Annotated in this window: 614 protein-coding genes, 10 tRNA genes, 1 other RNA gene, 6 pseudogenes and 1 riboswitch (1 of these 632 cut by a window edge); of the genes and pseudogenes, 256 read left to right on the top strand and 375 right to left on the bottom strand. The window is 50.6% G+C overall.

Translation table 11 applies throughout. The features are described 5' to 3' along the window. Together CLR69_RS23095 and CLR69_RS04235 are read left to right on the top strand one after the other, a co-directional pair. Window positions 1-128 (top strand): annotated as a pseudogene (locus tag CLR69_RS23095) (pectate lyase); the annotation flags it as partial. Between the two features lies 1 nt (window position 129). Beyond that, window positions 130-453 (top strand): DNA-binding protein, encoded by a 324-nt coding sequence (locus CLR69_RS04235; protein WP_129711152.1) that lies wholly within the window; start codon window positions 130-132, stop codon window positions 451-453. Window positions 454-543: 90 nt separating this feature from the next. Here the strand turns inward: CLR69_RS04235 and CLR69_RS04230 are convergent, their stop codons facing one another. The 17 genes from CLR69_RS04230 to CLR69_RS04150 form a co-directional block, all read right to left on the bottom strand. Then, a complete protein-coding gene (locus CLR69_RS04230; protein WP_129711151.1) occupies window positions 544-810 on the bottom strand; it encodes a type VI secretion system PAAR protein in 267 nt (88 codons plus the stop codon). A gap of 48 nt (window positions 811-858) precedes the next feature. Beyond that, window positions 859-1569: a DUF2931 family protein gene (locus CLR69_RS04225; protein WP_242451539.1), complete on the bottom strand. Its 711-nt coding sequence runs from the start codon at window positions 1567-1569 to the stop codon at window positions 859-861. Window positions 1570-1624: 55 nt separating this feature from the next. Next, a complete protein-coding gene (locus CLR69_RS04220) occupies window positions 1625-2329 on the bottom strand; it encodes a DUF2931 family protein (protein ID WP_242451537.1) in 705 nt (234 codons plus the stop codon). After that, complete coding sequence (locus CLR69_RS04215; RefSeq protein ID WP_129711149.1) at window positions 2326-4320, bottom strand: T6SS phospholipase effector Tle1-like catalytic domain-containing protein; 1995 nt, start codon at window positions 4318-4320, stop codon at window positions 2326-2328. The genes CLR69_RS04220 and CLR69_RS04215 overlap by 4 nt, the downstream gene beginning before the upstream one ends. Continuing rightward, entirely contained in the window at window positions 4320-5117 is a 798-nt protein-coding gene (locus CLR69_RS04210) for a DUF4123 domain-containing protein (RefSeq protein WP_129709537.1), read from the bottom strand. Before CLR69_RS04210 ends, CLR69_RS04215 begins: the two co-directional genes overlap by 1 nt. After that, on the bottom strand, window positions 5114-7141 hold the full coding sequence (locus CLR69_RS04205) for a type VI secretion system Vgr family protein (RefSeq protein WP_129711148.1): 2028 nt from the start codon (window positions 7139-7141) through the stop codon (window positions 5114-5116). The genes CLR69_RS04210 and CLR69_RS04205 overlap by 4 nt, the downstream gene beginning before the upstream one ends. 450 nt (window positions 7142-7591) lie before the next feature. Continuing rightward, on the bottom strand, window positions 7592-8662 hold the full coding sequence (locus CLR69_RS04200) for a type III secretion protein HrpN (protein ID WP_129709541.1): 1071 nt from the start codon (window positions 8660-8662) through the stop codon (window positions 7592-7594). A 145-nt stretch (window positions 8663-8807) separates the two neighbouring features. Then, window positions 8808-9155 (bottom strand): type III secretion protein, encoded by a 348-nt coding sequence (locus CLR69_RS04195; protein WP_129711545.1) that lies wholly within the window; start codon window positions 9153-9155, stop codon window positions 8808-8810. Then, window positions 9148-9339, bottom strand: a complete 192-nt coding sequence (hrpT, locus tag CLR69_RS04190) for an HrpT family type III secretion system protein (RefSeq protein WP_129709545.1) — start codon at window positions 9337-9339, stop codon at window positions 9148-9150. Before hrpT ends, CLR69_RS04195 begins: the two co-directional genes overlap by 8 nt. Window positions 9340-9502: 163 nt before the next feature. Further along, window positions 9503-11572 carry a type III secretion system outer membrane ring subunit SctC gene (gene sctC, locus CLR69_RS04185; protein WP_129711546.1) on the bottom strand — a complete coding sequence of 690 codons (2070 nt, stop codon included), beginning with the start codon at window positions 11570-11572 and terminating at the stop codon, window positions 9503-9505. Then, window positions 11565-11999: a type III secretion system chaperone gene (locus tag CLR69_RS04180; protein ID WP_129711547.1), complete on the bottom strand. Its 435-nt coding sequence runs from the start codon at window positions 11997-11999 to the stop codon at window positions 11565-11567. Before CLR69_RS04180 ends, sctC begins: the two co-directional genes overlap by 8 nt. Continuing rightward, on the bottom strand, window positions 11986-12210 hold the full coding sequence (locus tag CLR69_RS04175; RefSeq protein ID WP_009112566.1) for a type III secretion protein HrpF: 225 nt from the start codon (window positions 12208-12210) through the stop codon (window positions 11986-11988). Before CLR69_RS04175 ends, CLR69_RS04180 begins: the two co-directional genes overlap by 14 nt. 106 nt (window positions 12211-12316) lie before the next feature. Continuing rightward, window positions 12317-12916 carry a type III secretion system stator protein SctL gene (gene sctL, locus CLR69_RS04170; protein WP_129711548.1) on the bottom strand — a complete coding sequence of 200 codons (600 nt, stop codon included), beginning with the start codon at window positions 12914-12916 and terminating at the stop codon, window positions 12317-12319. A 37-nt stretch (window positions 12917-12953) separates the two neighbouring features. After that, entirely contained in the window at window positions 12954-13586 is a 633-nt protein-coding gene (locus tag CLR69_RS04165; RefSeq protein ID WP_129711549.1) for a type III secretion protein, read from the bottom strand. Continuing rightward, window positions 13583-14350 (bottom strand): type III secretion system inner membrane ring lipoprotein SctJ, encoded by a 768-nt coding sequence (sctJ, locus tag CLR69_RS04160; protein ID WP_129711550.1) that lies wholly within the window; start codon window positions 14348-14350, stop codon window positions 13583-13585. The genes CLR69_RS04165 and sctJ overlap by 4 nt, the downstream gene beginning before the upstream one ends. A gap of 6 nt (window positions 14351-14356) precedes the next feature. Beyond that, entirely contained in the window at window positions 14357-14728 is a 372-nt protein-coding gene (locus tag CLR69_RS04155) for an EscI/YscI/HrpB family type III secretion system inner rod protein (RefSeq protein ID WP_129709557.1), read from the bottom strand. A gap of 67 nt (window positions 14729-14795) precedes the next feature. Beyond that, on the bottom strand, window positions 14796-15002 hold the full coding sequence (locus CLR69_RS04150) for a type III secretion system major pilin HrpA (protein ID WP_129709559.1): 207 nt from the start codon (window positions 15000-15002) through the stop codon (window positions 14796-14798). 378 nt (window positions 15003-15380) lie between these two features. Here CLR69_RS04150 and CLR69_RS04145 point away from each other — a divergent pair, with 378 nt between their 5' ends. Continuing rightward, window positions 15381-16961 (top strand): EAL domain-containing protein, encoded by a 1581-nt coding sequence (locus tag CLR69_RS04145; RefSeq protein WP_129711551.1) that lies wholly within the window; start codon window positions 15381-15383, stop codon window positions 16959-16961. Window positions 16962-17044: 83 nt separating this feature from the next. Here CLR69_RS04145 and CLR69_RS04140 read toward each other — a convergent pair whose 3' ends face one another. The 4 genes from CLR69_RS04140 to CLR69_RS04125 all read right to left on the bottom strand — a co-directional run bounded on the left by CLR69_RS04140 (window position 17045) and on the right by CLR69_RS04125 (window position 21378). Next, window positions 17045-18079 carry a sigma 54-interacting transcriptional regulator gene (locus CLR69_RS04140; protein WP_129711552.1) on the bottom strand — a complete coding sequence of 345 codons (1035 nt, stop codon included), beginning with the start codon at window positions 18077-18079 and terminating at the stop codon, window positions 17045-17047. A 365-nt stretch (window positions 18080-18444) separates the two neighbouring features. Then, window positions 18445-19086 carry a response regulator transcription factor gene (locus CLR69_RS04135; RefSeq protein WP_129709565.1) on the bottom strand — a complete coding sequence of 214 codons (642 nt, stop codon included), beginning with the start codon at window positions 19084-19086 and terminating at the stop codon, window positions 18445-18447. 36 nt (window positions 19087-19122) lie between these two features. Continuing rightward, window positions 19123-20592, bottom strand: coding sequence for a PAS domain-containing sensor histidine kinase (locus CLR69_RS04130; protein WP_129709567.1), 1470 nt, complete (start codon window positions 20590-20592; stop codon window positions 19123-19125). Window positions 20593-20832: 240 nt separating this feature from the next. After that, window positions 20833-21378, bottom strand: a complete 546-nt coding sequence (locus CLR69_RS04125; RefSeq protein ID WP_129709569.1) for an RNA polymerase sigma factor — start codon at window positions 21376-21378, stop codon at window positions 20833-20835. A gap of 326 nt (window positions 21379-21704) precedes the next feature. Here CLR69_RS04125 and sctW point away from each other — a divergent pair, with 326 nt between their 5' ends. From sctW to sctU, 11 genes are read left to right on the top strand one after another with little or no spacing between them, the layout of a single operon-like run. Further along, complete coding sequence (gene sctW / locus CLR69_RS04120) at window positions 21705-22913, top strand: type III secretion system gatekeeper subunit SctW (protein ID WP_129711553.1); 1209 nt, start codon at window positions 21705-21707, stop codon at window positions 22911-22913. After that, window positions 22910-25012, top strand: coding sequence for a type III secretion system export apparatus subunit SctV (gene sctV, locus CLR69_RS04115; protein ID WP_129709573.1), 2103 nt, complete (start codon window positions 22910-22912; stop codon window positions 25010-25012). The genes sctW and sctV overlap by 4 nt, the downstream gene beginning before the upstream one ends. Window positions 25013-25021: 9 nt before the next feature. Further along, window positions 25022-25951, top strand: a complete 930-nt coding sequence (locus tag CLR69_RS04110; RefSeq protein ID WP_129711554.1) for an FHA domain-containing protein — start codon at window positions 25022-25024, stop codon at window positions 25949-25951. Then, window positions 25951-27318 carry a type III secretion system ATPase SctN gene (sctN, locus tag CLR69_RS04105; protein ID WP_129711555.1) on the top strand — a complete coding sequence of 456 codons (1368 nt, stop codon included), beginning with the start codon at window positions 25951-25953 and terminating at the stop codon, window positions 27316-27318. The genes CLR69_RS04110 and sctN overlap by 1 nt, the downstream gene beginning before the upstream one ends. Next, on the top strand, window positions 27308-27745 hold the full coding sequence (locus CLR69_RS04100; RefSeq protein ID WP_129711556.1) for a type III secretion protein: 438 nt from the start codon (window positions 27308-27310) through the stop codon (window positions 27743-27745). Before sctN ends, CLR69_RS04100 begins: the two co-directional genes overlap by 11 nt. Continuing rightward, the gene (locus tag CLR69_RS04095; protein ID WP_129711557.1) at window positions 27742-28263 is read left to right on the top strand and encodes a type III secretion system HrpP C-terminal domain-containing protein; all 522 of its coding nucleotides are present in this window, start codon (window positions 27742-27744) and stop codon (window positions 28261-28263) included. The genes CLR69_RS04100 and CLR69_RS04095 overlap by 4 nt, the downstream gene beginning before the upstream one ends. Continuing rightward, window positions 28260-29462 carry a type III secretion system cytoplasmic ring protein SctQ gene (gene sctQ / locus CLR69_RS04090; RefSeq protein ID WP_129711558.1) on the top strand — a complete coding sequence of 401 codons (1203 nt, stop codon included), beginning with the start codon at window positions 28260-28262 and terminating at the stop codon, window positions 29460-29462. Before CLR69_RS04095 ends, sctQ begins: the two co-directional genes overlap by 4 nt. Next, entirely contained in the window at window positions 29459-30112 is a 654-nt protein-coding gene (gene sctR / locus CLR69_RS04085; RefSeq protein WP_129709585.1) for a type III secretion system export apparatus subunit SctR, read from the top strand. Before sctQ ends, sctR begins: the two co-directional genes overlap by 4 nt. Window positions 30113-30119: 7 nt before the next feature. Continuing rightward, window positions 30120-30380, top strand: a complete 261-nt coding sequence (sctS, locus tag CLR69_RS04080) for a type III secretion system export apparatus subunit SctS (protein WP_009112548.1) — start codon at window positions 30120-30122, stop codon at window positions 30378-30380. 6 nt (window positions 30381-30386) lie between these two features. After that, window positions 30387-31187, top strand: coding sequence for a type III secretion system export apparatus subunit SctT (gene sctT / locus CLR69_RS04075; RefSeq protein WP_129711559.1), 801 nt, complete (start codon window positions 30387-30389; stop codon window positions 31185-31187). 13 nt (window positions 31188-31200) lie between these two features. Next, window positions 31201-32280, top strand: coding sequence for a type III secretion system export apparatus subunit SctU (gene sctU, locus CLR69_RS04070; protein WP_129711560.1), 1080 nt, complete (start codon window positions 31201-31203; stop codon window positions 32278-32280). A gap of 18 nt (window positions 32281-32298) precedes the next feature. Here sctU and CLR69_RS04065 read toward each other — a convergent pair whose 3' ends face one another. Beyond that, window positions 32299-33225 carry a LysR family transcriptional regulator gene (locus CLR69_RS04065; protein WP_129711561.1) on the bottom strand — a complete coding sequence of 309 codons (927 nt, stop codon included), beginning with the start codon at window positions 33223-33225 and terminating at the stop codon, window positions 32299-32301. A gap of 143 nt (window positions 33226-33368) precedes the next feature. Here CLR69_RS04065 and CLR69_RS04060 point away from each other — a divergent pair, with 143 nt between their 5' ends. Beyond that, entirely contained in the window at window positions 33369-34775 is a 1407-nt protein-coding gene (locus CLR69_RS04060) for a M20 family metallopeptidase (protein ID WP_129711562.1), read from the top strand. A 285-nt stretch (window positions 34776-35060) separates the two neighbouring features. Here CLR69_RS04060 and CLR69_RS04055 read toward each other — a convergent pair whose 3' ends face one another. The 5 genes from CLR69_RS04055 to CLR69_RS04035 form a co-directional block, all read right to left on the bottom strand. After that, the gene (locus tag CLR69_RS04055; RefSeq protein ID WP_129709595.1) at window positions 35061-35351 is read right to left on the bottom strand and encodes a Bor family protein; all 291 of its coding nucleotides are present in this window, start codon (window positions 35349-35351) and stop codon (window positions 35061-35063) included. A gap of 202 nt (window positions 35352-35553) precedes the next feature. Further along, window positions 35554-36363: a MetQ/NlpA family ABC transporter substrate-binding protein gene (locus tag CLR69_RS04050; RefSeq protein WP_129709597.1), complete on the bottom strand. Its 810-nt coding sequence runs from the start codon at window positions 36361-36363 to the stop codon at window positions 35554-35556. A gap of 291 nt (window positions 36364-36654) precedes the next feature. Further along, window positions 36655-37767: an o-succinylbenzoate synthase gene (gene menC, locus CLR69_RS04045; RefSeq protein ID WP_129711563.1), complete on the bottom strand. Its 1113-nt coding sequence runs from the start codon at window positions 37765-37767 to the stop codon at window positions 36655-36657. Between the two features lie 41 nt (window positions 37768-37808). After that, window positions 37809-38468: a methionine ABC transporter permease gene (locus CLR69_RS04040; protein ID WP_129709601.1), complete on the bottom strand. Its 660-nt coding sequence runs from the start codon at window positions 38466-38468 to the stop codon at window positions 37809-37811. Further along, window positions 38461-39483, bottom strand: coding sequence for a methionine ABC transporter ATP-binding protein (locus CLR69_RS04035; RefSeq protein WP_129709603.1), 1023 nt, complete (start codon window positions 39481-39483; stop codon window positions 38461-38463). The genes CLR69_RS04040 and CLR69_RS04035 overlap by 8 nt, the downstream gene beginning before the upstream one ends. 540 nt (window positions 39484-40023) lie before the next feature. On the opposite strand from CLR69_RS04035, the gene CLR69_RS04030 reads away from it, so the two are divergent. From CLR69_RS04030 to CLR69_RS23275, 3 genes are all read left to right on the top strand, one after another. Beyond that, the gene (locus tag CLR69_RS04030; protein WP_129711564.1) at window positions 40024-41331 is read left to right on the top strand and encodes an acid phosphatase; all 1308 of its coding nucleotides are present in this window, start codon (window positions 40024-40026) and stop codon (window positions 41329-41331) included. A 439-nt stretch (window positions 41332-41770) separates the two neighbouring features. After that, window positions 41771-43084 (top strand): methyl-accepting chemotaxis protein, encoded by a 1314-nt coding sequence (locus CLR69_RS23280; RefSeq protein ID WP_277950123.1) that lies wholly within the window; start codon window positions 41771-41773, stop codon window positions 43082-43084. Between the two features lie 24 nt (window positions 43085-43108). Then, window positions 43109-43297: a hypothetical protein gene (locus CLR69_RS23275; RefSeq protein ID WP_234910593.1), complete on the top strand. Its 189-nt coding sequence runs from the start codon at window positions 43109-43111 to the stop codon at window positions 43295-43297. Between the two features lie 34 nt (window positions 43298-43331). Here the strand turns inward: CLR69_RS23275 and CLR69_RS04020 are convergent, their stop codons facing one another. The 8 genes from CLR69_RS04020 to CLR69_RS03985 all read right to left on the bottom strand — a co-directional run bounded on the left by CLR69_RS04020 (window position 43332) and on the right by CLR69_RS03985 (window position 53413). After that, a complete protein-coding gene (locus CLR69_RS04020) occupies window positions 43332-44633 on the bottom strand; it encodes an aspartate aminotransferase family protein (RefSeq protein WP_129711565.1) in 1302 nt (433 codons plus the stop codon). Beyond that, window positions 44630-45754: a phosphotransferase gene (locus CLR69_RS04015; protein ID WP_129711566.1), complete on the bottom strand. Its 1125-nt coding sequence runs from the start codon at window positions 45752-45754 to the stop codon at window positions 44630-44632. The genes CLR69_RS04020 and CLR69_RS04015 overlap by 4 nt, the downstream gene beginning before the upstream one ends. Continuing rightward, window positions 45747-46481, bottom strand: coding sequence for an SDR family NAD(P)-dependent oxidoreductase (locus tag CLR69_RS04010; RefSeq protein ID WP_129711567.1), 735 nt, complete (start codon window positions 46479-46481; stop codon window positions 45747-45749). Before CLR69_RS04010 ends, CLR69_RS04015 begins: the two co-directional genes overlap by 8 nt. A 559-nt stretch (window positions 46482-47040) precedes the next feature. Next, window positions 47041-47859: an ABC transporter permease gene (locus tag CLR69_RS04005; protein WP_129709615.1), complete on the bottom strand. Its 819-nt coding sequence runs from the start codon at window positions 47857-47859 to the stop codon at window positions 47041-47043. A gap of 48 nt (window positions 47860-47907) precedes the next feature. Then, window positions 47908-49176 (bottom strand): ABC transporter permease, encoded by a 1269-nt coding sequence (locus CLR69_RS04000; RefSeq protein WP_129709617.1) that lies wholly within the window; start codon window positions 49174-49176, stop codon window positions 47908-47910. Between the two features lie 42 nt (window positions 49177-49218). After that, window positions 49219-50298 (bottom strand): ABC transporter substrate-binding protein, encoded by a 1080-nt coding sequence (locus tag CLR69_RS03995; RefSeq protein WP_129711568.1) that lies wholly within the window; start codon window positions 50296-50298, stop codon window positions 49219-49221. 366 nt (window positions 50299-50664) lie between these two features. Next, window positions 50665-52137: an NAD-dependent succinate-semialdehyde dehydrogenase gene (locus tag CLR69_RS03990; protein ID WP_129711569.1), complete on the bottom strand. Its 1473-nt coding sequence runs from the start codon at window positions 52135-52137 to the stop codon at window positions 50665-50667. A 10-nt stretch (window positions 52138-52147) separates the two neighbouring features. Beyond that, a complete protein-coding gene (locus CLR69_RS03985; RefSeq protein WP_039322969.1) occupies window positions 52148-53413 on the bottom strand; it encodes a 4-aminobutyrate--2-oxoglutarate transaminase in 1266 nt (421 codons plus the stop codon). Window positions 53414-53560: 147 nt separating this feature from the next. Here CLR69_RS03985 and pdxR point away from each other — a divergent pair, with 147 nt between their 5' ends. From pdxR to CLR69_RS03925, 12 genes are all read left to right on the top strand, one after another. Further along, window positions 53561-55054, top strand: coding sequence for a MocR-like pyridoxine biosynthesis transcription factor PdxR (gene pdxR / locus CLR69_RS03980; protein WP_129711570.1), 1494 nt, complete (start codon window positions 53561-53563; stop codon window positions 55052-55054). Window positions 55055-55247: 193 nt separating this feature from the next. After that, window positions 55248-56342 (top strand): ABC transporter ATP-binding protein, encoded by a 1095-nt coding sequence (locus CLR69_RS03975; protein WP_129709627.1) that lies wholly within the window; start codon window positions 55248-55250, stop codon window positions 56340-56342. Window positions 56343-56714: 372 nt separating this feature from the next. After that, complete coding sequence (locus CLR69_RS03970) at window positions 56715-57467, top strand: hypothetical protein (RefSeq protein ID WP_129711571.1); 753 nt, start codon at window positions 56715-56717, stop codon at window positions 57465-57467. Window positions 57468-57579: 112 nt separating this feature from the next. Beyond that, window positions 57580-59541, top strand: a complete 1962-nt coding sequence (locus tag CLR69_RS03965) for a DUF1800 domain-containing protein (protein ID WP_129711572.1) — start codon at window positions 57580-57582, stop codon at window positions 59539-59541. Window positions 59542-59557: 16 nt separating this feature from the next. Further along, window positions 59558-60757, top strand: a complete 1200-nt coding sequence (locus tag CLR69_RS03960) for a DUF1501 domain-containing protein (protein ID WP_129711573.1) — start codon at window positions 59558-59560, stop codon at window positions 60755-60757. Window positions 60758-60790: 33 nt separating this feature from the next. Beyond that, entirely contained in the window at window positions 60791-62758 is a 1968-nt protein-coding gene (locus CLR69_RS03955) for a glycosyltransferase family 2 protein (RefSeq protein WP_242451534.1), read from the top strand. 407 nt (window positions 62759-63165) lie between these two features. Next, window positions 63166-63945, top strand: coding sequence for an SDR family oxidoreductase (locus CLR69_RS03950; RefSeq protein ID WP_129711574.1), 780 nt, complete (start codon window positions 63166-63168; stop codon window positions 63943-63945). Window positions 63946-64106: 161 nt separating this feature from the next. Next, on the top strand, window positions 64107-64922 hold the full coding sequence (locus CLR69_RS03945; protein ID WP_129711575.1) for a TauD/TfdA family dioxygenase: 816 nt from the start codon (window positions 64107-64109) through the stop codon (window positions 64920-64922). 13 nt (window positions 64923-64935) lie between these two features. Beyond that, window positions 64936-65985, top strand: a complete 1050-nt coding sequence (locus CLR69_RS03940) for a sulfotransferase family protein (RefSeq protein WP_129711576.1) — start codon at window positions 64936-64938, stop codon at window positions 65983-65985. Continuing rightward, window positions 65969-67213 (top strand): aminotransferase family protein, encoded by a 1245-nt coding sequence (locus tag CLR69_RS03935; protein ID WP_129711577.1) that lies wholly within the window; start codon window positions 65969-65971, stop codon window positions 67211-67213. The genes CLR69_RS03940 and CLR69_RS03935 overlap by 17 nt, the downstream gene beginning before the upstream one ends. 74 nt (window positions 67214-67287) lie before the next feature. Continuing rightward, window positions 67288-67941 carry a 2OG-Fe(II) oxygenase gene (locus tag CLR69_RS03930; protein ID WP_129711578.1) on the top strand — a complete coding sequence of 218 codons (654 nt, stop codon included), beginning with the start codon at window positions 67288-67290 and terminating at the stop codon, window positions 67939-67941. Then, window positions 67938-68483 carry a DEAD/DEAH box helicase family protein gene (locus CLR69_RS03925; protein WP_129711579.1) on the top strand — a complete coding sequence of 182 codons (546 nt, stop codon included), beginning with the start codon at window positions 67938-67940 and terminating at the stop codon, window positions 68481-68483. Before CLR69_RS03930 ends, CLR69_RS03925 begins: the two co-directional genes overlap by 4 nt. Before the next feature lie 45 nt (window positions 68484-68528). Here the strand turns inward: CLR69_RS03925 and CLR69_RS03920 are convergent, their stop codons facing one another. Next, window positions 68529-68777 (bottom strand): GlsB/YeaQ/YmgE family stress response membrane protein, encoded by a 249-nt coding sequence (locus CLR69_RS03920; protein WP_005972245.1) that lies wholly within the window; start codon window positions 68775-68777, stop codon window positions 68529-68531. Window positions 68778-69054: 277 nt separating this feature from the next. On the opposite strand from CLR69_RS03920, the gene CLR69_RS03915 reads away from it, so the two are divergent. After that, entirely contained in the window at window positions 69055-69852 is a 798-nt protein-coding gene (locus CLR69_RS03915) for a hypothetical protein (protein WP_129711580.1), read from the top strand. Between the two features lie 109 nt (window positions 69853-69961). On the opposite strand, the gene CLR69_RS03910 is transcribed toward CLR69_RS03915, so the two are convergent. Further along, a complete protein-coding gene (locus CLR69_RS03910) occupies window positions 69962-70582 on the bottom strand; it encodes a helix-turn-helix transcriptional regulator (protein ID WP_129709647.1) in 621 nt (206 codons plus the stop codon). Window positions 70583-70870: 288 nt separating this feature from the next. Here CLR69_RS03910 and CLR69_RS03905 point away from each other — a divergent pair, with 288 nt between their 5' ends. Genes CLR69_RS03905 through CLR69_RS03895 form a run of 3 tightly spaced genes read left to right on the top strand, consistent with a single transcriptional unit; the run spans window position 70871 to window position 73936 of the window. After that, a complete protein-coding gene (locus tag CLR69_RS03905; RefSeq protein ID WP_129709649.1) occupies window positions 70871-71845 on the top strand; it encodes a threo-3-hydroxy-L-aspartate ammonia-lyase in 975 nt (324 codons plus the stop codon). A 10-nt stretch (window positions 71846-71855) separates the two neighbouring features. Then, window positions 71856-72797 (top strand): ornithine cyclodeaminase family protein, encoded by a 942-nt coding sequence (locus CLR69_RS03900; protein ID WP_129711581.1) that lies wholly within the window; start codon window positions 71856-71858, stop codon window positions 72795-72797. Beyond that, complete coding sequence (locus CLR69_RS03895) at window positions 72794-73936, top strand: DSD1 family PLP-dependent enzyme (protein ID WP_129711582.1); 1143 nt, start codon at window positions 72794-72796, stop codon at window positions 73934-73936. The genes CLR69_RS03900 and CLR69_RS03895 overlap by 4 nt, the downstream gene beginning before the upstream one ends. Before the next feature lie 92 nt (window positions 73937-74028). On the opposite strand, the gene CLR69_RS03890 is transcribed toward CLR69_RS03895, so the two are convergent. Beyond that, a complete protein-coding gene (locus CLR69_RS03890; RefSeq protein WP_129711583.1) occupies window positions 74029-74505 on the bottom strand; it encodes an OsmC family protein in 477 nt (158 codons plus the stop codon). A gap of 3 nt (window positions 74506-74508) precedes the next feature. Next, entirely contained in the window at window positions 74509-75036 is a 528-nt protein-coding gene (locus CLR69_RS03885) for a MarR family winged helix-turn-helix transcriptional regulator (protein ID WP_129711584.1), read from the bottom strand. A gap of 62 nt (window positions 75037-75098) precedes the next feature. Between CLR69_RS03885 and CLR69_RS03880 the strand changes: the two genes are divergently transcribed. After that, complete coding sequence (locus CLR69_RS03880; RefSeq protein WP_129711585.1) at window positions 75099-75971, top strand: EamA family transporter; 873 nt, start codon at window positions 75099-75101, stop codon at window positions 75969-75971. Between the two features lie 99 nt (window positions 75972-76070). On the opposite strand, the gene narI is transcribed toward CLR69_RS03880, so the two are convergent. From narI to CLR69_RS03855, 5 genes are all read right to left on the bottom strand, one after another. Beyond that, a complete protein-coding gene (narI, locus tag CLR69_RS03875) occupies window positions 76071-76748 on the bottom strand; it encodes a respiratory nitrate reductase subunit gamma (RefSeq protein WP_165345970.1) in 678 nt (225 codons plus the stop codon). Window positions 76749-76774: 26 nt separating this feature from the next. Beyond that, window positions 76775-77494, bottom strand: coding sequence for a nitrate reductase molybdenum cofactor assembly chaperone (gene narJ, locus CLR69_RS03870; RefSeq protein ID WP_129711587.1), 720 nt, complete (start codon window positions 77492-77494; stop codon window positions 76775-76777). Further along, window positions 77487-79052 carry a nitrate reductase subunit beta gene (gene narH, locus CLR69_RS03865; RefSeq protein WP_129711588.1) on the bottom strand — a complete coding sequence of 522 codons (1566 nt, stop codon included), beginning with the start codon at window positions 79050-79052 and terminating at the stop codon, window positions 77487-77489. The genes narJ and narH overlap by 8 nt, the downstream gene beginning before the upstream one ends. Next, window positions 79052-82828 (bottom strand): nitrate reductase subunit alpha, encoded by a 3777-nt coding sequence (locus tag CLR69_RS03860; RefSeq protein WP_129711589.1) that lies wholly within the window; start codon window positions 82826-82828, stop codon window positions 79052-79054. Before CLR69_RS03860 ends, narH begins: the two co-directional genes overlap by 1 nt. A 678-nt stretch (window positions 82829-83506) precedes the next feature. Next, window positions 83507-84895, bottom strand: coding sequence for a NarK family nitrate/nitrite MFS transporter (locus tag CLR69_RS03855; RefSeq protein ID WP_129709670.1), 1389 nt, complete (start codon window positions 84893-84895; stop codon window positions 83507-83509). A gap of 336 nt (window positions 84896-85231) precedes the next feature. Here CLR69_RS03855 and narX point away from each other — a divergent pair, with 336 nt between their 5' ends. From narX to CLR69_RS03835, 4 genes are all read left to right on the top strand, one after another. Next, window positions 85232-87040 carry a nitrate/nitrite two-component system sensor histidine kinase NarX gene (narX, locus tag CLR69_RS03850; RefSeq protein ID WP_197730563.1) on the top strand — a complete coding sequence of 603 codons (1809 nt, stop codon included), beginning with the start codon at window positions 85232-85234 and terminating at the stop codon, window positions 87038-87040. Next, the gene (narL, locus tag CLR69_RS03845) at window positions 87033-87683 is read left to right on the top strand and encodes a two-component system response regulator NarL (protein WP_010276892.1); all 651 of its coding nucleotides are present in this window, start codon (window positions 87033-87035) and stop codon (window positions 87681-87683) included. The genes narX and narL overlap by 8 nt, the downstream gene beginning before the upstream one ends. 261 nt (window positions 87684-87944) lie before the next feature. Continuing rightward, the gene (locus CLR69_RS03840) at window positions 87945-89219 is read left to right on the top strand and encodes an acyltransferase family protein (protein WP_129709674.1); all 1275 of its coding nucleotides are present in this window, start codon (window positions 87945-87947) and stop codon (window positions 89217-89219) included. 291 nt (window positions 89220-89510) lie between these two features. After that, window positions 89511-90551, top strand: coding sequence for a DUF481 domain-containing protein (locus CLR69_RS03835; RefSeq protein ID WP_129709676.1), 1041 nt, complete (start codon window positions 89511-89513; stop codon window positions 90549-90551). 74 nt (window positions 90552-90625) lie between these two features. Here CLR69_RS03835 and CLR69_RS03830 read toward each other — a convergent pair whose 3' ends face one another. After that, a complete protein-coding gene (locus CLR69_RS03830; protein WP_129711590.1) occupies window positions 90626-91312 on the bottom strand; it encodes a gamma-glutamylcyclotransferase in 687 nt (228 codons plus the stop codon). A 487-nt stretch (window positions 91313-91799) separates the two neighbouring features. Between CLR69_RS03830 and CLR69_RS03825 the strand changes: the two genes are divergently transcribed. The 3 genes from CLR69_RS03825 to dauA all read left to right on the top strand — a co-directional run bounded on the left by CLR69_RS03825 (window position 91800) and on the right by dauA (window position 95899). Next, window positions 91800-92603, top strand: a complete 804-nt coding sequence (locus CLR69_RS03825; protein ID WP_129711591.1) for a siderophore-interacting protein — start codon at window positions 91800-91802, stop codon at window positions 92601-92603. 328 nt (window positions 92604-92931) lie between these two features. Then, entirely contained in the window at window positions 92932-94032 is a 1101-nt protein-coding gene (gene chaA / locus CLR69_RS03820; protein ID WP_129711592.1) for a sodium-potassium/proton antiporter ChaA, read from the top strand. A gap of 163 nt (window positions 94033-94195) precedes the next feature. Beyond that, entirely contained in the window at window positions 94196-95899 is a 1704-nt protein-coding gene (gene dauA, locus CLR69_RS03815) for a C4-dicarboxylic acid transporter DauA (RefSeq protein WP_129709684.1), read from the top strand. Window positions 95900-95937: 38 nt separating this feature from the next. Here the strand turns inward: dauA and CLR69_RS03810 are convergent, their stop codons facing one another. Beyond that, on the bottom strand, window positions 95938-96354 hold the full coding sequence (locus CLR69_RS03810; protein WP_129709686.1) for a hypothetical protein: 417 nt from the start codon (window positions 96352-96354) through the stop codon (window positions 95938-95940). Window positions 96355-96492: 138 nt separating this feature from the next. Between CLR69_RS03810 and folM the strand changes: the two genes are divergently transcribed. The 3 genes from folM to CLR69_RS03795 are packed head-to-tail and all read left to right on the top strand — an operon-like array spanning window position 96493 to window position 98561. Beyond that, window positions 96493-97215 (top strand): dihydromonapterin reductase, encoded by a 723-nt coding sequence (gene folM / locus CLR69_RS03805; protein WP_129711593.1) that lies wholly within the window; start codon window positions 96493-96495, stop codon window positions 97213-97215. A gap of 30 nt (window positions 97216-97245) precedes the next feature. Beyond that, window positions 97246-97761, top strand: coding sequence for a sigma-70 family RNA polymerase sigma factor (locus CLR69_RS03800; protein WP_129711594.1), 516 nt, complete (start codon window positions 97246-97248; stop codon window positions 97759-97761). Further along, a complete protein-coding gene (locus CLR69_RS03795) occupies window positions 97758-98561 on the top strand; it encodes an anti-sigma factor (RefSeq protein ID WP_129711595.1) in 804 nt (267 codons plus the stop codon). The genes CLR69_RS03800 and CLR69_RS03795 overlap by 4 nt, the downstream gene beginning before the upstream one ends. A 52-nt stretch (window positions 98562-98613) precedes the next feature. Here CLR69_RS03795 and CLR69_RS03790 read toward each other — a convergent pair whose 3' ends face one another. Both CLR69_RS03790 and CLR69_RS03785 read right to left on the bottom strand, forming a co-directional pair. Continuing rightward, entirely contained in the window at window positions 98614-99189 is a 576-nt protein-coding gene (locus tag CLR69_RS03790) for a YceI family protein (protein WP_129709694.1), read from the bottom strand. Between the two features lie 159 nt (window positions 99190-99348). Next, the gene (locus CLR69_RS03785; protein WP_129711596.1) at window positions 99349-100545 is read right to left on the bottom strand and encodes an immunity 26/phosphotriesterase HocA family protein; all 1197 of its coding nucleotides are present in this window, start codon (window positions 100543-100545) and stop codon (window positions 99349-99351) included. Between the two features lie 221 nt (window positions 100546-100766). On the opposite strand from CLR69_RS03785, the gene rstA reads away from it, so the two are divergent. The 4 genes from rstA (at window position 100767) to CLR69_RS03765 (ending at window position 104909) form a co-directional block, all read left to right on the top strand. Next, window positions 100767-101504: a two-component system response regulator RstA gene (gene rstA / locus CLR69_RS03780; RefSeq protein ID WP_129709698.1), complete on the top strand. Its 738-nt coding sequence runs from the start codon at window positions 100767-100769 to the stop codon at window positions 101502-101504. After that, window positions 101501-102814 carry a two-component system sensor histidine kinase RstB gene (gene rstB / locus CLR69_RS03775; protein ID WP_129709700.1) on the top strand — a complete coding sequence of 438 codons (1314 nt, stop codon included), beginning with the start codon at window positions 101501-101503 and terminating at the stop codon, window positions 102812-102814. The genes rstA and rstB overlap by 4 nt, the downstream gene beginning before the upstream one ends. Before the next feature lie 178 nt (window positions 102815-102992). Beyond that, window positions 102993-103463, top strand: a complete 471-nt coding sequence (gene asr / locus CLR69_RS03770) for an acid resistance repetitive basic protein Asr (protein ID WP_129709702.1) — start codon at window positions 102993-102995, stop codon at window positions 103461-103463. Window positions 103464-104297: 834 nt separating this feature from the next. Next, on the top strand, window positions 104298-104909 hold the full coding sequence (locus CLR69_RS03765) for a helix-turn-helix domain-containing protein (RefSeq protein ID WP_129709704.1): 612 nt from the start codon (window positions 104298-104300) through the stop codon (window positions 104907-104909). Between the two features lie 67 nt (window positions 104910-104976). Here the strand turns inward: CLR69_RS03765 and CLR69_RS03760 are convergent, their stop codons facing one another. The 5 genes from CLR69_RS03760 to fimA form a co-directional block, all read right to left on the bottom strand. After that, window positions 104977-105555: a fimbrial protein gene (locus tag CLR69_RS03760; RefSeq protein WP_129709705.1), complete on the bottom strand. Its 579-nt coding sequence runs from the start codon at window positions 105553-105555 to the stop codon at window positions 104977-104979. A 14-nt stretch (window positions 105556-105569) separates the two neighbouring features. Beyond that, on the bottom strand, window positions 105570-106607 hold the full coding sequence (locus CLR69_RS03755; RefSeq protein ID WP_242451533.1) for a fimbrial protein: 1038 nt from the start codon (window positions 106605-106607) through the stop codon (window positions 105570-105572). An 8-nt stretch (window positions 106608-106615) separates the two neighbouring features. Then, entirely contained in the window at window positions 106616-109246 is a 2631-nt protein-coding gene (locus CLR69_RS03750) for a fimbrial biogenesis usher protein (RefSeq protein WP_129711599.1), read from the bottom strand. An 84-nt stretch (window positions 109247-109330) separates the two neighbouring features. After that, entirely contained in the window at window positions 109331-110035 is a 705-nt protein-coding gene (locus CLR69_RS03745; protein ID WP_129711600.1) for a fimbria/pilus periplasmic chaperone, read from the bottom strand. An 88-nt stretch (window positions 110036-110123) separates the two neighbouring features. Then, complete coding sequence (gene fimA / locus CLR69_RS03740) at window positions 110124-110675, bottom strand: type 1 fimbrial major subunit FimA (protein ID WP_129709713.1); 552 nt, start codon at window positions 110673-110675, stop codon at window positions 110124-110126. A 751-nt stretch (window positions 110676-111426) separates the two neighbouring features. On the opposite strand from fimA, the gene CLR69_RS03735 reads away from it, so the two are divergent. From CLR69_RS03735 to CLR69_RS03720, 4 genes are all read left to right on the top strand, one after another. Beyond that, window positions 111427-111729, top strand: a complete 303-nt coding sequence (locus CLR69_RS03735; protein WP_129709715.1) for a type 1 fimbrial protein — start codon at window positions 111427-111429, stop codon at window positions 111727-111729. 229 nt (window positions 111730-111958) lie between these two features. Then, window positions 111959-112804 carry a trypsin-like serine peptidase gene (locus tag CLR69_RS03730; protein WP_129711601.1) on the top strand — a complete coding sequence of 282 codons (846 nt, stop codon included), beginning with the start codon at window positions 111959-111961 and terminating at the stop codon, window positions 112802-112804. A 468-nt stretch (window positions 112805-113272) separates the two neighbouring features. Continuing rightward, complete coding sequence (locus CLR69_RS03725; RefSeq protein WP_129711602.1) at window positions 113273-115051, top strand: sensor domain-containing phosphodiesterase; 1779 nt, start codon at window positions 113273-113275, stop codon at window positions 115049-115051. A gap of 46 nt (window positions 115052-115097) precedes the next feature. Continuing rightward, window positions 115098-115937, top strand: a complete 840-nt coding sequence (locus CLR69_RS03720; RefSeq protein ID WP_129711603.1) for an EcsC family protein — start codon at window positions 115098-115100, stop codon at window positions 115935-115937. Between the two features lie 13 nt (window positions 115938-115950). Here the strand turns inward: CLR69_RS03720 and hrpA are convergent, their stop codons facing one another. After that, window positions 115951-119838, bottom strand: coding sequence for an ATP-dependent RNA helicase HrpA (gene hrpA, locus CLR69_RS03715; RefSeq protein ID WP_129711604.1), 3888 nt, complete (start codon window positions 119836-119838; stop codon window positions 115951-115953). Window positions 119839-120154: 316 nt separating this feature from the next. Between hrpA and CLR69_RS03710 the strand changes: the two genes are divergently transcribed. Continuing rightward, a complete protein-coding gene (locus CLR69_RS03710; protein ID WP_005972365.1) occupies window positions 120155-120760 on the top strand; it encodes an FMN-dependent NADH-azoreductase in 606 nt (201 codons plus the stop codon). 65 nt (window positions 120761-120825) lie between these two features. Here the strand turns inward: CLR69_RS03710 and CLR69_RS03705 are convergent, their stop codons facing one another. Together CLR69_RS03705 and CLR69_RS03700 are read right to left on the bottom strand one after the other, a co-directional pair. Beyond that, window positions 120826-121056, bottom strand: coding sequence for a YnbE family lipoprotein (locus CLR69_RS03705; RefSeq protein ID WP_129709725.1), 231 nt, complete (start codon window positions 121054-121056; stop codon window positions 120826-120828). Window positions 121057-121071: 15 nt separating this feature from the next. Then, window positions 121072-123663, bottom strand: coding sequence for a YdbH family protein (locus CLR69_RS03700; protein WP_129711605.1), 2592 nt, complete (start codon window positions 123661-123663; stop codon window positions 121072-121074). Window positions 123664-124036: 373 nt separating this feature from the next. Between CLR69_RS03700 and CLR69_RS03695 the strand changes: the two genes are divergently transcribed. From CLR69_RS03695 to CLR69_RS03685, 3 genes are all read left to right on the top strand, one after another. Next, window positions 124037-125590, top strand: coding sequence for a methyl-accepting chemotaxis protein (locus tag CLR69_RS03695; RefSeq protein WP_129711606.1), 1554 nt, complete (start codon window positions 124037-124039; stop codon window positions 125588-125590). Window positions 125591-126062: 472 nt separating this feature from the next. Continuing rightward, window positions 126063-127616: a methyl-accepting chemotaxis protein gene (locus CLR69_RS03690; protein WP_129711607.1), complete on the top strand. Its 1554-nt coding sequence runs from the start codon at window positions 126063-126065 to the stop codon at window positions 127614-127616. Between the two features lie 118 nt (window positions 127617-127734). Then, window positions 127735-128727, top strand: coding sequence for a 2-hydroxyacid dehydrogenase (locus CLR69_RS03685; RefSeq protein WP_129711608.1), 993 nt, complete (start codon window positions 127735-127737; stop codon window positions 128725-128727). A gap of 33 nt (window positions 128728-128760) precedes the next feature. On the opposite strand, the gene CLR69_RS03680 is transcribed toward CLR69_RS03685, so the two are convergent. The 3 genes from CLR69_RS03680 to CLR69_RS22830 all read right to left on the bottom strand — a co-directional run bounded on the left by CLR69_RS03680 (window position 128761) and on the right by CLR69_RS22830 (window position 129926). Then, window positions 128761-129051 (bottom strand): putative hemolysin, encoded by a 291-nt coding sequence (locus CLR69_RS03680; protein ID WP_129711609.1) that lies wholly within the window; start codon window positions 129049-129051, stop codon window positions 128761-128763. 354 nt (window positions 129052-129405) lie between these two features. Beyond that, on the bottom strand, window positions 129406-129741 hold the full coding sequence (locus CLR69_RS03675; protein WP_129709737.1) for a 2Fe-2S iron-sulfur cluster-binding protein: 336 nt from the start codon (window positions 129739-129741) through the stop codon (window positions 129406-129408). Between the two features lie 32 nt (window positions 129742-129773). Next, window positions 129774-129926 (bottom strand): hypothetical protein, encoded by a 153-nt coding sequence (locus tag CLR69_RS22830; RefSeq protein WP_165325102.1) that lies wholly within the window; start codon window positions 129924-129926, stop codon window positions 129774-129776. Between the two features lie 554 nt (window positions 129927-130480). On the opposite strand from CLR69_RS22830, the gene CLR69_RS03670 reads away from it, so the two are divergent. Both CLR69_RS03670 and ttcA read left to right on the top strand, forming a co-directional pair. Further along, complete coding sequence (locus tag CLR69_RS03670) at window positions 130481-130753, top strand: hypothetical protein (RefSeq protein WP_014915626.1); 273 nt, start codon at window positions 130481-130483, stop codon at window positions 130751-130753. 489 nt (window positions 130754-131242) lie between these two features. Beyond that, window positions 131243-132178 (top strand): tRNA 2-thiocytidine(32) synthetase TtcA, encoded by a 936-nt coding sequence (ttcA, locus tag CLR69_RS03665; protein ID WP_129711610.1) that lies wholly within the window; start codon window positions 131243-131245, stop codon window positions 132176-132178. Window positions 132179-132299: 121 nt separating this feature from the next. On the opposite strand, the gene CLR69_RS22825 is transcribed toward ttcA, so the two are convergent. The 3 genes from CLR69_RS22825 to CLR69_RS03655 all read right to left on the bottom strand — a co-directional run bounded on the left by CLR69_RS22825 (window position 132300) and on the right by CLR69_RS03655 (window position 135734). Beyond that, a complete protein-coding gene (locus CLR69_RS22825; protein ID WP_165345959.1) occupies window positions 132300-132476 on the bottom strand; it encodes a hypothetical protein in 177 nt (58 codons plus the stop codon). A 541-nt stretch (window positions 132477-133017) separates the two neighbouring features. Beyond that, window positions 133018-134001, bottom strand: coding sequence for a zinc transporter ZntB (zntB, locus tag CLR69_RS03660; protein WP_129709741.1), 984 nt, complete (start codon window positions 133999-134001; stop codon window positions 133018-133020). A gap of 116 nt (window positions 134002-134117) precedes the next feature. Then, window positions 134118-135734 carry a peptide ABC transporter substrate-binding protein gene (locus tag CLR69_RS03655; RefSeq protein ID WP_129711611.1) on the bottom strand — a complete coding sequence of 539 codons (1617 nt, stop codon included), beginning with the start codon at window positions 135732-135734 and terminating at the stop codon, window positions 134118-134120. A 166-nt stretch (window positions 135735-135900) separates the two neighbouring features. On the opposite strand from CLR69_RS03655, the gene mpaA reads away from it, so the two are divergent. The 3 genes from mpaA (at window position 135901) to CLR69_RS03640 (ending at window position 138354) form a co-directional block, all read left to right on the top strand. After that, complete coding sequence (mpaA, locus tag CLR69_RS03650) at window positions 135901-136620, top strand: murein tripeptide amidase MpaA (protein ID WP_129712043.1); 720 nt, start codon at window positions 135901-135903, stop codon at window positions 136618-136620. Window positions 136621-136699: 79 nt separating this feature from the next. Then, window positions 136700-137203: a thiol peroxidase gene (gene tpx / locus CLR69_RS03645; protein WP_005972398.1), complete on the top strand. Its 504-nt coding sequence runs from the start codon at window positions 136700-136702 to the stop codon at window positions 137201-137203. A 371-nt stretch (window positions 137204-137574) separates the two neighbouring features. Next, a complete protein-coding gene (locus tag CLR69_RS03640; RefSeq protein ID WP_129711612.1) occupies window positions 137575-138354 on the top strand; it encodes a hypothetical protein in 780 nt (259 codons plus the stop codon). 311 nt (window positions 138355-138665) lie between these two features. Here the strand turns inward: CLR69_RS03640 and tyrR are convergent, their stop codons facing one another. The 4 genes from tyrR to CLR69_RS03620 all read right to left on the bottom strand — a co-directional run bounded on the left by tyrR (window position 138666) and on the right by CLR69_RS03620 (window position 144509). Continuing rightward, window positions 138666-140234, bottom strand: a complete 1569-nt coding sequence (gene tyrR, locus CLR69_RS03635; RefSeq protein ID WP_129711613.1) for a transcriptional regulator TyrR — start codon at window positions 140232-140234, stop codon at window positions 138666-138668. Window positions 140235-140370: 136 nt separating this feature from the next. Next, the gene (locus CLR69_RS03630) at window positions 140371-141915 is read right to left on the bottom strand and encodes a M20/M25/M40 family metallo-hydrolase (protein WP_129711614.1); all 1545 of its coding nucleotides are present in this window, start codon (window positions 141913-141915) and stop codon (window positions 140371-140373) included. Between the two features lie 156 nt (window positions 141916-142071). Next, window positions 142072-143115: a YcjF family protein gene (locus tag CLR69_RS03625; protein ID WP_129711615.1), complete on the bottom strand. Its 1044-nt coding sequence runs from the start codon at window positions 143113-143115 to the stop codon at window positions 142072-142074. Then, a complete protein-coding gene (locus CLR69_RS03620) occupies window positions 143112-144509 on the bottom strand; it encodes a YcjX family GTP-binding protein (RefSeq protein ID WP_129711616.1) in 1398 nt (465 codons plus the stop codon). Before CLR69_RS03620 ends, CLR69_RS03625 begins: the two co-directional genes overlap by 4 nt. A gap of 322 nt (window positions 144510-144831) precedes the next feature. Here CLR69_RS03620 and CLR69_RS03615 point away from each other — a divergent pair, with 322 nt between their 5' ends. From CLR69_RS03615 to CLR69_RS03595, 5 genes are all read left to right on the top strand, one after another. Beyond that, entirely contained in the window at window positions 144832-146574 is a 1743-nt protein-coding gene (locus CLR69_RS03615) for a ShlB/FhaC/HecB family hemolysin secretion/activation protein (RefSeq protein ID WP_129711617.1), read from the top strand. 11 nt (window positions 146575-146585) lie between these two features. Beyond that, window positions 146586-147101 (top strand): toxin-activating lysine-acyltransferase, encoded by a 516-nt coding sequence (locus tag CLR69_RS03610; protein WP_129711618.1) that lies wholly within the window; start codon window positions 146586-146588, stop codon window positions 147099-147101. Window positions 147102-147128: 27 nt separating this feature from the next. Next, window positions 147129-154922, top strand: a complete 7794-nt coding sequence (locus CLR69_RS03605) for a hemagglutinin repeat-containing protein (RefSeq protein WP_129711619.1) — start codon at window positions 147129-147131, stop codon at window positions 154920-154922. Window positions 154923-154934: 12 nt separating this feature from the next. After that, entirely contained in the window at window positions 154935-155417 is a 483-nt protein-coding gene (locus CLR69_RS03600) for a hypothetical protein (protein WP_129709761.1), read from the top strand. Window positions 155418-155561: 144 nt separating this feature from the next. Next, entirely contained in the window at window positions 155562-156116 is a 555-nt protein-coding gene (locus CLR69_RS03595; RefSeq protein WP_242451531.1) for a hypothetical protein, read from the top strand. Window positions 156117-156379: 263 nt separating this feature from the next. Here the strand turns inward: CLR69_RS03595 and pspC are convergent, their stop codons facing one another. From pspC to pspA, 3 genes are all read right to left on the bottom strand, one after another. Next, a complete protein-coding gene (gene pspC, locus CLR69_RS03590; protein WP_129711620.1) occupies window positions 156380-156745 on the bottom strand; it encodes an envelope stress response membrane protein PspC in 366 nt (121 codons plus the stop codon). Next, window positions 156745-156969, bottom strand: coding sequence for an envelope stress response membrane protein PspB (pspB, locus tag CLR69_RS03585; RefSeq protein ID WP_011093546.1), 225 nt, complete (start codon window positions 156967-156969; stop codon window positions 156745-156747). The genes pspC and pspB overlap by 1 nt, the downstream gene beginning before the upstream one ends. A 101-nt stretch (window positions 156970-157070) precedes the next feature. After that, window positions 157071-157736 (bottom strand): phage shock protein PspA, encoded by a 666-nt coding sequence (pspA, locus tag CLR69_RS03580; RefSeq protein WP_010276756.1) that lies wholly within the window; start codon window positions 157734-157736, stop codon window positions 157071-157073. Window positions 157737-157961: 225 nt separating this feature from the next. Between pspA and pspF the strand changes: the two genes are divergently transcribed. Further along, on the top strand, window positions 157962-158951 hold the full coding sequence (pspF, locus tag CLR69_RS03575) for a phage shock protein operon transcriptional activator (protein WP_129711621.1): 990 nt from the start codon (window positions 157962-157964) through the stop codon (window positions 158949-158951). Between the two features lie 72 nt (window positions 158952-159023). On the opposite strand, the gene CLR69_RS03570 is transcribed toward pspF, so the two are convergent. The 3 genes from CLR69_RS03570 to CLR69_RS03555 form a co-directional block, all read right to left on the bottom strand. After that, window positions 159024-160541, bottom strand: coding sequence for a cellulase family glycosylhydrolase (locus CLR69_RS03570; RefSeq protein WP_129711622.1), 1518 nt, complete (start codon window positions 160539-160541; stop codon window positions 159024-159026). A gap of 383 nt (window positions 160542-160924) precedes the next feature. After that, window positions 160925-161413 (bottom strand): RES family NAD+ phosphorylase, encoded by a 489-nt coding sequence (locus tag CLR69_RS03560; protein ID WP_129711623.1) that lies wholly within the window; start codon window positions 161411-161413, stop codon window positions 160925-160927. After that, window positions 161410-161850, bottom strand: a complete 441-nt coding sequence (locus CLR69_RS03555; RefSeq protein WP_129711624.1) for an antitoxin Xre/MbcA/ParS toxin-binding domain-containing protein — start codon at window positions 161848-161850, stop codon at window positions 161410-161412. Before CLR69_RS03555 ends, CLR69_RS03560 begins: the two co-directional genes overlap by 4 nt. Before the next feature lie 171 nt (window positions 161851-162021). Here CLR69_RS03555 and sapA point away from each other — a divergent pair, with 171 nt between their 5' ends. The 6 genes from sapA (at window position 162022) to fabI (ending at window position 168356) form a co-directional block, all read left to right on the top strand. Further along, a complete protein-coding gene (gene sapA, locus CLR69_RS03550) occupies window positions 162022-163713 on the top strand; it encodes an ABC transporter substrate-binding protein SapA (protein WP_129712044.1) in 1692 nt (563 codons plus the stop codon). Then, window positions 163710-164675: a putrescine export ABC transporter permease SapB gene (gene sapB / locus CLR69_RS03545; RefSeq protein WP_129711625.1), complete on the top strand. Its 966-nt coding sequence runs from the start codon at window positions 163710-163712 to the stop codon at window positions 164673-164675. Before sapA ends, sapB begins: the two co-directional genes overlap by 4 nt. Next, on the top strand, window positions 164662-165552 hold the full coding sequence (gene sapC, locus CLR69_RS03540) for a putrescine export ABC transporter permease SapC (RefSeq protein ID WP_040043321.1): 891 nt from the start codon (window positions 164662-164664) through the stop codon (window positions 165550-165552). The genes sapB and sapC overlap by 14 nt, the downstream gene beginning before the upstream one ends. A gap of 16 nt (window positions 165553-165568) precedes the next feature. Continuing rightward, the gene (gene sapD, locus CLR69_RS03535; RefSeq protein WP_129709775.1) at window positions 165569-166561 is read left to right on the top strand and encodes a putrescine export ABC transporter ATP-binding protein SapD; all 993 of its coding nucleotides are present in this window, start codon (window positions 165569-165571) and stop codon (window positions 166559-166561) included. Then, a complete protein-coding gene (gene sapF / locus CLR69_RS03530; protein WP_005972439.1) occupies window positions 166561-167376 on the top strand; it encodes a putrescine export ABC transporter ATP-binding protein SapF in 816 nt (271 codons plus the stop codon). Before sapD ends, sapF begins: the two co-directional genes overlap by 1 nt. Window positions 167377-167567: 191 nt before the next feature. Continuing rightward, window positions 167568-168356, top strand: a complete 789-nt coding sequence (gene fabI / locus CLR69_RS03525; protein ID WP_010276729.1) for an enoyl-ACP reductase FabI — start codon at window positions 167568-167570, stop codon at window positions 168354-168356. A gap of 29 nt (window positions 168357-168385) precedes the next feature. On the opposite strand, the gene CLR69_RS03520 is transcribed toward fabI, so the two are convergent. From CLR69_RS03520 to CLR69_RS03495, 6 genes are all read right to left on the bottom strand, one after another. Then, window positions 168386-168745, bottom strand: a complete 360-nt coding sequence (locus tag CLR69_RS03520) for a hypothetical protein (protein WP_129711626.1) — start codon at window positions 168743-168745, stop codon at window positions 168386-168388. 4 nt (window positions 168746-168749) lie between these two features. Next, window positions 168750-169136 (bottom strand): DUF6331 family protein, encoded by a 387-nt coding sequence (locus CLR69_RS03515; RefSeq protein WP_129711627.1) that lies wholly within the window; start codon window positions 169134-169136, stop codon window positions 168750-168752. Window positions 169137-169166: 30 nt separating this feature from the next. Next, window positions 169167-170138 (bottom strand): FAD:protein FMN transferase, encoded by a 972-nt coding sequence (locus CLR69_RS03510; protein WP_129711628.1) that lies wholly within the window; start codon window positions 170136-170138, stop codon window positions 169167-169169. 96 nt (window positions 170139-170234) lie between these two features. Next, the gene (locus tag CLR69_RS03505; RefSeq protein WP_129711629.1) at window positions 170235-173105 is read right to left on the bottom strand and encodes a flavocytochrome c; all 2871 of its coding nucleotides are present in this window, start codon (window positions 173103-173105) and stop codon (window positions 170235-170237) included. 541 nt (window positions 173106-173646) lie between these two features. Then, a complete protein-coding gene (locus tag CLR69_RS03500; protein WP_129711630.1) occupies window positions 173647-176013 on the bottom strand; it encodes a glycoside hydrolase family 31 protein in 2367 nt (788 codons plus the stop codon). 149 nt (window positions 176014-176162) lie between these two features. After that, entirely contained in the window at window positions 176163-177473 is a 1311-nt protein-coding gene (locus CLR69_RS03495) for an MFS transporter (RefSeq protein ID WP_129711631.1), read from the bottom strand. A 320-nt stretch (window positions 177474-177793) separates the two neighbouring features. On the opposite strand from CLR69_RS03495, the gene CLR69_RS03490 reads away from it, so the two are divergent. After that, window positions 177794-178864, top strand: a complete 1071-nt coding sequence (locus tag CLR69_RS03490) for a LacI family DNA-binding transcriptional regulator (RefSeq protein ID WP_129711632.1) — start codon at window positions 177794-177796, stop codon at window positions 178862-178864. Here the strand turns inward: CLR69_RS03490 and CLR69_RS03485 are convergent. After that, on the bottom strand, window positions 178855-179757 hold the full coding sequence (locus tag CLR69_RS03485; RefSeq protein WP_129711633.1) for a LysR family transcriptional regulator: 903 nt from the start codon (window positions 179755-179757) through the stop codon (window positions 178855-178857). The genes CLR69_RS03490 and CLR69_RS03485 overlap by 10 nt on opposite strands. Before the next feature lie 365 nt (window positions 179758-180122). Here CLR69_RS03485 and CLR69_RS03480 point away from each other — a divergent pair, with 365 nt between their 5' ends. The 4 genes from CLR69_RS03480 to CLR69_RS03465 all read left to right on the top strand — a co-directional run bounded on the left by CLR69_RS03480 (window position 180123) and on the right by CLR69_RS03465 (window position 188271). After that, window positions 180123-182435, top strand: coding sequence for an FdhF/YdeP family oxidoreductase (locus CLR69_RS03480; protein WP_129711634.1), 2313 nt, complete (start codon window positions 180123-180125; stop codon window positions 182433-182435). A gap of 233 nt (window positions 182436-182668) precedes the next feature. Then, window positions 182669-184603, top strand: coding sequence for an exoribonuclease II (locus tag CLR69_RS03475; protein ID WP_129711635.1), 1935 nt, complete (start codon window positions 182669-182671; stop codon window positions 184601-184603). A gap of 188 nt (window positions 184604-184791) precedes the next feature. Beyond that, window positions 184792-185709 carry an aldo/keto reductase gene (locus CLR69_RS03470; protein WP_129711636.1) on the top strand — a complete coding sequence of 306 codons (918 nt, stop codon included), beginning with the start codon at window positions 184792-184794 and terminating at the stop codon, window positions 185707-185709. 498 nt (window positions 185710-186207) lie between these two features. Beyond that, complete coding sequence (locus tag CLR69_RS03465; RefSeq protein ID WP_129709802.1) at window positions 186208-188271, top strand: carbon starvation CstA family protein; 2064 nt, start codon at window positions 186208-186210, stop codon at window positions 188269-188271. A gap of 175 nt (window positions 188272-188446) precedes the next feature. Here CLR69_RS03465 and araD read toward each other — a convergent pair whose 3' ends face one another. Next, a complete protein-coding gene (araD, locus tag CLR69_RS03460) occupies window positions 188447-189142 on the bottom strand; it encodes an L-ribulose-5-phosphate 4-epimerase (RefSeq protein ID WP_129709804.1) in 696 nt (231 codons plus the stop codon). A 336-nt stretch (window positions 189143-189478) separates the two neighbouring features. Here araD and osmB point away from each other — a divergent pair, with 336 nt between their 5' ends. Next, window positions 189479-189694, top strand: a complete 216-nt coding sequence (gene osmB / locus CLR69_RS03455) for an osmotically-inducible lipoprotein OsmB (protein ID WP_129711637.1) — start codon at window positions 189479-189481, stop codon at window positions 189692-189694. Window positions 189695-189860: 166 nt separating this feature from the next. Here osmB and yciH read toward each other — a convergent pair whose 3' ends face one another. The 5 genes from yciH to pgpB all read right to left on the bottom strand — a co-directional run bounded on the left by yciH (window position 189861) and on the right by pgpB (window position 193787). Next, the gene (gene yciH / locus CLR69_RS03450; protein ID WP_129711638.1) at window positions 189861-190190 is read right to left on the bottom strand and encodes a stress response translation initiation inhibitor YciH; all 330 of its coding nucleotides are present in this window, start codon (window positions 190188-190190) and stop codon (window positions 189861-189863) included. Continuing rightward, on the bottom strand, window positions 190187-190930 hold the full coding sequence (pyrF, locus tag CLR69_RS03445) for an orotidine-5'-phosphate decarboxylase (protein WP_129711639.1): 744 nt from the start codon (window positions 190928-190930) through the stop codon (window positions 190187-190189). The genes yciH and pyrF overlap by 4 nt, the downstream gene beginning before the upstream one ends. 182 nt (window positions 190931-191112) lie before the next feature. Further along, on the bottom strand, window positions 191113-192282 hold the full coding sequence (lapB, locus tag CLR69_RS03440) for a lipopolysaccharide assembly protein LapB (protein WP_129711640.1): 1170 nt from the start codon (window positions 192280-192282) through the stop codon (window positions 191113-191115). Between the two features lie 12 nt (window positions 192283-192294). After that, window positions 192295-192600: a LapA family protein gene (locus CLR69_RS03435; protein WP_015840581.1), complete on the bottom strand. Its 306-nt coding sequence runs from the start codon at window positions 192598-192600 to the stop codon at window positions 192295-192297. Between the two features lie 410 nt (window positions 192601-193010). Then, on the bottom strand, window positions 193011-193787 hold the full coding sequence (pgpB, locus tag CLR69_RS03430) for a phosphatidylglycerophosphatase B (protein ID WP_129709814.1): 777 nt from the start codon (window positions 193785-193787) through the stop codon (window positions 193011-193013). A gap of 259 nt (window positions 193788-194046) precedes the next feature. Here pgpB and ribA point away from each other — a divergent pair, with 259 nt between their 5' ends. After that, entirely contained in the window at window positions 194047-194640 is a 594-nt protein-coding gene (gene ribA / locus CLR69_RS03425) for a GTP cyclohydrolase II (protein ID WP_107167579.1), read from the top strand. A gap of 72 nt (window positions 194641-194712) precedes the next feature. On the opposite strand, the gene CLR69_RS03420 is transcribed toward ribA, so the two are convergent. The 3 genes from CLR69_RS03420 to CLR69_RS03410 all read right to left on the bottom strand — a co-directional run bounded on the left by CLR69_RS03420 (window position 194713) and on the right by CLR69_RS03410 (window position 200869). After that, a complete protein-coding gene (locus CLR69_RS03420) occupies window positions 194713-196347 on the bottom strand; it encodes an ABC transporter substrate-binding protein (RefSeq protein WP_129709816.1) in 1635 nt (544 codons plus the stop codon). Between the two features lie 205 nt (window positions 196348-196552). Next, entirely contained in the window at window positions 196553-199225 is a 2673-nt protein-coding gene (gene acnA / locus CLR69_RS03415; RefSeq protein ID WP_129711641.1) for an aconitate hydratase AcnA, read from the bottom strand. Window positions 199226-199522: 297 nt separating this feature from the next. Next, entirely contained in the window at window positions 199523-200869 is a 1347-nt protein-coding gene (locus CLR69_RS03410) for a dicarboxylate/amino acid:cation symporter (protein WP_242451529.1), read from the bottom strand. An 841-nt stretch (window positions 200870-201710) separates the two neighbouring features. Here CLR69_RS03410 and gstA point away from each other — a divergent pair. Next, window positions 201711-202319: a glutathione transferase GstA gene (gstA, locus tag CLR69_RS03405; RefSeq protein WP_129709823.1), complete on the top strand. Its 609-nt coding sequence runs from the start codon at window positions 201711-201713 to the stop codon at window positions 202317-202319. 38 nt (window positions 202320-202357) lie between these two features. On the opposite strand, the gene pdxY is transcribed toward gstA, so the two are convergent. The 5 genes from pdxY to anmK all read right to left on the bottom strand — a co-directional run bounded on the left by pdxY (window position 202358) and on the right by anmK (window position 207132). Next, on the bottom strand, window positions 202358-203218 hold the full coding sequence (gene pdxY, locus CLR69_RS03400) for a pyridoxal kinase PdxY (protein ID WP_129711643.1): 861 nt from the start codon (window positions 203216-203218) through the stop codon (window positions 202358-202360). An 84-nt stretch (window positions 203219-203302) separates the two neighbouring features. After that, a complete protein-coding gene (tyrS, locus tag CLR69_RS03395) occupies window positions 203303-204580 on the bottom strand; it encodes a tyrosine--tRNA ligase (RefSeq protein ID WP_129711644.1) in 1278 nt (425 codons plus the stop codon). 236 nt (window positions 204581-204816) lie between these two features. Further along, window positions 204817-205500 carry a pyridoxamine 5'-phosphate oxidase gene (gene pdxH / locus CLR69_RS03390; protein WP_129711645.1) on the bottom strand — a complete coding sequence of 228 codons (684 nt, stop codon included), beginning with the start codon at window positions 205498-205500 and terminating at the stop codon, window positions 204817-204819. Window positions 205501-205605: 105 nt separating this feature from the next. Beyond that, entirely contained in the window at window positions 205606-205923 is a 318-nt protein-coding gene (locus CLR69_RS03385) for an MliC family protein (RefSeq protein ID WP_129709830.1), read from the bottom strand. A gap of 96 nt (window positions 205924-206019) precedes the next feature. Beyond that, the gene (anmK, locus tag CLR69_RS03380; RefSeq protein ID WP_129711646.1) at window positions 206020-207132 is read right to left on the bottom strand and encodes an anhydro-N-acetylmuramic acid kinase; all 1113 of its coding nucleotides are present in this window, start codon (window positions 207130-207132) and stop codon (window positions 206020-206022) included. A gap of 349 nt (window positions 207133-207481) precedes the next feature. Here anmK and CLR69_RS03375 point away from each other — a divergent pair, with 349 nt between their 5' ends. Continuing rightward, window positions 207482-207949 (top strand): outer membrane lipoprotein, encoded by a 468-nt coding sequence (locus CLR69_RS03375; protein ID WP_005972534.1) that lies wholly within the window; start codon window positions 207482-207484, stop codon window positions 207947-207949. A gap of 131 nt (window positions 207950-208080) precedes the next feature. Here CLR69_RS03375 and slyA read toward each other — a convergent pair whose 3' ends face one another. Both slyA and CLR69_RS03365 read right to left on the bottom strand, forming a co-directional pair. Further along, window positions 208081-208518: a transcriptional regulator SlyA gene (gene slyA / locus CLR69_RS03370; protein ID WP_039299223.1), complete on the bottom strand. Its 438-nt coding sequence runs from the start codon at window positions 208516-208518 to the stop codon at window positions 208081-208083. A gap of 230 nt (window positions 208519-208748) precedes the next feature. After that, on the bottom strand, window positions 208749-208988 hold the full coding sequence (locus CLR69_RS03365; protein WP_129711647.1) for a DUF1289 domain-containing protein: 240 nt from the start codon (window positions 208986-208988) through the stop codon (window positions 208749-208751). Window positions 208989-209276: 288 nt separating this feature from the next. On the opposite strand from CLR69_RS03365, the gene gloA reads away from it, so the two are divergent. Together gloA and rnt are read left to right on the top strand one after the other, a co-directional pair. Beyond that, window positions 209277-209684 (top strand): lactoylglutathione lyase, encoded by a 408-nt coding sequence (gene gloA, locus CLR69_RS03360; RefSeq protein WP_129709836.1) that lies wholly within the window; start codon window positions 209277-209279, stop codon window positions 209682-209684. Window positions 209685-209831: 147 nt separating this feature from the next. Next, the gene (gene rnt, locus CLR69_RS03355) at window positions 209832-210503 is read left to right on the top strand and encodes a ribonuclease T (RefSeq protein WP_129709838.1); all 672 of its coding nucleotides are present in this window, start codon (window positions 209832-209834) and stop codon (window positions 210501-210503) included. A 110-nt stretch (window positions 210504-210613) separates the two neighbouring features. On the opposite strand, the gene CLR69_RS03350 is transcribed toward rnt, so the two are convergent. After that, complete coding sequence (locus tag CLR69_RS03350) at window positions 210614-210964, bottom strand: Grx4 family monothiol glutaredoxin (protein ID WP_005972539.1); 351 nt, start codon at window positions 210962-210964, stop codon at window positions 210614-210616. A 341-nt stretch (window positions 210965-211305) separates the two neighbouring features. Between CLR69_RS03350 and CLR69_RS03345 the strand changes: the two genes are divergently transcribed. Then, window positions 211306-212160 (top strand): C40 family peptidase, encoded by an 855-nt coding sequence (locus CLR69_RS03345; RefSeq protein WP_129711648.1) that lies wholly within the window; start codon window positions 211306-211308, stop codon window positions 212158-212160. 227 nt (window positions 212161-212387) lie between these two features. Here the strand turns inward: CLR69_RS03345 and cydH are convergent, their stop codons facing one another. Then, window positions 212388-212477, bottom strand: a complete 90-nt coding sequence (cydH, locus tag CLR69_RS03340; protein WP_129706256.1) for a cytochrome bd-I oxidase subunit CydH — start codon at window positions 212475-212477, stop codon at window positions 212388-212390. Window positions 212478-212868: 391 nt separating this feature from the next. Between cydH and purR the strand changes: the two genes are divergently transcribed. Together purR and cfa are read left to right on the top strand one after the other, a co-directional pair. Further along, window positions 212869-213894 carry an HTH-type transcriptional repressor PurR gene (purR, locus tag CLR69_RS03335; RefSeq protein ID WP_129706254.1) on the top strand — a complete coding sequence of 342 codons (1026 nt, stop codon included), beginning with the start codon at window positions 212869-212871 and terminating at the stop codon, window positions 213892-213894. Between the two features lie 337 nt (window positions 213895-214231). Next, the gene (gene cfa / locus CLR69_RS03330) at window positions 214232-215383 is read left to right on the top strand and encodes a cyclopropane fatty acyl phospholipid synthase (protein ID WP_129711649.1); all 1152 of its coding nucleotides are present in this window, start codon (window positions 214232-214234) and stop codon (window positions 215381-215383) included. A gap of 68 nt (window positions 215384-215451) precedes the next feature. On the opposite strand, the gene CLR69_RS03325 is transcribed toward cfa, so the two are convergent. Continuing rightward, window positions 215452-216087, bottom strand: coding sequence for a riboflavin synthase subunit alpha (locus CLR69_RS03325; RefSeq protein ID WP_129706252.1), 636 nt, complete (start codon window positions 216085-216087; stop codon window positions 215452-215454). Between the two features lie 248 nt (window positions 216088-216335). Between CLR69_RS03325 and CLR69_RS03320 the strand changes: the two genes are divergently transcribed. From CLR69_RS03320 to CLR69_RS03295, 6 genes are all read left to right on the top strand, one after another. Then, complete coding sequence (locus CLR69_RS03320; RefSeq protein ID WP_129706250.1) at window positions 216336-217709, top strand: MATE family efflux transporter; 1374 nt, start codon at window positions 216336-216338, stop codon at window positions 217707-217709. A 262-nt stretch (window positions 217710-217971) separates the two neighbouring features. Then, window positions 217972-218048 (top strand) — tRNA-Val (locus CLR69_RS03315). Window positions 218049-218349: 301 nt separating this feature from the next. Continuing rightward, complete coding sequence (locus CLR69_RS03310; protein ID WP_129706248.1) at window positions 218350-219903, top strand: L-lactate permease; 1554 nt, start codon at window positions 218350-218352, stop codon at window positions 219901-219903. A 45-nt stretch (window positions 219904-219948) separates the two neighbouring features. Next, window positions 219949-220668 carry a (Fe-S)-binding protein gene (locus CLR69_RS03305; protein WP_129706246.1) on the top strand — a complete coding sequence of 240 codons (720 nt, stop codon included), beginning with the start codon at window positions 219949-219951 and terminating at the stop codon, window positions 220666-220668. A 9-nt stretch (window positions 220669-220677) separates the two neighbouring features. Continuing rightward, entirely contained in the window at window positions 220678-222099 is a 1422-nt protein-coding gene (locus tag CLR69_RS03300) for a LutB/LldF family L-lactate oxidation iron-sulfur protein (protein ID WP_129711650.1), read from the top strand. Then, complete coding sequence (locus CLR69_RS03295; RefSeq protein ID WP_129711651.1) at window positions 222099-222794, top strand: LutC/YkgG family protein; 696 nt, start codon at window positions 222099-222101, stop codon at window positions 222792-222794. The genes CLR69_RS03300 and CLR69_RS03295 overlap by 1 nt, the downstream gene beginning before the upstream one ends. A 53-nt stretch (window positions 222795-222847) precedes the next feature. Here CLR69_RS03295 and uca read toward each other — a convergent pair whose 3' ends face one another. The 7 genes from uca to CLR69_RS03260 form a co-directional block, all read right to left on the bottom strand. After that, the gene (uca, locus tag CLR69_RS03290; RefSeq protein ID WP_129711652.1) at window positions 222848-226450 is read right to left on the bottom strand and encodes an urea carboxylase; all 3603 of its coding nucleotides are present in this window, start codon (window positions 226448-226450) and stop codon (window positions 222848-222850) included. Between the two features lie 242 nt (window positions 226451-226692). Continuing rightward, the gene (locus tag CLR69_RS03285; RefSeq protein ID WP_129711653.1) at window positions 226693-227328 is read right to left on the bottom strand and encodes an urea amidolyase associated protein UAAP2; all 636 of its coding nucleotides are present in this window, start codon (window positions 227326-227328) and stop codon (window positions 226693-226695) included. A gap of 11 nt (window positions 227329-227339) precedes the next feature. Continuing rightward, window positions 227340-228086 (bottom strand): urea amidolyase associated protein UAAP1, encoded by a 747-nt coding sequence (locus tag CLR69_RS03280; protein WP_129706235.1) that lies wholly within the window; start codon window positions 228084-228086, stop codon window positions 227340-227342. Between the two features lie 13 nt (window positions 228087-228099). Then, entirely contained in the window at window positions 228100-228891 is a 792-nt protein-coding gene (locus CLR69_RS03275; protein WP_129711654.1) for an ABC transporter ATP-binding protein, read from the bottom strand. Continuing rightward, entirely contained in the window at window positions 228888-229703 is an 816-nt protein-coding gene (locus tag CLR69_RS03270) for an ABC transporter permease (RefSeq protein WP_129711655.1), read from the bottom strand. The genes CLR69_RS03275 and CLR69_RS03270 overlap by 4 nt, the downstream gene beginning before the upstream one ends. A gap of 23 nt (window positions 229704-229726) precedes the next feature. Then, the gene (locus tag CLR69_RS03265) at window positions 229727-230785 is read right to left on the bottom strand and encodes a putative urea ABC transporter substrate-binding protein (protein WP_129711656.1); all 1059 of its coding nucleotides are present in this window, start codon (window positions 230783-230785) and stop codon (window positions 229727-229729) included. Between the two features lie 59 nt (window positions 230786-230844). Continuing rightward, window positions 230845-230946, bottom strand: a riboswitch (guanidine-I (ykkC/yxkD leader). Between the two features lie 179 nt (window positions 230947-231125). Next, window positions 231126-231539 carry a MarR family winged helix-turn-helix transcriptional regulator gene (locus tag CLR69_RS03260; protein ID WP_129711657.1) on the bottom strand — a complete coding sequence of 138 codons (414 nt, stop codon included), beginning with the start codon at window positions 231537-231539 and terminating at the stop codon, window positions 231126-231128. An 80-nt stretch (window positions 231540-231619) separates the two neighbouring features. Between CLR69_RS03260 and CLR69_RS03255 the strand changes: the two genes are divergently transcribed. Beyond that, window positions 231620-231883, top strand: a complete 264-nt coding sequence (locus CLR69_RS03255; RefSeq protein WP_129711658.1) for a DUF3861 domain-containing protein — start codon at window positions 231620-231622, stop codon at window positions 231881-231883. Window positions 231884-231970: 87 nt separating this feature from the next. Here CLR69_RS03255 and katG read toward each other — a convergent pair whose 3' ends face one another. Together katG and CLR69_RS03245 are read right to left on the bottom strand one after the other, a co-directional pair. Further along, on the bottom strand, window positions 231971-234145 hold the full coding sequence (gene katG / locus CLR69_RS03250) for a catalase/peroxidase HPI (protein ID WP_129711659.1): 2175 nt from the start codon (window positions 234143-234145) through the stop codon (window positions 231971-231973). 311 nt (window positions 234146-234456) lie between these two features. Then, the gene (locus tag CLR69_RS03245; RefSeq protein WP_129711660.1) at window positions 234457-235587 is read right to left on the bottom strand and encodes a metallophosphoesterase; all 1131 of its coding nucleotides are present in this window, start codon (window positions 235585-235587) and stop codon (window positions 234457-234459) included. 261 nt (window positions 235588-235848) lie between these two features. Between CLR69_RS03245 and CLR69_RS03240 the strand changes: the two genes are divergently transcribed. Beyond that, a complete protein-coding gene (locus CLR69_RS03240) occupies window positions 235849-236622 on the top strand; it encodes a DeoR/GlpR family DNA-binding transcription regulator (RefSeq protein ID WP_129706219.1) in 774 nt (257 codons plus the stop codon). A gap of 33 nt (window positions 236623-236655) precedes the next feature. Here the strand turns inward: CLR69_RS03240 and CLR69_RS03235 are convergent, their stop codons facing one another. Continuing rightward, window positions 236656-237447 carry an HAD-IIB family hydrolase gene (locus CLR69_RS03235; RefSeq protein WP_129711661.1) on the bottom strand — a complete coding sequence of 264 codons (792 nt, stop codon included), beginning with the start codon at window positions 237445-237447 and terminating at the stop codon, window positions 236656-236658. A gap of 591 nt (window positions 237448-238038) precedes the next feature. On the opposite strand from CLR69_RS03235, the gene CLR69_RS03230 reads away from it, so the two are divergent. The 3 genes from CLR69_RS03230 to CLR69_RS03220 all read left to right on the top strand — a co-directional run bounded on the left by CLR69_RS03230 (window position 238039) and on the right by CLR69_RS03220 (window position 241083). Then, entirely contained in the window at window positions 238039-239334 is a 1296-nt protein-coding gene (locus CLR69_RS03230) for a cation:dicarboxylate symporter family transporter (protein WP_129711662.1), read from the top strand. 242 nt (window positions 239335-239576) lie between these two features. Further along, window positions 239577-239653, top strand: a tRNA-Val gene (locus tag CLR69_RS03225). A gap of 318 nt (window positions 239654-239971) precedes the next feature. Continuing rightward, window positions 239972-241083 (top strand): IS3 family transposase gene (locus CLR69_RS03220; protein WP_129711663.1). Its coding sequence is split into 2 segments (ribosomal slippage): window positions 239972-240233 and window positions 240233-241083, totalling 1113 coding nucleotides; the frame shifts between segments, so codons are not numbered across the junction. A 33-nt stretch (window positions 241084-241116) separates the two neighbouring features. On the opposite strand, the gene CLR69_RS03215 is transcribed toward CLR69_RS03220, so the two are convergent. From CLR69_RS03215 to CLR69_RS03205, 3 genes are read right to left on the bottom strand one after another with little or no spacing between them, the layout of a single operon-like run. Next, the gene (locus tag CLR69_RS03215) at window positions 241117-241761 is read right to left on the bottom strand and encodes an HAD family hydrolase (RefSeq protein ID WP_197730533.1); all 645 of its coding nucleotides are present in this window, start codon (window positions 241759-241761) and stop codon (window positions 241117-241119) included. Between the two features lie 20 nt (window positions 241762-241781). Continuing rightward, a complete protein-coding gene (locus CLR69_RS03210) occupies window positions 241782-242243 on the bottom strand; it encodes a nucleotide triphosphate diphosphatase NUDT15 (RefSeq protein WP_129706142.1) in 462 nt (153 codons plus the stop codon). Window position 242244: 1 nt separating this feature from the next. Beyond that, window positions 242245-243513, bottom strand: a complete 1269-nt coding sequence (locus CLR69_RS03205) for an FAD-dependent oxidoreductase (RefSeq protein WP_129711665.1) — start codon at window positions 243511-243513, stop codon at window positions 242245-242247. A gap of 331 nt (window positions 243514-243844) precedes the next feature. On the opposite strand from CLR69_RS03205, the gene CLR69_RS03200 reads away from it, so the two are divergent. Then, complete coding sequence (locus CLR69_RS03200; RefSeq protein ID WP_129706138.1) at window positions 243845-244453, top strand: TetR/AcrR family transcriptional regulator; 609 nt, start codon at window positions 243845-243847, stop codon at window positions 244451-244453. 305 nt (window positions 244454-244758) lie between these two features. Here the strand turns inward: CLR69_RS03200 and narP are convergent, their stop codons facing one another. Together narP and narQ are read right to left on the bottom strand one after the other, a co-directional pair. Continuing rightward, window positions 244759-245391, bottom strand: a complete 633-nt coding sequence (gene narP, locus CLR69_RS03195) for a nitrate/nitrite response regulator protein NarP (RefSeq protein ID WP_129706136.1) — start codon at window positions 245389-245391, stop codon at window positions 244759-244761. Between the two features lie 80 nt (window positions 245392-245471). Then, a complete protein-coding gene (narQ, locus tag CLR69_RS03190) occupies window positions 245472-247190 on the bottom strand; it encodes a nitrate/nitrite two-component system sensor histidine kinase NarQ (RefSeq protein ID WP_129712045.1) in 1719 nt (572 codons plus the stop codon). A 493-nt stretch (window positions 247191-247683) separates the two neighbouring features. Here narQ and napF point away from each other — a divergent pair, with 493 nt between their 5' ends. The 7 genes from napF to napC are packed head-to-tail and all read left to right on the top strand — an operon-like array spanning window position 247684 to window position 253613. After that, window positions 247684-248220 carry a ferredoxin-type protein NapF gene (napF, locus tag CLR69_RS03185; protein WP_129711666.1) on the top strand — a complete coding sequence of 179 codons (537 nt, stop codon included), beginning with the start codon at window positions 247684-247686 and terminating at the stop codon, window positions 248218-248220. After that, the gene (gene napD / locus CLR69_RS03180; RefSeq protein ID WP_129711667.1) at window positions 248217-248537 is read left to right on the top strand and encodes a chaperone NapD; all 321 of its coding nucleotides are present in this window, start codon (window positions 248217-248219) and stop codon (window positions 248535-248537) included. The genes napF and napD overlap by 4 nt, the downstream gene beginning before the upstream one ends. Next, on the top strand, window positions 248534-251020 hold the full coding sequence (gene napA, locus CLR69_RS03175; RefSeq protein WP_129711668.1) for a nitrate reductase catalytic subunit NapA: 2487 nt from the start codon (window positions 248534-248536) through the stop codon (window positions 251018-251020). The genes napD and napA overlap by 4 nt, the downstream gene beginning before the upstream one ends. 5 nt (window positions 251021-251025) lie before the next feature. Next, on the top strand, window positions 251026-251718 hold the full coding sequence (gene napG, locus CLR69_RS03170; RefSeq protein ID WP_129711669.1) for a ferredoxin-type protein NapG: 693 nt from the start codon (window positions 251026-251028) through the stop codon (window positions 251716-251718). Further along, complete coding sequence (gene napH / locus CLR69_RS03165) at window positions 251705-252568, top strand: quinol dehydrogenase ferredoxin subunit NapH (RefSeq protein WP_129711670.1); 864 nt, start codon at window positions 251705-251707, stop codon at window positions 252566-252568. The genes napG and napH overlap by 14 nt, the downstream gene beginning before the upstream one ends. Beyond that, window positions 252565-253002 carry a nitrate reductase cytochrome c-type subunit gene (gene napB / locus CLR69_RS03160; RefSeq protein ID WP_129706124.1) on the top strand — a complete coding sequence of 146 codons (438 nt, stop codon included), beginning with the start codon at window positions 252565-252567 and terminating at the stop codon, window positions 253000-253002. The genes napH and napB overlap by 4 nt, the downstream gene beginning before the upstream one ends. Before the next feature lie 8 nt (window positions 253003-253010). Further along, window positions 253011-253613 carry a cytochrome c-type protein NapC gene (gene napC, locus CLR69_RS03155; RefSeq protein WP_129711671.1) on the top strand — a complete coding sequence of 201 codons (603 nt, stop codon included), beginning with the start codon at window positions 253011-253013 and terminating at the stop codon, window positions 253611-253613. A 633-nt stretch (window positions 253614-254246) separates the two neighbouring features. Here napC and ccmI read toward each other — a convergent pair. The 22 genes from ccmI to licT form a co-directional block, all read right to left on the bottom strand. Beyond that, complete coding sequence (gene ccmI / locus CLR69_RS03145; RefSeq protein WP_129711672.1) at window positions 254247-255116, bottom strand: c-type cytochrome biogenesis protein CcmI; 870 nt, start codon at window positions 255114-255116, stop codon at window positions 254247-254249. Then, window positions 255113-255571 carry a cytochrome c-type biogenesis protein gene (locus CLR69_RS03140; RefSeq protein WP_129711673.1) on the bottom strand — a complete coding sequence of 153 codons (459 nt, stop codon included), beginning with the start codon at window positions 255569-255571 and terminating at the stop codon, window positions 255113-255115. Before CLR69_RS03140 ends, ccmI begins: the two co-directional genes overlap by 4 nt. Continuing rightward, the gene (locus CLR69_RS03135) at window positions 255568-256125 is read right to left on the bottom strand and encodes a DsbE family thiol:disulfide interchange protein (protein ID WP_129711674.1); all 558 of its coding nucleotides are present in this window, start codon (window positions 256123-256125) and stop codon (window positions 255568-255570) included. Before CLR69_RS03135 ends, CLR69_RS03140 begins: the two co-directional genes overlap by 4 nt. Continuing rightward, window positions 256122-258077, bottom strand: coding sequence for a heme lyase CcmF/NrfE family subunit (locus tag CLR69_RS03130; protein WP_129711675.1), 1956 nt, complete (start codon window positions 258075-258077; stop codon window positions 256122-256124). Before CLR69_RS03130 ends, CLR69_RS03135 begins: the two co-directional genes overlap by 4 nt. Beyond that, window positions 258074-258556, bottom strand: a complete 483-nt coding sequence (gene ccmE / locus CLR69_RS03125; RefSeq protein WP_129711676.1) for a cytochrome c maturation protein CcmE — start codon at window positions 258554-258556, stop codon at window positions 258074-258076. Before ccmE ends, CLR69_RS03130 begins: the two co-directional genes overlap by 4 nt. Then, window positions 258553-258771, bottom strand: coding sequence for a heme exporter protein CcmD (ccmD, locus tag CLR69_RS03120; RefSeq protein ID WP_129711677.1), 219 nt, complete (start codon window positions 258769-258771; stop codon window positions 258553-258555). Before ccmD ends, ccmE begins: the two co-directional genes overlap by 4 nt. Then, window positions 258768-259508 carry a heme ABC transporter permease gene (locus tag CLR69_RS03115; RefSeq protein WP_129711678.1) on the bottom strand — a complete coding sequence of 247 codons (741 nt, stop codon included), beginning with the start codon at window positions 259506-259508 and terminating at the stop codon, window positions 258768-258770. Before CLR69_RS03115 ends, ccmD begins: the two co-directional genes overlap by 4 nt. 68 nt (window positions 259509-259576) lie before the next feature. Further along, window positions 259577-260233: a heme exporter protein CcmB gene (gene ccmB / locus CLR69_RS03110; RefSeq protein WP_129711679.1), complete on the bottom strand. Its 657-nt coding sequence runs from the start codon at window positions 260231-260233 to the stop codon at window positions 259577-259579. Beyond that, complete coding sequence (gene ccmA, locus CLR69_RS03105) at window positions 260233-260853, bottom strand: cytochrome c biogenesis heme-transporting ATPase CcmA (protein ID WP_129711680.1); 621 nt, start codon at window positions 260851-260853, stop codon at window positions 260233-260235. Before ccmA ends, ccmB begins: the two co-directional genes overlap by 1 nt. 574 nt (window positions 260854-261427) lie before the next feature. After that, window positions 261428-262258 carry a heme lyase NrfEFG subunit NrfG gene (gene nrfG / locus CLR69_RS03100; RefSeq protein ID WP_129711681.1) on the bottom strand — a complete coding sequence of 277 codons (831 nt, stop codon included), beginning with the start codon at window positions 262256-262258 and terminating at the stop codon, window positions 261428-261430. Beyond that, window positions 262255-262656, bottom strand: a complete 402-nt coding sequence (gene nrfF, locus CLR69_RS03095) for a heme lyase NrfEFG subunit NrfF (RefSeq protein ID WP_129711682.1) — start codon at window positions 262654-262656, stop codon at window positions 262255-262257. Before nrfF ends, nrfG begins: the two co-directional genes overlap by 4 nt. Next, on the bottom strand, window positions 262649-264523 hold the full coding sequence (locus tag CLR69_RS03090) for a heme lyase CcmF/NrfE family subunit (protein ID WP_129711683.1): 1875 nt from the start codon (window positions 264521-264523) through the stop codon (window positions 262649-262651). The genes nrfF and CLR69_RS03090 overlap by 8 nt, the downstream gene beginning before the upstream one ends. Before the next feature lie 21 nt (window positions 264524-264544). Beyond that, window positions 264545-265507, bottom strand: coding sequence for a cytochrome c nitrite reductase subunit NrfD (gene nrfD / locus CLR69_RS03085; protein WP_129711684.1), 963 nt, complete (start codon window positions 265505-265507; stop codon window positions 264545-264547). Next, window positions 265504-266175 carry a cytochrome c nitrite reductase Fe-S protein gene (nrfC, locus tag CLR69_RS03080; RefSeq protein ID WP_129711685.1) on the bottom strand — a complete coding sequence of 224 codons (672 nt, stop codon included), beginning with the start codon at window positions 266173-266175 and terminating at the stop codon, window positions 265504-265506. Before nrfC ends, nrfD begins: the two co-directional genes overlap by 4 nt. Then, entirely contained in the window at window positions 266172-266741 is a 570-nt protein-coding gene (nrfB, locus tag CLR69_RS03075) for a cytochrome c nitrite reductase pentaheme subunit (protein WP_129711686.1), read from the bottom strand. Before nrfB ends, nrfC begins: the two co-directional genes overlap by 4 nt. A 48-nt stretch (window positions 266742-266789) precedes the next feature. Continuing rightward, window positions 266790-268208, bottom strand: a complete 1419-nt coding sequence (gene nrfA, locus CLR69_RS03070; RefSeq protein ID WP_277950122.1) for an ammonia-forming nitrite reductase cytochrome c552 subunit — start codon at window positions 268206-268208, stop codon at window positions 266790-266792. 444 nt (window positions 268209-268652) lie between these two features. After that, window positions 268653-269666: a nucleoside hydrolase gene (locus tag CLR69_RS03065; RefSeq protein ID WP_129711688.1), complete on the bottom strand. Its 1014-nt coding sequence runs from the start codon at window positions 269664-269666 to the stop codon at window positions 268653-268655. Between the two features lie 106 nt (window positions 269667-269772). Continuing rightward, a complete protein-coding gene (locus tag CLR69_RS03060) occupies window positions 269773-270960 on the bottom strand; it encodes an esterase (protein ID WP_129711689.1) in 1188 nt (395 codons plus the stop codon). A gap of 92 nt (window positions 270961-271052) precedes the next feature. Beyond that, window positions 271053-272711, bottom strand: coding sequence for a carbohydrate porin (locus CLR69_RS03055; protein ID WP_129711690.1), 1659 nt, complete (start codon window positions 272709-272711; stop codon window positions 271053-271055). Window positions 272712-272968: 257 nt separating this feature from the next. After that, window positions 272969-274363 carry a glycoside hydrolase family 1 protein gene (locus CLR69_RS03050; RefSeq protein ID WP_129706080.1) on the bottom strand — a complete coding sequence of 465 codons (1395 nt, stop codon included), beginning with the start codon at window positions 274361-274363 and terminating at the stop codon, window positions 272969-272971. Window positions 274364-274398: 35 nt separating this feature from the next. Beyond that, window positions 274399-276300 carry a PTS beta-glucoside transporter subunit IIABC gene (bglF, locus tag CLR69_RS03045; protein ID WP_129711691.1) on the bottom strand — a complete coding sequence of 634 codons (1902 nt, stop codon included), beginning with the start codon at window positions 276298-276300 and terminating at the stop codon, window positions 274399-274401. Window positions 276301-276613: 313 nt separating this feature from the next. Further along, complete coding sequence (gene licT / locus CLR69_RS03040; RefSeq protein ID WP_129711692.1) at window positions 276614-277477, bottom strand: BglG family transcription antiterminator LicT; 864 nt, start codon at window positions 277475-277477, stop codon at window positions 276614-276616. 645 nt (window positions 277478-278122) lie between these two features. On the opposite strand from licT, the gene pykF reads away from it, so the two are divergent. Both pykF and CLR69_RS03025 read left to right on the top strand, forming a co-directional pair. Then, window positions 278123-279535 (top strand): pyruvate kinase PykF, encoded by a 1413-nt coding sequence (pykF, locus tag CLR69_RS03030; RefSeq protein WP_129711693.1) that lies wholly within the window; start codon window positions 278123-278125, stop codon window positions 279533-279535. 313 nt (window positions 279536-279848) lie between these two features. Then, window positions 279849-280085, top strand: a complete 237-nt coding sequence (locus CLR69_RS03025) for a major outer membrane lipoprotein (RefSeq protein ID WP_005970385.1) — start codon at window positions 279849-279851, stop codon at window positions 280083-280085. 233 nt (window positions 280086-280318) lie between these two features. Here CLR69_RS03025 and CLR69_RS03020 read toward each other — a convergent pair whose 3' ends face one another. The 7 genes from CLR69_RS03020 to sufA all read right to left on the bottom strand — a co-directional run bounded on the left by CLR69_RS03020 (window position 280319) and on the right by sufA (window position 287422). Next, window positions 280319-281341, bottom strand: a complete 1023-nt coding sequence (locus CLR69_RS03020) for a L,D-transpeptidase family protein (protein WP_129711694.1) — start codon at window positions 281339-281341, stop codon at window positions 280319-280321. Window positions 281342-281714: 373 nt separating this feature from the next. Further along, a complete protein-coding gene (gene sufE, locus CLR69_RS03015) occupies window positions 281715-282131 on the bottom strand; it encodes a cysteine desulfuration protein SufE (protein ID WP_103860441.1) in 417 nt (138 codons plus the stop codon). A 33-nt stretch (window positions 282132-282164) separates the two neighbouring features. After that, complete coding sequence (gene sufS / locus CLR69_RS03010; protein ID WP_129711695.1) at window positions 282165-283388, bottom strand: cysteine desulfurase SufS; 1224 nt, start codon at window positions 283386-283388, stop codon at window positions 282165-282167. Next, window positions 283388-284719, bottom strand: coding sequence for a Fe-S cluster assembly protein SufD (gene sufD / locus CLR69_RS03005; protein ID WP_129711696.1), 1332 nt, complete (start codon window positions 284717-284719; stop codon window positions 283388-283390). The genes sufS and sufD overlap by 1 nt, the downstream gene beginning before the upstream one ends. Further along, a complete protein-coding gene (gene sufC, locus CLR69_RS03000) occupies window positions 284694-285440 on the bottom strand; it encodes a Fe-S cluster assembly ATPase SufC (RefSeq protein ID WP_014700368.1) in 747 nt (248 codons plus the stop codon). The genes sufD and sufC overlap by 26 nt, the downstream gene beginning before the upstream one ends. Before the next feature lie 97 nt (window positions 285441-285537). Beyond that, on the bottom strand, window positions 285538-287037 hold the full coding sequence (sufB, locus tag CLR69_RS02995; RefSeq protein WP_129706066.1) for a Fe-S cluster assembly protein SufB: 1500 nt from the start codon (window positions 287035-287037) through the stop codon (window positions 285538-285540). A 13-nt stretch (window positions 287038-287050) separates the two neighbouring features. Next, window positions 287051-287422: a Fe-S cluster assembly scaffold SufA gene (gene sufA, locus CLR69_RS02990; protein ID WP_129706064.1), complete on the bottom strand. Its 372-nt coding sequence runs from the start codon at window positions 287420-287422 to the stop codon at window positions 287051-287053. A gap of 425 nt (window positions 287423-287847) precedes the next feature. On the opposite strand from sufA, the gene CLR69_RS02985 reads away from it, so the two are divergent. Continuing rightward, complete coding sequence (locus CLR69_RS02985; protein WP_129706062.1) at window positions 287848-288249, top strand: hypothetical protein; 402 nt, start codon at window positions 287848-287850, stop codon at window positions 288247-288249. Between the two features lie 87 nt (window positions 288250-288336). Here the strand turns inward: CLR69_RS02985 and CLR69_RS02980 are convergent, their stop codons facing one another. Together CLR69_RS02980 and ydiJ are read right to left on the bottom strand one after the other, a co-directional pair. Further along, window positions 288337-288753 (bottom strand): hotdog fold thioesterase, encoded by a 417-nt coding sequence (locus CLR69_RS02980; protein ID WP_129711697.1) that lies wholly within the window; start codon window positions 288751-288753, stop codon window positions 288337-288339. Further along, window positions 288753-291806 (bottom strand): D-2-hydroxyglutarate dehydrogenase YdiJ, encoded by a 3054-nt coding sequence (gene ydiJ / locus CLR69_RS02975; protein WP_129711698.1) that lies wholly within the window; start codon window positions 291804-291806, stop codon window positions 288753-288755. Before ydiJ ends, CLR69_RS02980 begins: the two co-directional genes overlap by 1 nt. Window positions 291807-292224: 418 nt before the next feature. On the opposite strand from ydiJ, the gene ydiK reads away from it, so the two are divergent. The 3 genes from ydiK (at window position 292225) to apbE (ending at window position 294873) form a co-directional block, all read left to right on the top strand. Continuing rightward, window positions 292225-293337, top strand: coding sequence for an AI-2E family transporter YdiK (gene ydiK / locus CLR69_RS02970; RefSeq protein WP_129711699.1), 1113 nt, complete (start codon window positions 292225-292227; stop codon window positions 293335-293337). A gap of 286 nt (window positions 293338-293623) precedes the next feature. Next, window positions 293624-293735: antisense sRNA RprA (rprA, locus tag CLR69_RS02965), an RNA gene on the top strand. Window positions 293736-293826: 91 nt separating this feature from the next. Beyond that, complete coding sequence (gene apbE / locus CLR69_RS02960) at window positions 293827-294873, top strand: FAD:protein FMN transferase ApbE (protein ID WP_129711700.1); 1047 nt, start codon at window positions 293827-293829, stop codon at window positions 294871-294873. Between the two features lie 427 nt (window positions 294874-295300). Here the strand turns inward: apbE and ppsA are convergent, their stop codons facing one another. Next, complete coding sequence (gene ppsA / locus CLR69_RS02950) at window positions 295301-297679, bottom strand: phosphoenolpyruvate synthase (protein WP_129711702.1); 2379 nt, start codon at window positions 297677-297679, stop codon at window positions 295301-295303. 300 nt (window positions 297680-297979) lie between these two features. Here ppsA and ppsR point away from each other — a divergent pair, with 300 nt between their 5' ends. From ppsR to CLR69_RS02920, 6 genes are all read left to right on the top strand, one after another. Beyond that, a complete protein-coding gene (ppsR, locus tag CLR69_RS02945) occupies window positions 297980-298801 on the top strand; it encodes a posphoenolpyruvate synthetase regulatory kinase/phosphorylase PpsR (RefSeq protein WP_039299007.1) in 822 nt (273 codons plus the stop codon). A 200-nt stretch (window positions 298802-299001) separates the two neighbouring features. Then, entirely contained in the window at window positions 299002-300048 is a 1047-nt protein-coding gene (locus CLR69_RS02940) for a 3-deoxy-7-phosphoheptulonate synthase (protein WP_129706050.1), read from the top strand. Window positions 300049-300265: 217 nt separating this feature from the next. Continuing rightward, window positions 300266-301318, top strand: coding sequence for a hemin-degrading factor (locus CLR69_RS02935; protein WP_129706048.1), 1053 nt, complete (start codon window positions 300266-300268; stop codon window positions 301316-301318). Then, window positions 301315-302133 (top strand): heme/hemin ABC transporter substrate-binding protein, encoded by an 819-nt coding sequence (locus CLR69_RS02930; protein WP_129706047.1) that lies wholly within the window; start codon window positions 301315-301317, stop codon window positions 302131-302133. The genes CLR69_RS02935 and CLR69_RS02930 overlap by 4 nt, the downstream gene beginning before the upstream one ends. After that, window positions 302130-303134: a FecCD family ABC transporter permease gene (locus tag CLR69_RS02925; RefSeq protein WP_129711703.1), complete on the top strand. Its 1005-nt coding sequence runs from the start codon at window positions 302130-302132 to the stop codon at window positions 303132-303134. Before CLR69_RS02930 ends, CLR69_RS02925 begins: the two co-directional genes overlap by 4 nt. Beyond that, complete coding sequence (locus CLR69_RS02920) at window positions 303127-303924, top strand: heme ABC transporter ATP-binding protein (protein WP_129706043.1); 798 nt, start codon at window positions 303127-303129, stop codon at window positions 303922-303924. The genes CLR69_RS02925 and CLR69_RS02920 overlap by 8 nt, the downstream gene beginning before the upstream one ends. Window positions 303925-303943: 19 nt before the next feature. On the opposite strand, the gene CLR69_RS02915 is transcribed toward CLR69_RS02920, so the two are convergent. From CLR69_RS02915 to CLR69_RS02875, 9 genes are all read right to left on the bottom strand, one after another. Beyond that, on the bottom strand, window positions 303944-305395 hold the full coding sequence (locus CLR69_RS02915) for a protein adenylyltransferase SelO (RefSeq protein ID WP_129711704.1): 1452 nt from the start codon (window positions 305393-305395) through the stop codon (window positions 303944-303946). A 185-nt stretch (window positions 305396-305580) separates the two neighbouring features. Next, window positions 305581-306306 carry an EAL domain-containing protein gene (locus CLR69_RS02910; protein WP_129711705.1) on the bottom strand — a complete coding sequence of 242 codons (726 nt, stop codon included), beginning with the start codon at window positions 306304-306306 and terminating at the stop codon, window positions 305581-305583. A 135-nt stretch (window positions 306307-306441) separates the two neighbouring features. Further along, entirely contained in the window at window positions 306442-307464 is a 1023-nt protein-coding gene (locus CLR69_RS02905) for a lipoate--protein ligase (RefSeq protein WP_129711706.1), read from the bottom strand. A 36-nt stretch (window positions 307465-307500) separates the two neighbouring features. Beyond that, window positions 307501-308013 carry an NlpC/P60 family protein gene (locus CLR69_RS02900; RefSeq protein WP_129711707.1) on the bottom strand — a complete coding sequence of 171 codons (513 nt, stop codon included), beginning with the start codon at window positions 308011-308013 and terminating at the stop codon, window positions 307501-307503. Window positions 308014-308161: 148 nt separating this feature from the next. After that, window positions 308162-308935, bottom strand: a complete 774-nt coding sequence (gene btuD / locus CLR69_RS02895) for a vitamin B12 ABC transporter ATP-binding protein BtuD (protein ID WP_197730532.1) — start codon at window positions 308933-308935, stop codon at window positions 308162-308164. 3 nt (window positions 308936-308938) lie between these two features. Then, the gene (locus tag CLR69_RS02890) at window positions 308939-309490 is read right to left on the bottom strand and encodes a glutathione peroxidase (RefSeq protein WP_129711709.1); all 552 of its coding nucleotides are present in this window, start codon (window positions 309488-309490) and stop codon (window positions 308939-308941) included. A gap of 66 nt (window positions 309491-309556) precedes the next feature. Continuing rightward, complete coding sequence (gene btuC, locus CLR69_RS02885; protein ID WP_129711710.1) at window positions 309557-310594, bottom strand: vitamin B12 ABC transporter permease BtuC; 1038 nt, start codon at window positions 310592-310594, stop codon at window positions 309557-309559. A gap of 172 nt (window positions 310595-310766) precedes the next feature. Then, complete coding sequence (locus CLR69_RS02880; protein WP_129706025.1) at window positions 310767-311531, bottom strand: class I SAM-dependent methyltransferase; 765 nt, start codon at window positions 311529-311531, stop codon at window positions 310767-310769. A 38-nt stretch (window positions 311532-311569) separates the two neighbouring features. Further along, on the bottom strand, window positions 311570-311911 hold the full coding sequence (locus CLR69_RS02875) for a cupin domain-containing protein (RefSeq protein WP_129706023.1): 342 nt from the start codon (window positions 311909-311911) through the stop codon (window positions 311570-311572). Window positions 311912-312027: 116 nt separating this feature from the next. Here CLR69_RS02875 and CLR69_RS02870 point away from each other — a divergent pair, with 116 nt between their 5' ends. Continuing rightward, window positions 312028-312744 carry a Crp/Fnr family transcriptional regulator gene (locus CLR69_RS02870; protein ID WP_129711711.1) on the top strand — a complete coding sequence of 239 codons (717 nt, stop codon included), beginning with the start codon at window positions 312028-312030 and terminating at the stop codon, window positions 312742-312744. A gap of 243 nt (window positions 312745-312987) precedes the next feature. Here CLR69_RS02870 and CLR69_RS22820 read toward each other — a convergent pair whose 3' ends face one another. The 6 genes from CLR69_RS22820 to lolC all read right to left on the bottom strand — a co-directional run bounded on the left by CLR69_RS22820 (window position 312988) and on the right by lolC (window position 318186). After that, a complete protein-coding gene (locus CLR69_RS22820; RefSeq protein WP_165345960.1) occupies window positions 312988-313149 on the bottom strand; it encodes a hypothetical protein in 162 nt (53 codons plus the stop codon). Between the two features lie 52 nt (window positions 313150-313201). Then, the gene (cobB, locus tag CLR69_RS02860; protein WP_129706017.1) at window positions 313202-314032 is read right to left on the bottom strand and encodes a Sir2 family NAD+-dependent deacetylase; all 831 of its coding nucleotides are present in this window, start codon (window positions 314030-314032) and stop codon (window positions 313202-313204) included. Window positions 314033-314043: 11 nt separating this feature from the next. Then, complete coding sequence (nagK, locus tag CLR69_RS02855) at window positions 314044-314955, bottom strand: N-acetylglucosamine kinase (RefSeq protein WP_129711713.1); 912 nt, start codon at window positions 314953-314955, stop codon at window positions 314044-314046. A gap of 84 nt (window positions 314956-315039) precedes the next feature. Next, entirely contained in the window at window positions 315040-316287 is a 1248-nt protein-coding gene (lolE, locus tag CLR69_RS02850) for a lipoprotein-releasing ABC transporter permease subunit LolE (protein WP_129711714.1), read from the bottom strand. Then, window positions 316284-316991 carry a lipoprotein-releasing ABC transporter ATP-binding protein LolD gene (lolD, locus tag CLR69_RS02845; RefSeq protein WP_129706011.1) on the bottom strand — a complete coding sequence of 236 codons (708 nt, stop codon included), beginning with the start codon at window positions 316989-316991 and terminating at the stop codon, window positions 316284-316286. The genes lolE and lolD overlap by 4 nt, the downstream gene beginning before the upstream one ends. After that, entirely contained in the window at window positions 316984-318186 is a 1203-nt protein-coding gene (gene lolC / locus CLR69_RS02840; protein WP_129711715.1) for a lipoprotein-releasing ABC transporter permease subunit LolC, read from the bottom strand. The genes lolD and lolC overlap by 8 nt, the downstream gene beginning before the upstream one ends. A 142-nt stretch (window positions 318187-318328) precedes the next feature. Here lolC and mfd point away from each other — a divergent pair, with 142 nt between their 5' ends. Further along, the gene (mfd, locus tag CLR69_RS02835) at window positions 318329-321781 is read left to right on the top strand and encodes a transcription-repair coupling factor (RefSeq protein ID WP_197730531.1); all 3453 of its coding nucleotides are present in this window, start codon (window positions 318329-318331) and stop codon (window positions 321779-321781) included. A 221-nt stretch (window positions 321782-322002) separates the two neighbouring features. Then, entirely contained in the window at window positions 322003-323355 is a 1353-nt protein-coding gene (yegD, locus tag CLR69_RS02830; RefSeq protein ID WP_129711716.1) for a molecular chaperone, read from the top strand. Here yegD and CLR69_RS02825 read toward each other — a convergent pair. After that, on the bottom strand, window positions 323352-323957 hold the full coding sequence (locus tag CLR69_RS02825) for a TetR/AcrR family transcriptional regulator (RefSeq protein ID WP_129711717.1): 606 nt from the start codon (window positions 323955-323957) through the stop codon (window positions 323352-323354). The genes yegD and CLR69_RS02825 overlap by 4 nt on opposite strands. A gap of 135 nt (window positions 323958-324092) precedes the next feature. On the opposite strand from CLR69_RS02825, the gene CLR69_RS02820 reads away from it, so the two are divergent. Both CLR69_RS02820 and CLR69_RS02815 read left to right on the top strand, forming a co-directional pair. After that, window positions 324093-325301, top strand: coding sequence for an MFS transporter (locus tag CLR69_RS02820; RefSeq protein WP_129711718.1), 1209 nt, complete (start codon window positions 324093-324095; stop codon window positions 325299-325301). A 36-nt stretch (window positions 325302-325337) separates the two neighbouring features. Beyond that, window positions 325338-326534 (top strand): MFS transporter, encoded by a 1197-nt coding sequence (locus CLR69_RS02815; protein WP_129711719.1) that lies wholly within the window; start codon window positions 325338-325340, stop codon window positions 326532-326534. Window positions 326535-326615: 81 nt separating this feature from the next. On the opposite strand, the gene CLR69_RS02810 is transcribed toward CLR69_RS02815, so the two are convergent. From CLR69_RS02810 to yceD, 22 genes are all read right to left on the bottom strand, one after another. Beyond that, on the bottom strand, window positions 326616-327155 hold the full coding sequence (locus CLR69_RS02810; protein ID WP_005970476.1) for a glycine zipper 2TM domain-containing protein: 540 nt from the start codon (window positions 327153-327155) through the stop codon (window positions 326616-326618). A 467-nt stretch (window positions 327156-327622) separates the two neighbouring features. Next, the gene (locus CLR69_RS02805) at window positions 327623-328927 is read right to left on the bottom strand and encodes an NAD(P)/FAD-dependent oxidoreductase (protein ID WP_129711720.1); all 1305 of its coding nucleotides are present in this window, start codon (window positions 328925-328927) and stop codon (window positions 327623-327625) included. 354 nt (window positions 328928-329281) lie between these two features. Continuing rightward, window positions 329282-329824, bottom strand: coding sequence for an alpha/beta hydrolase YcfP (gene ycfP, locus CLR69_RS02800; RefSeq protein WP_129705997.1), 543 nt, complete (start codon window positions 329822-329824; stop codon window positions 329282-329284). 162 nt (window positions 329825-329986) lie between these two features. Then, on the bottom strand, window positions 329987-331006 hold the full coding sequence (nagZ, locus tag CLR69_RS02795) for a beta-N-acetylhexosaminidase (RefSeq protein WP_197730530.1): 1020 nt from the start codon (window positions 331004-331006) through the stop codon (window positions 329987-329989). 63 nt (window positions 331007-331069) lie between these two features. Next, window positions 331070-331963, bottom strand: a complete 894-nt coding sequence (thiK, locus tag CLR69_RS02790; protein WP_129711722.1) for a thiamine kinase — start codon at window positions 331961-331963, stop codon at window positions 331070-331072. Beyond that, the gene (gene lpoB, locus CLR69_RS02785) at window positions 331944-332525 is read right to left on the bottom strand and encodes a penicillin-binding protein activator LpoB (RefSeq protein ID WP_129705991.1); all 582 of its coding nucleotides are present in this window, start codon (window positions 332523-332525) and stop codon (window positions 331944-331946) included. The genes thiK and lpoB overlap by 20 nt, the downstream gene beginning before the upstream one ends. A 21-nt stretch (window positions 332526-332546) precedes the next feature. Further along, a complete protein-coding gene (locus CLR69_RS02780; protein ID WP_129705989.1) occupies window positions 332547-332927 on the bottom strand; it encodes a YcfL family putative periplasmic lipoprotein in 381 nt (126 codons plus the stop codon). Window positions 332928-332967: 40 nt separating this feature from the next. Then, window positions 332968-333318, bottom strand: coding sequence for a purine nucleoside phosphoramidase (gene hinT, locus CLR69_RS02775; protein ID WP_039323234.1), 351 nt, complete (start codon window positions 333316-333318; stop codon window positions 332968-332970). A gap of 396 nt (window positions 333319-333714) precedes the next feature. Continuing rightward, entirely contained in the window at window positions 333715-335148 is a 1434-nt protein-coding gene (ptsG, locus tag CLR69_RS02770) for a PTS glucose transporter subunit IIBC (protein WP_129711723.1), read from the bottom strand. 313 nt (window positions 335149-335461) lie between these two features. Then, on the bottom strand, window positions 335462-336259 hold the full coding sequence (locus CLR69_RS02765; RefSeq protein ID WP_129705985.1) for a metal-dependent hydrolase: 798 nt from the start codon (window positions 336257-336259) through the stop codon (window positions 335462-335464). A 19-nt stretch (window positions 336260-336278) separates the two neighbouring features. Continuing rightward, on the bottom strand, window positions 336279-337289 hold the full coding sequence (holB, locus tag CLR69_RS02760; RefSeq protein ID WP_129711724.1) for a DNA polymerase III subunit delta': 1011 nt from the start codon (window positions 337287-337289) through the stop codon (window positions 336279-336281). After that, complete coding sequence (gene tmk, locus CLR69_RS02755; protein WP_129705981.1) at window positions 337289-337948, bottom strand: dTMP kinase; 660 nt, start codon at window positions 337946-337948, stop codon at window positions 337289-337291. Before tmk ends, holB begins: the two co-directional genes overlap by 1 nt. Continuing rightward, window positions 337938-338957 carry an endolytic transglycosylase MltG gene (gene mltG, locus CLR69_RS02750; RefSeq protein ID WP_129711725.1) on the bottom strand — a complete coding sequence of 340 codons (1020 nt, stop codon included), beginning with the start codon at window positions 338955-338957 and terminating at the stop codon, window positions 337938-337940. Before mltG ends, tmk begins: the two co-directional genes overlap by 11 nt. A 14-nt stretch (window positions 338958-338971) precedes the next feature. Further along, window positions 338972-339769 (bottom strand): aminodeoxychorismate lyase, encoded by a 798-nt coding sequence (gene pabC, locus CLR69_RS02745; RefSeq protein ID WP_129711726.1) that lies wholly within the window; start codon window positions 339767-339769, stop codon window positions 338972-338974. Window positions 339770-339896: 127 nt separating this feature from the next. Then, entirely contained in the window at window positions 339897-341138 is a 1242-nt protein-coding gene (gene fabF / locus CLR69_RS02740) for a beta-ketoacyl-ACP synthase II (RefSeq protein WP_129705974.1), read from the bottom strand. Between the two features lie 81 nt (window positions 341139-341219). Beyond that, window positions 341220-341456 (bottom strand): acyl carrier protein, encoded by a 237-nt coding sequence (acpP, locus tag CLR69_RS02735; protein WP_005970506.1) that lies wholly within the window; start codon window positions 341454-341456, stop codon window positions 341220-341222. Between the two features lie 154 nt (window positions 341457-341610). Next, complete coding sequence (fabG, locus tag CLR69_RS02730; RefSeq protein ID WP_129705972.1) at window positions 341611-342345, bottom strand: 3-oxoacyl-ACP reductase FabG; 735 nt, start codon at window positions 342343-342345, stop codon at window positions 341611-341613. A gap of 14 nt (window positions 342346-342359) precedes the next feature. After that, complete coding sequence (gene fabD / locus CLR69_RS02725) at window positions 342360-343289, bottom strand: ACP S-malonyltransferase (protein ID WP_129705970.1); 930 nt, start codon at window positions 343287-343289, stop codon at window positions 342360-342362. Between the two features lie 17 nt (window positions 343290-343306). Next, window positions 343307-344260 carry a beta-ketoacyl-ACP synthase III gene (locus tag CLR69_RS02720; protein WP_129711727.1) on the bottom strand — a complete coding sequence of 318 codons (954 nt, stop codon included), beginning with the start codon at window positions 344258-344260 and terminating at the stop codon, window positions 343307-343309. 6 nt (window positions 344261-344266) lie between these two features. Further along, entirely contained in the window at window positions 344267-345313 is a 1047-nt protein-coding gene (gene plsX, locus CLR69_RS02715; protein ID WP_129711728.1) for a phosphate acyltransferase PlsX, read from the bottom strand. Between the two features lie 29 nt (window positions 345314-345342). After that, window positions 345343-345513, bottom strand: a complete 171-nt coding sequence (rpmF, locus tag CLR69_RS02710) for a 50S ribosomal protein L32 (RefSeq protein ID WP_011093369.1) — start codon at window positions 345511-345513, stop codon at window positions 345343-345345. Between the two features lie 16 nt (window positions 345514-345529). Further along, a complete protein-coding gene (gene yceD, locus CLR69_RS02705) occupies window positions 345530-346051 on the bottom strand; it encodes a 23S rRNA accumulation protein YceD (protein ID WP_039359651.1) in 522 nt (173 codons plus the stop codon). Window positions 346052-346191: 140 nt separating this feature from the next. Here yceD and CLR69_RS02700 point away from each other — a divergent pair, with 140 nt between their 5' ends. Next, the gene (locus CLR69_RS02700; RefSeq protein ID WP_129711729.1) at window positions 346192-346776 is read left to right on the top strand and encodes a Maf family protein; all 585 of its coding nucleotides are present in this window, start codon (window positions 346192-346194) and stop codon (window positions 346774-346776) included. A 63-nt stretch (window positions 346777-346839) separates the two neighbouring features. Here CLR69_RS02700 and rluC read toward each other — a convergent pair whose 3' ends face one another. Further along, window positions 346840-347796 (bottom strand): 23S rRNA pseudouridine(955/2504/2580) synthase RluC, encoded by a 957-nt coding sequence (rluC, locus tag CLR69_RS02695; RefSeq protein WP_129705962.1) that lies wholly within the window; start codon window positions 347794-347796, stop codon window positions 346840-346842. Window positions 347797-348389: 593 nt separating this feature from the next. Here rluC and rne point away from each other — a divergent pair. Beyond that, on the top strand, window positions 348390-351737 hold the full coding sequence (gene rne, locus CLR69_RS02685; RefSeq protein ID WP_129711730.1) for a ribonuclease E: 3348 nt from the start codon (window positions 348390-348392) through the stop codon (window positions 351735-351737). A gap of 62 nt (window positions 351738-351799) precedes the next feature. On the opposite strand, the gene CLR69_RS02680 is transcribed toward rne, so the two are convergent. Further along, window positions 351800-352087, bottom strand: coding sequence for a putative quinol monooxygenase (locus CLR69_RS02680; RefSeq protein ID WP_129711731.1), 288 nt, complete (start codon window positions 352085-352087; stop codon window positions 351800-351802). 184 nt (window positions 352088-352271) lie between these two features. On the opposite strand from CLR69_RS02680, the gene pyrC reads away from it, so the two are divergent. The 6 genes from pyrC to CLR69_RS02650 all read left to right on the top strand — a co-directional run bounded on the left by pyrC (window position 352272) and on the right by CLR69_RS02650 (window position 356130). After that, the gene (pyrC, locus tag CLR69_RS02675) at window positions 352272-353315 is read left to right on the top strand and encodes a dihydroorotase (RefSeq protein WP_129711732.1); all 1044 of its coding nucleotides are present in this window, start codon (window positions 352272-352274) and stop codon (window positions 353313-353315) included. 106 nt (window positions 353316-353421) lie between these two features. Continuing rightward, window positions 353422-353661, top strand: coding sequence for a DNA damage-inducible protein I (dinI, locus tag CLR69_RS02670; RefSeq protein ID WP_039351839.1), 240 nt, complete (start codon window positions 353422-353424; stop codon window positions 353659-353661). Between the two features lie 88 nt (window positions 353662-353749). Next, window positions 353750-354007 (top strand): hypothetical protein, encoded by a 258-nt coding sequence (locus tag CLR69_RS02665; RefSeq protein WP_129711733.1) that lies wholly within the window; start codon window positions 353750-353752, stop codon window positions 354005-354007. A 240-nt stretch (window positions 354008-354247) separates the two neighbouring features. Continuing rightward, on the top strand, window positions 354248-354502 hold the full coding sequence (gene bssS / locus CLR69_RS02660; RefSeq protein ID WP_005970542.1) for a biofilm formation regulator BssS: 255 nt from the start codon (window positions 354248-354250) through the stop codon (window positions 354500-354502). Between the two features lie 468 nt (window positions 354503-354970). Next, entirely contained in the window at window positions 354971-355525 is a 555-nt protein-coding gene (locus CLR69_RS02655; protein WP_039323274.1) for a cytochrome b, read from the top strand. Window positions 355526-355554: 29 nt separating this feature from the next. Continuing rightward, a complete protein-coding gene (locus tag CLR69_RS02650) occupies window positions 355555-356130 on the top strand; it encodes a YceI family protein (RefSeq protein WP_197730562.1) in 576 nt (191 codons plus the stop codon). A gap of 74 nt (window positions 356131-356204) precedes the next feature. On the opposite strand, the gene trhO is transcribed toward CLR69_RS02650, so the two are convergent. Continuing rightward, window positions 356205-357272 carry an oxygen-dependent tRNA uridine(34) hydroxylase TrhO gene (gene trhO, locus CLR69_RS02645; protein WP_129711734.1) on the bottom strand — a complete coding sequence of 356 codons (1068 nt, stop codon included), beginning with the start codon at window positions 357270-357272 and terminating at the stop codon, window positions 356205-356207. A 216-nt stretch (window positions 357273-357488) separates the two neighbouring features. Between trhO and CLR69_RS02640 the strand changes: the two genes are divergently transcribed. Both CLR69_RS02640 and CLR69_RS02635 read left to right on the top strand, forming a co-directional pair. Further along, on the top strand, window positions 357489-358583 hold the full coding sequence (locus CLR69_RS02640) for an NADH:flavin oxidoreductase/NADH oxidase (protein ID WP_129711735.1): 1095 nt from the start codon (window positions 357489-357491) through the stop codon (window positions 358581-358583). A 252-nt stretch (window positions 358584-358835) separates the two neighbouring features. Further along, window positions 358836-359756, top strand: a complete 921-nt coding sequence (locus CLR69_RS02635) for a Kdo(2)-lipid IV(A) acyltransferase (protein WP_129711736.1) — start codon at window positions 358836-358838, stop codon at window positions 359754-359756. A gap of 121 nt (window positions 359757-359877) precedes the next feature. Here the strand turns inward: CLR69_RS02635 and mdoH are convergent, their stop codons facing one another. Next, window positions 359878-362427 carry a glucans biosynthesis glucosyltransferase MdoH gene (gene mdoH, locus CLR69_RS02630; RefSeq protein WP_129705943.1) on the bottom strand — a complete coding sequence of 850 codons (2550 nt, stop codon included), beginning with the start codon at window positions 362425-362427 and terminating at the stop codon, window positions 359878-359880. Beyond that, complete coding sequence (locus CLR69_RS02625) at window positions 362420-363922, bottom strand: glucan biosynthesis protein G (RefSeq protein WP_129706306.1); 1503 nt, start codon at window positions 363920-363922, stop codon at window positions 362420-362422. Before CLR69_RS02625 ends, mdoH begins: the two co-directional genes overlap by 8 nt. Before the next feature lie 443 nt (window positions 363923-364365). On the opposite strand from CLR69_RS02625, the gene CLR69_RS02620 reads away from it, so the two are divergent. Together CLR69_RS02620 and CLR69_RS02615 are read left to right on the top strand one after the other, a co-directional pair. Further along, entirely contained in the window at window positions 364366-364863 is a 498-nt protein-coding gene (locus CLR69_RS02620; protein ID WP_129711737.1) for a DUF2946 domain-containing protein, read from the top strand. Between the two features lie 101 nt (window positions 364864-364964). Further along, window positions 364965-366476, top strand: coding sequence for a PepSY-associated TM helix domain-containing protein (locus tag CLR69_RS02615; RefSeq protein ID WP_129711738.1), 1512 nt, complete (start codon window positions 364965-364967; stop codon window positions 366474-366476). A gap of 386 nt (window positions 366477-366862) precedes the next feature. Here the strand turns inward: CLR69_RS02615 and CLR69_RS02610 are convergent, their stop codons facing one another. Then, complete coding sequence (locus CLR69_RS02610) at window positions 366863-367981, bottom strand: NAD(P)/FAD-dependent oxidoreductase (protein WP_129711739.1); 1119 nt, start codon at window positions 367979-367981, stop codon at window positions 366863-366865. A gap of 134 nt (window positions 367982-368115) precedes the next feature. Continuing rightward, a complete protein-coding gene (locus CLR69_RS02605) occupies window positions 368116-368730 on the bottom strand; it encodes an FMN-dependent NADH-azoreductase (protein WP_129711740.1) in 615 nt (204 codons plus the stop codon). Between the two features lie 142 nt (window positions 368731-368872). On the opposite strand from CLR69_RS02605, the gene CLR69_RS02600 reads away from it, so the two are divergent. After that, window positions 368873-369775 (top strand): LysR family transcriptional regulator, encoded by a 903-nt coding sequence (locus CLR69_RS02600; RefSeq protein ID WP_129711741.1) that lies wholly within the window; start codon window positions 368873-368875, stop codon window positions 369773-369775. A gap of 205 nt (window positions 369776-369980) precedes the next feature. On the opposite strand, the gene CLR69_RS02595 is transcribed toward CLR69_RS02600, so the two are convergent. From CLR69_RS02595 to CLR69_RS02585, 3 genes are all read right to left on the bottom strand, one after another. Further along, window positions 369981-371648, bottom strand: a complete 1668-nt coding sequence (locus tag CLR69_RS02595; protein WP_129705931.1) for a methyl-accepting chemotaxis protein — start codon at window positions 371646-371648, stop codon at window positions 369981-369983. Between the two features lie 963 nt (window positions 371649-372611). After that, complete coding sequence (locus tag CLR69_RS02590) at window positions 372612-372893, bottom strand: hypothetical protein (protein WP_129705929.1); 282 nt, start codon at window positions 372891-372893, stop codon at window positions 372612-372614. Window positions 372894-373051: 158 nt separating this feature from the next. Beyond that, complete coding sequence (locus tag CLR69_RS02585; RefSeq protein WP_129705927.1) at window positions 373052-373351, bottom strand: hypothetical protein; 300 nt, start codon at window positions 373349-373351, stop codon at window positions 373052-373054. Between the two features lie 155 nt (window positions 373352-373506). Between CLR69_RS02585 and CLR69_RS02580 the strand changes: the two genes are divergently transcribed. Both CLR69_RS02580 and CLR69_RS02575 read left to right on the top strand, forming a co-directional pair. Next, window positions 373507-373692, top strand: coding sequence for a GhoT/OrtT family toxin (locus CLR69_RS02580; RefSeq protein WP_129705925.1), 186 nt, complete (start codon window positions 373507-373509; stop codon window positions 373690-373692). An 83-nt stretch (window positions 373693-373775) separates the two neighbouring features. After that, entirely contained in the window at window positions 373776-374282 is a 507-nt protein-coding gene (locus tag CLR69_RS02575) for a 2-thiouracil desulfurase family protein (protein ID WP_129705923.1), read from the top strand. Between the two features lie 53 nt (window positions 374283-374335). Here the strand turns inward: CLR69_RS02575 and CLR69_RS02570 are convergent, their stop codons facing one another. The 4 genes from CLR69_RS02570 to CLR69_RS02555 all read right to left on the bottom strand — a co-directional run bounded on the left by CLR69_RS02570 (window position 374336) and on the right by CLR69_RS02555 (window position 376412). Beyond that, window positions 374336-374764, bottom strand: coding sequence for a universal stress protein (locus CLR69_RS02570; RefSeq protein ID WP_129705921.1), 429 nt, complete (start codon window positions 374762-374764; stop codon window positions 374336-374338). 163 nt (window positions 374765-374927) lie between these two features. Then, the gene (locus CLR69_RS02565) at window positions 374928-375383 is read right to left on the bottom strand and encodes a GNAT family N-acetyltransferase (protein WP_129711742.1); all 456 of its coding nucleotides are present in this window, start codon (window positions 375381-375383) and stop codon (window positions 374928-374930) included. A 4-nt stretch (window positions 375384-375387) separates the two neighbouring features. After that, entirely contained in the window at window positions 375388-375912 is a 525-nt protein-coding gene (locus tag CLR69_RS02560) for an isochorismatase family protein (protein ID WP_129711743.1), read from the bottom strand. Between the two features lie 77 nt (window positions 375913-375989). Beyond that, window positions 375990-376412, bottom strand: coding sequence for an NUDIX hydrolase (locus CLR69_RS02555; RefSeq protein WP_129711744.1), 423 nt, complete (start codon window positions 376410-376412; stop codon window positions 375990-375992). A gap of 486 nt (window positions 376413-376898) precedes the next feature. Between CLR69_RS02555 and CLR69_RS02550 the strand changes: the two genes are divergently transcribed. Then, window positions 376899-377153, top strand: a complete 255-nt coding sequence (locus CLR69_RS02550) for a biofilm/acid-resistance regulator YmgB/AriR (RefSeq protein ID WP_129706304.1) — start codon at window positions 376899-376901, stop codon at window positions 377151-377153. A 376-nt stretch (window positions 377154-377529) separates the two neighbouring features. Here the strand turns inward: CLR69_RS02550 and CLR69_RS02545 are convergent. Beyond that, window positions 377530-377617, bottom strand: a tRNA-Ser gene (locus CLR69_RS02545). Between the two features lie 288 nt (window positions 377618-377905). Between CLR69_RS02545 and yccA the strand changes: the two genes are divergently transcribed. Both yccA and tusE read left to right on the top strand, forming a co-directional pair. Then, entirely contained in the window at window positions 377906-378565 is a 660-nt protein-coding gene (yccA, locus tag CLR69_RS02540) for an FtsH protease modulator YccA (RefSeq protein ID WP_129705913.1), read from the top strand. Window positions 378566-378676: 111 nt separating this feature from the next. Continuing rightward, the gene (gene tusE, locus CLR69_RS02535; protein ID WP_129705911.1) at window positions 378677-379006 is read left to right on the top strand and encodes a sulfurtransferase TusE; all 330 of its coding nucleotides are present in this window, start codon (window positions 378677-378679) and stop codon (window positions 379004-379006) included. A 10-nt stretch (window positions 379007-379016) separates the two neighbouring features. Here tusE and yccX read toward each other — a convergent pair whose 3' ends face one another. After that, window positions 379017-379295, bottom strand: a complete 279-nt coding sequence (yccX, locus tag CLR69_RS02530) for an acylphosphatase (protein ID WP_129711745.1) — start codon at window positions 379293-379295, stop codon at window positions 379017-379019. Window positions 379296-379526: 231 nt separating this feature from the next. On the opposite strand from yccX, the gene hspQ reads away from it, so the two are divergent. Continuing rightward, entirely contained in the window at window positions 379527-379835 is a 309-nt protein-coding gene (hspQ, locus tag CLR69_RS02525; protein WP_048259641.1) for a heat shock protein HspQ, read from the top strand. Window positions 379836-379913: 78 nt separating this feature from the next. Here the strand turns inward: hspQ and CLR69_RS02520 are convergent, their stop codons facing one another. Continuing rightward, the gene (locus CLR69_RS02520; protein WP_129711746.1) at window positions 379914-380327 is read right to left on the bottom strand and encodes a CoA-binding protein; all 414 of its coding nucleotides are present in this window, start codon (window positions 380325-380327) and stop codon (window positions 379914-379916) included. Window positions 380328-380522: 195 nt separating this feature from the next. Between CLR69_RS02520 and CLR69_RS02515 the strand changes: the two genes are divergently transcribed. Together CLR69_RS02515 and CLR69_RS02510 are read left to right on the top strand one after the other, a co-directional pair. Further along, window positions 380523-381047: a DUF2057 family protein gene (locus CLR69_RS02515; RefSeq protein WP_129705905.1), complete on the top strand. Its 525-nt coding sequence runs from the start codon at window positions 380523-380525 to the stop codon at window positions 381045-381047. Between the two features lie 137 nt (window positions 381048-381184). Continuing rightward, window positions 381185-381643, top strand: a complete 459-nt coding sequence (locus tag CLR69_RS02510; protein WP_129705903.1) for a methylglyoxal synthase — start codon at window positions 381185-381187, stop codon at window positions 381641-381643. A gap of 121 nt (window positions 381644-381764) precedes the next feature. Here the strand turns inward: CLR69_RS02510 and helD are convergent, their stop codons facing one another. Further along, on the bottom strand, window positions 381765-383822 hold the full coding sequence (helD, locus tag CLR69_RS02505; protein ID WP_129711747.1) for a DNA helicase IV: 2058 nt from the start codon (window positions 383820-383822) through the stop codon (window positions 381765-381767). 184 nt (window positions 383823-384006) lie between these two features. On the opposite strand from helD, the gene CLR69_RS02500 reads away from it, so the two are divergent. After that, on the top strand, window positions 384007-384453 hold the full coding sequence (locus tag CLR69_RS02500; RefSeq protein ID WP_129705899.1) for a YccF domain-containing protein: 447 nt from the start codon (window positions 384007-384009) through the stop codon (window positions 384451-384453). A gap of 20 nt (window positions 384454-384473) precedes the next feature. Further along, a complete protein-coding gene (gene yccS, locus CLR69_RS02495; protein ID WP_129711748.1) occupies window positions 384474-386609 on the top strand; it encodes a YccS family putative transporter in 2136 nt (711 codons plus the stop codon). 16 nt (window positions 386610-386625) lie between these two features. On the opposite strand, the gene CLR69_RS02490 is transcribed toward yccS, so the two are convergent. Continuing rightward, window positions 386626-387246 carry a TfoX/Sxy family DNA transformation protein gene (locus CLR69_RS02490; protein ID WP_129705896.1) on the bottom strand — a complete coding sequence of 207 codons (621 nt, stop codon included), beginning with the start codon at window positions 387244-387246 and terminating at the stop codon, window positions 386626-386628. A gap of 223 nt (window positions 387247-387469) precedes the next feature. Here CLR69_RS02490 and sulA point away from each other — a divergent pair, with 223 nt between their 5' ends. Both sulA and ompA read left to right on the top strand, forming a co-directional pair. Continuing rightward, a complete protein-coding gene (gene sulA, locus CLR69_RS02485; protein WP_129705894.1) occupies window positions 387470-387988 on the top strand; it encodes an SOS-induced cell division inhibitor SulA in 519 nt (172 codons plus the stop codon). A 362-nt stretch (window positions 387989-388350) separates the two neighbouring features. Further along, window positions 388351-389451 carry a porin OmpA gene (ompA, locus tag CLR69_RS02480; protein WP_129711749.1) on the top strand — a complete coding sequence of 367 codons (1101 nt, stop codon included), beginning with the start codon at window positions 388351-388353 and terminating at the stop codon, window positions 389449-389451. Window positions 389452-389528: 77 nt separating this feature from the next. Here ompA and matP read toward each other — a convergent pair whose 3' ends face one another. After that, entirely contained in the window at window positions 389529-389987 is a 459-nt protein-coding gene (matP, locus tag CLR69_RS02475) for a macrodomain Ter protein MatP (RefSeq protein WP_129711750.1), read from the bottom strand. A gap of 177 nt (window positions 389988-390164) precedes the next feature. On the opposite strand from matP, the gene CLR69_RS02470 reads away from it, so the two are divergent. Both CLR69_RS02470 and fabA read left to right on the top strand, forming a co-directional pair. Next, window positions 390165-391934 (top strand): AAA family ATPase, encoded by a 1770-nt coding sequence (locus tag CLR69_RS02470; RefSeq protein WP_129711751.1) that lies wholly within the window; start codon window positions 390165-390167, stop codon window positions 391932-391934. 91 nt (window positions 391935-392025) lie between these two features. Continuing rightward, window positions 392026-392544, top strand: a complete 519-nt coding sequence (fabA, locus tag CLR69_RS02465; RefSeq protein ID WP_005970620.1) for a bifunctional 3-hydroxydecanoyl-ACP dehydratase/trans-2-decenoyl-ACP isomerase — start codon at window positions 392026-392028, stop codon at window positions 392542-392544. A gap of 94 nt (window positions 392545-392638) precedes the next feature. Here the strand turns inward: fabA and CLR69_RS02460 are convergent, their stop codons facing one another. The 4 genes from CLR69_RS02460 to betI form a co-directional block, all read right to left on the bottom strand. Further along, window positions 392639-393292, bottom strand: coding sequence for a tellurite resistance TerB family protein (locus tag CLR69_RS02460; RefSeq protein ID WP_129711752.1), 654 nt, complete (start codon window positions 393290-393292; stop codon window positions 392639-392641). A gap of 146 nt (window positions 393293-393438) precedes the next feature. After that, on the bottom strand, window positions 393439-395118 hold the full coding sequence (gene betA / locus CLR69_RS02455; protein WP_129711753.1) for a choline dehydrogenase: 1680 nt from the start codon (window positions 395116-395118) through the stop codon (window positions 393439-393441). 19 nt (window positions 395119-395137) lie between these two features. Beyond that, window positions 395138-396610 carry a betaine-aldehyde dehydrogenase gene (betB, locus tag CLR69_RS02450; protein ID WP_129711754.1) on the bottom strand — a complete coding sequence of 491 codons (1473 nt, stop codon included), beginning with the start codon at window positions 396608-396610 and terminating at the stop codon, window positions 395138-395140. A gap of 68 nt (window positions 396611-396678) precedes the next feature. Further along, window positions 396679-397284, bottom strand: coding sequence for a transcriptional regulator BetI (gene betI / locus CLR69_RS02445; protein ID WP_129711755.1), 606 nt, complete (start codon window positions 397282-397284; stop codon window positions 396679-396681). A 356-nt stretch (window positions 397285-397640) separates the two neighbouring features. Between betI and CLR69_RS02440 the strand changes: the two genes are divergently transcribed. The 3 genes from CLR69_RS02440 (at window position 397641) to CLR69_RS02430 (ending at window position 400836) form a co-directional block, all read left to right on the top strand. Then, window positions 397641-399674, top strand: a complete 2034-nt coding sequence (locus CLR69_RS02440) for a choline transporter (RefSeq protein ID WP_129711756.1) — start codon at window positions 397641-397643, stop codon at window positions 399672-399674. A 216-nt stretch (window positions 399675-399890) separates the two neighbouring features. Further along, window positions 399891-400529, top strand: coding sequence for an RpiB/LacA/LacB family sugar-phosphate isomerase (locus CLR69_RS02435; protein ID WP_039359779.1), 639 nt, complete (start codon window positions 399891-399893; stop codon window positions 400527-400529). Window positions 400530-400746: 217 nt separating this feature from the next. Next, window positions 400747-400836, top strand: a tRNA-Ser gene (locus tag CLR69_RS02430). 88 nt (window positions 400837-400924) lie between these two features. On the opposite strand, the gene phoH is transcribed toward CLR69_RS02430, so the two are convergent. From phoH to CLR69_RS02415, 3 genes are all read right to left on the bottom strand, one after another. Further along, window positions 400925-401713, bottom strand: a complete 789-nt coding sequence (gene phoH / locus CLR69_RS02425) for a phosphate starvation-inducible protein PhoH (RefSeq protein ID WP_005970633.1) — start codon at window positions 401711-401713, stop codon at window positions 400925-400927. Between the two features lie 531 nt (window positions 401714-402244). After that, a complete protein-coding gene (fliZ, locus tag CLR69_RS02420) occupies window positions 402245-402760 on the bottom strand; it encodes a flagella biosynthesis regulatory protein FliZ (protein ID WP_129711757.1) in 516 nt (171 codons plus the stop codon). A gap of 202 nt (window positions 402761-402962) precedes the next feature. Then, a complete protein-coding gene (locus tag CLR69_RS02415) occupies window positions 402963-403685 on the bottom strand; it encodes an RNA polymerase sigma factor FliA (protein WP_039485657.1) in 723 nt (240 codons plus the stop codon). Window positions 403686-404506: 821 nt separating this feature from the next. On the opposite strand from CLR69_RS02415, the gene CLR69_RS02410 reads away from it, so the two are divergent. Continuing rightward, on the top strand, window positions 404507-405550 hold the full coding sequence (locus tag CLR69_RS02410) for a glycosyltransferase family 2 protein (RefSeq protein ID WP_242451524.1): 1044 nt from the start codon (window positions 404507-404509) through the stop codon (window positions 405548-405550). Between the two features lie 69 nt (window positions 405551-405619). Here the strand turns inward: CLR69_RS02410 and CLR69_RS02405 are convergent, their stop codons facing one another. The 8 genes from CLR69_RS02405 to CLR69_RS02370 form a co-directional block, all read right to left on the bottom strand. After that, on the bottom strand, window positions 405620-406462 hold the full coding sequence (locus CLR69_RS02405) for a WcbI family polysaccharide biosynthesis putative acetyltransferase (RefSeq protein ID WP_165345962.1): 843 nt from the start codon (window positions 406460-406462) through the stop codon (window positions 405620-405622). A gap of 171 nt (window positions 406463-406633) precedes the next feature. Then, window positions 406634-407230, bottom strand: a complete 597-nt coding sequence (locus CLR69_RS02400; RefSeq protein ID WP_129705870.1) for an acyltransferase — start codon at window positions 407228-407230, stop codon at window positions 406634-406636. A 115-nt stretch (window positions 407231-407345) separates the two neighbouring features. Continuing rightward, window positions 407346-408467: a DegT/DnrJ/EryC1/StrS family aminotransferase gene (locus tag CLR69_RS02395; RefSeq protein WP_129705868.1), complete on the bottom strand. Its 1122-nt coding sequence runs from the start codon at window positions 408465-408467 to the stop codon at window positions 407346-407348. Between the two features lie 22 nt (window positions 408468-408489). Next, a complete protein-coding gene (locus tag CLR69_RS02390; protein ID WP_129711759.1) occupies window positions 408490-411993 on the bottom strand; it encodes a glycosyltransferase in 3504 nt (1167 codons plus the stop codon). Between the two features lie 144 nt (window positions 411994-412137). After that, window positions 412138-415821: a glycosyltransferase gene (locus tag CLR69_RS02385; protein ID WP_129711760.1), complete on the bottom strand. Its 3684-nt coding sequence runs from the start codon at window positions 415819-415821 to the stop codon at window positions 412138-412140. Window positions 415822-416226: 405 nt separating this feature from the next. After that, window positions 416227-417105: a flagellin N-terminal helical domain-containing protein gene (locus CLR69_RS02380; protein WP_075278212.1), complete on the bottom strand. Its 879-nt coding sequence runs from the start codon at window positions 417103-417105 to the stop codon at window positions 416227-416229. Between the two features lie 198 nt (window positions 417106-417303). Beyond that, entirely contained in the window at window positions 417304-418191 is an 888-nt protein-coding gene (locus tag CLR69_RS02375) for a flagellin N-terminal helical domain-containing protein (protein WP_129705862.1), read from the bottom strand. Window positions 418192-418390: 199 nt separating this feature from the next. Continuing rightward, complete coding sequence (locus CLR69_RS02370; RefSeq protein ID WP_129705860.1) at window positions 418391-419266, bottom strand: flagellin N-terminal helical domain-containing protein; 876 nt, start codon at window positions 419264-419266, stop codon at window positions 418391-418393. Window positions 419267-419592: 326 nt separating this feature from the next. On the opposite strand from CLR69_RS02370, the gene fliD reads away from it, so the two are divergent. From fliD to fliT, 3 genes are read left to right on the top strand one after another with little or no spacing between them, the layout of a single operon-like run. Beyond that, window positions 419593-420981 (top strand): flagellar filament capping protein FliD, encoded by a 1389-nt coding sequence (gene fliD / locus CLR69_RS02365; protein ID WP_129705859.1) that lies wholly within the window; start codon window positions 419593-419595, stop codon window positions 420979-420981. 30 nt (window positions 420982-421011) lie between these two features. Next, window positions 421012-421422, top strand: a complete 411-nt coding sequence (gene fliS / locus CLR69_RS02360) for a flagellar export chaperone FliS (protein WP_129705857.1) — start codon at window positions 421012-421014, stop codon at window positions 421420-421422. Beyond that, window positions 421422-421802 carry a flagella biosynthesis regulatory protein FliT gene (gene fliT / locus CLR69_RS02355; RefSeq protein ID WP_129711761.1) on the top strand — a complete coding sequence of 127 codons (381 nt, stop codon included), beginning with the start codon at window positions 421422-421424 and terminating at the stop codon, window positions 421800-421802. Before fliS ends, fliT begins: the two co-directional genes overlap by 1 nt. A 224-nt stretch (window positions 421803-422026) precedes the next feature. Here fliT and fliE read toward each other — a convergent pair whose 3' ends face one another. Further along, window positions 422027-422341 (bottom strand): flagellar hook-basal body complex protein FliE, encoded by a 315-nt coding sequence (gene fliE, locus CLR69_RS02350; RefSeq protein ID WP_129705853.1) that lies wholly within the window; start codon window positions 422339-422341, stop codon window positions 422027-422029. Between the two features lie 260 nt (window positions 422342-422601). Between fliE and fliF the strand changes: the two genes are divergently transcribed. From fliF to fliR, 13 genes are all read left to right on the top strand, one after another. Then, window positions 422602-424335 (top strand): flagellar basal-body MS-ring/collar protein FliF, encoded by a 1734-nt coding sequence (gene fliF, locus CLR69_RS02345; RefSeq protein ID WP_129705851.1) that lies wholly within the window; start codon window positions 422602-422604, stop codon window positions 424333-424335. Further along, a complete protein-coding gene (fliG, locus tag CLR69_RS02340; protein WP_129705849.1) occupies window positions 424332-425324 on the top strand; it encodes a flagellar motor switch protein FliG in 993 nt (330 codons plus the stop codon). The genes fliF and fliG overlap by 4 nt, the downstream gene beginning before the upstream one ends. Continuing rightward, a complete protein-coding gene (gene fliH / locus CLR69_RS02335) occupies window positions 425317-426039 on the top strand; it encodes a flagellar assembly protein FliH (protein WP_129711762.1) in 723 nt (240 codons plus the stop codon). The genes fliG and fliH overlap by 8 nt, the downstream gene beginning before the upstream one ends. Continuing rightward, complete coding sequence (gene fliI, locus CLR69_RS02330) at window positions 426039-427409, top strand: flagellar protein export ATPase FliI (RefSeq protein WP_129706302.1); 1371 nt, start codon at window positions 426039-426041, stop codon at window positions 427407-427409. Before fliH ends, fliI begins: the two co-directional genes overlap by 1 nt. 8 nt (window positions 427410-427417) lie before the next feature. Beyond that, a complete protein-coding gene (gene fliJ / locus CLR69_RS02325; protein ID WP_129705845.1) occupies window positions 427418-427864 on the top strand; it encodes a flagellar export protein FliJ in 447 nt (148 codons plus the stop codon). After that, a complete protein-coding gene (locus CLR69_RS02320) occupies window positions 427861-429159 on the top strand; it encodes a flagellar hook-length control protein FliK (RefSeq protein ID WP_129705843.1) in 1299 nt (432 codons plus the stop codon). The genes fliJ and CLR69_RS02320 overlap by 4 nt, the downstream gene beginning before the upstream one ends. A 155-nt stretch (window positions 429160-429314) precedes the next feature. Beyond that, window positions 429315-429794: a flagellar basal body-associated protein FliL gene (gene fliL / locus CLR69_RS02315; RefSeq protein ID WP_129705841.1), complete on the top strand. Its 480-nt coding sequence runs from the start codon at window positions 429315-429317 to the stop codon at window positions 429792-429794. A 5-nt stretch (window positions 429795-429799) separates the two neighbouring features. Next, window positions 429800-430813: a flagellar motor switch protein FliM gene (gene fliM / locus CLR69_RS02310; protein WP_129705839.1), complete on the top strand. Its 1014-nt coding sequence runs from the start codon at window positions 429800-429802 to the stop codon at window positions 430811-430813. Further along, a complete protein-coding gene (gene fliN / locus CLR69_RS02305) occupies window positions 430806-431219 on the top strand; it encodes a flagellar motor switch protein FliN (RefSeq protein WP_010279616.1) in 414 nt (137 codons plus the stop codon). Before fliM ends, fliN begins: the two co-directional genes overlap by 8 nt. Then, entirely contained in the window at window positions 431219-431641 is a 423-nt protein-coding gene (fliO, locus tag CLR69_RS02300; RefSeq protein ID WP_129705837.1) for a flagellar biosynthetic protein FliO, read from the top strand. Before fliN ends, fliO begins: the two co-directional genes overlap by 1 nt. A 77-nt stretch (window positions 431642-431718) precedes the next feature. After that, complete coding sequence (gene fliP / locus CLR69_RS02295; RefSeq protein WP_197730561.1) at window positions 431719-432414, top strand: flagellar type III secretion system pore protein FliP; 696 nt, start codon at window positions 431719-431721, stop codon at window positions 432412-432414. 20 nt (window positions 432415-432434) lie between these two features. Beyond that, complete coding sequence (fliQ, locus tag CLR69_RS02290; protein WP_011093293.1) at window positions 432435-432704, top strand: flagellar biosynthesis protein FliQ; 270 nt, start codon at window positions 432435-432437, stop codon at window positions 432702-432704. A 2-nt stretch (window positions 432705-432706) separates the two neighbouring features. Continuing rightward, window positions 432707-433492 carry a flagellar biosynthetic protein FliR gene (fliR, locus tag CLR69_RS02285; RefSeq protein ID WP_129705833.1) on the top strand — a complete coding sequence of 262 codons (786 nt, stop codon included), beginning with the start codon at window positions 432707-432709 and terminating at the stop codon, window positions 433490-433492. A gap of 120 nt (window positions 433493-433612) precedes the next feature. Here fliR and CLR69_RS02280 read toward each other — a convergent pair whose 3' ends face one another. The 14 genes from CLR69_RS02280 to flgB form a co-directional block, all read right to left on the bottom strand. Continuing rightward, complete coding sequence (locus CLR69_RS02280; protein ID WP_129705831.1) at window positions 433613-433858, bottom strand: DUF2543 family protein; 246 nt, start codon at window positions 433856-433858, stop codon at window positions 433613-433615. Between the two features lie 302 nt (window positions 433859-434160). Further along, entirely contained in the window at window positions 434161-434643 is a 483-nt protein-coding gene (locus CLR69_RS02275) for a cold-shock protein (RefSeq protein ID WP_129711763.1), read from the bottom strand. A 304-nt stretch (window positions 434644-434947) separates the two neighbouring features. Continuing rightward, window positions 434948-435487 carry a DUF2058 domain-containing protein gene (locus CLR69_RS02270; protein WP_129711764.1) on the bottom strand — a complete coding sequence of 180 codons (540 nt, stop codon included), beginning with the start codon at window positions 435485-435487 and terminating at the stop codon, window positions 434948-434950. A gap of 296 nt (window positions 435488-435783) precedes the next feature. Beyond that, on the bottom strand, window positions 435784-436737 hold the full coding sequence (gene flgL / locus CLR69_RS02265; RefSeq protein WP_129711765.1) for a flagellar hook-associated protein FlgL: 954 nt from the start codon (window positions 436735-436737) through the stop codon (window positions 435784-435786). A gap of 32 nt (window positions 436738-436769) precedes the next feature. Then, window positions 436770-438476, bottom strand: a complete 1707-nt coding sequence (flgK, locus tag CLR69_RS02260) for a flagellar hook-associated protein FlgK (RefSeq protein WP_129711766.1) — start codon at window positions 438474-438476, stop codon at window positions 436770-436772. A gap of 126 nt (window positions 438477-438602) precedes the next feature. Next, window positions 438603-439565, bottom strand: coding sequence for a flagellar assembly peptidoglycan hydrolase FlgJ (flgJ, locus tag CLR69_RS02255; RefSeq protein ID WP_129711767.1), 963 nt, complete (start codon window positions 439563-439565; stop codon window positions 438603-438605). Continuing rightward, window positions 439565-440674 carry a flagellar basal body P-ring protein FlgI gene (locus CLR69_RS02250; protein WP_129705819.1) on the bottom strand — a complete coding sequence of 370 codons (1110 nt, stop codon included), beginning with the start codon at window positions 440672-440674 and terminating at the stop codon, window positions 439565-439567. Before CLR69_RS02250 ends, flgJ begins: the two co-directional genes overlap by 1 nt. Window positions 440675-440690: 16 nt before the next feature. Continuing rightward, window positions 440691-441404: a flagellar basal body L-ring protein FlgH gene (locus tag CLR69_RS02245; protein ID WP_129706300.1), complete on the bottom strand. Its 714-nt coding sequence runs from the start codon at window positions 441402-441404 to the stop codon at window positions 440691-440693. Window positions 441405-441585: 181 nt separating this feature from the next. After that, entirely contained in the window at window positions 441586-442368 is a 783-nt protein-coding gene (flgG, locus tag CLR69_RS02240; protein ID WP_010301659.1) for a flagellar basal-body rod protein FlgG, read from the bottom strand. A gap of 27 nt (window positions 442369-442395) precedes the next feature. Further along, window positions 442396-443151, bottom strand: a complete 756-nt coding sequence (locus tag CLR69_RS02235) for a flagellar basal body rod protein FlgF (protein ID WP_129705817.1) — start codon at window positions 443149-443151, stop codon at window positions 442396-442398. A 21-nt stretch (window positions 443152-443172) separates the two neighbouring features. Beyond that, the gene (flgE, locus tag CLR69_RS02230) at window positions 443173-444390 is read right to left on the bottom strand and encodes a flagellar hook protein FlgE (protein WP_129705815.1); all 1218 of its coding nucleotides are present in this window, start codon (window positions 444388-444390) and stop codon (window positions 443173-443175) included. 75 nt (window positions 444391-444465) lie between these two features. Then, the gene (gene flgD, locus CLR69_RS02225) at window positions 444466-445140 is read right to left on the bottom strand and encodes a flagellar hook assembly protein FlgD (protein WP_129705813.1); all 675 of its coding nucleotides are present in this window, start codon (window positions 445138-445140) and stop codon (window positions 444466-444468) included. Window positions 445141-445155: 15 nt separating this feature from the next. Then, window positions 445156-445560: a flagellar basal body rod protein FlgC gene (flgC, locus tag CLR69_RS02220; protein ID WP_015840801.1), complete on the bottom strand. Its 405-nt coding sequence runs from the start codon at window positions 445558-445560 to the stop codon at window positions 445156-445158. 28 nt (window positions 445561-445588) lie between these two features. Further along, complete coding sequence (gene flgB, locus CLR69_RS02215; RefSeq protein WP_015840802.1) at window positions 445589-446005, bottom strand: flagellar basal body rod protein FlgB; 417 nt, start codon at window positions 446003-446005, stop codon at window positions 445589-445591. A 164-nt stretch (window positions 446006-446169) separates the two neighbouring features. On the opposite strand from flgB, the gene flgA reads away from it, so the two are divergent. The 3 genes from flgA to CLR69_RS02200 all read left to right on the top strand — a co-directional run bounded on the left by flgA (window position 446170) and on the right by CLR69_RS02200 (window position 447718). Beyond that, on the top strand, window positions 446170-446838 hold the full coding sequence (gene flgA, locus CLR69_RS02210; protein WP_129711768.1) for a flagellar basal body P-ring formation chaperone FlgA: 669 nt from the start codon (window positions 446170-446172) through the stop codon (window positions 446836-446838). A 140-nt stretch (window positions 446839-446978) separates the two neighbouring features. After that, window positions 446979-447275, top strand: coding sequence for a flagellar biosynthesis anti-sigma factor FlgM (gene flgM / locus CLR69_RS02205; protein WP_129705809.1), 297 nt, complete (start codon window positions 446979-446981; stop codon window positions 447273-447275). Between the two features lie 5 nt (window positions 447276-447280). Further along, window positions 447281-447718, top strand: coding sequence for a flagella synthesis protein FlgN (locus CLR69_RS02200; RefSeq protein WP_129705807.1), 438 nt, complete (start codon window positions 447281-447283; stop codon window positions 447716-447718). 69 nt (window positions 447719-447787) lie between these two features. Here CLR69_RS02200 and CLR69_RS02195 read toward each other — a convergent pair whose 3' ends face one another. The 15 genes from CLR69_RS02195 to CLR69_RS02125 form a co-directional block, all read right to left on the bottom strand. Further along, complete coding sequence (locus CLR69_RS02195) at window positions 447788-448207, bottom strand: flagellar protein FlhE (protein WP_129705805.1); 420 nt, start codon at window positions 448205-448207, stop codon at window positions 447788-447790. Beyond that, window positions 448204-450288 carry a flagellar biosynthesis protein FlhA gene (gene flhA, locus CLR69_RS02190; RefSeq protein ID WP_129705803.1) on the bottom strand — a complete coding sequence of 695 codons (2085 nt, stop codon included), beginning with the start codon at window positions 450286-450288 and terminating at the stop codon, window positions 448204-448206. The genes CLR69_RS02195 and flhA overlap by 4 nt, the downstream gene beginning before the upstream one ends. Beyond that, window positions 450281-451432 carry a flagellar biosynthesis protein FlhB gene (flhB, locus tag CLR69_RS02185; RefSeq protein ID WP_129705801.1) on the bottom strand — a complete coding sequence of 384 codons (1152 nt, stop codon included), beginning with the start codon at window positions 451430-451432 and terminating at the stop codon, window positions 450281-450283. Before flhB ends, flhA begins: the two co-directional genes overlap by 8 nt. 244 nt (window positions 451433-451676) lie before the next feature. Further along, window positions 451677-452321 carry a protein phosphatase CheZ gene (gene cheZ, locus CLR69_RS02180; RefSeq protein ID WP_129705799.1) on the bottom strand — a complete coding sequence of 215 codons (645 nt, stop codon included), beginning with the start codon at window positions 452319-452321 and terminating at the stop codon, window positions 451677-451679. A gap of 9 nt (window positions 452322-452330) precedes the next feature. After that, window positions 452331-452720, bottom strand: a complete 390-nt coding sequence (gene cheY, locus CLR69_RS02175) for a chemotaxis response regulator CheY (RefSeq protein WP_039485752.1) — start codon at window positions 452718-452720, stop codon at window positions 452331-452333. Window positions 452721-452759: 39 nt separating this feature from the next. Further along, window positions 452760-453812, bottom strand: a complete 1053-nt coding sequence (locus CLR69_RS02170) for a protein-glutamate methylesterase/protein-glutamine glutaminase (protein ID WP_129705797.1) — start codon at window positions 453810-453812, stop codon at window positions 452760-452762. Beyond that, window positions 453812-454684 (bottom strand): protein-glutamate O-methyltransferase CheR, encoded by an 873-nt coding sequence (gene cheR, locus CLR69_RS02165; RefSeq protein ID WP_014915918.1) that lies wholly within the window; start codon window positions 454682-454684, stop codon window positions 453812-453814. Before cheR ends, CLR69_RS02170 begins: the two co-directional genes overlap by 1 nt. A gap of 534 nt (window positions 454685-455218) precedes the next feature. Next, window positions 455219-456904: a methyl-accepting chemotaxis protein gene (locus tag CLR69_RS02160; RefSeq protein ID WP_129705795.1), complete on the bottom strand. Its 1686-nt coding sequence runs from the start codon at window positions 456902-456904 to the stop codon at window positions 455219-455221. A gap of 135 nt (window positions 456905-457039) precedes the next feature. Beyond that, entirely contained in the window at window positions 457040-457537 is a 498-nt protein-coding gene (gene cheW / locus CLR69_RS02155; RefSeq protein ID WP_039298652.1) for a chemotaxis protein CheW, read from the bottom strand. A gap of 31 nt (window positions 457538-457568) precedes the next feature. After that, window positions 457569-459566: a chemotaxis protein CheA gene (gene cheA, locus CLR69_RS02150; RefSeq protein ID WP_197730528.1), complete on the bottom strand. Its 1998-nt coding sequence runs from the start codon at window positions 459564-459566 to the stop codon at window positions 457569-457571. A gap of 39 nt (window positions 459567-459605) precedes the next feature. Next, complete coding sequence (gene motB / locus CLR69_RS02145) at window positions 459606-460661, bottom strand: flagellar motor protein MotB (RefSeq protein WP_129705793.1); 1056 nt, start codon at window positions 460659-460661, stop codon at window positions 459606-459608. Then, window positions 460658-461545 carry a flagellar motor stator protein MotA gene (motA, locus tag CLR69_RS02140; protein WP_129705791.1) on the bottom strand — a complete coding sequence of 296 codons (888 nt, stop codon included), beginning with the start codon at window positions 461543-461545 and terminating at the stop codon, window positions 460658-460660. Before motA ends, motB begins: the two co-directional genes overlap by 4 nt. Before the next feature lie 135 nt (window positions 461546-461680). Continuing rightward, window positions 461681-462259 carry a flagellar transcriptional regulator FlhC gene (gene flhC / locus CLR69_RS02135; protein WP_005970730.1) on the bottom strand — a complete coding sequence of 193 codons (579 nt, stop codon included), beginning with the start codon at window positions 462257-462259 and terminating at the stop codon, window positions 461681-461683. Between the two features lie 3 nt (window positions 462260-462262). Beyond that, window positions 462263-462613, bottom strand: coding sequence for a flagellar transcriptional regulator FlhD (gene flhD, locus CLR69_RS02130; protein WP_010279486.1), 351 nt, complete (start codon window positions 462611-462613; stop codon window positions 462263-462265). An 824-nt stretch (window positions 462614-463437) separates the two neighbouring features. Further along, entirely contained in the window at window positions 463438-464406 is a 969-nt protein-coding gene (locus CLR69_RS02125) for a DMT family transporter (protein ID WP_197730527.1), read from the bottom strand. 280 nt (window positions 464407-464686) lie between these two features. On the opposite strand from CLR69_RS02125, the gene CLR69_RS02120 reads away from it, so the two are divergent. Then, window positions 464687-466408 (top strand): methyl-accepting chemotaxis protein, encoded by a 1722-nt coding sequence (locus CLR69_RS02120; RefSeq protein ID WP_129705787.1) that lies wholly within the window; start codon window positions 464687-464689, stop codon window positions 466406-466408. A gap of 68 nt (window positions 466409-466476) precedes the next feature. Here the strand turns inward: CLR69_RS02120 and dsrB are convergent, their stop codons facing one another. Next, entirely contained in the window at window positions 466477-466680 is a 204-nt protein-coding gene (dsrB, locus tag CLR69_RS02115) for a protein DsrB (protein WP_129705785.1), read from the bottom strand. A 210-nt stretch (window positions 466681-466890) separates the two neighbouring features. Here dsrB and CLR69_RS02110 point away from each other — a divergent pair, with 210 nt between their 5' ends. Both CLR69_RS02110 and CLR69_RS02105 read left to right on the top strand, forming a co-directional pair. Further along, the gene (locus tag CLR69_RS02110; protein WP_129711770.1) at window positions 466891-468303 is read left to right on the top strand and encodes a diguanylate cyclase; all 1413 of its coding nucleotides are present in this window, start codon (window positions 466891-466893) and stop codon (window positions 468301-468303) included. Window positions 468304-468579: 276 nt separating this feature from the next. Then, the gene (locus CLR69_RS02105) at window positions 468580-468798 is read left to right on the top strand and encodes a KTSC domain-containing protein (protein ID WP_129711771.1); all 219 of its coding nucleotides are present in this window, start codon (window positions 468580-468582) and stop codon (window positions 468796-468798) included. Window positions 468799-469112: 314 nt separating this feature from the next. Here CLR69_RS02105 and CLR69_RS23385 read toward each other — a convergent pair. The 9 genes and pseudogenes from CLR69_RS23385 to uvrY all read right to left on the bottom strand — a co-directional run. Further along, window positions 469113-469259 (bottom strand): annotated as a pseudogene (locus CLR69_RS23385) (integrase core domain-containing protein); the annotation flags it as partial. 589 nt (window positions 469260-469848) lie between these two features. Further along, window positions 469849-470247 carry an Insecticidal toxin complex protein tccz gene (locus CLR69_RS02085; protein WP_129711773.1) on the bottom strand — a complete coding sequence of 133 codons (399 nt, stop codon included), beginning with the start codon at window positions 470245-470247 and terminating at the stop codon, window positions 469849-469851. Window positions 470248-470276: 29 nt separating this feature from the next. Continuing rightward, a pseudogene (locus CLR69_RS02080) lies at window positions 470277-470534 on the bottom strand (DNA cytosine methyltransferase); the annotation flags it as partial. 336 nt (window positions 470535-470870) lie between these two features. Continuing rightward, window positions 470871-470957: transfer RNA gene (locus tag CLR69_RS02070), tRNA-Leu, on the bottom strand. A gap of 8 nt (window positions 470958-470965) precedes the next feature. Then, window positions 470966-471039 (bottom strand) — tRNA-Cys (locus CLR69_RS02065). A gap of 51 nt (window positions 471040-471090) precedes the next feature. After that, window positions 471091-471166: transfer RNA gene (locus CLR69_RS02060), tRNA-Gly, on the bottom strand. A 139-nt stretch (window positions 471167-471305) separates the two neighbouring features. Then, window positions 471306-471854 (bottom strand): CDP-diacylglycerol--glycerol-3-phosphate 3-phosphatidyltransferase, encoded by a 549-nt coding sequence (gene pgsA / locus CLR69_RS02055; RefSeq protein WP_010279374.1) that lies wholly within the window; start codon window positions 471852-471854, stop codon window positions 471306-471308. A 58-nt stretch (window positions 471855-471912) separates the two neighbouring features. Beyond that, entirely contained in the window at window positions 471913-473745 is a 1833-nt protein-coding gene (uvrC, locus tag CLR69_RS02050; protein ID WP_129711774.1) for an excinuclease ABC subunit UvrC, read from the bottom strand. Then, window positions 473738-474394, bottom strand: coding sequence for a UvrY/SirA/GacA family response regulator transcription factor (gene uvrY, locus CLR69_RS02045; RefSeq protein WP_010279369.1), 657 nt, complete (start codon window positions 474392-474394; stop codon window positions 473738-473740). Before uvrY ends, uvrC begins: the two co-directional genes overlap by 8 nt. A 643-nt stretch (window positions 474395-475037) precedes the next feature. Between uvrY and CLR69_RS02040 the strand changes: the two genes are divergently transcribed. Further along, on the top strand, window positions 475038-475262 hold the full coding sequence (locus CLR69_RS02040) for a DUF2594 family protein (protein ID WP_129705747.1): 225 nt from the start codon (window positions 475038-475040) through the stop codon (window positions 475260-475262). A 93-nt stretch (window positions 475263-475355) separates the two neighbouring features. On the opposite strand, the gene CLR69_RS02035 is transcribed toward CLR69_RS02040, so the two are convergent. Together CLR69_RS02035 and CLR69_RS02030 are read right to left on the bottom strand one after the other, a co-directional pair. Beyond that, a complete protein-coding gene (locus tag CLR69_RS02035) occupies window positions 475356-475643 on the bottom strand; it encodes a hypothetical protein (RefSeq protein WP_129705745.1) in 288 nt (95 codons plus the stop codon). Window positions 475644-476090: 447 nt separating this feature from the next. After that, window positions 476091-476166 (bottom strand) — tRNA-Lys (locus CLR69_RS02030). Window positions 476167-476503: 337 nt separating this feature from the next. Here CLR69_RS02030 and cycA point away from each other — a divergent pair. Further along, window positions 476504-477916, top strand: a complete 1413-nt coding sequence (gene cycA, locus CLR69_RS02025) for a D-serine/D-alanine/glycine transporter (protein WP_129711775.1) — start codon at window positions 476504-476506, stop codon at window positions 477914-477916. A gap of 169 nt (window positions 477917-478085) precedes the next feature. Here the strand turns inward: cycA and iraP are convergent, their stop codons facing one another. Beyond that, window positions 478086-478352, bottom strand: a complete 267-nt coding sequence (gene iraP, locus CLR69_RS02020) for an anti-adapter protein IraP (RefSeq protein ID WP_129705741.1) — start codon at window positions 478350-478352, stop codon at window positions 478086-478088. Between the two features lie 384 nt (window positions 478353-478736). Next, window positions 478737-479006, bottom strand: a pseudogene (locus CLR69_RS02015) (LysR family transcriptional regulator); the annotation flags it as partial. A gap of 379 nt (window positions 479007-479385) precedes the next feature. Here CLR69_RS02015 and CLR69_RS02010 point away from each other — a divergent pair. Continuing rightward, window positions 479386-479461, top strand: a tRNA-Asn gene (locus tag CLR69_RS02010). 174 nt (window positions 479462-479635) lie between these two features. Next, window positions 479636-479839, top strand: a pseudogene (locus tag CLR69_RS23075) (Arm DNA-binding domain-containing protein); the annotation flags it as partial. A gap of 181 nt (window positions 479840-480020) precedes the next feature. On the opposite strand, the gene CLR69_RS02000 reads toward CLR69_RS23075, so the two are convergent. Further along, the gene (locus CLR69_RS02000; RefSeq protein WP_129711776.1) at window positions 480021-480980 is read right to left on the bottom strand and encodes a quinone oxidoreductase family protein; all 960 of its coding nucleotides are present in this window, start codon (window positions 480978-480980) and stop codon (window positions 480021-480023) included. A gap of 149 nt (window positions 480981-481129) precedes the next feature. Continuing rightward, window positions 481130-481519 carry a RidA family protein gene (locus CLR69_RS01995; protein ID WP_129705662.1) on the bottom strand — a complete coding sequence of 130 codons (390 nt, stop codon included), beginning with the start codon at window positions 481517-481519 and terminating at the stop codon, window positions 481130-481132. Between the two features lie 141 nt (window positions 481520-481660). Here CLR69_RS01995 and CLR69_RS01990 point away from each other — a divergent pair, with 141 nt between their 5' ends. From CLR69_RS01990 to CLR69_RS01965, 6 genes and pseudogenes are all read left to right on the top strand, one after another. Then, window positions 481661-482581, top strand: a complete 921-nt coding sequence (locus tag CLR69_RS01990) for a LysR family transcriptional regulator (RefSeq protein WP_129711777.1) — start codon at window positions 481661-481663, stop codon at window positions 482579-482581. Between the two features lie 86 nt (window positions 482582-482667). After that, a pseudogene (locus CLR69_RS23070) lies at window positions 482668-482883 on the top strand (Arm DNA-binding domain-containing protein); the annotation flags it as partial. A 154-nt stretch (window positions 482884-483037) separates the two neighbouring features. Continuing rightward, the gene (locus CLR69_RS01980; RefSeq protein WP_129711778.1) at window positions 483038-484210 is read left to right on the top strand and encodes a CocE/NonD family hydrolase; all 1173 of its coding nucleotides are present in this window, start codon (window positions 483038-483040) and stop codon (window positions 484208-484210) included. A 331-nt stretch (window positions 484211-484541) separates the two neighbouring features. After that, window positions 484542-486041 (top strand): SulP family inorganic anion transporter, encoded by a 1500-nt coding sequence (locus CLR69_RS01975; RefSeq protein WP_129711779.1) that lies wholly within the window; start codon window positions 484542-484544, stop codon window positions 486039-486041. 174 nt (window positions 486042-486215) lie between these two features. After that, window positions 486216-486950, top strand: a complete 735-nt coding sequence (locus tag CLR69_RS01970) for an alpha/beta hydrolase (RefSeq protein WP_129705656.1) — start codon at window positions 486216-486218, stop codon at window positions 486948-486950. Window positions 486951-486991: 41 nt separating this feature from the next. Then, window positions 486992-488173: a mandelate racemase/muconate lactonizing enzyme family protein gene (locus CLR69_RS01965; protein WP_129705654.1), complete on the top strand. Its 1182-nt coding sequence runs from the start codon at window positions 486992-486994 to the stop codon at window positions 488171-488173. 63 nt (window positions 488174-488236) lie between these two features. On the opposite strand, the gene CLR69_RS01960 is transcribed toward CLR69_RS01965, so the two are convergent. Genes CLR69_RS01960 through CLR69_RS01950 form a run of 3 tightly spaced genes read right to left on the bottom strand, consistent with a single transcriptional unit; the run spans window position 488237 to window position 493244 of the window. Further along, window positions 488237-491320 carry an efflux RND transporter permease subunit gene (locus CLR69_RS01960; RefSeq protein WP_129711780.1) on the bottom strand — a complete coding sequence of 1028 codons (3084 nt, stop codon included), beginning with the start codon at window positions 491318-491320 and terminating at the stop codon, window positions 488237-488239. Continuing rightward, window positions 491320-492402, bottom strand: a complete 1083-nt coding sequence (locus CLR69_RS01955; protein ID WP_129705650.1) for an efflux RND transporter periplasmic adaptor subunit — start codon at window positions 492400-492402, stop codon at window positions 491320-491322. The genes CLR69_RS01960 and CLR69_RS01955 overlap by 1 nt, the downstream gene beginning before the upstream one ends. Before the next feature lie 26 nt (window positions 492403-492428). Then, entirely contained in the window at window positions 492429-493244 is an 816-nt protein-coding gene (locus CLR69_RS01950; RefSeq protein WP_129705648.1) for a MipA/OmpV family protein, read from the bottom strand. 155 nt (window positions 493245-493399) lie between these two features. On the opposite strand from CLR69_RS01950, the gene CLR69_RS01945 reads away from it, so the two are divergent. The 3 genes from CLR69_RS01945 (at window position 493400) to CLR69_RS01935 (ending at window position 496460) form a co-directional block, all read left to right on the top strand. Further along, window positions 493400-494089 carry a response regulator gene (locus CLR69_RS01945; RefSeq protein WP_039292677.1) on the top strand — a complete coding sequence of 230 codons (690 nt, stop codon included), beginning with the start codon at window positions 493400-493402 and terminating at the stop codon, window positions 494087-494089. A 5-nt stretch (window positions 494090-494094) separates the two neighbouring features. Further along, on the top strand, window positions 494095-495309 hold the full coding sequence (locus CLR69_RS01940) for a sensor histidine kinase (protein ID WP_129711781.1): 1215 nt from the start codon (window positions 494095-494097) through the stop codon (window positions 495307-495309). Window positions 495310-495626: 317 nt separating this feature from the next. Then, window positions 495627-496460: a transporter substrate-binding domain-containing protein gene (locus CLR69_RS01935; protein ID WP_039298539.1), complete on the top strand. Its 834-nt coding sequence runs from the start codon at window positions 495627-495629 to the stop codon at window positions 496458-496460. A gap of 35 nt (window positions 496461-496495) precedes the next feature. On the opposite strand, the gene CLR69_RS01930 is transcribed toward CLR69_RS01935, so the two are convergent. Beyond that, on the bottom strand, window positions 496496-497905 hold the full coding sequence (locus CLR69_RS01930; protein WP_129712049.1) for an MmgE/PrpD family protein: 1410 nt from the start codon (window positions 497903-497905) through the stop codon (window positions 496496-496498). Between the two features lie 151 nt (window positions 497906-498056). Here CLR69_RS01930 and CLR69_RS01925 point away from each other — a divergent pair, with 151 nt between their 5' ends. From CLR69_RS01925 to CLR69_RS01900, 6 genes are all read left to right on the top strand, one after another. Continuing rightward, the gene (locus CLR69_RS01925; RefSeq protein WP_129711782.1) at window positions 498057-498734 is read left to right on the top strand and encodes an amino acid ABC transporter permease; all 678 of its coding nucleotides are present in this window, start codon (window positions 498057-498059) and stop codon (window positions 498732-498734) included. A gap of 8 nt (window positions 498735-498742) precedes the next feature. After that, the gene (locus CLR69_RS01920) at window positions 498743-499408 is read left to right on the top strand and encodes an amino acid ABC transporter permease (protein ID WP_129711783.1); all 666 of its coding nucleotides are present in this window, start codon (window positions 498743-498745) and stop codon (window positions 499406-499408) included. Between the two features lie 23 nt (window positions 499409-499431). After that, complete coding sequence (locus CLR69_RS01915) at window positions 499432-500226, top strand: amino acid ABC transporter ATP-binding protein (RefSeq protein ID WP_129705640.1); 795 nt, start codon at window positions 499432-499434, stop codon at window positions 500224-500226. Window positions 500227-500254: 28 nt separating this feature from the next. Continuing rightward, on the top strand, window positions 500255-501172 hold the full coding sequence (locus CLR69_RS01910) for an aminotransferase class IV (protein ID WP_129711784.1): 918 nt from the start codon (window positions 500255-500257) through the stop codon (window positions 501170-501172). 244 nt (window positions 501173-501416) lie between these two features. Next, window positions 501417-502784 (top strand): pyridoxal-phosphate dependent enzyme, encoded by a 1368-nt coding sequence (locus CLR69_RS01905; protein ID WP_129711785.1) that lies wholly within the window; start codon window positions 501417-501419, stop codon window positions 502782-502784. 43 nt (window positions 502785-502827) lie between these two features. Then, entirely contained in the window at window positions 502828-503985 is a 1158-nt protein-coding gene (locus CLR69_RS01900; RefSeq protein ID WP_129711786.1) for a trans-sulfuration enzyme family protein, read from the top strand. A 357-nt stretch (window positions 503986-504342) separates the two neighbouring features. Here the strand turns inward: CLR69_RS01900 and CLR69_RS01895 are convergent, their stop codons facing one another. Continuing rightward, window positions 504343-505431 (bottom strand): NADH:flavin oxidoreductase/NADH oxidase, encoded by a 1089-nt coding sequence (locus tag CLR69_RS01895; RefSeq protein WP_129711787.1) that lies wholly within the window; start codon window positions 505429-505431, stop codon window positions 504343-504345. An 87-nt stretch (window positions 505432-505518) separates the two neighbouring features. On the opposite strand from CLR69_RS01895, the gene CLR69_RS01890 reads away from it, so the two are divergent. From CLR69_RS01890 to CLR69_RS01880, 3 genes are all read left to right on the top strand, one after another. Further along, window positions 505519-505824 carry an ArsR/SmtB family transcription factor gene (locus tag CLR69_RS01890; RefSeq protein WP_165345963.1) on the top strand — a complete coding sequence of 102 codons (306 nt, stop codon included), beginning with the start codon at window positions 505519-505521 and terminating at the stop codon, window positions 505822-505824. 172 nt (window positions 505825-505996) lie between these two features. Continuing rightward, entirely contained in the window at window positions 505997-507544 is a 1548-nt protein-coding gene (locus tag CLR69_RS01885) for an FGGY-family carbohydrate kinase (protein ID WP_129711789.1), read from the top strand. Continuing rightward, window positions 507541-508569: a 2-hydroxyacid dehydrogenase gene (locus CLR69_RS01880; protein WP_129711790.1), complete on the top strand. Its 1029-nt coding sequence runs from the start codon at window positions 507541-507543 to the stop codon at window positions 508567-508569. The genes CLR69_RS01885 and CLR69_RS01880 overlap by 4 nt, the downstream gene beginning before the upstream one ends. A 123-nt stretch (window positions 508570-508692) precedes the next feature. Here CLR69_RS01880 and CLR69_RS01875 read toward each other — a convergent pair whose 3' ends face one another. From CLR69_RS01875 to CLR69_RS01855, 5 genes are read right to left on the bottom strand one after another with little or no spacing between them, the layout of a single operon-like run. After that, a complete protein-coding gene (locus tag CLR69_RS01875; protein WP_129711791.1) occupies window positions 508693-509649 on the bottom strand; it encodes a carbohydrate kinase family protein in 957 nt (318 codons plus the stop codon). A gap of 39 nt (window positions 509650-509688) precedes the next feature. Further along, on the bottom strand, window positions 509689-510687 hold the full coding sequence (locus CLR69_RS01870; RefSeq protein ID WP_129711792.1) for an ABC transporter permease: 999 nt from the start codon (window positions 510685-510687) through the stop codon (window positions 509689-509691). Beyond that, a complete protein-coding gene (locus tag CLR69_RS01865; protein ID WP_129711793.1) occupies window positions 510684-511676 on the bottom strand; it encodes an ABC transporter permease in 993 nt (330 codons plus the stop codon). Before CLR69_RS01865 ends, CLR69_RS01870 begins: the two co-directional genes overlap by 4 nt. After that, on the bottom strand, window positions 511673-513220 hold the full coding sequence (locus CLR69_RS01860) for a sugar ABC transporter ATP-binding protein (RefSeq protein ID WP_129711794.1): 1548 nt from the start codon (window positions 513218-513220) through the stop codon (window positions 511673-511675). The genes CLR69_RS01865 and CLR69_RS01860 overlap by 4 nt, the downstream gene beginning before the upstream one ends. A 4-nt stretch (window positions 513221-513224) precedes the next feature. Then, entirely contained in the window at window positions 513225-514208 is a 984-nt protein-coding gene (locus CLR69_RS01855) for a sugar ABC transporter substrate-binding protein (protein ID WP_129711795.1), read from the bottom strand. A gap of 236 nt (window positions 514209-514444) precedes the next feature. Between CLR69_RS01855 and CLR69_RS01850 the strand changes: the two genes are divergently transcribed. Then, window positions 514445-514966: a 1,2-dihydroxy-3-keto-5-methylthiopentene dioxygenase gene (locus tag CLR69_RS01850; protein WP_129711796.1), complete on the top strand. Its 522-nt coding sequence runs from the start codon at window positions 514445-514447 to the stop codon at window positions 514964-514966. A gap of 84 nt (window positions 514967-515050) precedes the next feature. Then, on the top strand, window positions 515051-515515 hold the full coding sequence (locus tag CLR69_RS01845) for a YehS family protein (protein WP_129705625.1): 465 nt from the start codon (window positions 515051-515053) through the stop codon (window positions 515513-515515). 125 nt (window positions 515516-515640) lie between these two features. On the opposite strand, the gene CLR69_RS22815 is transcribed toward CLR69_RS01845, so the two are convergent. The 8 genes from CLR69_RS22815 to CLR69_RS01805 all read right to left on the bottom strand — a co-directional run bounded on the left by CLR69_RS22815 (window position 515641) and on the right by CLR69_RS01805 (window position 528552). After that, window positions 515641-515787, bottom strand: a complete 147-nt coding sequence (locus CLR69_RS22815) for a hypothetical protein (RefSeq protein ID WP_165324993.1) — start codon at window positions 515785-515787, stop codon at window positions 515641-515643. 50 nt (window positions 515788-515837) lie between these two features. Then, on the bottom strand, window positions 515838-516671 hold the full coding sequence (gene cobA, locus CLR69_RS01840; protein WP_129711797.1) for a uroporphyrinogen-III C-methyltransferase: 834 nt from the start codon (window positions 516669-516671) through the stop codon (window positions 515838-515840). 25 nt (window positions 516672-516696) lie between these two features. Then, window positions 516697-519396, bottom strand: a complete 2700-nt coding sequence (locus CLR69_RS01835; RefSeq protein WP_129711798.1) for a nitrate reductase — start codon at window positions 519394-519396, stop codon at window positions 516697-516699. Beyond that, window positions 519393-523580: a nitrite reductase large subunit NirB gene (nirB, locus tag CLR69_RS01830; RefSeq protein WP_129712050.1), complete on the bottom strand. Its 4188-nt coding sequence runs from the start codon at window positions 523578-523580 to the stop codon at window positions 519393-519395. The genes CLR69_RS01835 and nirB overlap by 4 nt, the downstream gene beginning before the upstream one ends. A 19-nt stretch (window positions 523581-523599) precedes the next feature. Continuing rightward, entirely contained in the window at window positions 523600-524394 is a 795-nt protein-coding gene (locus CLR69_RS01825; protein ID WP_129711799.1) for an ABC transporter ATP-binding protein, read from the bottom strand. A 10-nt stretch (window positions 524395-524404) separates the two neighbouring features. Further along, complete coding sequence (ntrB, locus tag CLR69_RS01820) at window positions 524405-525319, bottom strand: nitrate ABC transporter permease (protein WP_129712051.1); 915 nt, start codon at window positions 525317-525319, stop codon at window positions 524405-524407. Window positions 525320-525331: 12 nt separating this feature from the next. Beyond that, window positions 525332-526591 (bottom strand): CmpA/NrtA family ABC transporter substrate-binding protein, encoded by a 1260-nt coding sequence (locus CLR69_RS01815; protein WP_129711800.1) that lies wholly within the window; start codon window positions 526589-526591, stop codon window positions 525332-525334. A gap of 671 nt (window positions 526592-527262) precedes the next feature. Further along, entirely contained in the window at window positions 527263-528552 is a 1290-nt protein-coding gene (locus CLR69_RS01805; RefSeq protein WP_129711802.1) for a nitrate regulatory protein, read from the bottom strand. 301 nt (window positions 528553-528853) lie between these two features. On the opposite strand from CLR69_RS01805, the gene CLR69_RS01800 reads away from it, so the two are divergent. The 7 genes from CLR69_RS01800 (at window position 528854) to CLR69_RS01770 (ending at window position 535356) form a co-directional block, all read left to right on the top strand. Further along, window positions 528854-530512, top strand: a complete 1659-nt coding sequence (locus tag CLR69_RS01800) for a phage tail protein (protein ID WP_129711803.1) — start codon at window positions 528854-528856, stop codon at window positions 530510-530512. Continuing rightward, window positions 530512-531129 carry a tail fiber assembly protein gene (locus tag CLR69_RS01795; RefSeq protein ID WP_129711804.1) on the top strand — a complete coding sequence of 206 codons (618 nt, stop codon included), beginning with the start codon at window positions 530512-530514 and terminating at the stop codon, window positions 531127-531129. The genes CLR69_RS01800 and CLR69_RS01795 overlap by 1 nt, the downstream gene beginning before the upstream one ends. 536 nt (window positions 531130-531665) lie before the next feature. After that, window positions 531666-533243, top strand: a complete 1578-nt coding sequence (gene cydA / locus CLR69_RS01790) for a cytochrome ubiquinol oxidase subunit I (RefSeq protein ID WP_129711805.1) — start codon at window positions 531666-531668, stop codon at window positions 533241-533243. Between the two features lie 14 nt (window positions 533244-533257). Then, entirely contained in the window at window positions 533258-534397 is a 1140-nt protein-coding gene (gene cydB / locus CLR69_RS01785) for a cytochrome d ubiquinol oxidase subunit II (RefSeq protein ID WP_129705608.1), read from the top strand. Window positions 534398-534416: 19 nt separating this feature from the next. Further along, window positions 534417-534518 (top strand): cytochrome bd-I oxidase subunit CydX, encoded by a 102-nt coding sequence (cydX, locus tag CLR69_RS01780; RefSeq protein ID WP_014699180.1) that lies wholly within the window; start codon window positions 534417-534419, stop codon window positions 534516-534518. Window positions 534519-534660: 142 nt separating this feature from the next. Continuing rightward, window positions 534661-535026 (top strand): YidH family protein, encoded by a 366-nt coding sequence (locus CLR69_RS01775; RefSeq protein ID WP_129711806.1) that lies wholly within the window; start codon window positions 534661-534663, stop codon window positions 535024-535026. A 3-nt stretch (window positions 535027-535029) separates the two neighbouring features. Then, window positions 535030-535356, top strand: a complete 327-nt coding sequence (locus tag CLR69_RS01770; protein WP_129705604.1) for a DUF202 domain-containing protein — start codon at window positions 535030-535032, stop codon at window positions 535354-535356. 53 nt (window positions 535357-535409) lie between these two features. Here CLR69_RS01770 and fdhE read toward each other — a convergent pair whose 3' ends face one another. The 8 genes from fdhE to hutW all read right to left on the bottom strand — a co-directional run bounded on the left by fdhE (window position 535410) and on the right by hutW (window position 545136). Next, window positions 535410-536339, bottom strand: a complete 930-nt coding sequence (gene fdhE, locus CLR69_RS01765) for a formate dehydrogenase accessory protein FdhE (protein ID WP_129711807.1) — start codon at window positions 536337-536339, stop codon at window positions 535410-535412. 216 nt (window positions 536340-536555) lie between these two features. Further along, on the bottom strand, window positions 536556-537995 hold the full coding sequence (locus CLR69_RS01760; protein WP_129711808.1) for an aminotransferase-like domain-containing protein: 1440 nt from the start codon (window positions 537993-537995) through the stop codon (window positions 536556-536558). A 108-nt stretch (window positions 537996-538103) separates the two neighbouring features. After that, window positions 538104-538826, bottom strand: a complete 723-nt coding sequence (locus tag CLR69_RS01755) for a glutamine amidotransferase (RefSeq protein ID WP_129711809.1) — start codon at window positions 538824-538826, stop codon at window positions 538104-538106. Window positions 538827-539053: 227 nt separating this feature from the next. Continuing rightward, window positions 539054-541483 (bottom strand): membrane-bound PQQ-dependent dehydrogenase, glucose/quinate/shikimate family, encoded by a 2430-nt coding sequence (locus CLR69_RS01750; protein ID WP_129711810.1) that lies wholly within the window; start codon window positions 541481-541483, stop codon window positions 539054-539056. Window positions 541484-542043: 560 nt separating this feature from the next. Further along, on the bottom strand, window positions 542044-542520 hold the full coding sequence (locus CLR69_RS01745; RefSeq protein ID WP_242451521.1) for a YlaC family protein: 477 nt from the start codon (window positions 542518-542520) through the stop codon (window positions 542044-542046). Between the two features lie 161 nt (window positions 542521-542681). Further along, the gene (locus CLR69_RS01740; RefSeq protein ID WP_129711811.1) at window positions 542682-543311 is read right to left on the bottom strand and encodes an NAD(P)H-binding protein; all 630 of its coding nucleotides are present in this window, start codon (window positions 543309-543311) and stop codon (window positions 542682-542684) included. Then, window positions 543308-543808 (bottom strand): heme utilization cystosolic carrier protein HutX, encoded by a 501-nt coding sequence (gene hutX, locus CLR69_RS01735; protein WP_129711812.1) that lies wholly within the window; start codon window positions 543806-543808, stop codon window positions 543308-543310. The genes CLR69_RS01740 and hutX overlap by 4 nt, the downstream gene beginning before the upstream one ends. Window positions 543809-543822: 14 nt before the next feature. Further along, complete coding sequence (gene hutW / locus CLR69_RS01730) at window positions 543823-545136, bottom strand: heme anaerobic degradation radical SAM methyltransferase ChuW/HutW (protein WP_129711813.1); 1314 nt, start codon at window positions 545134-545136, stop codon at window positions 543823-543825. 408 nt (window positions 545137-545544) lie between these two features. On the opposite strand from hutW, the gene CLR69_RS01725 reads away from it, so the two are divergent. Both CLR69_RS01725 and CLR69_RS01720 read left to right on the top strand, forming a co-directional pair. Continuing rightward, a complete protein-coding gene (locus CLR69_RS01725; RefSeq protein WP_129711814.1) occupies window positions 545545-547743 on the top strand; it encodes a TonB-dependent receptor plug domain-containing protein in 2199 nt (732 codons plus the stop codon). An 11-nt stretch (window positions 547744-547754) separates the two neighbouring features. Further along, window positions 547755-548579 carry a heme/hemin ABC transporter substrate-binding protein gene (locus CLR69_RS01720; RefSeq protein WP_129711815.1) on the top strand — a complete coding sequence of 275 codons (825 nt, stop codon included), beginning with the start codon at window positions 547755-547757 and terminating at the stop codon, window positions 548577-548579. Window positions 548580-548631: 52 nt separating this feature from the next. On the opposite strand, the gene CLR69_RS01715 is transcribed toward CLR69_RS01720, so the two are convergent. Continuing rightward, a complete protein-coding gene (locus CLR69_RS01715) occupies window positions 548632-550224 on the bottom strand; it encodes an ABC-F family ATPase (RefSeq protein ID WP_129705583.1) in 1593 nt (530 codons plus the stop codon). 117 nt (window positions 550225-550341) lie between these two features. Between CLR69_RS01715 and CLR69_RS01710 the strand changes: the two genes are divergently transcribed. The 4 genes from CLR69_RS01710 (at window position 550342) to treC (ending at window position 555558) form a co-directional block, all read left to right on the top strand. Further along, window positions 550342-551238 carry a PhzF family phenazine biosynthesis protein gene (locus CLR69_RS01710; protein WP_129711816.1) on the top strand — a complete coding sequence of 299 codons (897 nt, stop codon included), beginning with the start codon at window positions 550342-550344 and terminating at the stop codon, window positions 551236-551238. Between the two features lie 12 nt (window positions 551239-551250). Continuing rightward, window positions 551251-551808 carry a GNAT family N-acetyltransferase gene (locus CLR69_RS01705; protein ID WP_129711817.1) on the top strand — a complete coding sequence of 186 codons (558 nt, stop codon included), beginning with the start codon at window positions 551251-551253 and terminating at the stop codon, window positions 551806-551808. Between the two features lie 574 nt (window positions 551809-552382). After that, on the top strand, window positions 552383-553801 hold the full coding sequence (treB, locus tag CLR69_RS01700) for a PTS trehalose transporter subunit IIBC (protein ID WP_129711818.1): 1419 nt from the start codon (window positions 552383-552385) through the stop codon (window positions 553799-553801). Between the two features lie 65 nt (window positions 553802-553866). Further along, window positions 553867-555558, top strand: a complete 1692-nt coding sequence (treC, locus tag CLR69_RS01695) for an alpha,alpha-phosphotrehalase (protein WP_129711819.1) — start codon at window positions 553867-553869, stop codon at window positions 555556-555558. A gap of 170 nt (window positions 555559-555728) precedes the next feature. Here treC and elaB read toward each other — a convergent pair whose 3' ends face one another. The 15 genes from elaB to lrhA form a co-directional block, all read right to left on the bottom strand. Further along, entirely contained in the window at window positions 555729-556040 is a 312-nt protein-coding gene (gene elaB, locus CLR69_RS01690) for a stress response protein ElaB (RefSeq protein ID WP_129711820.1), read from the bottom strand. Window positions 556041-556229: 189 nt separating this feature from the next. Continuing rightward, window positions 556230-557687, bottom strand: coding sequence for an NADH-quinone oxidoreductase subunit NuoN (gene nuoN, locus CLR69_RS01685; protein ID WP_129711821.1), 1458 nt, complete (start codon window positions 557685-557687; stop codon window positions 556230-556232). A gap of 6 nt (window positions 557688-557693) precedes the next feature. Next, window positions 557694-559229 (bottom strand): NADH-quinone oxidoreductase subunit M, encoded by a 1536-nt coding sequence (nuoM, locus tag CLR69_RS01680; protein ID WP_129705563.1) that lies wholly within the window; start codon window positions 559227-559229, stop codon window positions 557694-557696. 100 nt (window positions 559230-559329) lie between these two features. Further along, window positions 559330-561177: an NADH-quinone oxidoreductase subunit L gene (gene nuoL, locus CLR69_RS01675; RefSeq protein WP_129705561.1), complete on the bottom strand. Its 1848-nt coding sequence runs from the start codon at window positions 561175-561177 to the stop codon at window positions 559330-559332. Then, window positions 561174-561476 carry an NADH-quinone oxidoreductase subunit NuoK gene (gene nuoK / locus CLR69_RS01670; protein ID WP_005969835.1) on the bottom strand — a complete coding sequence of 101 codons (303 nt, stop codon included), beginning with the start codon at window positions 561474-561476 and terminating at the stop codon, window positions 561174-561176. The genes nuoL and nuoK overlap by 4 nt, the downstream gene beginning before the upstream one ends. Further along, entirely contained in the window at window positions 561473-562033 is a 561-nt protein-coding gene (nuoJ, locus tag CLR69_RS01665; RefSeq protein ID WP_010278881.1) for an NADH-quinone oxidoreductase subunit J, read from the bottom strand. The genes nuoK and nuoJ overlap by 4 nt, the downstream gene beginning before the upstream one ends. Window positions 562034-562042: 9 nt before the next feature. Continuing rightward, a complete protein-coding gene (gene nuoI / locus CLR69_RS01660; RefSeq protein ID WP_010278884.1) occupies window positions 562043-562585 on the bottom strand; it encodes an NADH-quinone oxidoreductase subunit NuoI in 543 nt (180 codons plus the stop codon). A 17-nt stretch (window positions 562586-562602) separates the two neighbouring features. Further along, window positions 562603-563577 carry an NADH-quinone oxidoreductase subunit NuoH gene (gene nuoH / locus CLR69_RS01655; RefSeq protein ID WP_048259481.1) on the bottom strand — a complete coding sequence of 325 codons (975 nt, stop codon included), beginning with the start codon at window positions 563575-563577 and terminating at the stop codon, window positions 562603-562605. Beyond that, window positions 563574-566300 (bottom strand): NADH-quinone oxidoreductase subunit NuoG, encoded by a 2727-nt coding sequence (gene nuoG / locus CLR69_RS01650; RefSeq protein ID WP_129711822.1) that lies wholly within the window; start codon window positions 566298-566300, stop codon window positions 563574-563576. Before nuoG ends, nuoH begins: the two co-directional genes overlap by 4 nt. Window positions 566301-566487: 187 nt before the next feature. Continuing rightward, a complete protein-coding gene (gene nuoF, locus CLR69_RS01645) occupies window positions 566488-567837 on the bottom strand; it encodes an NADH-quinone oxidoreductase subunit NuoF (protein ID WP_039298412.1) in 1350 nt (449 codons plus the stop codon). Further along, entirely contained in the window at window positions 567834-568379 is a 546-nt protein-coding gene (gene nuoE / locus CLR69_RS01640) for an NADH-quinone oxidoreductase subunit NuoE (protein WP_129705557.1), read from the bottom strand. The genes nuoF and nuoE overlap by 4 nt, the downstream gene beginning before the upstream one ends. Before the next feature lie 2 nt (window positions 568380-568381). After that, window positions 568382-570181 (bottom strand): NADH-quinone oxidoreductase subunit C/D, encoded by a 1800-nt coding sequence (nuoC, locus tag CLR69_RS01635; protein ID WP_129711823.1) that lies wholly within the window; start codon window positions 570179-570181, stop codon window positions 568382-568384. A 98-nt stretch (window positions 570182-570279) separates the two neighbouring features. Then, window positions 570280-570954 (bottom strand): NuoB/complex I 20 kDa subunit family protein, encoded by a 675-nt coding sequence (locus CLR69_RS01630; protein ID WP_005969846.1) that lies wholly within the window; start codon window positions 570952-570954, stop codon window positions 570280-570282. 17 nt (window positions 570955-570971) lie between these two features. Continuing rightward, window positions 570972-571412 carry an NADH-quinone oxidoreductase subunit A gene (locus CLR69_RS01625; protein WP_129705553.1) on the bottom strand — a complete coding sequence of 147 codons (441 nt, stop codon included), beginning with the start codon at window positions 571410-571412 and terminating at the stop codon, window positions 570972-570974. 679 nt (window positions 571413-572091) lie between these two features. Beyond that, window positions 572092-573042 carry a transcriptional regulator LrhA gene (gene lrhA, locus CLR69_RS01620; RefSeq protein WP_129711824.1) on the bottom strand — a complete coding sequence of 317 codons (951 nt, stop codon included), beginning with the start codon at window positions 573040-573042 and terminating at the stop codon, window positions 572092-572094. A gap of 502 nt (window positions 573043-573544) precedes the next feature. Here lrhA and CLR69_RS01615 point away from each other — a divergent pair. Continuing rightward, complete coding sequence (locus CLR69_RS01615) at window positions 573545-574759, top strand: pyridoxal phosphate-dependent aminotransferase (protein WP_129711825.1); 1215 nt, start codon at window positions 573545-573547, stop codon at window positions 574757-574759. Window positions 574760-574901: 142 nt separating this feature from the next. Continuing rightward, the gene (gene yfbR / locus CLR69_RS01610; RefSeq protein WP_129705546.1) at window positions 574902-575501 is read left to right on the top strand and encodes a 5'-deoxynucleotidase; all 600 of its coding nucleotides are present in this window, start codon (window positions 574902-574904) and stop codon (window positions 575499-575501) included. A 46-nt stretch (window positions 575502-575547) separates the two neighbouring features. Here the strand turns inward: yfbR and CLR69_RS01605 are convergent, their stop codons facing one another. The 4 genes from CLR69_RS01605 to yfbV form a co-directional block, all read right to left on the bottom strand. After that, window positions 575548-577380 (bottom strand): SLC13 family permease, encoded by a 1833-nt coding sequence (locus CLR69_RS01605; protein ID WP_129711826.1) that lies wholly within the window; start codon window positions 577378-577380, stop codon window positions 575548-575550. Between the two features lie 201 nt (window positions 577381-577581). Next, a complete protein-coding gene (locus CLR69_RS01600) occupies window positions 577582-578238 on the bottom strand; it encodes a sugar phosphatase (protein ID WP_129711827.1) in 657 nt (218 codons plus the stop codon). A 21-nt stretch (window positions 578239-578259) separates the two neighbouring features. Continuing rightward, window positions 578260-578754 (bottom strand): YfbU family protein, encoded by a 495-nt coding sequence (locus tag CLR69_RS01595; protein ID WP_129705539.1) that lies wholly within the window; start codon window positions 578752-578754, stop codon window positions 578260-578262. Window positions 578755-578919: 165 nt separating this feature from the next. Further along, window positions 578920-579375: a terminus macrodomain insulation protein YfbV gene (yfbV, locus tag CLR69_RS01590; protein WP_129705537.1), complete on the bottom strand. Its 456-nt coding sequence runs from the start codon at window positions 579373-579375 to the stop codon at window positions 578920-578922. 429 nt (window positions 579376-579804) lie between these two features. Between yfbV and ackA the strand changes: the two genes are divergently transcribed. From ackA to CLR69_RS01575, 3 genes are all read left to right on the top strand, one after another. Next, window positions 579805-581007: an acetate kinase gene (ackA, locus tag CLR69_RS01585; protein ID WP_129705535.1), complete on the top strand. Its 1203-nt coding sequence runs from the start codon at window positions 579805-579807 to the stop codon at window positions 581005-581007. Window positions 581008-581086: 79 nt separating this feature from the next. Next, the gene (gene pta / locus CLR69_RS01580) at window positions 581087-583225 is read left to right on the top strand and encodes a phosphate acetyltransferase (protein ID WP_129705533.1); all 2139 of its coding nucleotides are present in this window, start codon (window positions 581087-581089) and stop codon (window positions 583223-583225) included. Window positions 583226-583617: 392 nt separating this feature from the next. Continuing rightward, window positions 583618-584478, top strand: a complete 861-nt coding sequence (locus tag CLR69_RS01575; protein WP_129712052.1) for a DUF817 domain-containing protein — start codon at window positions 583618-583620, stop codon at window positions 584476-584478. An 81-nt stretch (window positions 584479-584559) separates the two neighbouring features. On the opposite strand, the gene yfcD is transcribed toward CLR69_RS01575, so the two are convergent. Both yfcD and yfcE read right to left on the bottom strand, forming a co-directional pair. Continuing rightward, window positions 584560-585210 (bottom strand): NUDIX hydrolase YfcD, encoded by a 651-nt coding sequence (yfcD, locus tag CLR69_RS01570; protein ID WP_129711828.1) that lies wholly within the window; start codon window positions 585208-585210, stop codon window positions 584560-584562. 124 nt (window positions 585211-585334) lie between these two features. Then, on the bottom strand, window positions 585335-585886 hold the full coding sequence (gene yfcE, locus CLR69_RS01565) for a phosphodiesterase (RefSeq protein WP_129711829.1): 552 nt from the start codon (window positions 585884-585886) through the stop codon (window positions 585335-585337). Window positions 585887-586140: 254 nt separating this feature from the next. Between yfcE and yfcG the strand changes: the two genes are divergently transcribed. From yfcG to CLR69_RS01550, 3 genes are all read left to right on the top strand, one after another. After that, complete coding sequence (gene yfcG, locus CLR69_RS01560) at window positions 586141-586767, top strand: GSH-dependent disulfide bond oxidoreductase (RefSeq protein ID WP_129705525.1); 627 nt, start codon at window positions 586141-586143, stop codon at window positions 586765-586767. A gap of 157 nt (window positions 586768-586924) precedes the next feature. After that, window positions 586925-587296: a dihydroneopterin triphosphate 2'-epimerase gene (folX, locus tag CLR69_RS01555; protein WP_129705523.1), complete on the top strand. Its 372-nt coding sequence runs from the start codon at window positions 586925-586927 to the stop codon at window positions 587294-587296. A gap of 17 nt (window positions 587297-587313) precedes the next feature. Beyond that, complete coding sequence (locus tag CLR69_RS01550; protein WP_129711830.1) at window positions 587314-588219, top strand: TIGR01777 family oxidoreductase; 906 nt, start codon at window positions 587314-587316, stop codon at window positions 588217-588219. Window positions 588220-588472: 253 nt separating this feature from the next. On the opposite strand, the gene hisP is transcribed toward CLR69_RS01550, so the two are convergent. The 14 genes from hisP to pdxB form a co-directional block, all read right to left on the bottom strand. Further along, the gene (gene hisP, locus CLR69_RS01545; protein WP_129705519.1) at window positions 588473-589246 is read right to left on the bottom strand and encodes a histidine ABC transporter ATP-binding protein HisP; all 774 of its coding nucleotides are present in this window, start codon (window positions 589244-589246) and stop codon (window positions 588473-588475) included. A 15-nt stretch (window positions 589247-589261) separates the two neighbouring features. Beyond that, a complete protein-coding gene (locus CLR69_RS01540) occupies window positions 589262-589978 on the bottom strand; it encodes an ABC transporter permease (protein ID WP_129705517.1) in 717 nt (238 codons plus the stop codon). Continuing rightward, entirely contained in the window at window positions 589971-590660 is a 690-nt protein-coding gene (gene hisQ / locus CLR69_RS01535; RefSeq protein WP_129711831.1) for a histidine ABC transporter permease HisQ, read from the bottom strand. The genes CLR69_RS01540 and hisQ overlap by 8 nt, the downstream gene beginning before the upstream one ends. 138 nt (window positions 590661-590798) lie before the next feature. After that, window positions 590799-591578, bottom strand: a complete 780-nt coding sequence (locus CLR69_RS01530; protein WP_129705513.1) for a lysine/arginine/ornithine ABC transporter substrate-binding protein — start codon at window positions 591576-591578, stop codon at window positions 590799-590801. A gap of 535 nt (window positions 591579-592113) precedes the next feature. Next, window positions 592114-592686 (bottom strand): UbiX family flavin prenyltransferase, encoded by a 573-nt coding sequence (locus CLR69_RS01525; RefSeq protein WP_129705511.1) that lies wholly within the window; start codon window positions 592684-592686, stop codon window positions 592114-592116. Window positions 592687-592907: 221 nt separating this feature from the next. Beyond that, window positions 592908-594425, bottom strand: coding sequence for an amidophosphoribosyltransferase (gene purF / locus CLR69_RS01520; protein ID WP_129705508.1), 1518 nt, complete (start codon window positions 594423-594425; stop codon window positions 592908-592910). Between the two features lie 21 nt (window positions 594426-594446). Beyond that, complete coding sequence (gene cvpA, locus CLR69_RS01515; RefSeq protein WP_010298532.1) at window positions 594447-594947, bottom strand: colicin V production protein; 501 nt, start codon at window positions 594945-594947, stop codon at window positions 594447-594449. Between the two features lie 314 nt (window positions 594948-595261). Then, window positions 595262-596014, bottom strand: a complete 753-nt coding sequence (dedD, locus tag CLR69_RS01510) for a cell division protein DedD (RefSeq protein WP_129711832.1) — start codon at window positions 596012-596014, stop codon at window positions 595262-595264. Beyond that, on the bottom strand, window positions 596004-597272 hold the full coding sequence (gene folC, locus CLR69_RS01505; RefSeq protein ID WP_129711833.1) for a bifunctional tetrahydrofolate synthase/dihydrofolate synthase: 1269 nt from the start codon (window positions 597270-597272) through the stop codon (window positions 596004-596006). The genes dedD and folC overlap by 11 nt, the downstream gene beginning before the upstream one ends. A gap of 105 nt (window positions 597273-597377) precedes the next feature. Next, window positions 597378-598295 carry an acetyl-CoA carboxylase, carboxyltransferase subunit beta gene (gene accD / locus CLR69_RS01500; protein ID WP_129705501.1) on the bottom strand — a complete coding sequence of 306 codons (918 nt, stop codon included), beginning with the start codon at window positions 598293-598295 and terminating at the stop codon, window positions 597378-597380. Between the two features lie 224 nt (window positions 598296-598519). Continuing rightward, window positions 598520-599182 carry a DedA family protein gene (locus CLR69_RS01490; RefSeq protein WP_039297044.1) on the bottom strand — a complete coding sequence of 221 codons (663 nt, stop codon included), beginning with the start codon at window positions 599180-599182 and terminating at the stop codon, window positions 598520-598522. Window positions 599183-599375: 193 nt separating this feature from the next. After that, window positions 599376-600227, bottom strand: coding sequence for a tRNA pseudouridine(38-40) synthase TruA (gene truA, locus CLR69_RS01485; protein WP_129711834.1), 852 nt, complete (start codon window positions 600225-600227; stop codon window positions 599376-599378). Beyond that, a complete protein-coding gene (locus CLR69_RS01480; RefSeq protein ID WP_129711835.1) occupies window positions 600227-601237 on the bottom strand; it encodes an aspartate-semialdehyde dehydrogenase in 1011 nt (336 codons plus the stop codon). The genes truA and CLR69_RS01480 overlap by 1 nt, the downstream gene beginning before the upstream one ends. A gap of 114 nt (window positions 601238-601351) precedes the next feature. Then, window positions 601352-602488: a 4-phosphoerythronate dehydrogenase PdxB gene (gene pdxB, locus CLR69_RS01475; RefSeq protein WP_129711836.1), complete on the bottom strand. Its 1137-nt coding sequence runs from the start codon at window positions 602486-602488 to the stop codon at window positions 601352-601354. 320 nt (window positions 602489-602808) lie between these two features. Between pdxB and CLR69_RS01470 the strand changes: the two genes are divergently transcribed. Both CLR69_RS01470 and flk read left to right on the top strand, forming a co-directional pair. Next, entirely contained in the window at window positions 602809-603687 is an 879-nt protein-coding gene (locus CLR69_RS01470) for a DMT family transporter (protein ID WP_129705491.1), read from the top strand. 93 nt (window positions 603688-603780) lie between these two features. Continuing rightward, a complete protein-coding gene (gene flk / locus CLR69_RS01465; protein WP_129705489.1) occupies window positions 603781-605034 on the top strand; it encodes a flagella biosynthesis regulator Flk in 1254 nt (417 codons plus the stop codon). A gap of 111 nt (window positions 605035-605145) precedes the next feature. On the opposite strand, the gene fabB is transcribed toward flk, so the two are convergent. Continuing rightward, on the bottom strand, window positions 605146-606363 hold the full coding sequence (gene fabB, locus CLR69_RS01460) for a beta-ketoacyl-ACP synthase I (RefSeq protein WP_129705487.1): 1218 nt from the start codon (window positions 606361-606363) through the stop codon (window positions 605146-605148). 172 nt (window positions 606364-606535) lie between these two features. Between fabB and mnmC the strand changes: the two genes are divergently transcribed. Continuing rightward, the gene (gene mnmC, locus CLR69_RS01455; protein WP_129711837.1) at window positions 606536-608563 is read left to right on the top strand and encodes a bifunctional tRNA (5-methylaminomethyl-2-thiouridine)(34)-methyltransferase MnmC2/FAD-dependent 5-carboxymethylaminomethyl-2-thiouridine(34) oxidoreductase MnmC1; all 2028 of its coding nucleotides are present in this window, start codon (window positions 606536-606538) and stop codon (window positions 608561-608563) included. A gap of 68 nt (window positions 608564-608631) precedes the next feature. Here the strand turns inward: mnmC and CLR69_RS01450 are convergent, their stop codons facing one another. The 6 genes from CLR69_RS01450 to prmB form a co-directional block, all read right to left on the bottom strand. Beyond that, window positions 608632-608916: a YfcL family protein gene (locus tag CLR69_RS01450; RefSeq protein WP_129711838.1), complete on the bottom strand. Its 285-nt coding sequence runs from the start codon at window positions 608914-608916 to the stop codon at window positions 608632-608634. A gap of 33 nt (window positions 608917-608949) precedes the next feature. Continuing rightward, window positions 608950-609495, bottom strand: coding sequence for an elongation factor P hydroxylase (locus tag CLR69_RS01445; RefSeq protein WP_129706282.1), 546 nt, complete (start codon window positions 609493-609495; stop codon window positions 608950-608952). A gap of 28 nt (window positions 609496-609523) precedes the next feature. Continuing rightward, window positions 609524-610324, bottom strand: coding sequence for a sulfite exporter TauE/SafE family protein (locus tag CLR69_RS01440; protein ID WP_129711839.1), 801 nt, complete (start codon window positions 610322-610324; stop codon window positions 609524-609526). Between the two features lie 9 nt (window positions 610325-610333). Next, on the bottom strand, window positions 610334-611179 hold the full coding sequence (gene mepA / locus CLR69_RS01435) for a penicillin-insensitive murein endopeptidase (RefSeq protein WP_129705481.1): 846 nt from the start codon (window positions 611177-611179) through the stop codon (window positions 610334-610336). 6 nt (window positions 611180-611185) lie between these two features. Then, window positions 611186-612271, bottom strand: a complete 1086-nt coding sequence (aroC, locus tag CLR69_RS01430; protein ID WP_129711840.1) for a chorismate synthase — start codon at window positions 612269-612271, stop codon at window positions 611186-611188. An 87-nt stretch (window positions 612272-612358) separates the two neighbouring features. Continuing rightward, complete coding sequence (prmB, locus tag CLR69_RS01425; RefSeq protein ID WP_129711841.1) at window positions 612359-613291, bottom strand: 50S ribosomal protein L3 N(5)-glutamine methyltransferase; 933 nt, start codon at window positions 613289-613291, stop codon at window positions 612359-612361. A gap of 171 nt (window positions 613292-613462) precedes the next feature. Here prmB and smrB point away from each other — a divergent pair, with 171 nt between their 5' ends. Then, complete coding sequence (smrB, locus tag CLR69_RS01420) at window positions 613463-614005, top strand: endonuclease SmrB (protein ID WP_129705475.1); 543 nt, start codon at window positions 613463-613465, stop codon at window positions 614003-614005. A gap of 84 nt (window positions 614006-614089) precedes the next feature. Here the strand turns inward: smrB and sixA are convergent, their stop codons facing one another. After that, entirely contained in the window at window positions 614090-614572 is a 483-nt protein-coding gene (gene sixA / locus CLR69_RS01415; RefSeq protein ID WP_129705474.1) for a phosphohistidine phosphatase SixA, read from the bottom strand. Window positions 614573-615513: 941 nt separating this feature from the next. On the opposite strand from sixA, the gene CLR69_RS01410 reads away from it, so the two are divergent. The 5 genes from CLR69_RS01410 (at window position 615514) to CLR69_RS01390 (ending at window position 620992) form a co-directional block, all read left to right on the top strand. Then, window positions 615514-616062: a Csu type fimbrial protein gene (locus CLR69_RS01410; protein ID WP_129705472.1), complete on the top strand. Its 549-nt coding sequence runs from the start codon at window positions 615514-615516 to the stop codon at window positions 616060-616062. Window positions 616063-616233: 171 nt separating this feature from the next. Then, window positions 616234-616770, top strand: coding sequence for a Csu type fimbrial protein (locus tag CLR69_RS01405; RefSeq protein WP_129711842.1), 537 nt, complete (start codon window positions 616234-616236; stop codon window positions 616768-616770). A gap of 35 nt (window positions 616771-616805) precedes the next feature. Beyond that, the gene (locus CLR69_RS01400; protein ID WP_129711843.1) at window positions 616806-617579 is read left to right on the top strand and encodes a fimbrial biogenesis chaperone; all 774 of its coding nucleotides are present in this window, start codon (window positions 616806-616808) and stop codon (window positions 617577-617579) included. A gap of 58 nt (window positions 617580-617637) precedes the next feature. Continuing rightward, entirely contained in the window at window positions 617638-619992 is a 2355-nt protein-coding gene (locus CLR69_RS01395; protein WP_129711844.1) for a fimbria/pilus outer membrane usher protein, read from the top strand. A gap of 4 nt (window positions 619993-619996) precedes the next feature. Then, window positions 619997-620992: a Csu type fimbrial protein gene (locus CLR69_RS01390; protein WP_129711845.1), complete on the top strand. Its 996-nt coding sequence runs from the start codon at window positions 619997-619999 to the stop codon at window positions 620990-620992. Here the strand turns inward: CLR69_RS01390 and fadJ are convergent. The 7 genes from fadJ to CLR69_RS01355 all read right to left on the bottom strand — a co-directional run bounded on the left by fadJ (window position 620985) and on the right by CLR69_RS01355 (window position 629085). Further along, complete coding sequence (fadJ, locus tag CLR69_RS01385) at window positions 620985-623177, bottom strand: fatty acid oxidation complex subunit alpha FadJ (protein ID WP_129711846.1); 2193 nt, start codon at window positions 623175-623177, stop codon at window positions 620985-620987. The genes CLR69_RS01390 and fadJ overlap by 8 nt on opposite strands. Beyond that, window positions 623174-624487 carry an acetyl-CoA C-acyltransferase FadI gene (gene fadI, locus CLR69_RS01380; protein ID WP_129711847.1) on the bottom strand — a complete coding sequence of 438 codons (1314 nt, stop codon included), beginning with the start codon at window positions 624485-624487 and terminating at the stop codon, window positions 623174-623176. The genes fadJ and fadI overlap by 4 nt, the downstream gene beginning before the upstream one ends. Window positions 624488-624677: 190 nt before the next feature. Further along, entirely contained in the window at window positions 624678-625877 is a 1200-nt protein-coding gene (locus CLR69_RS01375; protein ID WP_129711848.1) for a M20 family metallopeptidase, read from the bottom strand. A 54-nt stretch (window positions 625878-625931) separates the two neighbouring features. Beyond that, window positions 625932-626786, bottom strand: a complete 855-nt coding sequence (locus tag CLR69_RS01370; RefSeq protein WP_129711849.1) for a MetQ/NlpA family ABC transporter substrate-binding protein — start codon at window positions 626784-626786, stop codon at window positions 625932-625934. Window positions 626787-626853: 67 nt separating this feature from the next. Beyond that, window positions 626854-627516 (bottom strand): methionine ABC transporter permease, encoded by a 663-nt coding sequence (locus CLR69_RS01365; protein ID WP_129705454.1) that lies wholly within the window; start codon window positions 627514-627516, stop codon window positions 626854-626856. Continuing rightward, window positions 627506-628531 carry a methionine ABC transporter ATP-binding protein gene (locus tag CLR69_RS01360; protein ID WP_129705452.1) on the bottom strand — a complete coding sequence of 342 codons (1026 nt, stop codon included), beginning with the start codon at window positions 628529-628531 and terminating at the stop codon, window positions 627506-627508. The genes CLR69_RS01365 and CLR69_RS01360 overlap by 11 nt, the downstream gene beginning before the upstream one ends. Window positions 628532-628788: 257 nt before the next feature. After that, window positions 628789-629085: a YfcZ/YiiS family protein gene (locus CLR69_RS01355; RefSeq protein WP_129705450.1), complete on the bottom strand. Its 297-nt coding sequence runs from the start codon at window positions 629083-629085 to the stop codon at window positions 628789-628791. Between the two features lie 381 nt (window positions 629086-629466). Between CLR69_RS01355 and fadL the strand changes: the two genes are divergently transcribed. Continuing rightward, complete coding sequence (fadL, locus tag CLR69_RS01350; protein ID WP_129711850.1) at window positions 629467-630735, top strand: long-chain fatty acid transporter FadL; 1269 nt, start codon at window positions 629467-629469, stop codon at window positions 630733-630735. Window positions 630736-630905: 170 nt separating this feature from the next. Here the strand turns inward: fadL and CLR69_RS01345 are convergent, their stop codons facing one another. The 3 genes from CLR69_RS01345 to mlaA form a co-directional block, all read right to left on the bottom strand. Continuing rightward, the gene (locus CLR69_RS01345) at window positions 630906-632816 is read right to left on the bottom strand and encodes a PI-PLC domain-containing protein (protein ID WP_129711851.1); all 1911 of its coding nucleotides are present in this window, start codon (window positions 632814-632816) and stop codon (window positions 630906-630908) included. Between the two features lie 290 nt (window positions 632817-633106). Next, window positions 633107-634690, bottom strand: coding sequence for a malate dehydrogenase (quinone) (gene mqo / locus CLR69_RS01340; RefSeq protein WP_129711852.1), 1584 nt, complete (start codon window positions 634688-634690; stop codon window positions 633107-633109). A gap of 362 nt (window positions 634691-635052) precedes the next feature. Beyond that, window positions 635053-635814 carry a phospholipid-binding lipoprotein MlaA gene (mlaA, locus tag CLR69_RS01335; protein ID WP_129705442.1) on the bottom strand — a complete coding sequence of 254 codons (762 nt, stop codon included), beginning with the start codon at window positions 635812-635814 and terminating at the stop codon, window positions 635053-635055. Window positions 635815-636347: 533 nt separating this feature from the next. Between mlaA and CLR69_RS01330 the strand changes: the two genes are divergently transcribed. From CLR69_RS01330 to CLR69_RS01300, 7 genes are all read left to right on the top strand, one after another. Continuing rightward, window positions 636348-637286: a formate/nitrite transporter family protein gene (locus tag CLR69_RS01330; RefSeq protein WP_129711853.1), complete on the top strand. Its 939-nt coding sequence runs from the start codon at window positions 636348-636350 to the stop codon at window positions 637284-637286. Window positions 637287-637362: 76 nt separating this feature from the next. Continuing rightward, window positions 637363-637437, top strand: a tRNA-Arg gene (locus CLR69_RS01325). Between the two features lie 164 nt (window positions 637438-637601). Further along, complete coding sequence (locus tag CLR69_RS01320) at window positions 637602-638816, top strand: tyrosine-type recombinase/integrase (protein WP_129711854.1); 1215 nt, start codon at window positions 637602-637604, stop codon at window positions 638814-638816. 147 nt (window positions 638817-638963) lie between these two features. Then, window positions 638964-639914 carry a hypothetical protein gene (locus tag CLR69_RS01315; protein ID WP_129711855.1) on the top strand — a complete coding sequence of 317 codons (951 nt, stop codon included), beginning with the start codon at window positions 638964-638966 and terminating at the stop codon, window positions 639912-639914. Between the two features lie 146 nt (window positions 639915-640060). After that, window positions 640061-640261, top strand: a complete 201-nt coding sequence (locus CLR69_RS01310) for a helix-turn-helix transcriptional regulator (RefSeq protein ID WP_129711856.1) — start codon at window positions 640061-640063, stop codon at window positions 640259-640261. Continuing rightward, complete coding sequence (locus CLR69_RS01305) at window positions 640209-640598, top strand: hypothetical protein (RefSeq protein ID WP_165345958.1); 390 nt, start codon at window positions 640209-640211, stop codon at window positions 640596-640598. The genes CLR69_RS01310 and CLR69_RS01305 overlap by 53 nt, the downstream gene beginning before the upstream one ends. A 26-nt stretch (window positions 640599-640624) precedes the next feature. Further along, window positions 640625-641527, top strand: coding sequence for an ORF6N domain-containing protein (locus CLR69_RS01300; protein WP_129711858.1), 903 nt, complete (start codon window positions 640625-640627; stop codon window positions 641525-641527). Window positions 641528-641623: 96 nt separating this feature from the next. Here CLR69_RS01300 and CLR69_RS22810 read toward each other — a convergent pair whose 3' ends face one another. Then, on the bottom strand, window positions 641624-641797 hold the full coding sequence (locus tag CLR69_RS22810; protein WP_165345964.1) for a YlcI/YnfO family protein: 174 nt from the start codon (window positions 641795-641797) through the stop codon (window positions 641624-641626). Window positions 641798-641990: 193 nt separating this feature from the next. Here CLR69_RS22810 and CLR69_RS01295 point away from each other — a divergent pair, with 193 nt between their 5' ends. The 4 genes from CLR69_RS01295 (at window position 641991) to CLR69_RS23270 (ending at window position 646443) form a co-directional block, all read left to right on the top strand. Beyond that, on the top strand, window positions 641991-642260 hold the full coding sequence (locus CLR69_RS01295; protein WP_129711859.1) for a hypothetical protein: 270 nt from the start codon (window positions 641991-641993) through the stop codon (window positions 642258-642260). Window positions 642261-642271: 11 nt separating this feature from the next. Further along, window positions 642272-642619, top strand: coding sequence for a hypothetical protein (locus CLR69_RS01290; RefSeq protein ID WP_129712053.1), 348 nt, complete (start codon window positions 642272-642274; stop codon window positions 642617-642619). After that, on the top strand, window positions 642612-645365 hold the full coding sequence (locus CLR69_RS01285; protein ID WP_129711860.1) for a TOPRIM and DUF927 domain-containing protein: 2754 nt from the start codon (window positions 642612-642614) through the stop codon (window positions 645363-645365). Before CLR69_RS01290 ends, CLR69_RS01285 begins: the two co-directional genes overlap by 8 nt. Before the next feature lie 940 nt (window positions 645366-646305). Continuing rightward, window positions 646306-646443, top strand: a complete 138-nt coding sequence (locus CLR69_RS23270) for a DUF2280 domain-containing protein (RefSeq protein WP_129712054.1) — start codon at window positions 646306-646308, stop codon at window positions 646441-646443. A 354-nt stretch (window positions 646444-646797) separates the two neighbouring features. Here the strand turns inward: CLR69_RS23270 and CLR69_RS01275 are convergent, their stop codons facing one another. The 7 genes from CLR69_RS01275 to CLR69_RS01245 all read right to left on the bottom strand — a co-directional run bounded on the left by CLR69_RS01275 (window position 646798) and on the right by CLR69_RS01245 (window position 651673). Beyond that, the gene (locus tag CLR69_RS01275; protein ID WP_086872873.1) at window positions 646798-647448 is read right to left on the bottom strand and encodes an HhH-GDP family DNA glycosylase; all 651 of its coding nucleotides are present in this window, start codon (window positions 647446-647448) and stop codon (window positions 646798-646800) included. Further along, window positions 647445-648068 (bottom strand): 7-cyano-7-deazaguanine synthase, encoded by a 624-nt coding sequence (locus tag CLR69_RS01270; RefSeq protein ID WP_242451517.1) that lies wholly within the window; start codon window positions 648066-648068, stop codon window positions 647445-647447. The genes CLR69_RS01275 and CLR69_RS01270 overlap by 4 nt, the downstream gene beginning before the upstream one ends. Further along, on the bottom strand, window positions 648065-649393 hold the full coding sequence (locus tag CLR69_RS01265; protein WP_129711861.1) for a nucleoside 2-deoxyribosyltransferase: 1329 nt from the start codon (window positions 649391-649393) through the stop codon (window positions 648065-648067). Before CLR69_RS01265 ends, CLR69_RS01270 begins: the two co-directional genes overlap by 4 nt. A gap of 2 nt (window positions 649394-649395) precedes the next feature. After that, the gene (locus tag CLR69_RS01260; RefSeq protein ID WP_197730526.1) at window positions 649396-649782 is read right to left on the bottom strand and encodes a hypothetical protein; all 387 of its coding nucleotides are present in this window, start codon (window positions 649780-649782) and stop codon (window positions 649396-649398) included. Between the two features lie 18 nt (window positions 649783-649800). Further along, entirely contained in the window at window positions 649801-650217 is a 417-nt protein-coding gene (locus CLR69_RS01255; RefSeq protein ID WP_129711862.1) for a KilA-N domain-containing protein, read from the bottom strand. A 264-nt stretch (window positions 650218-650481) separates the two neighbouring features. Further along, window positions 650482-651060: a hypothetical protein gene (locus CLR69_RS01250; protein ID WP_129711863.1), complete on the bottom strand. Its 579-nt coding sequence runs from the start codon at window positions 651058-651060 to the stop codon at window positions 650482-650484. A gap of 232 nt (window positions 651061-651292) precedes the next feature. Continuing rightward, complete coding sequence (locus tag CLR69_RS01245) at window positions 651293-651673, bottom strand: single-stranded DNA-binding protein (protein WP_129711864.1); 381 nt, start codon at window positions 651671-651673, stop codon at window positions 651293-651295. A gap of 157 nt (window positions 651674-651830) precedes the next feature. On the opposite strand from CLR69_RS01245, the gene CLR69_RS01240 reads away from it, so the two are divergent. The 5 genes from CLR69_RS01240 (at window position 651831) to CLR69_RS01220 (ending at window position 660495) form a co-directional block, all read left to right on the top strand. Continuing rightward, window positions 651831-652010, top strand: a complete 180-nt coding sequence (locus CLR69_RS01240) for a hypothetical protein (protein WP_129711865.1) — start codon at window positions 651831-651833, stop codon at window positions 652008-652010. Window positions 652011-652026: 16 nt separating this feature from the next. Next, window positions 652027-654561 carry a hypothetical protein gene (locus CLR69_RS01235; RefSeq protein ID WP_129711866.1) on the top strand — a complete coding sequence of 845 codons (2535 nt, stop codon included), beginning with the start codon at window positions 652027-652029 and terminating at the stop codon, window positions 654559-654561. Continuing rightward, on the top strand, window positions 654561-657059 hold the full coding sequence (locus tag CLR69_RS01230) for a hypothetical protein (RefSeq protein ID WP_129711867.1): 2499 nt from the start codon (window positions 654561-654563) through the stop codon (window positions 657057-657059). Before CLR69_RS01235 ends, CLR69_RS01230 begins: the two co-directional genes overlap by 1 nt. Further along, window positions 657059-659830: a hypothetical protein gene (locus tag CLR69_RS01225; protein ID WP_129711868.1), complete on the top strand. Its 2772-nt coding sequence runs from the start codon at window positions 657059-657061 to the stop codon at window positions 659828-659830. Before CLR69_RS01230 ends, CLR69_RS01225 begins: the two co-directional genes overlap by 1 nt. A 419-nt stretch (window positions 659831-660249) precedes the next feature. After that, a complete protein-coding gene (locus CLR69_RS01220) occupies window positions 660250-660495 on the top strand; it encodes a helix-turn-helix transcriptional regulator (RefSeq protein WP_129711869.1) in 246 nt (81 codons plus the stop codon). 310 nt (window positions 660496-660805) lie between these two features. Here CLR69_RS01220 and CLR69_RS01210 read toward each other — a convergent pair whose 3' ends face one another. Continuing rightward, the gene (locus tag CLR69_RS01210) at window positions 660806-661066 is read right to left on the bottom strand and encodes a helix-turn-helix transcriptional regulator (protein ID WP_129711870.1); all 261 of its coding nucleotides are present in this window, start codon (window positions 661064-661066) and stop codon (window positions 660806-660808) included. A 1225-nt stretch (window positions 661067-662291) separates the two neighbouring features. On the opposite strand from CLR69_RS01210, the gene CLR69_RS01200 reads away from it, so the two are divergent. The 4 genes from CLR69_RS01200 to CLR69_RS01185 all read left to right on the top strand — a co-directional run bounded on the left by CLR69_RS01200 (window position 662292) and on the right by CLR69_RS01185 (window position 665076). After that, a complete protein-coding gene (locus CLR69_RS01200) occupies window positions 662292-662744 on the top strand; it encodes a GNAT family N-acetyltransferase (protein WP_129711872.1) in 453 nt (150 codons plus the stop codon). Between the two features lie 106 nt (window positions 662745-662850). Continuing rightward, a complete protein-coding gene (locus tag CLR69_RS01195) occupies window positions 662851-663477 on the top strand; it encodes a hypothetical protein (protein WP_129711873.1) in 627 nt (208 codons plus the stop codon). 22 nt (window positions 663478-663499) lie between these two features. Continuing rightward, window positions 663500-664297 (top strand): lysozyme inhibitor LprI family protein, encoded by a 798-nt coding sequence (locus tag CLR69_RS01190; RefSeq protein ID WP_129711874.1) that lies wholly within the window; start codon window positions 663500-663502, stop codon window positions 664295-664297. Then, window positions 664294-665076 carry a hypothetical protein gene (locus CLR69_RS01185; protein WP_129711875.1) on the top strand — a complete coding sequence of 261 codons (783 nt, stop codon included), beginning with the start codon at window positions 664294-664296 and terminating at the stop codon, window positions 665074-665076. Before CLR69_RS01190 ends, CLR69_RS01185 begins: the two co-directional genes overlap by 4 nt. Window positions 665077-665201: 125 nt before the next feature. On the opposite strand, the gene CLR69_RS01180 is transcribed toward CLR69_RS01185, so the two are convergent. Further along, window positions 665202-665699 (bottom strand): Lrp/AsnC family transcriptional regulator, encoded by a 498-nt coding sequence (locus CLR69_RS01180; protein ID WP_129711876.1) that lies wholly within the window; start codon window positions 665697-665699, stop codon window positions 665202-665204. 90 nt (window positions 665700-665789) lie between these two features. On the opposite strand from CLR69_RS01180, the gene CLR69_RS01175 reads away from it, so the two are divergent. After that, a complete protein-coding gene (locus CLR69_RS01175) occupies window positions 665790-666986 on the top strand; it encodes an MFS transporter (protein WP_129711877.1) in 1197 nt (398 codons plus the stop codon). A gap of 108 nt (window positions 666987-667094) precedes the next feature. Here the strand turns inward: CLR69_RS01175 and CLR69_RS01170 are convergent, their stop codons facing one another. The 3 genes from CLR69_RS01170 to CLR69_RS01160 form a co-directional block, all read right to left on the bottom strand. Continuing rightward, the gene (locus tag CLR69_RS01170; RefSeq protein WP_129711878.1) at window positions 667095-667886 is read right to left on the bottom strand and encodes an NPP1 family protein; all 792 of its coding nucleotides are present in this window, start codon (window positions 667884-667886) and stop codon (window positions 667095-667097) included. A gap of 220 nt (window positions 667887-668106) precedes the next feature. Then, window positions 668107-668868 (bottom strand): hypothetical protein, encoded by a 762-nt coding sequence (locus CLR69_RS01165; protein ID WP_129711879.1) that lies wholly within the window; start codon window positions 668866-668868, stop codon window positions 668107-668109. Between the two features lie 129 nt (window positions 668869-668997). Beyond that, a complete protein-coding gene (locus CLR69_RS01160; protein WP_129711880.1) occupies window positions 668998-669264 on the bottom strand; it encodes a hypothetical protein in 267 nt (88 codons plus the stop codon). Between the two features lie 524 nt (window positions 669265-669788). Here CLR69_RS01160 and CLR69_RS01155 point away from each other — a divergent pair. Further along, window positions 669789-670328, top strand: coding sequence for a hypothetical protein (locus tag CLR69_RS01155; RefSeq protein ID WP_129711881.1), 540 nt, complete (start codon window positions 669789-669791; stop codon window positions 670326-670328). Window positions 670329-670432: 104 nt separating this feature from the next. Here the strand turns inward: CLR69_RS01155 and CLR69_RS01150 are convergent, their stop codons facing one another. The 6 genes from CLR69_RS01150 to CLR69_RS01125 form a co-directional block, all read right to left on the bottom strand. Further along, the gene (locus CLR69_RS01150) at window positions 670433-671005 is read right to left on the bottom strand and encodes an alpha/beta hydrolase (protein WP_129711882.1); all 573 of its coding nucleotides are present in this window, start codon (window positions 671003-671005) and stop codon (window positions 670433-670435) included. A 69-nt stretch (window positions 671006-671074) separates the two neighbouring features. Then, entirely contained in the window at window positions 671075-672457 is a 1383-nt protein-coding gene (gene dbpA, locus CLR69_RS01145) for an ATP-dependent RNA helicase DbpA (RefSeq protein ID WP_129711883.1), read from the bottom strand. Window positions 672458-672577: 120 nt separating this feature from the next. Further along, the gene (locus tag CLR69_RS01140; RefSeq protein ID WP_129711884.1) at window positions 672578-673312 is read right to left on the bottom strand and encodes a molybdate ABC transporter substrate-binding protein; all 735 of its coding nucleotides are present in this window, start codon (window positions 673310-673312) and stop codon (window positions 672578-672580) included. Next, complete coding sequence (locus tag CLR69_RS01135; RefSeq protein WP_129711885.1) at window positions 673309-674079, bottom strand: ABC transporter ATP-binding protein; 771 nt, start codon at window positions 674077-674079, stop codon at window positions 673309-673311. Before CLR69_RS01135 ends, CLR69_RS01140 begins: the two co-directional genes overlap by 4 nt. Window position 674080: 1 nt before the next feature. Then, complete coding sequence (locus tag CLR69_RS01130; RefSeq protein ID WP_129711886.1) at window positions 674081-675100, bottom strand: FecCD family ABC transporter permease; 1020 nt, start codon at window positions 675098-675100, stop codon at window positions 674081-674083. Next, the gene (locus CLR69_RS01125) at window positions 675097-676161 is read right to left on the bottom strand and encodes an ABC transporter substrate-binding protein (RefSeq protein ID WP_129711887.1); all 1065 of its coding nucleotides are present in this window, start codon (window positions 676159-676161) and stop codon (window positions 675097-675099) included. Before CLR69_RS01125 ends, CLR69_RS01130 begins: the two co-directional genes overlap by 4 nt. A 348-nt stretch (window positions 676162-676509) precedes the next feature. On the opposite strand from CLR69_RS01125, the gene CLR69_RS01120 reads away from it, so the two are divergent. Continuing rightward, window positions 676510-677535 carry an LLM class flavin-dependent oxidoreductase gene (locus CLR69_RS01120; RefSeq protein WP_129711888.1) on the top strand — a complete coding sequence of 342 codons (1026 nt, stop codon included), beginning with the start codon at window positions 676510-676512 and terminating at the stop codon, window positions 677533-677535. A gap of 389 nt (window positions 677536-677924) precedes the next feature. After that, window positions 677925-677999, top strand: a complete 75-nt coding sequence (ypdK, locus tag CLR69_RS01115) for a membrane protein YpdK (protein WP_099606229.1) — start codon at window positions 677925-677927, stop codon at window positions 677997-677999. Window positions 678000-678143: 144 nt separating this feature from the next. On the opposite strand, the gene CLR69_RS01110 is transcribed toward ypdK, so the two are convergent. The 12 genes from CLR69_RS01110 to gspD all read right to left on the bottom strand — a co-directional run. Next, a complete protein-coding gene (locus CLR69_RS01110) occupies window positions 678144-678992 on the bottom strand; it encodes a prepilin peptidase (protein WP_129705402.1) in 849 nt (282 codons plus the stop codon). 123 nt (window positions 678993-679115) lie between these two features. After that, window positions 679116-679862, bottom strand: a complete 747-nt coding sequence (locus CLR69_RS01105; protein WP_129711889.1) for a type II secretion system protein N — start codon at window positions 679860-679862, stop codon at window positions 679116-679118. Continuing rightward, window positions 679852-680346, bottom strand: a complete 495-nt coding sequence (gspM, locus tag CLR69_RS01100) for a type II secretion system protein GspM (RefSeq protein WP_129705398.1) — start codon at window positions 680344-680346, stop codon at window positions 679852-679854. Before gspM ends, CLR69_RS01105 begins: the two co-directional genes overlap by 11 nt. Continuing rightward, the gene (gene gspL, locus CLR69_RS01095) at window positions 680346-681614 is read right to left on the bottom strand and encodes a type II secretion system protein GspL (protein WP_129711890.1); all 1269 of its coding nucleotides are present in this window, start codon (window positions 681612-681614) and stop codon (window positions 680346-680348) included. The genes gspM and gspL overlap by 1 nt, the downstream gene beginning before the upstream one ends. After that, window positions 681611-682597 (bottom strand): type II secretion system minor pseudopilin GspK, encoded by a 987-nt coding sequence (gene gspK, locus CLR69_RS01090; RefSeq protein ID WP_129711891.1) that lies wholly within the window; start codon window positions 682595-682597, stop codon window positions 681611-681613. The genes gspL and gspK overlap by 4 nt, the downstream gene beginning before the upstream one ends. Next, window positions 682594-683223, bottom strand: a complete 630-nt coding sequence (gene gspJ / locus CLR69_RS01085) for a type II secretion system minor pseudopilin GspJ (RefSeq protein ID WP_129705392.1) — start codon at window positions 683221-683223, stop codon at window positions 682594-682596. The genes gspK and gspJ overlap by 4 nt, the downstream gene beginning before the upstream one ends. Continuing rightward, window positions 683223-683588, bottom strand: a complete 366-nt coding sequence (gene gspI, locus CLR69_RS01080; protein ID WP_129711892.1) for a type II secretion system minor pseudopilin GspI — start codon at window positions 683586-683588, stop codon at window positions 683223-683225. The genes gspJ and gspI overlap by 1 nt, the downstream gene beginning before the upstream one ends. Continuing rightward, the gene (gene gspH / locus CLR69_RS01075) at window positions 683585-684151 is read right to left on the bottom strand and encodes a type II secretion system minor pseudopilin GspH (RefSeq protein WP_129705388.1); all 567 of its coding nucleotides are present in this window, start codon (window positions 684149-684151) and stop codon (window positions 683585-683587) included. The genes gspI and gspH overlap by 4 nt, the downstream gene beginning before the upstream one ends. Window positions 684152-684211: 60 nt before the next feature. Then, window positions 684212-684652 (bottom strand): type II secretion system major pseudopilin GspG, encoded by a 441-nt coding sequence (gene gspG / locus CLR69_RS01070; RefSeq protein ID WP_039298236.1) that lies wholly within the window; start codon window positions 684650-684652, stop codon window positions 684212-684214. A gap of 66 nt (window positions 684653-684718) precedes the next feature. Then, window positions 684719-685945, bottom strand: coding sequence for a type II secretion system inner membrane protein GspF (gene gspF, locus CLR69_RS01065; RefSeq protein ID WP_129705386.1), 1227 nt, complete (start codon window positions 685943-685945; stop codon window positions 684719-684721). Window position 685946: 1 nt separating this feature from the next. After that, entirely contained in the window at window positions 685947-687443 is a 1497-nt protein-coding gene (gspE, locus tag CLR69_RS01060) for a type II secretion system ATPase GspE (RefSeq protein ID WP_129711893.1), read from the bottom strand. After that, window positions 687440-688503: the 3' portion of a type II secretion system secretin GspD gene (gene gspD / locus CLR69_RS01055; protein WP_165345973.1), read on the bottom strand. Its footprint extends 889 nt past the window's final position; 1064 of the gene's 1953 nt are visible here — the last part of the coding sequence; the start codon falls outside the window, past its right edge; it ends in the stop codon at window positions 687440-687442. Before gspD ends, gspE begins: the two co-directional genes overlap by 4 nt.

Here is a 688503-nt window from a genome sequence, read left to right as displayed (position 1 = left end):
AAAACGGCAAGTTCTCGTTCGTGAAGAGCGACAGTGAAGGGTTGAACGTCAAAGGCAACAATATCAACCTGACGAACGTCAATAATCACTACAAAGTGCCAGACTCCGCCAACTTACAGGTGAATTAAGATGCCAAACACGACGACATCCCCCGCACCGACACGCTGGGCAGACCTTGCCAGACAAGGCGGGTACATCACACCTGCTCAGCGTGAATCATTTACCCTGGCTATTCATCTGGTGAGAACACAGTTGAACACGGTACTTAACCAGTCGGGATCGCTACGACAAGGTGAGTTCGAGTTCGATAGCTTTGTGGATTCGCTTGAGCAAGATTTCCTGCATCAGGCCGATATCCATACGGGAAATGGACTACATAGCGACGTGGCGCAGACCTCATTCTGGGTCGCCCGCCTGATCGCCGATCGCTGTATTGCGGTGCGTCAAATGTAAAACTTGCGCCACACAGGGAAAAAGCCAGCCGGGAAACCTGCGCTGGCTTTATTATATTTGCGTCGACAGATATCAGGCATAAGTAAACCCTCACCCAATGCTTACCGTTCCCCCGCCAATCACCACGCCGCCACAGCTAACCGGATCCCCCGTGCGAGCAGCAGGCTTTCCATCAATGAGCACGCTGGATGAACCACCGCTGATACTCCGGTCATGGCCGTGAGGAACCAGAGGATCGCCCTGCCGAGCCAACGGCATACCATCAACCGTAACCGTTGATGAGCCCGCCGAGACGGGCGTCGGCGGATGGTTACCGTGCCCCGTATCGCTATCGCCTAATTTAACTGCGTTACCCATATTTAGTCCTTTATTAGTCCGTTTATTAACACACCGAGATAAGTCAGTTTATTTAATCGGCTGCTGGTCCGTTTTAGGTTGGTTGGCGCGGTAGGCATCCATGATAGGTGCCCAGTCCATTCCCAATGGGATCGGATGTTGCTTAAACAGTTCTCCGTATTCTTTGTCAAAATCTTGGATCGTTACGGTGTATTGGCTTACGCCGATTGGGAATTTTTTATCATACCAATTGTCCGTCACCTCCTCGGCAATGCCACGGGCAAGTAATAAATCTGGGCTAACGCCAAGTAAATCCCCCAGCAATAGCACTTCATAATAACCGCCAGGTGCTAAACCAAAATAGAGCCAGTTACGTTGGTCAATACGTCCTTCAATCTGATAGCGCTGCTGCATTTGCTGGGCTAAATCTGCCGGTAAATTGACCTTGATGCGATACCGCTTGCGATCGTAGAAGGACACCATCTCTATCAATGCTCTATCAGGGATGGGAACACCCTCGGTAGGTAACCCGCCGCCTCCAGCCCAGTAATATTTTCTATCAATGATATCTTTGTACGGTGCGCCTGCATTACATCCACCACCGGGATAGCTGAATACAATTTTCCCGTTATGATAAAAAGTGGCTTTCGTCGTACAAAAACTGTCAATATTGCTGCCCGTGCCATAACTCCAGCTCACCGGAGTTTTTAAGTTCGGACTTGAGCAGGCGATCAGCGAGATGCTGAGACCCACGACCATAATAAAATACCTGAACATCATGCCTCCTCGTTCCTATTATGTGCCGCCGTTCCTTGCTCAACTCACAGAGACACAATTACTTCACAGGCTGCTGGTCCGTTTTAGTCTGTCTGGCTCGGTAGGCATCCATGATAGGTGCCCAGTCCATTCCCAATGAGATCGGATGCTGCTTAAACAGTGCACCGTACTTTTTGTCGAAATCGTCAATGCCATATTGTTCAGCCACAGAGACTTTTTTATCATACCAGTCATCTGTTACCTCTTCGGCAATGCCACGGGCAAGCAACAGATCTGGGCTGACGCCAAGTCCCTTCCCCATCAAAACCACTTCATAGTAGCCGCCAGGTGCCAAGCCAAAATACAAACGGTTGCGGCGATCGTAGCGTCCCTGAATTTGATAAACCGCTCTCATTTTCTGTTCTAAATCCGCCGGTAAACCAACCTTGATCCGGTAACGCTTGCGATCGTAGAGGGAAACCATCTCTATCAAAGCCCTATCAGGGACAGGAACACCATCGGTAGGTAACCCTCCTCCCCCAGCCCAGTAATAACGTCGGCCTGTGATTCTGTCACTCAGCAGTCCGCCCGCACCGCCACCCGCTTCACGGTCGGCGTAAATGAGTTTTCCATCACGGTAAAACTCTGTTCGCGTATTGTTAGTGATATCAATATTACTACCCGTACCATATCTCCATGAAAAAGCTGAGATCGTTGGTGCCGTCGCACAAGCCGCCAATGAAACGCAAAGCCCCAGCAACACAATAAATGGTTTAAACATCATGCTTCCTCATTCCCTATTATGTGCCGCCGCTCTTTACTCACGGTAGTTTCCAATTTGCTGGTATTGGCCGGACTGGCAATACCCTGGTTGCTGGCACTACGATGAACATAATCGCGGCGCAGTGACTGGTAAACCTCCGCAGAGAGTTGCTGACTCAGATTTTTCACAACACCCTGTTCAGTGGCCGCTAATGCCCAGGTCTCACCCAATTTAACCAGATTGACCGCTGGCACTTTGGTTGAAAGAGGTTCAAGTTGAAGCTGTTTATCTTTTGAACGCCACGCCTTAAACGGCACTCCGGCGGCTCGCCCTGCTTCCACCATCATGTGTAGCGGAATGCGCGAATACTCCCCCTCTACCACGCGGCTCATCACCACCTCCACATACACGGCCTTTTTCGTCCACATATCATCTTTGCCACGCCGTCGGATAAACGAATAAGGAATCAAACTGATCGCCCCTACAGGAGGAATCGCGGCACGCAGCAAATGCGGGTGAAGACGTTCAACCCAGCCTAAAGCAATCTTCTCCTCGGCATAGGCGCGGGCCTGACGATAGGCCTGGCTTCCATCATCCGGCGTAGAAGTCGCTTCTTCACTCATAAAACGCTCCAGTTCAAGGCACTCGGTCAGCGCCGGATCGCTGTTCGGATTAGGCAGACTCCAGCGGCTGTAATAGCCACCGCCAAGATCCGAATGCGCACCCGGCAGTGCCAGCTCGGTGAAGTGTGGCGGAATGCTAGTGCCTATCGCCGTAGGCGTGACGCGCGTTAAGGGGAAGTGTTTCCGCACCTCATCCAGCGCCGTCAAATGCACCAGTCGCTCGACGCTATCCGCATGTAAACGGATGTTCAAACTCGGGTGGAAGGATGAGGCGACCGTATCAAAAATCCCGACAAACGTGATCCGGACATCCTCCCGATTGGCCCAGTCAAACCCAGCCTTAAGACGGATTGTAGGTGTTTTAGCCACCGCCTGTACCAGCGGATGATCGGCTTTTTGGTCGATGACATTGACAAAATGGCGTGCCGCCGCCGCTCCACGGCTGAAGCCAAACACATCGAATACAATACGGTGAATGCAATCGATATTAGGTAATACATTCTTCAAGTCATCACCAATCGCTTGTACGATCGATTGTTCACAGGCAAAGTTAACTTTGCCAACGATAGAGGTATTTTCACCGCCAAAATCCAGATCTAGCCCTTTTGTCAGCATATTGTCCGATCGGTATTCTAGGCCATCTTTCCCGGCGACGGGATCGCGCGTACCAATGCCGCTGATATAGCTATGGGCGACCAACGGGCCAGCAGTCAGATCGTATTGGTTAAATAGTTTCCCCACATTAGTAATATCGTTAGCCGCACTATCACTCACGGGAAGCCGCCCCATCTGGCAGCCGCGCAGCTCTTTCTCCCGCTGCGCCGGATCGGAGCAGGTTTCAGCCAGCCATTGCTCCACTTTTTTAAGACCAGACTCGGCATTATACGTGTTATTCCCCGTACCATCGAAGAACACACCGATGCGCAGCACATTGATCTGATAACCTTTTACTTCGATAACGTAAGAATGCTTGGTAAAGAAACGGACTCTACCCACTTTCCCTTCCTGATGCGCCTCTGGCAAGGGGTGCTCAGGTGCGGTCAAGCACAGGTCACCAGTGGTCGCCTTGATATGTTCACGTGGCGTTTCATCATACCCAGTTTTCTCTGCCACATAGGCAGGGACGGCGCTTTGCCCGTCCTTCAACACTTCACGCGACTGTGCTGCTTTGAGCCAGGGCAGCGTCTCTAGTTTGACGGCTATCGGGCCTACGGCAAAACCACGTACGACTACAGGTCCTTCTTTGAGGGTGACCGTTTCGGATTTGCCGGTATCGTCGGTCAGTGTCGCTTTCAGCCCCTTGAACGAACGATTGTGTTCATCACGAATCTCTATCTCTATCCAGGTATCGTAACGTTCGCAGGGAATACAGTGGGGATCTGCTGCCATTAGTTAACTCCTATCAACGCATGATGCTGCACCATCCAGTGGTTGACCTGCGCGAATTCAGCTTCAGTCAGCATCAGCGGCGCGCGAATAATCTCCAAAGGAAGCCCGACCTGCAAGGTCAAAGATCCAGCGACCACACCATCGAGCACATCGTCCTGAAGCCTCTCCGCATTGGCTTGCCTGAGAACGGACAAAATAGTCCCTGCCGGATCGGGATGGCGTTCCATCATGCTCGTCATGGCCTGCCACAGACGCCGACGAAGAATATAGGCGTGACGCTTTTCGTCATACAACGCTGCCAGATGATGTGAGCGGATGTGAAACCAGGGGCTTTTTAACGGGGGATGGTATGGAATATCAGGATTACGCATAAACTCATTTTCATTGATCCAGATCCCATTGCAGGGGCCAAGCACGGCATCCCGCTCTTCTGGGCTCATGGCGCAGAACATCGGCAGAAAGATACGTGGTTCAGAGAAACGAAACCAGACAGCCTCTCCTTCACGGATAGCCAATATCAGGCTTTGCCAATGGTGGCGAACGACGTCAAGAGACTGTTCACTGACCAGATAGAAGCCACTCAGTGCCGGAGAATCGGCCACGAATGCAGGTGAAGGCGTAGACAGCAGCCAGGGGCCAAGTGCAGCTTGTTCGCCAAACTCAGTGCCCGCAAAGAGGGGGAAAGCTTCACCTTGGCTAAGTGCATAGAAACGGGCTACTGCCGAGCGATCTACCGCGCCGTCAACAATAGCAAAGAGGGTGCCGCTATGCTGGGCTTGCCACGTATTCAGACTCATGCTTTGCCTCCCTTAGCAAGAGGGCAAGGTTTGACAAGCGGTGACATCGATTCCATGCTTTTATGAATGGCAGGGGCAGGCAATGTCGCGGGTGGAGCAGGAGGGACGGCAACGCCACCCGGCAGAATGGGACTCTGTCCTGCCCAGCCAGAACCGCTACCAGCACTGCCTCCAGAATTAATCTTGATAGCTGGGCCCACCACGCTAACGCCGCTGGGATCGATCTTGACGAAGCTTCCTCCGACTTTCAGCGTCAGCTCCGCCCCCGCGTCAATAACCAGCTTAGCCCCCGCTTTCACATGCACTTCCTGGCCCACCTCGACCAGCAAGGCCTGCCCCAGTTTCTGGTGCATTGAGGCATCGACGCTCAGGGAGTAATCTCCTTTAACATGGTCACGTTTCTCGCTCTCGACCGTCAGGTGATCGTTGGCTTTAATGCGAGTGACACGGTCATTATCAATATCCGTCTGTGCATCATGTTTGATATGCCAGACAACATCGTTCTCAATCAACGCGTTGAGATCTTTCTGACCGTGAATATAAATCTCTTCCTGTCCTGCCTGATCTTCAAAGCGCAGCTCGTTGAATCCTTCGCCCTGATGGGTTTCTGTACGCAGCACGGTGCGCGTCTTGTGCGCAGGCAGGTCGTAAGGAGGACGGTTGGTCGCATGGAACGTCCGCCCGGTGACAATCGGCTGATCCGGATCGCCTTCGAGGAAGCTGACGATCACTTCATGACCGATGCGCGGGATGGCTATCATGCCGTACTGACCGCCCGCCCATCCCTGACTGACTCGCACCCAGCAGGAGCTCTGGTCGTTGCTCGCGCCATAGCGATCCCACGGGAATTGCAGTTTTACCCGACCGTACTGATCGCAGTAAATCTCTTCTCCCGCCGGGCCGACGACGGTGACGATTTGCGGGCCATCGACCATCGGTTTGTACGGCATCGCGGCGCGCCACGTCGTCGTCCCTTTCACCACCGCAAAGCTGTTGCTCATGGTCGTCGGTTCGCCGCCGCTTTCCTCTTCCAGAGCCTGCGGCTGCTGCCCGACGTGCGTCACGCTCACCGTCTGCCATACCGCGTTCAGCGTTGCATTCGGGTGCTCCGTCAGGGTGAAGGTGTTGCCCGGCATCAGCCCCGCGCAGTTCGATTCGCCTTCGCTCGTTACTGCCCCTGACCGCAGTGCATCCAGACGATAGCCGCTGAACGCCTTGCCGCTCGGGTCTTGCTTATAACGCCCCGGATAGTCGTAATGCTGATAGCTTTCGCGCTGGTGCTCCAGCTCGGTGCTCATCTTCTTGTGCGACAGCCCATAAGCCGGTGTCTTGAAGCTGTAGTCCTTCAGCTCCACTTCCGCCGTGCTCACCCGCTCTGCGTAGTGGAAGCGTCGCACGTACTCACCTTCACTCAGCCCCTGCGTCGCCAGGTTGAAGAACAGCTCAGGGCCTTTGGTCAGTGCCCCCGCATCATCAGCAAACACTAACCGATGCTTGCCTTCCTCGAACTCGTGGAAGAAATACATCCCCTCTTCGGCAGCCAGACGGGTGATAAACGCCAAATCACTTTCCCGGTACTGTACGCAGTATTCCCGCACCGCGTGCTCGTTACGCAGTGCAAACGCGTAGTCGGTAATGCCCGCCTCTTCCAGCAGTGCGCCGATAATCGCGTCCGGTTTCTGCGCCTGAAAGAGTCGGGCGTTGGTACGCAGCCCCAGCCGCCACAGAGCAGGCCGGACTTCCGCCTGATAGCGCGTGCGCCGGAATCCGGTGTCACCCTGCGTGAATCCACTGATAATCCCGCTGACCCGACGCTTCAGTTCACCTTCATACCAAATCAGCAGCTCACACGGCTGGTCCAGCACGGCACCAAAATCGATATCCGGCAACGCACTCGCCAGACTCAGTGACAGGCTGAAGGGCCGATTCAGCCCCTCATCCAGCCTGAAATCCACCACCGCAAAGGTGCTTGCCGCCAATGCACCGACCTTTACGGTGAACTGTAATCCTGTACTGTTTGCCACCTGTCCTCTCCTTCTTCCTTCGCCGTAGACATGGCTACCGCATGCCCCGGAGCGGCATATCGCTATCCTGATTAAAATGAAAACCTGCGTTGTGGTCTGAGTCCGCTCACACCACAATTCAGGTTGATAAAAACATCACACGGGAAACACGGTTTCAGAGAAAAACGCAGAAAATCAGGAGCAGCAGAGATTTGGCGTGTTTACGCCATCGGAAACAAAAAGGACACGAGGTTGAGGCGGAGTGAAGAATAATGAAAACGTTCCATGTGACATCTTTGATACTATTCCTTTTAAGAAAATACGTGTAAAGGATAACAAGATGCTCACCGCGCTGATGGCACAAGGAAAGGACAAAAGCTGAGTAAACTAATTGATTTGAATTGAAATAGTTTCATTGAAACTAATAACAAGAAAGCAGAGCTTTCGCTCTGCTCCCGGTAAAATTTCGCTTTAGCTCGCGAGCTTTTGCAGCCCCATATTGACAATACGGTCACCGATCATCGCCGCATCAATGCCCAGAGACGAGCCGCCGTTGCCGCGAGCATTCAGATTGGTATTGCCAGTATCACCCGCTACCGCGCTCTTGATCATGCCGACAGCCTTCATGAATTTATCCATGCTGCCCTTGGTCATGCCATCGTCATCCGGCTTGCTCAGCGCCTTGGCCCAGGATTTGTCATCCTGCTTCGCCGTCTGCCAGTTATCTTTCTGGTATTCCGGCTTGCCGAAGACTTCAGGGTATTGATCCATAAACTGGCCAATTTCTTTCGCCATCGCCCGATCTTCTTTATCCACGAAGTAACGAGTCGGGCTGTCATTGTGCGTGCTGATGTTGTTTAGCTCCTGCAAACCCGCTTTTTGCCCCACACTCATCCCCAACGTACCACCCAGTTGGTTGAACGCGCCTGCGCCACTCAAGCCTTGCAGACCGTTATTACCCAGTTGCAGCGGTGACTGCTGTCCTTGCGCCTGACTCAGGCCGTTGCCCAAAATTGCGGACAACGCATCGTTAACGCCCTGGGTATACGCCGAAATTTCTGGTGATGTAGGCTGTTTATTGCCAAACAAACCGCCTTGTTGCTGCGACATACCGCCACCCAGCAAATCCTCCAGTGCGCTAAACAGCAGGCTACCCATCATTGCTGATGGATTCATGGCATTCATGCCCGCCCCCAGCGCCCCACCCAGACCACCGCCGAGCGCGCTACCCAGTCCGCTGCCAAGGCTACTACCGAGACCACCACCCAAGCCACCGCCCAACAAACCACCACCTAATCCCCCCAGGCTGCTACCCAAACCACCAAGGCCGCCGCCCAGACCGCCACCCATCATGCTACCCATGAACATCATGGTCGTCATAATATCGGACAGCTGTTCTGCAATATTGCTACGCTGACCACCCAATCCCGACTGCGAGGGCGATCCGCCATTTTGTGAAGACTGAGATTGAAATAAACCGCCGTTACCACCCGCTTTGATCGTGATTTGCAAAGAAGTACCGCCACCAAGAGAATTAAGCATAATGTTTCCTCAATGAATAAATGGGTTATGAAAGCGCCAATAGATGTGCGGTCAGCCCGCGTAATTGTGACACTCCCCCATTAAGTGATTTTCTGGCCTGTACGGTTCCCGTTGCTTGCACGAAAACACATGACTTTTTCATGATTCAGCGCGGCGGCAGATCGGCTAAACGCCACAGTTCGTCGATCGCCGTAACCGCGTCGGTCAATGTAGATAACGAGCGGCGTAACCGCAGATTTTGCTGTTCATCCAGGCTCAGGCTACATACAGACAATGCATCGGCATCCAGAAAACGGCGTTGTAAAATTTGCCGCAGCATACCGGGATAATGTCGGGCGGGAGCGAGCGTTAAGATGAGTGCAGCCTGCCGTACCGACAGTGCCGTAAACCACAGAGTGACGCCCGGTTGTACTGGCCAACAGGCCATTGGCGTGGTTTCCAGCGCCGAGAGAAAGTCACGCTGATTGTCGAATACTTCCGTTGGTTCACTCATCCACGCTGACCCTGCTGTAATCCGCGGGTCCGCTGCGCAAGTCAGGCTGCCACCAGATGATGAGCTGTCGCGTTTCCGGCTGCGGGCGGCAGGTAACAGAGGCACAGTTGGCGACCTGCCGCGGGGCATTGCAGGCACTCAACAGGAGTGTTATCAGCGCCACTGACAGTGCTTTATAGTTCATATGGATGTCCTGTTGTTGTTGATCATGCTGTTGAAGCAGTCATGAGAATAAGTGGGGTGATGAACCGGCTTACGCAGTCTCATATCCCACCCTCTCCCCCCTTTCCAGCAAGAGGATGGGAGGGGCATTAACATTTCCAGACTTGTCATCAGACAGATAAACGTTACTGAGATATCAGCACGTTGCGTCGAGTTGGTTGAGGCGTTAACGCGGGCTGCAAAGCCAGAAACACCTCGCTGGACTCCCCAGGGGCCAGCGTTGTTTTCGGCCACACGGCCACCGCCAACGTGCGGCTACTGGCGCAGGCGGCCTCATCAAAACGCTGAGGCTGTGTTCCACCGTTACGCACTACGCCTACGCTCAGCCGCACCTGGCCGTTGCCGTACCACTGATAGCGCGAACTGTCATAGACTAGGCCCGACTGTGAGCGACAAACTTCTCCCAATCGCGCACCTTTGCCGTCTGCCTGAAACCCGGCAGGCAGTTGGCGACTGGCGAGATCGCGAAACGCACCTTCAATCAGGCTATAGAGATCCGTTTTACCGTTACGCTGCGCCACGCGATTCATGGCACCGTTCAACTGCTGGCGATTTACGGAGGAAACATAGCGCGTAGGATCGGTTTGATCGCCGACAAGGTGGGGCGTAAGAATAAAAAGGCGCTCGCGGCGGGAGACTTCATGACGTGTCGAGGTAAACAGTTTTCCCAGCAGTGGGATATCTCCAAGGATCGGAATGCGGCGATCGCGGTCACCGCTCTCCTCGACGTGAAAACCGCCCAACACCAGCGCACGATTCTCGCCAATCAGCGCCTGCGTGCTGACAGTGCCGCGCTTCACGCCAGAAGCTTCCCCCTCGCGCCCGGTCTCGACCTGACCGTCTTCGATATCGATAACCAGTTGAATGCTGCGCTGTGCTCCTTCACCAATCACTCGCGGCGTCACTTGCAGGCTGGTGCCAGCCGTTACCGGTTGAATGTCCGCAACACGCTCGCCCGTCGCCGTGATGAATGCTGTCCGACTGAAATCGACAATGGCGGGTTGATTCTCCAACGTCAGCACGGAAGGATTGGCGACGATGGAAGCGGTCCCTTCCCCTTCCAGCGCCTGAATATCAGCGAAGAAGCGTTTGAAATCGCTGACAAACAGCGTGCTACGCCCCATCATCATGGTGCTGCCCGCGCTCACGTTGCCGAGTTGCGCCTGCCAGTTCGCCTCCAGCCGCGACAGCGCGGTACGATCCACATCCAGAATAATGGCATCAATGTTGACCAGGTTTTGCGGTACATCGATATGCTCGACGAGTTGTTGATACTCCGCCCGGCGTTTTTCATCATCCCGGATCAACAGCGCATTATTGCGTACATCTGCGGAAATCTTGCCGCTTAGCGTCGCACGGCCTGAGACCTCACCGCTGCGCTCTGGGCTGTTGCGGGTTGCCAGCCGGGTCATCAGCGAACGTGTACTGTCCCGCATGGCTTCCATCCCGGTATCTGGCTGCACCGGCATTGGGCCGGATGCGCCCGCCGGTGCAGCACGCTGACCATCCATCAGCTCATTGAGAATGGTCGCGACGCCGGGAATCGTGACTTTTTGATCGCGATATTGCAGCGTGCGGTCAGATACGGAGGCATAGCGCAGCGGGAAAATCATCACCTTACGCCGTTCGTCCTGTTTTTCCCGCTGCTGACTGAAATTACGGATCAGATCGATATACGCCTGCGGCCCGGTAACCAGCACCACGCCCTCTTCAGGTAATTCCCCCCAGCCGAAACGCGAGTCAAGCAGCCCGATACCGCTGAGTGCCTGTTTGATATCGGGTGCCGCGTCCTGCGAGATCTCCAGACGCACCGACGCCTGTTCATCCTGCGGGCTGACATACAGTGCATTGTTATACACAAACCACTGGAAGCGATGCTCCAACGCCAGCCTATCGAGAAACAGCGCGGGGTTATCCGCCCGAATTTTCGCTGTAACCTCATTGTCCGTAATATTGCCCAACACCAAATCCACGCCGTGACTGTTAGCAAAATCCGTTAAAATTGCCGACAGCGGCGTCTGCTCGGCAGAATAGGCATACGCCCCCTTATTCCAGTCAGTGGGCGTGGCCGCGTGCGCCAGCGAAATCATCCCGTTCACAGGGATAATGCCCATCAGCACGACCGCCCAGCAAAACCAGCGATAGATCACCAGCAAAACGCTATACGATCCATTACGCATCAATCCCTTACGCATGTCGTTCTCCTTGCAAAAAAGCCAGCGTGTTTAGATTAAGTGGAGCGGAAACGGGCACTTTTGCGCGCGGCATGAGCAAACTCAGCCAGACGTCCCGTTGATTAAGTAAGGTTTCCAGATTGCGGCACAGCTGCATAACGTCATCGGCATCGGGCCGCATCCATAACCAGAACTGTTCATCCTGCGGCGAGAGCGAAAGTGCGGCGGTATCTTCCTGAAATTGCGTGTGGGCGGCGTCGGCCAACTGTAATGCTCGAACCAACATCCGCTCATCCGGCAACGCGTGCAGCGGAATGGCCGCGCTGCACGCCACGCCCGACGCCTGTCGCACCATCGTCACCGCGCCGCCGTCAATCTCCAGCTTCAGCATCGGCGCTCCGCCGTTTAGCCAGTGCTCCAGCATTGTGACCAACTCAGTTGAAGTCATTAATGATGGCCTTTGCCAAGCCATGTTTAACGCTCAGCAGTTGTCCGACAGCCCAACTGGCATTGGAATAATCCATACTGGCTTCAAAAAAGGCGTAACTATCCGCCTGACTGGCACCACCTTCGGCAACATTCAGCGCAATATCATCCAGTTGTTGCTGCGAATCGACCAGGTGCGCGTCAAGGCGGCGCTGAATTGGGTTAAGGGACATAGCACGTTCTCCTCTAAGGTATGTTTCTCACAAAACAGGTTTCGGTCGCTGACCTGATAATGAGTGGTTAACCCCGGCGTGCAGTTCCCATCGGCAAACGATGATTTCACATAGCGGTAAAGTGATCGGGAGGAATGAGCTGCTGTGTCGCCTGCCGCCAGTTCAGCGACATCACGCCATGCGCCGTGATCAGCTTCATGGCATCGTTATCCAGTGCCTCATCGCTGGCGAGACGCCACGCCAAATGCGGATGCGCGTCCAGCCATGCTTGCACATCGGCAAGCTGGGCTGGATGGCAGTACAGCGTTCCCCGGCTCTCCCCCTGCTGTTGCTTCAGCAACTGCCGCAGTAAGGCGTGATGACGTGACGGCGCAGGCGTTTTATCGAGCAAATGCGCCAGTGCATCGCGCAGCAACTGCCCGGCTTGCGTAATCATGGTCTGCTCAAGCTGTATCCGATCTTGCCGAATCCCCTGCAATAGCGCGTTTGCCTGCTGCCAAAACTCTGCTTCTGCGTTCTCTACCGCCCGCTCACAGAGCGTTCGGGCACGTTCGTGTGCCTGCGCCACTATCGTATCCGCCTGTACCGAAGCCTCTTCCCACAGTGTCCGACTACGGCGATGCGCTGCAACCCGTTCTGCCGGAATAATCACTGCTTCATCCCGACTTGCACCGGGTAATGTCACAAACGTCTTTGTCGTCAGCATGCTTAGTCCTTAGCAAAATGAATAAAAATGAGGAAGGTTATGCGGAGGTTGATGCCTTCCAGATGAGGGCGTCGCACAGCGCATTGAGTCTGGCAGTGGGCAATGACACCGTAGGGATATGACAATGTGTTCCCCAGTCACGGGGCCAATCACGTGGAAAGAGCAGCCGCAGACGCGGCCAGCACGCTTCGCCATAGCGAATGCGCAGCAGCGTCAATGCATTCTGATAGCAAGATACGGAGGGCGCCAATGGCGATTGAGCAGAAAACGCAACCGGTGTCGGTAGCCACAAACCTGGACGCAACGCCTTTGCCAGTCGTTCACACCAAATGGCCTCTGCGTCAGCATGATTCGGTTCCCGTAGGGGCTGGCACACCCGCGCCATCAGGCGCAATACCGTTTCCCGCTGCACCGTATCCAGCCTCCCCATTTGCATCAGCGAGGCATGCGGATTCGGCGGCAGCACCAGCGGCAGAGAAAAATAGTGATTAAGCTGCACGGCGTTCACATACAGCCAGTCACGACGCTGTGGTGAATCTGGCAACATCATGTCCCCAGTCCACCAACTGGGATCGGCTTGTAATAGGCAGTCCGTTACCCACCAGGTCAGCCACGCAAGTGGTGTGATGCCATCCGATTCGCGCCCTCGGGTTTGATCTTGTGTTGTCATTGTGACGACGATGCCCTCGCTTTTTTCTGCTGCCATTGTCGCAGGTAAGGCGCGCCAATGCGCCAGCCTAATAGCCCAGCCAGCATTAGGCCAAATAGCCCAGTGATCCACTGCCAACGACGCATCTCATCCGGCGTCAGCGTGAACGGCCCCAGCGTAACAATAGGGATCGTGTCCTGATACGGCTCTGCCGGAACAAAAACAATCGCGAGCTCTTTATCGTCCTTACCAGACAGACCAGGAATACTGCTGGCCACCATCCGACGAATACGCGGCTCCATCCCATCCGGTTCCAATTCAGCACGATATTTAATAAACACCGCCGCTGAAGCGGGCTGAACTGGCTCGCCCGGCGCGATACGTTCGGGCAATACCACATGCACCCGCGCAACCAGCACGCCATCGATCTGTGCCAGCGTCGCTTCAACTTCCTGCGACAAGGCATAGATATAGCGGGCGCGTTCTTCCAACGGCGTCGAGATCACACCGCTTTTCTGAAAGACTTCCCCCAGATTGGTGCGCGACTGCTTCGGTAAACCTGCCGCATTAAGAATATTGACGGCACGCTCCATGTTTTTTGCATCGATCACCAACGTTACGCCGGTTTTGTCCACCCGTTTCTCCGCACCGATCTGGTAGCGGCCAAGCATTGAAATCGCCTCGTTAGCATCGTTCTCCGACAGCCCGCGATTCAACTCAATCGGCTCGCCGCAGCCAGCCAATAACCCGATCAGCAGAAGGAATACTCGCTTATCGATTTTCATAGGCAGCTACTGTAAGTTGGTGAGTTTTTCCAGACTTTGCACACTTTTCGCCACCAGTTTGGCGCTAAGCAGACTTTCCAGATAGAACGACGACAGCGTCCGAGTCGCATCCAGCACATCCTTGGGGTTATTGGAGCGCATAGACTGGCTAATGTCGCGTTCGGCAGATTTGAAGACGCCGTTCAGTCCCTGAGATTTTTCCGCCAGTGCGCCCAGCCACTGGCTGTTACCGCGTTCTGCCGTCATCGGTGCCGACGACAGCGCTGCGCTAAACCAGGAGACATCCTGATCGTTGGCGGAAAAGGAAAAAGACGTACCATTGTCCGCCAGCGGAGCATCTCCCGGCTGAGCTAGCGTAGTAGCGTGGTTGATTTTCATGATGTGGATTCCATCGCGGACGGGATAAAATAAAGCCGGAGCATAGCTCCGGCTCGTTGACTCACAATTAGAACTGGATGGCTTTCGCCGCTTTCTGCCCGGAGTTCAGTGATTTGGATGCAGAATCCATCTGACCATCCAGAATCGAGTTTTCCGTATCCAGCGCAATTTTCTGTGCCTGAGCGCCTGCTGCACGAGTCAGAGAACCCGCCATCGCGCTATCCAGAGTCTGAGAAGCCGCCTGAGATGCAACCTGAGAAAGTCCTAAAGCCATGATATATCTCCAAATATGATGAATGTTTATGGTAGTGAACTGTCATGCTGTACATACAGTCATCTTGTTCATTCATTAAGTAGATATTGGGCTGGGGGAGTTCCCACAGAGAGGAAATTCTTTCAGGAAAAAGTATTCGAGGGGAAGAACTAGCCTGTTTTTATCAATCTTTCCTGCCGTTAGCTAGAGATCATTTTCCTTTAAAATAGCAAAGACACGGATTGCGTCTGCCTAAAAGCAACTCGTGTTTTTTGATTTGTAGGATCGTTTACGCCATTCTTTTCCTCAACAATGGCTGATAAGCACTGTACCGTTGGCAAGGATGCGATATCTGAATCTATGCCGCTCTTATTTCCGCCATACTGCCGGATGATCGCTATGCTCGCCTTAACGACTAATACTGGATTGTGGTTCAGACTGGTTTTAATTTCGCTTGGTAGCGCACTGCTGGCTCTGTTACTTGGGCAAGCCATTGTCGCCAGGCTGGAGCAGACACAACTACTGCACTACAGTCAGGAGGTGCTCAATCAGGGAACCGCTGTCGCGAATGAAGGCCGGGACACCATCAACCGCGTGCTGACGCTCAATAACCCCCCTTGTTCCAGTGCCGATCTAAAAGAATTACGTCTGCTCTCCTTTTACTCCGTTTATCTCCGCGACATCGGGCGTATCAAGAACAACTATCTCATCTGTTCCGCAGGCTGGGGCATCCTCAATCCACCCATTTATCTGCTGCCGCCTAACCTGACGACCCCCGATGGTGTGCAACTGTGGACCGCAATGAAGGATGTCGTTGATCCGCGTATTACCGCGGATATGGCAAGCCTCAACGGAGTGGTCACCATCACCGCCGCTGCTGCATTTCGCCGTTTCATTCAGCCACCGACCGAGCACAGCGCGATGTTGCTCACGCGTAATCTGGATCATGTTTATCAAACATTTGGCGACATCGACTTGCCTGCGTACAGGCAGACGCCGCAACAGAATAACGCGTGGCTGACCATGGGAAAACGCCAGACGTTTTTCTGTGCGCCTAACCGGGATATCTGCGTACTGGCGCAGTTGAACTCCTCGGGTATCCTGTATCGTCCGTGGTATATCATCGCCGCCCTGTTTTTTGTCGGGGCGCTCATCGGTGCCAGTTTTACCCTGTCCTATCAGCTCTACTACGATCGGCACCATGCTTTACCATCACAGCTAAAACGCGCGATCAAACACCAACGATTTCAGGTACATTATCAACCGTTGATCAGCCTGCCACAGCGCGCCATTATTGGCGTAGAGGCATTGGCTCGTTGGAAAAATGAACGCGGCGACAACGTGTCGCCGGAGTATTTCATCAATATTGCGGAGAAAATGGGCTATTTAGCGGAGCTGACTCGGATTATTACGCGTCAGGCGCTGTACGATATGCAGCCTTATCTCACACGTGAAACGCCATTTATTCTCAGCATTAATCTGTCCGTATCCGACATTGTTTCGCCTGACTACCACCACTTTCTACAGCAGATGAGTGACGATCTAGGGATAGACAGATCGCGTATTATGTTAGAACTCACCGAACGGTCGAGTACATCGCATCAGACGCTGGCCAACGGTCTTGAGGCATTGCGACATTCGGGATATAAAGTCGCGCTTGATGATTTCGGTACGGGCTATTCCAACCTTGATTATCTGAGCCACTTACCGTTCGATATGATCAAGATCGACAAAGTTTTCGTCGGCGCCATCGGTACGGACTCGGTAAATGCCGCGATGGCAGACCTGCTATTCACCCTGGTCAAAAAACTGGACGTCCCTGTGATCATCGAAGGAGTAGAAACACGCGAGCAGGCCGCCTACATCCTGCAACAGTGCCCTTCGGCGATAATACAAGGATGGTATTTCGGTAAAGCGGTAGCATTGTGCGATCTACCAGATATCCGTCACTATCCGTGTCCACCGATAGAAACGGCGTAACCTGATAGTAGGTCTACCGTTAAAAGTAGACCTCTCCCTATCGGCTACCGTATCCCAGCAGATAAACCCTCGACATTCATCCATCATGCCTGACAGGCTTCCCGGCCCCCGGCGCACATTTCTCGCACCGTCACGTTCAGCACTTTCAGGCGGTGATAGAGTGTTCGTTTGGGGATCCCCAACTCCACGATCACATCGTCAATACAGTGGTCGTGGCGACGCAGCGCATCCTGAATCAGAAATTTTTCAATCCGCTTTAAGCGGTCTTTGAGTTGCAAAGGGCGCGGGTGCAACAGCGGCTGAATTTCAGCCAAAGGAGACAGTCCCATTGCCCAACGATCCGCCGCCGCTTTCAGTTCGCGGATATTGCCCGGCCAGCTGTGGGTCAGCAACTGCTCATAAATTTCCGCCGTCATCGGTGGTTGCGTCATTTTCAGACGTACCGCCGCTTCCTGACTAAAACGCTGAAACAGTGGCAGAATGAGATCGCTGCGAGAACGTAGGGTCGGTAGCTGAATTTTTACCGTATCCAGACGGAAATAAAGATCGCGACGAAACAACCCCTTCTCTACCAGTTGCAGCAGCGGCGTTTGCGTAGCCACAATCACGCGCATGTCCACGGGCGTAAACTGGGTACTCCCCAGCCGCTTAACCCCCCGGCTTTCCAACACGCGTAGCATCTTGGCTTGCAGCGTCATAGGCATGCTGTCGATCTCATCCAGAAACAGAATGCCCTTGTCCGCACTTTCCAAATAACCGGCGCGAGAGCGGTTAGCACCGGTATACGCTCCAGATACCACACCAAACAGCTCGCTTTCAGCCAGATTTTCCGGCACAGCGGCACAGTTCACCGCTACTAAAGGGCCGCTGCATTGCGAAAGTCGATGGATCCGGTTTGCCAGCGTGTCTTTCCCTGTGCCCGTTTCACCTTCAAGAACAATGTCGACATTGAGGGGAGCAATAACATTGATGATTGGCGACAACGATGAGTGAATATCCTCAGCTGTATGCGTCGAATAGCCCGACGGTGGCGAGGAATAGTCTACGGATGGGTTTTCGAATGAGGAATCCTCTAATGATGAATAGTGCTGTCTGTCCTGACGGTAATGATTATTCATTAACTACTCCTGGAGCCCAAGCGGGCTAACTCACTGCTTTCCATAACGTGGGGCGTTACCACTTTACGCCCACGGCGTTTCTCCTCGTAGCACACACCGATTCATCACCGGTGGAACAATGACAAGCATTACCGCCATTGAATGATGAAACCATCAGGCATCGCTGAACATCCGGTAGGAATTCCAGAGGCGTTTGTAGGGAAAAGCCTACAAAAAAACGGCCAAAATAAGTAAAAACAACCCGTTATGCTTTCAGATAATTCGCAGGAAAACGAAAAGATATTGTCAGGATATCGTTAAGCGCAGTGAAAGGGATTCACGACTGTTGAATCCCTTTTATCTGCTATTGCTTCGGGTTCCCACTGCTAGGGAATAAGCTTCTTGCTAAAGACATATTTCACGATCTCCACATTGGTACTGAACTGCATTTTTTCCATCAGGCGCGCTTTGTGAGTGCTGACCGTTTTGTTGCTGATGGCCAGTTCATTGGCGATGGCGTTAATCCCCATCCCCTGCGCAAACATAATCATGATTTGGTGCTCTCTGGCCGTCAGGACATCGTGCTCTGCTCGTCCCCCCTCCGTGTAATTGGAGAACACCAGCTGCTCGGCAATGGTGTGATCGATATAGCGAGCCCCCTGCGCTACACGTCGGATCGCCGCCAGCAGCGCCTCGGGGTCTTTATCTTTGGTGATGTAGCCTCTGGCACCACTTTTCAGCGCATGCTGTGCAATCTGCGCCTCGCTGTACATGCTAAGCACCAGAATCGGCAGACGCGGATATTGCGCCACCACGCGAGAAATCAGCGCTTCACCGCTGATACCGGGCATCGACATATCCAGCAACAGCAAATCGGGCGCCACGCTGCGCAACTGTGCGAGCACCTGTGCGCCATTTCCTGCTTCGGCAACGACGCTCAGCGAGTCATCCAACGCGAAGATCTGCTTGAGCCCTTCGCGCATGATGACGTGATCGTCCGCGATCATGAGACGTATTTGTTTGCCCATCGCTCATTTCTTCCTTTTGTTATTCTTGTCCCGTGATTAACGGATATAGCCATTTTTAGGAAACGTTAACTGCACCTGCGTGCCTTTTCCGGGGGCGCTTTCAATAATGACTTCGCCTCCCAGCATCCGCCCTCGCTCTTTCATGCTCATGAGTCCAAAGGCATTCTTATTCTTTGCATGGGAATCAAATCCTTTTCCGTTATCCTTGATACACAGCACGATGCAGTCCTGCTGGTTTTCCAACGTAATGAACACCTGTGTAGCGGCCGCGTAACGTGCCACGTTGGTCAACGACTCTTGAGCAACGCGAAAGGCTGCCGTGGTGCTTTCGTCATTAAGCGCCAATGTTTCCCCCGGCGTTCGCAACAGGCAGGTGGCGCTGTAGTGACGGTTAAATTCGTCGCATAGCCATTCCAGCGCAGGCGTGAGTCCCATGTTTAATACATTCGGCCTGAGTCGGGTCGATACGTTACGCACAACCTGAATCGTTTGGTCAGCCAGCTGCATCAACTTTTGCAAATGTGCCTGCATCTCTGGATTTTCCTTGGCAAAACACATCCTCATCAGCGACAGACTCATGCGGATCGTGGTCAGGTGTTGCCCAAGCTCGTCGTGAATTTCCTGTGCGATATGCTTACGTTCTTCCTCGCGTGAGATCTCACGCTGGCGTGCCAGCAAGCGCAGTTGCATATGTGAATCGGCCAGCTTCTTCTCCGCATAGCGAATAGCGGTAATGTCCCGCCCCACGGTCAGAATGGAAACCAGCGCACCACGCTGATCGAACTCCGGCACGCAGCGAATATGGTGAATATCTTGATGACGCTGCTCGCCTTTCCCTCGCTCTTCCATCACCTCACCTTCCGCACTACTGCGGGTATCGACAACTTGCTGCACCAACTGTTCCATGCGGATCGCACATCCCGCTCCCGGCATCAATTCCGTAATCATTCGACCCCGAAGTTGCTCTACGGTAAATTCCAAATGTTTCAAACTGGCGGGGTTGGCATACAGGCAATTCAGGCTGGGATCGAAGCGAATAATCAAATCCGGTGAATTTTCTACCAGCGCGCGGAATTCTTGATCCCGTGCGTATGCCAACTGTTCTATATGTTTACGTTCCCTGATATCTCTGACTACACACATGCTGTAGCTACATCCTTTATGTTGGAAATGCGTTAAATTGACCTCAACCGGAATGGTCATGCCGTAGCGAGTGAGGTGCCTGGTTTCAAAGGTGGTCCCAATGCCAGATTCATACTCCTGAAGCCAGTCGGGCGATCGATGCTCGGCAGCCCAGCATGGGTCGATATCGGCAACGCTCAGATGCATGAATTCCGTGATGCTGTAGCCCAACGTCTGACTGGCAGCCTCATTGACATAACAAAAACGCTGATCTGCATTGACGATGTAAATCGCGTCTTTGATACGACCAAACGCAAAATCCACCAGTTCCAGTTCAGGGGCCTTGGTTTGTTCATCGGAACGAAAAGGTTGGGTAAACATCATTGTCATCTCCTTATTTGAATTAAGACATTTGTGCAGCCACCCGCCGTGCAGGTAGCGCAATACGGCGTCTCAACATTCCAGAAGATGGACAGGAAACCCTGCAACGGCTAAACGCGACCTGATATCACGGCGTGCGACCTACGTCCTGAGCGGTAACCACCCTATTGAAGCAGGCGGTCACCACATCAAGCAGAGAAAAATGGTGGGTACAGGCACGTCCTTTCGTCCCGTTGGATAGCGTCAGGATTCCACAGCCTGACGGATTACACTTCGGGCACGAGACAGCCGTGACCGCACCGTACCGATGGGGATCCCCAACTGCAACGCGAGATCCTGATAGCTGGCATCGGTATCCAGCAATTGCATTAGCATCTGACGGGTATCCTCAGGAAGTGAGACGATGGCATCCATCGCGCGTTTCAGCGCTCGCTGGCTTTCGGTAATAGCACCGGGGTCGAGTTCTATCGCGATATGTTCCAGCATCTCATCGCCCATTTCCTGAGCGCGCTGTCGTGCCTGCTTGAAATAGTTGCGCACCAGGTTGAGAGCGATGCCGAACACCCACGTCTCCGGCCGCGATGCCCCAGCGAATTTATCCTGATGTTTGAGCACTTCCAGGTAGGTCATTTGCTGTAAATCCTCAACGTCATCATGGTTGCTGACGCGCTTGCGGATAAAGTTATGCAATTTCTTTCCGTGTTGACGAAACACCTGTTCCCAATCGACAGCTAGCGCCGGGTAAAGCGAAGGGGTCTGTTCGATGTGTTTCAGGGTAGACATTTCCATTTGCTGACTCTCCGTTGTTGTGCCCTATTGGCAAAAACGGAAGAGCAAGCCTTGTGCCAGCCCAGAATTATTTTTATCACACTGATTTATAATCAGTTATTTTTCACCCTACCTGTTATCGTGCCATTTTTTGCCAACGTCCACAGCACGAAATTGCAAGTTATTGCAATAAGTAAAACGGCATTTCATCCAATCCGCCATCAAATTCAGCCTGCTCCGATGACTTCACGCTGGGAACCCATCCTTTTCTGCATCCACACAGCAATACATTCACATCACTGCACGTTCACACCACGACACGTAGCCGATTCATTCAGGATGACATCATGATCAAAATACCGACGGTACTTCCCACTAGCAGCGCCCTGCCGCGCCCTGTCGTCGTGGATGACGATCCCGTGCCACAGACTGCGGTACAGCAGACAAGTTCGCTACACGCTTCGCCCGGTTCTCCACTTTCTACCTCAATGGAGGAAGTAGCGATGGCGTTTGGCGAACAGGCGGAACGTAGGAGCAAATCGCTGAATCGGCGTCAAATAGCCCAGCAGCCGGAGGCCCGCACGACGGCCAACGTCGAGCGGATCGAGAAACTAACGGAACTGTTCAGGATGTTGGAAAATCCGTCACAGAGTACCCTCGATCAGCAACTGAGCCGCATGCGCGATCTGTTGGCCCGACAAGGTTCGCCGTCTCTTGAAGCGGTGTTGGAAGCCGCAGGCAACGATCCGGCCCGTGGGGATATTTTGCTGCGCCACATCCAGCAGCAATCAGCGCAACAGCCAGAGTTGGCAGCAGCGGCAGAAAATGCACTACAGCAGCTACATCATGAGAAAGGGCCAGAAGTCCGGGCGGGTCTGAATACGGCAACGGCCATTGCGCTATTTAGCACGCAGCCGGAACAAAAACAGGCGATGCGCGATCTGTACTACCAGAAAATCGTGCATCAGCAGTCGGCAAGCGCATTACTGGATTCCCTGCTGGAACGCTTTGACGCCGCAACATTTTCCATTGGGCTACGGACCTTACAGCGAGCACTGACGGCAGATATTGCCTCTCTGACACCGTCAATATCAAAAACCGTTCTCAGCAAAATGCTGAGCAACCTCAACGACTCCCGTCACCTGAGTCACACGTTGTCATCCAGCCAAACGCTGCTCACTCGACTAGCGAACAAAGTGCCCGCATTTACGCTGGGTGCAGTGGAATTAACTCGCCGCCTAATTGGCCTGAGTGCCAACGGCGCCTACGCTCGCGATCTGCATAACCTTGGTCGGGAAGTTGCCGGTACGCAGGTGCGGCATCAGGCCATGTTTTTTAGTGCTCTGCTGCCGCTTGTCAGCGACCTACCGCATCCTCTGTGGCGAGACAGCAAAAACCGGCAAACGGCACTCCAACTGATACGCGGCATGATTGGTGATATCGCCCAGTACGAAAAACAGCAGGCCAAAAGTACTCAGCATGATGAGTTAGCGCAGCGTGACGCCTCATCACAGCAAAAACAACCCCCGCACACGCCGGATAAGGGGCAGCCATGAATCTGCTGATTATCTGGCTAAATCGCATTGCGCTAAGCGCGATGCAGCGTTCGGAGGTCGTTGGCGCGGTAATCGTCATGTCTATCGTTTTCATGATGATTATCCCGCTACCCACCGGGCTCATCGACGTGCTCATCGCGCTTAACATCTGCGCCTCCTCCCTGCTGATCGTGCTGGCGATGTACCTACCTAAACCGCTGGCTTTCTCAACGTTTCCGGCGGTGCTACTGCTGACCACCATGTTCCGGCTGGCGATCTCCATTTCCACCACGCGACAAATCCTGCTCCAGCAGGATGGCGGTCATATCGTTGAAGCCTTCGGTAACTACGTGGTGGGCGGGAATCTGGCAGTGGGGCTGGTTATTTTCCTGATTCTGACGGTGGTGAACTTTTTGGTGATCACCAAAGGCTCCGAGCGCGTGGCAGAGGTGGCGGCACGTTTCACGCTCGATGCGATGCCCGGTAAACAGATGTCCATCGACAGCGACCTGCGTGCGGGGCTGATCGAAGCCCATCAGGCGCGGCAGCGGCGGGAGAATCTGGCGAAAGAAAGTCAGCTGTTCGGGGCAATGGACGGCGCAATGAAGTTCGTCAAAGGCGATGCGATTGCGTCGCTGGTTATCGTGTTCATCAACATGATTGGTGGCTTCGCCATTGGCGTGTTGCAACACAACATGGCTGCATCCGATGCCATGCACGTCTACTCGGTATTGACCATCGGCGACGGGCTGATCGCCCAGATCCCAGCATTGCTGATTTCACTGACCGCAGGAATGATCATTACCCGCGTCTCGGCCGACGGGCAAAAAGTGGATGCCAATATTGGTCGGGAAATCGCGGAGCAGCTCACCAGCCAGCCCAAAGCGTGGATCATCTCCTCCATTGGCATGTTTGGCTTTGCGCTGCTGCCGGGGATGCCAACATTGGTGTTTGTCGCTATCAGCCTGGCGTCACTCGGCAGCGGTCTATTCCAACTCTGGCGCATCAAACAACAGGGCCAGTTGGATGCCAGCCAGTCGGAGGCGGACAACATGCCTGCCGAACAGAACGGCTATCAGGATCTGCGGCGTTTCAACCCGACACGAGCCTATTTGCTGCTGTTTCATCCGGTCTGGCAAGGGCAACCGACGACAACGGCGCTAGTGCAGAATATCCGCCGTCTGCGTAATCGGCTGGTCTACCGTTTTGGCTTTACGCTGCCGTCCTTTGATATCGAATTCAGCGACCGACTGGCAGAGGATGAATTCCAGTTTTGCGTCTATGAGATTCCCTACGTAAAAGCCACGTTTGTTACCGATCAGTTGGCAGTTGCGAACAGTGCCATCGAACAGGCTGACGTGACGATCGCCACGCCGGGCCACACGCTACGGGATGAAAGCCAGTGGCTATGGCTGCCGCTGTCGCATGTCGCCCAGCAGCCGGACGATGTGCCGCGCTGGACCGCAGATGAGCTGATTCTGGCACGTATGGAGCAAGCCATTCACCGCACGGGTTCACAGTTTATCGGCTTGCAGGAAACCAAATCCATTCTGGCCTGGCTGGAGAGTGAGCAACCGGAATTGGCGCAGGAACTACAGCGCATCATGCCACTCTCACGTTTTGCCAGCGTGCTGCAACGGCTGGCCTCCGAACGTGTACCGCTACGGTCAGTGCGCCCTATCGCCGAAGCACTGATTGAAGTCGGCCAGCACGAACGGGACACGCTGGCCCTGACCGACTACGTGCGCCTGGCGCTCAAATCACAAATCTGCCACCAGTACAGCGATGAAAATAGCCTCGCCGTCTGGCTGCTGACGCCAGAAAGTGAAGAGCTGCTGCGTGATGCACTGCGCCAGACGCAGAACGAAACTTTTTTCGCCCTGACGCAGGACTACGCCTCAACGCTGCTCAGTCAGCTTCGGCAAGCATTTCCGCCGTTCTCACCGCATAACAGTCTGGTGCTGGTAGCACAGGATTTACGCAGTCCGCTGCGCACGCTGGTACAGGACGAATTTCACCACGTCCCTGTACTGTCCTTCACCGAACTGGAATCCACCCTATCGATCAACGTCATTGGACGCCTTGATCTTTACGACTCCCCTGACCCCTTTAGCGCATAGGAAGACACCATGTTTGAATTACGCGTGCTGACTGGTTTACATCGCGGTGCGGCGCTGCCGCTCTGCGGAAACGCCTGGCGTATCGGTGCGGCCGATGATGCCGATCTCGTACTCTACGATCCCGGTATTGCGCCTTACCACAGCCAACTGGAGAAATCCGCTGACGGCTGGGCGCTCAGCGCACAGGATGGCACCTTGTGCAATGCGGAAGGCCATTCCGTCGAACACATCGACGCGCTACCGCCCGGAACCCCCTTTGCACTGGGGCAAATTTGGCTCTGCATCGTGGCCGCCGATACCCCTTGGCCTGATGACGAAGAAATCCCCTCCACTGCGGAAGAGGATCTTCCCCCTGCGGATATCCCCACCGACGAACCACGGGTTAATACCACTACGTCAACGCCTGTACCCACACCTCGCCTGCCGTTGTGGGCAAAAGCCAGCTACCTGCTACTTGGCGCGTTGTTGCTGGTGATGGTAGGCAGTTGGCAGCTACAGGAGAGTGTTGCGATGCCTGCAACCCCGCCGCCGCAGGATACCCGCAAACCGCTCAGCACCCTGCCACAGTTAGAAAGCACGCTGCGGATTATGTTGCAGGAACGGGAACTGAGCGCGGCCGTAAAAGTAGCGGCGTATCAGGATCGCCTCACGCTCACCGGGCAATTAACGCCAGACGATCAAAAAAAGCTGGAACGGATGCTCGCCCAACTCCACCAACGTTATAGAACCGCGCTATCAGTTGATAACCGGACACAGCTGAAAACGGAGCAACTGCCGTTTCAGATTGTTCAGGTGACCAGCGGGTCACGCGCCAATGTCGTCACAGCAGACGGCCAGCGCTTTTTCATCGGCGATGAGATCGACAACCTGCGTCTGGTGAAAATTGATGAGCACCAGATTGAATTCAGCGGCAGACAACAGATAACGGTGAATTGGTGATGCAGACACAAACTTCTTCTTTTCCGCTGCTTGAGCAGTGGGTCGCCCGGCAGCGTCAGCATCTGGCGGACTATGCCCCTGTGGAGAAAAAAGGCCGCGTTATGGCCGTCAGCGGTATTTTGCTGGAGTGCAGCCTGCCACAGGCACGTATTGGCGATTTGTGCTGGGTGGCACGCCAAGATGACAGCCAGATGATGGCCGAAGTGGTGGGATTTAGCCCGGACAATACCTTTCTCTCCGCGCTCGGGGCGCTGGACGGTATCGCACAAGGCGCGACTGTGACCCCGCTGTATCAGCCGCATCGCATTCAAGTGTCGGAACGCTTACTGGGCAGCGTACTGGACGGATTTGGTCGGGCATTGGAAGACGGCGGCGAGAGCGCCTTTGTCGAACCGGGTCATGCAACGGGCCACACGCAGTTGGTGCTAGGCGACGCTCCACCGCCGACGTCACGTCCGCGCATCAGCCAGCCGCTTCCCACCGGATTACGCGCCGTCGATGGCCTGCTGACGATCGGCCAGGGTCAGCGCGTCGGTATTTTCGCTGGTGCAGGCTGCGGTAAAACCACGCTGCTGGCTGAACTGGCACGTAATACGCCGTGCGATGCCATCGTTTTCGGGCTGATTGGCGAGCGTGGGCGCGAGCTACGCGAATTTCTCGACCACGAACTGGACGACGAACTGCGTAGCCGCACGGTGCTGGTGTGCTCTACCTCCGACCGCAGCAGCATGGAGCGCGCCCGCGCAGCTTTCACCGCCACCGCCATCGCTGAGGCTTACCGCGCCGAAGGCCGTCAGGTATTGCTGATTATTGACTCCCTGACGCGTTTCGCCCGCGCCCAGCGTGAAATCGGTCTGGCACTTGGGGAACCGCAGGGACGAGGCGGCTTACCACCGTCTGTCTATACGCTGCTGCCGCGTCTGGTCGAACGCGCAGGACAAACGGAGGACGGTGCCATCACCGCGCTCTATTCCGTTCTGATCGAACAGGACTCCATGAACGATCCAGTCGCCGACGAAGTCCGTTCGTTGATCGACGGGCACATCGTGCTCGCCCGACGTCTGGCAGAACAGGGACATTACCCAGCAATCGATATCCTCGCCAGCCTGAGTCGCACCATGAGTAACGTTGTGGATACCGACCACACGCGCCATGCGGGCGGCGTAAGGAGGCTGATGGCGGCTTACAAGCAGGTTGAGATGCTAATCCGCCTCGGAGAATACCAACCGGGCCATGACGAGCTAACCGACTCGGCAGTCAACGCCCATTCAGAGATCGCGCAGTTTCTGCGCCAGTCGATGCGAGAACCAATGCCTTATGGCGTGATTCAACAACAGCTCGCCGGAGTCAGCCGCTATGCCCCATAACACCGAGCGCGATGCAGAGTTACAGAGCGTGTTGAACCTGCTGATGCCGATACGCCGCCAGCGCTTAAGCCGCAGCGAGCGCCAGCAGCGGCAGGAAGAGCAGCAACTTATCAGGATTGCGGAACAGCAACGCCATCACCAACAGCAGGTCGAGGCGCTGCGACAGGCTAGCCACACGCAGCGTGACGAGTTTGTCCGAGAAACTCGGGGACAACGCCAAACGCTGGAACACCTGAAAAAGCACCTTGCAGCCGAGCAGCGTTTACTCAGCGAGATAGCGGCAGAAACCCAGCAGGTTCAGGCCACACAGCAGCAGCACGACAACCAGCGGCGTCAGGTTGATGACGCCCGAAACACGACCCGCCAATGCCAAAAGGCGGTGGAGAAACTGGAGTATCTGCTTACGTTACCTCAGGAGCACGTATGAATAACCGACAGATTGCGTCATCCGAATCCAAGGCAACACAGAACGCGCAGGCTACGCTGCACGGCAAATCCTCACGCTCAGACGATCCACAACATATGGATTTCTGGGAGGCATTCACGTTTTCAGACGGTTTTGAAGACGAACTCTATCAGGAAGCGCCTATCGTTTTACCATCGGGCAACCCCATCAACGTGCCGCTGTCCCTGCATAGCGACATACCAGACGCCCCACAAAACGTGACACCGTCACAGTGGCAACCACTGCAATGCGAACTGATTGAGGCAATGGACAACATTTGCGCTCCACCGTTTGCCTTCAGCCTGCAACTGCCACAATTGGGCGACATCGATGCCCGTTTAGCCAATCTGGTGCCACGCGGCTGGGACATTTCACTGCGCTTTAGCCGGGAGAGCTACCACCAGTTAAAAGATCGGCGTGAAGCCTGTCGTCGCTCACTCGCCACCGCGCTGGATTGCCCGATTAACCTGCGTTTTGATGCCAGAGAGTATGAGCGATGAACCTGAATTCACCCGACTTCAATTCACTGCACGTCAGACCGCTAGCGCTACCGACCATGCGTACACAGCACGCCCGCATCAGATCGACGCTAGCCGCAGGGCTATCGCTGCCTTTTGTCCGCAATGGGCTTGCTGGTCGCCTGCACCTTCAACTGGCGCATGAACGTGAGCTGATAGAAGAAATGCCGGCCGCACAGCCAAGCGGCTGGCGTAGTGATATCGGTAATTTTTCGCTAACCGATCCCTTTCCTGTGCTCAGCCTGCTGTCCGACTGCCCGCTGCTGCCCCTTACCGAAGACGACGAGGCAGCGAAGCAGTGGTATTGGACGCTCTACAACCAATCGCTGAACCCCGTGCTGCGGTCGCTCGTGGGAGAAATTTATCCAACGGCAGCAACACAGGAAGAACATGATTCAGTACAACAGCACGGCACCCGACAACACAGCCTCCAACAATGCAGCAATGCTGCCGCACTCTGCGCCTGGCTCAGCGTGAACTGGAACGGGATGGTCGTGCGCAGCCGGATGCAGGCCATAGATGCTGTCTGGCTAATGCTGTTTTCCCGCGTTGACTGGCAGCACCAGCCCCGTGTGCTACCCGCAGAAATGGCTATCGCTATCCCACTCACGCTGGCTGATGTCGTGCTGCCGTTTACCGCGCTACAACAGATCCAGACCGGCGACATTGTTTTGCCTAACCGCCCATGGTTTACGCCGTCCGGCGAGGGAATGCTGTCATCCAGCACGCTGCGCCTGAGCGGCACGCTGCAACTCGCAGAACACGCGCCCTACACCTTTACCGTTACCGACATGGAGACTGTCTCGATGCCCTCGACTGCGACTAACACGATGCTAACCAATACTCAATCCGATACCTCGACGCTTGAATTTACACCATCGAGTGACAACGTCACTGAAAATTTACCACCGCTGCCGATCACCTTACACATTCGCTGCGGTAGCCTGACGATGACGCTGACAGAATTGCAACACCTTGCCAGCGGTAGCGTGCTGACGCTGCGGGATGTGGTGCCGGGGCACGCCTGGCTGTATCACGGGGATATCGCACTGGCAAGCGGCGATCTGGTCGATGTGGAGGGCCGATTGGGGCTACAGATTACCCAGCGCTTTTCCGCGCCAACGCATAAGCAGCCAATGCAGGATAAAGAAAACATCGCCGCAGAGGAGCTGGCACCATGACGTCCGGCGCATTCGATCCGTTGATGTTTGCGCTCTTTCTGGGCGCACTCTCTCTGATTCCACTGATGATGATTGTCTGCACCTGCTTTCTGAAGATTGCGATTGTGCTGCTGATTACCCGCAACGCCATCGGGGTGCAACAGGTGCCGCCCAATATGGCGCTATACGGCATCGCGCTCGCGGCGACGATGTTTGTCATGGCTCCGGTATTTCAGGACATCACCACGCGCGTGCAGGAAAAGCCGCTGGATATGACCGATATCACTTCGCTTCAGGCCAGCGTGACTTACGGGCTGGAGCCACTGCAAACTTTTATGTCACGCAACGTTGACCCGGATATTCTCACCCATCTGCATGAGAACAGCCTGCAAATGTGGCCTGCCTCGCTATCCGAGAAGGTGAATACGCAAAACCTGCTGCTGGTGATTCCAGCTTTCGTGCTGTCAGAGCTACAGGCTGGATTCAAAATCGGCTTCTTGATCTATATCCCATTTATCGTCATCGACCTCATCGTCTCCAACGTGCTGTTGGCGCTGGGGATGCAGATGGTCGCACCAATGACGCTCTCGCTGCCGTTAAAGCTGCTGCTGTTCGTGCTGGTCAACGGCTGGACGCGGCTGCTGGACGGCCTGTTCTACAGCTATCTGTGAGGCCGAGATGGAAATAATCACGCTTTTCCGTCAGGCCATGGTGATGGTTGTCCTGCTCTCGGCGCCGCCGCTGCTGGTTGCGGTGATCGTCGGTGTACTGATTTCTCTGCTACAGGCGGTGATGCAATTGCAGGACCAGACACTGCCCTTTGCCGTCAAACTGATCTCTGTCGGGCTAACGCTCGCGCTCTGCGGGCGCTGGATTGGCGTAGAGCTGATGCAGTTAGCCATTACCGCGTTCAACATGATTGCGCAGACTGGGGTATAAATCCGCATGATCGCCACCATTCAGCACGTTTACGATTTTATCATCGCCATTACGCTCGGCATCGCCCGGCTGTATCCCTGCTTTATTCTGGTGCCGGTTTTTTCACTCAACGTGTTGAAAGGCATGATGCGCAACGCCGTGGTGATTTCCCTAACGCTGCTGCCTGCCCCCATCGTACAGCAACAACTCGTGTTGACGCCGCTCTCCTGGCCGATGCTTCCTGCACTGTTGTTCAAAGAACTCATGGTGGGGTTGCTGATAGCACTCATTCTGGCGATGCCGTTCTGGCTGTTTGAATCTGTCGGGGCGCTGTTCGATAACCAGCGCGGCGCCTTGATGGGCGGTCAGCTCAACCCTGCGCTCGGTTCAGATGCCACGCCACTCGGCCATTTATTGAAACAGACCCTGATTCTGCTGCTGATTATCGGTATCGGTTTAAAGGGGCTGACGCAGCTGATTTGGGACAGCTACCAGATCTGGCCGGTGCTGTCCTGGCTGCCAGCACCGAGCGAGAAAGGGTTTGAGGTATATCTTAACCTGCTGGCAGACACCTTTACTCATCTGGTGGTATACGCAGGGCCGCTGGTGGCACTCCTGCTGCTGCTAGAGTTCAGTATTGCGTTACTCAGCCTGTATAGCCCACAGCTTCAAGTGTTCGTCCTGTCGATTCCGGCCAAGTGTCTGGTTGGGATGGCGTTTTTCATCATTTATCTGCCGGTGCTGCAATATTTAGGCGACGACAAACTTCAGGGATTGCCGGACCTTAAGCATCTGCTCCCGCTGCTTTTTACCGTATCAAACAGCTAACAAGGCGGAACCGATGAGTGAGAAAACAGAAAAACCCACAGAAAAAAAGCTGGAGGACGCACGTCGCAAAGGCGAAGTCGGGCAAAGTCAGGATGTACCCAAGCTATTGATCTGCGTCGGTCTGCTGGAATGTGTACTGGCGCTGGCGGACAATACAATGGGGAAACTGCAAACGCTGGTGCAACTGCCGCTACAACGACTGGATGCGCCGTTTGCGCAGGTGGCGAAAGAAGTGTTTCATGATGCCGCTGTGCTGGCGGGCACGCTCTGCCTGCTAGCCGCGGCAATTGCCGTGCTGTTGCGAATCGCGGGCGGCTGGCTCCAGTATGGCCCACTGTTTGCGCCCGAAGCATTGAAACTCGACCTCAATCGGCTGAACCCGATCAACCAGTTCAAGCAGATGTTTTCAATGCGCAAGCTGGTGGAAATGTTGACCAATATTCTGAAGGCGGTGGTGATCGGTACCGTCTTTTATAAAGTGGTCGTGCCGGAGTTGGAAGCGCTGGTTGAATTAGCCTATGGCGATCTGCACGGCTTCTGGCAAGGGGTTAAAGCCCTGCTGACGCGTATTGCCCGAACCACGCTAACGGCGCTGCTGGTGCTGTCCGCCATGGATTTCGGCCTGCAAAAATATTTCTTTCTCAAGCAACAGCGCATGAGCCATGAGGATTTACGCAACGAGCATAAAGATTCCGAAGGCGATCCGCATATGAAAGGACACCGCAAATCGCTGGCGCATGAACTGGCGAACGAACCCGCTGCGCCGCGTCCCAAAGCGAAAGTGGAAGATGCCGATATGCTGCTGGTCAACCCGACGCATTATGCGGTGGGGCTCTACTACCGCCCCGGAAAAACCCCGCTGCCGCGCATCTTGTTTAAAGGCGAAAATGAAACAGCAAGAGAGCTTATCGCACAGGCGAAAAAAGCGGATATCCCCGTGATTCGCTTTATCTGGCTGACCCGAACGCTGTATCGCACCACGCCGGAAGGTCATTATATTCCACGCGAGACACTTCAGGCGGTGGCGCAAGTGTATCGCGTCTTGCGCCAGCTCGAAGACGAGCAAAAACGCGAGATTATTGAGATGGAGTGAAAGCGCCTCACAGGATAGTTAGGATTCGGCAATCTGACTCAGATAATACGCTTCTCCCTGACGCAGTTCCGCCATCATGAAATCAAGAAAAGCCTGCTGCTGCGGTGCATGCGCTTTACCAGCCAGCGTTTGGATCTGGAGCGAACGCTGATCGAGCTGCTTAATATTCAGCGGCTTCAGGCGCATCGGCTCCTGTAAGCACTTATACATCACGGAGTAGAAGCTACAGGCGGTGATCGCCCCCGGCGTGCTCATCGCATAATAATAGAGCGTGGTGAAGTTGTTGCAGCACAGCGTCGGCTCCAGAAAGGTGCCATTCATCCGGCATGAGAGGTCAAACAGTTGGCGTAGCGTAGTAGAAGATTCCGGCAGTGCCAGCGGGAAAGGATGTAGATCGGCCAGTTGAATAGACTGCTGCGCCAGCGGGTGAGCGTCAGACATCAGCAACATCAGCGGAGCAGGCACCGCCAGTTCCACATTCACGCCCTGCTCCGGTGCCAGCGCAAACTGGAGCGCAATATCCACTTCACCGTTACGGATCATCTGGGACACCTGCATCGCCGAGTCCACCTTCAGCGCAAACGTGGTATCCATGTCATGTTGGCGAAAACGCGCAAACAAGGTCGGCAGCAGATCAAACGCCATTCCCTCTGTGCAACCAATCCGCAACAGCGCCCGTCGGCTGGCCTTCAGCCCTTGAATCTCCGCCACCGCGGCATCCATATCCATCATGCTCTTACGCACATGGTTTTCCAGAATGCGTCCGGCATCATTTAATACCATTCCGCGTGCATGGCGCTCGAACAGCGGCACGCCAATGCGTTCTTCCAGCCGCTGAATCTGGCGACTAATCGCAGAAACGGCAACAAACAGGTGCTGGCTGGCGGCGCTGAGCGAACCGGTGGTGGCAACCACCAAAAAATAACGAATCTCGGTGCTGTGCATAGCGGCGTTCCTTTCAGACAGAACGGGGGAATTCGGAGGTTTATATTAAAAGCAAAGCTTAATTGCAATTTTTATTATTGTTGCAACGCTCGTTTTTTCTTTAAATATCGGTAACTTCGGCACATTATCCAGCAAGGAAAGGCATGACCAGCGCAGACCTTATTCGTATCGCCTGTGAACGTTTCGATCGCGGAGAGTTTAAACATACGCTGGCACGGCGTATTGCCCATGCGAGCGAGAGCCAGAAAGCGAACAGCCAGCCCGCGCTGAACCGCTATCTGACTGACGAGATCCAGCCCGCTTTGCTGGCGATGGGGTTCAGCGTAAAACTGATCGCCTCGCCGGATAAACGTCATCCCCCTTTCCTACTGGCCGAACGCATTGAAGATCCCAGCCTGCCAACGGTGCTGTCTTACGGCCACGGCGACGTGGTTTTCGGTGATGAAGAAAACTGGCGCGATGGGCTCACCCCCTGGGAATTGGTGGAAGAAGGCGACCACTGGTACGGACGCGGCAGCGCCGATAACAAAGGCCAGCACAGCATCAATCTAATGGCACTGGAGCAGGTGTTTCAGGCTCGCGGACAGCGTTTGGGCTTCAACTGCAAACTGCTGTTCGAAATGGGTGAAGAAATTGGCTCACCGGGGCTTGCCGACCTATGTCAACAACACAAACAAGAACTGGCTGCCGATATTTTTATCGCTTCTGATGGGCCGCGCCTTAATGCAGAGCGCCCGACGCTGTTCCTCGGTTCTCGCGGCTGCGCCAACTTCCGTTTACACATCAAGGCTCGCGAGCAGGCATACCATTCTGGCAACTGGGGTGGATTGCTGAGCAACCCTGGTACCCAGTTAGCGAACGCCGTGGCCAGCCTGGTGGATGGACAAGGACGAATGAAAATCGATGCCCTACTGCCACCGCCGCTGACACCAGCACTGCGGGAAATTCTCAGCACGATCGACCCCGCAGGCAGCGAGGGTGATCCAGCGATTGATGAAAACTGGGGTGCAGAGGGACTCACGCCTGCCGAGCGGTTATTTGGCTGGAACACGCTGGAAGTCCTGTCATTCATTACCGGTAACCCAAACAAACCGGTGAATGCGATCCCCGCTGACGCGACTGCCATTTGCCAACTGCGCTTCGTGGTCGGCACCGACTGGAAAAATCTGGCACAACATGTGCGTCAACACCTCGACCAGCACGGTTTTGATCAGGTAGACGTTGAGATGCTTAACACGTCTCCGGCGACACGGTTTAACCCCGAAGATCCGCTGGTAAACTGGACGCTGGCACTGATGCAGCACATCAGCGGTAAGCAACCCGCGCTGTTACCGAATCTGGGTGGATCGCTGCCTAATGACGTTTTCGCCGACATCCTCGGCCTGCCGACGTTGTGGATCCCCCACTCTTACCCCGCGTGCGGCCAGCACGCCGCCAACGAGCACATGCTGAAATCCGTCGCCCGTGAAGGATTAGCGATCATGACCGGCCTGTTCTGGGAACTGGGGGAGCAAGGAAGTCACCTGCTGGCGCAGCACAGGCAAAAATAGCGTGTCTATCATGCCAAAACGCCATAGCGGTGTGACATTGCCGGACAAGCTAAACCCTGACTACACAAGAAGCCGTGAGTTCCAGACTGCAAACGGGCAAAGAAAAAAATAAAGCCATCTCGAGAGGAGATGGCTTTATCGTAAGACAGACTTATACCCGTCATACTCCAAGTTGCATGTGCGTTGGCTGGTCAAATTCGTTCCCGACGAATTTGTCCTTCCCTTGCCGCCTGCCTGAAACTCGAATTATTTAGGGTATAAATGCTATTAAAAGTCGTCTTTAGTTTAGATTGAGCAATAAACGCGGGCTTCTCTCGGAGTATAAATCCCGAACGTTACCAATCCCAGTAAACCGTTAACAAAGGTTAACTGTGTTTCAGTGCGAGCAACTTTATCAGCACCGCCACATACCGCCGCAGCATCAATGGTTTTCTTCTGGCCAATCCCAGAAACGAAGAAGTGATGTGTTGTCACCTGTTTAGGTGTAGCAACAGCGTCATTCTTTACTGTAAACGTTTGTTGGGCACATCCTGTCAGCGCCAGCGCTAATACGGCAGCAGAAAGTATTTTTTTCATTAAACCCTCGTCGTGTTGTATTGATAATTCTTACGAAGAATGACATTTATACAAAAAATTACAATACTTAATACATTTTTATCTTTACGCTAACAAGGTATGTTGCCTGGGAGGGAATTTGCACGTTGATGAATTGATACACGTCTCTGTGGAGAAGCCAGTGACCTACGAGCAATAGGTCACTGGCAGCTTGAAAGATAAATTACTTCTTCATCCACTCAGGTTTCTGGAAGGCGTGGAACATCGAGTTTTTATCTTCAAAGAATGCGGCGAATTCTGGGGATTGAACCGCAGCTTTCAGATCCTGAGCAAACGGTTTGTCGGCATCTTCCGCACGCACGACAATCATGTTTTTCAAATCTTCCGGCAGCACATCTAACTGAATCGCGTCAGACAGGTTCAAACCCGCAGCCATCGCAAAGTTAGCATTAATCAATGAACCGGTTACGCCGCCCAATGCGCGCGGTAACTGCGCTGCTTCCAACGGTTTAAAGACCAGCCCTTTCGGGTTTTCCGTGATATCACGCAGCGACGCTTTGGTCGGCGTAATGTCTGGATTGATCTTGATCAGGCCGTATTTTTGCAGAAAATCCAGCGAACGTGCCAGGTTGGATGGATCGTTTGGCAACGTCACAATATCACCCGCTTTCAGCTCATTCAGCGAACGTACTTTGTTAGAGTAAAATCCCATGCTGGCGGTCGGCACGGTGATCACTTCCGTCAGTTTCAGCCCTTTATCCGCGCTGAAGCGGTCGAGATAGCGGCGGTTTTGGAACAGGTTGGCGTCAATACTGTTATTTGACAGCGCCAGGTTCGGCTGAATGTAGTCGCTGAATTCGCGCACTTTCACGTCATAGCCTTTTTTCACCATCTCCGGTTTGATCGCTTTCGTGACCATATCGCCATACGGCCCCGGCGAGACGCCGATGGTGATTTCTTTGCCTGAATCTGCTGCATAAGCCTGAGAGATGCCCAACGCCAGCATGAGTGGAATAAGTTTTTTCAATCGCATCGTCGCGTTCCTGTCTGTCCGATTTAGTCAGTGTTCGCCGTTTTGCTAACGGCATTCTCGTTGTTGTTATATAGAGCGCCAGCACAGGGCTAAGATCGAGATACCGAGAACGACCACGGTGTGGGGTATCCCTGCGGGAACCTCATCACCGTGTTTCTCCCTAAATCCACACTCTTATGCCCTGCGTGGCATCGCTCATTATTTTTTCTATTTTTATAACGTTATTCCCTGGTGTTGGATGACGTTTTACTGCTCACACTTCTTACTAAAAAAGGTTTACTCAATAATTAATTAAAACAAAAAGGTTTCCTGTCCGTAGCAATATTTGTCATACAGTTCAGGGTTGATATCGAAACTGATTCCCGGTTTATTTGGCACCGCAACACAGCTGTCCTTGTCTAATTCGACAAACGGCAGCATGAAGTCTTCATGCCAGTAGCGGGAAGACGGTGGAATATCGTGCGCGTAGATAAAGTTCGGCAGCGTTGATACCGCAATGTTGTGCGCTTTACCAACCGCCGTATCCAGCATACCGCCGCACCACACCGGAATATTGTGCGCCTGACAGTAATCATGAATTAGCTTGGTTTCGGTAATGCCACCGACACGAGCAACTTTAATATTGATAATCTTGGCGCTACCAAGCTCTATTGCTTTACGGGCGTCTTCTACCGAGGCAATACTTTCATCCAGACAGATCGGCGTATTCACCGCCGCCTGAAGTTTGCGGTGGTCGATAATATCGTCGTGCGCCAGCGGCTGTTCAATCATCAACAGATTGAATTTATCGATGCGCTTAAAGAAATCGATATCGTCCAACGTATAGGCGGAATTGGCATCCACCATCAGCGTAATATCACCAAACTCCTGACGCAGCGCTGCAATATAGTCGTAGTCTTTTCCCGGCTTGATTTTTATTTTGATGCGCTTGTAGCCTTCCTTCAGGAAATTATCGACCACGTGAACTAATTTATCGGGCGTTTCCTGAATACCAATACTGACACCCGCTTCGACTTTATCTCGGACTCCGCCCAGTAATTGATGCAGCGGTACACCGTTTATTTTCGCGTACGCATCCCAGATACCGCCTTCGATTGCCGCTTTAGCGCAGTTATTACGCTTTACCGGAGCGAAAATATCGCGAACCTGAGAAGGATGCGCAATATCCCCAGCCTGTTTAACCATCGGGATCAGGAAGTCACGCATAATATGCCAGGCAGTGACGTTGGTTTCTTCGTTATAAAATGGCAGGGAAATGGCGGAACAATCGCCGTAACCAATCTGCCCGCCAGCGTGAACTTCGGCAATGGAGAAATGTTTCTCCGTCTGCGTCGCAAAGCTGGTGGTAAATGGCGTTTTCAGCGCCATTTTCATTTTTCGTAATACAATTTTGTCTATTTTCATGACATCTCTCTGCTGTCCTGAATAACGTATTCTGTCGCGGTTTAACGGCGTTCGCGCTTATTCGCCCGTCGCGAGAGCATATCGCCCAGCGTTTGCACAACCTGCACTAATACCACCAGCGCAATCACCGTCACGACCATGACTTCGGTTTCATAACGATAATAACCGAAGCGGATCGCCAGATCGCCGACACCGCCGCCGCCAACAATCCCGGCCATCGCCGAGTAACCAATCAGGCTGACCAGCGTGATCGTCAGGCCGCGTAATAAACCAGCCAGAGCTTCTGGCAACAGCACGGTAGCAATGATTCGCGTCGGGCTGGCGCCAAAGGCCTCAGCCGCCTCCACAATACCCGGGTCGACTTCACGCAGTGCGGAATCCACCAGTCGGGCATAAAACGCAATCGCTGCTACAGACATCGGCACTGCGGCTGCAACGGGCCCTATCGTGTTCCCCAACAGCAATTGTGTTAATGGCAACAATAGCACCAGCAGGATCACAAAAGGGATCGAGCGGATAATATTTACCAGAATGGTTGATACCAGATAGATAAAACGGTTCTGCCAGAATAAATGACGATCGGTCACATAAATCGCGATACCTAGCGGCAGGCCGAATACCACAGCACAAAGCGTTGAAATACACACCATCGTGAAGGTTTCACCGAAGGCGAAGATTAATTCACCCATTAACTCAGTCATTGATAACCTCCACCCCAAAGGTATTCTGTCGAATATAAGCAATAGCCGCAGCGAGATTATCCGCCGCCGGATCGTCACGGTATGAAATCTGGGCGATAATATGCCCCAATGCGCGATCGTTGATGTATTCAATATTGCCGTGCAGGATATTCACCGATACCTGAAACTGCTGCGCAACGTCAGATAATATCGGTTGTTCTACCGAATCATCGGCAAAGAGTATTTTCAGCAGGACACCTTTATTATTCTGCTTAAAACGCTCAGGTAATTCGACCGGCGTGGTATGGCTAACCAATTGTTTGGTATAAGCATGTTGAGGCGTAGAGAAGATCGTAAAGACCTCGCCTTCTTCCACAATATTTCCACCCGTCATCACCGCCATGCGCTGACAAATACTTTTAATTACGCTCATTTCGTGAGAAATCAGCACAATCGTGATACCTAACCGAACATTAATACTTTTCAATAACGCCAGAATAGACGCCGATGTCTCCAGATCCAGTGCCGAAGTGGGTTCATCGCACAACAGCACTTCGGGATGGTTGGCAATGGCGCGAGCAATGCCAACACGCTGTTTTTGCCCACCACTCAACTGCGCCGGATATGATGTCCCTTTATCCTGTAACCCGACCAGCGTCAGAATTTCCGGCACGCGTGAGGCAATCTCTTCTTTGCTCTTCCCCGCAGCACGCAGGCTGAACGCCACGTTGTCATACACATTGCGGGTATGCATTAGATTAAAATGCTGGAAGATCATCCCGATACGCTGACGATGCTGGCGTAGTTCACGGCCAGAAGCATCGCTGATCAGCGTATCACCAAGAAACACGCGCCCTTCGGTTGGGCGCTGCAATAAATTGATCGTCCGCAGCAGCGTACTTTTCCCCGCGCCGCTGGTGCCGACAATCCCAAAAACTTCACCCTGTTGAATGGTCAGGTTGACGTTGTTTACCGCCCTGGACTGTGCTTCTTTACCAGCGGGAAAATCAACGCTCACGTTTTCTAACCGAATCATTACCTGACTCACTCCTGCTATTGCTGACTATTTTATTGGCATACGCGAAGGAACGCCTGTTTGATGTAGGGAAACCGTAAATTCATTTCGCATTAGCGTGCGTTAATGTCTATCCCACGGAACGGTTTCACTTGTTATTTTGAACAGAGGTAGGCGCTTCATCGCCTTTTCGCATTGAGGAATAACCGGGCTATTTATAGCTGCCATTTTCGTTATAATTAAACAAATTCTTTATAAATCAATAAAATATTGAAAAATATTCGTCTGTTTAAGTTAGAGAGAAATGAGCTTTGCGTCAATGATAAAAAAAGCAAATCACCCTTCTGTTTTTTAGAAACTCCTTTATGCTTTTTCCTTCTATATATATGCAATTGTTGTTTCCTTTTACCGCATAAAAGTTTACGACATCACTAAACATAACAAATCATGATAATTCGTTGATAAGTATCTCAAAATATATCCTGAAACATTACCATCACAATCAGCGCCTAGCCTGATCTCGCACCGACAAGCGTTTGTCTTCCCAATAAGGATGCCACCATGCGTTACCGCACGACGATGTTTGCGACGATCAGAATGTTACCCGTTGCCAGTTTTTTTCTTCTACCGCTCTCTGGGATTGCTGCCCCATCCCAGCCACACAGCGCAGCTATCAGCACTATTGTAGATTCGACCACGCAGGCAAGCAGCCGCCCTCACGTTATTGAACTGGAGCAGACCATTCAGGCCGCGCTACGCAAGGCGATCCAAGGTGATGCGCCACAACTCACCCGAGCACAGTTAGAGCAGGCACAAGAAACGCCACAAATGGCAGATATTAATTGGTTGAAAGCCAGTGGTTATGATTTTGCAGTCAAAGCCAACCAACAGGCAGGCATTGCGCTGCTGGAATCCTTCTCACACCTTTCTACTGATGTGTTACAGCAAAACACGGCTATCGTGACGCGCATTAATCGTGAAGCCACCACAGGGCAGCGCGAGCAGGCGTTAGTCGATGCTGAGGGCCAGGGGTATCTCTACTATTTGGCTGATGCACTGGGCCCACGGCTGGGCAAGGTGTTTATCACCGCCTATAACCACGGTGAAATACGTAAGGCTGCCGTGTTACTCAAGCTATCCGCCGTCAGCACGTCTGCCGCCAAACAGCATTTTAACTATCCTCGCCCCTTCCTACAGCCTAACAACACGATTCATCTGGTGCCGGATACCGCCGTAATTGGTGATAACAAGCCGTATACCGCTACCGGTGGCGCGTTTCCGAGCGGCCATACCAACACAGGCTATACCGATGCTCTGCTGTTAGCGGAAATGATCCCTGAACGCTTTGTTCCACTGATCGATCGCGGCGCACGCTATGGCTATTCACGCGTCGTGCTGGGCGTCCATTATCCATTGGACGTGATAGGTTCACGGATGATTGCCGAGCGCAACGTGGCACACTACCTCAACGATCCGAAGTATCGTCAGCTATTTGAACAGGCCAAAGCTGAATTGCGCAGCGCGTTAGAAAAAGCCTGTGGCACCACGTTAAGCGCCTGCGCCAAGAATGCGCCGCAGGATGATCCTTACGCAGCACCGGAAATGAAAACCTTTTATCACTACACTATGACCTACGGCCTGCCTGCTCAGCCAGGCGCAGCGTCTACAGTTAGCGTTCCCGAAGGTGCAGAGGTGCTACTTGATACCGTGCTACCTCAGCTCTCTGCCACCCAACGCAGAAATCTGATGGTGAAAACTGCTCTGGCCGATGGCTACCCGCTCTCCGGCGCACCGGGTGATAACGGTGCACAGAATTTCTGGCAGCGCCTCAATCTCCATGAGGCCGTACAGCAGGCTCAACATCCTTGATCCTCTCTCCTCTTCCTCCGCGTTTTCTCACGCAGAGGAAGAGGGACTATTAGGGTAGAAAAATTAGTAACAGATGTTTGTTATCCTCGCCATTCTCTTAATCCCCGGTATCGTTTTATTTTCCTTAAAAAAACCATTCCGTTTTTTAAATGGCTGTTCTGGCGACAAAATGAAGTCACAATACCGATTTCATGGATTTACCTTGATGATTATTTCTCTCACTTAGCTGTAACGGTAGCTTTCCGGCCAGGATAATATTTTAATTATTATTTATCACTCAGCATAGAATATCGAATGATTTGTAAAGCAACGTAAACAAATGCTATTACAAGTCCCCGAATGCCACTTTTAAATTTTAGTTTACCTCAGTATAAATATTCTCTTATTTACGTCGATATAAGAATACCGCTCCTTATATTGGAGTAATTTAGAGGTACTTATGAGCATTAAATTTAAATTAATTTCGGTTATGTTGTTAATGGCATTATTGCTTTCGGTTGTCTCTCTTACTGGCTTGTTTGGTATGAATAATACCAACCAGTCGATGAAAACGCTGTATCAGGATCGGCTAATCGCATTAGGCTATCTGGATAATATAACCAGACAGGTGAATAGCGTGATGTTTGAAATCGCAAGCGTTGACCTCTCACAACCAAACAATGTCAAGACAGGGCTGGCACACATCGCGGAAGCGCAAAAAATTTATGATACCCAATGGGATTTATATAGTAAGACATATTTAACCGGTGACGAAAAAATACTAGAAGAACAGTTTGCCGAGTTATACAAAAAGTATAACGATAAAGTCATTACCCCCGCCATTAATGCCATACAGAAAAATGATAAAGATGCATTAGAAAACATTATCAATCAAACATTAAAAAGCGAATATGCCCCCCTGCAAAAAATTGCCGATAGTCTGATTAAATTACAATCTGATGTTGGCCAGGACCTTTATTCCGAATCACAAAGCAGTTTTAATAACCTATTATTTTCCGTAGTGATTATCCTTCTGGTAGGGATAGTTATCGTTGCCTTATCCGGCTGGCGATTGATTATGTCGATTGCCGTACCGATAAAAAATGCCGTAGATTTAGCAAGAAAAGTAGCAAGCGGCGATCTGACACATCGTATCGCCATTACCTCGCGCGATGAAATGGGTCAATTGCAAACCGCATTGCGGGAAATGGTGTTGAATCTGACGGATATCGTAGAGCGAGTACACAATAACGCCGATATTATTGCGACGGCATCCAGCCAGATTAGCAGCGGCAATATCGACCTTTCCTCCAGAACCGAGCAGCAGGCCAGTTCACTGGAAGAGACGGCCGCGTCAATGGAGCAAATGACATCCTCCGTCAAACAGAATGCCACCCATGCCACCCACGCCAGTCAGTTGGCAACAACCGCCTCACAGCGCGCTGTCGATGGGGGCAAGATGATGGGCGATGTGACATCAGCGATGCAGCAGATGGTGTCATCCGCAGAGAAAATCACCAACATTATCAGCGTAATAGACGGCATCGCTTTCCAAACCAACATTCTAGCACTGAACGCCGCCGTGGAAGCTGCTCGGGCAGGAGAACAAGGTCGAGGATTTGCCGTCGTCGCGGGCGAAGTCCGCACCCTGGCGCAACGTAGTGCAAACGCGGCCAAAGAGATTAAAAACCTGATCGGGACATCTGTCGAACAGGCAAACCTCGGCCATACTGTCGTCATTGAAGCTGGCAGCACGATTCAAAGCGTGGTGTAGGACATAAAACGAGTCGCGTCGCTCGTGACCGAAATTTCCACCGCCAGCAATGAGCAAAGTCTGGGTATCGGGCAGATTAATACCGCGATCTCACAGATGGAAACCGTGACGCAGCAAAACGCCGCGCTGGTTAACGAAGCCGCCGCTGCCGCGGGTTCATTATCCGAGCGTGCAGGTGAACTCAGCCATGCCGTGGCAGCGTTTCGTATCTAACGTTCTGTTCTTTTCATAACATCCGTGTAGTCGATTATCTCTGCGCTCGGGTGCCGATTAGCGCTAAAACGTCACTCAACGTAGTTAAGAACACATCGGCGTGTTCTTCCAGAAACACCAGCGGCGGACGAATCTTCAGTATGTTCGCCGCTGGCCCCGTCGCGCTGATTAGCACACCACGTTGACGCATTGCATTTACCACCTGCAACGCGGATTCACTTGCCGGTGATTTACTTTCGCGATCGCTAACCAACTCCACGCCGATAAATAGGCCATAAGCTCTAATATCACCCATCAACGGGAAATTCTGCGCCAGCTGCTGCAAACCTTGCCGCAGATAATCACCCACACGCTGAGCATTCTGCTGCAACTGTTCTTCCCGAATCACCCGCAGCACCGCGTGCGCCGCCTGGCAGGAAACCGGATTACCGCCAAAAGTATTGAAATAACGCACATCTCGCCCGAATGCGTCAAACAGCGCTGAACGCCCAACCAATCCGGCGATGGGGTGCCCATTACCCATCGGTTTCCCCAGACTCACCAAGTCTGGGACGACGCCGTGGCGCGCGAAACCCCACAGTGATTCCCCGGTGCGTCCAAATCCCGGTTGGACCTCATCCGCAATAAACAGCCCCCCCGCCTGACGAATCAACGCCGCCGCCTGCGCCATTTCGCCTTCCGGCGCACAGAACACGCCATCGCTGGAAAAAATCGTATCTACCAACAGCGCGGCAGGACGAATGCCTTCCTGCTGCATCTGCGCCAACGCTTCACGAATGCTGGTAAGAAATGCGCCGGGCTGACGGTAAGTGTCTGGTGCGTCGATCAGCTTCACATGACTACCGCGCGCCACACCATCCCCCAGCGACGGCGACAGCTCAGCCAACGCGCTAGTCACACCATGGTAAGCCCAGCGCGTCACCAATCCCCCCGTCCCGCCCGTGGCATGTCGAGCGATACGCAATGCCAGATCGTTAGCCTCACTGCCGGTACAAGTCAGCATCACATTGTTCAATTCAGGGGGAAATTCGCTCAGCAGATCTTCCGCAAAATCGACAATCGCATGGTGCAGATAACGCGTGTGGGTATTGAGCTGCGCGCTCTGTCTCGCCATCGCGTCAACCACTGCGGGGTGGCAATGCCCAACCGAAGCCACATTATTGTAAACATCCAGATAGCGTTTCCCCTGATGATCAAACAGCCACACGCCCTCGCCGCGTGCGACATGCAACGGTTCTTCATAAAACAGACGGTAGCCGCTACCCAGTACCCGCTGGCGGCGTGCCAGCAATGCTTCTGTTGCTGTCATTTCAGACACCATTCCACTCTGATTCATCGTACGTTCTCCGGGCAAACCTGCTGTAGACGAGCTACAAACTGCGCATGGGAATAGGTCGCAATGCGCTGTAAACTGCGCCAACTGCGCGGCACGTTGCGTAGCAAATACTCCCGATTGTCGGGGTAGCAAGATGCACGCCATTGCGCAATGGTTAGCGTCAGCGCCATGCGTGTTGCTATCAGATCGGGCAGCAGTGCGATCTCCTCCAGCGCTAACGGAACGCGTTGGTGATAGGCCGCAACAAACGGCACAACATGCTCCAACAAATCCGTCCCATCGCCGATCTGATATGCCAGTGCCGTCGCAACTTCGCAGATTAATGGGGCAAATACGGCATCGCCAAAATCGATAATGCCGGTAACCCGCAGCGGCGCTGAACTATCCACCAGCACGTTATGCGGGTTTAGATCGTTATGAATGACCTGACGGCGTAACGTCGTCAACAGAGGTGCGACATCGCTCTCATAACGGTCAAAAATACGCTGAAGATGCTGATACTGCTGCGGTTCAGAAACGAAATCGAGGTAAGGACGCACCTGCTCCGCCCGGCTGATATCCCATAGCAGTGAACGGCTTGCCGCCGGATGCGTAAAGCCGTGAAGCGCGCGATCCAACTGCGCCAGCGTGCTTCCCAGCTGTGGCATCAGCGCCGTTGACGGTGAAACCAGATGCTGCGGTATTCCTGCCAGATAGCTCACCAGCCGCACACGCAGTAGCACGCCATCGATCTCAACGCTTGTTTCCGGCTGACCCGCTTTTGTTAGTCGGATACGCGGTACGGGCAGTTCAGGTGCCTGACGGGCAAGATGCAGCAGCAGAGAGGTTTGGAAATCGCTGACGTCGACAGATTCTGCCACGTTGATGACTTTCAACATGTAGCGTTCTTCTGGTGTAACCGTCAGACAGAAATTCATATCGCGCTCGCCTTGAAGCAGCGACATCTGCCCGAACAAGCCATATTCTTGCTGCGCAATCGCCAGCGCCTGCTGGCAAGAAACCTGCGGTACGGCCTGCGTCATTAATTCGTCGTCGTACGATGAAGCCTCGGCAAATACGGGCTGATTGGACGCCGTGTGTGGGAATGTCGGAAAAAGTGCGGTGAGTCGTCCGTCAGACATGCTGCCCTCCGTTAACGTGAATTTCCGCGCCGTTGACATAAGAGGCACCGGACGTGCAGAGAAAATAGATCAGGCTGGCCACTTCTTCGGGCTTACCTAAGCGCTGCATTGGCACCTGCCGCTCAATGATGTCATCCGTACCGGGTGACAGAATCGAGGTTTCAATTTCTCCCGGCGCAATGGCATTCACACGAACGCCGTGCGGACCAAAATCAAACGCCATTTCTCGCGTCAGCGCAGACAGCGCCGCTTTTGAGGTGGCGTAGGCCACTCCTGCAAAGGGATGAACGCGCGAACCTGCAATTGAAGTCACATTGATGACGCAGCCCTGTGAAGCCTTGAGTTCATCGAACAGGCCGTTTGCCAGCAGCGCGCAGGAGAATAGATTCACGTTGAAGACGCGCAGCCAGGTCGCATAGTCCGTGTCACGGACACCCAGACGTTTCCCGCCTTCTCCCTTTGGCGAAATTCCTGCGTTATCGACCAGCGCATCCAGCCTCCCACCCAACTTTTCCTTAATCAGCGGCAGCGTCTGTTGCAGGCTATCGATATCTTCCAAATCGAGATGAATATGATTGAGCAGCTTTTCTGCCCACGGGCACTCTTCCGCCCAGTTCTGACGCGATGCGGTAAAAATCCGCCACCCTGCTGCATGGAAATGCTTAACGGTGGCATGCCCGATTCCCCGACTGGCACCGGTCAGCAATAACGTTTTTTGCGCTGTCATACCGAACCTCCTGAGTCATTTTGTACAATAGTCTTTTTTGCACAGTAACCTTTTTACACAACACACATCAAAATGGTGTTTGATGCATCATAAATTGGGTTTTAAAAAAAGCTGAAAAAAATTTTCAGCAAAAAAACCGATTTTTCCCCTTTCACCACTATATGTACACGAGTGTGGTGGTTTCGTGCGCAACAGCACTGTCATTTCATGCTACCTCGTAGCACGCGCCCGACACAGGGCGGCTCAATCGCCGTCGCCCTGCGAACCCTGGCTTCCGGCTAAATTATGCCGCTGCGCGGTGCCCTCGTCGGTATCAGGCTTAACGGATCGCTTGCGACACGCTCCAGGCGTGGCGCAAGCTTTCGCCGCGTCCATGCGGCTCATCCTAAGCCCGCTATCTCCTCAGCATAATTTCTTACGCCGGATAGCAACTACCCTCACTTGCGCATTATGTTAATGGCGATAAGAAACGGTATGCAAATATCAACGCGCACGAAACAAACCACCAACACTAAACAAGAATTACGAGGCACACTATCGGGTGGTGTGGTTAACCACCTTAACTCCCACTCCGTAACCGCTCCGAGCGGCGGCGTAAAATTTCCATCACGATCAGTAGCACGAGCGCCGCACCGACCATCATCGTTGCAGCGGCAGCTATCGTCGGATCAAGGTTTTCACGGATGCCAGCAAACATCTGTAGCGGCAGCGTGCGCTGGCGCGGGCTGGCAAGAAACAGCGTGACAATGACTTCATCAAACGACGTCGCAAAGGCAAATAGCGCACCGGAAAATACCCCCGGTGCAATCAGCGGAAACGTCACCTTGCGGAAAGCCAACAGCGGCGAAGCACCCAAACTGGCGGCGGCGCGCGTCAGGTTGTGATCGTAGTTCTTCAGTACCGCCGTGACCGTAATCACGACGAACGGCACGCCCAGCATCGCATGCGCCAACACCAGCCCCAGATAGCTGTTCAGCAGCGACAGTTTGGCGAAGAAGAAAAACATCCCTACCGCGACAATCACCACCGGCGCAATCATCGGCGAAATCAGTACCGCCATCACCAGCGACTTACCGCGAAACTCACCGCGCACCAGCCCGACTGACGCTAACACACCGAGCAGCGTTGCCAGCAGTGTTGCCAGCGGCGCAATCAGCAGGCTGTTACCCAGCGCACCTAACCACTCGCTGGAGTTAAAAAACTCGCGATACCAGCGCAGGGAAAATCCCGTCAGCGGATAGCTCAGAAACGACCCTGCATTAAATGAAAGCGGAACAATCACCAGTACAGGGACGATCAAAAACAACAGCATCGCCGCACCGTAGAAATTAAAGAACGAGTTCCACAGGCGGATAACCACTTCACCCTGCTGTCTCATTTGTTATCTCCCCGTAATAAGTTTACAGATCATATTGTTGTGATTCGCTTAATGCGATGCAGCTTCCGCATTGGTGCGCGTCACGCGGATGTACACCACGTACAGTAGCGTCACGATAATCAACAGTTGCGTACCCAGCGCGGCCGCCATTCCCCAGTTCATAGTGGTATTGGTGAAGAACGCGACAAAATAGCTCAGCATCTGGTCGCTTGGCCCCCCCAACAACGCAGGCGTAATGTAGTAGCCAATCGCCATCATGAAGACCAGCAACGCGCCCGCCGTCACACCCGCGTAAGTTTGCGGCACGTAAACCCGCCAAAATGCGATAAACGGATGCGCACCCAGCGAGATCGCCGCTCGCACATAATTTGGGGAAATACCTTTCATCACCGCGTACAGTGGCAGAATGAAAAACGGCAGCAGGATGTGAGTCATCGAGATATAAACACCGATGCGGTTGAATACCAGCACCAGCGGTTCGTCGATAATGCCAATATTAATCAGCGAACGGTTGATCAGTCCGCCGGATTGCAACAGCACAATCCAGCTCGCCGTCCGCACAATTAGCGATGTCCAGAACGGCAGCAAAACCAGAATGAGCAATAGGTTAGCGCGGTTAGACGGCTGTTTTGCCAGCCAGTACGCCAGCGGATAGCCCAGCCCCACACACAGTAGCGTCACGACGCCTGCCATCAGCAGCGTGCGCAGCAGCACATCCACATAGAGCGCCTGATCGGCAGGTTGCGAAACAATTTTCTGGGTAGTGGCATCGACTTTATGGTCAAACACCGCCAGCAGGTAATAGCTAGTGAAAGGCCGCGCGGCGCGATCGAACGTTTGCCATGTCGCCAGTTCCCCCCACATCGGCTGTTCACGTATCAGTTGATCACGTACATCGCTGCTGCCCTCCGCAGGCAGTTTGCGTAATGTACGGGTAATCAGCGTGCGATATTCCGAACCTTCATACCCTAATCGTTTGGTGATCGTGCTTAATTTCCCGCTGCTGCGTGCATCGCGCAGATCGCCGACCAGTGCCCGAAAAACAGCCTCATCCGGCACACCGTTACCCGACCAGAGCCGCATAGCGGCAATGGTCTGTGGCATATTGTCACGCAATTCTGGATTGGAGACGCTTTTCCCCAAAATCGAGGTGATCGGGAAGAGAAAACTCACCACGATAAACAGAAACAGCGGTGCAATCAGCAGCAGAGAGCGTTTCTTATAGGCTTTCTGCGCGATCCACAGTTGCTGTTTCAAGGTTGAATTTTCCTCGTTTCCGCCAGTCGGTGCAGCGGCGACGATATCACTCTGGGACATAGGCTCTTTCTCCATCATCACGTACGGTAAATCACTGCAGCCTTATTGGGCAGCCCAGGCGTTGAAGCGTTGTTCCAGCTCTTCACCGTGATCGATCCAAAACTCAGTGTCTACCTGCAAGGCCTGTGCCAGATTATCTGGAGCCGTTGGCAGATTGGCGGCAACAGCCGGAGCCAGCAGGCTGGTCGTCTTGACGTGTGTCGGGCCATAAGGAATGTTCTCAGCGAACACTTTCTGATTTTCCGGCTGGTTGGCAAACGCAATAAATTGCTCCGCCAGAGCCTTATGCTTGGAGCCTTTAACGATCGCCCAGCTATCCAGATCGTAAATGCTGTCGGCCCAGACAATCTTGAAGTCATGCCCTTCTTTCTGCGCCGCTGAGACGCGACCGTTATAGGCAGACGTCATCACTACGTCACCGGACACTAGCCATTGCAGCGGTTGCGCACCGGATTCCCACCACTGGATATTTGATTTGATCTGATTCAGTTTCTTAAAGGCACGCTCGACACCCTCTGGCGTCGCCAGCACCGTGTAGAGATCTTCACGCTTCACGCCATCGGCCAGCAGCGCGATTTCCAGCGTAAATTTGGCGCTTTTACGCAGCGCGCGCTTGCCGGGATAGTCTTTTACATTCCAGAAATCAGCCCAGCTTTTCGGTGCCTGTTTGAGCTTCTGCGCGTTATAGGTGAGTACCGTTGACCACAGGAAGATCCCCGCGCCACACTCCGTGACAGCACCTTTGACAAACTGGGATTGATCGCCCAATTTTGACCAGTCCAGCGGCTCGAAAAGCCCTTCGCTACAGCCGCGCACCAGTTCAGGACCTTCGACTTCCACGACATCCCAACCCACCTGTCCGGTTTCTACCATCGCCCGGATACGTGCCATTTCACCGTTATATTCGCCAGCTTCTACCGTGCCTTTGCCGGCAGCAGCGAACGGTTTATAAAATGCCTTATCCTGTGCATCTTTATTCAAACCGCCAAATGAGATCACCGTGACAGATTCTGCCTGCGCCTGACAGGCCATCGTCACCAGAAAAGCCGTCGCCGCTATTTTCTTCAGCGCATGACGCTTGAACAGTCCTGTTGCTTTGGAGGAAGTATTGAGTTTGGACATTGCTTTGCTCCTGGAGTGGTAGTCAACGTAAAGGTCAAATGCGTATCACAATTTTGCACACGCTATTTTGTGCATTACACTATTGATGCATCATGTATCAAAATAATCATGCAAAAAAATATGAGCATAAATTGTGCCAATTCAAAAATTTTATTGATGTTTTACTACTGCGGCGGCGGGAACAGCGATGAGAAACATCAGGGTGACGTGGCGCTGCCTTATGCCTGACGGTACTTCGCCATTTTTGCCATGTTGTGGTGCAAGCTGATATTGCCCTGCACCACCCAGACGCATTGCGCGCCCATCGCACGGGTGCCGACCTTGTCTGTCGACACGCGCTTCTCACCAACTATTAGGGTGAAAACCTTATCGGGAAAGATCGACGCAAAGGTATTTCATTTCCAGATAGTCTTCGATACCGAAACGTGAGCCTTCACGGCCCAGTCCCGACTGTTTCACCCCACCAAACGGCGCGACTTCATTCGAGATGAGTCCGGTATTGATACCCACCATGCCGTAATCCAGCGCTTCCGGCACCGTCCATTGTCGTACAGCATCACGCGTGTAGACATAAGCGGCCAGACCGAATTCGGTATCGTTCGCCATCGCAATCACCTCGGCTTCATCGCTGAAGCGGAACAGCGGTGCGACTGGCCCGAATGTCTCTTCCCGCGCAAAACGCATCTCGCGGGTCACGTCGCCGACAATTGTTGGCGTGAAGAACGTGCCGCCCCGTTCGTGGCGTTTACCGCCCAGCAATAATGTTGCTCCGTGCGATAACGCATCGGCAATATGCTGCTCAACTTTGCTGATCGCATCGTTATCAATCAGCGGCCCCTGCGTGACACCCGGCTGTGTGCCGTCGCCCACGTTTAACTTACGCACTTCCTCGATCAGCCGTTCTACCAGTGTCGGGTAAATCCCATTCTGCACATAGATTCGGTTAGCACAGACGCAGGTCTGTCCGCTGTTACGGAACTTTGAGGCCAAAATGCCTTTCACCGCCTGATCCACATCGGCATCGTCAAACACGATAAACGGCGCGTTACCCCCCAGCTCCAGCGACAGTTTTTTCACCGTTGGTGCACTCTGTGCCATCAGGATGCGACCTACTTCCGTAGAACCCGTGAAACTCAACTTGCGCACCACAGGGCTATCGCACAACACTTTACCGACAGACTGTGCATCGCCGACGATCACCTGCAACACACCGCGCGGAATACCCGCCTGCTGCGCCAATTCCGCCAGCGCCAGCGCGGTAAACGGCGTCTGCTCGGCAGGTTTAACAATCATCGTACAGCCCGCCGCCAACGCAGGCCCGACCTTACGGGTGATCATCGCTGCCGGGAAATTCCACGGCGTAATCGCTGCGCACACGCCGATGGGCTGCTTAATCACCATCAGGCGCTGCTGTCCCTGCGGCGATTGCAGTACGCTGCCTTCAATACGTTTAGCTTCTTCCGCAAACCACTCGATAAAGCTGGTGGCATAGGCAATTTCACCCCGCGCTTCTGCCAGCGGTTTTCCCTGTTCCGCCGTCAGCAAGATGGCTAAATCATCCTGATTGTCCATAATCAGGCGCGCCCACGTCTGCAATAGCGCGGCACGTTCTTTTCCCGTCTTCTTACGCCATTCAACCAACGCCTGTTCTGCGGCGGCAATCGCCTGCTCAGTTTGTGACACCGTAACTAGCGGCACCGTACCCAGCACCTCGCCCGTCGCCGGGTTGGTAACGTTCAGGCGTTCACCGTTTTGGCTATCCTGCCACTCGCCGTCAATCAGGCAATGTTGACGAAATAGCGCGTGTTGTTTCAGTGAAATAGACTGTTTCAGTTGCATAGCTTCTCTTCTATCGTGTTAATACGCGCGTCAGGATGTTCATCGCCTTGCTGAACTGCTCATCAGGAACCGTCAGCGGATACAGGAAACGAATCACGTTGCCATGCACACCGCAGGTCAGCAGCAGCAAGCCCGCCTCTAACGCACTTTTCTGAAATTGACGGGTAATCTCTGCAGAGGGCTTACCCGTGTTTGGATCGTTAAATTCAGCCGCGACCATCGACCCTTGTGCACGAATCGCCACCAGTGCCGGACACTGCGCTTTCACTTTTTCCAGCGTTTCGACCAGTGCAGCACCCAGGCGCTGCGCCCGTTGGCACAATTTTTCTTCTTCAATCACATCCAATACCGCCAGCGCCGAAGCGACCGACAGAGGGTTACCCGCATAGGTACCGCCCAACCCGCCCGGTGATGGCGCATCCATCACCTCAGCGCGGCCGACCACACCAGAGATCGGGAAACCACCGCCCAGGCTTTTCGCCATGGTGATCAGATCCGCTTTCTCCGCATAATACTCCATCGCAAACAACTTGCCGGTACGAGCAAAGCCGGTCTGCACTTCATCGGCAATCAACAGGATGCCATGCTCATCGCACAGCTTACGCAGCCCACTGATAAAGGCAGGTGGCGCGACATGAAAACCGCCTTCGCCCTGTACTGGCTCAAGAATAATCGCGGCAACCTGATCGGCGGCGATGTCGGTATGCATCAGACGTTCGACGCTTTCTAGTGCCTGTTCAACGGTAATACCGCTCTTTTCATTCGGATAAAGTGCGTGAAAAATGGAACCTGGGAACGGGCCGAACCCGGTAGAGTATGGTGCCACTTTGCCCGTCAGCGTCATGGTCAGCAGCGTGCGCCCGTGAAACGCGGCGTTGAAAGCGATCACGCCAGGACGCTTGGTGTAAGCGCGGGCGATTTTCACCGCGTTTTCCACTGCTTCTGCCCCAGTGGTAAAGAACGTGGTTTTTGCCGCGCCTTGAATCGGTGCCAATGCATTAATACGTTCGGCTAACGTGACATAGCTGCCGTAAGGCACAATCTGGTAGGCCGTATGGGTAAAGCGATCCAACTGTTCGCGCACCGCAGCGACAATTTTCGGGTGACGATGACCGGTATTCAGCACCGCAATCCCCGCAGCGAAATCGATAAACTCGCGTCCTTCAACATCCCACAGAGTGCTGTTTTCGGCACGCTCAGCATAAAAGTCACACATGACACCCACACCACGCGGTGTGGCGGCCAGACGGCGTTGATTCAGTTCGCTATTCTTCATTGTCTGCTCCGATATCCCAAATACATCTGTTATTAGTTGAAGATGGTGAGTTGAACGATGACAGGTCGTTGCAAGATGATGATGTCATTTAGACGTTAGATGGTTCTATAATCCAGTGCCAGTTTTGAATATTTGAAGGATCCACTTTTGCGCTCACTCCTGACCGACCTATTGCTTCAGCGTTTAGCCAACCAACAAGATGGCGCGCTGAACAAGCGTTTGTACGACAGTATCCGGCTCGCGATTCTTGATGGGGCGATTGCCGCAGGCGTGCGTTTGCCATCATCACGCGATCTGGCGCAACAGCTCGCGCTGTCACGTAATACCGTGCTAACGGCTTACGAACAGCTACTGGCTGAAGGCTATATCGAGGCGCGCAAAGGAAGTGGAACCTTCGTCACGGAACAACTGCCCGATGGCAACATGCAGCCAGTGGATAGCGACAATTCAGGGGAAATGCGGGAGCCTAAACATGAGCTCTCGCGTCGCGGCATGCATCTGCTCGGTTATGCCGGTGCTTCCGTTCGCCAATGGGGGGCATTTATGCCCGGCATCCCTGATATTGCTAGCTTTCCTCATGATTTATGGCGGCGTATTCAGACGCGCCTGACGCGACGCGTTCGTCCTGAACAACTTTCTTACTCGCCGATTGGCGGCTGTCCCGAACTCCAGTTGGCGCTGGTGGACTACCTGCGCGTCGCTCGTTCCGTGGAGTGTACGCCGGAGCAAATTCTCATTACCGAAGGCACCCATCAGGCGATGGATCTGCTCGCCAAAATGCTGTGCAATCCTGGTGATTTGGCATGGATTGAAGATCCCTGCTATTGGGGGATTCGCAATGTTCTGACGATTAACGGCCTGCGCATTGCTCCTGTCGATGTGGATGAACAAGGACTGGTACCGCCGGATACTCTCCCGTCCGACGCCGCCCCGCGTCTAATTTGTGTGACACCGTCACATCAATATCCTCTGGGTGCCGTGATGAGTCTGGCACGTCGTCAACGGCTGCTAGCACTGGCACAGGAGCACGGCAGTTGGGTGGTGGAAGATGATTATGATAGCGAGTTTCGCTTTTCTGGCAGCCCAATCCCCGCGCTACAAGGGCTACAGACACAATCGCCCGTAATCTACATCGGTACATTCAGCAAAACGCTCTACCCCGGCCTACGCGTCAGTTACATGGTGCTACCGCCGCTACTGGCGCAGTCGTTGAAGACCGCGCATTCCGAGCTTTATCGCGGTGGACACTGGCTAACGCAGGCAACACTCGCGCAGTTTATCCGCGAAGGCCACTATGCTGCGCATATCCGCCGCATGCGTTTGCTGTATGCCAAACGCCGTGCGTTCTTGACGTCGCTGATCGAACAGTATCTGGGGGCGGATTACGTCGGAGATAACAGTAATGCTGGATTACATATGCTGCTCAGCCTCCCGCCACACGTTGATGATGTCGTGCTGAGCGCCGCGATCCTGCGCCGCGGTGTGATGGTCAAACCGCTTTCCAGCTACTACCTGCAACCGACGCAGCAGCGCGGTTTATTACTGGGCTACGCCAGCGTCGAAGAACCTCAAATGGAGCAGGCTTTCGCTGTGATTGTGGCGTGTATTCAGGCGCTGAATACGCATGATTTGAACGCCTGATGGTGTGTATTTTCATACCAACCCATTCGCACCATTAGAGTGCCACTCACTCGCAGCACGCCCTATTACAGAGCACTCACACTGGCACACGACGGCATTTTTGCCTGTCGCAGTCTAGTAACTCTCCACTTTTTCGTATCCGGCATGGTTTATGCATTCTTATGAATAACAGTGACTGCCGGAGAGTGAAAAAATGAGAAATTATGTCAGCTTCAGGAACGTTCAGAAGACCTATGACGGTGACCGCCTGATCGTCAAAAACCTGAATCTGGATATCCGTGAAGGTGAATTTCTGACCCTGCTTGGGCCTTCCGGCTCGGGAAAAACCACCAGTTTGATGATGCTCGCCGGGTTTGAAACCCCAACGCAGGGGGAAATCCTGTTGCGCGATGCACCGTTGCATCATCTCCCGCCGCACCAGCGTGACATCGGCATGGTATTTCAGAACTATGCCTTGTTCCCACACATGACCGTGGCGGAAAACCTGGCATTTCCGCTGTCCATCCGCCGCCTGAACCGTGCCGATATCAAAGAGAAAGTCGATCGGGTGCTGGACCGCGTGAAGCTCACCAGCCTGGCCGATCGCTACCCCGCACAGATGTCCGGTGGCCAACAGCAGCGTGTAGCGCTGGCCCGTGCGCTGGTCTTCGAGCCGAAACTGGTATTGATGGATGAACCACTGGGCGCGCTGGATAAGCAACTACGCGAGCATATGCAACTGGAAATTAAAGAGCTGCATCAGTCGCTGGAATTAACCGTGGTGTACGTCACCCATGACCAGAGCGAAGCGATGACAATGTCCAACCGCGTTGCCGTGTTTAACGACGGCGTGATTCAGCAGATGGACAGCCCCAGCGATATCTACGAAAAGCCGGAGAACGCGTTTGTGGCGCAGTTTATCGGCGAAAACAATACGCTGCTCGCCACGCGCGCCGAGGCTGAAGGCGCATTTTATCGGGCAACGCTGGACGATGGCACGTCGCTGCGTGCACTAAAAGTTCGTCCCAGCTCGCCGGGCCGAAAAATCACACTCTGTATTCGCCCGGAACGCATTCACGTCAATGCGGCTCATATTGACGACACGATGCAGCATGTCAAAGCCCGCATACAGCAGTTCATCTACCTGGGCGATCACGTCAGGATGATGACGGAAGTGGCAGGCCAGCCACAGTTTATGGTGAAACTCCCTGCCAGCGAGATTCAGCCACACTGGAAAGCAGGCACCGAGATCAACCTGTCATGGCAACCGGAGCACCTGCGTGCGCTGGATAGCATAGTGACGCATTAACTGACAAAAACACGGATGTGCATCGCACGCAGTGCGCAAAAATGGGCGCACTGCTTTTTACCTCACCCTGTCACTCTTGCTCTCTGACCATCAGTATTAACCATAATCACCTTCCCCACGTCCCTTCACATGCAGTTTGAAGAATGACCGATATACTCTGAGGTTATTTTAACTCGATAATACATCTACCAAAAAAGCATTTTGTGGATAAAAAATTTAGCATATTCGTCATAATATTTTCGGCGATAATGAATATTATTAAATAGACAGGAGGGAAAACCCGTTAAAGAATAATTTAACAATCACAATAGAAAGCTCGACAAAACCATAGGAAATATAATCAGAAGTAAAATGATAAAAGGATTTTTCATTATGCTTTCAGAATATCATGCTCCCCCCATTATAAAAACATTCTACCGCCCCATAGAGGTTGCTATTCGTTGGAGTTATTTAATGTCATCAGAGTCTGAAATACTTGATAGATTCGATGAAAACCCGCTAATGTTCTTACATTATTCTGCTCAAATATGGCCAAAACTGTCATTAAACCACGAAAGAGTGATTGATGGGCTCATCAATGGGGAACTTCGGCATAGCAAACGCGGAGTGACCAGTTCAACCCCCATAGACTTAAGCGATCCCGACTTATCCATTCGTCATATCGATCTAAAAAACTGGATGATGTCATATTATCCAAACGAGAAACCCGATTTTTTATTCTCTCCAGAGGAACAATTTTCCGCTATAACAATAAATATGAATTCGGTGCATATACTTTTAGCCGAATTAGAGGTGATGCGAATAAAGAACAACCACCTTGAAACCCAGCATAATAATATACAAAACGATTACCTTTCACTAAAAGCTATTTGCGCATCAGCGATGCTGAATTCAACGCAACCTGCACTGGGAGAACGGAGCGAAAGTACATATCTGACAGTTATTGGGGCGTTAATTAGCCTCTATAATCAACATTCACCTTCAGGCCAGGCATATACGCTGTTTACCTCTCAGGATGCGGTGATTTCTGCCTTAATTGCTCACTATGGCGATAAAAGGGGCATTTCCAAAAGCACGCTTGAAAACAAGTTCGCTCAGGCAAAACGTCTACTCAATAACTCATAGTTTTTACCCTTACCAGGGTCTACATCACCCCAGCTAAGGTGAAAGCCACATACTCTTTTTACATAGTAGATATCCACATCATTCTATTACGTCTGAGGGATAATCTACTATCATGCATAAACAAGCTCGTTTTGCATTAGCGTATCTTACGCCATTTCGTACCCAGCAGATCGCGTCGCCCCTTAGAAAACCACGACCATCCTCTTTTGCAAGTAGTCTGTGCAACGTTCTCATTCTGCTGTGGACTCTCACATTCTGTACATCAGGAATCGCCTTAACAATTGCAGAAACACGTCATCTAGTCGACCGCACTGGATTTGGCACAACCCCACAGGATATTGAACGTTTCAAAGAGATGACGCGGGAACAAGCCGTGGATTATCTGCTAAGCACACTCGATGCGCCTTTTTACACCCTTCCACCGGCTTTCGTACAGAAACCTTATCCAGATTACTGGCAGAAAGGCTGGCGAGAGCAAAATATGATTTTTTTCCGTATCAACGAAATTAACCAGCTACAGGCGTGGTGGGTACAGGAAATGATTCTGACACCCACTCCATTTGCCGATCGCCTCACGCTGTTCTGGCACAACCATTTCGTTTCCCGGTTTGACAATACCCTAATCACCGCCCCTTTTTTCGATCAACTCACGCTATTTCGTCAGATGGGTAGCCAGAGCTTTCGCCTTCTGATACGAAAAATACTGCAAGACCCCATGATGCTCAGCGGATTGGATAACACCGCTAATACACGCCAGAATCCTAATGAAAATCTTGCAAGAGAATTGATGGAGCTCTTTACCCTGGGAGAGGGTAACTACAGTGAAAATGACGTCAAACAAGTTGCCCGAATTCTGGCCGGGCATGGAGTAAACGCCATGCAGCAATGGCGTTATCAATTTGACGCCAATGCTGCAGTATCTGGCGAAAAAACGCTGCTAGGCAAGAGGATTCAAGGAACACCCGATGAAGAACTCGATCAGCTTGTTGATATTTTATTGTCGCAACCCCAAACGGCAACGCGTTTAGCGGGAAAGTTCTACCGCGCCTTTATTTCGCTAGAGGATGACCCTGAAACGGTATCCGCATTAGCACAAATTCTACGCAACAATGACTATGCGATGAAACCGTTCATACGTGAATTGTTGCTCAGTCCCGTTTTTTGGCACGAGCGTAATCGTGGAGCATTGGTCAAATCCCCGCTGGATCTTATCGTCGGTTTTTCTCGCACGCTGTCGCTGGTGTTGCCCGATCAACACATCCTACTGGATTATCTTCAGACTCTGGGACAGAGCCCATTTATGGCTCCCTCAGTGGCGGGATGGGAAGAGGGAATGGTATGGCTTGATGGGAAGACACTGGTCGATCGTACCAGAGTGTTAGCCCGACTGTGGTCTGCTGTGGAAAATCCGCCGTCTGACAACGATGGGCTAACCGTGCGTTTTTCATCCGAAAGCCGTGGACTACCTGCGCGCTTTATCGTTACCGCCAATGGGCAAAAGCTTGCCAGAATTACGGCAAAGATCGGGGCAGATACCCGGCAGGAACAAGCTTCCAACGAGCCGGGAAATCTGAAACCAATGTGGGAAACCGTCACCATTCCCTTTCCCAGCGGTTCCGCAACCTTGGAAAATGTCACCATTACAATGGATGCAGATGAACCCGACACCCATTTATTTATCAATTGGATTTCCTTCAATGGCTATCGTTTTTCTCCCCATCAAGCCAGTTGGCTCATACCGAAAGGTTCTCCCTGCCTTGCAGACTCACCGTTAGGATCTTTTTACTGCAACCTGAGTTTATCTTTTGACCTTACCACACCGATCGGGAGCGAAGAGGCCAGTCTGATAGATCGGAACACCCCACTCAACGCCAATATCGAATACGGTACAGGTCGCCTAAAGCCGCAATTTAGTCAACCGGGGAGCATGCTACCCACTAACGTCACGCCTTATGCGCGCATATCTGCTCATTCACTACTGGCTATCTCGCCTTTTAGACAACCCGTCAATTGGGATAACAGTGCCGTGACCTTAAAGGCACTGACACTTGACCCTGCATTTAATCTGAAATAAATAAGGATATCTGCTTATGTCAGCACCGTTTATACCGTCACGGCGTTTACTTCTCGGTGGGCTTGCCGCAGGGATATTGACAACCATGCTTCCCCTGCGCGGGTTCGCCAAGAGCACCATCCCTACAAATAAGAATTTGATCGTCATTGAATTATTTGGGGGAAATGATGCGTTAAACACGTTGGTTCCCTATCGGGATCCGCTCTATCGACATTATCGCCCCATGCTAGCGTTAAAAGCGCACGAATATGCGCCCTTAAACGACGACTTAGCCTTTAACATCGCCTGGAAAAAACTCGCTCATGTATTTCAAAAGGGGGAATTAGCGGTAATACAAGACGTTGGCTATCCGTCTCCCAACCTGTCTCATTTCAGTTCCGCCGCAATATGGGCCAATGGTGCTGATACCCCGACGCTGAAGTCAGGATGGGCTGGCCGCGTTCTGAGCACCTCTCCACGTGGGGAACGGTATCATGATACTGATGGCATTATTCTCTCTGGCGATCAATCTTTACTTATCCATCCGGCGATCCAGGCGCTGGCACTTCAGGATAGTCGCGCCCTACTTAGCGCCGATTTCACCCAGGCCTTCGCCCAAACGAATGATAGAAACACACCCGCAGCACAGCACATCCTTCGGTTAATGGAGAGCACCAGCACGATAAGTCGACGAATTCAAAATAAGCTGCGCAATCAGAACCCTTTCACTCGTCGATTTACCCACGACGGCTACATTGAACCGCAAAATGCTCAAGCGGCAACGATACTCTGGCTTATAGAGAATAATGTCCGTTCACCGTTGTACAAAATCAGTTTGTCTGGCTTCGATCTGCATAGCCATTTGCGCGGTGAACATGAACGCCAACTCAGCAAAGTAGAAACGTTAATGCTGGGGCTACGGCAAGGTCTCATCGATATTGGTGCCTGGCAGGACAGCCTGATTATGGTGCACTCGGAATTCGGTCGTCGACCAAAAGAAAATGCATCGGGCGGAACCGATCACGGCACCTGCGGGCCAATGCTGTTATTGGGTGGTCAAGTCGAGGGCGGTATCTGGGGAGCCCGCAGCCCACTCGATAAGTTAGATAGCGATGGCAACCCTTATTTCTCGACTGATTTCCGCTCGATATACGCCGCCGTCGCCGAACGCTTTTGGAAACTTCCAGCGACTCAGGCTGGGGGAACACCGCTCTCTCCTCTAAATATTCGTCTTTAACCGACTGCCTTATTTCTACGGGACACCCTTTGTATGAAAAAAACCATGGCACTGAACCATCCAACTACGATCGCCGATAGCGATAACTGGCAAATGCTGGCAAAAATCCGGCAATCCTGTCGTGATAATATCCATATAAGCGGAGACATCCCCGCCGGACAAGCCGATATTCTCGTGTGCCTCACGCTGTATAACGAACCGGCTCCCATGCTTGCCGATACGCTGGCAGGGCTGGTTCGTAATCAGCAAGAGTTAACCACAACGTTTACCAATCGTCCGCCCAACATCATCATTTGCATCCTACTTGATGGCACCGACAGCGCTCCCCCATCAACCGTCTCGCTTTTAGCATCGCTGGGATTGCTGCCAATGCAAACGCCCAAACCGGACAACCAAAGCAATTCATTGACGCTTCAGGTCAGCGAACCGTCTGCATCTCATATTTTGCGCTGCTGCGATCAATCAGGCATCACTGAAAGCACGGAGCAGAACATGACGCTACTTCTTGCCAACAAGCGCCATAATGCAGGAAAGCTGGATAGCCACGCCTGGTTTTTTTGGGGCGTTGGGAGTGTTGTTAAGGCTGAATTTGCCATGCAGATCGATGCGGGTTCGGTGACAGAATCAGCATGTTTGATACAGCTACTACAACACATGTGGCGAGATCCTTATTGTGGGGCAGTCACAACGCGCGTGATGCTCCCTATCCCCACAAATGCAAATCTGGCGCAGAATTGGCAATACGCCGATTTTATCTGGGAAAAAGTCAGTGATTGGGCTATCGGCAATGCTCTGCATTATCTGGAAGTCGTTCCCGGGCAATGCAGTATGATTCGATGGAGCCAGTTTTGTGAAAACCACGGACATCCGCACGCGCCGTCCGAGGCCTACCTACGTGGGCTAATTCCCCAGGGTTTACTGGAACGTAATCTGTTTCTAGCGGAAGATCGAGTTATGGGATTTGAACTAGCCACACACCATAAAGGAAGTGGGCTGCACTATGAGCAAGGTGCCATCGTACGTTCGGACCCAGCCCCTACCTTCATAGAACTTCTGCGCCAACGACGACGCTGGGTAAACAGTACCCTTGCCGCTCGCTTACACTCGTTGTCTCGATTGCCCGAGGTGATAACACAGCCCTCTCTTTCGCCAATGCGGCGCTGTAGTATTACGCTTTATTTACTTTGGGGAATGTTGCAGTTTATTTCTCAATTTATGATGCCATCATTTAGCGCCATTTTGCTCGCGGCAAGTGTACACGCGTTTGTCAGCCGTATATTGCCAGACGCCAATCCGTCGCTTAACACCACCGCAGCCATAGGTGCAGCACTGCTTTTTCTTGTCATCTGGATCGGAGCCCTCTTGATGAGCCGTAGTGCCAAGTTGAATAACGAGGCTGGCACGCGCTCCCACATCGCTGCGATGTCACTACTCGGGGGATTACTGGGGTGTGCGTTCGTCTTGGTACTGCTTGAGGTATCCATACTGAACGCGAGTCTCATGGGCGTGGCACTCTCACTGCTTTGCCTTGCAATTGGCCTGCATTCATGGCGTTATCTGCGACAGTTTCTACGCTGGATGCCCCTTTACCTCATTCTATTACCGATTTTCAGCCTCTATCTGACAACCTACTCCATCGCCAACATTAATGACGTCAGTTGGGGAACCAAAGGCTTGACCACTCATCAGGCTGGGGATAATAAACAAAACTCGTGGGCGGCCACACGCGACAAGCTGCTATTTATCTGGGGTGCTGGTTCACTGACCTTCGTACTGCTGTTCTTGCTGGCACTCCCTAACACGCAATGGATGTTCATTATCCAATGTGCTGCCATGTTTTTCTGTGCGCGTATAATACTGTCATCCGTCGCCAGTATCGGTGCCAGTATCACCAGACGATTGCGCATGCCGCGTAAACTCGCTCCCGCGCCGTTTGTCGATCGCGTTGAGGTTTATACCGATAACATTGATGGGGTACGGGATTGTAAAACTACCCCGTAGCTCAGTCACAAAAATACTGAGGTAATAATTAAAACGCAGAAAATAATTAGCGTTATGCTGAATGAATTTTATTTAGGTAATTAATGGGCGATTAATCACAACTCAAAAATATCTTATTTATTAACGACAGAATATAGCTGGCGTTTTTTATTGATATCTATTTAAACTCAATGTTGTTGTTAGTGACACCCTTCATATTTCGAATCGCACCTACGTTATTAAATAATAACGCTTTGTTCTGCAACTCGAATTACTTAGGGAGCATTCTAATGGATACATACTCTCAATAATTCAGGTTTCAGGCAGACGGCAAGAGAAGAACAAATTCGTTCCCGACGAATTTTTCCAGCCAACGCACATGAAACATGAAACATGACGAGTATAGTTCTCAATATAAGGGAATCGGTATGGACACACCGCACTTCTTTGCCCTGTCTGGGAAAACCGCGCTAATCACCGGAGGATCTCGTGGATTGGGGCTACAAATTGCTGAAGCGCTCGGCACTCAAGGTGCTCATATTATCCTTTCAGCGCGCCACGTAGATGAGTTGCAAACCGCGCAGTCGCACCTCACTTCATTGGGTATTCGTGCCGAATGGATTGTCGCCGACAATACGCAAGATCGCGATATTGAGCGCCTCGCAGAAGAAGCCATCGCTAAAACAGGACAGATAGATATTCTCGTCAATAATGCTGGTATCGCGCTCGGTGCACCGGCAGAAGACCATGCCATTGCGGACTGGGATCGCGTCATGGATCTGAATATTCGCAGTCTGTTTCTATTAACGCAGAAAATCGGCAAAAGCAGCATGATCCCCCGCCGCTATGGGAAAATTATTAACGTGGCGTCGCTAGCCGGTTTACAAGGCAACCTACCGGGCTGGCTGGAAGGCATCGCTTACAGCACCAGCAAAGGTGCGGTGATAAACTTTACCAGGGCATTGGCAGGTGAATGGGGCGAATTTAATATCACCGTCAACGCACTCGCCCCCGGTTTTTTCCCTTCCACCATGACGCAGAACCTGTTGAATCGGGTTGGTGTCGACGCGCTGGCTCAAAAATCCCCACTGCGGCGTATTGGGGATGATCAAGACTTAAAAGGTGCAGCAATTCTATTTGCCTCAGAAGCCAGTAAATATATTACCGGTCAAATACTTTCTATTGATGGCGGCATGAGCGCCATATAAATCGCCGCCATATTATTTATTAGCTATCAATAACCATTCCAACCCAACGAGGCTCATGGAGGAAGCGCGTAATACTACCAATAGACATGCAATGTGAAGTATGACGGATATAAATTTATGCACGGTATTTTTCTGTTGAGCTAATTACAGGAGTAATGGCGATGAAAAGTTGCTTTGATGGATGGTCACCACACGTTATTGATAGTGAAGATAAGGCGGCCGTGATTGCGCATATCGAAAAATATCGGTTTGCCATTGTTTCGGGTGAATGGAAATACGATGATTCCGACTTCAAAAAAATGTCAGCGCTTTATTCGCTGGGGGATATTTACCAATCAGCCTTTAATCGTCAAGAACATAAAGAAGGCGTATCCACATCAGGGGTAAATCAGATTGGTGGGCTCTCACACGGCTCTCATATGGTTTTCAATAGTACCTCACATCTTTCTCTGCATACTGATGGTTCTTATATCCCAATCGGGAGCATAAAAACGTCGATTCTTCTTTGTAAACACCATGCGAATCAGGGGGGCGGAACCGTCCTGTTCGATAGCGTTTCTGCTTTTCAGCAGCTTCAGGCTGAACATCCTGATTTAGCGAATATTCTGCTCGAAGAACAGATTTTCAGACGCCGTTCAACGGGGACGCAGTCTGGAAAACAGTACGCCCATATCGGCCCGGTTTTTCGACCCGATCGGGATGGTGGATTTATTGGCGGGTTTACACTGGATGTAACCGCCGACTGGGACTATTCACGCAGTATCAATCCACGCGTTATTGAGGCCGTCGAATATCTATCGCAATTGGCCGCTGAAGGTAGCCGCTATCACCTGACATTCCCTCTTTATCGCGGGCAGGCCTTGATCATGCGTAACGATAAAATCTCTCATGGGCGCCATGCCTATACGGACGATCCGGCCCATCCGCGAACCCTGCTGCGAGGCATGTTCACCAGCGCGCCAACCCTGAACGCATAATCAAGGAGAGATCATGAACGACCGTTCAACCACGGAATCTGCGTTAGCGGCACGTTGGGATGGCTGGCTGACATGCCCGCCTGAGCACCTTCAAGTCCAGATGAAAAATGATTTAACAGAGACACCGATAAGCGAGAAAACGCGAGCAGCAATGCTGGCATTCGTTCATGAATACCGGCTCAGCGGCGTGAACTGGAGCGCTCAGGGCATACGCGGAGACGAAGTTCAGGAACAGCTAAAGGATCTTCAAGACAACGCACCGTCCTACTTTGCGTTATTTTGCGAAAAAATCGCCCTTGCGGAAAAATATAAATGGGTCGGCGGCAGCGTGGATGCAGACATTCTGGCAGCACAAACCCGCTATCAGAAATTTGCCATCGTATCTACGCCCAGGGCGGGAACTCACCTGCTCCGCACGCTGTTAGGCTCCCATCCCAATATTGAAATGCACGGCGAAGCGTTCAACCGGTTTGGCCAACATTTGTTGCCCTATTCCGTTAAAGACACCGCTATCGAAACGATCCTGCATCGACACCTGTTCAAACCCTATTTTGAATACGTCGAGGCGGTTGGTTTCGTGCTGTTTCGGGATCTTGATACTACCTGGGGTGATGCGCCGATTTGGCCTGCCTTGCAGGCGATCCCCGACCTGAAGCTGATCCTACTGGAAAGAAGAAGCCGTCTACAGCAATTCGTGTCGTTGAAGAAAAGCCTGCGCGACCGTATCTGGTACGTCGGTCAAAATGATAGCCGCCCGATTTCTAAAGAAAAAATGGCGGTTTCCACCGATGAATTAACAGCATTCATCGACAGTAACCTGGAAAATCAGGCCGCGTTTTATCAAGCTTTTCAGCACCATGACATCCTCACTCTTGATTACGAAGCGGTCATGGCCGCACCGGATATCGTTGCCGGTACGGTGCTGTCCTTCCTTGGCATTTCCGATTCCAGACTCTGCGCTGGCACAGGGAAAAAAGAGACCCGAACGATTGATTCGATCGTCAGTAACGTTGACGAAATCAGAACCACACTGACAGGGACACAATATGAAGCCTACCTCTAGCCCATACTGGCCGCCTTACACGGCGCTTGCTGAAAAAGACGAGCGGCCGATTATTCACCGTGGCGAAGGGGTTTATCTCTATGATGAACACGGCCAGCGTTATTTTGATGGGATGTCCGGCTGTTATAACCACTGTTTAGGACACTCTCACCCTGAATTTATTGCCGCCCTGCAACAGCAACTATCCACACTAATTCATGCCTGCAATATCTATTCAAATACCCAACTCCCCGGCGAACTGGCCGAGAAACTTGCCGCGAAGCTCATCGGCACGGGTCTGAGCAAGGCGTTCATCGTTGGAAGTGGCAGCGAAGGTGTCGAAAGCGCACTAAAAATGGCCTGGCAATATCAGGTCAACCATTCCCGTCCGGCACGAACGCGAATTGTCGCGATTGACGGCGCGTATCACGGCTGTACGCTCGGTGCGATGATGGCAACAAGACGCCCGTTTATCAACGATGGCATTCTACCGTCTCTGCTCGCCAGCAATACCATAACGATGCCACCACCTGAACAGCTCAGCGACATCAGCGCCTGGGAAAGCCTGCTGGAAGAACAGGAATCGACCATCGCCGCCGTCATTATCGAACCGATTATGGCGATGGAAGGCACCCGACTGTTGCCTGAAGGTTTCCTGCAACAGCTCTCACTGTTGACAAAAAAATACGATATTCCACTGATCTGTGACGAGGTTTATTGCGGCGTTGGTCGCGCGGGAACGTTCTGTGAATCCGTCTCACAGGGCGCACAGCCTGACATTGTGATTTTCAGTAAGTGTCTGGGCGGTGGCGTTCCCATCACCGCCGTGCTTGCCACAGAAGCCATTACCGACAGCTTCAAAGGACAAATGCCGCCGTTTTTCCGCCACGGTCATACGCAATCCGGCAACCTTCTAGGCTGCCGCGCAGCGCTATTTGTCATGGATTATCTGGATACGCATCACCTCTACGATGAGGTCACGGCAAAAGGAAGGACAATTCTGCAACTCGCCAAACAGCATCTTCCTCAAACCGAGGGGCTGATCAGCCTGCAAGGCAAAGGGCTGATGCTATCCATGACGTTTGCCTCTCTCGAACAAAGTGGTCGTGCGCAGGCCGCGATACGCCAGCATGGCATCATCGTAGGTGCAGCAGGCCCGTATTTAAAACTGGCACCGGCCTTCACGATTTCAGACCAAGAAATCGAGGAGCTGATTCAACGCATGACCACCGCGCTGGGAAGCCTCTGATGGGCGTTAGCCGCCACTATCCGTCAGGTGTAATTAACACCCATCAGATATAATTAACAACAGGGAGTGAAAAGATGTCCAACTATTTTGATCTTGAACGCATCATCCACGGTAATCGACATGAAACCCCGTTCCAGTGGGGTGAATTAACGCAGATATGGCGTAACAGCACCGTCGCTTCAATACTTGCTAACGAGTTCCCGACCGACGGGTTTAACTATCGTGAACGTAATGGCGGCTATTTTTATCGCCGTACCCTTATTCCTTTGGCATCCGGCAAGGTGAGCGATACCACTACGCTCTCCGATGCCTGGCAGGGAATGTGCGACGAGTTAGTCTCTGACGATTTTACTGCTGCCCTGTCCGCCTTCTGCGGTGAAGACCTTTCAGAATTAAAAATGGAAGCGGTAGCCTTTCGCGGCGGACGAGACACGCACTACCTCCCCCATGTCGATGCATCCCTGAAACGCGGATTCCGCCTGATTATCTATTTCAACGCCGAATGGGAAGAAAGCTGGGGCGGTGCCTTTCAGATTCTCAACCCAGAAAACCATGCCGATGTCTGCCATTCCGTCCTCCCAATGATGGGCAACGCCAGCGTCATCATCCGCAACGGGTTTTATGAAACCTGGCATTCGGTCGTGCCGCTAACCGGCGTTTCCGTCAAGACACGTAATGCGCTGAATATCACCTATTACGAACCCGGCACGACGAGCACGGCGCAGTGAAGAAGCTTATTTTTCTCTACGGGCCGCCTGCGGTGGGGAAGCTAACAATCAGTCGCCTGCTGACGGAGAAAATGGGAGCGACGTTATTTCATAATCATCTGACGTATGATTTAGCGATGGCGGTGCTCCCGCCTGATAGTGCCTATAGCACAATCAGGCGCTTCGCCTGTCAGCTAAGGCTCTATGCTATCGAGCTGCTCTTTGCAGAGGATCGGCGCGACCTGATCACAACCTTCTGCTATGAGGGAGGTAAAGACGATTGGTACATTGAGGCGATAAATACACTGTGCGCAGAACATGGCGTTACGCCATTTTTCGTTCAACTCTGTAGCGACCACGCTCATCTCTTAAAGCGGGTGGAAAATGCCGATCGACGTTTGTTCGGTAAAGTGAATACGCAGGATAAACTCAAAGAAATTCTAAGGAATCATGATTATGCCGATACGATCAATGCGGCACTGCATCGTTCGCTGCACACCTCTTTGCTGACACCTGATGAAGTTGCTGAGCAGCTACTCGACTGGTTTTCTTCACAATATTAACAACAGGAAGCGCGTTGCCCCTGAACAGGGGCAACAGATATAGCGCTAGTCTCGAATCTTGCGGTACACCCACAGCACGACAATCGCGCCGACAATCGCCACCACAAAACTGCCGAAGTTAAAGCCATCGACACGACCGAACCCAAAGAACACGCTGATGTAGCCGCCCACAACCGCACCAACAATCCCGAGCAGCACCGTCAGGATAAAACCGCCGCCGTCTTTACCGGGCATAATCCATTTAGCCAAAATCCCCGCAATCAAGCCAAAAATAATCCAAGACAGAATACCCATACCTACTCCTCGTGTTTTCATTTCACCACACCCAACGTTGCCACTCGTTGGCAAGTCGGACAGTTAAGCAAGTATAGGTGAGGATTGAGGAAATGGTGGGTGGAAAAAAAATAAGGCAGGTAGCCAACTCACAACATAACGTAAAATATAAACCCAACAGATTCCTCATATCATTGTTCCTTTTAGTTTCTTTCGGATGTATTATATTAGAAAACATTATTAAGTTAATTTAATTAACTGACATTCTTTATTAAAATTAAGACCATTGAGATAAAAAATGAAAGAAAATGAGTTACAGACCGCAATTATGTCATCCTTACAAGACTATTGTTCTAGAAATGAAATTAATTATCAACACATGTCTTTTTATAATAACCAGCAAGGTGATACATTAAATAAAGTATGTGCTGATTTCGTATTCACGCTAAGCTGTTGCCACTTTTACATGGCTGAGGTTAAGGTTCTTGATAGCAGTGGAGAATTGAACTCTTGGGATGATGAACAATTCATTGCCAATTGCTATTTCGAAAAATATGGTTTCCCTATCAACTATTTTTATAACGAAGCTAGCGTTTCATATTTCTCTCGACCTCAACCCAAGAATTATGGTGAGTTAGTAATGGAAGAAATAAAGATGAGCAAGCCAAGCTTATTAAAAAGCAAGCGACCATTAGTTAGCGATCATATGTATATAAAAAATCTATTTAATACACATGGTGCAACAGGTGAAAGAAATATTGGAGGAATACTCACAGCATTAGGTGAAAATTATCTTAAAACAAATGGAATGATTGCTATAGCTTATGGAGATAACGGTATGCTTTATGCTGACATACTCACCCCTGAAATAGCGATGGCTATATCAGAGACATTAAGGAAGTATGCTAAAAATAAAAATATAACAAACAATCTTAAAGTAATTATCAATGAATATTTTTCTGGCGGGAATGATCTCATACAGGCAATGAATGATCCCCAGAGGAAATTCCCAATTAATTTTCCACCTAAGAACAGAAAAGACAATAACAAAAAGCATCACGGTAGAGGTTCTCGTGGTCCGAAAATAAGTTTCTAGAAATCAATAAAAATCTCACGACATTATCTATTAACACAGTGTATCTAACACATTTTCGCTCCGAAAGGAGCGTTCTAGCACGTTAACTCCAGCACCAACTGACCTTTCCCTACTTCGCATACAAATAAACCGAGGCCCGCGATACGCCCAAATACTGTGCGATGGTTTCCATGGATTTTTTAACTTCCAGCAGGCCGCTGTCTTTCAGTTCCTGAAGCAGGAGTTTTCTGTCCTGCGCTTTTAGCGCCCGTGGCGTGGTGGCAAGCCGCGCAGCAAAAAGATCGATGTGTTGTCTGATCGCCGCCGCCCCGTTTGGCTCTAAATGCTCGGTTACAGAGTCCGAAGCAAGCTGGGTGAACTGCGCCAGCGCATTTTGCATGCCTCGGAACAGCGTCATATCGACGTTCAGGCACAGCGCGGCAACGTAGTCTCCTTCCGCATTTTTGATGCCGACCGACGTGCTTTTTACCGGACGCCCGTCAGCAAACTGGTTGGCGTAGTTCGCCAAAATGTTAGGAAATTCCGGTGAGGCAATTCGGGCAAGCCCCAGCTCTGTCGCAGGAGCACCCACTTCCCTACCAGAGAGATTATTGTGAATGGAAAGTATCGCGTGTTCCGGGTTCTTCAGATCGTGCACAACCACTTCACAGAATGGCGCAAACGTCTCACTCAGCCCTTTCGCAATGGCATCTAACTGCGTCAGCAGCAGACCTTCTCCAGATGCAGACATATAACTCTCCAATACCAATACTGGCGCAACCGCGTTTTTTTCTGGCGCTGAGTGTACTGTAAGTACATCTGCTTTAGTACCACACGCGATTTCTTCATTATTCTTGTCCTGTGCAGGCGTTTCGCCCTTTCCCCGCAACACACGACTCGTCTCTCGTAAGTTGAGAATCTAAAGATAAATCACATTAGACAATTTATCTAATTTTATATATTTTGTTTATCAAGCATTCAACAGCATCGGGGCCAACGGCCTCGGTATTCATAATCACTATTAGTAGGTGATCCAGACATGAGCGACTTACGCCTCCCAACCTTCGACGATGTGGTAGCCGCAGCGAAACGCATTGATGGCTATGCTAATAAAACGCCAGTGATGACATCACGCACGGTCAATAACGATTTCGGTGCTGAGGTTTTTTTTAAGTGTGAAAACTTTCAGCGCATGGGTGCATTCAAATTTCGCGGTGCCATGAACGCGCTGTTGCAGTTCTCAGAGGAGCAGAAAGCCGCAGGCGTCGTTACTTTTTCCTCCGGTAACCATGCACAGGCCATTGCCCTTTCCGCCAAATTACTCGGCATTCCGGCAACGATTGTTATGCCACACGATGCACCGGCGGCAAAGGTCGCAGCAACACGCGGCTATGGCGGAAACGTTGTGGAATACAACAGATATACCGAAGATCGTGAGCAGATCGGCAGAGATCTGGCCGAAAAACATGGCCTGACACTCATTCCCCCTTACGATCACCCGCACGTTATTGCTGGACAAGGCACGGCCGTGAAAGAGCTACTGGAGGAAACCGGTGAGTTGGATGCTCTGTTCGTCTGTCTGGGCGGTGGTGGATTGCTGGCAGGTTCCGCACTCTCCGCCCGCCAACTGTCTCCACACTGTAAAATTTATGGCGTCGAACCTCTTGCGGGCAACGATGGGCAGCAATCTTTCCGCAGCGGCGCTATTGTGCATATCGATACGCCCAACACTATCGCCGATGGCGCACAAACCCAACATCTGGGCAACTACACCTTCCCTCTGATTCACCAGAACGTCGATGATATTCTGACCGTAACGGATGATGACCTGATTGATGCCATGCGGTTTTACGCCGAGCGTATGAAGATCGTCGTTGAGCCAACAGGGTGCCTCAGTTTTGCAGCAGCGCGTAATCTCAGGGAATCACTACACGGCAAACGCATCGGTATCATTATCAGTGGCGGGAATGTCGATATCAGCCGCTACGGCGCATTTCTGACCGGTAGTGCTTGAGGAAAAAAACATGATCTTTATTTCTGAAACGGAATCGGCGGCACTCATCAGTCATGAGCTGGCTTATGATGCCGTTCGCGAAGCCCTGCTTGCAGCCAGCGAACCGAAAGCGCGCAGTTTTCCTGTGGTACACGGACAAGGCTCCGATCCGGGCAATACATTCAGCATCAAAGCCTCTGCAACTGGTGAGCTTGCAGGGCTAAAAGTCGGTTCATTCTGGCCGGGAAACCCCGCTAACGGCTTGCCCCGCCATAATTCCCTTATTCTGCTGTTCGATCAGCAAATCGGGAAAATGGCAGCGGCTATTGAGGCCGGAAAGGTGAATGCTTTTCGTACTGCCGCCGCCGATGCCGTCGCCGCCGATTTGCTAGCCAGACCCGATGCCTCGGTTCTGGCGGTGTTTGGAACCGGTCATCAGGCCCGTTACGAGTGCGCCGCGCTGGCTAGAATACGGCCCATACGTACGGTGCTGATTGTCGGGCGCGATAGCGAAAAATCCACAGAGATGGCGCAAGAATTCCAGGCTGCCGGGCTGGATGCACAAATCAGCGATGCCGAAAGCGCCTGTCGTGCAGCAGATATCATCGTTACCGCAACACCATCTCGTAAGCCGCTGTTTAACGCCGAATGGGTCAAGGCAGGAACGCACATTGTCAGCATGGGATCAGATGCCGCTGGCAAGCAGGAGTTGCCGCCAGAACTGTTTGCCGCTGGTCGCTTGTTTTGCGATCTGCCCTCTCAGTCAAGAACCATCGGTGAGTTCCAACACGCGCCTGCTCATGTGGCACTGACCGCTATCGGCGACGTCATTAGCGAGAACGCAGCAGGACGTAACACGCGGGATGACATCACCATTTTTGACAGTTCTGGTTTATCCATTCAGGACTTATATATCGGCCAACGCATTCTTGCGGCCTGGCAGACAGAGAAACAAAATGGAGGCATACAATGAGTAACGCCGAGTGGCTTAACGCGCTGGAAACCCCCTTTTTACTGATTGATGAGTTTCGCTTTCAACGCAATATCGATAGGCTTTATCAGCGTACGAAAAATCTAGGCAGCCAGGTTCGACCGCACCTTAAAACGCTACGTTCGATCGAGGCTGGTCGCTATTTGCTCAAAGATTCCGACTCCCCAGCAACGGTGTCGACCCTGGCAGAAGCGGAAGCCTTTGCCGCCGCAGGTTATACCAATCTGCTCTACGCCGTGGGAATCGCCCCGCACAAGCTGCCGCGCATCGCCAACTTAATCCGTAACGGCGTGAATGTTCATATATTGCTGGATAGCGCAGAGCAGGCACAGGCGGTAAGCACTTATGCCCGAGCCAATAGCGTGACGTTTTCAGTTTTTATTGAGATCGACTGCGACGGGCATCGCGGCGGTATTCCGCCGAAAAGCGATGCACTGCTTGAGCTAGCAAAGCTGGTCGACGGCAATGGCGCGGTGCTCACTGGCCTGCTGACTCATGCGGGGGAATCGTACGCCTGCCGCACAGACGAGGCGATCAGGGCAGCCGCGCGTGCAGAATGTGAAGCCATCAACACCGCCGGACAGCGTGTACGGGCGCTGGGCATTGCTTGTCCCGTGCTCAGCGTCGGTGCCACGCCGACAGCGCACTTTGCCGACGATCTCACTGGCGTGACCGAAGTCAGGGCGGGCGTGTTCACCACGTTCGATCTGGTGATGAAAAATGTCGGGGTATGTTCGCTGGATGATATCGCTCTGTCGGTCGTCAGCACCGTCATTGGTCACAACCGCGAGAAAGGCTGGGTGTTTATCGACGCCGGCTGGATGGCGCTCTCCCGCGATCGCGGTACAGCCTCTCAGGTAAAAGATTACGGCTACGGACTAGTTTGCGACCTGTATGGCAGCCCATACCACGACCTCTGCGTAGCCATAACCAATCAGGAACACGGCATTATCACGCTACCTGTCGACAGTGGACTTTCGGTCGATCATTTCCCCGTCGGCACGCGGTTGCGGATATTGCCAAACCACGCCTGTGCGACCGCTGCGATGCATCAACACTATCAGGTGCTGAAATCGCACAAGCATGAGCAGGAAACCTGGCAGCGCATTACCGGATGGTGATGACCCGCTACATGCAATCGATCATCCTGCCCGATCTGAACGTATCGGGCGATGATTTTCGCTTATGTCTTAGCGTCACTGCCCTGTTCAGCTCAACGATTCGTCCCTAACGTCGGTTCACAATTCACCGGGAAATTCACCGAATGGGCAATGTAACAGGCATCATGCGCTAGTTCATGCAACTGGGCATATTGCTCAACGGTAGGCTGCTTTTCGCCGCTGAATGTCACCTGCGGACGCAGCGTGACGTCTAGCATTGCCGTTTTCCCTGCCGCATTCACGCCCATCGTTCCCACTGCATGATCCTGATACTCATCCACGCAGAAACGTTTTTTGGCCGCAATGGAAAGAAACCACAGCATATGGCAACTGGACAGCGAGGCCACCAGCGCCTCTTCAGGATCGACCGCATCCTCCAGTGAAAAAGGCAACGGGACGACATGCGGTGACGACGAGGCACGCAGCGTAATACCGCCATCAAACTGCCATTGATGCAGTCGGCTGTAGCGGTTATCAATAAAATCTTGCCCATCGCGCTGCCAGCAGATTAAAGCACGGTATTCAGACATGGTTCAGTTCCCTTTGTTATGACTTTCTAACCCGCGCAATAACATTGCGAGATTAGCATCAAGCGCAGCCAGCACATCGGCAGGTAGTACCGAGAGCACCTGTCTCTCATTCTCAATGTGTGCCTCGACGGCACGGTTAATCAGTTCAAGTCCTGTGCTGGTGAGCTGCACAAGCGTACTGCGCGCATCCTGTTCGTTCTGCACACGTTCAATAAATCCTCGGGTTTCAAGACGCTTGAGTCGGTGAGTCATGGTTCCCGACGTCACCATCAACGTGGAGAAAAGTTCCGTCGGGCTAAGACAATGCGGTGCCCCCGCACGCCGCAGCGTCGCCAACATATCAAACTCCCAACTGCTCAGGTCGAATCTGGAAAAACAGGATTCCAGACGCTGATCCATGAGCACCGCACAGCGTCTGAGGCGTCCAATCGGTCCCATGGGGCTGGCATCCAGGTCGGGACGTTCGCGCCGCCACTGTTCAAGGATGGCATCTACCGCATCGTATTTGCGCTCGCTGGTTTGATTTTTCATTTATCTTGACTTCAAGGTAATTAATCAACACTATCATAGTATCTTGAATTGAAGGTAAAGTCATGAATACTCCATCCTCACCACACTATTGGCGTGACGTCATACTCACTGCGCTGGCCCCCGCGATTTGGGGATCTACCTACATCGTGACATCAGAACTTCTGCCACCGGACCGCCCTTTCACGGCCGCGCTGATACGTGTGTTACCTGCGGGTCTACTGCTACTTTTATTTACCCGCCGCTTTCCTGCCCGACGAGACTGGGGGCGAGTGTTCATACTCAGCGCTCTGAATATCGGTGTTTTTCAGGCGTTACTGTTCGTCGCGGCTTACCGTTTACCCGGTGGATTAGCGGCAGTACTTGGCGCAATCCAGCCTCTACTGGTGATGGTACTGGTCTGGGCCGTGGATCATCGTGCTCCCAGACTGGCTACGCTGTGGTCGGCAGTGATAGGTGTGATTGGCATGGCCGTTTTACTCCTGTCACCACAGACAACATTCGAACCCGTAGGGATCGCCGCCGCGCTGCTGGGTGCGGTGTGTATGGCGACGGGCGTCTGGTTAACGCGTCGCTGGCAACTTGATTTACCCGTGCAGCCGCTTACTGGCTGGCAACTCTTTATCGGTGGATTGATGCTTGCGCCCGTTGCGTGGCTGGCCGATGCGCCGCTGCCCGCGTTAACCCTGTCGCAATATGCCGCCTACGCCTACCTCTGTCTTGCGGGTGCCGTGCTCGCTTATGGACTCTGGTTTCGCGGCGTATCCCGTCTTCCGACGGTTGCCGTGGCATCACTGGGATTACTCAGTCCGCTGACTGCCGTGGTGCTGGGTTGGGTTCTGCTTTCGCAATCGATGACTGGTACGGCGTTTCTGGGGTTGGCGATCGTGCTAGCCAGCGTCTTCGCCGTGCAATGGACGACAGCGCGAAGCAAGTAATCAACTGAACTGCGATGGTGAGTGCTGTTGGCAGAGAAAGACGAAAAGGAAGGGATTAAAACGGCGGTGTCATCATAACACCGCCGTTTTCTATCATACTCAGCGACGGTTACGCACTAATTGGTAGCGACGCGTCAGGTACTCGACCGGCGCGCTCCAGATGTGAACCAGACGGCAGAACGGGAATAGGACGAACAGCGTTAGCCCCAGCACGATGTGCAGCTTGAAGATCAGCGCGACACCCACCAGATGCGCAGATGCACCGCCCTGGAAGTACGCCACGCTCTGTGCCCAACCGACCAACTTCAGCATTTCACTGCCGTCCATATGCTGTGCAGAGAACGGTATAGTCAGCACACCTAAACCGGCCTGAATTACCAACAATGACAGAATGAGAATATCACCGACGCTGGAAGTCGCACGAATACGCGGGTTGGTCAGACGGCGCTTTAACAACAGCACACCACCGACAAACGTCAGTAGACCTGCCGCACCGCCGCCAAACATCGCCATTTTCTGTTTTACATCCATAGGCAGGAAGGCCTCGTACATCCAGTGCGGCGTCAGCATCCCGAGGAAGTGCCCGGCAAATACGCCCAGAATCCCCAGATGGAACAGGTTAGACGCCAGACGCATCCCTTTCTTATCCAGCATTTGGCTCGAACCTGCGCGCCAGCTGTATTGGCCATAGTCATAACGCAGCCAACTGCCGATCAGGAAAATAGCCATCGCCATATAAGGATAGATGTCAAAAAAGAACACATTGCTGAAGTTGATAAAAGAAGAGTTCGTGAAAGCACTCATTAACGTTGCCCCCCCGCCGATGTAGCGTCAAGATTCAGATATTGCGGCACCACCGCGCCAGCGAAGCGGCGTTGGTGTTGCGTTTGTTGGGCCGATGCGCAGCCTTCTTCGCCGAGGAACTTAACCTGTTCCTCTTCCCACACGGCATCCAGCGCCTGCGGCGTGTCGTCGCGCGCTTCGTCAGCTACCTTGTGTGTGACATCGTCACTTTTCAGGTCGCTGCCAGACAGCGCCAACAGCAGATCGAACAGCGCGGCATAGCTGCTGTCACGCTGCTGCAAACGCGCGCCAATCAACGCCAGAATCGGCGCAATGTCGAGTAAACCCGCGCGACTCTGTGCGGGTTCCAGACGAGAAAGGTACTCAAGATACAGCGGCAGGTAATCCGGCAGTTCACGGCAATCCAGTGCCAGACCGGCATCCTGATATTGCTGCATCAGATCGACCATCGCCTGACCACGGTCACGAGACTCACCGTGAACGTGCTCAAACAGCAGCAGCGACGTCGCCCGACCGCGATCAAACAGGCCGCTGTACTCCGCCTGTTTGTCCAACAGATCCTGCGCGCACAGCGTGTTGATGAACTGCATCAGTTGATGACTTTCACGCAGCGGTAAGGCATCAGCCTGCTCTACCGCTTCGATCAACTCAGCCCGGTTTTCCCATAACTCGCTATCGGGATAGTCCAGCAGGCGAGCAATAATCCGCAGGCTAATCATGGTTAGTCTCCTGCATGATTTTGCTGTTCATATCGCGCGTTTTGCTGCTGACATCGATAGCATCAATACGCTTGCTGTTGAACAGGTTGAATTTGGTGTCGCTGCCGTGGCAACCATCGCCAAAGCTGAAACCACAACCTTTGCTTTCCGGGAAGGCTTCACGTGCCAGTTCACGGTGGCTCGATGGGATCACAAAACGATCTTCGTAGTTAGCAATCGCCAGATAGCGATACATTTCCTGCGCCTGTGCTTCTGTCAGCCCAACCTGCTCCAGCGCACTGGTATCGATCTTGCCTTCTACGCTTTCCGCACGTTTATAGTGGCGCATCGCCAGCATACGTTTCAGTGCCAGTAAGACAGGTTCGGTATCCCCTGCGGTCAGCAGGTTCGCCAGGTACTGCACCGGAATACGCAGACTTTCTACATCCGGCAGTACGCCGGTGTGCGCCAGTTGCCCCGCATCCGCGGCAGACTGAATCGGTGACAACGGCGGGACATACCACACCATCGGCAACGTGCGATATTCTGGATGCAGCGGCAGCGCCAGCTTCCAGTCCATCGCCATTTTGTAAACCGGTGACTTCTGCGCCGCGTCAATCACACTGTTTGGAATGCCGTCTTTCAGTGCTTGCTCAATGACTTTCGGGTCGTGCGGGTCGAGGAACACATCTAGTTGGCTCTGGTATAGATCTTTCTCATTTTCCACAGAAGCTGCCTGTTCGATGCGATCGGCATCATAGAGCAGCACGCCCAGATAGCGGATACGTCCGACGCAGGTTTCCGAACAGAGCGTCGGTTGGCCGCTTTCGATACGCGGGTAGCAGAAAATACATTTTTCTGATTTTCCGCTCTTCCAGTTGAAGTAGATTTTCTTGTACGGGCAACCGGTCAAACACATCCGCCAGCCGCGGCACTTGTCCTGATCGATCAGGACGATACCGTCTTCACCACGCTTATAGATCGCGCCGCTCGGACAGGTCGCCACACACGCCGGGTTCAGGCAGTGTTCGCACAGGCGCGGCAAATACATCATGAACGTGTTTTCGAACTGGCCGTACATCTCTTTCTGCATATGCTCAAAGTTTTTATCTTTGGCGCGTACGCTAAATTCCCCACCCAGATCGTCTTCCCAGTTCGGGCCGGTTTCGATTTTTTTCATCCGCTGACCGGTAATCAGCGAGCGTGGACGAGCGACAGGCTGGTGTTTACCTTCCGGCGCTTTACGCAGATTCTGATAGTCGTAGTCGAACGGCTCATAATAGTCGTCGATTTCCGGGACATCAGGGTTAGCGAAGATTTTAGACAACACGCTGATACGGTTACCCATGCGCGGTTCAAGCTTGCCGCTGATCTTACGGATCCAACCGCCCTTCCACTTTTCCTGATCTTCCCAGGCATGGGGATAGCCCACGCCCGGTTTGGTTTCGACGTTATTGAACCAGGCGTATTCCATCCCTTCACGGCTAGTCCAGACGTTTTTACAGCTAACGGAGCAGGTGTGACAGCCGATGCATTTGTCCAGATTCAGCACCATGCCCACTTGTGAACGAATTTTCATCAGGCTTTCTCCCGCTGTACCGCTTTCTGAACTGTTTGTTGCTGAACATAGTCCTGGCCTTCATCATCCAACCAGTCGATGCGTTTCATTTTACGAACCACGACGAACTCATCACGGTTTGACCCGACGGTACCGTAGTAGTTAAAGCCATAAGCCAGTTGGGCATAGCCGCCGATCATATGGGTCGGTTTCGGAGTAATACGGGTCACCGAGTTGTGAATACCGCCGCGCTGCTGGGTAATTTCCGATCCCGGCAGGTTAATGATGCGTTCCTGCGCGTGGTACATCATGGTCATTCCCGCTGGCACACGCTGGCTGACTACCGCACGCGCCGTCAGCGCACCGTTGGCGTTGAACGCTTCTATCCAATCGTTATCCGCAATACCCAAGTCGCTGGCATCCTCTTCGCTCAGCCAGATAATCGGGCCACCGCGACCCAGCGTCAGCATCAACAGGTTGTCGCTGTACGTGGAGTGAATGCCCCATTTCTGGTGCGGTGTCAGGAAGTTCAACGCTTTTTCCGGGTTGCCGTTGGGTTTCTGATTCATTACGGGTGCCGCAGCTCGGGTATCGACCGGCGGACGGTACACCAGCAGACTTTCACCGAAAGCACGCATCCACTCATGGTCTTGATACAGCTGCTGGCGGCCGGACAGCGTACGCCACGGAATCAGCTCATGAACGTTGGTATAACAGGCGTTATAGGAAACGTGCTCGTCTTCCAGACCAGACCAGGTCGGGCTGGAGATAATTTTGCGCGGCTGCGCCTGAATATCGCGGAAGCGGATTTTCTCGTCTTCTTTATTCAGTGCCAGATGCGCGTGGTCACGACCCGTGAATTTGCTCAGCGCTTCCCACGCTTTTACTGCCACCTGACCATTGGTTTCAGGAGCAAGGGACAGAATGACTTCTGCCGCATCGATCGCCGTTTCAATCTTCGGACGACCTGCCGCCGCACCTTCAGTTTTGGTGTAGTTCAGCTTTTTCAGGAAATCGACTTCGGTCTGCGTGTTCCAACCGATGCCTTTACCACCGTTACCCAGTTTGTCCAGCAACGGGCCCAGCGAGGTGAAACGTTCGTACAGGTTCGGGTAATCGCGTTCTACCATCATCAGGTGCGGTGCGGTTTTGCCCGGAATCAGGTCGCATTCGCCCTTTTTCCAGTCATCCACGCCGAACGGCTGCGCCATTTCTGCCGGAGAGTCATGTTGAATCGGCAAAGTGACCAGATCGGTTTCCTGACCAAGGTGCCCCTGACACACGCGGGAGAAGGTTCTCGCAATGCCTTTGTAGATTTCCCAATCGCTTTTGGAATCCCATGCAGGATCGACGGCCGCAGACAGCGGGTGAATAAACGGATGCATATCCGAGGTATTCATGTCGTCTTTTTCGTACCAGGTTGCCGTTGGCAGAACAATGTCGGAGTACAGGCAGGTGCTGGACATACGGAAATCGAGCGTTACCACCAGATCCAACTTACCTTCAACGCCTTGATCGCGCCATTCCACTTCTTCTGGCTTCACACTGCCCGCTGTGCCCAGATCTTGCCCTTGAATACCGTGCTCCGTACCCAGCAGATACTTCAGCATGTATTCGTGGCCTTTACCGGAAGAGCCAAGCAGGTTAGAACGCCAAATAAACAGGTTGCGCGGGTAGTTTTGCGGGCTATCCGGCTGTTCAGCGGCAAATCTGATCTCGCCAGACTTCAGTGCAGCAACGGTATAGTCCTGCGGCGTCACACCAGCAGCACGTGCTTTTTCTGCGATATCCAGCGGGTTAACGTTCAGTTGCGGTGCTGATGGCAACCAGCCCATACGTTCAGCGCGCACGTTGAAGTCAATCATGCTGCCGCTAAAGCGGGATTTGTCCGCCAGCGGTGACAGCAGTTCCTGCGGCGCGACGGTCTCATAACGCCACTGACTGGAATGGTTATAGAAGAATGACGTACTGTTCATGTGACGAGGCGGACGCTGCCAGTCCAGGCCAAACGCCAGCGGCGTCCAACCCGTTTGCGGACGCAGTTTTTCTTGTCCGACGTAGTGCGCCCAACCGCCACCGCTCTGGCCGACACAACCGCAGAAAATCAGCATGTTGATAATGCCGCGGTAGTTCATGTCCATGTGGTACCAGTGGTTGATTCCCGCGCCGACGATGATCATGGAACGACCGTGCGTTTTATCGGCGTTATCCGCGAACTCACGCGCGATACGAATGATGTTCTGACGAGAAACCCCAGTAATCTTCTCGGCCCAGGCGGGGCTGTACGCTTTTACGTCGTCATAATCATGTGCGCAGTTGTCGTCACCCAGACCGCGATCCAAACCGTAGTTCGCCATCGTCAGGTCATAAACACAGGCAACCAGCGCCTCGCTGCCGTCAGCCAGCGTCAAACGCTTAACCGGCAGTTTGTGCAGCAGAATTTCTTGTAGCTCGACGTTGTTGAAATGTTCGCTGACCGCACCGCCAAAATACGGGAAGCCGACATCAACCACATCGTCGTGCGACCCCAGCAAGCTCAAGCGTAGCTTCACTTCCTCGCCACTGACGCCGTCGCGCTGCTCAAGGTTCCATTTACCCTGATCGCCCCAGCGATAGCCGATCGACCCTTGTGGTGCAGTCAGGTTGCCGCTTTCATCGTCAATCGCGATGGTTTTCCACTGTGGGTTGTTGTCATGACCGAGGTTGTCAACCAGATCGGAGGCACGCAGCATACGACCCGCGGCGTAGTAACCGTCTTCACGTGGTTCCAGCAGCACCAGCATCGGTAAATCCGTGTATTGACGCACGTACTCGCTGAAATACTGGCTCGGTTTGTCGAGGTGGAACTCTTTCAGAATAACGTGGCCCATTGCCAGCGCCATCGCGCTGTCGGTGCCTTGTTTCGGATTCAACCACTGATCGCACAACTTGGCGATTTCAGCGTAGTCCGGCGTGACAGCAACGGTTTTGGTGCCTTTGTAGCGCACTTCGGTAAAGAAGTGGGCATCCGGCGTACGGGTCTGCGGAACGTTAGAGCCCCAGGCAATGATGTAAGAGGAGTTGTACCAATCAGCAGATTCCGGTACGTCAGTCTGCTCACCCCAGGTCATCGGTGAAGCGGGTGGTAAGTCGCAGTACCAGTCGTAAAAGCTCAGGCACACACCGCCGAGCAGAGAAAGGTAACGCGCACCCGCCGCGTAGGACACCATCGACATAGCAGGGATCGGCGAGAAACCGATAATGCGGTCTGGACCATAGGTTTTGGCAGTATAAACGTTAGAAGCCGCAATCAGTTCATTCACTTCGTTCCAGTCAGAACGAACGAAACCACCACGGCCGCGAATTTGTTTGTAGTATTTGGTTTTTTCGGAGTCGTTGACGATGGATGCCCAGGCATCAACCGGATCGCTGTATGTCAGCTTCGCTTCACGCCACAGTTTCATCAGGCGTTTACGCATCATCGGGTATTTCAGACGGTTGGCGCTGTAAAGATACCAAGAGTAGCTGGCACCGCGCGGGCAGCCGCGAGGTTCATGATTAGGCAGGTCTGGGCGGGTACGCGGATAGTCAGTCTGCTGTGTTTCCCACGTCACCAGACCGTTTTTCACATAGATCTTCCAACTGCATGAACCCGTGCAGTTTACTCCGTGGGTAGAACGTACAATTTTGTCATGCTGCCAGCGACTGCGATAGCCGTCTTCCCAGTCACGATTGGTGTTGAGGGTCTGCCCGTGACCGTCAGAAAACGGTTCGGCCAGTTGTTTGAAGTAACGTAACCGGTCAAGGAATTTGCTCATCCGGACTCTCCTGCTGCGAAGCCTGCTGGCCCCTGTCGTTATGAAATGCTCGTAGCAGACATCTGTTTTTGCTGACGACACATCGCTCAAATTGGCGCTAGGGTATCCAGCAACCGCACCGCCAAACTTGATAACGATCAAGAGTGTCCCCCGGTAAAAAACGGAGTACATCAGCAACTACCACTAAAGAACTATCACGAAAAAATAAATTAACCTGTTGATTTTAAATGATAAAAATAAAACCATTGGTTTTGTGTTTATACTGAATTCATACACACGACTATTTAGAGGTAGTAGTCAGGAAGCGACGAAAAATCGTGCGAACAAGAGAGATTACCTATTAGTTCTCTGCCCTTATTTTTCTGGCGTAAAAAATTATGCTGAGGAGAGAGCGGACTTAGGATGAGCCGCAGGGATGCGGCGAAAGCTTGCGCCACGTAGGGAACGTGTCGCAAGCGATCCGCAAAGTCCGATACCGACGAAGGCACCGCGTCAGCGGCAGAATTTCCGCCGAAAGCCAGAGGTCAAGGAGCACGGCAATTGAGTGCTCCTTGTCGGGCGCACGCTACGGAGTAGCATGAAAATGACAGTGTTAATCGCGCACGAAACCGCCTCTTAGTCGGCATAAAAATGTGACCAAGAGGCAGTTGGGAGGAATGAAGCAAATCAACTCAACGCTTAGCGTTGCTTTCTGGCATAGAACAGCCACGTCACCAGTACACACACCACGTAGCACACCACAAACACTTTCATGGCACCGGTGGGTGAACCGGTCAACTCCAGCGACATGCCAAAGGCCTGGGGAATGAAGAATCCGCCGATCGCACCAATGGCCGAAATAAAGCCCAGCGCCGCTGCGGTATCCGTGGCTGCTGCACGCTGCGCGTCAGCATCGCTCCCGCCTTGCGATTTAACGCGGTCTCCCGTTAATTTACGGAAAATTACTGCGATCATCTGAAAGGTTGACCCACTCCCCAAACCAGCCGTCAGGAACAGCATCATGAAGATGCCAAAGAACATGCCGAATGAGCCCGCAGAATTCGCACTCGGCAGAGACAGAAATAACAACACGGAGAAAATTGCCATCAGGATAAAGTTAATCAGCGTAACTTTCACTCCGCCAAAACGATCGGACAACATCCCCCCAACCGGACGCGCCAACGCCCCCAGCAGCGGCCCGAAAAAGGCGTAGTACAGAATCACAATGTCTGGAAACTGCGTTCTGGACAGCATGCCGAAGCCTGCTGAAAAACCGATAAATGAGCCAAAGGTGGACAGATACAAGAAGCTGAGTACCCACAGGTGCATTTGCTTCAACACAGGCAACTGCTTACGTATGGACGCATTGGCCGTTGAAAGATCGTTCATGCCAAACCAGGCAGCGGTTGCGGCAATAACCAAAAACGGCACCCACATCCACGCGGCATGATGCAACCAAATCTGGTGGCCATCAGGTTGCACAACACCATTGCCGGAGAACCCCAGAATCGGCAGAAAAATCACCACTGGCACCAGCAACTGCATCACGCTCACACCGAGGTTACCCAATCCACCGTTAATGCCTAACGCACTGCCCTGACGTGATTTGGGGAAGAAGAAACTGATGTTAGCCATGCTGGACGCGAAGTTAGCACCGGCAAAACCACACAGCAGAGAGATGGTGACGAAAATGCTGTAAGGCGTTTGCGGATTCTGTACGACAAACCCAAGCCAAATACACGGGATAACCAGAATAATGGTGCTTAACGTCGTCCAACGGCGACCGCCAACCATCGGGATAACAAAGGAGTAAGGCACGCGTAACAACGCACCGGAAACGGAAGGCAACGCAGTAAGCAAAAATAGCTGGTCTGTGGTAAAACGAAATCCGACTTTGTTTAGGTTAACGGCTACGGTGCTGAAAATCATCCAGACACAAAACGACAACAGCAGGCACGGTACAGATATCCAAAGATTACGCTGTGCTATCCGTTGTCCGCCAGATTGCCAGAATTTTGTGTCTTCAGGATTCCATTCCCTTATCAGCGTGCTTTGCGATATTTTTTCGGGTGATGAAGGCTGCGTCATAAAAACCTCAATAAATAAAAACGCGGTAGAATTAAGGCGCAACATTAGGGATTACACCGCAGGTAAAGTTGATGCAAATCAACACGCTGTCAGGTAAAAAAATCGAGTAAAAACAATCACACTCCTTAATGAGTAATTAAAATAGAAAAATAAGCAACGATAATTCAAGCTGTTATATCTCTATTTTTCCTTACTGTCATACCCCCTTCCAAGGCATGGATATTCGGTGGTACTCACTAGTGGGTATAGGGTTATCACGTAGGATCGGGAAAAATGCCAAAAGGGTTATCCTTCTCGGTACTGGTTTTCTACTCCTCCAGCAGAGGTCGCTTTATTATGTTTAAACGTTTCCTGCTGCCGCTGTCGCTCGTCAATCAGGTTGCACTATTGATGTTGCTACTCGGTTTGCTGGGTATTGCAGGCATGTCGATTTCCAGTTGGATGTCTCAAAGCATTCAAGGGAACGCGCACGCCATTAATAAAGCGGGCTCACTGCGTATGCAAAGCTACCGTCTGCTATCGATGGTACCGCTCTCTGCTGAGAACGAAATTTACCTGCAAGAGCTGGAAGAAGACGAAATCAGCAGTGACTTACAGCAGGCAGTACGCCGGGAAGGACTCAGTGAGCAATTCACTGCGCTGCGCGTTTTCTGGCTGGAGAGTCTGCAACCACATCTACGGCAGGCAACGCATTCTGCCGATGCCTCGGCGGATGTTGCTCGCTTCGTAAAACAGCTGGACGATCTGGTTTCCGCCATCGATCATAAAACCGAACAGCGGCTGATGATGGTCACGCTGGTGCAACGTATTTTCATCGGCATCATGTTTATCCTGCTGGCGACGACCTTTTTTTATCTGCGTCGACGCCTGCTGACGCCATGGCGGCATCTGGTTTCGATGGCGCAGGCGATCGGGCAAGGTGATTTCACCCAGCGGGTCGCCATCAATGGTCATGATGAAATGAGCACGCTGGGACAGGTGTTGAACAGCATGTCGGACGAACTTTCCGCCATGTACCACAGTCTGGAACAGCGAGTTGCCGAGAAAACGGCCGATCTGCAACAGAAAAACGATCTGCTCTCTTTCCTTTATCGCGCCAGCCGACGACTGCATACTGGCGCGCCGCTGTGCAGCCGACTGATGCCAATTCTGAACGAACTGCCGTCGTTGACACCGCTTCGCAATATTCAACTGCGGCTGTATGAAGATAACAATCAGGAACAGTTTCACCAATTTAGCGATTTCAACCCGTTGCAGCCCGATCATTGCCCAGATACCAGTTGTCAGAGCTGCGGTATGCAGGCAAAACGGGAAGAACTGCCGGGTGAGCCTCACTACTGGGATCTGCACGACAAACATGGGCAATATGGCGTTGTGTTAGCCACCCTGCCGGGCAATACCTCACTGAGCCGCGATCAGAATCAGTTACTGAATACATTATTGGAACAGTTGACCAGCACGCTGGCGTTGGAGCGTCAATCCAACCATCAACAGCAATTGATGCTCATGGAAGAACGCGCGACGATAGCCCGCGAGCTACACGATTCTATCGCGCAGTCACTCTCCTGCCTGAAAATTCAAGTGAGCTGCCTGCAAATGCAGGGCGGCGATTTACCTCCCGCCTCTCAACAACTATTGACGGAAATGCGGGAAGAGTTGAACACCGCCTATCGCCAGTTGCGTGAACTGCTGACGACCTTCCGGCTGAAGCTTTCGGAATCCGGCTTACTTGCCGCGCTGCGGGCATCGGTCGATGAGTTCGGCAAGCGGTTGGGGTATCCCATCGAACTGCATTACCGTTTGCCACCGCAGTCGGTATCCGCGCATCAAGGCATTCACGTTCTGCAAATTGTGCGTGAAGCGCTGAGCAATATTTATAAACACGCGCAGGCCACACAGGTCGATATCACGCTGCAATTGCGTCAGGGTTACATCGAACTCAGCGTGGCCGATAACGGCATCGGTATTCCTGATGATGCCAGCCGCGCTAACCACTATGGACTGATTATCATGCGCGACCGTGCACGGGGTTTGCACGGCGAATGCATTGTTCGACGCCGGCCGTCGGGAGGCACTGAAGTGAATGTCAGCTTCCTCTCCGAATATCGTCACCGGCTGCCATTAACAGGAGAAACTCATGATTAACGAAGATGCCGCCACCCTACTGCTGATTGACGACCATCCCATGTTGCGCAATGGCGTTAAACAACTCATCAGTATGGATCCAGAATTGCAGGTGGCAGGTGAAGCTAGCCACGGCGAACAGGGTGTCGAGCTAGCGGAACAGTTGGACCCAGATTTAATTCTGCTCGATTTGAACATGCCCGGAATGAATGGACTGGAAACATTGAACCGCCTGCGGGAAAAATCACTGTCTGGCCGGATTGTTGTCTTTAGCGTATCCAACCATGAAGACGATGTGGTCAATGCATTAAAAAATGGTGCCGATGGCTACTTACTGAAAGATATGGAGCCGGAAGATTTACTGGCTGCGCTGCATCAGGCAGCATCAGGGAAAATGGTGTTGAGCGAAACGCTGACGCCGATTCTGGCCGCCAGCCTGCGCGAAAGCCGTCACAGCAGCGACCGAGATATTCAGCAACTCACACCACGCGAACGCGATATTCTGAAATTGTTGGCTCAGGGACTCTCCAATAAAGTGATTGCCCGTAAGCTCACCATTACGGAAAGTACCGTCAAGGTACACGTCAAACACCTGTTGAAGAAAATGAAGCTAAAATCACGGGTTGAAGCCGCCGTCTGGGTATTGCAAGAAAAAGTCATTTAATCAAACCGTAACAACAAGCAGTTATGAGCAGCGGTAAGGATAAGGCGCTCAGGCGCCCCTCCCATCGAGATTATCCTCGCGAGAGCGAGGATGCAGCAGAAGTTGGTGAAAATGCCACCATTGCCCCGCAAAATTAAACGGTGACTAAACGACGCCGGCATTTATAGCCATTATCCTAATTAATGTGACGTTGCTCTCGTCTAAACTAGTTCGTAATCGCATTTTTAAGCTTTTACACTGAGTTTAACGTTGAGGAACAACATGAAGAAGGTCAGTAAAGAGCGATTTATCGGCCTGGAGTGGTTACGATTTTTGCTCGGCTGCTATGTGATGATTTATCACACGGTGCACATTTATCCCCAGCGAGAGCGCATTCCTTTTTTGAGCGAACTCACCAGTATGGGATTCTTCGCGACCAGCACATTCTTTGTCCTGTCTGGCTTTTTACTCGCGCATGTCTACATTAAAGACGGACGTCTACGTGAGCCTGTTCGCCAGTTCTGGGCCAAACGCTTCTTTAATCTTTACCCTATCCACATCATTGCCCTACTGTCTTCTATTGCCGTTGTCACGCTGATGCAATGGCTGGCCGTGCCACCTGAAGGACAAGTCGCTAGCGCGCGCTTCGTCATTTATGACACGAATGACCCCGCAGCCGATCCTGAAACACTGCGCCATTACATGACGAATGCACAGTTGGCGTTCAACGGGTTATTGCAGGTACTGATGTTGCAGGCATGGAATCCTTACTTCCTGACCTTCAATGCCCCGTTGTGGTCACTTTCTACGCTGTTCTTTTTCTATCTGGCGTTTCCACTGTTAGCCCCGCGTCTGTTGAACAGCCGCCATCCGTGGCTGTGGATGGGGATCATTTGCCTGCTGTATCTGCTACCGCCGATTTGGGTGATCTGGCAGCAGCAGTACGGCATGCCGTACACAGGGCTATTGCAACGTGGACCGATCTTCCGTTTGCCGGAATTTCTGGCCGGGATTTTAGGCTATGCACTGTTCCGTCATTATCGCCAGAAAGATCGCTCACCGTTGAGCAAGGGCCAGCGTTACGGTGTCGCCCTCTTCATCGGTATAAACTTCCTCATCGCTACCTGGCTATTCACGAAAGGTGACGCCTATTGGTATTTCCTGTTGCACAACGGTTTGCTGCTGCCAGCTCAGGTCGGTTTGGTTTGTCTCAGTGCGCTTGCGCGTGAGCCTAGTAGCGAATGGCTGCGGCATTGGTCACCGCGGCTGGGTGCTGCCTCGCTCTCCATCTTTGCGCTACATGTTCCGCTCTTCAATCTGTTCCGCACCTTGGAACAGCTAGTACGCGGTAACCCAATGGCCTGCTTCAGCGACTGGGATCAATGCATTGCCGCTGCGGGTCAGGTACAGCTATCCATGACGGGCTATATTATTTTCCTGCTCAGCACCGTGACGCTATGTGTTCTCTTCCAGGAACGGATCGTATTCCGCGTAAGGACATTCCTGACCTCACGTTTTCTTCGCAGCAATACACCCCGCACGCAGCGCACCGCGTAGCATTATCGATCGCGCATACATCTCTGGCCTGAAACAAGTTGGCCAGAGATGCCCTCTTACATCGACGCTCCCTTCTACCGCTAAAAACGTGACAGACATCGCGTTATAGCGGTTAATCATCAATAGCACCTTTTATAACTATATACATTCTAATCAATTATCGTTTTCGGGTAGAGCATCACTCAGATTCCTGTTAATGTTTGCCGTTCCGGGCTAAACCGGTTCGTTTTTATCGGCTGTACGTCTTTGACGGACATCTCACTACATGTCACCACGGTTTATTTGGCAATAATGACACTATCCAAACACGCAATCTCTTCCCTCAGCCTGGTTATCGCCCTCTCCGCTGGCATTACGCAAAGCCGCGCTGACACCATTTGGCTGAACAACGGCGACAAAGTCACAGGGAAAATCACGCTGCTTGACGGCGGTAAACTCTTTATCAACACCGACTATGCAGGCTCCATCTCTGTAGCCTGGGATAAGGTTAAAACCTTTGAAAGCGATCATGGTCTGGTGATTCAAGGGGAACGCTACGCAAAAGGCGTCCTGTATCCGACGATCAAAGCGGGCGAAAACCGCGCTATCGTCGCAACCCCGTCACTGGCTAACGAAGCAGCAGGCCCGCAAACATTACCGCTTTCCGAAATCACCTCTATTGTGGCGCAGAAGCCGCTGGTGACTGATTTCGCCTGGAAAGGCAATATTGATGCTGGCATGTCGCACAAGAAAAGTTCGACCGAAACCGATAACTACGACGTGACGCTGAACACCAAAGCGCGTCACGATACGTGGCGACACAACCTTGATGCCAGCTACCATTTGGCAAAAGAGGATAAAGTCGAGAGCACCAAGAATGCGGCTGGCGAATATGCATTGGATAAATTCGTGGATGAAAACTGGTTCTGGCAGGGCCGTTATCAGTACAAACGCGACTGGATCGAAAGCATTAAAATCAACCGCTCTTTCGGTCTCGGTCCCGGTTATCAGTTCTGGGATAACGATTTAGGCGCGTTCTCACTGACATCACTGGTCAACTCCCAAACGTTCGTGTACCGCGATCAGGGTGATGATGATTTCTACTCAGGTGCGATAAAGTGGGCATATAACCGCTATATGTTCAGCAAATCGGTTGAAGCCTTCACCAACGGTGAATTGGGGCGTTCCTTTGATGGTACTGCGCCAATCTATCTGAAAGCGGATGCAGGTTTGCGCTTCAAGTTGACCGACTGGTCTTCAATGACAATGAAAGTGTCACGTACCCGTATCGAAAGTAATCAGGGGAATGTTGACGACACGCTATACACCATGGGTGTTGGCGTCGGCTGGTAATTCAGTCGTTTCACATAGTCTCAAGGTGAACGGCGATACCGTCGTTCACCTCAAATTTCACGCCCACCTCGTCGTTATTGTCCGCTCCCCGTGGACGAAGCACACGACTGCTGTAAGGTACGCACTCGCTGGGCTAATTCGCTCACGCTATCATCTTCCGTTCCGTGATTTTTCAGCTCTTGCTCCAGCGCAAACAGATATTGCGCATTGGTGCCGAGGGGACCGCTCGCTCGGGCAATCAGCGGTGCAACGCTCTGAATACAGATATCATTTTCGTTCAGTGGATGTTCCGGTTCGGAAACAAACACCAGCGCCGTCAGCGGTGTGCCGTTCTTGCGATGCAGTTCGCACCAGAGCGGGCGATAGCAGCCCGTTAGCATTTCGCGCTTCCACAGCAGTTCTAAATCTTCACGCAGTGAGGTTTCCGGCAGGCGAAAAGCCACACCCGTCGTTTGCCCGCCGGGTTGCAGCGCCAGCATCCGCCCCGGCTGTGTTATTGTGCCGCGGCCAATAGTGAGGCGCAGACAAAAGGCTCGCTGCCACCCCTCCAGCGTTGCCAGACAGGTTTCTTCGGCGTCAAAAACCGGGTTCCACATAAGTGAACCGTAACCAAATACCCAGACAGGACAGCTATTGGGTCGGAGCGCAAGCGTCTTATCCAGAGAATCAGCCCGCTGTTGCGGCGTGAGCAGTAAGGTTTCTTCAATACACCCAAAAGACGTTCTACAATCTGCTTTCTGCAAAAAATCGCGTGTTAACACTACTTACCACCCCCAGCCCTACTCTTTTTCTGCTCGTCAGATCGGCTCTCGCCCTGCGTTTAAAAACCTAACTGCTTCATCTGCTTAATTTTACAACACCATAGAACTTGAGGTTATTCATTTATGGCTTTGCGATCAAGTTTGATACTGGTCACAAAACCTGAAAAAGTTAGTGATAATGTTTCATTCGCTCACGATGCCGCGTTAATACCCTAAATAATTCGAGTTTGAGGACAACGCACATGCAACTTGAAGTATGAGGGGTTTATCACTTAATCGGCAACGCATCGCCAGACTTGACGTATTCCTGATACAAACCTCATTTTTGTGACATCAGGAGCCTGCCGCAAGCCGTTCGTTTAATGTGAAAGCGCTAGCCGCGTATTTATTTCGATAAAAATAACAACGAAGACACGAAATGATAATAGTTATCATCCCATGTTACTATCATTCCTACACTGGAATTGACTATCCACGGAGACACTGAATGGCAACGCCGCGTCAGCCTGTTTTAGTTCAGGTTAAACAGATCCACGATCTTTCCCCTCATTTACGCTGCATTACTTTTCATCATGACGCGTTGCGTGATTATCCAGCCGAGCGATATGGCGCGCATATCAAACTCTTTTTGCCTCAGACTGGGCAACAAAAACCGGTTCTACCTACCATTGGTGAGCGCGGTCCGATCTGGCCAGAAGGCGAAGCCCGCCCTATTGTTCGCACCTATAGCGTTCGCGCATTGCGCCCTGAGGATGCTGAGCTGGATATGGTGTTCGCGCTACATGAACACGCAGGGCCTGCGGTCAACTTTGCCCGTCAAGCCAAGCCCGGTGACTGGGTCGGTATTTCGCAGCCTGGTGGCCCACTCCCAATGCTGCCTCTAGCAGCCGCTTATTATCTGGCAGCAGATCCGTCATCGCTTCCTGCACTGATGGCACTGTTGGAGAATTTGCCTGATGACGCCCAGGGGCATGCAGTGATTCGTGTCGATAGCGAAGCAGATAAACTCGCTATTGCTAAACCCTCACAGCTTCATCTGCATTGGATCATCGGCGGAACAGAGGTTACCGATGCGCTGTTGCACCATTTTCAGGCACTTCCGGCGGCTGATAATGCGTTTTACTGGTTAGCGGGTGAGGATCGTATTGTGGTTCAACTTCGTCGCCACGTACGTCGCGAGCGCGGGTGTGAGCGAAATCAGATATACGCCGTGCCTTATTGGCGAGAAGGGTTAAATGAAGAGGATTATCATCACAAACGCCACGATATCATGGACAATCCTGACGAATAACCACAAAAAAAACATTTAATATTATTATGATAGGGAGAAGATATGAAGATTCTCCCTTTTCACTTTAATTTTAATTTAAAACGTAAAAATCCGTAAAACTTCCCACACAAATACGACAACCTGTTATCATATTGTTCGTTTTATTACGTTATAACTACTTTTTAGTAACCTTTTGCGGTTTATTATTGTGTTACAGCCATGAATAAATGGTTTATACCCTAAATAAATTGCTTTATGCCCTAAGTAACTCGAGCAATCAGTCCGCTGGCTTGAAGTATGAGGGGGATATTTTGCCGTATCATTCCTCTGGATAAGGAGAACTCCCGCAATGAAGTCTCATGCTGAGGTGGTCAAAACTCGCCATCATGAATACTCACTCATTTTTCCTGTTATTGCGCTGGCCGTGCTCTACATGTGGAGCAGTTCACAAGATTTTGTCGCCATTCTCGGTATCAACGCCCTCGCGCTAGCCGGGATACTTTTCAGCGCGTTTAGCGTAGTACGTCACGCTGACGTCCTTGCACATCGCTTAGGTGAACCCTATGGTTCACTCATCCTCAGCCTGTCTGTCGTCATTCTCGAAGTCAGCCTGATTTCAGCGCTGATGGCCACCGGTGACGCTGGCCCGGATCTGATGCGCGACACGCTCTATTCTATTATCGTCATTGTCACTGGCGGCCTGGTGGGTTTCGCCCTCTTGCTCGGTGGCCGCAAATTCGCCACGCAATATGTCAACCTCAGTGGTATCAAACAGTATCTGATGGCGATCTTCCCATTGGCCGTGATTGTGCTGGTTTTCCCCAGCGCCTTGCCCGATGGTAATTTCAGCGTAACGCAGTCTCTGATTGTTGCTGCGATTTCTGCGGCAATGTACGGCGTTTTCTTGTTGATTCAAACGCGTACGCACCAAAGTCTGTTTGTGTATGAACATGAAGATGAAGGTGACGGCGACGATCCACATCATGGCAAACCGTCCGCACACAGTTCCCTGTGGCACACCGGCTGGCTTCTGGTTCATCTGATTGCCGTTATTGCGGTAACCAAGATGAACTCCATGCCGCTGGAAACGCTGCTGACCGAAATGAACGCACCGACACAGTTTACGGGCTTCCTGGTCGCGCTATTAATCCTCTCTCCTGAAGGGTTGGGGGCAATCCGCGCCGTCCTGAAAAATCAGGTACAGCGTGCGATGAATCTATTTTTCGGCTCCGTACTCGCGACAATTTCCCTGACGGTTCCTACCGTCACGATCATCGCCATGATAACTGGCCGTACGCTGAACTTCGGTTTGGATATGCCACATATCGTCGTGATGCTATCCGTATTGGTACTGTGTCACATTACATTCTCGACAGGTAGAACCAACGTGTTGAGCGGCAGCGCACACCTGGCGCTCTTTGCCGCCTATTTGATCACCATCACGCTGTAACCCCTCTGCCGACGCGGTTTTCGCCGCGTCGGCTTCGCCAAATCTCACTTCTCTTGATGTATATCTGGATCTTCTGAGCGCGTCCGGCGTATCGTAAGGCTGTCGTCGACGGACCGGCAGGCCCGCCATGTTGATTTACCTTCTTACTTTGGTTTCTGCTTAGATGAAAACGCACGGAATTAACGGTGTCAGGCCGTTCAGCGCGCTGATTGACGCGTGCTGGCGCGAGAAATATACGCTACAACGTTTTACCCACGACATTATCGCTGGTGTTACTGTCGGCATCATCGCCATACCGCTGGCGATGGCCCTGGCAATTGCCAGCGGCGTTCCTCCGCAGTATGGGTTGTATACCTCGGCCATTGCCGGGATCGTTATCGCCATCAGCGGCGGTTCACGCTACAGCGTGTCAGGCCCGACAGCCGCTTTCGTCGTTATTTTGTATCCAGTGTCGCAACAGTTCGGATTATCCGGCCTGCTGGTCGCCACCTTGCTTTCCGGTGTATTTCTACTGCTGATGGGGCTCTGCCGCTTCGGCCGTTTAATTGAATATATTCCACTTTCCGTAACGTTGGGATTTACCTCAGGGATCGCCATTACTATCGGTACCATGCAAATCAAAGATTTCTTCGGTTTGCAGATGGCAGTCGTGCCCGAGCATTACGTCGAGAAAGTGGCGGCGTTGGCACAGGCGCTACCTACCCTGCATCTTGCTGATACGTTGATCGGCGCAACAACGCTGCTGGTTTTGATCGTCTGGCCCAAACTCGGTATCCGTCTACCCGGCCATTTGCCCGCACTGCTGGCAGGCGTCGCGGTGATGGGGATTATGTCGCTGCTGGGTGAAAATGTGGCGACAATCGGTTCCCGTTTCAGCTATATGCTGGCCGATGGTTCGCAAGGGCAAGGGATTCCGCCTATCCTGCCACAGCTTATTTTACCGTGGGATATCCCGTCGCCAGATGGGAAAACGATGACGCTGGATTGGCAAAGCATTTCCGCTCTGCTGCCTGCGGCATTCTCGATGGCGATGCTGGGTGCGATTGAGTCGCTGCTGTGTGCCGTTGTGCTGGATGGGATGACGGGCAAAAAACACAACTCCAACGCAGAACTAATGGGACAAGGTTTCGGTAACATCATTGCGCCCTTCTTTGGCGGTATTACCGCGACAGCCGCCATTGCCCGTTCCGCCGCCAACGTCCGCGCGGGAGCCAATTCACCGATTTCCGCAGTGATTCATGCGCTACTGGTGTTGTTGGCGCTATTGATTCTTGCTCCGTGGCTGTCTTATCTGCCGCTGGCAGCGATGGCATCCCTGCTACTGATTGTCGCCTGGAACATGAGTGAAGCGCACAAGGTGGTGGATTTACTACGCCACGGGCCGAAAGACGACATTATCGTCATGCTACTCTGTATGTCGTTAACCGTGCTGTTCGATATGGTAATCGCAATTACCGTTGGTATCGTGTTGGCGTCGTTGCTCTTCATGCGACGTATTGCGCAAATGACACGCCTGAGCGAATTGCCGGACACTAAAATACCGGATCATCTGGTGCTACGTGTTAACGGCCCGCTGTTTTTTGCGGCGGCAGAACGCATCTTCAACGACCTGACTGTGCGCAGCGAAGGCTACCAAAATATCATTTTGCAGTGGGATGCCGTGCCGGTGCTGGATGCGGGCGGACTCAATGCATTCCTGCGCTTTAGCGAAACGTTGCCTGAAGGCAAGCAGCTCATCATCACTGACATCCCCTTCCAGCCGTTAAAAACGCTGGCGCGGGCGAAGGTTCACCCGATTGAAGGACGCCTCAGCTTCTACGGTTCATTAGCACAGGCGATTGAAGCGACAACGGTACGTTCAGCGTAACAGAACCATAGTAGAAATATTGTGCAGGCCACGCCGTGCTAATGTTGCACGGCTGGCATTTTAAACCGGACGGACAAACGTTCATCCCGCAGCGTTAAATCCAGCGCCGTGTCACATTCGCCGATAATGGCGCTCAGTTGTTCGTTCGTCAGCGCATAAGGCAGTTGGATATCAAACGCGTTCAAGCCTTGCTGACGTGCCAGCGTAATCAGCCTGATGATATTGGTTTCATCACTCACCTGCGTAGAGAGCACCTGTAATGCCAGAGCCTTCAGACGCTCTTTCGGCGCACTCTGCCGAGCGGATGCCATCTTGGTCACCATGCCAAAAATCGGCATCACGCCGTACATCGCATCCACGAAACGCCAACGTTTGTTGCACAATGCCGCCAAATAATCCGTGTAGTCCAGACAGAGTGGCTCACTGGAACTGGTAAACTCAGGGGATTTGTCCATATTCCCTTTTCTCCTCTTCGCCAGTGGTTTGTTGCGTACTACCCTGACGGGTATAAAACCATAACCTGTATACTGGTTAATTCAGGTATATTGTCACGGTTCGCCCCTTTTTGACTAGCGTGTTGAGGAGACCTAATTGTGACAACTTTTTCTTCTGCTCCCGTGTTGATTACCGGCGGCGCACGGCGTATTGGACTGGCACTGGCGCGTTCGTTCCTCGCGCAGTCGACTCCGGTTATACTCAGCTATCGCACGCCTTATCCCGAATTGGACGCGCTAGAGCAAGACGGCGCCACTTGTCTATCCGCCGATTTTTCCACCACGGAAAACATCTACGCGTTTGCTGAGAAAATCCAATCGCTCACACCGCACCTACGTGCCATTATTCATAATGCCAGCCGCTGGGAGCCAGAAAGCCCCTCCACGCCACCGGAACAGACGCTGGCCGATATGCTGCAAATTCATGTCTATACGCCCTATTTGCTCAACCAACTGCTGGAATCCTGTCTGCGTGGGCAAGGTATTGCTGGCGCGGATATTATTCATCTGACGGATTACGTGGTTGAAAAAGGCAGCGAGAAACACATCGCCTATGCCGCTAGCAAAGCAGCACTGGATAACATGACGCGCTCGTTTGCCCGCAAGCTGGCGCCGGAAGTGAAGGTCAACGCCATTGCTCCCGGTTTAATCCTGTTTAAGGAACAGGATGACGAAGCATATCGTCAACAGGCGTTGGAAAAATCATTGATGAAAATCGCACCCGGCGAAGAGGAGATTGTCCAACTGGTGGACTATCTGCTTAACAGCCGCTATGTCACAGGGAAAACGCTGGGCGTGGATGGTGGGCGAGCCTTGCGCTAGCGCCTTGAGTAGCAACGTGAGGATAAGAAAATCACTACCAGTGAAGTTCGCCAGCAGCTTACTGCACACCTAACACGCCTGTGGCGTTATGGGCTAGTTCTGTCGCGCAGCCATGAAGTTGCCGAGGAGTTAGTCCAGTCCACCTGCGTTCGTGCGCTTGAAAAGAGTACACAATTTACTCCAGGTACCCGAATCGACAGATGGCTGTTCTCCATTCTCCACTCAATATGGATTTCCGAACTGCGCGCCCGCCGCGTACGTCAGGGGCAAGGATTTATCGAAAGCAAGGAATTACTGGCCCCGGATACCCATGAGCGGGACAACGATCGTCTGCATTACCAGAAAATAATGCAGCGCGTCAGCGCGCTTCCAGAAGCACAGCGCAATACCGTATTTTTAGTTTATGTCGAAGGGTTTACCTATCAGGAGGCGGCAGACACGCTATCGGTACCGATCGGCACCATTATGAGCCGACTGGCCGCCGCGCGGGGGACGCTGGCTAGATCAGTTGATACCCCACCGTCGACAAAGGAGAAACTGTCTTGAAATCCATGCGTTTTACTCCCCCTTACAGTGACGAAGCCATTGTTGCCTGGCTGGATGGCGAGATGAATGAGGCCGATGCGCAAAGATTCAAGACATTGCTTGAGGGAGACGAACGGCTTTCCGAGCGCACCGCCGAGCTGATGAAAAGCCAGTTTGATTTTGAAGAAGCCTTCGCCCCATTACTCGACAAAGCGCCTGAGGCGAAGATGCAAACCAGACTTGAGGCATTAGTGACGACAGTGCCAACATCCAGCCCCTCCTCATCTCACGCGGGAGTCAGCCGCCGCTCGCTAATTGCCGCGTCACTCAGTTTTCTGGTCATGGGTTCTGGACTGGGCTACTTCGCACGTTTTTCCCAGTCCGCTTTCAGCGACAGCGAAAAAATTCGCGATCTTGAAGCCCAGTATATGTCACTGTACAGCGCTAAAACCCTACTCGATGCGGACAGCTCCGCACAGACCTTGCAGAGTGGGCTGTCTCGAACTGCTCAGGACATTGGACTACCTCTCAATGAACAACAGCTGATGCTTCACGACGCAGAGTTGAAAATGGTACGTCTGCTGAGTTACGACAATACCTCGATTGCACAGATTACCTGGATGCATGCCAAATATGGACCGATGGCCTTGTGTATTTCCCCCGATCATCAAGCCACTGCCACTGCGCTTAAAAATGAGCAACGCCATGATATGCAGGTTGTCTGGTGGCGCGATCGCGGCTATCAGTTCGTATTAATTGGCCGTAGCCCTGCTACGCCGCTGACAGAAAGCGCACTCAAGCTACAAGCATCGCTGGCATAAACAGAGATCTGCCCTCCACGCACGGACGACTACGCCAGTGGAGGGCACATATTTATACGGTGTGTCGGGCTTTCGCCCGGATTTCAATATTAATCGCTACACGATCGTCCACCACGCCAGTAAATCGGTCCATGTTAAAAGACGAGCGTGAAATCGCGGTAGTGGCATGAAGAGACAGCGAGCCGTCATGCGATGAGGTTCCGCCCTGTTCTTCAAGCGTGGCTTCCAGAATGACCGGACGTTGGACGTTTTTTACCGACAGTGAACCAAAAACCCTAAAGTGACCTTGCCCCAGCGCCACCACCCTGCTACTGGTGAAAGTAATATCGGGATAGTGCTCAGCATCAAAAAACAGGCTGCTTTTTAACTGGTAGGTCAACAGACTGTTGGAAGCCTGTAGCGTCGTGATGGGAATTTTCACATCAATACGGTCATTCATTTCCTTTTCAGCATCCAGTGTGATATTGCCTGTCACGCCGTCGAGAGAGGCTTGTGACGGGTGACCAAATGCTTGCCATGAAAGCGCAATGACGGTGTTATCAGTAGCAACAGTGTAGTTGAGCGGCATAGCATGCAACAGTGGGCTGATAAGCAGCCCGATGGTCAATACAGGAACGATGCGCGTCATAGCAGGACTCTCCTCAGAATAAACAACGTGTAAACGCTCAGGAGGAGGAATTTATTCGGTCAATCGTTATTATTTTTCTCGACGCGGAGAAAACACGGAGAATTCATGGTGGACGGGTTTTGCGTTAACGCCCCGTCCAATAAGCTCTCTGGCGCTATTTCATGCTTTTTTCTTCGCACGGCCCTTGCGCTGGTAGGCTTTATGCTCGGCGACATATGTCAGGTAGGCCGCACGCGTCATCCCCCCAGAATGTTGGGCAAACGCATCGTAGGTGGTATCGGGCAGCAAACCAAATTCAGCCAGGACCTGTTCCCATGCTTCACGGTGCTCTGGATTGAGTAGCGTTTTATCGTAGTCAGGAAAACCCCTATCGGCAAAGGATTCGGCTGACATGCTGCTATAAGCGCCATTGTTCATATAACTGCGTCCGGCTCTGAAAACCGTATCCTGGCTGGCTTTATTGATCGAACAAGGCCCCCACGACAGGCGATAGTCGCTTTTCTGTGCGCTGATACTGGATCCATAGCCCACCGGGAACAGGATGTCGTCTTCCGCCAATGTCTTCGATCCCACATATTCGTAGTTGCCACGCAGAAAGGCGTCATCCATAACGATCCAGCATTTTTCAGACAAGGGCGACGCCACAATCTCCGACAAGGTGAGATTACGCACGGTGGTGCGAAAAAGGTAAGGCCGAACAAACAGCGGCATCGTCATCACATCGTTCCAGATGCTGTGTTCAGCAAACAGCGCGTCCTTTTGCATCTGACGCAGGTTACCAATAACCAGAACATAGCCATCGGTATGTAAGTCTATTTCAACCCGAAAAATATCGCCCGGAATGGTTTTATGTTGCTGATTTTTCATATGCGTCAACCGTTCCAGCTTATGCGCGTAATCAGCGGGCAAGCGCTCGCGATAAGATTGCAGCCAGTCGACAATTTCTTCTTTGCTGACCAAATGCCGATATTCCGGCAACGGTAGTCGAATAGAGTTTCGGTAATTGCTGGCGTTGATGTAACCGTAATTTCCCGAGTTCAGCGATCTGACGCCCGCAGAGAACACAACGCCATCGGCCTTCACACTGGAAACGCTGGTGTAATTCAGCTTTTTTTCTTTACCTCGTGCAGTTCTCGGCAGAATAACCTCACGCCCACGCGTTTGAATAATGACATCTTCCTCCTGATAATTTAGCGAGGTAGCGGTAATGCGCTTGCGGATCGTGTCGCAATCAAAGCAGATAAAATAGCCGTCACGAACGGTTAAAATATCCCATTCGGCCGATAATGGTTCCAACCCAAAATAAGGGCGTAAAGCTTCCTGCATCCAGCTGTTTATCTGGTCAATCGGTTTCATCTTCAGCGCGGTTTCCTGTGGAATAATCGGTAATTGTGGCGTGGCCGTTCTCGGTAAATGATGAGAAGTCAGGTGCAATATTGCCTAAAAAAACACGCACCGCAGCTTATCTAATTTGGATAGGTAAACAAATAGTTAATACCCATTTACGCTTCATATCTCGTTTATGACCTATCATCAAGCTATGCTATGCGTAGTGAGATGGAGATGACGTAGAGACCATGCATAAGATTGTTTTCATAGAAGATGATACCGAAGTTGGAAAATTGATCGCTGCCTACCTCGGCAAGCATGACATTGATGTTCAGGTCGAAGCACGAGGCGATCAGGCATTAGCCTTTATTGAACAGCAGCAGCCTGACCTTGTGCTGCTGGATATTATGTTGCCCGGCAAAGACGGGATGACCATATGCCGGGAGTTGCGGCCACAGTACAGTGGCCCGATTGTGCTGCTGACATCGTTGGACAGCGACATGAATCATATTCTGGCGCTGGAAATGGGTGCAGATGATTACATTCTGAAAACCACGCCACCCGCCGTATTACTCGCCCGCCTGCGCCTGCATTTGCGGCAATACGCCGCTACACCACAAACGGTGGTAGAAAATACAGCGCCCGCCGCGTTGCAGGTGCATAAATCACTGCACTTTGGCCTGCTCTGCATCGACCCGGTCAATCGGGAAGTAACATTAGGGCAAGAGCATATCGTGTTATCGACCGCGGATTTCGATCTCCTCTGGCAGTTGGCGACCCATGCCGGTCACATCATGGATCGGGATGCGCTGCTGAAAAATCTGCGCGGCGTGACCTACGACGGCATGGATCGCAGCATTGACGTCGCCATTTCCCGCCTGCGCAAAAAACTGTACGACAACCCGTTAGAGCCGTTCCGTATCAAAACGGTACGCAACAAAGGTTATCTGTTTGCCCCCAACACCTGGGAGAGCGTTACGCTATGAGAAAGCTGTTCATCCAGTTTTTTCTATTGCTGTTCGCCTGTTTTGTCGTCATGACGCTACTGGTCGGGCTGGTTTATAAGGTGACGGCTGAACGCGCCGGGCGTCAGTCCATGGATGACCTGATGAAAAGCTCGCTGTATCTCATCCGTAATGAGCTGCGCGCTATTCCACCTCGCGAATGGCATAAAACCATTAGCCAGCTTGACCTAAACCTATCGTTCAAATTGCATATCGAGCCGGTAAGTAAATACGCGTTGAGTCCCAAGAATCGGCAACGTCTGAACCAAGGGGAGATTGTCGCGCTGGATGATGAATACACGTTTATCCAACGCATCCCCCGCAGCCATTATGTTCTCGCCGTAGGCCCTATTCCTTATCTGTTCTTCCTGCACGAAATGCGGCTGCTGGATTTACTGTTAGTGATGCTCATCGGGCTGTCACTGGCGTTGCCGGTTTTCCTATGGATGCGACCACATTGGCAGGCCATGCTCAAGTTGGAGAACGCCGCACAGCGTTTAGGGGATGGTCATCTGGAAGAACGTATTCACTTTGATAGCACCTCAAGCCTATTTCGGCTCGGCATCGCCTTCAACCGGATGGCAGATAACCTAAACCAGCTCATCAACAGTAAAAAGCAGTTAATTGACAATATTGCGCACGAACTACGTACGCCATTGGTCAGACTGCGCTATCGGCTGGCGATGAGTGACAATCTGACAGAAGACGAACAGCAGGCGTTAAATCGGGATATTGGTCAACTTGAAGCGCTGATTGATGAGCTACTGACCTATGCCAGACTCGATCGTCCACAGGTGACGCTGCATCTTGCCAATATTGATATTCCTTCATGGCTACAGGCAAAAGTAGACGATTTTAGGCTGATCCACCCTGACAAACACATTTCGCTGGACATGCCTCATTCGGCACAGATTGGTGCGCTCGATTTGCGTCTGATGGAGCGGGTCTTGAATAACCTGATCGGCAATGGATTGCGCTTCTGCCATAGCCGATTGCATATTAGCCTGACGTCCGACACCGAGCATATCGCCTGTCTGCAAGTCGAAGATGACGGCCCCGGCATTGCGCCCGAAAGCCGGGAAAGCGTTTTTGAACCGTTTATCCGTCTGGAGGCAGGTATTGAGAACAGCAGCGGCGGATGTGGGTTGGGGCTGGCGATTGTTCATGCCATCGCACGGGCTTACGAGGGCAGTATTACTGTGGATGAAAGTCCGCTCGGCGGTGCTCGCTTCCGCTTCTGCTGGCCGATAAAAACCGCTACAACGCAGGCAGCAATCGCCATTCAGCACTAGTTCGCAGACAGCGGTAACCCCGCTGTCTTTCAATGTATTTATCGCCCTTCCAGACTTGTACATTAGGTTACATGCCGAAACCAATCACTCACTGAAGCCGCCCTCGGTTTCTCCTATTCTCTCTTCAACGGCCCGCGTGAGGGTCACGAAACGTGAATGAGATAACGAGGAAATGATGATGAATAAAGTATTAGTTATGATCGCAGGTGCGGCACTGGGTCTGTCCTCTGTAGCGTTTGCCGCGGATACCGTAACCAGCGCACCTGTTCAGCCTTCTGCAACGACAACCACGTCTGCTCCGGCTAAAGCTGTTCACCATAAAAAGCAGGTGAAGAAAGCTAAACCAGCCGCTGAACAGAAGGCGCAAGCTGCCAAGAAACACGTGAAGAAAGCCAAACCAGCCCCTGCACAGAAAGCGCAGGCTGCCAAGAAACACGTGAAAAAAGCTAAACCAGCTCCTGCACAGAAAGCGCAAGCTGCTAAGAAACACGTGAAGAAAGCTAAACCAGCTCCTGCACAGAAAGCGCAAGCTGCTAAGAAACACGTGAAGAAAGCTAAACCAGCTCCTGCACAGAAAGCGCAGGCTGCCAAGAAACACGTGAAGAAAGCTAAAACTGCAAAACCTGCTGAGACAACACCAGCGGCGTAATCGGTAAGCATCCTCTCCTTCCCCCATCGGGAAGGAGTTACTTCCGGTTAGCCCAAGTTTAAAGCACGTAACGAAGGGCTTATCGTAGTAGAGCAACCATCAAACACCCGGTTTACCGGGTGTTTATTTCATAGGGGGACGGGATAATGATGCGGCGCTACTCATTTGAAATTATGTTATCTCTGGTTCTGCTCTGTGGAGTTATCACCCTGAGTTTTTTTCTCTAATAAACAGCATTTCTCTATCATCCAATTCCCCCCGCATTCCCACTATTATTAAACGCTGAAATCCGCCCGCATAAAAACCCACCACATAATTGATAACAAGTCTCATTAACAGTATTATTTCTTCGAATAAATTAATCTCTCCGCCCCTCATTTGACAGGTCAAACCAGATGAGACTACCATCTAAAATATTTAATATCAATGCGTTACGGAAACATTTTTTAGCCACAATGACAAATAAACCAATAACAATTGAATTATCTAAATATTAAACTACAATTTCGAAATCAATAATAATTCACTTGGTTCTCAACTTACATTTATTATTAAAAATAAAGCACACTAAGTACAAGGTTTAATTGCCTAAGACTTCATCATGTCAAAAAACACCGCGCTGCGGTATTTTCTATCATTTCATTATCACGATGAAGTGTTAACCACATCATTATGTAAAACAAGGAGGAATCTATTGATAAAAAGACAGTGATATATTTAGTCGAATAAGGATTGACTTTCAAAACTATAAAATTAATTACATATCTTTAAGGAATTTAGATTCATCACAAGACGAAATGGACGCGTTATAACTCCATCACGTACAGGCTTTCAATGAAAGAATTAAATACATCTATTTTTCGCATCACAAAAATACTTTCACCACACAGCAATATCGCATCACCAACTAAAGTCATTAAAGGGAAACGGCTTTATTTCTTTTATCCATCAGGAGAACAAGTTATTTATTTTCTGGATGAAGGAACATTCTTAATGAAACAGTCAATAGACGATAAAGTTATTTCCGTTATATTATCACCTGCTATTATTGGCTGGTCTATGGTTACACTGGATGGCGGTGAGCTTTATCTGGAAAGGGTCGATTATGGGAAAATCCGCAGTATTCCTTTCAACACCGCGATGCGCATCATTACGGCTTATGAACGTTTCGATGATGTCTTAACGATTGTTAATACCGGCTTTCATGCACTGATCGACCACTGTATTGGGAATCATGGTGACTCACTTTCCATCGTGCATAAAATGCTACGTTCGCTGAATCAGCTTCCCCCCGATGTCAAACTCCGCTTTTCTGCTCTGTCCTATATTTCTCAACGGACATCACTATCAAAAAGCACGATAAAACGGGGGCTGAAACAACTGCAACAACAAGGTTTACTCACGTTGGAACGCGGTAAATTACGCCACCTCACTGAATGTAATTAAATAATCACTTATTTATTACGACGGGTCACCTGACCCGTCACATCTCTTCAATACCGTCTTCCAACGTTTATTGATAGGTTAGGGTAAATGTTGCATCCGCATTTGCAGAACCAACCGTGACTGGCGTACCAATCGCAACATACTGCCCGTAAAACACCAGCGGTACGCGCGCAGCGTTTGCCGACAGCGTATAAACGGGTGTCGGTTGACCAAGCGCCAAACGGCGGCGTTCACTATCCAGTATCGCCACGGCAACATTGGTCGCACTACTACTGGCGTTAAGCGCGAGCAGCGTGCTATCCCCCGCTGGCGCGCTGCCATAAAACGTTACCTCGACGCCAGATGCCGCGACGCCGCAGTTCTCCAGCACAATCTCGAAACGCGTAGGATTAGGGCTTTGCGATCCTACCGCAAACTGCTTACTTGGCCAGGTACCGAGATCAACCGTTTGCTCCTGCGTCCCTGTGCTGACGCTACAGCTGTTCGCCAACAACGTCGCGCTAAGCCGCATATTGGTCAGCCCGAGATCGGCGCGAACGGGCTGCACAGCACACGTCATAAAGAGCAGAGAAACCCAACTGAAACGCATAGCCCATGTCACTCGCGTACACCCTGCACGAGCCATCACACCCTGAGATCTGTTCATCGATTTCCCCCTTTTTAGTAAAAATCGACGCGCAGATAGGCGTTTGCTGTCGCGACGCCTTCCTGAGGCTTGGTCCCCGTCACGCTAACCGGATACGCGGTGATTGCCACATTAGCACTTGCCGTTTCATCCAGCGTAAAAGGAATCACGCTCGCAATATCGTTGGGCGTCAATGGATTATTTCCACTGTCTGTGACAATAAAACCGACATCAGGATTGTCAGAAACCACCATATTGCCAGACAACTTATCAGCCTGAAGACGCATCGACATACTCGCCTGCGCATCGATACCGTTGCAGGCGATACCAATCGTCCGCGTCACTGGTGAAATCCCCTCCGGTTTTTCACCCGCCGTTTTAAACAGCCCTGATGAAATCCCGCCAAAATCAATGCTGATGATCTGACCTGCATTCAAAACGCAACTTTGAGGAACCGTGACCGAACCGCTCATATAGCCAACCACCAGTGGCGACCCCACACTTTGCCCACTACCTCCCTGATTGCCATAGAGGTAAAAAATGGGGGTCATCGGGATATTGGAAACCCCGACAAACTTGCGTTTGATGCGGAAATTTACCTGAACCCTGCTGCCCGTTGTCGCATTCCCACCGCACAGTCCCGCACAGTTGTTGTCGACATCGGTAAACGGCACATTATGAAACGTGCCCCCCGAGGTGCGGTTATAAACAAAAATACGCGATGCCACCTGGAGATAATCATTGCCGGTAATATCAAACCAGTTCACACCGCTTTCCGTTGACGCCAAAACCAATGATGGACCGGACTGGGCGGAATAGTAGACCGTATCCCGGTTATTACATGGACCACTTATCGCGTAGGAACCGGCATCGGTTTTTTCATTCCATCCTGTAACATACCCGACATTGTTCTGACTGGAAGCTAGCGCGTAAGTGTAGTCGTACGTTAAAGGCGAACCGCTTGCGGTCGTACATTGTATCGCACTGGCCTGGCTGGCAATCCCCAACAAACCCGCCACGCTAACGCCGCGCCACCACATCGCGCTTCGCGTTGCGCCACTGTTCTTTTTCATAAGTAATTTCATTGACATACCGCCTTCGTGTAGGATACCGGTTGGTTTTCACTGCCGTCTGGAAGAGCGTAACGAAGCGTGCATTGCTGCTGTGAACCACTTCCCCATGCAACCTTCAGCTCGCCTTCAGGGGTTAGCCCTGACAGAAAGACCTGCCCATCATCACCAACAATACCGGTGCTATCGCTGTCTACGCGGGAGACAAGCGCGCCAAAAGGAACCGGCCGGCCATTACGCTGCTGTAGCGAAATCAGCGCACGTCCACCTTGATAAGCCGTAAAGCTGGCACGAACCATCGCCCCTCGCGTCGGTACAAGGTTGGCTACCGTATTGTTGACCTCAGTGTTTTGATTTAACGAGTTGACGTCGAGGGCGATGCGGTTATTGCGATAAACACTGGCATAAGGAATGACGGCATAGCCACGCCAGTCAGTCTGGATACCGGTGGTATTCTCCACTCTGACGCGGCTGGTACCGGGAACCTTAATCAATACGTTGGTATCGCCCAGCGGCTGACTAAACGTGACCCCATCGGCATGCGCCACCACACCGCCGCTCACCCCATAGTTAAGCTGACGGGTGTTGCGCGTATAGTTGTAGTTGGCGTTGCTGTTGCCATAGGTGCCTTGGTAGCCAAGCCCCGCGTTCCCACTATTCCCAATGCCGCGATTACCATACCCTTGGGAGACGTTGTAGTTGAGATTGCCATCCGGCAGCATCGTGCCACTGACCCCCACTTGCTGTAACGTGCGTCCCTGATTGTCCGACGTCATGTTGTAGGAGGCGTAAGCCGTATTCTGTGAACGCCGCAGATTAATCCCTTCACGATGTCCACTGAGCCATTGACCCAGCGGAACAGAGAGGTTAAAAGCAAACAGCTGGTTCCGTTCTTCCAGCCCTTGGTTTTTGTTATAGCTGTAACTCAGGTTATAACTCACACCGCGGTACACATTGCTGTAGCCGACTTGCAACAGATCGTTCGTACCATCGGTATGCCAATAGTCCTGCCGACTTCCCGTCAAAAATAACGACCCCATCCCCTTTCCTAACTGCTGGGTGATATTCATCTGCATCCTGCTTTTCTTTGCGTTATTCAGGTTGTAGTAGTCACGTAACACAGGTTGAACATCGGTAAAATCGACCGTATAACCACTCATGTTTTTATAGCTGGCTTCATCCAGCGTAAAAAAACCTTTGGTTGAATAGCGATAACCCAGGATCTGAAAATTCGTCCCCAGATCATTCAGCGATTTGGCATACAGGAAACGCAGTGACTGCCCTTTGTGATCGCTACCATCCGACAACGTGCTATATGCCTGCGTGAGGTCGGCTGAAAATGCGCCCCAGTCGCCGAGGTTCTTCCCCGAACCTAACGTCAGTGCCTGATAGTCTTCGGCCAGTTGTGTGCCGCCATACAGCGTCACCCCAGCCGAACGCCCCCAAATCAGCGTGCCCTGACCAAATAAGGGCTGATCCTGTTGCGAATTATTGCTACGGTATTTACCGACCATCGCTGAATATTTCATCCGGTTCTCACGCTGGAGCAGCGGCACGGCGGAATACGGCACGACAAAGCTGTTCGTCGAGTTATCGCTCTCAGTAATGGTTACCTGTAAATCGCCGCTGGATGATGTTGGATAAAGGTCGGTAATTTCGAACGCACCGGGCGCAACATAAGCCTGATAAATCACATAGCTATTCTGTCGGATGGTGACGCGGGCGTTGCTTTTGGCAATCCCACGGATCGTTGGTGCAAATCCTCTCAGGCTGTCCGGCAGCATTGCGTCATCGGAGGCAAGCTGTACACCACGAAATCCCAGACTATCGAAAACCTCACCTACCGTATTACTGTCACCGATTGTTAATTCGCTGCGCCAGGGAATGATGGCACGTTGCAAATAGGTGCTAACGTGCTGAAACTCGTTATAGCGCTGGTTTGCATAGCGGGAATAACGCCAGGTGGAGTAATCGCGCAATCGCCAGCCGTTCCAGTTCACACCGCTATCAAGATTGAGGAAATAGCTGTCACTGCGTGCATCACCGTGCGTATTACTGCCCGTGAACTGGTAATTAAATAACGCGGAGGTGATGCCCTCATCCCACTCCTCTGGCGAAATGTATCCCCGTCCGGCACTCTTTAGCGCGATTTGTGGCAAACTGATGTTCAATCTCTGGAGTTCAAAGTCAAAGCGCACGCTGGCATCGGGAATCGCCTGAGGCACGTTGATGCACGCGGAAGCAGGTTCATCACGTAAAGAAGAAAACGATTGCAGATTGACATTAAGTTGTTCCAGCAGCGCTATCGTCAGGCAAGGTTCAAGACCCGTATCGTCACTGGGCGGTTTATCGGATGGCGTGCGTAGTTGAAACGCTATATCACGAGAAACCACATAGTCTGCATTGACATAAATCTCCACCCGATAGACACCCGGCGGTTGCCCTTCACCTTTATCAAAGCGAGAGAGATCGGCAATCGCTGAAGGATCGTCCGATAAAAATGTCGGATTAAAGAAAGTCTCAGCATCACCCGCGAGTGGGAATGCCATGTACAGCATCACGGCCGGGTACCAGCGCAGGCATGGACGGACTGCGCGATAAGGGGCGGCGGAACGCTGCTGTTTCGTCGGTTCTGAACGCATACAAAAGTTCCTCATCTATGATGATGATGAAAAGCGCAGGCAATCACTGCAATGCTGCTTGACGCCGGCCTGTACCTCACCGTTTCATAGCCCTTTACCTGTGACGCGCGGCGTCATGGCTCCGTAATCGTTAATGGTCTGGAAGCTCACTGCACCTGATGCTCGCTCAGACAGCGTCAGTGATGTCGAACCTTTTGGCGGCACCATCGTGTTGGGAAGTTTCTGGCTACCAGACTGGAGGTTGACCAGCGTAATAAAATAGGGAGAGGGGTTAGTGATCGTGAGCGCCGAGCCTGACTGCTGGAAGCGTAGCGTCGCGGGTGCGCTATCGGCCCCCGAGGGAAGATTAGCGGGTCTAACAAAAAGTTTAATGCGAGATAACACCGCCAATTGCAGCGCGTTCTTATCCTCCAGCGATCGTTTCTCAACCGCCGGAATCGCTTTTACATTGACCCAATAAACGGATTCGCGATCGGTAGGCAAAGGTGTACCGACATACATCAGTCGCAATGTGTTCTCACCTTTGGGTTTCACCACAAAAAGCGGAGGGGTCGCCAGAAAATCTTTGGTTTTATTCCCGTCTTTATCTTCTACCCAGGATTGAATCAAAAAGCGGTTATTTTCATCACTGTTAATAATCGAAAGTGAAGCCTGATTGGCCTCTGCGGAGTAGATCACCCGCGTAGCGCCCAGCGCAATCCCCCCCGCCTGTACCTGATGAACAGTCAATAAAGCAAAAAGCACCAGACCGAAGGTGAAAGATTGAAATAAGAGAGATGAGTTCTGCACACGCAACCTCACGATAAAGTGTTGTTGAATTGGATCTAAAGACACGGCGAAAGCCAGTCCCTGGCTTTATTTCCTCCCTAAGGCATCTTTATTGATAATCGATGGTGAACGTGGCATCGGCATCTGCCGCGCCTGGCGTCGCTGTCGCCTGCGTCGCTTTATAGCGTGCATTAAACGCCAATACGTTGCTGCCATCGTTCAGTGTTTGCGGTGCAGAATAAACGGCGCCATTTGGCGTCAGAACCGCACCAGTACGATCGGAGATTTCAATACCCACTCCGCCTGCTGCACCGGACGCCCCACCACCGATGTTGCTGACGGCCAAAACGGTGTTGTCATTTGAATCAGCTGTACCAGTAAAGGCAACAGCTGCCGTAGTAGAAACGGTGGAATCACAGTCTTCGAGGTTGATGGTGAACGGCACTTTGCCAGAGTAGGTTCCCACTCCCGTAAAACGAGCAGTACGGTATTGGCCCAGATTCACAATCTGGTCGGCCGTATTGGTACTGACCGCACAAGCAGCGTTAACGATCTCACCTTTAAAATGAACCGTTCCACCTGCAACGGTGGCCGCAAAAACGGTCACGCTGGATGACAATAATGAGGCGCCAATCAAGGTATTGAGTAGAGATTTATGCATAACTTATATTTCCTGATAACAGATAAAAGTTAACGATCGCATTAAAAAAACAATCGTGGCTCTGTCGCTAAAGCGACATCTCGATCTTTTTCCTCAGTGCATCACTCAGGGTTTCTTCTGACGTCTTTAGACGCAGAAAAATGTCAGGACAAGATGGCCTGCACACGTTCCGTCGCGATGCGTTAATAAATATTTTTCATGATCGTTAATTTGTAAAAGTTGATTGCAGTTTGATAAAAAAAGCAAAAAACCAGTATTAAAAACCAATGAAATAAAAAATATCGGAATTTAAAGTCACAAAACAAAACCAATCAGGGATATAAGTTTTATTTTTTATTTAGCCGTAACACCTCGCATAAAAAACACGAACGCATAAAGTGAGCCAAATGAGCCCATATGTTTATTTTTCGTGATGTTTCATGGTTAATTTCACAACGTAAAGCAGAGCACTGCGATAAAAACGCGAATGCGTCATCGAAAGATAGGAAATAAAAAAGCGGATCCACACAGGAGAAAGAAAAAACGATGGTATTGAGGGTAAGTAGCTAATGGAGAAACGAGAGACATTGCGATGAAATACCCAATCAAGCAGGGCAAAAGCGCTCAACCTTCGAGTGATGTAATTAACTGATTTAAAAAATGATTATTCACACTGAATGAACATCACTCAACAAAGGTTTAGGTGCAATAAAGTTTTATCATTTGATGCCGTTTATACCATTACACACCAGGCAATACCGAGACAATCATAATGAAAAAAATCCTGCAAAAATCAGCCATTTTGTTCTGCATTATGGCCGTGACACCGTATACCTTCGCCTCATCCCCTTCGTCGACAGGCGTCATTCGCTTTTCAGGCGCCATCGTGGAGCCCGTTTGCGATGTGACGACACAGTCGAGCAATGTGACCGTGAGTTGCGAACGGCAAGGAAAAGTACAAGCGATACAAATGAAAAACAGCTCACAGTACGCTGCTTTACCACAAGGCATCGGTTCCGTGAGTTCAAAAACGTTAAGTTCAGATGCACGTATCGTGATCGTCAGCTACGAATAAGGCTAACGACGCTGAGCCGTATGTTAAGGTGAAAACGCTACGCCACTTTAAGATGGTGACGTAGCATTCAGCGCGTAGGGATGAGTCATCATAATGAAACAGCGCCACGCCTTTTACACTCAATAACATTTTAATTTTCAGTCCCTCACCAACAAATACATCTATAATTAATTCAACACGCTATATTTAGCGCCTCAAGATGACTTTTATCATAAGGTTTACCTACTGCATGCGCATATCAGCCTGGTTGTTATGTTCATTATCCTTTATCGCCCTGCCAAGTTGGGCTGAATCCTCAGCAACAGAAACCGCCGCACAGAAGCAGCAACAAATTTTATTTTTCAACCACGACGATCGGGATATCGTTCCTGACACGGCTGTCTGGCCGTGGCAGGCGATTGGGCAATTGGAAACCGCCAGCGGCAACCTCTGCACTGCGACGCTTATCTCCCCTCATCTGGCACTGACAGCCGGGCATTGCGTGGTCACGCCACCAAAGGGTGGGATGGATAAGCCCGTCGCACTGCGCTTTCTGGCGACAGAAAATGGCTGGCGTTATGAAACGACGGAAATTGAAGCACTGGCGAATAAATCGCTCGCCAAAAAATTGAAAGCCGACGGCGAGGGTTGGATCGTTCCTCCTTCAGCTGCACCGCTGGATTACGCCCTGATCCGGCTGAAACAAACACCGCCAGGCATTCGCCCACTCCCGCTCTGGCAAGGCAGCCGTCAAGAATTAATGCAGGCCCTGAAGGACAATGGTCAGCGCGTCACACAGGCGGGTTATCCAGAGGATCATCAGGAGACGCTTTATCGCCATCAGAATTGCTTGATCACTGGCTGGGTTCAGCCAGCCGTAATGGCACACCAGTGTGACACGCTACCTGGCGATAGCGGCTCTCCGCTGATGCTGAATTCAGCATCAGGCTGGGTGCTCATGGGCATTCAAAGCTCCGCCCCCGATGCAAGTGAACGCGATCGGGCTGATAACCGTGCTGTCTCCGTTACCGCCATTCGTCAGCAGTTAGAAACGTTGGCAAAACTAAGTTCACCAAAACCAAGTTCACCAAAATAACGCTAACGTCCCCTACCGAAGCCCCAGCGCCAGGTGGAAACCGTTATTCAGGTCCGCCTGGCGACAGCCATTTCCCACCGATTTGATAGTATAAAAAAATATCTGTTCTATTCTTATCAGAGATATAGGTTAATCATGCATATTGTCACTCTGGCAACGATGCGACAATTATCAGGATGTTATTTTTATCTTATGAAAGAGGCTTTCTATAATTAGATATCCATTTATTTGCAGAGCATTCCTCCAGAAAAATCGACCGTGCCAGCTCGCAAAACATGGAAAAATATCATAAATTTATACAGAACGCTGAAAACTGAAAACATGGTTTAAGATAAAAACGACGGAACTTTAGCGGAAAGATTAAAGTGGTATAATAAGTTACCTCAATTTTTGACCTCTATGTTATTGTGTCGCCGTTAAATTAAATTGATGTTGTCGCGATTATTATTGCGAAAAGGAAGAGTCTACATGTTAAAACATTTGAGCCATGACGAAACAAAACGCATGCAGACTCTCGATGAATTACAGAAAACCGATATATCTCAAGACGATACTCTTCATAAACTCACGAGAATGGCTTGCCAGCTACTGGGAACTCCGACGGCGCTCGTGACGCTAACTGGTTCCAAGTCTCTGCATGTTAAAGCGAAAACCCATTTTCCTCTTGATGACATGGATAAAATCGGTTCCTTCGACCATTTTACCGTCCAAACGAGTCTCCCCTTCGTCTGCCACGATGCCGCTCAGGATGAGCGCTTTAAAAACAGCCCTTATGTAGCCAGTGAACCTTTTATCCGTTTCTATGCTGGCGTACCTCTTAAAACCAAAGAGGGCTATTGCATCGGCACGTTCAGCGTCATCGATTACGTTCCACGTACCTTTAGTAAGGTCCAGTTGCGACTACTGCATGACTTAGCGACGATTGCGATGGTGCTAATGGAATACCGCAACGCGATTGGGTTGATTGATGCTGTGACGCTGTTGCCCAACCGCCAGCGTCTGATTGACGATATCAGCCACATTACCGATATTCACGAGCCCTACCTGCTTATTCTGATTGATACCATCGACATTTCTTATGCCTATGAAATGGGATGCGCACTGGGTATGCCGACCGTAGAAGGTCTGTTGAAAGATATCGGGGTCTTTTTACGTCTTAGCTTAAACTCATCAGATAACCTTTATTCTGCCGCTGTCGGCCGTTTCGCTCTACTGGTGAAGGCGGACAGGAAAGAACAGGTTCTGGCAGAGCTCGACGCTTGTGCTGAGCGGATTCATGAAAGTATCGCCAGCCATATTCCGCTCAAGTTAGAATTTTTCGTTGGCTACACCGAATTTCAGATTCCGGCCAAAGATCCGCAGCACATTTTGCGTGAATCGATGAGTGCACTGCGTACCGCCATCACCAGGAATATTCGTCAATTCGCTTACAACAATGAGGCCGATAAGGCGCAGCAAATCGCCTTTACTTTGCTCAACGAATTGGCCGATGTACTGCAGAACAATAAACCGGGTCTCTATTTAGTCTATCAGCCCAAATTAAGCATCAAAACCAACACCGTCATTGGTGCTGAAGCGCTGATTCGCTGGCGTCATCCCGAATTGGGCGAGATTTATCCTGACCAGTTTATTCCGCTAGCGGAAGGCACAACGCTGATGCGTCCATTAACTGACTGGGTAACACGGGAAGCGGCATGCCAGGTGAAACAATGGCGTCAGGAGGGGTTGACCTTCCCGGTGTCGATTAACGTTTCTGCCCGAAATTTTTCCGAAAATGATTTTATCCCGCGCCTCATCACCATTCTAGAGACCCACGGCCTTACCCCTAAGGACATTGACATCGAGTGTGTCGAGACGCAGAAAATTATCGAGAGCAGCGAAACACTCGCCACCATCCAAACACTGCAACAGCTCGGATTTACTATCGCTCTTGATGATTTCGGCACGGGGTATAGCAACTTAAGCTATCTGCGCAACATCCCCTCTACGGTGATAAAGCTGGATAAATCGCTGATTAAAGATATAAAAACTGACCACAAAAGCCGCGTCATCGTTCAATCTATTATCAGCATGCTGCACAAACTGAATTACATTGTGCTGGCGGAAGGCGTGGAAAATAAGGAAACGCTCGAACATCTTGCTCATTTTGGATGTGATGAAGTACAGGGCTACTATTTTTCCCGACCTATTCCACCCGACGCATTTTCCGCCTGGTTAACGGCACGCTCGTCACAAACGTCTGCATAACAGTCCCGCCAAACGGGCCATTCAACAAACGGTATGGAGAACGCACATGACTCTTCTTACTTCAGAGGATGAGCTCGCCATCAGAAATGCCATAGCTCTGCTGGAATCCCCTTCCTTTGCGATACAGGCGGCGAATCAGGTTGGAAAACCGATTGAATGGAGCCTGTCGAAATTACCGTCCATGGTGAGAAACAAAATACAGGATGTCGTTCACGCTGCGCTCTACAAAGCAGTAGATGCCGCACTCTATACGCTGGACGATGCCCCTGCACGCGTAGCATCACCAAAAACACATAAGCTAGCGGTCGCCGCGTCCGGTGCAGTCAGCGGTTTCTTTGGCGCCGCCGGTCTGCTGGTTGAACTGCCTATCAGCACCACGATCATGATGCGCTCCGTCGCTGATATTGCCCGCAGCGAAGGTTTCTCCCTCGCTGATTTATCCGTCAAAGCCGCCTGTGTGGAAGTTTTCGCGCTCGGCGGTACGCAAGAAAGCGATGATGCTGCCGATTCGGCCTATTACACGTCACGCGCCGTTCTGGCGGATATCACCAAGCATGCCAGCCGCGAATTAATCGGCATTGCTAGCAAAAAAAGCGCAGGGAAAGCATCTGCAAGAATGAGCACCTCACAGGCAGGAAAAACGCTGGCAAAACTGATTGATGCGGTCGCCACCAGACTAGGTGTAACCATGACGGAAAAAGTGGCCGCACAAATTGTCCCGGTGATCGGTGCCGCTAGCGGCGCAGCCATTAATACGCTTTTTATTCACCACTACCAAAATATGGCGAAAGGTCATTTCATCATAAAACGTCTGGAGCAGCAGTATGGTGAAGAGGCGATCAGGTCGGCTTATCTTGAGCTAAAAAAGCCATCATCGCCGACCTGATGTGATAGAAAGATTATCCTTCAACCTGCTCCATCGCCTGTAATACCCGCTTATCCGAAATTGGGAATGGCGTCCCCAACTGCTGGGCAAAGTAACTGACGCGCAGTTCCTCAAGCATCCAGCGCACCGCCTTCACGTCGTCATCGTCACGTCGCTCCGCAGGCAGTTTATTCCACCACTGCTGCCACGCTTGTTGAACCTGCTCCACTTTCAGCATCTGCGCCCGGTCACGGTGCACATCCTGCGCCAGCTTCTCCAGACGTCGCTCTATGGCGTGTAGATAGCGCAGCACGTCCGGCAGGCGCTGCCAACCATTTTCGGTCACAAAACCGCGGAACACCAGGCCGTTCATCTGGCTCTTGATATCACTCAATGCCAGCGCCATCGCCATATCTACACGCCCTTTCAGGCGTTTGTTTATGGTGAAAACGGCCGTCAGGATTTGCTCAACCTGTTTAGCGATATCGACCACCGTATCATTCAGCTCCGCACGCACTTTTTCATGTAGCTGCTGGAAGGCATCTTCCTGCCAGACTGGGCCACCGGATGACTCAATCAGTTTGTCCACCGCACAGGCGATGCAGTCATCGATGAGATCCAACACTTTGCCATACGGGTTAAAATAGAGGCCAAGTTTCGCCTTGTTCGGTAGTTTTTCATGCAGGTATTTGATGGGTGAAGGAATATTCAATAACAACAAACGACGCAGCCCTTGCCGCATCACCTGCTGCTGCTGGTGTGGCGTATCAAACAGGCGAATCGCCACGCTGTCCTTCTCATCCACCAACGCCGGATAGGCTTTGACAGAATAGCCACCACGCTTCTGCTCATAACAATCCGGCAGCGAACCGAAACTCCAGACGTGCAGACCACGCTGCTCTAGCCCATCATCCGCGACGGATGACAGCGTCTGCTGCACTTTATCTTTGAGTTGATCTTTCAGCGCATTCAGGTCCTTGCCTTCCCGCTGCGTTCGATTCTTCTCATCAATGACGCGGAATGTAATTTTTAGATGATCGGGCACCTGATCCCACTGCCACGCTTCACGTGGCACCGTGACGCCCGTCATCAGCCGCAGCTCACGCTCCAGCGCATCTAGTAACCCTTTATCCAATGGAGTCGTTCGCGCCAGAAACGCCTCAGCATAGTTCGGCGCTGGGACAAAGTTACGGCGTAACGGCTTAGGCAACGATTTAATCAGTGCGATCGTCAGTTCACGACGCACGCCGGGAATCTGCCACTCGAAGCCCTCTTCACGCACCTGGTTGAGGATAGGCAACGGAATATGTACCGTCACGCCATCCGCATCCGCGCCCGGTTCAAACTGATACGACAGACGTAATTTCAGACTGCCCTGATGCCAGAAGTTCGGATAGTCCAGCGCACTCACTTTCTCCGCGCCGTCTTTAATCAACATGCTCTTTTCAAAATTCAGCAGGTCGGCGTTGTCCCGGCTGGCTGTTTTCCACCATTTATCAAAGTGACGCGACGACACAACATCATGCGGCAAACGCTGATCGTAGAAAGCAAACAGCGTTTCGTCGTCCACCATAATGTCGCGACGGCGCGATTTATGCTCTAAATCTTCTACCTCTGCCAGCAGCTTGAGGTTAGCGCGGAAAAAGGCGTGATGCGTTTGCCAATCGCCTTCCACCAGCGCGTGGCGAATGAACATTTCACGCGCCAGCGTCGGATCGATTTGGCTATAGTTCACTTTGCGCGCCGCGACAATCGGCAGCCCGAAAAGCGTCACCTTCTCCTGCGCCATCACCGTGCCCTGCGCCTTCTCCCAGTGAGGATCGCTATAGCTCCGTTTAATCAGGTGCTGAGCCAGTGGTTCGATCCACTCAGGTTCAATACGCGCGGCAATGCGCCCCCACAGGCGACTGGTTTCCACCAATTCGGCCACCATCGTCCATTTGGGCGGTTTTTTGAATAACCCGGAGCCAGGGAAAATAGCGAATCGGGCGTTACGCGCACCGCTGAATTCTTGTTTCTCAATATCTTTCTGCCCGATATGCGACAACAAGCCAGTGAGCAGCGAGCAGTGAATACTCAGATAATCAGCCGGTTCGCTGTTGACCGGCAGTCCCAATTCTTTCACCACCTGACGCAACTGCGTGTAGATATCCTGCCATTCACGAACGCGCAGATAGTTAAGGAAGTCGGTACGACACTGACGGCGGAACTGGCTAGAAGACAGCGCCTTCTGCTGCTCACGTAAATAGTCCCACAAATTGACGAAAGCCAGAAAATCAGAGTCTTTATCGGCAAAGCGGCGGTGTTTTTCATCCGATGCCTGCTTCTTATCCATCGGCCTTTCGCGTGGATCCTGAATCGACAGCGCGGCAGTGATCACCATCACTTCACGCACACAGCCGGTTTTACGCGCTTCCAGCACCATTCGCGCCAGACGTGGATCGATCGGCAATTGCGCCAACTGCTGCCCTTGCGGCGTCAGATGGTAATGCCCGTTTTCTGCAAGATGAATTGCACCCAATTCCTCCAGCAATCGCACGCCGTCCTGTATGTTGCGCTTATCCGGCGCTTCAACAAACGGGAACGCAGCGATATCACCGAGCCCCAGCGACGTCATTTGCAGAATGACAGAAGCCAGATTGGTGCGAAGAATTTCAGGATCGGTAAATTCGGGCCGCGACAGGAAATCCTGCTCGGAATAGAGACGGATACACACCCCGGCAGCAACACGACCACAGCGCCCTTTACGCTGATTCGCCGACGCCTGCGAGACAGGTTCAATCGGCAGTCGCTGCACTTTGGTGCGGAAACTATAGCGACTGATACGCGCAGTGCCCGGATCGATCACATAGCGAATCCCCGGCACGGTGAGTGAGGTTTCCGCCACGTTGGTCGCCAGCACGATGCGACGCCCATGATGTGACTGAAAGACGCGGTTTTGTTCCTGATTCGACAACCGTGCATACAGTGGGAGAATCTCGGTATGCGGCAAGTCCAGACGAGTCAGCGCCTCTGCCGTATCGCGAATCTCACGCTCTCCGCTCATGAAGACCAGAATGTCACCCGGCCCTTCGCGCGTCAGCTCATCGACGGCATCAAAAATCGCCTGTAGCTGATCGCGCTCGCTATCATCAGCGTCTTCCACCACGGGACGATAACGCACATCCACCGGATAGGTTCGGCCAGACACTTCAATAATCGGCGCATTATTAAAATGGCGGGAGAAGCGCTGTGGATCGATGGTGGCTGACGTAATAATCACTTTTAAATCGGGACGCTTTGGCAACAGCTGTCGCAAATAGCCCATAATGAAATCGATATTCAGGCTGCGTTCGTGCGCTTCATCGATAATCAGCGTGTCGTACTGCATCAGCAGGCGATCCTGCTGAATTTCCGCCAGCAAAATACCGTCGGTCATCAACTTGACCAGCGTATTGTCACCGACCTGATCGTTAAAGCGGACCTTATATCCGACGCTGCCACCCAGCGGCGTTTCCAGCTCTGCGGCAATACGATCGGCAACCGTTCTTGCAGCCAGACGGCGCGGCTGCGTGTGACCAATCAAGCCGTGCACACCGCGCCCAAGCTCGAGACAGATTTTCGGCAACTGCGTGGTCTTGCCCGACCCTGTCTCGCCTGCGACGATAATCACCTGATGGGTACGCAGCGCCTCCAGTATTTCGTCTTTTTTCTGGCTAACGGGAAGCTGTTCAGGATAGTGAATCGCAGGACAGTTTGCCCGCCGGTTCTCGACTTTCTGGCGTGCGTCGGCGATTTCCCCCTCAATTTCCTGAGCGATGGCGGCCTGAGCCTGCGGGCTGCTGACCTTCGCTGCGCCCTGCAAACGGCGGCGCAAACGTTGCCGATCGCGAAGCATTAGCTCACTTAACTGCGTAGATAATGCACTGAGAGGTGATTTCACGTTGCTCTTCCTTAATCGTTTTCTAATTCTTTTCTCTGTCGGGGCATGAACGCCACCGAATCTGGCTCGTTTGAGCCTAACCTGATTTTAAGACACTGAATTTTTAAGCCGTGGATAGTAGCACATTGTCATTAACGGCTCTAATAGGCCTACCAGGTCTTATGTAAGAACGGTCTCACTCAAAACTGTCTTATTCAAGAAAATCGAATAAAGACCTCGAATATTTGCACTTTTCACTTTCCAAAGCACCGCATAAGATGTGACGCATCAAAGGGCGTTATGTTGTCGCCCACTTCAATCACTAAAGGAATTGGCAATGAGCAAAGTATTGGTTCTGAAATCAAGCATTCTGGCAGGTTATTCTCAGTCAAACCAACTGGCCGACCACTTCACTACCCAGTGGCAGTCCGCACATCCAGACGATAGCATCACCGTACGCGACCTGGCCGCTCAACCGATTCCGGTTCTTGATGGTGAATTAGTCGGCGCACTGCGTCCTTCCGATGCCACTCTGACCCCACGTCAGCAGGAAGCCCTGAAACTGTCCGACGACTTAATCGCTGAATTGCAGGCACATGACGTGATCGTGATCGCTGCGCCAATGTATAACTTCAACATTCCTACCCAGTTGAAGAACTACTTCGACCTGGTGGCACGTGCGGGTGTCACGTTCCGTTATACCGAGCAAGGCCCTGAAGGTCTGGTGAAAGGCAAACGCGCTATCGTATTAACCAGCCGTGGTGGCATCCATAAAGGTACACCAACCGATCTGCTGGAACCGTACCTGCGTGTATTCCTGGGCTTCCTTGGTCTGACTGACCTTGAGTTCGTGTTCGCTGAAGGCTATGGCTACGGCCCGGATGTGGCACAGAAAGCGACCGAAGACGCGAAAACACAGCTGTCTCAACTGGTCACCGCATAACGAACCATTACTCATTGCGAACAAGTGTTACCGACCTTGCCATTACATTGATTTAATTGGCTTAATTATTGCGCGCCTTCCGGCGCGCTTTTCTTTATCTCGTCACCTGCCGCATTGTCAGATCTTTCCAGCAACTGCGTCGCGTCTTTATCCGCTTTGATGTGAATCTCATGCTCGATCTTCACATTCATATTGATGGTGATCGGCTCTTTGGGCGCGGCAACCTCAATGCGCGGCACACATCCCGTCAGGAAAGCCACCGTGCAACACACCAGCACTGTCTCACTTTTGTTCATGGTTCTGCCTTGAGTTTATTCATTCGCCTGCTGTTCCAGCGTATCCCGCAAGTTATCGCCAAAGCGCAAACTGCGCCATAGCTGGAAAATATTCTCCTGATGACGATAGTTAAGAATAACCTGCCGATTCGCACTGAGCTGCGGGTTTTTCCCCTGCACCCGTGACGTTAATGTCAGTTCTCCCTGATTATTCAGGTCAAGCGTGGCATATGAACGTCCAATCTCCAGATAGCGCAACCAACCAATCGCCGCACCACCCGCCAGATTTTTACTCGCTAACTCATCGGCGAGTTGGTTATCCAGTCGCAGAGTCAGGAAACCATCGTTGGTAATTCGTCCGCCTGCAATTAGCGTGGTCGGATGATTAAAATTCAGCGGAAGTGTGCCACTCACGCGTCCAGACAGCGCAAACTGCTTTTGCTTTAACACAGTGGTCAGTTCACTGAGATCAACACTCTTAACGGTGAACAGTGCTGGTTGCCGCTGCGGCCAGCGCAACGTGGACAGGCCGATATGCCCATTCAATACATCCATGTCAGCCTGAGACATCACCAGCGGTTGTCTCTCACTGTACGGATAGAAACCCTGTAGATCGACGCGGATATTGCTCATCCTAAACAGGTTATCCAGCACGTCAATTCGCAGCGTGACGGGTTGCTTAACGCCCAATTGCCAGCGTTGATCTTTCAGCCGGTAAGGCAGAACAAAATTTACCCCGCTGACCTCACCATCCTGTAGCCACAGCCCACCATTTTTCACCACCCAATGCCCGCCAGCGCTAAATCCTTCTTTACGTGCAGCGGAAAATGCCGCCTGTGCGTAAAACTGTCCGGCGCGGATATTCATTTTTAACAGCGGAGAAAGTAGAGGCTGAAACACCTTAAGCGGTTGTGTTGGCCACCATGCACCACCGCGCAGTCGCTCACCATCCCAGCGGCCGCGTAGTCTGACTGGCCCGATATCTTCAGCCTGTAGTTGCCCTTGTAGCTGGAAATCATTTGGGTTGTGCCCCTGCATTTCCAGCGTTAACAATGATGGCGGCAGGTAGCCACCGTTGCTGAAATTCACCCGCTCAGAGACCAGTTGCAATGCACCTTGAAAATGTTCGCCTGAACGGGCGCGCTGCCAGCGGATCGGTTCAGTAATCGTCAGGCGTGGCTGGTGTACCGTCACAATGCCATAACCCAGTTGATCCAGCCCACTCGACAGTTGGCTCACTTCAATCAGAGTATCCTGCCAACGACCTCGCCCAGCGACGTCCCACTGTCCTTTCAGCGGCGGCAGGCGACCACTGCCCCAATAGCGCCATTGCCATTCCCCTTGGTCCGGCCAGAAATCCTGCGCTTGACCGTCAAGGTGCAGGTTAAAGCGTCCCCAGTATTCTTCCCGTGCCTTTACAATCGCCTGTAATCGCCCATTCACGCCCGTCGCACTGACTCTGACACCAGCCAGCGGCCAACGCGCTTCTTCAAGATAAATCTGCGGGGCGGGCGTTCCCCAGGCGCGTAGCAGCGATCCTGGTAAAAGAGAGAGCTCGGGATTAAGAATGGAACCTTGCAAAACGCCTGGCAATGTCGCCGTCAGGGAGAGCGCCGGTAAGTTAGCCTGTCCGGTAAGCTGAAAACGCAATTCACTGTTGAGCAGGCCGACATTGCCCGGCCCCAACACCAACACGGCGTTAGCCTTGCCGTTATGCCCTTGCGTCAGCATATTTAAACGCGCATTAATTGTGGTGGCATCCAGCCCTTGTCGCCAGTGCTGTAACGTGATGGCCACTTGCCCGGAGAGTGGCTGATCCGCATAAGGCCAGCGCCAGACACCGTTAGTAACCTGAATAATGTCATCCGTCAGTTGCCATGGTAGCGATATCAGCGGCGTCTCATCATTCGCCGCATTCAGCACCAGTTCACCTTGCTGATTATGCCAATCCAGCAGGAGCGAAAGCGGATCTGGCGTCTGCCCTGAATCCAATTTTCCTGTGAGACGTCCCTGCACCGGTGCGATATTCAGCGTATCGGCCAACACCATCTCACCACTGACTTGCAAACGCACGAATCCTGCTGGCGTGGCGAGCATGCTTTCGTGCAGAGTCAGACGAGTGTCATTGAGTTCGGCCTTAAACGCCAACTGATCGCCCTGATAGTCGAGCGTTTGTCGCTGTTTGCCATCACTACTGAAGCGTACCTGCCCAGCATAATCCTGCCAGGGTTGTAGCGTAAATGTCTTTATCTGAATATCGGCGGCAGGCAGTCTCCGCTGCCACTGCGACAACTGCGCAGCGGGTTCAGTGCTGCTACCTGCTGGCACATGTTGCAAGCAGTCGCTGTTTAACGTCACGGTATCAATATCAGCATGCCATCGCCAGCTATACCAACGGAGCGTCATATTCCGTACGTCAAATAGCGTGCACTCCCCAGCCGTAATACGGAACCCTGCGTTATATAGCCCACCATTCTGCCAGCCGGGTGCCCCATTCACGGTCAAGGACAGGCCCGTCGGTAACCAAATCTCAGCAAGGCGCGGCAACCACTGTGGCAGTGTCCGCCAAGAAAGAAACAGCAAGGCTGCGGATAGAAAAGCGATTGGAAGTGCCTGTTTTTTAATCATTAGCGAATATTAAGCATCTCGTTCAATGTTCGTAAAAATCTGTCCTGAATTTACCTGTTGATTATTCATTCACGAATAGCTCTTTTTGTTAACAAACAATCCTATTCAACTCACATTTACCACTATTGAGCGTACAGGCTCATTACCCTTTCGTGGTAAAATGTTTAATTGAGGTTATATTTTGTAATGAATCGCGTTATCTCATCATGAACAAAGCGTTTCCGGGCGGATATCAGGATTATCTCCTTCTGTCCGAATCGCCTTAAAAAAAGCAATGAGCAACCTGAACCATTACCGCTATCCGCTGCTTCATTTTCGTGGGTATGCCTCATGTTAAATCAGTAATCGGACACAGCATATCAAGGACTGCTTTATGCGTAATAACACCCCTGTCACCGACCATCAACTCTCTCTTTCTGAAAAAACCAGACTCATGTCGGTCACCACACCAGAAAGTCACATTACCTACGCAAACAAAGACTTTATTGATGTCAGCGGTTACACCACGGATGAGCTAATGGGGCAGCCCCATAATCTTATCCGACACCCGGATATGCCACCAGCCGCCTTCGCGGATATGTGGAAAACGCTGCGCGCAGGTAATATCTGGACGGGAATTGTAAAAAATCGGTGCAAAAATGGCGATCATTACTGGGTAAAATCCAGCACCACACCATTGAGAAAAGGCGGCGACATTACTGGTTATATGTCTGTGCGAACTGCCGCGTCGCCCGATGAAATTCGTCAGGCCGAGGCGATCTACGCCAATGCAAACGAGGGTAAGCTAAAATACCGCACGTTCCATCACGGTCTGCTTATTTATACCGGGCCATTACGTATCCTGAGTCTTTTTAAAACTATGCCGCTACGCTGGCGTATCCGCAGCTATTTTCTGCTCTTTAGCTTGATTCCATTAATTGCCGCCTATTCAATGCTAGCAGGAACGGCATTAGCCTCGGTACTCTTTCCGCTGCTCATTGCCTGCTGTTTTATCAGTGGAGAACTTCTGGTACACCATGTCGCCCGCCCTATCGAGCAAATCCTGGCTCAGGCTATGCATTCCGCTGCCGGACAGGCAGACAATCTGACGCAGCTTAATCGCGTGGATGAGATCGGCATGTTAATGCGTGCGGTAAATCAGTCCGGTATGAATTTCCGTACCTTTGTAGACGATGTAAACTCCAACCTGAGCGAGCTGAAAAACGCCTGCAATGAAATCGCACAAGGCAACCATACGCTGGCACAATGCTGCGAGGAGACGGAAGAAAGCCTGCAACAAACAGCGGCGTCCGTGGAACAACTTACTGCAACAATAAAAAGCAATGCGGAAGCCTCACTTCAAGCCTCACTATATACGCAGGATGTGAATCAGGCGGTAAACTCTGGCGAACAGGCCGTCAGCCAGGTCTCCGATACGATGGAGACGATCACCCGTTCCAGCGAGCGCATTACGGATATCGTCAGCGTGATGGATAATCTCGCGTTCCAGACCAACATTCTGGCCGTGAATGCCGCCGTCGAAGCCGCCCATGCCGGAGAACAGGGCAAGAGTTTTGCAGTAGTTGCCAGTGAAGTTCGTTCATTGGCGCAGCGTAGCGCCTCCTCTTCCAGCGATATTTCCACCATTATCGATGAAACCTTGAATAGTATTCGTACCGGCGAACAGCAGGTCTCGCACACGCACAAATCCATGAGCAATATTCTGCTTCAGGTTCAACACGTCACCAATTTGATGAATGAGATCAGCCTCGCAACACAGGAACAATCTTTAGGGCTGGATCAAATTAATGAAGCAGTAAATCGCATTGATGAGCTCACGCATCAGAATACCGCACTGGCCAGCCAGTCACATTCGGCCACCGATCACCTGCAACAGCAGATATCGAGCATGGTACAGGCTGCCTCAGTCTTCAGCCTTTCCCGATAATCTCATCTTTACGGGCGCTCACATCAGGGCGCTCGTCTCCTCATTTTTCGCCATCCTTCAACATGTGTTGCCCACAGTGCAAATTCGCAAAGGCATAATATACTTAGCAAATGAATACTTTTTGATCATCAGCATATGCGTTTACAGCGAGTCAGGTCGGACAACTGCTTTCCGAAAGAAAAAATAACGGAAGGAACTAATGAGAATATATAAATCCCTGAGCTAATTATTTCTCAGATATTGCCGTTAATTAAATAGCGTTAATCGCTTTTCAGTTAGCTAATGGATTTAAAAATATCACGTTTATACCCTGAATCATTCGAGTGCGAGACAAACGTTATCGTTTTGAGCAATGCAACGTGTTGTCCCCTTAGGCTAAGACCCAGAACGAGCGAAGTCCTTAAGGGAGTCAATGCACAGTTAACTTGGAGAATGACGGGTTTATGCTTGCTTATACTAAAAGGATCAATAAATGCGTAAGAATTTTCCTGTCAGCGATATTCAGTATTTATTAGATGAAAAAGCCAAGCTAATGTCGGTTACCACAACCGATAGTCATATCACTTATGCGAATGATGATTTCATTGATGCCAGTGGTTACGACTTTGAGGAAATCCTCCATCAGCCTCACAATATCGTACGCCATCCAGACATGCCCCCACAGGCGTTTGCCGACATGTGGGCAACGCTGAAGGCAGGGAAAATTTGGACAGCAGTCGTCAAGAACCGCCGCAAGAGTGGTGATTACTATTGGGTGAAGGCCAGCACCACGCCTCTGATGAAAGAAGGGAAAATAACAGGATATATGTCGGTGCGAACGCGCGTTTCTCAGGAAGAAATTCGGCAAGCTGAAGCGCTTTATCATCAAATGAATGAGAATAAATTAAAAAACCGCCGACTATATCAAGGGTTGCTGATTTATAAAGGGCCGCTTAAGCTCCTTAGCTTATTTAACGTCATTCCCGTGCGTTGGCGGATAAGAAGCTATGTTTTCTTTTTCATGCTATTTACGCACCTTTTCTTACTGGCCACCCTTCCCCTCACCACACCGCTATTCGTTTTTGTTTTAGTGCTACTTGGTGGTGCGATAATAACCAGCGAATTATTAGTTCAACATCTGGCAAAACCACTGGAAAAAATTCTACACCAAGCCATTAACTCTGCCTCTGGGCAGGCGGATAACTCGTTTCAACTTAATCGAGTAGATGAGGTTGGTATGTTATTGCGCGCCGTCAATCAATCCGGCATGAATTTCCGCACGTTTGTCGATGATGTCAACGGTAAACTGGCCGAGCTACGCCACGCCTGCGGCGAGATTGCTTCTGGGAATTATACGCTCAGCCAGCGCTGTGAAGATACTGCACAAAGTTTGCAATCAACTGCATCATCAATGGAAGAGCTGACGGCGACGATTCAAAGCAACGCATCGGCTTCACAGTTGGCCACTCGCTGTGCGAACGATGCCAATCAGGCCGTCGATGCCGGTGAGAAAGCGGTCAGTCAGGTAACGGACACGATGGCGACCATGACCCGTTCCAGCAAAGAGATCACCGACATTATCAGCGTGCTGGATAATCTGGCGTTCCAGACCAATATTTTGGCGCTCAACGCCGCGGTAGAAGCCGCCCATGCTGGAGAACAGGGCAAGAGCTTTGCAGTGGTTGCGGGGGAAGTTCGTATTCTGGCACAGCGTAGTGCCGCCGCCGCAAAAGACATCGCGGAGATTATCGATACCACGATTGCGAATATTCACACCAGCGATAAATTGGTCAGCCACACTAGCCAGTCGATGAATAACATCTTGATGCAGGTGCAGCAGGTTACGCAACTGGTGCATCAAATCAGCCTGGCTACACAAGAACAATCGCAAGGACTGGGGCAGATTAACTCAGCGGTGAACAACATTGATGAATTGACTCGCCAGAACACTATCTTGGCAACACATTCCAGCGCTGCCATTAACAGTCTGGAACAGCAGATTTCCACAATGTCTGAAGCCGTATCCGTCTTCAGCATTCCTCGCTAACCCCGTACCTATACGACCACGACTTCTTATTTCAAACCGTTACTGTCAGTCAGGTAACGGTTTGTCACCGCCCGATTTTCTGATAGCTTAATCTGAGGATTTTTCGGAGAAACTATCAATGAAACTGGCAATTTACAGCACTAAGCAGTATGACCGTAAATATCTGGAACAGGTCAACCAGCAGTTTGGCTATGAACTAGAGTTTTTTGATTTCATGCTGACATCACGCACCGCAAAAACCGCGGCGGGCTGTCAGGCCGTTTGCATCTTCGTGAACGATGATGGCGGTCGCGACGTGTTGACCGAACTGGCAGAACTGGGTATTAAAACACTGGCACTACGCTGTGCAGGTTTTAATAATGTCGATTTGGAAGCCGCCAAGGAGTTGGGTATCAGCGTCGTACGCGTTCCCGCGTATTCGCCTGAGGCCGTCGCTGAGCACGCAGTCGGCCTGATGCTGACGCTTAACCGCCGCATTCACCGCGCCTATCAACGAACCCGCGACGCGAATTTCTCTCTGGAGGGGCTGATTGGGTTCAATATGCACAATCGGACGGCGGGCATTATCGGTACCGGTAAAATCGGCGTAGCCACCATGCGCATCCTGAAAGGCTTTGGCATGCGCCTGCTGGCCTTCGATCCCTATCCGAACCCACAGGCCTTGGAATTAGGAGCTGAGTATGTCGATCTCAAAACACTGTACGCCAACGCAGACGTCATTTCCCTACACTGTCCACTGACGCCAGAGAATCATCACCTGCTGAATCAGGCGGCCTTTGCACACATGAAAAATGGCGTCATGATCGTCAATACCAGCCGTGGCGGACTGATCGATTCGCAGGCCGCTATTGATGCACTGAAGCAACAGAAAATTGGCGCGCTGGGTATGGACGTTTATGAAAACGAGCGCGATCTCTTCTTCGCCGATAAATCTAACGATGTGATCCAGGACGATATTTTCCGCCGTCTATCCGCGTGCCATAACGTACTGTTTACCGGACATCAGGCATTCCTGACTGAAGAAGCACTGATCAGCATTTCCCAAACCACGCTACAGAATCTGAAAGACATCAGCCAGAATGCGCCCTGCGCAAATTTGGTTACGCCTTAAAGTTTTCTGCGGCAGTGCAGACTGCCGCAACACTCACCCCGCAGGACAGCTTCCATTCATCAGCGATTGTTCGCTACAGCGCTTACCATTCGCTAACTGACAGGCTCCCACACTCGCGCCATCAAGCTGTCTGGCGATCGCCATCGTCCCGCCAATCAGCATACAGTTAACGTCAACCGGAGAACTACTTTTCAGCAGCACGACGGCGTTCTTATCATCATTTTGCATAGCGTCTTGTTGGGCAGCCGTAGCGTTTTCACTATGATTACTGCATCCCGCCAGCAGAAGCGCAGCAGCAGTGCATAGCCATGGCAACAATTTCATGTTTTAGCCTCGGATCGGGTGAATAATTTTTCAGACAAAGACTATATCTATCATACCTCGCTCCGACAACACAGGGCTCAATGCAGATAAGCGGGAAAAGATCAAGAAAATGGGGGTTATATGGAAAGTGGTGGGCGATTATAAAGCAATACTTACAGCAAGTATTAGAGAGAACTGTTATGGTCTTCCCCAAATGGTGGACACCTGTTTTTGGCGCAGCTTTATAGTCATGTCGGTATGCGCACGTTTTACAGCATACCATGCTGGCGAACACCAAATGTTTTGATAATGCTCCCTTCTTTATGAAGGGAACATATTTTTCCATTTAAAAAATACAAACTTAAAAAGCCGAAATCAGTTCCACCGCTGCCAGTCTTCAAAGAAGACTTTGTGCGCTTTTTCTTCATCCTCCAAAAGCTCTTCTACTCCTGTTCGAATAATACAATCACTTTGAGGATATGCTGAACAGGTTAATATAAATCTAATTTTCTGATCATCATTTAAAAATGTACCATCTGATTGATCAACAAAACCGACAATCAGTAGCGCAGCACATGAAGAGCATGCTCCAGCACGACATGAATAAGGTGAATCAACACCGGCTTCTTCAAATGCATCTAAAATACACACGTCATCAGGAACTTGAATTACAGCCCCCGTAGTTAAATCTCTAACGTTATAAACCGCCATTTCTGCATCCTTTTTTAACAGTTAAATTTATTTCATCGCGCACAGAAACACTTCGCGCGATTACACCCAGGCCGTCTTTTATTTGAGTCATCGGCGCGATTCTCTTTATCAACGGCCTCATCTTTTTTATTAACGTCTTCTGACGCATGTTCATTTTTCAATCGTTCACTTTTTTCTTTTTCCATTTATCCCTCTTTATTAAATTTATTCGTGAGCATGGTGGGAATTTCCGCTCAGCCGATGACAGCCGTCATAGCGCGAGAGATATATTACGTTGAATGCCTATATTCTTATTTTAAAATACTTTACTACTCTGATAGTTGTTGATCAGCATCGAGCAAGGCTATGTTTACAGTACTGAATGAGTGGATGGCTGAAGAAAAATACAACGACATTCAATGAAAATATCGTGAGGGGATTAAGGCAATCAACGCTCATGATGCAATGTGGTTCACCGAACGCTATTGCATAAGATTCTTGGGATTAAGATAAATTAATATTGTTTTAAATGAAATTATTTCCACCAAATCTAATTTCCTCTTAAAAAATCACCATTAAAATTCATATAGAGTTTCTTATTTTTATTTTTCGATATGCTTTAATCTTATTCATATAAAGGGAATGGCGTACTTTCTTGCCAAATAAAATAAAGCGACCTATTCTCATTTCACTGCCCTATGAAATTTTAATAGAGCATCACAGCGATTATGTTATCAAGCAAATTAAATGAGGTGAAATAATGTCAGATCAACTTTCTGGTGGATGGACTGCTTTCCGTGATTTGAATGATGCTGATAAATCACTTTTTAAATCTACCGTACATTTGCTGGGTGTGGCTTACACACCGTTATTTGTTGCAACACAGGTTGTATCCGGTACGAATTACTCCTTCCTGACGAAAGGCACGGTAACGACCCCAGAAGCCCCGCTAAAAATTGTGAAAATTCATATTTATAAGCCGCTGAGTGGCGATGCACACATTACTAAAATTGAAGAAGTCTTACCGCAATAAATAATTCATAGAATACATGACACTACGGCTAGGTTATTTATCTCACTAGCCGTAGTGTTGTTTTATATCTTCTACTTCCCTGCTTTGCCAGAACCGCCTCCTGACTTGCCTGAATTTCCACCTGAAGATGAAGGCGCATTACCTCTATTGCCACCCGATGGATTTCCGGTGGTGCTAGGCCAGTTACCGCCTTGTTGAGGGTTGCTTGACGATGTTCCTCTTGATGTGTTGTTACTCACGACATATTCCTCTTTTTGGTTGAACACTCATCTTTTAGGATAGTCATAAGCGATATCTTTGCCAAAAAGGGCTGTATTTCACTACTGGCAAAACAAAAGAGACGCTCTCTTTTCCTGTTACCACTGTAAAACAGTCTGGCATTCGCCGCCGTAATCCGTACCATACACGCCATGATCATGCAGACCATGTTGGCGTCTGCGCTGAACCGTTTTCCATCCGCAACGCCTTTTGCAACGAGCACAGATAAAAATGTCAGAAAATCAACAAATTAACCAGAAAGAACAATACAACCTCAACAAATTGCAAAAGCGCCTGCGCCGTAACGTCGGCGAAGCTATCGCTGATTTCAATATGATTGAAGAAGGCGACCGCATTATGGTCTGCCTGTCCGGCGGAAAAGATAGCTTCACGATGCTGGAAATTCTGCGCAATCTGCAACAAAGTGCGCCAATTAACTTTTCTCTGGTCGCAGTGAATCTGGATCAGAAGCAGCCGGGGTTCCCGGAACATGTTCTGCCGCAATACCTTGATAATATCGGCGTGGAATACAAGATCGTCGAAGAAAATACCTATGGGATTGTGAAAGAGAAAATCCCGGAAGGAAAAACCACCTGCTCGCTGTGTTCACGGCTGCGCCGCGGGATTTTATACCGTACTGCGACGGAACTCGGCGCAACAAAAATCGCCCTTGGTCACCACCGCGACGATATTCTGCAAACGCTATTCCTGAATATGTTCTACGGTGGAAAATTGAAAGGTATGCCACCGAAGTTGATGAGCGATGACGGTAAACATATCGTCATCCGTCCTCTTGCCTACTGCCGTGAAAAAGATATCGAACGCTTTGCTGAAGCCCGTCAATATCCAATTATTCCGTGTAACCTGTGTGGTTCGCAGCCAAATCTGCAACGTCAGGTGATTAAAGATATGCTGCGCGACTGGGATAAACGCTATCCTGGCCGTATTGAGACTATGTTCAGCGCTATGCAGAACGTTGTTCCTTCTCATCTCGCCGATCATGCGCTGTTTGATTTCAAAAGCATTCGTCACGGTAGTGAGGTGGTGGATGGCGGCGATCTGGCTTTCGACCGCGAAGAACTGCCGTTACAACCTGCTGGCTGGCAGCCTGAAGACGATGACGAGACACCGCCAATTACCCGCCTTGACGTGCTGGAAATAAAATAAGCGCCACATTCTCGTGAGGGAATAGCATTACCGTTGAGAATATGGACACGGTGGCTAGAAGCAGCAGTTGCTGTTTCACCACCGTGTTTTTTATTTCTGTTTTCCACCGAGTATCGTATCGCTATCTATCTTGCGGTGGTTCAGTGACAGGTTCGTGTTCTGGCCCTGTTGGAGGTGGGTCAGGAGTGGGGGGTTTATCGGGAAGCGGATAAGGTGACGGGTCGTTCGGCACAATAGGAATCGGTTCAACCGGAACCGTGTCGGCCTGTAGATAATCCGTCGCGCCTTGAGTGAGCATATTTTCCTCCTCGGTGTTGGATAATGTTAAGGCAAATCCAGCTACTGAAGCAGTACAGACATGCGTTACGGCTGGCCAAGCAGCACCAGCACTTCTCTTTAAGCGTAGTAAGCTAATGAATAAAATGCCAAAGGCATTTTATAACGTCGCTTGCGACGGCCCGAAGGGTGTGGTGCGTTAGCCCACTATAATAAAATGCCAAAGGCATTTTACAACGTCGCTTGCGACGGCCCGAAGGGTGTGGCGCGTTAGCCCACTATAATAAAATGCCAGGGGTGGACAGGAAGGAGCAGGATCGAGGGACAAAAAAAAGCCGACAAAACTGTCGGCATGGTGTGAATCAATTGTGCTATGCAGTAATTCAAAAAAGGAAGTAAGACAATATGGAGCGCAACGCCCATCGCTTGACGTTGCATTCACCTGCGAGAATGATAGTGCCGCACAACAAGGTAAAAAATGTTGATATTGCTCAATTTACGCGTGGTTTTTTAGCCATTCGTGACAGTTTGTGATTATCTGCTCACCCACTCACCGCGAGTCTCTATAGCCATTTACTGCGCTTTAACCACCATGCAACGCCGCCAACCAATATCACCAACATCAGGCAGAAAGTGAAAAAACCAAACGGCGCATCGCCGCCGGGGATTCCCCCCAAATTGACGCCAAATAAACCGGTTAAGAACGTCGTCGGCAAAAAAACCATCGCCAAAAGCGACATCGTATAAGTACGACGGTTCATCGCTTCGGTCATCAAGGCGGTAATTTCATCCGAGAGCACGGTGGTACGAGCAATACTGGCATCCAAATCCTCCAGCCCGCGACCTAATCGATCGGCAATCTCCTGCATTCTGCGTCGGTCATCATCTTGCATCCAGGGCAGCTTCTCGCCGGAAATACGCGAAAAGACATCGCGCTGTGGCGTCATGTAGCGGCGTAACACGATAAGCTGTTTGCGAATCAGCGCCAGCTCGCCGCGCGGCGGAATCTTTTGTTCCAGCAAATCGTCTTCCAGATCGATAATTTTCTCATGCAAATCATCAATAAACTCGCTGGTATGATCGGTCAATGCTTCAGCAATGGAAACAAGCCAGTTTCCGCTATCCGTTGGGCCATTGCCTTCCTTCAGGTCGGTAAGAATCTCGTCGATGGCCAGAATCTTACGGCGTCGGGTAGAGATAATCAGCTTGTCAGTAATGAATACCCGAACGGCCACCAACTGGTCTGGCCGCGCATTGGCGTTCAGGTTAATGCTGCGCAGCGTGATCAGCGTGCCCTCACCCAAACGTGTCACTCTGGGGCGAGCACTTTCCCCCGCCAACGCATTGCGTACGCTATCTGGTACCACTGTCGTTTTATTCAGCCAGCGGGCGCTGGCGGGCAGAGTAGAATCCAGATGCAGCCAGCAGGGTTTCTCGCTGTTAACCACGTCCTGCTCGCCAATCGGGGTAATGCCGCCCTTTCCGTCCAACTGATACGCATGAACCGCACCGCTGTGTTGCAACTCTTTTCCTGCAAAGGATTCCACGTCTTGCCTCCAACGGTTTTTGCTATCAGTTCTTTACTATCAACTCTTTTACTACTCGTTCTGCGTTCCACCCGCCGGAAGGCCATCATGACCGCTCCGGCTTATTCATACGGTACTTAATGCTTTTCGATGTAGAGCATGTGGCTGTACGCTACATCTTCGGGGTTAGTAATCGGATACCCTTTCACCCACGGCTTGATCAAGCGTCCGTTAGTATATTGATAGATCGGCGCAATCGGCGCTTCATCCATCAATATCTGCTCTGCCCGATTGTAGTCTGCATTCAGCGCTTGCGGGTTAGTCTGGTTACCGGCTTCATCCAGCACACGATCGTAATTCGCACTTTTAAAGCGTGCGATATTCCCGCTGTGGTGTGATGTCATCAGAGAAAGGAATGTCGAGGGTTCGTTATAGTCTCCGACCCAGGACGCCCGCACGACGTCAAAATTACCGCTATTGCGACTGTCGATGTAAGTTTGCCACTCTTGATTGGATAAGCGTACATCGACCCCCAGCGTTTTCTTCCACATAGAAGCCACGGCAATCGCGATTTTCTGGTGGCTTTCCGAGGTGTTGTACAACAGCGAGAGTTTCAACGGGTTATTTGGACCATAACCTGCGGCCGCCATCAGCGCTTTGGCCTGCGCATCCAGCTCATCCTGAGAATATTGCTGCAACAGGCTTTCCGTTGGTTTGAAGCCTGCGGTGACATCCGGCGTGAAGTGCCAGGCCGGTTTTTCTCCCGTGCCGAGTACTTTTTCGGCAATCACTTTACGGTCGATGGCGTAAGACAGGGCTTTTCGTACCCGAACATCATTGGTCGGCGCACGTTGCGTGTTAAACGCGTAGTAATAGGTGCCAAGCTGATCCGGCGTATAAACCTGACCGGGTAAATCTTTCAGTAGCTTCTGGTATAAATTTTTAGGAAATGACTCGGTGATATCAATATCCCCAGACAGATAGCGTTTTGTCGCGTTCGATTCCTGATTGATCGGAACAAAAGTCACTTTCGTTAGACGCGTATTGGCGTTATCCCAATAATATTGATTCTGCGTGAGCACCAGCTTCTCATTAACGACGCGATGATCCAGCTTAAACGCACCATTTCCGACCAGATTTCCCGGTTTCGTCCAGTCGTTCCCGAATTTTTCTACCGTAGCCTGATGGACTGGAAACAGGCTGAAATTCGCTGTCAGGCTAACAAAATAAGGTACAGGCTTGCTGAGTTGGACTTTCAGCGTGTGATCATTAACGGCCGTCACGCCAAGCTGATCGGCGGGCATTTTTCCTGCGAGAATCGGTTCAGCATTCTGAATCCCAGCGAGTCGGGCAAACCAGGCGAATGACGAACTGTTTTCAGGCGTGACCAAGCGACGCCAGCTGTAGACAAAATCGTTTGCCGTAACGGGTTCACCGTTAGACCAGCGGGCATTATCACGCAGCGTAAAGATAAACGTACGGTTATCGCTCGTCTGCCAACGCAACGCTACGCCAGGGACGATATTCCCCTTGGCATCCTGATTGACCAGCCCTTCAAACAGATCGCGCGCGACCTGAGCTTCCATCAGTCCCACCGCTTTTATCGGGTCAAGGGAAGCCGGTTCATCTTTAATATGGCGGACGATTTCCTGTTTCTCAGCCAGAAGCGTTCCCGCCGGAACCTGCGCCGCGACGGCATTACCCGCCATGGCCGCCATCAACGCGGCATAAAATGCAGAATATCCATAGTGCATGATGAGTTGACCTGAAAGCGTAATGAAATGATTGAAGAATATAATAGTCAGAAATCATCGCTATCATCCAGCGATACCCCCGCAATTTGTCAATCCGTATCACCGTTTGCGTCTCTGAAGCGATTTTTTTATGATGAAACACATAGGTCAACCACAGGGCGATATCATGGGAAATACGATCATTCCTCTTCAGGCGCGTCAAAAACGAGGTAATTTGCCGTCGCTGGGAGAACCTTATGGAAAATCGCTGTTGGGTGCACCGCTACTCTATTTTCCAGCCGAATTAGCGTCCTTAGAGAGCGGGCTGATTATTGCCGGGACACACGGAGATGAAACCGCCGCGGTTGTGGCGCTTTCCTGTGCACTGCGCACCCTCTTTTCAGGACAGCGCCGCCATCACGTTATTCTTGCGGTAAATCCAGATGGCTGTCAGTTAGGCCTGCGTGCCAACGCAAACGGTGTCGATCTCAACCGCAATTTTCCAGCCAGTAACTGGCAGGCGGGGAATACGATATATCGCTGGAATAGCGCGGCAGATGAACGTGATGTCGAGCTATCCACCGGTGAAACCGCAGGCTCAGAACCAGAAACGAAAGCCCTTTGTACGCTGATTGAGAAACTTAATCCTCACTGGGTTGTCTCTTTTCATGAGCCACTCGCCTGTATTGAAGATCCACACAGGTCCGAACTGGGCAGATGGTTAGCGCAACAGTGCGAGCTGCCGTTGGTATCCAGTATCGGTTACGACACACCTGGCTCTTTCGGAAGCTGGTGTGCCGATCGTTCGCTCCATTGTATTACCGCTGAGCTTCCGCCAATCTCGGCAGATGCCGCCAGCGAATGCTACCTGAACGCGATGGTCACGCTGCTAAGCCAGCAATTTTAATCGTAATTTTTATACCAATGTTGCTAATGTTGCCCTAAACTGAGCAGCGTGTTAATCACCTGTAATTAAGGACGCAAACATGTCACAGAACGTACATTTTCAAGGCAATCCTGTGCCAGTAGCAGGGTCATTCCCTGCCAAAGGAAGCAAAGCCCCGGCATTTACCCTGGTGGCTAAAGATTTATCAGATGCTTCACTCAGCAACTATGCTGGCAAGCGCAAAATCCTGAACATTTTCCCAAGCATCGATACCGGTGTTTGCGCCGCGTCCGTGCGTAAATTTAACCAGTTGGGTTCTGAACTGGATAACACCGTTGTTCTGTGTATCTCTTCCGATCTGCCGTTCGCACAGTCTCGTTTTTGCGGTGCGGAAGGTCTGAACAACGTCGTTGTTCTGTCTACCCTACGCGGCGGTGAGTTTAAAGAAAGTTATGGCGTCGCTATTGCCGATGGTGCGCTGAAAGGCCTGACCGCTCGTGCTGTCGTGGTGCTGGATGAAAACGACAACGTGTTACATAGTGAACTGGTAAACGAAATCACCACTGAACCAGACTATGACGCCGCACTGGCTGTCCTGAAATAAGTCACACTATCAGTTATTCGTACTGATAATCGTGAAGAAACGGCTGCGCAAGCAGCCGTTTTGTTATCTTAATATCTATTGATTTCCCATACATATAATTGGGTTATTCTGTTAATCACCTTGTATCTATTTGAACATGAATTTTTATTAATGATTTATTTCATTACGCTTATGATATGAATATAACGATTTTTTGATAATACCTCTACCTTATATAGACTTTCTCGCCAAGTTTTGGCGTTTTCACCACGGCAAATACGATGCCAATAATAACCACCATTCCCGTATGGAATAATGGATATGGAAAATAGAAGGTAATTGCACTATGGCTAACCCTGATATGTTAGTGCTATTCACAGGAGTGATGGCTGTTGAGAATATTATTACTTCCCCTTCAAATAGCGGCTTTATTTTCAGGCCTCACTTTTAGCCAAAGCAGTGAAGCTGCATTCACGTTTGATCCACTGAAATGCCACGCCCCTGATCCAGAAGGCAAAGCCTATGTTGCCTTGCGGGATACGGTATTCCACATCTCTATCGATCAACTCAGCATCCTGCACGACCCTGTTTTACGCGATGGCGAAACCCTCCCACTCCCGCCCGATCCTACCGAGCCTCCCGGATGTAAAGGTAATCCGCTCAGTCAGCAAAGTTTATTGTTCAGCCGAAATTTCAACGGAAAGCTGGGAGACCGTCCTGACTGGCCCAAAGCCTGGCCGTTACGGAAATTTCAGCTATTCAGCTCGACGCCGGATCATTGGGGACTCCATCTAGACGAGCGCCATGACAAGATGTGTGAAAATCGCTTAAAACAGACAGATCTGGTTCCCAACATGACGGCCTGTTTATTTGAGAAGAACCTTGCACGCCCAGACCGATATGACGTGAAGGAGGCAGGAAGCTGGCTGATTGATCCTGAGGTATATTCCGCCCCTTTTAATCAGAGACTCGCTATTTTTTGTATTTTTGCCATTTCTGGAGGAACCGACTGCGAAGCCGGTTATAAAATTTTCCCGACGGTGAACCTTCGCTATGAATTTAAACCCAAGGAATTTCCGCTGACTGAGGTTATTGATTTTGATAAACACTTGAGAACGGAATTAGAACAGGCCGTGGTTAAAGACTATCCCTGGAAGAAGAGCTCTCCCTAATTTAACCTTATATATGGAGATAGATATATGGCGATTAATATATGGAAATCACATCGCAGAAGCTATCATTGAAAACTATAATGCTGGCGATCTTGGATTAAAATTCAAATCTCTTGTTGTTCCTAACTATTCCAATGCCGCTGCTTCACATGCCAGTAATATGGATCAGCTCGTTGACCAATACGTTCAATTACACTCAGAAATGATTACAGACCGCTTCACGCTCCCTACATCTTCTGATTTGTGGTACGCCTGAATCGACTATCTTTCTTCTCATACTAAAACGGCTGCGCAAGCAGCCGTTTTGTTATTCACTCTTCGTCATCCCCAGCCGCTTTACGCTGGCTGAGTCCATATTCCCGCAGTTTGTTGGCTATCGCCGTATGCGACACCCCTAACCGCTTCGCCAGTTTACGGGTGCTAGGATAGGATTGATAAAGACGGGTCAGTACGGAGCGTTCGAAACGCTTGTTGATGTCATCCAGCGAACCATCGAGCAAGGTTTCATCTTGTGGCGCATCAATCGAAAACGCAGGGAGATCGATGTCCTGCATATGCAGCTCGTTGCCTTCCAACTGCGTTAGCGCTCGGTAAATGGTGTTTCTCAACTGCCGAACGTTACCCGGCCAGCCGTACTGCGGCAGGAAATGTTCTACATCTGGCGCTAGTTTAGGCCGTGAAATCCCCTGTTCATCGGCAAAACGCGCCACAAAGAGCTCGACCAGCGGCATAATGTCCGCCGGACGCTCACGTAGCGGCGGTAACATTAACGTGAGTACATTGAGGCGATAATAAAGATCCTCACGGAACTCCCCGCGTTGCACCAGTTCCAGTAGGTTTTTCTTTGTCGCACAAATCACCCGCACGTCCACATGGACTTCATGATCTTCGCCCACGCGACGGAATGTCCCGTCATTCAGAAAACGCAGCAGTTTCGTTTGCATCTGTGCCGACATTTCACCAACTTCATCCAGCAGAACCGAGCCGCCGTTAGCCTGTTCGAAGAACCCTTTCTTGCCTTCCTGCGCATTGAGATACGCACCGGGAGCATGACCGAACAGTTCGCTTTCCATTACGTCATCGGGCAATGCTGCACAGTTCAGCGCCAGGAAAGGGTTCTTTCCACGCGGCCCACGCAAATGGCACGCTCGCGCCAGCATATCTTTTCCCGTCCCCGTATCACCCACGATCAACAGCGGCGCGTCCAGCATCGCTAACTTGCGTGCCTGTTCAACCACTTGACGCATTTTCGGGCTAACAGCAACAATGTGATCGAATTCATTTTCATCGTTCACAGCGAGATTCTGTAACTGTCGACCCATGCGAGCAGCCGATTTCAGCATCACCAATGCGCCTGTCGTCGCCACGTTACCGGCATCATCTTCCAGACGAACCGGCGTCATTTCCAGCAAGAAATCTTGACCACGAATCACCACGCGCTCTGCGACGACGGTACTGTTATTCTCCAGCCAGTTGGCGAAATTGAAACCGGGGATCATCGTGGCAATCGTCAATTCGCTGATGGTTTCTGGCGATTGTTCAAACAACGCTAGTGCGGCTGGGTTAAACAACTCAGGTTTCCCTTTCATATCCAGCGAAAACACCGGCTCAGGCATAGATTCCAGCAGCGCATTCAACGCTCGATGTTCACGTTCAGATGGCATAAACGCCACGGTGCGTACATCGCTTACGCTTTCAATACGGCGAATTTCCGTCATTAAAGGGCGAAAATCATCAAAATCGAGGGTGGCAAAATTGAGGTAAATACGGCCAATAGACGCAATTTCGATGCCGCGTAAATCAATATTGCGTGACGCAAGCAGATCTAACAGTTCACGGACCATACCAATGCGGTCTTCACAAATCACTTCCAGATGCATCAACGGCTACCTTCTTCAAGAGACACGACATGGCTATTGCTACTGATAATACCCTTTCGTTTGCACCGGATGAAGTAAGGTGGCAGCAAAAGTTGACACATCTGTACGTTTTTTCCACTCCGACAACGAAACGGGGTTAAGACAGCGGCGTGGTTGCCATCGCCACAATGGTCCGAATACCTTCCAGATAGTTACCGAGACGTAAGTTCTCATCAAAACTATGCTGATTATTATCGGCATTAACCAGAGGCACGATCACGTAAGGTACTTTCAACACGCTGACCGCACCGCTCATCGGTAACGTACCACCCATCATACGGTTCTTCTCCGGTTCTATACCGCGCGGTGCCGTTGTGGTGGCAACCGCCCAGTGCCCCAACGGAGAATCAATCTCAGTTCTGGCTGCATAGGCGCTGCTCGGATAGGCCGTCAGGTGAAGTGAAATCAGATGGGGATACTGCTCGCGTTCAGCCTGTGTAGGTGATTCGCCTGCAATAATATGAAAACCTTTGCTGGCAATGTACTGGCGTAAAAGCGCGTACATATCATCCGGCGGCGTTTCTGGCACAGTACGGATATTCACGCTGGCAGTCGCGGTTGATGGAATGGCATTAGCCGCTTTTTTCCCCGTTTCACCGGCTTTAATGCCGAGAATATCCAGCGAAGGATATTGCACCGCCTCTGCCGCATTGCCTGCAACCTTATCCAACTGCGCGACGCCAAAGCGTTTTTCCAGCGAGCCAGCAGGCGGTGCCGTCTCGGCTACCTGTTTTTTATCGCTATCGCTGAGCGTAACACGATCATAATAACCGGGGATCGTGACCTTACCGTCCGCATCTTTCATACTAGCCAACAGCATAGCCAAATTCTGCACCGGATTTGGAATGACATTGCCATAGCCGCCGCTGTGCGCCGCCGCATTAGCACCGAAAACTGTCATATCGATCTGGATTGAACCACGGTTGCCGAAGTTGATGCCAGGGCGATTGCTGGATGGCATCGCTCCATCATAAATCACCATGCCATCGCTTTTCAGCAGCGTCAGATGGTCGGCCATCACCGTCGTCAGGCCGGGTGAGCCCTTTTCCTCTTCGGAGTCCAGCAGCACTTTGATGTTGACGGCGGGTTCAACGCCTTTATCTTTCATCGCATCCATAGCGGCGAGAAACATCGCAATCGGCCCTTTATCATCGGCCGATGCCCGAGCAAAAATGCGCCATTCTGGGTTGATATCCCCTTTCAGAAGACGCGACTCAGGTAACGTCTGCCATTTACCATCGGCATCTTTTTCTTTTAGTACAGGCTGCCACGGCGGCGTTTGCCACTCGGCCGGGTTCACGGGCTGTCCGTCAAAATGCATGTAGAACAAAACGGTTTTACGATCGGACTTTGGTGTACCAAACTCAGCATAAACCAGCGGTTTATCACCATTCGTCAACGTTTGTGTGGTAAAGCCGCGCTTCTGAAACGCCTTTTCCAGCCAGTCAGCATTACGTTGGATATCCGCAGGCACGGCGGCATCATTTTGCAGCGTCAGTAATTCGAGATATTCAGGGAAACTATTTTGCGCGTAACGTTCAGCATCGGCAGGTGCTAGCACCAGTTGTGCGCTGGCAGGCAAACAGAGAATGGCTACCGATAGCGACAGCGCCGCTACCGTCAATTTTTTACCGAGAATCATAAAAACGTCCTGTTATACAGAAATGAGAAGTATTTATCCTACACACGATTCTGTAACAACGGTACTACCTGCCATACCGAGACGCTTTTGTCTTACATTCCCCAGTTGAACAATGACAAATGACGATGGCGCATGCCGGACACCATCGTCTTCCCCCTAACGTCCTTTTTGCAGTGTTTCTTTTACCTGACCAATCAGTTCACGGCGGAAATCACCGAGACGGGGCTTGTCATCCAGCCACGGTAGCGGGCGACATAACTCCATCGCTTTGATGCCCAGACGCGCGGTCAGCAAACCAGCACCAATGCCCTGCGCAGCGCGGGTCGAGAGTCGCGCAGCAAGATCTTGCGACATCCAGTCCATGCCAATTTCCCGCACCAGCTCCGATGCACCGGCAAACGCAATATTAATCAACACCAGACGGAACAGACGAATACGACTGAAATAGCCGAGTTCGATGCCATACACCGCGGCAATGCGATTAATCAGTCGCAGGTTACGCCAGGCAATAAATGTCATATCCACCAGCGCTAGCGGGCTGACGGCGATCATTAAGGTAGACTCCGCCGCAGAACGACTAATTTCACGCCGTGCCTGCGTGTCCAGTACGGGCTGAACCAAACGCGCATACAGTTCCAGAACTTCGCGATCGTTGTGCGTTTCGTGGAGTGAAGCCTGCCAGCGCTGTATCGCAGGATGACCGCTATCCAACCCTGCCTGCCGCGCTAGTTTTTCACAGAATTCACGCCCGCGTTCCACACCATGGCTGTGCAGTAGATCGCGCGCCACATCACGCTCTTCAGCGCGTTCTCGCAGACGATAGAGCCGTCGCCACTCGACGGCCAGCGAACCAACACCCGCCGCCACAATCAGGCTCCCCGCGGTGATACCGCCCAGCGCGATCCAATCCTGTTGCACCCAGGCGTTATGCAGTGACTGCACGCCCTGCGCTAACGCGCTGACGCCAAACAATGTGATGCCCGCCATCACCATACGCCGCCACAGGCTGCGTTTAGGACGTAGCGCCGCACTGATAGCCTCTTCCGCCGCGCCTTCTTCCGGCACTTCTTCTTCACGGCTGATAGGGGAAAACGGCGTGCCGCTCTGCTCGTCAAATGCTAACCCGGCACGCAGTTGCGGCAGCGGCTCTTGCGGTGAAGCATCATCGAACGTAACGCGGGGTTTCAGTGGTTCGTTCATCGCAATTTATCCTTTAACAAAAAGTCCATGACCGTATCCAGCCGGATATGCGGTAACGGCGTGTCCACCGTCATTTCTCGCGGGCGGAACTGATCGAAATGGAAGCCCTGCGTTTGCCAGAATGCCGCGCCCGGCAAGCGTGCTGGCACTTCACCGGGGTAAACCGTCAGCGGCTGACCATCACTGAGTCGGTGCCCTTTCAGCGCCGGAATTTTCTGGCCCTGATGATCGACCACCCCGCTCTGCGTTGACTGGATCGACGCAATGCCTTCACAGCGCATATCGATGCCTTCAAACGCCGCATTTTGCCAGGCCTCTTGCACCAGTTGTTGAAGCAAAGACACCAGATTAGCGTGCTGATCGGCGGTAATGTGATCGGCTTTACTTGCAGCAAACATCAGCTTGTCGATACAGGGAGAGAACAAGCGCCGGAACAGCGTGCGCTTACCATAGTGAAAACTTTGCATCAGTTGGGTCAGCGCCAGCCGCATATCATTAAACGCATGAATGCCGCTATTGAGTGGTTGCAGGCAGTCGACCAGAACAATCTGTCGGTCAAAGCGCACGAAGTGATCCTTATAAAATCCTTTGACGACCGACTGACAGTAGTAGTCAAAGCGCCTGCGCAGCATACCGATGTTGGTTTTCTCATCCGCCTGCGCCAGCTTGGCTTCACCGATATTATCCACCTGCGGCCAGGGGAAAAATTGCAGCACCGGTGCCCCCGCCAGATCGCCCGGCAGCACAAACCGACCCGGTTGAATAAAGTGCAACCCTTCTTGCTTGCAGCGGTGCAGATAATCGGTGTAGGCCTGCGCAACCTCAGCTAACTGATTTTCATCCGCCGGAGCCAGCGGATCGATTTTCTCACACAGTGCCAGCCAGGGCTTTGCCCATTCAATTCGCCCTCCTTGCAGCAAGCCGCTCATTTGCTGCGACCAGCTCAAATAGGTTTGCTCCAGCAGCGGCAGATCCAGTAACCATTCGCCGGGGTAATCGACAATTTCGAGATAGAGCGTCGAGGTATCTTTAAAATGGCGCAGCAGCGAATCCTTGGAGCGATAGCGTAGCGCCAGACGGATCTCACTCACGCCGCGCGTTGGCGTCGGCCAATCTGGCGGTGAACCATACAGCGCTGCCATGCCTTCATCATAGGCAAAGCGTGGCACGCCCAGATCGCGCTGTGGCACACGCTTCACACCGAGCAAACGCTCTTCTCGCACGGGGGAAAACATCGGCAGATGTGCACCGCTGTGGGTGTTCAATAATTGATTGACGAATGCAGTGATAAACGCGGTCTTGCCACTGCGGCTCAACCCGGTGACGGCAATCCTTAGATGGCGATCCACGCCGCGGTTGACCAGCGAGTTAATTTCGTTCTGTAGTCGACTCATTGAATGAACCATCACGCCTGTAGTTGAGAAATAGATAGACAGTTGAGAAATATACTGTTGAGAACTATATACCGTTGAGAAATATATCGTATCAATATAATAAAATCAGACAAACGCCTCACGCCGACATAAGTTCAACCACGATCACCTATCTCATACCGTATTTTTACCGCCAAAATGTAAAGAAACGATAATTTTAAGACAACTCTTAGTAAGCAATAAGACAACTCTTAGCAAACAAATTGTTAACATATATAACCTGAAATTGTTCCAAGTAACAAAAATTGTCCCAATAACAATCAATAATTCAGGTTAATTAATTATGCTACGGAATGCGTCACTCACTGACGGGTATCAACCTGCGCGTCTCAGCCAGCTTGCGTTATTTATTTTATTGACCACCTCAGCAAGCAGCTGGGCGGCAGATAATAATATGGCGCCTCTTGCTGCACCGGGTCGTGTGGATGAACAACTGAATATCAACCAGCAGGATCGCCAGCGTGCGATGCAGCAACAATTAGCGCCGCAAACGCCTGATGTGCGTTTACAGCCGCCTTCCTCATTCTTTACTAAGTTGCAATTTCCACAGGAGCAACAGTGCTTTACGCTGTATCACATCATACTGACCGGCAAAGAAGATTTCCCCTCCTGGCTGCGTATCCCGCTGCAACAGCTAGCCGATCAGGGTAAAGGTCAGTGCCTGGGCGCTCAGGGTGTCAACCTGCTGATGAGCGCACTGCAAAACCGTCTGATCGACCATGGCTACGTCACCGCACGCGTAATGGCACCGCCGCAAAACCTGAAAACCGGCACCCTGCATATCACCCTGATTCCGGGCAAAACGCGCCAGATCAAACTGACTAAAGAGAGCGATCGCTACGTGAGCCTCTGGAGCGCCCTGCCTGCGCGTGAAGGCGAACTGCTGGATTTGCGTGATATTGAGCAGGGACTGGAAAACCTGCAACGCGTGCCCACCGTACAGGCAGAGATGGCGATTGTTCCGGGCGAACAGCCCGGCGAAAGCGACATTGACGTCACCTGGAAACAGGAAAAAATGTGGCGTCTCGGCGCGACGCTCGATGACTCTGGCACCGAAACCACCGGTCGTTATCAGGGCGGCCTGACGCTGTATATCGATAATCCCTTCGCACTCAGCGACCTGTTCTACATTTCCGGCAACCATGACCTTGAATCCGGCAGCGAAAAAGGCAGCAAGAACTACATGTTGCACTATTCCGTACCGTTCGGTTACTGGATGGCGGGCGTCACCGCCAGCGGCTACGACTACAACCAGAATGTGGCGGGCGCGTATGAAGACTATAACTACAGCGGCAACAGCAAAAACCTTAATTTCCAGCTGAGCCGTGTGCTGTACCGCAGCGGCAGTCAGAAAACCTCAATGAGCTATGAAATTCTGACGCGCGAATCGCAGAACTTCGTCAACGATACCGAAGTGGATGTGCAGCGGCGTAAAACCAGCGCCTGGCGTCTGGGTCTGCAACATCGCCACTATTTCGGCGACACCACCCTTGATGCCGCAGTGAGCTACCAGCGCGGCACCCGCTGGTTCGGCGCTATTCCGGCGCAGGAAGAGTATTTCGATGAAGGCACCGCGCTGGCGAAAATTTTCCAGCTGAATGCACAACTCGATATGCCGTTTACGCTGGGCAATCAGAACTTCCGCTACAACGTGCAGTATCTACGCCAGATCAGCCATACCAAACTGACGCCACAGGATCAGCTGTCGATTGGTAACCGCTGGACCGTGCGCGGCTTTGATGGTGAACGCACCCTGACGGCCGACCACGGCTGGTTCGTGCGCAACGATCTGGCCTGGCGCACCCCGCTACCTAACCAGGAGCTGTATCTCGGCGCTGACTACGGCGAAGTAAACGGCACGCGTGATTACCTCGCAGGAAAACATCTGGCGGGCGGCGTGCTTGGTCTGCGCGGTAACGCCTTTAACACCGGCTACGACCTGTTTGTCGGTGTGCCGTTCTCCAAACCGGAAGGTTTCCACACCAGCCCGGTCACCCTCGGTTTCAACCTCAGTTGGCAGTACTAAGGAGGCGCGTGATGAAGATTCCTGTTAATGGCTATCAGTTAACCGCCCCGCTGCTAGGCGGTCAGTTCAGCGAAGCGGAAGCGCTTGGCGCGGCTATCTGGCTGTGGATGCATTCGGAACAGCACCGCGATATTCCGCTCAGTGTGCTGCCGACGCTGCTGCTGCCCGCCATCAAACATCAGCAGTTTGTTATTGCCAGCCGCGATGACAAGCCCATGTTTTTTCTCAGTTGGGCGTGGATGGACGAAGAAGCGGAACAGCGCTACCTCACCGGCCCCGGCATCCTGGTGCAGCCGCAGGACTGGACCAGCGGCAACCGCCTGTGGTTCCGCGACTGGGTCGCGCCATTCGGCGATCAGCAGGTATTTCGTCGTATCGTCGGCGGCACGCTGTTTCCCCACTTATGTGGCCGTGCGCTGTACCACAAAGGGGCGGAACGCGGACAACGGGTACTGCAGTTCCGTGGCGATGACGTCACCCAGCAACAATTCAGACTCTGGCAGCAGAACACGCCGCTGATTGCTTAACATCACTTTTAGCAGGGATAACTTTTCGTGAATAAGAACCTCTATCGCATCATTTTCAACAAAGCTCGCGGCCTGTTAATGGTGGTGTCAGAAATCAACCACGGCCAGGGTAAAAGCGGCGCAAACGGCGTCGGCCATACGCTGAGCCAGCTGATTGGCCGCATGAAGCCCACCGCCTTCCTGACCATGGCCGCACTCGGCCTGATCACGCTCGCGCCACAGGCGCTGGCGGCCGGAATTGTCGCCGACAAGAGCGCCCCGGGCGGCCAGCAGCCGAATGTGATGCAGAGCGCCAACGGCACGCCGCAGGTTAATATCCAGACGCCGAGCGCCGGTGGCGTTTCGCATAACAAATACACCCAGTTTGACGTCGATAACAAAGGCGCGATTCTTAATAACTCACACAAACAGGTACAAACCCAGCAGGGTGGCTGGGTGGCGGGTAACCCATGGCTGGCGAAAGGCGAAGCCAAAATTATTCTTAACGAGGTCAACTCGCGTGACCCGAGCAAGCTGAACGGCTATGTCGAAGTGGCAGGCCGTAAGGCGCAGGTGGTCATCGCCAACCCAGCGGGCATCAGTTGCGACGGCTGTGGCTTTATTAACGCCAACCGCGCCACTCTGACCACCGGTACGCCGCAGATGACCAACGGTGAACTGCGCGGTTACCGCGTGGGCAAGGGTGAAATCGTGGTGGAAGGCGCTGGCATGGACAGCAGCCGTCAGGATTACACCGACCTGATTGCCCGCACCGTGAAGGTCAATGCTGGTATCTGGGCGAAAGATGTGGCCGTCACCACCGGTAAAAACGAGGTGGCCGCCGATAACAGCACGGCCACAGCCAGCGGCGCGACGGACAGCAGTGACGTCAAGCCGACGCTGGCGATTGACGTCGCCCAGTTGGGCGGCATGTATGCCGGTAAAATCCGCCTAGTAGCGACCGAGCAAGGGGTCGGCGTCAGCAACAAAGGGACGCTTGGCAGTCAGGCGGGTGACATCACCATTAACGCCAATGGCGATATCGTCAACAGCGGTACGGTCAATGCCGGTCAGGATCTGCTGCTGGGCGGTAAAAAAGTTAACAACAGCGGCACCCTGTTTGCCCAGCGCGATCAGAGTACTACCGCCAGCGACGAGGTGACGAATACCGGCCTCATCGCCGCCAAAGGCAACACCCGTGTGCGCGGCACCAGCATCCGCAACAGCAAAGGCGCGGCCATTGCCGCCGGGATGAAAACCGATGGCACCCTGGCCGACAGCGGCAATCTGACACTCGCCAGCAACGGTAAACTGACCAGCCAGGGTCAGGCGCTGGCCGGTGGCGATCTGAACGCCAGCGCCAGCCAGATCGATCTCAGCGGCAGCGATACCGCCGCGCATCACGTCACTCTGACCAGCAGTAGCGATATCATCACCGACGACGCGCAGATGCTGGCGAGCGGCGATTTGAAACTCTCCTCCACCGGTAAACTCAGCAACGATCGCGGCGTGATTAACGCCAATACGCTGCAGGTCAGCACGCCGGTTATCAGTAACCGCGGTGGCCAGTTACTACAGAGCGGCGACAACGATCTGCAACTCAGCATTAACAGCATTGATAACCAGAATGGCCGCATCGCCGCCAATGCCAAAAAATTCAGCGTACAGGGCACCAGCCTGAATAACCAAGGTGGCACCATTATGGCGGCCGGTTCCGGCTCGCTGGATGTTGCCGCCAGCAGTGAACTGAATAACCAGAACGGTACACTGGCCGCCGCCAGCGATCTGGCGATCGCCACTCCGGTGCTGAATAACAATCAGGGACAGATCTCCGCCAATAAGCAGTTGACGCTCGATCAGCAAAACAGCAGCGCCCTCGCCCGCGTCGCAGCCACCAGCAGCGATCTGCGTATCAGCAATGAAGGTGGCCGTCTGGTGGCGGGTCAGCAGTTGACCTTCCGCGGTCGCGAGATTAATGGCAGCGGTGAAATTCTGTCGCTTGGCGATATGGATCTCAGCTTCGCCGACGGCTTCAGCAATACCGGCAAAACGCTGGCGAACGGCGATCTGACCCTGAATGTCAACAACAGACTGATCAACACGGCGCTGCTTGGCGCCGGTGGTAAGCTGAATGTGCAGGCCGGCAACATCGACAACCAGGCCACTGGCGAACTGAGTTCCCAGCAAACCACGCTGAACGCCAGCGATACGCTGAGCAACCGCGGCCTGATCGACGGCGTGCTGACCCGAATCAACGCTAGCACCGTCAACAATATCGGCACCGGCCGTATTTATGGCGACGGTCTGGCGATCGGTGCGGCGACGCTGAATAACCTGGCGGAAAATAACAGCAGCGCCACCATCGCGGCGCGTCAGCGTCTGGATCTGGGCATCGGTACGCTGAATAACCGCGACCACTCCCTGATCTACAGCGATAGTGATATGGCCATCGGCGGCGCGCTGGATGCGGACGCGCTGGCGACCGGCAAGGCAGGCGAAATTAACAACCACAGTTCGACTATCGAATCTGTGGGCAATATGGCACTGAGCTTCACCGCGTTGAACAATATCAATGACAACTTCGTCACCCGTATGGTGCAGTTGTCCCAGCAGCAGAAAGAGGAGTACATGGTGGTGAGCCTGAATAATGGCGTCCACTACAGCCCTGACGACTACAACATCAGCTTCTACAAAGATGAAGTGCGCCATATCTGTATCGCAGGCGTGGTGTGTGGTCGCGACCATTACTACCAGTACAGCTATACCAAGACCATCAGCGAAGAGCAGATCACCCAGAGCGACCCGGCGAAAATTATCGCGGGCGGTCAGATTTCACTCTCCGGCGATAAGCTGCTGAACGACAAGAGCCAGATTGTTGCCGGTGGCACCCTGCTGACGGCAGTGAAGGAACTGGTGAATGCCGAAGTCACTGGCCAGAAGCTGACGGAAAAAGTCGGTCAGGTCATCGAATGGGATCGTATCCATAAAAAAGGCAAAGACAGCCAGAAAGCACGCGCTTCGGCATATACGCCACCAACGGAAATTCAGTCCATCAGCCTCAGCCCGAGCGTAATGAAGGAGAATACTCAGGCAACCAGCAGCGCACCATCGCTGGCTGAGTATGCCGCGCAGCGCGTGGAAGTGGCCGGACAGAACACCGATGTCATTCGTTCGATGACACCGGATGCTTCCCTGCCAACCGGTAGTCTGTTCACCACCCTGCCGGATGCCACCAGCAGCTATCTGATCGAAACCGATCCGCGCTTCACCAATCAGAAAACCTGGCTGAGCTCCGACTATATGCTGAGCCAGTTGCAGACCGACCCATCGATCACGCAAAAACGCCTCGGCGATGGTTTCTATGAGCAACGTCTGGTGCGCGAGCAGATCGTTGAGCTGGTCGGCCAGCGCTATCTCGCCGACTACACCAGCGATGAAGAGCAGTATAAGGGCCTGATGGAATCGGGCGTCAGCTTCGCGAAGAAATTCAACCTGGTGCCGGGCGTGGCGCTCACCGCCGAACAGATGAAACAGATCACCCAGGATATGGTGTGGCTGGTGGCGCAGGATGTGAAGATGCCGGATGGCACCACCCAGAACGTGCTGGTACCGCAGGTGTATGCACAGGTGCAGCAAGGCGATATGGACGGTAGCGGTGCATTGCTGGCCGGTAAGAACGTCAGCATTGGCGTCAGCGGCGGCATGCTGAACAGCGGACGTATCAGCGCCACACAGTTGGTCAGCGTTTCCGGCGACGATATCATTAACGTCGGCGGCATTATTGCTGGTAAATCCGTGTCGCTGCAGGCGACCAACGATATCACTGACACCGGCGGTACGGTGCGAGCCACCGATACCCTGCTGGCGCAAGCCGGACGTGATATCACCGTTGTCAGCGAGACTAACCACGCGGAAAGTCAGAACGGCAGTAACCGCTTTAGCCGCGACAATATCGACCGAGTGGCAGGCATGTATGTGCAGGGTGACGATGGCAAACTGCTGCTGCAGGCAGGCCGTGATGTCAATCTTCAGGCCGCGCAGGTGGTCAGCTCCGGTGAAAACAGTCAGACGCAGATCGCTGCTAGCCGCGATATCAATATGACCACCGTCACCACCGGCAGCAGCGACAAAGTGGTGTGGGATAAAGATAACCACGTCACACAGACGCTGACCCAGGTACAGGGCAGTGAAGTCACCAGTGACGGCAATATCTCGCTGAATGCCGGCAATAATATTAACGCCCAAGCAGCGAAACTGAATGCCGATCGGCAGCTTGCGCTGACCGCCACCAATGATATCAACCTCGGCAGCGCCAGCAGCCAGGAATATCTGGATATGAATTCGAAGGTGAAAGGCTCCGGCTTCCTGTCGAAACGTACCACCACCACCCGTGCCGGTTACGATACCACGCTGGCAAACGGCAGCAGTCTGGGCGGGGAGAATATCTCCGTCACTGCGGGTAACAACCTGAATATCACCGGCAGCGATGTGGCGGCGGATCGGGATCTGGCGCTGCGTGCCGGTAATGACCTCAATGTCACGGCGGCGGAAGAGAGCCGCGACAGCTGGTCGATGAAGAAAACCACCAAGTCGGGCCTGATGAGTAGCGGCGGCATTGGCTTCTTTGTTGGTTCGATTAAGGAGAGTTCAACCTCCGATACTGCGGCGCTGACCCACAACAACAGCATGCTGGGCAGCGTCGATGGCGATACCAGTCTGGTGGCGGGCAATAATATTGCCGTGCAGGGCTCTGATGTGATCGCCGGTAACGACATCAATATGGTGGCGAACAATATCACCATTGATGCTGCGAATAACCAGAGCACCACCGACACCACTTACGAGCGTAAACAGACGGGTCTGACGCTGGCGCTGTCCGGCGCTATCGGCAGCGCGATTAATACCGCTTACACCAGCGCAAAAGCCGCAGATGAGCAACAAGATAGTCGTATGGCGTCACTGCAAAAGCTGAAAACCGGTCTGGCGGGCATACAGGCAGCCCAGGCCGCGGTGCTGGCTTCGCAGAATACCGCGGATCAGAATGCCATTGGCGTCAGCCTGTCGCTGAGCACCTCGAAGTCGAAGAGCGAGAGCCACAGCGAAGCGGTTAACGCTTCCGGCAGTACCGTGCAGGCGGGCAACAATATCAACCTGGTGGCGACTGGTTCAGAGAATGGCGCCGATGGCGATCTAACCATCGGCGGCAGCCAGTTGAAAGCAGGCAACGATGTGCTGCTGTCGGCGAACCGCGATATCAACCTGCTGTCGGCGCAGAATACCCAACTGCAGACCGGTAAAAACAGCAGCAGCGGCGGTGGCGTGGGCGTCAGCATCGGCGCTGGTCAGGGCGGCGCGGGGATCAGCGTATTTGCTAACGCCAGTAAAGGTTCCGGTAACGAAAATGGCGATGGCCTGACGCATACCGAAACCACCGTCGACGCCGGTAATAAGCTGACAGTTAACAGCGGGCGTGACACTACCCTGCGTGGCGCACAGCTGAGCGCCGACAAGGTGGTGGCGAATGTCGGCCGTGACCTGACGCTGCAGAGTGAGCAGGACGTCAATAACTACGACTCGAAGCAGAAGAACAGTTCAGCGGGTGCCAGCTTTACCTTTGGCAGCATGACTGGCAGCGTCAGCGCCAGCGTGGCAAAAGATAAGATCCACAGCACCTATAACAGTGTGCAGGAGCAGACCGGTATCTTCGCCGGTGACGGCGGATTCGATATCACCGTCGGCAACCACACGCAACTGGATGGCGCAGTGATTGGCAGCACCGCCAGCGAAGATAAAAACCGCCTCAGCACTGGTACGCTGGGCTTCAGCAATATCGACAACAGTGCCGAGTTTGATGTGTCGCACAGCAGCGTCGGTATCAGCACTGGTGGGCTGGGCGCACAGGACCTGCTGAAAAATGCCGTACAGAATCTGGCGGCCAATGGTCTGGGAGCGGATGGCAGCGATGGGAATGCTTCCGGTACGACTTATGCCGCCGTTTCGCCGGGATCGCTGATTATCCGTGACCAGGCGAACCAGCAGCAGGATGTCAGCGAACTGAGCCGCGATGTTGAGCATGCGAATCAAAGCATCAGCCCAATCTTTGATAAGGCAAAGGAACAGCAGCGTCTGAGCCAGTTGCGGTTGATTGGCGACGTTGTTAATCAGGGCGTGGATATCACCCTGAGCCAGGGCCAGATTATGGCGAATAACGCAGGAATTAAAGCGGCTGGTGAGTGGGATGAGACCAAGGAGACACGTCAGGAATACTGGGCCCGTGTACAAAATACCGCCGCGTATAAGGACATCAACGATCAATATAAAGCGGGTGGCGAGCTGAATAAAGGTATTCGTGCCGCCGCAGCAGCCATCACTGCGCTGGCAGGTGGTGATCCACTGAAAGCGCTGGCTCAGGGCGCCGCGCCTTATCTGTCGAGCACGGTGCGCGATTTAACCCTGCAAAATAGTGACAATCCAACCGCCGGGCAGATCGCGGCAAATGCCATTGGTCACGCCATCGTTGGCGGCGTGGTGGCCGAACTTTCTGGTTCAAACGCCACTGCGGGTGCAGTCGGTGCGGCGGGAGGTGAACTGGCGGCACGCGCTATCGTCGACTATCTCTATCCAAACAGAACGGTTGAGTCACTTACTGATGATGAACGGGCGAAAGTCAGTAATCTGGCATCTCTGGCAGCAACCATGGCGGCAGGTCTGGCGAGCGATTCTTCTGCAGGCGCGGTAGCAGGACATGATGCAGGTAAAAATGCAGTTGATTATAACCTGCTGTCCAATAAGTACGGCGTTGAGAAACTGAGTAAAGAAGGCCGCGCGCTGTATGAAAAACTAAAAGCCGCTGGTATCGGTGGTATGGATGAACTACAGGAACGCTTTACTGCCTGTGGCTCTAATGGTAAATGCCAGACCGATATCCGCAATGAGTACCGTAAATTGGAAAAAGAAGCGGGCGAAAAGCTGGTCGCGATGTATAAATCTGGGGCAATAACGGCTGATGAGTTCGGCTATCTCGTAACAGATTATGCCAGAACGATGATGTATGGTGCGCGACAGGGCCAGCTAGATTCTGATTACTCTGGATTCATCGGTGACATCTATACGCAGACAGGCATTGACTGGACTCCAATGGGCGTCGCTGGCAATCCGTATGTCGCCGCCATTAAGGGCAGTGAACAACTTGCCGAATGGAAAGCACAGGGACTGAGCGATGAGAAAATCCGTGAGCTGGCACTGAAAAACGATATCATTACCTCAGCGATGACGCCTATTGATGTCAATGGGATCCTCAGCTTATACGATAATGGTGCATCGGCGCAGGAAGTTGTAAAATTTGCTGCGGGTATGGCGTTCAACAAAGTCGTACAAAAAACACAGTCAGGCGGTAAGGGTACATCGGGTACCATTGGTACTCCTGCGACGACAGCTAAAAATCCGCTAAGTCCCGTTCAGCAACGTGATGTTCATGGCAATGAAATTGTTTATCGGACGATGTCACCTGAGCAATTCAGGCAGTTTGAAAGAACAGGGGTGATGCCAGCGACCACTGAAACATCAGTTTCTCCAGTGCTATCATACTCTTCTAAGTACGATGGTATAACCGTGAAAATCACTGTTAAATCAGGCACTTTCTCCGAATTGGAAAAAATTGGTATTGCCGCAAACAGTGCCGCAGCTAAAGAATTGCCCAACATGTCCACCCAAACGGGTAAATGGATGGAAACAAATACTCGCTTCAAGGTTGAAGGAGGACAGATGACGACACAACTTGGACAAGGCAAAGGAATGGAGATTTTTAATAAAAACATCGTCCATTTTGAACAGGTTAAATAACAGGAAAGCATTATGCTGTTAAATCTTGAAAACTCGAAACACCCTATGAAAATTGTCTATCTTCTTTCAGAAGAACTCAGAGGGGACCCTGAGCAAGTGGCTTTAACACAGGCTCTGACTCTCGATCCATCAAGACCAGCCATGGGCCTGAAGGGAGCCAATGGTCTTTTTGGCTCATCCGAGTGGTGGAATAGCATTGAACAGGGAAAAATGCGTTTGCTGCACAGATCTGGCACGATCACAAGAACCTATGTGGCAGGACAAGATCCATCTCCGGTAGATAACTGTTTCAGTTTGCTGATGGATGATGGTTCTGTCATTGAAGAAAGCATTTATCACCATATCGATGATGAAGATAAGAAGCTGTTCCGCCCGGGAGCCAGGGTGGATATCGTTTATGCACTTGATGAACTTAAGAGAACATCAGCCAATGGCGATAAATGCTATTCTGATATAGTGCTGGAAATAGCGGTTTCTTTACAACCAATTAAATGATAACGGAATACGCTAATTAAAATTATGACTCCTTTATAATATTGCACTCCCCACCTTTGGTGGGGAGCTGTTAGTCTTAAAAAACTGAGAGCAGCGTTACTGTAGAATACCAATTACTTTTCAAACCCATTAGGAATGAAACAAGTGAAAAAGTTACTGCGAAATAATCTGGCAATGATAACACTCCTCTCTTCAGGCTGTTCTATTATGCCAAACAACTCTTTTTTCATTCCGCCCAATGAAAGCAATAATTCTCCGTGGGTACGTATTGTAGATAATACCGAACAGACAAGTATCTACCAGACGTTAAACGGCAAACGCACTGGCGGTCTTATTCGTTCCAGTGAATGGGTTTTACAAAACACCCAGGATCGCGGAATGCCAAAAATATCTGGAGAAAAATACGATATCGACTACTACGAAACACCATTAGTTCCAGGGGTTGAAACAGCGATTATCAACGTTTATGTTGAAAGTAAATACTCATGCCTTATTACCACTCGCTTTGTTCCCGAAAAAGGCAAAAAATATCAGTTCCAGTTGGAAGCCGATACCTTACATTACCAGTGCCGTGTGCAGGCCAGCGAGATGGTGAAAGACAGCCATGGTCAGTGGAAACTTGTCCCTCTACAGAATGTTAGCTACAGCGCGAAAGAAGGAAATGGCTGGCATCCGATGCACAGTGGGATAGGATCATAGAGATTGCCACTGTGATCTGCGGTAGGAAGAATAGGATAACTTATCGCCCGTTATCCCTCCCCCTACTCCCGCTACCGTTATGAGCGTCGTTGCATTGATTAACTGAATTCGCGAAAAACATGTCGTTTAAAAAGCGTATCGTTGCAAAAAGCGCATTCAGGCTACCGCATTGATTGCGGAGAAAAAAGCAGCGCGACATTATCCACTCTCGACGCGAGTCGTACGGTGGATAACGTCAGCGAAAGAGCATAACCGATGACAAATTACAGGTGGCGAAAGCGATTCTGAACGCCAAATGTATCCGAGGTGACATAGCGCTCCATGTTACGCAGACGCTGTTCGCTGGCCTGCAATGTCGCATCAGCCTCATTCAGCAGTTGGATAGGTGTCTGAGCCGCATTTTCATTCTCAAATCCCATTCCCGCCGGAGCCGGATCGAGCATAAAGGTCAGAATGATGTAAGCGACAATCGTGAAAAAGAACAGGCCGAAAAACATCGACAGCACCACGATTACCCGCAGGAGTTTCACCGGCACGTCAAAATAACGCGCTAAACCAGCACAAACCCCTTTCAGCATGCCTTCTTCCGGTATGCGATATAACGTTTTACCTGACCATGTATTTTTCATTACGATTTTCTCCAGTCCGGGTGTTCTGCATCCAGAATGTCTTCCAGCGCCCTGATACGCTCACGCATACGGCTGGACTCTTCCGTTAAGCGCGTCAGACGCTGCATATCGTTTTGTCCCAGTTGAGCACTGTTTTTACGCTGACTGTAATGTAGCCAAAGCCATATCGGTGCCACAAACAACATGAAAATGGTCAGCGGAATGGCAAGAAACAACGCACTCATTGTATCTCCTTAGTATTATTCACACGCCTCAAACAGCGCGAGGGCTAAGCGTTGGCTGCCATTTTGCAACGACAGCCCGCCCAATAGCGTTTACGCTTTAATTATTCTGCTGGCTTAACTTTAGCTTTAAGTGCCGCCAACTGCGCGCTGATTTCATCGTCCGCTTTCAGCTCGGCAAACTGCTGGTCCAGCGACTTTTGTTTTCCCAGCCCGTGGCTTTCCGCTTCCGCTTCCATCGTGTCGATACGGCGTTCAAACTGATCGAAACGCGCCATCGCTTCATCCAGCTTGCCGCTATCCAACTGACGGCGTACATCACGCGAAGAGGCCGCAGCCTGATGGCGTAAGGTCAGCGCCTGCTGGCGGGCACGGGTTTCACTCAATTTGTTTTCCAACTCACCGATTTCACGCTTCATGCGCTCCAGCGTTTCATCCACGCTTTCGGCTTCATGCTGCAACACGGCGATCAGGTCGGTCAGTTTCTGCTTTTCAATCAGCGCTGCACGGGCTAAATCGTCTTTATCTTTACGTAGCGCCAGCTCTGCTTTTTCCTGCCACTGATCTTGCTGGCCATGGGCTTGCTCAATACGGCGGGCAATCTGTTTCTTTTCTGCCAGCGCCCGCGCCGAGGTTGAACGCACTTCAACCAGCGTATCTTCCATTTCCTGAATCATCAGCCGCACCAATTTCTGCGGATCTTCAGCTTTATCCAGCAATGAATTGATATTGGCGTTCACGATGTCGGCAAAACGAGAAAAAATACCCATAATTACATCCTCTTCATGATTTACAGCGTCTGATTACGCCTGATTTATCATCGTGACCAGCCGAGCCAGTCGCGATCTCGTTCTAGATATATCAATAAGCATGCCAATTTTTAATTTTATTTAACTAATTGAAAATAAAAGAATAGATAATTTTGACTATTTTCTCCTTTTCGTTAAATTAGTCAAATACACTAACAGTTAGTAAAAATAACACGGTAAAACATCATGCTTCAGGAAAAAGAGAACCTGCTGGGCGAAGCCAACAGCTTTTTAGAGGTACTGGAACAGGTGTCGCAGCTGGCACAGCTGAATAAGCCAGTGTTAGTGATCGGCGAGCGCGGTACGGGTAAGGAGTTGATTGCCAGCCGCCTGCATTACCTTTCCCCACGCTGGCAAGGGCCGTTCGTTTCCCTTAACTGTGCGGCGCTCAACGAGAATCTACTCGACTCCGAGCTATTTGGTCATGAAGCCGGTGCCTTTACCGGCGCGCAGAAGCGCCACCTCGGACGCTTCGAGCGAGCCGACGGCGGCACGCTGTTTTTGGATGAACTGGCCACCGCGCCAATGCTGGTGCAGGAAAAATTACTGCGGGTGATCGAATACGGGATGCTGGAGCGTGTCGGCGGCAGAGATCAGCTCCAGGTTGACGTGCGTCTGGTGTGTGCGACCAATGACGACCTGCCTGCGCTGGCAGCCAGTGGAAAATTCCGCGCGGACCTGCTCGATCGGCTGGCCTTTGACGTTGTACAGCTTCCTCCGCTACGTGAACGCCAGCAGGACATCATGCTGCTGGCTGAACACTTTGCCATTCAAATGTGCCGAGAGTTGCATCTGCCGCTGTTTCCCGGTTTTACGCCAGCCGCACGCGAAACGCTGCTGAATTACGACTGGCCAGGCAATATTCGTGAACTGAAAAATGTCGTTGAACGCTCGGTGTATCGTCACGGCGACAGCGAACAGCCTCTCGATGCCATCATTCTTAATCCCTTCAGCCGGTCTACTACCGTTCAGGAAAAACCGCAGCATGCGGCAACCAGCCAGCCGAATTTACCGTTGGATATGAAGCCGTGGCTGCTGGAACAAGAGAAAAGTTTGATCGAACGGGCGTTAACTCAAGCAAAGTTTAATCAACGCAAAGCGGCTGAACTGCTGGGGCTAACCTATCACCAACTGCGTGGGCTATTGAAAAAACACGATATCGCGGTGAATGAGTGAAATATCTGGAAAGAAAATGCGGGCGCATTCGCGCCCGCAGTGTCAGTCGGTTAATGGGTTAATAGCACCATATTACGGCTCAGTACCCCATACCAACGTACCTTTATCGTGTACGGTGATCTTATCCCAGTTTGTGTAGCTCGTGACGTTAGCGCCGTATGAATAGTCGTTCGTTTCATTCACGTTGCTCCAGTCACCAGCATGGATACGCACCTGCACTTCCCCCGTCTCTGCACCCGGCTGGAGGGAACCAGCCCCGCTGCTGAAGGTCACAAGAACATAGCGATTGGCTTTATCGGTGCTGGCGGCTGGCGTCCCTGTGCTGGTCACAATGTTGTTAGGGCCGATATTCGCCCAGTCAACAAAGAGGTTCGCACCCGGTTTACCATCATCATTGAAGTAGTAACGTACTTGCAGATCGCTGAGTTTGATCGGCGTACTTCCGGTATTTTTGATGTTAAAGGCCATACGAATCGCATCATCGGAAGGGTTGTTATCCACATTACGATATTGCAGCACGACATCGCCCGTTGTTCCGCTACCGGGATTGGTCGGTTCCGTCGGCGTAGTCGGCGTTTCGCCACCGCTCAGACCTGCACCCGCACGAATCTGCTCTCTGACAAATTTGCCTGACGTTGACAGATTCTGCTCCGTCCAACCGCCTGTTTTGCTCGCTCCCGGAGCCAGCGCCGCAGACGCCTCTGATTTATCGTTAAGCGACCAGTTCACCCAGCTTACGCCACGGTTATTCAGGAAATCGATCCAGGTCTGTGATTCCGGCAGGAACGGCCCACCATTGCCGGATGCATCGCTTGTCCCCCACTCGCTAACGAAAATCGCAGCGCCACGACTTTGTGCATAATCAATGCGATCGCGCAGGAACTGCCCGTGCGTGCCAGCATAGAAATGCAGCGCGTACATCGTATTAGGATCTGGTAACTGATTGTCCGCCGCGTCATGGATATCCTGACTCCAGGTACCGGTGCCGACGATAATAAGGTTATCGGGATCTTTACTACGAATGGTGTCTGTCACTTCCAGCGCATAAGGGCGGATCTGCCCATTCCATGTCACGCCGCCGTTTGGCTCATTGGCAATTTCATAAATTACGTTTGGCGAGTTGCCATACAGACCCGCCATTTCGGCAAAGAAGGTTTTTGCCTGTGCTTTATAAATATTAGGATCGTTATCCGACAAGATATGCCAGTCGATGATGATATAGACACCAAGGCTCTGCGCCGCCGCAACAGCCTCTTTTACCTTATTGGCGAGAGAAGGATTAGAAATATAGCCATCAGCCGCCGTATACATGGCGACGCGGAATACATTGATACCCCAGTCGTCACGCAGCCATTTCATCGAATCCTTGTTGACATAGTCACCAAACCACTGCAACCCGTGCGAACTGATCCCTCTCAGTTGCACCCTTTTTCCCTGTTCGTCCACCAGTCGCCCATTTTCGATGGACAGTTGACCGTGTGTTTCTACCGGCGTGGCGGATAATGCGGAGAAGCTAAGCGACATGCCCAGCACCGTTGTTACTACACCTAACGTCAATTTCCTGACGATTTGATTCCTTCTGATCCACATATTCCTTATCTCCATTGTGAACACCCATAATCTTGGGTATAGGCATAATAAGGGAGATTTCCACTCTCGCAAATAATTTAGGAAATATCCCAACCACATTGATTTTATTAATTATTTACAAAGAAATAGAAAGCAAGGTAAGCATCTGGCGACGCGATATAGCGGACAAAAAAAAAGCCAGCACATAGGCTGGCTAAAATAATACTGGAAGCAATGTGAGCAATGTCGTGCTCTCCTTCAGTGCCTGCGAGGAGCCACTGCTGAAGTGCGAGAATGATGATAATAGTTATCAGTATCATCTGTAAAGCACTTTGTTGAGAATTTTTCTCATTTCCATACTGACTATAGGGTTCCTGCCAGCCTTATCGCCGCCGATAGCAGACTTAATGCCCTGTGGGGTTAAACAGCCTATGGCTGTAAAAATCCGGGATCGCCTCAATAAGGCGCAGCTGACTTAACGCAGGATGTAGCGGATTAATCAGTGCATTACGCATACTGCCAAACGGCTTAACCGTGCTGGTCGGCACCCAAATCACCAGCGACGCCCCCGCATTCAGGCAACGCGACCCCAGCGCCTGTACGTCCGGCATGAACGGATAACGGTGCCAGTCTTCAGGCAGCATTTCTAGCGTAATGGATTCTTGCGGAACATCGTCCGGCAGTTCATACACACCCAAGCGGTAGCTGGCGGGCAGCAACTGCGGCGAAGGTAAATAGTTGCCCATTTCCAACATTGCGACGGCGGGCGTTTCACTAAAATACAGCACTGGCGTGTTGGGCTGATTGAAACGCGCGCCGTGCAGGAAACTGACGCCCGTCTGCCCTGAAAACGATTCTAGCCAGGCCACTTTGCTGATGCGGTAGAGCCTCATATAAATTCGCCGTATTCAATACGGCTTAGCGCGTTATCAACCAGTTGACGCCCTTTGTGCGTATCCAGCATTTCCGCTGGCGTTTTTCCGCCAAAGGCTGGAACACCACTCTCCATCCACAACAGTGCCTTCGCTTCATCTTCAAACGTCGTCATCGCCTTTAACCACAGGCGGAACGTCTCCAGTGCAGCCTCCCCCTGCTCCAGCGTTAAATGCTTACGGCGGAACAAACGAGAGATATTAGACGGATCGACAGACAGCGCCGAGCCAATCAACTTACGACTTAGCCCACTGGCATCCGCACCGCGTTTCAGCATCGCGCCGGAAATCCCGCCGCGCACCACATTAACGAACATCAACGGGTCATGAAAAACGCCGTCAGGCAGTTCGGCTTCACGCGCGAAATTTTCAACTTTAAGACTGATTTCTGCATTCATGACTCTCTCCTCGTCAATATGACTTAACTATAGCACTCATGATGACGTTTTCAATCGTTCACCAAATGGTTCAAACGGTTGGAAAGTCGCCAGACGCACACAACAAGAGTGGGGAGGATGCCAAGAGTGCGATACACTCTCTCTATAACCGTATTGACTGAAAAATCCCGTATGTTCGGAAAAACCTGTTTCGCACTGGCATTCACCTGGCTGGCTTTACCTGCACTGGCCGCACCACAGTCCGTGCTAACGCCACCACCTGCTCCGCTGGAAAATATTCACCAGAGCGGCTTTGTCTATTGCGTCAATGATGTCCTGAACACGTTTAACCCGCAGATGGCACGCAGCGGCGTCACGATTGATACGCTGGCGGCGCAGCTTTACGATCGCCTGCTGGACGTCGATCCTTATACCTATCGCCTGATGCCGGAACTGGCCCAGCGCTGGGAAGTGTTAGATAACGGTTCGACATACCGTTTTTACCTGCGCCACGATGTGCCGTTTCAAAGTACAGCATGGTTCAGCCCCACGCGAAACATGAATGCCGACGACGTCATATTCAGCTTCCAGCGCATGCTGGATAAAAAGCACCCGTATCATGACGTCAACGGCGGTGAATATCCCTATTTCGACAGCCTGCAATTTGCCGATTCAGTGCAAAGCATTCGCAAACTGGGCGAGTACAGCGTTGAAATACGCCTAAATAGCCCAGATGCGTCGTTTCTGTGGCATCTGGCGACCCATTACGCTCCAATTCTGTCCGCTGAATATGCACAGCGATTAGCGAAAGAAGATAAGAAAGAACAGTTGGATCGCGAACCGGTCGGCACCGGGCCTTATATGCTCAATGAATACCGCAACGGGCAATATATCCGGCTAACGCGCAATGCCGATTATTGGCGCGGTTTGCCGCGTATGCCGCAGGTTGTTATCGATCTCGGTTCCGGCGGTACGGGCCGTTTATCCAAGCTGTTGACGGGCGAATGTGATGTTCTTGCCTATCCGGCAGCCAGCCAATTAACCATCCTGCGTAACGACCCGCGTCTGCGTCTATCGCTACGTCCCGGCATGAATGTCGCCTACCTGGCCTTCAACGTGCGGAAATCGCCGTTGGATGACCGCCGCGTGCGGGAAGCTATCGCGCTGGCGATTAATAATGACAGGCTGATGCAGTCGATCTATTACGGTACGGCAGAAACCGCTGCCTCTATTCTGCCCCGAGCCTCGTGGGCGTATGACAATGAATCACAGGTAACGGAATACAACCCGCAAAAAGCGCGACAAATTTTACAGGAACTGGGGCTAACGAATCTGAATCTGCGCCTATGGGTGCCCAGCGCCTCGCAATCCTATAATCCCAGTCCGTTAAAAACGGCAGAGCTGATACAGGCCGATCTGGCGCAAATTGGCGTCACTGTGACCATTGTTCCGGTGGAAGGCCGTTTTCAGGAAGCGCGGCTGATGGAGCTTAGCCACGATTTGACGCTAGCAGGCTGGGCAACCGACAGTAACGACCCTGACAGTTTTTTTCGACCGTTGTTAAGTTGCGCAGCTATCCGTTCCCAGAGCAACTATGCGCACTGGTGCGACCCTACTTTTGATGAAGTGCTGCAAAATGCACTCTCGTCACAGCAACTCTCTAAGCGGATTGACTATTATCAGCAGGCACAACGCATTCTGGCAGAACAATTACCCGTTCTACCGCTGGCGTCGTCATTGCGGCTGCTCGCCTACCGCTATGATATGAAAGGACTGGTCTTGAGCCCGTTCGGCAATGCGTCGTTCGCGGGCGTATTCCGCGAGGATCAACAGACGCAGCAGAAACCCTCTGCACCAGAAACCGTGGAGGAAGCACAGCCGTGATTATTTTTACCCTGCGACGTCTGGTGTTACTGATCGTGACATTGTCACTATTGACGCTGGTTGGCTTCAGCCTCAGTTACTATACGCCCAACGCTCCACTCAATGGCGCAGCACTGTTTGATGCCTATCACTTCTACCTCACCAGCCTGCTTCAAGGGGATTTCGGTCGCTCCAGCATTAACGGGCAGGCCATCAGCGAAGTGCTGAAAGAGGTTTTCCCCGCCACGATCGAGCTTTGTCTGCTGGCGTTTGCGCTTTCGCTGCTGGTCGGTATTCCGCTGGGGATTACCGCTGGCGTGATGCAGAATCGCGGTGCGGACATCGTGATCAGCACGCTGGCGCTCATCGGCTTTTCCCTGCCAGTGTTCTGGCTGGCGCTGCTGTTAACGCTATTCTTCTCGCTGCATCTCGGCTGGCTACCGGTTTCAGGCCGCTTCGACCTGCTCTATCAGGTGAAAACCGTGACCGGTTTTGCGCTGATTGACGCCTGGCTGTCCGATTCTCCACATCGCGGAGAAATGATCGTCAGCGCCATCCGTCACCTGATTCTGCCGATTACCGTGCTGGCCGTCGGGCCAACCACCGAAGTAATCCGCCTGATGCGCGTCAGCACCACGGAAATTATCAGCAAAAACTACATCAAAGCGGCAGCAACCCGCGGGCTATCACGCTTTACGATCATTCGTCGCCACCTGATTCACAATGCGCTGCCACCGATTATTCCCAAGCTAGGATTACAATTTTCCACGATGCTGACGCTGACGATGATTACCGAAGTCGTCTTTAACTGGCCCGGTTTGGGGCGCTGGCTGGTGAACGCGATTCGCCAGCAGGATTTCGCCGCGATTTCTGCGGGCGTAATGGTCGTTGGCGCAATGGTCATCACGGTCAACATCCTGTCTGATATTTGGGGCGCGATGGCAAATCCGTTGAAACATAAGGAATGGTATGCCCTACGATAACGTCTATAGCGAAAAGCGGCTGCCCAGCCGACTAGGCGACACCTGGCGCGCATTCCATCAGGATATGCTGGCGATGATCGGGCTGTACGGTTTTCTGATCCTGATCGGCCTGTGTCTGTTCGGCAAATTTCTTGCGCCTTATGAAGTTGACCAGCAATTTTTAGGCTATCAACTGCTTCCCCCTTCCTGGTCGCACTACGGTGAAGTGTCGTTCTTTCTCGGCACCGACGATTTAGGACGCGATCAGCTAAGTCGCCTGTTGAGCGGTGCGGCGCCAACCGTCGGCGCGTCGCTCATCGTCACCTACGCGGCGGCACTGTGCGGCATCGTGCTCGGCGTCTTTGCTGGCGTCACGCGCGGGCTACGCTCTGCAATGCTCAATCATATTCTGGATACACTGTTATCGATCCCGTCGCTGTTGCTGGCAATTGTGGTCATTGCCTTTATCGGCCCCAAGCTCGAACACGCGATGCTTGCCGTCTGGCTGGCGCTGTTACCGCGCATGGTGCGTACCATCTACAACGCGGTGCACGATGAAATGGATAAAGAATACGTGATCGCCGCCCGCCTTGACGGTGCCTCTACGTTTTACCTTGTCTGGTACGTCGTGTTACCGAACATTGCCGCACTGCTGGTTTCAGAATTTACCCGCGCGCTGTCCATCGCCATTTTAGATATCGCCGCGTTGGGCTTTCTCGATTTGGGCGCACAGTTGCCCACCACCGAATGGGGTGCGCTACTCGGCAACTCGCTGGAGCTGGTTTATGCCGCGCCGTGGACCGTGATGCTGCCAGGTGCGGCTATCGCGCTGAGCGTGTTAATCGTCAATCTGCTGGGCGACGGCATCCGCCGCGCGCTCGTCGCGGAAACGGAATAAGAGGCGACGACTCCCTATGCCATTACTTGATATCCGTAACCTGACGATTGAATTTCTGACCGCCGATGGCGCCGTAAAGGCCGTCGACCGCGTCAGCATGACGCTGAGCGAAGGGGAAATTCGCGGACTGGTGGGCGAATCTGGCTCCGGCAAAAGCCTGATCGCCAAAGCCATCTGCGGGATCACCAAAGAGAACTGGCGTGTCACCGCCGACCGCTTCCGCTTCGATGATATCGACCTACTGCAACTGTCGTCGCGTGAACGGCGTAAACTGGTCGGCCATAACGTCTCCATGATTTTTCAGGAGCCGCAATCCTGTCTCGATCCGTCCGAGAGCATTGGTCGGCAGTTGGTGCAGGCGATTCCTGGCTGGACGTATAAAGGCCGCTGGTGGCAGCGATTCAACTGGCGCAAGCGCCGTGCTATCGAGCTACTGCACCGCGTCGGGATTAAAGATCACAAAGACATTATGGGCAGCTATCCCTATGAACTGAGCGATGGCGAGTGTCAGAAAGTAATGATTGCGATTGCACTGGCGAACCAGCCGCGCCTGTTGATTGCCGATGAGCCGACCAATGCGATGGAATCCACCACGCAGGCGCAGATTTTCCGCCTGCTATCACGTCTGAACCAAAACAATAACACGACGATTCTTCTCATTAGCCATGACCTGCAAACCATGAGCAAATGGGCGGATCGGATCAACGTGCTCTATTGCGGACAAACCGTGGAGAGCGCCACCAGTGAAGATTTGATCACTGCGCCACATCATCCTTATACGCAGGCACTGATCCGTGCGATGCCCGATTTCGGCCGCTCCCTGCCGCACAAAAGTCGATTAAACACCCTGAACGGCGCAATTCCATCACTGGAACACCTGCCGATTGGCTGTCGACTTGGCCCGCGCTGCCCTTATTCACAAAAACAGTGTATGCAAACGCCGCCACTGCTCTCGATTAAGAACCACTTATATGCCTGCCACTTTCCGCTCAACATGGAGGAACCGTGATGGTTGAGATGCTGCTTGAAGCCCGCAACCTGACCAAGACGTTCCGTTACCGGACCGGGCTGTTCCGTCGTCAGCATGTTGAAGCGGTGAAATCCGTCAGCTTTACGCTACGTGAACGCCAGACACTCGCCATCATCGGCGAGAACGGTTCGGGGAAATCGACGCTGGCGAAAATGCTGTCAGGCATGATCGCCCCAACGTCCGGTGAGCTGGTTATCGACGATCATCCGCTGCATTACGGCGATTATGGCTACCGCAGTCAGCGCATCCGTATGATCTTTCAGGATGCGAGCAATGCACTCAATCCGCGTCAGCGTATCGGGCAACTATTGGATGTTCCGCTGCGGCTGAATACCGATCTCAGCGCCGAAGCGCGCGAAAGAGCAATTAATCAGGCGCTACAGCAGGTTGGGTTACGGCCCGATCACGCTTATTACTATCCGCATGCGCTCGCGCCGGGGCAAAAACAGCGCGTCGGTCTGGCGCGTGCGCTCATTCTGCAACCGAAAGTGATTGTGGCCGATGAGGCGCTGGCTTCGCTGGATATGTCTATGCGATCACAGATTATCAATCTGATGCTGGAGTTACAGGAAAAGCACGGTATCTCTTATATTTACGTGACGCAGCATCTGGGCATGATGAAGCACATCAGCGACCAGATTCTGGTGATGCAGGCAGGTGAAGTGGTCGAACGCGGCAGTACCGCCGATGTGTTGTCCGCCCCGTTGCATGACCTGACGAAACGTTTGATTGCCAGCCACTTTGGCGAAGCGCTCAGCGCCGATGCCTGGCGACGAGACGGTGCACAACGTTAATCTTCGCGCACAACGACGGTCCCCTCTGCGGTCACTGGACTGTGGAAAAAGGGGGATACTGCTCGGAGTACCCCTACCGTCCCCAACATGGTAGAATTGCGCGGTTTATTCATCTCGGTCGTCACTTGCCGCGTAGGTTTACAGGCACAAGAGTGGCGATCGCAGCAACAATGATCACAAGGATTACTGCTATGGGTTTTCTTACCGGTAAGCGCATTCTGGTAACAGGCGTTGCCAGCAACCGTTCTATTGCCTACGGTATTGCACAAGCAATGCAACGTGAAGGTGCCGAACTGGCATTCACGTATCAGAACGATAAATTGAAAGCACGCGTTGAAGGCTTTGCCAGCGAGCTGGGTTCCAGCATCGTTCTGCCGTGTGATGTCGCTGAAGATGCGAGCATCGAAGCACTGTTTACCGAACTGGCTAACGTATGGCCGAACTTTGATGGCTTCGTGCATTCTATTGCTTACGCACCGGGCGACCAACTGGACGGCGACTACGTTGATGCCGTTACCCGTGAAGGTTTCAGCATTTCTCACGACATCAGCTCTTACAGCTTCGTCGCGATGGCGAAAGCCTGCCGTAAGATGCTGAACCCTAACTCTGCACTGGTTACCCTGTCCTATCTGGGTGCTGAGCGCGCCATCCCTAACTACAACGTGATGGGTCTGGCGAAAGCCTCTCTGGAAGCGAACGTACGTTATATGGCGAACGCCATGGGTGCTCAGGGCGTGCGCGTCAACGCTATCTCTGCGGGCCCAATTCGTACACTGGCTGCATCCGGCATCAAAGACTTCAAGAAAATGCTGTCTCATTGCGAAGCCGTTACGCCAATCCGCCGTGTCGTTACCATTGAAGACGTGGGCAACTCTGCTGCGTTCCTGTGTTCCGATCTGGCTGCCGGTATCTCCGGTGAAGTCCTGCACGTTGACGGCGGCTTCAGCATCGCTGCAATGAACGAGCTGGAACTGAAATAAGTCATCAAAAGTAGCCTGTCCCTGATGGGCTACTTTCCTCCCTTTCTCAGCAGCGCCACATCTATAAGATAACGCAGCATATTCTGGTCATAATCCAGATCGGTACTCGTGTATTGTGCCGGGTCTCTATTAACCCATGAGTCCGTGACCCGAACGCCGGCGGGTGAACCATCCAGTTTCAGCGCATAGATAAAAAAGCCAGTCCAACTCCGATGAAAACGGAGCCAACCGTCCTCAAAATAGATAAACCATTTATCTTCCATTTGCTTTGGAATGATGCCCTGCTTCATTTTTTCAGCTTCCTCATCCGTAAACAGCGCCTGAAAATTAAGCGGCGCAGTTTGCTGCGGTGCGGGAGCGTGTTTCCAGCTTTGTGCCTGAGCGTACATAAATTTAGTCGTTTCCTTGCGGTAAACTGGTACGAATGTGCTGCAACAGGGTAATAAAGGCCTGTTTATCTGCCAGATTATTCAGATAACTGCTGGATATCACCGTGGTATCCAGCAAGGTTATTTGCTCAATGGCACAGTGTAGTGTGTGGCCAAGTTCTGGAGCGTCCAGCTTGCGAGCTGCGGCATAAAGTGTATCAGCAGAGAAATCAAAAGCATCAAAGCCACAGCAGGCTGCCACGCACTCGGTTTCAATAATCTGCCATAAAGGTAACAAGCCTTCGAGCAAGTCATCGACATTAACAGCCAAATGATGCCGCCCGGTTAAATCGGGTAAGACAATCCGCTCGTTATCCCCTATCGGGATAAAATCTTCCTTAATAAACGCCATGTTATTCACCTTTCAGCTCAGTTCCAACCTTCACCGTATAGTCAGCGAATACTCCTTATCCAGCAATTCAAACCTATAGTGCCGCTGAGAAGAAAAGATAATCTCTTTATTCTTCGTCACAAAGATCGCTTCGATATCAGGTTGGTTTTGTAGAAAGTGAATACCTGCACTAACACCCATGCCATAAAGCAACGTGGTGTAGATATCACCATCGAGGGAATCGTTCGAAATAACCGTCACGCTGTGCAACTCATTATCTAGCGGATAACCTGTTCGAGGATCGAGAATATGGTGATAGATACGATCGTCTACGGTAAAAAAACGTTCATAAACGCCGGATGTCACCACGGATTTATTCTTCACCTTAATCACGCCGAGCAGGCTATCGCGGTCCGCAAAAGGTTTCTGCAACCCGACACTCCATAGCCCCTGCTCATCCGCCAACGCGCTGCCGATAGCCAGCACGTTACCGCCCAGATTGATCAATGTATCCTGAATAGCGTGTTGACGCAGGACGTCCCTGACGATATCGGCAATATAGCCTTTCGCAATGGCCCCCAGATCGATCTCCATTCCTGCATTTTCTAACAATACGGCGCAGTCTTGCTCTCTGAGGATAATGCGCTCAGGTTGCGTTACTGCCAGTGCCTGATGTATCAATTCTCCATCTGGCACTGTGCAGCCGCTAAAACCGATTTTCCATAGTTTGACGACAGGGCCGATTGCCACGTTAAAGCCGCTGTTTTCAATCAGACTCACGGCTTTGGCACGTTTAATCAGTTCAAAAACAACCGGACTGACTGAAACATACTCTTTTCCCGCCGCGTGGTTGATGCTCATCACTTCAGACTGTGCCCGATTAACGGTGAGCACGTCTTCAAGCTGCTTGATACGCAGGAAAACCTGCCGGACCGCAGCTTCATCATGGACGAACAGTTTAAGCAGAATAGGGCTGCCCATCAGATGAACAGAATAGACGTAAGCATTATCGACAGAGGGCATAAAGGCGTTTCCATGAACGGATTTCGGCGCAGAGAGGAAATGGTTAAAACCTCGCGAGCGTCCTTTCAGACGCTCGCCATTAGCGCTATTTTTCTATCACTGACTCGCCATCATAACAGACTGTTTTTCAGCCGTGTTTTTCACAAACTTGGCTTTACGCGCCTTCGTTGGGAAAACACCTGAATGACGTGGTGACTTAGCATAGGCCGCGGCCTGAACCCCCGCCTGAATGCCGAAGATAATGATATCCGCCACGGCGTTGCCGCCAATCCGGTTAGCTCCGTGAATCCCCCCCACCACTTCCCCTGCCGCATAAGCGCCAGAGATCGTCTCTTTGTGGCGGTTCAACACTTCCGCTTTCGCGTTAATCGTCACGCCGCCCATTGTATGATGCACGCCAGGAGCGACTTTAATAGCGTAGTAAGGTGCCTGATTCAACGGGTCGCGCATGCCTGTTGAACGACCAAAGTCTTCATCGCGTTTATCAGCAATAAAGGTGTTGTAACGATCGAGTGTGGCTTGCAACGCAGTCTGCGGCATGTCGAGTTTTTCAGCCAGTTCAGCCACGCTACTGGCGCTGACGGTCAGCCCTTGGGCAACATACTCTTCAACTGCCCGGTTGCGATTTCTTACCTGTTCATCGAACAGAATATACGCGTATTCTTCCGGCAAATTGACGATGGCTGACGAGACATTATCGCGTGTTTCCATCTCGTTGAAGAAGCGTTCCCCGCGCTGCGACACAAGAATAGCGCCACCGCCGCGAATAGATTCGGAGATCAGGTAAGAGGTCGTCTGTTCGACCGTTGGGTGAGTTTGAATTTCCCCCATGTCCACCGTATCCGCGCCAATCTGCTCCAACAAACGAATCCCACCGCCCGTTGCGCCTTTGTGATTGGTCGTGACAAAACCTTTCAGGTCTGGACGGTATGACTCCACCATCGCCTGATTCGCACTGAAGCCGCCCGTGGCAACAATCACCGCTTTTGTCGTAATCAGGCTTTCTTCCTGCTCATCATTAACCACTTTGACGGCGGTCACTTTGCCCTTCTCCTGGACAATTTCCGTCACCGACGTTTCCAGCAGTACTTCAATATTGTATTTATTGAGATTTTTAATCAACCCGCTGACCAGATATCCCCCCACCGCTGCGCCGTTGGCAGGCCGATGCGTTCTGTCCACGCTCATGCCACCCGTCGTGGTGATATCGCTCAGCTCAATATCGTGCTGTGCCAGCCAGTTAATTGCATCGGACGCGTGATCGACAAAATATTGAACCAGTGTAGGATTGTTCTTCTGTTTTCCGCTTTTCAGCGTTTCGTTATAGAACAGCGCGTGGCTATCTTCGATGCCTTTATTTTGCTGGAAGACGGTTCCCGCCGCATTCATACCGGCAGAGGCTTTGATGGTGTTTCCGCCGATAACGGGCATTTTTTCAATGACGATAACGCGAGCACCCTCTTCGCTGGCTTGAATCGCCGCCGCCAGCCCCGCGCCGCCGCTGCCAATGACCACGACATCCGCTTCACGACGCGCATTCGGATTACCGCCAGCAGCAACAATGGCGTCTTTGCTCGATTTCACCATCGCCTTGGTGACAGCTTTTTTGATCGCTTCACTCTGCGCCGTTGCACCCGTTACCGCGTCAACGTGTGGGCTATTGGTATCCAGAATGCGTTCGCGGATAATTTCAAAACTGATTTTCAATGAATCATCAATATCACTATTATCCAGTGCAATATCGGCGACCCGATTCTGCTCAAAATGGACAGTAATAAGCAATTCTCCACACTCGTCCTGAACGTTTTCCTGATAAACCCCAGATTTAAATTTTTTGCTGGTTAAATTCACGTCCCGGATCATGGCTTCGACTAATGAAAAACGCCACAGCGGTTCGGGAATCATTAATGCTTCACGTTTATCGCTGGCAATATAAAGATCGAGTTTTTTCTGTTCGGCAATGCAATCAGTCCAATCGGGATAGGCAATACAGGCTCTACCGACGGCAATCAGGTCGTAACCATTTTCTAACGCCGCGTCAGCGTCTGCCTGATTAACGATATCCCCTACGCCAATAACCGGAATAGCCGCTAATGTAGCAGAACGTCGAGCGACATATTTTTTAATCAGTGGCGTCGGATCGTTTGTCTCGATAATGGATGAACGTAGGATATTCCCCATAGAGAAGTGGACATAATCCAGCCCACGCGCCGCCAGTTTTTCCAGCAGATAGAGCGAATCATCAAAATGAATACCCGGCTCTTCGATCTCTTCTGGTGAGAAGCGATAGCCAATGATAAATGACGGATCGGCGTATTTACCGGCGACCTCATGGGTGATATCTAAAACGGCCAGCGGAAATGCAGCGCGTTTATCACGGCTGCCGCCCCATTTATCTGCACGCTGATTAGAGTGGGGAGAATAAAATTGTTGAATCAGGTAGGTATTCGCACCGTGAATTTCCACCCCATCGAAACCCGCCTGAATGGCACGATGGACAGCATCGCCAAATTTGCCGATCATGGCTTCGACTTCATCGCCCGATAGTGCTACCGGGACAATGGCACCGGCACGCGGTGCGGCAATAGCGCTAGGAGCAACTGGCGTCGCACCACCGATAAAACGCGGCTCGACCATACGGCCGCCATGATAAATTTGCAGGATCGCCGTCGAGCCTTTTTCTTTAATTGCGGTCGCAATTTTAGCCAGCCCGGCAATTTTGTCATCATTGTCGATCCCTATCGCACCAGGAAATGCCAATCCTTTGTCATCAATAAAACAGCACTCCACAATTACGGTACCGATGCTGCCAGCTCTGGCCTGATAATATTCCACCAGCTCTTTGGTTACACTCCCATCGTAAAACCCACTACAGGTGGTCATGGGGGCCATCAGTACCCGGTTTTTCAGCGTAGCGCCGTTGGGTAGTGTAAAAGCGGCAAATAGATCATGGTGATTATTCTTCATTGCGAATACTCCACTTAAAATAAAAACTCTGTTCGCAAATGAATCAGAAGCTGCCGTGTTTGTTTTTATTAATTCTTTTGGCTGATAATTTGCGAACTTATTACTTACCAAGTATCTATTTTTTTAACTGTTATAAAATGTTTTTTTACTATTTAAACTATTTTGTAGTTCTGCGGTTATTATGGGTATTCGTACAACTCTTTTTTATATTTAATATATTGTTCACTTCATTAACATCTCCTTATCCTTAAAATAACCAATCGGATATTATTCCTATTCTACATAACAAAAAAAACGCCCCGGTAAACAAATAAGACCGGGGCGCAATATACGCGTCATACTTCAAGCCGCAGGTGCGTTGGCTGCATTCGCTCACCCGAATCACTTACCTGAGTAAGCTCATCGGGATGAAATGAGAGATATCCTGTCTCTCACCGTAGGCCAGCCGTTGGCTGGTCAAATTCGTTCCCGACGAATTTGTCCCTCTTTTGGCCACCTTCCTGCAACTCGAATTATTTAGCGTATAGAACAATTGAGGTGACTATTGGTGTTGATAGATATCCGTACGAACGCCGTTGATGTACAGCTGGCGCTGCTCACCCGTGGGCAAGCGCAGTGTCGCGTGCTGCCAGGCAGGCTGATACCGTCCTTCCGATGTGAACATCACGTCAATCCGCTGGCTATCCGTACGGATTTCCCAGCGTAACCACAGCGCGTTCCCTTCACGCCATTGCCACGTTTCCCCGTCATCTTCAAACAACTGCCCGCTATCCGTGCCACCCGCGACTGGCGGAAAGAGCAGGAATTCCCGCTGCTGATCTTCATATTGGCTGACATACGCCGTTCGCCCCGACAGCGGGATCATCGCTCCCGCTCTGACCATCAGCGGCAGGCGCTCAAGCGGCGCATCCAGCACAATCGTTTGTCCGCCGCTAAACCATTGGCCGGAATGAAAATCGTACCAACCAGACGTATTCACAGGCAGATATACCGTCCGCTGGCGCTGCTCTGGCTCCACCACACTGGCAACCAGAATGTCTCGCCCCAGCATGAAATCGTCAGTTTCCTCCAACGTCGTGCGATCCTGTTCGTGATCGAGGAACGTTGGCCGCAGCATCGGTTCATCATCCGCACTGGCCTGCCAGAGCAATGTGTAAAAATACGGCAGCAGGCGATAGCGGAATTCAATAGCGCTGCGTATTGCAGCCGTTACTGAAGGGTACATCCACGGTTCGTTCACCGTATGATCGTCATTCCACGAATGAATGGTAAAACGCGGATGCATCACGCCATTTTGTACCCAGCGCACGAAAAGCTCGGCGTCCGGCTTGTCTCCAGAAAACCCCCCAACATCATGCCCAACATTAAACAGACCGGACAGGCTCATCCCGATGCCCATCCGGGTGTTATAGCGTAGCGTCTGCCAATTGGTTCGGTTATCGCCGCTCCAGGTCTGCACGTAGCGCTGCATTCCCGCACAGCCGGAACGAGAGATCAGGTAAGGGCGCAGCGTCGGGGCAAAGCGCTGCTGTGCCTCTAACGAGGCGCGCATCATTAACAGCGGCATCAGCGGACGAATATGTTTGATCGCCATCGGTTGGCCAAACCCGTGACAGCGGGCTTCGCCATCCCAGACTTCATACTCGTTATTGTCATTCCACGTCGAGTCGATACCTTTCTCCAGCAATTGCCGGGTGACATTCTCCTGCCACCACGCCACCGTTGCCGGATTGGTGAAATCAAGATGGGAGCCTTCGTCATCCCAAAAGCTGGAACGCTCTGGCCTATCCGATTCGGAATCGCGGATAAAGAGCCCCTGCGCTGATACCTCGTCATATTTCGGGTGATCTTGCAGTAAACAGGGTTTGATATTGGCTGCCAGTTTGAGGCCCGCATCGTGGAACGCCTGCGACATCACCTCGGGCTGAGGGACTTTGTCGTGGTTCCAGTTAAACACATAGCGCTTATTGTTAATCGACGTGTAGCCCGACGAGAGTTGAAACGAATCACACGGAATATGGTGCTCACGGCACAACGCAATAAATTTCATCAACTGCTGCTGCGCATCGGGTGCATCGGTGTAATGCATGGTAGATCCGCTGTAGCCCAAACTCCATTTTGGCCCAAAGAGCGTTTTCCCCGTCAGCCGCACGAAGGCTTTCGTCACATCCAGCACGCGTGGCCCGATAAACAGGTAATAATCGAGATCGCCCGCCTCCGCCTGATAGCGTCGATACGCCAGATGATAGTTGTCGATTTCATTACCGAGATCGAGCCAGGTCGTGGTCAGGTTATCGTAGAACAGTCCAAAGCTGACATCATCACGTCGGGTGATGGTGAAAGGAACATGCTTGTACAGCGGATCGGTGCTCGCCGCGTTGTAGCCCATAGCATCCAGATTACGGAACTCAAATCGGCGTCCAGTACGTTCGAGATCGCCCGCTTTTTCACCCAGACCATAATAGCGCTCCGTCGGGAAACGGCGCTGATAGTGCGCAACGCCCTCGCCGTGTGGATTCAGCAGATAAGCGCTGGTAGGTCGGTCGGCGGCAAACGGCAACCATTCGCCCTGCTCATTACGATATTCCCACGCCAGCCACAGCGGCTGGTGAATCGTAATGCGCATCCACGCGGTGCTGATACGCAGACCGTCGTCCACTTGTTCCAGCGAAAATCCCGGCAGGCTGAAACCTTCGCTACTTTCACGGTTGCGTCCCTCCCAGGGAACATCCTGCTGCGGCGCAATGCTCCAGGTGCGGTTTAGATTCAGCTCACCATTCTGTTTAATTAGCACGCGGGCCAGCATAGGCTCAAGCACGTACAGGCAAAAAACATGCCTGTCGTCCACCAGCAGCTCAACATGATCGGTGCTCTGATGACGAAACACCCAATTTTTCAACGTTTTCATACAGCGTCCTTTTCAGGAAAAAATAAACCAGCCGTTACGCTTAATGCAGGTCACTTAAGCCCATTTTTAGGAAAAACACGGGGATAGGTTTCCCTCCGTTTCCGCGGTCGCCCCGTGTCTCTCGCTTCTTAAACGGTCGACATAAGCCGTTATGCCTGTGAACGCGTTTTCCCTCGGCGTTCAGCAATAAACGCGATCAGGAAGACAGCACCAATCAGATCGAAGAAACCCATTGCGACAAACAGCGGGTTAAAGCCGATCTTGTCGGCGGTGACGCCAATCAGCAGCGAGAACAGAAAACTGGCAATCCACGCAAACGAACCCCTCATCCCGTTCACGGTTGCCATTTGCCCTTTATCGAACGATTCCACGACCAGCGCGCTCAACATGCAGGAAATCACCTGATGGCCAAATCCACCGATGGAAATCAGCAGAATTGCCACCCATGGATCTTTACTGATGGCGACCAGTGCCAGCGACAGCATAAGAAACGCGCCCGTTACCGAGCTGGCCACAATCGAGTTGACGCGTGAACAGCCGAACCAGCGGACGTATAGCCGAGTGAGGTAGCCGCTAGCGATGCTGCCCAGATCGGCGGCAAGAAACGGTAGCCACGCGAACATTGCGATCTGTTTCAGGTCCATATCGCGTTCATTCGCCAGATAGAGCGGCACCCAAAAGCTGAGCACGGCCCACGCGGGTTCAGCCATAAAGGCTGGAATCGCGATACCGTAAAAGCGTTTGTTTTTTGAGACGGTTTTCAACGCGGTGAAGAAAGGCAGTTTGACAGGGGGAGCTTCATTATCCTGACGGATGAAATCCAGCTCCTCGCGGCTTAAATTGGGGTGATCTTCAGGGTTATGGTAGAACAGCCACCACAACACCACCCACAGCAGCGCCAGCGCACCGGTGAACATAAACGCGCCCTGCCAACCCAGATAGGCATGTGCGACGACGATAATCGGCGGTGCCAGCATCGCTCCGATAGAGAAACCAACACCAGCCCAGCCTGCCGCAATCGGTCGCTCTTTCTTAGGGAACCATTCGCCCAACGTTTTAGCATTCGCCGGTGTCGCCGCAGCTTCGGATGCCCCCATGAAGAAGCGTAGAATCGCAAGGTGCAGCCAGCTTCCGGCACCCGCGTGAAGGATGCACATCAATGCCCAGATCGTGGCACAAATCATAAAGCCCATTTTCAGACCAATGACATCGATCAACCAACCGCAAATCGGCTGAAAAATGGTGTACGCCAGTTGGAATGCCCCCACAATCCAGGAATATTGCTCGGTGGTGATACCCATACTGCTTTTCAGCTCTGGCGCCAGAATACCGAGCGAATTACGCGTGATGTAATTAACAGTAACGCCGAGCAGAAACAGGCTCAGCACCCACCAACGAAGATTTCTGAATGTGCGTTTACCTTTGGTAGCGATGGCGGACGGATTGATGTCGAGACTCATGGTGACTCCTATACAGAAAAGTAGGGTTACATTGGTCTGATATCTCGGCGGCATTTTTGTATTTATAGCCTACCCAACACTCAAACCGTTTTTATGCCATTGTATTTATTAATTTAAATCCATTTTTATTACCGCTAACTGCTGGAATTGGTTTACCAAATCGAGAGTAGAACAATTGAAAATCGTGAAACACTCACTTTTTTGAAAACATTTTCATGCTATGGTCAAAATGCAGGCATAAATCCCTCTATATCGACTGAAAACAGGCAACAGATAGCAATGAAAACTTTGTCATTTTCGAAGGTGAACGGGATCACAAAATGAAAGGAAACCTGAAAATACGTGAAATCGCGCAGCGGACAGGTTACTCGATCAGTACGGTCTCGCGCGTGCTGTCTGGTCAGTCCAATACCAGCGAGCGTGCTAAAGCGGACATTCTCAACTGTGCCAGACAGTGCGGGGTTCTGACCGATCTTGCTAACGGCCGCCTGCTCTTGAATGGGCTGACCATCTTCGCCCCACCGCGTGCATTTGATATTCGGTCAGACATTTTCTATCACAAAGTGGTACAGAGCATTATTGATGCCCTGAAGCCGCATGATGTGCGAGTGCGATACTGCGGACTGGAAGAAAATGACAGCGACGTGGCGCTATTTTTAGACAAAATTCGCGATCCGGCCACGGAAGCCGCGCTGCTCATCGGCATTGACGATCCGTATATTCATGCGCTGGCGGCGGACAGCGGTAAGCCCTGCATATTGATTAACTGCATCGACCGCAAGATGCGGTTACCGGGTGTCGCCCCCGCGCATCGGCTCATTGGTGAGTTCTCCGCCCACTACCTCTTTGAACAGGGGCACCATACCGTGTTGACGCTGTTATGCCTGCGTCGCTACACGATGGAGCTACGCCTGGACGGTATCCGGGATGCCTATCAGCACCACAACCTTCCTTTCTCCAACGAGGAACATTTGCTGGCGTTAGATAATTTCAGTACGGCGGATGCAGAACACGTGATGGCCGACTTTTTAGCCCGCTGCCCACAGAATAAATGGCCCACGGCTATTCTGGCAGGCGGAGACTTTATCGCGGTTGGGGCGGTGAATGCACTAAACAAGGCGGGATTACGCGTGCCGCAGGACATCTCGGTGATGAGCATGGATGGATTTAATTTATCGGCCATTCACGACGTGCCGCTAACGTCGGTACATGTGCCGCGTGAGGCGCTGGGCGAAGAAGCCATCAGGCTGCTGCAATATCGTCTGATTCGCCCCGACGCCCCCGTTGGCAACCTGTTGCTAAATGGTACGCTGGTGATTCGTCAGTCCGTCAGACGGCTTCGTGCCAGTAAATCGGTTGCCCCGGTACAGGACAAAAGTCTCTATGACTGAGCCTGCAACCACTGCTGTGCGACGTCAAAAAAATTCTGTGCAAGCGCCGTCGCTCTGCCTGCCTGCGCGATGACAACGGCTGGCTGGCGGCGCATCGGGGGAAATTGCAGCGGACGCAGCGTTAATGCGGGGGTCATCTCTGGAATCAGGCTGCCGTGGGGCACAATCCCACAGCCAAGCCCAACGTAGACGCTTTGGAGCAATTGCAGAATGGAGGCACTTTCCACCTTTACCCACGGCGAAACGCCCATTTCACGAAAATAGCTATCCAGATAGCGACGAAAATAGCGGCTGGCTTCCGCCAGACAGAGTGGCACGTCAGAAAGCGCATCGAGTGTCAGCGGCGCATCCCCCACTAACTGTGGGAAATGGTGCGGATGGAACAACAGGTCAACGCCCTGCTCCATCAGCGGTGACGCCTGAAAGTGCAGTTCTTGCAGCGTCGAAAATTCGAAAAAGCCGATACCGACATCCACTGAATGGGCCGTCAGCGCTTCCAACAGTTGATCCGCACTGAACAGCGAGATCTGAAAATCCAGCTGTGGGTATTCCTCATTCACCGCAGCCAACAGGCTCGACAGCGCGATGCTGCTTTGCGGCACCGCACCGATGCGCAATACCCCGCTCACGCCGCGCTTCAGCGAGGCGACTTCCAGCTTCAGCCCCTGATAAACCGAAACGATCTCCCGCGCCCAGGCCAGCACGCGCTCGCCTTCGGCCGTAAAGCCTTCAAAATTGTTACCCCGGTTGATTAACGCTAGATCCAGTTCTTTTTCCAGATTTTTCAACCGCATGGAGAGCGTTGGCTGACTGACAAAACTGGCTTCCGCTGCCCGGCCAAAATGGCGTTCCTTCTCCAAATTGCATAGGTATTGCAGCTGTTTAATATCCATCGTCAGACTCTGTAGTGGGTAAGCGACAAGTATACTCTGATAAATAGCCTCTATCCCACCATAGCCGCATTTGATTAGACGCGATCGCCAACGGCACCTAAACTTCAAACCAAGAGCAAACATTTAAAGTTTTGTTCACATAAAAAAAACAAAACCCTAAATAATTCGAGTTTCAGGACAAAACGTTAACGTTTTGAACAACGCGAAGCGTTAGCCCTTTAGGGCGATGCTCAGGGATGAGCATCGTAACGCGGCAACGCAGCGAGTCCCCAAGAGCTTACATAAGTAAGTGACTGGGGTGAGTAAGGCGGCCAACACACCTGCAACTTGAAGAATGACGGGTTTATTCACCTGCGGAACATGCTATGAAATTCAAATCATCCATCAAGCCATACCGCAATGCGGCTGGCGGCTGGGGCTCATTGGAAGCCACCACGCGTTTTGTCCTCGACAGCAAACAAGCGCTGAAAAATATCCGAAACTTGTTGCGGGTCAATAAATCGAAAGGGTTTGACTGCCCCGGCTGTGCCTGGGGTGATGACAACAGTAGCACGTTCAGCTTTTGTGAAAACGGCGCGAAAGCGGTAAGTTGGGAAGCGACGCGCAAAGCCGTCGATCTGGATTTCTTTGCCGCCCATAGCGTCACGACGCTACGCCAGCAAAGCGACTATTTCCTTGAGTATCAAGGACGCTTAACCCACCCGATGCGCTATGACCGCGCCAGCGATCGCTATGTCCCCATCGATTGGGACGCCGCTTTTGCGCTGATCGCTCACCACATCAGTAACACGGCACACCCTAATCAGGTGGAACTTTATACTTCCGGTCGAGCCAGTAACGAAGCCTCTTATCTGTATCAGCTTTTTGGCCGCATGCTAGGCACTAACAATTTCCCTGACTGCTCGAATATGTGTCATGAAGCCAGCGGAATTGGCCTGAAACAGAGTATCGGTGTCGGAAAAGGCACTATCCGATTGGATGATTTCGAACACGCTGACGCGATTTTCGTCTTCGGCCAGAACCCTGGCACCAACCACCCACGCATGCTGCACAGCCTGCGCCACGCTGCCGATCGCGGTGCCCACATCGTCTCCTTCAATACGCTCCGTGAGCGCGGTCTGGAACGTTTTGCCAATCCGCAGAATCCGCTGGAATTGCTCACGCCGCTGTCCGGCACCATTAGCGAAACCTACCTGCAACCCAATCTGGGCGGTGATATGGCCGCCGTACGCGGCATGGTAAAAGCGCTGCTGGAAACGCATCGTCAGCGTCTGTCTGACGGAGAGTCCGGGTTATTCGATCAGGATTTTCTGTCCACACATACCCAACAGGTAGACGAGTATCTGGCGGCAGTCGATGCGACAAGCTGGCAGAAGATCGAACAGCAGTCCGGCCTAAGCGAAGCACAGTTACGCTACGTAGCCGCGATTTATCAGCAGTCACCGCGAGTGATCTGTACCTGGGCGATGGGCATTACCCAGCACAAGCATTCCGTCGCCACCGTGCGGGAAATCGTGAACCTGCAACTGCTGTTTGGGCAGTTGGGGAAACCGGGTGCGGGGCTGTGCCCAGTACGCGGTCATAGTAATGTACAAGGCAACCGTACCATGGGGATCGATGAGAAGCCGACAGCCGCGTTTCTCGATCGTCTGGCTGCGCATTATGACTTCACGCCACCTTACGCCGCAGGCCACAACACGGTAGAAGCGCTGGAAGCCATGCTGCGCGATGAGATTAAGGTGTTAATCGCGCTGGGTGGTAACCTTGCCGCCGCCGCACCGGATTCGGCACGCACTGAAGAAGCGCTGAGCCGTTGCGATCTAACCGTACACATCAGCACCAAGCTCAACCGCAGTCATCTGGTTACCGGCAAGGTTGATGCGCTCATTCTGCCAACGCTAGGCCGCACCGATCTCGATATGCAGGCCAGTGGCCCACAGTTTATTACCGTCGAGGATTCCTTCAGCATGGTGCACGCGTCGCAAGGTGTTGGACAGCCGCTTTCGCCGTTGCAACGCTCGGAGACGGCGATTGTTTGCGGTATTGCCAATGCAGTTCTCGGTCATGAAAAACTCGACTGGCTGGCGCTGGCAGACGATTATTCCCGCATCCGCGATCATATCGCCGCCACCATTCCCGGCTTTACGGATTTCAACGCCAACTGCGATCTGCCGGGCGGATTTTATCTCGGTAATGCCGCCGCTGAACTCCGTTTTAATACCCTAAACGGGAAAGCCCAATTCGGCCATACCGCGCTGCCCGAGACGCTGTTCCCACAGCTACAAGGCGACGATGTACCTTTTACGCTGCAAACGCTGCGCTCACACGATCAGTACAACACCACGATTTACGGCCTGGATGACCGCTATCGCGGCGTTTATGGTCAACGGGAAGTGCTATTCATGCACCCGGATGACATCCGCGCGTTAGAGCTGGAAGATGGCGATCTGGTCGATATCGAGACGCTGTGGAATGATGGCATTACCCGCATCGTCAACGGTTTCAAGCTGGTGAGTTACAATATTCCACGCGGTAATCTGGCGGCGTATTACCCGGAAACCAACCCGCTGGTGCCGCTGTCCAGCTTTGGTGATGAAACGCATACGCCGACCTCTAAGTCGGTACCCGTTAGCGTTCGCCGCAGTACTCAAGCGGAACCTCTACTGCGTATCGCCTGAGAACCGCTCCATTAGATTCGACATCATTACGTAGACCACCAGCCGTGTCGCCAAACCAATGGCATGCGGCAGGTGGACATCTTCAAATCACTCCTGACTTTTCTCGGATTTATTCGCGTTTCGGCAGCTGGAATACGCCCACACCATCCCCGATTATTCTTGCCGCCAGCACCCGATTCGAGTAAAACTGTGAACCGCTAATTGAACCATTCACAATCGTATTTCTGGACGCTATGTTTCAAGATAATCCGCTGCTTGCACAGCTAAAACAGCAACTTCACTCTCAGACACCGCGTGTTGAAGGTGTCGTCAAAGGCACTGATAAAGGATTTGGCTTTCTTGAAGCTGACGGACAAAAAAGCTATTTCATTCCCCCTCCGCACATGAAAAAAGTGATGCACGGTGACCGAATTACCGCCACCCTGCATACGGAAAAAGATCGGGAAATTGTCGAGCCAGAAACGCTGATTGAGCCTTTCCTGAACCGATTTGTTGGGCGCATCCATAAAAAAGACGATCGCTTGTCAATTACGCCTGACCACCCGTTGCTGAAAGACGCGATTCCCTGCCGCGCCGCGCGTGATGTCACGCACGATTTTCAGGAAGGCGATTGGGCAGTAGCTGAAATGCGCCGCCACCCGTTGAAAGGCGACCGTGGATTTCATGCTGAGCTGACGCAGTACATCACCACGGGCGATGACCCGCTGGTGCCGTGGTGGGTGACGTTGTCACGCCACAATCTGGAACGTTCGGCCCCAGAAATCGAAGCGACTGAGCGTAATGACGGCGAACTCGTCCGTGAAGATCTGACGGCGCTAAACTTTGTCACCATCGACAGCGCCAGCACCGAAGATATGGATGATGCGCTGTATGTGCAGGACAACGCTGATGGCTCACTGCAATTAACTATCGCTATCGCCGATCCAACCGCGTATGTGGATACAGGCAGCGAGCTGGACAACATTGCCCGCCAGCGCGCCTTCACTAACTATCTGCCCGGATTCAACATCCCGATGCTTCCGCGTTCGCTGTCGGATGATATCTGTTCCCTACGCCCAAACGAGCGTCGCCCTGTCCTTGCCTGTCGTGTGACGATTGCCGCCGACGGTGCGCTGGGTGACGATATCCACTTCTTTGCCGCCTCGATCGAATCCAAAGCCAAATTAGCGTATGACAACGTCTCTGACTGGTTGGAGAATCAAGGTGAATGGCAGCCGCAGAACGAGGCGATTGCCGAACAAATCCGTTTGCTGCACCGCCTCTGTCTGGCACGCAGCGAATGGCGCACCACACATGCACTGGTGTTTAAAGATCGCCCAGATTATCGCTTCCTGCTGGGTGAAAAAGGCGACGTGTTGGATATCGTGGTCGAACACCGCCGTATCGCCAACCGTATCGTTGAAGAATCCATGATTGCAGCCAACGTCTGTGCAGCCATTGTGTTGCGCGATAAGCTGGGGTTCGGCATCTATAATGTGCATAACGGCTTCGATCCCGCATCGATTGAACAAGCGGTCGCCGTACTGGACACGCATGGCGTTCAAGCCGATGCTCAGGCGCTGTTGACGCTCGATGGCTTCTGTACGCTGCGCCGCGAGTTGGATGCCCAGCCGACGCAGTTCCTGGATAGCCGTATTCGTCGTTTCCAGTCTTTCGCGGAAGTCAGTACTACGCCAGGGCCGCACTTTGGTCTGGGGCTGGAAGCCTATGCCACCTGGACATCCCCGATCCGTAAATACGGCGATATGGTGAACCACCGTTTGTTGAAAGCGGTTATTACCGGACAGGCCGCGGAAAAACCGCAGGATGACGTCACAGTACAACTGGCAGAACGCCGTCGCCTTAACCGTATGGCCGAGCGTGATGTCGGCGACTGGCTGTATGCCCGCTATCTCAAGGATAAAGCGGGTACAGATATTCGTTTCAACGCCGAAATCATTGACGTTACACGCGGTGGTCTGCGCGTTCGCCTGCTGGATAACGGCGCAGTGGCGTTTATCCCATCCTCATTTATCCACGCCGTGCGTGATGAGCTAGTGTGTAGCCAGGAAATGGGTACACTTACGGTGAAAGGTGAAGTGGTTTATCGTCAGGGAGATACGTTAGAGGTCATCATCTCTGAAGTTCGTCTGGAAACCCGCAGCATCGTGGCAAAACCCGCCGCATAGCATACATAATAGTCACGCCGCCGATTAATCCTGGCGAACAGCATCTCCGCGCGGGCGTTCATAGTGAACTGACCCGCGCGTCATCATCGTTTATTCCGCTACATGATTTATCAACAATAACGCGCGCCTAATCTGCTTTGAGAGCAGTCAACAGCAGATGTGCAACCCGACTAACAGGAGTGTTCCCGATGAAAAAAATCACAATCGGCACATCCGCGATACAGGCTTCCAACATTGCGTTGGGCTGTATGCGGATGGCGAAAAAAAGCACAAATGAAGCTGCTGACATCCTTAATGCATCCGTTGAGGCTGGCATCAATTTCTTCGATCATGCTGATATTTATGGCTCAGGTTTGTCAGAAGAGATTTTTGCCGCAGGTTTACAGAAGACGTCCATCCGCCGGGAATCGCTTTTTCTGCAATCCAAATGCGGTATCCGTAAGGGCTTTTTTGATTTCTCTAAAGCGCACATCATCGCGTCCGTTGAAGGCAGCCTGCAACGTTTAAAAACGGACTATCTTGATACACTCCTGCTGCACCGCCCGGACACGTTATTTGAACCTGACGAAGTCGCTGCAGCATTTGATGAACTGGAAAACAGCGGGAAAGTTCGCCACTTCGGCGTCAGCAATCAGAACCCGTTGCAGATTGAACTGCTGAAAACATCCGTACGCCAGCCTCTTATCGCCAACCAGTTACAGTTCAGCATTATGCATACAGGCATGATTGATGCTGGCTTTAACGTGAACATGACAAATCCGGCATCGGTGAACCACGACGGCGCGATTCTGGAATACAGCCGTCTGAATACGATGACGATTCAAGCCTGGTCACCTTTCCAATACGGTTTTTTTGACGGCGTTTTTCTCGATAATGAGAAATTCCCCAAGCTAAACGCGACGATTGATCACATCGCCGAGCATCATAACGTCACCAACACGGCAATCGCCACCGCGTGGATTCTGCGTCACCCTGCTGCCATGCAGGTGGTTATCGGCACCATGAGCCCGGAACGTATCCGTGATATCGCCGCGGCGTCTACGCTGACGCTCAGCCGCGAAGAATGGTACGAGATTTACCGCGCTGCCGGAAACGTCCTGCCTTAAGCACATTGGCCTTGCCTTCCGCTGAATTCCCCCGGCAGGGCCTCTTATTTTTATTACCCTTATTTATCGAACCAGCACGTTAGCCATTGTTTCCACTTTAAGTTTCTTTACAGAAATTCACGTTCGCTCACATTTTCTCATCCATTCGCTTCTCTTCGTCAATAAACCCACTATTGTTAAATTGCGTTAACACCTGCGCCATATACCCCAAATAATTCGAGTTGCTGGACAAAACGTTGACGTTTTGAACAATGCAAAGCATTGGCCCGCAAGGGCGAGACTCATTTATGGGTCTCGTAACGCGGCAAACGCAGGACAAATTCGTCGAGAACGAATTTGACCAGCCAACGGCGGGCCTCCGGTGAGAGACAGGATGTCTCTCATTTCATCCTCAGGAGCTTACACAAGTAAGTGACAGAGGTGAGTAAGAGAAGCCAACGAACATGCAGCTTGAAGTATTGCGGTATACCCTTTCTGGATAACGAAGGAGCCGTTGTTATGAGTAACATAAAAAGCATTGTGATCTGGCTGCTAGTCGGCCTGGCGGGCGCCTTTTCATTCGCCACGCTGGCACTAAGCCGCGGTGAGCACGTCAATGCCGTGTGGTTGGTTATCGCGGCAGTATCGTGTTACAGCATCGCCTATCGGTTTTACAGCCTGTTTATCGCCAAAAAAGTGTTTGAGCTCGACGATCGCCGACTGACACCGGCGGAGCGTCATAACGACGGTCTGGATTACGTTCCCACCAATAAATGGGTGCTGTTCGGCCACCACTTCGCCGCCATCGCCGGAGCGGGTCCGCTGGTTGGACCTATCCTCGCCGCACAGATGGGGTTCCTCCCAGGTACGATCTGGATTCTGGTCGGTGTGATGCTGGCTGGTGCCGTGCAGGATTTCCTGGTGCTATTTATCTCCACCCGTCGTGACGGTCGTTCACTGGGTGAAATGGCGAAACAGGAACTGGGCACGTTCGCGGGTATTATCACCATGCTTGGCGCACTTGGCGTCATGATCATTATTCTTTCGGCGCTGGCACTGGTTGTGGTTAAAGCGCTGGCGGAAAGTCCGTGGGGGTTGTTCACGATTGCCGCCACCATCCCCATTGCGCTCTTCATGGGCGTTTATATGCGCTTTTTACGTCCGGGTAAAATTGCTGAAGTGTCCATCATTGGCTTTGTGCTAATGATGTTGGCTATTGTCTACGGCGGCAACATCGCCGCACATCCCTACTGGGGTCCGTTTTTCACGCTGAAAGGTACGTCGCTTACCTGGGTACTGGTCATCTACGGCTTCGTGGCGTCAGTCCTGCCCGTTTGGCTGCTACTTGCACCGCGAGACTATCTCTCTACGTTCCTGAAAATCGGGGTCATTATCGGGCTGGCCTTTGGTATCGTGTTCGCGATGCCGGAAATGAAAATGCCCGCTGTTTCTCGTTTTATTGACGGCAGCGGCCCCGTCTTCTCCGGTTCGCTGTTCCCCTTCCTGTTTATTACCATCGCCTGCGGCGCGATTTCCGGCTTCCACGCCCTCGTATCCAGCGGTACCACACCGAAGCTGGTTGAACGCGAGAGCCATATCCGCTTCATCGGCTATGGTGCAATGCTGATGGAATCCTTCGTGGCTATCATGGCGCTCATTTGTGCGTCGGTCATTGAGCCGGGTATCTACTTCGCCATGAACTCACCCGCTGCACTGATCGGCACCACGGTTGAGAGTGCCTCGTTGGCCATTAATAGCTGGGGATTTGTGATTACCCCACAGGAATTGAGCGCTATTGCCAACGACGTCGGCGAAGCCTCTATTCTTTCCCGCGCGGGTGGTGCGCCAACCTTCGCAGTGGGCATGGCCTATATCATCACGGAAATCTTTAACAGCCGGGCGATGATGGCATTCTGGTATCACTTCGCGATCCTGTTTGAAGCGCTGTTCATTCTGACCGCCGTTGACGCCGGGACACGCGCCTGTCGCTTCATGGTGCAGGATTTGGTCGGTATTGCGATTCCGAAATTAGCCAACAGCCATTCCTGGATGGGAAATCTGGCCGGTACGACCGTTGCCGTAGCTGGCTGGGGATTTTTCGTGTATCAGGGCGTGATCGACCCGCTGGGCGGTATCAACACGCTATGGCCGCTGTTCGGTATCGGTAACCAGATGCTGGCCTCGATGGCATTAATTCTCGGTACCGTCGTGCTGTTTAAGATGAAGAAACAGCGCTATGCGTGGGTGACGATTGTACCAACTGTCTGGCTGTTTATTACGTCAATGACGGCGGGTTGGCAAAAAATCTTCCATGAAAAACCGAGTATCGGTTTTCTGGCTCAGGCAAAACGCTTCGCGACGGGTATTGAACAGAACACGCTAATCGCACCGGCTAAATCGATTAAAGACATGGAAACCATCGTCTTCAGTAACCAGATCAATGCCGCACTGTGCGGATTCTTCATGCTGGTGGCGGTGACAATGCTGGTTTCCGCGTTCTTCGTCATTCGTCGTGCGCTGAACAGCAATGTTCCAACGGCCAAAGAGACCCCAATGGTCCTACGGGACGGCACTCAACTTTAAACGACATCGGTACATATTCTTCCATCCCTCCCGCGTGGAGGGATTTTTTTAATTAAAGATAACGTTTTTAGGGGATGAAGACTGAACCCGCGTAGTTCAGGAGCGACAGCATATGGATCAAGCGACGCAACGGCGTTGCGTCGTTAATGTAGCGCGAAGGGAAAACTACTGTGGTTTACTGCCCGTAATACGCATTCTTACCGTGTTTGCGCAAATAGTGTTTATCCAACAGCGTTTGCTGCATCTCACCCAACTGAGGCGTTAACTGCCGAGAGAAAATCCCCATGTAGGCAAGTTCTTCCAGAACAACGGCATTGTGCACTGCGTTATTTGCATCTTTTCCCCACGCAAAGGGGCCATGCGAATTAACCAATACGGCAGGGACATCTACCGGAGAAATTCCGCGCTGGCGGAACGTTTCGACGATCACCGTTCCCGTATCCCACTCATAGCGGCCATTGATTTCCTCATCCGTCATCAGGCGAGTACAGGGAATGGGGCCATAAAAGTAATCCGCGTGTGTCGTTCCCCAAGCGGGGATATCTTTACCAGCCTGCGCCCAGATCGTTGCATGACGGGAATGGGTATGCACAATACCGCCGATATCAGCAAATTCCAGATACAATACCCGGTGAGTATCGGTATCTGACGACGGCTTCTTCGTCCCCTCCACGACTTTTCCGCTTTCTAACTCAACGACAACCATATCCTCCAGCGTCATGGACGAATACTCCACGCCGGAAGGTTTGATCACCATCAGACCGCGTTGTCGATCTACTGCACTGACATTTCCCCAGGTAAACGTCACCAGATTGTGCTGCGGCAAGGCCAGATTGGCGTCCAAGACCTGTTTTTTCAGCGTTTCTAACATAATCAGCCTCCCATCGGCGCGATAACACCATTCTCGCGGCCTGGTGAGCTCGTCGCTATGGGCTAAATAGCTAAAGACCTAGCGGTGTTCTGCTGTAGGAAAAAGAAAGAGACACACCACAGAATTGTGCAAAAAACAGCCAAATTTATCAATTATTGCTATCGTTAAGGTAACGTAGGGGAATTAAGAGTTTTTACCTGTTGCAGTTTTTCCCGAGGATTATACTTGTCATCACGCGGTAAAGGGCTCGGTTTCTTTATTTAATACCGTATAAAGCACTTTGTTCGATATTTTCCTCACAAGAAACGTGAGACCAAAAGCAGAAAGGGGAAGAAAATGAAATTAAACAAACGCGTTGCAGCGGCCGCTCTGGCAATAACGCTTGCTGTTACGCTTGCTGGCTGTTCAAACATGTCAAAACGTGACCGCAATACTGCCATTGGCGCCGGTGCGGGGGCGGTAGGTGGAGCTATCTTAACGGATGGCGGAACATTAGGCACACTCGGCGGTGCCGCTATCGGCGGGCTGATTGGCCGTCAGGTCGATAAATAACAAATTTATAGCAGCAGGTTAACGGGAGTAAGCCTGCTGCTTTTATACTTGTCAGACTTCAAACTGCATGTACGTTAGCAACGTTACTCGACACACTCACGAGAGCCTTGCCCCGTTAGGGCTGCTGCGAGCAGCGTTTGAACGATTTAGCGTATCGCTATCATGCTTAGCCGCCAGCCAGCTTAACCTTCATTCCTTTTGCTTCCAGAAGTTGTTTTAGCAGGTCGCGTTTGTCTCCCTGGATTTCAATCACGCCGTCTTTCACCGATCCGCCGCAGCCGCACTTTTTCTTCAATTCAGCAGCCAGCTTATCCAACGCGACATCGTCAAGATCGAGACCGCTAATCAGACATACGCCCTTCCCTTTGCGTCCGCTTGTCTGGCGCTGGATGCGCACGATGCCATCACCTTTCGGACGAATGACCTTTTCTTCTTCCGGCGTAATGCGCCCGGTTTCTGTAGAGTAAACCAGTTGGCTGTTCTTATCATGATTCATGATGCTGGGCCATTTAACAGTGAAGCGCGAATATCACGCAGCGTCTGAGCCGGATCAGACGATTGGGTGATCGGACGTCCAATTACCATGTAATCCACTCCCGCCTGCTGTGCCTGAATCGGCGTCATGATGCGGCGCTGATCGCCAACATCACTGCCTGCGGGGCGAATTCCCGGTGTGACCAGCTTAAATGCCTGACCGCATACCTGCTTCAACCGCTGCGCTTCATGTGCGGAACACACTACGCCATCCAACCCGCTGTTATGCGTTAGCACAGCCAATCTTTCCGCCTGTTCTGCCGGACTAACGGTAATGCCAAGACCGCGTAGATCTTCTTCGTCCATGCTGGTTAACACGGTCACGGCAATCAGCAGCGGTGCATCTTTACCAAACGGCACCAGCGCTTCTTTCGCCGCTGCCATCATGCGAGAACCGCCACTGGCGTGGACATTCACCATCCACACGCCAAGGTCGGCAGCTGCCGCCACGGCATGCGCAACGGTGTTTGGGATATCGTGGAATTTCAGATCGAGAAACACATCAAAACCGCGCTGTTGTAACGTCTGCACGAACTGTGGACCAAACAAGGTAAACATCTCTTTGCCTACCTTCAAATGGCAATCCTGCGGATCGATACGGTCAACAAACGACAACGCCGCATCCTGACTGGCGTAGTCCAACGCGACAACAATCGGGGATGATACCGTTTGATTTTTTTGCTGTAGATTCTCGTTTTTCATTCGTCACCCAGTTTATTGCGAAGCCAAAATTCCCGCCGCATTCTACATCCCTCGCCCCAGAAATCCCAGCCACCTGAAGAGCAATGCGGTTAAAGAAGCTTACTGAAACGGAAAAGATGCACAGCCCTTTAGTATGTTGTAACTAAAATACAGTAAAGAATAACCACGCGATATTGCGAAAGCTATTGCCCGTCTAATCCACGGATCGGCTTCACGCTGGCCCAGGTACGGCAGGAAGGACATTGCCAATAAAGTGATTGCGAAGTGAAGCCACATTTGCGGCAACTGTAGCGGGGTTTGGTGCGAATCTGTTCGCCCACCATATCGCGCAACCCTTGAAGATTTTCTTTTGTTCGTCCGTCTTCCGCTTCATGCAGGTGAAAATCCATCAGGCGATGGAACACGCGCATTGTCGGGTGACGTTGAAGCTGACGGTTAATATAAGCCTGTGCAACCTCTGCACCCTCTTCTCTTTCGAGGATGTCGGCCAGCATCAATTCCGCCGTCGCACCGGTATTTTCTTCTACGCAGCGTTTGAGAAAATTCGCCCAATCCAAGGGCTTATCTAAATGCTGATAGCACTCCTGGAGCATGGGCAGCGTTTCACTGACCAGTTCTTTATCCTGATCGAGAACCTGTCGCAGCGCCTCCACGGCACGTGAATAATCCTGCTGCGCCATGTAGATGCGCCCCATCATGATAGACGCGCGTGCGCACTGATTATCCGCTGCCGCGCCTTTCTTCAGGAGCGTTAATGCTTTATCCAGATCGTCACTGCCCATCGCCAGCAGCGCTAATTCGCAATAAAAATGGGCGATATCCACGCGGAGCTGATCTTTTCCCATCTTGACCAGCTTTTCTGCGACATCAATTGCCGCTGGCCAGTCACTGGTCGCCTGATAAATCTGCAAGAGCTGCTGCAAGGCGCTGCGTCGGAAATCTTCTTCATCCACCAACTGGTTGAAACTTTCTTCGGCGCGGTCATACAACCCCGCAGCCATGTAGTCACGACCCAGCTGTTGCACCGCAAGCAGACGTTGTTCGAAGGTTAACGATGCGCTTTCGGTTAGCGCCTGATGGATGCGAATTGCCCGGTCAACTTCGCCACGCGAGCGAAACAGGTTACCGAGCGTAAGGTGGGCTTCAAAGGTGTTGCTGTCATCCTTGAGCATGTCGAGGAACAGCTCCACCGCCTTATCTTGCTGGTTAGACAACAGGAAGTTCACCCCGGTGACATACTCACGGGACAAGCGGTTGGATTCCTGCTCTTTGTCCTGCTGCGCACTTCTGCGACCCATGTACCAGCCGTACGCGGCGGCCACGGGCAGCAACAGAAACAGCAGTTCTAACATAGAGAGAATTCCTTAGTGGGTGACCGTCTGCACTGGCGCCACATTCTCCTCGGTGGAGGTAGAAAGCTGTTGTTCCAGACGCTTGATTTTACGTTGTGCACGGCCAAGCGCAATGCGCTGACGCAGATAAAACAGACCACAGATAACCCAGCCGAGGACAAAACCCAAGGCAAACAGCGTGGCGAGCAGAGTGGAAATACGATAATCCCCCTGTGCCAGCAAGTAGTTAAATGTCACAACTTGATCGTTGTGCGCACCCAGTGTGACAGAAATGATGAATATCGCCAGCACGAGTAAAAAAATCAGCAAATATTTCACATTGTCCTTCCTGTGATATCCATTAACCGGATGAATTATGCCAAATTTTGGCGACAAACCCCATTAAATTACCATGTCCAGCGCAGGCAGGGAAATCCAGAACCACACTCCACTGCCGTCTACGCCTGTTATTTATTCTATGCTGAATAAAAAAGAAGGTGTGGTCAAAATCAGCGTAATTCAACCCCCCGAAGGTGTGACGACAGACACGAGATGTTTTATCCTTACTCCGTGCCTGACTAGCCGTGCTACACCGACCAATATTGTTCATATTTCGCGCGGTTAGATAGGAACTGTGGGAAAAGACAAGAACGAGGCGAGCTCAGTAAGATAAAAAAACGGATGACTCTCGCCATCCGCAAAAACTCAATCAACAAAAGCACTACTGGAGATAACTCACGATAAAAACGCTACGAGGATCTATTCTCGGCGGCATCCTCTTCCGCTTGTTCTTTAATCTCTTCATGCTGGAGCGATAACGGGCCGCACCAGCGTTGTGCCAGCCAACTGGCGACAACGACCAGCAGCCAACTAATTAACGTCGCCACTACCAGATCCTGTGGCCAATGCATGCCGAGCACCAGACGGCTGCCCATGACACCGTTGGCCCAGAGCATCAGGATCACCACCGTTTTATAATGCCGACGTGCCCACAGTAGACCAACACCAAGCAGCGCCCAGGTTGCGGCAAACATCGTGTGCCCTGAAGGAAAAGCGAATCCAGTTTCAAATTGCCAGTGGTTACGTAGCCACTGTGGAATCTGCGTTTGATCCTGCAATTGTGTTTTCACCAGTTCCGAACGCGCTGTGCGCGGCAGCGAGTAGAAATAGCTATCGTCCACCTGATGATTTTTCTCCAGCCAGACGACATAGGGGCGTGATTCCTGTACCCACTCTTTAATCGCTGATTTGATGCCCTGCCCAATCAGCACCGTAATCGCCATAATGACCAACAGACCGAGCGCTGGCTTCAGGCGAAAACGCAGACACCAGAGAAACCAGATACTTAACACAATGCTGGTCAGGATGCCCCATGGCGACGTCACCGTCTCGGTGATCCAAAAGAGTACGCGCAACCAGAGTCCGTCATACTCCGGTAGCCACTGCCAGCCGCTCATCCAGATAATCATTGGCATAATCAGTAATAACGCAGCACCAATGGTTGTTCGTTTGGCAATTTCGTACATAGTTTCTTCCCATAATTCAGCATGATGCTTTGCAACAAAACTTTCACAATTCTATCAGAAAATCCGACATGAACTGTCAGTATGGCGTAAAATAGCGCTCAGTTCTGTCAACGAATCTGAAACCACATCGCGGTCAGGTCACGTTGTAATTCAATTTTTGTGACGTTCTTAGACAGGCTTTTTTGCTGGTCAAGCGCGATAGGTCGCAGTAGGATTCGCCTCAGCACTTTTTTTGGACACAGCTTTTTTGGAGAAAAGTATGCAGCTAAAACGGGTGGCGGAAGCCAAGTTACCCACTCCGTGGGGCGATTTTCTAATGGTGGGTTTTGAAGAGATCGCCACAGGTCACGATCACCTTGCTCTGGTCTATGGTGATATTTCCGGTTCAGTTCCCGTACTTGCCCGTGTGCATTCCGAGTGCCTGACAGGGGATGCCCTGTTTAGTCTGCGCTGTGACTGTGGTTTCCAGCTTGAGGCCGCATTGGGCCACATCGCCGAAGAAGGTCGTGGCGTGCTGCTATACCATCGTCAGGAAGGCCGTAATATCGGGCTGCTCAATAAAATCCGCGCCTATGCGTTGCAGGATCTGGGGGCCGATACGGTGGAAGCGAATCATCAGCTTGGGTTCGCCGCCGATGAGCGCGATTTCACGCTGTGCGCTGACATGTTCAAGTTGCTAGGTGTCGATGAAGTTCGCCTACTGACCAATAATCCGCAGAAAGTGAAAATACTCAACGAAGCAGGCATCAATATCGTCGAACGTGTGCCATTAATCGTCGGGCGTAACCCAAAGAATGAGAACTATCTGGCAACCAAAGCCGCCAAAATGGGGCACATGCTGGACATGAAATAACGCGCCCATTGTTCTGGGCACGTTTCCTTCAATGCCTACAGCCGGTTTTTCACCGGCTGTTTTCTTTTTAGACTAGTGTTTGAGGATGTACATATCTTGTGTGTAATAATCGCCGCGAACATTGGGCGAAAAACCACCGATATACGTCTTAACCATCTGCGGCTGAACATAGTAGTAGATGGGCAATAATGGAATATTGTTATCTAAAATATCCGAAGCCTGTTGATAAATAGCCTCTTTCTCTTGCTTATCCTTGACCGTCAGCGCCTTTTTCAGCAACGCATCATACTGTGCATTACTGAATTTACCGTTGTTGTTACTGTCATTGGTTTCCAACGTATTCAGGAACGTACTGGCTTCGTTGTAATCCCCTGTCCAAGATTGTCTGACCACTTCAAAATTCCCCGTACGTACGGTATCCAGCATGGTTTTCCATTCCTGGTTTTGCAGCGTCACTTCTGAACCAAGATTTTTCTTCCACATTGAACTCGCGGCGATCGCCACACGTAAATGTGATTCAGAGGTGTTGTAAAGCAGGTTGAATTTCAGCGGATGTTCTTTATCAAATCCGGCCTCTTTCAACAGTTTTTTCGCTTCATCATTGCGCTGTTGCTGTGTCCAGCTTGCCCATTCAGGATCCTTACGTTGGAAACCCCCGATATTTTTAGGAATCAAACTGTAAGCAGGCGTCTGTCCCATCCCCAACACATTATTTGCGATGATATCTTTATCTAAGCTGAGGTCCAGCGCGCGACGAACACGAGGATCGTCAAAAGGGGCCTTTTTCGTATTGAAGCGATAAAAGTAGGTACCGATCTGCGGTGCCACCTTCACTTCCTGCGGGTATTCTTTTTTCAGTGATGCAAACTGAACCGGTGATAAAAGCCCCGTAATATCAATTTCACCCGATTTATAACGATTTAATTCCGCGGCCTGTGAGCTGATCGGCAGATACGTAACTTTGTTAATCACAGTATGCGCATCATCCCAATACTGGCTATTGCGCTTGCCAACAATGCGTTCGTTAACCACCCATTCGCTCAGCGTATAAGGGCCGCTGCTGACGAAATTCCCAACCTGCGTCCAATTTTCTGGGTGCTTTTCAATGACGGCTTTCGGCAATGGCACCAGAACATGATAAGCCGACATTTCCAGGAAATAGGAAAGTGGGTGTTCCAGCGTAACTTCAACCGTATGGCTATCCAGCGCCTTTATACCCAGCGTATCGGGCGCCTTTTTGCCCGCCATAATATCCGCCGCATTCTTCACGTACATACTGGCGACGTAGCTGCCGTAAGGCGATAATGTTTTAGGATCGCCAAGACGTCTCCAACTGTAAACCACATCATCCGCAGTAATCGGTGAACCATCGGACCATTTAGCATCAGGTCGCAGGTGGAATGTCCACACCGTGTTGTCTTTATTATCCCAGCGTTCGGCCAGCCGCGGCTGGATAATGCCATCATCCCCCACGCGCACCAGATTATCGAAGAAGTCATTAATAATATGGCCTTCTACATCGCTTTCTACCTTATGCGGATCCAACGATGCAGGCTCTGAACCATTGCCTCGCACCAACTCTTGTTTCTCCGCCAGTGCCGTGCCAGCAGGAACCTGTGCCGCAAAAACCGATGTCATCGCTCCCGTCGCACATAGCGTAAGAAGTAGTAGTGAGTGTTTAAAACGTTTTTTGATTACATCATTCATATAACCTCCTGTTATAGCCCCGTCATTCTTCAAACGGTGTTGTTGTCAGGGCATGACTCGGCAATAATTTTTACTTATTACCCATGTAGTTAGCGTCAATACAACATAACCACAATTTGCCGGAGGATACGAGAGTTTCATGTGGGAAAAAGTGCGCTGGTGCAACGGCAAAGTGCACCAGCGTGGGGGGCAAGCGAAGATTACGTTACAACATATTGCGGATAACGTAATGCAAGATACCGTCGTTCTGGTAATAGGTCAGTTCATTACGGGTGTCGATGCGGCAACGGGTGGCGATCGTTTGCGTATCACCACCAGCATCCGTGATGGTTACCTCAACCGTAGCACCCGGTGTCAGTTGATTTAGTCCCGTAATCGAAATCTGCTCATCACCGGCTAATTGCAGCGTTTTACGCGTCACACCTTCGGGAAATTCCAGCGGCAGAATCCCCATTCCAATCAGGTTAGAGCGGTGGATACGCTCGAACGATTCTGCGATCACTACGCGAACGCCCAGCAAGCGCGGGCCTTTTGCAGCCCAGTCGCGGCTAGAACCTGAACCGTATTCTTTACCGGCAAACAGCGCCAGTGGGACACCCTCCTCCTTGTAGCGCATTGCCGCATCATAGATCGTCATCTCATTCTGCGACGGAATGTGCCGGGTATAGCCGCCCTCTTTACCTGCCACCATTTCGTTACGGATACGGATGTTGGCAAACGTTCCGCGCATCATCACTTCGTGGTTACCGCGCCGTGAACCATAAGAGTTGAACTCCGTGGTTTCAACGCCGCGTTCCAGTAAATATTTTCCTGCCGGGCTATCACGCTTGATGTTGCCTGCCGGTGAGATATGGTCGGTTGTGACCGAATCACCCAACATCGCCAGAATGCGCGCCTTGTGGATATCTTTGACCGGTTCCGGCTCTTTCCCCATATCCAGAAAGAAAGGCGTCTGTCGGATATAAGTCGACTCTTCCGGCCACTGATAGGTAGGGTTGTCGTCGACCTCAATATCTTGCCACTCCTGCGTGCCTTCAAACACCGCAGCATATTGCTTGTGGAACATGCCAGCGCTGACATTCAATACCGCATCCGCCACCGCTTTCGTCGAAGGCCAGATGTCCTTCAGATAGACCGCTTTTCCGTCACGATCTTCACCCAGCGGTTCCTGCGTCAGATCGACGTTCATATTCCCCGCCAGCGCATACGCAACCACCAGCGGTGGTGATGCCAGCCAGTTCGTTTTCACCAGTGGATGGATGCGACCTTCAAAGTTACGGTTACCTGACAGCACCGCGCCGACCGTCAAATCACCTTCTTTTATCGCGGCTTCAATCGCCTCCGGCAGCGGGCCTGAGTTACCGATACAGGTGGTACAGCCGTAACCCACCAGGTTGAACCCCAACGTGTCGAGATACGGCGTTAATCCCGCTTTAGCATAGTAATCCGTGACAACACGTGAGCCCGGTGCCAACGAGGTTTTGACCCACGGCTTGGTTTTCAAACCACGTTCTACGGCATTTTTTGCCAGTAATCCGGCAGTCATCAGTACGCTAGGGTTAGAGGTATTCGTACAAGAGGTGATCGCCGCGATCACGACCGCCCCCTGATGCAAGCGGTGCGTCTCGCCTTCCAACGTGAACGATTCATAGTCAGAGCGGTTCTTCACCGAGCTAACATCCAATTCTCGACTGGCTTTAAAAGCTTCCGGCACACCGGCTAAAGGCACGCGATCCTGCGGACGCTTCGGCCCTGCCAGACTGGTTTCCACCGTTGCCAAATCCAGCGCGAGCTGGCTAGTGAATATCGGTTCATCGCCGGTATTACGCCACAATCCCTGCTGCTTGCTATAGGCTTCCACCAGTGCAATCTGTTCTTCCGCGCGGTTGGTCAACCGCATGTAATCCAGCGTGATGTGATCGATAGGAAAGAAGCCGCAGGTTGCACCATATTCCGGTGCCATGTTGGCGATGGTCGCGCGATCTGCCAGCGGCAACGAATCCAGACCATCACCGTAAAATTCCACAAACTTGCCGACCACGCCGTGTTTACGCAGCATCTGCGTTACCGTCAATACCAGATCGGTTGCAGTGATCCCTTCTCGCATTTTACCGCTTAACTTTACCCCCACCACATCGGGGATCAGCATTGAAACAGGTTGCCCCAACATCGCAGCTTCTGCTTCTATTCCACCAACGCCCCAGCCGAGCACGCCCAAACCGTTAATCATGGTGGTATGCGAATCGGTTCCTACCAGCGTATCGGGGTAGGCAAACTGTTTGTCGCCCTGCTTTTCGTACCAAATAGCCTTAGCCAGATACTCCAGATTCACCTGATGACAGATCCCGGTTCCCGGCGGCACAACGCTGAAGTGACTAAAAGCATTTTGCCCCCAGCGCAAAAACTCATAACGTTCACGGTTACGCGCCATTTCCAACTGCGTGTTATCCGCTAGCGCCTGACGATCGCCGAAGTGATCGACCGTAACCGAGTGGTCAATAACCAGATCGACCGGCGACAGCGGGTTAACCTTATTAACATCGCCGCCCAGTCGTTTCACTGCGGCACGCATCGCAGCCAAATCAACCACCGCTGGCACACCAGTGAAGTCTTGCATCAGAACGCGTGCTGGACGGTAGGCAATTTCCCGATCGGCGTGACCGGTTTTCAACCAGTCCACCACTGCCTGAAGATCGTCCTGCTCTACCGTGTCCCCATCCTGATGACGCAATAAATTTTCCAGCAATACCTTGAGTGACTTCGGTAATTTGTCGATATTGCCAAGCGTTTTCGCCGCCTTCGGCAGGCTGTAGTAATGATAAATCTGTTGTCGTACCGTCAGTGTGTCCAGACAAGTGTCGCGAAGGTGTGATGACATGCTTCCTCCCAAATTAACTTGCTATTCGTTATTCTGCTGCAGGCGCCCGAGGAATAACCAGCCTGAGCTTGCGGTCTTATTTAAAGATAACACAAACAAAAAATAACGTTTTTGCAACAATGCCATATGAACGCAGTGATAGCCGTCAGCTATTGAAAAGAGCTAAGTCGGAGTAAACACGAAGGGGGAGAAAAACAACCACGTCAGCGTGCAGAGGACACAGAAGACAATAGGGAGACAACAATCGAGAAAACGGCCCGAAGGCCGCCAGTCTTAGCGTATTAACCTACCGCTAATTTAGACAGTCCCGGTTGCTATCACAGGGACGTCTTTGTCAGGACGAGCATGGCCTCTTTCTTCCTGATCATAGCCTTGGTCTTCATGATCATAGCTTTGGTCTTCATGATCATAGTTTCGCTCCAGTTTGGCAACAACCGCAGTCGCCATACCGTTACCAATCACATTGGTCGCCGTGCGCCCCATATCCAGAAACTGATCGATACCAATAATCAGTAAAATGCCCGCTTCGGGTAAGCTGAACATCGGTAACGTGGCAGCTACCACCACCACCGCAGCACGTGCTACCCCCGCCATCCCCTTGCTGGTGATCATCAACGTCAGCAAGATCAGAGTCTGTTGCGTCAAACTTAGGTGGATATTGTAAGCCTGCGCGATAAACAGAATGGCAAACGCCTGATAGATCATGGAACCAACGAGATTAAAGGAATACCCCAACGGGAGTACGAAGCTGGTGATTTTTTTGGGAACACCGAATTCGCTCAGTGCCTCCATTGTTTTCGGGTAGGCAGCCTCGCTACTTGCGGTAGCGAACGCCAGCATACTAGGTTCACGTAGCAGTTTGAGCAGTCCCCAGGTTGCTTTCTTACCAAGGAACAATGCACCCGCACCAAACATCAGCCCCCATAACAGCACCAATCCAAGGTAGAACTCGCCAATGACTTTGCCAAAATCGAGAAGCAACCCAAGACCTTCGGTCGTAATAGAAGAAGCTAATGAGGAAAATACCGCCAAAGGCGCTAATCGCATGACATAATCCGTCACCCGAAACATCACTTTCGCCAGTTCCTCTATCATCGATTCCATCGTGACGGCATGTTTATTTTGGCCTTTCACAAAAGCCAGAGCGGAACCGAAAAACATGGAGAATACCAAAATCTGCAATATTTCATTATTCGCCATCGCTTCAACGATGCTGCGCGGAAATATATGAGCAATGAAGCTTTTCAGTGTGAATCCGCCGGTACTCACCCCGGTATCTACCTGAATTGGCGTACTTGGGACGGCAAGGTTCATTCCAACGCCTGGCTCGAAGATATTTGCTAACAGCATGCCAATAAAAAGGGAAACGATAGAAGAACAAATAAACCACACCATGGCTTTTAGCCCTATTCGGCCAACGGAGGAAGAGTTCCCCATGCTGGCAAGGCCAGAGACCAATGTTGCGAATACCAATGGCGCGATGATCATTTTTATCAGACGAAGAAAAACATCGGTCACTAAATTAAAGTAGGACACCACCTCTTTTGCTTCTTTCTCTGTCAATAGAGAATGACAAAGTCCGCCGACAATAATCCCGAGAATAATAGCCAAGGCTATAAAAAATAATAACCTGTTCTTTTTCATAGTAACCTCATGGTAATGAATAGATTCAGACAATACGCATTGTTAGTCGCGTGAGTCGCCTGACTCACCATCGTAAGCACTTACGACTTATACTATTGCCATCGTATTGTCTGTGTCTTGATGTGGTAATAATAATTACTCGGGAATATTATTTATTTATCTAACATGGATAAACAATCTCACGACGAAAATCACTCAATGTAACTACCCCTATTTTGTTACATAAAAAATAAAGGGGTAATTTAATCCACATGTCAGTGAAACCGTTTCCCTTCATCCCCCTTCCTACTCTCATTTTTAAGTATCCATTAAACACTAACCTTGGGGAAATAAACTAAATGGACAACATCATGAAAAACACGAAATGTGTCACTAATGAAATTTTTCTTATCAAGAAATTTAGCAATAATTAATTAACATCTATAAATCACACATCGAAAAACATCTCTGAAACAGCTGATTTAGCAGATTGATCTCAAAAATCGACAATACCATTTTATTTAGCGCTTTCCCCCTGTCCTCTCTCACCTATACGCCAGTCCTGACGTCTTCTGAACAAACAGTCCGTAACATCAACGCTCCACTACGGTTTGAACCTGGAGATGTCACGCACTACAGCGTTTTAGTTGTGGCCTCCGCTGGCCTCCCTCGGTAACGCATCAAAATTTGACTTTGTTCCGTCAAAACCGCCCAAATTTCATACATCAGTCATACATAAGGAGTATTTTGCAAGAGGCCTCACACTCTCTCATTACGTTTTGTTGTAAAAAAACGACATGTCGTTATTCAACACTCATCAGCGTATGTGTTGATGGAAAAATAATAATAGAAAGGGGTTTTCATGAAACTGTTTTACAAAGCTGAAAGCAGTTCACTTTTTACACACATCGTTTTGCTCGAATCCAAATTGGAGTTCAAGCTGGAGAAGGTCAATCTGCGCACGAAAAAGACGGAACGTGGCACCGACTATACCTTCATCAACCCGAAGGGGATGGTGCCAGCGTTAGAGCTGGATGATGGTTCTATCCTGACGGAAGGCGTCGCTATCGCCGAATACATCGCCGATCTGGTTCCGCACTGCAACCTTATTGCTCCCACCGGAAGTATGGCGCGCTACCACACGATTGAATGGCTGAACTACATTTCTGCTGAACTGCACAAAACGTTTACGCCGATCTTCCGCCCCGGCACACCGGAAACGTATAAAGATCTGTTAGTTGAATATTTACAGGTCAAATTCCGCTATATCAATCTGGTGTTGAGTGAACAGAACTATCTGGTCGCGAACCGTTTCAGTATCGCCGATGCATATCTGTTTACCGTGATGCGCTGGGCACAGTCGTTAAAACTAGATATGTTCCGCTACCCTGCACTGGCGGCTTATCTCGACCATATTGCCGAGCGCCCTTCTGTCGCTACTGCGCTTAAGGTTGAAAGGTTGAAAGGTTAGCATGCAGTAACGCCCCGAATTTCGGGGCGTTACTCGTTTCACGACAGGCGAACAGCCTGGAAATGATGGCGTGGATTGGCAATGCCATCCTGAGCGGCAACCAGTTGCAGCTCATACTCGTTCATCTCTTTCGTCACCAGCATGACTTCATACACGGCAGCCGTTGTGTGTTCTAGTGCTTTATCCAGCGCCACGCCTTTCAGCAAGTTCACCAGCAGCAACCCACTGGTCAAATCGCCCACGCCTACAGGCTGGCGTTCAAACTCCACTAGCGGGCGGCTGATGTGCCAGGCGTCCGTCGGCGTGACCAGCAGCATTTCGAAGCTGTCTTCGCGGCTTGCTGCCCGGCTAAGATGCTTCACCAGAACGATTTTTGGCCCTTTTTCACACAGCGCACGTGCGGTTTCCACGGCTTCCGCCACGTTATGCACTGTACAGCCACCGAGCAACTCCAACTCAGGCAGATTCGGCGCGATAATATCGGCCGCAGACAGAGACTGCTGGCAGTGAAAATCAGACACGCCGGGTGCAACGATACAGCCTTTCTCCGGCGTGCCCATTACAGGATCGCAGAAGTACAGCGCATCAGGATTCGCGGCTTTTACCTGCCGAACAATACCCAGAATATGTTCCCCTTGCTCAGCAGAGCCGATATAACCACTCAGCACCGCATTACAGGTCTTCAGCTTGTCGATGTTCGCAATTCCCTGCACCACCTCAGTTAAGTGGCTGGCGGGCATCACACACCCCGCCCAGTGACCGTATTGGGTATGGTTAGAGAATTGCACCGTATTCAGCGGCCAAACGTTTGCGCCCATCCGACGCATCGGAAACTCTGCCGCACTGTTACCGGCATGACCAAAAACGACATGTGACTGGATGGAAAGTATATTTTTCATTAGATATGACTCAAATCCTTGCCAGCGCCTGTGCGCCTCAACTTACAAGAAGAAAGGGAGCTGACGCTCCCTTATCGGTAATGCTTATGCTTTCCAGCAGATCAGGCAGTAGTGTTTTTTACCGCGACGCAACAAGGTGTAGCGATCAAACAGACGGTCAGACGCGCTGAAGGTGTATTCAGGATTGGCCTGCTTTTCGCCGTTAATCGTTACCGCATTCGAGGAGATCATCGTACGGGCTTGGCCGCGTGACGGCACCAGTTCAGCGCTGACCAGCGCCTGTTGCAAATCAGCACTGTTTTCCAGTTCGATGATCGGCATACCATCCTGCGCCAGCTGGGCAAAGTCGTCCTGCGTCATATCCTGCAACGCACCAGAGAACAGGCTTTGTGTAATACGACGAGCGGCTTCCAGACCCGATTCACCATGAACCATACGGGTGACTTCCTCCGCCAGCACGTATTGAGCGCGCGGCGCTTTTCCGCTGTTCTTGTCTTCTTCTTCCAGCGCATCGATGTCTTCGAGGCTCATGAACGTGAAGAACTTCAGGAATCGGTATACATCGGCATCCGCCGTGTTAATCCAGAACTGGTAGAATTTGTAAGGGCTAGTCTTGCTGGCATCCAGCCAAATTGCGCCACCTTCGGTTTTACCGAATTTCGTGCCATCAGATTTGGTGATCAGCGGAACAGTCAGACCGTAAACCTGCTTCTGGTTCATACGGCGTGTCAAATCGATACCAGACGTAATGTTGCCCCACTGGTCAGAGCCACCAATTTGCAATTCGACGTCATGCTGCTTGTTCAACGAGGCAAAGTCGTATCCCTGCAACAGGTTGTAAGAAAACTCGGTGAACGAAATGCCAACATCATCACGATTTAAACGCTGTTTGACAGCTTCTTTGTTAATCATCTGATTAACGGAGAAATGTTTGCCGATATCGCGCAGGAAATCCAATACGTTCATACCGCCAAACCAATCGTAATTATTGGCGGCGATCGCGCTGTTTTTACCGCAGTCAAAATCCAGGAAGGGAGAAACCTGACGACGGATTTTCTCTACCCATTCCCCCACGGTATCAGCCGTATTCAGTTTACGCTCTGTCGCTTTAAAACTTGGATCACCGATCAACCCCGTGGCACCACCTACAAGTGCCACCGGTTTGTGACCAGCCAGTTGGAAGCGTTTCAGGCAGAGCAGCGGCACCAGATGCCCCAAATGCAAGCTGTCAGCGGTGGGATCGAAACCGCAATACAGTGCAATTGGCCCTTGCGCCAGCCGCTCTGCTAACGCTTCCTCATCCGTCACCTGGGCAATCAAGCCCCGCTCTTGCAATTGTTTAATCAGGTTACTACTCGCCATCGATAACTCCATTTTTATAAAAAACAGGCTGTTACGTCCCTTTTTGGGGTTACGCACAACGCCGTGAGAAATGCGCAGCATACCTGCCTGCTGTCGCATGATGATTTCGCTGCCGCATTACCTTACGCAGCAGGCTATGAACGGCATATCGCCGCGCAATACCCAGTCAACGCGGAACTTCATAGGATAAAGTGCTGATGATAGGAGCGCCAGCGTTTAACACGGATATTTCGCGATTAAGGCGCTAAACGATCGATCTGCCAGCCCTCTTCCTGCCGCTGGTAAAAAAATCGGTCGTGCAGGCGGTGTTCACCGCCCTGCCAAAATTCGACAGAATCAATCACCACGCGAAAGCCCCCCCAGAAGCTCGGCAGAGGGACCTCGCCGCTTTGGAATTTTTGCTTCAATTCCAAAAATTTGCTTTCCAGTACGCCACGTGCGGAAATCCGGCTGGACTGCTTTGATACCCATGCGCCAATTTGGCTATCTTTCGGACGACTGTGGAAATATTTCAGCACTTCAAGCGTCGGTAGCTTCTCTACGCGCCCCAATACCATCACCTGCCGTTCCAGTATATGCCACGGGAACAGCAGACTGATACGTGGATTGTTTTCCAGATGATGAGCTTTACGGCTGCCCAGATTGGTATAAAACACCATGCCTTTCTCATCATAGTGTTTCAGCAGAACGATACGCTGATAAGGCTGCCCGCGTTCATCGACGGTCGCAACAGACATCGCTGTAGGGTCGGCCAGCTTCGCCTCACAGGCCTGTTTCAGCCAGCGTTCGAACAAGTCCAACGGATTAGCGGGAAGATCGCCACGGCGGAGCCCGCCACGCGTATATTCACGGCGGATGTCAGCGATATCGGCTGGTTGAATAAGAGGAGTACCGTCAGAGGGGGAGCGTTCCTGTGTCATAATATCCTGCTGTCGCAATGTCGGGCCAGAAGCGGGGAAAATCCCATTCTGCTCCCGTACCCGAAAAATCGCAATCAGCAGTAACGCCACAATCGTGCGGGTCAGTTACCTCGGTGCCAGCACACAATCATCTACGATAACCCGTTCACCACGCTGGATAAATGCACGGTCGCCTTTGCTCCAGAATGTGTAGGTATCATTGCTGTATCTGACGCCAGAAGCAGACACCACCTGAGGCAGACTGAGACGTTCACCGTCCAGCAGGAAACTCACCTGAGAAGGCGTTTCACCACCCTGCTGTAACGTAACGGTTAGCGGCATTGTGCCACATTGATAGTGCAATGTTTCTACCGTCTGTTTATGACCAAAATAGCTGCATCCGCTCAGCAGAATCAGCGCTATCCCTGTCAGCAATCGTTTCATTTTTTCTCCTGTCATTCTTGTCAATGGCGGCAACTGACGCTGCCGCTCATTCAAGTTTAACAAGAGGATAACCATGAACCTCTCGGCAAAATCTGATTAATCCACGTTAACCGGATAAATCGCACCTAACACTGTTTCCTGACTCGCGCCTGTGACAGACGGCAGATTACCCGGCAATCCCGACAGCGTGCGTGACGCCAGCCAGGCGAATGCCAATGCTTCCATGTCATCACCGCTTACACCGCATTCATCCGTTGTGCTGACTTCAATACCTGGCAGCAGAGCAGACAGGCGCGTCATGATGAGTGGGTTGCGCGCACCACCACCACAAACTAATAAGCGTTCACACCCACCGACCAACAGCACCTGCTCGGCGATGCTCATCGCCGTCAATTCACCCAGTGTCGCCTGAACGTCCTGCGGCGTAATGGGAGGCAAGCCAGCCAGCATTTTCTCCAGCCACCCCATATTGAAATACTCGCGTCCTGTGCTTTTCGGTGCCCGTAATGCAAAATAAGGATCGCTTAACATGCGGCGTAATAGTAGTGGATTCACCTGTCCGCTCATCGCCCATACAGCGTCTTTATCATATGGCTGCGCACAGTGCCGCCAGATCCAGGCATCCAGCAACATATTCCCCGGCCCGGTGTCGTAACCGCGTACGGGCGCACCAGGCACCAGCAGCGATAGATTGGCGATGCCCCCAATGTTGAGCACAATACGACGCTCAACAGGGTGCAGTAACAACGCGTGGTGGAAGGATGGCACCAGCGGAGCACCTTGCCCGCCATAAGCCAAATCGCGGCGTCGAAAATCCCCGACTGTTGTGATACCCGTCAAGGCAGCAACGCGGTTATTATCGCCTATCTGCATCGTACAAGGCGCATCGCCCGTGGGTTCATGCCAGACCGTCTGTCCGTGGCAACCAATTGCCGTAATATCCTGCGCACCCAGTTCTGTCTCTTCAAGCAACGTCAGCACGGCTTCTGCAAACAAGATGCCCAGACGCGTATCCAACTGCCCTAGCGCAGACAGTGTCACTGCCTGTCCCTGGCACATCCCCAGGATGGCCATTTTGATATCCTGCGGTATCGGATGACAGTAGCTGGCCTGCTGGGCCACTGTATGTTCGTCAATTGCAGCTAGCACGACATCCACACCATCAAGACTGGTGCCGGACATCACGCCAATATATCTGCCTGATCTCATTATATAGCCTTTGCCTCTATGGGATAAAAAGAGAACATTGATAACAACCGTTAAGTCGAGAATAAAAGTAGCACGTTAACACGCTGAATTATTAAATTTTTTGTGTTTTTGCCACACGGGTTAGGTTTTAACCAAAAGTGGCTTTTTGATAATATTTGCTACAAAAAAAGCCCTTTCTCGTGATATTTACTTCTCTGTTTATACGTAATTTAAGCGCACTATTATATTCTGAAAAAAAGAGTAAAAAGAGTGGCATGCTACACTGAGCCAGACCATAATTTATTGGTATAACACTGCGTCGGCCGAGGCTGAGCCAGCCCGACATATTCGCTATTAAGGAGTTTTTATTATGATGAAGCGTTTACTTGTGGTTACCCTTGCCGGTATCACGCTGGCTGGTTGTGCTAATACCAGTACGCTTTCAGGTGATGTGTACAGCGCATCCGAAGCTAAACAAGTACAGACCGTTACCTACGGCACCATCGTTTCTATGCGTCCGGTTCAGATTCAGGCGGGAGAAGATTCTAACGTTATCGGTGCTCTCGGCGGCGCTGTACTGGGTGGATTCTTGGGCAACACTATCGGCGGTGGTTCTGGTCGTAGTCTGGCGACAGCGGCTGGCGCGGTAGCCGGTGGTGTAGCGGGTCAAAGCGCAACAGGTGCACTGAACCGCACACAGGGCGTAGAACTGGAAATTCGTCGTGATGACGGTAGTACCATTATGGTAGTACAGAAACAAGGCGATACGAAATTCAGCGCGGGCCAACGCGTAGCCATGGCGAGCAACGGCCGCAGCATCACCGTTTCTCCACGCTAATGTTGTGTGACGATCGCCGCTATCTGCGGCGATCGTCACAACGAATAATCAACTCCCGGAATAAATAACCAATAACAGGTATCAGTAATCTTACCGGGATTTAATTCTCCCTCTGCGTAACCCAAATTTAGCTACGCTTGATTCTCATGTAATGCCAATATATTTTTCTCAAGACGCGCAACCAGCAACGCTAATTCATCAACCTGCTCCGGCGTAATACCAAATAATACTTCACTACGTGTATGACTAATTACACCATTGACTGCCTGTATTATCGGCTCTGCTGATTCAGTCAGCATAATACGTTTTGCCCGACGATCGTGCGCACAGACGTGGCGAGTGATTAACCCTTTTTCCTCAAGCTGATCCAGAGTTCGGACTAATGAAGGTTGCTCAATACCTATTGCTTTGGCTAGTTGAATCTGCGACTGGCCAGGGGGTAAATGGTATATGTTATGCAGCGTGACCCAATGCGTTTGAGTCAGCTCAAGTGGTTTTAATCGATGATCGACCAGTGCACGCCACACGCGCACCAGACGGGCTAAATCAGATCCTAATGGCAATTCCATCACCTCTCCTTATTGTTAGCACGCTAAGTTATATCCCTGGATTGCAATCAACTCTGATTTATAAGAATAGAAAACGATTTTATTATCGTAAAAAATAGAACCCTAACAGAAGTGGATTCTATCAAATAAAAGTCTTTTAAAAATGATCTTAGGCTTATTTTATTCAATCGAACGCTCCTGCGTTGCTTAAACAAAATTTCACGTAAATAGATCATCTAAGACAAGATGACTTAAAACAACGATGGCTGACGGGACTCTGCTGGCGTATCGGTTTTCTCTGAACGCTGTGAGCGTTTCATTCTCTGCCGACACAAACGCAGCACATCCTGTTTCTGCGCATCACTCATTTGGCCCCAACTAAAGCGCTCATTACGACTGCGAAAGCAACCGCGACAATATCCGCCTCCATCCGTCTGACAAATACCACGACATGGGTTAGGGACAGCAAAGAGTTCAAGTTGCTCTGGCACAACACCTCCTGCGACAACTCTATTTATTGAAGCCCTGTTCTTTACCGCTGGCAAGCACAAACGGACAGTCACAATGAAAATAATTAGATAACCATTGTAATAGCTGACGATTTTTTTACACGCAGGGCGTCCTAAAATTGATCCAGCGCGCTATTTATCCCTCCTGATAGTACGTTTTAACACAAACCTCACCGCAGTGTCGCATTTTTAGCATCATCGTAACGGCTTGGACTCAGCAGAGCCACAACGCTATACTTCCCTTTTGTTGCAATTTTTAACGAGGACACTATGCGTTTACTTCATACCATGCTGCGTGTTGGCGATTTACAACGTTCTATTGATTTCTATACCCAGATTCTGGGAATGCGTGTATTACGCACCAGCGAGAATACCGAATACAAATACACGCTGGCCTTTGTCGGTTATACCGAAGAGAGCGAGGGTGCGGTTATCGAGCTGACCTACAACTGGGGCGTCGATAGCTATGAGCTGGGCAACGCCTATGGTCATATTGCATTGGGCGTTGACGATGTTGCCGCAACCTGTGAGCGAATCCGTAAGGCAGGTGGCAATGTGACGCGTGAAGCTGGCCCGGTAAAAGGCGGTACGACCGTGATCGCATTCATCGAAGATCCCGATGGCTATAAAATAGAATTGATCGAAAACGCCCACGCCGGTAAGGGCATCGGCCACTAATACCCCGCGCAATACAGGTGTCACATCGGCACCTGCTTTCTTCCCTTCCTCTGCCACCCCCTCTGTTTGAAAGACAACGGGCATGCTGCATCTCCAGTCAAAGTTTGCAATAATGCGCGCTGCGTTTTGCTAACGATTAAGAGACAAATGGCTGATAAAAGTGATCTGAACGCCCTGAGCGGCCGTTTTCGTGGGTTTTACCCGGTAGTGATTGATGTTGAAACCGCCGGATTTAATGCGAAAACCGATGCCTTGCTGGAAGTCGCGGCGGTAACATTAAAAATGGATCAAGACGGTTGGTTGCAGCCAGATGAAACGCTACATTTTCATATTGAGCCATTCGAAGGCGCGATTCTGGAACCGGCCGCACTGGCATTTAACGGCATTGACCCCACCAACCCGCTACGCGGTGCGGTGAGCGAATACGATGCACTACATGAAATTTTCAAAGTCGTGCGGAAAGGGATCAAAGATCAGGGCTGTAACCGTGCGATTATCGTGGCGCATAATGCCACGTTTGACCACAGCTTTATGGCAGCAGCAGCGGAGCGTTGTAGCCTGAAGCGTAATCCGTTCCACCCTTTCGCTACCTTCGATACCGCAGCGCTCAGCGGGCTGGTTTTAGGCCAAACTGTGCTTGCTAAAGCCTGTATTACCGCGGGTATTACGTTTGACTCCAGCCAGGCGCACTCCGCGCTGTATGACACGAATCAGACCGCATTATTATTCTGTGAGTTGGTTAACCGCTGGAAACGTCTGGGCGGATGGCCGCTTGCGTTGGAAGAAAGTTCGCTGGAAGACGTGTCAGCCGAAGACTAAGACGACGAAAAGATCGAGATCAAAAAACGGGTGCCGATAGGCACCCGCTGAAAAGATTCACGCTCGCAGCATAACAACATTTAGCATCGTCATTATGCTTGATAAGAGTATTACTCTTGATCAGCCTGCTGCGCTTTGTATTTGTCTGCCGTTTCTTTGATCAGCTGTTGCAGTTCACCGCGCTGAAACATTTCAACCACGATATCACAGCCGCCAACCAGTTCACCGTCAACCCACAGCTGTGGGAATGTCGGCCAATTCGCGTATTTTGGCAGCTCAGCACGAATATCTGGGTTCTGTAAAATATCTACATACGCAAAGCGTTCGCCACATGAAGACAATGCCTGAACGGTCTGAGCGGAAAAACCGCAGCTTGGCAATTTCGGGGAGCCTTTCATGTACAGCAGAATCGGGTTTTCAGCAATTTGGCGCTGAATTTTTTCAATTGTCGGTGTCGTCATCTTCTTGCTTCCTTAAATCTATAGGATGGCTAACGTCCAAAACGCTAGCCATGAGCCGCCGTCAGAGGTATTACGACAGCGACATTGACTCAGTGATATTGTACCGATGCCACTAGCTACAAAAAAACGCCATTTTTTGTAGGGTTATTTTCTCTTGTCGTTTTACGTCGTTGATGAAATCAACGCCAGAAAATGCTGATAAATCAATCGAAAAAATAACTATTAACGTTTTTTCACTATTCTGTATGAATAAAGCGACCGTGCCCACTTTTTTATGACACCGTTTTCAGGAATACTGTGCGGATTGAGCGAGTTAAGGATTATGTTCGGTCACTTTTATTATGCGCTTATTTATTACTCTTTTTATATTATTTTTCAGTAATCTATCCCTGAACGTGGTTCAGGCTGCGCCGCATACCCCGCATTCGGCGCCGAAGAAAAACGCCGTTGAAGAAACGAATAAGAAAAGCCGTCAAACAAAAGCGAACGCTAAATCACCCACTCCGATCAAAAGCAAAAAGCCAGAACCTACCGTCGTCAGCAATAAAACCAAACCCCGCAGTAGCGCTAACAAGCTGACAGAAAAAAAACTGTCACGGACGCAAAGCAGTACGCCCGCACTAGTAAAGAAAAACCTTAAAAAACTGAAACCTGAAGACGAGAAGCAGACAACGGCACAGGCCAGAGTCAAGACAGGGCTGAAGAAGACCGCCCTCAAAGGGAAAGTGGATAAAAGTCCTTCCCTCACAGAAAAAGGAATGGCGCTGAGCGCGGCGCATAAGAAACGCTATCAGCATGCCAAAACAACAGCCATGAATAAGCTGATGAGCCAAATAGGTAAACCTTACCACTGGGGTGGCTCATCTCCTTTTACCGGATTCGACTGTAGCGGGCTGGTTTATTACGCCTATAAAGACGTCGTTAAGATCCAAATCCCACGCACCGCGAACGAAATGTATCACCTGCGTGATGCCGCACCGATTAAAAAGAGCGAGCTGGAAAGTGGTGATCTTGTCTTCTTCCGCATCAATAATCGTGGTGCAGCCGATCACGTTGGCGTTTATCTGGGAGAGGGGAAATTTATCCAGTCACCGCGTACGGGTTCAGATATTCGTATCAGCAAGCTGAGTGAGGATTATTGGCAGGAGCATTACGTTGGCGCGCGTCGCGTGGTAACACCGCAGACGATTCGTTAAGCAGATGATACCTGTTAGACCCTAAATAATTCGAGCTTCAGGACAACCGTTAACGTTCGAACAACGCAAAGCGTTGGCCCCCCAGGGCGATGACCACAATCGCCGAGTATTTAAGTGCAGCCAACGCACATGCGGCTTGAGGTATGACGGGTATAAAAGCGATTCAGACACGTTTTATGCACCACAAACGTGTCTGAATGTCTAACCAGCACAGAAACGCCGATCGGTTAGTTCAGCACCGCAATAAAGCTAAACGTGATGATCACAGCCAACGAGCCAACCGTTGTCAGCAAAGACATCTTCAGATCTGTATCCATAAACCACTCCTTATTAGCGAACAAGTTTCATCTGAAACTTTATCTGAAAAAAAGACACCACCATTTGCAACAGAACCCAACAAGGCAGTTAAGACTACAAACAATAGGGTTATTACGATTCTTTCATAATTCTAGCGAAAAATCTCGGACGAATGCATCACTAATAGTATAAATTAGCCCTTTCACTTTCATGATAAATCGGACACAATCCGCTGTTTATGAAAGCGCTGCGTATCAGTCGAAAAACGTCAACCCAGACCCCTTCGGTATAACATTCGGCATTCTCCTTCTGAAATCCTGTTTTTTAGCTTAGAAGAAGAACTTTAAACGTAGGCAAACGATTAACAATATACTTACGTCTGTAACAGGTAAGTTCAGGAGTCATTTTTAGATGGCAACGATTAAAGATGTGGCAAAACGTGCTGGCGTTTCCACCACAACCGTATCGCACGTGATCAATAAAACACGTTTCGTCGCCGAAGAGACCAAGGCAGCTGTCAGGGCCGCAATCAAAGAATTGCACTATTCGCCCAGCGCCGTCGCCCGCAGCCTCAAAGTTAATCACACTAAATCTATTGGCTTGCTGGCCACATCCAGCGAAGCGCCCTACTTCGCCGAGATCATTGAAGCGGTCGAAAACAGCTGTTATGCCAAAGGTTACACGCTGGTGCTGTGTAATTCTCATAACGACATTGGCAAACAGCGCGCCTATCTTTCCATGTTGGCGCAAAAACGCGTCGACGGCCTGTTGGTAATGTGTGCTGAATATCCGCCAGAGCTATTAGCGATGCTGGAAGATTATCGCAGTATTCCGATGGTCGTGATGGACTGGGGACAGATGCACAGCGATTTTACCGACACGATTATCGATAACGCCTTTGAAGGCGGCTATATGGCAGGTCGCTACCTGATTGAACGTGGTCATCGGGATATCGGCGCTATCCCCGGCATTCAAGAACGCAACACCGGCAGCGGACGCTACCTCGGCTTTTTAAAAGCGTTGAAGGAAGCCGATATCACCGTGCGCGACGAATGGGTTGTTCAGGGTGATTTCGAACCCGAATCCGGCTATAAAGCCATGCATCAGATTCTGGCGCAGAAACAGCGACCCACGGCCGTATTCTGTGGTGGCGATATCATGGCGATGGGTGCCATCTGTGCGGCAGATGAACTGGGTTTGCGCGTGCCACAGGATATTTCGGTGATCGGTTATGACAACGTGCGCCACGCGCGCTTCTTTACACCAGCACTGACCACTATCCATCAACCAAAAGAGCGCCTGGGTCAATCCGCGTTTGCTATGCTGCTGGATCGTATAACCAGTAAGCGAGAAGATGCGCACGTCATTGAAGTACACCCGACGCTGATTGAACGTCGCTCAGTTGCCGATGGCCCATTCCGCGACTATCGCCGCTAACGGCAGCAATACCGTCCAGACGATTTTTCTATTCCTGTCCGCTTTCCCTCTCTGCTTCAGCCCATTTTCTTGTATGCTGGCTGAAGCAGTTATAAATCTACTATCGCGTTTCATTTCCTCTGGTGGCAGCCGATATGTCGGCTGTGATAAGTGCTGTCCAGGTGTTTTACGATACTTTCACCCCTAAATATTCGAGTTGCGTGACAAAACGCTAGCGTTTTGAACAACGCCAAAGCGTTGCCCCTTCAGGGCGAGGCTCAGAGATGAGCCGAGTATTGCCAACACGTATGCAGCTTGAAGTATGACGGGGATACTCGTGAAAAGTTAAGGAGACATGATGGGTTCACCTTATACAGAAGAATGGGATAATGACACCGCGCCGTGGTTCCGCATAATGCAGGACATGTTGGCCACTGCGGATATCATCATCAACGGTACCCGCCCTTTTGACATCCGCGTGATTAATCCCGGCATTTTTAAACGTGTCTTGCGAGAAGGTTCGTTGGGATTAGGTGAAAGCTATATGGATGGGTGGTGGGAGTGTGAGCGGCTGGATATGTTTTTCCATCGTGTCCTGCGCGCAGGGCTAGGGAAAACCTTGCCTCACCGCCTGCACTATGCCATGCGAGTCGCCCTCTCTCGCGTCACGAATTTACAATCCCGTCGGCGCGCTCAAGTGGTCGGTGAAGTGCACTACGATCTGGGGAACGACCTCTTTACCCTCATGCTGGATCCTTACATGCAATACTCCTGCGCCTACTGGAAACAGGCACAAACGCTGGAACAGGCGCAGGAAGATAAACTCACCATGATTTGTGAAAAACTCCAGCTAAAATCTGGCATGACGCTGCTGGATATCGGCTGCGGATGGGGCGGGCTTGCTGAGTTCGCGGCGCGGCGCTATGGTGTTTCCGTTTACGGCATCACCATTTCCAGAGAGCAGCAGGCGCTGGCGCAACAGCGCTGTCAGGATCTGGACGTCATCGTTGCGTTACAAGACTACCGCGATCTGAACCAGCAATTCGATCGGATTGTTTCTGTTGGCATGTTTGAACACGTCGGCCCGCGTAACTATGGCACTTACTTTCGCATGGCAAAGCGTAATCTTAAACCTAATGGGCTGTTTCTGCTGCATACCATAGGGGCCAATAAGACCAACCCGCACCTTGACCCCTGGATGAATAAATACATTTTCCCCAACGCCTGTATTCCCTCTATACAACATATTGCGCAGGCGAGTGAGCCTTACATGGTGATGGAGGACTGGCACAACTTCGGTGCCGATTACGATCGCACATTAATGGCATGGCAAGCCCGTTTTCAGCAATGTTGGCCCCAACTTGCCACACGCTACACTGAACGTTTTCGTCGGATGTTCAGCTATTATTTGAACGCTTGTGCAGGGGAATTCAGAGCAAGAGAACTTCAGCTCTGGCAGATCGTATTCAGTATCAATGGAATAGATGGTGGATTACGCATTTCGCGCTGAGATAAAAGAGAGAAGAGAAAACCGGATGATGATGTTCATCCGGTTTACAAAAATAGGCAATGCCGGAATTACGCTTCGTTAACGGGGTCGTTCGCCTGCTTGCTGGCTAACACGCGTTCTACAGTATCGACCACGGCCTGCGTTTGAGGGTCGATTTCGATATTGATGCGATTCCCCAGTCTCTTCTGACCCAGCGTTGTGCGGTTCAGCGTTTCTGGAATTAAATGCACGCAAAAACGCCCGCGAGCCACTTCTCCCACCGTCAGACTGATGCCATCAATCCCGACAAAACCTTTATGCAACACGTATTTCATCAGCGCTTCATCTGCCAGACGGAACCAAATCTGGTGATTATTTTCTGAAACCTGAATCTTGACGACTTCCGCCGTACACATGATGTGGCCCGACATGACATGTCCACCGATCTCATCGCCAAATTTCGCAGCGCGTTCAATATTCACAACGTCGCCTTCATGAATATCGCCCAGATTCGTTAGCCGCAGCGTTTCTTTGATGAGATCAAAACTGACGCGATCGCCATCAATAGCCGTTACCGTCAGACAGCAGCCGTTGTGCGCCACTGATGCACCGAGCGCAAGTCCTGGCAGCAGGTCGGTAGGGAGTTGAATAACGTGCGTGCGAAAGTTGGATTTTTCTTCAATCGACACCACCGGTGCGGTGCCCTGAACAATACCGGTAAACATGCGGTTTGCCTCTTAAAAACAAAGAAATGACTGTATGCAGTGTGCCCGATATTCAGCGGAAAACCAAACCGGAATACCACACGTTAAACGCTATCGAAACCGCAGCATAACAAAAAGAATATATTCTCTTTCATGCTGGTTTACTTTTATTAAGTCGTTACAATAACGCTCTCATTTTATTCTTGACGTTTTTCATATCCAGATTATTCATCGTGCTAGCCAAATTAAGTCATTCAAGGAAGGTATCCGTGCAACAGTATCTGACAGAAGCGCGTAAATTATCGGCGCTTGCTGTTCCTGTCATTATTGCGCAAGTGTCCCAAACATCGATGGGTGTGGTTGACACCATCATGGCCGGTGCTTATAGCGCCACCGATATGGCTGCCGTCGCGGTGGGAACCTCTATCTGGCTACCCGCTATTCTTTTTGGCCACGGCCTGCTGTTGGCATTAACCCCCGTTGTCGCACAGCTCAACGGTTCCGGCCGACGCGACCGCATCTCTCATCAGGTGAGACAGTCTTTCCTTCTGGCTGCCATCATTTCTGTGCTAACGATGCTGGTGCTGTATCAGGGGGAATACGCCATTAATCTGATGAGCGAAGATTCACCTGAACTGGCGGCAAAAGCCATCGGCTATCTGCATGCGTTGCTGTGGGGCGTTCCCGGCTATCTGTTCTATCAGGTATTGCGTTGCCAATGTGAAGGGCTATCCAAAACCTATCCCGGCATGATGATTGGGTTCATCGGGCTATTAATCAACATCCCGATTAACTACATCTTTATCCACGGTAAATTCGGCATGCCGGAACTGGGCGGAGTCGGCTGCGGCGTGGCTACCGCATCGGTTTACTGGATCATGATGCTGTTGATGATGCTCTATACCCGACGAGCTTCCTGGCTACGTGATATCCGCCTTCATCGCCCCGCATTCCGCCCGGATGTTGCCGTGCTGAAACGTTTGTTTGGCCTCGGTCTACCGATTGCGCTGGCACTGCTTTTTGAAGTTACGCTGTTTGCCGTGGTGGCGCTGTTGGTGTTGCCGCTGGGCGTCGTCGATGTGGCTGGTCACCAAATTGCCCTGAATTTCAGTTCGCTGATGTTCGTTCTTCCACTTTCGGTTGGCGTCGCTACGACCATTCGCGTCGGCCACCGCTTAGGGGAAGGTTCAGTTGAAAACGCGCGTATTGCCGCACACACGGGCATCATGGCTGGTGTCGCGTTAGCCAGCTGTACGGCAATTTTTACCACGCTGCTGCGTGAGCCTATCGCTCTGCTCTACAATCAGGATCCGCTGGTTGTAGCGATGGCTTCTCAGCTCATGCTGTTAGCTGCCGTTTATCAAATCTCCGATGCCGTTCAGGCGATCGGCAGTGGCGTACTACGTGGCTATAAAGACACTCGCTCAATTTTCTATATTACGTTTACTGCGTATTGGGTTTTGGGGTTACCGAGCGGCTATTTGCTGGCTTTGACAGACGTCATCGTGCCGCGCATGGGCCCTGCGGGTTTCTGGTGTGGTTTCATCATTGGCCTGACAGCGGCGGCAGTCATGATGGTGACGCGGATTCGTTTTCTTCAGCGTCAGCCTGCTGCACAGATTTTAGCGCGCGCGGCTCGCTAGATAACGTTTCACCCTGTCTTCTACCCTAAATAATTCAAGTTGCGTGACAAAACGCGAGGCCCACGACGGGCCGAGTATTTAAGGGCAGCCAACGCACAAGCCGCTTGAAGAATGACGGGTATCGTCGAAAAAAACGGCGGAATGGATACAAGCACAGCAATCACGCTGGCAAGAGCACAAAATTGCACTTTTCCTCTTGCCAGTTTTCACCTTGCTCGCTACTATTCGCCTCGCTGTCAGACAGGCAGCTCGGTATCTAAATGCGTTCATAGCTCAGTTGGTTAGAGCACCACCTTGACATGGTGGGGGTCGTTGGTTCGAGTCCAATTGAACGCACCATTCCCTGTTTTTTTCTTCTTCAATTCCTTCTAAATTTCCGTTCGTCTTCCATCGTTTTATGGAATAAACGTCGCTGTTTTCAATCGGTCACTGCTTCATATGACCGCCAATAGCACTGGCTATTAAGTAACTAAAATAACCATTAAGTAACTAATTTCACAATAATTGTGCACATCTTTGTTCCATCTGACCCGATTCAGTTAAAATTATTTAATAACCACTCATTATATAAGTGTATATAGCACCACGTTGGTATTCCTTGTTTTTTTACTTCTTAAAATCAGGATGTCAGGACACCGCTATGCACGATTATTTATATTTTTTGCTGGGCAGCTTCCCACTGTTGGTCATGATTGTTCTTATTCTCAAAATAAAAACGCCTATCCACCACGCAGTTCTGATTACGCTGACGCTAACCGTCACGATTGCCGCTCTATTCTGGCACACACCACTGAAAACGCTGGGATTAGCGGCAAGCTATGGCGCCCTGAAAGGGCTATGGCCAATTATTATCGTTATCTTGGGTGCTATATACAGTTATAACCTGATGCAAAAAACACGCAGCATGGATGTGCTACGGGATGTACTTGCCAGTATCAGCGATGATAAACGTATTCAGGTATTGCTGATTTCGTGGTGTTTTGGTGGTTTTCTCGAAGCGGCAGCCGGTTATGGCACTGCTGTTGCGATCCCCATCGGCATCCTTATCGCACTCGGTTTCAACCCGATGAAAGCGGCGATTGCATCACTGGTCGCCAATACCGTTCCTACCGCCTTTGGTGCCGTCGGCATTCCGGTTTCTATTTTAGCGGAACAGGTTCACCTTCCGGTGACCACATTAAGCGCTACGGTTGTGCTGCAACTGGCGTTATTCAACATTCTCCTGCCCTTTGTCATCATCGCGATCATTGGCGGCGGTATCAAAGCCATTCGCGGCGTGTTCGCTATTACGCTGGTGTGCGGCGTAACCACGCTGGTACCGCAGTATATTGTGGCCGTCCATCTCGGTGCCGAATTGCCCGCCTTCGCAGGCAGTTTAGTCAGCCTGATTGCTGTCACGTTAATGGCAAAATGCCGTAAGAAAGAAACCGAAGCCACCTACCTTATCGACAGCGCTCAGCGCGCTTCCCTATCAGGTTATTCCTCCAGTCAACTACTGCGAGCCTGCGCGATTTATATTCTGATTTTTACCTTTATTCTGCTTTGTTCTCCGTTATTCCCTACCATCAAAGGCACCGTCTCTCAGGTGGCTTCCGTCATCCCCTTCCACCTAACGGATACACAGGTGTTGAAGTTGAAGATCGACTGGATTGCCACTCCCGGCGTCCTAATTATCATCGCCAGCCTGTTGGGCGGTTTTATACAGGGCGCGAATCTGGGAACCATGCTCAGTGTATTCGTCAGTACAGTAAAACAGCTCAGAAATTCTATTATCGCGATTACCGCCATCGTCGCCATGGCGACAGTGATGGACGTCAGCGGACTGATCGCCACACTGGCACAAACGATGGTCGACGTGACCGGAGGGGGGTATCTGTTTATTGCTCCCGTGATTGGGGCGTTAGGCACTTTCGTCACTGGCAGCGATACCAATTCCAACGTGCTGTTTGGCAAGTTACAAACCATGGCCGCGGAAAAACTGCATGTCGACCCCGTCTGGCTGGCGGCGGCGAATACCGCAGGTGCCACTGGTGGCAAGATGATATCGCCACAAAGTATCGCGATTGCGGTGTCAGCAACACGCATGGAGGGGCAAGGCAGCGCGATTATGTCCGGTACGCTGAAGTATTGCGGCGTCTACATCATCATTCTTGGGCTCAAGGTCGGCCTGGTTTACTACCTGTTTATGGCCTGATGTAACAATAAAAAATCCATCTACATTGAGTAATGGGAGTCTGTCGTGAATGTTAATTTTTTTGTTACCTGTATTGGTGACGCACTTAAATCCCGTATGGCGCGTGATTCCGTACTGCTATTGGAGCAGTTGGGTTGCAGCGTGCACTTTCCCGAAAAACAGTCGTGCTGTGGGCAACCCGCCATTAACGGCGGTTATATCAATAGCGCTATTCCCGGTATGAAAAGCGTGATTGCTGCGCTGGAAGACAATGACGATCCGATCATTTCTCCCGCCGGTTCATGTATGAACGCCATCCGTCACTATCCCGAATATCTGGCCGATGAACCCGAATGGGTGTTGCGTGCCGAACGTGTTGCAGAACGCATGAAAGATCTGACTTCCTTCATCGTCAATACGCTCGGCGTAACGGATGTCGGCGCCCGTCTGTCAGGGACAGCGGTTTATCATCCTTCCTGTAGCCTGTTTCGCAAACTGGGTGTTCGAGAGGAGCCCGTCACGCTGCTCAACCACGTTCAGGATTTACACTTGCTGCCGTTTAAGGCAGAAGAAACCTGTTGCGGCTTCGGCGGCACGTTTTCAGTGAAGATGGCAGAGATTTCCGGCGAAATGGTCAAAGAGAAAGTCAGCCATATGATGGATGCCAAACCCGACTATCTGATTGGCGCGGATGTCAGTTGCCTGCTCAATATCGGTGGCCGAATGCAGCGAGAGGGCCATCCCGTCAAGGTGATGCACATCGCCGAAGTTCTGATGAGTCGCTAAGGAGAGGATATGAGTCTGAAAACCAGCGATGTAAAATTCAAGGATCGTATTCAAACCCAGATTCACGATCCCATCATGCGTAAGGCGGTTGCCAATGCGCAGGAACGTATCGGCGCAAACCGTCAAAAAATGGTCGACGAGCTAGGCCATTGGGAAGCGTGGCGCGATCACGCCGCTCAGATTCGCGAACATGTACTTAACAATCTTGATGCTTACCTTTATCAGCTATCAGAAAAAGTGACGTCCAACGGCGGACAGGTCTATTTCGCCAAAACCAAGGAGGATGCCACCCGCTATATCCTTCAGGTTGCTCAGGCTAACCATGCCAAAAAAGTCGTCAAAGCGAAATCGATGGTCACAGAAGAAATCGGCATGAATCACGTCTTGCAGCAGGCGGGGATTGAGGTTATCGAAACCGATTTGGGCGAATATATTTTACAGTTGGATCAAGACCCGCCTTCACATGTCGTGGTTCCCGCTATCCACAAAGATCGCTACCAGATCCGCAAAGTACTGCACGAAAAACTGGGCTATGACGGACCAGAAACGCCGGAAGCCATGACGCTGTTCATTCGTCAGAAGATACGTGAAGATTTTCTCAGTGCGGAAGTCGGCGTCACCGGCTGTAACTTCGCCGTAGCGGAAACCGGCTCGGTCTGTCTCGTCACCAACGAAGGCAATGCGCGGATGTGTACCACGTTGCCAAAAACGCATATTGCGGTGATGGGCATGGAGCGGATTGCGCCGACCTTTGAGGAAGTGGACGTCTTGATCACCATGCTGGCGCGTAGCGCGGTCGGCGCACGTCTGACGGGTTACAACACTTGGCTGACGGGGCCACGAGAAGCAGGACACGTTGATGGGCCGCAGGAATTTCATCTGGTGATCGTCGATAACGGTCGCTCACAGATTCTCGGCTCTGCCTTCCGCGATATTCTGCGCTGTATCCGCTGTGGTGCCTGCATCAACACCTGTCCAGCCTATCGTCACATTGGTGGGCACGGTTACGGCTCCATTTATCCTGGTCCGATCGGTGCCGTCATTTCCCCCCTGCTGGGCGGCTATCAGGATTTCAAAGAACTGCCCTATGCCTGCTCACTCTGCACTGCCTGCGATACCGTGTGTCCAGTCCGCATTCCTTTATCGTCGCTGATTCTTAAACACCGGCGCGTCATGGCGGAAAAAGGAATAACACCGACAGCCGAACAACGTGTGACGAAACTCTTCAGCTACGTCAACAGTCACCCGATGCTATGGAAGGTCGGAATGATTGCCGGAGCCCATGCTGCGGGCTGGTTTATTAAAAAGGGTAAAACGCCCATTGAGATCGGTGCCATTGGCGAATGGACGGAAGCGCGCGACCTGCCGGATGCAGATGGCGAAAGCTTCCGCAGTTGGTTTAAGAAACATCAGGCGAGAGGAAAAAAATAATGGAAAATCGAGATACCTTTCTGGCCGAGATTGCCCGTCAGTTCGGACGTGAGGTACGCCACGTTCCCGCACCGTTGCCGAGGCCAGCCAGTCATCATGCCCGAACTCGATTAACCGATCTGACCGTACAACAGCGTTGTGATGCGTTTATCGATGTCGCAACTAACGTCATGCTGGCACACTGCGAAATCGTCAGCGAAACCGACGCGGCGCAGGCTGCGCAACGCTTATGCGATAAATACGGACATGCGCCAATCATCATCAGCGACGATCGGCGCTTAGAGGCGTTAGGGATTACCGCGTGCCTGCAGCGTGAATGCCAGGCCACCGTATGGGATCCGCGCGTGGGGGAAGAAAACTTACGGCTGGCGGAGCAAGCCAAAGTCGGCGTAGTCTACGCGGAATATGGGCTAACCGAATCAGGTGGCGTGGTGCTCTTTTCCGCACCAGAACGAGGACGCGCCGTCAGCCTGCTGCCGGAGTCTTCTCTCTTTGTACTACGCAAAAGCACATTGTTACCTCGTATCGCTCAGTTGGCACAGCACCTACATCACATGGCACAACAAGGCGAGCGTATGCCATCGTGCATTAATATTATTGGCGGCCCAAGCTCCACCGCTGATATTGAGTTGATCAAAGTGGTCGGCGTTCACGGGCCCATTAATGCCGCCTATCTGATCGTTGAAGACTGTTAAGTTATTGGCCAGGCGGCATCGTTTCTGCCGCCTGCCAGGATACCGAACGGAACTTATCCCTGAGGCTCGATCACCACCACGCACTGCCCTGCACGAACGGACGCCCCAGGCTGGCAGCGAATCTCTCGAATCCTGCCGCGCTGCGGCGAGACAATCGGGATCTCCATTTTCATGGATTCGAGGATCATCAGCGTTTCTCCTTCAGCCACCGTCTTACCAACCTCCGTCGCCACCTGCCAGAGGTTGCCGGAAATCGGGCTTTCCACGCCCACCAGCCCCGGAGGGATCGGCATGTCGCTCGTTTCCTCAATCACAACGTCCATGCTATCCGTTACCGATTGACCAGCAATGCGCCAGCGTTCACGTTCCGCCTCAAATGCGGCCCGCTGACGCACGCGGAATGTCTCGATATCTTCCGCTTCCCGTGACAGGAAATCCTGATAGGCGTTTAACGCCAATTCGCTTTGTTCGATGCGCAGCGGATAACGCCCCAGCGGGAAATCTCGTCGGATGGATAACAATTCATCCGCCGACACCGGATAGAAACGAATTTGGTCAAAGAAACGTAATAGCCACGGTCTACCATCAAAGGCGTCAACACCACGATAGCGATCCCACATTTGCAATGTGCGTCCGACAAACTGGTAACCGCCCGGCCCTTCCATGCCGTAAACGCACAGGTAAGCGCCACCAATCCCCACCGAGTTTTCTGCGGTCCAAGTGCGCGCCGGGTTATATTTGGTGGTAACTAAACGATGGCGCGGATCCAAGGGTGTCGCAACGGGCGCGCCAAGGTAAACGTCGCCCAACCCCATGACCAGATAACTGGCTTCAAAAACCGTTCGATAAACCTCATCGATATTATCCAGTTCGTTAATACGGCGGATAAACTCAAGATTGCTCGGGCACCAGGGTGCATCGCTGCGTACTGTAGTCATGTACTTCTGAATCGCCAGTTGGCAGGCAGGATCGTCCCAGGACAGCGGCAGATAAACCACCCGCGATGGCACGGTTAGCTTTTGCTGGGCGCAAACGGCCAACCATAGCGAAGAAAGCACCTCCAGCAGATGCGACAGTACCAATGTTTCAGGCCGATAGTGCACCTGCAACGAACGAATGCCCGGCGTGATATCAATAATGCCATCCAGTACCTGTTGTTCCAGTGCCAGCATCAGCGCGTGAACGCGAAAGCGCAGCGCCACGTCCAGCTCCGCGGCCCCCACTTCCAGCAGCAGATGCGTATCGCCGGACAACCGGGCAACCAGCCGCTTATCCGCGTCACCGATATCCAGCACCACCGGAGAAATGAGCGCGGCAGGTGACCAGTCGATGTTGATCGGCGTAAGCTGTTCTACCTCAGCATAACGTGCCAATGCCAGTGAACGCGCTGTAGCGAGATCGACGGGAATAAAGCGCACGCGATCGCCGGCATTAAGCTGCCCCAGCGCCCACAGATCGGCTTCGATCACCGTCACCGGACAAACGAAGCCGCCCAGACTCGGGCCATCCGGCCCCAGAATAACTGGCATATCGCCAGTGAAATCCACTGCACCAATAGCATACGGGTTATCGTGAATATTCGACGGGTGCAGTCCTGCTTCTCCGCCGCTGTCGCGAACCCATTCCGGTTTCGGCCCAATCAGGCGCACGCCCGTACGGCTGGAGTTAAAATGCACTTCCCATTCGGTGGTAAGAAACGTGTTCATATAGGCAGGCGTAAAATAGTCTGGTGCAGCATGCGGGCCGTAGATCACACGCAGTTCACGCACTGCGGACAACGTGGTGCGTAACGCATCCGGTAGGCTGTCACCAACGCGTCTGTCTTCCAGTGCAGCAAGGTGCAATACGTCACCCGCTCGCAGCGCACGCCCGGCGTGACCACCAAACTGTCCCAGCGTGAACGTGCTTTTACTGCCAAGGTAATCTGGCACTTCAATGCCACCACGCAGGCAGAGATAGCTGCGCACACCCAGTTCTTGCATTGCCCCTAAACGCAACGTGGCACCGGCCGGTATCACAAATACGCGATCCATCGGCACAGGTTCGCCGTCCAGCTCAATAGCAATAGCCGCACCGGTGACCGCCGCTACCGCATCCGTGTTAAAACGTAATGTTGGCCCGTTCATCGTGACTTCCAGCGCAGCCGTTCCCGCCGGATTTCCCACTAATCGATTCCCTAAACGCAGCGCACGATCGTCCATTGGCCCCGACGGTGGCACGCCAACCGACCAGTATCCGAGACGTCCGGGATAATCCTGTACGGTGGTTTGTGTACCCGCACTCACCACTTCGCAGGTTGTTGCCTGATAAACCAGCGCATCCAGACAGCGCGTCCACGGCTGGCCGCTGGCAAACGGTTCTGCCGCCAGAATCTGACGCAGATAGTCACGGTTGTGCTCAACGCCGTAGAGCCGTGTCTCTGCCAGCGCGCGATCCAATCCGACCATCGCCTGCTCGCGGGTTGGCGCACAGGCGATGATCTTAGCCAGCATCGGGTCAAAAAATGGGGGGATGTCGCACCCTGCCGTCACCCAGGTATCGATGCGCAGGCGGTGTCCTTCTGACGCGGGGAATTCGACTTCCGTCAATAATCCCGGTGATGGCTGGAACTGTTTACCCGGATCTTCGGCGTACAAACGCGCCTGAATCGCATGTCCCTGAGGATTCAGTCTGGTAGCCAATTCACGCAGCGGCGGCAGATCCCCTGCGGCCAGTTCAATCATCCAACGCACCAGATCCACACCCCAGACCTGTTCCGTTACGCCGTGCTCGACCTGTAGGCGCGTATTGACTTCAAGAAAATAAAAACGGTCGGTCGCGCTGTCATAAATGAACTCCACCGTCCCTGCGCTGCGGTAATTCACCGCCTGTGCCAGGATGATTGCCGCAGAACACAGCGCATCGGCAACGCCGTCCGGTAAATTAGGTGCGGGCGTTTCTTCAATCACTTTCTGGTTACGGCGCTGCACCGAACAGTCCCGAACTCCCAGGGCCAATACCTCGCCCTGACCATCACCAAAAATCTGTACCTCCAGATGACGAGCGCGTTCGATATATTTTTCGATGAAAACGCCCGCATCGCTGAAATTGTTCTGCCCCAGCCGTTTGACCGTTTCAAATGCTTCGGACAGTTCCGTGGCGCTATAGCAGACGCGCATCCCAATCCCGCCCCCACCAGCCGTGCTTTTGAGCATGACCGGGTAGCCAATCTCTTCCGCCGCACACAGCGCGTCATCAATATTTGCCAGCAGTTCGGTGCCTTCCAGCAGCGGAACGTGGTATTTTTTCGCCAGCGCTCGCGCGGTATGTTTTAAGCCGAATACACGCAGTTGCTGCGGCGTCGGCCCAACAAAGGCAATCTTTGCCGCTTCACAGGCTTCGGCAAACGCCGCATTCTCAGACAAAAAGCCATACCCTGGATGAATGGCCTGTGCACCGCTGCGCTGAGCCGCAGATAAGATTTTCGCGACATCCAGATAGGTATGCGCCGCCGCGCCCTCCCCCAGACTAATCGCTTCATCGGCATCCTGAATATGCAGGCTACTGATATCGGCATCAGAATAGACCGCGACGCCACGGACCTTCATCTCACGCAGCGAACGCAGAATACGGCACGCAATCGCACCACGGTTGGCAATCAGAAGTGTATCGAACATACGCTAGACTCATGCAAGGGCAGGTCGTCCCGCCAAAATGCGATCCGCATGATGGTCGTCCATCGCGGTAACGGTCAAAGAATGTAGAGGCGTGCTACCACACCGGAATCATCAAGTTTTGTCAGACTGAGAACGGCTCGTCGACGGCAGAAAATACCGGTTCGCCCTCGCTTCCAACGCACTCAGCAGCCACATTTTTACACGCAGCCATCGCGTGTGTTTTTCACTGCGTCGATTCGGCGTCAGTTCCATACCAACACCTCCGCAGGCGTCGGGTTCCAGCCGTTACACGGGTTGTTAAGCTGTGGACAGTTGGAAATCAGCACGACGACGTCGGTTTCGGCGCGTAGCTCCACGTATTTTCCCGGCGCAGAAATGCCATCCTCGAAGGTCAGCCCGCCTTCCGCCGTGACTGGCACATTCATAAAGAAGTTGATATTCGCGCCAATATCTTGCTTGTTCAGGCGACCATCGTGCAGGCAGGCACAGAGAAAGTTGTCGCGGCAGCTGTGCATATAGCGTCGGTCGAGCGCATAACGTACAGTGTTACTCTCTTGCGCACAGGCTCCGCCCAACGTGTCATGTCGACCGCAGGTATCGGCGACGATCGTCAGCAGCGGATTGCCAAGGTTGGAATACAGCACGCTACCGGTCGTCAGGTAGACATTATTCTGACGTCGCAGCGTACGCTGCGGATCGTAGCGTTCACGCGGATCATCAACGCGATAGAACAGCGTATCTACGGCCTGATTACCTTCCAAATCCAGCAGCCGCAGTGTTTGCCCTTGTTTTACTTCGAATAGATAGGGTTCTCCGGCTGGGATGACATAGCGGAAGACCGCATCCTCGGCCACTTTATTGCTGGCAATTAACGTCATGTCTGGCCTCCTTACAGGTAACCGCGTTCGGTATTGTGAAACGCGCGTGCATTTTCCTCACGGAACTCACGGCAATATTTGGCGACATCTTCGCCCTCTCCTCGGCTCCAGGTGAGTGCAATCGGGCGCGGCGCATACGTCGGGTTGGGATCCATCGGGTGTTGCAAGGCGGTCAGCACCACCAGCGTGTCCATCGGTGCATACAGTTCAATGTAATCCCCCGCCTGAGAATGATTGGCATGAAAGTGAAATTGCCCCTGTGTATCCACGGTGACTTTGCTGAACAAGTTGATCGTCATCAGCAGATCTCGCAGGTTGAGATTCCATTTCCCCATTTCGACCAGCAGGTTATCCATACCGTTACGGAAAAAGCCGTTACGCAATTCCTGATAGCGCCCTTGCCCATATTTCTCATGCACCTCCTGCGCATTGAGTACACCGCCAACGCTGTCGTGCCAGCCGCAGGTGTCGGTAATAATCGCCGCCAGCACCCGTCCCATATCAGAATAAAGGCAGTGCCCAACCGTTAATTTGGCGGTGTGTTGCCCTTTCAGGGTATCCGGCAGGTTTAGACGCTCGCTGGTCTGGTGCGCGTTAAATAGCAACAGGCCAACATTGCCGCCACCTTCCACATCGGTTATCCGCAGAATCTGTCCGCGCTTGAGAATGAAGGAGGTATGGCCTCCACCCGGCACCGTTTCTTCATCAAACGTTGACCGGCCTGTCGATGTATTTTTCGATGTCTGTATCTCAGTCATCACAAAAAGCTCCTTAAACGGGGGATGTCACCGCACTGACAACAGGAGACAGCGGCGTAAGTGCGCGCTGGCGCGTGGCAAGACGCTCCTGATTCAGCGGGATGTCATAAGTAATACGTGCGCCATAGGCTTCCGGCGCATGGGGATCGACGCGCACTTTGTCGAACACCAGCAAACGCGTACCAAGGTGGAACCCTTCCGGCAAATCGTGGGTAACCATAAAGACCGTTAAGCGGGTTTCCCGCCACAGCTCCAGCAACAGGGTGTGCATATCGCCGCGAATACCGGGGTCCAGTGCCCCAAAGGGTTCATCAAGCAACAGGATGCGCGGCTGGACAATAAACGCCTGAGCAATCGCGAGCCGCTGCTGCATCCCGCCGGAAAGCTGATTCGGATATTTGTTCATGGTATGTCCAAGTCCGACGCGTTCCAGCATGCGAGTTGCTCTATCACGCATCTCCTGCTTGCGCCGCCCAAACAGCCTGCCGAACCAAGGGGATCGCGGTATTTCCAACCCAATCACCACGTTTTCCAGCACGGTTAAATGTGGGAAAACCGAATAGCGCTGAAACACCACGCCACGGCTGGCATCCGGCTCGGCGGGCAGCACTTTCCCTTCAAGCCGGACTTCACCACGGCTGGGCGTTTCCTGCCCCAACAGCAGACGCAGAAAGGTGGATTTACCGCAGCCGGATGCCCCGACCATCGTGCAGAATTCCCCTTCCGCGATGTTTAGGTTCAGCCGTTCCAGTACAACGTGGTCGCCGTATTCTTGCCAGATGTTATCGATCTCGATAAAACTCATGCTTTGCTTTCCTCTGACCACGGGAACCAACGGCGATGCAGCCAACGCAGTGCCATATCCATTAGCCATGCCAGCAGCGTGATCCACACGACGTAAGGCAGAATCACGTCCATCGCCAGATAACGGCGAACCAGAAAGATGCGGTAGCCCAGCCCTGCCGTTGCCGAAATTGCTTCGGCAGAAATCAGGAATAGCCACGCCGCACCCAGTAGCAGCCGCAGGGAAATCAGCAGTCGCGACAGCAGCTGCGGCAGGATGACGCGTAACACCACAATCCAGCTGTTCGCCCCCAACGTTTGTGCTTTGATTAGCATTTCCTGCGGGATATTACGGGCGCGCTGTTCGAGATCGCGCGCCAGCATCGGGGTGACGCCAATGACAATCAGCATCACTTTCGAAAGTTCATCCAATCCGAAGACGATGAAAAGGATGGGTAAAATCGCCAGCGGAGGGATCATCGACAGCACCGTCATCAACGGCGAGAGCGATGCACGGAACAGCGGAAAAGCCCCTGCAGCAATCCCAAACAGCAGACTCAACAGGCTGGCGATCCCCAAACCCAGCGCGAGACGTACCAGACTAGCCTGTGTATCCAGCCAGAACAGGTAGTCGCCGCTACGTTTGTCTTCGGTAAATGCCATGCGCTGGATCGCCTCGGTCATTTGCCCAAGACTCGGCAGCAGTTTGTCATTGGGATTGGCTTCCAGCCGCAGCGCTGACCCCACGAGGTACAGCACCAGCAGCACGGTAAACGGCAGCAGGACAAGCAGTAGCCGTCCACCTCGGCTGGGGGAGCGATTGATCAAGCGCACGATAGTCTCTCCAGTTTGCGAGGTCAGAGTTTGTTCTCTGCGGCCAGACGCACGAAGGTGTCGTCAAAGCGCAGTTTCACATTCGCGCTGTCACCTTGCGTGACCTGACCAGGGAACGTCATGCCGATAAAATCAGCACTCTGTGCGCCAGTGCCGAGCAACCCTTTATCAAAGGAGAAATCCGCAACGCGTTTCATGGTGTTAGGGAGATCCGCGCTGGTCAGAAACGCCAGATTGTCCTGCGCGGAATAAAACAGATGGGTGGTTTTTAGCTGTGCCTGATAGCCGGCTAAATCGGTACCGGAGGCGGCCGCCATCGATTCCAACGCCGGTTTGTCGCCCGTCTTCATCAGCGCCATCATTTCAAACCAGGCACCCGCTAGCGCTTTCCCCAGCGCCGGGTTCTCTTGCAGTGTCTGCGTGTTCACAACCATCATGTCGATCAGCTCGCCGGGGATCTGACCAGACTGAAAGACTTCCGTGGTATCCGGCTGGCTTTTAATTGCAGAAAGCTGCGGATTCCAGGCGACGGCCGCCTGTACGCTGCGGGTGGCGAAAGCGGCAACAATATCGGCATCCGACGTGTTGACGACGGTGACATCACGCTCCCGCAATCCGGCAGTTTCCAGACCGCGCACCAGCAGGTAATGGGAAACAGAGAGTTCAGGCAGGTTGACCTTCATTCCGCGCAGGTCGCTCAGCGTTTTCCCTTTGCCTTTGAGTACGATCCCGTCATTGCCCGCAGAGAAACTGCCAAGCAGCAGCGCCGTGGTATCCACACCGCCCGCGGCCGGAATAGTCAGCGCATCCATATTGGTCATCGTGCAGCCGTCAAACTGTCCGGCGGTGTACTGATTGATCGACTCGACGTAGTCGTTAAGCTGGGTGACCTTAATCTTGATACCGTACTTGTCGGCCCATTTATCGATAATGCCCTGCGTGCCGATGAAACCCCACGGCATCCATCCAGCATAGATAGTCCAGCACACGTTGAATTGCGTTTTAGGCGCAGCCTGTGAAGGGAAGCTCAGCAGCGCTGAGAGACTGAGGACGCAAACGCCCAGTAAACGAGATAGGTTCATGCCAGACCTCCGGTTGAGTAGGAAAAAAGCGGGAACAGCGCGACACCATAGGTGTTGCTGTCTCCCGGGCTTTTGTCCCGCCGTGTAACCTCAACTGGAGGTCGCCAGCTCTCGGACCAGACATCCATATTGCATGGATCGGAACCCTAGCCAGCTATTCAGGTTGTTCAGCGCCCTGTGTGGTGCTGTCCCAAATAAATAGTAGCATAATGTGTGCCAACACAGAGGATGCCCGCTACAGCTGGCGCTTGTGCAGAGAAGAACACCGCTCTCGCGTCATCGCGGTGCAGCAGCACGATGAATGCGCCTCACGGCAGTGCAGAGATCTTCATGCCTGAATCTAGTGTTTAGAATCGTTCGCCGCTATTTTTTCCAGCAGCGCACTAAACATGGCTTGTTCGTCCGAGGACAGTGCCTGAAGCATCTGTGCCTCTATCTGCTTTTCCTGATGCAGAAAAATCTGCGTAAATGCTGCACCCTTATCGGACAAACTGAGCCACACACTGCGCCCATCATCCGGGTTATCTATTTTGCGGACATAATCACGCTTGACCAGCTCTGCCACCATGCGGGTGATTTGCGCCTTATCCCGCCCGACAGTTTTCGCCAGCGACTGAGGCGTAATCCGCCCTTCCATCGCGATGATCTTACATAGCCGGATATGTACCACATCCAGACTAATATCATGCGCTTTCATCTGTTCCTGCATCTGTGCCTTATAGCGTTCTAATAAGGCAAAAAGGGCTTTCATCATTTTTATTGACTCAATCAACCAATAACTACATAGTTGATTTTATCAACTATCTATCACAAGTTCAATTTACCGAGGCCGCAATGGGAAACGTCTATCAGATTACGGTGGAAGAAAAAGACGAGCAGCAACGCACACTGTCGTTTGAATTCTCGCTTCACGATGACCTGTTCAAGCTACTGGAAAAAGTCGATGGCAAGATGGACATGACGCCGGAACAAACTCAGGCTTTTATGGTGGGGTTAAAGTTGTTTGGCGAGGTGATGATGCAGCAAAGAAAGCATCCGCTGTTTAAGGCGTTTTCCGTCCCGTTCAGGGAATTCATGCTGAACCTGAAGAAACCGTGATCGGCACAGACACACCGAAAATACTATCACAGTAGAAAATGATTCTCCCTACGCGGCACAAGCGCCCACGCAGGGAGTGGTTACGTCTTACTCTGCCAGATCGAAGCGATCCGCATTCATCACTTTCACCCAGGCAGCAACAAAGTCATTCACAAATTTCTCTTTGCTGTCGTCCTGTGCGTAAACCTCAGCGTAGGCACGCAAAATAGAGTTGGAACCAAAGACCAGATCCAGACGTGTCGCCGTCCATTTGACTTCACCCGTTTTACGATCGCGGATTTCATACAGGTCTTTGCGGTAGGGCTTCCACGTGTATTTCATGTCGGTTAGGTTGACGAAGAAATCATTCGTCAGTGCCCCTTCACGATCGGTGAATACGCCGTGCTTCGTACCGCCGTAGTTGGTTCCCAGCACACGCAGGCCGCCCACCAGCACGGTCATTTCTTTCGCAGTCAGCCCCATCAGTTGGGTGCGATCGAGCATGAGCTCCTCTACGCTAACGGCATAATCTTTCTTCAGCCAGTTACGGTAGCCATCATGAATCGGTTCGAGGACATCAAAAGACTCCACATCGGTCAGAGCATCGGTGGTGTCGCCACGTCCCGGCGCAAAGGGCACGATCACATGTACACCCGCCGCTTTTGCCGCTTTCTCAATCCCCACATTGCCTGCCAGAACAATGGTATCAGCCACGCTAGCCCCCGTTGCGGCCGCAATATTTTCCAAAACAACGAGCACGCGTGCCAGACGCGCAGGCTCATTCCCTACCCAGTCTTTCTGCGGAGCGAGACGAATACGAGCACCGTTGGCACCGCCGCGCATATCAGAGCCACGGAACGTACGGGCACTATCCCAGGCGGTTGCCACCAGTTCGCTAATGGAAAGGCTACTCTCGGCAATGCGTGCTTTGACAAGTGCAACATCATAGTCGGTACGACCCGCTGGAACCGGATCCTGCCACAGTAAATCTTCCTGCGGCACATCCGGGCCGACGTAGCGCGCTTTCGGCCCCATATCGCGGTGCGTCAGTTTGAACCATGCGCGGGCAAACACTTCAGAGAAGTAAGCCTGATCCTGATAGAAGCGCTCGGAAATCTTGCGATATTCTGGGTCAACTTTCAGCGCCATATCGGCATCGGTCATCATCGGGTTGTAGCGGATAGACGGGTCTTCAACATCAACCGGTTTATCTTCTTCTTTAATACTGACAGGTTCCCACTGTGATGCACCCGCTGGACTCTTTCTCAATTCCCACTCGTGGTTCAACAGCATGTGGAAGAAGCCGTTGTCCCATTGCGTAGGATGCGTGGTCCAGGCACCTTCCAGCCCGCTGGTGACGGTATAGCGACCTTTGCCCGATCCCGTCGGGTTATGCCAGCCGAGACCTTGCTCTTCAACATCCGCACTTTCTGGTGCCGCCCCCAGCAGGCTAGCATCACCGTTGCCGTGGGTTTTACCTACCGTGTGTCCGCCCGCCGTCAGAGCGACGGTTTCTTCATCATTCATCGCCATACGAGAGAACGTAACGCGCATATCCTGTGCCGTACGCAGCGGATCGGGATTGCCATCGACGCCTTCCGGGTTAACGTAAATCAGCCCCATTTGTACGGCAGCTAGCGGATTCTCCAGCGAGGTACGATCGTCGCTGCCATAGCGTTCCGTACTTTTTGCCAGCCACTCTTTTTCCGCTCCCCAGTAGGTGTCTTTTTCCGGTTGCCAGATATCTTCACGACCAAAGGCAAAACCGAAAGTTTTCAGCCCCATGGATTCATAAGCGATATTGCCCGCCAGAATAATCAGGTCTGCCCAACTGAGCTTATTGCCGTATTTTCTTTTGATCGGCCACAGTAAACGGCGCGCTTTATCGAGGCTGACGTTATCCGGCCAGGAGTTAAGAGGTGCAAAACGTTGGTTACCAGTTCCGCCGCCGCCACGACCGTCGGTTGTGCGGTAGGATCCTGCCGAGTGCCAGGCCATACGAATCATCAGGCCGCCGTAGTGACCCCAGTCCGCTGGCCACCACTCCTGGCTGTCGGTCATCAGTGCATGCAGGTCTTTTTTGAGGGCATCGACATCGAGGATTTTGAGGGCTTCACGGTAGCTGAAATCGCTGCCTAATGGGTTGGTCTTGGTGTCGTGCTGATGAAGAATGTCGAGATTGAGGGCATTTGGCCACCAGTCAGTGTTTGATGAGCCAGTAGAAGTGTTTCCGCCGTGCATAACCGGACACTTGCCGGCTGGTTTCGTTTTATTCTCGTCCATCATTATCTCCCAGTATGTTGCATTGCCTTAATCGCTACGCAAGAAGGTGGGTCGTTCTCCGATAGCCTTGTCATGTGACGACGGAGCCTTCACCTATTCCCTCTTCTTGATGCAAGACAGTGCCAGAGTCTCCCTATAATTTATAATTGTATATGCTAACTTCTGCGATAGCTTAACCTGATGAAAAGTGGCTCAATCGCACATTTTTCCTATCTGCATCAATAATCTCGCGATAGAACCGCTTGTTATAATGAGCCTGCTTGTGATCGCGGCCTCTTTCAGGAAGCCGCTGATTCGGCTACCGCAAAAAACTACAGCGCAGGCGAGCGGAGTATGAACTGGGTAATTTCAGCGCGTTTCCCTAATCGGACCGGAAAACCGTTCCACAAGCCTGCACCATTACTGACGTATAAATGCATGCCATCAACGTCATAGCTGCCGGAGACATAGCCTTCATTCGCTAGCTGTGTTACCCAATGCATGCCCAATATCTGACCACCGTGCGTATGACCGGAGAGCTGTAGATCGACTCCAGCGTGCGCATTCTCTTTCGCCCCCGTGGGTCGATGGCTCAGCAGAACAACGGCGCTCTCCGGTGATATTCCCTCAAGCGCGGCACGCGTATCCGGCAGCAGCTGTTGAAAATCCGCAGCGGTGCGATCGGTGATGCCCGCCAGCACAAACGCCGCATTATCACGGCTAATCGCCACATGTTCATTGAGCAACATGCGTAAACCCAGCGCATTCAACCGCTGCACCCATTGCGTATATTCCACGTAATATTCATGGTTGCCCACGATGGCAAACACGCCGTGCGGGGCAGTCAGGCTACGCAACGGCTCCATATCATCATGACGGGCGCTAACGGTGCCATCGGCCAGATCGCCCGTAATTACCGTCAGATCGGGCTTAAGCGCGTTGGTTTTCGCCACCACGGCTTCCATCCAAGCGCGCTGCAACAAACGGCTAGCATGTAAATCAGTTAGCTGTACCAGTCGGAAACCATCCAGTGCAGGCGGCAGCTGTTTCAATTCGACTTCTACCGTACGGACGTCAGGAACACGTACGGCTTCCCACACGCCAATAGCCGCCAATCCCATCGCCGCAGCAGCAATTCCGCAACGCAGCGCCATATTGTTCAGCAGAATATTTCCGGCTGACCGGGATAAAAGACGCCCCACTATGCCTAGAAGATCGATGGTCAACAGCAGGAATGCAGATATCAACAGCGCACCGAAAGCCCATCCCAGCAGCATCAGGACGAATGCAGGCACTTCAGGCGACGCCATCGTGCCAAAAAAAGTACGCGTAATCAGATGATGCTGAGAAACCAGCAGCAACAACACCGCCAGCATGCGTTTTACAGGCATACCGACACGTAAGCGCCAAATCAGACGCCAGATAACATAGAGGGCGATGAGCCCAGTAATGACATGAAACACGGATGTTTTTCCCTCTTATCGATGCGCCGATGTGGTAACGCTGGCGTTATATCCCACTGCACGTTTTATAGTGATCGCAATATATTGTGTCAAACCGTTTACAGCGGGGTTCACATATTGGGGATCAGCGCAGCAGAGATGTTGTGTTGCCAGAGGGGGCGGATTAACATGACGCGATTCCATGCTGTAAATATCACTGACCAGAGTGAAGCCTGCTAGCTGGCTACAGCTGTGTATGATTTTGATTAACCAAGGACATTTATGTTCGATTACACCGACTTTCCCGAGCAACGCCAATCCAAAATCAGGCAGATCCTCAGTGAGGAAGGCAAAGTCGTCTGCACGCAGCTCTCACGTGAATTGAACGTCTCCGAGCACACTATACGGCGCGACCTGAAGGAACTGGCGCAATCTGGTGCCTGTAAGCGCGTTTACGGTGGAGCGGTCAGCCTACCGCCAGAGGCCATCGATTTTGCCAGCCGGGAAACTATCGACACAGCCCAGAAAGATCGCATCGCCCAGGCCATTATCCCGCTAATAAAACCCAACGGTTGCGTCTTCTTTGATACTGGTACCACCAATTTAGCGGTGGCGAAGCAGATCCCGCCGGGGCTGAAATTTACCGCCGTGTGTAATTCGCCGATTATTGCGGCAGAGCTGATGCGGCATCAGGATGTAGAAGTGGTTTTTCTTGGCGGAAGGATTCAGAAAGAAATCGGCGCCGCAATTGGCATCGATACGCTCAGACAGCTAGAGAAGATGTATTTCGATCAATGTCTGCTGGGAGGCTGCGCCTTTGATGCGAATGAAGGTTTGACCGTTTTTGAATATGACGATGCAGAATTCAAAAAGTGTCTGGTCACCCGCAGCAGCGACGTGATCGTGGCCCTCACCGCGAATAAGATCTCCGCTCTGGCGCGCTATCGCGTCGCTGAATGTGATGAGATCGCCACGCTGGTGACCGACGACGAAATATCCCCTGCCAGCCAAAGCGTACTGAGCGAAAAAAATCTGGATGTGATTATCGCCCGATAATATTTGCGGTAGCCTAACTGGCTACTAACGCAATCACGATAGCAGCAGCTTTATCGTTTTTAGTACACCATCGTCATCATTGCTGCGGGCAATAAAATTCGCCGCAGCTTTAGTTTCTTCAAACGCATTACGCATCGCAAAGCTGTAAGCTGCACGGCTCATCAGTTCAATATCATTATAACCATCGCCGAACACCATCGTTTCATCAGGCGTAACCGCTAATATGTTCTGAAGGATCTCTACGGTGTGCCCTTTGTGTACGCCAACATTGGCAATGTCGATCCAGGCAGCTTCGGAAACCACGATATAGACATGGTCGTGAAACGCCTCGAGATACTTCGCCGTCTCGTGACAGTGTCCCGCAGGGTCATAAACCGTGATTTTCACAAAGTCATCGGTAACGGTAGCAAAGCTGGGTATCAACGTCACGTTGGCGTACGATTGCTTGACCTTTTCCAGTAACGCTGGACTGATTGTCTCCTTTACCATCGCCCCATTTGGCGTACAACCGATGATCACATGCTGGTTGTCTACGCTTTCCAGCACACCAATCAGACTCAACGCAAGACGGTTTTTGATGAGCGATTGGTAAATATAATCGCCCTGATGTTTGATGCGCGTCGCGCTGTCTCCCAGAATCCAGATGTCTTTCGCCTCATCGCCAAAAAGCGCTTCTACCCGTTCGCACTGCTTGCCGGTACAGGCTGCAAACTGTACGCCCTTCTCTTTCATTAACGCATAAACCTCTGAAAAAAAAGCGCTGTTGTAATCGCCATCGCTGTGAAGAAACGTGCCGTCCAGATCGGTAATTACCAACTTGATCATTCCACTCTCCTTTCAGATTGTACATGCACAGACAGCCGTATATCAGGCTGGGCATAGCCCGCTGAGCAAGGAAAAATATCGCTTTTGTGCGGTGAATTAGATGACTGACGTGATGATTAAATGCCAATGCTCGATTTAGCTTAATCATGTATCAATCAAGCATCATGGAGCAATAACAATACAATAAAAATCACTTATCGCGAAGTTATTCATAAAACCCATTGCCACAACGCAATAAAAATCAGAATCAATCAATAATGAGCATCAAGGAGTAATAAAAAGTAGCAGTAGAGTTGGTATGCGGTTGGCAACACTTAAATATCCAACCGAGATCATGTTATTCACATTTCATTAAACCCCACCGTTGACAACGTCACTGCAACGCCACATTAATATGTACGGACAGGTTAAAATGTCCGTACATATTAAAATATAACATTAGCTATAAAACATGATTCCTGATGCAGGTTGTATCGCTAAAAATCAAAAAAATCCTGTTAGTTCATGTCATTAGAGGCATTCACTACATGATGGCGAGTTTTGCGGGTTCAGCCGTTATCCGTACTGTTTCACCTACAAGAGATAAACACTATGTCGACAAAAACACCGGTCTGGAAAGGTCTGACATTTCAGGTTCTGGCGGCGATGGCACTGGGTATCGCCCTCGGTTTTGCCGCACCGGAATTGGCAGCAAAGTTTAAAATACTCGGTGACATCTTTCTGAAGCTCATCAAGACCGCCGTCGCGCCACTCATTTTTTTCACGGTAGTGCATGGCATCGCCTCCGCAGGGGATATCAAGAAAGTGGGCAAAATCGGCGTGCGAGCGCTGATCTATTTTGAACTGGTTTCTACATTTGCCCTCGCTCTCGGCCTCGGCTGGGCAAATCTTATTAATATCGGATCAGGTATTCATGCTGGGAGTATCAGCCAGACGGCTAGCGCTGCCGTTGACTCTGCGATAGCGAAAGGCCACATGCCGACCACCACGATGGATTTTATCTACGGTATTTTCCCTGATAACTTTATCGGTGCCTTCGCTGGCGGACAGCTCTTACAAGTACTGGTGGTTTCACTGATTTTTGGGTTCGCATTACTCGCACTCCCCCATGAAAAACGCAGCGTGATTGAAAATGGCATGAACCGCATTTCAGAATGCTTCTTCGAGTTCATTAATTTAATCATGAAATTAGCCCCGATTGGTGCCTTCGGCTCCGTAGCTTATGCGATGGGAAGTAACGGCAGCAGCGTGCTGCTATCTCTGCTGAATCTGGTATTAATGTTTTATGCCGCCGTCGCCTTTTTCATCATTGTTATCCTGGGCGCTATCTGCCGATTTGCCGGGTTTAGCCTGACTCGCTTTCTTAAATACATCCGCGATGAGATCGTCATCGTGCTGGGTACGGCCTCGTCCGAAAGTGCCTTACCTCGACTGTTACAGAAACTGGAACGTTTTGGTTGTTCACGCCAAAGCGTGGGGCTGATTCTCCCAACCGGCTACGCATTTAATCTCGACGGAACCAGCATTTACATGTCGATGTGTACGCTGTTTATCGCCAATGCCTATGGCGTCGACCTGAGCTGGCAACAACAGATGGGTATCCTGCTCATCATGCTGGTGACATCAAAAGGCGCCGCAGCCGTCTCTGGTGGCAGCTTCGTGGTATTCGCGGCAACGGTGGCGACAGTAGGTAACCTGCCGATAGAAGGATTGGCGTTAATTTTCGGTGTCTATCGCTTTATGTCTATGGCGATCGCGTTGTGCAACACCATCGGAAACAGCGTGGCCACTATCGTCGTCGCAAAATGGTGCGGGGAATATTCACCTCAGCCGGACAACGCACCGGACAGCTCGATCCTCACTCAGGAAAGCCGCCCTGCCAACTAATCGTCAGCCAAGAGCAGAAAAAGAGGGTTACAGACATCAGCCATGGCGTTCAAGTAGCGTCCTGGCTGAATAATGTCGCTTCAGCGCACGAATACGGCTAAACATTCGGCACTTGAAAGAAGATGATAAACAAAGCGCTTGCCACCGACGTCAGAGCCGTCCATAATAGCGCTCATTCCAAACGCTGGAATGAAGAAAAGCATTCTAATCAAAACGTTACTGATTAAGATGTTATCTCCTGTACGACCGTAGCTCAGTTGGTTAGAGCACCACCTTGACATGGTGGGGGTCGGTGGTTCGAGTCCACTCGGTCGTACCAATTCATGTTCTATAAATATTATCCTGCGCCCGTAGGTTAATGAATATGAATTGAAATTTCCCTTACTCGTCTCTTGTTAATTTCGTAAAAATCCATCGACATTCCTGCTTATTTTTTGCTTTTGTTTTAATGATTCAGGCCGCTACAGCTAATGGATACTGCTGAAAATCAGTTCTTCTATAACAGCCTGAAAATGCCGTCGCCGAGGGAATACAGAAGTAAACTCTTAGCAATGAATTTGTAAGTATCCCTGCAAAACGGACCATTCACTTTTAGAGATCTTCCGACATACTGACTATGTCCTTTGAGGAGATCACCATGCGCAAAGCCCGATTCACCGAACACCAGATCATTGCCGTTCTGAAGTCCGTCGAAGCCGGACGTACCGTCAAAGATGTCTGTCGCGAAGCGGGAATATCCGAAGCCTCATACTACAACTGGAAAGCGAAGTTTGGTGGGATGGAAGCCTCTGATATCAAAAAGATGAAAGACCTAGAGGACGAAAATCGCCGCCTGAAGCAGATGTTTGCCGACCTGAGTCTGGAATGCCGGGCGCTGAAAGACGTCATCGAAAAAAAGCTTTAAAACCAGCGATAAAACGTGAGCTCGTCAGCTATCTGACCGCGCAGTTTACGATGAGCATACGCCAGGCATGCAGGACGTTATCGCTGAGCAGGACGGTTTTTCGCTATCAACCGGACACGCGACGTGATGAATCGGTGATCCAGGCTTTGATTGAACTGGCTGAACGCTATCCCCGCTACGGCTTTAAGAAGCTTTTTCAGGTGCTTCGCAGGCAGGGGCATGTCTGGAATCACAAGCGGGTACACCGGATTTACCGCCTGTTGAAACTGAATTTTCGGCGTAAGGGTAAACAACGTCTGCCGGTGCGAAATCCGGCTCCGCTGGCCACGCCGGAAGCACTCAACCAGAGCTGGTCGATTGATTTTATGCACGATGCACTGACATGTGGGCGACGTTTTCGGACTTTCAACGTCGTGGATGATTTTAACCGCGAGGCTCTGGCGATAGAAATTGACCTGAATATCCCGGCTCAGCGGGTCGTTCGGGTACTGGACAGGATAGTAGCAAACCGTGGATATCCGCTGAAAATGCGGATGGATAACGGGCCAGAACTGATATCACTGGCTCTGGCACAATGGGCTGAAGACCACGGTGTGACGCTGGAATTTATCAAGCCAGGTAAGCCAACGCAGAACGCCTTTATTGAACGGTTTAACCGGACGTACCGGACAGAAATCCTGGATTTTTACCTGTTCAGAACGTTGAACGAAGCACGGGAAATCACGGAACGCTGGGTGACGGAATACAACAGCGAGCGGCCTCATGAATCCCTGAATAACCTGACGCCGGAAGAATATCGGCTGATGGCCGAGAAACCGGAAATCTCAAAAAGTGTGTGGAACTAAAACAGGTATGCTTACAAATTGACCGTGTCCGTTTTAGCTGGGGCAACTCCGGTTGGATAACAAATGATGAGCAAAATATTTTCGGGCAAGCAAATAGGCTTCCCACATATTTTCGCCTTCATAGTTTACGCGTGCCCATGGAACAATATGTTGATCACCATTTACTGACACTGTGTTTTTCAGTGCATGAAAAAGCGGTATATCCGATGCAGAATCACCATACGCTATACATTGATCACGGTTAAAGCCATGGTGAGATAATTCATCGTCTGTAATAGAAACCTTATCTTCCGGGCACAGAATATAGTCAGGATTCAATGCTTCATTGAAGGGTAATTGAGGAAATTTCGACGCTTTAACAATGTCAACGCCCATAGATAATAGGTGATTGGCAAAAAAGTCGGGAGACATCGTAATAACCAATGATTTCTCTCCCCTACTACGTATATCCCTTAATACCTTCCTCACATTATTTATCCAGGGAGCAGAGTGAGCCGCTTTAGAAACAGAGTCTGGCGTCAATTCATTCCATAAATAAAAAATCTGCATTGCGAATTGTTGAGTGTTAATAATACCTCTTGAGAAATCATGTTCAAGGTTTTGTAACTCTTTCACACAGCCAAGAACTTTGGCTATCTCCATACTGGCAGTGGTACCCCGTAGAAGGGTACCATCCATATCAAACACATGAAGCAGACTCAAAATTTACGCTCTTCTAATGGTGCAATTTTATATGCTTGCCATTTAGATGATAATTCGGTGTTATTACAGCATGCAAGAACAGCCGCGCTGGCTGGAAATAACGGTTCTGGGAGTGCCTCTGGATGAAACCATTTCCAACATGTAAAAATATGCGGCTCCAGCACTTCTGGAGTAGCACCCATTTCAGGGAGAGCAAGAACAACCGCGCCCGTTATTGACGTTACCGACGCATCTAATTGTTGATTAATTGCAATAACAAATGCACCCGTGAACCCACTCAAGCCTGCTTCCTCTGCAACTTCACGTATAGCGGCATCCTCGAATGATTCACCTGCTTCAACATGACCACCCGGTAAACACCATGAGGGAGACTCCCCCAACTTGTCTCTATATCCAAGTAGTACCATGCCATCTGGCCGAACAACAACAGCCCCTACACCCACAATAGCCCGATTCATCTCACGCACGTCCTTTACTAACTAACTCATTGATAACTGAATCCGCAGCATAGTGCCCACTAATAAAGGCTGCGACTATTCCCCGAAACAGACCACATGCATCACCAGCAACCCATGCTGGAATATCAGGCATACGTAGATTGCCATCCACACAAGGATACCATCCCACGCCCTCAAGAGTCGGCCCAATCAACCGTGTCTGAGAATGATCAATCGAGGGAAATTTTCCTATAAGCTTTTGGACACCCAGTAACATAATTTCCCGCAATTTCTTTCCATATACCTTATCCAGGGCGTCGATAGCATCAGTGTTTCCCTGCAACGCATCCTGAAGCGATACTCGGAAGTAGGAATGTTTGTCTCGCATTGCGACAATAACTGATTCAATAGCATTGATAGCAAGTTTTTCATCAAGAATGCGGGTATTAAATCCAACGTTAGATTTCCCCGAAGCGGGTCCATCTGAGTGCCCAGACACCGTCCATAATTGCTGAGTTTCAGTAAATACGGTTTCTCCATTCCTGCAGGCACAGAATGTACGCCATTCTACATTACCATCTTCCGATTGCAGCTTTAGCTTAGGATCGAGTTGAGTCATCCCATTAAAAAATGATCTCTCATGCGGTTGCTCAATTCTGAATCCTACTTCCAGCCGTTGGAACGACCGGGGAACATCCAGAGCCTTCCATAAAGGGCCAAAGCGCCCACTGGCTATTATTAGCCGTTTAGCTTTGACGGTATAACGCTCATTACTGGCCCCCTCTAAGATCAATTCAAATCGGTCATCATCTTTATTATATAAATATGAATGGACTTGAGTCTCCGTAGCAATATCAGCAGAAAGGTGACTGACCAACTGTCCAATTAATTCAATACGAGCTTGCAATGACAAGTAATCTGACGGATAGGCCTTCAGCACCCATTCCCCAGCGCCAACAGCATAATCTTCTGGGTTAGATGGATAAGGAGGTGTGTCTAATCCATATGATTTCAGTAGATTGCATGTCCAGTCATATGCAGCACGTAAATCTTTGCTACGGGGTAAGTTCCAAAGGTTGCTTGCTGAAGGGAAAAATGAAAATTTCCCATCAGAATAAAGCCCTGCCCCGCCATGCCCTTGGGTTAGTTCAGACTCAAGATCCTTATCACGTTCAAAAATTGAACGTCCCTGATCGATCAGTAATACACTGCATTCAAATTTATCTAAATTCTGAACTGCAGCCAAACCTGCAGGACCGGCTCCTATAACAGCAACATCATACTCAGACATAGAAATAACCCCCTTTCATCATATTATTTGTATCCAAGTCTCCAGAACACTCTGCGGCTGAAGACATTTTCAATCGGCAAGATTGAAATTCGAAACGAATCGTATCGTATCTAAATATGGACATTCAAAATGATAAGTTCCTCACAGAGACGACGAGTTCTAAGTAGGGAATCGGACTGCTTTTATCTTAAATATTAAGAAATAAATGTTGAATATTGAGAAAAAAATACGACTCAAATCGTATTTAAATTGATGGATGCTTGATCCCAAAAAAATATTTGTCAATTATGGACAACTATTTTCATTTATATTCATCTGAGGAAGGTATAACTTGTCGCTCTCCACTCGTTCAGGACGTCCCCGAAGTAATCAGGTAACCACTACGGTACTGAAAGCTGCACTGAATCTTGCTAAAACAGGCGGGATTTCCTATGCGACGATTGAAAGAATATCCCAATGCACAGGGGTAGCAAAATCAACTATTTACCGACGTTGGCCAAACGCATCTGCCATTGTAATGGATGCATTTTTACAGGATATTGGACCACTTATCCTCTACGAAAAATATTCATCCATCACTGATACAGTACGCACGACACTTTATTCATTAGTGGATGCGTTAACCGGTGAGCGAGGAGAATTATTACGACATCTGCTTGGTCTGGCTCAATTTGAGACTGAGCTCCAGGAAGCATTTCTCCAACGCTGGATAATGCCTCGACGCCAACTTGGACTCCGTGCATTAAAACAAGCGATTGAGTCTAAAGACCTGTCCCCAAAAACAGATCCTGAGTTAATACTTGATATGCTTTATGGTGCGATTTATTACCGATTGGTCGTTTCCTTTGAGCAACCTGATACACAGTTTATGGATAATTTGGTTGATAGGGTATTCCATGGCTTACTGTGTAACAATGAGTCCCCAGCCGTGGAAAAATGATTATATATCATTAATTTATATAGAATTTAGACCTGCGAAGGTTTTCTTGCATGCAGCCAATCGTAAAGGCGCTTACTATTTGGAGATTAAAAGTGTACTCCCTACCCATTCATCACATCAAGAAACATGACAAGGGGTGAGTTTCCTAAAAATGTCAAAAAATAGAGACTTTGCAAGTAGAAATTTTCTGGAGCTCATTCAAAAACGAGATCAGAAAAATAGAGAATCCACACCCTAATCATAAAATGAAATAACAACAGCTCAAAACCAAGGTATCACTTCATCGTTCAGACAACATCGCAGCCTTACTGGCCGCGAGTTTCCAGATACAGTACTGTGGCAGCGACGCGGGAGCGTACGTTGAGTTTGCGCAACATGTTGCGAATATGCACTTTCACCGTCTCTTCTGAGATATACAGCACCGCGGCGATTTGCTTGTTGGATAGCCCTGAAGCCACTTCCTGAAGCACATCCAGCTCGCGCTCCGTCAATACGGTAAAAGGCGACGGCGTCTCTTTTATGGCGATGCGATGGCGCAAGACATCACGAACCTGTTCACTGAATGCATCGCAGCTGCGAATGGAATCCAATAAGTGTTCTGGGGCGCTGTCTTTCAGCAGATAGCCATCGGCACCCGCGTCCATCAGCGCATAAATATCGCTGGGCGCATCCGAAACCGTCAGGACAATTACGCGAGCGCAGATCCCATCACGTCGAAGCGCGTGCAGCGTATCCAGCCCGCTCAATCCTTTCATGTTGAGATCGAGCAAAATAATATCGGGAGAATCCCGATTCGCGAGGCTTAATGCCTCCATGCCATTGCTCGCTTCCCCAATCACGTCAAAGTTGGCATCGGTTGCCAGTAACTGACGGATTCCCCGGCGCATAAGCGGATGATCGTCGACGATCAGCACGCGATAAGATGATTTTTCTGACATGCCCAGCCCCAATGTAATATGGATCTTATTATTTTTTATTTATCCCTGTCATCTTCCAGGCGACATGTATGTCGCTCGAATTATTCAGGGTAGAGATTGTTTGTGTTGTCACGTTCACGCGCTGTCGTCGGCGTCGAAAAACAGACGCTAACCTGCGTCCCTCCTTCAGGATGGAGACCAATAGATAGCCGTCCTCCTAACCGTTCGGCGCGCTCCTGCATAATATTTAAACCATAGTGTCCTGCAGGTTCCTCTTGATTGACAATCCCGCAGCCGTCATCACGAATGTCAACACAATGGCTGCCGTCGGGTTGCGTATGGCAGTTGACGGTAATCGTCGTTGCCTGCGCGTGTTTAATGGCATTCAGCACCGCTTCGCGAATGATTTGCAGCAGATGAACCTGCTGTGATGCATCCAGCGCCTGCGTAGGAATACGGCAATTGATATCAATCGTCGCCGGAGTCTGCACCCTTAGCGGTTCAATCATTTCCTGCATTGCCGCAGGCAAATCGGCCTGTTGCAGCGTCAGCCGGAACGTTCCCAACAATTCCCGCAGTTGGCGGTACGCATCGCTTAACGCCTGTTCAAAATCGGTGATGATCTGACGGGCCTGCGTATTTTCTTCCGCTACTGCGCGCTTTAACAACGTCATCTGGATATTCAGATAAGAAAGCACCTGAGCCAGTGAGTCATGCAGTTCACGCGCAATGGTGGCTCGTTCTTCCATCAGCAGCAGCTGCTGGTAGTGCTTCTGCGCCTGATTAAAATAGAGGCCGCGCCCCAGCATAGCAGCGACGCTTTCCATCAACTGCCCCGACGGCTGCTGCGTTGACGCCTGCCACCGCAGTTGTCCAAATTCGACCTCTTGCAAACGGATGGGCAGCGCCTGCCACGCAGTTTGCTCGTCCGGCTGGCCTTCACATAACAGCCAGTTTTCCCCTACCCGCATTTCCAGACAGACGACCGTTTCATAGCGATGAACAATTTGCAGAATCTGTTGAAAACAATGCCTGTCGATCGTGCTGACATTCATCGCCTGAGAACAGTTGTACAACACCTTCAGCATACGGTTCACTTCCTGCAAACGCAGCGTTTTCTGCCGTACCTTATCTTCCAGAGAGCGATAGAGCTTTTGCAATTCGTCCGTCATGCTGCTGAACGTTTGCGCCAGTAATCCCAATTCATTAGGCAGATTGACATCCAGCCGCGAATGGGTAAAACGCCCCTTCTCAATCGACGCACAGGCCGCCATCAGCTTATTCAACGGCACAACAACCTGACGCCGAATGCGGCGCAACGTGAAGAAGATCAGTATATAGATAGTGATCGAACCAATTATTGATGTCACAACCACTATCATCATCTTGCGCTCGGAATAATGCTGCAACGCCAACACAAAGAGATCGATCTGCGTGACATAGCGAACAATATTGTCCTGATACCACACCCGATCCCCCGCGCTCAGGCGCTCATCCATCGTTTTCCAGCTCTGCAACAGTGCGGCATAACGGTCGCGTACATCGCGCGGTACATACCAGCGATCCAGCAGGTGAAAAACCGGGGAGTCCAGTGTTTGCGCATAGAGGTGTCGATGCGATTCCAACGCTGCGCGGTCGCCCTGTAGGTCATATCCCATGCGATAGCTTTGCATACGCATGGATCCCGCAACGTTGATCGCTTCTGCATCGCGCAAACCACTGGCTAACGTCAGCAACGCAATGCCCGTCGTTAAAAATGAGAGCAACGCGATATAAAAAAATGCGCGAGCCAGACTGGTAGAAACAGGACGTTTGACCATCACAACAAGCAATCCTCTTTAGCAATACAAACTCGATACCCTAAATAATTCGAATTGCAGGACAAAACGTTAACGTTTTGAACAACGCGAAGCGTTAGCCCTTTAGGGCGATGCTCAGCTATGAGCATCGTAACGCGGCAAGAGAAAGAATCCCGATGAGCTTACTCAGGTAAGTGATTCGGGTGACAAATCTGTCGGGAGCAGATTTGAACGCTGCTTGCAGCGGCCCTTCAGGGCGAGGCCCACGACGGGCCGAGTATTTGAACGCAGCCAACGCACATGCAGCTTGAAGTATGACGGGTATCCACTATCACGATCCCCACTCGCTCAGGCAAGCCGATAAGGCACGAATCCTACATAAGCTTGATCCGGCACCCCCATTTACCTCTAAAGGGTGATTATCGCATACAGCCTAGGGAGCATAGTGTAACCCCTATAAAAACAACGTGTTTTTTATTGGATATTTTACCGAGTGCCAGAGCGACAAACTGCCATGACTAACCTCTCCCGACGTTCCTTACTGACCGGTGGCCTACAGCGGGCAGACAACGCACTGCGTCCGCCATGGAGTGGTGCAGAAAGCCATTTTCTGAGTCAGTGTTCGCGTTGTAACGCCTGCGTTGAAGCCTGCGGAACGGAGATCATCCAGCGCGGTTCAGGGGGCTTTCCCACCATCGATTTTCAACACGGCGAATGCACGTTCTGCTACGACTGTGCTCGCGCGTGTCCACAAGCGCTGTTCGCGGAAAGCCATACCACGCCGTGGGAATGCCACCTGACGATTCAGGATACCTGTTTATCGCTGCATCAGGTGGAATGCCGCAGCTGTCAGGATGCCTGTGAAACAGGAGCGATACGGTTTCGTCCTGCCCTCGGGCGCGTTGCTGCACCGTCGATCGAGGATGATGCCTGTACCACCTGTGGCGCATGTATCTCAGGGTGCCCCGTCGGTGCCATGTCGATGAAAAAAATCACCGCGGGATATCACACCGCGCCAGCGCGTTTCACAACGCAACAGGAAAACCGATGAACACAGTCTGGCATGTTTGCAGTGTCGTGGTTCACGTCAATACGGAACGTATGGCCGCAGTAAGCGACGCATTGGAAAAATTACCCAATGTCGACGTTGCCGCCAGCGATAGCGATACCGGAAAAATGGTCGTGGTGCTGGAGTCAGATTCAGAAGACGCGCTGTTAAAACACATAGCGTCAATACGCGAACTTACAGGCGTACTGGCGGTTTCGCTGGTTTATCACCAGCTTGATGAACAGTCTTTTGATGAACAATCTTTTGCTTTCGATGAACAACCTCTTGATCAACAAGCTCAGGGTGAGGAAATACCATGAAACTCAGTCGACGACACTTTATGAAGGCGAACGCTGTCGCAGCGGCCGCTGCGGTCGCAGGCATCACCATTCCTATCGCGGTCCGCGCCGCGACCGAGCAATCGGACGCTATCCACTGGGATAAAGCCCCCTGCCGTTTCTGTGGCGTAGGGTGCGGTGTGCTAGTAGGGACACAAAACGGGCGTATTGTCGCCAGTCAGGGCGATCCCGAAGCGCCAGTTAACCGCGGACTAAACTGCATCAAAGGCTATTTCCTGCCAAAAATCATGTACGGGCAGGATCGCCTGACCCAGCCCTTGCTGCGTATGCGTGATGGTAAATTCGATAAAGAAGGCGAATTTACCCCGATCTCCTGGGACAAAGCTTTTGACATCATGGCGGAAAAATTCAAAACCGCACTGAAGGAGAAAGGTCCGAACGCGATAGGGATGTTTGGCTCCGGGCAATCAACAATTTGGGAAGGCTATGCCGCCGCCAAACTGTTCAAAGCCGGTTTTCGTTCCAACAATATTGACCCTAACGCGCGCCACTGTATGGCATCGGCGGTGGTGGGCTTTATGCGTACCTTCGGTATGGATGAACCGATGGGCTGCTACGATGATATTGAGCAGACCGATGCATTTGTGCTGTGGGGCTCCAACATGGCGGAGATGCACCCGATTCTCTGGTCACGCATCACCGACCGTCGCCTGTCGAACAGCAACGTCACGGTCGCTGTGCTATCTACCTATCAACACCGCAGTTTTGAGCTCGCCGATAACGGTATGGTGTTTACGCCGCAAACCGATCTGGCCATTCTCAACTATATCGCCAACTACATTATCCAAAATAACGCGGTGAACGAAGCCTTCTTTACCCGCCACGTCAACCTGCGTAGAGGCGTGACCGATATCGGCTACGGACTGCGTCCGACGCACCCACTGGAGAAAGCGGCGAAGAACCCCGGCTCCGATGCATCCGAACCGATGAGTTTTGAAGAATACAAAACTTTTGTCGCCGACTACACGCTGGAAAAAACGGTCGCCATCAGCGGCGTCCCCGCCGACCAGTTGGAAGCGCTGGCAAAACTCTACGCCGATCCGAAAAAGAAAGTGATCTCCTACTGGACGATGGGCTTTAACCAGCACACGCGCGGCGTCTGGGCGAACAATCTGGTTTATAACATCCACCTGCTGACCGGTAAGATCTCTCAGCCGGGCTGCGGGCCGTTCTCACTAACCGGTCAACCTTCTGCCTGCGGCACCGCGCGTGAAGTCGGTACCTTTGCCCATCGCCTGCCAGCAGACATGGTGGTGACCAACGAGAAACACCGCGCGATTGCGGAAAAACTGTGGCAATTACCGACAGGCACGATCCCTGAGAAAATTGGTCTGCACGCCGTCGCACAAGATCGGGCGTTGAAAGACGGCACGCTGAATGCCTATTGGGTGATGTGTAACAACAATATGCAGGCTGGCCCTAACATTAATCAGGAGCGTATGCCGGGCTGGCGCGATCCGCGTAACTTCATCGTGGTTTCCGACCCTTACCCGACCGTCAGCGCGCTGGCCGCCGACCTGATTTTGCCTACCGCGATGTGGGTGGAAAAAGAAGGAGCCTACGGTAATGCCGAGCGCCGGACGCAGTTCTGGCGTCAGCAGGTGAAAGCGCCGGGCGAATCAAAATCGGATCTGTGGCAGGTCGTGAGCTTTGCCAAACGTTTCGCCGTGGAAGACGTGTGGCCGGAAGAGCTTCTGGCGCAGAAACCTGCCTACCGTGGCAAGACGCTCTACGACGTACTGTTTGCTAACGATATCACCACACGCTTCCCACTTAGCGAGTTGGCGGAAAATCAGTTGAACGATGAATCTCGCGAATTCGGTTTTTACTTGCAGAAAGGTCTGTTTGAAGAATACGCCGCGTTTGGCCGTGGGCACGGTCACGATTTAGCGCCGTTCGATGCTTATCACAAGGCTCGCGGGTTACGCTGGCCGGTGGTTGACGGTAAGGAAACGCAGTGGCGCTACAGCGAAGGGCACGATCCTTACGTCAAAGCAGGAGAGGCCTACCGTTTTTACGGTAAACCGGATGGCAAGGCGGTGATTTTCGCGCTGCCATACGAACCTGCCGCCGAAGCACCGGACAACGAGTACGACCTCTGGCTCTCTACTGGCCGCGTACTGGAACACTGGCACACGGGTAGCATGACGCGTCGCGTGCCAGAGCTGCATCGCGCCTTCCCCGAAGCCGTGCTGTTTATTCATCCGCAGGATGCCAAAGCGCGCGATCTTCGTCGCGGTGAAAAAGTACGTATCATTTCGCGCCGTGGCGAAGTCGTCTCCATTGTAGAGACACGCGGCCGTAATAAACCGCCGCGCGGGCTGGTGTATATGCCATTTTTCGACGCCGCACAAATGACCAACGTCCTGACGCTGGATGCAACCGATCCGCTGTCGAAAGAAACGGACTTTAAAAAATGTGCCGTCAAACTGGCTAAGGTGTAACGAATATGGCACGCCCGGAGAATTCCTCCCCCGCTCGCCGCCGCTTTCTGCGTGATGCCGTTCGTGCCGTTGCGGGTTTATCCGCAGCGGTGACGATACTCGGCATTCAGCAGCGGCGCGCGCAGGCTGATGGACTCCGGCTGCGGCCGCCGGGTGCGCTGCCTGAAGCGGCGTTTTCCGGTGCCTGCATCCGCTGCGGCCAATGTGTTCAGGTCTGTCCTTACGATACGCTGAAGCTGGCGACGCTGGTATCCGGCCCCGCAGCCGGTAGCCCTTACTTTATCGCACGCGATATCCCGTGTGAGATGTGTGAGGACATTCCCTGCATCGTCGCCTGCCCCAGCGGTGCCTTACAGCCGCTGAATGCTATCGATGATGCGCGCATGGGATTAGCTGTGTTGTTAGATCAGGAGAACTGCCTGAACTATCAAGGGCTACGCTGCGACGTGTGCTATCGCGTCTGTCCCCTCATCGATAGCGCCATCACGCTGGAGCCGGAGCGCAATGCCCGAACCGGAAAACACGCTCGTTTTCTTCCTACGGTGCATAGCGATGTCTGTACCGGCTGTGGCAAATGTGAAAAAGCCTGCGTGCTGGAGCAGCCAGCGATAAAGGTCTTGCCGCGCGCGCTAGCAAAAGGCGAACTCGGACACCACTACCGTTTTAGTTGGCTGGAGGCACGCGATGGCAAATCGTAAGCAAGACGCCGGACGAGAAGCTCAAGCGAAGAAAGGCTGGTGGCGCAGTCACCGCTGGCTGGTCCTCCGCCGCCTGACTCAATCTTTGGTGCTGCTCATGTTCCTCAGCGGCCCGCTGTTAGGGTTTTGGATCTTGCGCGGGAACTACAGCGCCAGCCAGTTGCTCGACGTGGTGCCACTTAGCGATCCACTGATGGTGCTGCAAAGTCTGGCTAGCGGTCATCTACCCGCCGCGCTCGCACTGGTCGGGGCGCTGATTATTACGCTGAGCTACTCGTTGGCAGGTAAGCGCCTGTTCTGTAGCTGGGTCTGCCCTGTGAATCCGCTCACCGATTTAGCGGCCTGGCTACGTCGTCGTTTCGGTATCACCGCTTCAGCGACGATCCCCCGCAATCTGCGCTATCTGCTGCTGATGCTTATTCTGGCAGGAAGTGCGCTAACGGGTGGACTAGTGTGGGAGTGGGTCAACCCTGTCTCTCTGACGGGGCGCGGACTAATTTTCGGGTTTGGCACGGGTATCTGGTTGCTGTTGGCGCTGTTTCTGTTTGATTTATTGGTCGTGGAACATGGCTGGTGCGGGCACCTTTGCCCGACGGGTGCGCTGTATAGTGCGCTTGGCGCTAAAGGCGCACTGGTTGTGGATGCCGCCGAGCGTGAACGCTGTACGCGCTGTATGGACTGTTTTCATGTTTGTCCTGAGCCGCAGGTGTTGCGCGCCCCCTTGCTCGATAAACACAGTCCGGTACAGGTGACTGACCGAGACTGCATAACATGCGGACGCTGTATTGATGTCTGCGCTGAAGACGTTTTTAAAATAACCCTTAGATGGAAATCGGGAGCAAAGTCATGAAGAGCCTGAGAATGGGATGGTTTCGCTGGATCACCGCCCTGGCAATAATGAGCAGTGCAATAGCGACTGCACAGGTCGATTTAAGCCAATCGCCGGAAGTCGCGGCGACACAGCCGGGAAACAGTCGGATGCCGAAGCAGCAGGAGCGTATGGCGCTCAACTATGTCAACCAACCGCCGATGATTCCGCATAGCGTGGATGGCTATCAGGTCACCCCAACCTTTAACCGCTGTTTACAGTGTCACGGCGTGGAAAACTATCGTTCCACCAGCGCTCCCCGCGTCAGCCCGACCCATTTTGTCGACAGAGACGGCAAAGTACTGAGTAATGTGGCACCTGCACGCCATTTCTGCCTGCAATGCCACGTGCCGCAGGCGGATAGCTCGCCGATTACCGGCAATACGTTTACTCCTTCTAAAGGCTTTGGACAGTGAGGTTTGCTATGAAACAACCAGGAAAAGTAGGACGGTTGTTGCGCCAGCTGTGGCAATGGTGGCGTCGCCCAAGTCGGCTGGCGCTGGGAACATTGCTGATTATCGGTTTCGCGGGCGGTATTTTCTTTCTGGCAACATCTCAGAAAGGCATGGAAATGAGCAACAGCGAAGCGTTCTGCATCAGCTGTCATGAGATGCGTAATACCGTTTATCAGGAATATATGGAAACCGCGCACTACAGCAACCGCAGCGGCGTGCGCGCCACCTGCCCGGATTGCCATGTTCCGCATGAATTTGTACCGAAAATGGTACGTAAGATTCAGGCCAGCAAAGAGCTGTACGGCAAAATAATGGGTACCATTGATACACCACAAAAATTCGAAGCACACCGGCTGACGATGGCGCAGAACGAATGGCGGCGCATGAAAAACAACAATTCTCAGGAATGCCGCAACTGCCACAACATTGACTACATGGACTTCTCAGGGCAAAAAACGGTCGCGGCGGAAAAACACAGCGAAGCGATAAAACTCGGTCAAACCTGTATCGACTGCCATAAAGGCATCGCCCACAAACTACCGGACATGCACGGCGTCAAAAGCGGGTTATAACCCCCTTCGTAACACTCGGGACGGCGTATGCCGTCCTCAGCACAAACGGAAGTATCCGCCCTTTCTAAACCTGATTGTTATGAGTACAGTGAGAGTTTCGTGCGCAGCAAGCCACGTAAATTTCTGCAACTCATCCGACACGGGCTAAAGCAGCCCTCAATACAGGCGGAAGCATCTCCCAAATGACAATCTATTAAATTCAGCCTTTGCTTTTATGGAGGTTAGTTCGCGTAAAAAATCGCGCTGAGGTGAGCGTAGACGCCGGATGAGCGGCATGGACGCCGCGAAAGCCTGCGCCGCGTAAGACAAAAACGTCAGAGACGTTTTTAAACAGCACTTGTGCTGGCCCGAAGGGCGAGTCCCATTTATGGGGCGAGTAATCGCGTCGCAGGTGGTCCGAACAGCGGATACGAACGCCGAAGACATCGCGAAGCGGCGCGATTTCCCGCAAAAAGCCAGGGGTCACGGGGCGACGGCGATGAGCCGCCCCGTGTCGGGCGCGTGCGACGCGAGTTGCAGAAATTCACGCGGCGTGTAGCGCACGAAACCTTCACCGCAACAACAGAAACAACAGAAACAGCAAAAGGACGATATCTCGCCCTTCTGCTATTGATGATGAAGACAAAAGAATTCTTACTTACCAGTAACCGCCTGAACCGACAATGACGCTTTCGCCTGTCCGACACTGCGCTCGATGACTGCTCGGCGTGTGTCGTTTTGCGGGAGCAGCGTCAGCATCGTTTGCCAGGCGTCAATCGCGTCCTGATAGCGCTGGGCTTCATAGGCATTGAAAGCCAGCAGGCTGAGCACGCGCACATTGGTCGAGCCGGAATTCATCAGTTCACTCAGCATGTCTCCACCACGCTGGCTATCACGCGGATCGGTGGAGTGCGACAGCAGGTCGGCATAGTCCAGCGCCAGATCCGTATTTTTCGGATCGAGTTGGAACGCCTTGGCAAACGCCTGCACGGACATGTCATAGTTATTCAACAAGCCCGCAATGCGCCCCAGCATCCACCAGTCTTGTGGATTGTCTGGCTGCGCCTCCAGTTGGCTTCGCAGCCCCAAACCAAGACGCGCCACCTCTTCGATGGTCAGTGGTTCTGCATCAGCATCCAGCGCTCGTTTCATCAGATCTGGCGTTAATGCCACCACCTGCTGCCACTCCTGTACTCGGTTAATCGCGGAAGTCTGCCAAAACACGCCGAGGCTGACGATGACCAGCAACAGCACACCGGGCAGCAAAACCCAATGGCTCAGCGGGCGCTGTTGTACCGTTGTACCATCAGGAATATCTTGCAATAGCGTATGCTGAAGTTCCTCAACCAGTTGGGCACGATCCTGCTCATTAGCAACATCCGCAGTAAGCTCACGCAGACGATCGTGATACAGCGCCCGATTAATCGCATCACGATCGTATTCCCTCCGTGACGACCACGGCGCAAGCAGCAACGCTGACAGCGCAATCAGCGATAAAACGATGATGGTTGTCAGTAACATCATTCCGATTTCCCCTCACGTCCTAACAACGTCTGCAAACGCTTTTTATCCTGTTCGCTCATCGGTTCTTTGGCACTTCTGATACGGCGAGAGCGTCGAATAATCATTCCTGCCCCCCCAGCTAAAAACAGCCCAGGCAGTAACCATAGCAATATCGTGAAAGGCGTGATCGGTGGTTCATACGTCACAAAATAGCCGTAACGATCCACCATGTAATCGACAACCTGTTCTTTCGTTTGCCCCTGCTGCATTAGTTCATACACTTTCTGCCGCATATCTGAAGCAATCATCGAATTGGAATCAGCAATGCTGTTGTTCTGGCATTTCGGGCAGCGCAGTTGCATGGTCAACTCACGGAACTGTTGCTCCTGCATGTCGTTGTCAAAACGCAATACCTCGGAGGATGCCAGCACGCTGAACGACAGCAGCAGTGCAGCAAGGAAGCTAAGCATTCTCATGCGCCACCTTCCTTGCTGTATTTTTCCCACAACGGTTGCAGCGTTTCTCGCCATACCTGCATGTTAAGATCGCCCGCATGGCGATAGCGAATGATGCCTTGTCCGTCGATCAGGAAGGTTTCCGGTGCGCCGTACACCCCCAGATCCAGCCCCAGCATGCCGTCCCCATCAAACAAGCTCATCGCATAGGGGTTGCCTAGCGTCCTCAGCCATTCAACCGCTTTGGGGCGTTCATCTTTATAATTCATGCCCACGACGCGAATTCCCTGTGCTGCCAGCGTGTTGAGAAACTGGTGTTCCGCGCGGCACGTTGGGCACCAGGTCGCCCAGACATTCAACAATAGCGGTTTGCCATCACTCAACTCAGATTGGCTGTACTCCTTTCCCGGCTGATCCAGCGATTCAAGACGAAACGCTGGGATTGATTTACCAATCAGGGCAGACTCCAGCCGCATGGGATCGTCGCCGTCGCTGTTGCGCACCAACTGCCACAGCAAGGCAATGGCTAGCAGTAAAAACAGGGCGAGCGGGATTAACAAAATTTTACGACTCATGATGATGCCTCCCTGACAGCACGACGCAGGCGATAGCGAGGGTCAAACATGCACAGGATGCCACCTAATGCCATCAGTCCCCCGCCGTACCAAATCCAGCGGACAAAGGGTTTGTAATACAGTCGTACTGCCCAGCTACCGTCATCCAACTCTTCGCCCAGCGCCGCATAGAGATCGCGCGTCACACCCGCATCAATCGCCGCTTCCGTCATGATCGCGCCGCTGGTGTTGTAGAAGCGTTTTTCCGCCGTCAGGATCGCCTCTGGCTTGCCGTTGCGCGTGACCTCGATCGTTCCTTTACCGCTGTGCCAGTTCGGCCCCACCACATCCTGCACACCTTGAAATGTAAAACGGTAGTCGTGGATCTGAATGCTGTCGCCTGCCCGCATCCGCACATCGCGCTCGACGCTATAATTCTGGCTGAAGGCGATGCCTACCACCGTCACCGCCAGCCCAATATGGCCGCACACCATGCCCCACTGGCTCAGTGAGAGTGTGGTCAAACCACGCAGCAAACCATAACGCCGAGTAGAGCTGGTATGCAGTTCGTACACCGTTAAGAAGAATACCCACAGCGCCATCGACAAACCGACCACCGTCATGGCAACAAGGGAATCCTGTAACAACCACGGAAGCAGCAGCGACAGTGTCGCCGTCACGGCCAGTGCAACCAGCAACAGCTTACGCAGCTTTTGCGGTTCATCGCGTCGCCAGCGAACTAGCGGCCCCACACCCAACAGCAGAGCAAAAGGTGCCATTAATAGGGTAAACATGGTGTTAAAGAATGGTGCGCCAATCGAGATGCTGCCTAACCCCAGTTGCTTATGCACCAACGGCAGCAGTGTTCCCAGCAGCACCACCAGCGTTGCCGCCATCAGGATCAGGTTATTGCCGAGCAGAAACGTCTCGCGCGACCAGAGCGAGTTCGTGACTCGCGCCCGAACCCGGTTGCCTTTGATGGCGAACAGTAGCAACGAACCGCCGATAACAATGACCAGAAACGCGAGGATAAACATGCCCCGCGCCGGATCGGAGGCAAATGCATGCACCGACACCAGTACGCCGGAGCGCACCAGAAACGTCCCCAGCAGGCAGAGAGAGAACGCGCCGATAGCCAGCAACACCGTCCAGGCTTTAAAGCTGCCGCGTTTTTCCGTGACCGACAGCGAATGCAGCAGTGCCGTGCCCACCAACCAGGGCATCAATGAGGCATTTTCCACCGGATCCCAGAACCACCAACCGCCCCAGCCTAACTCGTAATACGCCCAGCCAGAACCGAGCACGATACCTAACGTCAGGAACGACCAGGCCGCCTGCGTCCACGGTCGGGACCAGCGAGCCCACGCGCTGTCCAGTCGCTCCGCCAACAACGAGGCGACCGCAAACGCAAACGCCACGGAAAACCCGACATAGCCCATGTAAAGCAGCGGAGGGTGGAAGATTAACCCGACATCCTGCAACAGCGGATTGAGATCACGCCCGTCAATCGGATAGTCTGGCAGCGTGCGCGTAAAGGGGTTCGACGTCAGAATAATGAACAGTAAAAAGCCGACGTTAATCATCCCCATGACGGCTAACACGCGGGCGACCGCATCGAGCGACATCCCTCGGCTGAATACCGCCACAGCAAAAGTCCAACCGCTCATCAGCAGAACCCAGAGCAGCAGCGATCCTTCATGCGCCCCCCATGCTGCTGCAACGCGATACCACACTGGCAGCGCACGGTTCGAGTTGTTGGCTACATAGAGAACGGTGAAATCATTGATCACCAACGCATGTACCAACACGAGGAAGGAGGCCAAAATGCATGCAAATAGCGCCCACGCAAGAGGACGTGCCAGCGCCATTAGGCGTTTATCCTGACGCGACGCCCCCCACAGCGGATACACGCTGAGCAATAGCGCGACGCCCAGCGCCAGACAGAGCAGATAATTGCCCACTTCAGGCATCATAACGGTTTACCCTCTGTGCCAGCCGCGGGGGCATGGCCGTGTTGCCCTTCCATTGCCGCTTTGATTTCCGGTGGCGTGTAGTTTTCATCATGGCGGGCAAGCACTTCTTTCGCCGCAATATGATCGTCGGTATCCAGAATGCCCTGCGCCACAACGCCTTGTCCTTCGCGAAACAAATCCGGCAGCATCCCGTTGTAAGTCACGTCTACTGAACCCTGCGCGTCATAAACGGTGAAACGCACTTCCAGACTTTGGCTGTCACGGCGTACGCTGCCCGGCATCACCATACCGCCGACGCGCAAGCGCTGCCCGATGGCCGGTTTTTCCTGCGTTTCATTTTTGCCGTAAAGAATTTCGCTGGGCGTATAAAAGAGATCGATATTTGAACTCAGCGCATAGAGCGTCAGCGCTATTGTCAGCACACCGCCGCAGACGACGGCCAGAATGGCATAGAGGCGGGTTTTACGCAGAGCACTCATTGCACGACCTCCATCGCTGACTGACGCGCCGTGCTCTTACGTTGCTCGCGCGCCTGCTGGCGGCGAATATCCCGCAACAGAGCACGACGACCCAAGAGGGTATGCCCGATCAATGCACTCAGCGGTAGCAGCGTTAACACCACGGCCAGCCACACGTAAAAGGCATAGCCGCCCATCGCAAAGAAATCTTGCCAACTCGTGAAGGCGATGTTCATCGTGCTACTCCTCCTTTATTAACCAGCGCAGCAACCCACGGTGCGCGGCGCTGCTGTACCAGTATCAAATTACGCAACCGCATGAGTGACAACGTCACGAATAGACTCATAAAACCGAGCATCATGATTCGCAGCGGAAGGCGCATGGTGGGATCGATGGTTTTCTGCATTTTTGTCGATCCTTGATGCAGGGTGTTCCACCACTCGACCGAGAAATGGATGATGGGTAAATTCACCACGCCAACCAGCACCAAAATCGCCGCCGCACGCCCGGCAAGGCGGCGATCGTCAAATGCGTTGTAGAGCGCGATGATACCGACGTACAGAAATAGCAGGACGAGTTCCGATGTCAGGCGTGCATCCCAGACCCACCAGGTCCCCCACATCGGTTTGCCCCAGGTGGAACCCGTAGTCAGCGCAATGAAGGTAAAGACTGCCCCGACCGGCGCCATCGCCGCCACGGCAAGCTCCGCCGTTTTTGATTGCCGAATGAGTCCGATAAGCGCAAACATCGCCATCACGGCATAGACACCCATCGACCACACGGCGGCGGGTACGTGCAGATACATGATGCGATACCCTTGCCCTTGTTGAGAATCCACAGGCGCAAACCCGAACCCTAACAGGCAACCGACGATCAGCAACGCTACGCTGATCGCTGCCACCCAAGGGATAAGCCTGCCGCAAAGGCCATAAAGGCGATCCGGCTGCGTAAGCTGATAGTTTTTTTTCAACATAATCGTGTGCTCACTTTGCGTAAAACGCATCCCAACGGGACGACGAATGCGATCCTGAGATCGGAAAATTATTGTATGCTCACCCGCAACGCCGCTGCCGTGGCAAACGGGCTTAGGGTCGCGCTACCTGCCAAAAAAGCACCTAGGATCGCCAGATAACCGCCCACTGGCAGTTGCATCATTGCGGCCTCTATCGCCGCCGTGGCAAAAATCAACAGCGGTATGGTCAGTGGCAATACCAACAGGCTTAACAACACGCCGCTGCGGCGCAGCCCGACCGTTAATCCCGCGCCAATAGCACCGAGAAAACTCAGCGTCGGCGTGCAGAGCAACAGCGTTAACGCCATCACCCACCAGCCATGGCTGTCCAGTCCAAACAGAAGCGCCGCCAGCGGCGAAAGCAGTAACAGCGGCAGCCCACTCACCATCCAGTGCACCACCACTTTCGCCATTACTACCAACGGTAACGGCAACGGCAGCAGCGTCAGCTGTTCCAGCGAACCGTCCTGATAGTCATCACGGAAAAGGCGATCCATCGCCAGCAGAGACGCGAGCAGTGCCGCGACCCACACCACGCCCGGTGCCACGCGTATCAATAGCTGCGGTTCTGGCCCAATGGCCAGTGGGAATAAGATGATGACGATGAGGAAAAACCACAGCGGGTTGAGGATTTCGGCGTTATTACGTAACGCGACGCGCAGTTCTCGAGCAATCAGTCGCCGCATTATGGAGCGCCTTCACTCGGCGTGAGCTGAATACAGCGAATGCCCTGAGCAAACGGACGCAGCGGCTGATGGGTCGTTAAAATAATGATGCCGCCGTGCGCAATATGGTATTCCATACGCTGTGTCAGCATTTCGACGCCCGCTACGTCAAGCGCGGTAAGCGGTTCATCCAAAATCCACAGCGGCACGTCGGTAAGCCACAAACGTGCCAGTGCGACGCGACGCTGTTGCCCCGCCGACAGACGCGCCACAGGCACGTCTTCATATCCTGCCAACCCGACGGCGGCGAGTGCCTGCCAATGTGCATCTTGATGCTGTTGCGGATAGAAAAAGCGCAGGTTTTCTTCACCGGTCAGGACGCTCTTGATACCCGGCTGATGGCCTAACCACAGAAGCTGCTGATTAAAATGCTCGCGCATGCGGTTGATTCGTCGTCCCTGCCAGCAGACTTCCCCCGATTCGGGCGTCGCCAGACCACTTAAGATGCGCAGCAGCGATGTTTTCCCCACCCCATTGGCACCAGCGATTTGCACCATTTCCCCTGGGCTAGCCGTAAACGACAGCGCGCTGAACAGCACATGCTCATCGCGTATGCAAACCACATCGCGCGCTTCTAACATCGGGGTGTACTCCTACTTTCTTAGTGGCTATAGAATAACATGACGCCTTTACTCCCCCTCTCAGGGGGCGTAACCATAAAGAGTTAATCTTTTTTATTGAGATCAATAAAGTCGGTGATTCCGGTTATCCCTATCATCGAGCCGTATCGAAAACCACGCCGACACACTTAAACCAGAAATCTATTGAGCATATTTTTATACAGCCACCGAGACCGTTTCGTGCGCTACAAGACCGCCATTTTATGCTACCGTTCAGCACGCGCCCGACGCAGGGTGGCTCAATCGCCGTCGCCCTGCGAACCCTGGCTTCCGGCTAAATTATGCCGCTGCGCGGTGCCTTCGTCGGTATCTGGCTTTACGGACCGTTTGCGACACGGTTACTCGCCCATAAATGGGGCTCGCCCTGCGGGCCAGCACACGTGCTGTTCAAAAACGTCTCTGACGTTTTGTCCGGCGTGACGCAAGCTTTCGCCGCGTCCTGCGGCCCATCCTAAGCCAACTACCTCCTCAGCATAATTTCTCACACCGGACAACAAGCTCTCCCCAAAGGCACTAAAGCGAAACGTATCGCCTGTTACTTCTGGCTGTTTTTCAGCAGCGTTGCTGTGTTGATCGCCTCTATCAATTGAGCGCGGTTAACCCGGGGGCTGTACGTATCCAACAGGCGCTGCCAGATCGTAATCGCACGCGCATAGTCCGCTTTCAGGAACGCATCAGACGCCAGTAGCATCAGTGCCGTAATTTCGTTGGCATCCAGCGCCAGCGCTTTATCGACCATCTCCTGCATGGGAGGCGTGACGACCTGACCAGACTGGTAATACAGCACCGTCGCCAGCGCCGAATACAGTTCCGCACTGTCACTTTTCAGCGCAATCGCCTGACGATAAGCGCGCAGCGCATTCTCATACGCGTTCCGGTAAAGATAATATTCACCCATCTCAGCCCAGAGGACGCTATCACCCGGCGTTTTACGAATCTTGTCCTGCAAGGTAGCAAGCTGTTTTTCCTGCTGTTGCCCATCGCTAAAATCGCGTAGCGGATCGGCAAGCCGCTGGCGCTCCATCTGAACGAGCGCGCCGCGCTGGCTAAATATGTAGAACGTTGCACTACTCAATAGGATAACGATGACCACAGCCACAACGGCAATAGCCGGCATCGGACGCCGCGCAGAAGAAGAGGATGACGTTAACGGCAGGTCGTGAGCGAGTTCGCGCCCTAGCATCCTGGCCTCATGCTCGGACAGATGCTTCCCTGCCTGTTCACACTGAAAATGCCAGATGCGCTCCGCTAGACGCGGTAGCGTGCCATCTTCTTCCCGTTCGCGCGGAGGCAATAGTGGCCACAGCAGTCCAACAGCCAGAGCAAGAACAGCAACAGCGACGATCAACACGTTTAGCAGACTCATAAGCGCGCCCCTCGGTTCTGTCTCCGTATCACTCGCCACGCAATCACCGCTATCGCTAACAGCAAGAGCAATGGCGTTAGCCAAAGAATGCCAGTTTGCATTTTCATCGGGGGGTTGTACTGAACAAAATCGCCATAGCGCTGGTTCATAAACGCCATAATTTCTGACTTGTCTTTGCCCTGCTCCACCATGGAAAAAACCTCATGGCGCATGCTGACCGCCACGGGCGAATTCGACTCCAGCAGGCTCTGATTCTGACACTGCGGGCAGCGTAATTCCCCAGCAATCGCCATAGCGTCCTGACGCTGTGCCTGACTGGAAAACACCCAGGTATCAACCACCTGTGCCGGCAAAGAAAAAGCTAACAGCAGGAGAAGAAGCGCAAAGAGTTTAGTCATAGACTCTTCTCCCTCGGAGCCACCCCAGCAGTGCGCCCGCGACCATTAACATGCCGCCGCCCCACACCCAGCGAACGCCGGTTTGCACATAGAAACGCATCGCATAGCGATTTTCGCCGGTTTTCTCACCCATCACGGCATACCATTCTCTAATTGGCCCCCAGGCAATACCCGGTTCAATCATCTGCTGTTTGCGTGCGTTGTAATAACGGCGTTCCGGTATGACGCGGGCAATCGGCGAATCGCCATGATAAATAGCAATCACCGCCTGCTCTGCGGTGTAATTCTGCTTCGCCACTAAATCCAGCTGTAAAAAACGAAAATGATAGTCACCCAGCGTGACTTGTTCTCCCTGCCCCACATTGGCGCTGATTTCCTGCTTGCTCCCCGCAGAGAATGCAATCCCCAAGGCAAACAGCGCAACGCCCGTATGTGCTAACAGCGCAGGAAGCTGCTGGCGTAGCGCCGACAGCGGCTGTAGCCACTGCGCCGCCATCACCCAGCCGATCAGACCGGATGCCAACGCCACACCATATCCATACGGCCATAAGATCAGAGCAATGACGACACCGACTGCCAGCGTCACGCCTAAGCGCTGGGCAGACCACCGTGCACTGCGCTTCCAGTAGCCTCCCGCCGCAACGCCAATGAGCAGCAGCATCAAACCACCGAAGGGCAAGAGTACGCGGTTGAAATAAGGAGCACCTACCGAGATTTTTCCCCAGCCCACCAGCCCGTAAATCATCGGATAAAGCGTACCGAGCAACACCACCAGCGCGACGGCACTAAATAACAACAGCACCAGCAGTAGTGCTATCTCTCTTGACCAGCCGGAGAAGCGGGCAGCGGAGCAGACAAGCTGAGCGCGCCAGCCGTAAACCGCCAGCGCCGCCATACTTAAACAGGCAAACAGGATAAATAACGGCACCGAGCGGTCATGTTCGAGGGCGAAAGCGTGAACCGAAACCAGTATCCCAGAGCGCACGATCAGCGTGCCCAGCAGGCATAAAATGAATGTCAACAGCGCCAATATCAGCGACCAATGGCGGAAGATGCCGCGCATCCGAGTGACTGACAAACTGTGGAGCAATGCGCTGGCCGTTAACCACGGGAGCAATGAGGCATTTTCTACCGGGTCCCAGAACCACCATCCTCCCCAGCCCAGCTCGTTATAGGCCCACCACGATCCCAGGACGATGCCCAGCGTTAACAGGCTCCAGGCGGGCAGCGTCCAGCGCCAGCAAATCCAGGCGGCTGGCGCAGTAAACTCGCCGTGAATGAGTGCGGCTAATACCAGTGCTGCACTCACGGTTAACCCGCCATAGCCTAGATAGAGCAACGGCGGATGGAGAATGAGGCCAATGTGTTGCAACATAGGATTGAGATCCCTCCCCGCCACCGCAGGCGGGAAGAGACGCACAAAAGGATCGGAAAAAAAGATGATAAATACCAGTAGCGCGGCCGTAACCACCGCGAGCATCGCCAGCGTTAGCGGGAACAGATCGCTCGTCGCCTTGCGATAGCGGCAGGCGAACGCGGCGCTCCAGCCGGATAAACACAGCAGCCACAGCAGCAACGAACCTTCATGCCCGCCCCAGACCGCCGCAATTTTTAGCCCCAGCGGTAAATCACGGTGGCTATGCTGAGCGACGTAATTGACGGAAAAATCATCCTGCACCACGCTCAGCGTCAGCGCGACAAATGCGAACAACACAAGGCCAAACAGCACCAGCGTCCAGCACTGCGCCAGTCGGTAAGTACCCGACCAGCGCAGGATGTAACCTGAAAATGTCAGCAACGCCGTGGCCACACCGACGCAAACTGCCAGCAACAGCGCCACATACCCAAACTCTGGCAAGAACAACATCAACACGCCTCTTGCTGGGAACTAGACAACGGTTAACTGCCCCGCATAGAGAATAAAGAAGCGCAGCAGCAAGACCCCCACCAAACTCATGCCGCAGACTGCCAGCACGCCATAAGGTGAATGCTGACGGCTAGCCCACGACTTGAGCAGTAAGGGAATAACTAATCCAATTCCTACCACGCCCAGCCAAAACCACACCGCCCAGAATCCACCGGCCAGCGCGGCCACCAGCGCTCGCTGCTTCCCATCATCCCCTAGAGCAAGGCCAATAAAGAACGCAAACAGTAAGAAGATCTCTAACCATACGACTGGTGTTTCTATACGGTGTACAAAGTGCGCCTCTTCGTTATGCGGATTGCGACGATAGCGACAGGTCATGGCGATCAACGCCACTGCCGCACCGGAGGACACCCCAGAAAACAGGAATAACGCGGGGAGAATTGGGTTATTTAGTAGCGGATAGGTTTTCAGCGCGGAGAGTAAAAATCCGGTGTAAGCCCCTAACATCACCGCCAGCAGCAGCATCACGATATCCAGCGATTTCTGTATCGGTGCCAGCCAGCCGAGTACCTTGGGGAAGATTGTCAGTTTCGGTAGCCAGCGCTGTTGCAGCACGATAGCCTGCTCGCTAAAAATATTGACCAACCAGACCACCAGCGCCGCCATGTAAACCTGAAACAACATCACCCCAACGGACATCACAGAGGTAAAGCTGTAATGGAACATGAGCTTCCAGAATGTCCAGGGGCGCGTGAGGTGGAAAACCAGAATCAACAATCCGAAAATGATGGTGCACGGTGCGAGAATAAGCGTGGTGCGCATTAGCGTACTGTCTGCGGTGGCCTGTTCGGGATGGTAGCGCCGCAGTAAGGCCGACAGCGTCACCAGCCCCGCAGAAATCCCCACCAGGAACAGATAAATCGCAATCGGCCAGTCCCAGACTAACGAATCAAAATGGAATGCGCTTGAAGACACAGGCGTCATTGATGAACCTCCCCGTATTTAAACGATACGCGATAGACCTTAGGACGGGTGCCGAGCGCGATTTTGTAGCGATAGGTCGGCTGTTGACGAAGCAGGCGAGCAATCTCGCTGTCAGGATCGTCAAGGTTACCGAACGTCAGCGCATTCGTCGGACAAGACAATACACAGGCAGGCAGTTTTCCGGCTTTCAGGTTGGTCTTGCGGCAGAAATCGCACTTATCCGCCGTTTTCGTCTGCGGATGAATAAAACGCACCTGATAAGGGCAGGCAGCAATACAGTATTGGCACCCGACGCACAGATCGGGATTCACATCCACAATGCCGCTTGCCGCATCGCGGAACGAAGCTCCGGTTGGGCACACGTCAACGCAGGGGGCACGATCGCAGTGCTGACAGGAGTGACGGAAAAAGCGATATTTCACGTCAGGGAAGGTCCCTATCGGTTCGCTGCGAATGATCGTCAGACGCGATACACCTTCCGGCACCTGATTGACCTCACGGCAGGCATCCATGCACGCCGTACAGCCGATGCAGAGCGATTCATCATGGATCATGCCGTAGCGCACGCCGTTGATATTCAGCGTCTGTGCGACAACCTGCCCCGTCGTGCTGGTGATGGCAATCAGCCCGCCCATACGGGCAAGAAATTGACGACGAGAGCAACTCATGGCTGCCTCTTATTACCCAGATGCACTGAGGCTGGGTTAAAATCAGGGTTATTGCGCTGATCGCTATGGCAATCCACACACAGTTTGATGCGGCTCTTGTCGTTCAGCGTCTGCATAGTATCCTGCGTGGGGTGCAGCTGATGGCAGCTAGCACACGCCACTTTCGTCACATGCACATCGTGTGGCCAGAACGCTTTCTGCAACTGCTCCGGCGCATGGCATGACATACAGACGCTGTTCTGCTCTTCCACCTTATACATTGGGAAGTTAAAGCGCATAACATCTTTAACACCTTCGCGGTGCAGCAACGACGGCTTGCCATGACAGTTAGTGCAGGTCACCTGCTGTTGATTATGCGGGTTGACAGCGGAGGTATGTTTGCCCTGCATGCCATCCTCTTCCGGTTTATGACACTGTAGACAAGCCTCATCGGGATTGCGCTGTGGCATTACCGTCCACCGCTCTCCTTTTTCCGCCTGAGGTGCGGGCTGCGTCAGCCCTGGCAAGGCCCAAAGCATGCCTGATACCAGCACCCCGGCAGTCAATAACGAACGTAATACGCTCATATCCACTCCACTTGATGATCGCCCGCGTCCACGGGCGATGAGGGGTTATTAGTTCAGTCGTCCAGCTTTACGCGCTTGCTCATCCCACTGCGGCACTACCATATTCAGGAAATCCTGTTTCTCGGCGTTGATTTGCTGCATGTTGAGCCCAATCGCCTGTTGCGCTTTCTCTTTTGTCGAAATATCCGGCAGCTTGACTTCCTTTGTCACCCCTTTCTGCGCCAATAGGCGCACCAGTTTGGTTCTCGCCTCAGCAGATTTACTCAGCGAGGTGCCGAGCATCCGTAGGCCTTCATCCGGCGCATGCATATGAATGCCATGAGACGCCACCGCCAGATCCCAGCGCCACTGGGCATGGCGGATATCCATCAAAATCGGCTGCATTTCTGCTTCAGTTGCACCCGCATCCCAGGCCGCTTTAGCTTCAAAATGCGCATGAACCAGTTGCTCTTCTGCTTTCAGTTTTAATTCACGAATCGCCGTTTTGCGTTCAGCGACAACCGCCTGCATTGCAGCTTTATCCTGCGTATGGCAATTGGTACAGGTTTCGCCGTAATTATCGAAGGGGTTACCTATCTTGTGATCGGTGTACAACTTGCCGTCTGTGTTTTTCACTTTCGGCATATGGCAGTCGATACAGGTCACGTTGTTTTTACCGTGAATACCAACACTCCAGGTTTCATACTCTGGATGTTGGGCTTTCAGCATCGGTGCGCGGGATAAGGTATTGGTCCAGTCGGAGAAGGAAATGGCGTCGTAGTATTTCTCCATGTCTTCGACTTTCGTGCCGTTATCCCATGGGAATTTCACCGCTTTGTCTTTGCCGGAAAAATAATACTCAACGTGGCATTGTCCACAGACCATGGACTGCTGCCCGAACCGACTGGCGTTCTCAAACGGTTTGCCAATCGCCTCCATTGCGCGTTCCGCGTAAGGACGTGACAGCGTCAGCGCTGGCTTCCCCTGAGCAAAATCTGGTGACGCGGTATCATGGCAGTCTGCACAGCCGAGATCGTTAGTAATCTCCGGCCCGCCTCGCGCCCACTTACCTTTGAAGTAGCCCTCCTCGCCTTCTTGTTGGATCAATCGGGCGACATCCGGGCTTTTACAACTCCAGCACGCCATTGGCAAAGGGCCATCTTCTGCCGTCTTCGGTGCACCGGTGCGTAGCGTTTCACGCACGTCCGTTATTGCATAAGCGTGGCCGCGCGGCTTGTTATAGTCTCTGGAAAAGGGATAACCCGCCCAAAGAATCACCATGTAGGGATCTTCAGCCAGCGCATCGTAGCGCTCCGACTGTTCGCTAGTCGCTTTCCATGAGTTGAACTGATCGGGGTGTTGATTGATGAATACCGAATTTCTTGCCTCTATCGGGGCGGGAGAAGGAGACGCCGGAACATCCGCCGAATAGGCTGGCATCATGAGAAAGAGACTGGCTACCATGCCCCACAGATAGGAGATTGACATGCTTATCCTGACCATGCGTTTTTGTCCACATTAAGCCGCCTGCTGGCGGTCATTTTAGTTATCCATTTGACAGAAACCACAACAACTGTCGTGACATTGCTCGCCCTATGAATAGCAAAAAGATGCATTTAAAATATTGTTTTTGATCAAAGGTAAAGAAAAGTAATGAATCGTATCGAAAGTTATATGAGGCTTGTCTCAGTCACAGAGGAGGGAATCGTTCGCAAAAAACCAGATCCCTAAAAACGAGGATATGAGGCGTCAGTATTTAGACATTGTGTACTTAAAAATCAAAGGGTACGGAGCGAATACTGAGATGACATGCCCATGTAGAGCATTCATCCCAGTGTGCTTTCTGCTAAGGCGCAATATTTGACGATCCGGTAGGGCAAATCCAGAAACGCAGCAGTAAGCTAAGTAGCAAACCTTACTGCATCCGCGTTTTTACTTTCCCTGACCATAAGCTAACGCCAGCTTGGCGTAAAAATCTTCCAGCGTGAAACGGGCATCAACGGCGTTATACACCCGAATCTGGCGCGTATTTTCCTGAGATGCATAAGTCAGATCGTCGTTTAACCGTGGCGCGTTGACCAGCGTGTAGTGATATTCGTGGTCATCCAGCAACAGAGAAACCGAGGGGTTGTCACCCAATACCCAGACTTCGCTTTTCGGCCAGGGAACATCTTTGATAGTTTCGGAAATCGCACGATTAAACTCGATCAGCTGTTGCCATAGATACTCCCCAACTTTCCCTTGCGGCTTAACGCGCACCGCAAGTTCAGACAGTGAGACGCGCACGGACATATAGACATTGTGCGGAACCTGCCATAACGGTACCTGAGATTTGAATACGTGGTTCGCCGCAACCGGATCGTTGAACATATTGTATTCCCAGCCGCCTTTCGGATAAGGCATGCCGCCAATCCACACTACCGTCATCTTGCTGGCGATTTTCGGTTCAGCCTGGAGCGCTGCGGCAATATCCGTAATCGGCCCCATGACTAATACAAATAGCGGATGCGGATCGTCTTTTAAGGCCTCCTTGATCAGCATCTGCGCCCCTTCACTCAGTACAGGCGCGCCTCCGTCGGTTTTCAACGCCTGCGTCGCACCGCGATAAACGGGAATGTCCGTCTTTTCCATCACATTCATCAGACGCTGGAGCTCATGATAGCTTTCCATCATGCTGTTTTCGCCATCACGTTTCATCAACGGTGCGGTACGAGAGTAGTGAGCGGCAATCAGCCCTTTCACCTGCATTGTTGGCGTTAGTACCGCATGGGCAACGGCAAAATCATCATCAGCCTCATTTTTAGCGTCGGCACTGATAATGACGCGGATCTGTTTATGAGCGGCTACATCAAAAGGTGAGGATTGAGCCTGAGCGGTGAATGCGCTGAGGAAAGGCAATGCCACGATCAACATGGCAAACCGGGAAAAATATCTGTAGATAAACATGATTATCCTTAACTGTGCTTAGCAGTCATTGATATGGCAGCCCGGTGATTCAAGCTGCCACCCGAGAAAGCAGACATGCGAATATTCAGCCCGCAGCACGAAGACGTTATTTAAAAAGCTTCTGCACAAATTCGCTGTAGGCGGGTCGCCAGACATCCATCTCATGGCCGAGGTTAGGATAGTGGGTATAGTCAAACCGGATATTTTTCTGCTCTAACACCCTTTTCAAACCCGCAATATCCTTACCGGTAATGTTATCGGTTTCGCCAATCACCACCGTGAAGTTCTTCAGTTGCTGATTAATCTGCTCAGGTCGCTCAAGCTGTGCGGCAACGGCCATATTTGGCACCGTTTCGGTGGTAACGCCGCTGAATGTTGCCAGCCAGCCAAAATGATCCAAATGGCTCATGCCAGATACCAACGCCTGATAACCGCCCTGAGACAACCCGGCCAGCGCCCTGCCGTTCGCATCCTGACGGACGTGAAAGCGTTTGCCGATCTCAGGAATAATGTCGTGAATAAGTTCCCTGTCCGCAGCTAGCGCATTGCGCGGATAGAACTCCTTTCGCCGCTCCTGCGGTGGATACTCTTCCGGGATAATGCCCGGAACGTCTGTTTCCGTATCAGGGATGACGACTAGCATTGGCTCAATTTTTTTCTCTGCCAGCAGATTATCCATCATCTGCGGTATCCGCCCCTGCACCACGGCAGACGCGCCGGTGTCGCCAAAGCCATGATAAAAATAGAGCACGGGTAACGGTTTTGACGATTCGCTATAGCCCGGTGGTGTCCAAACATACACCTGACGCTCTGATTTCAATTCTTTGGAGTGATAGGTTAACGCTCTCAGTTCACCATGCGGTACCTGACGTACATCCAGAATGCTCCCCGGCACCAGAATCAGGCTGGTATTCACCTGCCGCTGCGGCTTGGTAAACGCGGTGCCTGTATCAATGGTGCGAAAACCATCCACGCTGAAGAAATATTCATACAGATTCGGTGCCAGTATTGGCGTTTTATACGACCACACGCCTGATTCATCTTTCGTCATCGCATGAGACACGATGCTATCGGGCGTTGAACCAGTAAAAACACTGACCTGTTTCGCCGTGGGCGCAAACAGCCGGAAAGTGATACTGCTATCTGCGTTAACGGCCGTGACATACTGACTTACAGGAACGATTGCCGAAGGCATAACAGGAAAATCGGTAGGTAGTGCAGCAGACGCATTGATAGAAACGCCAGACAGCACGCCCAGAGCTAATAATGATAAAGATATTTTATTCATGTTCATTCACGTAATCCCATCCCGACTATCACGTAATCGAGTCTGTTTTTGCTAAATGTGACGGCACCACTGTCGCGGTGCCGACGTGATGAAAGGTATTACCACCAGACTTCTGCCTGAACACCCAAGGAGAATTGATCGCTCTTACTGTCGTTAAATGTGGCCTGACTGATGTCGTTATCTTCGATTTTCAGGTAAGTACCATAAAAACGAATTTCTGGTCGTGACGTCAGCATGCTGGTATTCACTTTGATAGCGTGATACAGCGTGGTTTTATAACCAGATTCATGGTAATTCACGCTATTCGTTTTATTGGTTTGGTTAAAGTACGCCAATTCCACACCCGTCTGATTGAATTTATCCCAAATATAGGCAGGACGAAGCACAGCACGGATGCTATCAAAGTCAGTATTTGCCCCCGTGTCATAACTATAGATATCGTTCCCTTTTGAATAAACTAATGCATTAGCCATGATAATATCATCACGCAAATACATTTCTCCCTGCGAGATCACACGGAATGCATTTCCTGAGTGATTACCGTAGTAATCACCATTGCGGCTATACGTTGGGTTAGCATCGGATATATTAGCAAAACCGCTGGCGATAGCATTGCTAGCCCCCTGCAAGGTAAACTCATTAAACCCGCCGTTATATAATCCCTGACGTAAAATTACACCAGCAGTCCAGGCATCCTTCAACTTATAAGATAAACCATCGCTTTCGTCATTTTTCTGTATATTGTCTTTATTGGCCTGCGCATATTTACCAATCAGAGACAGCGTTGCATTGTCCCATAGCGGAATACCCTTATAGCGGATATCAACGGCGTTGGTATTGACCTGGTGTTTATCCTGAGGTGAACTGCTATTGCGTGGATTATATAGCGCATGCCGCGCGTTAACGTCTTCACGATTCAAAGAGAGATCAAGCTGCCCCACGCCCAACTGCCAATTTTCGATACCTACACCACCTGCTGCTTCTGAACGGTGGCTTTTCCAGTCCAGCATCTGAATTTCATAAACCGGCAACGTATTTTTACCGACCCAAAAATCAGCGTCTGGCGCAAACGGTAAAAACCCTTTCGTTGTGACGTACATTTGAGAGAATTGCAGTTTATTTTCGTTAGTGGCATCTTCACCAAACCAGGCACTGTTGTACTGCATACCCACATTGCCATCCAATTGGACTACGGCATCAACGCGTTTATTACCTTCTTCAAATACTTTTTGATTTAAGGAAAGATCGAACCAGCCGCTGTGCTCATTACCAAAACGACCCAGCGAACCGATCGCATAAGATTTTGGTGAACCATGATCGGCAGTTGCCCATCCAGAACGGAAATAGCCAGTGTAGCTAAAGCCAAGATCATTTTTGACGTATTTGCTAATTTCAGCGAGCGTCAGTGGTTTTGGCTGCGTATTTGCTGTAGCGGCAACATCAACCGTGTTTGTCGCAGGCTGAGCAACTGGGGCAACGACAGCATAGCTCGCCTGAGAACTGTCAACTGATGTAACAGCAAGTGTTTTCTCTTTCGTTGTTGAATTTGCGGCTACGCGTGTTTTATTTTCAGCAATCGTCTTATATTCCCGCAGTTCCTTTTTCGTTGACTGCAATTCGGCTTTATTTGCCGCCAGTTCTTTCTCCAATAATTCCAGTCTTTCTTCTACGGTCAATTTTGCGGCCATAGCACCATTAGACAAAAACACTGACGACATCAGTAATACCATCATCTTTACAGGGAATTTTTTACGCATGATTATTATCCGAGTAGGGTACATTATTAAATTTAAAACGAAGCCATTCCGACGCCAGCCGATGGTTCGTCTATTTATAAAAAGCTTTTTGTAAAACCCAAATGATCGTTTATATAATTTAATGGCTAGCCCACTTCCTCCTTTTTCATTTTATTCTCCTGCCATCTTTCCCATGGGTAGTAAAAAAATAGAGTTCGCATTCATTCCAGGAATTTTCTCTGAGAATGAATGCGTAAATGACGTCTCGATACGCTGATTTATTTCAACGCTTCACCATTAGAGGAAATAACCTCTTTATACCAATAGAAACTTTTCTTGCGCCGACGCTCTAACGTGCCGTTGCCTTCATCATCGCGATCGACATAAATAAAGCCGTAGCGTTTCGACATTTCAGCCTTTGACGCGCTGACCAGATCGATAGGCCCCCAACAGGTGTAACCCATAACCTCAACGCCATCTTCTAGCGCTTCGCCGACTTGATACAGGTGATCGTTCAGGTATTTGATACGATAGTCATCGTTAATGCTGCCATCGCTCTCAAGTTTATCTTTAGCACCCAAACCGTTTTCCACAATAAACAGCGGTTTTTGGTAACGGTCATACAGATAGTTCAGCAAATAACGCAACCCTTCTGGGTCGATCTGCCAACCCCATTCGGAGCTTTCCAGATGCGGGTTCGGCACCATATTTAAAATATTACCGCGAGCTTTCAGATTCACTTCTTCGTCGGTGGTCACACAACCCGTCATGTAATAGCTGAAAGAGATAAAGTCGATGGTTTCCTTCAGCGACTGACGATCGTCTTCGGTTACGGACAGCGTAATACCGTGCTGTGCGAAGAAACGCTTCATGTACGCCGGATAATATCCTCTGGTTTGCACATCACCGAAGAACAACCAGTCGCGGTTCTGCTGCATCGTTTCCATGACATCCGCAGGCTTGCAGGTTAATGGATAGAACATGGAACCCAACATCATATTGCCGATTTTGGCATCAGGGATGATGTCATGACACGCCTTCACCGCTTTAGCACTCGCAACGAGCTGGTGATGAATCGCCTGATAAATATCCTGCTTACTACTCTCGGTAGGTAAACCAATTCCGGTAAATGGGGCATGTAATGCGCAGTTAATTTCATTGAACGTCAGCCAGTATTTCACTTTGTCTTTATAGCGCTGGAATACCGTGCGAGCGTAGCGCTCAAAGAACGTAATCGTTTCACGACTTCCCCAGCCGCCGTAATTTTTCACCAGACCGTACGGCATTTCATAGTGGGACAGCGTCACAAGCGGTTGAATGCCATACTTTGCCATTTCATCAAACAGGCGATCGTAAAATGCCAACCCCGCCTCATTTGGCTGGGTTTCATCGCCCTGCGGGAAAATACGCGTCCAGGCAATAGAAGTTCTCAGGCATTTGAAGCCCATTTCAGCAAAGAGCGCGATATCTTCAGGGTAGCGATGATAAAAATCGATCGCGGTATCTTTCGTTCCGCTGTCGCCCGGCGTACGCATGACGATTTCGCCGAAAATACCCTGTGGCTGTAAATCGGACGTTGATAGCCCCTTGCCATCCGTTAAATACGCGCCTTCAACCTGATTGGCTGCGATCGCGCCTCCCCACAAGAATTCTTTCGGAAACTGATGGCTCATCTTCTCTCCTCCCAATTGGGTCGTAAATGTGAATGTCAGCGGATTAACGTCAACAATGCGCCCTGTTCCTGCACGGTGTTTCCGGCTGTAGGCAGAACATCAACGTAATTTTCGCTATTCGTGATAATGACGGGCGTTGTCGTGTCATAACCGGCTTTTTCGATCGCCTGATAGTCAAACTCCACCAGAAGATCGCCCTGTTTCACGACATCGCCAGTCTTAATGTGTGCGGTAAAATACTGACCATCCAATTTCACCGTATCGATGCCGACGTGGATGAGCACCTCCGCTCCCTCTTCTGATTCGAGGCCAATGGCATGATGGGTCTTAAACAACGAAGCAACCGTCCCATTCACCGGTGAAACAACGCGCCCAGCCAACGGTTTAATCGCAATACCTTTCCCCATTAATCCGCTGGCGAACGTTTCATCACCAACTTGCTCAAGATTCAGAACCGTTCCCTCAATCGGGCTGGCTATCGCTTGTTTACGCGTTGTATCGTTTTGGTTCTGTGTCGCTTGTGGTGCAGACGCGGGAGCGCTCACTGCTGCCGTATTTTCTTGCGGAGGAATCCCAAAGGCCCAGGTAGCAACCGCCGCGAAGGTAAAGGCGATTGCCGTGCCAATAATGGCGGCCCAGACCGTATTATCGACACCTGTCGGTGGGATAACCTGCGTAAAGGTGAAAATGCTCGGGAAGCCGAAGGAATAAATAGTGGTATGGAAATATCCCAGAATTGCGGCCCCCATTGCGCCACCGACACAGCCGAATATGAAAGGACGCTTCAGCGGTAACGTAACGCCATATACCGCAGGTTCGGTAATACCAAAGATTGCAGCCGAGAAAGCAGAACCGGAAATACCTTTTAACTTCATATCACGGGTACGTAGTAACACACCCAATACCGCACCGGCTTGCCCTAAGACGGCCGGAACCAGAAGAGGCATCATAGTGTCATGCCCCAACACGCTGAGATTGTTGATCATCAGTGGTGTTAAGCCCCAGTGCAGGCCAAAAATAACGAACACCTGCCACAGCGCCCCCATCAACGCCCCTGCAATCATGGAGTTCAGCCCATAAATCAGTTGATAACCACTGGCCAGCATATGCCCAAGCCAGGTTGCAGCAGGGCCAATCAGCAGGAACGTAACGGGAACAGTGATACAAAGGCACAGCAGTGGCGTGAAGAAATTGCGGATATTAATATGCAAAATGGCATTTAGCGGCCTTTCCAGACGTGAAGCCAGCCAGGCCGAGAAAATAATCGGTATAACCGAAGAGGCATAATTAATGAAGGTAATCGGAATGCCGAGGAAATAAAGCTGTTGATAACCGGCATTCTGCATCGCACCAAATTCAGCAATCATTGATGGGTGTACCAGCGTAGCGCCAATCACCATGGTAACAAATGGATTGCCGCCAAATTTTTTCCCAGCGGTATAACCTAAAACAATCGGGAAGAAAAAGAATAGTGCGTCGCTCGCAGCAAATAGAACTTTATACGTTCCACTGGTCTCGACCATCCAACCACAAACCAGGCTGAGCGCCAGAAAACCTTTTAAAATACCGGATGCTGCCATCACGCCAATTAATGGCGTAAAAATGCCAGAAATAATATCAATGAAGCGAGAGAAAATATTTCCTTTTTTCTCATCATCTTCCCCATGATTTGCGGAATCATTTTGATCGGTCAATCCAGAAACATTCAGTAAGCTGCGATACACATCACTAACATGATTGCCTACGACGACCTGAAATTGTCCGCCACTTTCAACCACCATGATCACGCCTGAATTATTTTTCAGCGCAGCTGCATCCGCCTTTTTGTTGTCTTTTAGTTTAAAACGCAGCCTGGTTGCACAGTGTATCACGCTAATGATGTTGCCACGTCCGCCGACACCATCGAGTATCTCACTTGCTAATGCTTTGTATTCCATCGTCTATCCTTAAATACTTAACAGACATATATATCAATATGTTATGTTTGCCAGCTCTGTTTGAGACAAAAAAAAACCTAAATCGTTTTTCCCAATAAGCATTGAGAAAACGATTTAGGTTTTGCCTGTCTGCTGAGACTAGCCCGACAGTAACAATCCTGTTTATATGCCAGCACAACTCATGTGCCGACAATAAAAAACCACTTCATCTGATAATTTACTTTCCACATACTCTATTCTTTCACTTTCACCGTAAGCAAGATATTTATCTTGCCACACTGCTATTTTGTGACGAAAAGCAAATTAGCAGAAATTATTCCCCATCACCTGATTCTATTTTATCCAGGCCTTCCGTTCTCACGCGTTCAATGTGAATCGTTAAGAACATCAACTCTTCTTTCGTTAATGTGTAATGGTACTTTTGAATAATATGCGCCTGTATTTTTTCCGCACAGCGATAAGATAGTTGATATCTTTCCTTTACTACATCATGCAGTGACTCATCATCACTAAATACGGTGCTTTTTCCTATTAACCGTTGTGCAAAAAACTTCAAATGCGTAACAAATCGATGATAGCTTAACGCTTGCTCGTTATAATCCAGATTCAGCTGATATTTTACAATATTCAGTATTTCCTGCATGATTTTGGTTATTTGCAATACTTCCGGCATTTCGCTGTCAAGCTGCGCATTAACCAAATGCAGAGCAATAAACCCGGCCTCATCTTCCGGTAACCGCACGGTTAGACGCTGTTCAATAATATCCAGCGCTTCCAGACCAACGGCAAATTCCTTCGGGTACAGGCGTTTTATTTCCCATAACAGCACGTTGCGGATATCCACGCCTTGCTTGTGGCGCTCTATCGCAAAGTGGCAGTGATCCGTTAAAGAGATATAGACGCTATTTTGCAGTTTCCCGGGCAAACGAGCTTTTGCCAGTAGAATGATCTTGTCTGCTGTTGTAATGACATCCATCGGAATTTCTGACAGCAGCTCCTGTAAGCGCGATGTCAGTTCTCCAGATTTCATTACAAACACCCGTTCAATCAGCGTTTCGTCCAGCAGATCGCCAGAGTGCTTTTTGAAGCCCAGCCCGCGTCCCATCACAACCGACTCATTATTGTTTTCGTCGATTACGGTGACGACATTATTGTTGAGTATTTTGGCAATCTTCATTTTTCAAACCCTGGAAACAAAAAAACCAGACACCCGTAACAAGAACGAGCATCTGGTTTTGCCTGCTTACGCAGTAACAATCCGCAATGGCTGGTAAACTACCATCTGCATTGATCTTCTCAAGGAGCATGACACAAAAACGTGATACGGATCGACAGAAAAGCATGTCGCTTACACATGTTTTCTTCATTTATTGTCGGCGGTTACAATAATCAACAACTTGCCATCACACGCAGCAATACCATATTTATACGGAGGGTTTTCTAGGCAGTTGCGCAACAAAGTTAGGTAAAAACCCCAAATCGCTCAGTTTTTTGCGTAAACGCGACAAAATATTCAACTTCATACCTTTTGCCACCTTGTTTCTCTTCGCTTAATAACTATAATACGGAACGTCGTTTCAATTGAATGGTTTCAGCTAAACAACGTGCCACTATCAATAATATTATTATCAACGGCATCGCCAACGCGAACCTCCGCTAATCTCATGCGGCGAGCGGTTGCGCACTTCATTACCCATTCGCTACGACCATCTATACTTACCTCTTTTACGCTGTTTCCTCACATATTCTTTCCAGCGGCTTGTCCCACATCGCCACTGGTTCACTCGTTTTTTTATCCATCACAACTTGTAGAAACTATCGTATGAAAAAGACAAAAATTGTTTGTACCATCGGGCCGAAAACAGAGTCAGAAGAAATGCTTGGCAACCTGCTGTCTGCTGGCATGAATGTTATGCGCCTGAACTTCTCTCACGGGGATTACGCAGAACATGGTCAACGCATCAAGAACCTGCGTGCCGTCATGGAAAAAACGGGCCAGCAAGCGGCTATTCTGCTTGACACCAAAGGCCCAGAAATCCGCACCATGAAGCTGGAAAACGGCGCTGACGTAACGCTGACTGCAGGTCAAACGTTCACGTTCACCACCGATCAGAGCATCGTGGGTAACAAAGATCGCGTCGCAGTCACTTACGCAGGGTTCACCGAAGACCTCAGCGTGGGTAACACCGTGCTGGTTGATGACGGTTTGATCGGTATGCAGGTTACCGCGATCAACGGTAACGACGTTGTTTGTAAAGTGTTGAACAATGGCGATCTGGGTGAGAATAAAGGCGTTAACCTGCCAGGCGTTTCCATCCAACTGCCTGCTCTGGCTGAAAAAGACAAACGCGACCTGGTTTTCGGTTGCGAACAAGGCGTCGATTTCGTTGCAGCATCCTTCATTCGTAAACGTTCCGATGTTGAAGAAATTCGCGCTCACCTGAAAGCACACGGTGGCGAGCACATTCAGATCATTTCCAAAATCGAAAACCAGGAAGGTCTGAACAATTTCGACGAAATTCTGGAAGCGTCCGACGGTATCATGGTTGCTCGTGGCGACCTGGGCGTTGAGATCCCAGTTGAAGAAGTGATCTTCGCACAGAAAATGATGATCGAAAAATGTAACCTGGCACGCAAAGTGGTTATCACCGCGACGCAAATGCTGGATTCCATGATCAAGAACCCACGCCCTACCCGCGCCGAAGCGGGTGACGTAGCTAACGCCATCATCGACGGTACCGATGCTGTTATGCTGTCTGGCGAAAGTGCGAAAGGTAAATATCCGCTGGAATCCGTTACCATTATGGCGACGATCTGTCAGCGCACCGATTCCGTGATGAAAAGCCGTCTGGATACCATCAAGACGCCAGGAATACTGCGTATCACTGAAGCCGTCTGCCGTGGTGCGGTAGAAACCGCAGAAAAACTGGATGCACCGCTGATTGTCGTTGCAACCAGCGGCGGCAAGTCAGCTAAATCTATCCGTAAATACTTCCCGAATGCCCGCATTCTGGCGCTGACGACGAACGACGTCACCGCACGTCAGCTTCTGCTGAGCAAAGGCATTGATACGCAGCTGGTGAAAGAGATCGCCTCTACCGATGATTTCTACCGCATTGGTAAAGAAGCGGCGCTGAAGACCGGTCATGCGCAAGCAGGTGATGTTGTGGTGATGGTATCTGGTGCTCTGGTTTCCAGCGGCACAACCAATACCGCTTCCGTACACCGCCTCTGATCCTAAGTTCAGATCGGTAAAAAGCGCCTTAATGGCGCTTTTTTTATATTCTGAAACGACTTTCTACAGCGCGATAACCTAATTAATGCGTTTACTTAACACGCCATTTTAATAGCCTAAAACCTCAGAGTTATCCGATAAAAATAGCGCTGTTTTCCTTACTTTTTTAATGATTATGTAAAACTCGCTGTTTCTTTGAGCGAACGATCAAAATTAAGCATGTTCTCATCAAAAATTTATTCTCATTAGAAAAAAGTTTGTGTAATACTTGTAACGCTACATGGAGATTAACTCAATCTAGAGGGTATTAATAATGAATCGTACTAAACTGGTACTGGGCGCGGTAATCCTGGGTTCTACTCTGCTTGCTGGTTGTTCAAGCAATGCTAAAATTGATCAGCTGTCTTCTGACGTTCAGACTCTGAACGCTAAAGTTGACCAACTGAGCAACGACGTGAACGCAATCCGCTCTGACGTACAAGCTGCTAAAGATGACGCAGCTCGTGCTAACCAGCGTCTGGACAACCAAGTTCGTACTTACAAAAAGTAATCGAACTGGTTAAGTAGTGAAAATGGCGCACAGTGTGCGCCATTTTTTTTGCTTTTTTATCAATAACTCGTTGTATCAACCGTGTTATCACTCGTCTTGTTCTATCAGCAGTTCTGCTCCATCGACCTTCGCTTTCATCCCTTTGCTACGTTGTCTGCTGTCACTATCCTTCCACTCGATCGCTGAACCAGCACAGATGCGCCTAAGACGCACCTGGCCAGATTATTTCATGATTAACGCGAGGTAGTGTTGATAGCACTAATTGGCGCAGCCTGATGAGGCTCAGGCGCTTCTGGAGAGGACTCAACGGGTGGTTGGTAGGTATTGATGTCCTGTCCTACGCTAACCACAATTGGCATACCGGAACGGCGCACAATCGCAGCAGCAACGGCTTTACTGTCCGTCTCCGCGTCCTTAACAAATTTCTGCGTCTTCGCCGTCAACGGAATCGTCATGGTCTGCGGGTCATCCTTATCGGTCTTCGACAAAGGCTGATGCACCTCAACGTAGCGCTTACCGTCCGGTTCAACGGAGGTTTTAATCGCATCATTAAGAATCTGCACTCGCGTACCTACTGGCACAGTGTCGAACAGCGCCTTGATGTCATCCGGGCGCAGACGGATACAGCCGGAGCTCACACGCATGCCGATGCCGAAGTCCGCGTTTGTACCATGCAGCAGATAAACGCCGCCATGTGCTGACAGGCGCAATGCATGTAATCCCATCGGGTTATCCGGGCCAGCCGGAACGACAGCAGGGAGCTTAATGCCCTGCTCTTCGAGATAATGCTTACGGATGTTCGCAGTTGGCGTCCAGGTTGGATTCTCACGCTTCTCGCTCACACTGGTCGTCATGAGTGGCGTGTTGCGCCCCAGTTGACCAATGCCAATCGGATAAACGATGACGGTATTTTTCCCTTTCGGGTAGTAGTAGAGACGTAATTCCGCCAGATTGACCACAATCCCTTCACGCGGGGTATCCGGCAGCAGCATTTGTGTCGGGATCGTGAGAGTAGAACCCGGTGTCGGCAGGTAAGGATCTGCACCAGGGTTTGCTTCCAACATGCCCAGTAAACCAATCTTGAAATCCGCCGCAATAGCTTCCAGTGGACGACCGTCATTGGGGACCGTATAAGCGATGTTCTCACCGATAAGTCGGCTATTTGGTGGCGGTAGCGGGTATTCCGTCGCTCTGGCGGCGGTGCTGGCCAGATATGTCGCGAAGGCCATACCAAGTAAAGTTAACGCGCGTTTCATATTAGATTCCCTACAATCAATAACATCTGGTTGTGTGCCCAGAATGCAGTATCCGGCTATACCTCTTGATCTGGTGTCAGTGCGGCAGTTGCTGCGCCTCTCCACCGAACGTGGGTATATATTAGCATTGTTGTAACAAAAGAATATTTTATTTAAAAATCAAAGCATTGATATTCAATTCTTTACAAAGCACTGTCAGGATAAAATTTAACGGGAAATAAATATACGGGACGAATTCTGAAATATCAGCGAGTTAATACATGAACCGAAAAACAATAACGTATCGCTGCTAAAAATCAGTAAATTAAAAAAAGCGCTGGACGTTTTCCGTCACAGCGCTTTTTTATTTACTCAATAAAAGCAGGGAAGAAAATTAAAGCAGTGCAGCGGCATGCGCGCGAATGGCACGCAGCATCGCCTCAAGCCCCTGAGAGCGGGATGGCGTTAAGTGTTGATTCAACGCCAGCGATTCAAAGAACGGCCGTACATCCAGCTCAACAATCTCCTGCGCTGTCAGCCCCTGATACAGGCTGAAAACTACCGCGATCAGGCCTTTCACAATGGCAGCATCACTGTCACCATGCAGAGTAATAATGCCCTGCTCGTCAGGCTGTGTCACAATCCATACCTGACTCTGGCACCCCGAAATCAGGTTATCGGGATTACGCCACTCATCGGGCAGTGGGTCAAGACGCTCCCCTAACTCGATGACATACAGATATTTTTCTTCCCAGTCATTACAGCGCGCAAAATTGCGCGCCAGTTTCTGCGGTTCTGGCAGACTTGCCATGGTTTCCTCCCCGAACAGGCTCGCGCGCGGCGCTTAACTGCCCAGCAATCGATGGATACGTTGCAATCCGGCAACCAGCCGGTCAATTTCTTCGCGCGTAGTATAAACGGCCAACGAGGCGCGGCACATACTGGGAACACCATAGTGTTCCATTAGTGGCATCGCGCAATGGTGGCCGGTGCGAATCGCAATTCCGTACCGATCGAGGAAACTTCCAACATCATAGGCATGGTGCTGCCCAAGGTTAAACGCAATGACGCCGTGACGCTCAGCAGGACCGTACAAGGTCAGATCGGGCACCTGCGTTAGCGCTTCCAGCGCGTAGTGCATTAGTGAAGATTCATAGCGCTGAATCTCTTCACGCCCCAGAGCCGTCACATAATCTAGAGCAGCGCCTAAACCCATGATACCGCCAGTGTTAGGCGATCCTGCTTCAAAGCGCCACGGTGAATCGGCATAGGTCGTACCTGTACGCAGGCTAACCTGACGAATCATTGCCCCCCCGCCTTCCCACGGTGGCATAGCCTGAAGCAGGTCACGTTTGCCGTATAGCACACCAATGCCTGAAGGGCCGTAGATCTTATGTCCTGAAAAGACAAAGAAATCGCAATCCAGATCCTGCACGTCGACAGGCTGATGCATAATCGACTGCGCCCCATCGACTAATACGACCGCACCAGCGGCTTTTGCCTGCGCAATCATCGCTTTCACCGGGTTCAGCGTACCCAGCACGTTAGATATCTGCGTCACCGCCAGCAAACGCGTGCGCTCATCCAACAGAGCAGGAAGCTGCGCCACATCCAGCGAACCATCTTCAGCCAGCGGCAACACGCGGACTTCAACGCCACGCGCTTCCGCCAGCATCTGCCAGGGAACAATATTCGCGTGGTGCTCCATCTCGGTAATGATCAGGTTATCGCCCGGCTGGATGAAGGTGCGGCCATAGCTGTTAGCCACCAGATTGATGGCCTCCGTCGTACCGCGTACAAAGACGATCTCTTCCACTGAGGCAGCATTGATAAAGGATGCCACCTGCTCGCGCACGGCTTCCATCGCGCTGGTCGCCTGCGCGCTCAGCGTATGAATGCCGCGATGCACAGCAGCGTATTCATGGCGATAGAATTCGGCTTCACGCTCAATAACCGATTGTGGCTTTTGCGCACTCGCAGCGCTATCAAGATAGGCTAACGGCTGGCCGTTAACCTCGTTTGCCAGCACTGGGAAATCGGCACGAACCCGCTCAATAGGATAACTCATCATACCGCCTTGCCGGCATTCGCCAGCGCGTTTGGTAAACGCTGCGCGATACGTTCCAGAACCACATCTCGCAGAGACTCGTTTTCAATTGCTTCAGTGACTTCCGCCGCGAAAGCGAATATGATCATCTGTTGCGCATCCTGCTGTGTAATACCGCGGGAACGCAGATAGAACAGCTGTTCTTCGTCCATACGGCCGATAGTGGCACCGTGGCTGCATTTCACGTCATCCGCATAGATTTCCAACTGCGGCTTGGTGTCTACCTCAGCCAGTCGGCCCAGCAGCAGGTTGTTGTTGGTCATCTGTCCATCAGTTTTCAGCGCATGCGGCGCAACCTTGATCATGCCGTTAAACACCGCACGGGCGCGATCGTTGACGATGACTTTATGCAGCTGACGGCTTTCGCCGTAGCCCTGATTGTGTTCCAGATACGTTCGCGTATCACACACTTCGCTGCCAACAGGCAGAATCAGGCTGTTCATGGACAGATTCGTCCCTTCACCGTTTAACTGGGCACTGGTGTGGTGACGCGTCAGCCCTGCTCCCAGCAGGAAGCTGTGGCTACGAACCCGAGCATCACGAGCCAGAACCAGATCGTTGTGCGCGAAGTGGTAGCTCGCCGCCGCTTCAAACGCCAGCTTATAGTGGCTAACCTGACTATTTTCCGCCGCATTCACCGTCAGGCGTGCGCCGGTAAAGTGAGCATGCTCGTCCAGACTGATGTAGTGCTCGATAATCTCTGCACTCGCGCCACGCTCAACGTTCAGATGATGACGATGGTGAACCGTGTTCAACGCCGCAGCTTGGCTGCTGCTGACGTGTAACAGGTAAAGCGGTTTTTCCGCTTGCTGCCCCGCAGACAGACGAATCAACGTACTCGAACTAGCCAGACTTTCGGTCAGATGCAGGAACACTTCGGACTGGATCGCCGCAGGCAGCACGCCATGCGCACGCGACACCTGTACGTCAACCTGATACGGTCCCCAGGCACTGTCGCTGAGTTCAGCATTGAATACGCCATCCACAAATACCAGACGCCAGCTATCTACCGCCAGTGCCAATGCGTCTACCGTAGCACGATCGATAGACGGTGCCTGAGGTGCGACAAATTCGTTGCTCAGCAAGCCATCCAGCGGCGTGTATTTCCAGTGCTCATGCTTACGGTGCGGTAAGCCAAGACGCACCACATCCTGCCAATGTTGGTTTGCATCTTCAGAACGACGCGACGCATCGCGTTCAAACAGGCCATGCCATTGTTGCAGCGCCTGTTCTTGTTTCTGTGCGATACCGGTTTTAGTCGTCACATTATTGTCCGTCGGTAAGCCAGCCATAGCCTTGCTCCTCCAACTGTTTCACCAGCGAGAAATCACCGGATTTCACAATGCGCCCTTGATACAGAACGTGTACGTGATCCGGTTTGATGTAATCGAGAATACGCTGGTAGTGCGTGACAATGATGAACGAGCGTTTGCCGTCGCGTAGAGAGTTAACGCCGTTAGAAACGATTTTCAGTGCGTCAATATCCAACCCAGAGTCAGTCTCATCCAAAATGCACAGATCCGGTTCCAGCGCCGCCATTTGCAGAATATCGTTACGCTTTTTCTCACCGCCGGAGAAACCTACGTTGACCGAGCGAGTCAACAAGTCTTCTGGCATATTCAGCAGTTTAATCTTTTCTTCGATAAAGTCGGCGAAGTCAAAGCGATCCAGCGGTTCCTGCTCGCGGTATTTACGCACCGCGTTAACGGAGGTTTGCAGGAAGAACTGGTTGCTCACGCCCGGGATCTCGACCGGATACTGAAACGCCATAAAGACGCCTTCACCCGCCCGATCTTCTGGGGACAGTTCTAACAAATCCTTCCCTTTGAAGCTCACCGAACCGTCGGTCACTTCATATTCTTCACGTCCAGCCAGCGTCGCGGAGAGCGTACTTTTTCCTGAGCCATTCGGGCCCATAATCGCGTGAACTTCACCTGGCTTAATGGTGAGATTAAGCCCTTTGATGATCTCTTTGCCTTCTACGCTGACTTTTAAATTTTCGATGCTTAACATGCTTATTCCTTCCAACGCTCAATGTAGTGAGCGCTTAATGAATTCCGGGACCGATGATTCTCATTATTCGTCAGTGAAAATCCCGGTAACCGCCGAATTAACCCACGCTGTGTTCCAGGCTAATCGCCAGTAACTTTTGTGCTTCTACCGCGAATTCCAGCGGCAATTCAGAGAAGACATCCTTACAGAATCCGTTCACAATCATCGAGATAGCGTCATCTTCGCTGATACCGCGTTGCAGACAGTAGAACAGTTGGTCTTCACCAATTTTCGAGGTCGTTGCTTCATGCTCCAACTGCGCAGTATTGTTGCGCACTTCCACGTATGGGAAAGTGTGCGCACCGCACTCGCTGCCGATCAGCATGGAATCACACTGGGTGAAGTTACGAGCGTTGGCCGCGCTTGGCATGATCTTCACCAGACCGCGATAGGTGTTCTCGCTGCGCCCGGCAGAAATCCCTTTAGAGATGATGGTCGAACGGGTGTTTTTACCGATGTGAATCATCTTGGTGCCGGTATCTGCCTGCTGACGACCGTTGGTCAAGGCAACAGAGAAGAATTCACCCACGGAATAGTCACCGCGCAGAATGACGCTCGGGTATTTCCAGGTGATCGCCGAACCGGTTTCTGACTGCGTCCATGACATTTTCGAATGCTCACCCGCACACAGCGCGCGCTTGGTCACGAAGTTCAGAATTCCGCCTTCGGCGTCATCTTTACCGGAGAACCAGTTCTGCACCGTAGAGTATTTCACTTCGGCATTCTTGTTGATGATGACTTCCACCACCGCGGCGTGCAGCTGATAGGTGTCACGAACAGGAGCAGAACAGCCCTCGATATAGCTGACGTAGCTGTCGTCATCAGCGATCAGAATCGTACGCTCGAACTGACCGGTTTTTGCCGCATTGATACGGAAATACGTCGACAGTTCCATCGGGCAGCGCACGCCTTTCGGGATATAAACAAACGTGCCGTCAGACGCGACTGCTGAGTTCAGCGCCGCAAAGAAGTTGTCATTCGCCGGTACAACGGTGCCGAGATACTGACGCACCAAGTCGGGGTGTTCCTGAATCGCTTCGCTGAATGAACAGAAGATAATGCCTTTTTCAGCCAGCTCATGCCGATACGTGGTCGCAACGGATACCGAGTCGAAAATAGCATCGACCGCGACTTTCTGACCTTCACGAACGGGAACGCCCAATTGATTAAAAGCATTCTCCACTTCGCTGGTCAGGTAATTATTCACGTCAGTAATCCCGGATTGCTGCTTGGCGCCGGGCTCAGAGCCACAGCTGTCGTCGCAGTTACCGCAGGAAGGCGCGGAATAATAGCTATAGTCCTGATAGTCGAGTTTCTCGTAATGGGCTTTCAGCCAATGCGGTTCTTCCATCTCCAGCCACGCTTTATAGGCGTTCAGACGGAATTCCAGCATCCACTCAGGTTCATTACGCTTCGCCGAGATCGCGCGTACGACGTCTTCATTGATGCCGTGCGCCAGTTCATCGGTTTCCAACTGCGTGAAGAAACCTTCTTTATAGCGTCCATCACCCATCCAGATCTGGACATCATCAGGTACATCTACCGTGCTACGTGCCATAATTTTTCATCACTTAAATGCCAAAGCTTTCGCCACATCCACAAGCATGCTGCGCTCTGGGATTATTAAACTTGAATATCTGATTCAGCCCTTCACGGACGAAATCAAGTTCTGTGCCGTCAATGAAAGGCATCGCTTTCAGTGGGACATACAGTTTTGCGCCATCACGTTCGAATATCAGATCGTCGGTTTCAAATTCCTGCACCAGATCCAGCACATAGCCAAACCCGGCACAGCCTGATTGTTTAACGCCAAGCCGCAGTCCTTGCACGGCTTCATCCTGCTTCATCAGATTCTTAATCTGCTTCACGGCGCTATCGGTCAGCGTCAGTCCTTGCCAGACATTTTCATCCAGTGAAAATGTCCCTACATTTTCCGCTTGCATATGGAATACCTCATTACGTGTGGTACCAGTTTTAGGCTGGTTTCCCCTAATGTTAGTGATTATGAAACTAGCTTCAACCTCTTGTTTCGCAGGGCTATTCGTAACATTTGGTTTTTTAGCGAGCTAATAGCCTCATTTTACACGTCTTGAACACGCCAAACAACGCGGTAAGATTTCAATTAAGAGATTGATAATAAAGAAATTACCTTTACCACCATGCCACTTACAGTCAAATAAAAAATATCATCTCGTTATCATTATTATAACATTTATCGGTGATACCTATTTATAAAACAGGGAAGGTATATGAAGATTTATGTGATTTCCGATCGTACTTTTGACGTTAAAGCACGTTTTGCCCATTGATCGTGGCCTTTTTTATCAATATGATAATGATTATCATTTAATATTCAGGATCGATAACCATGCTTTCCGTGAATGCCTGGCTGCACCACCAGATTGACGAATATAAATTTCAGATTCGCGATGCCACTGTTGATTTCTATATGGCGGAAGCCCGCCTGAACCGTCCGGGAAGCAATATTGATCATTTACGTCGCTTCCATAACGCCTGTATGGACATGGTTGAACTCTGTCTGAAAAATGGCGACGACGACAGTTATCTGCACGCACTGGTCAAATTACACAATCGGTTGATTAAAGAAATCAATAATGAAGGGCGTTGCCACCTCTTTCGAGTGCAAAGCTACTACTTTGCCCGTAACACGCTGAAGTCGATTTGCCATCAGTTAAGCATGCAAGGCTCATGGGATAAAGCGACCGCCTTTCAGACGGACTTCGTTAAGCGCGTGCCTTTCCTCCCCTGAAGAACTATCGATTTATCCTAAAGAACGATCGATTTCTAAAGAATAACCGAACCAGACCCGCCAGCAGTCTGGTTCAGTGCTTTATGTTTACGGCGTAAGCACCGATGTCGTCAGACGAGAAATGCAGCACAGACGATTCTGATTATCAAAAATCTCAATCTGCCACACCTGGCTACTGCGACCAACGTGAAGCGCACGGCATACTCCCCGCACTTCACCCTCACGCACGGCGCGCAGGTGATTGGCATTGATCTCCAGTCCTACCACCTGCTGCTCGCCTTCAGAACACAGATAGCCCGCGACGGAACCCAGCGATTCAGCCAGCACGACGGAAGCGCCGCCGTGCAGTAAACCAAACGGCTGGCGCGTGCGTGAATCGACTGGCATCACCGCTTCCAGAGAATCCTCCGTAAGGCCGGTATAACGAATCCCTATATGACCAACCATACATGCCTGGCTCTGTTGATTAAGCTGCTCAAGCGTAATCTGTCGTTTCCATAGCATCAGAGAATCTCCAGTAGGGCCTGTAGCGGATGGCGTAATGCACGGCCTTCCATGCGTTTTACCTGGCTACGGCACGAATAACCTGTGGTCAGGCAGCGTTTCTGCGGTAATTTCTGCAACACCTGCTGCCAGGATAGCGCATAGATTCCCTGCGAGTTGGCGAGATTTTTGGTTTCATGCCCGTAGGTTCCCGCCATGCCGCAACACCCGACGCTAATATTCTCCAGTTTAGCGCCAAAGCGCGCGAAGATATCGGCCCACTGTTTAGTACTGATCGGTAGCGCAGTCGTTTCGGTACAGTGGCCGAGCAGATACCAGGACTCGCCGATAGCAGGTTGAGGCGCACTGTCTGCCAATGCCGTCACCAGCCATTCATGCACCAGTTGCACCTGGAAATCACCACGTTTCTCACCCAGAATTTCTCGGTATTCATCGCGATAGCACAGCACCAGAGCCGGATCGACACCGACCATCGGCATCCCCAATTTGGCAACGCGATTCAGGAAATCTGCCGTCTTCGACGCCGTTTTGGCAAAACGTTGCAAGAAACCTTTAATGTGCTGCGCCTTTCCGTTCGGGGAGAACGGCAATAGCACCGGTTTCAGCTTCAATTTTTCGATCAGGTGAACGAAATCCGCCACTACCTGCGCATCGTAATAGCTGGTAAACGGATCCTGCACGATGAGTACGTACTGCTGACGCGCGTGTTCCGACAGTGCTTCCAATTGTTCGAGCGTGGTGTTGACTCCGCTATGCCCGGCAAACTGCTGACGCAGCGACGGCGATGACAGCAAAGGCAAATCAACCATACCTATCTGGCTGCGGCTCAGGTTATTCAGCAACGGCATTTTCAGGAAGAAGTTAAACGTCTTCGGGCTGCGAGCCATCAGCGGCGCATAGCTTTCGACCCCTGCCACCAGATAGTCACGAACCGGTCGCAGGTAGCGCGTGTGATAAAGCTGTAGGAAGCGAGAACGGAAACCGGGCACATCTATCTTGATCGGGCACTGTGTTGAACAAGCTTTACACGCCAGACAACCTGACATCGCCTCTTTGACTTCATGCGAGAAATCGTAATCGCCTTGCTTCGCCTGCCAGCTATTCCGCGTTTTTTGGATAAAGGCGCGCAGGCTCAACTTCTGCTGCGGTAAGGCATTTTCCAATGCCACTGGATCAACGCCCTGTTCCGCCAGCAGGCGCAACCATTCACGCACCAGCGTCGCACGACCTTTCGGAGAATGAATCCGGTTTCCACTGATTTTCATCGACGGACACATTGGGCTGCGCGCATCAAAGTTGAAGCACAACCCGTTGCCGTTACATTCCATCGCGCCACGGAACGCGGTGCGTACCGTCAGCGGGATTGTACGGTCGAACGTGCCACGCTTGACCGCATCGACTTTCATCATCGGTGCATCGACATCCAGCGGTGCACAAATCTTCCCGGGATTTAGCCGGTTATCAGGATCAAACGCCGCCTTGATGCGGCGCAGTTCGGCATACAGTTCCGGCCCAAAGAATTCAGGGCTGTATTCGGCGCGGAAGCCTTTACCGTGTTCACCCCAAAGTAGACCGCCATATTTGGCCGTCAGCGCGACAATCTGGTCGGAAAGCTGTTTCATCAGCATTTCCTGTTGTGGATCGCACATGTCCAGCGCAGGACGAACGTGCAGTACTCCAGCATCCACATGGCCGAACATGCCATACGTCAGATTGTGGCTGTCCAACAACGCACGAAACTCTTCGATATAATCGGCGAGATGCTGGGGTGGCACACAGGTATCTTCCGCAAACGGGATAGGTTTGGCCTGCCCTTTACTATTGCCCAGTAGCCCGACGGCTTTTTTGCGCATGGCGTAAATACGTTCGATTCCGGCAAGGTCGTTACAGGTTTGATAGCCAATCACCCCACCTTCGCCAGTAGCCAGCAGCGTGTCCAGCCTCTGACATAGCGACTCAACCTGCCCGTTGATGAGTGCTTCATCATCACCGGCGAATTCAACAATATTCAGACCAAGCATTTCCTGATTTGGCACATCGGTAATCAGTTCACTGACGGAATGCCAAACAATATCTTCACGGGCAAGATTGAGGACTTTGGAATCCACGGTTTCGACAGATAACGCCTTTGCTTCCACCATGAACGGCGCATTGCGCAATGCGGAATTGAAGGAGTCGTACTTGATGTTCACCAGACGACGGCTCTTCGGCAACGGCGTGATATCGAGCTTCGCTTCGGTGATAAAAGCCAGCGTACCTTCAGCCCCGGTCAAAATGCGCGTCAGGTCAAAGGTGCGGAGATCGTCGCTGAACACATGGCGCAGGTCATAACCGGTCAAAAAGCGGTTCAGCTTAGGGAACTTGTCGATAATCAACGCGCGCTGTTCGCGGCAGCGGTGCAGCACCGTGTGGTAAATGCGGCCAACAGGAGAATCTTCTTCTGCTAACTGCTCCGCCAACTCTACTGGCATCGCTTGCGTATCCAGCATTTCACCGCCCAGCAGCACCGCACGTAGCCCCAGCACATGGTCTGAGGTTTTACCATACACCAGCGAACCCTGCCCTGATGCATCGGTATTGATCATGCCGCCTAGCGTCGCCCGGTTACTGGTCGACAGTTCAGGCGCGAAGAAATAACCATAGGGCTTAAGATACTGGTTGAGCTGATCTTTAATGACGCCAGCTTCGACGCGCACCCAACCCTGTTCAGGATTGATCTCCAAAATGCGGTTCATATAACGCGACATATCGACCACGATGCCGCGATTCAGCGCCTGCCCGTTCGTTCCGGTTCCGCCACCGCGTGGAGTAAAGGTCAGCCCTGAAAAACGAGCGTCACCCGCCAACCGCGACAGGATCGCCACATCAGCGGTGGAACGAGGGAAGACCACCGCATCCGGCAAAAGTTGATAGATACTGTTATCCGTCGCCATCGTCAGACGATCGGCATAATTGGTCGCCGTATCGCCCGTAAATCCGTTTTTCTTTAATGCTTCCAGAAAATTAAGCACCGGCTGAACCAGCCCGGGAGATTGCGTGATCTGTGGGATCATTATTTTTTGACCCTGTCCGTACATGATGTGTTTGCCAATATGTCGTGATATGCCTGTGAGGCGTGTTATATAGCCTAATATCGATCGCTTAAGGATCGAGATACCGGGGCTACCACGGTGTGAGGCATCCCTACGGGAACCTCATCACCGTGTTTCCCCTAAAACCACACTTAAGTGACGAGCATTTGTATATAGCCGCCCTTTCATCGGGGACATCACGTTTTATCACATTTCGCAATCGTGTGCGCTCCCAGAACGGCAAAAACATACAGCGTGTTGGCTAACCACGGTTTCACCAACAAAATGTTCAACAGGCTGTCAAAACACCCGGAAATATCTCATGATGACGGGTAATGAGATCACTTCACCCAAACTGCCTCACCTTCAGCCTTTTCTTTTGCTATTGAGGAACGATTCGTTGAGCAAATATTCTCAACCACCACGATTTGACCTGGCCAGAATCCTGTTCAGTCTGGTGTTTATTACCATCATGATTATTGCCTGTTTTTGGGTAGTACAGCCTTTTATTCTGGGATTCGCCTGGGCATGTATGGTGGTCATTGCCACCTGGCCAATGCTGATTAAACTTCAAGCGCTATTGTGGGGACGACGTTCTCTGGCTGTGCTCGTCATGACGTTTCTGCTCATCCTGCTATTTATTGTGCCGATTGGCATTCTCGTCAGTAGCGTGGTCGATAACAGCTCGGCGCTAATGAGCTGGGGAGCCAGACAGGAAAACTTTTCGCCGCCGACGCTGGAGTGGCTGGCGTCAATTCCCCTGGTCGGGGATAAATTATTCAACAGTTGGCAGGCGCTATTGCAAAGCGGAGGCAGCGGCCTGTTCGCCAAGGTGCAGCCCTATTTTGGTAAAACGGCGACCTGGCTGGTGGCACAGGCAGCACATGTCGGGCGCTTTCTGATGCACTGTTCGCTGATGCTGATCTTCAGTGCTCTGCTGTATTACAAAGGTGAAGCCGTTGCAAAAGCAGTGCGACATTTCGCTATCAGACTTGGACAAGAGCGCGGCGATGCCGCCGTGATTCTGGCCGCACAGTCAATTCGTGCCGTCGCGCTGGGCGTGGTGGTAACAGCCATCGTGCAGTCGGTGTTAGGCGGAATCGGCCTTGGGCTGTCTGGGATTCCTTACACCACACTATTAACTGTTCTGATGTTTCTGTGTTGTCTGGCGCAGCTGGGGCCACTTCTGGTACTTATTCCTGCCATTATCTGGCTGTATTGGACGGGCGATAGCACCTGGGGCACCATCCTGCTGGTCTGGAGTTGCGTCGTTGGAACGATTGATAACGTGATTCGCCCGGTATTAATCAGAATGGGGGCCGATCTTCCTATGCTGCTGATTCTTTCCGGCGTGATTGGCGGGTTGTTGGCATTTGGCATGATTGGTCTATTTATTGGCCCAGTCGTCCTCGCCGTTTCCTATCGTCTGCTGTTTGCCTGGATGCGTGAGATCCCCGAACCACAAAGCATCCTCTCCGTGAATACGACCAAGACACCAAATAAAGATTCATAGCGGTAAGCCCCCTCTTTTCCTTCCGTGGGCGGTGCGCCGCCCACGTATTTCCCTCTTTCAGCATCGTCTCTCAGTGACCATTTCTTTCGCCTTGTCTCAATACGTAAAAATAGCTAATGATTATCCGTCTATTCTTAGGGAATAGTCCTAAATTTTTTGGTATCATTTCTCTAACGCATCAATATTATTGACAATACAAAAACTCTGACAGGCCAACCCTTAAAAGATAATTAACTATTAGGATGATTCTTAATGACTGGATAGGGCATAATCCATAGGATAAATACCGGAGCTAGTATTAACCTACTGTTTGTCAATGAGGTTTCCTCCTCGTCAGAGTTAGTAACGAATTGCTGTGTGTAGTCTTTGCCCATCCCCTGAGATGGGCCTTTTTTTTCCTTTCATTGCTCTTCCATTCAATTACGCCTCATGCCTTTTTTGCTACTCTCCTGTTTGCCTACTCTTAGCCCAGTTTTTTCAGGAGTTTTCATGACGTCTCTCACCGCGAAGAGAGTACTACTCTGTGGCTTATTCAGCCTTCTGACAGCCTGTGATAATCCGACGCCTACAGCACAGCGCCCTTTGTTGACCATTGAAGGCAAAACAATGGGGACGTTTTACAGCGTAAAAATTAGCGGTGACGTCACCGAAGATAAAATACAGTTGCAGCGGGAAATTGATGCCCTGTTGGAGCAGGCCAATAACGACATTTCCACCTACCGTGACGATTCAGTGCTATCTCGTTTCAATCAGTACCGGGGAACAGAGCCACAGCCTATCAGCAATGGCATGGCAGATATTATTCTGGCGGCACTACGTATCGGTAAAGCTACCCACGGCGCGATGGACATCACCGTCGGCCCGTTGGTTAATCTCTGGGGATTCGGCCCGCAGAAGCAGCCGACACGTATTCCAAGCCAACAGCAGATCGATTTAGCACGGCAAAATGTCGGACTACGCCACCTGAAATTGATCGGTGACGAAAAAGGAGAGTGGATTCAGAAAGATCTCCCTGATTTGTACGTCGATCTCTCCACGCTGGGCGAAGGCTACGGTGCAGACGTTCTCGCACAGTTGATGACACGTAAAGGGATCACCAATTATCTGGTTTCCGTCGGCGGTGCCATTTCCAGCCGTGGCGTGAATGCAGAAGGAACACCGTGGCGCGTGGCGATTCAAAAACCAACCGATCGGGAAAACGCGGCGCAGGCGGCGGTGAATTTGCAGGGTTACGCGATTAGCACTTCAGGCAGTTACCGAAATTATTTTGAGGAAAACAACAAACGCTATTCTCATGTTATCGATCCTGAGACAGGCAGGCCGATTACCCATCAGTTAGTTTCTGCCACCGTAATTGCGCCTACTGCGCTGGAAGCGGATGGCTGGGATACCGGTCTAATGGTGTTGGGAACGGAGAAAGCGTTGAAGCTGGCGGAACAGCAAGGGCTAGCGGTTTATCTGATTACCAAAACGGATAAGGGTTTTAGCGCGGTAATGACGCCACAATTTAAGTCATTCCTGATTGCAGCACCGTAAACGCCAGGACTAATGACAACACCATCGCGACAAGAGCGAGATACACGAGGCGACCACGAAGTGAGGCATCCCTGCAAATTGAGGGTTCCCCACACAAATCCGGGAAGTAAATTTCTGTAACCACAGTGAAAATTTCGTGCGCACTAACTTCAGTCAATTTTTTCAACTGTCGCAGCACGCGCCCGACATGGGGCGGTTCAATCGCCACCGCCCCATGACCCCAGGCTTTTCGCGAAATCGTGTCGCTACGCGATACCTTCGGCGTTAGTGACCGCAACTCGGGCCGCCATTGACGCGCTCCCTGCGCGGCACTGGCTTTCGTAGCGTCCTTGCCGCTCACCCGGCAGTCACTCCCACCTCAGCACGATTATTACGCGACTAAAAACTTTAAAAACAATACATTGATATCTAAAAATTCATCGCAGAACTAGTTGTGCTCAGCGAGATTCAGCCAGGTTTGCACGACGGTGTCTGGGTTGAGTGACAGGCTATCAATGCCCTGTTCCATCAGCCAGATCGCGAAATCTTCATGGTCTGATGGGCCCTGACCGCAGATTCCGACATATTTACCCTGTTTCTTCGCCGCCTTAATCGCCATCGACAGCAGCGCTTTTACCGCATCGTTACGTTCGTCAAACAGTGCCGATACCACGCCGGAGTCGCGATCCAGACCCAGCGCCAGCTGCGTCATGTCGTTTGAACCGATGGAGAAGCCATCAAAGTGTTGCAGGAATTCATCGGCCAATAGCGCGTTGGACGGAATCTCGCACATCATGATGATTTTCAGGCCGTCTTCGCCACGGCGCAGTCCCTGATTCGCCAGCTCAGCAATAACCGCTTCCGCTTGCGCCACGGTACGAACAAACGGGATCATGATTTCTACGTTCTTCAGACCCATCACGTTGCGCACACGTTTAACCGCTTCACATTCCAGCGCGAAACAGGCTTTGAAGTCCGGTGATACGTAACGACCCGCACCGCGGAAACCCAGCATCGGGTTTTCTTCTTCTGGCTCATAGCGCTCGCCACCGACCAGATTGGCGTACTCGTTCGATTTAAAATCGGACAGACGAACAATGACGCGCTTCGGTGAAAATGCCGCTGCCAGCGTCGCAATCCCTTCCGTCAGACGACCTACGTAGAATTCCACCGGATCGTCATAACCCTGCATCAGTGTTTTAATTTCGCGTTGCAATTCTGGTGCTTGCTGGTCGAATTCCAACAATGCACGTGGGTGCACGCCAATCATGCGGTTGATGATGAATTCCAGACGCGCCAGACCGACGCCATCATTTGGAAGGCAGGCAAAATCAAACGCGCGATCGGGGTTACCGACGTTCATCATGATTTTCAGTGGCAGTGCAGGCATTTCATCAATCTGTGAGCTCTTCACAGAGAAATCCAGCAGATCCTGATACACATAGCCAGTGTCGCCTTCCGCACAGGAAACGGTCACTTTCTGCCCTTTGCGCAAACGCTCGGTCGCATCACCGCAACCCACAACGGCCGGGATACCCAGCTCACGTGCGATAATCGCCGCGTGGCAGGTACGTCCGCCGCGGTTGGTAACAATCGCAGCGGCTTTCTTCATGATCGGTTCCCAGTCAGGGTCCGTCATGTCGGTCACCAACACATCACCTGCGTTGATCAGATGCATCTCGCTGATGTCCTGAATCACTTTCACTTCGCCCGCCCCAATGCGGTGTCCGATTGCACGGCCTTCCACCAGCACCGTACCACTTGCCGGTAGGTGGTAACGCTCCATAACCTGTCCGTTAGAACGTACGGTTTCCGGGCGCGCCTGAACGATATAGAGTTTGCCGGTATGACCATCTTTCGCCCATTCGATGTCCATCGGACGACCGTAGTGTTTTTCAATCAGCAGAGCCTGACGCGCCAGCGCCTGCACTTCCTCATCCGTCAGGCTGAAACGCGTTGTTTGTTCTGCCGGTACATCTTCAATCCGCACCTGCTTGCCGTGTTCCTGACTCGCGGCATACACCATACGGATTTTTTTCGATCCCATGTTACGACGTACAATTGCAGGCTTGTTGTTCTGCAAAGTCGGCTTGTGAACATAGAACTCATCAGGGTTCACTGCCCCTTGCACCACCATTTCGCCCAAACCGTAAGCCGAAGTAATGAACACCACCTGATCAAAGCCGGATTCGGTATCAATGGTAAACATCACACCCGCGGAAGCCAGATCGGAGCGCACCATACGTTGCACACCCGCCGACAGCGCCACGCCACGGTGGTCATAGCCCTGATGCACGCGATAGGAAATAGCGCGATCGTTAAACAGTGATGCAAATACGTGCTTCACCGCTACCATTACCGCGTCAATGCCCTGCACATTCAGGAAGGTTTCCTGTTGGCCAGCAAAAGATGCATCTGGCATATCTTCCGCAGTGGCGGAAGAACGCACAGCAAATGAGGCCTCTTTTTCGCCATCGGCCAGTTGCTGATAGGCATCGTTGATTGCTTGCTCCAGCTCTGGCTGGAACGGCGTATCAATAATCCACTGACGAATCTGCGCACCAGCGCTGGCCAACTGACTCAGATCGTCAATATCGGTGCGATCAAGCAGCTCATAAATGCGCTGGTTAATCCCACTTTGATTAAGAAAATCATTAAATGCCTGCGCCGTTGTCGCAAAACCGTTGGGAACGGCTACGCCCAAATCTGAAAGGTTGGTGATCATTTCACCCAGAGAGGCATTTTTGCCTCCCACCCTTTCAACGTCGTGCATACCGAGTTGGTTATACCAAAGGACATTACGCAAATCAGGGCCGTTATTGGACATCGAAAATAATCCTTTCTGCATACAATTAGGGTATGAAAGAGTTCGGTTGAGAATCGTCTCAACGCAATTAGGTTAGCATAGCGTTTTGATGAACATGGATAGGTGAATCGATCAACCTATGAAAAAAAACTGATTTCACAGCGAATGATTGCTTAACTCGGTAAAAATACAATACCGTAGAAGATTAGCATTCTTTATCATGAAGATAATGAAATGGCGTTTTAATAAAAGTATTCTTTAAACGCAATTTTTGACGAGGTTAACGTGTTGGAGCTATCGGAAATATCACAAGGGGGCTATGTGGAAAGAAGCGTGTTTTATGTCTCGGACGGTACGGCCATTACAGCAGAGGTATTGGGCCATGCGGTGCTGTCTCAATTCCCCGTGAACACGGTTAGCTATACCTTACCTTTCGTTGAAAGTGAAGTCCGCGCTAAAGCGGTGTGTGAGCAAATCAATACGCTATATCAGCAAACCGGTGTGCGTCCGCTGGTGTTTTACTCCATTGTCACGCCGACCGTTCGTAATATTATTACCAGCAGTGAAGGATTTTGCCAGGATATCGTACAGGCGTTGGTCGCCCCCTTGCAGGAAGAATTGAACACACCGCCGACACCGATTGCTAACCGCACTCACGGTTTGACGGCTAATAACCTGAGCAAATACGACGCCCGCATCGCCGCGATTGATTACACGTTGGCACACGATGACGGCATTTCGCTACGCAATCTCGATCAGGCTCAAGTCATTCTGCTGGGTGTGTCGCGCTGCGGTAAAACACCGACCAGCCTGTATCTGGCAATGCAGTTTGGTATTCGTGCTGCCAACTACCCTTTCATTGCCGATGATATGGACAACCTACGCCTGCCCGATGCGCTGAAACCCTTCCAACATAAGCTATTCGGACTCACCATTGATGCCGAACGACTAGCGGCAATTCGTGAAGAGCGTCGGGGGAATAGTCGCTATGCCTCCCTTCGCCAGTGCCGTATGGAACTCAGCGAGGTTGAAGCGCTATTTCGCAAACATCAGATTAAATATCTCAATACGACCAATTATTCTGTTGAGGAAATCTCCGCAAAAATCATCGACATTCTCGGCATGAGCCGAAGAATGTACTAGTACATGATAGATTATTTGTCCTGATGCGGTTGTAATGTGTGTCATTTCGTTTATTGTGTGCACCATCACTTCCCGGCATTTCGCCGCTGCGAAGCAACCTTTTAGTTGAAAACGTTGTCCGAAAACATTGTCTGACACACTCCGTGTCCACGTTTTTAGTGACAACAGGTTTTCGGCTTGACCGAATTCAGAGACAAAACATGCTACAAACAGATGAACTGCGGAGCGCGCGCATCGAGAGTCTGGTCACACCCCAAACGCTACTTGCCAGACTCCCGATTACCCCTGACGTTGCCGAAAATGTCACCTCATCACGCAAGAAAATTGAAGCGATTCTCACTGGCCACGATCCCCGTTTACTCGTCGTAATTGGCCCCTGTTCGATCCATGACACCGACAGCGCCTTGGACTATGCACGTCGTCTGGCTGCGCTACGCACGCAGTATCAGGACAGACTGGAAATTGTCATGCGCACCTATTTTGAAAAACCGCGCACGGTGGTCGGCTGGAAGGGACTGATTTCCGATCCCGCACTCAATGGTTCGTTCCAGGTGAACGAAGGGCTGGAAATCGCCCGCCGCCTACTGTTGAACGTCAACCAGCTTGGATTACCGACTGCAACGGAATTCCTTGATATGGTCACTGGCCAATATATCGCTGACCTGATTAGCTGGGGCGCGATTGGCGCGAGAACCACCGAAAGCCAAATCCACCGCGAAATGGCGTCTGCGCTATCCTGCCCTGTCGGTTTTAAAAACGGGACGGATGGCAATACGCGTATCGCCGTCGATGCGATCCGTGCCGCACGCGCTCAACACATGTTTCTCTCGCCGGACAAACAAGGTTTCATGTCGGTTTACAAAACGCAGGGTAATCCGTTTGGCCACATTATTATGCGCGGCGGGAAGAAGCCGAACTACCACGCGGAAGATATTGCCGCCGCCTGTGCTCATCTCAGCGAGTTTTCTCTGCCCGAGCATCTGGTGGTCGATTTTAGTCATGCCAACTGTCAAAAACAGCATCGCCGTCAGCTTGATGTTGCCGATGACATTTGCCAGCAAATTCGTGCTGGCTCACGCGCCATCGCGGGCATCATGGCAGAAAGTTTCTTAATCGAAGGGAGTCAGCCTGCAATCAACCCTCTGGCGTTGACGTATGGGCAATCCATTACCGATCCTTGTCTGAGCTGGCAGGATACCGAAACGCTACTGGCGCGTCTGTCAGACGCCGTCGACAGCCGTTTTTAATCCGCTACGCACTGGCACACTTCCCTTCCCTGGAATTGTGCCAGCCATTTTCCTTCGTTCCTGCCACCTTTCTCGTTATCTCGCAGCACATAAATGCTTCTCTCTCTTTCTCTTATTCCACTTATTAAGAAAATTTCACTTGAGGTTGCGTTTTTGTTACATGAAAATGATTCTCATTCATTGCTATAATCTCTACAACAACGATTAAGGGAACGAGATGCAGACGTCCATTTACCAACAATACCTCCAGGCTAAAGTTGAACATCCGCGTAAATACGCACGCGATCTGGCTGCACTACTCAACATTAGCGAAGCAGAGCTAACTCATGCTCGCGTTGGACACGATGCGCAACGCCTACAAGGTGACGCCAAAGTTTGGTTAAGTGCGCTGGAGCAGGTTGGTAATACCAAGTCGATCACTCGCAACGAGTATGCCGTGCATGAACATACCGGTTACTACCAAAACCAGACGCTTGATGGACATGCCGGTCTTATCCTTAACCCGCGCGAATTGGATCTGCGTTTGTTCCTTTCTCAATGGGCATCCGCCTTTGCGCTGCGTGAAAACACCGCACGCGGTGAGCGTCAGAGTATTCAGTTCTTCGATCATCAGGGCGATGCCATTCTGAAGGTCTACACGACCGACACCACGGACATGGACGCCTGGCAGCTATTCGTTGAGAAATTTACCAGTAACGAAAATCCAGCGTTGGTATTTCGTCCAGCAGGTAACACCACAGCTGCTGAGCAGGCTGTTGCCCACAATCCTCAGTTTGAAGCAGACTGGCGTGCGATGACGGATGTACATGATTTCTTCATTCTGCTTAGACGCTATAACCTAACGCGTCAGCAGGCATTTAACTCTGTGGCTGACGATTTGGCCTACCGTGTAGAAAACGATGCGCTGTCACAAATCCTATTTGCCGCGCGTGAAGATCAGAACGAGATCATGGTGTTCGTCGGTAACCGTGGCTGTGTGCAAATCTTCACCGGTACGCTTGAGCGTGTAGAGCGCATGGAGCAACACGCAGAATGGATTAATATCTTTAATAAAGATTTCACGCTGCACCTGATTGAAGGCGCGATTGCTGAAAGTTGGATCACGCGTAAACCAACGGCCGACGGCATCGTGACCAGCCTCGAACTGTATGCCGCAGACGGCTCTCAAATTGCACAGCTCTTCGGGCAACGTACCGAAGGGACGCCGGAACAACAACAGTGGCGCGACCAAATCGACGCCCTGAAACCGCGTAAGGATCTTGCCGCATGAAAAACTGGCTATTCCCCCTGTTATTAACACTCCCGCTGGGAGTGTCTGCTGCTGAACGTGTCGTTTCTATCGGCGGCGACGTCACGGAAATTATCTACGCACTAGGTGCAGAGAAAAATTTGGTTGCACGCGACAGCACCAGTCTGCACCCGGAAGCGGTGAAGAAATTGCCTGATGTCGGCTACATGCGCCACCTCAATACCGAAGGTATTCTGGCAATGAAACCTTCGCTGGTTGTTGCCAGCGATCTGTCTCAGCCATCGCTCACCCTTCAACAGGTCGCAGACAGCGGTACCAAAGTGGTTCATGTGACTGCCGAGCCGTCTCTGGATGCCGTGCCGAAGAAAATCAGTGCTATCGCTCAGACGCTAGGAAAAGAGGCTGAAGGTAAAAAACTGACGGAAGCCTATCAGCAGAAATTAGCGGCAGTAAAAACGTCACCATTGCCCGTTAACGTGCTTTTCATTCTCAGCCACGGCGGCATGACCGCGCTGGCAGCGGGTAAAAATACCCCGCCAGACACCATCATCCGCGGTGCAGGTTTGAAAAATGCCATGCAAAATGTTGAGCGCTACCAGCCGTTGTCGCAGGAAGGCGTGATTGCCAGTGCACCCGATCTGATTCTGATTTCCAGTCAGGGGCTGAAAACGCTGGGCGGCGACGCACAGGTCTGGAAATTACCGGGTCTGGAACTGACGCCAGCGGGTAAGAACAAGCGTCTGTTAGTGGTCGATGATATGGCGATGCTCGGCTTTACGCTCGAAACCCCAGCGCTGATGGCAACGCTGCGTCAGACAGCCGAAGCGATAAAATGACATCACGGTTTCACCCGCGCTCTTGGTTGATCGCACTGCTGTTACTGATGGTGGCACTGATGGTCGGTGCCGCCAATATGGGCGCACTGAGCCTATCGCTAAAGATGCTCTGGCAGACGCCGTTTGACGATCCAATCTGGCATATTTGGCTGAATATCCGCGTTCCCCGCGTGCTGCTGGCGATACTCGTCGGCGGTGCGTTGTCCTGTTCAGGCGCGATTATGCAAGGGCTATTTCGTAATCCGCTCGCTGACCCAGGCCTGCTGGGTATCAGCAGCGGTGCCGCCCTTTGCGTAGCGCTGACTATCGTGTTGCCTCTCGGTCTGCCTCCTCTGTTAGCGCTTTATGGTCCGATGTTCGCCGCCTTTGCGGGTAGTCTGGCGATTACGGCCATCATCTTTATACTCAGCCGTTCCGAACAGGGTGGATTAACACGGCTGCTGCTAGCAGGCATTGCGCTCAATGCGCTGTGTCTTGCCCTCATCGGCGTCTTAACCTACATCAGCACCGATCAACAACTGCGCCAGTTCTCACTGTGGGGTATGGGGAGTCTCGGACAGGCACAGTGGCCAATGCTGCTCGTCGCCAGTACGCTCGTCATTCCCGCGATGATCGCCACCTTATATTACGCACGCCGTTTGAACATATTGCAATTAGGGGATGAAGAAGCGCACTACCTTGGCGTTAACGTGAAGCGTACCAAGTACACGCTACTGTTGCTGAGTTCGCTGCTGGTTGGCGTGGCGGTGGCAGTCAGCGGCGTGATCGGGTTTATCGGGCTCATCATCCCACACCTGATGCGCATGCATCTGGGTGCCGATCACCGCTGGCTCCTTCCCGGCTCTATCCTCGGCGGTGCCTGCCTGTTGTTGTTTGCCGATACGCTGGCACGCACGTTACTTTCTCCGGCAGAAATGCCTGTTGGCCTGTTGAGCAGCCTGATTGGCGGCCCCTATTTCTTATGGCTGATCGTTCAGCATAAAGGACGCGGCAATGACTGACTCAGCGCTTGACCGGACATTAGTCGCCCACAATCTGCGCTTTCAGACCAACGGCCGCTATCTGACCGATGATGTTTCTCTAGAGCTGAATTGTGGGGAAATCGTAGCAATTATTGGTCCTAACGGCGCGGGGAAATCGACCCTGCTCCGTTTACTGACAGGCTATTTGACGCCAGATGAAGGTGAGTGCCTGTTAGCCGGGCAACCCTTTTCTCACTGGCAACCCGGTGCACTGGCGAAAACACGTGCAGTGATGCGTCAGTATAGCGGTATGGCGTTTGCGTTTAGCGTGCGGGATGTCGTCGCGATGGGTCGTTCTCCCCATGGGCGCTACCCGAAAAATGATGACGTGGTTCAACAGGTCATGGCGCAAACGGGCTGTCTGGAACTGGCAACACGCGACTATCGTCATCTTTCCGGCGGAGAGCAACAGCGCGTACAACTGGCTCGTGTGCTGGCGCAACTGTGGCATCCAGAACCGACGCCGGGCTGGTTATTTCTCGATGAACCCACCTCGGCGCTGGATCTGTACCATCAGCAGCACCTTTTGCGACTGCTCAAGCAGCTCACGCGTGAACAGCCGTTATCCGTGTGCTGTGTCCTGCACGATCTGAATCTGGCGGCGCTGTATGCTGACCGAATTCTACTGCTGCACGAAGGCAAACTGGTCGCACAGGGCTCACCTGAGCACGTTCTACAGGCAGAGACGTTAGCCCACTGGTATCGCGCCGATCTTAGCGTGGGTTCGCATCCTGACTACGCCATCCCACAGGTTTACCTGCGCCAATAATCTGTCCCCCTGCTCCGGCTTAGCTGGAGCAGGATATCTCCAGATGCTTACCCCATTCTGGCGGTAACGCCGCCAAATCATTGCTTTCCGGCTGTTCGTCAAATGGCTGACACAGCACCTGATGCAGACGTGCCAGCACGCTGATGTCATCATGTTCAGCCCGCTCAATCGCCATTTGCGCCAGATAATTACGCAGAATATATTTCGGGTTCGTCGCATTCATCAGCCGACGACGCTCCTCATCGCCCTGACCTTCCTGCATCAGCCTTTGGCGATAAATGGCAAACCAGCTATCAAACGCCGTCCTGTCGATGAACTCGTCACGGAGCGGTGAGGAGGATGCCTGTTTCTCGCTGTCTGCCAGCAATCGGAACGTACGGGTGTAATCGCTGCCTTCCTGCTGCATCAGGCGCAACAGCCCAACCAGCACATCATTATCTTCAGAACTCGCGGTAAACAACCCCAGCTTGGCGCGCATCAGCGTGCCATAGTGTTGCATCAGCGCCGGTTCATAGCGAGCAAGCGCGCGCTCCAGCGTGTCAGTATCCATCAGCCCCGACAGCGCCTGTGCCAGGCGATGCAAGTTCCACAACCCTACGGCAGGCTGATTATCAAACGCATAGCGACCGCGATGGTCAGAGTGATTGCAAATGAAGTCCGGCTGATAAGCATCTAGAAAACCATAAGGACCGTAGTCGATGGTCAGCCCCAGAATCGACATGTTGTCCGTGTTCATTACACCGTGTGAGAACCCAACCGCCTGCCAATGAGTAATCAGCCGTGCGGTACGCTCAACCACATCGCCAAACCACAGCTCATAGCGACGCTCGTCGTTTTCCCACTCAGGCCAATGACGAGCAATCACATACTCAGCCAACTGCCGCACCTTCTCCGGCTCACGACGATAATAGAAGTGTTCAAAATGACCGAATCGCACATGGCTCTCCGCCACGCGCAGCAGCATGGCGCCCTTTTCTTCCTGCTCACGCTGCACTGGATGTTCGCTGGTGGCAATCGTCAATGCCCGTGTCGTGGGAATCCCCAGATGGTGCATCGCTTCCGAGGCGAGAAATTCGCGTATCGCCGAACGCAGCACGGCACGACCATCACCCATACGCGAATACGGTGTTAACCCCGCCCCTTTCAGGTGCCAGTCCATGCTGCGGCCATCCGCCAGCTGTTGTTCCCCCAGCAAGATGCCGCGCCCATCGCCCAGTTGACCAGCCCACATGCCAAACTGATGGCCGCTATAAACCTGCGCCAGCGGCTCCATTCCCGGCAGCAAACGCGCACCGCTCCAGACGTCATCCTGTTCTGGCGTAAACCAGTCGGGAGACAAGCCAAGCTCTGCGGCCAATCCTTCACTGTGATAAAGCAGGCGAGCGCCATGCAACGGCGTCGGCTGTAGCGCGGTATAAAATCCCGGCAGTTGATGAAAGTAGTGATTTTTGAATAACGGTGTTTGCTGCATCCTGTCTCCCTAGTACCACCCTGTTCAGGTGAAGAGAGCCATACGCTCACCACACAACGACTAACGGGTATGTCGAAAGTGTAGAGGGATGGCGATGAAATTAACACGGAGGAAACACAGGGGTATTATTTTCACCGCTTATATTCAGGAGGAACTATCGCCCCGAACACGCTGAATATATTGAATTAGCCGATAAGCGCCGTACGCTGCTCAAGTCGCTCGAAATGCACAGCGGGCCACATCTGCCCTTGAACGGCATCAATGTTCAACTGTTTCATTTTATTCAGGATCGCCAAAGTATCGATCTCCTTGGCAACGATGCTAATACCTGAATAACTGTTTTTAATTGTCCGTAATAACGGTTCCATCATCAACGTATTGGTCGGGCGCGATAAAAGCTGCCCGATAAACTGACGATCCAGCTTCACGCCACGCACTAACCCATCGTGCAAAGGTTTAAGCGTGCTCCTTCCAGAACCAAAATTATCTAACCATAAAGGAACGGATTGACTCAGATTGAGCAGCGCTGCGTTTTCTTTTCCCTCCGATAGCTGCGGGAAAAACTCATTAATCTCTAACAAAACAAAATCGAGGTGCTTGATTTCGCCACGCAGTACGTCGGATTTAATTAAAATCTCTGTTATCTGACGTCCTACTTTTAGCACCAGTTGAATGTGGTTATCGATAAACCATGCGGATTTTTCTTTGATAAAAAGAAGCTGTTCATGAATAAAATCATGTTGTTGTCGTGGGCTTAACTGCATGAGAAGAATATCGGCAGGCATACTCAACTTGCCCGCAAGGCCGTTAAAATGGCTTATCATCTCAACAGCCAATAGCGTTCCATCCAACCTAAATATCGGCCAAAAAACATAATCACTGGTGTAATCAACAGCAAGATGGATGCGCATGACTCTGTACTACACAGAATAAATAATAATCACATTACGTTATTATTATAGGCAAATCCACAGCGCTTGCTCGCATAACGCACGAAAAGCGCTTTTCTGTCATGCAGCCAGTTTATTCAGAGTCCGACACACGATCTAGCGTAGGCTTTGCGCCAGCCAGTCCGCTAGCTCCTGCAATTCGTTTTGCTGTTCGGGAAAGGTGGTAATCAGTTTCTGACACACGGCCGCCAAGGCTTCCGGGCGATATGCCGTTCCCTGTAATACAGACGCCAGTGCTTCTAATGGCGTCGGATTCAGGCTATCGGTATAAATCTGCGCCCGAACAATCACGCCGCGCTCCACATCGAAATGTAATTCAACACCACCCCAGGTAAATCGGTTATCCAGTAAATGCGAGAAATCCGGTGCCTGACCGAAATTCCATTCCCAACTGCTTTGACGTGCAAACTGTTCGCTGAACCCTGGTAAATCGGGGTAAGCAGAAGGCGAAATGATTTCCGGTTCGCACTGTTCGCCAAAATAATCAAAGAAGGATTGCGTCACGGCCTGACAGATCACCTGATGATCGACAGAAGGCAGTAATTCCACCAGATTGGCAACACGAGAACGTACAGACGTAATCCCTTTCGCCTGTAGCTTTTTGAGGTCTGGATTTAGGTAATCAGCTAAACGATTGAGATCTGCGTTCAGCAGCAATGTGCCGTGATGGAAACCGCGATCTTTAGTTTCTCGATACGCAGAGCCAGACACCTTGCGTACGCCGTCAGCGGTTTCCACCACCAGATCGTTACGCCCAGATGCACTGGCCTTTAACCCCAGTGAACTGAGTGCATCCAGAACAATCTGCGTTGAGACGCTTTTATCGTATTCTGGTTTTCCGGCCATAAAGGTAAAACAGGTATTGCCGAGATCGTGAAAGACCGCCCCGCCGCCGCTGCTGCGGCGTGCCAGCTTGATACCATCCTCTTCCATCCGCCGCGTATTGCACTCTTTCCACGGGTTCTGGGCGCGGCCAATGACGACAGTTTCTGCATTCCGCCACAAAAACAGCACCCGTTGTGTGGTGGGCATCTGGCGAAAAATGCACTCCTCCACGGCCAGATTAAACCAGGGATCGTAAGAGTCAGAAATAAGTAAACGCAGAGAGGACGAAGACATGAGCAACTCCATGCTGTAAACAAAATAAGGAAGGAATTAGATGCGGCGGGCCTGCCAGTAAGCCCGTTTCCAATATACGTTATCCAACGACGAGCGGATGACGCCCTGACTGGTGGAAGCGTGAATAAACTGGTCGTCTTTATCATAAATACCAACGTGCAGCCCACTACTGCCGCTGCCCGTTTTGAAAAAGACCAGATCACCCGGTAACAGATTATCGCGGTCAATGCGTTGACCCAATTCGGTTTGCTCTTCCGTAGTGCGTGGCAGTTGCATACCAAACTTATCGCGGAACGTCAGGTAGACGAAACCGGAGCAATCGACGCCGTTACGATCCAAGCCACCATAGCGATAAGGCGTTCTGTACCATTGCCCCAGTTGATCGTTTAGCTGCACCATCACCATGATCGAATCGCTCAGACGCGCATTCGGCGGCGGGTTATTATGCCGACTACTGCTACAGCCGACCAAAATCAGGCTGGCGAGGAGCAAACTGTATCGTAAGATCAAACTCGGTCGTAGAGTCAAACCAGGCCGTAAACGTATCATGCGCGATTACCATAAAAATCGCCGAGGCCATGAACCTCTAGCGTTCGAAAATGCTAGGTATTGGATTAATTTAGCGTTTAATTAGTGTGACTGGCAAGTAAAGGCGATTTTTCCTATTTTATGACGACGCCGATTCTCTCTATAACGGTTAGGCGCTGCGAGTCATGATCCAGTTTCGGCCATCAACCACGTGCCGTTGAAACGCAACACCGAACACAGGAGACAACACCTCCGGCAGCATGACATCCGCCGTATCCCCCTGTGCCACCAGAACGCCCGCCGACAGCAGCCACACGCGATCCGCATGATGGGCGCTGTGGTTAAGATCGTGAGCGCAAACCACGATGGCAATGCCTAAACGACAGAGTTCGCCCAGTAGTGAATCCAATGCCACTTGCTGAGCCACATCCAGGCTGGTGGTGGGTTCGTCCAGCAGCAGCAGTCGCGCATGCGGGTTGATCGTCGGCCAAATCTGTAACAACGCCGCCACCAGCCGAACGCGCTGCCACTCGCCGCCCGATAGCTGCGTGAGCGGACGCGCCAACTTATCGGTTAACATCAGACGTTCCGCCAGAAAATGCACCACCTGTTCAACCGCGAACTCCTGAGCCAGCGGTGGTTGATGCAGTTGCCAATACTGAAATACTGGCATCAGCGCCAGCGGTGGTTGCTGCTGTGCCAGATAGGCGCGTTGAACGGCTAAATCCGCTGCCGTATACTGCGACAGCGCCGTGCCGGCCAGATAGACCTCGCCGTCACCTGCCAGCAGCCCAGCCGCTCTTGCCAGCAAGGTGCTCTTTCCTGCGCCATTCGGACCGATAATATGCAGCAGTTCACCGCGATGAAATTCCGCTGTTGTTGGCGATAAACGCGGCAAGACGCTGGCCTGCCGCAGTTGCAATACCGGGGAAGTCTGCGGCATCAATTATTTTGCCAACGCCTCTTCTATCGCTTTCACGATGGTGTCATGGTCAGGCGACATATCCGGTGCAAAGCGCTCAATCACTCGCCCTTCGCGATTCACCAGAAACTTCTCGAAGTTCCACAGGATATCTTCTGGATTCTTAGGCTTACGGCCTTTATTGACCAAGCGAGCAAAAAAATCACTCTTCCAGGTGCCGTTAGCCTCAGGTTGCTGACGAATCAAAAATTGGTACAGCGGATGACGATTCTCGCCGTTCACTTCAATCTTGCTGAACATAGGGAACTGAACGCCAAACGTCCCACGGCAGAATTCCTGAATCTCTGCTTCCGAACCTGGTTCTTGCCCCGCAAATTCATTTGATGGGAACCCCAGTACGACCAAGCCTTTGTCCCGATAGGTTTCGTAGAGTTTTTCCAACGCGTCGTATTGTTTAGTCAGGCCGCATTGAGAGGCGACATTGACGACTAAAGCAACCTGCCCTTTAAACGCGTCGAACGTTGTCGCTTTCCCGTCGATGGTGGTCAGCGGAATAGCATAAATTTCAGTGCTCATCATTTTGCTCCCTTCAGTGATAAAACAGCGTTGATCAAACAAGAGTGGGTAAAACAAGACATATCGCTACAGTCGGTTACGTAATAACAACCAGATAAACCATGGCGATCCCAGCGTAGCGGTAACCACGCCTATCGGCAACTCGGCTGAACTCAACGCAATGCGCGCAACGGTATCCGCCAGCAGAAGAACACCACCACCGGCGAATGCACATCCGATCAATAAATAACGCTGATCGGTCAGCCCACACAGTCGCAACATGTGCGGAATCACCAATCCAATAAACGCAATGATACCGGCTAGTGCCACACTCAGCCCAACCTGGATGCCCATAACCAACACGAAAACCGTACGCCAGCGATAAACTGGGACACCCAACTGACGCGCCTGAATCTCGCCCAGCATCAACCGGTTCAGCATCGCACCCTGACGGCTCAGCCACAAGAGCAGTGGCAATAGCGTCAGCATCAACCAGCCGTGTCGCCAATCAATACCACTGAAACCGCCCATCATCCAGTACATCAATTGGCGTAAATCGAGGCTGGTACTGAAATACACGGCCCAGGTCATTATCGCGCTACAGATAATCCCGAGCGCAATGCCGATGAGTAACAAACGGGTATTGGAAATATGACGACGGGCAAAATGAAGCAACAGAAAGGTAATCAACAGCGCACCAGCAACGGCACTCAGGCTTAACACCCAGACAGGTAAGAGTCCCTGCCCCAGCAGCACCGTCAGCACTAAGGCTACGCCTGCGCCGTTTGCGACGCCCAACAACCCTGGTTCAGCTAACGGATTATCAAAGACAGCCTGCATAACCGTGCCCGACATGGCAAGACTGGCACCTACCAACATCACAGCTAGCGTTCTGGGTAAACGCAACTGCCAGACAAAGAGTTGTTGAGCGTCACCCAGCCAGGCTGTCGGCCAAATCCAGCGTTCTCCTGCACACAGACTGACGACCAGCGTAAGCACAAGAAACGCAAATAGCAGTGCGAGACTACGACGATCGCGTCTGCACTGCTGTTGTTTTAGCTGGCTGTAATGGGGCAACTGTATCGCGTGTTTCCGCGTGATATCACCCGGCGGTAATGGCTGCATGTTCACCGTAACAAGGAGTCCAGCGCAATAAAAAGAGCGCAATGAGAGCATGTACCGTAACAGCGGCAACCGCACGGTACATATCTAAACGTTGTCACGTATGTTAAACGATTTCGCCTGCCTTACACGCTTTTTCCTTGCTACCGCGGCGCATTCAAAATGAATACGGCCATTACTTGGTGCTGCACACCGCGATATAGTTAAGCTGATTTCGATTACGGCGGAAGGTATGAAACATGTTGAAGAACATGCTGCGATTTTCTTTTTTCAGCGCATTTTTTACGATACGCGCCGCACCGGCCACACCTTCATCATAAATCAGCCCTTGTGGCGTTAGCAGCGTCATCGCGCCGTTATCATAGCTGACCTTGCTAAAACCACATTCTTGAAACAGCGTAACCCAACGTTCACGCAGCATCGGCTGGGCGTGTACGTTGATCGCTTTATGCATCTGTTCCACCGCCTGCAAGGCTCCGGTGTCCTTCTCGGAAAGCAGCATGATATCGTGGGTAATCAGACGGCCACCTGGCTTCAGCACGCGATAATACTCAGCAATAATACGGCTCTTGGCCTTGTCGGCATACATCGTCAGCATGGCTTCATTAATCACCACGTCAAAGTGATTATCGGGAAACGGCAGTTCCAGCGCATTCGCCTGCATAATCGTGACCTGCGAAGCCAGACCGTTCGCTGTGACATTTTCCTGCGCCTTCTCTAGCGCCGCTTTGTCCATATCCGCGCCGATGACCTGACAGCCAAAACGACGTGCGATTTCCATTGCCGTGGTACCCATATTGCAGGCAACTTCCAGCACCACGCTGTCCGGCCGGAATCCCGCTTGGCTCAGCAACCACTCCGTTGCTTTTCTGCCGCCGGGGCGCAGACGTTTTTTCCCCAATCGGGCTAGAAATTTATGCCCTGCTTCATGATCGCTCATACTGTCACTCCTTAATTCTGTGTTATCGCCGTAGTCGTTTACTGAGTTTTCAGCGTCTTCAACATGGTCAGCAACATACGTGACGACTGCTGCGCATCAACGGCATGAGGAATATTGGCGGGCATACGCACCAGCGTGCCGGGCTGTGCGACGACAGGCTCACCACCGATCGTCAGCAATAACTCACCTTCAAGTACCATCACCAGTGCATCATAGGGCGCACTGTGTTCACTCAATCCCTGCCCTTGATCGAAGGCAAACAGCGTAACATTACCGCCGTCGGTACGAGCCAACACGCGGCTGGCAATACCCTGTTCGGTTGGGGTAATCAATTCATGGAGAACCAGCGCTTGTGCCGCTGGAAGGGTATTGTCTTTCATAGAAACGCTCCGCTATTTTCGATTCAGCGCGCGGTGATTTTGCTTGCTGAATCCATGCAAGTGATTATTATTTTCATTTACTGGCTTGATGGTAATACCCGCCTCTGGGAGGGCAAATGACATTTGTCAAAAAGGCACTATCGCCCGATGAATACGGCGAAGTACTGTTTCAGCATGACTGGATGCGCGGCGAACCCAGCGACGTGGTGTGTGAGCTATTAGCCAAAAGCGAGCGCCTGTTTTTCCGGCAGGATGACGTCCTGTTTCGCGAAGGCGACAAAATGCAGCACTGTTTGCTGGTTGAAACGGGGAAATTACAGGCTTTTCGCCATACCTATGGTGGAGACGAGAAGATTTTCGGTCAATTTGAACACGGAGAGTTTGTCGCCATCGCCGCCGTATTCATGGATCACGGCCGTTTCCCGATGAATATCCGTGCGCTGAGCGATGGCCACACGCTGATGATCCCCCGGCAGGATATTCACCAGTTTTGTTTACAGCGCCCGGAACTGGCGCTGCGTTTGCTCAACTATCTGGGCAAAAAACTCTACTCGACGATCAACCAAATCGATTGGCTGACCTCCAGTTCCGCGCCACAGCGCCTGGCTGATTACCTGCTGCGTCAGCATCACATTCAGCAAACTCAGCACCTGACATTGCCTGTGAGCCGTGGCCAACTCGCCACATCATTGGGGATGCGCGGTGAAACATTGAGTCGATTGATGTCAGACTGGAAGCGGCAAGGCCACATTACCTATCGGGGCCATCAGGTGGAATTGTGCGATTTGAATTATCTGCAAGCGTTGGCTGCCGAGGCTAGACGAACATTCTGACGGGGATAACGGAGGTGCTAAGGCTTTGTAAGATGAAGCATAGCGGTGCTATAGAACAATTTTGGATATACATTTTGACAATTGTCATTCCCCCATCGTCGGATTATCGACTACGCTTAGTTTACATTGATGAGAATAGCTCTCATTAACATGGTAATGAGATACCGTGAGGGTAACGCTATGCTGGGCTTTTTCCGACGAACCTTATCTTTTCATGGAGCACGGTTATTTCATGGAACATTGTCACACCATGACAACCGACAGCCGCCGCATCCGCAGGCAGCCTCGCCGACAGACACCGCTGCTCATGCGCGCTGTAGCGAGAGTGAATACTGTTTCTTTAACCACGCCGCCATGTTGCCCTTCGATCAGCTTGACGAATGTTGCTACGGCAACGATAGACAAGAGAAAACGCCATCCTCACGCGATTCATGACGTTTTTACTTTTTGTGGGCGCTTAAAATTTGATGCTTGTGCCGCGCGTCAGCCAGGCACCGACAAACTCGGGCACGACGATGCTCGCGGGGCCGTAAATTTTTTCATCAAACTGGCTTTCTACCTGACTGGGCTCCAGATTAAGCTCAAGCGTATAAGCACCGTGCGAGTGAGCCTCATGGACAAAACCAGCCGCAGGATAGACATGTCCCGATGTGCCAATCGCAATAAAATAATCCGCCTGCGACAGCGCATGGTAAATCTTGTCCATATACAGAGGCATTTCACCAAACCACACAACATGCGGGCGTAAAGGCGCAGGAAATTGACAACAGTGGCAGCGTTCGCCGACGGCGAGATCGTCCGTCCACTCAAAAATCTGTCCACTTTGACTACAGCGTATTTTCAGTAGCTCACCGTGCATATGAATCACGCGCTGGCTCCCGGCACGCTCATGCAGGTTATCGATGTTCTGTGTGATCAGTTGGAAATTGTCTCCCAGCATCGCTTCCAGATTCGCCAACGCCAGATGCGCGGCATTGGGCACGATTTCCGGCTGCTGTAGCTGACGACGGCGGGCGTTATAAAATTCCTGCACCAATTCAGGATTACGTTGAAAGCCTTCAGGCGTCGCGACATCTTCAACGCGGTGTTCTTCCCACAGGCCATCGGCCGCACGAAAGGTACGAATGCCCGACTCAGCCGAAATACCTGCGCCGGTCAGTACCACAACGCGCGGCTTTTTCACTTCGCTTGCTGCCAGATAATCACGATGGAAAATACGCGCACGAAGACGCTGTTGCCGCATACGCTTTCCCTTATGAAAACGCCCTAATCGTTGACGCGTATACATACTTTCTCCAACTAGTTATCCATTAAGTGTAGCAACGCCGCGCCACGGACACCGCCCGCATCGCCATAACGCGCTTTCTCTATGCGTGGCAGTTTCGCAATAGACAAAAGTCGCGATGGAAGACGCGTTGGCAAAATTTGATAGATTTCGTCAAAATTCGACAGGCCGCCGCCCAATACCAGCAAATGCGGATCGAACAGGGTCAGCAGATTGCCCAGGCAGGCTGCCAGCAAATCCATAAAACGATCGACAAACTCTCGCGCTTTTTCTTCTCCGCCACGATAGTGCCGGATGATGGTTACGGCAGGCAGAGCTTCGCCATACAGATGCGCGTATAACCATTCAAAACCACGGCCGGAAATATAATTCTCGATACAACCTAATTGCCCACAGCCGCACTTCACGCGGGGAATATCCACGCCGATGATGTCCAACGCGTCGGACGGCAGGCGAAGATGACCGAATTCACCTGCGATGCCGTTGCGCCCGTCCAGCGGGCGTCCGTTAATCACCAGCCCCCCCCCTAACCCCGTGCCCAAAATCAACCCTAGCACGACAGGGTAGGAGCGAAATTCTGCATCCCAGGCTTCAGACAGCACGAAGCAGTTGGCATCGTTGTTGATGCGAATATCTCGCTGCAAGCGCTGTGACAAATCCGTACGCAACGGTTTTCCCATCGTCGCAGGCAGGTTGGCAGTGAATAACGCGCCGCTTTCATTCTGGATGCCTGGCACGCCAATACCCACGTTTCCCTTAACGCCAACCTGTGCGTCGGCTTCATGCACCAGACCCACCAGCGTCGTGAGCAGGTCATCATAATTATTGCGTGGGGTCGGCACCCGCTTTTGCCACACCTTGTTCAACTCTGCATCGAACACGCCCAGCTCAATTTTTGTGCCGCCCATGTCAAAACCGTAGTACATGACTGCTCCTTAGGGTGTGTTCGCTTTCCCACACGATAGGGAATATCCCCGTCATCTCTCAAGCCGCATGTGCATTGGTTTAGCTTACTGTCCGCTCAACACACGGGCAGGGTCAATCCGGCTGGCGCGTCGCGCCGGATACCAGCTGGCAATCAAACTCAGTACCAGCGACGTTCCTAATACGATAAAGACATCCATCAGATGCAATTCAGATGGCAGGAAATCGATAAAATAGATATCACCGGACAGCAGCTTATGGCCGATGAGTGCTTCAATACCGCGGATAATCGGCGTCAGTTGCAAGGTTGCGATCACGCCGACCACTGCCCCGATCACACTGCCCAACAGCCCAGCCAATAGTCCGTACCAAATAAAGATAGCCCGTATCAGCCCATCTGACGCACCCAGGGTACGCAGAACTGCGATATCGCTGCTTTTATCTTTCACCGCCATCACCAGCGTTGAAACAATATTAAAACAGGCCACGCCGATCACCAGGATCATCGCCAGATACATGATGGTTCTCACCATCTGAATATCTCGATACATATAACCATAGGTGCCAATCCAGCTGCGAATATGGACATAGAGATTCGAGGCTTTGCCTGCATCGCGCACCAGTTTATTGGCAGAGAACACGTCGTTGGCCTTGATGGCGATCCCCGTTACGCTCTGCCCCATGTCCAGATACTGCTGGGCGTCCGCAAGCGGAATCAGCGCTAAGCCGTGATCGAGCTGGCCACTCAGTTGTAAAATCCCGCTGACATGGAGCCGGATGCGTTTAGGCTGCATCAGCTTCATTTCCGGGTCGCTGTTCGGGATCATCACCGTGACCCAATCCCCTTCAGCAACATTCAGCGTTTTTGCCACGCCCTGACCGATAATGACCTGCTGCTCACCTGGGCGAAACCGCTGCCAGGCATCATTGAGAACATACTTCGGCAACGCACTGAGATGTGTTTCCTGCTGGGGATCGACGCCTTTTACCTGAATGGCCTGAAGTTTAGCGCCGTTCTCTAGCAGACCGGTGAAATTAATATAAGGCGCGGCCGCAGCGACGCCGGGCACCTGCTCAATGGTTGTCAGGATGTCCTGCCAACCATCAAAAGGCTGATTAACTGGCTCGATCTCGCCATGTGGCACCACCGCAAGAATGCGATTATTCAGTTCACGCTCAAACCCATTCATCGCACTCAGGCCGAGAATCAACACCGCCACACCGAGGGCAATACCCAGCGTTGAAATGACTGAAATCAGCGAAACCATGCCGCCACGCCGACGGCCACGGCTAAATCGCAGGCCAATCTGCAACGAGAGCGGAGGAAAGGTCATTGCCGCGCTCCCATCAGGGTCAATTCCTGTTGCAATTGACCGTCGCGCATTTCCAATTGGCGATTCAGCCGACTCGCCAATTGCAGGTCATGCGTCACCACCAGAAAAGCCGTACCCTGCCGGACATTCAGTTCTCCCAGCAGTTCAAAGATAGTATCAGCCGTACGCTGATCGAGGTTACCGGTCGGTTCATCCGCCAGCACCAGCGATGGACTGTTAACCAGCGCCCTGGCAATAGCAACACGCTGCCGCTCACCGCCGGACAGCTCCGACGAACGGTGATGGCTACGCGCCTCCAGCCCGACAGCCGCCAGCATTTCGCGTGCTTTATCCTGCGCCTGTGAAGTAGGTACTTTGCCAATCAGTAACGGCATGGCTACATTTTCCAGCGCGGTGAAATCTGGCAGCAGGTGGTGAAATTGATAAATAAAACCCAGTTCACGATTGCGCAGATCGGCTTTTGCCGCCGCCGAAAGTGTACTCAACGGTTGGCCTTTGAAGATAACCTCACCTGCCGTTGGTGTATCTAATCCGCCCAGCATATGCAGCAGTGTACTTTTGCCAGAACCAGAACTCCCGACTATCGCCATCATCTCACCGCAGCTCATCTCAAAAGAGACATCGCGCAGCACGTCGGTAGACAGTTTGCCGTCCTGATAACGCTTGGACAGGTTAGTACACTGCAATAATGATAAATCACTCATAACGTAAAGCCTCAGCGGGTTGAACGGTGGCAGCACGCCATGATGGGTAAAGTGTCGATAAGAGGGCGATTACCATCGCAGAAATGGCTATCGTCACCACCTGCATAGGATCAATATCCACTGGCAACGCGGCACCATCCAGTAATACGCCCAGCATTGGCATCAGCGTATTCAGTTGGCTGGCCAGTAGCGTTCCCAGTACGGCTCCTACCAGCGCACCAATAATGCCAGCGCTCCCCCCCTGAACCATGAATACCGCCATCACCTGACGTTGAGTCAGCCCCTGCGTTTGCAGAATGGCGACTTCTCCCTGTTTTTCCATCACCAGTAAACCTAGCGAAGTAATAATATTGAAAGCGGCCACGGCCACGATCAGACTGAGTAACAGCCCCATCATGTTTTTCTCCATGCGCACGGCCTGAAACAGCTCACCTTTACGCTCGCGCCAATCTTTCCAGACTGTGCCTTCCGGCAGCATTTGCGTACTCAGCGTATCGACTGACAGCGGCTTTTCCAGCCACAAACGCCAACCGGTAATCTGGTTCGCCGGATAGCGCATCAGTCGTGAAGCATCCTGTTGGTTCACCAATAGTTGGTAGCTATCCACCTCGCTGTTGGCGGCAAACGTTCCGGCAACGGTGAAAATACGCTGGCTGGGAATACGCCCCATCGGCGTCAGCTGGCTAGCGCTCGTCACCATCATGCGCACCTGATCGCCGGTCTTCACACCCAGTTGCTCGGCCAGTTTCTCACCCAAAATAGCTTGATACTGACCGGATTGAAGCTGCTGCTGTTTGACGTTGACCAGATAGCGCGACAGCGGTTCCTTCTCATCAGGGTCAATTCCTAACATCACGCCAACGGCGACGCTACGGGCGCTTTGCAGCACCACATCGCCCGTCGTCAGCGGCGCAACACGCGTCACGCCGTCCAGAGCGTCTAAGGAGGAGGCAGGAATCAACGCCGGGTCCAGCGATCCTTGTGGCGTAGAGATCACCGCCTGTGGCATCACGCCCAGAATATTGCCTTCCAGCTCACGCTCGAAGCCATTCATAACAGAAAGCACGGTGACCAGCGCCATCACGCCCAGCGTGATACCAATGGCGGATAACCAAGAGACAAACCGGCCGAAGCGGTCTGATGCACGCCCACGCATGTAACGCAGGCCAATAAATAAAGCGACAGGTTGATACATGAAATCCGTCTGGATAAGGTTGCCAAAGCAAAGTGATCAAGGATAATAAAGGGTAGTACTGCTTTATGGAACCCTAACACCCTCACTCTACGGCTTTTTCTTATTCTTGGCCGGATGCAGGGAGGCGAGACCAGATAATCAGATGATGCCTGAAAATTACCGTTATTCGCTGCCGCCTAAAGCGGGTGAGCAGCGCCTGCTGGGCCAGTTAACCGGTGCTGCCTGCGCCGTTGAATGTGCAGAAATCATTGAACGCCACACCGGGTTGGTGGTGCTTATCGCACCTGATATGCAAAATGCCCTGCGATTGCGTGACGAAATTCAGCAATTTACCAACCATCACGTCACCACCCTGCCTGACTGGGAAACACTGCCCTACGATAGTTTCTCTCCGCATCAGGAAATTATTTCAACTCGCCTTTCCACACTCTATCAATTACCCAACATGACGCGCGGCGTCCTGATTCTGCCAGTCAATACGCTGATGCAACGCGTTTGCCCGCACAGTTTCCTGCACGGCCATGCGCTAGTGTTGAAAAAAGGGCAACGCCTCTCGCGCGATAAGCTACGTTCACAGTTGGAACAGGCGGGTTATCGCAGCGTCGATCAAGTGATGGAGCACGGCGAGTATGCGACGCGCGGCGCGTTGCTGGATCTGTTCCCGATGGGGAGCGAAGAGCCCTACCGTATCGATTTCTTTGACGATGAAATCGACAGCCTGCGTCTGTTCGATGTGGATACACAGCGAACGCTGAATGAAGTGCCGCATATCAATCTGCTGCCCGCACATGAATTCCCTACCGACAAAACGGCAATCGAACTTTTCCGTAGCCAGTGGCGCGAACAGTTCGAGGTACGGCGCGATGCTGAGCACATTTATCAGCAGGTCAGCAAGGGCGTCTGGCCCGCCGGGATTGAATACTGGCAGCCGTTATTCTTCAGTGAACCGCTGCCGTCGCTGTTCAGCTACTTCCCGACCAACACGCTGATCGTCAACACGGGCAATATTGAACAGAGCGCCGAGCGCTTCTGGCAGGATATTCAACAGCGTTTTGAAAGCCGCCGTGTCGATCCCATGCGCCCCCTTTTACCATCGGATTCACTTTGGCTGCGTGTAGATAGTCTGTTCTCGGAACTAAAAGCATGGCCGCGTGTACAGTTAAGAACGGATACATTGCCGGAAAAAGCCGCCAACGTGAATCTGGCCTATCTGCCGCTGCCGGATCTGGCGGTTCAACACCAGCAGAAATCCCCGCTGGATGCGCTACGCCGTTTTATCGAGCAGTTCGACGGCCAGATCGTTTTCTCTGTTGAGAGTGAAGGTCGGCGCGAAACGCTTCAAGAGCTGCTATCGCGCATCAAGCTGAACCCTAAACTCATCAGCACACTAGAGCAGATACAGGAGCGTGGCACGTATCTGATCATTGGTGCCAGCGAACACGGTTTTATCGACACGCTACGCCAGCGCGCCTTAATCTGCGAAAGCGATCTACTGGGTGAACGCGTCAGCCGCCGACGCCAGGATAAGCGCCGCACGATTAATACCGATACGCTGATCCGCAACCTGGCGGAACTGCGACCGGGGCAGCCCGTCGTCCATCTCGAACACGGCGTTGGTCGGTATGTCGGTCTGACCACTCTGGAAGCGGGTGGCATTAAGGCCGAATACCTGATTTTGACCTATGCAGGCGAAGACAAGCTGTACGTTCCGGTTTCTTCACTGCATTTGATCAGCCGCTACGCTGGGGGTGCCGATGAGAATGCGCCGCTGCATAAACTGGGTGGCGACGCATGGTCACGCGCGCGGCAAAAAGCGGCGGAAAGAGTACGTGATGTCGCCGCCGAACTGCTGGATATTTATGCTCAGCGCGCAGCAAAGAGCGGCTTTGCCTTTAAACATGACAAAACGCAGTACCAGCTTTTCTGCGAAAGTTTCCCTTTTGAAACCACCCCCGATCAGGCACAAGCCATCAATGCGGTACTGAGCGACATGTGCCAGCCGCTGGCGATGGATCGTCTGGTGTGTGGTGATGTCGGCTTTGGTAAAACCGAAGTAGCGATGCGTGCCGCATTTTTGGCGGTTGAAAACCATAAGCAAGTGGCTGTTCTGGTGCCGACGACGTTATTGGCACAGCAGCATTTTGACAACTTCCGCGATCGCTTTGCCAACTGGCCAGTGAAGATTGAGATGATCTCCCGCTTCCGCAGTGCGCGTGAGCAAACACAGGTGCTGGAAGAAACGCAGGAAGGCAAAGTCGATATTCTGATTGGCACCCATAAACTGTTGCAGAGCGACGTGCGCTGGCGCGATTTAGGGCTGCTAATTGTCGATGAAGAACACCGCTTCGGCGTCCGTCACAAAGAGCGTATCAAAGCAATGCGAGCAGATGTCGATATCCTGACGCTAACTGCGACACCAATTCCACGAACGCTCAATATGGCAATGAGTGGGATGCGCGATCTGTCGATCATCGCCACCCCCCCAGCCCGTCGTTTAGCAGTGAAAACGTTCGTGCGCGAGTATGACAATCTGGTGGTACGTGAAGCCATCCTGCGTGAAACCCTGCGCGGTGGACAGGTGTACTACCTGTATAACGACGTCGAAAATATCGAGAAAGCCACTCAACGGTTGGCGGAGCTGGTGCCAGAAGCGCGGATCGCTATCGGTCACGGCCAAATGCGCGAGCGCGAACTGGAACGGGTGATGAACGACTTCCATCACCAGCGTTTTAACGTGCTGGTGTGTACCACTATCATCGAAACCGGGATCGATATACCAAGCGCCAACACCATCATCATTGAGCGTGCCGATCACTTCGGTCTGGCGCAATTGCACCAGTTGCGTGGTCGCGTAGGGCGTTCCCACCATCAGGCTTATGCCTACCTGCTGACGCCAAATCCCAAAGCGATGAGCACCGACGCGCAGAAACGTTTGGAAGCTATAGCGTCATTGGAAGACCTCGGCGCAGGCTTTGCGCTGGCAACGCACGATCTGGAAATTCGCGGCGCAGGCGAACTGCTCGGAGACGATCAGAGCGGACAGATGACCAGCGTCGGCTTCTCGCTGTATATGGAACTGCTGGAAAGCGCCGTAGATGCTTTAAAAGCGGGTCGGGAACCGTCGCTGGAGGATTTGATCAATAGCCAGACCGATGTCGAGCTCCGGTTACCCGCACTGCTGCCCGACGATTTCATCCCCGACGTCAATACGCGCCTGTCATTATACAAACGTATTGCCAGTGCGAAAACGACCGCCGAACTGGATGAGCTGAAGGTCGAACTGATCGATCGCTTTGGTCTGTTACCGGATGCAAGCCGTTACCTGTTGCAGATAGCCTCTCTGCGACAGCAGGCGCAAGCGCTGGGTATTCGCCGTATTGAAGGGAACGAAAAAGGGGGATTCATTGAATTCAGCGAGCAAAATCGTGTTGATCCGTCCCATCTTATCGGCCTGTTGCAGCGCGATCCGGGCACGTACCGTCTTGATGGCCCAACCCGTCTAAAATTCACGAAAGATTTGAGTGACCGCCCACGGCGCATTGAGTTTATCGGTTCACTGCTGGAGAACATGGCGCAGCATACGCTGGCGGCGTAACTCATTTTCACCATAAACACGGGAACCTTCGGGTTCCCGTCCCCCCATTCATTAGCAAACGTTCCTCTTCTGTTGCATCTGCCTTTACAACCACTGCCGTAACGCAGTAAAGTCGCCAACCTTTTTATGGCACGCCACCCTTGGCGGCCATCCTTCTGGGCCGTCGCTGGTGCGACGTTAAAAATTCCTCCCGGAAATTTTTCATAGCATGGGGCCTTACTATGTTTATCGGTTTTGACTACGGTACCGCCAACTGCTCCGTAGCAGTGATGGATGCAGGTACACCACGGCTCCTGTCGCTGGAAAATGGCTCGCCTTATCTTTCTTCCCTGCTGTGCGCGCCCGTGCGTGAAGCGGTTAGCGAGTGGTTATGGCGGCATCATCAGGTCAATGCCGAGGGAGAGAACGCACTGCTGCTTCAGCGAGCCATCAGCTACAACCGCGAAGAAGATATTCGCGTGCAGCCCGATAGTGTGAAATTCGGGCGTGATGCATTACGCCATTATATGGATGACCCAGAAGAGACATGGTTCGTTAAATCGCCGAAATCCTTCCTCGGTGCCGTTGGGCTGAAAGCACAGCAGATTGCGCTGTTTGAGGATCTGGTCTGCTCCATGATGCTGCATATCCGCACGCAGGCAGAAAGCCAGCTTGACCAGCCTATTCGTCAGGCCGTCATCGGTCGCCCGATTAACTTTCAGAGTATCGGTGGTGAAGAAGCTAACCAACAGGCGCAAGGAATTTTAGATCGTGCCGCACACCGTGCTGGGTTTGAAGACGTCGTCTTTCAGTTTGAACCCGTCGCCGCAGGGCTGGATTTCGAGTCTACGCTGACGAAAGAAACGCGCGTGCTGGTCGTGGATATCGGCGGCGGAACCACCGACTGCTCGATGCTATTGATGGGGCCGGAGTGGCATAAGCAGCACGAACGTGCGCAAAGTCTGTTAGGCCATAGCGGCTGTCGCGTTGGCGGTAACGATTTGGACATCATGCTCGCGTTCAAACAACTAATGCCGCTGCTTGGCATGAATAGCGAGTCGGAAAAAGGCATCGCCTTGCCGCTCATGACCTGGTGGAATGCGGTCGCGATTAACGATATTCCGGCACAAAAAGAGTTCCATAGCACCGCCAGCCGCGCGTTAATCAATGAAATGATTCGCGATGCACGCCAGCCCGAATTGGTGAAAAGATTGCTGACCGTTTGGCAACAGCGCCTGAGCTACCGTCTGATCCAACTGGCGGAAGAGAGCAAAATCGCACTTTCCAACCAATCGGAAACGGTGGCCGATTTACACTTTATTGAATCAGGTCTGGCAACGTGCATTCATGCTGATGAACTTAACGCCGCGATTGATAATCCGCTCACGCGCATTCAGCAGCAGGTAACGCTGGCGTTAGAAACCAGCCAGACCCGGCCAGAAGTGATCTACCTGACTGGCGGCAGCGCAAAATCCCCCCTGCTGCGTCAGGCGATTCAACAGTTGCTGCCTAATATTCCTATCGCCAGCGGCAACGATTTTGGCTCCGTTACCGCCGGGCTAGCACGCTGGGCTGAAATAATCTTTCGCCGTTAAGTCAAATGCGGCACGCAAGGCTTGACCAACAACCCACGTAGCAGCAATTCCAGCGCGGCAACGCCTTGTGCCAGCCGCGCATTACCATCCTCTCCCTCCGCGATCCAAAACGCCGCTTCGGCCAGACTGCCGTAGATCAACGAGGCCAGTGCCTGCGGATCGGCTTCAGCGACTACGCCTTGGCGTATGAGGTTATCGATCAGCCGCTGCATCGACTCAACACAGTGCCGCTGTGAGTCCGGCGATGCGCCACCCAGTGCAGCACGCGCATCACGCAACACGATGCGCTGAATCTCCGGCTCCAACGCCATTTCCAGATAGGCTCGGCAGCGACGTCGGAAACCTTCCCAGGCATCCTCAGCGGTATCGGAGATAGCTTGCAGCCGCTCATCCATTTCGGCATCAATCTGTTCCACCACCGCCGCCAACAACCCTTTCTTGTCACCAAAATGATGATAAAGCGCCCCACGGGTCAGGCTCGCTTGCGCGGTGAGATCGTCCATTGAGGTATCGGCATAGCCGCGTTCGCTAAAGACCTTACGAGCGGTCGCCAGCAGTGTAGCGCGTGTTTCTTCCATTTCAGCACGGGTACGACGAACCATCGATACATCCTTACATACACATCGTATGATTATTTACATTCGCTTCGTATGATTATATGCTTTTATTCATACGCCATGTATGTATTGTCGCTGTGCCGCGAGGTAGTGGCAAGTGGATTCACTTTGGAGAACAAGATGATCAATCCTTATCGAGAACTTTTCGCCGCCCCCGGCACCAGAGGCTTTGCTCTGGCTGGCCTGTTGGCACGGATTCCGCTGCCCATGACGGGCATCGGCATTATCACCCTGTTGTCACAACTGCGCGACAGCTATGCGCTGGCCGGCGCAGTCTCTGCCACATTTGTACTGACCTACGCACTGCTGTCACCCCAAATCTCTCGTCTGGTGGATCGACATGGACAAGGTCGCGTACTGCCACTGGCAACGATAATCAGCGCGATTGGCATGCTGCTTCTACTCGCCAGTTCACGGTGGCAAGCGCCTGACTGGACCTTATTCATCGGCGCATTACTGACCGGTTTCATGCCCAGCATGTCAGCAATGGTGAGAGCACGCTGGACGGCCATCTATCGCGGGCAACCTCGCTTGCAAACCGCTTACTCGCTAGAGACAGTACTCGATGAGGTCACCTTCATCGTCGGGCCTCCGCTGGCTGTCGGGTTGTCCGTCGCCGTATTTCCACAGGCTGGCCCGCTGGCAGCAGCACTCTTGCTGGTTATCGGCGTGTTTGCGCTGGTGACACAACGCGGCACCGAGCCACCTGTAGAAGCACTGAGTACCAGCACCGATCGTTCCGATTCAGTGTTCAAGCAGGCCAACATACGCCTGCTGACGCTGTTAATGGTCGCAATGGGCATCATCGTGGGCACCGTAGATATCGTCAGCGTGGCTTTCGCCGAGCAGCGTGACCAACCGGCAGCAGCCAGCCTGATCTTGTCAGCTTATGCGGTCGGTTCCTGCCTGGCCGGACTGCTGTTCGGTGCTCTCAAGCCAGGAACTGCACTGCATCGCCTGCTATTACTCGGCAGTTTGGCAACGGCAGCAACCACGCTGCCTCTGCTTCTGGTTGATAGTATTCCCGCATTGGCCACAGCCGTACTGATCGCGGGACTGTTCTTCGCTCCCACGATGATTGTGGCGATGTCGCTAGTCGAACGTCTGGTACCTGAACAGCGCTTGACCGAAGGCATGACCTGGTTACTGGCGGGTCTAAATATCGGCGTGGCGCTGGGCGCAGCAGTATCGGGTCACATCGTAGATGACGGTGGCGCGCGTGCTGGGTTCATCATTGCATTATGCGCTGGCGCTGTGGTGGTGCTGGTCGCGCTCTGGGGATATCTGCGCTTGCGAGTACAGGCATCTTCCCTTTCTAAGGCCGTTTGACTCTCATAGCCTGTTTCGCGTGTTAAGGACTAAACCATGAATACCTCTTCATCTACCCTCACTGGGGCAACGGCACAGCATTCCTGGCTGGCCGTCGTCTCCATAAGCCTTGCAACCTTTTCTGTTGTCACAACGGAAATGCTTCCGGTCGGCCTGCTGACTCCGATTGCCGACACGCTACATAGCTCTACCGGAACCGCTGGCCTGATGATTTCACTCCCTGCTCTGCTAGCGGCATTATTTGCCCCGATAGTGGTGATCGCGTCCGGTGGCATGGATAGACGCAAGATTTTATGCGGTCTGCTGGCATTGCTGTCTACCACTAACATCGCCTCGGCACTGGCACCAAACATAGGATGGATGCTGGCAGCGCGTGTCCTTGTCGGCTTCTGTATGGGCGGTATCTGGGCGATTGCAGGCGGTCTGGCTGCACGACTCGTTCGCGAGTCATCCATCGGTCTGGCAACATCGATTATCTTTGGCGGCGTCGCAGCGGCGTCTGTATTAGGTGTACCGCTAGGTGCCCTGATCGGCGACGTCGCCGGATGGCGTTGGGCCTTTGGCTGCATGGCGTTACTTAGCGGACTGGTGCTGATGCTCCACCTCGCGGTTATTCCTGCACTGCCTGTTACCCATTCTGTTGCCGTACGCCAATTCGGTGAGCAACTGAGCAACCGTAAGTTGCAAGTCGGACTGATTCTGACGCTATTACTGGTTACCGGACATTTCATGGCCTTTACCTTTGTGCGTCCGCTATTGCTATCCGTGTCAGGATTCGATACGCAGTGGGTTAGCGCATTACTGTTCGCCTATGGCATGACCGGCATCGTTGGCAATTTTCTCGCTGGTATTATCGCGGCGCAGCGTACGGTATTAACCTTGATGGCGATTGCTCTAGGGCTCTTGTTAACCTTGATACTGTTCCTCACTATCGGAGGCTCACCTGTCGGCGGTGGTGTGGCGCTAGTGACCTGGGGGCTGGCCTACGGTGGTGTATCCGTTGCTTTGATGACGTGGATGATGAAGGCCGCACCGCGGGCGGTGGAGATTGCTTCAGCACTGTATGTTGGCGTTTTCAATCTTAGTATCGCGCTTGGGTCATGGCTAGGCGGCCAGATAGTGGATAACTCAGGCCTGATCGCGACGCTTTGGCTGGCGGTTGGATTCGCCTCAGTCGCCTTACTGTTATCCCTGAGCATCTGGTTGACTGAACGGCGGAAGATCGTCGAATGAAAAAAACCGCGAGCACCTTCTTCAGGTGTCTCGCGGCTTTTAGTGATGGTGTCAGCGCAAAAACATAGACGTTGAGGTAAATCAGCTCTGTTGATTCAGTACTAACTGACCGTTTCTGTCCACTGGAATTTGTGTGCCTGGATCGCGATCCATACGGATTTTACCCTGCTGGTCGCCGATTTTATAGGTGACATCATAACCAAGAACTTTTTGTGATTTGTCGTACACCGTCTGACAACGCTGCTGCTGTGTCGTGTACGTATCATTTTCCTGCATGCCGCTTTGTACACGGTTACCCGCGTAGCCACCCGCCAGAGCCCCCGCTACCGTCGCGACATCTTTACCACGTCCGCCACCGAACTGATGCCCCAGAACGCCACCCGCTACGGCACCCAGTACCGATCCGGCAATCTGGTTTTCATCCTGTACCGGACGACGGTGAGTCACGTTTACGTTGCGGCACTCTTGACGAGGCGTTTTGACCGTTTCTTTAATAGGTGTTGCCGTTAGCACCTGTGCATACTGAGGTTTTGAGGAAAAGACGTCCATACTCGCCACCGCCGCCACACCCAATGCCGCAGCCACACCAATACCTACACCCGCTAACATTGATTTGTTCACAGGATACCTCCCGAATCTATTCTCACGCATTCCCCACCTGCAATCCTGCCGTAAATCTTGTCTTACGCCAGCTCGCGTTTAACGCGATGAATCCGATGGTTCCTTCTGAATAACAACATCCAGAATTTTCGGCGTGCGTGCTACGCCATCTGTAAACAGTGGAAAGTCTGCACAATGTTTCACACTCTCGCAATAAGACTAACTCACCAAAAGTGTCAGATTCGTAACATAAAAGCGTCATTTGGGAATTATCTTAACTGGAATTGCTAATAGGACGATATTTTATACTGTTATTTCAGTGTGCTCAGTGACATGGCGAAAAGGGCCAACTTAGAGGACGAAGTGTTGTGAATGCGTTGATGGGAAAGCACGTCTTTTCTGGACAACCAAAACAGACTAGAGATAAAAAGAATACGGGCGCGAAATCGCGTCCACACCCGTATCAGAAGGATGTCAATCGTTGCGGATTAATGCAGTTTGAGGCGCGGGCGAATCACCCGGTTGATGCCACCGACCAGCATCATCAGGCCCGTTTTAACATAACCGTGCAGTGCAACCTGGTGCATGCGATAGAGGGAGATGTAAACGAAACGAGCAATCCGCCCTTCGACCATCACAGAACCCCGCATCAGGTTCCCCATCAGGCTACCAACCGTACTGAATTTAGACAGCGAGACCAGCGAGCCGTGATCTTTGTAGACGTAAGATTTCAACGCCTGCCCGTTCAACAACGCAATGATGTTGCTGTGACAGCGTGATGCCATCTGGTGAGCGGCCTGCGCGCGCGGTGGCACGAAACCGCCGCCTTCCTGTGGGCAGGATGCACAGTCGCCGATGGCGAAAATGTTAGGATCGCGTGTCGTCTGCAACGTGGGTTCAACGACAAGCTGATTGATCCGGTTCGTTTCCAGACCCGCAATGTCTTTCATTGCATCCGGTGCTTTGATTCCTGCCGCCCAAACCATCAGGTCAGCTTCGATAAATTCACCGTCTTTCGTATTCAAGCCGCCGCTTTCCGCACTGGTTACCATGGTTTTGGTCAGCACGCGGACGCCAATATTATTCAGCTCCTGGTGTGCTGCTGCTGAAATACGCGGTGGCAGCGCTGGCAAAATACGTTCGCCCGCTTCCACCAGCGTCACATTCAGCGTTTGATTATCCAGCCCGTCAAAACCATAGCTGTGCAGTTGTTTCACCGCGTTATGCAATTCCGCAGACAGTTCGACGCCAGTCGCTCCACCGCCCACAATCGCAATATTTACGCGATCTTTTTCGTCCTGGTTTGCTGTGAATTTCAGGAACAAATTCAGCATTTCATTATGGAAGCGACGAGCTTGTTTTGGGTTATCCAGGAAAATGCAGTGATCTTTCACACCTGGTGTGCCAAAGTCATTTGAGGCACTGCCTAATGCCACCACCAGAATGTCATACGAGATGCGGCGCGCCGCAACCAGTACGTCACCTTGCTCATCACAGACTTCAGCCAGTTGAATCTGCTGCTGTTCACGGTCGATATCCGTCAGCATGCCCAGTTGAAACTGGAAATGGTGATTGCGAGCGTGCGCCAGATAGCTCAACGCATCCATATCATCGTCCAGCGAGCCGGTCGCCACTTCATGCAGCAACGGTTTCCACAGGTGGCTATGGTTACGATCCACCAGCGTAATGTCCGCTTTTTTCTTGCGTCCTAACTTGTGGCCCAAGCTCGTTGCGAGTTCAAGTCCGCCAGCTCCCCCGCCGACAATAACAATTTTTTTGGTTGGTGATGTCAAAATGACCCCCTAAAATGTGAACCAATCGTTAATAAAGAGTAAAAAATAATATCCTTATATAACATAGGGTTCGCGTAAGTTAAGCCTGATATCTGCTGCAAGAATAGCACGCTAGGTTATTTGGTCATACCAAAATTGATATATATCAATTTATTTTGCGGCGCGATTTTTTACCGAGAAAATTCCATCTTTATTTCAGTGAATTAGCGGAAGTCTGCGTGAAGAGAAAATGCTGAATCGAGCACAGATATGCGTCTGTACGAACTAAGAAAAGTAAATAAATCGCGTCATTCCTCCTGACATCCCTTCAAACAGGGATATCAGAAAGAACGCCAGAACCATTAACGCCGCATGCTAACCGAGCGTTTTGAAGGCTTTTATGCGCTGTAAATGGGGGGAGATACTTTTGAATTTATGCGTCTGGATATCGTCCCAAACAATCTCATAATATTCTCCCAGCGCTTGCGCACTGCGCTGGCTGTCGAGCATCTCATCCTGACGGGAAAGCATTACCATGCAACGATCGCGGTTCTTTTCACGAAAATTTGCGACACACTTCGTGGCGATATCCAGATACTCTTCTGGCCGATCGATTTTCCCGCTCATGTTTTCCTGCGGAAAAAGGTTAGGATTGACGATGACTTGTCGTATATCACACAGAAAACCAACCCGTTCTGCCCAGAAACCGCCCAGACCCACACCACAAATCAGCGGACGATCGTCATCAGAATGCTGAATCATCTTATCCACCTGCTTTAGCAGATGTTGCATATCATGACGCGGATGCAGCGTGCTGTAGCTAATCAGCCGTACATCTTCATCGATAAACTGGAGCTGTAAGACTTTTTCATGGTTACCGGGGCTGGTCGAGTCAAAACCGTGTAAATAGATAATCATCTTTTATCCTCACCACTGACTAGGTTGCCTATTTCTCACCATTTTTATATCCGTCATACTTCAAGCTGCTTGTGCGTTGGCTTCCCTTACTCACCCCAGTCACTTACCTAAGTAAGCTCCAGGGGATTCGCGCAGTTGCCGCCTTCACGCAACTCGAATTATTTAGGATATATACGCCTGCCAGCGCTCACTGAGTGCGGTGAGCGCCTGATTTGCTAGCTTCCAGCGCGACGAATCCAGCAGTTCCCGACGAGAAAACGAACCCTGATGATATAGGCGCGTCAGTTGCTCCGCTTTGACCGGGGACAGGTTATCCAGCACGCTGACGGCACCTTTCCGGTGGTTGCAAACCAGAATCATGTCGCATCCTGCCTGCAAGGCTGCCTGCGCCCTCTCAGGATAACTGCCCATCACGGCTGCACCTTCCATCGACAAATCGTCGGAGAAAATGATGCCATCAAAACCCAGTTCTTCACGCAGTACCGTTTTAAGCCAGTAAGGAGAACCGCTAGCAGGACGCGGATCGGCTTCGGTGTAAATCACATGGGCAGGCATGATCGCATCCAACTGCTGGCGCTGGATCAGTGCTTTAAAAATCGACATATCGTGTGTGCGAATCTCTGCAAGCGGACGCGAGTCGCGTGGCGTTTCTTTATGTGAATCAGCACTGACCGCACCGTGGCCGGGGAAGTGCTTACCCGTGACCTTCATGCCTGCACTGTGCATACCGCGAATAAAGCTCTGCGCTACAGCCAATGCCGTCTCTGGCTGTTCGTGAAACGAACGCTCACCAATCGCCGCACTCTGATGACCGATATCCAGCACGGGTGCAAAGCTAATGTCGATATCCATCGCAATCATTTCTGCCGCCATAAGCCAGCCGCCCTCTTCCGCCAACCGTTGGGCTTCTGACAGACTATTTAATGCAGCGAACGCCTGCGCGGCAGGCAAACGGGTAAACCCGTCACGGAAACGCTGAACGCGCCCACCTTCCTGATCCACAGAAACCACGAGACGTTCGCGCGACGCCGCGCGGATTTGGCGCACTAATTCACGTAGCTGCGCCGCATCATGAAAATTACGAGTGAACAGAATAACGCCGCCAACCAGCGGGTGTTGTAGCACTTCACGATCTTCTGCATCCAGCTCGTAGCTGGCGACATCTAACATTACCGGACCCACAAAAACCTCATTCTTTAAATAATACAGCTGAGTAAAATAACCACGACAACCAAAACCACACCGTCAGCCTGACTGTAGCCTATGGCCCAGTTGTAGCCGATGATAGAGTGCAGGAATTTCCGCTAAAAATTCGGGGTTCTTCGTTTGCTGCCAGCGTATTTCAAACCACATCAATACCAGATAATCGACCCAGGGGAACCACTGCATCATCTGTTGCTGAAGACGGCTCACGGAAAACCCTCGCCGATGTCGCTGGTAACTCTGTAGGAAAGACGTTTGCGCCATACTGCCCATCTGACTAGCTCGAACAATGAACGCCAGCTCAAAGGCGATATCGCCATCTGATGCATATTCCCAGTCAATCAGCATTGTTCCTTGCTGCGTAATCAGTAGGTTCTCAGCATGCACATCCAGATGGAGAGGAGCTAGCGCCAAAGGCGTGGGTAACGCAGCACGTTGAAAATGGTGGTGGGCGCGCAACAACGCTGGCGAACGACGGTGCGGATCCATCAATTGCCAGTGTTGAGCAAATAGCGTTTTAAGATCGAGAGGATAGCCGCTACGCGGCCGACGATGGAGCTGAGACAATACGCTCGCCACTTCGCCATTAGCCAGCATCATCAGGAACTCATCTGAAGTAGCGATGCGCCCCGGCACCCACTCAACAATGAGCCAGCCATCACGCCATAGCCGTGGCCGTGGTGCGAGCCCTATCGCTGACATCTGCCTCAGCAGAGCGCACTCTCGCTGGCGATCGACACCCATCTTTCGCTCGGTTGGCGATTGGCGACGCGCCAGCCACTCGATGCCCGGCCCACGAATACGCCAGCTTTTACTACTTAGCCCACCAACCAGCTCAAAGCAAATATCCGCCATTTCCACGGCTGGGAAATGTTTCTGGATCGTCGCAGTCAGCTGTTGCTGGATGCCTGCCAGTTTAATGCTGAACGGCGCCATTGCCTGACCAAACAATTTCGCCGGTCTGCACCAGCATCAATTGCATGTCGATTTGCGGTGATTTCACATCACCACTGACGTCGCTGTACAGCACATACTGTGCGCTGACATAACGAGCCAGACCTATCGCTTTGCTGCGCGATCCTAAGCTGTCATCAACCGACAGACCCAACGTTTGTTTCGCAGCAGCCAGTTGCTCGCGTGGCACCAGCGTAAAAGCTTTGCCGGAGGATAAGGCGCTGTACAATGCGCTTGTCGCTTTCGCTATTGGCAGTGAGCCATTGGTGTTATTTTTCACGCTATCCACCAACAGTATGCTGCCCGGCGTAACGCCATCGGCTTTCAGCATCTGAGCCACCAGCGGATTAATGCTGGCTTCCCAGTTCAATGTCTGTATTTTAGGCGGTTGCGGTACAGATTCACCCGGCGGCAACGTTGGCGTAGTTGGCACTTGAGGCTCAACCGGTTCAATAGTCGCAGGCGGTTCAGTAGGTTCCGGTGGACGGCTGGGGCACCCTGTCAGTACCAATGCCGCCAGTATCACCCCTAGATACTTTTTCATATTTTCTCTCTCAACACACCATTACAAAAATAGATGAAGACGAACCTGTCGCGCATTAGGACTGCTACGCGTTGAAAAAACAGTCATTTCCGTCTGTGGCGGGATTTCAATGGACTGCACCTCCTCGAAAGGCAGCACGTCCAGCCCGTTTTCATCATACCAATAGAAACGGTAATGCACGGTCACCGCGTGTGAGGCATCGTTGCTAACAACGGAAGAAGCCCGCAGCCTGCCATTTTCTGAATCCAGCGACGGATTCCCTGCCGTAATGCCAGCCGACAACACGGGAGCATCCAATACCAACGTTTGTCGCTCATTGATGGTCAGCACCTTTGGCGCACTACAGCCAGCCAGCAACCCCACCATCAGACACGCAGACAGAAAAAGCATCGGGTTACGCATGGTTTACTCGCATGATGGTTTTCTCACCTGATTGTCTCACTTAATCCGCCAGCAGAGGCCCTAACGCACGACCGCCAACCAAATGCATGTGGATGTGATAAACCTCCTGCCCACCGTGTCGGTTGCAGTTAATAATCAGACGATAACCGTCTTCTGCAATCCCTTCCTGTTGCGCAATTTTACCCGCAACCGTCACCATACGTCCCAACGCTGCTTCATGCTCTGGCGCCGTGTCGTTAACCGTTGGAATTAATACATTCGGGATAATCAGAATATGTGTTGGCGTACGGGGTGCGATATCACGAAAAGCGGTGACCAGTTCATCCTGATACACGATATCGGCAGGAATTTCCCGGCGGATGATTTTACTAAAAATGGTTTCTTCAGCCATGATTGATTTCCTTGTTAAAGCTGGCGTTGAACGACGTCATGTAGGCAGTATGAGTGACATATTCCATTTCTTTCAACCTTCTTCGTCTATTTCTGGTGTAGGTGGTCAAAATACGACACACAGAAAAAATCTGTCTCATCCCGAAACAATCACCCTAGCGCTGCTGCGGCAAGGGTTTGACGCCGCTTAATGAATTTCCACCACGCCCCTTCCTTTGTTAGTTAGACGACTGCGACGCCCTCACCAACATCAGCAACAGGGCGCAGGCCAGCAACGCAGGTTTGAGCCTCATCGTTCAGCGCAAGTTTTATTGAAAGCGGCTCAATCCTGACCATAAAAAATGCTGACCATAAAAAAAGGGGCTTTCGCCCCTTTTTGTCACTCCCCAACAATCCATCAGTGGTTGCGGATGTAGTCGTCCATATCAGTTTTCAGGTTATCGGATTTCGTACCGAAAATTGCCTGAACACCTGAGCCTGCCACAACCACACCTGCCGCACCCAGTTTTTTCAGGCCAGCCTGATCAACTTTAGCCACATCGCCTACGCTAACGCGCAGACGGGTGATGCATGCATCCAGGTTAGTGATGTTTTCTTTACCACCAAACGCGCTAACCAGCGCAGCAGCCATTTCGGTGCTGTCCTGAGACGTTTGCTCAGATGAGCTATCCTCACGGCCTGGCGTTTTCAGGTTCAGTTTGGCAATCAGAACACGGAAGATGGTGTAGTAAATCAGCGCATAGCACAGACCTACAATCGGGAACAGCCATAGGTTGCTACCGTTGCCGCTCAGTACCACGAAGTCGATCAGACCGTGAGAGAAGCTTGTACCATCACGCATACCCAACAGGATACAAATTGGGAATGCCAGACCTGCCAGAATCGCATGGATCACGTACAGGATCGGCGCAACAAACATGAATGAGAACTCAATTGGCTCAGTGATACCCGTCAGGAACGAGGTCAGCGCCGCAGAGATCATGATACCGCCCACTTTCGCGCGGTTTTCTGGTTTAGCAGAGTGCCAAATAGCAATAGCGGCTGCTGGCAGACCATACATTTTAAACAGGAAGCCGCCAGACAATTTACCCGCAGTCGGGTCACCCGCGATGTAGCGTGGGATATCGCCGTGGAAAACCTGGCCCGCAGCATTGGTGAATTCACCAACTTGCATTTGGAAAGGTACGTTCCAGATATGGTGCAGGCCAAACGGCACCAGAGAACGTTCAACGACACCGTAGATACCGAATGCCAACATCGGGTTCTCATTCGCAGCCCAATGTGAAAACGTTTGGATAGCGCTACCGACCGGAGGCCAGATGAAAGACAGCACCGCACCAGTAACGATCGCAGTCAGGCCGGAAATAATCGGTACAAAACGTTTACCGGCAAAGAAGCCCAGATACTCAGGCAGTTGAATGCGGTAGAAGCGATTAAACATATACGCGGCAATCGCACCGGCAATGATCCCGCCTAGAACACCGGTATCCGCCAGGTGCTTCGCAGTAATCTCGGCAGCCGGTAGATTAAGAACCAGCGGTGCAATCGCAGCCATGGTTTTCACCATGATGCCATAAGCTACCACCGCCGCCAGTGCGGAAACACCGTCGTTATTAGTGAAGCCCAAGGCAACACCAATAGCAAAAATCAGCGGCATGTTGGCAAACACCGAATCACCGGCCTGTGCCATGACGCTGGAGACAATTGCAGGCAACCAGCTAAAATTGGCCGAACCGACACCCAGCAGAATACCTGCGATAGGGAGTACGGATACGGGCAGCATTAGCGACTTACCTACTTTTTGCAGGTTTGCGAATGCATTCTTGAACATAATTGAGTGTGCTCCTGAGTAATAGTGCTTTTACTTCTGATACTTCATATAAGCAAAGACGGGGAGGATGGCCTTTGCGAGTTGGGGTGTCTTAGCCCCCTTTAATTTTTACGCAGAGTAAAATAAATAGCGTTCACAATGTTTGATTGCTATCACGTTTCCACAAGCCAACAGGCTGAGAACGAACAGTTATTGCACTTTATTGTGATATATCGCTTAAAAACACGTCCCCCTGAAGAGGAAAAACCTAATCAAGGGGATTATGGAGCGCTATTAATTACACGGATAAAAAAAACTCGGCTATTCTCAGCCACTATTGCGCTGCGGTCAACCGAGCCAGATCGATATGAAACAGGCGGGAAAAGTTTTCTGTCGTGGCAGTAGCGAGGGTTTCCAGTGATGTGCCTTTCACTACGGCAAGATATTCCGCTACATCACGCACATACGCAGGCTGGTTTTCCTGGCCTCGGAATGGAACTGGCGCTAACCAGGGGGAATCTGTCTCAATCAGCATCCGATCCAACGGCACGTAACGCGCGACGTCGCGCAATTCTTCTGCATTACGGAATGTCACGATCCCAGAAAATGAGATATAAAACCCCATATCCAGCAAAGCTTTTGCCGTGATCAAATCTTCCGTAAAACAGTGCAGAACACCGCTACATTTCTCTGCGTGTTCGTCACGCAAAATCGCCAGCGTATCTTCACGAGCAGCGCGCGTATGCACGATGACTGGCTTGTTCAGATCATTACCAATACGAATATGTTCGCAAAATGACGCCTGTTGCTGAGCTTTTGTCTCCTGCTGATAGAAATAGTCAAGCCCTGTTTCTCCCATCGCCACTACACGGCTAGCGCTGGCTAACTCACGCAGTTCAGCATAATCATAAGGGGCTTCCTGATTCAGCGGATGAACGCCGCAAGAAAATGCCACGTTATCGCGTTCGCCGATTAACTCCACCATGGCGCGATAGCCGGGCAGCGTTGTCGCCACCGCAAGAAGGAAACCGACATCGCGATGTTTCGCTTTCTCCAGCACGTCGGAGACATCTTTATGCAATGACTGATAATCCAGACCGTCAAGATGACAGTGGGAATCCACTAACAACATGATATTTACTCGATATTAATTAAATAGAAAAAGGATGGTTATCGCGCTTAACCGACGAAGCAAGCGTGCGTTCGCCATCAAGTAAACGTTCCGTCAGCAGTAACTCACGGTTAACCCCCGTGACGGTCAACAATTTTTGTCGACAACCCAGCCACTGTTGCAGTTCATACTGCAAATGCGCAGACGGTTCGCGTGCCAGACGCTCAACCAGTTCAATCTGATCTTGATTCACCAAATGCTCACTTGCTCCCTGCTGCCATTTCATGGCATCCAAGAGTAGCGCGGCCAGCCAGTGAATACGTGCATCTGCATCGTCATGATTCAGTTGAGGTATCAGCGAAAGCAGATCTCGTGAAGTCAGTGCCGCAGAAAATGCCTGACACAGTCCGCTACGCTGCTTCCAGCGTTCTGGCTGCAATAACACTTCGGCAGCTAGCGGCGCGCCCGATTGCAATCTCAATGCCGTACGTAATGCTTTACTATCATGACGATGACGCGCATTCAGCCAGAGCACGCTCTGCGTCTCACTCGGAACATCCAGATAGTGATACAGGCAACGACTGCGTAAGGTTGCTAATAACCGAGCTGGCTCACGGCAGCCAAATAAAAAGAAGGTATTCTGTGGCGGTTCTTCCAACGTTTTCAGCAGTGCGTTCGCTGCGGCTTCTGTCAGTTGCTCAGCGGAAGCTAGCCAAATCACTTTTGCTCCGCCTTGTCGGGAGTGTTGATATACCTTCTCCACGACGTCACGCACCGGATCGACGCCCAGACTATGCTTGCCTTTCTCCGGGCTCAGCACATGCCAGTCTGGATGCGTTCCCGCGGTCATTAAGTTACAAGAGTGGCACTGGCCGCAGCTTTTCATTCCATCAGGTCGCTGGCAGATAAGCCAACGGCTCAGCGCATAAATAAGCGATTCATCGCCCATGCCCGGCAATGCATGCAGCAACACCGCATGATGACCTCTGCCCGCCTGATATTGACCGACAAGCTGCCGGTAAGATGCATTTAGCCACGGATACCAATCCATCAGCACAGCCCCGGCGAGACAGACTGCAATCCTTGTTGCTGCAACCACTGCTGTAACGCCGCCTGAATATCCGCACTGACGGCATCAATAGATTGTGAGGCATCGATCGTCAGGATGCTGTCATCCTCCGCCGCCAGTTCCTGATAGCGAGAGCGGGTACGATCAAAGAAAGCCAGCGACTCCTGCTCGATTCTATCCAGTTCGCCGCGTTGACGCGCACGCTGCAAACCGATGGCTGGCGGTAAATCAAGATAGAGCGTCAGGTCGGGACGAAAATCGCCCAACACGGTATCGCGCAGTGAGCGTAGCAGTTGCTGATCGATCCCACGCCCCCCACCTTGATAAGCCTGTGAAGAGAGATCGTGACGATCGCCGATAACCCATTTCCCATCTGCCAGCGCAGGTTTGATGACATTATCGACCAGTTGCACTCTGGCCGCGTAGAGCATCAAAACTTCCGCTTTGTCAGTGACCTTCTCATCGGCCATACCTTGCTTGATAAGTTCACGTAGTTTCTCCGCCAGCGGCGTACCACCGGGCTCTCGCGTGAACACAACGTCTTTCACACCATGTGACTGTAGCGTTTCCACGACGATATTGCGCGCAGTGGTCTTTCCTGCCCCTTCCAATCCTTCAATAACGATAAATTTACTGTTCATCCCGTTCCTTTAACGCTGAGCGGTATACCTGTACAGCACGGTTATGGTCTGCAAGGTTAGTGGTAAAACTGTGTCCGCCTTTTCCATCCGCCACAAAATACAGATACGACGTTTTGGCTGGATGCGCTGCCGCATCCAATGACGCTTTCCCCGGCATCGCGATCGGCGTCGGCGGCAAGCCGGAGATAATATAAGTATTGTAAGGCGTCGGCGTATCTAATGCTTTACGCGTTATCACGCCTTTATAGTCATCTCCCATGCCATAAATCACCGTGGGATCCGTTTGCAATCGCATACCAAGCCGTAAACGGTTGATAAAAACAGAAGCGACCTGCGTACGTTCTTCATTGATCGCCGTTTCTTTTTCAATGATTGACGCCATCGTCAGCAACTCGTCTGGTGTCTTGTACGGCAAGCCTTCTTCACGCCCTTTCCATACATCATCTACCGCTTTTTTCATGCGCTGATGCGCACGCTGTAGCAAAGCGCTATCGCTCGTGCCAGCGGTGTATGAATACGTGTCAGGATAAAACCAGCCTTCCGGGTTTGTCTGATCTTTGATTTCCAACTGGGTAGCGATGTCTTGCTCGGTTTTATCGGTCAGAGCATGCTTGATATAAGGTGCCTGCTGCAAAGCGGCGAGCCAATCTTTAAGACGTGAACCTTCGACGAAGCGAATAGTAAACTGAGCCTCTTTTCCGCTGGACAGTAAGGCCAACATTTCACGAACGCTCATTCCCGCGCTAAAGCGGTACGTACCCGCTTTAAATTTTGCCAATTCAGGCTCAATGCGCAACAGCCACGGGAAAAATGCACCATCGGTGATAATTTTCTGATCGAGAAGCAGCGTTTCCAGCCCTTCCCTTCCCGTACCGGCCGGAAGCGTGAAAATAGTTTCTTTTTCGATAGCTAATGGAGAACCAGCAAAACGCTGCATTTTCTGCCACGCGACCAGCAACATCAGGACAACAGCAGCGATAATCAGCAAACCAATTTTCTTTTTCTTCATAAATCAACCATCTACTAGCAATTAGAACTCAGGAATTGATAAAGCTCTCGGGAGTGGTAACGCCAGACATGAGCCTGATTCACGGGGATTATCGGCATTAATGCGTTACAAATCAGTACCTCATCCGCATCGGCCAGTGTAGTCACCGGCTCACTGACGATCTGTAGCTCGAAGTCAGAATCTGCCAGCAAGGCAATAATATGCTGTCGAGCCACGCCATCCACACCTGACTGGGATAAATCCGGCGTATAAACCCTATACCCTTTACGCCAGAATAAATTAGCGGCACAGCATTCCACTAGCACACCGGAGGTGTCAAGCACGAGGGTCTCATTGGCCGAGGTCTGATCAAGATGAGCACGAATCAACACTTGTTCGAGTCGATTCAAATGTTTTATTCCCGCCAACAGCGGGTTTTTAGCTAACGCTACAGGGCTCAAATTCAGGCTAATACCGTGCTCACGCCAGTCGGCATAATGTGTGGGATAGTCTGCCTGCATCACTATTCGGGTTGGCTGCGCACACCCTTGCAAGCTATAACCACGCCCACCAACACCGCGCGTGAGCGTCACTTTCACTACACCGTTCGATCGCCTCTGGGCTGCCTGTTTCATTTCAGCGGTCAGGATTTCCCAGTCAAGCGTCGGAAATAATAAGCGCGTAGCAGCCTGTTGCAGACGCGCAATATGTCGATCGAGCCAAACAATCTGGCCATTGCATACTCTGGCTGTCGTAAAACAACCGTCACCATATTGTGTTCCCCGATCGAACGCCGAAAGCTGTTCCTGCAACTGACCATTAATCCACAGCATAATAAGCTCCGTGTCATTCATCGTCGTCAGCTTGCCAGTAAAGCTGCATCGCACACAAGCAGGTGTGTCTGATTTTATTCAGACAAAAAAAAACCCGGAAACCGGGTTTTTTAATACGCCATTACAATCACACTTTACGGAAGATCAGAGAACCGTTGGTTCCACCGAAACCGAAAGAGTTGCAGAGCACGTATTCCAGGTTGCTGACCTGACGAGCCTCATGCGGCACGAAATCCAGATCGCAGCCTTCATCTGGATTGTCCAGGTTGAGCGTTGGCGGAACAGACTGATCGCGCAGAGCAAGAATACTGAAGATGGACTCAACAGCGCCTGCCGCACCAAGCAAGTGACCCGTCATGGATTTCGTCGAACTAACCAGCACACGGCTGGCGTCTGCACCAAATACGGATTTCACTGCCTGTGTTTCAGCCTTATCACCCGCAGGCGTAGAGGTGCCATGCGCGTTGATATAACCGATCTGACTCGTTGACACACCAGCATCACGCAACGCATTTTCCATCGCCAGCGCAGCACCCGAACCGTTCTCTGGCGGAGACGTCATATGATACGCATCGCTGCTCATGCCAAATCCAACAATTTCTGCATAGATTTTCGCACCGCGCTTTTTCGCGTGTTCATACTCTTCCAGCACCATGAGACCAGCACCGTCGCCTAGCACAAAGCCATCACGATCTTTATCCCACGGACGACTTGCCGCCTGAGGATCGTCGTTGCGTGTAGACAGCGCACGAGCGGCACCAAATCCACCAACACCTAATGGCGTACTGGCTTTTTCTGCACCACCGGCCAACATCACATCCGCATCGTTGTAGGCAATGATACGTGCTGCCTGACCAATATTGTGCACGCCAGACGTACAGGCTGTAGCAATAGAGATGCTCGGGCCACGCAGTCCGTACATGATGGTAAGATGCCCAGCAACCATATTGACGATGGTTGACGGTACGAAGAACGGACTGATTTTACGCGGGCCACCGTTCACCAGCGCAGTATGGTTCTCTTCAATAAGACCCAGACCACCGATGCCGGAACCAATCGCCGCACCGATACGCGGTGCGTTCTCTTCCGTTACTTCCAAACCGGAATCCTGCATGGCCTGAACGCCAGCAGCAACACCGTATTGAATAAAGGCATCCATTTTGCGAGCTTCTTTACGCGAAATGAATTCCTCAGAATTAAAATTCTTTACTAAGCCAGCAAAACGCGTTGCGTAGGCACTAGTATCGAAATGGTCGATCAGGCTGATACCACTCTGACCGGCAAGAAGAGCACTCCAGGTAGACTCAACTGTATTGCCGACAGGAGATAACATGCCCAGTCCGGTCACAACTACTCGACGCTTAGACACGCTTATCCTCCAGGGAGGGAAAAAAAGACACTGCGGGACAAAAAAACTTAGGCGGTCGAATGACCGCCTAGATATGTTCGCTTACTGCTGGTTAGCCTGAATGAAATCAATGGCTGCCTGAACAGTCGTGATTTTTTCAGCTTCTTCGTCTGGAATCTCAGTATCAAATTCTTCTTCCAGAGCCATTACCAGCTCAACAGTGTCAAGAGAATCAGCGCCGAGGTCATCAACGAAAGAAGCATTGTTTACGACTTCTTCCTGCTTAACACCAAGCTGTTCAACGATGATTTTCTTAACGCGTTCTTCGATAGTGCTCATACTCTTAAATTTCCTATCAAAACTCGCTTTCGCGATGGTTTTCGTAGTGTATAAAATGTTTGAAAAGATGCAACAAAATCTCGGCTGGTCGAACCACGATTTTGTGCTATTTTGCGGTTATCACCGCAAATAATGCAAATAGTTTTCGAGCTTTTTAGATCATATACATGCCGCCGTTGACATGCAATGTTTCGCCAGTAATGTAAGCAGCTTCATCAGAGGCTAAAAATACAACAGCACTGGCGATTTCTTTAGCATCACCGAGTCGGTTAGCTGGAACCGACGTCAAAATGCCTGCTCGCTGTTCTTCTGTCAATGCCTGAGTCATATCTGTTTCGATAAAACCAGGTGCGACCACGTTGACCGTAATACCACGAGAAGCCACTTCACGCGCGAGGGATTTGCTGAACCCAATCAGACCCGCCTTCGCTGCAGCGTAGTTAGCTTGTCCTGCATTGCCCATCGTTCCCACAACAGAACCGATGGTAATGATACGGCCAAAACGTTTCTTCATCATGGCACGCATAACTGCTTTAGACATACGGAATACCGAAGTCAAATTGGTATCCAGAATATCGTGCCATTCATCATCTTTCATACGCATCAGCAAGTTATCGCGGGTGATACCAGCGTTATTGATAAGAATATCAACTTCCCCGAATTCCGCGCGAATTTCTGCTAACACGCTTTCTACTGATGCTGCATCGGCAACATTCAGCATGTAACCTTTACCGTTTTCACCCAGCCAGCTGCTAATAGCTTCAGCACCCTTTTCGCTGGTTGCAGTACCAATGACTTTTGCCCCGCGGGCAACCAACGTCTCGGCGATGGCACGCCCTATACCACGGCTTGCACCGGTAACCAGTGCAATTTTCCCCTCAAAACTCATTGTCTTCTCCGTTCTTATTTCTCAATCGCCGCTGATAGAGAAGCAGGATCGTTCACCGCAGCTGCTGTCAGGGTATCGACGATTCGTTTGGTTAAGCCAGTCAATACTTTACCCGGCCCGACTTCTAATAGTGACTCAACGCCCTGAGAGGCGATGAATTCAACACAGTCAGTCCAGCGCACTGGGCAATGAAGTTGGCGTACCAATGCATCGCGAATAGCTTCTGGCGTGGTTTCGATGCTTGCATCTACATTGTTTACCACAGGGATAACTGGGGAATTAAATGTCACGGACTCCAACGCCACAGCAAGTTTCTTCGCGGCAGGCTCCATCAACGCACAGTGCGACGGAACGCTGACAGGCAACGGCAACGCGCGCTTCGCGCCCGCCGCTTTACATGCAGCACCCGCACGTTCAACAGCGTCTTTATTACCTGCGATCACCACCTGACCGGGTGAATTAAAGTTTACCGGCGACACCACCTGCCCCTGCGCAGACTCTTCACACGCTTTGGCAATGGCATCGTTATCAAGGCCGATAATGGCATACATCGCACCTGTGCCTTCTGGCACGGCTTCCTGCATCAGTTTGCCGCGCAATTCAACCAGACGAACAGCCTGTTGGAAATCCAGAACACCAGCGCAAACCAGTGCAGAATACTCACCGAGGCTATGGCCAGACATCAGTGCAGGTGTTTTCCCCCCCTGCTGCTGCCAGGCTCGCCAGATAGCAACAGAAGCGGTCAGTAATGCAGGTTGCGTCTGCCAGGTTTTATTTAACTCTTCAGCAGGACCTTGCTGGGTAAGCTGCCACAAGTCATAACCTAACGCTTCAGAAGCCTGAGCAAACGTTTCGGTAACGATCGGGTATTCAGCCGCAAGTTCAGCCAACATCCCTACCGTCTGCGATCCCTGACCGGGAAATACCATTGCAAATTGCGTCATATCACAATCCTGTTTAATTAAAAACGAACTAGCGCGGAACCCCAGGTAAAACCACCGCCGAAAGCTTCAAGCAGTACCAGTTGTCCTGGCTTAATTCGCCCATCACGCACCGCTTCATCAAGCGCTGAAGGTACGGAAGCCGCAGAAGTATTGCCATGACGATCCAGTGTCACAACTACCTTGTCCATCCCCATGCCCAGCTTTTTCGCCGTAGCGCTGATGATTCGAAGGTTAGCCTGATGAGGCACCAGCCAGTCTAATTCACTTTTGTCTAGTTGAGCCGCTTGCAGCGTTTCTTCAACAATATGTGCCAATTCAGTCACTGCCACTTTAAAGACTTCATTACCCGCCATCGTCAGGTAAGCAGGCGTATCCTTGTGGTTACGATCCTGATGCGGCAGCGCCAACAACTCGCCATAGCGGCCATCGGCATGCAGATGGGTGGAAAGAATGCCCGGTTGCTCTGATGTTGTTAACAGCACGGCACCCGCGCCATCACCAAACAGAATCAGCGTACCGCGATCCTCAGGATCCAATGTCCGGGACAACGTATCGGAACCGATCACCAATGCGTATTTCACCGCACCACTTTTAACGTATTGATCGGCAACGCTCAGCGCATAGGTAAAACCAGCACACGCAGCAGCCAGATCAAAAGCAATCGTATCTTTGATCCCTAATAACTGCTGAACCTGACAGGCTGAGCTAGGGAAAGCATGGCTTGACGATGTTGTAGCAACAATCAGAAGGCCGACCTCAGAAGGATCAACATTCGCCATTTCCAGCGCTTTTTGCGCGGCACGGTATCCCATGGTCGCAACGTTTTCATCCGGCGCTGCAATACGGCGCTCACGGATTCCAGTACGTGTGACGATCCATTCGTCCGTCGTTTCCACCATCTTTTCTAAATCAGCGTTTGTCCTGATTTCTTCAGGCAGGTAGCTGCCCGTTCCGATTATTTTTGTATACATGTACGCTTAGTCACTCTTGGGTAATACCGCTTCTAGACGAGCGGCAATCCGCTCGGGAAGCTGCCGCCGTACCGTCTGCATTGCCTGTTCAATAGCAACCGCAAACGCTCTCTGGTTTGCTGCGCCATGGCTTTTGATTACAGTTCCCCGCAATCCTAGCAGGCATGCGCCATTATATTGATCGGGATTCAAATGACCGAAACGCTTTGATAAGCGTTTTTGTAACAAACGCCCCAGCCATTTCAACCACCAAGACCGCTTTTGTTTTTGCTCAGAGCCTGAGGATGGAGACTTCAGCAGTGACAAGAACATCCTTACCACGCCCTCCACCGTTTTCAGTGTGACATTACCCACAAAGCCGTCACAGACCATCACATCCGTTTTTCCTGTCAGCAGATCGTTGCCTTCCAGATAACCGATATAATTTATTGATGGTGCCTCTTTTAGCTGTGCCGCTGCTTCACGGATAGTGCTCAGCCCTTTGCTTTCTTCTTCACCGATATTCAATAACGCGACCCGAGGGTTAGCCAATTCCAGCACTTCTTCTGCCATCACTGAACCCATCACGGCAAACTGGACCAGCATCGTGCTGTCACAGTCAACATTCGCTCCCAGATCCAACACGACAGTTTTTCCGTGTTGCTGATGAGGTAATACGGATACCAACGCTGGTCTCTCAATACCTTCCAGTGGCTTAATCAGGAGCTTAGCCAGCCCCATGAGCGCCCCCGTGTTGCCCGCGCTCACGCAGGCCTGTGCTCTACCGTCTTTAATCAACTCAAGCGCGATGCGCATTGAGGTACCACGGCTCGCACGAATAGCCTGCGACGGCCTCGCATCACTAGCAATAACCGACTCCGCCGGAACAACTTCTAAGCGAGAGAGTAAATCAGAATCGACTTTGGCAAGTAATGGAGTAATCGCAGCAGGATCGCCGACTAATAACAAATTGAGAGCTGGATTAGAAGCCAGTGCCTGCAATGCAGCAGGCACTGTTACGCAGGGACCAAAATCCCCGCCCATCGCATCTAACGCCAGAGTTAGGCGTGTCAAGGTATTGCCTTGCAAATAATTCGCAAGAATTACTTAGCAATAACCTTGCGACCGCGGTAGTAACCATCCGCAGTGATGTGGTGACGCAGGTGAGTTTCGCCAGAAACTTTATCTACGGATACAGAAGAGGTAGTCAGCGCATCGTGTGAACGACGCATACCACGTTTGGAACGGCTAGGTTTGTTTTGTTGTACGGCCATGGACCTTACTCCTTAATTACTTACGCTTTAAACTGGCTAATACGGCAAACGGATTTGGTTTTTCCGCCTCTGCAGGCAGTTGACCAAAAACCATGTCCGCTTCGGACACTTCACAGTGTTCAGAATCATGCACCGGGGCGATAGGCAACATCAGAATAATTTCATCTTCAATCATTGCCAGCAGATCGACTTCGCCAAACTCATCAACGCCGATCGGTTCATACGCTTCCGGTAACGCTTCGGCCTGCTCATCATTGACGACCGGGCTGAAACAGAATGTCGCATGGACTTGATGTTCAAACGGCTTTCCGCAACGCTGACACATCAGTGTGACCGTAACGTCAGCGTTACCGTCAATCACAGCCAGACGCTGATTATCAATATTGAAAGATAAAGAGGCCTGAACATCACTATCCACACTCACCACTGACTCGGCAACACGCTCTACTTGTTCAGCTGAATAGACACCAACGTAATCTAAACGCTTCTGAGCAGTGCGGACCGCATCAAGGGTTAAGGGTAATTTTACCTTTTGCATAGGGCGCGCATATTAACGTCGTAACGACATAGAGTCAAAGAAAAAGGCAGTGATACACCACCTTTCACCAATATTCGCTTCCAGAGCGGCGCACAGTTTAAAATGCCTTTCATCATTACGCTACGGTTTATCAAAAAATTATGCAGCAGATCATTCTTGCCTCAACATCACCTTACCGCCGGGCATTATTGGAAAAGCTGGCGATACCTTTTGTCTGCGCGTCGCCAGACATCGATGAAACCCCTCGCGGTGGCGAAAACGCCATTGATCTTGTGATCCGTCTTGCTGAAAGCAAAGCACGAGCGCTTGCCACGCACTACCCCAATCACCTGATTATAGGTTCCGATCAAGTCTGCGTACTGAGGGACACCATTACGGGAAAACCGCACAATAAGATTAACGCAACAAAGCAGCTACAGCAGGCTAGTGGAAAATGTGTGTCCTTCTTTACTGGTTTAGCACTCTTCAATAGCGCAACCCAATCTATACAGAGCATCGCAGAACCTTTTGATGTGTATTTTCGTACACTGACAGAAGCGGAAATTGACGGTTATCTGGAGAAAGAACAGCCGTGGAACTGCGCGGGGAGCTTTAAAAGTGAAGGATTGGGCATTACCCTTTTTGAACGATTATCTGGGCGAGATCCTAATACGCTGATTGGATTGCCGCTAATCGCGCTGACGCAAATGCTGCAAAAAGAAGGCGTGAATCCACTGACAGCGTGAAATAAATCGGGATAGCTCAATGAACCGCTATCCCGACAGATAAAACATGTAAGGTATGGGTAGTTAGATTTTTGTCTTGCGCAACACCTGCAAACAGCGGCGTAATCCGTTATCCAATGGTGCTTCGACTCTCAGCGTCTCACCGGTGTTCGGGTGTTCAAAACGCAGCGCCTGCGCATGCAGGAAAAGGCGTTTTAAACCCGTCTCCGCCAGTTGCTGATCGAATTCACGATCGCCGTAACGGTCATCAAACGCTATCGGATGCCCGGCATACTGCGCGTGTACACGAATTTGATGCGTACGACCAGTAACAGGACTTGCCCTCACCAGGGTTGCGTGCTCAAAACGTTCTTCTATTTTAAAACGTGTTTCTGACGGTTTACCTTCACTGTTTACCCGTACTATGCGTTCACCGCTTTGCAGGATATTTTTCAACAGTGGTGCTTGAACAACCTTGCAGTGAGATTGCCACTGGCCGCGGACCAGTGCCAGATAATCTTTTTGCATGCCTTTCAGCCGCAGTTGCTCATGCAGAGAGCGTAAGGCCGAACGCTTTTTGGCTACCAACAAAACACCTGAAGTATCGCGATCGAGGCGGTGCACCAGCTCTAGAAAACGCGCTTCCGGGCGTAAAGCACGCAGCCCTTCAATCACGCCGAAACTCAGACCACTGCCACCATGCACCGCAGTACCTGAAGGCTTATTCAGCACCAACAGGTAGTCGTCTTCATAAATAATGCACTCGGCCAATGCCGCCACTTTGCCAAGACTGGCAGAAACAGGGGTTTCATCACGTTCTGCCTGTCGAACCGGCGGAATACGGATGATATCACCGTCGAGCAATTTATACTCAGGCTTGACCCGTTTCTTATTTACCCTCACCTCACCTTTTCGCAAGATACGGTAAACCATGCTTTTAGGCACACCCTTTAAATGGGTATGCAAAAAATTATCGACGCGCTGCCCCGCTTCATCTGCGGAGATCGTCACAAATTGTACTGAAGGATTATCTGTTTTCATGATGCGCGATTCTAAATAGAGCAACCCGATAGCGCCACTTCTTTTTCTGTGCTTAACTGTGTGTCTGACTTATGAAGATATTGTTGCACTATCGGATGAGTAACGGGTGAATTGCGCTCTAGCATCAAACCCTGTCCATTTTGGTGATAACAACAGAACTATCTTTATACAGACAGGCAAAGTCACCTTGCTATAACGGTATCAGCAGTGGAATAATGCTTTTGCGTTTCCCACGCGGATTTCCGATAAAACAAGGGGAAATTGCGAAATTATTAAATTTGCCTGATGACGCACACACGCAGCAATGGCGTAAGACGTAATGCGAAATCAAGCAGTTAGCGGGCTGCGGATTGCAGCTTGGCCGGCAAATGGAATCAGATCTGGCGACATTATTCAGAAGCTGTTCCCTCAGTAAATGCGCTGTTTTCCATCAGGAAACACAGGCTACCGAAACATGCGTCTCTATGCAGGCGACAACCGGGAGGTTGACGTCCCTGCGATAAGCCACGAGGCCATCGGTTCACTCCGGTCATGCGGTTCTTTTGTCCGCAGCTCTATCAATAATGCAAGTAAAAATAACGAGTAAGTTGAAGATGAAAAGAATGTTAATTAACGCAACTCAGCAGGAAGAGTTGCGTGTTGCCTTGGTTGATGGTCAACGGCTGTATGATTTGGATATCGAAAGTCCAGGTCATGAGCAGAAGAAAGCAAATATCTACAAAGGTAAAATCACTCGTATCGAACCCAGCCTTGAAGCCGCTTTCGTTGATTACGGCGCTGAAAGACATGGTTTCCTGCCTCTTAAAGAAATCGCCCGCGAATACTTCCCCAGCAACTATGCTTCCCATGGTCGTCCTAACATCAAAGACGTGTTACGTGAAGGTCAGGAAGTCATTGTTCAGGTAGATAAAGAAGAGCGTGGCAACAAAGGCGCAGCGCTGACCACATTTATCAGCCTGGCTGGTAGCTATCTGGTCTTAATGCCAAATAACCCTCGCGCAGGTGGTATTTCACGCCGGATCGAAGGTGACGACCGTACTGAGCTCAAAGAAGCTCTGGGGTCATTGCAACTGCCTGATGGCATGGGGCTCATTGTTCGTACTGCTGGTGTGGGTAAATCCGCTGAAGCACTGCAATGGGATCTGGCTTTCCGTCTGAAACACTGGGACGCGATCAAAAAAGCCGCAGAAGGCCGCCAAGCACCGTTCCTGATTCATCAGGAAAGTAATGTGATCGTCCGTGCCTTCCGTGATTATCTGCGCCCGGACATTGGCGAAATCCTGATCGATAATCCGAAAATTCTCGATCTGGCGAAAGAACACATTTCTGCGCTGGGTCGCCCGGACTTCAGTAGCAAAATCAAGTTGTACAGTGGTGAGATCCCGCTTTTCAGTCACTATCAGATCGAATCACAAATCGAGTCGGCTTTCCAGCGTGAAGTCCGTCTGCCATCCGGTGGCTCTATCGTTATCGATACAACCGAAGCGTTAACCGCGATCGATATTAACTCCGCGCGAGCAACACGTGGTGGTGACATTGAAGAAACCGCGTTTAATACCAACCTTGAAGCCGCAGACGAAATTGCCCGCCAGTTACGCCTGCGTGACCTCGGTGGTCTGATCGTTATCGATTTCATCGACATGACACCTGTTCGTCACCAGCGTGAAGTTGAAAACCGCTTGCGTGATTCCGTTCGTCAGGATCGTGCGCGTATTCAGATCGGTAGAATTTCCCGCTTCGGCCTGCTGGAAATGTCGCGTCAGCGTCTGAGTCCTTCACTGGGTGAATCCAGCCATCACGTCTGCCCACGCTGTAGCGGCACAGGCACGATTCGTGACAATGAATCACTCTCACTGTCTATTCTTCGCCTGATTGAAGAAGAAGCACTGAAAGAGAACACCAAAGAAGTTCACGCCATTGTTCCAGTCCAGATCGCCTCTTATCTGCTGAATGAGAAGCGTGATGCCGTTAATGCCATAGAGAAACGTCAGGGCGGCGTGCGCGCTATTATCGTGCCACACGACGGCATGCAGACACCGCACTACTCTGTTGTTCGTGTCCGTAAAGGCGAAGAGAAGCCGACACTCAGCTATCTGCTGCCTCAACGTTTAGAAACGGAAACGCAGCAACTGCAAGATGAGCAAACGATCGAACGTAAACAGCCTGAGCAGCCTGCTTTAGCGACGTTCAGCATGGCTGAAATGCCAGCAGAAACTACACCATCCGCTGCCAAAGCGGCTCCTGCTGTAGCGAAAATCGCAGAGGAAACTCAACCGGGTCTTGTTAGCCGTTTCTTTAGTGCTTTAAAAGGCATTTTTGCTTCCGAGCCAGCCGCAAAAGCTGCGGATAGCGTTGACGAGAAAAAAGCAGAAGAAGAGAAAGCCAACGAAGGTCAGCGTTCTGACCGCCGGAATTCACGCCGTCAGGGGAATAATCGCCGCGATCGAGGCTCTCGTGACAATCGTGACAATCGTGACAATCGTGACAATCGTGACAATCGTGAACAGCGTGATGATCAGCGCCGTAATAAGCGACAAAACGACGAAGCGGTTGCAGACAGCCGGATTGCAGAAAATGTGGAGAAAGCTGGTTCGGAAGAACAGCCACGCCGTGAACCACGTGCTGAACGTCAGCGCCGTCGTCAGGACGAACGTCGTCAGCCTGCTGCTGAGGCCAAAACGCAGCCAGCAGTCGATGATTCGGATGACAATGCAGCCGAGCAGGATAAACCTACCCAGGTGATGCAGCGCCGACAACGCCGCCAGTTGTCGCAGAAAGTACGCGTCCAGTCTGAAACTCAGCAGGATACCCTTTCTGATAACACGGCACTGACTGCTGAAACGCCTGAACTGGTTCAATCTTACGTTAAGCCAAACGACGTTACGGTAGACAATAACGAGAGTGATAACGAGCAAAACGATGCAAATCGTGCGAATGGCGAAAATGGCGGTATGCCGCGTCGTTCACGCCGTTCTCCTCGCCATCTGCGCGTCAGCGGCCAACGTCGTCGTCGTTATCGTGATGAGCGTTATCCGTCCCAGTCACCGATGCAGTTAGAATTTGCCGCCGCATCACCGGAAATGGCATCAGGAAAAGTATGGGTTAGCTACCCTGTAGCACAGCCACAACAAGCTGAAAATCAACAGTTGGAAGAAAATGTAACAGCTATCGACACACCGCTGTTGCCAGCCATTGTCGAAGCTACCGTGACTGCACAAACCGATACAGCTGAATCCAACGTGATTGAAAACGTTGCGATTACTGAAACCGTCGTTCAGGAAGAGACGGTTGTAACCGCAACAGCACAATCTGCGGATGTCATTCAGGATAGCAACGTAGCGGATGTCGAAGTGAGTGCTGCCGACGAAGACACTGTCGTTGAGCCAATCACCGAGAACACCGCTATCGATGATGCCATCGCTTCGGTTGCCGTGAGCGCGGTTGAAGAAGCCAAAGCCGTTGAAGCTGATGATACGGTTGCGACACAGGTAATCGAAGACGCACAGACCGTTGAAACTGTCGTTGCTGAAGAAAAGCAGGCAGATAACATCGCTGATGCGACTGAGACAGCTAATGTGGCAGAGCCGATTTCTACTCCGGCGACTCCAGCAGTACAGGAAGTCAGCCAGCCACAAAGCGTTCAGGATGAGCAGGTAGCCGCTACCAGTGCACAACCTGATGTAGAAGAACCTGTATCGGTCGTAACAAAATCAGCGGCTGTTGTTGAACATGGCGGTGTCGTTGAACAACCCCGCTATAAACTCCATGCAACAGCGCCAATGACTAAAGCTCCGGCTCCTGCATACAACGCCGAACCCACTCGACACAGTGATTGGGTACGTCCAGCCTATCCGTTCTCAGGAAAAGGCTCCGCAGGCGGTCATGCTGCAGTGAATCAATCCACTGCGCCAGCAACCAAGCCTACGCCAGTCAACGAGTAATTCTGACCTTTATAGACAAACACCCGCCAATTGGCGGGTGTTTTTTTATTCAGAAACGCTGATTAGCCTAAAACATTCAATAGCTTGATATCTACACTCTCTGTTTTGCCATCCAGTTCAGCCAACAGGCTTTTAAAATGTGAGCTCTGCTCATGTGATGCCAGAGCTTCACGATCCTTCCAGCGTTCGAAGAACACAAACGAGCCAGGTTTATCCACAACGTCATGCAGATCATACTGCACATTACCTGCTTCCTGTCGACTGGGTGATACCACTCGTTTTAGCGTTGCGGTAACATCGGCAATAAACTCAGCCTTTGCCTGAATAGTGGCAACAATACGAATTTCCATATACATCCCTTATTTATCAATGAAAAGATAATGCTATCAAATGCCAATCTGCGCTTAATTTCAAGCATTCATCAACAAACGGATGCATTCGAATGGCTTTACGCTTATCCTTATCCCCCGCCGTATCAGTCCCAAAACCAACCGAAAGACGATGTTTTTCTACTGACCGCCGGAGCGCAATTCCATGACCGCACAGCCCACTATTCTTAAAATCCGTCGCCCTGACGATTGGCACATTCACCTGCGTGACGATCGGATGCTGGAAACCGTCCTCCCCTATACCAGCCGTTTCTTCGGCCGTGCGATTGTCATGCCTAACCTGACGCCGCCGATTACTAGTGTAGCCAGCGCGATCGCGTATCGTCAGCGTATTTTAGCCGCGGTCCCGCAAGGCGATGACTTTCATCCACTGATGACGTGCTATCTGACCGATGCGTTAGATGCCAATGAAATCGTAAGTGGTTTTGAGCAAGGCGTCTTTACCGCAGCCAAACTCTATCCAGCCAATGCCACAACGAACTCCAGCCATGGGGTAACTAGCGTCGCCAATATCTCCGGCATTCTGGAGAAAATGCAAAAAATTGGTATGCCGTTACTCATTCACGGTGAAGTCACCGATCCCGCTATTGATATTTTCGATCGAGAAGCTCGCTTCATCGAAACCATTCTGGAGCCGTTGCGTCAAGACTTCCCTGAACTGAAGGTCGTCCTCGAACACATTACGACGAAAGAAGCGGCGCAATATGTTGTTGCAGGTAATGATTATCTTGCTGCAACCATTACACCTCAGCACTTGATGTTCAACCGCAATCATATGCTGGTCGGCGGTGTTCGCCCTCACCTGTATTGTCTGCCGATCTTAAAACGCAACACGCATCAGCAGGCGTTGCGTGAAGCCGTCGCCAGCGGCTGTGACCGACTTTTCCTCGGTACGGACTCAGCTCCTCATGCCAAGCATAGAAAAGAGTCCAACTGCGGCTGTGCGGGTGTCTTCAATGCTCAGGCAGCATTAAGTACCTACGCCACCGTTTTTGAAGAAATGAACGCACTTGATAAACTCGAAGCATTCTGTTCCCTGAACGGCCCTCGGTTTTATGGTCTGCCGGTGAACGACAGTTGGATTGAACTGCATCGTGAAGCCGTCATGTTCCCAGAAGAAATCTCTCTCGACGATGAGTCGCTCATCCCCTTCCTGGCCGGGCAAAGCCTGAACTGGTCAGTTCGCTAAACAACCAGCCCATCCGCATTATGCTGGTGGGCTAAATTTTACTGTGTGTCTTGTTCTCCACTTGCAATAACTGTATAAATAAACAGTTTAAAATTTGGAGGTCAGTATGCGCGTAGAAATCACTCTTGCAAAGACAACGCCTTTACCTGCCGGTGCCATTGAAGCGCTCAGGCATGAGCTGGAAAAGCGTATTCACAAAATTTACCCTGATACCCCCATTCAGGTTCGTTATGCAGCCGCAAATAACCTTACAGTGATGGGAGCAGGTAAAGATGACAAAGATCGTATCTCTGAAATTTTGCAGGAAACATGGGAAAGTGCCGATGACTGGTTTACTGCAGAGTAATCTAAAGCTTGAAAGATAACGAAGATATAGGCTGTAATGGCAGTTTAAAGCGGCATTTCGCCATGTGCTATGACCGAGGATATCTGTGATGACGGTAGAAAAACCAGAAGAGGCAATGACATTCGGGGAACTGCTGGAGCTGATTGGCGAGCAACAACGCAAGATCGATGCTCTGGAACTTGCCTTTTCGTCCCTGGCATTCTGCCTTGATGAAAAAGCAAACAAGCTGATGATTCACAATTTAACATTAGAATCTCAAAATGAAAATCGGGATCCAGCGATGAAGAAATACCTTGCCCGTATTGCTGCCGCATTGGAGAAAAATTCAGGACCTGCTGTGGAATAATGTTCTATTGTCCCAGTAGCAACATCTTCGGGATGAAAACCTATTCGTCCCGATATTTTATCTGACACATCCTTTATCCCTTCACCATCCCTGCCGATGTAATGTTTTTTACGAAAAATTGAAAATATTTCCCATAAATTAAATAAGCCACAGTATACTGATAATGCTCGTTTAAAAATGATGAGCCACCTGAAGCCTCGTTAGTCACTCATGTTAGTAACTAGTCAATAAGGGGTATTTATGGATAGAAAAAATGAAGTTATTCAGACACATCCTCTTGTAGGTTGGGACATCAGCACCGTTGACAGTTATGACGCCATGATGATCCGATTACACTACTTATCCACCTCGGATCAAGCACCAGATGAAGCACATGTAGACCGTACGCTTTGGCTAACGACAGATGTCGCACGGCAGCTGATACACATACTCGAAGCTGGTATTGCGAAAATCGAATCAACAGACTGTGACGTCAGTGATTATCGAAAACATTAGTAATTGATAACGTTATTAATATTATATTCAATACCCATTAATTTTTTTCAATAACATCGGCTTTAATGACACATACGTTCATAACAACACCGCTTTATTAGCGGTGTTGTTACTTTAGGCCTATTCTCATTTATTTTTATACCCGCCAATTAATTAAGTCGTTTTCAACAACCTTTAACCAATAATCACCCACTACATAATTATTCAACTAACAGAACGTTTTCTGTCCATTTAATTTATTTTGCTATCGTCTTTATTCACTTCTCACCTTAAAACAGGTATCAGAAATATTTATTCCATTAAAGAAATCCTATAACCAAATTGAATAAATTATGAACTTAAATTCAAAAAAACTGCTCATGTTTATGATAATGTTACAATTTGAAAGTTTATATTGATTTTATGTTTCTTCCTGTTAAATTTTTTTTCGGATTGACCACGTTATCGATTTGATAAGGAACTATCACTATGCTTTGGCGTAATACTTCTTCCCGTTATGGCCATATCAGCATTCTTTTGCATTGGATTGCAGCGTTGACCGTTTATGGCATGTTCGCTTTAGGACTCTGGATGGTCACATTAGGGTACTACAATATCTGGTATCACCGTGCCCCAGAGATCCACAAAGCCATCGGAGTGCTGCTCTTTGCCATCATTATTTTTCGTGTGGTGTGGCGCTTTATTTCCCCTCCACCGCCTCCGTTAAAAAGCTACTCTACATTGACTCGCGTCAGCGCGACGCTGGCGCATATCGCGCTTTATGTCATCCTTTTCGCCATTCTCATTAGTGGATATCTAATTTCAACTGCAGAAGGGCATGCAATCTCAGTTTTTGGCTGGTTTTCTATTCCGGCCATTGTCAGCGGCTTGACGGATCAGGCCGATATAGCAGGCGACGTGCATCTTTATCTTGCATGGGCGGTGGTTGCCTTATCAGCACTGCACGGTTTAGCCGCATTAAAACACCACTTTATCGATGGTGATAACACGTTGAAACGGATGTTGGGTCGCAACGTTCCTTAACTTTCTGGATTTATGGAGAAATACCAATGCTGAAGAAAACACTACTGAGCCTGACCGCAGTATCTATGCTTGCCTCTGCCGGTTCTGCACTGGCGGCAGAGTACAAGTTCGATAAAGAAGGCCAGCACGCGTTTATTGAATTCCGCATTAAACACCTCGGTTATAGCTGGCTTTATGGCAGCTTCAACGACTTCGACGGTGCTTTTACGTTTGATGAGAAAAATCCAGCAGCGGATAAAGTGAATGTCACTATCAACACGAACAGCGTTGACACTAACCACGCTGAACGTGACAAACACCTGCGCAGCGCAGAATTCTTAAACGTTTCCAAGCATCCACAGGCAACGTTTACCTCAACGGAAGTGAAAAAATCCGGAGAGGATTACGATATTACCGGTAATCTGACCTTAAATGGTGTGACTAAACCTGTTAAGTTGGATGCCAAACTCATCGGTCAGGGGGATGACCCGTGGGGTAACTATCGCGCAGGATTTCAGGCCGAAGGTACTATCAAGCTGAAAGACTTCAACATTACGACCGATTTAGGTCCCGCTTCACAGGATGTAGAACTGATTATTGCCGTTGAAGGCGTTCGTCAGAAATAAGGCATCGCCACGTGGCTAATAACAAAAAGCCCTTTCCAAAGGAAAGGGCTTTTTATATTGGTGAACGCAGTTAGCTATTCAGCTTTATCTTTCGCTACAGGCGCCGGGATATGCAACGTCGAATGCAATAATCCTTTGGATTTATTGAAAATCTTCATTCCATTTTCACGCCCACTACGTATTGCTCTTTGTTCTTCTAACGGCAATTTCATTTCATCCTGACACTGCGTGCTACAGCAACCTTCGTATTTTTCGGCACAGCTCGGACACTGGATAAATAGAAGGTGGCACCCTTCATTACGACAATTAGTGTGGCTATCACACGAAGCGCCGCACTGATGGCAGTGTGCGATAACGTCGTCAGAAATACGTTCGCCCATACGTTCATCAAACACGAAATTCTTTCCGATAAACTTCAGCGGTAGTCCCTGCGCTTTAGCCTGGCGTGTATATTCAATAATACCGCCTTCTACGTGATACACATTCTTAAAACCATGGTGCAGCATGTAAGCGCTGGCCTTCTCGCAGCGAATGCCACCGGTGCAATACATCACAATGTTTTTATCACGCACATCATCAAGCATATCCACTGCCATCGGTAGCTGCTCACGAAAAGTATCAGACGGCACTTCCAGCGCATTCTCGAAATGTCCGACTTCATATTCGTAGTGGTTGCGCATATCGACGAATACGGTATCAGGATCGTCGGCCATCTCATTAACCTGTTCAGCCTTCAGATATTGCCCAACATTCGCGGGATTAAACGTGGGGTCATCGATGCCATCGGCGACAATCCGTTCACGTACTTTCATACGCAAAACCCAAAACGACTTTCCGTCATCTTCCAGAGCGATATTTAAGCGAATCTGATCGAGTGCCGGGTGCGCCTTGAACAAGGCGGTTTTAAAGGCATCGAACTGATTATTGGGTACGCTGATTTGGGCATTAATCCCTTCAGTTGCAATATAAATACGTCCGAAGACCTTATATTGCTCAAGCTGAATATACAGGCGATCGCGAAATGCTTTTGGATCGTCAATCGTAAAATATTTATAGAAGGAAACTGTGGTACGCGGCTCGGTTTCCGCAAGCATACGTGCCTTCAGTTCCTCATTGGAAACCCGGTTATGTAACACTGGCATGGTGTACGTTCCTGTCTTCATTGAGGTTAGCGTGTGACGTTCATTGCAGGGCTATAGCCTGACACATTGAATCGCCCGGCATCATACCTGATAGCGCCGAAACTGTCAGGGCATGAAATGGCTAGCGAAACGATAAAGAGTGCTCTACCGTAAACAGATGGCCTCTGGGATTCACTTTTGCTTTCACGAAGTATCATCATCGAAGGATCTGTCATTATGAGTCAGCTTTTCTCCCCCGTTTCTCTTGGTAAACTCGAACTGCCTAACCGAATTATCATTGCACCAATGTGCCAATATTCGGCTGAAGACGGCAAGGCGACAGCCTGGCATACCATGCATTTAGGTAACCTGTCGCATTCTGGCGCTGGGTTACTCATTATCGAGGCTACGGCAGTCTCACCAGAAGGCAGAATTTCCCCGCACGATCTTGGACTATGGGATGATACAACCGAACAAGCCCTTGCCAACGTGATTCAGTCGGTCAAAACCTATTCTTCCATACCTCTTGGTATACAACTGGGACACGCAGGTCGCAAAGCATCAACGGGTGTTCCGTGGAGTGGACGAGCCTTTCTGCGCCCGGAACAGGGTGGTTGGCAGACTATCGCGCCATCGACTGTTCCTTATAACACTGGCGATGCAGCACCTCTGGCAATGTCAGAGCAGCAAATACGTACGCTAATTGATTCATTCGTCGACTCAGCTAAACGAGCGGACCGTCTGGGCTTTGACCTGATAGAAATTCATGCTGCTCACGGATACTTACTGCACCAGTTCCTTTCACCGCTGACAAATCACCGCACGGATAGCTACGGCGGATCGCTTCAAAATCGGATGCGTCTGGTTATTGAAATTTACCGCGCGATACGTGAAGTTTTCCCTACGCATAAAGCCGTCGGCGTGCGCATTTCTGCAACAGATGGTGTCAAGGAAGGTTGGAATCTGGAACAGTCCGTACAACTCAGTCAAGCTCTGCACGAATTAGGTTGCGATTTCATTCACGTTTCCAGCGGCGGACTATCACCGTTACAGCAGATTCATCCTGCGCCTAATTATCAAGTGCCCTATGCTCAGCGAATTAAGCAAGAGGTCGGTATTACGACCATCGCCGTGGGGTTGATAACCGAGCCAGAACAGGCGGAAGCGATTGTTGCTACTGGTGAGGCTGATGCGATCGGGCTGGCTCGCGCCATACTTTTTGACCCACGCTGGCCATGGCATGCCGCCGCTCGACTGGGTGCACAGGTATCTGCCCCCCCACAATACTGGCGTAGCGAGCCACGTTATGCCAAAGGCATTTTCAAGCAATAGCGATAGCCAGGCGGTCCTATCCGGGCCGCCTCTTATCCCATGCCACTACGTAGTATGCCACCAAAGGTCAAAACTCATTCTCTGGGGATGATACGATTAATAGCTTTTTTTGTATAAAAATCAGTCAATAAGATGGCAATAATTTGTTTTATTGGCAAAGCACCGCAATAATCTATCTAGAAGTTAACCATTAACTCGATTCTTTTTAACGATTCGCGTGCTGACCAGCACCAAAATATTGATACTGAGGCCATGACACAAATCCCTTCTTTTAATCGTTCATTGCTACATCCGCGCTACTGGCTCACCTGGTTGGGCATCGGCATCCTTTACCTTATCGTTTTGCTGCCCTATTCCGTTCTTTATCGTATCGGTACTGCACTCGGCTATCTGGCTATGCGCCTGCTGCCAAAACGCGTCAAGATCGCCGCCCGCAACCTTGAGCTGTGTTTCCCTGACATGCCGCTGGCCGAGCGCAATATGCTACTCAGGAAAAATTTCGAATCGGTCGGAATGGGTGTAGTTGAAACGGGTATGGCCTGGTTTTGGCCGAATTGGCGTCTCGAACGCTGGTTTAAGGTAACAGGTCTTGAACACATACACCCAGAGAATGAACGAGAGCAAGGAGTATTACTTATCGGGCTGCATTTTTTAACGTTGGAGCTCGGTGCACGAGTTTTTGGTATGCACAACCCGGGGATTGGTGTGTATCGTCCGAATGATAACAAGCTAATTGATTGGTTACAGACATGGGGCAGACTGCGTTCCAACAAATCCATGCTGGACCGGAAAGATCTTAAAGGCATGATACGCGCGCTCAAACAGGGTGACATCATCTGGTATGCGCCGGATCATGATTATGGCCCGCGCAGCAGCGTATTCGCTCCTCTGTTTGCCGTAGACACCGCGGCGACAACTCGCGGGAGTTATATGCTGATAAAAACGGCGCGCCCGGCAATCATCCCGTTTGTGCCCCGCCGGCTTCCCGAAGGAAAAGGTTACGAGTTGCTGATTCAGCCTGCTGAACAGGGAGCACCTGTAGACAATGAAACGGTGACCGCAGCCTGGATGAACAAAGTGGTTGAAAAGAATATTCTGCTCGCACCGGATCAATACATGTGGCTTCATCGCCGTTTCAAAACCCGTCCCGAAGGCGAACCATCACTTTATTAACTCACACGTTTCGTGTTGTTTATTTCAGGAATAAACCGAGCCTTGTGACAAGCTAAAAAAAAGCAACGGCCACGGCCGTTGCTTTATCTTTCACGCTACCAATCTTTCACACTACAATCTGCTAGTTTTTGATATGAGGTGCAGGAAGTTTCTGATAAGACTCGACCCACGCCGCATATGCTTCAGGCTTTTGCCACACATGGTAGTGCAAGCGCGAGATCGTAACGGGATCGCTAAGCAGTGCCAGACGCTGATTATTGCTCACCTCTTCCGGCTTACGATTCAAAGCATCACGCACATTCTGCTCACGCACATCTTCAATAGCTCGACTGAAACGATGACGCGCTGTCGCCATCGCGCTGGCAAGAGCATTAACGGACGGATCAAAGACAGCCTGCATAAACCCGTTATCAAGCCTACGCTGGTGGTTCAATCGGCAATATTCATCCGTAGCGACCAGTTCACGCGGTGGATTGAACTCTTCCGGTATCATCAGCAGTTTCGCGCGCTTACAACCCAGACCCAATGCTGCACGACTGGAATAAACTGACACAAACGGAGACAAAATCAGAGAGAAGACAATCGGCGACAACCACCACAAGAAGCGCAGATCTAACCACGCCATGCCAATCGCCCAAACCAGACCCAGAATCAACTGGGAGCCGTGGCGCACAAATGCCTCACTCCACGGCGTCGCATCATCGTCACGCTGTGGAGAGTTCCACTGCACTGACCAACCGAGGAATGCGCTGACAACAAACACCGTGTGGAACAACATACGAACTGGAGCCAGCAGAACCGAGAACAGCATTTCCAGCAACAGGGAAAGGAATACCCGGAAAACGCCGCCATACTCTTTTGCACCTTTTGCCCACACCAGAATCACGCTCAATAGTTTTGGCAAGAACAGCAGAACTAATGTCGTCGAGAAGAGTGCGATAGCCAGTTCAGGCCGCCACTGTGGCCAGACCGGGAATAGCTGTCGAGGCTGCAAGAAATACTGGGGTTCCATCAGCGTATGTACAACCTGCAACGCGGTAGAGAGCACCAAAAACATAAACCACAGTGGTGCAGACAGGTAAGACATTACGCCAGTAAGGAAAACGGCACGGTGAACCGGATGCATACCTTTAACCAGGAATAACCGGAAATTCATCAGGTTACCATGACACCAGCGGCGGTCGCGTTTCAGTTCATCCAGCAGGTTAGGCGGTAGCTCTTCATAACTTCCAGGGAGATCATAGGCGATCCAAACCCCCCATCCTGCACGGCGCATCAGCGCTGCTTCAACGAAGTCGTGAGAAAGAATCGCACCAGCGAACGAACCTTCACCTGGCAGCGGTGCCAGAGCACAGTGTTCAATGAACGGTTTAACGCGGATAATCGCGTTATGTCCCCAGTAATGTGACTCACCCAGTTGCCAAAAATGCAGGCCAGCAGTAAACAGCGGGCCATATACACGTGTTGCAAACTGCTGGCAACGTGCATACAGGGTATCCATGCCGGAGGCTTTCGGTGAGGACTGGATGATACCGGCATTTGGATTCGCTTCCATCAGTCTGACCAAAGACGTCAGACATTCGCCACTCATCACACTATCGGCATCCAGAATCACCATATAGCTATACTGGTTACCCCAGCGGCGACAGAAATCATCGATATTACCGCTCTTACGCTTGACGCGGCGGCGGCGGCGGCGATAGAAAATACGCCCTGCTCCACCAACATCACGGCACAGTTCCATCCAGGCTTTTTGCTCTGCCACACAGATGTCAGGATCGTTACTGTCGCTCAGGACGTAAATATCAAAATGCTCAAGATTGCCGGTCGCTTCAACCGATTCATACGTCGCCCGTAATCCCGCAAATACACGTTCTACGTCTTCGTTACAAATCGGCATGATTAACGCGGTTCGATGCTCAGGATTCAGGGCCTCGTTTCCTACCGTAGTGGAAGAGATACTGTATTTATCTCGACCAATAAGCAGTTGCAAGAACCCCATCAGCGCGGTCCAGAACCCGGCTGATACCCAACAGAACAACACCGCAAACAAAACGAGGATGCCGCTTTGCAGCACATAAGGCAGCAACTGCATCAGCGAGCGCGTCCAAGGCTGACCCGCCATTTCAAACGGATCGATCAACGCCCATCCCTGATAAGGCAGGATGGTTTTCATATACCAGGTTGCGATAGCGGTCTGGAACAGCGTCAACGCCAGCAGAATATAGCGACGGATTGTTCCCACCAAACGCCAGCGGTTTTCGGAGATTTTCTCTTCGGGGCTGTAATGAGGGCGAGGCGGTACAGTACGCCCCAGCAAACTTTCCCACCAGCGAACCAATGGATTCGTCCGCCAAACGTCAGGAAACATAGAAGCGCGAGTAATGACGGGCATCGCTTTTAATGCCGTCCGCCCTTCTCTGTCTGTGCCGAGTTGCTTACCGTCATCCAGGCCATCATCCCAGGCCATTTCAAGACGAGCCTGCACAGAATGCAGTGCAACATCGTCTTCAGCCTGAACATTAACCTGATGACCTTCCGACAATGCTTGATGCAAAACGGCCTGATCGTTCCAGGCCGCTTGCGGTAATTTTTCGCGAAGAACCTCTGCCTGCTCAGCAGGCAGAGGTAATTTCTCAATATAATCGAGAGAAGAAGTTGACTTATTCATTAGCAGGTAGCTGATTGCTCCAGGTTTCAGTCAATGTCGTCTCGCCATTAACCAACGCAGCTCTCATTTCAGTCGGCTGTTTCGCATCTTTCACACGCACACGCAGTGTCAGACGCCAACCATGAGTTACTGGGTTATAGCGAACATTATTTTCTACAATCTCGCCGTTATCGCCAATGCTGACCTGAGAGGCTACCGGAGCGTTCTCATCCAGCTCTTTTAAATTCGGTCCAATAAAGTCCACAATATAAGCGATTGTGCCGTCAGGCTGGCGAATCAGGTTAGATTGTTTAACATCACCGGCAGAACGACGAGTCTGTTGGACATAAGCGATATTCGGGGAATGCAGTTGATCTTCATCGCGCGTAAAGTGCAGGCGATACTTAATATCCAGTGGCTTGCCCGTTTCTGGCAACACATCAGGTGTCCAGAAAGCAACGATGTTGTCGTTGGTTTCATCTGCGGTAGGAATTTCAACCAGCTCAACCTTACCTTTACCCCACTCGCCTTTTGGCTCAACCCAGCCGCTTGGACGCAGATCGTAACGGTCGTCAAGATCTTCATAGGCAGTAAAATCACGTCCACGTTGTAGCAGACCAAATCCTTTCGGATTTTCTACTGCATAGGTGCTCACAGACAGGTGCTTCGGATTATTCAGCGGACGCCAAATCCATTCACCATTACCGGCATGAATTGACAAGCCGTTAGAGTCGTTCAGCGCCGGACGATAATTCAGCGTTGGAGACGGCTGGTTCGGACCGAACAGATACATACTGGTCAGCGGAGCAATGCCCAGTTTGCCCACTTTATCACGCAGGAAGACTTTAGCCTGAACGTCGACTACGCTGTCACGCCCCGGATAAACGGTAAAGCGGTAAGCCCCTGCGGCACGCGGAGAATCCAACAGCGCATAAATAACCAAATGTTTATCATTTGGTTTTGGACGTTCAATCCAAAATTCACGGAAACGAGGGAATTCTTCACCGGAAGGTAATGCAGTATCGATAGCCAGACCACGGGCGGACAAGCCATAAATTTGGCCTTTTCCTACCACACGGAAGTAACTAGCACCCAGCATGCTGACAATTTCGTCGTTCTTATCGGCTTTATTGATCGGATAGAGAACTTTAAAACCGGCAAAGCCGAGATTTTTAACGGCTTCAGCATCGTGGTTGACGGAACCAAAATCAAAATACTCAGGAGAGTATTTAATCTCATCAACCGTTGTCGCGGTGACTTCATTAATTTTCACCGGGGTATCGAAATACATCCCCTGATGATAAAACTGGAGTTTGAATGGCGTCTGTACATTATTCCAGTATGACTTATCGTTATTGAAACGAATTTGCTGATAGTCGGCAAATTTCATATCACGAAATTGCGCAGGAAGATTACTTTTCGGCGCTTCAAAACCCTTTTGTGCCAGCTTTTCAGCCTGCTGAGCCACATCATCAATAGAGAATGCCCAAGCAGGCACTGCGCTTACAGACAGCATAATGGCGGCGGACAGCCAGCGAAGGCTAGCAACCCGCTGTTTAAACCCAAATTTATTATCCAGCACAGCTCCCCCTGTTGGTGTGCTTCAATCAACTAAAATCCATATTAATGGATAAGTTAGCTTTCCTACAACTTGATAAAGATATTGTTCATCATAATAGGTCAGCGTTTAAACAACGAGAACGCCAAAGCATGATAAACCGGGTTGTAAAAATGGAAAACAACCACGGACTATAGCGAATATCGACCTCTGCGGGCGTAGGATTATTCCGTTTGCGCCCACACCGCTTCCTATTGCTCCACCGATAAAAAATCTGACGAATCGTGGCATTAGTTCACATACCGCTTGAAATATGGCGGGTATAAACATTTGTGTAACAATGCAGGGGCAAGTAAAGTACACTTCCCGACGCAACCCGGTATTATTGAAGTAAGACTGCTATGCTTTTGTCCGCATTACGACGGCGAAGTTTCCCAGCCTGGGTCGGCATCTTCGCTATTTTGACCATCTTCATTGCCCCAGTGATTTCACAAACGCTGGTGCTGCACAAGCATGGGCTTTATGACGATGGTACAGCCACAAACAGTGTAGCCACCACACATAGTACTACTAGTAGCACTACTGCGCATGGTACGACTGCGCCCGCCAGCCACAGCGTCACTATAGCTAAACCACACCATAATTCTACCGCTCATGCGATGCCCGAGCATCACGTGACGCAATTACACCATTCGCCCTCATCGCCGTCCATGATGATGGATCATGCTGCATGTGGCTACTGTGTACTTTTTTCGTATACGCCAGCGTTGTTCGCAACTGGCTCCCCTACCCCCATACTGACGTCATCGTTATCTGAGGCGTTGGTTATTCATTTTGTTTCTCGTATTGTCTTGCCTGAACGTTATGCCTCTCCAGTAGTACGCGCCCCGCCTTTCTGAATTATGCAGCATCATGCCAACAGGCATTTATAACGCATCGCGCTATCTCCTTTTGGGTATGGCGTTCGATCATTTTTTGCTAAATGATTTCAGAGGGTTTTATGTCACACCCTAATCAGGCATCGGCCTCCGGCGCGCGCCACACTAGAGAAACCACATGCGATAAACGCGCAATCGATAAGGTATCGCCACGTGCCGCTATCGTTGCTCTGTTCATCCGGCTTCATTTCTACATCGGTATTTTTGTCGGTCCTTTTATTTTCGTCGCTGCTCTGACAGGCACGCTGTACGTCCTGACACCGCAGATTGAAAATCACCTATATTCGCACCAACTTTTCACAGAAAGCCAAGGCACGCCGCATTCACTGGCCGAACAAATTCGAGCTGCTCAGGCCGGGCTCGTTCACCATCAGGATGCAAAACTGCTTGCGATACGCCCTGCGTCCACTGCCGGAGAAACCACTCGCGTCATGTTTGCCTTGCCGGAGTTAGGACCATCAGAAAGCCGTGCCGTTTTCATCGATCCCGTTTCGCTGGAAAATCGCGGCAGTGAAATCGTTTACGGCACCAGCGGCATCCTGCCATTTCGTACTTGGCTTGATTACCTGCACCGCGGACTGCTGTTAGGCGATGTCGGGCGTAATTACAGCGAGCTGGCAGCGTCCTGGCTGTGGGTCGCAGCACTGGGCGGCGCTGTCATCTGGTGGTCAACCCGGCATATGTCGTCAGCAGCCAAGCGACGGAAATTGAAAAATAGCCAGACGACGGCAGCAAAAACACAGCGTCTGCGACACTGGCACACCACGATGGGACTCAGCCTTATACTTGGTTTGCTCTTCTTCTCTGCGACAGGATTAACCTGGTCGCAGTGGGCAGGAAGCAACATATCTGTCGCACGCACCGCACTAGGGTGGCAAACTCCATCGGTGAAAACGCAATTGCCTACACCGATGTCTAACCACGACATGATGCACGGCCATGATATGGCGATGACCATGGATGAACATGCGGAACACCATGCGCCAATGCCAATAGAGGATGTCGAAACCTATTCGCCAACGTTATTTGATGAGATGCTGACTGCCGCACGTCATGCAGGAATCGACGCTAATAAAATCGAAATTCGTCCTGCAACCAAGCCACACCGCGCCTGGACCGTCAGTGAGATCGATCGTTCCTGGCCAACGCAGGTTGATGCAGTGTCGGTTAATCCAGATACGTTGGAAATTGTGGATAAAACCGATTTCAACACTTTCCCACTCGCCGCCAAACTCACACGCTGGGGGGTGGATGCGCATATGGGTGTGTTATTCGGTTTGCCAAATCAATTGATTCTCGCGGCATTTGGCCTTGGGCTGTGTACGATGATCGTGTGGGGCTATCGGATGTGGTGGATACGTCGTCCCAAATCACGTCATGATGTGAATCCGGTCAATACGCTGACAGCGGCATTGCTGCTGGTTCCGGTCTTTCAACGGGTGCTTATTGTACTCATTACGTTATTGCTGGCAGTGAGTTTGCCCGTAATGGGGATCAGTCTGCTCATTTTCCTGCTGATTGACGTTGTTCGGTGGTATATGAGCCATCCAAAGCAGGCTACCGTCAAAAGCTGATGTCTTTACGGTAATCCTCGTTCAATCGACAATAAAAAATTGGCGGCGTCGAGTCATTTATGAAAATGGCTCGATGGCTGGCAGTCTATATAAGGTAAGGATTTAGCTCTACTTCAGACGGCTTTGCAAGACTGCGACCTGATGAGCAAGGAGTCATATAAGAATATGGAGAGAGAAAGTCGGATCGCATTTGTTCGTGCTGGATTGCCGAGAATCGCCGGGCTGGGCGTTCGAGGCTGATTACCAGCGGAAATGCGCCTCATCAGCTTGGCTTAAGCGGTACCGCAAATAGCGTGCACGTGCCAGGTGAACAGATTGAGGCGGTACCAACCCAGCTTGATCGGCGCAGCCATTGCCAGGGGCTTGACTACGCCATGTCGGAGTGACTACTGAAGTCCAACTGCTTTCCTCGACATCCCCACCAGTAGATCGTGTGACTTGATCTTGCGTGCCAAGAACGAGGCGCGGAATTGCCCGAAGGGTAAAGAGGTCAGGCCATCAGTGCGCCCTAGAGAAACGATCATCAGTTTTCCGATACCTCTGCCGGGCAAGGCTGGCTTGTAAGCTTTCAGCTTTGTCTGCGAAGGAGTCTGAGCCGCGATAAGATGTTTCAAGTTTCCTACGACCGACTTGACATGAAGCCCGGCAACGATCGCTAACCTGTTCTCTGGAAGATTGGTCACATCCCCAACGGCGAAAATCGTCGAATGACCGACCACGCGCAGATATGGATCAACCCTAACCAAGCCATTAGGCTGAACCACGTCAGGCCAAGAGTTGGCAACGAAGGTTGTCGCAGGGCGAGTACCGGCGGCCCAGATCACCACGTCGGCCTGCAACACTCGTCCAGAGCTAGTCACCACGCGGCCATCCTCAGGTTGTGCGCTAATCGACGGGCTTGTCACGGTCTCACCAGGTACCAGCGTGACCCCCTTGCTGCCAAGATATTTCTCCGCCCAGTCTGCGAACTTGTTAGGGGCTCTTGCTAGCACTCGATCCTCGCCGTGGACAAGTGTGACTTCCACATGTGGAAGCAATTCGCGCAGCTCAGCAGCCGTCTCGACACCGACCGGGCCAGCACCAACAATCACGACCGAACGTGCCGTGCGAAGCCTCGCATTCATTGCTTTCAACTCCGCTGCGCGCTCTGCCTCGGTGGATACCTGAGCCTTGATAATTGGGTCGAGCGAAACGGAACCTGACGCAATTACTGCGTAGTCGAAGGCGACCTCTTTTTCAAGATCGTCGGACAACTTCACTTTGGCGTGGCTATCCGTCAGAGCAGTGACTCGACCCTGAATATACTCGGAATGGTTTAGAAAGCTTGTATAAGGAATTCTAGCGGCTAACGCATCCGATTCCACCAGCAAACGCGGGACCGCCATGGGGATTTCCCAATAGGTCTTAGGGTCCACCAGCGTGACCTTGGCGACATCGCGCAGTTGGTAGGCAATCTGGTGTCCGGCTGCACCGCCACCAATCACGAGAATCAATTTTTTAGGCATGTTTTTCTTTCCTTTAAGAACCTGAGCGTGACCATCAACGTCAACTCCGCTGAACCGACACGAACGAAAGACTTGGTGTGCCCCAGACCAGCAGCATCGTCAGCCATGGCCGTGGGCACGGGCAGCAGTAGTGGTTAGGCTGAAATCGCGGCGATAGTGCTCTTAGCCTGAGCGATGGCCGCCCCTTTGGCATCATCACCAAGAGCGAGACCTTCAGCACGAACAACGGTCACATCAGTCAGACCGATAAAGTGGAGCGCCGCTATCAACAGACTTTCCTGGTGATCGAGGCCAGCTAGTGGGTTTGCGCCCGTATAGATGCCACCTCGGGTCGAAGCAATAAACACCTTTTTGCCCTTGGGAAGCAGCCCCTCGGGACCGTAATCGGTGTAACGAAAAGTACGGCCCGCAACGAGTACTCGGTCCAGCCATCCCTTGAGCTGGCTGGGAATCGAGAAGTTGTACATGGGTGAACCAATGACGATGATATTGGCGGCGAGCAGTTCGTCGATGTAGCCACTGCCCTGCGCGATGTCTTGGCCGAGTTCTGGAGAGGGCTGCGCTGCGCCCTGGAAGACGGCGAGATGGCTGGGGCTGAGATGCAGCAAGGCATCCTCCACGAGGTCGCGGCGGAGGACCGTCGCACTAGGATGGAGTGTCAGTTGTTTATCGACGATTTCCGCCGTGAGGCTTCGACTGACGGAATAGTCACCAAGGATGCTGGAATCGATGTGCAGAATGGTTGTCATGATATTTCTCCAGTGAGATATGGCATTACCGAGCATAGGCAGTTCGGGCACTGACATAATTCCATGCTGCGAAACATCTGAATAGACGCTATATTCCTATACATACCATCTGAAATTCAGATGCTTTGTATATGGAGGCTCTATGCTGGAAGGCGTGTCACTTGACCAACTCAGAACGTTCGTGGCTGCAGTCGATGAAGGTAGCTTCTCAGCGGCCGGTCGTCGTCTGGGCCGAGCGCAATCAGCCATCAGCGAGCTAGTTCGCGGTCTGGAGGAACAGCTAGGTGTACCGTTGTTCGATCGCACTGGCCGCTATCCACGGTTGACTGCCGCAGGCACGGCCCTGCTTGAGAATGCGCGGGAGATCTTGGCAGGCGTTAATTTGATGAAGTCGCGTGCCAAGGGTATGGCTGCAGGACTGGAACCAGAGTTGTCGGTGGTAGTGGATGTCTTCTTCCCCATCGAAGCGCTTGCAGCCATAGCCTGGGAATTTCGCGAGCAGTTCCCGGCAGTTCCCTTGCGCGTATACGTGGAAGCGTTGGGAGCAACCTTCAAGCCAGTGCTTGATCGGCAGGCCAGCGTAGGCATCGTCGGTTTTGTGCCATTAACGCCGCCCGGCATCGTAACTGAGCCCCTGGTAAACATAGCCTTCGCCATGGTAGCCGCCGCCGATCACCCCCTATCCGCCCATCAGGGTGTTATTTCTCACGGCGAACTAGCCAAGCACGTCCAATTGGTGCTTACAGACCGATCTGACCTGTCGAAAGGTCGTGATTTCGGCGTGTTTTCCCCCAATACCTGGAAGCTCGCCGATCTATTCGCCAAGCGCGCATTTCTACTCAATGGACTGGGCTGGGGAGGTATGCCGCTGCACGCGGTCCAGGCGGATCTGGATAGCGGGAAACTGGTGCGACTTCGCATTGAGGAAGAGCCTGCTAGCGGAGTCAGTATGTTGATGTCTGCTGTCTATAGAGTTGACGCACCACCTGGCCCAGCAGGGCGTTGGCTCATCGAACGAATCATGGCCTGCTCCAAGCATCATTAGTAGGCTTTCGAACTTACTTATCAATCTGCGCTCGACGACATGGGGCCATCAACAAACGCGCCCCATCACGATTCCGATGGCTTGGGGCCAAATTCATCAAACCACGTCCAGCGAAACTCGGTGCTGGAGTCAGCGTGAAATAAAAAAACCGCCATTGTGCAACACAATAGCGGTCAATCAGCAATACACAATTAGCGACAAGGGATTAGAACGTAGTCCAGTCTGCTAATTCGCCTTTAGCAGACGTTTTTTCTGCACGGCTATTTTTAGGTGCAGCCAGCGCAGGGGTTTCCACTTTTCTATTTTTTAAGGCGGCACTTTTATAAGATGAGCCAAGGTTGAATACGCTAACCGTCCGCGCAAGACTATCTGCTTGATCCTGCAAAGAGAGAGCAGCCGCAGCGGATTCTTCAACTAGCGCGGCGTTTTGCTGAGTTGTGGTATCGATCTGTCCAACAGCCAGGTTAATCTGGTTGATTCCATCACTTTGCTCACGGCTAGCCTGTGCAATTTCGCTGATGATTCCCGTTACACCCTGCACGTTTGTCACCAGAGAATTCATCGTGACGCCAGTTTCTTCGACCAAACCCATACCGTCCTGTACTTTCTTGAACGAGTCATCGATCAGTTCTTTAATTTCTTTTGCCGCCGTAGCGCTTCGCTGGGCCAGCGCTCGGACCTCACTGGCGACAACAGCAAACCCTCTACCCTGTTCACCAGCACGTGCCGCCTCAACGGCCGCATTCAGCGCCAGTATATTGGTTTGGAAAGCAATCCCATCAATCACGCCGATAATTTCCGCCATACGCTGTGACGAATCGCGGATGCCGCGCATTTCCTGCGTTACCGTTTCCATCATCGCGCCGCTTTTCTTCACCGTTTCAGAAGCGCTGGCAGCAAGGTCTGTCGCCTGGGTCGTATTATCCGCAGTATTTCTTATCGTCGAGGTCAACTGTTCCATTGATGACGCCGTTTCTTCCAGCGAGCTTGCCTGCTCTTCCGTTCTGGCGGATAAATCCTGATTCCCCGCGGCAATTTGCGAAGCCGCACTGGAGATCGTTTCTGCACCGTCACGCACCTGGCTGACAATCTGTCTCAGGCTACCGTTCATATTATTCAAGGCGGATAGCAACTGGCCCGTCTCATCTTTGCGATCGGTATAAATTTCAGAAGTCAGATCGCCTTTCGCGACATTTTCGGCAACCCCAAGAGCTTCTTTTAGCGGTTGGGTTACGCTGCGGGTAATCAATGATGCAATAATCAACCCAGCCAGCGCACTGATTAAAATGATCGTGGCAAGCACCATCAGCGCATTTTTATAGCTGTCGCTCACTTCTTGCGCTGAGGATGACATTTTATCATCCTGTATATTGATGAATTCGTTGACTTTGCTAGTATATTTCGCCTGAGTAACACGCGTTACATTGAAGTACTCTTCAGCAGCGGCATCGGTATTCCCAGCCGAGATCAGTGAAGAGAGCTTATTCGCTGACCCAAGGAAATCGCGTCGGATGTCACCGATATCACGTAGTACAGCAACAGACTTATCATCATTTACGGATTTGTTTAAATATTCCATAAGTTCAGATATTTTTCCTGAACGCTCTTTGTTTAGCGCCAACTGTTTATTGATTTCACTTTCTGATTTGAGTAATAGCAGCAGTTGCTGATTATTGAGGTAACCATTCAACTCATCAATGAGCTTATTACTTTTGACGGTTAGTGGATAATTTTGCGAAACAATATCATCCATTTTTTCGTGAAAATCACTGAGTTTTGAAATTGCAACACTGCCAATGATCAAAAGCATTAATACCAGAAAAGAAAACCCTGCCCCTAATCGATATCCTATACGCCAGTTGGATAAACCCATTAACATCTCCTTAATTAATTTTCTCTATCTGTATAAAATATATAATTAAAAAATTAATATTTATTCAATAAATACAGATAGCTCCAATAATTTTTTCATAACAAAAAGTACACATCTCAGGACAGATCATTTATATGCCCTGGTGAGAAACATAAACAATATGTAGGTAGACATGCTCGGCAAACCACATCCATCGTGGCGCAGTCGAATTGGTCTAACCAGATACAGCGTGCGATACCAGACTTCTGCACATACTGGCAGTAGAAAAAACGTCATCCTTTACCCCTCATCTTTCACCGCACTTTACCGTACCATGGCCTGACTGTTTACATTCCCATGTCCCATAAAATCTAGGAGAATTACCGTCACTAAAATTATGGTTTAATAGCAGCGGTAAGGAACGAATACAAATCAGAACAAATTTTCCTTACGCCGAAGGCGGTATCGGCCTTTTGTAGATAAACTTTATATTTTCTAACTTATGACTCCAATATCTATTTAATCGATCATTTTATCACAATCTATCTATTTACAAGGTATGCATTTTTTAGAGAAATAAATATTGTATTTAGAATATAACAATGAAGTAAAAAATAAATAATAACAATTTGTTATACATTTAAATAAACATGATCTGAATTTATGTGATAGCACATATGCGGAATAGAGATATGTATGGGATTAAACAAATAGTGTCGAGGCGTTCGTTCCAGTGATTTGAACTTACTATATCCGGTATACTGCAAGTTGCATGTACATTGTCTACGGTACTCGGCGCACTTGAGGGTCAATGCCTTGCGTTGTTCAAAACGCTAACGTTTTGTCCTGAAACTCGAATTATTGAGGATATATACAAACATGGAGAAAAAACTCACCCAGCCACCTTTTCATCAAGATGGCTGGGTAATTTAATTTTGTTATCTATTCTTTGAAACAATCAGAGATCAGAAACACATTCCAACATTACTTTTTCTTGGACGTGGTTTTGGATTTACCTTTCAGTAATTCCCGGAGTTTCTTGAGTTCTTTCTGCGTCAACGGAGCCTCTGTACCGACTTCTTCTGTACCCTGACTATCCACCGATTCAGGAGACAACTCAGAGGATTGGTGACTTTCATCAAAACTTCTCAGCAACCGTGCGCTAACTTCTGCACTGAGGGACACTTCATTTTCCAGAGCAGCGGCTTTGATTTTTTCTTTCAGCTCTGAGGAAATTTTCAGGGACAGGCTAGATATCTCACTCATTTTATTACCTTTCTCATGGGGTAAAATAGTAAGCTATGACAGCTAGCCTACAATGTCCATACTGAAATAAAAATTTAATATTTCTGTCACAAAAATAGTTTAATTAATTTATTAGCAAAGAGACTATTATTCCGCTATTTTTATTTCCTGACCAAATGTCATCTATTTCCATTTTTCATTCTCCAGTCAGCAATCATTTTTCTGGTTACATCGTCTTTGTAACAAATTGGCGAATAGCCTCCAACCCGACTCCATGCGCTACGTTTACCGCACTGGCTACCATTACGTGCTGAATTATAAGGACAAGGGCAATTGCCGGAATAAGATGAAATTGATTCCTGAATAATCTTTTCTTTGATCTGCTCATCAGAAATCCGAGAATTTTTCGCCATACTAGGTGTAGAAAAAGAAAGCAGAGCCATGGCACACGCCATAGCAACAGCCAGCGTTGTTTTCATACCGAAAGTCTCATTTTAACCAGAGGATAATAACTGTAGTACAAAATGCGCGCGGTAGAACGATGCATCACGCCTACCCATTATGGGTTAAAAAATTGATCATAAAATATTAACAACATAAAATGCAGGCGCTTCGAGGATAAAAGGAAACAAACGTGCCACATCACTCCCTCTGGGAACTCATTAAACTTACCTACACGATCGGTTTTTTCGTTTCCCTGATCGTTACTTTCTTGTTAAGTAAAGACAAATCTCTGTTCATTCGATTCTTTGCTTCGTTAATGGTAGGTCTAACCTGGCCATTAAGCTTCCCTGTTGTCCTGCTGTTCTCCATCTTTTGAAACGGCGCTTCTCTTCCAGACAACATGCTTTATGATTCAATGTCGCAACACCTATGCTCGCCTTTTAGAGGGAATGCCCCACCATGAGTAACATTCTAATCAGCGCCTGTCTGGCTGGCTTCCCTGTTCGTTATAATGGCACTGAAAAAAAATCTGTCGGCGACTATCTTGACCAATGGCGACAACAGGCACGACTGATTACATTTTGCCCGGAATTGGCGGCGGGTTTCCCAACCCCCAGACCTTCAGCAGAGATTATTCCGGCCTCCGCAGGCAATTCGGTTATCCAGGCTGGGGCCAAAGTTATTGAAGCAACCGGAGGTGATGTGACCGAGCGCTATATTCTCGGTGCCTGGCTAACGCTGCAAATGGCACAGCAGCATAACTGCCGCTTCGCCCTTCTTACAGACGGGAGCCCATCCTGTGGCAGCAACCTCATATACAGCGGGCGATTTGATGGTTCACAAACGACAGGTAATGGCGTTACCGCAGAGTTGCTGCGTCACCACGGTATCGAGGTATTTTCCGATCGCGAGATCGAGTCGTTGATCGAACGTGTTGAATATTACGATCGCCATGCTAACGCATAGCGTTGCTGCTGCCCGTCACCAACTCTCAACGCAACAGCAGCGTTATGTAAAAACTAACGGACAACGAGTACTGACATCTTCGCATGACGAACGATCGCAGCAGCATTTGATCCCAGCAGATAGGTTTTCACATCTGGTCGGCGTGAACCGATTATGATCAAATCTGCATTAATTTCCTCTGCCAGCGATAACACTTCGTCTCTCGCCGATCCGAAGCTCACACTGTATGACAAACGCGATGCGGGAAGATCAATCGTTTTCATCAGTGATTTCAGCTTGTCATTCGCTTTCACCACCGCTTCATTTTCAAACTCTTTTATGCCAAATGAATAAGCAGATAAAAATGCCGACGCATCCGGGAGGGAATGAAAGAGGTGTATTGCGGCACCCGACATTTTAGCCAACCTGACTGCATGCATCAGCGCGTGTGCGGTGAGTTCATCTTCTTCTATATCGACTGGCACCAAGATGCTCGTGTACATAATCACCTCCCCCTACGTGGATAACTGATTACCTGTCAGTATGTAAGAAGCGTAGTCTGCTCATCAGCAGCAGAATATGATCCCGTTCACTTTTACGCATGTTGCCCGCAATTTTTAACCAGATAGACGCATCACGTGCGCCGTTAACATCCCCCATTTACGTTTAAAGCGCTCGGGTATAAATGCGTGATGATTCACCCCAAGGGTGATAGCCCATTCCAGTAAAGTGAAACCCATAGCGTTCATAAAAATCGATCAGTTCAGTGCATAAATGCAGCTTAGAAAAACCAGCCCGGTGGGTTTGCTGAACAACATGTTCGATCAACTGCCCTGCATAACCCTTACCGCGATGACGCTCTTCAACATAAAGCGCACACAGCCACGGATAAAGATCCATACGGCTGATAAAATCATTGGTAATTAACCCCGCACCACCAATGATATGTCCCTCTTTTTCCATCAAATACCAATCAGGTAATGGATTGTCGGCATCAATGCAGTGGCTGATACAATCTTCATAAAGCATCAGCGTTTCATCTGACGCCCAATGGCGTTGGAAATAATGGATCGCCCGCCCTTTGTATTCGGGGCGATTTCTGACAGAAATAATATTCAACATAGGGCTAGCGGTTCATCTTCCAAGAAGCAACGATATCTTCCGTTGTTTCTACCGTAATCGTGTTATCTGGAATAATAAAATTCCGCCACACATCATTGTAGTGCGTAACTAATTGCTCTGCTTTCAGCTCACCGCGATTGGCCGTCGTGTGCGCATCAGAAGCAACCGTCAACCCATAGCCTCGGCTGGCCGCATTTTTAATGGTTGCATCAACACAATAATCCGTCGCACATCCACAAATCGTAAGATGGTTTACCCCTAGATCAGCCAACACATCAGCTAGCGGCGTACGGTAAAACGCATCGCACGCCGTTTTAGTGACAAACAAACTGCCTTCGGGTTGATAGATTTCAGGTAATAACTGCCATCCCTCACTGCCCGACAGCATGCCATCCTCTTCATGCTGAATGAAAATTGTCCGATCTGCTGCGCCTGAAAGTTGATTTATCAATGCGACGGTCTGCGCTTGTTGCGCTCTTGGCGTTGCAAACACCGCATTCTGCATATCAATGACTATCAAAACCTGCATTTTCTTTCCTTTTTAGGCGCTTAATATCAGCATAATGGAGGCAGTAGCGTGCCATCATCCCAGCAGTTCGACACCCGCTAGATCATGTCCACTATACCATGAGGATAAAAGTTGATTTTCCCAGAGCGCAGCAAATCAATATCAAACCAGCGGGTCAGGATCGGAACACCGTTGCTCTCTATGCCATGAATGATATCTTGCTGATAAAACGACTCATCCTGAAAGCGAGCCTCATAGACAAAGACAATTTCATGCCCAGGCTTGCCATTATACGAAAAAATATTTTCTGAAACGCCTAATAGCACAAAGTCCCTGGCCGCTATGCTAATTTCCTCCAGGACTTCTCTTTCCGCCGCCGCCTGCGACAATTCGCCAAAATCAATGCCACCACCGAGTGGCAAGACATAATGTTCATCTTTTATGGGATCATACCCTTCTGCTAACAGAATTTTGCCATCATTGCGGAAAAGACAAACAGCTTTTGCTCTGATCTTTTGCATGCTAATGCTCCAGGTAAACTACGGCACTAAATGTAAGTGTGGCGGACATATGTGAGTGTGGCGGACATGTTGCTAAACAGCGTGTACTACAGAAAAATGTCATCTTCTTACACAGCTAGGAATCTGATCGGACTTAATAAAAATGCATTAATAGTTTTTATGTTCAGTTAATACTTTCCCCAGTCTCCTTTCATCTCATCATGTTTAACTTATTGAAGTCATGCGTATCGCCTAATTATTTCAGACATAATGTTACGGGAAAACGATAAATTCATATTTATCAGCCTGACCATTGATCGCCGTCATCCTTTCGCCCCCAAAAGGATCGCTAAGTAACGCTGTGTTTATTTATCTTATCGACTGGTTTTATGCGTACGATCGACTAAAGTTAACTAGCCATTTCTTCATGTCTGGCGGATAGACAATTAACGCTGTCTGGTGGTGTGTGCATAAACTATGTCCAAAGCACGAAAGGGAGGAGAAGCAATGCATTCAGAGATGCCCCAAAACGAGCTTCCAATATCTGATGTCCTTGGCCTGGACGCTCAGATCAGCGATATGGAAATGCTCGGCAACATTGTGGAAGAGATCATCCAATCAGGCCATTCCGTCAGCAATAAGGCCATCATTGCCAAATTAATTCACAAAATTGAGACAGAGGCTAATGCCGCTTTTCAGGAAAAATATCGCACACTGCTAGATTTGATAGTTTATAAAACTCAGGATGACTTCCTGATTTAACACCCCCATAAATACATTCAAAAAACTCTGGTAAGATTTACATATTGCCGGGATGCTATTTTATTTAACCTATGGCACCGTCGATAATGAATAGAGCATTGTGAAAACGTGGAGATACATTCATTGTCATGCTTTTATTATCTATTAAAAATGACGTATTTAAAACTCAGCATGATATATAGTTATTTTTTGCCAATCGTTAGTATTCATTTCAGAGTGAATAACCAGCGGAAAAATTCCGCACGACATTCGCGCATATTTTATGCCATTGAATACCGACTTAAATAGAAGCAAAAACACTATAATGCAAAACGCGATATCTATTCGATAGCAAAAACGAAAACGGGCTAGCCTAAGCTAACCCGTTGAATTTTTTTGGCGGAGGAGTAGAGATTCGAACTCTAGAACACTTTCGCGTCGCCGGTTTTCAAGACCGGTGCCTTCAACCACTCGGCCACTCCTCCGCAATGACGCGCACTATAAACAGTGTGTGGGATCTTGTAAAGCATCACAGCGCTCAATTGCCTGAAAAATAATCTAACACAGCGTAATTGAACGCAAAATCGTCATGCGGTGCATAAAATAGAGCAATTTATCTCCACCATCATACGAATTGCATAACAAAACACGAGCACTGGCACTAAGTATGGCTAATTGGCAGCGTAAAGAAGGGTAAACCATCTTTAATAACGTCCTGCAACTATTTATTCTTTGACATTGGATAATAGCACCCTGAAGAGAGAGTCGCTGATATGGATCGTATTGTTGTTTCCTCTACCCGTGAAAGTTCGCTACTCAGCACTCATAAAGTGCTGCGTAATACCTATTTCCTGCTGTCGCTGACGCTGGGTTTCTCCGCCGTTACCGCGACGGTCAGTACTGTACTTAACCTGCCTGCACCCGGCTTAATCCTGATGCTAGTTGGGTTTTATGGTCTGATGTTCCTGACCCATAAACTGGCGAACAGCCCTGCAGGTATTTTGGCAGCATTCGCACTGACCGGATTTATGGGTTATACGCTGGGCCCAATTTTAAGCTCGCTGATTTCTTCCGGCGCAGGCGACATTGTCATGTTAGCACTAGGCGGTACAGCACTGGTGTTCTTCTGCTGTTCAGCCTATGTGTTAACGACACGCAAGGATATGTCCTTCCTGTCCGGAATGATGATGGCTGGATTCGTTGTACTGATTGTTGCTGTCATTGCCAATCTGTTCCTACAGATTCCAGCCTTACACCTGGCGATCAGTGTGCTGTTTATTCTGTTCTCTGCGGGTGCCATCCTGTGGGAAACCAGTAACATCATTCACGGTGGCGAAACCAACTATATCCGGGCGACAGTTAGCCTGTATGTGGCGATATACAACATCTTCGTTAGCCTGCTGAGTATTCTGGGCATCATGCGTAACGACTAGTTTCGCTAATCGCCACACCGAGAAAGCCCCAATGTTGGGGCTTTTTTTATTCCGGTATAGACAGAAAAATTTGTTAAACTGCAGGCTGAAATATCGCAGGCGAGGAAGAAGATGTTGGAGTTTGAAGGGCGAACGATCGCAACAGACGCGCAGGGTTACCTGATGGACAGTACAGCGTGGAGTGAAGCGTTGGCTCCTGTGTTAGCTGAGCAGGAAGGCATTGAGTTGACAGAACCACATTGGGAAGTCGTTCGGTTTGTGCGAAATTTTTATCAGGAGTTCAACACCTCACCTGCTATACGTATGTTGGTTAAAGCAATGGCGCAAAAATATGGTGAAGAGAAAGGAAATAGCCGCTACCTGTATAAACTGTTTCCCAAAGGCCCGGCAAAGCAGGCAACCAAAATCGCTGGCTTACCCAAACCCGTGAAGTGCATCTAACACCCCAGTATCAATAGCGGATCGTAAAACCTTTATAGTCCGTCTTGCTATGTGGCTCAATAAGCACCTTATCCACCCTGGCGCTTCGTGGGCCGCCTTGCTTTAGCCACTCAATCAACGCATCTACTGCATAAGGCTCGCCGCTTGCCACGACTTCTACGCTGCCATCATCACAATTGCGCGCATATCCACTGAGTCCAAGCTGTGTGGCATGGTGTTGCGTGCTGTAACGAAAGCCGACGCCCTGAACCACACCGTAAACATAAGCCGCCGTCGCTATCTTTTCCATCTTTCCCCCTTCTCGCCCAGACAACTCCACAACATTTCATTAACTGGACTGTATCTTCTAAAAATTTACACCATACTGTTAATAATGTGTTCAGCCAGTGATTCACCGACGAGCACATGGCGTCATCGTTTGAAAAACCTCTGTGCGCTACAAGACGTTATCGGATGCGGTTGTCCTCCCTTCGCAAAGTCCGCAGCGAGTAGAAAGTGTAATCAATTTCCAGGGGGCTATATGATCATTAGTAAATTTGGCATCGGACAGCAGATTCGTCATAGACTTCTGGGATTTCCTGGCGTCATTATCGATATCGATCCCGAATACTCATTAGAAACGCCCACCTGGGAAGAAATTAGCGGCAATGACACACCACGCTCCGAGCCGTGGTACCACGTTGTGATGGAAGATGACGAAGGCCAACCAATACATACTTATCTGGCGGAAGCACAGTTGATGAAGGAAGAACTTTCTGAGCATGACCATCCTTCACTAAACGAACTGGCCGAGGTTATTCAACGCCGCGCACCACAGTTGCGCCATTAACCTTCATCAAAAGCAAATATTGACGACCACAATCAGCATTGGCGATGTTGTGATATTCCACATCGCCGGTGTCTGAACCTATTTCCCCAACCCCAGCCGTGGGATTTCAATTTTCGGACAACGATCCATCACGACTTTCAGCCCGGCATCGTGCGCCAAAATTGCCGCTTGCTCATTAATGACGCCAATCTGCAACCACAGAACGGAAGCACCGATGGCAATGGCCTCTTTAGCAACCTCATAAGCCGCTTCCGGCTGACGAAAGACATCGACCATATCAACGGGTTTAGGAATATCCGCTAAGCTGGCATACGCGGTTTGGCCCAAGAGAGTCTGCCCGGCTAGCTTGGGGCTGACGGGGATAACCTCGTAACCCTGCTCAAGTAAATACGCCATTACACCATAACTCGGGCGGGACGGCTTATCGCTAGCGCCCACTAATGCAATGGTTTTTACCGTTTTCAGCACAGATTCAATATCACCGTCGTTCATGCTCTTCTGCCTCTCTTGTGTGATTTATTAGAGTGTATCGCACATTCTAAAAATAGCGGGAAATGGCGCAAAGAATCCGCGACCTGATACCGCATAGGGCGAAAAATGCCATAACAGCCTGTTTCAAATTGAAACCTTTGACACATTCAGACAATTCCTCAACAATACTTAAATTACGTTCCATCTGGGAAAATTATGAAATTCGGCTTCATCACTGTCTGCCTTTTCATTGCTGGTTTAAGTACCTCAGCAATCGCGGCAACAACGTTGAAATTAGATCAGAAGATCAATCTCCTTATGGTTGACGGGCAAAGAATGTCAGGCTCGTTGCTGAAAGGTGCCGATAGCCTCGAACTTGGTAGTGGGCAACACCAGATTCTGTTCAAAGTTGTCGATACTGTCGACGCTCAGACCGGTGCGCCAGCGACCTATTTTCCTTCAACGTTTATTGCGACATTTAACACAGAAAAAGTGGCATCGGTATCATTTAAACTGCCGCCGCTGCAAACCCTTCAGGATCGCCAAAAATTTACAGCGCTTCCGCAATATCAATTGCTTGATGAAAAAAATCAGGTCATCCCCACACGTACCGATGCGCTTGTTATCGCTGAGAATGAATTACTCGATATAGAGCGAAAAATGTCGGAATACAACGCATCGGCGAAAGGTGCTTCCGTCGCAGGTTTTGCTAGCGTGCTGAATGAATCGGTAACCTGGTGATTTTACGCGCAGTCACATCAGATTTTTGATACCCGTTCGCCTTTTCCAGCTTTTATCGCTTTGCACTGAAACAGCGTTTCCGTAATCTGTCCTTACCCTAGCGTCAGCTTTACTACACCAGATTGAAGGACGTAACCATGGAGTTCACTACCCGTACCATCGCCGCGCAAAAACATATTGCGCTGGTAGCACACGATCACTGTAAACAATCTTTATTGGATTGGGTTGGTACGAACAAACAACAGCTCACAGAGCACACGCTTTATGCCACCGGGACCACCGGAAACTTGATCCAGTTGAATACGGGTCTGCCCGTAAAAAGCATGCTAAGTGGGCCAATGGGCGGCGACCAGCAGGTTGGCGCGCTGATCTCCGAAGGGAAAATCGACTTGATGATCTTCTTTTGGGATCCGCTTAATGCCGTGCCCCACGATCCTGATGTAAAGGCGCTACTGCGACTCGCGACAGTTTGGAACATTCCTGTTGCTACCAACCGTGCAACGGCGGATTTCCTAGTCAACTCAGTGCTATTTAAAGAACCTGTTCAAATAGCCATTCCCGATTATCAGCGCTATCTGCAAGACCGACTGAAATAATATCAGTACATCAAATGGACCAGCGGCGTGCGATACATCCGACGCTGGTCTCGCCGTTCCACGGCTTCATTCCACTTTCGTTATCCCGCCGAATTATCTCAGCGTGGTTACCCCGGTTTGGTTATCCCGGCTTACGTTGCGTCGGCACACCTAAGCGATGAAGATGTCCAACAAACACCGACGGGTTTGCCACATCCTGTAGCAACCAGACGCGATGTTTCGCTCTTGTCAACGCCACGTACAATAAGCGACGCTCTTCCGCATCGGGGAAATCTTCAGGTTCAGGTAACAGAACGGCCTCAATCACAGACTCTCTTGCCGGAGCCGGGAAACCATCTTTCCCTTCATGCATACCCACGATAATGACATATTCCGCCTGCTGCCCTTTACTGGCATGCACCGTCATGAAATCAATGTGCAGCTTCGGCCATTTCGTCGCCGCTTTTTCTAAAATCGCTGGGCGCAAATGGTGATAACGGGCAAGCACAAGAATGCGCTCATCAGCCTTAACAAAGCCACTCAGTTTATCCAGAAGTGGCTCCAGCTGATCTTGAGGCAGAATGGTTACGGATTTTTTATCCCCTTTGCTCAGGCTATTCAGTGGTTTCTTTAACTGATATGGATTCTGCTGTATGAACGTATTGGCAATTTCACCAATCCGTTCATTAAAGCGATAGGTCGTATCCAATGCACACTGTTCACCGACACCGAAATGCTGTTCAAACGCCGTCGTCAACGCCAGCTCAGCACCGCTAAAACGATAAATTGCTTGCCAATCATCTCCTACGGCAAAAAGACAGGTCCGGCTATTTTGTCGGCGCAGTGCCGCTAACAAACTCGCGCGCTGTGGCGAAATGTCCTGAAATTCATCCACCAGAATATGTTTCCAGGGGCTCACAAAACGCCCTTTATCCAGTAAATTCACCGCCTGATGGATAAGACCGGAGAAGTCGACCGCATTTTCATCCTTAAGTGCTTTTTTCCAAGCTTTCAACAACGGTGCCATTAGTCGAATACGTTGCTGAAACTCCGTCTGAATGGATTCTGGTGCTTGTTCAACCATTTCACTTTGGCTGCCGCCATGCATACGCATCAGCCCTAACCAACGCTCAAGTCGCCCAGCCAGCCGACCTGCCAGCTTCGGATCGTTCCAGAAATCACCTTCTGGCACATCCCACTCCAGCTCTTCCGTTAACCAACGCCGCCATCCGTTAGCCTGCGTTTTTTTCTCGGCACATTGCTGTTGCCAGTGAGAAATTAGCAATTCACGACGCTGTTTCGCATCACTTTCGAGCTGGCTTATCATTGGAGCTTTACGGCTAGCTTGCTGGATGATGTGCAATGCCAGAGCATGGAACGTCTTAGCCTGAATTTCATCCGTGTGGAGCCGCTCATTGATGCGCTCATTCATCTCTTCTGCCGCTTTTCGACCAAATGCCAGCAACAAGATCTGGTCGGGCGTGGCCTCTTGTCGATGCATTAACCATGCAGCTCGAGCCACCAGCACGGAGGTCTTCCCGCTGCCTGCACCCGCCAGTACCAGGACACCCTCTTCACCATTAATCACCGCTTTACTCTGTGACACATTTAATGGCGAACTCTCGACCGTTTCAAAGAAAGGCTGCTCTACCAACAGCGTGCGATCCATCCATGCCTGATTCGCCGCAGTGCGCATTTCATCACCCTGTTCAAGCCAGCGTAAGCAGTGCTGGTAGTTATCTCGGCAGTTATCAAAAGTGTCCAATCGGGAAACCGGCAGAGGCAGAGACGCAAGCGAATCACGGATGGCACTCTGCAATGTTGACAGAGCCTGGCGACTAAACCATTTATCCTGCTGCGTTAGTGCTTGAATACTGTCCGTTTGGCGCAGTAAAACCTCCGCGCTGATTAGGCTCATCTCCTCGCTCCAGTCGAGCCAGGATTTGAGAAGATGACGATAAAAAGCCTGCGTTTCCTGCCACTCCGTGCCGTGCAAACGCACCACTTTTCCAGCCGGTAATTCAAACTCCAGCTCTCCCCACACCAACCCTCTTTTACAGTGAATACTCAGCAACTGATTAAAGGGGATCAGGTATTCATGCTTATCGCCACTCACTTCGACACCGGCATTCAGTAACCGCACCCGATTGTAAGGGTGCTGAGCCAGATGTTTACCTAACGAGGTAGATTTCAGTTCCATGATGTTCGCGCCATGACTATGTGAGAGGATATTCGTCTATTCTTTGTCGTTTCTCTATTTCCTAGTTTACCCGCTATCGGACTTCACGCTCTAGCCTTAAAAACAGGTTAGGATATCCTGATGCTTAATGTGATAATTCTTTTACCATCAGCGAGTTTGGTTACCTTAAAGTACAGGAGAAACTATGCGTACTGTGTTGAACATCCTTAATTTCGTACTGGGTGGTTTTTTCACCACGTTAGCCTGGCTTCTGGCAACAGTCGTCAGCGTGCTGCTGATTTTTACCTTACCGCTAACGCGTTCATGCTGGGAAATCACCAAGCTGTCGCTCTTGCCTTATGGCAATGAAGCTATTCATGTTGATGAGCTACGCCCGGATGAAAAGAGCGCGATTCTCAGCGCAGGCGGTTCACTGCTGAATATCTTCTGGTTCATTTTCTTTGGCTGGTGGCTTTGCCTGTCGCACATTATTACCGGCATCGCTCAGTGCATTACGATCATTGGCATTCCTGTTGGCATCGCCAACTTTAAAATTGCGGCCATCGCGCTATGGCCAGTAGGGCGTCGTGTGGTTTCTGTCGAACTTGCGCAGGCTGCACGGGAAAATAATGCCCGCCGCCACTACCGCTAACGGCACCTAAGGATATTACGTTGCTCACCTTTGCCCTAGGAATTCGCCGCTATGTGTACAACAGCAGTTGGCTGTACACCATTCGTATCCTCATTGCGCTCAGCGGTGCAGCAGCCGTCCCCTGGTGGCTAGGTCAGCCAACATCAACCATTCCCGTCACACTTGGCGTCGTCGCGGCCGCTCTCACCGACCTTGACGACCGCCTCACTGGGCGTTTGCGGAATTTGTTTATTACGCTAGCCTGTTTTTTCATCGCTTCCGTTTCGATCGAACTGCTTTTCCCCTATCCTTGGCTATTCGGCCTTGGTCTGGCAGTGTCGACCTGTGGCTTTATCCTGCTCGGCGCATTGGGGCAACGCTATGCAACTATCGCATTTGGCGCACTGCTGATCGCGATTTACACCATGTTGGGAATATCCCTTTATGACAACTGGTATCAGCAGCCCATCATGCTGCTGATCGGGGCATCGTGGTACAATTTACTTACGCTGTTTGGCCACCTGATATTCCCAATCCGTCCGCTCCAGGACAACCTCGCGCAATGCTACCAGCAACTGTCCCGCTATCTGGATGCAAAAGCCAATCTGTTTGACCCCGATATTGAAGAAGAAACCGATAAGCCCTTAATTGACGTCGCGATGGCAAACAGTCAATTGGTTGCGACGCTCAATCAGACCAAATCATCACTGTTGACGCGTCTGCGTGGCGATCGTGGCCAACGCGGAACACGTCAAACGCTGCACTACTATTTTGTCGCACAGGATATTCACGAACGAGCCAGCTCATCGCATGTTTACTATCCACAATTGCGTGAAAAACTGCGCTATAGCGACGTTTTATTTCGCTTCCAACGCCTACTCAGCATGCAAGCCAAATCCTGTCAGCAATTGTCACAATCTATCTTGCTGCATCAAAAATATCAGCATGACAGCCGTATTGAGCGGGCTTTTGTGCATCTCGAATCCGCCATTGCGCGTATCGCGGCCAACAAAATGGCGGATGCCGCGCAAATCAAGGCGCTCACTTATCTATTGAACAATCTGCGCGCCATTGATGCTCAGTTGGCGACTATCGAATCCGAGCAGACCATTGAGCAAGAAAACAACCCCGAGAACACATTAGCTGATGATAAAATCACAGGCTGGAGCGATATCCGCTTACGCATTAGCCGCCATCTGACGCCGCAGTCGGCGCTGTTTCGCCATGCCATCCGTATGTCCGTGTTGCTCTGTAGCGGCTACGCGTTGATTCAGATAACAGGCTTGCAACACGGTTATTGGATCCTGCTGACCAGCTTGTTCGTTTGCCAACCCAACTATAACGCCACTCGGCGGCGGCTGACACTGAGGGTTATCGGGACATTGACTGGTATTTTGCTTGGCCTTCCCATCCTATATTTCGTCCCTTCGCTAGAAGGACAACTGACGCTGATCGTCATTAGCGGCGTACTATTTTTTGCCTTTCGCAACGTGCAATACGCGCATGCGACCATGTTTATTACGCTGCTTGTCCTGCTCTGTTTTAATCTATTGGGTGAAGGTTTTGAAGTCGCGGTGCCGCGCATTATTGATACATTGTTAGGGTGTGCCATCGCGTGGGCGGCAGTGAGCTTTATCTGGCCGGACTGGCGTTTCCGCGGTTTACCCATCGTTATCAATAAGACATTGAATGCCAACTGCCGTTATCTTGATGCGATCATGATTCAGTATCATCAAGGTAAAGATAATAGCCTGCCTTATCGCATTGCCCGCCGTGATGCGCATAACTGCGACGCAGAACTGGCATCCGTTGTATCAAATATGTCTTCTGAACCCCACACCACCAGGAATAAGCTGGACAGTGCATTTCGTTTCATGTGCCTAAATCATACGTTGTTAAGTTATATCTCAACGCTCGGCGCACACCGTGGAAAAATCACCTCATCGGAAACACTGCAATTGCTGGATGATGCGGTGTGCTATGTTGATGACTCGCTACACTGCGGCGAAGAGGACAGTTTGCATATCAATCAGGGATTGAAAACCATTACCGCCAGCATCCAATCCCTCTCACCCGAATCAGACAGCAAAGAGTCATTAATTATTCAGCAAGTCGGACTGCTGATCGGCCTCTTACCCGAACTCGTACAGCTAAAAAATGACATGGTTACACAGTAGAAATATGGCCTGTTTCTTAGTGTTTTGGTCCTTTGGAGACAGCGTTGTTTTTATACCATTCCAGCAATTCATTGCGGATACCGCGAGGCAATGCAGCCTGATGCGTGCCACAAATAGCGCCAGCAAGCGCCAATAGCACGTTAACGCTTAGATTAGCCCGAACCTTTCGCAACTCAAGGTAGCTGTTTTTCGCACCATAATGCTGTAACTCATCAACATTCTTTATCCCTGCCTTCCACAACAGGCGTTCAATATCATGATTAAGATTAGGAAGGTCTTTTAATCGCCCGTTCATGCTTCTGACTTCTTTATCATACTCCGCACCCACCAGCGCCATACGAGCAAAATGCAATAGCTGCACGGGTTCTTGCCATAATATTTCATCGACAAGAAAGTAGTTCAACGGGACCGGCATACCGCGTTTGGTATAAATCAGATGAGGCATATCACGTTGCTGAAAATATTCTTCATCTTTCTTACTGGCACGAAGATAAAGCTCTCCTTCCGACACCAGTCCAAAAATTGTTTTGTTTGCTGCGATGCTGTAGCCACCAAATTGGGAGCGCGAAGTGATGTCTCCCAAAGATGAAAAAGACTGCTGAGATTGCAAAATCCTTTTTTTGCATAATTGCTTCATTGCCATAATCCTTAGTGTTGAAATGATCTCTTCCTGAACAATTAAAAATATCTGTAGCAGGAACAAATAATTAAACACAGCCCCGATGCGGCTTCAAACAGTAAATGTGTTTACTGTCTCTTGCATAAGGAATATGCGAAGCGCTTTCAAAAAATCAGGTTGATTTTCACGCACACAGCATATACTGTATGTTCATACAGTAACACTATGGGTAGAACTCATTATGCGTACGCAATCAATCCACTCTCACAACATCGAGTCGTCATCGTTTTCTGCAAATCAACACGCTGCGGAGCCCTCGGTTGCCACAGGTGGCATTATCAGCGAAATCGTGTACAACGCCGATCAGCCCATAGTCACACACCTGTTATTACCACTCTTACAGCAGCTAGGCACACAGTCTCGCTGGCTGCTGTGGCTTTCACCTCAGCAAAAACTGAGCCGTCCCTGGGTACAGCAATCTGGGCTACCGCTGGATAAAATGGTGCAACTCCACCATATCAGCCCTCTGTGTACGGTTGATGCCATGGAAAGAGCGTTGCTGACAGGGAATTACAGCGCCGTTTTGTGCTGGTTACCGCACGAATTGACGGAAGAAGAGAAGGTTCGATTGCGTCACGCCGCACAGGCTGGAAATACGTATGGCTTTATTATGCGGCCAGAAAGTAATGCAGAAAGCACTGGCGGTGACGCCTATAGACTGTTTCCTAGCCTTAAAATTCACTCGACATTGTATCATTAAGTAAATTAAGAATTTTCTCAGCCCATTCAGCTTATGTGTCTTGCCGATCGCCGCAGAGCGGTATTCTGCGGGCTTTTTGGATATATTTAATACAGCTAAAAGGCGTAAGATCTGTCAAAAGCATCTACTATTTGTTAGCAAGTATGTATGAATCGTGCGGTTTTCTTATGACGCAAATCACATCATACTTGTAACTTTCTCATCACGTTGTAGACTTTAACTCGCTGGAGTTGCTCTTTTATAACGTCAGTTGACTGACAGTGAGTCATAAATAAGGGCAAAGTCTCCAACCAAAGGATTTTAACCAAAGGTTTATTAGCCCTCCAGGTTAATTGCCGATTTGGATGATAATGAGGCGTAAAATGAAAAAAACAGCTATCGCAGTTGCAGTGGCACTGGCTAGCTTCGCGACCATCGCGCAAGCAGCTCCTAAAGACAATACCTGGTACACCGGTGGTAAACTGGGTGTGTCTCAATTCCACGATACTGGTTTCTACGGAAATGGTTACACCGGTGTCAACAACAACCCAATCAAAAGCAAGTTAGGCGCTGGTGCGTTCGTTGGTTATCAAGCCAACCCGTACCTAGGTTTTGAACTGGGCTACGATTGGCTGGGCCGCATGAAGTATGCTGGTTCAACTGCATCAAACGATGACAGCGCTAGCTTCAAGGCACAAGGCATCCAACTGGCTGCTAAACTGAGCTACCCAGTTCTTCCTGACCTGGATGTTTATACCCGTCTGGGTGGTATGGTATGGCGCGCTGACAGCCATGCAGCCACTACTGTAAACACAGGTACCAGAGCTGACATCAACAACGACGACACTGGCGTTTCTCCGCTGGCTGCGATCGGTGTTGAATACGCTATCGACAAAAACTGGGCTACTCGTGTTGACTACCAGTGGGTAAGCAACATCGGTGATGCTGGTACCGTTGGTGCCCGTCCAGACAACATGCTGATGAGCGTTGGCCTGTCTTACCGTTTCGGCCAAGATGACCGCGTAGCTCCTATCGCTACCCCGGCTCCAACCCCAGCACCAGCTCCAGTTGTTGAAACCAAGCGTTTCACCCTGAAATCTGATGTCCTGTTCAACTTCAACAAAGCAACGCTGAAAGCAGAAGGCCAGCAATCACTGGATCAACTGTACACCCAGCTGAGCTCTCTGGATCCGAAAGACGGTTCCGTTGTTGTTCTGGGCTTCACTGACCGTTTAGGTTCAGAGCAATATAACCAAGCTCTGTCTGAAAAACGCGCACAGAGCGTAGTTGATTACCTGGTTTCTAAAGGTATCCCTGCGAACAAAGTCTCTGCTCGTGGCTTAGGTAAATCTCAACCAGTTACCGGTTCTACCTGTGACAACGTGAAACCTCGTGCTGCGCTGATCGACTGCCTGGCACCTGATCGTCGCGTAGAGATCGAAGTTAAAGGCATCAAAGACGTTGTAACTCAGCCTCAGGCTTAAGTTATTAACGAAAAAAACCTCGCTTCGGCGAGGTTTTTTTATGCTTGTTTGTCAGTACGATAAATGACAAAAGCCGATTATTTCTCATCTTTATTCAGAATGGCTTTAAGATCCTGCTTAAGCAGCGACATCTGGCTGGCATACTTTTCTTTATGCTCAGCGTCTTCAATTAACTGTACAATCGTTTCTGACAAGGTAACTTCACGTCTCTGAGCGAGAGCGGCAAGGCGCTGCCACACCAAATATTCCAGATCGATCGATTTCTTGCGTGTATGCTGGTGTTCCGCGTTGAAATGGCGTTTACGCCGTGCGCGAATCGTCTGCTTCATCCGGTTTTCTAAGGTGGGATTCATACACTGTGCAATCCACTCCAGCAGCTTCACTGGCTGGTTTTCCATTTTAAGCAATGACTGTACAGCGTCATCGGCTGCACTTTGCTCAAGAAAACGTGTAATTTCCTCTCCCTCCCGGTGCTTCTTCACCAGGTATTTCCATTTCCACCCGCACTCAAGATTTTCTAGTTGTTGATATTTCATATTAAATTCTTCAGTGACCGCGTAACGTTACTTTCAGCATAACAGTTTTCCCTGATTTTGGCCGCTTTCTGACAGTTTTCCGATAGCTTTTAAGACGATTATCCAAACATGGCTTGAGCTTCAGTAAGTGAAAGATGACGGATAGATGACTCTCCTTATGCGCAGTCCGCATTATTCTTGTATAATCACGCTTTTCCTTTAGACGATTACATTGATACTTTGACCAGTAACCGACTCTCATGGCAGCATTTACTGCCAAATAATACGCCTTATCAAACGCTATTCACGCAGGCAGCTCAGCTTGCCCCTGCTGAATTCTCCGCTATTCAGTCGCGTCTGGCAGACAGTCTGACGCTCTTTTGCCACCCTCGTTCCCCTTCCCGCTTTATGCTGTTGAAAGCGCAAGAGAACGATGACTATATGGCATTGATCGCCCGTGCGCTGAGCGCCATCAGGCCAGACTCCGGGGCGATACATGGCAGTAAATATATCATTGAGGGTCGTCATATCCGGGTCGAATCAGCCACACAGTCTGCGGATAATTTTGCCGCACAGCAGTCCTGTGGCTATCAGGAATGGATTGAGCCTGAGCAACTTTTCGGCTGCGTGCGCAATTTCCATGATGAAATCACCCTGCATCCGGGGCTGATTCATCAGGTTAATGGCGGTACGTTAATCCTGTCTGCAAGAGCATTGCTGGCTCAGCCGTTGATGTGGCTGCGTCTGAAGCAGATTATGGCAGAGGGACTCTATCGTTGGCTGTCACCAGACGAGCGCAAACCACTTCCTGTTGATGTACCACCGATGCCACTTGATATTCGTCTGATCATTCTCGGTGACCGGGAAAGTCTGGCAGATATTCATGATATGGAGCCAGAATTAGGCGAACACGCGATTTACGGCGAGTTTGAAGCACAACTACAGTTGATTGAAACGGATGACATGGCGCGCTGGTGTACTTACATCAATGCACTATGCAGTGAAAATCAACTGCCACTTCTGGACGCGGATGCCTGGCCTACATTAATCAACATTGCTGTGCGCTACAGCGGCGATCAAGGCAATTTACCATTATGCCCACGCTGGCTCGTCGGCCAGTTAAAATACGCGTCGCTGTACGCGAGAGATGGCCAGATTACAGAACAGGCGCTGGTTGACGCGGTTGCCGCTCGCCAATGGCGCGAAGGCTATCTTCGTGAGCGTATGCAAGATGAAATAGAATTAGGCCAGATTCTGATCGAAACCGAAGGTGAAGTCGTCGGTCAGGTTAACGGACTTTCCGTACTCGAATTCCCAGGTTACCCCGTTGCCTTTGGCGAGCCGACACGTATCAGTTGTGTGGTTCACGCTGGTGATGGTGAATTTACTGACGTCGAGCGCAAAGCCGAACTTGCTGGCAATTTACACGCTAAAGGCATGATGATCATGCAGGCGTTCCTGATTACCGAGCTAGAACTTGATCAACAGCTTCCTTTCTCAGCATCCATGGTTTTCGAGCAATCGTATAGCGAAGTTGATGGCGACAGCGCCTCACTGGCAGAGCTGTGTGCGTTGGTCAGTGCTCTCTCCTTACGCCCAATCAACCAGCAGTTTGCCGTTACCGGTTCCGTCGATCAATTTGGTCGTGTCCAGCCAATTGGCGGTGTAAATGAGAAAATCGAAGGCTTCTTTGAGGTTTGCCAGCGTCGTGGGCTAACGGGTTCTCAGGGCGTTATTTTACCTGCGACTAATCTACGTCATCTCTGTTTACAAGATGATGTCGTTGAGGCTGTACGCGAAGGGAAATTCCACTTGTTCCCAGTAGAAACTGCGCCAGAAGCGGTGTCGTTACTGACCAATTTCCCTTATGACGATGAGCAGCAACCAAATCTGTTAGCGGCGATTCGTGAGAGAATTGGACAACTTTTACCTCAGGAACGTAGGCGTTTCCCTTGGTTTTTCCGTTAAACCCACTGGTTCAACCAGACGCAACAGACTTGCTCAGCGTACAGCTGTACGCTAATCTGCGTGCTTCATTAAAACAAGGCTTACAGAGACCATGGTAGATAAACGCGAATCCTATACAAAAGAAGACCTCCTTGCCTCCAGTCGTGGTGAACTGTTTGGCCCACAAGGCCCTCAGTTACCCGCCCCTAACATGCTAATGATGGACCGCGTCGTTAAAATGACAGAAGACGGCGGTAAGTACGGCAAAGGCTATGTGGAAGCCGAATTGGATATCACGCCTGACCTGTGGTTCTTCGGTTGCCATTTCATTGGCGATCCAGTGATGCCTGGCTGCCTTGGCCTGGATGCCATGTGGCAGCTAGTCGGCTTCTATCTGGGCTGGCTGGGTGGCGAAGGCAAAGGCCGCGCACTCGGCGTGGGTGAAGTTAAATTCACCGGGCAAGTTCTGCCAACGGCGAAGAAAGTCACTTACCGCATTCACTTCAAACGCGTAATCAATCGCCGTTTGGTAATGGGTATTGCTGATGGTGAAGTACTGGTTGACGGTCAACAGATCTATACTGCTGATGAACTGAAAGTTGGTCTGTTCAAAGACACTAGCTCTTTCTAAGTACCGACTATATTGATTGCGGGCGAATAATTTTTCGCCCGCGTTATCCCTTCCATTTATTCGATTGTATCTAACCAACGACTAAGCTATCCACTCATGATGGACTCTTCAGCTCATTGGTGATTGACTGTCGCACGTCTTGCGGTATTTTCAGCTCTGTCGCTAACGCATCCAGATAGCTTTTCTCCATGAAGTGATCGACATCAATGACCGCACAGCTTAGGAAGTAAACCTCAAGCGCTTCTTCTTCATTCTTGACATCTTTCGCCAGTAAAACTGGGTCAAGCGGTTGTTCTATCGCTTCCTGTACCCAGCGGTGCGCATCGCTTCCCAATTGCAGTTGCTGAATATTGTCATCAATACGCTGTTTCTCAGTCGCATCAATATGCCCGTCACTCTTGGCAGCAAACACCAGAGCCTGAATCAGACGTCGGGCGCGAATATTATCAGTCGAGGATTGGGTACCAAATTGTGGATCGTCCTGATGCGTGTCGCGAACCCTCTTCTTATACTGGTTCCACAACACGACACCCGCCGCCGCACTGCCGCCGATAATCAAAGCATTTTTACCCAATGAACCCATGATTTTCCGCGTAGATTTATTCGACAACAACACACCCGCCAAGCCACCCAACGCCGCGGGCTTCAGCATATCGCCCAAATTGCCGTTTTTTCCGCCTTGATGATGATTCCCCGGCTTGCTACCGGAACCTAATAAGCCCTGAATTTGTTGCAGCCAATTATTCATTTTCATTCCTCAAGGAAAAGTGACATCACTGATGGTGTTATGACCCATAGTAATGGCGCGGAAGGCGTTTGTTTGTCAGATTGTGTATAACAATGAAAAGTATGGACCGCACTTTCTACACGGTCCATCTGGCTATGCGGGGTACGTCACGATGCGGGTTTCAGCGATGCTTTTCTCACTGGTGTATTCCCTGCGACATAGTAACGTGCTTTGCTGCGTGGCAACGGCTGACGACGGCGGATTCGATCGGCAATTTTCTCAGCGATCATGATAGTCGTCGCATTCAGGTTACCGGTAATAATTTGCGGCATGATGGAAGCATCGACAACACGTAGCCCTTCCATGCCATGGACACGACCTTGCCCATCGACGACTGCCATGTCGTCCTCTCCCATTTTGCAGGAACAGGAGGGATGGAATGCCGTCTCAGCGTGAGTGCGGATAAACTCATCCAGTTCTTCATCCGTCTGAATTTCCAGTCCAGGGCTGATCTCTCGTCCGCGGTATTTATTCAGCGCTGGCTGCGCCATGATTTCACGCGTAATGCGGATCGCGTCGCGAAACTCCTGCCAATCTTGTTCTGTCGACATGTAATTGAACAGAATGCTGGGATGCTCATGCGCATCTTTGGATCGCACCTGCACACGCCCTCGACTAAGTGAGCGCATGGAGCCGACGTGCGCTTGGAATCCGTGCTCTTTCACCGCATTACTGCCGTTGTAATTAATCGCGACGGGCAGGAAATGGTATTGAATATTCGGCCAGGTGAACGCCTCCCGGCTGCGAATAAAGCCACCAGCTTCGAACTGGTTGCTGGCACCAATACCGGTGCCATTGAACAGCCATTCCGCACCAATTTTCGGCTGATTAAACCACTGCAACGCCGGATACAGTGATACCGGTTCTTTGCAGGCATATTGCAAATACATTTCCAGGTGATCCTGTAAATTTTCACCGACACCGGGCAAATCGTGCACCACAGGAATATCGAGCCCCTGAAGCAGATCTTTCGGCCCCACCCCAGAGCGTTGTAGAATTTGCGGCGAGGCAATTGCGCCAGCACACAATAACACTTCGCGACGAGCTTTCGCCGTCTGCGCACTTTCGCCTTTAAAGTAAGCGACGCCAACGGCACGTTTTCCGTCAAAAAGAATTTTGTCGGTTAAGGCATGTGTCACGATAGTCAGATTCTTACGGCTTTTCGCCTGATCCAGATAGCCCCGAGCGGTGCTGGCACGACGCCCTTTCGGTGTGACGGTTCTATCCATCGGCCCAAAGCCTTCCTGCTGATATCCATTGAGATCGTCGGTACGGGGATAACCCGCCTGCACGCCCGCTTCAACCATCGCATGAAACAGTTCGTTGTTTCCCATCTTCGGTGTGGTCACCGAAACAGGCCCCGTTGCGCCATGGTAGTCATTCGACCCCACATCCCGCGTTTCCGCTTTGCGGAAATATGGCAGGCAGTCAAGATAACTCCAATCCTCCAGACCCGGCATGGTCGCCCAGTGATCAAAATCCATCGCATTGCCGCGGATATAGCACATGCCGTTAATCAGCGATGAGCCCCCTAATCCTTTGCCTCGACCACATTCCATTCGGCGATTATTCATATGAGGTTCGGGATCGGTTTCATAGGCCCAGTTATAGCGCTTCCCCTGTAATGGGAAAGCTAACGCGGCAGGCATCTGTGTACGAAAATCCAGTCGATAGTCAGGGCCACCCGCCTCAAGCAGCAGCACGCTCACATCGCTTTCTTCTGTTAAACGCGCAGCCAGCACATTGCCAGCAGAACCGGCTCCGATGATGATGTAATCATATTCCATTAGGCTTTCTCCCCTTCGTTTAAAATACCGAGCGGAATTCACCCAGTTCAACCTGTATAGATTTAATTTGCGTGTAGTGTTCCAGCGTTGTTATCCCGTTTTCACGTCCGACACCCGAATGTTTGTAGCCGCCCACAGGCATTTCAGCCGGAGATTCTCCCCAGGTATTGATCCAGCAAATACCCGCGTCAAGCTGATGAATAACCCGATGCGCCCGGTTCAGATCGCGGGTCACAATGCCTGCCGCCAGCCCATACTCGCTATCATTAGCGCGGCGGATAACTTCATCCTCATCCTGATACGTCAGAATACTCATGACAGGGCCGAAGATTTCTTCTCGGACAATCTTCATGTCGTCCCGACAGTCAGTGAACACCGTAGGAGCAACGTATGCGCCTTGGGCATAGCCAGCGTCTGTCATAGGTTCACCGCCCACCAGCACACGAGCGCCCTCACGTTTTCCACTTTCGATGTAACGCAGAACGGACTCTCTATGCGGGAAGCTAACCAATGGACCAAAATTCACCGATTCATCAGTAGGGTCGCCCGCACGAATTCGCTGAACGCGCGTCAGGATTTTTTCCTCAAACTGCATCTGCAATGCCTGAGGCACAAAGACGCGCGTACCGTTAGTGCACACCTGCCCTGAACTAAAAAAGTTCGCCATCATGGCGATATCCGCCGCCTTATCCAGATCGGCATCGTCAAAAATGATCAGCGGCGATTTCCCGCCCAGTTCCATTGTGACCTCTTTCAACGTCGAGCCTGCTGCATTGGCCATGACCGTTTTCCCACTGGCGATCCCACCAGTGAAAGAGACTTTGGCAATGCCTGGGTGTGTGGTCAACGCTTGACCAACGGATTTCCCTGTTCCGGTCAGCACGTTAAATACGCCTGCCGGTAACCCAGCTTCGGTGTAGATTTCCGCCAACTTCAGCGCGGTGAGCGATGTCACCTCACTGGGTTTAAAGATCATCGCGTTTCCTGCCGCCAGAGCGGGCGCCGATTTCCACAGTGCAATCTGAATAGGATAGTTCCAGGCGCCGATGCCAGCGACGACGCCAAGCGGTTCACGGCGAGTATAGACAAACGAGGTATCCCGCAGCGGAATCTGTTGGCCTTCCAGCATAGGAATCAACCCCGCGTAGTACTCCAGAACATCGGCACCGGTCACGATATCGACGGTACGCGTTTCCGAAAGCGGTTTGCCGGTATCATGTGTTTCAAGCAACGCGAGTTCATCATTGCGTTCACGCAGGATATCAACGGCGCGGCGTAAAATGCGCGAACGTTCCATTGCCGTCATCGCCGCCCATACCTTCTGCCCTGCGGTAGCTGCGCTGACTGCTCGATCAACATCGGCGGCAGTGGCTGACTGGATGCAAGCAATAACGTCGCCATTCGCGGGATTCACCGCATCAAACGTATCGTCACCCAAGCTATCAACATAGGTACCGTTGATATAAAGCTGTTGTAAACCGTAGCGAGACATACATTCTCCTGTCTGATAACTGCCCGATCACAGGTTCCGGGCAGAGAAGGCAAAATAATAAGGAAGGGTTACACGCGAGTAAGCGACTGATCGATAGTGAGTTGCTGATCGATGTAGTCGTAAGTAATGCTCAGCGCCTCTTCGCAGTTGAAGGCGTTATGACTTAGCGCGCCGCGCAGCCATAAGCCATCGATCAGCCCCGCCAACCCTTTTGCCGCAATGCGTGCTTTGCCTGTCGGCAAACAGCGACTGAATTCGACACTCAAATTAGAGTAAAGCCGCCGATCGTTAACCTGCTGTAACCGATGGAGCATGGGGGAATGCAGACTACTGGCCCAGAACGCCAGCCAGGTTTTCATCGCTGCGCTATTCGTTTGGCTATCATCAAAATTTCCCTGAACAATCGCCCGCAAACGAGCACGAGGCGTATTTTCTGTCAGGTTCAGCAATCTTGACTTCACTGCCAGCCCCAGATGGCTAATCAGATAGCGCATTGTCGCTTCCAGTAAGCCATTTTTATCGCGGAAGTAATGACTGATGATTCCATTCGACACCCCCGCACGTCGGGCAATCTGCACGATTGAGGCGTCATGCATCCCCACGTCATTAATCGCGGCCAACGTTGCTTCGATGAGTTGCTGCCGTCTGATGGGCTGCATTCCGACTTTAGGCACTGCCCTATCCCTCATTTTTTGCGTTATGAATCACAGTAAAAGACGATGATCCGTGATCCGATTTGTCCCATTAAACTTTTTTTTGATTGAACGTTCAATAAAAAATGAATATCTTTTATTGCTGAAAGGTTAAAAATCTGTATCAATTATCATGAAAAGTGGCTTTAGTTCAGACGATAACGCCACCTTAAAATAAATGACTTATTTTTTGTTCTGACAACCATCTTCAACGGAAAGCGTACTCAGCGGATGTCCTGCGCCTTGTTATTGGTCTGGGCTAAGCTCTTGATATGCGCTAAGCGCGCTTCGTGGAGAGAAGAGTCAGAGTATCGATTCACATAACGCAAGGGATCACCATGCCAGCCTCAGAAACCACCACCCAACAGGATCGCCTGAATCCTGTCGTGTTCTACACATCAGCGGGATTAATCTTGACCTTCTCGCTGATGACCATGCTGTTTAACAAAGAAGCAAATGCCTGGATTACCCACGCGCTCAACTGGGTCTCCGCAACATTTGGTTGGTACTACCTGCTAGCCGCCACGCTCTACATCGTCTTCGTCATCTTCATCGCCTCGTCTCGATTTGGGTCAATCAAGCTCGGGCCGGAACAGTCGAAGCCTGAATTTAGCCTGATGAGCTGGGCGGCAATGCTGTTTGCCGCGGGGATCGGGATTGATTTAATGTTCTTTTCCGTTGCGGAGCCTATCACCCAATACATGATGCCGCCGGAAGGGCAAGGTCAGACAATGGAAGCCGCACGGCAAGCTATGGTCTGGACGCTGTTTCACTACGGACTAACGGGCTGGTCAATGTACGCATTGATGGGAATCGCGCTAGGCTACTTCAGTTATCGGTATAATTTGCCGCTGACGATTCGCTCTGCTCTGTATCCTATCTTTGGTAAACGCATCAATGGCCCGATTGGGCACAGCGTCGATATTGCAGCCGTGCTCGGTACTATTTTCGGTATCGCCACCACGCTGGGCATCGGTGTTGTTCAGCTTAACTACGGGCTGAAAGTCCTGTTTCAAATTCCAGAAAACCTCACCGTTCAGGCTTCGCTGATCCTGCTTTCCGTGATCATGGCTACCGTTTCTGTGACGTCCGGTGTCAATCGTGGTATTCGCTTCCTTTCAGAACTTAACGTCCTGCTCGCACTGGGTTTGATCCTCTTCCTGCTCTTCTGGGGCGATACCGAGTTTTTACTAAATGCGCTGGTCCTTAACGTCGGGGATTACATCAATCGCTTTACGGGCATGACGCTCAATAGCTTTGCATTCGATCGCCCGACAGAATGGATGAATAGCTGGACGCTGTTTTTCTGGGCATGGTGGGTCGCGTGGGCACCGTTTGTCGGACTATTTCTGGCCCGTATCTCCCGCGGCAGAACGATTCGCCAGTTCGTCGTCGGTACGTTGATCATTCCATTTGTCTTTACGCTGCTGTGGCTCTCTATTTTCGGCAACAGTGCGCTTTATCAAGTCATCCACGGTAATTTGGATTTTGCGAATGAAGTCATGCAGCACCCAGAGCGTGGGTTCTACAGTCTGCTGGCACAGTATCCGGGTTTTAGTCTGAGTGCCTCTGTAGCCACCATTACCGGCTTGCTGTTTTATGTCACGTCTGCCGATTCCGGTTCACTGGTACTGGGTAACTTCACCTCTCGCCTTAGCGACATCAACAATGATGCGCCAAACTGGCTGCGGGTTTTCTGGTCAGTCGCCATTGGCCTGTTGACGCTGGGTATGTTGATGACAAATGGCGTTTCAGCATTACAGAACACCACCGTCATCATGGGGTTACCGTTTAGCTTTGTGATGTTCTTTATTATGGCGGGCTTGTATAAATCTCTGCGGGTCGAAGATTACCGTAAAGCCAGCTCCTTACAAACATCGGCACCGATGCCAATATCAGGCGACGATCGCTTGAACTGGAAACAGCGCCTCTCGCGTGTCATGAATTTCCCTGGCACAACGCATACGCAGAAAATGCTGGATAACGTCTGTAAAGCCGCGATGGATGATGTCGCGCGTGAGCTACGTCTACGAGGTGCCAGCGTTGAAGTCAGCGAATTGCCGCCTGTCGAAGATGAGCGCTTGAACCATCTCGAACTGTTGGTCGATTTGGGTGATGAACAGAACTTTCTTTATCAGATTTGGCCACAGCGTTATAGCGTTCCAGCTTTTACCTATCGAGCCCGGTCAGGCAAATCAGACTATTACCGGCTTGAAACCTTCTTATTAGAAGGAAGCCAAGGGAATGATCTGATGGATTACAGCAAAGAACAGGTGATTAACGATATTTTGGATCAGTACGAACGACACCTGAATTTTCTTCATCTTAATCGAGAAGCACCGGGTAATACGCTCACCTTCCCTGATGCATGATTACTCCCCTATGGCGCTGAAATACAGCGCCATTTTTCAATCACTTACTCCCTCATCACACATTTTTCCTTCAACGTGTTTTTCCCGAATTTATGGGCTGTGCCGCATTCTTTGCTTCCACGATTTGCGCTTTATTTTTGAAACGGTATACTGCACACATCAAATTGAAATACAGTTTTAAAAAATGTATTTGTCCGTCACAGAAAAGGAACGAACATGAAAATTGCACTGATTAACGAGAACAGCCAGGCTGCCAAAAACGCCATCATCGCCGAGTCTCTGACTAAAGCGGTTGCACCGCTGGGCCACACTGTACACAACTACGGCCAGTATGCGGTTGAAGATGCAGCGCAACTGACTTACATCCAGAACGGTATTCTGGCAGCTATCCTGCTGAACTCTGGCGCAGCTGATTTCGTCGTAACTGGTTGTGGTACTGGCCAAGGCGCAATGCTGGCTTGTAACTCCTTCCCAGGCGTAATCTGCGGTCTGGTTGTTGACCCATCTGATGCTTACCTGTTCTCTCAGATCAACAACGGTAACGCGGTATCCGTTCCTTACGCTAAAGGCTTTGGCTGGGGCGCTGAACTGAACCTGGAAAACCTGTTTACCCAGTTGTTCAAAGAAGAAGGCGGCAGAGGCTATCCAAGCGATCGCGTTGCACCTCAACAACGTAACAAGAAAATCCTGGATGCTGTAAAAGCAGTGACCTACAACGATCTGATCACCATCCTGAAAGGCCTCGATCAAGATCTGGTTAAAGGTGCCGTTGCTGGTCCTAAATTCCAGGAATACTTCTTCGCTAACAGCAAAGACGAAGCACTGACCAGCTATATCAAAACGCTGCTGGCGTAATCGTCCGATAGCTGACAAAAACCACAGGCCATCTCGGTCTGTGGTTTTTTTATGCGTATTTTTTACTGATTTTGTCTACATTTTGACGACACGGTTGCATGGACTATCCGTTACCGTTCAATGCTTAGCCAGACGCACGGATAGCGCTAAATACTGCTTGACCAGAGCTAAGTGACTCCCTATAGTACCGCCCCGTTGCCTCTTGTAGGTAACCCCCGGTGAGGTGTCCGAGAGGCTGAAGGAGCACGCCTGGAAAGTGTGTATACGTGAAAACGTATCAAGGGTTCGAATCCCTTCCTCACCGCCATATAAAAGAAAACGCCCCTGATGAAAATCAGGGGCGTTTTCTTTTATGGTGATGGCACGAGAACTGTTATTCCCGTGCCACACAGACATCAGCCATAGGCATGGAGCGTACGCTGGCACAGTGCCGAACGCACGCAGTCCTCTTTACCGAAAGAGACCACGCCAATCATATCATCCTCAACAAAACGCTCCAGTGCGTCTCGTAGGCCGGATTTAACCCCAGCGGGCAAGTCGCACTGCGTGACATCGCCATTCACGATAACCGTGACATTCTCGCCCAGACGCGTCAGGAACATTTTCATTTGGTTCACTGTCACGTTTTGCGCTTCATCCAGAATCACAACTGCGTTTTCAAATGTCCGTCCACGCATATAGGCAAAAGGAGCAATTTCGACTTTTCCTATTTCTGGCCGTAAGCAATACTGCATAAAAGATGATCCCAGTCGTCGCAAGAGTATGTCGTAAACTGGGCGGAAATAAGGTGCAAACTTCTCCGAAATATCTCCGGGTAAAAAGCCAAGATCCTCATCGGCCTGTAATACCGGCCGCGTAACAATAATGCGCTCAACCTCTTTGTGGATTAGTGCCTCCGCCGCTTTCGCAGCGCTCAGATACGTTTTACCGCAGCCAGCTTCGCCTGTGGCAAAAATCAACTGTTTGTTTTCTATCGCAGACAAGTAATGTTCCTGGGCGGCGGTGCGAGCTTGAATCACGGAATTATCACGATTCTCACGCGCCATTCCAATTGCTTCAATCCCGCCCATCTGTACCAGAGAAGTGACCGATTCTTCCTCACGCTGACGATGGCTACGCGAATCACGACGGATAACACGTTTGGCTTCACGACGAGCTTTGATCACTGCTTTTTGTCTTCCCATAGTGGCACCTTACAGTTTGTTTCACTTACCGCACTGCTTTGCAGCGCGTGACGTTTAACTCACTAACGAGGTTAGGCTTCCTTATTAAGCCAATAGCGGACAGAAAATACACATGTGTCATCCACGAACCGAGTGAAAAACGGGCCGAGCATTCATGGATAGAAAAAGAAGATAAATGGAGAGTTTGAGTAAAGAGAGAATGGAACAGTGTTGAAAATAAGTGGGAGGAAAATCCCTCGCATCGGCGAGTCAGCAGCGTAGAATCTTGACATCGACTACAAAGTCCACAAAAGGACATTACCATTCGCGTTCCTCACTGTGACAACAACTATTCCACTGAATAATGATTGATCGCATCGTAGAACTACTGCCAACCATTGGCTAAAAATTAGTGCCGAATGATTTCAGTAGTATGACAGTGCAATAATTTGCCCCTGCAATGCAAGCATTTTTTACACTGTCATAACATTTACGTATAGTCACTATCCCCTGAATTAGCAATGTTAGCCTGAAAACGACGCTGTATGTTCGTTAAAAATGACGCTGCCAGTCCAGATATTGATCGTATTTTCTTAGGGCGCTGCGGTAGATATTTTGCTCAATGTCGGGAAGGTAGTCGCACACCCGTTGCTGCACCCCGTCGCGGTGCCGGGAAAAGGTTTCTGCGGGATAATTATTTGCGGCCAGCAGTTCATCCAAGCGCCGTAGACGAATGACATACTCGCGCATCGTACTATGGCGAACTTCGGTTTGCTCAATCAGATATTGTGTGAAAGCTTTAATATCGAAATAGCTAGCATTGGTATTGCATAATATTTCGCTACAAAAGCGGCAAAGTGGGATTAACTCTTGTTGCAGACCAGACCATATTTCATCATCGATAAGCCTATCGATGCTGCCGATCGATTTTTTATTAATAAGCTGATTACGAAATACCAGTGAAACACGATCGAGCTCTTTATCACACTGGGAACAGTTGGTCTGTCTATGTTTGAAGTCTTTCAGATAACGGCTTAGCAGCTGTTTCTTCCGAATTGATGGGTGCATGAATCCATTCCATGACAATATATAACTTCAATGCAAAGCGATAGCACCTCTCATTACGCCAGAGGATTGGTGCCACAAAACAGGAAATATTCACTATTAAGATACTGATATATGACGCGTATCAATATTCAAAAATGGTCATGATCCTGCAACTTCAGTAATTGAAGATATATTTTGATAACAGTATTCCTACGCAGCGCAATTAAACATCATTCATTAATTTCACGCGCAGGCGCTTTATCGCCTGGCTATGCAACTGACTGACTCTCGATTCCCCAACTTCAAGAACGGCACCAATCTCTTTCAGGTTCAATTCTTCCTGATAGTAAAGCGTCAACACCAACTTCTCGCGCTCTGGCAGGTTTTCAATGGCGTCCATCACACGATGGCGCAAGTTGCCTTCCATCAGTTGATGTAATGGGTTTGCATCTTCATTGCCTTCCAGTAACGCCTCTGCGCTATCACCATGTTCCTCACGCCATTCATCGTAAGAGAAAAGCTGGCTATTATTGGTATCCAGCAGTATCTGACGATAATCTTCAAGCGTGATATTCAGGGTCTGCGCAACCTCCTGCTCCGTTGGAGTACGACCGAGTTGCTGTTCAGCCTGTTGCATTGCTTGTGCCACTTCCCGTGCATTACGCCGTACACTGCGTGGAGCCCAATCACGACTGCGTAATTCATCCAGCATCGAACCACGAATTCGTTGGACGGCATAGGTGGTAAACGCCGTACCTTGCAACGAATCATAACGTTCAACCGCGCTTAGCAAGCCGATACCTCCAGCCTGTAGCAGATCGTCAAGTTCAACACTCGCGGGGAGACGAACCTGTAAACGCAAGGCTTCATGGCGCACTAGTGGGACATAGCGCTTCCAAAGGGAATTTTTATCCATTGTGCCTTCGGCGGTATACAAATCGCTCACAGTGACAAATACCTACGATGATAATGTTATCGACACTATTATGCTTTTAGGTAGGGTAGCCAATCGCCTGAATAGCGTCAAAAAAGAAGGGTTATTCCTGCCATGTATGACAAGATTAGGTAAAGAATATGCGGTGAGAAACACAAACGACAGTCGTATGGAATGCAATGAGACGCCAAATTTGTGATGTATATCTCTTTCGAAGGAGGATGATTCTAGCGCAGGTTCTACGCAGAGAAAAGGATGTTTTATGGACGAGAACACCATTTTCAATACATGGCATCTCTGCGCCTAAAGCTGGGCTAAAGGTCTGGCCTATCTGCTTTTATTTCGGCTTAACCAAATGATTCAGTGGCTTTACGTGTTTCCTTATAAGGATCTAACAGAGTGTCTTGCAATCCCAGCCGTTCACTATTAAAAGGTATTGGATTGATCGTCACGGCTTGCAGATCTTCATCGTCATTATCACTAACCACAATGCTAACGGGAGGTATAGGTGATAATCGTGTTACATTCGGTGACTCATCTCAGATGAGTCACGCTGGTCAATGACTCTTGCCCCATAACCAGTAATCGTTAAATCTTCTATCGTTTCATCTGTAACATAATATCATTCTTAACTCCCAGCACAGATAAAAACACACCGTATCTTCAGGTAGTTAAGCGATGAAATGATATTAAGCATTCGTCACGGATTAAACCTTCACACCATAAGCAGTTAAAAATCGATCTCGGATTGATGCTACTAAAAGTTTGGTATAATATCTTGTAACATCTATCTACATTTTTAAAAAATCCGGTGCACAATGATATCAGTCTGCATGATAGTGAAAAACGAAGCTTCACACTTACGTAGTTCGCTGAAAGAAATTGCAAAATATTTTGATGATATTATTGTTGTTGATACCGGATCTAGCGATGACTCAAAGAATATTGCCAAGAATTTTACCGACAAAATTTATGATTTTGAGTGGATATCAGACTTCTCAGCCGCGAGAAATTATTCACTACGATTCGCTAAACATGATTGGGTTTTAGTTGTTGATGCTGATGAAATAATTAATAAATTTGATACAGAGCTACTTTATAAACATATTAACGCTCATCCTACGCAGGTGGGTACCGTAGAGATAGCAAGTATCACCAATGATGAAAACACGGATGACATAGATTTAATCCAAGAACGTATAAGCCGAATTTTCAACAAAAAATATTATGAGTTTTTCGGTATTATCCATGAGCAAATTTGTAAGAAGAATACTGGAGAAGCGCCCGATGGACGTTTTGATACTCCTTTATCATTCATGCATAGTGGTTACACTACGGAAACTATCGAAAGTAAAAACAAGATCGCCCGCAATATTACCCTACTCCAAAATGCTATCGAAAAAACGAGCGATGACCCCTATCTGCATTATCAGTTAGGAAAAAGTCACTACTTGGGAAAAAATTACGAGCAAGCAGCACAAAGTTTTGAAACATCACTACGTCTGCAAAAAGATATGAATCAGGATTACAATGAAGTTCTGATTGAATGTTACGGCTATTGTTTAATTAATACTGCACAGTATGAAAAAGCATTAGGGATTTTACAATATGAAAATCTCTGCCCTTCTACTGACTTTATGTTTTTAAAAGCATTAATACTCATGAACAACGCTGATTTTCAGAATGCGATTGATACATTTCAGTCATGTACAAAAATGGGGCCAGGCCGAAAGCAAGGCGTTGGGACGTATAAAGCCAATTATAACATAGCGGTTATACTTGAGTGTTTTGGTATGAAGCCAGAAGCTCTCGACTATTATCAACGATGCGGGAATTACAAGCTGGCGGTTGAAGGGATAAAAAGAGTTACATCGTAGTTTACTTTAAAAAATAATGGAATATCTCCATATTACTAAAACTGATATTCCATTAAAATAATATATGATTTAAAAATTCATATATTCATCATTTAGAAGATTATAGTAATTTGAGCTAATTAATGCTTTAGCCAGATCAGTTCGACTATACTTATCAAAAAACGAATAATTTATTTTGCAGGCAAGTGACAACCCAGAATGCCTCATCATATAATAGCTATCATCCCCACTACCAAGGTGAGGTGCGCTATAGTTTTTCAGCAACTCTTGTCCATTAAGGTTAAAGCTTTCATGGGCACCAAACGTATTAAGATGTATTGCCTCAAACAATAAACTTAAGTGTTTATTACTAGGGTGGCTAATCGTTGAATACTCATTTTGATCTTGAGACAACGATGAAAAATAATAATCCGAGTAATCAAAAATCAATTTTTCTGAGTTGTATAATTTTTTATACTTATCAGCATCCTCGGTCAATGCAGCATCTTTTTTATCTTGGGATAGACTTACATTGTGATATTGAGCGATAGCATCCTGATAATTAAGCCCCGAGAGATATAAATGCAGAAATCGATAGTCTACATAAACCATAAGATCAGGTAGGTCTTTATCTATATAGGCTAATTGCGGGCTAGATATTCGAGATTCCATTGTGGGCAGCATTTTTATATCAAAGTACCTTTCCAATGAAGAAGTAGAAAACCTCCCCCATCGTTCAGAGTGATACTGCATAAAGATAACATCACAAGACTCTAATTCATGGTAGAAGTTTATAACATCAACTTTCTCATTTAATTTATATATTGGCGTATTAAAAACATAGCTATACTCGTTCCCACCTATATTTTTATTATTTTTCAGCAACTCACCAATAATTTCAAGCTGGCAATTTCCAACTAAGGCAACTCTCATAAAACACCCATATAAAAGATATTAATTTAATGAAGAATTTATTAATTTATATAATTTCATGAAAAAAATCTAATCTATACTCTTCTTAATGAAGTTAGAATTAGCTACATCTACCTATAGGTATAATTCACGAAAAAAAATAAAAAATAAGAATAATGCATAAAAATAAAATCATGGATTTTCTTTAGATAATTCAATCAGAAATTTTTTTTCTAACTTAAGTAATTCCTTATTTCTTTCTTTTATTTTTTTTACTGGACTACCAAAATAAACTCCCCATTCAGAAAGACTTTTTGTTACAAGGGACAGAGCACCCACAGAGGTTCCTTCGCCAATCGTCAACTTCGGTAAGATTACAGTCCCTGAGCCGATAATCGAATGTCTCCCTAAAATCACTTCACCCGAAGTGACCCCAGTATACTCTGGCCTTACAGTAGGATTAGTTAAATAGTTACCCGTATAGTCATCTGTTTTACTATAAATTTTAACACCTTGAGATATACCACTAAAATCATTCATTGTTATACCTGCACCTGCAGATAATAGTGAATAACCACCTATATGTATAAATGATCCTAAGTTCAAAAAGCCATTCCCGCTTGCGATTATCGTCGTATATCCATCGATTCTCACATTACTTCCTATTGATATATTCTCTAAACCTAAGATAGTGCAATTTTTTGCAATGCATACATTTTTACCTAATGATTTAAACCCAAAATTGATCAGTTCATTTTCTGTAAAGAAACCAACATTGAAAGGATTCATAAGGAACCTGCATTACGTTAAACTAACAAAACACTACTTTTCTTAGTAGCATTACTTTAATGATCTCTCGATATTAATTCTCATTACCAGAGATACATTATTTATCTAAACAGAGCTAATTTACTTGACAAGCTATACTATAAATTAAATTAATAATTCCCTCTTGCTCATTTTCTTGTAAGTCTGCATAGATGGGTAGACAAAGTACAGATTCAGCAACAATGTGAGACTCAGGTAAATTTTCGATTTTAGCACTATCTAAACCACGGTACATTGGGAATGAACTAATTAAGGGATAAAAATAACGCCGTGTAAATACACCCGCAGCTTTCATTAAGAGATACAGCTCATCTCTACTACAGGGAAAACTCTCTTCAAGAAAGATCGGACAATAGGCATAATTCCATGAAATATTCTCAGTGACATCTGTCAGTCTAATATTAGGTATGCTACTTAATGCTTCTCTGTAGCGTTGGTATACGGTTTTTCTTTTCAACAATGCATCATCGATATATTTTAGTTGTAGCAGACCAAACGCAGCCTGAACTTCATTCATTTTCCCGTTAATACCTGGCGCGACGACAGTAACTTCATCAGCGAAACCAAAATTTTTCAGATAATCAATGCGCCTTTTAGTCTTGGCATCTTGAGAAATAATTGCGCCGCCTTCAATAGTATTAAAAACTTTCGTCGCATGGAAACTAAGGATAGATAAATCGCCATGATTTAAAACACTATAGTTATCTTTTTTTACGCCAAATGCATGTGCAGCATCATAGATGACCTTTAGTCCATAGTTATCCGCAATAGCTTGAATACGCTCAATGTTGCAAGGAATACCATAACAATGTACTGGCATAATAGCCGAGGTATCAGAAGTAATTGCTTGTTCAATTTTATCAGGATCAATATTACACGTCAGAGGATCAATATCCACAAATACGGGTTTTAAACCATTCCACAAAAGCGAGTGTGAAGTAGCCACAAAGGAATAAGGGGTAGTGATAACTTCACCAGTAATGCGTAATGTCTGCAATGCAGTCAATAGTGCTAAGGTACCATTCGAAAAAAGACTGATATACTTAACTCCCAAGTATTTTGCCAGTTCTTCTTCAAGTTGCTCGTGTAAAGGTCCACCATTCGTTAATCTTTTGTTTTCCCATATTTTTTCCAAGTAAGGGATAAACTCCTCAAGCGGAGGAAGTAGTGGACTGGTAACATATATCTCATTTTTCATAAACAGCCCTTAACGTAATAAATTATCGTGGCAACCAACTTTTACTTATAGTTTCCAGATTTTTTTGATTAAGCATCCAGTTCTCTTGAACTTCATTTTTCAACACAGCGCCAAACTTTCTGGCGGAATCCACATCATGAATATATTGATTCATTGCAGCAGACCAGTCTTTGTACCTATTTTTCACTACGCTAATGGAAAGATTACCTTTGTAACATAAAACATCACTACATATAACCGGTATTGCACATATACCAAACTCTAATAATCGAATATTGCTGCGAGCTCTATTAGCGTGATTATCAGCCAACGGCGCTATTGCAAAATCAAGATTAAGAGAAGCTAGCTGTTGGGGGTAATGCGTAAAACCGTGATAGCGGTGATATTCATGAATAAACGGTTTCAGTTTAGAAGGATACGTTCCCAGAAATACCCATGTAACGAGGTGGGAAAAATCACGGACGATGTTAGAAACCAGTTCAATATCTTCATCACTGAGATCCAATGTTACACACCCAACTCGAGGTTTATCGCTTACCCTTTCCTTGAAGGCAAGATCATTCCAGGAATGAGGTAAATATGTGGGTAAAACCTGAATATCGTGATGCACTCTTCCATATTGCTCAGCTAACACCTCAGACCCGACAATCACTCTATCAAAATAAGCCAATTCCTCTTTAATTTTATTTAATTGTTCTTTCTTGCTCTTATTATCATAAAATTTACTTAATTCATAATAGTTCATATCATAAATAGAAAAGCAATCATTCATCGATTTAAAGTTAGTTATTTCCCTACTTTGAATGTGATTTTGAGTAATGATGACGTCAGGTTCTATTTTTAATAAATCAGACATGATGAAAGGTTCTGAAGCAACAACTCCATCTATCATTCCATCGAATCTCATCTTGTAAAAGGGTTCCTCTAATCGATACATATGCATCGGATTGCAACCACCAGAAAATATCGTTACGCTTAGTAATTTTTTCGACTCTAATGATGGACCATATGCTCTACTGTGTTCTTCTATTTTATAATTTTTTTTCAATGATAAATTTTTATTATACGCAGGGTCATTGGCAATCAGATTACCCCACTTATGATAGATTACTTTATCTTGATCTGAGTAAATTTCTTTACTCTCATTTTTTTCCTCTGGCGATAAGTCTGTTGCAACAATAGAGTAAGGTGTCCAAACAGCAAGATAACCCGCTTCACGAACTTTTAGACTTAAATCAATATCAGCAAGATTCGCCTCTGTCAATGACTCATCCATTCCACCAACATCTTGATAAATAGATCGTTTTATAATCAAGCATAATAAGGGAAGAACACTATAATTTTGCTCTATTGCTAAACGATGCATATAACCGGAGGCTGAATAGTGACTCCCTACAAAAGGACTTCCAACCACACCATTAAGTCCAAGAATCATACCGGCTGAATAAACTTTTTCATTTAGGTTAATTACTTTACTGCCAACACACCCAACTTCATCGCGCATACAATGATTAACTAAATTTTCCAGCCACTCATCATGTGCAGGAAAAACTTCGGCATCAAGCAAAAGTAGATAATCACCCGATGCTTGAGTAGCAGCGATATTGTTGAGCTTAGCGCGACTTTCCTGATGTGGAAATACAATGATTTTTATTCTGTTAGGATCAATTTTACTTACTTCTTCCAGCCAGTAACGATTCTCTTCGATCTCAGCATAGCAACTTAGAATAAATATTTCATAATTGGTATATTTAGATTTCTCTAGCAGCCCCATAACACAACGTTGCAATATATTGACATCACCATTATCGATGATAAAAATACTAATTTTAGGTAAATCTCTTTTATGACCATAAACAACCCGACATCCACCTAATGAATTAGGTAAAATCAAGCTATTCACATATCCTCTTGCGTTTAAATAGTTACTAACTAGGTATTCTGTTTTATTATCATCTAACTCTTTTATTGACTCACTGATTAACAACGGCTCAGAAAAATGACCGACATGCCTATTTCCCTTACCTGTAATCAAACGCATCAGAACGTCGAAATCAAAAAAATCAGGGTAAATGTCACTGTAATTACTTGTATCTATAAAGACGCTTTGATGAAAGAAACAGCCAACAAAAAATGCGCTAGGAAAGCCAAGAAAATAATCAATACTAAAATCAGGCAAAAAAGCTGATTCTAACTCACCACATTCACTAATAAATATTTTATCAGGATAGACTGCACTATATTCACTGCCTTTATTTAAGTAGCATATAGTGGAAAAAAATCCGTCTGCGACAAATGTAACGCCAGCCCTCACATATTGAAGCCAGTTAAAACACTGCTGCATTGCTATATTTTGTATAGTAGTGTTTAGCTTTGTTTTTTTGCACAATGAAACCCAGGACTCAAAGTCTTTAGAAAGAGTATATTCTCCATCGGTAAAAACAATACAGTTCAGTCTTGAATACATCTTTTTAACAGGTAGTAAAGACTCTAATGTAATTAAAACCTTGCGCCAAGATTCATATTGATCATAAATACAAACATAAATAATTTGAGGTGATACCAACTCATTAATACTTTTTGAAAGAAGGTTAATTCTTTCAGAAGAAAGCTTGCGTTTATTAACCCACTCCATTATGTTTTCTTTATAGTTTTTATTATAAAAACCCTGTGCTTTATCTTGCGTGATATCTAAAAATTTTAAAATTTGCTGATTGGACACGATCTCCAACCCTTCATAAAAATCTCTATATTTATAAAGACTAGCCCTTATTCGTTCCAATTCATTAGGGGAATCATCCCAGGCAACTTCGGAATTACCCACATCTTTAGATGTATTCTCTGTGATAGCATATTTTTCATACCCCGTAGCAATTTTGGCGACTACAGGACAACCACATAACCCAGCTAAAGCACAGGTACCAGATGCTTCATAAGAGTACATAACCCGTCCACGCTTAAGAACTTTAGAAAGCTCATTCAGAGATAAGGGTTGATCCATCGATAAAACAGTTATATTTTCAGGCAACGTTGAAAAGTCGACAGAACTTCGTGGAATTCGATTTAAATATAAAAGGTCAAGATCTTTCTTTGTAACATCATCACAAAACACTGATAAATCATAAGTTGATATCGTCAACAAATTTACATTCGCTTCATTTTCAGCAAACTCTTGTCGATAAAAGAAGAATATATCATCCTCACCTGCATTAATACTGTTGCCGTTCAGAACCCCTTCCCTATTCAACATATATCTGACACAGATAGGTGCTTCCAGAGGGTTTCCTGACTCTATCTCAGGGTAAACTGCAATGAATACTTCCCCAGACTCTTTATATTCATTAAATTTCCCAGACGTTAATTGTGGAGTATTCCATTCTGGGTTAATTACCGGCGAAATAACGTATGCCTCTCCGCCATATTGGTTAATAAGATGACAAAGGCGATGTACGACCTGAATCCCAAGAGAGGCTTCAATATAACCCGGAACAGTAATTACATAAGGATATTTAAATTTTTTATTCATCGTTTATCCTGAAAATCACACTCTCATATATGCAGTTTACAAAAAATATATTGCCATTATCTGGCAGAGAGAACGCTACCGCCCTTGGCTCTTCAGCAACCAATGCGCTATCACACTCTCATGTTGTGTTACTAGGTTATCCCGCTATTTTGGCAACCAGGCCTGTAGCCAATCCGTCAAACCGTCACCTTCCAACATCCAATCTTTATACACAGCATCTCTCAGTTCATCGCCCATTTTTGCTGTTGCATCCATATCTGAGATGTGCATACGTATCGCATCTATCCAATCCTTAAAACGATTATCAACCCGTGTTACTGGTAAACCACAGCGGTAAGGCTCGATGTCAGTACAAATCACAGGAACCCCACAAGCCCCCAGCTCCATGAGCCGTAAATTACTTTTGCATTCATTGAACAGGTTATGCTCTAGCGGTACCAGTGCCAAATCGAGATTCAGGCTCGCTGTTTTTTGTGGGTAATACTCGATAGGTACCCCTGCATGAAATTCACACTTCACACCTTCGGGTTTCATCCCCATGAAAACCCACTCAACTTCATCTTCAAGCGCTTTCACCACCGAACGGAGAATCGCCAAATCACCTTTATGGCTACTCCCACCAGCCCAACCAACGCGAGGCTTGCGCCCTTGCTGACGCAGGCTCGTCAAGCCCTTCCACCAGGATGTCGGTAGCCGATTATAAGCGACACGAATATCTGAGTGGTAAGCTGCATAGGCTTCAGCCAGTGCAGGCGTAGAAACCACAACCCAATCTACAGATTCCAGCGAACGACGAAAATTTCTAATTAATTGCTGTGAGAATGCTTTTCTATTACCACTGTTAATAGGAATATTAAGAATATAGTCATCGAATTCCGCAACAATCGATGCACGCGTATATTTTCGATACTGTGCCACCATCTCTGGCGTCTGGGCCCCAGCGGCAGATTGAACAATTACGACATCGGGCTCCATATCCACAGCATCGACCAATTTTGGCACACCATGTTTCAGCCCCCCTTCTATACGCATCTCTCGTTCTAATGCCTGAAAAGGGAAAATAACACGATAATGACCGCACCCATGCCAATCACTATGACTCCCAATAACCACAGGTAGAGGCCGCCCTGGTAATGCACGTTGACACCTTGCCATTTCTGGTGTCAGAGAAAATCCTGGAGCATGTTTACCATAAGCAGGGTGATAACACGGATCGTTCGCTAACTGAGGTAACCAGCGATCATAAAGTGAGTCGATATCTGATTTTTGCGGTAATGGTGATAGCTTGAAATGCTGTTGTAATAAGCGTGATGCACCACCTAAATGCATCACTTGAGCATCTGGCGTCCACACAACCAAATACCCTTGTTGACGTGCTTTAAGTGCAAGGTCAACATCACCAAAATAGGTAGGATATTGCTGCTCATCAAACCCGCCAAGCTCAACATAAACGTCACGCCGCATCATCATGCAAGCCGCGCTAACCGCGCTTACGTTGTGAGTCGTGCGTAAACGACTCATATAACCTTTAGATTCCGCCCCCATCCCCTGAAACGCAATCGCGGCGCTATCATTCATTCCTAATACGATGCCGCCATGCTGAATTCGTCCATCATCAAACACCAATTTAGCCCCAACAATACCTACCTCAGGGCGTAGTGCATGATTTAATAAGGCATTTAACCAATCTCCGTTCGTGATTTCGGTATCATTGTTAAGGAAAACCAGAACATCGCCTTTTGCTTTTTGAGCGGCAAAATTATTAATGGCAGAAAAATTAAATGGATGTGGCCACGATAAAACCTGAACTTGTGTTAATTCCATTGCAGCAAGTTGTCTTAAATATTGACAAGCACCTGCTTCTGTTGACTGGTTATCTACAATTAACAATTCGTAGTTGAGGTATTGCGTACGCTCCATCAGTGTTTCAATGCACCGACTAATGACAGGCAGATGATCACGCGTAGGAATAATAATGGAAACAAGCGGCTTACTTACGTGTTGATATTGAATGCGGCATATCCCGTCGTCATCGTTAGCTGAAACAACGGCATCAACATGACAACGAGCAAGATGGCGTTGAATGATATCAGGGTAGTGTTGCACCACGCCATCACTGTGCAACCAGTCGAATAAAGAATTTGTGGTATAAACCAGTACTTCTGGAATGTGGCCAATAGCCTGCGGCCCTTCTTGCTCTATCAGTTGCCAAACGACATCATGCAGCTCAAGAGATTCCCCAACGGAAGGAATAATACCTTGTTGGCGTAATGTTGATACATCAACAGCCATATTGCGCCCTATATAAGGGAAACTACGCAACATATCAATATTACACTCAGGCTTGAGCATTGGATTTTCTGCTTTACCCTCTTTCATAATCGCTTCGTCAAAATAGAATGCTTTTGCCGAAGGAAAACGCAGGCGATGCTCAGCTAATAATAATGATGCGTGTGGCAGTAAACGTTCACCGGCACGTAAAACTAACAGATAAGATGCTGATGTTTGAGCGAGTACAACATTCAGCGAGCTTTCCTCAACCGAGTCAGATGATAGCCATGTGACTGCCCCGTCAGCATCCGAACAAGTGAAACCATTAGAGGTCAATACATAGACCTCACTGGCCGCATAAAATTGTTCATGAATACTAGTTAATGACGCAGTTATGGCATCCTTATCGTTAGATTGTGCCAGTATTGCAATACCTATATTGCCAATTTCTGGATAGGCTTGAATAAACGCTTGCAATAAATCACGACGTGCAGGGCTAATCAAGCGCTCACTTAACCACTTATCAACAGAATAAAAAGGCTTCGTTTTATCCTGTAAGGTTAAGTTGTGAAGAGCAAGTCGTTGCAGTTCCTGATCGGTTATCGTTTTAAGTGTGGGCTCTGGCAAGCTACCAAGTAATAATGGTAATGTATTTGATAACCGCCAGGATTTATTATAATAACCTAAGCGTTCTTGAGTATATTTAGCCGCTTGCTCATAGCCCTTATAAATACTTTCTGCTACTTCTTCTGAAGAAAGAGTCTTGCCATCCGTTTCATTACGAAATACATTCCCTTCAATCAATTCATCGGTAATATACCCGACAAAGAAATTATCTTGATACAAATAGGCAGGTTTTCCTGCACACAGAGCATATTGTGCAATAATTCCGCTAGCAACAATGGCATCAAAATCAGCAACCACATTATTATGAGTCCATTGGTCTCGATTCATAATTTCACAGGCTATCGAAAACTTATCTAATTCACTTATCAATGCCCTGAGCATCGGCGTTGTTTCTTCCACGACGATAAGTAACTTTTTTAGGCTATTGTCATTTTCAAATGAACTATGATTGAAATAAAAATCGGGAGCAGAATGAGGAAAAACAGATATCAGCGAGCTAGTGATCCCACTATCATTCAAAAAATCAGTCAAACGAGGCAACGTGACTAATGCTCGATCGCATAAGCGATTTTCAAGCAAAATATCAGCGGATGCAGCTTCTCGACTATCTAATGACTGGTGATCGAATATGATATTAGTTATAACGCCACCATTTAGAAATCTATCTAATATACTTGTATTCAATGAAAAATACTGAATCCATAATAGATCATAATACTCATTGAAAATATAATCGGCGTCATCAGTGGCGAAAATGTCTTTACCTACAAACTTTTTCTCTATCAGATTTTTTATGCGGGCATCATATTGATGACAATAGATATCAACATTCCAACCGTTATCTATGAATCCACCAATCAGATCCAAAATGGCCAGTGTTTCATCTCTGTAGTCGATGAGTTGAAGTGTGCTGATAAAGACGCGTGGCATAGAAAGGAGCCTTGTAGACAAAACAGATATATAAATATTTCCATTTTAAGGCGAGAAAATCAAACTAAACGATAAATAAACCAACCAATTACCATGCTATTTAAAGCATTAGAATCAAAACTACAGCATCTTCTCCTGACAACTTTACAGGAATCTGTTCTTGTCTTGGTGATCCGACTTATCTATATGATAAATAATCACTTATAACTATTTTTTAAAACCATGAACAGAAAAAATTTACTCACAAGGTACATAAAGCAAGTTGAAAGACCAAAGAATGGGGAAATTAAAGCAAAATAATCATGAAGATACTATTAAAAACGTAAGAAAGCACCGAAATACAGGAGACTGATAAATTTAACCCGGCACATGGCCGGGTTAAATTTCATGTCATGTTGCTTACGATTAACGCAGCAGAGACAGAACGGTCTGAGGAACCTGGTTCGCCTGAGACAACACTGACGTACCGGCCTGTTGCAGAATATTCGCCTTGGTCATGTTCGACACTTCCACCGCATAATCCGCATCCTGAATTCGGCCACGGGCGTTAGACAGGTTGTTGATCGTGTTGTTCACGTTGGTGATCGTGGATTCGAAACGGTTCTGGATCGCACCCAGGTTACTACGCGCGGTATCTACCGCTTTCAGTGCAGTATCAACGCTGCTAATAATCGTTGCAGCCAGACCACCAGAACCACCGATAGTGCCAGTACCGCCACTGATTGCAGCAACTGCGGTAGAAACGCCTGAAGCCAAGCCAGCACCAGAAGTCGTCGTCGCATTAACCAGTGCGCCAGAGTCGATAGCGATAACTTCGTTAGCACCGGTGTTTGCACCAACCTGAATGTTGATGCCGCCGCTTGCCGTGCCATCCAGCAGGTTCGTGCCGTTGAAAGAGGCTGATTTAGCAACACGGTCGATTTCGTCCAGACGTTGCTTCATTTCAGTGTAGATTGAAGTACGGTCAGTACTGCCGTTGGTATCACTTGCTGCCTGCACAGCCAGCTCACGAACACGCTGCAAGTTGTTGTTGATTTCGTTCAGGTTACCTTCTGCAGTCTGCGTCAGAGAGATACCGTCGTTCGCGTTACGCGCAGCCTGAGTCAGGCCTTTAACCTGCGCTGTCATACGGTTGGCAATCGCCTGACCAGCAGCATCGTCTTTTGCACTATTGATACGCAGACCAGAAGACAGACGCTCAATAGCGGTGCCCAGAGAAGATTGTGATTTGTTCAGATTGTTCTGGGTAACCAGAGACATGATGTTGGTATTAATCGATGCCATGATAAGCGTTCCTTAATCAATGATATGTTAAGTGTCGGGTTCAGCTCATTGGCTCATCCCCGTCCTTACTATTTATCGGAACCTTTTTTAAAACCTTTAATTTTTTGTCTATCCATCTTTTTTATTCAAAAACATCTGCTTCAAAAAGAAAAAACCCAGCACCTGGCTGGGTTAAATTTCATGTCATATTGCTTACGATTAACGCAGCAGAGACAGAACGGTCTGAGGAACCTGGTTCGCCTGAGACAACACTGACGTACCGGCCTGTTGCAGAATGTTCGCCTTAGTCATGTTCGACACTTCCACCGCATAATCCGCATCCTGAATTCGACCACGGGCGTTAGACAGGTTGTTGATCGTGTTGTTCACGTTGGTGATCGTGGATTCGAAACGGTTCTGGATCGCACCCAGGTTACTACGTGCAGTATCTACCGCTTTCAGCGCAGTATCGACGGCATCAACAATTTTTTGAGCCAGACCATCGTCACCACCAATGCCGGTTACCGCACCACTTGCAGTCGTTCCACTGATTGCTGCAACAGCACTAGATACGCCAGATGACAGACCGCCAGATGTTTTAGCGTTAACCAACGCTCCAGAGTCAATAGTGATAACTTCGTTAGCACCGGTGTTTGCACCAACCTGAATGTTGATACCACCGCTTGCCGTGCCATCCAGCAGGTTCGTGCCGTTGAAAGAGGCTGAGCCGGCAACACGGTCGATTTCGTCCAGACGTTGCTTCATTTCAGTGTAGATTGAACCACGGTCAGTTTGACCATTGGTGTCACTTGCCGCCTGCACTGCCAGCTCACGAACACGCTGCAAGTTGTTGTTGATTTCGTTCAGGTTACCTTCTGCAGTCTGCGTCAGAGAGATACCGTCGTTCGCGTTACGCGCAGCCTGAGTCAGGCCTTTAACCTGCGCTGTCATACGGTTGGCAATCGCCTGACCAGCAGCATCGTCTTTTGCACTATTGATACGCAGACCAGAAGACAGACGCTCAATAGCGGTGCCCAGAGAAGATTGTGATTTGTTCAGGTTGTTCTGGGTAACCAGAGACATGATGTTAGTATTAATCGATGCCATGATAAGCGTTCCTTAATCAATGAGATGTTAAATGTCGGGTTCAGCTCATTGGCTCATCCCCGTCCTTATTAATTATCGGAACCTTTTTCAAAATCTTTAATTTTTTGTCTATATGTGTTTTTTTATTTAAAATATTTATTTCGGAAAGAAAAAACCCAGCATCTGGCTGGGTTTTAGCGTCACACTGTATTGCTTACGATTAACGCAGCAGAGACAGAACGGTCTGAGGAACCTGGTTCGCCTGAGACAACACTGACGTACCGGCCTGTTGCAGAATGTTCGCCTTGGTCATGTTCGACACTTCCACCGCATAATCCGCATCCTGAATTCGGCCACGGGCGTTAGACAGGTTGTTGATCGTGTTGTTCACGTTGGTGATCGTGGATTCGAAACGGTTCTGGATCGCACCCAGGTTACTACGAGCGGTATCTACCGCTTTCAGTGCAGTATCAACGCTGCTAATAATTGTTGCAGCCAGACCACCAGAACCACCGATAGTGCCAGTACCGCCACTGATTGCATCAACAGCGGTAGAAACGCCTGAAGCCAAGCCAGCACCAGAAGTCGTCGCGTTAACCAGCGCTCCAGAGTCAATAGTGATAACTTCGTTAGCACCGGTGTTTGCACCAACCTGAATGTTGATGCCGCCGCTTGCCGTGCCATCCAGCAGGTTCGTGCCGTTGAAAGAGGCTGATTTAGCAACACGGTCGATTTCGTCCAGACGTTGCTTCATTTCAGTGTAGATTGAAGTACGGTCAGTACTACCGTTGGTATCACTTGCCGCCTGCACTGCCAGCTCACGAACACGCTGCAAGTTGTTGTTGATTTCGTTCAGGTTACCTTCTGCAGTCTGCGTCAGAGAGATACCGTCGTTCGCGTTACGCGCAGCCTGAGTCAGGCCTTTAACCTGCGCTGTCATACGGTTGGCAATCGCCTGACCAGCAGCATCGTCTTTTGCACTATTGATACGCAGACCAGAAGACAGACGCTCAATAGCGGTGCCCAGAGAAGATTGTGATTTGTTCAGGTTGTTCTGGGTAACCAGAGACATGATGTTAGTATTAATCGATGCCATGATAAGCGTTCCTTTATCAATGAGAAGACATAAATTCGGGTTAGACCTACGGGGTCATCCCCGTTGTATTTGTTTATCGGAACGCTTTTCAAAAGCTTTAATTTTTTACTGCATAAGTTTTATGGCCATCAAAACGTGCTGGTGCGCCATTTCGGGAGGAATTCTCCACACGGGTCAACAACGTCTACCTTACTAGTAGATAGAACTAAAACGACCTCAATTGCGGTGAGCAGCAATAACACGTACTTAAAATGCTAAACTTATTATTCGTACTGCCGATAATCGTCACATAGACCATTGGCTCTGGATAGATAAAGGATTCGATCATGGCAAGCATTTCTTCATTAGGTGTAGGTTCAGGTTTAGATTTGAGCGGTTTGTTAACACAGTTAAGAACTGCTGAAAACCAGCGTTTGACGCCCATTACAACACAACAATCCAGTTATAAAGCTCAACTTACTGGTGTCAGCGCACTGAAAAGTGCACTCGACAAGCTCAATACAGCAACCAATACTTTAGCGAAATCTCAGTCATTCGGTGTTGTCACTGGCTCTATTGATGGGATCACCAATACAAAAGTATCCAGCACTAATAAGGCATTTACTGCAACAACTAGCAGTAAGGCTGTCGCAGGTAGTTACAGTATTGAGGTGCAGCAATTAGCTCAAGCTCACTCCATCACTTCCAGTGTTAAAACCAGTGCAACGACAGCGCTAAGTTCCTCAGATAGCACTCTCACTATAGCTCAGGCCGATGGCAAGTCATTGACTGTTGACATCAAAGGCGGAGAAACCACGTTGAACGATGTCCGTGATGCTATTAATAAAGCAAACGGCGGCGTAAGTGCCAGTGTGGTCAAAGCAAAAGATGACGAATACTACCTGATGCTAACAGCCAGAAACAGCGGCGAAAAAGGTGAAATTACGCTAACTGACAGCGGTAATGTGCTGGGTTCAACAACCGAGAAGGTGGCAGCGCAGAATTCTATAATCATTGCAAACGGCATCACTATTGAGCGCCAAAGCAACACGATTGATGATGCATTTGAAGGTGTCAGCTTAACGCTGCAAGCTAAAACAGAAACAGATAAACCAGAAACACTGACCATTGATCAAGATATCTCGGGCATGAAAGATGCGATAAAAGCATGGGTCGATGCCTATAACAGTCTTCAGGATACTATTGCTGCACAAACCAAATACACTGCAGTTAAAGCTGGAGAAGACCAATCCAGCACAAACGGTGCATTAATTGGTGACTCAACTGTTCGAGGTATACAGAACAAACTTAAAGCACAACTCACCACAGTACAAAGCGACAATGGTGAATTTAATATTCTCGCCGATTTAGGTATCAAACAAAATTTTAAGACAGGCAAACTTGAAATAGACAACACTGTCTTGGATAAAGCGCTTAAAGAAGAACCAGGTAAAGTTCAAGCCTTTTTCGTAGGTGATAATGACAAAACTGGCTTTGCGACACAAACCCGTGGTTATCTGAAAGAACTCCTTGATACCGTTGATGGTACTATCAAAACGAAAGAAGATAGTATTAATCAAACGATTAAAAGCCTGGATACCCAATCTCAGCGAATCCAAGACGGCATTGAAGAAACAATTGCTCGCTATCAGACACAGTTTACTGCTCTAGATAAAGCGATGTCTCAGATGAGTTCAACGAGTGCCCGTTTAACCAGTATGTTCTCCAAGCTCTAAAATTTGCTGATTAAGTAGATAGGTAGCGTGATGTACAATATGAAAGGTAGTCAGGCCTATGCTCAGGTAGGTCTTGAAAGCAGTGTGATGAGCGCAAGCCCTCACCAGCTTATCGTCATGCTGTTTGATGGCGCGCGCAGTGCGATGGTGCGCGCGCGCATCCTCATGGAGCAAGGCGACATCCCGGGTAAAGGTATGGCGTTATCTAAAGCAATCAACATTATCAATAACGGACTAAAAGCCGGATTAGACGCAGAAAGAGGGGGTGAACTCGTTGAAAACCTATCTGCGCTGTACGACTACATGTCTCAGCGTTTGTTGATTGCCAATTTACATAATGATGCAAAAGCGATAGAAGAAGTTGAAGCGTTGCTGGAAAATATCGCTGATGCCTGGCGGCAAATCGGCCCTAATTACAAACCAGAGCAGGAAGTACGTTAATGGTCTCCCCCCATCGGCTTCTAAAAGATTACCAACAGCTTCTATCTCTGAGTCAAAAAATTCTTCATCTGGCCATTAACGGCCAATGGGATACGTTGGTTGAGCAAGAGATTGTCTATGTTCAGTCCGTTGAAGGCTTAGTTAACACGCCAATTCCTGACGAGATTGACAGTATGATGCGACTGCATCTGCGACAAATCTTGCAGGAAGTGATGGATAATGAAGCAAAAGTGAAGCAACTTTTGCAGAAGCGGATGGATGAGTTAAGTTCGTTAATGGGGCAATCGCTGAAGCAAAAGTCAATTAATGCAACTTATAGCGAATTTGCAGGGCAGCGACGGTTACCTGACGAACCCTTGCCTGACGAAACGCGCTCATAACGACCGCACGCGCCTTTGTTTTATACGAGGCGCTTTTTTTTGTTATTCTTTGCCGTGACTGCGTTGTTTAATCTACATGCTTAACGAAATAAATAAGTAAACGCGGAAGGAATAAGCAGGAGGGTATTTATTACAGATAAAGACGCGCATAATCCCATCAATGTTAACAGTGAGGATTACACGCAATAACTTTAAAAATGACAGTTTAATGCCATGAAGTGACATCAAACGGACATATTCATCACTTCCTGATACGCAGATACCAGTTTATTACGAACTTGAATACCCATCTGCATTGAAATGGATGACTTCTGTAAATCGACCATCACATCATTCAATGCTACGCCTGGCACACCCAGGGTAAATTTTTCAGCCTGCGTACGAGCGACCTGCTGTGTGTCGCTGATCTTATCAATCGCGGCTTTCAACTCACTGGCAAAACCAGGTTCTACTGATGGTCTGGCTATTGGCGTGTCAGCAGCTTGCAGAGCTTTGACCTGCATTTGTTGCAGAACGCCATCAATACCTTGAACCGACATAACACCTCACTGAACCATACAGGTTAGACTGCTTATGCATTTTCTATGACAGCATTACCCTACCACACCGCTTTTCAGATAAATCGCACAATTAGCGCGAAAAATGCCACCTTATCGACCCATCGATTTTTCTTTTACGGAAAATAATGACATGCCGATAAATGTAGGCGAAATGTTTTATTGATTGCGCAATCAGGGAGTTCTGTTTTGTCACGTCACAACGTTAAGTATATCGTTCAACAACCAAGCAGAGATAGAGTATGAACGCCTCATTAACCGGCTCCGCTACCGGTAAAAATAGCTTTGGCGAAATACTCAACCGGTTACGCGCCAATCCGAAGATTCCGCTTTTGATCGCAGCAGCTGCGACTATTGCAATCGTCGTTGCGTTGACTCTATGGGCCAAAGGTCCAGACTATCGGGTCCTTTATAGCAACATAAACGACCGAGACGGCGGTGCGATTGTCAGCGAATTAACCAAGCTGAATATCCCTTACCGCTTTGCGGAAAGCGGCGGCGCTATTATGATTCCTGCCGCAAACGTCTATGAAACTCGACTCCGACTTGCTCAATTGGGGCTGCCAAAAGGCGGCGCAGTTGGTTTCGAATTGCTCGACCAGGAAAAATTTGGCATCAGCCAATTCAGTGAGCAGATTAATTACCAACGTGCGCTGGAAGGCGAGCTATCAAGAACGATAGAAACGCTAGGTCCTGTTCAGAATGCTCGCGTTCACCTTGCCATACCGAAACCTTCACTATTTGTTCGTGAGCAAAAATCGCCCTCCTCTTCTGTCACGCTGACATTACAACCGGGTCGCGCATTAGATGAAGGACAAATCAACTCCATCGTTTACATGGTTTCCAGCAGCGTTGCTGGCCTGCCGCCAGATAATGTTACGGTCGTCGATCAGACCGGTCGTCTATTAACTCAAGCGGGTGGCAGCGGCCGCGATCTGAATGCAGCACAACTTAAGTACAGCAACGAAGTCGAGTCGATGTACCAGCGCCGTATAGAGTCAATCATCGCGCCAATGGTTGGTATGGGTAATGTCCATGCCCAGGTGACTGCACAAATCGATTTCTCTGCTCGCGAACAAACTGACGAACAGTATCAACCCAACCAACCGCCAGATAAAGCAGCCGTTCGTTCTCAGCAAACCAGCCAGAGTGAGCAGAGAGGAGGCCCGAATGTAGGTGGCGTTCCTGGAGCATTAACCAATCAACCTGCCCCAGCACCAACCGCACCTATCGCGACGCAGCCAAATAATGCAGCCAACGCAAATGCTAATGCGAATAATCAGGCAGGCCAGCAGAACCAAAACAATGCGGCGGGTACGCAAGCTAATGCGGCAAATGCCAATACCGTAATTCAGACATCGAATGTCCGTAATGATGCAACAACCAACTATGAAGTTGACAAGACCATCTTGCACACCAAACACAGCTCAGGTGGTGTGAAGCGCTTATCTGCGGCCGTTATCGTTAACTATCAGCCGCCTGGTGAAGATGGCAAACCGGTTGCGCTGACAGAAGATCAGATCAAACAGATTGAAACAGTAGCACGTGAAGCAATGGGCTTCTCTGCCGAACGCGGTGATACATTAAACGTCGTTAATACGCCATTCATGGATAGTACCGACGGTTCTGGCGAGCTCCCCTTCTGGCAAAAACAGGCATTCTTCGACCTCCTGATGGAAGCAGGCCGTTGGCTGTTGGTTCTGATCGTTGCCTGGATTCTGTGGCGTAAATTGGTTCGTCCACAATTGCAGAGAAAAGCACAGCAACAAGAAGCAGCACTGGCAGCAGCAGCCTTGTCTCAGGGTACAGATAACGATGTTATGGTCAACCTGAGTAGCTCAGAAGTTGAACAGCAGCGGAAATCGCAACAACGTGTCAATGCAGAAATGCAAAGTAACCGCATACGTGAAATGGCAGAGAACGATCCACGCGTCGTTGCTCTGGTCATTCGCCAATGGATGAGTACTGAACTATGACCCTGACAGGAACAGAAAAAAGCGCCATCTTATTGATGACCATTGGTGAAGACCGCGCAGCGGAAGTGTTTACTCATCTTTCGACCAAAGAAGTACAACATCTCAGTGCTGCGATGGCGAACCTGAGACAGGTATCACAACAGCAACTACTCGAGATCCTGAGAGAGTTTGAAGCTGACTCAGAGCAATATGCCGCTCTTAGTGTGAATGCCAGTGACTACCTTCGCTCAGTGCTTGTCAAAGCCCTTGGCGAAGAGCGAGCGTCTAGCCTGTTGGAAGATATTCTGGAGAGCCGCGACTCTACGAGTGGAATGGAAACACTCAACTTTATGGAGCCGCAGATTGCCGCAGACCTTATTCGCGACGAGCATCCACAGATCATCGCAACAATTTTGGTACACCTGAAGCGGGCTCAAGCTGCAGACATCTTAGCTTTGTTTGATGAACGTCTTCGTCATGACGTCATGCTGCGTATTGCAACCTTCGGCGGCGTTCAGCCTTCAGCATTGGCAGAGTTGACGGATGTCCTGAATGGCTTGTTGGATGGTCAGAATCTCAAACGCAGCAAAATGGGTGGTGTTCGTACTGCGGCTGAGATTATCAACCTGATGAAAACTCAGCAGGAAGAAGCGGTTATCGATGCAGTACGCGAGTTCGACGGCGAACTGGCACAGAAAATCATCGACGAAATGTTCCTGTTCGAAAATCTGGTGGAAGTGGACGATCGAAGCATCCAGCGCCTGCTGCAGGAAGTCGAGTCCGAGTCTCTTCTGTTGGCACTGAAAGGCGCCGAAGAACCATTACGCGAGAAATTCCTGCGCAATATGTCTCAGCGTGCGGCAGAAATTCTTCGCGACGACCTCGCAACCCGTGGTCCGGTACGTATGTCGCAGGTCGAAAACGAACAGAAAGCGATTCTGCTTATCGTTCGTCGACTGGCAGACAGTGGCGAGATGATTATCGGTGGCGGTGAGGATGCCTATGTCTAACGCCCCGAAAAACCTGGCCTGGCAGCCCTGGAAGCTCAACGATCTGGCTGAACCTGTTTCAAAGCCAGTCCCGGCATATCAGGTAAATGATGAACCTGAAATGCCTGATATGGAGCGTTTCAATGAAGAGAACACCATCCCTACCTTAGAGGATGAGTTAGCATCTCTTCGTGAAAATACGATGCAACAGGCGCGAGAAACAGGTTTTGCCCAAGGCCATCAGCAAGGCTATGACGCGGGTTATCAGGAAGGCTTAGCCAAAGGGCAACAGCAGGGATTGCAAAACTCTTTGCAGCAGCAGCAGCCGATCATCGAACAGATGCAGAATATGGTCACCGAATTTCAACAGACGTTGGATACGCTCGACAGTGTGATCCCTGCTCGTCTGATGCAGCTAGCTTTAACCGCTGCTAAGCAAATTCTGGGGCAACCTCCGGTATGCGACGGCAATGCTCTGCTCGGTCAGATACAGCAGTTGATCCAGCAAGAACCGATGTTCTCCGGTAAGACGCAATTGCGTGTTCACCCTTCCGATTTGGAACGCGTTGAACAATATTTGGGTCCGACGCTGAGCTTACATGGCTGGAGATTGCTTGCTGACAGCCAGCTTCACCCTGGCGGCTGTAAAGTCAGCGCGGAAGAAGGCGATCTGGATGCAAGCCTGGCAACACGCTGGCATGAGCTTTGCCGTTTAGCTGCACCGGGAGAGCTATGATGACTTCACGCCTCGGACGCTGGCTTTCTTCTCTCGATTCATTTGAGAAGCGTATTGACGACACGCCTTCAGTGCGTCGTTACGGCCGCTTAACCCGGGCGACAGGTTTGGTATTGGAAGCAACAGGGTTACATATGCCGCTGGGTGCAACCTGCCTCATCGAACGGCAGAATGGCTCTCAGGTTGAAGAAATCGAAAGCGAAGTTGTCGGTTTCAACGGACAAAAGCTCTTTCTCATGCCACTGGAAGAAGTTGAAGGTATTACTCCCGGAGCACGCGTCTACGCACGAGTCGGCCAAGACAGCAGCAGCCAGGGAAAGCAATTACCATTAGGTCCTGAATTACTTGGCCGTGTACTAGATGGTAGTGCAAAGCCGCTGGATGGTTTACCCGCTCCCGATACAGGCTATCGCGCACCGCTGATTACGCCGCCGTTTAACCCATTGCAAAGAACACCAATCGAAAGTGTTCTGGATGTGGGCGTTCGAGCCATCAATGCCTTGCTCACCGTGGGTCGAGGCCAGCGAATGGGCTTATTTGCTGGCTCAGGGGTGGGTAAAAGTGTGCTGTTGGGCATGATGGCGCGCTATACTCAGGCTGACGTTATTGTTGTTGGCCTTATCGGTGAACGTGGCCGAGAAGTAAAAGATTTTATCGAGAATATCCTCGGCACGGAAGGACGAGCGCGTTCTGTCGTTATTGCCGCCCCGGCGGATGTTTCTCCATTGTTAAGGATGCAGGGTGCAGCGTATGCCACGCGTATTGCTGAAGATTTCCGCGATCGCGGCCATCACGTACTGCTCATTATGGATTCGCTAACACGCTATGCCATGGCACAGCGTGAAATTGCCCTAGCTATTGGTGAACCGCCAGCAACCAAGGGTTATCCGCCTTCCGTCTTTGCCAAGTTACCCGCGCTGGTAGAACGCGCAGGAAATGGTATTCATGGAGGTGGTTCAGTCACCGCCTTCTATACTGTTCTGACAGAAGGTGACGATCAACAGGATCCTATCGCCGACTCTGCTCGTGCTATCCTTGACGGACATATCGTATTGTCCCGTCAACTTGCCGAGTCTGGCCATTATCCGGCAATAGATATTGAAGCATCGATTAGTCGTGCGATGACAGCGCTGATCGATGAAGGCCACTATGCTTCTGTAAGGCAGTTTAAACAGTTACTATCCAGTTACCAACGTAACCGTGATTTGGTTAGCGTTGGTGCCTACGCCGCAGGCAGTGACCCTATGCTTGACAAAGCAATCCGGCTCTATCCGCACTTGGAAGCTTTCTTGCAGCAGGGGATGTTTGAACAAAGTAACTATGAAGAAGCCTGCCAGGCGTTACACACTATTTTCCCTCGTAATGAGTAGGAGAGCAGATGAAAACCCAGTCACCGCTGGTTACACTACGCGAACTGGCGCAGAAGGATGTTGAGAAAGCCGCAGGGCAATTGGGCCAGGTACGTCAGGCTCATCAACAAGCCGAACAGCAACTCAATATGCTGTTAAACTATCAGGATGACTATCGTCAAAAATTGAACTCGACGATGTCCTCTGGCATGGCGAATAATAGCTGGCAAAATTATCAGCAATTCATCCGAACGCTGGACACTGCAATTGAGCAACACAGACACCAGCTCTCGCAATGGACATCACGTTTAGATTTAGCAATGAAGACCTGGCAAGAAAAACAGCAGCGATTGAACGCATTTGAGAAACTGCAGGATCGCGAGCTGACAAGACAGCTTGCTAAAGAAAATAAAATAGAACAAAAACAAATGGATGAATTTGCCCAACGGGCCTCACAGAGGAAAGCAGAATCATGAATCTGTCCGCGTTACCTATAGCTACCACCGTCAGTGATACAAGCAGCGCTTCTGCTTCTCTGCTGACACAGGGTGAGTTGCCAAAAGATTTTGTTGATCTGTTGAGCAAACGCATATCACAAGTAGCCGATACTTCGAGTAAAAATACACTCGACAAAGTAGATGAAAAAGCCCTGCTAAACGCTTTAGGGAAAGATAACGCTTCGCTCAGCCGCGACGATCTCAATGCTCTGCTTGCTTCATTCAGTTCTCTGGCTGGGGCAACCATTGCTGCTGGTAAGCAAAATCCAGAAATTGCAGACCAGGCAAAGTTAAAAGGTCTGGATAAGAAAGATAGCGACAATACTACAGACGACGCGATTGCAATGCAGACACTGCTTGCCATGCTGCAAACAACACCACTGCAAACTCAAACTGCCGCCGATGGTGCCGCTGCGACTGTTGTTAATACGGGCTTAAATATTTCGGGGCTTATTGACGCTAAACGTCAGAATGAGTCTCCTGCATCAGTACTAGGCAATACCGGTGAAAACGCCAAAGGCACACTGGCAAAGCTGCTCGACACATCTGTGATACCAGGTAAAGATACTGATATCTCAAGAGATCTGCATCGTGCAACCAAACAAGCCTCATCGACAGCGACCGACTCTGATGATGCTGCAAAATTTTCGCTGACGACACCACATTCTCTTGCAGGCGATCGTAATGCGTCGGAATCGGTTTCTGCATTAGGTAACAGTGCAAGTGCGTCTCAAACGACACCACCAGTCGCGCAAGCTATGCATGTTCAGCCAGCATCAGTAGGAACGACCACTCCAGCGCCTCAGGCAGCAAGCGCTCAACTGAATGCACCGTTTGGTTCACCGCAATGGCAAGACGCATTAGGCCAGCAGATCGTTATGTTCAGCCGTAATGGTCAGCAGACCGCTGAGTTACGTCTGAATCCACAGGAATTAGGCGCTCTGCACATCAGTTTGAAAATTGATGATAATCAGGCACAAATTCATCTGGCTTCAGCAAATAGCCAAGTTCGTTCAGCGTTGGAAGCGGCACTACCCCACTTGCGTAATGCGATGGCAGAGAGTGGAATTAACCTCGGTCAGAGCAGTGTAGGTAGTGATTCCTCTGCCTGGCAGCAGCAAATGGCGGGTAATAACAACGATGGAAATAGCCGTGGCCCGTCTTACCAGCAACAATTTGGCCAGTCATCAGAAAGCACAAGTGAATTATTAGACGTACCAGAACAGTTAAGATCAATGGCCTCATCAGTCAATGGCGTTGATATCTTTGCCTGAAAGTGAAGTAAACGAATAAGTTAGCACGATTTTCCCTGCCTATTCTCTGTATTGAACATTGCAATAGGCAGGATAATCATCGACATTACGCATTTATTTATTGTTAGTTTCATCCAGCAATAAATATCGATAAGTAACGGGAACTATCTTTGGCTATGTCTGATATGCAAGTTCGACCAGGACGTAAACGGTCTATTTGGCTAATACTACTGATTACCGTTGCTCTCGCTGCAACTGGTGCTGCGGGCGCCGCCTGGTGGCTATTAAATCAGAAAAACGCGGCAACGGCTGAGCAAGAAGCACCGCCACCGCCAGAGCCTGTTTTCATGCCACTGGATACTTTTACCGTTAATCTAGTCAATGCCGATAATGATCCTGACCGCGTGTTATATGTTGGGTTCACGCTGCGTTTGCCAGATGAGGCAACGCGCACACGGTTTACTAATTATCTGCCAGAAGTTCGCAGCAGGCTGTTATTGCTACTTTCTCGTCAGGACGCAATTGCGCTTGCCAATGAGCAAGGTAAACAGAAGCTGATAGAGCAAATTAAGCAAGTGCTAAGCCCACCATTAGTTCCTGGTCAACCTAACCAGGTCGTTACTGATGTTCTGTTCACGGCCTTTATACTGCGGTAACCATTATGGGCGATAGTATTCTTTCACAAGCAGAAATTGATGCACTATTAAATGGTGACAGCGGCGATAGCGACGCTGACACCCATGCGGCATCAAAAACGGATGGGGGTGTTAAACCCTATGATCCGAATACTCAGCGACGCGTTATCCGTGAGCGTTTACAGGCATTAGAAATTATTAATGAACGTTTCGCGCGCCAATTCAGAATGGCATTGTTTAACCTGTTGCGTCGTAGCCCCGACATTACCGTGGGTGGAATCAAGATCCAGCCTTATCATGAGTTTGCCAGGAACCTTCCGGTACCGACAAACCTGAATCTTATTCACTTAAAACCGCTACGTGGCACCGCACTATTCGTATTTTCGCCAAGTTTGGTGTTTATCGCCGTAGATAACCTCTTCGGCGGTGATGGGCGCTTTCCAACGAAAGTCGAAGGTCGCGAATTTACCCACACAGAGCAACGCGTAGTGAAGCGTATGTTGCGCTTAGCTCTGGAAGCATACGGTGAAGCTTGGAATGCGATTTACAAGCTTGATATCGAATACGTGCGTTCAGAAATGCAGGTCAAGTTTACCAATATCACAACGTCGCCTAATGATATCGTCGTGACGACACCGTTCCATGTTGAGATTGGCTCACTGACTGGCGAATTTAACATCTGTATTCCTTTTTCAATGATTGAGCCGCTGCGTGAACTGCTTGCGAATCCGCCATTAGAAAACTCACGTCAGGAAGATCAGAGCTGGCGTGACACCTTAGCTAAGCAGGTACAGCATTCTGAATTGGAATTAGTTGCAAGCTTTGTTGATATTCCGCTGCGGCTGTCCAAAATTCTGAAGTTACAGCCCGGCGATGTGTTACCGATCGACAAGCCTGAAAAAATCGTTGCTCATGTTGACGGCGTGCCTGTGCTGACAAGCCAATATGGCACATTGAACGGGCAATACGCCCTACGTGTTGAACATTTGATTAACCCTATATTGAATTCTCTGGATAACGAGGAACAGCCCCATGAGTGACACCAAGAAACCGTCCGACGACAAGGAATCAGTGGACGATCTGTGGGCTGATGCATTTAACGAGCAGCAGGCTGCAGAAAAACCGGCCGCGACAACAGAAGGTATTTTTAAGTCGCTAGACGGTCATGATCCGTTGGGTGCCCTGCAGGATATCGATCTGATATTGGATATTCCTGTCAAACTCACCGTTGAGCTTGGCCGAACCAAAATGACGATAAAAGAACTGCTGCGCCTAACACAAGGCTCTGTTGTTGCACTGGATGGCTTAGCAGGCGAACCGTTGGATATCCTGATCAATGGCTATCTGATCGCTCAAGGTGAGGTCGTCGTCGTTTCTGACAAGTATGGTGTTCGTATTACAGACATCATTACACCATCTGAACGTATGCGCCGCCTGAGTCGTTAATGGCAACAGCCTCGGTCTCATCCTCTACTTCAGTAACAAGCCAGCAGTCGACTCTTGTTACTGAAGCCCCACTTACCGGCAGTATGTTACTGACACAGGTTGGTAGCGTGCTTGCTGGTATTTTATTATTTATTCTACTCATTGCCTGGCTTGCCCGTAAACTCGGCTTTGCCCCTCAAGCCAAGCAAAACAAGTTGCTAAAAGTGGTATCCAGTTGCCCGGTTGGGCAGCGTGAGCGTGTGGTTATTGTAGAAGTTGATAATACCTGGCTGGTGTTAGGTGTTACCGCTCAACAAATCACACCATTGCATACTCTTCCAGCACAACCAACCAACGACAGTTCTTCCACTGGCGATACCAAACCAGTAGATTTCAATCAACTGTTAAAGAAAGTTTTAAAGCGTCCGGAAAAATCGGAATGAGTGCCTTGCCTAATTATTTTCGTATCACCGCCCTGCTTCGCGCGCTGCGCTATGGCTTAGCCTTCAGTTTGTTGTTCATGGCACCATCAGTGTGGGCACAGCTACCCGGAATTGTGACGCAACCGCTGCCTAACGGTGGACAGAACTGGACGTTATCAGTACAAACGCTGGTTTTCCTCACGTCATTAACGTTTCTCCCTGCTGCTTTGCTAATGATGACCAGCTTCACCCGCATCATCATTGTACTAAGCTTGTTACGCAATGCGATGGGTACACCAACCGCGCCGCCAAATCAGGTATTGCTCGGGTTGACGCTTTTCCTCACGTTTTTTGTCATGTCGCCGGTATTAAACCGCGTTTATGACGAAGCCTATCTTCCATTCAGTCAAGATCAAATCAGTATGGAAGTCGCTATCGAGCGTGGCGCAGAGCCTCTGCGTGAGTTCATGTTACGACAGACCAGAGAAACCGATCTGGCGTTGTTTACCCGGCTAGCAGAAATCCCAGAGATTCAAGGACCCGAAGCAGTCCCTATGCGTGTACTTCTCCCTGCATTTGTGACAAGCGAACTCAAAACTGCTTTCCAGATTGGCTTCACTGTGTTTATCCCTTTCCTCATCATTGACCTTGTGGTTGCCAGCGTATTGATGGCACTAGGGATGATGATGGTTCCTCCGGCGACAATTTCATTGCCTTTTAAACTCATGCTTTTCGTATTAGTCGATGGCTGGCAGCTGCTACTCGGTTCATTAGCACAAAGTTTTTACAGTTAAACGAATAGAGGAATGCGACTATGACACCAGAATCGGTGATGGCGCTTGGCTATGAAGCAATGAAGGTCGCATTGGCGCTGGCGGCTCCGCCCTTGATAGCGGCACTACTCAGTGGGCTGACGATTAGTCTCTTGCAGGCAGCCACCCAGGTAAACGAAATGACACTGTCGTTTATCCCTAAAATCCTAACGGTGTTCTTCACCTTAGTGATCGCTGGGCCCTGGATGTTAAACCTTATGCTGGACTATATGCGCACGCTGTTCGGCCAGTTACCTAACATTATTGGGTAAGCATGCTGACGTTTAACAGTTGGGATATGGTGAATTGGGTTAGCCAGTTTTTTTGGCCCTTCGTCAGAATTCTTGCACTGATCAGTACCGCACCAGTCTTTAACGAAAGAGCGATTGGTAATCGGGTAAAGATCGGCCTGGGTGTACTGATTACTCTGCTCGTTGCGCCTTATTTGCCGTTAAACACCACGCCTATTTTTTCTGTTGCGGGCGTGTGGCTCCTGATACAACAAATACTTATCGGCGTGACACTAGGCTTATCAATGCAGTTGGCATTTGCCGCTATTCGCCATGCAGGAGAGCTCATTGGTTTACAGATGGGGCTTGCTTTTGCGACCTTCTTTGATCCGACGGGCGGCCCGAATATGCAGGTTATAGCCCGCTTTCTGAATATTCTCGCAATCCTACTGTTCTTAACCTTTGATGGACACCTCTGGCTGATCTCATTATTAGCCGATAGCTTCTATACCTTGCCCATCAGTGCCAATCCTATTAACAGCCATGCTTTTCTTGCACTTGCGCGCGCCGGCGGGCTAATTTTTATTAACGGATTGATGTTAGCGCTGCCCATTATAACTCTATTGCTGACCATCAACCTGGCGTTAGGCATGCTTAACCGCATGGCACCTCAACTCTCAATATTTGTCGTTGGTTTCCCAGTTACACTCACTGTCGGAATTATGACGCTAGGTTTATTACTCCCGCTCATACCACCATTTGCGGAACATTTATTCAGCGAGGTTTTCGATTTACTCGCTGATATTCTCAGCCAGCTATCAAGTTCTTAACTCTCTACTCAAAGTTAAAAAATCCCACTTAAGGTAACTTAAGCGGGATTTTTTGTTTTTAGCTGTTTCTAGCCGTAGGTTAAGAGCAAGAACGTGGACGTAACACCCTGCCCTAGTGAGCTACTCATTGCCCCATTGATTCAGGAACATGGCTATCTCATCGATACGCCGCTCGTCGATACCGGCTTCATTGGCCATCTCTTTCTGCGCATTCTCACTGATTTCCTCATTATTCATTAATCGGGTGATCAGCAATTGGAAATAACGCGCCAGAGATTCACGTTCGGACTCACCCACTGCTTCTGCCGATTCCGTCGAATATTCATCCACGATGTCATAATATTTAAGTGGTACTTCATTGTTCATAAGTAGCTCCCAGCGTTAACGCCTATGTCAGTTGCGGTCTGCATCGTATGGCTTAGATAATATCATTCTGTCCCATTTTTTTGTCATCCATGCAAGATCAGCGTTGAAAACGCAAAACACCCTACGTCAAGAGCCATGAGATCAACGTGGCGAAAACTTTAACTGGGCTCTTACGATATGATCTGGTTGCGGGAGAAGTTTGTAACAGAGCCGTATATCATGGCGCATCGGGCTCGGTAAATGATGCCGAAATATTCCTTATGGGTAGCGCAAAATTTCGGCACAGGATCTATCTGATAACTTCAGACCTTGAGTAGTTTTACCGCGGCATCCACATCTATCTCATCTTCCGAGAAGATTAACGTCGTTCCCTGAAAGGTGGTGATCGCCAGTTTTTTCAGTGGACGCATGTCACCAGGCTTAGTGGCTGATTTTGGCCTGATACTATTCATCAGCATCCCCACAGACAGCACTGCATTTTCTTTGTCAATGTGAGCATCGGCAGGCACTTCTTCACGGTAAACCAGGTAAGACTTGATCGATGTGAGCTTAAGCCGTTCGCCCGCAATATAGATGTATTTGCTTTCCGGTACAACTTTCACCGCATAAGCGGACAAACCCTTGTTATTCGTGGTAGGTTCAAAAGTTACCGCAGCATCTTTTTTAATTAGCTCAGGGTTGGCGACCTTAATCACATGAAAATAACGGTTATCACCGTTTTCATCTTTTATAAATCCAAAACCTTTATCTTCAAACCACGTTGTGATCGTTCCATTCATCGCCATTACCGCCTACTTAATTGTTTATCTACTCAGTTTTTGCAGTGCGCAGTGTAGAACACAATACCTGCGCAGACTACGCCTTTGATTGAAGTCTACGATAAATTTCTAGGTGTGAGAGGCTTGTGGCCAAGTGGAGGCATAAGCGACATACACTGGTAGGCTAAAAGGCGTCATCCAGCTGAGCTGGAAGTATAAAGATTGGCAACAATCCAGGATAATACAACGTTCTTCATGAACTGGATGAATATAAAATCTTAATGAAAAGCCCTGATGGACTTTTCATACATAAGTATTTGTAGAACGTTGATTACCACATCAAATCATCGGGCACTTTAAAATCAGCATACGGGTCTTCTTCATCTTGCTCTTCCTGACTAAGCGCACTATTTAATACAATACTGTTCGCATCTCGCTGTGCAATTTTATCGGCTACGATTGCAGGAATAATCGCGTATTCGCTCTCACCACTGTTATCGATAACCAAGCGAGCAATGGCGAGGCGACCACTAATCAACTGAGCTTGAGTTAGCTTATCCACAATTATTTTTTTAATTAAATTACTATCTGTGAAGTTAAAACCAATATCACCTTTTGAAACATTGATTCTATTCATTTCAATGAGTTGCTTCACCTGAGCTTTATATTCCTTAGATAAAACAGCTTGTTTTTGTTGTTCACTTAGCTGTTTATCACGCTCAATCTGTGCTTTTTTATTTTCTTCCACAGCCTCTCTTGCCTCACGAGCCTGGACTCGTGATTTTTTAGCCGTCCTTTGGACTTTGGCCATTTTTTTGCTGGTCACTAACCCAGCTTTTAGCATCTGCTCTTGTAAGGTGAGTTTTGTCATCTTCGTTTCTAAACCCGTTGAATAATGTATGGGATTATACCTGTAATTTTTGAGGCTGTACCGGATTGCAGAAGCTGAACGCGATGCAGTTTGCGTTTGAAGGGACCTATCAAAGGCTGTTGTAAATTCCGTGCGCTATCGAAGGTATTGCAAGAGATAATTTTGGGTGAAGGGGAATAAAAAACGGCATGTCATCCATTCAGTATAATGAAAGGAGTGACACGCCTAAAAAATACGCCCGGTTTAAGCGTATTCAAATCGGTAAAAGTAGAATAGATAAGTGTTGCCTATTACTACTATTTTAACTGGAAAAGTGACATTCCTTGCATATTCTGGAAAGCTGTATAAGACGCCTGCAGAGAAGATTGCTGCATAACATAAGACGAAATCGCATCATACCAATCAGTATCTTGCAACTGTGATAGCGTTGTTTTATTGGCAACATCGCGATCTTGACCAATAGCATCAAGGTTATCAATTTCATTAAGCTGAATACCTAATTCTGCACGGACAGCAGAAATATTATTCAACGAATTTTTTAAACCACGGTTTGCTGTCTCTAATGCCGCCGCCACGCCGGCTTTTGTTGTATCGTCGGCATCTGCAATAGGCGTTTCGAGCGCTTTAATAGCAATATCCAACGTTTCAAACAAATCCGACTGAATGCTACCATCCGGCTCTTTTTGAGCATCTCCGGTTATCCCATTGAATACCGCGGAACCAACATGGCTGACCGTCATATTTCGGGCCGCATCTACGCGTTGTGAAATAGCTTGGTTTCCGCCCAAATACTCAACCCCAGAGGCACCTTCAACAAAAGGAGCATTATCCGTTTCATAGCCAGCAAAAATATAATTGCCGTTACCATCAGTGCTGTTAGACATATTCAGCAGCTCAGCTTTCATTCCACGCAAAGACGTCGCAACTGATTTACGATCGTCATCACTCAGAACACCGCCGCCTTTGATTACTTCAGTCAATGCACTCGTAATGGTAGTAACGCTCTTATCTAAAATCGACTCTTCCAGCGACATACTTTGTTTGGCAAATGTGCGCGCTAGCGTGTACTGACCATTCTCCGATTGAGCCTGGCCAAGCATAATGACACTTGCAGCCGCTATAGGATCATCTGATGGATTTACAACACGTTTACCGGTTGACAGTTGCTCACCCGTTTTTTGCCACGCTGCCTGACCATTAATAATGCCCTGCATGTTTTGCTGGTATATCATGCTAGTACTTAAACGCATGGTATTAATTCCTCTCTATCAAATGGTCAAACTTAGCCACGGGCCGCTAACAAAGCGTCAAATATGGATTGTGCTGTTTTAATGACCTGAGCATTTGCCATGTAATATTGCTGGTAACGCATCAGATCACCGTATTCTTCATCCAGATTCACACCGGATACCGACTGTTGTTCTGCTGTCAGCTGTTTAACAACGTTTTGCTGCGATGTATTATTAATCTTTAGGGTGCTGGTCTGGTTACCAATTTCACCAACCAGACTCGCGTATGCTCCAGAAACGCTGGCCTTCCCGCCCACAATTTTTTCATTTTGCAGCGCAAGTAATGCTTTAGCATTCGTGTTATCACTAACACCACCAAACACAGGATTACCGCTCGCATCCAATACCGGATTGCCAGAATCATCAAGCTTAACGGATGCAGCAGCGATCTTATTAGGATCGGAAATAGCCACTGACATATCGGTAATGACGTCATTAACGGGCTTAAGCACGAAACTGTCGTTCGTTGCTGGCGTTCCAGTGATTGTCATCTTGATACCATCAAAATTCAGGCTGCTCTCAGGAGGCGTTCCTGTTGTCGTCACTGCCGCCGTAAATTTTGAATTGTCAGACAAGCGGGTTACTTGCCAATTAGCGCCATCGTATTTAATCGCATAATTGCTTGCCTGCACGTCTTTAGTATCTGTGTAAGATGGCGTTAACGCAGCAGTGCCGCTATTTTTGCTATCATTCAAAACAACCGCTTTACCAAAAGAGAAGAAATCACCGCCTTTAACACCATCACGGTCGTAACCTTGCTGGTGTTGAGTATTAAATGCATCGGCGAATGCCAGTGCTAACTGTCCTAGCTGATTGCGCGCCTCATCAAGGGTTTCTGAACGGAAAGAGATCAAACCACCTAATGAACCGCCGGTTAACGTGCTCTCATTGAGCGTAACAACATCATTTGTTTGGTCTTTATATCCAATAGTCAGACGAGCAGGATCGCTACTCGAACCAACTGCGACTAGCTGGTTGCTCGTTCCTGCCTGAACCAGGTTAGTACCGTTTTTCAATGCAACGTTATAAATAGTTCCATCCTGGACAGTAACGTCAACACCTACCAATTTATTGAGCTGATCGACAAGAAGATCGCGTTGATCGAGCAAATCATTAGGCATAGTGCCGCTATTTGCGCCCATCAGCTTCGTGATTTCATTGTTTAAAGAGGCAATCTGATCGGTATACGTATTAATTTGGCCAACAGTGCTTTGAATCTGTGTATTCAGGCCACTGTCCATATCACGCAAATATTTATCGGTGACTTTAAATTGGTTTACCAGCCCTTCCGCTTTGCCCAGTACAGTTTGACGAGTAGACGAATCGCCCGCATTACTGGTGAGGTTCTGTAGGTTGGAAAAAAAGCTTTGTATAGTTGTGGAGAGGCTAGTCGTGCTACTCGCGAGTAGGTTATCTATTTTGGAAATTTGCTCGTAGTAAGCAGAAACAGAGCTACTCGTCGTTTGTGCGGAACGCAGCTGATTAGTAATAAATTCATTATATTGACGATTAATACTAACAACATTCACGCCATTACCAATATACCCAGCGGATGTGCTGCTGCTCGTTGCTTGCTCAAGAATCGCATTTTGCCGACTATAGCCAGTAACAGCCTGATTACTAATGTTGTTACTCACGGTACTCAGCGCAACCTGTGCACCTTTTAAGCCACTCATCGCGGTGTTAATTAAATTGGACATAGGGTGTTGTTCCTTTTACACAGGCTTTTTTCGCCCTGCGCGATTAACTAAATACTGAAAGCAGCAAATACGCTACATAAGTTAATTACTTTATCGGTCAGGAAGCGCAAATCTTGAATAAAAAAATCAAAATAGCCGACTCAAATCGTGCGTGTAGGCCTTCGCCACTTTCTCACCTGAACTCTTCATTTGCTGGATCATACTAACCAGTTTCTGAGCATATTGTGGGTCCGTTGCATAACCCGCTTTTTGCAAAGCATGAGCCGCTTGCTCAGCCGTTCCCGCGCTCATCACAGCAGAATAGCGTGGATTATTGGTCAACAATTTCACATAGTCACCAATAGCTTCAATGTAGGAGTCGTAAACTCTGAAGCTAGCTTTTACTTTTTTGGCCACGCCTTGCTCATACTCTGTCGTGGTTATCTCCGTTGTCGGCCCATTCCAGCTACCGCCAGCTTTGATACCGAACAAATTGTGGCTTGGGCGTCCATCTTCCGTAGTGATTTCACGCTGCCCCCAGCCAGACTCGAGCGCCGCTTGGGCGATGATAAGGTGATGAGGTATGCCGCTATGCTGGCTGGCAATCTGTGCGGGCAAGGAAATCTGGGACACAAAATTACTATTGGATAATGGCAGGGCTGAACCCGTCGTTGGCAATTTGGGCAACGCTTTACGTACCATCTGCTCCACAGCCCCAGCTGGCATGCTTTTGATTACATCACCATCGAATGTCAATGGAACCGAGGGAACAGCGGCTTTAGCCGCTGCTGCATCTGGGGATTGCCGGGTCAATTGCTCAACCATGACATCCGCGAGCCCAAGTCCCTTACCCTTAGTTGAAATCTCTTGGGCAATTTGCTGATCGTACATTGAGGTATACAGACGCGTCTGATCGCTGTTGAAAAGCCCATCCTGCGGAATCGCAGAACGCATGCTTTTCATCATCAATTGTACAAACACACCTTCCATCTGTTGCGCAACCGCCCTGATACCCTCTTTACTTTGAGGATTACCTGAAACCTCACGCTTCAAGGTATTCAGGGACTGTGCATCATAGGCCGCGTTATTCAGCGTCTGCATGTCACTCATCAGATAATTTCCAGTTTGGCGCGCAAACAACCCGCGCTTTGCATCGCCTGCAGAATAGACATCAGTTCCATCGGCGTCGCGCCCAGAGAATTCAGTGCGCGCACGACATTATTGAGGTTGGCACTGGAGTTGACGCGCTGTAAAGCACCGCCCGCTTGCTGAACCGAAATCTCTGTTTGCGGAGTCACAACCGTCTGGCCACCGCCAAATGGCGTATTGGGCTGACTAACGTTGGCTTGCTGATTAATCGTCACAGAAAGGTTGCCCTGAGCGATAGCACAGCTATCCAGCGTGACATCACGATTCATCACGACAGAACCGGTACGAGAGTTGATCACTACTTTAGCGTCCTGAATACCGACGTTGACTTCAATATTCTGAACATCGGCCAAAAATCGAACCTGAGAACTATTGCCATGTGGAGCAAGAACCTGAATTGTGCGAGAGTCAAGCGGAGTCGCCGTACCACCATATCCAGAGCGATTGATCGCATCGCTGACTTTCTGTGCCATCGAAAAGTCGTCATTCTTCAGTTGCAGCATGATCGTATTTGACGCGCCAAACGTGCTGGGTAACTCTCGCTCAATAACTGCACCGTTGCTAATTCGTCCACCGGCTAGTTGGTTAACCTGAACACTGCTTCCGCCAGCGGAAGCTCCAGCACCACCAACCAAAACGTTCCCCTGAGCCAGAGCATATACCTGATTATCCACCCCTTTTAATGGGGTCATTAACAGAGTCCCGCCACGCAGGCTCTTTGCATTACCGAGTGAAGACACAACGACATCGATATTCTGGCCCGATCTGCCAAAGGCCGGGAGTTCCGCTGTTACCATCACCGCAGCCACATTCTTCAACTGCATGTTAGTTCCGGCGGGGACAGTAATACCTAATTGGGAAAGCATGTTAGTTAAGCTTTGTGTGGTAAACGGTGTCTGCATAGTCTGGTCACCGGAACCATCCAGGCCGACAACTAAACCGTAACCAATCAACGCATTACCACGTACGCCCTGGATATTAACCAGATCGCGAATTCTCTCTGCCGACGCAGGGGCAATATTCAGCGTCAGTAACGTCAGCAGTACAGTGAAAAATGATGCAATCCGCATGACAGGCCTCTTAAGCTTAGAACGGAGAAACATTGAGGAAGAACCGCTGTAACCAGCCCATGTTTTGCGCTTCATTAATATAGCCATTGCCGACATATTCAATGCGCGCATCCGCGACCTGGGTTGATGGCACCGAGTTGTTACCGCTAATGGTTCTCGGATTTACCACTCCAGAGAAACGGATAAACTCTGTTCCCTGATTAATTGCAATTTGTTTTTCGCCAACGACGCTCAAGTTGCCATTAGCCAATACTTGACCGACCGTGACTGTAATCGTGCCACTGAAGGTGTTATTGGCGTTAGCACCACCTTTCCCTGAAAAATCATTCGTACCAGTGGCATCCAATGCAGCACGGTTGTTACCCAGTGGCCCTTCAAGATAGCGCGGTGTTGTCGTTACACCAAACGTCGATGAGCCATTACGAGCAGCATTAGCTGATGAGCTTTTACTGGCGCTAACATTTTCCTGCAATACGATCGTCAATGTATCGCCAATATTACGTGGGCGACGATCTTCAAACATCGGCTGATAGCCATAATTCATCGGCTGTACAGTTTGGAAAATAGAACCATTAGGACCCGCTAATACTGGCGATCCAGGCTGGGCAGTCGTAGGCCCAGTGACAACTTTATCATGCGGAATATAGGCGCAACCGTTAAGTGCTAACATCGCGATCAATGTCAACAGACGGGGTCGGCGGAGTGGTTTGATAACCGACTTTGCATTCATTATCACTGCAGATATCGCCTTAAATTAATCTATTTCATATATTCACGGGGTAAATCAAAACCATATTTGCTCCACTCATCTGGTGGTTATGGCCATCATTACCCCGTTAAATACTGTCTATGTTGCCAACATCAAGCCACCAGAGCACCAGCTCTCACCCCTGACATTAGCGGGTTACCCATTACAATTGGGTCAATTTCTGCAACATTTGGTCAGAAGAAGAAATTGCTTTACTGTTGATTTCATAGGCACGTTGAGTCTGAATCATCGATACCAATTCCTCAGCCACATTGACGTTGGAGGTTTCGACATACTTCTGATATAGCAGACCCGCGCCATTCAAACCTGGGTTTGTTTCATTCGGCGCGCCTGAGCTCGCGGTTTCCAGATACAGGTTTTCACCCATACTCTCAAGACCGCTATCATTAATAAAGGTCGTCAGCGTCAGCTGACCAATCTGGTTTGTTGCTGCCTGCCCCTGCACTTTAACGCTGACAATACCATCACGGCCGATATTCAGTTCAGTCGCATTCGCAGGAACGGTGATGGCAGGCTGAACCTGATAACCGCTCGACGTCACCAGTTGTCCGTTACCATCAAGCTGGAAGGCACCGTCACGAGTGTAAGCTGTTGTTCCATCAGGCAACTGAACCTGAAAGAACCCCTGCCCTTTAATGGCAACATCTTTCGAGTTACCCGTCTCGGAAAACGTTCCTTGAGTATGGATACGCTCTGTTGATACCGGACGAACACCGGTACCTAACTGCAAACCAGACGGTAACATGGTTTGCTCTGAAGACTGAGCTCCGGGCTGACGAACTGTTTGATACATCAGGTCTTCAAATACCGCACGCTGACGCTTGAAACCATTTGTGCTGACGTTTGCCAAGTTATTGGAAATAACGTCCATATTGGTTTGCTGAGCATTCAAGCCGGTTTTTGCAATCCACAAAGAACGGATCATTCATTCACTCCTGTGCGCACTCGGCGCTTAACTCATTGCTAATATCTGATTAGCGCGTTGTGCATTATCATCGACACTGCTAATGACTTTCATCTGCATTTCAAAGCGACGAGCATTAGCAATCATATCGACCATAGTATCGACCGTGTTCACATTACTGCCTTCGATCACACCCGGCATAATGCGCACAGTGGGATCGTTTTGCAGAACATTACCACGTTGCTGCTGAGCCTGTTGCGTCAAGCGAAACAACCCATCATCAGAACGCTCAACTTCTTGTCCGGTAGCTTTGACAAGCTTCAAACGCCCCAACTGAGCAATCGTATTCGGCGGATCGCCAGCATTAAGAGCAGAAATCGTACCATCGGCAGAAATGCTAATCTGAGCCTGTGGAGGAACGTCAATCGGGCCACCGTCGCCCATGACTACACGTCCCTGGATAGTCAACTGCCCATCAGCGTTGATCTCCATATTACCATTACGGGTGTACGCTTCACCGCCATTAGCAGTTTGCACTGCCAACCAACTCTCTTTCGGTAAAGCGACATCCATTGCACGGCCAGTATAATTCATCACGCCTTCGGTCATATCAGCACCAGGCGTTGACGCGACAACCAGCGTTCGGGTAGGTAGTGTCAACCCATTCACTGGCACCGCGCGCAATGCAGACAGTTGTGCCCGAAAACCCGGCGTTGAGGCATTAGCCAAGTTGTTCGCAGTAATCGCCTGCTTTTCCAATGACTGGCTCGCGCCACCCATTGCTGTATAAATCGCGTGATCCATGCAACGTCCCCGTTAGGATAATTAACGCAGGCTAACCAGCGTTTGCAGAATGGAATCCTGCGTTTTGATAGTTTGCGCGTTTGATTGGTAGTTACGCTGCGCAACGATCATGTTGACCAGCTCTTTACTCAGATCAACGTTCGAACTTTCGGTGGATTTGCCGATAAGTTTACCCAGACTTCCGGTACCCGCCAGACCAACAACAGCCTGACCAGAACTTGCTGTTTCAGACCAGGCGTTATCCCCTTCAGGCGATAAGCCTTCTGGGTTAGCAAAACTAGCCAGCAGAATCTGGCCCAGCGGTTGCTTCTGACCATTGCTGTAACTGCCTTCGATCGTACCGTCGTCATTGATAGCAAAACCCGTCAGCGATCCTGGCGCATAACCGTTCTGGGTCGGGCTCTTATAACTATATTCGGTGTTTTGCTGCACGCTGCCAGTCAAATTGAGAGTGAAGGTACCATTTGCAGCACCATTCGTTCCCGTAAGATTGATAGTAAAAGGTGTATGCGCAGTGGCTCCCGTAGAACTTAAGGCACCGTTCGCCTCAAAATTCAGCGTTCCTGCATTTTGATACGTAGCTGGACTAATTGAGTCATCCTTAGCGTACGTCTGCCATGTATTGTTTGCCGTTTTAACAAAATACAGGGTGAAGTTGTGCACGTTACCCTGACTATCATAGGTTGTTAGTGCAGTCTTGCTATTATAGGTACCTTCTGCCCCAGGCGTTGTAGCCCAAGAGCTTGTTGGAACCGAGTCTGAAGATTTCAGGTTAGCCTGAATTGATGCAACTGTCGTTTGGCTCGCCAACATATCCCCATCAGGAACAGTCAACGGTACTGGATCTGCACCTGTTTGAACGGTTGGCGGCGTACCTGCAACGGGGTACCCCGTCAATTGCATTCCTTGCGCGTTGACGATATTACGGCCGTTCAGCATAAACTGACCATTACGGCTGTAATAAGTAGAACCGTTGGTGTCTTGCAAACGGTAAAAACCGCCGCCGCTAATTGCGATGTCCAGGTCTCGTGAGGATGATGTCACCGTACCGTTACCAAAATCCTGTAGTACCGATGCGACCTTCACACCCATACCGACTTTAGAACCCGCAAACATATCAGCAAATGTGACGGTCCCGGATTTAAAACCCACTGTCGCTGAGTTAGCGATGTTATTACCGATAACATCCAGGTTATTAGATGCCGCGTTTAAACCACTGACCGCCTGAGAAAAACCCATGTCGTTCTCCAGATGAATTGATTAAGTCATATTCCAGGTAGTGAGTTTCACTGGAATAATATGAAATTTATTCTGTTACAGAATCTGCCTGACATCGTCCATCGTGACTCTGCCGCGTAGTCCTAAATCAAGCAATGCGCCACTATCATCTCGAACAACACTATTCACAACCGCATAGTTCAGTGGCTGAACTACTTGCTGCGCGCCACCCGTACTGGCAGCGACAGTGAAGGTATACGCACCATCTGGTGCAGCCGTACCGTCAGAAAGCTTACCGTCCCAGTTGAACGAATGAACCCCGGCAGAAAGCGTCCCCAATTCGATCGTACGAACAGCTTTACCGGTTGAATCATTAATCGTAACGGTAACGACTTCGGCTGCTTTTTCCAGTTCCACACCAAAGGGCGTGCTAGTTTCGCTACCAACAAGAATGTCTTTTCCAGGGATCATAACGCTATGACCAATCAGCGTTGTTGCCTGCATAGATTGGTTGTTATTGATCTGACCGGAAATAGAACCCAATGTTGTGTTCAACTTCTCAATACCACTAACCGTATTGAGCTGAGCAAGCTGACTTACAAGCTGATCGTTGCTCATCGGATTCGTCGGATCCTGGTTCTTCAACTGTGCAACAAGAAGCGTCAGAAACTGATTCTGTAGGTCAGCGCTGCTGTTTTTCTCTACCGCCGTTGTAGACGAGAGACTCTGCGTACTACTCGCCGAGGAGGTATCATTAATGGTTACAGACATTATTGCGTCTCCCGATTATTGCCCGATCGTTAGCGTCTTCAGCATCATCGATTTTGTCGTATTCAAGACTTCGACGTTTGCCTGGTAACTGCGTGATGCTGAAATGGTGTTCACCATCTCAGCTACAGGGTCAACATTCGGCATGCGAACGTATCCCTGACCATCAGCCAGTGGGTTGCCCGGTTCGTAAACCAGACGAGCAGGCGATGGGTCTTCAATAACATTGGCAACGCGTACGCCACCCGTTGATTGCCCCGGCGCTGCATTCACTTCGAATACAACCTGCTTGGCGCGATAAGGTTCACCATCAGGGCCTGTCACGCTGTCTGCGTTAGCCAGGTTACTCGCACTCACATTCAGACGCTGAGATTGCGCAGAAAGCGCTGAGCCTGAAATTTCGAATATATTTAATAACGACATGAATCTTTACCTTCCCATCGCGCTACGATCATGAACCTGACTGCAGGACCGACATCATGCCTTTAATCTGTCCACCCAGAACGGTCAGGCTGGTTTGATATTTCAGGCTATTATCGGCAAAATTAGTGCGTTCACGGTCCATATCGACCGTATTGCCATCCAACGCAGGTTGATCGGGTACGCGGTATAACAAATCAAGCTCCGGCGGCTGAAAATTCTGTGCCGGTATATGCCGTACAGATGTTGTTTTCAGCGCGATACCTGTACCGTTCACCCGCCCTTGCTCCATCGTTTTACTGAGCTGGCTGGCAAAATCGATGTCCCTGGCCTGATAGCCTGGCGTATCCGCATTGGCAATATTCGCGGCCAGAATTTCCTGCCGCTGGGCACGCAAGTTCAACGCTTCCTGCTGAAACCGCAACGAGGCGTCTAATTTATCAAGCATGCTCCCTCCGCAAGTTAGAATTTGGAGTGAGTAGGATAATTCTCATAGCAGCTATGCCATCGAACGAATAGACACCAAATGCAGCGCTATTTATTGCCTTAACCTCACGCTGACATCGTTACACTTATGCCCGATATAATCAGAATCAGGAGAGCCGAATCGGAATGAAAACAATATATTATTACCTCTGTCTGGCGACGTCCTGTTTTCTCATTCTGTGTGCATCTGCCAATGCGAACGACCTCCCGGCACAGATCAATCAGTTTTTTGCTTCACGCTTTCAGGGAAGCACGAATAGCGTTAACGTTGTGGTAAAATCGCCGGAGTCACAGTGGCCACAGTGCGAAGTGCCACAAATCACATTGCCCGGAAATACGAAAATGTGGGGCAATGTCAGCCTGTCCGTACGTTGTGGGCAACAGCGCCGCTTTATTCAAACCGAGGTTCAGGTAACAGGAAACTATGTCACCAGTTCACGGCCTATAAATCGCGGAACAACGCTGACGGAAAAAGACATAAGTTTGACAAAAGGCAGACTCGATTTATTGCCGTTGCGCCCTATACTGACGTTACAAGGCGCACAGGGTGCAGTCGTTTTGCGCGATCTAACCCCAGGGCAGGTTATTACCGCGTCAATGATCAGACGTGCATGGGTCGTAAAGGCTGGTCAGTCGGTGCAAATCATCGCCCAAGGGGCAGGCTTTACGGTTAATGGCGAAGGAAAGGCTATGAACAATGCGGCAACGGGACAAGCCGTTAGAGTCAGAACGGCAAATGGACAAATAGTCAGCGGAATCACAAACGAAGATGGGATTATTCTGATCTCACAGTAATTAATTAAAGATTTGCTCATGTTTGCCGATGATAATTACAGAGTCATTACTGACGACGTTTTAAAATTGAACACCAATGTGATAAAAATTATTTAACACATTGATGATTAACCATTTATCCTCAATCAGAGGGATGTATTATGAGTATTGATCGCACACAGTCGCTGAAGCCGGTCAGTCAAGTTCAGCAACGCGAATCTGGCGATGTCGCTAAAACTAAACGTAAGCAGACTGAAGCTCAGTCTGAAGTCAGCGCAACTCAGGTGAAACTGAGCGACGCGCAGGCGAAGTTGATGCAGCCAGGTACGCAAGACATAGACATGAACCGCGTTGAAACCCTGAAGCAGGCAATTCGTGACGGCTCACTTAAAATTGATGCCGGAAAAATCGCAGATGCGTTACTTAAAGAAACGCAGGATTTTTTAGCAGGTAATTAATATTTATGGAAAATCTGCAATCGACTCTGAATCAGTTGCTGAGTAATCTGCGTGAGCTTGATGTCGTGATGTCTGAAGAGCAAACGCTACTTTGTGCTGGTCATATTAACAGCATTGCTCTGCAACAGATGACAGAAAAGAAGACATCCTTGTTGGCAACAATGCAGCATTTGGAAACACGGCGCCATGACGCTGAATCTGTTCTTAAGCTGCAAGCGCCTTATGACGGTATTGAACAACTGTCTGTGTATTGGCAACAAGTACAAGAGTTAACCAGACGCCTAAATAATCAGAATAAGCATAATGGCCTTCTACTTAGTCGGCATATTGCGTATACGAACGAAGCCATCAATATATTGAAGCCTCGTCATGGGCAGGGGTTATATGGCCCGGATGGCCAGTCGAAAGGAGTGACAGTAGGCGGTCGGAAAATTACGTTCTAAAAGTCTCTGCATCGTAGCAGAGACTTTCAATCCTTTAAACAACCTGTCATTTAAAACAATCAGTTAAAACTATTTGTAGTTTACCGCAATATCAATTGTACGAACGCTGAACGTATGATTAATACGACCATTGCCTTCGATGTAGTATACAAAACGAAACTCATTATTTGCCGCTAATCCACCGAATGCCTGAGTTTGTCCGTCCCCGCTACCATCCAGATCGACACAGCGCTGCGGCGACTGTGAACACAGCTTCACAACAAGCCCTACAGGTATCGCTGAATCAATAACGTGCCGCCAATATATTGTCGTAATCGTTTCATCTGGTTTAACCGCTATATTAGGAACAAAAGCTGACGTCGTAATCATTTCACCACGATGATCCAGTTTAATTCCCGTCATACTTCCGTTCCAACTACCTGGTGTCGCGATGGCGTAAAGTGGAAATGCCAGCGCTATTGCTACCAGAGAACGAATCACTTCACTCATTTATTGGCTTCCCCAATAACTGATGTCATGCGAATCTGTCGATGATCACTGATTTCCAAATTAGAAAGCACGGCCATATTTGGCAGACTACGGTGCAAGAATCGAGCAAGCAAAGCACGTAAAGCGTGGTTCACAAGTAGCACCGGCGGAGCACCCAACATTTCCTGCCGCTGTAGCGCTTGTTTCGCCTGTTCAAGCAAACGATCTGCAAGCCCCGGTTCGAGACCACCACCGCCCTGAAGTGCTTGTAGCAGAAGGCGTTCCAACGACCCTTCCAGACCGATAACCTGAAGTTCACTGTCCCCAGGAAACCACTGCTGAGTGATAGCTCGTCCGAGAGCAACCCTGACTACGGTGGTAAGTTCGTAAGGATCTGGCTGCACAGGCGCATGCTCAGCCAATGTTTCCATGATGGTGCGCATATCCCTAATCGACACTCTCTCACTAAGCAGGTTTTGCAAAACCTTATGCAAGGTAGTCAGCGTCACTACGCCAGGAATGAAATCTTCCGTAAGTTTTGGCATTTCCTGCGCAACGCGGTCCATCAATTGCTGCGCTTCCTGCCGTCCAAAGAGTTCACTGGCATGTAATGCAATTAAGTGGTTCAAGTGTGTCGCCACCACTGTACTTGCCTCTACGACCGTGAATCCCTGAGCTTGGGCTTGATCTTTCAGCGCATTATCAATCCACACTGCAGGCAGCCCAAATGCTGGATCCTGCGTGATATCTCCAGACAAAGAACCAACCGCATTACCCGGATTGATCGCCATCCAGCGACCAGGGTGAGCTTCACCACTACCCACTTCAACGCCTTTCATTAATATACGATAGCTGGCAGGCTGAAGTTCCAAATTATCCCGGATATGAACTACTGGCGGTAAGTACCCCATTTCCTGGGCAAATTTCTTCCTGATACTACGAATCCTACCCAACAGTTCGCCATCTTGCTGCGCATCAACCATTGGGATCAATCGATAACCAACTTCCATACCCAGCGGGTCTTCAAGCTGTACATCAGACCAGCTGGCTTCAATAACCTGATGCTTCTCCATTGATGCCGGTATAGGCTGCATCGCAGGCTCTTTTGTTTGTTCCCCGCGCATCCACCAGGCAAGTCCCAATAGAGATGCAGTAAATAACAGGAAGACAAAGTTGGGCATTCCCGGAACCAGCCCAATAAGTCCAATCACCGCAGCACTCAGCACCATAACCCGCGGATTATTGAATAGCTGGGTGACCATCTGCTGGCCAACGTCCTGATCGGTACTCACACGAGTAACAATAACACCCGCAGCGGTAGAGATAATCAGAGCTGGAATCTGCGCAACCAGACCATCACCGATGGTAAGCAGTGTATAGCTTTCTGCTGCCTGCCCTACCGGCATGCCGTGCTGTGCAACACCGACGATCAATCCGCCAACAATGTTGATGACCATGATAATCAATCCAGCGACAGCGTCACCACGCACGAACTTGCTGGCACCATCCATTGAGCCATAAAAATCAGACTCCTGAGTTACCTCAGCGCGGCGCTTTTTAGCCTCTTCCTCACCAATTATCCCAGCATTAAGATCGGCATCGATAGCCATCTGTTTGCCTGGCATACCATCCAACACAAAGCGTGCGCCAACCTCAGCGATACGTCCGGCACCTTTGGTGATAACCATAAAGTTGATTAAGACGAGAATGATAAAGACCACAATACCAATGGCAAAATTCCCACCGACCAGAAAGTGTCCGAATGCTTCAACAACCTTCCCTGCTGCGGCAGTACCCGTGTGCCCTTCCAACAAAATAATACGGGTCGATGCAACGTTGAGTGACAAACGCAATAGCGTAGAAAACAGCAGGATGGTAGGAAATGCGGCGAACTCCAGCGTCCGTTGCGTAAACATCGCAACCAGCAATACCATGATTGATAGCGCAATGTTAAAGGTAAATAGCAGGTCCAGAATGAATGGCGGCAGCGGCAATACCATCATGGAAAGTATCAGCAGGATCAGTATTGGTCCGGCTAATATTTGCCATTGGGTACCTTTCATATTACCCGGTAAACGAAGCAAAGAGGCCAAATTAGCCATCAGTAGTATTCTCTTTAGCAAAATCCAGCGCATCCGGCACTGGTAAATGTTTCGGTTTTCTAGGAATTAATCCACCTTCCCGCTTCCAGCGTTTCAGTTGATAAACCCAGGCTAAGACTTCTGCAACAGCAGCATACAGCGACGCTGGAATATGCTGCCCGACTTCAGAATGACGAAATAGTGCTCGCGCCAACGGAGGTGCTTCCAAAATAGGAACGCGGTGTTCGGTCCCTAGCTCACGAATACGCAAAGCGATGTCGCCAGCCCCTTTAGCCAACACTTTCGGCGCATTCATTTTTTTATCATCATAGCGTAATGCTACGGCATAATGCGTCGGGTTAGTGACTATTACATCAGCCTTAGGAACATCAGCCATCATCCTACGTTGGGCCATTGCCCTTTGTTGCTGGCGAATACGACCTTTAACATGAGGGTCACCCTCGCTTTGTTTATGTTCATCGCGAATTTCTTGCTTCGTCATCCGCAATTTTTTGATGTGGCTCCAGACTTGCCAAAACACATCAAAAGCAACCATAGGAATAAGACTCATAATGATGAGAAAGCCACACATTACGGCTAATTCCAAGGCATCACCTAACGCCGAAATCGGCGCTTCGGACACCAGGTGCAGTATTTTCGGCCAGTTGTGCATCAAGAACAAGGTACTGATGATCCCAACCAAGACTGATTTCAATATCGCCTTAAAAAGCTCAGCCAATGCTTGGGAAGAAAATAACCGTTTTAGTCCAGAAATAGGATCTAATTTTTTAAAGTCAAACTTTAATGACTTGGTACTAAATAATATCCCACCCAGCAGCATCGGCGCAGACAGCGCAACCAATACAGACCCAAGCAGAATCGGTACCAGCGCCGATACAGCCTGACGCAGTAACGAACCAGCGTGGCGTAGCATTTGCGTCTCATCGCCAACCGTCGCGTAATCAAAGTTTAGCGATTGCGAGACAATCCTAGCCAATCGGCCAGCCATTGCATCACCCCCAATCCACAAAATAGCCAATCCTGCGACCATCATCAGAACAGAAGTCAGCTCTCGAGATCGTGGGATTTGGCCTTCTTCTCGCGCCTTTTCCTCCTTTTGGGGAGTGGGGGCTTCTGTTTTTTCTAGATCGCTATCTTCAGCCACGTTGGCGTTCCTGTTACGACTTTCGGGATAGGAATTTGCTGCCTAGCATGACAAATACGAGAAAATTTTATGGCTGGAACAACGAGAAAAACCAACGCTTCTTTAACGAATAGTAAGAATGAAAGGGAGGGAGAAATTGAGTTTAGCTATTTATGGCCATAAGTACTGGCCATAAATAACTGAGACGATGGTGCTCATAACCTTTGCAAAGAAGTAAGATGACTCTTTTTCGAAGCAAAGTTTATTAGAATCCTAGGCTATCCAGAAGATCGTCGACCTGATCCTGATTGGCGACAATACCGGCTGCGCCTTTGTCCAACTGTGGCCCATTCAGAAGACCATCGTTTGCACGCTTAGTCGCGTCTGGTTTTTCTGGAATATTTTCCAGCAACACCATCAGCAGTTGTTTTTCAATTTCCTGAACAACATCCATCATACGCTTGATTACCTGACCGGTAAGGTCCTGGAAATCCTGCGCCATCATAATTTCCAACAACTGAGCGTTGGTAAACGAGGTATGCTGTGGTACATCTTCAAGATAGCTACGCGTATCCGTCACTAATTCGCGCGCATCAGCCAACTCGATAGGATTTTCAAACCATTCATCCCAGCGAACTTTCAGAGATTTGGCATCAGCTTCTAGTTGGTTCTGACGTGGCTGTGCAGCTTCCACGCAGCTCAGAGCACGTTCTGCCGCTTGCGCAGTCATCTGGACAACATAGTCAAGACGATCGCGGGCATCAGGGATAGCCTCTGCTGCTTCTGCTATCGCATTATCCAGGCCCAGCTCTTTCAAGCTGTCGCGCAGCATACGAGTCAATTGGCCGATACGCGAAATGATCTCGGTTGCAGAAGCTGTGTCGTTTACGGACGGCATATGTGGCGTCATAAGATCCCCTTACATACCCAGTTTTTCGAAAATCTTACTCAGTTTTTCTTCAAGGGTAGCTGCAGTAAATGGTTTAACTACATAGCCGCTAGCACCCGCTTGTGCCGCAGCGATAATGTTCTCTTTCTTCGCTTCTGCCGTAACCATCAGCACGGGAAGGCTGGAAAGCGCGCCGTCAGCACGAATAGTCTGTAATAGCTCCAGTCCATCCATGTTGGGCATATTCCAGTCAGAAATGACGAAATCAAAAGTACTAGAGCGAAGCTTATTCAGTGCATCAGCACCATCCTCTGCCTCTTCTACGTTATTAAAGCCCAGTTCCTTAAGCAGGTTACGGACAATTCGGCGCATTGTCGAAAAATCATCCACTACCAGAAATCTGAGTTCTTTATCGGCCATACCTACTCCTAAAATATTTATTGCTCACCGAGGAGCTGCTTATATACGTAATGCCTGTCCGGCAGAGATTTGTGCCAACATACGCTGGCTCACCTGGTGCAAATCCACCACTTCATCGACGCCACCCATCGCAATCGCTTCACGTGGCATTCCGAAAACCACACAACTTGCTTCGTTTTGGGCCAGAGTATAAGCACCAGCCTGATGAAGTTCCAACATGCCGGCCGCCCCATCATTGCCCATTCCCGTAAGGATTACCCCTACGGCATTTCGCCCAGCGTATTGGGCAACCGAACGAAATAACACATCAACTGATGGACGATGTCGATTGACGGGTGGTCCATCATTTAAACGTACTTGATAGTTTGCCCCACTACGAGCCAACTCAAGATGGCGTGCGCCTGGTGCAATGTATGCATGGCCAGGAAGCACACGTTCCCCATCTTCTGCTTCTTTCACCGTAATCTGACATAGCTTGTTCAAACGCTCGGCGAAAGACTTCGTAAAGCCAGGTGGCATATGCTGAGTAATCAATAATGCAGGACTTGTCGGTGGCAGAGGTTGTAATACATGCCGTATTGCTTCTGTTCCTCCCGTCGAGGCACCGATCGCGATCAATTTTTCACTACTGAGTAGTGGCATGTGCTGAATAATTTTTGTCGGCTCTGACGCAGTGCTACGTTGCGGCAAGCGCGCTTTCGCTGCCATGCGAATTTTTTCAGCAATCAGTTCGCTGTACGCCAGCATTCCCTCACGGATACCTAACTGAGGTTTGGTCACAAAATCAATCGCACCAAGCTCCAGAGCACGAAGCGTAATCTCCGAGCCTTTCCCCGTCAGCGACGACACCATGACTACGGGCATAGGACGCAAACGCATCAGTTTTTCAAGAAAATCCAGCCCGTCCATGCGCGGCATTTCAACATCCAGCGTTAATACCTGAGGATTGAATTTTTTAATTAAATCACGCGCAACTAATGGATCTGGTGCAGTCGCGACAACTTCCATATCAGGATGGCTATTAATTATTTCAGTCATGATCTGACGCATTAGGGCAGAATCATCAACGCATAATACTCTTATCTTGCTCATTATCTTTCCTTAGCCAGCCCATATACAGTTTGCCCACGCAAATAGAATTCGCGACTGATCTGGCTGAAATTCTCAGAATGCCCAGCAAATAACAACCCACCCGGTTTAAGCATCGGGACGAATCGACGGAGAATACGCTCTTGAGTTTCTTTATCGAAATAAATCATCACATTGCGACAAAAAATAGCATCGAATGGCGCGGGGACGGACCAATCGGGTGCGAGCAGATTTAATTGTTGAAAATGCACCATAGACGCAAGCTCAGGCCGGACGCGAACCAAACCGCTATGCGGCCCGGTACCGCGTAAAAAAAACCGCTGTAATTGTTGTGGAGAAAGAGAGCGCAACTCTTCCTGGCGATAGATACCAGCCGTTGCCTTTTCTAATACTTGGGTATCAATGTCGCTAGCCCACACCTGACATCCACTCGCTTTATTACCTAAAACCTCAGCAAGTGTCATCGCCAATGAATAAGGCTCTTCCCCTGTAGACGCCGCCGTACTCCAGATGGTGTAGCCATTGGGGCGTTTTCTGGCATGCTCAGCCAATATAGGAAAATGGTGGGCTTCGCGGAAAAATGCCGTCAGGTTAGTGGTTAATGCATTGACAAAAGCTTGCCATTCTGCGCTGTTAGGATCTGATTCCAGTAGAGCTAAATACTGGCCAAAATCATTGATTCCCAATAAACGAAGACGTCTAACCAAACGGTTATAAACCATTTCGCGTTTGTGATCGGCAAGGACGATGCCAGCACGCTGATATATTAATTGGCTGATTCGACGGAAATGCGTGTCCGACAACGGCAACCTGTCAACCATCTGCGTCAGGATAGAAGCAGATTCAGGGCGATTTTGCGATGGTGTACTTTTCATATCAAACCGCTCTAATCTTGTTTTTTGCTATGGTGTTTTTCAATCTGAACTTTCCTTTACAGCTAACGCAGGTTTTTATTGTCATTCGTCAATTATTCATCACATTGCAATTAAAATTGACACTGTATTGGTAATACACCCGCCAGTTCTGAAAACTGAACCGCTCAGCGTGCCTGTTCTACCAAAGCCACATGCTGTCGGGTGGCGTTGTCCCTCTCATCACAGCTGTGCTACCTGCTTGCTTTGCTCTTTGGCTTTAATATTTTTAGCCTAATACCAAAGCCAACCACACCCCATCATATCCATAACGAAAGTTACAGATTGAACAATACCATGAATACCATACTGCAAAGTACCAGAGGCTATCTCACTGTAATCACAAATGCATACCGATAAATTACTCGCATATTCATCTTTTAAAATTATGGCAAGTAAACAATCACCCAGCCACCTACATGTAAGCGGCTGGGGATTTATTCAGTAGCAGCATGACTGCATGCTTGGGCTGATTTATAGCCTACACCACTGTTTTTATCAGAAGGTTTCCCAATTATCAGTTGATGAACCTTCTTTCACTCTCTTACCGCCATTCGACGATGGAGCCAACAAGACCGGTTTCTGACCCGTTGTTGCCTGTGCCGTTCTTCTGAACGAACCTGCATCTTCAGACAAGCGGAATACAGCGACAGCCTGATTCAATACTTTCACTTGTTCTTCCAATGCAACCGCTGCAGCGGCAGACTCTTCAACCAAAGAGGCGTTTTGTTGCGTAACCCGATCCATCTCAGTTACCGCCTGACCAACCTGATCGATACCTTTACTTTGTTCATCAGAAGCAGAGGCAATTTCGCCCATAATATCCGTTACACGAGTGACGGCACTGACGATCTCTCCCATCGTCTCACCAGCACTTTCAACCAAGACAGAACCTTCATCGACCCGACTAACAGAATCTTCAATCAGACTTTTAATTTCTTTCGCAGCCTGCGCACTTCGCTGCGCCAAATTACGAACTTCCCCTGCAACGACCGCAAATCCACGGCCCTGCTCTCCTGCTCTGGCTGCTTCAACCGCCGCGTTCAGTGCAAGAATGTTGGTTTGAAAAGCAATACCATCAATCACACTAGTAATATCGGCAATTTTTTGCGAACTTCCAGCAATATTGTGCATGGTTTTGACGACATTATCGACGACCTTGCCGCCCTTCTGCGCCGTCTCTGACGCACTCAGCGCCAACTGACTGGCCTGACGAGCATTTTCCGCATTCTGCTTAACTGTTGCTGTCAGTTGTTCCATACTTGCCGCGGTTTCTTCTAACGAAGCAGCCTGCTGTTCAGTACGTGAGGAAAGATCGTTATTTCCAGCACTAATTTCTGTTGCCCCAGTATAAATAGCATCAGCACCTTGTCGAACCGCACTGACCGTTGAAACAAACTCACTTTGCATATGGCGAATACTGTCAGCCAGGATCCCCATTTCATTGCTGCTATGGAAATTAGTTGTTTTTGTCAAATCACCTTTTGCAATATGGCGAATATGTTCAACAATACTATTTAGCGGTCTAATTAATAACTGCTGAATACCAAACCAGGAGAACAGAGCCAGAGCAAAAACAAGGATAATGATAGAACCAAGAATCCAAAGCGCCGAATCATAAGCTGCATCATTTTTAGCTATACCAGCCTGATAAAGTTTATCGTTTTCTGCTTTATAGGCGTAATACGCTTTTTCAAAGTTATCCTGAAAGCGCTGGGTCGGTTGCTCAATAAACTTCTTAAATTCCCCTGCGTTCAAAAACTGAATGAGTTCCGTCAATGCAGCATTCAGAGCTACATAGTTTTCTTTTACGCTACGAGAAATACTGTCATCCTGCCGTACATCCTGAGGCATTTTCTCATATCGAACGAAATAATCATTTGCCACCGCGAGCTGCTTTTCAGCAGAGGTGAGGAGCTCTTTACCACCAACTCCCGCCCCAGTACCACTTGCATCAAGGGCAAAGCGCGTACCCGCGCGATTAAGTGTATTACGAGTCTGTAATAAATACGACCATGCTGAATCCAGCTCGGAACGCTTCTGGTTAATAACCTGCGTTGAACTGAAGATATCCTTATCATTTTTTAATGCACTAAAAAATAAACCACCAGAAATAAGCTGAAGTGCCCCAAACAACACAAGTACAAGCATCAAACCTGTAACAACTTTTATACGGTTAAACATATAACGCCTTTTGAGTAGACCAACCACCGATGATATCGGCATTATTCTGGATATCTTTACGAATTTTTGAACTGACAAGGATATGACTAAGGAAGGTTTTCGGGGCCACTTTCGCAGCCCCTGAAGGCCAATGGATTAAACTTTCAATACGCTATCAACCAGCGCCATTTCTTCGCTACTCAACAGTTTCTCGATATCAACCAGAATCAGCATTCTCTCGCCCAGAGAACCCAGACCAGTCAGGTACTCTGTCGACAGTGTTACAGCAAACTCAGGTGCTGGTCGAATTTGGTCCGCAGTCAATGACAACACATCAGACACGCCATCCACGACAATGCCGACAACTCGTTGACCAAGGTTCAAAACAATAACAACAGTGTTGTCGTCATATTCAACATCTTGCTTGGCGAATTTAACGCGCAAGTCAACGATCGGCACAATGACACCGCGTAAGTTGGTGACACCTTTAATGAACGAAGGCGTGTTGGCAATACGCGTTACCTGGTCATAACCGCGAATTTCTTGTACTTTTAAAATATCAACGCCGTACTCTTCGTCACCCAGCGTAAAAATCAGGAATTCCTGTCCTACTGTTTCGCCAGTTAATTTCGTGACGCTTGCAAGTCCAGTCATGTTTTCCACCCTTTATTAACGATCTGTTTTATTAAGCAGCAGTTTCAACCACTCGCTTTTCACGATTAAGCGCTTGTAACGCTGAAACATCCACAATCAGCGCAACGCTACCATCACCAAGGATGGTTGCGGCTGAAACGCCTGGTACCTTGCGATAATTACTTTCCAGGTTTTTGACGACGACCTGATGCTGCCCAATCAACTGATCAACCAACAAGGCATAACGTCGACCTGCACTTTGCAGAATAACAACAATTCCCTGAGTAGCATCCGTTTTAGCACCATCCACATCAAAGATGTGGAAGAGTTCAACGAGAGGTAAATATTCACCGCGAACCTGCAATACACGTTCTCCGCCAGCTAACGGATACAGATCTTCCGACTGAGGCTGCAAGGACTCCATCACGGCGTTAAGCGGCAGAATAAAGACTTCTTTGTTAACTTTAACGGACATCCCATCGAGAATGGCTAACGTTAATGGCAACAAAATTCTGATAGTCGTGCCTTTTCCAGCCTGGAAGTGGATTTCAACATGGCCACCCATCTCCTGAATATTCCGCTTCACCACGTCCATGCCGACACCACGACCAGACACATCCGTAACTTTCTCAGCGGTGGAGAAACCAGGAGCAAAGATCAACATGCCTACTTCTTCATCAGACATAGACTCGCTCACTGCCATCCCTTGAGACAAGGCTTTAGCCAGAATTCTCTCGCGGTTGAGCCCTGCACCATCGTCGATAACTTCAATGCAAATGTTACCACCCTGATGTTCAGCAGAAAGTGTCAGGTTACCCACCGCCGCCTTACCAGCTGCAACACGTTTATCTGGAGATTCGATACCATGATCGAGGCTGTTACGCACCAAGTGCGTCAGAGGATCGATAATGCGTTCGATCAAACTCTTATCCAATTCGGTCGAACTACCCATCAGCGTTAACTCGACCTGCTTATCCAATTTGGCAGCCAAGTCACGAACCAAACGAGGGAAACGACTGAATACATATTCCATCGGCATCATACGGATGGACATAACTGACTCTTGCAGGTCACGAGCATTACGTTCTAACTGGCCCATGCTGTTGAGCAGATCCCCATGCGCGACAGGATCGAGTTCACTTGAACGCTGTGCCAGCATAGATTGCGTAATCACTAACTCACCAACGAGGTTGATAAGCTGATCAACCTTTTCAACCGCTACGCGAATACTGGTATCACCGGTTTTTGCTTTATTTTTTCCATTTTCCGGTGCAGATTGCGGTTTTGCAGCAACGGGCGCGGATGGTGCTACTGGTGCTACTGGTGCTTCAACCACTGCCAATGTTTCCACCACTTCAGCGACGGCAGGTTGACTGGCGACGGCTGACTTGAAGCTGATTTGTTCAGGTTCGAGAACAAAACACAGTACAGCACTAATATCGTCTTCGCTTTCAGAAGTAACCAATGTCACTTCGACGCTAGTGTCAGTTTGGTGAGGATCTTTAACGGTTCCCAGATTACCAAGCTCTTCCAGCATCTGAGGTATTTCCTGAGATTTCAGGCCGGTTAATGCGATACGCATTTCACCTTTACCTGCACCGGTAGATGCCGGACTAGCAGAGTGCTGTGATACAGCCGAGGTATCATGCTGGGTTGCGTCGCCATCAGCTTTAGATTCCAGAGCAAGCTGGCGCAGCGCCTGACAGATGTACTCAAAGCTTTCAGCATTGGGTTCCTGTGCGGTTTTATAAGCGTCCAACTGATCCTGCATAATGTCTTTTGTTTCCAGAAACAGGTTGATGATATCAGTGCTAAGACGCATTTCACCACGTCTTGCCCCATCGAGTAAGTTTTCTAAAAGGTGTGTAGTTTCTTGCAATACTTTAAAACCAAATGTGCCAGCCCCACCTTTTATAGAGTGAGCAGCACGGAAAATAGCATTCAATTGCTCAGTATCGGGCTCTGATGGATCCAACAACAATAAGTGTTGTTCCATATCTGCCAGTAATTCATCTGCTTCATCAAAGAAAGTTTGATAGAAAGCACTCATGTCCATGCTCACGTGGTCACCTCTGCTGTGAATCGCGGCTTATTGAGAAGGCGTCGCCTGGCTATCGGGCGCAGCAGGCAACGCTGTAGTTGGCTGCTGACGCTCTGGAGCAGGAACTCCATTAGTTGGTTGTGGCGATGCCCCACCACTTCCACTCGTATTGTTGTTATCACTATTTTCGGCAGCCGGAGTGGTAGGTTTAGACTTATCCAACTCCATATTTTGTAAATTTTCCGCCTTGTCTATATTTACAGCAGAGCTTTCTGCATTTTCTTCTTCAATATCCTTTTGAGCTTGCCTGCTCAATACCAACAAACTGATACGTCGGTTAATTGCATCGTTGCCACCAGCAGCCTGTTTGAGGCTCATTGTCGCAGCCATGCCCACAACGCGCAAAACTTTTCCATCAGACAAGCCCCCAAAAATGAGCTCTCGACGTGATGCATTGGCACGATCGGCAGACAACTCCCAGTTACTATAACCACGTTCCCCTGTCGTATACTGAACATCATCGGTATGACCGGAGATACTCAGCTTATTGGGGAAATCATTTAGAATAGGGGCAATCGCACGCAGGATATCCCGCATGTAAGGCTCAACCTGCGCGCTCCCGGTTTTAAACATTGGACGGTTTTGGCTATCGATGATTTGGATACGTAACCCTTCATCGATCATTTCAATTAGCAGATGCGGGCGGAGTGCGCGTAATCGAGGATCGGCTTCAATGAGCTGATCCAAGCGTTCACGCAATCTATTGAGTCGAACCTCATCAAGCTTCTTTTCCACATTATCCGTTTTGATGGCCTTTTTCACTTCACCATCTTGCTGAGTGGGATCATTCCCCCCCCCAGGAATTGGGCTGGAACTGTCGCTTGATTTAGAACCTGAAGTTAACGCAACCTTTAGCGGAGTACGAAAATACTCAGCAATTTGCGCCAACTGCATCGGCGTAGAGATTGCGATAAGCCACATTACCAAAAACAAGGCCATCATTGCTGTCATAAAGTCAGCGTAGGCAATCTTCCAGGAACCACCATGGTGGCCCCCATGTCCAGACTTACGCTTTTTGCGAATAATGGGGTGCTGATGTTTCATGCGTTACTGTCCGACGCTTGCTGAGTCGGCGATTTCACACGACGAATGTGCTCTTCCAATTCAGTAAAGGAAGGACGCTCCGTTGAGTACAGTGTTTTACGCCCAAACTCAACCGCAATTTGCGGAGCATAGCCATTAAGGCTAGACAGTAAAGTAACTTTAATGCATTGCAATACTTTGATTTTCTCTGCATTTTTCTGACGCAGTAAGGCAGCCAGTGGGGAAACAAAACCGTAAGCCAGTAGAATACCAAGGAAGGTACCCACCATCGCGTGAGCGATCATCATCCCCAACTCCGCAGCAGGCCGGTCAACATAGGCCAATGAGTGAACAACCCCCATAACAGCAGCTACGATACCAAATGCAGGGAGGCCGTCACCCATCATCGTCAAGCTGGACGCGGGTACTTCGCTTTCATGTTCAATCGTTTCGATCTCTTCATCCATCAGCGTTTCAATCTCAAATGCATTCATATTACCGCTGACCATCAACCGCAAATAGTCGGTGATAAATTCAACCATATTGTTGTCAGAGAGAATATTTGGATAGCTTGAGAAGATTTCACTTTCGCGAGGATTATCAATATCAAACTCGAGGGAAAGCATGCCTTGCTGGCGAGACTTGGCCATCACCCGAAAGAGCAAAGCCATGAGGTCCATATACAATGCTTTGTTGTACTTGGAACCTTTGACCAAAAGAGGTAACGCTCGTAGTGTTGCCTTTATCGCCTTTCCATTGTTACCAACGATGAAAGCACCTACCGCAGCGCCGCCGATAATCAGCAGCTCCGAAGGTTGATAAAGCGCACCCAAGGCCCCACCGACCATGAGATAACCGCCGAGTATCGAGGCCACAATTACGATATAACCCAATATAACCAGCACAAGAAATCCTTATAATGAAAAAAGGTGGGCGGAAGCGAGATAAAACTGCGGAGCCGTAGCAAGGACGTTTTTTGAGGAAGAAATCTATCACCGCCTTCACAACCAACAGTGATAGATTCACAAATCGCTACAGGCTCAGACTGCGTGTTTTACCTGTTCATCCAGCAGTTGAGGTATTATATCGGCAAGATTTTGCGAAAGTTTACGCCTTTTTACCGCTCTGGAAGGGGGTTGGCACAAACTACAAACAAAACTGTTTTTAGGTTGATGAGCGTGAGTAATAAACATCCCTTTACAGCAATTACATGACGACAGTTGCAACATACCGCTGTCAACAAACCGGACTAATGTCCAGGCCCGCGTCAATGCCAACAGTGGGGAATCGCTCTGTGGCGCGCACTGTTCCAAGTAAAGTCGATAAGATTTAATAACCGCTTCAACACCGCTGCACTGCCCATTCTTGATTAAAAAGCTGTAAGCGTTGTAGAACATTGATGAATGAATATTCTGTTCCCAGGTCATAAACCAATCCGTTGAAAAAGGTAACATTCCCTTTGGCGGCGGACTTCCTCTAAGTTCTTTGTACAGTTTAATCAAACGTCCGCGACTTAACTGAGTTTCACTTTCCAGCATCTGTAAACGAGCACCGAGCGAAATGAGCTCCATCGCCAATTGGATGTCTTTCGCTTCCTGAACAATACTTTTCTCCGCCATTACTTATGCCCTTTTCTTAGGCAGGTTTTCTTCTTTCGAAGTTAACTGTTGTAATAAGTTACTCGACAACAGAATCCCCGTATGAATTTGCTGTAAATCATCCACACGTGATTCCTGAGTCAAGACTTTGATTGTATTGTGATCGTTAAAGCGGAAATGGCATATCAGTTGGTTAGTTTCTGCCAATTTGACCATCTGCGGCAAAGTCAGTTGCATCAAGATATCTGCCATCTCGTCATTGATTCCTAGACGAAACATTGCAGAAGCTTTTTCATCATTAATTAAGCGTTGCGCCAGTAACAAATAAGACAGATTAATGTCATAAATGTGTTTGAGTAATTCAGAGGTACCCATATTTCCCATCCCGACAGGCTATGTTTAGAACATAAGTTAGGTGATAGACCATATCGCCCAGTTCGAAAATCACTCTCCATTGATGGCATAAAAAACTATCGGTGCCAGATACTGCGAGTTACTACTTTATCATTTATTATTCGGGCAATCGTTACTTACCAACTTTACGCATCACGCTACGAATCCATTCATCCGTTGCTTTCTCGTCCTGCCTGAAGACTCTTCCCGACCAAGCATAGGATTAATCCTAAAACAGCGCAACTGTACCGCCTAATCCGTAGCACATACAACGCGACTGAAGAATGATTTTGGCAATTATGTGACATGGATCACATAATTGGAAGTCTTATGAGTCAAACCGTGTCTGGTCAGATCACTTTTATGCTTATTTTCGTGCCAGAAACGCACACTAAACGTTACAAAAAAGAGCATTGAAAATAATCAAAAGAAAACAATTCGGTTGCTATATAAATGATAGATATACAAAAATTCATTATACCCAAAAGACATACCGTTATGTAAGTTTATATCTTTCACTAAAAACTTACACTTTTTACCCAAAAAACTATTAACTACATGTTACGAAGCAAAATTTATCTATCTCTTGCCAACCCGTTGTTACCGCGATAACAAAGTATATAGATCTAGCGGCGAAAGGACGAAAATAACTTAATATATTGATATAAAATGGTTTTGTTAACGATGGGAATGGATTGCAGTAGCTGACCGAATGAAGCCATACGAAACAACCGTATGACTTCAACGATCTCAAACGTCCTGCTACAGGATAGGTCTGCGGGATGATATGTTAATTGTATATAGCGTCATTGATTAGATCGTGTCTTCACGACACGGTTAACCAGCCAAATGCCTGAACATACCAGAACGAGTGCAAAGAAATATTTCCACTCTAAGATGCTCTCATTAAGAAAAAGCGCTGACAGTAGTGTCCCAGACACCGGAATGAGAAAATTAAATGGTGCAACCATACCGACTCGATTATATTTCAGCAATTGGCTCCATAATGAAAAAGCGACTGAAGAGAGCAAAACAAGGTAGCCTAGCATTAGCACAGCCTTCCAATCAGGTATGATAAGTGATCCGCCTGTACAATATCCTGATATCGTTAAAATGATCCCCCCAATACCGAGTTGATAACCGGTCATGACAGTTGGATCCATCGTTTGTGATATCCGCTTACCATATATAGTCGATGCAGACAAAATAAATGCTGCAATAACGACGAACCCATCACCTAATAGTGTAAAACCAATATTCATTCCATTACTGTTGATATTAACGGCCATCACACCAGCAAAACCTAATATACAGCCAATTATCTTATTGATATTTAATTTATCGTTTTGGTACAAATAATGAGCAAGCAGCACGCTAAAAAAAGTACTGGTGGCATTCATGATCGAACCTTTAACACCCGTGGTATAAGCCAGACCAATATAGAAAAAAACATACTGTAATGATGTCTGAAATGTTCCCAGTATTGTTAGCTGAGCTAATTGCCCACGCTGGAAACGCCCTATAGACCGCCCGCTTAACACGGCAAGCACCAACAGCAGGAACCCGGCAAACGCGAATCGATAACCCGCGAAGACCAGTTTTCCAGGAATATCATTATCCGCAATGTGAAAAAGCTCATAGCCATTTTTAATTGCCGGATAAGCACTACCCCACAGCAAACAACATAATGTAGCGATAAAAAAAACTACTTTTTTATCAGAAAAAAAATGCGTGCGCTTTTCCAAGAAAGGTCCCTCCAAAGATTGATTTCCCATAATAACGTTGAATGCCAGACAAATAAAGTAAGGGAGCCGAACCCTTTATTTTTCATTATCAATCTGTATGATTTCGCATCACGTAATTTTCTTTTCTTTTTAAAGAGTTAAAAACGTGATCGGGATCTCATCGAATTTGATTAAGGTTTCTCAATATATGCCGATTATCTTTTACATTGGTTGTTTAGCTAATGAATTGTCATTAATGTAGATACTAAAGCCTAAACGCCAATGCCGCCGCTAGTGGCATGGTAAATCATAATTTCCTGAGAATGAGCGAATGGATATGAAAATAACTTCAAGGTCTGAGCAGCACGTCGAGGCTGGCATGCTGAGCAATTTACGGCTAGTTCCCTTATTCGTCATTATTCTGGGTGGTATCATGCTGTTATTTGCAGCATCTATCGGCACATCCAGCTACTTTTTACAAAGCAGCAATCAGTCATTAGATGACGTCACGCAAGAAATTGATACCCGAATGGGGATTTCAAACAGTTCCAACCACCTTCGCACCGCGCGTTTATTGCTAATCCAGGCGGCAGCGGCTGCGCGTATTGGCGACTCCCAGGTCTTCAATGACAACCTGAAGCAAGCTGAACAGCGTATGGAACAGTCTAAAAAAGCCTTCCTTGTCTATGAGGAGCGTGCGGTTAAAACACCTCAGGATATGGCGTTAGACGCCGATTTACGCAAATCCTATGATGCTTATGTCAATCAAGGTCTTATGCTGATGCTTACTGCAGCGAAACAAGGGCTGTTTGAAGAAGTCATCACTCTCGAATCTGAAGAAACTCGGGTTTTAGATTTGGCCTATAATAAATTTTTACTAGAAGCCGTCTCTTACCGCACACAGAGAGCAAAAGAATTAAACGAAACGGCGCATAAAAACGCGCTACTCGGCTATTCGTTGATGGGGGGCAGTTTCGCTCTGGCCACCATCTTAACGCTTCTGACATTCTTCCTTCTGAGAGGGGTTCTCATCAAGCCAATGAATCAATTGGTCATGAGAATTCAGCGCATTGCGCAGGGTGATCTGACTCAAATGTCGGATCGTTATGGCAGAAATGAAATTGGCACCCTCGCCAGCAATGTTCAACAAATGCAGTCTTCCCTAGTTACTACCGTCACAACCGTTCGGGAAAGCGCGGATTCTATTTATCAAGGTTCAACGGAGATCTCATCCGGTAACACCGACCTCTCCTCGCGCACCGAACAACAAGCCGCAGCGCTTGAACAAACTGCGGCAAGCATGGAACAATTAACCGCAACCGTGAAGCAAAACTCAGAGAATGCGCACCACGCAAGTCAACTCGCGGCGAATGCCTCTGGAAAAGCCAAACAGGGCGGCGAAATTGTTGCAAACGTTGTCAATACGATGAACAGCATTTCGGGTAGCTCAAAGAAAATATCTGAGATTACCAGTGTCATTAACAGCATAGCTTTCCAAACTAATATTCTCGCACTTAATGCTGCGGTTGAAGCAGCCAGAGCAGGAGAACAAGGTCGTGGTTTTGCTGTTGTAGCCAGTGAGGTGCGCAGCCTCGCACAGCGTAGTGCACAAGCCGCAAAAGAGATAGAAACGCTGATTTCCGAGTCGGTCAACCTGGTCAACAGTGGTTCTGTTCTTGTTGATAACGCCGGTCAAACGATGAAAGAGATTGTCGATGCCGTTACTAACGTCACCGACATCATGGGTGAAATTGCCTCGGCTTCTGACGAACAAAGCCGGGGAATTACTCAGGTCGGACAGGCCATATCTGAAATGGATAGTGTGACACAGCAGAATGCTTCACTCGTTCAGGAAGCCAGTGCCGCTGCTGCATCGCTAGAAGAACAAGCCGCATTGCTTACCCGAGCAGTTGCAACATTTAAGTTATCCAGCCATTTATCAAGTGGTCATTCAGCCCCTACCCAGCCGAACGCACTAGCGACCAAGGGCCGTTCATCACTCGCGCTTCCTCGCCAAGCCAATACAGAAAACAGTAACTGGGAAACGTTCTAATACTGGAACCAAAATTCACGGCGAGCATTGTTCAATCAGACAATGCTCGCACATTGATATGTGCCCCTTTACTCTTTTTCCGGCAACGTTTTTGGCTCAACAAACGTACCATCTTTACTGTCTACTTCATTAAAAAACCAGACGCCAGCTGGATAATCCTTTAATGCCACTAAATACATGATCCCTTCCTGAAACGTTTCCACAGCCAGAATTGTACCTTCCCGTCGCATCTTCCCATCGGTTTTAACAGTAACCAGATCATTAACTTTCATAAATTTATCTCAAAATAGCTTCTAACATCAAAAAAACAGCATTATCATTTACAACTACGGTAATAATAGTACCTGCATGAAATGATTAATTTTATTTATTTTTAACAACGACATGTTGACCCTCTCTGTCATTAAATATCGATTACTCAGGCAAAAAATTGATCGTTTCTATCCTAGTACATCCGACATATTCGCAAAAGAGATTAAAAGTTGAACGAACTACTGAACGTTAATGAACAGAGAGATAACGGTGAGTCCGGCTACAATAAAGTCATAACATCAGAATGGAGGCAATTGATAGCCACAACCTCACAACAATCTTTTAATCTACTGCGCACCCTCGCCGATCAGAAAGCATCCGACTTTGCTGACGAGTTCTACACCTACATGCTCAAGGATCAAGAAGCATCACTTTTTCTCTCCAGCCAGCAAGTCCATGATCGACTCCACGGTTCAATGAGCAAATGGATAAAAGCCATTTTAACGAATACAGGGGAACATCTGGCAGACTTGATTAACCATCAAAAGAAAGTTGGCCAGATTCATGCACGTATTGGTATTCCCGTCGATCTGGTTGAACGCGGCGCACGGCGTCTGAAATGGCACCTTTATGAAGACATCGCACAGGTGGCAGATGATAAAGCGCTATGCTTTGATGCCATGCGTTTCGCTTCTATCTCTATGGATATCGCCATAGAAATAATGAGTAAAACATATTCGCAATCACACGATCTTGCAGCTAAGAATGAAGAATCCTATCGGCTATTTTCTATTTTGGAAAATGCCAGTATGGAGAGAGAACGGCAGAATGCATCACTGCTAAATTGGGAGAACGCCTTTATTTTTAGTGTTGCTACCGGTACTCCGCTTTCCAGCATTCAGGATTTGAGTGATTCGGATTTTGGCCTATGGTTTAACCATAAAGGGAAATCCAGTTTCAGCAACATCCAGGGTATCCGTACTATCGCGACAATTATGACTGAAACCGATGAGTATATTCGCAGTTATAGTAATACCGCTCTACTGACACAGCAGGATTACGCACCTCTACTTAAAGCGGTCAGAAGTAAAATCTATAAAATAAACATGCTGTTGGGATCGCTATTTGACGAAGTCCAAAAACTGGAGAGTGGCAAAGATACGTTAACCCTCCTGCTAAATCGCCGTTTCCTGCCAACGATTCTTCGCCATGAAATATCACTGGCAATGCATTCAAATACGCCACTCAGCATCGCCATGATTGATATTGACCATTTTAAATCCGTCAATGACACCTATGGCCATACTGCTGGCGATAAAATCCTGAAAAGGATTGCAGAAGTTCTGTATGAAAGCACACGAAACAGCGACTATGTATTCCGTTATGGCGGGGAAGAATTCATGATCGTGCTCATAGAGACGCCCAAAGTTGCCGCTCACACCATCATCGAACGACTGAGAAAGAAAATCCAGGCTCTCTCTATTCATCTTCAAAACGGTGAAAGCGTTAGGATGACCATCAGCGCGGGCATTGCCGTGTATAGTGGGCATCCCGATTATGAATGCCTGATAAAGGCAGCAGACGATGCACTCTATCAGGCCAAGGCCAATGGCAGAAACAGGATCGAATACGCATCGGAATAGCCATTCTGGCTTATTGCAAACCTGCACTTCAGTCCATATTAGAAAAAGAATAGCGCTCTATTCATCATCGCAGGTTTGCACCATATCCCTAACTAAACAGATGATTTCCCCTCCATTGAACAAATTGACAGCATGAAAACTATAAACCAACGATTTTACTAACCAACCCGCCAGAAATTTGATACATATTCAATAAATAGGCATGATCGTCGACAATGCTTCATGCAGTAAATTTTTCATAACTTGATCTTATTTTACACTGGGGAGGAACAAGCATTGCAGCGACAGCAGGTTTCATCGTCAAGAATCGATTCGATTGGGTATGACCCAAAGGCGCACACCCTTGAGATAGCGTTTCATAACAAAGATATCTATCAATATGTTGGCGTACCAGAATCTATTTATAAAAAGTTTATTTCTGACGCTGTCGTCTCTAAAGGTCGTTTCTTTGATGGCGTGATAAAAGATAAATACTTATGCCGGAAAAACAAATAGGTAAAATTCAGTAACAGCCGTTTTGCTATTTATCGCCGTCTCTTAACGGCCGAAGTGATGCTGTAGGTTGTCATGTGGGCACCACAAGCCCAAGCAGGGCAATCTGAAGGCCGTAAGGACAATACTGGCGCGATCCATAGGCTGGAGATATTACTCGTGAGTCAGATCCTTGCCGTTATCGACCTTTGTACAACAATGAGCACAGATAGCAGTTGTCGCGCAGCCATCAGCTTTGATCCCCATACCCTTCACTTCATTCCTATGTGCAACCTGCGTTCTCCAATTTCCGCATAAGACACACAGTTCAAGACTACCTACGGCAGACAGTCATTTTTTGCCCGCATAGATAACGCGGGTGGGCTATGGGCGATACCCAGTGAGCTATGTAGACGTACCTCGTTATATTCTGTGCACCAGTCTTCGGTGAGCACGCGTACTTCAGACAACATTCTGAGCAGATAAAATTAATAGCGTTTTGCTTGACGGCATCATTTGCCAGATGGAATTGCTGCCTCATAGTGCACTTTGCAGGGTGACCGCTGAATACAGAAAATCGCTTGCGCCATTAAACGTCAGTGACTGGGGATTTGATACGTTTTTTTGCGCCATTGGTTTATCTCCGTTGGCGCAGCTGTTGATAGTTGTTCAGGCCATCAGCAGCACTTATATATTGTTATTGTAAACTTGGCTTACTCGATAACCGGCACGTTCTAACATTTGTGTGAAGAGCGTCGGTGTTCCGATTATCTCTTCTAGTTTCAGAGGCATAAATGAAATCGTATCACCCTGCCGATACGTTAGTGCCCGGTCAAATTCTGGAAAATCCTTAAACGTCGCGATAACGACATGGTCACGGCATCGCACAACGGCGTAACCTGAACCTGGTAGTTTTATTGCCAATCCATCACCTTAACCAACTGTATATTAATACAGTTGTGTATATTATATGAAATGTTTCAATTTGCAACCAAAAGTCCCACCGAATCGGGCTTGGTGTATTCTTTTAGTATTTATTCGGATCTTGTATGCCCGATTACCCACCGTTTTAGATCAGCGCCCAGCCGACCTAGTATTTACTCCATAATCGACCAAGACTTGCATCAATACCACTCTAGGGGTTTTGTCGATTTGTAGCATTATGTTGGACTTTAATCTGGATGCGATAGTAGCGCTCATTAACTGGTTCTGTTTGTAATAAATCGTCAACTGTTTACCAAAATTTTTGGTAGTTAGGTCATGAACTCTGCTTCCACACTCATCAGTTAGTCTCATGTTTATACGCTCTGGATACGCTTCTTCATTATCATGAAATTCTAAAGACTCCACACAATCAGAGGGAAAGCGGTAACTTTCATCATCCACTCGGAAAATAAAATCACCACCAGAAGCACTGGCTGCTGACGAGTAAAGTAATGCAAGGCTTGAAAACAATCCGAACTTGGTTTTCATTATCCTCCCCGTGTTGGAGGGGAAGTATATCAAGCAGTTTTCTCATGTGCTGCACACAACTCTGGCAGATTCGAACTCCCCAAGGCTTCAGCAAACGGAGGCGGAACGGCGTTGCCAGAGCGTACCACCTGTTTGTCTTTGGCGTATATCACGCCACGAAAATCCTGATCGATGATGTACCATTCTGGGAATCCCTGAGCTGCATACAGTTCATGTGGTTGTAACATGCGCATTCCAACATCAACGATCTGATAATCAATGCCCTCAACCGTCACCAACCCGAATCTGATGCGGCCGCAGTATTTCCACACTCGAGTTTTGATTTCACCTTTCACGATCTTAAGGCTAAAGGGGTTTCTGATCTAGATGGGACGCTGGCAGAGAAACAGGCGATATCGGGTCATATAACGATCAGCCAAACTGCGCGATATGACCGTAAAATACCAATTGTTCCGGTTGTTGGCGGTCGGAATAAAAATTCAAGATAATTGCTTATTTACCAAACACGCAAAAACCATATTAGGAAGAATATTAGGAAAGGGAATTTCAGGCACAAAAAAACCGCCTCTCGGCGGTCTACGACATTGCACGCAATGTGCTTATTTTAATTCGTTTTAAATCAATGGTGCCCGGGGCGGGACTTGAACCCGCACAGCGCGAACGCCGAGGGATTTTAAATCCCTTGTGTCTACCGATTTCACCACCCGGGCTTAAATATTGGAGGCGCGTTCCGGAGTCGAACCGGACTAGACGGATTTGCAATCCGCTACATAACCGCTTTGTTAACGCGCCAAAATATTCAGGTCTTAGTAACCAACATCCGCAAATGCCGATGCTTTAAATTGGAGCGGGAAACGAGACTCGAACTCGCGACCCCGACCTTGGCAAGGTCGTGCTCTACCAACTGAGCTATTCCCGCAACACAGAACTCACTGATTTATCTAACTTCTTACAAACCAGCGTTGCTGTTGATGCGGTGCATTCTACTGACCTGACGCGATGAGTCAACAGAATTATCAAGCAACCGCATTCGTTTGCTGGTTTTTACGGCGCTTCGATCAAGGTTCAAGCAAATCGTGGCGCGCAGCGTTCAAATATTGAAACATGGACCAAAAGGTCAGTACTGCTGCTATGTACAACGCCACAACGCCAACACCTTCAACAATACGTTCTGGACGCCATAACAAAGCAAAAAGCGCCATCATCTGAGCCGTGGTTTTAACTTTCCCTATCCACGACACGGCAACGCTACTTCTCTTGCCAATTTCAGCCATCCACTCGCGCAATGCTGAAATAATGATTTCCCGCGCGATCATCGTTGCAGCAGGCAGAGTAATCCACCAGGAATGGTAATATTCCGCAACCAACACCAGCGCGACAGCCACCATTACTTTATCCGCAACAGGATCGAGGAATGCACCAAAACGCGTGGTTTGTTTCCAGCGGCGAGCGAGGAAACCATCAAACCAATCCGTCACGGCAGCAAACACGAAAATCAACGCGCAGAGCAGCGGTGCCCAGACGAATGGAAGATAAAACGCCAGCACGAAAAACGGAATAAGAGCAACACGAAACAGGGTAAGCAACGTCGGTATATTAAATTGCATAGCGCTTAGGTAACTATCTGGCTGGAGTGGATACTAGGAGTATGTTGCTACATTGTCCCTAGTGTTTCAATGCATGGAAGATTTTTTCTGCCAATACGTGCGAAATTCCTGGAACATTTGCAATCTCCTCAATGCTGGCATTCATCAAAGGCTGTAGCCCTCCCATGTATTTCAGCAGGGTTTGGCGGCGTTTAGGGCCGACACCTTCAATGAGCTCCAGCGTACTGGTGTTTTTTACTTTTGCTCTCTTCTTACGATGCCCACCAATCGCGTGGTCATGCGAATCATCACGAATATGCTGGATAACATGCAATGCAGGAGAATCAGCGGGCAATGCTACGCCCTCACCTGTCGCCTCAAAAAACAGTGTTTCTAGCCCGGCTTTACGATCGCTGCCTTTCGCAACACCAAGTAGCAGAGGCTTGTTTTTATCCCACGATACCTGCAACGAGTCAAACACAGCCTGAGCTTGGCCGAGTTGCCCTTTCCCACCATCGATCACAATGACGTCAGGTATTTTGCTATCATCTAACGCTTTACCATATCGGCGCCGGAGGACTTGCGCCATGGCAGCATAATCATCACCTGGCGTGATACCACTGATATTATAGCGGCGATATTCAGAACGTAGCGGACCGTTTGCATCAAATACCACGCAGGATGCCACAGTCTGCTCACCCATAGTATGACTGATGTCAAAACACTCCATTCGGTGGATTTCGGGCAACTGCAAAACGTTGGCTAATGCAGCCAAACGCTGATGAATGGTAGATTGCTGGGACAATTTTGTGACCAGCGCCGTAGCAGCATTCGTCCGCGCCAGTTTTAAATAACGAGCACGATCGCCGCGGGGCTTCGTCTGAATTTGTACTTTTCTTCCTGCGACGGTCGTTAGAGACTCTGTCAGCAACTCTTTGTCTGGCAAAGTGAAATCGAGCAGAATTTCTGTGGGAAGTGTTCGACCTAAACTTCCTTGTAAATAGAATTGCCCAACAAAAGTTTGTACCACTTCTCCCAATTCCGTACCACCAGGCACTTTGGGGAAATAGCTCCGGCTGCCAAGCACTTTTCCCTGTCGGATGAAAAGGACATATACGCAGGCCATGCCAGCATCAAAAGCGACACTGATAACATCCAAATCTTCGCCATCACCGGAAACAAATTGTTTTTCCGTTACACGTCGAACCGCTTGGATCTGATCGCGTATTCGTGCTGCATCTTCAAAATGCAGGTCACGACTTGCCGACTCCATCCGTAAGATAAGTTGATTCAGTACTTGCTGATCCTTGCCAGACAAGAACAGGCGAACATAGTCAACCTGCTGCTGATAATCTTCTTCGCTAACCAAACCGCTAACACAAGGCCCAAGGCAGCGGCCAATTTGATATTGAAGGCAGGGGCGAGAGCGGTTGCGGTAAACACTATTTTCACACTGACGTACTGGAAACAGTTTTTGCAACAATATTAGCGTTTCGCGCACGGCATTTCCGTTAGGGAACGGGCCGAAGTATTCGCCCTTCGCATGCTTAGCGCCACGATGAACGGTCAGGCGAGGATGAGCATCACCACTCAGGAAGATCATGGGATAGGATTTATCATCGCGTAACAAGACGTTATAACGCGGCTGATAAAGCTTAATATAGTTGTGTTCTAGCAGTAAGGCTTCGGTTTCTGTATGCGTGATCGTGACATCAATATGCTTGATGCTTTTGACTAACGCCTCGGTTTTACGGCTGGCAACATTACTGCGGAAATAGCTGGCGAGTCGCTTTTTTAAGTCTTTTGCCTTACCAACATAGATAACCGTATTACCGGCATCGTACATGCGGTAGACGCCAGGCTGGCTCGTTACCGTTTTTAAAAATGCCGAAGCATCGAAACTCTCACTCACTACTTAACAATGTCTCCGCGGTAAAAAGCCCATGCTTGATAGCCAAATGTGTCAATTCTACGTCACCATTGATATTCAGCTTGCTAAACATGCGATAACGATAGCTGTTCACTGTTTTAGGGCTAAGATTGAGCTGATCTGAGATTTCAGTCACTTTCTGCCCTTTCGTTATCATTAGCATAATCTGTAATTCGCGTTCAGACAAACACTCAAGCGGCGCATCCGTCTGCGGTTCCAACTGGCTTAATGCCATCTGTTGAGCAATATCCGAAGCGATGTACCGTTTTCCTGCATGCACCGCTCGAATTGCGGAGATCACTTCCTGAGGGGCAGCTGCTTTACTAACATATCCTGCGGCACCCGCCTGCATCACTTTAGCAGGTAATGGATTCTCCGTATAAATGGTAAGCATGATGACTTTTATATCTGGAGTAAAACGCAAGATTTTACGCGTTGCTTCAAGCCCACCAATGCCAGGCATGCTCATGTCCATAAGCACAACATCAACATCATTGCTTCGACACCATTTAACGGCATCTTCACCACAGCATGCCTCACCAACCACTTTCAGACCTTTGATATCGTCAAGAATGCGTCGTATCCCTGCCCGCACCAGTTCATGGTCATCAACAAGAAAAACGCTAATCAAAGAATAATTCTCCAAAAAAGGGAGTAACACTTACATGAAAAGTTGCGTGCAGGTGATACTACGTTGGTTTCAAAAAATAATGAACACAGATTTATATGAATATGTATTTTAAAATATGCCGAGAAAGAATAAAGCGCATTTCCCAATCATAACAATATATCATTCAACTGAGGGTGTATGTTGATCACACTCTTAACATTTCAAATATACCGAGCAGTATAAACAGTTCCGTGGCACAAAATGTATGAAAAACAATGCGAATCAAATGGCATGCAATTGGCTTTATATCTTAAATGTCAATAAAAAGTCACTATTGTAAGCAGGGTGTTGCTGGAAAATTTATCACAGCCTACGAATATATTATATAAATAATATATTCAGGGAAAAACATCCATAGTGAACATCATATGTATTAAACGAAACACATCTATAGCCTTTGCCACCCCAAAACGTCCAAAATATAGACGCTATTTTAATAAGTTAAATGCATAAAAAACAGGCACTAAAATGGCGTTATCAACGAATAATATCAATCCATTATATGCTTTATGGTATACTCCCCTCATCTGGTTCTGCCTGTCGTGTCAGCGGTAACGCCCGCAGCAGGCGAAGGAAAACATCTTTTTCTTGTTGAGGAGAAAACATGAGCAACGCAGATTTTTCTACTGCCGCATCCGCTGAAACTCTGGCCCATGAGGTTACCTGCCTGAAAGCTATGGTTACGCTGTTATTAAAAGCTATCGGCCAGGCGGATGCCGGTAAAGTCATCATCAATATGGAAAGATATATTGCTCAATTGGACAATGCAGAGCAAGCGGCCGTTTTTGATAACACGATTAAACAAATCAAAACCAGCTACCGCCAATAGCACTAGTTGCTACACCGCCATCTCAGTAATTTGATCTGGCGGTGTAGTGATATTTAGCATTATCATTTTTTATTTAAAAATAGAGACTCTCGTCTATTTGTTTTCGATGCTGATGAGTTTAAGAAGTAGCGCCTCTTCTTTCTTTTTATATTGCGTTAATTCCGTCACCAATACTTTATCCAGGAACTGTTTTCTGGAAAGCGCTTTTCTTTCATCAACCAAGTCTCTCAACTCAGTAAAGCATTCATTTATTTTGTACTCTTTCGAACTTTCCGTACAAATTATCTCATGGATTGCCTGGCTTAGTTCAGACAACGAGATAACCGATTTTGGGTCCTGGTGACTTTTTTCTATGACAGCCAGTAATTTTTCGAATCCCATATGAACCTCCGAAATCAAGCAGAAACTTGCTTATGGCTAACCAGGAAACTTCAGCTACCTCTAAACGCCGCCCCCCAGTGGATGTAAACACAATCCTGTGTATGCAGCTCGCAACATTATCTGCGATCTGTTGACTATCCCATCTGTTAAGCATAGCACTTTCTCACCACTCTTCGGAGAGCATAGGACACATCTTAAGTAAACGGTACAATACCTTTCAGGTATACCATCAACCACGTTATATTTTCGTTCAATGCTAAAGCGAAATATGAATAAAAATAGGCATAGCTCGCCGTATGAACTAACCAGGAATAATCGTGAAAAATATTAGATAGAATAAATAACGAGGATTTTATAATCAGCAAAAAAGCGATTAACCTGTAGAATGGACATAATGAAATAGAATAATTACAAATTGAAAATAAATATGTAAATCATTGAAATTGTTGGTGGGTCGTGCAGGGTTCGAACCTGCGACCAATTGATTAAGAGTCAACTGCTCTACCAACTGAGCTAACGACCCAACGGGGAGGATTATTCTCCTCCCGAGCGCACCTGTCAAATATTTCATATTAATTTTTTATACGGACTAATAGCATTGTTAGCGGCTGGCAATTTTGTTAACCTGCTCGGTCAATATATCTATGCCTTTCATCCTTTTATATCCTCTTCATTTTAGGGCGAAAAAACATACGGCATCACCTTACATCATTATCTGCCCGCTTTATGCCAGGCAATCTCAGGCATTCGCTGTAATAAGTGCTGCCGTTGCGCTATCTTATTCGTTTCTCTTTTCGCAAATGAGAGCCGCCAAAGAGCTCAAAAAAACATCACAGACAGAAACAGGAAAGTGTACTTACATGGTCGAAAAATCAAAAGAAGCCGCAGACCTTGCCCCTGAAGAGGGAGAGGGACTGCAACGGAATCTGACTAACCGTCATATTCAACTCATCGCCATAGGCGGAGCGATCGGCACTGGGCTATTCATGGGCTCGGGCAAAACAATCAGTATGGCTGGCCCTTCGATCATCTTCGTTTATATGATCATTGGTTTTATGCTGTTTTTTGTCATGCGCGCAATGGGAGAATTATTACTCTCCAATCTCAACTATAAGTCATTCAGCGATTTCGCCGCTGACCTACTCGGGCCATGGGCTGGGTTCTTTACTGGCTGGACTTACTGGTTCTGCTGGGTCGTAACTGGAATTGCAGATGTCGTAGCTATTAGCGCCTACTCTCAGTTCTGGTTCCCCGATTTATCGCAGTGGGTCTCCTCCCTACTTTGCGTTCTACTATTACTGACGCTAAATCTGGCAACCGTAAAACTGTTTGGCGAGATGGAATTCTGGTTCGCAATGATAAAAATTGTCGCTATCGTTGCGTTAATCGTGGTCGGTGTCGCACTGGTCATGATGCAGTTCTCTTCCCCATCAGGAAACGTCGCCTCTTTCACCAACCTATGGAATGATGGCGGCATGTTCCCTAAAGGGATAAGTGGTTTCTTTGCCGGATTCCAGATAGCCGTATTTGCATTTGTTGGTATCGAGCTGGTTGGTACTACCGCCGCTGAAACTAAAAATCCGAAGGTCGTGCTACCCCGTGCTATTAACGCTATTCCGATTCGCATCATCATGTTTTATGTTTTTGCATTGATCATGATTATGTCCGTGACACCGTGGAGTGCAATTACTGCAGATCGCAGTCCTTTCGTAGAAATGTTCGTTCTTGTGGGCTTACCTGCGGCTGCCAGTATGATCAACTTCGTCGTGTTGACGTCGGCGGCATCCTCAGCCAATAGCGGCGTATTCTCAACTAGCCGCATGCTCTTTGGCCTTGCTAAACAAGGTGATGCCCCGAAAAGCTTCGGCATGCTTTCTAAACGCGCCGTTCCTTCGACTGGACTGATGTTTTCCTGTATTTGTTTGCTCTCAGGCGTGGTGTTGATCTACCTGATTCCGAACGTAATGACCGTCTTTACGCTAGTGACTACCGTCTCTGCGATTTTATTCATGTTCATCTGGAGCATCATCCTATGCTCTTACCTGACATACCGTAAAAAACGCCCTCAACTACATGCAGAGTCATCATATAAAATGCCATTAGGTATTTTTATGTGCTGGGTATGTCTGGCCTTTTTCGCATTTGTTATTGTACTGTTAACGCTACAGCCAGATACTCGCCAGGCGCTTATTGTTACGCCGCTATGGTTTATTGTTCTGACTATTGCTTATCAGTTTATTCGTCGGAAAAAGCAGGCTGTTGATGTGAAATAAATCGTATAAATGCAAGAAAGGCGCGGACAACGTCGGCGCCTTCAATTTTTTTCAGCAAAGTCACGCATAGCACAAGTATTCTCTATTATTGGATATAAATAATTCTCAATTGATGTGTAGGAATTAATATGCGATCAATTAATGTCATCACCATTGATATATAAGAAAGTTATTCCCGCAATGAAACGGTTGTGATTCGATTGATGTTTTTTGCCAATAATTCGAAAGCTAAGCAATAATGTTCATCTTTCCGCTGTGAGGCATCAGCAACCACACCTTCTATTTTTTTATTTAACTCATTGATTTTAGTATCATCAAGTGTTGAAACGATGGCAGAAATCAGCATCTCTAACGATTCGATCTTTGCGTTAAGCGCTTTTTCTCCAACTTCTTTTTCTGCCAGCTTTATTAAAAGATGAGAGAGGATATTATTCATTTGAACTCCTTAATCAAAAAAATAACCGTCATACACCCATAAGGCAACACCTGTTCTTTGGTGCACAGGATTAAAGAAAACATAACGAAGATTAATGTAACACTGTGAATGGCCTGACCGCTAGTGTCTATTAGCATTTTAAGGAAATCATATTCACATTGCGGCAATAAAATGAAGCTGCGGATAAATAAACCAAATAAATAAAAAAACTAAAAAAGCATTTTATTTTTAAGAAAAACATCACCATTTGAAAGAAGCTAGATAATGCTTTTTTTGTGATGTATCCCACAAAAAAGCATATAAACCAGACAGAACATCTGAGAAGAAAATTTGATTAGTAGCCAGCCATCGGGAAATGGCTGGCCCTATGACTAACGCTTACGCACTCATTGACTGCCGCGCACCACTTACCGCATCCTTTGCCTGTTCGCACTGCGACAATATTGTCTGTGCATGAGAATAAAGAATTTTCCCCGCCTCGGTGGGCGTAACACCACGCCGACTCCGTACCAACAGCTGTTTTTCTAGTTCACTCTCCAGCGTCGCGACCTGCTGGCTCAGCGCCGGTTGTGCAATATGCAACAACTCAGCAGCCTGTGTCAGGCTACCGATATCAACGATTTTCACAAAGTACTTGAGCCGTCTAAGATTCATGTCTGCCTCCTGAGTAGTTACCCTAAAGAGGTAGCAAAAAGCGCGCCACATTATATTTCAATACCTAAGAAAAAGTGATACCTCATTGATAAGCCACAGGTAAAATAAGGAAAAGCAATGATTCTGCTAATCAACACCCCCGATTTTGTATGAGAAACCACTCATCAAGCCAATACCAGCATGCACCATCTTAAAGCAATACCTGCTATTTTAGGGTGCAGGCCTGCCCACTACTCAACGCATTTCATTGCTTTTCGGTGCTCAACTTGAGCAATAATTTCAATATGTTGGTTATTAGTTCGGCAATCAAACACATCGAGCGATAACAGTCTTTGACAACCCGAAACGCTCCCGCTATTATCCATCGCACTTAACCGATTCCTCTGTAGTTCAGTCGGTAGAACGGCGGACTGTTAATCCGTATGTCACTGGTTCGAGTCCAGTCAGAGGAGCCAAATTAGAAAATCCCGCTTAAGGAAACTTAAGCGGGATTTTTGCTTTTATCTCATATATTCAATACGTTCTACCTTAACATCGTTCCTAATACATATTCGATTTCTCCCTCGCATCGGGAGAATTTGGTGGTCAGATTTGGGGTCAAGTTGGTTCGATGACGGAGTGACCCCCAAATGTCTCTTAACGACTCAAAAATCCGCAATGTAAAACCATCCGCAAAGCCCTTCAAGGTTTCCGATTCTTACGGTTCGTACCTTTTAGTTAATCCAGTCTGTTTACGTCTCTGGTATCTCAAATATCGTATCAATAGAAAAGAATCCCGCCTCGGCCTAGGTACCTATCCTGATGTCTCTCTGGCCAACGCCTATCAGACGCGACTATCTTGCCCTGCCACTGGAGCGCCTTCCTGCCGACGTTGCATGTGTTCATCCTGAAAAATTAGGACCGCTTTGGCTCAGAGCGGACATTTCAGCTTTGCCCTTCCCCTGACATCTGAACTTAGCCTTGACACCAGAACCAAGTAATTAGCCCTGCGCACTCATACGGGTCAAACGCGCCTCATGGCTTCATAACGATGCGACCAAGCGGTTTCGCTGTCTCGGCGAATTCGTGGGCCGCGGCAGCATTGGCCAGGGGAAAAATGCGGTCAATGACAACCCTGATTCGTCCTGCTGCTACAGCCTGCAACATGTCGTCCACACTTGCCCGAACTCCGGGCCTTTCAAAAAGGGGTCCCATGAATACCCCCATGAGTGTCTGGTTAGACTGCATTGGCGGCCACAAGTCGACAGTCAGGCTGCCACCGCCCGCATTACCGACGAAGACGAGACGTCCTTCCAGAGCGAGTGCAGAAAGCGAAACAGGCAACGTCGTCCCCACCGGATCGATGACGAGGTCAACACCGGTGCCATCGGTGTACTGTCGGACACTGTTCACGACGTTATTCTCTGCACGATCCACGACATGATCGGCACCAAGTTCAAGCAACCGGCTTCTTCGCTGCGTTCCGCTTGCCACGGCGATAACCGTGGCACCTGCTTGTGAGGCAAGCTGAACGGCCGCAAGCCCCACGCCACCAGCTGCTGCCTGAATAAGGACAGTTTCTCCACGCCGGAGCATGCCTCGTGTGAAGAGGCAATGGTATGCGGTTCCAAAAGAAATCGGTAACACCGCCGCTTCTGCCGTATCCACCCCATCTGGTATAAGCCAAGTTCGTTCCGCAGGCACAGCCCAACGTTCCGCATGTGATCCCTGCATGTTAAAAGCAGCGACTCTGTCCCCAACCGTACGGCTACGGACGTTCGATCCCACTGCAACAACTGTGCCCGCGGCCGCGTAGCCGACGACCCATGAAGGAAGAGGCGGCGGAGTTGAACGGCGGTTGATCAGATCGCCACCTTCAATCGAGATAGCCTCGACAGAAATAAGGATGTCGTCAGGCCCTGTGACCGGATCGGGGATATCGACATATTTCAGGACGCCGGGAGCGCCTTCCACGTCATAAACCGCTGCTTTCATAAATATTCCTTTGTCTCATCAGTAAATCCAGACCAGTCTGGCAAACCATCCCGATCCGGCATATAGCACTTCAGAAATATCTTTGTTGCCTCTACAGGCAGCGCGGGCTGCCCTGCTGAATTTTCGACTGGCGGAAAAACCCGTAACTCTTAGGGCAGCCTGGCAATCACCTTAATCTCAAACTTGAATCCGTAAAGCCACGTCACGCCGATCCCGGTCAACGTAGGGTAAGGCGCTTCCCCCCAATATTCTGGCAGGATACTCCAGATAGTGTCGAGGTTTGACTCGGGATCGACGACAAAGAGGGTAACGTCAACCACGTCACCGAACGTGCAGCCCGCAGCCGTGAGAACAGCATTAAGGTTATCGAATGCCAGCCTGACCTGCGCGTTTAGATCCTGTTCAGGCGAACCATCCTCTCGGCTACCAACCTGCCCCGAAACAAACAAGAAGCCGTTAGATTTGATGGCTGGTGAATACCGATTGCGCTCATAGAGCACCTGTCGACCAAAGGGAAAAACTGCTTCGCGTGTTGTCATGTTTATACCTTTGCAATGGGGCGAAATCAGCCCAATGAATATAAAGACACTTTACAGGTACCAGATCGGGTGGATAAACAAGCGACTTTGTCCATCATTGTTTGTAAAATCCAAACAATCGGTGAAAAGAGAGGATAAGGAATGGATCGTTTCGATGCGATGCGCGCCTTTGCTCGTGTGGTGGAGGCAGGTAGCTTCACAAAGGCTGCCCAAACACTTCATATGAGCAAAACCACGGTGACACAACTCATTCAGCAGTTGGAAGCGCGCCTGCGCGTCAAGTTACTCCATCGCACCACCCGCAAGCTCGGTGTCACTCCTGATGGCGCGGCCTACTACGAGCGCGTTATCCGCATCCTGGCGGACATGGAGGATGCTGAAAACAGCCTGTCAAGTACGGCGATTACGCCCAGAGGACGGCTACGGGTGGATGTGCCCAGTCCGTTGGCCCGCTTTGTGTTGGTGCCGGCGCTACCGGCTTTCCACGCACGCTACCCTGATATCCAGTTCGACATGGGCGTGAGCGACCGGGTGGTGGATCTGATCGGCGACAATGTGGATTGCGTCTTGCGCGGTGGCGAAATCAACGACCAGTCCCTGATCGCACGTCATGTCGGCGATTTGCAAATTGGTGTTTATGTCGCACCGAGTTATGTGGAACGCCTTGGTGCCCCGGCACATCCGCGAGAGCTGGAAAACACGGACCATCGCATTGTGGGATTCTTGTCCTCACGCACCGGCAAAATTGATTCTCTGGTACTGCACAGTGAGAATGAACAGATTGAAATCAAGAGCAGCTATGTGCTTGCAGTAGATGATGGCAATGCTTACCTCGAAGCAGGGTTAGCTGGGTTAGGCGTGATTGCGCTGCCAGTCTATATGGCGGCAGCACATCAGGCTTGTGGCTCATTGATTCCGCTATTTGAACAGTGGCGTATTAATCCAATGCCCCTGTATCTGGCATTTCCGCCGAACCGCCATGTCAACGCCAAACTGCGAGTTTTTATTGATTGGATCGTTGAATTGATGCAGCAACATGTCCCCAATTCCAACCATAAGTAACTACATCCCAGCCCTCTGATTCGCTCATTAGCGTCGATTGGTGGTCAGATTTGGGGTCAGGTTGGTTCGATGACGGAATGATTCCAATGTCTCTTAACTGCTCAAAAATCCGCAACGTAAAGTCATCCGTAAAATCCTTCAACGTGTCCGATTATTACGGTCTGTACCTTTTGGTTAATCCAGGCAGTTCACGCCTCTGACATCTCAACTATCCAATCAATAGAAAAGAATCCCACCTCAGCTTAGGTACCTATTCTTATGTTTCTGCCGCCCTGTTTGCACCGATGTTAGAGGACGGAATCACTGGAAAAAGGAGAAGAGAAAGAAGCCAATAATGAGTGTAAACCACGGCTAAATAGACCTTCAGTTACCGTTGAAGCCAGAATAAATATCTGATATTCATCGAGCAGTTTTGAATGAAAATACATCATCAAACACGAGCCAAGGTTAACAGAAATGCGACACCACTCTATAGCCCGTCTTACCCGAGTAATTGTCACCACTGCATTGTTTTGTTTCACCTTTTCCTCCATCGCAGCACAACAAAATGTTTCACTGAAAAATCAGCAATTCGAAGGCCTGATCAGAGAACCACTTTCGTTGCTGGTAACGCTGGATACTGGTCAGCCAGCGATACTGGATGCATTTGTCACCCGGCCAGTCGGTCAGACAAAGCTCCCTGTGGCGGTGATCACGAACGGAACTGTGGGTACTGCCGAATTCGATCGCTGGGAAATGAATCCAAATCGCGAATCATCAGCCGCGCTTGCCTTTGCACGCCACGGTTATGCTGCTGTTACCGTTCTGCGGGAAGGCTACGGCTATTCAAGTGGCGGGGCTGAATATTTAGATGGTTCCTGTAAGCAGCCGCTGCATAAGCTGGCAGGAGAAAAAGACACCAGGGATATACTGGCCGCGCTTGAAGCAATAAGGCACCAGCCCTGGGCCTCTCCTGATAAAGCAGTCCTCACAGGCATGTCGGCAGGCGGCTTTGCGGTTCTGGCAACTGGCGCAGTTAATCCTCCCGGCGTTCAAGCGATAATCAATTTTGACGGAGGAAGGGGTTCTATCGACGGCAAATCACTTTGTGATAGACCCGGTCTGATTAAAGCATTCACCAGCTATGGTGTAACAGCGCGCATCCCTTCTCTATGGCTCTATTCCAGCAATGATAAATCTTTCACCCCGGAAATGGGCAGGGCATTTTATGAAGCCTATCGCAGTGGTGGAGGTAAAGCTGAATTTACTGAAATGCCTGCTTTTGGAAACAATGGACACGTTTTTATGGATACGGCTCCAGAGAATTTCTGGTGGAAACGCGTGGCGGTTTTCCTTGCACAGCAACACTTACCATCAGAGGAAGCAATGGCCTTGCCAGTAACCCATCTCGTTTCCCCCTCAAACCTTAATAACCTCGCAGGCAAAGAAGCGTTCAGAAAATATGAAACGGCACGGCTTTATGAAAAAGCTTTTGCGACAGGCAGGGACGGTGCATGGGGAACGGCATACTGGGCGCGAACTGGCCACGAAGCGGCTGATGCAGCCATCAGAAACTGCGAAAAATTCCAGCACAAAGGAGCGACCAACTGCACGGTCTATGCCATCAATGATCAGGTTGTAGTCGAGTAGATCTACCATGACCCAGGAAATTCTTTCGTACTTCAGCAAACCGCCCCTTCCCCTCCTACACAGGGCAGTATCTTTTATACTGCCGATAATTTATCCTCTCCCGCCTTTCGTCATTGACCTATATACGCCAAATCTTCGAGTTGCGTGAAAGTGGCAACCACGCGAATCCCTGGAGCTTACTCGGATAAGTGACAGGGATGAGTAAGGACAAATCGGCTTAGCTGACTTGAACGCCGCTTGCGGCGGCTCAGAGATGAACCGAGTATTGCCAATGCGCAAGCAGCTTGAAGTATTACGGGTATAAATAAGAAAAAGTAAGAGCCTGCACATTATGATCTCATCACCCGATGCAACGCCGACACCGGTTCAATCAGCCACGTCAACGCTTGCCGCCTTACGCTCACCCTCGCTGCTGATGCGCGAAGTTTTGGCAGGTACCATCACCGCACTGGCACTTATCCCAGAGGTGATTTCGTTTTCCATCATCGCGGGGGTTGATCCCAAAGTCAGCCTGTTCGCGTCTATCATTTTATGTTTCACCATGTCCTTTCTCGGCGGCAGGCCAGCGATGGTTACGGCGGCGGCGGGTGCCGTGGCGCTGGTTATCGGCCCAATGGTGCACGCGCACGGTGTGGCCTATATTCTGCCCGCCGTGATTATGGCAGGGCTTATTCAGATCCTGTTTGGGCTGGCTGGGTTGGCGAGAATGATGCGCTACATTCCACGCTCGGTAATGATCGGTTTCGTCAATGCATTAGGCATCCTGATTTTCGCCGCGCAGGTGCCGCATATTTATGGGCAATCTTCGCTTGTCTGGCTGCTATTTGCGTTAACAGTAGCGATCGTTTTGCTGCTGCCCTACGTGGTAAAAAACATTCCCGCACCGCTGGTCGCGATTGTGACCGTGACAGCGATTGCCATGTTTACCGGCATCACGGTGCCTAACGTCGGCGATGCTGGCCCCATGCAGCCCGGATTGCCAGGTTTCACCCAGTGGCTGGTGCCGTTCCATCTTGAGACATTGCGCATCATCTGGCCAACCGCACTCAGTATTGCCTTCGTCGGGCTGATGGAATCGCTGTTAACTGCCAAACTGGTAGACGACATCACAGATACACCGTCCAGCAAACGCCGCGAATGCTGGGGACTGGGCGTCGCCAATATCTTCGCCGGATTCTACGGCGGCATCGCCGGATGTGCGATGATCGGACAAACGGTGGTCAACGTGGAGCTAGGGAAAGCACGTACGCGTGTCTCTACCCTCGCCGCCGCACTGGTGCTGTTGCTGCTGGTAACCGGTCTGAGCGAAATCATGGCTAAGATTCCGATGGTGGTGCTGGCAGGGATTATGATGATTGTCGCGCTGAAAACGATGAACTGGCATAGCCTGCACCCCAGCACACTGAAACGTATGCCGTTGTCAGAAACGTTAGTGGTCGTGGTAACGGTGATCGCCACCGTCTCGACGGGAAATCTTGCAATCGGCGTGGCAGGTGGCGTTATCTTTGCCATCCTGTTGTTTGCACGCCGCGTGGCGCACGTCATTCATGCAGAACGTCGCGTGAGCGAAGATGGGCAGTCGGTGCACTACACGGTACGTGGGCCGCTATTCTTCGGCAGCAGCAACGATCTCTTTGAACACTTCCTCTATGCGCAAGACCCGCAGAACGTCACTATCGATCTGACGCACGCCCAAATCTGGGATGCCTCCAGCGTAGCAGCACTCGACGCTATAGAAACCCGCTATCACCGTTACGACGCGAAAGTTTCGATCATAGGACTGGATAACCACAGCAGCAAAATTCACCAGCGCCTTTCAGGGCATCTCTAATCGTGCCAATCCCCTTGGTTACGGCCAAGGGGAAACTGTCGGTATATCTCTCCTGTGGATATGAATAACCGGAATCAAACTAAAGCGTATCGGGCAGATCCTTTATCTTATCTCCTCACTTAAAGGAGGAGAGCATGCCCACAACGCTTATTCCGCGCACGTCAGAGAATCGCCATGTCCGCTGACACATCTGCCACGACGTTCGTGCTGATACACGGTGCCTGGCACGGCGGCTGGTGCTGGGCCCGCGTGACCGAACGGCTTACTGCCACAGGTTTCGCCGCCACTGCACCGACGCTCACAGGGTTAGCGGAACGCCGTGACGAACTATCGCGCGGCATTAATCTGTCTACCCACATTCACGATATTATCGACACGATCCACCAACAGGGTTGGCGCGATGTTACGCTGGTCGGACACAGCTATGGTGGGTTTCCCGCCACGGCTGCCGCATATCAATTGCCGGACGTCGTCAGCCATCTGATCCTGCTGGACGCGTTCTTACCCACATCAGGTGAGAAGCTACTGGATCACGCGCCCGACCTTATCACCACCTACCAGACGCAGGCTACACGTGACCCCGAGTGGCACATTCCCCCGCTTCCATCGCTGCTGTTTGGCGTAAATGAAGCTGACCGCGAGTGGGTCGATACCCGCCTGACGCCGCAGCCGGTAAACACCTACTTTGAACCCATCGCCTTACCGCCCGCGCCCCCAACTCTGAAAAAAACTTACATCCGCTGCACGCGTGCGGCGGGCAACTACCTCACCACCTCGGTACAACGCGCTCAGACTGATCCAAGCTGGCGTTTTCTGACGCTCGACAGCGACCACGACGCCATGATCGATGCACCTGATGCGCTAACCGTTCTGCTGACGTCAACATTGACAACCCGCACGCCTCTGTGATTAGACTCAATGCTAAGCAGGCTAACTTAAGGAAAGCATTGATGAAAATTACCGATGTACGCGTAATTTTAGCGAACCGATATATGTTTGTTGAGGTCACCACCGACGAGGGACTAAAGGGTATTGGCGAATCAGGTGCCTGGGGATTTCTCGATGCGTCTAAAGGTGCAGTGGAGGCATTACGCACTTACCTGATCGGGCAAGATCCGCTGCGTATTGAGCACCACTGGCAATATATGTACCGCTGCTGGCATTTTCGCGGTGCCGCCATCATGGGTGCCATCAGCGCCATTGATATTGCCCTGTGGGACATCGCGGGCAAATATTACGATACACCGGTTTATAATCTGCTGGGAGGCCGCTGCCGCGACAAGGCACGCGTTTATGCCCATGCAGGAGGGCGAACCACCGAAGAAACTATCGCCAACCTGAAAAAGGCCAAAGCTGACGGTTTTACCGCGATTGGTCATCTTACGCCTTTTCTGGATGAATCGCGTGATACGCCCTATTTCACCACTCACGCCAAAGAGATCGGTGAAGCCATCGAGCGTATCGGCCTTTACCGAGAAGCAGTCGGTAACGATGTCGACCTGTGTATTGAAGTCCACCGTCGCCTGAAACCCGCCGATGCCGTGGTGTTCGCTCGCGGCATTGAGCCGTTTTATCCGTATTTTATTGAAGACCCTATCGGCGCGGATAATTTCGACTCTATGGCGGAAGTTGCCGACAAAATCAATATTCCTATCGCCACCGGTGAACGCCTGAATAATCCGCAGGAATTCGCGATGCTGATTCGCCGTAATGCCGTCGCTTATGTTCGCCCTGATGTCTGCATGTGCGGCGGAATTACCGGAGCGAAAAAAGTGGCAGCATTGGCCGAGGCCAACGATTTGATGGTGGTACCGCATAACCCACTTAGCCCCGTCTCAACCGCTGCCTGTTTACAGATCGCCGTCAGCATCCCGAATTTTGCGCTACTGGAATATCCGGGGGATGACCAACCCGCGCTGTCAGAAAAATTTGGTGCGACGGGTGTAGAGAACGGCGTGAGGAAAAAAGACGTCGTGAAGAACACGTTCAAATGCGTAGATGGATTTATGGAGATACCGACGCAATCCGGCATTGGCATTGAGCTAGCGGACGATCTGGAGAACCGTTTCCCCTACCGCCGTCGCGGTCTGAAAACTCGACTGCACGTCGACGGATCCGTCGTCGATCAATAAAGTGAAAGCGTGTCAACAGGTCGTGACGTGTCAATGATAGCGTCACGACCTGTCGTATTTTCCCTAAGCCGAAGGATTTTCCACCTTCCGCCCTTCCCACTGCATCAATAAGCTCAGCGCTGCAGGCAGAGCAAGTAACGTCAGCAGCGTTGCCACCATCAACCCGCCGATAATCGCGTAGGCCATTGGCCCCCAAAACACCTGATGCGCAATCGGGATCATGCCAAGAATCGCCGCCAACGCGGTCAGCACTATCGGACGTGAACGATGGCTGGCCGCATTCACGATCGCCTCCGTGGCAAGTTGTCCATTTTTCACATTCAGATCGACTTCACCAATCAGAATGACCGCATTACGAATAATCATTCCCGCTAGCGCAATCGCGCCTAACAGCGCCACAAACCCCATCGGCGTTCCGGTCGGCAGCATGGCGGCAACGATGCCGATCAGACCAAACGGCGCAGTCAGGAATGCCAGCACCATGCGGGAAATACGCTGTAACTGAATCATTAACAGCACCAACATTACCAACAGCGTAACGGGCAACACCGCATATACAGAGCCATTGCCCTTGTCGGACTCTGCCGCAACACCGCCTTCCGTGATGTGATATCCCGCCGGTAACGAGGCGCGGTAGCGTTCAATTTCCGGCGCCAGTTTTTGAGACAGCGCCGGTGCACGCACACCCGGCGCGACATCCATCTGTACCGTAATGAACGGTTCGCGCTGACGCCGCCAGATAATTGGATCGTCAACACCGTACGACACCGTGGCAATCTGCCCCAGCGGTACCGAGCGACCATCTGCAATCGGAATTTGCAGGTTGGCGATCGTGGCGACGTCTCTGCGTTCCTGCGGCGTACCGCGAACGACCACATCCACCAATCGGTTTTCATCACGCACCGAGGTCAGCGTTGAACCGGAGAATATCGCCGCCAGCATGCTGGCCACATCCTGCGAGCTGATTCCAACCGCGCGAGCTTCGGTCTGATTCAGTACCACGTTCACCGAACGTTCGGGTTCACCCGCCGTCAGATTTACCTCGCGGACATCAGCCCGGTTTCCCACCAGACTGGCAAGCCCCTGAGCAATATCACGGACACGATGAATATCCGGCCCCGCAACTCGGTATTTAAGTGGCCACCCCACTGGCGGCCCCAATTCCAGTGCGGATACACGCGCTACAATATTACTGAAGTCGCGCTCAAGTACCTGATTCAACCGTGTCGCCAGCGCGTCTCGCGCATCCAGACTTTTTGCCACCACCACCAATTGAGCTATATTTTCGTGGCTCAATAGCACATCCATCGGGAGATAAAAACGCACTGCGCCCGACCCAACATAGGTAGAGAAATGGTCAACATCAGGATCGTCTTTCAGCACGGCCTCCAGACGTTTCGCCTGCGTTTCCGTCGCGGCCTGTGATGCATTCGAGGGCAACGTCAGGCTGACCAGCAGTTCCGGCCTATCCGACGCGGGAAAGAATTCCCCCTCTAATCGGGTTGCGCCGAACAAGGCGACAACCAGCAGGAGCACGGCAATGATTAACGTCATTCCCCGATTAACCAACGCCCGTTGCAGCCACTGACGATAAATGCGGCCCACTCGCCCCGGTTCGTTGTGATGGTGACGAAACGTTTTTGGCAACAGCCAGACACCGAGCAGCGGGGAAAAAAGAATCGCGACGATCCAGGAACTCAACAAGGCAATAAGGACAACGACAAAGAGCGAAAAGCAGTATTCACCCGCGCTGGATGCGGCAAACCCGACGGGAATAAATCCGGCAATCATCACCAGCGTCCCCGTCAGCATGGGAAAAGCCGTGCTTTCATACGCCCAAGCCGCCGCTCGTTTACGATCCCACCCTTCTTCCAGCTTCGACACCATGGCTTCTACCGTAATCATGGCATCATCTACCAGCAGCCCCAGCGAAATAATCAGCGCCCCGAGCGAGATACGCTGTAAGCCAATGCCGGTTATCTCCATGCCAATAAAGGTCATCGCCAGCACAATAGGGATGGATGCAGCAACGACCAGCCCAGCTCGGCTGCCGAGAGAGACGAACGACACCGCCAACACGATGGCAACGGCCTCCAGCAATACTTTGATAAAGCCGCCGACCGCGCCTTTAACCACCTCGGCCTGATCGGCCACACGCGTCATTTCTATCCCATGCGGTAGCTGGGCAGAAAGCGTGTTCATTTTTTCGCGAATAGCCTGACCAAAATTGAGCATGTTGCCAGTAGGCGCCATAGAAATAGCAAGCCCAATGGCTTTCTCGCCATTTACTCGGAACGTCGGCGACGGCGGTTCCGCTATTTCACGGCTAATGGTGGCGATATCGGTAAGCGGAACAAATTTCCCGCCGATGCGTAAGGTGATCTGGCGCAGACTCTCTTCAGAAGTAAATGCTCCGCTGACACGCACGGCGATCTTCTCATCCTCAGTACGGATAATTCCGGCTGGCGTGACCGCATTCTGCGCCTTAAGTGAATCAATAACCTGCTGCGAATCGATCCCTAATCCGGCCAGCCGACGGGGAGAAAATGTTACTACGATCTGTTCCTCTTCCACCCCCAGCATGTCGACTTTACCGACATCCGGCACGCTCAGTAACGCAGAGCGAATATCCTCGACGCGATCGCGCAGTTCCCGCGGTGAGAACCCATCAGCAGTGAAGCCATAAATCGTGCCGAACGTATCATCAAACTCGTCATTAACGGCGGGCGGGCTGACGCCATCGGGGAGAGAACTGGAAATATCCGTCATCTTCTTACGCACCGTATACCAGATATTCGGCACGGCAGAAGGCGGCGTATCATCGCGCAGGTTAACGAAAACCACCGCTTCCCCGGCGCGGGTGTAGCTCTCGACATAATCGAGATACGGCGTTTCCTGTAATTTTTTCTCCAGTTTATCGGTGACGAAATTGACTGTATCGTTCACCGTCGCCCCCGGCCAAGCGGCAGACACCACGGCAGATTTGATGGTAAACGCCGGATCCTCGTTGCGGGGCAAGCGCTGGTAGCTCATCACCCCTGCCGCCATAATCACCAGCATCATAAACGCGACCACCTGCTGATGTGCCAGTGCCCAGGCGGAGAGATTGAAGCGAGTAGAGGTAGAAGGTTGAGATTCACGAGACATCAGCGACGCTCCTCATCACTTAGCCGAATTTTTTCATCCGGCCGTAGCTTACTGACGCCAGCGGTTACTACGCGGTCACCCTGCTTCAGTCCATCGGTGATGTAGACCGCCGTGTCGCTGTAGCGTGCGACGGTAACGGGCTGCAAACGCACCGTCTGGGTATCGGAATTCACAACATAGACAGCGGGTTGATCTCCCTGACGGGTGAGTGCAGACGCGGGCAGTTCGATAACAGCTGTGTCGGACTGCTGTATTGCGCCATTTACGCTGGCACCCAGTACCATCGCAGCCGGTGGCGAGGTTAACATCACACGAACCCGAAACGTTCGCGTGACCGTATCGGCCTGCGGACTGATGTCACGCACGCGCCCTTGTGCCTGAATAGCCGGATCGGATAGCAGCGATACAAGAATAGTGCGCGAGGGAAGCGACTGATTGACCAGACGTTCTGGCACATCAAACACCGCATCGCGCCCATCGAGCGAAGCCAGCCTGACGACCTCCTGTCCGGCACTGACCACCTGACCGGGATTCGCACTGACCGTTGTTATCACACCATCCTGTGCGGATGTGAGTTGCGTATAGCCGAGGCGCTCCTGTGCTCCTTTGACGGTTGTCTGTGCGCTTTCGCGCCGGGAAACGGCGGCATCCCAATTTGCCTGCGCTTCATCAAGCTGTACCCGCGCAATGGCTCCGCCCGGCGCTAACGCCTTCATACGGGAGAAATTGCTTTTCGCCAGCCGTTCCGCCGAGGCTGCACTGGCTAAATCTGCCTGTGCGCTGCGCAGCTGATTTTCGCTGTCGCGAGCATCAAGCGTCGCAATCACATCACCACGCTTCACGGAAGCCCCCACATCCACCAGACGATTAAGGATGCGGCCATCCAGCCGGAAACCTAATGCCGTTTCTTCATGCGGGCGAATCTCCCCCGTCAACGTCACGGGTTCGCGGCTCATCGCTGGCATGACGACCAACGTTTTTACTGGCCTCACGGGCGGTGACGCAGGCGAATCATCGGTACTGTCACAGCCGCTAAGCAATAGGGCCGACAGCAGACAAAAGGCAAAACGGCTGACCATCATCACATCCTCTCACTCATCAAACACCATCAGAACGAATACAGAACAGCCAGCGTTGCGCCAGTATCATTCCGTCGTTCCACAACCTGACTATCCGCCACTTTATCAGTAAGCCACGTAGAGGTAACCCCGACGTTGGTTGACCATACTGGGCTAAATTGATGCGTCCAGTTCGCGCCCAGCGCATAACCATAGACGCCTTTACCAGCATGATAGGCCGCCAACCCAGAACGACTGCTCTGCTGCTGCGTCACGCCATAGTAGGTTTGATTAAAACGAGCATCACCCATCAACACGTCTGCCGACAGCGCCAGCACGTCGTCTTTTGTCGCGGACTGCCACACCGTGCTCTTTGCCCCGACGCGATACTGATTTCCCCTTTCTCTCTCACTCAGCGCAAACTCACCGCTCGCTTCCAGCGCCAGCCAAGGTGCAAACTGATACCCCGCCGTTACGGTGGTAATCACCGATCCCTTAATTTTCCCCATCCCTTTCAAACGGTTCGAACCCGCACGCCAATTGCTGTTTTTGTCATCCCTTCCCATGTCGTAGCCAATCGCATGGTCGAGATAAAAACCAGAAGGAGACTGGTATTGCCAGCCAATACCGTGCGAGGAGTCGAAATAGAGCGCTCCACGCTGAACCGTTAGCACAGGCAGCGCGGTGGTCTGACGATCTTTACTCCCCCTGTAACGCGGCGCATTCTGGGCCGCAACGCCAACGATAACATCCGTGTGGTCACCCAAAAACGAAGGCGGTGATGCTTCCGACTCCGCGGCGAATGCTGTGCCAGATAGCACGATAGCGGACAAACTGGTAGATAAAATCATTGTTGTTATGTTCATACATCCCCTCTTTAACGCGGTAATCTTGCACCGTGGTGCTTCCCCGGCGGGTGCAATGCTAATTGGTGTTGGCTTTTCAGCACCGTGACGAATTATGCTGACGCTTGGTCAAGAAATGCTTTGTGGTTTTTTAAGATTTCATCAAGAGGTCGTCGATGGCAGAAAAACGGGTGTTGGTTATTGAAGACGATATGGATGCAGCCAGCGTGCTTGAAGCTTATCTGCGGCGTGATGGCTATCAGGTTTCTATTGCATCTGATGGACAAAAGGGTCTGCACATGGCGTTGACCAGTAAACCCGATTTGATTTTGCTGGACGTGATGCTGCCGAAAATGAATGGTTCTGAGGTGCTGTCCGCCCTGCGACAGCGCAGTAATATTCCCGTGATTATGGTCACCGCCATCGGAGATGAGCCGGAAAGGATCGGCGCGCTGCGTTACGGCGCGGATGATTATGTCGTCAAACCCTATAACCCACAGGAAGTGGTAGCGCGAGTGCAGGCCGTGCTACGGCGGACTGGCTATGCCATCCGGGAAGATGCGATCCTGACATTCGAAAATTTATCGGTTGATCCGACCTCCGTGACGGCAAGCATTGCGCTATCACCGTCCGAATCTGTCGTTCTCGATCTGACACCTACCGAATTCAACATTCTGGTGACGCTGCTCAAAGCACCAAATCGTGCCTTCACTCGCGGTGAACTGCTGGAAGCCTGCCTGCCGGAAAGTGATGCGCTGGAGCGCGTGGTGGATACCCACGTCCATAACCTCAGGAAGAAACTCAACCAGTACGACATCATTAATGTGCTCGTTACCGTCCGTTCTGTCGGCTATCGATTCCGGTGAATCTGATGAAAAAATCGATCTTTCTGTCAGAAAAAATGTCGCTATGGCGCTGGCTGTGCTTTCGTATTATTTCTCTGCTGCTCGCCACCCTGCTCATCATTGCCACGCTAATGTGGCTGCGCTTCGCCATCAACAATGTCTACGTCGAACAGCAAATGCCAGACGAGGTACGGGCTGAGTTTCAACAGTTAAGTGAACAGAAAGATTACGGTAATCCTCGCTACCAACACATTATCAATCAGTATTATGGCTCGGATTTCTTTGTGCCGAATATTGCCAGCACCGACTGGCTGGTGCTCGCGATCATGGTCATGATCGCCTTACCAACCGTGGTTGTCATCGTGCTGTGGCGGGCGCGACCGCTATCGCAGCAATTTTCCAATATCGCCAGCGCCGCACGCGACGTTGCTAAAGGAAAGTTCGAGACTCGCACGCAACTGGTCGAGCAGGTACCGATGGAGCTGATTACGCTGGCGGACGACTTTAATAATATGACCGAACAGCTAGAGCGCTACGAACGGGAATTGCGCGAATCCAGCGCCGCGTTGGCCCATGAACTGCGTACACCGTTAAACGCGGCAATGGGGCGCGTTCAGGGCATGCTTGATGACGTCTTTCCACGCGATAAATCACAGCTGACGATGGTTATCAAACAGCTTGAACAGCTCAATCACGTGATTCAGGATCTGCATTTCCTTTCACTCGCCAGAGCCGGACAGTTGCAGTTGGTCAAAACGCCGCTTTATTTCGACGAGATCGTCACTGAGCGGCTTACCTGGTATCGACCTCAGCTAGAGCAGGCCGGGTTTCAGACACATGTGCATATCGAACAGCATGACTTTTGTATTGCCGACCGAGAACGATTGGGACAGGTGTTCTCTATTCTGATCGAGAACGCCTTAAGTTACGCCAGCGATGGCCGCTATCTGGCAATTGAGGTGCGTGAAATGACCGTTCGTGAAATGACGGTACGAGAAAACGTGCCGTGCTGGCAGATTACGGTTTCTGACCACGGGCCAGGGATTGAGGCAGAATCGCTTCCCCTGCTTTTCGACCGCTTCTGGCGGGCAGAACATTCACGCGCAAGACACTCCGGCGGCAGCGGTCTTGGGCTGTCTATCGCCTCAGCCATTATCACTGCCCATGGTGGCGCTATTTATGCAGAACGCGGCAATAACGGCGGGCTTGCCATCGTGATGACACTGCCACACAGCGTCTGACGTAGCAGCGTGCCGCTGGTCAATAAACAATAACGGAAAAGCATAGCGAAATTATTGCTATGCCCTTTCTCAGGTAAAAAACCGGAAAATCATGGCGATATTCATTCGCCAAATGATGAGACAAACGCAGCCACCCCAGACTCCATGCCCTACAGCGAAGAAGACCGCGGTTCAACACGGCTTTTCTCCTGAACAATACTTATATTTATCTGGAATGAGATAAGGCTAAAAAGACTAATTTCGCTATAAGTATTTCGCTACTCTGCATGAGCGAAATATATCGCCTCGATTAAAACTCAATCATCAGGGTAATTATAATGAAACGTTCTCTTCACCAGGTATTCATGGCGATGACGCTGGTTAGCGCCTCCTTTTTCAGTCAGGCTGCGGAAACACAGCCATCAACGTGGCAACACATCAAACAGACCGGTGAATTACGCATCGGCGTAGCACAGGGTGAGCCTTGGTATTTTAAAAATCCCTCGACCGGAGAATGGGACGGCATCGGCTATAACATCGGCAAAGAGTTAGCCAACGATCTTGGTGTGAAATTGGTGACGGTAGAAACCACTTGGGGTAATGCCATTGCCGCCTTACAAACGGGTCAGATCGATACCATGCTGGTGCTCGACCCAACGGAAGAGCGGAAAAAAGCGGTCGATTTTCCTGAGCAGCCTTTCTTTTGGTATGCACAAGGGGTATTGATTCGCGACGGCATTGCCGTCACCAACTGGGACGATCTCAATCGTGAAGATGTTAAGATCGGCGTCACACTAGGCTCCAGCCCGGATCTGATTCTGACCAAACGTCTGCCCAAGGCACAGCTGGTACGCTTCCCGAATATGGATGAGGGCGTAGCCGCATTTTATGCTGGTCGTGTCGATGCGCTGTCATACTTCCATCCGGCTCTGGCACTGCAACAAGCTAAAGTCGGCAAAGGCAATTTGATTCTGCCGAAGCCGATTATTGAGGTCAGCACCAGCGGCGCAATCCGTAAAGAAGCCGACCAGACCTTCCACAACTTCCTGAATGACGAGTTTGCCAAGCTGTATAAGTCCGGTAAGACGCAGCACTACTATGAACAGGCGCTCAAACTGCGCGGCGTGGACGTGAGTAAAGTACCGTCAGTCATTAAAGAAGACTGGAAATAAATCAGGATCGGATAACAGAACTGTCCTGAACGGATTCAGGACACCGACACCAGCGACGTAACCAGTGCGGCCACATCCTTGCATTTATCAAGCTCAGATAGCGCCGCCATCACCTGCGCAATATCAGCAGGAGCACGCCGTGACGATAGATTTTCCGCACATTTCTCCATAATGCGACTTTCCGTCAGCGGGTGTTCCGCACAGCCTAGCGGAAAGGCAATGCGTTCACCTACCACAACGTTTCCTCGCGTGACGACGTCAACCTGCAATACCGGACGGCGCGCCTGCGCCATAAGCTGATCAAGCTCGGGGGACACCTCAACGTGAACCTTATCGGCCAGCACCAGAAGTGCAGAATTGGTTAACGTATCGTCCGTACTCCAGCGATGGCGCGGAATGCGGTAGGCAAGACAGGCCAGCGCAAACGGTAGGCTGAACTGCGCATCCGTTTCATTTTGTGGCCGTCTATCCATAAAGTCAGCGGCCAACCTCTGGCTACCTTTGACCCGAATAACGTCGATGTCCTGCGGCGCTAACGCCAGCTCGTGCTGGACGCGTTCGAAAGATTCCAGTGCAGTATGTATCCAGCGACAGGCCGGATACGCTTTGAAGCTGGCGTGCTGGAGCGCCCACTGCTCTCCCAACCCGGCCAACAAGATTGTCTCATCAAAACGATCGGATCCCATCATGCGCCAGAATCCCTGCTCGCCTGATAGCACATCTCTTGGACCGATAATCCCGCCGAGGTGCAGCTCGACACCACGGACGCCTGCTTCTGCGGCTGCCGCGTTGTAATCCTTAAAGGAAACCAGCGGTCGCTGCTGCCAGTTGTATTTATGCAAGCTGGGCAATGGCGTCAATGATGCCGCCAAGCCGATAGCATTCTCTAATCCTTCAGCATCACACCCCACCAGTAATCCGTAGGCCACCGCCGCACCCACCGATTCGTGCTGGCACACGCCATAAACCTGCTGAAAACGCGCCGGGCTCGGTTGCTGAGATTGGATGATCCGGCCATTGATTTCATACGCCGCGGCCAGCGCACAGATTAACGTCTCGCCGTCGATCGGACGCGATCCCAGCGCCGCCAGCGCGGCGGCAACCAGCGAGGCACCGGGATGCCCCATGCCGCGTCCGGCAACTTCATATCCGTCATCGTAATCCAGCGCATTGATCGCTGTTGCATTCAAAAACGCCGCGCCAATAGCCGCCAGCGGCGCGCTGCCATCCAATATTGGTCTATCGCCCGTAGCATAGTGCAGGCGGGTGACGCGTGCGCAATCCTGCACCACCTGACTCTTTGCACCTGCAATACCACAACCCAGGCTATCGATAAAATGCAGCGCGATTTTTCTTCTTAATGCGACAGGAATGTCCTGAATCGTCAATCGACACGCAAAGGTCGCCAGACGCAACGTTAGAGGTAATGCAGCAAGGTGAGACATCGGCATACCGCCATTCTTTTATAAAAAAAAGGAATATTAACACCACGTTTTATTATTTATTTATCATTTTTTCGACCTGCTAAGATGCATAGGTTCTAACAAAATAAGAAATCTGTTTCCTAATGACGTTGTTTCCAGGGGCGCTTTATTTATGTCGTATCAGTGGGATTTTTCCGCCATCTGGCCTTACCACCAGTTGCTGTTGGAGGGGCTATGGGGAACGATAAAGATCGGTGCCACCAGCATCCTGATCGGGATGCTGGCAGGCATGGTGCTCGCCGCGATGAAAATGTCGCCTCGGTTGTTATTGCGCCTACCCGCCGTGATGTTGATTGGCTTCTATCGTAATACACCCGCGATTGTGCATTTTTTCTGGATTTACTACGCCCTGCCCGTTATTACGCCCTTAACATTTTCGCCGTTCACTGCAGCCGTCATCGCACTGTCAGCACAATCCGGTGCCTTCTATGCCGAAGTCTACCGTGGGGCGATTTCCTCTATTCACCCAGGGCAATGGGAAGGGGCAAAAGCGCTGGGTATGCCACAATCGACAGCATTGCGCCGAGTCATTCTGCCGCAGGCCTTGCGCAGGATGATCCCGCCTTTTATTGAGCGTTCGTTTGAACTCATCAAATCCACATCGCTGGCTTCCTCACTGGCCTATAGCGAACTGCTTTATCAGGCGATGCAGCTAAATAGCCAAACCTACCGACCACTTGAGGTCTACAGCCTAGTCGCCGTGATGTATTTCACCCTGCTGCTGCTAATTAGTCTGTTCAGTCAACACATTGAGAAACGGCTGTCGCTGGCAGACCGTCGGCTCACGTAAGGAACATCATGCACTATCAATGGGATTTCTCACTGGTCTGGGACAACATTCCGCTGTTGCTGAAAGGCCTTGGCGTTACGCTCGAACTATGGCTGTTGGCGGGTGTGCTGGGAACCGTGCTGGGGTTGATTTTTGGCATTCTGCGCGTGTTTGGAAAGCGTTGGCTGTCATTACCCGCCAGACTCTTTGTCGAAATATTCCGTAATACTCCTGTCCTGATCCAACTGATCTGGTTTTATTACGCCTTCCCGGTTCTGGTCGGTGTGCAGTTTAGTACCTTTGCCGCTGCGGCGCTGGCTCTGACGCTGTATAGCGCCGCGTACTGTACCGAAATTTTCCGTGCCGGACTGCAATCCATCGACCACGGACAGTGGGAAGGCGCAAAAGCGTTGGGCATGCAGCACACGGTGATCCTGCGGCGCGTAGTTTTACCCCAGGTATTACGCAATATGCTGCCAGCCTTGACCAACCGGATGATCGAGCTGGCCAAGGTCACCTCGCTGGCCTCCATACTGGCCGTCAACGAACTGATGTATCAAGGGCGGCTGCTGAGCAGCACCTATTATCGTCCACTGGAAATCCTGACGGTGGTCGCACTGCTCTATTTCGTTTTGATCTGGCCGGGGAGCTACCTTGCCGCACGACTTGAACGCCGTTTCCGTTCAACCCCTTAGCCTGACAGCGACACAGGTTTTTTATGAGTGAAGATACTACTTTGAATCAAAATAGCATTTTGCGTATTCGCGGACTCCAAAAGCGCTTCGGTGCCGTTGAGGTACTAAAAGGTATCGATCTGGATGTCCGCCGAGGTGAAAAAATTGCCATCATCGGCGGCAGCGGGTCGGGGAAAAGTACCCTACTGCGCTGCCTGAATTTCATGGAAATTCCCAGCGCGGGCACCATCGAACTGGATGGTGTGGTTTTGGGAAAAACAGATGCCAAAGGCCAGCGCGGCTACCCGGAGAAACAGCTTTGCGCCGTGCGAGAACGCGTAGGAATGGTGTTTCAGCAATTCAATCTGTTTCCCCATCTCACCGTGCTGGAAAATGTGCGTGAAGCGCTGGTATCGGTGAAAAAAATGCCGCGACATGAGGCGGATATCATCGCCAAAGCCCAGTTGGAAAAGGTTGGGCTAAGCAATAAGCAAGACGCTCGCCCCAGCAGCCTGTCCGGCGGCCAGCAACAGCGGGTGGCGATAGCCCGTGCGCTGGCAATGTCGCCAGAAATTATGCTGTTCGATGAGCCGACATCGTCACTGGATCCAGAACTGGTGGGCGAAGTGCTGCACACCATTCGAGCGTTAGCGGACGAAGGTCGTACCCTTCTGTTAGTTACCCATGAGCTGGGGTTTGCCTATCACTTCGCCGACCGCGTCGTGTTTATCGAAAATGGCGTGATTCATGAAATGGGCAGCGCCGAACAGGTGCTCAAAAATCCGCAACAGCCGCGTACACAGGCTTTTCTTGCCCGTTTTGCCGAGCGGGCCTTTTAATTCATCATTCACATTCAGGAACAGCACAATGCAACCGACGTTATCCAGCCAAAGTAGTCAGGCCTATTTGCAAGATCCGCGCAACAACGACGTACAGGTGTATGTGAATGGGGAATTTGTTCATCGCGACAACGCGGTAGTGTCGATCTTTGATTCTGGCTATGTGTGCGGTGACGGCGTATGGGAAGGGTTGCGTCTGGTTAACGGCCGCTTGATCGCGCTGGATGCCCATCTGGATCGCCTGTTTGAAGGTGCCGCCGCTATTCAGTTGGCTATCGGCCATAGTAGAGAGGCGCTGACCGACATTCTCTATAAGACATTAGCCGTCAACGGTATGACCGATGGCGCACATATTCGCCTGATGATTACCCGTGGGAAAAAGCATACGCCGAATCAGGATCCCCGTTTCATCATCGGTGGTGCCACTATCGTTTGCGTCGCAGAATACAAGGTCGTCGATACAGAGGCGAAAAAGCGCGGACTGACGTTATTTACTTCCACCTACCGCACCAGCACACCGGACGTCTTCGATCTGCGGCTCAATTCGCACAGCCGACTTAATCTGATTCAAGCGCTACTACAGGCATTACAGGCCGGTGCCGACGAAGCGTTGATGCTGGATCCGCACGGCTTTGTCGCCAGTTGTAACTCCACCAACTTTTTTATCGTGCGCCACGGTGAGCTGTGGACGTCATCGGGACGTTACTGCTTTAACGGCATTACCCGACAGACCCTTATCGATCTCGCTCACGCCAACGGACTCACGGTCAAGACTCAGGATTTTACGCTGGCAGAAGCGCTTACCGCCGATGAAGCCTTTGTTACTGGTACGCTGGCAGGTATCACCCCGGTAAAAGCACTGGATGGCCGACCGTTTAGCGCCGAACATCGCCCAGTTACCGAACAGCTCAGCCGCTGGTATGAGGCGTATCTGCACGCGCAGTAAGTCCCACCTTAGATTTTTCCAACTCACGTCAACCGAGGCACCGCAAGGTGCCTCAGTCAATAGCAGGGTAAGTCGCCATATCGGCAGTCTATACACCCGCACTGCTACGCCTCTACACATCCTTACGGCCAATCAGAATATTATATCAATTAATTGCATATTCTTTGGTGATTTACTTCGTTCATTTTCGATTTGCAGCAGATCTACTATGTGGCATCCCCCCTTTCCCACAGAGTGAAATGCTATGAAACGCGCTAAATCCGTTCTCGACTTCATTGGTCATACGCCGTTGTTAGAGCTAACCCAGTTTGATACCGGTCCGTGCCAACTGTTCGTCAAACTGGAAAACCAGAATCCCGGCGGATCGATTAAAGATCGTGTAGCGCTATCCATGATTGAAAACGCAGAGCGTCAGGGTTGGCTAAAACCGGGTGGCACTATCGTTGAAGCCACCGCGGGCAATACCGGACTCGGACTGGCGTTGGTCGCCGCGCTGAAAGGCTATCACCTGATTCTGGTCGTGCCGGACAAAATGAGCCGCGAGAAAATCTTTCACCTGCGGGCACTCGGCGCCGAAGTTAGGCTCACGCGCTCTGATGTAGCCAAAGGTCATCCTGACTACTATCAAGATTATGCCCGTCGACTGGCAGAAGAAACGCCTGATGCGTACTACATCGATCAGTTTAATAATCCAGCTAATTTGGAGGCGCACTACAGTACAACTGGCCCCGAACTGTGGCAACAGATGGAAGAACGTATTGACGCTGTTGCCGTCGGCGTCGGTTCCGGCGGCACGCTAGGCGGGTTAACCCGCTATTTTGCTGACGTATCCCCCCAAACAGCCTTTATATTGGCCGATCCTGCCGGATCAATTCTGGCCGACTATCTACAGAACGGTGAATATGGTGAGGCGGGAAGCTGGCTGGTAGAGGGGATTGGCGAAGATTTTATACCCGCACTGGCTGATTTTACTCAGGTTACCCACGCCTACGCGATTGATGACGCCGAATCCTTTCACACCGCTCGCGAACTACTGCGCACAGAAGGCGTGCTGGCGGGATCTTCCAGCGGCACGTTACTGGCTGCAGCCCTGCGTTACTGTCGGGCACAAACTGAACCCAAGCGAGTCGTCACTTTCGTGTGTGACAGCGGTAATAAATACTTGTCCAAGATGTTTAACGATTATTGGATGATCGAGAAAGGCCTCATTACACGCCCGCCACATGGCGACTTGCGCGACCTCATTACTTATCGTCACGATGAAGGGGCAACGGTTTCGGTATCGCCTGATGACACACTCAGCGTAGTACACGCCCGTATGCGGTTGTACGACATCTCCCAACTGCCCGTATTGGACAACGATCGCGTCGTCGGCGTTATTGACGAGTGGGATCTACTCAACAGTTTAAAAAACGATACCCAGCATTTTTCACTAACGGCTCGCGAGGCGATGTCCGATCAGGTTGAAACGCTGCCAAAAGAGGCTTCAGCGCATGCGCTGCTGGCAATTTTTGACCGGGGGTTTGTCGCTGTGATTCTTGATGGCGATCGTTTTCTCGGTTTAATAACACGCACGGATGTGCTGAATCACTGGCGGCAAACACTCCGCTGATACGCAGCTTACCTCCCCTTTCTTATTACTCAGGATGTAAAATATGCCTCAATTTGATACCCAAACCGTTCACGCAGGCTATACCCCGGACAGCACCGGTGCCGTCATGCCAGCGATTTACGCAACATCAACCTTTGCCCAACCCGCGCCGGGTGAACATACTGGCTATGAATATTCACGCAGCGGCAACCCAACGCGTGATGCGCTAGAAGCAGCGATTGCCGAGTTGGAAGGCGGTAGCCGAGGCTTCGCTTTCGCCTCCGGCCTGGCAGCCAGCTCTACACTATTGGAACTGCTCGATCATGGTAGCCATATCGTGGCCGTGGACGATCTCTATGGCGGCACTTGGCGTCTGTTGGAAAATGTTCGCAAGCGCACGGCTGGATTACAAGTGACCTACGTTGACCCCGCCGATCTTACCGCACTGGAAAATGCCATTACGCCGCAGACCAGAATGATCTGGGTGGAAACACCGACCAATCCATTACTAAAACTGGCCGATCTAGCCGCCATCGCTACGTTAGCCAAAAAACACCAGCTCATTAGCGTGGCGGATAACACTTTCGCTTCACCAGCAATTCAACGCCCGCTGGATGTCGGATTTGATATCGTCGTGCATTCAGCAACCAAATACCTGAACGGTCATTCAGACGTGATTGCCGGGCTAGCGGTTGTCGGCAAGAACAGTGAACTCGCATCACAACTCGCCTATCTGCAAAATGCCATCGGCGGCGTGCTCGACCCATTTAGCAGTTTCCTGACGCTGCGCGGTATCCGCACGCTAGCGCTACGGATTGAACGCCATAGCCAGAGCGCATTTGAGTTAGCACACTGGCTAGAACTCCAGCCGCAGGTTGAGCAGGTTTACTATCCGGGGTTACCAAGCCATCCGCAGTATGCATTAGCACAGCAGCAGATGCGCAGTTTTGGCGGCATGATCTCTGTACGGTTGAAGGGCGATGAGAATTATGCCCGTGAGGTTATTAAACGCACGCGCTTATTCACCCTGGCAGAAAGTTTGGGTGGTGTGGAAAGCCTGATTAGCCAGCCCTATTCCATGACCCACGCCTCCGTACCACTGGAGAAGAGGTTGCAAAAAGGGATCACGCCGCAGTTGTTGCGTTTATCGGTAGGTATTGAAAATACGCAGGACTTGATTGATGACCTGTATCAGGCGCTAAATGTGAGAAACATAAGCTGACTACACGCAGTCTGGCCTATGCAGAACACATTTCAATGCAAGAAAACGAGAGGGTTTCGTGCGTGATAGGCAGCAGAATTTTTCTGTGGCATTGATGCAACACCCGACTTAGGGCGCTCAGTCGCCAGCGCCCTAAGAACCCAGGCTTTTAACGGGAATTATGCCGCTAACGCGGTTCCCTCGATGCCCATGCTCGTTTTTCGAGCCGCCAGCGACGTCCTGTCGCTCACTCGGCGTTCATGCTCACCTCAGCATGATTTTTTACGTCATGCTGGGAAATACCATGAACAATACGATTTAGGTTAGGTTTGTCGGCGGCATTAGCCAGCAACATAGCCTCTACTTCGTTAGCCGTACTTAATAGCGTTCCAGCCAGTGGGCGTATGGTGTTGGCAGCGTCCATGAAGCGCGTTCAATACCCAGTTCGCGGGCAGCTTGATAGCTCCAGTGCGGATTCGCCAAATGTGCTTTCCCTACCATCACCAGATCCAACTGACCCGATGCTACGGCCTGCTCAGCCAATTCCGGCGTCCCGAAGCCCCACGCGGAAGACACAGGGAGATCGGCCTGTTCACGCACCTGTTGAGCAATCGGTCCCATAAAGGCTGGAGCCCACGGAATATTAGCTTCCGGCGTAGAGAAACCAATGCTAACGCTCAGCATATCCAACCCTGCGGCTTTGAAGCGGCGCGTCAGTTCGATGGATTCTTGCAGCGTTTCTTCATCGCGGCCGTCAAATTCAATCACGCCGAAACGGGCAGTCAACGGCAAGTGTTGTGGCCAGACGTCGCGAACGGCAGCCAGCGTTTCCAGCAGAAAACGGCTACGGTTGTCAAAACTGCCGCCGTACTGATCGTTACGTTTGTTGGAGTGTACGGAGAAGAAACTCTGTGCCAGATAGCCGTGAGCAAAGTGCAGTTCCAGCCATTCAAACCCAGCGTCCAACGCACGACGAGCGGCAGCGACAAAGTCATCACGCACGCGGGCGATATCTTCCAGCGTCATTTCCTGCGGCTGTTTAGGCAAATTCGCACCGAAAGGCACTGCGGAAGGGGCAATCGTCTGCCAACCGCGCGAGTCACCTTCGGGGATATGGTCATCGCCTTCCCAGGGAATATTGGCGCTGGCTTTACGTCCGGCGTGCGCAATCTGAATACCCGGTACAGAGCCCGCATCCTTAATAGATTTGGCGACCTTGGCAAACGCCTGCGCCTGCTCATCGTTCCAAATTCCGGTACAGCGCGGAGAAATGCGACCTTCGGGAGCGACAGCCGTCGCTTCAACGATAACTAACCCTGCTCCACCGCGCGCCAGCGACGCATAATGCACTTCATGCCATTCGTTGATCAGACCATCGGTCGCGGAATAGGTACACATCGGCGGAACGGCAATGCGGTTACGTAGCGTAATATCTTTCAGTTTGAAGGGCTGGAATAGTGCGGACATAACATTTCCTATTTCATCTGTTAATTTCGATAATTCGATATTAATCGAACAATGGATTTTAGACAACCCTATCGCTATAATTCGTCTATGAGACCTTTTAAACACCCGTCCCCTGAAGAATTTACTCTTGAGCGCGTCCTATACGCCTTGAGCGATCCGTTACGCTTAAACATTGTGCGTTGTTTATCCGTACAAGAAGAAGCAACGTGTAGCGAACTTGATGGCGGTCGCCCGAAATCCAGCGTGTCGCACCATTTTCGCGTTTTACGCGATTCGGGTTTGCTGCATACCACCAACAGCGGCACCACACACATCAATCGGCTGCGCCGCAGCGAAATGCAGCAGCGCTTCCCCGGCCTGCTCGACGCGATTCTGTCTCAACCTGTCGAGTAACGTTATCCCGTCAATGGCGGCCTTTCCGCCATTACATATTCATTACACACGCCCTCCCTTCAACATGCTCCGCCATTCCAACATTGATGCTTTGCTTTGCACTTCTATGAATATAGCGACCGCCATTTTTCCATTACTCTGATGCTGATACGGGTTTTATGAGGCTGCGTGGATGGATTACTACATTGGCATTGATATCGGGACCTCAAAGGTCAAATCGGTGTTATTCGATGCCGATTTCAACGAACTTCAGATTGCGTCAGCCAATACCGTTACTTACTCTCCGCAGCCCGGCTACGCCGAGCAAAATATGTCCCATGTGTGGGATGGGGTGCTTTCAACCTTGAAAACACTGGCAACCTCACTTCGGTTGCATCACGGTCATGTACGCGCTATTGGACTAGCCGGACAGGGCGAAGGTGTCTGGCTAAGCGATCGCCACGGGCAACCCGTACGGCAGGCCATCCTCTGGAGCGATACCCGAACGGCAGATCAAGTTCACCAGCTTAAACAACGCCCTAATCTGGAAGCGACACTTTTTCCTGAAACCGGTTCTCCCCTGCTTCCGTGCAACAGCGCGCAACAGTTACGCTGGCTGCAACAACACCAGCCCGACGCGCTAAGCGACGCCGATTACTTCTTTTTTGCCAAAGACTGGGTACGCTTTCGGCTAACGGGACAAGCCAATCTGGAATTGACGGATGCGGGTACGTCGTTGCTGGATCTACACAGCGAGACGCTGTCAAAAACCGTGTTAGACAAGCTGGATTTACACGCGATTAGGCCACTTTTCCCGACATTACTTTATCCCGATGACATTGCCGGAACGCTTAGCGACACCGTGGCTGCATTGACAGGTTTACCCGCTGGCATCCCCGTTTGTGCAGGCGCGTTGGATGTGTCTGCCGCCGCATTAGGCATCGGAGCCATTCACGATGGCGACATTTTTACTATTCTCGGCACTACCTGCTGTACCGGGATTGTGTGTCGTGGCTTAACCCAGGTGAGTCTGCAAACCCGCTTTGTCGCGCACGCCTGGCCGGGACATTATCTCAACCTGTTTGCCATGCAGTCTGGTACGCCAAACATCGATTGGGCGTTAAGAACCCTAGCCAACGATGTCGACTTTCAGACGATTGGGGCGCGTATTTCCCACGTGCCACCCGGCAGCGGCGGTGTTTTTTATCAGCCTTACCTGAATGGCGAGCGTGCGCCGTTTTATAGCACATGGGCGCGAGCGGGATTTTTTGGTATCGGGCAGTCCACCACCAACACCGATTTACTCCGCGCAGTCTTCGAGGGACTGGCCTATGCGATTACGGATTCGCTCAGTGGTTACCCTGCGCACAGCGATCTCTATATCGCCGGTGGAGGTGCCGCTTCGGCGATCTGGCTACAGATCATTGCAGACTGTACCGGACGACGAGTGATCGCCAGCTCAGTCAAAGAGTTGAGCGCATGCGGCGCTGCGCGTCTTGCAGCCCTGTCCATCGGCGAAAGTGCCAACATGGTTCCTTCCGCCAATGCACAGGCCTCAACGTTTCTCCCCGATGCCGACGCCCATCAGCAGTATCAGATACTGTTTCCGATTTTTCGCCAACTGCGCGACCAGCTACAGCCGCTCTGGCAGGCACGGGCTCAGGCGCTTAATGCACTCGACAGTCACAACGCGGTGCGTTCGCACACAGCTCCTAGCTCACAGGAAAGTCTTGCCTCATGAAGATTGTATTTACCGCCGAATACGGCGGCAGCCTTGATGCCTTTCAGACGCTCGGGGAATTGGTGGTAGACGGCTGGGCCATCGGTCACCCAAAACTCAGCGAAGCAGCGCTGATTCGACTGGCGGATAACGCCGACGTCATTATCACCAGCTATGATGATATTACCGCCCGCGTTATCGAGGCTTGCCCTCATCTGCGGCTTATTGCCTGTACTCGTGCCAACCCGGTCAACATCGATGTTGAGGCCGCTCGCAGCCGGGGTATCCCCGTGCTGTATACGCCCGGACGCAATGCTGATGCCGCAGCAGAGTTGACGCTGGCACTGATGCTGAATGTCACCCGCCACATCCCTCAGGCACACAGCGCACTGAAGCGCGGTGAGTTCACACGCGATACCGACGCCGCTTTACAGACACAGGCTGGATTGCGACAGGATGTGGTGTGGGATGTGGACAAACACAGTCCTTATGAGGTTTTCAAAGGCGGCGAACTACGTAATAAGACGCTCGGTCTCGTCGGCTATGGCAGTATTGGCCGTCGCGTCGGGAAACTGGCGCGTGCCTTTGGTATGCAATTGCTGATTGCCGATCCCTATGTCGCGGCCGAAGAGATTGATGAGCCGGGCATGCGGAAAGTCACGCTGGACGAGCTATTTCCGCAATCCGACTTCGTCAGCCTGCACCTGAATAGCACGCCGCAAACCAAGGGGCTGGTCAACCTCGATAGGCTCAGGACGATGCGCCCTGGCGCCTATCTTATCAATACCTCTCGTGCTGCCGTCGTTGTCGAAGCCGACCTGATCACGGCACTGCGTGAAAGATCGCTGGCGGGTGCTGCACTTGACGTTTACGACAGCGAACCACTTTGGCGTCATCACCCGTTCATTACCGAATTTGATAACGTGGTACTCACGCCGCATATTGCTGGCGCGACGCGAGAAACGTTGGTGAAACACACCGCCATGATCGCAACCGATCTACAACGGTTCATTCACGGTGAACCGCTGCTTTACGAATGGAAATAGACGCAACACTGATCTTTACTCTAAATAATTCGAGTTGCAGGAAGGCGGCAAGAGAAGGAGTCCCAACGAGCTTACTCAGGTAAGTGATTCGGGTGACCGAACGCAGCCAGCGCACATGCAGCTTTAAGTATGACGAGTATAATAGGTCGGGGTTTCTGCCATAAACTTCAGCGTGTGTTCCCAGTCAATCACCCCCACGTCAGAACCTAGTCCTGTGGCAACCAACCCTGAAACGGCCGAGCCGAGCTGACAGGCTTGTTCCACTTCCCAACCTTTTGCCAGACCAGCAATAAAGCCGCCACAGTAGCTGTCACCGCAGCCCGTCGTATCTGATACCGTCACGCGATAGGCGGGAATACGCAATGAGACCCCCGGACCAAACACGTAAGAGCCTGCCGCTCCCGCTTTGAAAATACAGGTGCCGACGCCACGATCGAGAAAGAAAGCTGCGATCTCGGCCGGTATCGTCTGGCCGGAAATAAACGCCGCCTCTTCCAACGAGGGCATAAAGTAGTCGACGTCCGGTAGCAGTGGCGTCAGCAGTGACAATGTTTCCGCATTCGGCGCAATCAGATCGAAGCTGGTCGTCAGCCCCTTCTTTTTAGCGTGTCGAAGCAGACGTGCGCTCTGCCCCTGATCCATTTTCGCCAGTAAACCCGTACCGCCGTGGTGTAAGAAACGCGCGTTGCACACGGCGTCAAAATTTTGCTCGTCAATGAACAAGTGATCTGACGCACCACGATAATGCAGCGCTGGGCGTTCACCGTCCGGGCGAATAGCCAAAATTGTCGCTGACGTCGATACCGCTGTCGTGCGCTGCACCAGCGAACAGTCAATGCCTAGTTTGTGATAGGCCGCCAGAATAAAATCTGCCTTTTCATCCTCGCCGAGACAGGCCACCGTCGCCGTGCTGATGCCAAGTTTAGCTGCATTCATCGCTGCCCCGCTAGCCGTACCAGCAGGATTAAGACGGATCTCGTCAATAAATTGTACACCGCCCCCTTCAGGTAAGCCGGTGACGGGTCGACCGGCAATATCCAGAATGGTTAATCCGACAAAAATCGCATCAAACTGACTCACGCTCACTCCTTCACATTCTATTTTTATGGTATCCGGCAGTTATTGCCGCTGGCGCAGTCGCCCTTGCAGGAAAGAGAGGGCCAGCGCCAGCACTAAAATCACGCCGCTCAACGCATCTTTTACGATGAAGTTCAGCCCCATCAAATTCAAACCGTTGGCAATCATGCCGAGAAACAACACGCCGATTAGCGTTCCCACCACGTTAGGCCGCCCCTGAGCATGGAAGGCGGTGCCGATAAAGACGGCAGCTATCGCGTCCATCAGATAAGCCTGCCCAGCCAACGGCGTAAACTGACGCAGATTGGCAGATAACACCACGCCACCAACGGCACACGTCACCGACGTGACAATCAGTAGCCAGAACGTCATTCGCCGCACATTAACGCCAGCAATCAGCGCCGCAGGTGCATTCAACCCCATGGCGTGGATGCGTTTACCGGCAATTGTCCGTTCAAAAAATAGGTAATAGCTAAGCCATAACGCAGCCACAATCATAATCGGCACAGGAATGCCCCACAGATCGCCCACGGCAAGCTCGTGATATTGTGGTGCCATCCGGCGATAGGCAATTGGCCCGCCCCCCTCGGTATAAATACGTTCGATACTGCTGCCAATAAACCACGTTCCCAACGTCGCCAAAAACGGCTTAATCCGACAATGAATAATCAATATCGCATTAAACAACCCCACCAGCGCCCCACCAACCAGTGCGGCCAGCACCGCTGCCTGCCACGGCAGACCATAGACTTTGAGCGCCACCAATGCGAAAGCCGCGCCAAAATCCAGAGCAACCCCCACTGATAGATCGATACCGCCTGCCGTCACGACCAAAGTCATTGCCAACGCCACAATCAGCAACACCGCGCTGCCCTGGAGCAGGTTTCCCCAATTACCTAGCGTCAAAAATATCGGGTTTTGCAGTGAAAAAAACACCAAAAAAGCCAGCAGAATGACCAGAAAGCCATAGCGAATAAAGAATGACAGCGCTGACTTATTGCCCGGCAGCGCTGGCTGTACCGCCAAAGAAGAATTCTTCATATACGACGCCTTTGCCTGCGTAACGAGGCGGCGGTCAGCACCACCAGAATCAGTATTCCCTTAATCGCCCCGACCCAGAAGATATCAACCCGTAACAGTGCCAGACCGTTCGACAAGGCATTAACCAGCAGCGTTCCCAACAGTGCCCCCCAGATGGTGACCACTCGACGACGAGAAAACGCAGCACCGAGGAACGTCGCCAACACCATCTCCAGCAACAGTGGTTCCGCCGTACCGGGGGAACTGCCAGACCCTTGCGCCACCAGTGTCAATGAGGCCAGTGCCGCCGCCAGCGCACCTAACAGATACGAACCAATAACCAACGGCGTGTGGGAAATGCCTGACAGTTGCGCCGCCTCGCGGTTTCCACCAGCAGCCTGCAAATGCTGACCCCATCGGCTATGGTGAACGATAAACTGAAACACAAGGAAGACCAGCAGCATAAACCAGACCGCCAGCGGGAGACCAAGCAGGCTACCATCGCGAAATGACACAATCACCGAATCGCTGACGCCGATACGCCGCTGCTGGGTCAGTAAATTGGTGAGTCCGATAACGGCCACAGAACAAGCTAATGTCGCCAAAAGCGGCGGTAGCCGAATCGTCACCACCAGCAACGCATTCACTACGCCAGCCAATAGTGCCGCACCTGCTACCAGTAAAATCAACCACAGATAGCTAATACTCGCATTCGTCAACCCGTCGCTGATTATCGCCACCGCGAGTACGGCAATTGCCGGTAGCGAGAGATCGATACCGCCGGAGACAACATCGTCACCGCCACCCGTAATGACGCAAACTAATCCGAAACACAGAATCGCCAGCGGTGCACTTTGCCGCAAAATAATGGTGATATTTTGCCAACTGAGAAAATAAGGTGCGCTCAGGCAGAGGAACAGCAGCAGCGCCGCAAACAGCAGTAAAGGGATATGATTGAGAAACCCGGCTAAACGCGGCGTTGCTCGGAGGGATTGTAAGGCACGAGTCATACCGCCTCCTGCGTTCGACCGCTGATAGTCAACGTCAGCAAAGTATCTAGCGAGAGGTGTTCGGTTGGCACATCGGCGATAAGTTCGCCGCGCCACATCACCAGAATGCGATCGCACAGCCCCAAAAGTTCACCGTCATCGCTGGAAGAGACAATAACGGCACGCCCCTCGGCGGCTAGCTGTCGGGTAAGCTGATAAATTTCCGCCTTCGCACCAATATCGACACCCAGCGTCGGCTCATCAAGAATAAACAGCCGAGTATCGGTCTTTAGCCAGCGCGCCAGTATCACTTTCTGCTGGTTACCGCCGCTTAAATTGCGCACGGGCACGCTGACATCGCGCGGCCGGATATCCAGCGTCTGTGCCAGATGATTCGCCTGTGCTACAGCTTGCTTACGCCGCAGCCAACCGCGCCAGGCGACAGCGGGCAAGGAAGCCAGATTGATATTGTCCGCCACGGATAACGGTAAAATCAGCCCATCGTGACGACGATCGCGCGGCACCAGCGCCATACGCTGCGCGATGGCGTGTACTGGAGAACGCGGGCGCAGCGTCTGACCATCGATCGTAATATATCCTTCACAGGCGGGCGTGATGCCATAGAGCGCATCAATCAGCGCCTCACGTCCCGACCCTAACAATCCCGCAATACCAACAATTTCTCCCGCGGCGACCTGAAAACGGATCGGTTGGAAATGCTGCCGATCCGTGAGCTGTTCAACCTGCAACAACGGAGCCTCTGTGAACGCTCTCTTTTCCCCGCAGGGAAACAGGCTGGCGATCTCTCGCCCAACCATCAAACGAATCATCGTGTCGATATCTTTCGTCTCGGGAAAATCCAACGTCGTCACGCTCTTACCATTGCGTAAAACAGTGACGCGGTCGCAAATATCCGCAATTTCATTGAGATAGTGAGAGACATAAATAATCGCAATACCGCGCTGTTTCAGCGCCTGAAGCGTATGCAGTAGCTGCGTGGCTTCCCGCGCTTCCAGCGGTGCCGTCGGTTCATCAAACACCACTAGCCGCGCCTTGCCGTCAATTAGCGCTCGTGCGACCTGCACCAGTTTGCGTTCTGCCAGACTTAACTCCCTGATGAGTCGATTGGCATCTATCGATAAATTGAACGTGTGCTGAAAAAACTGTTCCGTTTCACGCCGCATCGCCCGACGATCGACGCCTCGCCAGCGGTTCACTCGTTCCTGACCGAGAAACACCGACTCCGCCACGGTAAAATGGGGAATCAGATGCAGTTCCTGATGGATAAAACGAATGCCGTGCGCGTGGATAACCGCAGGCGTCACAGCGCTCAACCGCTGCCCATCGATAGCGATCTCACCGCCATCTGCGGCATAAACGCCAGCCAGCACCTTGATTAAGGTCGATTTCCCCGCGCCGTTTTCCCCGATCAGGCCGAGAATTTCTCCCGGTCGAACCGTTAGCGATACGTTGTCCAGCGCGGGAATACCTGCAAACTGCTTGCTGATGTGCGTCATTGCCAGACCGCCGCCATCCGGCGGCGGGGCTAAGTGATATCCCACCATAGCCTTATTTCAGTTCGCCATAGCCAAGCTGTTTATAGACCGCCTTGGCTTCAGCCTCCCCTTTGACAGGCAAGACTGGTACAAACGTCTGCGGTAACAGTGTGGCACCCGCGAAATAGCGCGCGACGTTTTTCGCCGATGTCGTGCCAATCAGACGCGGCTGCTGCGCGACGTTGGCAACAAACGGACTGCCTTTTTCCGCCATAATCTCCAGCGTTTCTGGGCCAGCATCAATCGCCGTGACTTTCACATCCTTATCGCGTCCGGTTTCTTCCAGTGCCTGTACCACCCCGATTGCCGGCTGATCCCAGCAGGCAACGTGGATCGCATCCAGCGTACCTTTCGGATGCTGACTCAGCAGCTCGAGGGTTTTCTTACGCGCGTCTTCTGGCGAGTTGGAATATTGTTCAGCCAGCTCAGGCTGAATGATTTTGATCCCCGGATAATCTTGCAGGACATATTTCCACAAATCATAGCGGATGCCGCAGATTCGCAATGCATTGGAGAACGCGTTGAAAACGGCGATATTGCCTTTTCCACCCAGCGCATCCGCCGTGTAGCGCCCGATTGTCGATCCGATCGCATAGTTATCCGACGTCGTGTTATTGACGGAATAAGACGAGACGTGATCGACCGTGAAAACCGGAATTTTCGCGTCACGCAGCGCTTTAAATTTCGGTTCTACCGCGCTGTCGCCGAGAATACTGATCACCGCATCAACCTTACGCGCCAGCAGGATATCGTGATTATTGGCATGAACCTGATTATCACGTCCTCCATCCACGCCCACAACCTGCCCACCGAGTTTCTCAATTTCTTCGGTCGCCCCTTTGTAAGCCTCACGATCCCAAAAATGCTGTGTTCCTACCACGGCGACACCAATGGTCTTTCCCTTCAATGACAGAACCTCATCTGCCGCCTGAGCAGAGGTTATGACCCCCGCAGCAAGTACACACACAGCAAGACGAGAAAAGCGAATCTTCATCATTTTCATCCCGATTTTTATAAAATTATTAGCAGAGAAAGAGATTAGCAATGGGAAAAGTTAAATCGAAATAACAAAAATGATAATAACTAGTGATTAAATAGAAATAGCATTGATAAACAGATGTGATGATTTTTACTTATTGAATTTTAAGGAATAAGTTATAAAAAAAGCATCTTGTTTTTTATCCCTATAAAGTTAATGGTTAATGTTCTTGTATACCTAAGGGAAAAACAAACATGACAACGCTGTCGATTTACCACCGCCCGCACATCACACAGCCCGTCCAGCAGCTCACCGCGTTTAATGATATTGCGTCTCTGCTTGCCAGCGCGGGTATTCAACTAGAACACTGGCAGGCCGAAGCGCCTCCGCTCGACGCCAGCAATGAAACCATTTTGACGCAGTATCGCGCCGATATTGAGCGTCTCAAACAGCAAGAAGGTTACACTTCCGCCGACGTGATTAGCCTGACGCCGGATCACGCAGAGAGAAAGGCGCTGCGGAAGAAGTTTCTTCAGGAGCACACGCACAGTGAAGATGAGGTTCGCTTCTTCGTACGCGGTAGCGGCGCGTTCTTCGTGCCGATTGGCGAGCAGGTTTTTCAGCTTACCTGTGAAGCAGGCGATCTCTTGCGCGTTCCTGCCAATACTCCACACTGGTTTGACTGTGGGGAATTTCCTGATTTTGTCGCGATCCGCATCTTTACCAATCCAGAAGGTTGGGTTGGACACTTTACCGGACGCGAGACGTTTCACTAATTCCACGATCGTTTCTGCATTTCTCCGCCGTTCCCTTTATACTGTGCGTTTTGTACAAAGACGAACGGCGAGACCCCTTCAGTAATGATGAATAACGATGTCCTGCGCAGCGTGCGCTATATGCTGAATTTCAATAATGACCACCTGCTGAAAATCCTGGCGTTGGTGGAGATGACCGTCCCTCCCCAGCAGTTGGCGAGCTATGTCAAAAAAGAGGGAGAGGAAGGCTATCAGCCTTGCCCGGACATTGTGATGAGTTATTTTCTGAATGGGCTAATTCTGCAAAAACGCGGCAAAGATGAAAACCAGCCCGCACCGCAGTTTGAGCGCAAGATGACGAATAACATTATCCTGAAAAAACTGCGTGTCGCGTTTTCACTAAAAACAGATGATATTCAGGCGATCCTACTGGCACAAAACTTTCGCATTTCACTACCGGAAGTAACCGCGATGATGCGCGCGCCTGATCACAAAAACTATCGCACCTGCGGCGATCAGGTGATTCGCTACTTTCTGAAAGGCCTGACTGCGCGAGTACGCAAAGGCTAAAACGGCCCCATTGACGAAAAAACGTGAGCGTTGTCTCTCTGGCTTTTTCCCGTAAAAGGCAGCAGCAACGCTCGATTTTTAGTACGTTATCAAAGCTGAATTTCATGCAGGACAGCCGTTATCCGTTATTCCAGCTCTCTATTTTCAAGCTGAGTGACCTGCTGCACGCTGCCCTTATCCATCACCGTTGGCAATACATTGCCGACGATCTTTCTAGCGTCATCTTTCATCCCCTGCTGAGTACTACGTTGGATTTCCTCATCGAATACCATTTTTTCACGTTCAACATGAGGCGCTAACCGTAGTAAGGAATCCGTTGCCGTCAGGCGGCTTCATGCTTTTCCATCGTCAGCCGTGCGGGAGGCGCTTCAATACTCAGCGTAGGATGGCGACAGAAACGGACGACATCACCGACCACCAGCAGGCTGGGTGATTGTGGCTGATAACGCGCCAACAGTGTCGGTAAGGTTCCCAGCGTAGCGGTCAGTAATCGCTGATCGGGTTGCGTGCCGCGTTCGATAATCGCTACAGGTGTCTGGGCTGACAACCCATGTTCGATCAAGCGCTGGCACAGCCGACTACTGTGGCTTAGCCCCATATAAAACACCAGTGTTTGCTGGCTGTCTGCCAGCGTCGGCCAGTCCAGTTGCGGCTCGCCGTCGCGCGAATGACCAGTGACGAAACGCACCGACTGCGCACAAGCACGGTGAGTCAGTGGTAACCCGACTGCCGCCGCACAGCCAGTCGCGGCGGTAATACCCGGCACCACATGGCAGACGATCCCTTCCTGCTGAGCGTAATCCATCTCTTCACCGCCGCGCCCGAAAATAAACGGGTCGCCGCCCTTGAGACGAACCACCCGCTGCCCAGCCTGCGCCAGCTCAACCAACAGCTGATTGATTTTTTCCTGTGACAATCGATGACAGCCACGCGTTTTACCCACGTCGATACACAGCGCCTGTTCTGGCACCAGATCCATAATCTCCGCCGACACCAGTCGATCGTAAACCACCACATCCGCCTGCTGGATTGCCCGCAACGCCTTTAGCGTCAGCAGTTCCGCATCGCCCGGCCCAGCGCCCACCAGCCAGATTTCACCACCGAGTACGGGCTGACGCCGCTGGCCCTGTGCCAATATTGATTGTGTTGTCATCATGTCACACCTCATTACGCCGTGGCGCTCAACCTGCTTTTTTCAGTTCATTAACCGTTATTGGAACATGCTGACTCAATAACGCCTTCAGTTCGGGGATACAGGAACCACAGTTGGTACCGCATTTCAGTCTGCCGCCTAACGCCGCTACGCTGTGGCACCCCTGACGAATCGCACCGACAATGATGTCCTCACCGACGCTATAACAGCTGCAAATCGTGGCCCCCTGCTTCACCTGACCTTGCGGTGCCTGACCCGCCAACAGAGCATGGCGCTCGTGCGGCTGCTGTGGTGGAGAGGCAAACGCCTGACGTACCGCATCGCTATCGATGCGTAGCGCTTGCGCACTGACATAGCAGGCCAAGACCACGCGGCCATCGCGCCAGCCAATAAGGTGAAATATGCCGTTGCCCTGTGCTATCTGACACTGCATGTTTTCTAACCCATAATGTTCAACCAGCCATGCTTGCCAGTCATCTACCGGCGTGCGGTCGGCAAACAGATACTGCGTCACACCCTCATGAGGGATCTTGCTCCAATAGGTCGCGGGTGGCGGCAGAACATCATGCTCAGTAGGTGGTGATGACATCGGTTCGTCGGCAAAAAATAGCGAGGCCTGCCAGGCGGTATGCCACGGCTGGATACGCACCCGACTATGCTTGCTCTCCGGCTGGCCGGAATAAGGATCGGTAATCGGGGCAACTAAACTGTCGGCCCGTGCCTGAGCGCTGAACTGTTGATTCCAGTGCATCGGAACAAACACACTACCGCGCGCCTGTCCGGCATCCAGTCGCGCCCGCGCTAGCATCCAACCGTGCACTGACGACAGGCGCACCAGATCGCCAGCCTGAATATCCTGCATCTGTGCATCCTGTGGAGATAGCTCGCAGTAAGGTTCACTGATATGACGCATCAAACGGGCCGCTTTACCGGTACGCGTCATGGTGTGCCACTGATCGCGAATGCGTCCGGTGTTGAGCACCATCGGATACACCGCGCTCCACGGGCTTTGCGGCAACGATGGGATAACCGCTACCAGACGCGCTTTACCATCGACATGCCAGAATCGGCCATCGTCACCCAGTCGGGCACGCCCGTGCGGAAATACCGCATTAACTGGCCACTGTATCGGTTCCAACTGCTGCCACTGCTCATTACTGAGTGTCGCCAGCCCGCTGATATCAAACGCACGGCTACCGTTATTCTCAAACCCAGACAGCGCCGCGTGCTCACGGAAAATCTCTGCGGGATTCTGATAGGCAAACGCCTCAGCAAATCCCATACGCTGCGCCACCTGACTCAGCATCCACCAATCGGCTTTGGCCTCTCCCGGTGCAGGTAGAAAAGCACGCTGACGAGACAATCGGCGTTCGGAATTGGTTACCGTGCCATCCTTTTCTCCCCAGCCCAGCGCGGGGAGTAAGATATCGGCGGTTTCTGCGGTATCGGTATGGCGCATCACTTCAGAAACGATCACCAATGGGCAGCGTTCCAATGCCTGTTTCACCCGATCGGCATCCGGCATCGACACCACCGGATTGGTGCCCATAATCCACACCGCTTTAATATCGCCACGTTCAACGGCGTGAAACAGGTCTACCGCATTCAAGCCAGGCTGTGTCGCTACATTATCGCTCTGCCAGAAGCGCCCCACACGCTCGATATCCTGCGGTGTAAAACCCATATGGCTGGCAAGCTGATTGGCTAAACCGCCGACTTCCCGACCGCCCATAGCATTTGGCTGTCCGGTTATCGAAAAAGGGCCTGCACCCGGTACGCCGATTTTTCCGCTCAGCAGATGAGCATTGATGATCGCATTGCACTTATCGCTGCCGGAAGACGACTGATTAACCCCCTGCGAATAGAGCGTGACCACCTTTTTGTTTGTGCTGAACAGGTGATAGAAACACGCAATATCGGTTTCATCCAACTGGCAGAAATCCGCTACCTGCGCCACTGTCCATGCCTGTGCTGACAGTAATGCCTCTTCCACACCGGAAAAGCGTTCAGCCAATTCGGTGAGATCGGTGCATGAGTCCTGCGCAATCCAATGTAACAGGCCGTTAAACAGCCCGGCATCGCTACCGGGTTGCAGCGGTAAATGCAAATCGGCAAGATCGCAGGTTGCAGTGCGCCGCGGATCAACCACCACCACCTGCATCTGCGGCCGCTGCTGTTTCGCCTGCACCAGTCGCTGATACACTACCGGATGCGCCCAAGCGGTATTAGACCCTACAAGCACCACCACATCCGCCAGCTCGATATCTTCATAATTACAGGGGACGGCATCCGCCCCCAATCCGCGCTTGTAGCCGATAACCGCCGACGCCATACACAGGCGTGAGTTGGTATCCATATTGGCGGCACCAATGAAGCCCTTCATCAGTTTGTTGGCGACGTAATAATCTTCCGTCAACAGCTGACCTGAACCATAAAATGCCACTGACTGCGGGCCGTGTTGCTGCATGGTCGACAGCAACCGTTCGGCCACCGTATCAAGCGCCTGCTCCCAACTGACGCGGCGCCCTTCCACAAGCGGCCACAGCAGGCGGCCTTTTAGATCCAACGTTTCTCCCAGCGCGGAACCTTTTACGCATAGCCGCCCCAAATTCGCCGGATGTACCGGATCACCGCTGATCTTTACCGCGCCTTGCCCGTCGTGTTCTGCCAACACACCACAGCCGACGCCACAATACGGGCAGGTTGTCCGACAGACGTGCGCGTTCATGATGCTTGCGCCATATCATTGCCTGTCAGTCCGATGCTTTCCGGCACGGCCAATGGTTGACGGCATATCCAGATTTCGCCATCTTCCACACGCACCGGCCAGGCGCGAACGTACAGCGCACTGTCATCCGGGCTAACACCATCCCGCAGCTTGAAGCGTTTTTTGTACAGAGGGGAAATCACCACCGGTTCACCCGCGACATCACCAATCAACCCGCGCGATAGCACATTCGCCCCGCTGCCCGGTTCGTGGTTTTCTAGCGCGTACACCTGCTGCTCGCTGCCCGGCAGGTGGAACAGCGCGATTTGCTGCTGCCCGAGGCGCGCAGCCATTCCGGCATGACGCGGAATATCATCTAACGTCGCAACCTGTACCCATTCCGCTTCATGCGTGGCAGGCTTCAGGGCAACTGGTTCTACCGAGATCATTTTTTCATGTTCCTGCGCCGGCCGAATCTGTCCACGCTCCGGCACCATCACTACCGCCTCATCCGGGCTATCGCTGTTCAGGAAACCGCGGAACAGCGCCAGACGCTCTGGGCTTTCGAGCGTGGTGTGCCATTCGCACTGGTAGGCTTCCACCACGTGCTGCATCTCTTTATCCAATTCTTCGCCGATATTCAGACTGTCTTCCAGAATCACCTGACGCAAATAGTCGATACCGCCCTCCAGATTGTCCATCCAGGTGCTGGTACGCTGGAGACGATCGCCAGTGCGGATATAGAACATCAAGATTCGATCGATGGTGCGTAGCAGGGTTTCGGTATCCAGATCGCTGGCGAAGAGATCCGCATGGCGCGGTTTCATACCACCGTTGCCACACACGTAGAGGTTCCAGCCTTTGTCTGTGGCAATCACACCGATATCTTTGCTTTGTGCCTCCGCACATTCGCGGGTACAGCCGGAAACCGCCATTTTGACTTTATGCGGCGAGCGCAGCCCTTTATAGCGGTGTTCCAGTTGGATCGCCAACCCGGTGGAATCCTGCACGCCGTAGCGACACCAGGTCGATCCCACGCAGGATTTCACGGTACGCAGGGATTTGCCGTAGGCATGACCTGTTTCAAATCCGGCGTCGATCAGCTCACGCCAGATTTCCGGAAGTTGTTCCAAGCGCGCACCGAATAGATCCACTCGCTGGCCGCCGGTGATCTTGGTATACAGGTTATAGCGCTGCGCGACCTGACCGATGGCGATCAGTCCTTCGGGCGTAATTTCTCCTGCCGGAACGCGCGGCACCACGGAATAGGTGCCATCTTTCTGAATGTTGGCAAAGAAACGATCGTTGGTATCCTGCAACGGTAGATGCTGAGGTTGCAGCAAATAGTCATTCCAGCAAGACGCCAGCATAGAACCCACCAGCGGCTTACACACTTCACAGCCTAAACCGTGGCCGTATCGTTCAAGAAGGCTGTCGAACGAGCGGATCTCATGCACGCGGATCAGGTGATACAGTTCCTGACGCGAATAGGCAAAGTGCTCGCAAATGTCCTTCTTCACTTCGACACCCAGTTGCGTCAGTTCGTACTCCATCACCTGTTTAAGCAAGGGTACACAGCCGCCGCAGCCCGTCCCCGCCTTGGTACAGGTTTTCAGTGCGCCCAGCTCACCACAGCCGCCCGCTACCGCGGCTGAGATGTCGCCTTTGCTGACGTTATGACAGGAACAGATCTGTGCGCTGGCGGGTAAGGCCGCCACACCCAACCCTTTCGGTGCATCACCGGAGCGTGCAGGTAAAATCAGTCCTTCCGGCTGTTTAGGCAACGGCATATCGTTAAGCATCATTTGTAACAGCGTACTGTAATCGCTGCTGTCACCAATCAATACCGCCCCCAGCAAATGCTTGCCGTCTTCAGAAACAACGATTTTCTTGTAGACCTCGTTCGGGCCATCCGTCCACTGGTAACTTTGACTTCCCGCCGTGCGTCCGTGAGCATCGCCAATCGATGCGACTTCCACGCCCAGCAGTTTGAGCTTGGTACTCATATCTGCGCCGGTAAACGGCGTATCACGCTGCGCCAGCGTATCCGCCACGCTGCGTGCCATCTGGTAACCCGGAGCAACCAGACCGAAAATCTGGCCGTTCCACAGCGCACACTCGCCGATAGCGAAAATCGCGTTGTCTGAGGTCTGGCAGCGGTCATCAATCACAATGCCGCCGCGCGGTCCTTTCTCTAAATTACAGCTATCCGCCAGTTTGTCGCGTGGACGAATCCCGGCAGAAAATAGCACTAAGTCGGTTTCCAGTACGCTGCCGTCGGCAAAGCAGAGACGATGCAACGCCTGCTCGCCGTCGGTAATTTCGCGCGTTTCTTTGCTGACATGAATCTGTACGCCGAGCGCTTCAATTTTGCGACGCAGCATGGCTGCACCGCCATCATCCAGTTGAACAGCCATCAGACGCGGCGCAAACTCCACTACATGGGTGTCCAGCCCCAGTTGACGCAGGGCGTTGGCGGCTTCCAGCCCCAGTAAACCGCCGCCAATCACCACGCCGGATTTGGCTTTTTTCGCCTGTGCCGCAATCGCGTCCAGATCGTCCAGCGTGCGATAAACCAGACAACCGGGGCGCGTATTGCCAGGAATCGGCGGAACAAACGCATACGACCCCGTCGCCAGCACCAGTTTGTCGTAGGCGATTTCTCGGCCCTGCGCGTCACACACGCACTGACGTTCACGATCGATCGCTACGATTTCGCTAGCGCTGCGCAGTTCAATACCGCTCTCGGCAAAAAAACCGTCTTTTACCAGTGACAGCGAGGCGGCGCTGCGCCCTGAGAAATACTCAGAGAGATGAACACGGTCATAGGCCTCATGGCGTTCTTCGCCAAATACCACGATGTGATAATGCTGGTGCAGGCCACGCTCAACCAGTTGTTCAAGAAAATAGTGGCCGACCATACCGTGGCCGACGACCACCAAAATAGGTTTGCTCATGACAGGAATCCTTACAGCTTCAGGCTGTGAGTCAGAATCAGGGGAAGAAAGGCCAAAAAGCAGCGAGGCAGGCGGCAGCATCTCGCCTTCAGCAGTGCGCTCCATCGCAGCCAGCAGGCGCTGACTATCGTCAGTGTCGCCATACAGCAGGACTCCGCTCAGCCGACCATCGCGCAGTAGCAGACGACGATAGTGCTGCGTCTGCGGATCAAAAAGGGTGTACACCTCATCATCAGGTGCAACGTTAATATCGCCGCCGCTGACTACGCCAATGCCTGTGACTTTCAGCCGCGTCGCCGCCTGTTCACGCTGATAGTCCGCCGGTGCATGTCCGGCAAGGCGCTGCGCCACCAGCGTGGCATGCGCAAAACACGGAGCAACCAACCCGAAAGTTTCGCCATTGAGTTCGCAGCATTCACCGATCGCGCTGATATGCGGATCGGCGGTTTGCAACTGTCCGTCCACCAGTACGCCGCGGTTGCAAGGTAAGCCGCTCTCGCGAGCCAGTTGGCTGGCAGGAATCACGCCAGCGGTCACCACCACCAGCCCAGCCGGAATCGTACGGCCATCCGCCAGTGCGACCGCCGTTACGCCTTGTGCGCCACCATGCAGTGCAGCAACCTGTACATCCGTCTCACAGGCAATGCCGCGCGCGCGCAGGCTGTCACACAGCAGGTCGCTCGCCGTAGCATCCAGTTGACGCTCCATGAGCGTCGGAACGCGATGCAACAACGTGACGTCTGCACCACGTAGTCTCAGCGCCGCCGCGGCTTCAATACCGAGCAGCCCCCCGCCAACCACTACCGCCGGGACGGACTGGCCAATCGTCGCCAACATCAGTTCAACATCGTCCAGCGTACGGAACCCGCATACGCCAGCCAGATCGATACCCGGCATCGGCGGCATAAACGGCGTTGAGCCCGTTGCCAGCACCAGATGGTCGTAATGCAGTTGCCGTTGGGTCGTTGTCACTACACGCTCTTGGCGATCAATGTGGGTAGCCCGTTCCCCCAGCAGATAATTCACCGATAGTGCCGCATCGTCATCGATAGCCGCAGGCGTCAGCAAGGTATCCGCAAACGCTTTTTCACCACTCAACACCGGCGACAGCAGGATGCGGTTATAGCTGGCGCGCGGTTCATCACCAATCACGGTGATTCGATAGCGCGTCGCGGCCAGTTGCCGCAGCGCATCGACGAATCGTGCGCTCGCCATTCCGTTGCCAATCACGATCAGATGCGGTTTCATCATCGTTCCGGTCTCGCTGTCAGGCTGCTTTAGGCTGTTTTTCATATAAGAAATGCAGCACCTGCTGACGGTAATGGTGGTAACGCGGATCGTCAGCCAGCACAACGCGTGAACGCGGGCGCTCCAGATCAACCGTCATGATTTCACCGACCGTCGCCGCCGGGCCGTTGGTCATCATCAGTACGCGATCCGACAGCAGTACCGCTTCATCTACGTCGTGCGTAATCAACACAATCGTGGTTTGCAAACGCTGTTGAATCTCCATCACCGCATCCTGAAGATGCGCACGGGTCAGTGCATCCAGCGCACCAAACGGTTCATCCATCAGTAGCACCTTCGGCTTCATTGCCAGCGCACGGGCAATCCCCACACGCTGCTTCATCCCGCCGGAGATTTCATTCGGCCGCTTGTTCAGCGCATGCCCCATGTGCACCAGTTCCAGATTGTGAACAATCCATTCATGCATCTCGTGTTTATTCATCTGCCCACGAAACACCTGGCGTACCGCCAGCGCGACGTTTTCATAGGTGGTCAACCACGGCAGCAGCGAATGGTTCTGAAAGACCACTCCGCGCTCCGGTCCCGGTCCATCAATTTCACGGTTGTCACACAGCAGGCCGCCGCTGCTCGGCAGCGTTAGACCGGCAATCAGGTTCAATAGCGTGGATTTTCCGCAGCCGGAATGGCCGATCAGGCTGATCGTTTCTCCGGTGTGAATATCAAAACTCACCTGATCCAGCGCCAGAAATTCACCGCTGGCGGTATTGAAACGCTGGCTCACCTTTTGTACTTGAATAATCGGTGTTGTACGCATCGTCGACTCCTTAGCGATTGTCATAGCTGAAACGGTTAGCAATCCACACCAGTCCCTGCTCAAGCAGCAGACCGATAACACCAATCACCACAATAGCGATGATGATGTTTTCCACATTCAGGTTGTTCCATTCATTCCAAATCCAGAAGCCGATACCTACGCCCCCCGTCAGCATCTCCGCGGCAACAATCACCAGCCAGGCAACGCCAATCGACAGACGTACACCGGTCAACACATTAGGCAGCACAGCAGGCAGCAGAATTTTGCGCATGATGGTGAATTCCGAGAGCTTCAGGACGCGCGCCACGTTCAGATAATCCTGTGGGATATGACGTACACCTTCGGCGGTATTGAGGATCATCGGCCAGATGGAACAGATGAAAATCGTCCAACTGGAGGCCGGTTCCGCACGCTGAAACAGCAGCAGGCCAATAGGCAACCATGCGAGTGGGCTGACCGGGCGCAGCAGCGAAATAATCGGGTTGAACATGTTGGCCAAAAAGGTAAAACGACCAATCAGGAAGCCAGCGGGAATACCAACCAGCGCCGCCAGCCCGAAACCAATACCCACGCGTTGCAGCGAGGCCAATACGTTCCAACCGATGCCTTGATCGTTCGGCCCTGCGATGTAAAACGGATCGGCAAAGAGGCTGAGCGCCGCAAGCCAGGTCGTCCACGGTGTTGGAAAGTTTTCGCTGTTGAGCGCGGCAATTTGCCAAACGGCAACCAGCAACCCTAACCCCAGTACGGCTGGGAACAGTTGTTGAAATAACTTACGCAGCAACGGGCGGTAGGCGAAAGCGGGAGCCGTCGGCGCTTTCTCAGGCGTTGCGGGTTTCGTTGGTAGCGGCATAATGTCAGCACTGTGTACAGTTTCCGGGGCGTTATCCGCGGTAATTGGAATGACCTTGGCCTGGTTTTTCATCATCAACCTCACTTATTTCTTCACGCTAAAACTGTTGGCATAACCCGCCGGATCGCTACCATCCCAGCGGCGACCATCAATGAGCACGCTGCTGCGCATATCGCTACCGGGCAAGGACACATTCCCTACGGCATCAGCCGCCTGCTTGTAGATATCAATGCGGTTAACCTGCTTCGCGACAGCCAGATAGTCCGGTTCTTCGGTGAGCAATCCCCAGCGTTTATGCTGAGTGAGGAACCACATTCCATCGGACAGATACGGGTAGTTCACAGAACCATCGTGGTAGAAACGCATCGCGTGTTCGTCTTTCCAGCTTTTCCCCAACCCATTCTCGTACTGGCCTAGCATGCGTCCGACGATGGTTTCTTCTTTGGCATTGATGTACGCCCGTCCAGCGATCACACCAGCCGTCTCACGGCGGTTGTCGTCTGAAGCATCAATCCAGCGTGAGGCATCGAGGATTGCGGCAGTCAAGGCACGGGCGCTATTCGGGTTACCGTTCACCCAGTCAGCACGGGTGCCCAGTACTTTTTCTGGGTGATCCGGCCAAATGTCTTGCGAGGTAGCAGCGGTAAAGCCGATTTTTTCGCTGATGGCGCGCTGGTTCCACGGCTCTCCAACGCAGTAGCCGACCATATTGCCAATTTTCATGTTCATCACCATCTGCGGTGGCGGCACCACTACGGTGCGCACGTCGTTCAGTGGGTGAATCCCGGCGGAGGCCAGCCAGTAGTAAAGCCACATCGCGTGTGTACCGGTCGGGAAGGTTTGGGCGAAGGTGTAGGTACCCGCCGGGCTGGCAGCAACATATTTTTGCAGTGCGGCGAGATCGGTGACGTTGGCTTCACGCAGTTGGTTCGCCAGCGTGATCCCTTGTCCGTTCTGATTAATCGTCATCAGTGCCGCCATGTTGCTCTGCGACCCAGACAGCCCCATTTGCAGGCCGTACAGCTGGCCATACAGAATGTGTGCGGCATCCAGCTCACCCGATACCAGCTTGTCACGTACCGCAGCCCAACTGGCTTCTTTGCTGGGAACGATGGTGATGCCGTACTTCTTATCGAAGCCTTTCACTGCCGCCATTACAACCGAAGCGCAGTCCGTTAGCGGGATGAATCCAACCCGGATTTCCTTTTTCTCCGGTGCATCAGAACCCGCAGCCCAGGCACTATTCATCAATCCTGGCAGCATCAGGCTGCCTCCCAGTGCAGCGCTCCCCAACAGAAACTGGCGGCGAGAGACGGTCATGCTCTTGGTTTTGGAATCACTCATCAACGACACCCTTGCGCAAAATGCCTTTTCAGGCGGTAAAAACAAAAACGGCGTCCACAAGCCCATGCAGAATCTGCACGCTTATGGACGCCGTTGTCCGATTAACACCTTCCGCACCGCCGTTGGCCCGAAACGTATTATGAATGTTTGGTTGTTGCTAATGAGTTAAAGCAAGGTTTGTGCCAGCTATCACACTTTTGCGTATTCACGTGAGGGATTATTTAATCAAGCGGTGAATGGTAATCCAGATAACCACATGTAATTTATAGTGATAATTTCGTGCGCTAGAATATCGCCATTTCTATGCTATGTCGCAGCACGCGCCCGACACGGGGCGCTCAGTCGCCGCCGCCCCGTGACCCGTGGCTTTTTCGCGAGAAATAACGTCGCTACGCGATACCTTCATAAAAAACAGTCTTTTAACGGACCATCGTTGACGCGCTCCCGGCGCGGCAACGACTTTCGCGGCTTCCCTGCCGCTCATCCTAAGCCTGTTTTTTCTTCAGCGTTATTTACGCTCATCACAGCACAACAACAGTGAGAACGAGTCAATATCCTTGGCGCACGAAACCACCTCCCCCACAGCTATTGACTCCGCGCATTACTCCTCGCAGGACGATGTTTTGCACCGCTAACTGGCAGAACACGCACAGTTCATGTGCATATACCTCTTAAGGGGTATCCCCGAATACATCTGCCACCGCGAGCATCGCTGTAGCGATTTCAATCAGCTTTTTATTCTGGCTCATCGCCATGCGGCGCAGGGTTTTGTAGGCCTCTTCTTCACTTAATCCACGGTGCTGCATCAGCAGACCTTTCGCACGATCGATCTGTTTTCTTTCATTCAATGTGGCACGCAGCGCAGTCAATTCGTGGTCCAACGCCTGCAAGCGCCGCGACTGTTGCTGCACCAGCGATAGCAGCGAGCGCCCCAGCTGTGGGCTAACGCCATCGCTATGTAACCAGCCGGGCTGTGCGTTTTGCCCTTCCACATCGTGACCAGCAATAAATATCGAATAGCCTGGATCGTCATTTTCCTGCTGCGCCATCAGCTCTTCGAGATCCGCCCGCTGATCACTGCACGCCTTTTCCGCTGCCGCAATACGGGTACGGCAACGCTGCATCAGCGTCTGCTCCAACTCATCTTCCATCTGCTTCATTTCATCAATACGCCGTGTGGCAATCGAAAACCAGTGCAGGCTATCGGCTTCCGATAGTTTCTCTATCGGGCTGCGGGTACAGACAATGCGGCGCAGACGCTCAAACTCGCTGTCTACCGAGATAGCACACCAGCGCTGCTGGCTTTCTTCATCGCTAAAATTCAGGAAGGTATCGAAACAACGCTCCTGCCGTTCGATCAAATCCAGCAGTTTTTGCCGGGTGTCCTCATCAATGCAGCCTGCTGCATAGGCCGCCGCACCGACAGCACGCTCCTGCCCTGCCAACTCTTTCCCCTGCATAAAACTAAACATGGCAATTAACGCGCGGGAGATCCCCGGATCGGCCGCCGTATCGGACACCTCAAAAACCAGCGCCAGCAGGTTACGAATAATGTCGTTAAAGAATGTCATCGCCTGCGGCTGAGGCAGCAAACGCTGGCAAATCTGCTGGCGTAACGCGGGCAGCAGGCTCAGCGCATAGACCACGCTGGCGACGCGGCTGAATAAACGGCTTGCCTGCGGCAGCTCTGCCGTCATTTTTTCCAATCCGGCCAGATGCATCATCAAATTCGTCTGCGCCGCCTGCACGTCTTTTTCACGTAGCGCCAGCTCATCGGTGAAGAATCGGCCATCGGAACAAAGGAACAGATTCGCCGTTCCCCGTTCGCGCTGCAATAGATGCACAAGCTGGCTGATTTTTCCCACCAGCTCACCACTTTGCAGCAGGTAGCGCAGGCTGTTTAGCTCACACTGGCGCGAGGCAAGTAAAAATCGAATTGTCGTTGAAGGCTCCGCCACCATTTTTGTCTCTCCTGAAAAAACCACTGTCCGAAAGATGCAATTAATGCGCCATTTACACCCATTCACATTTGGCTGAAAACAAGAGCCTCTTGTCCACAAGGTCACGGCCGCTTCCGTGCGCTTTTCACCTTAATTTTTAAACTCCGTTACTAAACCTACCGCCATCCCAAACGGTACTCTCTTCATCGTCACTAAAACGGTTTTATAGCCATCGCACGATACCTGGCACTCATGCGGAAACAGAACGAGTCACCGTCAAAGCCGCATCGTAGCGACGTCACAACCATAGGAAGGCATGAACATGGCGAATTTATCTGAACAAGAAAGCTGGGTTGATGGAATTTATCAGCTTGAAACATCGGACCCGGTTGTCGCAGGTCCCGGTGGAGTGTCCAACCGTCAGGCAGAGCAGTTAGCTAGCCGTACGGCTTACCTGAAAAAAATGCAGGAAACCACTGGCGAAAGCTTGCAAAAACATCTCGTAGCCAGCGATCCGCATTCGCAATATGCCCCCAAAAATAGCCCAGCGCTAACGGGAACACCCACCGCGCCAACCACAGCGCAGACGGCAAACAACACGCAAATTGCCACCACGGCGTTTGTGAAAACGGCCATCGCCGCACTGATCAATGGTTCTCCGGCGGCGCTTGATACACTGCAAGAGTTAGCGAATGCGCTAGGCAACGATCCGCACTTCAGCACAACCATATTGAATGCGATTGCTGACGTGAAAACTGACGCTGCCAATAAGCTGAATGCTCATGCTTCCATTCCTGATGCCCATCCCCAGTACGCCCCGAAAGCCAGCCCTGTCTTCACGGGAACGCCAACAGCACCAACGGCAGCCTCCAGTTCTAACAACACGCAATTGGCAACAACGGCGTTTGTGAAAGCGGCGGTGGCGGCATTGGTGAACGGTTCCCCTGCGGCACTGGATACGCTGCAAGAGCTGGCGAATGCGTTGGGGAATGACCCAAACTTCAGTACAACGGTGCTAAATGCATTGGCAGGGAAGCTGGCAAAAGACCAGAACGGTGCGGATATCACTGACAAAACGAAATTTCGTGAAAATCTGGGACTGGTGAAGCAAACCGCGCCATTTGATGCTACAGCGAACGCCGTAATGGTTAACGGTGCGTGGGGGTTGGGTGGCTCAGGAATAATGGCGGATGATGCGAACGAAATCATCCAGTCCGGGCAGTCTAAGTTCTTCAGAAGTTCAGTAAACAAAGACGCCAACATTAATTGGCCCGATAGTGATGGGTATGCATGGCGGGGCATTAATGTTGCATGGGATATAAATGCGTCGTCAATATTAGCATTTAATCAGTCAAACGGAACATCACCCACCCAGCCTCGTATGTATTACCGTACCCGCGCAGCAGGAATGAACAGCCCTTGGCTTAACGTATTGATGTCAAATCAATACACAGTTGATGCAAATGGATATTTAAAAACACCGACTAGTGCGGCGATAACATCTACCTCAATCGGTGCAATGTCTATCAATGAACTGGCTGGTATCCCGCTGCCGTTTCCCGGTGCTGTCGCGCCCGCTGGCTGGCTGAAATGCAACGGTCAGGCATTTGATAAATCACGGTATCCGATTCTCGCCTCCCGCTATCCATCTGCCGTGTTACCCGATCTACGCGGCGAATTTGTACGCGGCTGGGATGACGGGCGCGGGGTTGATGCGGGACGTGCGCTGCTGTCCGCGCAGGGTGATGCGATACGCAGCCACAAACATTCAATCACCATGTCACATGAAGCAGGTGGAACGAAGGACTCTGCTGGTTTCCCCGCCACTGATGGAAGCGCGCCATTTATTGTTCACAGTGAAGCAAATCCAGATGGTTCAGTATCAGAGACAAATGGGGCGGGTAATCCATTGCATTCATTCGGTGGGAATGAAACCCGTCCCCGCAACATCACCTTTAACTACATCGTGAGAGCAGCATAATGAGCAACTATTCAACACAAATTAAAAACGCAGAACTGAACGAACACGGATTAGCCATCAACACGGGATGGATTACGGTTTATCACGTGAACCCGACAACGCGTGAATATCAGAGCGCCAGCTATGAATATGTGATGCAGGGTGTTGGCCTTCCTGCCGACAGCTATGCCGACGAACCACAATTGCCGCCTGTTGGACAAGCTCTGCGCCGTTCCGCTGATGGAAAATCGTGGGAACAGGTGCCGGATTACCGAGGCCAGACGGTTTACAGCACGGAAACTCGCCAGCCACAGACGGTGATGCAATTCGGTGCTCTGCCTGAAAATATGACGTTTCTGGCCCCAGCAACCGAGTTTGATAAGTGGGATGGAATGACGTGGGTGACAAACCGAGAGGCTCAGCAGCTTGCGGCAGCTCAAAGCTTACAGCAGGATCTGGCAGCACGGCGCGCGACGGCAAACACTCGAATTACCGAGCTGAGCTACGCGGTGGACTTAGCCATTGCCACGGATGAAGAGCAAGAACGGTTAACCCAATGGAAAATTTATCTGGTCGCGCTGAGCCGCCTTGATCTCACCGACTCGTCCGTTGTGTGGCCAGAAGCCCCGTCAGTATAATCGGTAACACCAGCCATTCATTACAAAATAAGGTGTGCCGTATTTAGCGTACGGCACACCCATCATTTCAGTCTCAATAGACAGGATGATCTGATCATTCCCCATTATTATTTATCAACAAATGTAAAATTAAATAAAAAATGAAACTGTTATATTTATCAATTTCAAATCTGTACTAATTAAATTAACAACTCACTTTAACACCAATCAAAAGCAAGAATATAAAACCAATAAAATTATTAAAATGAAATTAAACACCATAAAAACAAACAAAATAAAAACATAAACCCAAAATAACAGTGTTAAAGATAAAAACACCAAATCACCAAACTGTACTATTTATCCTCCAGTTTTTGCACGGTATAATCCCCGCACGTTTTACTCACTATTCATTCTTATCTCACTTCAATCAGTGAAGTTAATTTCCGACGGATGCAAATACCGTCGACGATAATTTATTCGCATTTATTCATCACTATTTATTCCGGCAAGTATCGGAATAACTGCATTTTCCTGCCTGTAGCTAGGAGCGTAACATGTTTGATGTCGTCGAGCTGTCGCGGCTGCAATTTGCCCTGACTGCCATGTACCACTTTCTTTTCGTCCCGCTGACGCTGGGATTGTCTTTCCTGCTGGCCATTATGAACACCACGTATGTGTTAACCGGCAAGCAAATCTACAAGGATATGACCAAATTCTGGGGCAAGCTGTTCGCCATCAACTTTGCACTGGGCGTGGCAACCGGTCTGACACTGGAATTCCAGTTCGGCACCAACTGGTCTTACTATTCTCACTATGTGGGTGACATTTTTGGTGCGCCACTCGCGATGGAAGGACTGATGGCGTTCTTTCTGGAATCCACGCTGGTCGGTCTGTTCTTTTTCGGCTGGGATCGCCTGACTAAAGTCCAACATATGATGGTGACCTGGTTTGTCGCACTAGGATCCAACTTCTCCGCCTTGTGGATTTTAGTCGCCAACGGCTGGATGCAAAACCCGATTGCCGCCGAATTCAATTACGAAACCATGCGCATGGAAATGCTGAGCTTCGCCGATCTGGTGCTGAACCCGGTCGCGCAGGTGAAGTTCGTCCACACGGTGGCAGCTGGCTACACCGCTGGCGCGATGTTCGTGCTGGGGATCAGTTCTTACTATCTATTGAGAGGCCGCGATATCGCGTTTGCCAAGCGCTCATTCGCCATTGCAGCCAGTTTCGGTCTGGCCTCGGTGCTTTCCGTCATCGTGTTAGGCGATGAATCCGGCTATGTGATGGGCGATGTGCAGAAAACCAAGCTGGCAGCGATCGAAGCCGAGTGGGAAACGCAACCCGCCCCGGCCTCTTTCACACTGTTCTCTATTCCTAATCAGGAAACAATGCAGAACGATTACGCCGTCCATATCCCTTACCTGCTAGGGTTAATTGCTACCCGTTCAGTCGACAAACCCGTCGTCGGTATTAAAGACCTGATGGCGCAACATGAGATACGCATTCGTAATGGTATGACGGCCTATGGTCTGTTGGAGGAACTCCGCTCAGGCAACACCGACCCCACCGTTCGCGCACAATTTGAGGCTGCCAAGCGCGATCTTGGCTACGGCATGCTGCTTAAGCGTTATACCGATGATGTCGCCAACGCCAGTGAAAACCAGATTCAGCAGGCAACTAAAGACTCCATTCCTCGCGTCGCACCTTTGTATATCGCATTTCGCCTGATGGTGGGCTGTGGCGTGCTGATGCTCGCTATTTTTGCTCTGTCATTCTGGAGCGTGATACGCGGCCGCATGGGGCAGCGTAAATGGCTGCACCGCGTAGCACTGTACGGTATTCCCCTGCCCTGGATCGCGATTGAATCCGGTTGGTTCGTCGCCGAATACGGTCGCCAACCGTGGGCAGTCGGCGAAGTCCTGCCTACTGCCGTTGCTAATTCTTCTCTTGAAGCGCACGACATCCTGCTGTCGATGGGGCTGATTTGCGGACTGTATACGCTGTTTCTGATTGCAGAAATGTACCTGATGTTCAAATTTGCCCGATTGGGGCCAAGCAGCCTGAAAACCGGCCGCTACCACTTTGAACAGATAACAACACCGCCACTCGCCACACCTGCAAAACCTTAACGGGAGCCACAATAATGCTGGATTATGAAACATTACGCCTGATTTGGTGGGGATTGATTGGCTTGCTGTTCATCGGCTTTGCCATCACCGACGGCTTTGACATGGGTGTAGGTATTCTGCTACGCCTGCTAGGCAAAAACGATACCGAACGGCGGGTGATGATTAACGTCATCGCCCCACACTGGGATGGTAATCAGGTCTGGCTGATCACCGGCGCAGGCGCGCTATTCGCCGCCTGGCCGATGGTCTATGCTGCTGCGTTTTCGGGTTTCTACTTCGCAATGATCCTGGTGCTGGCCGCCCTGTTTTTCCGTCCGGTAGGCTTTGATTACCGCTCCAAACTGGAAAACCACCGTTGGCGTAACATGTGGGACTGGGGCATTTTCATCGGCAGTTTCGTCCCCACGCTGGTGTTTGGCATTGCATTAGGAAACCTGTTGCAGGGCGTACCGTTGAGTGTAGATAAGTATTTGCGCCTCACTTACCACGGCGGATTCTTTGGCCTGTTGAATCCCTTCGGGCTGCTAGCGGGTGTCGTGAGTGTCGCCATGATCGTCACGCACGGCGCGATTTACCTGCAAATGCGCACCACAGATGCACTTCAGCGTCGCGCGCAAAAAACCGTACTGATCGCCAGCGCGCTGATGAGCATCGCTTTCTTACTGGCTGGTTTCTGGGTGCTAACCGGAATCGACGGCTTCGTGATTACCTCCGCGCTGGATAAAGCCGCTCCCTCCAACCCACTGCACAAAGAAGTGGCTCAACAGGCCGGGGCCTGGTTAACCAACTTTACGGCGCATCCTGCGCTGTGGGCGATTCCTGCACTGGGTGTGGTTCTGCCATGGTTCACGAGCCTCTTCTCGCGCCTGAACCGCTGCGGCTGGGGATTTCTGACGTCGGCATTGACGATTGTCTGCGTAATTCTAACGGCAGGGATTACGCTGTTCCCCTTCGTGATGCCTTCCAGCTTTGATCCCAACGTCAGCCTGACGATCTGGGATGCCACCTCCAGCCAGCTTACGCTTCAGGTGATGACGATTTTGGCCTGTATCTTTGTTCCTACCATCCTGATCTATACCAGTTGGTGTTATTACAAAATGTTTGGCCGGATCGACGCACGTTACATCGAAGAGAATAAGCATTCCGTTTACTAACGATTTGAGGAGAAAGAAGATGTGGTATTTCGCCTGGATACTCGGCACGCTGCTGGCTTGCGCGTTCGCACTGGTCACCGCATTGGCCGTAGAGAATCATGAAGCGGGGAAAGACGCGTAATGAGAAAAAGAAGCGCCATGTCGGCGCTTCATCATTCAGGGCAAATATCGTCACCAGGGCAGACGAAATCAGCCAAGGGCGCTAGAATGCAGAGGCTATGCCCACATCGAATACCCTCTTCAACCTGAAATCAGATGACGACATGACAACACCCAGACAGGACAAAACGCCATGGTGGAGTCAGGGGAGAACCCCGGACTACCGTTTTTCATTAGCGAATGAACGCACCTTTCTGGCGTGGATCCGCACCGCGCTGGCATTTCTCGCGGGTGCGGTGGGTATCGATCAATTTACCGTGCATATCGATCCGCTACTGCGTCAAGGGTTATCGTTGTTACTCGTCATCAGTGCAGCGCTGCTGGGTGGCTTGGCCTATCGTCGGTGGGTCAGCAATGAAAAAGCCATGCGGCAGGAAAATGATATGCCGTACACGCCGATGCTGCTGATCGTGACGCTATTTATCACCCTCATTGCCATCGCACTCGCCGCCATGATTCTGTTCGGGTAGCGCATGGAGACGACTCGCGATCCAGGGTTACAGCCACAGCGAACCGGCATGGCCTGGTCCCGAACGCTGTTTGTCATGCTGATCAATAGCCTGCTGTGTTTCCGCCTCAGTATGGTCGACGACAGCCGCACGGTTTTCGCCTGCGCCATTCTGCTCTTATGCGTTTCCGCTCTGATGTCGGTGCTGGCGATTGTACGTTATCGTTTTAATGCCAGTTGCCAGTTGGTGCTATCGCGCATTAGCCATGGGCTGATCGTGCTGACATCGGCATCCATTGTGATCACAGCGTTGATATTGCTGCTGCATTTCAGCGGCGTGTGGCAAGGATAGATGTTCAGAAAGAAAGGCGGTGAAGCCCAAACGTGCTTCACCGATGAGGTCGGCTATTCGATCGAACTTTCCGGGAACAGGAACGGGTTGATACTACTGCGAGAAAAACCTTCTTCCTCCATTTTCACATCCAGAACCAGCGACGCCAGATCGTCGGCGACAGCTTCCACCCGGTGATCTTTTTCCTGATATAGCAGCTTCACATACGTGCCACAGTGACCACAGCTTTCTGCTTTAATCGCGGAATTTTCGCTATCCAGTGACCAGTAATTAAGTTCGCTGGACTCTTCGCAGTTGCTGCATTTCACCCGCACCATATGCCATTCGCTCTCACACAGATTACAGTGCAGATAACGCAGCCCGCTGGACGTACCTAATTGCACCACGCCAGAAACGGGAATGCTGCCACATACGGGGCAGAACTGACGATGTTCTCCAGGTACGGCACGTGCTTTGCCGGGCAACTGGCCTGCCATCTGCGCCCAAAATAGCGATAGCGCCGCCCAAATGAATGGGGCTTTATCGTTGTTTTCGGCACGAAATTCATGTTGCAGCAACGCCGTTGCCTGTTCTTCCAACTCCTGTTCTGACGCTTTTTCCAGATTCTCCAGCGTGGATAACACCTCTCCGCTGGCATCCGGTTTCAATTCTTCGATCAACGCACGCAGCAGCGTGTGCCAATGCGCATCACGCGGGAATACCTCAATATCGAGCGGCGGGCGTTCGCCAGACTGTTTCAGCACATCACTTAGATCAAGCTGCAACGGATGATCGTGCAACACCTTCTGCTGGGCTTCAACCACGCCAGCGGCGAAGGTGAGATAATCTCCCAGCGGGTGATCTTCCGCTAACTGCCGCAGACGCTCCGCGCGACTGCTGTACAGGCTTTTCAGATTGGCAAAAAGCAGCGGAGGGATATGCCCTTCCCGCGTTGATTGTTCATTCTTTTCTAACTGTTCCTGAGGAACAATACGAATACTCATCAGGGGGATTTTTCCTGTTGTTTACGTTGTCTATCCGATAGATTTCGGGTATGGCTCACCTTTGGCAGGGATTATACCCATCGCGCCGATCGACTTACTGATTTCTGGCAAGGTTATGACTACTTTCGCCGCCAATGCCGCTGCCTTCCCACTTTCCGCCATAACGGAAACAGTAGCAGAAAAGCGGCAGGCATCTCCACACCCATAAAGGGGTGATCACGTCAGACGAGAGGATAGCTGCGCCCGAATCAGCGAGGCTAATGCGATCACACTTTGTTCGCAGCGATCGTCCCAGTCGTAGGAGGCATTGAAGCGGAAGTAGCGATCGTATTTATCGCCAGTCGTGAACATTTTCCCCGGTGCAATACTAATGCCCCGTTCTAACGCACGACGGTAGAGTTCCGTGCTACTCACACCTTCAGGCAATTCCAGCCAAAGAAAATAGCCGCCTTGCGAATGATTAATGCGGACTTCACCCGGAAAATGTCGCCGTAGAGACTGTAACGCCGCGTGTTTTCGCTGCTCCAGCGCCCGTCGCAGGCGGCGTAAATGGCTGTCATAGCTGCTGGTCGCCAGATAGTCCGCAATCGCCAGTTGCATCGGTGCGCTGGTTGATAATGTACTCATCAGTTGTAAACGCTGAATGCTTCCCGCATAGGCTCCAGCCGCCACCCAACCGATGCGGAACCCTGCAACCAGGTTTTTAGAAAAAGAGGAGCAGTGCAGAATCGAGCCTTTTTTATCCAATGCCTTGGCAGGCAACGGGCGTTGCAGACCAGTGTAGAGTTCGCTGTAGACGTCATCCTCTACCAACCCCACGCCGTGGTTTTCCAACATTGCCACCAGCCGCTGTTTCTTCTCAAAGGACAGCGTGCAGCCGAGCGGATTATGAAAATTCGTCATCAGCCAGCAGGCTTTAATCGGGTAGTCATTCAGTGCCTGCTGTAGCGCGTCAAGATCAATACCCTGCTGCGGATCGGTCGCAATCGCAATGGCTTTGAGTTTAAGGCGTTCAATCGCCTGTAGCGCACCGTAAAAAGCGGGAGACTCAATCACCACGTAATCGCCCGGTTCCGTCAGCACCTGAAGGCTGAGATTGAGGGACTCCATTGCCCCCGCCGTAATCACAATTTCATCGGGTGGAACGGCTATCCCCTGCAACGCATAGCGTTGGGCGATATTCTTCCTTAGGCTTTCATTACCCGGTGGTAAATTATCCAGCGCACTTTGCGGCTGCATATGACGTGCCACCGAGGCCAGCGAGCGTGTTAGTTGGCGCTGTGGAAAGAGCTGCGGATCGGGAAATGCCGATCCGAAGGGCATCACCGCCGGATCTTTGCTGGCCTGAAGTACGTCAAAAATAAACGCGTTAACGTCCACATCTTCGGTAAGCTGGACGCGATCCTGCCCAACGGGCGAATACAGATTGTCAGCTGGCATAGCTGCCAGCTGAGGTGCCGCGTAGTAACCCGATTGTGGACGCGACACAATCAACCCCTGACTTTCCAGCAGTTGATACGCGTGCAGCACCGTCATCAGGCTCATGCCCGAATGCAGTGATTTTTCCCGCAGCGAGGGCAATTTGTCGCCCGGCTGCCAGATACCTTCCTGAAGCTGCTCACGAATCTGGTGAGCGAGCTGTTCAAACTTTGCCATAGCACTACGGTTTCGCTGGGTAAGAATGCCATTATTTTGGGTTCGCTCATCACCGATGAGCGACGATCGATCAGGATATTTTATCGAGAGCAACACGTTGAACGCGTGCTATTTCGCTGCGTAGCGTTGTACAAAATCCAGCAGGATCTTGCGTGCCCAGACCGGTTCCTGTGGGATGTCCATCATCCGATCGACATCCCAGCCGCCCTGCCGCAGCGCCGTTTCATTATGGCGCAGACACGTCAGCATGATGTCCGTGCTGAATTCAGGGTGGAACTGCACGGTCAACACTTTCTCGCTATAGCGGATAATCTGGCAGCCGTCCATCTCTGAGCTCGCCAGCACCTGTGCATCTTCTGGCGCTTCCAGCACGGATTGCTGGTGGGTCAGGTAAGCACCGAACTGCTGAGGATAATCGCGCAATAATGGGTCTTGTGCCGCGACTTCATTGGTTGTCACAACCTGAATGCCGACCTCCTTGCCGTTCGGGTTATCGCCTACTTTGCCGCCCAGCGCATCGGCCAGCAGCTGGTGCCCATAACACACGCCCAGCAGCGGGACATCTGCGTGATACGCCTCACGCAGCCAGCCAGCGGTGTATTCGCTCCAGTCCAACCGATCCGTGACCATCGCCCACGAGCCGGAGATAATCGCCGCCACTACCGTATCAAACGGCGGTAGCGGTTCCCCAAGATCGGGGCGAACGATACTCACAGGCTGCGTTTTGCCCTGTACCGCATCGCTAAACCATTTCCCCTGTTGCCCAACCTGAGAGGCAATACCTTCCGGCGGTTGGCCCAGCTGAATCACCAGCAATACCTTTTCGCTCATCGTCCTGTTCTGCCCGTATTCGAAAATCACAAGTTTGAAAAAATCATTCGGCTGAAAAACCACCCGTCAAAAAAACAACAAGAACACGACGCGCAGCATCTCCTACGAACGTAGCACTAACGTAATACGATTCCTATCCAAGTCATATGCTGGATAGCAAAAGGCCACCTCAATGACCGGTGGCCTTTCACCCCTACGGTTTCAACTGCAAGACTGAACCTTCAGTATCACGGCAACCGATAGGCAATCACATAATCTCCGCGATCCGGTGAGTTACGCGCACCACCAGCCGAAATGACGATGTATTGCTTACCATCAACCGAAGACTTGTAGCTGATTGGCGTGCCCTGGCTTCCCACAGGCAGTCGAGCTTTCCAGACTTCTTTACCCGTTGCGCTATCAAACGCACGCAGATAGTAATCCTGCGTTGAGGCGATAAACACCAGACCGCCCTGAGTGGCAAGCGTACCGCCAATCGTTGGCATACCAATCGGAATCGGCAATCCCATCTTGATACCGAATGGCCCCGTGTCTTGTACTGTTCCAACCGGAACCTGCCAGGCAATTTTCTGCGTTTTTAAATCCACTGCCGTCAATGTGCCAAATGGCGGTTTCTGACAAGGGATCTCGATAGGCGACATGAAACGGACTTTAGCGTTAACCGAATACGGCGTGCCATCAAGCGGAACCGGACGATCGATGCTGGCCGCTTCGTTACCATCACTTTTCTTACCCTGATTCTCCGCCGACGTCGGTACCAGCTGAACCTCCAGCCCTACTCTCATGTCATTGACGAACAGATAATTATTCACCGGATCGGTAGATAGTCCGCCCCAGTTCATCCCGCCCAGTGAGCCAGGCAGGTTAAGTGACGGATCGTGACCCGGTGGGGTAAACAGCCCGTTGTAGCGTTTAGACTTGAAGTGAACACGGCATAGCAGTTGGTCGAATGGCGTCGCCCCCCACATATCCGATTCTTTCAGGACATCAGCCCCAATTTGCGGCATACCAACGGAAACAGGCTGAGTCGGAGAATAGATTTCGCTTGGAATCTCTCCCTGTTCAACCTTTTTCTCTTCTACTTTCGTCAACGGTTTACCCGTCGCACGGTCGAGAACGAATAGCTGGCCCGCTTTGGTACCAAATACTAACGCCGGTACATTTTTGCCATCTTCACTAGGGAAATTAACGAAAGAAGGCTGCATCGGCACATCAAAGTCCCACAGATCATCGTGGACAGTCTGATAAACCCACTTGACCTGCCCTGTGGAGGCATCCACCGCCACCATTGACGCACCAAATTTACGATCCAGATCGCTACGTTTGACGCCCCATAAATCGATGGCAGCGCTTCCCGTCGGCATGAATACCGTGTTTGACTGCGGGTCATACGACATCGGTGCCCATACGTTAGGCGTCGAGCGCGTGTAGTTCTGACCCTGTGCTGGTTCCGTTGTCTCCTGCGGATTACCGGGATCGAACGCCCAGCGCAGCTTACCGGTAATCACATCAAACCCGCGAACGACGCCGCCTGGCATATCGAGGCTCACGTTATCCGCGACCCTGCCGCCAATGACGATGACCGTCCCTGCCAATGTTGGCGCTGAAGTCGGATAATATTGCCCTTTGTCGCTACCTTTGCCCATGTGATCGCTGAGATCAACCCGGCCATTGGTACCAAAATCTGGGCACAATGCCCCAGTGTCCGCATCAACGGCGATCAGCTCTGGCGTCACGCTATTCATCAGAATGCGACGTTGGCAAACCGCGCCTGCTGGCACCGAAACTTGCTCAACGGGCGTAGAACCGGGAAGATCGGGCTGCACTAGCGGCTGTGTGGCATCGAAATAGGCAAGACCACGGCAGCGCATCCACTTTTTCTGGTGAGCACCAATTTCGGTCTTCCACAGCTGTTCACCGCTTGTGGCATCCACGGCAATAATGTTGTTATGCGGTGTACAGAGGAACAAACGGTTGCCCACTTGCAGCGGGGTCTGTTGATCCTCAGCACCACCACCACCCGGACTCTGCGGCACATCACCAGTACGGTATGTCCACGCAACCTGGAGATCTTTCACATTATCCCGCGTGACCTGATCCAATGCGACAAAGCGCGAAGCGCCAGAGGTGTTGCCGTAATTACTCCAGTCACGCTGCTCTTCACCCGGTTTCACAGGGACGAGCGGCAGTTGGGCACCGGAGGAAGGCACTGGCGCATGGGGAACAAACATCCCGCCGACAGTGGCAACAAAGGCCAGTGCCAGCACGCCCGCAGAAATCCCTGCGGTGCGCCAACTCGTCTGCTTGCCCGCTGAATTACGCAAAAGAGGCAATGACAGTGCAACCAGAATGGCAATCCCTACCAGCGTAAGCAAACGCGATACCAGAGGCCAAAAATCCAGACCGACATCCCACAATGACCAAATAACGGTTCCTAACAAAACGGCACCGTACAAATAAGCACCTAAGACGTTTTTACGCCAGAGAAGCACCCCGGAAATCAGCAGTACTAAACCGGAGACCAGAAAATAGGGGCTCCCTCCCAAACCAATCAGTTTGGCCCCATAATAGGCGAAGAAAGCGCCTATCGCCGTTACGATTAACCCCAAGATCAGCAGCCAGATACCCTGCAACCTGGACACACGTGGTTTTGCCATAGAAAATTCCATCAATACGAGCAAACCTTATCTTCACATCATTTACCCCACATCTAACACGATGATGGAGAAAGGAATGCATTACGTTAGTGTTTTAGAAAAGCGAGAATGTGGGTCGAGAAACCGCATAAATATGCTGGATATATCGTTTCCACCCCACTTAATAGCGTAGATGCTTTTTAAAGGGTCACAATCATATTGCACTTTCTTAATAAGAAAATAAAATTTCTATAACATTTGGTTTGGTAAGGATTTACCTTTGTCGGATAAGCGATCCGCAAGAAAAAAAGGAATAATAAAAGTTTCTTATTGTGATGATAAATAGAGGGAATATAAATAGCCGTTATTTTATACCGTCATACTTCAAGTTGCCTATGCGTTGGCTACGCGACTCGGCACACTTGTGTATGCCTCGCCCCGTTGGGGCCGCTGCAAGCAGCGTTACGATGCTCATCGAGTATCGCCCTAAAAGGCTAACGCTTCGCGTTGTTCAAAACGTTAACGTTTTGTCCTGAAACTCGAATTATTTAGGGTATATCAGGAAGGCTGCTTTATATCGTTCAGGCAGAAGGCTGTTGACGATAGGCCAGAGAGAAAACGTCATAAAAATCTACGTCGCCTTTCGTCCGCTGAATTTTCTCTATCCCCGCTTTCACCGCGGGCGGCACTTGCTCATTGCGTAGCAGCTGCTCCAGCGTGTCCTGCGATACGTGGCGGATCGTAAACCACTCACCGTTATAACAAACACGTAAATCCAGCGTATCAATATCTTCAAAGCGATAGGTTGGATTAATATCCATAGAGAGTGCCAACGTCATCACCAGCAGGAAGACAGTAAAGCCGATCAGGTATGGCAAACCAAAATAAGAGGCATAAAAGAGAATAATCGCAACCGGCACATAGCTCGCCAGCATAGCGGCAAAGAGATAAGGGTGTGACTGCATGAATTTGCGGCTAAAACGTATTTTATTATCGCGTTTCTCTTCCCGATTAATACGTTCGATCTCTTCGGTCAGAAGGCGTTTTACTTCGTCCATCGTTATCACCATCATGCTTAATGAATACAACACTGCTGGCGTTGATTAGAACATAGCCATATGAGAGATAACAGATACAGTTTTCGACATATTAACTATAACAGTTTGTCTGCTGCCGGGAGGGATTATCCCGACAGCATTAGATTACGGCGTCGTAGGGATTACGGAATGGCAGGCATGGTGAGATCGGGATCGATCAGATTATAGATCTGATTGCCAAACACAGGCTGTTGCAGTAGTTGATCAACCGCCAGCGCCACATCCCAGCGGGACACCAGTCCCAACGTAGCAGCACCTTGCGTCAGTTTCGCATTGTGCGTTGCCACCACGTCCAACAGGCCGCCGGGACGAACGATACAATAATCCAACGAGCTGCTTTGCAGCCAGCTTTCTGCCAGCGATTTCTCACGTACCGCAAAGCCAAACGCGGCTCTGGCACGTGACGACAGCAGCGGCCAGCTATCACCGCACCCAAGTGAAGTCACCAGCAGCATACGCTTGATGCCAGACTGCTCTGCGCCGTCAATCACCGTTCGGTGACCCTGATAATTTACCGCGCCGCCACCCATCGTCGATACCACAATGGCAGAGGGGCCAGCGACACGGCAGGCTTCCGCTACCGTTTCTGGGTCGCAGGCATCGCCTTCTACCACCGTCATACCCTGCTCACGCCAGTGTTTAGCCTGTTCAGGGTTGCGTAATACCAATACTACTGCCTGTTCGCACTCAATGGCGCGCTGTAACAAACAAGCACCCACACCATTGCCTGCGCCGAAAAGTAACCACGTCATACCTGCTCCGGTTGTAATTCACTCGCCAGTGCGCGGAACGCGTCAACCTGAGCGCTCAGCAGCTGGCGGTGGCTGTCTCGTCCAAGGAAGATTTTAAACATCGCCGCACCACTGGCATTAAAGAACACCACGGACGCTGTGTCCATCCCCATGAACTTACGCTCGATAAACGCAATATGCTGACAGCTCGTTGCGCGGATGTGTCCACTCAGGCCATTTTTACCTCGCAAATTAAAGTAACCGTGGCGGTGCGTACCGGTTGGCAGCTCGCTCTTAAATTCCAGAATTGCATCAGTCGTATGGCTAATGAGCGTCACTTCACCCCAGGTCGCAATCGTGTCCCACACCTGATCGAAACGATCGCCCGTTGCCAGCGTACGTTGAGTCGCAGGCAAGGCCTCAACGACGGCAAACAACGAGGTGTTGTACTTTCCGGCAATCTCTTCCAATGTACCATCAGGGTTGGTTGCCAGTAATTCATTCAGTGTCATGGTCATGGATGCGTCTCCGGTTAGTGGGCATGCTCTTCGGCATTAAGCTGAGGGATAATTTGTTGTAGTGCCTGCATCAGGTTATTCGCCCAGAAGCGGCCATCGTTGGTCAAGCGCAGGCAGGTGGAGTCGTCACAGGTCAAACCGGCCTGATGCCACTGGCTCAGCAAGGGCTGAAGTTCACGGGCATGCTGGGTAAGCTGAGGCAGTTTGATGCGACCGACCTCAATGCCCGCCTGAAGCTGATGCTGCCACGGCCCGGTGGAGCTGGCTGGCGTCATCATCATGATCGGTTTTTGCCCTTGATCGATCTGCTGGTAATAGCGCTCCAGACTGCGTTCCATCATGTAAGCCTGTCCGTTCAGATTGCCACCCGCACCGCTCCCCATTGCCAAACAGTCTGCACCTTGCTTAATCAACAGATTGTACAAATTACGTTCACGCGTGGTGCGCGCCCAGTGGCTGTTACTGAGCTGGTGCCAACCTGCATCAGCCAGAAATGCCGCGCCAGTGCGGTAAAAATCACGCCGAGCGACCACATCAGGCAGCGCGACACGCTGGTTCTCGGCTGCTTTCGCCAGTGGCGTTGTTGGTAACAGATTCAGTGCATACAGATCGACGCCGTCTAGCGGTAAATCGCTGACAATCGCCAAATCTTCGCGCCAGATTTCCGGCGTTTGTCCCGGCAGACCGAACATCAGATCGCATACCACTGCGGCCCTGTCCCGCTCACACAACCGCTCAAGGAAGCGGATGGACTGCTGTTTATCCGAGGTACGCGCCATACGCTGACGAATACGGGTATCAAACGTCTGAATCCCGATGGAGAAACGGTTCGCCCCCGCATCCAGACAGGCATCAATCCGTTCATCGTCAAAATCCATCGCTCGCCCTTCTACCGTAATTTCACAGTCAGGTGCCAACGGCAGAGAAGTACGAATCGCACGAATGATTTGCGACAGTTCCTCTGCCGCAAGTGCCGTTGGCGTACCGCCGCCAAAGTAAACCGCGTGAATGGGTGCAGATTGATGTAGCGGGCTGCTCGCTTCCATCGCTAATTCCTGCAACAGATAGCGGGTGTAGGTCGCCGTACTGTCATCTCGCAGTTTGTTTTGGTAAAAACCGCAGAACGTGCAGTGCGTGGCGCAAAAAGGAATGTGCAGATAGAGCAGACGCTTACGCGCAGGCAGTTTTTGCTGCTTCAGCGCCTGCCAACCCGCTGGGATTTGTTCTGCTGAAAGCGGTACATGGTTGCGCCAAGGCATTGCCATACGTCGGGCGCTAAAAGGTTGCTCACCGGGCTCGGCATAATACGGCGTCAAATCGATGTTCATTAACGGCCCCCAAATAATCAATAAAATAAATTAAATGATAATTATTTTTATTTGGCAACCTGCCTGGCAGGCAAAAAGGTGGCTGGTTATTCTTTTCGCGTAATTTTCTCTTTAAATTAACCGTTCTGCTTATTTTATTTAAAATATTCAGAGTAAATAAAAATTATTATTCCCCATTATTTTCATAGCATTACCCCACTACATCACGTTAAAATGTTAAATAAATGAAAACGGAAATTACTACATTAAAGTTCGTTAACTTAAAAACCATAAAAATATTGCAAGTCCTTATTTAATAATAAATGAGATTACAGTCACATTTTTTAATATTCTTCCAGATTTAGTTATCGCCGCTATCGCTCAAATGATAATGTTAATAAGAATCATTAACTTTTCAGAGAAAAAGCCATGAATAAAAAGACCACATGCTGGGCTCTCTTTATGCTGCCTGCTATTTATAGCGGCGCGATTAATGCGGCCACCAGCGATTCATATATTAACAATTCCACCATAGATAATTCGTCTGCAAGTAACGCTTCCACTAATCACGATGAAATAACCGTTATTAGTGCAGGGAGAACGGAACAGAATTTATGGGAAAGTCCGGTCACCATGCAGGTTATCGATAATGAAAAACTGAATAAATATACCGGTGATTCTATTGCCGAAGCGTTGCGCGATATTCCCGGCGTCGATATTACCGATACCGCATTAGCGGGCCGTAAACAAATACGTATTCGCGGTGAAGAAGCCTCACGCGTATTAGTGTTAATTGACGGACAGGAAGTCACTTATCAACGTGCTGGGCCAAATTACAGCCTCGGATTATTAATCGATCCTTCTTATATTGAACGTATCGAGGTAGTAAAAGGCCCACATTCCGTATTATATGGTTCGCAGGCCATCGGCGGCGTTATCAACTTTATTACTCGTAAAGGCGGAGACAAACCGCTAAGCGGCAAAATTAAAGCCGTTTATGATAGCGCCACCGCAGGCTGGCAGGAATCAGGCTTGGCTTACGGTTCCATCGGCAATTTCGACTACCGTCTCAGCGGCAGCTATAGCGATCAAGGCAACCGCAGCACGCCAGATGGCAGACTGCCGGATACCCACTTTCGCAACAGCGGCCAGTCCGCCTGGCTCGGCTATCGCCTTGGCGATCATAAATTTGGACTGTCGCTGGACAGCTTCAAACTCAGCACGCAGACCTACACCGACTCGGATGAATACGACAGCTTCAGCGTGCGCATTCCTGAGTTGGAAAGGAAGAAGGTTGGTCTGTTTTATGACTGGCAGATCGGCGACGATATGCTGAAAAGCCTGCATCTGGACGCCTATCAGCAAAACATCAAACGCGAATTCCGTAACGCCCTGTCACAGAGCGGTAATCCGCTACGCTATAACAACATGGCGCTTTATCAGGGCAAAATGGCGATGAGCACGGGAACGGATGATAAACAGACCAGCCGGGGATTAACCCTACAGGCAGATATCACGCCATTAACCAACCATACGCTGATTGCTGGGGGACAATGGCTCTCCGATGTCGTGAAGCAAAACGCCTTCTCCGATGTTCGAGTAACGGGATCATTATCTCCTCTGGGCACACCTTCGTTGTCGGTTAATCCCAGCTCGGTATCCAATAACCACTGGCGGCAAAACAGCTGGGCGCTGTTCGCACAGGATGAATGGAAAATGACGCCGGACTGGACGTGGACGCTAGGCGCACGCCAATACTGGGTTGAATCGCTCTCATACGGCGGGCAGAAGACCGGCACCGTGAGAATGAACGGTATGGTGATACCAAGCAACAGTACGTCCGCCGCCAAGAAGGAAAACGACAGTACCTTAGTCACCGCCAGCAGCCTGCGTTATTCCGGCTTCGACAATATCCAGCTTCGTGCCTCCTTTGCGCAAGGTTATGTCTACCCTACGCTGACGCATAAGTTTTACGACACGGCGGCAGGTGGAAGTACGACCTACGGCAACGCCAGCCTAAAGGCCGAAAAGTCGGATAATTATGAAGTCGGCATGCGCTATAAAGACGATAGCTGGCTGCTGGACAGCGCGATCTATCACTCACGCGCCAAAGACTACATCACCACGCTTAATTGTGCTGGTAACGCAGCCTGTTCCGGCAGCACGGACAGCAGTAGCCGCTATTATGCCAATGCCAACCGTGCAACCACGTACGGGATGGAAATGTATGCGGAATACCTTGGCTGGACGCTGTCGCCTTACGTTAACGGCAACATCATCCGTCGTGAGCTGGAATTGCCGACTCGCAGTACCTACCGCACCGGTGAACCCACCTTTACCGGCCGCGTCGGGGTCAAAAACATCATGCTGTTCGAGCGCATGGAGCTGGAATCGGATCTCTACCTCCGGGCGGCCTCACGCGCGAAGGATGAAACAGCAGACACCGCCGTCCAGCATAGCGGCTGGGCAACGACCAATCTGGAGTTCACCAGTACCTTCGGCAGCGAGAATCAGTATCAGATCACATTGGCATTGAATAACCTGCTGGATAAGCGCTATACCACCGCGCATGAAAGCATTCCGGCATCCGGCTTCAGCACCGCGATTGGCGCGGCGTTCTCCTTCTGAGATTCATGTTGATGAAGGCGATAATCGCGTTAATGCTCTTTGTACTGTCTTCCTTCACCTGCGCGACCACCCCGCGCGTAGTGATTGCCGGTGGCTCGCTGGTAGAAATTGTTTATGCACTCGGTGCTGGCGATATGGTGGTGGGCGTAGATCAAACCACCACCTATCCGCCACAAACGGCAACGCTGCCAAAGGTCAGCAACTGGCAGCAGTTGACGAGCGAAGGTATTTTGTCACTGCACCCAACGCTGTTGATGACCTGGCAGGACGCCAATCCGCCGCAGGTGCTCAATCAGCTAGCGCAGGCTGGCGTAACGGTGTCGCGTTTTACCCGCACGCCCAGCACACCAGAGCAGTTGCTTAGCAATATTCGTCAGGCTGGCGCACTGCTTCATCGCTCTGATGCTGCCGAGCAGTTGGCTAGTCATCTCTCTCAACAGTTGGGTGCCATAACAGAGCGGCTGACGACGCAGAAGAATCGCGTCAACGTCGTGTTTCTGCTGAGTGTCGGCGGCGGTGCAGCGCAGGTTGCGGGAAAAAATACCGTTGTAGATAGTCTAATCACGTTGGCGGGTGGTAGGAATGTTGCCACGCATAGTCAGTACCGTACTTACGGAGGCGAGGCGATGATTGCGGTGAATCCTGACGTGATTGTAGTAACCACGCAAAATGTCGTAAACGGCGTGGAGGCTCTGGCGGCAATTCCGGGGCTGGTGCAAACCTCAGCCTGGAAAAACCAACGTATTATCGCGCTCGATCAGGCGATTTTACTGGGCATGGGGCCGCGCGTTGCCGAGGCGGTTGAAGCATTAAATCGCGGTTTTTATCCTGACTAAACTTACATTCCCTAAATGATACGGCCTCGATAATGAGGCCGTATCAACGCGATTACTGAATACCCTGACTACGCAGGTAATCTTCATAGTTACCGGTGAAATCGTTCACTTTATTTGGCGTCATTTCCAGAATACGGGTTGCCAGCGAGCTAACAAATTCACGGTCATGAGAAACGAACAACAGCGTCCCTTCATACATTTCCAACGCCATGTTCAGCGATTCAATGGATTCCATATCAAGGTGGTTGGTCGGTTCATCCATTACCAGAATATTCGGACGCTGCATCATCAGCTTACCGAACAGCATGCGGCCTTTTTCACCACCGGATAACACCTTCACTTTCTTCTTGATATCATCCTGGCTGAACAGCAAACGACCCAGTACGCTACGTACCGCTTGCTCGTCGTCTTTTTCCTGTTTCCACTGGCTCATCCAGTCAAACACCGTCAGCGTCTCATCGAATTCGTATTCGTGATCCTGCGCGTAGTAGCCAATTTTGGCATTTTCTGACCACTTCACGGTGCCGCTATCGGCTTCGAAATCACCAACCAGCGTTTTCAACAGCGTCGATTTACCAATACCGTTGGTCCCCAGAATAGCGACTTTCTCACCGACTTCGACCATCAGACCCAGCTTGCTAAACAACGGACCGTTATCAAAACCTTTGCTCAATGCTTCAACTTCCAACGCATTACGGAACAGTTTCTTATCCTGATCAAAACGGATAAACGGGTTTTGACGGCTGGATGCTTTCACTTCATCAAGTTGAATTTTATCGATCTGGCGCGCACGCGAGGTTGCCTGCTTGGATTTAGAGGCGTTGGCGCTAAAGCGGCTAACAAACGATTGCAGTTCGGAAATTTGCGCTTTCTTCTTGGCGTTATCGGCCAGTAAACGCTCACGAGCCTGCGTCGCTGCCGTCATGTATTCATCGTAGTTACCGGGATAAATACGCAGTTCACCATAATCCAGATCCGCCATGTGCGTACAGACCATGTTCAGGAAGTGACGGTCATGCGAGATAATGATCATGGTGCTGTTACGTTCATTCAGCACCTGCTCTAACCAGCGGATAGTATCGATATCCAGGTTGTTGGTTGGTTCGTCAAGCAGCAGAATATCAGGATCGGCAAACAGCGCCTGCGCCAACAGAACACGCAGTTTCCAGCCAGGGGCAATCTCGCTCATCAAGCCATAGTGCTGCTCAACAGGGATCCCCACGCCGAGTAGCAGTTCGCCCGCACGTGATTCTGCGCTGTAGCCATCCATCTCACCGTATGCCACTTCCAGATCGGCAACTTTATAGCCGTCGGCTTCGCTCATTTCAGCCAATGAGTAGATACGGTCGCGCTCTTCTTTTACCGCCCACAGCTCACCGTGGCCCATGATAACGGTATCCAGGACGCTATATTTTTCAAACGCGAACTGATCCTGACGCAGTTTACCCAGACGTTCATTAGGATCGAGGAAGACATTACCACCGCTCGGCACTAGATCGCCGCCGAGAATCTTCATAAAGGTGGATTTACCGCAGCCATTCGCGCCAATCAAACCGTAACGGTTGCCGCCGCCAAATTTAACGGAAATGTTTTCAAACAACGGCTTGCTGCCGAACTGCATGGTGATATTGTTGGTACTTAACACAGCACTTATACTCGAGTCGGAATGTGATTTGGCGCGCATTATGACACAAGCGCGCGCTAGGATCGCGGTTAGTTTTGAGTAATATTTAAGCGATAGCGCATACAGGAGAGAAATGCGATGCCTATAGTACGTCGTTTCAAACAGGTCGATGTTTTCACCCAGCAGCCTTTCAAGGGCAATCCGCTTGCCGTGGTTATGGAGGCGAATGGGTTAACCGATGCGCAAATGCAGGATATCGCGCGTTGGACAAACCTGTCAGAAACCACGTTTGTCCTGCCCGCTACCGATCCCTTGGCGGATTATCATGTCCGTATTTTTACGCCAGAATCGGAGATGCCCTTTGCCGGACACCCCACACTAGGCACCGCACATGCGCTGCTGGAAGAAGGATTGCGCCCTAAATCTCCAGGGCAGTTGATACAACAATGTGGCGTTGGTTTAGTTCCAATCAACATCGATAATGATGGTAGCCTCGCTTTTCACGCCCCGCAGGCCACCATCGTTCCGTTTGGCGATGAGCATATGCCGCTGCTGGAAAAAGCGCTGGGCATGACCAACCATGGAACTACCCGCATCGATAAGCGCTATCCACCTACCGCCGTACACATGGGTATTCGCTGGCTTGTGGTTCGTGTAGACAGTGCCGATACCTGTCTGAATACCCTACCGGATGCAGAGGCGCTCGCAGCAGTGGAAAACCTCAGCCAGACCAACGGTATCGCCATCTACGGCCCACACGATAACGCGACACCGGCTGATTATGAAGTTCGCGCGTTCTATATTGAACGTGGCCATCTTAAAGAAGATCCGGTTACGGGCAGCGCCAATGCCTGTCTGGCAGCACTGCTTCGTCAGCAGCATTCCACGAATAATGTCGCCGCACCACTCAGTTATCTTGTGCGACAAGGCACCATGCTTCACTGCGATGGCCGTATTACTGTGACTTACCTGAATGATGAACCTTGGATCGGCGGGCACAGCGTCACAATCGTTGATGGTACATTGCAAGGGTAAAGAGAGGGTTTTATGGAAACGCCGATTGTAGATACGTTATTAGACAAGCTGTATGAGCTACGCCAACAGCCCCATCTGTGCCTAACAATACAGGAAGAGAGTGACGCCGATGCGCTTTTTACTCTGATTCAGCAGGAAAAACCACGCCTGCGACGAACATTGCCCTGGCCGGATTCCGTCAAGAGCGTCGATGACACGCGTGAAACCATTCGCGATAACAGAAAGACGTTCTTCGCCAAAACAGCCGCCGTATACGTCATCCGCTGGGACGACGCGCTGGCAGGCATCGTGTCCTTCAACACGATTCAGGATAAGGAAGGCGTCATCGGCTACTGGATCGCCGAAGCATTTGAAGGTAAAGGCATCATTTCTCAGGCGGTCGGCACGCTAATAGCGGCCTATACCGATGCGAACCTCGTTGAGCGCTGCGTCATCAAAGCGTCAACCGCCAACACGCGTAGCAACGCCGTGGCCCAACGTCTCGGCTTCCGTTTTCATCACACAGAGAAAGATGCAGAGCAGATTGGCGAGCAGTGGTTCGATCACAATATTTATCACTATTCCGCCTGACACGACCTCGTATTGCATTCCTCCCACCTGATTCGCGGCGCTATCGGGCGCGCATCAGGTTCATTTCTCTCTACGGTGAGCGTAATTTGCCAACTCGTTATATTTTTGTGATTAACATCACAAAAATGTTGAAATCCAATTTCATCTCCGCTACCATTAAAAACGTGATGAACATCACACTTAATTAACCCGTTAGAGGAGTCTGATAATGACTATGTTTCGTAAAATCAGCAAATTCTTTAAAAGAATGGGAGATGTTTATGTCAGTTACTGTGAACGTATTGGGTCAATCATCAGCCCGTTCTGATTGTGATATAAACAATCTCTAAAGCCGCCTTCTATAGGCGGCTTTTGTTTTTCTCTCGTCCCACTATTACCTTCATCCTCCTTTCTTTTTGTCTACTCGTACAACACAGATTTGTGCAGCACGCCGCATGTCTGAACATTCTCTTTTAAAAACAGCCCAATGCATTTTTCTCTCACGGCAAAAACATCATTAACAGACTATGCTTTTCTGTAGTTGTACTTACTTCGCGTCCCCGACGTCTGCGCTAAAAGATATAAGGACATGACTATGAGTAAAGTGAAACAACAGGATATTGACCGTCTGATCGAACTAGTCGGTGGACGTGAAAACATCGCGGCCGTCACGCACTGCATCACCCGCCTTCGCTTCGTCTTACATGATGCTTCTAAGGCTCATCCCAAAAATATTGAAGAAATGCGGATGGTGAAAGGTTGCTTCACGAACGCAGGACAATTCCAGGTCGTGATTGGCACCGACGTAGATGAGTATTACAAAGCGCTGCTCGCCACCACGGGAAAAGGAGAGATTAATAAGGAAGAAGCCAAAGTCGCCGCCCGCCAGAACATGAGCTGGTTTGAACGCAGCATTTCACATTTCGCCGAGATCTTCTTTCCCCTGCTTCCCGCGCTCATCAGCGGGGGCTTGATCCTCGGGGCGCGTAACGTTATCGGTGACATCCCGATGCGCGATGGGCAAACGCTGGTACAGATCTACCCAATTTGGCAAACCGTCTATGATTTCCTCTGGCTACTGGGCGAAGCCATCTTCTTCTATCTCCCAGTTGCCGTCTGCTGGTCAACCGTACGCAAAATGGGCGGCACGCCCATCCTCGGCATCGTGCTGGGCATCACGCTTGTATCACCACAGTTAATGAACGCCTATCTCATTGGCCAACAAACGCCTGAAGTGTGGGATTTTGGCTGGTTCACCATAGAGAAGATAGGCTATCAGGCGCAGGTCATCCCTTCTGTATTAGCTGGGATGGCGCTGGCGTTGATCGAAATACGGCTGAAAAAAATCGTGCCGGATTACCTCTATTTGGTGGTCGTCCCCGTAACATCACTCATTCTGGCCGTTTTCCTGGCACACACGTTGATTGGCCCGTTTGGTCGAATGATTGGCGATGGCGTCGCCTGGGCCGTTAAGGCGGTCATGACAGGTAGCTTCGCACCAGTTGGCGCTGCGCTGTTTGGGTTTCTGTATGCGCCGCTGGTCATCACGGGCGTGCACCAAACAACGTTAGCGATTGATATGCAGATGATTCAAAGTATGGGCGGTACACCAGTCTGGCCACTCATCGCGCTGTCCAATATTGCGCAAGCGGCTGCCGTCGTCGGAGTGATTATCGTCAGTAGGAAAGCCAACGAACGAGAAATCTCTGTTCCCGCAGCAATTTCCGCCTTTCTGGGCGTGACCGAGCCAGCCATGTACGGTATCAATCTGAAATACCGCTTTCCGATGCTGTGCGCCATGTTCGGCTCCGCCGCCGCGGCGCTCATTTGCGGCCTGTATGGCGTAACGGCAAATGGCATCGGCGTAGGCGGATTGCCGGGCATCCTCTCCATCAAACCACAGTTTTGGGGAATCTTTGCTCTCGCGATGTTGGTTGCCGCCGTCATTCCGATTGTGCTGACCGTGCTGGTCTATAAGCGCAAAAGTCGCAATGGCACGCTGGACCCCGCATAACCGTCCTAACCTCTATTCAGCCGTGTCTTTTGGGACTCGGCTATATCGTTGCAGGAGGATTTTTCATGAGTACTTCACTCCCCTGGTGGCAAAACGGCGTGATTTATCAAATCTATCCGAAGAGCTTTCAGGACAGTACCGGAAATGGCATTGGCGACATCGCTGGCGTCACCGCTCGACTCGATTACCTGCAACAGTTGGGCGTCGACGCTATCTGGCTGACGCCGGTTTACCTTTCTCCTCAGGTTGACAACGGCTATGACGTGGCCGACTACTGTGCCATCGACCCAACCTACGGCACGATGGTCGATATGGAAAAACTGATCGCCGAAGCGCATCGACGCCGTATTCGTATCGTCATGGATATGGTGTTCAACCATACCTCTACACAGCATCACTGGTTCCAAAACGCTCAGGATCGCCGCAGCCCTTATCGTCATTTCTATATCTGGCGTGATGGTAATGACGGTGCGCCCCCCAATAACTGGCGTTCAAAATTTGGTGGCTCAGCCTGGAAGTGGCACGCGGAAAGCAAACAATACTATCTGCACCTTTTCGCCACCGAACAGGCCGATCTGAATTGGGAACACCCGCGCGTACGCGATGAATTAAAGCAGGTCTGTGAATTTTGGGCGGATAAAGGCGTAGACGGACTGAGGCTGGATGTGATTAACCTAGTCTCCAAGCAGCAGGATTTCCCATCAGATACACAGGGCGATGGGCGCCGTTTCTATACCGATGGGCCACTTATTCACGATTACTTACAGGAATTCAGTCAGGATGTTTTTCAGCGCCGCAGCTTAATGACAGTCGGTGAGATGTCATCGACTTCACTGGAACACTGCCGTCGCTACGCCGCACTGGACGGCGGTGAACTCTCCATGACCTTCAATTTTCATCATCTGAAAGTCGATTATCCCAATGGGGAAAAATGGACGCTAGCGGAACCTGATTTTATCCAACTCAAGCAGATTTTTAATCACTGGCAACAGGGCATGCACAATCACGCCTGGAATGCGCTGTTCTGGTGTAATCACGACCAGCCACGCATCGTGTCGCGTTTTGGCGATGAAGGCGAATTCCGTGTGCAATCCGCCAAAATGCTGGCGATGGTACTTCACGGTATGCAGGGAACGCCCTATATTTATCAGGGCGAAGAACTCGGTATGACTAATCCTGGCTATACGCAGATTGAACAATACCGTGATATTGAAAGCCTGAATCAATTTGCCGAACAGCGCGATCGAGGTCAGACAGATGACCATATCTTAGCGATCCTCGCCAGCAAATCACGCGATAATGGCCGAACGCCAATGCAATGGGATGACAGCGAGCATGCTGGGTTTACCACTGGCACACCGTGGATAATCCCATGCAAGAACTTTCCCCACATCAACGCGGGACAGGCGCAGGCAAACAAAGAGTCCGTCTTTTATACCTATCAGCAGCTTATTGCTATGCGTAAAGCCTTGCCGCTACTCACGCACGGCGACTATCAGGATTTGCTACCAGACCACCCCACTGTCTGGTGTTACCAGCGTGTCTGGGAGGGACAACGGCTTCTGGTTTTGGCAAATCTTGGCAAGCAACCTCAGCGCTGGCACCCTCCAATCGATACCCACGACCACCGCTGGCGGCTCTTATTTAGCAATTACTCAGATGCACAGCCGCAACCGGCAATGTTGGAGCTTCGCCCATTTGAAGCCATATATTGGATACAGGGGATGCAAGAGAAAGAGGATAAGATTCAGGAATAGAGAATATGAGGAAATGTAGCGGGCAACCCCGCTACATCGATTATCAAACGTCTTACATGAATTATTCAGAACTCGTCCTGACCTTGCTAGTCGTTACCAAAAGATAACTATAGAACAAAGGATTACAGAGCAATGTGCCATCGAGCAACGTTGACTCGGTACGGCGGAAACTAGCGCTTAGCTAACAGGAGTCCCAGCACCAGACCGACAGTGGCACCGATACCGATACCGTGCCAAGGTTTATCATGCACATACACATCAGCTTTATCAGCCACCTGCTTTGCACGCGCATAATAGCTGTCAGTCACACCAATGCGAGCTTTAACTTCCAGCAGCGCTTTTTCCGCACCTTTCTTCAAATCAACATAGGCTTGGTCTGCCTGATCGCCCGTATAGCGCAGCACCTCCTCCAGCGTTTCAGACAGAAGTTTTAAATCATCATCAACACGAATTTCTTCAGGCTGTTTTTTTGTCGCCGCCATAAAGTGCTTCCTTCTATTATGAAAAGTCATTAGTTATAAATTGTTGCCTTCTTAACTATAGACAATTTTGCGCGACTTCTACGGTTTCAATAGACCAGATCATTCCTAAAACATATTTTACTGGTATAAAAAAACGCCGCTGACTCTCATCAACGGCGTTTAATGACTCAATCTAACTCTCGCTAGTGGTTACATCATTGGCTGCGCCAATTGCACCAGAGAGATAAGCGGTTGCGGGTACAAACCAAAGAACAGCACTGCGATAGAGGAGATCAGTACAACCACACCACCAGCGGTTAATGCCCAGTTGCTTGGCGTATCACGCTGCAATACCTGCGGCGCATTCAGGAACAAGCTGACCATCACACGCAGATAGTAGTACAAGCCAATGGCGCTACCCAGAACGACCGCACCAGTCAGCCACCACAGTTCAGCATTAACACCGACAGCCAGCACGTAGAATTTACCGAAGAAGCCCAGCGTCATCGGAATACCCGCCAGCGACAGCATCATTACCGTCATCACCGCAGAGAGGATCGGCTTATGCCAGAACAAACCACGGTAAGAGAACAGTGAATCGGTATCTGCACCGCGATACGGGCTGGACATCAGGCTAACCACACCAAACGCACCCAGGCTGCTGAACAGGTAACCCACCAGATACACGCCAACCGTTTCCAACGCCAGTTGATGACTCTGAACCGCGATCAGGGCAACCAGCAAGTAGCCCAGATGCGCGATCGAGGAGTAACCGAGAAGACGTTTGATATTGGTCTGCGATACCGCCATCACGTTACCAAACAGGATCGACGCGAACGCGATAACACCTAGCACGATTCTGACGGATTCGCTGTCAGCCACCGGCGCGTACAGGAACAAACGCATTACCGCACCAAAAACAGCAATCTTACCGGCCGTCGCCAGAAACGTAGACACGGGTGCAGGTGCGCCCTGATACACATCAGGCGTCCACAGTTGGAACGGAACCAGAGACAGTTTAAAGCCCAGACCGACAATCATCATCCCCAGACCTGCCAGCAACAGAGGCTCATGGATTTGGTGATCGCTCAGGCTCTTACCGAGGCTGGCAAAGCTCATATCACCTGACTCAGCATAAATCAGCGCCATACCAAACAGCAGGAAGGAAGACGCCGCTGCCGACAGCAGCATGTATTTAATACTGGCTTCCAGCGAACGCTTCAGACGGAAGGCATAGCCGACCAGACCAAACAACGGGAGGGAAAGCAGTTCAATCCCGATGAACAGCGAAGCCAGATGGTTGGCGCTCGACAGCAGGATCCCACCTAACGCAGCAATGAGAACCAGCAGATAGAACTCATCACGGTTGTCCGGGTAGCCTTGCAGCCACGGATAGGCAAACGTACTGGTTGCCAGACTGGCAAGCAGTACCAGCCCGGTATAGAACATCGAGAAGCCATCAACACGCAGCAGCGGCGTCACGTCCGTTGGGCCAGCCTGGCCGACAAAGTACAGTGACAGCAACGCAATATTCAGGCCGATAACCGTCATGGTTGCGTTGACAAAATGGTTGCGTCGCCACGCAATGCACAGCATCACAACCACTACCGTCAATCCGACGATCAACAGCGGCGATAGCGCAATTAGTTGTTGAAGAGTTATTGTCATGGCGAATTACGGCCTTGTTGTTGAAATAATTGAATCTGGAGCAGACGACATAAACCACTGCTGGATATTTGACATCGCGGCACTGGAGGTATCCAGAATCGGTTGCGGGTAAACCCCTAACAACACCAGTAATACCACCAACAGCATCACGATAGACAATTCGCGGATCGACATACTCTTCAATGGTTCATCAGATTTAGGCGTACCGTAATAAGCACGCTGAATCATGATCAGTGAGTAGACCGATGCAAATACCAGACCGAAGGTTGAGATCACCGTAATCACCGGTACAACCTGATAGCTGCCGAACAGAATCATGAATTCGCCGACAAAGTTGCCCGTACCCGGCATACCCAATGTCGCCACAGCAAAAAACAGAGACAGCGCTGGCAGGTATTTCAGACGCGCCCACAGACCACCCATTTCACGCATGTCACGGGTATGCAGACGTTCGTACAGTTGACCACACAGAATAAACAGACCCGCAGCAGACAGACCGTGCGCAATCATCTGAATCACTGCGCCCTGATAAGCCAGTTGATTACCGGAGTAAATGGCAATCATCACAAAGCCCATGTGCGACACCGAGGTGTAAGCAATCAGGCGTTTGATATCCGTCTGTTTGAACGCCAGCCATGCGCCGTAGAAGATACCAATCACACCCAGCCACATGGCGATCGGTGCAAAGGCATGGGAGGCATTCGGGAACAACGGCAGGCTGAAACGCAGCAGACCATAAGCCGCCGTTTTCAGCAGGATACCCGCCAGGTCAACGGAACCCGCAGTTGGAGCCTGACTGTGCGCATCCGGTAACCAACCGTGCAACGGCACGACCGGCATTTTTACAGCAAACGCGATGAAGAAGCCCAGCATCAGAAGATATTCAACACCATATGACATCGGCGTTTTCAGCAGATCTTCATAGTTGAACGTCCAAACGCCGGTGGCATTGTGATGCACAAAGACCAGCGCCAGAATCGCGATCAACATGATCAGGCCGCTTGCCTGGGTATAAATGAAGAACTTGGTTGCCGCCGTAATTCTGGTTTTACCGTCAGAGCCTTTGTGCCCCCACAGCGCAATCAGGAAGTACATCGGTACCAGCATCATTTCCCAGAAGAAGAAGAACAGGAACATGTCGATGGCAAGGAACACGCCGATAACGCCGCCCAGAATCCACAGCAGGTTCAGGTGGAAGAAGCCCTGATAGCGCTGAATTTCATTCCAAGAACAGAGGATTGCCAACACGCCCAACAACCCTGTCAGCACCACCATCAGCAGCGACAGGCCATCCAGCGCAAGATGGATGCCGATACCGAAGCGCGGGATCCACGGCACATAAAATTCGGATTGCCATTGTGGTACGCCTGTCGGCGCCGTCAGTGAGTAACCGCCTTGCAACCACAGTTGCAGAGACAGAGCGAGAGTCAGCCCCATTGCAATCAACGCTATCCAGCGCGGTACTTTCGTACCAAAACGCTCTAACTGCCAGCACAGCAGACCGCCGATAAAGGGGAGAAGAATTAGCCAAGGTAGTAGCATGGCGTTTTGTGTCCCTAAATTAAAGAAATCTGAAAACTTGCCGTGGCGGGCATCCCTGTCTGCGGAATGCCCTACCTTTTATACGTTACCGGATTCTGCCTTACACCAGCAGTAACAAGCCCAGTACCAGTACGGCACCAAAGCCCATAGAAGCAACGTACCAGCGCAACTGACCATTCGCACTGAGCGCCAGCCCACGATTACCCCAGCGGGTAACGGTGGCGGGAAGGGTCATCAATGCATTTAACGGATCACGCTGCAACAGCTTCGCGATAGCCAGATACGGTTTAACAAAGACGTGATCGTACAGCCAGTCGAAGCCCCACGCGTGGAACCACCAGGTCGAGAAGAAACGGCCAGGGGCACTCTTCGCGATGCTATTCACTGCCTGACGTTTACCCAGCCACAGCACTGCGGCAAGCAGAATACCGGCAATCGCCACTACGCCAGAAGTAATTTCCAGCGTCATCAACTGGCCATGTTCAAGTTCAGTCGTCGCCGGTAATACACCGTGCAACGGCGGAACAATCATCGCACCAATAAAGGTGGACAGAATCATCAGCACAACCAGCGGTAAGTGGTGAGAAATACCTTTTCCTGCATGCGCCTTGGTTTTCTCTTCACCGTGGAACACGATGAAAATCATACGGAACGTATACAGCGAGGTCATGAAGGCACCGGCCAATCCTGCCACCATCAGGTTGATGTGACCATTTGCCCATGCGCCAGCCAAAATCTCGTCTTTACTGAAGAAGCCTGCGGTAACCAGCGGCAGTGCAGCCAGCGCCGCGCCCCCGACCAGGAAGCAGACATAAACCAGTGGAATCGTTTTACGCAGTCCGCCCATCTTGAAGATGTTCTGCTCGTGGTGGCAGGCCAAAATCACCGAACCAGAAGAGAGGAACAGCAGTGCTTTAAAGAATGCGTGCGTCATCAGGTGGAAAATCGCGGCATCCCATGCCTGAACGCCCAGCGCCAGGAACATGTAACCAATCTGGCTCATCGTAGAATAGGCCAGCACGCGTTTGATGTCGGTTTGAACCAGTGCAGCAAAGCCTGCCAGCACCAGCGTCACTGCCCCCACAATCCCCACCAGATGCAGAACATCCGGCGCCATCAGGAACAGGCCGTTGGTACGCGCAATCAGGTAAACACCTGCGGTAACCATCGTGGCGGCGTGGATCAGTGCAGATACTGGTGTTGGGCCAGCCATCGCATCTGCCAGCCAGGTTTGCAGCGGCAACTGTGCTGATTTACCGACCGCACCACCCAGCAACATCAGCGTAGCCCACGTAATTTCCGGTGAACCTTCAGCAAGCTTCTGCGGTGCCAATACCATCAGCTCGCGGAAATTGAGCGTACCCAACTCTTTGTAAAGGATGAAGAGAGCAAAGGCCAGAAAGACGTCACCTACGCGTGTAACGATGAAGGCCTTCATCGCTGCCGCGCCGTTCTTCGGATTGGTGTAGTAGAAACCGATCAGCAGATAACTACACAGCCCTACCCCTTCCCAACCGAGATACATCAGTAACAGGTTATCAGCCAGAACCAGAACAACCATGCTGGCAATAAACAAGTTGGTATAGGCAAAGAAGCGAGAATATCCCTCTTCCCCACGCATATACCACGAAGCAAAGAGGTGGATGAAGAAGCCGACGCCCGTCACCACGGACAACATCGTTACAGCAAGACCATCGAGCGTCAGCGTTACGCTGATGTCGAAATTGCCAACAGCCATCCACGTCCACAAATGCTGATTAAAGAAGGTCACGCCACCGTGCTGTTGGCCCATAAAATCGACCACAACCCAAGCGGTAACCAACGCTGCCAGACCAATCGAGCCAACACCGACGGTCGCGGACGTATTCTCCGACCAGCGACCACGAGAAAATGCCAGCAACAGAAAGCCGAGCAGCGGGAAGAGTATTGTTAAATAGAGTAAGTTCATCCGCGCATCTCACTGACTGTATCAATATTCAGGGTCTGACGACGACGATACATCTGCAACAACAATGCCAGACCAATACTGGCCTCAGCCGCTGCCAGCGTAATCGCCAGAATGTACATCACCTGACCATCCGGCTGCTGCCAGTAGCTGCCTGCGACGACAAAGGCCAGTGCGGCAGCGTTGATCATAATTTCCAGACTGATCAACATAAACAGCAAGTTACGACGAATCAACAGACCAGTCAGCCCAAGAACAAACAGAATGGCGGCTAAAATCAGCCCATGTTGTAACGGAATCATGCGCGTTCCCCCGTTATTTTCTTCTCAACGTCCTGGTTCGCGCCTTCTTTACTGACAACGTCACCACGTTTATCTTCACGACCAATGTGGAAAGCGACAACCAATCCCGCCAGCAGCAGCATTGACGCCAATTCAACTGCCAGAACATAAGGCCCAAACAGGCTGATACCCACCGCTTTCGCCTCAACAGGCGTGCCAGTGATTCCCTGCTCTTTAAGGCTAAGGATGGCGTTGACTACAATCACCAGTAACGCCAGTGAAAGAATGCTTGGACCAATCCAGACGCTGGGTTTCAGCCAATTCCGCTCTTGTTCTTCGACGGAATTACCGAGGTTGAGCATCATGACGACGAACACAAACAGCACCATGATGGCACCGGCATACACGATGATGCTCAGCGCGCCAGCAAAATTAGCGCCCAGCGAGAAAAATACGCCTGCAATCGCCATAAGCGAGGTGACCATATACAACAGTGCATGCACAGGGTTGGTATGCGTAATGACGCGCAGTGTCGCCAATATCGCAATCAAACCTGTGGTATAAAAAGCGAATTCCATGCTAGCTCCTTAGGGCAACAGGCCTTTGACATCAATAGGTTTGGCTTCGTTTTCAGCTTCGCCTTTGTCTTTCCCATCGATTGCCATACCAGCCATCCGGTAGAAATTGTATTCCGGATATTTACCCGGCCCCGATATCAGCAGATCTTCTTTCTCGTACACCAGATCCTGACGTTTATAATCGCCCATCTCGAAATCCGGCGTCAGTTGGATAGCCGTTGTCGGACACGCTTCTTCGCAGAAGCCACAGAAAATGCAGCGCGAGAAGTTGACGCGGAAGAACTCGGGATACCAGCGACCATCTTTGGTTTCCGCTTTCTGTAATGAAATACAGCCGACCGGGCAGGCCACCGCACACAGATTGCAGGCAACACAACGCTCTTCACCATCGGGATCGCGCGTCAGCACGATACGACCACGGTAACGCGGCGGCGGATTCACAGGCTCTTCTGGGTACATCCTGGTTTCGCGCTTCTTGAAAGCATTCGATCCCACCATACAGATACTGCGTATCTGGGTGCCGAAACCAACCACTAACTCTTTCAATGTCATGGTTTATTCACCCCTTCTTAAGCGTTGTACAAAATGACGGCAGCTGTCGCCAGCAGATTCAAAAGCGTTATCGGCAGACAGACTTTCCAACCGAAAGCCATCACCTGGTCATAACGTGGACGGGGTAACGAAGCACGAATCAGGATGAACATCATCATGAAAAAGCCTGTTTTCAGCGCAAACCAAACAAACGGTGGCAAGAACGGACCATGCCAGCCACCGAAGAATAAGGTCACCATCAGCGCAGAAACGGTAACGATCCCGATATATTCGCCCACGAAGAACAGACCGAACTTCATACCGGAATATTCAATGTGGTAACCATCGGCCAGTTCCTGTTCAGCTTCAGGCTGGTCAAACGGGTGACGGTGACACACCGCCACGCCTGCGATGGCAAACGTGATAAAGCCGAAGAACTGTGGAATAACGTTCCACAAATGTTCCTGAGAATCGACGATGTCACGCATGTTGAACGATCCCGCCTGCGCGACAACCCCCATCAGCGACAGGCCGATGAAGACTTCGTAGCTCACGGTCTGAGCGGAAGCACGTACCGCGCCGAGCAGCGAGTATTTGTTGTTACTCGCCCAACCAGCAAATAGCACCGCATAAACAGCCAAACCCGCCATCATCAGGAAGAACAGGATACCGATGTTAAGATCGGCGACACCCCAGGTTGGCGTAATCGGCACAATCGCGAAGGCAATCAGCATTGACGTGAAAGCGATCATCGGTGCCAATGTGAAGATCACCTTATCGGTAAAGTTCGGCACCCAGTCTTCTTTGAAGAACATTTTGATCATGTCAGCGACAAGCTGTAATGAACCGCCCCAACCTACCCGGTTCGGTCCATAGCGTCCCTGGAAGAGGCCGAGCAATCGACGTTCACCCATACTCATGAATGCGCCACAGGTCACCACAACCAGCAGAATCACGATCGCTTTTCCGACGGTGATCAGAATTTCGATTAATTCCGGCGTTAACCAACTCATTGTGCGGCCTCCCGCAGATTTTCAACGGTTGCACCCGCCAGCACCGGTGCAATACCCGGCAAGCCTAGCGGTAAACCAACCTGTCCCTGACTTAATGCCGCACTTAAGCGCAGTGGCAGACGTAGCGTTTGCCCTGCACAGGTCAACTCCAGCAACGTACCAGCGTTTACGCCCAGCGTCGCCGCATCAGCCGGGTTCACCATCACGTAAGGCTCTGGCATACGCTGCTGAATCACGTCAGAACGCTGTGACATTTCATCACTGCCAAACAGGTGATAATACGGCGCAACGCGCCACTGACCCGCTTGTGGGACGAAAGCCGCAGGGATGTTGTCGAAGTACGCCAGCGAACCTTCTCCGGCTTCGATCATACGAACACCCGGATCGCCATGACGTAAATGTCCGCCCACTTCGTCCTGGAATTTGTTCCAGGCCTGCGGTGAGTTCCAGCCCGGTGCCCAGGCAAACGGAATCTGCTGACGGTTGGCTGTCGGACTGTTGTTCCCTTCCATTGAGAAGGCAAACATCGTGTCTTTATCGACTGGCTGACGCGGTTCATGCACGCTGATATTGGCGCGCATCGCAGTACGACCACTTGAGCGGATCGGTGAACGCGACAGTTTCTGACCACGAATACGGAACGAGGCATCCGGCGCGGCATCTTTAATCGCAGCCAATTGCGGCAATGCAGCGACACACGCGTCAATCACGTTATCCAGTTGCGTCCAGTCAACCTGACGGCTGTTATAGGTGGTATACAGCGAGTGCAGCCAGCGCCAGCTTTCCAGCATCACAACTTTATCGTTGTAGTACGTTGGGTCATAGACCTGGAAGAAACGCTGCGCGCGACCTTCCTGATTCACCAGCGTACCGTCGCTTTCAGCAAAGCTGGCGGCAGACAGAATGATGCTGGCCTTGTCCATGATGCGAGTACGCTGATGGTCAACCACAATCAGGTTCTCTGCTTTTTCCAACGCCGCATCAACGCGAGCAACGGGTGCATGACGGTAGAGATCGTTCTCCAGAACCACCACGCTGTCAGCGTCACCGTTTTCCAACTGCACCAGCGCGTCATCCAGAGAACCACCACCCATAATTGACAACCCGATGCTGTTTGCAGCGGGAGCAACAAAGGTAATGCCGACGTCAGACCCGCGACTCTTCAGCGCTTTGGCAACGTTTGCCGCAGCAGAGATAACGTCCTCGCTACCGGCGTTTGTACCGGAGATGATGAGTGGCTTTTTCGCACCAGCAAGCGCCTGCACGATGATATCGACTTTCTGATCCAGACCTGCGGCCAGGTCGGTGACTGCCGGGGCGCTGCTATCTAATCCGTGTGCAATCGCAAAACCAAGACGCGCCTGATCGGCAACCGGCGCACGGTAATTCCATGCTGCAATGTCGTCCAGACGGGTGTTGTCGACGTTGGTGACAAACAGCGGGTGCTTGGCATGCTGACCAATGTTCATGATCGCCGCAATCTGCCAGTCAGCCACTTTCTGTGCTGCCGCCATTTCGCGGGCTTTGCCTTTAACGGCCTGACGAACGGCCAGCGCGATGCGCGCACCGGTCTGCGTTAAGTCTTCACCCAGAATCAGAACGGCATCATAGCCTTCGATCTCACGCAGGGCTGGCGTTCTTACGCCGCTTTCGCGTAACACTTTCAGGATCAATTGCAGACGATTCTGTTCTTCCTGCGCGATACCCGTGTAGAAGTTCTCCGCTCCCACCAGCTCACGCAACGCAAAGTTACTTTCGATGCTGGCACGCGGCGAACCTATGCCGATGGTTTTCTTCGCCTGACGCAGCACATCCGCCGCGCCTTGCAGTGCTTGATCGGCATTCAGCGCGATCCAATCACCACCACGACGCTGGAGCGGTTGGTTCGGACGGTCTTTCTGATTGACATAGCCGTAACCAAAACGGCCGCGATCACACAGAAAATAGTGGTTTACGCTGCCGTTGAAACGGTTTTCGATGCGGCGCAGTTCACCATAGCGTTCACCGGGACTAGTATTACAGCCGATGCTGCACTGTTGGCAGACGCTCGGTGCAAACTGCATATCCCATTTACGGTTATAGCGTTCGGAGTGCGTTTTATCGGTGAATACACCAGTAGGGCAGACTTCAACCAAGTTACCGGAGAACTCGCTTTCCAGCGTGCCATCTTCCGGGCGACCGAAGTAAACGTTGTCATGCGCGCCGTAAACGCCAAGATCTTTGCCATCCGCATAGTCTTTGTAGTAACGCACGCAGCGATAGCACGCGATACAGCGGTTCATCTCATGAGAAATAAACGGCCCAAGATCCTGATTGCGGTGAGTACGCTTGGTAAAGCGATAGCGACGGAAGTTTTGTCCCGTCATGACTGTCATATCCTGCAAATGACAGTTACCGCCTTCCTCACACACCGGACAATCATGCGGGTGGTTAGTCATCAGAAACTCAACTATCGTCTTACGGAATAGTTTCGCTTCTTCATCTTCAATCGCAATGAACGTTCCTTCGGTTGCTGGTGTCATACAAGACATCACCAGACGACCGCGGGTGTCTTCCGCGTTTTGATACTGTTTTACCGCACAGAGGCGGCAGGATCCGACGCTCCCGAGCGCGGGGTGCCAGCAAAAGTAAGGAATATCAAGTCCCAGAGTCAGGCAAGCTTCCAGAAGGTTGTCCGCTCCGTTTACTTCATACTCTTTGCCGTCTACATGAATAGTAGCCATAGTCAGCATGCTTCCATAATGGCCCGTGTTGCCACAGGCGCTAATCAAAAATTCTGTATACCCTCATCTTTCAAACCGCAAATGCGTTGGCTACCTGCGCCTTGAAATATATTGGGTTTATGAGGGTGGCTTATTTGCGCCACCCTGCGGATACATTCACTGCATCTCGCACGTGTTAAACACTGGCTTACCAGCGCTCTTTCAACAGGTTAGGCTGGATACCGCCAATCGTTTTGAGGTTGCCTAAATACTGTTTAGAGATACCCGCTTCGAATTCTTCCCGGAAATACTTGATGGCACTTTGCAACGGTTCGACCGCACCCGGAGCATGCGCACAGAAGGTGTTACCTGGCCCGAGGAAACGACAGAGCTGCTCCAGCGTTTCTATATCGCCAGGCTGGCCTTCGCCATTCTCCAGCGCACGCAGAATCTTCACGCTCCACGGCAGGCCATCACGACACGGCGTACACCAGCCACAGGATTCACGGGCGAAGAACTCTTCAAGATTGCGCGTCAACGAGACCATATTGATTTCGTGATCGACGGCCATCGCCAGTGCGGTACCCATACGGCTACCTGCTTTCGCAATGTGCTCAAAATCCATCGGCAGATCGAGATGGCTTTCCGTCAGGAAATCCGTACCTGCTCCGCCCGGCTGCCAGGCTTTCAGTTTCAGACCATCACGCATGCCACCCGCGTAGTCTTCCAGAATCTCACGTGCCGTGGTGCCGAAGGGCAATTCCCACAGGCCCGGATTCTTGACGCGACCAGAGAAGCCCATCAGTTTCGTGCCTGCATCTTTACTTTTACCCGCAGACAGTCCCTGATACCAAGCCGCTCCGTGTTCGATAATTGCCGGTACGTTACACAGCGTTTCGACGTTATTAACGCAAGTTGGCTTGCCCCAAACACCAGCAGACGCCGGGAAAGGCGGCTTGGAACGAGGGTTGGCACGACGGCCTTCCAGCGAGTTAATCAGTGCAGTTTCTTCACCACAGATGTAACGCCCAGCGCCCGTATGCACGAACAGCTCGAAATCAAATCCGCTGCCCAGAATATTCTTGCCCAGCAAACCAGCGGCTTTTGCTTCTTCAATTGCGCGACGCAAGTGAACAGCAGCTTCGATGTACTCACCACGCAGGAAGATGTAACCGCGGTAGGCTTTCAGCGCAAAAGCGCTGATTAGCATGCCTTCAACCAGCAGATGAGGCTCTTGCTCCATCAACAGGCGGTCTTTATAAGTACCAGGCTCCATCTCATCCGCGTTACACAGCAGGTAGCGGATGTTCATGCTTTCGTCTTTCGGCATCAGGCTCCACTTCAAGCCTGTTGAAAAGCCCGCACCGCCACGCCCTTTCAGACCAGCGTCTTTAACCAGTGAGACCACTTCATCCTGCGCCATGCCCGTTAACGCTTTTTGCGCGGCGACATAACCATTTTTGCTGCGATACTCATCCAGCCATACTGGCTGTTTATCTGCGCGTAAACGCCAGGTCAGAGGATGCTGCTCAGCAGTCAGAACAATGTCTTTACTCATTGATACTGCTCCAATAACGATTCAATACCTTCCGGCGTCACATGGCTGTGGGTATCGTCGTCAATCATCATTGACGGCCCCTTGTCACAGTTACCCAGACAGCAGGTCGGCAACAGCGTGAAACGTCCATCGAACGTTGTCTGCCCCGGTTTGATGCTGAGCTTACGCTCAAGTGCAGCCTGCACGCCCTGATAGCCATTGATGTGGCACACGACGCTGTCGCAATAACGAATAATGTGACGCCCGACAGGTTGGCGATAAATCTGACTATAGAACGTTGCCACACCTTCCACGTCACTGGCGGGGATCCCCAGCAGATCGGCAATCGCGTTGATAGCACCATCCGGCACCCAGCCGCGTTCTTTCTGCACAATTTTCAGTGCTTCAATTGACGCAGCACGCGCATCTTCGTAGTGATGTTTTTCGTGCTCAATGGCGTCACGTTCAGCGTCACTCAATACAAAAGTGTTTTCTTTTGTCAGCGAATCGGCAGCAGGTTGTCCCTGAGCGTCAATATGATCGTGATTGTTGTGATCATGCATAATTAGCGGTCCACATCTGACATTACGAAATCAATACTGCCGAGGTAAACGATCAGGTCGGATACCAGACATCCGCGAATTACAGAAGGAATCTGTTGCAGATGCGCATAGCTCGGCGTGCGAATACGGGTACGGTAACTCATCGTGCCGCCGTCACTGGTCAGGTAATAGCTGTTGATGCCTTTTGTTGCCTCAACCATCTGGAATGATTCATTGGCAGGCATAACCGGTCCCCAGGAAACCTGAAGGAAGTGGTTGATCAGCGTATCGATATGCTGCAACGTGCGCTCTTTTGGTGGCGGCGTCGTCAGCGGGTGATCCGCCTTGAACGGCCCTTCAGGCATGTTCTTGAGGCACTGATCCAGAATACGCAGGCTCTGACGCAGCTCTTCGACTTTCAGCATAACGCGGCTATAGCAATCGCTGATGCCGTCGCCTACAGGTACTTCAAAGTCAAAGTTTTCGTAGCCAGAATACGGACGCCATTTACGCACGTCGAAACCGATACCTGTAGCACGTAGACCCGCACCCGTTACGCCCCATTCCAATGCTTCTTTCGCATTGTAGGCGGCGACGCCCTGAGTACGGCCTTTCAGAATGGTGTTTTGTAGTGCAGCTTTAACGTAGGTGTCCAGACGACTCGGCATCCAATCGAGGAATTCACGCAGCAGACGCTCCCAGCCGCGTGGCAAATCGTGTGCCACACCGCCGATGCGGAACCAGGCTGGGTGCATACGGAAGCCGGTAATCGCTTCAACTAAATCGTAAATTTTCTGGCGATCGGTAAACGCAAAGAACACCGGGGTCATAGCACCGACGTCCTGAATATAAGTACTGATATACAACAGGTGGCTATTAATGCGGAACAGCTCGGACAGCATCACGCGAATCGTTTTGACGCGATCCGGCACCTCAATACCTGCCAGTTTTTCAACGGCCAGTACGTACGGCATTTCGTTAACGCAGCCGCCGAGGTATTCAATACGGTCAGTATAAGGGATGTAGCTATGCCAAGACTGACGCTCGCCCATTTTCTCCGCGCCACGATGGTGGTAACCCACATCAGGTACGCAGTCGATGACTTCTTCACCATCCAATTGCAGGATAATACGGAACGCACCGTGCGAAGATGGGTGGTTCGGACCGAGGTTGAGGAACATGAAGTCCTCATTTTCAGTGCCGCGCTTCATTCCCCACTCTTCCGGTTTGAACGTCAGCGACTCCATTTCCAGATCTTCTTTCTGCTTGGTCAGCTCGAAAGGATCGAATTCGGTCGCACGCGCCGGATAGTCTTTACGCAGCGGGTGCCCTTCCCACGTCTGCGGCATCATAATGCGCGTCAGGTGCGGGTGACCATTGAACGTAATACCAAACATCTCCCACGTTTCCCGCTCATACCAGTTGGCATTCGGGAACAGTTTAGTCATGGTGGGTACGTGCAGGTCATTCTCGGCCAACGCGACTTTCAGCATGATGTCGCGGTTACGCTCGATGGAAATGAAGTGGTAAAAAACGGAGTAGTCGGCGGCAGGTAAACCTTCACGATGGGTACGCAGACGCTCATCCATACCGTGCAGGTCAAACAGCATGACATAAGGCTTTGGCTGTTTTTTCAGGAATGCGACAACATCCAATAATTGCTCACGTTTGACCCACACAACGGGAATACCTGTGCGGGTTGCCTGTACAGTAAATGCATCTGGTCCAAAACGGTTACACAGTTCGCCAACGACCGGATCGTTAAGGTGATCGCGGGTTTGCCAGCCTGGCTGAGCGAGATCGTGCGTCGTTAAATCTGTCATAAATATGTCACCACATTAAATGTGCTATTTCTGTATCTGATAATGACCGCACACTATTATCGGGGTATTACACGGCCACCGGGTTTATCATCTACAGGTCAAATCTCATCAGGCGAACGCAGGTTAGTCACAGCGATTCGCTCGCCGCGTTTGCGCTCACGCTCAGATTGCATGTTGGCGCGGTAAACGCCCTGTTCACCCACCACCCATGACAGAGGACGGCGTTCTTTACCGATGGATTCTTTCAGCAGCAGCAGCGCCTGCATATAGGCTTCAGGACGCGGAGGGCAGCCCGGAATATACACATCAACAGGCAGGAATTTATCCACACCCTGAACGACGGAATAGATATCGTACATACCGCCGGAATTGGCGCACGCGCCCATGGAGATAACCCATTTAGGCTCAAGCATTTGCTCGTAAAGACGCTGAATAACGGGGGCCATTTTGGTAAAACAGGTACCCGCAACCACCATGAAATCAGCCTGACGTGGCGATGCACGCAGAACTTCAGCGCCAAAACGCGCTACGTCATGGACGGCGGTAAATGATGTCACCATTTCTACGTAGCAACAGGAAAGGCCGAAGTTATACGGCCACAGGGAATTCTGACGACCCCAGTTCACCGTATCGTGTAATGCATGTTCCAGTTTGCCCATATAGACACTGCGGTGAACATGTTGCTCCAGAGGGTCGGAAACGATCTCCTGACGTTGCAGGGGATAACGGTCATTCTCACCGTCCGGCTCTATGCGGGTGAGCGTATAGTCCATCTTAAAATGCCTCGCTGTTACTGCGGATGAGTGTTGGTAGTGTTGATGATGTCTGATTTAACGACTTGTCTCTTGGAACGTACCGGGGTCCAGTCAAGTGCCCCAACGCGTACCAGGTAAATCAAACCAGCCAACAGCACCAAAATGAAAATGGTTGCTTCGATGAAGCCAATCCAGCCGCTTTCTTTGATAGACACAGCCCAAGCGTAAAGATAGAGGGCTTCAACGTCGAAGATAACGAAGAACATAGCGACAAGATAAAATTTAGCAGACAGACGTAACCGCGCTGAACCTACTGAGTCAATCCCAGATTCATAAGGTACGTTTTTGGCCCTGGCCTTGGCTCTCCCACCCAGCAAGAATCCACCGGTCAGCATGAACACGCAAAGGCCTATGGCGATGATAAGGAATAGCGCAAACGCCCAATGATGGGCGAGGATTTCAGTAGTTGTTGACATTCTCTTTGCTTACTCATCAAAAGTGGCGGGTAACATCTCTGCTCTGTTATCGGCAGTTAATGCGCCACATCGATTAAAAGGAAGGATTAATAACCACAAAAAAGCATGGAAACGTATCAGGTAACCCTTGCTTGGTATGGTTGAGCCCCTAAATTTGTAACCTTTTTTTCAACCTTACTAAAAATAACAGTACATTACTTTACATGCACGCTGTTTTGTTAACATTTTGTGTCCTCACTCGTAGCTAAATCGAGTCAGTACTTCCGTTGGTTAACCAGAGTACAGCCACACAGAAAGCAAGTTTACTGCGTCACTATACCATTTTCACAGAAAATGCCTGTTCCCCCATGGGGTTATTAGGGGTATTTTTTGATCCAGCACACATTTTTACCAATTTAGTTAGTAAAAAAACCACACTACTTCAAGGGTAAGGTCGGACATCATTTCCCATAACATAATTTTAAAAAAATAGAACCGTCGTTTTATAAACGCAGGAAGGCGCTTTATCTCGCGGCACCTAGTCTATTGATGCCAAATGGAAAACGTAAAGGGGAAGAAAGCAAGGAAGGGGCAGGTCAATAAGACGCTGTCGACGCGGGTTTAACATATTGGTCATAAATCATCATCATTCGGGGTGTATCCCTACCCTCCCCGAATGATAGTTAACTACCCATTACGATTAAATCACGTCCTTCAGCGATGGATCGGAAGACAGCCTTCCATTCGTGCTGTTTTCTAACACGTTGACAGGCGTAATGTGAGTGGGCTTCCCTGATTCAATCACATTAAAAATTGCCGTCGCCAGTTCATTCTCCTGGCTAGGGTTCTGACAGAGGAAATAGCGTGTTTCAGGCAATCTCGGCAACCCTTCCTCCTCGCCTAACACTCGTAGCTCTGGGCTCATCATTTCAACTGAGCGCACGGTAATCCCCATTCCTGCTTTCACCGCAGCTCGCACAGCAGATAGCGTTGAAGCCACATAGGCGATTCTCCAGGGGATTCCTGCGGCCGTCAGTTGCTGCGTAGCCAGCGTACGGAAAGGACTCGGCTCATCCAACACAACCAAAGGCACGGGCTCTTGCGCTCTAAACTGATAATCTGCAGCGCAGTACCATAGCGTCGGAGAACTACGCAATAACACGTGAGGAAACACCACACCGTTCATTGTGGTAATGACCAGATCTATTTTCCCCTGACTCAGCATTTCCATCATTTCAGCGCTACGCTTTACACTAACGTTGACGGAGAGTTTGGGAAATACGGATGTCACCCGGTGTAAAATATAAGGGAGGATAGTATCTGCAGTATCGTCAGATGCCCCAATGGTCAGCGTACCCTGAATATCGCTGTACATTAATGAAATACAGGCTTCATCATTGAATTGTAGTATTTTTCTGGCATAACCAAGAAACTGGATACCATGCTCGGTTAGCAATTTATTACGCCCGTGGCGGGCAAAAAGTTCCTTTCCGATGAGCTGTTCCAGTCGCTGCATCTGCTGACTGACAGCCGATTGAGTTCGATTAACTGCGGCCGCCGCGGCTGCAAATGTATTTAAATCTGCAACGGCAACAAACGTCCTCAGTAAATCAAGATCGAGATTAAGTACTGGTCGATTTGCACTGGTCATACGATTTTTCACTTATCTATTTTAATTTTAACAAAATATTCCTGGTGTTTTATTACATGTAAAGGTAATGACCGATACATTTAAAGACACTATCGCAGACGCACGATAAGGGCAAAAAAATACTTATATTTCGTTACCCCTATCGCTTTTCCATTGGTAAGACATCATGTAATTAAATGGCTCCCCAGTCTTAATCCTTAATTCAATAACAACGACACTCTCTCTTTATTTCATCCTACGAAATAAATACGCCCTACACTTAAATAAACCCGCTTTCCCTGTCACCTTATTTTGGCGCTAAAAAAGTGCGGCATGAACAGTCGTCCGCCCCCTACCATATCGCACCATCCAACGAGTACACAACCATATAGTGCAGATGCGCAATCATTTGCAGCAAAAGCGATAATCATTCTTCAAAAGGTACTATAGGAGGAGTACATTAAGCAGGTTATGCTATTCCATCTGGGAATATGCGCTCTCTCGCAAAAGGTTCGTACTATTTATGTCTCCGATTGAAAAATCCAAGAAACTGGAGAACGTATGCTATGACATCCGTGGCCCAGTCTTAAAGGAAGCCAAGCGGCTTGAAGAAGAAGGTAACAAAGTCCTTAAACTGAATATTGGCAACCCTGCCCCTTTCGGCTTCGAGGCACCAGACGAAATTCTGGTCGATGTCATCCGTAACCTGCCCACTGCACAGGGCTATTGTGATTCCAAAGGTCTCTATTCCGCCCGTAAAGCTATCGTTCAGCACTATCAGGCGCGGGATATGCGCGATATTACGGTTGAAGATGTCTATATTGGCAACGGTGTTTCCGAACTCATCGTGCAATCCATGCAGGCGTTACTCAATCCGGGTGATGAAATGCTGGTTCCCGCACCGGATTACCCACTCTGGACAGCGGCGGTTTCCCTGTCTAACGGCAATGCCGTTCACTATCTCTGCGATGAGTCCTCCGATTGGTTCCCCGATCTGGACGATATCCGCAAAAAGATCACGTCCAATACTCGCGGTATTGTCATCATCAACCCGAACAATCCGACAGGTGCGGTCTACAGCAAAGAGCTGCTGCTGGATATCGTGGCTATCGCGCGTGAACATAACCTGATCATTTTCGCCGATGAAATTTACGACAAAATTCTATATGACGATGCGCAGCATCACTCAATAGCAGCACTAGCACCGGATCTGCTGACAGTCACGTTCAATGGGCTGTCCAAAACGTACCGCGTGGCGGGTTTCCGTCAAGGCTGGATGGTCCTGAACGGCCCGAAAAAGCACGCAAAAGGGTACATTGAAGGGCTGGAAATGCTAGCGTCCATGCGTTTGTGTGCCAACGTGCCAATGCAGCATGCGATTCAGACCGCCTTGGGTGGCTACCAAAGCATCAGCGAATTTATTCAACCTGGTGGACGCCTGTATGAACAGCGCAACCGCTCTTGGGAATTGATCAATCAGATTCCCGGCGTGTCATGTGTAAAACCACGCGGCGCGCTGTATATGTTCCCGCGCATTGATGCCAAACGCTTTAATATCCACGACGACCAAAAACTGGTGCTGGATCTCCTGTTACAGGAGAAAGTGTTACTGGTTCAGGGAACCGCCTTTAACTGGCCTCACCCGGATCATGTGCGTATCGTCACGCTACCACGCGTTGATGAGTTAGATATGGCAATTCACAAATTAGGGCGCTTCCTGGGGCACTATCACCAATAGCCCAGTAATAATCGCCCCCATCGCCGGGCAGTCGTTGTCGCCCGGCGAAAACCCGACCTTCGTTTGCATAATCTTCGGCAAATGCTCACAATAGACGTCCACGATATTGATATTTCACCGCGCTGTTGTCTGAGAGATCGCAATGAATCAGAGCCACTTTTTCGCCCACTTATCCCGTCTAAAACTTATCAGTCGTTGGCCGCTGATGCGCAACGTGCGCACAGAAAACGTCTCCGAACATAGTCTTCAGGTCGCCTTTGTCGCTCACGCACTGGCGGTGATCAAAAACCGCAAATTCGAGGGAAACCTGAACGCTGAACGCATCGCGCTATTAGCGATGTATCATGACGCCAGTGAAGTATTGACGGGCGATATGCCGACGCCAATCAAATACTACAACGCGCAGATCGCTCATGAGTACAAGAAGATAGAGAAGATTGCACAGCAGAAGCTGATCGAGATGCTACCTGAAGAATTGCAGCAGGATTATCGGATGCTGCTGGATGACAACTACACCAGCGAAGAAGAACGCGCCATTGTTAAGCAGGCAGACGCACTTTGCGCCTACCTGAAGTGCCTGGAAGAGTTATCCGCAGGAAACGCCGAGTTCACGCTTGCCAAAGCGCGGTTGGAAAAAACATTGCAACTACGCCATAGCCCGGAAATGGATTATTTCATGACGGTGTTCGTTCCCAGTTTCAGCCTGTCGCTGGACGAAATCAGCCAAGATTCGCCGCTGTAACATTTGCCTTGATAAGAACATGCATCAATGAGAACAGCTGGCACCGTCAGAACGGATACAGCCACGGCACCATCACTACGCTGACAAGCATCACCAGTACGGTAAAGGGGACGCCAATGCGCACAAAGTCCCCAAATTTATAGCCACCCGGCCCCAATACCAATGTATTCACCGGTGACGACACGGGCGTCATAAAGGCAGCAGATGCCGCAATCGCGATGATCATAGCAAAAGGATAAGGTGACACGCCCATCTGCTTCGCCGCAGCAATCGCAATGGGTGCCATCAACACCGCCGTCGCCGTGTTGGAAATAAACAGACCGATCACGGCACACAACACGAACAGGCACACCAGCATCACATGCGGCCCTGCATTTCCGGCGACATCCATCAGCCCTTTAACAATCAATGCCACACCGCCGGTTTGCTGCAACGCCAACGCAAATGGCATCATTCCGACGATAAGAATAATGCTCGGCCAGTGAATAGCCCGGTAGGCGCTCTCCATATCAATACAGCGGAACTTGCCCATCAGCAAACAGGCGATCAGCGCGGCAACTGCATTCGGTATTTCATCCGTCAGCATCATCGCCACCATCAATGCCAGACAAAACAGCGCGTGTGGAGCCTGACTCACCGCGGGGGCGACATCATCCACTTCGGCAGGGAGATTAAGCAAAAGGAAGTCGTTTTTCTGCGTGTGCAGCTGTCGAATCATGCGCCAGTCGCCCATCACCAGCAGAATATCGCCGAGCTGGAGCGGCTCATCGGCGAGGATACCCTCCATCGCTTCACCTGCGCGGCGAATCCCCACGACGCTCAGGCCGTAACGGCTACGAAAGCCGACGTCGTAAAGCGTTTTCCCTAATAGTTCAGAGTCAGGGATGAGAGAGACTTCGGCCATCCCCACATCACGCGCCTGTTCAGAAAAATACTCACCGCGCAGCACCATCGGTTCAAGCCGCTGCCCGGTACAAAACTCGCGTAAATCCACTTCAGATGCTGACATATCAATCAGTAAGACATCATTCAGGCGAAGCTCTGTATTGCCAGCCACGCTGATCATCACGCGGCGAAACTTACGCCAGCGCTCAATCCCGACGACATTCGCACCAAAACGCTGGCGCAGACGTAAATCATCCAGACGGTGGCCGATAAAAGGCGATCCTGGCCGAATTGCCAGTCGGCGTGCCCTGCCCGTCAATCGGTAATCGCGGATCAGATCGCGAAATGTTCTTCTCTTCCATATTTCTTTTGCTGTTGCCGTCTCAGCCTCGCCAAGCCAGTAACGCGCCACCATCATATACGCCACGCCCAGCAGCAGCACAACCATACCTATCGGTGTCACGCCAAAGAACCCAAAACCCGCAACACCCTCACGCATCAGTTCGCTGCTCACCACCATATTCGGCGGCGTCGCTACCAGCGTCATCATGCCACTAATCAACCCAGCAAAGCTCAGCGGCATCATCAGCCTTCCGGGGGAAATTTTCATCCGTGCGGAAACACTCAACACCACGGGAATAAAAATCGCGACAACGCCGGTAGAACTCATGAAGGCCCCCAATAGCGCAACGGTGAACATCAATAAGATCAGCATCTTCATCTCATTGCTGCCCGCAACGCGAACCAGCCAGTCACCGACCTGATAAGCAACGCCGGTACGAACCAATCCTTCACCAATGACAAACAGGGCAGCAATCAATATCACATTAGGATCGCTGAACCCTGTCAACGCTTCAGATAGCGTCAATGTACCGCTCAATACAAAGGCGATAATGACCAATAGCGCTACGACATCCATGCGTAATTTATTAGTGGTAAACAACACAATGGCGATCAGCAACAGGGATAAAACCCAGAGAAGTTCGCTATTCAAAACGGTTCCCCTGACGGAAAATACATATTGAGAGGTGTGAGTTTCAGCATGCCATAAAAAAATGCAGGAGCATTTTTTAACACCGCTGTGCGGTGGCCTAAGTTAAGTGTGGCAGACAGGGATAGTCTGCCATAAAAAAACCTCGCGGATGCGAGGTTTGATCATATTTAGTCACAGTTTTGTCATTATGTTACAGACGACCTACTGGCGCAGAAGCACCTTAGCACCGTTAGGCAATGGCTCTATTTCTATCTGCTCCAGTGAATCAAGGATCAGATCGACCTCATCTAACCTCGGCGTATCCGCTGGCGCCTTCACCGCGATAACTTTGCAGCCAGCCGCCAGACCTGATAACACGCCCGCTGGTGCATCCTCAACAACCACACACTCTTCTGGCTTCAGCCCTAACTGCTGTGCACCCAGTAAATAGGCATCGGGGTTTGGCTTGCCTTTAGCAACCTGCTCCGCCGTAATAAAGGCGTGAGGAGCAGGCAGTTCTCCACGTTGATGACGTGCGCTGGCAATCGGCACCGTACCTGATGTCACTATTGCCCAGGGAATATCCAACGCATCTAAACGATCCAACAGCGCTTTCGCTCCTGGCATTGCAACAATACCTTGTGTATCAGAAGCCTCTGTTTTCTCCAGCGCATCAAACTCCTGTTGAATCGTTTCTTCGCTCTGCCCCTGAAGAAAGTGACGCAAGGACGTGATTGCCTGCTTGCCATGAATAAAATCCAGCACTTCCTGTGGTTCAATATCGTGATCTTTTGCCCAGTTAATCCACGCACGTTCTACAGCAGGCAGTGAATCAACCAGCGTACCATCGAGGTCGAACAGAAAACCTTTACACTCCACAGAAAGCCCCTTTTTCATTAATCAGGCGTTGATGATCTGTGCGATCTCAACTGCACTCAAGTGATACTGACGCGGGCAGGATTGCCAGACAGCCAGCATTCTATTGTATTTTTCCCACATTTTCGTCTGAGCGTTAAAACCATGTGTGCCCGCGTCAAAGTGAGGATAGCGACCTTCTACATGTACCATAAAGCGTACAAAGCCAAGGTAGCGCGCTTCTGTTGCGGCATCAAAACCCAGGAAAGTCAGACGTCGTTCATCCAGATCCTGCTTATCTTTCAGATTGGTCCACGACACCTGTAAAGCATGATGCATTTCCATGACGTTAATAATGGTGCGGCAAACGTCTTCGGTCAGTTCACCAAATTCACGATCCAGTTCGCGCATCTGCAAACCGTAGCCACGCTCGATGATAGTTTGTAGCCGACGATAGCGCTCAGCGTTATCTGGATCGAGCATCGTCATCATTTTGTATTGGTTTGAAAGGATCAATCTCTGGGCATTCGTCATTTCCATGTTGCTCTCCTGAACCCTCTTTGGTGTAAGCCAATGTCGCTAAATAGGTATTAACCGCAGAATCGCATACTGAATCGTGTCACGATAGCGGTAGCCACCGCTTCTTTGATTTGAAACAGGGGAAAGAACAAAATAGCCATCAACCCGCACACAGCCTGACGCCGATCACAAATCATCAAGGAAGGTTTTATCAAGCTGATTAAATGCGCGTTTCAGCACATCCGCCAAGGTTTGGTAAGTCGGTGCCTCTTCCAAAGGCGCTAATGCCTGACCTGACTCCAATAGCTTATGGCGAATTTCATGGAACCACTGCGCTAGCGTCGGCGGTAGAGGAGTAACAGAACGGCGACCAAGCCACCAGAGACCTTGCAGCGGTAGGCTACAGGCAAAAAGTGCGGTGGCGATGGCTGGACCGAGCTGGCCACCAAGCGCAATCTGCCACGTTAGTGTGAAGACCGCCAGTGGCGGCATGATGCGAATACCAAACCGCGTCGCTCGCACCACACGGTTTTCAGGAAATATAGGTGCCAGTTGCTTTTCTGCTGGCCACGTCTTCATGTAATGCTGCCCACGTTGGAGTAACTGTAGCCAACTAATTCTACTGTCTGGTTTCGTCGCCATAGCCACACCTCAACTTTACAGATAAAAAATAAAACTTTTGCACAAATCAACAACTCAAGTTGATAAGGTTAAAATATATTTTGTGTTTAGCCTACGCTATCGGTATCCTAAACCGGCCTTTTGGCCGCTGTATACCTAAAGTAGTATGACTACACGCAAGGAGTATAATTCCCTTCGCGATATAAGCGCAGCCAACGGCCATAACGCGGTTATCCATCGCTTTAAAAGCTGCGGTTTACATTAGGTCGCTGTCGCATTGTTGTAGCGATAATTCGATATAACATACGTCATAGTATCGACCCTATTTCACCATTGTGTCTGGTGTATCACACCAAGGTATGATGTTAATCATAAATGCCAGTGGCGGCATGCGATACGCTATGCCCTGTATGACATTTTTTTAACCATGTATAACAAGTAGGTACTTCCATGTCGAGTAAGTTAGTACTGGTTCTTAACTGCGGTAGTTCATCCCTGAAATTCGCGATCATCGATGCGATTAACGGAGAAGAGTACCTGTCTGGTTTAGCCGAATGTTTCAACCTGCCTGAAGCCCGCATCAAATGGAAAATGGACGGCGGTAAACACGACGCCGAACTGGGTGCCGGTGCAGCTCACAGCGAAGCGCTGAACTTCATCGTCAATACCATTCTGTCTCAGAAGCCAGATCTGTCTGCTCAGTTGGTTGCTATTGGCCACCGTATCGTTCACGGCGGTGAGAAGTTCACCCAATCCGCGATCATCACTGATGATGTTCTTCAGGGTATCAAAGATTCCGTACCTTTTGCACCTTTGCACAACCCGGCGCACCTGATCGGTATCGACGAAGCACTGAAATCTTTCCCACACCTGGCTGACAAAAACGTTGCTGTTTTCGACACCGCGTTCCATCAGACCATGCCGGAAGAATCCTACCTTTATGCACTGCCGTACAAACTGTATAAAGAAAACCACATCCGTCGTTATGGCGCGCACGGCACCAGTCACTACTTCGTTTCTCGCGAAGCTGCAAAAGTGCTGAACAAGCCAGTAGAAGAGCTGAATGTCATCACTTGCCACCTGGGCAACGGTGGTTCCGTTACTGCAATCCGTAACGGTGAATGCGTTGACACCTCTATGGGTCTGACCCCGCTGGAAGGGCTGGTAATGGGAACACGTTCCGGTGATATCGATCCTGCCATCATTTTCCATCTGCACGACGCACTGGGTATGGATGTTGCCAGCATCAACACTCTGCTGACCAAAGAATCTGGTCTGCTGGGTCTGACTGAAGTAACCAGCGACTGCCGCTACGTTGAAGATAACTACGAGACGAAAGCAGACGCTAAACGTGCAATGGACGTTTACTGCCACCGCCTGGCTAAATACATCGGTTCTTACGCGGCACTGATGGAAGGCCGTCTGGATGCCGTCATCTTCACCGGTGGTATCGGTGAAAACGCAGCAATGGTTCGCGAACTGTCGCTGAAAAAACTGGGTCTGCTGGGCTTTGACGTCGATCACGAACGTAACCTGGCTGCACGCTTCGGTAAAGGTGGCAACATCGCGAAAGATGGCACCCGTCCGGCGCTGGTTATCCCGACCAATGAAGAATTGGTCATCGCCGAAGACGCTTACCGTCTGACCGCGTAAAACACGTAACTCCCAACACCGTCAGCCAAGGCTGACGGTGTTGTTTTTGACTAACGAGCAACCGTAAAGAGGTTCGGCCGTGTCCCGTATAATCATGTTGATCCCAACTGGCACCAGCGTTGGTCTGACAAGCGTCAGCCTGGGTGTCATCCGCTCCATGGAACAGAAAGGCGTTCGCCTGAGCGTGTTCAAACCTATCGCCCAGCCGCGCAGTGGCGACAATACGCCAGATCAAACCACCACCATTATTCGTGCTAATTCCGCCATCAGCGCCGCCGAGCCGCTGGCGATGAGCCGCGTTGAAGCCCTGCTGAGCTCCAACCAGCAAGACGTGTTGATGGAAGAAATCATCGCGCGCTACCACGAAAATACCAAAGACGCTGAAGTCGTTCTGGTAGAAGGCCTGGTTCCTACCCGTAAGCACCAGTTTGCTAACGCGCTGAACTATGAAATCGCCAAAACGCTGAACGCAGAAATCGTCTTCGTACTGGCGCTGGGTAACGATTCCCCGGCACAGTTGAAAGACCGCATCGAACTGGCGCGTTCCAGCTTCGGCGGCAGCAAAAACAAAAACATCACTGGCGTGATCATCAACAAATTGAATGCGCCAGTAGACGACCAGGGCCGCACTCGCCCTGACCTGTCTGAAATCTTTGACGACTCCACGAAAGCCAGCGTTGCCAACATCGATCCTAAGCAGCTTTTCGCTAACAGCCCGCTGCCGGTTTTGGGCTGCATTCCATGGAGCTTTGACCTGATTGCTACGCGTGCCGTCGATATGGCGAAGCACCTGAATGCCCGCATCATCAATGAAGGTGATATTCAGACACGCCGCGTTAAGTCTGTCACTTTCTGTGCACGTAGCATTCCTCATATGCTGGAGCATTTCCGTCCGGGCTCACTGCTGGTGACTTCCGCTGACCGTCCTGACGTTCTGGTTGCCGCCTGTCTGGCTGCCATGAATGGCGTGGAAATCGGTGCCCTGCTGCTGACTGGCGGCTACGAAATGGATCCGAGCATTGCCAAACTGTGCGAACGTGCCTTCCAGACTGGCCTGCCAGTATTCATGGTCGACACCAACACCTGGCAGACCTCACTCAGCCTGCAAAGCTTCAATCTTGAAGTTCCGGCTGATGACCGTCAGCGCGTCGAGAAAGTGCAAGAATATGTCGCACGCCACATCGACACCCAATGGATCGATTCACTAAGCGCCGAGTCTGAGCGTTCACGTCGCCTGTCTCCGCCTGCATTCCGCTACCAGTTGACCGAACTGGCGCGCAAAGCGGGCAAACGTATCGTTCTGCCAGAGGGTGATGAACCACGTACCGTTAAAGCAGCGTCTATCTGTGCTGAACGCGGTATTGCACACTGTGTGCTGATCGGTAATCCAGAAGAGATTCAACGTGTTGCCGCCGCTCAGGGCGTAGAATTGGGCAAAGGCATCGAAATCGTCGACCCGATTGCCGTGCGTGAGCGCTATGTTGCACGTCTGGTTGAACTGCGTAAGAGCAAAGGCATGACCGAAGTGGTTGCGCGTGAACAGCTCGAAGACAATGTGGTTCTGGGTACGCTGATGCTGGAACAGGGTGAAGTTGACGGTCTGGTTTCAGGTGCCGTTCATACCACCGCTAACACCATCCGTCCGCCGCTACAGTTGATCAAAACTGCGCCGGGCAGCTCGCTGGTGTCTTCCGTGTTCTTCATGCTGCTGCCTGAACAAGTTCTGGTCTACGGCGACTGTGCCATCAACCCAGATCCAACCGCAGAGCAACTGGCTGAAATCGCAATCCAGTCTGCTGACTCCGCTACCGCATTCGGTATCGACCCGCGTGTTGCAATGATCTCCTACTCTACCGGTAACTCCGGTGCAGGTAGCGATGTTGAGAAAGTGCGTGAAGCGACCCGTCTGGCGCAGGAAAAACGTCCTGATCTGGTTATCGATGGTCCGCTGCAATACGACGCCGCTATCATGGCCGATGTTGCACAGTCTAAAGCACCGAATTCACCTGTTGCGGGTAAAGCTACCGTGTTCATCTTCCCTGATCTGAACACCGGTAATACCACGTACAAAGCGGTACAGCGTTCTGCCGACCTGATCTCCATCGGGCCAATGCTGCAAGGCATGCGCAAACCGGTTAACGACCTGTCTCGTGGCGCACTGGTAGACGATATCGTTTATACCGTCGCTCTGACCGCCATTCAGGCTACACAGCTCTAATCTATATCCTAAATAATTCGAGTTGCTTGAAGGCGGCAACTGCACGACAAATCGGTTCCAGACCGATTTGAACAGCGTGAACGCTAGCCCGAAGGGTGAGCCTCGCAAATGAGGCTCATTAATCCCCAGGAGCTTACTCAAGTAAGTGACTGGGTGACAAATCTGCCGGGAGCAGATTTGAACGCTGCTTGCAGCGGCCCTTTAGGGTGAGGCCCACGACGGGCCGAGTATTTAAAGGCAGACAACGCACAATCAGCTTGAAGTATGACGGATATATTCAGATTAATTCTGTTATCTTCTATGCCAGCCTTAGGGCTGGCATTTTTTATTGCTATACGCACAAAAAACCACACCGAGCAGACACAAAAATAACCATAAAACAGGGTCGATGGATGACTGTAATACGACTATTAGATCAACACTTTCAGCAGCAATTGGAAAAAGGGATCACACCTTCATCGCCGCAAGGGTTAGCCCGTTTTTTTATTGAATTCCTCTATTTTGGTGTCAAAGAAGCCCGCGCCTGTATTTTCGTTGGTCTGTTCTTCCTTGCGGTTTTCAGCGTGCCGAAAGCTGGCTGGTTTTCTATCCCACGCTATGATTTGCTGCTGATATTCGCCATTCTGATTCAGGGATGGATGGTTGCCAGCAAACTGGAAACCTGGGACGAGCTAAAAGCCGTTACGCTGTTTCACCTCGTGGGTTTTGCTCTTGAGGTCTTTAAAACCTCATCAGGTATTCGTTCCTGGTCTTACCCTGATTTCGCCTACACCAAATTATTCGGTGTGCCGCTGTTCGCCGGATTCATGTACGCCTCTGTAGGTAGCTATATCATTCAGTCCTGGCGGCTATTCGATCTTAAAATTCGCCATCACCCGCCCTACTGGCTGGCAACGCTCGTTGCGATCCTGATTTATGCCAATTTCTTCACCCACCACTACATCGGCGATTACCGCTGGTACATCGCCGCACTCGCCGTCGGGCTCTATGCGCGAACCACCGTCATTTTCACACCTTGCGATCGGGAACGACGAATGCCGCTGTCGTTGGCTTTTATTCTGATCGGCTTTTTCATCTGGCTAGCTGAAAATATCAGTACGTTTTTCAGTATCTGGAGCTATCCAGAACAGCTCGGCGCTTGGTCGATGGTTCACGTAGGGAAATGGAGTTCATGGGCTTTGCTGGTGATCATGACGTTCACCATCGTGATTTACCTGAAGGACATCAAAAAGAGTATTCATGTTCCTGAATGATGAACAGCGTACCCTCATTCGGAAAATAGACGCCGCTGCGGAAAAAAGCAGCGGCGAGGTAAGAATGTGTCTGACGTTGGGTTATTTCTGCGAATCGGCTTCCGGTGACTCTGTGTTGCTATCGCTTTCGTCATGAGTACTTTCATCATAAACAGCAGGCGTCGCAGAGGCTTCTACCGCTTCGATCAACTGACGTGAAATCGGCTTGCCATATTCCTGATCGCTATAGCGCGTCAGCCATAGCGACAGGGCTTTCAGTGAATCCGGCGTAAACTCATCGCAGCGTGCGGTAATTTCTTGCGGCGTCAGCCAGCTGACTTCATCAACTTCTTCTTCCTGTAGCGCGAACGGCCCGTGAGTGACACAGCTAAATAACCCGCCCCACACTCGGCAATTTTCGCCTTCGTAATAGAACAAACCGTGTTCCGCGAACGGCACGCCAGCAATGCCAAGCTCTTCTTCCGCTTCACGACGCGCAGATTCCAGCATCTGTTCGCCGCTTTGCACCACGCCGCCCGCCGTTGCGTCCAGCCAGCCTGGATAGAAGTCTTTGATTTTCGTCCGACGCTGCACCAGAATTTTACCCATGCCATCATGCACAACAATGTAAGTGGCGCGATGACGAAGACTCTGAGCACGCATCTGCTGACGACTTGACTGAGCAATTACCTCGTTGTTTTCATTGACGATATCAACCCACTCTGTGCCTGCTGCCTGACTTTGTTCCGCCATCCTCTGAAACCCTTTAGTATTGGCACGTTGCTACGCGCGTCTGTTTTAAATGATCGATCTTTGCTGCGAATATTCCCTGCTACCTTGCCATTATTCAAGGTCAAAAACAGGATTTTGCTCTAAATTAATGCCTAATCACGACCTGTGCAATAGGCTCACCACCGTATAGCGGCAGAACCCGCAACTCACCTTGTTCAAGTAAACCGTAGCTCGCGGGGTATCCCCCTTTCGGCAAGCTCACTGAGCCGGGATTAAAAAAATAATATTCATCGCGCTGCTCAGCAACCGGGATATGGGTGTGGCCATATACCAATACATCCCCCGTGTGTAACGGCGGTAGGTTCTCTGGATGATAAAGATGACCGTGCGTCAGGAAAAGGCGATTCTGTGGCAATAGCACATGTTGCCACGATGCCGTGATCGGAAAGGTCAACAACATCTGATCCACCTCGCTGTCACAATTTCCCCGCACGGCGATGATACGTGACGCATAAGCGTTCAACCGATTTGCCACCTCTGCGGGCTGATATTTCTCCGGCAACGGGTTGCGCGGACCATGATTGAGAAAATCGCCCAATAAAATAAGCCAGTCAGCATGACTCTGCTCAAAGATCGCCAGCACGCGCTCCGTCGCGCTGAGAGAACCGTGTATATCGGACGCAAACATCAATTTCATCGCTTATCCCCACAACGTTTATATCAACCATGTTGTATCCACAACACCCTCACCCGTTATTAGAGGTAGTCTATCAAAGTTGGCTAAGCGCTTCCGGTAAAGATCGTGCAACGACGTGCGCCATCGCTTATTTTTCACCCGCAGAAGTGGTAGGGTAAGAGCCCACGCTATTCTGACAGCACATCGCTCTCTGAGGCGAATAACTGCCATACAGTTCCATGATGTTTTTCTGAATTAAAACGGAGACTTGATTCATGATTGACCTGTATTACGCACCAACCCCTAACGGGCACAAGATCACCCTGTTTCTGGAAGAAGCTAATCTCCCCTACCAACTCCACCGCGTAAACATCAGTAAAGGCGAGCAGTTCAAGCCGGAATTTTTGGCTATTTCGCCTAACAACAAAATCCCCGCGATTGTCGACTCGCAGCCAGCAGAAGGTGACACGCCGATTAACCTGTTTGAATCAGGGGCGATCCTACTCTATCTGGCGGAAAAACACGGCGTACTCTTGGGTTCATCGCTACGCGAGCGTACCGCCACGCTACAGTGGCTGTTCTGGCAGGTCGCTGGTTTCGGGCCGATGCTGGGGCAGAATCATCATTTTAATCATTATGCACCTCAGCCAGTGCCTTACGCGATTGAACGCTATCAACAGGAAACTCAGCGTCTGTATCGCGTGCTGGATAAACATCTGCAAGACAGCCCTTGGCTAGCAGGCGAAAATTACAGTATTGCCGATATTGCGACTTACCCATGGGTTGTTTCTTACGCCCGCCAGCGCGTCGACCTTGATGATTATCCAGCAGTAAAAGCGTGGTATACACGCATTAGCGATCGCCCTGCAACGCAACGGGCTTACCAGCGGGCAGAGCAGTAAAATTCTGGCGTATCTCATTCGGCCTTTGGGTATCTTCTGTTATGGTAATCAACATATCGTTGTTAATGATACTGTTACCAACGAGCAGCTTACCTGTTAACGATACCCCTGACGCTGTGATTTATTCTCAGTAACAGAAGCAACCGAGGGCCGAGCAATGCCACATCATCATTCTGACGCCATTATTCGTATAAAAAATCTGCGGCTACGCACCTTCATCGGTATCAAAGATGAGGAAATCACGAATAAGCAGGATGTGATCATCAATGTTGTGATTCACTACCCAGCAGAGCAGGCGCGTAACAGCGAGAATATCGCTGATGCGTTGAATTACCGCACCATCACCAAAAAGATCATCAGCCACGTGGAAGATAACCGCTTCGCTTTGCTGGAAAAATTAACGCAGGATGTGCTCAACATCGCCAGCGATCACGAATGGATAACCTATGCTGAAGTAGAAGTCGATAAACCATTTGCCCTGCGATACGCCGATTCGGTTTCTATGGCTCTGCGTTATCACAAGACATAAAGATATGGGAACACGCGATGCAACTACTAATAACAGGCGGAACCGGCCTTATTGGCCGCCATCTTATCCAACGATTACAGCTGCTTTCCCATCACATTACGGTACTGACACGCGATCCTGAGCGCGCACGAGGTGTTCTCGGCAATCAGGTGGAATATTGGTCCACGCTGAGCAATATCACCTCGTTGAACGACTTTGATGGCGTTATCAATCTGGCGGGTGAGCCTATCGCCGACAAACGCTGGACGTCACAACAAAAGCAACGGCTGGCACAAAGCCGCTGGAGCATCACCGAACAACTTGCCACGCTGATTAAAGCCAGTAGCGAACCACCCGCCGTTTTTATCTCAGGCTCCGCTGTCGGATACTATGGCGATCAAGGCGAGGCGCTGGTCACGGAAGATGAGTCCCCTGTTGATGAATTCACACACCACCTGTGTGCCCGCTGGGAGGCGCTGGCGCGGTCCGCTGAAAGCGACAAAACTCGCGTCTGCCTGCTGCGTACTGGCATTGTTCTTTCGGCACAGGGCGGTGCACTGGCAAAAATGCTGCCTATTTTCCGCCTGGGACTCGGTGGGCCAATGGGTTCCGGCAGGCAATATATGCCGTGGATTCATATTGATGATATGGTTAACGGCATTATCTATCTGCTGGACCAGCCGATATTGCGCGGCCCTTTCAACATGGTTGCGCCCTATCCTGTTCATAACGAACAATTTTCCGCCATGCTGGCGCATGTGTTGGATCGCCCCGGTTTTGTGCGAGCGCCCGCTTTTGCGATCAAATTGCTGATGGGCGAAGCCTCAACGCTGGTTCTGGGCGGACAGCGCGCTATCCCACAGCGGTTAGAAGACGCAGGCTTTGGTTTCCGCTTCTTTGAGCTGGAAGAAGCCCTGCAAGACGTCGTCAAGAAACCGAGCTGAAGTTTGATAAAATGCCCAAATATTCTGCATTTCTGGCGTAAAAATTGTGCTGCGGTGGGCATAACCGCGTGATAGCCGCATATATGCGGCACTTGTGCTGACTCGAAGGGCGAGTCCCATTTATGGGGCGAGTAGTCGCGTCGCAGGCGGTTAACACGCACAAAACTTTTACTCTATCCGACATAGAATGGTGAAATGCTACAGCATGAGTACCAGTTAACCGTTAGAGGCTGATAATCATCAGCCCCGAAACCTACTTCAACGCGCCTGACAAAAACTGCTGTAAACGCGCACTTTTCGGGCTACCAAAGAGCTGCTCCGGTGGTCCTTCCTCTTCGATCACGCCCTGATGCAGGAAGATAACGTGGCTGGAAACATGGCGGGCAAACTCCATCTCATGCGTCACCACCACCATCGTTTTCCCTTCCTCCGCAAGCTGCTGCATGATGCGCAACACCTCTCCGACCAGTTCAGGGTCAAGCGCCGATGTTGGCTCATCAAATAGCAATACTTCTGGCTCCATCGCTAGCGCCCGCGCAATAGATACACGCTGCTGCTGACCACCGGAAAGATCCGACGGGTATTTCTGTTGAGCAGAATCCGTGATCCCAACCTTGTTCAGATAGAATACCGCCCTATCACGCGCTTCCGCCTTACTGAGCCCTAACACCTGAATCGGCGCTTCCATCACATTCTCCAATGCGGTCATGAAACTCCACAGGTTGAAGTGCTGAAAGACCATCGTCAGGCGCGTCCGCAGCATCTGAAGCTGCTTTTTATCAAAGACTTTCAACTGTCCGTCAGTATCACGCACCATGCGGATTTCCTGATCGCTAACGTAAATCGCGCCTTCGCAGGGCTTTTCCAGAAAATTAATACAGCGCAGTAAGGTACTTTTTCCCGAACCGGACGATCCGATAATCGAAATAACATCACCCGCTTTCGCCTGCAATGAGATCCCTTTGAGCACCTCATGCTGGCCATAACGTTTACGCAGTTCCGTCACCATCAATTTTTTATTCGACATACTTTTTTCCTGCGCTTAATGAGATGAACGGGTATAAAGATGACGCAACCAGTGCCGTTCCGCCTTTTTGAACAGCCCGATTAGCACAAACGAGATTGCCAGATAAATGACAGCAGCAATACCGAACGCATAAAACGGCTGGTAGGTTGCAGCATTAATATCACGGGCAATCTTCAGAATATCCGGCACGGTTACGGTAAAAGCCAGCGCCGTCGAATGCAGCATCAGGATCACTTCATTACTGTAGGCTGGCAGCGCAATACGCAGCGCGCCCGGCAAAATAATGCAGCGATACTGTTTAAAACGGGAGAAACCGTATGCTCTGGCGGCTTCAATTTCCCCATGGGGAACAGAGCGGATTGCCCCCGCGAAAATCTCGGTGGTGTACGCACAGGTATTGAGCGCCAGCGCCAAAATGGCGCAGTTCAGTCCGCTGCGGAAAAATGCGTTCAGTAGATCGGTGCCGCGTACGATTTCCAGACTATATACGCCAGAATAGAACACCAGGAGCTGCACATAGAGCGGCGTGCCGCGGAAAATATAGGTAAACAGCCAAACAGGAAGACTGAATCGGCGTCGCGGCGACACGCGAGCAATCGCCAGCGGCAACGCCAGCAGGCCACCGATGACCACAGAGGAAATGAGCAGCCAGAGCGTCATCGCCAGCCCGGTCAGGCGGTAACCATCACTCCACAGTAGCGGTTGCCAATATTGTTGCAGGATCTCACTCATAGTTTACTTTCTTGACTCCCTGCGAATAATGTCTTTCCAACCACCACAACACGCCGTTAGAAACGGTGGTAAAAATCAGGTACATCGCCCCAGCAACCAGTGCGAAATAAAACGGTTCATGCGCCCCCTTGCCAGCCAATTGCGTCGCCTTGATCACATCATTCAGACCAAGCAATGACACCAGCGCTGTCGCTTTCAGAATCACCTGCCAGTTATTACCAATGCCCGGCAACGCAAAGCGCATCATGGAAGGAAACAGAATACGGCGGAAAACCTTGGTGGGAGAAAAACCGAATGCGACAGCGGCTTCAATTTGTCCGCGTGGCACGGCAAGATACGCGCCACGAAAGGTTTCCGTGAAATACGCGCCATAAATAAAGCCCAGCGTAATAACCCCTGCGGTCAAAGGATCGATGTCAATCTGCTCCAGGCCGATCGATTCCGTCACGCCGTTTAAGACAATTTGCAGACCATAGAAAATCAGCAGCATCAGCACCAAATCGGGGACGCCGCGAATCAACGTGGTATAGCAGGAAAAACCCCCTGCCAACAGGCGATGAGAAGACAGTTTCGCCGACGCGCCAATCAGGCCGATAGCCAGCGCTAGCAGTAGCGAACTTACCGCCAGCTCCAGCGTCATGATGGCACCATCCAGAATCAGCTGGGAATAGCCATAGAGCATCGATTATATCCGTTGAAATAGGGCACAGTGCGTTATCATTCAGGCACGACACGAGAGGAACGTTCCCGTGTCGTATTGCCCTACGATCTCGCTACACAATGGTACTGTGATAAAGAGATATGCCTCGTTATGGCGAAATTAGCCGCCGTAGACGTCAAAATCGAAGTATTTTTTCGCGAAGGTGTCATAGGTGCCATCTTTACGCATCGCTTCAAAGGCTTTATCTAGCGCAGCTTTCAGTTCGGTATCCGTTTTACGCAGACCCATACCCGTACCAACACCGAAGAACTTGTCGTCTTTGACTGCCGGACCAGCAAACGCATAGTCTTTGCCCATATCAAGCTTCAGAAAACCTTCACTGCCTGCCACTTCATCCTGAAATGCCGCATCGATACGACCAGCACTCAGATCGGCGTAAATCAGATCCTGATTTTGATAAGCGACAACTTCAACACCTTTTGGCTGCCAGTTCGCATTGGCAAAAGCTTCCTGAGTCGATGCTTGCAGTACACCAACACGCTTACCGCCCAAAGAAGCCAGCGTTGGTTCGATGCTCGCGCCTTTCTTCGCAATCAAGCGAGCATTGGCTGCATACAGCTTCTCTGTGAAGGCAATTTCCTGCTGGCGTTTTTCAGTAATGGACAGTGAAGAGATGATGGCATCGATTTTTTTAGCTTTAAGAGAAGGAATTAACGCATCAAAGTCGCTTTCCACAAACGTACAGTTAGCTTCGATACGCTTGCACAGCTCTTTTGCCAGATCGATATCAAACCCAACCAGTTCGCCGCTGGCATTTTTGGATTCAAAGGGAGCATAGGTGGGATCGGTGCCGATTTTAATATTTTTAGGAATCTCCGCCATGGCGCTGCCCGCAGCCAGAATAAGTGCCAACGGCAAAACTTTGATCAGTTTATTCATATTGCTACCCTTATCATGAGTGATTGATGTCGTGTGTCGTCAATGTCGGAACGATATATACCCGTCATACTTCAAGTTGTATGTGCGTTGGCTGCGTTCACTCACCCGAATCACTTACTCAAGTAAGCTCATCGGGATTCCCTCTCTTGCCTACCGCCTTCCTGAAACTCGAATTATTTAGGGTGTATTGCTTTAAATATGAACGATATGAGTGCTATTTGTTTTCTACACCGACTATTACAATTTTCATAAGCAGTTTTCATGCCACAATGAAAATAAGGTTGTTGTAAAAAAACCACGAGTAAAACACGCCAAAATAATGATTAATCAATTGATTAATAAATATTTTCCTATTTTCCTTGGGGCACATAACAATAAGAATAGATAACATTGGGGCGAATACAAAAAACCAAACGCACCATTTAAGTGCTTTCGCGATCAAAATTGGTGCAATTCGATAAAAAAGCACAAAAAAAGGGCAGTAAAGCTTTACTGCCCTATAAGAAAAAAATAGCGCGTCTCGGTATCTATCCTGCTATGACGCCCCACGCCAGCGAGTAAAGAGATCTTCCGGCAGGTCGATATCAAACTGATCCAGAATACGATTCACCGTCTGATCGACAATATCTTGCACACTTTCTGGGCGATGATAAAAAGCAGGTACCGGAGGCATGATTATCGCACCCAACTCAACGGCGGTGGTCATCAGCCGTAAATGCCCTAAATGTAGCGGCGTTTCACGCACCCCCAATACCAGAGGACGACGTTCCTTCAACACTACATCAGCGGCACGGGTCAACAGATTGTCGCTGTAGCTGTGCACAATGCCGGAAAGGGTTTTTATCGAACAGGGTAGAATCACCATCCCTGCTGTTTTAAACGACCCTGAAGAAACACTCGCAGCAATATCGCGCGCGTCATGTACCACATCAGCCAAAGCCTGTATGTCACGCAGGCTAAAATCCGTTTCCAGCGCTAGCGTCTGTCGGGCAGCCTGGCTCATAATCAGATGGGTTTCGATGCCTTCCAGCGTCTGTAACACCTGTAGCAGTCGGATGCCATAAATGACACCACTGGCGCCGGAAATTCCTACAATGAGTCGCTTCATTCATACTGCCTCTGGCTGGCCGCGTCAGCAGAAACGCGGAAAAATCATCTGCGCAAACTTTGCCGCATTGATTAGCGATAAGCAAGAATAAGCACCGAAACGGTATTTTTATATACAACCAGATTTTTCTATATACAGCCGGTTTTCTAGATACAAGAAGGGGGAAGACACTTTCGCACCCTCCCCCTTCAAAAAAACCAGTCCTAACGTACGACTAGCCGTTAACCTTCGTTGTGCAGTTCCAGATCTTCGACTTCATTCTGGCTACGTAACGCTTTGGCATCGTCGTTGCGCAGCATTTCCAGATAGTCCAGATAGCCTTGATCGACGTCCTTAGTCACGTAAATCCCGTTGAAGACGGAACATTCGAACTGAACAATATCAGGATTATCTTCACGCGCCGCGTCGATCAAATCGTCGAGATCCTGGAATATCAGCTCATCGGCACCAATAATCTTACAGATCTCATCCACTTCGCGACCGTGAGCAATCAGTTCATTAACGCTCGGCATATCAATACCATACACGTTAGGGAAGCGAATTTCCGGTGCCGCAGAGGCCAGATAAACACGCTTGGCACCTGCTTCACGCGCCATCTCTACAATCTGCTCCGACGTTGTACCGCGCACGATAGAGTCATCGACCAGCAGCACATTTTTGTCACGGAATTCGGCACGGTTTGCGTTAAGCTTACGGCGTACTGATTTCTTACGTGCCTGTTGCCCTGGCATAATAAAGGTGCGGCCAACATAGCGGTTTTTCACGAATCCCTGACGATACGGTTTGTTGATAATGCGCGCGATTTCCAGCGCGATATCACAAGAGGTTTCAGGAATCGGAATCACGACATCAATATCGAGATCTTCCCACTGACGCGCAATTTTTTCACCGAGCTTCTGGCCCATACGAACGCGTGCGCTGTAGACCGAAATTTTATCGATGAAAGAGTCCGGGCGAGCGAAGTAGACATATTCAAACAGGCACGGATTGCTCTTTGGATTCTCTGCACACTGGCGGGTAAACAGCTGCCCTTTTTCCGTAATGTAGATCGCTTCTCCCGGCGCAACATCGCGTAAAAATTCAAAACCCAGCGTATCCAGCGCGACGCTTTCAGACGCCACCATATATTCACTGCGGCCATCTTCCAGATCGCGCTTACCGATAACCAGAGGACGAATCCCGTTAGGATCGCGGAAAGCGACCATACCATGACCGATAATCATGCCAACACAGGCATAGGCACCACGAATTTGCTGATGCGTCGCGGCAACGGCCGCAAAAATATTATCGGCTTCCAGCGGGTAATGTTGGAAACGGTCCAGTTCTCTGGCGAAAATATTCAACAGAATTTCAGAATCAGACGTGGTGTTAACGTGACGACGCTCCTGCTCGAACAGCTTTTTACGCAGTTCGTGGGCGTTAGTCAGGTTACCGTTGTGAGCCAGCGTGATGCCGAACGGAGAGTTAACATAGAAGGGCTGTGCTTCCGAGGCGCTGGAGCTGCCTGCGGTCGGATAGCGCACATGGCCAAGCCCCATGTTTCCCTGTAAGCGTTGCATGTGCCGCGCTTCAAACACATCTTTCACCAGGCCATTGGCTTTACGCAGGCGAAAACAATTAAAGGCATCGATGGTCACAATACCCGCAGCATCCTGCCCACGGTGTTGCAACACCGTTAACGCGTCATAAATCGACTGGTTGACCGGTGTAAAACCGGCGATACCGACAATACCGCACATGGTGTCTTTTCCTCATCAGCGCTACCGCAGCGGTAAATGCTGCGGCAAGAAACTTGACGTGCTTTGCAGGTAGTCAAAAAACCACCTGATAATATAACTGAACTGCGGGATTAACTGGGACTGCTTCCAGTCATCACTTTGTGAAAAACCGGTGAAAGTATCCAGAAAGAATAGCAGTGCGGAAACGATCAGCACCCCGCGCAGTGCACCAAAACAGATGCCCAGAACGCGATCGGTGCCGGATAATCCGGTACGTTCAACCAGTGAACTGATCACATAGTTGACGATAGCTCCCACAATCAACGTTGCAATAAACAGAATGGCAATCGCAATGCCGTTACGCACCAGTTCATCATCAAAACGGGTGAAGTAGACCGCGAGGTAGGCGTAGTAGTGACTGGCAACAAAAAAAGCACATCCCCAGGTTACTAACGACAGCGCTTCGCGAACAAACCCCCGGATAAGGCTAACCAGAGCCGAAAATCCGATGATGCCAATAATGACGTAATCAACCCAAACCATGAACTATCCTAATAATGAACGATGCTACCGATAAGCCGCTACGTCATCCTGTTCGCGGCGCATTCTAACAGAAAAAGAAAACGTTTGCGTAGCGTATTTCCGCCGATTTCATCGATAGATAATCAGGCGAAAAAACTGACAGCACGTCATGCCTGATTCCATTAACTATCGGCATCTCAAAACTCACTACAAGCATCTTAAAACGGATGCGGGGCCGAGTATCACTGGTGTGAACCTCATCCCCGCCACCTGTTTTTACTTACTGACGTGGCTGATTGCGGACAATCCATCACGCTATTATCACGCTTGCAATCTTACCGCACGGAATGTGCTCGTACCTGCCCGCTGAGTCCGCTGAGCTGCTTCAGCTCGCCCAATGAAGACTCCAGCTTCTGTTTAGACGCATCCGGTCCCACGTAAATACGGGTAATTTCGCCTGAAACTGGCGTTGACGGCACGGTATACGCTCTATAGCCAGAGAGGCGGAGCTTAGCGACAATTTCGTTCACCTTATCCGCATTTTTCAACGCACCAAGCTGCACAATATAGGCCTGTCCGACAGGCGCTTGCGGCGTCGGCTGCGTTTCAGGTTTCACTTCCGGTTTGGGTTCCGGTTTAGGCTCTGGCTTCGGTTTCACTTCTGGCTTCACCTCAGGCTTTGGCTGAGTCTTCGGTGTCACTGGCGTTGGCGTCTGAATTGGCGGACGCTCCACTACCACCGGCGGTGCCGTCAGAGCTGGCGTATTTGTCCCTGAACGAGACGATGATGGCGGCATTGAAGCTTCGGGAGCCTTGGTTTCAGGTAATTTAGCTTCCGGCGCTTCGGTTTCCGTACTGTTTTGCATCGCCGCTTCCGCCCCTTCCGGTGGCTGACTCGGCAACGACGGGTTCAGCGCAGGCAGCGATTCCATCTCATTGCTGTCGCCCGGCTTAGGAATCAGCGGAATCGATGCAAACTCATCTTCATAGTGCTTTTTCTTACCGTCCAGCAGGCCGGGTAAGACAATCACGCCCAACGCGACCAGAATGACCGTGCCGACCAGGCGGTTCTGAAATTTACTCGCCATTCGCCTTCTCCTCATCCAGCGCTTCCATCACATGCGCTACCGTATGAAAAGATCCACACACAATGACAATATCCTGTTCCGTCGCTTCTGACATCGCCTGCTGCCAGGCGGTAACGACATCGGGGAACGATTGACTGCGCGTCAGGTGCTCGGTAATTTGCTGAGCCGTTGCGCCACGCGGGCCTTCTAACGGTGCACAGTACCATTCATCAATCAACGGCGTTAAGTGGGCCAGCGTACCTGCGATATCTTTATCCGATAGCATGCCGATAACAGCCCGCGCTTTTCCGGTTTTCGGCAACTCGGCCAAACGTTTTGCCAGATAGGCCGCCGCATGGGGGTTGTGTGCAACATCAAGAATCAACCGCGGCGATTCCTGAACAATCTGAAAACGGCCCGGCAATGCCGCGCGCCGTAACCCCTGACGAATCGCATCTTCGCTCACGTTGAGTGAGGAATAGTGCAGTGCAGCCAGCGCTGTGGCGGCGTTCGGCAGTGGGACATTCGGGAGTGGCAAGCGCGACAATTCACGCAGTTTATCCTGCCAACTCCATGTTTCGCGCTGAACTGAAAACTCCCAGTCGCGACCACGACGACGCAACAGTGCATCTTTCTCCGCAGCAACATCGGCAATCGTTCCCGGCATATCCGGCTCACCAACGACGGCAGGTCTACCCTGTCGGAATATCCCGGCTTTTTCACGACCGATACTCTCTCGATCATTACCTAGCCAGTCGGTGTGGTCGATAGCAATACTGGTGACCACAGAGACATCCGCATCCACAATATTGGTAGCATCCAGGCGCCCGCCTAATCCTACTTCCAGAATGACGACATCCAGATTCGCTTGTTTGAAGAGTTGCAATGCGGACAGCGTACCGAATTCAAAATAGGTGAGCGATACGGCCCCTCTTCCTGCTTCGATATCCGCAAACGCTTGAGTATGCTGCGCTTCTGACAATTCGTTGCCCTGAATACGCACTCGCTCGGTATAGCGAACAAGATGAGGAGAACTGTATACCCCAACCCGTAGCCCGGCGGCCAACAGGATGGACTCCAGCGTACAACAGGTGGTTCCTTTGCCGTTCGTCCCCGCAACGGTGAAAATCGTGGCGGCAGGCTGTAGCAGTTGAAGATGTTTAGCAACCTGTTTAACGCGATCCAGACCTAAATCAATGGCCTGAGCGTGCAGGTGCTCAAGATAATGAAGCCACGTGACCAAAGGTGACGTGGCTTGAGGTATTTGAAGAGTATCCATGAGTCCCGTTCACTGGCTTACGGTTCATTGCGGGCAGAGCGTGCACATTACAACGCAGTCGAGAACGACGTGGTCGAGTGCCACACGCCCTGCCCATCATGTCAATTATGCGTCATCCTGTGATGATTCAGACGGCGCATCGCTGCGGATTTCCACGTCATCATTGCCCGGTTCTGGATGATTCGTCAGTTTGGCAAGAATAGTGGCCAGCTTGTAGCGCATTTCCGGGCGACGCACGATCATATCAATCGCCCCTTTCTCAATCAGGAATTCACTGCGCTGGAAGCCCGGCGGCAGTTTTTCACGCACGGTTTGTTCGATAACACGTGGACCGGCAAAACCGATCAGCGCTTTCGGTTCGGCAATATTCAGGTCACCCAGCATCGCCAGACTTGCAGAAACACCGCCCATGGTTGGGTCAGTCAGCACGGAGATATAAGGCAAGCCGCGCTCGCGCATTTTTGCCAGTGCCGCACTGGTTTTCGCCATTTGCATCAGCGACATTAGCGCTTCCTGCATACGCGCACCGCCACTGGCGGAGAAACACACCAGCGGGCAGCCATCTTCTAATGCCTGCTCAACGGCACGCACAAAACGCGCACCTACGACGGACGCCATTGAACCGCCCATAAAAGCGAACTCAAACGACGCGCCTACAACAGGCATGCCGTATAGAGTACCTTTCATGACGACCAGCGCGTCTTTCTCATCGGACTGTTTCTGCGCAGAAACCAGACGATCTTTATATTTTTTGGAATCCCGAAATTTCAGGACATCCTTCGGTTCCAGTTCGCTTCCCAGCTCGACAGTGTTTTCTTTATCCAGAAAAGCCTGTAGACGGGCCCGTGCAGACAGACGCATATGGTGATCGCACTTCGGGCAGACTCCCAAATTACGTTCCAGCTCAGCACGATAAAGAACCTGACCGCAGCTATCACATTTTGTCCAGACCCCTTCAGGGATGTTCGCTTTACGGGTCGGTGTGATATTGCTTTTGTTAAGAATTCGTTCAATCCAGCTCATTGATAACCTTTCTGCTTGAACCTGGCAAATGCCAGTCCGCTGTTCATGTTATTCCCTGACAACATTGCCAATGAAAAAATGCCTGAGACGCACGACAGTCGCGGTACAAAGGCATCGGCACCAAGGATGTTCCCAAGAACAGACCATAAATGCTGCCCATTAAACCATAACGCTCCGGGACTGTGGATAAAAAACTGGTCAAACCGGATGTTAAAATACTTCACTTATTTCACATTGCCGCGCGTGGCTGCTCTACGGTGGCGGGCAATTTCAATAATACCCGGCAGGATAGAGAGAAAAATAATCGCGACAATCAGTAATTTCAGATTTTCCTGCACCACGGGCAAATCGCCAAACAGGTAGCCTGCATAGGTGAACGATAATACCCACAGCAGCGCACCAATGACATTATAGGCTGCAAAATGCCGATAGCTCATGTGCCCCATCCCGGCGACAAACGGCGCAAATGTTCTCACAATCGGGACAAAGCGCGCCAGAATTATCGTCTTACCACCGTGGCGTGCGTAAAACGCATGCGTTTTATCCAGATAGCTGCGGCGGAAAATCTTTGAGTTCGGATTGCTAAACAACTTCTCACCGAACAGCCGCCCAATCGTGTAGTTCACTGCATCGCCCGTAATCGCGGCAATAATCATCAGGAACACCATCGTATGCACATTCAGATCGTTCGACGGTAACGCCGCCAGTGCCCCAGCAACAAACAGCAACGAATCTCCCGGTAAAAACGGTGTCACCACCAACCCGGTTTCACAGAACAAGATCAGGAACAAAATGGCATAAACCCAGACACCATATTGCGCCACCAGTTCCGCCAGATGAACGTCAATGTGTAGAATAAAATCAATAATAAACTGTATAAACTCCATCACAACTTCTTCTCCCAAAGTATATAGCGATCGCACGCGGTCGATATACGCAAAGCAGCCCGCACTATCCGTGTTGCCTTGCGTATAGCATGCTAAATAGCATCATCCTTAATACGCGCAGCACACTACTTTTGGCTCACAGCCATCTGCAGCGTGCAACACGTAAAAGGCGTACTCGTTACAGCCAAAACCGTCAATCCGCTAAAAAAAGCGGCCCCATTGTGGGCTGCGGCAAAGCAAAACGCGCGGGGTAATCCACTGCCACCAAATATAACCCTTCAGCTCTGGCCGTTGCGCCTGCCAATGTACGATCTTTAGCTACCAGCAGTTCCGCAATCCACGACTCGGGACGATTGCCACACCCCACTTCCATCAGGCTGCCAACAATATTGCGCACCATATGGTGAACGAACGCATTGGCCTTAATATCTACCACGATATAGTCACCGTGACGTGTAACCTTTAAATGATTTACATTGCGCCATGGCGTGCGCGACTGGCACTGTACCGCCCGAAAAGAGGTGAAATCATTCTCCCCCAGCAGACACTGTCCGGCGCGCTCCATCCGTTCCACATCCAGCGGATGATAAAAGTGCGTCATGCCATGCGAGAGCACCGCAGGACGATAACGGTGATTGTAGATAACATAACGGTAGCGACGTGCCGTTGCGCTGAAGCGTGCATGGAAATCCGCATCCACCGTTTTCACCCAACGTACGGCGATATCTGGCGGTAAATTCGCATTCACGCCCATCGTCCAGGCAGCATCTTTTCTGATCGCCTGCGTGGTGAAGTGCACAACTTGCCCGGTACCATGAACTCCGGCATCGGTTCGTCCGGCGCAAAACACTTCTATCGGTTCATCTGCAACTTTACTCAACGCCTTTTCAAGACAGGCCTGTACGCTAGCGACGTCATTCTGACGCTGCCAGCCATAATACTGGCTACCGTCGTACTCAATGCCCAGCGCGATCTTCAGCGGGGCTCGTTCGTTCTCCGCAACGGCGGCGGCTTGAATAGCCGCCGCCTGAGTGCTTTCCAACATTACCCAAGATACTCCTGCACCAGACATTCTGCCGTTTCCACTGCCATCAGCGCGCCGCCAAAGCGAGCGTTATCAGCAACCGACCAGAATTGCAGCAGTTCAGGAATACCGTAATCATTACGCAAACAGCCGACGCTCAATTGCCCATTGCCGGAAGCATCACCCACCTGAGTCGGGTAATCCTGCTCGTCGCTGACCTCAATATTCCCGGCATTAAGCAGTTCATCGCGCGCTTCTTCCGCAGACAGCGGACGCAATGATTCGAGATGAACAATTTGTGCATGACCATAGAACACAGGGGACTGGATGCAGGTCACTGAAACCGGCAACCCATCATCCTGTAAGACTTTGCGCACCTGATCGACCAGACTGCGTTCTTCGCGCACGCTGCCTGCATCATCGGGCAGTAAAGGCAACAAATTGAACGCCAGCTGTTTCGGGAAAAGCCCTTCTTCAGGCGGGATACCATTCAGCAGACGGGCACTTTGCCCAGCCAGATCGTCTATCGCCGCTTTGCCGAGCGCAGAAACGGACAGCATATTGACGACATGCAAACGCGAAAGCCCCGCCGCATCAGTCAGTGGTTTAATCGCCGTCAGCAGTTGGCTAGTCAGGCTATCCGCCACCGCAACAATATTACGGTTACGGTAATCCGCCAGCGTATGCGTATTCACGCCAGGCACGACCAGCGGCACATCCGGTTCTAATGCAAACAGGCCGCTGCTGTCGATGACCAGACAGCCGGCATCTCCCGCAGCTTCTGCATAGCGTGCGCTGGCGTCTTGACCGGCAACAAAAAACGCCAGCTGCGCCTGTGACCAGTCAAAATCAGCCACATCGGTGACCACACAGGATTTGCCGTTAAAACGTATGGTTTCACCCGCGCTACGTTCGCTGGCCAACGGATACAGTTCACCCACTGGGAATTCACGTTCCTGCAATAATTCCAGTAACGCCGTGCCCACTGCGCCCGTTGCGCCCAGCAGAGCAATATTCCAGCCGTCAGACATTTGGTTCTCTCCCAAATTTTGAATGAAACACAAACCATGAATGAAACCGACAGACGATAGCGATACTCGCTGTCAGCTCATGAATAAAAAAGAGTAATATAGTGCGGAACGCCGTTAGCGTGTGCCCCGCACTGACGCCGTGAATCCCAGCGCGTTCAGACAATCTGCGCTCTCAGCATCAGCGCAGATGACATGGAGTGACGACCATTCGCGTCGTTCTTGATAATGTTTACGCAGGCGATCAAACTCGCCTTCCTGATGCGCAACATGGCGCAACAGCGCATCGTCTCGGCGCACATCATACACCAGATGCACCAGACGTTTTAGTAGCGCCTCATCCACCGGTACGGTTAATGTCACTTCGGCATAGTCCGGCTCAGGTAAAAGCGACGAAAGCGCAATCTGCTGCGGTGTGCCGATAAACTCGCTCCAGGCTTCAAAAACCTGTGTGGTACCGCGCGCTTTTCCTTCCAGCGTATAACCAGCGATATGCGCCGTGCCGATGTCCACTCGCGCCAGCAGATCGGTCGATAACGCAGGTTCGGGTTCCCACACGTCAAGGATCACGCTGAGTTTTTTGCCCTGTTGCAGAGCCTCAAGCAATGCCACATTATCCACCACCGGGCCACGGCAGGCGTTAATCAGAATACGTCCATCCGCAAACGCGTTCAGTACCGTAGCATCAACCAAATGATGCGTTCGGTACGGCCCGTCGAGATACAGCGGCGTATGCAGCGTCAGGATATCGGCATCACGCACCAGAGTTTCTAACGGCAGGAAATCACCCACATCACCGCGATCGGCACGCGGTGGATCGCACAACAGCGTTTTTACACCCCAGGCTTTCAGTCGCGCATCCAGACGCCTGCCGACATTCCCCACGCCGACAATGCCGACCGTTTTATCACGCAGTTGAAAACCATCACGTTCGGCGAGCATCAGCAAAGAGGAAAATACATACTCCACTACCGCAATAGCATTGCAGCCGGGGGCAGCAGAAAACGCGATGCCGTTGGCATTCAGCCAGGTATCGTCGACATGGTCGGTGCCTGCCGTCGCGCTGCCAACAAATTTTACCGCCGAGCCTGACAACAGATCCGCATTCACCTTCGTAACCGAGCGCACCATCAGCGCATCTGCGCCCACCAGCAAATCGCGCGGCAAAGGACGTCCCGGTACAGCCTGAACCTCACCCAAACGGCTGAAAAGCTCGCGAGCATACGGCATATTTTCATCAACCAGAATCTTCATTGTTTTCTCCGGGACCTGTAGCCAGCCAAAAAAGCGGGGAGATATTTTGCCACCGAATGGTGTAGAAACCCAAGGCAATTACGACGAGATATCCTTCCTCCATCGGTTCATATCGATATCACATCGCTATCGATCCTACGATAAGTGGCAATTTACCGCGGCCAGACCGCGTTAAAGGGCATATCGGATTGCCTCCTACAAGGTTGATAGTCGTCACATGGCTCTGTTATGTTGTTTGCCATTGCCGCACTTGCCCCATTTTTATCTACCAGACTGGCAACCGGTGCATTTTCCGTCTGGTTCGCTATGAGAAAACCACGTTGAACGCCCTATTTCCCATTATCGCCGTCCTGATTTGGTCAGTTAACGTCATCGTCAACAAGCTCTCCGCTACCGTTATCGACCCGGCCGCTATTTCGTTTTACCGCTGGCTGCTGGCGTTTCTCGTCATGACGCCGTTCATGCTGCCAGGCCTTCGCCACCATGCTACGACCATTCGCCAAAATGCATGGAAACTACTGGTGTTGGGTCTGCTCGGCATGGTGTTGTATCAAAGTCTGGCCTACTACGCCGCACACACGATCAGTGCCGTGATGATGGGAATAATGGGATCGCTGGTGCCGCTACTCACCGTTTTACTCAGCATTCCTCTACTGCGCGTGGCGCCCACGCTGGGCGTGCTACTCGGTAGCCTGCTGTCACTGGCAGGGATTGTCTGGCTGATCAGCGGCGGGCACCCTGAACAGATTCTGGCACAGGGTATCGGTACCGGTGAATTCATGATGTTTTGTGCCGCGTTGTCCTATGCAATATATGGCGTGCTGACCAAACGCTGGAGCATCCCGCTGCCCAACTGGGTATCGCTCTATGTGCAAATTGCCTTTGGCGTGGTACTGCTGATTCCAAATTTCTTGCTGACGGACAATGTGCAGCTAAACAGCGAAAATCTGCCGCTGGTAGTTTTCGCTGGCATCATGGCCTCAATTATTGCGCCGTTTCTGTGGATTCAAGGAGTTATGCGTCTGGGAGCGAGCAAAACAGCCATCTTTATGAACCTGACGCCGATCTTTGCGGCGATGATTGCAATTGGTTTCTTACATGAACCTTTGCACCATTATCATCTGGTTGGCGGTGGCATCACGTTACTCGGCGTTATTCTTGCCCAACGTTTGCGCATCCCACTCGGACGCACCGCTTAAGATTCGTGTCGTTTTAGGCAACGCATGACTATCGGCCGTCACGGGAGATTGCTATGATTCATCTCAATCATGACGGCAGTGAGGATAACCGATATGCAACCTGTAAGCGGCCCAGGTGCCCCGCTGCCCGGCGAACGCTCGGTTACGCCGACAACCACATCATCAACCTCTGCATCCTCCTCTAACGCCGCAGGCTCCGCCAATGGCGATAGACCTCTGACGCTAGCGCAACGCACGACGCTGGAAAATCTGGTGCTTAAAGTTGCCGCGCTCACAACCTCAAAAGCTGCGGAAGTCTGGACGACCGTAAAACAGGGGCTAGGGCTGGCAGACAATAATGAACTGCTGTCCCGGCACTACCAGCCAGCAGAGCAAATACTCCAGACGCGTTTAACACAGGCGCAAGATAGCGGTGAGCGTCAGCCGTTGCTCCAACGCCTGACGGATATGCTATCTCAGGGGAATAACCGGCAGGCAGTCAGTGATTTCATCCGGCAACAGTTCGGCAGCACCACGCTAAGCAGTCTGAATAAAACGCAGCTACAGCAGGTTGTTACGCTGCTGCAAAATGGGCAAATTCCGCAGTCAACGGCGTCAGCCTCAGCGCCGCAATCGGCTCAGGCCGTCAATTCGCCCGAACGTCCGCTCTCGCCCGCTGAACAACGCGGCTTGAATCAGTTAGTCACCCGGTTAGCGACCATGACTGGGGAGCAACCTGCGAGAGTATTGAGCAATCTGATGATGATGCAGAATCTTAACGCGGGCGACGCGATCCCGTTAAAGCATCTGCCGATGCTCACGCAGTTCCTGCAAGCGCAGGTTGAGCTACAGCAGACGCAGACGTTGCTCCGCACCACCTTGACGCCACAGGGAACGCAGACCCATGCAGGAACGGCTGGTGCGTCGCCGGAATCACTGACAGCCAACACAACAAACACGGTTAACGCGAATCAGGCATCAGCAACGAACCTATCATCACAGCAACTGCCAACACAGAACGCGCTGCTTTCCCCGAACCTCGCCCCGTTGCAGGCTCTGCTGCAACAACCGATGACCGTGCAGGAACAGCAATTGTTGATGGATTACACACAGAACCGCTTCAATATGGGCTTGCAAACCCCGTTGACGCCGATGCAGGTCAGCGATCTACTGACGTTCCTGTTTACACAACGTATTCAGCGCTCACAGGAAACTGACTGGACAACAACCTCACAGCTCCTGCATCCGCTGTTCAACCCGTTGATTGCCTCGCTACCGCTCAGTTGGCAATCCCTGTTCCATAAACCGATGTTTCTGGTGATTGTCAGTACCTGTGTGGCTGCGTTTCTGCTCTGGGTACTGATCTAAGCCCCTCCTCATTCAGGATACGATTGCAGTTCATCATCACGACACGCATCAAAAGTAAAAACCCCGCGGCTTGCGCCTGCGGGGTTTTTATTTATCAGTGTGAGAATCCGATTATTTATCGAGTTTTCTCATCACCAGCGTCGCGTTCGTACCACCGAACCCGAAGCTGTTAGACATCACCGTGGTCAGTTTACGTTCCGTCGGTTCAGTCACGATATTCAGGCCAGCAGCCTGCTCGTCCAGATTTTCCACGTTGATGCTCGGTGCAACGAAGCTGTGCTCCAGCATTAGCAGGGAGTAAATAGCTTCCTGAACGCCAGCAGCGCCCAGAGAGTGACCGGTCATCGCTTTCGTCGCGGAGATAGCTGGCGAGTTATCACCAAACACTTCACGAATCGCGCCCAGTTCCTTCACATCGCCAACTGGCGTAGAAGTACCGTGAGAGTTCAGGTAGTCAATCGGGGTATCAACACCGTTCATTGCCATCCGCATACAGCGCACAGCACCTTCGCCAGATGGGGCAACCATATCTGCACCGTCAGAGGTCGCACCATAGCCGACCACTTCTGCGTAGATATGCGCACCGCGAGCCAGCGCGTGTTCCAATTCTTCTACCACGACCATACCGCCGCCGCCTGCAATCACGAAACCATCACGACCCGCATCATAGGTACGGGAGGCTTTTTCTGGCGTCTCATTGTATTTGGTAGACAGTGCGCCCATGGCATCAAACTCACAGGCCAGTTCCCAGCATAGCTCTTCAGCACCACCGGCGAACACAATGTCCTGTTTACCCATCTGGATTTGCTCAACGGCGTTACCGATGCAGTGTGCAGAGGTCGCACAAGCAGAGCTGATGGAGTAGTTCACACCGTGAATTTTAAACGGCGTTGCCAGACAGGCGGATACCGCAGAACCCATGGACTTGGTCACCACGTAAGGGCCAACAGCTTTCAGGCCACGCGGGCTGCGCATCGCGTCAGCACCAAATACCTGATAACGCGCGGAGCCACCGGAACCGGCAATCAGGCCAACGCGTGGGTTATTCTGATAAACCTCATCAGACAGCCCAGAATCTTGAATCGCCTGCTCCATGGATAAGTAGGCATAAATCGATGCATCACTCATAAAACGTACAACTTTGCGATCGATGAGGCCAGTGGTGTCCAGTTTGACATTCCCCCAGACGTGACTACGCATACCGGAATCTTTCAGCTCTTGAGAGAAAGTAATACCCGAGCGGCCTTCCCGCAATGATGCCAGAACTTCCTGCTGGTTATTACCGATGCTTGATACGATCCCCAGGCCAGTAATCACTGCACGTTTCATTTAATACCTCTTTTTCCACTTATAGAGTTTGGGATTTCGCTTCGCACTTTAGCGTACAGTTGTAAGCTGAACAAGTCCGATCAGCCGAACTATCGCGAAATTATTGCTAAATTTGCACCACGATATTCAGCTCGTTAAAATCTCGCCATCACTTGAATAATGAGCTTTTGCCGTGGCTAACCTTCCCATCCAACACGCGTCGTTAAGTTGGAACGCTCAGGGTACACCTGTATCGCAACAGTTTGATGACGTCTATTTTTCGAATCAGGATGGGTTGGCCGAAACCCGTTATGTGTTTTTACAGGGCAATCAGTTTCCTGAACGTTTCAGCACGCATCCACGTGCTGCCTGCGTGATCGCGGAAACCGGCTTTGGCACCGGCCTGAATTTTCTCACGCTGTGGCAAGCTTTTGCTCACTTTCGTCAACAGCAGCCACAGGCAACTCTGCGACATCTGCACTTCATCAGCTTCGAGAAATTCCCCCTGCGTCAGCACGATCTGGCTGCCGCACACGCACAGTGGCCGGAATTGGCAACATTCGCGAATGAGTTGCGCCAGCAATGGCCGGTGGCGCTGCCAGGTTGTCACCGTCTGATTCTGGCGCAAGGCAGTATCACGCTCGATTTATGGTTCGGTGATGTTAACGTCTTACTGCCTGAGCTGGATGATACCCAGAATCATCAGGTCGACGCCTGGTTTCTAGACGGCTTCGCTCCTTCCAAGAACCCTGACATGTGGACGGATAATCTGTTTCAGGCAATGGCACGTCTGTGTCGCCAAGAAGGGACATTTGCCACCTTTACCGCCGCCGGCTTTGTGCGACGCGGTCTACAACAGGCGGGTTTTCACGTTAGTAAAGTCAAAGGATTCGGGCAGAAGCGGGAAATGCTGAGCGGTATCCTTCCTGATACACTTCCCGTCACTTCGCCGACACCGTGGTATGCGCGCCCCGCAGCCAGCACGACTGATGACATCGCTATTATTGGCGGCGGCATCGCCAGCGTGCTTACTGCGCTGGCTCTGCAACGGCGCGGCGCAAACGTCACGCTCTACTGCGCTGAGTCACAGCCAGCCACTGGCGCATCTGGCAATCGTCAGGGCGCGCTGTATCCCCTGCTGAATAACCGACACGATGCCGTGTCCCGCTTTTTCTCACTCGCCTTTAACTTCGCCCACCGTAGCTACACGGCACTGGCACAGCAAGGTCTGGAATTTGAACACCAGTGGTGTGGCGTAAGCCAGCTCGCTTGGGATGAAAAAAGCGCGCGTAAAATCGAACAGATTCTGCAAGGAGAATGGCCGGAAGAATTGGTCGTTAGCGCGGATGCCCAGCAACTGGAAAAACAAAGCGGCCTAAATCCCGGCGTAAACGGTATTACCTACCCCGACGGCGGCTGGCTGTGTCCGGCAGAACTGACAGCCGCAGCACTGAAACTGGCGCAGCAAAACGGCCTGTCAGTACAGATGGATACTACCGTTTCTGCGTTGGAAAAAACCGATAGCGGCTGGGCGCTCAGCTTAAGCACGGGCCAACCGGTAAATCACGCAGTGGTGGTGCTGGCAAATGGTCACCACATTACCGACTGGACACAAACCTGTCATTTACCCGGCTACGCCGTGCGCGGGCAGGTCAGCCACATTCCGACTAACCCTGTATTGGGGCAGTTGAAGCAGGTGTTATGCTACGACGGCTACCTGACGCCAGTGAGCCCGCAGCATAAAACGCACTGCATCGGGGCAAGCTACCTACGAGGCGAAACACAGTGCGATTATCGGGAAGAAGAACAACAGGAGAACCGCCAACGGCTGCTGAATTGTTTGCCGAATGCTGACTGGGCCAAAACCATTGATGTCAGCGATGGACAGGCACGTCAGGGTGTCCGCTGCGCACTGCGCGATCATTTACCGCTATTGGGCTCTGTGCCGGACTATGAGCAAACGCTGACAGAGTATGAAGATAGGCTGCATCCCCAGCACCGCGCCGACACCGTGCCGAACGCACCTTATTGGCAGGATCTGTTTATTATCGGTGCATTAGGCTCACGCGGACTCTGCTCTGCCCCACTCGCAGCGGAAATTTTGGCTTCGCAGATGTATAGAGAACCACTGCCGCTGGATCGTGACACGCTAGCCGCGCTAAACCCAAATCGCTTCTGGATAAGGAAACTGCTTAAAGGCAAACCCGTGACACAGGATTAATCGGGGAAGAAGAGGTGCTGGCTCGACTAAGCCAGCACTGGCGGATTAACGATAGGCGTACATGAAAATCAATGCGTACTGTTTTGTGCCTGCTGGAACAGACGTTCCCACATCCCGTTAACCAGTACCTGATCTGGCGGTGACAGTTCACCGTTTTTGATGGCATTATTAATGCTGTCGCTAACGCGCACATGCAGTGCTTCAAGCGTGTGTTCCCCGTTATCTTCCGCTTCTGCGACTGACACTGTCAGATGACCGCGCAAATAGCCGCCAGCAAACAGTTCGTCGTCGCTGGCATGCTCTACCATGTCATCAATCAGCGCCAGAATGCGCGTTTCAAATTCTGCGATCATTTCTTATCCTCAAGTTTTTACTGTTCCCGTTCATCACAGATCGGCTGGATACGGGAAGCTCGCCGCCGTCAGCGGTGGCGTATTGTAAAACGATTGTAATGCACGAATAAAGCTTGCCGGGCGCGCGGGAATCCCCTCTTCCAGATACTGCATCACTTGCGCATGCACACGTCGTTGGAAATCAATTCGGTCCGGCTCGCAGTCGCCGTTCAGGTTGTCGCAGCTAACGTTAAACGGAAAACCCGCCGCAACGCAGAATAACCAGTCGAAGGCCTGAGGTTTAATTTCCACTACCTCGAACTGGCTTTGCGTCGAGGCATCGCGGCCATCAGGGCAATACCAGTAACCAAAATCGACCTGCAAACGCCGCTGTGCGCCGGCAATGCACCAGTGAGAAATCTCATGCAGTGCGCTGGCATAAAAACCGTGGGCAAACACAATCCGATGATACGGAATCTCATCATCTGCCGGCAGATAGATAGGCTCATCGTCGCCTTTTACCAGCCGGGTATTGTATTCATCGCCAAAGCAATCATTAAAAATATCAATCAGTTGCTGATAGTGGTGCGTCGTTGTCATGGTATCTGTTGTTATCATAAAATTGTTATCATAAAAACTGTCCCAGCCAGGCAGCAATCGCGTGCCCGTGGCTGTCATAAATCAGCTTGCCGCTCATGATAGCGGAAACCAGCACCAGCATAGGACGAATCAGCTTTTGCCCTTTCGTCATCACCATTCTGGCGCCAAGCCGTGCCCCGAGGATCTGCCCGATCAGCATCACCCCTCCGACCACCCAGACCACTTTTCCGCTGAGCATGAAAAACAACAACCCACCGAAGTTAGAGGTAAAGTTCAGGATTTTGGCATTCGCCGTCGCTTTTGCCAGATTGAAACCATACAAGGTGACAAAGGCCAGAGCGTAAAATGACCCAGCACCGGGACCGAAAAAGCCATCATAAAAGCCGACGCAGCCGCCTGCCACAATCGCAAATGGAAGCGGCGACAGGCGACGCTGCCGATCTTCATCGCCGATTTTGGGCGTAAGTAAAAAGTAGAGGCCGATGCCGATGATGAGAAACGGCAACAGCTGGCGCAGAAAATCAGCGTGGATTTGCTGAATCAGCCAGGCACCAAAGGTCGAACCGAGAAACGTCAGCGCAATAGCCAACTTCTGCTCGCCCAAGTTCACCGCACGACGACGAATAAAATACAGGCTGGCGGAAAAAGATCCGCCGACAGCCTGAAGCTTATTCGTTGCCAGTGCCTGCGCGGGGGATAAGCCGGCCGCCAGCAAAGCTGGAATCGTCAATAGCCCACCACCACCAGCAATCGAATCGATAAACCCTGCCAACGCCCCGACAAAAAACAGCACAGCCAGCATTTCTGGCCCAAGAACTAACCAGTCCATCGTTATTTGTTATCTCGCGGCAAAATGTCTGTCGAGCAATGCCTGACAGGAAGGCGGCAGCGGCGGTGGCGTCGTTTTCTCTGGCGCTTCGCTACTCGGCTGCTTCGGCTGGAACCAACTGGTTAATTCAGCACCGCATCCGTCACCGATTGGCGGCTCGCTCTGTTCCTGACATTCCAGACTGTCTGCCGGGCAACGCAGACGCACGTGCATGTGCGCACGATGCGCAAACCAAGGGCGTACTTTACGCAACCAGTCACGATCGTGACCCGCTTCAGCACACAGCTGTTTTTTAATCGCCGGATTGACGAAGATACGCGTCACGTCGCTGTCCAGTGCGGCAGTCTTGATCAGGGTAGTGACTTCCGGTCGCCAAACGCGTGGGTTGACGTTAAGCCCGCTAGCGTTAACCAAATCGATAGGCTGCGGTTTCAGCAGTTGTTGTTCACTCCAGCGCTGTCTGGGCAACTGTAGCCAGATGTCCACATCCAGCCCGGATTGGTGACTCGCGTGGCCACTGCTGAAACGTCCGCCGACAGGCATTCCCATATCGCCCACCAGCACATTACCTGACGTCGTGCGTTTAACCTCGGTACTCAGGCGCTGAATGAACGCGAGAAGATCGGGGTGACCAAAATAGCGGCGCTGATCGATGCGCATCACCTGATAATCCAGAGACTGCAACGGCAGAGGCTGGGCACCGATGATACAGCCATTAGAAAAACTACCAATTGACTGCGGCGTACCTGCAACTGGATGCGCAATCTCCTGCCAAGGCGTTTTCGCCCATGCGGCATTCGACAACAACGACGCACTCAGCGCCAGCGCGAGAACCCCGATTAACCCTTGTTTCATTATTTTTTACCAGCGAGGAACCTGACTATTCACATCCCCACACTGTGCGCGTTGGCGCAGCAGGTGATCCATTAACACAATCGCCATCATCGCTTCAGCAATCGGCACAGCACGAATACCCACGCACGGATCGTGACGCCCACGTGTGACCATTTCAGTTGCTTCACCCAGGCGATTGATGGTTTTTCCCGGCACCATAATGCTGGAGGTTGGTTTCAACGCCAGATGCGCAACAATGTTCTGCCCGCTGCTGATCCCACCCAAAATGCCTCCGGCATGGTTGCTCTGGAATCCTTCCGGTGTGATTTCGTCACGATTTTCGCTGCCACGTTTAGTGACAACCGCAAATCCGTCGCCAATTTCAACGCCTTTCACCGCGTTAATACTCATCAGCGCGTGAGCCAAGTCGGCATCCAAACGGTCAAAAACTGGCTCGCCTAACCCAACAGGCACCGATTCCGCCACGACGCTGACCTTCGCACCAATGGAATCGCCCTCTTTTTTCAGCGCTCGCATCAGTTCATCCAATGCTTCCAGCTTGTCGATATCTGGGCAAAAGAACGGGTTTTGCTCAACCTGTTCCCAGTCTTTTAGTTCGCAGGTGACATCGCCAATCTGCGACAGATAACCACGGACCTTCACACCATGTTGCTGTTGCAGGTATTTCTTCGCAATCGCTCCCGCAGCAACGCGCATCGCGGTTTCGCGTGCGGAAGAGCGGCCACCGCCACGGTAATCACGCAGGCCGTACTTTTGTTCATAGGTATAATCGGCGTGACCGGGGCGGAAGACATCTTTAATCGCACCGTAATCCTGAGAACGTTGATCGGTGTTTTCAATCAACAGACCAATACTGGTTCCTGTTGTCACGCCCTCAAAAACGCCGGACAGAATCTTGACCTGATCGGGCTCACGACGCTGCGTTGTATAGCGCGATGTCCCCGGACGGCGGCGATCCAAATCATATTGCAAATCCGCTTCCGTCAGCGGGATACCCGGCGGTACGCCATCAACAATGCACCCCAGAGCAATACCGTGGGATTCACCAAATGTAGTGACGCGGAAAAATTGCCCAATACTGTTGCCTGCCATCACAACTCCTTCGCATGTGTTCTGTTTCTGCCTTACCGACTGAGCTGATGCACAAACAGTAAGGCTGATGAATATCGTTATGACCGTTTAATCACGGTAAGCGCTAAAATGGTCTTTACAATCAACCAGCTGTGATTGGGTTAGCATAAACACGCCGTCACCACCATTATCAAACTCCAGCCAGGTGAACGGAATCTCTGGATATTGATCGATCAGGTGCACCATGCTGTTACCCACTTCGCAAATCAGCACGCCGTCGTCGCTAAGATAGTCTGGCGCACAGGCCAGAATACGACGAACCAGATCCAGACCGTCATTGCCCGCAGCCAGCCCCAGTTCAGGTTCGAAACGGAATTCCTGCGGCAGATCGGACATATCTTCTTCATCCACATACGGTGGATTGGTCACGATCAGATCATAGCGAATCGCAGGTAAATCGCGGAACAGGTCAGAACGAATCGGCGTCACGCGGTATTCCAGCTCGTGCTGCTGAATATTTTGCTCGGTCACCGCAAGCGCATCGTTGGAAATATCCACCGCATCGACTTCTGCTTCTGGGAACGCCTGAGCGCAGGCAATAGCGATACAGCCGCTGCCAGTACACAGATCCAGAATAAGGTTTGGCGCTTTTGGCAGTTGCTCATCAAAGTAATTATTGATCAGCTCACCGATAGGAGAACGCGGCACCAGCACACGTTCGTCAACGTAGAATTCCAGACCGCAGAACCAAGCTTTGTTGGTCAGATAGGCGACCGGGATCCGCTCATTGACGCGACGGATCACGCGTTCAACAATGCGCTGCCGTTCGCTGGTGATCAAACGGGACGTGTACATATCTTCAGGAATATCGAGCGGCAGATACAGGCTAGGCAATACCAGCTGTATAGCTTCATCCCAGGGATTATCCGTCCCGTGACCGTAATAGACGTTGGCTGCGTTAAACCGGCTGACAGCCCAGCGCAACATATCCTGAATGGTATGAAGTTCACTGACGGCCTCATCGACGAAAATTTTGTCCAAGGGTGTCCTCCGCAGACAGTTCTGAATAGGAAATTGGCGCTTAGTTTGCCATGAAGCCCGCGACAAATCAGCAGATATAACCGACTGAACGCGCTCCGATACAGACTTTTATTTAGCGACAGCGGAGAGACAAGGTAAACTGATCGGATGTTGACGCAAGATGAATAAAACATGAGTAATAAATATTCGCTGAATGACGACGAATTGCAGCTTTTTCGCACGTCAATCACTGGCACAAAAAAGTTGCGTCAGGATACCTATACCCACAAACCCCTGCGCAGAAAAATAGGCGAGTTGCCTGCCAAACGGGTCTTGCAGGAACAGGTCGATGCCAGTTTTTATTTTTCGGATGAATTTCAGCCACAGTTGGATGCAGAAGGTCCAACGCGCTATGTCCGCCCTGGCGCCAGCCATTATGAATTGAAGAAACTTCGGCGAGGGGATTATTCACCGGAGTTATTTTTGGATTTACACGGTCTGACGCAGCTTCAGGCAAAACAGGAGTTGGGCGCGCTGCTGGCAGCCTGTCGCCGGGAGCATGTTTACTGCGCCTGCGTGATGCACGGACACGGCAAACATATCCTTAAGCAACAAACGCCGCTCTGGCTGGCACAGCACCCTGATGTGCTGGCTTTTCATCAGGCTCCGAAAGAATTTGGGGGAAATGCGGCGTTGCTGGTACTGGTTGCGCTGGAAGCCCCTTCTCTTGAGTAATCTTCGTCATACCTCAAGCATGCCGAGGCGTGTAACAAGCTACACGCCTTATACCGCATAAATATTAAGTTTCTCGATGAGAAATCAGGGCTTCGCGGTCAGTTGTGCAGGGCTAACTTGCCAGTGCAGAATGCCATTGCCGGATTCAATATCCACCTTCACGCAGGCAATCGCGGACGTGGCGAACATCGGAGCCGTTTCATTCTGGCATAACTCTGCAACCAGATAGCCCACCAGCGGCAGATGTGAAACAACCAGAACCGCACTCACACCTTCTCTCGCCAGCGTTTGCAGGTAATAACTGACAAGCTGAGCATCACCACCGGGCGTCAGTTCATTGAGGCAATCCGCTTCTTCAGGTAGAGGTAAGGATTTTTTCACCACGTCGAGCGTTTGCTGAGCGCGTAAATAAGGACTCACCAGAACGCGCTCAATATCGATATTTTGCTCGTTCAACCAACACGCCATCTGAAGAGATTCCTCACGACCACCGTCACTCAATGGCCGGATTGCATCACTCGCTGCATCAAGTACCGCATCACCATGACGCATTATCAACACTTGCATATCACACCGCTATGTTAATGAAATATATGATGTATCTTCTATAATCCACGCTGCATAGGCAGGAATTATCCTGCACCTGAGACTCGAATTATGTGAGGTCTAACCTGTTTTATCTCTGTAGGTTACCTGAGTTTCTCGCCCTGATAAACTCATCTGACATCGGGTTTCGGTATGGAGCATGCCCCACTCCCGCTTGTCCGTAGTAATTGCATGATAAATAAAAGGTTTAAAGACACTTAACCGAACACATCGTCTTGGGAAGACATATCCACAGAGCTAAGATGGACATTATAATCAATTACAAATAAATCAATTTATTTTACTAAAAATCAGATTAAAAATAAAAAATCAGCACAAAACACTAACAAGACCATAAAAATCGATGATTTGCACTTTTTTAACACATATCAATTTTGCAATATTGTTAAACAACCACTCTACTTCTATCTTTATCTTAAATAGTGTTTTTTGTTCTTCACTTTATATAAACAAGGTAATTATACGGAATATAACGTCATATAATAAAAATAGATCGCTCTCCTATTTATGGATCATCGTGCAACTCAGGATAACGCCAAAGAGTCTTTCTGTTTTTTATATGCCCGCCATTATTCACCGCCACGGAAGAGAAAGTTAGCAATACGTTTCCTTTATAGCGTTATTTTCACCATGCGAAAAACGCTGAAATATTAGCAATATATATTTCAGCAGTACGACATTTTTGTGTCAGTCGTTTTGTAAATCAGGAAAGGGAATAAATCCCCTGTATTTTCCCGATAGCTCAACTCACGACATATAAATATCCGTACTGATTAAAACGACTGGTTATGGTTTCTTTTGTAATAGTCACCCGTACGAGCAGTTTTCACGAAAATCAATACGTTTTCGTGAAGACACTTTCGATGAAAATAAGTGAGATACATATAAATAAAGGAATCGTTATGAATTCTAGACGTATAACATTACCCATTCTGGCTACATTACTCACCACATTCGGCCTCTCTCCCACCGCCAGTAGTGTAACGATTAATGGTCAGATTCCTGTATCACTGACCATTACCGCCGCCTGTTCAGTCGACAACGGTGGAGGTGCAGGCACCACCTGGGGGACCATCGACTTTGGCTCCCATTCAAACCTGATGACTAACATTGACAGTCAGGTGACTAACAGTGGAGCCAGCGGAATTACCATCAGTTGCCCTGTCGGCCTATCAGCCGCATTGAAGATAGGTGCAGGTGGGAACGCACTCGACTCGCTACGTAGGCTCACACCGGGTACGGGCACCTATAATGTTCCTTATCGTTTATACAGTGACTCAACACGCTCGACAGAAATTCCAATCTCAAGTGCTACTGGGATTGCGATTACTGCAACAGGTAACCCACTGCTAATTCCAATTTACGCACGCATTGTTCCAACAGACCAAACGGTTATGTCCCCTGCTGCAGGATCGTATACCGATACCATCACTGCCACTATCGAATGGTAATTTTTTACAGGTCGACATGCCCATATGTCGGCCTTTTTCGGGTCATTGACCCACGAAGGAAGGAGCAACTATGCCATCATATTTTAACACGATGCTACATTTACTGGCTGCCCCCGCAGTTCAGGATGCCAACAATGACAATATTCAGGCTAAGTAACCGCAGGTACTGAAATGCCTTTCCCGTCGATACTATTTTGGTCTCTTCTGCTGCCCGGAACTGTTATCCCTACAGTGGCGATGGCGCTCACCGTGAGCAGTACATTCGACGTCGACGCGACCATACAAAAAGGCTGTGTGTTTGGCACCAACACGGCCGCCAGCCAGCCCAATATGGGGACGTTTGACTTCGGGACACACAGTTCCACGGCGACCAACGTGGATATCGCCAGCACGGGGGGAGGCGGATCGATTATCGCCACCTGCACACCGGGCATTAACGCCATTATTGAGTTGGACTACGGCGCTAATGGTGGCAGCAGCACACAGCGTTATCTGAAAAATGCGGCAGGAACACGCCTATTGGCCTACCAACTTTACCGCGATGCCGCACGCACGCAGGTATGGGGAACGGGGGGGCTGGCACTCAGTATTGTCTCTTTTCCCGCCACATCCCAAACCTACACCGTTTATGCCCGCTATTTCGGCGGCACACCTCTTCCTCCCGCGGGGGTTTATACCGATAACGTGACCGTTAACCTGATTTATTAAAAATAAAATAGGGTACATACAGGATGAAAAGGAAAATGACGTTTTTTATTCGGGCAATGGTCTTTTTGTTGAGCAGTATTAGCCTGTCTTGCTTTGCTGCCAGTTCTATCCTCGTTTGGCCGATTTATCAGGTCATTGAATCAGATGAGAACAGTTCAGCACTGTGGCTGGAAAATAAGGGCAATGCGCCCGTCGGTCTACAAATCCGTATCATGTCCTGGAAGCAAATAGATTTTCAGGATCGTTATGCTGAACAAAGTAACGTGATTGCCACACCACCGTTTATGACGCTGGAACCGGGTAAACGCAATATGGTGCGCCTGATTCGCGTCACACCGCCCCCTGCCAATACTGAACAGGCTTACCGCATCATCGTGGATGAAATATCGGCACCCTACCAACAAGATGCCCCCCAGATGGGGTTGCAATTCCAGATGCGCTATCTGCTGCCTCTGTTCCTTGATGGTCAAGGCATCTGGACACATGTTCGCCCAGAAAAAAAGCGTACCAACACCGAACCTACGCTACCTGTACTCAGTTGGCGAGTCAGTGCAGTTGGCGGGAAAAACTATCTTTATGTCCGCAACCGAGGCGTGGTACATGCTCGCCTGAATAACGTCTATTGGTCTACCGACAGAAGCGGGAAAGGAAGCCGGACCACGTTAACCGAGGGCTTTTTAGGCTATGTGTTACCGGGCCAAGAGATGCGCTGGCCACTGCCCGCAGGCTTATCCACTCCGGGCGCGGCAATGCAGCTCTTCACTCACCTGATTGATATCACCGAACCCATTTTGATTAAACGCGAATGATGGCACGGTTAATAACAGAGGCGTGTTTATTGACCGAGCGGCCATGGTGGTGTCAGACATGAAGATCATGCATCTGTTCATGTATGCCTCGTTTGCGCTGCTGTATTCTGCGACGGTTTTCGCGGAAGACTATACCGATCTTCCCGCCCCTCCCCGCGCCATGCCCTCGGTCGGCGAGTCCATTTATTATTTAACGCTTTCAGTTAATGGGCAAAGTGATGATGAGGTTGTCCCTGTCACTTACCGTGCAGGGAACTATTATGTGGATGCCGCTGCGTTGCGTTCGAATTACGTCCGTCTACCGGATCAAAGCACGGGACTCGTCAATGTCAGCGCACTACCAGAGGTTACCGCCGATTACGATCAGGCGATACAGCAGCTAAAGCTCACCGTGCCCACACTCTGGCTACCGGAGCAATCTGTTGAAGGCGGAGGGCAAAACATGGAGCGTTACTCAGCCCGCAGCAGCCCCGGTTTGCTGTTCAACTATAACCTGTATTACACCTCACCCCGTGACAATTCAGATTCGCTCAGTAGCTGGATGGAGCAACGCTTTTTCAGCCCCTACGGAACCTTATCCAATACGGGGATCTACTATTTCACCTCGGGTAGCAGTAACACACAGCAAGATGGCTATCAGCGTTTTGATACCTATTGGCGCTACAATGATAACGAACGCATGATCACCTATCAGGTTGGCGACCTGATTAGTAACTCTCTGACGTGGAGCAATTCGGTGCGTATGGGCGGCCTACGTATTGCCCGCAATTTCGGCCTTCGCCCAGATATCGTGACCTATCCAATGTTGCAATATACCGGTACGACCGCCGTACCCAGCACGCTGGATCTATTTATCAACGGCTATAAGGCAAACAGTACCAGCCTGAACGCCGGTCCTTTCACCCTAACCAATACGCCTTACCTGAACGGCGCAGGGGAAGCGACCGTCATTACTACGGACGCCCAGGGACGGCAGATTTCCACCACGATCCCTTTTTACGTCTCCAACACATTGCTAAGAAAGGGATTGAGCGATTTCGATCTCTCGGTTGGCGTTTTGCGCCAGAATTATGGTGTACAGAATAATTCCTATACTGACGATCCAGCCGTCAGTGGCATCTATCGATATGGGTTAACCAATACACTGACGGTGTCGGCACATGGAGAAGCCGTACAGGGTCTGTATCTACTCGGTGCAGGGACCGATTTTACCCTTGGCCGCTGGGGGACGCTGAGTTCGTCCTACAGTCAGAGCGAAAAGGAAGCAACCGGACACCAATACACCGCAGGTTACTCCTACTATACCTCTGCATTTGGTCTAAGCGTTCAACATGCCAAGCGTAGCGAAGAATACCGAGATTTAACGGCCGTTCTCACGGCTGGCCGCCTCAGTAAGGAAAGCAATCAGGCAACGATCAGCAGCCAAATCTTCGGGGAAGGCAATGGTTCCTTCGGCGTGGGGTATTTCGATATTCGCGCTTACGATTCAACTCGCACCCGCCTACTGAATCTCTCTTTCAGCAGACAGGTCTGGCAAGGCAGTTCCCTCTACCTCGCTTTCAACAAAGAGCTGGGGGGAAATGGCTACAGTACCCAACTCCAGTTCGTCATGCCTTTTGGTAACAACGGTAACATCAATGCTGGTGTTCAACGCGACAGTAATGGTGATTATTCACCCCGCGTAGGGATAAACCGTACCGCGCCGACAGAAGGTGGCTTCGGCTGGAACGCGGCCTATGGCGCAGGCAAAAATCCTTATCATCAAGGCGCACTAAATTGGCGCAGCCCGTATGCCATGCTAACTGCCGGGACCTATGGCAATGAGGGAAATACCACACAGTGGGGGGAGATGAGCGGCTCGCTGATCTACATGAACGGAGGGCTTTTCCCCAGCAACCGCATCAACGACGCCTTTATCGTTGTCGATACGGAGGGATACCCCGATGTCCCGGTAAAATATGAAAACCAACTGGTGGGAAAAACCAATAAACGTGGTCATTTACTCGTACCGTGGGTCGTGTCCAATTACCCCGCGAAAGTGGAAATCGATACGTTACAACTACCAGCCAACGTCACTACCCCACACGTGGAATCACGCGTGTCGGTAAAAGAAGGGAGCGGTACCGTCGTGACGTTCCCCGTTCATGTCATGCGCTCCGCCAACATTATGCTGCGCAATACGGACGGTAATCCTCTCACCATCGGCACCTGGATAACAGACGAAGCCAGTGGCAACACTACGATCAGCGGCTACGATGGTCTGGCCTACTTTGCCAATCTGGGCACCTCTAACCGCTTACGCTTTAAACAAGAAGACGGACGGCTGTGCCGCGTGGCGTTCTCACTGCCGGAATCACAGACCATGATGGCAACCATCGGCCCGCTTACCTGCCAGACTGACTCAAAAGGATAAAACGATGCTGACCCCGATACCGCAGATCCAGCACCTCTTCGCCGCCCGTTGGTTACATCTGGCCTTCCTGTTGATGGCACTGTATTACGCACCTTTTAGCTATGCTGCCTGTACCACGCCACCCAGCAGCACTCCGCTTGGGCCTTATGCTTCTTCCGTGGTCGGCGTTAACGGTACGCCACAGATCGTAGCATCGGGAAGTGGATTTCGCTGTACGGGGAGTGTGTTGAGTTTAGCCAGTACCAATACCATCACCGCGACGATACAGAGTGACAGCAACCCCAGCGGCACCACGATGCGGATGCGCAGAGGGACAAGCACAGACTATGTTCCTTATAGTCTGTGTATGGATTCTGGCTGCAGTACGCTCTATAACATCAACTCGACCTATACCTGGAGCCGGACGACCTTTCTGGACATCTTAGGTCTATTCAACTCCACTGACGGCACGATGCCGATCTATATCCGCACCAGTATAGGCAACAACGTTTCCGCTGGGACCTATACCGACACGGTGACTATCAAATGGGATTATCGACTTTGTACACTGGGTGTATTCGGCCTCTGCTCTTACGATGAGGGATCAACGACCTCAACCCTTAATATCACCATGACCATCACCAATGATTGCCAGATCACCAGTGCGCCGAATATCAGCTTTGGTACGGCTGCGTTTCCCGCCGATTTCGCGGCGGTTAACAGCAACCTAGGCGTTCGCTGTACGCTGCTGGGTGCCTATACCGTCAAGCTCGTCAGTACCCATCCCGACGATGCCAACTGGCGCAGAATGACAGCAACCGTCGGTGGAACCCCTAACTACCTGCAATACCAACTCTATCGTGCAGAGAACACCGCATGGACCGAGACTAACGATTATAGCGGGACGGGCACGGGAATTACGCAGAGTATCCCGTACACTGCCCGCATTAATGCCAGTCAGGCCAATAAACCGGAGGGGGCGTATAAAGACACCGTCACAATCAACGTCACGATTAACTAGTGCTACTGTCTTCACCAGCGGGCGAATAGAACGTCCGCTGACTTTCACGCATCGTAAGTAAACGTTCACAGGGTGCGAATCGATCGCCATATTGTTGTTGCAGTACCAGCAGTGTTTTCACTACCGTTTCCATCCCCAAACGATCCATGTAGTGGAACGGGCCTCCGAGGAAAGGCGGGAAACCAATGCCAAATACCGCGCCGATATCGCCGTCACGAGCACATCGAATCACGCCTTCATCCAAACAACGCGCCGCCTCATTTAACATCATCATCACGGCACGCTGGCTGATTAACGCAGGATCGATATGCGCCTTCGGCGTTACATCCAACAGTGGATAAACCGAGCTATCCACCTCTTTCGTGTGCCAGAAACGGCGCGTTTTATTGTACCGATAGAACCCTTTGCCATTCTTACGCCCTTTGCGCCCATCTTTCAGGATCGCATCAAACGCAGGCGGAGAGGTAAAGCGATCGCCGAGCTCTTCACTCAGCACCGGTACAATTTTGGTTGCCACATCAATACCGACTTCATCCAACAGCGCTAGCGGGCCGACGGGGAAACCAAAACGCACCAACGCATAGTCAATCGATTCAACAGGCTCCCCTTCCAGCAGGCAATAAGCTGCTTCATTGATGTACGGCGCCAATATACGATTCACATAAAAACCCGCGCTGTCGCCTACGACGATCGCAGTTTTTCCCTGCTTTCTCGCCAAAGCAACCGTCGTCGCAACCGTCTCCGCGCTGGTGTGCGCGTGGGGGATGACTTCAACCAGCGGCATTTTATCTACCGGGCTGAAATAGTGCAGACCAACAACCTGCTGTGGACGACGCGCGCCCTCTGCGATCTGATGGATCGGCAACGAAGAGGTATTTGACGCAAAAATAGTATGCGCTGCAGCATGATCTTCAATCTCCGTCACCATTTGCCGCTTCAGCGCCAGATCTTCGAAGACCGCTTCAATGACGATATCCGCATGTTCAAAGCCGCGATAGTCCGTACTGCCGGAGATTAACGTCATCAAACGCTGGCGCTCCGTCGGCTTCATCCGTTTACTCTGAACGCGCTTGGTCAGTAATTGCCAGTTGTACTTCAACGCATGATTAATACCCTGTTCATTGATATCTTTAATACGTACAGGTAACTGCCCGCGCGTTGCCGTCACGCTGGCGATCCCTCCGCCCATCAACCCGCCGCCGAGAATACCGACACGATGGATCGGCTTCGCCTCAGAGGCCGCACCGGTGGTTTTCTTTAAGGCATTAGTGGCAAAGAACAAATGGCGTAGTGCAGCAGACTCCGGCGTCATCACCAGTTTGCCGAACGCTCGTGCTTCCTGCCGATACCCTTCTTCACGACCTTTTTCTATTCCCCGACGTACCACCTGAATGATCTTTTCAGTGGCTGGATAGTTGCCGTGTGTTTTTGCGCGAGTCTTGCGTTTCACCACGTTGAAAAGCAAATGACGAATGCCAGGACTGCTCAGCAGACGCGAACGCCAACCCAACGGCACCACCTTCCTTTTGCCTTTTTTGAGAATTTCGACTGCGGTATCCAGCAGGATATCGTGCGGAACCGCTTCATCAACCAGCCCCTGCCGTAGCGCCTGGCTCGCCCGGAGATGGCGCCCCGTCAGAATAAGATCCAGCGCACTATCCAGACCAATCAAGCGCGGCAAACGCTGCGTTCCACCTGAGCCGGGAAGGAGGCCAAGTTGCACTTCCGGCAATCCCAGCACCGTCTTTTCATCCAGCGAGCAGACCCGATAGTCGCAGGCTAACGCCAATTCTAGCCCACCACCTAAACAAGCACCGTGAATCGCAGCCACCACAGGGAAAGGTAACGCAGCAATCTGATCAAACGTTTCCTGCCCTTGTTTGGCCAGATTTTCGGCCTGCTCAGCGCTACTGCACTGGTTCAACATGGTGATATCCGCACCAGCGATAAACGAATCAGGCTTGGCGGAAATAAAGATTAGCCCCCTGAGCGTCGCATTTTTCCGGGCTAGCTCAAAGACCGAGAGAATCTGTTCTGCAAATTCACTCTTTAGCGTGTTCACTTTCTCGCCGGGAACATCAATGCTGATCACACCGATATTGTCCGGCCGAATGGTGAGGGAAAAAGCAGACGGGCTTTCCGTTACAGACGATGTTGCAACGGAGAAAGGCTGTTGTTCGTTCATGGCGTCACCTCCAGTACCATTGCAGCGCCCAATCCGCCCGCCGCGCAGGCGGTGGTTAATCCCAGTCCGCCACCGCGACGACGCAGCTCATTCAGCGTTTGGGTGATCATCCTCGCGCCAGTCGCGGCAAAAGGATGACCATAGGCAATAGAGCCACCGAGCACGTTAAATTTGGCACGGTCCACTTCACCCAGTGCGGCATTTCTACCCAATTGATTCCGAGCAAATTCATCGCTGGCAAACAGCTTCAGATTTGCCAGCGTCTGGGCAGCAAAGGCTTCGTGCATATCAATTAATGTCAGATCGGCCAACGTCACGCCAGCTCTTGCCAGCGCAAGCGGGGAAGCATAAGCAGGTCCCAACAACATATCACGCTGCACACCGATGGCGCTGAATGCATAACTGCGCAGGTAGCCTAACGGCGTAAGCCCCAGACTTTTGGCCTTGGATTCACTCATCATCAGAACTGCCGCCGCACCATCCGTCAGCGGCGTACTGTTTGCGGCCGTCACCGAACCATGTCGGCGATCGAATGCTGGACGTAGACGCGAATACTGCTCAATGGCGGAGTCATGGCGCACGTTGTTATCTTCACTCAACGCCTTCTCATAAGGGGGAACATAAGCCGTCATCACTTCATCTCGCAGCACGCCAGATTCCCAGGCCTGTGCTGCCAGCTTGTGCGAGCGATGTGCCAACTCATCCTGTTCTTCACGCGTGATACCATAGGTTTTTGCCATCTGTTCAGCGGTGTCGCCCATACGCAGCCCGGTAGAATATTCCGCCACCGCAGGCGCAACCGGGAGCAAGTCTTTCGGACGCAGGCCGCTCAACAACGTCAACTTCTGGCTCAGCGTTCGGGCCTTGTTCATATCCACCAACGTTCTGGCCAGCGCTTTACTGACGCCAATAGGCAGCACGGAAGACGAATCCGCTCCCCCGGCAATACCGACTTCGACGGTTCCTGCCATAATGCTTTCCGCCACATTGGCAACAGCCTGAAAGCTGGTCGCGCAGGCGCGTGAAACGCTATACGCATCGGTGTGTACGCTCATGCCCGTGCCGAGCACGATCTCTCTGGCGATATTCGGTGCTTCAGGCATTTGGACCACCTGCCCGAACACCAATAGTTCGATCAGCTCAGGATCGATACCGGTTCGGACAAGCAATTCACTGGTAACAAGCTTCCCTAACTCGATGGCAGGTACGCCATGGTAGGCCGTCGCCTGCCGGGCAAATGGGGTGCGTAATCCGCTCACGAAAGCAATGCGATCGCCACGGCGGGTTATCAGAGGTAATACCTCGCTCATAAACGCTCCTGTTAACCAAAAATAAAGTACGCCCACAACAGGTCAGACCTGATTTCATTGTTAACCAAATAGTTACATTACGCAAAGCTGAGCAACATAAAAGTGTGAAGAGCATGCCGTTGTCCGCGAGGAGAACAGACGAGATGGCCGCTGAGCAGTGATTTCAGCAGCCATCTCGGTATTGATTACATCAGGTGAGGGAATGCGTGCGGCGAAAGTCTGCTTTCACACTTTCCAGCAGGGAAGGTTCTGTCAATAAGCGGTAACCCGAGAGCGCCAGAGCCTGTGCGGCCACCAGCAACGCCTGATCGCCCTGTAGGGAAATGGCGGCATCACGAAACGCGGGCGTGTGCGCCACCAGATCGTCAGGGCCAATTTTGATATAGCAATGGCTGACGGGGATAACGTGACTGGCATTACCGGCATCCGTGGAACCAAGGCCACGTCGTGGCTGGTCGGAGAGCGTTTCTCCCAACGCCACCAGTTCTTCTCCCACGATGGTATCCAGCAGTCTATTAGTAATCAAATCCTTAACGGGATTTTGGAATCGCTCAACCTTCAGCGTACTCCCCGTTGCCAATGCGGCACCTTCCGCTACCGCCCGAACTCTTTCACTGACGGCCTGCGCACGCTGCCAGGTTGAGGCTCGAATATAAAACCGCGCAGACGCATATTCAGGAATGATATTTGGCGCTTCTCCGCCGTGGGTAATAATACCGTGGATACGCGTATCGCCCGGCAGTTGCTGCCGCAGCGCGTTGATACCGGTAAAGAGTTGAATCACCGCATCCAGCGCGTTAATTCCCTCTTCTGGAGACGCTGAAGCATGTGCCGCTCGGCCGGTAAAATGGAAATCCAACGGATCGACAGCCAGACTGGCAGAGGTCAGTTGCGTTTTACCCGAGCCATGAATCATCAACGCAGCATCAATACCATCAAATATGCCCGCATCCGCAAAGCTGCCTTTGGCACTGCCGTTAACGCCGCCCTCCTCCGCTGGTGTGCCAAATACCCACACCTCTCCCCCCGTCTGGTCCACAACGTGCGAGAGCGCAATCGCTGCCGCCACGCTGCTCGTGCCAATCAGATTGTGGCCGCAGGCATGCCCCAACCCCGGCAACGCATCATATTCGGCCAGATAGCCGATCCGTGGTCCGCTGTTCGCCGAACCTTTGTGTGCCACGAAGCCCGTTTCATGCCCGGCGATATCCCGCGTTACGGTAAAACCGGCGTCACGCAGCAGGCCCGTCAGGGTTTCTGCGGCAAAATACTCCTGATTGCCCAGTTCGGGGCGGGCATGGATCTGGTGGCTAACCTGGAGATATTTCTGTGCGGTCTGTTCAAAATGCGATCGGATGATGCCCCGATGATGGGAAATTAACTCACTCATTCTTCGCCTCCTGATGTCATCATTACGCGAGCCATATGAATAAAAAAGATAGGCTTATTGCTTTCTCAAATCGTCTTCAAGCTGGTTAAGTTTGTCCTGCAAATCTTTAGCGGGTAGATCCACGACGACCGCGACGCCTTTTGTATCCTCTTTGACTGCCGCAATCACATCAGGCTGGTGATATAGCGCCACAATCCGCTGGTAGACCGGATTGTCTTTATCCTTTTCCCGAGCGGCAAACACGTTTACATAAGGTAGAGCAGACGGCGCAGTAGGATCGTCCTGAAACAGGATCTTGTCGGCAGGCAAACCTGCATCCACTGCCACGCCCTGATTGACGACCGATGCTGCCACATCAGCCAGCACGCGCGGGGTCTGTTGTGCTACCACCGGCAGAATTTTCAGCTTGCGTGGGTTCTCGACAATATCGTCAGGCGTCGCGTGCAATCCCGCACCGTCTTTCAACGTGAGCAAGCCGGATGATTCCAGCACCTTGAGTGCACGCCCTTGATTGGACGGATCGTTTGGCAAGGCAATTTGCGCACCCTGAGGAATATCCTTCAGCTCGCGGTATTTCTCCGAATACAGCGCCATAGGCACAATTTGTGTCGTGCCGATCGGAACAATCGTAAGTTGGTTATTCACGTTGAACTGACTGAGGAAAGCCAAATGTTGAAACGCGTTAAGATCGACATCACCGTTAGCCAGCGCTTTATTAGGTAATGCATAGTCCGAAAAACTGATCAGTTTGATGTTGATGTTCTCCGCTTTCGCTTTTTGCGTCAGCACCTTCCAATATGCGTCTTCACTTCCCGCTACGCCGATGGTCACATCCACAGGCTTTTGTGCTGCGCCAGCCTGTAAGGAGAGCGTCAACAGCGCTCCTAATACCATTTTTTGCCATGTCATTGTTCGCTCCTTAATTAAATGAAGGCCCAGTGAAATATCGACTTAACTCCACCGTCGCCATGGGGTGTTAGCGCCGCATGATACGGCGGGAAAAATAGTTGCCAGCATGTTGAGCCAGTTGAACCAGCACAATCAGAATCACCACTGTGACGACCATGACCGAGGTGTTAAACCGGTTGTAGCCGTAGGTCATTGCCAAATTGCCCAATCCACCGCCGCCAACCATTCCGGCAACGGCAGAGAAATCGACCAGAGCAACAGTAATAAATGTCAGCCCCATAATCAGCGGGCCCAGCGCTTCCCGAATCAGTACCCCCGTAATGATCTGCAAAGGGGTCGCACCCAGTGCGCGTGCAGCCTCAATCATGCCGGGATCGACCGACATCAGATTGTTTTCCACTACCCTCGCAATCGCGCAAGCGGCAACCAGAATCATGGGGAAAATAGCAGCAGCAATACCGATGGTGGTTCCCACAACCATGCGTGTCATGGGGCTAACCGCCACCAGAAAAATAATGAACGGAATGGGCCGCACAATGTTGATAACCAGATTCAACAACACAAACAGCACGCGATTTTCAAATAATCCTCCCGTACGGCTTAGAAACAGCAACAAGCCCAAACCAATGCCCAGAACGCTGGCAAATAACAACGTCACTAATACCATCGCCAACGTTTCACCAGTGGCGACCAGCAGCGTCTGCCAGAATGTCGTCCAATCAACCCTCATGACTCACCTCCCTGACTTCCACCGTTTGCGCCAGCGTTTCCAGCGCGGCAGCAATACTGTCTGGCGGGCCAATAAACTCCACAATCAGGCTGCCGAACAACGCCCCCTGTAACTCGCTGATATTGCCGTAAATAATGTTGTAATCGATAAGCGGATGCAGGCGTGCCGTTTGTGACAACAGCGGTACACTGGTTGAGCCATCATGAAAAATGAGCTGGTATAACGAACCGGAATGGCGTGATTGCAGCGTCTGCAATAACCGAGGAGGTAGACGATCGTTAAAAATTGAGCGCACAAAATTGCGTGTGGTTTTATGCTCAGGACGGGTGAAAATATCGACCACACGTCCCTGTTCGATAACCCGACCTTGTTCCATGACGGCAACCCGGTGGCAAATACGGCGGATCACATTCATCTCATGCGTGATCAACAAGATCGTGATGTGATATTGGCGATTGATACTCTCCAGCAACTGAAGAATATCCTCCGTGGTTTCGGGATCCAGCGCTGAAGTCGCCTCGTCGCAAATTAGAATATCCGGTGAGCTAACCAGCGCTCTGGCAATGCCGACGCGCTGTTTCTGCCCGCCGGAAAGCTGCTCGGGATAGTGATCCTTCTTATCTTCCAGGCCGACAAAGCGCAGCACTTCGTCAACCCGCTGCTGTATCTGTTGGCGATTCATACGCGCCAAGCGTAGCGGCCAGGCAACATTACCCGCTACCGTTCGCGACTGAAATAAATTGAACGTTTGGAAGACCATGCCAATGCGACGCCGGAGTTGGCGCAAAGCGTCTGAGGAAAGCAAAGTGATATCCTGCTGGTTAATCGTCACTTTCCCTTCCGTTGGCGTTTCCAGCAAATTAACCAGACGCAACAGCGTACTTTTGCCTGCTCCGCTGAAGCCGATGATGCCGAAAATCTCTCCTCTATCAATGTCCAATGTGACATCTTTCACGGCATACAGCGTTTTACCCTGTGTCGTAAACGACTTGCTAACATGCTCAAAACTGATCAAAACAGGACTCGATTTTGTATAAAGAAATAATACTGAAATTAAATAGAATCACAGAGTTATCTGCCAGAAACAAAAAATGCTATCCAATTGCGATTGTTTGCTAACGGCAAAAGAGAGAGGGAAACACGAGGCGTAATTCGGTATAGCGCATTATCAATGCGAACAACAGAAAGACCGTAGGAAAGGGAAATACACGTGAGTGGAGAGAGAAAAACATCTGGCAGGCATAATAAACCAGTGCCTACCAGAAAAAATACTTAACGCAGGCCGAGCTGGAAAATCATCGTTTCAGCCTGACAGCTGAACGTAAAATCAATATCCAGTTTAACGCCGCCATCTACCTCTTCCAACGTACTAACGATTTCGCAAGGTTCAGATTCTACCGCACGCGCTTTTTCCGTCAGAGCGGCTAATGTCGCTTCCGCGTCAGAACGATTGCCGAAAACTTTGCTGTAAGATGCCGTGCAATCGGTATTATCCATGATTGTGCCAACATCGACACAGCAGCAGGCTGCGGTTTCTTCAGCACTGCATTTGTTGATTACGTTCGTCATGATGCTTTCCTCTTAAGGCGCGGGAGATATGATCCAGTTCAAAAATTTTTATCTTCTTCATATTTTACTCCCTCATCCCAAAGCAGTACCAGTACTTCATGCCAGCCGGTAATTTTAGTGATATCAGTCACATTAATGTGTTATTACGCGGTAAAAGCCGGGTAATATCTCCTCACACAAATTAACCAAAACGTTAAGCAGATCTAAATTCTGCATCATTTTGGAAATATTTCGAATACACAAACGCAACATTATCGTATTCCCAACTTATACTTTGGCAACTGGTCTGATTTGTCAGGCTGAGTGCGCCCCCTACAATGCGCGTCCCTTGTTACCCCGTGTAACAACGTTAAATAACAAGCATATAAAGAGGTTTTGGTCATGAGCCAGAAAAACCTGTTCAAACAATCCACAATTGCTGTTGCGGTGGCCCTGTTTTCAGCAAATGTGTCCGCGGCTGGTTTCCAGCTTAATGAATATTCATCATCAGGTCTGGGACGCGCGTTTTCTGGTGAAGGTGCCATAGCCGACAATGCGACCTCCGGCAGCCGTAACCCAGCGACCATGACCATGTTTGACCGCCCCTCGTTCTCCGGTGGTGTTACCTATATCAACCCGGATATTGACGTCAGCGGTTCAAACCGGCTGACAGGCAATGATGCTAGCGCCAAAAATATCGCGCCACACGCCTGGGTACCAAACCTGCATTTCATTATGCCGCTTAATGAGCAATGGGCAATTGGTGCTTCCGCCACCACTAACTACGGTCTGGCGACGGAATTCAATGATAGCTATGCAGCAGGATCTATCGGTGGCAAAACCGACCTACTGACATCAAACCTGAATTTGAGCGCGGCCTACCGTCTGAACCAGCACTTCAGTTTTGGTCTGGGTGTTAACGCCGTCTATGCAGATGCTAAAATTACGCGTCATCTCGGCGATCTCAGCACGGCTCTACCTCGCAGTACTGAAATAGCGAAATTGGAAGGCAAGGAATGGGGATATGGCTGGAATGCCGGTATTCTGTACGAAATAGATGAAAACAACCGTGTCGGCCTGACCTATCGCTCGAAGGTGGATATCGACTTTAACGGTGATTACAGTAACCAATTGCCAACGAGTTTGGGTGGCTTCAACGGCTCAACCGTTCCCGGTAAGCTGACGTTAAATTTGCCGGAAATGTGGGAAGCATCAGTCTACCACCGCGTGGCGCCAAAATGGGCAGTGCATTATAGCCTGGCCTATACTAGTTGGAGCCAGTTCCAGGAACTGAAAGCAACAGGTAGCAACGGTCAAACCTTGTTCCAGAAAGAAGAAAACTTCCGTGATGCTTACCGCCTCGCACTCGGCACCACCTACTATCACGACGATAACTGGACGTTCCGTGGCGGTATCGCGTTTGATGACAGCCCAGTGCCGGCCGACAGACGTTCTATCTCCATCCCCGATCAGGACCGTTTCTGGTTGAGCGCAGGTACTACCTATGCCTTTAATAAAGACGCGTCTGTTGATGTTGGCGTGTCCTACATGCATGGTAAGAGCGTTAATATCAGCGAACGTGCACCGGGTGCCTTCAGTGCCGTCCAATATGACTTTACTTCCAAAGGTAAAGCCTGGCTGTACGGCGTGAACTTCAACTATGCGTTCTAAATAACCTACAGTTTTCTAAATAAAAGCAGGTAAGGTGACTTACCTGCTTTTTTATTGTCTGTATGTGCCAAGGTGAAAAACGCGAAGAAAGATGGTGTAAAACCCTTAGCGAAAACGACCAGAACATAATATTAAACAGGACAATAAGTTAACTCTATTTCGGGCTACAGCTATTGGTTACTACTTAATTTTGTGATTTTAAACACTTCCCAAGGACCTGGAGGTGCATATTGACCGTTTACAACACCGGCTCCAGCAGGATTCTGCTGGTCTATATTGCTTCCATCCAAACGTAAGTAAACATCCGGAAACTGTGCTGACCTAATGGTGAAGTTGCCTTCACTATTTTCTTCTATATAAAATTTTTCCCAAGGGCCAGGAGGAGTATATTGACAGTTTACAATCCCAGCACCAGCAGGATTCTGCCTGTCTATGTTGTTTCCATCCAGACGTAAGTAAGCATTTGGGAACGCTAAGGAACGTATTCTGCTAACATTATTTTCATCCGTTTCGATTGAAAATTTTTCATATTCTCCTGGAGGTCCATATTGTGCATTAACTGTGCCGAATCCAGCAGGATTTTGTTGGTTACTGCCTGATCCATCTATTCGTAAAAATACATTTTTGAAGTTCACAGATTGAATAGTAAAATATCCTACCCTCTGTTCAATGCGCTGTAATGTTACATTTGATGAGATAAGCGCCAGATTATTATCTACAAAGTCATTCAAGAAAATTACTGGCAAATTTCCAGGTGCTATTTGTGCTGCATTATTTCGCACCCACGGATAAGTGGTTTTATCAAAGCTTAATTTTGTTGACATTAACACAGAGGATGCATCGCTGAGTGAGAGGAATTCAGAGATGTATGCTGGAATGCTAATTGCGTTAGTCGCCGTATCCTGAAGCTGAAGAACCGTATATATCTTTCCTGCTGGAGGAGTTGGTTTGATACGTTTGAGTGCATTAATAATATTTTCAGGGTTTAGTGTGCTGTAATCGGCGTCGCTGTATGAATCATATTTTGATGCTAAATTCCAGTCTGCAATTTGATTTAGGAAAACTAATCTTTTTCCTTCGGAAATCAGATTGTCATAGCTGGTTTCTAGATCTGATGAATTCCCTATATTTATACTTTTGAATCTATTATTTATCGCAGATACAATTGATTCAAGCTCTTCTTTTTTGGGTTCTATTATTGAGTCAGATAACCCCTGCCCGTTCAAGCTGACAATAACAATCTCAGTTGGATTTTTTTCAAGCCATCCGAATACATCAGTCAGGAAAGCATTCAGGGAGTATCCCGGTATGATTGAATGAATATGATAGAAATCAGGTGCTACCGTGTTGAATGGGGAGGGAAGTTTTCCTGGTCTGAAATCAAAATAACGGCATCCTAAGTTTAGCTGGGTAGAAATATCGTCTTTTTGAGTAACAGCAAGCTTTATTAATAATCGCCTAAGTTTTGGTAGTCCTAAAGCTACTAATATTGGAACAGCAACGCCTAAAATAGGTGCCAGAAAACCTAAAAATGCAGTTAACAAAGCACTGTTATTAAGTATTTTATCCAATGCCTTTAAATCGAAAGATCCCGCATCATGAGAACCAGGCAAAGCAAAATTGTAAAACGGAGATGATTTGAGATTTGGATTTTTCTTTGCGGTATCACCCATCCAGTTGCTCATATTGGGTGTTATATAAACATAATTCTGATCCCTATTCGTTAAACCTCCAGAGCCAGAACCTGCATCGTAGAAACCATAAGATATTGCAGACGTTCCATTTATGATGGAAGGCGTTTTCATCATATCTTCAAAGTCTCCACTCATATTTCCAGTGAGACCATTTATTTCAATTTCTCGATGAAAGGGAGGTGTACTGTTAACAGTCCAATCAAACGTTCCTGTCACATGGAACGGTAAATCTGTATTGACTTCAAATTGATTAAATTGAAAAGAATCAAGAGAAGAGAATGTTTTATTAAAACTAGGTTTTTCACTTCCCGCATCATATTTTAATGCTACTATATTAAAGCTAACGCCATTAATATAAACACCAAAATCCACACCTTTACTTGGCATAATCGCTATCCTTGAAGAAGATAAATAACATTGAGTTTTTGAAAGGCTAAAAGATAACCTCGAAAGGAGGTGATCTAAGTTCTAGAATGACTTTCAAAAAAAATCAATGGTAAAAAATTAATTTTTAAATAAATGTAGCGCTGCTGAATGAATAATATTCAAGGATTTAACCACCTAACATATTGATAAAAATATACGTTTAGTCTTATCGAAACCTATCGAATTGTGATCTTGGAACACAAAAAAGGCCGCTTTCGCGGCCTTTGATCGTAAGCTCCGGTTAATACCGATTACTCAGGCTTAACCTCAATATAATCCAGACCCAGCGTGCTACTGGTGTAGCTGCGGATTTTATTGGTCATTTCAATATTACCGTCCAGCTTCTGACCATAAGACGGAACAATCTCTTTCAACTTGCTCTGCCATTCCGGCGTCGCGACTTTATCTTTAAACACTTTTTCCAACAGGCTCAGCATAATCGGCGCTGCGGTAGAAGCCCCCGGAGAGGCACCCAACAGGGCAGCAATCGATCCATCCTGTGAACTGACGATCTCGGTCCCCAGCTTCAACACGCCGCCTTTATCATCATCTTTCTTGATAATCTGAACACGCTGCCCGGCAACCGTCAGTCTCCAGTCTTCTTTCTTCGCGTTCGGGAAGTATTCCTGCAACGAAGCGAAGCGGTCATCGTCATCCATCATGACCTGGCCGATCAGATATTTCACCAGATCGAAGTTATCCAGACCGACGTGTGTCATCGGCATCACGTTGGAGAAAGTCACGGAACCGAGTAGATCCCACAGCGAACCGTTCTTCAGGAACTTGCTGGAGAAGGTAGCAAACGGCCCGAACAGCAGGACTGGCTTGCCATCAAAAATACGGGTGTCCAAATGAGGAACGGACATCGGTGGCGCCCCCACAGAGGCTTTACCGTACACTTTTGCCATGTGGCGCTTCACGATTTCCGGGTTTTCTGTCACCAGGAATTCACCGCCAACCGGGAAGCCACCGTATAGATCGGCTTCGGGAATACCGGTTTTCTGTAACAATTGCAGTGCCGCACCACCCGCACCGATAAAGACGAATTTCGCCTTAATCACGCTCTCTTTTTCACCGTTTTTCAGATCGGCGTAAGTCACGCTCCAGGTGTTGTCCGCATTACGTTTGATATCACGAACTTCTGAATTCAGGTGCAGCGCAAAGTTGGGCTTGGTTTTCATCGCACCAACCAGCTGACGCGTGATTTCACCGTAGTTCACGTCGGTACCGATAGGCATACGAGTCGCAGCAATCTTCTGAGCCGGATCGCGGCCTTCCATCACCAACGGAGCCCACTCTTTGATCGTATTTGGATCGTCAGAGAACTCCATGCCACGGTACAGCGTGCTGTGCTGCATCGCATCATAGCGGTGTTTCAGGAAGGTGGTATTCTCATCACCCCAGACAAAGCTGATGTGCGGCACACTGTTGATGAAAGAGTGTGGATTACTCAGCACACCGTTTTTCACCTGATAGGACCAAAACTGACGCGAGATTTCAAATGCTTCGGTGATTTCCAGCGCTTTGCTGATATTGATAGGGCCGTCGGGATTATCCGGCGTATAGTTGAGTTCCATGAAGGCCGAGTGACCCGTACCGGCATTATTCCAGCCGTTAGAGCTTTCTTCCGCCACATTATCCATACGCTCAACCATGTCGATGGACCAGTCTGGTTGCAGCTCTTGTAAATACACCCCAAGCGTAGAGCTCATAATGCCCCCGCCGATCAGAACCACATCCGTTGTCTTCTCTGTCGTTTTAGCATCTTCAGCCATCGCCAGTGGGGCGCTAACCACCACGCTGAGGCAGAAGAACATAGCAAGTAGTTTTTTCATGCTTATATCTCTATTTTTATAAGTGCAGGTAAATAGAATTCCAGGCATTCATTAACACGCGGGCGCGCTACTACGGGTAAAAAGCATCGTTCTTATGACCTTTTTGTTAATCACGTTGCTAACAAAAAAATCAGCACGCTGACACATTTCAGCCACGATGCGCATCCGAACCAGTTAACGACGTTACATTATTGTTATCTGACGGCAGGAAATAAATTTTTGTAAGTAAATAAATGAACAACAAAGTAATAACTTTTAAGAAACAAACCACAGAATTATCATGGTAAAAATAAGTTTAGCAGTGTTTTATAAAAGCAAAAGGCACCCGTAGGTGCCTTTGAAATCAGTGATAATGCGCAACGCTATTTCGCTGAATCGATCTCGTCAAGCGAGTCTTCAATCGCGGCAGCATTCGGATTCTGCTGCGGGGTGATTTGCCCATCGCTGGCGAGGAAATCATGCCGCTGGAAATAGGCCTCGCGGATCATAAGGTAAGGATCGGAAGAATTACGCAGCAAACCATCGGAATCCAACAGCTGTGCTCGCGTTTCCAGTCCCTCGATAGCCCATTTGCCCGCCGACATCCAGAACGTCAGATAGCTCAGCATCGGATACAGCGTATCTACTACGCCGCCACCATCTTCACGGGGCGTCACGCTACCGTAGCCAGGAACGACCAGATATGGCCCGTAACCTACGCCATAATTACCCAGCGTGCTACCAAAGCGGCGAGACTCTTCTTTTGCCAGTTTAGGATTCGCCATCGATGCTACATCAATCAGGCCGCCCATCCCGAGCAAGGTATTCAGGAAGAAGCGGTTAAAGTGAATCATCGCTTTATACGGTTTACCTTCAACGAAGTAGTTCACCATCGTCGCAGGCTCTTCCAGGTTGTTGAAGAAGTTGCCCAGCCCGTTACGCGCAGGCGTCGGCACATAATCGCGCCATGCAACAGCCGCCGGACGTACCACATAAGGATCCAGCACGTCGTAGTTGAAGTTGAACATAGTACGGTTAAAGCCTTCAAGCGGATCAGAACGTCCTTCTTGGGCACGATCCCCGGAACTGGCGCAGCCGATCAACAACACGCTGGCAAACACCACCCCACTCAGGCGGTAATTCATATCTGTTCTCCCTGATTTATAGTGTGCTATACCCGTCATACTTCACATTGCGTGTGTGTTAGTTGCGTTCACTCACCCGAATCACTTACTTGAGTAAGCTCATCGGGATTCCTTCACTTACCGCCTGCCCGCAACGCGAATTATTTAGGGTATATACCCGCGACCGAAAATGGGTATTCCCAGCATCAGCTCCAGCCTACCAAGCTGAGCGACAAGGACGGGATATCGGCCAACAGTGTAACATTTTATAGCCCTATCGCTACGTTGGCTTACGCATTACTACATTTTCAGAGGTTTGCCATTTTTTTCTTATGGGGACAACACACGCTGTCGTTACGGCACGCGTTCATGCGTGGACAACAGCACAGTATTTCATTGTTCCGATCACAGCATAGCACTGCCAGCCTAAATCAGTGAGTCATGTGGTGGCGCCCTATGTTGTAAAAACTGACTACGCTTATCATCGAGGCTGTCGGTGTTACCTCCGCAGCATCACCTAAGTGCTAATCAGCACGTTCGTCGAGAGGATCGCTATGAACCCGTCTTCAGAATCCAAGCAAACCCGGAAAGAGAAAGAAAAAGACGTTGCGGTAGAGAGTGAGGAAAGCACGCAGGGAAAAGCGATCAATGTTGACGAAGAGCATTTACCCTCCCCTGCCGCCGCGATCCATGAAGAAATTCGCCAGGAAGGACAGAAGGAACTGGAACGCGATGCGATGGCCTTATTGTGGTCGGCGATTGCGGCAGGAATTTCCATGGGAACCTCATTCATGGCAGTCGGCATGCTCCACAACCATCTGGTTGGCGTGCCTGGCAGCTTTCTGCTGGAGTGTTTCGGTTACACCATTGGCTTTGTGATTGTGATTATGGCACGCCAGCAGTTGTTTACCGAAAACACAGTTACGGCAGTGCTTCCGATCATGCATAAGCCAACGCGCAGCAATTTCTATCTGCTCGGTCGGTTATGGTTCGTCGTTCTGGCAGGCAACCTGATCGGGACAGCCTTAGCCGCCCTTGCCTTTACCTATATGCCCGTTTTTGATGGTGAAACACGAGAGGCATTAGTCGACATCGCGATGAAGGTCATGAAGAATTCACCGACGGAAATGTTCGCCAATGCCGTTGTTTCTGGCTGGATTATTGCCACGCTGGTCTGGATGCTGCCTCGCGCTTACTCAGCCAAACTGTGGATTATCATCATCATGACCTGGATGATTGCTTTCAGTGACCTCACCCATATCGTGGCTGGAGCCTCAGAAATTTTCTATCTTGTGTTCATTGGCCACATACCTTGGCAGGCCTTCATTTGGCCATTTGCCTTACCCACGCTGGCGGGGAATATTATCGGCGGCACCTTTATTTTCGCACTCATCAGCCATGCACAAATTCGCAACGACATGAACAGTTCATCCCACGCCAAACGCCAAAAGGCGTATGAGAATGCTGAAAAAGAACACCGGCAGAAACGCTGATTGCTGACACTTTGAGCAAACGCGCCGTTAAGTGCTTATTCTCAGAGCAAAAATGCGTATAATGGCCGCGCTTCAAGTCTCCATAGTTAAATGGATATAACGAGCCCCTCCTAAGGGCTAGTTGCAGGTTCGATTCCTGCTGGGGACACCAGTCACACTTCTCTCAAGGTCTACTCAAGTCAACCAATCCCAGATATAACAAGCCTCTTAGCTAAATCTCATTATCTCAACGTCTACTACAATCTATTGCAATCAACGGATATGTGGGGGTACATTTGGGGGTATTCCGTGTTCGGTCTAGAGTTGATACCCCCAATGAAACTAAACGCACGACAGGTCGATACAGCCAAACCCAAAGATAAGCCCTACAAGTTAGCTGACGGCGGCGGTTTGTATCTTCTGGTCAATACCAATGGTGCGAGGTACTGGCGTTTAAAGTACCGAGTTGCCGGTAAAGAAAAACTGCTGGCGCTGGGGATATATCCTGATGTCTCTCTGGCCGATGCCCGATCGCTGCGTGATAAAGCGAAAAAATCTCTCGCTGCTGGTGGTGATCCATCGGAGAACAAAAAGGATGAAAAGGAAGCCCGTAAGGCCCAGGTAAAAAACACCTTTAAAGAGATTGCTCTGGAGTGGCACACCAGCAAAGCAAGGAAATGGTCTACAGGTTATGCCAATGAAAATCTGGTACTGCTGACCAACAACGTTTTCCCACAACTTGGTGACAGGCCTATTGCGGAAATTAGGCCGCTAGAGCTGCTGGAAATCCTCAAACGAATAGAAAACCGTGGTGCTACTGAGCAAGCCAGAAAGGTACGCATGCGCTGTTCGGAGGTTTTCCGTTACGCCATTGTCACCGGGCGGGCAACTTATAACCCGGCTCCCGACCTGATCAGCGCCATGCAGGGGCATGAGTCGAAACACCATCCCTTTTTAATCGCGAAAGAGCTACCCGATTTCTTCACCGCGCTATCTGGTTATTCTGGCAGTGTGCTGGTGGTTCTGGCCGCACGCCTGCTAATTCTGACCGGGTTGCGGAACGTTGAATTACGTTGCGCTTCCTGGCAGGAAATTGATACCGAAAATGCGCTATGGGAAATCCCATTAGAACGGATGAAGATGCGCCGCACTCACCTGGTGCCGCTATCCCGCCAAGCTCTGGCTATCGTTGAGCAGATACGGGAAATAACCGGTAAATATCCGCTGATGTTCCCCGGGAGAAATGACCCACGCAAAACAATGAGTGAGGCCAGCATTAACCAGGTATTTAAACGCAGCGGGTATGCGGGAAAAGTTACCTGCCACGGCTTCCGCCATACCATGAGCACAATTCTTCACGAACAGGGCTATAACACTGCATGGATTGAAACCCAGCTTGCCCACGTCGATAAAAACTCAATTCGCGGCACCTATAACCACGCTCAGTATCTGGATGGACGCAGGGAAATGCTCCAGTGGTATGCCGACTATATGGAAGCATTGGAGAACGGCGGAAATGTGGTTCATGGCTCGTTTGGTAAACGTGCGTAACTGGATAGATAGACAGTTGTAGTATACCGCAGTAGACTACTGTAAACGAACAAAGAATAGGCTATGTCTAGGCTGATCCCCGAAACCCCGTACACCTCTGCGGGCTGGCATAGCCGCTAAAATTAGAGGGCGTGAGGTGGCGTCAGTATGCCTGAGGAAAATTTTCTACCATTAGACAGTGATATACCACTCTATCCCGTAGAGGCATTACGTGAAATTGCTAGCTCCGTCAGATGGTCACTTAAACATAAGAAAAGAACCAATGAGCAAATTGAGCATGTTCAAAATTTGATATTTGAACTGATAGAGATTTACTTCAACGAAGAACAGGAAAAAGAAATTCAGCGATTAAGGGATGAAGCTCAAGCTACTTTAATGTACAGCAGATGGAAGGAAGAGCTTGATTTGTATCCTTTTGCGATCCAGCACAACCGTTACGGTGATTCTTTGGGGTTCATCGGTGACTCAAGGGAATTGGATTCACCAAGTTACGAGAATACAGATGAAGTAGACGCTTTATATGAAATCATTGAGTGGCTTAAAGATAATGAAACAGAGGAAGGGTTTGTAGATGCTGAGCCTTTTGAATACTTCTACGCATTAAGCCTCTCCTTAATAGCCGACGCTGTAGTTTTTATTCGCTCACTGGAGAGCAATCAGAATAAAATTGGAACGGTGAAAGTAACTCTTGGCGGGCTACATCCGATAACCAGAGCAGCGATGAAGGCAATGAAAGCCATGGGGTATGGTAATGAACGTAAAACAGAAGATTTATATGAGAGGAAATTAAGTGATTTAAATGAAAAGGTTGAAGAACTTGTAAAGCGAGTAGCTGAACAGAGTAATTATAATTCTGAGGAGGAGAGCAGAAAAAAAGCCAAGATAAAAAAAGCCACGGACTCACGACATAAAAAAAACCGAGAGGCAAAAAATATTGTTTGCGATGATTGGCTTAAAAGTCGCAATAATTTTAAAAGTGCGATGGATGCCGCTGAACATTACAAAGTGTGGCTTGAAGACAAATATTTTTACTATGGCGTGCTGACTGTTAGAAATTGGATTCTAATGCATGCTAAAAAACACCGGGTAAAGTGGTAACCGCTATTGCGCAGGGTGTATGGTCTACTGCGCACACTGTACGCTTTGCGATGTATAGTGGTGGATTATCAAGCATTATTTAGTTGGAATACCTCCTGTTATCTAGCACCGTCTATTAGTGACAACAAACAGAAACAGGGGGAAACATGCCACAGACACTTATCAGAATGTCCGAAACTATGCGCCGCACGGGGTATGGTAAGGCATGGCTATACAAACTCATCTCACAAGAAAGATTCCCGAAGCCTGTAAAAATTGGCTCACGTTCGATCGCTTTCGTTGAGAGCGAAGTTAATGAATGGATTGAGCAGCGTATCTCTGAACGAGATAGCTTATCCGCACGCTGAAGATACAACAGCTATGGGAGGAACGATGCAAAACGATAACATTATTCCCATCAGGGCGGGAGTATCAAATAACACATATCATGCAGATGACAATGATGACCCATCTAATGCTTATATCGAGATGTTCATCAGTTCTCTTGCATATAAAAGGCCAGAAGAAGTTATTGCTGAGATTTTAACTCAAATTGAAATCATTGATGACCATATGCGTTCATTGGTTGTTAATCACAAAGAGATATCCAGAGTGCGAGCGAATTTATATAAGATTTATATTGCATCAAAAGCACTGGAGTCATATTTAGAAAATAAAGGCCAACCGGTGAATCTGGATTTCTAACGTCTCAAACCGAAGAGGTTTATCTCATGAAAAATGAAATGGTCTTCTCTGGCCAGGGGGATTCTCACACCCAAAATCCCGCGACTCAATCGATGCAGTTACCTGTTATTGAATGGCAAGGCGTTCGGGTGGTGACCACAGAGACTCTTGCTAAGGGATATGAAACTGACACTATCCGTATCCAACAAAATCATATCCGTAATGAATCCCGTTTCATTGAAGGCATACACTTTTTTAATCTGAAAGGCACGAAATTACGGGAGTTGAAAAACAGACTATCTTCTAGCGAGTTAGTTGGAAAGCGTGCCCGTAGCCTCGTTCTTTGGACAGAAAAGGGGGCCGCCCGCATGTCTAAAATTGTCGATACGGATGCCGCATGGTCTTTCTTTGAAACCCTTGAAGGCTGTTATTTCTCCCATAAGAAGGAACAACAACAGGTTCTGGCTGTTCCGAATTTTTCCGATCCTGCGGCAGCCGCCCGAGCCTGGGCAGATGAATTTGAAGCAAAGCGTAAGGCCATGGTCATAACGCACCAGCAGGCGGAATACATCGAACAGTTAGAAAAACTGTTTGCGAACGGGCTTTCACCTGTTCAGTTTTGTAAGCGCCTCAATGGTGTTAATTGCAGCAAGGTTAATGCCTACCTTGCTTCTGTCGGGTGGTTATATGACGACAATCCAGAGGGTAATAATGCACGCTGGCGCGTTTATTCCTATGCACGGGATCGTTATCTTACAGAAAAAACCAGCACCATTAGCCCGCCAGCATCAGAAGGGTTTATTGCCTACAACCCGGTGTTATTAAGGAAAGGGGCTGTGTGGATCTATCGACACTATTTGAATGGTGAACTTCCGATGAAGTCGGACTGGAATGGTGAGTTTACCCACGATAAAGATCTGTCAGGAGATAAGCATGCTAGCGCTCAATAAAACAAAGGCGACCATGCCGGGCCGCCTGAGTCACTGCAAAAATCTAAAGCTGTATCAGAATACCAGACAGGTAAACGCATGCAACTGTCCGTTGATTCAATCTTTCGTTTTTTTACGTTGCCGAAATTTGATTTCACGCTGTAAAGCAGAAACCACAAATTGCCCGGTACTCTCGCCTATTTCTTTTAGTTCTTCGACCTCTTTGACGATCTCATGCGGAACACGAGCAGCAAGAGTTTGCGACTTTGCATTAACTGCCTTCGTTGCCATATCTGACTTTCTCCATTTAAGGTGTTTAACAGTATGGCATAAAAAAAGGAGTTGTAAACACTTGAAGTGTTCAACACCTTGCAATAGACTGGTGTTCAACACCTTATCCACGGGTGTTGCACAAAAAGTGAAGCCCGTAGGTGTTGGTAGCACCTACGGGCCTCTAACCAAACCGTTATACGAGGTAACGATCATGGCTACCAAGAATACTATCACAGAAAATGCATTCACCCCTGATGTAAAAAGCTTACCCACCCCATGTGAGACATTCGCCATCATTCATGAAATGGAGTGTCTTCTGTCCATCATACAAAGCATCAATGAAATCACTGATCCACGTAAAAAAAGTTACCTGATTGATGCTGCTGACAGTATCGGTACTCGCATTCTCGATAATCTCAATACTCGTCAGGATTTTGAAGATGATGAGTGCCGCCGAGAAGCAATGGGAGCAGCATCATGACCTCAACGAAACTGATAACTAAAAATTTCCGTTTGAATGCATTGGCTAACCAGTATGCGGCCGCTCTGTATGCAGCTATACGGCGACAGAATAACGGGGACTTCTTCACTATCGAAGCCGCTGGGCAAGCGGTACAAGTGGATATCGTTGGTAATGTTCAAGGCATGCGACAACTGGTGGATAGCTATCTGCTGGAAGCTTTAGAACAGGAATATCGGCAATGGGAAGACGTTGCCATTACTATCTTGGCCGCTTGCATCGAAGGTTCCGCTCTGACCATTCATGGAAGGCAAATCTGGAAAAGCATGGTTGGCGATATGGAACTATCGATAGCGCAGGGAGGCCGAATCAATGCGTAATATCGACCTAATCCGCCATGTATCTAGTGTGGCTCGTGGACATTGGCCTGATGTATTGCCAATGTTGAGGATCGATATACCCCATCACAGGGGAAGCCTTGGCCCCTGCCCCGCATGCGGCGGAACTGACCGCTTTCAGTTCGATGATTTAGAAGGGCGTGGAACATGGCATTGCCGCCACTGTGAAACCGAAGCCGGAGACGGGCTGGCGCTAGTGATGAATGTTCGCCAGTGCTCTGCTACCGAAGCGGCTTTCTCGGTTGCGGATGTGTTGGGTATCGATTACCGGGCAACAGAAACCGATGGTAATACAGCCAGCCAAAGGCAGGAGCAGTTGGACGCAGAGCGGCAACAACGTGAGCATAGGACCGCTGATGAAGCCGTACAGCGCCGGAACGCATTCACCTCAAAGTACCAAGCACTAGCGGTGAAATCCGCACCGGGGGAAAGTGCCTACCTGATGGGTAAAGGGCTTGAAGGGTTCACCTTCCCTATTCTGCCTGACGGAACGCTATTGCTTTCGCTGGTCGATGAATCCGGCGCAGTTGCTGCTGCACAGACCATCACACCAAAGGGTGAAAAGCGGTTGCTCAGTGGGTCAGCAAAGAAAGGCGCATACCATGCCGTTAATGCGCCAGAGCAGCCCGCTACGGTGATTCTTGCTGAAGGATTAGCAACAGCGTTAAGCGTTCACCTGATGCGCCCTGACGCGCTGCTGGTAATCGCCATTGACGCGGGGAACCTCCCCCCCGTCGCACAAGTGATGCGCCAGCAGCACCCACAAGCACAAATCATTATTGCTGCTGATAACGATCACCCTACTGATGACCAACCAAACACCGGGAAAGATGCCGCAGAAAAAGCGGCCGGCGCAGTGGCTGGATGGGTATCACTTCCCCCTACTGACTACAAAGCCGATTGGAATGATTACCACACACAAAACGGGCTGGAAGCCGCCACACAGGCATTTAATGAATCCACATGCCAGCACAAGGGGGAAAGTGTGACCACTCAACTGAAAGCGATTGATGGAGGGAAACCGAGCGGTACCGAACACGATCCACTGAAACCCAGGGTTGAACGCCGCAAAGATGGAGTGTTTTATGTGACTCCGAAACTAGACAATGGTAGCGGAGAGATTATCAACAATGAAAGCTGGCTTTGCTCCTGGTTGAGTGTTGTCGGGATCGGCAGGGATGATAAAGACCAATACCTGATATTACGCTGGCGGGCGATGGGGACGAGTACCGATACTACACAGGCGATCCCCCTGGCTGATATAGGTGAACGTGAAGGCTGGCGAACGCTGAAAAATGGTGGCGTGAATGTCACAACGAAAAGTAGCCTACGGGCAATTTTAGCTGACTGGCTACAGCGCAGCGCCACACATGAAATTTGGCGTATCGCTCATGCTACTGGTTGGCAATGCGGTGCCTACATCATGCCCGATGGTGAAATCATTGGTAAGCCTGATGTGCCTGTCTTATTTAGTGGCCGCAGTTCAGCGGCTGCCGGTTATACCGTCAAGGGCACAGGCGAAAGCTGGCGTAATCATGTTGCCCGGCTGGTAGATGGTAATTACGCCATGATGACAGGCATTGCGGCAGCGCTGGCCGCGCCTCTGATTGGCCTGAGTGGTGCGGATGGGTTCGGTATCCATTTCTATGAACAATCCAGCGCAGGGAAAACCACCACAGCAAACGTGGCAAGTAGTCTCTACGGCGATCCTGATTTGCTGCGCTTGACGTGGTATGGCACCGCGTTGGGACTGACAAACGAAGCAGCAGCCCACAATGACGGGCTAATGCCTTTGGATGAGGTTGGGCAAGGTGCCGATCCTGTCAGCGTCTCACAATCCGCTTACGCGCTGTTTAACGGTGTCGGCAAATTGCAGGGAGCTAAAGAAGGCGGTAACCGGGATCTGAAACGCTGGCGCACGGTGGCTATAAGCACCGGGGAAATGGATCTGGAGACCTTTATCGCCCTTACCGGAAGAAGAACCAAGGCGGGGCAACTCGTGCGCCTGCTGAATATCCCATTGAGCAAAGCTATTCGCTTCCATGAATACAGCAACGGAAAGCAACACGCCGATGCGCTGAAAGACGCCTATCAGAACCACTACGGCGCTGCCGGTCGCGAATGGGTGAAATGGCTAACCGACCACCAGCAACAGGCCATTGACACGGTGAGAGCCGCTGAAATGCGCTGGCGTAGTCTTATTCCTGCCGACTATGGCGAGCAAGTTCACCGCGTGGGGGCAAGGTTTGCCATTCTGGAAGCGGCGCTATTGCTGTCAACTGCCATCACTGGGTGGGACACGCAGAAATGTCGCGACGCCATCCAGCACAGTTATAACGCCTGGTTGCGTGAGTTTGGCACAGGGAACAAAGAGCACCAGCAGATTATCGAGCAGTGCGAAGCGTTTCTAAATGCGTATGGTCTGAGCCGCTACGCGCCAATTGGATATGATGAACGTGATTTGCCTATCCGTGATTTAGCTGGGTATCGTGACCGAGGCAAACACGATGCAGCACCGATGATTTTCTATACCTTCCCGTCTACGTTTGAGGGGGAAATTGCCAAAGGCTTTAACGCTAAACAGTTTGCTAAAATCCTGCGTAGCGCGGGCATGCTGACCCCACCCAACAGCGGGCGCGGTTATCAGCGCAAATCCCCACGGATAGACGGACGGCAGATAAATGTCTATGTCCTCCAATACCGCCCAGAGGATAGCCAGCCAGAATAAAACTCTTTTACATACGTATAAATGGTGTTGGTTCAGTTAGTTTGGTTGGTTCAATATTTAAAACCATCTGTTTTTATTTATTATTTTCCTAAAAATTGAACCAACACCGAACCAACAGAAGGGGATTTTGAACCAGCAACAATAAACAGTTGAGGGGAGAAAACGACTATGACAACACAGATTTCAGCATATGGGCGTCTGGTGGTGGATGTGCAAAGCGTGAACCTAGCGAAACCTAACGGTCGGTGAAAAACGAAAGCCGAATGTTTACAGATTCCCCGAAAACGAAATGGATACGGTCAGCGCGCGGATAACTTTACTACGTGAGAAGATACTGACCTATGTCAAAAATCCGGCATATGAATATCACGGGTACTACAAAGAGGAATTTACTAGGTGCCGTGATAAGGCCGACCAGTGGTGTTGAATTTTTTATAATTTACTTCATAACTAAGAAGCCATAGAAATGGCTATGGTTTATTTGGGAAAACTAAAATGATTAAAGTAACTTATATGCTAGCGAAGCGTGTCGACTTCCCTGGGATCGGGGTTGCCCCCTAATAGAAAAACAATATGGCAGTCTGTTCGAAGCTAATATTCCTGAGGTAGGTCAAGTCATCAGTCTTCAATACGGTACAGATATTGGCCAGATGGGGGCATTTCTTATACGCAAGGTTGAGCGTACCATCTGGAACGAACACGAGAGCTATATGATTTGGGTTGAAGGGGCTTAGGCCGTAGTGATTTGAATACAAGGCTGCTTAGCAAGCAGCCTTTTTATTACCTTTTCCTGATCCATTTTGAGTAAGAAATGCCGTGATTACTCAAACAACAGACCGGAGGTTGCTCACATTAACGTCGCCAAAACGTGCGGGATGTACCTGCTGAAAACTGGCTTAAAAATTAGACTATATAAGAAGGATGGTGAAACAGGGTATCACTGAAACCAGAAGTGAATGCCTACATCGTTCAATCGCTTGCATGCTTTGATCACCCCTCTCTGATTGTCGATGCCGTCTTAAAAAAGGACCGGCGCCAAGCGTTTTGTGAATCACAAGAAGGTCAAAATACCAAATAAAACAAGAAGTTATCGCGACCTTAAGACTCTTTATGGGATGAAGCCTTGTGGATTAGGAGCTACATAAGAGCATCGAGGTGGAAAACAACAACATGCTGAATTGAGGCGTTGTGACGGATAGCTACCAGAAATCGGTGAGTTCGCTAAAGCATCGCAGCTTACTGGGCTCAACCTCCAAAACTTAGGATGTGTAGCTTTGATCTGCACGATTGCAAGCAAGATAGTAGTCCGTTATAACTACGCGTCGTCACCCTAGCCTAGCCAGTGCACATTTGCCCGCCGACCTCTAGCTGCAACAATATTTCAACATATTTATTACTAACTTTCATTGGCCCCATAAAAAATAGTCATAGCCTAGATGGCGAGAGACATCTGTACTTGAGTTGGCATTGCAGCTCGACGCCAGAGCCAAGCGTCAAATTCTCGACGCGAAAGAGAGAGAAGGTCTGCGGCGAAGCAAAAAGACTCACGCAAGAAGTGATAGTCATCATTTTTGACACCAATTGCTTTCGCGAATGTGCGAACGTGACGGTCAACTGCGATGGAGTCAATGCCGACGAGACATCCCATATAATCGACCGTCTTCGGGCCGATACCATTTATGGCTTGAATTGCATCACAGAATTCATTGGATGCCAGACTCAAACGTAAATCCTGTACGTCCTCAATTCCAGCTCTTTGCAAGAAAGCTACTAGCGCCTCGAAACGGCTAACCTTCTCATGATGGCGCCAGTTCAAAAATGTACCTGTTTCTCCGCTCTGAATTAGCGAGACCAATGAGGAAATTGTGACGTGATTCGGATGCATCCGCAGGATAGTCTGCACCCGAGGACGCACAACCGTCATATAATTAAGTCCAGCTTGGAGCACTGAGTCCGCGAGAACGGCTCCGATGTGATCACAGATATCACGTGGGGACCTCACCTCAAAGAGTGCGCCTTGATTTTTCGCATGATTAGCGATGCTACGCGCTACTTGCAAAATCTCGATGGCGGAATTACTCATACTAATTTTGCCTCTTTTAATGCACTCAGGCGCTCAACACAGTTCGGACAAGCACCGCAAGGAAACTGTGCGGACGCCTGGCACGAATAAGTTCGTCCGATAGGAACACCAAGCTCAGCAGCAACCCTAGCTACATCGGCTTTGGACGAATAGCGGAATGGCGAATGAAAGCGAACGGGACCAATGCTTGATGTAAGTTCGTCGAGATTATTCATAAATGCAGCAGTACAGTCAATTTCTTTGGCGTGGTTGCTATTGATGAATCCGGTATAGACATTCAAGATACCGGCAATCTGTGCGCGTGCCGCAGCAGCAGCGAAAAACAGCATTGTCCGATATGGGATGTACAAATCGTCGTCCTTGATATCCTCAGTCCAAAGATCTGCTTCGCGAATTAGCCGCGATTGCGAGCCTCGGAAGATATCAGATATATCAAAGCGCTCAGGCCGTTGCATTTCGGAAGGCAGGACTTCATTTACCCTACTCCACTCAATTTCTACACAATGTTGCCCATAGTCGAAAAAAATCGGTACAACTTCAACACCTTCTGCTGCAAGCTGGTATGCAACAGTTGTTGAGTCTAGGCCACCCGAAGCTAGAAGGAGCACCTTTTTTATCACGATTTGGCCCTCAATTCAGCAATGACACTAAACATACCGTTGAGGCACATATCAAGGCTAGAAGAATATACCGAACTTCCGACAACTACCATCGTGTTCTCATTCTCATGCCGCGGATCATAGGTGATGACCGGCTTACCCATCTCGATTGCCATACCGATTTCCACAAGCGTGCCAGGGTCTCGGTCGAGGGGGACAGCGAAGATTGCGTCACATTCCTTTAGCAGATGGTAATCCATGTGATATGTACAGCGCAGCTCACCACTACTTGCAGGTCGCTTCAACTCTCCATTTTCAAGAACGGGACGACGCACCTTGAAGTTGTGATACACCAGACTTTCAACAGCATGGTCGAGTTCCTGTTTTTCAACATATGAAAAATCTGGACCAGCAAGGTAAATCGAGTAACTCTGTCGGTCATGCCATGGGAGCACTGTCCCTCGGAGTGCTTGCAGTACATCCATCGAAAGGCGGAATTCGCGTTGCAAATCGCGTTTGATGTCGTCTGGAAATGTCGACTGTGAGTACACCGTCGCAGCTTGGCATCCACGCCATGCAGCTTCAATCCACCCCTTGTGAGAGAGGCCTACCATAACGCTCGAATAAACATCTCCAACACCGACTGAGTTAACGGTATTGCCCAACGTTGCTGGTATTTCTTCGACATCGTTATTACGCAAATCAAAAAGCCGACTACCGCCACGATTTTCTTTAAGCAGAAATACGTCTGGCGAAAGTGTCCTCACTACATTTAGAAGTCCACCGATATCGTCTTTTCCAAGTTTCATAAACAATGGGGACGATGTCGAGATAATGACAGCTTGCACGCGCCCGCAGAACTCCTTAAGTGAAGATAGATCCTCAAGGTCATACGCTATATCGAACGAAAACCGTGCGTCTTCAGTAAATGCGTTAGCGAGTACATTGATATCGAATCGACCAGGGAAGACAACGATTTTCTTATAAGCTTCGAGACATGGCAACGGGTCATTAACTTTCACTACTTTGGTATCGCTCATTAGATCTTCGTAGCCTTGGTGCGAAACTTCTGTCACGTCGCCAATAAGGATAACGTTCGGTGCACCTATGACATCACCAAGCCAGATGAAATCTTTACACCCAACCTCATCCAGATAGCGACTGGCTTCATCAACAAGGTATTGAGGGCAGAAAGCTGCTACTGAATAATTTAACCCTGCCGCCCACATCCCCCTTGCAGCATGAGCAATTCCTCCCAAGCGAAGCTTGCACATTACACCACGCTGAGCAAGCGTATAGTCGATAACAAGTTCCCCAACAATTAGAACTGTATCTTTGCAATCCATGATTATCTCGGCACGAAGTCAGCATTTACGGTAGGAACGGGCGAGGCTGCGGAGAAACTCACCAGGCCCACGTAAGTTACACCATCTTCGAGGCATGCTACGAGATAATTGAATGAGGTAGGAAGTGCCCCTACCTTTACACCCTGCATATCCACCGCGAAAACGCGTTTCTTATCGAAAACAATACCAAGTTGATCGCCGACAGCAGGCACATTTCTGAACCGTGAATAAAAATCACTGTTTCCAACATCTTCCAGCACAGTATGAAATGCCTGTTTACATCTATCGACCCCGCTAGCGCCCCCCTCTATGCCAGTCTCATCTCCTACAACCTTCTTAGCTTTTGTACCTGGATAATCTGAAAAATGCCCCGACCCTGAGCTCCCCATCGCATTGCTCCTACGTGGTTAATAAAGCCTTTTCTTATTACGGATTCGCACAGACCGCTCTCCTAACATATAGGTCAGCGCTACCATCAGATCAATAGCAGTTATTATATAATTTTTGTGGGATTTTGTTATCCGGACTTCTTCTTGCTCGCCTGAATTCCCAAACAATAGGCTCTGAATGGACGATGTGCAGATCTGCATATCGGTTACTTCCTGAATCAAATCCTGCGCAGCCTGGGTGCGCAACCACTGAGCGGGAGCTTTGTTTGCTCCCAATCCACTAGCTTGATGAAGCGCGTTCAGGTTAAACCGCCCCTCTGCGTCCGTGGAAATTTCAACGCCAGCGATACGATCTGCAAAGTGAGGTTTTGTGAGGTTGTTGCTGTTGGCGATACCACTGATATCTCGGAATACAATCAATGAAACGTTGTGCATTTTTCTGCTTACCGTTCAGTTTCGTTTTGCGCACTGCGCAATTCTAACGATGCGCAATTTCTTGTGCCCTGGATCTGTTGTAACAAGAGTAAATACACAGTTTGTCGGAGTACTAACGTCAACGATTAACTCTGTCGGGATGCATCTGGAAAAACTGACTTTCAACACCATACGGCAACAGACAGATCTGTCGGAGTAATAATATATTCATCCATCTGTGTGCTCTGTTCCATGTCCATAGATTCAAGCCATTGTAGTGATGCTTCAGTCATCGATGCCAAGCTTTTTAGCTAGAGGTCCCCAATAGGATGCTTCAAGATTGAGCAAGCGCTGGAGTTGGTTTTCAAATGTCGACCATCGCATGTTATCTGGCTTCGGGAAATACGCCGCGTTATTAAACAAGTTATAAGCTGGAGCATAGTCCCCCCATATAGCCGCTCGTTTGCGCCATATTTTTAAGCGCAATCTTCCTAATCTATCTTGGCTTTGGCTGGCGTAATGAAGCCTAAAGCATTTACGGCATGCAACATCAGCATCTGACCAATAAAGCTTTCCCTGTCTCTCCTCGCAATATGGGCATACAAACCACCAGCGTCGGCCATTAAAATGTGTTGCTGTGGTGCTAAGAGTTATCAGTAGCTCTCTGCCAGTTTTGACCCTAGCCCTACAGGTACGAAAGTTGTGCTCTGTTACTACTGGATAAAGCTCTATTGACCGCCCTTGTGAACTAACCCAACGCCATCCAGTATCGCTGAGTGTCACCAGACGTTTAATAGCTTTACCACCCAAGTACGGCAATTCATGCGTATAGTGGCGTTGCTGAGGACTTACCCAAAGGTTCATTATCAGCTCCTGTCTGAAATTAGCCATACGAAATCATATGGGTTTTTAGAGCACAGTTCTGAATCGAAATACCGCACAACCCCAGATACCGCAAGGCTTGCAACTATGTTCTATTGTTAGTCTAATTTAGCATCGTTCGCGTATAAAACTTTTCCTGTTTCCACTGTGCTATGACATGTCTCTGTTGCTCGAAAGCAACTTGTTATTGATCCTTCTTTGTTGACTGTGCACTTTACTCTCTTGCACGACGTAATGCGTCTGTTGGTTGGCCGATGGCACCCTTTCGACCACCAGGGCGCACTGTTCTCGCACTTACCACACTATCTGCGATCACCTGATAGCCGTTCTGCTCATTACCGTGACCATCTGTCCATTGGGTTAGCTGCATATTGCCCGACACGCTCACCATGTCACCTTTTTGATGCTTCGCTAGCGCGTCGGCCTGTTTGCCAAAGGCCGTTACCGCCAGCCAGAAAGTTCCCTCCCCATTATCAGAACGCTGGCAAGGTAGCGATACCGCTATCCGGGCAAAGCTCATGTTGTTGCCGCTGCTGGTGGTACGGCTTTGCACATCAACCACCAAGCGGCCATACGCTGAAATTTGAGCAGTCACTATTCACTCCCATTTGGTTGAACTGGAATACACGTACCACCGAAAATTGCTGTCGAAATAACCACCACTTAGAATTTCATTATTTGCAACAAATACTGTTATCATTTCATTTTATGAAACATAAAGAATTGTATCAATAATGACTAATGAGGTGGTTATGTCTCGACAAGCAACAATGAAGCCTGTGCTTATCAGCAAAGAGCAGATGGTGAAACTGAAGTTAATTCAAGAAGAAGAACAACAGAAATCCCCCTTAGGCATAGCGCCAAGCATCCATGCAATCGCGCGCGGGTTGATCGATAAGGCTCTGAATCTGCCTATGAAGGCCAGTCACTAATACCTGGAGGTTAATTATGCCAACTGTACCGGTAGTGCGCGGTCCTCAAGTCAGTAGCCAGGGATTCTCATCTACACCAGTGGTTAACCGCGCCACACCAGAAATGCTGGGTGGTGGGCTGGCAAACACGATAGATCTCTATGCTCAGGCGTTTGGTGAAGCCAAGCAAAAAGCCGATCTTGCTCAAACCCAAGAGGGTGAGGTTGAGTATCAGGAATTTGCAAATAGTCAGCTTAATGACCCAAGTAACGGCCTGTATACGAAGCAGGGAAAGGATGCTATGCCGCACGGCATTGCCACTATAGGGAACATAAAAGCAAAAGGTGAAGAGATACTAAGCCGAATGCCTGCAGGGGGGATGCGAGATAAATTATCGCTGAACATCAGGCGTATGGATATGCAATACGAGACTCAAGTAAGGTCATACGAGCGCGATCAAACGCAGAAGTATCAGTATGGGCAATTTCAGGGATCGCTTGATCTAGATATTGATGAGTTATCAAAAACCGATTCATCTAACCCTGCTTGGGCTGGTCGGTTTAAGTCGATGACTGAAAACATAAAAGCATTTGGAACCAATCATGGCTGGAGCGATGAGCAGATACAAGCAAAGCTAACAGAAGCAAAGAAAGTCGCCGCTAAACAAAACGTCGAAAACCAGTTAGGTGCTGGTCAGGTTGCTGAATTTTTACAGCGAAATGGTGAGCCATCAGATTCAGGCGGTGGCGTTCGTGTTCCCACAATAAAGGGAGAGGGGCCTAGAGGCCTAAAAAACAACAACCCCGGCAATATTGAATTTAGTGATAAAAACAGTTGGGATGGGCAAACCGGTCATGATGGTAGATTTGTTCAGTTTGCTACACCTGAACATGGTATTCGTGCGCTGGGTAAAAACCTGCTTTCATATAGCCGACAGGGATACCAGACGATTGATCAGATAATCAATCGGTGGGCTCCGCCATCAGAAAATGGTGCAGACGCCACAGCAGCTTACGTTGCCAATGTTTCAAAGGCTATGGGTATTCCAGCAAATACGCCCGTTGACCTTACCGATCCCGCTACGCTTGCGCGAATGACAACAGCTATCACCAGTCATGAAAATAGCGGCAACGTGCCATATACACAGGAGCAGATTGGCTCTGGCATTCAGGCTGCGCTCGGTATTTCAACGCTTCCTGATACTGGACGAAGAGTTACCAGAAGCACTGCATTCTCATTGCTCGATCCGTCTGAGCAAGGTAGATACGTCCGCCAGGCTATGACAATGGAGAATCAGCAGCGTTCGGAGTACCGGGCACAACTTACTGACGTTGTTCAGGACGCCACCGCCTCATACCTGAAAGGTGTTGAGTATCCTAACGCGCCGACGGAAGGAAGGTTCATCCAGGCGTATGGTTACCGTGAAGGGCGACAGCGCTACGAAGACTTTTCAAATATGCGTGTGGCTGGCCAATACATTGGCTCTTTTCGCAACATGCCGACGGCCAGTATCAACCAATATGTGGCTGACCTGAAGGGTAAATTGGGCGAAGGTGAAGGGTTTGCCGGCCGCTCAACGGCATTTGACCACGTTCAGGTAGCAGCTGATCGAGTAATCAGCCTCCGCGAGTCCGACCCCTACCAGGCGGCGGTGGATATGGGAGCGTTTAAACCGATAACCAGCAATAACCCAAACGATATCGCAGCAGAGGTGAAAATTCGTTTTGCAAATTCCGATCAGCTTAAAGCCCTCGGTATAAATGCCCCCCTACTGTCCAAGCAAGAAGCCGCAGGCCTGTCTGAAATGGTTCGTGGTTCAACCAACATCGATCAGTCTGTCAACCTACTGCAAGCCTTTGGGCGCTCTCTTCCGCCACAGGCATTGCGCAGCATTGCTGGTTCAATTGCACCCAATAGCGCCGCCACTGCGTACGCTTCACTGCTACTGGCACCGGAGGATAACCAATACAACAACCGGCAATCGACGATCGCTTATAGCCAGTTCATTAAGTACAAACCCACCATGGACAAGTACGAAGCAGCAAAAGTTATTCTGTTGGGGGATCAGTTAGTCAATCCTACAGAGGCGCAGAAAAAGGCTGGCATGCAACCGGTGATGTTGCCCAGTGACGATAAGTTACGTGAAGCATTCGATTTGGCTGTTGGTAATGCATTTCAATACAACCCGCAGGCGCACCAGATGACCTATAGCGTGTTTAAGTCTGCCTATGCTGGGCTGGCATATTCATCTGGAAAAGAAAGTGATATGAGTTCCAAGGCCGTAACTTCCAACCTTTCAGATCAAGCAGTGCAGTATGCCACCGGCGGTGTTTATAAAAGCTTCAACGGCGGCGACGTGGTGATGCCTTTTGGCATGGATAAGAGCACATTCAAAGATCGCTTCCATGGTGCAGCGCGTGGCGTGTTTTCTGAAGCGGGGTTGAATCCTGGCGCTGTCGGCAATTTCCGTCCAGTTAACGTTGGTGACAATCAATATCGCATGGTGGCTGGAAGTGGCCGCTGGGCGCTAAATCCCCGTACAGGTGATTATATTGTCGTGAGGGTTCAATAATGGCTGATATTTTCTCACTGGCACCAGAGGGGCTGGCGTGGACAGATAATGCGGCACAAAACAAAGCTGCCCGGCCAGAAGATTATGAGCCTGGGTTTATGGCAGGTTCGATCTCCGCTTTACCGCGCGGGATTGCTGAAGGTGCTATCGGAGTGTTGCAGTCCGGTGTAGCCGCAGACCAGAAACTGATTAGTGATCCCAAATACTTGCAGGAATTCATTCCTACCTATGGCGCGTTCAAGGCACTCTTTCCGGAAGCCGATCAGCGAATTACAGCAGCTTATGATTCCACCAGCAAGGCGCTGGAGCGAGCGCGTGAATACATAAAGCCAGAACCTGGCACACAGGGAACAGCGGCGCAAGTGATTGATGGTCTTGGTCAATTCGTACCAGCCATGGCTATTTCTGTTTTTGCTGGCCCGGCTGCTGGCGGAGTTACAGCATTTGGCAGCACCTACGAGCCATCGCGCCAAGAATTTCTGTCAAAAGGAGTTGATCCTGAGACGGCGAACACGTTAGCGCTAGAACAGGGAGCAGCAAACGCCGCGGGCATGGCGTTGCCTGCTGGTGTTGGCGGTAGGCTATTAACCCGACTGGCATCAGGTATAGGCATTAATACTGGCTTTGGTGCCGCTAGCCGGTTTGCTGTCAGCGACACACTGGAGGATAACGGCTACTCAGATCTAGCGAAGCAATACCAGGCATGGGATAAACAGGCGTTGCTGGTGGATGGTGTACTGGGAGCAGCTTTTGGTGGCTTTTACCACTGGACGGCCGGAAAAAATCCGCAACCCGTTAATCGTAATGATTATTCACAAGAGTCCTTGCAACAATTTTTTGGGGATAATTATACGCTATCAGATGAAATGGCAACCGAATCACTGGTAAAGCAACTTTCAGATAATGGAGTCATTAATATCATCCGAGATGAAAACTCCGCTCAAGGATATACATCTAGTGAGGACGGGGTGATCACTCTTAATCTAGCGGCCATTGAAGATGGCGGCAGCTTGGCTTACACATTAAGTCATGAAGCGTTCCATTCTGAGATTGGCAGATATAGTTCTAAGAAATACCAGAGGCTACTTTATGCGATAACTAATGCTAGTGATCGCGCTGAATCTGGTAGCGTGATTGGAGATTCCCGAAAGATAGTTTCTGAGCTATCGGAGTCTGGAGAATTTGAAAGTGCACCAAACCCTAATGCACTGGCTGCCGAAGAAACAGGGGCATATTCTGCTGGCCTTTACGAAGATCTATCTCCTTCTGATGTCAATCAATGGCGAGAATTTACGGGTAAGATTAAAGCTGGAATATATAGAACCACGGGCATTCAACTCGGCGAGGTGACTGCCGAACAGTTGAATGCTATGGCTAAAAAACGCTTGTCTGGCTTATCTCTTGAGGCTTCTGTAATCGATGCGTTCGGTGCAAAGCCTAGGTCCAGCACTGGTGACGATGCACTGCTGCCGGGTGAGCAGCAGCCGATCACCACCCAGGCAGCGCCTGGCACTACAGCAGAGCCAACCTATGAAGGCCGGATTGCCGAACTGCAAAATATGTCCGGTCAACTGATGAGCCGAGGTGATCGAAAAGTTTGGCAGTCGGAAATTGTTAACAGTGAGAGGGTGATTACCAGGCTAGAGGCCGAAGATACGGCTATCCGTGATGCAGCGCCGACTGGTAGTTCAGGGGCAAATCGCCGCTACTATGAAGCCAATCAAGGCAAGTTGGATGAAATTAGTAGTCAGTTGGATGGCGCGCGCCAGCGTTTACAGGAAGCACAGGAAACACTAGCTCCACATCAGCCTAACGGACAATTTTATGAAGCAAAGGCCGATCTTTCTCGCTTAGAGCAAGGAATAATCCCCGAAAGCATGCGCGGACTTGTACGAGAAACCGACATCCGTCCAAGCGATGTGGATGCGGCGCACGTGATGAATGAGGGGCTTCATTATGATATTGAATCTGCACCAGTGGCGCATGGCAGTATCGAAAGCGTAAACGCCCATGTAGCTGCCATGGATCAGGCGGCAGCACAACTGATGCGTGGCGATTCCGTCAATGTGGATCAGCAAATCCGAGGCCTTGACGGTGTGATGAAACCGGATGCAATCGAGCAAGGGAGGCAACAGCGTGCTGCCATGGAAGAAGCTTTTAAGGAAAACGGTGTTGCTTATTCACCGCCGCGCGAAGAGCCCTCCCAGACGCCGGAACCACGCCAGAGCAGTGCGTTTGCTGGCACCGCCGAAGACGGTGCCAGGCAGGTGAGCACCGATCCAGATACCGGCACGGTTATTTCCAGCAACAGCTATGACCTGATGGCGGCGCGTGACATGTCACAAAGCAATCCCGACATTAACGTCTTGCACCCAGACACCGGCGAAATGGTGCCGTTATCCAAAGCGCTGGCGGATATGGACGAGCAGATCGCCCAGGTACAGAAAGAATCTCGCGTTTACAGTGTGGCCGCAGCCTGCTTCTTGAGGAGTTCATAATGAAACAACAGTGCATTGACGCAATCACCCAGACGCTGGGCCGCAAGCCATTGGCTACCGAACTGAAAAACATCGAAGACCGGATCCGCGAGGCGGTGCAGCAGGTATCCCGCATGAACGCCCGCGCCGGAAAATCAGGCATGCCAACGGCTGACGTATACCGGCAGGCGGCCGATAATGTTGCCGCACGCGTCGTGCATGACGCTTTCAAGAAGCGCCAGCGCCTGGCACAGAATGCGATCGCCATCAACAATATAACCGAGACGCTGAACCGCGTTGTGCCAGAAAACGAGCAAACGCCGGCCAATTTGGCGCAGTTTATTTTCTCTGGCCGCCGAATGCGAGACGGTAAAGAGGTTGATGTAACGTCAGCGGAAGAGCTGGCCACGGGTGCCTATCAGGATTGGACACGCCAACTTAGCTCACAGATGATGGAGGCAGGCTCGGAGGTACAGAAATTTTTTCATCAGTCCCAAGCGTTGGGCGAACAGCGCTTACGCAACTACCTTCCGTTCAACCATGCCGCTGCCAAATCTGGGCAGTTGCAGATCCTGAAAGAATTGTACGGCGAGGATAGCGGCAACCCCGCAGCCAAGAAGGTGGCAAAAATTTGGGGTGATATTACCAGTCGAGCCCGGCAGGAAATGAATGATTCAGGTTTTGATATTGGTCTGCGTGATGATTGGCACCTGCCTTATGCCGATGATGCCGATTTAATCCGTGCTGCCGGACGTGATAAATGGCTGGCATCTCTGCCACCAGCAGAACGCACCGCAGCGATTTCGTTTGGCCGCATGCCACCGGCAGACTTTGCCCGCCGGGCGTGGGTTGATGATGTTTGGAATACTCAAGAGCGTTCGCAGTTCGTAAACCCTGATGGAACCCAAATGAACGATATTGAGTACCGCCAAGCGTTGGAGTCCATCTTTGAAAGCAAGGCAACGGATGGGGCTCAGAAGATTGAACCAGGTGCATTAGCCGGTTCCGGTGGCATTAAAAACCGTGGCTCACAAAGCCGCGTGATGGCGTTCAAAGATGCGACCAGCCATTTCGGATACATGGAGCGCTACACCAAACAACCTGTGGCTGGCGTGATGATGGGACACCTGCAATCTTCATCGCGTGATCTGGGCGTAGCTAAAGCCTTCGGCCCCGATGCTGCCAATAACTTCCGTCTGGTGGTTGATCGTATTTACCAGCACAGCGTGGCGATCGATGGCGCAGGGCTGCCGACCAAAGATATGCAATCGCAGCGCGCCATGGTTGAGCGCATGTTTGACTCAATGGCTGGCCTTAATGGTGTGCAAAGCTCCGGCGTGTTCTCGTCTGCTATTGGCGGCCTGCGCAACCTGATGACTTCTGCCATGCTCGGCACCAGTGTATTCACCGCCACATCTGATCAGGCCATTATGCGCGCTACCGCGCAGGCGCTGGGCTTTGACCGTAACGGCATGCGCCTATCGGCTAATACACTGCGTAACCTGTTCAGCGGTGACGCAAGACGCGCCAACGCCGATCTGGGACTGCTGGTGGATACCCATGCGGCTGTGGTATCGAAAATGGGTGGTTTCGACCTGACGCGGGGCATCACGGGATGGTTCGCGGAGAAAACGCTTAAATGGTCTGGCCTGGTAGCGATGGACAGGGCTAACAAGGCAGCATTTGGCTTGCTGATGTACAAAAATGTGGGCAATTTAACCCGCCAGCATGCCACTCTAGATGCACTGAAAGGTTCAGACAAAACTATTCTCGCCAACAAGGGATGGACATCGCAGGATTGGGCGATCATGAATGCGGCAGAGTTGCGGCCACTGACGCCTAACGGTCATATGGGTATGACGCCAGATGCTATCTATGCAGTGCCCGATGCTAAAATCATGGATATCCTAGCCGACAAAATAAACGATGTGCGCGCCGGTGCAGACCAAGCGCTTTCCAGTATGGGTGAAATGAGCGAAACCCGAGCAAGGAATTTGCGCCAAGCATTCGAAGCAGAGACAGAGCAAACCATCGCACGTATGATTCGTAATGCTCGCGCAGAAGCAGCCCAAAAACTGCTGGGGATCACCCACGGTGAAATGACCAGTGCGGTGACTACCGCAACCGGTATCGATACCTATGCTCGTGACACCGCTGGCGAACTGACCCGCAGCTTCATGCTATTCAAAACTACCCCGTTTGCAGGTTTTCGCCAGATGGTTACTCGTGCACAAGACCTCGATCGCGTACCGGCATTAAAGTTTCTAGCAGGGTATATTGCTGGTACTACTCTGGCTGGCATGTTCGCCAACCAGATGAATGCATTACTAACCGGGAATGACCCTATCGACATGACCACCGGCAAGGCGTGGGTACAAGCCCTGCTGAAAGGTGGTTCATTTGGCATTTATGGCGACTTTCTGCTGCAAGACCAAACACAGTACGGATCAAGTATTGCAGGCGTTATTGGAGGCCCTGTGCTTGGGTTTGCTGAACAGATAATGAAGCTGCTGATAACCAACCCACAAAAAGCACTGATGGGTGAGGATACATCTTTTGGTGCTGATGCCATTAAGACCGCACGCATGATCACGCCATTTGCTAATCTGTGGTATACAAAGGCGGTAACAAATCACCTGATCTTGCAGCAACTGCAAGAGATGGCAAATCCTGGCTACAACGACCGTGTACGTGATCGCGCACGCAACCAATACGATGTAACCAGTTGGTGGAATCCGGGCGACATGGCACCACGCCGCGCGCCTGATTGGGGTAAGGCGGTAGGAGAATGATAAATAAAGTTAGAAAGGTAATTGTAGCGATATATGTGATATGCCTTTTCATTGCGATTATTTCGGTTGTTGATCGCGACTTCCGTTTAATAAGATACGGAAATCTAGAAGATGTATTCCCTTGGATTTTCATGCTGTTATCATCTGTCGTATCTATATATTTTATAGGGTATAGATTTGATAGCGGAAGCGAAAAGAAGGACAACGAAGACGGCCTGATCTCGCTATGGTGGAAAAGGAAACGGATGGAAGAGAAAAAACGGATATCTGAACTTTCGGGCGATAAATAGCACGCCATCGAGCGGGAGGCTCCTTATTCCCTAGTTCTGCCGAGGTGAAACCATTTTGACCATGACATGTCTCAATAAACGATGGCCGCTGCAATAGCGGCTTTTTTATGTCTAAATTTCGAGGTATGCATGAAATCAGCAATCAGAAAGTCACGACTGTTGGAGATCGTTCCGCTGTCCGAGTCGCAAATTTACTCTCTTGAAAAGGCTGGAGAGTTCCCTAAGCGATTCGAGATAAGTGCACGCGCCGTAGCCTGGAACGGCGACGGTGTGGAGGCGTGGCTTGATGCCCGCCAGCAGAACCCCGCGACACCCGATCCGTCTATGGCCAAGAAATTCGAGAAGAATCCGAATCACTCAAAAGCAAGAAGTTGAAGTAATGAGCTGGTTACTACTTTCACCCACTTAGAGGCTTACCGGATGACAATCATTTGGGCTACTATGGGGCGATGTTCTAGCTGGCTTTAACAGCCAGCCGAGTTTCTTGCTTCCCATGACAACACATCACTTTCCCGCCAGCGATTCGGGTTACCAGGAACCGCTGGTGCTGGGAAAGGCTCTTTGAAACACGTAGGCATTTTCTCTCTATCGCGCCACTTCCATAGCGTTTTAGGGCTGATGCCGTACCGCTCCAATATGTCCCTGGTGTAAATTATGGGGTCATCCAGCATGCGTGAATGTTTGCTCATTGATGCCTACCACTATCCGATTTCGGCGGGCGACCGCGTTTCTTCGGTGATGGCGGGATGAATGTTTGCAACGTTTTTGGACCGTTGGCCTGACGCTCATCCAGCCAAGCTTCGATCTCGTCAGCGTTCCACGCTGCCCGGCGGTCTGTGATATAGAAGCGCTTCGGAAATTCTCCGTTGCGCTCGAGTTGCTCAATGCTGGCTATTGACAGCGGAACTACCTCAACCAGCTGTTTCTTTCCATATGCTTTTTTCATGCATTCCCTAGATCGGAGTAATTCCCTTCATCGCGCTGATTCGGCGATACCATATGAAACAACCTATAGGCAGACTCGAATAATGGAAATAAGTGGTTATCTGAAAACAACAATGGCTAGGAGCACTTAAACCGTGTTGGTTCAGCTTGGCACTTTTGTTGGTTCAAAACTTCACTACGTTAGTTCAAAAATGAAAAAATTAATCATTAAAATCATATGGTTTAATAAAATGAACCAACTGAACTGACTGAACCAGCAATGTTCTATTTATTTATAACATTACAGCTTCCCCTTCCAGGTGACGATCTCAAGTGAGGTGTGGTAAATTTCCGTCCATGAGAAAAATTATCTATTCAGAGCTCCCGTTAAGGCGGTCATGCGAAGGTGTGGCCGCTCCGTTTAACACCGTGGAGTTCTCTTATGCAAAAAAGAAATCGCTCATGGCGCAAACATCATGAGTCTCGTCTGAAGAAAAAGCGTATCCATTACCATAATGCAGGGGATGGAAGTGCTGTTGCCATCGGTTACTGCTACCAAACCCCATGTTTATGCTCATGCTGGATGTGTGGTAATCAGCGAAAGCATCATGGCATGAATATGCAGGAAAGAAGGGCCAGAACGCGCAACACCGATTAAAGGCTTACCCGCTCTGGTGGTTTTTCTGTAGATCAACCTTTTGAGCCCTATTGGTCATGGGGGGCATTAGGATAAAATGCCCCGTTAAGTGGACAAAAAGCCATCAATTATTGAGTACGAAAAACCATGTGGGGGTACTTTTGGGGGTATATACAAAAACAAAACGGAAATAATAACTCATAAATCAATTAAATAATCTTTACGTTTTGCTCCTGCTGGGCCTCACACTTCCCAAAGCGCTTAATAAACTCTATTTACTCCTATAAAATCATAAAATTAAGTCACAAACGTCGTCGGCTAAAAGCTACGATGTGATATCAACATTTGCATAAGAACGCCGGTTATCGTCGGCTTGGACTGGGGAAATTATCCACGAGTCTAATTTTGAAGCCAGAGTGAACGTCAACAATCTGCACTCTATAGTCTGCCAGATAATCAACAATTTGAATTCTTCAATAAATTTTAGATACATCGACAGCAAGAGAGAATGGCGAGAAAAGAACAGAGCAATGTTAAATCTAGTAATTACTCGACGTTATTAATATAGATAGATGCTCACACACTGTTAATCTAACAAATACGGGGTTATATGGAATGTCGCGATATCTCGCTTCGTCTGGCTACACCGGAGGATGAAGGATTCTTGTTCGAACTTCGCCGCGCTACGATGGATGAACATCTCCAAAAAGCTGGCGTTATTGCTGATGATTCGGCGCACTGGCAGCGAATCAAATACCATTATAAAGACGCCTATATCGTGCTTATAGGATCTGAGCCTATTGGGTTATTCAAACGACACAAGGGCGTCAATGAATGGGTCATTATACAAATCCAGATTTTGCCAACCTATCAAGGACAGGGTATTGCAGAGTGGCTATTAAACAGATTTTTGCAGCAGGCGGATGAAGCCAATGTCCCCGTTACTCTGAGTGTTTTAAAGGGCAACAGGGCAATAACGCTCTACCAGCGCTTAGGTTTTAAGATCGTTGATAGTACTGATAATGAATTAAAGATGAAACGTAGCAGACAAGGCTGCCCGTAAAGCGTCAATCGTGGTTTGAATGACAAAGAATATATACGTGAAACCATGAATAACCTTATAATATAAAAAGGATTTATTCATTATTTATAAGGAATGCGTGTTTATTATGAAACGGAGTTATATAAAAAACGTTGTTTGGCCTTTTCTTTTCCTTCCTCTCTCCAATGGGGTATATGCACAAGACTTCTCCACGTTTGTGACAGATTTCACCAATGTATTGCAAAAAAGTAAATTATCACAAAAAGACTATAACCAATTTATTGAACTCACTGACTCCTATTTTATTCCTGCTAACTATGGTGTGAGCATAGCGAGAAAAAATAAAATAAGTTATAAAAACAACGAAATAATGCCAAAACTGGAATCTGATTCCAGCTTCATCTTCAATGGTTCAAATGGAAAAGCGGCTTTTATTTCATTTCTGCAAGAAATAAAAAAGATACCGGCGTCAGAAAAATATTTTGAAAAATCCTACACAGATGCAGGTTCGGTCTTCGTCATGAATTACTATACACTATCATCAGGTATCATTAATATCCAGATGGACATCATATCTCCTCCAGGCCTCAAAGGTATTGCCATCAATCTACTTAACGAAAGGGAATCTGAACTTAGACAAGAAGCAGGCGAAGGCGCTTATATCTATCAATTCAAAAAAACAAATGAGACCTATAAGATGGTCGGTGCCAACTCATATTCATCTTCAGATAAACGAATCTGCATGTCCTGCTAACGTGATTTCAATGGAATTGAAAATGATAAAGATCATAATAAAATCTCTATTCTTGATAATACTTTCATCACACTATGTTAACGCAAATAATCTTGTGTGTCGTAGTCCTCTCGTCATTCAGTCGTTAATCAAAGAAGATCAAGAAAAAGCACACCCCATTAGCAACCGTGTATCTTTAGAGACAATTAAACAAATTGAATTTGAATATGATATCATTGTCACAAAACTGAAAACAAAAAATAACCTAAGCTGCTTTGGCAAAGCCAAGATAAAAATCCCATTCGATGTGTTAAATTTTTTAAAATACTATCCTATTTTGGAAAATGGAGATCCTAAAGCAAAAAGCATTTACCTTTTAAATCTTTACCTCCACAAAAAAGGAGATGAATATATCGCATTAGATCGTGTTTATTATAATGTTCATATTGCTGATAATCAGCAAGAAACCAATATTATTTATCCACATGATGAGTTAGTCTCACGCACACTTTATGGCTTGGCCTGGTTACAAGAAAATGCAGCGAGGCTGGAAGAACAATCACCACGTTTTAAATATAATAAATCCATTGTCGAATTCAGAGAGGCCGATAGTGCGCTAAATGCTTACTGGAGTAACTTGCCCGATTATATTAAAGGGCAACTGAAAGAGGATGCACGGCAGTGGATAAAAAACAAAAATAAAAAATGCGGTGCAATAGAAACTATCGCGAATAACAACCGATCAATGGAAGATCAAGCCACAATTTATACTTGCCAACAGCAGATGACTAGGGAAAGGCTGGCACAGCTTGGATTGATTGAAAACAAGGATAAGAAATGAAAAGGCTTCTCTATGTCATGATTGGAATTATCCTCACTTGCACGTCAGCGTATGCCAAGGAAGACCTTCAATGCAGCGATCTGAATGCAGTGGAAGTCGTTAAAAAAACGTTTGCCGACCGTGCAAAAGCACTTTTCCATAATTCCCCGTCTCAATCTGTTGATACTGTGAGTGTGATTTATTCTAAATTATCAACTCAGCCACGCTGGGGAAAAGCATTCTCGTGTAGCCTGCGGGTTGAAATTCCCGTAAGTCAGGAGATCATCGATATCATTCTTAATGAAGACGATCTTTTGTACACAAAAGATGAAATGGATAAAATTGGCAATAACCTTTTTACTAAAACAGGTGAAAGCAAAGATAATAGGCTCAGTGATAACAAGATCGTCATTCCATCATTTTCCTACGATCTCAAAATTCTCGATAATGAAAAGGAAATAAAAGTAGAAAAAAAACCTTATGATGCCCTGTCCAGAGCAATTTATGGCGTAGCCTGGCTCAGTGAAAACGCCGAAAAAATCACAAAAAAAGCGCAAGAAGAAACGCTTAGAAATGAAAAAAACCGTTATGACTCATTTATTCAGAATTCGAATAGTATGCTGGGAAATGGGGTTCGAGAAAAATCTAGACAAGAAACATGGGATAAAGAAAGAAATGAAAAATGCGGTAGAATACCTTCATCAGAAGGAAAGCGTCTTTCAATAAAAGAAAACATTAAGATTTATCGCTGTCACAGCGACATAATAGACGAGCAAATGGCAAACTTATTGCCAGATTAAACATTCAGCATAGCTATAAATAAAATAGTGCATCTCAGATCATTGTGAATTGAGTGGCAACGATCTGAGATTTGTAGAGACGCATTCATTGAGAAAAATTGGTAATTGTCATAACTCAGCGCACATCAGTTATCGCTCGGTTGTACAGGACGTTCAAGATAGGTCGACAGAACAATATACGAGCGTGTCGAGCTAACACCAGGCACGGCATAAAGCTGAAACAGGAGCTTTTCCAGCGATTGGGCGTCTTCGGTGCGGATTTTGAGGATCAGCGCCGCATCACCTGCAACCGAATGTACCTCTTCAACATCAGAATTGCGTGTTATCTCCATCAACTCAGATGAAACGCCCCAGCCGCTGGTATCAACGTGCACAAATGCCAAAAGGTTCTTTTTTATCGCAGCAGGATCGAGCAACGCAGCCGTTTTCCGTATCACACCGTCGCGCCGAAGTCGCTTAACCCGCTCATGCGCGGCAGGAGCTGAAAGCGCGACTTTCTCTCCCAGTTCGGCATAGCTCAGCGTGGCATCGCCAACCAGTTCTCTTAATAATCTTCTGTCAGTTGCATCAATATCCCGTGTAGGAATGACTTTTTGCTTAATGTCATCTTTATTTATTTTCATTCTTTCATTCTTTCATTCCTTATTTAAAACTAATTTCATTTGGTTGATAGTGTTTTATCCGAATCATATTAAGCAAAAAGCGAAATTTCAATGTCACAACATCAACATGCCGAATTGCATGCCAATTCAAGCACGCTTCGTGTACCGAGCGCGGCTTATGTGCTGACGTTCTGTATCGGCGTGATTGGATCAAATTCTTTACTCATGGGCCCCATCGCTCCTGAGATCGCCACATCGTTCAAAAGCATCTCGCAGTCAGTCATGTTAGCCTCGGCCGCATTTGGCCTGGGAACAGCACTAAGCGCCCTGTTTCTAGCACGATATATCGATCGATTTGGCGCTTTTAGAATGTTGAAGAACGCAATGATCCTACTGGTCGTCGCTTTGATTTCCAGCGCGACCGCCTCTTCCGTCAAGTGGCTGATCGCCAGCCAGCTCATTGCAGGCATTGCGTCCGGCATAGCGATTCCGGCAATTTATACCACCGCAGCGGCTATCGCCCCCAAAGGATTGGAAAGTAAAACAACGGGTGTCGTTCTTACTGGCTGGACATTGAGCCTTGTCGCTGGTGTTTCACTCGCGTCGATTCTGGCAGAGCAATTTCATTGGCGTGTCGTTTATCTGGCGATTGGTGTACTTGCCGTTTTGGCTATCGTCATCCTTTCCCGTCTGGGTAACCGAGATGAAAATATCACGCGGACATCATCATCGCCCCTTGCAGCACTGAGCGTGCCTGGCGTGAAACCATTGTTGGCTGCATGTGGCGGGTTCATGACTGCCTTTTATGGGGTCTATGGCTACCTGGGTAATTATCTGTACCACGAACTACACCAACCACTGAGTGCTAACGGCCTGATCGCACTTTGCTACGGCATTGGTTTTGGTTCAGCGGCTTTTATGGATGCCATGATAAGTAAAGTGAATGCCAGAGTGGCTATGCCAGCCTCATTTCTTACGGTAGCGGCGGTGTATCTCATTTTCGCCCTTTCAGGAAATAGCTTACCTACTGTGTGCGTGTTGATGCTTTTTCTGGGCACCGCGAATCACCTGTGCGTCAATTTGCTAATCACTGGATTGAACACAACCGATGCATCGAAACGCGGCGCAATCATGGGGCTTAATAGTGCTGTGACCTATCTGGCCGTCTTTGTGGGGAATACGCTTTTTGGTGCTATCTATCTGCATTGGGGTTATACGACGGTGCTATATACGGCGGTGGGCTTCGTGGTGATTTCCATCCTGTTCACGTTACAGATTCGAACGACCAGCTCCCCTGAACGACATTAATACATACCCATCCCTTATTAAGAAATAGATTACTTCGCAGGGATTTTATAGGGTAAGGGAATCCCATAATAGAAAGAGGTATGTGTGACCATACCTCTCTTATCCTGATTATTTCGATGCTGTTATGCTGGCATCTGTAAATTCTGGATAACCAGCCGGTCGGCCATTATTCAGGTTAGTCAGGAAATTATTATCTTTAAGAGGAATTGACGCTGAATCATAGTCAAAGGCATTTAATCGGTTACGTAACTCTTGATTATTAATGCCATCACCATACATTGAGTACCAGCTGATAATGTCTGGCGTTACAAATTTTTTATACGGATTTTCCGCTTCTTCATTAGTTTTAGAGAAACGGAAAGCATGGGTTAATGCACCATCTTTGTGATAAACAAATTTCAGATGACCATCCTGCTTGTCGATACTTGACGCATCCTTAGTCGTTAATTTACCATGTGCACTGTAGCTACCATGTGTTACTACACCATTTTTAGTCCAGATTGCGACATGCTCCCAATCATGGCGGTGACCTGAATTGACACCACTTAATATCTGATCTTTTAGAAAATAGAGTGCATAGAAGCTACCGCAATAGCGAGAACCACCGGAGTTAATACAGGCATATCGGTGTAAGGTATTTGACGAGTCAAGAAAGTTACTCCATCGGCATCCCCCTGTTATATTTCCTGTTGGCTTCAACCCGCCGTTCTGCTCACCACTACGGCTTACTCCTGCGCTGGGGAGACAGCCATCCGTATCAAAATCAAATACTGGTGCAATCGCTCGTGCATCAATTCCTGATGGCAAAGCTTGATTCAACTTAGGGAAATTATCTGCATGTGAAGAAAAAGTGGCGAACAACATTGAGAAGACTAGAATTGTTTTCTTTCCTGAAAGCATATTAACTCCTTTAGCAAAGGATAGTCCTTTTAAAACCAATATCATCAATAGTTAAGAAATATAACCATGATGAAAGTATAGGAAGGAACATTTTTAACAAGAAAGAAGAGGAAATAAAAATCATTTATTTCCAACAATAAATAAAGATATATTTAGCCTGCAAAATAATGCATGGATTTTAAATACAACAACAATTAAATATTCTAATACGTTAGAATATTTATTCGCTTACCACATCATAATGCTGGCTTGTCGCATCAAAACGATACTCTAGTAGAATATCGCCTCCGCCGTGGGAATAGCAGTTCAACGTAATGCTACGATTATCTACACCGTTCTCAATATTCATATACACTGGGGTCATAAAAAAACCAAACTGGCATTGCTGAAAATCAGGCTTGAGAAGCTGATCGACATTGCCATTCTTCTTGTTGATCGCTTTAATGCCTTCAACAACCATCCCCGTATCGCTGTTTTGATACACCCCAATGAAACTATGCGTCGCCGTTTGCCCCCAGAAAGGAATATCAACCTGCCCTTCTAACTTTGCGGGTTGCTCACTATCGTCAAAGGATGCCACACGCCGTAAGTTAACATCATAACGTGCCTTTCCGTTTGACCACTCGCCTCGGAGTTCTTCCCCGATTTCCGTCAATTTAAATGGGCAGTGGGTCGTATCAATATCAGACTTAACACCCTGAATGATATATTTATCATAGTCCTGAGGGGTATGAATTTCGCAGATCTCAAGGGATGTTTCCGAGAGCCGTCCATACAAAGGAATAGGCGCTCGGTATTTATCGTAAAAGTAGCTCCCGAGCAGATTCTTGTCTTGGTCAATGCTGTATTTCTGCAATGAAAAATGTACCGGGTAAGGCCCAATGTGACCCTCGTAATTGCTCACGACATACCAGCCAGCATGCGCTCCCCCTGTTGCCGTCCACAATCCACAGGCTATTAAGGTTGATACCACTACTCTCATACATTCACCCTGTCTACCCGTCATATTTCAAGCCGCATGTGCGTTGGCTTTTGTGCAACTTGCGTTATTTAGTGCGTTAATCATGAAGTCGAATCGTTCAAAAACGGTGCGTAGCTTCAGCATGTCAGGTTAATCATGGTGGCAACAGGGGCAGGTTTCTACCTCGGACACGGTCATCGACGTTGTTCCCTCACAATCCCATTCGATACGCATAGGCCGCTCTTCAGGCCCTGAATAGTGCAAATACTTATTAACCGGGATTTCCGTCATACCGGTAATCACCTCTGTAGCAATAAGCTCATCACCAACAAATACGCGGGCTGTCGCCTGTGACGCTTCGCGCGTTTCGTTGGATTGCCGATACAAATAGTTAACCGTCAATTTAATACTGGGCATAGCACTTCTTAACAGGATAAAGATAAGGAAAACAGTGTATCGCGTTCCCCTGCACTTGTAGAGCACATACATGGCAAGAGGTATCACGGAATCATGCTAATGCCATGATAGTTTTATATTTTTTAAAATTTGAGAGATTTGGTCACATAAAGTCGCACGATTGGTAATCAAAAAGTTAAATCTTATGCCTTTTGGGTATTAATGAAGCAAAAAAAACAGCCGATACCTTTTGCGATAGGGTGTTTTTTAATGCAATTGCATTTTGCATAAATAGTGTTTGGCATAAATACTGTTTTACATTAATCGTGTTCTGACTGAACCATTTCATTAACACCATCGTGTTGAACAACAGGAAATTATGCTCAGCAGATTGATACCACTTCCAAGGAAGACAATTAACCTGCTTGTGTTGATGGCCTGAATTTCAACGACTGCGGCATTAGTGCATATGGTTTTAACACACTGAATTAACTCACTGGTAAAACCATTACCAGCATTAAATAGATATAAGAAGGAGTTATACTGTGGTGATTCCAGATATTCAAATTGTGAGTACGACAACCCCCGCTACAATGCCTCCTATTGGCGCGGCGGCCAATCCGACTGTCGTTGCAGCCATCAGCCCAGGAAATAAAACAGACACATCGGCAAATTCCGATTCGCAAAATATGCCGAATTCAAACGAGAGCACGAAGGTCACGCTGTCTTCTCAAAAGAAGCGTGCTGCTGAAGAGAAGGATGCTCCTCCACCTGAACAGGTTAAGGCACAACAGAAAACCGCAACAGAATACTCTCTGGCGATGACGGGTATTCCGTTGTACAACGGTAAGCTCGTTTCTGTAGTTAAATATCCAGATGGTAATTCTGAAATGTTTGATGCCTTTACAGGACAGCGCATCACAGAGGAAGATTTAGCTCTCATGAGCGCACTTCATAGTTCTGGGGGAGAACAGGTATTACATTTTGAGAGCAAAACGTCATATAGCAATTTGTCTGCAGCAGAAGTTTATCAGCAGATTCAAGAGATGATGCATGGTTCAAGCGATCAAGAAGAACAGTCTTAATAAGAAATAAATGCCAAGACAAATAGATCCATTGCCCTGGCATTAAATAAAAATATAACGTTATCTTAATAATGTAAGATATCTACTTGATGAAAACTGGCCGATTAACGATTAGTAATGAGTGCTTCAGAAAACTCAGCTAATCTTGTCAGGCCATATTCCCAGGGTCCAAACCCCGCCTCTGCATTTATATGTCCAGCCTCACCCACATCAACCAATTCACTTTCCCACGCCTGCGCCCAGTATTGGGCGCGAGTAAAACTCATCAGCGGATCGTTATGGCTGGCGAATGTCAGTGTTGGAACCAACAACGGTGAAGCCTGAATGCGATCGTCAATCTCAAAGCGCATGGGTTCGGCTGGTGCAACCAGCATGACGCCCGCGATCCCTTCCTGGCCTTGTTGCACAACATGGCACGCGGCCAACGCACCGAAGCTGTGGCCGATAAGAATCACGGGGTGCTTACACACACTGAGTTCACGACGGATAGCCAACACCCAGCGATCCAAATCGGCCTGATACCATTCCCGCTGGCGTATACGCTGCCAGTGAGGAAAACGCTGTTCCCAATGGCTTTGCCAGTGTTCGTCATCGCTGTCCCTCAACCCCGGCACCAGCACCATCGTTAGCTGCTGGCTCACTTCCGTCAGCCGCCGATCGATTTCTGTTGTCTGCATCCGCCCTTAACACTCCTGTCAGTTACCCAGTGACTCCCATTTTACCCTGTCTGGTATATCAGCCACCGGTTACTTTAACAATCTGGCCTTACAGCTTTTTCCTTTGATTTTACCTTTCTGGAGCTGTTGCAACGCTCGTTTCGCGCTGGCTTTACGGATAGCGACATAAGCGTGCAGAGGGAACATATCAATTTTCCCGACTTCCGCTGCCGTTAATCCTGCATCGCCAGTTAATGCACCAAGAATATCACCGGGGCGAATTTTGGCTTTTCTGCCACCATCAATACACAGCGTCATCATCTCTGGTTCGAGCGCAACATCACCACTGCGGCTAACCTCATCCGCCGATGTCCATTTAATTCGCATACCGATATAGTCTTCAATCAGGTTAGCGCGGTTCATTTCCTGTGGCGTACATAGGCTTACAGCCAGTCCCTGCGTACCCGCACGGCCTGTTCTACCAATACGGTGCACGTGAACCTCAGGATCGAAAGCCAACTCAAAATTCACCACCAGCGCCAACTCTTTGATATCAAGACCGCGAGCCGCAACATCGGTCGCCACCAGCACGCGACAGCTACGGTTAGCAAAACGCACCAGGACCTGATCGCGATCGCGCTGTTCCAAATCACCATGTAACGCAGATACGCTAATTCCACGCATGTCCAGTGCGTCAAATACGCTCTGGCAATCACGTTTCGTGTTGCAGAACACTACGCAGGATGCTGGTTGATAATGGCTCAGAATGGCAATCAGCAGCGGCAGACGCTGATCTTTCGTTGTCTCATAGAAACGTTGTTCAATGGCAGACTCTTCCACATCATCTGCAACCTCGAAACGCTGCGGCTGACGCTGAACTCGTGCGCTGATCTGTTCGATCTCTTCCGGGTACGTGGCGGAAAAGAGCAACGTTTGACGATCGGACGGCGTATAGGAAATAACATCATCAATGGCGTCAGTAAAGCCCATGTCCAGCATGCGATCCGCTTCATCCAACACCAGTACTTTCAGGCTATCCAAGGACAGTGACTGCTTGCGTAAATGATCCTGAATACGTCCCGGCGTCCCGACAACAATGTGCGGTGCGTGAACCAAAGAATCGAGCTGCTGCCCCATCGGCTGACCGCCGCACAGTGTCAGAATCTTAATGTTTTGTGCAAAACGTGCCAGACGACGCAGCTCTTTGCTGACCTGATCGGCCAGTTCACGCGTCGGACACAGTACCAGTGCCTGTGTAGTAAAATCGCTTACCACAATACGATCCAACAGACCAATCCCGAACGCCGCCGTTTTGCCGCTACCGGTTTTCGCCTTGGCCCGCACGTCTGCGCCGCTAAGAACGGCTGGCAGCGTCGCCGCCTGGACTGGCGTCATGTCGGTATAGCCCAGTTCATTAAGATTGGATAACTGCTCTGCAGGCAGCGCAAGGGAAGAAAAAGAGGTTGTACTCACAGTGATTACTCTACCAAGGACGAGATGACGAAAGGTGACGCCGAGCCAAAGAGCGGCGCAGATATGCCGCAATCATAGCAGAGTTCGCCATCGTTGACCGATTTACCTCCCGTTGCGCCACTAAAACAGCGAGACAAACCCTTTATTCACCAAGAAACTCTGCCCTTCAGGGGATAAAAGATAGTTCGCCAGCAGTCGGGCTTCACGTCGGGATGGCTTCATGATGGCCAACATATACTCGGCATCAATGCGATAAGGATCGGATAAGTGAACCACATGCAAATCAGGCTGGTTGAGCAGCAACGGCAGATAACTGGCATAGCCAATGTGCATATCGCTCTGCCCGGTCCGAATCAGATAACTCCCCGCCGTCATACCCGCTGGGATCGCATGGTCCAGTCCCCCACCCACCAGTGGTTTCGCCTTATTGCGCAGTTGATCTCCCCATCCTCGATGCAGGTGTTCGATACGGTCAAAGAGTTGAAAAGCATAGTCCCCACCGGGGTCACTGCCTGGTGTTGAGGTCGAAAGCACAAAGCGTGGATCAAGCAGCGCCATCAACCAGGATTGCGTGGTAAGTTCCGGCACATTACGCATGACGATGCAAAGATGGTTACGCGTAAACACGGCGGTTTCCTCCGCCAGACCCAACGTTTTCAAGCGCAAGGGGTGCGCGCAATTGGCCGATGCGAAAATATCCACCGCGTCACCGTGCAGCATCTTTTCACTCAGCAGCCCCGCCGGGCCGAAAGTCGGTATCACTTCCACCGCATAGCGTTCACTGAATGTCGTCAGCAAAGAAGTAAACGCAAGGCGCAGGCTGCCAGCAGCATACAGGCGAAGAGGATCCGTCATTGTGACTCCGTCATGGTTAATATCGGTATTAGCGCACGATACGGCTGTGGCGCTATTTCCACGCAGACCTGCCGAACCAGAATTCCGTACAACCGCGAAAGATTGTCCTCCGTCACCACGTCATCACAGCGGCCATAAAGATAGCGCTGATTATCCATGAGAAGCAGCGCCTGCTCCGCAACGATCACGGCGTGAGCAGGATCGTGGGTGGTCATCAGGATGCTCAGCCGCTGCATTTTAGCCAGATGCTGTAATAGCCGCAGTACCTGTGCCTGATTTTGCACATCAAGCGCCGCCATCGGCTCATCCAGAATCAGCGTCTGACACTCCGATGCCAATGCACGCGCAATTAATACGAGCTGCCGTTGCCCGCCAGACAATGCGCTAAATTCACACTCGGCGAGCGATGCGATTCCCAACAGGGTCAACGCATTCTGAGCCACGTGGATATCATGAGCAGAGGGCATGGCAAACAGCCGAACACGCGCTGCGCGCCCCATCAGCACCATATCCAGAACGCTATAGGAAAACGGTGGAGTAAATATTTGTGGCACAAAACCGATGTGTCCATCGCGCCGAACCGTCCCAGAAAGCGGCGATAAATTTCCCAGTAACGTATTCAGCAGCGTGGTTTTCCCTCTGCCGTTCGCGCCCAGAATCACCGTAATTTCGCCTTCCCGACAGCACAGATTCAACGGAGAAAAAAAGCCCTGCCCTTGCTGGTAGCCATACACCAGTTCTTCTGTCGATAGCCTGATTGTAGACATGCTAGCGTCCTCTACCCTGTCGCTGTGTTTTATACAACAGCACGGCAAAAAGTGGGGCTCCGAGCAGCGCCGTCAGAATACCCAACGGAATCTCGGCTTCACTGAGGTTACGCGCCAGATCGTCTACCAGCACCATAAAGCCCCCACCAAGCCACAGCGATACCGGCAGCAGTCGGCGGTGATCGGCTCCCACCAGCATACGTGCAACATGGGGAATAACCAGCCCAATCCAACCAATACTGCCGCTGACTGCCACCTGAGCAGCGACGATGGCGGCGCACAAACTCAAAATCAGCCAGCGTAAGGGCTGTACAGCCACACCCAGCGCACGAGCGTCTTGCTCGCCCATCGACAACACGTTCACGTGCCAACGCAATCGCAGCAGTAAACCACCCGCAAGCGCTAACGGCACCGCCATCGTAGTCAGCGAGTTCCAGTGCGCGGTAGCAAAGCTACCCAGTAACCAGAACACGATGCTCGGCAGCTTTTCTTCAGTATCCGCCAGATATTGCATCAGGCTGACCAGCGCACCGAAGAAGCCGCTGAGGATGACGCCAGCCAGAATCAAGATCAGTACGTTCTGCTTGCCGAAAGCGGCAGCCATCACGAAAATCAACAAGAGCGCCAACATACCGAACGTAAACGCCGACAGCAGCAAAAACAGCGGTGTCCAACTTAATAGAATCGCTAGTGTACCGCCGAAGGCGGCACCAGCAGACACACCTATAATATGCGGATCGACTAGCGGATTACGGAAAACGCCTTGTAACGTCGCTCCACTCAGCGCCAGCGCCGCGCCCGCACACCAGGCTAATAACACCCGCGGTAAACGAACACTCCACACCACTTGCCGCTCAATATCCCCAAGTAAAGGGTTACCACCAGACAGCGGCTCGACAAGGATCTGGACGATGCGCCACGGAGACGAGCTAAAACGCCCGATCCCCAGTGAGCACACGGCAATCAACAGCGTCAACACCACTACCGTCAGCAGCGTGATCCGGTAAGTGCGATAACTCATTGGGCTGCGGAATCTTCCACACGGTAGTCCATACGGTAGAATCGCTGGTAATACTCGTTAGCGGCTTTTTGCATATCGATATCGGCGAAGCGCTCTGGGTAAAGTTTTTTCGCCATCCACAATTCGCCAATCGCTAACGCTTCCGGCATCGGATAACCCCAGGCTTTAGCGTATTCCGGCATCAGATACACACGATGCTGTTTCACCGCATCAATCGCCTGCCAGGCCGGATCGTTGACGATTTGCTTCACGACATCCGGGTAGCGGTCCTGCACAAAAATCACCTGTGGATTCCAGGCCAATACATTTTCAATCGATACCTGCTTGAAGCCTTTTATCGATGCTGCCGCGACATTCAACGCTCCCGCATGCGACATCATCAGACCGGTATATTTTCCTGAACCGTAGGTTGTCAGGTCTGGATTAGCCATATACACGCGGATTCGCTTTTCTTCTGGAATAGAGTCCAGACGAGCGCTGACGTTTTTACGCTGCGTAAACGTATAGTCGATTAGTGCTTCTGCCTGCTTCTGACGTTCAACCACTTCACCAATCAGCCGAATTCCTACCTTGAGCCCTTCGTTATACGCCGTATTTTCATCACTCATCGTAGGATTGATTTTGTCGGCCTCTCCCGGTTGATCTTGGCGCAGCGAGATCGCCACAACCGGAATTCCGGTTCGCTCAATCTGTGCAATCATTTCCGGTGGTGCATAGTTAGCGACAAAAACCACCTGCGGCGACAGCTTCAGCAGGCTTTCAATATTGATCTGAGTGAGATCGCCCGGCATCGGTAAATCCGCCAAACGTGGTGCCAACCGCAAATAATGCTCCCCCAACTGTTTCTTCCAACTGGACAACACACCAACGACACTTTCCTGTGCATCCAATTGCACCAGCAGATTTAAGGTTTGATGCTGTAACACCACCACGCGATTAACGTGGTCGGGAATAGTCACATTGCGCCCCAGTTGGTCAGTCACCTGACGCACCGCCCATGCGTTAGAAAACACCAAAAACAGTCCGGTGAACCACAGCGTATAGCCAAATTTCTTTATCATGTTTGTATCCTGATTTCCGTTATATATAAAAGGATACAGCGATAAAGAAAAAGAAAATACTGATCTCACTCATAATAATATTTAGATACCAATTTTGAGGTAGATGAACCGGGATGCATGTTCCCTAAATAACAAGGTGCTATTTACACGCACGAGTCAGCAATCATCTGCCAAAAAGATTGTTTATTCTGTTCACGATTGGTCAGATAAACTGAATTATTATGTTAAAAAAATGATATTTATTCCCACTATTAATCGCGTAGAGTGATTCCATTACTGAATTTGTAGCACCTTGCTGTGCAGGGCGAACGTGCTAAATATTTGTCTGAATATAAGGATGAATACCCTATGAAGAAGATTGGCTTTTTATCATTCGGTCACTGGGCACCGTCGCAACAGTCTGGTACACGTTCAGCGGCTGACGCCCTGCTGCAATCTATCGACCTTGCTGTCGCCGCTGAAGAACTGGGCGCTGACGGCGCCTATTTCAGAGTCCATCATTTTGCCCGCCAGTTGGGATCACCTTTTCCACTGCTCGCGGCCATTGGTGCGAAAACCCATAGCATTGAAATTGGCACCGGCGTCATCGACATGCGCTACGAAAACCCGCTCTATATGGCTGAAAATGCCAGTGCCGCCGATCTAATATCAGGGGGACGTTTGCAACTCGGCATCAGCCGTGGTTCCCCTGAGCAGGTGATCGATGGCTGGCGCTACTTTGGCTATCAGCCGACAGAAGGGGAATCTGAAGCCGATATGGCACGGCGTCATACCGAGGTGCTGTTGGACGTACTACGGGGCGAAGGGTTTGCGAAGCCGAATCCGCAGCCAATGTTCCCGAACCCACCGGGCCTTTTGCGTCTGGAACCCTATTCTGATGGATTGCGTGAACGAATTTGGTGGGGTGCAGGATCGAATGCCACGGCGGTATGGGCAGCGAAGCTGGGAATGAACTTACAAAGTTCCACGCTAAAAGATGATGAAACCGGCGAACCTTTTCATATCCAACAGGCACAGCAAATTCGTGCTTATCGGGCTGCCTGGGCTGAAGCCGGGCATACGCGCTCGCCGCGCGTGTCTGTCAGCCGGAGTATTTTTGCACTGATGGATCATCGCGATCGTGCCTATTTCGGTGGAAGTAGTAACGATAGCGACAAGGTTGGTTTCCTTGATGAAAAAACGCGTGCGATTTTCGGGCGTAGCTATGCAGCGGAACCAGAAGCGCTGATCAAACAGTTAAAACAGGATGAAGCAATTGCCGAAGCGGATACGCTATTGCTAACGGTGCCGAACCAACTGGGTGTTGATTATAACGCACATGTTATCGAAGCGATTCTAAAGCATATCGCGCCAGCGATGGGGTGGAGAGATTAAGCCAGCCACCTAAATAATTAGCCTGATGATGAGATGGTAACAATACCATCACTCGGCTATTAATGAGGCGTTACACCTTAAGATAACGCCGTCAATAATCGGGGGAATACAGTATGATTTTCACCGCAATTCCCCCGGTTTTTCCAGCCTCTGAAACGGTTCAACGCTTTTTAATGCTATTTTGAAAATATAGTTTCTGGACCTATTGAATTCCCCCCCTCACTCGGCGTAGATTTAGCGCCGATCCCGTCATAACTGGTGTGACCCTAGTGATGACAGCGGAAAAGATTACCCTTCGGTGATATAGCCAACAGCGTAATTATTTCCTTCCATAATAAAACGCACAATCGGGATCGTTGCTGGCGTGGTTTCTGCTGGAGAATAAATCGGTGAAGTATTTTTTTATGGGTATCTCATTCTGTTTAGTCGTTTGGGTGAGTACCTTTATGCTGATGGTAGAATAACCTGTCATTTGCCCAACAAAGATTTATTCGCTGAAGGGCACACACACAGAGATAAAAAAAGGCTGATGGTATTTTATACCCTCAGCCTATTTTTATGCCCGTCACTCACCGTTCAACCAGGTTCGGCATTGATCTTGTTATTCTCTACAGATTGAATCCGTTGATTATCACACCGAACACGCCGCCAATTGCCAGCCACGGGCCAAAAGCTAGCGGTTTAGCCGTATCTTCTTTACGCAATCCGCGCCAGATGAGAGTGACAACCAGCCCACTCAGCGCCGCCACCAAAACCAGATTTGGCAATGCCTGCCAGCCCAGCCAAGCCCCCAGCGCAGCCAGCAATTTAAAATCGCCATATCCCAGCGCCTCTTTGCCCGTCGCGTATTTGAACGCCCAATAAAGTAGCCACAGGGATAAATAACCCGCCATCGCGCCCATCACGGCATCACCCAATGGGACAAACGTTTCCGACAGATTAAATAGAAGCCCCACCCACAGAAGCGACAGCGTAAGCACATCCGGCAACAGCAGCGTTTTAATATCAATGACGGTCAGAACCAACAGGAAAGACAGCAGAATCAACGCCCCCCACAGTGCCATACCGGGCTGCCATAGCAAACCTACCGTCAGGAAAACCAGCATGGTGATAACTTCTACCAGCGGATATTGCACAGACACGGGCTGATGACAACAGCGAGAGCGACCGCGCAACCACAGCCAGCTGAACAGCGGGATGTTATCTTTCACCGCAATAGCCTTCTGGCAGTGCGGGCAAGCCGAAGGCGGCCACCATAGGTTGTAGCGCGTACTGTCACGGCAGGAATCAGTTATTCCTGTCTGAAGATCGATGTCCTGCTGCCAGCTTCGTTCCAGCATAATCGGCAATCGGTAAATCACGACATTCAGAAAACTACCAACAATCAGCCCCAACACGCCCAGCGCCACCAACCACCATGCCGGAAACACTTGTGCGAATTCCCTTAAATCGTCCACGTTAGTCCCTGATTATTGATAAAGAAGTGGTATAGATGAGCGTGTCATACTTTGCGGCTAGCACCAACCTTAACCATCGGGTGCTGTTAATTCTTACGATCGACTACGCAACGATCGTTCTACTTACAACAAGCGCCCCTGAAAATTCAGCGTTCTGGCTCCCTGCTCATCCACTTTGCCGGTAGTCGCCAGCAGTTTTTTCATGGCTGCGGGTAAGTCATTCCCACTGCTAAGCCGCCCCGTAAAACGGTATTCACCTTTCGGCGTGACGCTGCCCTTGCCAGACAGCTCTAGATGTGAGGAAGTCTGCCGCAGGCGCGCCTCTAGCGCGCCTTGCTCACAGCGCAACGTGGCTTGAGGCGTCGCCAACACCAGTCCACCCAGCGGGGTTTTCACTCTTGCATCTGGCCAGGTGACGTTGGCATCCAGCGACTGACAGCCTGAACGATCGACCGTCGCCTCTTGCAGATTTAGCTGCACATTTCCTTCCGCACCAATTGGCACAATAAAACGCAACTGGCTGAATAAATAGCCAGCCGGAATAGAAAGCCGCCATTGATAAAACTGCGGCTGCTGCCAGCCACGGATAATCCCATGGCCTTCAATGCCTTCCGGGTTTTTGAATGCAATCTCCAGCGCGGGCATAAAACCCGAAAAGGTGATTTTCCAGTGCACATCGTCCAACGTTAATGTACGCCAGCTAAACCGTTGCAGGTTCCCCTGCCATAGCGTTCCGGCTGCCTCCGCGACCACCATTCCGGCAGGCAGCGGCACCGCAGTAAGCAAGCGGGCAGGTGCATAGCACGTAAGGAACAGCCCATAGGCCATAACCAGAGCGACACCTGCGCCGATGCCTGACTTAAGCTTCATCCGCCCGTTCCAACATAAGCCGAGTAACATCGACCATTCCAGGGCTTTGTTCGACGGCATTCACATCCAGCGACATTACACGCACGCCGTTTTGCCGTTCCAGTTCGCTAAGCCAACGCAACAGACTATTAAAATCACTCTGAGCCAGCGTCACCGATGCCTGATTACCCTGCGGCTGCAAGCGTACAACGGTCAACCCATAACGCTTGGTGCTTTGCGAGATCAAAATCGGCAGACTGGTTTCCCTCTGACTGTTTTCCCCCTGCGCCTGATTTCCTTGCGGAATCGATGGGGCCTGCTTCTGCATCCAACTGACTGTCTGCTGCTCACGAGAAATTGTGCGCTCCCACTGTTCTTCCCGCAGTTGCCACGGCTGAAAAATAGCGTAATACACCAGACAGAGCAGAAGCACCGCCGCGCACACCACCATAAGCTGACGTTCCCGCTGGCTCATTGTCTGCCAGCGCTGCCGTAATTCATTCATTACTGGCTCCTTAATGTTAAGCGGCCTTCAACCCGATCGTTTTCCTGCCGCATCTCCCCAGCCTGCACCTGATAATAAGTGGCAGCCTGCTGCTGAAACTGCTCTAGTTCCTGATACGACGAGCCCTGCAACGCCAGCCGGAATTCGCCAGCAGTACCGTCGTAAGACAGCGACTGAATTTTGATAGCGCTATTCTGCGTCATCAGTTGCTGTAAGGGATTCAATTGCTCCAGTAGCCCTTTCCCTCCAGTCGTCGTACGTTGCAGGTGCTGTTGCATCTGCGCACGCGGGTTAACCACATTCGTCTCTGAAGGGAAAATCTGCCGATAGACACGCACGCTTTCCTGCCGCCAATGCTCAGCCTGTTGATAAAGCTGATAGTGCGCCCAGCCAGCATCCGCCACGACCAACAGAAGGTAACAGGCAAAAGCGATTCCAACGCCACGCCACGGCAGCAGAGTATTTTGCCAGGCTTTCTCCGGTGCATAATCGCCTTGCCGCAGATCGACCGAGGCAGGCAACTGCGCCGTTGCAGCCAGCGTGAAAAGATCCGTTTCAGACTGAGCCTTCCACTCACTCTCCTCCTGCCATTCGTACTGCGATAGCTCGCCGCTGACCAGTGCGGCACTGTAGCTGTATATGGTCGGCAACGGCATCGATGCCTTCAATAGGTCACCACACCAGGACGATTCCGCCGCCATAGCATGGCCCGTTGGCTGGCGAAACAGCCACATATCATCATGCTGTAACGCGCTCCAACCATCCTGATGTTTTGGCAATACGCGGGCGTCGGGCAGTAAAACATCGACGTTGAGCCCCAGCGCATCACACTGCGCCAACCAGCGCTGCATCCGGCTTTTTTCCACCACGGCAACAGTGCCATCATCGCCATGAATGTCCAACACGGCAAAATGCAGCTTTTCAATTTCCGTAGCCAGCTGATCTTCCAGCATAAATGGCACTACTTGAGTCAACTGACGCCGTGCCTGTCGAGGCAACGTCAGGGCATAAAACGTCACGTCAGTTGCCGGTACCAAAACGCGGGTAAACGTCACAGACGGATAGGCCGCCAACGCTGGGCGAACCAGTTCTACGCTACCGCGCCCCTGACTCAGTAAATTTTCCCCGTTGGATGAACGCACCTGCCATTCGATTTCTCCCTCGTCTTCCACAGGAAGACGAACGATGAGGCATGGATGTCGAGCGACTGTTCCTCGATTTAATGGGGCTTTTGCGGCTTTTTTCTTCCATTTTCCCGCTATTTTCATGGATTCACCGTCCTATATCCTCCATATTGCCGCTGCACGACCTGTACCTTTTGTCCACTCAGATGAAGCAAGCTACGTTGATTAAAATCACTGTCGCCAACACGCACCTGGAGTTTTACAAAGAACCATTCACTTTTGACTGCCAGCACCCGCTGCGCCGTATTTTTACTATTCGGAGGCAACGCCCCAGTTTGTTGCAGCACCTCAATACTTGCCCATCCCATACGAGGCCGTTGCTGCACCAGCGCTTTTGCCTGCGACATCGTCATTTCATTCAGAAACACGGCGGATAACAACGGGGCATCAAACTCGGTCAACGTATTGATATTAATGGACATCGCATCTACCGGTAGCGCACAGACATAGGGCAATAGTCGGCGGTAGAGATCGCTGTCCATACCATAAACTGCCCGTAATTCGCTGATTTCACTCATTCTTTGATTAGCAGTACGATAAGGCACAGGCAACGTGGCATAGACCTCATCTTCTGCACCATTCGCTGATGGGTAGTTATCTGCATCAATCCAGTCACGCACCGCCGCAGTGATTTTTTCTGCTCGGTCCGAGTCCTCACCCAAATTTTTCAATAACAAACGAAAAACTTGTGCCGGATAAGGCGTCTTTACCAACGTGCTTTCGTTATCTACACCTTGATTGATGGCATTTAAATTAAAGCAGGTACGCGCGTCACTAATCTGACCGATGATTTCCCCACCGTCCACGGGGAAACGGTGCCCCGGCTGCGACCAATTTTGTCCGGCAAACGTGCGTCCCGGCATATTCCGCGCATCGCGCAGTAATATCTGCCCGCTTAGCGTTTCCGCACCTAATGCGTACCATTTTGCCTGCTGGCGACTCAGGTGATTTTCGGTGCGCATAAACGCTTTCCCCGTGCGCTCTGTAATCACCGCAGCAATGGTCACCATTAATGCCAGAACCAGGAGCACCACCAACAGCGCAACGCCGCGCTGACGCGACCTCATTTTACCGGTCCGGTGGTAATCAAGAACATACGCGACATTTCTCCGTAATCCCTTAAAGTCAGCACCACTTCAATCCCTTGTGGCAATTGCGTACTGTTATCCCAGCGATCGCGCCAGGTTTTATTGCTGAAAAAGCGCAAGCGGAAGCCGTCTACCTGTGTGAGAAGCGGTTTTACGCCGGGATCGACGCCTTCTATCGGGTCAGGCACCGAGTGGGTTAAACGTTCCAGGGTGTGTTCCCGCAGTCGATAAGCTACAGGCTGAAGTTCAGAACGAGGCAGTATGCCAAATGGGTTCTGCCAGCCATTACGCATAAAGCTAACGCCCCAGTCATCACTTTTTAACTGATCGCGACCCGCGTAAAATATCGAGGTGCTTCCTCTCGTGCCGCGTGCAATCATCTGGGAAAAATCGCTGTCCATTTGTGAAAAAGCACGCTGTATTTCAGCCAGACGCTCTGCTTTGCGCTGTGATATTTCATCGTTACGCATCACACCATTTAGCACCTGAAATGCGCTGAGGCTCAGGGCCGCAAAAATAGCGATCGCCAGAATCATTTCCAGCAGCGTAAAACCCTGCTGACGCTTTTGTCGTGCGGTCTCTCGTCTCCTTGTTGTGCTGAACATTATTGTTTCACCACATAGGTACGTAGCGAGGCATCGGCGGCAAAGGCATCTTTATTACGTCGCACTTCCACATCCAACGCTTTGGTCTGAGGATCACCCGTCTCTACGCCCTGCCAGCGCCAATTCCAGCGCACGCCAGCAAATTTCGTTTCCCCTCTCACCCACGACGCTTCAGGCCAGCGCTGCTCAAGCCGCAGTTGAACCTGCTGGTTTTCCGCCACCCAGCCAGCGAACGTCTTTTCTTCCAATCGACTCAAGCTGCTTGCTTGTCTGGCTGTCGTTTGCAAAACGGCAATGCCCGCCAGTGCAAAAACGCTCAACGCAACCAGTACTTCCACCAGCGTCATCCCTTTCTGTCGCTTCATCGTTTCTTACCTTGACTCATCGACGTCACAAACCGTCCGTTGGCATCGACCTGAAGCCAATTCGAGAGCGCTTTGTTTTCAGACTTAACGGCCAGACGGAAAGGAGTAATTTCACCACCGGGCAAAATCAGAATGTCGGGGTCGTCACCGCTCTGCGTTTTATCCACTTTCTTCCCATCGGCCTGTAATAGCTCAAGCCGTAATACATCGGGCAACGTCGCCGATGCGCTCACCCGATACGGTTGCCACGGCTGCCACTTGTAACCCTGCCAGCGGTCGTTACTGGGAATCGCGTCCCCTTCCGTTGTAGCAGGTCGCTGGAGTTGATAAAACTGCCAGCGATCGGGATAGATGCGCACACCTAGCATATATTCGTTAACCTGACTGTTTTCAGCAGCAAACTCCAACTGAGCCTGAAAGCGAGCCAACTGCCACGCGCTGTCGTTCTGGCGTTCACGAGGAAACGCCATGACCACCATGCTAGCTGCAATGCCAGCCAGTAACACGACCAGCATCATTTCCAGCAGGGTAAACCCCTGCTGCTTCCTCGTTGACCGCTTCATTGCGCTTCTGCCGTCCTTTTTCCGCCGTCATTTATAACGACAAACATGCCGCCGCATGTCTTATTTCTTATCAAGATTCCAGTTGCCGATGTCATCTTCCGTTCCCGGCATGCCATCTGGCCCAAGGGAGAAGATATCCAGTTTGCCGTGCTGGCCAGGGTTCAACAGTTGGTAGTCCGTACCCCACGGATCCTGAGGCAAGCGACGAATATAGCCATCGGCTGGATAGTTACGCGGTTCTGGCTGTACCGTCGGCTTCGTGACCAGCGCTTTCAGGCCCTGTTCTGTGGACGGATAACGGTTGTTATCCAGCTTGTACATATCGAGTGCGCTTTCCAGAGACACAATATCGCTGACGGCTTTTTGCCGATCCGCCTTTTCCTTATTCCCCATCAGATTGGGGACCACCAGGCTCGCCAGTACGCCGAGAATAACGATCACCACCATAATTTCCAACAGAGTAAAACCACGCTGACCATGACCACGTTGACGTTGCTGCATCCTTACTTTTCCTCGTTCAATTGTTGGTTCTCTTACAAACTCACTGTTGTTGCGAACTGATTATTGTTACGAACTCATTAACGTATTCAATTGCAGGATCGGTTGTAAAATCGCCAATACGATAAACAACACGACTGCCGCCATGCTGACCACCAGCAGAGGTTCAAATAATCCCAGCGCCAGCGTCATCTGCGAACTAAATTCACGATCCTGATTATCCGCCGCCCGTTCCAGCATGCTGTCTAGCTCACCGCTGCGTTCGCCGCTGGCGATCATATGTCGCATCATCGGGGGGAAAAGCGCCGTCTGTTCCAGTGCTTTGTGCAGGCTAACGCCCTCTCGTACCGCATCCGTTGCCAGAGAGAGACGATGGCGGGCATAGTCATTGCTCATCACATCGCCGCTAATGCGCATTGCCTGCAACAACGGCACGGCACTGGCATTGAGAATACTAAGCGTCCGCGCGTAGCGTGCCGTATTCAGGCCACGGGCTATGCGACCAATCAGCGGCAAATATAACAAGCGGCGATGAAAACTAACGCGCCGCGTTTCCTGCCGCAACATCACCCGAAGCGCCATAAAACCGGCCAACAATGCCAGTAACGCCCACGGCCCAAATGTGCGCACAACATCACTCATTCCCATCAAAACCCGGGTAGAAAGCGGCAGCGCCTGCTTCATATGAATAAATTGCTCGACGACTTTTGGTACCACAACGGACAGCAAAATGCTGACCACCGCAATCGCGACCACGGTTAGCACACAGGGGTAAATCATCGCCTGCTGTATACGGCTACGCATCTGTTGGCGCTGCTCGGTATAGTCCGCCAGCCGATTCAACACGGCATCAAGGTGACCTGAGGTCTCGCCTGCGGCGACCATTGCGCAGTACAGCCGCTCAAAACTGCCGGGGAAACATTTCATGGCATCAGCCAGCGAGTGCCCTTCCATGACCTTGCTGCGCACCGCCGCCATCAACTGGCTCAGATGCGGCTTTTCACTCTGCTTTGCCACCGCATCCAGCGCCTCCTCCAGCGGCAGCGATGCCGCCACCAGCGTAGCCAACTGGCGAGTTAATAGCGCCAAATCAGAGGTACTGAGACGAATTTTTCGGCGTAGGGACAGACCCGCAGAACCCGATTTCTGCTGTTCGCCTCGGCTTTCATCAACCGACAGCGGGACCAACCCGCGTTCCCGTAATAACTGACGCGCCTGTCTGGCAGAGTCGGCTTCCTGACTGCCACGGCATTTCTTCCCTTGCGCATCCAGCGCCTGATACTGGTACTGTGCCATGTCATTCCTCTTTGGTTACGCGGATCACTTCTTCCCAGGTCGTAAGCCCGGCCAGTACCTTCTCCAGCCCGTCCTGACGAATAGTCGTTCGGCTCTCTCCCAGAATCTGTGCAATGGCCATTTCACCGTCACTCCGATGGATCGCCGCACGGACGTCGTCATTAATCAGCACCAATTCATGAATACCGATACGCCCCCGGTAGCCAGTAAAACTACACTGCGTACAGCCAACGGGGTTATGCAACAGAGTATCAGGCGCAATACCCATCTGTTTCGCCTGAACCGGATCGACCGGCTGCGGCTGGCTACAGTCAGAACACAACGTCCTGACCAGACGCTGCGCGAGTACGCCCAAAAGAGAAGTTGACAGCAGGAAAGGTTCTACGCCCATATCCTGCAAACGAGACAGCGCGCCCAGCGCACTATTGGTGTGCAGTGTGGATAACACAAGGTGACCCGTCAGCGATGCCTGAACGGCAATCTGTGCCGTTTCACCATCACGAATTTCCCCTACCAGCACGACGTCCGGGTCCTGACGCAAAATGGCACGTAGCCCACGGGCAAACGTCATATCCACCTTGGTATTGACCTGTGTTTGCCCGATGCCTTCCAGTTCATATTCGATGGGATCTTCCACCGTCATGATGTTACGTTCCGAGGCATTCAGGCGACTGAGCGCAGCATAAAGCGTGGTACTTTTCCCCGATCCTGTTGGGCCGGTGACCAGGATAATTCCATGTGGACGATGAATCAGGCTGTCCAGCAACTGCCGATTGCGTTCCGACATACCCAGCAATTCAAGATCGAGCTTAACGCTGTTTTTATCCAGCAAACGCAGCACGACACGCTCACCGTAGTTCGACGGCAGTGTGGACACGCGCACGTCAATCGCCCGTCCCCCCACCCGCAGCGCCATGCGCCCATCCTGTGGAATACGCTTTTCCGCAATATCCAGCTTTGCCATAACTTTGATACGCGACACCAACAAAGAAGCCAGCTTACGCTGTGGCCGCAGGATCTCACGTAATACGCCGTCCACGCGGAAACGGATCAGCAAATAACGCTCATAGGTTTCGATATGAATGTCCGACGCTTTATTCTTAATCGCCTCAGTCAACATGGCGTTGATGAGGCGGATAATGGGCGCGTCGTCATCGGCATCAAGCAGATCGTCGCTATCTGGCAGTTCTTCCACCAGCGTATAGAAGTCCATCTCGTTGCCGATGTCCTCCATCATACGGCGCGCCTCTTCCGAGTCGCGCTGATAGCTAATGACCAATTGCCGCTCAAATTCTTCGTCCGTGACTCGCTCAATCCTGAGCGAACAGCCTGCAATCCGACGCGCTTCCAGCAAGGCGGCTGACGGCGTCTGCGCGACACAGATCGTCCTAAGACTCGCGCCATTCTCCCCCTGCAACAGCAGAATTTGCTGCGATCGTGCATAGGCGAAAGGCAGTATGGGGCGTAATTCTATAATCTGGGAGGCAACGTCACTCATTTCCCGCCCGCCGGGTAGAACGCCACAATAGAGGACTGAACCTGACGGAACGTATAGGCATTTCCGCCCTCCGGCAGACGCAGCAAATCGTTACTCAAAAGCCCCCCTTCACCGCGACTCATGTCCCGCTGTTTGTCTTCTTCAGCACTGAACGAGTGATACTTACTGGCAGAGGCGCTCTGATATTGGCTGCGATCGCGGATAATAGAAGGACGGATAAACAGCATCAGGTTACGCTTTTTCGTTTCCTGACTGTTGGAGCGGAACAAGTACCCCAGAACGGGAATATCGCCCAACAGGGGGACTTTACTGGCGGATTCATTCGTACTTTTATCCAGCAAACCACCCACCACCACAGTTTCGCCGCTGCTGACCAGCACCGCGTTATTAACGGTACGCGTATTGAATGTTGCCCCAAGGTTGGTACTGCTGCTGGAGGCAGCATCAGCCACGCTGGAGACTTCCTGTTCGATTTCCAGCAGAACGGAGTCGCCTTCGTTGATTTGAGGTTTCACCTTCAGTTTGATACCAACCGTTTTACGCTCCACCGTTTGGAAAACGTTATCACCGGATGTCGTTTGTGAACCCGCCAATACCGGCACTTCCTGACCGACGTTAAAGGTCGCTTCCATATTGTCCAGCGTCACAATACTAGGCGTTGCCAGAATATCGTTCTTGCTGTTGCTAGACAGCGCAGTCATCAGCATGCCCCAGTTGCCCTGATAGAAACCTGCGGCAATCCCGTTGAAGCTGCCAAGTGCAGTCGTCGCGGCCGTACCAAGCGTTCCATCACGTTTAAACTGGTCCGCTCCCGCCATCATTGTTGTGATCGGTAATCCCGTATTGGTGAACTGCGTCACCCCGGCATTCTTATTGGCCCATTGTACGCCGAGGTTCATCCCGTCGGCATCTTGCACTTCCGCAATGATTGCTTCGACTAATACCTGCGGACGACGGATATCCAGTTGTGCAATCACCTGTTCCAGATCGCGCATGATGTCAGGAGCCGCATTCACAATCAGCGAGTTAGTTTGTTCGTGTGCCTTAATCGAAATATCTT

It is taken from the genome of Pectobacterium zantedeschiae, assembly GCF_004137795.1.
Taxonomy (GTDB): domain Bacteria; phylum Pseudomonadota; class Gammaproteobacteria; order Enterobacterales; family Enterobacteriaceae; genus Pectobacterium; species Pectobacterium zantedeschiae.
Note: the sequence above shows the minus strand (reverse complement) of the source record. Positions and strands in the feature narration are given on the sequence as shown.

What these genes read in the sequence shown, in the direction of transcription:
- CLR69_RS01890 (WP_165345963.1), top strand. Translation starts at nt 505,519, where the DNA reads ATGAGACCTTTTAAACACCCGTCCCCTGAAGAATTTACTCTTGAGCGC.
- CLR69_RS01440 (WP_129711839.1), bottom strand. Translation starts at nt 610,324, where the DNA reads ATGGACTGGTTAGTTCTTGGGCCAGAAATGCTGGCTGTGCTGTTTTTT.
- rstB (WP_129709700.1), top strand. Translation starts at nt 101,501, where the DNA reads ATGAGAAAGCTGTTCATCCAGTTTTTTCTATTGCTGTTCGCCTGTTTT.
- CLR69_RS04010 (WP_129711567.1), bottom strand. Translation starts at nt 46,481, where the DNA reads ATGACAGCGCAAAAAACGTTATTGCTGACCGGTGCCAGTCGGGGAATC.
- CLR69_RS02610 (WP_129711739.1), bottom strand. Translation starts at nt 367,981, where the DNA reads ATGCCTAAAAAATTGATTCTCGTGATTGGTGGCGGTGCAGCCGGACAC.
- CLR69_RS01185 (WP_129711875.1), top strand. Translation starts at nt 664,294, where the DNA reads ATGAAAAGGCTTCTCTATGTCATGATTGGAATTATCCTCACTTGCACG.
- CLR69_RS03975 (WP_129709627.1), top strand. Translation starts at nt 55,248, where the DNA reads ATGAGAAATTATGTCAGCTTCAGGAACGTTCAGAAGACCTATGACGGT.
- CLR69_RS02375 (WP_129705862.1), bottom strand. Translation starts at nt 418,191, where the DNA reads ATGGCATCGATTAATACTAACATCATGTCTCTGGTTACCCAGAACAAC.
- dsrB (WP_129705785.1), bottom strand. Translation starts at nt 466,680, where the DNA reads ATGAAAGTTAATGATCTGGTTACTGTTAAAACCGATGGGAAGATGCGA.
- sufA (WP_129706064.1), bottom strand. Translation starts at nt 287,422, where the DNA reads ATGCAAGCGGAAAATGTAGGGACATTTTCACTGGATGAAAATGTCTGG.
- CLR69_RS01320 (WP_129711854.1), top strand. Translation starts at nt 637,602, where the DNA reads ATGAAACTAAACGCACGACAGGTCGATACAGCCAAACCCAAAGATAAG.
- CLR69_RS01740 (WP_129711811.1), bottom strand. Translation starts at nt 543,311, where the DNA reads ATGACGTGGTTACTTTTCGGCGCAGGCAATGGTGTGGGTGCTTGTTTG.
- sctC (WP_129711546.1), bottom strand. Translation starts at nt 11,572, where the DNA reads ATGCGTAAGGGATTGATGCGTAATGGATCGTATAGCGTTTTGCTGGTG.
- CLR69_RS01955 (WP_129705650.1), bottom strand. Translation starts at nt 492,402, where the DNA reads ATGATGGTCAGCCGTTTTGCCTTTTGTCTGCTGTCGGCCCTATTGCTT.
- CLR69_RS01975 (WP_129711779.1), top strand. Translation starts at nt 484,542, where the DNA reads ATGATCTCATCACCCGATGCAACGCCGACACCGGTTCAATCAGCCACG.
- CLR69_RS02520 (WP_129711746.1), bottom strand. Translation starts at nt 380,327, where the DNA reads ATGAACGACGGTGATATTGAATCTGTGCTGAAAACGGTAAAAACCATT.
- CLR69_RS03785 (WP_129711596.1), bottom strand. Translation starts at nt 100,545, where the DNA reads ATGAAACCGATTGACCAGATAAACAGCTGGATGCAGGAAGCTTTACGC.
- CLR69_RS02925 (WP_129711703.1), top strand. Translation starts at nt 302,130, where the DNA reads ATGACATCACGGTTTCACCCGCGCTCTTGGTTGATCGCACTGCTGTTA.
- CLR69_RS03090 (WP_129711683.1), bottom strand. Translation starts at nt 264,523, where the DNA reads ATGTTGTTCTTGCCAGAGTTTGGGTATGTGGCGCTGTTGCTGGCAGTT.
- CLR69_RS03295 (WP_129711651.1), top strand. Translation starts at nt 222,099, where the DNA reads ATGGAAAATCGAGATACCTTTCTGGCCGAGATTGCCCGTCAGTTCGGA.
- CLR69_RS01530 (WP_129705513.1), bottom strand. Translation starts at nt 591,578, where the DNA reads ATGAATAAACTGATCAAAGTTTTGCCGTTGGCACTTATTCTGGCTGCG.
- purR (WP_129706254.1), top strand. Translation starts at nt 212,869, where the DNA reads ATGGCAACGATTAAAGATGTGGCAAAACGTGCTGGCGTTTCCACCACA.
- fliP (WP_197730561.1), top strand. Translation starts at nt 431,719, where the DNA reads ATGGCACCATCAGTGTGGGCACAGCTACCCGGAATTGTGACGCAACCG.
- pyrF (WP_129711639.1), bottom strand. Translation starts at nt 190,930, where the DNA reads ATGAAAAACGAGAATCTACAGCAAAAAAATCAAACGGTATCATCCCCG.
- CLR69_RS03325 (WP_129706252.1), bottom strand. Translation starts at nt 216,087, where the DNA reads ATGTTTACCGGTATTGTTCAGGGCACCGCACCGGTGGTGTCGATTGAA.
- fliL (WP_129705841.1), top strand. Translation starts at nt 429,315, where the DNA reads ATGTCTGATATGCAAGTTCGACCAGGACGTAAACGGTCTATTTGGCTA.
- folX (WP_129705523.1), top strand. Translation starts at nt 586,925, where the DNA reads ATGCCACATCATCATTCTGACGCCATTATTCGTATAAAAAATCTGCGG.
- CLR69_RS02595 (WP_129705931.1), bottom strand. Translation starts at nt 371,648, where the DNA reads ATGGGTTTATCCAACTGGCGTATAGGATATCGATTAGGGGCAGGGTTT.
- CLR69_RS03725 (WP_129711602.1), top strand. Translation starts at nt 113,273, where the DNA reads ATGTTAAAACATTTGAGCCATGACGAAACAAAACGCATGCAGACTCTC.
- mlaA (WP_129705442.1), bottom strand. Translation starts at nt 635,814, where the DNA reads ATGAATTACCGCCTGAGTGGGGTGGTGTTTGCCAGCGTGTTGTTGATC.
- fliH (WP_129711762.1), top strand. Translation starts at nt 425,317, where the DNA reads ATGTCTAACGCCCCGAAAAACCTGGCCTGGCAGCCCTGGAAGCTCAAC.
- CLR69_RS03260 (WP_129711657.1), bottom strand. Translation starts at nt 231,539, where the DNA reads ATGATGAAAGCCCTTTTTGCCTTATTAGAACGCTATAAGGCACAGATG.
- thiK (WP_129711722.1), bottom strand. Translation starts at nt 331,963, where the DNA reads ATGGCGCCGTTCAGCATTAAACTGGCAGGCATCCAGCAACAGCTGACT.
- ribA (WP_107167579.1), top strand. Translation starts at nt 194,047, where the DNA reads ATGCAGCTAAAACGGGTGGCGGAAGCCAAGTTACCCACTCCGTGGGGC.
- CLR69_RS03505 (WP_129711629.1), bottom strand. Translation starts at nt 173,105, where the DNA reads ATGAAGAATAATCACCATGATCTATTTGCCGCTTTTACACTACCCAAC.
- CLR69_RS01120 (WP_129711888.1), top strand. Translation starts at nt 676,510, where the DNA reads ATGAAGAAGATTGGCTTTTTATCATTCGGTCACTGGGCACCGTCGCAA.
- CLR69_RS01260 (WP_197730526.1), bottom strand. Translation starts at nt 649,782, where the DNA reads ATGGGGAGCTCAGGGTCGGGGCATTTTTCAGATTATCCAGGTACAAAA.
- napB (WP_129706124.1), top strand. Translation starts at nt 252,565, where the DNA reads ATGAAGAGCCTGAGAATGGGATGGTTTCGCTGGATCACCGCCCTGGCA.
- pdxB (WP_129711836.1), bottom strand. Translation starts at nt 602,488, where the DNA reads ATGAAGATTCTGGTTGATGAAAATATGCCGTATGCTCGCGAGCTTTTC.
- flgE (WP_129705815.1), bottom strand. Translation starts at nt 444,390, where the DNA reads ATGGGTTTTTCTCAGGCGGTCAGTGGTTTAAACGCGGCATCTAATAAC.
- flk (WP_129705489.1), top strand. Translation starts at nt 603,781, where the DNA reads ATGCAACCTGTAAGCGGCCCAGGTGCCCCGCTGCCCGGCGAACGCTCG.
- cheR (WP_014915918.1), bottom strand. Translation starts at nt 454,684, where the DNA reads ATGAAAAGTACACCATCGCAAAATCGCCCTGAATCTGCTTCTATCCTG.
- chaA (WP_129711592.1), top strand. Translation starts at nt 92,932, where the DNA reads ATGAAGTCTCATGCTGAGGTGGTCAAAACTCGCCATCATGAATACTCA.
- CLR69_RS02035 (WP_129705745.1), bottom strand. Translation starts at nt 475,643, where the DNA reads ATGGGATTCGAAAAATTACTGGCTGTCATAGAAAAAAGTCACCAGGAC.
- fliD (WP_129705859.1), top strand. Translation starts at nt 419,593, where the DNA reads ATGGCAAGCATTTCTTCATTAGGTGTAGGTTCAGGTTTAGATTTGAGC.
- CLR69_RS01410 (WP_129705472.1), top strand. Translation starts at nt 615,514, where the DNA reads ATGAATTCTAGACGTATAACATTACCCATTCTGGCTACATTACTCACC.
- CLR69_RS02275 (WP_129711763.1), bottom strand. Translation starts at nt 434,643, where the DNA reads ATGGCGATGAATGGAACGATCACAACGTGGTTTGAAGATAAAGGTTTT.
- CLR69_RS03375 (WP_005972534.1), top strand. Translation starts at nt 207,482, where the DNA reads ATGATGAAGCGTTTACTTGTGGTTACCCTTGCCGGTATCACGCTGGCT.
- CLR69_RS03470 (WP_129711636.1), top strand. Translation starts at nt 184,792, where the DNA reads ATGAAAAAAATCACAATCGGCACATCCGCGATACAGGCTTCCAACATT.
- CLR69_RS03700 (WP_129711605.1), bottom strand. Translation starts at nt 123,663, where the DNA reads ATGATTAAAAAACAGGCACTTCCAATCGCTTTTCTATCCGCAGCCTTG.
- yccX (WP_129711745.1), bottom strand. Translation starts at nt 379,295, where the DNA reads ATGGAAAAGATAGCGACGGCGGCTTATGTTTACGGTGTGGTTCAGGGC.
- CLR69_RS03205 (WP_129711665.1), bottom strand. Translation starts at nt 243,513, where the DNA reads ATGTCTGAGTATGATGTTGCTGTTATAGGAGCCGGTCCTGCAGGTTTG.
- CLR69_RS01175 (WP_129711877.1), top strand. Translation starts at nt 665,790, where the DNA reads ATGTCACAACATCAACATGCCGAATTGCATGCCAATTCAAGCACGCTT.
- sufB (WP_129706066.1), bottom strand. Translation starts at nt 287,037, where the DNA reads ATGGCACGTAGCACGGTAGATGTACCTGATGATGTCCAGATCTGGATG.
- CLR69_RS01275 (WP_086872873.1), bottom strand. Translation starts at nt 647,448, where the DNA reads ATGAGTAATTCCGCCATCGAGATTTTGCAAGTAGCGCGTAGCATCGCT.
- CLR69_RS01860 (WP_129711794.1), bottom strand. Translation starts at nt 513,220, where the DNA reads ATGGTGGGATATCACTTAGCCCCGCCGCCGGATGGCGGCGGTCTGGCA.
- gspE (WP_129711893.1), bottom strand. Translation starts at nt 687,443, where the DNA reads ATGAGTGACGTTGCCTCCCAGATTATAGAATTACGCCCCATACTGCCT.
- CLR69_RS02620 (WP_129711737.1), top strand. Translation starts at nt 364,366, where the DNA reads ATGCTTTTGTCCGCATTACGACGGCGAAGTTTCCCAGCCTGGGTCGGC.
- CLR69_RS03135 (WP_129711674.1), bottom strand. Translation starts at nt 256,125, where the DNA reads ATGAGTCGTAAAATTTTGTTAATCCCGCTCGCCCTGTTTTTACTGCTA.
- CLR69_RS04230 (WP_129711151.1), bottom strand. Translation starts at nt 810, where the DNA reads ATGGGTAACGCAGTTAAATTAGGCGATAGCGATACGGGGCACGGTAAC.
- cydX (WP_014699180.1), top strand. Translation starts at nt 534,417, where the DNA reads ATGTGGTATTTCGCCTGGATACTCGGCACGCTGCTGGCTTGCGCGTTC.
- CLR69_RS04020 (WP_129711565.1), bottom strand. Translation starts at nt 44,633, where the DNA reads ATGAATCAGAGTGGAATGGTGTCTGAAATGACAGCAACAGAAGCATTG.
- yceD (WP_039359651.1), bottom strand. Translation starts at nt 346,051, where the DNA reads ATGCAAAAGGTAAAATTACCCTTAACCCTTGATGCGGTCCGCACTGCT.
- flhA (WP_129705803.1), bottom strand. Translation starts at nt 450,288, where the DNA reads ATGGCTAATTTGGCCTCTTTGCTTCGTTTACCGGGTAATATGAAAGGT.
- CLR69_RS01990 (WP_129711777.1), top strand. Translation starts at nt 481,661, where the DNA reads ATGGATCGTTTCGATGCGATGCGCGCCTTTGCTCGTGTGGTGGAGGCA.
- CLR69_RS04000 (WP_129709617.1), bottom strand. Translation starts at nt 49,176, where the DNA reads ATGTCCCAGAGTGATATCGTCGCCGCTGCACCGACTGGCGGAAACGAG.
- CLR69_RS04135 (WP_129709565.1), bottom strand. Translation starts at nt 19,086, where the DNA reads ATGGGCAAACAAATACGTCTCATGATCGCGGACGATCACGTCATCATG.
- fadJ (WP_129711846.1), bottom strand. Translation starts at nt 623,177, where the DNA reads ATGAACGAACAACAGCCTTTCTCCGTTGCAACATCGTCTGTAACGGAA.
- fabG (WP_129705972.1), bottom strand. Translation starts at nt 342,345, where the DNA reads ATGAGTTTTGAGGGGAAAATTGCACTGGTTACCGGTGCAAGCCGTGGT.
- CLR69_RS03810 (WP_129709686.1), bottom strand. Translation starts at nt 96,354, where the DNA reads ATGGACAAATCCCCTGAGTTTACCAGTTCCAGTGAGCCACTCTGTCTG.
- CLR69_RS02380 (WP_075278212.1), bottom strand. Translation starts at nt 417,105, where the DNA reads ATGGCATCGATTAATACCAACATCATGTCTCTGGTTACCCAGAACAAT.
- CLR69_RS04065 (WP_129711561.1), bottom strand. Translation starts at nt 33,225, where the DNA reads ATGCACAGCACCGAGATTCGTTATTTTTTGGTGGTTGCCACCACCGGT.
- CLR69_RS04180 (WP_129711547.1), bottom strand. Translation starts at nt 11,999, where the DNA reads ATGACTTCAACTGAGTTGGTCACAATGCTGGAGCACTGGCTAAACGGC.
- CLR69_RS01705 (WP_129711817.1), top strand. Translation starts at nt 551,251, where the DNA reads ATGGAAACGCCGATTGTAGATACGTTATTAGACAAGCTGTATGAGCTA.
- fliI (WP_129706302.1), top strand. Translation starts at nt 426,039, where the DNA reads ATGACTTCACGCCTCGGACGCTGGCTTTCTTCTCTCGATTCATTTGAG.
- sufD (WP_129711696.1), bottom strand. Translation starts at nt 284,719, where the DNA reads ATGGCTGGCTTACCGACGGACAATAATGTGACGACTAAAACCGGTATC.
- CLR69_RS01390 (WP_129711845.1), top strand. Translation starts at nt 619,997, where the DNA reads ATGCTGACCCCGATACCGCAGATCCAGCACCTCTTCGCCGCCCGTTGG.
- CLR69_RS01835 (WP_129711798.1), bottom strand. Translation starts at nt 519,396, where the DNA reads ATGAACGCGCACGTCTGTCGGACAACCTGCCCGTATTGTGGCGTCGGC.
- CLR69_RS01880 (WP_129711790.1), top strand. Translation starts at nt 507,541, where the DNA reads ATGAAGATTGTATTTACCGCCGAATACGGCGGCAGCCTTGATGCCTTT.
- fabI (WP_010276729.1), top strand. Translation starts at nt 167,568, where the DNA reads ATGGGTTTTCTTACCGGTAAGCGCATTCTGGTAACAGGCGTTGCCAGC.
- cheZ (WP_129705799.1), bottom strand. Translation starts at nt 452,321, where the DNA reads ATGACGCCACATATGCCGTCCGTAAACGACACAGCTTCTGCAACCGAG.
- CLR69_RS02490 (WP_129705896.1), bottom strand. Translation starts at nt 387,246, where the DNA reads ATGAAGCAATTATGCAAAAAAAGGATTTTGCAATCTCAGCAGTCTTTT.
- CLR69_RS01375 (WP_129711848.1), bottom strand. Translation starts at nt 625,877, where the DNA reads ATGAGTGAGTTAATTTCCCATCATCGGGGCATCATCCGATCGCATTTT.
- dedD (WP_129711832.1), bottom strand. Translation starts at nt 596,014, where the DNA reads ATGGCGAGTAAATTTCAGAACCGCCTGGTCGGCACGGTCATTCTGGTC.
- CLR69_RS03265 (WP_129711656.1), bottom strand. Translation starts at nt 230,785, where the DNA reads ATGAACCTATCTCGTTTACTGGGCGTTTGCGTCCTCAGTCTCTCAGCG.
- yegD (WP_129711716.1), top strand. Translation starts at nt 322,003, where the DNA reads ATGTTTATCGGTTTTGACTACGGTACCGCCAACTGCTCCGTAGCAGTG.
- ptsG (WP_129711723.1), bottom strand. Translation starts at nt 335,148, where the DNA reads ATGTTCAAGAATGCATTCGCAAACCTGCAAAAAGTAGGTAAGTCGCTA.
- CLR69_RS22815 (WP_165324993.1), bottom strand. Translation starts at nt 515,787, where the DNA reads ATGGTATTCGATGAGGAAATCCAACGTAGTACTCAGCAGGGGATGAAA.
- lolD (WP_129706011.1), bottom strand. Translation starts at nt 316,991, where the DNA reads ATGAGTGATTTATCATTATTGCAGTGTACTAACCTGTCCAAGCGTTAT.
- nuoE (WP_129705557.1), bottom strand. Translation starts at nt 568,379, where the DNA reads ATGCATGATCACAACAATCACGATCATATTGACGCTCAGGGACAACCT.
- btuC (WP_129711710.1), bottom strand. Translation starts at nt 310,594, where the DNA reads ATGCAGCCATTACCGCCGGGTGATATCACGCGGAAACACGCGATACAG.
- napH (WP_129711670.1), top strand. Translation starts at nt 251,705, where the DNA reads ATGGCAAATCGTAAGCAAGACGCCGGACGAGAAGCTCAAGCGAAGAAA.
- CLR69_RS03230 (WP_129711662.1), top strand. Translation starts at nt 238,039, where the DNA reads ATGTCGACAAAAACACCGGTCTGGAAAGGTCTGACATTTCAGGTTCTG.
- CLR69_RS02385 (WP_129711760.1), bottom strand. Translation starts at nt 415,821, where the DNA reads ATGCCACGCGTCTTTATCAGCACACTTCAACTCATCGACTACAGAGAT.
- sctL (WP_129711548.1), bottom strand. Translation starts at nt 12,916, where the DNA reads ATGCTGACGACAAAGACGTTTGTGACATTACCCGGTGCAAGTCGGGAT.
- nrfD (WP_129711684.1), bottom strand. Translation starts at nt 265,507, where the DNA reads ATGACGCCTGTGTCTTCAAGCGCATTCCATTTTGATTCGTTAGTCTGG.
- CLR69_RS01480 (WP_129711835.1), bottom strand. Translation starts at nt 601,237, where the DNA reads ATGTCTGACGGCTGGAATATTGCTCTGCTGGGCGCAACGGGCGCAGTG.
- CLR69_RS01940 (WP_129711781.1), top strand. Translation starts at nt 494,095, where the DNA reads ATGAAAAAATCGATCTTTCTGTCAGAAAAAATGTCGCTATGGCGCTGG.
- CLR69_RS02700 (WP_129711729.1), top strand. Translation starts at nt 346,192, where the DNA reads ATGCAGCAGATCATTCTTGCCTCAACATCACCTTACCGCCGGGCATTA.
- napF (WP_129711666.1), top strand. Translation starts at nt 247,684, where the DNA reads ATGACTAACCTCTCCCGACGTTCCTTACTGACCGGTGGCCTACAGCGG.
- fadI (WP_129711847.1), bottom strand. Translation starts at nt 624,487, where the DNA reads ATGAGCGAGGTATTACCTCTGATAACCCGCCGTGGCGATCGCATTGCT.
- CLR69_RS02085 (WP_129711773.1), bottom strand. Translation starts at nt 470,247, where the DNA reads ATGAAAACCAAGTTCGGATTGTTTTCAAGCCTTGCATTACTTTACTCG.
- CLR69_RS04175 (WP_009112566.1), bottom strand. Translation starts at nt 12,210, where the DNA reads ATGTCCCTTAACCCAATTCAGCGCCGCCTTGACGCGCACCTGGTCGAT.
- CLR69_RS03895 (WP_129711582.1), top strand. Translation starts at nt 72,794, where the DNA reads ATGAGTAACGCCGAGTGGCTTAACGCGCTGGAAACCCCCTTTTTACTG.
- tmk (WP_129705981.1), bottom strand. Translation starts at nt 337,948, where the DNA reads ATGAACAGTAAATTTATCGTTATTGAAGGATTGGAAGGGGCAGGAAAG.
- araD (WP_129709804.1), bottom strand. Translation starts at nt 189,142, where the DNA reads ATGTTAGAAACGCTGAAAAAACAGGTCTTGGACGCCAATCTGGCCTTG.
- lpoB (WP_129705991.1), bottom strand. Translation starts at nt 332,525, where the DNA reads ATGAAAAAGTATCTAGGGGTGATACTGGCGGCATTGGTACTGACAGGG.
- rnt (WP_129709838.1), top strand. Translation starts at nt 209,832, where the DNA reads ATGGCTGATAAAAGTGATCTGAACGCCCTGAGCGGCCGTTTTCGTGGG.
- CLR69_RS02410 (WP_242451524.1), top strand. Translation starts at nt 404,507, where the DNA reads ATGATAGTGAAAAACGAAGCTTCACACTTACGTAGTTCGCTGAAAGAA.
- CLR69_RS04125 (WP_129709569.1), bottom strand. Translation starts at nt 21,378, where the DNA reads ATGGAAATGTCTACCCTGAAACACATCGAACAGACCCCTTCGCTTTAC.
- CLR69_RS01865 (WP_129711793.1), bottom strand. Translation starts at nt 511,676, where the DNA reads ATGACTCGTGCCTTACAATCCCTCCGAGCAACGCCGCGTTTAGCCGGG.
- napA (WP_129711668.1), top strand. Translation starts at nt 248,534, where the DNA reads ATGAAACTCAGTCGACGACACTTTATGAAGGCGAACGCTGTCGCAGCG.
- CLR69_RS02980 (WP_129711697.1), bottom strand. Translation starts at nt 288,753, where the DNA reads ATGCTATGGAAACGACAGATTACGCTTGAGCAGCTTAATCAACAGAGC.
- CLR69_RS03735 (WP_129709715.1), top strand. Translation starts at nt 111,427, where the DNA reads ATGAAAAAAATCCTGCAAAAATCAGCCATTTTGTTCTGCATTATGGCC.
- CLR69_RS03215 (WP_197730533.1), bottom strand. Translation starts at nt 241,761, where the DNA reads ATGGATGGTACCCTTCTACGGGGTACCACTGCCAGTATGGAGATAGCC.
- trhO (WP_129711734.1), bottom strand. Translation starts at nt 357,272, where the DNA reads ATGCCAGTGTTACATAACCGGGTTTCCAATGAGGAACTGAAGGCACGT.
- CLR69_RS01265 (WP_129711861.1), bottom strand. Translation starts at nt 649,393, where the DNA reads ATGGATTGCAAAGATACAGTTCTAATTGTTGGGGAACTTGTTATCGAC.
- CLR69_RS04030 (WP_129711564.1), top strand. Translation starts at nt 40,024, where the DNA reads ATGCGTTACCGCACGACGATGTTTGCGACGATCAGAATGTTACCCGTT.
- CLR69_RS02510 (WP_129705903.1), top strand. Translation starts at nt 381,185, where the DNA reads ATGGAGTTCACTACCCGTACCATCGCCGCGCAAAAACATATTGCGCTG.
- CLR69_RS03985 (WP_039322969.1), bottom strand. Translation starts at nt 53,413, where the DNA reads ATGAAGAATAGCGAACTGAATCAACGCCGTCTGGCCGCCACACCGCGT.
- CLR69_RS01710 (WP_129711816.1), top strand. Translation starts at nt 550,342, where the DNA reads ATGCCTATAGTACGTCGTTTCAAACAGGTCGATGTTTTCACCCAGCAG.
- CLR69_RS01400 (WP_129711843.1), top strand. Translation starts at nt 616,806, where the DNA reads ATGACGTTTTTTATTCGGGCAATGGTCTTTTTGTTGAGCAGTATTAGC.
- CLR69_RS03910 (WP_129709647.1), bottom strand. Translation starts at nt 70,582, where the DNA reads ATGTCTGCATCTGGAGAAGGTCTGCTGCTGACGCAGTTAGATGCCATT.
- pspB (WP_011093546.1), bottom strand. Translation starts at nt 156,969, where the DNA reads ATGAGTGCGTTGTTTCTTGCCATTCCGCTGACCATTTTCATGTTGTTT.
- CLR69_RS01255 (WP_129711862.1), bottom strand. Translation starts at nt 650,217, where the DNA reads ATGCACAACGTTTCATTGATTGTATTCCGAGATATCAGTGGTATCGCC.
- CLR69_RS04235 (WP_129711152.1), top strand. Translation starts at nt 130, where the DNA reads ATGCCAAACACGACGACATCCCCCGCACCGACACGCTGGGCAGACCTT.
- rne (WP_129711730.1), top strand. Translation starts at nt 348,390, where the DNA reads ATGAAAAGAATGTTAATTAACGCAACTCAGCAGGAAGAGTTGCGTGTT.
- CLR69_RS02565 (WP_129711742.1), bottom strand. Translation starts at nt 375,383, where the DNA reads ATGTTGAATATTATTTCTGTCAGAAATCGCCCCGAATACAAAGGGCGG.
- CLR69_RS03945 (WP_129711575.1), top strand. Translation starts at nt 64,107, where the DNA reads ATGAAAAGTTGCTTTGATGGATGGTCACCACACGTTATTGATAGTGAA.
- CLR69_RS02395 (WP_129705868.1), bottom strand. Translation starts at nt 408,467, where the DNA reads ATGAAAAATGAGATATATGTTACCAGTCCACTACTTCCTCCGCTTGAG.
- matP (WP_129711750.1), bottom strand. Translation starts at nt 389,987, where the DNA reads ATGAAATATCAACAACTAGAAAATCTTGAGTGCGGGTGGAAATGGAAA.
- CLR69_RS03280 (WP_129706235.1), bottom strand. Translation starts at nt 228,086, where the DNA reads ATGACTGAGATACAGACATCGAAAAATACATCGACAGGCCGGTCAACG.
- CLR69_RS03930 (WP_129711578.1), top strand. Translation starts at nt 67,288, where the DNA reads ATGTCCAACTATTTTGATCTTGAACGCATCATCCACGGTAATCGACAT.
- CLR69_RS02815 (WP_129711719.1), top strand. Translation starts at nt 325,338, where the DNA reads ATGAATACCTCTTCATCTACCCTCACTGGGGCAACGGCACAGCATTCC.
- hutX (WP_129711812.1), bottom strand. Translation starts at nt 543,808, where the DNA reads ATGACCATGACACTGAATGAATTACTGGCAACCAACCCTGATGGTACA.
- fliF (WP_129705851.1), top strand. Translation starts at nt 422,602, where the DNA reads ATGAACGCCTCATTAACCGGCTCCGCTACCGGTAAAAATAGCTTTGGC.
- mdoH (WP_129705943.1), bottom strand. Translation starts at nt 362,427, where the DNA reads ATGAATAAGTCAACTTCTTCTCTCGATTATATTGAGAAATTACCTCTG.
- flgJ (WP_129711767.1), bottom strand. Translation starts at nt 439,565, where the DNA reads ATGAGTGACATGCAGACGCTGAATAACGCGGCCTATGATGCACAGTCC.
- gspI (WP_129711892.1), bottom strand. Translation starts at nt 683,588, where the DNA reads ATGAAGCGACAGAAAGGGATGACGCTGGTGGAAGTACTGGTTGCGTTG.
- CLR69_RS02590 (WP_129705929.1), bottom strand. Translation starts at nt 372,893, where the DNA reads ATGAGTGAGATATCTAGCCTGTCCCTGAAAATTTCCTCAGAGCTGAAA.
- rpmF (WP_011093369.1), bottom strand. Translation starts at nt 345,513, where the DNA reads ATGGCCGTACAACAAAACAAACCTAGCCGTTCCAAACGTGGTATGCGT.
- cobB (WP_129706017.1), bottom strand. Translation starts at nt 314,032, where the DNA reads ATGTATACGCGTCAACGATTAGGGCGTTTTCATAAGGGAAAGCGTATG.
- CLR69_RS02195 (WP_129705805.1), bottom strand. Translation starts at nt 448,207, where the DNA reads ATGAGTGAAGTGATTCGTTCTCTGGTAGCAATAGCGCTGGCATTTCCA.
- CLR69_RS01125 (WP_129711887.1), bottom strand. Translation starts at nt 676,161, where the DNA reads ATGATAAAGAAATTTGGCTATACGCTGTGGTTCACCGGACTGTTTTTG.
- CLR69_RS22825 (WP_165345959.1), bottom strand. Translation starts at nt 132,476, where the DNA reads ATGCTCACTCAAGGCGCGACGGATTATCTACAGGCCGACACGGTTCCG.
- CLR69_RS01960 (WP_129711780.1), bottom strand. Translation starts at nt 491,320, where the DNA reads ATGTCTCGTGAATCTCAACCTTCTACCTCTACTCGCTTCAATCTCTCC.
- narJ (WP_129711587.1), bottom strand. Translation starts at nt 77,494, where the DNA reads ATGATTAGCCTGCGGATTATTGCTCGCCTGCTGGACTATCCCGATAGC.
- CLR69_RS03350 (WP_005972539.1), bottom strand. Translation starts at nt 210,964, where the DNA reads ATGACGACACCGACAATTGAAAAAATTCAGCGCCAAATTGCTGAAAAC.
- cfa (WP_129711649.1), top strand. Translation starts at nt 214,232, where the DNA reads ATGGGTTCACCTTATACAGAAGAATGGGATAATGACACCGCGCCGTGG.
- fabB (WP_129705487.1), bottom strand. Translation starts at nt 606,363, where the DNA reads ATGAAACGTGCAGTGATTACTGGCCTGGGGATCGTATCAAGCATCGGT.
- fliG (WP_129705849.1), top strand. Translation starts at nt 424,332, where the DNA reads ATGACCCTGACAGGAACAGAAAAAAGCGCCATCTTATTGATGACCATT.
- CLR69_RS03900 (WP_129711581.1), top strand. Translation starts at nt 71,856, where the DNA reads ATGATCTTTATTTCTGAAACGGAATCGGCGGCACTCATCAGTCATGAG.
- cydB (WP_129705608.1), top strand. Translation starts at nt 533,258, where the DNA reads ATGCTGGATTATGAAACATTACGCCTGATTTGGTGGGGATTGATTGGC.
- CLR69_RS04140 (WP_129711552.1), bottom strand. Translation starts at nt 18,079, where the DNA reads ATGAATAATCATTACCGTCAGGACAGACAGCACTATTCATCATTAGAG.
- CLR69_RS03240 (WP_129706219.1), top strand. Translation starts at nt 235,849, where the DNA reads ATGTTCGATTACACCGACTTTCCCGAGCAACGCCAATCCAAAATCAGG.
- fabA (WP_005970620.1), top strand. Translation starts at nt 392,026, where the DNA reads ATGGTAGATAAACGCGAATCCTATACAAAAGAAGACCTCCTTGCCTCC.
- tyrR (WP_129711613.1), bottom strand. Translation starts at nt 140,234, where the DNA reads ATGCATCTGGAAGTGATTTGTGAAGACCGCATTGGTATGGTCCGTGAA.
- CLR69_RS03755 (WP_242451533.1), bottom strand. Translation starts at nt 106,607, where the DNA reads ATGAAAAAGAACAGTGGCGCAACGCGAAGCGCGATGTGGTGGCGCGGC.
- CLR69_RS04005 (WP_129709615.1), bottom strand. Translation starts at nt 47,859, where the DNA reads ATGAGACAGCAGGGTGAAGTGGTTATCCGCCTGTGGAACTCGTTCTTT.
- nuoL (WP_129705561.1), bottom strand. Translation starts at nt 561,177, where the DNA reads ATGAACTTACTCTATTTAACAATACTCTTCCCGCTGCTCGGCTTTCTG.
- CLR69_RS01220 (WP_129711869.1), top strand. Translation starts at nt 660,250, where the DNA reads ATGAAATCAGCAATCAGAAAGTCACGACTGTTGGAGATCGTTCCGCTG.
- CLR69_RS03490 (WP_129711632.1), top strand. Translation starts at nt 177,794, where the DNA reads ATGAAAGGAAACCTGAAAATACGTGAAATCGCGCAGCGGACAGGTTAC.
- CLR69_RS02570 (WP_129705921.1), bottom strand. Translation starts at nt 374,764, where the DNA reads ATGTACACGAGCATCTTGGTGCCAGTCGATATAGAAGAAGATGAACTC.
- CLR69_RS02910 (WP_129711705.1), bottom strand. Translation starts at nt 306,306, where the DNA reads ATGCGCATCCATCTTGCTGTTGATTACACCAGTGATTATGTTTTTTGG.
- ntrB (WP_129712051.1), bottom strand. Translation starts at nt 525,319, where the DNA reads ATGAAAAACCAGGCCAAGGTCATTCCAATTACCGCGGATAACGCCCCG.
- ycfP (WP_129705997.1), bottom strand. Translation starts at nt 329,824, where the DNA reads ATGATTATCTATTTACACGGTTTTGACTCGACCAGCCCCGGTAACCAT.
- CLR69_RS04050 (WP_129709597.1), bottom strand. Translation starts at nt 36,363, where the DNA reads ATGCGATTGAAAAAACTTATTCCACTCATGCTGGCGTTGGGCATCTCT.
- CLR69_RS02400 (WP_129705870.1), bottom strand. Translation starts at nt 407,230, where the DNA reads ATGAATCCTTTCAATGTTGGTTTCTTTACAGAAAATGAACTGATCAAT.
- CLR69_RS03560 (WP_129711623.1), bottom strand. Translation starts at nt 161,413, where the DNA reads ATGAGGCTCTACCGCATCAGCAAAGTGGCCTGGCTAGAATCGTTTTCA.
- CLR69_RS04055 (WP_129709595.1), bottom strand. Translation starts at nt 35,351, where the DNA reads ATGAAAAAAATACTTTCTGCTGCCGTATTAGCGCTGGCGCTGACAGGA.
- CLR69_RS01935 (WP_039298539.1), top strand. Translation starts at nt 495,627, where the DNA reads ATGAAACGTTCTCTTCACCAGGTATTCATGGCGATGACGCTGGTTAGC.
- CLR69_RS03950 (WP_129711574.1), top strand. Translation starts at nt 63,166, where the DNA reads ATGGACACACCGCACTTCTTTGCCCTGTCTGGGAAAACCGCGCTAATC.
- narX (WP_197730563.1), top strand. Translation starts at nt 85,232, where the DNA reads ATGTTTAAACGTTTCCTGCTGCCGCTGTCGCTCGTCAATCAGGTTGCA.
- katG (WP_129711659.1), bottom strand. Translation starts at nt 234,145, where the DNA reads ATGGACGAGAATAAAACGAAACCAGCCGGCAAGTGTCCGGTTATGCAC.
- CLR69_RS03720 (WP_129711603.1), top strand. Translation starts at nt 115,098, where the DNA reads ATGACTCTTCTTACTTCAGAGGATGAGCTCGCCATCAGAAATGCCATA.
- yfcG (WP_129705525.1), top strand. Translation starts at nt 586,141, where the DNA reads ATGATTGACCTGTATTACGCACCAACCCCTAACGGGCACAAGATCACC.
- rstA (WP_129709698.1), top strand. Translation starts at nt 100,767, where the DNA reads ATGCATAAGATTGTTTTCATAGAAGATGATACCGAAGTTGGAAAATTG.
- nuoF (WP_039298412.1), bottom strand. Translation starts at nt 567,837, where the DNA reads ATGAGTAAAGACATTGTTCTGACTGCTGAGCAGCATCCTCTGACCTGG.
- CLR69_RS02985 (WP_129706062.1), top strand. Translation starts at nt 287,848, where the DNA reads ATGCTTTCCGTGAATGCCTGGCTGCACCACCAGATTGACGAATATAAA.
- CLR69_RS03515 (WP_129711627.1), bottom strand. Translation starts at nt 169,136, where the DNA reads ATGGCGTTTATTAAGGAAGATTTTATCCCGATAGGGGATAACGAGCGG.
- purF (WP_129705508.1), bottom strand. Translation starts at nt 594,425, where the DNA reads ATGTGCGGTATTGTCGGTATCGCCGGTTTTACACCGGTCAACCAGTCG.
- hisP (WP_129705519.1), bottom strand. Translation starts at nt 589,246, where the DNA reads ATGTCGAATAAAAAATTGATGGTGACGGAACTGCGTAAACGTTATGGC.
- CLR69_RS01745 (WP_242451521.1), bottom strand. Translation starts at nt 542,520, where the DNA reads ATGGACGAAGTAAAACGCCTTCTGACCGAAGAGATCGAACGTATTAAT.
- yciH (WP_129711638.1), bottom strand. Translation starts at nt 190,190, where the DNA reads ATGAATCATGATAAGAACAGCCAACTGGTTTACTCTACAGAAACCGGG.
- yfcD (WP_129711828.1), bottom strand. Translation starts at nt 585,210, where the DNA reads ATGGCGGAACAAAGTCAGGCAGCAGGCACAGAGTGGGTTGATATCGTC.
- yfbV (WP_129705537.1), bottom strand. Translation starts at nt 579,375, where the DNA reads ATGGCGACGAAACCAGACAGTAGAATTAGTTGGCTACAGTTACTCCAA.
- aroC (WP_129711840.1), bottom strand. Translation starts at nt 612,271, where the DNA reads ATGGCAGGCAACAGTATTGGGCAATTTTTCCGCGTCACTACATTTGGT.
- nrfF (WP_129711682.1), bottom strand. Translation starts at nt 262,656, where the DNA reads ATGACTAAACTCTTTGCGCTTCTTCTCCTGCTGTTAGCTTTTTCTTTG.
- CLR69_RS03465 (WP_129709802.1), top strand. Translation starts at nt 186,208, where the DNA reads ATGAGTAACATAAAAAGCATTGTGATCTGGCTGCTAGTCGGCCTGGCG.
- CLR69_RS02655 (WP_039323274.1), top strand. Translation starts at nt 354,971, where the DNA reads ATGCTTTGGCGTAATACTTCTTCCCGTTATGGCCATATCAGCATTCTT.
- sctU (WP_129711560.1), top strand. Translation starts at nt 31,201, where the DNA reads ATGAGTGAGAAAACAGAAAAACCCACAGAAAAAAAGCTGGAGGACGCA.
- narQ (WP_129712045.1), bottom strand. Translation starts at nt 247,190, where the DNA reads ATGGTCAAACGTCCTGTTTCTACCAGTCTGGCTCGCGCATTTTTTTAT.
- flhD (WP_010279486.1), bottom strand. Translation starts at nt 462,613, where the DNA reads ATGGGTACCTCTGAATTACTCAAACACATTTATGACATTAATCTGTCT.
- CLR69_RS03655 (WP_129711611.1), bottom strand. Translation starts at nt 135,734, where the DNA reads ATGCACTATGGATATTCTGCATTTTATGCCGCGTTGATGGCGGCCATG.
- narH (WP_129711588.1), bottom strand. Translation starts at nt 79,052, where the DNA reads ATGAAAATTCGTTCACAAGTGGGCATGGTGCTGAATCTGGACAAATGC.
- CLR69_RS03890 (WP_129711583.1), bottom strand. Translation starts at nt 74,505, where the DNA reads ATGTCTGAATACCGTGCTTTAATCTGCTGGCAGCGCGATGGGCAAGAT.
- CLR69_RS01130 (WP_129711886.1), bottom strand. Translation starts at nt 675,100, where the DNA reads ATGAGTTATCGCACTTACCGGATCACGCTGCTGACGGTAGTGGTGTTG.
- CLR69_RS02765 (WP_129705985.1), bottom strand. Translation starts at nt 336,259, where the DNA reads ATGTTGTTAGTGGATTCCCACTGTCATCTTGACGGTCTGGATTATCAG.
- CLR69_RS03970 (WP_129711571.1), top strand. Translation starts at nt 56,715, where the DNA reads ATGCTTTCAGAATATCATGCTCCCCCCATTATAAAAACATTCTACCGC.
- yfcE (WP_129711829.1), bottom strand. Translation starts at nt 585,886, where the DNA reads ATGAAATTGATGTTTGCGTCCGATATACACGGTTCTCTCAGCGCGACG.
- CLR69_RS03480 (WP_129711634.1), top strand. Translation starts at nt 180,123, where the DNA reads ATGAAATTCAAATCATCCATCAAGCCATACCGCAATGCGGCTGGCGGC.
- lrhA (WP_129711824.1), bottom strand. Translation starts at nt 573,042, where the DNA reads ATGACCAGTGCAAATCGACCAGTACTTAATCTCGATCTTGATTTACTG.
- CLR69_RS01760 (WP_129711808.1), bottom strand. Translation starts at nt 537,995, where the DNA reads ATGGCAAAGTTTGAACAGCTCGCTCACCAGATTCGTGAGCAGCTTCAG.
- CLR69_RS02000 (WP_129711776.1), bottom strand. Translation starts at nt 480,980, where the DNA reads ATGAAAGCAGCGGTTTATGACGTGGAAGGCGCTCCCGGCGTCCTGAAA.
- fliM (WP_129705839.1), top strand. Translation starts at nt 429,800, where the DNA reads ATGGGCGATAGTATTCTTTCACAAGCAGAAATTGATGCACTATTAAAT.
- ccmE (WP_129711676.1), bottom strand. Translation starts at nt 258,556, where the DNA reads ATGAGTGCTCTGCGTAAAACCCGCCTCTATGCCATTCTGGCCGTCGTC.
- CLR69_RS02930 (WP_129706047.1), top strand. Translation starts at nt 301,315, where the DNA reads ATGAAAAACTGGCTATTCCCCCTGTTATTAACACTCCCGCTGGGAGTG.
- fliR (WP_129705833.1), top strand. Translation starts at nt 432,707, where the DNA reads ATGCTGACGTTTAACAGTTGGGATATGGTGAATTGGGTTAGCCAGTTT.
- CLR69_RS04165 (WP_129711549.1), bottom strand. Translation starts at nt 13,586, where the DNA reads ATGACAACACAAGATCAAACCCGAGGGCGCGAATCGGATGGCATCACA.
- CLR69_RS01540 (WP_129705517.1), bottom strand. Translation starts at nt 589,978, where the DNA reads ATGAGTGAGATCCTGCAACAATATTGGCAACCGCTACTGTGGAGTGAT.
- CLR69_RS01795 (WP_129711804.1), top strand. Translation starts at nt 530,512, where the DNA reads ATGAGCAACTATTCAACACAAATTAAAAACGCAGAACTGAACGAACAC.
- CLR69_RS03275 (WP_129711654.1), bottom strand. Translation starts at nt 228,891, where the DNA reads ATGAGTTTTATCGAGATCGATAACATCTGGCAAGAATACGGCGACCAC.
- fimA (WP_129709713.1), bottom strand. Translation starts at nt 110,675, where the DNA reads ATGCATAAATCTCTACTCAATACCTTGATTGGCGCCTCATTATTGTCA.
- fliS (WP_129705857.1), top strand. Translation starts at nt 421,012, where the DNA reads ATGTACAATATGAAAGGTAGTCAGGCCTATGCTCAGGTAGGTCTTGAA.
- CLR69_RS01180 (WP_129711876.1), bottom strand. Translation starts at nt 665,699, where the DNA reads ATGAAAATAAATAAAGATGACATTAAGCAAAAAGTCATTCCTACACGG.
- hrpT (WP_129709545.1), bottom strand. Translation starts at nt 9,339, where the DNA reads ATGAACTATAAAGCACTGTCAGTGGCGCTGATAACACTCCTGTTGAGT.
- nrfA (WP_277950122.1), bottom strand. Translation starts at nt 268,208, where the DNA reads ATGTCAATCTCCTATCTGTGGGGCATGGTAGCCAGTCTCTTTCTCATG.
- CLR69_RS03600 (WP_129709761.1), top strand. Translation starts at nt 154,935, where the DNA reads ATGCTGTTAAATCTTGAAAACTCGAAACACCCTATGAAAATTGTCTAT.
- mltG (WP_129711725.1), bottom strand. Translation starts at nt 338,957, where the DNA reads ATGAAGAAAAAGAAAATTGGTTTGCTGATTATCGCTGCTGTTGTCCTG.
- CLR69_RS02915 (WP_129711704.1), bottom strand. Translation starts at nt 305,395, where the DNA reads ATGCAGCAAACACCGTTATTCAAAAATCACTACTTTCATCAACTGCCG.
- fliO (WP_129705837.1), top strand. Translation starts at nt 431,219, where the DNA reads ATGGCAACAGCCTCGGTCTCATCCTCTACTTCAGTAACAAGCCAGCAG.
- cvpA (WP_010298532.1), bottom strand. Translation starts at nt 594,947, where the DNA reads ATGGTTTGGGTTGATTACGTCATTATTGGCATCATCGGATTTTCGGCT.
- CLR69_RS22830 (WP_165325102.1), bottom strand. Translation starts at nt 129,926, where the DNA reads ATGGAAAAAGAAAAAAGTGAACGATTGAAAAATGAACATGCGTCAGAA.
- CLR69_RS04220 (WP_242451537.1), bottom strand. Translation starts at nt 2,329, where the DNA reads ATGATGTTTAAACCATTTATTGTGTTGCTGGGGCTTTGCGTTTCATTG.
- sctJ (WP_129711550.1), bottom strand. Translation starts at nt 14,350, where the DNA reads ATGAAAATCGATAAGCGAGTATTCCTTCTGCTGATCGGGTTATTGGCT.
- CLR69_RS04200 (WP_129709541.1), bottom strand. Translation starts at nt 8,662, where the DNA reads ATGCTTAATTCTCTTGGTGGCGGTACTTCTTTGCAAATCACGATCAAA.
- CLR69_RS03345 (WP_129711648.1), top strand. Translation starts at nt 211,306, where the DNA reads ATGCGCTTATTTATTACTCTTTTTATATTATTTTTCAGTAATCTATCC.
- cheA (WP_197730528.1), bottom strand. Translation starts at nt 459,566, where the DNA reads ATGAGTGCTTTCTATCAAACTTTCTTTGATGAAGCAGATGAATTACTG.
- CLR69_RS03055 (WP_129711690.1), bottom strand. Translation starts at nt 272,711, where the DNA reads ATGCGTAAAAAATTCCCTGTAAAGATGATGGTATTACTGATGTCGTCA.
- CLR69_RS01395 (WP_129711844.1), top strand. Translation starts at nt 617,638, where the DNA reads ATGAAGATCATGCATCTGTTCATGTATGCCTCGTTTGCGCTGCTGTAT.
- gspK (WP_129711891.1), bottom strand. Translation starts at nt 682,597, where the DNA reads ATGAGGTCGCGTCAGCGCGGCGTTGCGCTGTTGGTGGTGCTCCTGGTT.
- pyrC (WP_129711732.1), top strand. Translation starts at nt 352,272, where the DNA reads ATGACCGCACAGCCCACTATTCTTAAAATCCGTCGCCCTGACGATTGG.
- bssS (WP_005970542.1), top strand. Translation starts at nt 354,248, where the DNA reads ATGGATAGAAAAAATGAAGTTATTCAGACACATCCTCTTGTAGGTTGG.
- CLR69_RS02625 (WP_129706306.1), bottom strand. Translation starts at nt 363,922, where the DNA reads ATGCTGTCTGTAAGCGCAGTGCCTGCTTGGGCATTCTCTATTGATGAT.
- CLR69_RS03885 (WP_129711584.1), bottom strand. Translation starts at nt 75,036, where the DNA reads ATGAAAAATCAAACCAGCGAGCGCAAATACGATGCGGTAGATGCCATC.
- rluC (WP_129705962.1), bottom strand. Translation starts at nt 347,796, where the DNA reads ATGAAAACAGATAATCCTTCAGTACAATTTGTGACGATCTCCGCAGAT.
- CLR69_RS02680 (WP_129711731.1), bottom strand. Translation starts at nt 352,087, where the DNA reads ATGGAAATTCGTATTGTTGCCACTATTCAGGCAAAGGCTGAGTTTATT.
- CLR69_RS03140 (WP_129711673.1), bottom strand. Translation starts at nt 255,571, where the DNA reads ATGAGAATGCTTAGCTTCCTTGCTGCACTGCTGCTGTCGTTCAGCGTG.
- CLR69_RS02820 (WP_129711718.1), top strand. Translation starts at nt 324,093, where the DNA reads ATGATCAATCCTTATCGAGAACTTTTCGCCGCCCCCGGCACCAGAGGC.
- CLR69_RS01200 (WP_129711872.1), top strand. Translation starts at nt 662,292, where the DNA reads ATGGAATGTCGCGATATCTCGCTTCGTCTGGCTACACCGGAGGATGAA.
- pdxY (WP_129711643.1), bottom strand. Translation starts at nt 203,218, where the DNA reads ATGAAAAATATACTTTCCATCCAGTCACATGTCGTTTTTGGTCATGCC.
- CLR69_RS02460 (WP_129711752.1), bottom strand. Translation starts at nt 393,292, where the DNA reads ATGAATAATTGGCTGCAACAAATTCAGGGCTTATTAGGTTCCGGTAGC.
- CLR69_RS04015 (WP_129711566.1), bottom strand. Translation starts at nt 45,754, where the DNA reads ATGTCTGACGGACGACTCACCGCACTTTTTCCGACATTCCCACACACG.
- CLR69_RS03675 (WP_129709737.1), bottom strand. Translation starts at nt 129,741, where the DNA reads ATGGCGGTTTATAACGTTAGAGATTTAACTACGGGGGCTGTAATTCAA.
- CLR69_RS04210 (WP_129709537.1), bottom strand. Translation starts at nt 5,117, where the DNA reads ATGAGTCTGAATACGTGGCAAGCCCAGCATAGCGGCACCCTCTTTGCT.
- nagK (WP_129711713.1), bottom strand. Translation starts at nt 314,955, where the DNA reads ATGTACTACGGTTTTGACATGGGCGGCACAAAAATTGAGCTGGGCGTG.
- CLR69_RS03695 (WP_129711606.1), top strand. Translation starts at nt 124,037, where the DNA reads ATGCGTAATAACACCCCTGTCACCGACCATCAACTCTCTCTTTCTGAA.
- yfbR (WP_129705546.1), top strand. Translation starts at nt 574,902, where the DNA reads ATGAATCAGAGCCACTTTTTCGCCCACTTATCCCGTCTAAAACTTATC.
- CLR69_RS01190 (WP_129711874.1), top strand. Translation starts at nt 663,500, where the DNA reads ATGATAAAGATCATAATAAAATCTCTATTCTTGATAATACTTTCATCA.
- CLR69_RS03495 (WP_129711631.1), bottom strand. Translation starts at nt 177,473, where the DNA reads ATGAGTCTCGACATCAATCCGTCCGCCATCGCTACCAAAGGTAAACGC.
- dauA (WP_129709684.1), top strand. Translation starts at nt 94,196, where the DNA reads ATGAAAACGCACGGAATTAACGGTGTCAGGCCGTTCAGCGCGCTGATT.
- CLR69_RS01630 (WP_005969846.1), bottom strand. Translation starts at nt 570,954, where the DNA reads ATGGACTATACGCTCACCCGCATAGAGCCGGACGGTGAGAATGACCGT.
- CLR69_RS02600 (WP_129711741.1), top strand. Translation starts at nt 368,873, where the DNA reads ATGCTGGAAGGCGTGTCACTTGACCAACTCAGAACGTTCGTGGCTGCA.
- CLR69_RS02125 (WP_197730527.1), bottom strand. Translation starts at nt 464,406, where the DNA reads ATGGGAAATCAATCTTTGGAGGGACCTTTCTTGGAAAAGCGCACGCAT.
- CLR69_RS01305 (WP_165345958.1), top strand. Translation starts at nt 640,209, where the DNA reads ATGAATGGATTGAGCAGCGTATCTCTGAACGAGATAGCTTATCCGCAC.
- lolC (WP_129711715.1), bottom strand. Translation starts at nt 318,186, where the DNA reads ATGTATCAACCTGTCGCTTTATTTATTGGCCTGCGTTACATGCGTGGG.
- CLR69_RS01855 (WP_129711795.1), bottom strand. Translation starts at nt 514,208, where the DNA reads ATGATGAAGATTCGCTTTTCTCGTCTTGCTGTGTGTGTACTTGCTGCG.
- CLR69_RS03790 (WP_129709694.1), bottom strand. Translation starts at nt 99,189, where the DNA reads ATGACGCGCATCGTTCCTGTATTGACCATCGGGCTGCTTATCAGCCCA.
- CLR69_RS02605 (WP_129711740.1), bottom strand. Translation starts at nt 368,730, where the DNA reads ATGACAACCATTCTGCACATCGATTCCAGCATCCTTGGTGACTATTCC.
- CLR69_RS03765 (WP_129709704.1), top strand. Translation starts at nt 104,298, where the DNA reads ATGAAAGAATTAAATACATCTATTTTTCGCATCACAAAAATACTTTCA.
- CLR69_RS03750 (WP_129711599.1), bottom strand. Translation starts at nt 109,246, where the DNA reads ATGCGTTCAGAACCGACGAAACAGCAGCGTTCCGCCGCCCCTTATCGC.
- fliN (WP_010279616.1), top strand. Translation starts at nt 430,806, where the DNA reads ATGAGTGACACCAAGAAACCGTCCGACGACAAGGAATCAGTGGACGAT.
- CLR69_RS01355 (WP_129705450.1), bottom strand. Translation starts at nt 629,085, where the DNA reads ATGACGAACGTAATCAACAAATGCAGTGCTGAAGAAACCGCAGCCTGC.
- CLR69_RS04035 (WP_129709603.1), bottom strand. Translation starts at nt 39,483, where the DNA reads ATGATTCGGTTAGAAAACGTGAGCGTTGATTTTCCCGCTGGTAAAGAA.
- CLR69_RS03965 (WP_129711572.1), top strand. Translation starts at nt 57,580, where the DNA reads ATGCATAAACAAGCTCGTTTTGCATTAGCGTATCTTACGCCATTTCGT.
- CLR69_RS02250 (WP_129705819.1), bottom strand. Translation starts at nt 440,674, where the DNA reads ATGCGGATTGCATCATTTTTCACTGTACTGCTGACGTTACTGACGCTG.
- CLR69_RS04100 (WP_129711556.1), top strand. Translation starts at nt 27,308, where the DNA reads ATGCCCCATAACACCGAGCGCGATGCAGAGTTACAGAGCGTGTTGAAC.
- CLR69_RS02500 (WP_129705899.1), top strand. Translation starts at nt 384,007, where the DNA reads ATGCGTACTGTGTTGAACATCCTTAATTTCGTACTGGGTGGTTTTTTC.
- CLR69_RS01105 (WP_129711889.1), bottom strand. Translation starts at nt 679,862, where the DNA reads ATGAAGCTTAAGTCAGGCATCGGCGCAGGTGTCGCTCTGGTTATGGCC.
- pabC (WP_129711726.1), bottom strand. Translation starts at nt 339,769, where the DNA reads ATGCTGTGGATTAATGGTCAGTTGCAGGAACAGCTTTCGGCGTTCGAT.
- CLR69_RS03955 (WP_242451534.1), top strand. Translation starts at nt 60,791, where the DNA reads ATGAAAAAAACCATGGCACTGAACCATCCAACTACGATCGCCGATAGC.
- CLR69_RS02390 (WP_129711759.1), bottom strand. Translation starts at nt 411,993, where the DNA reads ATGAATAAAAAATTTAAATATCCTTATGTAATTACTGTTCCGGGTTAT.
- CLR69_RS01450 (WP_129711838.1), bottom strand. Translation starts at nt 608,916, where the DNA reads ATGATCGCAGAATTTGAAACGCGCATTCTGGCGCTGATTGATGACATG.
- flgC (WP_015840801.1), bottom strand. Translation starts at nt 445,560, where the DNA reads ATGTCGTTATTAAATATATTCGAAATTTCAGGCTCAGCGCTTTCTGCG.
- CLR69_RS03420 (WP_129709816.1), bottom strand. Translation starts at nt 196,347, where the DNA reads ATGAATGATGTAATCAAAAAACGTTTTAAACACTCACTACTACTTCTT.
- apbE (WP_129711700.1), top strand. Translation starts at nt 293,827, where the DNA reads ATGACGTCTCTCACCGCGAAGAGAGTACTACTCTGTGGCTTATTCAGC.
- CLR69_RS04150 (WP_129709559.1), bottom strand. Translation starts at nt 15,002, where the DNA reads ATGGCTTTAGGACTTTCTCAGGTTGCATCTCAGGCGGCTTCTCAGACT.
- CLR69_RS02040 (WP_129705747.1), top strand. Translation starts at nt 475,038, where the DNA reads ATGAGCAACGCAGATTTTTCTACTGCCGCATCCGCTGAAACTCTGGCC.
- fliJ (WP_129705845.1), top strand. Translation starts at nt 427,418, where the DNA reads ATGAAAACCCAGTCACCGCTGGTTACACTACGCGAACTGGCGCAGAAG.
- CLR69_RS22810 (WP_165345964.1), bottom strand. Translation starts at nt 641,797, where the DNA reads ATGGCAACGAAGGCAGTTAATGCAAAGTCGCAAACTCTTGCTGCTCGT.
- CLR69_RS03510 (WP_129711628.1), bottom strand. Translation starts at nt 170,138, where the DNA reads ATGCCCTCTGTCGATAATGCTTACGTCTATTCTGTTCATCTGATGGGC.
- nrfC (WP_129711685.1), bottom strand. Translation starts at nt 266,175, where the DNA reads ATGAGTTGCTCTCGTCGTCAATTTCTTGCCCGTATGGGCGGGCTGATT.
- CLR69_RS01915 (WP_129705640.1), top strand. Translation starts at nt 499,432, where the DNA reads ATGAGTGAAGATACTACTTTGAATCAAAATAGCATTTTGCGTATTCGC.
- CLR69_RS01170 (WP_129711878.1), bottom strand. Translation starts at nt 667,886, where the DNA reads ATGCTTTCAGGAAAGAAAACAATTCTAGTCTTCTCAATGTTGTTCGCC.
- CLR69_RS02550 (WP_129706304.1), top strand. Translation starts at nt 376,899, where the DNA reads ATGCATTCAGAGATGCCCCAAAACGAGCTTCCAATATCTGATGTCCTT.
- CLR69_RS03475 (WP_129711635.1), top strand. Translation starts at nt 182,669, where the DNA reads ATGTTTCAAGATAATCCGCTGCTTGCACAGCTAAAACAGCAACTTCAC.
- acpP (WP_005970506.1), bottom strand. Translation starts at nt 341,456, where the DNA reads ATGAGCACTATCGAAGAACGCGTTAAGAAAATCATCGTTGAACAGCTT.
- CLR69_RS02270 (WP_129711764.1), bottom strand. Translation starts at nt 435,487, where the DNA reads ATGACAAAACTCACCTTACAAGAGCAGATGCTAAAAGCTGGGTTAGTG.
- CLR69_RS01225 (WP_129711868.1), top strand. Translation starts at nt 657,059, where the DNA reads ATGAAACAACAGTGCATTGACGCAATCACCCAGACGCTGGGCCGCAAG.
- CLR69_RS01365 (WP_129705454.1), bottom strand. Translation starts at nt 627,516, where the DNA reads ATGAGGGTTGATTGGACGACATTCTGGCAGACGCTGCTGGTCGCCACT.
- CLR69_RS01800 (WP_129711803.1), top strand. Translation starts at nt 528,854, where the DNA reads ATGGCGAATTTATCTGAACAAGAAAGCTGGGTTGATGGAATTTATCAG.
- CLR69_RS01405 (WP_129711842.1), top strand. Translation starts at nt 616,234, where the DNA reads ATGCCTTTCCCGTCGATACTATTTTGGTCTCTTCTGCTGCCCGGAACT.
- CLR69_RS03385 (WP_129709830.1), bottom strand. Translation starts at nt 205,923, where the DNA reads ATGAAACGATTGCTGACAGGGATAGCGCTGATTCTGCTGAGCGGATGC.
- smrB (WP_129705475.1), top strand. Translation starts at nt 613,463, where the DNA reads ATGAGTAATAAATATTCGCTGAATGACGACGAATTGCAGCTTTTTCGC.
- CLR69_RS02870 (WP_129711711.1), top strand. Translation starts at nt 312,028, where the DNA reads ATGACATTTGTCAAAAAGGCACTATCGCCCGATGAATACGGCGAAGTA.
- hisQ (WP_129711831.1), bottom strand. Translation starts at nt 590,660, where the DNA reads ATGCTCTATGGCTATTCCCAGCTGATTCTGGATGGTGCCATCATGACG.
- CLR69_RS01770 (WP_129705604.1), top strand. Translation starts at nt 535,030, where the DNA reads ATGGAGACGACTCGCGATCCAGGGTTACAGCCACAGCGAACCGGCATG.
- CLR69_RS02280 (WP_129705831.1), bottom strand. Translation starts at nt 433,858, where the DNA reads ATGAACAATGAAGTACCACTTAAATATTATGACATCGTGGATGAATAT.
- CLR69_RS03855 (WP_129709670.1), bottom strand. Translation starts at nt 84,895, where the DNA reads ATGACGCAGCCTTCATCACCCGAAAAAATATCGCAAAGCACGCTGATA.
- CLR69_RS01750 (WP_129711810.1), bottom strand. Translation starts at nt 541,483, where the DNA reads ATGGCAAAACCACGTGTGTCCAGGTTGCAGGGTATCTGGCTGCTGATC.
- sctW (WP_129711553.1), top strand. Translation starts at nt 21,705, where the DNA reads ATGATCAAAATACCGACGGTACTTCCCACTAGCAGCGCCCTGCCGCGC.
- ccmB (WP_129711679.1), bottom strand. Translation starts at nt 260,233, where the DNA reads ATGCGGCGACTGATTGCTCGAGAACTGCGCGTCGCGTTACGTAATAAC.
- CLR69_RS01370 (WP_129711849.1), bottom strand. Translation starts at nt 626,786, where the DNA reads ATGACATGGCAAAAAATGGTATTAGGAGCGCTGTTGACGCTCTCCTTA.
- CLR69_RS01250 (WP_129711863.1), bottom strand. Translation starts at nt 651,060, where the DNA reads ATGAACCTTTGGGTAAGTCCTCAGCAACGCCACTATACGCATGAATTG.
- CLR69_RS02585 (WP_129705927.1), bottom strand. Translation starts at nt 373,351, where the DNA reads ATGAAAACAACGCTGGCTGTTGCTATGGCGTGTGCCATGGCTCTGCTT.
- lolE (WP_129711714.1), bottom strand. Translation starts at nt 316,287, where the DNA reads ATGACCTTTCCTCCGCTCTCGTTGCAGATTGGCCTGCGATTTAGCCGT.
- ttcA (WP_129711610.1), top strand. Translation starts at nt 131,243, where the DNA reads ATGTCAGAAAATCAACAAATTAACCAGAAAGAACAATACAACCTCAAC.
- sufE (WP_103860441.1), bottom strand. Translation starts at nt 282,131, where the DNA reads ATGGCAAGTCTGCCAGAACCGCAGAAACTGGCGCGCAATTTTGCGCGC.
- treC (WP_129711819.1), top strand. Translation starts at nt 553,867, where the DNA reads ATGAGTACTTCACTCCCCTGGTGGCAAAACGGCGTGATTTATCAAATC.
- napD (WP_129711667.1), top strand. Translation starts at nt 248,217, where the DNA reads ATGAACACAGTCTGGCATGTTTGCAGTGTCGTGGTTCACGTCAATACG.
- CLR69_RS01525 (WP_129705511.1), bottom strand. Translation starts at nt 592,686, where the DNA reads ATGAAGCGACTCATTGTAGGAATTTCCGGCGCCAGTGGTGTCATTTAT.
- CLR69_RS03310 (WP_129706248.1), top strand. Translation starts at nt 218,350, where the DNA reads ATGCACGATTATTTATATTTTTTGCTGGGCAGCTTCCCACTGTTGGTC.
- pgsA (WP_010279374.1), bottom strand. Translation starts at nt 471,854, where the DNA reads ATGCAATTTAATATACCGACGTTGCTTACCCTGTTTCGTGTTGCTCTT.
- CLR69_RS02875 (WP_129706023.1), bottom strand. Translation starts at nt 311,911, where the DNA reads ATGAAAGACAATACCCTTCCAGCGGCACAAGCGCTGGTTCTCCATGAA.
- CLR69_RS03905 (WP_129709649.1), top strand. Translation starts at nt 70,871, where the DNA reads ATGAGCGACTTACGCCTCCCAACCTTCGACGATGTGGTAGCCGCAGCG.
- CLR69_RS03285 (WP_129711653.1), bottom strand. Translation starts at nt 227,328, where the DNA reads ATGACGTTAATTGCCAGCAATAAAGTGGCCGAGGATGCGGTCTTCCGC.
- sixA (WP_129705474.1), bottom strand. Translation starts at nt 614,572, where the DNA reads ATGCAAGTGTTGATAATGCGTCATGGTGATGCGGTACTTGATGCAGCG.
- betB (WP_129711754.1), bottom strand. Translation starts at nt 396,610, where the DNA reads ATGTCTCGCTACGGTTTACAACAGCTTTATATCAACGGTACCTATGTT.
- CLR69_RS02935 (WP_129706048.1), top strand. Translation starts at nt 300,266, where the DNA reads ATGCAGACGTCCATTTACCAACAATACCTCCAGGCTAAAGTTGAACAT.
- CLR69_RS02440 (WP_129711756.1), top strand. Translation starts at nt 397,641, where the DNA reads ATGCCAGCCTCAGAAACCACCACCCAACAGGATCGCCTGAATCCTGTC.
- fdhE (WP_129711807.1), bottom strand. Translation starts at nt 536,339, where the DNA reads ATGAGTATTCGTATTGTTCCTCAGGAACAGTTAGAAAAGAATGAACAA.
- sapF (WP_005972439.1), top strand. Translation starts at nt 166,561, where the DNA reads ATGGTTGAGATGCTGCTTGAAGCCCGCAACCTGACCAAGACGTTCCGT.
- CLR69_RS03115 (WP_129711678.1), bottom strand. Translation starts at nt 259,508, where the DNA reads ATGTTGAAAAAAAACTATCAGCTTACGCAGCCGGATCGCCTTTATGGC.
- uca (WP_129711652.1), bottom strand. Translation starts at nt 226,450, where the DNA reads ATGTTCGATACACTTCTGATTGCCAACCGTGGTGCGATTGCGTGCCGT.
- CLR69_RS01920 (WP_129711783.1), top strand. Translation starts at nt 498,743, where the DNA reads ATGCACTATCAATGGGATTTCTCACTGGTCTGGGACAACATTCCGCTG.
- pspF (WP_129711621.1), top strand. Translation starts at nt 157,962, where the DNA reads ATGCTTCAGGAAAAAGAGAACCTGCTGGGCGAAGCCAACAGCTTTTTA.
- CLR69_RS01910 (WP_129711784.1), top strand. Translation starts at nt 500,255, where the DNA reads ATGCAACCGACGTTATCCAGCCAAAGTAGTCAGGCCTATTTGCAAGAT.
- sufC (WP_014700368.1), bottom strand. Translation starts at nt 285,440, where the DNA reads ATGTTAAGCATCGAAAATTTAAAAGTCAGCGTAGAAGGCAAAGAGATC.
- holB (WP_129711724.1), bottom strand. Translation starts at nt 337,289, where the DNA reads ATGGATTGGTATCCGTGGCTAAATGCATCTTACCGGCAGCTTGTCGGT.
- nuoM (WP_129705563.1), bottom strand. Translation starts at nt 559,229, where the DNA reads ATGCTACTACCTTGGCTAATTCTTCTCCCCTTTATCGGCGGTCTGCTG.
- flgL (WP_129711765.1), bottom strand. Translation starts at nt 436,737, where the DNA reads ATGCGTTTAAGTACTAGCATGATATACCAGCAAAACATGCAGGGCATT.
- CLR69_RS02555 (WP_129711744.1), bottom strand. Translation starts at nt 376,412, where the DNA reads ATGCAAAAGATCAGAGCAAAAGCTGTTTGTCTTTTCCGCAATGATGGC.
- accD (WP_129705501.1), bottom strand. Translation starts at nt 598,295, where the DNA reads ATGAGCTGGATTGAACGAATTCTTAACAAAAGCAATATCACACCGACC.
- hutW (WP_129711813.1), bottom strand. Translation starts at nt 545,136, where the DNA reads ATGAACATCGATTTGACGCCGTATTATGCCGAGCCCGGTGAGCAACCT.
- flgD (WP_129705813.1), bottom strand. Translation starts at nt 445,140, where the DNA reads ATGTCTGTAACCATTAATGATACCTCCTCGGCGAGTAGTACGCAGAGT.
- CLR69_RS03670 (WP_014915626.1), top strand. Translation starts at nt 130,481, where the DNA reads ATGTCAGATCAACTTTCTGGTGGATGGACTGCTTTCCGTGATTTGAAT.
- CLR69_RS02320 (WP_129705843.1), top strand. Translation starts at nt 427,861, where the DNA reads ATGAATCTGTCCGCGTTACCTATAGCTACCACCGTCAGTGATACAAGC.
- menC (WP_129711563.1), bottom strand. Translation starts at nt 37,767, where the DNA reads ATGAAAATAGACAAAATTGTATTACGAAAAATGAAAATGGCGCTGAAA.
- CLR69_RS01930 (WP_129712049.1), bottom strand. Translation starts at nt 497,905, where the DNA reads ATGTCTCACCTTGCTGCATTACCTCTAACGTTGCGTCTGGCGACCTTT.
- CLR69_RS03935 (WP_129711577.1), top strand. Translation starts at nt 65,969, where the DNA reads ATGAAGCCTACCTCTAGCCCATACTGGCCGCCTTACACGGCGCTTGCT.
- CLR69_RS02880 (WP_129706025.1), bottom strand. Translation starts at nt 311,531, where the DNA reads ATGAGCGATCATGAAGCAGGGCATAAATTTCTAGCCCGATTGGGGAAA.
- fliQ (WP_011093293.1), top strand. Translation starts at nt 432,435, where the DNA reads ATGACACCAGAATCGGTGATGGCGCTTGGCTATGAAGCAATGAAGGTC.
- pspC (WP_129711620.1), bottom strand. Translation starts at nt 156,745, where the DNA reads ATGAAAAATACATGGTCAGGTAAAACGTTATATCGCATACCGGAAGAA.
- CLR69_RS04155 (WP_129709557.1), bottom strand. Translation starts at nt 14,728, where the DNA reads ATGAAAATCAACCACGCTACTACGCTAGCTCAGCCGGGAGATGCTCCG.
- CLR69_RS03760 (WP_129709705.1), bottom strand. Translation starts at nt 105,555, where the DNA reads ATGAACAGATCTCAGGGTGTGATGGCTCGTGCAGGGTGTACGCGAGTG.
- CLR69_RS03920 (WP_005972245.1), bottom strand. Translation starts at nt 68,777, where the DNA reads ATGGGTATTCTGTCTTGGATTATTTTTGGCTTGATTGCGGGGATTTTG.
- CLR69_RS01870 (WP_129711792.1), bottom strand. Translation starts at nt 510,687, where the DNA reads ATGAAGAATTCTTCTTTGGCGGTACAGCCAGCGCTGCCGGGCAATAAG.
- sapA (WP_129712044.1), top strand. Translation starts at nt 162,022, where the DNA reads ATGTTCGGAAAAACCTGTTTCGCACTGGCATTCACCTGGCTGGCTTTA.
- CLR69_RS02370 (WP_129705860.1), bottom strand. Translation starts at nt 419,266, where the DNA reads ATGGCATCGATTAATACTAACATCATGTCTCTGGTTACCCAGAACAAC.
- CLR69_RS03210 (WP_129706142.1), bottom strand. Translation starts at nt 242,243, where the DNA reads ATGAATCGGGCTATTGTGGGTGTAGGGGCTGTTGTTGTTCGGCCAGAT.
- CLR69_RS01625 (WP_129705553.1), bottom strand. Translation starts at nt 571,412, where the DNA reads ATGTCAACAACTACTGAAATCCTCGCCCATCATTGGGCGTTTGCGCTA.
- CLR69_RS01135 (WP_129711885.1), bottom strand. Translation starts at nt 674,079, where the DNA reads ATGTCTACAATCAGGCTATCGACAGAAGAACTGGTGTATGGCTACCAG.
- ackA (WP_129705535.1), top strand. Translation starts at nt 579,805, where the DNA reads ATGTCGAGTAAGTTAGTACTGGTTCTTAACTGCGGTAGTTCATCCCTG.
- fliE (WP_129705853.1), bottom strand. Translation starts at nt 422,341, where the DNA reads ATGTCGGTTCAAGGTATTGATGGCGTTCTGCAACAAATGCAGGTCAAA.
- flhC (WP_005970730.1), bottom strand. Translation starts at nt 462,259, where the DNA reads ATGGCGGAGAAAAGTATTGTTCAGGAAGCGAAAGACATCCAATTGGCG.
- gstA (WP_129709823.1), top strand. Translation starts at nt 201,711, where the DNA reads ATGAAACTGTTTTACAAAGCTGAAAGCAGTTCACTTTTTACACACATC.
- CLR69_RS04225 (WP_242451539.1), bottom strand. Translation starts at nt 1,569, where the DNA reads ATGATGTTCAGGTATTTTATTATGGTCGTGGGTCTCAGCATCTCGCTG.
- CLR69_RS01490 (WP_039297044.1), bottom strand. Translation starts at nt 599,182, where the DNA reads ATGGAGTTTATACAGTTTATTATTGATTTTATTCTACACATTGACGTT.
- tpx (WP_005972398.1), top strand. Translation starts at nt 136,700, where the DNA reads ATGTCACAGAACGTACATTTTCAAGGCAATCCTGTGCCAGTAGCAGGG.
- CLR69_RS01825 (WP_129711799.1), bottom strand. Translation starts at nt 524,394, where the DNA reads ATGCGTACAACACCGATTATTCAAGTACAAAAGGTGAGCCAGCGTTTC.
- nirB (WP_129712050.1), bottom strand. Translation starts at nt 523,580, where the DNA reads ATGAAACCGCATCTGATCGTGATTGGCAACGGAATGGCGAGCGCACGA.
- CLR69_RS01615 (WP_129711825.1), top strand. Translation starts at nt 573,545, where the DNA reads ATGTCTCCGATTGAAAAATCCAAGAAACTGGAGAACGTATGCTATGAC.
- ppsA (WP_129711702.1), bottom strand. Translation starts at nt 297,679, where the DNA reads ATGTCCAATAACGGCCCTGATTTGCGTAATGTCCTTTGGTATAACCAA.
- CLR69_RS01850 (WP_129711796.1), top strand. Translation starts at nt 514,445, where the DNA reads ATGACAACGCTGTCGATTTACCACCGCCCGCACATCACACAGCCCGTC.
- nuoI (WP_010278884.1), bottom strand. Translation starts at nt 562,585, where the DNA reads ATGACATTGAAAGAGTTAGTGGTTGGTTTCGGCACCCAGATACGCAGT.
- CLR69_RS02515 (WP_129705905.1), top strand. Translation starts at nt 380,523, where the DNA reads ATGAAATTCGGCTTCATCACTGTCTGCCTTTTCATTGCTGGTTTAAGT.
- mqo (WP_129711852.1), bottom strand. Translation starts at nt 634,690, where the DNA reads ATGAAAAAACTACTTGCTATGTTCTTCTGCCTCAGCGTGGTGGTTAGC.
- iraP (WP_129705741.1), bottom strand. Translation starts at nt 478,352, where the DNA reads ATGAATAATATCCTCTCTCATCTTTTAATAAAGCTGGCAGAAAAAGAA.
- pdxH (WP_129711645.1), bottom strand. Translation starts at nt 205,500, where the DNA reads ATGACACAGGAACGCTCCCCCTCTGACGGTACTCCTCTTATTCAACCA.
- sctV (WP_129709573.1), top strand. Translation starts at nt 22,910, where the DNA reads ATGAATCTGCTGATTATCTGGCTAAATCGCATTGCGCTAAGCGCGATG.
- CLR69_RS01160 (WP_129711880.1), bottom strand. Translation starts at nt 669,264, where the DNA reads ATGCCCAGTATTAAATTGACGGTTAACTATTTGTATCGGCAATCCAAC.
- CLR69_RS01195 (WP_129711873.1), top strand. Translation starts at nt 662,851, where the DNA reads ATGAAACGGAGTTATATAAAAAACGTTGTTTGGCCTTTTCTTTTCCTT.
- anmK (WP_129711646.1), bottom strand. Translation starts at nt 207,132, where the DNA reads ATGAGATCAGGCAGATATATTGGCGTGATGTCCGGCACCAGTCTTGAT.
- pykF (WP_129711693.1), top strand. Translation starts at nt 278,123, where the DNA reads ATGAAAAAGACAAAAATTGTTTGTACCATCGGGCCGAAAACAGAGTCA.
- pgpB (WP_129709814.1), bottom strand. Translation starts at nt 193,787, where the DNA reads ATGTACGAAATTGCCAAACGAACAACCATTGGTGCTGCGTTATTACTG.
- CLR69_RS03705 (WP_129709725.1), bottom strand. Translation starts at nt 121,056, where the DNA reads ATGAACAAAAGTGAGACAGTGCTGGTGTGTTGCACGGTGGCTTTCCTG.
- cydA (WP_129711805.1), top strand. Translation starts at nt 531,666, where the DNA reads ATGTTTGATGTCGTCGAGCTGTCGCGGCTGCAATTTGCCCTGACTGCC.
- treB (WP_129711818.1), top strand. Translation starts at nt 552,383, where the DNA reads ATGAGTAAAGTGAAACAACAGGATATTGACCGTCTGATCGAACTAGTC.
- CLR69_RS03680 (WP_129711609.1), bottom strand. Translation starts at nt 129,051, where the DNA reads ATGAAATTGTTGCCATGGCTATGCACTGCTGCTGCGCTTCTGCTGGCG.
- ccmA (WP_129711680.1), bottom strand. Translation starts at nt 260,853, where the DNA reads ATGTTAGAAGCGCGCGATGTGGTTTGCATACGCGATGAGCATGTGCTG.
- narP (WP_129706136.1), bottom strand. Translation starts at nt 245,391, where the DNA reads ATGTCAGAAAAATCATCTTATCGCGTGCTGATCGTCGACGATCATCCG.
- CLR69_RS01210 (WP_129711870.1), bottom strand. Translation starts at nt 661,066, where the DNA reads ATGAAAAAAGCATATGGAAAGAAACAGCTGGTTGAGGTAGTTCCGCTG.
- CLR69_RS01815 (WP_129711800.1), bottom strand. Translation starts at nt 526,591, where the DNA reads ATGAGTGATTCCAAAACCAAGAGCATGACCGTCTCTCGCCGCCAGTTT.
- CLR69_RS02200 (WP_129705807.1), top strand. Translation starts at nt 447,281, where the DNA reads ATGGAAAATCTGCAATCGACTCTGAATCAGTTGCTGAGTAATCTGCGT.
- CLR69_RS01900 (WP_129711786.1), top strand. Translation starts at nt 502,828, where the DNA reads ATGCCTCAATTTGATACCCAAACCGTTCACGCAGGCTATACCCCGGAC.
- licT (WP_129711692.1), bottom strand. Translation starts at nt 277,477, where the DNA reads ATGAAGATTGCCAAAATACTCAACAATAATGTCGTCACCGTAATCGAC.
- motB (WP_129705793.1), bottom strand. Translation starts at nt 460,661, where the DNA reads ATGAAACATCAGCACCCCATTATTCGCAAAAAGCGTAAGTCTGGACAT.
- osmB (WP_129711637.1), top strand. Translation starts at nt 189,479, where the DNA reads ATGAAATTAAACAAACGCGTTGCAGCGGCCGCTCTGGCAATAACGCTT.
- betA (WP_129711753.1), bottom strand. Translation starts at nt 395,118, where the DNA reads ATGGAATATGATTACATCATCATCGGAGCCGGTTCTGCTGGCAATGTG.
- CLR69_RS01970 (WP_129705656.1), top strand. Translation starts at nt 486,216, where the DNA reads ATGTCCGCTGACACATCTGCCACGACGTTCGTGCTGATACACGGTGCC.
- CLR69_RS01995 (WP_129705662.1), bottom strand. Translation starts at nt 481,519, where the DNA reads ATGACAACACGCGAAGCAGTTTTTCCCTTTGGTCGACAGGTGCTCTAT.
- CLR69_RS01775 (WP_129711806.1), top strand. Translation starts at nt 534,661, where the DNA reads ATGACAACACCCAGACAGGACAAAACGCCATGGTGGAGTCAGGGGAGA.
- CLR69_RS01755 (WP_129711809.1), bottom strand. Translation starts at nt 538,826, where the DNA reads ATGAGCGAAAAGGTATTGCTGGTGATTCAGCTGGGCCAACCGCCGGAA.
- CLR69_RS04215 (WP_129711149.1), bottom strand. Translation starts at nt 4,320, where the DNA reads ATGGCAGCAGATCCCCACTGTATTCCCTGCGAACGTTACGATACCTGG.
- CLR69_RS01315 (WP_129711855.1), top strand. Translation starts at nt 638,964, where the DNA reads ATGCCTGAGGAAAATTTTCTACCATTAGACAGTGATATACCACTCTAT.
- sctS (WP_009112548.1), top strand. Translation starts at nt 30,120, where the DNA reads ATGGAAATAATCACGCTTTTCCGTCAGGCCATGGTGATGGTTGTCCTG.
- CLR69_RS02435 (WP_039359779.1), top strand. Translation starts at nt 399,891, where the DNA reads ATGAAAATTGCACTGATTAACGAGAACAGCCAGGCTGCCAAAAACGCC.
- CLR69_RS01445 (WP_129706282.1), bottom strand. Translation starts at nt 609,495, where the DNA reads ATGACAACGACGCACCACTATCAGCAACTGATTGATATTTTTAATGAT.
- CLR69_RS04095 (WP_129711557.1), top strand. Translation starts at nt 27,742, where the DNA reads ATGAATAACCGACAGATTGCGTCATCCGAATCCAAGGCAACACAGAAC.
- nuoK (WP_005969835.1), bottom strand. Translation starts at nt 561,476, where the DNA reads ATGATTCCGTTACAACATGGGCTGATTTTAGCCGCCATTCTGTTTGTT.
- CLR69_RS02245 (WP_129706300.1), bottom strand. Translation starts at nt 441,404, where the DNA reads ATGAATGCAAAGTCGGTTATCAAACCACTCCGCCGACCCCGTCTGTTG.
- CLR69_RS03825 (WP_129711591.1), top strand. Translation starts at nt 91,800, where the DNA reads ATGGCAACGCCGCGTCAGCCTGTTTTAGTTCAGGTTAAACAGATCCAC.
- sulA (WP_129705894.1), top strand. Translation starts at nt 387,470, where the DNA reads ATGCGTACGCAATCAATCCACTCTCACAACATCGAGTCGTCATCGTTT.
- nuoN (WP_129711821.1), bottom strand. Translation starts at nt 557,687, where the DNA reads ATGACAATAACTCTTCAACAACTAATTGCGCTATCGCCGCTGTTGATC.
- nuoH (WP_048259481.1), bottom strand. Translation starts at nt 563,577, where the DNA reads ATGAGTTGGTTAACGCCGGAATTAATCGAAATTCTGATCACCGTCGGA.
- CLR69_RS23280 (WP_277950123.1), top strand. Translation starts at nt 41,771, where the DNA reads ATGAGCATTAAATTTAAATTAATTTCGGTTATGTTGTTAATGGCATTA.
- CLR69_RS03500 (WP_129711630.1), bottom strand. Translation starts at nt 176,013, where the DNA reads ATGAAAACGTTGAAAAATTGGGTGTTTCGTCATCAGAGCACCGATCAT.
- CLR69_RS02235 (WP_129705817.1), bottom strand. Translation starts at nt 443,151, where the DNA reads ATGGATCACGCGATTTATACAGCAATGGGTGGCGCGAGCCAGTCATTG.
- bglF (WP_129711691.1), bottom strand. Translation starts at nt 276,300, where the DNA reads ATGGAATACAAAGCATTAGCAAGTGAGATACTCGATGGTGTCGGCGGA.
- slyA (WP_039299223.1), bottom strand. Translation starts at nt 208,518, where the DNA reads ATGGAATTGCCATTAGGATCTGATTTAGCCCGTCTGGTGCGCGTGTGG.
- CLR69_RS03625 (WP_129711615.1), bottom strand. Translation starts at nt 143,115, where the DNA reads ATGAACGAACCACTGAAACCCCGCGTTACGTTCGATGATGCTTCACCG.
- CLR69_RS03485 (WP_129711633.1), bottom strand. Translation starts at nt 179,757, where the DNA reads ATGGATATTAAACAGCTGCAATACCTATGCAATTTGGAGAAGGAACGC.
- gspG (WP_039298236.1), bottom strand. Translation starts at nt 684,652, where the DNA reads ATGCAGCAACGTCAACGTGGTCATGGTCAGCGTGGTTTTACTCTGTTG.
- CLR69_RS03410 (WP_242451529.1), bottom strand. Translation starts at nt 200,869, where the DNA reads ATGAAAAAGAACAGGTTATTATTTTTTATAGCCTTGGCTATTATTCTC.
- pspA (WP_010276756.1), bottom strand. Translation starts at nt 157,736, where the DNA reads ATGGGTATTTTTTCTCGTTTTGCCGACATCGTGAACGCCAATATCAAT.
- gspM (WP_129705398.1), bottom strand. Translation starts at nt 680,346, where the DNA reads ATGAATGAATTACGGCAGCGCTGGCAGACAATGAGCCAGCGGGAACGT.
- cobA (WP_129711797.1), bottom strand. Translation starts at nt 516,671, where the DNA reads ATGATGACAACACAATCAATATTGGCACAGGGCCAGCGGCGTCAGCCC.
- flgA (WP_129711768.1), top strand. Translation starts at nt 446,170, where the DNA reads ATGAAAACAATATATTATTACCTCTGTCTGGCGACGTCCTGTTTTCTC.
- sapC (WP_040043321.1), top strand. Translation starts at nt 164,662, where the DNA reads ATGCCCTACGATAACGTCTATAGCGAAAAGCGGCTGCCCAGCCGACTA.
- gspL (WP_129711890.1), bottom strand. Translation starts at nt 681,614, where the DNA reads ATGAAAATAGCGGGAAAATGGAAGAAAAAAGCCGCAAAAGCCCCATTA.
- elaB (WP_129711820.1), bottom strand. Translation starts at nt 556,040, where the DNA reads ATGGCGGCGACAAAAAAACAGCCTGAAGAAATTCGTGTTGATGATGAT.
- gloA (WP_129709836.1), top strand. Translation starts at nt 209,277, where the DNA reads ATGCGTTTACTTCATACCATGCTGCGTGTTGGCGATTTACAACGTTCT.
- CLR69_RS03730 (WP_129711601.1), top strand. Translation starts at nt 111,959, where the DNA reads ATGCGCATATCAGCCTGGTTGTTATGTTCATTATCCTTTATCGCCCTG.
- CLR69_RS04060 (WP_129711562.1), top strand. Translation starts at nt 33,369, where the DNA reads ATGACCAGCGCAGACCTTATTCGTATCGCCTGTGAACGTTTCGATCGC.
- flgG (WP_010301659.1), bottom strand. Translation starts at nt 442,368, where the DNA reads ATGATCCGTTCTTTGTGGATTGCAAAAACCGGCTTGAATGCTCAGCAA.
- CLR69_RS02900 (WP_129711707.1), bottom strand. Translation starts at nt 308,013, where the DNA reads ATGATACGTTTACGGCCTGGTTTGACTCTACGACCGAGTTTGATCTTA.
- dinI (WP_039351839.1), top strand. Translation starts at nt 353,422, where the DNA reads ATGCGCGTAGAAATCACTCTTGCAAAGACAACGCCTTTACCTGCCGGT.
- acnA (WP_129711641.1), bottom strand. Translation starts at nt 199,225, where the DNA reads ATGTCATCACACCTTCGCGACACTTGTCTGGACACACTGACGGTACGA.
- CLR69_RS04130 (WP_129709567.1), bottom strand. Translation starts at nt 20,592, where the DNA reads ATGATGTTTACCCAACCTTTTCGTTCCGATGAACAAACCAAGGCCCCT.
- CLR69_RS03255 (WP_129711658.1), top strand. Translation starts at nt 231,620, where the DNA reads ATGGGAAACGTCTATCAGATTACGGTGGAAGAAAAAGACGAGCAGCAA.
- ydiJ (WP_129711698.1), bottom strand. Translation starts at nt 291,806, where the DNA reads ATGATCCCACAGATCACGCAATCTCCCGGGCTGGTTCAGCCGGTGCTT.
- CLR69_RS02780 (WP_129705989.1), bottom strand. Translation starts at nt 332,927, where the DNA reads ATGCGTAACCCGATGCTTTTTCTGTCTGCGTGTCTGATGGTGGGGTTG.
- nuoG (WP_129711822.1), bottom strand. Translation starts at nt 566,300, where the DNA reads ATGGCTACTATTCATGTAGACGGCAAAGAGTATGAAGTAAACGGAGCG.
- CLR69_RS02635 (WP_129711736.1), top strand. Translation starts at nt 358,836, where the DNA reads ATGACACAAATCCCTTCTTTTAATCGTTCATTGCTACATCCGCGCTAC.
- CLR69_RS03050 (WP_129706080.1), bottom strand. Translation starts at nt 274,363, where the DNA reads ATGAGCCATCAGTTTCCGAAAGAATTCTTGTGGGGAGGCGCGATCGCA.
- CLR69_RS01285 (WP_129711860.1), top strand. Translation starts at nt 642,612, where the DNA reads ATGCGTAATATCGACCTAATCCGCCATGTATCTAGTGTGGCTCGTGGA.
- CLR69_RS01310 (WP_129711856.1), top strand. Translation starts at nt 640,061, where the DNA reads ATGCCACAGACACTTATCAGAATGTCCGAAACTATGCGCCGCACGGGG.
- narL (WP_010276892.1), top strand. Translation starts at nt 87,033, where the DNA reads ATGATTAACGAAGATGCCGCCACCCTACTGCTGATTGACGACCATCCC.
- CLR69_RS03940 (WP_129711576.1), top strand. Translation starts at nt 64,936, where the DNA reads ATGAACGACCGTTCAACCACGGAATCTGCGTTAGCGGCACGTTGGGAT.
- sufS (WP_129711695.1), bottom strand. Translation starts at nt 283,388, where the DNA reads ATGAGTTATCCTATTGAGCGGGTTCGTGCCGATTTCCCAGTGCTGGCA.
- CLR69_RS01905 (WP_129711785.1), top strand. Translation starts at nt 501,417, where the DNA reads ATGAAACGCGCTAAATCCGTTCTCGACTTCATTGGTCATACGCCGTTG.
- CLR69_RS01950 (WP_129705648.1), bottom strand. Translation starts at nt 493,244, where the DNA reads ATGAACATAACAACAATGATTTTATCTACCAGTTTGTCCGCTATCGTG.
- CLR69_RS01165 (WP_129711879.1), bottom strand. Translation starts at nt 668,868, where the DNA reads ATGAGAGTAGTGGTATCAACCTTAATAGCCTGTGGATTGTGGACGGCA.
- napC (WP_129711671.1), top strand. Translation starts at nt 253,011, where the DNA reads ATGAAACAACCAGGAAAAGTAGGACGGTTGTTGCGCCAGCTGTGGCAA.
- sctR (WP_129709585.1), top strand. Translation starts at nt 29,459, where the DNA reads ATGACGTCCGGCGCATTCGATCCGTTGATGTTTGCGCTCTTTCTGGGC.
- CLR69_RS03880 (WP_129711585.1), top strand. Translation starts at nt 75,099, where the DNA reads ATGAATACTCCATCCTCACCACACTATTGGCGTGACGTCATACTCACT.
- CLR69_RS04110 (WP_129711554.1), top strand. Translation starts at nt 25,022, where the DNA reads ATGTTTGAATTACGCGTGCTGACTGGTTTACATCGCGGTGCGGCGCTG.
- CLR69_RS02940 (WP_129706050.1), top strand. Translation starts at nt 299,002, where the DNA reads ATGCTACAAACAGATGAACTGCGGAGCGCGCGCATCGAGAGTCTGGTC.
- CLR69_RS03025 (WP_005970385.1), top strand. Translation starts at nt 279,849, where the DNA reads ATGAATCGTACTAAACTGGTACTGGGCGCGGTAATCCTGGGTTCTACT.
- CLR69_RS03690 (WP_129711607.1), top strand. Translation starts at nt 126,063, where the DNA reads ATGCGTAAGAATTTTCCTGTCAGCGATATTCAGTATTTATTAGATGAA.
- nuoJ (WP_010278881.1), bottom strand. Translation starts at nt 562,033, where the DNA reads ATGGAATTCGCTTTTTATACCACAGGTTTGATTGCGATATTGGCGACA.
- CLR69_RS04040 (WP_129709601.1), bottom strand. Translation starts at nt 38,468, where the DNA reads ATGACTGAGTTAATGGGTGAATTAATCTTCGCCTTCGGTGAAACCTTC.
- CLR69_RS01980 (WP_129711778.1), top strand. Translation starts at nt 483,038, where the DNA reads ATGCGACACCACTCTATAGCCCGTCTTACCCGAGTAATTGTCACCACT.
- folC (WP_129711833.1), bottom strand. Translation starts at nt 597,272, where the DNA reads ATGGATACTCTTCAAATACCTCAAGCCACGTCACCTTTGGTCACGTGG.
- flgK (WP_129711766.1), bottom strand. Translation starts at nt 438,476, where the DNA reads ATGTCCAATTTAATTAACACCGCGATGAGTGGCTTAAAAGGTGCACAG.
- cycA (WP_129711775.1), top strand. Translation starts at nt 476,504, where the DNA reads ATGGTCGAAAAATCAAAAGAAGCCGCAGACCTTGCCCCTGAAGAGGGA.
- CLR69_RS01230 (WP_129711867.1), top strand. Translation starts at nt 654,561, where the DNA reads ATGGCTGATATTTTCTCACTGGCACCAGAGGGGCTGGCGTGGACAGAT.
- CLR69_RS02920 (WP_129706043.1), top strand. Translation starts at nt 303,127, where the DNA reads ATGACTGACTCAGCGCTTGACCGGACATTAGTCGCCCACAATCTGCGC.
- CLR69_RS01575 (WP_129712052.1), top strand. Translation starts at nt 583,618, where the DNA reads ATGACTGTAATACGACTATTAGATCAACACTTTCAGCAGCAATTGGAA.
- CLR69_RS03840 (WP_129709674.1), top strand. Translation starts at nt 87,945, where the DNA reads ATGAAGAAGGTCAGTAAAGAGCGATTTATCGGCCTGGAGTGGTTACGA.
- CLR69_RS01595 (WP_129705539.1), bottom strand. Translation starts at nt 578,754, where the DNA reads ATGGAAATGACGAATGCCCAGAGATTGATCCTTTCAAACCAATACAAA.
- CLR69_RS03610 (WP_129711618.1), top strand. Translation starts at nt 146,586, where the DNA reads ATGAAGATTCCTGTTAATGGCTATCAGTTAACCGCCCCGCTGCTAGGC.
- CLR69_RS03710 (WP_005972365.1), top strand. Translation starts at nt 120,155, where the DNA reads ATGAGCAAAGTATTGGTTCTGAAATCAAGCATTCTGGCAGGTTATTCT.
- lapB (WP_129711640.1), bottom strand. Translation starts at nt 192,282, where the DNA reads ATGTTAGAACTGCTGTTTCTGTTGCTGCCCGTGGCCGCCGCGTACGGC.
- phoH (WP_005970633.1), bottom strand. Translation starts at nt 401,713, where the DNA reads ATGGGAAGACAAAAAGCAGTGATCAAAGCTCGTCGTGAAGCCAAACGT.
- gspH (WP_129705388.1), bottom strand. Translation starts at nt 684,151, where the DNA reads ATGAAGCGGTCAACGAGGAAGCAGCAGGGGTTTACCCTGCTGGAAATG.
- fadL (WP_129711850.1), top strand. Translation starts at nt 629,467, where the DNA reads ATGAGCCAGAAAAACCTGTTCAAACAATCCACAATTGCTGTTGCGGTG.
- CLR69_RS01885 (WP_129711789.1), top strand. Translation starts at nt 505,997, where the DNA reads ATGGATTACTACATTGGCATTGATATCGGGACCTCAAAGGTCAAATCG.
- cheW (WP_039298652.1), bottom strand. Translation starts at nt 457,537, where the DNA reads ATGACTGGACTTGCAAGCGTCACGAAATTAACTGGCGAAACAGTAGGA.
- CLR69_RS02825 (WP_129711717.1), bottom strand. Translation starts at nt 323,957, where the DNA reads ATGGTTCGTCGTACCCGTGCTGAAATGGAAGAAACACGCGCTACACTG.
- CLR69_RS02160 (WP_129705795.1), bottom strand. Translation starts at nt 456,904, where the DNA reads ATGTTTAACCGTATAAAAGTTGTTACAGGTTTGATGCTTGTACTTGTG.
- CLR69_RS03520 (WP_129711626.1), bottom strand. Translation starts at nt 168,745, where the DNA reads ATGTACGCTCAGGCACAAAGCTGGAAACACGCTCCCGCACCGCAGCAA.
- cheY (WP_039485752.1), bottom strand. Translation starts at nt 452,720, where the DNA reads ATGGCCGATAAAGAACTCAGATTTCTGGTAGTGGATGATTTTTCGACA.
- CLR69_RS01725 (WP_129711814.1), top strand. Translation starts at nt 545,545, where the DNA reads ATGAATAAAAAGACCACATGCTGGGCTCTCTTTATGCTGCCTGCTATT.
- CLR69_RS04145 (WP_129711551.1), top strand. Translation starts at nt 15,381, where the DNA reads ATGCTCGCCTTAACGACTAATACTGGATTGTGGTTCAGACTGGTTTTA.
- CLR69_RS01845 (WP_129705625.1), top strand. Translation starts at nt 515,051, where the DNA reads ATGATGAATAACGATGTCCTGCGCAGCGTGCGCTATATGCTGAATTTC.
- flgM (WP_129705809.1), top strand. Translation starts at nt 446,979, where the DNA reads ATGAGTATTGATCGCACACAGTCGCTGAAGCCGGTCAGTCAAGTTCAG.
- CLR69_RS01300 (WP_129711858.1), top strand. Translation starts at nt 640,625, where the DNA reads ATGAAAAATGAAATGGTCTTCTCTGGCCAGGGGGATTCTCACACCCAA.
- CLR69_RS03060 (WP_129711689.1), bottom strand. Translation starts at nt 270,960, where the DNA reads ATGAACATGAATAAAATATCTTTATCATTATTAGCTCTGGGCGTGCTG.
- mfd (WP_197730531.1), top strand. Translation starts at nt 318,329, where the DNA reads ATGATGCCTGAAAATTACCGTTATTCGCTGCCGCCTAAAGCGGGTGAG.
- CLR69_RS01550 (WP_129711830.1), top strand. Translation starts at nt 587,314, where the DNA reads ATGCAACTACTAATAACAGGCGGAACCGGCCTTATTGGCCGCCATCTT.
- CLR69_RS03065 (WP_129711688.1), bottom strand. Translation starts at nt 269,666, where the DNA reads ATGTTTATCTACAGATATTTTTCCCGGTTTGCCATGTTGATCGTGGCA.
- CLR69_RS03130 (WP_129711675.1), bottom strand. Translation starts at nt 258,077, where the DNA reads ATGATGCCTGAAGTGGGCAATTATCTGCTCTGTCTGGCGCTGGGCGTC.
- btuD (WP_197730532.1), bottom strand. Translation starts at nt 308,935, where the DNA reads ATGCCGCAGACTTCCCCGGTATTGCAACTGCGGCAGGCCAGCGTCTTG.
- CLR69_RS01295 (WP_129711859.1), top strand. Translation starts at nt 641,991, where the DNA reads ATGGCTACCAAGAATACTATCACAGAAAATGCATTCACCCCTGATGTA.
- CLR69_RS01240 (WP_129711865.1), top strand. Translation starts at nt 651,831, where the DNA reads ATGTCTCGACAAGCAACAATGAAGCCTGTGCTTATCAGCAAAGAGCAG.
- CLR69_RS01945 (WP_039292677.1), top strand. Translation starts at nt 493,400, where the DNA reads ATGGCAGAAAAACGGGTGTTGGTTATTGAAGACGATATGGATGCAGCC.
- CLR69_RS03960 (WP_129711573.1), top strand. Translation starts at nt 59,558, where the DNA reads ATGTCAGCACCGTTTATACCGTCACGGCGTTTACTTCTCGGTGGGCTT.
- CLR69_RS03555 (WP_129711624.1), bottom strand. Translation starts at nt 161,850, where the DNA reads ATGAATGCAGAAATCAGTCTTAAAGTTGAAAATTTCGCGCGTGAAGCC.
- CLR69_RS03835 (WP_129709676.1), top strand. Translation starts at nt 89,511, where the DNA reads ATGACACTATCCAAACACGCAATCTCTTCCCTCAGCCTGGTTATCGCC.
- CLR69_RS03995 (WP_129711568.1), bottom strand. Translation starts at nt 50,298, where the DNA reads ATGTCCAAACTCAATACTTCCTCCAAAGCAACAGGACTGTTCAAGCGT.
- CLR69_RS02560 (WP_129711743.1), bottom strand. Translation starts at nt 375,912, where the DNA reads ATGCAGGTTTTGATAGTCATTGATATGCAGAATGCGGTGTTTGCAACG.
- hinT (WP_039323234.1), bottom strand. Translation starts at nt 333,318, where the DNA reads ATGGCTGAAGAAACCATTTTTAGTAAAATCATCCGCCGGGAAATTCCT.
- CLR69_RS02120 (WP_129705787.1), top strand. Translation starts at nt 464,687, where the DNA reads ATGGATATGAAAATAACTTCAAGGTCTGAGCAGCACGTCGAGGCTGGC.
- CLR69_RS02615 (WP_129711738.1), top strand. Translation starts at nt 364,965, where the DNA reads ATGTCACACCCTAATCAGGCATCGGCCTCCGGCGCGCGCCACACTAGA.
- mpaA (WP_129712043.1), top strand. Translation starts at nt 135,901, where the DNA reads ATGGGAAATACGATCATTCCTCTTCAGGCGCGTCAAAAACGAGGTAAT.
- mepA (WP_129705481.1), bottom strand. Translation starts at nt 611,179, where the DNA reads ATGAAACAAGGGTTAATCGGGGTTCTCGCGCTGGCGCTGAGTGCGTCG.
- fliT (WP_129711761.1), top strand. Translation starts at nt 421,422, where the DNA reads ATGGTCTCCCCCCATCGGCTTCTAAAAGATTACCAACAGCTTCTATCT.
- nrfB (WP_129711686.1), bottom strand. Translation starts at nt 266,741, where the DNA reads ATGAGCGTATTACGTTCGTTATTGACTGCCGGGGTGCTGGTATCAGGC.
- fabD (WP_129705970.1), bottom strand. Translation starts at nt 343,289, where the DNA reads ATGACGCAATTTGCAATGGTATTTCCCGGTCAGGGATCGCAGACGGTA.
- tusE (WP_129705911.1), top strand. Translation starts at nt 378,677, where the DNA reads ATGTTGGAGTTTGAAGGGCGAACGATCGCAACAGACGCGCAGGGTTAC.
- sctQ (WP_129711558.1), top strand. Translation starts at nt 28,260, where the DNA reads ATGAACCTGAATTCACCCGACTTCAATTCACTGCACGTCAGACCGCTA.
- CLR69_RS02575 (WP_129705923.1), top strand. Translation starts at nt 373,776, where the DNA reads ATGAGTAACATTCTAATCAGCGCCTGTCTGGCTGGCTTCCCTGTTCGT.
- CLR69_RS01895 (WP_129711787.1), bottom strand. Translation starts at nt 505,431, where the DNA reads ATGTCCGCACTATTCCAGCCCTTCAAACTGAAAGATATTACGCTACGT.
- ompA (WP_129711749.1), top strand. Translation starts at nt 388,351, where the DNA reads ATGAAAAAAACAGCTATCGCAGTTGCAGTGGCACTGGCTAGCTTCGCG.
- sctT (WP_129711559.1), top strand. Translation starts at nt 30,387, where the DNA reads ATGATCGCCACCATTCAGCACGTTTACGATTTTATCATCGCCATTACG.
- CLR69_RS02405 (WP_165345962.1), bottom strand. Translation starts at nt 406,462, where the DNA reads ATGAGAGTTGCCTTAGTTGGAAATTGCCAGCTTGAAATTATTGGTGAG.
- ccmI (WP_129711672.1), bottom strand. Translation starts at nt 255,116, where the DNA reads ATGATGTTACTGACAACCATCATCGTTTTATCGCTGATTGCGCTGTCA.
- helD (WP_129711747.1), bottom strand. Translation starts at nt 383,822, where the DNA reads ATGGAACTGAAATCTACCTCGTTAGGTAAACATCTGGCTCAGCACCCT.
- CLR69_RS03685 (WP_129711608.1), top strand. Translation starts at nt 127,735, where the DNA reads ATGAAACTGGCAATTTACAGCACTAAGCAGTATGACCGTAAATATCTG.
- CLR69_RS03235 (WP_129711661.1), bottom strand. Translation starts at nt 237,447, where the DNA reads ATGATCAAGTTGGTAATTACCGATCTGGACGGCACGTTTCTTCACAGC.
- CLR69_RS02640 (WP_129711735.1), top strand. Translation starts at nt 357,489, where the DNA reads ATGAGTCAGCTTTTCTCCCCCGTTTCTCTTGGTAAACTCGAACTGCCT.
- ccmD (WP_129711677.1), bottom strand. Translation starts at nt 258,771, where the DNA reads ATGAACATCGCCTTCACGAGTTGGCAAGATTTCTTTGCGATGGGCGGC.
- CLR69_RS03570 (WP_129711622.1), bottom strand. Translation starts at nt 160,541, where the DNA reads ATGTGGATCAGAAGGAATCAAATCGTCAGGAAATTGACGTTAGGTGTA.
- CLR69_RS01720 (WP_129711815.1), top strand. Translation starts at nt 547,755, where the DNA reads ATGAAGGCGATAATCGCGTTAATGCTCTTTGTACTGTCTTCCTTCACC.
- CLR69_RS03620 (WP_129711616.1), bottom strand. Translation starts at nt 144,509, where the DNA reads ATGAGTCGACTACAGAACGAAATTAACTCGCTGGTCAACCGCGGCGTG.
- CLR69_RS03630 (WP_129711614.1), bottom strand. Translation starts at nt 141,915, where the DNA reads ATGATTCTCGGTAAAAAATTGACGGTAGCGGCGCTGTCGCTATCGGTA.
- asr (WP_129709702.1), top strand. Translation starts at nt 102,993, where the DNA reads ATGAATAAAGTATTAGTTATGATCGCAGGTGCGGCACTGGGTCTGTCC.
- CLR69_RS03990 (WP_129711569.1), bottom strand. Translation starts at nt 52,137, where the DNA reads ATGCAACTGAAACAGTCTATTTCACTGAAACAACACGCGCTATTTCGT.
- CLR69_RS03915 (WP_129711580.1), top strand. Translation starts at nt 69,055, where the DNA reads ATGAAAGAAAATGAGTTACAGACCGCAATTATGTCATCCTTACAAGAC.
- tyrS (WP_129711644.1), bottom strand. Translation starts at nt 204,580, where the DNA reads ATGGCGAGTAGTAACCTGATTAAACAATTGCAAGAGCGGGGCTTGATT.
- CLR69_RS03020 (WP_129711694.1), bottom strand. Translation starts at nt 281,341, where the DNA reads ATGAAACGCGCGTTAACTTTACTTGGTATGGCCTTCGCGACATATCTG.
- napG (WP_129711669.1), top strand. Translation starts at nt 251,026, where the DNA reads ATGGCACGCCCGGAGAATTCCTCCCCCGCTCGCCGCCGCTTTCTGCGT.
- hspQ (WP_048259641.1), top strand. Translation starts at nt 379,527, where the DNA reads ATGATCATTAGTAAATTTGGCATCGGACAGCAGATTCGTCATAGACTT.
- CLR69_RS01805 (WP_129711802.1), bottom strand. Translation starts at nt 528,552, where the DNA reads ATGGTGGCGGAGCCTTCAACGACAATTCGATTTTTACTTGCCTCGCGC.
- CLR69_RS01345 (WP_129711851.1), bottom strand. Translation starts at nt 632,816, where the DNA reads ATGCCAAGTAAAGGTGTGGATTTTGGTGTTTATATTAATGGCGTTAGC.
- CLR69_RS02720 (WP_129711727.1), bottom strand. Translation starts at nt 344,260, where the DNA reads ATGTATACAAAAATAATCGGAACGGGCAGCTACCTGCCTGAAGAAATC.
- flgB (WP_015840802.1), bottom strand. Translation starts at nt 446,005, where the DNA reads ATGCTTGATAAATTAGACGCCTCGTTGCGGTTTCAGCAGGAAGCGTTG.
- nuoC (WP_129711823.1), bottom strand. Translation starts at nt 570,181, where the DNA reads ATGACAGATTTAACGACGCACGATCTCGCTCAGCCAGGCTGGCAAACC.
- CLR69_RS03300 (WP_129711650.1), top strand. Translation starts at nt 220,678, where the DNA reads ATGAGTCTGAAAACCAGCGATGTAAAATTCAAGGATCGTATTCAAACC.
- gspJ (WP_129705392.1), bottom strand. Translation starts at nt 683,223, where the DNA reads ATGTTCAGCACAACAAGGAGACGAGAGACCGCACGACAAAAGCGTCAG.
- CLR69_RS01925 (WP_129711782.1), top strand. Translation starts at nt 498,057, where the DNA reads ATGTCGTATCAGTGGGATTTTTCCGCCATCTGGCCTTACCACCAGTTG.
- CLR69_RS02890 (WP_129711709.1), bottom strand. Translation starts at nt 309,490, where the DNA reads ATGAGCACTGAAATTTATGCTATTCCGCTGACCACCATCGACGGGAAA.
- CLR69_RS03860 (WP_129711589.1), bottom strand. Translation starts at nt 82,828, where the DNA reads ATGAGCAAATTCCTTGACCGGTTACGTTACTTCAAACAACTGGCCGAA.
- CLR69_RS01330 (WP_129711853.1), top strand. Translation starts at nt 636,348, where the DNA reads ATGAACCCGTCTTCAGAATCCAAGCAAACCCGGAAAGAGAAAGAAAAA.
- cydH (WP_129706256.1), bottom strand. Translation starts at nt 212,477, where the DNA reads ATGGATACAGATCTGAAGATGTCTTTGCTGACAACGGTTGGCTCGTTG.
- CLR69_RS03615 (WP_129711617.1), top strand. Translation starts at nt 144,832, where the DNA reads ATGCTACGGAATGCGTCACTCACTGACGGGTATCAACCTGCGCGTCTC.
- CLR69_RS02665 (WP_129711733.1), top strand. Translation starts at nt 353,750, where the DNA reads ATGACGGTAGAAAAACCAGAAGAGGCAATGACATTCGGGGAACTGCTG.
- CLR69_RS01150 (WP_129711882.1), bottom strand. Translation starts at nt 671,005, where the DNA reads ATGCAGACAACAGAAATCGATCGGCGGCTGACGGAAGTGAGCCAGCAG.
- CLR69_RS01235 (WP_129711866.1), top strand. Translation starts at nt 652,027, where the DNA reads ATGCCAACTGTACCGGTAGTGCGCGGTCCTCAAGTCAGTAGCCAGGGA.
- gspF (WP_129705386.1), bottom strand. Translation starts at nt 685,945, where the DNA reads ATGGCACAGTACCAGTATCAGGCGCTGGATGCGCAAGGGAAGAAATGC.
- CLR69_RS02905 (WP_129711706.1), bottom strand. Translation starts at nt 307,464, where the DNA reads ATGTCTTCGTCCTCTCTGCGTTTACTTATTTCTGACTCTTACGATCCC.
- fliZ (WP_129711757.1), bottom strand. Translation starts at nt 402,760, where the DNA reads ATGCACCCATCAATTCGGAAGAAACAGCTGCTAAGCCGTTATCTGAAA.
- CLR69_RS01965 (WP_129705654.1), top strand. Translation starts at nt 486,992, where the DNA reads ATGAAAATTACCGATGTACGCGTAATTTTAGCGAACCGATATATGTTT.
- nrfG (WP_129711681.1), bottom strand. Translation starts at nt 262,258, where the DNA reads ATGAGTCTGCTAAACGTGTTGATCGTCGCTGTTGCTGTTCTTGCTCTG.
- sctN (WP_129711555.1), top strand. Translation starts at nt 25,951, where the DNA reads ATGCAGACACAAACTTCTTCTTTTCCGCTGCTTGAGCAGTGGGTCGCC.
- CLR69_RS02170 (WP_129705797.1), bottom strand. Translation starts at nt 453,812, where the DNA reads ATGAGCAAGATAAGAGTATTATGCGTTGATGATTCTGCCCTAATGCGT.
- yccA (WP_129705913.1), top strand. Translation starts at nt 377,906, where the DNA reads ATGGATCGTATTGTTGTTTCCTCTACCCGTGAAAGTTCGCTACTCAGC.
- CLR69_RS04195 (WP_129711545.1), bottom strand. Translation starts at nt 9,155, where the DNA reads ATGAGTGAACCAACGGAAGTATTCGACAATCAGCGTGACTTTCTCTCG.
- sapD (WP_129709775.1), top strand. Translation starts at nt 165,569, where the DNA reads ATGCCATTACTTGATATCCGTAACCTGACGATTGAATTTCTGACCGCC.
- CLR69_RS01140 (WP_129711884.1), bottom strand. Translation starts at nt 673,312, where the DNA reads ATGACGGATCCTCTTCGCCTGTATGCTGCTGGCAGCCTGCGCCTTGCG.
- truA (WP_129711834.1), bottom strand. Translation starts at nt 600,227, where the DNA reads ATGTTGGAAAGCACTCAGGCGGCGGCTATTCAAGCCGCCGCCGTTGCG.